The organism is Agromyces sp. GL_144 (assembly GCF_057834305.1).
In genome coordinates this window covers 3,135,350-4,040,129 of sequence record NZ_CM174399.1, presented here as the reverse complement: position 1 = coordinate 4,040,129, position 904,780 = coordinate 3,135,350, and the positions used below count along the sequence as shown (strand labels likewise).

Annotated in this window: 838 protein-coding genes, 6 tRNA genes, 3 rRNA genes, 9 pseudogenes and 3 riboswitches (1 of these 859 only partly in view); of the genes and pseudogenes, 479 read left to right on the top strand and 377 right to left on the bottom strand. The window is 70.6% G+C overall.

What is annotated here, in order from left to right:
* Positions 1-47 precede the first annotated feature (47 nt).
* Entirely contained in the window at positions 48-884 is an 837-nt protein-coding gene (locus AC3IPY_RS18580; protein ID WP_489185760.1) for an SDR family oxidoreductase, read from the top strand.
* Positions 885-916: 32 nt separating this feature from the next.
* Here the strand turns inward: AC3IPY_RS18580 and AC3IPY_RS18575 are convergent, their stop codons facing one another.
* The 3 genes from AC3IPY_RS18575 to AC3IPY_RS18565 all read right to left on the bottom strand — a co-directional run bounded on the left by AC3IPY_RS18575 (position 917) and on the right by AC3IPY_RS18565 (position 4,054).
* Positions 917-2,566, bottom strand: a complete 1,650-nt coding sequence (locus tag AC3IPY_RS18575) for a hypothetical protein (RefSeq protein ID WP_489185759.1) — start codon at positions 2,564-2,566, stop codon at positions 917-919.
* A gap of 9 nt (positions 2,567-2,575) precedes the next feature.
* Complete coding sequence (locus AC3IPY_RS18570) at positions 2,576-3,412, bottom strand: exodeoxyribonuclease III (protein ID WP_489185758.1); 837 nt, start codon at positions 3,410-3,412, stop codon at positions 2,576-2,578.
* A gap of 135 nt (positions 3,413-3,547) precedes the next feature.
* Positions 3,548-4,054 (bottom strand): DUF6328 family protein, encoded by a 507-nt coding sequence (locus AC3IPY_RS18565; RefSeq protein ID WP_489185757.1) that lies wholly within the window; start codon positions 4,052-4,054, stop codon positions 3,548-3,550.
* 129 nt (positions 4,055-4,183) lie between these two features.
* Here AC3IPY_RS18565 and cofE point away from each other — a divergent pair, with 129 nt between their 5' ends.
* The 6 genes from cofE (at position 4,184) to fgd (ending at position 9,088) form a co-directional block, all read left to right on the top strand.
* Positions 4,184-4,963, top strand: a complete 780-nt coding sequence (cofE, locus tag AC3IPY_RS18560) for a coenzyme F420-0:L-glutamate ligase (protein ID WP_489185756.1) — start codon at positions 4,184-4,186, stop codon at positions 4,961-4,963.
* Between the two features lie 96 nt (positions 4,964-5,059).
* Complete coding sequence (locus AC3IPY_RS18555; RefSeq protein WP_489185755.1) at positions 5,060-5,818, top strand: GntR family transcriptional regulator; 759 nt, start codon at positions 5,060-5,062, stop codon at positions 5,816-5,818.
* Between the two features lie 225 nt (positions 5,819-6,043).
* Positions 6,044-7,072 carry a TIGR03557 family F420-dependent LLM class oxidoreductase gene (locus tag AC3IPY_RS18550; protein ID WP_489185754.1) on the top strand — a complete coding sequence of 343 codons (1,029 nt, stop codon included), beginning with the start codon at positions 6,044-6,046 and terminating at the stop codon, positions 7,070-7,072.
* Positions 7,069-7,197: a hypothetical protein gene (locus AC3IPY_RS18545; RefSeq protein WP_489185753.1), complete on the top strand. Its 129-nt coding sequence runs from the start codon at positions 7,069-7,071 to the stop codon at positions 7,195-7,197. The genes AC3IPY_RS18550 and AC3IPY_RS18545 overlap by 4 nt, the downstream gene beginning before the upstream one ends.
* Positions 7,191-8,057, top strand: a complete 867-nt coding sequence (locus AC3IPY_RS18540) for a CofC family guanylyltransferase (RefSeq protein WP_489185752.1) — start codon at positions 7,191-7,193, stop codon at positions 8,055-8,057. The genes AC3IPY_RS18545 and AC3IPY_RS18540 overlap by 7 nt, the downstream gene beginning before the upstream one ends.
* Positions 8,054-9,088 carry a glucose-6-phosphate dehydrogenase (coenzyme-F420) gene (gene fgd, locus AC3IPY_RS18535; RefSeq protein ID WP_489185751.1) on the top strand — a complete coding sequence of 345 codons (1,035 nt, stop codon included), beginning with the start codon at positions 8,054-8,056 and terminating at the stop codon, positions 9,086-9,088. The genes AC3IPY_RS18540 and fgd overlap by 4 nt, the downstream gene beginning before the upstream one ends.
* Positions 9,089-9,234: 146 nt before the next feature.
* Here fgd and AC3IPY_RS18530 read toward each other — a convergent pair whose 3' ends face one another.
* Complete coding sequence (locus AC3IPY_RS18530; protein ID WP_489185750.1) at positions 9,235-10,011, bottom strand: hypothetical protein; 777 nt, start codon at positions 10,009-10,011, stop codon at positions 9,235-9,237.
* Here AC3IPY_RS18530 and AC3IPY_RS18525 point away from each other — a divergent pair.
* A pseudogene (locus AC3IPY_RS18525) lies at positions 9,954-10,361 on the top strand (NAD(P)-binding domain-containing protein); the annotation flags it as partial. The gene AC3IPY_RS18530 and the pseudogene AC3IPY_RS18525 sit on opposite strands and share 58 nt — an antisense overlap.
* Positions 10,362-10,459: 98 nt before the next feature.
* Here the strand turns inward: AC3IPY_RS18525 and AC3IPY_RS18520 are convergent.
* The 4 genes from AC3IPY_RS18520 to AC3IPY_RS18505 form a co-directional block, all read right to left on the bottom strand.
* Positions 10,460-11,419: a putative F420-0 ABC transporter ATP-binding protein gene (locus AC3IPY_RS18520; RefSeq protein ID WP_489185749.1), complete on the bottom strand. Its 960-nt coding sequence runs from the start codon at positions 11,417-11,419 to the stop codon at positions 10,460-10,462.
* Positions 11,416-12,396 carry a putative F420-0 ABC transporter permease subunit gene (locus AC3IPY_RS18515; protein ID WP_489185748.1) on the bottom strand — a complete coding sequence of 327 codons (981 nt, stop codon included), beginning with the start codon at positions 12,394-12,396 and terminating at the stop codon, positions 11,416-11,418. The genes AC3IPY_RS18520 and AC3IPY_RS18515 overlap by 4 nt, the downstream gene beginning before the upstream one ends.
* Before the next feature lie 248 nt (positions 12,397-12,644).
* Positions 12,645-13,730 (bottom strand): putative F420-0 ABC transporter substrate-binding protein, encoded by a 1,086-nt coding sequence (locus AC3IPY_RS18510; protein ID WP_489185747.1) that lies wholly within the window; start codon positions 13,728-13,730, stop codon positions 12,645-12,647.
* A gap of 130 nt (positions 13,731-13,860) precedes the next feature.
* Positions 13,861-14,487, bottom strand: coding sequence for an amino acid deaminase (locus AC3IPY_RS18505; RefSeq protein ID WP_489185746.1), 627 nt, complete (start codon positions 14,485-14,487; stop codon positions 13,861-13,863).
* Between the two features lie 144 nt (positions 14,488-14,631).
* On the opposite strand from AC3IPY_RS18505, the gene AC3IPY_RS18500 reads away from it, so the two are divergent.
* The 7 genes from AC3IPY_RS18500 to AC3IPY_RS18470 all read left to right on the top strand — a co-directional run bounded on the left by AC3IPY_RS18500 (position 14,632) and on the right by AC3IPY_RS18470 (position 19,960).
* Positions 14,632-15,363 carry an HAD family hydrolase gene (locus AC3IPY_RS18500; protein ID WP_489185745.1) on the top strand — a complete coding sequence of 244 codons (732 nt, stop codon included), beginning with the start codon at positions 14,632-14,634 and terminating at the stop codon, positions 15,361-15,363.
* 2 nt (positions 15,364-15,365) lie between these two features.
* Positions 15,366-16,376 carry a phosphate/phosphite/phosphonate ABC transporter substrate-binding protein gene (phnD, locus tag AC3IPY_RS18495; RefSeq protein ID WP_489185744.1) on the top strand — a complete coding sequence of 337 codons (1,011 nt, stop codon included), beginning with the start codon at positions 15,366-15,368 and terminating at the stop codon, positions 16,374-16,376.
* A gap of 26 nt (positions 16,377-16,402) precedes the next feature.
* Positions 16,403-17,227 carry a phosphonate ABC transporter ATP-binding protein gene (gene phnC / locus AC3IPY_RS18490; protein WP_489185743.1) on the top strand — a complete coding sequence of 275 codons (825 nt, stop codon included), beginning with the start codon at positions 16,403-16,405 and terminating at the stop codon, positions 17,225-17,227.
* A gap of 2 nt (positions 17,228-17,229) precedes the next feature.
* Entirely contained in the window at positions 17,230-18,033 is an 804-nt protein-coding gene (gene phnE, locus AC3IPY_RS18485) for a phosphonate ABC transporter, permease protein PhnE (RefSeq protein WP_489185742.1), read from the top strand.
* Positions 18,030-18,878, top strand: coding sequence for a phosphonate ABC transporter, permease protein PhnE (gene phnE, locus AC3IPY_RS18480; protein ID WP_489185741.1), 849 nt, complete (start codon positions 18,030-18,032; stop codon positions 18,876-18,878). The genes phnE (AC3IPY_RS18485) and phnE (AC3IPY_RS18480) overlap by 4 nt, the downstream gene beginning before the upstream one ends.
* A 25-nt stretch (positions 18,879-18,903) precedes the next feature.
* On the top strand, positions 18,904-19,719 hold the full coding sequence (locus AC3IPY_RS18475) for a MurR/RpiR family transcriptional regulator (RefSeq protein WP_489185740.1): 816 nt from the start codon (positions 18,904-18,906) through the stop codon (positions 19,717-19,719).
* Positions 19,720-19,816: 97 nt separating this feature from the next.
* The gene (locus tag AC3IPY_RS18470) at positions 19,817-19,960 is read left to right on the top strand and encodes a hypothetical protein (RefSeq protein ID WP_489185739.1); all 144 of its coding nucleotides are present in this window, start codon (positions 19,817-19,819) and stop codon (positions 19,958-19,960) included.
* Positions 19,961-20,110: 150 nt separating this feature from the next.
* Here AC3IPY_RS18470 and AC3IPY_RS18465 read toward each other — a convergent pair whose 3' ends face one another.
* Together AC3IPY_RS18465 and cofD are read right to left on the bottom strand one after the other, a co-directional pair.
* Positions 20,111-20,578, bottom strand: a complete 468-nt coding sequence (locus AC3IPY_RS18465; RefSeq protein ID WP_489185738.1) for a nucleoside/nucleotide kinase family protein — start codon at positions 20,576-20,578, stop codon at positions 20,111-20,113.
* A gap of 10 nt (positions 20,579-20,588) precedes the next feature.
* Positions 20,589-21,608, bottom strand: a complete 1,020-nt coding sequence (gene cofD, locus AC3IPY_RS18460) for a 2-phospho-L-lactate transferase (protein ID WP_489185737.1) — start codon at positions 21,606-21,608, stop codon at positions 20,589-20,591.
* A 196-nt stretch (positions 21,609-21,804) separates the two neighbouring features.
* Here cofD and AC3IPY_RS18455 point away from each other — a divergent pair, with 196 nt between their 5' ends.
* A complete protein-coding gene (locus AC3IPY_RS18455; protein ID WP_489185736.1) occupies positions 21,805-26,388 on the top strand; it encodes an Ig-like domain-containing protein in 4,584 nt (1,527 codons plus the stop codon).
* A gap of 283 nt (positions 26,389-26,671) precedes the next feature.
* On the opposite strand, the gene AC3IPY_RS18450 is transcribed toward AC3IPY_RS18455, so the two are convergent.
* On the bottom strand, positions 26,672-28,081 hold the full coding sequence (locus AC3IPY_RS18450; RefSeq protein WP_489185735.1) for an aminotransferase-like domain-containing protein: 1,410 nt from the start codon (positions 28,079-28,081) through the stop codon (positions 26,672-26,674).
* A gap of 270 nt (positions 28,082-28,351) precedes the next feature.
* Between AC3IPY_RS18450 and AC3IPY_RS18445 the strand changes: the two genes are divergently transcribed.
* The 9 genes from AC3IPY_RS18445 (at position 28,352) to AC3IPY_RS18405 (ending at position 38,883) form a co-directional block, all read left to right on the top strand.
* Positions 28,352-29,200 (top strand): nitrilase-related carbon-nitrogen hydrolase, encoded by an 849-nt coding sequence (locus tag AC3IPY_RS18445; RefSeq protein ID WP_489185734.1) that lies wholly within the window; start codon positions 28,352-28,354, stop codon positions 29,198-29,200.
* Positions 29,201-29,214: 14 nt separating this feature from the next.
* A complete protein-coding gene (gene hydA, locus AC3IPY_RS18440) occupies positions 29,215-30,657 on the top strand; it encodes a dihydropyrimidinase (protein ID WP_489185733.1) in 1,443 nt (480 codons plus the stop codon).
* 38 nt (positions 30,658-30,695) lie between these two features.
* Entirely contained in the window at positions 30,696-31,712 is a 1,017-nt protein-coding gene (locus AC3IPY_RS18435) for a TIGR03842 family LLM class F420-dependent oxidoreductase (protein WP_489185732.1), read from the top strand.
* A complete protein-coding gene (locus AC3IPY_RS18430) occupies positions 31,709-32,713 on the top strand; it encodes an ABC transporter permease (protein ID WP_489185731.1) in 1,005 nt (334 codons plus the stop codon). Before AC3IPY_RS18435 ends, AC3IPY_RS18430 begins: the two co-directional genes overlap by 4 nt.
* Positions 32,710-33,681 carry an ABC transporter ATP-binding protein gene (locus AC3IPY_RS18425; protein WP_489185730.1) on the top strand — a complete coding sequence of 324 codons (972 nt, stop codon included), beginning with the start codon at positions 32,710-32,712 and terminating at the stop codon, positions 33,679-33,681. The genes AC3IPY_RS18430 and AC3IPY_RS18425 overlap by 4 nt, the downstream gene beginning before the upstream one ends.
* 115 nt (positions 33,682-33,796) lie before the next feature.
* Positions 33,797-34,645, top strand: a complete 849-nt coding sequence (locus AC3IPY_RS18420; RefSeq protein ID WP_489185729.1) for an ABC transporter permease — start codon at positions 33,797-33,799, stop codon at positions 34,643-34,645.
* Positions 34,646-34,772: 127 nt separating this feature from the next.
* Positions 34,773-35,924, top strand: a complete 1,152-nt coding sequence (locus tag AC3IPY_RS18415; protein WP_489185728.1) for an ABC transporter substrate-binding protein — start codon at positions 34,773-34,775, stop codon at positions 35,922-35,924.
* 97 nt (positions 35,925-36,021) lie between these two features.
* Positions 36,022-37,344 (top strand): aspartate aminotransferase family protein, encoded by a 1,323-nt coding sequence (locus tag AC3IPY_RS18410; protein ID WP_489185727.1) that lies wholly within the window; start codon positions 36,022-36,024, stop codon positions 37,342-37,344.
* A 39-nt stretch (positions 37,345-37,383) separates the two neighbouring features.
* On the top strand, positions 37,384-38,883 hold the full coding sequence (locus AC3IPY_RS18405; protein ID WP_489185726.1) for a CoA-acylating methylmalonate-semialdehyde dehydrogenase: 1,500 nt from the start codon (positions 37,384-37,386) through the stop codon (positions 38,881-38,883).
* Positions 38,884-39,028: 145 nt separating this feature from the next.
* Here AC3IPY_RS18405 and AC3IPY_RS18400 read toward each other — a convergent pair whose 3' ends face one another.
* From AC3IPY_RS18400 to AC3IPY_RS18390, 3 genes are read right to left on the bottom strand one after another with little or no spacing between them, the layout of a single operon-like run.
* Positions 39,029-39,802, bottom strand: a complete 774-nt coding sequence (locus AC3IPY_RS18400; protein ID WP_489185725.1) for an enoyl-CoA hydratase/isomerase family protein — start codon at positions 39,800-39,802, stop codon at positions 39,029-39,031.
* Between the two features lie 28 nt (positions 39,803-39,830).
* The gene (locus AC3IPY_RS18395) at positions 39,831-40,580 is read right to left on the bottom strand and encodes a hypothetical protein (RefSeq protein WP_489185724.1); all 750 of its coding nucleotides are present in this window, start codon (positions 40,578-40,580) and stop codon (positions 39,831-39,833) included.
* Positions 40,581-40,620: 40 nt separating this feature from the next.
* A complete protein-coding gene (locus AC3IPY_RS18390) occupies positions 40,621-41,565 on the bottom strand; it encodes a LysR family transcriptional regulator (protein ID WP_489185723.1) in 945 nt (314 codons plus the stop codon).
* Between the two features lie 394 nt (positions 41,566-41,959).
* Here AC3IPY_RS18390 and AC3IPY_RS18385 point away from each other — a divergent pair, with 394 nt between their 5' ends.
* The 7 genes from AC3IPY_RS18385 (at position 41,960) to AC3IPY_RS18355 (ending at position 49,831) form a co-directional block, all read left to right on the top strand.
* Entirely contained in the window at positions 41,960-43,357 is a 1,398-nt protein-coding gene (locus AC3IPY_RS18385; protein WP_489185722.1) for a threonine/serine exporter family protein, read from the top strand.
* A 46-nt stretch (positions 43,358-43,403) separates the two neighbouring features.
* Positions 43,404-43,973 carry an orotate phosphoribosyltransferase gene (gene pyrE / locus AC3IPY_RS18380; protein WP_489185721.1) on the top strand — a complete coding sequence of 190 codons (570 nt, stop codon included), beginning with the start codon at positions 43,404-43,406 and terminating at the stop codon, positions 43,971-43,973.
* Entirely contained in the window at positions 43,973-47,170 is a 3,198-nt protein-coding gene (locus tag AC3IPY_RS18375) for a hypothetical protein (protein ID WP_489185720.1), read from the top strand. The genes pyrE and AC3IPY_RS18375 overlap by 1 nt, the downstream gene beginning before the upstream one ends.
* Before the next feature lie 94 nt (positions 47,171-47,264).
* Entirely contained in the window at positions 47,265-48,197 is a 933-nt protein-coding gene (locus AC3IPY_RS18370) for a nucleoside hydrolase (protein WP_489185719.1), read from the top strand.
* A 36-nt stretch (positions 48,198-48,233) separates the two neighbouring features.
* Positions 48,234-48,896, top strand: coding sequence for an SRPBCC family protein (locus AC3IPY_RS18365; RefSeq protein ID WP_489185718.1), 663 nt, complete (start codon positions 48,234-48,236; stop codon positions 48,894-48,896).
* Positions 48,893-49,561: a DUF4166 domain-containing protein gene (locus tag AC3IPY_RS18360; RefSeq protein ID WP_489185717.1), complete on the top strand. Its 669-nt coding sequence runs from the start codon at positions 48,893-48,895 to the stop codon at positions 49,559-49,561. Before AC3IPY_RS18365 ends, AC3IPY_RS18360 begins: the two co-directional genes overlap by 4 nt.
* Positions 49,562-49,651: 90 nt before the next feature.
* The gene (locus AC3IPY_RS18355; RefSeq protein WP_489185716.1) at positions 49,652-49,831 is read left to right on the top strand and encodes a hypothetical protein; all 180 of its coding nucleotides are present in this window, start codon (positions 49,652-49,654) and stop codon (positions 49,829-49,831) included.
* Positions 49,832-49,955: 124 nt separating this feature from the next.
* On the opposite strand, the gene pdxR (AC3IPY_RS18350) is transcribed toward AC3IPY_RS18355, so the two are convergent.
* Positions 49,956-51,419, bottom strand: a complete 1,464-nt coding sequence (gene pdxR, locus AC3IPY_RS18350; RefSeq protein WP_489185715.1) for a MocR-like pyridoxine biosynthesis transcription factor PdxR — start codon at positions 51,417-51,419, stop codon at positions 49,956-49,958.
* Between the two features lie 131 nt (positions 51,420-51,550).
* Here pdxR (AC3IPY_RS18350) and AC3IPY_RS18345 point away from each other — a divergent pair, with 131 nt between their 5' ends.
* Positions 51,551-52,561, top strand: coding sequence for an aldo/keto reductase (locus AC3IPY_RS18345; RefSeq protein WP_489185714.1), 1,011 nt, complete (start codon positions 51,551-51,553; stop codon positions 52,559-52,561).
* Between the two features lie 4 nt (positions 52,562-52,565).
* Here AC3IPY_RS18345 and AC3IPY_RS18340 read toward each other — a convergent pair whose 3' ends face one another.
* From AC3IPY_RS18340 to AC3IPY_RS18315, 6 genes are all read right to left on the bottom strand, one after another.
* Positions 52,566-53,363: an HAD-IIA family hydrolase gene (locus AC3IPY_RS18340; protein WP_489185713.1), complete on the bottom strand. Its 798-nt coding sequence runs from the start codon at positions 53,361-53,363 to the stop codon at positions 52,566-52,568.
* 129 nt (positions 53,364-53,492) lie between these two features.
* Positions 53,493-53,825: a UBP-type zinc finger domain-containing protein gene (locus AC3IPY_RS18335; RefSeq protein ID WP_489185712.1), complete on the bottom strand. Its 333-nt coding sequence runs from the start codon at positions 53,823-53,825 to the stop codon at positions 53,493-53,495.
* On the bottom strand, positions 53,822-55,444 hold the full coding sequence (locus AC3IPY_RS18330) for an FAD-dependent oxidoreductase (protein WP_489185711.1): 1,623 nt from the start codon (positions 55,442-55,444) through the stop codon (positions 53,822-53,824). Before AC3IPY_RS18330 ends, AC3IPY_RS18335 begins: the two co-directional genes overlap by 4 nt.
* 73 nt (positions 55,445-55,517) lie before the next feature.
* Positions 55,518-56,219: a metal-dependent transcriptional regulator gene (locus AC3IPY_RS18325; RefSeq protein ID WP_489185710.1), complete on the bottom strand. Its 702-nt coding sequence runs from the start codon at positions 56,217-56,219 to the stop codon at positions 55,518-55,520.
* A 47-nt stretch (positions 56,220-56,266) separates the two neighbouring features.
* A complete protein-coding gene (locus AC3IPY_RS18320) occupies positions 56,267-57,166 on the bottom strand; it encodes an alpha/beta hydrolase fold domain-containing protein (protein ID WP_489185709.1) in 900 nt (299 codons plus the stop codon).
* Between the two features lie 55 nt (positions 57,167-57,221).
* Entirely contained in the window at positions 57,222-58,562 is a 1,341-nt protein-coding gene (locus tag AC3IPY_RS18315) for an Nramp family divalent metal transporter (RefSeq protein ID WP_489185708.1), read from the bottom strand.
* A gap of 80 nt (positions 58,563-58,642) precedes the next feature.
* On the opposite strand from AC3IPY_RS18315, the gene AC3IPY_RS18310 reads away from it, so the two are divergent.
* Together AC3IPY_RS18310 and AC3IPY_RS18305 are read left to right on the top strand one after the other, a co-directional pair.
* Positions 58,643-59,281 (top strand): TrmH family RNA methyltransferase, encoded by a 639-nt coding sequence (locus tag AC3IPY_RS18310; RefSeq protein ID WP_489185707.1) that lies wholly within the window; start codon positions 58,643-58,645, stop codon positions 59,279-59,281.
* 67 nt (positions 59,282-59,348) lie between these two features.
* A complete protein-coding gene (locus AC3IPY_RS18305; protein ID WP_489185706.1) occupies positions 59,349-60,365 on the top strand; it encodes a magnesium and cobalt transport protein CorA in 1,017 nt (338 codons plus the stop codon).
* Between the two features lie 19 nt (positions 60,366-60,384).
* Here AC3IPY_RS18305 and AC3IPY_RS18300 read toward each other — a convergent pair whose 3' ends face one another.
* Positions 60,385-61,077: a TetR/AcrR family transcriptional regulator gene (locus AC3IPY_RS18300; protein WP_489185705.1), complete on the bottom strand. Its 693-nt coding sequence runs from the start codon at positions 61,075-61,077 to the stop codon at positions 60,385-60,387.
* A gap of 133 nt (positions 61,078-61,210) precedes the next feature.
* On the opposite strand from AC3IPY_RS18300, the gene AC3IPY_RS18295 reads away from it, so the two are divergent.
* Complete coding sequence (locus AC3IPY_RS18295) at positions 61,211-62,749, top strand: MFS transporter (protein WP_489185704.1); 1,539 nt, start codon at positions 61,211-61,213, stop codon at positions 62,747-62,749.
* Between the two features lie 106 nt (positions 62,750-62,855).
* Positions 62,856-63,224 carry a nuclear transport factor 2 family protein gene (locus AC3IPY_RS18290; RefSeq protein ID WP_489185703.1) on the top strand — a complete coding sequence of 123 codons (369 nt, stop codon included), beginning with the start codon at positions 62,856-62,858 and terminating at the stop codon, positions 63,222-63,224.
* An 85-nt stretch (positions 63,225-63,309) separates the two neighbouring features.
* On the opposite strand, the gene AC3IPY_RS18285 is transcribed toward AC3IPY_RS18290, so the two are convergent.
* Complete coding sequence (locus AC3IPY_RS18285) at positions 63,310-63,945, bottom strand: TetR/AcrR family transcriptional regulator (RefSeq protein ID WP_489185702.1); 636 nt, start codon at positions 63,943-63,945, stop codon at positions 63,310-63,312.
* 78 nt (positions 63,946-64,023) lie between these two features.
* Here AC3IPY_RS18285 and AC3IPY_RS18280 point away from each other — a divergent pair, with 78 nt between their 5' ends.
* A complete protein-coding gene (locus AC3IPY_RS18280; protein ID WP_489185701.1) occupies positions 64,024-64,263 on the top strand; it encodes a hypothetical protein in 240 nt (79 codons plus the stop codon).
* A gap of 5 nt (positions 64,264-64,268) precedes the next feature.
* Positions 64,269-64,961: a DUF4386 domain-containing protein gene (locus AC3IPY_RS18275; RefSeq protein WP_489185700.1), complete on the top strand. Its 693-nt coding sequence runs from the start codon at positions 64,269-64,271 to the stop codon at positions 64,959-64,961.
* A 110-nt stretch (positions 64,962-65,071) separates the two neighbouring features.
* Here the strand turns inward: AC3IPY_RS18275 and AC3IPY_RS18270 are convergent, their stop codons facing one another.
* The 5 genes from AC3IPY_RS18270 to argG form a co-directional block, all read right to left on the bottom strand.
* Positions 65,072-67,015 carry a YhgE/Pip family protein gene (locus AC3IPY_RS18270; RefSeq protein ID WP_489185699.1) on the bottom strand — a complete coding sequence of 648 codons (1,944 nt, stop codon included), beginning with the start codon at positions 67,013-67,015 and terminating at the stop codon, positions 65,072-65,074.
* Positions 67,012-67,680 (bottom strand): hypothetical protein, encoded by a 669-nt coding sequence (locus AC3IPY_RS18265; RefSeq protein ID WP_489185698.1) that lies wholly within the window; start codon positions 67,678-67,680, stop codon positions 67,012-67,014. Before AC3IPY_RS18265 ends, AC3IPY_RS18270 begins: the two co-directional genes overlap by 4 nt.
* Positions 67,677-68,399 carry a TetR family transcriptional regulator gene (locus AC3IPY_RS18260; protein ID WP_489185697.1) on the bottom strand — a complete coding sequence of 241 codons (723 nt, stop codon included), beginning with the start codon at positions 68,397-68,399 and terminating at the stop codon, positions 67,677-67,679. Before AC3IPY_RS18260 ends, AC3IPY_RS18265 begins: the two co-directional genes overlap by 4 nt.
* Positions 68,400-68,585: 186 nt before the next feature.
* On the bottom strand, positions 68,586-70,142 hold the full coding sequence (locus tag AC3IPY_RS18255) for a phospholipase D-like domain-containing protein (protein WP_489185696.1): 1,557 nt from the start codon (positions 70,140-70,142) through the stop codon (positions 68,586-68,588).
* A 172-nt stretch (positions 70,143-70,314) separates the two neighbouring features.
* Entirely contained in the window at positions 70,315-71,742 is a 1,428-nt protein-coding gene (gene argG, locus AC3IPY_RS18250) for an argininosuccinate synthase (protein WP_489185695.1), read from the bottom strand.
* Positions 71,743-71,836: 94 nt separating this feature from the next.
* Here argG and AC3IPY_RS18245 point away from each other — a divergent pair, with 94 nt between their 5' ends.
* The 3 genes from AC3IPY_RS18245 to AC3IPY_RS18235 all read left to right on the top strand — a co-directional run bounded on the left by AC3IPY_RS18245 (position 71,837) and on the right by AC3IPY_RS18235 (position 84,945).
* Positions 71,837-72,382: a DUF3151 family protein gene (locus AC3IPY_RS18245; RefSeq protein WP_489185694.1), complete on the top strand. Its 546-nt coding sequence runs from the start codon at positions 71,837-71,839 to the stop codon at positions 72,380-72,382.
* A gap of 1 nt (position 72,383) precedes the next feature.
* Positions 72,384-73,670, top strand: coding sequence for an adenylosuccinate synthase (locus AC3IPY_RS18240; protein ID WP_489185693.1), 1,287 nt, complete (start codon positions 72,384-72,386; stop codon positions 73,668-73,670).
* A gap of 187 nt (positions 73,671-73,857) precedes the next feature.
* Complete coding sequence (locus tag AC3IPY_RS18235; RefSeq protein ID WP_489185692.1) at positions 73,858-84,945, top strand: DUF5979 domain-containing protein; 11,088 nt, start codon at positions 73,858-73,860, stop codon at positions 84,943-84,945.
* Between the two features lie 86 nt (positions 84,946-85,031).
* On the opposite strand, the gene AC3IPY_RS18230 is transcribed toward AC3IPY_RS18235, so the two are convergent.
* Positions 85,032-85,250, bottom strand: a complete 219-nt coding sequence (locus AC3IPY_RS18230) for a hypothetical protein (protein ID WP_489185691.1) — start codon at positions 85,248-85,250, stop codon at positions 85,032-85,034.
* 193 nt (positions 85,251-85,443) lie between these two features.
* On the opposite strand from AC3IPY_RS18230, the gene AC3IPY_RS18225 reads away from it, so the two are divergent.
* A complete protein-coding gene (locus AC3IPY_RS18225; protein ID WP_489185690.1) occupies positions 85,444-86,082 on the top strand; it encodes a GNAT family N-acetyltransferase in 639 nt (212 codons plus the stop codon).
* Positions 86,079-87,272 (top strand): MFS transporter, encoded by a 1,194-nt coding sequence (locus tag AC3IPY_RS18220; RefSeq protein WP_489185689.1) that lies wholly within the window; start codon positions 86,079-86,081, stop codon positions 87,270-87,272. Before AC3IPY_RS18225 ends, AC3IPY_RS18220 begins: the two co-directional genes overlap by 4 nt.
* On the opposite strand, the gene AC3IPY_RS18215 is transcribed toward AC3IPY_RS18220, so the two are convergent.
* The 6 genes from AC3IPY_RS18215 to AC3IPY_RS18190 form a co-directional block, all read right to left on the bottom strand.
* A complete protein-coding gene (locus AC3IPY_RS18215; protein WP_489185688.1) occupies positions 87,269-88,009 on the bottom strand; it encodes a sulfite exporter TauE/SafE family protein in 741 nt (246 codons plus the stop codon). The genes AC3IPY_RS18220 and AC3IPY_RS18215 overlap by 4 nt on opposite strands.
* Before the next feature lie 274 nt (positions 88,010-88,283).
* Positions 88,284-89,768 carry an HNH endonuclease signature motif containing protein gene (locus AC3IPY_RS18210; RefSeq protein WP_489185687.1) on the bottom strand — a complete coding sequence of 495 codons (1,485 nt, stop codon included), beginning with the start codon at positions 89,766-89,768 and terminating at the stop codon, positions 88,284-88,286.
* A gap of 244 nt (positions 89,769-90,012) precedes the next feature.
* Positions 90,013-91,494: a sodium/solute symporter gene (locus AC3IPY_RS18205; protein WP_489185686.1), complete on the bottom strand. Its 1,482-nt coding sequence runs from the start codon at positions 91,492-91,494 to the stop codon at positions 90,013-90,015.
* Complete coding sequence (locus AC3IPY_RS18200) at positions 91,491-91,841, bottom strand: DUF485 domain-containing protein (protein WP_489185685.1); 351 nt, start codon at positions 91,839-91,841, stop codon at positions 91,491-91,493. Before AC3IPY_RS18200 ends, AC3IPY_RS18205 begins: the two co-directional genes overlap by 4 nt.
* 197 nt (positions 91,842-92,038) lie before the next feature.
* Complete coding sequence (locus AC3IPY_RS18195) at positions 92,039-92,785, bottom strand: LytR/AlgR family response regulator transcription factor (protein ID WP_489185684.1); 747 nt, start codon at positions 92,783-92,785, stop codon at positions 92,039-92,041.
* Positions 92,782-94,083: a histidine kinase gene (locus AC3IPY_RS18190; RefSeq protein ID WP_489185683.1), complete on the bottom strand. Its 1,302-nt coding sequence runs from the start codon at positions 94,081-94,083 to the stop codon at positions 92,782-92,784. The genes AC3IPY_RS18195 and AC3IPY_RS18190 overlap by 4 nt, the downstream gene beginning before the upstream one ends.
* Before the next feature lie 202 nt (positions 94,084-94,285).
* On the opposite strand from AC3IPY_RS18190, the gene AC3IPY_RS18185 reads away from it, so the two are divergent.
* Positions 94,286-94,651 carry a DUF485 domain-containing protein gene (locus AC3IPY_RS18185; RefSeq protein ID WP_489185682.1) on the top strand — a complete coding sequence of 122 codons (366 nt, stop codon included), beginning with the start codon at positions 94,286-94,288 and terminating at the stop codon, positions 94,649-94,651.
* Complete coding sequence (locus tag AC3IPY_RS18180; protein WP_489185681.1) at positions 94,648-96,297, top strand: solute symporter family protein; 1,650 nt, start codon at positions 94,648-94,650, stop codon at positions 96,295-96,297. Before AC3IPY_RS18185 ends, AC3IPY_RS18180 begins: the two co-directional genes overlap by 4 nt.
* Before the next feature lie 324 nt (positions 96,298-96,621).
* Here AC3IPY_RS18180 and AC3IPY_RS18175 read toward each other — a convergent pair whose 3' ends face one another.
* The 8 genes and pseudogenes from AC3IPY_RS18175 to AC3IPY_RS18140 all read right to left on the bottom strand — a co-directional run bounded on the left by AC3IPY_RS18175 (position 96,622) and on the right by AC3IPY_RS18140 (position 102,038).
* Entirely contained in the window at positions 96,622-96,819 is a 198-nt protein-coding gene (locus AC3IPY_RS18175; protein WP_489185680.1) for a hypothetical protein, read from the bottom strand.
* A 29-nt stretch (positions 96,820-96,848) separates the two neighbouring features.
* Positions 96,849-98,250: pseudogene (gene lpdA, locus AC3IPY_RS18170) on the bottom strand (dihydrolipoyl dehydrogenase).
* 40 nt (positions 98,251-98,290) lie between these two features.
* Positions 98,291-98,575 carry a hypothetical protein gene (locus AC3IPY_RS18165; protein ID WP_489185679.1) on the bottom strand — a complete coding sequence of 95 codons (285 nt, stop codon included), beginning with the start codon at positions 98,573-98,575 and terminating at the stop codon, positions 98,291-98,293.
* 64 nt (positions 98,576-98,639) lie between these two features.
* The gene (locus tag AC3IPY_RS18160; protein ID WP_489185678.1) at positions 98,640-99,599 is read right to left on the bottom strand and encodes a hypothetical protein; all 960 of its coding nucleotides are present in this window, start codon (positions 99,597-99,599) and stop codon (positions 98,640-98,642) included.
* A complete protein-coding gene (locus tag AC3IPY_RS18155) occupies positions 99,596-100,180 on the bottom strand; it encodes an RNA polymerase sigma factor (RefSeq protein ID WP_489185677.1) in 585 nt (194 codons plus the stop codon). Before AC3IPY_RS18155 ends, AC3IPY_RS18160 begins: the two co-directional genes overlap by 4 nt.
* Before the next feature lie 38 nt (positions 100,181-100,218).
* Positions 100,219-100,773, bottom strand: a complete 555-nt coding sequence (locus tag AC3IPY_RS18150; protein ID WP_489185676.1) for an RNA polymerase sigma factor — start codon at positions 100,771-100,773, stop codon at positions 100,219-100,221.
* The gene (locus tag AC3IPY_RS18145; RefSeq protein ID WP_489185675.1) at positions 100,770-101,318 is read right to left on the bottom strand and encodes a hypothetical protein; all 549 of its coding nucleotides are present in this window, start codon (positions 101,316-101,318) and stop codon (positions 100,770-100,772) included. The genes AC3IPY_RS18150 and AC3IPY_RS18145 overlap by 4 nt, the downstream gene beginning before the upstream one ends.
* Positions 101,319-101,480: 162 nt before the next feature.
* Positions 101,481-102,038, bottom strand: a complete 558-nt coding sequence (locus tag AC3IPY_RS18140) for a hypothetical protein (protein WP_489185674.1) — start codon at positions 102,036-102,038, stop codon at positions 101,481-101,483.
* Positions 102,039-102,056: 18 nt separating this feature from the next.
* Between AC3IPY_RS18140 and AC3IPY_RS18135 the strand changes: the two genes are divergently transcribed.
* On the top strand, positions 102,057-102,641 hold the full coding sequence (locus AC3IPY_RS18135) for a hypothetical protein (protein WP_489185673.1): 585 nt from the start codon (positions 102,057-102,059) through the stop codon (positions 102,639-102,641).
* 25 nt (positions 102,642-102,666) lie between these two features.
* Here AC3IPY_RS18135 and AC3IPY_RS18130 read toward each other — a convergent pair whose 3' ends face one another.
* The 4 genes from AC3IPY_RS18130 to AC3IPY_RS18115 all read right to left on the bottom strand — a co-directional run bounded on the left by AC3IPY_RS18130 (position 102,667) and on the right by AC3IPY_RS18115 (position 106,254).
* Positions 102,667-104,079, bottom strand: a complete 1,413-nt coding sequence (locus AC3IPY_RS18130) for an MFS transporter (protein WP_489185672.1) — start codon at positions 104,077-104,079, stop codon at positions 102,667-102,669.
* Positions 104,076-104,810, bottom strand: coding sequence for an isochorismatase family protein (locus tag AC3IPY_RS18125; RefSeq protein WP_489185671.1), 735 nt, complete (start codon positions 104,808-104,810; stop codon positions 104,076-104,078). Before AC3IPY_RS18125 ends, AC3IPY_RS18130 begins: the two co-directional genes overlap by 4 nt.
* Before the next feature lie 70 nt (positions 104,811-104,880).
* Positions 104,881-105,324, bottom strand: coding sequence for a MarR family winged helix-turn-helix transcriptional regulator (locus tag AC3IPY_RS18120; RefSeq protein ID WP_489185670.1), 444 nt, complete (start codon positions 105,322-105,324; stop codon positions 104,881-104,883).
* A gap of 63 nt (positions 105,325-105,387) precedes the next feature.
* Complete coding sequence (locus AC3IPY_RS18115) at positions 105,388-106,254, bottom strand: carbohydrate kinase family protein (RefSeq protein WP_489185669.1); 867 nt, start codon at positions 106,252-106,254, stop codon at positions 105,388-105,390.
* Between the two features lie 260 nt (positions 106,255-106,514).
* On the opposite strand from AC3IPY_RS18115, the gene AC3IPY_RS18110 reads away from it, so the two are divergent.
* From AC3IPY_RS18110 to AC3IPY_RS18100, 3 genes are all read left to right on the top strand, one after another.
* Positions 106,515-107,414, top strand: coding sequence for a DMT family transporter (locus AC3IPY_RS18110; RefSeq protein WP_489188368.1), 900 nt, complete (start codon positions 106,515-106,517; stop codon positions 107,412-107,414).
* 13 nt (positions 107,415-107,427) lie between these two features.
* Positions 107,428-107,598 carry a type II toxin-antitoxin system RelE family toxin gene (locus AC3IPY_RS18105; protein WP_489185668.1) on the top strand — a complete coding sequence of 57 codons (171 nt, stop codon included), beginning with the start codon at positions 107,428-107,430 and terminating at the stop codon, positions 107,596-107,598.
* 131 nt (positions 107,599-107,729) lie between these two features.
* Positions 107,730-108,221, top strand: coding sequence for a hypothetical protein (locus tag AC3IPY_RS18100; protein WP_489185667.1), 492 nt, complete (start codon positions 107,730-107,732; stop codon positions 108,219-108,221).
* A 91-nt stretch (positions 108,222-108,312) separates the two neighbouring features.
* On the opposite strand, the gene AC3IPY_RS18095 is transcribed toward AC3IPY_RS18100, so the two are convergent.
* Positions 108,313-108,756, bottom strand: a complete 444-nt coding sequence (locus AC3IPY_RS18095) for a GNAT family N-acetyltransferase (protein ID WP_489185666.1) — start codon at positions 108,754-108,756, stop codon at positions 108,313-108,315.
* 67 nt (positions 108,757-108,823) lie between these two features.
* Here AC3IPY_RS18095 and AC3IPY_RS18090 point away from each other — a divergent pair, with 67 nt between their 5' ends.
* Together AC3IPY_RS18090 and AC3IPY_RS18085 are read left to right on the top strand one after the other, a co-directional pair.
* Positions 108,824-109,867, top strand: a complete 1,044-nt coding sequence (locus AC3IPY_RS18090) for a hypothetical protein (RefSeq protein ID WP_489185665.1) — start codon at positions 108,824-108,826, stop codon at positions 109,865-109,867.
* Between the two features lie 32 nt (positions 109,868-109,899).
* Positions 109,900-110,520 (top strand): DJ-1/PfpI family protein, encoded by a 621-nt coding sequence (locus AC3IPY_RS18085; RefSeq protein ID WP_489185664.1) that lies wholly within the window; start codon positions 109,900-109,902, stop codon positions 110,518-110,520.
* 36 nt (positions 110,521-110,556) lie between these two features.
* Here AC3IPY_RS18085 and AC3IPY_RS18080 read toward each other — a convergent pair whose 3' ends face one another.
* Positions 110,557-110,853, bottom strand: a complete 297-nt coding sequence (locus AC3IPY_RS18080) for a Dabb family protein (RefSeq protein ID WP_489185663.1) — start codon at positions 110,851-110,853, stop codon at positions 110,557-110,559.
* 181 nt (positions 110,854-111,034) lie between these two features.
* On the opposite strand from AC3IPY_RS18080, the gene AC3IPY_RS18075 reads away from it, so the two are divergent.
* Genes AC3IPY_RS18075 through AC3IPY_RS18065 form a run of 3 tightly spaced genes read left to right on the top strand, consistent with a single transcriptional unit; the run spans position 111,035 to position 113,060 of the window.
* Positions 111,035-111,394, top strand: a complete 360-nt coding sequence (locus tag AC3IPY_RS18075) for a GntR family transcriptional regulator (protein WP_489185662.1) — start codon at positions 111,035-111,037, stop codon at positions 111,392-111,394.
* The gene (locus AC3IPY_RS18070; protein WP_489185661.1) at positions 111,391-112,296 is read left to right on the top strand and encodes an ABC transporter ATP-binding protein; all 906 of its coding nucleotides are present in this window, start codon (positions 111,391-111,393) and stop codon (positions 112,294-112,296) included. Before AC3IPY_RS18075 ends, AC3IPY_RS18070 begins: the two co-directional genes overlap by 4 nt.
* The gene (locus tag AC3IPY_RS18065; RefSeq protein WP_489185660.1) at positions 112,293-113,060 is read left to right on the top strand and encodes a hypothetical protein; all 768 of its coding nucleotides are present in this window, start codon (positions 112,293-112,295) and stop codon (positions 113,058-113,060) included. The genes AC3IPY_RS18070 and AC3IPY_RS18065 overlap by 4 nt, the downstream gene beginning before the upstream one ends.
* A gap of 100 nt (positions 113,061-113,160) precedes the next feature.
* Here AC3IPY_RS18065 and AC3IPY_RS18060 read toward each other — a convergent pair whose 3' ends face one another.
* Complete coding sequence (locus tag AC3IPY_RS18060; RefSeq protein WP_489185659.1) at positions 113,161-114,099, bottom strand: oxidoreductase; 939 nt, start codon at positions 114,097-114,099, stop codon at positions 113,161-113,163.
* A 101-nt stretch (positions 114,100-114,200) separates the two neighbouring features.
* On the opposite strand from AC3IPY_RS18060, the gene AC3IPY_RS18055 reads away from it, so the two are divergent.
* From AC3IPY_RS18055 to AC3IPY_RS18020, 8 genes are all read left to right on the top strand, one after another.
* The gene (locus AC3IPY_RS18055) at positions 114,201-115,115 is read left to right on the top strand and encodes a helix-turn-helix transcriptional regulator (protein ID WP_489185658.1); all 915 of its coding nucleotides are present in this window, start codon (positions 114,201-114,203) and stop codon (positions 115,113-115,115) included.
* Between the two features lie 172 nt (positions 115,116-115,287).
* The gene (locus tag AC3IPY_RS18050) at positions 115,288-116,664 is read left to right on the top strand and encodes a lytic polysaccharide monooxygenase (RefSeq protein WP_489185657.1); all 1,377 of its coding nucleotides are present in this window, start codon (positions 115,288-115,290) and stop codon (positions 116,662-116,664) included.
* Positions 116,665-117,048: 384 nt separating this feature from the next.
* The gene (locus AC3IPY_RS18045; protein ID WP_489185656.1) at positions 117,049-118,116 is read left to right on the top strand and encodes an IS110 family RNA-guided transposase; all 1,068 of its coding nucleotides are present in this window, start codon (positions 117,049-117,051) and stop codon (positions 118,114-118,116) included.
* A 122-nt stretch (positions 118,117-118,238) separates the two neighbouring features.
* Positions 118,239-119,030 carry an ABC transporter ATP-binding protein gene (locus AC3IPY_RS18040; protein WP_489185655.1) on the top strand — a complete coding sequence of 264 codons (792 nt, stop codon included), beginning with the start codon at positions 118,239-118,241 and terminating at the stop codon, positions 119,028-119,030.
* Complete coding sequence (locus AC3IPY_RS18035; protein WP_489185654.1) at positions 119,027-120,352, top strand: FtsX-like permease family protein; 1,326 nt, start codon at positions 119,027-119,029, stop codon at positions 120,350-120,352. Before AC3IPY_RS18040 ends, AC3IPY_RS18035 begins: the two co-directional genes overlap by 4 nt.
* Positions 120,353-120,475: 123 nt before the next feature.
* Positions 120,476-120,853 (top strand): chorismate mutase, encoded by a 378-nt coding sequence (locus AC3IPY_RS18030; protein ID WP_489185653.1) that lies wholly within the window; start codon positions 120,476-120,478, stop codon positions 120,851-120,853.
* Positions 120,850-121,773, top strand: coding sequence for an SDR family NAD(P)-dependent oxidoreductase (locus AC3IPY_RS18025; protein ID WP_489185652.1), 924 nt, complete (start codon positions 120,850-120,852; stop codon positions 121,771-121,773). The genes AC3IPY_RS18030 and AC3IPY_RS18025 overlap by 4 nt, the downstream gene beginning before the upstream one ends.
* Positions 121,770-122,027, top strand: coding sequence for a hypothetical protein (locus tag AC3IPY_RS18020; RefSeq protein WP_489185651.1), 258 nt, complete (start codon positions 121,770-121,772; stop codon positions 122,025-122,027). Before AC3IPY_RS18025 ends, AC3IPY_RS18020 begins: the two co-directional genes overlap by 4 nt.
* Here AC3IPY_RS18020 and AC3IPY_RS18015 read toward each other — a convergent pair.
* Positions 122,017-123,318: an alpha-D-ribose 1-methylphosphonate 5-triphosphate diphosphatase gene (locus tag AC3IPY_RS18015; RefSeq protein WP_489185650.1), complete on the bottom strand. Its 1,302-nt coding sequence runs from the start codon at positions 123,316-123,318 to the stop codon at positions 122,017-122,019. The genes AC3IPY_RS18020 and AC3IPY_RS18015 overlap by 11 nt on opposite strands.
* The gene (locus tag AC3IPY_RS18010; RefSeq protein ID WP_489185649.1) at positions 123,315-124,046 is read right to left on the bottom strand and encodes a GntR family transcriptional regulator; all 732 of its coding nucleotides are present in this window, start codon (positions 124,044-124,046) and stop codon (positions 123,315-123,317) included. The genes AC3IPY_RS18015 and AC3IPY_RS18010 overlap by 4 nt, the downstream gene beginning before the upstream one ends.
* 246 nt (positions 124,047-124,292) lie before the next feature.
* Between AC3IPY_RS18010 and AC3IPY_RS18005 the strand changes: the two genes are divergently transcribed.
* From AC3IPY_RS18005 to AC3IPY_RS17970, 8 genes are all read left to right on the top strand, one after another.
* Entirely contained in the window at positions 124,293-125,219 is a 927-nt protein-coding gene (locus tag AC3IPY_RS18005) for a phosphate/phosphite/phosphonate ABC transporter substrate-binding protein (protein WP_489185648.1), read from the top strand.
* 69 nt (positions 125,220-125,288) lie between these two features.
* Positions 125,289-126,125 (top strand): phosphonate ABC transporter ATP-binding protein, encoded by an 837-nt coding sequence (gene phnC / locus AC3IPY_RS18000; protein ID WP_489185647.1) that lies wholly within the window; start codon positions 125,289-125,291, stop codon positions 126,123-126,125.
* Positions 126,125-127,924, top strand: coding sequence for a phosphonate ABC transporter, permease protein PhnE (gene phnE / locus AC3IPY_RS17995; protein WP_489185646.1), 1,800 nt, complete (start codon positions 126,125-126,127; stop codon positions 127,922-127,924). The genes phnC (AC3IPY_RS18000) and phnE (AC3IPY_RS17995) overlap by 1 nt, the downstream gene beginning before the upstream one ends.
* Positions 127,921-129,102, top strand: a complete 1,182-nt coding sequence (locus AC3IPY_RS17990) for a TIGR03364 family FAD-dependent oxidoreductase (protein ID WP_489185645.1) — start codon at positions 127,921-127,923, stop codon at positions 129,100-129,102. The genes phnE (AC3IPY_RS17995) and AC3IPY_RS17990 overlap by 4 nt, the downstream gene beginning before the upstream one ends.
* Positions 129,099-130,004, top strand: a complete 906-nt coding sequence (locus AC3IPY_RS17985) for an HAD family hydrolase (protein ID WP_489185644.1) — start codon at positions 129,099-129,101, stop codon at positions 130,002-130,004. The genes AC3IPY_RS17990 and AC3IPY_RS17985 overlap by 4 nt, the downstream gene beginning before the upstream one ends.
* A gap of 2 nt (positions 130,005-130,006) precedes the next feature.
* A complete protein-coding gene (locus AC3IPY_RS17980; protein WP_489188367.1) occupies positions 130,007-131,188 on the top strand; it encodes an alcohol dehydrogenase catalytic domain-containing protein in 1,182 nt (393 codons plus the stop codon).
* Positions 131,189-131,228: 40 nt separating this feature from the next.
* Positions 131,229-131,918: a hypothetical protein gene (locus AC3IPY_RS17975; protein ID WP_489185643.1), complete on the top strand. Its 690-nt coding sequence runs from the start codon at positions 131,229-131,231 to the stop codon at positions 131,916-131,918.
* A gap of 55 nt (positions 131,919-131,973) precedes the next feature.
* Positions 131,974-132,393 (top strand): pilus assembly protein CpaE, encoded by a 420-nt coding sequence (locus AC3IPY_RS17970; protein ID WP_489185642.1) that lies wholly within the window; start codon positions 131,974-131,976, stop codon positions 132,391-132,393.
* 42 nt (positions 132,394-132,435) lie between these two features.
* Here the strand turns inward: AC3IPY_RS17970 and AC3IPY_RS17965 are convergent, their stop codons facing one another.
* The 4 genes from AC3IPY_RS17965 to purL form a co-directional block, all read right to left on the bottom strand.
* On the bottom strand, positions 132,436-132,981 hold the full coding sequence (locus AC3IPY_RS17965; RefSeq protein WP_489185641.1) for an OsmC family protein: 546 nt from the start codon (positions 132,979-132,981) through the stop codon (positions 132,436-132,438).
* Positions 132,982-133,077: 96 nt separating this feature from the next.
* A complete protein-coding gene (locus AC3IPY_RS17960; RefSeq protein ID WP_489185640.1) occupies positions 133,078-133,332 on the bottom strand; it encodes a hypothetical protein in 255 nt (84 codons plus the stop codon).
* The gene (locus AC3IPY_RS17955) at positions 133,332-133,850 is read right to left on the bottom strand and encodes an NUDIX hydrolase (protein ID WP_489185639.1); all 519 of its coding nucleotides are present in this window, start codon (positions 133,848-133,850) and stop codon (positions 133,332-133,334) included. Before AC3IPY_RS17955 ends, AC3IPY_RS17960 begins: the two co-directional genes overlap by 1 nt.
* 111 nt (positions 133,851-133,961) lie before the next feature.
* The gene (gene purL, locus AC3IPY_RS17950; RefSeq protein ID WP_489185638.1) at positions 133,962-136,295 is read right to left on the bottom strand and encodes a phosphoribosylformylglycinamidine synthase subunit PurL; all 2,334 of its coding nucleotides are present in this window, start codon (positions 136,293-136,295) and stop codon (positions 133,962-133,964) included.
* Between the two features lie 311 nt (positions 136,296-136,606).
* On the opposite strand from purL, the gene AC3IPY_RS17945 reads away from it, so the two are divergent.
* The 5 genes from AC3IPY_RS17945 (at position 136,607) to AC3IPY_RS17925 (ending at position 141,879) form a co-directional block, all read left to right on the top strand.
* Positions 136,607-137,332: a DUF5058 family protein gene (locus tag AC3IPY_RS17945; RefSeq protein ID WP_489185637.1), complete on the top strand. Its 726-nt coding sequence runs from the start codon at positions 136,607-136,609 to the stop codon at positions 137,330-137,332.
* Between the two features lie 33 nt (positions 137,333-137,365).
* Entirely contained in the window at positions 137,366-137,983 is a 618-nt protein-coding gene (locus AC3IPY_RS17940; protein WP_489185636.1) for a hypothetical protein, read from the top strand.
* Between the two features lie 247 nt (positions 137,984-138,230).
* Positions 138,231-139,502 carry an amidohydrolase gene (locus tag AC3IPY_RS17935; RefSeq protein ID WP_489185635.1) on the top strand — a complete coding sequence of 424 codons (1,272 nt, stop codon included), beginning with the start codon at positions 138,231-138,233 and terminating at the stop codon, positions 139,500-139,502.
* Positions 139,503-139,538: 36 nt separating this feature from the next.
* Positions 139,539-140,552, top strand: coding sequence for an Lrp/AsnC family transcriptional regulator (locus tag AC3IPY_RS17930; protein WP_489185634.1), 1,014 nt, complete (start codon positions 139,539-139,541; stop codon positions 140,550-140,552).
* A gap of 127 nt (positions 140,553-140,679) precedes the next feature.
* A complete protein-coding gene (locus tag AC3IPY_RS17925; RefSeq protein WP_489185633.1) occupies positions 140,680-141,879 on the top strand; it encodes an MFS transporter in 1,200 nt (399 codons plus the stop codon).
* Positions 141,880-141,888: 9 nt separating this feature from the next.
* Here the strand turns inward: AC3IPY_RS17925 and AC3IPY_RS17920 are convergent, their stop codons facing one another.
* Positions 141,889-142,356 (bottom strand): DUF3817 domain-containing protein, encoded by a 468-nt coding sequence (locus AC3IPY_RS17920; RefSeq protein WP_489185632.1) that lies wholly within the window; start codon positions 142,354-142,356, stop codon positions 141,889-141,891.
* Positions 142,357-142,455: 99 nt separating this feature from the next.
* Here AC3IPY_RS17920 and AC3IPY_RS17915 point away from each other — a divergent pair, with 99 nt between their 5' ends.
* The 3 genes from AC3IPY_RS17915 (at position 142,456) to AC3IPY_RS17905 (ending at position 145,118) form a co-directional block, all read left to right on the top strand.
* Complete coding sequence (locus AC3IPY_RS17915; protein WP_489185631.1) at positions 142,456-142,989, top strand: adenine phosphoribosyltransferase; 534 nt, start codon at positions 142,456-142,458, stop codon at positions 142,987-142,989.
* A 97-nt stretch (positions 142,990-143,086) separates the two neighbouring features.
* Complete coding sequence (locus AC3IPY_RS17910) at positions 143,087-143,527, top strand: Fur family transcriptional regulator (RefSeq protein ID WP_489185630.1); 441 nt, start codon at positions 143,087-143,089, stop codon at positions 143,525-143,527.
* Positions 143,528-143,657: 130 nt separating this feature from the next.
* Positions 143,658-145,118, top strand: coding sequence for a catalase (locus AC3IPY_RS17905; protein ID WP_489185629.1), 1,461 nt, complete (start codon positions 143,658-143,660; stop codon positions 145,116-145,118).
* Between the two features lie 168 nt (positions 145,119-145,286).
* On the opposite strand, the gene AC3IPY_RS17900 is transcribed toward AC3IPY_RS17905, so the two are convergent.
* The gene (locus tag AC3IPY_RS17900) at positions 145,287-146,315 is read right to left on the bottom strand and encodes a DUF389 domain-containing protein (protein ID WP_489185628.1); all 1,029 of its coding nucleotides are present in this window, start codon (positions 146,313-146,315) and stop codon (positions 145,287-145,289) included.
* Positions 146,316-146,487: 172 nt separating this feature from the next.
* Positions 146,488-148,095, bottom strand: coding sequence for an AMP-binding protein (locus AC3IPY_RS17895; protein WP_489185627.1), 1,608 nt, complete (start codon positions 148,093-148,095; stop codon positions 146,488-146,490).
* Positions 148,096-148,254: 159 nt separating this feature from the next.
* Between AC3IPY_RS17895 and AC3IPY_RS17890 the strand changes: the two genes are divergently transcribed.
* A complete protein-coding gene (locus AC3IPY_RS17890) occupies positions 148,255-148,956 on the top strand; it encodes a 4a-hydroxytetrahydrobiopterin dehydratase (RefSeq protein WP_489185626.1) in 702 nt (233 codons plus the stop codon).
* Between the two features lie 49 nt (positions 148,957-149,005).
* Here the strand turns inward: AC3IPY_RS17890 and AC3IPY_RS17885 are convergent, their stop codons facing one another.
* The 5 genes from AC3IPY_RS17885 to AC3IPY_RS17865 form a co-directional block, all read right to left on the bottom strand.
* The gene (locus tag AC3IPY_RS17885; RefSeq protein ID WP_489185625.1) at positions 149,006-149,275 is read right to left on the bottom strand and encodes a hypothetical protein; all 270 of its coding nucleotides are present in this window, start codon (positions 149,273-149,275) and stop codon (positions 149,006-149,008) included.
* 6 nt (positions 149,276-149,281) lie between these two features.
* Complete coding sequence (locus AC3IPY_RS17880) at positions 149,282-149,524, bottom strand: hypothetical protein (protein ID WP_489185624.1); 243 nt, start codon at positions 149,522-149,524, stop codon at positions 149,282-149,284.
* The gene (locus AC3IPY_RS17875) at positions 149,515-149,892 is read right to left on the bottom strand and encodes a class I SAM-dependent methyltransferase (protein ID WP_489185623.1); all 378 of its coding nucleotides are present in this window, start codon (positions 149,890-149,892) and stop codon (positions 149,515-149,517) included. Before AC3IPY_RS17875 ends, AC3IPY_RS17880 begins: the two co-directional genes overlap by 10 nt.
* Before the next feature lie 16 nt (positions 149,893-149,908).
* Positions 149,909-150,136, bottom strand: a complete 228-nt coding sequence (locus AC3IPY_RS17870) for an RNA-binding S4 domain-containing protein (protein ID WP_489185622.1) — start codon at positions 150,134-150,136, stop codon at positions 149,909-149,911.
* 69 nt (positions 150,137-150,205) lie between these two features.
* Entirely contained in the window at positions 150,206-151,444 is a 1,239-nt protein-coding gene (locus AC3IPY_RS17865) for an acyl-CoA thioesterase/BAAT N-terminal domain-containing protein (RefSeq protein ID WP_489185621.1), read from the bottom strand.
* A 233-nt stretch (positions 151,445-151,677) separates the two neighbouring features.
* On the opposite strand from AC3IPY_RS17865, the gene AC3IPY_RS17860 reads away from it, so the two are divergent.
* The 5 genes from AC3IPY_RS17860 to AC3IPY_RS17840 all read left to right on the top strand — a co-directional run bounded on the left by AC3IPY_RS17860 (position 151,678) and on the right by AC3IPY_RS17840 (position 154,758).
* Positions 151,678-152,289, top strand: coding sequence for a dihydrofolate reductase family protein (locus tag AC3IPY_RS17860; protein WP_489185620.1), 612 nt, complete (start codon positions 151,678-151,680; stop codon positions 152,287-152,289).
* A 52-nt stretch (positions 152,290-152,341) separates the two neighbouring features.
* The gene (locus AC3IPY_RS17855; RefSeq protein WP_489185619.1) at positions 152,342-152,704 is read left to right on the top strand and encodes a nuclear transport factor 2 family protein; all 363 of its coding nucleotides are present in this window, start codon (positions 152,342-152,344) and stop codon (positions 152,702-152,704) included.
* Between the two features lie 89 nt (positions 152,705-152,793).
* Positions 152,794-153,153 (top strand): MmcQ/YjbR family DNA-binding protein, encoded by a 360-nt coding sequence (locus tag AC3IPY_RS17850; protein WP_489185618.1) that lies wholly within the window; start codon positions 152,794-152,796, stop codon positions 153,151-153,153.
* Positions 153,154-153,202: 49 nt separating this feature from the next.
* A complete protein-coding gene (locus AC3IPY_RS17845) occupies positions 153,203-153,526 on the top strand; it encodes a YciI family protein (protein ID WP_489185617.1) in 324 nt (107 codons plus the stop codon).
* Entirely contained in the window at positions 153,523-154,758 is a 1,236-nt protein-coding gene (locus AC3IPY_RS17840; RefSeq protein WP_489185616.1) for an RNA polymerase sigma factor, read from the top strand. Before AC3IPY_RS17845 ends, AC3IPY_RS17840 begins: the two co-directional genes overlap by 4 nt.
* A gap of 76 nt (positions 154,759-154,834) precedes the next feature.
* Here AC3IPY_RS17840 and AC3IPY_RS17835 read toward each other — a convergent pair whose 3' ends face one another.
* From AC3IPY_RS17835 to purS, 7 genes are all read right to left on the bottom strand, one after another.
* Positions 154,835-155,317 carry an anthrone oxygenase family protein gene (locus AC3IPY_RS17835; RefSeq protein ID WP_489185615.1) on the bottom strand — a complete coding sequence of 161 codons (483 nt, stop codon included), beginning with the start codon at positions 155,315-155,317 and terminating at the stop codon, positions 154,835-154,837.
* A 151-nt stretch (positions 155,318-155,468) separates the two neighbouring features.
* Positions 155,469-155,651: a hypothetical protein gene (locus AC3IPY_RS17830; RefSeq protein ID WP_489185614.1), complete on the bottom strand. Its 183-nt coding sequence runs from the start codon at positions 155,649-155,651 to the stop codon at positions 155,469-155,471.
* A 156-nt stretch (positions 155,652-155,807) separates the two neighbouring features.
* Positions 155,808-156,188 (bottom strand): nuclear transport factor 2 family protein, encoded by a 381-nt coding sequence (locus tag AC3IPY_RS17825; RefSeq protein ID WP_489185613.1) that lies wholly within the window; start codon positions 156,186-156,188, stop codon positions 155,808-155,810.
* A 118-nt stretch (positions 156,189-156,306) separates the two neighbouring features.
* Entirely contained in the window at positions 156,307-157,254 is a 948-nt protein-coding gene (locus tag AC3IPY_RS17820) for a hypothetical protein (RefSeq protein ID WP_489185612.1), read from the bottom strand.
* On the bottom strand, positions 157,251-157,583 hold the full coding sequence (locus AC3IPY_RS17815; protein WP_489185611.1) for a PadR family transcriptional regulator: 333 nt from the start codon (positions 157,581-157,583) through the stop codon (positions 157,251-157,253). The genes AC3IPY_RS17820 and AC3IPY_RS17815 overlap by 4 nt, the downstream gene beginning before the upstream one ends.
* Positions 157,584-157,984: 401 nt before the next feature.
* On the bottom strand, positions 157,985-158,683 hold the full coding sequence (gene purQ / locus AC3IPY_RS17810; protein WP_489185610.1) for a phosphoribosylformylglycinamidine synthase subunit PurQ: 699 nt from the start codon (positions 158,681-158,683) through the stop codon (positions 157,985-157,987).
* A gap of 4 nt (positions 158,684-158,687) precedes the next feature.
* A complete protein-coding gene (gene purS, locus AC3IPY_RS17805) occupies positions 158,688-158,969 on the bottom strand; it encodes a phosphoribosylformylglycinamidine synthase subunit PurS (protein WP_489185609.1) in 282 nt (93 codons plus the stop codon).
* 222 nt (positions 158,970-159,191) lie between these two features.
* On the opposite strand from purS, the gene AC3IPY_RS17800 reads away from it, so the two are divergent.
* On the top strand, positions 159,192-159,779 hold the full coding sequence (locus tag AC3IPY_RS17800; protein ID WP_489185608.1) for a PadR family transcriptional regulator: 588 nt from the start codon (positions 159,192-159,194) through the stop codon (positions 159,777-159,779).
* 136 nt (positions 159,780-159,915) lie between these two features.
* Positions 159,916-161,475, top strand: a complete 1,560-nt coding sequence (locus AC3IPY_RS17795) for a DHA2 family efflux MFS transporter permease subunit (RefSeq protein ID WP_489185607.1) — start codon at positions 159,916-159,918, stop codon at positions 161,473-161,475.
* A gap of 141 nt (positions 161,476-161,616) precedes the next feature.
* Here the strand turns inward: AC3IPY_RS17795 and AC3IPY_RS17790 are convergent, their stop codons facing one another.
* The 5 genes from AC3IPY_RS17790 to AC3IPY_RS17770 all read right to left on the bottom strand — a co-directional run bounded on the left by AC3IPY_RS17790 (position 161,617) and on the right by AC3IPY_RS17770 (position 166,287).
* On the bottom strand, positions 161,617-162,087 hold the full coding sequence (locus tag AC3IPY_RS17790; RefSeq protein ID WP_489185606.1) for a hypothetical protein: 471 nt from the start codon (positions 162,085-162,087) through the stop codon (positions 161,617-161,619).
* Positions 162,088-162,237: 150 nt separating this feature from the next.
* Positions 162,238-163,461, bottom strand: a complete 1,224-nt coding sequence (locus AC3IPY_RS17785; protein WP_489188365.1) for a kynureninase — start codon at positions 163,459-163,461, stop codon at positions 162,238-162,240.
* A gap of 32 nt (positions 163,462-163,493) precedes the next feature.
* Positions 163,494-164,501 (bottom strand): amidohydrolase family protein, encoded by a 1,008-nt coding sequence (locus AC3IPY_RS17780; protein WP_489185605.1) that lies wholly within the window; start codon positions 164,499-164,501, stop codon positions 163,494-163,496.
* Between the two features lie 3 nt (positions 164,502-164,504).
* Positions 164,505-165,296 (bottom strand): tryptophan 2,3-dioxygenase, encoded by a 792-nt coding sequence (gene kynA, locus AC3IPY_RS17775; protein ID WP_489188363.1) that lies wholly within the window; start codon positions 165,294-165,296, stop codon positions 164,505-164,507.
* A 148-nt stretch (positions 165,297-165,444) separates the two neighbouring features.
* Positions 165,445-166,287, bottom strand: coding sequence for a VOC family protein (locus AC3IPY_RS17770; RefSeq protein ID WP_489188361.1), 843 nt, complete (start codon positions 166,285-166,287; stop codon positions 165,445-165,447).
* Positions 166,288-166,467: 180 nt separating this feature from the next.
* On the opposite strand from AC3IPY_RS17770, the gene AC3IPY_RS17765 reads away from it, so the two are divergent.
* Positions 166,468-167,784, top strand: coding sequence for a Fic family protein (locus tag AC3IPY_RS17765; protein WP_489185604.1), 1,317 nt, complete (start codon positions 166,468-166,470; stop codon positions 167,782-167,784).
* 111 nt (positions 167,785-167,895) lie between these two features.
* Positions 167,896-168,423 carry a DUF1269 domain-containing protein gene (locus AC3IPY_RS17760; protein WP_489185603.1) on the top strand — a complete coding sequence of 176 codons (528 nt, stop codon included), beginning with the start codon at positions 167,896-167,898 and terminating at the stop codon, positions 168,421-168,423.
* Positions 168,424-168,492: 69 nt separating this feature from the next.
* Here the strand turns inward: AC3IPY_RS17760 and AC3IPY_RS17755 are convergent, their stop codons facing one another.
* Together AC3IPY_RS17755 and purD are read right to left on the bottom strand one after the other, a co-directional pair.
* The gene (locus tag AC3IPY_RS17755) at positions 168,493-169,434 is read right to left on the bottom strand and encodes a phosphoribosylaminoimidazolesuccinocarboxamide synthase (RefSeq protein ID WP_489185601.1); all 942 of its coding nucleotides are present in this window, start codon (positions 169,432-169,434) and stop codon (positions 168,493-168,495) included.
* A 34-nt stretch (positions 169,435-169,468) separates the two neighbouring features.
* Positions 169,469-170,776 carry a phosphoribosylamine--glycine ligase gene (purD, locus tag AC3IPY_RS17750; RefSeq protein WP_489185599.1) on the bottom strand — a complete coding sequence of 436 codons (1,308 nt, stop codon included), beginning with the start codon at positions 170,774-170,776 and terminating at the stop codon, positions 169,469-169,471.
* Positions 170,777-170,871: 95 nt separating this feature from the next.
* On the opposite strand from purD, the gene lspA reads away from it, so the two are divergent.
* The 3 genes from lspA (at position 170,872) to AC3IPY_RS17735 (ending at position 172,548) form a co-directional block, all read left to right on the top strand.
* Positions 170,872-171,474, top strand: a complete 603-nt coding sequence (gene lspA, locus AC3IPY_RS17745; RefSeq protein WP_489185597.1) for a signal peptidase II — start codon at positions 170,872-170,874, stop codon at positions 171,472-171,474.
* Positions 171,475-171,535: 61 nt separating this feature from the next.
* Positions 171,536-171,940, top strand: coding sequence for a sterol carrier family protein (locus AC3IPY_RS17740; protein ID WP_489185596.1), 405 nt, complete (start codon positions 171,536-171,538; stop codon positions 171,938-171,940).
* Between the two features lie 47 nt (positions 171,941-171,987).
* The gene (locus AC3IPY_RS17735) at positions 171,988-172,548 is read left to right on the top strand and encodes a putative immunity protein (RefSeq protein WP_489185594.1); all 561 of its coding nucleotides are present in this window, start codon (positions 171,988-171,990) and stop codon (positions 172,546-172,548) included.
* Between the two features lie 40 nt (positions 172,549-172,588).
* Here AC3IPY_RS17735 and AC3IPY_RS17730 read toward each other — a convergent pair whose 3' ends face one another.
* From AC3IPY_RS17730 to AC3IPY_RS17720, 3 genes are read right to left on the bottom strand one after another with little or no spacing between them, the layout of a single operon-like run.
* On the bottom strand, positions 172,589-173,353 hold the full coding sequence (locus AC3IPY_RS17730; RefSeq protein WP_489185593.1) for a heme ABC transporter ATP-binding protein: 765 nt from the start codon (positions 173,351-173,353) through the stop codon (positions 172,589-172,591).
* Positions 173,350-174,450 (bottom strand): FecCD family ABC transporter permease, encoded by a 1,101-nt coding sequence (locus AC3IPY_RS17725; RefSeq protein ID WP_489185592.1) that lies wholly within the window; start codon positions 174,448-174,450, stop codon positions 173,350-173,352. The genes AC3IPY_RS17730 and AC3IPY_RS17725 overlap by 4 nt, the downstream gene beginning before the upstream one ends.
* Positions 174,447-175,613: a heme/hemin ABC transporter substrate-binding protein gene (locus AC3IPY_RS17720; RefSeq protein WP_489185591.1), complete on the bottom strand. Its 1,167-nt coding sequence runs from the start codon at positions 175,611-175,613 to the stop codon at positions 174,447-174,449. Before AC3IPY_RS17720 ends, AC3IPY_RS17725 begins: the two co-directional genes overlap by 4 nt.
* A gap of 154 nt (positions 175,614-175,767) precedes the next feature.
* Here AC3IPY_RS17720 and AC3IPY_RS17715 point away from each other — a divergent pair, with 154 nt between their 5' ends.
* A complete protein-coding gene (locus AC3IPY_RS17715) occupies positions 175,768-180,204 on the top strand; it encodes an HtaA domain-containing protein (protein ID WP_489185590.1) in 4,437 nt (1,478 codons plus the stop codon).
* A 112-nt stretch (positions 180,205-180,316) separates the two neighbouring features.
* Positions 180,317-180,775: a hypothetical protein gene (locus AC3IPY_RS17710; RefSeq protein ID WP_489185588.1), complete on the top strand. Its 459-nt coding sequence runs from the start codon at positions 180,317-180,319 to the stop codon at positions 180,773-180,775.
* 94 nt (positions 180,776-180,869) lie between these two features.
* Here the strand turns inward: AC3IPY_RS17710 and purF are convergent, their stop codons facing one another.
* Entirely contained in the window at positions 180,870-182,327 is a 1,458-nt protein-coding gene (purF, locus tag AC3IPY_RS17705; protein ID WP_489185587.1) for an amidophosphoribosyltransferase, read from the bottom strand.
* Positions 182,328-182,445: 118 nt separating this feature from the next.
* A complete protein-coding gene (locus AC3IPY_RS17700; RefSeq protein ID WP_489185586.1) occupies positions 182,446-182,931 on the bottom strand; it encodes a carboxymuconolactone decarboxylase family protein in 486 nt (161 codons plus the stop codon).
* 46 nt (positions 182,932-182,977) lie between these two features.
* Here AC3IPY_RS17700 and pdxR (AC3IPY_RS17695) point away from each other — a divergent pair, with 46 nt between their 5' ends.
* Positions 182,978-184,375 carry a MocR-like pyridoxine biosynthesis transcription factor PdxR gene (gene pdxR, locus AC3IPY_RS17695; RefSeq protein WP_489185584.1) on the top strand — a complete coding sequence of 466 codons (1,398 nt, stop codon included), beginning with the start codon at positions 182,978-182,980 and terminating at the stop codon, positions 184,373-184,375.
* Positions 184,376-184,429: 54 nt separating this feature from the next.
* Here the strand turns inward: pdxR (AC3IPY_RS17695) and AC3IPY_RS17690 are convergent, their stop codons facing one another.
* Both AC3IPY_RS17690 and AC3IPY_RS17685 read right to left on the bottom strand, forming a co-directional pair.
* The gene (locus AC3IPY_RS17690) at positions 184,430-184,864 is read right to left on the bottom strand and encodes a PaaI family thioesterase (protein ID WP_489185582.1); all 435 of its coding nucleotides are present in this window, start codon (positions 184,862-184,864) and stop codon (positions 184,430-184,432) included.
* A gap of 145 nt (positions 184,865-185,009) precedes the next feature.
* Positions 185,010-185,621 carry a zinc-binding alcohol dehydrogenase gene (locus tag AC3IPY_RS17685; RefSeq protein ID WP_489185581.1) on the bottom strand — a complete coding sequence of 204 codons (612 nt, stop codon included), beginning with the start codon at positions 185,619-185,621 and terminating at the stop codon, positions 185,010-185,012.
* Between the two features lie 117 nt (positions 185,622-185,738).
* On the opposite strand from AC3IPY_RS17685, the gene purM reads away from it, so the two are divergent.
* Together purM and AC3IPY_RS17675 are read left to right on the top strand one after the other, a co-directional pair.
* Positions 185,739-186,845: a phosphoribosylformylglycinamidine cyclo-ligase gene (gene purM, locus AC3IPY_RS17680; RefSeq protein WP_489185580.1), complete on the top strand. Its 1,107-nt coding sequence runs from the start codon at positions 185,739-185,741 to the stop codon at positions 186,843-186,845.
* Between the two features lie 4 nt (positions 186,846-186,849).
* A complete protein-coding gene (locus AC3IPY_RS17675; RefSeq protein WP_489185579.1) occupies positions 186,850-187,674 on the top strand; it encodes an LLM class flavin-dependent oxidoreductase in 825 nt (274 codons plus the stop codon).
* 67 nt (positions 187,675-187,741) lie between these two features.
* On the opposite strand, the gene AC3IPY_RS17670 is transcribed toward AC3IPY_RS17675, so the two are convergent.
* Positions 187,742-188,086, bottom strand: coding sequence for a DUF3073 domain-containing protein (locus AC3IPY_RS17670; RefSeq protein WP_489185578.1), 345 nt, complete (start codon positions 188,084-188,086; stop codon positions 187,742-187,744).
* A 63-nt stretch (positions 188,087-188,149) separates the two neighbouring features.
* On the opposite strand from AC3IPY_RS17670, the gene AC3IPY_RS17665 reads away from it, so the two are divergent.
* A complete protein-coding gene (locus AC3IPY_RS17665) occupies positions 188,150-189,328 on the top strand; it encodes an NAD(P)-binding domain-containing protein (protein ID WP_489185577.1) in 1,179 nt (392 codons plus the stop codon).
* Between the two features lie 60 nt (positions 189,329-189,388).
* Here the strand turns inward: AC3IPY_RS17665 and AC3IPY_RS17660 are convergent, their stop codons facing one another.
* The 6 genes from AC3IPY_RS17660 to AC3IPY_RS17635 all read right to left on the bottom strand — a co-directional run bounded on the left by AC3IPY_RS17660 (position 189,389) and on the right by AC3IPY_RS17635 (position 194,575).
* Positions 189,389-191,518: an APC family permease gene (locus AC3IPY_RS17660; protein ID WP_489185576.1), complete on the bottom strand. Its 2,130-nt coding sequence runs from the start codon at positions 191,516-191,518 to the stop codon at positions 189,389-189,391.
* A 53-nt stretch (positions 191,519-191,571) separates the two neighbouring features.
* Positions 191,572-191,952 carry a fluoride efflux transporter CrcB gene (gene crcB / locus AC3IPY_RS17655; RefSeq protein ID WP_489185575.1) on the bottom strand — a complete coding sequence of 127 codons (381 nt, stop codon included), beginning with the start codon at positions 191,950-191,952 and terminating at the stop codon, positions 191,572-191,574.
* Entirely contained in the window at positions 191,949-192,368 is a 420-nt protein-coding gene (locus tag AC3IPY_RS17650; RefSeq protein WP_489185574.1) for a fluoride efflux transporter FluC, read from the bottom strand. Before AC3IPY_RS17650 ends, crcB begins: the two co-directional genes overlap by 4 nt.
* Positions 192,369-192,377: 9 nt before the next feature.
* Positions 192,378-192,917, bottom strand: a complete 540-nt coding sequence (locus AC3IPY_RS17645; RefSeq protein ID WP_489185572.1) for a GNAT family N-acetyltransferase — start codon at positions 192,915-192,917, stop codon at positions 192,378-192,380.
* 141 nt (positions 192,918-193,058) lie between these two features.
* Positions 193,059-193,706 (bottom strand): PadR family transcriptional regulator, encoded by a 648-nt coding sequence (locus tag AC3IPY_RS17640; protein ID WP_489185571.1) that lies wholly within the window; start codon positions 193,704-193,706, stop codon positions 193,059-193,061.
* On the bottom strand, positions 193,703-194,575 hold the full coding sequence (locus AC3IPY_RS17635) for a DUF4097 family beta strand repeat-containing protein (RefSeq protein ID WP_489185570.1): 873 nt from the start codon (positions 194,573-194,575) through the stop codon (positions 193,703-193,705). The genes AC3IPY_RS17640 and AC3IPY_RS17635 overlap by 4 nt, the downstream gene beginning before the upstream one ends.
* 222 nt (positions 194,576-194,797) lie before the next feature.
* Here AC3IPY_RS17635 and AC3IPY_RS17630 point away from each other — a divergent pair, with 222 nt between their 5' ends.
* Entirely contained in the window at positions 194,798-195,556 is a 759-nt protein-coding gene (locus AC3IPY_RS17630) for a MerR family transcriptional regulator (protein ID WP_489185569.1), read from the top strand.
* 94 nt (positions 195,557-195,650) lie between these two features.
* Here the strand turns inward: AC3IPY_RS17630 and yczE are convergent, their stop codons facing one another.
* Positions 195,651-196,328, bottom strand: coding sequence for a membrane protein YczE (gene yczE / locus AC3IPY_RS17625; protein WP_489185568.1), 678 nt, complete (start codon positions 196,326-196,328; stop codon positions 195,651-195,653).
* A 61-nt stretch (positions 196,329-196,389) separates the two neighbouring features.
* On the opposite strand from yczE, the gene yczR reads away from it, so the two are divergent.
* Together yczR and AC3IPY_RS17615 are read left to right on the top strand one after the other, a co-directional pair.
* On the top strand, positions 196,390-197,841 hold the full coding sequence (gene yczR, locus AC3IPY_RS17620) for a MocR-like transcription factor YczR (RefSeq protein WP_489185567.1): 1,452 nt from the start codon (positions 196,390-196,392) through the stop codon (positions 197,839-197,841).
* A gap of 77 nt (positions 197,842-197,918) precedes the next feature.
* Positions 197,919-201,260, top strand: a complete 3,342-nt coding sequence (locus AC3IPY_RS17615) for an efflux RND transporter permease subunit (protein ID WP_489185566.1) — start codon at positions 197,919-197,921, stop codon at positions 201,258-201,260.
* Between the two features lie 82 nt (positions 201,261-201,342).
* On the opposite strand, the gene AC3IPY_RS17610 is transcribed toward AC3IPY_RS17615, so the two are convergent.
* Genes AC3IPY_RS17610 through AC3IPY_RS17600 form a run of 3 tightly spaced genes read right to left on the bottom strand, consistent with a single transcriptional unit; the run spans position 201,343 to position 205,804 of the window.
* Positions 201,343-203,415 carry an ABC transporter ATP-binding protein gene (locus AC3IPY_RS17610; protein ID WP_489185565.1) on the bottom strand — a complete coding sequence of 691 codons (2,073 nt, stop codon included), beginning with the start codon at positions 203,413-203,415 and terminating at the stop codon, positions 201,343-201,345.
* The gene (locus tag AC3IPY_RS17605) at positions 203,412-205,148 is read right to left on the bottom strand and encodes an ABC transporter ATP-binding protein (RefSeq protein WP_489185564.1); all 1,737 of its coding nucleotides are present in this window, start codon (positions 205,146-205,148) and stop codon (positions 203,412-203,414) included. The genes AC3IPY_RS17610 and AC3IPY_RS17605 overlap by 4 nt, the downstream gene beginning before the upstream one ends.
* Positions 205,149-205,162: 14 nt before the next feature.
* Positions 205,163-205,804, bottom strand: a complete 642-nt coding sequence (locus AC3IPY_RS17600; RefSeq protein WP_489185563.1) for a TetR/AcrR family transcriptional regulator — start codon at positions 205,802-205,804, stop codon at positions 205,163-205,165.
* 712 nt (positions 205,805-206,516) lie between these two features.
* Here AC3IPY_RS17600 and AC3IPY_RS17595 point away from each other — a divergent pair.
* The 3 genes from AC3IPY_RS17595 to rrf all read left to right on the top strand — a co-directional run bounded on the left by AC3IPY_RS17595 (position 206,517) and on the right by rrf (position 211,972).
* Positions 206,517-208,043: ribosomal RNA gene (locus AC3IPY_RS17595) — 16S ribosomal RNA — on the top strand.
* A gap of 476 nt (positions 208,044-208,519) precedes the next feature.
* Positions 208,520-211,624 (top strand): 23S ribosomal RNA (locus AC3IPY_RS17590).
* A 231-nt stretch (positions 211,625-211,855) separates the two neighbouring features.
* Positions 211,856-211,972, top strand: a 5S ribosomal RNA gene (rrf, locus tag AC3IPY_RS17585).
* Together the 16S, 23S and 5S rRNA genes form the textbook arrangement of a ribosomal RNA operon.
* Positions 211,973-212,104: 132 nt before the next feature.
* Here the strand turns inward: rrf and AC3IPY_RS17580 are convergent.
* Together AC3IPY_RS17580 and fdhD are read right to left on the bottom strand one after the other, a co-directional pair.
* Complete coding sequence (locus AC3IPY_RS17580; RefSeq protein WP_489185562.1) at positions 212,105-214,411, bottom strand: FdhF/YdeP family oxidoreductase; 2,307 nt, start codon at positions 214,409-214,411, stop codon at positions 212,105-212,107.
* On the bottom strand, positions 214,408-215,250 hold the full coding sequence (gene fdhD / locus AC3IPY_RS17575) for a formate dehydrogenase accessory sulfurtransferase FdhD (protein WP_489185561.1): 843 nt from the start codon (positions 215,248-215,250) through the stop codon (positions 214,408-214,410). Before fdhD ends, AC3IPY_RS17580 begins: the two co-directional genes overlap by 4 nt.
* Positions 215,251-215,393: 143 nt before the next feature.
* Between fdhD and AC3IPY_RS17570 the strand changes: the two genes are divergently transcribed.
* The 3 genes from AC3IPY_RS17570 to AC3IPY_RS17560 all read left to right on the top strand — a co-directional run bounded on the left by AC3IPY_RS17570 (position 215,394) and on the right by AC3IPY_RS17560 (position 217,952).
* Entirely contained in the window at positions 215,394-216,389 is a 996-nt protein-coding gene (locus AC3IPY_RS17570) for an NAD-dependent epimerase/dehydratase family protein (protein ID WP_489185559.1), read from the top strand.
* Positions 216,390-216,483: 94 nt separating this feature from the next.
* On the top strand, positions 216,484-217,473 hold the full coding sequence (locus tag AC3IPY_RS17565) for an arginase family protein (protein ID WP_489185558.1): 990 nt from the start codon (positions 216,484-216,486) through the stop codon (positions 217,471-217,473).
* Positions 217,470-217,952, top strand: coding sequence for a SixA phosphatase family protein (locus tag AC3IPY_RS17560; protein WP_489185557.1), 483 nt, complete (start codon positions 217,470-217,472; stop codon positions 217,950-217,952). Before AC3IPY_RS17565 ends, AC3IPY_RS17560 begins: the two co-directional genes overlap by 4 nt.
* A 39-nt stretch (positions 217,953-217,991) precedes the next feature.
* Here the strand turns inward: AC3IPY_RS17560 and AC3IPY_RS17555 are convergent, their stop codons facing one another.
* Genes AC3IPY_RS17555 through AC3IPY_RS17540 form a run of 4 tightly spaced genes read right to left on the bottom strand, consistent with a single transcriptional unit; the run spans position 217,992 to position 220,799 of the window.
* Positions 217,992-218,738 (bottom strand): ABC transporter ATP-binding protein, encoded by a 747-nt coding sequence (locus tag AC3IPY_RS17555; protein ID WP_489185556.1) that lies wholly within the window; start codon positions 218,736-218,738, stop codon positions 217,992-217,994.
* Positions 218,735-219,559, bottom strand: a complete 825-nt coding sequence (modB, locus tag AC3IPY_RS17550) for a molybdate ABC transporter permease subunit (protein WP_489185555.1) — start codon at positions 219,557-219,559, stop codon at positions 218,735-218,737. Before modB ends, AC3IPY_RS17555 begins: the two co-directional genes overlap by 4 nt.
* Positions 219,559-220,386 (bottom strand): molybdate ABC transporter substrate-binding protein, encoded by an 828-nt coding sequence (gene modA / locus AC3IPY_RS17545; protein ID WP_489185553.1) that lies wholly within the window; start codon positions 220,384-220,386, stop codon positions 219,559-219,561. The genes modB and modA overlap by 1 nt, the downstream gene beginning before the upstream one ends.
* On the bottom strand, positions 220,383-220,799 hold the full coding sequence (locus AC3IPY_RS17540; protein ID WP_489185552.1) for a TOBE domain-containing protein: 417 nt from the start codon (positions 220,797-220,799) through the stop codon (positions 220,383-220,385). Before AC3IPY_RS17540 ends, modA begins: the two co-directional genes overlap by 4 nt.
* A 202-nt stretch (positions 220,800-221,001) precedes the next feature.
* Here AC3IPY_RS17540 and AC3IPY_RS17535 point away from each other — a divergent pair, with 202 nt between their 5' ends.
* Complete coding sequence (locus AC3IPY_RS17535; RefSeq protein WP_489185551.1) at positions 221,002-222,210, top strand: molybdopterin molybdotransferase MoeA; 1,209 nt, start codon at positions 221,002-221,004, stop codon at positions 222,208-222,210.
* 112 nt (positions 222,211-222,322) lie between these two features.
* Here the strand turns inward: AC3IPY_RS17535 and AC3IPY_RS17530 are convergent, their stop codons facing one another.
* Positions 222,323-222,985 (bottom strand): TetR/AcrR family transcriptional regulator, encoded by a 663-nt coding sequence (locus AC3IPY_RS17530; protein WP_489185549.1) that lies wholly within the window; start codon positions 222,983-222,985, stop codon positions 222,323-222,325.
* 125 nt (positions 222,986-223,110) lie between these two features.
* Between AC3IPY_RS17530 and AC3IPY_RS17525 the strand changes: the two genes are divergently transcribed.
* The 4 genes from AC3IPY_RS17525 (at position 223,111) to AC3IPY_RS17510 (ending at position 229,587) form a co-directional block, all read left to right on the top strand.
* Complete coding sequence (locus AC3IPY_RS17525; RefSeq protein WP_489185548.1) at positions 223,111-225,975, top strand: MMPL family transporter; 2,865 nt, start codon at positions 223,111-223,113, stop codon at positions 225,973-225,975.
* On the top strand, positions 225,972-227,966 hold the full coding sequence (locus AC3IPY_RS17520) for a YhgE/Pip domain-containing protein (protein ID WP_489185546.1): 1,995 nt from the start codon (positions 225,972-225,974) through the stop codon (positions 227,964-227,966). The genes AC3IPY_RS17525 and AC3IPY_RS17520 overlap by 4 nt, the downstream gene beginning before the upstream one ends.
* Before the next feature lie 138 nt (positions 227,967-228,104).
* Entirely contained in the window at positions 228,105-229,163 is a 1,059-nt protein-coding gene (gene moaCB, locus AC3IPY_RS17515) for a bifunctional molybdenum cofactor biosynthesis protein MoaC/MoaB (RefSeq protein ID WP_489185545.1), read from the top strand.
* On the top strand, positions 229,156-229,587 hold the full coding sequence (locus tag AC3IPY_RS17510; protein ID WP_489185544.1) for a molybdenum cofactor biosynthesis protein MoaE: 432 nt from the start codon (positions 229,156-229,158) through the stop codon (positions 229,585-229,587). Before moaCB ends, AC3IPY_RS17510 begins: the two co-directional genes overlap by 8 nt.
* A gap of 127 nt (positions 229,588-229,714) precedes the next feature.
* Here AC3IPY_RS17510 and AC3IPY_RS17505 read toward each other — a convergent pair whose 3' ends face one another.
* Genes AC3IPY_RS17505 through AC3IPY_RS17495 form a run of 3 tightly spaced genes read right to left on the bottom strand, consistent with a single transcriptional unit; the run spans position 229,715 to position 232,067 of the window.
* Positions 229,715-229,975, bottom strand: coding sequence for a DUF6457 domain-containing protein (locus AC3IPY_RS17505; protein ID WP_489185543.1), 261 nt, complete (start codon positions 229,973-229,975; stop codon positions 229,715-229,717).
* Entirely contained in the window at positions 229,972-230,775 is an 804-nt protein-coding gene (gene mobA, locus AC3IPY_RS17500; protein WP_489185542.1) for a molybdenum cofactor guanylyltransferase, read from the bottom strand. The genes AC3IPY_RS17505 and mobA overlap by 4 nt, the downstream gene beginning before the upstream one ends.
* Complete coding sequence (locus AC3IPY_RS17495) at positions 230,772-232,067, bottom strand: molybdopterin molybdotransferase MoeA (protein WP_489185541.1); 1,296 nt, start codon at positions 232,065-232,067, stop codon at positions 230,772-230,774. The genes mobA and AC3IPY_RS17495 overlap by 4 nt, the downstream gene beginning before the upstream one ends.
* Positions 232,068-232,155: 88 nt before the next feature.
* On the opposite strand from AC3IPY_RS17495, the gene AC3IPY_RS17490 reads away from it, so the two are divergent.
* Genes AC3IPY_RS17490 through AC3IPY_RS17480 form a run of 3 tightly spaced genes read left to right on the top strand, consistent with a single transcriptional unit; the run spans position 232,156 to position 233,782 of the window.
* Positions 232,156-232,746, top strand: a complete 591-nt coding sequence (locus AC3IPY_RS17490; protein WP_489185540.1) for a molybdopterin-dependent oxidoreductase — start codon at positions 232,156-232,158, stop codon at positions 232,744-232,746.
* Positions 232,743-233,525, top strand: coding sequence for a ferredoxin reductase (locus AC3IPY_RS17485; protein ID WP_489185539.1), 783 nt, complete (start codon positions 232,743-232,745; stop codon positions 233,523-233,525). Before AC3IPY_RS17490 ends, AC3IPY_RS17485 begins: the two co-directional genes overlap by 4 nt.
* Positions 233,525-233,782 (top strand): DUF6510 family protein, encoded by a 258-nt coding sequence (locus tag AC3IPY_RS17480; protein WP_489185538.1) that lies wholly within the window; start codon positions 233,525-233,527, stop codon positions 233,780-233,782. The genes AC3IPY_RS17485 and AC3IPY_RS17480 overlap by 1 nt, the downstream gene beginning before the upstream one ends.
* Before the next feature lie 731 nt (positions 233,783-234,513).
* Here AC3IPY_RS17480 and AC3IPY_RS17475 read toward each other — a convergent pair.
* From AC3IPY_RS17475 to hutH, 4 genes are all read right to left on the bottom strand, one after another.
* On the bottom strand, positions 234,514-235,842 hold the full coding sequence (locus tag AC3IPY_RS17475) for an amidohydrolase family protein (RefSeq protein WP_489185537.1): 1,329 nt from the start codon (positions 235,840-235,842) through the stop codon (positions 234,514-234,516).
* A gap of 4 nt (positions 235,843-235,846) precedes the next feature.
* Positions 235,847-237,529, bottom strand: a complete 1,683-nt coding sequence (hutU, locus tag AC3IPY_RS17470; RefSeq protein WP_489185536.1) for a urocanate hydratase — start codon at positions 237,527-237,529, stop codon at positions 235,847-235,849.
* A gap of 159 nt (positions 237,530-237,688) precedes the next feature.
* A complete protein-coding gene (locus tag AC3IPY_RS17465; RefSeq protein ID WP_489185535.1) occupies positions 237,689-239,077 on the bottom strand; it encodes a M23 family metallopeptidase in 1,389 nt (462 codons plus the stop codon).
* 242 nt (positions 239,078-239,319) lie between these two features.
* Entirely contained in the window at positions 239,320-241,011 is a 1,692-nt protein-coding gene (gene hutH / locus AC3IPY_RS17460; protein WP_489185533.1) for a histidine ammonia-lyase, read from the bottom strand.
* 94 nt (positions 241,012-241,105) lie between these two features.
* On the opposite strand from hutH, the gene AC3IPY_RS17455 reads away from it, so the two are divergent.
* Entirely contained in the window at positions 241,106-241,888 is a 783-nt protein-coding gene (locus AC3IPY_RS17455; RefSeq protein WP_489185532.1) for an IclR family transcriptional regulator, read from the top strand.
* Positions 241,889-241,916: 28 nt separating this feature from the next.
* On the opposite strand, the gene AC3IPY_RS17450 is transcribed toward AC3IPY_RS17455, so the two are convergent.
* The 3 genes from AC3IPY_RS17450 to AC3IPY_RS17440 all read right to left on the bottom strand — a co-directional run bounded on the left by AC3IPY_RS17450 (position 241,917) and on the right by AC3IPY_RS17440 (position 244,028).
* Complete coding sequence (locus AC3IPY_RS17450; RefSeq protein WP_489185531.1) at positions 241,917-242,354, bottom strand: hypothetical protein; 438 nt, start codon at positions 242,352-242,354, stop codon at positions 241,917-241,919.
* Between the two features lie 65 nt (positions 242,355-242,419).
* Entirely contained in the window at positions 242,420-243,025 is a 606-nt protein-coding gene (locus AC3IPY_RS17445; protein WP_489185530.1) for a GNAT family N-acetyltransferase, read from the bottom strand.
* A 58-nt stretch (positions 243,026-243,083) separates the two neighbouring features.
* On the bottom strand, positions 243,084-244,028 hold the full coding sequence (locus AC3IPY_RS17440) for a ketopantoate reductase family protein (RefSeq protein ID WP_489185529.1): 945 nt from the start codon (positions 244,026-244,028) through the stop codon (positions 243,084-243,086).
* Between the two features lie 47 nt (positions 244,029-244,075).
* Here AC3IPY_RS17440 and AC3IPY_RS17435 point away from each other — a divergent pair, with 47 nt between their 5' ends.
* On the top strand, positions 244,076-244,657 hold the full coding sequence (locus AC3IPY_RS17435; RefSeq protein WP_489185528.1) for a TetR/AcrR family transcriptional regulator: 582 nt from the start codon (positions 244,076-244,078) through the stop codon (positions 244,655-244,657).
* A gap of 40 nt (positions 244,658-244,697) precedes the next feature.
* Here the strand turns inward: AC3IPY_RS17435 and arfB are convergent, their stop codons facing one another.
* Positions 244,698-245,135: an alternative ribosome rescue aminoacyl-tRNA hydrolase ArfB gene (arfB, locus tag AC3IPY_RS17430; RefSeq protein ID WP_489185527.1), complete on the bottom strand. Its 438-nt coding sequence runs from the start codon at positions 245,133-245,135 to the stop codon at positions 244,698-244,700.
* 39 nt (positions 245,136-245,174) lie between these two features.
* Positions 245,175-245,543 carry a VOC family protein gene (locus tag AC3IPY_RS17425; protein ID WP_489185526.1) on the bottom strand — a complete coding sequence of 123 codons (369 nt, stop codon included), beginning with the start codon at positions 245,541-245,543 and terminating at the stop codon, positions 245,175-245,177.
* 63 nt (positions 245,544-245,606) lie between these two features.
* Here AC3IPY_RS17425 and AC3IPY_RS17420 point away from each other — a divergent pair, with 63 nt between their 5' ends.
* The 3 genes from AC3IPY_RS17420 (at position 245,607) to AC3IPY_RS17410 (ending at position 248,304) form a co-directional block, all read left to right on the top strand.
* Positions 245,607-246,095 carry a MarR family winged helix-turn-helix transcriptional regulator gene (locus tag AC3IPY_RS17420; RefSeq protein ID WP_489185525.1) on the top strand — a complete coding sequence of 163 codons (489 nt, stop codon included), beginning with the start codon at positions 245,607-245,609 and terminating at the stop codon, positions 246,093-246,095.
* A 92-nt stretch (positions 246,096-246,187) separates the two neighbouring features.
* Positions 246,188-246,904, top strand: a complete 717-nt coding sequence (locus AC3IPY_RS17415) for a DedA family protein (RefSeq protein WP_489185524.1) — start codon at positions 246,188-246,190, stop codon at positions 246,902-246,904.
* 125 nt (positions 246,905-247,029) lie between these two features.
* Complete coding sequence (locus tag AC3IPY_RS17410) at positions 247,030-248,304, top strand: hypothetical protein (RefSeq protein ID WP_489185523.1); 1,275 nt, start codon at positions 247,030-247,032, stop codon at positions 248,302-248,304.
* Positions 248,305-248,373: 69 nt separating this feature from the next.
* On the opposite strand, the gene AC3IPY_RS17405 is transcribed toward AC3IPY_RS17410, so the two are convergent.
* On the bottom strand, positions 248,374-248,973 hold the full coding sequence (locus AC3IPY_RS17405; protein WP_489185522.1) for an antibiotic biosynthesis monooxygenase: 600 nt from the start codon (positions 248,971-248,973) through the stop codon (positions 248,374-248,376).
* 167 nt (positions 248,974-249,140) lie between these two features.
* Between AC3IPY_RS17405 and AC3IPY_RS17400 the strand changes: the two genes are divergently transcribed.
* A complete protein-coding gene (locus tag AC3IPY_RS17400) occupies positions 249,141-249,293 on the top strand; it encodes a hypothetical protein (protein WP_489185521.1) in 153 nt (50 codons plus the stop codon).
* Positions 249,294-249,304: 11 nt separating this feature from the next.
* Here AC3IPY_RS17400 and AC3IPY_RS17395 read toward each other — a convergent pair whose 3' ends face one another.
* The 3 genes from AC3IPY_RS17395 to sigK all read right to left on the bottom strand — a co-directional run bounded on the left by AC3IPY_RS17395 (position 249,305) and on the right by sigK (position 252,548).
* Positions 249,305-250,933, bottom strand: a complete 1,629-nt coding sequence (locus AC3IPY_RS17395; RefSeq protein WP_489185520.1) for an MFS transporter — start codon at positions 250,931-250,933, stop codon at positions 249,305-249,307.
* A 185-nt stretch (positions 250,934-251,118) separates the two neighbouring features.
* Positions 251,119-251,961 (bottom strand): anti-sigma factor, encoded by an 843-nt coding sequence (locus AC3IPY_RS17390; protein WP_489185519.1) that lies wholly within the window; start codon positions 251,959-251,961, stop codon positions 251,119-251,121.
* Positions 251,958-252,548 (bottom strand): ECF RNA polymerase sigma factor SigK, encoded by a 591-nt coding sequence (gene sigK, locus AC3IPY_RS17385; RefSeq protein WP_489185517.1) that lies wholly within the window; start codon positions 252,546-252,548, stop codon positions 251,958-251,960. Before sigK ends, AC3IPY_RS17390 begins: the two co-directional genes overlap by 4 nt.
* Before the next feature lie 400 nt (positions 252,549-252,948).
* Here sigK and AC3IPY_RS17380 point away from each other — a divergent pair, with 400 nt between their 5' ends.
* The 3 genes from AC3IPY_RS17380 (at position 252,949) to AC3IPY_RS17370 (ending at position 254,860) form a co-directional block, all read left to right on the top strand.
* Positions 252,949-253,614, top strand: coding sequence for a fasciclin domain-containing protein (locus tag AC3IPY_RS17380; protein WP_489185516.1), 666 nt, complete (start codon positions 252,949-252,951; stop codon positions 253,612-253,614).
* Positions 253,615-253,721: 107 nt separating this feature from the next.
* Entirely contained in the window at positions 253,722-254,138 is a 417-nt protein-coding gene (locus AC3IPY_RS17375) for a DUF4383 domain-containing protein (protein WP_489185515.1), read from the top strand.
* 11 nt (positions 254,139-254,149) lie between these two features.
* Complete coding sequence (locus tag AC3IPY_RS17370; protein WP_489185514.1) at positions 254,150-254,860, top strand: TrbL/VirB6 family protein; 711 nt, start codon at positions 254,150-254,152, stop codon at positions 254,858-254,860.
* Between the two features lie 262 nt (positions 254,861-255,122).
* Here the strand turns inward: AC3IPY_RS17370 and AC3IPY_RS17365 are convergent, their stop codons facing one another.
* Together AC3IPY_RS17365 and AC3IPY_RS17360 are read right to left on the bottom strand one after the other, a co-directional pair.
* On the bottom strand, positions 255,123-255,494 hold the full coding sequence (locus AC3IPY_RS17365; protein ID WP_489185513.1) for a DoxX family protein: 372 nt from the start codon (positions 255,492-255,494) through the stop codon (positions 255,123-255,125).
* A 26-nt stretch (positions 255,495-255,520) separates the two neighbouring features.
* Complete coding sequence (locus AC3IPY_RS17360) at positions 255,521-256,126, bottom strand: LUD domain-containing protein (protein ID WP_489185512.1); 606 nt, start codon at positions 256,124-256,126, stop codon at positions 255,521-255,523.
* A gap of 123 nt (positions 256,127-256,249) precedes the next feature.
* Between AC3IPY_RS17360 and AC3IPY_RS17355 the strand changes: the two genes are divergently transcribed.
* Positions 256,250-256,834 (top strand): TetR/AcrR family transcriptional regulator, encoded by a 585-nt coding sequence (locus tag AC3IPY_RS17355; RefSeq protein WP_489185511.1) that lies wholly within the window; start codon positions 256,250-256,252, stop codon positions 256,832-256,834.
* Between the two features lie 46 nt (positions 256,835-256,880).
* Here AC3IPY_RS17355 and AC3IPY_RS17350 read toward each other — a convergent pair.
* Positions 256,881-257,285: pseudogene (locus AC3IPY_RS17350) on the bottom strand (transposase); the annotation flags it as partial.
* A 70-nt stretch (positions 257,286-257,355) separates the two neighbouring features.
* Between AC3IPY_RS17350 and AC3IPY_RS17345 the strand changes: the two are divergent.
* Both AC3IPY_RS17345 and AC3IPY_RS17340 read left to right on the top strand, forming a co-directional pair.
* Positions 257,356-258,606 carry an RHS repeat-associated core domain-containing protein gene (locus tag AC3IPY_RS17345; protein ID WP_489185510.1) on the top strand — a complete coding sequence of 417 codons (1,251 nt, stop codon included), beginning with the start codon at positions 257,356-257,358 and terminating at the stop codon, positions 258,604-258,606.
* Between the two features lie 22 nt (positions 258,607-258,628).
* Positions 258,629-258,934 carry a hypothetical protein gene (locus AC3IPY_RS17340; RefSeq protein WP_489185509.1) on the top strand — a complete coding sequence of 102 codons (306 nt, stop codon included), beginning with the start codon at positions 258,629-258,631 and terminating at the stop codon, positions 258,932-258,934.
* 93 nt (positions 258,935-259,027) lie between these two features.
* Here the strand turns inward: AC3IPY_RS17340 and AC3IPY_RS17335 are convergent, their stop codons facing one another.
* Together AC3IPY_RS17335 and AC3IPY_RS17330 are read right to left on the bottom strand one after the other, a co-directional pair.
* Positions 259,028-260,035: a YihY/virulence factor BrkB family protein gene (locus AC3IPY_RS17335; RefSeq protein ID WP_489185508.1), complete on the bottom strand. Its 1,008-nt coding sequence runs from the start codon at positions 260,033-260,035 to the stop codon at positions 259,028-259,030.
* 164 nt (positions 260,036-260,199) lie between these two features.
* A complete protein-coding gene (locus tag AC3IPY_RS17330; protein ID WP_489185507.1) occupies positions 260,200-261,201 on the bottom strand; it encodes an alpha/beta hydrolase fold domain-containing protein in 1,002 nt (333 codons plus the stop codon).
* Between the two features lie 384 nt (positions 261,202-261,585).
* On the opposite strand from AC3IPY_RS17330, the gene AC3IPY_RS17325 reads away from it, so the two are divergent.
* The 8 genes from AC3IPY_RS17325 (at position 261,586) to paaZ (ending at position 272,582) form a co-directional block, all read left to right on the top strand.
* A complete protein-coding gene (locus AC3IPY_RS17325; protein ID WP_489185506.1) occupies positions 261,586-264,177 on the top strand; it encodes a DEAD/DEAH box helicase in 2,592 nt (863 codons plus the stop codon).
* A gap of 167 nt (positions 264,178-264,344) precedes the next feature.
* Positions 264,345-265,157, top strand: coding sequence for a collagen-like triple helix repeat-containing protein (locus AC3IPY_RS17320; RefSeq protein WP_489185505.1), 813 nt, complete (start codon positions 264,345-264,347; stop codon positions 265,155-265,157).
* 255 nt (positions 265,158-265,412) lie between these two features.
* A complete protein-coding gene (locus AC3IPY_RS17315) occupies positions 265,413-266,732 on the top strand; it encodes an MFS transporter (RefSeq protein WP_489185504.1) in 1,320 nt (439 codons plus the stop codon).
* Positions 266,733-266,913: 181 nt separating this feature from the next.
* Complete coding sequence (locus tag AC3IPY_RS17310) at positions 266,914-267,336, top strand: DUF5684 domain-containing protein (RefSeq protein ID WP_489185503.1); 423 nt, start codon at positions 266,914-266,916, stop codon at positions 267,334-267,336.
* 201 nt (positions 267,337-267,537) lie between these two features.
* On the top strand, positions 267,538-268,740 hold the full coding sequence (locus AC3IPY_RS17305; RefSeq protein ID WP_489185502.1) for a thiolase family protein: 1,203 nt from the start codon (positions 267,538-267,540) through the stop codon (positions 268,738-268,740).
* On the top strand, positions 268,740-269,519 hold the full coding sequence (locus AC3IPY_RS17300) for an enoyl-CoA hydratase/isomerase family protein (protein WP_489185501.1): 780 nt from the start codon (positions 268,740-268,742) through the stop codon (positions 269,517-269,519). The genes AC3IPY_RS17305 and AC3IPY_RS17300 overlap by 1 nt, the downstream gene beginning before the upstream one ends.
* Before the next feature lie 53 nt (positions 269,520-269,572).
* Entirely contained in the window at positions 269,573-270,385 is an 813-nt protein-coding gene (locus tag AC3IPY_RS17295) for a 3-hydroxyacyl-CoA dehydrogenase family protein (protein ID WP_489188360.1), read from the top strand.
* A gap of 85 nt (positions 270,386-270,470) precedes the next feature.
* The gene (gene paaZ, locus AC3IPY_RS17290; RefSeq protein WP_489188358.1) at positions 270,471-272,582 is read left to right on the top strand and encodes a phenylacetic acid degradation bifunctional protein PaaZ; all 2,112 of its coding nucleotides are present in this window, start codon (positions 270,471-270,473) and stop codon (positions 272,580-272,582) included.
* Positions 272,583-272,634: 52 nt separating this feature from the next.
* On the opposite strand, the gene AC3IPY_RS17285 is transcribed toward paaZ, so the two are convergent.
* Complete coding sequence (locus tag AC3IPY_RS17285; protein ID WP_489185500.1) at positions 272,635-273,453, bottom strand: SGNH/GDSL hydrolase family protein; 819 nt, start codon at positions 273,451-273,453, stop codon at positions 272,635-272,637.
* Positions 273,454-273,564: 111 nt separating this feature from the next.
* On the opposite strand from AC3IPY_RS17285, the gene AC3IPY_RS17280 reads away from it, so the two are divergent.
* A complete protein-coding gene (locus AC3IPY_RS17280; protein WP_489185499.1) occupies positions 273,565-274,677 on the top strand; it encodes an acyltransferase family protein in 1,113 nt (370 codons plus the stop codon).
* A 14-nt stretch (positions 274,678-274,691) separates the two neighbouring features.
* Here AC3IPY_RS17280 and AC3IPY_RS17275 read toward each other — a convergent pair whose 3' ends face one another.
* Entirely contained in the window at positions 274,692-276,848 is a 2,157-nt protein-coding gene (locus tag AC3IPY_RS17275) for a RecQ family ATP-dependent DNA helicase (RefSeq protein WP_489185498.1), read from the bottom strand.
* A gap of 230 nt (positions 276,849-277,078) precedes the next feature.
* Between AC3IPY_RS17275 and AC3IPY_RS17270 the strand changes: the two genes are divergently transcribed.
* The 3 genes from AC3IPY_RS17270 to AC3IPY_RS17260 are packed head-to-tail and all read left to right on the top strand — an operon-like array spanning position 277,079 to position 278,297.
* Positions 277,079-277,231 (top strand): hypothetical protein, encoded by a 153-nt coding sequence (locus tag AC3IPY_RS17270; RefSeq protein WP_489185497.1) that lies wholly within the window; start codon positions 277,079-277,081, stop codon positions 277,229-277,231.
* Between the two features lie 40 nt (positions 277,232-277,271).
* On the top strand, positions 277,272-277,658 hold the full coding sequence (locus tag AC3IPY_RS17265; protein WP_489185496.1) for a hypothetical protein: 387 nt from the start codon (positions 277,272-277,274) through the stop codon (positions 277,656-277,658).
* A 6-nt stretch (positions 277,659-277,664) separates the two neighbouring features.
* Positions 277,665-278,297: a hypothetical protein gene (locus tag AC3IPY_RS17260; RefSeq protein ID WP_489185495.1), complete on the top strand. Its 633-nt coding sequence runs from the start codon at positions 277,665-277,667 to the stop codon at positions 278,295-278,297.
* A 72-nt stretch (positions 278,298-278,369) separates the two neighbouring features.
* Here AC3IPY_RS17260 and AC3IPY_RS17255 read toward each other — a convergent pair whose 3' ends face one another.
* Positions 278,370-279,011, bottom strand: a complete 642-nt coding sequence (locus AC3IPY_RS17255) for a TetR/AcrR family transcriptional regulator (protein ID WP_489185494.1) — start codon at positions 279,009-279,011, stop codon at positions 278,370-278,372.
* A gap of 396 nt (positions 279,012-279,407) precedes the next feature.
* Here AC3IPY_RS17255 and AC3IPY_RS17250 point away from each other — a divergent pair, with 396 nt between their 5' ends.
* A complete protein-coding gene (locus AC3IPY_RS17250; protein WP_489185493.1) occupies positions 279,408-280,073 on the top strand; it encodes a YdeI/OmpD-associated family protein in 666 nt (221 codons plus the stop codon).
* A gap of 96 nt (positions 280,074-280,169) precedes the next feature.
* Here AC3IPY_RS17250 and paaK read toward each other — a convergent pair whose 3' ends face one another.
* A complete protein-coding gene (paaK, locus tag AC3IPY_RS17245; protein ID WP_489188357.1) occupies positions 280,170-281,423 on the bottom strand; it encodes a phenylacetate--CoA ligase PaaK in 1,254 nt (417 codons plus the stop codon).
* Between the two features lie 233 nt (positions 281,424-281,656).
* Entirely contained in the window at positions 281,657-282,166 is a 510-nt protein-coding gene (paaI, locus tag AC3IPY_RS17240) for a hydroxyphenylacetyl-CoA thioesterase PaaI (RefSeq protein ID WP_489185492.1), read from the bottom strand.
* 175 nt (positions 282,167-282,341) lie between these two features.
* Between paaI and paaA the strand changes: the two genes are divergently transcribed.
* The 6 genes from paaA (at position 282,342) to AC3IPY_RS17210 (ending at position 287,341) form a co-directional block, all read left to right on the top strand.
* Positions 282,342-283,331, top strand: a complete 990-nt coding sequence (paaA, locus tag AC3IPY_RS17235) for a 1,2-phenylacetyl-CoA epoxidase subunit PaaA (RefSeq protein WP_489185491.1) — start codon at positions 282,342-282,344, stop codon at positions 283,329-283,331.
* On the top strand, positions 283,331-283,636 hold the full coding sequence (gene paaB / locus AC3IPY_RS17230) for a 1,2-phenylacetyl-CoA epoxidase subunit PaaB (RefSeq protein WP_116084535.1): 306 nt from the start codon (positions 283,331-283,333) through the stop codon (positions 283,634-283,636). The genes paaA and paaB overlap by 1 nt, the downstream gene beginning before the upstream one ends.
* Entirely contained in the window at positions 283,633-284,553 is a 921-nt protein-coding gene (gene paaC / locus AC3IPY_RS17225; RefSeq protein ID WP_489185490.1) for a 1,2-phenylacetyl-CoA epoxidase subunit PaaC, read from the top strand. The genes paaB and paaC overlap by 4 nt, the downstream gene beginning before the upstream one ends.
* Before the next feature lie 116 nt (positions 284,554-284,669).
* Positions 284,670-285,149 (top strand): 1,2-phenylacetyl-CoA epoxidase subunit PaaD, encoded by a 480-nt coding sequence (paaD, locus tag AC3IPY_RS17220; RefSeq protein WP_489188356.1) that lies wholly within the window; start codon positions 284,670-284,672, stop codon positions 285,147-285,149.
* A gap of 80 nt (positions 285,150-285,229) precedes the next feature.
* Entirely contained in the window at positions 285,230-286,411 is a 1,182-nt protein-coding gene (paaE, locus tag AC3IPY_RS17215; RefSeq protein WP_489188355.1) for a 1,2-phenylacetyl-CoA epoxidase subunit PaaE, read from the top strand.
* Between the two features lie 129 nt (positions 286,412-286,540).
* Positions 286,541-287,341, top strand: coding sequence for an enoyl-CoA hydratase/isomerase family protein (locus tag AC3IPY_RS17210; protein WP_489185489.1), 801 nt, complete (start codon positions 286,541-286,543; stop codon positions 287,339-287,341).
* Between the two features lie 26 nt (positions 287,342-287,367).
* On the opposite strand, the gene mnhG is transcribed toward AC3IPY_RS17210, so the two are convergent.
* The 6 genes from mnhG to AC3IPY_RS17180 are packed head-to-tail and all read right to left on the bottom strand — an operon-like array spanning position 287,368 to position 293,971.
* Positions 287,368-287,748, bottom strand: coding sequence for a monovalent cation/H(+) antiporter subunit G (mnhG, locus tag AC3IPY_RS17205; protein ID WP_489185487.1), 381 nt, complete (start codon positions 287,746-287,748; stop codon positions 287,368-287,370).
* Positions 287,745-288,017: an MrpF/PhaF family protein gene (locus tag AC3IPY_RS17200; RefSeq protein ID WP_489185486.1), complete on the bottom strand. Its 273-nt coding sequence runs from the start codon at positions 288,015-288,017 to the stop codon at positions 287,745-287,747. The genes mnhG and AC3IPY_RS17200 overlap by 4 nt, the downstream gene beginning before the upstream one ends.
* On the bottom strand, positions 288,014-288,763 hold the full coding sequence (locus AC3IPY_RS17195; protein ID WP_489185485.1) for a Na+/H+ antiporter subunit E: 750 nt from the start codon (positions 288,761-288,763) through the stop codon (positions 288,014-288,016). Before AC3IPY_RS17195 ends, AC3IPY_RS17200 begins: the two co-directional genes overlap by 4 nt.
* Positions 288,760-290,340, bottom strand: coding sequence for a Na+/H+ antiporter subunit D (locus tag AC3IPY_RS17190; protein ID WP_489185484.1), 1,581 nt, complete (start codon positions 290,338-290,340; stop codon positions 288,760-288,762). The genes AC3IPY_RS17195 and AC3IPY_RS17190 overlap by 4 nt, the downstream gene beginning before the upstream one ends.
* Positions 290,337-290,954, bottom strand: a complete 618-nt coding sequence (locus AC3IPY_RS17185; RefSeq protein WP_489185483.1) for a sodium:proton antiporter — start codon at positions 290,952-290,954, stop codon at positions 290,337-290,339. The genes AC3IPY_RS17190 and AC3IPY_RS17185 overlap by 4 nt, the downstream gene beginning before the upstream one ends.
* Positions 290,951-293,971, bottom strand: coding sequence for a Na+/H+ antiporter subunit A (locus AC3IPY_RS17180; protein ID WP_489185482.1), 3,021 nt, complete (start codon positions 293,969-293,971; stop codon positions 290,951-290,953). The genes AC3IPY_RS17185 and AC3IPY_RS17180 overlap by 4 nt, the downstream gene beginning before the upstream one ends.
* A gap of 148 nt (positions 293,972-294,119) precedes the next feature.
* Here AC3IPY_RS17180 and AC3IPY_RS17175 point away from each other — a divergent pair, with 148 nt between their 5' ends.
* On the top strand, positions 294,120-294,959 hold the full coding sequence (locus tag AC3IPY_RS17175) for a sulfurtransferase (RefSeq protein WP_489185481.1): 840 nt from the start codon (positions 294,120-294,122) through the stop codon (positions 294,957-294,959).
* A 43-nt stretch (positions 294,960-295,002) separates the two neighbouring features.
* On the opposite strand, the gene AC3IPY_RS17170 is transcribed toward AC3IPY_RS17175, so the two are convergent.
* Positions 295,003-295,842, bottom strand: coding sequence for a class I SAM-dependent methyltransferase (locus tag AC3IPY_RS17170; RefSeq protein WP_489185480.1), 840 nt, complete (start codon positions 295,840-295,842; stop codon positions 295,003-295,005).
* A 111-nt stretch (positions 295,843-295,953) separates the two neighbouring features.
* Here AC3IPY_RS17170 and AC3IPY_RS17165 point away from each other — a divergent pair, with 111 nt between their 5' ends.
* The gene (locus tag AC3IPY_RS17165) at positions 295,954-296,904 is read left to right on the top strand and encodes an FKBP-type peptidyl-prolyl cis-trans isomerase (RefSeq protein ID WP_489185479.1); all 951 of its coding nucleotides are present in this window, start codon (positions 295,954-295,956) and stop codon (positions 296,902-296,904) included.
* 281 nt (positions 296,905-297,185) lie between these two features.
* On the opposite strand, the gene AC3IPY_RS17160 is transcribed toward AC3IPY_RS17165, so the two are convergent.
* From AC3IPY_RS17160 to AC3IPY_RS17145, 4 genes are all read right to left on the bottom strand, one after another.
* Positions 297,186-297,806: an ECF transporter S component gene (locus AC3IPY_RS17160; RefSeq protein ID WP_489185478.1), complete on the bottom strand. Its 621-nt coding sequence runs from the start codon at positions 297,804-297,806 to the stop codon at positions 297,186-297,188.
* Between the two features lie 2 nt (positions 297,807-297,808).
* On the bottom strand, positions 297,809-298,678 hold the full coding sequence (locus AC3IPY_RS17155; protein ID WP_489185477.1) for a siderophore-interacting protein: 870 nt from the start codon (positions 298,676-298,678) through the stop codon (positions 297,809-297,811).
* Between the two features lie 99 nt (positions 298,679-298,777).
* Positions 298,778-299,767, bottom strand: coding sequence for an energy-coupling factor transporter transmembrane component T family protein (locus AC3IPY_RS17150; RefSeq protein ID WP_489185476.1), 990 nt, complete (start codon positions 299,765-299,767; stop codon positions 298,778-298,780).
* Positions 299,764-301,503 carry an ABC transporter ATP-binding protein gene (locus AC3IPY_RS17145; protein ID WP_489185475.1) on the bottom strand — a complete coding sequence of 580 codons (1,740 nt, stop codon included), beginning with the start codon at positions 301,501-301,503 and terminating at the stop codon, positions 299,764-299,766. The genes AC3IPY_RS17150 and AC3IPY_RS17145 overlap by 4 nt, the downstream gene beginning before the upstream one ends.
* Before the next feature lie 189 nt (positions 301,504-301,692).
* Between AC3IPY_RS17145 and AC3IPY_RS17140 the strand changes: the two genes are divergently transcribed.
* Both AC3IPY_RS17140 and AC3IPY_RS17135 read left to right on the top strand, forming a co-directional pair.
* Entirely contained in the window at positions 301,693-302,109 is a 417-nt protein-coding gene (locus AC3IPY_RS17140; protein ID WP_489185474.1) for a transferase, read from the top strand.
* Between the two features lie 337 nt (positions 302,110-302,446).
* A complete protein-coding gene (locus AC3IPY_RS17135; RefSeq protein ID WP_489185473.1) occupies positions 302,447-303,013 on the top strand; it encodes an alpha/beta fold hydrolase in 567 nt (188 codons plus the stop codon).
* Positions 303,014-303,258: 245 nt separating this feature from the next.
* Here the strand turns inward: AC3IPY_RS17135 and AC3IPY_RS17130 are convergent, their stop codons facing one another.
* Complete coding sequence (locus AC3IPY_RS17130) at positions 303,259-304,341, bottom strand: LLM class flavin-dependent oxidoreductase (RefSeq protein ID WP_489185472.1); 1,083 nt, start codon at positions 304,339-304,341, stop codon at positions 303,259-303,261.
* Between the two features lie 260 nt (positions 304,342-304,601).
* On the opposite strand from AC3IPY_RS17130, the gene AC3IPY_RS17125 reads away from it, so the two are divergent.
* The 3 genes from AC3IPY_RS17125 (at position 304,602) to AC3IPY_RS17115 (ending at position 308,980) form a co-directional block, all read left to right on the top strand.
* Complete coding sequence (locus AC3IPY_RS17125) at positions 304,602-306,131, top strand: FAD-binding oxidoreductase (RefSeq protein ID WP_489185471.1); 1,530 nt, start codon at positions 304,602-304,604, stop codon at positions 306,129-306,131.
* Positions 306,132-306,322: 191 nt separating this feature from the next.
* A complete protein-coding gene (locus AC3IPY_RS17120) occupies positions 306,323-307,672 on the top strand; it encodes a DUF4407 domain-containing protein (protein ID WP_489185470.1) in 1,350 nt (449 codons plus the stop codon).
* A 126-nt stretch (positions 307,673-307,798) separates the two neighbouring features.
* A complete protein-coding gene (locus tag AC3IPY_RS17115; RefSeq protein ID WP_489185469.1) occupies positions 307,799-308,980 on the top strand; it encodes a baeRF3 domain-containing protein in 1,182 nt (393 codons plus the stop codon).
* 8 nt (positions 308,981-308,988) lie between these two features.
* Here the strand turns inward: AC3IPY_RS17115 and AC3IPY_RS17110 are convergent, their stop codons facing one another.
* Complete coding sequence (locus tag AC3IPY_RS17110; protein ID WP_489185468.1) at positions 308,989-309,378, bottom strand: hypothetical protein; 390 nt, start codon at positions 309,376-309,378, stop codon at positions 308,989-308,991.
* Between the two features lie 135 nt (positions 309,379-309,513).
* Here AC3IPY_RS17110 and AC3IPY_RS17105 point away from each other — a divergent pair, with 135 nt between their 5' ends.
* Together AC3IPY_RS17105 and AC3IPY_RS17100 are read left to right on the top strand one after the other, a co-directional pair.
* Complete coding sequence (locus tag AC3IPY_RS17105) at positions 309,514-310,515, top strand: LLM class F420-dependent oxidoreductase (RefSeq protein ID WP_489185467.1); 1,002 nt, start codon at positions 309,514-309,516, stop codon at positions 310,513-310,515.
* 26 nt (positions 310,516-310,541) lie between these two features.
* The gene (locus tag AC3IPY_RS17100) at positions 310,542-311,453 is read left to right on the top strand and encodes a hypothetical protein (RefSeq protein WP_489185466.1); all 912 of its coding nucleotides are present in this window, start codon (positions 310,542-310,544) and stop codon (positions 311,451-311,453) included.
* A 17-nt stretch (positions 311,454-311,470) separates the two neighbouring features.
* Here the strand turns inward: AC3IPY_RS17100 and AC3IPY_RS17095 are convergent, their stop codons facing one another.
* Complete coding sequence (locus AC3IPY_RS17095) at positions 311,471-311,746, bottom strand: glutaredoxin family protein (RefSeq protein WP_489185465.1); 276 nt, start codon at positions 311,744-311,746, stop codon at positions 311,471-311,473.
* Positions 311,747-311,827: 81 nt separating this feature from the next.
* Here AC3IPY_RS17095 and AC3IPY_RS17090 point away from each other — a divergent pair, with 81 nt between their 5' ends.
* Positions 311,828-312,256 carry a YdeI/OmpD-associated family protein gene (locus AC3IPY_RS17090; protein WP_489185464.1) on the top strand — a complete coding sequence of 143 codons (429 nt, stop codon included), beginning with the start codon at positions 311,828-311,830 and terminating at the stop codon, positions 312,254-312,256.
* A gap of 774 nt (positions 312,257-313,030) precedes the next feature.
* Here AC3IPY_RS17090 and AC3IPY_RS17085 read toward each other — a convergent pair.
* Together AC3IPY_RS17085 and AC3IPY_RS17080 are read right to left on the bottom strand one after the other, a co-directional pair.
* Entirely contained in the window at positions 313,031-316,840 is a 3,810-nt protein-coding gene (locus AC3IPY_RS17085; RefSeq protein ID WP_489185463.1) for a TM0106 family RecB-like putative nuclease, read from the bottom strand.
* Positions 316,841-316,990: 150 nt separating this feature from the next.
* Complete coding sequence (locus AC3IPY_RS17080; RefSeq protein ID WP_489185462.1) at positions 316,991-317,614, bottom strand: TetR/AcrR family transcriptional regulator; 624 nt, start codon at positions 317,612-317,614, stop codon at positions 316,991-316,993.
* 139 nt (positions 317,615-317,753) lie between these two features.
* On the opposite strand from AC3IPY_RS17080, the gene AC3IPY_RS17075 reads away from it, so the two are divergent.
* Genes AC3IPY_RS17075 through AC3IPY_RS17065 form a run of 3 tightly spaced genes read left to right on the top strand, consistent with a single transcriptional unit; the run spans position 317,754 to position 322,242 of the window.
* A complete protein-coding gene (locus tag AC3IPY_RS17075; protein ID WP_489185461.1) occupies positions 317,754-319,385 on the top strand; it encodes a purine-cytosine permease family protein in 1,632 nt (543 codons plus the stop codon).
* Complete coding sequence (locus AC3IPY_RS17070) at positions 319,382-320,428, top strand: agmatine deiminase family protein (protein ID WP_489185460.1); 1,047 nt, start codon at positions 319,382-319,384, stop codon at positions 320,426-320,428. The genes AC3IPY_RS17075 and AC3IPY_RS17070 overlap by 4 nt, the downstream gene beginning before the upstream one ends.
* Positions 320,425-322,242 (top strand): amidase, encoded by a 1,818-nt coding sequence (locus AC3IPY_RS17065; protein ID WP_489185459.1) that lies wholly within the window; start codon positions 320,425-320,427, stop codon positions 322,240-322,242. The genes AC3IPY_RS17070 and AC3IPY_RS17065 overlap by 4 nt, the downstream gene beginning before the upstream one ends.
* Before the next feature lie 337 nt (positions 322,243-322,579).
* Here AC3IPY_RS17065 and AC3IPY_RS17060 read toward each other — a convergent pair whose 3' ends face one another.
* The gene (locus AC3IPY_RS17060; protein WP_489185458.1) at positions 322,580-324,250 is read right to left on the bottom strand and encodes a molybdopterin-dependent oxidoreductase; all 1,671 of its coding nucleotides are present in this window, start codon (positions 324,248-324,250) and stop codon (positions 322,580-322,582) included.
* A gap of 88 nt (positions 324,251-324,338) precedes the next feature.
* Here AC3IPY_RS17060 and AC3IPY_RS17055 point away from each other — a divergent pair, with 88 nt between their 5' ends.
* A complete protein-coding gene (locus AC3IPY_RS17055) occupies positions 324,339-326,690 on the top strand; it encodes an ATP-binding cassette domain-containing protein (RefSeq protein ID WP_489185457.1) in 2,352 nt (783 codons plus the stop codon).
* 54 nt (positions 326,691-326,744) lie between these two features.
* On the opposite strand, the gene AC3IPY_RS17050 is transcribed toward AC3IPY_RS17055, so the two are convergent.
* The 9 genes from AC3IPY_RS17050 to AC3IPY_RS17010 form a co-directional block, all read right to left on the bottom strand.
* A complete protein-coding gene (locus AC3IPY_RS17050) occupies positions 326,745-327,437 on the bottom strand; it encodes a hypothetical protein (RefSeq protein ID WP_489185456.1) in 693 nt (230 codons plus the stop codon).
* A 450-nt stretch (positions 327,438-327,887) separates the two neighbouring features.
* Complete coding sequence (locus AC3IPY_RS17045; protein ID WP_489185455.1) at positions 327,888-328,364, bottom strand: GNAT family N-acetyltransferase; 477 nt, start codon at positions 328,362-328,364, stop codon at positions 327,888-327,890.
* Between the two features lie 71 nt (positions 328,365-328,435).
* Complete coding sequence (locus tag AC3IPY_RS17040) at positions 328,436-329,191, bottom strand: alpha/beta hydrolase family protein (RefSeq protein WP_489185454.1); 756 nt, start codon at positions 329,189-329,191, stop codon at positions 328,436-328,438.
* 50 nt (positions 329,192-329,241) lie between these two features.
* Positions 329,242-330,381 (bottom strand): DUF2207 family protein, encoded by a 1,140-nt coding sequence (locus AC3IPY_RS17035; RefSeq protein ID WP_489185453.1) that lies wholly within the window; start codon positions 330,379-330,381, stop codon positions 329,242-329,244.
* Positions 330,382-330,385: 4 nt separating this feature from the next.
* Positions 330,386-331,969, bottom strand: a complete 1,584-nt coding sequence (locus tag AC3IPY_RS17030; protein WP_489185452.1) for an alpha/beta hydrolase — start codon at positions 331,967-331,969, stop codon at positions 330,386-330,388.
* Positions 331,970-331,978: 9 nt separating this feature from the next.
* Positions 331,979-332,833 carry a tryptophan-rich sensory protein gene (locus tag AC3IPY_RS17025; RefSeq protein WP_489185451.1) on the bottom strand — a complete coding sequence of 285 codons (855 nt, stop codon included), beginning with the start codon at positions 332,831-332,833 and terminating at the stop codon, positions 331,979-331,981.
* Positions 332,834-333,090: 257 nt separating this feature from the next.
* Positions 333,091-336,255, bottom strand: a complete 3,165-nt coding sequence (locus AC3IPY_RS17020) for an aminotransferase (protein ID WP_489185450.1) — start codon at positions 336,253-336,255, stop codon at positions 333,091-333,093.
* Complete coding sequence (locus AC3IPY_RS17015) at positions 336,255-337,286, bottom strand: FUSC family protein (RefSeq protein WP_489185449.1); 1,032 nt, start codon at positions 337,284-337,286, stop codon at positions 336,255-336,257. The genes AC3IPY_RS17020 and AC3IPY_RS17015 overlap by 1 nt, the downstream gene beginning before the upstream one ends.
* Positions 337,287-337,290: 4 nt before the next feature.
* Positions 337,291-337,989, bottom strand: a complete 699-nt coding sequence (locus AC3IPY_RS17010) for an NAD(P)H-binding protein (protein ID WP_489185448.1) — start codon at positions 337,987-337,989, stop codon at positions 337,291-337,293.
* A 195-nt stretch (positions 337,990-338,184) separates the two neighbouring features.
* Between AC3IPY_RS17010 and AC3IPY_RS17005 the strand changes: the two genes are divergently transcribed.
* A complete protein-coding gene (locus AC3IPY_RS17005) occupies positions 338,185-339,855 on the top strand; it encodes a DUF885 family protein (RefSeq protein ID WP_489185447.1) in 1,671 nt (556 codons plus the stop codon).
* A gap of 209 nt (positions 339,856-340,064) precedes the next feature.
* A complete protein-coding gene (locus AC3IPY_RS17000) occupies positions 340,065-340,853 on the top strand; it encodes a transglutaminase-like domain-containing protein (RefSeq protein ID WP_489185446.1) in 789 nt (262 codons plus the stop codon).
* 37 nt (positions 340,854-340,890) lie between these two features.
* On the opposite strand, the gene AC3IPY_RS16995 is transcribed toward AC3IPY_RS17000, so the two are convergent.
* The 3 genes from AC3IPY_RS16995 to AC3IPY_RS16985 all read right to left on the bottom strand — a co-directional run bounded on the left by AC3IPY_RS16995 (position 340,891) and on the right by AC3IPY_RS16985 (position 343,283).
* Positions 340,891-341,688: a CPBP family intramembrane glutamic endopeptidase gene (locus AC3IPY_RS16995; protein ID WP_489185445.1), complete on the bottom strand. Its 798-nt coding sequence runs from the start codon at positions 341,686-341,688 to the stop codon at positions 340,891-340,893.
* Positions 341,689-341,709: 21 nt separating this feature from the next.
* Positions 341,710-342,216, bottom strand: a complete 507-nt coding sequence (locus AC3IPY_RS16990; RefSeq protein ID WP_489185444.1) for a DUF6326 family protein — start codon at positions 342,214-342,216, stop codon at positions 341,710-341,712.
* 98 nt (positions 342,217-342,314) lie between these two features.
* A complete protein-coding gene (locus tag AC3IPY_RS16985) occupies positions 342,315-343,283 on the bottom strand; it encodes an NAD(P)-dependent alcohol dehydrogenase (protein WP_489185443.1) in 969 nt (322 codons plus the stop codon).
* 212 nt (positions 343,284-343,495) lie between these two features.
* Here AC3IPY_RS16985 and AC3IPY_RS16980 point away from each other — a divergent pair, with 212 nt between their 5' ends.
* Complete coding sequence (locus AC3IPY_RS16980; protein ID WP_489185442.1) at positions 343,496-344,173, top strand: TetR/AcrR family transcriptional regulator; 678 nt, start codon at positions 343,496-343,498, stop codon at positions 344,171-344,173.
* A 36-nt stretch (positions 344,174-344,209) separates the two neighbouring features.
* Here AC3IPY_RS16980 and thiD read toward each other — a convergent pair whose 3' ends face one another.
* The 4 genes from thiD to AC3IPY_RS16960 form a co-directional block, all read right to left on the bottom strand.
* Positions 344,210-345,790, bottom strand: coding sequence for a bifunctional hydroxymethylpyrimidine kinase/phosphomethylpyrimidine kinase (thiD, locus tag AC3IPY_RS16975; protein ID WP_489185441.1), 1,581 nt, complete (start codon positions 345,788-345,790; stop codon positions 344,210-344,212).
* Positions 345,787-346,446 (bottom strand): thiamine phosphate synthase, encoded by a 660-nt coding sequence (gene thiE, locus AC3IPY_RS16970; protein WP_489185440.1) that lies wholly within the window; start codon positions 346,444-346,446, stop codon positions 345,787-345,789. The genes thiD and thiE overlap by 4 nt, the downstream gene beginning before the upstream one ends.
* Positions 346,443-347,321, bottom strand: a complete 879-nt coding sequence (gene thiM, locus AC3IPY_RS16965; RefSeq protein WP_489188354.1) for a hydroxyethylthiazole kinase — start codon at positions 347,319-347,321, stop codon at positions 346,443-346,445. The genes thiE and thiM overlap by 4 nt, the downstream gene beginning before the upstream one ends.
* Before the next feature lie 121 nt (positions 347,322-347,442).
* A riboswitch (TPP riboswitch) is annotated at positions 347,443-347,554 on the bottom strand.
* A gap of 433 nt (positions 347,555-347,987) precedes the next feature.
* Positions 347,988-349,019 (bottom strand): LacI family DNA-binding transcriptional regulator, encoded by a 1,032-nt coding sequence (locus tag AC3IPY_RS16960; protein ID WP_489185439.1) that lies wholly within the window; start codon positions 349,017-349,019, stop codon positions 347,988-347,990.
* 117 nt (positions 349,020-349,136) lie between these two features.
* On the opposite strand from AC3IPY_RS16960, the gene AC3IPY_RS16955 reads away from it, so the two are divergent.
* From AC3IPY_RS16955 to AC3IPY_RS16940, 4 genes are all read left to right on the top strand, one after another.
* Positions 349,137-351,098, top strand: coding sequence for a glycoside hydrolase family 30 beta sandwich domain-containing protein (locus AC3IPY_RS16955; RefSeq protein WP_489185438.1), 1,962 nt, complete (start codon positions 349,137-349,139; stop codon positions 351,096-351,098).
* Positions 351,099-351,260: 162 nt separating this feature from the next.
* The gene (locus AC3IPY_RS16950; RefSeq protein ID WP_489185437.1) at positions 351,261-352,226 is read left to right on the top strand and encodes a GlxA family transcriptional regulator; all 966 of its coding nucleotides are present in this window, start codon (positions 351,261-351,263) and stop codon (positions 352,224-352,226) included.
* Positions 352,227-352,439: 213 nt separating this feature from the next.
* The gene (locus AC3IPY_RS16945) at positions 352,440-353,447 is read left to right on the top strand and encodes a GNAT family N-acetyltransferase (RefSeq protein WP_489185435.1); all 1,008 of its coding nucleotides are present in this window, start codon (positions 352,440-352,442) and stop codon (positions 353,445-353,447) included.
* Between the two features lie 20 nt (positions 353,448-353,467).
* Entirely contained in the window at positions 353,468-354,460 is a 993-nt protein-coding gene (locus AC3IPY_RS16940) for a phosphotransferase family protein (protein ID WP_489185434.1), read from the top strand.
* A gap of 580 nt (positions 354,461-355,040) precedes the next feature.
* Here AC3IPY_RS16940 and AC3IPY_RS16935 read toward each other — a convergent pair.
* Positions 355,041-356,546, bottom strand: a complete 1,506-nt coding sequence (locus tag AC3IPY_RS16935; RefSeq protein ID WP_489185433.1) for a hypothetical protein — start codon at positions 356,544-356,546, stop codon at positions 355,041-355,043.
* A gap of 335 nt (positions 356,547-356,881) precedes the next feature.
* Between AC3IPY_RS16935 and gap the strand changes: the two genes are divergently transcribed.
* The gene (gene gap / locus AC3IPY_RS16930) at positions 356,882-357,880 is read left to right on the top strand and encodes a type I glyceraldehyde-3-phosphate dehydrogenase (RefSeq protein ID WP_489185432.1); all 999 of its coding nucleotides are present in this window, start codon (positions 356,882-356,884) and stop codon (positions 357,878-357,880) included.
* 72 nt (positions 357,881-357,952) lie between these two features.
* On the opposite strand, the gene AC3IPY_RS16925 is transcribed toward gap, so the two are convergent.
* Positions 357,953-359,293, bottom strand: coding sequence for an MFS transporter (locus AC3IPY_RS16925; RefSeq protein ID WP_489185431.1), 1,341 nt, complete (start codon positions 359,291-359,293; stop codon positions 357,953-357,955).
* A riboswitch (TPP riboswitch) is annotated at positions 359,284-359,380 on the bottom strand. It overlaps the preceding gene by 10 nt.
* A gap of 88 nt (positions 359,381-359,468) precedes the next feature.
* On the opposite strand from AC3IPY_RS16925, the gene AC3IPY_RS16920 reads away from it, so the two are divergent.
* Positions 359,469-359,969 (top strand): helix-turn-helix domain-containing protein, encoded by a 501-nt coding sequence (locus tag AC3IPY_RS16920; RefSeq protein WP_489185430.1) that lies wholly within the window; start codon positions 359,469-359,471, stop codon positions 359,967-359,969.
* A 97-nt stretch (positions 359,970-360,066) separates the two neighbouring features.
* On the opposite strand, the gene AC3IPY_RS16915 is transcribed toward AC3IPY_RS16920, so the two are convergent.
* Positions 360,067-360,678: a ClpP family protease gene (locus AC3IPY_RS16915; protein ID WP_489185429.1), complete on the bottom strand. Its 612-nt coding sequence runs from the start codon at positions 360,676-360,678 to the stop codon at positions 360,067-360,069.
* A complete protein-coding gene (locus AC3IPY_RS16910) occupies positions 360,675-361,358 on the bottom strand; it encodes a ClpP family protease (RefSeq protein ID WP_489185428.1) in 684 nt (227 codons plus the stop codon). The genes AC3IPY_RS16915 and AC3IPY_RS16910 overlap by 4 nt, the downstream gene beginning before the upstream one ends.
* A gap of 230 nt (positions 361,359-361,588) precedes the next feature.
* Between AC3IPY_RS16910 and AC3IPY_RS16905 the strand changes: the two genes are divergently transcribed.
* Positions 361,589-362,998: a hypothetical protein gene (locus tag AC3IPY_RS16905; protein WP_489185427.1), complete on the top strand. Its 1,410-nt coding sequence runs from the start codon at positions 361,589-361,591 to the stop codon at positions 362,996-362,998.
* A 219-nt stretch (positions 362,999-363,217) separates the two neighbouring features.
* Entirely contained in the window at positions 363,218-363,364 is a 147-nt protein-coding gene (locus AC3IPY_RS16900; RefSeq protein ID WP_489185426.1) for a hypothetical protein, read from the top strand.
* 22 nt (positions 363,365-363,386) lie between these two features.
* Here the strand turns inward: AC3IPY_RS16900 and AC3IPY_RS16895 are convergent, their stop codons facing one another.
* Both AC3IPY_RS16895 and AC3IPY_RS16890 read right to left on the bottom strand, forming a co-directional pair.
* Complete coding sequence (locus tag AC3IPY_RS16895) at positions 363,387-364,184, bottom strand: MOSC domain-containing protein (protein ID WP_489185425.1); 798 nt, start codon at positions 364,182-364,184, stop codon at positions 363,387-363,389.
* 229 nt (positions 364,185-364,413) lie between these two features.
* Positions 364,414-365,268: an SDR family oxidoreductase gene (locus AC3IPY_RS16890; protein WP_489185424.1), complete on the bottom strand. Its 855-nt coding sequence runs from the start codon at positions 365,266-365,268 to the stop codon at positions 364,414-364,416.
* Positions 365,269-365,385: 117 nt separating this feature from the next.
* Between AC3IPY_RS16890 and AC3IPY_RS16885 the strand changes: the two genes are divergently transcribed.
* Positions 365,386-365,760 (top strand): winged helix-turn-helix transcriptional regulator, encoded by a 375-nt coding sequence (locus tag AC3IPY_RS16885; RefSeq protein ID WP_489185422.1) that lies wholly within the window; start codon positions 365,386-365,388, stop codon positions 365,758-365,760.
* Positions 365,761-365,782: 22 nt separating this feature from the next.
* On the opposite strand, the gene AC3IPY_RS16880 is transcribed toward AC3IPY_RS16885, so the two are convergent.
* The 3 genes from AC3IPY_RS16880 to AC3IPY_RS16870 all read right to left on the bottom strand — a co-directional run bounded on the left by AC3IPY_RS16880 (position 365,783) and on the right by AC3IPY_RS16870 (position 368,466).
* Positions 365,783-365,854, bottom strand: a tRNA-Gly gene (locus AC3IPY_RS16880).
* A gap of 85 nt (positions 365,855-365,939) precedes the next feature.
* Complete coding sequence (gene ppk2 / locus AC3IPY_RS16875) at positions 365,940-366,755, bottom strand: polyphosphate kinase 2 (protein WP_489185421.1); 816 nt, start codon at positions 366,753-366,755, stop codon at positions 365,940-365,942.
* A gap of 124 nt (positions 366,756-366,879) precedes the next feature.
* A complete protein-coding gene (locus tag AC3IPY_RS16870) occupies positions 366,880-368,466 on the bottom strand; it encodes a glycosyltransferase family 39 protein (protein WP_489185420.1) in 1,587 nt (528 codons plus the stop codon).
* 130 nt (positions 368,467-368,596) lie between these two features.
* Here AC3IPY_RS16870 and AC3IPY_RS16865 point away from each other — a divergent pair, with 130 nt between their 5' ends.
* A complete protein-coding gene (locus tag AC3IPY_RS16865; RefSeq protein WP_489185419.1) occupies positions 368,597-369,061 on the top strand; it encodes a pyridoxamine 5'-phosphate oxidase family protein in 465 nt (154 codons plus the stop codon).
* A gap of 17 nt (positions 369,062-369,078) precedes the next feature.
* On the opposite strand, the gene AC3IPY_RS16860 is transcribed toward AC3IPY_RS16865, so the two are convergent.
* From AC3IPY_RS16860 to AC3IPY_RS16850, 3 genes are read right to left on the bottom strand one after another with little or no spacing between them, the layout of a single operon-like run.
* Positions 369,079-370,191: a GDSL-type esterase/lipase family protein gene (locus AC3IPY_RS16860; RefSeq protein WP_489185418.1), complete on the bottom strand. Its 1,113-nt coding sequence runs from the start codon at positions 370,189-370,191 to the stop codon at positions 369,079-369,081.
* 8 nt (positions 370,192-370,199) lie between these two features.
* Positions 370,200-372,410 (bottom strand): glycoside hydrolase family 3 C-terminal domain-containing protein, encoded by a 2,211-nt coding sequence (locus tag AC3IPY_RS16855; RefSeq protein WP_489185417.1) that lies wholly within the window; start codon positions 372,408-372,410, stop codon positions 370,200-370,202.
* A gap of 16 nt (positions 372,411-372,426) precedes the next feature.
* Positions 372,427-373,041 (bottom strand): TetR/AcrR family transcriptional regulator, encoded by a 615-nt coding sequence (locus AC3IPY_RS16850; RefSeq protein ID WP_489185416.1) that lies wholly within the window; start codon positions 373,039-373,041, stop codon positions 372,427-372,429.
* 117 nt (positions 373,042-373,158) lie between these two features.
* On the opposite strand from AC3IPY_RS16850, the gene AC3IPY_RS16845 reads away from it, so the two are divergent.
* From AC3IPY_RS16845 to AC3IPY_RS16810, 8 genes are all read left to right on the top strand, one after another.
* A complete protein-coding gene (locus tag AC3IPY_RS16845; protein WP_489185415.1) occupies positions 373,159-374,682 on the top strand; it encodes an ABC transporter substrate-binding protein in 1,524 nt (507 codons plus the stop codon).
* 56 nt (positions 374,683-374,738) lie between these two features.
* The gene (locus AC3IPY_RS16840) at positions 374,739-375,680 is read left to right on the top strand and encodes an ABC transporter permease (RefSeq protein WP_489185414.1); all 942 of its coding nucleotides are present in this window, start codon (positions 374,739-374,741) and stop codon (positions 375,678-375,680) included.
* Positions 375,677-377,473, top strand: a complete 1,797-nt coding sequence (locus tag AC3IPY_RS16835; RefSeq protein ID WP_489185413.1) for a dipeptide/oligopeptide/nickel ABC transporter permease/ATP-binding protein — start codon at positions 375,677-375,679, stop codon at positions 377,471-377,473. Before AC3IPY_RS16840 ends, AC3IPY_RS16835 begins: the two co-directional genes overlap by 4 nt.
* A complete protein-coding gene (locus AC3IPY_RS16830; RefSeq protein ID WP_489185412.1) occupies positions 377,470-378,309 on the top strand; it encodes an ATP-binding cassette domain-containing protein in 840 nt (279 codons plus the stop codon). Before AC3IPY_RS16835 ends, AC3IPY_RS16830 begins: the two co-directional genes overlap by 4 nt.
* Positions 378,306-379,838: a family 20 glycosylhydrolase gene (locus AC3IPY_RS16825; RefSeq protein ID WP_489185411.1), complete on the top strand. Its 1,533-nt coding sequence runs from the start codon at positions 378,306-378,308 to the stop codon at positions 379,836-379,838. Before AC3IPY_RS16830 ends, AC3IPY_RS16825 begins: the two co-directional genes overlap by 4 nt.
* Entirely contained in the window at positions 379,835-381,022 is a 1,188-nt protein-coding gene (locus AC3IPY_RS16820; protein WP_489185410.1) for a glycoside hydrolase family 1 protein, read from the top strand. The genes AC3IPY_RS16825 and AC3IPY_RS16820 overlap by 4 nt, the downstream gene beginning before the upstream one ends.
* A gap of 150 nt (positions 381,023-381,172) precedes the next feature.
* Complete coding sequence (gene pnuC, locus AC3IPY_RS16815) at positions 381,173-381,925, top strand: nicotinamide riboside transporter PnuC (protein WP_489185409.1); 753 nt, start codon at positions 381,173-381,175, stop codon at positions 381,923-381,925.
* On the top strand, positions 381,922-383,049 hold the full coding sequence (locus tag AC3IPY_RS16810) for an AAA family ATPase (protein WP_489185408.1): 1,128 nt from the start codon (positions 381,922-381,924) through the stop codon (positions 383,047-383,049). The genes pnuC and AC3IPY_RS16810 overlap by 4 nt, the downstream gene beginning before the upstream one ends.
* A gap of 22 nt (positions 383,050-383,071) precedes the next feature.
* Here AC3IPY_RS16810 and AC3IPY_RS16805 read toward each other — a convergent pair whose 3' ends face one another.
* Entirely contained in the window at positions 383,072-383,911 is an 840-nt protein-coding gene (locus AC3IPY_RS16805; protein ID WP_489185407.1) for an NAD-dependent epimerase/dehydratase family protein, read from the bottom strand.
* A gap of 207 nt (positions 383,912-384,118) precedes the next feature.
* Between AC3IPY_RS16805 and AC3IPY_RS16800 the strand changes: the two genes are divergently transcribed.
* The 26 genes from AC3IPY_RS16800 (at position 384,119) to AC3IPY_RS16675 (ending at position 410,097) form a co-directional block, all read left to right on the top strand.
* Positions 384,119-385,585, top strand: coding sequence for a xylulokinase (locus AC3IPY_RS16800; RefSeq protein ID WP_489185406.1), 1,467 nt, complete (start codon positions 384,119-384,121; stop codon positions 385,583-385,585).
* An 85-nt stretch (positions 385,586-385,670) separates the two neighbouring features.
* Positions 385,671-386,381 carry a GntR family transcriptional regulator gene (locus AC3IPY_RS16795; RefSeq protein ID WP_489185405.1) on the top strand — a complete coding sequence of 237 codons (711 nt, stop codon included), beginning with the start codon at positions 385,671-385,673 and terminating at the stop codon, positions 386,379-386,381.
* 44 nt (positions 386,382-386,425) lie between these two features.
* Positions 386,426-388,132: a thiamine pyrophosphate-binding protein gene (locus AC3IPY_RS16790; RefSeq protein ID WP_489185404.1), complete on the top strand. Its 1,707-nt coding sequence runs from the start codon at positions 386,426-386,428 to the stop codon at positions 388,130-388,132.
* 207 nt (positions 388,133-388,339) lie between these two features.
* Positions 388,340-389,659, top strand: coding sequence for an ABC transporter substrate-binding protein (locus AC3IPY_RS16785; RefSeq protein WP_489185403.1), 1,320 nt, complete (start codon positions 388,340-388,342; stop codon positions 389,657-389,659).
* A gap of 90 nt (positions 389,660-389,749) precedes the next feature.
* A complete protein-coding gene (locus tag AC3IPY_RS16780) occupies positions 389,750-390,727 on the top strand; it encodes a carbohydrate ABC transporter permease (protein ID WP_489185402.1) in 978 nt (325 codons plus the stop codon).
* Positions 390,727-391,557, top strand: coding sequence for a carbohydrate ABC transporter permease (locus AC3IPY_RS16775; RefSeq protein ID WP_489185401.1), 831 nt, complete (start codon positions 390,727-390,729; stop codon positions 391,555-391,557). Before AC3IPY_RS16780 ends, AC3IPY_RS16775 begins: the two co-directional genes overlap by 1 nt.
* Positions 391,557-392,006, top strand: coding sequence for a VOC family protein (locus tag AC3IPY_RS16770; protein WP_489185400.1), 450 nt, complete (start codon positions 391,557-391,559; stop codon positions 392,004-392,006). The genes AC3IPY_RS16775 and AC3IPY_RS16770 overlap by 1 nt, the downstream gene beginning before the upstream one ends.
* On the top strand, positions 392,003-393,031 hold the full coding sequence (locus tag AC3IPY_RS16765; RefSeq protein ID WP_489185399.1) for a Gfo/Idh/MocA family protein: 1,029 nt from the start codon (positions 392,003-392,005) through the stop codon (positions 393,029-393,031). Before AC3IPY_RS16770 ends, AC3IPY_RS16765 begins: the two co-directional genes overlap by 4 nt.
* Positions 393,032-393,077: 46 nt before the next feature.
* Positions 393,078-393,848, top strand: coding sequence for an SDR family NAD(P)-dependent oxidoreductase (locus AC3IPY_RS16760; RefSeq protein WP_489185398.1), 771 nt, complete (start codon positions 393,078-393,080; stop codon positions 393,846-393,848).
* The gene (locus AC3IPY_RS16755) at positions 393,845-394,801 is read left to right on the top strand and encodes a CoA transferase subunit A (protein WP_489185397.1); all 957 of its coding nucleotides are present in this window, start codon (positions 393,845-393,847) and stop codon (positions 394,799-394,801) included. The genes AC3IPY_RS16760 and AC3IPY_RS16755 overlap by 4 nt, the downstream gene beginning before the upstream one ends.
* On the top strand, positions 394,798-395,613 hold the full coding sequence (locus AC3IPY_RS16750; protein ID WP_489185396.1) for a CoA-transferase subunit beta: 816 nt from the start codon (positions 394,798-394,800) through the stop codon (positions 395,611-395,613). Before AC3IPY_RS16755 ends, AC3IPY_RS16750 begins: the two co-directional genes overlap by 4 nt.
* Positions 395,614-395,618: 5 nt before the next feature.
* Complete coding sequence (locus AC3IPY_RS16745) at positions 395,619-396,533, top strand: CoA transferase subunit A (protein ID WP_489185395.1); 915 nt, start codon at positions 395,619-395,621, stop codon at positions 396,531-396,533.
* Between the two features lie 6 nt (positions 396,534-396,539).
* Positions 396,540-397,340 (top strand): CoA-transferase subunit beta, encoded by an 801-nt coding sequence (locus tag AC3IPY_RS16740; protein ID WP_489185394.1) that lies wholly within the window; start codon positions 396,540-396,542, stop codon positions 397,338-397,340.
* A gap of 1 nt (position 397,341) precedes the next feature.
* On the top strand, positions 397,342-398,124 hold the full coding sequence (locus AC3IPY_RS16735) for an SDR family NAD(P)-dependent oxidoreductase (protein WP_489185393.1): 783 nt from the start codon (positions 397,342-397,344) through the stop codon (positions 398,122-398,124).
* Entirely contained in the window at positions 398,121-398,579 is a 459-nt protein-coding gene (locus tag AC3IPY_RS16730; protein WP_489185392.1) for a MaoC family dehydratase, read from the top strand. The genes AC3IPY_RS16735 and AC3IPY_RS16730 overlap by 4 nt, the downstream gene beginning before the upstream one ends.
* Positions 398,576-400,108: a class I adenylate-forming enzyme family protein gene (locus AC3IPY_RS16725; RefSeq protein ID WP_489185391.1), complete on the top strand. Its 1,533-nt coding sequence runs from the start codon at positions 398,576-398,578 to the stop codon at positions 400,106-400,108. Before AC3IPY_RS16730 ends, AC3IPY_RS16725 begins: the two co-directional genes overlap by 4 nt.
* Positions 400,098-400,838: an SDR family NAD(P)-dependent oxidoreductase gene (locus AC3IPY_RS16720; protein WP_489185390.1), complete on the top strand. Its 741-nt coding sequence runs from the start codon at positions 400,098-400,100 to the stop codon at positions 400,836-400,838. The genes AC3IPY_RS16725 and AC3IPY_RS16720 overlap by 11 nt, the downstream gene beginning before the upstream one ends.
* A 68-nt stretch (positions 400,839-400,906) precedes the next feature.
* On the top strand, positions 400,907-401,917 hold the full coding sequence (locus tag AC3IPY_RS16715) for a Gfo/Idh/MocA family protein (RefSeq protein ID WP_489185389.1): 1,011 nt from the start codon (positions 400,907-400,909) through the stop codon (positions 401,915-401,917).
* Positions 401,910-402,386, top strand: a complete 477-nt coding sequence (locus AC3IPY_RS16710) for a heme-binding protein (protein WP_489185388.1) — start codon at positions 401,910-401,912, stop codon at positions 402,384-402,386. Before AC3IPY_RS16715 ends, AC3IPY_RS16710 begins: the two co-directional genes overlap by 8 nt.
* Positions 402,376-403,320, top strand: coding sequence for a DMT family transporter (locus AC3IPY_RS16705; RefSeq protein WP_489185387.1), 945 nt, complete (start codon positions 402,376-402,378; stop codon positions 403,318-403,320). Before AC3IPY_RS16710 ends, AC3IPY_RS16705 begins: the two co-directional genes overlap by 11 nt.
* Positions 403,317-404,564: an MFS transporter gene (locus AC3IPY_RS16700; protein WP_489185386.1), complete on the top strand. Its 1,248-nt coding sequence runs from the start codon at positions 403,317-403,319 to the stop codon at positions 404,562-404,564. Before AC3IPY_RS16705 ends, AC3IPY_RS16700 begins: the two co-directional genes overlap by 4 nt.
* A gap of 297 nt (positions 404,565-404,861) precedes the next feature.
* Positions 404,862-405,950 carry an ADP-ribosylglycohydrolase family protein gene (locus AC3IPY_RS16695; RefSeq protein ID WP_489185385.1) on the top strand — a complete coding sequence of 363 codons (1,089 nt, stop codon included), beginning with the start codon at positions 404,862-404,864 and terminating at the stop codon, positions 405,948-405,950.
* A gap of 301 nt (positions 405,951-406,251) precedes the next feature.
* Positions 406,252-406,635 (top strand): YciI family protein, encoded by a 384-nt coding sequence (locus AC3IPY_RS16690; protein WP_489185384.1) that lies wholly within the window; start codon positions 406,252-406,254, stop codon positions 406,633-406,635.
* On the top strand, positions 406,617-408,032 hold the full coding sequence (locus AC3IPY_RS16685; RefSeq protein ID WP_489185383.1) for an RNA polymerase sigma factor: 1,416 nt from the start codon (positions 406,617-406,619) through the stop codon (positions 408,030-408,032). The genes AC3IPY_RS16690 and AC3IPY_RS16685 overlap by 19 nt, the downstream gene beginning before the upstream one ends.
* 67 nt (positions 408,033-408,099) lie before the next feature.
* Positions 408,100-409,455 carry a hypothetical protein gene (locus AC3IPY_RS16680; RefSeq protein ID WP_489185382.1) on the top strand — a complete coding sequence of 452 codons (1,356 nt, stop codon included), beginning with the start codon at positions 408,100-408,102 and terminating at the stop codon, positions 409,453-409,455.
* A gap of 273 nt (positions 409,456-409,728) precedes the next feature.
* Complete coding sequence (locus AC3IPY_RS16675) at positions 409,729-410,097, top strand: hypothetical protein (RefSeq protein ID WP_489185381.1); 369 nt, start codon at positions 409,729-409,731, stop codon at positions 410,095-410,097.
* A 35-nt stretch (positions 410,098-410,132) separates the two neighbouring features.
* Here the strand turns inward: AC3IPY_RS16675 and AC3IPY_RS16670 are convergent, their stop codons facing one another.
* Complete coding sequence (locus AC3IPY_RS16670) at positions 410,133-410,504, bottom strand: PH domain-containing protein (RefSeq protein ID WP_489185380.1); 372 nt, start codon at positions 410,502-410,504, stop codon at positions 410,133-410,135.
* A gap of 211 nt (positions 410,505-410,715) precedes the next feature.
* Positions 410,716-411,669 carry a G5 domain-containing protein gene (locus tag AC3IPY_RS16665; protein WP_489185379.1) on the bottom strand — a complete coding sequence of 318 codons (954 nt, stop codon included), beginning with the start codon at positions 411,667-411,669 and terminating at the stop codon, positions 410,716-410,718.
* Between the two features lie 111 nt (positions 411,670-411,780).
* Positions 411,781-411,896: riboswitch (SAM riboswitch) on the top strand.
* Between the two features lie 31 nt (positions 411,897-411,927).
* On the opposite strand from AC3IPY_RS16665, the gene AC3IPY_RS16660 reads away from it, so the two are divergent.
* The 8 genes from AC3IPY_RS16660 (at position 411,928) to AC3IPY_RS16625 (ending at position 419,270) form a co-directional block, all read left to right on the top strand.
* Positions 411,928-412,296 (top strand): hypothetical protein, encoded by a 369-nt coding sequence (locus AC3IPY_RS16660; RefSeq protein WP_489185378.1) that lies wholly within the window; start codon positions 411,928-411,930, stop codon positions 412,294-412,296.
* A gap of 158 nt (positions 412,297-412,454) precedes the next feature.
* Entirely contained in the window at positions 412,455-412,655 is a 201-nt protein-coding gene (locus tag AC3IPY_RS16655; protein WP_489185377.1) for a helix-turn-helix domain-containing protein, read from the top strand.
* Entirely contained in the window at positions 412,652-413,755 is a 1,104-nt protein-coding gene (locus tag AC3IPY_RS16650) for a DNA cytosine methyltransferase (protein ID WP_489185376.1), read from the top strand. Before AC3IPY_RS16655 ends, AC3IPY_RS16650 begins: the two co-directional genes overlap by 4 nt.
* On the top strand, positions 413,748-414,269 hold the full coding sequence (locus tag AC3IPY_RS16645; protein ID WP_489185375.1) for an ATP-binding protein: 522 nt from the start codon (positions 413,748-413,750) through the stop codon (positions 414,267-414,269). The genes AC3IPY_RS16650 and AC3IPY_RS16645 overlap by 8 nt, the downstream gene beginning before the upstream one ends.
* Before the next feature lie 83 nt (positions 414,270-414,352).
* On the top strand, positions 414,353-416,686 hold the full coding sequence (locus tag AC3IPY_RS16640; RefSeq protein WP_489185374.1) for an ATP-binding protein: 2,334 nt from the start codon (positions 414,353-414,355) through the stop codon (positions 416,684-416,686).
* A gap of 64 nt (positions 416,687-416,750) precedes the next feature.
* Complete coding sequence (locus AC3IPY_RS16635; protein ID WP_489185373.1) at positions 416,751-418,322, top strand: response regulator receiver domain; 1,572 nt, start codon at positions 416,751-416,753, stop codon at positions 418,320-418,322.
* 187 nt (positions 418,323-418,509) lie between these two features.
* Entirely contained in the window at positions 418,510-418,800 is a 291-nt protein-coding gene (locus AC3IPY_RS16630; RefSeq protein WP_489185372.1) for a transposase, read from the top strand.
* On the top strand, positions 418,797-419,270 hold the full coding sequence (locus AC3IPY_RS16625; RefSeq protein ID WP_489185371.1) for an IS3 family transposase: 474 nt from the start codon (positions 418,797-418,799) through the stop codon (positions 419,268-419,270). Before AC3IPY_RS16630 ends, AC3IPY_RS16625 begins: the two co-directional genes overlap by 4 nt.
* A 113-nt stretch (positions 419,271-419,383) precedes the next feature.
* Here the strand turns inward: AC3IPY_RS16625 and AC3IPY_RS16620 are convergent, their stop codons facing one another.
* From AC3IPY_RS16620 to AC3IPY_RS16610, 3 genes are read right to left on the bottom strand one after another with little or no spacing between them, the layout of a single operon-like run.
* A complete protein-coding gene (locus AC3IPY_RS16620) occupies positions 419,384-422,485 on the bottom strand; it encodes a type I restriction endonuclease subunit R (protein WP_489185370.1) in 3,102 nt (1,033 codons plus the stop codon).
* Positions 422,482-423,690 carry a restriction endonuclease subunit S gene (locus AC3IPY_RS16615; RefSeq protein WP_489185369.1) on the bottom strand — a complete coding sequence of 403 codons (1,209 nt, stop codon included), beginning with the start codon at positions 423,688-423,690 and terminating at the stop codon, positions 422,482-422,484. The genes AC3IPY_RS16620 and AC3IPY_RS16615 overlap by 4 nt, the downstream gene beginning before the upstream one ends.
* The gene (locus AC3IPY_RS16610; RefSeq protein WP_489185368.1) at positions 423,687-425,252 is read right to left on the bottom strand and encodes a type I restriction-modification system subunit M; all 1,566 of its coding nucleotides are present in this window, start codon (positions 425,250-425,252) and stop codon (positions 423,687-423,689) included. The genes AC3IPY_RS16615 and AC3IPY_RS16610 overlap by 4 nt, the downstream gene beginning before the upstream one ends.
* A 394-nt stretch (positions 425,253-425,646) precedes the next feature.
* Here AC3IPY_RS16610 and AC3IPY_RS16605 point away from each other — a divergent pair, with 394 nt between their 5' ends.
* The gene (locus tag AC3IPY_RS16605) at positions 425,647-427,092 is read left to right on the top strand and encodes a DUF2868 domain-containing protein (RefSeq protein ID WP_489185367.1); all 1,446 of its coding nucleotides are present in this window, start codon (positions 425,647-425,649) and stop codon (positions 427,090-427,092) included.
* Positions 427,089-428,573 carry a DUF3482 domain-containing protein gene (locus AC3IPY_RS16600; RefSeq protein WP_489185366.1) on the top strand — a complete coding sequence of 495 codons (1,485 nt, stop codon included), beginning with the start codon at positions 427,089-427,091 and terminating at the stop codon, positions 428,571-428,573. Before AC3IPY_RS16605 ends, AC3IPY_RS16600 begins: the two co-directional genes overlap by 4 nt.
* Here AC3IPY_RS16600 and AC3IPY_RS16595 read toward each other — a convergent pair.
* Positions 428,540-428,992, bottom strand: a complete 453-nt coding sequence (locus AC3IPY_RS16595; protein ID WP_489185365.1) for a HepT-like ribonuclease domain-containing protein — start codon at positions 428,990-428,992, stop codon at positions 428,540-428,542. The two genes, AC3IPY_RS16600 and AC3IPY_RS16595, sit on opposite strands and share 34 nt — an antisense overlap.
* Positions 428,989-429,456, bottom strand: a complete 468-nt coding sequence (locus AC3IPY_RS16590; RefSeq protein ID WP_489185364.1) for a nucleotidyltransferase domain-containing protein — start codon at positions 429,454-429,456, stop codon at positions 428,989-428,991. The genes AC3IPY_RS16595 and AC3IPY_RS16590 overlap by 4 nt, the downstream gene beginning before the upstream one ends.
* Positions 429,457-429,683: 227 nt before the next feature.
* On the opposite strand from AC3IPY_RS16590, the gene AC3IPY_RS16585 reads away from it, so the two are divergent.
* Positions 429,684-433,646 (top strand): rhamnogalacturonan lyase family protein, encoded by a 3,963-nt coding sequence (locus tag AC3IPY_RS16585; protein WP_489185363.1) that lies wholly within the window; start codon positions 429,684-429,686, stop codon positions 433,644-433,646.
* Positions 433,647-433,724: 78 nt separating this feature from the next.
* Here AC3IPY_RS16585 and AC3IPY_RS16580 read toward each other — a convergent pair whose 3' ends face one another.
* Positions 433,725-433,883 (bottom strand): hypothetical protein, encoded by a 159-nt coding sequence (locus AC3IPY_RS16580; RefSeq protein ID WP_489185362.1) that lies wholly within the window; start codon positions 433,881-433,883, stop codon positions 433,725-433,727.
* Between the two features lie 191 nt (positions 433,884-434,074).
* Here AC3IPY_RS16580 and AC3IPY_RS16575 point away from each other — a divergent pair, with 191 nt between their 5' ends.
* Complete coding sequence (locus AC3IPY_RS16575; protein WP_489185361.1) at positions 434,075-434,293, top strand: hypothetical protein; 219 nt, start codon at positions 434,075-434,077, stop codon at positions 434,291-434,293.
* A gap of 57 nt (positions 434,294-434,350) precedes the next feature.
* Here AC3IPY_RS16575 and AC3IPY_RS16570 read toward each other — a convergent pair whose 3' ends face one another.
* Entirely contained in the window at positions 434,351-434,728 is a 378-nt protein-coding gene (locus AC3IPY_RS16570; protein ID WP_489185360.1) for a YciI family protein, read from the bottom strand.
* A gap of 201 nt (positions 434,729-434,929) precedes the next feature.
* On the opposite strand from AC3IPY_RS16570, the gene AC3IPY_RS16565 reads away from it, so the two are divergent.
* Entirely contained in the window at positions 434,930-435,136 is a 207-nt protein-coding gene (locus AC3IPY_RS16565; protein WP_055861989.1) for a ribbon-helix-helix protein, CopG family, read from the top strand.
* Complete coding sequence (locus tag AC3IPY_RS16560; protein ID WP_489185358.1) at positions 435,133-435,522, top strand: type II toxin-antitoxin system death-on-curing family toxin; 390 nt, start codon at positions 435,133-435,135, stop codon at positions 435,520-435,522. The genes AC3IPY_RS16565 and AC3IPY_RS16560 overlap by 4 nt, the downstream gene beginning before the upstream one ends.
* Positions 435,523-435,663: 141 nt before the next feature.
* Here AC3IPY_RS16560 and AC3IPY_RS16555 read toward each other — a convergent pair whose 3' ends face one another.
* The 4 genes from AC3IPY_RS16555 to AC3IPY_RS16540 all read right to left on the bottom strand — a co-directional run bounded on the left by AC3IPY_RS16555 (position 435,664) and on the right by AC3IPY_RS16540 (position 439,947).
* Positions 435,664-438,186: a cellulase family glycosylhydrolase gene (locus AC3IPY_RS16555; protein WP_489185357.1), complete on the bottom strand. Its 2,523-nt coding sequence runs from the start codon at positions 438,184-438,186 to the stop codon at positions 435,664-435,666.
* 27 nt (positions 438,187-438,213) lie between these two features.
* On the bottom strand, positions 438,214-438,690 hold the full coding sequence (locus AC3IPY_RS16550) for a HepT-like ribonuclease domain-containing protein (RefSeq protein ID WP_489185356.1): 477 nt from the start codon (positions 438,688-438,690) through the stop codon (positions 438,214-438,216).
* On the bottom strand, positions 438,687-439,052 hold the full coding sequence (locus tag AC3IPY_RS16545) for a nucleotidyltransferase family protein (RefSeq protein WP_489185355.1): 366 nt from the start codon (positions 439,050-439,052) through the stop codon (positions 438,687-438,689). Before AC3IPY_RS16545 ends, AC3IPY_RS16550 begins: the two co-directional genes overlap by 4 nt.
* A gap of 316 nt (positions 439,053-439,368) precedes the next feature.
* On the bottom strand, positions 439,369-439,947 hold the full coding sequence (locus tag AC3IPY_RS16540; RefSeq protein ID WP_489185354.1) for a hypothetical protein: 579 nt from the start codon (positions 439,945-439,947) through the stop codon (positions 439,369-439,371).
* 169 nt (positions 439,948-440,116) lie between these two features.
* On the opposite strand from AC3IPY_RS16540, the gene AC3IPY_RS16535 reads away from it, so the two are divergent.
* From AC3IPY_RS16535 to AC3IPY_RS16505, 7 genes are all read left to right on the top strand, one after another.
* The gene (locus tag AC3IPY_RS16535) at positions 440,117-441,424 is read left to right on the top strand and encodes a sensor histidine kinase (RefSeq protein WP_489185352.1); all 1,308 of its coding nucleotides are present in this window, start codon (positions 440,117-440,119) and stop codon (positions 441,422-441,424) included.
* A 68-nt stretch (positions 441,425-441,492) separates the two neighbouring features.
* Positions 441,493-442,092, top strand: coding sequence for a response regulator transcription factor (locus AC3IPY_RS16530; RefSeq protein WP_489188353.1), 600 nt, complete (start codon positions 441,493-441,495; stop codon positions 442,090-442,092).
* Positions 442,093-442,290: 198 nt separating this feature from the next.
* On the top strand, positions 442,291-443,004 hold the full coding sequence (locus AC3IPY_RS16525; protein WP_489185351.1) for a GntR family transcriptional regulator: 714 nt from the start codon (positions 442,291-442,293) through the stop codon (positions 443,002-443,004).
* Between the two features lie 154 nt (positions 443,005-443,158).
* Positions 443,159-444,892 carry an MFS transporter gene (locus AC3IPY_RS16520; protein ID WP_489185350.1) on the top strand — a complete coding sequence of 578 codons (1,734 nt, stop codon included), beginning with the start codon at positions 443,159-443,161 and terminating at the stop codon, positions 444,890-444,892.
* A gap of 2 nt (positions 444,893-444,894) precedes the next feature.
* Entirely contained in the window at positions 444,895-446,343 is a 1,449-nt protein-coding gene (locus AC3IPY_RS16515; protein ID WP_489185348.1) for an acyclic terpene utilization AtuA family protein, read from the top strand.
* Positions 446,340-446,729: a DUF4387 domain-containing protein gene (locus AC3IPY_RS16510; protein ID WP_489185347.1), complete on the top strand. Its 390-nt coding sequence runs from the start codon at positions 446,340-446,342 to the stop codon at positions 446,727-446,729. The genes AC3IPY_RS16515 and AC3IPY_RS16510 overlap by 4 nt, the downstream gene beginning before the upstream one ends.
* On the top strand, positions 446,726-447,559 hold the full coding sequence (locus AC3IPY_RS16505) for an alpha/beta hydrolase family protein (protein WP_489185346.1): 834 nt from the start codon (positions 446,726-446,728) through the stop codon (positions 447,557-447,559). Before AC3IPY_RS16510 ends, AC3IPY_RS16505 begins: the two co-directional genes overlap by 4 nt.
* Positions 447,560-447,590: 31 nt before the next feature.
* Here the strand turns inward: AC3IPY_RS16505 and AC3IPY_RS16500 are convergent, their stop codons facing one another.
* Positions 447,591-448,535 (bottom strand): SDR family oxidoreductase, encoded by a 945-nt coding sequence (locus AC3IPY_RS16500; RefSeq protein ID WP_489185345.1) that lies wholly within the window; start codon positions 448,533-448,535, stop codon positions 447,591-447,593.
* 236 nt (positions 448,536-448,771) lie between these two features.
* Here AC3IPY_RS16500 and AC3IPY_RS16495 point away from each other — a divergent pair, with 236 nt between their 5' ends.
* Positions 448,772-449,614: a helix-turn-helix transcriptional regulator gene (locus tag AC3IPY_RS16495; protein ID WP_489185344.1), complete on the top strand. Its 843-nt coding sequence runs from the start codon at positions 448,772-448,774 to the stop codon at positions 449,612-449,614.
* A gap of 84 nt (positions 449,615-449,698) precedes the next feature.
* Here AC3IPY_RS16495 and AC3IPY_RS16490 read toward each other — a convergent pair whose 3' ends face one another.
* Together AC3IPY_RS16490 and AC3IPY_RS16485 are read right to left on the bottom strand one after the other, a co-directional pair.
* Entirely contained in the window at positions 449,699-450,280 is a 582-nt protein-coding gene (locus tag AC3IPY_RS16490) for a PKD domain-containing protein (protein WP_489185343.1), read from the bottom strand.
* A 254-nt stretch (positions 450,281-450,534) separates the two neighbouring features.
* Positions 450,535-451,086 (bottom strand): hypothetical protein, encoded by a 552-nt coding sequence (locus AC3IPY_RS16485; RefSeq protein WP_489185342.1) that lies wholly within the window; start codon positions 451,084-451,086, stop codon positions 450,535-450,537.
* A 160-nt stretch (positions 451,087-451,246) separates the two neighbouring features.
* Here AC3IPY_RS16485 and AC3IPY_RS16480 point away from each other — a divergent pair, with 160 nt between their 5' ends.
* The 3 genes from AC3IPY_RS16480 (at position 451,247) to AC3IPY_RS16470 (ending at position 453,038) form a co-directional block, all read left to right on the top strand.
* A complete protein-coding gene (locus tag AC3IPY_RS16480; protein WP_489185341.1) occupies positions 451,247-451,867 on the top strand; it encodes a hypothetical protein in 621 nt (206 codons plus the stop codon).
* Between the two features lie 125 nt (positions 451,868-451,992).
* Positions 451,993-452,565 carry a methylated-DNA--[protein]-cysteine S-methyltransferase gene (locus AC3IPY_RS16475; protein ID WP_489185340.1) on the top strand — a complete coding sequence of 191 codons (573 nt, stop codon included), beginning with the start codon at positions 451,993-451,995 and terminating at the stop codon, positions 452,563-452,565.
* A gap of 209 nt (positions 452,566-452,774) precedes the next feature.
* A complete protein-coding gene (locus AC3IPY_RS16470) occupies positions 452,775-453,038 on the top strand; it encodes a hypothetical protein (RefSeq protein ID WP_489185339.1) in 264 nt (87 codons plus the stop codon).
* 111 nt (positions 453,039-453,149) lie between these two features.
* Here AC3IPY_RS16470 and AC3IPY_RS16465 read toward each other — a convergent pair whose 3' ends face one another.
* Entirely contained in the window at positions 453,150-453,416 is a 267-nt protein-coding gene (locus tag AC3IPY_RS16465; protein WP_489185338.1) for a hypothetical protein, read from the bottom strand.
* Entirely contained in the window at positions 453,416-453,676 is a 261-nt protein-coding gene (locus AC3IPY_RS16460; RefSeq protein ID WP_489185337.1) for a hypothetical protein, read from the bottom strand. The genes AC3IPY_RS16465 and AC3IPY_RS16460 overlap by 1 nt, the downstream gene beginning before the upstream one ends.
* Before the next feature lie 88 nt (positions 453,677-453,764).
* Between AC3IPY_RS16460 and AC3IPY_RS16455 the strand changes: the two genes are divergently transcribed.
* Complete coding sequence (locus AC3IPY_RS16455) at positions 453,765-454,412, top strand: NADPH-dependent F420 reductase (protein WP_489185336.1); 648 nt, start codon at positions 453,765-453,767, stop codon at positions 454,410-454,412.
* A gap of 66 nt (positions 454,413-454,478) precedes the next feature.
* Here the strand turns inward: AC3IPY_RS16455 and AC3IPY_RS16450 are convergent, their stop codons facing one another.
* Positions 454,479-455,654 (bottom strand): epoxide hydrolase family protein, encoded by a 1,176-nt coding sequence (locus tag AC3IPY_RS16450; protein WP_489185335.1) that lies wholly within the window; start codon positions 455,652-455,654, stop codon positions 454,479-454,481.
* 362 nt (positions 455,655-456,016) lie between these two features.
* Here AC3IPY_RS16450 and AC3IPY_RS16445 point away from each other — a divergent pair, with 362 nt between their 5' ends.
* Complete coding sequence (locus AC3IPY_RS16445) at positions 456,017-457,483, top strand: hypothetical protein (RefSeq protein WP_489185334.1); 1,467 nt, start codon at positions 456,017-456,019, stop codon at positions 457,481-457,483.
* A 62-nt stretch (positions 457,484-457,545) separates the two neighbouring features.
* On the opposite strand, the gene AC3IPY_RS16440 is transcribed toward AC3IPY_RS16445, so the two are convergent.
* The gene (locus tag AC3IPY_RS16440) at positions 457,546-458,004 is read right to left on the bottom strand and encodes a pyridoxamine 5'-phosphate oxidase family protein (protein WP_489185333.1); all 459 of its coding nucleotides are present in this window, start codon (positions 458,002-458,004) and stop codon (positions 457,546-457,548) included.
* Positions 458,005-458,517: 513 nt separating this feature from the next.
* Here AC3IPY_RS16440 and AC3IPY_RS16435 point away from each other — a divergent pair.
* Positions 458,518-460,575 (top strand): COG1470 family protein, encoded by a 2,058-nt coding sequence (locus tag AC3IPY_RS16435; protein WP_489185331.1) that lies wholly within the window; start codon positions 458,518-458,520, stop codon positions 460,573-460,575.
* A 4-nt stretch (positions 460,576-460,579) separates the two neighbouring features.
* Here the strand turns inward: AC3IPY_RS16435 and AC3IPY_RS16430 are convergent, their stop codons facing one another.
* Positions 460,580-461,023 carry a DoxX family protein gene (locus AC3IPY_RS16430; protein WP_489185330.1) on the bottom strand — a complete coding sequence of 148 codons (444 nt, stop codon included), beginning with the start codon at positions 461,021-461,023 and terminating at the stop codon, positions 460,580-460,582.
* Between the two features lie 343 nt (positions 461,024-461,366).
* Between AC3IPY_RS16430 and AC3IPY_RS16425 the strand changes: the two genes are divergently transcribed.
* Complete coding sequence (locus tag AC3IPY_RS16425) at positions 461,367-461,702, top strand: hypothetical protein (protein ID WP_489185329.1); 336 nt, start codon at positions 461,367-461,369, stop codon at positions 461,700-461,702.
* 187 nt (positions 461,703-461,889) lie between these two features.
* Positions 461,890-465,060, top strand: coding sequence for a DEAD/DEAH box helicase (locus AC3IPY_RS16420; RefSeq protein WP_489185328.1), 3,171 nt, complete (start codon positions 461,890-461,892; stop codon positions 465,058-465,060).
* Between the two features lie 125 nt (positions 465,061-465,185).
* Here the strand turns inward: AC3IPY_RS16420 and AC3IPY_RS16415 are convergent, their stop codons facing one another.
* Complete coding sequence (locus tag AC3IPY_RS16415; RefSeq protein ID WP_489185327.1) at positions 465,186-467,891, bottom strand: cation-translocating P-type ATPase; 2,706 nt, start codon at positions 467,889-467,891, stop codon at positions 465,186-465,188.
* 286 nt (positions 467,892-468,177) lie between these two features.
* On the bottom strand, positions 468,178-469,656 hold the full coding sequence (locus tag AC3IPY_RS16410) for a choice-of-anchor A family protein (RefSeq protein ID WP_489185326.1): 1,479 nt from the start codon (positions 469,654-469,656) through the stop codon (positions 468,178-468,180).
* Positions 469,657-469,864: 208 nt separating this feature from the next.
* Between AC3IPY_RS16410 and AC3IPY_RS16405 the strand changes: the two genes are divergently transcribed.
* From AC3IPY_RS16405 to AC3IPY_RS16395, 3 genes are all read left to right on the top strand, one after another.
* Complete coding sequence (locus AC3IPY_RS16405; protein ID WP_489185325.1) at positions 469,865-470,563, top strand: MarR family winged helix-turn-helix transcriptional regulator; 699 nt, start codon at positions 469,865-469,867, stop codon at positions 470,561-470,563.
* Entirely contained in the window at positions 470,560-471,420 is an 861-nt protein-coding gene (locus tag AC3IPY_RS16400) for a 3-hydroxyacyl-CoA dehydrogenase (RefSeq protein ID WP_489185324.1), read from the top strand. Before AC3IPY_RS16405 ends, AC3IPY_RS16400 begins: the two co-directional genes overlap by 4 nt.
* Before the next feature lie 389 nt (positions 471,421-471,809).
* A complete protein-coding gene (locus tag AC3IPY_RS16395) occupies positions 471,810-472,211 on the top strand; it encodes a hypothetical protein (protein WP_489185323.1) in 402 nt (133 codons plus the stop codon).
* A gap of 70 nt (positions 472,212-472,281) precedes the next feature.
* Here the strand turns inward: AC3IPY_RS16395 and AC3IPY_RS16390 are convergent, their stop codons facing one another.
* Positions 472,282-473,688 (bottom strand): MFS transporter, encoded by a 1,407-nt coding sequence (locus AC3IPY_RS16390; protein WP_489185322.1) that lies wholly within the window; start codon positions 473,686-473,688, stop codon positions 472,282-472,284.
* Between the two features lie 185 nt (positions 473,689-473,873).
* Between AC3IPY_RS16390 and AC3IPY_RS16385 the strand changes: the two genes are divergently transcribed.
* A complete protein-coding gene (locus tag AC3IPY_RS16385; protein WP_489185321.1) occupies positions 473,874-474,443 on the top strand; it encodes a dihydrofolate reductase family protein in 570 nt (189 codons plus the stop codon).
* A gap of 31 nt (positions 474,444-474,474) precedes the next feature.
* On the opposite strand, the gene AC3IPY_RS16380 is transcribed toward AC3IPY_RS16385, so the two are convergent.
* The 4 genes from AC3IPY_RS16380 to AC3IPY_RS16365 all read right to left on the bottom strand — a co-directional run bounded on the left by AC3IPY_RS16380 (position 474,475) and on the right by AC3IPY_RS16365 (position 479,587).
* The gene (locus tag AC3IPY_RS16380) at positions 474,475-474,786 is read right to left on the bottom strand and encodes a DUF1330 domain-containing protein (protein WP_489185320.1); all 312 of its coding nucleotides are present in this window, start codon (positions 474,784-474,786) and stop codon (positions 474,475-474,477) included.
* A gap of 137 nt (positions 474,787-474,923) precedes the next feature.
* A complete protein-coding gene (locus AC3IPY_RS16375) occupies positions 474,924-477,050 on the bottom strand; it encodes an ABC transporter ATP-binding protein (protein WP_489185319.1) in 2,127 nt (708 codons plus the stop codon).
* On the bottom strand, positions 477,047-478,780 hold the full coding sequence (locus tag AC3IPY_RS16370) for an ABC transporter ATP-binding protein (protein ID WP_489185318.1): 1,734 nt from the start codon (positions 478,778-478,780) through the stop codon (positions 477,047-477,049). Before AC3IPY_RS16370 ends, AC3IPY_RS16375 begins: the two co-directional genes overlap by 4 nt.
* Positions 478,781-479,113: 333 nt before the next feature.
* Positions 479,114-479,587 carry an NUDIX hydrolase gene (locus AC3IPY_RS16365; RefSeq protein WP_489185317.1) on the bottom strand — a complete coding sequence of 158 codons (474 nt, stop codon included), beginning with the start codon at positions 479,585-479,587 and terminating at the stop codon, positions 479,114-479,116.
* A gap of 75 nt (positions 479,588-479,662) precedes the next feature.
* On the opposite strand from AC3IPY_RS16365, the gene AC3IPY_RS16360 reads away from it, so the two are divergent.
* Positions 479,663-481,384 carry an acyl-CoA dehydrogenase family protein gene (locus AC3IPY_RS16360; protein ID WP_489185316.1) on the top strand — a complete coding sequence of 574 codons (1,722 nt, stop codon included), beginning with the start codon at positions 479,663-479,665 and terminating at the stop codon, positions 481,382-481,384.
* A gap of 49 nt (positions 481,385-481,433) precedes the next feature.
* On the opposite strand, the gene AC3IPY_RS16355 is transcribed toward AC3IPY_RS16360, so the two are convergent.
* The gene (locus AC3IPY_RS16355; RefSeq protein WP_489185315.1) at positions 481,434-482,471 is read right to left on the bottom strand and encodes a BadF/BadG/BcrA/BcrD ATPase family protein; all 1,038 of its coding nucleotides are present in this window, start codon (positions 482,469-482,471) and stop codon (positions 481,434-481,436) included.
* Positions 482,472-482,656: 185 nt separating this feature from the next.
* Between AC3IPY_RS16355 and AC3IPY_RS16350 the strand changes: the two genes are divergently transcribed.
* From AC3IPY_RS16350 to AC3IPY_RS16315, 8 genes are all read left to right on the top strand, one after another.
* Positions 482,657-483,943 (top strand): sugar ABC transporter substrate-binding protein, encoded by a 1,287-nt coding sequence (locus AC3IPY_RS16350; protein ID WP_489185314.1) that lies wholly within the window; start codon positions 482,657-482,659, stop codon positions 483,941-483,943.
* Between the two features lie 73 nt (positions 483,944-484,016).
* Entirely contained in the window at positions 484,017-484,919 is a 903-nt protein-coding gene (locus tag AC3IPY_RS16345; protein WP_489188352.1) for a carbohydrate ABC transporter permease, read from the top strand.
* Positions 484,920-485,056: 137 nt separating this feature from the next.
* On the top strand, positions 485,057-485,848 hold the full coding sequence (locus AC3IPY_RS16340; RefSeq protein ID WP_489188350.1) for a carbohydrate ABC transporter permease: 792 nt from the start codon (positions 485,057-485,059) through the stop codon (positions 485,846-485,848).
* 5 nt (positions 485,849-485,853) lie between these two features.
* The gene (locus AC3IPY_RS16335; protein WP_489185313.1) at positions 485,854-487,389 is read left to right on the top strand and encodes a glycoside hydrolase family 3 N-terminal domain-containing protein; all 1,536 of its coding nucleotides are present in this window, start codon (positions 485,854-485,856) and stop codon (positions 487,387-487,389) included.
* Complete coding sequence (locus AC3IPY_RS16330) at positions 487,386-488,609, top strand: anhydro-N-acetylmuramic acid kinase (protein WP_489185312.1); 1,224 nt, start codon at positions 487,386-487,388, stop codon at positions 488,607-488,609. Before AC3IPY_RS16335 ends, AC3IPY_RS16330 begins: the two co-directional genes overlap by 4 nt.
* On the top strand, positions 488,606-489,673 hold the full coding sequence (murQ, locus tag AC3IPY_RS16325; protein ID WP_489185311.1) for an N-acetylmuramic acid 6-phosphate etherase: 1,068 nt from the start codon (positions 488,606-488,608) through the stop codon (positions 489,671-489,673). The genes AC3IPY_RS16330 and murQ overlap by 4 nt, the downstream gene beginning before the upstream one ends.
* Positions 489,674-489,689: 16 nt before the next feature.
* Entirely contained in the window at positions 489,690-490,574 is an 885-nt protein-coding gene (locus AC3IPY_RS16320) for a MurR/RpiR family transcriptional regulator (RefSeq protein ID WP_489185310.1), read from the top strand.
* Positions 490,575-490,651: 77 nt separating this feature from the next.
* On the top strand, positions 490,652-490,831 hold the full coding sequence (locus tag AC3IPY_RS16315; RefSeq protein ID WP_489185309.1) for a hypothetical protein: 180 nt from the start codon (positions 490,652-490,654) through the stop codon (positions 490,829-490,831).
* Positions 490,832-490,876: 45 nt separating this feature from the next.
* On the opposite strand, the gene AC3IPY_RS16310 is transcribed toward AC3IPY_RS16315, so the two are convergent.
* The 4 genes from AC3IPY_RS16310 to AC3IPY_RS16295 all read right to left on the bottom strand — a co-directional run bounded on the left by AC3IPY_RS16310 (position 490,877) and on the right by AC3IPY_RS16295 (position 493,541).
* Positions 490,877-491,170 carry a DUF1905 domain-containing protein gene (locus AC3IPY_RS16310; protein ID WP_489185308.1) on the bottom strand — a complete coding sequence of 98 codons (294 nt, stop codon included), beginning with the start codon at positions 491,168-491,170 and terminating at the stop codon, positions 490,877-490,879.
* A gap of 9 nt (positions 491,171-491,179) precedes the next feature.
* Positions 491,180-491,995 carry an NINE protein gene (locus AC3IPY_RS16305; RefSeq protein WP_489185307.1) on the bottom strand — a complete coding sequence of 272 codons (816 nt, stop codon included), beginning with the start codon at positions 491,993-491,995 and terminating at the stop codon, positions 491,180-491,182.
* Positions 491,992-492,855, bottom strand: coding sequence for a sulfite exporter TauE/SafE family protein (locus AC3IPY_RS16300; protein WP_489185306.1), 864 nt, complete (start codon positions 492,853-492,855; stop codon positions 491,992-491,994). The genes AC3IPY_RS16305 and AC3IPY_RS16300 overlap by 4 nt, the downstream gene beginning before the upstream one ends.
* Positions 492,856-492,992: 137 nt before the next feature.
* Positions 492,993-493,541 carry a VanZ family protein gene (locus tag AC3IPY_RS16295; RefSeq protein WP_489185305.1) on the bottom strand — a complete coding sequence of 183 codons (549 nt, stop codon included), beginning with the start codon at positions 493,539-493,541 and terminating at the stop codon, positions 492,993-492,995.
* A 347-nt stretch (positions 493,542-493,888) separates the two neighbouring features.
* Between AC3IPY_RS16295 and AC3IPY_RS16290 the strand changes: the two genes are divergently transcribed.
* Positions 493,889-494,092, top strand: coding sequence for a cold-shock protein (locus AC3IPY_RS16290; protein ID WP_129520071.1), 204 nt, complete (start codon positions 493,889-493,891; stop codon positions 494,090-494,092).
* 163 nt (positions 494,093-494,255) lie between these two features.
* Here the strand turns inward: AC3IPY_RS16290 and AC3IPY_RS16285 are convergent, their stop codons facing one another.
* Positions 494,256-495,104 (bottom strand): NAD-dependent epimerase/dehydratase family protein, encoded by an 849-nt coding sequence (locus AC3IPY_RS16285; RefSeq protein WP_489185304.1) that lies wholly within the window; start codon positions 495,102-495,104, stop codon positions 494,256-494,258.
* Positions 495,105-495,353: 249 nt separating this feature from the next.
* Between AC3IPY_RS16285 and AC3IPY_RS16280 the strand changes: the two genes are divergently transcribed.
* The 3 genes from AC3IPY_RS16280 to AC3IPY_RS16270 all read left to right on the top strand — a co-directional run bounded on the left by AC3IPY_RS16280 (position 495,354) and on the right by AC3IPY_RS16270 (position 497,464).
* A complete protein-coding gene (locus tag AC3IPY_RS16280) occupies positions 495,354-496,454 on the top strand; it encodes a fatty acid desaturase family protein (protein ID WP_489188349.1) in 1,101 nt (366 codons plus the stop codon).
* 130 nt (positions 496,455-496,584) lie between these two features.
* On the top strand, positions 496,585-496,791 hold the full coding sequence (locus AC3IPY_RS16275; protein WP_489185303.1) for a cold-shock protein: 207 nt from the start codon (positions 496,585-496,587) through the stop codon (positions 496,789-496,791).
* Positions 496,792-497,101: 310 nt separating this feature from the next.
* Positions 497,102-497,464 carry a TFIIB-type zinc ribbon-containing protein gene (locus tag AC3IPY_RS16270; RefSeq protein ID WP_489185302.1) on the top strand — a complete coding sequence of 121 codons (363 nt, stop codon included), beginning with the start codon at positions 497,102-497,104 and terminating at the stop codon, positions 497,462-497,464.
* Between the two features lie 21 nt (positions 497,465-497,485).
* Here the strand turns inward: AC3IPY_RS16270 and AC3IPY_RS16265 are convergent, their stop codons facing one another.
* Genes AC3IPY_RS16265 through AC3IPY_RS16255 form a run of 3 tightly spaced genes read right to left on the bottom strand, consistent with a single transcriptional unit; the run spans position 497,486 to position 500,423 of the window.
* Positions 497,486-498,193 (bottom strand): type 1 glutamine amidotransferase domain-containing protein, encoded by a 708-nt coding sequence (locus tag AC3IPY_RS16265; RefSeq protein WP_489185301.1) that lies wholly within the window; start codon positions 498,191-498,193, stop codon positions 497,486-497,488.
* Positions 498,194-498,234: 41 nt separating this feature from the next.
* Positions 498,235-499,065 (bottom strand): aldo/keto reductase, encoded by an 831-nt coding sequence (locus tag AC3IPY_RS16260; RefSeq protein ID WP_489185300.1) that lies wholly within the window; start codon positions 499,063-499,065, stop codon positions 498,235-498,237.
* Between the two features lie 41 nt (positions 499,066-499,106).
* The gene (locus AC3IPY_RS16255; RefSeq protein WP_489185299.1) at positions 499,107-500,423 is read right to left on the bottom strand and encodes an MFS transporter; all 1,317 of its coding nucleotides are present in this window, start codon (positions 500,421-500,423) and stop codon (positions 499,107-499,109) included.
* 139 nt (positions 500,424-500,562) lie between these two features.
* On the opposite strand from AC3IPY_RS16255, the gene AC3IPY_RS16250 reads away from it, so the two are divergent.
* Positions 500,563-501,018, top strand: coding sequence for a MarR family winged helix-turn-helix transcriptional regulator (locus AC3IPY_RS16250; RefSeq protein ID WP_489185298.1), 456 nt, complete (start codon positions 500,563-500,565; stop codon positions 501,016-501,018).
* A 134-nt stretch (positions 501,019-501,152) separates the two neighbouring features.
* On the opposite strand, the gene AC3IPY_RS16245 is transcribed toward AC3IPY_RS16250, so the two are convergent.
* Complete coding sequence (locus AC3IPY_RS16245) at positions 501,153-501,569, bottom strand: VOC family protein (protein ID WP_489185297.1); 417 nt, start codon at positions 501,567-501,569, stop codon at positions 501,153-501,155.
* A gap of 183 nt (positions 501,570-501,752) precedes the next feature.
* Between AC3IPY_RS16245 and AC3IPY_RS16240 the strand changes: the two genes are divergently transcribed.
* From AC3IPY_RS16240 to AC3IPY_RS16225, 4 genes are all read left to right on the top strand, one after another.
* Entirely contained in the window at positions 501,753-502,154 is a 402-nt protein-coding gene (locus tag AC3IPY_RS16240; RefSeq protein WP_489185296.1) for an ArsR/SmtB family transcription factor, read from the top strand.
* Complete coding sequence (locus AC3IPY_RS16235; RefSeq protein ID WP_489185295.1) at positions 502,151-502,633, top strand: SRPBCC family protein; 483 nt, start codon at positions 502,151-502,153, stop codon at positions 502,631-502,633. Before AC3IPY_RS16240 ends, AC3IPY_RS16235 begins: the two co-directional genes overlap by 4 nt.
* Positions 502,634-502,705: 72 nt before the next feature.
* Positions 502,706-503,146, top strand: coding sequence for a VOC family protein (locus AC3IPY_RS16230; protein WP_489185294.1), 441 nt, complete (start codon positions 502,706-502,708; stop codon positions 503,144-503,146).
* A gap of 135 nt (positions 503,147-503,281) precedes the next feature.
* Positions 503,282-504,118, top strand: coding sequence for a PhzF family phenazine biosynthesis protein (locus AC3IPY_RS16225; RefSeq protein ID WP_489185293.1), 837 nt, complete (start codon positions 503,282-503,284; stop codon positions 504,116-504,118).
* Positions 504,119-504,163: 45 nt separating this feature from the next.
* On the opposite strand, the gene AC3IPY_RS16220 is transcribed toward AC3IPY_RS16225, so the two are convergent.
* Positions 504,164-506,002, bottom strand: coding sequence for a BCCT family transporter (locus AC3IPY_RS16220; RefSeq protein WP_489185292.1), 1,839 nt, complete (start codon positions 506,000-506,002; stop codon positions 504,164-504,166).
* Positions 506,003-506,217: 215 nt separating this feature from the next.
* Here AC3IPY_RS16220 and AC3IPY_RS16215 point away from each other — a divergent pair, with 215 nt between their 5' ends.
* Positions 506,218-506,820 carry a hypothetical protein gene (locus AC3IPY_RS16215; protein WP_489185291.1) on the top strand — a complete coding sequence of 201 codons (603 nt, stop codon included), beginning with the start codon at positions 506,218-506,220 and terminating at the stop codon, positions 506,818-506,820.
* A 167-nt stretch (positions 506,821-506,987) separates the two neighbouring features.
* Entirely contained in the window at positions 506,988-507,977 is a 990-nt protein-coding gene (locus tag AC3IPY_RS16210; protein WP_489185290.1) for an aldo/keto reductase, read from the top strand.
* A 143-nt stretch (positions 507,978-508,120) separates the two neighbouring features.
* Here AC3IPY_RS16210 and AC3IPY_RS16205 read toward each other — a convergent pair.
* Positions 508,121-510,576 (bottom strand): annotated as a pseudogene (locus tag AC3IPY_RS16205) (phosphoketolase family protein).
* A 216-nt stretch (positions 510,577-510,792) separates the two neighbouring features.
* Between AC3IPY_RS16205 and AC3IPY_RS16200 the strand changes: the two are divergent.
* Together AC3IPY_RS16200 and AC3IPY_RS16195 are read left to right on the top strand one after the other, a co-directional pair.
* Positions 510,793-511,713: an AEC family transporter gene (locus tag AC3IPY_RS16200; RefSeq protein ID WP_489185289.1), complete on the top strand. Its 921-nt coding sequence runs from the start codon at positions 510,793-510,795 to the stop codon at positions 511,711-511,713.
* A gap of 167 nt (positions 511,714-511,880) precedes the next feature.
* Complete coding sequence (locus AC3IPY_RS16195) at positions 511,881-512,663, top strand: DUF1353 domain-containing protein (RefSeq protein ID WP_489185288.1); 783 nt, start codon at positions 511,881-511,883, stop codon at positions 512,661-512,663.
* 80 nt (positions 512,664-512,743) lie between these two features.
* On the opposite strand, the gene AC3IPY_RS16190 is transcribed toward AC3IPY_RS16195, so the two are convergent.
* From AC3IPY_RS16190 to AC3IPY_RS16180, 3 genes are all read right to left on the bottom strand, one after another.
* A complete protein-coding gene (locus tag AC3IPY_RS16190; protein WP_489185287.1) occupies positions 512,744-513,970 on the bottom strand; it encodes an MFS transporter in 1,227 nt (408 codons plus the stop codon).
* A gap of 62 nt (positions 513,971-514,032) precedes the next feature.
* Positions 514,033-516,132, bottom strand: a complete 2,100-nt coding sequence (locus tag AC3IPY_RS16185) for a hypothetical protein (protein ID WP_489185286.1) — start codon at positions 516,130-516,132, stop codon at positions 514,033-514,035.
* 251 nt (positions 516,133-516,383) lie between these two features.
* Positions 516,384-516,755, bottom strand: a complete 372-nt coding sequence (locus tag AC3IPY_RS16180) for a hypothetical protein (RefSeq protein WP_489185285.1) — start codon at positions 516,753-516,755, stop codon at positions 516,384-516,386.
* Positions 516,756-516,860: 105 nt separating this feature from the next.
* On the opposite strand from AC3IPY_RS16180, the gene AC3IPY_RS16175 reads away from it, so the two are divergent.
* Complete coding sequence (locus AC3IPY_RS16175; RefSeq protein WP_489185284.1) at positions 516,861-517,520, top strand: TetR/AcrR family transcriptional regulator; 660 nt, start codon at positions 516,861-516,863, stop codon at positions 517,518-517,520.
* Between the two features lie 251 nt (positions 517,521-517,771).
* Positions 517,772-520,312 (top strand): DEAD/DEAH box helicase, encoded by a 2,541-nt coding sequence (locus AC3IPY_RS16170; RefSeq protein WP_489185283.1) that lies wholly within the window; start codon positions 517,772-517,774, stop codon positions 520,310-520,312.
* Positions 520,313-520,679: 367 nt separating this feature from the next.
* Here AC3IPY_RS16170 and AC3IPY_RS16165 read toward each other — a convergent pair whose 3' ends face one another.
* Positions 520,680-521,627, bottom strand: coding sequence for an EamA family transporter (locus tag AC3IPY_RS16165; protein WP_489185282.1), 948 nt, complete (start codon positions 521,625-521,627; stop codon positions 520,680-520,682).
* Positions 521,628-522,010: 383 nt separating this feature from the next.
* On the opposite strand from AC3IPY_RS16165, the gene AC3IPY_RS16160 reads away from it, so the two are divergent.
* From AC3IPY_RS16160 to AC3IPY_RS16120, 9 genes are all read left to right on the top strand, one after another.
* Positions 522,011-526,546, top strand: coding sequence for an ExeM/NucH family extracellular endonuclease (locus tag AC3IPY_RS16160; RefSeq protein WP_489185281.1), 4,536 nt, complete (start codon positions 522,011-522,013; stop codon positions 526,544-526,546).
* A gap of 116 nt (positions 526,547-526,662) precedes the next feature.
* Positions 526,663-527,304, top strand: a complete 642-nt coding sequence (locus AC3IPY_RS16155) for a hypothetical protein (RefSeq protein WP_489185280.1) — start codon at positions 526,663-526,665, stop codon at positions 527,302-527,304.
* 202 nt (positions 527,305-527,506) lie between these two features.
* Positions 527,507-528,199 (top strand): YcnI family copper-binding membrane protein, encoded by a 693-nt coding sequence (locus AC3IPY_RS16150; RefSeq protein ID WP_489185279.1) that lies wholly within the window; start codon positions 527,507-527,509, stop codon positions 528,197-528,199.
* On the top strand, positions 528,199-528,873 hold the full coding sequence (locus AC3IPY_RS16145) for a copper resistance CopC family protein (protein ID WP_489185278.1): 675 nt from the start codon (positions 528,199-528,201) through the stop codon (positions 528,871-528,873). The genes AC3IPY_RS16150 and AC3IPY_RS16145 overlap by 1 nt, the downstream gene beginning before the upstream one ends.
* Before the next feature lie 67 nt (positions 528,874-528,940).
* The gene (gene recQ / locus AC3IPY_RS16140; protein ID WP_489185277.1) at positions 528,941-531,016 is read left to right on the top strand and encodes a DNA helicase RecQ; all 2,076 of its coding nucleotides are present in this window, start codon (positions 528,941-528,943) and stop codon (positions 531,014-531,016) included.
* A 585-nt stretch (positions 531,017-531,601) separates the two neighbouring features.
* The gene (locus tag AC3IPY_RS16135) at positions 531,602-532,675 is read left to right on the top strand and encodes an ATP-binding cassette domain-containing protein (protein ID WP_489185276.1); all 1,074 of its coding nucleotides are present in this window, start codon (positions 531,602-531,604) and stop codon (positions 532,673-532,675) included.
* Positions 532,672-533,505, top strand: coding sequence for an ABC transporter permease (locus AC3IPY_RS16130; protein WP_489185275.1), 834 nt, complete (start codon positions 532,672-532,674; stop codon positions 533,503-533,505). Before AC3IPY_RS16135 ends, AC3IPY_RS16130 begins: the two co-directional genes overlap by 4 nt.
* A 174-nt stretch (positions 533,506-533,679) precedes the next feature.
* Positions 533,680-534,081, top strand: a complete 402-nt coding sequence (locus tag AC3IPY_RS16125; protein ID WP_489185274.1) for a DUF7144 family membrane protein — start codon at positions 533,680-533,682, stop codon at positions 534,079-534,081.
* Positions 534,082-534,310: 229 nt separating this feature from the next.
* Entirely contained in the window at positions 534,311-536,443 is a 2,133-nt protein-coding gene (locus AC3IPY_RS16120) for an acyl-CoA dehydrogenase family protein (protein ID WP_489185273.1), read from the top strand.
* A gap of 68 nt (positions 536,444-536,511) precedes the next feature.
* On the opposite strand, the gene AC3IPY_RS16115 is transcribed toward AC3IPY_RS16120, so the two are convergent.
* A complete protein-coding gene (locus AC3IPY_RS16115; RefSeq protein ID WP_489185272.1) occupies positions 536,512-536,682 on the bottom strand; it encodes an HPP family protein in 171 nt (56 codons plus the stop codon).
* Positions 536,683-536,730: 48 nt separating this feature from the next.
* Positions 536,731-537,741 (bottom strand): malate dehydrogenase, encoded by a 1,011-nt coding sequence (locus AC3IPY_RS16110; protein WP_489185271.1) that lies wholly within the window; start codon positions 537,739-537,741, stop codon positions 536,731-536,733.
* A 107-nt stretch (positions 537,742-537,848) separates the two neighbouring features.
* Here AC3IPY_RS16110 and pip point away from each other — a divergent pair.
* Positions 537,849-538,805: pseudogene (gene pip / locus AC3IPY_RS16105) on the top strand (prolyl aminopeptidase); the annotation flags it as partial.
* Between the two features lie 625 nt (positions 538,806-539,430).
* Here pip and AC3IPY_RS16100 read toward each other — a convergent pair.
* Together AC3IPY_RS16100 and AC3IPY_RS16095 are read right to left on the bottom strand one after the other, a co-directional pair.
* The gene (locus AC3IPY_RS16100; protein ID WP_489185270.1) at positions 539,431-540,126 is read right to left on the bottom strand and encodes an alpha/beta fold hydrolase; all 696 of its coding nucleotides are present in this window, start codon (positions 540,124-540,126) and stop codon (positions 539,431-539,433) included.
* Positions 540,027-541,094 carry an EamA family transporter gene (locus AC3IPY_RS16095; protein ID WP_489185269.1) on the bottom strand — a complete coding sequence of 356 codons (1,068 nt, stop codon included), beginning with the start codon at positions 541,092-541,094 and terminating at the stop codon, positions 540,027-540,029. Before AC3IPY_RS16095 ends, AC3IPY_RS16100 begins: the two co-directional genes overlap by 100 nt.
* A 180-nt stretch (positions 541,095-541,274) precedes the next feature.
* On the opposite strand from AC3IPY_RS16095, the gene AC3IPY_RS16090 reads away from it, so the two are divergent.
* Positions 541,275-542,318: a zinc-dependent alcohol dehydrogenase family protein gene (locus AC3IPY_RS16090; RefSeq protein ID WP_489185268.1), complete on the top strand. Its 1,044-nt coding sequence runs from the start codon at positions 541,275-541,277 to the stop codon at positions 542,316-542,318.
* 68 nt (positions 542,319-542,386) lie between these two features.
* Here the strand turns inward: AC3IPY_RS16090 and ypfJ are convergent, their stop codons facing one another.
* A complete protein-coding gene (ypfJ, locus tag AC3IPY_RS16085) occupies positions 542,387-543,265 on the bottom strand; it encodes a KPN_02809 family neutral zinc metallopeptidase (RefSeq protein ID WP_489185267.1) in 879 nt (292 codons plus the stop codon).
* Between the two features lie 86 nt (positions 543,266-543,351).
* On the opposite strand from ypfJ, the gene AC3IPY_RS16080 reads away from it, so the two are divergent.
* Positions 543,352-544,365 (top strand): PHP domain-containing protein, encoded by a 1,014-nt coding sequence (locus AC3IPY_RS16080; protein ID WP_489185266.1) that lies wholly within the window; start codon positions 543,352-543,354, stop codon positions 544,363-544,365.
* Between the two features lie 36 nt (positions 544,366-544,401).
* Here AC3IPY_RS16080 and AC3IPY_RS16075 read toward each other — a convergent pair whose 3' ends face one another.
* Positions 544,402-544,656: a hypothetical protein gene (locus tag AC3IPY_RS16075; RefSeq protein WP_489185265.1), complete on the bottom strand. Its 255-nt coding sequence runs from the start codon at positions 544,654-544,656 to the stop codon at positions 544,402-544,404.
* Between the two features lie 183 nt (positions 544,657-544,839).
* A complete protein-coding gene (locus AC3IPY_RS16070; protein ID WP_489185264.1) occupies positions 544,840-545,670 on the bottom strand; it encodes an alpha/beta fold hydrolase in 831 nt (276 codons plus the stop codon).
* A gap of 226 nt (positions 545,671-545,896) precedes the next feature.
* Between AC3IPY_RS16070 and AC3IPY_RS16065 the strand changes: the two genes are divergently transcribed.
* The gene (locus AC3IPY_RS16065; protein WP_489185263.1) at positions 545,897-547,099 is read left to right on the top strand and encodes an LLM class flavin-dependent oxidoreductase; all 1,203 of its coding nucleotides are present in this window, start codon (positions 545,897-545,899) and stop codon (positions 547,097-547,099) included.
* 128 nt (positions 547,100-547,227) lie between these two features.
* Here the strand turns inward: AC3IPY_RS16065 and AC3IPY_RS16060 are convergent, their stop codons facing one another.
* Complete coding sequence (locus AC3IPY_RS16060) at positions 547,228-547,560, bottom strand: DUF3467 domain-containing protein (RefSeq protein WP_489185262.1); 333 nt, start codon at positions 547,558-547,560, stop codon at positions 547,228-547,230.
* 142 nt (positions 547,561-547,702) lie between these two features.
* Between AC3IPY_RS16060 and AC3IPY_RS16055 the strand changes: the two genes are divergently transcribed.
* Positions 547,703-548,563, top strand: a complete 861-nt coding sequence (locus AC3IPY_RS16055) for a CPBP family intramembrane glutamic endopeptidase (protein ID WP_489185261.1) — start codon at positions 547,703-547,705, stop codon at positions 548,561-548,563.
* Between the two features lie 74 nt (positions 548,564-548,637).
* Here the strand turns inward: AC3IPY_RS16055 and AC3IPY_RS16050 are convergent, their stop codons facing one another.
* The 10 genes from AC3IPY_RS16050 to AC3IPY_RS16005 form a co-directional block, all read right to left on the bottom strand.
* Positions 548,638-549,342 carry a hypothetical protein gene (locus AC3IPY_RS16050; protein WP_489185260.1) on the bottom strand — a complete coding sequence of 235 codons (705 nt, stop codon included), beginning with the start codon at positions 549,340-549,342 and terminating at the stop codon, positions 548,638-548,640.
* The gene (locus tag AC3IPY_RS16045) at positions 549,335-550,072 is read right to left on the bottom strand and encodes a hypothetical protein (RefSeq protein WP_489185259.1); all 738 of its coding nucleotides are present in this window, start codon (positions 550,070-550,072) and stop codon (positions 549,335-549,337) included. The genes AC3IPY_RS16050 and AC3IPY_RS16045 overlap by 8 nt, the downstream gene beginning before the upstream one ends.
* The gene (locus AC3IPY_RS16040) at positions 550,069-550,422 is read right to left on the bottom strand and encodes a PadR family transcriptional regulator (protein WP_489185258.1); all 354 of its coding nucleotides are present in this window, start codon (positions 550,420-550,422) and stop codon (positions 550,069-550,071) included. The genes AC3IPY_RS16045 and AC3IPY_RS16040 overlap by 4 nt, the downstream gene beginning before the upstream one ends.
* A 130-nt stretch (positions 550,423-550,552) precedes the next feature.
* The gene (nhaA, locus tag AC3IPY_RS16035) at positions 550,553-552,433 is read right to left on the bottom strand and encodes a Na+/H+ antiporter NhaA (RefSeq protein ID WP_489185257.1); all 1,881 of its coding nucleotides are present in this window, start codon (positions 552,431-552,433) and stop codon (positions 550,553-550,555) included.
* Between the two features lie 156 nt (positions 552,434-552,589).
* Positions 552,590-552,844, bottom strand: a complete 255-nt coding sequence (locus AC3IPY_RS16030) for a hypothetical protein (protein ID WP_489185256.1) — start codon at positions 552,842-552,844, stop codon at positions 552,590-552,592.
* Between the two features lie 89 nt (positions 552,845-552,933).
* A complete protein-coding gene (locus AC3IPY_RS16025) occupies positions 552,934-553,752 on the bottom strand; it encodes a mechanosensitive ion channel family protein (RefSeq protein ID WP_489185255.1) in 819 nt (272 codons plus the stop codon).
* Between the two features lie 113 nt (positions 553,753-553,865).
* Positions 553,866-554,123, bottom strand: a complete 258-nt coding sequence (locus tag AC3IPY_RS16020) for an SHOCT domain-containing protein (RefSeq protein ID WP_489185254.1) — start codon at positions 554,121-554,123, stop codon at positions 553,866-553,868.
* A gap of 146 nt (positions 554,124-554,269) precedes the next feature.
* Positions 554,270-554,644: a DUF4279 domain-containing protein gene (locus tag AC3IPY_RS16015; RefSeq protein ID WP_489185253.1), complete on the bottom strand. Its 375-nt coding sequence runs from the start codon at positions 554,642-554,644 to the stop codon at positions 554,270-554,272.
* 111 nt (positions 554,645-554,755) lie between these two features.
* Complete coding sequence (locus AC3IPY_RS16010) at positions 554,756-555,661, bottom strand: nucleotidyl transferase AbiEii/AbiGii toxin family protein (protein ID WP_489185252.1); 906 nt, start codon at positions 555,659-555,661, stop codon at positions 554,756-554,758.
* Complete coding sequence (locus tag AC3IPY_RS16005; RefSeq protein WP_489185251.1) at positions 555,658-556,317, bottom strand: type IV toxin-antitoxin system AbiEi family antitoxin domain-containing protein; 660 nt, start codon at positions 556,315-556,317, stop codon at positions 555,658-555,660. The genes AC3IPY_RS16010 and AC3IPY_RS16005 overlap by 4 nt, the downstream gene beginning before the upstream one ends.
* A 148-nt stretch (positions 556,318-556,465) precedes the next feature.
* Between AC3IPY_RS16005 and AC3IPY_RS16000 the strand changes: the two genes are divergently transcribed.
* A complete protein-coding gene (locus AC3IPY_RS16000) occupies positions 556,466-556,846 on the top strand; it encodes a hypothetical protein (RefSeq protein ID WP_489185250.1) in 381 nt (126 codons plus the stop codon).
* An 83-nt stretch (positions 556,847-556,929) separates the two neighbouring features.
* On the opposite strand, the gene AC3IPY_RS15995 is transcribed toward AC3IPY_RS16000, so the two are convergent.
* Positions 556,930-557,067, bottom strand: coding sequence for a hypothetical protein (locus AC3IPY_RS15995; protein ID WP_231046236.1), 138 nt, complete (start codon positions 557,065-557,067; stop codon positions 556,930-556,932).
* A gap of 1,124 nt (positions 557,068-558,191) precedes the next feature.
* Here AC3IPY_RS15995 and AC3IPY_RS15990 point away from each other — a divergent pair.
* A complete protein-coding gene (locus AC3IPY_RS15990) occupies positions 558,192-563,303 on the top strand; it encodes an ATP-binding protein (protein WP_489185249.1) in 5,112 nt (1,703 codons plus the stop codon).
* A 1,292-nt stretch (positions 563,304-564,595) separates the two neighbouring features.
* On the opposite strand, the gene mobF is transcribed toward AC3IPY_RS15990, so the two are convergent.
* Positions 564,596-567,298: a MobF family relaxase gene (mobF, locus tag AC3IPY_RS15985; RefSeq protein WP_489185248.1), complete on the bottom strand. Its 2,703-nt coding sequence runs from the start codon at positions 567,296-567,298 to the stop codon at positions 564,596-564,598.
* A 227-nt stretch (positions 567,299-567,525) separates the two neighbouring features.
* Between mobF and AC3IPY_RS15980 the strand changes: the two genes are divergently transcribed.
* From AC3IPY_RS15980 to AC3IPY_RS15970, 3 genes are all read left to right on the top strand, one after another.
* Complete coding sequence (locus AC3IPY_RS15980) at positions 567,526-568,185, top strand: hypothetical protein (protein ID WP_489185247.1); 660 nt, start codon at positions 567,526-567,528, stop codon at positions 568,183-568,185.
* Positions 568,186-569,583: 1,398 nt separating this feature from the next.
* Positions 569,584-570,738, top strand: coding sequence for a DUF262 domain-containing protein (locus AC3IPY_RS15975; protein ID WP_489185246.1), 1,155 nt, complete (start codon positions 569,584-569,586; stop codon positions 570,736-570,738).
* 143 nt (positions 570,739-570,881) lie between these two features.
* Positions 570,882-572,201: a hypothetical protein gene (locus AC3IPY_RS15970; protein ID WP_489185245.1), complete on the top strand. Its 1,320-nt coding sequence runs from the start codon at positions 570,882-570,884 to the stop codon at positions 572,199-572,201.
* A 183-nt stretch (positions 572,202-572,384) separates the two neighbouring features.
* On the opposite strand, the gene AC3IPY_RS15965 is transcribed toward AC3IPY_RS15970, so the two are convergent.
* Positions 572,385-573,074, bottom strand: a complete 690-nt coding sequence (locus AC3IPY_RS15965) for a hypothetical protein (RefSeq protein WP_489185244.1) — start codon at positions 573,072-573,074, stop codon at positions 572,385-572,387.
* Positions 573,075-573,213: 139 nt separating this feature from the next.
* On the opposite strand from AC3IPY_RS15965, the gene AC3IPY_RS15960 reads away from it, so the two are divergent.
* Together AC3IPY_RS15960 and AC3IPY_RS15955 are read left to right on the top strand one after the other, a co-directional pair.
* Positions 573,214-573,411, top strand: coding sequence for a hypothetical protein (locus AC3IPY_RS15960; protein WP_489185243.1), 198 nt, complete (start codon positions 573,214-573,216; stop codon positions 573,409-573,411).
* A complete protein-coding gene (locus tag AC3IPY_RS15955) occupies positions 573,411-574,640 on the top strand; it encodes a tyrosine-type recombinase/integrase (RefSeq protein ID WP_489185242.1) in 1,230 nt (409 codons plus the stop codon). Before AC3IPY_RS15960 ends, AC3IPY_RS15955 begins: the two co-directional genes overlap by 1 nt.
* Positions 574,641-574,674: 34 nt before the next feature.
* Here AC3IPY_RS15955 and AC3IPY_RS15950 read toward each other — a convergent pair.
* The 3 genes from AC3IPY_RS15950 to AC3IPY_RS15940 form a co-directional block, all read right to left on the bottom strand.
* A tRNA-Phe gene (locus tag AC3IPY_RS15950) sits at positions 574,675-574,750 on the bottom strand.
* Positions 574,751-574,838: 88 nt separating this feature from the next.
* A tRNA-Asp gene (locus AC3IPY_RS15945) sits at positions 574,839-574,912 on the bottom strand.
* A 64-nt stretch (positions 574,913-574,976) separates the two neighbouring features.
* Positions 574,977-575,049 (bottom strand) — tRNA-Glu (locus AC3IPY_RS15940).
* Between the two features lie 296 nt (positions 575,050-575,345).
* On the opposite strand from AC3IPY_RS15940, the gene AC3IPY_RS15935 reads away from it, so the two are divergent.
* Both AC3IPY_RS15935 and AC3IPY_RS15930 read left to right on the top strand, forming a co-directional pair.
* A complete protein-coding gene (locus tag AC3IPY_RS15935) occupies positions 575,346-576,638 on the top strand; it encodes a peptidoglycan DD-metalloendopeptidase family protein (protein ID WP_489185241.1) in 1,293 nt (430 codons plus the stop codon).
* Complete coding sequence (locus tag AC3IPY_RS15930) at positions 576,631-577,971, top strand: C40 family peptidase (RefSeq protein WP_489185240.1); 1,341 nt, start codon at positions 576,631-576,633, stop codon at positions 577,969-577,971. The genes AC3IPY_RS15935 and AC3IPY_RS15930 overlap by 8 nt, the downstream gene beginning before the upstream one ends.
* Before the next feature lie 170 nt (positions 577,972-578,141).
* Here the strand turns inward: AC3IPY_RS15930 and ppa are convergent, their stop codons facing one another.
* Entirely contained in the window at positions 578,142-578,627 is a 486-nt protein-coding gene (gene ppa / locus AC3IPY_RS15925) for an inorganic diphosphatase (RefSeq protein WP_067879181.1), read from the bottom strand.
* A 90-nt stretch (positions 578,628-578,717) separates the two neighbouring features.
* Here ppa and tilS point away from each other — a divergent pair, with 90 nt between their 5' ends.
* The 17 genes from tilS (at position 578,718) to AC3IPY_RS15840 (ending at position 597,026) form a co-directional block, all read left to right on the top strand.
* Positions 578,718-579,818 carry a tRNA lysidine(34) synthetase TilS gene (gene tilS / locus AC3IPY_RS15920; protein WP_489185239.1) on the top strand — a complete coding sequence of 367 codons (1,101 nt, stop codon included), beginning with the start codon at positions 578,718-578,720 and terminating at the stop codon, positions 579,816-579,818.
* A 131-nt stretch (positions 579,819-579,949) separates the two neighbouring features.
* On the top strand, positions 579,950-580,501 hold the full coding sequence (gene hpt / locus AC3IPY_RS15915; RefSeq protein WP_489185238.1) for a hypoxanthine phosphoribosyltransferase: 552 nt from the start codon (positions 579,950-579,952) through the stop codon (positions 580,499-580,501).
* 105 nt (positions 580,502-580,606) lie between these two features.
* On the top strand, positions 580,607-582,625 hold the full coding sequence (gene ftsH / locus AC3IPY_RS15910; protein WP_489185237.1) for an ATP-dependent zinc metalloprotease FtsH: 2,019 nt from the start codon (positions 580,607-580,609) through the stop codon (positions 582,623-582,625).
* A gap of 41 nt (positions 582,626-582,666) precedes the next feature.
* On the top strand, positions 582,667-583,347 hold the full coding sequence (gene folE, locus AC3IPY_RS15905) for a GTP cyclohydrolase I (protein WP_489185236.1): 681 nt from the start codon (positions 582,667-582,669) through the stop codon (positions 583,345-583,347).
* Positions 583,344-584,162: a dihydropteroate synthase gene (folP, locus tag AC3IPY_RS15900; RefSeq protein ID WP_489185235.1), complete on the top strand. Its 819-nt coding sequence runs from the start codon at positions 583,344-583,346 to the stop codon at positions 584,160-584,162. The genes folE and folP overlap by 4 nt, the downstream gene beginning before the upstream one ends.
* Positions 584,155-584,538, top strand: a complete 384-nt coding sequence (gene folB, locus AC3IPY_RS15895) for a dihydroneopterin aldolase (RefSeq protein ID WP_489185234.1) — start codon at positions 584,155-584,157, stop codon at positions 584,536-584,538. Before folP ends, folB begins: the two co-directional genes overlap by 8 nt.
* The gene (gene folK, locus AC3IPY_RS15890; RefSeq protein WP_489185233.1) at positions 584,535-585,023 is read left to right on the top strand and encodes a 2-amino-4-hydroxy-6-hydroxymethyldihydropteridine diphosphokinase; all 489 of its coding nucleotides are present in this window, start codon (positions 584,535-584,537) and stop codon (positions 585,021-585,023) included. Before folB ends, folK begins: the two co-directional genes overlap by 4 nt.
* Positions 585,020-585,493 carry a DUF3180 domain-containing protein gene (locus tag AC3IPY_RS15885; protein WP_489185232.1) on the top strand — a complete coding sequence of 158 codons (474 nt, stop codon included), beginning with the start codon at positions 585,020-585,022 and terminating at the stop codon, positions 585,491-585,493. Before folK ends, AC3IPY_RS15885 begins: the two co-directional genes overlap by 4 nt.
* Positions 585,486-586,037, top strand: coding sequence for a PH domain-containing protein (locus AC3IPY_RS15880; RefSeq protein ID WP_489185231.1), 552 nt, complete (start codon positions 585,486-585,488; stop codon positions 586,035-586,037). Before AC3IPY_RS15885 ends, AC3IPY_RS15880 begins: the two co-directional genes overlap by 8 nt.
* Positions 586,034-587,881, top strand: a complete 1,848-nt coding sequence (locus AC3IPY_RS15875) for a PH domain-containing protein (protein WP_489185230.1) — start codon at positions 586,034-586,036, stop codon at positions 587,879-587,881. The genes AC3IPY_RS15880 and AC3IPY_RS15875 overlap by 4 nt, the downstream gene beginning before the upstream one ends.
* On the top strand, positions 587,874-588,629 hold the full coding sequence (locus AC3IPY_RS15870; RefSeq protein WP_489185229.1) for a Rossmann-like and DUF2520 domain-containing protein: 756 nt from the start codon (positions 587,874-587,876) through the stop codon (positions 588,627-588,629). The genes AC3IPY_RS15875 and AC3IPY_RS15870 overlap by 8 nt, the downstream gene beginning before the upstream one ends.
* The gene (panC, locus tag AC3IPY_RS15865) at positions 588,626-589,510 is read left to right on the top strand and encodes a pantoate--beta-alanine ligase (protein WP_489185228.1); all 885 of its coding nucleotides are present in this window, start codon (positions 588,626-588,628) and stop codon (positions 589,508-589,510) included. Before AC3IPY_RS15870 ends, panC begins: the two co-directional genes overlap by 4 nt.
* A gap of 470 nt (positions 589,511-589,980) precedes the next feature.
* Positions 589,981-591,522, top strand: a complete 1,542-nt coding sequence (gene lysS, locus AC3IPY_RS15860; protein ID WP_489185227.1) for a lysine--tRNA ligase — start codon at positions 589,981-589,983, stop codon at positions 591,520-591,522.
* Positions 591,523-591,583: 61 nt separating this feature from the next.
* Entirely contained in the window at positions 591,584-591,727 is a 144-nt protein-coding gene (locus AC3IPY_RS15855) for a hypothetical protein (RefSeq protein ID WP_489185226.1), read from the top strand.
* A 134-nt stretch (positions 591,728-591,861) separates the two neighbouring features.
* Positions 591,862-592,062, top strand: coding sequence for a hypothetical protein (locus tag AC3IPY_RS15850; RefSeq protein ID WP_489185225.1), 201 nt, complete (start codon positions 591,862-591,864; stop codon positions 592,060-592,062).
* 4 nt (positions 592,063-592,066) lie between these two features.
* A complete protein-coding gene (gene cls, locus AC3IPY_RS15845; RefSeq protein WP_489185224.1) occupies positions 592,067-593,542 on the top strand; it encodes a cardiolipin synthase in 1,476 nt (491 codons plus the stop codon).
* 355 nt (positions 593,543-593,897) lie between these two features.
* Positions 593,898-597,026, top strand: coding sequence for a M14 family zinc carboxypeptidase (locus AC3IPY_RS15840; protein ID WP_489185223.1), 3,129 nt, complete (start codon positions 593,898-593,900; stop codon positions 597,024-597,026).
* A 130-nt stretch (positions 597,027-597,156) separates the two neighbouring features.
* Here AC3IPY_RS15840 and AC3IPY_RS15835 read toward each other — a convergent pair whose 3' ends face one another.
* The gene (locus tag AC3IPY_RS15835; RefSeq protein WP_489185221.1) at positions 597,157-598,212 is read right to left on the bottom strand and encodes a pirin family protein; all 1,056 of its coding nucleotides are present in this window, start codon (positions 598,210-598,212) and stop codon (positions 597,157-597,159) included.
* Between the two features lie 56 nt (positions 598,213-598,268).
* Between AC3IPY_RS15835 and AC3IPY_RS15830 the strand changes: the two genes are divergently transcribed.
* Positions 598,269-598,724, top strand: a complete 456-nt coding sequence (locus AC3IPY_RS15830; RefSeq protein ID WP_489185220.1) for a hypothetical protein — start codon at positions 598,269-598,271, stop codon at positions 598,722-598,724.
* Here the strand turns inward: AC3IPY_RS15830 and AC3IPY_RS15825 are convergent.
* Together AC3IPY_RS15825 and AC3IPY_RS15820 are read right to left on the bottom strand one after the other, a co-directional pair.
* Entirely contained in the window at positions 598,717-598,959 is a 243-nt protein-coding gene (locus AC3IPY_RS15825; protein WP_489185219.1) for a helix-turn-helix domain-containing protein, read from the bottom strand. The two genes, AC3IPY_RS15830 and AC3IPY_RS15825, sit on opposite strands and share 8 nt — an antisense overlap.
* On the bottom strand, positions 598,959-599,582 hold the full coding sequence (locus AC3IPY_RS15820; RefSeq protein WP_489185218.1) for a hypothetical protein: 624 nt from the start codon (positions 599,580-599,582) through the stop codon (positions 598,959-598,961). Before AC3IPY_RS15820 ends, AC3IPY_RS15825 begins: the two co-directional genes overlap by 1 nt.
* Positions 599,583-599,760: 178 nt before the next feature.
* Between AC3IPY_RS15820 and AC3IPY_RS15815 the strand changes: the two genes are divergently transcribed.
* The 4 genes from AC3IPY_RS15815 (at position 599,761) to AC3IPY_RS15800 (ending at position 604,338) form a co-directional block, all read left to right on the top strand.
* Entirely contained in the window at positions 599,761-602,286 is a 2,526-nt protein-coding gene (locus AC3IPY_RS15815) for an ATP-dependent Clp protease ATP-binding subunit (RefSeq protein WP_489185217.1), read from the top strand.
* A 236-nt stretch (positions 602,287-602,522) separates the two neighbouring features.
* Positions 602,523-603,029, top strand: coding sequence for an amino-acid N-acetyltransferase (locus AC3IPY_RS15810; RefSeq protein WP_489185216.1), 507 nt, complete (start codon positions 602,523-602,525; stop codon positions 603,027-603,029).
* An 86-nt stretch (positions 603,030-603,115) separates the two neighbouring features.
* Positions 603,116-603,751, top strand: coding sequence for a hypothetical protein (locus tag AC3IPY_RS15805; RefSeq protein WP_489185215.1), 636 nt, complete (start codon positions 603,116-603,118; stop codon positions 603,749-603,751).
* A gap of 167 nt (positions 603,752-603,918) precedes the next feature.
* Entirely contained in the window at positions 603,919-604,338 is a 420-nt protein-coding gene (locus AC3IPY_RS15800; RefSeq protein WP_489185214.1) for an SseB family protein, read from the top strand.
* A 124-nt stretch (positions 604,339-604,462) separates the two neighbouring features.
* Here AC3IPY_RS15800 and radA read toward each other — a convergent pair whose 3' ends face one another.
* A complete protein-coding gene (radA, locus tag AC3IPY_RS15795) occupies positions 604,463-605,824 on the bottom strand; it encodes a DNA repair protein RadA (protein WP_489185213.1) in 1,362 nt (453 codons plus the stop codon).
* 199 nt (positions 605,825-606,023) lie between these two features.
* On the opposite strand from radA, the gene AC3IPY_RS15790 reads away from it, so the two are divergent.
* The 4 genes from AC3IPY_RS15790 (at position 606,024) to AC3IPY_RS15775 (ending at position 608,215) form a co-directional block, all read left to right on the top strand.
* Positions 606,024-607,316, top strand: coding sequence for a peptidoglycan-binding domain-containing protein (locus tag AC3IPY_RS15790; RefSeq protein WP_489185212.1), 1,293 nt, complete (start codon positions 606,024-606,026; stop codon positions 607,314-607,316).
* On the top strand, positions 607,313-607,606 hold the full coding sequence (locus AC3IPY_RS15785) for a hypothetical protein (RefSeq protein ID WP_489185211.1): 294 nt from the start codon (positions 607,313-607,315) through the stop codon (positions 607,604-607,606). Before AC3IPY_RS15790 ends, AC3IPY_RS15785 begins: the two co-directional genes overlap by 4 nt.
* A 78-nt stretch (positions 607,607-607,684) precedes the next feature.
* Positions 607,685-607,774 (top strand) — tRNA-Ser (locus AC3IPY_RS15780).
* 255 nt (positions 607,775-608,029) lie between these two features.
* The gene (locus tag AC3IPY_RS15775) at positions 608,030-608,215 is read left to right on the top strand and encodes a hypothetical protein (RefSeq protein ID WP_489185210.1); all 186 of its coding nucleotides are present in this window, start codon (positions 608,030-608,032) and stop codon (positions 608,213-608,215) included.
* A gap of 35 nt (positions 608,216-608,250) precedes the next feature.
* Here the strand turns inward: AC3IPY_RS15775 and AC3IPY_RS15770 are convergent, their stop codons facing one another.
* Positions 608,251-608,931 (bottom strand): DUF6766 family protein, encoded by a 681-nt coding sequence (locus AC3IPY_RS15770; RefSeq protein ID WP_489185209.1) that lies wholly within the window; start codon positions 608,929-608,931, stop codon positions 608,251-608,253.
* Between the two features lie 168 nt (positions 608,932-609,099).
* On the bottom strand, positions 609,100-610,626 hold the full coding sequence (locus tag AC3IPY_RS15765) for an MFS transporter (RefSeq protein ID WP_489188348.1): 1,527 nt from the start codon (positions 610,624-610,626) through the stop codon (positions 609,100-609,102).
* A 234-nt stretch (positions 610,627-610,860) separates the two neighbouring features.
* Between AC3IPY_RS15765 and AC3IPY_RS15760 the strand changes: the two genes are divergently transcribed.
* Together AC3IPY_RS15760 and AC3IPY_RS15755 are read left to right on the top strand one after the other, a co-directional pair.
* Positions 610,861-612,051 carry a hypothetical protein gene (locus AC3IPY_RS15760; RefSeq protein WP_489185208.1) on the top strand — a complete coding sequence of 397 codons (1,191 nt, stop codon included), beginning with the start codon at positions 610,861-610,863 and terminating at the stop codon, positions 612,049-612,051.
* On the top strand, positions 612,048-613,487 hold the full coding sequence (locus tag AC3IPY_RS15755; RefSeq protein ID WP_489185207.1) for a DUF2252 domain-containing protein: 1,440 nt from the start codon (positions 612,048-612,050) through the stop codon (positions 613,485-613,487). The genes AC3IPY_RS15760 and AC3IPY_RS15755 overlap by 4 nt, the downstream gene beginning before the upstream one ends.
* A 67-nt stretch (positions 613,488-613,554) precedes the next feature.
* Here AC3IPY_RS15755 and AC3IPY_RS15750 read toward each other — a convergent pair whose 3' ends face one another.
* Complete coding sequence (locus AC3IPY_RS15750; RefSeq protein ID WP_489185206.1) at positions 613,555-614,460, bottom strand: EamA family transporter; 906 nt, start codon at positions 614,458-614,460, stop codon at positions 613,555-613,557.
* A gap of 371 nt (positions 614,461-614,831) precedes the next feature.
* On the opposite strand from AC3IPY_RS15750, the gene AC3IPY_RS15745 reads away from it, so the two are divergent.
* Positions 614,832-615,818: an aldo/keto reductase gene (locus AC3IPY_RS15745; RefSeq protein ID WP_489185205.1), complete on the top strand. Its 987-nt coding sequence runs from the start codon at positions 614,832-614,834 to the stop codon at positions 615,816-615,818.
* 102 nt (positions 615,819-615,920) lie between these two features.
* On the opposite strand, the gene AC3IPY_RS15740 is transcribed toward AC3IPY_RS15745, so the two are convergent.
* Positions 615,921-616,829, bottom strand: coding sequence for a helix-turn-helix transcriptional regulator (locus AC3IPY_RS15740; RefSeq protein WP_489185204.1), 909 nt, complete (start codon positions 616,827-616,829; stop codon positions 615,921-615,923).
* A gap of 175 nt (positions 616,830-617,004) precedes the next feature.
* Between AC3IPY_RS15740 and AC3IPY_RS15735 the strand changes: the two genes are divergently transcribed.
* From AC3IPY_RS15735 to AC3IPY_RS15725, 3 genes are all read left to right on the top strand, one after another.
* Positions 617,005-617,544, top strand: a complete 540-nt coding sequence (locus tag AC3IPY_RS15735) for a GNAT family N-acetyltransferase (RefSeq protein ID WP_489185203.1) — start codon at positions 617,005-617,007, stop codon at positions 617,542-617,544.
* Between the two features lie 76 nt (positions 617,545-617,620).
* Positions 617,621-619,102, top strand: coding sequence for an aminopeptidase P family protein (locus AC3IPY_RS15730; protein WP_489185202.1), 1,482 nt, complete (start codon positions 617,621-617,623; stop codon positions 619,100-619,102).
* A gap of 40 nt (positions 619,103-619,142) precedes the next feature.
* Positions 619,143-619,814 (top strand): GntR family transcriptional regulator, encoded by a 672-nt coding sequence (locus AC3IPY_RS15725; protein ID WP_489185201.1) that lies wholly within the window; start codon positions 619,143-619,145, stop codon positions 619,812-619,814.
* A gap of 33 nt (positions 619,815-619,847) precedes the next feature.
* On the opposite strand, the gene glsA is transcribed toward AC3IPY_RS15725, so the two are convergent.
* Positions 619,848-621,119, bottom strand: coding sequence for a glutaminase A (gene glsA / locus AC3IPY_RS15720; RefSeq protein WP_489185200.1), 1,272 nt, complete (start codon positions 621,117-621,119; stop codon positions 619,848-619,850).
* 295 nt (positions 621,120-621,414) lie between these two features.
* Here glsA and AC3IPY_RS15715 point away from each other — a divergent pair, with 295 nt between their 5' ends.
* From AC3IPY_RS15715 to AC3IPY_RS15675, 9 genes are all read left to right on the top strand, one after another.
* Positions 621,415-622,611, top strand: coding sequence for an NAD(P)/FAD-dependent oxidoreductase (locus tag AC3IPY_RS15715; protein ID WP_489185199.1), 1,197 nt, complete (start codon positions 621,415-621,417; stop codon positions 622,609-622,611).
* Positions 622,611-622,934, top strand: a complete 324-nt coding sequence (locus AC3IPY_RS15710; RefSeq protein WP_489185198.1) for a (2Fe-2S)-binding protein — start codon at positions 622,611-622,613, stop codon at positions 622,932-622,934. Before AC3IPY_RS15715 ends, AC3IPY_RS15710 begins: the two co-directional genes overlap by 1 nt.
* Complete coding sequence (locus tag AC3IPY_RS15705) at positions 622,931-624,532, top strand: FAD-dependent oxidoreductase (RefSeq protein WP_489185197.1); 1,602 nt, start codon at positions 622,931-622,933, stop codon at positions 624,530-624,532. Before AC3IPY_RS15710 ends, AC3IPY_RS15705 begins: the two co-directional genes overlap by 4 nt.
* Positions 624,529-625,446 (top strand): dihydrodipicolinate synthase family protein, encoded by a 918-nt coding sequence (locus AC3IPY_RS15700; RefSeq protein WP_489185196.1) that lies wholly within the window; start codon positions 624,529-624,531, stop codon positions 625,444-625,446. The genes AC3IPY_RS15705 and AC3IPY_RS15700 overlap by 4 nt, the downstream gene beginning before the upstream one ends.
* Before the next feature lie 57 nt (positions 625,447-625,503).
* Complete coding sequence (locus AC3IPY_RS15695; protein ID WP_489185195.1) at positions 625,504-626,505, top strand: proline racemase family protein; 1,002 nt, start codon at positions 625,504-625,506, stop codon at positions 626,503-626,505.
* Between the two features lie 103 nt (positions 626,506-626,608).
* A complete protein-coding gene (locus AC3IPY_RS15690) occupies positions 626,609-628,093 on the top strand; it encodes an aldehyde dehydrogenase (NADP(+)) (protein WP_489185194.1) in 1,485 nt (494 codons plus the stop codon).
* Between the two features lie 71 nt (positions 628,094-628,164).
* Positions 628,165-628,431, top strand: coding sequence for a GlsB/YeaQ/YmgE family stress response membrane protein (locus AC3IPY_RS15685; protein WP_489185193.1), 267 nt, complete (start codon positions 628,165-628,167; stop codon positions 628,429-628,431).
* Positions 628,432-628,597: 166 nt separating this feature from the next.
* Positions 628,598-628,888: a DUF6412 domain-containing protein gene (locus tag AC3IPY_RS15680; RefSeq protein WP_489185192.1), complete on the top strand. Its 291-nt coding sequence runs from the start codon at positions 628,598-628,600 to the stop codon at positions 628,886-628,888.
* A 93-nt stretch (positions 628,889-628,981) separates the two neighbouring features.
* Positions 628,982-629,809: a YidC/Oxa1 family membrane protein insertase gene (locus AC3IPY_RS15675; protein ID WP_489185191.1), complete on the top strand. Its 828-nt coding sequence runs from the start codon at positions 628,982-628,984 to the stop codon at positions 629,807-629,809.
* Between the two features lie 103 nt (positions 629,810-629,912).
* On the opposite strand, the gene AC3IPY_RS15670 is transcribed toward AC3IPY_RS15675, so the two are convergent.
* Both AC3IPY_RS15670 and AC3IPY_RS15665 read right to left on the bottom strand, forming a co-directional pair.
* Positions 629,913-630,659 (bottom strand): glutamine amidotransferase, encoded by a 747-nt coding sequence (locus AC3IPY_RS15670; protein ID WP_489185190.1) that lies wholly within the window; start codon positions 630,657-630,659, stop codon positions 629,913-629,915.
* Positions 630,656-631,384, bottom strand: coding sequence for a LysR family substrate-binding domain-containing protein (locus AC3IPY_RS15665; RefSeq protein ID WP_489185189.1), 729 nt, complete (start codon positions 631,382-631,384; stop codon positions 630,656-630,658). Before AC3IPY_RS15665 ends, AC3IPY_RS15670 begins: the two co-directional genes overlap by 4 nt.
* Positions 631,385-631,571: 187 nt before the next feature.
* On the opposite strand from AC3IPY_RS15665, the gene AC3IPY_RS15660 reads away from it, so the two are divergent.
* Positions 631,572-631,976, top strand: a complete 405-nt coding sequence (locus AC3IPY_RS15660) for a DUF5997 family protein (protein ID WP_489188347.1) — start codon at positions 631,572-631,574, stop codon at positions 631,974-631,976.
* A gap of 4 nt (positions 631,977-631,980) precedes the next feature.
* Here the strand turns inward: AC3IPY_RS15660 and AC3IPY_RS15655 are convergent, their stop codons facing one another.
* Positions 631,981-632,619, bottom strand: a complete 639-nt coding sequence (locus tag AC3IPY_RS15655) for an alpha/beta hydrolase (protein WP_489185188.1) — start codon at positions 632,617-632,619, stop codon at positions 631,981-631,983.
* A 41-nt stretch (positions 632,620-632,660) separates the two neighbouring features.
* Between AC3IPY_RS15655 and AC3IPY_RS15650 the strand changes: the two genes are divergently transcribed.
* Entirely contained in the window at positions 632,661-633,245 is a 585-nt protein-coding gene (locus tag AC3IPY_RS15650) for an NUDIX hydrolase family protein (protein WP_489185187.1), read from the top strand.
* Here the strand turns inward: AC3IPY_RS15650 and AC3IPY_RS15645 are convergent.
* Both AC3IPY_RS15645 and AC3IPY_RS15640 read right to left on the bottom strand, forming a co-directional pair.
* Entirely contained in the window at positions 633,212-633,754 is a 543-nt protein-coding gene (locus tag AC3IPY_RS15645) for a nitroreductase/quinone reductase family protein (protein WP_489185186.1), read from the bottom strand. The two genes, AC3IPY_RS15650 and AC3IPY_RS15645, sit on opposite strands and share 34 nt — an antisense overlap.
* 255 nt (positions 633,755-634,009) lie before the next feature.
* Entirely contained in the window at positions 634,010-635,053 is a 1,044-nt protein-coding gene (locus AC3IPY_RS15640) for a LacI family DNA-binding transcriptional regulator (protein ID WP_489185185.1), read from the bottom strand.
* 445 nt (positions 635,054-635,498) lie between these two features.
* Between AC3IPY_RS15640 and AC3IPY_RS15635 the strand changes: the two genes are divergently transcribed.
* From AC3IPY_RS15635 to AC3IPY_RS15620, 4 genes and pseudogenes are all read left to right on the top strand, one after another.
* Positions 635,499-637,793, top strand: a complete 2,295-nt coding sequence (locus AC3IPY_RS15635) for a discoidin domain-containing protein (protein ID WP_489185184.1) — start codon at positions 635,499-635,501, stop codon at positions 637,791-637,793.
* 215 nt (positions 637,794-638,008) lie between these two features.
* Positions 638,009-639,439, top strand: a complete 1,431-nt coding sequence (locus AC3IPY_RS15630) for a DUF1996 domain-containing protein (RefSeq protein ID WP_489185183.1) — start codon at positions 638,009-638,011, stop codon at positions 639,437-639,439.
* Positions 639,440-639,703: 264 nt separating this feature from the next.
* Positions 639,704-639,892: pseudogene (locus AC3IPY_RS15625) on the top strand (discoidin domain-containing protein); the annotation flags it as partial.
* Between the two features lie 474 nt (positions 639,893-640,366).
* Positions 640,367-641,653 carry a hypothetical protein gene (locus AC3IPY_RS15620; RefSeq protein ID WP_489188346.1) on the top strand — a complete coding sequence of 429 codons (1,287 nt, stop codon included), beginning with the start codon at positions 640,367-640,369 and terminating at the stop codon, positions 641,651-641,653.
* A gap of 160 nt (positions 641,654-641,813) precedes the next feature.
* Here the strand turns inward: AC3IPY_RS15620 and AC3IPY_RS15615 are convergent, their stop codons facing one another.
* From AC3IPY_RS15615 to AC3IPY_RS15595, 5 genes are all read right to left on the bottom strand, one after another.
* Entirely contained in the window at positions 641,814-642,770 is a 957-nt protein-coding gene (locus AC3IPY_RS15615; protein WP_489185181.1) for a nucleoside hydrolase, read from the bottom strand.
* 72 nt (positions 642,771-642,842) lie between these two features.
* A complete protein-coding gene (locus AC3IPY_RS15610) occupies positions 642,843-643,349 on the bottom strand; it encodes a GNAT family N-acetyltransferase (protein WP_489185180.1) in 507 nt (168 codons plus the stop codon).
* Positions 643,350-643,548: 199 nt separating this feature from the next.
* On the bottom strand, positions 643,549-645,111 hold the full coding sequence (locus AC3IPY_RS15605) for a DEAD/DEAH box helicase (protein WP_489185179.1): 1,563 nt from the start codon (positions 645,109-645,111) through the stop codon (positions 643,549-643,551).
* Between the two features lie 255 nt (positions 645,112-645,366).
* Positions 645,367-645,996, bottom strand: a complete 630-nt coding sequence (locus AC3IPY_RS15600) for a DUF1684 domain-containing protein (RefSeq protein WP_489185178.1) — start codon at positions 645,994-645,996, stop codon at positions 645,367-645,369.
* Positions 645,993-646,526 carry a hypothetical protein gene (locus tag AC3IPY_RS15595; RefSeq protein WP_489185177.1) on the bottom strand — a complete coding sequence of 178 codons (534 nt, stop codon included), beginning with the start codon at positions 646,524-646,526 and terminating at the stop codon, positions 645,993-645,995. The genes AC3IPY_RS15600 and AC3IPY_RS15595 overlap by 4 nt, the downstream gene beginning before the upstream one ends.
* A 195-nt stretch (positions 646,527-646,721) precedes the next feature.
* Here AC3IPY_RS15595 and AC3IPY_RS15590 point away from each other — a divergent pair, with 195 nt between their 5' ends.
* Both AC3IPY_RS15590 and AC3IPY_RS15585 read left to right on the top strand, forming a co-directional pair.
* Positions 646,722-648,131, top strand: a complete 1,410-nt coding sequence (locus AC3IPY_RS15590) for a coiled-coil domain-containing protein (protein WP_489185176.1) — start codon at positions 646,722-646,724, stop codon at positions 648,129-648,131.
* 47 nt (positions 648,132-648,178) lie between these two features.
* Positions 648,179-649,078, top strand: a complete 900-nt coding sequence (locus AC3IPY_RS15585; RefSeq protein ID WP_489185175.1) for a 2-phosphosulfolactate phosphatase — start codon at positions 648,179-648,181, stop codon at positions 649,076-649,078.
* A 271-nt stretch (positions 649,079-649,349) separates the two neighbouring features.
* Here AC3IPY_RS15585 and AC3IPY_RS15580 read toward each other — a convergent pair whose 3' ends face one another.
* Genes AC3IPY_RS15580 through AC3IPY_RS15570 form a run of 3 tightly spaced genes read right to left on the bottom strand, consistent with a single transcriptional unit; the run spans position 649,350 to position 651,922 of the window.
* Entirely contained in the window at positions 649,350-650,072 is a 723-nt protein-coding gene (locus tag AC3IPY_RS15580; RefSeq protein ID WP_489185174.1) for a CGNR zinc finger domain-containing protein, read from the bottom strand.
* Between the two features lie 43 nt (positions 650,073-650,115).
* Positions 650,116-650,613: a SprT-like domain-containing protein gene (locus tag AC3IPY_RS15575; RefSeq protein ID WP_489185173.1), complete on the bottom strand. Its 498-nt coding sequence runs from the start codon at positions 650,611-650,613 to the stop codon at positions 650,116-650,118.
* A 40-nt stretch (positions 650,614-650,653) separates the two neighbouring features.
* Positions 650,654-651,922 carry a PQQ-dependent sugar dehydrogenase gene (locus AC3IPY_RS15570; protein WP_489185172.1) on the bottom strand — a complete coding sequence of 423 codons (1,269 nt, stop codon included), beginning with the start codon at positions 651,920-651,922 and terminating at the stop codon, positions 650,654-650,656.
* Positions 651,923-651,960: 38 nt separating this feature from the next.
* Here AC3IPY_RS15570 and AC3IPY_RS15565 point away from each other — a divergent pair, with 38 nt between their 5' ends.
* Genes AC3IPY_RS15565 through AC3IPY_RS15555 form a run of 3 tightly spaced genes read left to right on the top strand, consistent with a single transcriptional unit; the run spans position 651,961 to position 654,253 of the window.
* Positions 651,961-652,722, top strand: a complete 762-nt coding sequence (locus AC3IPY_RS15565) for a LamB/YcsF family protein (RefSeq protein WP_489185171.1) — start codon at positions 651,961-651,963, stop codon at positions 652,720-652,722.
* Positions 652,719-653,342 (top strand): 5-oxoprolinase subunit B family protein, encoded by a 624-nt coding sequence (locus AC3IPY_RS15560; protein ID WP_489185170.1) that lies wholly within the window; start codon positions 652,719-652,721, stop codon positions 653,340-653,342. The genes AC3IPY_RS15565 and AC3IPY_RS15560 overlap by 4 nt, the downstream gene beginning before the upstream one ends.
* Entirely contained in the window at positions 653,342-654,253 is a 912-nt protein-coding gene (locus tag AC3IPY_RS15555) for a 5-oxoprolinase subunit C family protein (protein WP_489185169.1), read from the top strand. The genes AC3IPY_RS15560 and AC3IPY_RS15555 overlap by 1 nt, the downstream gene beginning before the upstream one ends.
* 185 nt (positions 654,254-654,438) lie before the next feature.
* On the opposite strand, the gene AC3IPY_RS15550 is transcribed toward AC3IPY_RS15555, so the two are convergent.
* From AC3IPY_RS15550 to AC3IPY_RS15540, 3 genes are all read right to left on the bottom strand, one after another.
* Entirely contained in the window at positions 654,439-655,317 is an 879-nt protein-coding gene (locus AC3IPY_RS15550) for a spermidine synthase (protein WP_489185168.1), read from the bottom strand.
* Between the two features lie 486 nt (positions 655,318-655,803).
* A complete protein-coding gene (locus tag AC3IPY_RS15545; RefSeq protein ID WP_489185167.1) occupies positions 655,804-656,655 on the bottom strand; it encodes a spermidine synthase in 852 nt (283 codons plus the stop codon).
* A gap of 5 nt (positions 656,656-656,660) precedes the next feature.
* The gene (locus tag AC3IPY_RS15540) at positions 656,661-657,593 is read right to left on the bottom strand and encodes a hypothetical protein (RefSeq protein ID WP_489185166.1); all 933 of its coding nucleotides are present in this window, start codon (positions 657,591-657,593) and stop codon (positions 656,661-656,663) included.
* Positions 657,594-657,861: 268 nt separating this feature from the next.
* Between AC3IPY_RS15540 and rpoB the strand changes: the two genes are divergently transcribed.
* The 14 genes from rpoB to AC3IPY_RS15470 all read left to right on the top strand — a co-directional run bounded on the left by rpoB (position 657,862) and on the right by AC3IPY_RS15470 (position 679,800).
* Positions 657,862-661,350, top strand: coding sequence for a DNA-directed RNA polymerase subunit beta (rpoB, locus tag AC3IPY_RS15535; RefSeq protein WP_489185165.1), 3,489 nt, complete (start codon positions 657,862-657,864; stop codon positions 661,348-661,350).
* Positions 661,351-661,393: 43 nt separating this feature from the next.
* Positions 661,394-665,290, top strand: coding sequence for a DNA-directed RNA polymerase subunit beta' (gene rpoC / locus AC3IPY_RS15530; RefSeq protein WP_489185164.1), 3,897 nt, complete (start codon positions 661,394-661,396; stop codon positions 665,288-665,290).
* 341 nt (positions 665,291-665,631) lie between these two features.
* Entirely contained in the window at positions 665,632-667,302 is a 1,671-nt protein-coding gene (locus tag AC3IPY_RS15525; protein WP_489185163.1) for a GspE/PulE family protein, read from the top strand.
* 32 nt (positions 667,303-667,334) lie between these two features.
* Positions 667,335-668,795: a type IV pilus twitching motility protein PilT gene (locus tag AC3IPY_RS15520; RefSeq protein ID WP_489185162.1), complete on the top strand. Its 1,461-nt coding sequence runs from the start codon at positions 667,335-667,337 to the stop codon at positions 668,793-668,795.
* The gene (locus AC3IPY_RS15515; RefSeq protein ID WP_489185161.1) at positions 668,795-670,027 is read left to right on the top strand and encodes a type II secretion system F family protein; all 1,233 of its coding nucleotides are present in this window, start codon (positions 668,795-668,797) and stop codon (positions 670,025-670,027) included. Before AC3IPY_RS15520 ends, AC3IPY_RS15515 begins: the two co-directional genes overlap by 1 nt.
* A 214-nt stretch (positions 670,028-670,241) precedes the next feature.
* Positions 670,242-670,691 carry a prepilin-type N-terminal cleavage/methylation domain-containing protein gene (locus AC3IPY_RS15510; protein ID WP_489185160.1) on the top strand — a complete coding sequence of 150 codons (450 nt, stop codon included), beginning with the start codon at positions 670,242-670,244 and terminating at the stop codon, positions 670,689-670,691.
* A 170-nt stretch (positions 670,692-670,861) separates the two neighbouring features.
* Positions 670,862-672,235, top strand: coding sequence for a type IV pilus modification PilV family protein (locus AC3IPY_RS15505; RefSeq protein ID WP_489185159.1), 1,374 nt, complete (start codon positions 670,862-670,864; stop codon positions 672,233-672,235).
* On the top strand, positions 672,232-672,945 hold the full coding sequence (locus AC3IPY_RS15500; RefSeq protein WP_489185158.1) for a type IV pilus modification PilV family protein: 714 nt from the start codon (positions 672,232-672,234) through the stop codon (positions 672,943-672,945). Before AC3IPY_RS15505 ends, AC3IPY_RS15500 begins: the two co-directional genes overlap by 4 nt.
* On the top strand, positions 672,942-674,855 hold the full coding sequence (locus AC3IPY_RS15495; RefSeq protein WP_489185157.1) for a hypothetical protein: 1,914 nt from the start codon (positions 672,942-672,944) through the stop codon (positions 674,853-674,855). Before AC3IPY_RS15500 ends, AC3IPY_RS15495 begins: the two co-directional genes overlap by 4 nt.
* Positions 674,855-675,733, top strand: coding sequence for a prepilin peptidase (locus tag AC3IPY_RS15490; RefSeq protein ID WP_489185156.1), 879 nt, complete (start codon positions 674,855-674,857; stop codon positions 675,731-675,733). Before AC3IPY_RS15495 ends, AC3IPY_RS15490 begins: the two co-directional genes overlap by 1 nt.
* A 126-nt stretch (positions 675,734-675,859) precedes the next feature.
* Complete coding sequence (gene pilM, locus AC3IPY_RS15485) at positions 675,860-676,915, top strand: type IV pilus assembly protein PilM (protein WP_489185155.1); 1,056 nt, start codon at positions 675,860-675,862, stop codon at positions 676,913-676,915.
* Entirely contained in the window at positions 676,912-677,658 is a 747-nt protein-coding gene (locus tag AC3IPY_RS15480) for a hypothetical protein (RefSeq protein ID WP_489185154.1), read from the top strand. Before pilM ends, AC3IPY_RS15480 begins: the two co-directional genes overlap by 4 nt.
* Before the next feature lies 1 nt (position 677,659).
* On the top strand, positions 677,660-678,472 hold the full coding sequence (locus AC3IPY_RS15475) for a hypothetical protein (protein WP_489185153.1): 813 nt from the start codon (positions 677,660-677,662) through the stop codon (positions 678,470-678,472).
* Between the two features lie 134 nt (positions 678,473-678,606).
* On the top strand, positions 678,607-679,800 hold the full coding sequence (locus tag AC3IPY_RS15470) for a hypothetical protein (protein ID WP_489185152.1): 1,194 nt from the start codon (positions 678,607-678,609) through the stop codon (positions 679,798-679,800).
* A gap of 268 nt (positions 679,801-680,068) precedes the next feature.
* On the opposite strand, the gene AC3IPY_RS15465 is transcribed toward AC3IPY_RS15470, so the two are convergent.
* Both AC3IPY_RS15465 and AC3IPY_RS15460 read right to left on the bottom strand, forming a co-directional pair.
* Positions 680,069-680,854 carry a hypothetical protein gene (locus AC3IPY_RS15465; protein WP_489185151.1) on the bottom strand — a complete coding sequence of 262 codons (786 nt, stop codon included), beginning with the start codon at positions 680,852-680,854 and terminating at the stop codon, positions 680,069-680,071.
* Complete coding sequence (locus AC3IPY_RS15460) at positions 680,854-681,402, bottom strand: hypothetical protein (protein ID WP_489185150.1); 549 nt, start codon at positions 681,400-681,402, stop codon at positions 680,854-680,856. The genes AC3IPY_RS15465 and AC3IPY_RS15460 overlap by 1 nt, the downstream gene beginning before the upstream one ends.
* A 112-nt stretch (positions 681,403-681,514) precedes the next feature.
* On the opposite strand from AC3IPY_RS15460, the gene AC3IPY_RS15455 reads away from it, so the two are divergent.
* From AC3IPY_RS15455 to AC3IPY_RS15445, 3 genes are all read left to right on the top strand, one after another.
* Positions 681,515-682,603 (top strand): hypothetical protein, encoded by a 1,089-nt coding sequence (locus AC3IPY_RS15455; RefSeq protein ID WP_489185149.1) that lies wholly within the window; start codon positions 681,515-681,517, stop codon positions 682,601-682,603.
* A 61-nt stretch (positions 682,604-682,664) separates the two neighbouring features.
* Positions 682,665-686,996, top strand: coding sequence for a type VII secretion EssC family protein (locus AC3IPY_RS15450; protein WP_489185148.1), 4,332 nt, complete (start codon positions 682,665-682,667; stop codon positions 686,994-686,996).
* Between the two features lie 63 nt (positions 686,997-687,059).
* Positions 687,060-687,680 carry an FHA domain-containing protein gene (locus AC3IPY_RS15445; RefSeq protein ID WP_489185147.1) on the top strand — a complete coding sequence of 207 codons (621 nt, stop codon included), beginning with the start codon at positions 687,060-687,062 and terminating at the stop codon, positions 687,678-687,680.
* Between the two features lie 72 nt (positions 687,681-687,752).
* Here AC3IPY_RS15445 and AC3IPY_RS15440 read toward each other — a convergent pair whose 3' ends face one another.
* Together AC3IPY_RS15440 and AC3IPY_RS15435 are read right to left on the bottom strand one after the other, a co-directional pair.
* Positions 687,753-688,499, bottom strand: coding sequence for a hypothetical protein (locus AC3IPY_RS15440; protein ID WP_489185146.1), 747 nt, complete (start codon positions 688,497-688,499; stop codon positions 687,753-687,755).
* Positions 688,499-689,119 carry a hypothetical protein gene (locus AC3IPY_RS15435; protein WP_489185145.1) on the bottom strand — a complete coding sequence of 207 codons (621 nt, stop codon included), beginning with the start codon at positions 689,117-689,119 and terminating at the stop codon, positions 688,499-688,501. Before AC3IPY_RS15435 ends, AC3IPY_RS15440 begins: the two co-directional genes overlap by 1 nt.
* Positions 689,120-689,291: 172 nt before the next feature.
* On the opposite strand from AC3IPY_RS15435, the gene AC3IPY_RS15430 reads away from it, so the two are divergent.
* The 9 genes from AC3IPY_RS15430 (at position 689,292) to AC3IPY_RS15390 (ending at position 698,789) form a co-directional block, all read left to right on the top strand.
* Positions 689,292-689,585 carry a WXG100 family type VII secretion target gene (locus tag AC3IPY_RS15430; protein WP_056010942.1) on the top strand — a complete coding sequence of 98 codons (294 nt, stop codon included), beginning with the start codon at positions 689,292-689,294 and terminating at the stop codon, positions 689,583-689,585.
* A 64-nt stretch (positions 689,586-689,649) separates the two neighbouring features.
* A complete protein-coding gene (locus tag AC3IPY_RS15425) occupies positions 689,650-690,297 on the top strand; it encodes a WXG100 family type VII secretion target (protein ID WP_489185144.1) in 648 nt (215 codons plus the stop codon).
* Positions 690,290-690,601, top strand: coding sequence for a WXG100 family type VII secretion target (locus tag AC3IPY_RS15420; protein ID WP_489185143.1), 312 nt, complete (start codon positions 690,290-690,292; stop codon positions 690,599-690,601). The genes AC3IPY_RS15425 and AC3IPY_RS15420 overlap by 8 nt, the downstream gene beginning before the upstream one ends.
* Positions 690,602-690,647: 46 nt before the next feature.
* Positions 690,648-696,188: a polymorphic toxin type 15 domain-containing protein gene (locus tag AC3IPY_RS15415; protein ID WP_489185142.1), complete on the top strand. Its 5,541-nt coding sequence runs from the start codon at positions 690,648-690,650 to the stop codon at positions 696,186-696,188.
* 10 nt (positions 696,189-696,198) lie between these two features.
* A complete protein-coding gene (locus AC3IPY_RS15410) occupies positions 696,199-696,486 on the top strand; it encodes a hypothetical protein (protein ID WP_489185141.1) in 288 nt (95 codons plus the stop codon).
* Between the two features lie 48 nt (positions 696,487-696,534).
* Entirely contained in the window at positions 696,535-696,903 is a 369-nt protein-coding gene (locus AC3IPY_RS15405) for a hypothetical protein (RefSeq protein WP_489185140.1), read from the top strand.
* A 139-nt stretch (positions 696,904-697,042) separates the two neighbouring features.
* Positions 697,043-697,912 carry a T6SS immunity protein Tdi1 domain-containing protein gene (locus AC3IPY_RS15400; RefSeq protein ID WP_489185139.1) on the top strand — a complete coding sequence of 290 codons (870 nt, stop codon included), beginning with the start codon at positions 697,043-697,045 and terminating at the stop codon, positions 697,910-697,912.
* A complete protein-coding gene (locus AC3IPY_RS15395) occupies positions 697,912-698,253 on the top strand; it encodes a hypothetical protein (RefSeq protein ID WP_489185138.1) in 342 nt (113 codons plus the stop codon). The genes AC3IPY_RS15400 and AC3IPY_RS15395 overlap by 1 nt, the downstream gene beginning before the upstream one ends.
* Positions 698,254-698,312: 59 nt before the next feature.
* Complete coding sequence (locus AC3IPY_RS15390; RefSeq protein WP_489185137.1) at positions 698,313-698,789, top strand: DUF6121 family protein; 477 nt, start codon at positions 698,313-698,315, stop codon at positions 698,787-698,789.
* A gap of 11 nt (positions 698,790-698,800) precedes the next feature.
* On the opposite strand, the gene AC3IPY_RS15385 is transcribed toward AC3IPY_RS15390, so the two are convergent.
* Positions 698,801-699,442: a YigZ family protein gene (locus tag AC3IPY_RS15385; protein WP_489185136.1), complete on the bottom strand. Its 642-nt coding sequence runs from the start codon at positions 699,440-699,442 to the stop codon at positions 698,801-698,803.
* A gap of 81 nt (positions 699,443-699,523) precedes the next feature.
* Here AC3IPY_RS15385 and AC3IPY_RS15380 point away from each other — a divergent pair, with 81 nt between their 5' ends.
* From AC3IPY_RS15380 to AC3IPY_RS15355, 6 genes are all read left to right on the top strand, one after another.
* Positions 699,524-700,171, top strand: coding sequence for a spermidine/putrescine ABC transporter substrate-binding protein (locus tag AC3IPY_RS15380; RefSeq protein ID WP_489185135.1), 648 nt, complete (start codon positions 699,524-699,526; stop codon positions 700,169-700,171).
* A gap of 372 nt (positions 700,172-700,543) precedes the next feature.
* The gene (gene rpsL, locus AC3IPY_RS15375; RefSeq protein WP_022889720.1) at positions 700,544-700,918 is read left to right on the top strand and encodes a 30S ribosomal protein S12; all 375 of its coding nucleotides are present in this window, start codon (positions 700,544-700,546) and stop codon (positions 700,916-700,918) included.
* Positions 700,918-701,388, top strand: a complete 471-nt coding sequence (gene rpsG, locus AC3IPY_RS15370; protein WP_055860217.1) for a 30S ribosomal protein S7 — start codon at positions 700,918-700,920, stop codon at positions 701,386-701,388. Before rpsL ends, rpsG begins: the two co-directional genes overlap by 1 nt.
* Positions 701,389-701,471: 83 nt before the next feature.
* A complete protein-coding gene (fusA, locus tag AC3IPY_RS15365) occupies positions 701,472-703,586 on the top strand; it encodes an elongation factor G (protein WP_489185134.1) in 2,115 nt (704 codons plus the stop codon).
* 111 nt (positions 703,587-703,697) lie between these two features.
* The gene (gene tuf / locus AC3IPY_RS15360) at positions 703,698-704,891 is read left to right on the top strand and encodes an elongation factor Tu (protein WP_489185133.1); all 1,194 of its coding nucleotides are present in this window, start codon (positions 703,698-703,700) and stop codon (positions 704,889-704,891) included.
* A gap of 125 nt (positions 704,892-705,016) precedes the next feature.
* Positions 705,017-706,342 (top strand): acyltransferase family protein, encoded by a 1,326-nt coding sequence (locus tag AC3IPY_RS15355; RefSeq protein WP_489185132.1) that lies wholly within the window; start codon positions 705,017-705,019, stop codon positions 706,340-706,342.
* Positions 706,343-706,425: 83 nt separating this feature from the next.
* Here AC3IPY_RS15355 and AC3IPY_RS15350 read toward each other — a convergent pair whose 3' ends face one another.
* Positions 706,426-706,893, bottom strand: a complete 468-nt coding sequence (locus tag AC3IPY_RS15350; protein WP_489185131.1) for an OsmC family protein — start codon at positions 706,891-706,893, stop codon at positions 706,426-706,428.
* A gap of 570 nt (positions 706,894-707,463) precedes the next feature.
* Between AC3IPY_RS15350 and rpsJ the strand changes: the two genes are divergently transcribed.
* The 23 genes and pseudogenes from rpsJ (at position 707,464) to map (ending at position 719,969) form a co-directional block, all read left to right on the top strand.
* The gene (gene rpsJ, locus AC3IPY_RS15345) at positions 707,464-707,772 is read left to right on the top strand and encodes a 30S ribosomal protein S10 (RefSeq protein ID WP_017201594.1); all 309 of its coding nucleotides are present in this window, start codon (positions 707,464-707,466) and stop codon (positions 707,770-707,772) included.
* An 8-nt stretch (positions 707,773-707,780) separates the two neighbouring features.
* Complete coding sequence (gene rplC / locus AC3IPY_RS15340; protein ID WP_156999946.1) at positions 707,781-708,437, top strand: 50S ribosomal protein L3; 657 nt, start codon at positions 707,781-707,783, stop codon at positions 708,435-708,437.
* A gap of 3 nt (positions 708,438-708,440) precedes the next feature.
* The gene (rplD, locus tag AC3IPY_RS15335) at positions 708,441-709,106 is read left to right on the top strand and encodes a 50S ribosomal protein L4 (RefSeq protein ID WP_489185130.1); all 666 of its coding nucleotides are present in this window, start codon (positions 708,441-708,443) and stop codon (positions 709,104-709,106) included.
* Positions 709,103-709,405: a 50S ribosomal protein L23 gene (gene rplW / locus AC3IPY_RS15330; RefSeq protein WP_156999948.1), complete on the top strand. Its 303-nt coding sequence runs from the start codon at positions 709,103-709,105 to the stop codon at positions 709,403-709,405. The genes rplD and rplW overlap by 4 nt, the downstream gene beginning before the upstream one ends.
* A gap of 16 nt (positions 709,406-709,421) precedes the next feature.
* Complete coding sequence (rplB, locus tag AC3IPY_RS15325; protein WP_489185129.1) at positions 709,422-710,261, top strand: 50S ribosomal protein L2; 840 nt, start codon at positions 709,422-709,424, stop codon at positions 710,259-710,261.
* 12 nt (positions 710,262-710,273) lie between these two features.
* Positions 710,274-710,555 (top strand): 30S ribosomal protein S19, encoded by a 282-nt coding sequence (rpsS, locus tag AC3IPY_RS15320; RefSeq protein WP_022893878.1) that lies wholly within the window; start codon positions 710,274-710,276, stop codon positions 710,553-710,555.
* 25 nt (positions 710,556-710,580) lie between these two features.
* Entirely contained in the window at positions 710,581-710,946 is a 366-nt protein-coding gene (gene rplV / locus AC3IPY_RS15315) for a 50S ribosomal protein L22 (protein WP_055860181.1), read from the top strand.
* Positions 710,946-711,698: a 30S ribosomal protein S3 gene (gene rpsC / locus AC3IPY_RS15310; RefSeq protein ID WP_156999950.1), complete on the top strand. Its 753-nt coding sequence runs from the start codon at positions 710,946-710,948 to the stop codon at positions 711,696-711,698. Before rplV ends, rpsC begins: the two co-directional genes overlap by 1 nt.
* A gap of 2 nt (positions 711,699-711,700) precedes the next feature.
* Positions 711,701-712,120 (top strand): 50S ribosomal protein L16, encoded by a 420-nt coding sequence (gene rplP, locus AC3IPY_RS15305; protein WP_344295774.1) that lies wholly within the window; start codon positions 711,701-711,703, stop codon positions 712,118-712,120.
* Positions 712,120-712,443 carry a 50S ribosomal protein L29 gene (rpmC, locus tag AC3IPY_RS15300; protein ID WP_489185128.1) on the top strand — a complete coding sequence of 108 codons (324 nt, stop codon included), beginning with the start codon at positions 712,120-712,122 and terminating at the stop codon, positions 712,441-712,443. The genes rplP and rpmC overlap by 1 nt, the downstream gene beginning before the upstream one ends.
* A 2-nt stretch (positions 712,444-712,445) precedes the next feature.
* Positions 712,446-712,751, top strand: a complete 306-nt coding sequence (gene rpsQ / locus AC3IPY_RS15295; protein ID WP_489185127.1) for a 30S ribosomal protein S17 — start codon at positions 712,446-712,448, stop codon at positions 712,749-712,751.
* Between the two features lie 32 nt (positions 712,752-712,783).
* The gene (rplN, locus tag AC3IPY_RS15290; protein WP_489185126.1) at positions 712,784-713,152 is read left to right on the top strand and encodes a 50S ribosomal protein L14; all 369 of its coding nucleotides are present in this window, start codon (positions 712,784-712,786) and stop codon (positions 713,150-713,152) included.
* Between the two features lie 2 nt (positions 713,153-713,154).
* Entirely contained in the window at positions 713,155-713,514 is a 360-nt protein-coding gene (gene rplX, locus AC3IPY_RS15285) for a 50S ribosomal protein L24 (protein ID WP_489185125.1), read from the top strand.
* Positions 713,514-714,101: a 50S ribosomal protein L5 gene (rplE, locus tag AC3IPY_RS15280; protein ID WP_489185124.1), complete on the top strand. Its 588-nt coding sequence runs from the start codon at positions 713,514-713,516 to the stop codon at positions 714,099-714,101. The genes rplX and rplE overlap by 1 nt, the downstream gene beginning before the upstream one ends.
* Before the next feature lie 129 nt (positions 714,102-714,230).
* On the top strand, positions 714,231-714,629 hold the full coding sequence (gene rpsH, locus AC3IPY_RS15275) for a 30S ribosomal protein S8 (protein WP_489185123.1): 399 nt from the start codon (positions 714,231-714,233) through the stop codon (positions 714,627-714,629).
* Between the two features lie 4 nt (positions 714,630-714,633).
* Entirely contained in the window at positions 714,634-715,170 is a 537-nt protein-coding gene (gene rplF / locus AC3IPY_RS15270; RefSeq protein WP_489185122.1) for a 50S ribosomal protein L6, read from the top strand.
* Between the two features lie 2 nt (positions 715,171-715,172).
* Complete coding sequence (gene rplR, locus AC3IPY_RS15265) at positions 715,173-715,532, top strand: 50S ribosomal protein L18 (RefSeq protein WP_489185121.1); 360 nt, start codon at positions 715,173-715,175, stop codon at positions 715,530-715,532.
* Between the two features lie 26 nt (positions 715,533-715,558).
* Positions 715,559-716,230, top strand: coding sequence for a 30S ribosomal protein S5 (gene rpsE, locus AC3IPY_RS15260; protein ID WP_372493386.1), 672 nt, complete (start codon positions 715,559-715,561; stop codon positions 716,228-716,230).
* Positions 716,230-716,415, top strand: a complete 186-nt coding sequence (gene rpmD, locus AC3IPY_RS15255) for a 50S ribosomal protein L30 (RefSeq protein ID WP_055860148.1) — start codon at positions 716,230-716,232, stop codon at positions 716,413-716,415. The genes rpsE and rpmD overlap by 1 nt, the downstream gene beginning before the upstream one ends.
* A complete protein-coding gene (gene rplO / locus AC3IPY_RS15250) occupies positions 716,415-717,086 on the top strand; it encodes a 50S ribosomal protein L15 (protein ID WP_489185120.1) in 672 nt (223 codons plus the stop codon). The genes rpmD and rplO overlap by 1 nt, the downstream gene beginning before the upstream one ends.
* A gap of 115 nt (positions 717,087-717,201) precedes the next feature.
* The gene (gene secY / locus AC3IPY_RS15245) at positions 717,202-718,521 is read left to right on the top strand and encodes a preprotein translocase subunit SecY (RefSeq protein ID WP_489185119.1); all 1,320 of its coding nucleotides are present in this window, start codon (positions 717,202-717,204) and stop codon (positions 718,519-718,521) included.
* A pseudogene (locus AC3IPY_RS15240) lies at positions 718,518-719,136 on the top strand (adenylate kinase). The gene secY and the pseudogene AC3IPY_RS15240 overlap by 4 nt, the downstream one beginning before the upstream one ends.
* A 50-nt stretch (positions 719,137-719,186) precedes the next feature.
* Entirely contained in the window at positions 719,187-719,969 is a 783-nt protein-coding gene (map, locus tag AC3IPY_RS15235) for a type I methionyl aminopeptidase (RefSeq protein WP_489188344.1), read from the top strand.
* A gap of 77 nt (positions 719,970-720,046) precedes the next feature.
* Here map and AC3IPY_RS15230 read toward each other — a convergent pair whose 3' ends face one another.
* Positions 720,047-721,951: a BglG family transcription antiterminator gene (locus AC3IPY_RS15230; RefSeq protein ID WP_489185118.1), complete on the bottom strand. Its 1,905-nt coding sequence runs from the start codon at positions 721,949-721,951 to the stop codon at positions 720,047-720,049.
* Positions 721,952-722,174: 223 nt separating this feature from the next.
* Between AC3IPY_RS15230 and AC3IPY_RS15225 the strand changes: the two genes are divergently transcribed.
* The 17 genes from AC3IPY_RS15225 to glmM all read left to right on the top strand — a co-directional run bounded on the left by AC3IPY_RS15225 (position 722,175) and on the right by glmM (position 737,054).
* Entirely contained in the window at positions 722,175-722,582 is a 408-nt protein-coding gene (locus AC3IPY_RS15225) for a PTS sugar transporter subunit IIB (protein WP_489185117.1), read from the top strand.
* Entirely contained in the window at positions 722,575-722,841 is a 267-nt protein-coding gene (locus AC3IPY_RS15220) for an HPr family phosphocarrier protein (RefSeq protein WP_489185116.1), read from the top strand. The genes AC3IPY_RS15225 and AC3IPY_RS15220 overlap by 8 nt, the downstream gene beginning before the upstream one ends.
* A 40-nt stretch (positions 722,842-722,881) precedes the next feature.
* Positions 722,882-724,561, top strand: a complete 1,680-nt coding sequence (gene ptsP, locus AC3IPY_RS15215) for a phosphoenolpyruvate--protein phosphotransferase (RefSeq protein ID WP_489185115.1) — start codon at positions 722,882-722,884, stop codon at positions 724,559-724,561.
* A 91-nt stretch (positions 724,562-724,652) separates the two neighbouring features.
* On the top strand, positions 724,653-726,140 hold the full coding sequence (locus AC3IPY_RS15210) for a PTS mannitol transporter subunit IIBC (protein ID WP_489185114.1): 1,488 nt from the start codon (positions 724,653-724,655) through the stop codon (positions 726,138-726,140).
* 124 nt (positions 726,141-726,264) lie between these two features.
* Positions 726,265-726,705 carry a PTS mannitol transporter subunit IIA gene (locus AC3IPY_RS15205; RefSeq protein ID WP_489185113.1) on the top strand — a complete coding sequence of 147 codons (441 nt, stop codon included), beginning with the start codon at positions 726,265-726,267 and terminating at the stop codon, positions 726,703-726,705.
* A complete protein-coding gene (locus AC3IPY_RS15200) occupies positions 726,702-727,874 on the top strand; it encodes a mannitol-1-phosphate 5-dehydrogenase (RefSeq protein ID WP_489185112.1) in 1,173 nt (390 codons plus the stop codon). Before AC3IPY_RS15205 ends, AC3IPY_RS15200 begins: the two co-directional genes overlap by 4 nt.
* Positions 727,875-727,932: 58 nt before the next feature.
* Entirely contained in the window at positions 727,933-729,981 is a 2,049-nt protein-coding gene (locus AC3IPY_RS15195) for a choice-of-anchor A family protein (protein ID WP_489185111.1), read from the top strand.
* 153 nt (positions 729,982-730,134) lie between these two features.
* A complete protein-coding gene (gene infA, locus AC3IPY_RS15190) occupies positions 730,135-730,356 on the top strand; it encodes a translation initiation factor IF-1 (protein ID WP_021759551.1) in 222 nt (73 codons plus the stop codon).
* A 68-nt stretch (positions 730,357-730,424) separates the two neighbouring features.
* A complete protein-coding gene (rpmJ, locus tag AC3IPY_RS15185) occupies positions 730,425-730,538 on the top strand; it encodes a 50S ribosomal protein L36 (protein WP_047561540.1) in 114 nt (37 codons plus the stop codon).
* A 171-nt stretch (positions 730,539-730,709) separates the two neighbouring features.
* Complete coding sequence (gene rpsM / locus AC3IPY_RS15180) at positions 730,710-731,090, top strand: 30S ribosomal protein S13 (RefSeq protein ID WP_156999964.1); 381 nt, start codon at positions 730,710-730,712, stop codon at positions 731,088-731,090.
* A gap of 32 nt (positions 731,091-731,122) precedes the next feature.
* Positions 731,123-731,521: a 30S ribosomal protein S11 gene (rpsK, locus tag AC3IPY_RS15175; protein ID WP_156999966.1), complete on the top strand. Its 399-nt coding sequence runs from the start codon at positions 731,123-731,125 to the stop codon at positions 731,519-731,521.
* A gap of 175 nt (positions 731,522-731,696) precedes the next feature.
* Entirely contained in the window at positions 731,697-732,683 is a 987-nt protein-coding gene (locus AC3IPY_RS15170) for a DNA-directed RNA polymerase subunit alpha (protein ID WP_055860115.1), read from the top strand.
* Positions 732,684-732,731: 48 nt separating this feature from the next.
* Entirely contained in the window at positions 732,732-733,268 is a 537-nt protein-coding gene (gene rplQ / locus AC3IPY_RS15165; RefSeq protein WP_489185110.1) for a 50S ribosomal protein L17, read from the top strand.
* A 210-nt stretch (positions 733,269-733,478) separates the two neighbouring features.
* Positions 733,479-734,555, top strand: a complete 1,077-nt coding sequence (locus AC3IPY_RS15160; protein WP_489185109.1) for a tRNA pseudouridine synthase A — start codon at positions 733,479-733,481, stop codon at positions 734,553-734,555.
* Positions 734,556-734,691: 136 nt separating this feature from the next.
* Positions 734,692-735,138 carry a 50S ribosomal protein L13 gene (rplM, locus tag AC3IPY_RS15155; protein ID WP_156999971.1) on the top strand — a complete coding sequence of 149 codons (447 nt, stop codon included), beginning with the start codon at positions 734,692-734,694 and terminating at the stop codon, positions 735,136-735,138.
* Between the two features lie 41 nt (positions 735,139-735,179).
* Positions 735,180-735,665, top strand: coding sequence for a 30S ribosomal protein S9 (rpsI, locus tag AC3IPY_RS15150; protein WP_489185108.1), 486 nt, complete (start codon positions 735,180-735,182; stop codon positions 735,663-735,665).
* A gap of 21 nt (positions 735,666-735,686) precedes the next feature.
* The gene (glmM, locus tag AC3IPY_RS15145) at positions 735,687-737,054 is read left to right on the top strand and encodes a phosphoglucosamine mutase (protein ID WP_489185107.1); all 1,368 of its coding nucleotides are present in this window, start codon (positions 735,687-735,689) and stop codon (positions 737,052-737,054) included.
* 105 nt (positions 737,055-737,159) lie between these two features.
* On the opposite strand, the gene coaA is transcribed toward glmM, so the two are convergent.
* Positions 737,160-738,116 (bottom strand): type I pantothenate kinase, encoded by a 957-nt coding sequence (coaA, locus tag AC3IPY_RS15140; protein WP_489185106.1) that lies wholly within the window; start codon positions 738,114-738,116, stop codon positions 737,160-737,162.
* Between the two features lie 106 nt (positions 738,117-738,222).
* On the opposite strand from coaA, the gene glmS reads away from it, so the two are divergent.
* The 10 genes from glmS (at position 738,223) to AC3IPY_RS15090 (ending at position 746,316) form a co-directional block, all read left to right on the top strand.
* Complete coding sequence (gene glmS / locus AC3IPY_RS15135) at positions 738,223-740,073, top strand: glutamine--fructose-6-phosphate transaminase (isomerizing) (RefSeq protein WP_489185105.1); 1,851 nt, start codon at positions 738,223-738,225, stop codon at positions 740,071-740,073.
* A 19-nt stretch (positions 740,074-740,092) separates the two neighbouring features.
* A complete protein-coding gene (locus tag AC3IPY_RS15130) occupies positions 740,093-740,500 on the top strand; it encodes a holo-ACP synthase (protein ID WP_489185104.1) in 408 nt (135 codons plus the stop codon).
* Complete coding sequence (alr, locus tag AC3IPY_RS15125) at positions 740,497-741,663, top strand: alanine racemase (protein ID WP_489185103.1); 1,167 nt, start codon at positions 740,497-740,499, stop codon at positions 741,661-741,663. The genes AC3IPY_RS15130 and alr overlap by 4 nt, the downstream gene beginning before the upstream one ends.
* Complete coding sequence (gene tsaE / locus AC3IPY_RS15120) at positions 741,660-742,235, top strand: tRNA (adenosine(37)-N6)-threonylcarbamoyltransferase complex ATPase subunit type 1 TsaE (RefSeq protein ID WP_489185102.1); 576 nt, start codon at positions 741,660-741,662, stop codon at positions 742,233-742,235. Before alr ends, tsaE begins: the two co-directional genes overlap by 4 nt.
* Positions 742,236-742,244: 9 nt before the next feature.
* Positions 742,245-742,865: a tRNA (adenosine(37)-N6)-threonylcarbamoyltransferase complex dimerization subunit type 1 TsaB gene (gene tsaB / locus AC3IPY_RS15115; RefSeq protein WP_489185101.1), complete on the top strand. Its 621-nt coding sequence runs from the start codon at positions 742,245-742,247 to the stop codon at positions 742,863-742,865.
* Positions 742,862-743,446, top strand: a complete 585-nt coding sequence (gene rimI / locus AC3IPY_RS15110; protein ID WP_489185100.1) for a ribosomal protein S18-alanine N-acetyltransferase — start codon at positions 742,862-742,864, stop codon at positions 743,444-743,446. Before tsaB ends, rimI begins: the two co-directional genes overlap by 4 nt.
* Positions 743,443-744,498: a tRNA (adenosine(37)-N6)-threonylcarbamoyltransferase complex transferase subunit TsaD gene (tsaD, locus tag AC3IPY_RS15105; protein ID WP_489185099.1), complete on the top strand. Its 1,056-nt coding sequence runs from the start codon at positions 743,443-743,445 to the stop codon at positions 744,496-744,498. Before rimI ends, tsaD begins: the two co-directional genes overlap by 4 nt.
* 129 nt (positions 744,499-744,627) lie before the next feature.
* Positions 744,628-745,113, top strand: a complete 486-nt coding sequence (locus AC3IPY_RS15100; protein ID WP_489185098.1) for a DUF4190 domain-containing protein — start codon at positions 744,628-744,630, stop codon at positions 745,111-745,113.
* Between the two features lie 25 nt (positions 745,114-745,138).
* Positions 745,139-745,741 carry a DUF4190 domain-containing protein gene (locus AC3IPY_RS15095; RefSeq protein WP_489185097.1) on the top strand — a complete coding sequence of 201 codons (603 nt, stop codon included), beginning with the start codon at positions 745,139-745,141 and terminating at the stop codon, positions 745,739-745,741.
* 5 nt (positions 745,742-745,746) lie between these two features.
* On the top strand, positions 745,747-746,316 hold the full coding sequence (locus AC3IPY_RS15090; RefSeq protein WP_489185096.1) for a hypothetical protein: 570 nt from the start codon (positions 745,747-745,749) through the stop codon (positions 746,314-746,316).
* Here the strand turns inward: AC3IPY_RS15090 and AC3IPY_RS15085 are convergent.
* A complete protein-coding gene (locus AC3IPY_RS15085; RefSeq protein ID WP_489185095.1) occupies positions 746,295-747,521 on the bottom strand; it encodes a class I SAM-dependent methyltransferase in 1,227 nt (408 codons plus the stop codon). The genes AC3IPY_RS15090 and AC3IPY_RS15085 overlap by 22 nt on opposite strands.
* Positions 747,522-747,668: 147 nt before the next feature.
* On the opposite strand from AC3IPY_RS15085, the gene groES reads away from it, so the two are divergent.
* From groES to AC3IPY_RS15070, 3 genes are all read left to right on the top strand, one after another.
* Positions 747,669-747,965, top strand: coding sequence for a co-chaperone GroES (gene groES / locus AC3IPY_RS15080; protein WP_056010764.1), 297 nt, complete (start codon positions 747,669-747,671; stop codon positions 747,963-747,965).
* Between the two features lie 251 nt (positions 747,966-748,216).
* On the top strand, positions 748,217-749,170 hold the full coding sequence (gene rarD / locus AC3IPY_RS15075) for an EamA family transporter RarD (protein WP_489185094.1): 954 nt from the start codon (positions 748,217-748,219) through the stop codon (positions 749,168-749,170).
* 276 nt (positions 749,171-749,446) lie between these two features.
* Positions 749,447-750,733 carry an ABC transporter substrate-binding protein gene (locus tag AC3IPY_RS15070; protein ID WP_489185093.1) on the top strand — a complete coding sequence of 429 codons (1,287 nt, stop codon included), beginning with the start codon at positions 749,447-749,449 and terminating at the stop codon, positions 750,731-750,733.
* Positions 750,734-751,423: 690 nt separating this feature from the next.
* Here the strand turns inward: AC3IPY_RS15070 and AC3IPY_RS15065 are convergent.
* From AC3IPY_RS15065 to AC3IPY_RS15050, 4 genes are all read right to left on the bottom strand, one after another.
* Complete coding sequence (locus tag AC3IPY_RS15065) at positions 751,424-752,164, bottom strand: ABC transporter ATP-binding protein (protein ID WP_489185092.1); 741 nt, start codon at positions 752,162-752,164, stop codon at positions 751,424-751,426.
* A complete protein-coding gene (locus AC3IPY_RS15060; RefSeq protein ID WP_489188343.1) occupies positions 752,161-753,159 on the bottom strand; it encodes an ABC transporter ATP-binding protein in 999 nt (332 codons plus the stop codon). The genes AC3IPY_RS15065 and AC3IPY_RS15060 overlap by 4 nt, the downstream gene beginning before the upstream one ends.
* 61 nt (positions 753,160-753,220) lie before the next feature.
* Positions 753,221-754,201, bottom strand: coding sequence for a branched-chain amino acid ABC transporter permease (locus AC3IPY_RS15055; protein WP_489185091.1), 981 nt, complete (start codon positions 754,199-754,201; stop codon positions 753,221-753,223).
* Positions 754,202-754,210: 9 nt separating this feature from the next.
* A complete protein-coding gene (locus AC3IPY_RS15050) occupies positions 754,211-755,494 on the bottom strand; it encodes a branched-chain amino acid ABC transporter permease (protein ID WP_489185090.1) in 1,284 nt (427 codons plus the stop codon).
* A 330-nt stretch (positions 755,495-755,824) separates the two neighbouring features.
* Between AC3IPY_RS15050 and guaB the strand changes: the two genes are divergently transcribed.
* The gene (gene guaB / locus AC3IPY_RS15045) at positions 755,825-757,327 is read left to right on the top strand and encodes an IMP dehydrogenase (protein ID WP_489185088.1); all 1,503 of its coding nucleotides are present in this window, start codon (positions 755,825-755,827) and stop codon (positions 757,325-757,327) included.
* Here the strand turns inward: guaB and AC3IPY_RS15040 are convergent.
* Entirely contained in the window at positions 757,315-758,478 is a 1,164-nt protein-coding gene (locus AC3IPY_RS15040; RefSeq protein ID WP_489185087.1) for a MalY/PatB family protein, read from the bottom strand. The two genes, guaB and AC3IPY_RS15040, sit on opposite strands and share 13 nt — an antisense overlap.
* Before the next feature lie 172 nt (positions 758,479-758,650).
* Between AC3IPY_RS15040 and AC3IPY_RS15035 the strand changes: the two genes are divergently transcribed.
* The gene (locus tag AC3IPY_RS15035) at positions 758,651-760,363 is read left to right on the top strand and encodes an ABC-F family ATP-binding cassette domain-containing protein (RefSeq protein WP_489185086.1); all 1,713 of its coding nucleotides are present in this window, start codon (positions 758,651-758,653) and stop codon (positions 760,361-760,363) included.
* Between the two features lie 39 nt (positions 760,364-760,402).
* Here the strand turns inward: AC3IPY_RS15035 and AC3IPY_RS15030 are convergent, their stop codons facing one another.
* Entirely contained in the window at positions 760,403-760,966 is a 564-nt protein-coding gene (locus AC3IPY_RS15030) for a DoxX family protein (RefSeq protein WP_489185085.1), read from the bottom strand.
* Positions 760,967-761,055: 89 nt separating this feature from the next.
* Between AC3IPY_RS15030 and AC3IPY_RS15025 the strand changes: the two genes are divergently transcribed.
* From AC3IPY_RS15025 to AC3IPY_RS14995, 7 genes are all read left to right on the top strand, one after another.
* A complete protein-coding gene (locus tag AC3IPY_RS15025; RefSeq protein ID WP_489185084.1) occupies positions 761,056-761,610 on the top strand; it encodes a TetR/AcrR family transcriptional regulator in 555 nt (184 codons plus the stop codon).
* Positions 761,611-761,695: 85 nt separating this feature from the next.
* A complete protein-coding gene (locus AC3IPY_RS15020; protein ID WP_489185083.1) occupies positions 761,696-762,823 on the top strand; it encodes a GuaB3 family IMP dehydrogenase-related protein in 1,128 nt (375 codons plus the stop codon).
* Positions 762,824-763,001: 178 nt separating this feature from the next.
* Positions 763,002-764,870, top strand: a complete 1,869-nt coding sequence (locus tag AC3IPY_RS15015; RefSeq protein ID WP_489185082.1) for a glycerol-3-phosphate dehydrogenase/oxidase — start codon at positions 763,002-763,004, stop codon at positions 764,868-764,870.
* A 135-nt stretch (positions 764,871-765,005) separates the two neighbouring features.
* The gene (locus tag AC3IPY_RS15010) at positions 765,006-765,809 is read left to right on the top strand and encodes an SURF1 family cytochrome oxidase biogenesis protein (protein ID WP_489185081.1); all 804 of its coding nucleotides are present in this window, start codon (positions 765,006-765,008) and stop codon (positions 765,807-765,809) included.
* Positions 765,810-765,852: 43 nt separating this feature from the next.
* On the top strand, positions 765,853-766,350 hold the full coding sequence (locus tag AC3IPY_RS15005; RefSeq protein WP_489185080.1) for a DUF3817 domain-containing protein: 498 nt from the start codon (positions 765,853-765,855) through the stop codon (positions 766,348-766,350).
* Positions 766,347-767,930 (top strand): glutamine-hydrolyzing GMP synthase, encoded by a 1,584-nt coding sequence (guaA, locus tag AC3IPY_RS15000; protein ID WP_489185079.1) that lies wholly within the window; start codon positions 766,347-766,349, stop codon positions 767,928-767,930. The genes AC3IPY_RS15005 and guaA overlap by 4 nt, the downstream gene beginning before the upstream one ends.
* A gap of 111 nt (positions 767,931-768,041) precedes the next feature.
* Positions 768,042-768,986 (top strand): L-lactate dehydrogenase, encoded by a 945-nt coding sequence (locus AC3IPY_RS14995; protein ID WP_489185078.1) that lies wholly within the window; start codon positions 768,042-768,044, stop codon positions 768,984-768,986.
* Between the two features lie 140 nt (positions 768,987-769,126).
* Here the strand turns inward: AC3IPY_RS14995 and AC3IPY_RS14990 are convergent, their stop codons facing one another.
* Entirely contained in the window at positions 769,127-769,930 is an 804-nt protein-coding gene (locus AC3IPY_RS14990) for a Bax inhibitor-1/YccA family protein (protein WP_489185077.1), read from the bottom strand.
* A 157-nt stretch (positions 769,931-770,087) separates the two neighbouring features.
* Between AC3IPY_RS14990 and AC3IPY_RS14985 the strand changes: the two genes are divergently transcribed.
* A complete protein-coding gene (locus AC3IPY_RS14985) occupies positions 770,088-771,128 on the top strand; it encodes a glycerophosphodiester phosphodiesterase family protein (protein ID WP_489185076.1) in 1,041 nt (346 codons plus the stop codon).
* Between the two features lie 228 nt (positions 771,129-771,356).
* Here the strand turns inward: AC3IPY_RS14985 and acs are convergent, their stop codons facing one another.
* The 6 genes from acs to AC3IPY_RS14955 all read right to left on the bottom strand — a co-directional run bounded on the left by acs (position 771,357) and on the right by AC3IPY_RS14955 (position 780,787).
* Positions 771,357-773,309 carry an acetate--CoA ligase gene (acs, locus tag AC3IPY_RS14980; RefSeq protein WP_489185075.1) on the bottom strand — a complete coding sequence of 651 codons (1,953 nt, stop codon included), beginning with the start codon at positions 773,307-773,309 and terminating at the stop codon, positions 771,357-771,359.
* A 608-nt stretch (positions 773,310-773,917) separates the two neighbouring features.
* On the bottom strand, positions 773,918-776,587 hold the full coding sequence (locus AC3IPY_RS14975) for a glycoside hydrolase family 2 protein (protein ID WP_489185074.1): 2,670 nt from the start codon (positions 776,585-776,587) through the stop codon (positions 773,918-773,920).
* An 11-nt stretch (positions 776,588-776,598) separates the two neighbouring features.
* Positions 776,599-777,486 (bottom strand): carbohydrate ABC transporter permease, encoded by an 888-nt coding sequence (locus AC3IPY_RS14970; protein ID WP_489185073.1) that lies wholly within the window; start codon positions 777,484-777,486, stop codon positions 776,599-776,601.
* An 11-nt stretch (positions 777,487-777,497) separates the two neighbouring features.
* Positions 777,498-778,448, bottom strand: a complete 951-nt coding sequence (locus tag AC3IPY_RS14965; protein WP_489185072.1) for a carbohydrate ABC transporter permease — start codon at positions 778,446-778,448, stop codon at positions 777,498-777,500.
* A gap of 67 nt (positions 778,449-778,515) precedes the next feature.
* Positions 778,516-779,808: an ABC transporter substrate-binding protein gene (locus tag AC3IPY_RS14960; RefSeq protein WP_489185071.1), complete on the bottom strand. Its 1,293-nt coding sequence runs from the start codon at positions 779,806-779,808 to the stop codon at positions 778,516-778,518.
* Positions 779,809-779,893: 85 nt separating this feature from the next.
* On the bottom strand, positions 779,894-780,787 hold the full coding sequence (locus AC3IPY_RS14955; RefSeq protein ID WP_489185070.1) for a LacI family DNA-binding transcriptional regulator: 894 nt from the start codon (positions 780,785-780,787) through the stop codon (positions 779,894-779,896).
* 68 nt (positions 780,788-780,855) lie between these two features.
* Between AC3IPY_RS14955 and AC3IPY_RS14950 the strand changes: the two genes are divergently transcribed.
* From AC3IPY_RS14950 to AC3IPY_RS14930, 5 genes are all read left to right on the top strand, one after another.
* Positions 780,856-782,064, top strand: a complete 1,209-nt coding sequence (locus AC3IPY_RS14950) for an ROK family transcriptional regulator (protein WP_489185069.1) — start codon at positions 780,856-780,858, stop codon at positions 782,062-782,064.
* Positions 782,065-782,289: 225 nt separating this feature from the next.
* The gene (locus tag AC3IPY_RS14945) at positions 782,290-789,708 is read left to right on the top strand and encodes a discoidin domain-containing protein (protein WP_489185068.1); all 7,419 of its coding nucleotides are present in this window, start codon (positions 782,290-782,292) and stop codon (positions 789,706-789,708) included.
* Between the two features lie 198 nt (positions 789,709-789,906).
* Positions 789,907-791,076: a TadA family conjugal transfer-associated ATPase gene (locus AC3IPY_RS14940; RefSeq protein WP_489185067.1), complete on the top strand. Its 1,170-nt coding sequence runs from the start codon at positions 789,907-789,909 to the stop codon at positions 791,074-791,076.
* Between the two features lie 101 nt (positions 791,077-791,177).
* Positions 791,178-792,227 carry a type II secretion system F family protein gene (locus AC3IPY_RS14935; RefSeq protein WP_489185066.1) on the top strand — a complete coding sequence of 350 codons (1,050 nt, stop codon included), beginning with the start codon at positions 791,178-791,180 and terminating at the stop codon, positions 792,225-792,227.
* Between the two features lie 61 nt (positions 792,228-792,288).
* Positions 792,289-792,483 carry a DUF4244 domain-containing protein gene (locus AC3IPY_RS14930; protein ID WP_489185065.1) on the top strand — a complete coding sequence of 65 codons (195 nt, stop codon included), beginning with the start codon at positions 792,289-792,291 and terminating at the stop codon, positions 792,481-792,483.
* A 16-nt stretch (positions 792,484-792,499) separates the two neighbouring features.
* On the opposite strand, the gene AC3IPY_RS14925 is transcribed toward AC3IPY_RS14930, so the two are convergent.
* Positions 792,500-792,754: a helix-turn-helix domain-containing protein gene (locus AC3IPY_RS14925; RefSeq protein ID WP_489185064.1), complete on the bottom strand. Its 255-nt coding sequence runs from the start codon at positions 792,752-792,754 to the stop codon at positions 792,500-792,502.
* A 382-nt stretch (positions 792,755-793,136) separates the two neighbouring features.
* Between AC3IPY_RS14925 and AC3IPY_RS14920 the strand changes: the two genes are divergently transcribed.
* Positions 793,137-793,526, top strand: a complete 390-nt coding sequence (locus AC3IPY_RS14920) for a hypothetical protein (RefSeq protein ID WP_489185063.1) — start codon at positions 793,137-793,139, stop codon at positions 793,524-793,526.
* 141 nt (positions 793,527-793,667) lie between these two features.
* Here AC3IPY_RS14920 and AC3IPY_RS14915 read toward each other — a convergent pair whose 3' ends face one another.
* Entirely contained in the window at positions 793,668-794,054 is a 387-nt protein-coding gene (locus tag AC3IPY_RS14915; protein ID WP_489185062.1) for a type II toxin-antitoxin system death-on-curing family toxin, read from the bottom strand.
* Positions 794,051-794,596 carry a Panacea domain-containing protein gene (locus tag AC3IPY_RS14910; RefSeq protein WP_489185061.1) on the bottom strand — a complete coding sequence of 182 codons (546 nt, stop codon included), beginning with the start codon at positions 794,594-794,596 and terminating at the stop codon, positions 794,051-794,053. The genes AC3IPY_RS14915 and AC3IPY_RS14910 overlap by 4 nt, the downstream gene beginning before the upstream one ends.
* A 182-nt stretch (positions 794,597-794,778) precedes the next feature.
* Here AC3IPY_RS14910 and AC3IPY_RS14905 point away from each other — a divergent pair, with 182 nt between their 5' ends.
* Positions 794,779-795,075 (top strand): hypothetical protein, encoded by a 297-nt coding sequence (locus AC3IPY_RS14905; RefSeq protein ID WP_489185060.1) that lies wholly within the window; start codon positions 794,779-794,781, stop codon positions 795,073-795,075.
* Between the two features lie 25 nt (positions 795,076-795,100).
* On the opposite strand, the gene AC3IPY_RS14900 is transcribed toward AC3IPY_RS14905, so the two are convergent.
* The 6 genes from AC3IPY_RS14900 to AC3IPY_RS14875 are packed head-to-tail and all read right to left on the bottom strand — an operon-like array spanning position 795,101 to position 798,998.
* Positions 795,101-795,364, bottom strand: coding sequence for a hypothetical protein (locus tag AC3IPY_RS14900; protein WP_489185059.1), 264 nt, complete (start codon positions 795,362-795,364; stop codon positions 795,101-795,103).
* Between the two features lie 3 nt (positions 795,365-795,367).
* Complete coding sequence (locus tag AC3IPY_RS14895) at positions 795,368-795,781, bottom strand: hypothetical protein (protein ID WP_489185058.1); 414 nt, start codon at positions 795,779-795,781, stop codon at positions 795,368-795,370.
* Positions 795,782-795,811: 30 nt separating this feature from the next.
* Entirely contained in the window at positions 795,812-796,576 is a 765-nt protein-coding gene (locus tag AC3IPY_RS14890; RefSeq protein WP_489185057.1) for a M23 family metallopeptidase, read from the bottom strand.
* The gene (locus AC3IPY_RS14885; protein WP_489185056.1) at positions 796,573-796,740 is read right to left on the bottom strand and encodes a hypothetical protein; all 168 of its coding nucleotides are present in this window, start codon (positions 796,738-796,740) and stop codon (positions 796,573-796,575) included. The genes AC3IPY_RS14890 and AC3IPY_RS14885 overlap by 4 nt, the downstream gene beginning before the upstream one ends.
* Positions 796,741-796,742: 2 nt before the next feature.
* The gene (locus AC3IPY_RS14880) at positions 796,743-798,533 is read right to left on the bottom strand and encodes a glycosyl hydrolase family 28-related protein (protein WP_489185055.1); all 1,791 of its coding nucleotides are present in this window, start codon (positions 798,531-798,533) and stop codon (positions 796,743-796,745) included.
* Between the two features lie 3 nt (positions 798,534-798,536).
* Entirely contained in the window at positions 798,537-798,998 is a 462-nt protein-coding gene (locus AC3IPY_RS14875; RefSeq protein WP_489185054.1) for a hypothetical protein, read from the bottom strand.
* Between the two features lie 60 nt (positions 798,999-799,058).
* Between AC3IPY_RS14875 and AC3IPY_RS14870 the strand changes: the two genes are divergently transcribed.
* Both AC3IPY_RS14870 and AC3IPY_RS14865 read left to right on the top strand, forming a co-directional pair.
* The gene (locus tag AC3IPY_RS14870; protein ID WP_489185053.1) at positions 799,059-799,250 is read left to right on the top strand and encodes a hypothetical protein; all 192 of its coding nucleotides are present in this window, start codon (positions 799,059-799,061) and stop codon (positions 799,248-799,250) included.
* Positions 799,247-799,756 carry a DUF732 domain-containing protein gene (locus tag AC3IPY_RS14865; protein ID WP_489185052.1) on the top strand — a complete coding sequence of 170 codons (510 nt, stop codon included), beginning with the start codon at positions 799,247-799,249 and terminating at the stop codon, positions 799,754-799,756. The genes AC3IPY_RS14870 and AC3IPY_RS14865 overlap by 4 nt, the downstream gene beginning before the upstream one ends.
* On the opposite strand, the gene AC3IPY_RS14860 is transcribed toward AC3IPY_RS14865, so the two are convergent.
* From AC3IPY_RS14860 to AC3IPY_RS14765, 20 genes and pseudogenes are all read right to left on the bottom strand, one after another.
* The gene (locus tag AC3IPY_RS14860) at positions 799,739-800,383 is read right to left on the bottom strand and encodes a hypothetical protein (RefSeq protein ID WP_489185051.1); all 645 of its coding nucleotides are present in this window, start codon (positions 800,381-800,383) and stop codon (positions 799,739-799,741) included. The two genes, AC3IPY_RS14865 and AC3IPY_RS14860, sit on opposite strands and share 18 nt — an antisense overlap.
* 56 nt (positions 800,384-800,439) lie before the next feature.
* Entirely contained in the window at positions 800,440-801,501 is a 1,062-nt protein-coding gene (locus AC3IPY_RS14855) for a hypothetical protein (RefSeq protein ID WP_489185050.1), read from the bottom strand.
* Between the two features lie 13 nt (positions 801,502-801,514).
* Positions 801,515-802,270, bottom strand: coding sequence for a phage tail family protein (locus AC3IPY_RS14850; protein WP_489185049.1), 756 nt, complete (start codon positions 802,268-802,270; stop codon positions 801,515-801,517).
* Positions 802,267-805,227: a phage tail tape measure protein gene (locus AC3IPY_RS14845; protein WP_489185048.1), complete on the bottom strand. Its 2,961-nt coding sequence runs from the start codon at positions 805,225-805,227 to the stop codon at positions 802,267-802,269. The genes AC3IPY_RS14850 and AC3IPY_RS14845 overlap by 4 nt, the downstream gene beginning before the upstream one ends.
* Positions 805,228-805,410: 183 nt before the next feature.
* Complete coding sequence (locus AC3IPY_RS14840; RefSeq protein ID WP_489185047.1) at positions 805,411-805,983, bottom strand: hypothetical protein; 573 nt, start codon at positions 805,981-805,983, stop codon at positions 805,411-805,413.
* A 22-nt stretch (positions 805,984-806,005) separates the two neighbouring features.
* Entirely contained in the window at positions 806,006-806,755 is a 750-nt protein-coding gene (locus AC3IPY_RS14835; RefSeq protein WP_489185046.1) for an IPT/TIG domain-containing protein, read from the bottom strand.
* A gap of 56 nt (positions 806,756-806,811) precedes the next feature.
* Positions 806,812-807,234: a hypothetical protein gene (locus tag AC3IPY_RS14830; protein WP_489185045.1), complete on the bottom strand. Its 423-nt coding sequence runs from the start codon at positions 807,232-807,234 to the stop codon at positions 806,812-806,814.
* The gene (locus tag AC3IPY_RS14825) at positions 807,227-807,598 is read right to left on the bottom strand and encodes a hypothetical protein (protein WP_489185044.1); all 372 of its coding nucleotides are present in this window, start codon (positions 807,596-807,598) and stop codon (positions 807,227-807,229) included. Before AC3IPY_RS14825 ends, AC3IPY_RS14830 begins: the two co-directional genes overlap by 8 nt.
* 9 nt (positions 807,599-807,607) lie before the next feature.
* Positions 807,608-807,952 carry a hypothetical protein gene (locus tag AC3IPY_RS14820; protein WP_489185043.1) on the bottom strand — a complete coding sequence of 115 codons (345 nt, stop codon included), beginning with the start codon at positions 807,950-807,952 and terminating at the stop codon, positions 807,608-807,610.
* 9 nt (positions 807,953-807,961) lie between these two features.
* Positions 807,962-808,381 carry a hypothetical protein gene (locus tag AC3IPY_RS14815; RefSeq protein ID WP_489185042.1) on the bottom strand — a complete coding sequence of 140 codons (420 nt, stop codon included), beginning with the start codon at positions 808,379-808,381 and terminating at the stop codon, positions 807,962-807,964.
* A gap of 2 nt (positions 808,382-808,383) precedes the next feature.
* Entirely contained in the window at positions 808,384-808,767 is a 384-nt protein-coding gene (locus AC3IPY_RS14810) for a hypothetical protein (RefSeq protein ID WP_489185041.1), read from the bottom strand.
* Between the two features lie 89 nt (positions 808,768-808,856).
* Positions 808,857-809,186: a hypothetical protein gene (locus tag AC3IPY_RS14805; RefSeq protein WP_489185040.1), complete on the bottom strand. Its 330-nt coding sequence runs from the start codon at positions 809,184-809,186 to the stop codon at positions 808,857-808,859.
* Positions 809,187-809,188: 2 nt separating this feature from the next.
* On the bottom strand, positions 809,189-810,199 hold the full coding sequence (locus AC3IPY_RS14800) for a major capsid protein (RefSeq protein ID WP_489185039.1): 1,011 nt from the start codon (positions 810,197-810,199) through the stop codon (positions 809,189-809,191).
* Between the two features lie 13 nt (positions 810,200-810,212).
* Positions 810,213-810,884 (bottom strand): hypothetical protein, encoded by a 672-nt coding sequence (locus AC3IPY_RS14795; protein WP_489185038.1) that lies wholly within the window; start codon positions 810,882-810,884, stop codon positions 810,213-810,215.
* Between the two features lie 347 nt (positions 810,885-811,231).
* Positions 811,232-812,467, bottom strand: coding sequence for a phage minor capsid protein (locus AC3IPY_RS14790; protein ID WP_489185037.1), 1,236 nt, complete (start codon positions 812,465-812,467; stop codon positions 811,232-811,234).
* A 1-nt stretch (position 812,468) separates the two neighbouring features.
* Positions 812,469-812,648: a hypothetical protein gene (locus AC3IPY_RS14785; protein WP_489185036.1), complete on the bottom strand. Its 180-nt coding sequence runs from the start codon at positions 812,646-812,648 to the stop codon at positions 812,469-812,471.
* Positions 812,645-814,207: a hypothetical protein gene (locus AC3IPY_RS14780; protein WP_489185035.1), complete on the bottom strand. Its 1,563-nt coding sequence runs from the start codon at positions 814,205-814,207 to the stop codon at positions 812,645-812,647. Before AC3IPY_RS14780 ends, AC3IPY_RS14785 begins: the two co-directional genes overlap by 4 nt.
* Positions 814,208-814,218: 11 nt before the next feature.
* Positions 814,219-815,514, bottom strand: a complete 1,296-nt coding sequence (locus AC3IPY_RS14775) for a PBSX family phage terminase large subunit (RefSeq protein ID WP_489185034.1) — start codon at positions 815,512-815,514, stop codon at positions 814,219-814,221.
* A complete protein-coding gene (locus AC3IPY_RS14770; RefSeq protein WP_489188439.1) occupies positions 815,501-815,914 on the bottom strand; it encodes a hypothetical protein in 414 nt (137 codons plus the stop codon). Before AC3IPY_RS14770 ends, AC3IPY_RS14775 begins: the two co-directional genes overlap by 14 nt.
* Positions 815,915-815,947: 33 nt before the next feature.
* Positions 815,948-816,025 (bottom strand): annotated as a pseudogene (locus AC3IPY_RS14765) (hypothetical protein); the annotation flags it as partial.
* A gap of 101 nt (positions 816,026-816,126) precedes the next feature.
* On the opposite strand from AC3IPY_RS14765, the gene AC3IPY_RS14760 reads away from it, so the two are divergent.
* The gene (locus tag AC3IPY_RS14760) at positions 816,127-816,402 is read left to right on the top strand and encodes a hypothetical protein (protein WP_489185033.1); all 276 of its coding nucleotides are present in this window, start codon (positions 816,127-816,129) and stop codon (positions 816,400-816,402) included.
* A 194-nt stretch (positions 816,403-816,596) separates the two neighbouring features.
* The gene (locus tag AC3IPY_RS14755; RefSeq protein WP_489185032.1) at positions 816,597-816,779 is read left to right on the top strand and encodes a hypothetical protein; all 183 of its coding nucleotides are present in this window, start codon (positions 816,597-816,599) and stop codon (positions 816,777-816,779) included.
* 120 nt (positions 816,780-816,899) lie between these two features.
* Here the strand turns inward: AC3IPY_RS14755 and AC3IPY_RS14750 are convergent, their stop codons facing one another.
* The 14 genes from AC3IPY_RS14750 to AC3IPY_RS14685 form a co-directional block, all read right to left on the bottom strand.
* A complete protein-coding gene (locus AC3IPY_RS14750) occupies positions 816,900-817,115 on the bottom strand; it encodes a helix-turn-helix domain-containing protein (RefSeq protein WP_489185031.1) in 216 nt (71 codons plus the stop codon).
* The gene (locus tag AC3IPY_RS14745; protein ID WP_489185030.1) at positions 817,112-817,942 is read right to left on the bottom strand and encodes a hypothetical protein; all 831 of its coding nucleotides are present in this window, start codon (positions 817,940-817,942) and stop codon (positions 817,112-817,114) included. Before AC3IPY_RS14745 ends, AC3IPY_RS14750 begins: the two co-directional genes overlap by 4 nt.
* A 142-nt stretch (positions 817,943-818,084) precedes the next feature.
* Positions 818,085-818,546: a DUF4326 domain-containing protein gene (locus AC3IPY_RS14740; protein ID WP_489185029.1), complete on the bottom strand. Its 462-nt coding sequence runs from the start codon at positions 818,544-818,546 to the stop codon at positions 818,085-818,087.
* On the bottom strand, positions 818,543-818,854 hold the full coding sequence (locus AC3IPY_RS14735) for a hypothetical protein (protein ID WP_489185028.1): 312 nt from the start codon (positions 818,852-818,854) through the stop codon (positions 818,543-818,545). Before AC3IPY_RS14735 ends, AC3IPY_RS14740 begins: the two co-directional genes overlap by 4 nt.
* Positions 818,851-819,132, bottom strand: a complete 282-nt coding sequence (locus AC3IPY_RS14730; RefSeq protein ID WP_489185027.1) for a hypothetical protein — start codon at positions 819,130-819,132, stop codon at positions 818,851-818,853. The genes AC3IPY_RS14735 and AC3IPY_RS14730 overlap by 4 nt, the downstream gene beginning before the upstream one ends.
* On the bottom strand, positions 819,125-819,451 hold the full coding sequence (locus AC3IPY_RS14725; protein ID WP_489185026.1) for a hypothetical protein: 327 nt from the start codon (positions 819,449-819,451) through the stop codon (positions 819,125-819,127). Before AC3IPY_RS14725 ends, AC3IPY_RS14730 begins: the two co-directional genes overlap by 8 nt.
* Complete coding sequence (locus tag AC3IPY_RS14720) at positions 819,448-819,864, bottom strand: hypothetical protein (RefSeq protein ID WP_489185025.1); 417 nt, start codon at positions 819,862-819,864, stop codon at positions 819,448-819,450. Before AC3IPY_RS14720 ends, AC3IPY_RS14725 begins: the two co-directional genes overlap by 4 nt.
* Positions 819,842-820,330, bottom strand: coding sequence for a single-stranded DNA-binding protein (locus tag AC3IPY_RS14715; RefSeq protein WP_489185024.1), 489 nt, complete (start codon positions 820,328-820,330; stop codon positions 819,842-819,844). Before AC3IPY_RS14715 ends, AC3IPY_RS14720 begins: the two co-directional genes overlap by 23 nt.
* Positions 820,330-820,869, bottom strand: coding sequence for a hypothetical protein (locus AC3IPY_RS14710; RefSeq protein WP_489185023.1), 540 nt, complete (start codon positions 820,867-820,869; stop codon positions 820,330-820,332). The genes AC3IPY_RS14715 and AC3IPY_RS14710 overlap by 1 nt, the downstream gene beginning before the upstream one ends.
* Complete coding sequence (locus AC3IPY_RS14705) at positions 820,866-821,198, bottom strand: hypothetical protein (RefSeq protein WP_489185022.1); 333 nt, start codon at positions 821,196-821,198, stop codon at positions 820,866-820,868. The genes AC3IPY_RS14710 and AC3IPY_RS14705 overlap by 4 nt, the downstream gene beginning before the upstream one ends.
* A complete protein-coding gene (locus AC3IPY_RS14700) occupies positions 821,195-821,386 on the bottom strand; it encodes a hypothetical protein (RefSeq protein ID WP_489185021.1) in 192 nt (63 codons plus the stop codon). Before AC3IPY_RS14700 ends, AC3IPY_RS14705 begins: the two co-directional genes overlap by 4 nt.
* Positions 821,387-821,534: 148 nt before the next feature.
* Positions 821,535-821,906 (bottom strand): hypothetical protein, encoded by a 372-nt coding sequence (locus tag AC3IPY_RS14695; protein ID WP_489185020.1) that lies wholly within the window; start codon positions 821,904-821,906, stop codon positions 821,535-821,537.
* Complete coding sequence (locus AC3IPY_RS14690) at positions 821,906-822,325, bottom strand: GIY-YIG nuclease family protein (RefSeq protein ID WP_489185019.1); 420 nt, start codon at positions 822,323-822,325, stop codon at positions 821,906-821,908. The genes AC3IPY_RS14695 and AC3IPY_RS14690 overlap by 1 nt, the downstream gene beginning before the upstream one ends.
* On the bottom strand, positions 822,325-822,723 hold the full coding sequence (locus AC3IPY_RS14685) for an HNH endonuclease (protein WP_489185018.1): 399 nt from the start codon (positions 822,721-822,723) through the stop codon (positions 822,325-822,327). Before AC3IPY_RS14685 ends, AC3IPY_RS14690 begins: the two co-directional genes overlap by 1 nt.
* A gap of 168 nt (positions 822,724-822,891) precedes the next feature.
* Between AC3IPY_RS14685 and AC3IPY_RS14680 the strand changes: the two genes are divergently transcribed.
* Positions 822,892-823,089 carry a hypothetical protein gene (locus AC3IPY_RS14680; RefSeq protein WP_489185017.1) on the top strand — a complete coding sequence of 66 codons (198 nt, stop codon included), beginning with the start codon at positions 822,892-822,894 and terminating at the stop codon, positions 823,087-823,089.
* Between the two features lie 5 nt (positions 823,090-823,094).
* Here AC3IPY_RS14680 and AC3IPY_RS14675 read toward each other — a convergent pair whose 3' ends face one another.
* The 15 genes from AC3IPY_RS14675 to AC3IPY_RS14605 all read right to left on the bottom strand — a co-directional run bounded on the left by AC3IPY_RS14675 (position 823,095) and on the right by AC3IPY_RS14605 (position 832,789).
* Positions 823,095-824,864: a DNA cytosine methyltransferase gene (locus AC3IPY_RS14675; protein WP_489185016.1), complete on the bottom strand. Its 1,770-nt coding sequence runs from the start codon at positions 824,862-824,864 to the stop codon at positions 823,095-823,097.
* A complete protein-coding gene (locus tag AC3IPY_RS14670; protein WP_489185015.1) occupies positions 824,861-825,028 on the bottom strand; it encodes a hypothetical protein in 168 nt (55 codons plus the stop codon). Before AC3IPY_RS14670 ends, AC3IPY_RS14675 begins: the two co-directional genes overlap by 4 nt.
* Positions 825,025-825,582 (bottom strand): hypothetical protein, encoded by a 558-nt coding sequence (locus AC3IPY_RS14665; protein WP_489185014.1) that lies wholly within the window; start codon positions 825,580-825,582, stop codon positions 825,025-825,027. The genes AC3IPY_RS14670 and AC3IPY_RS14665 overlap by 4 nt, the downstream gene beginning before the upstream one ends.
* A complete protein-coding gene (locus AC3IPY_RS14660) occupies positions 825,579-826,178 on the bottom strand; it encodes a hypothetical protein (protein WP_489185013.1) in 600 nt (199 codons plus the stop codon). The genes AC3IPY_RS14665 and AC3IPY_RS14660 overlap by 4 nt, the downstream gene beginning before the upstream one ends.
* Positions 826,179-826,253: 75 nt before the next feature.
* A complete protein-coding gene (locus AC3IPY_RS14655; RefSeq protein ID WP_489185012.1) occupies positions 826,254-827,150 on the bottom strand; it encodes a DUF2303 family protein in 897 nt (298 codons plus the stop codon).
* Positions 827,147-827,524 carry a hypothetical protein gene (locus AC3IPY_RS14650; protein WP_489185011.1) on the bottom strand — a complete coding sequence of 126 codons (378 nt, stop codon included), beginning with the start codon at positions 827,522-827,524 and terminating at the stop codon, positions 827,147-827,149. The genes AC3IPY_RS14655 and AC3IPY_RS14650 overlap by 4 nt, the downstream gene beginning before the upstream one ends.
* Before the next feature lie 23 nt (positions 827,525-827,547).
* Positions 827,548-827,991, bottom strand: a complete 444-nt coding sequence (locus tag AC3IPY_RS14645; protein ID WP_489185010.1) for a hypothetical protein — start codon at positions 827,989-827,991, stop codon at positions 827,548-827,550.
* The gene (locus AC3IPY_RS14640; RefSeq protein ID WP_489185009.1) at positions 827,988-828,869 is read right to left on the bottom strand and encodes a hypothetical protein; all 882 of its coding nucleotides are present in this window, start codon (positions 828,867-828,869) and stop codon (positions 827,988-827,990) included. The genes AC3IPY_RS14645 and AC3IPY_RS14640 overlap by 4 nt, the downstream gene beginning before the upstream one ends.
* Entirely contained in the window at positions 828,869-829,483 is a 615-nt protein-coding gene (locus AC3IPY_RS14635; protein WP_489185008.1) for a hypothetical protein, read from the bottom strand. Before AC3IPY_RS14635 ends, AC3IPY_RS14640 begins: the two co-directional genes overlap by 1 nt.
* Positions 829,480-830,730 (bottom strand): ATP-binding protein, encoded by a 1,251-nt coding sequence (locus AC3IPY_RS14630; RefSeq protein ID WP_489185007.1) that lies wholly within the window; start codon positions 830,728-830,730, stop codon positions 829,480-829,482. Before AC3IPY_RS14630 ends, AC3IPY_RS14635 begins: the two co-directional genes overlap by 4 nt.
* 91 nt (positions 830,731-830,821) lie before the next feature.
* On the bottom strand, positions 830,822-831,280 hold the full coding sequence (locus AC3IPY_RS14625) for a hypothetical protein (RefSeq protein WP_489185006.1): 459 nt from the start codon (positions 831,278-831,280) through the stop codon (positions 830,822-830,824).
* Positions 831,277-831,645: a hypothetical protein gene (locus tag AC3IPY_RS14620; protein ID WP_489185005.1), complete on the bottom strand. Its 369-nt coding sequence runs from the start codon at positions 831,643-831,645 to the stop codon at positions 831,277-831,279. Before AC3IPY_RS14620 ends, AC3IPY_RS14625 begins: the two co-directional genes overlap by 4 nt.
* Complete coding sequence (locus AC3IPY_RS14615; RefSeq protein WP_489185004.1) at positions 831,642-831,923, bottom strand: hypothetical protein; 282 nt, start codon at positions 831,921-831,923, stop codon at positions 831,642-831,644. Before AC3IPY_RS14615 ends, AC3IPY_RS14620 begins: the two co-directional genes overlap by 4 nt.
* Positions 831,920-832,258 carry a hypothetical protein gene (locus AC3IPY_RS14610; protein WP_489185003.1) on the bottom strand — a complete coding sequence of 113 codons (339 nt, stop codon included), beginning with the start codon at positions 832,256-832,258 and terminating at the stop codon, positions 831,920-831,922. Before AC3IPY_RS14610 ends, AC3IPY_RS14615 begins: the two co-directional genes overlap by 4 nt.
* Positions 832,259-832,549: 291 nt before the next feature.
* Positions 832,550-832,789 carry a helix-turn-helix domain-containing protein gene (locus AC3IPY_RS14605; RefSeq protein ID WP_489185002.1) on the bottom strand — a complete coding sequence of 80 codons (240 nt, stop codon included), beginning with the start codon at positions 832,787-832,789 and terminating at the stop codon, positions 832,550-832,552.
* 164 nt (positions 832,790-832,953) lie between these two features.
* Here AC3IPY_RS14605 and AC3IPY_RS14600 point away from each other — a divergent pair, with 164 nt between their 5' ends.
* From AC3IPY_RS14600 to AC3IPY_RS14580, 5 genes are all read left to right on the top strand, one after another.
* On the top strand, positions 832,954-833,433 hold the full coding sequence (locus AC3IPY_RS14600; protein WP_489185001.1) for a hypothetical protein: 480 nt from the start codon (positions 832,954-832,956) through the stop codon (positions 833,431-833,433).
* Positions 833,369-833,794, top strand: a complete 426-nt coding sequence (locus AC3IPY_RS14595) for an ImmA/IrrE family metallo-endopeptidase (RefSeq protein ID WP_489185000.1) — start codon at positions 833,369-833,371, stop codon at positions 833,792-833,794. Before AC3IPY_RS14600 ends, AC3IPY_RS14595 begins: the two co-directional genes overlap by 65 nt.
* Positions 833,791-835,224: a recombinase family protein gene (locus AC3IPY_RS14590; RefSeq protein WP_489184999.1), complete on the top strand. Its 1,434-nt coding sequence runs from the start codon at positions 833,791-833,793 to the stop codon at positions 835,222-835,224. The genes AC3IPY_RS14595 and AC3IPY_RS14590 overlap by 4 nt, the downstream gene beginning before the upstream one ends.
* Positions 835,225-835,314: 90 nt before the next feature.
* The gene (locus AC3IPY_RS14585) at positions 835,315-835,623 is read left to right on the top strand and encodes a TadE family type IV pilus minor pilin (protein WP_489184998.1); all 309 of its coding nucleotides are present in this window, start codon (positions 835,315-835,317) and stop codon (positions 835,621-835,623) included.
* A 47-nt stretch (positions 835,624-835,670) separates the two neighbouring features.
* Positions 835,671-836,042: an Rv3654c family TadE-like protein gene (locus AC3IPY_RS14580; RefSeq protein ID WP_489184997.1), complete on the top strand. Its 372-nt coding sequence runs from the start codon at positions 835,671-835,673 to the stop codon at positions 836,040-836,042.
* A 33-nt stretch (positions 836,043-836,075) separates the two neighbouring features.
* Here AC3IPY_RS14580 and AC3IPY_RS14575 read toward each other — a convergent pair whose 3' ends face one another.
* The gene (locus tag AC3IPY_RS14575) at positions 836,076-836,312 is read right to left on the bottom strand and encodes a hypothetical protein (RefSeq protein ID WP_489184996.1); all 237 of its coding nucleotides are present in this window, start codon (positions 836,310-836,312) and stop codon (positions 836,076-836,078) included.
* A gap of 213 nt (positions 836,313-836,525) precedes the next feature.
* On the opposite strand from AC3IPY_RS14575, the gene topA reads away from it, so the two are divergent.
* The 5 genes from topA to AC3IPY_RS14550 all read left to right on the top strand — a co-directional run bounded on the left by topA (position 836,526) and on the right by AC3IPY_RS14550 (position 843,075).
* Complete coding sequence (gene topA, locus AC3IPY_RS14570; protein ID WP_489184995.1) at positions 836,526-839,420, top strand: type I DNA topoisomerase; 2,895 nt, start codon at positions 836,526-836,528, stop codon at positions 839,418-839,420.
* A complete protein-coding gene (gene tmk, locus AC3IPY_RS14565) occupies positions 839,417-840,037 on the top strand; it encodes a dTMP kinase (RefSeq protein WP_489184994.1) in 621 nt (206 codons plus the stop codon). Before topA ends, tmk begins: the two co-directional genes overlap by 4 nt.
* Positions 840,038-840,110: 73 nt before the next feature.
* Positions 840,111-841,307 (top strand): DNA polymerase III subunit delta', encoded by a 1,197-nt coding sequence (locus AC3IPY_RS14560; RefSeq protein WP_489184993.1) that lies wholly within the window; start codon positions 840,111-840,113, stop codon positions 841,305-841,307.
* Positions 841,304-842,896 carry an alpha/beta hydrolase gene (locus tag AC3IPY_RS14555; protein WP_489184992.1) on the top strand — a complete coding sequence of 531 codons (1,593 nt, stop codon included), beginning with the start codon at positions 841,304-841,306 and terminating at the stop codon, positions 842,894-842,896. Before AC3IPY_RS14560 ends, AC3IPY_RS14555 begins: the two co-directional genes overlap by 4 nt.
* A gap of 103 nt (positions 842,897-842,999) precedes the next feature.
* Positions 843,000-843,075: transfer RNA gene (locus AC3IPY_RS14550), tRNA-Thr, on the top strand.
* Positions 843,076-843,511: 436 nt separating this feature from the next.
* Here the strand turns inward: AC3IPY_RS14550 and AC3IPY_RS14545 are convergent.
* Positions 843,512-844,090, bottom strand: a complete 579-nt coding sequence (locus tag AC3IPY_RS14545) for a TetR/AcrR family transcriptional regulator (RefSeq protein WP_489184991.1) — start codon at positions 844,088-844,090, stop codon at positions 843,512-843,514.
* A 153-nt stretch (positions 844,091-844,243) separates the two neighbouring features.
* Here AC3IPY_RS14545 and AC3IPY_RS14540 point away from each other — a divergent pair, with 153 nt between their 5' ends.
* The 5 genes from AC3IPY_RS14540 to AC3IPY_RS14520 all read left to right on the top strand — a co-directional run bounded on the left by AC3IPY_RS14540 (position 844,244) and on the right by AC3IPY_RS14520 (position 849,709).
* Complete coding sequence (locus AC3IPY_RS14540) at positions 844,244-844,792, top strand: hypothetical protein (RefSeq protein ID WP_489184990.1); 549 nt, start codon at positions 844,244-844,246, stop codon at positions 844,790-844,792.
* Positions 844,793-844,966: 174 nt separating this feature from the next.
* Positions 844,967-845,941: a hypothetical protein gene (locus tag AC3IPY_RS14535; protein ID WP_489184989.1), complete on the top strand. Its 975-nt coding sequence runs from the start codon at positions 844,967-844,969 to the stop codon at positions 845,939-845,941.
* A gap of 17 nt (positions 845,942-845,958) precedes the next feature.
* Entirely contained in the window at positions 845,959-847,620 is a 1,662-nt protein-coding gene (locus tag AC3IPY_RS14530; RefSeq protein ID WP_489184988.1) for a permuted SH3 domain-containing protein, read from the top strand.
* Positions 847,617-848,294 carry an ABC transporter ATP-binding protein gene (locus AC3IPY_RS14525; protein ID WP_489184987.1) on the top strand — a complete coding sequence of 226 codons (678 nt, stop codon included), beginning with the start codon at positions 847,617-847,619 and terminating at the stop codon, positions 848,292-848,294. Before AC3IPY_RS14530 ends, AC3IPY_RS14525 begins: the two co-directional genes overlap by 4 nt.
* Complete coding sequence (locus AC3IPY_RS14520) at positions 848,291-849,709, top strand: ABC transporter permease (protein ID WP_489184986.1); 1,419 nt, start codon at positions 848,291-848,293, stop codon at positions 849,707-849,709. Before AC3IPY_RS14525 ends, AC3IPY_RS14520 begins: the two co-directional genes overlap by 4 nt.
* Positions 849,710-849,794: 85 nt before the next feature.
* On the opposite strand, the gene AC3IPY_RS14515 is transcribed toward AC3IPY_RS14520, so the two are convergent.
* Positions 849,795-850,832 (bottom strand): LacI family DNA-binding transcriptional regulator, encoded by a 1,038-nt coding sequence (locus AC3IPY_RS14515; RefSeq protein ID WP_489184985.1) that lies wholly within the window; start codon positions 850,830-850,832, stop codon positions 849,795-849,797.
* A gap of 229 nt (positions 850,833-851,061) precedes the next feature.
* Here AC3IPY_RS14515 and AC3IPY_RS14510 point away from each other — a divergent pair, with 229 nt between their 5' ends.
* The 8 genes from AC3IPY_RS14510 to AC3IPY_RS14475 all read left to right on the top strand — a co-directional run bounded on the left by AC3IPY_RS14510 (position 851,062) and on the right by AC3IPY_RS14475 (position 865,187).
* Positions 851,062-856,974: a GH92 family glycosyl hydrolase gene (locus AC3IPY_RS14510; protein WP_489184984.1), complete on the top strand. Its 5,913-nt coding sequence runs from the start codon at positions 851,062-851,064 to the stop codon at positions 856,972-856,974.
* A gap of 252 nt (positions 856,975-857,226) precedes the next feature.
* Positions 857,227-858,189 (top strand): N-acetylglucosamine kinase, encoded by a 963-nt coding sequence (locus tag AC3IPY_RS14505; RefSeq protein ID WP_489184983.1) that lies wholly within the window; start codon positions 857,227-857,229, stop codon positions 858,187-858,189.
* Positions 858,190-858,330: 141 nt separating this feature from the next.
* Positions 858,331-859,314: a Gfo/Idh/MocA family protein gene (locus AC3IPY_RS14500; RefSeq protein WP_489184982.1), complete on the top strand. Its 984-nt coding sequence runs from the start codon at positions 858,331-858,333 to the stop codon at positions 859,312-859,314.
* Between the two features lie 147 nt (positions 859,315-859,461).
* The gene (locus tag AC3IPY_RS14495; protein ID WP_489184981.1) at positions 859,462-861,189 is read left to right on the top strand and encodes a D-alanyl-D-alanine carboxypeptidase/D-alanyl-D-alanine-endopeptidase; all 1,728 of its coding nucleotides are present in this window, start codon (positions 859,462-859,464) and stop codon (positions 861,187-861,189) included.
* A gap of 132 nt (positions 861,190-861,321) precedes the next feature.
* Positions 861,322-861,984: an isochorismatase family protein gene (locus tag AC3IPY_RS14490; protein ID WP_489184980.1), complete on the top strand. Its 663-nt coding sequence runs from the start codon at positions 861,322-861,324 to the stop codon at positions 861,982-861,984.
* Entirely contained in the window at positions 861,981-862,799 is an 819-nt protein-coding gene (locus AC3IPY_RS14485) for an alpha/beta fold hydrolase (RefSeq protein ID WP_489184979.1), read from the top strand. Before AC3IPY_RS14490 ends, AC3IPY_RS14485 begins: the two co-directional genes overlap by 4 nt.
* A 221-nt stretch (positions 862,800-863,020) precedes the next feature.
* Positions 863,021-863,710 (top strand): hypothetical protein, encoded by a 690-nt coding sequence (locus AC3IPY_RS14480; RefSeq protein ID WP_489184978.1) that lies wholly within the window; start codon positions 863,021-863,023, stop codon positions 863,708-863,710.
* Positions 863,711-864,014: 304 nt separating this feature from the next.
* Positions 864,015-865,187 (top strand): DUF559 domain-containing protein, encoded by a 1,173-nt coding sequence (locus AC3IPY_RS14475; RefSeq protein ID WP_489184977.1) that lies wholly within the window; start codon positions 864,015-864,017, stop codon positions 865,185-865,187.
* Positions 865,188-865,381: 194 nt separating this feature from the next.
* Here the strand turns inward: AC3IPY_RS14475 and hpaD are convergent, their stop codons facing one another.
* The 7 genes and pseudogenes from hpaD to AC3IPY_RS14440 form a co-directional block, all read right to left on the bottom strand.
* Entirely contained in the window at positions 865,382-866,542 is a 1,161-nt protein-coding gene (gene hpaD, locus AC3IPY_RS14470; RefSeq protein ID WP_489184976.1) for a 3,4-dihydroxyphenylacetate 2,3-dioxygenase, read from the bottom strand.
* 52 nt (positions 866,543-866,594) lie between these two features.
* A complete protein-coding gene (hpaE, locus tag AC3IPY_RS14465; protein ID WP_489184975.1) occupies positions 866,595-868,088 on the bottom strand; it encodes a 5-carboxymethyl-2-hydroxymuconate semialdehyde dehydrogenase in 1,494 nt (497 codons plus the stop codon).
* Between the two features lie 134 nt (positions 868,089-868,222).
* Positions 868,223-868,867: pseudogene (locus AC3IPY_RS14460) on the bottom strand (GntR family transcriptional regulator); the annotation flags it as partial.
* Complete coding sequence (locus AC3IPY_RS14455) at positions 868,864-870,468, bottom strand: fumarylacetoacetate hydrolase family protein (RefSeq protein WP_489184974.1); 1,605 nt, start codon at positions 870,466-870,468, stop codon at positions 868,864-868,866. The pseudogene AC3IPY_RS14460 and the gene AC3IPY_RS14455, both read right to left, overlap by 4 nt.
* Positions 870,469-870,641: 173 nt before the next feature.
* On the bottom strand, positions 870,642-871,586 hold the full coding sequence (locus AC3IPY_RS14450; protein WP_489184973.1) for an HpcH/HpaI aldolase family protein: 945 nt from the start codon (positions 871,584-871,586) through the stop codon (positions 870,642-870,644).
* Positions 871,571-872,356, bottom strand: a complete 786-nt coding sequence (gene hpaH, locus AC3IPY_RS14445; RefSeq protein ID WP_489184972.1) for a 2-oxo-hept-4-ene-1,7-dioate hydratase — start codon at positions 872,354-872,356, stop codon at positions 871,571-871,573. The genes AC3IPY_RS14450 and hpaH overlap by 16 nt, the downstream gene beginning before the upstream one ends.
* A 271-nt stretch (positions 872,357-872,627) precedes the next feature.
* Entirely contained in the window at positions 872,628-874,304 is a 1,677-nt protein-coding gene (locus tag AC3IPY_RS14440; protein WP_489184971.1) for a thiamine pyrophosphate-binding protein, read from the bottom strand.
* Between the two features lie 190 nt (positions 874,305-874,494).
* Between AC3IPY_RS14440 and AC3IPY_RS14435 the strand changes: the two genes are divergently transcribed.
* The 3 genes from AC3IPY_RS14435 (at position 874,495) to AC3IPY_RS14425 (ending at position 877,168) form a co-directional block, all read left to right on the top strand.
* Complete coding sequence (locus tag AC3IPY_RS14435) at positions 874,495-875,073, top strand: hypothetical protein (protein WP_489184970.1); 579 nt, start codon at positions 874,495-874,497, stop codon at positions 875,071-875,073.
* A gap of 76 nt (positions 875,074-875,149) precedes the next feature.
* Positions 875,150-875,455 (top strand): hypothetical protein, encoded by a 306-nt coding sequence (locus AC3IPY_RS14430; protein WP_489184969.1) that lies wholly within the window; start codon positions 875,150-875,152, stop codon positions 875,453-875,455.
* A gap of 291 nt (positions 875,456-875,746) precedes the next feature.
* Positions 875,747-877,168, top strand: coding sequence for a glyceraldehyde-3-phosphate dehydrogenase (locus tag AC3IPY_RS14425; protein ID WP_489188342.1), 1,422 nt, complete (start codon positions 875,747-875,749; stop codon positions 877,166-877,168).
* An 88-nt stretch (positions 877,169-877,256) separates the two neighbouring features.
* Here the strand turns inward: AC3IPY_RS14425 and AC3IPY_RS14420 are convergent, their stop codons facing one another.
* From AC3IPY_RS14420 to AC3IPY_RS14405, 4 genes are all read right to left on the bottom strand, one after another.
* Complete coding sequence (locus tag AC3IPY_RS14420) at positions 877,257-879,281, bottom strand: primary-amine oxidase (RefSeq protein ID WP_489184968.1); 2,025 nt, start codon at positions 879,279-879,281, stop codon at positions 877,257-877,259.
* A gap of 42 nt (positions 879,282-879,323) precedes the next feature.
* A complete protein-coding gene (locus AC3IPY_RS14415) occupies positions 879,324-880,733 on the bottom strand; it encodes an aldehyde dehydrogenase family protein (RefSeq protein ID WP_489184967.1) in 1,410 nt (469 codons plus the stop codon).
* Positions 880,734-880,939: 206 nt separating this feature from the next.
* A complete protein-coding gene (locus tag AC3IPY_RS14410) occupies positions 880,940-881,899 on the bottom strand; it encodes an AraC-like ligand-binding domain-containing protein (protein ID WP_489184966.1) in 960 nt (319 codons plus the stop codon).
* Positions 881,900-881,989: 90 nt separating this feature from the next.
* Entirely contained in the window at positions 881,990-882,616 is a 627-nt protein-coding gene (locus AC3IPY_RS14405) for a TetR/AcrR family transcriptional regulator (protein WP_489184965.1), read from the bottom strand.
* Between the two features lie 130 nt (positions 882,617-882,746).
* Between AC3IPY_RS14405 and AC3IPY_RS14400 the strand changes: the two genes are divergently transcribed.
* Together AC3IPY_RS14400 and AC3IPY_RS14395 are read left to right on the top strand one after the other, a co-directional pair.
* Complete coding sequence (locus tag AC3IPY_RS14400; protein WP_489184964.1) at positions 882,747-884,249, top strand: APC family permease; 1,503 nt, start codon at positions 882,747-882,749, stop codon at positions 884,247-884,249.
* A 20-nt stretch (positions 884,250-884,269) separates the two neighbouring features.
* Positions 884,270-884,893: a hypothetical protein gene (locus AC3IPY_RS14395; protein ID WP_489184963.1), complete on the top strand. Its 624-nt coding sequence runs from the start codon at positions 884,270-884,272 to the stop codon at positions 884,891-884,893.
* Positions 884,894-884,951: 58 nt separating this feature from the next.
* Here AC3IPY_RS14395 and AC3IPY_RS14390 read toward each other — a convergent pair whose 3' ends face one another.
* Positions 884,952-886,952, bottom strand: a complete 2,001-nt coding sequence (locus AC3IPY_RS14390; RefSeq protein ID WP_489184962.1) for a hypothetical protein — start codon at positions 886,950-886,952, stop codon at positions 884,952-884,954.
* 115 nt (positions 886,953-887,067) lie between these two features.
* On the opposite strand from AC3IPY_RS14390, the gene AC3IPY_RS14385 reads away from it, so the two are divergent.
* Together AC3IPY_RS14385 and AC3IPY_RS14380 are read left to right on the top strand one after the other, a co-directional pair.
* On the top strand, positions 887,068-888,243 hold the full coding sequence (locus AC3IPY_RS14385) for a thiolase family protein (protein WP_489184961.1): 1,176 nt from the start codon (positions 887,068-887,070) through the stop codon (positions 888,241-888,243).
* A gap of 23 nt (positions 888,244-888,266) precedes the next feature.
* Positions 888,267-889,076, top strand: a complete 810-nt coding sequence (locus tag AC3IPY_RS14380; protein WP_489184960.1) for an SDR family NAD(P)-dependent oxidoreductase — start codon at positions 888,267-888,269, stop codon at positions 889,074-889,076.
* A 108-nt stretch (positions 889,077-889,184) separates the two neighbouring features.
* Here the strand turns inward: AC3IPY_RS14380 and AC3IPY_RS14375 are convergent, their stop codons facing one another.
* The 4 genes from AC3IPY_RS14375 to AC3IPY_RS14360 all read right to left on the bottom strand — a co-directional run bounded on the left by AC3IPY_RS14375 (position 889,185) and on the right by AC3IPY_RS14360 (position 893,367).
* Positions 889,185-890,222, bottom strand: a complete 1,038-nt coding sequence (locus AC3IPY_RS14375; protein ID WP_489184959.1) for a hypothetical protein — start codon at positions 890,220-890,222, stop codon at positions 889,185-889,187.
* Positions 890,219-891,220: a permease prefix domain 1-containing protein gene (locus AC3IPY_RS14370; RefSeq protein ID WP_489184958.1), complete on the bottom strand. Its 1,002-nt coding sequence runs from the start codon at positions 891,218-891,220 to the stop codon at positions 890,219-890,221. Before AC3IPY_RS14370 ends, AC3IPY_RS14375 begins: the two co-directional genes overlap by 4 nt.
* The gene (locus AC3IPY_RS14365; RefSeq protein ID WP_489184957.1) at positions 891,217-891,558 is read right to left on the bottom strand and encodes a PadR family transcriptional regulator; all 342 of its coding nucleotides are present in this window, start codon (positions 891,556-891,558) and stop codon (positions 891,217-891,219) included. The genes AC3IPY_RS14370 and AC3IPY_RS14365 overlap by 4 nt, the downstream gene beginning before the upstream one ends.
* Before the next feature lie 366 nt (positions 891,559-891,924).
* Positions 891,925-893,367, bottom strand: a complete 1,443-nt coding sequence (locus tag AC3IPY_RS14360; RefSeq protein ID WP_489184956.1) for a helix-turn-helix domain-containing protein — start codon at positions 893,365-893,367, stop codon at positions 891,925-891,927.
* Positions 893,368-893,506: 139 nt separating this feature from the next.
* Between AC3IPY_RS14360 and AC3IPY_RS14355 the strand changes: the two genes are divergently transcribed.
* Positions 893,507-895,399, top strand: a complete 1,893-nt coding sequence (locus AC3IPY_RS14355; protein ID WP_489184955.1) for a phosphoenolpyruvate carboxykinase (GTP) — start codon at positions 893,507-893,509, stop codon at positions 895,397-895,399.
* Between the two features lie 125 nt (positions 895,400-895,524).
* Here AC3IPY_RS14355 and AC3IPY_RS14350 read toward each other — a convergent pair whose 3' ends face one another.
* The 8 genes from AC3IPY_RS14350 to AC3IPY_RS14315 form a co-directional block, all read right to left on the bottom strand.
* Entirely contained in the window at positions 895,525-896,382 is an 858-nt protein-coding gene (locus AC3IPY_RS14350) for an ABC transporter ATP-binding protein (protein ID WP_489184954.1), read from the bottom strand.
* A complete protein-coding gene (locus AC3IPY_RS14345; protein ID WP_489184953.1) occupies positions 896,379-897,428 on the bottom strand; it encodes a FecCD family ABC transporter permease in 1,050 nt (349 codons plus the stop codon). The genes AC3IPY_RS14350 and AC3IPY_RS14345 overlap by 4 nt, the downstream gene beginning before the upstream one ends.
* 32 nt (positions 897,429-897,460) lie before the next feature.
* Positions 897,461-898,504 carry a FecCD family ABC transporter permease gene (locus tag AC3IPY_RS14340; protein WP_489184952.1) on the bottom strand — a complete coding sequence of 348 codons (1,044 nt, stop codon included), beginning with the start codon at positions 898,502-898,504 and terminating at the stop codon, positions 897,461-897,463.
* Positions 898,501-899,505, bottom strand: coding sequence for an ABC transporter substrate-binding protein (locus AC3IPY_RS14335; protein ID WP_489184951.1), 1,005 nt, complete (start codon positions 899,503-899,505; stop codon positions 898,501-898,503). Before AC3IPY_RS14335 ends, AC3IPY_RS14340 begins: the two co-directional genes overlap by 4 nt.
* A gap of 161 nt (positions 899,506-899,666) precedes the next feature.
* On the bottom strand, positions 899,667-901,574 hold the full coding sequence (locus tag AC3IPY_RS14330; protein ID WP_489184950.1) for an ABC transporter ATP-binding protein: 1,908 nt from the start codon (positions 901,572-901,574) through the stop codon (positions 899,667-899,669).
* Positions 901,575-901,647: 73 nt separating this feature from the next.
* The gene (locus tag AC3IPY_RS14325; protein ID WP_489184949.1) at positions 901,648-901,875 is read right to left on the bottom strand and encodes a hypothetical protein; all 228 of its coding nucleotides are present in this window, start codon (positions 901,873-901,875) and stop codon (positions 901,648-901,650) included.
* A 150-nt stretch (positions 901,876-902,025) separates the two neighbouring features.
* Positions 902,026-902,910 carry a carbohydrate kinase family protein gene (locus AC3IPY_RS14320; RefSeq protein ID WP_489184948.1) on the bottom strand — a complete coding sequence of 295 codons (885 nt, stop codon included), beginning with the start codon at positions 902,908-902,910 and terminating at the stop codon, positions 902,026-902,028.
* Positions 902,911-902,986: 76 nt separating this feature from the next.
* Positions 902,987-903,913: a pseudouridine-5'-phosphate glycosidase gene (locus tag AC3IPY_RS14315; RefSeq protein WP_489184947.1), complete on the bottom strand. Its 927-nt coding sequence runs from the start codon at positions 903,911-903,913 to the stop codon at positions 902,987-902,989.
* A 186-nt stretch (positions 903,914-904,099) separates the two neighbouring features.
* Between AC3IPY_RS14315 and AC3IPY_RS14310 the strand changes: the two genes are divergently transcribed.
* The gene (locus AC3IPY_RS14310; RefSeq protein ID WP_489184946.1) at positions 904,100-904,441 is read left to right on the top strand and encodes a hypothetical protein; all 342 of its coding nucleotides are present in this window, start codon (positions 904,100-904,102) and stop codon (positions 904,439-904,441) included.
* A 63-nt stretch (positions 904,442-904,504) separates the two neighbouring features.
* Here the strand turns inward: AC3IPY_RS14310 and AC3IPY_RS14305 are convergent, their stop codons facing one another.
* Positions 904,505-904,780 carry the 3' portion of a four-helix bundle copper-binding protein gene (locus tag AC3IPY_RS14305; RefSeq protein ID WP_489184945.1) on the bottom strand. The gene runs 96 nt beyond the window's last position, so only the last 276 of its 372 coding nucleotides appear in the window; its start codon lies beyond the right edge, outside the window; its stop codon occupies positions 904,505-904,507.

The window sequence follows — 904,780 nt, the reverse complement described above, 5'->3', positions numbered from 1 at the left end:
TATCCGCGTGGGCCGGGCAGATGGGCGCCGTGCGGGAGAATGGACGGATGACGAGAACGGTGCGCGGCGCGAACCTGCTGATCACGGGTGCCGCGGGCGGCATGGGCCGCATGTACGCGCAACGCGCGGTGGCCGAGCACGCGGCATCCGTCACCCTGTGGGACCGCGAAGCGACCGCCCTCGCGCGCACCGCCGACGAGCTCGGCGCTGTCGCGAAGGGGCGCACGCGCATCCACTCCTACGTCGTCGACCTCGCCGACCTGGGCTCGATCGCCAAGCACGCGCAGAAGGTGCGCCGCGAGGTCGGCAACCCCGACGTGCTGATCAACAACGCCGGCATCGTGCGCGGCAACCGCTACTTCTGGCAGACCGACAACGGCGAAGACACCCGCCCGACGATGCAGGTCAACGCGCTCGCGCCCATGTACGTGGCGCGCGAGTTCCTGCCGGGCATGATCTCGAACGCCTACCGGCCGGCGCGCATCGTGAACATCGCCTCGGCGGCGGGCACGCTCGCGAACCCGCGCATGGCGACGTACGCGGCGTCGAAGGCGGCGCTCATCGGCTGGAGCGACTCGCTGCGCCTCGAGCTCGGGCAGGCCGACCACGGCAACGTGAAGGTCACGACCGTCACGCCGAGCTACATCTCGACGGGCATGTTCGCCGGGGCGCGCGGGCCGCTGCTCGCACCGATCCTCGAGCCCGAGTTCGTCGTCGACCGGGTCTGGCGCGCCATGCTGGCCGGAAAGCCGCTGCTCGAGCTGCCGTGGAGCGTCGGGCTCTCGCGGGCGCTTCGCGGCATCCTGCCGACGCGCGTGTTCGACCGCCTCATCGGCGACGGCTTCGGCGTCTACCGGTCGATGGAGCGGTTCACCGGGCGCTGATCGTCACCGGCACCGCGTCGCGCCCACCGGCATCACTGGTACGACACGAGGTCGGGCACGGGGTCGATCTCGGTCATGGTCTGCTTGGGCGTGAGCATCGGAGCGTCTTCGTCGATGAAGTTCTTCCAGCCCCAGGCGGCGTCGAGCGTCGGATCGTAGAGGGCGCGCCAGGTCGCCTGCTTCGCCGGCTGCGTGCCGTTGCCGTCGATGTGGAAGAGCACCGAGACCTCTGGCCGGTCGAGTCGGATGCGGTCGCGGTGCAGGATCATGTCGCCGCGGAACTGGTGCAGCACGAGCAGCTTGGGCGGCAGGTCGTGTTCGTCGCAGATCGCGGCGAGCTCGTCGATGACCTCGTCGACCTCGCTCGCGTCGACCTGTCCGATGTCGACGAGGTGGTGCTGGTTCGCATCGAGCCGCCATTCGGGGTCGAGTGCGAGTCCGACCCACGGGTACGCGAGCAGCGAGCGGTACTCGTCGAGCTGCGCCGCGAAGGTGTCGCGCCCGGGCTGCAGGTCGAGCACGACGTACTGCCCGGCCTCGCCCGCGGCCTCGATCCAGGGCAGCAGGTCGGCGGCGTCGGGCTCGCTCGAGTAGTCGCCGTCGGGCGTGGGCGTGCCGGAGGCGAGCGTCGTGATGATCTCGAGCGTGGGCATGACCGTGCGGTCGGTGAGGTCGTCGTACGTGGCCGCGAGCTTCGCCGCGCGGTCGATGCTCTTCGCCATCGGCTGTTCGCCCAGGATGCCGAGCGACGGCGAATCGGGCTTGCCGTACTCGGCCACGAGCAGGTGCTCGGGAAAGAGCACCTGGCCGCCGCCGGGCAGCTGCACACCGGTGCGGGCCGTGCGCACCTGCCAGTCGAGGGCCGCGGATGCCGCGAGCCCGGCGCCGATCGCGATCGCCGGCGCTCCGTCGGCCGCATGGAGCGCCTCGACCGCCTCGGCGGAGCGCTGCGGGTTCGGATCGGCCGCGGGCAGCAGCTGGATCGTCGCGCCCGACGCCCTGGCGGTCGCCGTCGGTGCGGCATCGAGGTCGCCGGCGTCGTCGGTGACGAGCACGATGGCCGGCGACGGGTCGTGCGCGAGGTCGAGGTCGGCTTCCTCGAGCGCGGTCGCGGCGTCGGATGCCGCGTCGGGGCCCTCGACCCGGACGACCTCGCGGTCGCCGAACTCCACCTCTTCGTCGCCGTCGACCTCGATCCAGACGACATGCGTGACGCCCAGCCGGTCGAGTTCGGCGCCGAACGGGTCGGATGCCGCGGCGCTCGCGCTCGCGCCCGCAGCTGCGGTCACGGTTGCGGTCGTTGACGACGAAGCCGAAGCCGAAGCCGAAGCCGTCGCCGACCCGCTCGCCTCCGGCGCGGTCTGGTCGGCATCGCCGCTCGGCGCGACCAGTTGCGGCACGCCGAGCTCGACCGCGATCTCCGAACCCTCGGTGATGAGATCGACGATGGCGGGACTGATGACGACGACGGGCGACGAGGCGAAGAGCGCCGAGCTCGCGGCGATGGACGCGGCCGAGGGATCCGCCTCGTCGATGACGGTGAGCGGTGCCTCGGGCGCGCGCACCTCGACCCGGACCGTTGCCGGGGGCTCTGGGGCGGGCTCGGGCACGCACGCCGTGAGCGCGAGCGCGGCGGCGACGGCGATCGCCGCCGTGGTGGTGCCGGCTCTGCGGCGGTTCATGGCGACCCGCTAGAAGATCATGGGGCGATCGTCGTCGTCGCCCCCGAGATCGAGGTCGACGAGCACGGGCACGTGGTCGCTCGGGGCCGTGCCCTTGCGCTCGTTGCGGTGGATCGAGGCACCGGTCACGGCGTCGGCGAAGGCCGCCGACCCGAGGATGAAGTCGATGCGCAGGCCCTCGTTGCGCGGGAAGCGCAGCTGCTTGTAGTCCCAGTAGGTGAAGCCCTCTGGCACGAGCGGGCGCACGACGTCGGTGACGCCGGCGGCCTCGAAGCCGAAGAACGCCTCGCGCTCGGCGGGCGAGACATGCGTGGTGACGCCCTCGATGACCGTTGGGTCGTTGTTGTCGTGGTCGAACGGCACGATGTTGAAGTCGCCCATGAGCGCGAACGGCCGGCCGGGGTGGGCCGAGGTCTCGGCGCGCGTGTACTCGGTGAGCGCGGCGAGCCAGTCGAGCTTGTAGACGTAGTGCGGGTCGTCGAGCGAGCGGCCGTTGGGCACGTAGAGGCTCCAGAGCCGCACGCCGTCGACGGTGGCCCCGAGCGCCCGCGCCTCTTTCGGCAGGTCTGGGCCCTCGTGGCCCTTGAGGAACCCGGGCATGCCGGGGAACTCGATCGAGACGTCTTCGATGGGCGAGCGGCTCGCGATGGCCACGCCGTTCCACTGGTTGAGGCCGTGGATCGCGACCTCGTAGCCCGCGGCCTCGAACGCCTCGAGCGGGAACTGCTCGGGCTTGCACTTGATCTCCTGCATGGCCAGCACGTCGACGTCTTCGCGCACCATCCAGTCGACCGTGCGGTCGACGCGGGTGCGGATCGAGTTGACGTTCCAGGTGGCGATGCGCATGGGTTCAAGCCTACGGTCGGCGACCGACACCGATGAACGACGACGGATGCCGCGAGCACGCGCACGAGGCATCCGCTCGGGGGTGCTCGACGGAACGCCCGGAACGCCCGGAACGCCCGCGACTCCCGACCGGGCTCAGGAGGCGGCCCCCTCGTCGCGGTCGGCGGAGGCGCGCAGCCGGGGCAGCACGATCCAGGCGACGAGGACCACGACGGCCCCGACGCCGAGCGCCCACCACCCGGCCTGACGCGAGACGGCCACGTCGAACACGAGCGAGGTCACGCCGACGAGCAGCAGGCCGACCACGGTGAGGTGGGCCACGAGCAGCCGGTTGCCGGTCGTCACGAGCCGCTCCTTGACCTGCCGGCGGAACAGCGCCCGGTGCAGGGTCACGGGCGCGAGACCGATGACGGTCGCCAGCCCGGCGAGCGCGACGAGCACCAGGTAGAGCGTCAGCTGGTAGTCGTCGAGGTGGTCGAACCGCGGCTGGAACGCCACCGCGATGAGGAAGCCGCCGATGAGCTGGGTTCCGGTCAGCGCGACGCGCAACTCCTGCAGGATCTCGTTCCAGTTGCGATCGCTGCGCTGGTTGGCGGTCTCGTTGCGGCCGTCGTCGGGTGCGACGTCGAGGTGGGCGTCCATGCTCGATGGTAGGGCGAGCGGATGCCGCGGGGGCAACCCCTTGCGACGGTCGCCGCCGAGCGGTACCCGCGCCGACTGGCCCCGGCCCCCGTGGAACTGCGAAGATCGTCGGAGGAGATCGGGGGAGCCGTGGCATACAGCGTCGAAGGCATCGAGGGACTGCCGGAGGTCGGCACGGGCGACGACCTCGCGGGCATCATCGTGGGGGCGACCGAGCTGCAGGACGGCGACATCCTCGTGGTGACGTCGAAGATCGTGTCCAAGGCCGAGGGGCGCGTGGTCGCCGCGGCCGATCGCGAGCAGGCGATCGCCGACGAGACCGTGCGCGTCGTCGCGACCCGCGAGTACGAGGGCGGGGTCACGCGCATCGTCGAGAACCGCCAGGGCATCATCGGCGCCGCGGCCGGCGTCGACGCGTCGAACGCGCCCGACGGCACCGTGCTGCTGCTGCCGGTCGACCCCGACGCGTCCGCGCGGGCGCTGGCCACCGGCATCCGCTCCCTCACCGGTCGCAGCATCGGGGTGATCCTCTCCGACACGCTCGGCCGCCCGTGGCGCGAGGGCCAGACCGACATCGCCATCGGCGCGGCCGGCGTGCACGTCTTCGACGACCTCAGGGGCGGGGCGGATGCCTCGGGCAAGCCGCTCGTGGTCACGATGCCGTGCGTGGCCGACGAGATCGCCGCAGCCGCCGAGCTCGTCAAGGGCAAGTCCGCCGGGGTGCCGGTCGCCGTCGTGCGCGGCCTCGGCCGGTACGTGGGCGCCCTCGACCTGCCGGGCGCGCGCAGCATCCAGCGGGCGCCCGACCTCGACCTCTTCCGGGTCGGCGCCGACGAGGCGTACGACAACGGGTACCGCGACGGATTCGACGAGTCGCAGAGCGAGGGCTCGCTGCGGCGCGACTCGTAGGGCGGGCGACCGCGCGAGTCGCCCGGCGACCCCAGTTCGTGAATTCTGGATCCAGAACCGGGTGCCGAGGCGCGTTTTCCGCTACGTTCGGGAGCCATGAGCGCGCAGAACGCAGCCCCCGCCGTCGGTGACGGCGGCGCCGCAGCCCTCCGGCAACTCGCCGGCCGCCACGCGACGGGGTACCGCTCGGTGGGCGTGATGGTCTACGACATCCTCAAGGACGCGATCCTCAGCGGCGCCCTGCTGCCCGGGCAGAAGCTGCGTCAGGAGACGCTCGCCGAACTCATCGGCGTCTCGCGGCTCCCGGTGCGCTCGGCGCTCATCCAGCTCGAGGCCGACGGGCTCGTGGAGTTCCACGATCGGCGCGGCGCGGTCGTCAAGTCCCTCTCCCCCGCGCAGGCGAAGGAGGTCTACGACATCCGCGTGCTGCTCGAGGTCGAGGCGCTCCGGCTCACGATGGCGGGGCTCGACGACGCGCGGGTCGCACGCCTGCGCGACCTCGGCAAGGCCGCCGACCGGCAGCAGGAGGGCGCCGACTTCGTCGACGCGCGCACCGAGTTCTACTTCGAGCTCTACGACGCGGCGAACCGGCCCGTGCTGTGGGAGATGATCGAGCAGCTGCGCCTCAAGGTCGGCCGGCACGTGCTCGGCTGGCGGCTCGTCGGCGACGCCGAGCACAGCCACACGCACGAGCAGCTCATCGAGGCCGTCGCCTCGCGCGACGTCGAACGCGCGGTCGGCGTGCTGCGCGACCACCTCGTCGGCGTGCGCGACGCGGTGCTCGAGCTGCTCGAGGCCGAGTCTGCGGCGGCGGATGCCGCGGGGCCGGCGCCGCGCGTGCGCGCACCGCGCTGACCGGGTCGGTCGGGTAGCCGAGCGTATCGAGGCCTGTGCGGGGCGCTGGTCTGCGTACGGCGCCGGCGCGACACTCGATCAGCGAGCGGACGGCGCCGGCGCGCTCACCCGACGGGCGGACGCCGGCACGAGGCATCCCTTCGACTCTCTTGCATTTTGGATCCAGAATCCGGAATGATGGGCACGGGTCGCCGTGACCGGGCGACCTTCGCGAATTCGGACCCGATGCCCGCGCGGGAGCGGGAGGATGGAGGGGTGTCAGTGCACATCGGATACGCCGCCATGCTCGAGCAGTTCCCGCCCGCCGAGGCGGTGGCGCTCGCCGCGCTCGCCGAGCGGCACGGGTTCACGGGGGTCATGGCGTCCGACCACTTCCAGCCGTGGCTGCCGCAGCAGGGCGAGTCCTCGTTCGTCTGGAGCGTGCTCGCGGCCCTCGGCGAGCGCACGACCGGCGACCTCGGGCCGGGCGTCACGACGCCGACGTTCCGCTGGCACCCGGCCATGGTCGCCCAGGCCAGCGCGACCCTCGCCTCGATGTACCCCGGCCGGCACTGGCTCGGCATCGGCTCGGGCGAGGCGCTCAACGAGCACGTCGTCGGCACCTACTGGCCCGAGGCGCACGAGCGCATCAACCGCATGTTCGAGGCTGTCGACGTGATCAAGAAGCTCTTCACCGCCTCCATCGCAGGGCGCGAGGTGCGCCACGCCGGACCGCACTTCAGGCTCGAGACCACCCGGCTCTGGACCATGCCGCCCGTCGCCCCCGAGATCTACGTCGCCACGCAGGGTCCGGTCACTGCCAAGCGCGCCGGCCGCCAGGTCGACGGCATCATCACGACCGGCGCCGACGACGAGCGCCTGCGGGTGCTGCTCGCGAAGTTCGACGAGGGCGCCCGCGAGGGCGGACGCGACCGGTCCAGGCTGACGCGCGTGCTGCAGCTGCACCTCTCGTGGGCGCCGAGCGACGAAGAGGCGATGGCGAACGCCCTGACCGAGTGGCCCATCGCGGGCATGCGCTTCGCTCGCGGCGACATCCGCTCGCCCTTCGAGTTCGAGCAGCTCGCGCGCTCGGTGCGGCCTGAAGACTTCACGGGCCGGCTCACGGTCTCGAGCGACCCCGACGTGCACCGCGCGCACATCCAGCGCTGCATCGACCTCGGGTTCGATCGCATCTACCTGCACAACGTCGGACGCAACCAGCGCGAGTGGCTCGAGGTCTTCGGGCGCGAGGTGCTGCCGAGGCTCGTGCGATGAGTCGGGTCTTCACCGCATCGGGCGTCGGCGTTGCGCGCCTCGCTGCCCCCGAGCGAGCGGATGCCTCGACCGTCGCCGTGCGGGCCCTGCCCGGCATCGGTCGTTCCGAGGCGGCGAGATGCTGACCTACGACGTCGTGATCCCCGTGAAGCCGCTCGTCGAGGCGAAGTCCAGGCTCGCGCCGTCGGTCGACGAGGCGACCCGGTCCGCACTCGCGAGGGCCTTCGCCCTCGACACGATCGCCGCGGCGCTCGCAGCCGAGCGGGTCGCGCGCGTGATCGTGGTCGGCGACCTCAGCGGCCACGTCGACGAGGTGCCCGACGGCGTCGCCGTCGTCGCGGAGCCCGAGCCCCGTTCGCTCGCCGCCGCCATCCGGCACGGCATCGCCGAGGCGCGCCGCACGTCCGGCGCCGCGTCGGGTGCCCCAGGAGCAGGGCGCGGCGAGGCCGTCGCGGCCCCCGGCGCGCCCGCGGCGCACGGTTCGGATCCGGCGGCCGGGCGCAGCCATCGCGGCATCGCCGTGCTGCTCGGCGACCTGCCCTCGCTCAGCCCCGAATCGCTCGACGCGACGCTCGGCGCCGCGTCGCGGCATCCGCTCGCCTTCATGCCCGACGCCGAGGCGACCGGCACCACGCTCGCGGCGGCCTCGGCGCACACGCGGTTCGAGCCGGCGTTCGGCGCCGACTCGGCGTCGCTGCACCGCACCCTCGGATTCCACGACCTCGCGCACGACGTGCCGCCCGCGCTCGCCGCACCCGTGCGCCGCGACGTCGACACCATCGACGCCCTCGACGCCGCCCTGCAGCTCGGCATCGGTCCGCACACGGCCGAGGCGGTCGCCGCGCTCGCCGAGGGCGCGCTCGACCGTGGCGCATTCGACCGTGGCGGCACCACCCTCAGCACGGGCGGCCGCGCCGAAGACCGCGCCGAACCCGACCACCGGCCTCACCGCCCAGACGACTCCACCAGAAAGGGAGCAGCATGACCCTCACCCTCGGATACAAGGCCAGCGCCGAGCAGTTCGACCCGCGCGAGCTCGTCGAGATCGCCGTCGCCGCCGAATCGCACGGCATGGAGTCGGTCTTCACGAGCGACCACTTCCAGCCGTGGCGTCACACGGGCGGGCACGCGCCGTTCTCGCTCGCCTGGATGGCGGCGGTCGGCGAGCGCACCTCGAGCATCAAGATCGGCACGAGCGTCATGACGCCGACCTTCCGCTACAACCCGGCCGTGCTCGCGCAGGCGTTCGCGTCGCTCGGCGTGCTGTACCCCGGACGTGTCATCGCCGGCTTCGGCTCGGGCGAGGCGCTCAACGAGATCGCCACGGGCTTCCAGGGTGCGGGCGAGCAGAACTGGCCCGAGTTCCGCGAGCGCTACGCGCGCCTGCGCGAGTCGGTGCGGCTCATGCGAGCGCTGTGGAGCGATGAAGACCAGGTCAGCTTCGAGGGCGAGTACTACTCGACCCACGACGCGTCGATCTACGACCGGCCAGAGGGCGGCGTGCCGATCTACATCGCGGCGGGCGGCCCCCAGGTCGCCAAGTACGCCGGGCGCGCGGGCGACGGTTTCATCTGCACCTCTGGCAAGGGCGCCGAGCTCTACGCCGACCAGCTCATGCCGGCGGTCCGCGAGGGCCTCGCGGCCCGCACCGACGGCCGCACCTTCGACGAGTACGACCGCATGATCGAGATCAAGCTCTCGTATGAGGAGACCGAGGAGGCCGCGCTCGACAACACGCGCTTCTGGTCGCCGCTCTCGCTCTCGAAGGAGCAGAAGCACGACATCACCGACCCCGTCGAGATGGAGCGGGCCGCCGACGCGCTGCCCATCGAGACGATCGCCAAGCGCTGGATCGTCGGAACCGACCCCGATACGGTCGTCGAGCAGATCGGCCAGTACATGGACTGGGGCTTCAACCACCTCGTGTTCCACGCGCCCGGGCACGACCAGCGGCGCTTCCTGCAGCTGTTCGAGCGGGACCTCGCGCCGCGGCTGCGCGCCCGCGCGGCGGGCTGAGGGCCGGCGGCGTGTCGGCGCCGATCGCCAGCGGCTCGTGAATCGTGACTCGGCCGGCACCGACGGGGTTCGGCGGCCCGGCACCTGAAGCCGTCCACCGACTCGGGACGCTCCGGTTCGACGACCGGGGCGCCCTGTCGGATGCGTCAGCGGATCTCGGGATGCGCCTGCAGGTACGTGTCGGGGTCGGGGCACGCCGTGCGGATCGCGGTCTCGAGCTCGAACGTCATGTCGAAGAACCGCGGGTCGTCGAAGTACGACGGGAACCAGACGTACCCGGGCCATGTCTCGACCCACACGTCGCGACCGGGCGGCGGGGGCACGTCGACGCCGTTCGCCTCGAGGCAGGGACCGTAGAACGCGACCATGTAGTCGTAGATCCAGCCGAGCTCCGCGTCACTCGGCTGGGAATGCGTGATCTTCACGGGGTGGGCGGCATCGCAGGCGTACGCGGCGACGGCCTCCGCCTCGGTGCTGGTCGACCACCCGATCGACGGCGGGTCGTCGGGGTTCAGGGAGTGTCCTTCGTCGATCGCGACCCCGGCCGCCTCGAGGCATTCGCGCAACGGCGCCTTGCGCTCCTCGTCGGAGAGGTAGCCCGCGAACGGGTCGGCCGGCCGCACCGCATCGGGGTAGGTCGCGAGCACGCCCTGCCACATCTGGTCGGCGGTCTCGACCCGCTTCGCCTCCGCCTCCGCGTCGCTGAGCGGAGGATCCTGCTCGGGGTACGGCGCGAGCTCGGGCATGTCGATCGTGACGATCGAGGCGGCCAGCTCGGCCGGTGTCGTGGGCGTCGGCGGCGGGGTCGAGGCCGCAGGTTCGCCGGCCGTCGAAGGCGCCGCGCATGAGGTCAGGAGGCTGAGGGATGCCGCGGCGAGGGCGAGGCATCCGGCGACGCCGAGGCGTCGATCGGATCGGGTCACCCGTCCGATGGTGGCAGAGGCGCCGGGCCGGGACAAGGGTTCGGGGCCTCTCGCGTGCGCGGCGTAGCGTGGAGTCTGCGAGGCAGCGCGACGACGACGTCGGAGGAGGAGCCATGGCCGCCATCGGATGGATCGGACTCGGGCACATGGGCGGGGCCATGTCGGCCCACCTGGTCGCGGCAGGGCACGAGGTGCGCGGATTCGACCTCGACGGAACGGCTCGCCTGCTCGCGGCCGAGCGGGGCGTGCGCGTGTGCGTGTGCCTCGCCGAGGCCGTCGCGGGCGTCGACGCCGTCTTCACCTCGCTGCCGCGCAACGAGCACGTGCGCGAGGTCTGCGCGGCGGCCGGGGGCGTCTGGGCCACGGCCCCGGCGGGCGCGCTGCTGCTCGACACCGCGACGGTCCGTGCTCGTGGCCGAGATGTCGGAGGATTCGTGCGGCAGCTCGTCTACGGCCTGGGAGCGCTCGGATCCTCCGACATTCCGTCGGCCCACCCCTCCGACGATCCGTCGGTCAGCGAGGTGAACGCGATCACGGCGCGGCCGGTGACGGGATGCTCGAGCACCTCGGCCTCCACGCCCCAGACCGCGGCGATGCGCTCGGGCGTGAGCACCGAGAGCGGGCTTCCGGATGCCGCGACCCGCCCTTCGGCGAGCACCACCACGTGGTCGGCGAACGCCGCCGCGAGGTTGAGGTCGTGCAGTGCCGCGAGCACGGTGAGGCCGCGATCCGCACCCGCCGCCGCGAGCCGCCGGAGCAGCGCGAGCGTGCCGAGCTGTGCTCGCACGTCGAGGTGGTTGGTCGGTTCGTCGAGCAGGAGCAGTTCCGGCTGCTGGGCGAGCGAACGGGCGAGGTTCACGCGCTGGCGCTCGCCGCCCGAGAGCGTCGCGTAGCCGCGGTCCGCGAACGCCGCGAGCTCGGTGTCGGCGAGGCAGCGGTCGACGATCGCACGGTCGTCGTCGCTCTGGGCGCCCCAGAAGCCGAGGTGCGGCGTGCGTCCGAGCTCCACGACCTCGCGCACGGTGAGGTTGGGGGCATCGCGCACCTCCTGTTCGGCGATGGCGATGCGGCGGGCGCGGTCGCGACGGCTGCCCGAGCCCAGGTCGCGACCGCCGAGCGCGACCCCGCCGGCATCCGCTCGCTCGAGGCCGGCGATGAGGTGCAGCAGCGTCGACTTGCCTGCGCCGTTCGGGCCGAGCAGCGCGCTCACCGACCCCGCGGGCGCCGTGATGTCGACGCCGTCGACGACGAGGCGGCCGGCGCGCGTGAAGCCCAGGCGCGAGGTCTCGAGGCCGGCGTCCCGGCCGGGACGGGCAGCGGATGCCGCGTGCCCGGCGCCCGACCTCGGGTCGGCCACGACCGGCTCGGCGTCGATCCGGGTGCCGTCCACGCCGGCCCCGCGGATCATGAGATGCTCCGCGACCGCATGAGCAGCACGGCGAAGACCGGTCCGCCGATGAGGGCGGTGAGGATGCCGACGGGCAGTTCGCGCGGATCGAACAGGGTGCGCGCCCCGGTGTCAGCCCAGACGAGGAAGAGCGCTCCGGCGAGGGCCGAGAGCGGCAGCAGTGCTCGATGCCGCGCGCCGACGAGCAGGCGCACGGCGTGCGGCAGGATCAGGCCGACGAAGCCGATCGACCCGCTGACCGCGACGAGCGCGCCGGTGAGCAGGGCGGTGCCGGTGAGCAGCAGTGCGCGGCTGCGGCCGACGTCGATGCCGAGAGCGGCGGCCGCGGTGTCGCCGAACGCGAACGCGTCGAGCGTGCGGGCGCTCGCGAGCAGCGGGATGCCGACGACGAGCAGGGCCCCGCCGGCGAGCAGGAACGAGTTCCAGTCGGTGCCGGCGAGCGAGCCGAGCAGCCAGTTCAGGATCTCGCGGTAGCTGTCGCCCGTGGCGCTCCAGAAGATGACGAGGCTCGTGACCGCGCCGAAGACGCTCGACACCGCGAGGCCGGCGAGCACCGTGCGCGTCGGCGTCAGCGCACCGGCGGCCCTCGCGAGGCCGAGCGTCGCGGCGAGGGCGGCGAGGGCGCCGGCGAACGCGGCGAGCGGCAGCACGAGCGCCGCCCCGAGCACGATCACGATGACCGCGCCGACCGAGGCACCCGCCGAGAGGCCGAGCAGGTAGGGGTCGGCGAGCGGGTTGCGGGTCAGCGCCTGCATGACCGCGCCGCAGAGGGCGAGCCCGGCGCCGACGGCCGCGGCGGTCAGCACGCGCGGCATGCGCAGCTCCCAGACGATGCCGTCGCGGATGGTCGAGAGCGTCGGCTCGCCGAACCCGAGATGCGCGCCGATGCTCGCGAACACGTCGGAGGGGGCCAGTGATGCCGGGCCGATCGTCACGGCGAGGATGACGGAGCCCACGAGCGCCACGGCGAGCAGCACGCCCCAGGCCGCGGTGCCGAGGGCCTTCGCGCCCGAACGCCGACCCGGCGGTCGAGCAGGCGCGCCGTCCGCCGGTCGAGCAGGCGCTCCGGCGCCGTCCGCCGGTCGAGCAGGCGCGTCGGCACCGTATCGAGACCCCGCATCCGAGGAGGCGTCTGGTCTCGCTGCGCTCGCTACTCGACCGGCGGCACTCGCGCTCGCCACTCGGCCGGCGCCATCCGCGCTCACTGCCCGACCGGCGGTCTTCATCAGAGTCCGAGCGCCGTGAGCTGCTCGACCGTCGAGGCGACCGCGCCGACGTTGCGCACGCCGGCCTCGGTCGACGGGAAGTCGAGCACGACGTAGCGCTGCTCCTGCACGGCGGGCAGGGCGGCGGTCGCCGGGTTCGCCTCGAGCTGGGCGATCTTCTGGTCGGCCGTGTTCCAGGCGGCGTCGACGAGCACGATCACGTCGGGGTTCGCGTCGACGATGGCCTCCCAGCTCATCGACGTCCAGGTGTCGTGCACGTCGGCGGCGATGTTGTCGAGCCCCGCGGCGGCCATGATCATCTGCGGCGCGCCGATGCCGGCTCCGACGTAGGGCGTCTCGTCGCCCGAGCTGTACCAGAGCGCCGTGAGGCCCTCGTCGTTCGGTTCGATCGCGTCGAGATCCGCCTGCTGCTGCGCCACGAGGTCGGCCGCGGCATCCGGGGCCCCGAAGACGTCGCCCGCCTCGGTGAACTCGCGGAAGACCTCGTCGAAGGTGAGCGGATCGGGCATGTACCCGGCGCCCTTGCACGCGGCGGGGGCGACGTAGCTGGCGACGCCGAGCTTCGCGAGGGCGTCGCGCTCGCCCGCGCCCTCGGCCGAGAGGTTGGACTCCCAGCCGGCGAAGACGAGGTCGGGCTCGAGGGCGAGTGTCGCCTCCTGAGAGGGCACCTTGTCGGAGACGACGTCGATTCCGGATGCCGCGTCGGCGAGGTCGTCGGGCAGGGGGCCGTCGCTGAACGCCGAGCCGATCACGCGGTCGGCGAGGCCGAGCGCGAGCATGAGCTCGAGCGTCGAGGACTTGATGGTGAGCACGCGCTCGGGCGCGGACTCGAGGGTGACCTCGGTGCCGCAGTTGTCGATCGTGATCGGGTAGCCGGATGCCGCGGTGCCGGCCTCGGCCGCGGCGTCGGCGTCGTCGGCGCCGGCCGGGGTCGCGCAGCCTGCCAGCAGCACGGCGCCTGCGAGCAGTGCGAGGCCGGCGGCCGAGGAGCGCAGCGTATCGAGACCCCGTCCGGCGGGTCGCGATGCGGCGTCGGCGCGCCTGCTCGACCGACGGGAGAGGGGGTGACGGCGGGAAATGGGCATGGATCCTCCGGGACGGTTCGGTGCGGACTTCGACAGGTGTCGAGGACTCACGGCCCAATCCCGGGCCATCACAACCGATCAGAGCGGATCGGCGGTCGGGTTCATCCTACGACCGATGTGCCGCGACCCGTCACGCCACCGCGTTCCAGCGAAGTCGGGCGGGTGCGGCATCCCATTCCGCGAGCACGGCTTCTGCGGACGTGACCGGGAACGTCGTCACGAGTCGGCCGTGCACCGAGTAGGCGAGGGCCCACGGGCCCTCGCCTCGTTCGCGGGCGAGCGCCATGGTCGATTCCAGCCCGCGGATGTCGCAGCTCCGCGTCGCATGGTCGGCGAGCAGTCTGCTCGCGGCCGTCGTCACCCGGTCGAGCAGCGTGCGCGACTGCGCCCACGGCACGAACGCATCGGCGGGGAGCCCGTATGCTCGCGCGAGCGCGCCGTCCATCCACCGCTCGCGCTTGAGGCCGTACGGCGTCGGGGTCGTCGACAGCAGGTACCCGTAGACGTGCAGCAGGCCGGCGTTGCCGATCGGCCATCGGGCGTCGATTCCCGCGCGCGCGTGCAGCGCGGCGAAGAGCGCCGGCGGCACGACGGCCGTTCCGGCGTGCTCGTCCATGACCGTCGAGCCGGCCCAGGCGCCGAAGCGATCGGCAGCCGCATCCGCGTCGATCGCGGTGCCCAGCCATGGATGCGCGTCGAGGACGGATCCGGGATCGTCCCGTGCCCGGAGTGCCGCCGCGTCCAGCCTCTCGATCATCGGGACCCAGCGTAGAGGGCGCGCGGAGGGCCGGAGTTCACAAGGTGTTTACGTGCGGTGGTCATTACGTCCATACTTATCGGCGAGTATGGACGCAACGTCCGACCGGATCCCGCAGGGTCGCTGCGGGCACGAAGGAGCGCAGTGAACCCCACCATCATCTTCGACTTCGACGGCACGATCGCCCTCGGCGACGGGCCGATCACGGCCTTCGCCCGGGCCATCGCCGATCGCATGGGAGACGATGGATTCGTCGGCCGGGCCGGGGCCGCGCTGTCGGCGTACGAATCCGGTGATGCCGACCACCGCGACGGGTACGGCGCCGTCACCGGCGTCGCCGTCGCCGCGGGAGTCTCGGGCGAGGTGCTCGGCGACGCCTACCTGGCCTCGCGCGCACAGCTCGGAACCGAAAACGCTCCGGTCTCCCCGCCCGAGGAGCTCGCCCCGTTCCTCGAGCGGGTCGGGGCGCATGCCCGCCTGGTGCTCGCGACGAATGCTCCCGGCGACGGCGTCATGGCCCTGCTCGAGTCGTGGGGCATCGCCGGGGCATTCGCCGCCACGCATTTCTCGGTCGGCAAGCCCGACGGTCTCGTGCCCGTGATCCGCGATGCGCTGACCGGTGGCCCGGTGCTCTCCGTCGGCGACATCTTCGAGTTCGACCTCGCACCCGCCGCCGCCCTCGGTGCCGACACCGCGTTGGTCGGCCCGACCTCGTCGCGATCCACCGAGTCGCCCACGATGCGCGGGCGCACCCTCGCCGACCTCTACGGCCGGATCGAGCGCTGGGCCGAAGGCGCGGCATCCGCATCGACCACCACCAGCTCCACCCCCACCACCACCACCGAGAGTCCCGTTCCCACCGAAAGGCACAACTGATCATGCGCAAGAAACTGCTCATCACGGGTATCGCGGCCGTCGCCGCCCTCGCCCTCGCCGGCTGCAGCGGCGGTTCGGAATCCTCCGGCGCCGGCGAAGAGGGCGACTGGCCCGAATCGATCACGCTCTCGCTCGTGCCCTCGGTCGAGGGCGAAGACCTCGCCGAGGCGCTCGACCCGCTGACCGCGTACCTCTCCGAAGGGCTCGGCATCGAGGTCAACGGCGTGGTCGCCACCGATTACTCCGCCACGGTCGAGGCGCTCGGCAGCGATCAGGCGCAGGTCATCATCACCGACGCGGGGTCGCTCTACAACGCCATCGAGCGCTACGACGCGCAGCTCGTGCTCCGCGACGTCCGGTTCGGTGCGACCTCGTACGCATCGGTCGCCTACACGAACAACCCCGACAAGTACTGCGACGACGAGCCCGTCCTGTCGACGTACGCGGCGAGCGACCTCCAGCTCTCGTACTGCAACGGCATCGAGGCGGCCGGTGAGGACGCGACGGGCCAGGGCCCGGCAGGCCTCGACGCGCTGGCGAAGATCGGCGACGGCGCGAAGGTCGCCCTCCAGGCCGCGACCTCCCCGGCCGGGTACCAGTACCCCGTGGTCGCCATGCGCGAAGCGGGCATCGACACCGATGCCGACATCACGCAGATCCCGGTCGAGGGCAACAACAACGCGGTCCTGGCCGTCTACAACGGCGACGCCGAGGTCGGCTTCGCCTACTGGGATGCACGCACCACGGTGGCCGAGGAAGCTCCGGACATCGCCGAGAAGGTCGTCGGATTCGCCTACACCGACATGATCCCGAACGGCGGCGTCGCCGTCTCGAAGTCGCTTCCGGCCGACCTCGTGAGCCAGCTCACGAAGCTCATGGACGACTACGCGGACTCGTCCGAGGCCGCCGCGAGCGTGATGTTCGACCTCGTGGGACTGTCGGACTGGACGAGCGAGACCGCGCCCGAGGAGATCACGCGATACGGCGAGATCCTCTCCGAGTTCGCGAACTGATCGCACGTCGCTGAGAGAGTCTGCGTATGCACACTGATCCGCAGCGCGCGGAGGCCGGGGTTCGTCCCTCGGCCTCCGCGTCGTGGTCCATCCGTCTCGACGACGTGTCCGTGACGTACCCGAACGGCACCCGCGCACTGCAGGGCGTCTCGCTCGACATCGCCGCCGGCGAGATGGTGTCGATCGTCGGGCTCTCGGGTTCGGGCAAGTCGACCCTGATCAGAACCATCAACGGGCTCGTGCCGGTCACCGGCGGCACCGTCACCGTCGGACCGCACACCGTCACCGGGCTCCGCGGGCGCCGGTTGCGTCGCCTGCGCGGTCATGTCGGCATGATCTTCCAGGGCTTCAACCTGGCCGATCGGGCGAACGTCTACCGGAACGTGCTCGTCGGGAGGTTCGCCGACACCCCCACCTATCGCACGCTGCTCGGCATCACCACCGCGCGCGACCGGGAGTTGGCGCTGCGGTCGCTGGACTCGGTCGGCATGCTCGAGAAGGTGTGGGTGCGCGCGGGTCAGCTCTCGGGCGGCCAGAAGCAGCGCGTCGCGATCGCGCGGGCGCTCACGCAAGAACCGAGCCTCATGCTCGCCGACGAACCGGTCGCCAGCCTCGACCCGCCCACGGCGCACGCCGTCATGAACGACCTCCGGCGCGTGAACGCCGAGCAGGGCCTCACCGTGCTCGTCAACATCCACCTCATGGATCTCGCCCGCGCGTACACGACCCGCATGATCGGGCTCCGCGACGGCAGGCTCGTGTACGACGGCTCCGCCGCCGACGCGACCGAGGCCGACTTCGAGCAGATCTACGGTCGGCCCATCCAGCCGAACGACCGGCTGGGGGACTGAGCGTGAGCACGACGAAACTCGAGCTGCCCCCCAAGCCGGCCACTCGGGTGCGCGCGACGCTCATCATCCTCGGGTTCGCCGCGTTCACGGTCGCGACGTGCATCCCGGCGATCGGCGGCATCGAACTCGACTTCGGGGCGCTCGTGCGGAACTGGAGCAACGGCTCCGGGCTCCTCGCCGAGCTCTTCCACCCCGACTTCTCGTTCCTGCCCCGCACCATCCAGCCGATGATCGAGACGCTGCAGATGGCCCTGGTGGGTGCGGTCGCGGCGGCCGCCGTGTCGGTGCCCCTCACGCTCTGGGCCGCATCGACGACGAACCCGAACAGCATCACGCGGGGCCTCGTGCGCACCGTCGTCAACATCGTGCGCTCGGTGCCCGACCTCGTGTACGCGACGATCCTGGTCGCGATGGTCGGCGTGGGTGCGCTGCCCGGCCTGCTGACGTTGTTCCTGTTCGACATCGGCATCATCGTCAAGCTCGTGTCCGAGGCGATCGACTCCTCCGACCACCAGTACATGGAGGCGGGCCGCACGGCGGGCGGCACGCAGACGCAGATCAACCGCCTCACGGCCCTGCCGCAGTCCTGGCCGCTCTTCGCCAACCAGTGGCTCTACACGCTCGAGCTCAACGTGCGCATCTCGGCCGTGCTCGGCATCGTCGGCGCCGGCGGCATCGGCCGCCTACTCGACGAGCGACGCGCGTTCTACGCGTACGACGACGTCTCGGTCATCATCCTCGAGATCCTGGTCGTGGTGCTCCTGATCGAGCTCGTCTCGAACGTGCTCCGACGGAGGCTCGTATGAGCGCCGTGACGCCGACGTTCGCGGTACCGCCTCGCCCCTCCCGCCTGGTGCCCACGCTGGCCGCGTTCGTCGTCGGCGTCATCGTCATCTCGGCGACCGTCGGCCTGCCGATCGACTGGAGCGACCTCAGCGCCGTTCCGGCTCAGATCCTGCACTACGGCAAGCTCATGTTCGAGCAGCCGAACTGGGAGAAGCTGCCGCGGGCACTGTTCGAGATGTGGCGCTCGATCTCCATGGCCTGGATCGGGGCGATCCTCTGCGTCGTGGTGTCGATCCCGCTCGGCATGCTGGCCGCCAGCACCGTCGGGCCGGTGTGGCTGCGCCTGCCGCTGCGCGCGATCTTCGCCGTCATCCGGGCCGTGCCCGAGGTGATCATCGCGCTCATCCTGCTGACCATCACCGGGCTCACCCCGTTCACCGGTGCGCTCGCGCTGGGCATCGCGGGCATCGGCACGCAGGGCAAGTGGGTCTACGAGACGATCGAGTCCGTGCAGGAGGGCGCCTCCGAGGCGGTCCGCGCCGCCGGCGGCGGCACCCCTGAGGTGGCCCGATGGGCGCTCTGGCCGGCCGCCGCCCCCGCGCTCATGTCGTTCGCCCTCTACCGGTTCGAGATCAACATCCGCACCTCCGCCGTGCTGGGGCTGGTCGGCGCGGGCGGCGTCGGCAGTATGCTCGCGAACTACACCAACTTCCGTGAGTGGGACACGGTCGGAATGCTGCTGATCGTCGTCGTCGTCGCGACCATGATCGTGGATGCCGTCTCGGGTGCGATCCGGCGTCGGATCACCCAGGGGGCGCAGACCTCGAAACGAGTGAGGAGCCAGGATGTGGACCGGCTCAGCTGAGGCGCCGCCGACAGCTCGGATCGCGATGCTCGCACCGTCGCTCCAGCCGAGCGAGCGCCGCGTCGCCGAGGCGATCGTCGCGGACGTCGAGTCCGCCATCGATCGCACGGCCCAGGAGGTCGCGGACATCGTCGGCGTGGGGCGCGCGAGCGTCATCCGCACGGCCCAGTCGCTCGGCTACGACGGATACCCGCAGTTGCGGGTCGCGCTGGCGCGAGAGGTCGCACTGGCGGCGCCGGTCTCCGACGACACGGCCGACGGAACGATGCTCGGCGCCGTGCGCGGCGCGGTCGAACGCTTCGCGGGGCTGCTGCCGCGCACGGTCTCCGCGCTCACCGAGGAGACGCTCGAGCAGTTCGTCCGCGTGGTCGACGAGTCGCAGCGACTGCTCGTCGCCGCCAACGGCCTGTCGACACCGCTCGGCCTCGACCTCGTGATGCGCCTCATCTCGGCCGGGCGCCCGACGGAGTACCTGCCCGACACGCTCGGCCAGCAGATCGCGGCCCGGCAGTTGGGGCCGGGCTCGGCGTGCGTCGTCATCTCGGGTTCGGGGGCCAACCGGGCGTCGATCGAGGTGATGACCGCGGCGCGCGAGAGCGGCGCGACGGTGCTCGCGATCACCTCGTTCCCGCGGTCGGCGGCGGCACAGCTCGCCGATCACGCGTTGGTCGTGGCGCCGGTCGACGACTCGTTCCGCGAGGAACTGGTGCACACGTCGAGGGCCGCGATCATGCTCGTGACCGAATCCGTCGTGAGCCTGGTCGCGGCGCGACGAGGCGAGACGGCGAGGGCCGCGCAGTCCGCCACGCTCGCCGTGCTCAGTCGGTCGTTGTCGGAGTAGCGGGACCGATCTCCTCGTCGCCCGTGAGGGCGCACGGCACGACCGCGTAGGGTTGCGCGCACGGGGCCATTCGAGCTCCCGATCAAAGGTCGTCATCATGTCCGACAAGTCCCCCAAGAAATCCTCATCGAAGACCGCAGCCACCCGCACGCTCAAGGAGAAGCGGGCCGACAAGAAGTCGAAGGTCGCCGGTCGCTCATCCGGCAGCGACATCACCGAGGCGACGAGCCGCAAGAAGTAGCTCCGAGACGTACGAAGAGCCCCTGCCGACATCCGCTCGGCGGGGGCTCTCGGGGTCCGAGACGCTCGACGGCGGCACGCGACGGCAGCGCTCGACGACGGCAGCGCTCGACGACGTCGCTCGGCGCCCGCGTGCGCGGCCGTCCGTCCGTCAGCGCAGTTCGCCGACGCTCGGCGGCAGGGCGCAGTAGTCGTAGAAGAAGCGCTTGGGCGCCGATTCGAGCGTCGCGTCGACGATGACGTTGACGCCCGCGTGCGGCAGCTCCTCGCCCGCGAGCACCCACACGGTGAAGTGCCAGATGCCGCGCACCTTCTCGTTGAGCAGACGCCGACCGTCGACGACGAGCACGGTGTCGGGGTCTGCGGCAGCCTCGAGCGCTCCGTCGCGGAACGGTTGCACGGTCTCGGCCCGCAGCGTCGCCTCGTCGACATCGCCGACCGAACGGCGGGCGACGGTCTGCCCCTGCGCCTCGAGTTCGCGTGCGAGGTCGTCGGCGAATCGTTCGACGACGTCGGGCCGGGTGCCCTCGATCGCGAGCAGGCGGCGACCGCGCGGGGTCAGGTGCAGGAACTCCCGGGCGATCGACTCGAGCAGTTCGTGACGGGCGGAATCGGGCATGGAGCCAACGCTACGCTCCGGTGCCGCCGGCCGCACCGGCCAGTCCGAGGTCGATCGCGGCCCCGGCGAGGGCGGCCGAGGTGTCGAGGTCGTGCATCCAGAGCGGGGCGGATGCCGCGTGCAGGCCGATGCCCTCGAGCGCGGCCACGGCCGAGGCATCCGTCTCGTCGACGAGCCACGCGTCGAGCAGCCCCCGCTGCGTGCGCGACCCGTAGTGCCGGCCGACGCCCTCGGCGCTGGTCTCGACGCCGATCGCGGGAAGGCAGGCGTCGGCCATGCCGCGCACGACCTTGCCGCCGATGATCGGGGAGACGCCGACGACGGGAGCCGCCGTGGCGGCGATGGCCTCGCGGATGCCGGGCACTGCGACGATCGTGCCGATCGACACGACCGGGTTCGACGGCGCGACGAGCACGAGGTCGGCGTCGGCGATGGCCTCGGCGACGCCGGGCGCGGGTCGCGCGTCGGCGATGTCCTGCTGGCGGAACGCGAGCGCGGGCAGGCTCGCCCGATGCCGGGTCCACCACTCCTGGAAGTGCATCTCGCGCTCGCCCGTGCCGTCGGGGTCGGCCACGCGCACGTGCGTGTCGACCTCGGTGTCGGTCGCCGGGATGAGCCGCACGCCGAGCGGCCATCGCCGCTGCAGCCGCTCGCCGACCTGCGAGGGCGTGAGCCCGTCGCGCAGCCAGGCGGTGCGCGCGAGATGCGTGCCGAGATCGAGGTCGCCGAGCGTGAACCACGGCCAGCCGACGCCCCATTCGCGCAGCTCGGCCGAGACGCGCTCGGTCTCGCCGGCGCGGCCCCAGCCGCGCTCGGTGTCGTTGACGCCCGCGAGCGAGTAGAGCAGGGAGTCGAAGTCGGGCATGAGCCGCACACCCGAGAGCCAGATGTCGTCGCCCGTGTTGACGATCACGGTGACGGATGCCGCGGAGCCGCCGCTGCCGTCGGGCCAGCGCCTCGCGCATTCCTCTCGCACGCCGCGCACGAAGCGCGACCCTCCGACGCCGCCCGCGAGCACTGTGATCCGCACCCTCGCAACGCTACCGTCCGCTTGGGGCGGTGCTCGCGCCGCGAACACCCGACGCTGCGCCCGCCGAGGCCCGAGTGGCCCCCGAACTGGGGGCGCGGCCGTTCGGGCAGAACGTGAGCATTCCTCTTGACGCTCGCGCATCGTGCTGCTTGTCTCTGGGGTGGGTTCCCTCGCTCAGCCAGGCCGGGAGGTCCGGATGCTCGTACGACGCACAGCGCAGGTCGACGTCGACAGGTCGCGCGGGAGTTCTGCGCGCGGTGCGCCGGGTCGTGGCATCCGCTCGCTCCTGCGCGGCGCAGCTGCTCTGGTCGCGACATCCGCGCTCGTGCTGTTCTCGTTCGTGGCACCGGCGTACGCCGAGGCGCCGTCGTTCGTCGAGCCGCCCACGCGTCTCTACATGGCGCCGGCAGGCTCGCTGCCGGTGAGCATTCCCGACGGCTTCCCGACGATCATCCCCGAGGGGGAGCTCGTCTTCGACGGTCTCGAAGACCTCATCTCGCACCAGGACCGAAAGCTCGAGATCGAGTCCGAAGAGGACGGATGCGCGATGGCCGCGCCCGACTGGAACCAGGGCGGGTGCACCGCGGTGCAGCTCTCGGTCTCGCACGGCGACCTGACGTTCGACCCGCTGCCGACCCAGGAGGACGACGGCGACAGCCCGTTCGACGTGCTGAAGTTCACCGACGGCGCGCTCGAGCGCGACAAGGACGAACTGACCGACCTCCCCGCCCCGTCCGTCGCGCTGATCGGCACCACCGAGCAGGTCAACGCCGCGCTGGCCACGCTGGTGTACGTGCCCTCGACCGACCAGGACGATGACACCACGACGGACGACCCCTATTACTACAACGGGTCCAACGGCGAGACGCTGGAGGTGCTGCTCGGGCCCGGCAAGTCGAGCCTCGAGAACGTCGACATCGACATCGAGATCCGCGTGCAGAAGATCAACGGGTTCCCCGAGGTCACGGTTCCCGGAGGCGTCATCGAGATCGACCCGGCGGCATCCGACCCGCAGTTCCTCAGCGCCACGGCGCCGGCGGGCGACGACTGGCTCGTCAAGGACGAGGACAACGACGAGAACGACGGCAACGACACCCTCGACGGCCCCGGCGACGAGTGGCTGCTCGTGGCGTGGGCCGACTGCGGTCAGTTCTCCATGCGCGCCTCGCCGTTCACGATCTCCGACGACCTCGAGCAGCTCATCACGGACTCGATCGACATGGGCCTCGAGCCCAGCCCGCCCGACGACAGCAACCCCGAGTACGTCGAGTACGAGGCGAACCGCCAGCTCGTGGTCGACGGCATCATGGAGGCGATCCCCGACGAGGTCGAGAACCTCCCGTTCGCGACGGGCAATCCGATGGACCCGACGAGCGCCTTCGCGGGCGTCGTGAGCGGGCTGAATGCACTCGAATCGTTGAACTACGCACTCGACGAGATCGAGTTCCACGCGGGGGCGTTGACGGATGCCACGTGCACCGTGCGGTTCCTCGTCAGCGACCTCGGCAACAACGGCCTCCCGCTGCAGTACTTCGGCGCTCCGCCGTACGGCATCCAGCTGCCGTTCCTCGGGTTCGACCTCGACACGAACGACTTCCCGACCGTCGAGAAGGTGGTCGTGAAGATCGGCGACGGCAGCACGATCGAGCTCACGATGCCGACGGATGTCTCGATCCCCGAGGGCGGCGCCGATGTCGTGCCGATCGTGGTCACGCCGGCGGAGCATCCGGCCTTCGACGTCATCGTCTCGACGACCGCGGTGCCCCCGACGAGCGCGGCCGACTTCACGCCGATCCCGGCGGTGACGTTCACCGTGCCCGAGAACGCGGCGTCGATCGACATTCCCGTCGACGCGTTGGACGATGATGAGGTCGATCCGGGCGAGACCTACACCGTCGCGATCGACGGCGTGCCGGCCGATCCGCCGTTCCCGCCCGGATACGGCCTGGCCATTCCGGACGGCACCGCGACCGTCACGATCATCGACACCGACGTGCCGGTCGACACCGAGGCCCCGACGGTGACGATCAACCAGGCCGCAGGGCAGACCGATCCGACGGATGCCTCGCCGATCCAGTTCTCGGTCGTGTTCAGCGAGCCCGTGACGGGCTTCGACAATGCCGACGTGGTGTTGTCCGGGTCGGCGAACCCGACGACCGCGGTCGTGTCGGGTGCGGGAGCGGCGTACACGGTCGAGGTCTCGGGCATGAGTGCCGACGGGATGGTGGTCGCGGAGGTCGCGGTGGGCGCTGCGGAGGATGCTGCGGGCAACCTTTCGGAGGCGTCGACCTCGACCGACAACGAGGTGACGTACGAGTTCATGGAGCCCGACACCGAGGCTCCCACGGTCACGATCGACCAGGGGGCGACCCAGGTCGACCCGACGAGCGTGTCGCCGATCGTGTTCGACGTGGTCTTCAGCGAGCCGGTGACCGGGTTCGGGCCGAGCGATGTGGTCTTGTCAGGGCCGGCGAATCCGACGACGGCGGTGGTATCGGGCACCGGCGCCTCGTACACGGTGCAGGTGTCGGGCATGAGTGCCGACGGGATGGTGGTCGCGGAGGTCGCGGTGGGCGCGGCGGAGGATGCCGCGGGCAACGTGTCGGAGGCGTCGACCTCGATCGACAACACGGTGACATTCGAGTACGACGAGGGTGACATCACCGCGCCGACGGTGACGATCGACCAGGGGGCGACCCAGGTCGACCCGACGAGCGTGTCGCCGATCGTGTTCGACGTCGTGTTCTCGGAGGATGTGACCGGGTTCGACAACAGCGACGTCGTGCTGGACGGCACGGCGTTGCCGACGACGGCGACGGTGGTGCCGGTGACGGCAGCCGCGTACACGGTCCAGGTGTCGGGCATGTCGCAGGATGGCGACGTGATCGCGACGGTTGCCGCGGGCGCCGCTGAGGATGCCGCGGGCAACCTGTCTGAGGCGTCGACGTCGATCGACAACACGGTGGAGTTCGAGACGGACATCACGTCGCCGACGGTGACGATCGACCAGGGGGCGACCCAGGTCGACCCGACGAGCGTGTCGCCGATCGTGTTCGACGTCGTGTTCTCGGAGGATGTGACCGGGTTCGACAACAGCGACGTCGTGCTGGACGGCACGGCGTTGCCGACGACGGCGACGGTGGTGCCGGTGACGGCAGCCGCGTACACGGTCCAGGTGTCGGGCATGTCGCAGGATGGCGACGTGATCGCGACGATTGCCGCGGGCGCCGCTGAGGATGCCGCGGGCAACCTGTCTGAGGCGTCGACGTCGATCGACAACACGGTGGAGTTCGAGACGGACATCACGTCGCCGACGGTGACGATCAACCAGGGCGCGACCCAGGTGGACCCGACGAGCGCGTCGCCGATCGTGTTCGACGTCGTGTTCTCGGAGGACGTGACGGGCTTCGACAACAGCGACGTCGTGCTGGACGGCACGGCGTTGCCGACGACGGCCACGGTGGTGCCGGTGACGGCGTCGTCGTACACGGTCCAGGTGTCGGGCATGTCGCAGGGCGGCGACGTGATCGCGACGATCGCGGCGGGTGCGGCGGAGGACGCTGCGGGGAACCTGTCTGAGGCGTCGACCTCGATCGACAACACGGTGGAGTTCGAGTACGACGAGGGTGACATCACCGCTCCGACGGTGACGATCAACCAGGGTGCGACCCAGGTGGACCCGACGAGTGCGTCGCCGATCGTGTTCGATGTCGTGTTCTCGGAGGACGTGACCGGGTTCGACAACAGCGATGTCGTGCTCGATGGAACGGCGTTGCCGACGACGGCGACGGTGGTGCCGGTTTCGGCAGCCGCGTACACGGTCGAGGTGTCGGGCATGTCGCAGGATGGCGACGTGGTCGCGACGGTTGCCGCGGGCGCTGCTGAGGATGCGGCGGGCAACCTGTCTGAGGCGTCGACGTCGATCGACAACACGGTGGAGTTCGAGACGGACATCACGGCGCCGACGGTGACCATCAACCAGGGCGCGAGCCAGGTCGACCCGACGAATGTGCTGCCCATCGTCTTCGACGTCGACTTCAGTGAGGACGTGACCGGGTTCGACGCGGCCGATGTGAACCTGATCGGCTCGAGTGCACCGGGCCCGCTCGTGGCATCCGTCACTGGATCGGGCGCCATGTACACCGTGGAGGTGACGGGCGCGAGCGGCCCCGGCGACATCGTCGCCGTCGTGCCGGCCGGCGCGGCGATCGGCGCCGCCTCGAACGCGAGTGAGGCCTCGACGTCGATCGACAACACGGTCGCCTACGTGCCGCTCATCGAACCGGGCCCGCTGACGATCACCGTGCCTGACGACATCGTCGTCGACGTGCCGTTCGGCGAGACCGGAGCGAGCGTCGACTATCCGGCCGTGACGACCTCGGGCGGTGTGGAGCCGATCACGATCGACTGCGACCACGCGTCGGGAGATTTCTACCCGCTCGGCGTGACCACGGTCACGTGCACCGCGACCGACTCGGCGCCCGCTGAGGAGATCGTGCTGTTCGCGGTGACCTCCGCCTCGTTCACGATCACCGTGAACGAGGGCGAGGAGCCGCCCCCGACGACGCCCCCGATGCCCCCGACGACGCCCCCGACGACCCCGCCGACCTCGGGTCCGACCGATCCCGGCGGCGGTTCGAGCGGCGGAACGGCGGGCAGCGGAACGGGCAGCGGCATGGCGGCGACCGGCGTCGACCCGTCGGGCTGGCTCGCGATCGCCCTGCTGATGCTGCTCGCGGGCGCCCTCGCGGCACGCAGCGCCCGTCGTCGCCGGGCGTAGCACCTCCGTGGTCGAGCCGGCACGTGGTCGGAGCCGTGAGCGGTTCGGGCGCTACTTCGTCTGAGGGTGGCGAGTTCACCCTTGAGTTGGTGGCATTTCTGGTCGGAGCGGTGAGGCTCCTTGGTGAGGCGATCCCAAGCGTCGGCGACCGCGTTGCGCTGAGTGGCGAGAACGTCGATCCAACCCTTCTGGGCGTCGCGGGTCGCGAACTCGATCACGTACTCGGTCGACGGCGGAACTGGTCATATCGGCCTGAATTCAAGCAGTCGGGTGTGTCAGTACGTCAGTACCCGCCCGCCACCAGGTGCGATGCCGCCGAGGCGAGGTCGTCCGCCACGCTCTCGACCCCGTCGCGCACGGCACCGACGGTCACGCGCACGTAGTCGCCGCCGGTGCGCTGGCGCATGCCGTTCGCGGCATCCGTCGCATCGGAGGCCGCGAGGAACGGCGTGCCCGCGGCGACGCGGATGCCCGCCGCGGCCAACTGCACGAGCGTGGATCGCTCCCCGAGCACCGGCATCCACAGGTTGATGCCGTCGGCCGGAGCAGCGGCGACCCCGCGGGCACGGAGTGCGTCGCCGAGCGTGCGCTGCCGCGTGTAGTACTGCCGCCGCGCCTCGGTGACGGCGTCGATCGAAGCGCCGTCGGTGAGCAGGTCGAGCAGGATCGTCTGCAGCATGCGGGAGGTCCATCCCGGGCCGAGCATACGTCGCCCGGCGATGTGCTCGATGAGCTCGCGGGGCCCGCCGAGCGCGGCGATGCGCAGGTCGGGCCCGTGGGACTTCGAGAAGCTGCGCACATGCACGACGCGGTCGGGCAGCCAGGTGCCGAGCGTCACGTCGCCCTCGATCGAGATGAGGCCCGAATGGTCGTCCTCGATCACGATGAGCCCGTCGACGCGCTCGGCCGCCTCGATCACGGCGGCCAGCGCCGCAGCGCGGGCGGGTGTCATCGATGCCCCGGTGGGATTCTGCGCGCGAGGCTGCAGCAGCACGGCGGCGGGGCGCCGGCGCAGGGCGGCGGCGAGGGCGTCGGGCCGCATGCCCTCGCCGTCGAGCCGCACCGGCACGGCCACGGCTCCGAGCACCTCGAGCAGGTCGAGGAAGGGCGGGAACCCCGGGCTCTCGACGACGACCCGATCGCCGAAGCGCACGACCTGCTCGAGCGTGCGCGAGATCGCATCGAGCGCGCCGTCCACGACCATGATCTGCTCGGCGTCGCTCGGCCACGAGTCGCGCAGCACCCGGGCGAGCGCCGGGATCACGGGCTGGGCCTGGTAGCTGCCGGTCTCGGCGCGCGCAGAGACGCGCGAGAGCGCGGGGCCGAGCGCGGGCAGCAGCAGCGGGTCGGGCGTGCCGCGCGAGAGGTCGAGTCGCACGGGGTCGTCGGGTGCGGCCATGCCGCGCATGCGCGGCGCGAGCCGAGCGGATGCCTCGCCGCGGACGAAACTCCCGGCTCGGCCGCGCGACTCGATGAGCCCGGCGCGTGCGAGCGCCTTCCAGGCCTGGCTCACGGTCGCGGGGCTCACGCCGAGCGCGGCGGCGAGATCGCGGACGGTCGGCAGACGCTGTCCGGCGCCGATCTCGCCGGCGTTGACGAGTCTGGCGACCTCGCCGGCGATGGTGCGGGGCGAGGCGTCGACGAATTCGGCGAGGGCGATCAGCTGTGCGGCATCCACACGTTCACCTGACACCACCATTGCCTCCACGTGGAGTAGGGGACAAGATAAGTAACCACAACGTCACAGGGTGAAACACAAGAGAAATGTTCACGCCGAACAATAACAGAACGGGCGAATTGCCCGGCAGTTCGGGAGTTCGACAGTTCCAACCACAGTTCCAACGGCAGTTCCATCGGTACACCTCGGCGTCGCAGCGGCACCCGGTGAACACCTGACACGAGCAACACGCCAGGCGGTCCTCGGGTGAACGGCAACGGTGCCGACCGACTCAGGAGAGCATTCATGACGATCGTCCGAGCGGCCATCACGCAGACGACCTGGACCGGCGACAAGGACTCGATGCTCGACAGGCACGAGCAGTTCGCACGAGACGCCGCGGCGCAGGGCTCCCAGGTGGTGTGCTTCCAAGAGCTGTTCTACGGCCCGTACTTCGGCATCACGCAGGACCAGAAGTACTACCGCTTCGCCGAGTCGGCCGAGGGGCCGATCGTGCAGCGCTTCGCCGACCTCGCGAAGCAGCTCGGCACGGTCATGGTGCTGCCGATCTACGAGGAGGCGCAGACCGGGGTGTACTACAACACCTCGGTGCTCGTCGACGCCGACGGCACGATCCTCGGCAAGTACCGCAAGCACCACCTGCCGCACCTCGACCGGTTCTGGGAGAAGTTCTACTTCCGGCCGGGCAACCTCGGCTACCCCGTCTTCGACACGGCCGTCGGCCGGGTCGGCATGTACATCTGCTACGACCGGCACTTCCCCGAGGGCTGGCGCGAGCTCGGCCTGAACGACGCGCACATGGTATTCAACCCGAACGCCACGAAGCCGGGGCTCTCGAACCGCCTGTGGGAGGTCGAGGGGCCCTGCGCCGCGGTCGCGAACGGGTACTTCGTGCTGCAGCCGAACCGCGTGGGCCGCGAAGACAACGAGTACGGCGACCTCGCGGTCGACTTCTACGGCACGAGCCAGGTGATCGACCCGCGCGGCAACTTCGTCGGTGAGCGCGGGTCGAGCGAGCACGAGGAGATCCTCGTGCGCGACCTCGACCTCGACCTCGTGCAGCAGATGCGCGACGACTGGCAGTTCTACCGCGACCGCCGCCCCGACTCGTACACGCAGATCGCGAAGCCGTAGAAGGGACCACCGCCATGACCACCACCCTCATCACCGGCGGCACCGTCGTCTCGGCCACGGGCCGGGCGGCGGCCGACGTGCTCATCGACGGCGAGACGATCCGCGCCGTGCTCGAACCGGGCAGCACCCTGCTGGGCACGGATGTCGCGGCCTCCGTCGACCGTGTCGTCGACGCCACCGGAAAATACGTGATCCCGGGCGGCATCGACGCGCACACGCATATGGAACTGCCGTTCGGCGGCACCGAGGCATCCGACACCTTCGAGACCGGAACGCGTGCTGCCGCCCACGGCGGCACCACGAGCATCATCGACTTCGCCGTGCAGACCTACGGCAAGCGCATCGAGGACGGGCTCGCCACCTGGCATGCGAAGGCCGCGGGCAACTGCGCGATCGACTACGGGTTCCACCAGATCGTCGGCGACGTGAACGCCGACTCTCTGGCCGCGATGAAGCGGCTGCCAGACGAGGGCATCACGAGCTTCAAGCTCTTCATGGCCTACCCCGGCGTCTTCTACTCCGACGACGCGCAGATCCTGCGGGCCATGCAGGTCTCCCGCGACACCGGCATGCTCACGATGATGCACGCCGAGAACGGCCCTGCGATCGACGTGCTCGCCCAGCAGCTCGTCGACGCCGGCAACACCGACCCGTACTACCACGGCATCGCCCGCGCCTGGGAGATGGAGGAGGAGGCCACGCACCGCGCGATCATGATCGCGAAGCTCACCGGCGCTCCCCTCTACGTCGTGCACGTCTCGGCCAAGCAGGCGGTCGAGCAGCTCGCCTGGGCGCGCGACAAGGGCCAGAACGTGTTCGGCGAGACCTGCCCGCAGTACCTCTACCTCTCGCTCGAAGACCAGCTCGGGGCATCCGGACCCGAATGGGGTTCGTTCGAGGGTGCGAAGTGGGTGTGCTCGACGCCGCTGCGCTCCCGCGAGGAGGGGCACCAGCACTCGATGTGGCAGGCGCTGCGCACGAACGACCTGCAGATGGTCTCGACCGACCACTGCCCGTTCTGCATGAAGGACCAGAAGGAGCTCGGCCTCGGCGACTTCCGCAAGATCCCGAACGGCATCGGCTCGATCGAGCACCGCATGGACCTCATGTACCAGGGCGTCGTGACCGGCGAGATCACGCTCGAGCGCTGGGTCGAGCTCACCTCCACGACCCCGGCGCGCATGTTCGGCCTCTACGGCAGGAAGGGCGTGATCCAGCCGGGGGCGGATGCCGACATCGTGATCTACGACCCGAACGGGCACACCTCGATCGGCTACGGCGAGGGCAAGACGCACCACATGAACATGGACCACTCCGCGTGGGAGGGCTTCGAGATCGACGGTCACGTCGACACGGTGCTCTCGCGGGGCAAGGTCGTCGTCGACGGCAACGAGTACCTCGGGGCCAAGGGCGACGGCCGCTTCCTCAAGCGGGGCCTCAGCCAGTACCTGATCTGACCGGCCCCCGCCTCTCCCACCCTCGAACGGAGCCCCTCATGGATTTCGGCGTCGTCCTGCAGACCAACCCGCCGGCCTCGCGCACGGTGCACCTCGCCAAGCTCGCCGAGCAGTACGGCTTCAGCACCGCGTGGACGTTCGACTCGCACCTGCTCTGGCAGGAGCCGTACGTCATCTACAGCAAGATCCTCAGCGAGACGCACCGCATCAAGGTGGGGCCGTTCGTGACCAACCCGGCCACGCGCGACTGGACCGTGACCGCGTCGATCTTCGCGACGCTCAACGAGATGTACGGCAACCGCACGATCTGCGGCATCGGGCGCGGCGACTCGGCCGTGCGCGTGACGAACGGCAAGCCGGTCACCATGTCCGAGCTGCGCGAGTCGATCCACGTGATCCGCGAGCTCGCGAACTCGCGGTCGGTCGAGTACAAGGGGTCGCAGCTGCAGTTCCCCTGGAGCCAGGGCTCCGAGCTCGAGGTCTGGGTCGCGGCCTACGGCCCGATGGCGCTGAAGCTCACGGGCGAGGTCGGCGACGGGTTCATCCTGCAGCTGGCGGATGTCGACATCGCGAAGTGGATGATCAAGACCGTGCGCGACGCCGCCGAGGCCGCCGGGCGCGACCCGATGTCCGTCACGTTCTGCGTCGCCGCGCCCATGTACATCGGCGACGACCTCGAGCACATGCGCGACCAGTGCCGCTGGTTCGGCGGCATGGTCGGCAACCACGTCGCCGACATCGTCGCGAAGTACGGCATGCACGGCGACGTGCCCGAAGCGCTGACCGACTACATCAAGGGCCGCGAGGGCTACGACTACAACGAGCACGGCCGCGCGGGCAACACCCACACCTCGTTCGTGCCCGACGAGATCGTCGACCGGTTCTGCGTCCTCGGCACGGCCGAACAGCACATCGCCAAGCTCGAGCAGCTGCGCGAGCTCGGCGTCGACCAGTTCGCCGGCTACCTCCAGCACGACAACAAGGAGGAGACGCTGCGGGTCTACGGCGAGACCGTGATCCCCGCGCTCTCCGAGCACATCACGGCCAAGGCATGACCGACGTCGACGTGCGCGACCCGAACCCGGCGACGGATGCCGCGGGCACGGCGCCCGTGCGAGGCATCCGCTCGTCCGGCTCGTCGCCGTCGCCCCGCGGTGCACGGCGCAACGATGCGGGCGCACGCCGGAGCCGTCGACTCGCCGCCGTCGGCTGGGGCGTGTTCGGCGTGCTCGTGCTCGTCGTGCTGTGGGAGGGCTACAAGCTGCTCGCCCCGACCGACGGCGTGCTCATCGGCGAGACCCGCGTGCTGCCGCGCACGACCGACCTCGCCATGCCGCACGTATGGGACATGATCGGGCGCCTCGGCGAACCCGTGACGCGCTCGCCGACGGCGCAGGCGCTCTGGCTCGTCATCGCGCTCGCCGCGCTCACGACGCTCGGCATCGCGGCGGCCGGATGGCTCGTGGGCGTCGTCGTCGGCGTCGGACTCGCGCTCGTGATGCAGCGCTGGCGCCTCGCCGAGTGGGGCCTGTTGCCGTGGATCGTGCTCAGCCAGACCGTGCCGCTCATCGCGTTCGCGCCCATCGTGAAGAGTTGGGGCTCGCGCGTGGAGATCGGCGCGTTCGAGTGGCAGGACTGGATGTCGGTCGCGCTCATCGCGAGCTACCTGGCCTTCTTCCCGATCGCGATCGGGGCGCTCAAGGGCCTGCAGTCGCCCGACCGCATCCACGAAGAACTGATGCAGACCTACGCGGCCGGCTACTGGGCCACGCTCGCGAAGCTGCGCTTCCCGGCCGCCGTTCCCTATCTGCTGCCGGCGCTGCGTCTCGGTGCCGCGAACGCCGTCGTCGGCGCGGTCGTCGCCGAGGTCTCGACCGGCTTGCAGGGCGGCATCGGGCGACTGCTCATCCAGTTCGCCGGGCAGGCCTCGGGTGACCCGGCCAAGGCGTGGGGTCCGATCTTCGGCGCCGTCGTGCTCGGCCTCGTGGCCGCCGGCTCGGTCGCGCTGCTCGGCGTGATCCTCAAGAACTACCGACGAACGGAGGAAGCCGCATGAGTGCTCCCGAGACCCCCGCCGGCCCCGGCACCCCGGCGGGCGCCGGCACGGCAGCCGCGAGCACGGCCGGCCCCGCGGCATCCGCCCCTCCTGCGGCATCCGCCGTCGAGGTGCACGCCGTCGACAAGGTCTTCGAGACCCGCGGCGGCCTGGTGCACGCGCTCGAGGGCATCGACCTCACCGTGGCCGCGGGCGAGTTCGTCTCGCTCATCGGCCCGAGCGGATGCGGCAAGTCGACGCTCATGCGCCTCATCGCCGACCTCGACGAGCCGTCGGCGGGCGCGATCACGGTGTTCGGCAAGACGCCGACGCAGGCGAGGCTCGACCAGGAGTACGGCATCGCGTTCCAGCAGGCCGGCCTGCTGCCGTGGCGCACGGTCGCCGCGAACGTCGCGCTTCCGCTCGAACTGCACGGCGTGGCATCGGCCGCTCGCCGGTCGAAGGTCGAGCAGCTGCTCGACATGGTGGGCCTCGCGGACTTCGCCGACCGCTACCCCGACCAGCTCTCGGGCGGCATGCAGCAGCGCGTCGCGATCGCCCGCTCGCTCGCCGAGCAGCCGCGCCTGCTGCTCATGGACGAGCCGTTCGGAGCCCTCGACGAGATGACGCGCGAGAAGATGCAGTCCGACCTCGTGCGCATCTCGGCCGAGACGGGCGCGGCCGTCGTGTTCGTCACGCACTCCATTCCCGAGGCGGTGTTCCTCAGCGACCGGGTGGTCGTGATGTCGCCGCGGCCGGGGCGCATCCGCGAGATCGTGCCGATGCGGCTCGGCGCCGGCGCGGGTGCGGCCGGCGGAGCGGGTGGCGCTGCCGCCGACGGCACGGGGCGAGCGGATGCCGCGACCCGCGCCGAACGCACCGACGACCTGCGCGAGGACCGCTCCTTCTTCGAGATGGTCACCGCCGTGCGCGAGGCGCTGCACGGGGCGCCCGTCGCGAGCGGTGCCCGCGGCGTGGAGACGCGCTGATGACCGCCCGCCCCGCAGCCGTGCCCGTCGCCGCAGGTTTCCCTTTGCGCCCGTTGTCGACGTTCGCGCGGAGACACTGCGCGCGAACGGAAACACCGAACGCCGAGGGGGCACGATGACCGCGACCGTGCCGACCAGCGCCGTGAGGACCGGCCGCCCCGGAGGCGCCCGTCGCCCGCCGCGCATGGGCCCGCGCACCGAGGCGACGCTGCGCATCGTCGCCCCGATCTCCGTGGGCGTCATCGTGCTCGGTGCCTGGCAGTTCCTCGTCAGCGTCGTCGGCGTCTCCGACTACCTGCTGCCGAGCCCCGCCTCGATCGCCGAGGAGTTCGTCGCCTCGTGGAACTCGATCGTGTCGGCGACGCTCATCACCGGCACGAACGCGCTCATCGGCCTGATCGCCGGCTCGCTGCTCGGCATCGCGCTCGCCGCGCTCGCCGCGAGGTGGAAGCCCGTCGACCGCATGAGCGCCCCGGTCGTCGCGTCGCTCGCGGTCGTGCCGATCGTCGCCCTCGCGCCCGTGCTGAACTCGATGTTCGGCGCCGACAGCCAGTTCGGACGCCAGGCGATCGCGGCCCTCGCCTCGTTCGTGCCGGTCTTCGTGAACACGCTGCGGGGGTTCCGGCAGACCACGCCCGTGCACCGCGAGCTCATGCGGGCGTACGCGGCGACGCCCGCACAGGTGCTGCGCACGCTCACGCTGCCGACGGCTCGCCCGTTCATCCTCACGGGCATCCGCATCGCCTCCTCGCTCGCGGTCATCTCCGCCCTCGTCGCCGAGTACTTCGGCGGTCCGCGCGGCGGCCTCGGCGGGCTCATCTCGACGTCGGCCGCGTCGAGCGCCTACGCGCGCGCATGGGCCTACGTCGTGGCATCCATCGCCCTCGGCCTGCTCTTCTACCTCGTGACGCTCGGCCTCGAACGGCTCGTGCTCCGTCGCGCCAACCCCGGGGGGTCGCGATGATGCGCCCGGCCCGAACGCACGTCCCACCCGAATGGGCGATCCCTCACCGCACCACCAGCACCGCATCGAAGCACCACCAGCACCAGCACCCTGAACCAGCACCGCACCAGCACACGAAGGGACTGACATGAAGCACAGCACACGCCGCGGAATCGCGGCCGGAGCGTTCGCCGTCACGGCCGCGCTCCTCCTCGCCGCCTGCTCGTCCGGAGACGCGGACGGAGGCGGAGGCGACGGCGACGACGGCGCCCTCACCCCGGTGAAGCTCCAGCTCCAGTGGCTCCCGCAGGGCCAGTTCGCGGGGTACTTCGCCGCCGCCGACCAGGGCTTCTTCGAGGACGAGGGCCTCGACGTCGAGATCATCCCGTCTGGCGGCGACATCGTTCCCCAAGACGCGCTCGCCAACGGCGACGTCGACTACGCGATCGCGTGGGTGCCCAAGGTGCTCGGCTCGATCGAGCAGGGCGCCAACCTCACCGACATCGCGCAGATCTTCCAGCGCTCGGGCACCCTGCAGGTGTCGTGGGCCGATTCGGGCATCGACTCGGTCTCCGACTTCGAGGGCAAGAAGATCGGTTCGTGGGGCTTCGGCAACGAGTGGGAGATCTTCGCGGCCATGGCCGCCGAGGGCCTCGACGCGTCGACCGTGCAGATCATCACGCAGGACTTCAACATGAACGCGTTCCTGCAGGGCGACATCGACGCGGCGCAGGCGATGACCTACAACGAGTACGCGCAGCTGCTCGAGACGGTGAACCCCGACACGGGCGAGCAGTACACGGAGGACGACTTCAACGTCATCAGCTACGAGGACACCGAGGGCGCCATGCTCCAGGACGCCATCTGGGCCGACACCGAGCGCCTCGACAGCGACACCGAGTACCAGGAGACGACGGTCAAGTTCCTCAAGGCCGTCATCAGGGGCTGGGTGTTCGCCGCCCAGAACCCGCAGGACGCGGCCGACATCACGATCGCGGCCGGCTCCGGCTGGGGCCCGAGCCACGAGCTCTGGATGGTCAACGAGACGAACAAGCTCATCTGGCCGTCCGGTGAGGGCATCGGCATCATCGACGAGGCCGCGTGGGACAAGACGGTCGCCGGGGCGCTCGCCGCGGTGAACGAGACCGGCGCGCACCTCATCACCGAGGAGCCGCCGGCCACCGCCTGGTCGAACGAGTACATCCAGAAGGCGCTCGACGAGCTCGACGGTGAGGACCTCGACCTCACCGGGGCGAACTGGTCGCCCATCGACGTCACCCTCGAAGAGGGCGGCAACTAGCAGAGCGGATGCCGCGCCGCCGGCCGAGCACGTCGGCGACGCGGCATCCGACCCACGGGGTCGCCTCGACCCACGCACATCGAAAGGCAGCGAAGCCATGAACGACTCCCTCGCCGGAGACCTCGACCGCATCGCGCGCGACCTCGACCGCGAGCACGTGTTCCACTCCTGGTCGGCGCAGGCGCAGTCTCCCCAGCTCGTCATCGCGAGCGGTCGCGGATGCCGCGTCTGGGACCACTCCGGGCGCGAGTACCTCGACTTCTCGAGTCAGCTCGTGAACGTCAACATCGGGCACCAGCATCCGGTCGTCGTCGAGGCGATCCGCGAGCAGGCCGAGCTGCTCACCACCATCGCGCCGTCGACGGTGAACTTCGCGCGCGGCCAGGCGGCCAAGCGCGTCGTCGATCGTGCGCCCGACGGGTTCCGCAAGGTGTTCTTCACGAACGGCGGCGCCGACGCGAACGAGAACGCGATCCGCATGGCGCGCCTGCACACGGGCCGCGACAAGATCCTCTCGACGTACCGGTCGTACCACGGCAACACGGGTGCCGCGATCGTCTCGACGGGCGACTGGCGCCGCATACCGAACGAGTTCGCACGCGGGCACGTGCACTTCTTCGGGCCCTACCTCTACCGCTCCGAGTTCTGGGCGACGACGCCCGAGCAGGAGTCCGAGCGCGCCCTGCACCACCTGCGGCGCGTCATCGAGGCCGAGGGCCCCGCATCGATCGCGGCCGTGCTGCTCGAGTCGATCCCGGGCACGGCCGGCATCATGCTCCCGCCGCCCGGATACCTCGCCGGCGTGCGCGAGCTCTGCGACCGGCACGGCGTCCTGCTCATCCTCGACGAGGTGATGTGCGGGTTCGGGCGCAGCGGCCGCTGGTTCGCGTTCGACGGCTACGACGTGCGGCCCGACCTCATCACCTTCGCCAAGGGCGTGAACTCCGGGTACGTGCCGGCGGGCGGCGTCATCATCTCGGACGAGATCGCGGCGACGTTCGACGAACGGGTCTTCCCGGGCGGACTGACCTATTCGGGGCATCCGCTCGCGATGGCCTCGATCGTGGCGACCCTCGACACGATGGCGTCCGAGGGCATCGTCGACAACGCCAGGGCCATCGGCGAGACCGAGATCGGGCCCGCGCTCGCCGAACTGGCCGAGAAGCACGCGGTCATCGGCGAGGTGCGCGGCGAGGGCGTGTTCTGGGCCATGGAGCTCGTCGCCGACCGCGAGACGCGCGAGCCGTTGCCCGCGGCCGAGATGGGCCGCCTGAAGGGCGCCATGGTCGAGCGCGGGCTGCTGCCGTTCGTGCAGGACAACCGCATCCACGTGGTGCCGCCGTGCGTGGTCACCGCCGAGGAGGTCGCCGAGGCGGTCGCGATCTACGACGACGTCCTCTCGACGGCGCCGGTCGAGTAGCGAAGCGCATCGAGACCCAGAGGAACAGGAGCAACGAAGATGACCACCACCACCACGATCGAGCACTGGATCGACGGGGCATCCGCCTCTGGCGCATCGGAGCGCACCGGGCCGGTCTACAACCCCGCACTCGGCGTCGAGCAGAAGCGCGTGCGGCTCGCGTCGACCGATGACGTGGATGTCGCGGTGCAGGCCGCCGCGCGGGCGTTCCCCGGCTGGCGCGACACGTCGATCGCGAAGCGCCAGCAGGTCATGTTCTCGTTCCGCGAGCTGCTCAACGCGCGCTCGGGCGACCTCGCGGCGATCCTCACGAGCGAGCACGGCAAGGTCACCTCAGATGCCGCGGGCGAGATCGCGCGCGGGCTCGAGGTCGTCGAGCTCGCCTGCGCGATGCCCGGCTACACGAAGGGTGAGTACTCCGAGAACGTCTCGACGGGCGTCGACGTGTACTCGCTGAAGCAGCCCGTCGGCGTCGTGGGCATCATCAGCCCGTTCAACTTCCCGGCGATGGTGCCCCTGTGGTTCTTCCCGCTCGCGATCGCGGCGGGCAACACGGTCGTGCTGAAGCCCTCCGAGAAGGATCCGTCCGCCGCCGTGTGGATGGCCGAGCTCATGAAGGAGGCCGGCCTGCCCGACGGCGTGCTGAACGTGGTGCACGGCGACAAGGAGGCGGTCGACGCCCTGCTGCAGCATCCGGTCGTGCGCTCGATCTCGTTCGTGGGGTCCACCCCGATCGCGAAGGTCATCTACGAGACGGCCTCGGCGAACGGCAAGCGCGTGCAGGCGCTCGGGGGCGCGAAGAACCACATGCTCGTGCTGCCGGACGCCGATCTCGACCTCGCGGCCGACGCCGCCGTCAACGCGGGCTTCGGCTCGGCGGGCGAGCGCTGCATGGCCGTCTCGGTCGTGCTGGCCGTCGATGCGGTCGCCGACGAGCTGGTCGCCAAGGTGAGCGAGCGGATGTCGCGGCTCACCACCGGCGACGGCACACGCGGATGCGACATGGGACCGCTCATCACGCGCGAGCACCGCGACAAGGTCGCCGGATACCTCGATGTCGCGGTCGACGACGGGGCGACGCTCGTCGTCGACGGCCGTGACCCCGAGGTCGACGGCGCCGCCGACGGCTTCTGGCTCGGTCCGACCCTCATCGACCGCGTGCCGACCTCGTCGGTCGTCTACCGCGACGAGATCTTCGGCCCGGTGCTCTCGATCGTGCGCGTCGAGGGGTACGAGCAGGGCCTCGAGATCATCAACGGATCGCCCTACGGCAACGGCACCGCGATCTTCACGAACGACGGCGGGGCCGCGCGGCGGTTCCAGCGCGAGGTGACGGTCGGCATGATCGGCATCAACGTGCCCATTCCGGTGCCGGTCGCCTACCACTCGTTCGGCGGATGGAAGGACTCGCTCTTCGGCGACGCCAAGGCCTACGGCCCGAAGGGGTTCGACTTCTTCCTGCAGGAGAAGGCGGTCACCTCGCGCTGGCTCGACCCGAGCCACGGCGGCTTGAACCTCGGGTTCCCGCAGCACGAGTAGCCGATTCGGCATGACGAAGCGACTCAGCGCGACGGGACGACTCGGCGCGGGGGACGATTCGTGCTGCAGGAGAAGAACCCCCTCCCCGCAGTGGTGAGGGATGGCGCCGGCGCTCCTGTACGCGGCGAGCCGACCTGGGTGATGCTCAGCGGCGGGCGAACGCGGCGACGCGCGCGGATGCCTCCGGGGTGTCGAACGCGGCGCCGATCGTGCGCGCCTCGTCGTCGAGCGCGGCCTGGAAGTCGCGAGTGAGCCCCGAGCGCACGAGGCGCTTGGCCTGCCCATAGGCGGCGGATGCCCCGGACAGCCAGGTCTCGGCGATCGCGCGGGCGCGCGCCGCGACCTCGTCGGCGGGCACGACCTCGGTCACGAGGCCCCATTCGAGGGCCTCGGCAGCCGTCAGCGTGCGGGAGGTGAGCGTGAGCTCGAGGGCTCGCCGCGTGCCGACGGCCTCGGGCAGGAGCGTGCTGACGCCGCAGTCGGGCGTGAGCCCGATATCGGCGTAGCGGCTGGCGAACGTCGCCCGGTCGGAGGCCACGATGAGGTCGGCCACGAGCATGAAGCCGAGGCCTCCGCCGGCGACCGGGCCGCGCACGGCCGCGACGATCGGCTTGGCGCTCTCGCGCAGGATGCGGTGCCCCTCGTGGATCGTGTCGGCGAGTTCGGTGACGACCTGACCCGCGGAGGTGCCGTCGCCGCCGAGCTCGGACATGGCGCGCACGTCGCCGCCGGCGCAGAACGCCCGGCCGTTCGCGTCGAAGAGCACGGCGCGCACGTCGTCGCGCTCGGCGATCTCCGCGGCGTGGCGGCGCCAGAGCGCGATCGCGTCGGGGCCGACGGCGTTGAGTCGCTCGGGGCGGTTCAGGGTGAGGCGCGCGAGTCCGTCGTGCACGCTGAGGAGGATGGCGTCGTCGCTCATGGTTGGCGAGTCTAGTCCGGGCTCGCGATCACCCGCCGAGGTTCGCCGTGGGTGCCGTGAACTCCATGACGGCGCCGTCCCGACTGACGAGCTGGACGCCCAGCGTGATGGGTTGTCCGTCTTCAATGGTCGCCGGCTTCACATCGACGCGGGTGACGGTGATGACCGCGTCGTCGTCGATGCCGGTGGCCTCGATGACCGGTTCGTCGCCGAGGTCCAGTTCGTCGATCGGATCGCCGACGGCGACACCCGACGCGGTCTCCACGCGGATGGGCCCCACGTTCGCGCCGGCCGCCGTCACGATGAAGTCGGCGGTGGCGGTCGCCTCGTCTCCGGGACCGGCATAGTCGACGAGTCGGATCGCGGACCATGCGTAGGTGGTCGGCGCGTCCGTGCCGTCTCCCTGAGGGGCGTCGATCATGGGCTCGCCGAGACGCTCGCTCAGTGCGGCCACCACGTCGCTGCTCGGCCCGTAATAGTCGAAGCGCTCGACGTCGCGCCCGGACCCGCCGATGATCGAGATGGCGTCGGAGGCGATCACGATCCGCGCCTCGGAACCGGCTGCCGCCGACTCGGCCTCGGGGCTCGGGCGGCCCGATGCAGCGCTCGAGTCCGGTCCGACCGTGCAACCGCTGAGTGCGAGCGCGAGGGTTGTGACGACGGCAGCACGAATGACGTGCGAGATGGCGGGCATGCCGACGACGCTATCGATTCGGGGCCGACGGCGATTCAGGGCTCCTGCGTACGCAGGGCTACGGATCGAGCGGTTCGCAGGCACGGTTCGTCGGGCCGGCGACTCCGACGCGACGCGCGGCAGGCTACCGGTCGTCGGCGCCCACGCCGCGCGACGGGTGCCCGTGCGCCTGCTCGAGACGCGACGCCCTCGCGACCAGGACGTCGAGCACGGTGCGCACGGCCAGGCGTTCGGCGACGTCGGGCCGCACGAGGGCGACGATCTGGCGTGCGGCGGTCACGCCGCGGATGGGCTTCAGGACGACGTCGGCCGGGACCGTGCCCGAGGTGTACCGCGGCACGAACGCGACGCCCTGGCCCGCGGCGATGAAGGCCTCGATGATGCGCATGTCGCTGAATCGCTGGGTGACGTTCACGCGCTTGCCGCCCTGCTGCTCGATCACGTGCAGGATGCGCTCGAACGGGAAGCCCGGCGGGACGCCGAGCCAGGTCTCGTCGACGAGGTCGGTGCTCGTCACGCTCGACCGCCCGGCGAGCCGGTGGCCGACCGGCACGCCAACGTCGAGCGGCTCGGTGAGCAGCGGGACCACGGAGAGGCCGCGCCCGCCCCAGGGCAGTACGCCGGGCATGGTGTGCGCGAGCACGATGTCGTACTCGGAGGTGAGGTCGGCGAATCCGGCGAGCTCGGGGTCGAGGTCGGTGCACTGCACGACGAGCCCGGCGACCTGCGAGAGGTCGGCGAGCACGCCGGGCAGCAGCGTCGCGCCGACGGTCGGGAAGGTGACGAGGCTGACCTCGCCGCTCGGATGGTTGCGGAACTCGTCCCACAGGGCGTTCGCGCGCTCGAGGGCGATCGCGACCTCGGTCGCGCTGCGGGCGAGGGCGTGCCCGGCGCTGGTGAGCACGAGCCCGCGACCGCTGCGTTCGGTCAGCGGCATGCCGGCCTCGCGCTCGAGCACCTTCAGCTGCTGCGAGACGGCCGACGGCGTGCGCCCGGTCGCCTCGGCGACGGCGGTGACGCTGCCGCGTTCGGAGAGCTCCCTGAGCAGATCGAGACGGTTCACATCCATGAAGCCAGACTACATATTCGATGTAGTTCTGTGAGCTTGTGCTGAATTGTTTCGAGGAGGATCATTGGGGTATCGAAGGCATGCAATGGCGCATCATCCGATCGGTCCACGCCACATCTTTCGTAAGGAGCCACCATGGCCACGCTCATCTTCGTCGCTGCAGCATCCGTCGCCGGCATCGTCGGCACCATCGTCCTCGCGTCCCGCGACGGCTACCGCCGCCAGCCGCAGCAGAGCTTCGCGCGCACCTTCTAGTCGCGCGAATCGTCCGGCGACGCCGGGCCTCAGGGCCGCCCGTGGAGAGGGACACTCCGTCGGGCGGCCCTTCATCGTTCCCGGCTCCCGTTACTGTTGGCTCGATGCCGAGCCGCACGGGGGAACGGATGGTGCTCTGATGGCGACCAGCACGAGCACCGCCGCCGATCGCGACGTCCTGCGCCGCTTCCTCCTCGGCCTCGCCGAGGGCATGAACGCCGCCGCCGAGTCGGTCGACCGCATCGGCGACACGATGCACACCGTCTCCAGGGCGTACGGCCGCGAGGACACCGACATCGTCGTGCTGCCGACCGTCATCCTGATCGAGACGGGCGATGCCGAGCAGGGCCGCGTGGCCATCCGCTCCGCCGTCAACACGTCGTTCCGCTTCGACCAGATCGCCGCCCTCTACCGGCTCATCGAGGAGGCGAAGCGCGGAAGCATCGACCCGCTCGACGGCATCGCACGGCTCAACGAGATCGGCGCGATGCAGCAGCGGTACTCGTGGGTGGTACGGGTGTTCGGGCATGCGGTGCTCACGACCGGCCTCGCGCTGCTCCTCGCCCCGACCTGGCAGGGCGCGCTGGTCGCGTTCGGGCTCGGCGCGCTCATCGGCCTGCTGAAGCTCGTGCGCTCGCCGACGCTGCAACTCGTCTTCCCGGTCTTCGCCGCCTTCGTGTGCGCCTGCGCGGTCTTCCTGCTCGCGCCGCACATCGAGATCGGCGACCCGATCCGCCTGCTCATCGCACCGCTGGCGACCTTCCTGCCAGGTGGCGCGCTGACCACCGCGACGGTCGAGCTCGCGGCCGGCCAGATGGTCTCGGGCGCCTCGCGTCTCGTCTTCGGCCTCGTGCAGCTCGCCCTCCTCTCGTTCGGCATCCTGGCGGCCGGCACGGTCGTCGGCGTCGACGATTCGAGCTACGTGCCGCTCGAGGCATCCGCACCCATGCCGTGGTGGGTGTCCCTCCTCGGCGTCCTGCTCTTCGCGGTCGGCAACTACCTGCACTTCTCGGCGCCGCCGTCGACCTTCGGGTGGGTGCTGCTCGCACTGCTGGTCGCATACACGGGGCAGACGGTCGGCGCGGTGCTGCTCAGCCAGACGGTGAGCGGATTCGTCGGCGCCCTCGCGATGACCCCGGTCGTGCTGTGGATCGCCACACTGCGCAGTGGAGCGCCCTCGCAGCTCACGTTCCTCCCGGCCTTCTGGCTGCTCGTGCCCGGTGCCGCGGGGCTCGTCGGGCTCACCGAGGCGGTCGGAACGAGTGCCGGCATCGAGAACTTCGCGTCGGCACTCACCTCCGTCATGTCGATCGCCCTCGGCGTGCTCATCGGCACCGCGCTCTACCGTGTCGTGCACCACGGCGCCGAGGAGATCGCGCAGTTCCACATCGACGTGCCCGCCGCACTCGCCGAGGAGGAACGGCCGCCGTTCTGGGCGCGGATCCTGCCCGGAACGCCCCGATCGTTCTGGGGCGGACGAAAGGCCGAGAAGCGAGCGGATGCCGCGGCGAGCACCTCCTCGAAGGGCGTCGTCTGAGAATCCGCACCTTCCTCCCAGCCGTGCTCGTCGTAGAGTGTTCGCTGTGACGCTCCCAGACCCCCACAGCGCAGACGTCCGTCAGCAGCTCATCGACTTCATCTCGGCCGATGCGGTGTTCCACGGCGACTTCACGCTCACCAGCGGCAAGAAGGCCACCTACTACGTCGACCTCCGCAAGGTGAGCCTCGACCACCGAGTCGCGCCGCTCATCGGCCAGGTCATGCTCGACCTCATCGCCGGCGTGCCCGACATCTCCGCCGTCGGCGGAATGACGATGGGCGCCGACCCCATCGCCTCGGCGATCCTGCACCAGGGCGTCGCGCGCGGTCTCGCCTACGACGCGTTCGTCGTGCGCAAGGAGCCGAAGGACCACGGCCGAGGCAAGCAGGTCGAGGGCCCCGACCTCGCCGGCAAGCGCGTCATCGTGCTCGAGGACACCTCGACCACCGGCGGCTCGCCGCTGAAGGCGATCGAGGCGCTCCGCAAGGTCGGCGCAGAGGTCGTCGCCGTCGCCGTCGTCGTCGACCGCGCGACGGGTGCCCGAGAGGTCATCGAGGCCGCAGGTGTCGACTACCTCGCGGCGATCGACCTGGACGACCTGGGTCTGGCCTGATGACGGCGGATCGACTGGGCGGCAACGACGCCGATTGGCTGCTGGCGCAGCTCGCCGCTGGGGGTTCCCCCGCGCCGACGCCGCCCCTGCAGCAGACCCAGCCGACTCCGCCCGCCCAGCCCTCGTACGCGAATCCTCCGGCCGCTCCGTCCGCCGCGGCCGCGCCGCCGCCGGCTCAGGGTCGCCGTGCCGCCCGCAGCGAGGAATCGCTCGACTGGTTCTCGCTCGCCGAGACGCCCGCGCGAGAAGACACCGCGACTCGCGCCCTTCCCGTCGTCGACGCGGCGCCGCCCCAGCCCACTGCCCCGGTTGCTCCCGCTGCGGCGCAGGCAGCGCCGCCCGCCCAGTCCCCGATGTCCGCACCGGGCTCGCCCTCGCCCTGGGGCCCGCCGCAGACCCACGTCATGCCGGTCGCGCCGCCGGCGCAGGCCCTTCCCGTGACGCCGGCCGCTCCTGCCGCCCCGCCCGCGCCCGCGCCCCCGCAGCCGTGGGCGTCGGCGCAGACGCAGGCCATCCCGGTCGTGCCCCCCGCGGCGCCGTACTCGGCGCCCGCCTCGTCGCACTCCCCGCTGACGGTCGAACCGCCCGTGGGCCGGCCGGCGGGCGGCCACGTCCCGGCCGGTCAGTTCCCGACCGCAGGCGCCGGTGCCGCACAGCCGCTGGCCGGTCAGGCTGCTCCCACGATTCCCGGCCCGGCGACGCCGACCGGTCCGTTCGCCCTGACGTGGGGTGAGACCCCGTCGGCTGCAGCGGCGCCGAGTTCCGAAGACGCGCTCCGCGAGGCGTTCCGTCGGTTGTCCCAGCCCGATGTCGCGCCCGTGCACCCGCCGCAGGCCGCGCCGGCTCCACAGGCGCAGGCCGCGCCGCTGCCGCAGGTGCAGCCTGCGCCGATCCCGCCCGCCGTCGACGACGTGGACCCGTTCGGCGGCTTCGTGGCGCCGCCCGTCGCCCGGAGTTCCTTCACCCCGGTGGCACCGAACCTCGCGACTCAGGCCCCGACCAGCGACTTCGGCGCCGACCTCTGGTCGGCGCTCCAGGAGCCCGACCCCGTGCCGGCGCCCGAGCTCACACGTCGGGAGCGCAAGGCGCTCGAACAGCAGGCCGCGCTCGCCGACGTCGACCCGGCGCCCGCCGCAGCGCCCGCGCCGTCGACGCACTCCGCGCCGCCGTTGCCGGCGCCGTGGCCGTCGGTGCCCGGCGCCGACGCCGCACCCGCGGTTCCCGAAGCCGTATCCGCGCCGACCTGGGCACCGGCGGCGCCCGCCGCGACGGCCGCGCCCGCCGCCGTCGACGCCGCACCGGCCGCGCCCGCCCCTCGCAGCACGTTCCCGGCGTTCGCCGCGGCGCCCGCACCGCAGGCACCCGTCGACCAGCGGGTCGAGCCGGTCGACGACCTGCTCGCGGCGCTCGGCGGCAGTCGCGCGCCCGAGGCCCCGGTCCAGGCTCCGCACCCGCGCGCAGAGGCGCAGCCGGAATCCAGCCCGTTCGGGCGTCCGTACGACGAGCCGGCTCCCCAGACGAGTCGTTTCGCCTCCTTCGCCGCCGGTACGGTCGGCGGGCAGGCGATCGCTCCGGCGGCGTCCGCATCGGCAGCGAGTGCGCCGGCACAGGGCTTCGTGCCGACTCCCGCAGTCGCCCCGTCGCCCGCGCCCGCACCGTCGTTCACTCCGGCGCCGTCGCGCGACGACGTCGACGGCCTCGCCGACCTCGGCCTCTCGTTCGACGACCCCGACGCAGACACCGAGACCGAGGTCGTGCCGCAGTACGTGCAGGCCGCTCGTGCCTGGTCGGCCGTTCCCGTCGACCCGTCAGAGACGAGCGTCGTCGCTGAAGAGGGCGAGGAGCCCGTCTTCGACTGGGGCATCACGCCCGACCCCTTGGCCGAAGATCCTCGCGCCGATGCGCCGGCGGGTTCGGTGCTCAGCATGCTCGCCGCCTCGGCGGCTGCCGGCACCGCCGCAGCAGGCACGGCGGCGAGCCCGTTCGCGTCCACCGGCGCGGCCGCTCCCGCAGGCGTCGCCCCGATCGACGAGCTCGACCCGTTCGCCGCGTTCGAGGGCGAAGAGCCCTCCACGCAGACCCAGCTCCTGCACACCGCGCCGCTCCCGATCGGTGCCGACGACGACGATCCGTTCGCCCGCGACTCGTTCGACGCCGATCCGTTCGAGGCCGAGTCGTTCCACGAGGAGCCGGCGCCCACGCGTCAGTTCGCCCAGCCCGCCACCGAGCGCATTCCGTATGCCGCCGACGCGTGGGCCGCGGCCGGCTCGGCGAACGGGCCCGAGCACGATGATCCGTTCGCCTCGCTCTTCGAGCCGACCGGGCCGGTGGCCGTCGCCCCCGTGGGCGGGGTCGCCGCGTTCGCCATGGCCGGTTCCACCGCCGGTGCGGCCGGGGCGGCCGGTGCCGGATACGCGTCGTCCGGGCCGTTCGCCGCGGCCGGCGGCTACGGCAGCGGCACGGCGTTCAGTGCGGCATCCGGAACCTCGACGCCCTCCGCAGGCGGCGGACGACCGGCGGGTGCCGGCCGTTCGGGCGGCTCGGGCGGCTACGGAGGCGGTGGCAACGGAGGTGGCAACGGCGGCGGCTCGGGCGGCTCGGGCAAGGGCGGTTCCGGCCCCGAACGCCGTACCGTGAAGACGCTCGTCTGGGTGGCCGGCGGCCTCGTCGCCGTGCTCGTCCTCGTCGGCCTGTTCTTCTTCGGCTCCAAGCTCGCGGGCGGCGGCTCGGCCGACGCCGGGGCGAGCCAGTCGTCGAGCGCGAGCGCCTCCGACGAGTCGACGCCCGCGGTCGAGCCGACGGCACCGCAACCCATGGGCGTGCACGCGTGGAACACGCTCTACGGCGGCGAGTGCCTCGACCCCTTCGCCTCGGCGTGGGAAGAGGAGTACACCGTCGTCGACTGCGGCGTCGCGCACGCGGCGCAGCTCGTCTACCGCGGCGAGCTCCCCGGCGACGAGGCGGCGCCGTTCCCCGGCGAAGCCGAGCTCGGCGCGCAGATGAACGGCCTGTGCACGGCCGCGGGCATCGTCGACGTCGCGGCGGCGGCCGGCATCCCCGACCTGCAGGTGCAGGGCAGCTACCCCGTCACCGAAGACCAGTGGGCCGAGGGCGAGCGCACGTACTACTGCTTCGTCAACCGGTCGGGCGGCGAAGCGCTGACCGGTTCGCTCGCGGGCCCCGGGCCCGCGGCGTGAGTCGTCTCGCACGAGGCATCCGCTCGTCTGCAAGGGCTGCGGATGCCACGTGCGCGACCGAGCCCGCCGTGGTCGACCTCGAGGCGGCGCCGGCGTGAGCACCCCGGTCATCGTCGACTGCGATCCGGGGCACGACGACGCGCTGGCCCTGTGGCTCGCAGCGGGGCATCCGTCGCTCGACCTGCTGGCCGTGACCACCGTCGGCGGCAACGTGCCGCTCGAGCACACGAGCCGCAACGCGCGCGTCGTGCTCACGGTCGCCGGCATCGACGACGTGCCGGTCGCGGCGGGCGCCGCCGGACCGCTCGCGCGCGAGCTCGTCACGGCGGAGTGGATCCACGGCGAGAACGGCCTCGGCGGCCCCGCCCTGCCCGAGCCGACGGTGCCGCTCGACCCGCGCTCCGCGAGCGAGCTCATGGCCGACACGCTCGAGGCCGCGGCCGAGCCGGTCGCGATCATCGCCACCGGTCCGATCACGAACGTCGCCGTGCTGCTGCGCGACCGCCCCGACCTCGCGCCGCGCATCCGCGAGATCGTGTGGATGGGCGGCTCCACCGAGCGCGGCAACGCGACGCCCTACGCCGAGTTCAACGCCCTCGTCGACCCCGAGGCGCTCGCGCTCGTGCTCGGCAGCGGCATCCGGTTCACCATGGTCGGCCTGAACGTGACGCATCGTGCGCTCGTCACGCCGTCGGTGCGCGCGGTCCTCGTCGCCGCCGGAACCCGCACGGCCGCGTTCGGCGACGAGCTGCTCGAGTTCTTCTGCCGCACGAACGACGAGGTCTTCGGCATGCCCGACGGCCCGTTGCACGACCCGGTCGCCGTGGCCGTGCTCGCCGACCCCGGCTGCGTGGAGCTGCGACACACGCGCCTCGATATCGAGCTCACGGGCACCGAGACGCTCGGTGCCACGAGCGTGGACTTCGACGGCATGCTCGGCCGCGAGCCCAACGCCTGGGTGGCCGTCGACCTCGACGTCGAGCGGTTCTGGGCCGGCGTCGTCGACGCGATCGCGCGCCTGGCCTGATCGGGGCGCCTGGACCGGCCCGCTAGCCTCGAACGCGTGGCACGTTCGGGCATCTACGTCGAGACGGCGGTCGCCGCCGACCTCGAACGCGTCTGGGAGCTGAGTCAAGACCCCGCGCAGCACGTCAGGTGGGACATCCGCTTCTCCCGCATCACGCCCGAACCGGCTGCGGATGCCGCGCCGCAACGGTTCACGTACACGCGCCGGGTGCCGTTCCACACGGTGCACGGCGTCGGCGTCAGTCTCGGCGAGACCGCGCGCCTCGACGGGTCGCGCACGTCGGCGCTGCGGTTCTCGACCGAAGACCGGGTCTCGCCGATCCGGGCCGGGCGCGGCTACTGGCGATACACCGCCTCTGCTGCCGGCACGCGCTTCATCACGGGCTACGACTACGACCCGGGCTGGGGCCTGCTCGACGTGCTCGTGCGGCCGATGCTCGGATGGGCGACGGCATGGAGCTTCGATCGCCTGCGCATCTGGATCGAGCGAGGCGAGGAGCCCGAGCGCTGGCCGCTGCACAGCGTGCTCTGGTTCTGGCGCGCCGAACGCCCGAGAGCTGCGCGTTGCCGTCGCGCACCCGAGGGCGGCAGGCGCCGGGCCGACCACCTCGCCGGGGCACCGGCCACGCTCGCGACGCTGCCCGAGCCGGCCGGCACGACCGAATCCGTCGATGCCGCGACATCCGGAGCCGCCGGATGACCTCGATCTTCGCCCGGGCGCTCGGCGACGACTTCTCGCGACTGCACCCGATGATGCAGCGCCGATTCGGCGTCGGCCTCGATTCCGGTGAGGCGTGCATCGGCCGGGGCGTCATGACCGAGGTGCGGCGCGGGCCGTGGTGGACCGTGCCGTTCCTGCAGGTCGGGCGCCTGCGCAACATCCTCGTGCCCGACGTCGGCACCCAGGTGCCGTTCCGCATCGAGAACCATCCGTACCTCGACCCGTTCGGTCGTGAGACGGTCACGTTCGTGCGCGAGTACGACATCAGGGGTCGTCGGCGGCGCTTCGACGCGACGATGATCCTCGCCGGCGACCGCATCGTCGACTACCTCGGCACGCACCAGCACCTGGCCGTCGATCTCGACCTCGCCGTCGACGATGCTGGCGGGCTCGTGCTGCGCTCCGAGGCGCAACGGTTCTACGAGGGGCCGATCGCCTTCCGCTTCCCGATGCTGTTCAGCGGCCGCGCGCGGCTGCACGAGCGTTTCGACGAGCGACTCGGCGCATTCCGCGTGGAACTCGAGGTGCACAACGACCGGTTCGGGTTCCTGTTCGGCTACCGGGGCACGTTCGAGTGCGAATGGAAGCCGGCGGCCGGCGCGCCTGCGAGGGTGAAGCCCGTGCGGCACGAGGCGCGCACCTGAGGGGTCGCCGGGAGTCGCCGCTGCAGGTGCCGGGTCGAGTCGCGGCATCCGAAACGGGCGGCTAGCGTGGAGGGAACGGAGGTGGCGGACATGGACTGGACGTTCTGGGTGGGCGGCGCGGTCATCCTCGCGCTCTGGGTCGGCACGCAGTGGGCGTTCTCCCCGCGGCGGCACTCCGAGAAGACACGGCTCCGTGACGCCGATCGGGCCGACGCGATGATCGACGTCGACCGCGGCACGGCGCAGGCCGACGTCTGGCGCAAGCACTAGCGCTTCTGCCCCGGCCGCGTGGATTCTTCACTTTTCAGGAAGGGTGTGGGCAGCGCGGCCGAAGAGACGCAGTCCTGCGTGCGGATGCCCCGCCGTGGCCGCACCCCTTCCTGAAAGGCGATCGTCAACGAGCGACGCGGCTCGCGCCCCGGGTCGCCGCCGCGAGGCGGGCCACGGCCTCGTCGACGAGCGTGTCGTCGAGATTGCCGTACCCGACGACGAGCGCCTCGGGGGCGCCCGGCGCAGCGGTCGCCCGGTAGCGGTTCAGGTCCGAGACGGCCACTTCGAGGGCGGATGCCGCGTCGCGGACCTCGCGGGCCGTGACACCGGTCGGCAGCTCGAGCATCGCGTGCATGCCCGCGGCGATGCCCGTCACCGCGAGGTCGGGCAGCTCGCGGGCGAACGCGTCGAGCAAGGTCGCTCGGCGTCGCCGGAAGCGCCCGCGCGCCGCCCGCAGATGGCGCTCGAGGTCGCCCGAGGCGATGAACTGCGCGAGGGCGACCTGCTCGAGCGTCGACGGCCGTGGCCGGTCGTGGGCGAGTCGGATGCGCCGGCGCAGCTCGGCCGGGATCACCGCCCAGCCGAGGCCGAACGCCTGCGCCATCGACTTCGAGAGCGATCCGACGAGCACCACGTGCTCGGGCGCGAGGCCCTGCAGTGCGGCGATCGGGCGACGATCGTAGCGGAACTCGGCGTCGTAATCGTCCTCGATGAGCACCCCGTCGACCTCGCGCGCCCAGCGCACGATCGCCTCACGGCGACCGGCCGAGAGCGCCGCCCCGAGCGGGAACTGGTGGGCGGGGGTGATGAGCGCGGCCCGTGCGCCCGTGCGCCCGGCGGCCTCCAGCAACCGATCGACGTCGATGCCCGAGGCATCCACGGGAACGGGCACCGGCGTCAGACCGGCGGATGCCGCGACCTCGCGCAGGCGGCCCCAGCTCGGGTCCTCGACGATGATGCTGCGATGCCCGGCCGCGCGGAGCCCGGCGACGACCCCCGCCATGCCGTCGGTCGCGCCGTGCGTGATCACGACGTCGTCGGGGGCGACGACGGCCCGGCGCGAGCGGGCGAGGTACTCGGCGACGGCGATGCGGGCGCGGGGATGGCCCAGGGGATCGACGACCATGAGCTCCCCGCCCGGCAGCGTGTCGAGCGCACGCCGCACCGCCGCGGCCCAGCGGGCGCGCGGCACGTGCCGCAGGTCGGGGATTCCGGGTCCGAGGTCGAATCTCGGGCGTCGGTACTCGCCGCGGGGCTCGGGCGCCGGCGGGCGCGTCGTCGCCGCGGCATCCGACGCTCGTGCCGTGGGCAGCGGCACCCGGGTGCCCGACCCGACGACGGCCTCGAGGAAGCCCTCGGCGACGAGCTGCCCGTACGTCTCGGTCACGACCCAGCGCGAGACGCCGAGCGTCTCGGCGAGCAGGCGGCTCGGCGGCAGCGCGGACCCCGGCGGCACCAGGCCGGCGTGCACGGCGTCGCGGATGCTGCGCTCGAGGCGATCCCGCAGCGGGGCCGGTCCGTCGCCGAGCGGCAGCAGCGTCTCCCACGCGAGCGCGGGCGCGGTTCGGGGTGCGTCGTTCCGAGGCATCCGCTCGCCTTCGCTCGATTCGTGGAATTGGTCTGGCGGAATGGCCGCTGATTGGAGTGTATGCCCGAACCGATCTGCTCGTACCGTCGGAGATGTCACCACGGACACCAGATCTCCACGGAGGAACCACCATGCGATACCGCACCGTCGGCAACGGCCGCACCAGCTTCGACGTCTCCACGATCTGCCTCGGCACGATGCAGATGGGCACGAAGATCGACGAGGCGACCTCGTTCGCGATCCTCGACCGCTTCGTCGAGGCGGGCGGCACGTTCATCGACACCGCCAACAACTACAGCTTCTGGGACAACGGGTACGGTCGCGACAGCGAGGACGTCATCGGCCGCTGGCTGAAGAGCCGCGGGCGCCCCCAAGGGCTTCGCATCGCGACGAAGGTCGGCGCCGCCAAGGCCGACCCCGCGCTGCCGCTGTCGAACACGCCGCCCACGAACTTCCAGGGCCTCGGCGCTGCGATCGTCGACCGGGAGGTGCGCGAGAGCGCCCGCCACCTCGGCGTCGAGCAGATCGACGTCGTCTACGGCCATGTCGACGACCTCGAGACGCCGCTCGCCGAGACCGTCGGGGTCTTCGGCGCGCTGCAGGACGAGGGCAGCATCGGCGTCAGCGGCATCTCGAACGTCGCGCTCTGGCGCATCGTCGAAGCCCGTGAAGAGGCACTGCGGCAGGGCGTCGCGCCCTACGGGTTCGTGCAGCAGCAGTACAGCTACATCTATCCTGCGCCGAAGCTCGGCCGGCAGAACTTCGTCACGCCCGAGCTGCTCTCGTACGCGGCGTCCACCGGGGTCGACGGGCGGCCGCCGCTCGCCGTGACCGCGTACTCGCCCCTGCACCAGGGGGCACTCACCCGCTCCGACAAGACGCTCTGGGGCGGCGCCGACCACCCCACGTCGCATGCGCGGGTGCGGCTGCTGCGCGAGGTGGCCCGCGAGGCCGGCGCGACGCCGAACCAGGTCGCCCTCGCGTGGATGCTCGGGCGAGAGGTTCCGGCGATCCCCGTGACTGGGCCGTCGAGCGTCGCGCAGCTCGAGGAGGTGCTCGGCGCGGCCGACCTCGACCTCGATCCCGAGCTGCGCGAGCGGCTCGACGCCGAGCCCGAGGAGCCCGTGGCCGCCGCGGCCTGAGCGCCTACAGCTCGGTCTCGACGGGGTCCTTGCGCAGCAGTTCGTGCACGCCGTCGAGGATCTCGTCGGGCCGGAACGGGTACTTCTGGATCTCGGCCTGGTCGCTGATGCCCGTGAGCACGAGGATCGTGTGCAGGCCGGCCTCGATGCCCGCGACGATGTCGGTGTCCATGCGGTCGCCGATCATCGCCGTGTTCTCGGAGTGCGCGCCGATCTTGTTCAGCGCCGAGCGGAACATCATCGGGTTCGGCTTGCCCACGACGTAGGGCTCCATGCCGGTGGCCTTCGTGATGAGGGCGGCGATCGCCCCGGTCGCCGGCATGGGTCCGTCGGCCGACGGCCCCGTGGCATCCGGATTGGTCACGATGAACCTGGCGCCGTTGCCGATGAGGCGGATCGCCTTCGTGATCGCGTCGAACGAGTAGTTGCGGGTCTCGCCGACGACGACGTAGTCGGGGTTCGTCTCGGTCATGATGAACCCGGCCTCGTGCAGGGCGGTCGTGATGCCGGCCTCGCCGATGACGAAGGCGGTGCCGCCGGGCAGCTGCGACTTCAGGAAGTCGGCCGTCGCGAGCGCCGACGTCCAGATGCGCTCCTCAGGCACGTTGAGACCGCTCGAGCGGAGCCTCGCCGACAGGTCGCGCGCGGTGAAGATCGAGTTGTTCGTGAGCACGAGGTAGGGCGTGCCCGAGTCCTCCCACTGCTGCAGCAGGTCGGCGGCACCCGGTAGCGCATGGTTCTCGTGCACGAGCACGCCGTCCATGTCGGTCAGCCAGCACTCGACCTCTTCACGTCGTCCCATGTGCTCCACACTATGCGGCGCAGGTCACGGACTGGTGACGTTCACGAGGCCGGCGGATGCCGCGGGCCGGCGTTCTCAGGTCGGGCGGGCGGATGCCGCGGGGCGGCGTTGCCCGTCGCGCGAGCGGGTTCAGTGCAGGAGCGCACGCCAGTCGGCGGGCACCCGGCCTTCGGGGCCGGGCGCCGGCTGGTCGTCGGGGCGGGCGAAGGGCGGGCTGAGGGGAGTCTTCTCGGCGGGGGCCTCGGTCGCGTAGTCCCAGAACCAGTGCTCGCCGGGCTCGAACGAGGTCGCGATGCGGTGCCCGGACTGCTCGGCATGACGGCGGGCGTGCTGGGCGGGCGACGAGTCGCAGCATCCGATGTGGCCGCAGTCGACGCAGCGGCGCAGGTGGAACCACCAGCCGCCGCCCGCGTCGCAGTCGCCGCAACCGGTGCCGGTGGGCGGAGGTGCGAGCTCGCTCATGCGAACACCTCCGCCGCCGCGAGCGCCCGGTGCACCGAGGCGACCGCGCTCGATCCCTCGCCGACCGCGGCGGCGACGCGCTTCATCGAGCCGCGTCGCACGTCGCCCGCGGCGAACACCCGCGGCACCGACGTCTCGAACGGCAGCGGCATGCGGGCGAGGTCGCGCCAGGCGTCGCCGAGGCCGACGACGTCGGCGCCGGTGTGCAGGTAGCCGTCTTCGTCGCGCTCGAAGGCGCCGAGCCAGTCGGTGGCGGGCTCCGCTCCGATGAAGCAGAACAGGCCGCGGCACTCGACCGTCTGCTCGACGCCGCCGGCGAGCGTGACCCGCTCGAGGGCGTCGCCGCCGTCGAGGCCGGCCACGCGCGTGCCCGTGTGCACGTCGATGCGCACGTCGTCGGTGATGCGGTCGACGAGGTAGCTCGACATCTGGCGGCCGAGGTCGTCGGCCCGCACGACGAGTCGCACGCGGCATCCGCTCGCTGCGAGGGCGAGCGCGGCCTGACCCGCGGAGTTCGCCCCGCCGACCACCACGACCTCGCCCCCCGCGACCTGGCGCAGCTCGAGCGTGGAGGCCGCGTAGTGGATGCCGGCACCCTCGAACTCCTTCCATCGGTCGAGGTCGAGCGAGCGGTAGGCGACGCCCGTCGTGACGACGACGGCACGGGCACGCACGACCGCGCCGTCACCCAGCGTGAGCGCGAGCGCGTCGGGGTCGGCCTCGAGCCGCACCGCCTCGCAGGGCGCGATGACGTGCACGCCGAACTTGATCGCCTGCAGCGAGGCCTGGGCGGTGAGGTCGTCGCCGCTCACGCCGAACGGGAAGCCCAGGTAGTTCTCGATGCGGGAGGTCGCCGACGACTGCCCGCCCGGGGCGACGGCGTCGAGCAGCACGGTCTGCAGTCCCTCGGAGGCGCCGTAGATCGCGGCGGCGAGCCCGGCCGGGCCTGCGCCGACCACCGCGAGGTCGACGGTCGCGTCGTCTTCGGCCGCATAGGCCAGGCCGAGCAGCTCGGCGAGCTGCCCCGGGGTCGCGTTCGGCACGTTCTCGCCCTGCACGACCGCGACGGGCAGGTCGTCGGTCGAGAACCCGTGGTGCCTGAAGGCCGCCACCGTCTCGGGGTCGTCGATGTCGGCCCAGGTGTGCACGAGGTCGAGCCGCTCGGCGTACCGCCGCAGCGCCACGGCCTCTCGCGAGCGTCCGGAGCCGATGATCTTGAGCGTCCACGCCGCAGGGCCGCGGCGAAGCTCTTCGCGCCGGGCCCAGAGCGTGCGCAGCATGAGGTCGCAGAGCTCGTCGTCTTCGGCCATGAGGCGCTGCAGCGACTCGTGGTCGATGCGGTGCACGCGCCCGGGCTCGGCGACGCGGGCCGTGAGGAACGCGCGCTGCCCGTTGAGCAGCCCGAGCTCGCCCGCGAACGAGCGCGGGCCGAGCGTGGCGATGCGCGTCTCCTCGATCCACTTGAGCGGCTCGCGCACGATGTCGACGGTGCCCGACTCGACGAGCACCAGGTCGTACCAGCGGTCGCCCGCGGCGAAGAGCACGTCGCCGGCGCGCGTCTGCGTCGGTATGCCGTAGCGCAGCATCCGCTGCCATTGCGCGTCGGTCGGTTCGGGCACGGTTCGGGTTCCTGAGGCTCCCATTCCTCAATGGTGCACGACGAACGCGATTCCCGGGAGGGCGGGTTTCAGGTCAGGCGCTGATCCAGATCGCCTGGGCGACCTCGGCGGGGAGGTCGGCCTCGGTCTCGGCGCCCGCGTCGGTCGCGCTGCCCGGGTCGGCGTCGGCCGCGACGAGCACGTGCAGACGCACCCGGTCGGCCGAGACATCCGCGACCCTGATCCCGACACCGGGGCGGATGCCTCGGCGCTCGAGTTCGCGCAGCACCTCGGGGTCGCGGTCGCTGATGCGGATGACCCGCCCGGCGTGACCGGCCGTCGCCTCGGAGAGCTGCACGAACGGCTCGCTCGCGACCTCTCCGGATGCCGAGGGGATCGCGTCGCCGTGCGGGTCGCGCGCCGGCCGCTCGAGCCGTTCGTCGATGGCCTCGAGCAGCCGGTCGCTGAGGGCGTGCTCGAGGATCTCGGCCTCGTCGTGCACCTCGTCCCAGCCGTAGCCCATCTCGCGCACGAGCCAGGTCTCGATGAGCCGGTGGCGTCGCACGACCGCGAGCGCGCGTTCGCGCCCGGCCTCCGTGAGCCTCAGCGGCCCGTAGGGCACATGCGAGATGAGGCCCTGCGCGGCCATCTTCTTGACCATCTCGGTGACCGACGACGGCGCGATGCCGAGCTTGTCGGCGAGGGCCTTGGGCGTGATCGGGTCGGGCTGCCACTCGGTGTGGGCGTACACCGTCTTGAGGTAGTCCTCGATGGCTGGGCTGCTGGTGGCTGGCATCGGCCTCAGGATACCGGGCGGCTCGAGGCCCGGCGGCGAGCGCCGGCTCAGGCGTCGTCGTGCGGCGGCCCGGCGGCGAGGCGCTCGGCGAAGTACGCGGCGGTCGCGGCGACGACCGGTGCCGGATCTGCGCCGACGAAGACATGACCGGCGCCGGACACGGTCGAGACGGATGCTTCCGCTCCGGCCGCGACGAGCGCCTCGGCGAGGTCCTGAGACTGCACGCCGGGCACTTCGCTGTCGGCATCGCCGTGGAAGAAGCGCATCGGCGCGGCATCCGCGGTGACATGCGCGAACGGCGACGCCCACGAGGCGACGGCCGGGTCGGGGTGCTCCTCGAGCAGCGAGCCGGTGTACGAGTACCAGCCCACGACGGCGTCGACACGGGGTTCGACGCCCACGACGCCGACCCGGCCGACGAGACCGGGGTCGCGCAGGCGCATGCCCGCGAACACGGCGAGGCTGCCGCCGGCCGACTCGCCCATGACGCCGATGCGGTCGGGGTCGAGACCGAGCTCGGGCCCGACGACCCCGAGCCATCGGAGTGCCGCGTGCACGTCGTGCAGGGCGGCGGGGAACGGCGCCTCGCCGCTGAGCCGGTACTGCGCGGTCGCCGTGGCGATGCCGGCCTCGGCGAGGGCCTCGGCGATGCCGAACAGCGGATCGTGGTGGCTGCCCCAGAGGAATGCGCCGCCGTGCAGGTACAGCACGACCGGCACCGGCCCGTCGGCGGGAGGCACGCGCAGGTCGAGCACGAGCGGGCGGAATCCGCCGAGCCTGGCGTACGCGACGTCGGTGAAGAGGCGGTCGCCGCGCTCGTCGACGACCGGCTTCAGGCCGGATGCCGCGTCGGGCTCCTGCTGGGTGGCGAGTTCGCGCGGCAGGTCGTCGCCGGTCGCGAGCCTGCCGATGAGGTCGGCGGCGGTCAGCGGGGTCGCATCGGTCACCCGATCACCGTAGCGCCGGGCACCGACAGCGCGGCCCGCCCGCCAGGCGGCCCGCTCACGCCCCCGTGAACACGAGCCACAGCAGCACGCCGTTCAGCGTGATGAGGAACACGGATGCCGCGACCCCGGCCGCCGTCGTCACCCAGCGGTTGGCGAACGGGCCGAGCACCTCGCGCTTCGCGGTGACGGCGATGAGCGGGACGAGCGCGAACGGGATGCCGAACGAGAGCACGACCTGGCTGAGCACGAGCGAGAGCGTCGGATCGAAGCCGAGCGCGAGGATCACGAGTGCCGGCAGCAGCGTCACGAGCCGGCGCAGCAGCAGCGGCACGCGCACGTGCAGCAGCCCGTGCATGATCTCGGCGCCGGCGTAGGCGCCGACCGAGGTCGAGGCGAGGCCCGAGGCCAGCAGTCCGACGGCGAACAGCGTCGCGATGACCGGCCCGAGCGAGACCTGCAGTGCCGCGTAGGCGCCCTCGAGGCTGTCGGTGCCCTCCACCCCGGCCAGGTTCGCGGCCGCGAGCAGCAGGATGCAGAGGTTCACGGTTCCGGCGATCGCCATGGCGATCGTGACGTCCCACCGGGTCGCCGTGAGCAGGCGGGCCGTCGGGATGCTCCGTGCCTCGGATGCGTGCCGTGGTGCGAACCGGTCGCGCGCGAGCGCCGAATGCGCGTAGATCGCGTGCGGCATGATCGTCGCGCCCAGGATGGAGGCCGCGAGCAGCACCGAGTTGGCGTCCTCGAAGCGCGGCACGAGTCCGCCGAGCACGCCGGCCGGGTCGGGGGGCGCCACGAGCACGCCGACGCTGAAGCCGACGGCGATGATCACGAGCAGCCCGATGATGACGAACTCGAACGGGCGCGCACCGCGCCGCGACTGGATCACGAGCAGCACGAGCGAGACGACGCCCGTGATGAGTCCGCCCCACACGAGCGGCACGCCGAAGAGCAGGTTGAGCGCCACCGCGCCGCCGATGACCTCGGCGATGTCGGTCGCCATCGCCACGGCCTCGGCCTGCAGCCAGTAGGCGCGCCGACCCCAGCGGTTGCCGATGCGCTCGCCGAGCACCTCGGGCAGGCTCTTGCCGGTGACCACGCCGAGCTTGGCCGACAGGTACTGGATGAGCCACGCCATGACGTTGCCGATCACGACGACCCACACCAGCAGGTAGCCGTACTGCGCACCCGCGGTCATGTTGCTCGCGACGTTGCCCGGGTCGAGGTAGGCGACGCCCGCCACGAGGGCCGGGCCGATCAGCCAGACGAGCCGAGGTGCGGATGCCGCGGGCCGGCGCCGCGCTCGCCCGCGAGGCCTCGTCGTGGCATCCGCTGCATTCGTGGCACCGTCGGTCTGCTCGGCGCCGTCGGCGACCTCGTCGTCGAGAAGTTTAGGCATGCCGAAACCCTAGCAATATTTAGGCACACCGAAAAGCCCCCGCCGGTCGAGGAGCCGCGACCGCCGGGTAGCGTTGGCCTGTGACCGAGCCCGAGCACCCAGAGCCGACCCTGCCGCACGGCGTGCCGCCGTGGCCGGGCGGCCAGGCGGAGTGGCCGGCCGAGCCGCACTACGACCCCGAGCTGCTCGCGAACGGCGACACCCGCAACGTCGTCGACCGCTACCGGTACTGGCGAATGGACGCGATCGTGGCCGACCTCGACCTGCACCGGCATCCGTTCCACGTGGCCATCGAGAACTGGCAGCACGACCTGAACATCGGCTCGATCGTGCGCAGCGCCAACGCGTTCGCCGCCGAGACCGTGCACATCATCGGCCGACGCCGGTGGAACAAGCGCGGCGCCATGGTCACCGACCGCTACCAGCATGTGCTGCACCATCCGGATGTCGCCGACTTCGTCGAATGGGCCCGCGCCCATGGGTTGCCGATCATCGCGGTCGACAACGTCGAGGGATCCGAGCCGGTCGACGCGGCGCCGCTCCCCGAGCGCTGCGTGCTGCTCTTCGGCCAGGAGGGCCCGGGGCTCAGCGACGAGGCGCTCGAGGCATCCGACCGCGTGGTGGAGATCACGCAGTACGGCTCGACCCGATCGATCAACGCGAGCGCCGCGGCGGCGATCGTCATGCACGAGTGGGTGCGCGTGCACGCACGGCGCTGACGGCGCGCCCCGCGACGAGCCGTGCGCGTCGTCGTCGGCGCACAGGTGCCGGTGGCAGACTGACGCGGTGCCCGTCGTCGACAACGCGATCTACCAGGGCGGCCTGCGGGTCGCCGTTCCGGCCTCGCTCGAGGAGACCTTCGAGACCCGCGAGCAGCACGGCGGCTTCGCGTGGATCGGCCTCTACCGGCCGACCGGCGCCGAGCTCGACGCGCTCGCCGCGGAGTTCGACCTGCACCCGCTCGCCGTCGAGGACACGCGCAAGGGCCACCAGCGCGCCAAGCTCGAGCGCTACGGCGACACGCTCTTCGTGGTGCTGCGCCCCGCCCGCTACCTCGATGACGTCGAGCAGGTGGAGTTCGGCGAGCTGCACGTGTTCATCGGTCCCGACTTCGCGATCACGATCCGGCATGCGGAGTCGCCCGACCTCGCCAAGGTGCGGCGCCGGCTCGAGGCTGCGCCCGAGCTGCTGGCGCGGGGGCCCGAGGCGGTGCTCTACGCCGTGCTCGACGAGGTCGTCGACGAGTACGCGCCCGTCGACGGCGGCCTCGAGAACGACATCGACGAGATCGAGGAGCAGCTCTTCTCGGGCGACCCCGAGGTCACGAGGCGCATCTACGACCTCGCGAGCGAGGTCATGGAGTTCCAGCGCGCGACGCGCCCGCTCGTCGGCATGTTCGACGCGCTCGAGCGCGGCTTCGAGAAGTACGCGGTCGACCTCGAGCTCAGGCGGTACCTGCGCGACGTGAAGGACCACGTCATCCGCATCGTCGAGCGCGGCGACACCTTCCGGCAGCTGTTGCAGAACGCGCTGCAGGTGCACTCGACGCTCGTCGCGCAGCGCCAGAACGAGGAGACGAAGGTGCTCTCCGAGGCGGCCGTCGCGCAGAGCGAGCAGGCCAAGAAGGTCTCGAGCTGGGCGGCGATCATCTTCGCGCCGACGCTCATCGCCGGCATCTACGGCATGAACTTCATCCACATGCCCGAGCTCGACGAGGTCTGGGGGTACCCGTTCGCGCTCGCCCTCATGCTCGGCTTCGCGGGTGCGCTGTACGCCGTCTTCAAGCGCAAGGGCTGGCTGTAGCGGATGCCGCGGCCGGGCGTCAGCCCTTCCGTCGCCCGCCGGCCGTCTCGCCCTCGCCGGCCGTCTCGCCGTCGCCGGTCGGCAGGCCGAGCGCAGGCAGGATGACGCCGTCGATGATCGAGATCAGGAACTCGCGGTCGACCGGCTGTCGGAGCAGCATCAGGCGGTAGGAGGCCATCGCCGAGCTGACCACGGCGAGGGTCTCGAGGTCGTGGTCGCCGGTGATCTCGCCGCGATCGACGGCGCGCTGGAAGAGCGTGCGGTTGATGTCGGCGCGCGGCTCGACGAGGGTGGCGTAGGCGGTGTCGGCGAGCTCGGGCGAGCGCGAGAGCATCGACGCGAGCCCGGCCATGATCTGCAGCTTCTTCTCGGCCTCGGCGATCGATCGGGGCTTGATGAGCGCCACGAGGTCGCCGCGCAGCGTTCCGGTGTCTGGCAGGGGCGCCTCGACGTCGCCGCGCTTCATGCAGGCGACGGCGTCGAGCACGAGTTCGGCCTTCGAGGGCCAGCGCCGGTACAGCGTGGCCTTGCCGGCCTTCGCCCTGGCGGCGACCATCTCGACGGTCATGCCCTCGTACCCGGTCTCGGCGAGCACCTCGATGGCGGCGTCGAGGATCTCGGGGTCGCGTGAGTGGTCGCGCTTGCGCCCCAGGCGGGGTGCGGCGGTGGTCTCTGCGGCTCCCGTGTCGGCGGGGAGGTCGAGCTGCGTCATTGCGGCTATCCCATCTCGAGCTTCGTGTGCGTGCGGCGTCGATGCGCCGTATGGGAACAGCATAGTTCAGGAACTCTCAATTTCCGAAACGTCAGGGTTCCGAAACTATTGGGTTCCGTATATAGTCTCCGTCATGACCAATACCTCCTCGGCACCGTCGCACGCGACCGCGCCGGTCCCGGCGCCCTCGTCCCGTCGCTGGTGGACCCTCTCCGTCGTCGGACTGGCCCAACTGATGGTCGTCCTCGACTCCACCGTCGTGAACATCGCGCTGCCCGCGGCGCAGGCCGACCTCGGCTTCACCGACGGCCAGCGCCAGTGGATCATCACCGCGTACTCGCTCGCCTTCGGCAGCCTGCTGCTGCTCGGCGGTCGACTCTCCGACCTAATCGGTCGCAAGCGCACCTTCATCATCGGACTCGTCGGCTTCGCCGTGGCATCCGCCCTGGGTGGCGCCGCAGGCTCGTTCGAGCTGCTGGTCGGCGCCCGCGCCCTGCAGGGAGCATTCGGCGCGTTGCTCGCCCCGACCGCGCTCGCCGTGCTGACCACGACGTTCGTGATCCCCAAGGAGCGCGCCCGCGCGTTCGGCGTGTTCGGCGCGATCGCCGGTGCGGGCGGTGCCGTCGGCCTCCTGCTCGGCGGCGTGCTGACCGAGCAGTTCGACTGGCGCTGGAACCTCTACATCAACGTCGTCATCGCCGCCGTCGCGCTCGTCGGCGCTCTCGTGTTCGTGACGAACGCGAAGCGCACCGGGCCGCGACCCAAGCTCGACATCCCGGGCACGGTGCTCGTCTCCGGCGCGCTCTTCTCGCTGGTCTACGGCTTCTCGAACGCCGAGTCCGAGGGCTGGGACTCGCCGCTCACCTGGGGGTTCCTCGTGGCATCCGCCGTGCTCCTGATCATGTTCGTGCTGTGGCAGCGTCGCGCGAGCCACCCGCTGCTGCCCCTGTCGATCGTGCTCGATCGCAACCGCGGCGCCGCGTACGCGTCGGTGCTCATCGCCGGAGCCGGCATGTTCGGCATCTTCCTGTTCGTGACGTACTACCTGCAGGCCTCGCTCGGCTACTCGCCGATCCAGACGGGCCTGTCGTTCCTGCCGATGATCGGCATGCTCGTGCTCGCCGCCCAGCTGTCGACGAACATCTTCGTGCCGCGATTCGGACCCAAGATCATGGTGCCGTTCGGCATGGTGCTCGGCGCCCTCGGCATGGTGGCGCTCACCCGCCTCGGCCTCGACAGCACCTACGCCGCCGACGTGCTGCCGCCGCTGCTGGTCCTCGGCTTCGCGATGGGCTCGATCATGCCGGCGTCGATGCAGACGGCGACCCTCGGCGTCGACCGGCAGTTCGCGGGCGTGGCCTCCGCCATGGTCAACACGAGCCAGCAGGTCGGCGGGTCGATCGGCACGGCGCTGCTCAACACCCTGGCCGCGACCGCTGCGACCGACTACCTCGCCGCGCACCTGCCGGCGACGCCCGAGATCGCGGCCGAGGCCGCAGTGCACAGCTACGCGGTGGCGTACTGGTGGGGCGCGGCCTTCTTCGCCTTCGGCGCGGTGCTCGCGGCCCTGCTGTTCCGCCGTCGTGGGCACGGCCTGTCGCTCACGCACACGGCTGCGGCGACGGATGCCGCGGACACGGCGGAATCCTCCGAACCGGTGGTCGTGCGCTAGCCGCGCACCACGCGGTCGTGATGCCGCGGCCGGGGCGTCGGATGTTCGAACGCGACATCCGTCATTCGCCCTAGCCGCGGCATCCGTTCGCGGTTACGGTTGGGCCATGACCGAGATCACCGACGATCTGCCCGCCCGTCTGTTGCACGAAGAGCACGCCGGATGGAAGGCGATCCTCGCCGGTCGCGGCGGTGAGCACTACCAGCGCGCGATGACGCGCGACGCGCTCATGGTCGTCGAGGGGGCGGTGCTCGGCCGCGACGAGATCCTCGCGAGCTTCCGCGACGTGCCGCCGTGGGAGTCGTACGAACTGCACGAGCCGGCCGTGATCCGTCTCGGCGATCGCGCGGGCATGGTCGTCTACCGGGCGGTCGCCCGGCGCGGCGACGACACCGCGAACCTGCGCATGTCGACGACGTACATCTACGACGACGGTGCCTGGCACGTGGCCGCGCACCAGCAGACGCCGGCCTAGCCGCCGGCGCCACACGAGCGAACGAGGGGCGGATGCCGCGGCATCCGCTCCTCGTGCTGTGCGGACGCCCTCGCGCCTCGGCGACTCAGCAGACCGTGTTGAGGAGGCGGGCGATCACCAGGTCGTAGTGGTCGTCGCTGCCGTAGCGCTGCATCTCGGCGGCGACCGCGGCGGTGCGGGGCAGCCCGGGCGCCGTGGCTGCGAAGAGCCGCGCCATGCTCGAGGCGGCATCGGGCGCGCTGCGCGAGATCGCGAACGACGCCCACCCGTAGTTGAGCGCGAGGATGCCGCTGAACAGGGCGACCGCGTCGTCACCCGTCAGGCCGGCGCGCTCGAGGATCACGAGCGCGCGCTCTCCGACGGGGAAGGCGTTGGGGCCGGGCAGGGGGTGCGCGACGAGTGGCGCGACCGCCCACGGGTGGGCGAGCAGCAGGGCGAGATGGCGATGCGCGAAGTCGTCGAGATCGGCGCGTGGATCGCCGGACTCGTCGGCGAACTCGATGCGGCCGAGCACGCGGTCGAGCAGGGCGTCGACGAGTTCGTCCTTCGTCGCGAAATAGCGGTAGAGCGCCATGGGCGACGCCCCGAGCGTGTCGGCCACCGCGCGCATGGTCAGCGCGGCGAACCCGTCGGCGGCGACGATCTCGGCGGCGTCGAGGATCTCGTGCTCGGTGAGGGAGTTGCGTCGTCGGCGCGTGCGCGGCGAGGTGGTGTCGGTCATCCGTGCTCCTCGATCTCTTGCGTACATCGTACATTATGAGATAACGTACGACGTACGCAACCGTGATCGGAGCACCTCATGTCCCTCCTCCGCTGGACCCCCACCTTTCTCGCCTTCCCGCTCGGAGGCCTGCTCGCGATGGTCGCCGTCGGGTCGGTCACCGACCTGTTCACGGCGCTCGCGGCCGGCGTGATCGCCGGCGCGGTCATCGCGACGATCGTCACCGGCCTCGTGCTGCGCCGGATCCTCGGTGCGCGCAACGCATCGCGATCGGTGCGGCCGTCGACGTCGGCCGACGTCGCCGCGACGGAGGCCTGATCGCCATGCGCCTCGCCACCGGCCTCCTCCTGATCGTGCTCCCGATCGCCTTCAACATCGCCTTCGCGGCGCTCGCGGCGCGGTTCTCGTATCCCGACATCCTGCGCAGGCCCACTGCCGAGATCCTCGAGCGCTTCCGCGCGGGCGGGTCGTCGCTCGTGCTGCTGTGGTGGGGCTTCTCGATGACGGCCGTGCTCCTCGCCCCGGCGGCGGTGCTCGTCGCCGGGGCGATGGCCGACGCCGATGCGACGCTCGTCGCGACCGGCCTCGTGGTCGGGGTGCTCGCTGCGGCCGTGCAGTTCCTGGGCCTCGTGCGCTGGCCGTTCCTCGTGCCGTTCCTCGCCAGGGAGAGCGCCGATGCCGAGGCGTCGCCCGCGCGCCGCGAGGCGATCGACCTCGTGTTCCAGTCGTTCAACCGCTACCTCGGCGTCGCGGTCGGCGAGCACCTCGGCTATCTCTTCAGCGGGGCGTGGACGATCCTCGTCGGGGTCGCGATCATGCAGTCCAGCCCGGTGCCGTGGTGGATCGGCCTCATCGGGATCCTCGTCGGAGCGGTGCTGGCCCTGTGCTCGTTCGAGTTCGTGGGCGGGTTCGAGGAGCGCGGCTGGCGGCCGGCCGGCGCCCTCACGCCGTTCGCCTACATCGCCTGGTCGGTGTGGCTCGTGGGCACGGGCGTCGCGTTCCTGTTCCCGATCTGAGGTCGGGCCGCCGCCGTGTCGGTGGCACGGGAGAGGGGCGGATGCCGCGGCATCCGCCCCTCATCTCGTGCGCGGTGGCGTGGCCGGTGTGACGGCCCGCCCGCCCACGCTCAGCCGATGAGGCTCGGCTGCAGGTCGCGCAGCGTGCGGAAATGCGTCATGCGGGTCACGCCGATGGCGGCGAGCACGAGGGCGCCGGCCATCCAGATCAGCAGCACGATCGCGTCCGAGCCCGCCCGGCCGAGGTCGCCGCCGTACATGACCTGCCGCATCATGTCGACCACGTACCCCATGGGCAGCACGTGGTGCAGGGCCGCGAGCGGCGCGGGCAGCGTCTGCCACGGGAACGTTCCGCCGGCCGTGACGAGCTGCAGCACCATGAGCACGAGCCCGAGGAACTGCCCGACCGACCCGAGCCAGACATTCAGCGCCAGGATGATGGCCGCGTACGTCGCCGACGCGAGCACCATCACCCCCAACGTGCCGATCGGATGCGTCATCGGGAACCCGAGGGTCACGGCGAGCACCGTGAACAGGCCGACCATCTGCACGGCGCCGAGGATGCCGGGCGTGAGCCAGCCCGCGAGCGTCACGCGGATGGGCGAGTGCAGGGCCGTCACCGCGCGCCGCGAGATGGGCTTGACGATGAGGAAGAGCGCGTAGATCCCGATCCATCCGGCCAGTGCGGCGAAGAAGGGGGCGAGCCCGGCGCCGTAGTTGCCGGCCTCGGTGAGGGCGTCGGTCTCGAGCGAGACGGGGTCGGCGATGGTCTTCGCCTGGGCGTCGCGCGTGGCCTGGTCGGAGTCCGGAATGGCCGAGGCCCCGTCGGAGAGCCCCGACTGCAGCGTCTGCGCGCCCGTCTCGAGCTCGCCGAGGCCGTCGCCGAGCGTGCCGATGCCGTCGCGCAGGGTCGAGGCGCCGGATGCCGCGGCGGAAGCGCCGTCGGCCGCGGTGGCCGCGCCCGCGGCGAGGTCGGTCGATCCGCTCGCGACCTGGGCGCTGCCCGCGGCGAGGTCGGCGGAGCCGCTCGCGACCTGGGCGCTGCCGGCGGCGAGCTGGTCGATCTGCCCGACGACCTCCTGCACCCGTGCGTTGCCCGCGGCGATGTCCTCGCCGATCGGGTCGAGGCGCGCGAGCACGTCGTCGATGGTCGCCTGGTCGACGCCGGCGGCCGCGAGGCGCGCGGCGATGTCGGCGCGGGCCTGTGGCACGGAGGACGCGGCCTCGCCGACGGCCGAGCCGACCCGGTCGGCGGAAGCCGCGAGCCGGGCGTTGCCGTCGGCGACCTGCTGCGCGCCGTCGGCCAACGTCGCGCTGCCGTCGGCGACCTGCTGCGCGCCCGAGGCGAGGGTCGCGCTGCCGTCGGCGAGCTGCCGGTTGCCGGAGGCGAGCGCGGCCGTGCCGTCGGCGAGCTGCGACGCCCCGTCGCCCAACTGCGAAGCCCCGTCGATCGCGGAGGCCGTGCCGTCGGCGAGCTGCTGCGCGCCGTCGGCGGCCTCGACGATCTTGCCGCGGATCGTCGAGATCGAGTCGAGCAGCAGCGACGCGGCCTCCTGGCCGACCTGTTGGGCGACAGTCGTGCGGATCGTCTTCACGGCCTGTTCGCCGATGGTGCCCGCCAGGTAGCTGTTGGCGTCGCTGGTCTCGAGGATGATCTCGGCCTGGCGCGGGGCATCCGTCTGGATGGAGGCGAGCGCATCGCTGAAGTCGGCCGGAAGCGTGATGACGAAGTCGTACGACGAGTCGGCAAGGCCGTCGGCGGCCTCCTCGGCCGAGACGCGGTGCCAGTCGAAGGCGTTGCCCTCGATGAGCTCGTCGGCCACCTCGTCGCCGACGTTGCGCGCGGGCGAATCGGCCGTCGCGGTCGTGCCCTCGTCGTCGACGACGAGCGCGACCGGCACCTCGGGCAGCTTGGCGTACGGGTCTTGATTGGCCCAGAGGTAGAGCCCGCCGTAGAGCACGGGCACGGCCACGAGCGCGATGAGGGCGATGACCGACATGCGGGTCGAGAACAGCCGCCGGAACTCGGCGGCGATCATCTGCGGAACCTTCACGCGAGGCCTCCTTCGGCGATGACCTCGTGTTCGACGGTCTCGTCGGGTTCGTCGCCCTGCATGCGGGCGAGCATCGTGGTCGCGGCGATGGCCGCTGCCGACGCGTCGCCGGCGATGACGAGCACGGCGAACCCGCGGTCGGCGAGCCCCCTCGCGAGCTGCCACCATTCGTCGGGGTCGCCGCCGTGGCGGTCGGGGGAGACGAGCACGAGCCCCTCGACGCCGTCGCGCAGGATCGCGAGTTCGGTGAGCAGGCGCAGCCGGTCGCGGGGAGCGACGTTCGCGATCGGGACCCGGGCGGAGGTCGCGAGCCCCAGGTCGTTCAGCCAGTTCGACACCGACACGGGGTTCGAGGGGATGCCGGCGAACATGAGCTCCTCGGCGGTGACGCCCGCGACCGTGACGTCGGGCGCCGGGTCGCTGACGCCGGGCGCGTCGACGAGGGCGACGCGACGGCGGATGGTCGAGGCATCCGCTCGCCCGTCGATCGTGACGGTGCCCGTGTCGGGGCGCATGCGACCGGCCGCCATGAGGCCGAGCACGGTCGGGCGCTGCTCGGTCTCGGCGCGGGTCAGGGTTGCCCGGCCGGACTCGAAGCCGATCGTCGTGGTGGGCAGCGACTGGCCGCGGCGGCCCTTCGAGACGTTGTGCAGGTCGATCCTCATGCGCGCGCCTCCTCGGTGCCGGACGTCTCGGTGCCGGATGTCCCGCGGTCGCGGTCGGGGTCGCGATCGGCGTCGGATGCCTCGGGGTCGAGCGCGAGCTCGGGCGCCTCCGCGATCAGCTCGCCGGCCTCGTGCCAGCCGAGTCCGGCGGTCGAGAGCACCGAGAGCATGACGAGCCGGTGGCCCTCTGCGTCGGTCAGCCCGGCGACGGATGCCTCGAGCAGCACCGCGATCGCCGAGCGCTCGATGAGGCGGGCGAGCGTCTCGGCCCGCATGTCGGCGCGCAGGGTGCCGTCGTCGATGCCGCGCGCGACGAGGGAGCCGAGGCGTTCGCGCACGGGGGCGAGGGCGGATGCCGCCAGCTCGACGTGCGGCTCGCGCACGGCCATGGCGGCCATCAGGCGCACCTGCTCGACCGCGTGCCAGAGACGTGCGCCGAGCAGGGCGATCGCGGTGGGGGTGTGCGGATGGTCGACGGTCGCGGCGATGTCGTTGAGCCGGCTCGTGCCGGAGTCGATGAGCGCGGCGACGAGCTCGTCACGCCCGGCGAAGTGGCCGTAGACGGCGCGGCGCGAGAGGCCTGCGGCCGCGGCGATGGCCTCGAGTCCCGCATCGGGATGCTCGTTCAGGGTCGCCGATGCTGCGGCGAGCAGGGCTTCGCGGTTCGCGGCGGCATCCCGGCGAGGGGCGCGGCGAACCTCCTCGGTGATGGTCGGCATGCTTCCATCGTACGAACTTGCACACCGATGTGCAACTTATCTCGGCAGACGCACAGCGTCGCGCCATGCGCGCGGTCCCTGTTCGGCCGAGGTTTCCGTTTGCGCCCGATGTCGCCTGTCGGGCGGCAACGCCCGGTGCGTACGGAAACATGTGGCGTCGGCCTCGCGCCGGACCGCGCGATCCCCCTACTGCAGCGCCGACGTGAGCCGCGCGACCCCGTCGAGGAACGTCGCCGACAGCGGCTCCTTGCTCCACTCCTCGAGCGTGAGCTCGCGGCCGATGCGCCGGTACTCGGCCTCGACTGCGCGCATGTCGGCGACGAAGGACTCGCCGCGCACGAGCAACGAGATCTCGAAGTTGAGGTTGAACGAGCGGATGTCCATGTTGCTCGAGCCGATGACCGCGACGTCGTCGTCGATCGAGAGGTGCTTCGCGTGCAGGATGTACGGCGCCGGGTACAGCCAGATGCGCACGCCGGCGCGCAGCAGCGTGCCGTAGTACGAGCGCTGCGCGTGCCACACCGATCCCTGGTCGCCGAGCTCCGAGACGAAGAGCTGCACGTCGAGGCCGCGCAGCTTCGCTGAGGTGATCGCGTAGATCATCGCCTCGTCGGGCACGAAGTACGGACTCGTGATGATCACTCGCTCCTGCGCCGACGCCACGAGCGAGAGGAACAGCCGCAGGTTGTTCTCGGTCTCGTACGACGGCCCGCTCGGCACGACCTGGCAGACGAGCCCCGCGGATGCCTCGACCTGGGCGCCCTCGACGACGGAGGTCTCGGCGCGGCCGGTCTCGACGCCCGCCGCGACGACCGTCGACTCGGCGGCCGCACCCGCGGCCGCCGCCGGTTCGACGGCCGCGATCTTCGCGTCGTCGACGAGCTCGTCGGTCTCGGCGTACCAGTCGGACCGGAACACGGCGTCGATCGAGCGCACGACGGGCCCGGTGGTGCGCACCACGAGCTCTTGCCACTTGAGCCCGCGCTTGATGTTCTTCGGCGAGTCATAGGTGCGGTCGATGAGGTTCTGCGACCCGGTGTACGCGACGCGCCCGTCGACGACGACGAGCTTGCGGTGGTTGCGCAGGTCGGGGCGTTCGTAGCGACCCTTGCCCGGCTTCAGCGGCAGCAGGAAGTGCCACTGCACGCCGATGCGGTCGAGCTCGGCGAACGTGGCCTCGTGCACGCTCACGCGCTTGGACGCCACGTGGTCGAGCAGCAGTCGCACGGTAACGCCGCGCTGGACCGCGCGCTCCATGGCGGCGAAGAAGCCCTTGGTGGTGTCGTCGAACGCGGCGATGTAGAACTCGACGTGCACGTACCGCTCGGCGGTGTCGAGGTCGGCCGCCATCGCCTCGATGCCGCCCTCGTAGTCGCCGAACAGCTGCGCCGAGTCGGCGTGCACGGCGGGCAGTGCGCCGAGACGGCGGTTCTGCTCGACGACGGTCTGGAACCAGGTCGGCCAGGTCGAGGAATCGGTCGCGGGCTCGAGCTCGTCGACCCGCTGCTCGAGGATGCGGTCGATCTCGAGCTGGCGCTCGCGTCGCCGCTTCGACAGCTTCACGTTGCCGATGAGCAGGAACAGGATGATGCCCACGAACGGGATCAGGAAGATCGCCAGCAGCCACGCCATGGCCGCCGTCGGCTTGCGGTCGCGCGGCACGATGATGAGCGCCGTGATGCGGATGGCCAGGTCGATCAGGACCGCGATGATGCCGATGAGTCCGGCGAGCTCGGCGCTCATCGGCCGGATCTCACGGCGGTCGGCGTTGCGTGGCTCATCGGCTCTCCTCGGGATCGGAGCCGGGCGGCCGGCTGCAGGCGATGCCTGAGTATCCCATCGACGTGCGCCGGACGCGCGGAAGGGCGGATGCCGCGGCATCCGCCCTTCTCATGCGCTCGCGGTGTCGCCCCGCTCAGTCGGTGCCGAGGTCGAAGGCCGAGGCCTCGTTCGCGGCATCCGTCGCGGCCTCGAGGTCGGACTCGGCCGGCCCGGCGAGGATCGCCGCCGCATCGCCGACCGAGAGGTCGCCGACGAGCGCCGCGGTCGCGCCGCCCACGAGGTTCAGGTGGGCGTACTGCTCGAGGCGGGCGCGCGAGTCGGCGATGTCGAGGTTGCGCATGGTCAGCTGGCCGATGCGGTCTTCCGGGCCGAAGGCCTGGTCGCCGACGCGCTCCATCGAGAGCTTCTCGGGCTGGTAGCTGAGCGACGGGCCCGTCGTGTTCATGATCGTGTAGTCGTCGCCGCGGCGCAGGCGCAGCGTGACCTCGCCCGTGACGGCCGAGGCGACCCAGCGCACGATCGACTCGCGCAGCATGAGCGACTGCGGGTCGAGCCAGCGGCCCTCGTACATGAGCCGGCCGAGGCGACGGCCCTCGTTGTGGTAGTTCGCGATGGTGTCTTCGTTGTGGATCGCGTTGACCAGGCGCTCGTAGGCGATGTGCAGCAGCGCCATGCCCGGCGCCTCGTAGATGCCGCGCGACTTCGCCTCGATGATGCGGTTCTCGATCTGATCGCTCATGCCGAGTCCGTGGCGGCCGCCGATGGCGTTCGCCTCGAGCACGAGGGCGACCGCGTCGTCGAACTCCACGCCGTTGAGCGCGACCGGGCGGCCCTGCTCGAAGCGCACGGTGATGTCTTCGGTCGGGATCTCGACGCTCTCATCCCAGAACTTGACGCCCATGATCGGTTCGACCGTGGTGATGCCGGCGTCGAGTTCTTCGAGCACCTTCGCCTCGTGCGTGGCGCCCCAGATGTTCGCGTCGGTCGAGTACGCCTTCTCGGCGGAGGCGCGGTAGGGCAGGTCGCGCTGCTGCAGCCACTCGCTCATCTCGGCGCGGCCGCCGAGCTCGGTGACGAAGTCCGCGTCGAGCCAGGGCTTGTAGATGCGCAGGCGCGGGTTGGCCATGAGGCCGTAGCGGTAGAACCGCTCGATGTCGTTGCCCTTGTAGGTCGAGCCGTCGCCCCAGATGTCGACGCCGTCTTCGAGCATCGCGCGCACGAGCAGCGTGCCCGTGACCGCGCGGCCGAGGGGGGTCGTGTTGAAGTAGGCCTTGCCGCCGGAGCGGATGTGGAACGCGCCGCACTGCAGCGCGACGAGCCCCTCTTCGACGAGTGCGGCGCGGCAGTCGACGAGGCGCGAGATCTCGGCGCCGTACTCGATGGCGCGATCGGGCACGGCCTCGACGTCGGGCTCGTCGGGCTGGCCGAGGTCGGCTGTGTACGTGCAGGGGATCGCGCCCTTCTCACGCATCCACGCGACCGCGACCGAGGTGTCGAGGCCGCCGGAGAAGGCGATGCCGACGCGTTCGCCGACGGGCAGGCTGGAGAGGACTTTCGACATGCCCACCAGCCTACTTGGGGCGGATGCCGCGTGACGGCGTCACCCCGCGTCGTGACCGCCCGGGCGCCGAACCGGCGCCGCGATAAGGTTGAGTGTGACTGCAGACGAATCAGCATCTGAGCGCGAGGCCGGTCTCATCGACGAACCCGAGGTTCGCGAGGCGCTCGCCGCAGCCGATCGAGGGGGCGTCGCATCGGTCGTCTCCGAGCATCCGTCGTCGCCGCTGGCGTGGGCCGAGCTCGCCGATCACGCCGACTCCGAGGGCAACGCCATCGAGGCCTACGCCTATGCGAGCGTCGCCGTCGATCTCGCACAGGAGCAGCTCGCGGCATCCGGATGGCAGGCGGGCGAAGCCGTGCCCTGGTCCGACGAGCCGAACCGCGCCTACCTGCGCGCCCTCGACGCCAAGCGTCGCGCGGCGACCCAGCTCGGGCTCGACGCCCAGGTCGCGCGGCTCGCCGACGAGCTCTCGAGTGCCGACGCCGAGGCACCGGCGCGCATCGCGTCCGAGTACACGCCCACCCAGGTCATCACCATCGTGACGGCCGATCAGCTCCTCGAGCCGGTCGCCGCCACGGCAACAACCACCGGCGACCCCGTCGCCGAACCCGTCGCGCTCGACGCGGCAGGAGAGGACTGACATGCCCGCAGCCGTCCTGATCGGTGCACAGTGGGGCGACGAGGGAAAGGGCAAGGCGACCGACCTGCTCGGTCCGCGCCTCGACTACGTCGTCAAGTTCAACGGGGGCAACAACGCCGGGCACACGGTCGTCGTCGGCAGCGAGAAGTACGCGCTGCACCTGCTGCCCTCCGGCATCTTGACCCCCGGGGTCACGCCGGTCATCGGCAACGGCGTGGTCGTCGACGTCGAGGTGCTCTTCGAGGAGCTCGAGGCGCTCTCCAGCCGCGGGGTGGATGTCTCGCGCCTGCGCATCTCCGCCAACGCGCACCTCATCACGCAGTACCACCGCACGCTCGACAAGGTCACCGAGCGGTTCCTCGGCAAGCGCCAGATCGGCACCACCGGCCGTGGCATCGGCCCGGCCTACGCCGACAAGATCAACCGCGTGGGCCTGCGCATGCAAGACCTGTTCGACGAGAACATCCTGCGCCAGAAGGTCGAGGGCGCCCTCGACCAGAAGAACCACCTGCTCGTGAAGGTCTACAACCGTCGCGCCATCGGCGTCGACGAGGTCGTCGACGAGATGCTCGGCTACGTCGACCGGCTGCGCCCCATGGTCACCGACACGGCGCTGCTGCTGCACCAGGCGCTCGACCGCGACGAGACGGTGCTCTTCGAGGGCGGCCAGGCGACCATGCTCGACGTCGACCACGGCACGTACCCGTTCGTGACGTCGTCGAACGCCACGAGCGGCGGCGCCGTCACCGGTTCGGGCATCGCGCCCAACCGCATCGACCGCGTCATCGCCGTCATCAAGGCCTACACGACGCGCGTCGGCGCGGGCCCGTTCCCGACCGAGCTCTTCGACGAGTGGGGCGAATTCCTCAGCGACAAGGGGCACGAGTACGGCACCACGACGGGCCGTCGCCGCCGCACCGGCTGGTACGACGCCCCGATCGCCCGGTACTCCTCGCGCATCAACGGCGTCACCGACTTCGTGCTCACCAAGCTCGACGTGCTCACCGGCCTCGAGCGCATTCCCGTGGCCGTGGCCTACGACGTCGACGGGCAGCGCTTCGACGAGGTGCCCGTCTCGCAGTCCGACTTCCACCACGCGACGCCCATCTACGAGGAGTTCCCGGGCTGGAGCGAAGACATCACCGGCGCGCGCGAGTTCGGCGATCTGCCCGCGAACGCGCAGGCCTACGTGCGCGAGCTCGAGGCCATGAGCGGCTCGCGCATCTCGGCGATCGGCGTCGGCCCCGGCCGCGACGAGATCGTGCAGCTGCACGACCTGCTCGGCTGACGGGCGGCCCCTCGAACCACCCGATGTGCTCCGTCCGCACGGGTTCAGGGCCGATCGTTGCGCGGACGACGGCTGGGAACGCCCCTTCCGTCGCGCCGACCATCCCCGATAGTGTCGGGAACACGGGTGCTTCACCTACCGTGCGCCCGTGGCAGTCATTCGGCTGCGGGGGCTGGGGGAGCAGTAGATGTCGGTCGTTCGTCGGGTACTGGCTGGAATCGGCGCGGTCATTCTGACCGTGGGTCTTGCGACACCGGCGGCGCTGCCGGCGGCCGCCGCTCCGGATGACGCTGAGTTCACGACGTTCTCGAAGGTGGTCACTCCGCCCGACACGTCGCCGTATGCGCCGGGCGAGCAGTTCAGCTACACGATCAACCTCACCTGCAACAGCCAGATCGTGCAGGTCTGTCTCGGCGCGCAGGTGAACGACTCCTTGCCCGCCCCCCTGATCTTCGATCCATCGGTGCCGGAGCCGGTCGTCGTCTCGACCCCCGGGAGCACGGTCACGACCGATGGAAGCGACTTCACCGTGGGTTTCAACGAGAACGGCACGGAGGGCACCGGACTCATCACCGGCCAACAGGTGAGCATCACGGTGTATGTGCAGGTGCCACTGGACGCGAGCGCCGACTACAACGGTGCGATCACGAACACGGCGACCGCTTCGGCAGAGAACGCCCTGCCGAAGGATGCCGCGGCGACGGTCGACCTCGACATCCCCATCAACCTCGACTCGACCGTCGTGAAGACCGTCGACGATCACGTCGCCGACGGTCAGAGCGTCCCCTCGTTGCCCGATCAGCCCGTCGACTACACGATCGGCGGCGGCAACGCCTCCAACCAGTCGGTCGACGCGATCGTCGTGCAGGATCCGGCCGACGGCGTCGCAAGCCCATTCGACTCGTACCTCGACTTCACGGGCATCACCTCGATCACGCCGCCGCCGGGCGCCGACCAGGTGCAGATCGAGTACCTCGACGCCGACGGCAACTGGGTCGTCGCGTACCCGACCGGCCCGATCCCGACCGACTTCACGGACATTCCCGACGTCGATCCGCTGTCCGACGTCAAGGGCCTGAGGTTCACGTTCACGTCCTCCACCGGACGCATCCCGCCGACGCCGCCGGGTGAGGAGGGCACGATCGATATCTCGTCGCAGACGAACGACAGCGTGCTCGACATCCCGCTCGGGCAGTCCGTGAACGTGCCGAACACCGCGTCGTCCAACGTCGTGGTCGATGACGTGCCGACCGATGCGAACACCGCCGACGGCGATGTCGTGATCAGCAACACGGGCCCGACGGTCGATGTCGAGAAGAGCTTCGCCGACCCGACGCTGCTCGCGGGCGAATCGACGACCGCCACGATCAACTCCACGAACGGTCCGAGGCCGGTGACCTCGATGACGATCGACGAGCCGACGCCCGGGTCGCCGACCCTCGCCGATCAGGGCCTGACCTTCGACGGCTTCGGTGACATCGCATGGCCGCAGAACGCCACCGGCGCATCCGTGACCTACACGTACGCCGACGGCACCAGCGAGACCCTCGACACCACGACGCCCGACACGCTCCCCGATCCGACGGGCGATGTCGTGGGCTTTTCGGTGACCTTCACGGGCCCGATCCTGCCGAACTCGACGGCGGAGCTGCCATTCGACGTGACCGCGCAGGCGGTCGACGGGCAGTTCGACGTCGTCAGCCCCAACGACACGACCTCGACCGTCACGGATTCGACCGGGCAGACCGGTTTCGACGACGACTCCGCCGACCTGACCCGGCAGCCGGTGCGCGTCTCGACGGTGATCGACAAGAACATCGTGCGCAGCGACGTCTGGGACATTCCCGGAAGCTCCACCAACGTCACGTTCCTGGCGTCCGTCAACGACGAGGGCGAGAACGCCTCGACCGTCGGCGCCGACACCTTCGTGATCAGCGACCCCGCCGACCCGCAGCCCGGCGACCCGCCGTCGCTGTTCTGGAACACCTTCAACCTCTCGCAGGTCACCGTGGGCGTGCCCGCGAACGCCGATCTCACGATCGAGTACTGGGACGGCGAGCAGTGGCAGACGCTCGAGGGCCCGATCGAGGGGGCGTCGCCGAACACGACGTACCCGATCGACCCCGCCCTCGCCGACGACATCGAGGGCATCCGCTTCGTCTACACGCCGAAGGAGGGCGAGACCCTCCCGCCGGGCTTCCAGGTCGCCCCGACGATCTCGGTCGTCACCCGCGACCAGTTCCGCGACGGCTCGGGCAGCGTGCAGGAGGCCGCCGAGGCACAGGACCCGCTCGTCGTGAACAACACGGCGTCGTCGACCGTCACCAATCCCGACGACACCTCCCCTGAAGACAACACGGCGACCGATGGCGACACGATCAACGTCAACCCCATCGACGACGGCGAGGGCGTGGACCTCGTCGAGAAGGCGTGGCTCGACGACACCGTCAACGCCTTCAGCGACGACCAGCGCACGGCCCGCATCTCGTGGGCGACCCAGGGGGTGCCGTTCGACACGGTCGCCATCACCGACGACCCGACGTCCGGAGACGACTTCTCGAACATCGGCGCCTCGGTCTTCGATGCATGGAACCTCGCGGCGATCGATGAGATCAATGCCGACCTCGATCCGCAGATGCAGTACGACCGCATCTCGGCCGTCGAGCTCTACGACGACACGGTCGACGCCTGGGTCGACATCACCGCCGTGGTCTGCGGCGCGGCCGACACCACCGGAACCGCGTGCGACGGCGGGTTCCCGCGGTACGAGCTGAACGAGGACCAGCAGGCGTCGACGCGCGCCGTGCGCCTCACCTACGCCGAGGGCTCCCACCGCGGTGCGGGTTCGGGCCCGGCGGTCGGCAGCGGGGTCGCGGCATCCGACGACTTCGACCGCAACGTCGACCTGACCTTCCAGCTCCGGCAGACCAAGCGCAGCGACGGCGGGCCGGTGGTCGGGAGCCTGCACGAAGAGCCCTACAACTCGGGCATGAACGGCGTGGTCACGAACACGGTCGAGGTCGCCGGCGACGGCCCGGTGCCGATCACCAGCGAGGATTCGGACGACATCACGATCCTCGACACCGTGATCAACACGTCGGTGACCAAGGCATTCGATCAGGACAGCCTGCCGATTCCGCCCGAGAGCGCCGATCAGGTGGACTATCCGCTCGTCTCGGCCACCATGACGGCCGTCAACCAGACCGAGGCGAACGTCGAAGTGCTCCGCCTCGACGACCCGGCCGCGACGCCGACCCCGCCGACTCCGCCGCCGGCCGAGACGACGACGTACACCTACCTCAACCTGTACAGCATCGACGTGATCAGCGTGCCGGCCGCGGCGACGGTGTCGACCGTCACGCTCACCCGTGACGGCGGTGGCACCGACGAGTACACCATCGCCGAGGCGCTCGCGCTGACCTCCGACGAGCTGGAGGACGTCATCGGGTTCAGCGTCGTGCACACCGATCCCGACGGCGTCTCGATCGAGAGCGAGGAGACGACCTCCGTCAAGCTCACGTACCAGCTGCGCGAGTTCCTGCGCGATCAGCCCGGAGTGCGGCCGACGATCGACGACACGGTGAACAACGTCGCGTCCGCGGGTGCGTCGCGACCCGGCGGCGATCCCGAGCTCGACGAGGCGTATGCGACCGCCGACGACGGGTTGACGTTTGCCGACGCGACGTACGACGTGCTCGCGGGCAAGAGCATCGACCCGGCCTCGCGGTATGAAGACGAATCGCCCGACGGCTACACGATCACCCTCGGCGGCCAGCCCACGGGCAATGTTCGCACGACCCAGTTGACCCTCACCGACGACGCCACGACCTTCTGGAACGCGTTCGAGTTCGCCTCCTTCCCGGCGACGACGCTGCCGTCGGGCATCGGCCAGCTCCGCGTCTCCGCGCTCGTCGGCGTCGAGTACGCGTACGACGCGGGCACGAACACGCTCAGCCAGACCTGCGACGGCGACACCGACCTCACCGAGTGCTGGGTCGTCGGCGACTGGCAGGATGCCGCGTCCAACGTGGTGACGCCGGTGCTGCCGTCCGGGGTCGGCGACCCGGGTGACGTGCGCGGTCTTCGGTTCGACGTCCGCCGCGACGCCGCGGGGTCGAACTGGGAGTCGCCGCGCAATCCGATCGTCTCGGTGAAGTTCGTGGCCGACCGGCTGGAGAACCTGCACCTCGGCCCGAACGGCGAGGTCGACAGCTCCCCCGTACCGTCCACGCTCCCGGGGCTCGAGACGGCTCCAGGAGAGACCGTGCAGGGCACTACGAGCGACACCGTCGACGTGCACGGCATCGGTTCGTGGGAGAACCCCGACGGCGCGACGTGGGAGGCCGACGCGAGTGCCGGCGACGACACGCAGTTGCTGCACCGGGTGAACGCGATCAAGGTCGAGAAGTCGCCGGGCAACGGCTCGGGCGGGGGCGCTTCGCAGCAGTTCCCGCCGGCCGCCGCGATCCCGTACGCGATGCGCGTCACGAACACGGGCCAGTGGGCGATGACCGGGCTCGAGCTGACCGACCAGGTCGCCACGGATGCCTCAGGCTCGTTGCTCGTCGCGGCTCCCGAGGCCGACCCCGTGTTCGAGTTCGCCCTGACGGATTCGGCCGGCAACGCACTGCCGGTCGACGGCTTCACCGGCGAACTCGACGAGACCACGGGCGTCGTGACCATCACGGTTCCCGACGGCTTCGTGTTCAACCCCGGCGACGTGCTCGTGATCCAGGCGCACCTCATCTTCCGTCCGGGCCTGCCGCCCGGAACGCCGGTCGGCAACACGATCGGCGCGACGAGCGACCGTGACTTCGAGACCTGCGAGTACACCTCGAACAACGTCGCGGCGCCGAACACCGAGAACGTCTCGGACTGCGCGGCGGATACCACGGTCACTCCGGCCGCTGCAGCTCCGATCGGCATCACGAAGTCGGTCAAGGGCATGGGCGCGGGCGTGCCGGGGGTCGACCCCACCGATCCCAACTTCGACGATCTCGGCGTGCTGAACACCGCGGCGAACCCGTCGGCGGCGAACTGCGCGACGCCGAACGCCGGCGGCGGCTACTACGTCAACCAGTGCGTGCCGATCACCCGCCCCGGCGGCATCGAGCAGTGGCGGCTGACCTTCACCAACCGCGGCAACATTCCGGCCGACGCGATCGGCGGCATCGACGTGCTGCCGGCCGTCGGCGACACGGGTGTCGTCGTCGGCTCGCCGCGCGGGTCGCAGTGGGCTCCGGTCTTCATCGGCAACCTCGGGGTGCGCGACAGCATCGAGTTCGCGGTGCCGTACTACATGACGACGGTGCCCAACCAGGCCTGCAATGCAGCCGACATCCAGTACAGCACGCTCGGCACCCCCATTCCCGAGAGCGATCCCTGCTTCGCGGATGTCTCGACCCGAGCGTGGATCCCATTCGGTCCGGCCACCCCGAAGGACCAGCTGGCGCAGGCCCGCGCGCTGAAGATGGTCGTGACCTACTCGCCGGGCGACGGCTTGGCGCCTGGCGCGAGCGGTGAGGTCACCTTCCAGACCCAGACGCCCGGCTACGTTCCCGACGCCTTCGACGGCGGCCTGCCCATCGCGTGGAACTCGGTCGCCGCAGGATCGCGCTCCACGTTCGAGGGCGTCCAGACGTATCAGGGTCCGGTCGAGCCGGTCCGTGCCGGCGTCGCGTACCCCACGGGCGTGGTGCAGCTGCAGAAGTCGCAGGTGGCGCCCGACAGCTGGCCGTTCCCGCTGCCCGACTCGTACGAGTTCGACGTGCAGTGCGAGTCGGTCGGTGAAGACGTCGACCTCGTCGACACCGCCGGTGACCCAGTGTCGCCCGCGACCGTGCCGGCCGACGGCTCGCTTGTGCAGATCGGCCCCGAGACCAACCTGCCGCTGTTCGGCAGTTGCACGGTCTCCGAGCTCTTCGCGCAGGGTTCGACGGTCACGTACGACCCCGAGGGAACCGGCGATCGGTCGGGCGAGGTCATCGCGACCCGTGATCTCACCGGTCGCACGGACATCCACCACCCGTTCCCGCCCGATCCGGTCGACGAGGTGACGCTGCAGGTCACGAACACCTACCAGATCGGCGGGTTCTCGATCACGAAGGAGGTCGAGCGCAGCACCCCGGTCGATCAGGACGGAAACGCGATCGAGTTCGACCCAACGTTCGAGTTCACCGCCCAGTGCCTGTGGCTCGGTGAAGACGTCGTGCCCGAGGCCGACCGCACCTTCACGCTCACCGAGGGCGAGACGAAGGACTTCGCTCCGCTGCCGGTCGGCGCGGACTGCACCGTGACCGAGACGGATGCCGCGGGTGCGACGACGAGCACGATCGTGGTCACCGAAGACGGCGTGGCGGGCGACCCCGTCGAGGACTCCGTCGACTTCACGATCCTGCCCGACGAGGAGGACGGCACCCACCTGACTGCCCTCGCCGTCACCAACACCTACACGGTCGGCGCCATCGCCATCACGAAGGACGTCACCGGCGCGGGCGCAGACGCCTGGGCGCCCGAGTCGTTCACCGTGCAGGTCGTCTGCGAGTGGGATCAGGCCACGACCAATCCGGTCTACGACGACACCTTCGAGATCGTCGACGGCCAGACCGTGACGATCCCGAACCTGCCCACCGGGGCATCCTGCGAGGTCACCGAGACCGATGACGGCGGTGCGACCCAGACGATCGTCACGCCCGACCCGATCGTCGTGAACGACACCGACACCGAGGTCGAACCGCCGACCGTCGCCGTGCCGGTCTCGCTCGTGAACGACTTCCGCGTGGGCGGGTTCCAGGTCGAGAAGACGATCGCCGGCCCCGGAGTCGGGTTCAGCGAGGACGTGCTCTTCGTCTTCGCCTACACCTGCACGAACGAGGACATCGACCTCGGCGACGCGGGCTCGGGCGAGCTGTCGATCACCGGCGACGGCACCGCCGGTCCGCTCGTGTCGGATCCGGTGACGGGCCTGCCGGTCGGCACCGAGTGCGTCATCACCGAGACGAACGACGGTGGCGCCGACATCACGCCGCCGCCGGTGACCGTGACGATCCCCGACGAGGCCGACGGCGTCGCCCAGGTCGGCACGGCCGCGCTCGAGAACCGCTACAGCGCGGGCACGATCGCCGTGACGAAGGTCGTCGACGGCGAGGCATCCGAGATTCCCGAGATCGCGGGCGCGACCTACACCGTGCACGTGACCTGCGCGCTCACCGAAGACGGCGACCCGCTGTTCGACGGCGACGTCGAGGTGATCGGCGGTGAGACGACGACCGTGCTCGACCCCGAGACGGGCGAGCCGCTGCTGCTGCCGGGCGACACGCATTGCTGGGGTGAGGAGACGGATGCCGCGGGCGCGACCGATTCGTCGGTCGACTTCGACTCGTTCGACAACGCGGCGATCGTCATCCCGACCGAGACGGACGACACGCAGGCGCTCGAGATCACCGCGACGAACACGTTCGACTACGGCGAGCTCGTGGTCGAGAAGGCGCTCGACGGCAACCCCGACCACGCGGCGGGCGTGACGTTCACGATCCTCGTGACGTGCACGTTCGACCGCGGCGACGGCAACGACCCGGTCGTGATCTACGACCAGGAGCCCGTCACGATCGAGGGCGGCCAGTCGGCGACGCTCGATGACATCCCGGTCGGCTCCGACTGCTACGCCGAGGAGCCCGACGGGCAGGGCGCGTACGACATCACGATCAGCGCGACGGCCGACAACCCGATCGAGGTCACCGGCCTCGACGAGGACCCGGTCACGATCACGGTGACGAACGACTTCCCCGACGCCGGCTTCGTCGTGACGAAGGACGTCGAGACGGATGCCGTCGACCAGGACGACCAGCCCATCCAGTACGAGACCGAGTTCTCGTTCACCGCGACCTGCGAGTTCCAGGGCGATACCGTGCTCGACGAGTCGTTCGTGTTGACCGACGAGGGCGAGCAGGCCTTCGACGGACTTCCGGCCGGCAGCGAGTGCACCGTCACCGAGGAGCCGTCCGATGGGGCCACGGCCTCGATCGTGCTCACGCAGGGCGACGTCGAGACCGATCTCGGCGAGGCATCCGATGCGACCTTCACACTCCTGCCGAACTCCGAGGGCGCGACCGTGACGACGGTTGCGGTGACGAACGCGTTCACGGTCGGCGGGCTCGCGATCACGAAGTCCGTGACCGGCGCCGGCGCCGAGGACTGGGCGCCCGAGGACTTCGAGCTGCGGCTGGTCTGCACGCTCGACGCGGCCGACCCCGACACGATCTACGACGACACGTTTACGATCTCCGACGGCGAGGTCTGGAACGTCGGCAACCTGCCGACCGGCGCCGACTGCACGGTCTCCGAGACGGACGACGGCGGGGCCACGCAGGTCTCGTTCGACCCGAGCGCTGAAACCGTGATCGGCGACACCAGCAATGGTGACGAGCCCATCGCGATCACGGTCGTCAACGACTTCCGGGTCGGCGGCTTCCAGATCCAGAAGAACATCACCGGCCCCGGCACCGAGTTCACCGACGGCGTCGACTTCGTCTTCGACTACACCTGCACCTACCAGGACGAGATCGTCGGCGAGGGCACGCTCACCATCACGGGTGACGGCACGGCCGGCCCGCTCGTCTCCGAGGCGGTCACGGGCCTGCCGGTCGGCAGCTCCTGCGAGGTCGTCGAGGAGAACGACGGCGGGGCGGATGCCACGCCCGATCCGGTCACGGTGGAGATCCTCGACGTGGACGACCAGGGCGCGCCCCAGGTCATCGACGTGGACTTCGTGAACCCGTTCAGCGCGGGCACGATCTCGGTGACGAAGGATCTCGACGGCACGGGGGCGGAGATCCCCGAGGTCATCGACGCGACGTACACCGTGCACGTGACCTGTGCGCTCACCGCCGACGGCGAACCGCTGTTTGACGGCGACGTCGAGGTGACCGGTGGCGAGACCGTCACGGTGCTCGATCCCGACACCGGCGAGCCGCTGCTGCTGCCGCTGGGCACGCACTGCTGGGGCGAGGAGACGGACGACGCCGGGGCGACCGCGTCGTCGGTGGACTTCGACTCGTTCGAGAACTCGGTGATCGTCGTGGCATCCGACAGCGACGACCCGCAGGCGCTCGAGATCACGGCGACGAACACGTTCGACCTGAGCAATGTCTCGATCGAGAAGGAGCTCGACGGCAACCCCGACCACGCCGAGGGCGTGACCTTCGAGATCCTCGTGACGTGCACGCTCGACCGCGGAGCGGGCAACCCGCCGATCGTGATCTACGACCAGGAGCCGGTCGAGTTGCAGGGCGGCGAGGTCATCACGCTCTACTCGGTTCCCGTCGGCACCGAATGCTGGGCCGAGGAGCCCGACGGTCAGGGTGCCTACGACATCGTGATCAGCGCCACGGAGGACGACCCGATCGTGGTCGGCCCCGAAGGCGGGACTCCGGCCACGATCACCGTGACGAACGTGTTCCCCGACGCCGGGTTCACCGTGACGAAGGACGTCGACAACGGCGGAGCCGAGAACGCGGGCGGCGACCCGATCGAGTACGACACGGTGTTCTCGTTCACGGCGACCTGCGAGTTCCAGGGCGAGACCGTGCTCGACGAGTCGTTCGAGCTCAGCGACGGCGACGAGCAGACCTATGACACGTTGCCCGCGGGCAGCGAGTGCACCGTCACCGAGACCGACCAGGGCGGGGCGTCGACGTCGATCGTGCTCACGCAGGACGGCGAGGAGACCGACCTCGGCGAGGCATCCGAGGCCACCTTCACGCTGCTCCCCGACGCGGAGGGCGCCGTCGTGACCACCGTCGCGGTGACCAACGCGTTCACCGTCGGATCGGTCGCCATCACGAAGGACGTGACCGGCACCGGGGCGGATGCGTGGGGCGGCACGTTCGGCGACTTCGAGGTGCGGCTCCTCTGCACGCTCCCCGCAGCCGACCCCAACGTCGTCTACGTCGACACGCACGTGCTCACGAAGGATGCACCGGGCGACGTGTGGGTCGTCGAGAACCTCCCGACCGGGGCATCCTGCACCGTGACCGAGATCGACGACGGCGAGGCGACCGAGTCGACCGTGACGCCGGACACCGATCCGACGTTCGTCGTCGGCGACGACGAGGCCGACGAGCCGGCACAGGTGACCGTGACCAACGACTTCCGCACTGGGGCGCTGAACGTGCTGAAGGCGGTCGCCGGGCCGGGCGTGCCGGTGTTCTCGAACGGGCCGTTCGTCTTCGGCGTGGTCTGCACCTACGCCGACCAGACGGTCGTCGACCAGGAACTCGTCGTGACCGGTGACGGCACCGACGGGCCGTTCCTGAGCGAGACGATCACCGGCATCCCGGTCGGCGCCGTCTGCGTCGTCACCGAGACCGATGACGCCAACGCCGATCGCACACCGCCGCCGGTCACGGTGACGATCACCGACCAGGAGGAGGACGGCGTCGAGACGGTCGTCACGGCGGGCTTCCTCAACGTCTTCTCGCTCGGCACGATCGAGATCACGAAGGACGTCGACGGGTCGGCGGCCGACGAGGCGTACGTGCTCGACGCGGTCTTCACGGTTCAGGTCACCTGCCAGCTCGACGTCGCCGGCACGCTCGTGACCGTCTTCGACGGCCCGGTGCAGGTCACGGCCGGTGAGACGGTCACGGTCCTGCAGGACGACGGAGACCCGGTGAAGCTCCCGTACCGCACGCACTGCTTCGGTGCGGAGACGGATGTCGCGGGCGCGACCGCCAGCACGATCGACTTCGACTCGTACGACAACGCCGCGATCATCGACATCGAGGACGAGCCGCAGACGCTGAACATCACCGCGACGAACACCTTCGAGGAGGGCTCGGTCGCCCTCGAGAAGACGGTGAGCGGCGCGACCGATCAGGCGAACGGCAAGACGTTCGTGATCGCCGTGACCTGCACGCTCGACCGTGGCGAGGGCAACGACCCGTACGTCGCGTTCGATGCCGAGCCGGTGCAGATCACGGCGGGCGAGACGGTGACGCTCACCGACCTGCCGATCGGCACCGAGTGCTGGGCGGTCGAGACCGACGCCGGCGGTGCGGTCGCGGTCACCGTGAGTGCGACCGAGGACACCCCGGTCGTGGTCGGCGCCGACGAGACGGTGAAGATCACGGTCGACAACGAGTTCGCGCCGGCACCGCCGGCGACCGGCGTCGACGGCGCGCTGGTGCTCGCCTGGATCGCGGCCGCCGGCGTGCTCGTCGCGATCGGGGCCGGGTTCCTGCTCGTCGCCTGGCGCCGCCGTCGCCGCGAGGTGTAGCGACCGCCACGGCGCGGATCGCGTGAACGAGACGACGCCCCGTCCGGATCATCCGGGCGGGGCGTCGTTCGTCGATCGGCCGGCCGCTATTGGTTGCCGACGGCCTTGTCGATGTTGGCCTTCACGTCGTCGACCGTGCCGTGGTGCTCCTTCGGAGCGACCTTCTTCACGGCTTCGCCGACGCCGTCGAGCAGCTTGTCGCTGATGTCCTCGGCCTGCTCGCTCTTGAGCACCTCCTGGATCTTGTCCTTGTTCTGCTCGATGAAATCGCCCGCCTGCTTCGCGAGGTCGTCGAATCCGGCCATGTCGTTCCCCCTGTTCCGGCGTCATCGCCGTCTGTTCCGGCGTGATCGCCGTCGCGACCAGCCTACGCATCCGCCTCGGGGGAGGGTAGGGTGCGTGGCCGGGCCGGGCCGGGCCGGGCTGGGCCGGGCCGTTGCTCGGGGTCCGCGCCGACGTGTGCACGAGGCATCCGATCGCCCGTGCCAGACTCGACGGGTGACCGCCCGTCTCCCGCCCGCCGAGCCGCTCATCGGCCGCTTCATCCGCCTCACGCCGTTCCAGTCCGCGGATGTCTCGGACCTCGCCGTCGCCCTGCGTCGGCCCGAGGTGTTCGCCGGAGGGTACGGCGGCGGTCCGGCGGGCCTGCCCGGCGACGACGCCGAGTTCGAGCGATTCGCCCTGCGGTACTACTCGGGCGCAGCCGACGCCCTGCCGTGGACGGTTCGCCTGCACGGGGGAGCGCATGACGGCCGCGTCGTGGGTGCCACGAAGCTCGGCGACCTCGATCTGCCGAACGAGTCGGGGCATATCGGCTGGACCGGGTACGACCCGCGCGTGTGGGGCGCGGGCGTGAACGTCGAGGCGAAGCTGCTGCTGCTCGGGCTCGCCTTCGACCACGGGTTCGGCCGGGTCAAGCTGCAGGCCGACAACCTCAACGAACGCTCCCGCGCGGCGATCCTGCGGCTCGGGGCGCAGTTCGAGGGCATCGCGCGCCGCGACAAGCGCCGTGCCGACGGCAGCTGGCGCGACAGCGCGATCTACTCGATCGTCATCGACGAGTGGCCCACGGTGCGCGCCGGTCTCGAGGCGCGCCTCGCCGCCCGGCGGGACGCGCCGATCGAATTCGCCCCGTGACCGCGGTCTCCCAACCGACGCTCACGCGCGTTCGCTGGGGCGTCGGAATCCTGTTCTTCATCAACGCGGTGGCGTTCGCCTCGGTCGTGCCCCGGTACGTGAACTTCCGCGAGGCGTTCTCGATCGACAACGCCGTGCTCGGGCTTGTCATCGCCGCGGGCCCGGTCGGGGCATTGGCGGCGGGCCTCATCGCGGGGCGGCTCGTGCGCGGCATCGGCTCGGCTCCTGCAGCCGTCGCGTCCTCCGCGCTGCTCGGCGTCAACCTCGTCGTGATGTCGTTCGCGTCCGATGCCTGGTCGCTCGCGATCCTGCTGTTCACCGCAGGGGTGCTCGACTCCACCGGCGACATCGCGAACAACGCGCACGGCCTGGGGGTGCAACGCGCGATGGGGCGCTCGGTGATCAGCGGGCTGCACGGCATCTGGAGCATCGGCGCGATCGCGGGGGGCGTGGCGGCGACGATCGCCGCGGCGAGCGGCGTCGCCGTGAGCCTGCAGTTCCAGGTCACGGGCGTCGTCATCGCTCTCGCCTCGGTCGCGATCGCCCCTCTGCTCCGGATGCCGCGTGCCGATGCATCCTCGGAGGCCGAGTCGTCTCGTGGGGCGTCGGTGCGATTCGCGTTGCGACCCTTCCTCGTCATCCTGTGGATCGGCATCGCCGGGGCGATGCTCGAGGACACCGTGTCGACGTGGGGCGGCATCTACCTCGTCGACATCGTCGGCGTCGCCGAGGCCAATTCCGGCATCTCCTTCATCGTCTTCATGGTCGCGCTGACCACGGGGCGGCTGCTCGGCGATGGCGCGGTCGACCGGTTCGGCGCCAGGCGGGTCCTCGCGGCGGGAGCGGTGTCCGCGGCCGCGGGAATGCTCCTTGCGATCGCCGTCGCGACGCTCTGGGCCTCCCTGATCGGGTTCAGCCTGGTCGGGCTCGGCATCGCCACCATGATCCCCCTGGCGATGCACGCCGCCGACGAGGCCCCCGGCCTTCGTGCCGGCGCGGGACTCACGATCGCCTCGGTCGTGACGCGTGTCGGACTCATGGCGCCGCCGGTCATCGGTGCCCTCGCGGACGCCACCTCGTTGCGCGTCGCATTGCTCATCGCCCCGGTCGTGGCGCTGTCCGTGGCGCTGTTCGCCGTGCGCATGAAGGACGCCTCGAACGACCGCGACGCGGCCTCCGTGCGTGACTAACCCCAGACCTCGAGGGCGCCGTCGATGAGCGCAGCCGCCCCGCCGAGGTAGGCGATGGCGATCACGGCCATGCGCGCCATGTGGTGCGGAATGCGCCGGTGCAGCACTTCGCCGATGACGAGTCCGCCGAGGAGGGCGCCGACGACGATCGGCCAGGCTCCGGGTTGCAGTTCGGGGATCACCCACCCGGTCTGCGCGAGCTTGAGCACGAGCGATGCCGTGCCGATCGCGACGAAGTACGGTTGCGCGGTCGCGGCGAAGCCGGCCTGCGACCACCTCGTGGCGACCGCGTAGACGCTGAGCGCTGGGCCGCCGACCCCGGCGGCCGCGTTCATGACGCCCGAGGCTCCGCCGGCGACGACCGCCGGCGGCCATCCGTGGGCCGTGTGCTCGGCGCCGGTCACGACCAGCGTGACCGTGAGCGCCGCGATGACGAGGGCGCCGATCACGACCTGCAGCGGAGCACCGGGCACGTGGGCGGCGATGTACGCCCCGACGGCGGTGCCCACGAGCGCGGGCGCGACGAGCAGCAGGAATCGGCGCCATTCGATGAACCGCCACACCCTGGGCAGGATGATGAGCGAGGAGACGACCGCGCAGAGGTTCACGACGATGACGCCGTCGAACGGGCCGAGCAAGATGACGAGCGCCGGCGACGCGACGAGCGCGAATCCCATGCCGGTGACCCGCTGTGCGAAGGCGCCCACGAGCACGGAGAGGGCGACGGCGACAAGCACCGGGGAAGTCTAGTCGCGCGCTTCTCAGCGCCGAACTCGGTCGCTGCACCGCATACCCGCGCTCACCCAGGGGTATCCGCCGTCCGGCCTGGCCTCAGAGCCGCTCGCGGCTGCCTCAGCGCTCGCTGGTTCAGCAATCGAGGCGGCACCTGCGATCGAGCCAGCCTCGGATCGTCGCGCATTCGGGCGGCGCGAGCACATGTGCTGGGTGTCGGTGCATTCGGCCGAGTCCGCAGTCGAGCCGTCTTCCGCACGCCAGCCGTCTCGCTTGCGGTCAGGCTGACGCGCGTTCGGGTGGCTCGTAGCGTTCGTCGGGGCGGTTGCGGAGGTCGTTGCGGCGGTCGTTGAATCGGTCGTTGCGGCGGTCGTCGAGTCGGTCGTCGAGGAGGTTGGCGAGTCGGGTGGGTGAGGTCGTCGCGGTGCGCCAGGTGGCGTCGGGGTCGAGCCATGCGGGTGGGCGGATCTCGGGGACGCCGTGACGCATGCGGATCTTCCAGCCTGAGGTGTCGATGCTGCGGTGGTGGAACCAGCAGAGCATGACGCCGTTGTCGGTGTGGGTGGGGCCGCCGTCGGTGTCGGGGATGACGTGGTGGATCTCGCACCACGCTGCGGGGACGGTGCAGCCGGGGATGAGGCATCCGCCGTCGCGGAGGGTGATCGCGCGGCGTTGGTGCGGGGTGAAGCAGCGTTCGGGTGAGCCGAGGGCGAGGATGCGGCCGGCCTCGTCGAGTGTGACGGTCTGGATGCCGCCGGTGCAGATCATGTGTCGTGCGGCGCGGAGCGAGATGGGCAGCGGGATGCCGTCGGCGTGCGCTGCGCCGTGGGAGGTTTCGAGGTCGGAGGCGCGGACGCTGACGAGCACGGTCGGGGGTGCGCCGCCGATGGTGGGGTGTTCGCCGGAGCGGGCGGCGGTGTCGATGATCGCCGCGAGTACGTCGTGGCGTTGCTGCTCGGGGGTGCGGGTCTCGGCCTGGACGGCGAGTTGGGCGCGCTCGGTGTCGGTGAGGAACCCGCCGCCGCTGCGGGGGGAGAGGTGCGCGTCGAGGAGGCGGGTCAGTTTCGCGGCGACTTCGGGGAGCAGGTCGCCGGTCACGGTGACCAGGCCGTCGCGGGCCCGCCCGAGACGGAACCCGCGCCGGCGCATCGCGCGTTCGTCGTCGGGTTCTGGGCCGTCTTGGTCGAGGAAGGCCGCCCACGCCCGCGCCTGCACCGCCACCTCGTCGGCCGTGCACCGCACCGGCGCGCCATCACCGGCACCGAGTGCTTGCGCGACGAGTTCTCGTTCGGCGACCTCGAGCCGTGCCGGGTCGGCGACCGTGCGGGTGCGGCCGAGCTCGCGGATGATCGTGACCGCGGCATCGACACCGATCTCACCCGCGGTGAGGGCGGCCGCGACCTGCGGGTGCGGGGCCGGTGTGGGCTGCCCGGTCAGGCCGGTGCCCGCCCGGGTCGCCGACCCGACCGTGATGCGTCGCCGTGCTTCGGCGCCGGCGACCTGGGTGACGCGTTCGAGCAGTTCTGCCGCGGAGCGGCACCCCCGGCGGGCGGAGAGTCGTTGCCCGCCGAGCTCAGTGCGGGAGCGTTCGGCGACCTCACCGGCGAAGACCGCACGATGCGCGTCGAGCAGACGCCCGACCCGTTCGAGCGCACCCGTCGCGAGGAGGAGCTCGTCATCGCCCAGGCCGCGCGCTGCCGAGGGTTCGAGCGCGGCGGCGAGGGCCGAGCGAACCTGCTCGAGCGCGTCTTGGATGCCTGCCATACCATCAACCCTGCCATCACCCACCGACATTCAACATGACACGAAACCCTCCTTCAACAGGGCTTTTCACCCCGACTCGTCCTCCACAGGCGGGCCGAGCAGGAAGTTCTCCACATGCCCGCCCGAACGCGAGCGAATGCGACGAGCGAGCGCACCGGGGTAGCGCGCACTCGTCGCATTCGCTCGCGTTCACCGAACCTGCAACGCCGGCCACGAGGCATCCGCCCCTCGAAGCCGTGACCGCTCAGGCGGGCGGCACCACCCGACCGACCGGCTCGGGCGCGTGCAGTCGCGTGAAGAACGCATCGACGCCGCGCGGCCGCCGGCGCCGATCGGCCCGCGAGGTGAGCACGGTGACGAGCAGTGCCAGCGGCACGGTCCACGCGGCCGGCTGTTCGAGGAACGGGCGGATGCCGGGCGCCGACGCCGAGATGACGCCGCCGCCGAGGATCGCGACGCCCGACAGCACGGCCCCCGTGAGCATGCCGGCGATCGCGCCGCGTGCGGTGAGGCCGCGCCACCAGATGCCGAGGAGCAGCATCGGGCAGAGCGTCGATGCCGTGAACGCGAACACCAGCCCGACGCTTCCGGCGAGCCCGGTCGAGTCGGTCGCGAGGGCGACGATCAGCGGCACGAACGAGGAGGCGATCGCGGCGATGCGGAATCCGCGCACGCTTCCGCCCAGCAGGTCTTGGCTGATGACGCCCGCGAGGGAGACGACGAGCCCCGACGAGGTCGACAGGAACGCCGCGAACGCGCCGGCGATGACGAGGGCGGTGAGCAGGTCGCCCATCCAGCCCGGCACGAGCCGGTCGGGCAGCACGAGCACGAGCGCGTCGGCGTCGCCGGTGCCCACGAGGTCCGGTGCGAACGCACGGCCGAGGAAGCCCAGGATCGTCGGGAACAGGTAGAACACCGAGAGCAGCATGAGCACGAGCACGGTCGTGCGCCGGGCGGCGGCGCCGTCGGGGTTCGTGTAGAACCGCACGAGCACATGCGGCAGCCCGAGCGTGCCGAAGAGCAGCGCCACCATGAGCGAGACGGTGCGGAAGACGTCCTGATCGCCCGGCCCGGCCGAGGCCGGGAACGCCTGCACCGGCGGCAGTGCCGGCTCCACGCCGCCCACGAAGATGAGCAGCACCACGGCCGGCACGGCGACGGCCGTGAGTTTCAGCCAGAACTGGAACGCCTGCACGAACGTGATCGAGCGCATGCCGCCGGCGGCCACGACGACCGAGACGATGACGGCGACCGCGAGGGAACCCGCCCACGACGGAAGGCCCGTCGTGATGCGCACCGCGAGGGCCGCGCCCTGCAGCTGCGGCACGATGTAGAACCACCCGATGACGATCACGAGCGTGCTGGTCACGAGCCGGGCCGCCCGCGACTCGAGGCGCGCCTCGGTGAAGTCGGGGATCGTGTACGCGCCCGAGCGCCGCAGCGGCGCCGCCACGAAGAGCAGCAGCATGAGGTATCCGGCGGTGTACCCGATCGGGAACCACAGCCCCGAGGAGCCGTTCGTGAGGATGAGCCCCGCGATGCCGAGGAAGCTCGCCGCCGAGAGGTACTCGCCGCCGATCGCCGACGCGTTCCACCAGGGCCGCACGGTGCGCGAGGCCACGTAGAAGTCGCTCGTGGTGCGCGAGACGCGCAGCCCGTAGAACCCGATCAACGCGGAGGCGAGTGCGACCGCGGCGATCGCGGCGTAGCTGATCGCGGCGTTCACGGCGCCTCCGTGAGCGCCCGGTACCTGGCCTCGTTGCGCGCGGCGGCGCGCGCGTAGAGCACGCCGACCGTGATCGCGAGCGGGTACACGCCCACCGCGAGCAGCAGCCACGAGAGCGGCACGCCCCACACGAACGTCTCCTCGAGCACCGGCGTCAGCGCGATCGCGAGCACGAACACGGCCGTCGCACCCACGAATCCGAGCGCGTACGTCACGCCGAGCCGCAGTTGCGAACGGATGAGCGACCGCACGTACACGCTCGCCGGCTCGCTCGACGCGCCCTCGCGGGCGGGCAGTGACCGAGCGGATGCCGCGACTCCGCCGGTCCTCGGAGCGGTGACGCGCACCCGCGCCCGCGGGGCTTCGGTCGGTCGCGTAGGGCGCGCAGCGCCCGTATCGAGGCCTTCACCCGCCTCCGGGGTCTCGATACGGTCCTTCGGGCCCGCGCGACCGCCGGCATCCGTCGACCGTGGCCCGTCAGGCCGTGTCGTGGCATCCGTCGACGGTGGTTCCTCCGGTCGGCCCGAGGCATCCGCTCGATCGCTCATGGGCGGGGTCGCAGGGTCGCCGATTCGAGGCGTTCGCGCAGGGCGGGCAGCAGGCGGCGGCTGACCGGGAGCTCGGCGCCCGCGACCGTGACGCTCGGTCGGTCGGCGCCCAGACGGATGCGCGAGAGGTGCGCGAGCGAGACGAGGTAGGAGCGGTGCACGCGCACGAAGCCGGCGTCGGCCCACTGGCGCTCGAGGTCGGCCATGGGCACGCGCACGAGATAGCTCGCCTCTTCGGTGTGCAGCCTCGCGTAGTCGCCCTGCGCCTGCACGTAGCGCACCTCGTCGCGTCGGATCATGCGCGTCGTGGAGCCGAGCGTGACGGCGATCATCTCGGGCGCGGTCACCGTGGGCACCGGGCCGGTGCGCGCCGACGGCGTCTTCATCGCCTCGACGATGCGACCCACCGAGCGCTGCAGCCGCTCGGTGCGCACGGGCTTCAGGAGGTAGTCGACGGCAGCGAGGTCGAAGGCCTCGAGCGCGCCCTCTTCATCGGCGGTCACGAAGACGAGGGCCGGGCGGTGCTCGAACCTCTGCAGCGCGCGTGCGAGGTCGAAGCCGTTCAGGCCCGGCATGTGGATGTCGAGGAAGGCCGCGTCGACCGGTTCGCGGGTCAGCAGGCGGATGGCCTCGGAACCCGACGAGGCCTGGTGCACCGTGCCGATGCGCGGATCCTGCGAGAGCAGGAACGCGAGCTCGTCGATCGCGGGCTGTTCGTCGTCGGCGATGAGCACGGAGATCATCGGCTCGGGCTCCCGTCTCTGGTGATGGCCGGTCCCGAGGTCGGGCCGGCGTTCGGGTTGGGTCCGGGGTGCGCCTTCGGCACCCGCATGCGCACGAGCGTGCCCGCGCCGAGGTTCGTCTCGACCACGAGGCCGTGCTCGTCGCCGTAGACCTGCCGCAGTCTGGCGTCGACGTTACGGAGCCCCACGTGCTCGCCCGTCGCGGCGCCGGCGAGCACCTCCTCGAGCACCACGGGGTCGATGCCCACGCCGTCGTCCTCGACCGTGATCTCGGCGAAGGCCCCGGAGTCGGCCGCGGTGATCGTGATGCGCCCACCGCCCTCCTTCGACTCGAGGCCGTGGCGCACGGCGTTCTCGACGAGCGGCTGGATGGAGAGGAACGGCACGACCGTCGACAGCACCTCGGGCGCGACCTGCAGCGTGACCGTCAGCCGGGCGCCGAATCGGGCGCGCTCGAGCTCGAGGTAGCTGTCGATCGAGCGCAGCTCTTCGGCCACCGTGGTGAAGTCGCCGTGCCGGCGGAACGAGTAGCGGGTGAAGTCGGCGAACTCGAGCACGAGATCGCGGGCCTTCGCCGGGTCGGTGTTGATGAACGACGCGATCGCGTTGAGCGCGTTGTAGATAAAATGCGGGCTGATCTGCGCGCGCAGGGCGCGCACCTCGGCCTCGGCGAGCGCCGCACGCGAGGCGTCGAGTTCGCCGAGCTCGACCTGCGACGCGACCCACGAGGCGACCTCGCCCGTGGCGCGGATGAGGCCTGCCCGCACGGGTGCCGAGAATGCGACGATCGCTCCGACCGGGCGCCCGTCGGCGAGGATCGGCGCGGCGACGGCGTCGGTCTCGTGCGTCTCGTGCGATCCCCGCGCACCGCGCGACCCGTGCGCCCCGTGCGCCCCGCGCGACCCGTGCGCGCCGTGCGCCCCGATCGCGAGCCGGCGCTGCACCTGCGGCTTTCCCGTGGAGCAGGCCGTCTCGGCGAGTTCGGCCGCGATGCGGCGCACGGCCTCGTCGCCCTCGACCGTGACGTGGCCCGCGAGGTCGACGATCGCCAGGCTCTCGCAGCCGAGCAGCGCCCGCAGAGAGCGGCCGGCGCGGGCGGCATCGACCCCGTCGAGCCCGCCGCGAACATGCTTCGCGGCGCGGCTGGCGAGGTGCAGCGTCTGGTACGTCGCCTGCTCGGCGTCGGTGCCGAGTTCGCGCTGCGAGAGCACGAGCCGGCGCAGCAGAAGAACGACCCCGAGCGCGAGCGCGCCCGCGACGACGCCTGCGGCGGCGGCGAGCAGCATCGACTCGGGCATGCTCGAAAGCGTAGCCGTCGTCCGTCGACGCCTTCCAACCGTTCGTCGCAGGATGCACGCCGTTCAGCGACGACGAACGGCGAACCCCGCACGCCCCGCCTGTCGCGCGGCAGCATGGGCGCACTGTCCGTGTGCGAGCGAAGCATCCGGACAGCGGGCGCGGACCATCCCCCGTGCCGGACCCCCTCGAAGGAGAGACGCCATGGGCAACGACGCCCTGAGCGCGGAGACGACGCAACCCGACGTCGATTTCACCGCGGTGCAAGCATCACCCCGATTCCAAGAGCTGCGCGGCCGCCACCGCAGGTTCGTGTTCCCCGTGCTCGCCGCGTGCCTGCTCTGGTACCTCGCGTACGTGCTGCTGGCCATCTACGCGCACGACTTCATGTCGACGCGTGTCTGGGGCAGCGTGAACCTCGCGATGGTGCTCGGCCTGCTGCAGGTCGTCACGACCTTCGCCGTGACCATGTGGTACGTCAGCTACGCCAACCGCCGCCTCGACCCGATCGCGGCCGAGATCCGCGACGAGATCGAGTCCGGCGTCGACACCGAGGCGGTGGCCCGATGAGCGCCGTGCAGACCGTGCACGCCGTGCACACCGCCGTCGTCGCCGAGGCGGCATCGTCCTCGCCGGGTGAGCCCTGGCTCAACATCGCGATCTTCGGCGCGTTCGTCGCGATCACGATGGTCATCGTGTTCCGCGCGAGCCGCAACAACAAGACGGCGGCCGACTACTACGCGGCCGGACGCTCGTTCACCGGCGGCCAGAACGGATCGGCCATCGCGGGCGACTACCTGTCGGCGGCATCCTTCCTCGGCATCGTCGGCGCGATCGCGATCACGGGCTACGACGGGTTCCTCTACTCGATCGGCTTCCTCGTCGCCTGGCTCGTGGCGCTGCTGCTCGTGGCCGAGCTGCTGCGCAACACCGGCCGCTACACGATGGCCGACGTGCTCTCGTTCCGCCTGAAGCAGCGCCCCGTGCGCATCGCCGCGGCGATCACGACGCTCGTGGTCTGCTTCTTCTACCTGCTCGCGCAGATGGCGGGCGCCGGCGGACTCGTGTCGCTGCTGCTCGGCATCGGCGACACGCTCGGACAGTCGCTCGTCATCACCGTGGTCGGCGCGCTCATGATCCTGTACGTGCTCATCGGCGGCATGAAGGGCACCACCTGGGTGCAGATCATCAAGGCGATCCTGCTCATCGCGGGCGCGGGCGTCATGACGGTCTGGGTCCTCGCGATGTACGGCTTCAACTTCAGCAGCCTGCTCGACAGCGCGGTCGAGGTGGCGGGCAACCCCGCGATCCTCGACCCGGGCCTGAAGTACGGCGTCTCGGATGTCTCGAAGATCGACTTCGTCTCACTGGGCCTCGCCCTCGTGCTCGGCACCGCGGCCCTGCCGCATGTGCTCATGCGCTTCTACACGGTGCCCACCGCGAAGGAGGCCCGCAAGTCGGTCGTCTGGGCGATCTGGCTCATCGGCATCTTCTACGTGTTCACCCTCGTGCTCGGCTACGGCGCTGCGGCGCTCGTCGGCCCGTCGGTCATCGCCGAAGCGCCCGGCGGCGCGAACTCGGCGGCCCCGCTGCTCGCCTTCGCGCTCGGCGGACCGTTCCTGCTCGGCCTCATCTCGGCGATCGCCTTCGCGACGATCCTCGCGGTCGTGGCCGGCCTCACGATCACCGCTGCCGCCTCGTTCGCGCACGACATCTACGCGAGCGTCATCAAGAAGGGCAAGGCCGCCCCCGGCGCCGAGGTGAAGGTCGCCCGTCGCACGGTGGTCGTCATCGGCATCGTCGCGATCCTCGGCGGCATCGGGGCGAACGGCCAGAATGTGGCGTTCCTCGTGGCGCTGGCCTTCGCGGTCGCGGCGTCGGCGAACCTGCCGACGATCATCTACTCGCTCTTCTGGAAGCGCTTCACGACGAAGGGCGCCCTCTGGAGCATGTACGGCGGCCTCATCTCGGCGATCGTGCTCATCATCTTCTCGCCGGTGGTCTCGGGTTCCGAGGCGTCGATGCTGAAGACGGCGGACATCAACTTCGCGTTCTTCCCGCTCTCGAACCCGGGCATCATCTCGATCCCGCTCGCGTTCCTGCTCGGCTGGATCGTGACGTTGCTCGACAAGACGGTCGAGAGCCCCGAGAAGCAGTCCGAGATGGAGGTGCGTTCGCTGACCGGCGTGGGGGCCGAGAAGGCGACCCAGCACTAGAGACCCGGCCGGCGGTCGGGGGACCGCCGGCCGACCAGGGTTCCGGTGACGAGGCGGGGGGACGCCCCGTCACCGGGGCGAAGCTTCGACGCGGCGGGAATGCCTGCCCATGCCGCGTCGAACGAACAGGCGGGGCGGATGTCGCGACCGATCGGTCGCGGCATCCGCCCCGTTTCTCGTGCTCGGCGGTCGGCTGGCCGGGCCGAGATTCGCCGGTCGCCGACGCGCGATGCAGGAAGAATCCGAACTACGGCGGCGTGTCGTGCCGTTCGCCCACGGCGTGTCGCCCGGAATTCCTGCATCCGGGAGACGCGCGTCGCGTTGCTACGGTCGCGCGCGGCGCCGGCGGGCGATGCCCCAGCCGAGCAGGGCCACGCCGAAGACCGCGACGATCGGGCCGACGATCGCCCAGAGCGTCACCCCACTCATCGCCGATCCGGGCAGGATGCCGACGCCCTGCAGTGTCCAGACCGCGCCGGCCAGTGTCAGCAGACCGCCGACGACGATGAGCGCCCAGTTCATGGATCCGCCTTTCTGCGAGGCATCCGCCTCTACATGTTGATCATGTGCCCGGTGAGCCCGTGGAAGGCCTCCTGCAGCGCCTCCGAGAGCGTCGGGTGCGTGTGCACGTTGCGGGCGAGCTCGTGCGCGCCGAGGTCCCACTTCTGGGCGAGCGTGAGCTCGGGCAGCAGTTCGGAGACGTCGGGGCCGACCATGTGCCCGCCGAGCAGCTCGAGGTACTTCGCGTCGGCGACGAGCTTGACGAAGCCGACGGGCTCGCCGAGGCCGTTCGCCTTGCCGTTCGCGCTGAACGGGAACTTCGAGACGACCACGTCGTAGCCCTCGTCGCGCGCCTGCTGCTCGGTCAGGCCGAACGAGGCGACCTGCGGCGAGCAGAACGTGGCGCGCGGCATCATGCGGTAGTCGCCGAGTTCCATGGTCTCGGCGTCGCCGATCGTCTCGGCTGCCACGACGCCCTGCGCCTCGGCCACATGCGCGAGCATGAGCTTCGCGGTGACGTCGCCGATGGCGTAGATGTGCGGCACGTTGGTGCGCATGCGCTCGTCGATCGCGATGGCGCCGCGCTCGGTGAGCGCCACCCCGGTGTTCTCGAGCCCGAAGTTCTCGACGTTCGGCGCGAAGCCGACCGAGATGAGCGCGCGGTCGACCTCGAGCGAGCCGGGCTGCCCGTCGGCCGCGGTGTACGAGACGGTGACGGATGCTCCGTTGTCGACGACGCTCTCGACCTTCGTCGAGGTGAGGATCGGCACGCCGAGGTTGCGGTACTGGCGCGTGATCTCTTTCGAGACCTCGACGTCTTCATTGGGCAGCGCCCGGTCGAGGAACTCGATGACCGTGACCTCGACGCCGTAGTTGCGCAGCACGTAGGCGAACTCCATGCCGATGGCGCCCGCACCCACGATGGCGATCGAGCGCGGCAGGTCGCGCGTGAGGATCTGCGTCTCGTAGGTGACGACGTTCTGCGAGAGCTGCACACCGGGCAGCAGGCGCACGCGCGAGCCGGTCGCGATGATCGCGTTCGCGAACGTCAGCGTCTCTGCCGTGCCGTCGGCCTTGGCGACCTCGAGCGTGTTCGCGTCGCGGAACGTGCCGCGCCCGTCGAACTCGACGATGCCGTTCTTCTTCATGAGGAAGTGCACGCCCTTGACGTGCTTGTCGGAGACCTGGCGGCTGCGGTCGAACGCGGCGCCGAAGTCGAAGTGCGCGTCGCCCGAGATGCCGAACGTCTTCGCCTGGTCGTGGAAGATGTGCGCGAAGCTCGGCGTTGCGCAGCAGGGCCTTGGAGGGGATGCAGCCGACATTGAGGCAGACACCGCCCCAGTACTTCTCCTCGACCACGGCGACCTTGAGGCCGAGTTGTGCGGCGCGGATGGCGGCGACGTAGCCGCCGGGGCCGGCGCCGAGAACGATGACATCGAAATGCGTGCTCATGCGTCCAGCCTAGGCACTTCGGCGGCTCAGGGGACGGGGGTCAGGGGACGGGGTGCCGACTCGGTCGGGCCTTCGCGGCGGGCACCACCGGCGCGCGTGGCGCGCGGGCATCCGCCACCGCCACCATCGCGAGCACGGATGCCGCGGCGATGACCACGCAGGTGCACACGACGGTGAACGTGAGAATGCCCGGATCGGCGCCCGCGCCCGCCTCGGGCGTGAGGGCCGACGAGAACGCGAGCATCGCGGCACCGGCGGCCACCCCGGCGATGCTCGCCGCCAGGGTCGCGGCCGCGGTCACGACGATCACAGCACGGATGCGCATGATGGACACCTCCTCTGCAGGGGATGTTTCCGCTGGAGCGGGGTGCGTTACACGGCGAGGCAGGTCATTCCCAGGCGAAGTAGCACCAGACCGAGGGGGCCTGGACGCCTTCCATGCTGTGCCCGATGTACACGGTCTCGGAGGAGATGACGCCGAGGCCCTGGTCGGAGACGATGATGCGATCGACGAATTCGCCCGGATTCCGGCTGTCGGTCGAGAACGAGATGCCGGAGCGGCCGAGCCGGTCGACGACCTCGCCCTCCACCTCGAGATCGGGCAGGCCGGCGAGGAACTCGAGCAGCGCCTTGGATTGGGGAGTCGTGAGCCGGTGCTCGATGAGCACGGAGTTCACGTCGTTGAGGTACTCGCCGGTCGTGTAGGTCTCGGCGCCGGAGGGTTCGCGGATGAACGCCCCGAACTCCGCGGCGGACTCGGGCGGCTCGCCGAACATGGACTCGTACTCGCCCGGCCCGAAGTCCATCTCCCACGACAACTCGCCGACCCGGTAGCCGTCGACGTGGATCGGTCGCCCGTCGGAGTCGTACGGCTCGCCGCGCCTGACCTCGATGCGCGCCCCGTCGGGGCCGTGCTCGAAGGTGCGCACCTCGGGTTCGATGGTGACCTTCTCGATCGTGCCGTCTTCGCCGACGGTCATCGAGCGCGCCCACGACTGCATCTCGACGGTCGTCGTCTGCTTTGCGGGCTTCAGGTGTCTGCTCAGGTCCAGCAGGAGATCTTCGGACGTGCCCTCGACCGATGTCGGCCGCAGCATCGGAGGCGTCACGTCGGCGTAGACCGGCGCGGGCCGCGCGATGAAGAGCACGCCGATCGCCACCGCCAAGAGCACGACGACGGATGCCGCGACCGACAGGTAGATCGGAGCCCGTCGGCGCCTCGGCGCCGATCGTTCGTCGGCCCTCACCCGCTGCAGGGTCGACTCCGCGGCCGGCGACAGCGGGTCGCCGCGTCGGGGGAGGTCGGGTCGGGCGCTCTCGAGGCGTCGCTGCAGTTCGAAGTCGTTCATGTCGCATCCACCTTCAGCGTCACGACGGGGGCCGCGGTCGGGGCGGTCGCGCCTGCCGCGCTCGCCGGCCTCGGCGGGGAAGCGGAGAGCGCCGCCTCCAACCGGGCCTTGGCCCGGTGCAGTCGAACCCGGAGCGTCGCGACCGAGCAGCCGAGGATCTCGGCCATCTCGTCGCGGGTCAGGTCCTCCCAGTAGGCCATCCAGATCAGTTCGCGATCGGGCGCGTTCAGGCGGTTCACGGCCGCACGGACATCGAGCGCGTCGTCCGCGGCATCCGCATCGGGGTCTTGCAGGTTCGCCTCGGCCTGCTCGACACGGCGCAGGTGGCGCGTTCGCCCGCGGTACTGGTTGCCGACCACGTTGCGCAGCGTCGTGTACAGCCAGGCGATCGTGAACACGCGGGGCGCCTCGCCGCGGCGACGCCACGCCTGCGCGAAGACCTCGGCCGCGGCATCCTCTGCGTCGCCGACGTCGCTCAGCCGGTTGTAGGCGGCCGCCACGAGCACCGGATGGTAGGTGCGGAACAGCTCGTCGAACTCGCGCTCACCCATCGGGCGCACGGAGAGCGGGGCTGGAGACACCATCACATTCTCGAGTGTTTCCACCGGAAGGCAATTCGTTACCGATTCGTGGTCGGTGCTGCCCGTGCCTCGACGTGCAGTTCGCCGAGTTCGGCGCGCAGCAGCTCACGAGCACGGGCATAGCGGGAGCGGGCGGTCGAGGCGGATGTCCCGGTCACGACGGCTGCGTCGGCGAGGCTGAACCCGTCCCAGTGGATCAGCCGCACGAGCTCCTGGAGCTTCTGCGGCAGTCTCGCGATCGCGGCGCGCACGAGTTCGGATTCCTCGAGCGACTCCACCTCGCTCGGGGTGACGAGGGCCGCGCGGGCGAGCTCGTCGCGGAGCCGCTCGGCGGCCTCGTGGCGACGCCGACTCGTTCGGTACGAGGTGAGCAGCACCCGCGAGGCGATGCCGAACAACCATCGGCGCGCTTCGATCTCATCGTCGGGGAGGCGTTCGACCCGCTTCCACGCGACGATCATGGTCTCGCTGAGCAGGTCGGCGGCGTCGGCCCGGGGCGCGACGCGCCGCTCGAAGTACGCGAGCAGGTCGGACGAGTTCGCACGGAGGACGCCCGTCAGGTGAGACCCGCCTGGCGTCGTCGTGCGCCTCATCGCTCACCGCCATCGCACATGCCGCCCGACTCGAGCGAGATGTCCGCGGTCGGAAGCCCGAGCCCCGCGACATACGCGATCGTCAGGTCGTAGACGACCGAGCTGCGCGCTGACGATTCCGGGTTCCTCGGCTCGTTGCCGTTTCGCTCGAACTCGGCGAGCTTCGCCGTGATATCGACGGTGTCGATGTCCAGTGCCGCGAGGTACTCCCGCGCGGCGAGCAGTGACGGGGAGGCGGCATCCGACTCCTCAGAGGCCGGCATGACCCTGAACCCTTCGTGACACACCTCGTCGCCGCGCGAGTAGGAGGTCGTGTTGTCGGTCCAGCCGAACCAGTCGAGCACCCCGGGCGTGGCCGCGGCGATCGAGGCGCCGCCGGCGAGCGCGAACAGGAGGAAGCCGCCCGTCACGGCCGGCAGCCATCGGCGCCTGGTGGCCGGTGGCGCAGCGCCCACCAACTCGTCGAGTGCGGAGGTCAGCCCCGGACTGCGCTCGGCCAGGTCGGGCTTCGACCGGAGCAGCATCCCGTCGAGGTCGTCGTTCATCGCGTGCTCCATCCGTCTGGTGCGTCTACACCTCTATGGCCGCGAAATCGCGAAACGTCCACGCAGCTCGAAGATCGTACAGAGAGGGTTGAGGCGCTTGGTCGTGTCCCGGGCAGCGGCGGTGGATGCGGTCCACCCGGTCCCTCCGGTACCCGGGCGCGCTCAACCGTCGAACACCTCGCCGCTCGCGAAGGCCGCGTCGCTCGCGAGCAGGCCGACGAGCGGCTCCGGGCACTCGCGGAAGATCGTCTTTCTCACGGGTGGTGCCGGTGAGAGAACGGATGGTGCCTCGGAGAAGTCGGCCTCGATGCGGTAGCACGTGTAGACCTCGCTCGGGCCGCTGTATCGCCGGCCGTCGTCGGTCGGAACATCGGGCCGGGGTCCGGAGGCGATGAACACCGAGAACGTCGCCGCCGAATCGGTCGCGGACACGTCGTAGAGGACGCCGCCGCCGCGCCCGAGATCCAGGTCGGCGGCGGACGTGACCGCCCCGTTCCATCGTGTGCCCTCGATTGAGGAGAGAGAGTCGGCCGGGTCATCCGTCGACGGTTGGGAGGCGTCACGAGAGAGCGGATCTTCGAACGACGCGATCTGCCGCCACAGCACGCCATCGATATCGCTGTCGTGCCCGTGGTACTCGGTGCGGCAGCCGGTCATCGAGATCGCCAGCGTCGCGAGGATCACGGGCGCCGCCCACGCGCGGCACGCCAGGGTCGTCATGCCGTCAGCCTCTCATCGGTGCGCGGTGCCGTGACTTCGGCGCACCCGCTCGGCCTCGACTGGTGCGGGATCGACGGCGCCCCCAGCCCGCTCGAGAGCGATCGGTACGGTTGTGTGCATGACGCGAACCAGCACACGATGCGGATCCCGCTCGGCGGCCGGCACCGCGGGGCCGTCCAGATGATCGCTCCGAAGCGGGCAGCGTCGCTGGTCGTCGCCGGCGCGTTCGTCGCGGCCCTCTCGGGATGCGTCGCGCTCGATCTCGTGATCTGGGGTCCGGGCGGAGCCCGAGTGATCGCCACGACCGAGGAGGTCATCGACGCGGCATCCGATGGCGACTTCGATGCCTTCGCCTGCGTCGATTCGGTGGCCGACTTCGGTGAACCTGATGACTGGGAAGGGCTGTCTGCGGGCGAGCCGGAGCGTTTCGTTCCCGACTACCACGACGCCCAGATCGCGCTGGATCCGGCATGGAGCATCAACCTCGAACTCGGGCCCGCGGCGCCGGCATCGGGGCGGCGGTTCCCCGGCGACGTGTTCTACCGCGAGACGGATGACGGTCTCTGCGTCATCGACATCGGGTGGGCGACGGTCGTGGGCTGAGCGCCTCCGGGGCAGTCGGGCCCGCTCAGAGCACGCGTGCCGGGATGCGCCGGTCGCCGAGCACGAGGGCGAGCAGTACGACCCCGAGGCCGGCGATGACGACGGCGATGGACTGCAGGCCGGCATCCGTCGCCTCGGTCGGGAAGACGACGCCGAGCACCGCGGCCGAGCCGATCGCGCCGAGGTTGGTGGAGGTGCGCAGCAGGCCGGCGGCGACGCCGATGCGCTCGGCGTCGGTCTGCGCGTAGAGCGCCGACTGGTTCGCGACCCCGGTGAGGCCGGTCACGGCGCCGAAGAGCAGGCTCAGGGCGATGAGCAGCGGCACCGGCGTGCTGGAGTTGACGGCGAGCAGCGCGAGGCCGCCGAGGGTCACGACCGACGCGCTGCCGATGAGCGGCCCGCGCACGAGCGCGCGGCGCGAGATGAGCGCCGAGCCGATCGCGCCGACGGCCGTCATGGGCAGCATGACGAGCCCCGACACGCTCGCCGCGAGGCCGCGGCCCTGCTCGAGCCACTGCACGTACCCGTAGAGCACGAGGTACATCGCGGTCTGCGTGAGGAACTGGCGCAGGTAGGTGCGCATGAGCGGGCCGTTGGCGGCGAGCATGCGCACGTCGATGAACGGATGCCTCGCCCGGCGCTCCCACCACACGAGTGCGCCTGCGGAGGCGATCGCGATCGCGAGCAGCCACCAGACCGGTGCGCGAACGCCCTGCAGGAACACGATGAGCGAGACGATCGCACCCGCGAAGAGGAACATGCCGAGCGGATCGAGCGCGCTCGCGAGCGGGCGGATGCGTCGCGATGACGCGGCGACGGGCTCGTCGCGCGGCACCCACAGCAGGGCCATGACGATGCCGATGAGTCCGAGGGGGATGTTCACCGCGAACACGGCGGGCCAGTCCCAGACACCCACGAGCACGCCGCCGAGCGGCAGGCCGAGGGCGGCGGTCACCTGCGCGGCGATCGACATGAGGCCGAGCACGGGGCCAGGGATGCCGGTGCCGAGCCGGTCGGCGCGACGTCGGATGAGCATCATCGCCGTGGGATTGCCCGCCGCGGTGCCGAGGCCGATGAGCGCCCGCGAGACGATGAGCCAGGCGAACGACGGCGCGAACGTGCCGATGACGCCGGCGATCGTGACGATCACGAGCCCCGAGACGAACACCCGGCGGGGCCCGAAGACGACGGCGAGCTTGCCCATCGCGGGCTGGGCGACGGCGCTCGTCACGTAGACGGCGGCCACGAGGGTCGCGGTCTGACCCGGGGTGACGCCGAACGCCGACGCGATCGCGACGAGCGAGGTCGCGATGATCGACGAGTTGATCGGGTTGAGCGCCGAGCCCCAGACGAGCGGCGTGACGAACCGCGCCGGGAACGGCTTGCCCTCGCCGGGCGACGGCGTCGCGCCGGTGCCGGGCTCGGTCGTGCGGGTCACGCGTCGGCGGCGGCCCGGGCTCCGGTCGTCGGGAGGTCGTCGTTCGCGGTCGCAGCGGTCGTCTGCTCGGTCGTCGGCCCGGCCGCGCTCGTCGTCCCCGCCGCCGCGGGCAGCAGCGCGATGACCTCGGCGGTCGTGCCGCGCTCGCCGAGGTCGGGGAAGACCACGTCGATGCTGTGCCGGTGCGCGGCGGGGTTGGCGTCGGTCATCGCGTCGGTCGCGAAGGTCACGTGGTAGCCGTGCTCGTGCGCTGCGCGCGCAGTCGACTCGACGCCCTTCGACGTGGCGATGCCCGCGAGCACGATCTGGGTCACCCCCGCCCGCTGCAGCTGCTCGTGCAGGTCGGTCTCGTGGAACGCACCCCAGGTGCGCTTCGCGATGCGGATGCCGCTGCCCTCGAGCTCCGGCACGATGGCCATCGCCTCTGCCGGCAGCGATGCCAGAGCGGATGCCGCACCTGAGCCATTGCCACCGGTGTGCGCGTCGCCCGAGGCGGCCGCCGCGGCGGCGAGCCGGGCGGCGTTGGCCGCGCCGTTCTCGGTGCGGCCGGGCGCCCCGCCGATCGCCTGCACGAGCACGACGGGCAGGCCGCGCTCGCGGAAGGCCGCGGCCAGGTCGGCGCTGCGCGCGACGACCTCGGCGGAGCCCTGCCCGGCACTGCGGCCGACGATGAAGTGCTGCAGGTCGATGACGACGAGCGCGACGGTGGGATCGATGGTGCTGAGGGGCATGGGGTTCCTTCGCTGAGGGGCGTGCGGGTCGGCGGGGAGCCGACCGGGTCGGGCCGAGGACTCGGCGGGTTCAGGGGGCGAGCAGTCGGTCGAGCAGGTCGACGGCCTCGGCGACGGTGCGCTGCTCGGCGGGCGTGAGCCGCTCGCGCATGGTGTTCACGAGCCAACCGGTCTTGTTGGCACGGGCTCGCAGGATCGCGTCGTGGGCCGCGTCGGTGAAGAAGACGAGCTGGGCGCGGCCGTCGGTGGGGTCGGGCCGTCGGTCGACGATGCCCGCCTCGCGGAGTTCGGCGACCGTCGCGCTCATCGACTGCGGGCGCACGCCCTCGAGTCGCGCGAGCTCGGCGATCGAGAAGCCGGCCCCGTCTCCGTCGGCCAGGCGTCGGAGCACCGCGCTCTGGCTGGGCGTGAACTCCTGCAGCCCGCCCTCGGTGCGCAGCTTGCGCACGAGTCGCGCGCTCGTCACGCGTAGCGCGGCTGCGGCGGATTCGAGGTCGAGGTCGTCGGCGGGCATGCCCTCACGCTACCACTTAGACAGGCAAACTGCACAGTTTGGCTGTCTATTCACCCCGAGTCTTCAGGCGGAGGCGAACAGCGCGTCGAGTGACGGATGCAGATGCATCGTCGTGAGCACCGTCGCAGCGTGTGCGGCCCCGGCCGCGAGCGCGGCGTCGAGGTCGCGCCCGGCCAGGTGCGCGTCGAGCACGCCCGACATGAAGGCGTCGCCCGCTCCGTTCGTGTCGATGACCTCCACCGGAACGGCGGCGACCTCGTGGCGGCGCAGGTCGGTGTCCACGGCGATCGCGCCCTGCGCGCCGAGCGTGCAGACGACGACGGATGCCCCGTCGCGCACGCACTCCTCCATGAACGGGATCGGGTCCGCGCCGATGCGGTCCGCGTTCATGAAGATCCAGTCGGCCGCCTCGACGAACGGGCGGTGGAACTCGGCGGTGCCGTCGTAGTCGTGGATGTCGGTCCAGATCGGCCGCCCGGCCTCGCGCGCCGTCGGGATCAGGGCGCGCGAGCGCTCCGAGAGGTCGAGCACCAGCACCGGGGCATCCGCCATCGCCTGCACCAGTTCGGGCGACGCCGGCGAGCCCGGGTCCGCGGGCGTCGAGAGGTACAGCGACACGCGCTCGCCGGCCGCGGTCATGAGGTTGAGGTGCCGTTCGGTGGCGTCGGCGGGCAGGGCGTCGACCTCGATTCCGGATGCCTCGAGCAGGCGTTGCACGCGCTCGCCGTCGCCGTCCGACCCGATGAGGGTGTGCAGGCGCACGGCGTGACCGAGTCCGACGAGCCCGAGCGCCTTGCCCGCCGAGGTGCCGCCGATCGTCTCGTGCTCGGCGAGCGCGAACTGCATATGCGGCACGGGCTCGGGCAGGCGGTCGAGCAGCACGATGCGGTTCCAGGAGGCGGCGCCGGAGATCACGATGGGGGCGGTCATGTGGGCCAGCCTATGGGCCGCGACGCCGGAATCTGCAAGCGTTTGCAGGCGGGCCGGCCAACGCAGGGCTGCCGACCATCGGCGGATTCCGGACAACGTCTTCCCCCGCGGTCGGCGCCGGGCCTGCCCGGGCGTACGCTCGGCAGGTGAACTCGAGCACCACCCCCGCAACCACCTCGGCCTCCGCCACTTCCGGCGCCGCCGCGGCATCCGCCCCTCGCCCTTCGAGCAAGCTGTCGACGCTGCTGCAGTTCATCGCGATGGGGCTCGTGTGGGGGTCGAGCTTCCTCTTCATGAAGGTCGCGCTCGAGGGCGTGTCGTTCGGGCAGGTCGCGTGGTCGCGCACGGTGCTCGGCGCCCTGGCGCTCGGCGTGATCGTGCTGATCATGCGCCCCCGCGTCGCGCGACCCGACGGAACGCCCGGCCCGGTGCTGCCGCGCGAGGGCATCGTGTGGGTGCACTTCCTGGTGGTCTCGCTCACGACCTGCGTCATTCCGTACCTGTGCTTCGCGTGGGCCGAGCAGTACGTGTCGTCGAGCCTCGCGTCGATCTACAACGCGACCACGCCGATCATGACGGCCCTCATGGCGACCCTCGTGTTCCGCGTCGAGAGGCTCGGCCTCAGCCGGTGGGCGGGCGTCGGCGTCGGCATCCTCGGCGTCATCGTGGTCATCGGCCCGTGGCAGTACTCGGCCCTCACCGGATCGCTCGCGGGCCAGCTCGCCTGCCTCGTCGCGACCCTCTGCTACGGGTTCACGTTCGGGTACCAGCGGCGCTTCCTCAGCCAGCGACCGATTGCGCCCGCGACGTTCGCATTCCTCTCGATCGGCGTCTCGGCGGTCGTCATGCTCGCCCTCACGCCGTGGCTCGCCCTCGAACCGGTCGACCTCGACTGGACGATCGTCGGCTCGCTGCTCGCGCTCGGCATCCTCGGCACTGGCCTCGCCTACATCTGGAACATCAACGTGCTGCGCGCCTGGGGCCCCACCGCCACCTCGACCGTGACCTACGTGACGCCCATCGTCGGCGTCGCGCTCGGCGTGCTGCTGCTCTCGGAGCGGTTCTCCTGGCACGAGCCGCTGGGTGCGCTGCTCGTGCTGCTCGGCATCCTGCTCGCGCAGGGCAGGCTCCGGATGCCGCGGCGTCGCGTTCGCGAGTAGGCACTTCGCCGCCTTGACCGAGCTGGAACGCGATCCACGCCCGTCAGGGGTGAGGGAGCTCGTCGGCACCGAGAATGCGTGGCGCATCCGCCTCGGTGACCACCGAGTGCTCTCCGAGATCGACGATGACGTCGTGCTCGTCACGGTCTTCCGGGTCGGCAATCGACGCGCCGTCTCCGTGTAGTCGGCAGGGGCGCGACGTGACGACGCTCGGCGCGTTCGCGCGTGATGTGACGGAAGTCGTATCGCCTCGGGCGGCCTCGATCCCATACGATCTCTTGCACCCTACGCCGACAGAGCATTGAGAGACGCCCGATGAATCTTGCCGCCATCCGTCGGAGAACGTCTTCGGCCTCCCTCGTGATCACGTTTGCCGCGCTCGCGTTCGGCCTGACCGCGTGTACCCCGGGTCAGGTCGAGGGCATGCCTGCGAGCGCGCCTGCGTCCGAGACCAGCCCTGCCGATGACGCCTCACCGATGGGCGATGCCGACGCCCGTCATGTGTGCGGTCAGGCGAGCGCGCTGGCGGGCATCATGTTCCGCTCCGAATGGGAGCACGATCAGGGGCTGATCGACGACGCCGCGTACGCATCCCGTGTCGCGGCCGTCGAGGACGGCTGGACGTACATGGTCGTCGGCGACACCGAGGTGTCGCCCGCCATCGCGTATGCGAAGCGGGCACAGGCCGACGGCGGTGTCGGTCGCGACAACGCGGAGTTCCAGCAGGCGATGGAGAAGGTCGGTCAAGCGTGCCTCGACGCCGGTTCGAGCCTCTCGATCGGTGCGTTGCCCGGGCAGGGCGGCTGAGGCTCGCTGAGGCTCAGCCCGCGCAGTCTCCGGTCATCATCCCCTTGGTGTCGAATGAGTAGCCGTTCTGCTACGGAATCGACGTCGAAGGTCAGGCGGTCGCCGGAGTGAAGCGCAGCACGTTCGTGTCCCGACGCACGAACCCGACGGAGGTGTAGAGGCGCAGCGCCGACTCCCGCTCGGGGCGGGACGTGAGGTCGAGCGATCGCATCCCGCGTTCGGAGGCGAGCGCCGTCATGCGCTCGAGTAGCAGCCGCGCGGCGCCCCGGCCGCGCACGGCTCCGTCGACCACGACGTCTTCCACGTGACCGCGCAGCCCCGATGGCAGCGGAACGGTCACGAGCGTGGCCATGCCGACGATGCGGCCTTCGATCCGGGCGACGAACAGCTCCGTCGCGTCGTGCTCGAGCATCGCCTCGACGCGAGACCGGTCGAACGTCGCGGTCGAGAGCTGGCCGAGCAGCCCGGCGAGCGCCTCGGCGTCCGCGTCCGTCACGGTCGTCAACGTCTCGATCTGCACGCTCGCCTCGGTCATGCCCGAAGGCTACCGGCCGGACGGTTCGGACTGTCGATCGGCGATCATCGTGTGGCAGCCTCGTCTCATGGATGCATCCGCCGACCGCCCGCAGATCGGACCGCTGGAGGTCGAACCCGAGGCGCTCGACGGACCCGGCGCCCACTTCGAGGTGCTGGTCACTCAGCTCGGGCTCGATGCGGATGAAGTTCCGGCCGGGACGCCGATGCGCGGGTGGCGAGTGCTTCATGATCACCCTGAGCGCGGCGTGGTGCTCGGCGCTCCGGCCGATGGACATGGCGAGACCTGGCGGCTCGCCCAGGGCCGCCCTGGCACGGGAGCCGGCGCGCGACGGGTGACGTTGCACCCGGACACCTTCCCGCTCAGGCCGAGCCGTGCGCAGCGGCGCCGTGGCCTCGTGCTGCGATGGCCCGAGGTCGTGCGTTCTGAGCCCGATCTCGATCTGCTCGCCATCGATGTTCTCAATGCCGGCGATGACCGCTGGCGGCCTGCCGGCGACTCGTTCCATGTCGTCGGCATCATCCGCGAGCCGGGCGCTGCGCTCGGCGGCTACGGATATGCGTTCGTCGGGGGTAGGGCTCCTGCGCTCCCGCTCGACGCCGGCGAGTATGCGCGGGTGCGGGTGGTGATCGACGCGGGCCAGTGGCAGGACCTGACGCCGGGCCGCTATCACCTGCATGCGGCGCTGGCCGAACTCGGCGTCCGCGCCGAGACGCCGCTGGAACTGGAGCTGACCGAGGAGTTGATCGAGCGTCACCGGCCCAGAACGAATCCGCGGCCGGCACCGCCCGATCGCGCCGCGGCGATGACCGATCGCCTCGAGATCATCCGGGCACTCCTCGCGGCACGGGAACAGCTTCCCGCCGTCCTCGAAGCAATCACGGCTGCGACGTCCGACGACGACGCCCGTCGCAGCATCCAGGACCTGCTCGACTGTTCGCCGGCGGCCGCCGAGCAGGTCTCCTCGACCTCGCTCAGACGCTTCCGGCCCGGGCGCCCCGATCCTCTGCGCACCGAGGCCGAGGAGCTTGAACGCGCGATCCCCGAGGCCGCATCGGGGGACTCTGCGCCGCGCGGCGACCAGCGGCGGGGTCCTCAACGCACGGACTGACGGATGTCGGTGGCATGCAGAAGGCTGACGGCATGCCGACCACCGAAGCTCCAGACGCGCGCCTCGTCGTGCTCTACGCGACCGACACCATGGCCGACTGGGAGTACGGGCATCTGGTCGCCGGCCTCGGCATGACGCAGGGGGCGCACGAGCTCGTCGTCGCCGGCGAGACGGCTGACACCGTGCGCACGGCGGGCGGCATCACGGTGCAACCCGACCTGGCCCTCGCAGACCTCGAGCTCGATCGCGTCGCGATGCTCGTGCTGCCCGGGGCGTCGACCTGGGCGAGCGGGCACGACCAGGTGCTCGATGTCGCGAGGCGGCTCGAGGCCGACGAGGTCCCGGTCGCGGCGATCTGCGGCGGCACGCTCGGGCTCGCCCGCATCGGCATGCTCGACGACCGGCGTCACACGAGCAATGCTCCCGAATACCCCGCCTTCGCGGCCGAGTACCGCGGCGCGAGCCGCTACGAGCATGCCCCGGCCGTGGTCGACCGCCGTGTGATCACCGCGTCGGCCACGGCTCCGCTCGAGTTCGCGAGGGCCGTGTTCGGGGTGCTCGGCTCGGTTCGCGAGCCGGTCCTCGAGGCCTGGTACGGGCTCTATTCCACCGGGGACCCGAAGTACTTCTACGAACTCGTCGAGCTCGGCTGAGGCGTCGAGCGTCGAGCGTCGGGCGGATGCCGCGGCTCAGCCCTCGAACGGCACCGCGTCGATCTCGAGGAAGTCGGCGACCTCCGGCACCCAGCGGTCCCGCACGAACGCGACGTGCTCGGGGTGCGTGTTGTATGCGTCGTAGGCGGCCTGGTCGGCGAACTCCATCGAGACGCCGAACGTGAAGTCGTTCTTCGGGCTCACCTGCCGCAGCAGCTCGAACCGCTCCACGCCCGGGATGTCGCCGAGCGCGGCGTTCGCGGCGAGGAAGTCGCGCTCCTCGGCCGAACCGGCGGGGTGCTGCAGGCGGAACGCAACGGTGTGTCGGATCATCGCCCCAGACTACGGGCGGCGCCCGGCCCGCGGCATCCGCTCTGCTCGTTGCATCCGCTCCGCCGGAGAAATCTCGAGATCATGCAGTGCCGGATGACTCGCAAGGGTTGACAGATCCTCGTGAGCATGGTTGGTTAGTTAGTGAAGTAACTAACCAACACACCAGGCAAGGCGAGGCGGCATGGACGAATCGCGACCGATCTTCATCCAGATCACGGAGCAGATCGAGAACGACATCATCGACGGCACGCTCGCCGAGGGGGCGCAGATCCCGTCGATCAACGAGTTCGCGACCTTCCACCGCATCAACCCGGCCACCGCCCTGCGGGGCGTGAACCGACTCGTCGACGACGCGATCGTCGAGAAGCGAAGGGGCATCGGCATGTTCGTCACCGCAGGCGCGCGAGACCGGCTCGTCGAACGGCGACGAGCCGAGTTCGCCGAAACCTACATCAGACCGCTCATCGTCGAAGCCGAGAAGCTCGGCCTCGACATCGACCAGCTCGCGGCACTCATCCGCTCGGAAAGGATCGAATCATGACCGCCACCGTCGCGCGTGCGCAGGGGCTCACCAAGCGCTACGGCTCGTTCACCGCCGTCGACGCCGTCGACTTCACGCTCGAGGAGAACCGCATCTACGGGCTCCTCGGCCGCAACGGCGCCGGCAAGACGACCATCATGCAGCTGCTCACCGGCCAGCTCTTCCCCGATGGCGGCACGCTCGACGTCTTCGGACGCGAGCCGGCCGAACACGCCGACGTGCTGCGCCGCATGTGCTTCATCGCCGAGTCGCAGCGCTACCCCGACAGCTTCAAGGCCTCGCATGTCTTCAAGGCCGCGCCGTGGTTCTTCGAGAACTGGGACGCGGAGTTCGCCGAGCAGCTCATCGCCGACTTCCGACTGCCGCTGAACCGCTACATCAAGAAGCTCTCGCGCGGCCAGCTCAGCGCGGTCGGCGTCATCGTCGGCCTCGCGAGCCGTGCGCCGCTGACCTTCTTCGACGAGCCGTACCTCGGCCTCGACGCGGTCGCGCGGCACATCTTCTATGACCGGCTCCTCGAGGACTACGCCGAGCACCCCCGCACGATCGTGCTCTCGACCCACCTGATCGACGAGGTCGCGAACCTCCTCGAGCACGTGATCCTCATCGATCAGGGCCGCCTGCTGTTCGACCGCGACGCCGACGAGCTGCGGGGGTCGGCGACGACCATCGCCGGAGCGCGCACCGCGGTCGAGTCCTTCGTGGCCGATCGGCCCGTCATCGGCCGCGAGAACCTCGGCGGACTGGCTTCGGTCACCGTCGACGGCCGACTCGACCAGGCCGACCGCGTCAAGGCCGCCGAGCTCGGGCTCGAACTCGCGCCGGTCTCACTCCAGCAGCTCATCATCCACCTGACCGGCACCGACCTGGGTGCCGATTCGACCGAGGAGGTCGCAGCATGAGCGCCGTCATCGATCAGTCGATCGTGCGCACCGAGGCCCGCTCGCGGGCCCACGAGATCTGGCGCGTCGTGCGCCTGCACGGCGTCAATCCGTCGGTGTTCTTCGGCGTCCCGTGGATCATCCTCGGCTCCGCCTGGGCCATCATGATGATCATCGGGCTCATCATCACCGGCGCCGGCGGCCCGGCAGAAGACATGGCCCAGGGCATGCGCTACAGCTGGGCCGTGCTCTCGCCGCAGTGGTACCTCGCCGTCGTGGGCGTGCAGGCCATCGGCCTGACCTTCTCGTTCGCGCTCGGCTTCGGCGCCACGAGGCGCGACTTCTGGGTCGGCACGGGCGTCATGTTCGGCATCGTCTCGTTCCTGAATGCCGTGGCCATCGCCACGCTCGTGCAGATCGAGAAGGCGACCCACGGCTGGGGCATCGGCATCGCCATGTTCGACTCGCTCTGGTACGGGCAGCAGGGCTGGTTCGTCGACTTCTACACGACGTTGGCGATGCAGCTGCTGGTGTTGTTCCTCGGAGCGAGCGTGACGACCGTGTATATGCGGTGGCGCATGCGGGGCATGCTGGTCGTGGCACTCGGCGCGGTCGCGCTGCTCCTGGGCTTCATCGCGATCATGACGTTCAGCAACAGCTGGTTGTCCCTGTTCGCCTGGTTCGCCGGCGTCGGCGTCGTCGGCGGGTTCACGATCGTGCTCGCGCTCGCCCTGGTCTGCGCCGTCGGCGGGTACCTGGTCATCCGGCGTGCGACGCCCCGCTGATCCGTGCCCCGACCGCGGGGCGAGCACAGGCCGCGGCGCGGCATCCGGTGGGGGTCGGATGCCGCGCCGCATCCGTGTGCGTGCGCTCGGCGAATCGCCGTCAGCTCGTGGCCGTCGAGAGATAGGAGACGCCGGTCAGCGCCTCGGAGACGCTCCAGAGCCTTCGGCCGTTGGCGGGATCCATCGCCTCCGCCGATGCCGGGACCTCGGTCACGTCGCCACGCTGCTCGTTCCGCCCCGCGGGTCCGAAGAACTGGCCGCCGCGAACCCCTGGCGCGGTCGACGCCATGAGCTGCGGGAGGGCGCCCTGCGACGTCGGCTGGGTCATCAGGCGCAGGTAGAGCGACGCGATGACCCTGCCGATCGGTCCGCGATCGGACCAGGCTCGCGGCGTCAGGTTCGACCGGGAGACGCCGGGGTGGGCGAGCACGCTGATGACCGGTGAGCCCGCGGCGCGGAGCCGGCGGTCCAGCTCGATGCCGAACATCGTGTCGGCGAGCTTCGAGGCGCCATAGGCGGTGGACGCGTCCCAGTCGCGTTCGAACATGAGGTCGTCGAAGTCGAGCCGGGCGGGCTTGTGCGAGAGCGAGCTGAGCGAGACGACCCGTGCGTCCTGCCCGCGCTCGAGCAGCGGCAGCAGCAGTCCGGTCAGCGCGAAATGCCCGAGGTGGTTGGTGCCCAGGTGCAGTTCGAATCCGTCGGAGGTCGTCTGGCGGGGGCCGAGGATCACCAGGCCGGCGTTGTTCACCAGTAGGTCGATGCGCTCCAGGTCGTCGGCGATGCCCTCCGCGAAGCCGCGAACGGAGTCGAGCGAGGCGAGGTCGAGGGAGCGCACGGTGACGTCCGAACCGGGGGCCACCGAGCGGATCTCCGAGGCGGCCTCCTCGCCCGCCGTCGTGTTGCGCACGGCGAGCACGACCTTCGCGCCGTGCCGTGCGAGTTCGGTCGCGGTGACCAGTCCGAGCCCGGAGTTGGCGCCGGTCACGATCGCGGTGCGCCCGGTCTGGTCGGGGATGTCGGAAGCAGTCCATGCAGTCATGGCGCCAACGTTAGGCATCTCCGGCCGGAGGTCCCGCGTTCTCGTGATCCTGGGTCTGGCGGAACCACCGTCGGCTGACGGAGAGGGGCAGACTTGAGGCCATGGACCCCGGCTCGACTCCCGCGCGCGAACTCGGTCGGTTCCTGCGCTCGCGCCGGGAACGCACCCGACCCGAGGACCTCGGGCTCGAGCCCGGGGCGCGGCGCAAGGTCGAGGGTCTGCGCCGAGAAGAGGTGGCGGTGCTCACGGGGCTCAGCACCGACTACTACCAGCGCCTGGAGCAGGGCCGAAACATCCGGCCGTCAGATGCGGTGATCGACTCGATCGCCGACGCGCTCGGCCTCGACGACGTCGAGCACCGTCACCTCCTGACCCTCGCCCGCACCGCGCGTCAGCCTGCGCCGCCCGTCGCCCGACATCCCGATCGGGTGCCGGTCAACACCAGGGTCATGCTGTCGTCGATGGCCCTGCCCGCATTCGTGGTGAGTCGCCATCTCGACGTCCTCGCCTGGAACGACCTCGCCGTCGACCTTCTCGGTGATCCGCGCGAACAGCCCGCCTCCCGACGCAACGTGCTGTTCACGCTCTTCGCCGAGGAGGATTCGCGTCTGCGATGCCGTGGTTGGGAGACCATGGCGCTGGATTACATCGGCATGTTCCGCAACTCGATCGCCCACGACCCCGATGATCCTCGCGCCGTCGCGATCGTCGGCGAGCTCAGCATCCGGAGCGAGGACTTCCGTCGCCTGTGGGCGACGCATGACGTGCGCGACAACGTCCACGGCGTGAAGACGATCCGTCATCCGCGCATCGGGGACATCGACGTGGAGTGGGATGCCTACCCGCTGCACGGCGCGCCCGGCCCGGCCATGATCGTGTTCGTCCCGCAGCCCGGACATGAGGATCGCATGGGCCTGTTGGGCGCCGACGCCGGCACGGCCCCCGCCGACGCGGCCGACGCCGTCGCCGCCGACTCGGAGGGCGTCGGCGAGCGTACGGGCGCGGTCGACGAGTGAGCTGGACCGCCGTCCCAGCTCGACGGCGTCGTCTTCCGTTCGCCGCACCTCGTGCGTAGGTGGAACTGCGGATGCCGCGGCTGCCGTCGATGCGTAGCGTCCGGGTGTCGGGCAGGGCGAGCTCGCCCATGCCGCACAGGAGCGGCGCCGCGCGTCGCGGAGAGGATGAGACATGAGGACCACTTCTCGACGACGGAGGCCGACCGCGCTCGTCGTGCTCGCCGGCGCCACCGCGCTCGCGATGCTCGGCGTCGCCGCGCCGGCGTTCGCACACGGATGGATCGGAGGCTCGGGTTCCGAGCTCATCGCCAGGCAGGCGATGCCGGGCAACGGCGACATCGGCCTGGTGCAGTACGAGCCGCAGAGCCTCGAGGGGCCGGGAGGCTTCCCGGCGACCGGCCCGGCAGACGGGCATATCGCCTCGGCAGGCCTGGACCGGTTCGGCGAACTCGACGTGCAGACCTCGACGCGGTGGGCGAAGAACGAGATCACGCCCGGCCCGCACCGGTTCGGGTGGACCTACACCGCGCCGCATCCGACCGACGAGTGGCGCTATTACATCACGAAGAACGGCTGGAACCCGAACGAGCCGCTGAAGCGCTCCTCGTTCGAGCTGCTGCAGGTCGTGTCGCACGACCACACGGCCGCGAACACGAACCCCGTGCACACCGTCACGATCCCGAGCGACCACTCGGGGTACCACGTGATCCTCGCCGTCTGGGAGGTCTGGGACACGCCGAACGCGTTCTACAACGTCGTCGACGTGAACATCTCGGGTTCGACCGGCCCCGCCGACACGCAGGCGCCGACGGTGCCGGCCTCGGTGCACAGCACGTCGACCTCGTCGTCGAGCGTCGGCCTCGCGTGGACGGCCTCCACCGATGATCGCGGCGTCACCGGGTACCGTGTGGAGCGGGCGACGGCGACGGGTGCGTTCTCGCAGGTCGCGCAGGTGACCACCGGCACGAGCCACCTCGACACGGGCCTCGCCGCCTCGACCGCCTACCGCTACCGGGTGGCCGCCGTGGATGCGGCCGGCAATATCTCGGCGTGGAGCTCGGTGCTCTCGGTCAGCACGGGCAGCGCGTCGGAACCCGACACGCAGGCCCCCACCGCGCCGACGGGCGTGCACAGCATGGCGACCACCTCGTCGAGCGTCGACCTCATGTGGTCGCCCTCAGTCGATGACCGCGGTGTCACCGCCTACCGCGTGGAGCGGGCGACGGCGACGGGTGCCTTCGCACAGGTCGCGCAGGTGACCGGCACGAGCCGCCTCGACAGCGGTCTCGCCGAGTCGACGACCTACCGCTACCGGGTGGTGGCCGTCGACGCCGCCGGCAACGTGTCGGCCTTCAGCACCGTGTTCTCGGTGACCACGGCAGCCGGCACCGGCACGGGCACGGCGCCCGCCTGGAACCCCAGCGGCGCGTACACCAAGGGCGACCGGGTGAGCTACGGCGGCACGGTCTACGAGGCCGTGCAGACGCACCAGGGCTCGGGTGACCCGGGCTGGATCACCGCACTGTCGATCTGGAAGCCCGTGGGCTGACGCACGATTCCGCCGGCTCGGCGAGCAGGGCCGCGGCGCGGCATCCGATGGTGGTCGGATGTCGCGCCGCATCCGGCGGTCGAGTAGCGGAGCGTATCGAGACCTCAACGGGTGGCGGCTTCGATACGCTCCTTCGTCGCTACTCGACATTGAAGAATGGTCGTGGTGGTTCTGGGTGGGTCTGACCTGCTACTCGACGGACTCGTTCGCTGATGTCATGCGCTGGATTTGTCGGCCCGTCCGGGATCACCGTTCACGCGGTTCGGAAGGCCGGACCGGGCGTGGGGATGTGACCTAATAGGACCCTGTCCACCGACTCTTCAATGTCTTGTCCGCCCGGCCCGGTGAGGTCATCCAATCGATCACTCGAAAGGAGACACCATCATGGTAGCCACACAGGCTGCGCCCCCACAGGCTCGGATCATCGTCGCCGGCGTCGATACGCACACGCACACTCATCACGTCGCGGTACTCGAGCTGACCGGTGCGCTGCTCGGCGATGCCGAGTTCCCGGCCGACACGGGCGGGTACCAAGCACTCCTGGACTGGGTCAGCGGGTTCGGCGTCATCGACCGGATCGGGATCGAGCTGACCAGCTCCTACGGGGCGGGCCTGTCCCGGCACCTGAGCGCCGCCGGGATCGAGGTCGCCGAGGTCGACACGACGGACAAGGCCACCCGCGCCCGACAGGGCAAGGACGACCGGATCGACGCGATCGCCGCCGCACGGAAAGTCCTCGCGGGGATGGCGGGCACGACACCGAAGGACACCACCGGTGTGGTCGAGTCCATCCGGATGCTGACCCTGGTCCGCGACTCCGCCGTTCGGGCGCGCACGCAAGCGTTGAATCAGCTCAAGGACCTCCGGGTCACCGCGCCCGCACGGCTACGCGAACGCCTCGATGGGATGACCTTGCCAGCCCTGGCACGTGAAGCCGTGAAGTTCCGCCCCGACCCGGCCCGGCTGGCCGAGCCTGAGCAGGCAACCAAACTCGCCATGAAACGCCTCGGCATGCGCATCGATGATCTCCTGACCGAGATCACCGCCGCCGACCGGGACCTGACCGCCCTGGTCGCCGCGACCGCCCCGACCCTGTACGCCAGACCCGGGATCGGGGTGCATACCGCAGCCCGGTTCCTCATCACCGCTGCCGCGAACATCGACCGCATCCCCAGCGATGCCGCGTTCGCGAGACTCTGCGGTGCGGCCCCGGTCCCCGTGTCCTCAGGCCGGACCCACCGCATGCGACTGCACCGCGGCGGGGACCGACAAGCGAACCGGGCACTGCACATGGTCATCATCGGCCGCATGAAACACGACCCAGAAACACGCGCCTACATCCAACGCCGACTCACCGAAGGACTCTCAAAACGCGACACCATACGAGCCCTCAAACGCTACGTCGCCCGCCAAGTCTTCAACGACCTCAAAACCGACCTCACCCCGACTTGACATCCATAGGACCATCCGGCGGGACGCCGCTTCCTCGCGTACATCTGAGGGCGGATGCCGCGGGGTGAGGGATCATCCGCAAGCCCGACGCGCCCGGCGGCCCCGTCGAGCAGGCTTGGAGCATGAGTTCGTACGTGATCGAGGCATCCGGCCTCAGCAAGTCCTTCGGATCGACCATCGCGCTCGCGGGGGTCGACCTCTCGGTGCGCACCGGCGAGTCGCTCGCCATCATGGGGGCGTCCGGGTCCGGCAAGACGACGCTGCTGCACTGCCTCGCCGGCATCACCGCCCCCGACACCGGAACGGTCGGCTTCCGTTCCGGCGCCGGGGCCGTGATGGTCACCGGGCTCGGCGAGCGCGAGCGTTCGCGGCTGCGGCGGGAGGCGTTCGGGTTCGTCTTCCAGCAGGGGCTCCTCATTCCGGAGCTCACGGCGGTCGAGAACGTCGCGCTCGCCCTCATGCTGAACGGGATGCCGAGGGCCGCCGCCGAGGGGCATGCGCGGGGCTGGCTCGCCGCCCTCGGCCTCGCCGGCATGGAGGATCGCCGCATCGGCCAGCTCTCGGGTGGGCAGGCGCAGCGCGTCGCCATCGCCCGCGCGCAGGTCACCGGCGCGCTCGTGGTCTTCGCCGACGAGCCGACCGGCGCGCTCGACTCGCACACCTCCGCCGAGGTCATGACGGCGCTGCTCGACTCCACCACCGGACAGGGGCGCACGCTCGTGGTCGTCACGCACGACGCGGATGTCGCGGCCCGATGCTCTCGCGTCGTCGACATGCGCGACGGACGCATCGTGGGCGAGCGGCAGACCTCGTCGCCCTCGGTGGCCGGGTCGGCCGGGTCCGCCGATGTGGCCGCGTCCGCCGCGGCCGCCGGGGCGCCCGAGGCGGCAGGCTCGCCCGAGGTCGTCGCGTGATCGCCCGCGTCGCCTGGATGCTCGCGCGGCCCGGAACCGGCGGGGTCGCGGCATCCGTGCTGCCCGTGGTCGCGTTCGGCATCGTGACCGCGCTGCTCGCGCTCGTCGCGGGTGGCGCCCAGACCTTCTTCACGTGGAACGACGACACGGCGATGCTCTACCAGGTGCTCGCGGTCATCGCCCTCGTGCTGCTCGTCGTTCCGCTCGTGTCGCTCGGCGGGGCGGCCGCACGACTGTCGGCCCGTCGCCGCGACGACCGGCTCGCGACCCTGCGCCTGCTCGGCGCGACCCCGTCGACCGTGCGCACGCTGGCCGTGCTCGAGGCATCCGTGCTGGCCTTCGTGGGCGCCGTCGCCGGGGTGCTCGTCGCGCTGCTGGTCGCTCCGGCGATCGGGCTCATCCACTTCCGCGGCGAGGCGCTCGGCACCGCGGCCGTCGTGCTGCCGTGGTTCGTGCTCGTCGCGGCGCCGTTCGCCATCGCCGCGCTCGCCGCGGTCAGCGCCGTGCTCGGCCTGCGGCAGGTCGTCATCTCGCCGCTCGGCGTGCGCACGCGTCAGGACGCGCCGCGCCTGCACTGGGTGCGCGTCGTCATCGGCGTCGGCGTGGTCGCGATCGCCTACGGCATCACGAGCGCGATCGGCGTCGCCCAGGTCGCGCTCGTGCTCATCACGATGCTCGCGGTCGCCTTCGGCGGCACGCTCGCCGTGCTGAACCTCGTCGGGCCGTGGGTGCTGCGCCTCGTCGCGACCGGCCAGGCGCGACGCGCGAAGACCCCGGCGCGCCTGCTCGCCGCCCGCTCGGTGCTCGAATCGCCGAAGGTCGCGTGGCGACAGGTCGGCGGCGTGGCCATGACGAGCTTCATGGCCGTGTTCGCGGGCGTCGGTGTCGGGCTGCTCGATGCGGCGGTCACCGGCGGGGACGCGTCATCGCAACTGCTGCTCGAGGACATCCGCACCGGCATCCTGATCACCGTGGTCGGCTCGTTCCTCATGGTCGCCTGCTCGGTCGGCGTGAACCAGGCCGCCGCGACCCTCGATCGCGCCGACCTGTACCGCAGCCTCGACATGCTCGGCATGCCCGTCACCACGATGGATGCCGCGCGCCGCCGCTCGGTCATGTCGCCGCTGCTCATCACGACGATCGGGTCGGCCGTCATCGCCGCGGTCGTGCTGCTGCCGCTCACCGGCATCTCGCTCATCATCGCGCCGCTCTCACTCGTGACGGTCGCCGCGGTGCTCGCCGCCGGCGTCGGCATCGTCTGGGTCGGGATCGCCGCGACGCGACCCGTGCTCGAGCGGGCGGCGCAGCCCGTCGCCGGGTAGCGCTCCCGTCGGTCGAGTAGCGAAGCGTATCGAGACCCGTGCCCGTGCTGGTCTCGATACTGCGGTGGCGCGCCTCCTCGACCGGCGGGTGTTCGACCGGCGAAGCGCCGGTAGGGTCGAAGCATGACTGGTGGGCCCATCGACGAACGTGATGCCGCGATGACCGAGCTGCTCGGCATCCGATCGAGCATCGACAACATCGACGCGGCCCTCATCCACCTGCTCGCCGAACGCTTCAAGTTCACGCAGAAGGTCGGCCGGCTGAAGGCGGAGCACGGGCTGCCGCCCACCGACCCCGACCGCGAGAAGCGCCAGATCGCGCGCCTGCGCGACCTGGCGATCGACGCGCACCTCGATCCGGCGTTCGCCGAGAAGTGGTTCAACTTCGTCGTCGCCGAAGTGATCCAGCACCATGAGGAGATCGCGGGCGCCGCCCCGGCGCGAACCGCCGCGCCGACGGCCGAGTCGGCCGCGTCGGCCGAGGGCCCCGCGGGCGCATGACCTGGTACCCGCTCGCGCTGCCGCCGCAGGCGGGTCACCGATTCCTCGTCACGGGCGCCAACGCGGGCCTGGGGTTCTTCACCGCCGCGAGGCTCGCGGCCGCCGGCGCGCAGGTCGTGCTCGTCGGGCGCAGCGCCGAGCGTCTGGATGCCGCGACCTCGGCGATCCGCAGCGTTCGGCCCGCGGCATCCGTCGAATCGCTCGTGATCGACCTCTCCTCGCAGCGCTCGGTGCTGGCCGGCACCGACCGGCTGCTCGACCAGGCGCCGCTGAACGGCGTCGTCGCCAATGCCGGCATCGTGCACACGCCGAAGACCCGCGAGGTCTCGATCGACGGTGACGAGCTCGTGCTCGCCACGAACGTGCTCGGGCACTTCACCCTGCTCGGCCGGCTGCTGCCGCACCTCGCGCTCGGCGCGCGCATCGTCTCGCTCGGGTCGCTGTCGACGCTGCTCTCGACGTTCCGCATCGACGACCTGCAACTCGAGCGCGGGTACGACTCGTGGCGTGCCTACGCGCAGTCGAAGATCGCGCTGCAGTCCTTCGCGTTCGAGCTCGACCGGCGCCTGCGCGCCGCGGGCGTCGCCGTCTCGAGCGTCGTGGCCCAACCCGGCTACTCGATCAGCGGCTGCACCCCCACCGTGCCCGGCGTCAACGAGCCGAGCCGCGGCGACCGCTTCGTCGATGCCCTGCAGGGTGCGGCCTGGGCGCAGGGCAAGCACCGCGGCGCCGAGGTCGGCCTGCATGCCCTCACCGGGGCGGATGTCACGGGCGGGCAGTTCTGGGGGCCGCGATTCCTGACCCGTGGCGAGCCGGCGCTGCAGACGCCGGCTCGCGTGACCACGAAGCCCGCGATCGGAGAGAAGGTCTGGGCCTTCGCCGAGGAGGCGACGGGGCGGGCGTTCCCCGTCGGCGCATGAGTTCGCGCGAACTCCCGGGTGGGTCCGGCCACGACCCGGTGGGCCGAGACGGCCGCGAGCCGACGCGCGATTCCGGCCGCGTGCCGATCTTCGCGCGGCCGCGCGTGCGACGCGTCCTCTCGCGCATCGTCGTGATCGTGGGCGCGGTGTTCGCCGTGGCCGGGGTGCTCACCGGGCGTTACGGCTACCTCGTCGTCGGCATCGTCGTGATCGGCCTCGGCGCAGCGCTCGGGCCGGGCCGCATCAGGCGCTGAGCGGCTCGGTCGCGGCATCCGCGTCGGCACCGCGCACCGGCTCGCGGTCGCGTTTCGGAGCAGGCTCGGGCTGCCGCAGCGTCGCGAGCACGCGCGGCCAGTCCGCCTGGGCGTCGACGAGCACGAGGTCGGCGCGCAGCCCCGGCCAGAGCGACCCGCGGTCGTCGAGCCCGACCGCACGCGCCGGGCCGTCGGTGACGAGCCGCACCGCGCGGGGGAGCGAGCAGCGCCCCTCGCGCGCGAGCCGGAACGCCGCCGCGAGCTGGGCCGACGGCAGGTAGTCCGATGCCAGCGCATCGACCAGGCCCGCATCGACGAGCTCGCCGGCCGAGACGTTGCCGGCGTGCGACCCGCCGCGCAGCACGTTCGGGGCGCCCGCCACGACGAGCAGCCCGAGCTCGCGTGCGCGCGCCGCGGCCGCGAGCGTCGTCGGGAACTCCGCGACCGCTCCCCCTCGTGCCGCGAGGGCGTCGACATCATCAGGCGTCTCGGGGTCGTGGCCGAACAGCCGGATCCGCCCCGCAAGGGCGAGGTCGCCGAGTCGGGCCAGGGTGCGGTCGCGCAGCTCGAGCCGCTCGTCGCGGGTGGCGCGCCACCACTCGACGTGCTCGGCGGCCCGCGACTCGTCGAGTCGTTCGCCCTCGACGAGCCAGCGCCGCATCGTCGCCGGATCGGCGTATTGCCCCTGCCCCGGCGTGTGGTCCTCGTGCGAGACGACGAGCACGTCGTCCGGGCGGCCCGCGAGCCTCGCCTCGAACGCCGCGACGCCCGCGGGGCAGCGCACGTCGAGCCGGTGCAGGAGGCGCGTGTCGGGGCTCTGCGACTCGAGGTCCGCGACGAGGTCCTCGGCGCTCGGCGACCCGATCGGCAGGCCGACCGCGCTGCGCTCCTGGTAGGCGACGCCGTGGAACGCGGTCGTGATGCCGGCGGCGGCCAGCCGCCCCTCGAGCGAGGCGAGCGCGAAGCCGACGGGAACGGATGCCCCGGGCCGGGGCCGAAGCTCGCGCATGAGCGCATCGCCGTGCACGTCGACGAGCCCCGGCAGGCAGAACGCGCCGCGGCCGTCGACGTCGGCACGGAACCCGGGCGGATGCGGCGACACGTCCTCGATGCGTCCGCCGCGCACCACGACGCGGGCGTCCTCGAGCACGGTGCCGGGCAGCACGGCCGTGACATGGCCCAGCGTGTACTCGGCCGGAGCCTCGCCGAGCGGCCACGCCGCGGCATCCGCCGTCATGCTCGCGGCGAGGCTCGCGCTCGCGGGCACGGCGGTGGGCAGGGCCGCCGTCATCGCCGCGCCTCGCGGGCGGGCGCGATGAGCTCGAAGACGACGCGGATCGCATCGGCCCGGATCCAGCGTTGGGTGAAGCACAGCAGGCGCCCCGACCGCGCATCGCGATTGACGCTCTCGACGAGCCAGACCGGATCGCCCGGCGTGCACTCGAGCTCGTCGGCGACCTCGTCGCCCGCCACCTCGATGCTCGCCCTGGACGAGGCGCGTTCCGGCTCGGCGCCCGCCATCTGGCGGAGGATCTCGTGCAGCGACGGCTCGTGCCGGATCGCCGTCGCCAGTTGCGGCAGCACGTCGACCGGGACCCACTCGTCGCCCCAGGACGCGGGCAGCTCATCGGTGAACGACCGGCGCCGAAGGCGGAAGCACGCGTCGCCGGGGGATCGCTCCAGCCGTTCGGCGACCGTGCGCGGCATGTCGACGACCTCGCATGAGCGCACCAGGCTCCGCGGCACCGCGCCGGCCTCCCGCACGGAGCGGCTCCACGACGGCGCGCGGCCCGACGAGATGACGTAGTCGATGCGCCGCGCCGTATAGGTGCCGCCGCCCTTGACCCGGCGCACGAGCATGCGCCGCTGCAACTCCTGGAGCGCGGCGCGCGCGGCGGCCCGGCCCACGCCGAACCGCTCGGCGATCTCGTGCTCCCCGGCGACCTTCGCGCCGGGCGGCAGCGCGACGAACTCGACCGCCAGCGCATCGGCGATGTCGCGGAACTTCGTCTCCGGCACCCGCGCAGTCTCGTGCACGCGGGTGAACCGCAGGTGAAGTCCGCGGCAGCCCGGCGCAGCGACGCCGACGACCGGCGCGCACCGCCCGCGCCCACGACCTGATCGAACAGCCGCGCCGCCTCGCCGTTCGCGGTTCACTCACCCGTAACCATGTGGTCGGGCGGCGTTGGCGGCCGCTGCCTACCGTGAACCACCGGAACGCACACAGCATGCGCCGCACCGGGCGCACACCACGAAAGGTTTCCGATGAGATTCACCCCCAAGGCCGTCGTCGCACTCGGCGCCGCCGCACTGCTCACCGTGGGCCTCGCGGCCTGTTCGTCGGCCAGCGCCGACACGTCCGACGAGGCCTCGGCCGCTGCGGGCACCTTCGCCGTCGACGAGAACACGCTCGTGTTCGGCGTCGTCCCCGACTCGGTCGACACCGAGACCAACTACCAGCCGCTCATGGACTACATCGCCCAGGAGACCGGCAAGACCGTCGAGTACCACGAGTCGACCGACTACGCGGCGCTCATCGAGGCCGCCGTCGCCGGCAAGATCGACGTCGCGTCGTTCTCGGGCTTCACGTACGTCACGGCCAAGAACAACGGCGCCGCCATCACGCCCGTCTCCTCGATCGTCACCGACGAGGGACAGGAGCCCGGCTACTACTCGCAGGCGATCGTGCCCGTGGGCAGCGACATCACCGACCTCGCGGGCTTCAAGGGCAAGAAGGTCTGCTTCGTCGACCCGTCGTCGACCTCGGGCTACCTGTTCCCGTCGTACAACCTGCTCGAAGAGGGCATCGACCCCGAGACCGACGTCACGCCGGTCTTCGCGGGCAAGCACGACGTCTCGGTGGCCAAGGTCGGCGAGGGTGTGGAGTGCGAGGCCGGCTTCGCCGAGGACAGCGAGGTCGAGAAGAGCGACAAGGTGAAGGTCATCGCCGAGACCATGGTCCCCGGCGCCCCGATCGTCGTCTCCGACACGCTCCCCGCCGAGCTCAAGGCGCAGCTGACCGACATCCTCAGCGAGGTCACGATCGACGACATCATCGCCTCGGGCGTCGAATCGGCCGACTCCGACGGATTCCGCAGCGTGTTCTACGCGACCTCGCCCGTCGACGATGCGTACTACGACACCATCCGCGACATCTGCAAGGTCACCAACGCGACGCAGTGCCAGGGCTGATGCCCTGACCGACCGGCCCGGCGGAGCCCCCGCCGGGCCGGTCCGACACATGGAACACGGGAGAAGGACATGAGCGAGACATCCGTCATCGAGGTCGAGGGCCTCACGAAGCGGTTCGGCGACACGGTGGCGTTGGGGGACGCCGCCCTGAAGGTCGACCGCGGCGAGATCGTCGTGCTGCTCGGTCGCTCGGGCTCGGGCAAGTCGACGCTGCTGCGGCACCTCGACGGCCTCGAGACGCCCACCTCGGGCTCCGTGCGCGTGCTCGGCCAGGAGGTGCCGTCCCTCACCGGGCGGCGCCTCCGGGCCCTGCGCGGCCGCGTCGGGTTCGTGTTCCAGCAGTTCGAGCTCGTGCCGTCGCTGACCGTGCTCGAGAACGTGCTCACGGGTTCGCTCGCCGAGCTCCGCGGGCCGCGCCTCGGGCTCTGGTCCTACCCGAAGAAGCTCAAGCTGGCCGCCCTCGGGCACCTCGACCGGGTCGGCCTGCTCGACCGTGCGTACCAGCGCGCCGACACGCTCTCGGGAGGGCAGCAGCAGCGCGTGGCCATCGCCCGCGCCCTCATGCAGGAGCCCGAGATCCTGCTCGCCGACGAGCCCGTCGCCTCGCTCGACCCCGAGTCGAGCGCACAGGTCATGGCACTCATCCGCGAGATCGCGCTCGACGCGGGCCTCACCGTCGTCTGCAGCCTGCACCAGGTCGACCTCGCGCTCTCGTGGGGCGACCGCATCGTCGGCCTCCGCCACGGCGAGGTCGTGCTCGACACCCCGGCCTCCGGCCTGTCCAAGGCCGAGGTCATGGAGATCTACGGCAAGGTCGTCACCTCCACCAGCGAGCTCTCCGCCATCGAGACCGAGCTCACCGCCGAGGTGCCGGATGCCGCGCCCGTGACGGAGCCGGTGCGCTGATGCCTCCCGTGCTCGCCGAACCGCGGCCCGGAGGGGATGCGCCGCCGCGCCCGTCCGCCGCGCCCGACACCGTGCTGGACCGTGCGCCGAAGCGCGTCGTCTCGCCGGAGCGCATCGCCGCCTCGCTCACCCTGCTCGCCATCGTCGGTATCGCGATCTACGCGATCGCCGAGTCGGGAATCTCGATCCCCTCGCTCTTCGAGAGCTGGGGCAACGCCGAGCGGTTCTTCGCGCGCGTCGGCGGCATCGAGTTCCCGCCCGCGGCGGAGCTCGCGCAGCTCACCGCCCTCACGCTCGGACTCGTCATCTGCGGCACGCTCTTCGCGGCCGTCATCTCGGTGCCCGTCGCCTACCTCGCGGCGTCGAACACGACGCCCGGCCGGGGCTGGCAGGCATTCGGCCGGTTCATCACGGTGCTCACCCGCGCCATCCCCGACGTCGTGCTCGCGATGGTCTTCGTGCTCATGTTCACGATCGGCACGCTGCCGGGCATCCTCGCCATCGGCATCCACTCGATCGGCATGATCTCCAAGCTCTTCGCCGACGCCATCGAGCAGATCGACGAGGGTCCGCGCCTCGCGATCCGTGCCGCCGGCGGCTCGAAGCTGCAGGAGTTCACCAGCGGCATCCTGCCCCAGGTGCTCCCGTCGTGGGTGGCCACGGTGCTGCACCGCAACGACATCAACCTTCGCGGCTCGGTCGTGCTCGGCTACGTCGGCATCGTGGGACTCGGCATGGAGATGTCGTTCGCGTTCAAGTCGCTGAACTACTCCGAGGGCCTCGGCATCGCGATCGTCATGTTCCTGCTCTGCGTGGCCATGGAGATCGTCTCGAGCGTCATCCGCACCGCGATGCTCGGCGTGGCGCCGACCCGACGCGGCATCGGCGACCGGGTCGTGCGCGGCGTCGCGAACGCGCGTGCCCGCCGCACTTCCGCCACGACATCGAGACGAGCGGATGCCGCGACCGGCAGCTCACCGCAGTTCGAGGCGTCCGTGGCATCCGACCTCGAGGCGGCGCTCCGCCGTCCGTGGACGGCGACCCGCATCCGCAACACCGCGTGGGGCTGGATCACGCTCGCCGTCATCGTCGCGAGCGTGCTCGTGTGCAACATCCAGTGGGGCGACCTCATCACCTTCTGGGCCAAGGTGCCCGCGGTCGCGGCGAAGTTCTGGCCGCCGAACTTCGGCAACTACGACGCCTCGACCATGTTCACCGCGATGGGCCAGACGATCATGATCGCGCTCGCGGCGACCCTGATGGCCGTGGTCGTGTCGATCGTCGTCGGCTCGCTCGCCGCCCGCAACGTGGCGCCGAACGGCACCGTGCGCGGCACGTTCCGGCTGCTGCTGCTCGTGATCCGCGGCATCCCCGAGCTCATCCTCGCGATCGTGCTCATCGTCATCACCGGCCTCGGGCCGCAGGCGGGCACGCTCGCCCTCGCGTTCGGCGGCATCGGGCTGCTCGGCAAGCTCATCGCCGACTCCTTCGAGGAGGTCTCCGCCGGGCCCGAGCGCGCGGTGCGGGCGACCGGGGCGAGCCGCACGCAGGTCTATGCCTCCGCCACGGTGCCGCAGGGCACTCGGGCACTCATCGGCCACAGCTTCTACCTGCTCGACACGAACATCCGCGCGGCCACGATCCTCGGCATCGTGGGCGGCGGCGGCATCGGCTACTACCTGCTGAACGCCGGGCAGGGGTCGAACTACCAGGTCGTCACGTCGATCGTGTTCATGATCCTCGTGACGGTGCTCATCGTCGAGGGCATCGCGGTGTGGATGCGGCGGGTGTTCCGATGAGCGGCGCGGGAATCGGCTCGCGGTTCGACCTCGCCGTCGTCGGCGGCGGCATCGTCGGGCTGGGCACGGCGCTCGCCGCCCGTCGTCGCGGAATGAGCGTCGTCGTGATCGAACGCGGCAGCGAGGCCTCCGGCGCCTCGATCCGCAACTTCGGCCACCTCTGCATCACGCCCCAGGCGGGCCTCGCGCGCGAGTTCGCCCTCGTGGCCCGGCAGCGCTGGGTCGAGCTCGCCCGCGACGCCGGCGTGTGGCTGCGCGAATCGGGCACGCTCGTCGCGGCACGCCACGACGACGAGCTCGCGCTGCTCGAGGAGTTCGCCGCAACGCGCGGCGACGAGGTCGAGCTGCTCGACGCCCACGAGGCCGAGGAGCGGATGCCGCTGGCCGGCGGTACCTCGGTCGGCGGAGCGTTCCTGCCGCAGGACCTGCAGGCCGATCCGCGTCAGGCCGTCGCCGCGCTCACCGCGCACCTCGCACGACTCGGTGTGGAGTTCCGCATGCGCACGACCGTGACGGGCGTGCGACCCGGCCGCGTCGAGACGAGCCGTGGCCCGATCGACGCCGGGGCCGTCGTCGTCGCGGCGAACCATGACCTCGACCTGCTGTATCCCGAGGTCGCGGAGCAGCGCGGCATCGTGCGCTGCGGCCTCGACATGATGCGGGTCGTCATCCCCGACCTGCGGATGCCGCTGGCGGCGCCGCTGCTCACCGGCTGGTCGCTCGTGCGCTACAGCGGGTTCGCGGCGACGGTCGCGGCATCCGCCCTCCGCGATCGCCTCCATGCCGAGCATCCCGCACTGGCCGCGCTCGACCTCAACCAGATGTACACGCAGCTGCCCGACGGGTCGGTGATCGTCGGCGACACGCACTACCGCGGCGCGACCGTCGCCCCCTTCCAGCCCGAGATCGCGTTCGAGGCGCTGCTCGAGGTCACGCGCGAGCTCTTCGGCGTCGAGCCGCCGCGCGTCATCGAGCGCTGGCAGGGCGTCTACGCGAGCGGACCCGACGACTTCCTCATCGAGGAGGTCGAGCCCGGCGTGCACCTCGCCGCCGCGACCACCGGCATCGGCATGACGACCGGGCTCGGACTCGCCGAGCGCGTCGTCTCCACCATCGCCGACGGCGCCACCGCAACCCCTACGACCACCAGCCACACCACGCAGAGAGGCGCATCATGAGCACCCGAGACCCGAAGACCGCATCCGACCTGCTCGAGGGGGCCGACACGCTCGACGCGCTGGACGGGACCGAGCTCGACGACGCCCGCCCCGAGCCGTCCGAGCGCGAGGGCTGGGATCTCGACGACGAGGGCCAGGGCGAGGACTTCGCGTTGCTCGACGACGACGAGGACGACGAAGAGGACGGCGAGATCCTCATCGAGCTGATCGTGCTCGACATGGCCGGCACGACCGTCTCCGACGACGGGCTCGTCGAGCGCGCGTTCGCGCTCGCCGCCGAGCGCAGCGGCATCGCCGTCGGCGACGACTTCGACGGGGCCCTGCAGTACGTGCGCGACACCATGGGCCAGTCCAAGATCGAGGTCTTCACCGCCCTCGCCGACGGCGACCTCGCCGCGGCCGAGCGCGCGAACGCCGAGTTCGAGGGCGCCTACGCCGAACTCGTGGGCCAGGTCGGCGTCTCGGAGATCCCCGGGGCGCGCGCCGTCATCGAGCAGCTGCACGCGGCCGGGGCATCCGTCGCCCTCACCACCGGCTTCGCCCCCGTCACGCGCGACGCGATCATCGACGCGCTCGGCTGGCACGGCCTGGCCGACCTCGTGCTGTCGCCCGCCGACGCCGGCCGTGGCCGCCCGGCACCCGACATGGCGCTCACCGCACTCATGCGCACCCGCACCGACTCGGTCGAGGCGATGGTCGTGGTCGGCGACACCGTGAGCGACATCGAGTCGGGCGTGAACGCCGGTGCCGGCCTCGTGGTCGGCGTGCTCACCGGTTCCCACGACCGCGAGGCGCTCGAGGCCGCCGGCGCCGACGAGGTCATCGAGCACATCGGCGAGCTGGCGTTGCTCCTCGGCATCTCGGGCGACGCCGCGCGCGGCGACGGGCAGGGTGCCGCGTGACCATGCACACCGTCGCCAGACTCACCGAAGCCGATGTCCTCGTGAAGCCATCGCCCGTCGCGATGGTCTGGAACGAGCCCGGTCGACCGCTCGAGGCCCTCGCCGTCCCCGGCGTGCACCTCTCCGCCGGAGAGGCGCTCGTCGAGATCGAGCTCGCCACGATCTGCGGTTCCGACGTGCACACGGTGCTCGGCCACCGCCCCGCGCCGACGCCCCTCGTGCTCGGCCACGAGCAGGTCGGTCGCGTCGTCGCCCTCGGGCCCGACGCCGTGCGCTCCGACGGCAGCCCGCTCGAGCTCGGCGACCGCGTCGTCTGGTCGGTCACCGTGAGCTGCGGCGCCTGCGATCGCTGCGCGCGCGGGATCCCGCAGAAGTGCCGCAACCTCGCGAAGTACGGCCATGAGCGCGTGCACCGCGGCTGGGAGCTGTCGGGCGGTTTCGCGACCCACGTGCAGCTCCGCGCCGGCACGGCGATCGTCCGCATCGACGAGGACGTCCCCGCCACGGTCGCGGCGCCGGCCTCGTGCTCGACCGCGACCGTCGTCGCCGCCCTCGACGCGGCATCCGCTCGCATCGACCTCGACGACGCGATCGTGCTCATCACGGGCGGCGGCATGATCGGCCTGTCCGCGGCGGCCGTCGCCGTGGACGCCGGTGCGACCGTGATCGTCTCCGAGCCGGATGCCGCGCGCCGGGCGTTCGCCCGCCGGCTCGGCGCCCACACGGTCGACCCGCGTGCGAGGGCCGGCGCACCCGACCGACTCGACGCGGTGCTCGCCGGGCTGGCGGGCGACGGCGCCGGCGCGTCCGGCGGCGCCCCCCGTGAGGTGCTCGTCGCGATCGAGGCCTCGGGTTCGGCCGCGGGGGTGCGCACGGCCGTCGCGTCGGTGGGCACCGGCGGGGTCGTCGTGCTCGTCGGCAGCGTCTCGGGCGGAACCGAGCTGTGCGTGGACCCCGAGTCGATCGTGCGGCGCCTGCTCACGATCACCGGCGTGCACAACTACACGGCCCGACACCTCGAGCAGGCGGTCGCGTTCCTCGAGCGTTCCTGGCGGATCCTGCCGTTGGACGAGATGGTCGGCCCCACCCACGCGCTCGCGATGCTCGACCTCGCGCTCGAGGAGGCCGCGAGCGGCGGTCACATCCGCGTGGGCGTCGCGCCCGGGCGGCGGGCCGCCGGCTGAGCCGCTTCCGCCGGGGCCGGCTTCGGGGGAACATTGGGGGATGACCCCGAACCCCGGCCCCGACGGAGGCATCGACCGCGCGGGTGTCGACCGCGCGAGTGTCGACCGCGCGAGTATCGGCGGCGCCGGTTCCGGCGGCGCGAGCGGCAGTCCGAGCCGAGCGGATGCTGCGGGGCCGGCGTCCGACGTTCCGCAGGACGGACCCGACCGGCCGTACGAGCGCGCCGCAGCGCTCGTACGCCATCTCGCGGCGGCGGCCGCCACGGAACTCGCCGCGGCGGATGCGCGCCGGGAGGGGCTCGCCGACTACGTGCCCGAGCGGCGCGTGCTCGGCCTTCCGCGCGCCGCGCGCATGATGCCGACCGCGCGCGTCTGGCGCCTCGGGGTGCTGCTCGTCGCCGAGGACGGCGCGCTGCACGGCACCGGGCGCGTCGTGCGGGCCGAGCGCGCCGCGCGCCGCAGCGTCACGGCCGAGTCCGTCGCCGAGCAGCGGGCGCTGCGAGCCGCGGCCGTGAAGGGCGGAATCCCCGAGGGCGACACGGTCAACTTCGACACGCGACAGGTCGACCTCGACGATCTCGCCCGCACCGCGGCATCCGGCCCGCTCGTGGTGCGCGACGGCGAGGTGCTCGTGCGCTGGAGCCCGACCCAACCCGACGCCCTGGCCCAGTTCGAGCGGTACCTCGCCGAGCGCGTCGAACTGCTGGCACATCCGCCCGAGCGAGCGTGAAGGCGCGCCCGATTCGGGGCGTGACGCGGCGTCGGGTTCAGGGCAGCATGGGGAGATGATCAGCCGAGAGCTCGCGCTCGCCCTCCGAGACGCCGGACTCGTGTGGCATCCCGCCTCCGGTGATCGCTTCCAGCTCGACCTTCCCTCCCATGTCGAGGCCGAAGCGGAGGCTGACGTCTTCACCGTGAGCGAGATGACGATCGAGGCGCGTCGGCAGCCGACCGGCACGATCCTCGCCTTCAACGGCACGACCGAATGGGCGCTCGACTCGGTCGAACTCGCCGACGCGGTGTGGTTGCCGCGGGAGGATCAGCTGCGCGAGCTGCTGCGGGCGACGTTCCGGTCGCTCAGACGACTCGACGACGCCTTCGAGGTCGAGATCGAACTCGAAGGCGAACGGATGCGGTTCGAGCACCCTGACGTCGCCGAGGCCTACGGCTCGGCGCTGCTCGACCTGGTGAGCAGGTCGCGGTGACGGATCGCCCGGCGGCGGATGCGGTCAAACCTTCCGGCCGGGTCAGCCGAGCGAGACCGTCGTGGGAACCGGATTCGCGAAGAGGTCGAGCACGGGGCAGTGCGCGTCGACGACGCGCCGCAGTTCGTCGTAGCGTTCGGCGCTCTCGGGCCCGGTGAGCTTCACGGTGAGGCGCACCGCGTTGAAGCCCGCCCGCACGGACTCGTCGATGCCGAAGAGCTTGCGGGCATCGAGGTCGCCCTCGGCGTCGATCGCGACCTCGTCGACCACGATGCCGAGCGCGTTCGCGTAGAGCCGGTAGACCACGATCTGGCAGGAGATGAGCGCGCCGAGCGCGTACTCGACGGGGCTGGCGGCGAGGTCGTCGCCCGCGAGGGCGGCCGGCTCGTCGACGAGGAAGCGGTGCTTGCCCGCGGTGATCTCGCTCGCGACGGCACCGGTACCGCTGCCGGAGACCCGGTAGGTGAGGTGCGCGTTCGAGGTGTCTGCGGCGATGCGTTCCTGCCATGCGGCGCCGGCGGTGGCGAGTCGTTCGGCACGTTCGGCGGCGGAGGTCTCGGGCACGGTGACGGAGTCGATGAGTGTCATGCGCGCACGTTACCGATGCGCGCGGCACGGGTCATCCGTCGGCGTCACGGGGCGACCAGATCGTCACACGGGGTCATGCGGGCCGGGCCGCTCGGGTCAGTGCTCGGGGTCGCGGTCGGTACGCGACGGATGCGTCGACTGCTCCTGGATCGTCTCGATGACGTTCTGCTGCAGGCCCTTCTGCCCGGTGTGCAGTTCCTGATGCACCTCGAGCGAGCTCATGAGCGGGCTGAACGCCGTCCGCAGACGCTGACCGGGCTCGGCCCGCACCGCGCGCACGGTCATGCCGATGATGAGCGCCAGTACGAGGATGCCGGCGCCGATGCCGGTGGCCGTCGAGAGAAGCTGCATCACGCGGACCCTTCGCCTTCGGGCCCGAACCCGAACGTCGAGACGGTCGACAGCGTGCCGTCGCGCCAGTGCTCGAGCACGAACCGCTCGTGGTGCACGACCTGCTCGGGCAGGTCGGCAAGGTCGAACCAGGCGAGGTCGCTCGCCTTGTCCTCCTGCAGTGCGGGCTCGCCGGTCCAGTGGTGGCAGGCGAAGAACACGTCGAGGCGCTGGTCGACCGGCAGCCCGGTCGGAGCCGTGCGGTGCATGGCCGTCAGCGGCTCGAGGTCGACGGGGTCGACGACCACCCCGAGCTCTTCGAGCGCCTCACGAGCGGATGCCTCGTGCACGGACTCGCCCGCCTCGACATGTCCGGCCGCGCCGGCCGCCCACCAGCCGTCGTAGTAGTCGGTGTTCGCCCGTCGCTGCAGCAGCACCCGGCCCTCGCCGTCGACGAGGAACACGTACGCGGCGGGCACGAGGCTGAACCCGCCGTGCGCCACGGCATACGCCTCGGGGTAGGGCTGCGGGCCGGTCACCCGGTCAGTCTTGCACGCGGGAATTCCAGACGCGCCGCATGTTTCCGTTCGCGCCTGAGGTTTCCGAGCGAACGGAGACATCCGGCGAGAACGGAAACCTCGGGCGAGCGCTCAGTACCCGACGACGGGCCCGAACGCGTCGGCGAGCGGGGCGCGGTTGACACCGCGCAGCTCGTCGATCGAGACGGTGAACGCGCCCTGCACCTCGAGCGAGCCGGACGAGGCATCCGTCACGCCGATGCGACGCACGGGGTAGCCGCGGCCCTCGCAGAGTCCGCGGAACTTCACATCGTCTTCGCGGGGAACCGTGACGATGACGCGACCGGCCGACTCGGAGAAGAGCGCCGTCGCGACGTCGATGCCGGCGTCGCCCGTGACCTCGCCGAGGAACACGCGGGCGCCGACGCCGAAGCGCGACACGGCCTCGGCGAGTGCGATCGCGAGGCCGCCGTCGCTGAGGTCGTGCGCGGAGTCGATGAGCCCCTCGAGCGCCGCCGCGGCGAGCAGCTCGGCGAGCGTCTTCTCGCCCTCGAGCGACACGGCGGGCGGGCGACCGCCGAGGTGGCTGTGCACGGTGCCGGCCCACGCGGAGCCGTCGAGCTCGAGCGCGGTGTCGCCGAGCAGGTAGATGTTGTGGCCGTCGTCCTGCCATCCGCTCGGGATGCGGCGGGCGACGTCGTCGATCACGCCGAGCACGGCGATGACCGGCGTCGGGTGGATCGGCACGTCACCGGTCTGGTTGTAGAAGCTGACGTTGCCGCCCGTGACGGGGATGCCGAGCTCGAGGCATCCGTCGCTCAGGCCCTCGACGGTCTCGGAGAACTGCCACATGACCTCGGGGTTCTCGGGGGAGCCGAAGTTCAGGCAGTCGCTGACGCCCATGGGCTTGGCGCCCGTGACGGCGACGTTGCGGAACGCCTCGGCGAGCGCGAGCTTCGCGCCCTGGCGCGGGTCGAGGTAGGAGTAGCGGCCGTTGGCGTCGGTCGCGACCGAGACGCCCAGCCCCGACTGCTCGTCGACGCGGATCATGCCCGCGTCGTCGGGCGCGCCGAGCGCGGTGTTGCCGAGCACGTACGAGTCGTACTGGTTCGTGACCCACGCGGCATCGGCCTGGTTCGCCGAGCCGACGAGCTCGAGGAACTGCTCGCGGATCTCGTCGGGGGTGGCCGGTCGCTCGAGCTTCGCGGCGGTGTCGGCCTGCAGCGCGTCGATCCAGGTGGGGTAGGCGACCGGGCGCTCGTAGACCGGGCCGTCGACGGCGACGGTGCGCGGGTCGACGTTCACGATCTCTTGACCGTGCCACATGATGCTGAGGCGGCCGGTGTCGGTGACCTCGCCGAGCACGCTCGTCTCGACGTCCCACTTCTCGACGACCTTCAGGAAGCCCTCGAGTTTCTCGGGGCGCACGACCGCCATCATGCGCTCCTGGCTCTCGCTCATCAGGATCTCTTCGGGCGTGAGCGTGGGGTCGCGCAGCAGCACGTCGTCGAGCACGATGGCCATGCCGCCGTCGCCGTTGGAGGCGAGCTCGGAGGTCGCGCAGGAGATGCCGGCGGCGCCGAGGTCTTGGATGCCCTCGACGAGGTCTTGCTGGAAGAGCTCGAGGCAGCACTCGATGAGCACCTTCTCGGCGAACGGGTCGCCGACCTGCACCGCGGGGCGCTTGGTCGGGCCGCCCTCGGCGAACGTGTCGGACGCGAGGATCGAGGCGCCGCCGATGCCGTCGCCGCCGGTGCGGGCGCCGAACAGCACGACCTTGTTGCCGGCGCCCTTGGCGTTGGCCAGGTGCAGGTCTTCGTGGCGCAGCACGCCCACGGCGAGCGCGTTCACGAGCGGGTTGGCCTGGTAGACCGAGTCGAACCAGGTCTCGCCGCCGATGTTCGGCAGGCCCAGGCAGTTGCCGTAGAAGCTGATGCCGCTCACCACGCCGTGCACGACGCGGGCGGTGTCGGGGTGGCTGATGTCGCCGAACCGCAGGGCGTCCATGACGGCCACGGGGCGGGCGCCCATCGAGATGATGTCGCGCACGATGCCGCCGACGCCGGTCGCGGCGCCCTGGAAGGGCTCGATGTAGCTCGGGTGGTTGTGCGACTCGATCTTGAACGTGACGGCCCAGCCCTCGCCGATGTCGAGCACGCCGGCGTTCTCGCCCATGCCAACCATGAGGTGCTGCTTCATCTCGGGCGTGACCTTCTTGCCGAACTGGCGCAGGTAGACCTTCGAGGACTTGTAGGAGCAGTGCTCGCTCCACATGACCGAGTACATCGCGAGCTCGGCGCTCGTGGGGCGGCGGCCGAGGATGTTGCGGATGCGCTCGTACTCGTCGGGCTTCAGGCCCAGCGCGGCGTACGGCTGCTCCTTCTCGGGAGTGGCGGCGGCGACCTCGACGGTGTCGAGCACCTGCGTCGTCGGAACAGCGGTGTTGGCGGGGGCTTCAGTGGTCACGAGTGGCGAGCTCCAGAGAACGGCGGCGAGCGGATGCCGCGGGGCGAATGCCTGACCCGACCAGTCTACGTGCCCTCGGGGCGGGCGCCGTCGGCCGTGCCGACTGCCGCTTCGCCGGTCGTGGAGGCGCGCCGGCGCCGTATCGAGACTCGCCATTCGCCGGAATCGTCACATGCAATTCACATTCGAAGTCGCCGCCCGAAACACGCAAAGTGTGGACTAATGGCCATTCATCTCTTGTGAAGTGAACTTATCGGCCGTATCGTCACGTTTCATCCGAAACAACGGCCACTCAATGAAGCGGAGGCCTCATGGCTCTGAGAGCAGTGTCAACCGGCGACTTCACGGCGATCGCCTTCCATCCGGTCCTCTGGGCGTTGGCGGTCGCGGTGTTCGCCGTCATCGTGCTCCAGTCGGTGATCTACCTGCGCGCGATCCGTCGCTCGGCCACGGCGGCCGAACTCAGCCAGGCCGAGGTGACGCAGGCGGTGCGCACCGGCGCCGTCGCCGCGATCGGGCCGTCGCTCGCCGTCGCGCTCGTCGCGCTCTCGTTGCTGCCGTTGTTCGGCACCCCCGCCGTGCTCACGCGCATCGGCCTCGTCGGCTCCGCGCCCTACGACGTCGCCGCAGCCGGAATCGGCGCCTCGACCGTGGGGGCCTCCCTCGGCGGCGACGGCTACACCGCGAAGGTGTTCGCCATCTCGTTCGCCGCGATGTGCGTGCTCGGCGTGCTGTGGATGGTGTCCGCGCTCATCATCACGCCGCTGTTCAACCAGACGGGCAAGGCCCTGCGCAAGGTCAACCCGAAGGTCATGGCGATCGCACCGCTCGTCGTGCTCCCGCTCGCCTTCGCCTTCCTCATCATCAGCGAGATCGGCAAGTCCCCCACCAACGGCATCGTGCTCGTGGCGAGCGCCGTCATCGGCGGCGCCTGCCTGCTCATCGCGATGAAGTGGCGCGTGCACTGGCTGCGCGAGTGGGGCCTCGGCATCGCCATCTTCGGCTCCCTCCTCGTCGGCGCCGTCGTCGCCGCCTGACCGCATCGAACTCGACTCACGGAAGGCATCCCCATGGCACTCGGCACCTCGGCATCTCCCCGTTCCGGAAGCATCGCGGACTTCGACCGCACCACCTCGATCTGGGGGCCCATCACCCTCGGGCTCGGGCTCCTCATCACCCTGACGGCCGCGGTGTACGTCGCGTTCGGCACCGGTCTCGGCATCACCGCCGGCGAGTTCTGGACGGCGGCCGGGGCGGTCACGCTGCTGCTCGGCGTCGGAGCGATCATCGAGCCGATCATGTACTACCCGATCCTCGGCAAGTCGGCCATGTACCAGGCGTTCATGATCGGCAACATCGGCAACAAGCTGCTCCCCGCGAGCATCGTCGCCCAGAACAAGCTCGGAGCCGAGGCCGGCACGAAGCGCGCCGAGTTCGTCTCGGGCGCCGCCATCATCGGCGCCGTGATCGTGCACCTGATCACGCTCATCGTGATCGTCGGCCTGCTCGGCACCTGGCTGCTGAGCCTCATCCCGGCCGAGTTCATCGAGACCGTGCAGGCCTTCATCCTTCCGGCCGTGTTCGGCGCGATGATCCCCCAGCTCCTCGCGTTCCTGATCAAGCCCAAGTCGAAGGCCCCGGCCGACGAGGAGGCCGAGGCGTACGCCGAAGCCGGCATCAGCGATTGAGCGCCCACCGGCGAATGGGGGCCGCCCCGCGGCATCCGCTCGCCCCGCGGCATCCGCTCGCTCCGCGGCATCCGCTCGCTCCGCGGCATCCGCTCGCTCCGCGGCATCCGCTCGCTCCGCGGCATCCGCTCGCTCCGCGGCATCCGCTCGCTCCGCGGCATCCGCCCTGGAACCCGGCGCAGCCGCGCCCGTCAGTTCGACAGCACCACGCACCGAAGCACCACCGGCACCGACAGGAAGATGGAACATGACCGACACGATCGCCGGAGCCCTCGCCGGGCTCGCCAGCGCCGCGGATGCCTCGCGGCCGACCGAGCTCTCCGAGGAGTTCATCGCATCGCATATCGCGATCTACCGGCACCTGCACGCGCACCCCGAGCTCTCCTCGTGCGAGACCGAGACGGCCGCGTTCATCCAGGAGCGGCTGGCCGAACTCGGCGTCGCGTCGTTCATCTCGGGCGGCACGGGCGTCGTCGCCGTGCTCGAGAACGGCGAGGGTCCGGTGATCGCGTTCCGCGCCGACACCGACGGGCTGCCGATCCTCGAGCAGACGGGCCTCGACTACGCGAGCACGGCGACGGGCACGCTGCCGAACGGCGACACCGCCCCCGTCATGCACGGCTGCGGGCACGACACCCACATCACGGCCGCGCTGGGTGCGGTGCAGCTGCTGCTCGAGCGCCGCGAAACCTGGGCCGGCACGGTCGTGTTCGTGTTCCAGCCCGCCGAGGAGACGGCCGCGGGCGCGAAGGCCATGATCGACGACGGGCTCTGGCAGAAGGCGCCGAAGCCGAGCGTCGTGCTCGCCCAGCACGTGGGGCCGCTGCCCGAGAACGTCGTCTTCATCTCCGAGGGCTCGATGGCGATGCTGGCCGACTCGTGGCGCATCACGGTGCACGGCAAGCAGGCGCACGGCTCCTCGCCCGAGCAGTCGATCGACCCGATCGTGCAGGCCGCCTCGACGGTGCTGCGCCTGCAGACGATCGTGTCGCGCGAGCTCGCGCCGCGCACGCCCGCGGTCGTCACGGTCGGCACGTTCCACGCCGGCCTGAAGGAGAACATCATCCCCGAATCGGCCGAGTTCACGGTCAACGTGCGCACGCCCGACGAGACCACCCGCGACCAGGTGCTCTCCGCGATCCGCCGCATCGTCTCCGCGGAGGCGGCGGCATCCGGCGCGCCCGAGCCCACGATCGAGCCGCTCAACAACTTCCCGCGCCTCTACAACGACCCCGAGCACACGCTGGCCGTGACGGCCGCGCTCGAGGCCGAGTTCGGCGAGGGGCGCATCCTGAACGAGAAGATGGGCATGGGCTCGGAGGACGCCGGCTGGCTCGGCGACGCGATCGGCGTGCCCGTGGTCTTCTGGGGCTTCGGATGCCTCCCCCTAGCCGATCTCGCGAGCGGCGAGATGCCCGCCGCGAACCACTCGCCGTTCTTCAAGCCGAACGCGCGCAGCGCGGTGGTCACCGGCGCGCGGGCGGCCATGGCCGGGATCCTGCACTACGTGGGTCGCTGACTCGCACCGCACGCGGTCTCGGGGGAGGATCGGTGCATGAGCATCCCACTCGATGACGTGGACCGCCGGGTGGCCGCGGCGCTCGTCCAGGACGGACGGGCGCCGTGGCGCCGCATCGCCGCCGCGATCGGCGAGCCCGAGCGCAGCGTCGCCCGGCGCGGACGGCGCCTGCTCGACGAGGGCGTGGTGCGCGTGCTGGCCCTGCCCAATCCGTCGGGCCTCGGGCTCGCCCCGTATTCGCTGCGGGTCGCGGCGACGCCGGCGTCGATGCGCGAGGTCGCGACGACCCTGGCCGAGCGAGCGGATGTCCCGATGCTCTCGATGCTCGCCTCGTCGAACACCTGCGTGGGCGAGGCCTACCTCCGGGTGGGCGATGCACGTGCGTTCCTCGACGTGCTCGGCGCGATCCCGGGCGTGACGGCCTACGAGCTCGATCCGATCACGAGGTACCACCGCACGAGCTCGGGCTGGCGCCCCGACGTGCTGACCGCCGAGCAGCAGGCGCAGCTCGGCCAGGCCGACGAGATGGCGAGCCTCTTCGCCTCGCCGGCGGAGTTCGATCCCACGTCCGAAGCGCTCTTCGAGGCGATGGCCCTCGACGGCCGGGCCACGGCCGAGTCGCTCGCCGAGCGGTTGAACGTCTCCAAGGCGACGGTCGGCAACCGGCTCGAACGCGCGCGATCGACCGGGCAGGTCTTCATCCGCGGAGTCGTGAGCCCCGCCTCGTTGGGCTACGCGACCGAGGCCCATCTGCGCCTCGCGCCGCGGCTCGCCGAACTCGATGCGGTGGCGCGGCGCCTGTCAGCCCTGCCGATGACCCGCGTGTGCGCCGTCGCCGGAACCACCGTGGTGGCGAGCCTCGCCACCACGGGGCCCCTTCCGATCGAGGAGGCGCTGCGCGACCTCGCCGCCGAGTTCCCGTCGGTCGAGCCCGTGCAGGTCGATGCCGTCGCCGAGGGGTTGAAGCGCTCGGCGATCCGGTTCGTCGACGACCTGCCGGTCTCCGGCCTCGACGGGCCGGCAGGCGTGCTCGCAGCATCCGCTCGGTAGACTGGTCGCGGTCGTCGGATCCCGTCGGCCCTGGGCGCGCACAACGGCGCGCAGTCCCCGTGGCATGGTGCGCATTCGCGGAGCCCCGCCCGCGCCCCCACGGTCGACGCTCGTTCGGGCACATCACATGACCTCTTCGATTCCCACGGTGCATCCTGCGCCGCCGTTCCCCTGGCTCGGGCTCACCGTGCTCGCCGCCGCCGTCTTCCTCTCGGTCACGATCGAGATGATCCCCACGGGCCTCCTGCCCGACATGAGTCGCGAGCTCGGCGTCGCCGAACCGCTCGTGGGCCTGCTCGTCACGGTGTTCGCCGGAACGGTCGTCGTGCTGACGGTGCCGCTCTCGGCGCTCACGAAGCGCCTGCCGCGGCGCCGCCTCATCGTCATCACGCTCGCCGTGCTGGCACTCAGCTGCGTGCTCACGGCGATCGCGCCGAACTATCCGACGGTGCTCGCGACGCGCGTGCTCGGCGGCGCGGCGCACGGCCTGTTCTGGTCGGTCGTCGGCGCCTACGCCGGGCACCTCGTGCCCAAGGAGCAGCTCGCCCGCGCGGTCTCCATCAGCGTCGCCGGCGGCTCGGCCGCCTTCGTGCTCGGCGTGCCGCTCTCGACGGCGCTCGGCCAGGCGCTGGGCTGGCGCTTCGCGTTCGCGGCCATGGGCGGCCTCACCCTGCTCGGCGCGCTGCTCGTGTGGCGTTTCCTGCCGCCGGTGCGCCACCACGCCGGTGAAGCGGATGCCGCGCCACTGCGCCTGCGCAGCGACCGCACGTTCGTGCCGGTGCTGGTCGTGTGCCTCATCACGGCGGTGACCATGATCGGCATGTACACCTTCTACACGTACATCGCGCCGTACATCACCGACGTCATGGGCCTGCCGTCGAGCGCGATCAGCCCGATGCTGCTCGCCTACGGCATCGCCGGCGCCGTCGGACTCGTGCTGGCGGGCGCGGTGCTCGGGCGCCGCCCGACCGTCGGACTCGTCGTCGCGCTCGTCGCCACGGGCGCCGGTGTCGCGGGCCTCGCGGCGTTCCCGACCGTGCCCGTGGTCGGCATCGCGAGCTTCCTGCTCTTCGGCACGGCCTTCGGCGCCCTGCCGACCATGCTCAACACGCGCCTGCTGCACACGGCCTCGGCGCGCATCCGCGACGCGGCGGCCTCGTTCTACACGACCGCGTTCAACACGGGCATCGGCGGCGGCGCGCTGCTGGGCGCGGTGCTCTACGGTGTGCTCGGGCTCTCGGCGCTGCCGTGGGTGTTCGTCGCATTGCTCGTCTGCTCGACGACCGGCCTCGTCTGGACGGCGCTCGTCAACCGCGTGGGGCGGTAGCAGCCGACCTCAGCCGACTGCGGGCGGCGGCACGGGCGGTCCGATGACGAGCAGCACCGTGAACGCGGCGGCGACGGCGACCACGCCGACGGCGATCGAGACGACCGGGCGGGCGAGCACGAGGCGCAGCACGCGATTGGGGAACGAGCCGTCGGCCGGGTGCTCGCCGGCCTCGCGGCGCCATCCGCCCTCGAGGTGACCGCGGCGCACGAGCCAGAGCTCGAACGGGATCGTCGCGTACGGCACGATCGCCGTGAGCAACGCGAAGGCGATGCGCCCGACGTTCCAGCGCTGGTTCACGCCGACGACGACGGCGATGACCGCGTAGGCGAGGAAGACGAATCCGTGGATGCCGCCGCCGATCGTGACCGCGATGTCGATGCCGAATCCGTACTTCAGCACCATGCCTGCGATGAGCAGGGTCCAGGTGATCGCCTCGGCGACGGCGAAGGTGCGGTACAGGCGTTTCGGTGACACGAGGGCTCCAGAGATCGGGGTGCCTCCATGGTCGCAAACCGGTCTGGGCGGATGCCTCCACCGAACGATTGAACTCCGCCGGCCGAGTAGCCTTGACCGGTGACCGAGCAGGATGTGCGCAACCTCGTCGAATCGAACCTCGCGACGATTCCCGACTTCCCCGAACCCGGAATCCTCTTCCGCGACCTGACGCCGGTCTTCGCCGATGGGCCCGCGTTCCATGCGCTGTCCGAGGCGCTCATCGCGCCCTTCGCCGGGCGGTTCGACGTGCTCGCCGGCGTCGAGGCCCGGGGGTTCCTGCTCGCGGGCGCCGCGTCGGCGCTCTGCGGGGCCGGCCTGCTGCCGATCCGCAAGGAGGGCAAGCTCCCGCGCAAGGTGCTCCGCGAGGAGTACGCCCTCGAGTACGGCACGGCCGCGCTCGAGGTGCACGAGGGCGAGCTGCCGCAGGGCACCCGCGTGCTCATCGTCGACGACGTGCTCGCCACGGGCGGCACGGTCGGTGCCGCGGCCCGGCTCGTCGAGCGGGCCGGATGGCTGGTCGCCGGCATCTCGGTCGCGATCGAGCTCGTCGACCTGGGCGGGCGAGCGGCGCTCGGCGACCGGTACGAGACGTACTCGCTGCTGCAGTACTGAGTGGCGGGCGCGACGGCGGGCGCGAGAGCCGAGGGGCCCAGCCGTGACATCCGCTCAGTTGTTTTGAATGACTCAAAAGAAGCGTTAGGCTGGTGACATGACCACCGACGAGATCCGCGACGCGGCCGTCGAGCACCTCCGCTCGGCCGGGCTCCGCGTGACGGAGCCGCGCCTCGCGGTCCTCGAGGCGGTCACCGGCAACGGGCATCTCGACGCCGACGCGGTCCACACGCGTGTGGCTGCCCGGCATCCGGGCATCTCGCTGCAGACCGTGTACAACGTGCTCGGCGACCTGAACGCGGCGCAACTCCTCCGGCGCATCGAGCCGGCGGGGTCGGCGGCGCTCTACGAGAGCCGCATCGGCGACAACCACCACCACATCGTGTGCACGCGATGCCGTGCCGTGGCCGATGTCGAATGCGTCGTGGGGCAGGCGCCCTGCCTCGCCCCGTCCGACACGAGCGGGTTCGTCGTGCACACCGCCGAGGTCACCTTCTGGGGCCTCTGCGCGAACTGCCGGCAGGAGGTCGCGGCCTAACCGGGCCGCACCGCCGCCTCCACCCCGGCACGCCCGTGCCACCGCCGTGCTCGGCGCCGTTCGTCGTACCCGTTCACGGGTGCGTTCGTCGCGCCGTCGCGGCATCCGTCACCCTACTGAGAAGGAATCGATGTCAGAGAACACGACCACCCAGACCGGAACGCCCGTCGCGAGCGATGCGCACTCCCTCACCGTCGGAGCCGACGGGGCCACGGTGCTGCACGACCGCTACCTCGTCGAGAAGCTCGCGCAGTTCAACCGCGAGCGCATCCCCGAGCGCATCGTGCACGCGAAGGGCGGCGGCGCGTTCGGCCGCTTCGAGGTCACGGCGGATGTCTCGGCCTACACGCGCGCCGCGGTCTTCCAGCCGGGCGCCGAGTCCGAGACGCTCATGCGGTTCTCGTCGGTCGCCGGTGAGCAGGGTTCGCCCGACACCTGGCGCGACGTGCGCGGATTCTCGGTGAAGTTCTACACGACCGAGGGCAACTACGACATCGTCGGCAACAACACCCCGGTGTTCTTCATCCGCGACGCGATCAAGTTCCCCGACTTCATCCACTCGCAGAAGCGCCTGCCGGGCTCGGGCCTGCGCGACGCCGACATGCAGTGGGACTTCTGGACCCTCTCGCCCGAGTCGGCGCACCAGGTGACCTACCTCATGGGCGACCGCGGCCTGCCCAAGTCGTGGCGCGAGATGCACGGCTTCGGCTCGCACACGTACCAGTGGATCAACGCCGAGGGCGAGCAGTTCTGGGTGAAGTACCACTTCCGCTCGCAGCAGGGCGACCTGCACCTCGACGCCGAGACGGCCGAGGCGATCGCCGGCGCCGACGCCGACTTCTACCGCCGTGACCTGCACGACGCGATCGAGGCCGGCAACCACCCGAAGTGGGACCTGCACGTGCAGGTCATGCCCTACGAGGACGCGAAGACGTACCGCTTCAACCCGTTCGACCTCACGAAGGTGTGGCCGCACGCCGACTACCCGCTGATCCCGGTCGGCACGCTCACGCTCGACCGCAACCCGCAGAACTTCTTCGCCGAGATCGAGCAGGCCGCGTTCTCGCCCGCGAACACCGTTCCGGGCATCGGCATCAGCCCCGACAAGATGCTCATGGCCCGCGTGTTCAGCTACCCCGACGCGCAGCGCTACCGCGTGGGCACGAACTACAACCAGATCCCGGTGAACGCGCCGCACGCGGCATCCGTCGCCAACTACTCTCAGGACGGCGCACAGCGGCACGGATTCAACGCCCCGTCGACCCCGGTCTACGCGCCGAACTCGTTCGGCGGCCCCGTCGCCGATGCGGATGCCGCGGGTGAGGGCTCGTGGGAGAGCGACGGCGAGCTCGTGCGCGCCGCCTACACGCTGCGCAGCGACGACGACGACTTCGGCCAGCCGGGCACGCTCTACCGCGACGTGTACTCGGCCGAGGCGAAGCAGCGCCTGCTCGCGACGCTGACCGGGCAGGGCGAGGCGATCACGGTCGACGCGATCCGCGAGCGGTTCTTCCAGTACTGGACGAATGTCGACGCCGAGCTCGGCGCCGCCCTGCGCGCCGCCGTCGGCTCGGAGGACGCCGCCGCGTAGTCGCGCACGTCACGGCACGGCGAGGGTCGGGGGGCGAGCGGATGCCGCGCCCCGACCCTTCGGCGTTCGCGACTGGTCCGTGTTCCCGCGACCTTTCGCCGCTCCTGCGACCGTTGTGAACGGTCGCGGGAGGCGCGAAACGTCGCGGGAGGCCATGCGCGCGTGCGGCTACCCGTTGCCCGGCTGCGCGGCCGGGCCGAGCTTGACCGTGTAGGTCGGCACGAGCTCGACCTGCACCTGCGCGGGGTCGATGCCCGCGTCGCGCAGCGCGCTCTCGAGCGTGGCGACGTCGGGTTGCCCGGTGTCGGCGGTGCCCTCGAACTTCGCGATCACGACGCCGTTCGCGGTGCTCACGCCCGTGAGCACCCAGCCGACGTCGTCGCCCCAGGTGCCGGCCACGCCGTGCACGGTCGCCTCGCGGGTGACGTTCTCGGCCGTCTGCACGCTCGAGATCGTGAGCGGCACCAGCACGACGATGCCCATGATCGTCAGGGCGATGCCCGTGTTCAGGCGCTTGCGTGCCACCAGGCGGGCGTCGGCCGGCGGGGCGGCCAGACGCCCCGCGCCGTACACGGCCATGACGACGACGCCCGTGCCGATGATCGCCGCGACGTTGGTGAGGAAGAGCAGCAGGGCCCCCATCGACTCGTCGGGCGCCCCGGACTCGAGGGTCAGGCCGACGACCGAGAGCGGCGGCACGAGCGAGATCGCGATCGCGACGCCGGGCAGAGTGTCGGCGATGTCGCGCCGCACGAGCGCGATCGAGCCGACGACGCCCGTCGCGAGCGCGGCGAGCAGGTCGATGAGTCCCGGCGAGACCCGTCCGTCGACCTGCGAGTTCGTGGCGGCGACCACGTCGTTCACGACCATGAGGCCGACGACGAAGCCGATGCCGATCGCGGTCGCCGCGCCGCCCACGAGCAGGAGCAGCGAGCGGATGAGCGCGTCTCGGTCGCCGAGCACGGTCGCGAGCATCGTGCCCTGGATCGGCAGCATGAGCGGCGCCACGATCATCGCGCCGATGACCGTCGCCGTCGAGTCGGCGACCACGCCGGCCGCGGCGATGATCGACGAGAGGATCAGCAGCATCCAGAAGCGGCTCAGCTTGTGAGGCGACTCGGGCCCGTCGAACAGCACGGCGTCGCGCATGTAGGCGAGGTCGTTCAACTGCGGTTTCGTGCGCGCGGTCTCGCTCATGTCGGCCCCCTCCGTACTGCCGTCGGCAGCTGTGCGCGCCGATCCTATCGGCGCCGCGCACGCGCCGATCGGCACGGGTGATGGGACACGCCGGATGCCTCGGCGAGGGCTCCGATCATGCCCTCGCCGTGGCGTCCGACTCATGCCCTCGCCGCGGCATCCGACCGAAGCGTCAGGCGCCTGCGCCGCTGCCCGTGCTCGCGGCCTGCCGTGCCCGCAGGTCCTTGCGCAGGATCTTGCCCGCGCTCGACTTCGGCACGACGTCGATGAACTCGACCCGGCGCACCTTCTCGTGCGGCGCGACATGTTCGGCGACGTAGGCCATGACCTCGTCGGTGCCGAGTTCGGCCTCGGCCTGCACGACCACGAATGCCTTGGGGATCTCTTGACCGTCTTCATCGAGCACGCCGATCACCGCGGCATCCGCGATCCTCGGGTGCCCGAGCAGCACGGCCTCGAGCACGGCGGGGGCGACCTGGTAGCCCTTGTACTTGATGAGCTCCTTGAGCCGGTCGACGATGCGGTAGGTGCCGTCGGCCGTGACGGTCGCGATGTCGCCCGTGTGCAGCCAGCCGTCCCCGTCGAGCATCGCGGCCGTCGCCTCGGCGTTGCCGAGGTAGCCCTTCATGACCTGCGGCCCGCGGATCCAGATCTCGCCGGGCTCGCTCGCGCCGTCGCCCGGCACGGTGACGTCGTCTCCCGTCTCGACGTCGACGATGCGCGCCTCGGTGTTCGGCAGCAGGTTGCCGATCGTGGAGCGGTCGAGGTCGGGTCGGTCGACCGCGATGACATGCGTGACCGGGCTCGTCTCGGTCATGCCGTAGCCCTGGCACACGACGCAGTCCAGCCGCTCGGCGACGGCCTCGGCGAGGGCGCCGTCGAGCGGTGCCGCCCCCGAGAACACGACCTTCACGCTCGAGGTGTCGGCCTGGGCGACGAGCGGATGCTTCGCGAGGGCGACCGCGATCGGCGGCGCGATGAAGAGCCAGGTCGCCCGGTACTCGCCGATGACCCTGAGGAACTCGACGAGGTCGAACCTCGGCATGGTCACGAGGCTCGCGCGGCACTTGAGCGCGTAGTTCAGCAGCACGGTCAGGCCGTAGATGTGGAAGAAGGGCAGCACCGCGAGCACCCGGTCCTCGCGCTCGAGGCCGATCGTGGCCTTGCTCTGGGCGACGTTCGCGACGAGGTTGCGGTGCGTCAGCATCACGCCCTTCGGCCGGCCGGTCGTGCCCGACGAGTAGGGCAGCACGGCGAGGTGCTCGGCCGGATCGAACGAGACATCCGGAGCCTGGTGCCCCTCGGTCAGCAGGTCGCGCAGTGACGGATGCCCCTCCGCGCCGTCGAGCACGATGAGGTGGTCGTCGGCGATGCCCACCCGCTCGGCCGCGGCCTTCGCGCCCGGCAGCAGCGGCGACACGGTGAAGAACCAGGTCGCGCGCGAGTCGGTCAGCTGGTTGGCGATCTCGTCGGGCGTGTAGAGCGAGTTCACGGTCGTCGCCGTGGCGCCCGAGCGCAGGATGCCGTGGAACACGGTCGCGAACGCGGGCACGTTCGGGCAGAGCAGCGCGACCACGTCGCCGACCCCGACACCGCGGGCCGCGAGCGCGCCGGCGAGCAGCGAGATCTGGCCGACGAGCTGGCGGTAGGTCGTCTCGGCGCCGCTCGGGCCGTCGACGATGGCGACGGCATCGAGATCGCCCTCGCCCAGGTCGCCGAACAGGTAGTCGAACACGGACAGGTCGGGCACGGACACGTCGGGGCGCGGGCTGCGGGCCATCGGATCTCCTTCGATCAACGGTTGCTGCCCATCATGCGTCATCGGCTGCGCCGGCGGAAGAGCGGATGCCGCGACGCGGCGCAGCATCCGTCGTCAACGTCTGGGCGGCGCGAAGGATACCGGTGCCGCAGCACCGGACCCGAGTTACACTCACCTTTCATGGACATGCTGAGAGGCGACCAGATCGCCGCGGCCGAGCTGGCCGACTGGCGCAAGCTGGCCCAGGGGCTGCACGCCCGGTACCTGGTCGGCGACTTCGGTGCCGCAGCGCGGTTCATCGTCGCGGTCGGTGAGGCCGGCGACGAGCTCGGCCACCACCCGCACGTGTCGATCGGCACGGGGCACGTCGACCTCGAGCTCGTCAGCGACGATGCGATCTACCGCGACGACGAGGGTGCCGAACACGTCGTCGAATGGGTGACCCGGCTCGACGTCGACCTCGCGCGACGCATCACCGAGGTCGCGGCCGGCCTCGGGCTCGTCGCCGACCCGGCCTCGGTCAGCGAGATCGAGCTCGGCCTCGACACGGCGAACTCGGCGACCATCGCCCCGGTGTGGGCCGCGTTGCTGACGGGGAGCGCCGAGTCCCAGGGGCGCGGGTCGCCCAGCGACGAGGTGCGGGATGCGACGGGGCGGGTGCCGAACCTGTGGTTCGGCGATGCCGACGAGGGCTCCCCGCAGCGGTTCCACCTCGAGGTCTACGTGGCGCCCGAGGTGGCCGAGCAGCGGATCGCCGCCGCGCTCGCCGCGGGCGGCACCATCGTCGACGACGGCGACGCGCCTTCGCTCACGGTCATCGCCGACCAGGACGGCAACCGGGGCGCCGTCTGCGTCGCCGCGCCCGCGGCGAAGCAGGACTGAGCCCCGGCTCCGACGAACCTGCTCCTTCGACTGAGCGGCCGAGGTCGAACTACCAGATCGTGCCGCCCCCGATGGAGATGCCGCCCCAGGTGAGCGCGATGAAGATCGCCGCGAACACGACCGGTGCGATGCCCGTGCCGCTGCGTGCGAGCCCCTTGAGGAGGGCGATCACGGCGAGGATCGCGGCGACGATCGAAAGGGCGCCGCCCAGGATCAGCCCGATGAACAGCGGGATGGGCATGAGCACGAGGCCGGCCAGCGCGAGCCAGAACGCGGCCCAGGCAGTCGGATTGGAACGGCGTTCGACGGAGGAGGACATGCTTCATTATCGGGTGTCGGCCCGGCGGGCGATGATCGCGGCCTGAGGCCGCTCGTCGACGGTCTTCCTGACGTGCGACTCGAGGACGTCGAAGCCGACGGCATGAAGTTCCGTGCTGAGCGCCTCGACCGACCAGCGGTGGGCCGGCGTGACCGCGTGATCGAATCGCTCGACGACCGGGCCCTCGAAGAATCCAGTGAGCAGTGTGCCTCCAGGCCGGAGTGCACGACGGAACTCGGTCAGCGGCACGCGTATCGTGTCGGGCTCGTGATGGATGAGCGAGTACCACGACAGGATTCCGCCGAGGGCTCCGTTCCGCAGTCGAGCCTCTCGAGGCTGCCGATCTCGAATGGCACGCCGGGGTACTCGGCTCGGGCGCGTTCGATGAACTCGGGCACCTGATCCACACCGCGGGCCTCGAGTCCGAATCCGGCGAGGAAGTCCGTCCACTGGCCGGGACCGCAGCCGGCGTCGACCACGCGACCTTCGAGCCCGCTCGCCCAGGTCGCGACGAGTTGTCGATCCGAGGGGTGCACGGCGCTCATCGTTCCGAAGAGGTCGGTGTACTCCGCCGCCCTCCGGGAGTACGCCGCCCCGACCTCGCCGATCACACCCACGAGCCCGGACGCACCCTCACGGGCGCACGCGGACCTTGCGTCCATCGAAGCCGACGATGTCGCCGAACTGCAGCTGCCGTCCGCGTCGGCGGTCGACCTCGCCGTTCACGGTCACCTCGCCGTCGATGATGGCCGCCTTCACGTCTCCACCGGAGTCGAGGAGTCCGGCGAACTTCAGGAACTGCCCGAGACGGATGCCCTCACCGCCGATCGAGACGTCGTCTATCGGAGCCGGGTTCGTCATCCCAGAATGCTAGCTGACGGGCACTTTCTCGATGCCGGTCGGAACGGCTCGGAGTCCGCTCGGCGTTCCTCAGTCGGCGAGCAGGGCGAGGACGTCGCCCCAGAACTCCTTCTGCACCGCTCGGGTCGCAGCGATCTGCTCCGGCTCGGCTTCGTCGCCGAACCGCAGCGGGAGGTAGGGCGCCCAGGCGACGGCGTGCAGGGCAGTGACGCCGCGAGTCGCGAGGGTGTCGAGCCCGGCACCGTCGCGGCGTTCGACGATGTCGTCGAGTGCCGCGCAGGAGTCCCAGAGCTCGTCATCGGTGCCACAGGCGAGGACGACGGGACCATCGATCGCCGCCACGTCGATCTGCGTCGTCGGCGACCCGACCACGGACATCGCGCAGTCCGTCGACAGGGCGGCGCCGCCACGCGTCCACGCGACGCCCTGCGGGTAGCCGCAGACGATCGTGCCGGCGCCGACCGGGGCGATGGCGCCGGCGAGGAGATCAGGATGCTCAGCGGCGAGCCAGAGCGCCATCTCACCTCCCCGCGAGACGCCGAAGGAGGTCACGTTCTCGACGTCGACCTCCGGTTGTTCGCGCAACCACGCCAAGGCGGCCTCGAACGTCTCGACCGGAACGTTCTCGAGCTCGGCGGGCTGCCCCTCGCCGCCGAAGTAGGAGATCGCGAGTGCCGGGTAGCCGAGCCCCGCGAGCCAACGGGCAGTCAACGCGGCGTACTCGAGGCCGCCATCCGACCCGCTGAAGACCAGGACCGCGGGCTTCGGCGATCCGGGACCGGAATCGGCGGACATGTCCGCCGGGATCGCGTAGACGCCCTCGATCGAGGGCTCGTCGATCGCGCGGGCCTCGATGCCGGCCGCCATACCAGGCCGCGTGACCGTGGTCTGCGCGAGCTCATCGCCTTGATCATCGACCACGGCCAGTTCGACCTCGAACGGCTCGTCCCACGCCTGCCAGCGCGTAGAGCCCGGCCCGATCATCGACCAGAACGGCGCCATCGCATCAGCGCCGACCCAGTCACCGGACTCCGGGGCATCCGCGGCGAGGTCGATGGCCCCGTTGTCTCCGACTCGGAAGGATGCCTCCGAGGAGTACCGCGCCGCACCGAGCACCACATCCGCTGTGAAGGTGACGGTCTTCCCTGCCGGCAATCCGGTGACCTCGATGCCGAGCGGCGTGAACGGGCCGTCGAGCTCGATGACTTCGATTTCGGCCGGAGCGGCCTGCGTGGAAACGCACGCGGAGAGACCGATGCCCGATGCGAGTGCGAGGAGAACGGTGGCGGTCGCGGGTGATTGGCGCAATCGGGCTCCCTTGCGTCATCGATCAACGTTCTCGCAGCGTATCAATGCGCTTCGAGGCTCTTGACGCCCGAGCCGCTCGGTGGCCGGACCGCAGCGGGTCGCGACTCGGGATCACGCACCATGAGCTTCGTGTCGGGGGAATCTCGTCGGGGTGTCGGATCCGGGCGGTGTCGTTCGTTGAGTGAGTGAGAGGTGCCCGATGTGCGGGTGCCGATGGCATGGAGGACAACGCGATGAAACTGACGACGATCACGCAGCTCACTCTGGATGGAGTGACCCAGGGCAATGGCGGCCCGACTCCCGAGGACCGCGAGGGCGGGTTCGAACGCGGTGGGTGGGCGAGGGGAGCGGGTGACGACTCGACCCGTGATCACATCGCAGCGACCTTCCAGCGTGCCGACGCGTTCCTCTTCGGCCGCCGAACGTACGACATCCTCCACGAATTCTGGGGCACCATCGAGGACATGAAACGCCACCCGATCGGGGTGGCCTTGAATTCGAATCCGAAGTACGTGGCATCCAGAACACTGACGGAACCGGAATGGGCGAACACGGTCGTCCTCGGAGAGGACCTGTTCGCCGCCGTCACGGAACTGAAAGCGAGCGGCGACGGCGAACTCCAGGTACACGGAAGCAGTCGTCTCATCCAGTGGCTCCTCGAAAACGACCTCGTCGATGAAATGGAACTCATCATCGTCCCCGTGGTCCTGGGCCAGGGTGCCCGCCTCTTCGCAGGCTCAGGTCGGGATGTCGCCATGAACCTGGTCGACTCGCGTTCCGATTCGAAGGGCGTGATGATCCAGACGTATCGGCCCGCGGGCCGTCCGACGTACGCAACGTTCTGATCGATTCTGCGTTTGCCGCCGATCGGTTCCCATACGCACGAGAGGTGCCGCAATGACCGAAACAGTCCGCACCATCCATGAGGTCATGGATCGCTACAACCAAGCATTCCATCTGCATGATCCAGCACTCCTCGTGGGTCTGATCTCCGACGATTGCGTCATCGAGGACACGAACCCGGCTCCGGCCGGGGCGCGTCACGAGGGCGGTCGAGCGTGTCTTGCACGCTGGTCCGCGCTCGCGGGCGACGCGGACCTGAACTTCTCGCCCGAGCCGGCGGAGATCCTCGGGGATCTCGCCGTGGCACCGTGGATTTTGCGCTGGGGAGCGGGCGAGAACGATTGGGTCCGGGGCGTGAACCTGATCCGCGTCCGCGACGGCAGGATCGTCGAGGCGCGCGGTTACATGAAGGCCTGAGGAAGCCGGCCGTGAAGCCTGACCGCACTCTGCCCCACCCGTACATCCGGGGATCGCTCCATGTCGGATACGCCTGAGAGGCTGTAGGCATGGCGGTCATCGATGACGTTCGTGCGCTGGGTGCAGAGTTGGAGCGCTCCTACCATGCCTATGTGCGCGGGCGATTGAAATTCCGCGTCGGTCAGGTGGTCTACGTCGCGTTCTCCCTCGACGAGCGCGTGATGGGGTTCGCCTTCCCGAAGGAGGAGCGTGCAGCGCTCGTCGCTGGGAACCCGCGCAAGTTCCAGATGCCCTCGGACTCAGACCTGCGCTTCAACTGGGTCCACGCGGATCTCGCGGTGCTGGAGCCGGCCGAGGCCCGTGAGCTCGTCGTCGATGCCTGGCGCATGGTCGTCCCTGCGAAGGTGTCCCGCGCCTACGACCTCGAGCATCCCGCAGGCCCGCAATGATATGGACGAGCGTTCAACGCCGACCTGAATCGAAGGAGAGGATCTTCACGTGCAGTACCTCGTTTCCGTGATCGACGACATGAGCAATCCGGGCAAGACGGACCGACGGCCCGCGATCAGCGAGTTCAACGAGCGTCTCATCGCCGACGGCTACTGGGTGTTCGCGGGGGGCCTCGCGAACCCTGATGCGGCCACGGTCATCGACAACCGGGGCGAGCAGTCGGTGTTCAGCGACGGACCATTCCTGGAGTCGAAGGAGTACCTCGGCGGGGTCTGGGTTTGGGAGGCGCCTGATCTGGACGTCGCGCTCGCCCTCGCCGCCGAGGCGTCGAAGATCTGCGATCGGAAGATCGAGGTGCGACCGTTCGCGTGAACGACGTCGAGGACGCGATCACCCGGGCATACCATGACGAGTGGGCCCGGGTGGTCGCCGGCTTGACCCGACGGTTCGGCAACCTCGACCTCGCAGAGGACGCTGCGGCCGAGGCGTTCGCGACCGCTGTCGCCCGGTGGCCGGCCGACGGTGTGCCACCCAATCCAGGCGCCTGGCTCGCCACCACTGCGAACCGCAAGGGCATCGATCGACTGCGGCGCGAGAACCAACGCGACCGCAAGCACAAGGAAGCTCAGCTGGTATTCGATCACACACCGCCCGAGCCGATCGGTGCCATCGATGACGACCGGCTCCGGTTGATCTTCACCTGCTGCCATCCGGCGTTGGCGATGGAGAGTCGGGTGGCGCTGACACTGCGCATGGTCGGCGGCCTGACCGTGGCCGAGATCGCCCGCGCGTTCCTGGTCCCCGAGAGCACGATGGGGCAGCGGATAACCCGTGCGAAAGCCAAGATCAAGGCGGCTCGCATCCCGTACCGGATGCCGTCTGCGGCGGACCTCCCCGGCCGAGTCTCCGGAGTGCTCGCGGTGCTGTTCCTGGTCTTCAACGAGGGCTACTTGGCGACCGGCCCAGGCGCAGACCCCGTACGTGCCGATCTGACGGCGGAGGCGATCCGGCTCACCCGCCTGGTCCGGGCCCTCTTGCCGGAGGATGGCGAAGTCGCCGGGTTGCTGGCGTTGATGCTCCTCACCGAGGCCCGCCGCACGGCCCGGATCTCGATGGACGGCGAACTGATCCGGCTCGATGAGCAGGACCGGGGGGCATGGGACCCGGCGCTCATCGCCGAGGGCCATCGGCTGGTGCGCGAGCGCCTGGCCGCGGCCGCGGCGGGTGAGGTTCCCGGGCGCTACCAGATCCTGGCAGCGATCGGCGCAGTGCACACCTCCGCCCGCGACATCCGTGACACCGACTGGTCGCAGGTCCTCGCACTCTACGATCAGCTCGTCAACGTCGACCCGTCACCGATCATCGCCCTCAACAGGGCCATCGCGATCGCCGAGCTCGACGGTCCGGACGTGGCACTCGCGATCGTCGATGGGCTCGAAGCCGAATTGAACGGCTATCACGCCTTCCACGCCACCCGCGCCGACCTGCTGCGCAGGCTGGGCCGCAGCCAAGACGCCCGCCACGCGTATGACGAAGCCATCGATCTGGCGGGCAACACCGCCGAGACAGCGAACCTGACACGCCGTCGCGATCAACTGAAGTGACGCAGACGGCTCCGGATGGCACCCGTCGAGTTGTCGTCGGGTCGGGATCGCTCCACGGGCCGTCGGCGCATGAGCCCTACGGGATGAGGGCGAGCACGAACGCGAGGCACGCTGCCGCAGAGGTGAGCGTGCGCACGTGGTTCCAGGCGGTCCATCCTGGACGGAACGACTGCCACGCGGCCGCGAGTGACGGGCCGTCCTCGTCGGAAACCGCGGCCAGCCGGTCGTTGCGGGGCACGTTGGCACCGGCCGTGACACCGACGACCCCGACGAGGTACAGCGCCGCCCCGGCGATCGTCCACCACGGCGTGTCCACGAGCCCGCCGACGAAGGTCAGCACAGCGAGCACCGTCACGAGAAGTGCGGTGCCGAAGATCGCGAGCATCAGCGGCGCGCGCACGGCAGTGACGTTGATCGCTCGCATGGTGCGGGCCGCTTCGGCAGCGGGCAGCCGGCCGATGCCCTGCATCACGAAGCCGGAGAATGCGAAGAAGACGCCGGCCACAAGGCCCGTACCGAGGATCGTGATGACGTGCAGGATCGTGACGAGCGTGTTCATCCGCCCAGTCTGTTGTATGAGGCAACCGCTGCACCAGTCATCACGCGGCCGGAGCTATTCGGCCAGGCGCGGTCGGGCGTGGGTCGCTGTTCGCTCAGCCGCGCTGGCTCGACCACCTCGGTTCGAACGCTGATCGCCGCTGACTGATCCGTCATCGCGTCTGGAGGCGAAGACTGCCGACAGGTCGGTAGTCCGAATCCATGAGCGTGTGCTCCGCCGCCTGGTCCAACTCCAGCTGGGACAACGCGCCGGCCCAATATCGGAGGATTCGCCCGGCCTCCTTGGCTTGATCGTTCGGCAGCTTGTCCAGGTCGATGTCGATGACGAGTCGCATGACAGCATTGTTCTCGACCTGACACCGGGCGCCAACCCCTCGTGTGATCGCCGACGACCTATCGGGCAGCCCACTCGTTCCCGTGATCTCTGACGCAAGCACGCGGAGCGGTGGTCGTTGCCGCACAAGGATTCAGATGCAGGCCTCGACGAGTGCTCAACCCAGGACGGTTACTGAGCCGCCCGCGACCTGCCAGCGCCCGTCGATGATGCGCCAGTCGCGGATCCATCGCAGGCTGACGTCAGTCCATTGTCCGTCGTTCCACACCGTTGCCACGGCAGTCGTCTCAGTCGCCCCGGCCCCAGCGATCTCTGTGGTGCGACGGTGCGTCTCCTGGATGTGCGCGAAGCGCGTTGCGCCGGTGCGGTGCGCCTCCAGGTCGGCCGCTTTGCCGATCAGCTTCCCGTCTGGGCCAGCGAAGACGAGGTCGTCGGCGATGAGCAGGTTCAACTTGGCGATGTCGCTCGCCCGCATGGCCGCCTGGATCGCATCTTCGGCCTGATCGATGGTGTGTCCGGACTCGTCCCGTGTTGACATAGCCCCACGCTACGGCGTCCACCGGCTCACGCCCGCTGCCCGATCGGCTCGCGGGCCGAGCTCTGTGTGAGAGTCCCGCAACGATCGTTCGGCTCAAAAGCAATCACGGTACGGGAAGTTAGATCGCCGGCTCGGGGATGCCCTGGCGCAAGTGGCGGGCGGTGAACACGAGATCGAGGACGCAGATCGCGGCGACGAGGAGGAGGCATCCCTTGGTCACGGAGTCGGCGTAGGGCTGTACGAAGATCGGACCGGCCACGACCCACCAGACGAGCAGGACGACCCAGAGCGCATTCCCCACGATGGCGAGCAGTCTGGTCGTGCGGGTCCAGCGCCCCGCGACGAGGACGGCGATCATGGTCGCCAAGCTCGCCGCCCAGAGCACGAGTGCCCAAGGAGCCCGCGTGGCCAGGAAATCCTCGTCGATCACGAACGCGTCGAGCAGCGGTTGCGGTAGCCCGGGCCACCACGTGGCGAGGTTGATCGCGGCCACCAGAGCGGCGATGCCCACGAGGGCGCCCGCGATCGCGAGCACGTAGAGCGGGCGATGGATGCGGTCGCGGTCGAGCATCGCCGCCGCTCGGGGCGTCCACTCCGGAGCATCACCGCCCCGCCGAGCCGCGATCGCTGCCGCGACGATGCTCAACGAGACGAGCAGGCCGGGCCACCAGAACGCACCGAGCCCCGCGGACAGCCACCATGTGCCGAGCCGACTGAGCCAGTCGTCGCCGGCGCCGGTCGCGGGGGCGGTGTAGGTCGCGATGAGCGTGATCACCCATTGGACGGCCACGCCGACGAGCGAGATCCAGGCGAAGCGGGGCGCGTCCGCGGGGCGGATGATCGTGAATCCGGCCGGCCGATAGCGGTCGGCCACCTCCGCGGGCTTGCCGAAGGTCGCGAGCAGTTCGAGCGTCGCCTCTGCGTCGGGCTCGCTGTCGCCGGCGCGCCCGCGCAGTTCCTCGGTGAGCAGCGAGCGCAGTTCGAACCCGACGTCGTTGCGCTGCCTCCTCGGCAGGTGGCGCACGACTTCGGCGACGTAGGACTCGATGAGGGCATCCGGCTTCATGGCTTCTCCCCGTCCAGGAGCTGGGACATCACGGTTGCGAGAGAGGCCCACGATGCGGACAGCTCTCGGTAGAGCTCGGCGCCGCCGGCGCTCAGCGAGTAGTAGCGACGCGGTGGGCCGTTCTCCGCCCGCCACTGCGAGGCGAGGAGGCCTTGCGCCTCGAGCCGTCGCAGCAGGGGGTAGAGCGTGCCCTCTTCGATGGGCATCCCGCGCTCGACGAGCGCCTGTCGCAGCGAGTAGCCGTACTGCTCCTCGCGCAACTGGGACAGGACGGCGAGCACGAGGACGCCCTTGCGGAGGTCCTGCTCGTGCTTCGCGAGGTCTACCATGCGGGACACATTACATAGCGCCGCACAGTACCGCAAGCTTGCGTCGGCCGGTGCTCATTCACTCGCCACGGGGTCGAGCATCCAGGTTCGGGTGCTGATCGAGCCTCCTGGGTCGTTCCAGTCGGTTCCACCGACGACGAGGAGTCGATCGTCGGCCCAGACCGCGACGCCGGCCTCTTGAGGTGCATCGTTCGGTCGGTCGATCGGAGTCCAAGTCGACCGTTGATCGTCGTAGATGTAGCCGCCGCTGAGAGAGAATCGTCCTCCCGGCGTATCAGGGAGCCGCAGAGCAGCACTTGCATACCTGAACGTGTCTCACCACGCCGTTTTCTTTTGCGCGCCCAAGGAGTCCTCCGAGGCATCCGTCACCGGATCGCGACGAGTGGCGACCGGCTGAAGCGCTACGCCTCGACGAGGGTCTTGCGGATGACGCTCGTGAAGAAGCCGAGGCCGTCGACGCCCGAGCGCATGGCGGCGGCGGTGTCGGGGCCGAAGCCGGGCTCGACCGCGTGCTCGGGGTGGGGCATGAGGCCGACCACATTGCCGCGTTCGTTCGTGATGCCCGCGATGTCGCGCATCGAGCCGTTGGGGTTCACGTCGACATAGCGGAAGACCACGCGACCCTCGCCCTCGAGGCGGTCGAGCGTCTCGGCATCGGCGATGAACCCGCCCTCGCCGTTCTTCAGTGGGATCGTGATCTGCTGGCCGGCGTCGAAGCCGCTCGTCCAGTCGGTCGACGCGTTCTCGACCGTGAGTACCTGGTCGCGGCAGATGAACGAGCCGTGGTCGTTGCGGATCAGGCCGCCCTCGAGCAGGTGCGCCTCGGTGAGCATCTGGAAGCCGTTGCAGATGCCGAGCACCGGCAGGCCGGCGTTCGCCGCGTCGACGACCTCGGTCATGATCGGGCTGAGCGAGGCGATGGCGCCGCAGCGCAGGTAGTCGCCGTAGCTGAAGCCGCCGGGCAGGATCAGCGCGTCGACGCCCTCGAGGTCGTGCGAGCCGTGCCAGAGCGCGACGGGCTCGCCGCCGGCGAGGCGCACGGCGCGCTGGGCGTCGCGGTCGTCGAGCGAGCCGGGGAAGGTGATGACGCCGATGCGCATGACCTCAGCCCTCCGTGGGCGCAGTGGCCTCGGCGCTCTCGTCGCCGAAGTCGATGTTCACGACGTCTTCGATGACCGAGTTCGAGAGGATCTCTTCGGCGATCTGCTGCACGCTCGCGCGCAGCTCGTCGTCGACGGGCCCGTCGACGGTGAGTTCGAAGCGCTTGCCGATGCGCACGGAGCTGAAGCCCCCGCGTCCGGTGCGCGAGAGGGCGCCGGCGACGGCCTTCCCCTGGGGGTCGAGCAGTTCGGCCTTGGGCATCACGTCGACGACGATGGTGGGCACCGCGGTTCTCCGTCCGGTGTCGAGGGTGTGGATGCCTCGATTCTACCGGGGCGGGCGCGGGCGTGCGGCCACGGTCTCGCGCCTGCCGGACTGGCCGACCCGGATCGGGTCGAGCCGGCGCCGCGATCGCGATCGGAGGTCGCGTTGCAGCATCCGGATTCCAGGTGTACTATTCCGGATGGAATAACCGCATCGGAACACCCGGCAGGAGAGGAGCATCGGATGTCGCAGCTGAACCCGCTCGCATTCTCGGCGCTCGCCATCCTGATCGATCAGCCGATGCATCCGTACGAGATGTACCAGCTCATGCTGGCCCGCAAGGAGGATCGCGTCGTCAAGGTGAGCGCCGGGTCGCTCTACCGTGCCGTCGAACGGCTCGCCGCCGACGGGCTGATCGTCGAGACCTCGACCGAGCGCATGGGCAACCGGCCCGAGCGCACGGTCTACACCGTGACCGACGCCGGGCGCACCGCGTTCGACGAGAGCCTCCAAGAGATGCTCAGCCGGCACGTCAACGAGTACCCGGAGTTCCCGCGCGCGGTCGGCGAGGCGCACAACCTGCCGGTCGAGCGCGTCATCGAGTTGCTCGGCACGCGCCTCGACGCCATCCGCGACGGCATCGCCTGGTACGACGCCGCCATCGTCCGCATCGCCGACAAGGGCAAGCCCAAGAGCGTCGTGCTCAACGTCCACTACACGCGTGCGATGCTGGCCGCCGAGGCCGACTGGCTCGCGCAGACCATCGACGAGCTGCGCTCGGGCGAACTCGCGTGGTCGCCGGGCGACACATGCGCCGGCGCATCGACCTGACCTGATCGGCCGCTCCGCGACATCCGGCGCCTCGCGGCCCCCGCCCCGACCGCACCGCGGTCCCACCGATCCGCCGCGCATGCGGCCCCACCGACTCGACCGCGACGCGGTCCCCGTTCTGGAGGAACACCGAGACATGTCATCTGAAAACCCGCAGGCCGAACACCTGCAGACCGAACGAAAGCCTTGGCCGGCGCTCTGGGCGCTCGTCATCGGATTCTTCATGATCCTGGTCGACTCGACGATCGTCTCGATCGCGAACCCCGCGATCATGCGCGACCTCGGCACCGACCTCACCTCGGTGCTGTGGGTGACGAGCGCCTACCTGCTCGCCTACGCCGTGCCGCTGCTCATCACCGGGCGCCTCGGCGACCGCTTCGGCCCGAAGAACGTCTACCTCGTGGGTCTCGTCGTCTTCACGCTCTCCTCGCTCTGGTGCGGACTCTCCGACGACATCACGATGCTCATCGTCGCCCGCGTGGCACAGGGCCTCGGCGCCGCGCTGATGACCCCGCAGACGATGGCCGTCATCACGCGCATCTTCCCGCCCACCCAGCGCGGCGCGGCCATGGGCCTCTGGGGCGCCGTCGCCGGCGTCGCCACCCTCGTCGGACCGATCCTCGGCGGCGTGCTCGTCGACTCGCTCGGGTGGGAGTGGATCTTCATCGTCAACGTGCCCGTCGGCGTCGTCGCGTTCATCCTCGCCGTGCGGCTCGTGCCGAAGCTCGAGACGCACCAGCACTCCTTCGACTGGCTCGGCGTCGTGCTGAGCGCGGTCGGCATGTTCCTCGTGATCTTCGGCATTCAAGAGGGCGAGACCTACGACTGGGGCACCATCACCGGGCCGATCACCGTGTGGGGCCTCATCATCACGGGCCTCGTCGTGCTCGTCGCCTTCGTCGTCTGGCAGCGCTTCAACCGCAAGGAGCCGCTGCTGCCCCTCGACCTCTTCAAGGACCGCAACTTCGCCCTGTCGAACGCCGCGATCACGGTCGTCGGCCTCGCGATCGTCGCCATGCCGCTGCCGCTCGCGTTCTACTACCAGGTCGCCCGCGGCCTCGAGCCCACGCAGGCCGCCCTCATGCTCGTGCCGATGGCCGTCGTCTCGGGCGTCATGGCGCCGTTCATCGGCCGCCTGACCGACCGCGTCGACCCCAAGTGGATCGCGTTCGCCGGGTTCGCCATCACCGCGGGCTCGCTCGCGGCGATGTCGCTGCTCATCACGCCCGACGTCGAGCTCTGGGTGCTGCTGATCCCGGCCGCGGGCCTCGGTCTCGGCCTGTCGGGCATCTGGGCGCCGCTCGCGTCGACCGCGACCCGCAACCTGCCCCCGCACCAGGCGGGCGCCGGGTCGGGCGTCTACAACATGACCCGCCAGTTCGGCTCGGTCTTCGGCGCCGCGGCCATCACCGCGCTCATGAATGCCCGGCTCGAGACGAACCTGCCCGGGTTCGCCGAGGCCGGCGGCGAGCAGTCGTCGACCGCTGGCCAGGCCCTGCCGCCGCAGATCGCCGCTGGGTTCACCGACGCCATGTCGCAGTCGCTCTGGCTGCCCGTCATCTCGTTCGCGGTCGGCGCCGTGCTGGTGCTCTTCTTCGCCCGGCCCAAGGTGACGGTCGACTGGGAGCACAAGGGCGCCGCCGCGTGGACGGATGCCCCGGGGCCGACGACCGGCTCGCTCACCGCGGTCGACTGAGCCGAGAGGCCGACGGCTCGACGGTCGACCGACCGAGAGGCCGCAGGCCGAGAAACGACGAAGGAGCGTGTCGGGACCCCAGGTCTCGACACGCTCCTTCGTCGTTTCGGCGTGTTCCCCTTCGCCTGTCCTCCGGTGGCGTCAGCGCCGACCGATGCCTCGGATGATGAAGACGAGGGCGAGTGCGGCGGCCGCGCCGACCGCGATCACGAGCCCCGGGTTCTCGCGGTACTTCGCCTTCACGTAGCCGGTTCCGTCGCCGACGAGGCCCCGTCCGGTCTCGTACGCCTGCTGCGCTTGGGCCTGTGCGGCATCGAGCGCCTCGGAACCGGCATCCTTGGCCTGCGATGCGGCCGACTTCACGCCGTCGACGAGGCCGTCGACGGAGTCCTTGGTGGCGTCGAGCGCCTCGGATGCCGCCCCCTTCGCCGCGCCGACGGCCGCGTCCGCGGCGCCGCGCGCCTGCTTCGCGGCATCCGACACGTTCGATGCCGCCGCCGAGGCGGCATCCTTCACCTCGTCCGTGGCGTGGGTCGCGGCATCCGTCGCCTTCTCGGCGGCATCGCGTGCCGCCCTGGTCGCATCCGAGGCTGCGCGATTCGCGTCCGACATGCTGTGCCCTCCAGTCCTTCGGGGACGGGGTGCGCTCATGACCACCCACCCGTCCGTGAGTTCCGCCATGCTACGTCGGCGCGCGTGGGATCACCCGATCGTGCGCATGGGGTTGTCAGCGGCATCCCCGGGTGGTAATCGGGCCGGTCGTCAGGCGAGTCCGGCGCGCTCGAGCAGCACCTGCTTGAGCACGTCACGCGTGGCGGCCATGCCGCGGTGCACCTCTTCGAAGCTCGTCGACAGCGGCGAGAGCCCGATGCGGATGCCGCCGGGATCGCGGTAGTCGGGAATGACGTCCTGCTGCCAGAGCCGGGCGACGACCTCGCGCATCTCGGGGTGGAAGAACGTGACGTGCCCGCCGCGCTCCTCGGCCCGGTCGGGCGAGGCGAGCGTCACGCCGAGCGGCGCGAGCCACTCGGCCGCGAGCGAGATCGCGAACTCGGTGAGCGCGACCGACTTCGCACGGAGCGCGGGCATGCCCGCCTCCTCGATCATCGCGAGCGTCTCCTGCATCGCGAGCATGCCGACGACGGGCGCCGTTCCGCTGATGAAGCGCTGCATGCCGGGCGCCGGCCGGTACTCGGGCCCCATGAGGAACATGTCGGTCGTGCCCCACCAGCCCTGGATCGGCTGCTCGAGCAGGCCCTGCAGGTCTTCGCGCACGTAGGCGAACGCGGGGGAGCCGGGGCCGCCGTTGAGGTACTTGTACGTGCAGCCGACCGCGAGGTCGAAGCCCCACTCGTCGGCCTTCACGGGCACCGAGCCGGCCGAGTGGCAGAGATCCCAGAGGATGAGGGCGCCCGCGTCGTGCGCGATGCGCGTCAGCTGCGGCGCATCGGCGAGGTACGCCGAGCGGTACGCCACATGCGAGATCACGACGAGCGCCGTCTGCGGCCCGACGACCGCGGCGAGCTGCTCGGGCGTGACCCCCGACGACGTGTCGACGTCGATCCAGCGCAGCTTCAGGCCGCGCTCCTTCGCGATGCCGTCGAGCACGTAGCGGTCGGTCGGGAAGTTGTCGGTGTCGAGCACGATCTCGGTGCGCTTCGGATCGCGGGCGACCTGCGCGTCGACGGCCGCGCGTGCGAGCTTGTAGAGCAGCACGGTCGTCGAGTCGCCGATGATCGTCTGCCCGGCCTTCGCATCGATCACGGCACGGCCGATGCGGTCGCCGATCTCGTTCGGCAGGCGCAGCCAGGACTCGTCCCACCCGCGGATGAGCCGGCCGCCCCAGCTCTCGCGCAGGAACTCCTCGACCCGGGTGATCGCCGACCTCGGCGGGCGGCCGAGCGAGTTGCCGTCGAAATAGACGAGATCGGTGTCGGCCCCCTCGAACTTCGCGCGGTGGTGCGCGAGCCCGTCGGAGCGGTCCATGCGCCGTGCGAACGCGAGCTGCGGGTCGAGGGTCACAGGATCTCCAGGTCTTCGGCGGGCACGACGACGGCCGTCGCGAGCCAGGCCGGCAGGTCGTCGAGGTCGGCCGGCGGCGGGCCGGGCACGAAGGTCGCGATGCCCTCGGCACGGGCGGCGCGCGGCCACGGGTCGGTGATCGCGTCGATGAGGGCGGATGCCTCGAGCCCGGCCTCTGCCAGCAGTGCGAGCTCGTGCGGGTTCACCCCGAGCGGCTGCTCGCCGTTGCCGAGATCCGTGCCGTAGAGCACGTGCCCGCCCGCGGCCTGAAAGCGCCGGAGGTTGTCGAGCGCCCGCTCGGTGTCGGGCGTGCGCTCGCCGTATCCGGAGACGAAGAGCGTGCTGATCCAGCGCTGGCCGAGCGCGACCGCGCGGGCGATGAGCTCGTCGTCGACCCGTTCGGTGAATGGCGTGTGCGCCAGGGCGTCGACGCCCGCCTCGACGGCGAGTCGCGTCATCCGCTCGCCCTCGACATGGGCGACCACGGGCAGGCCGCGCTCGTGGGCGGCGCGCACGATCGCGTCGAGCGTCGCCGCATCGAACACCGGGCCGGCCGCCGCGTTGAGCGCGACCTTGACGACGGATGCCCCGAACGCGTGCTGCTCGGCCACCGCCGCCTCGGCGGGGCCTGGCAACGAGCCGCGCCCGTCGCCGGTCGCGGCAGGCACCTCGCGCACGCAGCCGTCGACCGCCCACGGCCGATCGAGCGGGTACCCGCCGGGGGCGGTGAGGAAGGCGCCGGCGAAGTCGACGCGTGGGAACTCCTCGCGCGACGGCAGCGCGGCGACGAGGTCGAGCGGCGCGCCGAGGTCGACGAGGCCCGCGAGCGACGAGTCGGCCAGCGCGTCGATTCCGACGAGCATGAGATGCACGTGATGGTCGACGAGCGGCGGCAGGCTCGTGCCGACCGCGCCCGGGTGGTCGCCGTTCAGCGAGCGGCGAGCGGCCTGCGCGCTCGCGCCGAGCTCGATGCCGGCTGCACGGGGTTCATCGGGGTGAGACATGCGTCAGCCCGGGATCTCGGTTCGCACCGCGTAGAGCTCGGGGAAGAACGTGAGCTCGAGCGCCCGCTGCAGGAACGAGGCGCCGCTCGAACCGCCGGTGCCGCGCTTGTTGCCGATGATGCGCTCGACGGTCTTCAGGTGGCGGAACCGCCAGAGCTGGAAGTTGTCCTCGAGGTCGACGAGCTCTTCACAGGTCTCGTACGCCGCCCAGTGCTCGTCGGTGTGCGCGTAGATCTGCGCGAACACGGGCACGAGCTCGGGCGTGAACGTCCACGCCTGCGTGACGTCGCGCTCGAGCACCGATGCTGGGATCGGGTACCCGGCGCGGGCGAGCAGGCGGAGGAACTCGTCGTAGAGGCTCGGCGTCTCGAGTGCGGCCGTGAGCACCGCGGTGGCCTCGGGGTCGGACTCGAAGACCTGCAGCATGCGCGCGTTCTTGTTGCCCAGCACGAACTCGACCGCCCGGTACTGGAACGACTGGAACCCGCTCGCATTGCCGAGCACCCCGCGGAACTGCGCGTACTCGGCGGGCGTGAGCGTCGCGAGCACCGACCACTGCTCGGTGAGCGTCTTCTGGATGTGCTTGACCCGGGCGACGCATTTCAGCGCCCTCGCGAGCTCGTCGGCGCGCATCAGGTCGCGCGCCGTCTCGAGCTCGTGCAGCACGAGCTTGAGCCAGAGCTCGGTGGTCTGGTGCTGGATGATGAACAGCAGCTCGTCGTGGTGCTCCGGCCGCGAGATCGGCCGCTGCGCGCTGAGCAGGGTGGGCAGGTCGAGGTAGCCGCCGTAGCTCATGCGATCGCTGAAATCCGTGACGACGGATGCCTCGATGCGACGGGTGTTCGCCTCGACGGGCTGCTCGGAATCCTCGGTTTCGGCCACGGGCTCAGCCTACCCGCGTGCCCGATTCGCCGGTCGAGGAGCCGCGACGCCGAGCCGCGGCTCAGGCGCTGGCGCGCACCTCGACGAGGTTCGCCCACGGGTCGTCGAACGCGAGGCTGCGGCCGTCGTCGCGCGTCGGCACCTGGAAATGCGCCATGCGCTCGCCGAGCTCGCCGAGGTCGTCGGCGGTCGGCACCACGATCTCGACCTTGCCGAGGCCGAGCGCCAGTGCGCGCCTGCCGGCACCTCGGCTGCCCCACGTGTTCATGGCCATGTGGTGGTGGTAGCCGCCGGCCGACACGAAGAGGGCCTGGTCTCCCATGGCGGCCGTGGTCTCGAATCCGAGCCGGTCGACGTAGAACTCTCGCGCGCTCGCGACGTCGCCCACCGACAGGTGGACGTGTCCGACGACGGCATCGCCGAGCCCGGTGCCGGCGGCCGCGGCATCCGCCCCGCTCTGCCCGAGGTGCTCGCGCAGGTACGCATTCGGGTCGAGGTACATGGTCGCCATCTCGATGCTGCCGTGCACCCAACTCCACTGCGAGCGGTCGCGGTCGAAGTAGAGCTCGACGCCGTTGCCCTCGGGGTCGGTGAAGTAGAAGGCCTCGCTCACGAGGTGGTCTGCGCTGCCGGTGAAGCTGCCCGGGTGACGCGAGGCGACCGAGTAGATCGCGGTCGCGAGCGCCTCACGCGAGTCGAACAGGATGGCCGTGTGGTACAGCCCGGCATCGCTCGGCGAGGCGTGCTTCAGCTCGGGGGAGTGCTGCAGGATCACGACGGGCGTGCTGCCGCGACCGAGCACGGCGACCGGGCCGTCGTGGCTCAGCAGCTCGAGCGTCACCGCATCGCGGTAGTAGCGGATCATGCCGTCGAGGTCGCCGACGCGCAGCGTCACCGCGCCCATGCCGGTGTCGGCTGCGAGGAGTCCTGCGCCCTGCGGCGCGCCATTGGTTGTAAGCACAACTAATGGTAACGCGCGTCGGCGTGCGGTATTCCGCAATGAACCCGGAACAAGTGGAGTGTTATTCCGAGTTATCCAGATAAACCGTAATTTGCGCTACTCTATTCCGGGATGGGAGATGGCATGGCATTCAATCCAGCGCAGCATCCCGGCGGAAGAAACCGACAGCACGTCGGTCAGTTCTCCGCACGGGCGCAGAGCGACCCGGAGATCATGCTGCCAGCACTGCAGGAATGGCCCGCGCACACGAGCGAGACCCGCCAGTGGCAGTCGCGCACCCGCCAGGGCCGCCGCGAAGACCGCATGCTGCGGGAGATCGACGTCTCCCTGCCACCATGGATCGAAGGACTCGAGTACCAGCCACCGAAGGATGTGGCCGGGCTCCTCGACCTCGCTTCGCGAGAGGTTTTCGCCGTCGACGCCGACCCTCGAGGCCACATCCAAGCTCTCGGCGGGTTGCTCCTTCGCACGGAATCGGTCGCCTCCTCGAAGATCGAGTACGTCGACGCGTCCATGGACGACTACGCGCGCGCGGTCGCCGGCATCCGCTCGAACCCGTCAGCGACGTCGATGGTTGCCGCCACGAACGCGCTTGCGCGCATGATCGACAGCGCAGGCGCGCATCGTGAAATCCGTGTCGAGGACCTCCGCGAAGCGCACGACACACTCATGGCCGACGACCCGTACGACCGACCCCATGCCGGACGATTTCGCAAGGTGCAGAACTGGATCGGTGGCTCCGACTACTCGCCCCTCGGGGCCATCCATATTCCACCACCACCGGACCTCGTCGACGACTACATGGGCGACGTCATCGCGTTCGCGAATCGCGACGATATCCACCCCATTGCGCAAGCGGCGCTCGCCCATGCCCAGTTCGAGTCCATCCACCCGTTCACCGACGGCAATGGTCGCATCGGTCGAGCGCTCATCAATGCCATCCTTCGCAGGCGCGGGGTGACCACCGACACCGTCGTGCCCGTTGCATCCGCCATGCTCGCAGAGCGTGACACGTACTTCGAGTTGGTGAATGGATACCGTGATGGCCACGCGACCGCGTTCGTACGCAACCTTGCGAACGGAGCGATCATCGCAAGCCGCGCCGCTCGCGTCGCCGCGAACAAGCTCGACGAACTGCCCGGCGACTGGCAACAACTCAGTCGACCGAGGAAGGGAAGCGCCGCAGCCAAGATCCTCGCGCAGCTCACTGAACACCCGATCCTCACCGCCGAAGAAGCTGAACGATTGACCGGGGCCTCGACGTCAAGCGTCTACAGCGCGATGGAACGACTCGAGAACGACGGCATCATCCACCAGGTCACCGACCGACAGCGTGACCGGGTTTGGGGTGCGACTGCTGTCCTCGGCGAACTCGACGCGCTCAACCGTCGCATCGCCGAGGAGGTTCGACGGTTCAACCGCGTGCCGGGGGAGGCGTAGAACCGCTCGGCCTCGGCAACGAATCCTTGTCGCGGGGGCGCTCCGCTCCCTATCGTTGAGTCATCACGGCTCCCGGGGCATCGCCGGGAGCCCATGTCGAGGGGGACACTCATGGGTATGGACAATCTGGCGCTCTACGTCGCGACGTACGACACCGACACCGCTGCGACCGACGACTACCGGCTGCTGAAGGCCGCCGAGAAGTCGTCCGACGTCGAGGTGGTCTCCTCGGTCGTGCTGCGTCGCGACGACGACGGCAGGGTGACCGTCGACGAGCACGGCTCGGGCCAGGTCGCCGCCGGCACCTGGATCGGCGGCGCAGCCGGCCTCGTCGTCGGGCTCTTCGCTCCCCCGCTGCTCGCCGCGACGGCCATCGGTGCGGGCGTCGGCGCGATCTCGGGCGCGATCGCGAAGAAGCGCGACGAGAAGAAGGTCGGGCTCGACCTCGAGGAGGTCCTGCCCAAGGGCTCGTCGGCCATCGTGGCCGTCATCGACGACAAGTACCTCGACCGCATCGACGCGGTGCTCACCAAGTACGCCAAGAAGGTCGACAAGGCGATCGATCGCGACGACTACGACGCGCTCGAGAAGGCCATCAGCGAGGGTGGCGACAAGATCGCGAAGGCCATCGCCTCGTAGCCTCTGGCTTTCAGCCGAAGCGGATGCCGCGGCGCGGACGGTGCTCGAAGCGCCGGGCGCGCTCGCGCGTCACGCGCCGGCCGTCAGCCGATCGAGCAGCTCGCGGTACTTCGCTGCGGTCTGCGCGACGATCTCGTGCGGCAGCGTCGGCGGCGTCTCCGAGACGGACTGGTCCCAGTTCGCCGCGAGCCAGTCGCGCACGATCTGCTTGTCGAAGCTCGCCATGCGCAGCTCGGGCGTGGCCGCACTCGCGTAGGTCGCGGCATCCCAGTACCGGCTCGAATCGCTCGTGAGCACCTCGTCGGCCAGCGTCACGATGCCCGTGGCCCGATCGGCGCCGAACTCGAACTTCGTGTCGGCGAGCACGAGGCCGTGGGCCTCGGCGAGCAGCGAGGCACGCGTGAAGATCTCGAGCGAGAGCTCGCGCAGCTGCGCCGCGACGACCTCGCCGACGATCTCGACCGTGCGCTCGTACGAGATGTTCTCGTCGTGCTCGCCCAGCGGGGCCTTCCACGCGGGCGTGAAGATGGGCTCGGGCAGGCGGTCGCCGTTCGAGAGGCCCTCAGGCAGCGGGATGCCGCCGATGGCGCCCGTCGCCTGGTACTCCTTGAAGCCGCCGCCCGTGAGGAAGCCGCGCACGACGCATTCGATGGGGAACATGTCGAGGGTGCGGCACAACGTCGCACGCTCGGCGAGCTCGGCCGGCACCTCGGGCAGGTTCAGCGCCTCGAGCCGGTCGTCTTCGGCGTAGGCCAGGTGGTTCGGCACCTCGGGCAGCTGGTCGAACCACCAGCGGGTGAGGTCGGTGAGCATCGCGCCCTTGCCCGGGATCGCGGGCTCGAGCACCTGGTCGAACGCGCTCACCCGGTCGCTCGCGACCACGAGCACGACCGGCGACAGGCTGAGCGGATCGCCCGTCCAGGTGTCGTCGTCATCGAGCACCGAGGTCGGCACGTACAGGTCGCGCACCTTGCCGGAGTAGACGTGGGTCCAGCCGGGATACTCGCTCATCGTCTGCTCGCTCACTCGTCGGTCGGGCGGTCGTTCACTCCGCGACGCGCGCGGCGATGTCGGTGCGGTACTGCGCGCCCTCGAGACGCAGGTGGCCGAGCGCCTCGTAGGCACGGCGGCGGGCGTCGCCGAAGTCGTCGCCGACGGCCACGACGTTGAGCACGCGTCCGCCGGTCGCCACGAGTGGGGAGGCCCCGTCGACTGCGGCGCCGACGGCGGTCGCCGCATGCGCGATGTGCACGCCGGGCACGGATGCCGCGGCGTCGAGCCCCTCGATGACCCGGCCGGTCTCGGGCGCCTCGGGATACCCCTCGCTCGCGAGCACGACCGTGACCGCGGCATCCGCTCGGAACACCGGTCGCGGCAGCTCGCCGAGACCGCCGCTCGCCGCCGCGAGGAGCAGGCCCGAGAGCGGCGTCTCGAGGCGGGGCAGCACGACCTGGGTCTCGGGGTCGCCGAAGCGCGCGTTGAACTCGATCACGCGGATGCCGCGCGTCGTGAGGATGAGGCCCGCGTAGAGCAGGCCGATGAACGGCGTCTGCTCGTCGGCGAGCTGCTTGATGGTCGGCAACGCGATCGTGCGGATGACCTCGTCGACGAAGGCCTGCTCGCTGCCGAACTCGCCGTCGAGCCACGGCAGCGGCGAGTACGCGCCCATGCCGCCCGTGTTCGGGCCCTGGTCGCCGTCGCGCAGGCGCTTGTAGTCCTGGGCGGGCGAGAGCGGCAGCACGTTCGTGCCGTCGGCGAGCAGGAACAGCGACACCTCTTGACCGTCGAGGAACTCCTCGACGAGCACCGGGCCCTGCTGCAGGTAGTGCGTGGCGTGCGCGAGCGCGGCGTCGCGGTCTTCGGTGACGAGCACGCCCTTGCCCGCGGCGAGGCCGTCGGCCTTCACGACATAGGGGGCGCCGTACTCGTCGAGCGTGGCCTCGACGTCGGCGAGCGTCTCGGCGAGGCGGGCACGCCCGGTCGGCACGCCCGCGGCCTCCATGATGCGCTTGGCGAAGGTCTTCGAGCCCTCGAGCGCGGCGGCCGCCTTGCCCGGGCCGAAGACCGGCACCCCGCGGCGACGCAGCGCATCGGCCACGCCCGCGACGAGCGGGGCCTCTGGGCCCACGACGACGAGGTCGATGTCGTTGTCGAGCGCGTACGAGGTGACGATGGAGGGGTCGGTCGGGTCGAGCGCGATGGTCGTGACGCTGCCGCGGCCCGATGAGGTGGCGGATGCCGCGATGCCGGCGTTTCCGGGTGCGGCGACGATCTCGTGGCCGGCCTCCTCGTCGAGGAGCGCGAGGATGATGGCGTGCTCGCGCGCGCCCGAGCCGAGGATGAGGATTCGCACCGGTTCAGGCTACCTCGTCGGGCGGGCGGGATCATGCCTCGCCTGTCTGCCGCGCTCGCGACGGACATGCCCGCCGGGCTGCGAGAATGGCCTGCGTGAGTCCAGCGAACAGCGGCGCCGACGACGCGCGTGGTCCGGTGCCGGTCGAACCCGTGAGCACCGACCCCGAGGCCGGAGTGGCCGCCCCCGACGCACCGGCCGCGGAGCGCAGACCCCGCCTCTTCGTCTGGGTGCTCGTGATCGCCGCCGTCATCGTGCTGCTCGATCAAGGCAGCAAGTGGTGGGCTGAGACGGCGATCTCCGACGGGCGCGTCGTTCCCGTGATCGGCGACCTCATTCGCTTCGAGCTCGTCTACAACCCCGGTGCGGCCTTCTCGATCGGCACCGAGTTCACCTGGGTGTTCGCCATCCTCGCCGCCGCCGGCGTGATCGTGGTCGCGTGGTTCGCGTGGCGGGTGCGCTCGGTCGCCTGGACCATCGCGCTGGGGCTCCTGTTGGGCGGGGCGATCACCCACCTGGGCGATCGCCTGTTCCGTGAGCCGGGATTCGCCCGCGGTCACGTCGTGGACTTCATCGGCTACGGCAACTGGTTCGTGGGCAATGTCGCCGACATCGCGATCTTCTTCGGCGCGGTGATGATCCTGGTCCTGTCATTCGTCGGCGTCTCGGCGAGCGGCGTGCGCTCGTCCGCTTCCTGAGCGCATCGATCCGACCGACCGACCGCGCCGCCCCGTTCCCGCCGATGGAAGAATGGACGGCATGGCACGGGTGAGGATCGACGACGACGAGGGCCGGGCCGCCGTGGCGGCCTGGCGGGCGGGCTCCGACGAGGCGTCCGCGCGCGGCGACTCCGAGGCATCCGCCCCGCCCGTGGTCGACCGCACCACGTTGGCGCTCGCCGTGCGCTACTCGCTGCAGCTGCTCGCCGAACGCGCGCCCGGCGGCACCGTCGAGGTGCGCGTGCCGCCCTTCGCCGCGGTGCAGTGCGTCGAGGGGCCCAAGCACACGCGCGGCACCCCGCCCAACGTCATCGAGACGGATGCCGCGACCTGGCTCGCCCTCGCGACCGGTGGCCTGAGCTGGGCCGACGCCCGCTCGGCCGGGCGCGTGCACGCCTCGGGGCAGCGGGCCGATCTCGGGGGGCTGCTGCCGGTGCTGAGCTGAGTGCGCCGACGGGTTCGCGGCGTCGCGTGGTGTGGCAGGCTGCAGGCATGCTTTCCCCGCAGACGCTGAGCGAACCCGATCGTCGGCTGGCCGCATCGTGGGCCGCGGACTGCGCCGAGCGGGTCCTGGCCGTGTTCGAGGCCGAGGCGCCCGACGACGCCCGCCCCCGCGACGGCATCGCCCGAGCCCGTGCCTATGCACGCGGAGAGCTCGACGCCGCAGACCAGATCCGAACGCGGTTCGTGGCCGGCCGGGCGGCACAGGCGGTGAGCTCGCCCGCGGCCGTCGCCGCAGCACGAGCGGCAGCGCAGGCCGCCGGCGTCGCGCACATGGGCGCGCACGCGCTCGGCGCGGCCGCCTACGCGGCGAAGGCGGCAGGGCTGGCGGCTCCGCATCGGCCCGACGCCATCCATGATGAGATCGCCTGGCAACTCGGGAACCTGGACGATGAGACGAGGTCGGCGCTTCGCCGGCTGCCGCTCCTCGGAACGGATTCCGCCGGCCCGCTGGGCTCCGGGCTGCTCGCCTCGGGCGTCCTCGGGTCGACGATCCGCGAGATCCAGGCCGCGATCGGCGATGCGCCATCGTGGAGACCCGGCGTGCGGTAGCTGCAGTTCGGCGGAGGCGACAGGGGACGCGGCGGCCCGGTCAGCGCACCGGCAGCACGAGCGGCACGCCCGAACGCGGGTGCTCGACGACCTCGACGGCCTGGCCGTAGACCGCCTCGATGCGCTTGGCCGTCAGCACCTCGGCGGGCGTGCCGTACGCGGCGACGCGGCCGCGCTGCAGCAGCGTGATCTCGTCGCTGTACGCGGCCGCGAGGTTGAGGTCGTGCAGCACGACCACGACGGCGTCGCCCGCCGCGGCCTGGGTGCGGGCGAGTCGCAGCACGTCCTCCTGGTGCCGCAGGTCGAGGGCCGCGGTCGGCTCGTCGAGCAGCAGCACGGGCGCGCGCTGGGCGAGCACGCGGGCGAGCGCGACGCGGGCCTTCTCGCCCCCCGAGAGGTGCGCGACCGGGCGGTCGGCGAGGTGCGAGACATCCGTCACCGCCATGGCGCGGTCGATCTCGCGGTCGTCATCGTCTTCCGCCGGGGTGCGCGCCCACGGGTGGCGGCCCATCTCGACGATCTCGCGCGACCGGAACGAGAAGGTCACGCTGTGGTCCTGCGTGAGCACGGCGCGCACGCGCGCGAGTTCGCGCAGCGGCCAGTCGTCGAGCGGCCGGTCGCGCAGCACGACGCGTCCGGCATCGGGCCTGCGGTCGCCCGCGAGCACGCCGAGCAGGGTCGACTTGCCGGCGCCGTTCGGGCCGATGAGGGAGTGCACGCGTCCGGGCGAGGCCGTGAACGAGACATCCGTCAGCAGATGCGCCCCGTCGATCGAGACCGAGACCTGCTCGGCGACGAGGCTCATCGCCAGCCTCCGGCGCTCTTGCGCTGACGCCGAAGCAGCCAGAAGAAGAACGGACCGCCGACGAGCGAGGTCAGCATGCCGATCGGCAGGTCGGCCATCGGCACGGCCGTGCGGGCGACGAGGTCGGCGACGAGCAGCAGCAGCGCGCCGCCGAGCGCACTCGCCGCGATGAGGCCGCGGTGCGAGGGGCCGATGACCATGCGCATGAGGTGCGGCACGATGAGGCCGACGAAGCTGATGATGCCCGCGAACGCGACGGCGGCGCAGGTCAGCACGGCGACCACCACGATCGAGACGATGCGCACGCGCTCGACATTGACGCCGAGGTGGCGTGCCCCGCGCTCGCCGAGCGAGAAGAGGTCGAGCCGGCGGGCCAGCGCGAACGCGAACACGAGCGAGACGATCACGAGCGGAGCGATCACGCCGATCTCCTGCCAGCGCGAGCCGTTGAGCGAACCGAGCTGCCAGAAGATGATCTCTTCCCTGCTGGCGGTGTCGCCGAGGAAGGTGAGCAGCGCGAGGCCGCCCGCGGCGAAGGCGTTGACCGCGATGCCCGTGAGCACGAGCGTCACGACCTCGGTGCGCCCGCCCGAGCGGCTCGAGAGGTAGACGACCATCGTCGTCGCGAGTCCCGCGAGGAACGAGGCCCCCGCGGTGACCCAGTCGCTCGTCGCGGTGAGGCCGAACACGATCGTCACGGCGGCGCCGAGGGCGGCACCCGATGAGACGCCGACCACGCCCGGCTCCGCGAGCGGGTTGGCGAACACGGCCTGCATCATGGTGCCCGCGACCGCGAGGGCGGCCCCGATGAGGATCGCGGCGACGATGCGCGGGAAGCGGATGGTCCAGAGCGCGGAGTCGACATGCGGCGCGGCCGCCGGCGCATCGCTCAGGCCGAGGCCGCGCAGCAGGCTGTTCCACACCTCGCCCGGCGCGATCTGCAGCTGCCCCATGCCCGCGGAGACGAGCGCGAACCCGACGAGCGCGACCGAGAGCGCGGTGAACAGGATGACGCGACGACGCGTCGAACGCGTCGCCTCGACGGGTGGGGCGGATGCCTCGGGGCCGGCGTCGACCGCAGGGTCGAGTCGCGTCATCCGTCGGTCCCGTCGCTCGTGCCGCCTTCGCTCGACGTGAGCGAGGCCGGCGCGTACACGGCGCGGGCGAGTGCGTCGACGACGACGGGCGTGCGCGGGCCGAAGCCGAGGATCTCGGTGTCGGCCATGTCGACGATGCGGCGGTGCTCGCCCGCCGGGGTCGCCGCCAGCGCGGGCAGCCGCTCGAGCAGTCCGTCGACGCCGCCCGCGGAGGCCAGCCCATCGGTCATGACGAGCACGACGTCGGGTGCGGCCTCGACGAGGGCCTCGGCGGTCACCGGGCGCATGCCCTCCCAGCCGATCTCGCCGGCGACGTCGTAGCCGCCGACCGCCTCGATGAGCGAATCCGCGCCGGACTCCTCGCCGAACAGGTAGTAGACGTTCGCGCTGCCGCGCACGTACAGGAAGATCATGCGGGGCCGGTCTGCGGGCTCGGCGGGGATCGAGGCCTCGATCGCCGTCGTGACGCGGTCGAGGTCGGTGCCGATGGCGTCCTTCAGCAGCTCGGCGCGCTCGGTCACGCCGAGGGCCGAGGCGATCTGGTCGACGAGTTCGCCGATGTTCTCGACGCTGCGCTCCTTCGTCACGATGACCACCGGGATGCCGGCGTCGCGCAGCTGCGCGAGCGCATCACGGGGTCCGAGTGTCGTGTCGGTGATGACGACCGTCGGGTCGAGAGCGAGCACCGCCTCGGCCGAGAGGGTGTGCCCCTCCTGCGTGACCTCGGGCAGGTCGGCCGCCTCGGCGAACCCCGTGGACGAGTCGCGCCCGACGACCTGGTCTCCCAGCCCGAGGCTGAACACGGTCGCGGCGATCGTGCCGGTGATGTCCAGCGGGAGGATGCGCTCCGTCGACTCGACGGTGACCTCGATGCCGTCGACACCCGTCACGGTGAGCGGAGCGGCGGATGCCTCGTCGGAATCGACGATCGGAAGGCTCGTGTCCGCCAGGCATGCGGTCGACGGTCCTTCGATCATGCGCACGTCGGCCGCGAGCTCGAGCTGGTCGAACGGGGTCTCCGCACCGGGGCACTGGGCCTCTGCGCCGTTGGAGATGTCTGCTGCGCTCGAGGTTGCGCAACCGGCGAGGGTCAGCGCCAGCAGGCCCGCGAGCGCAGCCGTCGCGGCGCGCGTCGAGGCGCCCACGATTGGATGTTTCGTCATGTGGAGGTTAGCCTTACCTCACCTTGCGCGGTGAGTGTTCGTCCGCTTATGTTAGATGAGCCTAACCTAACTCCAGGCATCCCCCTCACCCGCTGCCGTGCGACGAACCTCCCGATTCGTCGCGCTCGCGCGCCGACCCGGAGGTCCGCGTCCTATGTCCTCACTGCCCACAGCCCAGCCCCCCGAGACTTCGACCGGCGGGCGATCGAGCCGGCGGCGCTGGCTCGCGGCGATCCTCGCCTCGGCGCTCGCCCTCGGCGGTTCGATCACCGCGACGGCCCCGGCCTTCGCCGATGGTGCGCCGACGATCACCGTGACCGAGGCTCCCCGTGAGGGCGGCACCGTGACCGTCACCGGGTCGGGCTTCTCGCCCGCCGAGCCCGGCGTGTACCTCGGCATCGCGCCGTCGAGCGCGACCGGCGGTTTCTACCAGAGCGCGGGAGTCCTGCTCGGTTCGGAGACCGTGTGGGTCGGACCGGGCAACGAAGACGGCGTGAGCGATGCGGGACGCACCGCGAAGCTGCAGGCCGACGGGTCCTTCAGCGTCGACGTGACCATTCCGGCATTCAGCGACGACGTGCCGGGGTACGTCGTCCTCACCTCGAAGGCGCACGGGCAGGGATTCTCCGACCCGAGCCAGGACGTTCGGTCCGAGATCGTCTACGTCGCCGCCGAGGAGCCGGGTACCGAGGAGCCGGGCACTGAGGAGCCGGGCACTGACGAGCCGGGTACCGAGGAGCCGGGCACGGAGGAGCCGGGCACGGAGGAGCCGGGTACCGGGGAGCCGGGCACGGAGGAGCCGGGCACGGAGGAGCCGGGCACCGAGGAGCCGGGCACCGAGGAGCCGGGCACCGAGGAGCCGGGTACCGAGGAGCCGGGCGCGCAAGCCCCCACCGTCGTCGTCTCGAAGACCACTGGTCTCGACCCGCACGGCGAGACCGTCACGATCACCGGTTCGGGCTTCGTGCCGAACGGCGCGGCCACGACCGGAACCCGTCCGCCGCTCGCCGGCAAGTTCACGGGTGCCTACATCGCGTTCGGCGCGTTCGCCGATGACTGGGCTCCGAGCACCGGCGCGGCGGGCTCCACCCGCCCGACGGCAGACGTGAAGTGGGGCGTGCACGAGGCCGATCTCGCAACCATCGGCGGCGCTGCCAAGGGCGGCATCGTCATCGCCGAGGACGGCACCTTCGAAAGCACCCTGACCGTCTCCTACGACTACGCGGGCGCGCTCGCCGACGGCAACTACGGCATCTACACCTACCCGGGCGGCGGCGCGAAGAACGCCGAGTTCGAGAGCTTCACGCCGATCAGTTTCAAGCCCGGCGTCTTCGTCTCGAAGACCCAGGGGCTCGACCCGTTCGGCGACACCGTCACGGTCAAGGGCGTCGGCTTCACGCAGAGTGCCGAGACGACCGCCGCCCGTCCGCCGCTCGCCGGCCGGTTCGGCGGCGCCTACGTCGCGTTCGGCGCGTTCGCCGAGGGCTGGGCTCCGAGCACCGGCGCCGCAGCAGCGACGCGCCCGACGGGCGACGTGAAGTGGGGCGTGCACGAGGCCGATCTCGGCACGATCGGCGGGGCGGCCGGCGGCGGAATCGTCATCGCCGAAGACGGCACCTTCGAGACCGAGCTCAACGTGAGCGCGGATTACGAGAAGCTCGCCGTCGACGGCAACTACGGCATCTACACCTACCCCGGCGGCGGCGCGAGGTCCGCGTCCTTCGAGACCGCGACCGCGATCTCCTTCGCCCCGAAGGTCACCGTCTCCAAGACGAGTGAGCTCGACCCCGCCGGTGAGACCGTGACCGTCCGCGGCGCGGGCTTCCTCCCGGCCGGTGAGGCCACGATCGGAACGCGTCCGCCGCTCGCGGGCAAGTTCACCGGTGCCTACGTCGTGTTCGGCTCGTTCGCCGATGGATGGCAGCCGAGCACGGGCGGCGCCGCAGCGCTCCGCAAGGTCGACGCCCAGAAGTGGGCGGTGCAGCAGGGCGATCTGGCGACGATCGGCGGCGCGAACGCCGGCGGCATCGTGATCGGCAAGGGCGGTTCCTTCGAGGCCACCCTGACCGTGCGCGAGTTCGAGGGCGCGCTCGAGAACGGCCGCTACGGCGTCTACACCTACCCGGGCGGCGGCGCGAAGTATGCGCCCTTCGAGACCGCGACGCTCGTCGACTTCGCCGCACCTGCGCCCGTGGTCGAGCCGAAGCTCACGGTGACGCCGTCGACGAACGTCGACTCGACCGTGGCGAACACGTTCACGGTCGCGGGCACCGGCTTCGTCGGTGACGGCGCGAAGAACGGGGCGTACGTGCTCCTGGGCGCCGACGACATCTGGACCGGCGACGGCCCGCTCGTCGCCGACGGATGGCTCGCCCAGGCGTGGATCACGCCCGCGCAGATCAAGGACGGTGCGTTCACGACGACGCTGACGGTTCCGGCCGGACAGTTCGATGCGGCCAAGGGGTATGTCGTGGCATCCTCCGCTGCGCATGGTCTGTCGGTCACCGATCGCAGTCTCGACGCGTTCGCGCCGATCACCGTCGCCACGGGCACCGTCGATCCCGGTGAACCGGGCGAGCCAGGCGCTCCCGTCGACCCGTCGAAGCCGAAGCTCACCGTTTCGCCGTCGAAGGACCTCGACGGCGCGAAGTCCAACGTGCTCACGGTGAAGGGCACCGGGTACACGGGCAAGTCCGCCGCGCAGGGCGTCTACCTCGTCTTCGGCGAGAAGTCGGTTTGGGCCGGTGAAGGACCGCTTCCGGCCGACGGGTGGATCGCGCTGGAGTGGGTGAGCCCCGACAAGATCTCCAAGGGCGCCTTCACCGCGAAGATCACGGTGCCCGCCGGCAAGCTCGACGCGAAGCGTTCGTACGTCGTCGCGAGCTCTGCCGCCCACGGCCTCTCGCAGACCGATCGCACCCTCGACACCTTCACCTCGGTGACGGTCAAGGCGGGCACGAAGCCCGAGCCCCCGAAGCCGCCGACCCCGCCGGTGGTCGGCCCCGGCCCCGTCACGAAGCCCGCCACGGTCGTCGCCGGTGGCTCGCTGAGCTGGGGCGTCGACGATGACTTCGTCCGGTACATCGGCGGAACCATCGCGAAGGGCAGCATCAGCGTGAGCGGTGCGACCCGCTCCGGCGGCGTGTTCCAGTTCGGTCAGTCGGGCGGCAGCTACGACGTCGGCGCCGGGCGCGGCAGTGCCGAGTACTCGGGCTCCGTGAACTTCACGGGGCACGGCGGTGTGCTCGACCTGACCTTCGCCGACCCCGTGCTGCGCGTCACATCGCCGCAGTCGGGCGTGCTGAGCGTTGTCGTCAACGGGTCGCGCGTCGACCTCGCGAGCGTCGACCTCGGCGCCGCGTCGAAGAGCACGACGAACGGCGCGACGCGTTTCGCGGACGCTCCGGTGACCCTGCTGGCGACGGGAGTTCCCGCGTTCAACGGCTTCTACGGCGCCGGCCGGGCGCTCGCCCCGCTGACGGCCGTGATCGGCTCGCCCGCGGCGGCGCCGGCCGGCGACAGCGGCACGGTGGTCACCGCCGCCGCGACGCGCAGCACCGCGCGCGACATCCCCGACACACCGCCGGCCACCACGGGGATCATGCTCGACACGGCGACCCTCGAGGCGCTCGGCGCCGGCGAGGTCGTGACCGTGACCGCGGGCGGATTCGAGCCGAGTGAAGAGGACGTGGCCGCGGTCGTGTACTCCACCCCGATCGTGCTCGCCGACGACCTCTCGGCGGATGCCGCGGGCAACGTCACCTGGACGGGAAGCATCCCCGCATCGCTCGAGCCCGGTGTGCACACGCTCACCTTCCAGGGATCGACGAACGTGGGCGTGCAGTTCACGGTTCCGGCCGAGAAGGCCGGCGTCTGCAAGGTGAGCGCCGGCGACCTCGACTGGGGCTTCAAGGAGTCGTTCCGCAGCTACCTCACGAGCGGCATCGCCAACGGCGACTGGACGCTCGCGGGGGTCACCGAGGACGGCGGCGTGTTCGCGTTCACCGGTGCCACCGGATCGCTCGACGAGTCGGGCCGCGGTGTCGTGGCCTACCCCGGAACCATCGAGTTCACCGGCCACGACGGGGCGCTCGACACCACGATCGCCAACCCGAAGATCGAATTCGACGGCAAGGGCGGCGCGATCCTGCTGCTGGATGTCGCGGGCACGACGCAGGACGGCGAGCCGATCGACCTGAAGTCGGTGCGTTTCGCCGAGCTCGGGCTCGCCGCCGGCGTCACGCTGAACGGCGGCGTGCTCGCCGGCGAGGCGACCGCCGTGCTCACCGAAGACGGCGCTGCCGCGTTCGGCACCTACCCGGCCGGTGAGGCGCTCGACCCGGTCTCGTTCACCGCGACGGCCGCAGGCGACTGCGCCGTGACCGCACCCGCGGTCGCGGAGTCGAGCGACTCCGACGGGGCCGAGGCCGAGGCGACGACCGGTGGCGATTCGGCGGCGGCCGCGACCGACGCGAGCCAGACCGGCCCTGCCTGGTGGATCTGGGCGCTCATCGCGGCGCTGCTCGTGATCCTGCTCGCCGTCATCGCGGTGATCGTGATCCGCACCCGCCGCTCGGCCGAACAGGGCTGACGCGGCGCAGGCGCCGCACGCACGCGGGGCCGTCGATCCTTCACCGGATCGGCGGCCCCGCTGCCGTCCGATCGGTGATCGCGCGCTCAGGCAGGTGCGCGACAATGGAGGGGTGAGCAACGCCACCCCAACCGATCCGAACGAGCCGGCCCGCCGGAACGAGCCGGCCGAACCGACCTCCGCCACGGTCGTGCCCGCACCGACCGAAGAGGTCGCGCCCGCGGCATCCGACCCGCTCGTCGAGTCCGTCATCGAGACCGAGGTCACGAGCGACACCGTGACCGTGCGACGGGCGCCGAAGTACGGCCGGTTCATGATCATCGGCGCCGCGCTCGGCGCGATCGTCGCCCTCGTGCTCACCCTCAGCTTCACGCCCGACCCGGCGATGCTCGAGCAGCAGCTCGGCTTCGACGGCGGTCAGGTGTTCGGCTTCACGCTGCTCATCTTCGGCGCGATCGGCGTCGGCATCGGTGCCCTCGTCGCGCTCGCGTTCGACCGGTCACTGGCCAAGCGCACCGCATCCGTCGCCGTCGAGCACGAGGTCGCGCACCGCGTCGACGAGACGCCGTAGCGCCACCCCGCACACGACGAAGGCCGCCCCCGAGAAGAGGGCGGCCTTCGTGCTCGGCCGGCACGAGGCATCCGGATGCCGCGTGCCGGGCGGATCAGCTGAGCTGCGTCTGCTCCACCCACGACAGGTACTCGTCGGTGACGGTGCCCGTGACGTAGTCGCCCGTGAAGCAGGAGAGGTCGAGCGCGTCGATCGAGGTGCCATCGGTGATGGCGGCCTGCAGGTCGGCGACCTCCTGGTAGATCATGTGGTCGGCGCCGAGCTCGGCGGCGATCTCGGGGATCTTGCGGCCGTGCGCGATGAGCTCCTGACGCGAGGGCATGTTGATGCCGTACACGTGCGGGTAGCGCACCGGGGGAGCCGCCGAGCTGAAGGTCACCTTGTTGGCACCGGCCGCGCGGGCCATCTCGACGATCTGCTGCGAGGTCGTGCCGCGCACGATCGAGTCGTCGACGATGAGGATGTTCTTGCCCTTGAACTCGGTGCCCATGGCGTTCAGCTTCTGGCGCACCGACCGCTTGCGCTCCGACTGGCCGGGCATGATGAAGGTGCGGCCCACGTAGCGGTTCTTGTAGAAGCCCTCGCGGTACTCGATGCCGAGCTTCTGGGCGACCTGCATGGCCGAGGGGCGCGACGAGTCGGGGATGGGCATGACCACGTCGATGTCGCCGAGCGGCATGTGCTGGGCCACGGTGTCGGCGAGCCGGTCGCCCATGCGCAGGCGGGCCTCGTAGACCGAGATGCCGTTCATGACCGAGTCGGGGCGGGCGAGGTAGACGTACTCGAACGAGCACGGCACGAGGCGCGGGTTGCGCGCGCACTGCTTGGAGATCATCTCGCCGTCGAGCGTGATGAAGATCGCCTCGCCGGGGGCGACGTCGCGCACGATCTCGTAGTCGCCGTTCTCGAGCACGAGCGATTCGGATGCCACGATCCACTCGTCTCTGCCGGCGGCACTGGTGCGGCGGCCGAGGATGAGCGGGCGGATGCCGAACGGGTCGCGGAACGCGAGCAGGCCGTGCCCGGCGATGAGCGCGATGACCGCGTAGGAGCCCTCGACGCGCTCGTGCACCTGCTCGACCGCGGTGAAGATCTGGTCGGGGTCGAGGTCGAGGCCCGTGATCTGGCCCTGCAGTTCGGTGGCGAGCACGTTCAGCAGCATCTCGGTGTCGCTGGTGGAGTTCACGTGGCGACGGTCGATGCGGAAGAGGTCTTCGCTGAGCTCGCGCGTGTTCGTGAGGTTGCCGTTGTGCACGAGGATGATGCCGTAGGGCGCGTTCACGTAGAACGGCTGGGCCTCCTCTTCGCGCTCGGCGGCGCCCTTCGTGGTGTAGCGCACGTGGCCGAGCCCGATGTTGCCCATGAGCGAGCGCATGTCGCGCGTGCGGAACGCCTCGCGCACCTGGCCGCGCGCCTTGGCCATGTGGAACACGGGGCCGTCGGCCGTGGCGATGCCGGTGGAGTCCTGCCCGCGATGCTGCAGGAGGAGCAGGCTGTCGTAGACCTGCTGGTTGACGGGTTCGGTCGAGACGATTCCGACAATGCCGCACATGCGAGCGATGGCTCCTCGAAGGTGGGGGGATGCGTCCGAGCGGACTGGTCAATCCTCCCACATGCGCGCGTGTGAGCCGGCTGGACGTGGGCTGCTGCTCAGCTGAGCATCGGGTGCGTCAACCGCGCAGCTTCGCCCGCCATCCGCGCGTCGCGACCGAGATCTCGTTCCACGCGTTGATCGAGACGAGCAGGGCGATCAGGGCCGCGATCTCGTCGTCGCTGAAATGAGCGGATGCCTCGTTCCAGACGGCGTCGGGCACGTGGGTCTCCGACAGCCGGGTGACGGAGTCGGTGAGCGCGAGGGCGGCCCGTTCGCGCGCCGTGAAGAAGTTCGCCTCTGGCCAGACGGCGACGGCGAAGATGCGCTGGTCGGACTCGCCGGCCTCCCGTGCATCGTGGGAGTGCAGGTCGACGCAGTACGCGCAGCCGTTGAGCTGGGAGGCGCGCAGCTTCAGCAGGTCGCGGAGGCCGGGCTCGATGCCGGCCCGGTCGGCCTCGGCGGTCGCCGCGTCGTCGAGGGCGCTGACGGCGCGGGTGAAGGCCGGCGCGACGCCGTCGAAGTCGAGACGCCGGGCGGGAGTGATGTTCGTGGTGGTGGTCATGTCCCCACGGTACGGAGCGAGGTCGTGGCTGGTAACGTCCATTCCCATGGCGCTGGATTGGGCCAATTCCGGATTGGACCTGCACCTCGAGCTCGACCCGAGGCGCAAGGTGTCCTCCCTCGAGCGCGCGCTCCGCGCCGCGATCGACGACGGGTCGCTCGGGGGCGGCACCCGGCTGCCGGCGACGCGCGCCCTCGCCGCAGACCTCGGCATCGCGCGCAACAGCGTCGTCGAGGTCTACGAACGACTGCTCGGCGAGGGGCGTCTCGAGGCCCGCGTCGGTTCGGGAACCTGGGTGCGCGAGCGCATCGTCGTACCGTCGTCGTCGATCACCCGGTCGACGCGGTTCGAGCTCGACCTCCGCGGTGGCATTCCCGATGCCTCCGCCTTCCCGCGCTCGGCCTGGCTCGCCGCCATGCGCCAGGCGCTCGCCGAGGCGCCCGGCGCCTCGCTCGGCTACGGCCCGCCCGAGGGCGTCGCCTCGCTCAGGATCGCGCTCGCCGAGTACCTCGCCCGGGCGCGAGGCGTGCGCGTGCACGCCGACGACGTGGTCGTCACGCACGGGTTCGGCGAACTGCTCGGCCTCGTCGCGCGCGCCATCGCGGCGCGCGGGGGCCGCCGCATCGCGGTCGAGGGCTACGGGCACGCCTCGCACCGGGGGGTGCTCGAGGCGGCCGGCCTCGAACCCGTGCCGCTTCCGGTCGACGCGGATGGCGCCGACGTCGGGCGCCTGCGCGCCCGCGATGCCGACGCCGTGCTGCTGACGCCGGCCCACCAGTTCCCGACGGGCGTCCCGCTCTCCTCGCGGCGGCGGGCCGTGCTGGCCGAGTGGGCCGCTGAGACCGGCGGCATCGTCATCGAGGACGACTACGACGGCGAGTTCCGGTTCGACGGTCGGTCGATCGGGGCGTTCCAGTCGCTCGCGCCGGGCTCCACGGTCTACGGCGGCACCGCCAGCAAGGCGCTCTCCCCTGCGATGGGCGTCGGGTGGGGCGTCCTCCCCTCCGGGCTCCGCGACGACGTGCTGGGGCAGCGGCGTCGCAGCGGCGCGGCCACCGACGCGATCACGCAATCGGCCCTGGCCGTGCTCATCGCCTCGGGCGGGTACGACCGGAGCGTGCGGACCCTGCGCACCCGATACCGTGCTCGCAGGGAGCGCCTCGAGGCGATGCTCGCCGAGGGTGCACCCGATGCCCGGGTGCTCGGGCTCGCCGCCGGCCTGCACTGCCTCCTCGAGCTGCCGGAGGGCGTGCAGGAGGACGACGTCGTCGAGGCGGCGGCCGCGCACGGCCTGCGGTTCGAGGGACTCGCAGCCTACGCGGCGGATGCCGCGACCGCGTCGAGCCGACCGCCGACGATGGTCGTCGGGTTCGGGGCGCCGCCCGACCTGCGGTTCGAGCAGGCCGTGGCCGCGGTCATCGCCGCCGTCGATGCGGCGCGCTGACCGTCCGTTGCGGCGGTGGGCCGGGCACCCGACCCGGCGCTCGCCGCAGCGCGCTCAGTACTCCGAGGGCTTCGCCAGCACGGCCATGGTGCAGCGCGAGACGCAGACGAGCTTTCCCGCGTCATCGGTGATGCGGATGTCCCAGACCTGCGTCGTGCGACCGCGGCTGATCGGGCGCGCCTCGCCGTGCACGAACCCGTCGGCGACCGGGCGTACGTGGTTCGCGTTGATCTCCATGCCGACGCAGTAGAACTGCTCGGGGTCGACCGTGAAGCTCGCGCCCCAGCTCGCGAGCGTCTCCGCCAGGAGCACGGATGCCCCGCCGTGGAGCACCCCGCCGGGCTGACGGGTGCGGCCGTCGACGGGCATGCGTCCCTTCAGCGAGTCCTCGGTGACCTCGGTCATCTCGATGTCGAGGGAGCGGATCGCGGTGCCCTCGCAGCGTGCGTTCGCCCACTCGATGGAGGGCTCGCCGAACCAGATGCTCATGCGTTCGATCCTCGCACGCGCAGCGAGTCCGCCGGTCGAGGAGGTGCTCCGGCGCCGTACGCCGGTCGAAGGTGCTCCGGCGTCGTATCGAGACCAGAGGAAGATCTCGAAACGCTCCTTCGTCGCTGCTCGGTCGGCGCGAGCCCTACGCGAGTTCGGCGATGATCGGGTGGATCGCGTCGTCGAAGGCGGCGGCATCCGATCGCAGCGAATCGGTGACCGCGACGGTCATGGCACCGATCCACCACACGCCCGTCTCGGCGAGCGGAAGCACCTCGACGTTGAGCTCGAAGGAGTGCGCCCTGCGGCCGACCTCGCGCTCATGCTCGGCGATCGTGCCCGCGTAGGCGCGGTACGAGTCGCCGCGCCTGGCCTTGGAAGCCGTGCGGTACGACGTCTGCGACCACTCGGCCCAGCCCCTCGCGGCCTCGGCGTGCGGCACGATCGCGGCGGCGAGCACCTCGGCCCCCGAGACCGGGAGCGCGACCTCGGTCTCGTATGCGTCGACGAGCTCGAGCGGCACGGGCGACGGATGCGCCTCGGGCTCGACGGTCATCGCCCACCAGGCTCGCCACTGGCGCTCGAGCAGGTCCTGCTGGTCGATCGCGAGACCGGAGCCGATCTGCCCGACGTCGCGGATGCGGGGCAGTTCGACCGGTGACGCGATGCCGAGCACGGCGCGCAGGTACAACGCGAGCAGCACCGGCCGACTCGCGTTCTCTCGGATCACCCACGACGGTGTGCCTCCCGGCTGCATGGTGCGAATTCTACGCGCGTACCCCGTGTGCGGCCCGGTTGGACGCGCGATCCCGGCGATCCGTCGCGGCGATCCGTGCGGACGGTGCGGATGCGCCGGGGCGGGTACCCTTGACGGGTGAGCGCGAACTCGTCCTACGCCGCTGCCGGAGTCGACACCGCAGCAGGCGACCTCGCCGTCGAACTCATGAAGGCCTCCGTGGCCGCGACGCACGGTCCGAACGTGCTCGGCGGCGTCGGCGGTTTCGCGGGCCTCTTCGACCTCTCCTTCGCGAAGGAGTACGACCGGCCGCTGCTCGCGACCTCGACCGACGGCGTCGGCACCAAGATCGCGATCGCGCAGGCGCTCGACAAGCACGACACCATCGGCCAAGACCTGGTCGGCATGGTCGTCGACGACATCGTTGTGGTGGGCGCCAGGCCGCTCTTCATGACCGACTACATCGCGTGCGGAAAGGTCGTGCCCGACCGCATCGCCGCCATCGTCACCGGCATCGCCCGGGCCTGCGCCGAGACGGGCACGGCGCTCGTCGGCGGCGAGACCGCCGAGCACCCGGGGCTCATGGGCGTCGACGACTACGACGTCGCGGGTGCGGCCGTCGGCGTGGTCGAGGCCGATCGCCTCCTCGGCGCCGATCGCGTGCAGCACGGCGACGTGGTGCTCGCCATCGCCTCGAGCGGCCTGCATTCCAACGGCTTCTCGCTCGTGCGCCACATCCTCGCGAACGCGGGCCTGTCGTACACCGATGTCGCCGCCGACCTCGGCACGACGTGGGGCGAGGCGCTGCTCGAGCCGACGCGCCTGTACTCCGGCCCGCTCGTGAACCTGCTCGCCGACGAGCGCCTCGGCGCGGCCGTGCACTCGCTCTCGCATGTCACGGGCGGCGGCATCGCCGCGAACCTCGCCCGCGTCCTCCCGCTCGGCTCGTGGGTCGAGGTCGATCGCTCGACCTGGTCGCCCGACCCGGTGTTCCGCTCGCTGAGCGCGCTCGCCGGCTCGACGCTCGAGAGCTCGGAGGGCACCTGGAACCTGGGCATCGGCTTCTTCGCGGTCGTGGCTGCGGATGCCGCGACCGACGTCGTGTCCGCGTTGGCCGCGCTCGGGCTGCCGTCCTGGCAGGTCGGCGAGGTCGCCATCGGCACACGCGACCTCACCGGGTTCGAGCAGGGCGCCAAGGGCGTCGACGGCGGCGCCGTCCGGCTCGTCGGCTCGTACGCGGGCTGAACGCATGGCGCCCGTGACGCCGGCGGTCTCCATCGGGCTGATGGGCACCACGTCGGCCGAGACCCTGCGGGCGCTCGCGCCGCGCATCGAGCGCCTCGGGTTCGCCGCGCTGTGGCTGAACGACGTGCCGGGCGGCGACTCGCTTGCGGGGCTGCGGGCGGCCGCCGAGGTCACGACCACGTTGCGCCTCGCGACGGGCGTCATCCCGGTCGATCGCCGTCCGGCCGCATCCCTCGACCTCGGCGGCCTTCCGCCCGAGCGCACGATCCTCGGCATCGGGTCCGGCGGTGCGGCCAAGCCGCTCGGGCTCGTGCGCGATGCGGTGCACTCCCTGCGCGAGCGCACGTCGGCCGAGCTCGTGGTCGGGGCGCTCGGCCCGCGCATGCGGCGCATGGCGGCCGAGGAGTCCGACGGCGTGCTGCTCAACTGGCTCACGCCCGATGCCGCGGCCGCGGCGATGCGCGACCTCGACGCCGATGCCGACGCGGCCGGGCGCCGGGCGGTACTCGGCGTGCTCTACGTGCGCACCATCGTCGACGAGGCAGCCCGCCCGAACCTCGTGGCCGAGGCCTCGAAGTACGGGTCGTTCCCGTCGTACGCGGCGAACTTCGCGCGCCTCGGTTTCGACGCGATCGAGGCCACGATCGACGACGCATCGGGCCTCGCCGCGTATGCGCGCGAGCCCGTGCCTCTCGACGGGCGATCAGAGGGGGTTCGCGTGCCCGACGAGATCGTGCTTCGTGCCATCACGCCGAGTGCCCCGAACGCGACGCTGCACGACCTCGAGTCGTTCATCGAGCGCGCCGCGGCATGGAGCAGCGCCGAGTGACCCGGGCGTTCACGCCGCGTGCAAGCCGCAGCCGCGGCATCCGCTGCACGCTCGCGGTCGGCGTCGGTCAGGCCCGCTGTTCGTGCTGTTCGTGCGGTTCTTCGTCGGAGACGAAGCTGTCGTCTTCGTCGTCGGCATACTCTGCCCACTTCGAAGCCTCTTCGGAGTAATCGTGGTCATTCGAACTCGTGAGTTCGCGCTCAAGCGCCGTGTAGTCGGTATTCGGGCTGAAGTACTTCAGCTCCCGAGCGACCTTGGTGTGCTTGGCTTTCTGACGGCCGCGCCCCATGCGTGACCCCCTTACGACGTCTGGCCGGATGGAATGATCTTCACCCGGCGCTCTTGGATACTTGAGAATTTCGTCCGGCCGCCAGTTTAGCACCGCGTGCAGGGTCCCGATGCTGCCCTGCACAGGTGTCGGAACCCTCGCAGAATTGGGCATGCGCACAGCCGGACGTGGTTCGATGGACGGGTGATGTCGAGCCCTGAACGCGTGAAGATCGTGGTGATCGGCGCAGGTCAGGCAGGACTCTCCGTCGCGTACTACCTGCGCCGGTTCGAACTCGTCGCCGGTGAGGATTTCGTCATGCTCGACCGGGCGCCCGGGCCGGGCGGCGCCTGGCAGCACCGGTGGTCGTCGCTCCGTCTCGGGTCGGCCCACCGCGTCAACGACCTGCCGGGCATGTCCGAACTCGGGCTGAGCTTCGACACCGCCGACCGAACGCTGCCGGCGCGCGAGGTCGTCGCCGACTACTACGGGCGGTTCGAGCAGCACTTCCAGCTCGAGGTGCGCCGGCCCATGGATGTGCGCTCGGTCACGAACGAGGGCCCCGACCTGCTCGTGCGCTATGACGACCTCAGCCCGCAGCCGCTCGAGGAACTGCAGGCCAGGGGGTTCTTCGGCCGGCGGCGCAAGTCGTTCCAGGAGCCCGAGCCCGTGGCGCCGAGGCACGAGCTCGCGGCCCAGTTCCTCGTGAACGCGACCGGCACGTGGGGCTCCCCGTTCGTTCCCTATTACCCGGGCATGGCCGACTTCGCCGGACGGCACGTGCACACGTCCGACTTCGCCGACGCCGAGGACTTCCGCGGCAAGAACGTCGTCGTCGTCGGCGGCGGCACGTCGGCCATCGGATTCATGCTCGAACTCGAAGACGTCGCGGCCGGGCTCACCTGGGTCTCGCGTCGTCCGATCGACTGGCTCGACCGGCAGGAACTCGACCTCGAGGGCGCGTCGGCCGCGGTCGCCGTGCAAGACGAGGCGGCCCGGTCGGGCCGTGCGCTGCCATCGATCGTGAGCGGCACGGGCGTGCCCAAGAGCCGTCGCATCGCCGCGGGCATCGAACGCGGGCTGCTCGTCGCGCGTCCCATGTTCGACCGCATCGCGGCCGATCGCGTCATCTGGGACGGCGACGGCGATGCTCCCGCCGCCGAGGTGCCCGCCGACGCGATCATCTGGGCCACGGGGTTCCGCCCGGAGCTGCGCCACCTGTCGCCCCTGCGCCTCCGCGAGAAGGCGGGCGGCATCACGGTCGGTCAGGGTGCGTCGTGGAACGACCCCCGCATCTTCCTCGCGGGCTACGGCCCCCAGGCGTCGACGATCGGCGCCAGCCGGGCGGGCCGCATGATCGCCCGCCAGATCATGGCGATGCTCTGACCCGTTCGCAGGCGGCATCCGCCCGCACGTGGCATCCGACCCGTGCGGATGCCTCTGCGCCTACGGGTTGCGCTGCTTTCTCGCGGAGCCGCCCGAGCCCGAGCCCGCCGTGCCGCTCGTGGCCGGGCGTCGGGGCAGCGGACGAACGGGTTCGCCGCGGCGGTCCTGTCCGGGCAGCGGCCGAGAGCGGCGTCCGTAGATCATGTCCGACGAGTCGAGCAGCCAGGGCACGAGCGCGACGGTCACGCCGTGCACGAGCATGAGCTTCTGGCGGATGCGGCGGGCCTTGTGGTTGTGCAGGATGCCCTCCCACCAGTGGCCGACGATGAACTGCGGCATGTAGACGGTCACGACCTCGGAGCCGTGCTCCTCGCGCCGCGACTTGATGTGCTGGATGAGGGGGTGGCTGAGGTCGCGGTACGGCGAGGACAGGATGCGCAGCTTCACGTGGATGTTCTGCTTGACCCAGTCCTTCTTCAGCTGCTTCGTCGCGTCGTCGTCGAGGGAGACGTGCACGGCCTCGAGCGAGTCGTGGCGCGCGGCGATCGCGTAGTCGAGCGCCTTGAGCACTGGCTTCTGCATGCGACCCACGAGCACGATCGCGTGGTCGCCGGCTGAGCCGAAGGTCGTGGTGGGGTCGACCTCGATCTCCTTCTCGACGTCGCGGTAGTACCGGTTCACGCCCACCATGAGCAGGAACAGGATCGGCATCATCACGAAGACGATCCAGGCGCCGTGGGTGAACTTCGTGACCGTGACCACGATGAGCACGACCGCGGTCATGCCGGCGCCGATCGCGTTGATGACGAGCGCTCGCATCATCGCCGGCCGGGAGATCGCCCGGTCGTCCTGAGGCGTGCGCCGTGCGGCCTGCGACCTCGACACCGGGTGCCGGCTCTTGGACAGCTCGCGCAGCCAGTGGCGCACCATGCCCGTCTGGCCGAGCGTGAACGACACGAAGACGCCGATGATGTAGAGCTGGATCAGCAGGGTGAGGTTCGCCTGGAACACGACGAGGATCACGGATGCCGCGAGCGCGAGGATCAGCACGCCGTTAGAGTAGATGAGGCGGTCGCCGCGCGTGGACAGCGACTTCGGCGCGTACCCGTCGCGGGCGAGCACCGAACCGAGCAGGGGGAAGCCGTTGAACGCGGTGTTCGCCGCGAGCAGCAGCACGAGCGCCGTCGTCGCCTGGATCAGGTAGAAGAAGATGCTCGAATCGCCGAACGTCGCGCCGGCGACCTGCGCCATGAGGCTGAGCTGCGGTTCGGTGGCGCATTCCGCCCAGCCGATGAGGTGGCAGGGATCCTCGGCGTAGTGCACCTGCGAGATGAGCGCGAGCGCCGTGAGGCCCGCGAAGAGCACGATCGCGATGGCGCCCATGATCACGAGCGTGCGCTGCGCGTTGCGCACCTTGGGCCGCCGGAAGGCGGGCACGCCGTTGGCGATCGCCTCCACGCCCGTCAGGGCGGAGCATCCGCTCGCGAAGGAGCGCAGCAGCAGGAGGATCACGCCCGCCTGCGTCAACGACTCGGCGTCGACCTGGAACTGCGCCGACGAGGCGACGGGCGGGTTGCCGAGCACGGTGCGCGTGAGCCCGACGACGATCATCACGAAGACGCTGCCGATGAACAGGTAGGTCGGCACCGCGAACGCCTTGGACGACTCGCTCACGCCGCGGAGGTTGACCGCCGCGAGGATGATGACGAACACCACCGCGAGCTCGACTCGGAACGGATCGAGCTCGGGGATCGCCGAGATGATGTTGTCGACGCCCGACGCGACCGAGACGACGACGGTCATGACGTAGTCCACGAGCAGGGCGGATGCGACGACGAGGCCGGCCTTCTCGCCGAGGTTGCGATGTGCGACCTCGTAGTCGCCGCCGCCCGACGGGTACGCGCGGATCAGTTGGCGGTAGGACACGACCACCGTCACGAGCAGCACGACGACGGCCACGGCGACCCACGGCGCGAAGCTCAGGAACGCGAGTCCGCCCACCGTGAGGATCATGAGCAGCTCCTGCGGCGCGTACGCCACGGAGGAGAGCGGGTCGCTCGCGAAGATCGGGAGCGCGAGGTGCTTCGGAAGCAGCTGCCCCTCGAGCTTCTCGGTGGGGAGCGGGTCGCCGATGATCCAGTGCTTCGGCGATTTCAGTTCTGGTGGCGGTGAATCCGCCTCATTTGTCACGGCGGACGACACTACTCCGGCGCCGACGCATGTCAAGTCGGCGTTTCGGAGGGTCAGCGCGTGAGCAGGTACATCGCCGCTGCGGCGGCGATGCCGAGCACGAGCGTGACGAGCACGTTGAGGATCGCCGCGCGCCACCGCCCGCCGTCGAGCAGCTCGATGGTCTCGACGCTCCAGGTGCTGAAGGTCGTGAGCCCGCCGCAGAAGCCCGTGACGAGGATCAGCTTCAGGTCGCCGTCGATGGCCGCGCGCTCGGCGAGCCCGATGATCGCTCCGGCGATGCCGGACCCGACGACGTTGACGATGAGGATGCCGCCCGGCAGGTGCCCTGGCCGCACGGGCAGCGCCCGCGAGAGGGCGAAGCGGATGACCGCGCCGAGGGCGCCGCAGACGAGCAGCACGATCACGACCCCGGGTGCCACTTGCGCGGTCACAGCGTCTGCCCCGCATCGGTGACGGTGTCGGGCATCGGTCGGTGCGCGATGAGCGACCCGAGCCGCAGGCCGGCCGCGGCGAGGCCGAGCCCGCCCACCACCGAGACGATCAGGTACACCGCGGCGAGCCACGTCTCGCCCGCGCTCGTCAGCAGCGTGAGCGAGGCCATCACGGCCGACATCGTCGTGAACGAGCCGAGCAGGCCCGAGCCGACCCCCGCCCGGACCCAGGTGGGCACGGCGGGCCTGGTCCAGAGCCCGCCGACGAGCCAGCCGAGCACGAGCGCGCCGACGAGGTTCACGATGAGGGTGCTGAACGGGAACTCGTCGTCGGCGTGCGGCAGGGTGAGGTCCCATGCGAGGCGCAGCCCGGTGCCGACGAGGCCTCCGAGGGCGACGGCGAGATAGGTGCGCACGGCTCGAGACTACGCCGAGGGCGCGGATGCCTCGGCCGGCTCGGTGGGCTCTGACAGGTCGTGCACCCAATCGTTCGTGTGCAGCACCAGGCCGGGCCTGATCTCGAACTCCTCTGGGCCGACCAGCGTGAACCCGGCCTTGCGGCAGACCGCGTTCGAGGCCGGATTGTCGATGCGGGGGTAGGCGTGCACCGGACGGAGGTCGCCCCTCGCGCGGGCCGCGGCGAACATGGCTCTCACCGCTGCCGGCGCGACGCCCTGCCCGCGGTACTCGGCCTCGACCGACCAGCCGGCCTCGAATGCCCGCTCGTCGCCGTGCGCGAGATTCCAGTAGCCGACGACGCCGACGCCCTCTGGGTGCCCCGGGATGACGATGCGGAACTGGAAGCCGGCGCCCTCGCGCCACAGGCGCTGGTATCGCTCGTGGCGGGCGATGACCTGCTCGTCGTTCTCTGGCCCGCCGAGCTGGTCCATGAGCTCATGGGTGTTCGCCCGGCGCAGCAGGTCGAGGTCGTCGGCCGACCAGGGCACGAGGGTGACATCCGCCATGCCGTCATCCAAGCATCGACCGCCGACATCCGGATCGGCGTGCATGGCCGCCGGGCGCGGTCGTGTCCGGCGCCCGCCGCGGTCGCGTCCGCCGCGGACCGGTCGCAACCTCGGGGAGCGGCCTCAGCGGCCTCAGCGGCCTCAGCGGTCGGCGAGCGTCGCGAGCACGTCGTCGCGCACCTGGGCGAGCCGAGCCTTCAGCAGCGTGACCGATGCGGGCCGCACGCGGTCGCGGTGCGTTCGCAGGTCGGTGCGCAGCTGCTGGCGGAACGCGGCGATCGCGAGGTCGGCGTCCTGCAGCGCGCGTTCGGCGTCGATGCGGTCGCGGTCGGTCGAACCGCCGCCGCCGGTGGTGCCCGTGGTCGAGGCCGAACCCGCCGTGGCATCCGTCGCCGCGCGCTTGGCCTCGCGGGCCGCGCTCGCGAGCTCGGCCCGCAGCGACCGCATCGCCTCGTTCACCTCGGCGCGCACGCCGTCGGCGAGGCGCCGCACCGAATCGGTCACCTCGTTCTCGATGCCGTCGAGCTCGGGGCGGCGCGCCTCGAGCTCTGCACGACCGGCGTCGGTGATCTCGTAGACGGTCTTGCGGCCGTCGGTCGACTTGGTGACGAGGCCCTCCTCTTCGAGCTTGGCCAGCCTCGGGTAGATCGTGCCCGCACTCGGGGTGTACGTGCCGCCGAACCGCTCGCTGAGCGCCTGGATGAGTTCGTACCCGTGCCGCGACTGCTCCTCGAGCAGGGCGAGCAGGTACAGGCGCAGGCTGCCGTGGGCGAAGACCGGGGGCGTCATGCTGCGCTCGTGTCGCTCGAGCCGGAGGCCTCGCCGGCCGTGCCGGAGGCATCCGTCGCACCGGTGCGGACCCGCGTCATGACCGAGATCGAGCCCGAGACGCTGTTCGCCCCGAGGTCGAGCCACTCGCCGGCCAGCTCGCCGGTGACGCGTTCGAAGCCCTTGCCGAGCACGCCCTTGATGCGCGTGTCGTCGAGCAGCACGGTGCCGCCGACCGTGTTGATGCGGAAGCGTGCGCCCGACCCGGCGTCGTAGCGCACGGTCAGGGAGCCCGAGACGGTGTTGGTGTCGATCGAGCCGGGCGTGCCCTGCGCGTCGATGATCAGGTCGCCCGCGACGGTGTCGGCGCGGAACCGGCGGATCTCACCCGTGGCGATGACGTCGCCCGAGACCGAGTGCGCGTCGATGGCGCCGACGTGGTTGCCGACCGACATCTCGCCCGAGACGCTCGAGATCTCGACGTCGCCCTCGTGGTTGTCGATCACGAGGCTGCCCGAGACGGTGCTGAGCTTGGCGTCGGTCGTGAAGCCCGAGACGAGCGCGTCGCCGGAGACCATGCCGAGCTTCATCGCCACGTGCCGGGGCGCGAGGATCGAGACGTCGGCCTTGGCCGAGCCCGCCCAGCCCTTGAAGACGTCGATGAAGTTGTCCCACCCGAGTTGCGGGTGGTCGATCTCGAGCACGTCGCCGTCGATCGTGACCTTCAGGTCCTTTCCGGTGACGCCGGTGATCTCGACGCGGGCGCCCGGCTCGTCGTGCGCGATGATGTCGACCTTGCCGCCGATCAGGCCGACCTTGATGCGGCGGACGAGTTCGAGGTCGATGACGCGGGACTCTCCGGGGTTGATGACCCACTTCTCGATGCTCACGGGGTGCTCCTTCTTCTGTGCGGGAATGCAGTGCTGGTGGGATGCCGGGCATCCGAAGCTCGTTATCGCGATATATCGCGTCTGTCGGTATTCACGATATATCGCGTTTGCCCGAACTGCAACCCCGAGCGGATGCCGCGGGCTTGACCTTGACGTAGCGTCAAGTTCTACCGTGGCATCCGTGGGGTTGAACGCCCCGGCCATGACCGAAGGGAGGCCGCCGTGGACTGGTCCATCCAGGAGATCGCGAAGCTCGCCGGAACCACCAGCCGTACGCTGCGTCACTATGACGACATCGGGCTGCTGGAGCCGGCGCGCATCGCCTCGAACGGCTACCGCCACTACGACGCCGAGTCGCTCGTGCGGCTGCAGCGCATCCTGCTGCTGCGCGAGCTCGGCCTCGGCCTCCCGGCGATCGCCGAGGTCCTCGACCGCGAGGACCGGGCTCCCCACGCCCTGCGCGGCCACCTCGAGTGGTTGCGCCGGGAGCAGCAGCGGCTGACGCGGCAGATCGCGTCGGTCGAGCACACCATCGATGCACTGGAAGGAGGTGAACGACTCATGGCAGAGCAGATGTTCGACGGATTCGACCACACCGCCTACAAGGAGGAGGTCGAGCAGCGCTGGGGCACCGACGCGTATGCGAGGTCCGACGCGTGGTGGCGTTCGATGAGCGCCGACGAGAAGCGGGCCTGGCAGGGGCGGATGTCGCAGCTGAGCGCCGACTGGATCGCCGCGTCCGAACGCGGTGTCGATCCGGCCGGCGACGAGGCGCAGGCGCTCGCGCAACGCCACTTCGAGTGGCTGCGCGGCATTCCCGGAACCCCGGGCGGCGGTGCCGAGGGCCCGAGCAGGGAGTACTTCCTCGGCCTGGCCGAGATGTACGTCGCGGACGACCGCTTCGGCGCGAACTACGGCGGCGGCGACGGCGCCCGGTTCGTGCGCGACGCGATGACCGTCTACGCCGAGCGCAACCTGTAGCGCCCAGACGGCACGAGGCCCCGATCGCAACCGCGGTCGGGGCCTCGCCGGTGCGGCGGGTCGACGGGTGTCCCGACGCGTCGACCCGCCGGGTTCAGGGGTTCGTGGCGACGGGGGCGCGGTCGCCGGAGGCGGAGGCATCCGTCGGGGCGGGTGCCCGCCGGATCGCGAACATCGGGATCGTGTAGCCGCAGAGCGGGCCGATGAGCACCGCGAACGCGACGGTGCCGATGCCCACGTTGCCGCCGAGCAGCCAGCCGGCCGCGAGCACGACGAGCTCGATGCTCGTGCGCACGATCCAGATGCGCCACCCGGTGCGCGCGTGGATGCCGGTCATGAGCCCGTCGCGCGGGCCGGGCCCGAAATGCGCGCCGATGTAGAGGCCGGTCGCAACGGCCAGCACGAGGATGCCGGCGGGCAGCAGGATGATGCGCACCCAGAGGTCGAGCCCCGCGGGGATCAGCCAGAGGCCGAGGTCGGCCGCCGGCCCCACGAGGAGCACGTTCATGATCGTGCCGAAGCCCGGCCTCTGGCGGATCGGGATCCAGAGCAGCAGCACGAAGACGCTCGTGATGACGGTGACGAGGCCGAAGTTCAGTCCGGTCTGCTTCGCGATGCCCTGCGTCAGCACGTCCCACGGGGCGACGCCGAGCTCGCCGCGCACGATGAGCGCGATGCCGATGCCGTAGAGGAGCAGGCCGACGTAGAGCTGCACGAGCCGGCGCGTCAGGATCGGCGCCGGATCGCGGAACGAGGAGAGACGGGGAAGCATGGCTCAATCCAATTCCACGATTGGCCTTCCCGTATACATCCAATTCTCCTAAAGTGGCCTGATGGTCGACCGTTCGCTCAGTGCTCGCTCGCTCGAACTCCTCCTCGGCGATTGGCGAGGCTCCGGCAGTGCGTACGAGGCGCTCGCCGATCGTGTTCGGCTGCTCATCGTCGACGGGCGCATCCCCGTCGAGACGCGGCTCCCGGCCGAGCGCGACCTCGCCGACCGGCTCGGACTGAGCCGCACGACCGTCGCGGCCGCGTATCGGCGGCTGCGCGAGCTCGACCACCTGCACAGCGTTCGCGGTTCCGGCAGCGTGGCCAGGCTGCCCGGGGCCCCCGCGATGCTGCCGGCACCGCTCGAGTCCGAGTACCTCGACTTCTCCAAGGCGGCGCCCGCGGCGCTGCCGTGGCTCCCCGATCTCGCCAGGCAGGCCGCCGAGGACCTTCCCGCGCACCTCGGCGACGCCGGCTACGACGCGATCGGCATCCCGGCGCTGCGCGAGGCCATCGCCGACCGGTACGCCGCACGCGGCCTGCCGACCTCGCCCGACCAGGTCATGGTGACCATCGGCGCCCAGCACGCCATCGCGCTCGTCTCGCGGGCGCTCATCGCGCGGGGCGACCGTGCCGTCATCGAGGCCCCGACCTACCCCCACGCGTACGAGGCGCTGCGGGGCGCCGGCGCCCGACTCGTGGGAACGCCGGTCGTGCCGCACGCGACCGGCGAGGCCGGGGTCGTCGCCGACCGCGAGGAGGCGGATGGGCTCGTGCAGGCGATCCGCCACGCCAACCCGGTCATCGCCTACCTCATGCCCGACTTCCAGAACCCGACCGGGCGCACCATGAGCCGCGAGTCGAGGGCGAGGGTGCTCGACGCCGCAGCGAGGCAGGGCACGGTCGTCGTCGCCGACGAGACCATCGCCGACCTCGCCATCGACCGCCCGGGCGAGTTCCCGCCGATGGCCGCCGATGGCCCGGCCGTGCTCATCGGCAGCGTCGGCAAGACGGTGTGGGGCGGCCTGCGGGTCGGCTGGATCCGGGCCGATCGACCGCTCATCCGGCGCCTGCTCGCCGTGCGCTCACCGGGCGACCTCGGCACGCCGATCCTCGAGCAGTTGCTCGTGGCCAGGGCGCTCGAGCGCTTCGACGACGTGCTCGCGCTGCGCCGAGGGCAGCTCCGCGCCGGTCGAGACCTGCTCGAGCGACGCGTCGCCGAGCTGCTGCCCGAATGGCAGGTGCCGCATGTCGACGGCGGCATCGTGACCTGGGTCGGGCTCGGCGCCCCGGTCAGCTCGCAGCTCGCCCTCGCCGCGCGCCGCGAGGGGCTCATCATCACGGCCGGCCCGCGCTTCGGCATCGATGGCGCCTTCGAGCGCTTCCTGCGGTTGCCGATCTGCCAGACGCCCGAGGCGACGGATGCCGCGGTGCGGGCACTCGCGCGGGCCTGGCGTTCGCTCGCCGGGGCGCCGCTCGGCGAGCCCGAGCCCGAACTGCTCGCATCGGTCGTCTGAGGGCGCGCGGCTCGGGATGCCGGGTTCACAGGCTTCCGTAACCGAAACGCACCGTCTCGCCTGCGAGGATTGACCGCATGTCACTGCTCGCTGCACTCAGCATGAAGAACCGTGCGCTGATCGCGCTCGTCACCGTCGTCGTGGCGATCTTCGGCGGAATCGCGCTGACCTCGCTCAAGCAGGAACTCGCGCCCTCGATCTCGTTCCCGCAGCTCATGATCGTCACCTCGTACCCCGGCGCATCGCCCGACGTCGTGAACACCGACGTGTCGACGCCCATCGAGACCGCGATCCAGGGCATCACCGGGCTCGAGGACACGTCGACCACGAGCTCGACGGGCGTCTCGCGCGTGACGGCGAGCTTCACCTACGGCACCGACCTCGCCTACGCCGAGCAGAAGCTGCTCTCGTCGGTCAACCGCATCTCGAGCCAGCTGCCCGACGACGTCGACCCGCAGGTCTTCGCGCTCAGCCTCGATGACTTCCCGGTGCTGCAGATCGCCGTGACCGGGGCCGACGACCCCGCCACCCTCTCCGATGAGATCACGCGCACGACGCTCGGCGAGATCAAGGACGTCGACGGGGTGCGCGACGCGACCCTCGTCGGCGACACCGGCCAGCGCGTGACCATCACGCCAGACGCCGAGAAGCTCGCAGGCTACGGCCTCACCTCGCAGGCCATCGGCGATTCGCTCGCGCAGAACGGGGTGCTCATCCCCGCCGGTTCCATCACCGAAGACGACAAGACCTACGCCGTGCAGACGGGCACGCGCATCGAGAGCGTCGACGAGCTCGCCGCGCTTCCGGTGCTCGGGGCGACCGAGCAGCAGGCTGCCCCGGATGCCTCGACCGACGGCCTCCCCGACGGCGTCACGGTCCCCGGGGCGGCGCCGACCACGGTCGGCGTGCCCGTCGCGATCACGGTCGGCGACGTGGCATCCGTCGAGGTCACCGAGAACCCCGTCACGAGCATCTCCCGCGTGAACGGCGAGCCCGCGCTCACGATCCAGGTCACGAAGCTCCCGGCGGCCAACACGGTCGAGGTCTCCAACGCCGTCACCGCGCTGCTGCCCGACCTGCAGGCCTCGCTCGACTCCACGAACCCGGGCGCCGAGTTCACCGTCGTCTTCGACCAGGCCCCCTACATCCAGCAGTCGATCGAGTCGCTCGCGACCGAGGGCCTGCTCGGCCTCGCGTTCGCGGTCATCGTGATCCTGCTGTTCCTGATGTCGGTGCGGGCGACCCTCGTCACGGCGATCTCGATCCCGACCTCGGTGCTCATCACCTTCATCGGCCTGCAGGCCACTGGGTACACCCTCAACATCCTGACGCTCGGCGCGCTCACGATCGCCATCGGGCGCGTGGTCGACGACTCCATCGTCGTCATCGAGAACATCAAGCGGCACCTCGTCGAGGGTGTCGACAAGGCCTCGACGATCGTGCGCGCGGTGCGCGAGGTCGCCGGCGCGATCACCGCGTCGACCATCACCACCGTCGCGGTGTTCCTGCCGATCGCGCTCGTCGAGGGCGTCACGGGCGAGCTCTTCCGGCCCTTCTCGCTGACGGTCACGATCGCGCTGCTCGCATCGCTGCTCGTGTCACTGACGATCGTGCCGGTGCTGGCGTACTGGTTCCTGAAGCCCGCCAAGGTGCATGCGCACTCCGGCGCCGCAGAGCCCGGGTCGGATGCCGCGGCCGCCGCGTTCGTCGACGAGGCCGGCGCCGGCGCTCCCGACGAGCTCGAGCACCCGTCTCGCCTGCAGCGCGGCTACCTGCCGATCATCGCGTGGACCCTCAAGCACAGCGTCGTGACGATCATCGTCGCCCTGCTCGTGCTCGGTGGCACCGTGGCGATGACCCCGCTCATGAAGACGAACTTCCTCGGATCCTCCGGGCAGAACACGTTCCAGGTCACGCAGGAGCTGCCAGTCGGCTCGAGCCTCGACGCCATGGACGAGGCATCCGTGCCCGTCGAAGACGCGATCCGCGGAACCGAAGGCGTCGAGACCGTGCAGACCTCGATCGGCTCGGGCGGCGGCAGCCTCGCATCGCTCTTCGGCACCGGCGGCGCCACCGTCACGTACTCGATCACGACCGACGAAGACGCCGACCAAGAGGCCCTGCAGGCCGAGGTCCGTGAAGAGCTCGACGGACTGACCGACGTCGGCGAGGTCACGCTCACCGCGTCGAGCGGGTTCGGCGCCTCGAGCGACATCGCGGTGAACATCACCGCGTCCAACGCCGACGACCTGCAGAAGGCGACCGATGCCGTCATCGACGAGTTCGAGGGCTTCGACTCGCTCACCCAGGTGAGCTCGAACCTGGCCGAGTCGCGCGAGTACATCGCGGTCGAGGTCGATCGCGACGCCGCCGCCGAGGCCGGGTACTCCGAGGTCGCGCTCGGCGGCTTCGTGTCGGGCAAGATGTCGCCGCAGACCAAGGGCTCCATCGTCATCGACGAGCAGACGCTCACGATCTACATCGCCGACGAGAACCCGCCGACGACCATCGAGGAGCTGCAGGCGCTCGAAGTGCCGACCGCGGCCGGCCTCGTGCGCCTCGACACGCTGGCGACCGTCGAGACCGTCGACGGACCCACCTCGATCACGACGGTGCAGGGCCTCCGCAGCGCGACCGTGACCGCGACGCCCGCGAGCGACGACCTCACGGCCGCCAACGCCGACGTGTCGATCGCGCTCGCCGAGGTCGACCTGCCGGCCGGCACCTCGGCCGAGATCGGCGGCGTCTCGGCCGACCAGGCCGAGTCGTTCTCGCAGCTCGGCCTCGCGCTGCTGGCCGCGATCCTCATCGTCTACATCGTCATGGTGGCGACGTTCCGCTCGCTCCTGCAGCCGCTCCTGCTGCTCGTCTCGGTGCCGTTCGCGGCCACCGGCGCGATCGCGCTGCAGGTGATCACCGGCGTCCCGCTCGGCGTGCCGTCGCTCATCGGCGTGCTCATGCTCGTCGGCATCGTGGTCACGAACGCGATCGTGCTCGTCGACCTCGTGAACCAGTACCGGGATCGCGGCATGAACGTGCGCGACGCCCTCGTGCACGGCGCCTCGAGGCGTCTGCGCCCGATCCTCATGACCGCGCTCGCGACGATCTTCGCGCTCGTGCCCATGGCGCTCGGCATCACCGGTCACGGCGGCTTCATCTCGCAGCCGCTCGCGATCGTCGTGATCGGCGGCCTGCTCTCCTCGACGGTGCTCACCCTCGTGGTGCTGCCCGTGCTCTACAACCTCGTCGAGGGGGCGCGCGAGCGTCGGGCGGCCAAGCGGGCGGACCGGGCGAACGGCGGTTCGGCGGCCGATGCCGACGTGGCCGAGGCATCCGCCCCCGTGACCGAGCCGATCGGCGCGAGCGAGGGCGAGCCCGACACCGACCCCGACGCCGGCGGCTCGCCGGCGAAGGCCTGACCCCGCGGCATCCGACACGAAGCAGGGGCTGTGCGCGATCGCTCGCGCACAGCCCCTCGTCGTCTGCTCCGGGAGAGCCGGGTCAGACCTGCTCGTCGACCGGCGCCTCGAACTGCGCGTTGTACAGGCGGTAGTACGCGCCCTTGGCCTGGAGCAGCTCGGTGTGCGAACCCTGCTCGACGATCGAGCCGTTCTCCATGACCAGGATCACGTCGGCGTCGCGGATCGTCGAGAGCCGGTGCGCGATGACGAAGCTCGTGCGGTCGGCGCGCAGGGCGGCCATCGCCTTCTGCACGAGCACCTCGGTGCGGGTGTCGACCGAGCTCGTCGCCTCGTCGAGGATCAGCACGCTCGGCCGCGCGAGGAACGCCCGCGCGATCGTGATGAGCTGCTTCTCGCCGGCCGAGAGGTTGCCGGCCTCGTCGTCGAGCACGGTGTCGTACCCGTCGGGCAGCGCGTGCACGAAGCGGTCGACGTAGGCGGCGACCGCCGCGGCGAGGATCTCCTCCTCCGTGGCATCCGGTCGGCCGTAGGCGATGTTCTCGCGGATCGTGCCGCCGAACAGCCAGGTGTCCTGCAGCACCATGCCCGTACGTGAGCGCAGGTCGTCGCGGGTCATGTCGTTGATGTCGACCCCGTTGAACGTGATGCGCCCCGAGTCGACGTCGTAGAAGCGCATGACGAGGTTCACGAGGGTCGTCTTGCCCGCGCCGGTCGGGCCGACGATCGCGACCGTCGAACCCGGCTCGGCCACGAGGTCCATGTGCTCGATGAGCGGCTTGTCGGGCGAGTAGCTGAACGAGACGTCCTCGAACGCGAGTCGTGCTCCGGCCTCGCCGCCCTCGACGACGGATGCCGGTGAGGCGGGCGTCTCGGGGTCGGCGTCCTGCTCGTCGGCGTCGAGCAGCTCGAAGATGCGCTCGGCGCTCGCGACGCCGGACTGCAGCAGGTTCGCCATCGAGCCGAGCTGGCTGAGCGGCTGCGTGAACTGGCGCGAGTACTGGATGAACGCCTGCACGTCGCCGAGCCGCATCGTGCCGCCGGCCACCATGAGGCCGCCGACGACGGCGATCGCCACGTAGACGAGGTTCCCGACGAACATCATGGCGGGCATGATGATGCCCGACACGAACTGGGCGCCGAAGCTCGCGGTGTAGAGCTCGTCGTTCTTCGCGTCGAACGCCTCGTCGACCTCCTTCTGCCGGCCGAAGACCTTGACGAGCGCGTGGCCGGTGAAGGTCTCCTCGATGCGGGCGTTGAGCGCGCCGGTGTGCTTCCACTGGGCGGCGAACATCTTCTGGGAGCGCTTGGCGATCACGACCGTGATGATCGCCGAGAGCGGGATCGTCACGAGCGCGACGAGCGCCAGCAGGGGAGAGATGGTGAACATCATCACGAGCACGCCGATGACCGTGAGCAGCGAGGTGAGCATCTGGCTCATCGTCTGCTGCAGGCTCTGCGAGACGTTGTCCATGTCGTTGGTGACCCGCGAGAGCACCTCGCCGCGCTGCATGCCGTCGAAGTACTTGAGGGGCAGGCGGTTGACCTTCTCCTCGACGTCCTCGCGCAGGCGGTAGACGGTGCGCTGGATCGCCCCGTTCAGCACCCAGCCCTGCAGCCACATGAACAGCGAGGCGAGCAGGTAGAGGGCGAGCACGCCGATCAGCACCATGCCGAGCGCCTGGAAGTCGATGCCGGAGCCGACGCTGAAGTCGTTCATCGCCGAGACCATGTTGGCGATGTCGTCCTGCCCGGCGGCGCGGAGCATCTCGACGGCCTCGGCCTGGGTCGTGCCCTCGGGCAGCTGCTGGCCGAGCGCCGACGAGACCACGCCCTCGAAGATGATGTTCGTGCCCTCGCCGAGCAGCTTCGGGCCGAGCACGCTGAACACCACGCCGATGATCGCGAGCACGGTCACCGTGATGACGGGCCAGGCCTCGGGCTTGAGGCGGCCGATGAGGCGCTTGGCCGAAGGCCAGAAGTTCATCGCCTTCTGCACGGGCGCCTGGGCGCCGCCGCCGAACGGGCCGCCGCCGCGGCGCGGCTGCACGGCCGGGGTCGGCGCCGTCTCGGCCTCCGAGGCGATCTCGGTCTGGGTGGCCGCGCTGATCGAGCCCGTGTCGGGCTGGGCGTCGTTGCGCTCTTCGGTGGTCATGCTGCGGCCTCCTCGGCGCTGAGCTGGCTGGAGACGATCTCCTCGTAGGTGGGCGAACTCACGAGGAGCTCCTCGTGGGTTCCGCGGGCGATGATCTCGCCGTGCTCGAGCACGAGGATCTGGTCGGCGTCGACGATGCTCGACACGCGCTGCGCGACGACGAACATCGACGCGTCGCCGATGTCGGCGCGGAGCGCGCGGCGCAGGCGGCCGTCGGTCGCGACGTCGAGTGCCGAGAACGAGTCGTCGAACACGTAGATCTCCGGTCGCTTCACGAGCGCCCTCGCGATCGCGAGTCGCTGTCGTTGACCGCCCGAGACGTTCGTGCCGCCCTGGGCGATCGAGGCCTCGAGTCCGCCCGGCATCGCGGCGACGAACGCCCGTGCCTGGGCGACCTCGAGCGCATGCCAGAGTTCGTCGTCGGTGGCGTCGGGCTTGCCGTAGCGCAGGTTCGAGGCGACCGTGCCCGAGAACAGGTAGGGCTTCTGCGGCACGAGGCCGATGCGCTCCCAGAGGGCATCGGGCTCGAGGTCGCGCACGTCGATGCCGTCGATGCGCACGCTCCCGTCGGTGGCGTCGAACAGGCGCGGCAGCAGGTTCACGAGCGTGGTCTTGCCGGCGCCCGTGCTGCCGATGACCGCGGTCGTCGTTCCGGGCTCGGTGAGGAACGTGAGGTTGCGCAGCACGGGCGACTCGGCGCCGGGGTACGCGAAGCTCACGTCGTCGAACTCGATCGCGCCGTGCAGCGGCACCTCGGAGACCGGCTGGAGCGGCGGGACGACGCTCGATTCCGTCTCGAGCACCTCGCCGATGCGGTCGGCGCTCACCGAGGCACGCGGGATCATGACGGCCATGAAGGTCGCCATCATGACCGCCATGAGGATCTGCATCAGGTACTGCAGGAACGCCATGAGCGTGCCGACCTGCATGCTGCCGTCCTCGATGCGGAACGCCCCGAACCACAGCACCGCGACGCTCGAGACGTTGAGCACGGCCATGACGACCGGGAACATGAGCGCCATGAGCCGGCCCGCCCGCGTCGCGACATCCGTGATCTCGGCGTTGGCGACCGCGAACCGCTCTCGCTCGACCGGCTCGCGCACGAACGCGCGGATGACGCGGATGCCGGTGAGCTGCTCGCGCAGCACGAGGTTCACGCGATCGATCTTCTTCTGCATCACGCGGAACAGCGGCACCATGCGGGTCACGATCAGGCCGACCGCGATGAGCAGCACGGGCACGCTGATCGCGATGAGCCAGGAGAGCTCGATGTCCTGCCGCATCGCCATGATGACGCCGCCGATCGCGAGGATCGGCGCCGAGACGAGCATCGTCGAGGTCATCAGCACGAGCATCTGCACCTGCTGCACGTCGTTCGTCGTGCGGGTGATGAGCGACGGGGCGCCGAACTTGGACACCTCGCGCTCCGAGAACGCGCCGACCTTGCGGAACACGCCGCGGCGCAGGTCGCGGCCGACGGCCATCGCGACCCTGGCCCCGAAGTAGACCGCGGTGATCGAACACGCGACCTGGGCGAGCGTGATGAGCAGCATCCACCCGCCGGTCTCGAGGATGTAGGCGGTGTCGCCGGTGGCGACGCCGTTGTCGATGATGTCGGCGTTCAGCGTCGGCAGGTAGAGCGATGCCATCGACTGCGCCAGCTGGAAGACGATCACGCCCGTGATCAGCCACCAGTACGGCTTCACGTAGCGCTTCAACAGGGACAGGAGCATGTGAATGCGGCTTTCTACGAGAGGGCGGATGTCGGTACTGCGGGTGCGGGGAACGGGGACGCCGGCTCGGCGGGCGCGTCGGCGGCGAAGCCGTGGAGCAGGAGCGCGCTGATCTCCTCGGCCGGCACGATGTCGCCGCCGGTGATGAGCGGATGCGTCATCGAGAACGTCGCGTAGCGGATGAACTGCGCGGCGCGGCGCGGCGTCACGGTGAGCTGCTCGCGATGGGGCAGCAGCACGTCGGTGATGGCCTGGATGACCGGCTCGTTGTCGGGCGGTCGGCGTTTGGCGTTCTCTGGTGCGCGGTCGTGGAATCCGAGGATCGCCACGAGGGCGAAGATCTGCTCGGTGCGATGCCGCGTGAGTTCCACGATCTCGCGGATCACCTCCTCGAGCGGCGCCCGATCGGAGATCGCCCTGACGGCGTCGACCATCGAGGTCGACTCGACGTGGCGATGGATCGCGGCGTGGATGATCTCGTCCTTGTCGTCGAACACGGAGTAGAGCGTGCCCTCGGCGACGCCGGCGGCCTTCGCGAGCTGCTTGCTCGTCACATCCCGCCCGTACTGCACGAGCAGCGGGATGGCGGCGTCCATGATCGTGGCCCTGCGCTCCTCGCGGCTCAGGGCCTTGGCCCGGCGTGGTTTCTCGGTCATGCGAGGAAGTGTAACTGAATGAGCGCTCACTCAGAAGCTGACGGCGTCGATTGTCGTTCGCCCTGGGCGGACCGCGCCGCGGGCCTTCGAGCTCGTCAGGCGGATGTCTCGTGCGGGTCGCTGTGCGTGTGCATGTCCGTTGGCATGGAAATTGCGGGTGGTCTGGGTTTTGTGGTGGTGGGGTTGGTGCGACACGCCCGGGATGTGGGTTGGATTTGTGTGGGTGGGGTGGGGGCTTGTAGATTCATACATGTCGCCGCGGCGGTCAGGGAGAAGCGGAAAGCTTCGGTCTGGTTGCTGGGTGAAGATTCTAGCCAAATAACCTCGTAGGCGCGTTTGCGACTCGGTGATTTCAAGTCTAGGATTGAACTTCTCACCTTCCTTGTTTGTCTGGCCTTTTGGGTTGGGTTTTCGGGGTGCTGTTCTTGCAGGGCCGGTTGGTTTTGTTTGGGTGGTTGTGGTGGTATGGTTGACAGGTTGCCCTGAAGGTCGGGCCCGCGGTTGGCGGGTTGTCTGTGTCGGGTGCGTCCGTTTCTTGAGAACTCAACAGCGTGCACTATGTTCAATGCCAATTTATTGAACCCCAGCCTGTCCCTTTTTTGGGGTGGGTATGGATTCCTTTGATTGATGGATAATTTGATTTTTAGAAGTCAGTTGTTTCTCTGTCAGTGAACAAACTCCTCGATGCCCTTTGGGGTGTTGGGAACCATTTTTTTTGGAGAGTTTGATCCTGGCTCAGGACGAACGCTGGCGGCGTGCTTAACACATGCAAGTCGAACGATGAACTTGGAGCTTGCTCTGGGGGATTAGTGGCGAACGGGTGAGTAACACGTGAGTAACCTGCCCTGGACTCTGGGATAAGCGTTGGAAACGACGTCTAATACCGGATAGGACCTCGAACCGCATGGTTTGGGGTGGAAAGTTTTTCGGTCTGGGATGGACTCGCGGCCTATCAGCTTGTTGGTGAGGTAATGGCTCACCAAGGCGTCGACGGGTAGCCGGCCTGAGAGGGTGACCGGCCACACTGGGACTGAGACACGGCCCAGACTCCTACGGGAGGCAGCAGTGGGGAATATTGCACAATGGGCGCAAGCCTGATGCAGCAACGCCGCGTGCGGGATGACGGCCTTCGGGTTGTAAACCGCTTTTAGTAGGGAAGAAGGGCTTCGGCTTGACGGTACCTGCAGAAAAAGGACCGGCTAACTACGTGCCAGCAGCCGCGGTAATACGTAGGGTCCGAGCGTTGTCCGGAATTATTGGGCGTAAAGAGCTCGTAGGCGGTTTGTCGCGTCTGCTGTGAAATCTGGAGGCTCAACCTCCAGCCTGCAGTGGGTACGGGCAGACTAGAGTGCGGTAGGGGAGAATGGAATTCCTGGTGTAGCGGTGGAATGCGCAGATATCAGGAGGAACACCGATGGCGAAGGCAGTTCTCTGGGCCGTAACTGACGCTGAGGAGCGAAAGCGTGGGGAGCGAACAGGATTAGATACCCTGGTAGTCCACGCCGTAAACGTTGGGCGCTAGATGTGGGGACCTTTCCACGGTTTCCGTGTCGTAGCTAACGCATTAAGCGCCCCGCCTGGGGAGTACGGCCGCAAGGCTAAAACTCAAAGGAATTGACGGGGGCCCGCACAAGCGGCGGAGCATGCGGATTAATTCGATGCAACGCGAAGAACCTTACCAAGGCTTGACATGACCGAGAACGCCGCAGAAATGTGGAACTCTTTGGACACTCGGTTACAGGTGGTGCATGGTTGTCGTCAGCTCGTGTCGTGAGATGTTGGGTTAAGTCCCGCAACGAGCGCAACCCTCGTCGCATGTTGCCAGCACGTAATGGTGGGAACTCATGTGAGACTGCCGGGGTCAACTCGGAGGAAGGTGGGGATGACGTCAAATCATCATGCCCCTTATGTCTTGGGCTTCACGCATGCTACAATGGCCGGTACAAAGGGCTGCGATGTCGTAAGGCGGAGCGAATCCCAAAAAGCCGGTCTCAGTTCGGATTGAGGTCTGCAACTCGACCTCATGAAGTCGGAGTCGCTAGTAATCGCAGATCAGCAACGCTGCGGTGAATACGTTCCCGGGCCTTGTACACACCGCCCGTCAAGTCATGAAAGTCGGTAACACCCGAAGCCGGTGGCCTAACCCTTGTGGAGGGAGCCGTCGAAGGTGGGATCGGTGATTAGGACTAAGTCGTAACAAGGTAGCCGTACCGGAAGGTGCGGCTGGATCACCTCCTTTCTAAGGAGCAACTCAGAGGCTTTCGGGTTTCTGCAGTGCAGACCAGATCAGGTCCTTTGTGGCTTGCTGGTTGCTCATGGGTGGAACATTGACATAGGTGCTCGTTTGAATGGTTTCGGATCTAGTACGCCTCGCTTTTGTGGGGTTGGAATGGTTTGGTGCCGGCCGGGCGGGTGCATGCACGCTGTTGGGTCCTGAGGGACCGGACGAATCCTGGTGCTTCTTCGGAAGTGTTGGGGGTGATGGTTTCTTCAGACCTTCGCCGAGATCAGCTGTGTGCTGGTGGGTGTGGGGGTTCTGGCCGTCTGTTGAGAACTACATAGTGGACGCGAGCATCTTAGAAGCAGGACTTCGGTTCTGTTTCACAAAAGGTGAAGCGTTGGAGAGCATGCCTTCGGGTGTGTTGTTCGGCGTATTCACTGGTCAATTTCTCCGGCACTTCGGTGTCGGATACGAATTCGATCGAACTCATGTGATTTCAAGTTTCTAAGAGCAAACGGTGGATGCCTTGGCATCTGGAGCCGAAGAAGGACGTCGTAATCTGCGATAAGCCTCGGGGAGCTGATAAACGAGCTGTGATCCGAGGATTTCCGAATGGGGAAACCCCGCCAGGCCCTTTGGGTGACCTGGTGACTCCCGCCTGAATATATAGGGCGGGTAGAGGGAACGTGGGGAAGTGAAACATCTCAGTACCCACAGGAAGAGAAAACAACCGTGATTCCGTAAGTAGTGGCGAGCGAACGCGGAAGAGGCTAAACCGGTCATGTGTGATACCCGGCAGGGGTTGCATGGTCGGGGTTGTGGGACCTTTCGGGCTGATCTGCCGATCAGTCACGGTGACGCGTCAGGTATAGACGAACCGCATTGAAAGGCGGACCGGAGTGGGTGTGAGTCCCGTAGTCGAAATGCCTGGCCGGCCGGAGAGGTATCCCAAGTAGCGCGGGGCCCGAGAAATCCCGCGTGAATCTGTCAGGACCACCTGATAAGCCTAAATACTCCCAGATGACCGATAGCGGACAAGTACCGTGAGGGAAAGGTGAAAAGTACCCCGGGAGGGGAGTGAAATAGTACCTGAAACCGTTTGCTTACAAACCGTTGGAGCACCCTTGTTGGTGTGACAGCGTGCCTTTTGAAGAATGAGCCTGCGAGTTAGTGATATGTGGCGAGGTTAACCCGTGTGGGGCAGCCGTAGCGAAAGCGAGTCTGAATAGGGCGATTCAGTCGCATGTCCTAGACCCGAAGCGAAGTGATCTATCCATGGCCAGGTTGAAGCGACGGTAAGACGTCGTGGAGGACCGAACCCACTTCAGTTGAAAATGGAGGGGATGAGCTGTGGATAGGGGTGAAAGGCCAATCAAACTTCGTGATAGCTGGTTCTCTCCGAAATGCATTTAGGTGCAGCGTTGCGTGTTTCTTGCCGGAGGTAGAGCTACTGGATGGCCGATGGGCCTCAACAGGTTACTGACGTCAGCCAAACTCCGAATGCCGGTAAGTGAGAGCGCAGCAGTGAGACGGTGGGGGATAAGCTTCATCGTCGAGAGGGAAACAACCCAGACCACCAACTAAGGTCCCTAAGCGCGTGCTAAGTGGGAAAGGATGTGGAGTTGCACAGACAACCAGGAGGTTGGCTTAGAAGCAGCCACCCTTGAAAGAGTGCGTAATAGCTCACTGGTCAAGTGATTCCGCGCCGACAATGTAACGGGGCTCAAGCACGCCACCGAAGTTGTGGCATTGACATTGATGGTAGGCCTTCGTGGTCCAGCCGTGTTGATGGGTAGGAGAGCGTCGTGTGGGCAGTGAAGCGGCGGTGTAAACCAGCCGTGGAGGCCACACGAGTGAGAATGCAGGCATGAGTAGCGAAAGACGGGTGAGAAACCCGTCCTCCGGAAGACCAAGGGTTCCAGGGTCAAGCTAATCTGCCCTGGGTAAGTCGGGACCTAAGGCGAGGCCGACAGGCGTAGTCGATGGACAACGGGTTGATATTCCCGTACCGGCGAAGAACCGCCCACATGAAATCAGGAGTGCTAAGCATCCCAAGACGCGTGGATCCCTTCGGGGACGATCGTGAGGCGGCATGCGACCCCATCTGGTGGAGTGAGCGTATTAACAGGTGTGACGCAGGAAGGTAGCCCAACCCGGGCGATGGTTGACCCGGGGCAAGTGCGTAGGCCGAGCGATAGGCAAATCCGTCGCTCATGATGGCTGAGACACGATGCGGATAAAAAGTGGGTGATCCTATGCTGCCGAGAAAAGCATCGACGCGAGGTTCTAGCCGCCCGTACCCCAAACCGACTCAGGTGGTCAGGTAGAGAATACTCAGGAGATCGAGAGAATCGTGGTTAAGGAACTCGGCAAAATGCCCCCGTAACTTCGGGAGAAGGGGGGCCTAAGGCGTGAACCAACTTGCTTGGGGAAGCGCTGCAGGGCCGCAGAGACCAGTGGGAAGCGACTGTTTACTAAAAACACAGGTCCGTGCTAAGTCGCAAGACGATGTATACGGACTGACGCCTGCCCGGTGCTGGAAGGTTAAGAGGACCGGTTAGCCGCAAGGCGAAGCTGAGAATTTAAGCCCCAGTAAACGGCGGTGGTAACTATAACCATCCTAAGGTAGCGAAATTCCTTGTCGGGTAAGTTCCGACCTGCACGAATGGCGTAACGACTTCCCAGCTGTCTCAACCGCGAACTCGGCGAAATTGCAGTACGAGTAAAGATGCTCGTTACGCGCAGAAGGACGGAAAGACCCCGTGACCTTTACTACAGCTTGGTATTGGTGTTCGGTGTGGCTTGTGTAGGATAGGTGGGAGACTGTGAAGCTGGCACGCTAGTGTCGGTGGAGTCATTGTTGAAATACCACTCTGGTCACTCTGGATATCTAACTTCGAACCGTGATCCGGTTCAGGGACAGTGCCTGGTGGGTAGTTTAACTGGGGCGGTTGCCTCCCAAAAAGTAACGGAGGCGCCCAAAGGTTCCCTCAACCTGGTTGGCAATCAGGTGGCGAGTGTAAGTGCACAAGGGAGCTTGACTGTGAGACTGACAGGTCGAGCAGGGACGAAAGTCGGGACTAGTGATCCGGCAGTGGCTTGTGGAAGCGCTGTCGCTCAACGGATAAAAGGTACCTCGGGGATAACAGGCTGATCTTGCCCAAGAGTCCATATCGACGGCATGGTTTGGCACCTCGATGTCGGCTCGTCGCATCCTGGGGCTGGAGTAGGTCCCAAGGGTTGGGCTGTTCGCCCATTAAAGCGGTACGCGAGCTGGGTTTAGAACGTCGTGAGACAGTTCGGTCCCTATCCTCTGCGCGCGCAGGAAATTTGAGAGGATCTGACCCTAGTACGAGAGGACCGGGTTGGACGAACCTCTGGTGTGCCAGTTGTTCCGCCAGGAGCACCGCTGGTTAGCTACGTTCGGGATGGATAACCGCTGAAAGCATCTAAGCGGGAAGCCGGCCTCGAGATGAGATTTCCATCCCCATTGGGGGAGAGGCTCCCAGCCAGACGACTGGGTTGATAGGCCGGATGTGGAAGACAGGACTAACGACTGTCGGAGCTGACCGGTACTAATAAGCCGATAACTTGAAAACTCACTACACACACACGAAAGTGCATTCACGTAAAAGGCGTGTGTGTGGCCTGATGACTCGCGTCCACTCTGTGGTTCCCAACAGACGGAAACACATGTTCTAAATTCAATACAGAACAACACCCGAACACACGCCGGCACCGATACAGGTCACCCGGCAGGTGCGCGGGGGTTCACGAAACTACACACCCACCACCCCACAACACGGGTTGGTGCAGGATGTGGCAAGAGTTTCGGCGGCCATAGCGTCAGGGAAACGCCCGGACACATTCCGAACCCGGAAGCTAAGACTGACAGCGCCGATGGTACTGCAGGGGGGACCCTGTGGGAGAGTAGGACACCGCCGGACAACCATTACCAGGAAGGCCACCCCAACGGGGTGGCCTTCCTGCATTTAACGCGTCAGGCGACCGCGCGCTGCGTCGCGCAGATGACCCGTGGAAGGCCGCCCTCGGGCGGCCTTTCGGCGTTCGGCGTCATCTCAGGCGCGAGGCACCAGGCGGACGATCACGGCCTTCGAGACCGGGGTGTTCGACTCCTCGGCCGCGCTCTCCAGCGGCACGAGCACGTTGGCCTCGGGGTAGTAGGCGGCCGCGCAGCCACGAGCCGTCGGATAGGCGACGATGCGCTGATTCGGCAGCACGCGCTCCACTCGACCGGGCCACTCGCTGACGACGTCGACGCGATCGCCGTCGCCGAGGCCGAGCTCGGTGAGGTCGTCGGGGTGCACGAACACGACATCGCGACCCTTCTTGATGCCGCGGTACCGGTCGTCGAGGCTGTAGATCGTCGTGTTGAACTGATCGTGCGAGCGCAGCGTCTGCAGGATGAGCCGCCCGGCTGGGCGGTCGAGGTGCTCGAGCGCGTTCACGGTGAGCTCCGCCCTTCCGCTCTCCGTGTCGAAGCGTCGCTCGTCGCGCGGTCCGTTCGGCAGGATGAATCCGCCCTTGCGGCGCACGTCGGTGTTGAAGGACTCGAACCCGGGCACGACGTGCGAGATGCGATCGCGGATGAGGTCGTAGTCGCCCTCGAACGCCCGCCACGGGACATCCGCTCGGGTGCCGACCGTCGCAGCGGCGAGTCGGCAGACGATCGCGACCTCGGAGAGCAGGCCGGCCGCGACGGGCGGGATCGCGCCATGGCTCGCATGCACCGCGCACACGCTGTCTTCGACCGAGACGAACTGCGGGACGCCGCCCTGGAGGTCGATCTCGGTGCGGCCGAGGGTCGGGAGGATGATCGCCTCCTCGCCCGTGACCACATGCGAGCGGTTGAGCTTGGTCGACACCTGTACGGTCAGCTTCGCGCCGCGCATCGCGGCCTCGGCGACGGCCGTGTCGGAGATCGCGCCGACGAAGTTGCCGCCGAGGGCGACGAAGACGTCGATCTCGCCGTCGCGGAGGCCGTGCACCGTCTGGACCGCGTCGGCGCCGTGCTTGCGCGGCACCGGGAACGCGAACTCGCGTTCCAGTGCGGCCAGGAACCGCTCGGGCATGCGTTCCCAGATGCCCATGGTGCGGTCGCCCTGCACGTTCGAGTGCCCGCGGATGGGGGAGGCGCCGGCGCCGGGCTTGCCGATGTTTCCGCGGAGCAGCAGCAGGTTGACGATCTCCTTGATCGTCGAGACGGCCTTCTTCTGCTGGGTGAGGCCCATGGCCCACGTGATGATGACCCGATCGGCCGAGAGGTACTCGTCGGCGAGGGCGTCGATCTCGTCGACGGCGAGGCCCGTCGCCGCGAGCACTGCAGCCTCGTCGAGCCGGGTCAGGTGCGCGCGGAGATCGTCGAGCCCGTTCGTGTGCGCCTCGAGGAAGGCGTGGTCGAGCACGGTGCCGGGTGCGGCGGCCTCGGCGTCGAGTACCCGCTTGGAGACGGCCTGCAGCAGTGCCATGTCGCCGCCCGAGCGGATCTGCAGGAAGCGGTCGGCGATGAGGGTGCCCTTGCCGATGATGCCGCGCACGCGCTGCGGGTTCTTGTAGCGCACGAGCCCGGCCTCGGGGAGCACGTTGACCGAGACCACGCGGCCGCCGCTGCGCTTGGTCTCCTCGAGTGCGGAGAGCATGCGCGGATGATTCGTGCCGGGGTTCTGGCCCATGACGATGACCAGGTCCGCCTTGCCGAAGTCGTCGTAGGCGATCGTCGACTTGCCGATGCCGATCGTCGCGGTGAGCGCCGTGCCGGTCGATTCGTGGCACATGTTCGAGCAGTCGGGGAGGTTGTTGGTGCCGAAGGCGCGCACGAAGAGCTGGTAGAGGAACGCCGCCTCGTTGGACGCGCGCCCGCTCGTGTAGAACGCAGCCCGATCGGGCGAGTCGAGGGCGTTGAGCCGCTTCGCGATGAGCTCGAACGCGGCATCCCACGTGATCGGCTCGTAGTGGTCGGAACCCGCCGGCTTGTGGACCGGTTCGGTCAGGCGGCCCTGTTGCCCGAGCCAGTACTCGCTGCGGTCGAGCAGTGACGTGAGCGGGTTCTCGGCCCAGAACGAGCGGGGAACGGTGATCGGCGTCGCCTCCCATGTGGTCGCCTTCATGCCGTTCTCGCAGAACTCGAGCACGTTGCGGTGACCGGGGTCGGGCCACGCGCAGCTCATGCAGTCGAAGCCGTCGCGCTGGTTGATGGCCAGGGCCAGCCGAGTGGTGCGCGAGACGCCCATCTTCGCGAGGGCCGGTTCCATCGAGTGCAGGATGCCGGGCACGCCGACGGCCCATTCCTTCGGCCGGCCGACCTCGAGGTCGGGGTACGGCTCGGCGGATGGCGTCTCGGAACCCGTGCCGTCGCCGGGCGTCATGACCGGCCCGCCGTCGCCGGCTCGCCGATGCGTTCGGCGCCCGAGTAGACGACCATCGACGGGCCACGGAGGAAGCCGACCAAGGTGATGCCGGCGTCGCGCGCGTGATCGACGGCGAGGGACGACGGCGCGGAGACCGCCGCGAGCACGGGGATGCCGGCCATCGACGCCTTCTGCGTGAGCTCGAAGCTCACCCGGCCCGAGACCTGCAGGACCAGGCCGCGAAGCGGGAGCATGCCCTCGCGCGCGGCCCAGCCGATGACCTTGTCGACCGCATTGTGCCGGCCGACGTCTTCACGCAGCACGAGCATCTCGCCGCTGCGGCCGTCGAAGAGTGCGGCGGCGTGCAGGCCGCCGGTCTTCTCGAAGATCTCCTGGCCGGCGCGGAGGCGGTCGGGGAAGGCGACCAGGCGCTCCGCGTCGACGACGAGGTCGTCGTCGATCGGGTAGGCGGTGCGCGTGTGCACGGCTTCGATGCTCGACTTGCCGCAGACACCGCACGAGCTGGTCACGGTGAGCTCGCGCCGTTGCGAGGCATCCGGTGCGGAAACCCCCTGAGCAAGTGTCAGGTCGAGCACGTTGTAGGTGTTCTCGCCGTCGGGGCCGGCGCAGTGCATGGCCGAGGCGACCTGGTCTCCGCGCACGATGAGGCCCTCGGAGAGCAGGAAGCCGACCACGAGGTCCACGTCGTGCCCGGGCGTGCGCATCGTGACGGCGAACGGGGCGCGCCCGACGCGGATCTCGAGCGGCTCCTCGACCGCCAGGACGTCTTCGCGGCGGGCCGTGCCGCCGCCGACCGTGATTCGTGTGACCCGCGTCCGCGCGGTGAGCCTGCCCATACGTCCTGCCTATCACGCCGGGCATCGCCTGCGGGGTGAACGCAGACGAAGTGATCGGATCGGCGCGATCGCTTCGCCCGCGACGGGTTCGCGCTGCGTGAACACGCTGGGGCGCGGCATCCGCTCTGTGGTGGGATGGCGGGATGGAACTGCTCGTACTCGGCGGCACGCAATGGCTCGGACGCACGCTCGCGGCGGAGGGGGCGGCCCGTGGGCATCGGGTGACCTGTCTCGCGCGCGGCGAGGCGGGTGACGTCGCGGCCGGAGTCGAGTTCGTGCGCGCCGATCGTTCGAAGCCCGGCGCCTTCGACGGCGTCTCAGGGCGTGAGTGGGATGCCGTGATCGATGTCACCCGCCAACCGGGTTACGCCCGCGCGGCGGCCGCCGAGGTCGGTGGACGGGCCCGGCACTGGACGTTCATCTCGTCGGGCAACGTGTACGCGAGGCATGACGAGCCCGGCGCTGACGAGACGGCCGAGCTGCTCCCGCCGCTCGAGGCCGACGAGTCGACCCCCGAGACCTACGGCGAGGCGAAGTCGGCGATCGAGCAGACGTACCGCGAGGCGTTCTGCGAGAGGTTCCTCGCGATCAGGCCCGGGCTGATCGCGGGGCCGGGCGACGCGTCCGGACGCAGCGGTTACTGGGTCGCGCGCCTGGCGCGGGCGGCACGCGACGGCGGTCCGGTGCTCGTGCCCGACATCCTCGACGCGCCCGCGCAGGCGATCCACGTCGAGGACCTCGTGCGATTCACGCTCGACTCGGCCGAGCGCGGACTCGCCGGCGCCGTGAACGCGGTCGGCGACCGGTCGACGTTCGGGGAGTGGCTCGACGCCTCGAAGGCGGCCGCGGGGTACGACGGCGAGCTCGTGGCCGTCGACACGGCCTGGCTCGGCGAGCAGGGGGTGGCCGAGTGGTCGGGACCCGACTCGCTTCCGCTCTGGATCGCCGACCCCGAGTGGAACGCGTTCCTCGACCGATCGAACGCGGCCGCGAAGCGCGAGGGGCTGCGTCTGCGGCCGCTCGGGCCGCTGCTGGCCGAGACCCTCGCCTGGGAGCGTGGGCAGGGGCTCGACCGCGAACGCGGCGCAGGGCTCTCGGCGGATCGAGAGCGGGAGCTGCTGGCGCTGCTGCGCGACTGAGGGTCTGCACGATCCGCGCGAAGGTCTGGGATCGCAGACGACGAGCGCGACGGATGCCTCGTCCGCAGTCGGGTGCGATCGGTAGCGTTCAGGCATGCCGACCCTCTCGCACGACCCCGAATGGCCCCGAGCCGGAGCCTGGCCCGCGCTCGAGGAGGTGCCGGCCGAGGCATCCGTGGATCTCGCACTGCTCGGCGTGCCCGCCTGGCGCACCTCGCTCTCGTCGACGAACGCGCACGCGACGCCCGCCGCCGTGCGCGAAGCGCTTCGCCGGTACAGTCCGGCGCTCATGCCCGACCGATCTGGCGGCTCGGGCGGCTCGGGCGGCGGATCGGGAGTCGGCCGCGGCATCCGGGATCTCGCCGATCTCGTCATCGCGGACGCCGGCGACATCCAGGAGCCCGACGGGCCGGAGGGCGAGGCGCGGACGCGGGCCGCGGTGACGGGCGCGCTCAGCCGATCGCGCACGCTCATGGCGCTCGGCGGCGACAACTCGGTGACCGTCGCGACCGCGCTCGCCGCGTGGGGCGAGGACCTCGGCCGCGCGGGCCTCGTCACGATCGACGCGCACCACGACCTGCGCGACGGGGTCTCGAACGGCTCGCCCGTGCGCCGGCTCGTCGAGGCGGGCCTCGATCCCGCGCGCATCGTGCAGATCGGCATCGCCGACTTCGCCAACTCGGCCGCGTACGCCCGGCGGGCGGCGGACCTCGGCATCACCGTCGTCCACCGCGACGAGCTGCACCGTCACCGGCCCGACGAGGTGATGGCCGAGGCGCTCGCCATCGCGGGCGTCGCCGGGGGCCCGGTGCACCTGGACATCGACGTCGACGTCTGCGACCGTGCGGTCGCCCCGGCCTGCCCGGCCTCGGTGCCCGGCGGACTCGCCGCGTGGGAGCTGCGCGCGCTCGTTCGAGCGGCGGCATCCGACGCCCGGGTGCGCAGTGCCGACCTCGTCGAGATCGACGCGACGACGGATGCCGCGGACCAGCGCACGGTGCGCCTCGCGGCGCTCTGCGTGCTCGAGTTCGCCGCGGGCGTCGCCACCCGGGCGAGGCCCGAGGGTGGCAGACTCGGCGCATGAAGACGCTCACGCTCGTGCGGCACGCGAAGTCCGACTGGGGCGAGCCCGGACTCGCCGACCACGACCGACCGCTCAACGACCGCGGCCTCCGCGATGCGCCCGAGATGGGTCGCCGCATGCGCGAGCGCGGCGCGACGCCCGACCTGATCGTCTCGAGCACGGCGCTGCGGGCGCGCACCACGGCCGGCCTCATCGCCGAGGCACTCGGCCTCGACGCGGCATCCGTGACGCTGGACGACCGACTCTACGGGTCGTCTCCCGCGACGATCCTGCGGGTCATCGGCGAGCTCGACGGCGAGCTCGGGCGGGTCGTGGTCGTGGCGCACAACCCCGGCATCTCCGAGTTCGCGAGCGAGCTCAGCGGAACGCCGCGCGAGATGCCGACCTGCGCCGTGGTCGAGATGGACTTCGAGATCGACGAGTGGGTCGAGATCGAGTTCGAGGCGCCGGTGGACTCGCGGTTCGACACCCCGCGGTAGCCACCGCGATGGGGCGCGGTCGGGTGCGGTGCCGGTGCGTCAGGCCTCGGATGCCGCGAGCATGCGCCGCACGTACGGCGTCGCCGGTGCCGCCCTGAGCTCGTCGAGCGTGCCGCGCTGCGTGACGGCGCCGCGCTCGAGCACGAGCACCGTGTCGGCCAGCTTCGCCGCGTCTGCGGGCGAATGGGTGACGAGCACCGTGGCGCCGCCGAAGTCGCGCACATGGGTCGCGAGCTCGGCGCGCATGTCGCCCCGGATCTCGACGTCGAGCGCCGACATGGGCTCGTCGAGCAGCAGCACGTCGGGCTCGGCGGCGAGCGCCCTCGCGAGCGCGGCACGCTGGCGTTGCCCGCCGGACAGCTCCGACGGCAGCCGGTCGGCCAGCCCGACGAGGTCGTAGCGCTCGAGCCACGGCTCGGCCGCGGCCCGAGCGGCTGCGCGCGAACCGCGCATGCGCGCCGCGAAGGCGACGTTGTCGCGCACGTTCAGGTGCGGGAAGAGCACGTAGTCCTGGAACACGACCCCGACCCGCCGCCGCTCGGGCGGCAGGGCGTCGACGCGCCGGGACCCGATCGAGACGGTGCCGGCGTCGAGCGGCACGAGGCCGGCGACGGCGGCGATGAGGCTCGACTTTCCGGCGCCGTTCGGGCCGATGATCGCGAGCGGATGCCCCGGCCGCACGTCGAACGCGGCGGCGATGCGCGTCGGGCCGTAGCTGAGCGACACGTCGACGCTGAGCCCGGGGCGCCGGGTCGCGGCATCCGTCGTCTGATCGTGGACGCTCATGCGGTGGCTCCGGGCAGCCAGCGGTCGCGCAGGGTGAGCAGCACCACGATCGAGACGGCGAGCAGGAGCAGGGCGAGCGCGACGGCTTCGTCGGGGTCGGTCTGCATCGCGAGGTAGCTCGCGATCGGCAGGGTGCGCGTGGTGCCGGGCAGGGAGCCCGCGAACGTGATGGTCGCGCCGAACTCGCCGAGCGCGCGGGTGAAGCAGAGCACGCCGCCGGCGGCGACGCCGGGGGCGACGATCGGCAGGGTCACGTGGCGGAACACCTGCCAGCGGGACGCGCCGAGGGTGGCGGCGGCGAGCTCGGTGCGGCGATCGGAGGAGCGAAGCGCACCCTCGACGGCGAACACGAGGAACGGCAGCGCGACGAACACCTGGGCGATGACGACGGCGCCGGTGGTGAACGGGATGGTCACGCCGAACACGCGATCGAGCCATTCGCCGATGAGGCCGCGTCGGCCGAGGAGCATGAGCAGCGCGATGCCCCCGACGACGGGCGGCAGCACGAGCGGCACGGTGACCGCGGCTCGGAGCAGCCGTCGCGGCAGCGTGGGCCACGACTCGGCATGCGCGATGAGCGCTGCGAGCGGGATGCCGAGCACCAGGCAGATGGCCGTCGCGAGGAGAGCCGTGCCGAACGAGAGCACGAGCGCCTCGAGCACCGAACTGCTGACGAGCAGCTCGGGAAGGTCGGCCCACGGCGCCCGCACGACGAGCGCGACGAGCGGCAGCACGAGCACCGCGAGCGCCAGGACGGCGATCGCGGCGATCGGCCAGGCGAGGCGCCCGGTGATGCGTGCTGCCGCTCGTGCTCGGGCCACTACGGGGTGCCGAAGCCGTACGAGTCGAGCGTCGTGCGGCCCGCGTCTCCGGTCACGAACGCGACGAACGCGGCGGCGGCCTCGGGGGACGCCGATTCGGAGAGCGCGGCGATGGGGTAGCGGTTCACGACCTTCGCCGCGGCGGCGATCTCGATGCCCTCGACGTCGTCGCCGCCCGCCTTCACGTCGGTGCGGTACACGAGTGCGGCGTCGACCTCGCCGAGCGAGACCTTGGTGAGCACGGCCTTCACGTCGGACTCGAGCGTGTCGGGCGCTGCGGTGACGCCCTCGTTCTCGAGGAGCTTCACGGATGCCGCGCCGCAGGGCACCGACTTGTCGCAGAGCGCGATGCGCAGGTCGGCGTTCGCGAGGTCCTCGAGGCCGGTGACGCCGGCGGGGTTGCCGGCGGGCACGACGAGTTCGAGCGTGTTCGTGGCGAACACCTCGGGACTGTCGGCCAGGCCGGCGTCGACCACCTGCTGCATGGGCGGCTCGGCGGCCGAGGCGAAGACGTCGGCCGGAGCGCCCTCGATGATCTGCGTCGCGAGCGCGCCGGAGCCGCCGTAGCTCACCGTGACGGTGACGTTCGGGTTGGCGGCCTCGAACTGCCCGGCGAGGTCGTCGAACGCCTCGGTGAGCGATGCGGCGGCGAGCACGGTGATCTCGGCCGCCTCGAGTTCGGGTGCGGCCGCGTCGGACGTGGCGGGGGCGTTCGTGCCGGCGTCGCCGGTCGAGCCGCTCGACGCGCACCCCGCGAGGGTGAAGGCGAGCAGCGCCGCGGCCGCGAGGGCGGTGGTCGCGCGTGTGGTGCGGATGCTTCGGGTCATTCGTGTGCTCCTTGCGGTCGTTCGATGGTGACGACGGTGGCCTTCGCGCTCGCGGCTGCGAGCACGCCCGGTTCGAGGCCGAGTTCGTCGGCGGCCTCGCGGCTCATGAGGGAGACGACGCGGAACGGGCCGGCCTGCAACTCGACCTGCGCCATCACCCCGTCTCGGTGGACCGCGGTGACCAGTCCGATGAAGCGATTGCGGGCCGAGGTGCGGTCGAGCGGGAACGCCTCGGCGAGGGCATTGCGGCCCGCGTGCTCGGTCATGAGCCCGACGAGGTCGGCGCCCTCGACGACCTGCATGCCGTTCTCACCGCGTGCGGTCGGGATGCGCCCCTGGTCGGCCCAGCGTCGCACGGTGTCGTCACTGACGCCGAGCAATGCAGCCGCTTCGCTGATGCGGAACTGTGTCATGATCTCTCCCGTATTCGCGGATTCTTCACGTTACTCTATTCGCCCTTTGGAAATTCAATTCCGCATTGTGACATAAATGTGACCGGTTGCCGTTGTCCGGCCGCGTGCCGGCATGGCCCGAGCCGGGTGCGGCCTGCGAGAATCGGGGCATGACCCGCCCGCCTTCCGCACCGACCGCAGATCGTTCCATGGAGTCGCGCCGATGAGCGCCCGCGTGAGCGTCGACGAGCACGCCGCGTTCGTGCGCTCCCTGCTCTCGGGGCTCGGGGCGAGGCCCACCGAGCGGGTCGCGCTCACCGACGCGCTCGGCCGCATCACGGCATCGCCGGTCGAATCCCCGATCGCGCTGCCGCCGTTCCGCAACTCGCAGATGGACGGCTTCGCCGTGCGGGCGGCGGATGTCGCGGAAGCACCCGTCTCGTTGCCCATCACGGGCGAGGTGGCCGCCGCACCCGGAGAGCCGGCACCGCTCGAGCCCGGAACGGCGGTGCGCATCATGACCGGTGCGCAGGTGCCCGCCGGCGCTGACGCGGTCGTGCCGGTCGAGGACACCGAGACCGAAGACGCGGGTGATGGCACGGCAACCGTCCGTATCCTCCGCGGCCGGTCGGCCGGCTGGTTCGTGCGCGAGGCCGGCTCCGACCTCGCGGCCGGCGACGACGTGCTGCCGCCCGGGCTCGTGCTCGGCTCGCGGCATCTCGCGGCCGCCGCGGCCTCCGGTCTCACCGGGCTGCTCGTGCGGGAGCGGGTGCGCGTGGCGGTCATCAGCACGGGCAGCGAACTCGTCGCTCCCGGAGAGCCGCTCGGGCCAGGCGAGATCCCCGACGCGAACGGCATCGCGCTCGCCGCGGCGGTGCGTGCGGCCGGCGCGCGTGTCGTGCACGAGGCGCGCGTGCGCGACGACGTCGACCGTCTCCGCGCCGAGTTCGACGCGGCGCGCGAGGCCGGAGCCGAGCTCGTCATCACGAGCGGCGGCATCTCCCAGGGCGCGTACGAGGTCGTGCGCGAGCTCCTCGAGCCGCTCGGTGCCTGGGTCGGCAGCGTCGCCATGCAGCCGGGCGGTCCGCAGGCCGCGGCCGCCTACCGCGGCATGCCCGTGATCGGGTTCCCCGGAAATCCCGTGAGCGCCCAGCTCTCGTTCGAGCTCTTCGTCGCTCCCACCCTGCGGGCGATCTCGCGCCGGCCCGCGGCATCCGTCGAACGGCTGGAGCTCGCCGAAGGGCTCACCTCGATCCCCGGGCGGCGGCAGTACCTGCGCGGACGACGCACCGACGACGGGCGCGCCGTCGTCGTGGGCGGACCCGGGTCGCACCTCGTCGCGGCGCTCGCGGCATCCGACCTGCTCATCCTGGTGCCCGAGGAGGTCACCGAGCTCGCGGCAGGCGAGACGGTGGAGACGATCGCGCTCTGACCCCGCATCGGTCGAGCAGGCCGCCCGCGCCGCATCGAGACCGTCGGGATCAAGGTCTCGATACGCTGCGCTCCCCGACCGGCGAGGGCGGGTCGGGTCTCGATACGCTTCGCTACTCGACCGGCGAGACCGGCGAAGGCGGCTCGGCGATGATGAGCTGGGCGACGAGGGCGAGCTCGGTGCTCGTGCGGCGGCGCAGCTCTTCGGCGTCGACACCGGCCATCGCGGCGCGCACCGCCGCGCCCTCCCAGACGAGCAGCATGATGCGTGCGGCCTCGTCGGCCGACACCCGGAACTCGATACCCCTGGCGCGCCCGATGTCGTTGACGATCTGGGCCACCCCGCGCTGCATCTCGACCTCCAGTTGCACGTAGGCGGAGGCGAGGGTGGGATTGCGCAGCGCGTGGATGCGGATCTCGCTCATGAGCAGCACGCTCAGACGGTCATCGGCCGAGACGTCGAGCACCTGCTCGATGATCGCGAAGGCGTCGGTCGGCTCGGGGCCGAACCTGCCCTGCCCCTCGAGCTCGCCGATGCGGGAGCTGACCGCCTGGACGCGTTCGCCGGCCACGATGCCCACGAGCTCGACGAAGAGCTCGTCCTTCGTCTCGAAGTTGGAGTAGAAGGCCCCGCGGGTGAATCCGGCCCGGTCGCAGATGGCCTCGACGGACGCCGCGTCGAGCCCGACCTCGGCGAAGACCTGTGCGGCGGCGTCGAGCAGCTTGCGCCTGGTGCGCTCGCGGCTGCGCGTCGTGGTCGTTCCGGTATCGGTCATGGTTCCCATTCAACCCCCGCTTTCACATGAAGGCCACAGGTTCGCGGACCCCACTCCAATTACGATACAACTATGTATCGGATACAGCGCTGTATCGAAAAGTCCTGACATCGCACGGAGGCGCTGTGTCCACTCTGCTCTACTCGCTCGGCCGCTGGTCGTTCCGCCACCCCTGGCGCGTGCTCGTCTCGTGGCTGCTGCTGCTCGTCATCGCGGGCGGTGCGTTCGCGATGTTCGGCAAGGGCACGAGCAACTCCTTCTCCATCCCGGGCACCGAGTCCCAGGCCGGGCTCGAGCAGCTGAACCGCTCGTTCCCCTCGGCCAGCGGCACGAGCGCCCAGTTCATCGTGGTCGCACCCGAGGGCGACAGCATCGAGGATGCGCCGTTCACGACCGAGATCGAAGCGGCGATCACCGACATCGAGGGGCTCGACGGCGTGCTCGCCGTGACCGACCCCTATGACGAGATGGTCTCCGGCCTCATCGCCGACGACGAGAGCGCGGCGCTCGTGCGCCTGCAGTTCGACGGCCAGGCCACCGACGTGCCCGAGGCGACGAAGACAGATCTCGGCGAGATCACCGAGCAGCTCGAGGCCGCGCTCCCCGCCGGGTCCGAGGTCTCGCTCGGCGGCGACCTGTTCGCGGTCTCCGTGCCCGGCGTCACGCTCACCGAGGCGGTGGGCCTGCTCATCGCGCTGTTCGTGCTCATCGTCACGTTCCGCTCGATCGCCGTCGCCTTCCTGCCGCTCGCCTCCGCCGTGATCGGCGTCGGCCTCGCGCTCTCGCTCATCATGCTCTCGACCGCGTTCGCGGAGATCTCCTCGACCACGCCGCTGCTCGCGCTCATGCTCGGACTCGCGGTCGGCATCGACTACGCGCTGTTCATCATGGCCCGACATCAGGATCAGGTGAGGGCCGGCGAGGATCCGGAGGAGTCCGCGGCCAGGGCGACCGGCACGGCCGGCTCCGCGGTCGTCTTCGCGGGCATCACCGTGCTCATCGCCCTCATCGGCCTCGGCTTCGCGAACATCCCCTTCCTCACGGTCATGGGCATCGCGGCCGCCGTCGCCGTCGCGATCGCCGTGCTCGTCGCCATCACGCTCACGCCCGCCCTCCTCGGATTCGCGAAGGGCCGCGTCGTCGGGTGGAAGCGTCGCGAGCCGCGCCGCCGGCGTCGCCGGGCCACGAGCACTGCGGATGCCGCGACCGGCCGTGCTGCGGCATCCGTCGGCGCCGAGGCATCCGACGCCCCTGCCGTCGCGCCCTCGCGTCGCGGCTTCGCGGCCCGCTGGGTCGGCCTCGTCACCAAGCACCCCGTCGTGACGACGGTCGCGGTCGTGCTCACCCTCGGCATCATGGCCGTGCCCGCAGCGAGCCTCGCGCTCGCGCTGCCGAATGCCGGCATGCTGCCGAAGGACACCGAGGCGCGTCAGTCGTACGACCTCGTGGCCAAGCACTTCGGGCCCGGCTTCAACGGCCCGCTCATCATGACCGGCACGATCGTCACCTCGACCGACCCGCTCGGCCTCATGGAGGAGCTCGGCGACGAGATCGCCACCCTGCCCGGCGTCGAGACCGTCGCGCTCGCGGTGCCGAACGAGACCGCCGACACCGGCATCGTGCAGATCATCCCGACGACGGCGCCCGACGACCCGGCCACGGCCGACCTCGTGCGCGAGCTGCGCGGCCTGCACGACCACTTCCTCGACGAGTACGGCGTCGACCTCAAGGTCACGGGCTTCACGGCCGTCGCGATCGACATCTCCGACCGGCTCGGCGCAGCCCTGCTGCCGTTCGGCATCTTCGTCGTCGGCCTCTCGCTCATCCTGCTCGCGATCGTGTTCCGATCGATCTGGGTGCCGATCACGGCCGCCGTCGGCTACCTGCTCTCGGTGCTCGCCGCGTTCGGCGTCGTCGCCGCCGTCTTCGAGTGGGGCTGGTTCGCCGACGTGCTGCACGTCACCAAGGTCGGCCCGATCATCAGCTTCATGCCGATCGTGGCGATGGGCGTGCTCTTCGGGCTCGCGATGGACTACCAGGTGTTCCTCGTCAGCCGCATGCGCGAAGACTTCGTGCACGCCCGCAAGGCGCTCGACGGGCACGCCAGCCGCACGCCGCGCGAGATCGCCGTCGGCGCCGTGCGGTCGGGCTTCACGGCCTCGGCCCGCGTCGTCACCGCGGCCGCCGTCATCATGTTCGCGGTCTTCGCCGCCTTCGTGCCCGAGGGCGACTCCTCGCTCAAGCCCATCGCGCTCGGCCTCGCCGCCGGCATCGCGATCGACGCGTTCATCGTGCGCATGACGCTCGTGCCCGCCGTCATGGCGCTGCTCGGCGACAAGGCCTGGTGGCTGCCGAAGTGGCTCGAGCGCGTGCTGCCCCACTTCGACATCGAGGGCGAGGCCGTCGAGCGCGAGCTCGCGCTCGCCGACTGGCCCGAACCCGACACCACGGCCGCGGTCGTCGGTGCCGGCGTCTCGCTCGTCGAACGCGACGTGACCGTGTTCGAGGGCGTGAGCCTGCGCGTCGAACCGGGGCGGTCGCTCATCGTGACCGGCGACGACCAGATCGCGACGCGCGCCCTGCTGCTCGCGATCGCCGGTCGCATCGACCCGACCGGCGGCCGCCTGCGCGTCGGCGGGCACCTGCTGCCGGGGCGATCGGCCTGGGTGCGCTCCCGCGTCGGCGTGGCCCTGCTCGGCGACTCCGCGAACCCCGTCGCCGATGTGCGCCGCGCCGCGCGCGGACGAGCAGGCATCGTCGTGATCGACGGTGTCGACCAGCTCGTCGACACGGCGACCCGCGACCAGGTCGCCGCCGCACTCTGGGACGCCTCGATCGAGGCATCCGTCACCGTCGTCATCTCGGCCGCCGACGCCGAGACCGCACGTGCGCTGCTCGCCTCGGCCGGCCGCACCGACGTTCCCGTGCTCGAACTCACCCCGCCCGCCGAACCCGCGCAGGCGCTCTCCACCACCGAGGTGAACGCATGACCCTCCCCATCGAACGCGCGCGCTCGAAGCGCCCCGTCACCTGGCTCACGATCGTCGGCGTGCTGATGCTGCCCGTCGTCATCGGCGGCATCCTCGTCGCGGCCCTCTACAACCCGACCGACCGTCTCGACTCGCTGAACGCCGCGATCGTGAACGAAGACGAGCCGGTCAAGATCGACGACCAGCTCGTGCCGCTCGGGCGGCAGCTGACCGCCGGCCTCGTCGAGGGCGCAGGCGACGACACGTCGAACCTCACCTGGACGATCTCGAACGCCGACGACGCGGCCTCCGGACTCGCCGACGGCACCTACGCCGCGGTCATCACGATCCCCGAGAACTTCTCGGCCGCCGCGACCTCGACCGCCCCCGGCGGCACGCCCGAGCGCGCGACGATCGAGGTGACCACGCCGCCCGACAGCCTCGTCGTCGACGACGCCATCACCGCGCAGGTCACGCAGACCGCGACGAGCGTGCTCGGCGAGCAGCTCTCGTCGACCTACCTCGAGAACGTCTTCCTCGGGTTCACCGACCTCGGCACGCAACTCGGCACCGCCGCTGACGGAGCCGCCGACCTGGCCGACGGCGCGCAGCAGGCCGCCGACGGTGCGGCCGCACTGCCCGACGGCGCGACGCAGCTCGGGTCGGGCGCCGCCGAGCTCTCGACCGGCGCCGGGTCGCTCGCGACCGGTCTCGACACCATCGCCCACGGCACGAGCGGGGCCGCGTCCGGCGCGGGCGCGCTGGCCTCCGGGCTGCGCGACGCCGCAGCCGGCGTGAACAACCAGGAGCTCGTCGGGGCGGCGCAGGCCTCTGCATCGAACGCCTCCGACGCCGCTTCGGAGTCCGCCGCACTGGCGGCATCCGTCGGCGGGCTGGCCCAGACGCTCGGCGGACTCGCCGCCCAGTGCACCGACGCCGGCGGATCGGCGGAGTTCTGCGCGAGCCTCGGCGGCGCGGCCGGTGCCGCGGGCACGGCCGCGGGCGACGCCGTCACCGTCGCCACGAGCGCGGGCACGGCCAGCGGCTACGCCACGCCCACCGCCGACGGCATCGCCCAGCTCACCACGCAGTCGAGCGCCGGCCTCACCGAGGCCGCGGCGAAGACCGACGAACTGGCCTCGGGGCTCACGCAGCTCGCCACCGGAACCACGCAGTCCGCCGACGGCGCACGTTCGCTCGCCGACGGCGCCTCGCAACTGAGCTCGGGCGCCGACGCGCTCGCCACCGGCGCGGGCACGCTCGCCACGGGCGTGCAGTCGCTCGCCGACGGCACCGACGAGCTCGCGACCGGGCTCCGCACCGCATCGCAGTCGGTGCCCACGTACACCGACGCCGAGGCGCAGAGCCTGGCCTCGGTCGTCGCCGACCCGGTCTCGGCCGAGGGCGCGGGCGACTCGCTGTTCGGGGCATCCGCCGTTCCGCTGCTCGCGACGCTCGCGCTCTGGTTCGGCGGACTCGCGACCTTCGTCGCCCTGCAGGCCGTGTCGCGGCGGGCGCTCACCTCGCGGGCGCCGTCGGCGCTGCTCGCCCTGCGCGGGTTCGCGCCGGCCGCCGCGCTCGGCGCGCTGCAGGGCGTGCTCGTCGCGGTGGTCGTGCAGCTGGCCGCCTCGTACGACGTCGGGCAGTGGTTCACGTTCGCGGCGCTCTGCGTCGCCGCCGGCGTCGCGTTCGCCGCCGTGAACCAGGGCCTCGTGGCCGTGCTCGGCGGCTTCGGCCGGTGGGTCTCGGCGCTGATCGGGGTGCTCGCGGTCGCGACGGGCGTGGTCTCGACCGTGCCCGGCGTGCTCAGCGAGGTCGCGGCGCTCATGCCCACCTCGCCCGCGTACAACGGCATGGTCGCGGCGCTCACCACGGCCGACGGCGTCGGGGCTGCGGTCGTCGGCCTCGTGATCTGGGCGGTGCTCGCGTTCGTCGCGACGACGCTCGCGGTCGCTCGTCGCCGCACGACGTCGGTGCGGGCCCTGCTGCAGACGGCGCCCGCCGGCGCCTGAGGGGCCTCCCCGTCGGTTGCTCCACGCAGGAACACGGTTGAGCGACCGGAACACGCCCGGCGGGGTGCTGCGGTCGCCCGACCGTGTTCCGGCACGGGCGTGGTGCCGGGTCGCGGCGATCGCGGCTACCGTGAGGGTATGAACCAGCTCACGCATCTCGACGACGACGGTCGCGCGCGCATGGTCGACGTCGGGGGCAAGCCCGTCACGCGCCGAATCGCGATCGCCGAGGGGCGGCTCGACACCACGGCCGAGGTCATCGAGCTCGTTCGCAGCGACGGATTGAAGAAGGCCGACGTGCTGCCGACCGCGCGCATCGCCGGCATCCAGGCGGCCAAGCGCACGAGCGACCTCATCCCCCTCGCGCACATCGTGCCGCTCGACGCCGTGTCGATCGACTTCGGGTTCGAGCTGCGGGCGATCACGATCCGCGCCACCGTGTCGACGACGGCCCGCACGGGCATCGAGATGGAGGCGCTCACCGCCGTCGCCGTCGCCGCGCTCACCCTGCACGACATGGTCAAGGCCGTCGATCCCGCGGCGCAGACCGGAGGCATCCGACTCGTCGAGAAGCGCGGCGGCAAGCGCGGCGTCTGGCGAGCGGATGCCGCGGCGTCGGCGCCCCCGGCCGAGGCCGGCGCGGGGGCGACTTCGGTTGCGGCCGGGCCGTCGGTGGCACCGGATGCCGCGGGCGCACGTCAGGCGATCGTGCTCGTCTCCTCGACTCGCGCCGCGTCCGGCGAGGCGGTCGACACCACCGGCCCCGTGATCGCCGACTGGCTGCGCTCGCGCGGCTTCGACACCTCGGCTCCGATCGTCGTCGCCGACGCCGACATCGCCGATGCCGTGCGCGGTGCGGTCGCCGGATCGCCGGCGGTGCTCATCACCACCGGAGGCACGGGGGTGAACCCGGGCGACCGCACACCCGAGGCGACGCTGGCCGTGCTCGACCAGGAGCTGCCCGGCGTCGTCGAGGCGATCCGCGCAGCGGGGCTCGCGGCCACGCCGACCGCAGCGCTCAGCCGAGCCCGCGCCGGCATCGCCGGACGCACGGTCGTCGTGAACCTCCCCGGGTCGCGTGGCGGCGTCGCCGACGGCCTCGCCGTGCTCGACGGATTGCTGCCGCATCTCGTCGACCAGGTCGCGGGCGGCGACCACCCGGCATCCGCTCGATCCGAAGGAGACACCGATGTCTGAGAACCCCTCCGAGCCCGAGGTCTACGCGCGCGTCACGACCGAGGTGCTCGACCGCGCCGCGATCGAGGCGTTCGTGCGTTCGCCTGAGAACGGGGCGCTCGTGACCTTCGAGGGCGTGATCCGCGATCACGATCACGGAGACTCCGTCACCGCCCTCGACTACGAGGCGCACCCCGAGGCGGAGCAGTTCCTGCGCGAGACGCTCGCCCAGGTCGCCCGCGAGACGGGCCTGCGCATCGCCGCCGCGCACCGCATCGGTTCGCTCGGCGTCGGCGACGTCGCGCTCGTCGCCTCGGTCGCCGCACCGCACCGCGCGCAGGCGTTCTCGGTCTGCGGGTTCCTCGTCGATCGCATCAAGGAGCACACGCCGATCTGGAAGCGGCAGCACCTCGACGGCGGCACGACCGAATGGGTGAACCTCTGAGCTGAGGTGGGCTGACTGCGCTGAGCTGGCTGGCTGGCTGCGCTGCGCTGCGGCCGGTCGTGCTCGGTGGGGGCTGCGCTCTGGAATGCGGTGCCGAAGTGCCGCTCGTTCGGGCAGCGTGCGGGGCTCAGCGCTCGGCGAGCGCGCCGAGGCGGGCTGCGACCTGGGTCGTGGTGCCGGCCGTTGTGCCGCGGCCGACGGCGAGGCCGATCATGAACGCCGTGACCGGCCCCGCTGGGCGGGCGACGCCGTGCGCGACCCGGCGGGTGAGGTCGAGGATGTCGCCGACGGGAACGTCGGTCGGTTCGAGACCGAGCTCGGCGGCGATCTCGGCGACCCAGGCATCGAGGTCGGCGGGCGCGGGCTGGTTCGGGTGCTCGGTGTTCATGGTGTGCTCCTCGAGTGGTCGGTGCGGGCTGGGGTGCCACCTGGTTCGGGCTCGATCGGCGACGTGAGCAGGGTGGTGGGATCGAGGTCGTGCGCGGCACCGGCGGCGGCGCGGGCGCGCTCGAGGTCGGGCCAGGTGTCGACATCGGCCGCGGTGCCGTCGTCGGCGACCTCGACGAGGTCGAGGTGAGCGACGAGGTGCCGCATGGCGGCTCCGTCGACCGGGCGGTCGAGCTCGGCGAACGCGCGGTCGAGGGCCGTTCGGGTGTAGACGGCGGTGAGCCACTGCGTGCGCCCGTCGGCGTCGACGAGGCAGGCGCCGTCGCCGCGCCCGCCGCGGGCTGCGAGCAGTCGCGCAACCGCGGCCGTCGCGTTCGGCAGGTCGCAGGCGAGCACGAGCACGGATGCCTCGTGGCCGCGTCGCTGGTCGATGAGGCGCCCCGGCGCCGTATGGAGACCATCGGGATCAGGGTCTCGAGACGCTTGCCTGCTCGACCGGCGGAGTGCTTCGCCGGGCCCGCTCGGCAGGTCGTCGAGGGCGGCCAGCCCGGCGGCGATCGCGGCGACCGGGCCGCCGAACGGAGGATGCTCGCGAACCACGAGGCATCCGGGAGCCTGAAGGGACGGCGGTCCGACGACGACGATGCGGTCGGCGGCCGCCGCGCGCGCGGCCGCCACGGCATGCTGCAGCAGCGTGCGCCCGCCGACCTCGAGCTCGGGCTTGCTCGCCCCGTCGAGGCGACTCGCGCGACCGCCCGCGAGCAGCACGGCGTCGAGACGTCGGGTCGCGGCATCCGTCATGGCAGGACCAGCACGTCGACGGCGTCGCCCGGGTCGATTCGTTCGACGTGCTCGGGTACGAGGGCGAAGCCATCGGCCGCGGCGAGCCCTCCGGAGAGATGCGACCCCGTGCCGCCACGCGTCGCCGGGCGCACTCGGGCGAGGTTCTCGTCGTCGAAGCGCACCGGCATGAGCTGCAGCCGTCCGGCCGGGGAGGGCCATCCGTCGGCCACGGTCGCCCGCACACGTCGGCGTTGCAGCTCGAGGCGCCCCTGCAGCGCCAACAGGGCCGGGCGCACGAACATCTCGAACGAGACGGCGACCGCGACCGGATTGCCGGGCAGCCCGAACACGGGCGTGCCGTCGGCGAGTCGCCCGAACGCCTGCGGCGTCCCCGGCTGCATCGCGACGCGCACGAACTCGACCGTGCCGAGTTCGCCGAGCACGCGTCGCACGACGTCGTAGGCGCCGATGCTCACTCCGCCCGAGAACACGACGGCGTCGGCCGGCGCGCGGTCGGCGAGCCACGCGCGCAGCGTGTCGGCATCGTCGGGCATGCGCACGACCTCGGCGACCTCGCAGCCGGCCTCGCGCACGAGGCCCGCGAGCAGCAGCGAGTTCGAGTCGGGGATGCAGCCCGGCGGGAGCGATTCGCCCGGTTCGGCGAGCTCGCTGCCCGTCGCGATGACGCTGACCCGCGGCCTGCGCACGACCGGCAGGGAGGCGTGGCCGGCCGTCGCCGCGGCCGCCGCATGCCTCGACCCGAGCAGCGTGCCCGCCTCGAGCAGACGATCGCCGACCCGCAGGTCTTCGCCGGTTCGTCGGATGTGGCGACCGAGGTCGGGCGCGCTGAACACGCGGATGCGGTGCAGGTCGCCCGCGATCCCCTCGCCGCCGTCGGTGCGCTCGACGGGCACGACCGTGTCGGCTCCGGCCGGGATCGGTGCGCCCGTCATGATGCGCGCGGCCTCACCGGCGCCGAGCGGAGCGGCGGCGGCCGCCGACGGTGAACCCGCCGCGTGGTCGGCCACGACGGTCAGCGTCGCCGGTTGTTCGGCGGTCGCGCCCGAGACATCCGCCCACCGCACGGCGAAGCCGTCCATGGCCGAGTTGTCGAAGGGCGGCGAGGCGAGCAGGGCGTCGACGGATGTCGCGAGCGTGCGCCCTGCGGCATCGGCGAGTCGCACGTGTTCGACGCCGTCGCGCGACCGCTCGCCTGCGATGGCGCGCATCGCCGAGAGCACGGTCTCGACGTGCCGCGCCACCGGGATGAGGGCGGCCGTCTCGTGGAACGCGGCACGGGTGCTCGGCATGGCTCCACGGTAGCCCGAAGTCGCCTCACACCCGACCCGTGACAGTGTGAGCCGCCGCGGGTATCGTCGGGCGTGGAGAGGGGTGCGCATGTCATTCGTCACGCGGGGGTTCGGCGGCAGATCACGCGATCGCGACGACCGGCTCCCGCCCGGCCAGACGCTCGTGCACGACTTCCCGGTGCTCTCGGCCGGCCCGACGCCCGAGGTCGACACGGCCGAGTGGACGTTCACGATCGTGACCGAGGCGGGCACGCACCGCTGGACGTGGGACGAGTTCAACGCCCTGCCGGCTGAAGACATCGCGACCGACATCCACTGCGTCACGCACTGGTCGAAGCTCGGCACGAGTTGGCGCGGCGTCTCGCTCGACACGCTCTTCGAGAACGTGGAGTCGCAGTTCGACTTCGTCATGGCGCACAGCTTCGGCGGGTACACCACGAACGTGCCGCTCGACGAGTTGCTCGACGGGCAGGCCTGGGTCGCGACGGAGTTCGACGGCGAGCCCCTCGATCCCGAGCACGGCGGCCCCGCCCGGCTGCTCGTGCCGCACCTCTACTTCTGGAAGAGCGCGAAGTGGGTGCGGTCGCTCGTGATGATGCCGCGCGACGACCCCGGCTTCTGGGAGCAGAACGGGTACCACATCCATGGCGACCCGTGGCAGGAGGAGCGGTACTGGTGATCGGCCGCCCCTCGGTTCCGCGATCGGGCTGGCACGCGGCGACGGTGGTCGCGAACACGCCCGAGACGCGCACCGCCGCCAGGCTCGAGCTCGAAGTCGAGGGCTGGCCGGGCAACGCGGCGGGGCAGCATCTCGACGTGCGACTCACCGCGCCCGACGGATACACCGCGACCCGGTCGTACTCGATCGCGTCGTCGGGCCCCGCGACCGGCGACGTGACGCGCGTCGTGCTCGCGGTCGATCGGGTGCCCGACGGCGAGGTGTCGCCGTACCTCGTCGACGTGGCGCGCGCCGGCGACCGCCTCGAGGTGCATGGGCCGCTCGGCGCGTTCTTCGTCTGGCAGCCGGGGGCGGATGCCGCGGGGCCGGTGCAATCCGCGCGACCGGTGCAGCTCATCGCCGGTGGATCCGGGGTGGTGCCGCTCGTGGCCATGGCGCAGGCGCACGGTGATGCCGGGGATCCGGCGCCGTTCCGCATGCTCTATTCCGTTCGCACCCCCGACGACGTCTTCTTCGCCGCCGAGCTCGAGCGGCTGGTCGCGGCATCCGCCCCGTTCCGGCTCGACCTCGTGTACACCCGGGCCGTGCCCGACGGCTGGCCGGTCGCACCCGGCCGCATCATGCGCGACGCGCTCGCTGCGGCCGTGATCCCGGCCGTCGAGACTCCGCGCGTCTACGTCTGCGGGTCGACCGGGTTCGTCGAGCGCGTCGCCTCGTGGCTCATCGAACTCGGGCATGATCCCCGCGACATCCGCACCGAACGATTCGGAGGCACCTGATGGACCACCTCGACGGCAACGCGCTCGCCGGCCCCCTCGCCGACTACTTCTCGTTCGACGTGACGGCTGCTCGGGCGAGGTGCAACGGTTGCGGCGAGGTCGCCGAGTTCGCCCGCGCGCTCGTGTTCACGAGCCCCGCGGGCACCGTCGTGCGCTGCAGTTCATGCGAGCACGTGCTCGCGACGCTCGTCGAAGCGGGCGAGCGGGCGTGGCTCGGATTCAGCGGCGTGAGCGCTCTCGAGGTGCGGCGGGCCTGAGGCGCGGCGGGGCGCGCCGCGGGCACTGCGGCGCCGCGGGCACTGCGGGCACTGCGGGCACTGCGGGCACTGCGGGCACTGCGGCGCTGCAGCGCCCGGGACGCTGCGAGGCTGCGTGCGGTCGCGGGTGCGGTGGCTGCTGTGGGTACCGCGGCGGTTGCGGCGGCTGCGGTGCCTGCGTTGCCTCCGGTGGCTGCGACTGGGCCACGCCACCATCGAGCTGGGCGGATCCATCGGCCGGAGGAAGCGCTTCCGTCTGGGGCCCGGTGGTGAGGTGGTGTGGTGGTGTGGTGCCGATTCAGGGTTGGACGCCGCCGTCCTCCCGCCCGCCGGGTGGTCCTCGACCGGGGAGGTTCCACCATGAAATCGTGTAGCCGTGTAGCCGTGTAGCCGTGTAGCCGTGTAGCCGTGTAGCCGTGTAGCCGTGTAGCCGTGTATTCCTGAGCGACCCCGCCGGAGGGTGAAACCCCGCCCGATGGTGAGACCCCGCCCGATGGTGAGACCCCGTGGGAGGTGAGACCTCGCCCGAGCGTGAGACCCAGCCCGAGCGTGAGACCACCCCGGAGGCGTGAGACCACGCCGGAGTGGCGAGGCGTCGTCGAAGGAAGGGCGGGTCGGTCGACGAAAGGCGGTTCAGAGTGGGGGGCGAGCGGGCGATGAAGCTCAGTGGGCGACGAAGTTCCGTTGGCGATGAAGCTCAGTGGGCGACGAAGCTCCGTTGGCGATGAAGCTCAGCCGGCGACGAGTGTGCCGGCGGCCCAGACGCGGCGCACCAGGGGCACACCCGGACGGTAGGCGAGGTGCACGTGGCTCGGCGCGTCGAGTTCGACGAGGTCGGCGCGGGCGCCGGGGCGAAGGGCTCCGACATCCGTTCGGCGGAGTGCGGCCGCACCGCCCGCGGTCGACGCCCAGAGTGCCTCGGCCGGCGTCATGCCCATGTCGCGCACGGCGACGGCGATGCAGAACGGCATCGAACTCGTGAAGCTCGAACCCGGATTGCAGTCGCTCGCGAGCGCCACCGTGACCCCGGCATCGATGAGCCGGCGCGCGTCGGGGTAGGGCTGGCGCGTCGAGAACTCGACACCCGGCAGGAGTGTGGCGACCGTGCCCTCCCCCGCCGTGCCCGCCGCCGCCGTGCCCGCCCCCGACGTGTCCGGGGAGACCGCGGATGCCGCAAGGGCCGCGACATCCGCGTCGTCGAGGTAGGTGCAGTGGTCCACGGAAGCCGCGCCGAGCTCGACCGCGAGTCCCACCCCGTCGCCGTGGCGGAGTTGGTTGGCGTGCAGGCGGATGCCGAGGCCCGCGGCAGCGCCCGCCTCGAGCACGCGACGGGACTGCTCGGGGGTGAACGCGCCGTGCTCGCAGAAGGCGTCGATCCAGCGGGCGTGCGGCGCGCAGGCGGCGAGCATGTCGCCGACGACGAGGTCGACGTAGGCGTCGGCGGCGCGGGCCGATGCCTCGGCGCTGCCGGGTTCGCCGAACGCCGGGTCATCGCGGAACTCGAACGGCACCACATGGGCGCCGAGGAACGTGACCTCGTCGGTGACCTCGCGTGCAAGGCGCACGAGGCGCTCTTCATCGGCGACGCTCAGGCCGTAGCCCGACTTGATCTCGAACGTCGTCGTGCCCTGCGCGTGCAGTTCGGCGACGAAGCCGGCCAGGCGTTCGCGGAGCTCCTCGTCCGTTGCCGCCCGCGTCGCCGCGACCGTCGAGCGGATGCCACCCGCCTCGTATGCCCGTCCGGCCATACGCGCTGCGAACTCGTCGGCCCGGTCGCCGCCGAACACGAGATGCGTGTGGCTGTCGACGAAGCCCGGGATGAGGGCACGGCCGCCCGCGTCGACGATCTCGGGGGCGAGATGCGTCGTGCCCGAGGCATCCGCTCGCTCGGCGTGCGCGGGGGCGTCGGCCGCGCGCCCGACCCAGGCGATGCGGTCGCCGTCGATCAGCACGGCTGCATCGCGGAGGATGCCGAGCGGCCCGCCCTCACGCCCGGGCCCGGGCCCGGGCTCGTTCGTGACGAGTTCGCCGATGTTCGTGACGAGGGTGGGCCGCGACATCCGCTCAGCCCTCCTGCATCGGCACGCGCAGGCCCCGCTCGGCCGCGACCTCGCGCGCCCGCTCGTAGCCGGCGTCGACGTGCCGCATGACGCCCGTGCCCGGATCGTTCACGAGCACCCGCGCGATCTTCTCGGCGGCGAGGTCGGTGCCGTCGGCGACGATGACCTGGCCGGCGTGGATGGAGCGGCCGATGCCGACGCCGCCGCCGTGGTGCAGCGAGACCCAGGTCGCACCCGACGCGGTGTTGAGCATTGCGTTCAGCAACGGCCAGTCGGCGATCGCGTCGGAGCCGTCGGCCATGGCCTCGGTCTCGCGATAGGGGGAGGCGACCGAACCCGAGTCGAGGTGGTCGCGCCCGATCACGACGGGGGCCGAGAGCTCGCCCGAGGCGACCATCTCGTTGAACCTGAGCCCGGCGAGGTGGCGCTCCTGGTAGCCGAGCCAGCAGATGCGCGCGGGCAGGCCCTCGAAGTGCACCTTCTCGCCCGCCTGGGTGATCCACCGGCGCAGGTGCTCGTCGTCGGGGAAGAGCTCGAGGATCGCCCGGTCGGTCGCGGCGATGTCGGCCGGGTCGCCCGAGAGCGCCGCCCAGCGGAACGGCCCCTTGCCCTCGGCGAAGAGCGGGCGGATGTACGCGGGCACGAATCCCGGGAACGCGAACGCGCGATCGTGCGCGAGCCCGCCGAGCTCGGCCTCGCGGCGGATCGAGTTGCCGTAGTCGAACACTTCGGCCCCGGCATCCTGGAAGCCGGCCATCGCCTCGACCTGCTCGGCCATGCTCGCACGGGCCCGGTCGGTGAAGCCCTCGGGGTCGGATGCCGCGAGCGCATGCCACTCGTCGACGCCCACGCCCTCTGGCAGATAGCTCAGCGGATCGTGCGCGCTCGTCTGGTCGGTGACGATGTCGATCGCGACGCCGCGGGCGAGCAGTTCGGGGAACACGGATGCCGCGTTGCCGACGAGCCCGACCGACAACGGCGTGCGCGAGGCCTTCGCCGCGAGCACGCGGGCGACCGCGTCGTCGAGGTCGGAGGTCATCTCGTCGAGGTAACCGTGGTCGACGCGACGCTGCAGGCGCGTGGCGTCGACGTCGACGATGAGCACGACGCCCTCGTTCATGGTGACCGCGAGGGGCTGGGCTCCGCCCATGCCGCCGCATCCGCCGGTCAGGGTGAGGGTTCCGGCGAGCGACCCGTCGAACCTCGCGCGGGCGATCGCGCCGAACGTCTCGTACGTGCCCTGCAGGATGCCCTGCGTGCCGATGTAGATCCACGAGCCGGCCGTCATCTGGCCGTACATCGTGAGGCCCTGCTGCTCGAGCCTGCGGAACTCCGGCCACGTCGCCCAGTCGCCGACGAGGTTCGAGTTCGCGAGGAGCACGCGGGGCGCCCACTCGTGCGTGCGGAACACGCCGACCGGCTTACCGGACTGCACGAGCAGCGTCTCGTCGGCCTCGAGGCCCTCGAGCGTGCGCACGATGGCATCGAACGACTCCCAGTTGCGGGCCGCCTTGCCCGTGCCGCCGTAGACGATGAGGTCCTCGGGGCGCTCGGCGACCTCGGGGTCGAGGTTGTTCATGAGCATGCGCAACGGCGCCTCGGTCTGCCAGCTCTTCGCCGTCAGCTGCGATCCGCGGGCGGCACGCACGGTGCGCGGGGCGTGCTCGGTGGTCGGTGCGTCGGTCATGATCCGATCCCACACCACGGGTGCGGCCTCGACAACGGATGCCGCGGGCAGGGCGTCCGGGATTCCAGACGTCCGGCGGTCGTGTAGCGACGAAGGAGCGTATCGAGACCCTGAGTGCCGGGGGTCTCGATACGGCGCTGACGCGCCTACTCGACCGGCTCAGCCGATGGCGATGCCGCGCGCGGCCATGAACGGGCGCGCGTCGACCGCGACGCCGTCGAGACGCACCTCGAAGTGCAGGTGGCATCCGGTCGAGGCGCCCGTGCTGCCGACCATGCCGATGAGCTGGCCGGCCGTGACCGAATCACCCGGGCTCACGAGGATGCCGTCGTCGATGAGGTGCGCGTACCCGGTCGAGACGCCGGATCCGTGGTCGATGAGGATCCAGTTGCCGTAGCTGCCGTTGGTGCGGGCCTCGACCACGACGCCGCCGGTCGCCGCGAAGATCGGCGACTTGCAGGCCGCTGCGACGTCGGTGCCGCGGTGGAACTCGTTGACCCCGGCGATCGGCTTGTCGGGGCGCGGGCCGAAGCCGTCGGTCAGGTGGCCGGCCACGGGTTGCGACCAGCCCTGATCGCTCAGCTGACCCGAGTCGGCGGGCAGCGTGTCGATGACGGCGATGCTGCTCGCCGCGGCCTTCGCCTGGAGGCTCTTCATGCTGGTGCGTGCGGCGGTGAGCGCGCGCTCCGCATCGCTCAGGTCGTCTTCGCGGGCCTCGACCGGCACGTCGTCGGCGGCCGCCCAGGCTGCTTCGGCGGCGGCTTCGGCGGCGTCGGCCTCGTCGTCGCGTGCCGCGGCGATCTTCTCGAGCTCGGCGGTGTCGCCCGCGATCTGGGCGACGCGGGCCATGCCGGTGAGGCCGGCCAGCAGGTCCTTGCCCGCGCCGTAGACGGCATCCATGGAGGTGGAGGTATCGCTGCTGCCGTTCGCGGCGGCGAAGTACGTGCGCGCCGCGGCATCCGCTTCGGCTCGTGCGCCCTCGGCGACGGCATCGGCCTCGCGGGCGAGGGAGCGGGCGACCTCGCGGGTCGACTTCGCGTCGGCGACCGCGGTCTCGGCCGTGCGGACGTCGCCGGTGGCGCGATCGATGGCGGTGCGGGCTCCGAGCAGCGAGGTGATGTCGCGGTTGACGCCGGACACGATGCGGACGAACGGGCCGTCGCCCTGGAAGACGACCGGTGCCTGCGGCGCGGCTTCGGGTGACGGGGCGGCCGTCGGCGAGGGCTTCGGCGTCGCGGTGGGCTTGGGCGTCGCGGTGGGCTTGGGCGTCGCGGTCGGCGTCGGCTTGGTGGTCGGTGTCGGCGTGGGTGTCGCCGGCGGTGTGGTGACCGGCGGAGGCGTCGTCGCGGGAGGCGTGGTGGGCGTCGGCGTGGTGGTCGGCGGGGGCGTGGTCGCGGGCGGCGGCGTGCTCGGCGCGGGCGTCTCGGTCTCGGGCGGCGCGGGCGGCGCAGTGGTCGGCTCGGGTGCCTCGCTGGTGGGCGGCGGGGTCTCGGGCGTCTCTTCGGCGTATGACGGACTCGCGCCCACGAGCCCGACGAGCAGCACCATCGCGACGCCGGATGCCGCGAGGCTGGCTCGGCGACCCCTGCGCGCACCGTGTGCGCGAGGTGAAGTGGAGCGAGAAACTGGCGTCGTCATCTGTTCCGTTCGTGCTGCCGGAGTGGCACCGACCGGTCTCAGTCTGGCACCGGGCCCGGGGCCGCACAACCACCCATTCGGGCTGTTGTGACCTGTTCTGGGGGCAGGTCGAGGACCTCTGCGCGAACGGGCACGCGACGGTGTGCGGCCGGTCAGCCGATCGTCGCTCCGAGGGCATCGGCGGCCCGATCGCGCACGTCGCCGCCCGCGACGAGGGTGGTGATCGCCTCGATCTCGGGCGAGAGGAAGCGGTCGGGGCCGGGCACCGCGCCGACGTCGGCCACGAGCGAGACGACCGCTCCGGTCGCCGCCCCGGGCTCCAGCGGCGCCCGCAGGGCGAGCCCGCGCGCGGCCGTCATGACCTCGATCGCGAGCACCCGGGAGAGGCCGTCGATCGAGCGTCGCAGCTTGCGCGCAGCGGCCCAGCCCATCGAAACGTGGTCCTCCTGCATGGCCGACGACGGGATCGAGTCGACGGATGCGGGCACTGCGAGCCGCTTCAGCTCCGACACGATTCCGGCGGCGGTGTACTGCGCGATCATGAGGCCCGAGTCAACGCCGACCTCGTGCGCGAGGAACGGCGGCAGGCCCTGGTTGCGGGCCCGGTCGAGGAACCGGTCGGTGCGCCGCTCGGACATGCTCGCGACATCCGCCGCCGCGATCGCGAGGAAGTCGAGCACGTAGGCGACCGGGGCGCCGTGGAAGTTGCCGTTGGACTCGACGCGTCCGTCGGGCGTGAGCACCGGGTTGTCGATCGCGCTGGCGAGCTCGGCCTCGGCGACGGATGCCGCATGCTCGACCGTGTCGCGGGCGGCGCCGTGCACCTGCGGGGCGCAGCGCAGCGAGTACGCGTCCTGCACGCGCGTGCACTCCGGCCCCTTGTGGCTCGCGACGATCGGCGAGTCCGCGAGCAGGTGCCGCAGGTTGGCCGCAGAGACGGCCTGTCCGCGCTGCGGGCGGAGGCGGTGCAGGTCCTCGGCGAACACGGCGTCGGTGCCCATGAGGCCCTCGACGCTCATCGCCGCGGCGACGTCGGCGGTCGCGAGCAGCATGCGCAGGTCGTCGATCGCGAGGGCGAGCATGCCGAGCATGCCGTCGGTGCCGTTGATGAGGGCGAGGCCCTCCTTCTCGCCGAGCCGCAGCGGCGTGATGCCGGCGGCGGCGAGGGCTTCGCTCGCCGGCATGAGGGTGGTCGCGGGCGGGGCTTGCGTTTCGAGGTCTTCCGCGGCACGCGGCTCGGCGCTGCGCGCCTCACGCGCTACGGCTGCCGCCTTTCGAGGGCGAGGCCCGCTGACGCGTGCCTCGCCCTCGCCCATGGCGACCAGCGCGCAATGCGAGAGCGGTGCGAGGTCGCCGGAGCAGCCGAGCGAGCCGTACTCGCGCACGACCGGCGTGATGCCGGCGTTGAGGATCGCCGCGTACGTCTCCGCGGTCACGCGGCGCACGCCCGTGCGGCCGGTCATGAGCGTCGACAGGCGCAGCAGCATGAGCGCGCGCACGACCTCGGTCTCGACCTCGGCGCCCGATCCGGCGGCGTGCGAGCGCACGAGGCTCGCCTGGAGCTGGGCCCGCCGGTCCTCGGCGATGAACGTCGTCGCGAGCGCGCCGAAGCCCGTCGAGATGCCGTAGTGCGGCTCGGGGTCGGCCGCGAGGGCCTCGATGATCGCGCGGCTGCGCTCCACCTCGTCGAGCGCGGCGGCGTCGAGCACGACGGATGCCCCGTGACGGGCCACCGCGACGACCTCGTCGATGCTCAGCGGTCCGATGCCGACGGTGACGGCGTCGTGCTGAGACGGTCGAGCGGATGCCGCGGGCGTGACGTTCGAGGGCGTGGAGGTGCTCATGCCTTCCATTCCAGCCTCTGCGCGCGCGTGCGCGAACGGCCGGGAGTACGCTGGCGTCCGGGATTCCAGACGACGGGCCCGGGCGGGAGAGCGCATGGAGACGCCGTCGAAGGTGCCCGCCGCCGACCAGACGCTCGCGATCCTGAGTCACCTCGCGGCCCAGCGCGGGCCCGTGCCGGCGGCGACCATCGCCCAGGCCCTCGGCATTCCACGCTCGACGGTGTACCACCTGCTCGCCGTCATGGCCGAGCGCGGCTTCGTCGTGCACCTGCCCGAGGAGCGCCGCTACGGCCTGGGCGTCGCCGCGTTCGAGCTCTCGAGCGGGTTCAGCCGCCAGCAGCCGCTCGCGCGGCTCGGGCGCCCGCTCGTGGCATCCGTCGTCGACCGGCTCGGAGAGAGCGGCCACCTCGCGGTGCTGCACGGACGCGACGTGCTCTACCTCGTCGAGGAGCGCGCGCCGCGGCGTCCGTCGCTCGTGACTGACGTGGGCGTGCGCCTGCCCGCGCACCTCACCGCGACCGGGCGGGCGATGCTCGCCGAGCTGCCGCCGGCCCAGCTGCGGGCGCTGTATCCCGATCGGGCGGCGTTCGCATCGAGGCATCCGTCAGCTGAAGCGGATGCCGCGGAGTGGACCTACGGGCGCCTGAAGCGCGTGCTCGCAGAGGTGCGCGCGCAGGGCTGGGCCGCCGAGGACGGCGAGGTGACGCCCGGGCTGGCATCGGCCGGGGCGCCCGTGGTGGATCACCTCGGATGGCCGGCCGCCGCGATCGCCGTCACGTTCCCCGACGACGCCGGCGCAGAGCTGCGCGACCGCGTCGTGGCCGAGGTGCTCGACGCCGCCACGACGCTCGCGCGGCGCATCGGCGGCGGGCGCTGACCGACGGGCGCTGACCGGCGAGCGGTCGTCACACGAGTCCATCGAGGGTGGTAGCCACGATCGTCGTGGCCAGCGCGCGCGTGTCGGTGCGAGGTGCGTCGGAGTAGGCGGCCTGGAGCGTTTCGAACAGCGCGGCGCCGGCGAGAACGCGAGCGGCGACCGCCGGATCCGCGTTCGTATTGACACCGCCAGCCGCGACCTCGGCTTCGATGTACCGCTGCACGAGCAATGCCGGCACCTGCGGGCCGCCGCCCAGCCGGCCGGCACTGGCCCGGTGGGCGGCACGCAGCGATGCGCTGCCGAGCATCGATGCGGCGATCGGGAAGCTCTCTCGATAGAACGCGATGAGCTCGGCGACGAGCGACGTGGGGTCGTCGGCGAACGTCCCGTGCCCGAGGAGGGCCTCGGGTGCACTCAATCGCGGCATGCGCTCCTTCAGCACGGCGGTGAAGATGTGCTGTTTCACTCACCCCATGGAGGTCCATCGATGTCGTTCCTTGAAGTGCTTCGCTCCGCCCTGCGAACCCGGCGTCAGTCGTCGGCCGGAGGAACCGTCTTGCGCATCACGGTCTTGCTCTTGCCGATGTGACGCTCGAACGTGAATCCGGCCTTCTCGAACATGGCCCGCGTGCCGTTGTGGAGGAAGGAGGACGAGGTCTTCTTGCCGGGGACGAGTTCGTTGGGGAACGAGACCACCTCGCCTCCACCGGCCTGGGCGATCAACTCGAGCGCGCCGTCCAGCGCTTCACGTGCCACTCCCGACCGTCGGTGGTCGCGGTCGACGAAGAAGCAGGTGATGCGCCACGGTGCCGGATCGGACTCGCCCGCGTCGTACTGCTTGCGGTGGTAGATGTTCGGAAGTTCGGCCGGGCTGCCGTACTCGCACCACGCGATCGCGTCGTCGCCGTCGAAGACGAGCGCGGCGTGCGCGACGCCCTCCGCCACGAGCCGCTGCTTGAACGTCGGCCGGTCGACCTCCTCCTTGGAGGTGTGCTCGGTGTCGTCGTGGAAGTACGAGCAGTAGCAGCCGCCCCAGACTCCGTTGTGCTTCTGCGCGAGCGCCAGCCAAGCCGGGAACGTCTCGGGAGTGAGCGGCCTGATCTCGTGCGACGTGGTCATCGCCGCTTCATCGTTCATCGTGGCATCCTATGCCGCTGAATCGCGCGCCGACCAGGGTGTCGGCGCGGAGATCGGCTCACGGGCGGTGAGCCGCGACCGACTGTTCGAGGCGGGGCACCGCGATGCCGAACCGGCGGGCTTCGCGCAGTGCGTCCTCGAGGACGGCGCGCGGCTCGGCGGCGTGCGGGTCGGTGTGCGCGGCAAGGCTGGCCTGGGCGATCGGGAGCAGTGCGGTCGCTCCGGCCGAGACCGTGCCGAACAGACGAGGCAGGCGGTAGGGCAGCAGGGCGGTGCCGTGCTGCCGGAGATCGACGCCTCGAGCCTCCAAGAGCGGGAGCAGTTCGCGAGCCGTCAAGAACGCGTCTCGGAACGCCCGGCGGTCTCCGATCATGTTCGCCAGGCCCCCGACCCGAAGGCCCTCGGCGAACATGCCGGCGTCGGCGGCGAAGTGCAGCCACAACCACCCTCGCATGTCCCGCTCTTCTCGAACGCTGAGACCGGCCTGACGGAAGGCCGACTGCACCTCCGACTCCCGCCGACTCGGCGATGGGCCGGCCGTGCCGATGATGACGGATCGCGTCAGCGCGCCATGCAGCACTCCGTGCTCGTCGAAGCCACCGCCCGCCTGCGGGAAGCCGAACACGACGCGATCGGCAGGAAGCGGCGCGACGGCGTCGAGCGGCTCATCCCAGACATTGCCGAACACCAGCACCGTGGCATCGCCGATTCGGGGCGCCAGGAACGCGGCCGCCTCGGCGAGGCGATGATGCGCGACGCTGAGCACGACCAGATCAAACCCGTCTTCCGGGGCGACGGATTCCCGCAATGAGGTGCGGAACGACTCGTGGACTCGCGTGCCGAGCGGCCGGCGGCGTGCATCGATCACCTCGACCTGCACGTCATCGCCGTACTCGGCGGTGCGACCCGGGCGGACGTAGAACTCCACCTCGTTCCCGGCCGCTTGGAGCACCTGCCCGTAGATCGTCGCGATCACGCCGCGGCCGAACATCAGAATACGCATGCCGAGTCCCCTCGAATAAGATGGAGGTTGTCTCCGCTTATCAAGATATGGAGACGATCTCCGATTGTCAAACGGGAGGGCTCATGGCCGAATCGAGAGCGTTGCGGGCCGATGCCCGCCGCAACCGGGACGCGATCGTGGCGGCCGCGCGGTCGGCATTCGATCAGGGCGAGCAGTTGCGCTTCGATGACTTCGCGGCGCGAGCCGGCGTGGGCGTGGGAACCCTGTACCGGCATTTCCCCACGCGCGAGGCGTTGGCTGCCGCGGTCTACGAGGGGGAGGTGGCCGCGCTCTGCGAGCAGGCGCGCGACTCGACGCGGTCGGCGAGCGAGAACCTCGACGCGTTCCTGCGCGGCTTCGTCGACTACGTGCTCGAGCATGCGGGGCTCGCGTTGACACTCGCCGCCGTCGTCGACCCCGCAGTGCAATCCGTCGGCGGGAGCGAACTCGAACGCACGGTCGCCGACCTGATGGCCCGTGCGTCCGCAGACGGCACCATCCGCGACGTGGATCCGGGGGCGGTGATGATCGTGCTCCACGGCATCGGCTCCGCATCCGACCGCCCCATGTGGGCATCGGAGTCGCGGGCGGCCGTGGAGCTCCTGATCGCCGGACTCCAGCAGCGTTGACTCGTCAGGTCGACCGTCGCTGAGGGGAGCCGGTCGGCGGTCAGTCCTGGGGTGGGCGACGCAGTTGCTTGACGTCGGTGCGCCGCTTCTTGGCGTCGAGGCGTCGTTCCTTGGCGCCTCGAGTCGGCTTGGTCGGCCGCCGCGAGGGTGACGGCGGCCGCAGCGCATCGGCCACGACGGCGGCGAGACGAGCGCGCGCGGCCTCCCGGTTGCGCAGTTGCGCGCGGTGCTCGGATGCCGCGATCGTGAGGACCCCGTCGGCGATGCGATTGCCCAGCCGCTCGAGGATCCGCTCACGCTGGAGCGGGGAGAGCACGGGCGACCCCGCGGCATCCCACACGAGCTCGACGCGCGAGTCGGCGGTGTTCACGCCCTGCCCGCCGGGGCCGGATGACCGCGAGAAGCGCCACGACAGCTCGGACTCGGGGATCGTGAGCCCGGCATCGACCCGAAGGCCGGGACGGTGGGCGGCGGGCATGGAACCATCATGCTCCACCGCTCGAGACGCGGCCGCTCGTCAGGCCCGGTCGTGGAGGGTGATCTGGTAGCCGTCGGGGTCGGCGAAGGTGAAGGTGCGACCGAACGGGCCGTCGATGGGTGCCGCGACGATCGTGTGGCCGTCGGTGACGAGCGCGTCGTGGATGGCCTGGACGTCGGTGGCGTGGAGCCAGATCGCGGCCCCGATGCCCGGCTGGGGTGCGGCCGCGAGATCGGTGCCGGGAACGAGGTCTCGAAGCGCGAACGCGATCGGGGACGTCTCGAAGACGACGGCGTGAGGCGGACCGGCCTGCGAGCGGACCAGGCCGAGGTACTGCTCGTAGAACGCCTGCGATGCGGCGAGGTCGCGAGCCTGGAGGGAGATGAAGTCGGGGCCGGTGACGGGCATGGGATGCTTCCTTCGGTACGTGTCAGGTATCTGACATGAACCACCATATGTCAGAATACTGACATGAGTCAAGACGGCATCGACCTCGAGACGTCCCTGGGCTACGTGCTGAAGGAGGCGTCGAGCGCCCTCCGTGCCGCCATGGAGGCGGTGCTGCGCCCGCTGGGCATGACCGTGACGCACTACTCCTGCCTCGAATTGCTCGCGCAGCGACCCGGCCTGTCGAACTCCGAGCTCGCGCGCGGGACCTTCGTGACGCGGCAGTCGATGAACGTGCTGCTTCAGGCCCTCGAACGGGACGGCTCCGTGACCAGGCCGGTGGAGGCGCGCGTCGGAAAGATCCTTCCCGCCCAGCTCACGCCACGCGGTCGGCGGGCTCTCGAGGAGGCGACCGTCGCGGTGCGGTCCGTCGAGGTCCGGATGCTGCGGGGCATGACGAAGGAGGAGCGGGCCGATGCCCTCAGGATGCTGCGGAGCATGGCCCGTTCCCTGAGCGAGGACGACGGCGAGGACACGAACCGCCGAGAGACGCCCGAGGCATCCGCTCGCTGATCGCGGTGAAGACCCAGCATCCGTTCACCATCTGTCGATAACGTGGGCCGCCCGACGGGCATCCTCCACCGACCGCCGACTATCGGAGCCGCATGACTCCCCTGACGACCTTCGCGACCACCGCCCTCGCGACCACGACCCTCGAGACCGCCGACCACGGCTTCACGGGCCTCACCGGCTTCGCCGCCGACATCCTGAACGCCATGGGCGATGTCGGCGTGGGCGTGCTGGTGTTCCTCGAGGTGCTCATCCCGCCGATTCCGAGCGAGGTGATCCTGCCGTTCGCGGGCTACCTCAGCCAATCGGGCGACCTGCACCTCGGATGGCTCATCCTCTGGTCGACGCTCGCATCCGTGCTCGGCGCGCTGCTGCTCTACGTGCTCGGCGCGGCCATCGGCATTCGCCGCGCCATCGACTGGATCGCGTGGACCCGCCTCGTCAGCCGCACCGACCTCGAGCGCGGGGCCGAATGGTTCCACCGCCACGGTCGTTGGTCGGTGCTGTTCGGCCGCATGATCCCGGGCGTGCGCAGCCTGATCTCGCTCCCGGCAGGGGCCGATCGGATGCCGCTGCTCACGTTCGTGCTCTTCACGGCGCTCGGCTCGGCGGCCTGGAACTCCCTGCTCATCGGTGTCGGTGCCGCGCTCGGAACCCAGCACGAACTGCTCGACCACTGGCTGCAATACCTCGACTACCTCGTCTACGGGGCGATCGGCGTCGGGCTCGTCGTGCTGGTCGTGCGGCGCATTCGCGAGCATCGAGGTGCGGTCGCGGCATCCGCTCGCGATGCTGCCGGCGACGGGGTCTGACGGCGGGCGACGGCATGCCCGACGGCCTCGTTACGCAAGCGTGACGACGCCGCGTGGCGCCGGGGCCGTCGGCGCGGGTACAGTCATGCAGCCGTGCTGTGCGGCCCCGAACGAAGGCTGACCGCATGACCGACGACGCGACCGCGCCAGGCGCCACCGAGACCGCGCCAGGCACCACCGAGACCGCGGCCGATGCCGTGCCCGCCGCGCCCGCCGCCGCGCTTGCCGCGCCCGCCGCGCCCGCCGAGCACGACCCGGCCGAGCCCCGGCGCCGCCGCACCTGGTGGATCCCGGTGCTCGCGGTCGGTGTTGTGCTGCTCGGTGCGACCGGCACGTACCTGGCATCCGGATGGTTCGCGCACACGGTGCGCAACGAGCACATCGTGAAGGTGGCCGAGATCGAGCAGCGCACCGAGGATGCGCTCGGCGACCTGAAGGCCGCGATCACCCGCGCATCCGACGCGGGCGACCGAGCGGCGCGCGTCGCGGCGGTGGCCGTGGACGGCCTCGGATCCGACGAGCTCGCCGACGAGCTGGACGCCGCGGCGACGACGGCGACCGAGGGCGCCGGCACCAGGATCTCGCCGCTGCCCGACCCGATCGCATACGACGAGAGCGACGTGCGCCCGGCCTGGATCAGCATCGTCGAGCTGCTCGAGACGCGCGACCGCGGCAACGCGCTGCTCGCCGAGCTCGAGACGTTCTCCGAGGACGCGACGTCGATCGACACCGCCGCGGCGCTCGCCGAGGACGCGCGCGTCGCGTTCTACGCGTCGGCCGCCGAGAGCGCCGCAGACGCGCTCGAGGCGAACGCGGTCGCCACCTACGAGTCGCGCATCGCCGTGCAGCACGGCATCGACCAGGCGGGCGACGGCTGGGCGGAGGAGCCCGACAGTGTGGGCGCCTACGCGCAGCTCTCGAAGGCCGTCGACGCACTGCGCGTCTCCGGCGAGGCCGAATCCGCGCGCCGAGCCGAGCCCGAGTACGCCGAGCGCGGGCCCGTCGAGGAGTTCGCGCGCTCGATCGCGCACGGCGTGAACCTCGACTTCACCTGGGCGTACACGGTCAACGACCACCCGAGCGACGGGTGGTACGCGGGCAACGCCAGCTACCGCTACACCGACGGCGGCTGGGCCGCGATCCAGTTCAGCCACAGCATCGGCTGGGACTGGACCGACGACGTCAACGTGAAGGCCGTCATCGTGCACGAGGTCGGGCACGCCCAGGTCGTGCGCGACGAGTGCGATCCGCTCTTCACCGGCCCGGTGTTCGCCGGCGACGACGAGATGTGGGCCACCGCGTGGGCGATCGCGTCGGGGTACGACGTCGAAGGGTCCGGCATCCAGGCCTACGGCCGGCCGTCGGACGCGCAGATCGCCGAAGCCGCGAAGTGCATCTGACGGGCGCGCGCCCCGGTTCGGCGCGCGCGCCCTTCGGCGACTGACGGGCACCCGGCCCGAGGCATCCGCTCAGGTGGTGCGCGGCGCGAGCCAGCCGCGCAACGAGCGCGTGACGAACGGCAGCACCCAGTACGTCATGATCGGCGTGAGCACGAGGGTGGTCGCGAGCACGCGGAGCCAGATCGGCAGTTCGCCCCAGCCCGGCACCGGGGTGACCAGGTAGGTGAAGACGAGGTTGACCGGGAAGAAGCCGAGCCAGATGGTGACGGCCTGCTTCCACCGCGGGGGCGCGGGCGGCAGGTCTTCGGCGTCGGATGCCGCGGCGGGATCGATCGCCGGAACGGAACCGGTCGGCGGCTCGTCGAACCAGCCCTCGATGCCGGTGCGACGACGCGAGCGTTCGGAGCGCACGAGGCCCTCGCCGGTGGCGAGCCACGCCCTGCGTTCGTCGGAGTGCTCCCAGGCGTCGAGCGTCTGCTCGCTCGAGAAGCGGTAGAGCACGTGCCAGACATCGGAGTCCTCTGCGGCGCGCACCCAGCCCGAGCCGAGGAACCCGGGGAAGCGGTTCGCCCGGTTGATGCCCGCCTGCACCCAGGCGGTCACCTCGGGGATGCGATCGGGGTCGACCTCGCGCCGGATCGACACGGTGACGGGTTGGTTCGTGGTCATCTGTGGTGGCCTCTCGTGGCCCGCAGGGGTGGCGCGGGGATCGGAGCGAATGCAGCGGGGTCCCTCGGTGTTCCGTGGGCCCCCGCGGCGTCCTCAAGTGTAGGCAGACCGGGTTACGCGTTCGTTTCGCGTCGATAGGCTGCGCTGGTGAGTGGGCCGGATCCGTCGTGCGCGTGGGCCAGGGCGTCTGGCGCACATGGCGTTGCTCGCCCGACAGCGACGGCGAGCTGCGCTGGCTGTGCATCCGGGCCGGTGGCACCGAGCTGCCCGAGTTCCCCGACGACTCCGAGCGCGGCCCCCATCGTCCGATGCCCTGGTAGCAGGGAGGTCGTCACTCGGCCGACGGGTCAGGGATCTCCTCCGGTCGGTACTTCGGCAGCCTCGACGCGGGGATCGCCGCGACCGCGCTCAGCCCGGCCAGGATCAGGAATCCGAGCCGCAGCGTGTGCAGGCGCTCCTCCTCGTTGAGGGCGACGGCCGCGTCGACCTGCGCCGGCGTCGCCGTGGTCTCGCTCAGCACGGCCTTCAGGTCGTCGTTGCTGACGAAGTTCACCTCGTCGAGGTCGACCTGCGCGATCAGGTCGCCCGGCAGGTCGGGGTGCTCGGTGGCGGCGTTCGTGATGTTCAGCGTCAGCATCGTGACGAGCAGGGCGCCCATGACGGCGGTGCCGACCGCCGAGGCGAGGTTCTGCGTCGTGCCGCGGATCGAACCGACGTCGCCGGCGAGCTCCTTCGGCGCGGCGGTGACGAGCACGTTGAAGACGAGCGTGACGAGCGCACCCTGGCCGATGCCGAAGACGATGAGGCCGAGGATCGTCGGCACCGTCTCCCAGTTGTTCGTCACCACGAACGAGAGCCAGACGAGGGCGACCGTCGTGAGGCCGAACGAGAAGAGCGCGATGCTGCGCGGGCTGAAGCGGCCGTAGAAGCGCACGATGAGGGTCGCCGTGACGAACACGGTGAGGTTGAACGGCATCATCGCGAGCGAGGTGTCGAAGGGCGTGCGGCCCTGCACGACCTGGATGTAGGTCGGCACCGTGAAGTTCACGGCCGCCTCCATCGACACGATGATGAACATCGCGTACACCGCCGCGCGCTCGCGCTTGTGCCCGAGCACGCTGAGGTCGACGAGCGGCACCAGCCCGCGACGCATCCGTCGCCTCGTCCAGAGGAAGAACGACTGGCCGAGCACGAGCCCGACGACGACGAAGACGGGTGCGGGCGAGAGCCCGATGACGTCGAACGGCGCCCCGGGCTCGGCGAGCAGGATGCCCCAGGAGTTGAGGTTGTTGAACCCGAGCGTGAGCAGCACGATCGCCGCGCCGATGAGCAGCGACGCGACGAGGTCGATGCGCACGGACTTGTCGCCGCGATCCGAGCGCAGGCCGAAGCTCAGCGCGAACACCGCCACGGCCAGTGCGAGCGTGATGAAGAAGATCGGCCGCCATCCGACGAACGTGCCGAGCGTGCCGCCGATGAGGAAGGCGCTGATGCCCGAGAACGCCCTCGCCGAACCGAGCGAGCCGACCGCGGTCGCCTGCTGGGTGCCGCGGTAGTTCTCGGCGATCAGCGCGACGAGCGCGGGAACGATGATGGCCGCCGCGGCGCCCGCGAGCACCTGCCCCGTGATGGCCCACCCGATCGTCGGGGAGACGATCATGATCAGCGAGGATGCCGCGAACACGACGAGCACGCAGCGGAAGATGAGCACCCAGCCGACGCGCTGCCCGAGCTTCGCTCCCGTCATGACGAGGGCCGCGACCGCGAGGCCGTAGACCACGATCGTCGTGCTCGCGACCGTCGGCGGCACCCCGAAGTCCTCGACCATGCCGCCGAGCGAGATCGGCAGGGCGGCCACGTTGAACGACATGAGCACCTGGGCGAGGAAGAGCCCGACCATGGGCGCCCACGATCGCCGCTCCTGCGTCGGCGCCTGCTCGGATGTCACGGAATCGGTCATCGGTTGCCCCCTCGGCTTCGAACTCGCATGCCCCTCGAGTCGGGCGCGAACGCCCGGACGTCCCTCAGTCTGGCGCAGGAGGGCACGTCGGCGCGACGGCTCGGATGGAGATTTCTCGACCGAATTGTCGAAAGTTTCGCGGGCTGCGTCGTGCGGTGCGTCTGCGACGCGTGTTCGCCGGGCGCTCAGGTCTGGATGACGGCGACCGGGTCGGTGGTGGGCTGCTCGGAGCCGCCGGCCGGCTCGACCGTGATGCCCACGGCTGTGCCCGGGGCGAACTGGCCCTCGAGGATGCGCCAGGTCTCACCGTCGCCCGCGACGTCGAACGTGCCCGCCGAGACCGCACCGGCCTCGTCGATGTACCAGAGCTCGTAGGTGTGCTCGTCGCCGAGCGCGCTCAGACCGTCGGCGATGATGGCGCTCCGGCCCTGTTCGGCCGACGTCACGAGGGTGACCTCGCCGCCGCCGGTGACGGGTGCCGTGAGCTGCTGGGCATCGGATGCCTCGGCCAGGGCCGTCATCTCGCGCTGCGCACCCCAACCGTTCGGGCCGAACCAGTTCACGCCCACGACGGCGACCGCGATGAGCACGACGACCGCTGCGGCCGAGGAGAGCACGACCGCGAGGCGCCGCCGGCTGCGGCGCTCGCCGAGGTCGGCGACGGGTGCCGGCTCGGCGTCGGAGTCGGCGGCGGGGTCGGCCACGATGGGGCCGGGGTCGGCGGGCGATGCCGGCTCCGCGGCATCCGCTCGCCCTGCCTCGGCGGCTCGCTCCTGCGGTGCCGAGTCGAGGCGATCGAACAGGCCCGCCTTCAGTGACGGCGGGGGAGCGATGGGTTCGGCGGCCTCGCCCAGGCCCGATGCGATCGCACGGAACGAGTCGACCTCGGCCTGCAGCTCGGGCGAACCGGCGAGGGCGCGTTCGAACCGCGCGCGCTCGAACCCGTCGAGCGCGTCGAGGGCGTACGCCGGGGCGAGGTCGAGGAGCTCGCGCAACTCGTCGCCCGTCGGGCCTTCGGCTCGGCTCATGTCGTCACCCCCAGTACGTCTCGCAATCGGATCATGCCATCTCGAAGCCGGGTCTTCACCGTGCCGAGCGGCACCTCGAGTCTCGTCGCGATCTCGGACTGCGTGCAGCCCCCGTAGTAGGCGAGCGCGATGCACTCCCGCTGGGCGGGGCTGAGCGAGGTGAGCGCCTCGGCGACGCGCTCGTGCTCGATCGCGATCTCGGCGGCCTCGGCCACGTCGTCGACCGGCACGTCGAGGTCGCGGATACCGGCCTTGAGGTCGCGATCGCGCGAGGCCTGCGACGCCCGCACGCGGTCGACCGCCCGCCGGTGCGCGAGCGTCAGCAGCCACGGGATCGCCGCGCCGCGCTCGGGATCGAACCTGGCGGCCGTCTGCCATGCCTCGAGGAACACGTCCTGCGTCACCTCCTCGGCCTGGGCCGCGTCGACGAGCAGGCGGCGCACGAGTCCGAAGACCCTGGCGGCCGTCGCGTCGTAGAGGGCGCTGAAGGCGTCGCGATCGCCGGCCGCCGTGGCGACGAGCAGGTCCTCGAGCGCGCGGGGGTGCCCCCCGGGTTGCTCAGCGACGTCGACCACGGTTCCCAGCATGTCAGAGCGCGGCCCGGTCGACCGCCCCTTGCGGGGCGGGGCGGGTCGCGATAGGAGCGCATGGGTCATCCGAACGTGGGAGGGGCGGGGGCGGGGTCGGCGCCGGGCGGCGCGGCGACGGGGAAGGCGGTCACGGGGACACCTCGTCTCGGGAGTCGACGGGTATTCGGAGCCGACGGCGGATCCGATTGGATCGGGGCGGATGCGGCGGATATCGCGGATGTCGCGGATGTCGCCGGCGCAGCCGAATCGGTGCCGGAGTGCGGAATCGGTCGCGCCGATCCCGCACTCGGGCACCGAAACACGGTCGAGAGGCAATTCCGTCCAATCCGATCTGCGAGCCCCTCCGAATCCCCCGTGTCGACCCGCTCCGGGCCGGCCACTACGAAGGGGAGATCCGATGCGATCCATCCGCAGCACCCGTACCGCGCTCGCCGTGTTCTCGATCGCGGCCGTCGCCATGCTCGGCCTGGCAGGCTGCAGCTCAGGCGGTAGCACGTCGACCGAGTCCGAAGAACCCACGATGTCCGAGGAGGCCGCCCCCAGCGAGGAGGCCACCGAGATGGACCCCGCCGCCGACCTCGTCGGCCCCGGCTGCGCCGCCTACGCCGAAGAGGTGCCCGACGGCGCCGGATCGGTCGCCGGCATGGCCGAGGACCCGGTCGCCGTCGCGGCGTCGAACAACCCGATCCTGACCACGCTCACCGCGGCGGTCTCGGGTCAGCTGAACCCCGACGTGAACCTGGTCGACACGCTGAACGGCGACGAGTTCACCGTCTTCGCGCCCGTCGACGACGCGTTCGCGAAGATCGACCCCGCCACGATCGAGGCGCTGAAGACCGACGCCGACACCCTCACGTCGATCCTGACCTACCACGTCGTGCCCGGCCAGCTCTCGCCCGATGAGGTCGTCGGCACGCAGACGACCGTGCAGGGCGGCACCGTCGAGGTCACCGGCTCTGGCGACGACCTGATGGTCAACGACGCCAAGGTCATCTGCGGCGGCGTGCACACGGCCAACGCGACCGTCTACCTCATCGACACGGTGCTGATGCCGTCGATGTAGTCGGCTCACGCGGGGTGCTCCGCCGCGCGGTGAAGCACCCCGCACCCCGCACCGATCGAACGAACGTCATGTCGCGGCATCCGCCCGCGAACCTGAGGAGGAACATCATGGGAAGCTCTGTCAATCGCATCGTCGGCGCCGTGTTCGGCGCGGTCTACCTCGTCGTCGGACTGCTCGGCTTCGCCGTCACCGGCGGCGTCGGCTTCATCGCCACCGAGGGCGGGCTGCTGCTCGGCGTCTTCGCGGTGAACCCGCTGCACAACATCGCCCACCTGCTCATCGGTGCGGCGCTGCTCGTGGCCGCCATCGTGAGCGCGCGTGCGGCCAAGACGACGAACACCGTCGTCGGCGCCGCGTACCTGCTGCTCGGCATCGTCGGGTTCTTCCTGGCGGGCACGGCGGCGAACATCCTCGCGCTGAACACCGCCGACCACTTCCTGCACCTCGCGAGCGCGCTCGTGCTGCTCGGAGTCGGCGTCGGTGCCGAACGCTCCGTCTCGTCGACTCGCACGGCGACGGCCTAGGGAGCCCGGCCGTGTCGGCACTGAGCGACCTCACGCGATGCTGGCCCATGTTCGCCGCACTCGGCGCCGGGCTCGTGCTCACCGCGGTGGGCGCCGGTGCCCTGGGTGCCTCGGTCTGGGGGACTGCGGCGGCCGTCGCGCTGGTCGGGAGCGGCGTCGCCGCCCTCGGCTGGGGCGTGGCGGCGCTGCGGGCCGGCCGGGCACCCACTCCCGGAGGCACGCTCGCCGTGTCGCTGGGGCTGATCGCGGCGTCCGGGGTTGCGTTCGTCGCCCCGGGCGTCGCCTCGGCGGCGGGCATCGCGGTGCTGCCGCTGCTCGCCGCCGACGTGTTCATCGTCGTCGTGGCCCTCGGGGCGGCTGCGGCGCTGCGGTCGCGACGCGACGGCCCGGTACGCGATGGCTCGGCACACGATGGCTCGGCACGCGACGCCTCGCGGAATGACGGGCAAGCGGATGCCGCGGGGCGGCGCGACTCGGACGCCGCGACCGACGGGCGAGCGGATGCCGCGGCCGGGCGCCGCACGGACGCCTCGACCCCGCTGCGCTCGGGCGCCCGCGCCTCGGCGATCGGCATGGCGGCCGGGGCGGTGCTCGTCGCCGCGCTCGCCACGCCCGCGCTCGCCGCGACGGAGGCCGGTCAGGACGCCGTTCCGCACGGCGAACTGCACGGCGACGTTCCGGGCGGCGACGCCCCTGGTGGCGATATCGGCCACCACCACTGACCCCGCCTCCATCGCGTGCCGGCGACGCGCGCGGCGGAGGCGGCCCAGAGACGGCCCCGGGCTCCCCGATCCCGGGGCCGTCGTCATGCCCGCGTGCCGTGCCGAGCGCGTGGCCGGAATCGCGTGGCCCGAGCCGCGTGGCCGGAATCCCGTGGCCGGTACCGTGAACGCGAGCGAACGCGACGAGTGCGCACAGGCCGCGGCCGCGCACTCGTCGCATCCACTCGCGCTCGCCCAGGTTCGGGCGAGCGCGGCCCGCGGGTCAGAGGGCGACCGTGCGCGCGATGGCGACGAACAACGACCCGGCGATGAGCAGCAGCCCGAACGGGAGCCCGGCGAACTCGCGACGGCGGAGGTGCACGCTCACCGCGCCGATCATGAGCGCCGCGAGCGCGTAGCCGGCGATCGGCGTCAGCACGGGCAGGATGCCGAGTGCCCACGGCAGGATGAGTCCGATCGCGCCGAGCACCTCGGCGAGGCCGATGAGCTTGATGGCCCGCGGGCTGAAGTCGCCCGCCCACCCCATGTTGGGATTCTCGAGGATCTTCTCCTTCGACTGGATGAGCTTGCTCGCCCCGGCGCCGCCGAGGATGAGGGCCACGAGGCCCGAGACGATCCACACTGCGATGTCCACTGTCGGTTCCTTCGTCGTCTACCGGCTCAGAAGCCGACGGCGCGGTTCACGAGCACGAGGTGGATGCGGCCGGGCATCTCGGCGTGGATCTCGAGCACCTTGTTCAGTCGGCTGTCCTGCCCGTAGGCCTCGCGGGCGCGCGCGCTCTCGAGCGGCAGGCTGTGCTCGCGCACCCGGCGGCGGGCGGCGTCGAGGTCGGGGACGACCTTCTGGAGGCCCACGACCAGGATCACGTTCTGCGCGCCCCAGGCCAGGGTCGCGAACTGGCTTCCGGAGGCCGAGCCGATGAGCAGTTCGCCCTCCTGCGTGATCGCGTGAACGCTGCCCAGCGCGTAGTCGGGAGCGCCGGCGATCTCCTTCATCCGGCGGCTGGCGAAGTTCTCCGCCGTCATCGCGAGGCGGACGGACTCGTAACGGCCTTCGGGGTCGTCGACCTCGGCGGTGAGGCCGGACTCGTCCAGCGTGATGGACGTGTTGCGCCACACCCTGGCGCCGTTCGGGATGCGGGCGAGCACGGCATCGCGTGCGGCCGGCAGGTCGGGCACGACCTCGGCGGTGAACCCCCGCGCCTCCAGCGCGGCGACGGTTGCGGCGACGACTTGCTCATCGGGGACGACATCGAACTGCGACATATGGCTCTTGACTCTCTTTCGAAATAAACGGACTATCCCCCGTTTCTTAAATGGAACGCTACCCCGTTTATGCTGGAGTGTAAAGTCGACCGAACTTCACTCGACGAGAGAGGGTGCGTGCACGTGAGCACCGAGCGAGCCGATGCCGTCCGCAACCGGGCGCTGCTCATCGCGACCGCGCGCGCCATGCTGGCCGACGAGGGCATCGAGAAGATCACCATGGACGCGCTCGCCGAGCGCTCCGGTCTGGGCAAGGGCACGGTATTCCGTCGGTTCGGCACCCGTTCGGGCATCTTCATGGCCCTGCTCGACGACGGTGAGCGGGGCTTCCAGGCGCGCGTGCTCTCGGGCCCGCCGCCCCTCGGCCCCGGGGCCGGACCCCGCGAACGGCTGATCGCGTTCGGAACCGCCCGCCTGCACTTCCTGCACCAGAACCGCGCGATCGCCCGTGCCGCGCTCGACGGCCGCACCCCCGTGCCCGCCGGCCCGCCCGCCCGCATGACCCAGCTGCACCTCCGGATGCTGCTCCGGCAGGTGCCTATCGCCGACGCCGATCTGGATATCCTCGCGATGCAGCTCACGGCCGCGCTGGACGTGCCGCTCCTGCTCTACGCCGCCCCGCAGGAGGACGAGCGTGCCGAGCAGGCCTTCCTCGAGCGGCTGGCGAGCGGCTGGGAAGACCTCGTCCGCCGGCTGACGCCGGCGTGAGGCGACGATCCGCCGGACGCCACTAGATGAGTGAGTCCGTTTGGTCTCAGTGGTCGTAGGCGATGAGGGATCGTTTGGCGGGGGCGTCGGTGAGCCAGTTGTGCCAGATGCCGGCGGCGAGGGCGAGGAGTCTGGCGGCGACGCGGGAGTAGACCCCGGCAGGAGTGCGTCCGCCGTGATCTTCGAGGGTGAGCTGGCCTTTCAATGTGTCGAACACGGACTCGACCCATTGCCGGATGCCGCCGAGCTTCCCGAACCGCGGGGTCTCGTCCTTGCGGTCGGGTCGGATCAAGTGCGCCCGCAGGTCGTGGGTGACGAAGCTCTCGAATTCGCGGCCAGCGAAGCCCTTGTCGCCGATGATGACCTGCCCGGGTCGGATCAGGTGCCGGTCGTGTTCCAGCATCGCCTGGGCTGCTTCGCGTTCCCCGATCTTCGGGTTCGCGACAGACCCCACGGGCACGGCGACCGGGTACGAGTGGGACGTCGAGGGCGAGCTGACCGCGACCGGTGACGCCTCGTTCGTGTACGACGCGGGCGGGGACCGGTTGGTGCGTGCGGATGCGTCGGGGACGACGGTGTATCTGGGCGGTCAGGAGATCCGCATCAGCGGCAGTGACGTCCAAGTCACCCGCTACTACCAGTTCGCGGGGCAGACGGTTGCGGTGCGCACCGGGCGCGGTCTCGGGTCTGCGGTCACGTCGTTGGTCAGCGATGCGCATGGGACGCCGGTTGCGGCGGTGTCCAATGGTGGGCATCCGGCGGTGACGCCGGTGAAGCGGTTGTATACGGATCCGTTCGGTGGCAGGCGGGGGGCTTCGGCTGCGGGCACGGTTCCTGGTGATGGTCAGTTCTTGGGCAAGACGAGGGATGAGTCGACGGGGCTGACGTTGTTGGGGGCGAGGTATTACGACGAGGTCGTGGGTGGGTTCCTCAGCCCGGATCCGATCATCGATCTTGCTGACCCGCAGCAGTGGAACGCGTATGCGTATGCGGGGAGCAATCCGGTGAGCCGGTCGGATCCGTCGGGGCTGCTCGCGCTCGGGGCCAGAGATGACCAGGGGTACAACGCGCGTACGGGCAAGACCAGCACTATGGGACATACCGCCTCCTCGGATCAGGTATGGGATTCCGTGGCAACGCAGCTCAAGGAAGTCATTGACTCGTTCGACGGGAGCTGTTCGCAGTTGACGGCGTCGACGACGCTTATCGGTTGCGGCAGCCAGAGAGACTTCACGGCCGAGCGAGACGACGTTGTTGAACTCCTACGCGTCAACGCATCTTCCGCATTGGAGATGATCGGTACTCACTGCATGGCAACCAACTGTTATGGCCTTGGGCTGGTGTTCGGCGGGGCAATTGCCGCGCGGAGCGGTACCACGGGCGCAAAAGTCGTAAGCTCGAACGCAGACGACGTCGCTAGAAGTGCAGACCGCTTACTCGGTGAGCTAGCTGCTTCCGGGGTAAAGCACACGCCAGGGAGTGTCGTTGGTGCGGCGAGGGACGCAACGGGCCGCATCGATTTCCTTGAGACTGGCAATTCGAAAGCAGGCCTTACCCATATCCTGGAACGCCACGCAAGCGACTTCGGCCGCGCAGGGGTGCCTGAGAGTGAGATCGCGGACCTGGTCGTCTCTGCGGCCTCCCGTGGGATCGTAGTAGGCATGCAGCGCAGTCGACCCATCTACGAGGTGGTGTTCCGTGGCGAGATAACCCGAGTTGCGGTGACAGTCGGTGACAACGGATTCATCGTGGGGGCTAACCCTGTTGGCTGATGCGCATCTGAAAATTCGAGTCATGGCCGAATACGAGTCGTATCCGTTGTGGGTTGAGGATCCTTTAGGAGTGACGAACGTTTCGCCGGACGCGATTGGACTTCCGGCAGAGATTGTGACCGACCTGGAGAATTGGTCGGCGGAGTATGACGTCACTTTCAACTCAGTGAATCCCTTGCTCTCGGGGTTCGCTGGTATCGACGATGAGCGTGCGTTCTACGCGAGAGGTCTTGCAATCGCACATTCGGTTGCTGCGGCGCTTGGCCCGGATGTCGAAGTGTTCTACTTCGATGCGATCGAGTCGGTAGCGAAGCGTGTGGTCGGTTGAGTGCTACGGAAGGTGAAGCGCCCCTGGATTCCTGGAGGGCCGGATTCCCCGAGGGGATGATCGTGGAGGAGACCCTTCTAGGAGGAGACACTTCTACACGAACGACTCCGTGTCGACCGGCGGGCGCAGCTCGGCGGCGGCGCGCATGTCGGCCTCGCGCTGCTTGCGGTTCTTGCGGATCATGCGGTCGTCGCGCAGTGGCAGGTGCAGGTGCTCCTCGGCCGGGATGCCCGAGCGCAGCTGGCGCACCCGTTCGACCTCGGTGTCGAGCACGGCGCCGAACAGGATCGCGAGGTTCGAGAGCCAGAACCAGAGCATGAATGCGACGGCGACGCCGAGCACGCCGTAGTTGCGCTCGTAGGTGCCGAAGCTCAGCGCGTACCAGCCGAAGAGCACGGTCGCGATGGCCCAGATCAGCATCGCGCCGACCGCCCCGACGCTGAACCACCGGAAGTTGCGGCGCCGCACGTTCGGCGTCGCCCAGTAGAGCAGCGCGATCGTGAGCGCCATCAGGGCGAGCGCGAGCGGGATCTTCGCGAGGTCCCACCAGAACACCACGCCCTCATCCATGCCGAGGGTCTTCGCCGCGGCATCCGCAATCGGACCGCTGAGCAGCAGGATCAGGGCGAGCGCTCCGCCGAGCACGAGCGCGGCCGCGGCGACGAGCAGCATGAGCGGCCGCGACGTCCAGAACGGACGGCCCTCGCCGACGTGCAGGATGCGGTTCATGCCGCGCCCGAACACGCCGAGGTAGCCCGAGGTCGACCAGAGCGCGCCCGCGAGTCCGACGAAGATCGCGAACCACTGGTGCGACTTGTCGAGCAACTGCTCGACCGGCCCGGTGAGGGCGCCCGCGACCGAGTCGCCGCCGAGGTCGGAGATGACGGCGAGCACGTCGCGGGTCACGTCCTGCGCCGTGCCGAACGCGCCGAGGATCGCGAGGCCCGCGAGCGTCGCCGGGAACACCGTCAGCACCGCGTAGTACGTGAGCGCCGACGCGATGTCGTACGACTGGTTGATGCGGAACTCGTGCCAGGTGCGAACGGCGATCAGGCGCCATTCGTGCCTCGAGACCCGGATGGGGGAATCCTCGTGCGTCATCTTCGCCTTCCTCGGGTGAACGGCTCCCGCCGATGATCGCATCTGCGCTCCGTCAGGTCGAGTGGTTGCGATCGGCGTGCGGATGCCGCGGGGCGGGCGGATGCCGCGGGGCGGGCGGATGCCGCGGGGCGGGCGGATGCCGCGGGCCGTCGTCGCGGCGATGCTCAGCCGAGGTGCGCGTGCAGGAACGCCGCGACCCGGGCGCGCATCGCCTCGTCGAGGATGCCGATCGAGTGCTCCGAGCCCGGCACCACCGTGAGCTCGACGTCGACGCCCGCGGCCTCGAGATCGGCGGCGAGGTGCTGCGACTGGCCGAGCGGCACGATCTCTCGCTCGGCGTGCCCGATGAGGAAGGGCGGGTCGCTCGCGTCGATGAACGTCGCCGGCGAGGCATCCGCCGCCTGAACGCATGCGTCGTCGGCCGCATCGACCTCGCAGCCGAGGTAGTCGGCGACGATGCCGCGGAGCCACGTCGAGGCTCCGTCGGCGCCGAGTTCTTCGGTGGTGAGCCCGACCGGCCCCGAGAACTCGGCGACGGCCGCGACCCGCGAACCCTCGTCGAGCGGGCCGTCGCCGGTCGTGCCGAGCAAGGCGGCGAGGTTGCCGCCCGCGGAACCGCCGAAGGCGCCGATGCGGGCGGGATCGAGGCCGAAGCGACCGGCCTGCTCGGGGGCGCGCAGCCACTCGACGGCGAGGGCGACGTCGTCGATGGCCGCGGGGAAGCGCACCTGGGGCACGAGCCGGTAGTTGACGGATGCCGCGACGAAGCCCTCGCTCGCGAGCCAGACGCAGACGTTGCGCCAGTCGGCGTTCGCCTTGTCGCCGCGCGCCCAGCTGCCGCCGTGGATCGACACGACCGCCGGGAGCGCCGTGACGTCGTCGGTGGTCAGCGCCGCCGCGGCGGCGGGCGCGGCCTCGGCGGGCATCGCCGCCGGGCGGCAGACGTCGAGCGTCAGCAGCGTGCCGTCGTCGCGCACGCCGTACTCCACGTCTTCGTCGACGGTGATGCCCTCTGGTGCCGTGAACGTGCGGATGCCGACCATGGCGGGCGTCGTGAGCTCGCTCGCGGAATCGGCCCCGTTCGGGTCGATCTCGCGGAACTGCTGGTGGAAGCCCGAGAGTGCGGACACGCCGACGATCGCCACGAGTGCGGCAGCGGCGGTCACCAGGACTCGCCGGGAGCGAATGCCGGAGCCGCCTGCGTTTCGGGTCGAGGTCACCAGGGCTCCGGGTTCAGGGGTGCAGTGATGCTACTCCGCGCAGCACGCGCGACCAACTCGGCGAGGAAGCCCCGAAGCCGCCGCGCCGCGACGGGCGTTCGCGCCGGTGCACGGCGGTTTCTCAGCGGCATCCGCTATTCTTGAGAGGTCGGTTCTGGACACCGCACATGTCGTGCGGATGGGTTTGTGAGTCCAGGGGCCGGTTTCGGGGCAGTCGCCCTCGAATAGTCACCGTATGTGAACGGCCCCGGTCGACGATGTTCCGGGTTCTCAGCGCGCCGCCCCGCGGCAGTACTGCCATGTACTTGAAGTAACCCAGAAAGCATCGCCATGCCCAAGAACAAGAAGCCCGCCGGCGGCCGACCCGCCAAGAACTTCGACCCGTCGTACGCGAAGGGCGGCAAGTCCGCCGGAGCGCGGCACGGGTCGTCCAAGCCCGGCTCGCGCAGCGCCGGCCACCGCGGCTACCGGCCCGAGGAGGCCGAAGCGCCCCGCGCCAAGGACCGCTGGTCGCGCGACGAGCGCGTCTCCGCCGGCCGCTCGCCGCACCGCGCCGACCGCGACGGCCGTGACGACCGCGCACCCCGTTCGTTCGATCGCAACGATCGCAACGACCGTCCGGCGCGCTCGAACGACCGTGACGACCGTGCTCCCCGCTCGTACGATCGCGGTGATCGCAACGACCGTCCGGCTCGCTCGTTCGACCGTGACGACCGTGCGCCCCGTTCGTACGACCGCAATGACCGTCCTGCCCGTTCGAACGACCGCGATGACCGCGCCCCTCGTTCGTTCGACCGCAACGACCGCGCCCCGCGTTCATTCGACCGGAACGACCGCAGCGACCGCGCGCCCCGTTCCTTCGATCGTGATGACCGTGGGCCCCGCCGTGAGGGCGACCGCGCTCCGCGTTCGTTCGATCGCAACGACCGCAACGACCGTCCGGCCCGTTCCTTCGACCGCAACGACCGGCCCGCCCGTTCGTTCGATCGTGATGACCGTGCGCCCCGCCGTGAGGGCGACCGCGCTCCGCGCTCCTTCGACCGCAACGACCGCAACGACCGTCCGGCCCGTTCCTTCGACCGCAACGACCGGCCCGCCCGTTCGTTCGACCGTGACGACCGTGCTCCGCGTCGCGAGCAGGGCGACCGCGCTCCGCGCTCCTTCGACCGCAACGATCGCAACGACCGTCCGGCCCGTTCCTTCGACCGCAACGACCGGCCCGCCCGTTCGTTCGACCGTGACGACCGCGCCCCGCGCCGCGACTTCGACCGCACCGAGCGCCCCGCGCGCAACGACCGCCCCGAGCGCCCCGCGCGCCGCGATTTCGATCGCCCGGGCTTCCAGGACTCCGAGCGCCGCCCGTCGAGCTTCTACCCGGCGAAGGACGCCGGCACGCACTTCACCCCGAACGACGACGTCGTGCTCGAGCGCCTCGAGGCCGAGGCCATCCAGGCCGGCGACGTCGACGGCGTGAGCTTCGGCGACCTCGGCCTCGGCCAGAACGTCGTGCGCGTGCTCGCCGAGCTCGGCGCCGCCGCGCCGTTCCCGATCCAGGCCGCGACCATTCCGGTCGTGCTCGAGGGTCGCGACGTGCTCGGCCGCGGCAAGACCGGCTCCGGCAAGACCATCGCCTTCGGCGCCCCGACCGTCGAGCGCCTCATGACGCTCTGGGCACAGTCGGGCAAGGCCGGCGGCAAGCGCCAGATGGGCCGCAAGCCCCGCGCGCTCATCCTCGCGCCGACCCGCGAGCTCGCGCTGCAGATCGACCGCACCGTGCAGCCCATCGCGCAGAGCGTCGGCCTCTTCACCACGCAGATCTACGGCGGCGTGCCCCAGGGCCGCCAGGTCGGCGCGCTGCAGCGCGGCGTCGACATCGTGATCGGCACCCCCGGCCGCATCGAGGACCTCATCGAACAGGGCCGCCTCGACCTCAGCGAGATCGCCATCACGGTGCTCGACGAGGCAGACCACATGTGCGACCTCGGGTTCCTCGAGCCCGTGCAGCGCATCCTGCGTCGCACTGCGAAGGGCAGCCAGAAGCTCCTCTTCTCGGCCACGCTCGACCAGGGCGTCGCGACGCTCGTCGACGAGTTCCTCGTCGACCCGGCCGTGCACGAGGTCGCCGGCGAAGACCAGGCCTCGTCGACGATCGAGCACCGCGTGTTCGTCATCGAGAACCGCGAGAAGCGCGACATCGTCGCCCAGCTCGCGAACCGCAAGGGCAAGACCCTCGTCTTCAGCCGCACCCGCGCCTTCGCCGAGGACCTCACCGACCACCTCGAGGACTACGGCATCCGCGCCGTCGCCCTGCACGGCGACCTGAACCAGGGGCGCCGCACGCGCAACCTGCAGCAGCTCACCTCGGGTCGGGTCGACGTGCTCGTCGCCACGGATGTCGCGGCCCGCGGCATCCACGTCGACGACATCGACCTCGTGATCCAGGCCGACGCGCCCGACGAGTACAAGACCTACCTGCACCGCGCCGGCCGCACCGGCCGCGCAGGCAAGGAGGGTCGCGTCGTCACGCTCATCCCGCGCAACCGCCAGCGTCGCATGACCGACCTGCTCGACCGCGCCGAGATCGACGCGCCGTTCGAGTTCCTCGCGTTCGGCGAGGAGGCGTTCCCCGAGGACGCGCCCGGCTACCAGGCTCCCGTCGCCGAGACCGTCGAGGTCGAGGAGGAGACGATCGAGGTCGTCGAGATCGACGTCGAGGTTCCGGATGCCACGGCTGACGCCCAGGTCGATTCCGTGGAGCTCGAGACGACCGAGGTCGCATCCGACGTCTCCGGTCAGGAGCAGCCCGACACCGCCGACACCCCCGACGTGCTCGAGGAGGCCGACGAGACGATCGGCTCCGACGACGAGCAGGCCGCCGACGAGGCATCCGTCGCCGACGACGCCGAGAAGCCGGCCGTCTGAGGCATCCGCTCGCCCTGAATCGCAGAACAGGCCCTCGTCCAGTCGGACGGGGGCCTGTTCCCGTCGCGGTGCACGGCGAAATCGGGTGCGCGCCAATAGCATGAGCCGAAGCGCTCTCCTCCGGACACCGCGGGTGAGGGCGACCGAGCGACGTGGAGGGGCACGACATGACCGACGACGGCAACCCGCAGAGCACGCCGCCCGCCTCGCCGGATCCGACGGATCCGACCGCGGGCGCGACCGCGCCGACGAGCGCCACGCCCACGAGCACCTCGACGACGGATGCCTCGCCCGAGCCGGGCACCGAGAAGAAGCCGGCGGGCGTCAGCGCGGCGATGCTCGTCTGGGTGGGCGTCGGCGTCGTGCTCCTGTCGTTCGTGGCGGCGTTCCTGGGGTCGTGGCTCGCGCAGTCGGCCGATTCGACCGAGGCCGCGGCGACACCCGCGCCGACGCCGACCTACGCCTACGACGAGGCCGCGTACGAGGATGCCCTCGAGGAGATCCTCCCGGCAGGTTCCGCGGTTCGCGCCGGCACCGGCGTGCCGGAGGAGGGCAAGGGCTACGAGGGCGACGTGTTCATCGACATCTCGAGTTCCGACGTGTACCTCTTCCAGGACGGCGAGTGGACGCTCGTCGGCAACATCCGCGAGTCGGCGGCCGAGAACCTGACCGGAGCGCCCGGTGAGCAGGGTGCGACCGGCGAGACGGGCGCACAGGGCGAGACCGGTGCGACCGGCGAGACCGGTGCGCAGGGCGAGGCCGGCGCGCCGGGCGCACCGGGCACCCAGGTGCTGCTCGGCGTGGGGGAGCCCGACCCGAAGACGTGCACCGCCGACGGTGACATCTTCATCGACACCGCGACCGTGTCGTTCTACGAGTGCTCGGCCGGCAGCTGGACGCTCTTCGGTCCGCCGTCGGATCCGGCGCCGCCGACGGAGGCCGCGCCGGCGCCCGAGCCCACCGACGAGCCGGTCGAGTAGGCGCGCCGGCGGCGTACCGAGACCAGCGCTCGGGGTCTCGATACGCTTCGCTGCTCGACGGGCGAGGCCTGATCGGTGAAGGCCCGCATCCCATCGGATGCGGGTCTTCGCCATGCGTGACACCCGTTCGGGTTGCGCGCGGCATCCGTCATTGCGTACTCTCCTTTCCTAACCGAACAATCGGTCAGGAAGTCGGGCGACGCAGACGACTCCGACCGCCATCCCCTTCCCCAACGCCAGAACAACGGAGTTCGCATGTCCACCGACGTCAGTGAGAGCACGAGAACCGGGCGCATGCCCGCCGAGGAACGGAGGGTGCTCGCGGGCACCCTCGTCGGCACCTCGATCGAGTGGTACGACTTCTTCATCTACGCCCAGGCGGCAGGCCTCGTGCTCGCGCCGCTCTTCCTCGCCCCCGTCGCCGAGTCGAACCCCGGGCTCGCCCAGGTGCTCGCGTTCGCGACGATCGGCATCTCGTTCCTCTTCCGCCCGCTCGGCGCGGTGGTCGCCGGCTACCTCGGCGACAAGCTCGGCCGCAAGCGGATGCTCGTCTTCACGCTCATCATGATGGGCCTGTCGACCTCGCTCATCGGCTTCCTGCCGACCTACGCGGCGATCGGCATCGCGGCGCCGATCCTGCTCATCCTGCTGCGCATCCTGCAGGGCTTCTCGGCCGGCGGCGAGTGGGGCGGCGCGGCGCTCATGGCCGTCGAGCACGCCCCGAACGGCAAGCGCGGCTTCTTCGGCGCCTTCCCGCAGATCGGCGTGCCCGTCGGCATGATCCTCGCGACCTTCACGCTCTGGGCGCTCACGAGCTCGATGTCGCCCGAGGCGTTCATGGAATGGGGCTGGCGCATCCCGTTCCTGCTCTCGATCGTGCTCATCGCCGTCGGCTACGTCATCCGTCGCGCCGTCGAGGAGAGCCCGGTCTTCGAGGAGCTGCTGCGCCGTCGCAAGGAGTCCTCGACGCCGCTCCGCGAGCTGTTCCGCAACAACACCAAGCAGGTCGTGCTCACCGCGGTCATCTTCATCGCCAACAACGCGGCGGGGTACCTGCTCATCGCCTACTTCGCCACGTACGCCGTCGTCGGCCTCGGCATGGACCGGCCCAGCGTGCTGCTCGCGACGGCCCTCGCCTCGTTCGGCTGGCTCATCTTCACGCTCTGGGGCGGACGCGTGTCCGATCGGATCGGCCGGGTGCGCACCTTCCAGATCGGCTACGTGTTCCTCGCGCTCTGGGCGGTGCCGATGTGGTTCCTCATCGACACCGGCGAGATCCTCTGGTACTTCGTGGCGCTCTTCGTCATGACGTTCGGCCTCGGCCTCTCGTACGGCCCGCAGGCCGCGCTCTACGCCGAGATGTTCCCGGCCAGGGTGCGCTACTCGGGTGTCTCGATCGGGTACGCGCTCGGCGCGATCCTCGGCGGTGCGTTCGCGCCCATGATCGCCGAGTCGCTCATGAACGCGACCGGAAAGTCGTGGACGATCGGCCTGTACATCGCGATCGCGAGCGTCATCTCGCTCATCGGGGTCTCGCTCGTCAAGGAGACGAAGGGCCGCGACCTGCTCGAATGAGGGGCGGATGCCTCGACCTGAGGCATTGAAGAGGCGCGTCCGCTCGGCGGGCGCGCCTCTTCCGCCTCACCCCGCGCCCTCGTTAGGCTCGGCGGCGAGCGGGCCGTTCGGGCTTCGCCGCCGCCTTCTCGGCCCGGTTTCGCCGCCGGGAGGGCGCCGACCTGCAGAACTGGAGTGAACCATGGACGCCTTCTCCGTCTTGGCCGAGGCCAACGATCTCATCGCGACGCAGGACCCGGGGGTGAACGGCGGCTACATCGTCGGATCGCTCGTCGGCTACGTCATCTGGGCCATCGCCCTGTGGCTCGTCTTCGCGAAGACCGATTACCCCGGTTGGGCCGCCATCGTGCCGATCTACAACATCTACGTGCTCGTGAAGATCGCCGGGTTCCACGGCGCCACCGTGCTGCTGTACTTCATCCCGCTCGTGAACATCGTGTTCTCGGTGTTCGTCGCCTTCGGCGTGGGCCGGGCGTTCGGCAAGGGCGGCGCGTTCAGCTTCTTCCTGATCTGGCTGTTCTCGCTCATCGGCTACCTCATCATCGGCCTCGGCTCGGCGAAGTACGTCGGGCCCGGCGGGAGGGCGAGCAGCCTGCCGGCCTGAGCCCGCTTCGCCGCGTCTCCCGCGCCCCGGTCTGCCGTCGCAGGCCGGGGCGCGTCGCGTTTCAGCGAGCGGATGCCGCGGGGCGACGAATGTTCGGCGTCGGCCAGGTGGCCGGGTGGCGTGCCGACGGGAGAGCGTGCCATAATTACTTCCTGAACGGTCGGTCACTAATTCGACCGGACAACGACGTCAGGAGATCAGATGGCCGAGGCCTACCTCGTCGGAGGCGTGCGCACGCCCGTGGGTCGATACGGCGGCGCGCTCGCGACCGTGCGGCCCGACGACCTCGCCGCACTCGTCGTGGCCGAGGCCGTGCGCCGAGCCGGACTCGACCCGGCGGCCGTGGGCGAGGGCGTGATCGACGAGGTCATCCTCGGGGCCGCCAACCAGGCCGGTGAGGACAACCGCAACGTCGGGCGCATGTCCGTGCTGCTCGCCGGACTGCCCGACTCGGTGCCGGGCATCACCGTGAACCGGCTCTGCGCCTCGGGCATGTCGGCCATCACGATGGCCGCGCAGGCGATCCGCGCGGGCGACGCCGACCTCATCGTGGCCGGCGGCGTCGAGTCGATGACCCGGGCGCCGTGGGTGCAGGCCAAGCCCGAGAAGGCATGGGCCAAGCCCGGCGCCGCCTACGACACCTCGATCGGCTGGCGCTTCGCCAACCCGCGACTGCTCGCCCGCGACAAGGCCACCTTCTCGATGCCCGAGACCGCTGAAGAGGTCGCCAGGGTCGACGGCATCACGCGCGCCGAGGCCGACGAGTTCGCCCTGCGCTCGCAGCAGCGGGCGGCCGCGGCGATCGACGCCGGCCGCTTCGTCGACGAGATCGTCGGCGTGCCGCTGACCCGCGGCGGCGAGGTGCTCGTCGACGAGGGGCCGCGTCGCGACACGACGCTCGAGGCGCTCGCCGGGCTGCGGCCGGTCGTCGCCGGCGGATCCGTGGTCACCGCGGGCAACGCGAGCTCGCTCAACGACGGCGCGTCCGCGATCGTCGTGGCGAGTGCGGCCGCCGTCGAGCGCTACGGCCTCACGCCTCGCGCACGCGTCGTCGTCGGGGCATCCGCCGGTCTCGCGCCCGAGATCATGGGGCTCGGCCCCGTGCCGGCGACCGAGAAGGCGCTCGCCCGCTCGGGTCTCAGCGTCGGCGACATCGGCTCCATCGAGCTGAACGAGGCCTTCGCCACGCAGTCCATCGCCTCGATGCGACGCCTCGACCTCGACCCCGAGCGCGTCAACGCCGACGGCGGGGCGATCGCCCTGGGGCATCCGCTCGGCTCGTCGGGTTCGCGGCTCGTCGTGACGCTGCTCGGCCGCATGGAGCGCGAGGGCTCGCGTCACGGTCTCGCGACCATGTGCGTCGGCGTCGGCCAGGGCTCGGCCCTCATCGTGGAGCGTGCGTGATGGGCGAGGATCTCGAGACGTCGCTTCGCTCCTCCTCGACCGACGGTGGGCCGCTGCGCATCGAGCGGTTCCCCGACCGGGTCGTCGCCACGCTCGACCGGCCCGAGGTGCGCAACGCGATCAACCAGCGCACGATCGACGCGCTGCACCTGCTCTGTGCAGAGCTCGAGGCGATCCCGCGCATCCTGATCCTGACCGGCGCGGGCGGGGTGTTCGCCTCGGGCGCCGACATCGCCCAGCTGCGTGAGCGCCGCGCCGCCGATGCGCACCGGGGCATCAACGCGAATGCGTTCCTCCGCATCGCCGAGCTGCCGATGCCGGTCATCGCCGCGCTCGACGGGTACGCGCTGGGCGGCGGAGCCGAGCTCGCCTACGCGGCCGACATCCGCATCGCGACGCCGTCGCTGAAGATCGGCAACCCCGAGACCGGGCTCGGCATCCTCGCCGCGGCCGGGGCGAGCTGGCGGCTGAAGGAGATCGTCGGCGACGCCCGCGCGGCCGAGCTGCTGCTCACGGGCCGCACGGTCGAGGCCGAGGAGGCGCTCGCGATCGGGCTCGTGAGCGCGCTGCATCCGGCCGACTCGCTCGTCGCCGCGGCGCACGCGATCGCCGATCGCATCGCGCGCAACGACCGGGACGCGACGATCGCGACCAAGCGGGTCTTCCGCGCCCCGCGGGCCGCGCATCCCGGCGTCGACAACGAGGCGCAGGCGGTGCTCTTCGAGAGCCCCGAGAAGTTCCGACGCATGACCGAGTTCCTCGAGAGGAAGCAGAAGTGAACGAGACCTCGACCGGCGCGCCCTCCGACGTCGGCGTGCTCGGCGGCGGGCGCATGGGCGCGGGCATCGCGCACGCGTTCCTGCTCGCCGGCTCGCGCGTCACCGTCGTCGAACGGGACGCGGATGCCGCGGCCGCCGCCTCGGCGCGCGTGCTCGCCTCCGTCGCGGCATCCGTCGACCGCGGCACCGCCGACGAGGGCGCCGAGGTGATCGGCGCCCGATTCGGCACGAGCACCGACGTCGCCGCGTTCGCCGCATGCGGGCTCGTCGTCGAGGCCGTGCCCGAGCAGCTCGAACTGAAGATCGACGCCCTCACCCGCGTCGAGGCCGTACTCGGCGAGGGCGCGGCGCTCGCGTCGAACACCTCGTCGATCTCGATCGACGAGCTCGCGGCGCTGCTCGACCGGCCGTCGCGGTTCCTCGGCATGCACTTCTTCAACCCGGTGCCGGCGTCGACGCTCGTCGAGCTCGTCCGCGGTGCGGCCACCGAGGCGTCGTTGGCCGACGCGTCGCGCGACTGGGTGCGGGCGATCGGCAAGACGCCCATCGTCGTCGCGGATGCCCCGGGCTTCGCGTCCTCGCGCCTCGGGGTCGCCCTCGGGCTCGAGGCGATCCGCATGCTCGAGGAGGGCGTCGCCTCGGCGGAGGACATCGACCGGGCCATGACGCTCGGCTACAAGCATCCGGTCGGCCCGCTGCGCCTGACCGACCTCGTCGGACTCGACGTGCGCCTCGGCATCGCCGAGTACCTCGCCGCGAACCTCGGCGAACGCTTCGAGCCGCCGACCCTGCTGCGCCGTATGGTCGCCGAGGGCCGACTCGGCCGCAAGGCCGGCGAGGGCTTCTACACCTGGGACGCGTCGTGAGCAGATCTCGATACGCGCTCCGCGCTACTCGATCGCCGCGGGGCCTCGATACGCTCCGCTGCTCGACCCCCGAGAGGACCACATGATGACCGGAATCCTGCCCAGCTACGTCAACGGCGACTGGTGGACGCCGGATGCCTCGACCGCCGCGTCCGCCGCGACCTCAGCGACCTCAGCGACCTCGGTGACCGAGGTGCGCGACGCCTCCACCGGCGAGGTCGTCGCCCGCGTCTCGACCGAGGGGCTCGACCTCGCGTCGGCGCTCGAGTACGCGCGCACCGTGGGCCAGCGCTCGCTCGGCGAGCTGACCTTCCACCAGCGCGCCGTGCTGTTGAAGCGGATGGCCCTCGCCCTCACCGAGCGCAAGGAGGAACTGTACGAGCTGTCGAGCCGCACCGGCGCGACGAAGCAGGACTCGTGGGTCGACATCGACGGCGGCATCGGCGTGCTCTTCACCTACTCGTCGAAGGGGCGGCGCGAGCTGCCGAATTCGCAGGTCTACGTCGACGGCGGCGTCGAGCAGCTCTCGAAGGACGGTTCATTCCTCGGGCGGCATATCTTCACCCGTCTGCCGGGCGTGGCCGTGCAGATCAACGCGTTCAACTTCCCGGTGTGGGGCTCGCTCGAGAAGTTCGCACCCGCCTTCCTCGCCGGCGTGCCGAGTCTCGTGAAGCCCGCGACGCCGACCGGATACCTCGCCGAGGCGTTCGTGCGCATCCTCGTCGAATCGGGACTCCTGCCCGCCGGCTCGCTGCAGCTCGTCTCGGGCAGCGTGCCCGATCTCTTCGAGCACCTGCGCCTCGGCGACCTCGTCGCGTTCACCGGATCGGCGTCGACCGCCGAGCGCCTCCGCGCGAACGACTCCGTGCAGACCGGCGGCGTGCGCTTCACGAGCGAGACGGACTCGATCAACGCCTCCGTGCTCGGGCCCGACGCCGTCGAGGGCACGCCGGAGTTCGACGCGTACGTCAAGCAGCTCGTGACCGAGATGACCACGAAGGCCGGGCAGAAGTGCACGGCCATCCGCCGGGCGGTCGTGCCCGAGGCATCCGTCGACGCCGTGATCGAGGCCGCGCGGGCGCGCATCGCCTCGCGCGTGGTGCTCGGTGATCCGCGCGTCGAAGGCGTCACGATGGGGCCGCTCGCCTCGACCGGGCAGCGCGACGAGGTGCTCCGCCAGGTGCGACGACTCGCGGGCGACGGCGGCGAGATCGTCATCGGTTCGACGGACGCGCCGTCGGTCCTGCTCACGGACGGCTCGACCGGCGAGGCCGCCGACGGCGCCTTCGTCGAACCCGTCATGCTGCGATTCGCGGATGCCTCGAGCCCGGCACTGCACGAGGTCGAGGCGTTCGGGCCGGTGACCTCGATCGTCGGCTATTCCACGGTCGACGAGGCCGTTCGGCTCGTGGCCCGCGGCGGAGGATCGCTCGTCACGAGCGTCGCGACCCACGACCCCGCCGTCGCCGTGGCGCTCGCCTCGGGCATCGCGGCGTACAACGGCCGACTGCTGCTGCTCGACCGCGACGACGCCCGCACCTCGACCGGTCACGGATCGCCACTGCCGAACCTCGTGCACGGCGGACCGGGTCGCGCCGGCGGCGGCGAGGAGCTCGGCGGCATCCGCGCGGTGCTGCACCACATGCAGCGCACGGCCGTGCAGGGCTCGCCCGAGATGCTGACCGCGCTGACCGGCGTGTGGCATGCGGGCGCCGCCTCGACGCCGTACGCCGCGGCGGGCGAACCGCATCCGTTCCGCAAGTCGCTCGCCGAGCTGCGCATCGGCGACCAGGTCGTCTCGGGCTCGCGCACGGTGACCCTCCAGGACATCGAGACGTTCGCGCGCTTCACCGGGGACACGTTCTACGCGCACATGGACGAGACCGCCGCGGCGGCGAACCCGTTCTTCCCGGGCAGAGTCGCGCACGGCTACCTGCTCGTGTCGTGGGCGGCCGGGCTCTTCGTCGATGCGGCGCCCGGCCCCGTGCTCGCGAACTCGGGCCTTGAGAACCTGCGGTTCGTCACGCCGGTCTCGCCCGGCGACGCGATCCGTGTGGAACTCACGGCCAAGCAGATCACGCCGCGCGAGACCGACGACTACGGCGAGGTGCGCTGGGACGCGGTGCTGCGCAACCAGGACGACGAGCTCGTCGCCTCGTACGACGTGCTCACCCTCGTGGCGAAGGAACTCGCCTGATCGACATCGCTCCCGCCGTCGGCGTGGCCGTCGGCATCGCCGCCGTGCGGCGTCAGCGGAGCTGCTCGATCGCCGCGACGAAGCGTGCCGCGAGGTACGCGTAGCCGGCGTCGTTCAGGTGCAGGCCGTCACCGAGGTCGAAGGCGGCGGTGTTGCGCGCGTTGATCCAGGGCGAGGGCGACTCGGGGTCGACGTAGATCGCCCCCGCCTCGAGGGCCGCCTCGCGGATCGGATCGAGGTAGTCGCGGTACGTCGTCGAGGCGAGCGGGGCGGTCGGACCGAACACCACGATCACGGCGCTCGGCCAGGTGGCCCTCGCCGAGGCCACCGTGCGGCTGACGTTCGTCGCCTCGGTCGCGGTGGGGGCGATGACGTCGTTCAATCCGCCCTGGAGGACGACGACGTCGTAGTCGGTGCTGTCGGCCCCCATCGCCTCGATGCGACTGAGGAAGTCGACGCCGTCGCGGCCGTCGGTGGCCGACGCCTTCGTGAACCCCGTGCCGCCGACCCCGTCGATCGTCGCGTCCCAGTCGAGACTCGCGGCGGCGAGGTGCGCCCACGAGTGCTCCGGGTCGGACGCACCGTAGCCCTCGGTGAACGAGTCGCCGATGATCAGCGCGACGGAGCCGGCACGCAGCGCCCGCGGCGCCGAGGCCGGCGCCGTGGGTGCGGGCGTCGCAGTGGGCGTGGGCACCGGCGTCGGTCGGGCCGCCGTCTCGGCGGTGGCCGATGGCGATGCGGCGACCGGGAGCGGAAGCACGGCCTCCAGCCTGCTGCATCCGCTGGAGCCGACGATGATCGCGAGAGCAGCGGCTGCGAAGAGCGCGGCGCGGAGCGTGGGGGGCTGGAACAGCGTGGGCCGCGGAGTCATCGGTCCGATCGTAGCGAGCGGCACCTCGAATCGTCCTCTCAGGGAGAGGTTTGATATCGTCCCTCGACCGGTATCCCGACCGGGCCCGAACCCGAACCCGAACTCCACTCCATGCCCTCACCCCGCCTGAAAGCGCTCGACGGCCTGCGCGGCGCCGCAGCCGTCATCGTGCTGATCCACCACTCGCTGCTCGTGGTGCCTGCGCTCGCCGCGCCGTACTTCGGGTTGCCCGTGCAGCCGGGCGCCGTGTCGTGGCTCGTCTACTCGCCGCTGCACCTCGCGTGGGCGGGCACCGAGGCGGTCTACCTGTTCTTCGTGCTCTCGGGACTGGTCCTGGGATTCGCAGCGCGCTCGCGTCGCTTCTCGTGGTCGGCGTACTTCCCGTCGAGGATCGCGCGCCTGTACATCCCCGTCATCGGGGCGGTCGTGCTCGGGGCGATCGTCATCGCCTTCACGCCGAACGCGGATGCGGGAGACAGCCTGTGGGTGCGCGCGCGGCCGGTCGACTACGACCTCGGAGACATGCTGCAGGACGCGACGCTCGTGGGCGGCACCTCGACCGGCATCACGCCCCTCTGGTCCCTGCAGTGGGAGGTGCTGTTCTCGCTGCTGCTCCCCCTGTACATGTACGTCGCCCGGCGGGTGCACGTCGGAGTGCAGCTCCCGGTGATGTTCGCGCTCTCGACGCTCGGCTCGTTCACCGGGGTCGCCGTGCTCACCTACCTGCCGATGTTCGGCATCGGCATCGCGATGGCGCGCAGTTGGGAGGCCCTCTCGGCGAGGATCGCGGCGATTCCGAGGCGCGTTGCCGTCGTCGCCTGGCCGATCGCGATCACGGTGGCGCTGCTGCTCATCAGTTCGGACTGGTCGGCTCGCCTGGTCATGCCCGGGGAACTCGCCCACCCGATCACGCTGCCCCTCGTGCTGCTGGGAGTGACCGTGATCGTGGTCGCGGCACCGCACGCTCCCGGACTCAGCGCCCTGCTGTCGAGTCGCCCCCTGCACCTGCTCGGACTCGTGTCGTTCAGCCTGTACCTCGTGCACGAGCCCATCGTCGTCGCCATCGCCCAGTGGACCGATCACCCCCTCATGACGCCGTTCCTCGCGTTGCCGATCTGCCTGCTCGTCGCGGCCGGCTTCTGGCTGCTCGTGGAACGGCCGGCGCATCGGTTCTCGCGCCGCATCCGGCGCGGTGCCGAGGCGGAACTGCAGCTCGCCGCCTGAGACCCGGTGCGGCGTCAGCCGCGGAGCGCGAGCACGAACGGCAGCACCTCGGCGGCTCCCGCCAGCCGGAGCTCGCGCGCCGCGACGGTGAGCGACCAGCGGCTGTCGGCGAGGTCGTCGACGAGCAGCACGCCGCCGGCCGGGATCTCGAGCCCGTCGGCGCTGAATCGCTGCCAGACCCCGGCGAGGCGGAAGGCGCTGTTGCCGCCCGGTTGCCCGCTCGGGCCGCCGTTCTCGGGCTCGAGCTCGCCGAGGTACGGCAGTCGCCCGATGCCGGAGATGCCCTCGGCGAGCGAGCGCACGAGCTGCGGATGCGATCGTGACGGCATCGAGACCACGGCGACCGGGCGCTCGGCCCAGCCCCAGTCGGCGAGCACGCGCACGCAGGCGTCGAGCATCTGCGGGGTCACGGGTGCGTCTGGTGCACCCGCGGCGAACACCCCGCGCAGCGTGTTGCCCCAGCCGAGGTCGGTGAGGCGGGCGAGCGCGCGCCCCTCGCCGGCCTGCTCGGCGGGCGCGATGCGGCCCTTGACCGGAACGCCGAGGCGCTCGGCGCCGGTCGGCCAGGCCTTGCGCGGCTCGACCGGCACGCCCACCCGGTCGAGGGCTCCGGATGCCGCGGCGGCGGCGCCCTCGTCGAGATCGCCCGGGTACCAGACGCCCGCGCAGTTGTCGCAGCGCCCGCACGGCGCCGCCGTGTCGTCGTCGAGGGAGCGCTGCAGGAACTCCATGCGGCAGCCGTCGGTCTGTTCGTAGTCGATCATGTGCTGCTGCTCGGCCTCGCGCTCGGCCGCGATGCGCGCGTACCGCTCGGCGTCGTAGGCCCACGGCCGGCCCGTGGCGACCCAGCCGCCCTGCACGCGGCGCACGGCGCCGTCGACGTCGAGCACCTTGAGCAGCAGCTCGAGCGGCGTGCGCCGGATGTCGACGCGCGCCTCGAGCGCCGGCGTCGACAGCGGCACGTCGGAGAGCTCGTCGATGACGCGGCGAGCCCGCTCCTCGTCGGGCATCGACGCCGTGGCGAAGTAGTGCCAGATCGCCCGGTCTTCCGGGCCGGGCAGCAGCAGCACGTCGGCGCTCTCGCTCGCACGCCCCGCACGACCGACCTGCTGGTAGTAGGCCACGGGGGAGGACGGCGCACCGAGGTGGAGCACGAATCCGAGGTCGGGCTTGTCGAAGCCCATGCCGAGTGCGCTCGTGGCCACGAGCGCCTTGACCTCGTTGCGCTTCAGCAGGCCCTCGGATTCCTCGCGCTCGTCTGGGTCGGTCTGGCCCGTGTAGGCGCGCACGTCGTGCCCGCGCTCGCGCAGCACGCGCGCGATGTCGGTCGCCGCCGACACGGTGAGCGTGTAGATGATGCCGGACCCCGGGAGCTCGTCGAGGTGGCTCAGCAGCCAGGCGAGCCGGCTCTCGGAGTCGGGCAGGCGAAGCACCCCGAGCCGCAGCGACGTGCGCGCGAGCGGCCCGCGGATCGTGAGCACGCCTTCGCCCGCGTCGCCGCCGTCGGCGGTCGAGCCCAGTTGCTCCGCGACATCCGCCACGACCCGGCTGTTGGCCGTCGCGGTCGTCGCGAGCACGGGCACCGAGGCGGGCATCTGCGCGATGAGGTCGCGCAGACGCCGGTAGTCGGGGCGGAAGTCGTGGCCCCAGTCGCTGATGCAGTGCGCCTCGTCGACGACGAGCATGCCCATGCGGCGCACGAGCGCGGGCAGCTGCTGCTCGCGGAACGACGGGTTGTTCAGCCGCTCGGGCGAGACGAGGAGCACGTCGACCTCGTCGGCGTCGAGACGCTGCAGCACGTCTTGCCACTCGTGCGCATTCGTGGAGTTGATGGCGACCGCGCGCACACCGGCGCGTTCGGCGGCGGCGATCTGGTCGCGCATGAGCGCGAGCAGCGGCGAGACGAGCACCGTCGGACCCGCGCCCTGACGCCGGAGCAGCAGGGTGGCGACGAAGTACACCGCCGACTTGCCCCAGCCGGTGCGCTGCACGACGAGCGCGCGCCGCCGACCCTCGACGAGCGCCTGGATCGCCTCGAACTGCCCGTCGTGGAAGACCGCGTCGTCGCGGCCAACGAGTTCGCGCAGCGCCTCGAGCGCCGCCTCGCGCAGGTCGGTGCCGCCGCCGTCGGAGGGCGCAGCTTCGGGCGGTGGCGGCGTGGCTGCGGTCATGGACCCACTCTGTCGGATGCGGCTGACATCCGCCTGCGACGCCGGCTCGAGGCATCCGCTCGCTCGAAGCCCGGCGAGCAGGCCGGCGGGCTGAGGCGCCGCACCGGAGGAACTGAGGCAGCCGCGCCGGAGAACTGAGGCGCGCGCGCCGGAGGAATAGGGCGGATGCCCGATACGCCCCCGGCACCTCAGCGACGAACGTCGACTCCAGACAGAAACAAGGAGTCGACATGATGCTCTCGGAACTCAGCTACCTCCACCTGCAGCAGTCCGAGGAGGCCCGCTTCGCGCAGGAACTCGAGTGGCGCCGCGAGCACCTCGAGCGCGAGGAGCAGACGGATGCCTCGGGGCCGGCCGCCGCCATCACGGGGCCGCGCCGCTGACAGCCTTGACCCGGTGGCGCGGGTCGTCCACGCTGGGCACATGAGTGCATCGACGAGCGCGTCCGTCCGCGGAGCTGCCTTCTGGATCTGCTACGCGGTCACCGTGATCAGCGCGGTCGTCAGCATCACGTTCGCGATCATCGCCGTGACCGACGGCGGCGTCGGCGGCGACAACGCGAACGCGCTGTACGCGGCATCGCGCAGCACCGCCCTGGTCGTGCTCGTGCTGGTCGCACCGCTGTTCCGATCGGATGCCGCGTTGCTGGCGCTCGCCGTCGCGATGACGATCGTGCAGGGCATCGACGCGTTCATCGGCGCGGTGCAGGGTGATGTCGCGAAGACCATCGGGCCCGCCGTGCTCTGCATCGTCACGATCGTCGCCGCGACCTTCCTCGCCCGCAGCGATCGCATCCGATCGGCGGACTGACCGCGCATGCCCCACGAGCACCCGCTCCACGTCGACGTCGAGGCGCGGTGCCTCTGCTGCGGCAGCCTGCAGCGCTTCCGGTTCGCCTCGCCCTCCGACCAGGTCGTCTGCGAGCACTGCCGCACCCACGGCGGCGACGAGAAGGCGGTGCGACGCGACCGCGAGCACATCGCGCTCTGGCGCGGCATCCTCGAGCGCTTCGAAGCGGATGCCTCGGCCGCGGCGGAGGCCGCGACGCGCACGGCCTCCGAGGGCTCGGCCGCTCTTGCGCAGGTCGTCGCCGAGCGCGACCAACTGCGCGCCGGCGTGCTCGCCGCCGATACGGCCGCCGGCGCCGGACTGCGGGACTCGCTGCAGGGCGACCTCGTGCGCCGAGCCGAGCGTGCGACCGCGCTGACCGCGCGCCGCGTCGACAAGGCCATGGTCGCGCTGTGGCGGCTGCAGGCGTTCCACCACCCCGACGCGCGCAAGCCCGGCACCTGCTCGTGCGGGCGCTCGCTCGCGGCCTGCGGTGAGAGCCGGGTGCTCGAGGGGCAGCGGCAGGACATGCTCGACTGGGAGCGTCGGCAGCTCGTGCTGCTCAGGGCGGGCGAGCGGCACGGGCTGCCGCCCGAGCATCCGGAGGTCGCCGGGGGTTGACGGTCGCAGGCCAGTCGGCGGCCCGGTGCCCGGCGGTCGAGTAGGCGCGTCAGCGCCGTATCGAGACCCTCACTAGCCCAGCAGGTCTTCGACGCGGTTCGACGTCGGCATGCGCAGTCCGTCGAGCGCGACCGCGACGACGTCGTCGGCGAGCCGGTCGGCGTCTTCGGACCCGCCGGGGCGGTACCACTCGACGATCGAGTTGATCATGCCGAACGTGAGGCGCGAGACGACGCTCGCGTCGAGGTCGCTGCGCAGCGACCCCTCGGCCTGCGCCTCGGACACGAGCGCGGTCACCCGTCGGTCGAACGCGCGCCGGCGCTCGAGCGCCCGGCGCTCGACCTCGGTGTTGCCGCGCACGCGCAGGAGCAGCGTCACCGAGGGCAGCCGCTCGACGAGCACGTGCACGGCGCCGCGCAGCACGAGGTCGAGGCGATCGGCGGCACGCCCGGTCGCGGCATCCGCCTGCTCCAGAACGCCCTCGAGGGCCGACAATGCCGAATCGAGCGCCCGGTCGAGGATCTCGTCCTTCGACGTGAAGTGGTGGTAGATCGCCGACTTCGAGAGCCCGAGCCGGTCGGCGAGCACGCCCATCGACGTGGCGTCGTAGCCGAACTCGTTGAAGGCGGCGACGGCGACGTCGAGGATGCCCTGCTGGTCGTAGCCGGGCCGCCCGCGTCGAAGCGAGGTGTGCTCTGGGGTGTGCGCTGACATCGCGTCAAGTCTCCCATCCGAACGGTCGGTTGGGCGGCAACCCGGGCGCGCGGATGCCGCGCTGCGGAGATGCCCGGCGGGCGGAGATGCCCGGGTGTGGCGCCGGCGGGCGGAGATGCCCGGGTGTGTCACCCGATTCGGAGTTTCGGTCGCCACGCCGTCCGTCGGTCTCGATAGGCATGACCGTGCCGTCGACAACTCAGGACGCACGTGCGACACGCCGCCCCTGCCGGGCCGACACGCCGAGGGGGCCGACGCGGTCCTGAATTCGTGACGCGAACGGGCGCGCGGATGTCGCGTGGCGGGCGGATGCCGCGTGGCCGGCGGATGCGGGGCGGGCGGATGCCGCGTGGCGGGCCGGGTGCGGATGTCGGTGGGCGCTGGGAGACTGCCGGGGTGACCCCGAGCATCGGAACCCCCGGCGGCACGCCCGAGCGCCCGGCGGTGTTCTTCGCCGACGCGGCGGAGTTCCGCGCGTGGCTCGAGGCGAACCACGAGACCGCGCCCGAGCTGTGGATGGGCCTCTTCAAGAAGCACGTCGAGAACCCCGGGCTGACCTGGGCCGAGGCCGTGCCCGTGGCGCTCTGCTTCGGCTGGATCGACTCGGTCTCGCAGCGCATCGACGACGACGCGCGCCGCCAGCGCTGGAGTCCGCGCAAGCCGGCCAGCATCTGGTCTGCCGTGAACATCGCGCATGTCGAGCGGCTCATCGGCGAGGGCCTCATGCATCCGGCGGGGCTCGCTGCGTATGAGCGCCGACGGGCCGATCGCACGGGTGTCTACTCGCACGAGAACGGCGAGCAGGTGTTGCCGCCAGACGCTGCCGCACGGCTCGAGGCCGACGCCGCGGCATCCGCCTTCTGGCTCGCGGCGACGCCGACCTACCGGCGCACCGTCACGCACTGGGTGCTCTCGGCGAAGCAGGAGGCCACGCGCGAACGTCGGCTCGTGCAACTCATCGACGACAGCGCGGCGGGTCGGATGGTGTCGTTCCAGCGGTTCGGCGAGACGCCGAAGTGGGTCGAACGCGCGGCGCAGGCGGCCCGCGACGCCGGCGGCTGAGGGTTCTGCAGGAAGTTCGCGGGCCTGAGCGGCGTGCCGGCCGTCGACACGCCGGTGGGCCGGGAGAAGTTCCTGCAGTTCGGGGCCGGCCGGTCGTCAGCGCAGGTCGTAGACGCGCTTGTACTTGCCCTCGCTGCGGGGCAGCGTGCCGGGCTCCTCGAGCCGCACCTCGACGGTGGAGCCGATGAGCACCTTGATCTTCTTCGCGAGCACGACCGATGCCGCCTCGCAGACCTCGCGCGAGAGGTCGGGGTGCCGTTCGATGCGCACGGCCATGGCGTCCATGCGTCCGTTGCGCGTGAGCTCGAGGATGAAATGCGGGGTGAGCTGCTCGATGCCGAGCACGATCTCCTCGATCTGCGTCGGGAACAGGTTCACGCCGCGCAGGATGATCATGTCGTCGTTGCGGCCGGTGATCTTCTCGATGCGGCGCATCGCGGGGCGCGCGGTGCCGGGCAGCAGGCGCGTGAGGTCGCGCGTGCGGTACCGGATGACCGGGAACGCCTCCTTCGTGAGCGACGTGAAGACGAGCTCGCCCATCGACCCGTCGGCGAGCACTTCGCCGCTGTCGCCGTCGATGATCTCGGGCAGGAAGTGGTCCTCCCAGATGTGCGGGCCGTCCTTCGTCTCGAGGCATTCGTTGCCGACGCCGGGGCCCATGACCTCGCTCAGGCCGTAGATGTCGAGCGCGTCGATGCCGAGGCGCTCCTCGAGTTCGTGTCGCATCTCGTTGGTCCACGGCTCGGCGCCGAGCACGGCGACCTTGAGCGAGGTCGAGCGCGGGTCGATGCCGGCCTCGACCATGGCGTCGGCGATGGTCAGCAGGTAGCTCGGCGTGCAGAGGATCGCGTCGGGCTCGAAGTCCATGATGAGCTGCACCTGGCGTGCGGTCTGTCCGCCCGACATCGGGATCACGGTCGCGCCGAGCGCCTCGATGCCCGCGTGCGCCCCGAGCCCGCCCGTGAACAGCCCGTAGCCGTAGGCGTTGTGCACCTTCATGCCGGGGCGGATGCCGCTCGCGCGGAGCGACCTCGCGATGAGCGCTGCCCAGCGCTCGAGGTCGCCCTTCGTGTAGCCGACGACGGTGGGCCGCCCGGTCGTACCGCTCGACGCGTGGATGCGGGCGACCTGCTCCATGGGCACGGCGAACATGCCGAACGGGTAGGTCTCGCGCAGGTCGGCCTTGGTCGTGAACGGCAGCTTCGAGACATCCGCCAGCGCCTTGATGTCGTCGGGGTGCACGCCCGCCTCGTCGAACTTGCGGGTGTACAGCGGCACGTTCTCGTAGGCGTGGCGCACGGTCTGCTGCAGTCGCTCGAGCTGCAGTGCCTCGAGCTCGGCCCGCGTCATGCGCTCCTCGGCATCGAGGGCTGCGGATGCCGCGGGCACGAGGCCCGACACGCTCTGCCGCGTGATGTCGGGGCCGGCGGCGCTGCCGCTCACGGCGGGGTCCGTGCTGTTCGAGTTCGTGCTGGGGGAGAGGGTCGGCGTCGACACGTGATGCTCCTGGGGTTCGGTTGGTCGGTCGAGTGGCGCGAAGCGCGTATCGAGACCTGGCGCGTGGGTGGTCTCGATACGCTGCGCTACTCGACCGCCGGACGATTGGTCGAGATGGAACGGCCGCGGAACTCCGCGACCGGGTCGCCGTGCTCGTCGACGACCGAGACGTCGTAGAGGCCGGTGCGACCGCTGCGGGTGCGCCGCACCGCGGTGGCGGTGAGCGTCTGGCCGGCGACGGTCGACTTGAGGAAGGTGATGTCGGCGCCCGCGGCGACCGTGACGAGGTCGTCTTCATTGCAGGCGATCGCGAAGGCCGTGTCGGCCAGGGTGAAGACGAGTCCGCCGTGGGTGATGGCGAAGCCGTTCGTCATGTCGTCACGCACGCGCATCGAGACGACCGCGTGGCCCGGGTCGTCGCGTTCGACGTGCATGCCGAGCGCCGCCGAGGCGAGATCGCGCTGCATCATGGCGCGGGCCGGGGTCGACGTGTGCGGGCGCGGCCCGGTCGCGGCATCCGTCTGGACCGGCGTCTGCGCGTCCGTCGCGGCATGCGTCATGGCGTCCGGCTGTGCCTGCGTCGCGGCATCCGTCATGTGAAGCTCCTCGTCGAGTTCCGGGCGCCATTGCTGCGGCGCACCTCCGACTATATACTAACTGAACGATCGGTTAGTATTATGTTTCGAGAGCACGGTTCTTCCAGGGAACACGGTTCTTCGGGAACGAACGGATGCCGCCGGCACCGCAACCGCGAACACACAGGAGTCGACGATGACCTCACCCGCTGACCTCAGCGTGGTCGAACGCGAGCGCACCCCCGAGGAGGCGCAGTTCGACGACCTCATCGCCGCGGACTCGCGCATCGAGCCCCGCGACTGGATGCCCGAGGCGTATCGCAAGACGCTCATCCGCCAGATCAGCCAGCACGCGCACTCCGAGATCATCGGCATGCAGCCCGAGTCCAACTGGATCACGCGCGCACCGAGCCTCAAGCGCAAGGCGATCCTCATGGCCAAGGTGCAGGACGAAGCGGGTCATGGGCTCTACCTCTACTCGGCCGCGCAGACGCTCGGCATCACGCGAGACGAGATGATGAACCAACTCATCGAGGGCCGCGCCCGCTACTCCTCGATCTTCAACTACCCCACCCCGACCTGGGCCGACATGGGCGCGATCGGATGGCTCGTCGACGGCGCCGCGATCTGCAACCAGGTGCCGCTCTGCCGCGCCTCGTACGGACCGTACGGCCGGGCGATGGTGCGCATCTGCAAGGAGGAGTCCTTCCACCAGCGGCAGGGCTTCGAGATCCTGCTCGAGCTCATGCAGGGCACCGACGCCCAGAAGCAGATGGCGCAGGACGCCGTGAACCGCTGGTACTGGCCCGCGCTGCAGATGTTCGGTCCACCCGACGACCAGTCGCCGAACTCGGCCCAGTCGATGGCGTGGAACATCAAGCGCTTCTCGAACGACGAGCTGCGCCAGCGCTTCGTCGGCATGCTCGTGCCGCAGGCCGAGGTCATGGGCGTCACGCTGCCCGACCCCGCGTTGCGGTACAACGACGAGACCGGGCAGTACGACATGAGCGAGATCGACTGGACCGAGTTCGAGGAGGTGCTCGCGGGCCGCGGGCCGGCGAACGCCGAGCGCATCCGCCGACGCCGCGAGGCCCACGACGAGGGCGCCTGGGTGCGCGAGGCCGCGGCCGAGTACGCCCGCAAGCAGTCGGAGCGTCAGCTCGCGGCATCCGGGGCGGTGGCCTGATGAGCACCCCCGGCGAGATGGGAACCGAGCCCTGGCCCCTCTGGGAGGTCTTCGTGCGCGCCAACCGGGGCCTCAGCCACGTGCACGTCGGCTCGCTGCACGCGCCCGACCCCGACATGGCCGTGCGCAATGCGCGCGACCTCTACACGCGCCGCAACGAGGGCGTGTCGATCTGGGTCGTGCCCGCCGACGCGATCACCACGAGCGATCCCGACGCCAAGGGCGCCTTCTTCGAGAGCCCGGCCGGCAAGAACTACCGCCACGCCGTGTACTACACGAAGAGCGAAGGGGTGAAGCACCTGTGAGCAGGGAGACCCCGCATCAGGATCTCGAGACGCCTCCTTCGTCGGCTACTCGATCGGCAGACGTCGCGCACGGCTCCGACGCGCACGGCTCGGTCACGGTCGACCAGGTCGCGCTCGCCGAAGAGCTCGCGGGCGCCGGCATCACGGGCGCGGGTCGCATCGCGTCGACGGATGCCGCGGAGTACGCCCTTCGGCTCGGCGACGACGCCCTCGTGCTCGCGCAACAGCTCGGCATGTGGATCACGCGAGCCCCCGAGCTGGAGGAGGACGTCGCCCTCGGCAACATCGGCCTCGACCTCATCGGGCACGCCCGCTCGCTGCTGCACTACGCGGGCACGGCGACCGGTCGCAGCGAAGACGACCTCGCCTACTGGCGGGGCGAGCCCGAGTTCCGCAACGCGTGGCTCTTCGAGCAGCCGAACGGCGACTTCGCGCACACCATCGCGCGTCAGCTCGTCGCCTCGCTCTACCTGTACGAGCTCTACGGCGCGCTCGAGGGATCGACCGACGAGACGATCGCGGCGATCGCGGCCAAGTCGGTGAAGGAGGTCGACTACCACCGCGACCACGCCGTGCAGTGGGTGCTGCGCCTCGCGGGCGGCACCGACGAGTCGCGCCGCCGCATGATCGTGGCCGTGACCGACACCTGGCCGTACGTCGACGAGCTCTTCGACGACGACGCCCTCGTCGAGCGGCTCGCGTCCGACGGCGTCGCCGTGCTGCCGTCGACGCTGCGGCCCGCGTTCGAGTCGGCCGTCGACGCCGTGTTCGCCGAGGCCGATCTGGAGCGGCCCACGGGGCGCACTGCGTTCACTGCCTCCGGCGGCGGACGTTTCGGGCGGCACACCGAGCACCTCGGGCCGCTCCTCGCCGAGATGCAGGTGCTCGCCCGTCAGCACCCGGGGGCGTCGTGGTGAGCGCGGTGGCCAGCGACGTTCGGCCCGCGGCAACCGCGGGGCCCGAGGCATCCGCTCGCTCCGAGGCATCCGCTGGTCTCGACACGGGCGCTGAGCGCCCTACTCGACCGGCGGATCTGCGCGCGTGGGAGGTCGCGGCGACCGTGACCGACCCCGAGATCCCGGTGCTCACGATCGAGGACCTGGGCGTGCTGCGCTCGGCGTCCGTCGATGACGCGGGCGTCGTGCACGTGCAGCTGACCCCCACGTACAGCGGATGTCCCGCCCTCGACGCCATGCGCGACGACGTTCTGCTCGCCCTGACGCACGCCGGGTACGACGAGGTCGAGGTCGACCTCGTGCTCGCCCCCGCCTGGACCACCGACTGGATGAGCGAGGCGGGCAAGGCGAAGCTGCGCCGCTACGGCATCCAGGCGCCGACCGGGCGGGCCGCCGCGCGCGACGCCGGCCCCGTGCGCCTGCAGCTCGCGGTCAAGTGCCCGCGCTGCGACTCGCTCAACACCCGTGAACTCGCCCGCTTCGGCTCGACCTCGTGCAAGGCGCTCTACGAGTGCCGCGACTGCCTCGAGCCCTTCGACTACTTCAAGGTGCTCTGATGGCCGCGCGAAACCTCGGGTCGACGACGACTCGGCCGCTTCCGGCGACGGATGCCTCGACTCGACCGGGTGCGACGGCGATGACGACGGATGCCGCGGCCGAGGCCTTCCTCGCCGCCACCGTCGGCGGCGGGGCGGCCACCACCGCCGAGGGCTCCAAGCGTCGCCGGGCGAGGTTCCACCGCCTCGAGGTCGCCGAGGTGCGCCCGCTCACGGCCGACGCCGTCGAGGTCACCTTCGCGGTGCCCGCCGACCTCGCCGACGAGTACGCCTACCAGCCGGGGCAGTACGTGGCGCTCCGGGCCGAGCTCGAGGGCCACGAACGTCGTCGCAGCTACTCGATCTGCCGCCCGCCGCAGCGCGCGTCCGACGGCACGGGCACGATCTCGGTCGGCATCAAGCGCGACCTCGGCGGCGTGTTCTCGTCGTGGGCGAATTCCGAGTTGAAGGCCGGCGACACGCTCGACGTGATGAGCCCGCAGGGCACGTTCACCTCGACGCTCGCCGAGCTCGACGGCAAGCACATCGTCGCCATCGCGGCGGGTTCGGGCATCACCCCGCTCATGGCCCTCGCGCAGACGGTGCTGGCCCGCTCCGCGACATCCGAATTCGAGCTCGTGTACACGAACCGGTCGACGCTCGACGTGATGTTCCTCGAGGAGCTCGCCGAGCTCAAGGACCGGTACCCGTCGCGCCTCGCGCTGCACCACGTGCTCTCGCGGGAGCAGCGCACCGCACCACTGCTGTCGGGGCGCATCGACGCGTCGAAGCTCGACACGATGCTCGACGTGCTCATCCGCCCCGAGACGGTCGACGAGTGGTTCCTCTGCGGGCCGTTCGAGCTCGTGCAGCTCGCGCGCGACACCCTCGCCGCTCGGGGCGTGCCCGCCGAGCATGTGCGGTACGAGCTGTTCACGACCGACGCCGACCGCGTCGAGCCTCGCCAAGGCCGACCCGTCGAGGTGCGCCAGGGCGAACGCACCTTCGCGATCGAGTTCACGCTCGACGGGCAATCGTCGACGGTCGAGAGCCCGGTGTCGGCGAACGAGTCGATCCTGAACGCGGCGCTGCGCGTGCGGCCCGACGTGCCGTTCGCCTGCGCCGGCGGCGTGTGCGGCACGTGCCGGGCGCGGGTCGTCGACGGCGACGTGACGATGACCGAGAACTACGCCCTCGAACCCGACGAGCTCGAGCGCGGATACGTGCTCACCTGCCAGTCGCACCCGACCTCCGACCGCGTGAGCGTCGACTATGACGTGTAGTGCACGTCGGATGCCTCCGTTCGTGTCAGGGTCTCGTCGGGCGTCTCCGTTCGTGCCCGATGTCGCTGTTCCTGCGGACACATCGGGCGCGAACGGAAACACCGGGCACGCCAATCGATTGGACCGAAGATGATCGAGATCACCGTGGACGGCGGCGTCGCCGAGATCGTGCTGAACGCCCCCGAGAAGCTGAACGCGCTCGACGAGCGGGCGCTCGACGAGCTCTCCGACGCCTACGCCGAAGCCGAGCGGATGTCGCAGGCCGGCGAGGTACGTGCCCTCGTGCTCCGCGGCGAGGGGCGTGCCTTCTGCGCCGGGCGCGACATCTCGGGCGTCGACCCGCGCGACGACGACGTGCTCGGCTACCTCGGCGGGCGCGTGCAGCCGCTGCTGGAGCGCATGGCGGCGTTCCCGGCGCCCACGTTCGCGGTCGCGCACGGCGCCTGCCTCGGCGTCGGCCTCGGGCTGCTCGTCGCGAGCGACATCGTCTACGTCGCCGACACGGCGAAGATCGGCTCGCCGTTCGCGAACCTCGGCGCGACGCTCGACTCGGGCGGGCACGCCCTCTTCGTCGAGCGGCTCGGCGCGCACCGCACCATGGACCTCATCGTCACCGGCCGGCTCATGTCCGGCGCCGAGGCCGTCGCCGCGGGGCTGTTCTCGCGGGCCTTCCCCGCCGATGAGGTGACGGATGCCACCCGCTCCGCGGCCGATGCCGCGGCCCGCGGGGCCACGCAGGCGTTCATCGCCTCGAAGGCGCTCGTCGCGTCGCTGCGCGACGACCGGCTCGGGCTCTGGGCCTCGATGGCCGACGAGAACCGCGCCCAGGCCGCGCTCTGCGACACCGACGACTACCGCGAGGGGTTCGCGGCGTTCCAGGCGAAGCGCAAGCCGGTGTTCACCGGTCGCGCGTCGTCGCCCACCGGCTGAGGCCGCCCCCGCGGCATCCGCTCGGGTCAGCGCACGTCGTCGGCGCGAGGCATCCGGGCGGCGTCCTGATCGTGGTCGTCGAGGTCGCGGCCCAGTTCGTCTTCGATGAGCAGGTCGCGGCGCACGTGGTCGCTGCGATAGGCCGACCGCCCGAGCATGTGGGCCGTCATCGGCTGCGTGAGCAGCTGGAACGTCATCACGAGCACCACGGTGGTGAGCACGCCCCACGTCGGCACCTGCACGACGATCGCCACGAGCACGGCGGCCAGGCCCGCCACCTGCGGCTTGGTCGCCGCGTGCAGGCGGGTGAGCACGTCGGGGAACCGCACGATGCCGATGCCCGCGGCCATCGAGAGGAACGCGCTCATCAGGATGAGCAGGCCGACGGCGATCTCGGCGGCGCTCATGAGGCGTCCTGCTTTCCCATGAACCGGGCGATCGAGATCGAGCCGACGACGGCGAACATCGCGAGCACGAGCAGCACGACGAGCGTGTCGGTGTGCTTGTTGATGGCCATCTCGGCGCCGAGCGCGCAGATCGCGATCGCGAGGAGCACGTCGGTGGCGAGGGCGCGATCGAGGATCGACGGGCCCTTGATGATGCGGATCACGGCGGCGATGGCGCCGATGCCGAACATGATGCCGGCGACGATGCTGACGAGGGTCAGGAAGGTCATGCGCTGCCTCCATTCGGGTCGCGGTCTGCGGGTGCTCCACCGTTCGCCGCACCTGGGGCGCCCGAGCTGCCCGGATGCCGCGAACTGTCGTTGCGGCGCAGTCGGCGCTCGGCGCGCACGGACTCGGCCTGCTCGTGCGTGCCGATGGCGAGCACGATGCGCTCCTCGGTGCCGAGCACGGATCGGTGCGTGCGGTCGATGTCGGCGTGCGTGCGGGTTCCGAGCGCGTGCAGGTAGAGCAGCCCGCGCTCGCGGTCGATGTCGACGACGACGGTGCCGGGCACGACCGAGATCGCCTCGGCCGTCAGCGTGGTCACGAGGTCGGAACGGGTGAGCAGCTGCACGGCGATGATCGAGTTCATCGGCTTCCACCACGGGTTGATCGAGAACCAGGCGACCTGGAGCGACGCGACGATGACGTCGAACATCATGCGGAGGCCGAGCAGCAGTCCGCGCCACGGGTTGAACCGCCCGCTCAGCAGCACGGGCGGCAGGTAGAGCGCGCGGGTCACGAGCACCGCGAGGACGATGCCCGACACGATCGTGAGGGCATCGATGTGGTCCCAGAGGAAGCACCAGAGCGCGACGAGCGCGATGAGCAGCGGCAGCTGGCGCCAGACGCTCCACCAGCGCGACATCTCGGGAACGGAGTCGGTCGCGGGGCCCGAGGCGGCAACGCCGGGCACGGCGCCGGAGGCGTCGGGCGTGGACGCCGAACCGGTCGGACGATCGGGATAGGGACTCACGGCGCACCTCCCGGGAACACGAGCGAGATGTAGACGGACGGATCGATGAGGCCGGCGGCCGCGCGGTCGGCGAGCCCGAAGATGGGGCCGGCGAACACCGTGAGCAGCACGGTCACGATGACGAGCACGGTCGTGGCGGCGACCATGAGCCGCGGCGTGGTCTTCGTCGCCGTGACGGTCGCGCCCTCCGGCGCCTCGAGCACCGAGCCGAGGAGCACCGACTCGTAGCCCTCGAGCTCTTCGCGGCGGCGCCAGAACGCCATGTTCCAGAACCGCGTGAGCGCGTAGAGCGTGATGAGCGAGGTGATGGCGCCGGCCGCGATGGTGACCCACACGAGCCACGCGGTCGCGGGGTCGGCCGCGGCCTGCTCGCCGCCGGCGAGGAACAGTCCGGTCTTGCCGAGGAAGCCCGAGAACGGCGGGATTCCGCCGAGGTTCAGCGCCGGGATGAAGAACAGGATCGCGAGGAACGGCGACGCCTTCAGCAGCCCGGCGAGCCGGTTGATGGAGGTCGCCCCGCCGAAGCGCTCGATGAGCCCGGTCGTGAGGAACAGGGTCGTCTGCACGGTGATGTGGTGCACGACGTAGTAGATCGTCGAGGCCATGCCGAGCTGGGTGCCGAGCGCGATGCCGAAGATCATGTAGCCGATGTGGCTCACGAGCGTGAACGAGAGCAGTCGCTTGATGTCGGCCTGCGTGAGCGCGCCGAGGATGCCGATGACCATCGTGAGTGCGCCGACGACCATGAGCAGCACGGTGAGGTCGTTGTCGGCGAAGATCACCGTCTCGGTGCGGATGATCGCGTAGACGCCGACCTTCGTGAGCAGGCCCGCGAACACGGCCGTGACCGGTGCGGGCGCGGTCGGGTACGAATCGGGCAGCCAGAACGAGAGCGGGAACACCGCCGCCTTGATGCCGAACGCGATGAGCAGCAGCAGGTGCAGCATGAGCTGCACCTGGTCGGGCAGCTCGGCGATGCGCACCGACAGCTGGGCGATGTTCGCGGTGCCGGTGGCGCCGTAGATGAGGGCGATCGCGCTGAGGAAGAAGAGCGACGAGACGAGGCTCACGATGATGTACGTGACGCCCGCGCGGATGCGCTCGCCCGTGCCGCCGAGCGTGAGCAGCACGTAACTGGCCGACAGCAGGATCTCGAATCCGACGTACAGGTTGAACAGGTCGCCCGCGATGAACGCGTTGAACACGCCCGCAGACAGGATCAGGTAGCTCGGGTGGAAGATCGAGACCGGGGTCTCACGATGCCGGTCGGCGACGCCCTGGCCGACGGCGTAGACGAGCACGACGAGCAGCACGACCGCCGAGACGAGCAGCATGATCGCCGAGAGCCGGTCGACCACGAGCACGATGCCGTACGGCGCGGGCCACGCGCCGATGGTGACGGCGATGGGGTCGCCCGAGTCGACCACGGCCAGCAGCACGGCCGCGATGACCGCGACGGCCGAGAGCACGGCGACGCTCACGACGACCTGCGCGCGCCGGTGGCGCCCGAGGATGAGGGCGGATGCCGCGCCGAGCAGCGGCAGCAGCACGACGAGGGGCACGAGGGCGGCGGTCATCGGTCGTCCTCCGGGTCGTCGTCCGTCGGTCGAGTCGGCGCGCCGGCGCCGTATCGAGACCCGGACGAGCTCGAGCCCGAGGCATCCGTCGTCGCATACGCGGAGGAACCGGCCTCGAGATCATCGCGAGCGGATGCCTCGAGCTCGAGTTCATCGTCGAGCGCGACGTCGTACTCCTCGTCGCTGGCGTCGATGAGCTCTTGGATGGCGGCGTCGTCGGCCGCGGAGCTGCGGATGAGGTCGGCGGCCTCTTCTGCGTCGTGCAGATCTTCTTCGGTGTCGTCGATGAGGTCGCCCTTGGCGCCGAGCTGGGCGAGCCACCAGGAGCGGTAGATGAGGGCGAGCATGAACGCCGTGATGCCGAGGTTGATGACGATCGCGGTGAGCACGAACGCCTGCGGCAGCGGGTCGGAGATCTCGTCGGGGTCGACGCCGTCGCTGAGGATCGGGGCGAGGCCGGGGGCGCCGCTCATGAGGTAGATGAGCACGTTCGCGGCGTTGCCGACGAGCAGGAACCCGATGAGCACGCGCGTGAGGCTGCGCTCGAGCATGATCATGACGCCGGCGCCGAACATGACGGCCATGAGCACGACGAGGGTGAGCGAGGCGGTCATGCGCGGGCCTCCTCGGCGGGGAACTCCTGCTGGGGCGGGTCGAACGCCGCGGCGTCGGACGCGTCGGCGTCGGCGGCCTCTGCCGCGTCTGCGGCATCGGATGCCTCGGCGCCCGCCTCCTCCTGCTGGCGGTCGACCTCGCCGCCGAGCGAGCGCAGGATGTCGAGCACGAGCCCGATGACGACGAGGTACACGCCGATGTCGAAGAGCGTCGACGTGCCGATCGAGATCGTGCCGAGCAGCGGCACCTCCGCCTCGAACCAGGCCGACTCGAGGGCCGCCCCGCCGAAGAACAGCGACACGGTCGCGGTGCCGGCGGCGAGCAGCAGGCCGGAGCCGAGCAGGCGCCCGGCGTCGACCGGGGCCGCCTCGCCGAGCTCGTACCGGCCGCCCGCGAGGTAGCGCGCCACGAGGGCGAGGCCGGCCAGCAGGCCGCCCGCGAATCCGCCGCCGGGCGCGTTGTGCCCGACGAAGAGCAGGAACACCGAGACGACGATGGCGGGGTGGAAGAGCAGTCGCACGAGCACCTCGATGAGGATCGAGCGGTTGCGCGGCGAGATCGTGCGGCCCGCGATGAGCCACGTCTGCCTGGTCGATGCCGCTTCGGCAGCGGCATCCGTCTCGCCATCGGTGTTCGCGAGGCTCGTGCGCGGCGCACGGATGCTGGAGGCGGGTTCGGGCAGCGGACGCATGCGGTTGCGGCGGTCGAGTCCGAGGTCGCCGTCGTCGAGCCGGGGCGCACTGCCCGTGCGACCCGAGACGAAGATGAGGCTCGCGACGCCGGTCGCGACCGCGACGAGCACCGATATCTCGCCGAGCGTGTCCCAGGCGCGGATGTCGACGAGCATGACGTTGACGATGTTCTTGCCGTGCGCCTCGAGGGCGAGGGCGGGCAGCCCCTCGGCGATGGTGGGCTCGATGCGGGCGCCGAGCGCGACGAGGCCGATGACGCCCATGACGAGCCCGGCCAGCCCGCCGATGATGCCGCGGGCGAGCTTGTGCACCGGTGGGTTGCGCTGCGCGATCTGCTTCGGCAGCCGGCGCAGCACGAGCACGAAGACGACGATGACGATGGTCTCGACCAGCGCCTGGGTGAGCGCGAGATCGGGTGCGCCCGACATGCCGAAGAGGAGCACGAGGCCGTAGCCGGTGACGCTCACCAGCAGCACGGCGGTCATGCGCTGGCGCACGATTGCGGCCGCCATGGCTGCGATGCACATGACGAGCGCGATGAACGGTTGGGCCGGGTAGTCCCAGAGCCGGACGTCGTCGGGCCAGTCGGTGTTGAAGACGGCGGCCGCGCCGAGGCCGCCGATGAACACCGCGATGATGATCGTGAGGTAGCCGGGCAGGCCGCGGGACTGGATCGTGGTCGTGACGAACGCCGCGAGTCGATCGACGACCGAGACGATGCCGAGGTACCCGCGACTCGAGTCGACCATGGGCACGAGGGCCGCCTGCAGGCGTGCGACCCGCCTGCGCTCCCAGGCGATCAGACCGCCGACGACGAACACGCCGAGCGAGAGGAACAGGGCGGGCTCGAAGCCGTGCCAGAGCGCGAGGTGGGCCTCGTGGCCGCCGGGCAGTTCGTCGGCGTAGGCGGCCAGCAACGGCTCGATGTACGGGATCGCGAACGCCGCGACGAGGCTCGCCAGGGCGAGGGTCGCGGGCGCGATCGTGATCGCGGGGCCGGGCGAGTGCAGCGTCGTGGGGGCGACGTCGGGTTTGGTCGAGAATGCGCCCCAGAGGAAACGCACGGTGTAGGCGACCGTGAGCACCGAGCCGAGCAGGGCGCCGACGAGGGCGAACCACGCCCAGCCGGTGCCGGACTCGAGCAGGGCCGTGAAGACGCCCTCCTTCGCGACGAAGCCGAGCATCGGGGGCAGGCCGGCCATGGATGCGCCGGCGAGCACCGCGATCGTCGCGAGCACGGGCATGCGTCGCCCGAGCCCCGAGAGCTTGCGCCAGTCGCGCGTGCCCGCGGCATGGTCGACGATGCCCACGGTGAGGAACAGCGCGGCCTTGAACATGGCGTGCGCGAGCAGCAGCGCCACGCCCGCGAGTGCGGCGTCGCGCGTGCCGAAGCCCGTGACGAGCACGAGGAACCCGAGCTGGCTCACGGTGCCGTAGGCGAGCAGCAGCTTGAGGTCGTACTGACGCAGGGCGCGCCATCCGCCGACGAGCATGGTGAAGACGCCGAGCCCGATGACGATCGGATGCCACACCTCGAGGTCTGCATAGCCGGGGGCCAGGCGCGCCACGAGGTAGACGCCCGCCTTGACCATGGCCGCGGCGTGCAGGTAGGCCGACACCGGCGTGGGCGCCGCCATCGCGGCCGGAAGCCAGAAGTGGAACGGCACGAGGGCGCTCTTCGAGATCGCGCCGAGGAGCACGAGCGCGATGCCCCACTCGCCGGCCGCTCCCATGACGGGGTTCTCGACGAGCTCGGCGAGCGAGGTCGTGCCGCCCGCGACGGCGAGGATCACGAGCCCGACGAGCATCGCGAGACCGCCGAACGTCGTCACGGTGAGCGCCTGCAGCGCGGCACCGCGGCTCTCTTTGCGGCCCGTGTAGTGGCCGATGAGGAGGTACGAGAGCACGCTCGTCGCCTCCCAGAACACGAAGAGCACGAACACGTCGTCGGCGGTGACGAGGCCGAGCATGACGCCCGCGAAGGCGAGCAGCAGCGCCGCGAACCGGCCGAGCGCGGGCTCGTCGTCGGCGAAGTACCACGTGCAGTAGAGCAGCACGAGGGCGCCGATGCCCGTGACCACGAGCGAGAGGATGAGCGCGAGCGCATCGAGGCGGAAGCTCAGGGCGATGTCGAGCTCGGGGATCCACTGGATCGTCTCGACGACGGGGGTTCCGGCGAGGACACCCGGCGTCCAGGTGAGCAGCAGGATGAATGCCGCTGCGGGCACCAATGCGATGACGGCGAACACCCGGCGACCGAGCAGCCTCGTGAGCCACGGTGTCACGAGCGAGACCGCACCGAAGATCGCGAGAGCGAGGATCATCCGTTCTCCTCACGCGTTTGGGCTGCCGTCCGTGCGGCCAGTTTACCGGGCGTACGGGCTCCGGCGAGCCGGTCGCGTCGCATTCGGCGCTCGATGAGGCCACCACGAGCGGATGCCGCGGGCAGGCGCCGTGGCGCATGATGGACGGATGTCGATCCTCATCTCCGTCCGCGAACTCGCCGCGCGCATCGAGTCGGGCATGCGCACCGTCGTCCTGGATGCGCGCTGGACGCTCGCCGAGCCGCACGGGCCCGATGCATACCGCGCCGGGCATATCCCGACCGCGGTCTCGGTCGACCTCGACGACGAACTCTCCGACCACGCGTCATCCGGGCTCGGACGTCATCCGCTCCCGTCCGAGGCGGCGTTCACCGCGGCGATGCGCCGCTGGGGCATCCGCACCGGCGACCTCGTCGTCGTGACCGACACGACCTCGAACCAGGCGGCGGCGCGCGCGTGGTGGCTGCTGCGCCATGCCGGTCACGACGACGTGCTCCTGCTCGACGGCGGCATCGACGCGTGGGTCGCCGACGGGTACCCGCTCGAGACCGGTGAGAACGTGCCGGAGCCCGGCGATGCGACGGCGCATTTCGGTGCGATGCCGGTCATCGACATCGACGAGGCGGCGGCGTTCCCCGACCACGGCGTGCTGCTGGATGCTCGTGCCGCCGAGCGCTACCGCGGCGAGGTCGAGCCCATCGACCCGAAGGCCGGCCACATCCCCGGCGCGGTGTCCGCCCCGGGTGTCGAGGCGCTCGATGCCGAAGGGCGGTTCCTCCCCGGCGAGGCGCTCGCCGAACGGTTCGCGGCGCTCGGCGTCGCGCCGGGGGTGCCGGTGGCCGCGTCCTGCGGGTCCGGTGTCGCCGCGAGCCACCTCGTCGCCGCGCTCGCGATCGCCGGCATCGACGCGGCGCTCTTCCCGGGCTCGTGGAGCCAGTGGTCGAACGACGACTCGCGCGAGGTGGCCACGGGGTCCGAGCCGCGCTGAACGTCGGCGGCCGTCGGGCGTGACGCCCAGGCGGGGCATCCGCTCAGCTCGGAACGTGCCCGACGCCGATCAGGGTCGAGAGATCGACACGGGTGATGCCGCGTTCGGCGAGGAGCGCATGGAACGCGGATGCCACGCGCTCGCGCGCCTCGTCGTCGAGGTCGGCCACGAGTCGGCGCCGCGACATCCCGAGCACCATGCGCCAGGCCAGCTCGCCGTCGAGGTCCAGTTGCCGGGGCACGAGTTCGCCCCGCGTGCGCTCCAGCCCGAACGAGCCGAGCCACTGCGCGAGGGCGCCGGGCGACGTGGGGAGAATGTCGGGCATCCACCCGGCCCGATACGTGGCGACGGCCGCTGCGCCGTCGTCGCCGCCCTCGGCCTCGACCGCGTCGCAGAGCGCATCCGTGAAGTCCTTCACCGCGCCGGGCGCCCAGATCGTCACCACGAAGCGCCCGCCGGGCTTCAGCCGTCCGACGAGATGCGCGACGCCGCCCTCGAGGTCGGGGAAGAAGAACACGCCGAGCACGCACTGCACGAGGTCGTAGCCGATGGGCTCCCACCCCGTGACATCCGCCGCATGCAACCTGAGCTGCGGCAGCGGGGCCGACTCGCGCTCGGCGCGCTCACGCGCCAGCTCGATCATCGTCTCCGACAGGTCGACCGCGTCGACGACGCCGTTCGGACCCACGAGCTCGGCCGTGGGCACGGCCGAGGCGCCGTCGCCGCAGCACGCATCGAACACGAGTTCGCCGAACTGCGGCGATGACCGCAGCACCGTCGCCATCGAGATCGGATTCCACACCGCGGCATCCAGCTCGGCGAAAGCCGAGGCATGCTCAGCGAAATGCCGGACGGTAGCACTGACGTCAGACTGTTCCCCCATGGGCCCATTCTGGCGTTGATCGGGTCGGATGCGAGGGATTCAGGCAATGGAAAGCCGAAGCGTGCAGACTGGAGGCATCCTGCTTTCCGATCGAATCGAGAAGACTCCCTCATGAATCGTGCCCTGCGTCGCGCTGCGCCCGTCGCGCTCGCCACCGCCGCAGCCGCCCTGCTCCTGGCCGGTTGCGCCGGAGCCGGCGACCCCGAAGCCACCCCCACGCCCACGGCGGCCGCCTGCATGGACGTCCCGTCGGGCGACCTCAGCGACGCGGTCACGGTCGAGGGCGACTTCGGCGGCGTGCCGACCGCGACCTTCGACACGCCCCTCGAGGCCGACGAGCTGCAGCGCACCGTCGTCACCGAGGGCGACGGCGAGACCACGACCGCCGGCGACAGCGTGAACGCGGTCGTCACCGTGTTCGCCGGATCGACCGGCGATCAGCTGTTCTCGCAGCCCGCCACCATCACCGCGGGTGACGCGAGCGTGTTCGAGGCGTTCCTCTCGGGTGTCGACTGCGTGCCCACCGGTACCCGCAGCGTCACCGTCGCCCCCGCCGCCACGCTCTACGACGGCGCCGGCAACGAGAACATCGGCCTCGCCGCCGACGAGGACGTCGTGATCGTGGTCGACGTCAAGGAGCCGCTGACGGCCTCCGAGTGGACCGAGAACGTGCCCGAGGTGAAGTTCGGCGCCGAGGGCGAGGCCCCCACGGTCACGCTGCCCGACACCGCGCCGCCCGCCGACTTCCAGCTCAAGGTGCTCGAAGAGGGCGACGGCGACGTCGTGCAGGCCGGCGACACCGTCACGCTCGACTACCAGGGCACCAGCTGGGACACCGGCGAGGTCTTCGACCAGAGCTACGGCGGCGACCCCGCCCAGTTCTCGACCGACCAGGTCATCCAGGGCTTCGGCGCAGCGCTGATCGGCCAGAAGGTCGGCACCAAGCTGATCGTCACGATCCCGCCCGAGTACGCCTACGGCACCGACAAGGATGCCGCCGAGCTCGGCGGACAGACGCTCGTCTTCCTCGTCGAGATCCACGACACCGCGCCCGCGGCGTAACACCGGGGAGCCGTCGGCGAGCGCGCCGGCGAACGCGAACGCGAACGCGAACGGGCCGCGGCGATCACTCGCTGCGGCCCGTTCTGCATCTCTGCTGCACGAGTTGCTGCACGAGTTGTCGCACGAGTTGCTGCATGAGTTGCAGGAAGATTCAGGCGGTTGCCGGCGCGTCCGGATGCCGCGGCACGGCGTTTCGGGTTTTCTTCCTGCAGTTCCCGGTTCCCGATTCCCGGTTCCCGATTCCCGAGTTCCGAGTCGCGGCGAGGGCAGTGGCGGATGCCTCAGGCCTGCGTTGCGGTCTCGGTCGACACCGCGGCATCCGTTCGGCTCGCGGCATCCGCAGCCTTCACCCGTCGTACCGGACGCTGCAGGCCGCGCGCGACGCCCGTGCGCTCGAGTCGGCCCGCGACGAGCAGGCCGAGCCAGACGCCCGCGAGGTTCGACAGCACCGAGAGCGCGGGGTACGCGATCTGCGCCCAGAGCGGGAACCGGTCGACGCCGAGGAACGGCATCGAGTAGAGCGCATAGGGCAGCGCGAAGGCGGCCGCGCCGACGTAGAAGATCCACGGGCGGAACGAGCGGTACAGCCCGATCGCGATCGGGATCTCGACCATCGCGCCGATCATGAGGCAGGTGAGGATGGCCGACGGACCCTGCGGGGTCAGCACCGCGTTGATGAGGCCCGCGATGAGCGAGGTCAGCAGGGCGACGCCCGGCTGCCGGATCAGGGCCAGCGCCACCACGAACGGCACACTCCAGATGCCCGCGAACGCGGCGTAGAGCAGCGGGATCGCGGGCGCGACCGTGGTCGAGAGCACGAAGGCGGGCACGAGCAGCAGACCGGCGGCGGCACCGATCGCGGCGCAGGTGAGCAGCAGGCGGGTGGGCACGTTCAGGCGCATGGTCAGGCTCCGATCAGCTGGGCGGTCTCGATGGCGGGTGCGCCCTTCGGCAGGCGCCAGTACCCGCAGAAGCTCACGTCGCTCTTCGCCCACGCGCGTTCGTTCACGAGCAGGCGACGGATGCCGGTGGCCAGCCCCGACTCGCCGACGGCGTAGGCGTGGGCGACGACGTCGCCGGGGATCTCGAGGGCGGATGCCGCGGTGTAGGCGGCCGCGCCTGGGCGGTCGTGGTGCTCGCGCACGATCCAGTGCACGACGATGCCGGCGGGCTTCGGGAACTCCTGCGCGTCATCGGCGTGGGGGACCTCGACGATCGCGGCACCGCGCGCATCGGTCGGGAGGGAGGCGCAGATGCCCGCGACGGCGGGCAGGCCGGTCTCGTCGGCGACGAGGAGGAACCACGCCGCCTCGTCGGGCGCGTCGAAGCCGTAGCCCTCGTCGAGGAGGCCGATGCGGTCGCCCGCGCGGCATCCGGCCGCCCAGGACGCCGCGACGCCCTCGAGCCGGCCCGTCTCGGGGCTCTCGTGCAGCACGAAGTCGATGTCGAGCTCGGCGCCGCGATCGGCCGTGGCCGCCCGGTGCTCGCGCACCGTGTAGTTGCGCATCGTCGGCCGCACGGCCTTGGGGGTGCGCAGGAGCTGCGCGTAGCCGAGGTAGCCGTCGCGGTCGGGCAGGCGCACCTCGTCGGCGCCCTCTGGCGGGAGGAACAGGCGGAACCACTGGTCGTATCCGCGCGGCGTGAACCGGTCGATCTCGCCGGCGCCGACCGTGACGCGCACGAATGACGGGCTCACGCGGGCGGTGGCGAGCACCTCGAGCTCGATGGGCGTCGTGCGCTCGGTCTTGACCTGACGGCTATGCGTCTTGGACATCGGGGGTCCTTCCGGTGGCGGGGTTCGGGAGGGGGTCGGATGCGGCGGAGCCGGAGGCATCCGCTCGGGTCGTGGACGTCGTCGCGAGGGCGCCGCCGCTCACAGCCCGACCTCCGTGCGGTCGGGCGTGACGCCGCCGAGGCCCGCCTGCAGCGCCCACCAGTAGATGGCGACCGAGACGATCCAGAAGAGCAGGACGAAGACCGTGTCGCGCACGCGCCAGCGGCTGATGGTGCGCTCGGTGCGCGTCGGGTGGGCGCCGAACGCGCGCGCGTCCATGGCGAGGGCGACGCGCTCGGCGTGCCGGATGGCGCTCGCGAGCAGGGGGATCGCCGTGCCGATCGTGCGTCGCACCGCCGCGATCGGACCGCGTCCGGCGTCGGTGCCGCGAACGCGGTGCGCGGCCCGGATGACCTCGAGCTCGTGGCCGAAGCGCGGCACGAACCGCAGTGCGGCCAGGGCGGTGTAGCCGATGCGGTAGGGCACGCGCAGGTTCTGCACGAGCGCGCGCACGAGCTCGGGGCCGCTCGTCGTGAGCCCCGCGAGGAGCGAGAGCATGAGCAGGGCCGCGATGCGCAGCGCCGTCGCGAGGCCCACGAGGTAGGCCGCGAGCGTGAAGCGCCAGTCGCCGATCTCGAGCAGGACCACGGATGCCGCGGCGCTGCCGCCCTCGATGCGGTCGGGGTCGACCCAGATGCCGAAGCTCAGCCCGAGCACGAGGATCGCGACGGGAACGCCGATGAGCAGTGCGGCCAGCGCGCGGCCCGAGAGCTTCGCGCCGATGACGAGCAGGCCGAGGGCGAGCACGATGAACGCCAGCGGGATCGCGATGCCCCGCGTGAAGATGAGGGCGAGCATCACCGGCAGGGGTGCGGCGAACTTCGCGAGCGGGTTGAGGTGGTGCAGGAAGCGGATGCCGCTCGTCGGCGCCTGCTCGGCATAGGGGTCGCGCACGGGGGCGCCGGCCGGCGCGGCGCCGACCGGGGCGCTCTCGGGTCGAGTCGGGAGCGAGGCGACCGCGTCGAGACCCTCGTCGCCGGCCCCGATGCGCGAGACGGTCGACCCCGAGGCGGGCGTCGTGGCGCTCATGCGGCGGCCCGATCGCCGACGGGAAGCTGCGACATCCGCGTGACCGCGTGCCATTCGGGGTGCCGCTCGAGCCCGCGGGTGGCGCGCGCGAGGGGCGGATGCCGCAGCCCGGCCTGCTCGATGAGCGGCCCGGCGAGCACCTCGGCGGTCGGGCCGGTGCCGAGCAGGCGTCCGTCGCGCATGACGGCGATGTGTGTGGCGTGGTCGGCGACGAGCTGCAGGTCGTGCGTCACGACGAGCACGGTCGTGCCGTCGGCGTTGAGACCGGCCAGGATGTCGAGCAGCTCGGAGGCGCGGGCGCGGTCCTGCCCGAACGTCGGCTCGTCGAGCGCGAGCACGGGCGCGCCGGCGACGAGCGCGGTGCCGACGGAGAGGCGGCGCTTCTGCCCGCCCGAGAGCAGGAACGGGTGCCGGTCGCGGTGCTCGGTCAGGTCGAAGCGCGCGAGCATGCGCTCGACCTCGGCGTGCCGGGTCGCCTCGTCGACGCCCTGCAGGCGCAGGCCGAGCTCGAGCTCCTCGGCGACGGTGTGCGCGACGAACTGGTGCTCGGGGTTCTGGAACACGAACCCGATCTGGCGTGCGCGGGCCCTGGCGTCGGCGCGCGAGGGATCCATGCCGAGCACGTCGACGCTGCCGCGCGGCGCCGGGATCACGCCCGCGATCGCCTGCAGCAGTGTGGTCTTGCCCGCGCCGTTGGTGCCGACGATGGCGAGGAAGTCGCCGGATGCCACGTCGAGATCGACGCCATCGACCACGATCGGTCCGCGCTTGCCGCCGCGGCGCACCGAGCAGTCGCGCACGCGGATGGCGGGCGCTGCCGAACGCCCGGCGGGCCCGACCGATGCGGGGGCGGATGCCTCGGCGCGGGGCTCGGGCAGCACGTCGACGCCGTCGAGGGCGGCGCCGAGCTCCGACGGGCTGAGCGGCAGCGGGTCGAGCACGACGCCCGCGTCGCGGAGCCGCATCGCGGCGAGCGTGGAGACGGGCAGCCAGACGCCGAGCGCGAGCAGTTCTCCGGCGCGCTCCTGCAGCACCTCGCGGGCGGGACCGTCGATCACGAGGCATCCGGATGCATCGAGCACGACGACCCGGTCGACGATGTCGACGGCCGCATCGAGGTTGTGCTCGACGAGCACGATGGCGTGGTCGCGTTCGCTCGCGAGCTCGCGGAGCACGGCGTAGACCTCGTCGATGCCGGCCGGGTCGAGGTTCGCGGTCGGTTCGTCGAGCACGAGCACGGGCGCCGCGAGCGCGAGCGCGCAGGCGACGGCGAGGCGCTGGCGACCGCCGCCCGAGAGCACGTCGGGGTTGTCGGCGCGGCGCTCCCACAGGCCGACGAGCTTGAGCGCGCGCTCGGCGCGTTCGAGCACCTCGGCGGCGGGCACGAGCTGGTTCTCGGGGCCGAAGCAGACCTCGTCGAGCAGCGTGCCGGTGACCACCTGCGCGTCGGGATCCTGGAAGACCATGGCCACATGCTCGCTGAGCTCGGCGACGGGGTGCTCCGCGGTGTCGAGTCCGGCGACGCGCACGGTGCCCTCGAGGGTCGCGGGCACGGCGTGCGGGATGAGTCCGTCGAGCGCGAGCGCGAGCGTCGACTTGCCGCATCCGGAGGGCCCGAGCAGCAGCACGACCTCGCCGGGGCGCACCTCGAACGAGACGTCGGACGGGGTTGCGCGGGTCGCCTCGTCGTGGCGGATGCTCACGCCGTCGAGGGTGATCAGGGGGTGTGCGTTCACGTGGTCTCGCCAGATCGGCCGGCCGGGCACCGGAGGGGGCTGCCGACCCGTCGTCGGCTTAGGACAGCCTAACCTTCGGCGCCGGATGCCGCGACCACGCCTTCGCCCGGGAAGCCGGGAATGCACGGGCCCCACCGTGTGTTGTACCAATGTCCGGGTGCGGAGGATCCGCGCCGGAAGGAGGAGAACGTGGGCATCAGTTACGTCGAGTTCGAAGACGAAGCCGGAGTCCTGCGTCGCTACCGCAAGCACGTCAACGGCCGTGGTCTCGTCTCGACGACCGCGAAGGTCGATGCGACCGCCTTCGTCGATCCGACGGCGTACGTCGACCCCGGGGCCGAGGTGCAGCGAGGCGCGCAGATCGAGCACGGCGCGTGGGTCGAGGCCGGGGCGATCGTCGCCGAGCGTGCGACCGTGGGCGTGAACGCCCGGGTCGGACAGCGTGCCGTCGTCGGCCGCAACGCCGTCGTCGGCCCGTTCGCCGTCGTCGGCTCCGAGGCGCGCGTGCAGAACGGCGCCAGGGTCCCCCGCGAGTTCGTCGTGGAGTCGGCCGCCGAATACGAGGCGTCGGGCGACGACCTGCGCCGGCTCGGCCTCGCGGCCTGAGCCGGTCGGCGGTCGAGTAGGCCGCTCGCGGCCTGAGCCGGTCGAGTAGGCCGCTCGCGGCCGTGGCCGAGACACGTCAGCACGGACTCGCCGGTCGAGTAGGCCGCTCGCGGCCGTGGCCGAGACACGTTCTCGACGAGCAGTCTCGGCCGTCCCGATTGGTCCAGGCGACCCGGTCTCTGAAAATGCGGCTGCACGGCTGCATGGCTGCATGGCTGCATGGCTGCACGGCTGCACGGCTGCACGGTTTGCCGAGCGACCGTTCCACCCGCCCGTCTATCGGGGTCCGCCGGGGCGGCGTGAATGTGTGGTCGGGCGTGACGCTACGGTGATCAGCATGATCGAGGTTCACGATCTCAATCCGTCGAGCACGTCAGCGCCGGTTGCATTGCTTCTTCCAGGGATGGGGTACTCAGCGCAAGCTCCGTTGCTCTACTGGTCGGCCGATGCGCTGATCGAAGCAGGCTGGCATGTGTACGCCGTCGCGTGGAAACCGCCGGCCGACGTGCTCGAGCATGCCCGGATCTTCGTTGAGCATGCTCTCGCGCTCGCCTATGCCTCGATCGGTGAACCACCTCGACTCGTGATCGGGAAGTCGCTCGGCGCGTTCGCCTTGCCCTCCTGCGTCGGTGCCGGCATCCCGGGTGTCTGGCTCACGCCCGTCCTCGCCGACCCCGACATCGTCGGAGCGCTCCGGGAGGCATCGGAGCAGCATCTGGCGGTCGGTGGTGATGCTGACGCCGCCTGGCAACCCGAGGCGGTCGGCGAGACCAAGGCGGCCCTGGTCACGCTCGCCGGGATGAACCACAGTCTCGAACTCGTACCGGGTGACTGGCGCGCTTCGATCGCTGCGCAAGCGGAAGTCGTCGAACGCATTGCGGCCCACGCAGCCGCAATCCGATAGATTCAGCCGAGGCCGGGCGCGGTCTCCGACGAAACTCGCGCCACTTCGCCACTTCGCCACTTCGCCACTTCGCCACTTCGCCACAGGGTTTCCCGAAGGGACGTCCCGGCGGGAGCCCGGATTCGGCGCCGACTCGCCGACTCGACCGCCGGCCCTGTGCTTGCGGGGACCCGCCGGTCGAGCAGGCCGTCCCGCGGCCATGTCGAGACCCAGCGCGAGCCATGGCCTCGGTACGGCGCCGGCGCCTACTCGGCCGGCTGCGTCAGTTCGCGCGCCAGCAGTTCGAGGGTCTGCTCGCGACCGGGCGCGGCATCCGCCGGCTCCGCGCTGAAGGCACCGGCGATCGGCGAGATCATGACCTCGTCGATGCCGTGCCGGGTCGCGAGCGTGCGCAGCTCGGATGCCGCGGCCGACGGGTCGCCGATGATCCAGCGCCGTTCCATGCCGGTGATGACCTCGTCGACCATGCTGTCGGCGGGTGCGGCCTGCGCCTCCTCGACGGTCTCGAGTTCGCGCATCGGACGGTTCGCGCGCAGGCGCGCCATCGCGCGCAGCTGGGGGAGGGCGCGCGCCCGTGCCTCCTCGAGCGTCGGGGCGACCGAGACGTTCGCCGTGAGGAAGGTCTCGGGAGCCGGGTGCGCCTCGCTCGGCTGGTACTCGGTGCGGTAGAGCTCGAGCGCGCGCTCGAGGCCCTCTCCGGAGAAGTGGTTCGCGAAGACGTACGGCAGGCCGAGTTCGGCGGCGAGCTTGGCCGAGTAGTCGCTCGAGCCGAGCAGCCAGACCCGAGGGGTGCCGGTCGCCGCGGGCGTCGCCGTGATGCCGTATTCGCGTCCGCTCGTCAGGCGCAGCGTCGCGCCGTCGGGGGAGACGAGGCTCAGGATGTCGGTGATGTGGTCGGGGAACCGGTCGACGTCGGCGGTCGGCCCCGAGATGCGCAGCAGCTGCGTGATGACGGGGTCGCTGCCCGGTGCCCGGCCGAGCCCGAGGTCGATGCGGCCCGGTGCGATCGCCTCGAGCGCGGCGAACTGCTCGGCCACCACGAACGGCGCGTGGTTCGGCAGCATGACGCCGCCCGATCCGACGCGGATGCGCTCGGTCTGCGCGACCGTCGCCGCGATGAGCACCGGCGGCGTGGTCGACGCGACCGACCGCATGTTGTGGTGCTCGGCGAACCAGTACCGGGTGAACCCCAGCCGGTCGGCGAGCTTCGCGAGACCGACGGATGCCGCGACGGCCTCCGCACTGCTCTGGCCGCTCCGCACGGGAACGAGGTCGAGGACGGACAGGCGCAGGGACGGCAGGGCTTCTGACGGCAGTGTTTCGGACATCCCTTGCCACAACCTCTGGGCTTCGCGGGGTATTCCGAGCCCCAGGCATCCGCTCGCTCGACCGCGCTCGCCGTGGCCGCGGCATCCGCTCGCGTCGAGGGATAACCCTGAGCCAGGAGCAGGGTCGCCACTGGCGCGGGCCGCATGCGGCGGTCGTTGTATGGGGTTCGCGTTCGTGCGTGCCGACGGGATCCCCCGCGGCCGTCCGCCTCCGGAGCGAGGCCAGGGCCCGCGGCGCGACCCATCGAAAGGAACCACCAGTGAACACCCCTGTGTCCGGTGCCGCCTCGGGCGCCGCCGAACCCCTGTCCGCCACGTTCGGCCCGGCCTCCGGTGCCCGGCCGACCGCACCCGTCGCCGACCTCGCGTCGGCGCGCGCCCGGCACGACGCCGACCGCGACGCGGGTCTCGCCGCACTCGCCGACCGCCTCGGCGGACGGCTCAGCCTGCCGGGCGACGCCACGTGGGACGTCGACCGCCTCGCCTGGAACCTCGCCGTCGACCAGCGGCCCGCGGCGGTCGTGGTCGCGGCCGCCGTCGGCGACGCGCTCGAGACCGTGCGCACCGCCGCGAGCCTCGGGCTCGGCGTCGCCGCGCAGGCGACCGGCCACAACGCCGGCCCGCTCGCCGCGCAGCCGGGCTTCGACGAGGTCGTGCTGCTGAAGCTCTCCGACCTGCGCGGCGTCGCGATCGACGCGGAGGCCCGAGTCGCCCGCATCGAGCCCGGCGCCCAGTGGGGCGACGTCGTCGCGGCCGCCGCGCCGCACGGCCTCGCCGCGCTCGCCGGATCGTCGCACGACGTCGGCGTGATGGGCTACACGCTCGGCGGCGGCGTCAGCTGGCTCGCCCGGTCGCACGGACTCGCCGCGAACCAGGTGCTCGCGGCCGAGATCGTGACCGCCGACGGCCGCCTGCGCCGCATCGACGCCGAGCACGACGCCGACCTGTTCTGGGCGATCCGCGGCGGCGGCGGCGACTTCGGCGTGGTCACCGCGCTCGAGTTCCGCCTCTTCCCGATCGCCGAGGTCGTCGCGGGCATGCTGCTCTGGCCCCTGGACGCCGCGGAGCAGGTGCTGCCCGCCTGGGCGGCCTGGACCGCCGAGCTGCCCGACAGCGTCACCTCGACCGCTCGCGTCCTGCGCCTGCCGGCGCTGCCCGAGCTGCCGCCGTTCCTCTCCGGGCGAGAACTGCTGGTCGTCGAGGCCGTCTGCCAGGAGAGCCCGGAGCGCGCCGCCGAACTGCTCGCGCCGCTCCGCGCGTTCGAGCCCGAGATCGACACGGTGCACCCGCAGCCGGTGGCCGAGCTGCTGCAGCTGCACATGGACCCGCCCCAGCCGACGCCCGGCGTCGGCGACGGCATGATGCTCACCGACCTCGCACCGGAGGCCGTGCGCGCGTTCCTCGCCGCCGTCGGGCCCGGCACGGACAGCGCGCTGGTCTACGCCGAGCTCCGCCACCTCGGCGGAGCCGTCGATCCGGATGCCGCACTCGCCCTCGCCGCCGACCACGAGGTGCCGGCGCCCGGCGTCGTCGCGGGCTTCGAGGCCCGGTACCTGGTGTTCGCCGGCGGCATCCCGATGCCCGGGCTCGGCGACGCGCTCATCGCCTCGCTCGGCCGCCTGTTCTCGCGGATCGAACCGTGGCGTGCGCCCGTGGAGTACCTGAACTTCAGCGAGACCCGGCGTCCGGCCGAGCGCCTCTTCGGCGAACGCGTGCACCGCCTGCGGGCGATCAAGCGCACGGTCGATCCGCGCGGGCTGATCCGGTCGAACCACCCCGTGCTCGGCTGAACGCCGTGCCGAGGCATCCGCTCGAGGCATCCGCTCGGCAGGTCGTGATCGCACGCCGTCGGGCGGATGCCGCGGGCCGGATGTCTCAGGGTCGACTCGGGGGATTCCCCCAGTGACGTCGACTCCTGTGCGGAGTAACGTGACGAGTCTGACTCGGCCGGGTGGACCGGCCGGAACGGATCGGGGGGCCGATGAGCCGGATCGGTGACACGCTCGCGACGCTCGGCGGTGCGCGGGCCGACGTGCTCGAACGGGCGTCGGGCCAGCGCCAGCGGTACGTCGCCATGGGGCTCGTGCTCATCGCCACCGCGGTCGTCTCGGCTGCCGCGGCCTCGTTCGCGCTCGCGATGGCGCTCGCCGCATCGGTCTGGGTCGCGATCGGCGTCGGCATCTGCTGGGGCCTCGTGATCCTCGCGATCGACCGCATGCTCATCGTGGGCATGCCGAGGCAGCCGAAGAAGTCGGCGAACATCTGGCTCGCGCTTCCGCGCGTCGCCCTCGCCCTCGTGATCGGCGTCGTCGTCGCGACCCCGATCACGCTGCAGGTCTTCGAGCGCGAGATCACGGCCGAGACCGAGGTCATGGTGCTCGAGGCCAAGCAGGCGTTCGAGGAGGAGCTCGCGTCCGATCCGCGGTACGCCGAGCTCGACGCGCTCACCGAGAGCGTCGCCGCGCAGCGGGCGCTCATCGCCGACGGCGGGCGGGCGGCGCTCGCCGCCGACCCCGACTACGTCGCCGCACAGGCCGCGACCGCCGCCGCGCAGGCCGCCTACGACGAGGCGAACCGGGTCTGGCTCGCCGAGCTCGACGGCACAGAGGGCACCGGCATCATCGGCGACGGGCCCATCACGCAGTCGAAGAAGCTCGACCGCGACGGCAAGCTCGCCGCCCTCGACGCCGCGAAGGCCGCCGAGGCCGAGGCGAAGGCGCAGGCCGAGGCGCGCATCGAGGAGGGCTCGGTCGAAGCCGTCGCCCAAGCCGAGCAGACCCTCGCCGCCGACAGCGCGAAGCTCGACCGGCTGACCGCGGCGCGCGACCTCGAGGCCGCGCGCTACGACGCGGCCGCCGACCAGAGCACGGGCATGCTCGCCCGCCTCGACGCGCTCTGGCGCATCGGCGAGCGCAACGGCATGCTCGCGTTCGCACACCTCATGATCGCGCTGCTCTTCGTGTGCATCGAGCTCATGCCCGTGCTCACGAAGACGCTGCAGAACCTCATGGTGCCGACCGCGTACGACGAGGTTGCCCAGCTCACCGACGACACGATCGTCGCGTCCGAACGCGAACGCGCGGCCGAGCAGCTGCGCGCCGCGCACGACGAGTCCGCCCCGAGGCTCGACGTCGCCGAGTACCGCGCCGGGCTCCGCCGCGAATCGGGGCGTCGTGTCGCCGATGCCTTCGTCGCGAAGCAGGAGGAGGCCGAGCTCGCCGCCGTCGACGAGTGGGCCGAGCAGCGGGCGCCGTTCATCGCGGCCCGTGCCGTGCGCGAGTGGGAGCAGGACTCCGACGGCGCGCCGGTCGTCACGGCGCCGCGCGGGTGAGCGCGTCGGGCGCGGCGTCATGCACCGCGGCGTCACGTGGCGCTCTGGGGGTGTCGCTCGAGGCCTCGCCTTCATAGGCTGGGGTGCAGCGACATCGCCGTCGCACGATCCACGGGGGAGGAACGAATGACGCTCCATCACGAGCTGCCGACCAGCGCCGATTTCGCAACACTGGCGGGTGAACACCGACCGGCCATCACCGTCTACGCCTCGACGTCGCCCGTGGTCAACGAGCGCGAACGGGCCGAGGTCTCGGTCAAGAGCGCGTTCGACCACGCGATCGACCAGATCAAGCTCGGCGGGGCTCCGGCCTCCGAACTCGACGCCCTGCGCCGCGAACGCGACGGCGTGCTCGGCGATCTCACCCTGTGGGGCGCGCTGTCCCGCTCGCTCGCGATCTTCGTCGCCCCGGGCTTCAGCGAGGTGTTCGTGCTGCCGAACCGGCTCGACGACGCCTGGCACGTCGGCTCGCATTTCACGCTCGGACAGCTGCTCCGCGCGCCCAGCCAAGATCAAGAGGCGTTCGCCCTCACCCTGTCGGCGCACGAGTGGAAGCTCTGGCACGCCACGCCCACCCACCGGGCCGAGCCGCTCGAGACCGACCCGTCGCATCCGGCCGACCTCGATGCCGCGACCAACCGCGAGCCAGGCGAGAACAGCCCGCGCGGCGGCCAGCACGGCGACCGCGGCGAGGTCGGCGACGAGCGCGGCAAGAAGCTGCTCGACATCTACGCCAAGCGCATCGCCGATGCGACCAAGCACGAGCTCGCCGCCATCGACCCCGACGGCCGGGTGCCGCTCTTCGTCTTCGCGGCCGAACCGCTGCTCAGCGCCTTCGTCGACCGCTCGCGCAACGGCCGACGCGTCGTCGGCGTGGGCGGATCGCCCGACCGGCTCGGCGCCTCCGAGATCGACTCGGCCCTGCGCGAGCAGCTCTCGCGCCTGAACATCGCCGAGGCGGATGCCGCGCTCCGAGGTCTCGCCGAGGCCAACGCCGGCCGGGTCGAACGCGACCTGGCGGCCATCGCGAGGCTCGCCGCCGACGGCGCCGTCGAGACCATCTGGTTCGACTTCACGACCTCGGTCAACGGCACGCTCGACCGCGAGAGCGGCGCCATCGAGTTCGCGACCGGCAACGGCACCGGCGACGCCCTCGACGACGGCACGCCGGCGGGCGACCTGCTGCCCCAGCTCGCCCTGCTCGTGGCCGCCAAGGGCGGCAAGGTCGTCACCGTGCGCGGCGACGACCTCGACGGCGGTTCGTGGCACGGACCGGCCGTGGCCGAGCTGCGCTTCGCGCTCGCCTGACGCCGGGTTCAGGAGACGACGACGGATGCCGCAGCACGACGGCTCGCGGCATCCGCTCGCCCTTCGCTCGCGACCTGCTCGATCACGGGGATGCTGAACGGCTCGCGCCAGCCGAAGCGGATCACGATCTCGGTCGCCCGCGAATCGTCGATGATCGCCTCGACCGACGTGTCCACCAGCACGCGCGGGCGACCGGTGCGCGGTGCGCGCTCGCGGAGCTCGAGCCAGAGGCTGTCGGGGTGCGGAACGACGCCCGGGTTCGCGGCCGCGAGCGAGAGCTCCCAGCCGCTCGTCGGGCAGAGGCCGAAGCCGGTGACGTGCACGATGCGGCCGGTCGACGAGGTGACCGCCGTGGCGGTGAAGTCCTGAGCGGAGAATTCGCAGTGAGTCGTGTTCATTCCGAGCACCATACGGATGCCGCGACCGGGCGTCCTCAGGGACAGCGCTGAGATCGCGGCATCCGCTCGTGCTGTTCTCCGTGTTCGTTCTCCGGTCCCGCCCTCCGCGCTCGCGCTCGTCCTAGGCTGAACGACATGCGTTTCGGAATGTTCATCCCCCAGGGCTGGCGCCACGACCTCGTCGACATCGACCCGGCCGCGCACTGGCGGACCATGCACGACCTCGCCGCGCACGCCGATGCGCCCGACTCCGGCTGGGAGTCGATCTGGGTCTACGACCACTTCCACACCGTGCCGGTGCCGAGCGAGACCGAGGCCACCCACGAGGCGTGGACGCTCATGGCCGCGTTCGCCGCGTCGACCTCGCGTGTGCGCCTCGGCCAGATGTGCACCTGCGTCGCGTACCGCAACCCCGCCTACCTCGCGAAGGTCGCCGCGACCGTCGACGTCATCTCGGGCGGTCGCACCGAGATGGGCATCGGCGCCGGATGGTACGAGCACGAGTGGCTCGCCTACGGCTACGGCTTCCCCGACGCGCCCACCCGGCTGCGCGCGCTGCGCGAGGGCGTCGAGGTCATGCACCAGGCCTGGACGACCGGCCGCGCGAGCCTCGACGGCGAGTTCTGGCAGATCACGGACGCCGTCGTGCAGCCTCGCCCGCTGCAGCCGGGCGGCATCCCGATCTGGGTCGCCGGCGGCGGCGAGAAGGTCACGCTGAAGATCGCCGCGAAGTACGCGAGCTACACGAACTTCAACGGCGGCGCCGAGATGTTCAGCCACAAGAGCGAGGTTCTGCGCGGCCACGCCGAGGCGATCGGCCGCGACTTCGACGCCATCGTGCGCAGCGCGAACTTCAACACGGTGGTCGGCACGGATGCCGCGGACGTCGAGCGCCGGCTCGCGCAGATCGAGGCGCGCGTGGCCCCCCACCTCGGACCGGCCGGCACCGAGCGCTACCTTGCGGGATTCCACTCGGACGACGCGGCCGTCGGAACGGTGAGCCAGGTCGTCGCGAAGCTCGAGGAACTCCGCGACCGCGGCCTCGGCTACGCGATCCACTACTTCCCGGGCATCGCCTACGACCGCAGCGGGCTCGAGCTGTTCGAGGCCGAGGTCATCCCGGCGCTCGGCGAGTAGCGGGCAGGGCACCTGAGGAGCGGCGCATGCGGTGGCAGCCCGAGGTCGCGCGCGGCGCATGGATCGCCGGGCGCATCGACTGGTCGGCGGCACCCACCGCGTCGATGCACTCGGTCGTGCCGCGCGGGTTCCCCGCGTATGCGCGCGTCTTCCACCCTCTGGAAGGACTGCGGCCGGTCGGGGCCACGTGGCAGGATCTGCGCGCCTCCGACCGGGCGGAGCCGACGGGGTGGGAGTCGCGTTCGGTGACCTGGCGGTCGGTCGCGGGCGAGCTCGGCGTGACGTGGCATCCGCTCGTGCAATGGGAGTCGATCGCCCGTGCGAGCGGCGATGACGGCAGGTGGAACGGTGTTCCCGGACCCGACGGCTGGCGCTGCGGCCCGCCGATGACCGGGTCTCCCGGAACCCACGCGTTCGCCACGATCGCGGGCGTGCTCGCACGGTACACGGCGACGCCCGATGCAGGGCAGGCCGCCGTCTGGGAGGGCCACGGCGGACTCTTCTCGAACGACGGCGTATCGGTGCTCAGGCTGTTCGCCGATGACGAGCTGGCGTCGACGGCTGAATCCGATCCCGGTCATGACAGGAGGCCACCGCTCGCCCCGGAGGTCGACGCCGGCCCGCGCCTGGAGCTTCCGGCACGCTCGCATGTGCTGTTCGATGCCGGCATCGATGAACTGATCGGCGATTCCTGGCCCGAGCGTGCACCGTGGGTCGACGACCCCGGGCCATGGTCGGTGACACCGAGCCTCGTCTGGCCGGAGGATCGCGCCTGGGTGCTCGTGAGCGAGGTCGACTTCGACTCGACCGTCGTGGCCGGCGGCGCGGAACTCATCGCCGAGCTCCGCGCGACGCCGGGCCTCGAGGTCGAGGAGATCCCCGAGGGCGCCGACCTCAGCTCGCTCGGCGACCGCGTGAACGGCTCATCGCCGGAGTAGCCGCGTCGCGGGGTCGGCTACGCGGCGACGGCCTCGTCGAGCTTGGCGCCGAGCTCGGCGTCGGTGGGCTCGGTGAAGTGCGTGCCGTCGGGGAAGACGACCACGGGGATCTGCGTGCGGCCCGAGATCGCCTTGGCGCGGTCGGCGCCGTCGAGCTCGACCTCGAGGTCGACGTAGTCGTAGTCGACGCCACGGGCGTCGAGCAGCGCCTTCGAGCGGCGGCAGTCGATGCACCACTCGGCGCCGTACATCGTGATGCGGGCGGGGTTCAGGTCAGACGAGGGGGAGGTCATGCTCATAATCTACGTTCCGACGCTGAACGGTATTCCCAGCCAGGGCTGCGGCGACTTCGGGAGCGGTGGCAGACTCGCGGCATGCGATTCGAGTCGACGATGCTCCAGACCGGCAACAACACGGGCATCGAGGTGCCCTACGAGGTGATCGAGGCACTCGGCGCCGGCCGCAAGCCGCCCGTGCTCGTCACGGTCAACGGCTTCGAGTACCGCAGCACGGTCGCCGTGATGGGCGGCAGACACCTGATCCCGTTCAGCGCGGAACGGCGCGCGGCGTCGGGCATCGGCGGTGGCGACGCGATCGTGGTCGACCTGGAGGTCGACACCGCACCGCGCACGGTCGAGGTGCCCGGGGACCTCGCCGCGGCGCTCGACGCGGCAGGCGCACGCGCCGCCTTCGATGCGCTGTCGCCGAGCGCCCGCAAGGCGCATGTGACGAATGTTGAGTCGGCGAAGGCGCCAGAGACCCGCCGTCGCAGGATCGAGTCGATCGCCGCCAAGCTCTCCTGACGGGCGGATGCCTCGCCTCGGCGCTGCGCTTCCCCCGGCCGAGTCGATCTCTCGGTGGTTCAGACGGGTGACCGTGAAGAACGATGTGGTGATGTGGTGTGCGCCACTTGGCCACTTGGCTACTTGGCCACGGCCTTCGCGGGGGCGGACACCCACGACGGGGAGCGGGTTGGTTCTCCTGGCTGACGGGCTTGAGAGACGGGAACTGCTCAGGAAACGCTGGCTACACGGCTACACGGCTACACGGCTACACGGCTACACGGCTACACGGCTACACGGCTGCACGGCTGCACGGCTGCACGGCTGCACGGCTGCACGGCTGCACGGCTGCACGGCTGCACGGCTGCACGGCTGCACGGCTGCACGGCTGCACGGCTGCACGGCTGCACGGCTGCACGGTTTGAAGCGCAGTTCGAGAAGGCCACCTCCCGCCGGCGACGTTCCGCCCGGGTTCAGTCGAGGTGGGGCGTCGGGGAGGAAACGAATGCCGAAGTGTCGAAGTGCCGAAGTGCCGAAGTGCCGAAGTGCCGAAGTGCCGTCGGGTCGAAACCAAAGGGGCCGACGTGCCGCAGCATGGCCTCGCCCAGGGCGCGGGTCGACCGTGACGCCGCGCAGAATGCACCGAAGCACCGCCCGCTTCATCAGTGACACCGCCTTCCGGGCGACGAGCAGGATGCACGATGCGGGGCAGCATTCCCAAGCTTGAGGCGCGATGTCGAGGTGGCGAGGTGGCGAGGTGGCGAGGTGGCGACGTGCCGCGCAAGCGCCCTGGCCTCAGCTCGGGCTGAGCAGCAGTTCGGGTTCGGTGGTGCGGGCACGGTCGGCGCCGACGAGACGCACGAAGGCGCTGAGCTGGGCGACGCCGGTCGGGGTGTAGGGCAGGGCATCGAGCAGGCCCGGGGAGTAGAGCAGGTAGGCCGCCCACTTCGCCCGGGAGATGGCGACGTTGAGCCGGTTCTTCAGCAGCAGGAACTCCACGCCCCGTGGCGCTGAGGCAGCGCTCGACGCGGCGAGCGAGACGATCGCGACCGCGGCCTCCTGGCCCTGGAACTTGTCGACGGTGCCGACCGGCACGTCGTGGAAGCCGGCGTCGTCGAGCGCCCGACGCACGCAGGTGAGCTGGGCGTTGTAGGGCGTGACCACGATGAGGTCGCGCTGCTCGAGGGGGCGCCCGGCCGCGGCATCCGCTCGCTCTGGATCGATGCCGCCGCTCGAGATGCCGCCCGTCGAGATGCCGGCGGTCGAGATGCCGGCGGTCGAGATGCCGCCGGGGCTGCCGACGCCGGTCGGCGTCTCGGTCGGGTCGATCCAGGTGCGGCCGAGCAGCGCGGCGACGCAGTCGACGACGACCGCGGCCTCTTCGACCGAGGCGACGGTGTTGCCCTCGTGGGCGACCGGCAGCGGTACGAGCCCGGGGTGCACGCCGTCGAGGGATCGGGTCGAGGCGACCTCGTGCGAGTGCAGCTCGCCCTCGTAGGAGAGACGGGAGACCGGGGCGGCGACGGCCGGGTGCATGCGGCGACTCTCGGCGAGGAAGATGCCGAACTCGGGGGGAAGCACGTCGTGGCCGTCGGCGATCCAGCCGAGCGCCGAGGTGTCGACGGGCTCGAGGTGGATGCCCTGGCTCACCTGCGGCAACTGCTGAGGGTCGCCGAGCAGCAGCAGGTTTCGGGCGGCGACCGAGGTGGCGATGGTCGAGGCGAGCGAGAACTGCCCGGCCTCGTCGATGACGAGCAGGTCGAGTGACCCGCGCGGCACGCGGTCGGCGTTGGCGAAGTCCCACGCGGTGCCGCCGACGACGAACCCGGTCGTGGCGTGCGCCTCGGCGAACTGCGCGAGTCCGTTGCGACGCTTGTCGAGGCGCGTGTACTCGTGGGCGAACGGCTCGGCGTCGTCTTTGGGCGCCTTGCCGACGAGGTCGGGCGTGAGTCCGGCGCGGATGGTGGCGTCGAGCACGTTCTCGACGACGGCATGCGACTGCGCGACGACGCCGATCTTCCAGCCGTGCTGGGACACGAGGCGGGTGATCACGTGCGAGGCGACGTAGGTCTTGCCCGTGCCGGGAGGGCCCTGCACCGCGAGGTAGGAGTCATCGAGCTGCTGCACGCCCGCGATGACGGCGCCGACGTAGTCGTGCTGCGCGACGAGCGACGCGACCGTGCCGAGCGAACCGGCCGCGCCGGCTGCGCTCGCCACGCCGGCTGCGCCGATGATGTCGGTCGCGCCGACCTTGCCGGTGGCGCCGACCCCGATCCCGAGCCCGTCACGGGTGCGCGGCGCCGACCGGCGCAGGATGTCGACGGCGGGGTTCGTGGGCCAACGGGGCCAAGCCCTGGCGACCTGCTCGCCCCACGCGGCGATCGCGTCCTTCTGGCGACCGGCGGCCGGCGGGGACCCGGGCACGACCGCCATGGGCAGCGCCGACCAGGTCTCGCCCTCGACCGCGAGCTCTTCGACGACCACGCCGTCGTCGAGCACCTCGACGATCTGCACGCCTCGCGGGGTGCGCGAACCCGGCCGCGACACCATGCGGCCTGCGAAGGGTGCGGGCGAGTCGTAGAGCACGAAGACGCTGCCGCCGACCGAGAACCTCGAGCCGGGGGCGATGCGCCCGCGGAGTCGCACGTGACGGCGCTCGGCCTGCTTGCCCTCCGGCACGAACCACGGCTCGACGACGGCGGATGCCTCGGGGTCGACGACGATGACGTCGCGCTGCTCCTCCCAGCCCTCGAGCGGCTGCTCGAGGCGGAAGTAGTGCGCCCACCAGAAGCTCTTCGCCTCGCGGTCGTGGTAGTCGATGGCCGCCGCCGCGAGCGCGAGCGCGGTGTGGTCGGCGTCACGGTCGGGGTCGTCGCGCGGGCCGGCGAGCTGCTGCAGGTGCAGGGCGATCGGCGACGGCTCGTGCACCCGGCCCTCGGCCTTGGCGACCTCGACGAGCTGCGACTCGGGCACCGACGGGACCCCGGCACCTCGGGCGAGGGCGAGCAGCCAGTCGCGCAGGCGCAGGGTCGACACGCAGTCGTAGCGGTTGTAGTCGGCGAGGTCGTCGAGCACATGCTGCGCTGCGGCCTCACCCGAGAGCCCGGTGGCGGGATCGGTGGCGCCCGAGGCGGCGAGATCGCGGGCGCGCACGTACTCGAGGATCGAGTCGCCGCCCGACTTGACCTCGGCCTCGCGCAGCTCGGTGCCCATGTAGAGCGGCTCGAGCTTCTTGATGGAGTACGAGCGGCTGCCGACGCGAACGGCACGCTTGACGACGGGGTAGAGGTCGACGAACACGCCGTCGGAGAGCAGTCGGTCGACCTCGGCCTCGCGCACGCCGTGCCGGGCGGCGATCGAGAGCAGGTGCGCGCGCTCGTAGTTGGCGTAGTGGTAGATGTGCATGTTCGGGTGCGCGGCGCGACGCAGCGCCACGAGGTCGAGGAACCGCTCGAGCGCGACCTTCTCTTCGGCGAAGCTGTGCGCCCAGAGCGGCGTGAACGCCTCGTCGACGTCGACCATGCCGAACAGGTAGTCGATGCCCCAGTCTTTGGCGGGCCCCTCGGTGTAGAGCGGGTCGCCCTCGAAGTCGAAGAAGAGGTCGCCCGCGTCGGGCTCGGGGATCGCGGAGAGCGACGCCGGGTCGCGCAGCGCGATGGGCGGTGCGAGCGGCGGGTCGTCGGGGGAGCGCGTGCCCGAGCCCGCTTGAATGAGCGCCGTCGCCGTGAGTTGGGCGGCCTCGGCCTGCAACTGCAGGCGGGCCTGGAGGCGCAGGTTGGCGAGCGTCGCGTCGAGCACGCCGGGCACGGGCGCGTCGGATGCCACGAGCCCGTCGATCGTCGTGATGCCGGCCTCGGCGAGGGCGACGCGTTGCGTGACGCGGAGCCCGGCGACGAGCAGCACGTCGCGATGCGCCTGCACCTCGAGGTCGCAGGTGGGGCAGCGCCCGTCGAGCCCGTAGCGGGGATCGCCCCAGGCGACGGCCTCGCTGTCGGCGAGTCGTTCGGCGATGATGCGCTCGAGCCGCTCGCGTCGCAGCCGGTAGACGGGCGCGATGTCGTCGAGGCGGTGCGTGCTCGTGGTGCCGTCGCCGAGCAGGAGCTCGACGGTGTCGGCGCGCGGCACCCCGATGCGGTCGAGCTGCTCGGCGTAGGCCGCCAGTTGCAGCAGCGCGGTGACCTTGGCGCGGCGGGCGAGCTTGCTGTCTTGCACGAGGTAGCGGCCGTCGGGCTGACGCACGATGAAGTCGGCGAACCCGATGAAGCCGTCGTCGGCGAAGGTCGCCTGGAACACGACCGGCGCGCCGGCGGCGAAGGCGGCGTTGGTCGCCTCGACGGCGGCGGCCACGGCCTCGGCGTCGCGCACCGACGGGCGCTCGATCTCGACCACGCCTGGGCCGAACTGCTCGCGGTAGCGCTCGAGCACGCGCAGCTCGTGGGCGTCGCCCATGCGCCCCGAGCGCTCGAGCATCGCGTCTTCGGGGTCGGGCACGGCCTCGATGCGGCCGAGCTTGGCGTCGAGCGCACGCAGGAACGCGAACTCGCATTCGGACGCCTTCTTCAGGTCGCTCGCGCTCGTGACCACCGTGCCGTCGACCAGATACATCGGGTTCCCTTCGCCGTGCCTGCCACGCTAGTCGCGGCATCCGACATCGCATCGCGTTGCGCCCGCCCCCGCGGCATCCGCTCGTCTGCCGAATCTCCGAATCGGGCAGACTTCGCGTCGAGGCATCCGCCCGGGCCGAGGGTGCCGCCTTCAACCCGCCAGCGCGCCCCGGTGCAGACCGAGCATGCCCTCGACGGCGTGGCCGATGCGGGAGCCGCGGTCGCCGGAGTGCTCCCAGCGCACGAGCGCGTGGGCGTTCAGGCCGTCGATCATGCCGAGCACCTGCCAGGCGACGGATGCCGCGTCGTCGGTCTCGAACTCGCCCGCGGCGACGCCCGCCTCGATGATGCCCTGCAGAAAGGTGCGCCAGTCGTCCATCTCGTCGCGCACGCGCTGGGCGAGCGCCTCGTTGCGCCGGCCGAGCGCCCACGCCTCGACCCAGATGACGGTGACGTCGTCGCGCGTGCCGTCGAGGAGGGTCTCGAGCAGCAGCGAGAGCCGAGCTCGTGGGCTCTCACGCGAAGCGACGAGCTCGCCGACCTCGGCCAGCTCGGTCGCGACGATGGTGCCGAACGTGTTCGCGACGAGGGAGTCCATGTTCGGTTCGTAGTGGGCGACGAGGGCCGGGGCCACGTCGATCTGCGCGGCGATGCTGCGCAGCGTCACGGCGTAGAGGCCGTGCTCGAGGGCGACCGTGCACGCGGCATCCGCGATCTCGGCGGCGCGCTCGGCGGGGGTCTTGCGGGCGGCCTTCTTGCGGACCGGTCTTGACATGTCGACCTCGGATGGGTAGCGTCGCTGCAACTTATTGATCGTGTGATCAATAGTAGGTCGAGTCCCCGATCCTGTCGAGCGCGCGCGAGAGATCGCGACGAATCGGCACCCTGATCGGGCGAGCAGAGAGTCCTCAACGATGAGCAACATCACCACCGCGACCCCGGATGCCGCAACGACGCCGCAGCCGTACGCGAGCGCGCCCTCGGGGCCGAACGCCGCGAACCAGGGCACCGCCGAACCCGCCGACCGCGCCGGCCACGTCGAGGCGCACGGCGCCGACTTCATCCCCGAGCACGAGCGCCACGGCAAGCCGCGCGAACTGTTCTGGGTGTGGATGTCGGCCAACGTCATCTACCTCTACTTCGTCGTCGGCGGCGTGCTCATGCTGCTCGGCCTGCCGGTCTGGGAGGCGCTGCTCATCACGGTGCTCGGCAACCTGTGGTGGGCGGCCGTCGGCCTCCTCGCGATCAGCGGCCCGGCGTCGGGCACCCCGAGCGTCGCGATCATGCGTGCGATGTTCGGCATCCGCGGCAGCCGGGTGTTCGGCGCGGGGCTCGGCGTGGCCATCGGCATCTTCTACGAGATCATCAACATCGCCTTCGCGACGCTGGCCGCCCTCGCACTCGTCGCGCAGCTCGGCATCGTGCTGCCCGCCGGCGCCGAGTGGGGCGTGCTCATCGTGGTCGCGGCGCTCAGCTTCGTCATCGGCATCTACGGGCACGCGACGATCCTGAAGCTCGCCCCGTACTTCTCGGCCGCGCTCGCCGTGGTCTTCATCGTGCTCGCCGTGTTCGTCTTCGGCGCGGCCGACTTCTCGTACTCCCCCGCGCCGCTCGACCCGGGCGAGCACTGGGCGATGCTGCTGCTCGGCTTCGCGATCGTCGCCTCGAGCCCGCTGTCGTGGGGCACCGGCGCCGACTACGCCCGTTACCTGCCGACGGATGTCTCCAAGCGCAAGGTCGCCACGTGGACGGCGCTCGGCGGCTTCATCCCGGCCATCTTCATCGGCACGCTCGGCGTCGTCGCCGGCACCGCGATCGACATGACCGACCCGCAGCTGACGATCGCCGAGATCGTGCCCGCCTGGTTCACGCCCGTGTTCCTGGCGATGATCGTGCTCTCGAGCATCACGAACAACGTGCTCGTCGCGTATTCCACGGGCCTCTACGCCCAGGGGCTCGGGTTCCGGATGCCTCGTGCGCTCACGGTCGTCGTGACCGGCGCCGCGGCGACGGCGGCGGCGGCCTGGCTGTTGTTCGTCGCTCCGAGCTTTCTCGACGCGCTGAACTCGTCGCTCGAGCTCGCCGTCACGGTGCTCGGCCCGCTCGTCGCGGTCTACGCGGTGGACATCCTGCTGCGCCGCAACCGCTACGACGGCCGTGCCCTCACCGACGAGCGCCCCGGAAGCCCGTTCTGGTACCGCGGCGGCGTGTTCTGGCCCGGCGTCATCGCGATGGCCGGCGCGACCACGGTCGCCGTGCTCATGGCGAACACGACGCTCTACGTCGGCCCGATCTCGAACGCGCTCGGCGGCGCCGACCTCTCGGCGATCGTCGGACCGCTGCTCGCCGGCGGCCTGTACGCCGTGCTCTGGCTGGGCACGAAGCCGTACCGCGACCCGGCCGCGCGGCCCGCGGCATCCGCTCGCGTCGATCTCGACGCCGCCGACCCTGCGACATCCGCTCGCGTCGATCCCGACCCCGCGACATCCGCTCGCACGACCGAAGAACGCGCAACAGCCGACGACAACCAGGAGGTGCCCGCATGACCTGGCGCATGCCCGCAGAGACCGCACGCCACGACCGCACGTGGATGGCCTTCCCGCGCGAGGGCCTGACCCTCGGCGAGACCGACGCCGAGCGCGAGGCCGGCTACGCAGCCTGGGCCGCGGTGGCCAACGCGATCGTGCCGTTCGAGCCGCTCACGATGGTCGTCGACCCGACCGAGACCGCCCGCGCCCGCCGCATGCTCGACGGCGCGATCGAGCTCGTCGAGGCACCGCTCGACGAGTTCTGGATGCGCGACTTCGGCCCCACCTTCGTCGTCGACGACGAGCGCCCCGGCGTGCTCGGCGCCGTCGACTGGATCTTCAACGGCTGGGGCGCGCCGGAGTGGGCCGAGTGGACGAAGTCCGCCGAGATCGCCCGCTTCGTCGCCGACCGCGTCGGGGCCGAGCTCGTGAGCTCCGTGCTCGTGAACGAGGGCGGCGGCATCCACGTCGACGGCGAGGGCACCGTGCTCGTGACCGAGACCGTGCAGCTCGACCCGCGGCGCAACCCGTACGCCGACAAGGCCCGCGTCGAGGCCGAGCTCGCGCGCACGATCGGTGCGACGAAGGCGATCTGGCTGCCCCGCGGCCTCGAGCGCGACTACGACGACTTCGGCACGAACGGGCACGTCGACATCGTCGCGACGATCCCCTCGCCCGGGAGCCTGCTGCTCCATCAGCAGCGCAACCCCGAGCACCCCGACTTCGAGGTCACGCGGGCCTTGCGCGCCCAGCTCGAGACCGAGACGGATGCCGCGGGCCGCCCCTTCGACATCGTCGACCTCCCGGCGCCCGAGACGCTGCGCGATCACGAGGGCTTCGTCGACTGGAGCTACGTCAACCACCTCGTGGTCAACGACGGCGTCATCGCCTGCGGTTTCGGTGAAGAGCGAGCGGATGCCGCGGCGAGAGAGATCCTCGAAGCCGCGTACCCCGGGCGCCGGGCCGTGACCGTCGACTCCCGCGAGATCTTCGCCCGCGGCGGCGGCATCCACTGCATCACGCAGCAGCAGCCCTCGCTCGAGGTGGGGGCGGCCCGATGACGCAGGCCGGCGGGGAGTTCGACGTCGTCGAGGCCTCGATCGCCGAGCTGCGCGCCGCGCTCGAGTCCGGACGCGTGACCGCGGTCGGGCTGCTCGACGCGTACCTCGCTCGCATCGCCGCCTACGACGGGCCCGGGACGTCGACCGCGCTCAACGCGCTCGTCGTGATGAACCCCGAGGCGCGCGCCGACGCGGAGGCATCCGACGCCCGTCGCGCCGCCGGGCGCGTGCTCGGCCCGCTCGACGGCATCCCGTACACCGCGAAGGACAGCTATCTCGCCCGCGGCCTGACCGCCGCCGCGGGGTCGCCGGCGTTCGAGCACCTCGTCGCACAGCGCGACGCCTTCACGATCGAGCGCCTGCGCGGCGCCGGAGCCGTGCTCATCGGCCTTACGAACATGCCGCCCATGGCGAACGGCGGCATGCAGCGCGGCGTCTACGGCCGCGCCGAGAGCCCGTACAACGCGGCCTTCCTCACGGCCGCCTTCGGCTCGGGCTCCTCCAACGGATCCGGCACCGCGACCGCGGCCTCCTTCGCGGCCTTCGGCCTCGGCGAGGAGACCTGGTCGTCGGGCCGCGCGCCCGCCTCGAACAACGCGCTCTGCGCCTACACGCCGTCGCGTGGCGTGATCTCGGTGCGCGGCAACTGGCCCCTCGTGCCCACGATGGACGTCGTGGTGCCGCACACCCGCACCATGGCCGACCTGCTCGAGGTGCTCGACGTGATCGTCGCCGACGACGCCGAGACGCGCGGCGACTTCTGGCGCGTGCAGACGTGGGTGGCCATCCCGCGTTCGTCCGAGGTGCGGCCCGACTCGTACATCGCGCTCGCGACGGATGCCTCGGGCACGACGGATGCCTCTGGCACGGCGGATGCCTGTGGCACGGCGGATGCCTCTGGCACGGCGGATGCCGCCGCAGCGCGCCTCGCGCTCGCGGGCCGGCGCCTCGGCATCCCGCGCATGTACGTCAACGCCGACCTCGACGCCGGCACGGCCGAGCCCGGACGCACGCCCGGCATCGGCGGAGCGACCGGGGAGCGCATCGAGACCCGGCCCTCCGTCATCGACCTGTGGGAGGCCGCCCGCCGCGACCTCGAGGCCGCCGGTGCCGAGGTCGTGCCCGTCGACTTCCCGGTCGTGTCGAACTACGAGGGCGACCGCGTCGGAGCCCCGACGATCGCGACCCGCGGACTCGTGACGCCCGAGTACCTGCGCCGCGAGATCGTCGACCTGTCGGCGTGGGCGTGGAACGACTTCCTCGACGCCAACGGCGACCCCGCACTGCGCGCGCTCGCCGACGTCGACGGATCCCGCATCTTCCCGCAACCCGAGGGCGCCCTGCCCGACCGCTACACGGGCTTCGACGACGACATCGCCGAGTACCCCGAGTGGGCGCGCTCGCACCCCGGCGCGACCCTCGCCGACATGCCCGAGCTCGAGGTCGGCCTGCGCGGACTCGAGGAGACCCGCCGCGTCGACCTCGAGACGTGGATGGACGGGCTCGGCCTCGATGCCGTCGTGTTCCCCGCGGTCGCCGACGTCGGCCCCGCCGACATGGACGTGCACGAGGCATCCGCAGATCTCGGGTGGCGCAACGGCGTCTGGGTCGCGAACGGCAACCTCGTGCCGCGGCACCTCGGCATCCCGACGGTGACGGTGCCCATGGGCACCATGGCCGACATCGGCATGCCGGTCGGGCTCACCTTCGCCGGACGCGCCTACGACGACACCGCGCTGCTGCGCCTCGCCGCCGCCTTCGAGGCCACGGGCGCCCGTCGCACGTCGCCGCCGCGCACCCCCCGCCTCACCTGATTTCGCGCACGCCTCACCCGACCTGGGTCGCGCACGCCTCACCCGACCTGGGTCGCGCACGCCCCGAGTCGGATGAGGTCCCGCACCTGAGCCTCGTCTGGAGTGGCGCATTCCGCGTCTCGTGCGACGACGCACACGTCGCGACTCGCGTGAGCAGGCGATCGGTCGAGCCGTGGGGGCAGACCCCGGGGTGGTGTGTTCCAGGAACCGTGTAGCCGTGCAGCCGTGCAGCCGTGTAGCCGTGTAGCCGTGCAGCCGGAGTTTCCAGACCAAGTACCGCCGGACCCGAAGGCGCGAAGGCGCGAAGGCGCGAAGGCGCGAAGGCGACCGCGCCGCGCTACGAGACGGTGACGGTGCGCTCGTGCAGGCCGGTCGCGCCGTCGGGCACGACGCCCTGCTCGCGCGAGACCTGCACCTCGCCGTCGGCCCCGGTCGCGCGCACGCGCAGCGAGTGCGATCCCGCCGCGGCATCCCATTCGAACCGCCACTGGACCCAGGTGTCGTCCGAGATCGCGGTCGCGAGCGTCGCGGGTTGCCATGCGCCGCCGTCGACCTGCACGTCGACGGCCGCGACCCCGACGTGCTGGTGCCAGGCGACGCCCGCGACGACCACCGTGCCGGCCTGCACCTGCTGGCCCGAGCGGGGCACGTCGATGCGCGACGACAGCTTGATCGGTCCGCGTTCGCTCCAGCCGCGGTCGGTCCAGTAGGCGGATGCCGCGTCGAAGCGCGTGACCTCGAGCTCGGTCACCCACTTGGTCGCCGATACGTAGCCGTACAGCCCCGGCACGACCATGCGCACCGGGAACCCGTGCTCGGCGGGCAGCGGCTCGCCGTTCATGCCGACCGCGAGGATCGCGTTGCGGTCGTCCTGCAGCACCTCGAGCGGTGACGAGGCCGTGAACCCGTCGACGCTGCGCGAGAGCACCATGTCGGCGTTCGCGCCCGGCACCGCGCGGGCCAGCAGCTCGCGGATCGGGTACCCCAGCCACACGGCGTTGCCGATGAGCCCGCCGCCGACCTCGTTCGACACGCAGGCGAGCGTCGTCACGGACTCCTCGAGGGGCAGGGCGAGCAGCTCGTCCCAGGTGAGCACGACCTCGTGCTCGACGTCGCCGTGGATGCGCAGGCTCCAGTCGTCGGGCGTCACGGCCGGCACCGCGAGGGCGGTGTCGATGCGGTAGAACTCCACGTTCGGGGTGATCACCGGCGAGAGGCCGTCGATGCCGAGCTCCGCCCCCTGGGGCACGGATGCCGCGACCGCGGCCCGTGGCAACGTGATCGCCTTGCGCACGGCCGTGACCGCGCGCGATCCCGCCTGCATCGCGTAGCCGCCGATCGCGGCGAGGGCGCCGATCGCGGCGGCGCCGCCCGCCCAGGCGAGGAAGCGGCGCCGATCGAACGCCGTCGCGGCCGGGGTCGTCGTGCCGGCGGACGTCGGGGGCGTCGCGGGGGTGGTCGTGCCCGCCGGGGCGGGTGCGCGATCGGGAGGCGTCGTGCCCGCGGCATCCGCTCGGCTCGTGCTCTGCGGTGTCGGCGCTGTGCCCGGCGCCGTGGACGCGGCGGGCAGGCGCCTTGCGAGCAGCCGCAGCGCGATCACGCCCGCGATCGCGGCGAGGGCCGGCGGTGCGAAGGCGAGCATCGACGCGTTCGCCCTCGTCACCGCGGCCAGCACGCCGACCGCGCCGATCACCCAGATCACGACCTGGCCCCACGGCGGGCGACGCGCCTCGAGCACGCCGGCCGCGCCCGCGACCACGAGCAGCACGAGTGCGATGCCCACGAGCAGTGCGGCCTTGTCGGCGGTGCCGAAGAGACCGATCGCGGCGTCCTTGGCCCACGGCGGTGCGAGGTCGATCATCATCGAGCCGACCACGGCGAACGGGCTCGAGGCCGACGCGAGCACGGCCGCGGCGAGTTCGCCGACCCCGGCGGCCACGATGACGGATGCCACGCCCGCGATCGCGGGCAGCACCCATCTCGTCACGCGACCCGACTTCTGCGGCATGGGCACAGGGTACGCGCGAGAGCTGTGCGGATGTCGGCGGCGACTGCCAGAATCGTGAACCGCGGGCACGCCGCAGGAGAGGGGCACCATGAGCGCGACCGACCAGACGGCGACCGAGCAGGCCACGGGCGAGCAGGCCGCGGGGCACGCCGCGCGCGAGGCGGGCGAGCGGCACATCGCCGACGCGCACGACGTCATCGAGGTGCGCGGGGCCCACGAGAACAACCTCAAGGGCGTCTCGCTCGACATCCCGAAGCGGCGGCTCAGCGTGTTCACGGGCGTCTCGGGCTCGGGCAAGTCGAGCCTCGTGTTCGGCACCATCGCGGCCGAGTCGCAGCGCCTCATCAACGAGACGTACTCGACCTTCATCCAGTCGTTCATGACGACCCAGCCCCGGCCAGAGGTCGACAGCCTGCGCAACGTGTCCGCGGCGATCATCGTCGATCAGGAGCGCATGGGCGCCAATTCGCGGTCGACGGTCGGCACCGCGACCGACGTGTACGCGCTGCTGCGCATCCTCTTCTCCCGTATCGGGCAGCCGTACGTCGGTCCGAGCTTCCACTTCAGTTTCAACGTGCCGGCGGGCATGTGCCCGCGCTGCGAGGGCACCGGGCAGGTCAACGACATCGACCTCGACGAGCTCTTCGACCGCGACAAGTCGCTCGCCGAGGGCGCCATCACGATTCCGGGCTACACGGCCGACGGGTGGATGGTGCGCATCTTCACCGAGTCGGGCTTCGTCGATCCCGAGAAGAAGATCCGCGACTACACCGAGACCGAACGGCACGACTTCCTGTACAAGGAGTCCACCAAGGTCAAGGTGCAGGGCATCAACATGACCTACGAGGGCCTCGTTCCCAAGCTGCAGAAGAGCCTGCTCTCCAAAGACCGCGACGCCATGCAGCCGCACATCCGCACGTTCGTCGACCGGGCCGTGACCTTCACCGCCTGCCCCGAATGCGGCGGCGCGCGCCTGAACCGCGACGCGCTGTCGTCGAAGATCAAGGGCATCAACATCGCGGATGCCGCGTCGATGCAGATCTCCGACCTCGCCGAGTGGGTCTCCGACATCGACGACCCGGGCGTCGCGCCGCTCATCGCGAACCTGCGGCAGAACGTCGACTCCTTCGTCGAGATCGGCCTCGGCTACCTCAGCCTCGACCGGCCCGCCGGCACGCTCTCGGGCGGTGAGGCGCAGCGCGTCAAGATGATCCGGCACATCGGCTCCTCGCTCACCGATGTCACCTACGTCTTCGACGAGCCCACCGTCGGGCTGCACCCGCACGACATCCAGCGCATGAACCGGCTCCTGCTGCAGTTGCGCGACAAGGGCAACACCGTGCTCGTCGTCGAGCACAAGCCCGAGGTCATCGAGATCGGCGACCACATCGTCGACCTCGGCCCTGGCGCAGGCACGCACGGCGGCGAGATCTGCTTCGAGGGCGACGTCGCGGGGCTGCGGGCCTCCGGCACGCTCACGGGTCGTCACCTCGACCACCGTGCGACGTTGCGCGACTCCGTGCGTTCCGCCAAGGGCGTGCTCGAGATCCGCGGGGCGACGCAGCACAACCTCACCGGGGTCGACGTCGACATCCCGCTCGGGGTGCTCACCGTCGTCACGGGCGTCGCGGGGTCGGGCAAGTCGTCGCTCATCCACGGCAACGTGCCCAAGCACGACCAGGTCGTCGTGGTCGACCAGTCGCCGATCCGCGGATCGATCCGCTCGAACCCGGCCACCTACACGGGCCTGCTCGACACCATTCGCAAGGCGTTCGCGAAGGAGAACGGCGTGAAGCCCGCGCTGTTCAGCGCGAACTCCGCCGGCGCCTGCCCGAACTGCAAGGGCATCGGGCTCGTCTTCGTCGAGCTCGGCCCCATGTCGACGGTCTCGAGCGTGTGCGAAGAATGCGGTGGCAAGCGGTTCACCGCCGAGGTGCTCGAATACCGCCTCAACGGGCTCAACATCGCCGAGGTGCTCGCGCTCTCGGTCGACGCCGCGCTCGAGTACCTCACCGAGAAGACGGCACGGGTCATCCTGCAGCGGCTCTCCGACGTCGGCCTCGGCTACCTCGGCCTCGGGCAGGCGCTCAACACGCTCTCGGGCGGTGAGCGCCAGCGCCTGAAGCTCGCGATCAGCATGGCCAAGACGGGCACGGTCTACGTGCTCGACGAGCCGACCACCGGCCTGCACCTGGCCGACGTCGACCGGCTGCTGGCGCTGCTCGACCGCCTCGTCGACGACGGCAACTCGGTCATCGTCATCGAGCACCACCAGGCGGTCATGGCGCACGCCGACTGGATCATCGACCTCGGCCCCGGCGCCGGCCGCGACGGCGGACGCATCGTGTTCGAGGGCACTCCCGCGTCGCTCGTCGGGTCCGCCTCGACCGACGACGCCACCCTCACCGCCACGCACCTCGCGGCCTACGTCGGCGCCTGAGCGCTGGCGCGCCGCACGCCGCATCGGGCGCGACCACGACGCATGCGGGTTCACTCAGAGCGGCGTGGACTCCGCGACGAGGCGCTCGAGTCGTTCGGGATTGAAGAGTGCGAGCTTCGTCATGGAGATCACTTCCACGCTGAAGCCGAGCAGTTGGCGTGCGAGATCCTCCATCGTCGATTCCGCCGCGCTGCCGAAGATGATGTCGGTTTCGGCGAGCAGCGTGATCGTCTCGCGGTGCCAGCCGAAGGCGTTGTTGCCGACGGCGGGGTCACCGAAGGCGTCACCGGTGTCGGTGTCGGTGCCAGTGTCGCTACCGCTACCGCTACCGCTACCGCTACCGCTACCGCTACCGCTACCGCTACCGCTACCGCTACTCGTGCCGCTGCCGCTGCCGCTGCCGCTGCCGGTTTCGGTGCCGGTGCTACTGCCGATGTCGCTCGCGTCCTCGTCGGTGGGGGCGAGGTTCCGCGGGCGTGCCGGCATCTGTGGATCGAGCACGCGTACGTTCGTCGTGCCCTGCTCTTCGAACGCCCGAAGGAGTTCGTCGCGTCGCAGCCTCAATCGCTCCACTGGTGGGAGCTCACCGTACCTGAGCCGTCCGTTCGCGAGCGTCGGGAGCCGCGCGTGCGCGTAGCCCGCAATGGCGTCGGCCATGACCGACTTCTTCGTTCGCTCCATGAGGTGGGCGAGCTCGGCGACGAGCCGCGCCGTCTCGGAATCGATCCTGATGGTGGTGCCGGTCATGCCGCCCTCCGGGGTGCTGTGTTCGCAATCGTGTAGCCGTGTGGCCGTGTGGCCGTGTGGCCGTGTGGCCGTGTGGCCGTGTGGCCGTGTGGCCGTGTGGCCGTGTGGCCGTGTAGCCGTGTAGCCGTGTAGCCGTGTGGCCGTGTGGCCGTGTGGCCGTGTGGCCGAGGTTTTCACAGAGAGACTCCCGCGGGGAGCGCTGATGCGAGGTCGCGCTGACGCGGGGACCCGGGCGATGCAGGTATCAGACGCATGTGGAGGACGAGTCGCGACCTGCCCATCCGTGCCATCCCGATCGGTGGGCAGGCGCGTGACTCCGGGATGCGCATCACGCCTCAGGCACCGGACGTCAGGCGGCTCACGGGTGGCGGGGTCGTGCGAGTGTTGCGCTCACGCGAGCCGTGCGTTCAGCCGAGCGGCGACACCCAGTTCCGATGTTCGTGCTGGAGGCTACAGCGGCTTCGCGTACCAGCGGTCGGAGTAGAGGCCGTCGGTGAAGGGGGCGACCTGCGCGAAGCCGAGGCGCTCGTAGAGCGCGCAGGCCTCGACGAGGTCCGAGCGCGTGTCCAGCCGGATCGTGGCGAGCCCGCGGTCCCGCGCGAGTCCCTCGAGCCGGCCGATCAGGCGGGTTCCGAGGCCGGTTCCGCGGTGTGCGGGAAGGGTGAAGACCTTCGTCAGTTCGGCGGCATCGGCGTGGTCGATGAACCGGGCTCCGGCGCAGGCCACCGCGCGGCCCGACTCCATGGCCACCAGGAACACGCCCGTCGAGCCGGTCAGGTCGTCGTAGGGCGCCTCGCGGATCGCCCGGTCGAGCTCCTCCACCGATGCGGGACGCCCGTAGTAGCTCGAGGCGACGTCGAACAGGTACGCGCGCACGATCCCGTCGGCAGCAGGCGTTCCGGGGACGGCGATCTCGATGGTGGGCACGGACGACGAGTCTAGGGCTCAGCAGCGGAGAGGCCGGAGCCGTGCCCGTCACGCGCCACGCGCGGCCGGGTTCAGGATGCCTGCGGGTGCGCGCCCATGAACGCGACGACCGATGCCGCGTGCGAGGCGCCGATCTCAGCTGCGGGGCGCTTGCGCCCCTTGACCTCGAAGGAGTGGTTCGCGGCGTCGATCCACTCGAGGGTCGCGTTCGGACCGATGCGTCGCACGACGTCGTCGAGCTGCTCGTTGGGGATCGCGAACGGGTCGTTGCGTCCCTGCAGGAACAGGATCGGCACTTCGAGCGCGGGCAGGTGCTCGTCGCGCGGCTTCTCGGGCCTGCCCGGCGCGTGCAGCGGGTAGCCGAGCATCGCGAGCCCGGACACCGGCATGCCCTCGGCGGCGGCCATCGACGCCATGCGACCGCCGAATGACCTGCCCGACGCCCAGATCGGCTCGAGTGCACCATCGGCGGCACCATCGGCGGCACCGGCGGTGGCGGTGGCGGTAGGGGTGGCGGCGCGGGCGGCTGCGGCATCCGTCACGGCCCGCCAGGTCGCGATGGCGACCGGCGGACGATCGGGGAACCGGCGCCCGGCCTCGCGATACGGGAAGTCGAAACGCAGCGTCGCGACGCCCAGCGCCTGCACGGCCTGTGCGAATCCCTCGAGGAACGGGTGCTCCTTGCCCGTGCCCGCACCGTGCGCGACGACGAGGGTGGCCCACGCGTCGGCGGGCCGGCCGTACAGCGCACCGACGGAGTCGACGCCGCCGACGGGCTCACCCGACTCGCCGGCCAGCGGGATGCGGATCGCCTCGTCGGTGCTCATGCGAAGGTCCGGCTCATGCGAAGGTCCGGCTCATGCGAAACCCCTCGCGCTCATTCGAAGATCCCGAGCACGCCGCCGACGCCGTCGGCGAGATCCACGAGGCCGCCGGATGCGTCGACGAGGTCGCCGACCGAGGCGGTGAGGTCGTGCACGTGGTCGACGAGCACGACGAGCTCGCCGAGGTGCGAGACCAGCGCGGCGATGTCGCCCGCGGTGGCCGTGAGGTCGGCCAGGTCGCCGAGCGTGTCGGCGTTCGTGCGCTCGAGCGTCTGCACGTCGAGCTTCAGCACGTCGATCCATCCGCGCTCGACGCCGAAGAGCACCGCGTACGGCAGCAGCTTCTCGTGCAGGTGGAACCGGGCGAGGCCGTCGGGCGCCGACCTGGCGGCACCTGCCGGGGTCGTGGCATCCGCTCGACTCGTGGCATCCGTCGCGCTGGAGACGGGGATGAGCTCCGCGCCGCTCGGCGACTGGAGTGCGCGCATGCGGTTGCGCTCGGCGAGGAAGAGGTACCGGCGCAACCCGTCGAGGTGCTCGCGGCGCTCGCGCGCGGGCGGGAGGAAGCGGCGCCACGAGGCCGGCGTCACGATGATCGTCGCGATCGTGACCGCGAGGGCGGCGACGGTCGTGACGAGTGCCGGCCAGTCGGCCGCGACGAGCGTGATGACGATGAACAGGCCCTCGACGAGCATGCCGAGGTAGGCGAGCACCGTGAGGGTCGTTCCGGGCCAGGCGACGCGCTGCTTCGCGATGAAGCCCTCGCGGGCGAGCGCGTACGAGACGTCGCGCACGACGGCCTTGAGCCGCGCGGAGAGCGCACGGCGATCGGACGTGAACCGGTGCACCCGCCCGCTCGTGTGCTCGGGGCCGAAGAGCGCCTCGAGCACGGCGAACTCCTCGGCCGTGAACGTGGCGCCCGGCTGCACCTGCACGCCGATCGGGTCGCGTCGGTTCTCGCCGGCGAGGATGCGGATCCTGCGCGTCACCGCGAGGTCGATGAGCACCGCGGTCACCGCTCGGCGGTCGGCGTCGATCAGGAGCGCATCGCGCAGCACGGAGGAGCCGCGCCCCGGCGTGTACTGCACGACGGGCGAGATCGCCGGCTGCCGGGAGGCGATGCGCGCCGTCACGCCGAGCGCGAAGATGACGATCGCGGGCATGGCGGCGAGCAGGATGACGGCGGGGAGCACGCGCTCAGTCTAGGGAAGCGATCGTCGCGACCCCGTCGATCGCCGCGCGATGGGCGGCCGGCGAGGCGGTGAGCCGGAAGTGGCCGGCCGCCGGGACGATCACGTTCGTCGCTCCGGGCAGCGCGCTGCCCTCGGGCACATGCGCGTCGAGCGTGCCGAAGATCGAGACGATGCGGGCGTTCACGCTCGCGGAGCGCTGCAGTTCGACGATCGCGGCATCCGTGGGCAGGAAGGCGCGCATGCTGGGGTCGAGGAACCACCTGGCCCGCGCGGATCCGGCGTACGGGGTCGCGAGCGTCACCGCGCCGCGGATGCCGAGCCGCGCCCGCCCGCCCGGACCGAGCGGCCCGGTTCCGCGCTCGAGATCGGTCAGCAGGTGCTTGGCGATGAGCCCGCCCTTGCTGTGCCCGACGATGACGCGTCCGGCCGGCGGCGGCGCGACCCGGGAGAGGGCGACCTGCAGACGTCGGGATGTCTCGGGCACGGGCCGGCGGTTCATGCCGATGCCCTCGACGATCACGATGCGGTGGCCCGCCCGGTTCAGCGCGTCGGCGAGCGAGGCGAGGAAGCTCCAGTGCTCGTGCAGGCCCGTCGCGAGCACGACGTCGGGCCGCGTCGGGATGCCGCGCCGCCACCGCGCGGGCGGGCGCCGCACGACGAACTGGTCGAGGCGCCGCCGGATGCCGTACGCGTAGTCGCGCAGGATCCACCCGACGCGTGCCCCCGTTCCCCCGCCGAGCGAGCGCGACAGCGCCGCCCGCCGCTCGTGCACCGCGAGCACGCGACCGACGGGCCGACCCTGCGCGTGGCCGGCGATGAGCTCGTGCAGCGGGCCGTCGTGGCGCGAGGTCGTCTCGTGGCCGCGGTGCGCGATCTCGGCGTAGCGGGCGTGCGGCACGAGGGTCGCGACGGCGTGCGCCCACGACTGCGGCACGACGTGGTCCTGCTCGCCGCGCACCACGAGCGTGTCGGCGCGCACCCGCGGCAGCACGAGCTCCATGCGGTGCTCGAGCATCGGCCGCAGGTTCGCGATCGTCCAGCCGAGCCCGCTCTCGAGGTAGGCGCTCGCGCCCGTCTCGAGCGCGGTCGGGTCGATCACGGCGACGTCCTGCATGAAGCGTGCGGCCTGCTGCACCACGGTGCGCTCGCGCGGATTCACCGAGGGTGCGATGAGCACGATGCGGTCCACGAGCTCCGGATGCCGCGCCGCGGCCTCCGCCACGACCTGGGCGCCGCTCGAGTGACCGACGAGCACGGGCCGGTCGAGGCCCTCCGCACGCAGCAGGCCCACGAGGAGTTCGGCGGACCCGGCGATGGTCGGCACCGTGCGCGGCTTCGGGGCGTCGCCGAATCCGGGCAGGTCGAGCGCGAGCACGCGTCCGGTCTCGGCGAGCCGGTCGACGAGGTCGCCCCAGTACGCGTGGCCCATGCCGAGGCCGTGCACGAGCACGTACACGCGCTCGGCGGCATCCGCCGGCCTCGCGGAAGGCGCCGAGCCCGTGGCATCCGCCCCGCTCGTGCCGTTGCGCGCAGTCTCGTGGACGACGATGACGCGGTCACCGCGGCGGAACGTGCGAGCGGCGGCCATTCCCGCAGCCTAGCCCCGGCCCCCACGAACGTGTCGCACGGCGACGATGCGCAGGGTGGCGGTCACGAGCACCACGGCGACCACCGCGATGATCGCGGTCACGCCGGTGACGGTCGACGACGGCTCGTCGGTGAGGCGGGCGACCGCGATCCACGAGAGACCCCAGCCGAGCGAGAGCGTCGGGGCGATGCGGCCGTGATCCCACACGGCGAGGGCGATGCCGAGCAGGCCGGCGACGGCGACCAGGCCGACCGCCCAGGTCTCGGCGGGCAGGCCCCAGCCGTCGAAGCCCGCGGCGACGAGCGCGGCCGCGATGTTCGCGATCGTCGCGACGCACACCCAGCCGAGGTAGAGCCCGATCGTGCCGTCGGTGATCACGGCGTCGACGGCGTTGCGCGGCGGGAGCAGCAGGCTGCGCCGGAACGCCACGACGAGCACCACGAGGAGCACCGCGATCACGGGCACGCTCAGCCAGAGCAGGTCGGCCTGCACGCTGAGGATCCACGCCGCGTTCAGCAGCATCGATGCGGCGACCCACCAGCCGAGCCGGCGGTGCCGCTCCGCACCGCGCTGCGCCGGAAGGAACTGCCACACCGCGTAGACGATCAGGCCGAGGTAGATGAGCGACCAGATGCTGAAGGCGCCGCCGCCCGGTGCCACGAGCGTCGCGTCGGCTGCGAGCGCTCCGCCCGCGGCATCCTGCACCCGCTGGCCGCCCGCCGCACCCGAGCCGAAGAAGGCGCCGAGCACGGCGAGCACCGCGCTCACGGCGACGGCGATCTGCCTGATCAGGTCGTAGCCGGATGCCGCGGTCGTGCCGCCGGTCGTGGCGCCGGTCTCGTTCATGCGCTCGACGTTCGTCATGGTCGCTCCTCCTGTCGTCATCCGGATGCCGGCCGGATCACGATCGAGTGGGCGGACTCTGCGACGAGTCGCGCAGAAGTTCGCGGACTCCGCCCACTCGATCCGTCTCTCGTCAGCCTAGGCACGCCCGGCGCCGCGCACGCCGAACGCACGGCCGACACGGCGGGGGTTGACACGGCGGGGGTTGACACGGCGGGGGTTGACACGGCGTCGAGCCGTGCCCGTGCAGATCGCCACCCTCACCACGATCGCCACCCTCACCAGCCCTCGGCGAGCACCCGCCCGAGCATCGCGACGAAGAAGTCGGCCGAGTCGTCGTCGAGGCAGAGCGGCGGCTTCACCTTCAGCACGTTGCGATGGTCGCCCGTGGGCTGCATGATGACGCCGAGCTCGAGCAGGCGGTCGCAGATCGCGGCGGTCTCGGTCGTCGCGGGCTCGAGCGTCTCGCGGTCGCGCACGAACTCGACGCCGAGGTAGAGGCCGAGGCCGTGCACGGCTCCGATGAGCGGATGCCGCGTGGCGAGCGCCTCGAGGCGGCCCTTCAGCCGGGCACCGACCTCGAGGGCGTTGTGCTGCAGCTGCTCGTCGCGGAAGGCGTCGAGCACCGCGAGTCCGGCCGCGCTCGAGGCGGGGCTGCCCCCGGTGGAGGAGAAGAAGGCGCCCTGGCTCCGGAACGCGTCGGCGATCGCGCGCGTCGTGATGACGGCGCCGAGCGGGTAGCCGTTGCCCGCCGCCTTCGCGACGGCGATGACGTCGGGCACGACGCGCTGCTGCTCGAAGCCCCAGAACCATTCGCCGAGGCGGCCGAACCCGGCCTGCACCTCGTCGGCGATCGCGAGTCCGCCGGCGGCCCGCACGGCCGTGTAGACCCCGGCGAGGTAGCCGTCGGGCAGCGGGATGCCGCCGGCGTTGCCGAAGAACGTCTCGGCGATGAACGCGGCGGGCGGGCGCCCCTCGGCGGCGAGCCGGGCGATCACGGCCGCGGCCTCCGGCGCGTAGCGCGCGGCATCCGCCCCTCGATGGGTGCCGCGGAACGGGTTCGGCGCATCGACCGCGTGCACCCAGTCGGGGCGCGTCGAGAGCGCATCGGGGTTGTCGGCGATCGAGGTGCTCACGGCGTCGGAGGCGTAGGTCCAGCCGTGGTACGACTCGAGGATCGCGACGACCTCGCGGTGCCCGGTCGCCGCGAGCGCGATGCGGATCGCGAGGTCGGTCGCCTCGGATCCGGAGTTCACGAGGAGCACCGTGTCGAGTCCGTCGGGCGCGAGGGCGGCGAGCCGTTCGGCGAACTCGACGACCGCGCCGTAGTGGAAGCGCGAGTTCGTGTTCAGCCGCCGCAACTGGGCGCCGACGGCGTCGGCGACCCCGACATGGCCGTGCCCGAGCGGCGTGACGTTGTTGACCATGTCGAGGTACACGCGCCCGTCGACGCCGATCAGGTGCTCGCGCCACCCGCGCTCGATGCGCGGCGGGGCGGCGTAGTAGTGCTCCTGCACCTCGGCGAGGCTCGCCTCGCGGCGGGCGAGCAGGGTCGCCGCGTCGAGGGTCGGGGTTCGGGCTGCTTCAGGGGCTTCAGGGGCTTCAGGGGCGGATGCCGCGAGCCCGAGCAGTGGCGCAGGGTCGGCCGTGAGGGCGAGCCAACCGGCGGCCGGCTCGGGGCGGACGGTGTGCGGCACGGGCGGGGCGTCCGCGCGCTGGAGCCGGATGCGGATGCGGGCGCCGGCGGCGGCGGTGCCGAGTGGGGAGCCGGTCGCGAGCTTCGTGCCGGACGCCGGTGCGTTCGTGATCGCCCGATGCGGCTCGGCGGCGAGCGCCCCGTCGAGGTCGAGCCGCAGCCCGCCGTCGAGCTCGATCGCGACGAGGCCCGTGCCCGAGGTCGTGACTACGCCGGGACCGGGGCTCGTGAGGGCGGTCGCCGAGCCGAACCAGACGTCGAGGCCGGTCGGCACGGTCGCGGCGGAGACCTCGGCGCGTACACGGCTCAGCGTGAGGCGCGGGATGCCGCGGGGGAGCACCGCCGCGTCGGCGCCGGCGTCGAGTGCGGCGCGGGCGAGCCGGTGCTCGAGCCCGCCGCCGTCGAGCCAGGCGCCCCCGTCGACGGCGGGCGAGGTGATCGAGACGTCGAGCGCCGTCACCCGCGCGGAGTCGAGGCCGAGCACGAGCCGGTCGAGGGCGCTCGCGTCGAGTCGGGTCGCTGCGCGACCGGCCGGCCCACCAGGCAGCGTGGTCGGATCCAGGCCGAGCTCGGCGGCGATCACGCCCGTCATGACCTCTGCGGGCACCGAGGTGGCCTGCTCGAAGACGCGCCACTCGCGCTCGAGGCCCTCGGCGGCGTAGGCGTTCTCGCCCGCGTCGAGCTGCACCTGGTGCTCGCCGCTGACCACGAGCACCGCACCGCGCACGACGACGAGCGGCCAGATCGCGGCGACCTCCGAGGGCGAGAGCGGGCGCAGCGCGTGGAACGCGCGGATCGCCGGCAGCACCGAGACGGGCTCGGCCCCCGTGTGGTGCAGCACCGACGAGATCGTGATCGCGAGCTCGGCGACGGCCCACGTGCGGGTCACGTCGCCGAAGTCGATGAGCCCGTCGGGCAGGTCGGTCGCGTCGTCGGTCGAGTGGCGGAGCGTATCGAGACCCTCGTCGTCGGGCCTCGATACGGCCGCGGGCGGCCTACTCGACCGGCCGATCGCACGCACGACGTTGTCGTCGGTGAGATCCAGGTGCACCGCCTGCGTCGGCAGGTCGTCCGCCAGCGAGGACAGCGTCGCCCAGGCGGCGGCTGCGGCATCCGTCACCTGGGTGCGCCGCCCCGGGTCGGGGTGATGCGGTGCGAGCAGCTCGACGACGCGGTCGGCGAAGCGCGGATCCCACTGCAGCACGCGATCGAGGCCGTCGTGCTCGAAGTCCGCGAGCGCGAGGCTCGTGAGCGCCGCGAGCTCGCCCAGGCGCGCGACGATGCGCGGGGCGAGGTACCCGCTGCCCGTGAGCGTTCCGCCGTCGAGGAAGGAGATGACGCGGATGCTGCGCAACCCGTCGCTCGTGTCGGCGATGACCGAGCGCGGCCGGCCCGAGGCATCCGTCGTCGTGGTCGCGACCCGCAGCGACGGCGCGTGCCGGGCGATGCGCAGGGCGGCGGCGTCCTGCGCGGCGAGCTCGGTCGCGGTGAAGGCCGGGTTCGTGATCTTCACGACGCCGACGGATGCACCGCCGCCGGAGCCGCCGTCGCCGGCACCGCCGGGCGCGACCGCGAGGAAGTTCTGGTCCTGCTGGCTGCCGAGCGGGCGCAGCTCGACGTCGAGCCCCCACTCGTCGAGCAGGATCGCGGCGACCTCGGCGGCCGACAGGTTCGGCGCGGGCAGCTCGCCCGCGGTGAAGAAGTCGAATCCGGCCGGTCCGGCCGCGGGCTCGCTCGCGTCGGTCATCAGGACTCCGCTCCCAGTTCTTCACGGATGCGCCGCAGGTCCTCCATCAGTGAACCGATGAGGATCCAGTGCGACGAGGTCGGCGGCCGAACGACGAGCGCGGAGGTGAGCGCGGGCACCATCGAGGTCATCGGCTCGGGCTCGGGTTCGGCCACGCGCGCCGCGAGCCGGATGTCGTGGGCGACGCGGTGCAGCTGCTCGCCGATCGCGCGCACGGTCGGCTCGTCGTGCAGCGACTCGTCGTAGTGGTCGGCGAACGCACGGGTCATGCCGATGAGCTGGGTCACAATGGGGCCGAGCTGCTCGAGCAGGTCGCGCAGCTGGCCCAGCTCCTCACGGTGGGCCGACCGGCGCGGGTTCAGCGTGAGCGACTCGGTTCCGGCGGCGATCGCGGCGTCGGCGGCGTCGCGCATCGGGCGCAGCAGCCGGGCCTCGATCATGAGGGCCTCGATGTCGGCGCGCGTCTGCGTCGTCTCGAGGGCGGCCGCGAGCCGGTCGGCGGATGCCGCGAGCTCGGCGCCGAGCGCACCGACCTCGCGCCTCGCCGGGGCGATGGCCACGGGCGGCACGATCGCCGCGTTGACGATGATGCCGATCGCGGCGCCGATGAGCGTCTCGAGCACGCGGTCGAGCGCGTAGTTCGGCGTCGCGGCGCCGAGTGCGAGCGTGAGCATCGCCGAGATCGCGACCTGGTTGCCCGTCGCGGGCGTCATCTTCAGCGCCCAGGCGATGATCATCGCGACGAGCACGGCGATGAGCACGATCCACGTGTTGGTGCCGAAGATGAGCGAGAGCGCCGACGCGACGATGACGCCGAGCATGACGCCGATCGAGCGCTCGATGCCCTTGCCGAGCGACTGGTTCACGCTCGGCTGCACGACGAGCAGGGCCGCGATCGCGGCGAACACGGGCAGTTGAGCCGGGATCAGCGCGCCCGCGATGAGCCACGCGGCGATCGTGGCGACCGACGTCTTCGCGACCTGCAGCACGGGCAGGCGCCTCGAGGCCCGCAGCGTGTCGAGGACGGCCATCGGCTCAGCCGGACGTCGTGAGCGTTGCGAGAGCGGATGCCACGGGCGTCTCGCCCGAGGTCAGGTCGAACTGCGTGCGCGATGCGGCGCCCGAGCCGTCGCCCGTGCCGCCCGCGGTCAGCACCGCGTCGATCGTCGCCGCGACATCCGCTCGGCTGACCGATCCGCGCGGCAGGCCGGATCCGGGCTCGAGGCTCGGGGCGACCGCGACGAGGCCGGTCGGCGGGTCGTCGGTCAGGCCGCCGGGGCGCACGATGCTCCAGTCGAGCGGGGAGCGCCGCACCGCGGCATCCGCCTCGCTCTTGGCGCGCAGGTAGATCTGGAACACGTCGTCGGAGGCGGGGTCGAAGTCGTCGGCGCGCATGGCCGAGACCACGACGAGGCGCGGCACGCCCGCTCGCACGGCGGCATCGGCGAGCAGGATCGCGCCGTCGCGGTCGACCGTGAGCTTGCGCTCGGCGGTGCTGCCGGGCCCGGCTCCGGCGGCGAAGACCGCGGCGTCGGCGCCCTCGAGCACGGCCGCGACCTCGTCGACGGATGCCGCCTCGAGATCGAGCACGACGGGCACCGCCCCGGCGGCCGCGACGCCCGGCGCATGGTCGGGATTGCGGAGGAGGGCGACGGGGTCGTGCCCGCCATCGGCCAGGAGCCGCTCGAGGATGAGGGCGATCTTGCCGTGACCTCCGGCGATGACGACGCGCATGGCCCAAGTCAACGCCGCCGCCCCGTCCGGCGCAACCGGCCACGCGGCGGAGGGCACGGTTCCCGCCCGAGTGCGGAATCGGCGGGCACGTGCGCGTTCGGGGCCGCGGATCCGGCACTCGGGCGCCGAATCGGCACTCGTGCGGCGCGGCTCATCGCGGACCGGGTGTCGGGGGCCGGGTCTAGCGTGGGGCGTATGTCGCTCGCAACCGACCTCGAACGTCTCGGCACGGAGTTCTGGCAATGGCGCGATGCCACCTCGTTCCGCACGTCAGACGACATCCCGCGCGTCGAGCGGCCGGCCGGGTGGCTGCCGCGGTTCGATCGGGCCGCCGTCGACGAGTTCGGGCTCGTGCTCGCCGGGTTCGCCGAGCGCTGGGCGGCGATCGGGGCCGAGGGCCTCGGCGCGCTGCCCGTCGCGACGCAGGTCGACCACCGACTGCTCGGCGCCGCGATGGCCCGCGTGCACTGGGAACTCGAGGTGCTGCGCAACTGGGAGCGCGACGCCGTGTTCCTCACCTCGCAGGTGCTCGGCCCGTGGTTCGACCTGCTCCTGCCGCCGCCGCCCTTCGGCGCGCATCGGCAGTCCGAGCTCGTGCGCGTGCTCGAGGCCGTGCCCGCCGCCGTCGACTGGGCCATCGCGAACCTCGAGCGGTCGGGCGTCGCGACCCTCGCCCGCGTCGCCGCCGCCGAACTGCACGACATCGGCGCCCGGCTCGAGCGCTCGGTGTCCGAGGTCCTGCCGTTCATGCATGCCGTCACCGGCGCCTCGCTCCGTGACGCGCAGCCCGAGGCGAGTGCCGCCCTCGAGCGGTACCGCGCCTGGTTGGCAGCCTCGGCCGACGCGCTCGGGCCCGACGTGATCGTCGGCCGCGAGGCCTTCACCTGGTACCTGCGGCACGTCGCGCTCGTGACCCTCGAGCCCGACGAGCTCGTGCGCGCCGCCATGCACGATTACCGGCGAAGCGTCGTCGCCGAGGCGACCACGCGGGCGCGGTACCGCGACGTGCCAGAGGCGCCGCTCGCGGCGTCCGCCGAGGCCGAGTCCGCCGACCAGGCGGCGGCCGAGGCGTCCGTGCGCGCCTTCTCCGAGGCGTCCGCGCTGCTCTCGCAGCCCGACTCGCTGCGCCGGTACCTTTTCGCGCCCACGCCGGCCTATCTCGAGCCGCTTGCGTTCCTCGGGGTGAACGACGACCTCACGAGCATGCGTCGCGTCGACGAGCAGGCGACCTCGTACGTGCCCGAGCCCTCGCCCGACCTGCCGTACTTCGACGCGGCGAACGCCCGCGACCCGCGGCTCGGCATCATCCACGAGGGCGCGCACAGCCAGCAGCTCGCCCTGTCGTGGGCGCAGCCGAACCCGCTGCGCCGGCACTTCGTCGACTCCGTCGCCAACGAGGGCATCGCGCACTACAACGAAGAGCTCATGCTCACCGCCGGGCTGTTCGCCGACGCCCCGCACTCGCAGACGATCGTGCACAACTTCATGCGGCTGCGCGCGCTGCGGGTCGTGGTCGACGTGAACCTCGCGACCGGGCGGTTCAGTCTGCCCGAGGCCGTCGACTTCTTCGTGCGCATGGTGCCCATGGACGTCGAGACGGCCACCGAAGAGACCGCCTACTACGTCGCGACGCCCGGCCTCGCCATGGCCTACCTCGTCGGCAAGCACGAGGTCATGCGGCTCGTGGCCGACGCCGCGGTGGCGGCCTCACTCGCCGGCACCGAGTTCTCTTTGCGCGACGTGCACGACTTCATCTGGCGCAACGGCAACGTGCCGATGTCGCTGCTGCGCTGGCAACTGCTCGGCGACCGCGGCGACGTCGACCTGCTCGACGCCGCCGGGCCATGGTGGCCGATTTCCGCCTGAGTGGCGGTTCCCGCCTGAGTGCCTGAGTGCCGAATCGGCGGGGGAGGGCGCTTCAGGTGCCGCCGATTCCGCACTCGTGCGCCGATTCGGCCTCAGGCGGCCGGCGGCGCTGCGCCCTTCCGGTCGCGCGTCGCGGCGGGCAGAATGGGCGGGTGCCGCTCGGCACGTCTTCAGCGATTCAGCGACGACGATGAACGAGGGGCACCACCATGCAGCGAACCGTCTCGGCCGACATCCGCCTGACCGTCGAGGCGCCCGCGCGGCTCGTGTTCATGGTCGCCGTCGCCGGCGCGCCCGCCGAGGAGCGTCTCGAGGTCGCGTCGAACGACGAGCCGCGGCATCCGCTCGAGCTGACGGATGCCGCGGGCAGCCGCCTGCACGTCGTCGATGCCGGCGTCGGCCCGCTGTCGTTCTCGTACGCGGCCACGGTCGAGGGCGTGCTCGCCGTGGCATCCGTTCGCGAGATCGACCTCGTCGAATACCTGCGACCGAGCCGGTACTGCGAGTCGGACTCGCTGGGGCCGACGGCGCAGGCCGAGTTCGGCGGCCTCGAGGGGCGGCCGCTGCTCGACGCCGTCTCGTCGTGGGTCGGCACCCGGCTGTCGTACGTGCCCGGATCGAGCGGGCCGACGGATGGCGCGGTGCAGACGCTGCTCGCCAGGCAGGGCGTGTGCCGCGACTACGCCCATCTCGTGATCGCGCTGCTGCGCGCCCTCGACGTGCCCGCGCGCCTCGCCGCCGTGTACGCGCCCGGGCTCGACCCGATGGACTTCCACGCCGTGGCCGAGGCGCATGTCGACGGCGCCTGGCACGTCGTCGACGCGACGGCGCTCGCACCGCGTTCGACGCTGCTGCGCATCTCGACCGGACGCGATGCCGCCGACACGGCCTTCCTCAGCTCGTACGGCGGTGCCGTGAGCCTCGACGCCATCACCGTCAGCGCGACCGCCGACCGCCTGCCCGACGACGACCTGCGTGCGCTCGTGCAGTTGCGCTGACGGGGTGCGGGCGCACCGCAGAGGTGCCGCCGAGGTGTCAGACGACGCCGAGGGCGGAGAAGGTCAGCGCGGTCATGGTGAGGTTGTAGGCGCTGTGGCTCAGGATCGCGCCGAGCAGTGATCCGGACGCTCGCCGGGAGGCGGCGAAGACGAGCGCGGTGAGGAACATCGCGCCGAACCAGAGCGCGGCCGGCACCGGGAGGAACCGCCAGTCGCCGGCGATGAAGATGATGCCGAAGTGCGCGAGATGCACGAGGGCGAAGACTCCAGCCTCGATTGCCGCGGTCGCGCGCTCGTCGAGACGGGTGCGGAGCATCTCGGTGGCCATGCCGCGGTAGAGGATCTCTTCGCCCAGCGGGCTGAAGGTCGCGTTGACGACGGCGAAGACGAGGAAGAAGATCATCCGATCCGCATCCGTGAGGGGCTGCGGGATCGCGGCGTACGACGTGGCGATGTAGACGAACGGGTTGGCGATCGAATGCCCGAACAGGGCGGTCATGAGCGCGAAGGTCGACACGCACATGGCGCCGCCCATGCCGATCGCGAGCATGACCGCTCTCCGGCTCTTCGGCCTGACGAGCCCGATTCGCCTTCGACCGGGCCCGGTGAGCACGACCCAGGGCAATGCGATGAGTGCGACGAAGTACGCGCTGACCAGTTGGTAGCTCCCGGTGGCGTTCGCCCCCAGCACGATCAGGATGCGCAGGATCGCGGTCGTGGTGAGCAGGATGACACCGGTGCGCAGGTCGAAGCGGAGGAATCGACGGAACGGAGCACGGACACCGGACCGACCGTCGGTCGCGGTGGGCCCGGAGTCCGCGGCGGTGGGGTTCACGCCGAGTGTCTTGCCGCGGGCTTACCGTCGAGTGCCCTGTCGAAGGTCGGTCGTTGCGGTCGCTGCGGGAGTCGCGGGCGCGGCGGGAGCTGCGGAGGCGCGAGGCCAGGTCCAGGCGGAGCGCAGGATGAAGGCCAGGATCAGCACCTGGACTCCGATGGTGAGGGCGTAGTAGAAGGCGTAGTCCGGGGGCGCCCCCAGGAAGTTCATCCCCACGGCGGGCACGTACAGCGATGCGACGACGAGGTTCGTGACGCGGTTCACCCGAGCGGGCAGGGTCAGGGAGAGCAGCACCATCAGGGCCGGGATCGCGATGATCGCGAAGAAGACGCACATCAATGTCGCGCTGATGTCGAACTCGAAGATGACGCCGCCCCGGATCCCGTCGATCTCGCCGGGCTGGTAGAGGTGGAAGTAGTCGATGTAGATGACGAGGAACATGAGGCTGGTCCAGGCTGCGGCGAGCTTGGCCTGCACGGGGATCGGCGGGTGGTCGAGCAGGTTCGCGGGTGTCGTTCGGATGGTCATCGATTCGTCTTTCGTTCGAGCGGAGCGGTCTCCGCCGGAGTGGCGGCAGGCCTGGGCGTGCGGGCGCACGGGCCGGGTGGATCTCGGTGTTCCGGTCGTCAGATGGCGATCACGACCTTGCCTCGGGTGTGGCCCGCCGCGACGTGGCGGAGGGCGTCGGCTGCGTCGGCGAGCGGGTAGGTGCGGTCGATGACGGGCGTGACCTGCCCGGTCGCGAGCAGGTCGGCCAGGGCGAGCAGGTCCTGGCGCTGCTCGATCGACGTGAAGGGCCTCAGGTGCTGACGGGTGAACCCCGACAGCATCCGTGCCTTGATGACGCGACCGATGGGGCCGATCCAGCGGCCGCCGCGTCCGCTGTTGGGGATCAGGGTGCCGGTGGGTGTCAGCGCTCGGCGGACCGCCGCCAGCGGCTGGGCTTCCACGTTGTCGAGGATGACGTCGTAGCGCACCTCGGCGCGGGTGAAGTCGGTGCTCGTGTAGTCGACGACGTGGTCGGCACCGAGTGAGCGGACCAGGTCGACGTTGCGAGTGCTGCACACGCCCGTCACCTCGGCGCCGAACGCCTTGGCGATCTGCACGGCGAAGGAGCCGACGCCGCCCGACGCGCCCGTGACCAGCACCGTCTGGCCCGGTTGCACGTTCGCGATCTTGCGCAGCGCCTGAAAGGCCGTCAGGGCCGACGTGGGCACGGATGCCGCGTGCACGACCGACACGCCGGCGGGAACGGGCACGAGGTGGTCCGCCGGGACGCAGGCGTACTCCGCGAGCGTTCCCTCGGTGCTCCACCCGAACACCTCGTCGCCGGGGCGGAGCGCGGTGACCTCCGTGCCGACCGCTGCCACGACGCCGGCGAGATCCCTGCCGGGGATGCCGTGGCGCGGCCGGCGGAGCCCGAACACCAGGCGCACCACGTACGGCTCCCCGGTCATGACGAAGACGTCGCCGGGATGCACCGCGGCCGCGCCCACCCGGACGAGCACCTCGCCTCGACCGGGCGAGGGGATCGCGACCTCCGACGACTCGAGCAGCGAGGGCGGGCCGTAGCGGTGCTGGACGGCGGCGCGCATCGTGGTCGCCCCGGCCGGACTCGCGCCCGGCGCCGACGCCCGGCGGGTTCCCGCATTCGACCGCTGTTCGATTTCCACAGAAGACTCCTCACCTCCGAGCGGCGACCCGATTGGGTCGTACACCGTACTCGTACGCTGTACGACGAGTAGTACACCGTACTATGGCCGTACACTGTACGATTGTCAAGCCGTTCGAGCGAGCGAGGGGTCACGTGTCTGCGAAGGAACAACGCCAGGTCGCGTCGGACGCGGGGTTGAGCAAGCAGCGGGTGGTGATCGAGGCCGTGCGGCTCGCCGACCGCGAGGGGGTCGACGGGCTGAGCATGCGCCGACTCGCCGGTGCGCTCGGCGCGGGCGCGATGTCGCTCTACCACTACGTGGCGAACAAGGACGAGCTGCTGGACGCCATGATCGACATCGTGTTCGAGGAGATCGAACTCCCATCCGAAGAGGCCGACTGGCAGACGGCCATGCGACGGCGGTCGTCATCCGCCCGGCAGGTGCTCGCACGCCACCCGTGGGCGATCGGTCTGATGGAGTCGCGCACGTCGCCGGGGCCGGCGAACCTCCGCCACCGCGAAGCGGTCACCGCCTGCCTGCGGAGGGCCGGCTTCTCGGTGCTGATGGCGACGCACGCCAACTGGTTGCTCGACAGCTACGTCTACGGTCATGCCCTGCAGGAGGCCAGCCTGCCGTTCGACACCGCCGAAGAGCTCGCGGTCATGACCGAGGGCGTCTACCTGCCCCAGCTTCCGGCCGACGAGTTCCCCTACCTCAACGAGTCCGCCGCGGGGCTCGTCGCCGCGGGCTACGACCCGGGCGAGGAGTTCGCCTTCGGCCTCGACCTCGTGCTCGCGGCCCTCGAGCCCCTCAGAGCCTCCGCAGAGTGACTCCCGCTCCGCGCCTGGGCGGCCGGTGCAGCGCGATCAGTGCAGCGTGAGCGGGGCGGCGAAGAAGGCGAGCTCGTGCTCGGACGAGACACGGAACGCACGGTGCATCGCCGCCCGGCGCTCGGGCGTCGCGTCGGCCGCGAGCCGGGTGACGAGCTCGATCGCCTCGCGCGTGGCCACGGCGAACGCCGGATCCGAGTACGTCGCGAGCCAGGAGGCGAACGGATGCCCCGGATCCAGCGCCTGCGCACCGAACTCGCCGGCCGCGAGGCGCTCGCCGAGGTCGACGTAGATCCAGAAGCAGGGCAGCACGGCGGCCGCGAGCACGGCGTAGTCGCCGCGCGCGCCCGTGGCGAGCAGGTGGTCGAGGTACGCGGTCGTCGCGGCGTCGGGCTCGGCGGCGAAGGTCGCAGCGCTGTGCAGCGGGTCGATCGCGCCGTCGGCGCCCCGCCCGTCGCCGCCCGTGCCGGTGCCCGCGCCAGCATCGTGTGCGGCGCCCAGCCAGTCCGCGTGCAGTTCGAGCTCGCCGACGAGGGCGCCGTGCGCCGAGTTCGCCCAGAACGCCTGCCCCGCGGCATCCGGTGCCAGGCGCGACGCCTCGGCGAGCACGCGGGCGTAGTCGCGCAGGTAGAGCGCGTCCTGCGCGAGGTAGCCGAGGAACGGCCCGGGCGCGAGCGTGCCGTCGGCGAGGCCGCGGATGAACGGCAGGTCGTCGATGGCCGCACGCACGTCGGCGACGCCCGCCCACCACTCGCGCTCGATCTCGTCGGGCGTCGGCGCCGTGCGCACGCCGCCGCGGGACCAGAGTCCGGCGAAGTGGCTCACGGGCCCGTGGCCGCCGCCGACCTCGAGCGACTCGCCGTGGCGCAGCGACTCGCGCAGCCAGCGCCTGGCCTCGCCGACGGCGGCCTCCCAGTCGCCGAGCTCGGCCTGGAGGGTCGCGATCGCCGACGAGAGCGAGCAGCCGGTGCCGTGCGTCGCCGTGGTCGCGATGCGTGCGCCGCCGAACGAGACGACGGTGCCGGATGCCGCGTGCACGAGTGCGTCGGGGGCGTCGGCGCCCTCGAGGTGTCCGCCCTTCGCGAGCACGCGGGCGCCCGTGGCGGCGGAGACCGCCTCGGCCTGCGTGATCGCGTCGGCCCAGGTCGCGGCGGGCTCGGTGCCCGCCAGCACGCCGAGCTCGAGCAGGTTCGGGGTGATGAGGTCGGCGAGGGGGAGCAGGTCGCGCAGGGCCGCCTCGGCGTCGGCGTCGAGCAGCCGGTCGCCGCTCGTGGCCACCATGACGGGGTCGAGCACGATGACCGGCACCTCGGTGCGCCGCAGCCACTCGGCGACGACCCCGATCACCTCGGCGTTCGCGAGCATGCCGATCTTGACCGCGTCGACCGTGATGTCGTCGGCGATGGCGTCGAGCTGCTCGGCGAGGAACGCCGACGGCGGCACGTGCACGCCGCGAACGCCGCGCGTGTTCTGCGCGGTCAGGGCCGTGATCGCCGACATGCCGTAGCCGCCGACGGCGGCGATCGACTTGAGGTCGGCCTGGATGCCGGCGCCCCCCGACGGGTCGCTGCCCGCGATGCTGAGCACGCGCGGCACGCGGCGCGCGACCGCGCTCATCGGGCGCTCCATGCCGCGACGAACGCCTCGGCGGCGTCGCGCGGGGAGTCCGCGGCGCAGATCGCCGACACGACGGCCACCCCGGCCGCGCCCGAGTGACGGAGGGCCGCGACATCCGCCAGCGTGATGCCGCCGATGGCGACGCAGGGCAGTTCCGCCTCGGCGGCGAACCGCGCGAACCCGTCGATGCCGAGCGCCGGCGGATGGTCGGGCTTGGTCGTGGTCGGCCGGATGACGCCGACGCCGAGGTAGTCGACGTCGCGCCGGGGCATGCGCCGCAGGGTCGCGAGGTGCTCGGCGGTGTTCGCGGTGAGTCCGATGATCGCCGAGTCGCCGAGCCGCTCGCGAGCGACGGATGCCGCGGTGTCGCCCTGCCCGAGGTGCACGCCGTGCACGGGCAGTCCGCGCTTGCGCGCCGCGACGGCGACGTCGACGCGGTCGTTCACGAGCAGCGCCGCGCGGCCGTCGATCACGGCGGCGAGCTCCTCGAGCTGACGCAGCACGTCGTCGTCGCTCGCGGTCTTGTCGCGCAGCTGCACGACGCGCACGCCGCCGTCGACGGCGGCGGCCACGACGGAGACGACGCCGCGCGGCCCGCAGAGCGCGGCATCCGTGACGAGGGTGATCGAGAGGTCGAGCCTCGCGCGCGTGTTCATTCGGGTGCTCCGACGTTCGCGGGGGCAGCGTCTGCGATCGCGGCCGGCGGCCGTGTCGCGGCATCCGTCACCGTGATGTTCGCGCGTGCGGCGACCGTCTCGGGCGTGACGAGGGCGAGCGCGTCGAGGAACGCGGGCCCGAACGTGCCGGGGCCGGCCGAGGCGGCGGCGGCGATCTCGGCGGCGACCGTGTAGACGACCGTCGCGGCGACGGTCGCCGCGAACACGTCGTGCGTGTCGCCCGTGCCGCGGCTCGCGCCGAGGAAGGCCGCCGTCACGGCGCCGAGCGCGCAGCCGCCGCCGGTGATGCGCGTGAGCACGGCGTCGCCGTTCGCGATACGGGCGGTGCGACGCCCGTCGGTGATGAGGTCGACGGGGCCCGAGACGGCGACCACCGATGCGTGCGTCAGGGCGAGATGGGTGGCCGCCACGGCGGCGGCGTCCGTGCTGTCGGCGGCATCGACGCCGCGACCGCCGGCGCCGGCGCCCGCGAGCGCGATGATCTCGCTCGCGTTGCCGCGGATCGCGGTCGGCCGCTGTGCGACGAGCTCATGCGCGAGCGCGGTGCGCACCGGCAGCGCGCCGATGGCGACGGGGTCGAGCACCCATGGCGTGCCGGCAGCGGATGCCGCGGCCACGGCCTCGCGGGCGGCGTCGCGCTGCTCCTCGTGCGGGGTGCCGAGGTTCACGAGCAGCCCCGAGGCGATGCCGGCGAACAGGCCCGCCTCGACGCGGATGTCGACCATCGCCGGTGCCGCACCGACCGCGAGCAGCGCGTTCGCCGTGAAGTTGGTGACCACGCTGTTCGTGATGCAGTGCACGAGCGGCGCGGACTCCCGCAGGCTCGCGAGCAGCCGCGCGCTCGCCGCCGCCAGGTCGGCGGCGTCGGCGGGCTGCGCCGGTGCGGCCTGCGCCGGTGCGGCCTGCGCCGGTGCGGCCTGCGCCGGTGCGGCGCCGCGGGCGCGCTCGGCGTCGTGGACAGGGTCGGTGGACAGGCGATCGCTCACGCGACATCCCTTCGCTAGTTCGAACTAGATCAGGTTCGACGGGTGTGTTCTCAGCCGCGCTTGCCTGATCGGGCGGGCGCGCGGCACCCCGTGTCACTGCCGGCCAGCTTACCGGCGTGACGGATGCCGCGGCGCGGGGTTGACGCGGCGCCGTCATCCGGTCTCGGCCGAGCCGGAGGTCTCGCGGCACGGGATCGTCTCCGCTGGTTCGGTACCGAAGTACCGAAGTACCGAAGTACCGGACGTCTGCGGTGCGACACCCCCGGGACTCGCAGCAGTCGGCGAGATGGCGGCGCGCCCCGCGCCCCGCGCCCAGCGCCCAGCGCTCCGCGCTCCGCGCGTCTGCTCCGCCCATCGCCGGGCGCTGCGCTCGGCCCCCCAGTTCGAGGGCGAACGCACCGCGAGCTGTGGTGGTCGGCGGAAGCGCCGACTACGGTTCTCGCAACGCCCCGCCGGGTCGGCGATCGTCCGTCGGACGATCTCCACTCGGTCGATCGCCCCCGTGGCCGTTCCTCCGCGGGCCCGGCGGGGTTGTCACACCCCGCGCGCCGGCCCGCTCGACGCGCGCACGACGAGGCTCGTGCCGAGTTCGACGTGCAGGGCGTCGATGGGCTGCCGGTCGACGAGTCGCAGCAGGCGCGCGACGGCGACGCGCCCCATCTCGGCGAGCGGCTGGCGCACGGTCGTGAGCTCCGGCGTCGTCGCGCGAGCGAGGTCGCTGTCGTCGAAGCCGACGATCGAGACATCCGCCGGCACCTGCAACCCCGCCTGCTGGGCCGCGTGCATCGCCCCGACGGCGACCTTGTCGTTGAAGCAGACCAGCGCGGTCGGCGGGTTCTCGCGGGCGAGCAGGCGTCGAGCGGCGTCATGGCCCTCGTCGATGGTCGGCTCGACGGACGCGACGAGTGACGGGTCCTGCAGCACGCCCACGTCGGCGAGCGCCGCGGTGTGCCCCGTCAGGCGCTCGCGGCTCACGAGCCACTCGGTCGGGCCGGCGAGCACGCCGATGCGCCGGTGACCGAGCCCGACGAGGTGCGTCGTGAGCGCCCGCGCGCCCTGGTGGTGCGCCGCCGAGATGACGACCGATCCGTCGGGCGCGCTCGTGCGGGGGTCGACGATGACGAAGGGGAAGCCGTGCCGGCTCAGCCGTGCGAGTTCGGCGGTCTCCTCGGGGGGCAGCACGAGGATCGCGCCCGCGGCCTCGGCGCGCATCGACAACTGGCCGAGCGGATGCCTCGACTGCGACGATTCTCCGGCGTCGAGCAGCATCGGCCGGCCGAGCGAGGCGAGCTCGTCGGCGATCGCCGAGACGATGAGCCCGAAGTAGTCGGACAGTTCGTAGGGGCAGCGCACGAAGACCGGGCCGCCCGAGGCACGATCGTTGCCACGGGCGATCGGAGCGGCGGCCCCCAGCCCGTCGAGCGCGTCGAGCACGAGTGCGCGCGTCGTCTCGGCGACGCGTCGGTCGCCGTTCATGACGCGGGAGATCGTCGCGATCGAGAGTCCGGTCTGCGCGGCGACATCGCGCACCGACGCGCGGGCACGAGGCGGCAGGGCGGTGGCCATTCGGATCAGCCTCTCTTGACGGGTGGCGCGCGGGCGAGCATGATGACTGCGCTTCGTTACAACGACGTTTCAAACGTTACATCCCGCACCGTCATGAACTCAACGTGGAGGCCACTCATGAGAACCAGATCCCGCTCGCTCACCGCGGCGAGCATCGTCGCCGTCGCGGCACTGGCGGTGAGCGGCGCGTTCGCCGTCGCCCCGGCGGTCGCCGCAGAGGCGCCGCCCGAGGCGCGCGTCTGGCTGACGACCGTCGACCGCTCGCAACTGCTCGCCGAGCAGGCGCCCATCCCGTTCGGCGACGCGGCGGCCGGCACGGCCGGCGGCTCGACGGCGCCGACCATCGTCGTCGACCCCGAGACGACCTTCCAGGAGATGGACGGCTTCGGGGCATCCCTCACCGACTCCTCGGCCGCCGTGCTGTCCGCGCTCGGCAAGCAGGAGCGGGACGCGACCATGCGCAAGCTCTTCGACTCCGTCGAGGGCATCGGCGTGAGCGTGCTGCGACAGCCCATCGGATCGAGCGATTTCACCGCGGCATCCGCTCACTACACCTATGACGACGTGGCGCCGGGCAAGAACGACCTGCTGCAGCGCAAGTTCGGCATCGCGCACGACCAGGCGCAGATCCTGCCGCTGCTGCGCCAGGCGAAGCAGCTCAATCCGAAGCTGAAGATCATCGGCACGCCGTGGAGCCCGCCCGCGTGGATGAAGACGAACGACTCGCTCGTCGGCGGCAAGCTCGAGCCGGGCGTGCTGAACGCCACGGCGTACGCGGCCTACCTCGTGCGCTACGTGCTCGAGTACAAGAGGGCGGGCGTGCCGATCGACTACCTCACGATCCAGAACGAGCCGCAGAACCGCACGCCCGACGGGTATCCGGGCATGGACATGCCGGTCGCCGACCAGGCGCGCGTCATCTCGATCCTCGGCCCGCTGCTGAAGGTCGCGAGCCCGAAGACGAAGATCCTCGGCTACGACCACAACTGGGCGACGCACCCGAACGACCTCGCGAACACCCCGCCGGGGCAGGACCCCGAGCCCGACTACGCCGCGAAGCTCCTGCAGACGAAGGCCGCCAAGTGGATCGCGGGCACCGCCTTCCACTGCTACTACGGCGATCCGAGCGCGCAGACCGCGCTGCACGAGCAGTTCCCCGACAAGGGCATCTGGTTCACCGAGTGCTCGGGCTCGCACGGAGCGGATGACCCGCCCGCGAAGTTCTTCAGCGACACGCTCAAGTGGCACGCGCGCACCATCTCGATCGGGGTGCCCCGCAACTGGGCCAAGACGACCGTCAACTGGAACCTCGCCCTCGACGAGGCGAACGGCCCCTACCTCGGCGGCTGCACGACCTGCACGGGGCTCGTGACGACGCACCCCGACGGCACGGTCACGACGAACGCCGAGTACTACACGATCGGCCACCTGTCGAAGTTCGTGAAGCCGGGCGCCGTGCGCATCGCGTCGACCTCGTTCGGCACCACGGGGTGGAACGGGCAGGTCATGGACGTCGCGTTCCGCAACCCCGACGGATCGACCGCCCTCGTCGTGCACAACGAGAACGACGACCCGCGCACGTTCGCCGTCTCGGTCGGGTCGAAGTCGTTCGAGACGACGCTGCCCGGCGGTGCGCTCGCGACGTACACCTGGCCGGCGTCGGCCGCGCTCGACGACGACCTCGCGCCGGTCGCGATCACGAGCGCGACGGCGACCGCGACGAGCGAGGCCGGGGCGGATGCGGTGGCGGGCTTCGCCGTCGACGCGGATGCCTCGACCCGGTGGTCGAGCGGCCAGGCGCAGTCCGCCGGGCAGAACCTGACGATCGACCTCGGCGCGGCGAAGAGCTTCCGCCGCGTCGCGATCGACTCGGGCGGCAACCTCGGCGACTACGCGCGCAACTGGCAGCTCGAGGCATCCGTCGACGGCTCCTCGTGGTCGGTGATCGGTGCAGGTGCGGGCGTCGGCCAGCTCACGAACGTCGACGTCGCGTCGACGAGCGCGCGGTACCTGCGCATCTCGTCGACCGGCAGCGCCGGCAACTGGTGGAGCCTCGCCGACGTACGGCTCTACGGCTGACGCCGGCTCGCCGGTCGAGTGGCGCAGCGCATCGAGACCCGCGTCGGCAAGGGTCTCGATACGGCGCCGACTCGGCCGGCGGGGTGGCGGTCCCGCCGGCCGGTGCACGGATGTCGCGTGCCCGACGGGCGGGATCCTTGCGTGCCGTGGCAATCTGGCCGTATGGCAATCGCAGCTCGCCGCACGACCCCGGCGCACCGCGTCGCCGTGCTCGTGCTCGAGGGCGCGAAGCCGCTCGACGTCGGCATCCCGGCGCAGATCTTCACGACCAGGCAGTCGATGCCGTACGAGGTGCGCGTCTGCGGCGCGGCGCCCGGCCCCGTCACCGGCGGCGACGGGCTCTCGTACCATGTGGCCGACGGCCTCGAGGCGTTCGAGTGGGCCGAGACGATCTTCATCCCCGGCTATCGGAATCCCGATGCCGAAGCGCCGCCCGTCGTCGTCGTCGACGCGCTGCTCGCGGCGCACGAGCGCGGCGCGCGGATCGCGGCGATCTCCACGGGCGCGTTCGCGCTCGCCGCGACCGGGCTGCTCGACGGGCGCCGGGCCACGACGCACTGGCACTACACGCGGGCGCTCGCGGCGCGGCATCCGCTCGTGCAGGTCGATGAGAACGTGCTGTTCGTCGACGAGGGCCGCGTGCTCACATCGGCCGGCGCGGCGTCGGGCATCGACCTGTGCCTGCACCTCGTGCGTCGCGACCACGGCGTCGCGCTGTCGAACCACGTCGCCCGTCGCCTCGTGGCCGCGCCGTACCGCAGCGGCGGGCAGGCGCAGTACGTGCCGCGCGCGCTGCCCGACGACCTCGGCGAACTCTTCGCGGCCACCCGCCACTGGGCGATCGAGCACCTCGACGAGCCGCTGACGCTCGACGACCTCGCCCGCAACGCGAACGTGTCGACCCGCACGTTCTCGCGGCGCTTCGTCGAGGACACCGGCTACACGCCGATGCAGTGGATCCTGCGGGCGCGCATCGACCTCGCGCGCGAACTGCTCGAGCGCAGCGACCTCGGCGTCGAGCAGGTCGCGGCGCGCGTCGGGCTCGGCACGGGTGCGAACCTGCGGCTGCACTTCCACCGCGTGCTCGGCACCTCGCCGACGGAGTACCGGCACACGTTCCGCGAGTAGGCCCGCCGCCCGCCGGCCGCCGCCCGCCGGAGTGCAGGAAGAAATCCGCCGACACGCCCTGCCAGACGGCATCGTCGACGGCGCGCCGCGAATTCTTCCTGCAACCCGCGTGATGCACGGAGTGAACCGCGCCGCGAGCCCCTTCCGCTCGGCGTCCACAACTTACTAACATGTCAGTAAGTTCACGACGACGAGAGCCGGAGGGCGCCCCGCATGCCAGCGATGCACATCGAGGAGTTCGCCGACGCGCATGCCCCCGGCCTCGCCGAGCTGCTCACCGAGTCGTTCGGCACGCCCGTCGACACCGCGGGCCTCCTCGCCGCGCTCGGGCAACTGCCGGGCGGAGACGGCATGACGACGGATGCCGCGGGCCTCGCGATCGGCGACGGCAGTCGTCATCTCATCGCCCGCGACGAACAGGGGGTGGCGGCCCGCGCCCTCGTCTGGCGCACGGGACTCGCGCGGCCGGGCGACGTGTTCAGCGACATCCGCCCGGTCGACGGCGAACGCGGGCGGGAGGCGCTCGTGCGCGTCCTCGCCGATCAGGTCTCCTGGCTCGCGCACGCGGGCGGCATGCGGCTGCGCACGACGGTCGACGACCAGGAGCCGGATCGCTACGAGCTGCTCGTCGGGGCCGGTTTCCGCGAGGAGGCGCATGTCGTCACGGGCGAGCGCCCGCTCGCACGCAGGTCGGCCACGGGAGTGCCGGTGCCGGCGGCCCCGACGGTGCCTCCGCCGCACGGCATCGAGCTCGACACGTACGACCGGCTCGAGCGCGACGGCGATCCGCAGCGCATCCAGTACCTCGAGCGCGCCCTCTACGCGCTCGTCGTCTCGACGCTGCTCGACAACCCCGGTCACGTCGAGGCCGCCCCCGAGTTCGAGGAGTGGCGTCGTGAGCTGTTCGATGCCGACGGGTTCCGGGCGGAGTGGCTCGTGCTCGCATTCGAGGGCAGCCGTCTCGTCGGACTCAGCCACGCCGTGGCCGACGGCGACCCCGAACGCGCCTACCTCGAGTACACGGGCGTCGCCCGCGACATCCGGGGCCGTGGAGTGGCGGCGGCGATGAAGTCGCGCCTCGACCACGAGCTCGTCGCCGACGGCGTGCTCACCATCACGACCGAGTGGGCCGAGGCCAACGCGCCGATCGCGCACCTCAACCTCGGCGCGGGGTACGAGATCGTGGGCGGACACCGCCGGCTCGTGCTCGCCGTCGGCTGAGCGGCACCCGAAGGAGACCGATGGAGAGCATCACCAAGAACCGCCAGTCCGCGGCCACGCTGCGCGCGATGATCGCGCGCGCCTACGGCGAGGCGCAGGTGCCCGACGACGACGGGTTCTCCACCGAGCTCGGGTACGGCTGGTTCAACGTCGCGTACCGGGTGCGCCTGCGCGACGGCAGCGAGGCCGTGCTCAAGATCGCGCCGCCGGCCGACGTGCAGGTCATGACCTATGAGCGCGGCATGATGCGCAACGAGCTCACCGCCCTCGACCTCGTGAGCAGGGCCACCACGGTGCCGGTGCCGCCGGTCGACCACGCGGACCTCAGCCGCGAACTCTGCGACGCGGACTGGTTCGCGATGCCCTTCATCGAGGGCGACACGTTCGCGATCGTCGAGGAGCGGATGCCGCAGGGCGAACGCGTCGCGTATCAGGAGGCGGTCGGCGCGATCACGCGCGAGCTCAACGAGGTCGTCGGTCCGCATTTCGGGCCGCTCGCCGGGCCCGGCGAACCGACCTGGCGGGCCGCCTTCACGCGGATGATGACCGAGGTGCTCGACGACGGCGAACGCCGCGGCGTCGAGCTCGGCTGGGCGTACGACGAGCTTCGCGTGCTGGCCGCCGCGCACGCGGACGTGCTCGACGAGGTGACCGAGCCGCGCTTCGTCGAATGGGACCTGTGGCCGGGCAACGTCATGATCCGCGACGGCCGCATCGTCGCGGTCATCGACCACGAGCGCGCGTTCTACGGCGACCCGCTCGTCGAGGCGGGCTTCACCGCCGCCGTGCTGCCGGGCTTCGGCGATGCGTCGGCGTTCCTGCGCGGATACGGACGCGGGCCGCTCACCGGTTCGGAGTTGACCAGGCGGCGCCTCTACAGCCTGCACCTGCTGCTCGTGATGGTCATCGAGACCGAGTACCGCGGGCACCGGGATCAGGGCCAATACGACTGGGCCCGCGGGCAGCTCGACGAGCTCATGGCGCAGTTCGGATTGTGGCGCGCAGCAGGCTGAGGTGGCCCGGTAGCGCCGTCCTCGGACTGGGAGCCCGTTGGGCTGCGAGCGCGTCGGGCAGCGGCCTCCTCCTCGATCTCGGTGCCGGAGTGCCGGAGTGCCGGAGTGCCGGAGTGCCGGCCACGGTCGGAGTGCCATCGGGGTGTCGCAGGCGTGCGGGGTCGAACTGGGTCTGAGCAGGCGGGGGAGCCCGTTCTGAGATGCTGTAGCCGTGTAGCCGTGTAGCCGTGTAGCCGTGTAGCCGTGTAGCCGTGTAGCCGTGTAGCCGTGTAGCCGTGTAGCCGTGTAGCCGTGTCGCCGTGCAGCCGTGCAGCCGTGCAGCCGAAGGTCCGAGAGCCATGCCGTCGTTCCCTCAGCGCCTTGCTCGGGGTTCGCTGCCCGTCCCGCGACCTCTTGCCGGCTCACGTCGGTTTCGCGAGTCTCACGAGAGCGCGTCCAGCCGCAAGAGGTCGTGGGATGACTGGATCGTGCGTCGGGCGGGGGGAACCCGCGCGGCGACGACGTGGAAGGCGACTGCGTGGAAACGGAACGGGCGCCCGGTGGAATCCACCGGGCGCCCGTTCGTGCGTGATGCGGGCGATCAGCCCTTGACGCGGATCACGCGGCGGGTGCCGAACGCGACGCCCGCGAGCGCGAGCAGGGCCGCGGCGATCGCCGCGAGCGGCAGCGCGTCGAAGCCGGTGTCGGCGAGGCCGGCCGAGGTGCCGGTGGCCGCAGCGGTGCCGGTGCCGGCGGGGGTGCTGGTGCCAGTGCCAGTGCCAGTGCCAGTGCCAGTGCCGGTGCCCGAGCCGCCGTCGGTGCCGGTTCCGCCGTCGGTGCCCGGAACGGTGCCCGGGTCGGTGCCCTCGTCATCGCCGTCGTCGGTCGGCACTGCGGTGATCGTGACGGGGACGGAGGCGACCTCGTCGCCCGCCTCGTCGAGCACGACGACCGTGTGCTCGCCGGCCGGAGTGTCGGAGTCGATCGTGCCCTCGGCCGAGAACGCGCCGTCGGCGTCGGACGTGACCGACGCGATCGACTGCGGGATCGAGTGCAGCTCGACGTCGTAGCTCGTCTCGGCGTCGAAGTCCGCGCCGGTGACGGTGATCGCCCCGCCCGGGATCAGCGAACCGGTGACGGTGATCGACGGGTCGACGGCCGGGTCGACGGGCTCTTCCTCGCCCACGGCGCAGTCGGAGTCGACGGTGGCGGTCGCGAGCAGCACGTCGCCGTGCGCCGGGCCGGTGCGCACCTCGACGACGTGGTCGCCGGAGTCCTCGGCGAAGGCGTACGTCTTCGACTCGGGCTTGTTCTCGAAGACCACGAGGATGTCGCGCAGCGCGCCGTCGACCGAGATGAGCGCCGAGTAGGTGCCGTTGACCTTCGACGCCTCGAGCTCGGCGTTGGTGAGCGAGACGACGGCCGTGCCGCAGGTGGTGTCGGTGTCGATCGTCGAGGCCGCGGCGAACTCGCCGGTGGCGCAGGAGGTCGTGCCGTCGGCGACGACGCTCGTCGTGGCCGCGGCGCCGTAGCCCTGGTACGCGGTCACGCTGACCGAGTAGCTGTGCTGGCCGTACGTGTCGCTGCCCGGCGTGCCCTTGGCGAGCGCGAACCCGTCGGTGTAGTCGGCGCCGAAGGCCTCGGCGTCGACCACGGTCGCACCGTCGATCGTGACGGTCACGGTGTTCGGCGTGGCATCCGCCGGGATCGCAGGCGTGACCTCGCGCTCCTCGGTCACGGCGTCCCGGCCGGGCACCTCGACGTGCTTGCGGGTCTCTCCCGAGAAGTAGTAGAGGGTCCAGTCGTAGATGACGACCTTGCCCTCGTTCTTGTGCGCGACGTGCTCCATGCTGCCGATCAGCGGCTTGTACACGTAGTCGGTGTGGCTGACCTCGGCGACGGCCGGGGTGATCTCGACGGTCTCGGTCACGGCATCGGCGCCGGCCTCGACGGCGTAGCCGCCGAGGTCGACCGTCAGGGCTTCGCAGCTGCCGACGATGTCGTTCGTCACGGGCTCGGTCACGGCGGATGCCGGGGCCGCGGTTCCGGCGAGGGCGAGGCCGGCGGCGAGCGCGGCGACGACCAGCGCGGGGAAGGTGCGCTTCATCGGGTTCCTTAATTCGTAGGGGTCGAAAGCAACGAGACGTGTCGCCTCGGCAAGGGGTCTTCAGGGAGCCTACGGAGGGGTGACGGCTCGGAGGGAGGGAAACCCGGCCATCACCCCCGGATTGGGGGCATCGCAGTCGCTCGAGACCGCTGGTGAGGCGTCGAGGCGCTCCCGGCCTTCGGCGCGGCGGTGGTCGCGGCATCCGTCGCCAGGTTGATGATCGTGGCGAGAAGCTTGCGCAAGCTGTCGTCCACGCCACTCGCGCCGAACGGCCGCCCAGCGCATCGTTGAGGGCGTACCACCGGTACGACCCATGACGAAAGGAACCACCTCCCATGACCCGCATCGCCGTCAACGGCTTCGGACGCATCGGACGCAACACCCTGCGCGCCCTCCTCGAGCGCGACTCCGACCTCGAGGTCGTGGCCGTCAACGACCTCACCGACCCGAAGGCGCTCGCGCAGCTGCTGCGCTTCGACAGCACGGCGGGCCGCCTCGGCCGCCCCGTCGAGGTCGACGGCGACGTGCTGGTCGTCGACGGCCGCCGCATCAAGGTCCTCGCCGAGCGCGACCCCGCCAACCTGCCCTGGGCCGAGCTCGGCGTCGAGATCGTGCTCGAGTCGACCGGCCGCTTCACCTCCAAGGAGGCCGCGTCGGCCCACCTCGCCGCGGGCGCGAAGAAGGTGCTCGTGAGCGCCCCCGCCGACGGCGCCGACGTCACGCTCGTCTGCGGCGTGAACACCGACGCGTACGAGGCATCCGCCCACACGATCGTCTCGAACGCGTCGTGCACGACGAACGCGCTCGCCCCGCTCGCGAAGGTGCTCGACGACCTCGCCGGCATCGAGCACGGCTTCATGACCACCGTGCACGCGTACACGCAGGAGCAGAACCTGCAGGACGGCCCGCACCGCGACCCGCGTCGCGCCCGCGCCGCCGGCGTCAACATCGTGCCGACCACGACCGGTGCCGCGAAGGCCATCGGCCTCGTGCTGCCGAACCTCGACGGCAAGCTGTCGGGCGACTCGATCCGCGTGCCCGTGCCCGTCGGCTCGATCGTCGAGCTGAACACGACGGTCGCCCGTGACGTGACGCGCGACGAGGTGCTCGCCGCCTACCGTGCCGCGGCCGCCGACGGCCCGCTCGTCGGCGTGCTCGAGTACTCCGACGACCCGCTCGTCTCGAGCGACATCACGGGCAACCCGCACTCGTCGATCTTCGACGCCGCCCTCACCCGCGTCGACGGCAAGCACGTCAAGGTCGTCGCCTGGTACGACAACGAGTGGGGCTTCTCGAACCGCGTCATCGACACGCTCGAACTGCTCGCGCGCTGAGCTCGGGCAGATCCCTCGAGCGGATGCCGCGACCGACGCCGAACGGCGGGTCGCGGCATCCGCTCTGCGCGCTCAGGCCTTGCGCGCCAGCAGCGCCCCGACGACTCCGAGCGCCGCGGCGACGATCATGAGCACCGCGACCGGCCACCAGTGCCCCGTCGTCGCGACGAGCCACGCGGCGAGCAGCGGTGAGAGCCCGCCGCCCACGATCGCGCCCGCCTCGCGCCCGATCGTGATGCCCGAGTAGCGCACCCGCGCGTCGAAGAGCGACGCGAACCACATCGGCTGCACGCCGTCGGCGGCCGCGTTCACGACGCCGATCGCCAGCGCGACGACGCCGATGACGAGCGCCGCCGACCCCGTGTCGAGCGCGAGGAACAGCGGCACGGCGATCACCGCGAGCCCGCCGAGCGCGGCGACCGTGAGCCGGGCGGATCCGACGCGTTCGCCGACCCGCCCCCAGATCGGGCAGGCGACGACCGCGATGCCCGCGCCGACGAGCAGCGCCGTGAGCGTCACCCACCGCTCGAGGCCGAGGCTCGCGGCGTAGCTCAGGCAGAACACCGACACGAGGTAGAACGTCGTGTTCTGCCCCGCGCGCACGAGGAACACCGCGAGCACGTTGCGCGGCCGCCGCAGCACCTCGGCGAGCGGATGCCTCGACGTGCGACGCTGCTCGAGCAGCGCCGTGTACTCGGGCGACTCGTCGACCCGGCGGCGCAGGTACACGCCGACGCCGACGAGCACGAGGCTGGCGAGGAACGGGATGCGCCACCCCCAGGCGAGCAGCTGCTCCTCGTCGAGCGCCGCCAGGAGCAGCACGAACGCGAGGTTGCCGAGGATCAGGCCGACGTAGAGCGCGCTCTGGATGAGTCCGCCGCGTGCGCCGCGCCGTTCGGGCGAGCTCTCGAGGGCGAGCAGCACGGCCCCGCCCCATTCGCCGCCGGTCGCGGCGCCCTGCGCGAGGCGCAGCAGCACGAGCAGGGCCGGTGCGAGCGCGCCGATCTGGGCATAGGTCGGCAGCAGGCCGATGAGCGCCGTGGCGATGCCCATGACGAGCAGCGTGCCGAGCAGGGTCGCGCGGCGGCCGAAGCGGTCGCCGAGGTAGCCGGCGGCGAGCCCGCCGAGCGGACGCGCGAGGAACCCGGTCGCGTAGACCGCGAACGAGAGCAGCACGCCGGTCAACGGATCCTCGCCGGGGAAGAACAGGGCCGGGAACACGAGCGCCGCCGCCGTGCCGTAGAGGAAGAAGTCGTACCACTCCAGCGCCGTGCCGATCGAGGCCGCGGCGACGGCGCGGCGGGCGCGGCCGGGCGGATCGTCGCGGCTGGGCTCCTTCGCTGCGGGCCCCCTCGCATCGGTGCCGAGCATGGCCGGCGGGTGGGCAGGGTCGACGTACGCGCGATCGCTCATCGCGACATCCCTTCGCTAGTCCGAACTAGATCAGGTTCGACGGGTGTGATCTCAGCCGCGCGGATCGCGGCACCCCGTGTCACTGCCCGCGAGCCTAGCGGTTCTCGACCGGCGGGCGATTCTGCTCTGAGCGGATGCGCGAGACATCCGCCCGCCGGCTGGGTAGCCTCGCGGCATGGACGCGATCGGCCCGCACCTCACCGAACTGCACCCCACGGGGCTGCGAGTCCCCGAGCGGATGCCCCGAAGCGAGCGGATGCCGCAGCGCGAGCCCGTTCGTGAGCGCACGCCGCTCTGGCGCGAGGCGCTCGGTGCGTTCCTGCGGCGCGAGCGGCTCGCGCAGGAGCGCATCCTCGCCGACGTCGCGAGCGAGGCCGACGTGTCGACCCAGTACCTCTCCGAGATCGAGCGCGGACGCAAGGAGCCCTCGAGCGAGATCCTCGCCGCCGTGGCGGAGGCGCTCGGCCTCACGCTCGTCGACGTGGCGGCCGGCGTCGCAGCCGAGCTCACGGGCGACGCGGCACGCGCCGCGCGGGGCGCCGACCGGCGCATCGCCCCGCGCCCGCTCGTCGTGCTCGACCTGACCGCGCGCGGCGCCGCGCTGCCGGGATCCGCGCCGCACGAGACATCCGCCCCCGTCGCCGGCGCAGTGCGGGGCATCGCCCTCGCCGCGTAGCGGGAGTGTCCTCGAAACCGGCGGTACTTCGGCACCGCGTTTCGACACGGACCCTCCTGTCTCCAGGGCCACCGCCGGTCGAGTGGGCCCATAAGGGCTATCCGAGCGCCGGCGCAGCCGTGCGCTGCAGCGCCACCACGCGGTCGACGAGTCCGTACTCGACCGCCCCCGCCGCATCGAGGATGAGCTCGCGATCGGTGTCCTGCCGCACCTGCTCTCGCGAACGCCCGGTGTCGTGCGCGAGCACCGCCTCGAGTTCGCCGCGCACGCGCAGCACCTCGTCGGCGTGGATGATCAGGTCGGGGATCGAGCCCCGACCCTGCGTGGACGGCTGGTGCAGCACCGCGCGTCCGTGCCGGAGGATGCCGCGCATGCCCGGCGCCCCGCCCGCGAGCAGCACGGCCGCGGGGCCGCCGGCCTGGCCGACGCAGGTCGTCGCGACCGGCGGCCGGATGTGCTGCATCGTGTCGTACACCGCGAGTGCCGCATGCGGGGATCCGCCGGGCGAGTTGAGGTAGAGGTGCACGGGCGCCTCCTGGCTGTCGGCCTCGAGGTGCAGCAGCTGCGCGATGAGCACGTTCGCGACGCCGTCGTCGATCTCGGTGCCGAGCGTGATGATGCGCTCGCCGAGCAGGCGGCTGTACACGTCGAGGGTGCGTTCCACGTTGCCGTGCCGCTCCACCACGTACGGGATCGGATAGCTGCTCATGCGAGCACCCCCTGTCGAGCCGCGGCGGCGGCGTCCGCGAGCGGGTGGCCTGCGGCATCCGACCGGAACCCCGGCCCGAGCATGCGCCCGCGGGCGCCGGGGTAGATGTCGATCGCGTCGTGCACGATCCGGTCGATGAAGCCGTAGGCGACGGCCTCCTCGGCACTCACCCAGCGGTCGCGCAGCGAGTCCTCGGTGATGCGCTCGAGCGGCTGCCCGGTGTGCTCGGCGAGCAGGCGCAGCATCGTGTCGCGCGTCTCGCGCAGGTCGTCGGCCTGCAGCTCGACGTCGACCGCGGTGCCGCCGATGCCCGCCGAACCCTGGTGCATGAGGATGCGCGCATGCGGCAGCGCGACCCGCTTGCCCGGCGTGCCGGCCGAGAGCAGGAACTGGCCCGCGCTGGCCGCCATGCCGATCGCGACGGTGGCGACGTCGTTCGGGATCGCCTTCATGACGTCCATGATCGCGAGCATCGCGGTCACGGATCCGCCGGGGGAGTTGATCCAGAACGCGATGTCGCGCTCCGGGTCCTCGGCCGAGAGCAGCAGCAGCTGGCTCGTCAGGCGGTTGCCGAGGTTCTGGTCGAGTTCGGTGCCGAGCACCACGACGCGCTGCCGGAACAGCAGGGTCGAGAGGTCGGCATCGATCGGATGCAGCGGGGCCGGGGATTCTTCGCTCATGACCCCAGCGTGCGGCCGAGCGGATGCCGCGGGCCAGCGTTTCCGCCCACGGCAGTGCTGCCCGGGGCTGATCTGCTCTGGGCTGATCGCTTCGGCGTGGAAACCGCCTGTGCAGGTTCGTCGTTCGTGTCGGAATCCGCGGGGGATCCCCCGCACGCGGCGGTGCTCTCGTAGGATCGGGACAGCGCTTCGGCGCCGCCCCAACCGATCCCCCACGGCCAGGAGCCCGAGTGAGCACATCCGTTGACGACCCGACCCCCGGTCGTCGCGCAGCCGCGCGCGCCTCGTCGGCGACGCATCGGCGTGCGGTCGAGGGCGGTCCGTTCCGATACCACGTGTGCTCGCTGGAGCCGGGCGGCGAATACGAGGAGACCATCGTCGAGGTCCTCGGCGATGACGGTTCGCGCTACTTCTCGACCGATGACGGCGCGCGCATGACCGAGGTCTCCGAGCGCTACGTCTCCGTGCGGCGCATGAGCGAGATCAGGTCGATGCACGAACTCGACCTCGACGAGATGCTCGAGCTCGAGGACGAGCTCGGGTTCGCCAGGCCGGTCGCCGGACTCGATCCGCTCGACGACCCGGCGTGGACCGAATTGCTCGATCCGATGCGGCCGGCCCGGGCGACCGGTCCCGTCGAGCCGCTGCCGACGACGGCCGCAACGGCCACTGGTCGGGTCGAGCAGGTCGAGCAGGCCGAGCGGGTCGAGGCGAGTCCGCCGAGCGCGCCGGTCCAGGCGCATGCGGCCGATGCCGCCGACGCCGAAGCCGCCGACACCGGTGCCGCCGCCGAATCCGACGAGACTGACGAAGCCCCTGAGCCGGCCGATGCCGGTCAACCGACGCACATCGGGGAGGATGTGAAGATGACGATGGAATCCGACGCCGACTGGACCTTCGAGCAGTTCGAGGCGGTGGTGGCCGGGTCCGCGCCCGCCCCGACGCCCGCCCGCGCCGTTCCGGCGAACTCGACCGGGCCCGTCACGCCGCTCGTGGCGGCGCCTCCCGCGCCTCCCGCCTCGCCCGCCTCCGCCGCTGCACCTGCGCCCGTCTCGCCGGCGCCCGCCGTGCAGCCGGTCGCTCCGGCCGCGGCCCCGGTCGCCCGCCCGGTCGCGCCCGCGGCATCCGCGCCCGCATCGATGCCGGTCGCGCCGTCTCCGACGCCCGCTGCGGCGGTCGCCGGCGCGCCCGCCGCGCCCGCCGGCACCCTGCAGATCGGGCTTGCGCAGGGCATCGCCTTCGTCGCCCACCGCGACCAGACCGACAAGCTCGGCGCTCCGTACATCGATCACCCGGGCCGCGTCGCCGAGGCGTTCGAGCCCGCCTCGCAGCCGATCGAGGTCGCCGTGGCCTGGTTGCACGACGTGCTGGAAGACACCGCGCTCACCGCCGAGACGCTCCGCGAGGCCGGCGTCGCCCCCGAGGTCATCGAGGCCGTGCTCGTGCTCACGCGCACGCCGGGGGTCTCCGATGCCGAGTACTACGCGCGCATCCGGTCGCACGCCGTCGCGCGCAGCGTGAAGCTCGCCGACATCGCCGACAACACCGCGCCGTGGCGCATGCGCAAGCTCGACCACGAGACGCAGGCCCGCCTCGCCGAGAAGTACGCGGCGGCGCGCGCCGCACTCGGCGCCGCCTGACGGTCGTACTCGCGCCTCGTGCGACCGACGCACGACGGTGCGACCTCGGCGGCGAGGGCCTGCCGCGGAGCCGCGGGAGGACATGGGCCGCGAGGCCCGGTACTTCGGTACTTCGACACCGCTTCACGGACCGGCATCCCGGCCGCGGCCGTCCCCTTGTCGCGCAATGCGCGCCGGGGGTACCCTCCGATCGCCCGCACAACGTCGATCGGAGTCGCCATGGCCGCCGCATCACTTCCGCCGACCGGTGACGCGGGCGACGAGTGGATGCGCGAGCACCTCCCGGTACCCGTGCGCGTGATCTGGCGCGTGTTCGGCGAGCCGGTCTACGCGAAGAACCACGCGCAGTTGCTCGGCACCCGCTGAGGCGCGAGCGGCACCACGATCCTCAGCCGACCACGACCTCGTCGCCGACGGCGATCTCGCCCTCGCCCTGCGGCACGAGCAGCACGCCGAACCAGGTCTTGCCGTCGCGGCGGCGGTGCTTCGAGAGCGTGCGGATCGGCTCGAGGCCGCGCTGCAGCGTGAACGGGTCGATGCCGGTCATCATGCAGCGGTCGCAGCCGCCGGCCACGCGGAAGCGCACGCCGCCGAGCGTCACGAATCCCCACTCGTCTTCGGCGAACGGCTCGTCGCCGTCGACCACGAGGTTCGGCCGGAACCGCAGCATGTCCAGCACGGGTGCGCCCTCGTCGGTCCAGGCGTTCAGGGCCGCGAGCGAGGCCTCGGTCGTGAGCAGCAGCGGGCCGGCGTCGGCGAGCGACATGCGGTCGCCGTCGAGTCCGCCGTGCTCGTCGCTGACTGGGCGCACGGTCGGGTCGGGCTGCCACACGAGCCGAACGGGCTGCCCGATGCGTGCGCTCAGCCAGTCGTCGGCCTCGCCGCCGGCCGGCAGAGCCGTGCCCTGGCGCGAGACGCCGACCGCGACGGGTGCGGCCTCCGTCGGCACGTCCACTCGAAGCGGGTCGGATGCCTCGCTGCCGAGCAGCACCCCGCCGTCGGCGAGCGGCTCGGCCCGCAGGCCGAGCATCAGGTTGCGCTCGCGCGCGGTGACCGTGCGGCCGTTCTCGTCGACGACGGCCCAGCGGCGGTCGGCGGCGAGGCCCCACGGCTCGACGCGCGCCGAGCGCACGTCGAGGCCGCCGAGCGACTTCACGGGATAGACGCGGACGCGGGTGAGGAGCATGCGAACACGCTACCCGCGTTCGGCCCGTCACCCATCCGCGCGTCGTTCCCGACGCGTTCGTGACTCGTGCCCGATGTGTCCGTTCTGCAGGAGAATACGGTCTCATCCCCGGCTGACAGGGGAGATGAGGCCAATTCTCCTGCAGAACGCACCGGCAGAGGCCCGCGCGTCGAGCTCGAGCGCGCAGAGGTCGAGCATGCAGAGTCCCAGCGCGACGGGGGCCGCGCGATCAGCGCGCCGCGCGCAGTCCGTCGACGAGCGAGGTCGTCGGCCGGCCGGTGAGGCGCGAGATGCCGCCGGACGGCACCTCGAGCACGCCCGCGGCGATGCTGGCGTCGAGCGCGGTGACGAATCCGACGGTGCCGGCATCGAGCCCGGCGGCCTCCAGCGCGGCGGCCCGCTGCTCGGCGGTCAGCGGCGTGTAGGCGACCTCGCGTCCGAGCACCTCGGATGCCGCGGCGGCGATGTCGGCGTACGTGAACGCCTCGTCGCCCGAGAGTTCGTACACCTCGCCGAGATGTCCGTCCTCGAGCAGCACGACGGCCGCGGCATCCGCGAGGTCGGCGCGCGTGGCACCGAAGATGCGGCCCGCTCCGGTCGAGGAGGCGATGACGCCGGTCTCGGCAGCGCGCGCGACATCCGCCGCGTAGTTCTCGATGTACCAGTTGTTGCGCAGGATCACCGCGGGAACGCCGGTCTCGGCGATGACCGCCTCGGTCGCCGCGTGCTCGGGGGCGAGCGGGTAGTCGGCGGTCGTGGCGTTCGGGGCGCTCGTGTAGACGAGCTTCGCGACGCCGGCGGCCTTGGCGGCCTCGATGACGTTGCGGTGCTGCGGCACGCGCTGTCCGACCTCGGATCCCGAGATGAGCAGCACGGTGTCGACGCCCTCGAGCGCGGCCGCGATGGTGTCGGGCTTCGCGTAGTCGAGCTCGACGGTGCGGATGCCTCGTGCTGCGGCATCCACGAGCCTGGCGGTGTCGCGGGCTCCGGCGACGATGCTCGACGGCTCGGCGCCGCGCTCGAGGAGGGCGTCGATGACGAGACGGCCGAGGTGGCCGGAGGCGGCCGTGACGAGGATGGTCATGAGTGGTGGATCCTTCCGATCGTCCGCGCGGCGGATGCGCGGTACGCCATGGTCAACGGAGCGCAGCATGCCGCGCATTCCCGCGGGAGGGTACCCACTTTCAGGTAAGCTACCCGCATGGTGGTAAGTCTTGCGCAGATCCGGGCGACTTCGGGCGAGGTCTTCACCGAGGGGTGTCCAACAAGAGTGGTGCTCGATCACATCATGAGCAAGTGGGGCGTGCTCGTGCTGCTCGCGCTCACCGACGGCACGCGCCGCTGGGGCGAGCTTCGACGCGAGGTGCAGGGCATCAGCGAGAAGATGCTCGCCTCGACGCTGCGCACGCTCGAGGCCGACGGCCTGGTCGTGCGCACGTCGTACCCCGAGGTGCCGCCGCGCGTCGAGTACGCCCTCACCGACCTCGGCCGCGAACTCATGGAGCGCATGCTGCCGCTCGTCGAGTGGGTGGCCGTGCACGCCGACGAGATCGTGCCTGCGCCGGCCGTGAGCTGAACGGCGTCATGAACTGAAAGAGAGCGGATGACGAGATTCGAACTCGCGACCCTCACCTTGGCAAGGTGATGCGCTACCACTGCGCCACATCCGCATCGCGCGCGTTTCCGCGTGCTCGAACGACACTACCTCAGTCGAGCGGCCATCGTTGACACGTGGGCCCGTTCGGCGTGGCCGGCTCAGCCCTCCACGTCGGCCTTCGCGATGACCTCGCCCGCGTGGTCGGGCACGAGGTTCGCCCACTCGCGGGGCGGCCGCTCGTAGCCGCCGGTGTCGGGGCGCGGCGGGATCTCTATGGGCTCGCGCTCGACCTTCGTGTACGGGATCTTCGAGAGCAGGTGGGCGATCATGTTGATGCGCGAGCGCCGCTTGTCGTCGCTCTCGATCTCATACCAGGGCGCCTCGGAGATGTCGGTGTTCGCGAACATCGCGTCTTTCGCGCGCGAGTAGTCCTCCCACTTCGTGATCGAGAGCACGTCGTTGGGGCTGAGCTTCCAGCGCCGCATCGGGTCCTCGAGGCGGGAGCGGAACCGCTCCTCCTGCACGACGTCGGACACGCTGAACCAGTACTTCAGCAGGATGATGCCGTCTTCGACGAGCATCCGCTCGAAGATCGGCGCCTGGTGCAGGAACCGGTGGTACTCCTCGTTCGTGCAGTAGCCCATGACGCGCTCGACGCCGGCCCGGTTGTACCAGGAGCGGTCCATGAGCACGATCTCGCCGGCCGCGGGCAGGTGCGGCACGTAGCGCTGGAAGTACCAGCGCGTCTTGTCGCGCACGCTCGGCATCGGCAGCGCGACGATGCGCGTGACGCGCGGGTTGAGGTACTCCGAGACGCGCTTGATCGTGGAGCCCTTGCCCGCCGCATCGCGCCCCTCGAAGATCACGACGAGGCGGGCGCCCGACTCCTGCACCCAGGCCTGCATGTCCACGAGTTCGGCCTGCAGCCGGCGCAGTTCCCGCTCGTACAGCTTCTTCGGCATCCGCTTGGTCATCGCGCACCTCCTGCGCTGCAGCCTAGGGGCGAAGCCCCGAGCGGATGCCACGACGCGGCGTCGCCCGTGACGTTCGCGTCGACCCGCCTCGGCGCCCGCCCGCGCGAGCCGGGGTCCTGGCGCCTCAGCTCAGGTGCGCCAGGCGCGGCCAGAGCTCGTCCCAACCGAGGGATCGGCCGCGGCACAGCGTGATGGGCAGGCCCTGCTCCTCGTTGTCGACGTCGACGCCGTTGTCGAGGCGGCCCTCGATCGTGCACGAGTCGAACACGGCGGTGAGACGAGGCGACATGCCGCCGACGAAGACGACGTCGGTCGCGGCATCCGGTGGCCTCGCCTGGAACCAGAGCCCGTTGTGTCCGCTGTAGACGGCGTCGGGGTCGAGTCCGAACTCGTCGCCGTAGCGGGCGATCGCGCCGGCCTCGCCGTAGTTCGAGGTGACGACGACCGGGTCGGCTGCGGCATCCGCCCCGTGCACGACCTCGGCGACCTGCTCGACGTACGCGGGCCAGCCGATCGAGTCGCCGACGGTCTGGTTCATCGCGGCGAACGGGCTCGCTCCGACGAGGCCGAGCGGCAGCAGCGGCAGCGCGATGAGCGCCGAGACCACGGCGTTGACGGCGATGCCCGTCCAGACGAGGGCGCGGCGGCCCGGGGTGCGCATCCACTCGGCGACCGGCACGGCGCCGAGCGCGAGCAGCACCTCGACGATGCCGACCGGGTAGTAGGGCTGCGCGCCGCCCGCGATCGTCGCGAGCACCACCACGGCGAAGGCCACCGCGAACAGGCGGATCGTCCGCCACGCCGTGCGGCGGAGGAGCGCGACGAGCCCGGCGATCCAGATCGGCACGAGCGGCGGACCGGCCAGCAGGAAGAGGAACGGCAGCGTCAACAGGCGCGCCTCGCCGTCGGAGTCCTCGGCCAGGGCCGCGCCCATCCGCAGTTGCGGGAGGTCGTTCGCGACCTGGTACGCGAGGTTCGGCAGCGCGACGACGACCGCGACACCGACCCCGGCCCAGAGCCATGGCGATCGCAGCGCCCGCCACGGTCCGAGCACGAGCAGCCCGACGCCGATGCCGGCGACGAGCAGCACGACGAGCAGCTTGTTGTACGTCGCGAGCCCGGTGACGAGGCCCACGGCGAGCCACCACCGGCCGCCGCCGCGCAGCAGCGCGCGCATCGTGAACAGCGCGACGAGCGGCCACACCACGAGATCGATCGAGGCCGTCAGCAGCACATGTCCGAACACCATCGGGAACGAGGCGGATGCCGCGGCCCACGCCGCGACCGCCTGCGCGCGCCGACCGCCGCCGGCCTCGCGCGTGATGAGCGCGAGCACGAGGACCGTCGCGACCGCGGCCAGGATCGCGGGGATGCGAAGCGCCCACGGCTCGTCGACGACGCTCGTGATCGCCCGGGCGATCAGGGGCGTGAGGGGTGGCTGGTCGACATAGCCCCACGCCGGATCGAGCATGCGGAAGTACAGCTCGTCGCGGTGGAACCCGTACCAGTTGCCCGTCGCCGCGAGCAGCACCGCGAGCGCCGCCATCGCGCCGAACACGGGCCCGCGCGCGAACGGAGCGAGCGGTTCGAGCGGTGCGCGCGCATCCCCGTGCGCAGCTTCACGGGCGCCGGGGCCCGGGCCGCCGGGCCTCGTCGTGCCCGGCGGATCAGCGGTGGAGGAGCGGGGTCCGGCCGACGCGGCGTCCGACATGCGGCTCACCCTAGCGCCGGGCGACGGCTTCCGGAATGGCGCGCCGACCCGCGAGCGGGCCGGTCGACGGGCTCGCGCGCCACGCGAGTCGGCACCTCACCGCGCGCGACGGGGTCTGATAGCCATGAGTATGGTCACCGAAGCATCCTCGTCGCCCGTCGCGGCATCCGCCGGCCGGATCCTCGACGCGAACGCCTACCTGACCCTCGCCACCGCCGACCGCGACGGGCGGCCATGGGCGACGCCCGTCTGGTTCGCGGTGCGCGACCTGCGCGAGTTCGTCTGGGTGTCGCGGCTCGCGCGCCGGCACTCGCAGAACATCGCCGAACGCGCCGAGATCGCGCTCACCGTGTTCGACTCCACGACTCCCGTCGGCGAGGCGACCGCCGTGTACGCCGAGGCGCTCGCCGAGCAGGTCCCGGTCGACGGGGTCGAAGACGGCCTCGCCGTGTTCAACGCCCGGTGCGAGGCATCCGGCCTGCGACCCTGGGCCGAGGGGAGCGTGACCGGGGCCGCGCCGCACCGGCTGTTCCGCGCGGTCGCGTCGCACCTGTGGGTGCTCGACGAGCGCGAGGACCGCGTCGCCGTCTACTGAGGCGAGGCGACCGCCGATCAGCTCGGAACGAGCGTGGGAACCGACGTTTCGACGTACTCGACGAAGCGCCGTGCGATCAGGTCGAGACCACGCTGCTCGGGGTGGAGCCCGTCGTACAGCAGATGCGTGTCCGCCGTTCCGAACAGGTCGCGTCCGTCGAGGAGCACGAGATGCTCGTCGGCTCGCACCTGCACGACCTCGGCCATGATGTCGCGTGTTCTCGACAGGGTCAGGGCGCCCCGGTCGTCTTCCACCGAGCGGGCTGCGACGCGCGCGAGGCCGTCGTCGCCGGTGACGACCGGGCCCGGGGCGGACTCGTGAATCGGGCAGGACACCGCTGAGATGAGCACGATCGGCGTCTCGGGCCGGCCCTCCCTGATGGTGTCGAGGAAGGCGTGCAGTGCCGGGCGGTACGCGCGCTCGCGCATGCTGTCGGCGTTGACGAGGTTGATTCCCACCTTGAGCGTGATGAGGTCGGCCGGCGTATCGCGGATGACCCGCGCAACGAAGCCGTCGAGCTGCGCATTGCCCGCGAACGAGAGGTTGCGCAACTGCCAGCCGAGGCGACCGGCCGCGGCGACGGGCCACGTTCGCGTCGTCGACACCGCGTCCATGCCCTGGCTGATGGAACTGCCGTAGTGGGTCCAGCGTGTGCCGGTGGGCGGGCTCGCCACGAGGCGACCCTGACTCGCCAGGGAGACGAGCTCGATGCGGGCGTTGTGCGGCAGGAAGACCTCCACCGGAGACCCCTCGTGGGTCGGCAGCAGGACGGTCTCGGGCCCGCTGCGCCTGACCTCGACGATCTCGTTGTCCGGCCCGAGGAAGGCGACCGTCGGACTCGTGATCGGCACGGACCGCTCCCGGCCGGCCTGACGGACGATGAGCGTGATCGCCGCCGGGTCAACTCCACGGGCGGCGACGGTGCTCGCGGCGAGCGTCAACGCCGCATGCGGCGCGGAGTTCTCGAATCGCAGCGACACGCCGCCCGGACACGCTTCGGCGTAGCTGAAGAGCGGATCCTCGACCTGCGCGCGCGCCCAGGCGGGAAGACGATGCACGACGCGTCCGACCGAGCCGTCCTCGCACGCGGCGGCGCCGATCACGAATTCGTCCAGGTCGTGCCCGGTCACCGGCATGCTCACGAGCTCTCGGCGCCGAGCGTCGCGTTCGCCTGCGCGATCACGCCGTGCACGATCTCCTCGGTGAGGCCCAGCTTCCAGGTCGTGAGCTTCATGACCGGGGTGGCCCGGACCATGGCGACGAGCTCTGGCGCCTTCTCGGCGAGTCCGGCCGGAAGGCCGGCCTTCATCGCCTCCAGAGCTTGGGCGCTGACCGGGTTGAGCGCCCATTCGGCGAGCGTGGAGTCCTCACGGAGCGGGTCGACGATCCCATCGCCCTCGCTCGTGATCGTCGCGCGCAGTCGGATGTCTCGGGATGATGCGCCGATCTCGATCCGATGCTCGCCCTGTTCGACCTGCCAGCGACCGGCCCGCGCATTCCAGAAGGAGAGGTCTCGGGGGCCGATCTCGAGTCGGACCGTCTGCCGCTCGCCGGGGGCGAGATGCACCTTGGCGAAGCCGCGCAGCTCGTGCGCGGGTCGACGGACCTCGCCGAAACCGGAGGCGATGTACAACTGCACGACCTCGGCGCCGGCACGCGCACCGACGTTGCGGACCGCGACCTCCACGCTCCACCGGTTGCCGCCGTGATGCGTGACGGAGAGTTCCTCGTAGGCGAACTCCGTGTAGGACCGGCCGTGGCCGAACGGGTAGGCGACCGGCGTTCCCAGGGTGTCGTAGGAACGGTATCCGACATGGATGTCGTCGCCGTAGACGACCTGGGAGTCCTGGCCGGGGAAGGTGAGATGGCTGGGGTTGTCCTCGACGCGCAACGGAATGCTCTCGGCGAGACGTCCGCTCGGGTTCACCCGCCCGAGGAGCACGTCGGCGATGGCGCCGCCACCCTCCTGGCCGAGCAGCCAGCCCTCGATGATCGCGGCGACGCCGTCGCGCCACCCGGCGATGTCGACGACGGAGCCGTTCGAGAGGACCACCACGGTCGGCTTCCCGAGTTCCTTGAGTTGCTCCAGCAGGGCGAGCTGGTCGCTCGGAAGCAGGATGTCGGTGCGATCGAAGCCCTCGGACTCGGCGTGGTCGGGGAGCCCGAGGAAGGCGATGACGACATCCGCGTCGGCGGCGGCATCGACCGCCGCATCGGCGAGGGCAGGGTCTTCCCCGGCGCCGAGCGTGAACCCGGCGGCGAACCGCACGTCTGCCCCGGAACCCTCGCGGAGCGCATCGAGCGCGGCGAGGACCCGCGTCGGTCGCACCCGAGACGATCCGCCGCCCTGGAACCGCGGGCTGCGGGCGAACTCGCCGACGACGAGCAGGCGCGTCGTCGGGCCGACGGAGAGGGGGAGGATCCCGTCGTTCTCCAGCAGGGTGATCGCCTCCCTCGCCGCTTCGGCCGCCACGGCCTCGGCGGCCGGGATGTCTCCGGCGCCCGACCGGACCGCGGTCCGCGAGGCGAGCGCCTCCAGCCGTTCGATCGCCCGGTCGAGGTGCGCCTCGTCGAGAAGGCCGGTCGTGACCGCGTCGACGATGAGCCGGTGCCGGCCGCTCGGCGGCATCTCGAGGTCGAGGCCGGCCGCCACGGCCGCCACCGGATCGTCCACGGCGCCCCAGTCGGACATGACCAGTCCGTCGAAGCCCCATTCACCGCGCAGGACGTCTTCGAGGAGCCATCGGCTCTCGCTCGCGAACGTCCCGTTGATCCGGTTGTACGCGGACATCATGGCCCAGGGGCGGGCCTCTCGGACGACCTGCTCGAACCCGGCGAGGTAGATCTCCCGGAGCGCGCGTTCGCCGACGATCGCGTCGACCCGCATGCGGTCGGTCTCCTGGTTGTTCACCGCGAAGTGCTTGGGTGTCGCGGCGACGCCGCGCGACTGGATGCCGCGCACGAGGGCCGAGGCCAGTGCCCCGGTGAGCCGTGGATCCTCCGAGAGGTACTCGAAGTTCCGGCCGCCCAGCGGCGAACGCTTGATGTTCATGCCGGGCCCCAGCAGCACGTTGACCTCGAGGCGCTGCGCCTCATCGCCGAGGGCCTGCCCGACACGCTCGACGAGCTCCACGTTCCAGGTGGAACCGAGTGCGACGGCGGGCGGGAAGCACACCGCGGGCACGCTGTCGCCGATGCCGAGGGCGTCGCCGCTCGCGCCCTGGCTGCGAAGGCCGTGGGGGCCGTCGGCGAGGAGGAGCGGCGGCAGTCCTGGGCCGCCGTCGACCGTCTTCCAGGTCGATGCGCCGGCGACGAGTCGCGCCTTGTCGTCGAGCTTGAGTTCGTTCACGGGAGATCGCCTTCGTTCAGGGGGTGTTCGGGACGTTGATGCCGAGGGAGTCGAGATGGGTGCGCACCAACGCGGGCATGTCGACGGTGCCGGGGAGCAGGAGCCACTGGAGCTGCAGCCCGTCCATGAGTGCGACGATGCTGACCGCCGCCTCTCGGGCGGTGAGCTCGTAGCGCGGCGGCGAGACCGCGAAGTGCTCGGCGAAGGCGCCGTCGAGCGCGGCGATGATGCGGGTGTAGCGGCGGGTGAAGTACGCGCGTGCCGGATGCGCCGGGTCGGTGGCCTCGGCCGAGAGGCGAACGTAGAGGGTCACCCGGTCGGGGCGCGACACGTTCACCTCGACGACGTCGACGATCCACGCGAAGAGCCGATCGATCCCGTATTCGGAGAAGCGACGGGCGTTCATCTCGTCCTGCTGCTCGCTGTACTCGAGGATCTGGACGAGCAGTCCTTCCTTGCTGGGGAAGTGATGCAGCAGCCCCGCGTGGGTCATCCCGGCCTTGGCGGCGATGTCGCGGACGGACGTCGCCGTGAATCCCTGTTCGCTGAACAGTTCGAGTGCGGCCTGGAGGATGCGCTCACGCGTTCGCTCCCCCTTCGTGCCGCGTCGGACCGTCGTCGTCTCGCTCATTTGCGCCCTTCCTCGGTGCTGAATCAGAAACCTACCACGTGGTAGAAAATGTGTAATACTGTCCCCGCGCTCCACGTCCGGAACGTTCGCAATCACAGCACACAACGGAGTCTGTACATGAAGAAGAGAACTCTCGGCGGCATCGGCGCTGCATTGGCGTCGTTGCTCGTCCTGTCCGGCTGCGCCGGCACCGCACAGCCCACCGCCCACGACGACACCCTTCGTCTCGGAACGATGACCGTTCCGACGAGCCTCGATCCGATCGACGCGATCGGCAGCGGGCTGCCGTTCTTCCAGGCGGTGTACGACACCCTGATCCACCGGGCTCCCGATGGCGCCTACGAGCCGATGCTCGCCAGCGAGTGGTCCTACGACGACGCGCAGACGGTGCTCAGCCTCACGCTGCGCGACGACGTGACCTTCGACGACGGCACGGTCTTCGATGCCGCGGCGGCGAAGGCGAACCTCGATCGTTTCCGCGACGGCGGCGGGCCGAACGCGGCCTACCTCGCCGGCGTCGAGGTCGCGGTCGTCGACGACCACCACGTCACCCTGACCCTGCCTCAGCCCGATCCCGGCCTGATCTTCGCGCTCTCCGACTCGGCCGGGCTCATGGCGAATCCGTCGAAGTTCGACGTCGACGACGCGCTCGTCACGACCCCCGACGGCACGGGGCCGTATGTGCTGAACGGCGACGAGACGGCCATCGGCACCACGTGGTCGTACGACCGCAGGGAGGACTACTGGGGCGAGGAGCCGGACTTCTCGACCCTCACGCTCTCGGTGTTCGACAACGAGAACGCCATGGTGAACGGGCTGAAGACCGGCCAGCTCGACTCCGCGCTGCTCCAGGTCGCGGACCAGCAGCTGGCGGCCGAGCAGGACGCCAACCTCGCACTGCAGGACTTGCTGTTCGACTTCCAGGGCGTGCTCCTCTTCGACCGCGACGGCGTGGTGACGCCGGCCCTCGCGGAACCGAAGGTGAGGCAGGCGCTCAACTACGCGCTCGATCGCGACACGCTGCTGCAGGTGGTCCGCGACGGCCGTGGCGAGATCACGAGTCAGGTCTGGGGCGTCGACACGCAGGGGTACGACGAGGCGTTGGACGACTACTACGACTACGACCCGAAGAAGGCGGAGGAGATGCTCGCCGAGGCGGGCTACGCCGACGGCTTCGAGCTCGTGCTTCCTCGCGTCACCACGATCGTCACCGACAACATCGCGACGGCACTGCAGACCGATCTCGCGGCCGTCGGCGTCACGCTCACCTGGGCCGACGTCGACACCGCGACCGCGCTGCAGCAGATCTTCGTCGACCGGGAGTTCTCCGCCATGGTCATGAACATGGGGCAGTCCTCCGACGACTGGATCGTGTACTCGAGCCTGATCGCTCCGGGCACGTTCAACTTCTTCGGCACCACCGATGACACGGTGCAGTCGCTCGCCGACGAGGCTCGCACCCTGCCCGCCGCGGAGTCGGCGGACCTGTACGCGCAGATGAACCGGCACATCGTCGAAGACGCGTGGTTCCTCCCCTTCTACCGGATGACCTACAAGCTCGTCACCGTCCCGGGGATCGAGGCGCTGCCGCAGTCCGGCATGGCCGTCCCGTCGATCTACAACTACTCGCTCACCGATTAGCCCTTGATGCGGGGCCGGCCGTCGTCGGCCCCGCATCCCATCCCCGGAGAACCTCCATGGTCGGATTCATCGCCCGAAGACTGGGCGCCAGCGTCGTGCTCCTCTTCGTGACCGCGCTGCTCACGTTCATCCTCCTGTCGATACCGAATCAGGACATCGGCCGCCAATTGCTCGGCCTCAACGCCTCGCAGGCCGCGATCGACGCCAAGAACGCCGAACTCGGCGCGGACCGCCCGATCCTGGTGCAGTTCTTCGACTGGCTCTCGCACGCCGTCCAGGGCGATCTCGGTCGATCCTGGTTCTCCAGCGAACAGGTCACCGTGGCCATCGGCAATCGACTGCCGGTGACGCTCAGCCTCGTCATCGGGGTCACGCTCGTCACGGCGGTCATCGGATACGTGCTGGGCGTCTGGGCGGGCGTCCGCCGAGGACGCGTCGATCGGTTCGTCCAGATCTTCAGCGTCGCCGGATACGCGTTGCCCGGGTTCCTCGTGACGATCGTCATCGTCATCGTCTTCGCCGTGCAGCTGCGATGGTTCCCGGCGATCGGGTACATCCCGATCACCCAGTCCCTGCCCGGCTGGCTCTCCACCATCACCCTCCCCGTGATCGCCCTGTCGATCTCGGCGATCGCGGGCATCGCCCAGCAGGTGCGGTCATCGGTGATCGAGGAGATCCGATCCGACTACGTGCGAACGCTCCAGACGCGCGGGCTTCCGGCCCGGCGCATCCTCTTCCGCCATGTCCTGCGCAACGCATCGGCGCCCGCGCTGACCGTGCTCGGCATGCAGTTCGTCGGCCTCCTGGGCGGCGCCGTCATCGTGGAGCAGATCTTCGGCCTGCCGGGGATCGGAAGCATGGCCATCCAGTACACGACCCGCGGGGACATCCCGATCATCATGGGTCTGGTGATGTTCTCCGCCATCGGAGTCGTCATCGTCAACCTGCTCGTCGATCTCGGCATCGGCTGGCTGCGTCCGAAGGCGAGGGTCTCGTGACCACCGATGCGATCTCGACGACCACGGACACCACCGCACTGCGCGAGATCCGCCCCCAGGGGGTCTGGCGCGCGCTGCGCTCCCGCCCGCTCGCGGTCGCCGCGGCCGTGGTGCTCCTCCTCATCGTCCTCGCCGCGATCTTCGCCCCGATCCTCGCGCCGTACGATGCGAACTTCGCCGTCCCGAAGAGCGCCTACGGTGGACCGGAGGCCGGACACCTCCTCGGGTTCGACTCGGCGGGCCGCGACGTGCTCTCCCGCCTGTTGTACGGGGCACAGAACACGATGGGCGGCGCGGTCATCGCGCTCGTCGTCGCCCTGCTCGTCGGGCTTCCCGCCGGCCTGCTGGCCGGGTACTACGGCGGCTGGTTCGATTCCGCGTCGAACTGGGTGACCAACCTCGTCATGTCGCTGCCGGCCATGATCATCCTCCTCGCCTCTCGCGCCGTCCTCGGCCCGACGGTCTGGGTGCTGATGATCGTCCTCGGCTTCCTGGTCGCGCCGTCGTTCTTCCGTCTCGTGCGCGGCGCGGTCGCGGCCGTGCGCAACGAGCTCTACGTCGACGCCGCGCGGGTGTCCGGGCTCTCGGACGCCCGGATCGTCGGCCGACACGTCCTCACCGTCGTGCGCGCGCCGGTCATCATCCAGGTCGCCCTCGTCGCCGGCATCGCCATCGGCCTGCAGGCCGGCCTCGAGTTCATCGGCATCGGCAGCGGCAACGTGCCCACCTGGGGCGCGATGCTGAACGAGGCGTTCACCAACTTCAACCGCGCGCCGCTGCTGCTCCTGTGGCCCGCCCTCGCCCTCGGCCTCACCAGCGCCGCCCTCGTCCTCCTCGCCTCCGGAGTGCGCGACGCCCTCGACGATCGCGGCGGGGAGCCGAGATCCGTCTCCCGCGGCACCCGCGAGGCCGCCGTGGAGGAACGCGGGCGCAGTCGCGCGCTGGTCTCAGCGGACGGACGTGGCGACCTGCTCTCCATCCGTGGACTGCGCGTCGCCTATCGCCAGGCGGACGGCGACGACCTCGAAGTCGTCCACGGCGTCGATCTCGATGTCGCGCGCGGCCAGATCGTCGGCCTCGTGGGCGAGTCGGGTTCGGGCAAGAGCCAGACGGCGTTCTCGGCGCTCGGCATCATCCCCGCGGGCGGATACATCAGCGCGGGAAGCATCCTCATCGACGGTGCGGAGGCCGTCGATGCGCCGGCCTCCGCCGCCCGGAGCGCGCGTCGCGCCCTCGGCTACGTCCCCCAGGAACCCATGAGCAACCTGGATCCCTCCTTCACGATCGGATCCCAACTCACGGAACCGCTCCGGGTCGTCAGGCGACTCGGCAAGGCCGAGGCCAGGTCGCGGGTGCTCGAACTGCTGGCCGCGGTCGAGATCGCGGATCCGGTACGCGTCTTCAACTCCTACCCGCACGAGATATCCGGCGGCATGGCCCAGCGCGTGCTGATCGCCGGCGCGCTCTCGACGGACCCCGACCTTCTCATCGCGGACGAGCCGACGACGGCCCTCGACGTCACCGTCCAGGCCGAGGTCCTCGGCATCCTGCGCCGGCTCCGCGACGACCGCGGGGTCGGAGTGCTCATCGTCACGCACAACCTGGGCGTCGTCGCCGATCTGTGCGACCGCGTCGCGGTGATGAACGGCGGCCGGATCGTGGAGGAGGGCGAGGTCTCGGACGTGCTGACCTCGCCTCAGGACCCGTACACGCGGCAGCTCATCGCCGCGGTCCCGGACGAGGACGTCATTCGCCCGGCCTGGCAGGCGACGATCAAGGAGGGCGCACGATGACCACACAGCTGCTGTCGATCGACGACCTGCGAGTGTCCTTTCCCGGCAAGGGCCTGCGGGCTCCGCGCAACGAGGTCCTCAAGGGGGTCTCCCTCGACATCCGACCTGGCGAGACGCTCGGTCTGGTCGGCGAGTCGGGCTCGGGCAAGACGACGATCGGTCGCGCCGTGCTCGGGCTGGTGCCCGTCGACGCGGGGACGATCACCTTCGACGGGACCCGGATCGAGTCCGCTCCCAAGCGCCGGCGTCGGGCGCTCGCCCGCGACATCCAGGTGGTCTTCCAGGATCCGTACACCTCGCTCAACCCTGCGCTCACGATCGGCGACACGCTCGCCGAACCGCTGATCGCCCAGGGGATCTCGGGTGCAGCCGCTCGCGCCCGCATCGTCGAGCTCCTCGATCGCGTGAAGCTGCCCGCCTCGGCGACGGCGCGGCTGCCCAGGGAGTTCTCCGGCGGCCAACGCCAGCGCATCGCGATCGCCCGCGCCCTCGCGCTCTCCCCGAAGCTCATCGTCTGCGACGAGCCGGTGTCGGCGCTCGACCTCACCACCCAGTCACGCGTGCTCGACCTCCTCCAGGAGATCCAGGACGCGACCGGGGTCTCCTATCTCTTCATCTCGCACGACCTCACCGTGGTCCGGCACATGAGCCATCGCGTCGCCGTGATCTACCGGGGCGAGATCGTGGAGCACGGCGAGACCGCCGAGGTGACGGAGAGCCCTCGGAACGACTACACCCGCAAGCTGCTGCTCGCGGCTCCCGTCGTCGACCCTGTCCGGCAGCGAGCGCGCCGTGAAGCGTTCGATCTCACATTCCGCACGGAGGCAACGGCATGACCACCATCGACATCATCCCCATCCCGCGTCGGATCGAGGCGGGAGGACCGCTCCGCGAACTGCGCGCAGGCGTGCTGCGTGTGCGCGCAGCCGGATCGCCGGCGATCGATGCGGTGTCCGAGGTCGGTGAGTCGGCCTTCGGCGTCGGGATCGCGCTCGTGGACGAGGATGCGGATGTCACCCTCCTCTTCGAGGACCTCGACGTTCCGCGTCCTGTCGGCGCAGATCCGCGCCCCGCGGAGCGGCAGGGGGCGTCGGAGGCGTACCGCATCCGCACGGAGAATGGCGCCCTCGTGCTCAGGGCGGGCAGCGAGGAGGCGGCCTTCCGCGGCCTGCTGACCATCGCGGGTGCGGCCTCGGACGGCACGGTTCCGAGCATGGACCTCGACGACCACCCGACCTACGGCTGGCGCGGACTCTCGCTCGACGTCGTGCGTCGCTGGTTCCCCGTCGAAGAGGTGACCCGCATCATCGACCTCCTCGCGCTGCACAAGATGAACGTGCTGCACCTGCATCTCACCGACTCGCAGGCCTGGAGGTTCGAGGTTCCCGGATACCCGGGGGTCGCGGCCGAGGGAGCGTCGTACTCGCTCGACGACCTGAGCGCGCTCGAGGACTACGCGCGGGCCAGATACGTGACGATCGTGCCCGAGCTCGACGTGCCCGGTCACGTCGCGGCATCCCTCGCAGAGTCAGGGGGAATCGAGGTCGTGGAGGGGGATCACCCCTTCATGCGACACCTGGCGTGGGACGGCGCCGGAGTCGCCGACTTCGTGCGTGCCGGCTTCGCGGTGCTCGCGGAGCGGTTCGCCGGCCCGCATCTGCACCTCGGCGGCGACGAGGCGTTCGGGGCGCCTCACGAGGTCTACGCGCGGTTCGTCCGTGAGAGCGCTGACGCCATCCGGTCGCTCGGTCGCTCGCCGGTCGGGTGGCAGGAGGCCGTGCGGTCCGACGGCCTGGGGCCCGATGACCTCGTGCAGCTCTGGATCGCCGAGCGCGACCGGTTCGCCCTCGACAAGGCGAAGGAGACGGTGCCCGAGGAGTACCACCCCCTGCTCGAGAAGGCCGCCGAACTGTTCGCGCTCTCCGTCGACGACCCCGCCCGCATCGGGGCGGCGGGCATCCCGGCGATCGTCTCGTCGAGCGACCCGCTCTACCTGGACCGTCGCACGACCGATGGGAGCCGGGATCCGGAGCAGTTCGACGTCTGGGCGCGGCTGGGCAACGCCGGCTACGACCCGACACCGACCACCTCGGTCCTGCACTGGGACCCGACGTCGCAGGCCGACATCGTCGCCTCGGATGTGCGGGTCGCGGGCATCGAGGCCGCGCTGTGGTGCGAGACCGTCCGCGACTTCGACGACGCCGCCACCCTCCTGTTGCCGCGCCTCGCGCTGATCGCCCAGAAGGCCTGGCACGGCGACGCCGACCCGGGAGCGGTCATCGCCGCCGCCGCAACGCAGGGCCCGGTCTGGAATCGACTGGGATTCTCCTCCTACTATCGTTCCGTTGAGGTGTTCGACGCATGACCGGATCTCGAGGACTTCCCGACGGGTTCGTCGTCGGGGCGTCGACTGCGGCCCATCAGATCGAAGGCGACAACACCACGAGCGACTGGTGGTCGTTCGAGCAGTCCCGTCCGGATCGCCTGCAACCGAGCGGACGAGCCTGCGACAGCTTCCACCGCTGGCCGGAGGACATGGACCTGCTCGCCTCGGCCGGCCTGCAGGCGTACCGCTTCAGCATCGAGTGGGCCCGCATCGAGCCCGCCGACGGCGAGTTCTCCGCGGACGCGATCGCGCACTACCGGCAGATGGTCGCCGGTGCCCGGGATCGCGGCATCGAGCCGATCGTCACCCTGCATCACTTCACGAATCCGGCGTGGTTCACGCAGGGCGGCGGATGGCTCCGGGCGGACGCCCGCCAGAGGTACCTCGCCTACCTCGAGCAGGTCTCCCCGATCCTCGGCGAGGGCGTCGATCGGGTCATCACGATCAACGAGCCCAACATGGTGGCGATCATGCACCGGGTGCTCTCCGGCGATGCGCAACTGGACAACGGCCTGGGCGGCGGGTTGCCGCTTCCGCATGAGGGCGTGCGCGACGCGCTCATCGACGCCCACCATGCGGCACGCGATCACCTCCGCGCACAGCATCCCGGACTGCGAGTCGGATGGTCGGTCGCCAACCAGGCCGTGCAGTCCGTCGAGGGTGGTGAACGCCGAGCGGCGGACTACCGGGAGGCGATCGAGGACGTCTGGCTGCGCGCGGCATCCGCCGACGATCACATCGGGGTGCAGGCCTACACGCGCACCGTGTTCGGACCCGCCGGAAAGGTCGAGCCCGACGCCGACGTGGCGCGCACGACGACCGGCTGGGAGTACTACCCCGAGGCGCTGGAGGACGCCATCCGCCATACCGCCGAGGTCCTTCCCGGCGTACCCGTGCTGGTGACGGAGAACGGCATCTCCACCCGAGACGACGACCAGCGGATCGCCTACACCCGGGGTGCGCTGCAGGGACTCGCCCGCTGCCTCGAAGACGGCGTGGAGGTGCACGGCTACCTGCACTGGAGCCTGCTGGACAACTTCGAGTGGGGCAACTGGGATCCGACCTTCGGGCTCGTCGCGGTCGACCGCGAGGCCTTCGTCCGCACGCCGAAGCCCTCGCTCGCCTGGCTCGGCGACGTGGCGAGGTCCCGGCGGTTGCCCTGACCGTCGCTCCCCGGGCGAGGTCGTGCTCGGGACGCTCGACGACCTCTCGGCCTGACGGGGTTCCGTTCCACGGCGGAGTGGAGTGCACCGCGCAACACGAACTAGCGTGAACCTGCGCATGCGCGCCCTGCGACCACGCCCGATCGGAGCATGATGGACCTCACCGACCTGCTGCAGTCGCAGCTCTTCGCGATCGCCGGCCAGCCGGTGTCGGTCGTCGAGGCGATCGGCTTCCTCACGGGCGCGCTCTGCGTGTGGGCGGTTGCTCGCGGCAGCATCCTGAACTGGCCGCTCGGACTCGTGAACAACCTCGCGTTCCTGCTGCTCTTCGCGGGCGTCGGGCTCTACGCCGACGCCGCCCTGCAGATCGCGTTCGGCGTGCTCGGCGTCTACGGCTGGGTGCAGTGGTCGCGGCGCCGACCCCGCGGTGCGGGCGGACCGGGCGGTGCGGGCGGACTCGACGATGCGGTCGGGCGCGCCGGCGAGGCATCCGCCCTGCCGATTCGACGGGCGACCCGCCGCGAGCTGCTCATCGGCGGCGCGATCGCCCTCGTCGCGACCGTGGCCGTCGGCTACCTGCTCGCCGCCGAGACGAACTCGCAGGTGCCGTGGCCCGACGCGTTCATCCTCGCGTTCTCGCTCTTCGCGACGTGGGGGCAGGCGAAGAAGCTGCTCGAGCAGTGGTGGATCTGGATCGCGGTCGACCTCGTCTCGATCCCCCTCTACCTGGTCAAGGGGCTCTGGCTCACCGCGCTGCTGTACACGGGGTTCCTCGCGCTCTGCGTCTACGGCCTCACCCGGTGGACGCGCCAGTACCGCGCCGGCCGCGGCGCCGGCATCGGGCAGCGAGCGGATGCCTCGGTCGAAGCGGATGCCGCGACCTCGACCGAGGCGCGCGCATGACCGGCACGGCGCACGGCCTCGTGCTCGGCAAGTTCTACCCGCTGCACGAGGGGCATCTCGCGTTGCTGCGGATCGCCGCGGCGGAGTCGCAGCTCGTCACGGTCGTCATCATGGGGACCGTGTTCGAGTCGATCCCGCTCGAGCGGCGCGCCGCGTGGCTGCGTGCCGAGATCGCCGCCGACCCGGGAGGGCTCGGCAACGTGGCCGTCGTCGCGATCCCGTGCGACGCCCCGGTCGAGTACGGCTCCGAGATCGCGTGGCGGGCGAACGTCGTGCCCATCGAGGCGGCGCTCGCCGCGGCCGGCCGGCCGGCACCCACGACGGTCTTCTCGTCCGAGCACTACGGTGTCGAGCTCGCGACCCGCCTCGGCGCCGGGCATCGCGCGTTCGACGAGGGCCGCACGCGGCATCCGATCAGCGGCACCGCGGCGCGCGACGATCTCGTGGGCCGATGGGATGAGCTCGCGGCATCCGCTCGGCTCGACCTGGCGACGCGCGTGATCGTGGTGGGCGCCGAGTCGACGGGCACCACCACGCTCACCTCGGCGCTCGTCGAGCACTATCGCGCGAACGGCTTCGCCCGCATGCCGTTCGTGCCCGAGTACGGGCGCGAGTTCACGTACGAGCTGCACGCCGAGACCGAGGCGGCGGCGGGGCATGCGGTGCCGGTCGACGACCTCGTGTGGCTGCCCGAGCATTTCGCGCTGATCGCCGAGCGGCAGAACGCGCTCGAGGACGCGGCGGCGCTCGCGTGCCCGCTCGTGATCGCCGACACCGATGCGTTCGCGACCGAGCTGTGGGAGCGCCGCTACCTCGGCGCGACGTCGGATGCGACGCGGCAGTTCGGCACCGCCGGGTTGCCCCGCCGTGACGTGTACCTCGTGACCGATCACGAGGGCGTCGCGTTCGAGCAGGACGGCTGGCGCGACGGCGAGCACATCCGCGCCGAGATGAACGGATGGTTCGTCGACGAGCTCACCCGCCGCGGGCGCTCGTGGGTGCTCATGAGCGGCTCGCCCGAGGAGCGCCTGCGCTACGCGGTGCGCCTCATCGACGCGCTCTGGGCGCGCAACTCGACGTTCGCCTCGCCCGAGTGGGCGGATCGCACCGTCGTGACGGCCTGAGTCGCTGACCGCCGCCCCGCGGTCACCAGGCGACGCCGATCGGATGCTCCTCGTCGGTGAACGCTCCGCCGACCGGCCCGCCGGCCCCGGGCGGTTCGGTCGCGATGCCGAGCGCGCGGACGATCGCGAACGCGTCGTCCTGCGGCTCGAACCCGATCTCGCGCCCGGCGGAGAGATTGCAGACGCCCGGCGTGTTCGCCGAGACGCCCCAGACGATGTGGTGGCGCCCGTCGTCGAGCGCGAGCGCGGCCTCGGCGAGCCGGGCGGCGTCGCCCGGCGAGAGCCAGTGGGCGAGTCCATGCTCGGGTGCGGGTTCGGGTGCGAACGCGCAGATGCGCGCCGACACGATCCTGAGTCCGAAGCGGTCGGCGTAGACGCTGCCGAGCGCCTCGACGGCGGCCTTGCTCACGCCGTAGAACGTGTCGGGGCGGGGAACGAGCACGGGCGTGGCCGCGACATCCGCGACATCCGCGAACCCGACCGCGTGCACGCTGCTCGCGAGCATCACGCGCGTGGCGCCACCGAGTCGCGCCGCCTCGAGCACCCGCTGCGTGCCGTCGATGTTCACGCGCAGGATGTCGGCCCACGGCCGCTCCGACGCGAGCGCGGCGAGGTGCACCACGGCGTCGACGCCGTCGAGGGCCGAGCGGATGGCGCGCTCGTCCTTGATCGACGCGCGATGCAGCTCGACGCGATCGGGATCGACGGCGCCCCACGGGCCTTGCTCGACCCGGGCGGGGAGGTCGGTGTCGATCAACCGCAGCGTGCGCCCGGAGCGGTCGAGCAGGGGGACGAGGTGCCGGCCGATGCGACCGGACGCGCCGGTGATCGCCACGACCTCGTGCGAGGCATCCGTTGTCATGACTGGGAGCGTAGTGGTCGTGAGGGTCGGGTCACACGGCGCGGTGCGGTGTGATCGTCGACTCCATGGCCGCACCGGGCTCGGTGACGCAGCGGCTGCGGCCGCAGGACGGCGTGAACCCGCCCGCGCCACGGAATGCACGTGCGCGGGTTCCGCTGAGAGATCTAGTTATCTAGAGTGAATCTAATCTAGCGAACGGAGTCATCGTTGACCGCCGGCATTCTCGTCATTGACATCGGCACCTCCTCGATCCGCGCGAACGTCGTCTCGCTCGACGGCTCGATCCTCGGAGGCCGCACGGCCCCGACCGGCACGGTCCGTACGGCCGAAGGAGGCGCTCGCCTCGACGCCGAGCAGTGCTGGCGAGCCACGGTCGACGTGGCCGCCGCCGCCGCGCACGGCCACGAGATCGTCGCGATCGGTGTGAGTGCGCAGCTCGGTGCAGTCGCGATCGGCCGGTCGATGCGCGCATTGAGCCCGATCTTCCTCTGGTCGGATCGCACCGCCGAGCCGCAGCTCGAGCGGGTGCGGCGGGCGAGGTCCGATCCGTCGCTTCCTGCCGCGGGCCGGCGCATCACGAGCGAACTGGTCGCCCCTCGGATCCTTCAGCTCTCCGATGAGGACCCGGGTGTGCTCGAGGAGGCTGCCGCAGTCGTGAGCCTCAAGGACTTCCTCGTCGGCAAGCTGACGGGGTGCATCGCGACCGATCCGACGCACGCGAGCTACACGCTCCTCTTCGACATCGCGAATGGGCGGTGGTCGACCGAGGCGTGCACGGCGCTCGGCATCGACCCCGAGCTCCTGCCGCCGGTCCGCACCGCCTCCGATGAGGTTGGCGCGCTCGCGACTGGACCATCGCGCGACCTCGGGCTGCGTCCCGGCATTCCGGTCGCGTCGGGCGGGCCGGACGGAACCGTGGGCTCGCTCGGCGCCGGCGCGTTCGATGCGGGTGCCGCCGTCGACATCGCGGGCAGCACCGACGTGCTCGTCCGGCTCATCGACGCCCCGGTGTTCGACGCCGCGGAGATCGTCACGACGAACGCCCACCTGCTGGCCGACCGGTGGACGATCGGGGGAGCCACCGGACTCACCGGGGGCGGTGTCGACTGGCTCGCCCAGGTCGTCGGCGAAGCCGATGCCGCGGCAGCGTATGCGCGATGGGGCGATGAGATCGACGCGGTCTCGCCTGGAGCCGGAGGCGCACGCGGTTACACGACGTTGACCGGCCAGCGCTACCCGTATTGGGAGCTCGCCGATCTCGGCGGACTTCGAGGACTCACGCCGCTGCACCGTCCACCAGAACTCGTCGCGGCGTTCCAGGAGGGCGCGGCGTTCCTCGTGCGGGCCGGCCTCCGAGAGACGCTCCGGTTCGCCCCGGCGCCGGAGCTCGTGCGAATCGTCGGCGGCATCGCTCGACGGCCTTCGACGCTCCAGCTGCGCGCGGATGTGCTGGGCGTGCCGGTCGAGGGGATCGCCGACGGCATGGCGACCTCGCGCGGCGCTGCAGTGCTCGCAGGCCTGGCAGCGGGACTCTTCGGGTCGGTCGGTGAGGCGGTCGGCGCGATCTGCGCGCCGGGAGTCGTGTTCGACCCCGAGCCGGCCCGCCAGCGGCGATACGACGACATCTTCGACTCGTGGGAGTCCGGTCGGGGAAATTCGCCGACGGGGTCTTGACAACTCGGTCCGCGAGGTCCTTAATTGCTCTAGATAACTAGACCACCTTGAATCCAGGTCTGGTCGAGCTCAATGAGGAGGCAACGTGCCGGACATTGCGATACCGGAGTACCGGCGGATTCGCGACGCTCTTCGCGTTCAACTCGAGGCCGGTGACCTCAAGCCCGGTGACCGGATCCCGGCCGAACGAGAGCTCTCGACTCGCTACGGCGTCGCGCACATGACGGTGCGTCATGCCGTCGACGGACTCGTCCGCGAAGGGCTCCTCGTTCGTCGCCGCGGCTCGGGCACCTATGTCGTCCACAACCGCGCCGTGTCGCGCTCGATCAACCGGCTGCAGAGCTTCACCGACGATGTCGGGTCGTCCTCGTCAGGTGCGAAGGTCCTCCTCCAGGTCGAGGTCGAGGCGCCCGACGGGGTCGCGGAGCTGCTCGAGGTGCCCGAACGCAGCCTTGTCGTCGAACTGACTCGTCTCCGCACGGTCGACGGATTGCCCGCGGCGATCAACCAGGTGTGGGTGCCGCTTCGCGTCGCGCCGAACCTGCCGCACGAGGAGATGAACGACCGTTCGCTCTACGCCTACCTCGCCGACATCGGCGCCGCGCCGGAGCGCGCGGAGCAGCGGATCTTCGCCGTCGCGGCCGACGCCGACCGCGCTCGCCTTCTCGGAGTGAGGGCCGGCACGCCGCTCCTCGCGAGCGAGCGCGTCTCGCGCGACGCGCAGAACTCACCGGTCGAGGTGGCGCACACCTGGTCGAGACCCGATCTCGCGGTCTGGGTGGAGATGCGGCGATGACGATCCACGACCTGAGCACACGGACCCAACACGGAGAGGAAGCCATGGCAGTGAACACGATCACCGACCGGAAGACGTGGACGGGAGGGCAGCTCGTCGTCGACACGCTCCGGCGCCTCGGTATCCATCGGGTGTACGGGGTTCCCGGCGGCCAGACGCTCGCCATCACGGACGCGATGCTCGACGACCCCGACATGACGTTCGTCACCACGCGCCACGAGGGTGCCGCGGCCGTCATGGCCGATGCCGCAGGCCGCGTCTCCGGCATTCCGGGCGCCTGTCTCGCGACCACCGGGCCGGGTGCCACGAATCTGCTCACCGGCATCGGCGGCGCCCTTCGCGACTCGAGCCCCGTGCTCGTGCTCACCTGCAACAACCGCGGGCCCGACGTCGATCGCGACGACGCGCAGAACGCCGACCACGTCGCCATCTTCCGGCCGCTCACGAAGTGGGCGACGCTCGTGACCGACACCGCCTCCATCCCGCGTGTGCTCAACGAGGCGGCGTTGCGAGCCACCACGGGCAATCCCGGACCGATCCTGATCGACTTCACCCGCAACGCGCTCGAGGACTCGATCGAGCTCGACGGGCTCGAGCCGATCCGGGCCGCCCGAGTCGCGGCCCAACGACCGGTCGGCGACCCTCGCCTCGTGCACGAAGCCGCCGCACTCATCGCTGGGGCATCCGCACCGGTGCTGTGGGTCGGCAACGGCGTGCAGATCTCCGACGCCGGCGACGCGGTGCTCGCGCTCGCCGAGGAGGCCGGTATCCCCGTACTCACGACGTTCAACTCGATCGGGGCGGTCCCGACCGAGCACCCGAACGTGTTCGGAGCCGTGACGCGCATGGGCACCTCGCTCAGTCACCTCGTGCTTCGCGAGTCCGACCTCGTGATCGCGGTCGGCAACAGCCTGAACGCGGTCTCCACTGCGCGGTGGTCGATCGGGCTCCCAGACACGATCGTTCAGATCGATGCATCCGCCGAGAGCCTCGGCCGCAACTATCCCGGGCGCACCGTCGGCATCCTCGGTGACGCGCGTGCGACGACCGAGCTGCTCCACGAGGAGCTCCGCGCCCTGGGCGCGCTCGGTTCCGAAGCCGCGACCGCGCGCCTCGCACGATTGCGCGAGGCGAAGGCCGAATGGTGGCGGCAGGCCGTAGACGTCGACATGACGGCATCGCCGATGTCGCCCGCGGCGGTCATCAGCGCGGTGCGCGATGCGTCGCCCGACGAGACGATGCTCGTCGTCGATGCCGGCAACCCCGGCGTCTGGTCGTACCTCTGGCCGATCCGCTCACCGCGCAGCTACATCAAGCCCGTCGGCTTCGGCAACATGGGCTTCGGACTGCCCGCCGCCATCGCAGCGAAGCTCATCGACGCGGACCGTCCGCTGGTCGCTCTGATCGGCGATGGATCCCTCGGGATGAGCCTCGGCGAACTCGAGACCGTGGTGCGCGAGGAGACCGCTGTCTGCCTCGTCATCATGAACGACAACGCATACGGCAACATCCGCCAGGAGCAGGACCACCACTTCGGTACCGGCCGCAACATCGGGGTCGACTTCACCGACACCGACTACGCGAAGGTCGCCAACGGCTTCGGGTTGGCCGGATATCGAGCCGATACGGGCGACGAGCTCCGCGAGGCCGTCGCCGCCGTACTGGCGAGCGGACGGCCGGGCCTCATTGACGCCCGTATCGACCCCGACATCAGTGCGTGGACCTTCCCCCTCTTCGACATCAAGCCGTAACCCGAATCGAACAGAAAGGAGGTTCCCGAAAACGCCTCGTGCTCGCCCCAGCTGCGAAACCCGGTCGAGCCCGAGACACCATTCCGTCACCCCGACGCCGTGGAAGACACAGTACTTCAGACCTTCAGGCAACGGCGCCATTAGAAAGGCACAAGAATGAGAAGGCAATCCATTCGACGCAGCGCCATGGCGGCGGTCGCGTCGGCAATGGCCCTCGGTCTCCTGGCGTGCACGCAATCCGCACCTGACACCGGAGACGAGGACCTCGAGGGTCAGACGATCAAGGTACTGGTCAGCTCAGGCCACCAGCAGTTCAACCCGGTATGGGACCGACTCGACGAATTCACCGCGGAGACGGGCATCAACGTCGAACTCGACCCGGTCGCGACCGTCGACATCGAGGGCACGTTCCTGCGGGATGTCTCGGTCGGGGCGTGCACGTACGACAATGTGTCCATCCTCGACGGCGCGATGCCAGGGGCCGCCCAGTACATGGAGGACCTCGGCCCGTATCTCGAGAAGGACGGCTCGAGCACCGATGAGCTCCTCGACCGTCAGGTCGGCTGGGTCAGCGGCGCCATGGTCTACGAGGACCAGCTGAAGTACTACCCCTACTACTCGGGCAGCAAGGCGATCGCCTACCGGCAGGACCTGTTCAACGACCCGACCAATCAGGCCGACTTCGAGGCGCAGTACGGGTACGCGCTGCCGGTTCCGCCGACGAAGCCCGACGAGGTCGTCGACCTCGCCGAGTTCTTCACGGGACGTGGGACGCAGTACGGGATCGTGTTCTCGGGCCAGGGCGACTCGGCCGAGACCACGGTTGCCGACGTCATCTTCCGGCACGGCGTGAACGGCTACCAGGACGACGATTTCAACGCGCTCTGGGGGCCTGAGAACACCGACAACCAGCCGGCGGTCGCTGACGCCGCGGCCTGGCTCACGGACTTCGTCGCCAACGGATCGGCACCCACCGAGGTCACGTCGATGGCGACCGCCGAGGCGACGGCGTTCTACACCGCGGGCGATGCGGCCATGATCTACGATCACATCTACCTTCCGTGGGCGCAGTTCAACGCCGACAACGTGACGAGCGTGATCGGCGAGTCGGGGTCGTTCGAGCCGCCGAACTTCGTCGACGACGCCGGGGGCATCACCTTCTTCTGGGGGCGGGCCATCCCGAACTGCAGCCAGCACAAGGCCGCGTCGTGGGAGTTCATGAAGTGGGTCATGTCGGAGGAGAACCTCAAGCTCGCGTTGAGCGAGGGCGAGGGTGTCTTCGTGCCCACCGATCTCGAACTGCTCGACTGGGCCACCGCGGAGAACCTCATCCCCGAGGGCGTCGCGGCGACGGTGCAGAACGCCAAGCCGTACGTCATCACGACTGCGACCGGCCGCATTCGCCAGGGCACCAACCTGCCCCTCGTCGAACGTCTCTTCCAGGGTGACCTCACCCCCGACGAGTACGCCGTCGAGAGCGGTGATGCGATCCAAGACGAGGTCGACGAGTCGGGACTCGCCGACTGATCCGACCGTGCCCGGCCGGCGGGGCGAACCCCGCCGGCCCAGGCCAATCAGACCATCTCGATACGACAGAGAGGAACAGGGTGGTTCCCGATGACCGATCGAACCTCCACGATCCCATTCGGCCGCCGAACCGACACGATCGCGATCGTGACCCAGGGCAAGTTCCCGCGTCGCTCGCTGTTCCGATCGCGTAACGGCACCGGAAAGTACTGGTTCTTCCTGATACCTGCCGCGGTGGTCGTGCTGCTGCTGATCGTCGCGCCGCTCGGCTACACCGCGTACCTCAGCCTCCGGCACTACGACCTGACCCGAGGCATCAACGAGTACATCGGCTTCGACAACTTCGCCGAGATCCTCAGCGGAGGCGACCCCGAGTTCGTCGCGTCGCTCGTGCGCACCTTCGTCTACGTGATCGTCGTGATCGCGTTCGACTTCCTCATCGGGATGACGCAGGCGCTGCTCCTCTTCTCGATGCGACCCACGGTGTCGAAGATCTTCCGCATCGTCTTCATGCTGCCGATCCTGATCATCCCGACCGCGAGCGCGGTCTTCTGGCGCACGATCATGTGGTCGCCGCCGAACGAGCAGTTCCTGCGCACACTCGGCCTCGAGGACCTGATCAGCCCCCCGCTCGGCAACCCCCAGCTCGCCCTCTGGGCCATCATCATCACCGTGATCTGGGCATGGTCGCCCTGGGTGTTCCTCCTGCTGTCCGGCGGGCTCGATGCGCTCGATCGCACCCTCATCGAGGCATCCACCGTCGACGGTGCGAACTATCTCCAGCGGCTGCGGCTGATCATCCTGCCGCTCATGAAGCCGGTGATCTTCGTGACTCTGAGCTTCAAGGCCGTCGACTCGTTCCTCTCGTTCCCGTTCGTATGGGTGATGACCCAGGGCGGGCCGGGAGGGTCCACGCACCTCATGAGCACCTATATCTACGAACAGGCGTTCAAGTTCCTGAACTACGGCTACGGGTCGGCGCTCGCGATCGTCATGCTCGTGATCTCCGCCGCTCTGTCGATCGGAGCCGTCCTGTACTGGAACCGCACGCAGGGCAAGGAGCTCTGATGGCCGTCAGCACGCGCTCGACGATCCGGAGCATCCCGAAGTACCTTCTGCTCGCGATCATCCTGCTCTGGGTGTTCATTCCGCTGTACTTCCTGTTCGCGGTCTCGATCACGCCGGACGGGACGACGCTCGATGGACTCGAGCTGCCCCCTGCGGTGACGGGTGAGAACTACGAGTTCATCCTCACCGGCCAGTACGTGATCTGGCCTGCGCTCATCAACAGCATCATCGTCACCGTGGGCGCGACCGTGCTCGCGATGGTCATCGCGGTGCCGGCGGCGTACGCGCTGTCTCACCTGCGTCACCAGCGCAGCGGACGAGGCACGTATCTCGGGTTCTTCGTGCTTCGGAGCGTGCCCCCGGTCGCGCTCGTGCTTCCGCTCTACATCATCTTCTCGGGGATCGGACTCCTGAATACGCTGCACGGGCTCGTGTTCGCACTCATCCCGTTGGCCCTGCCGTACTCGATCTGGACGCTCCGCGTCTTCTTCGATGCGATCCCGCGGGAGGTCGAGGAGGCGGCGAGCGTCGACGGCGCCGGCACCTTCCGCTCGTTCTTCTCGGTCGTCCTGCCGATCGCGACGCCCGGCGTCGCGGCCACTTCGGCACTGGCAGCCCTCCAGGTATACGTCGACTACATCGTCGTCGCGACGCTGGCAGGCCCGGCCACGCTGACGTATCCGGTGTACGTCACCGGGTTCCAGCAGGACTACCTCGCGCTTGTGGGCCCGCTCGCTGCGGCATCCTTGATCGGCGCGCTGCCGATGATCGCGATCTTCTCCTTCTCCCAGCGCTACATGCGCCGGCTGGCCACGGCGGGGATCCACTGATGCCGTCGTACGACGAGACCCTCGCGCCGCTCGAACGGTCGGCCGACGCCGTCACCGCGGTCGACCACATCGGGCTCGTGGTGCGCGACCTCGACGTCGCGGCCGGGTTCTACGAGTCTGCCCTCGGCATGGAACGCGAGGGCGGACCCGTCGAACTCGAGGGCAGGGCCACGAGCGTGCAGTTCCTCCGAGGCGGCAGTGCGCGCGTCGAACTGCTCATGCCCACCGGTGAAGGCCCGCTCGAGCGCTTCCTCGCGTCGCGCGGCGAGGGACTCCACCACGTCTGCTACGCGATCGGCGACATCCATCACGCCGTCGGACGGCTCGTGGCCGGCGAGGTCCGCATGATCGACGCCGAGCCGTGGCGCAGCCCGCACGGCTGGGTCGCCTACATCCACCCGGCTGCCGCGCACGGATGCGCGATCGAACTGAGGGAGCACTACCGATGAACCAGGTCCGATGGGGCGTACTCGGCACGGCGAAGATCACGACGGCCGAGGTCGGTCCAGCGTTGCTCGCCGCGCCACGCAGTCGAGTGCAGGCCGTCGGCAGCCGCCGGCTCCAGGCCGCGCGCGCCCTCGCCGACGAACTCGGCGCCCCCGACGCGTACGGCTCCTATGACGAGCTGCTCGCCGCGCCCGATGTCGATGCCGTGTACATCCCGCTGCCGAACACGATGCACCGCGAGTGGACGCTCGCGGCCCTCCGTGCCGGAAAGCACGTGCTCTGCGAGAAGCCCATGGGCATGGACGCGGTCGAAGCCCAGGAGATGGCGTCTGCCGCACGCGACGCGGGCCGCGTGCTCGTCGAGGGCTTCATGTGGCGGTTCCACCCGAAGGTGCGTCATGTGCTCGACCTGATCGAGCACGGCGCGATCGGCGAGGTGCGCCTCGTCAGGGCGACGTACACGTTCGACCTCTCGGCAGCTGCCGACGTGCGCGCAGGCACCGTCGACGACGACATCCGCCTCGACCCGGCTCGGGGCGGCGGCGCGCTCACCGACCTCGGATCGTACTGCGTCAACGGACTGCGCACCTACGCGCGATCTGTTCCCGTCGAGGTCCGCTCCGAGGCGCGCAGCTCCGGCGGCCGCTCCGTCGAGACCCAGATCTCGGGTGAGATCCGTTTCGAGAACGGCGTCGTGGGCCAGTTCTTCGCCGCGCTCGACGTGCCGGGCGGCGGCCACGTGGAGATCCTCGGCACCGGCGGCCGCATCCGGCTGCCGAACGCGTTCCGAACGCGCAGCGTACAGGGCCCGGTCGTCATCGAGCGCCAGCACACCGATGGCACCTGGACGAGCGAGGAGCTCCCTTTCGCCGACCAGTACGAGCTCGAACTGGAGCAGTTCGCCGAGGTCGTGCTCGACGGCGCGGAGCCGGTCGTGACGCTCGAGGACTCGATCGAGAACGCACGGACCCTGGAAGCCATCCGCCGGTCCTGGCGTGAGGGCACCGTGACCGTGGACCGCGCGTGAGCGCGGCCGCGGCCTGACCGAACGAACACGAAGGAGAGACGCAGCGATGGGAACACTCGACGGCAAGGTCGTCATCGTCGCCGGCGGTGCCGGCGCACAGGGGAGGGTCGGTGCGACGCTGTTCGCCCGCGAAGGCGCGAAGGTGGTCGTCGCGGATGCGTCGGGCCCCGGCGCATCCGAGGTCGAGGTCGCCATTCGCGCGGCGGGCGGCACGGCGATCGCGCGCCCCGCAGACATCGCCGACGCGCAGGCATGGGCCGACCTGGTCGACGCGGCCGAGACGGAGTTCGGCCGCGTCGACGGACTGGTCGACTATGCGGCAGTGCTGAGCCGCCCGGGCGTGGAGGAGACCGAACTCGATGCCTGGGAGCGGACATTGCGGGTGAACCTCACGGGCGCCTGGCTCGGGATGCGGGCCGCGATCCCGGCGATGCGGCGCGCGGGCGGCGGATCGATCGTGCTCATCGGCTCGGTCGACGGGCTCGTCGGCCGGGGCGGCGGTGCCGCCTACCAGGCCTCGAAGGGTGGTGCGCGGCTGCTCGCGAAGTCGGCAGCGACGCAGTACGCCGCCGAGGGCATACGGGTGAACAGTGTGCACCCTGGCCCGATGCAGTCGCGCATGGTCGAGGTCGTCGGTCCGAAGGCGGACGCCGCGGGCACCGCCGCCCTCGAAGCGCGGCTCGTGGCCCAGGTCCCGATCGGCCGTCTCGGCCGCCCGGAAGACATCGCCTACGCGGTGCGCTACCTGCTCGCCGACGAGTCGTCGTTCGTGACCGGCGTCGACCTGCCCGTCGACGGAGGGTTGACGGCGCAATGAGCGACGAGACCCGGACGCCCCGCATCGCGGAGCAGAGCAAGCTCACCTCGCTCGTCGACGCGGTCGCGAGCGTGCCCGCCGGAGCGTCGTTGAGCTTCAGTGGCTTCGGGCACGGCGGGCATCCCATGGCGTTCGTCCGCGAGCTCATCCGTCAGGGACGAGGCGGCTTCACCCTCGACGCGATCGCCGAGTGCTGGCCGGCGGAATTCCTCACCGCGGCCGGTCGTGTCGACGCGATCAACCTGTCGAACCTGATGTTCGAGGGCCTCGGGCGATGCCGGGCGATCAGCCGCGGCATCGAGGACGGCGAGGTCCGCGTCGACGACCACAGCCACCTCGCGCTCAGCCTGCGTCTCATGGCCGCGGGCTGGGGCATGCCGTTCCTGCCGATCCGGTCGCTCGCCGGCACCGACATCGAGGCGATCTCCACCGCCCCCGAACCGAAATACGCGCGCACGGTCTCACCGTTCGACGGCGAGGAGGTCGGTGTCGTGTCGCCACTGCAGCCCGACGTCGCGGTCATCCACGTCAACCGGGCCGACGCACGTGGCAACGGGGTGATCGACGGCGCGATCTCGGTCGTCGACGCCCAGGTGCGCGCCGCACGGCGCGTCATCGTGACGGCCGAGCGCATCGTGAGCGCCGACGAGATCGTCGACCGGAACCAACTCGTCTCGGTGCCCGGCGTGCTCGTCGACCAGGTCGTGCACGCACCGTACGGCTCGCACCCGGCGGCGATGTACGGCGAGTACGACGAGGATCTCGGGCACATGGACGAGTACTACACCGCGTCGCGTTCGCGCGAGGCGGTGGCCGGATACCTCGACGAATGGGTGCTCGGAACGACGGACCACGATGACTATCTCGCACGGGTGGGTGCGAAGCGCCTCTTCGGACTGCGGGTCGATCCCACGCTGAAGGTCGCGACGAGGCCTGAGGAGGAGCGAGCATGAGCGACGACGCGACCGAGTACTCGGGCGGGTACTCGATGGACGAGGTCATGACGATCGCCACGAGCCGGTACATCCGAGACGGCGACACCGTGTTCATCGGCACCGGACTGCCGATGGTGGCCGCCTACCTCGCGAAGGCGACGCATGCGCCGAACGCGGCACTGCAGTTCGAGTCGGGCGTGCTCGACCCGCAGCCGAGGTCGATCGCGAAGGCCGTCGGCGACCCGCGCCTGGTGTCCACCGCGCGTCGCGTCAGCGGAATGCTCGACAGCCTCCTGCTGCTGCACGGAGGGAGGGTCGCCCTCGGGGTACTCGGGTGCGCGCAGATCGACCGGTACGGCAACATCAACACGACCGTGATCGGCGGGTACGAGCACCCCTCGACCCGACTGCCGGGCTCCGGCGGAGCGAACGACATCGCGAGCCTCGCGCAGCACCACGTCATCGTGACGCGTCACAACGCGCGCACGTTCGTCGATCGGCTCGACTACCTCACGACGCCCGGGTACCTCACCGGACCGGGTGCCCGCGAGCGCGCCGGCCTGCCGGGCGGCGGCCCGATCGGCGTGATCACCGACAAATGCGTGTTCGGATTCGATCCCGAGACCAAGGTCATGGTGCTCGAATCGATCCACCCGGGGGTCGACCTCGACGAGCTCATCTCCACGACGGGCTTCGAGTTCGGCATTCCCGATCCCCTGCCCATCACCCCTGAACCCACCGCCGAGCAGCTGCGCATCCTCAGTGAACGCATCGATCCCGACGGGGTCTACCTCACGCGGCTCGGCCGCCCGTCCTCGAAGGAGCAGTGACCCACGTGTCAGAATCCCGCATCCCCACACGCCTCGCCGAATTGGAGGAGGCCATCGCCGTCATCCCCGACGGCGCCACCGTCGCGATCGGCGGCCACACCCTGCGCCGCCATCCGATGGCCTTGGTCCGCGAACTCATCCGGCAGGGAAAGAAGGATCTGCACCTGCTCGGCTGGAACAACGGCATGGACATGGACATCCTCGTCGGCGCGGGCGTCGCACGAGTCGTCGAGACGTCGTACGTCGGCATGGGGCCGCTCGGTCTGGCCCGCAACATGCGCCGCGAGGTCGAGTCCGGCCGCGTGCGCACCGTCGACCATTCCGAGACGACCGCGATCGACATCTTCCGCGCGACCGCGCTCGGCGTGGACTTCCTGCCCAACGGCACGCCGCTCGGCACCGACCTCATGACGTACAACGACGGACTGGTCGAGATCACCTCGCCGTTCACCGGCCGCACGTACGCGGCGGTGCGCGGCGTCGAGCCCGACTTCGCACTCATCCACGCCCATGCTGCGGACCCGCACGGCAACGCGCAGCTCGACGACGAGAACTGGATGGACAATACGGTCGACACCTACATCGCACGCTCGGCCAAGCACGTCATCGTCTCGGTCGAAGAGGTCGTGAGCGCCGAGCACGTGCGGCGTCACCCGCTGCGCACCTTCCTGCCGCGCGAATACGTGAGCGCAGTGGTGCACGCCCCGTTCGGAGCCCACCCGTGCTGCTGCGACTCCCGCTACGGCTACGACCAGGACGAGCTTCGCCGCTACTACGAGGCGACGGGCTCGGCGGAGACGCTCGACGCGTACCTCGACGATCGGGTCCGCGGCGTCGCCGATCACTGGGAGTACCTGGACCGGGTCGGCGTCGCCGCCCTCCTCACCAACGCCACCCGCAACGACGCCCAGGAAGGCTGACCGCTCATGAGCGACTACACGATCGAACAGCTCCTCGCGACCGCCGTGTCGCGCGAACTCCGCGACGGCGAGCTCGGCTTCATCGGGCTGGGAACGGGCGGCCGGGCGTTCGCCTTCGCGGTCGGCGTGCCGACGCTCGCGATCGCGCTCGCGCACCGGCGCGGCGTCGACTTCATCGCCCAGTACGGCGTCGCGCTCGAGCCCGACATCGAGCATGCCCCGCGCTGCTTCGAGGACCGCAACCTGCTGCGCTGGTCGGCTTCGGCGCAGATCCCGGTCGAGACCGCGCTCGACGGGTTCAAGCGCGGCAAGATGAGCATCGGCTTCATCTCGGGCGCCCAGGTCGACCCCTACGGCAACCTCAACAGCGTCGCGATCGGCGACTACGCGAAGCCGAAGGTGCGGCTGGTCGGCGCGATCGCGCAGCCCGACCATGCGGCGAACGCCCAGCGCACGCTGATCATCATCCCCCACGTGCGGCGCACGTTCGTCGAGAAGGTCGACTATCGGTCGGCGATGGGCTTCGGCGACGGCCCCGGCCACCGCGAGCGCCTCGGCCTCATCGGCGGCGGGCCGTCGAAGGTGTTCACCGATCTCGCGGTGCTCGACTTCGAACCCGAGTCCCGCCGTATGCGGGTCGTCTCGCTCCACCCCGGCGTGACGCGCGCTCGCGTCGAGGAGGAGACCGGCTTCGAACTGCTCTGGCCCGACGAGATCGCCGAGACCCCTGCGCCCACCGATGAGGAGCTCGCGATCCTCCGAGAGATCGACCACGACGACGCATTCCTGCAGGGAAGGATCTTCTGAGATGTCACGGACTGCGGACGATCTGACCGGACGGGTCGTCGTCGTCACCGGAGGTGCGCGCGGTATCGGCGCCGCCATCTCACGTGGCGTCGCCGAGGCGGGTGCCCGGCTCGTCATCCTGGGCCGCGATCGCGAGCGGCTGGAGTCCTTCGCCGCGGGGGTGCGCACCGATACCGATGCCGAGGTGCTCGCCTTCGCGGTCGACGTGACCGACGAGGCATCCGTCGACGGGGCGTTCGCCGACGTCGTCGACGCCTGGGGTGCGATCGACGGGCTCGTGAACAATGCGGGCATCACGAAGGTGGCGCCTTCGCTCGAGTTCGACCTCGACGACTGGCGGCGGATCCTCGAGACCAACGTCACGGGCGTCTTCGTCTGCGCACGCGCCGCCGCCCGGTACATGGTGGCGGCCGAGAGCGGATCGATCGTCAACATCGCCTCGCTGTCGTCGTTCGTCGGCCAGCCAGAGCGTGCCGCATACGTCTCCTCGAAGGCCGCGGTGCTGGGCATGACGAAGTCACTCGCGGTCGAGTGGGGTCCGTTGGGGGTCCGCGTGAATGCGATCGCGCCCGGCTACATCGCAACCGACCTCGTCGCCGACCTCCTCGAGCGCGGCGTGCTCAGCCGCGAACTGGTCGAAGGACGGACGCCGTTGCGGCGGTTCGGAACGCCGGAGGACCTCGTCGGAGCGGCGCTCTTCCTGCTGGGCGACCGCTCGGCCTTCGCGACCGGTCAGGCGCTGAGCGTCGACGGCGGATGGCTCGCGAACGGATACCTGAGATGACACGAGTGCGTCTGGGCGAGCTGCCCGGCCTCGTCGGGCGCCGGCTGGGGCCTTCTGCTCCCGTGCTCGTCGATCAGGCCAGGATCGACGCGTTCGCGGACTGCACGCTCGACCCGCAGTGGATCCATGTCGACCCCGACCGGGCCGCATCGGGCCCGTACGGGGCGACCATCGCCCACGGCTTCCTCACGCTGAGCCTGCTCTCGCATGTGTTCGACGAACTGCTCGACGTCGAGGACGCGGCGATGGGCATCAACTACGGGCTCGACCGGGTCAGGTTCCCGGCACCGCTGCCGGTCGGCTCGCACGTCTCGGCGGTGCTCGAACCGCTCATGGTCGCGCCCGACGCCGAGCACGTGCGCATGATCGCGCGAGTGACGTTCACGGCCGACGGAGCCGAGCGGCCGTGCTGCGTCGCCGAGTCCGTGACGAGGTTCGTGCGGGCGGCCGCATGATCACCGTTCCGAGCATCTTCTCGGCGCTCGCGGCATCGGCGGCCACGGCGGGTCGGCCCGCGCTCGTGGGCCGCGACGCGAGAGAGACGGTGACGTTCGCCGAGCTCTACGCCCGCGGGGAGCGGCGCGCCGTCGACCTGCGTGCCCGTGGCGTGGGGGGCGGGTCGATCGTCGCGATCGTCGCCTACAACGAGGCATCCGTCTTCGAGTACTTCATCGCGACCGGCCTGCTCGGCGCTGCATTGATGCCGTTGAGTCCGGCCCTCAGTGATCGCGAGCTGGTCGCACTGGTCGAGAAGGCGGATGCCGCGGTGAGCCTCGTGACGCGCGCGGCGGCGTTCCGGCGCGCCGGACTCGGGGGGTCGGCGCGCGACGTCGCAGTCGTCGACGGTCTCGACGGGCATCGAGGAGGGGGCGGGGCGACCGGGGACGGAGCGGCCCTCGACGGGACGAACGCCGGCGCGGACTTCGAGTTCCCGTCGGCGGATTCGGCGGCCTGGATCTCGACGACGGGCGGCAGCACGGGAACACCGCGGCTGTTCGCGATGTCGCACGAGAGGCTCCTGACCAACGTGATGCTGAACGCCCTCGAGTGGCGGTGGCGCGACCACGGCGTGCAGATCGCCGCGGCGCCGCTCGCGCATGGCATCGGGTTCAGCCAGGCCGTCGGGCAACTCGCCGGCGGCGGAACGGTCGCGCTCGTCGAACGCTATGACCCCGCAGCCGTAGTCGCCATGGCCCGGCGGCACGACGCGACCTGGACCGCGGTGGTCCCGACGATGCTGCGCGACATCCTCGATGCGGCTGACGGCCCCCTGCCCGAGCTCGGCCTCGCAGTCGTGGCAGGAGCACCCATGCCTCTCGCCCTGCGTCGGCGAGCACTCGCCGACCGCCGCCTCATCGAGTACTACGGTTCGACCGAGCTCGGCTGGGTCAGCTGGGTCGAGCATTCCGCGGGCGACGACCGCGCCGGCCTGGTCGGCCGGCCGACGCTCGGCACGACGGTGCGCGTCGTCGGGGGCGACGGCACTCCCGTGCCCGACGGCGTGATCGGCCGCATCGAGAAGCGGGGCCGGCCGTATGCGGTCCCGGCGGCGGGGGGCGCATCGGCGTACCACGCGAATGCGTCCGCGTGGGAGAGTTCGGGCGACGTCGGATCGATCGACGTCGACGGGGCGTTGGTGCTGGCCGGCCGCGAGGACGACATGATCGTCGTGGGCGGCCAGAACGTCTATCCAGTCGAGGTCGAGTCGGTGCTGCGCGACCACGCCGGCGTCGGCGAGGTGCTCGTGCGGGAGCGGCCCGACGACCGGCTGGGTTCGACTCTCGTCGCCTACGTCGAGCCGGTGGTCGGCGTCGCGCTCGACGCCCTCGAGCTCGAGCAGTACGCGGTCGAACGCCTTGCGAAATTCAAGCGTCCGAGCATCGTGTTCGTGGCCGCACTGCCGCGGAACGCGAGCGGCAAGCTCGCCCGATCGATCGATCCCGGCGCATCCATCCCGACGAACGGAGACCCCGATGACGATTGACCTCGAAGGACGCGTCGCGCTCGTGACGGGTTCCACGACCGGCATCGGGCGTGGCATCGCGGAGCGGCTCTCCGCGGCCGGCGCGCGCGTGGTCATCAACTCGCGTACCGCGCCGGACACCCCGATCACCCTCGCCGGCACCACGACGCCGTCGCTCCATGTTGCCGGGGACGTCTCCGACGAATCCGACGTGCACGGGATGATCGCTGCGATCCGCGAACGCTACGGCGTGCTCGACGTGCTCGTGAACAACGCCGGCACGACGAAGGTCGTGGCGCACCGCGACCTCGACGGCATCGACCGTGCCGACTGGGATCGCATCCTCGGCGTGAACGTGATCGGCGCGTGGAACACGGTGAAGGCCGCCCTCCCGCTGCTGCGGGCTTCCGAGCTGGGCTGTGTCGTCAACGTCTCGTCGATGGCGGGCATCCGGGTCACCGGCAGTTCGCTGCCGTACTCGGTGTCGAAGGCCGCGCTCAACCAACTCACCCGCGCGCTCGCGAAGGCGCTCGGCCCTGAGGTGCGCGTGAACGCCGTCGCACCGGGCTTCATCGAGACCGCGTGGACGAGCGATTGGGGCGAGCGGCGCCAGGAGGTCATCGACCTGACCTCGCTCGGCCGCGTCGGCACCCCCGAAGATGTCGCCGACGCAGTCGAGTCGCTGATCCGTGCCACGTACGTGACCGGTGTCATCCTCACCGTCGACGGCGGGCTCTCGCTCAACAACTGAACCCGGGCCGACGCTCGGCCGACCCGTACCCGAGTCCGCGTCGCACGCGGAGGAAGCAGAGGATGCCCATGACGATCGAGGACCCCTTCTCCGCACCACCGCTGCGGTGGGGCATCATCGGTGCGGGGTTCATCGCGGGCAAGTTCACGAACGCGGTGACCAAGCACACGCGCTCGGAGGTGATCGCGGTCGGCTCGCGCGACGTCACGAAGGCCCGCGCGTTCGCCGACGAGCACGGCATCCCCGTCGCGCACGGTGGCTACGAGGCGCTCGTCGGCGACGAGCGCGTCGACGCCGTCTACGTCGCGACGCCGCACAGCCGCCATCTCGAGCACGCGCTCCTCGCGATCACGGCGGGCAAGCCCGTGCTGATCGAGAAGCCGATCGCGCGCACGGCGGCGGAGGCGTCCGTGATCGCGGATGCGGCTGCCGCGGCCGGCGTCTTCGCGATGGAGGCGATGTGGACCCGCTTCCTGCCGCACATGGTTCGCCTGCGCGAGATCGTCGCCAGCGGCGAGCTCGGGGACATCGTGCACATGCATGCCGACCACGCGCAGCGATTCGCGTTCGATCCGGCGCACCGCATCTACGACCCGGCACTTGCAGGTGGAGCCCTGCTCGACCTCGGCGTCTATCCGATGTCGTTCGTCCACGACGTGCTGGGGGAGCCGCGGTCCGTGCACGCTGACGGGGTGCTCGCCGAGACCGGTGTCGACGCGAACGTCGCGATCGCCCTCGGGTTCGATGGGCGGGCACGGGCGACGGTCGGCACGACGCTGTGGGCGCTCGGTGGCATCGATGCGACGATCACCGGCACCGACGCACGGGTCTTCTTCGACGGGCCGTTCCTGCGCCCGACCGTCATGCACGTCGTACCGCACGGCGGTGACGGGTGGGTGTTCGACGGCAGCGCGCGGAACGGGTTCCAGTACGAAGTGGCGGAGGTCGCCCGCAACATCGCCGAGGGTCGACGTGAGAGCGCGATCCTGCCGTTGTCGGCATCGATCGCGGTGCTCGGAACCCTCGATGAGGCGCGGCGGCAGGTCGGCGTGCGATACCCGGGAGAGCGTGATGAGTGAGGTCTCCGACCGCTATCGGCGACTCGTCGACGACGACGCGCGGTACGAGTTCGATCGCTTCGGGCCCGACGACGCGTGGGAGCTCGGTTCGACGCTCGTCGAGTTCGGCCGTGCGAGATCGCTGCCGATCGCGATCTGCGTCATGATCGGGTCCCAACGCGCCTTTCATGCCGCTCTGAGCGGCGCGAGCCGGAACAACGACCTTTGGGTCGAGCGCAAGCTCGCGACGGCCCTCGTCTTCGCGCAGTCATCTGCCGCCGTCGGTGAGTTCTACCGCATGCGCGGCAAGGACTTCTCGGTGCACTCCTCGCTGGACCCTCAGCGGCACAGCGGGTACGGCGGCGCCGTGCCGATCGGTGTGGGGGGAGTCCGGTTCGCCGCGGCCGCGGTCAGTGGACTCGCCGAGGACGACGACGACGCGCTCGTGCGCGAGGCGCTCGCGCACCTGCTCGAGCGCCGTGCACGCTGACCTCCGGGAATCGACGCGTCGATCGGTCGTCGCCGCCGCATCGGTGCTCTCGGGTGCGACGAGCGCCCTGCAGGCAGCGGTCAACGGTGCGCTCGCCGTGGCGCTCGCCTCGGCGCCGCTCGCGGCGCTCGTGTCGTTCGGCACCGGCTCGGCGATCCTCGTCACCGTCACGGTCGCGACGCCGGGCATCAGGGCGCGGGTCGCGCCGCTCATGCGCGCCCTTCGCCTCGGCGAGCTCGGCTGGTGGATGCTGCTGGGCGGGGTCGCGGGCGCGTTCCTCGTGTTCGCCCAGGCGACGACCGTCGGCGTCGCCGGGGTCGCCGCGTTCACCGTCGCCCTCGTGGCGGGACAGATGGTCTCGGGCGTCGTCGTCGACATGGTGGGTCTGCATGGGGTCGTGCGGCGTGCCCCATCGGCCCGCCGTGTCATCGGTGCGCTGCTCGGGATCGCGGCGCTCGGGCTCGCCGGCGCGGCCACGCCGGGCGGCGCGGCCGCAGCATCGCTGCTGCTCGCACTGCCGTTCGTCGCGGGCCTGTTGCGCGGGTGGCAGCAGTCGGCCAACGCCCGGGTCCGTGCCGTCGCCGGCAGCGCGGTCATCGCGGCCACGGTCAATTTCCTCGTCGGCACGGTCGTGCTCGGGGCGGTGACCATGCTGGGCGGCTGGCGTCCCACGGGCGCCGGCCTGCCGGTCGAGTGGTGGATGCTCGTCGGCGGTGCGCTCGGCATCGTCCTCGTGACGGTCTCGACCATCGCCGTTCCACGGATCGGGGTGCTGCTGTTCGGACTGCTCACGGTGGTCGGCCAGCTCTGGTGCGCGTTGTCACTCGCCGTCGCGGCCGACGGGCGGGCGCCGTCCTGGCAACTCGTGCTCGCGGTGCTGCTGGGCACGGTTGCGGTGGTCGTCGCGACCGATCGTTCGAGCCGACGCCGATGACGCCCGCGGCCGCACGGCGCGCGGCAGGCTCGGGCGGCTGGGTCCTGCTCGCGACCTTCCTCATGGCCGCATTCAACACGCGCACGATCATCGCGGCGGTCTCGCCGATGGCCGCTCCCATCGACGCCGAGCTCGGGCTCGGAACCCTCGGGTTCAGCGTGCTCGGGGCCCTGCCGCCGATCGGGCTCGCCGTGTTCGGCATCGCGACTCCGATGCTCGTGCGTCGCATGAGCCTCGAGGCTGCGATGGGCCTCGCGCTCGCCGTGACGACCCTCGGCCAGGCGGTACGAGCCTTCGCCGGTTCGGGCGAGATGTTCCTGGCGGGCACCGTGCTCGCGCTCGCCGGGATCGGCATCGGCAACGTGCTGCTGCCGCCGCTCGTGCGACGACACTTCAGCACGCGCATCGCGGTGGTCACCGGGCTCTACGTCGTCGCGCAGTCGCTCGGCACGGCGCTCCCCGCCTCGACGGCGGTGCCGGTCGAGGCGGCGGCCGGATGGCGGATCGCCCTGGCGATCTGGGCGGCGACGAGCTTCATCGGTCTCGTGCTCTGGTTCGTCGTGATGCGCCGCCATCCCCCCGTGATCGATCCAGTCGAGGTCGTCCCCGAGACAGGCGATCCGCGACAGCGTTCGGTACCCGTCTGGCGTTCGGGGGTGACCTGGGCGATCGCGGGGCTCTTCGCCATCGCGGCCTCGCACGCCTACTCGGCGATGGCGTGGCTGCCCGCGGTGCTCATCGACACGGGTGGCATCGCTCCGGCGGCGGCCGGAGGGCTGCTCGCCCTCTACGGCATCATGGGGTCGCTCCCGGCCTTGCTCGTGCCCGTCATCGGGGCGACGGCGCGGCGCAGCGCGGTGTCGGTGTTCGTCGGCGCGGGGCTGCTGCTCGTCGGCTACGGCGGGCTGCTGTGGCAGCCGTCGGGATGGACGGGCGTGTGGGTGGTCGCCGCCGGACTCGGCGTCGCGTACTTTCCACTGTGTCTCTATCTGCTGAACCGACGCAGCCGTACGCAGGCCGTCACGGTCGCGTCGAGCGCCTTCGTCCAGTCATTCGGCTACGGCATCGGCGCGCTCGGGCCCATCGCGTTCGGCGCGTTGCATTCGGCGACGGGCGGGTGGGACGCGTCGATCGTGATGCTGACCGCGAGCACGGTCGTGGTCGTCGTCGCGGGCTTCACGCTGCGCCTGCCCCGCATGATCGATGATGAGCTCGATCGCCGCTCACCCGGGCCCGCCGCGTGACGTACGCGCCATGCTCATCGGTGGGCCGTGCAGCTCGAGGCCGCGGTCGGGGCGGCGCACTGCGCGCGACGTCGCACGGGCGCGACGTTGCACGGGCGCGATTCACGACCCTTGAGCCATGGCCGGCTGTGCGGCGCCGCCCTCCTCGCGCGAGCGGATGCCTCGGCCGGGGGGGGATCCGTTCCGGGGGTCGTCTTGCGCCAGGATCGTGGTCGGATCGCCGTCGCGGTGTCGTGAAATGACCCCCGGAGGGCCTGGGATGGGACGATGGGCGCAGCGCCCACCGATTGGAGACCCGTGACCGACCCTCGAGACGCGCCCCTCGAAGACGAGGCTGCGAACGCTGCCGGCGCGAACGCTGCCGCCGACCCGTTGCTCGACCGCGCGACCGGCGCCGTGCTCGGCTCGGCCGCGGGTGACGCGCTCGGCGCGCCCTACGAGTTCAAGCCGTCGCTGCCCGACGACGTTCCCGTCGTCCTCAAAGCCGGCGGCCCGTGGGAGCTCGGCGAGTGGACCGACGACACCTCGATGTCGGTGCCGGTCCTCGAGGCGCTCGCGCGCGGCGAGTCGCTGACGAATGCCTCGGTGCTCGCCCGCATCGCGGGCGCGTGGAAGCACTGGGCGATCGACGCCAAGGACGTCGGCATCCAGACCCGGCAGGTGCTCGGGGCGACGGCGTTCGCGTCGCGGCATCCCGACACCGTCACCGAAGAGGACGTGCGCTCGGCTGCGAAGCGGGTGCACGACGCGAGCGGCCGTTCGGCCGGCAACGGCTCGCTCATGCGCACGGGCCCGGTGGCGCTCGGCTTCCTCGGCGACGGCGACGGCCACGGCGACGCCGCCGACGATGCTGAAGCCGACGCGGCCGCGGAGCAGGCGCTCGCCACCGCGGCCCGCCGAGTGAGCGAGCTCACCCACTACGAGACGGATGCCGCTGACGCCTGCGTCATCTGGTCGCTGGCCATTCGGCGCGCCATCCGCACGGGAGCGTACGACGTGCGTACGCCGATCGACGCCTTGCCCGCGGAGCGCCGCGGGCGGTGGCATGGGTTCATCGACGTCGCCGAGCAGGCGCAGCCCCGCGACATCCCCGGGTCGAACGGATGGGTCGTGGCGGCGCTGCAGGCCGCGTGGTCGGCGATCCACCATGCGGGGCAGGCCGGCGAGGGCCTGCAGCAGACGCTCGAGCGCGCGGTGCGCTGCGGCAACGACACGGACACCGTCGCGGCGATCGCCGGATCGCTCGCCGGTGCGAAGTGGGGCGCCTCGGCGGTGCCCGCGCGCTGGCGTGCCGAGCTGCACGGCTGGCCGGGACTGCGCGCCGACGACCTCGCGCAGCTCGTCGAGCTCGCGGTGCGACGGGGCAGACACGAAGCCGAGGCGTGAGGCGCCGGCACAGCGCGGTGGCGACCCGGGCGTCCGCTCTGAGATGGTGTAGCCGTGTAGCCGTGTAGCCGTGTAGCCGTGTAGCCGTGTAGCCGTGTAGCCGTGTAGCCGTGTAGCCGTGTAGCCGTGTAGCCGTGTAGCCGTGTAGCCGCAGTTTGTCGATCGACCCTCCCCTCGGTCGTCATCCCTGTAGAGGCCGAAACTCGGCCGGACTCCCGAAGGGGAGTCGTGACGAGACGACCCGGGCGGCAACGAGGGTGCGCGAGTACCCTGTGGCTGGATCGGGCCGAAGGAGGAACGGATGCGTTACACACTGCTGCTGCACTACCCCGAGATGACGGCCGACGAGCTCGGCCCCGAGGCGCTCGAGCAGGGTCAGCAGGCCTTCGCGGCCTACGCGGCGACGCTGCACTCGGCGGGCGTGCTGCTCGGCGCCGAGGTGCTGCGCCCGTCGTCGAGCACGACGACCCTGCGTGCCGACGGCGGCACCGTGCGGGTGCAGGACGGCCCGTTCGCCGATACGAAGGACCAGCTCGGCGGCACCTTCGTGATCGACGTGCCCGACCTCGACGCCGCGATCGAGTGGGCGAAGCAGGCTCCGTCGATCGACTACGGCGCGGGTGCGGTCGAGGTGCGGCCCGGCGCCGTGTACACGGTCGACGGCGTGTGGACCGCCAACGAGTGAACGCCGACGCCGACGACGCACGGGCGGGCGTGGCATCCGTCTCGAACGCGGCTGCCGCATCCGTCGAACGGACAGCTCGTGCGTCGTACGGCCGGCTCATCGCGCTGCTCGCGGCGTCGACCGGTGACCTCGCGCTCGCCGAGGACGCCCTGGCCGGCGCGTTCGAGCAGGCGCTCACGACCTGGCCGGATGCCGGTGTGCCGGCCAATCCCGAAGGGTGGCTGCTGACCGTGGCCCGCAATCGCCAACGGGACGCGTGGAAGTCGGCCGAGCGCCGCCTCACCTCTCCGCTCGACGACGGCGCCGGCGGCCCGCCGGGCTCGAACGCCGAGCCCAGTGGGTCGAACCCCGTGCCGAGAGCGCGGCCGAATGCCGTCGAGACGCCGGTCGCGGCATCCGTCGATCCGCTGGCCGAGCTCGACCCGTTCGCGATCGGCGACAAGCGGCTCGAGCTGCTGTTCGTGTGCGCGCACCCGGCGATCGATGCCGCCGTGCGCACCCCGCTCATGCTGCAGGTCGTGCTCGGATTCGAGGCCGCCCAGATCGCGACCGCGTTCGCAGTGCCGCCCGCGGCGATGGCGCAGCGGCTCGTGCGGGCGAAGCGCCGCATCCGCGACGCGCGCATCCCGTTCGCGGTGCCCGACCGCCGTGCGATGCCCGAGCGGCTGCGCGCCGTGCTCGAGGCGGTCTACGGATGCCACGCCATCACGTGGCGCGCATCCGCGGACGCGCCCGACTCGATGGCGGGCGAGGCGCGGTACCTCGCGGTCACGCTCGCCGCCCTGCTCGAGCATGAGACCGAGGCGTGGGGGCTCGCATCGCTCGTGACCCTGTCGCTCGCCCGGCGCGCGACGGGCCGGCGCGCGACCGGGCGGCGCGGCGGCGCCGGCGCCGGCGCCGGGGCCGAGGCGCTCCCGTTCGTCCCGCTCGACGAGCAGGATCCGACCCACTGGGATGCCGGCCTCATCGCCGAGGGCGAGGTGTACCTCCGCCGCGCCTCCGCGCCGGCGCGGCCGCCTGGCCGCTTCCAACTCGAGGCCGCGATCGAGGCCGTGCACTGCGCCCGCCGGCGCACGGGCACGACCGACTGGGCAGCCCTGCGCACCCTGTACCTCGCCCTGAACGGCGTCGCCCCGAGCCTCGGCGCGAAGGTCGCGCTCGCCGCCGTGATCGGCCGCGTCGATGGCCCCGACGCGGGTCTCGCGGCGCTCCCGCTCGAGGTCGACGCGTCGACGTTCCAACCCTGGTGGGCGGCGCGCGCAGACCTCCTCGCTCGCGCAGGCCGCGCACCCGAGGCATCCGACGCCTTCGCCCGTGCTGCGGAGCTCACCGAAGACGAAGCCGTGCGCCGCCACCTGCTCGCCCGGCGCGCCGCCGTCGTGACGTCGGCCGAGTGACGGGCGCCTCGTCGAGGCATCCGTCGCCCTTCAGCTCTCTTTCAAGACCGCCCTTAGGATCGAACCCATGGCCGGATTCTGGGGTAGACGCAAGCAAGAGACCCTCGAGCTCGAGGCCCACGACGCCACGCTCGCGCAGCGGGCGAAGACCGCCCTCGTCGCCGCCGACGAGCGCGTGCGCGTCACCGCCGACGAGCTGGCCTTCGCCGAGGCCGAGCTCGGCCGCGAGGCGACCGCCGACCTCGGCACGGCGCTCGCCGCGGTGAAGCAGCACCTGGGCGAGGCGTTCCGGCTGAACCAGCTGAACCACGACGAGATCCCCGACACCGCCGACGAGCTGCGCACGCGCAACGCCCGCATCGTGCAGCTCTGCGACTGGGCCGAAGACCTGCTCGACGAACGCCTGTCAGCCCTCGCCGACACGATCGAGCGCGCACGTCGCGCCCCCGAGATCATCGCCTCGGTGCGAGCGGATGCCGCGAGCCTGCGCCTGCGCGTCCCGCATGCGCGCGACACCGTCGACCGGCTGGCCGCCCGGTATGCGCGTGAGGCGCTCGCCCGCGTCGAGTCCAATCCGGCCGAGGCCGACCAGCTGCTCGGATTCGCCGAGCACAGCGCCGGCGTCGCCGAGCGTCGCCGCGAGGCCGGGCAACGCGAGCCGGCCAACCTCGCACTCGAGGCCGCGACCGAATCGGTGCGCCGTGCGGCCACGCTGCTCGACGCGGTCGAGACGTTCGAGGTCGAGGCGCTGCGGGCCGAGGCCACGCTCGCGGCGATCGTCGAGGACTCCCGCGGCGATCTCGTCGCCGCCCTGCAGGAGCCGCGCTCGGCGGGCGTCGTCACCGCGGTCGCCGACCTGCAGGCCGCGCTCGCCGCGCTTCCGCCGGCCGGGGTCAACACCGACCCGTTCACCCAGCTGAGCCGCCTGCGCGACGCGAACGCGGCCCTCGACATGGCGATCGCCGCCGCCCGTGAGCGGGCGGCCCGCCCGATTCCACCGTTCGAGCACGTGCGCCACGCCATCGACGATGCCGACCGCCAGCTCGCCGTGGCCCGCGACGTCATCGCCGGCCACCGCGGCTGGATCGGCGCCGACGCCCGCACTCGCCTGGCGGAGTCCGAGCGCCTGCGCCTCGACCTCGACCGCTACCTCGGCATGCCGGCCGCGACCGTGCCGGCCATCGGCGAAGACCACCGCGAGCAGGTCATGGACATGGCGCGCCGCGTCGCCTACCTCGCCGGCGAGGCGCTGCAGCTCGCGCAGCGCGACATCAACGCCTCGCGCCCGCAGCAGGGCCCCGACTCGTGGGGCGGGGGCCAGGGCTGGGGCGGCGGCCGCCGAGGCGGCGGGTCGGGCGACGTCATGGGCGGCATCCTCGGCGGCCTCGTGATCGGCAGCATCCTCGGCGACATGTTCGACTGACGCTGCGTTGTCGCCGACCTGCGGCCGCCTGGCATCGACGAGCGAGCTGACGCACGCCCCGCGGCATCCGCTCGCTCCCGAGGTCGTATTGCGACAGCATCACCGTCGAAACCCCGTGATGGTGTCGCGAAACGACCCCCGGAACGCCTGAAGCGAGCGGATGCCTCGGCGCCGGGGGCTCCGTGGAGAAATGCTGCAGCCGTGCAGCCGTGCAGCCGTGCAGCCGTGCAGCCGTGTAGCCGTGCAGCCGTGCAGCCTCGCTAGTCTCGCCTCATGCTCTTGATCGCCGGTGTGCTCATGGTCCTGCTCGGAATCGGTCATTCGATCCTCGGCGAACGCTTCGTCGTGGGGTGGCTGCTCGAGCGCGACGAGCTGCCGCCCATGAGCGGCGGCCGTGCGGTCGCCGCGGGAACGATCCGCTTCGCATGGCACGTCACCTCGCTGCTGGCGATCGCGATCGGCGTCGCCCTCGCACTCTTCGGCCTCGCGGCCTCGCCTGAGGCGATCGTGGGTTCCATCGGCGGCATGCTCCTGCTCTGCGCCGTGCTGCCGATCGTCTACACGCGCTGGCGGCATCCGTCGTGGGCGATCTTCGTGGTCGCGGGCGGGCTCTGCCTGACCTGGTCGTTCGTCGGCCTGTAGTCGGGCCGCGAACTCGGCGGCCGAGGCGGGCGGCCTCAGTGCTGCAGCACCGCCCAGGCGAGCAGGCTGTCGATGCGCCGGATGTCGGCGCCCTTCTTGAGCTTGACCTTGATGTGCCCGGCCTTGGTCCAGAGCTCGATCTCGGCGTCGCGGTCGAGCACGCCGCCCGCGTTCTCACTCGACCACATGTGGATCGAGCTGTACGGCAGCGAGGTGATCTCGACCTTCTTGCCGCTGATGCCCTGCGCATCGCGCACGATGAGGCGCTTCGTCGTGAACGTCGCCGAGTCGCGGAACGTCTTGAACGAGGCGACGGCCTGCTCGCCCTCGACGAGCAGGCCCTGCACGTCGGCGGGCACGGGGATCTCGCTCTGCAGGGTCCAGGCGAGGATGGGTGCGGTTTCCATGTGTCTACCCTGCCGGATCAGAGAGCGATGTAGTTGCCGTTGTCGTGCAGCATGAACCGCTGATCGCCCTCGAACGGGTTGAGAGCCTGAGTCGAGACCGGCGCCGGGAGCGTCCCAATGTATGACTTCTCAGCGCCTCAAATGACTACGCTCTGCATCACTTTCGTGATCGTGTGCCCCTCCGCCGTGAGGTTGACCGCGTCGCGCTCAATCACCTGTCGCAGGCGATGCCGTCGCCGTCGCGGTCGAGGTCGTAGATGTCGGAGCCGACGATCCAGACCGGACCGTCGACGTAGGCCGGGCCGTTGCCGCTTCCACCTGCGCAGTCGACATCCGAGGCGATCGGCACGCACGCGCCTTCATAGTTCGGATCGCAGCCGTTGTCGACGGGCGCGGGTGGGGGAGGCGGAGGCTGTCGTGACCCCGTAGCGATGACTTCGTTCACCGGCTGCACGGTGACGACTTCTTCGATGGCTTCCCGCGAGACCTCGACACCGTCCACGGAGACCACGCGGATGCGGGTGACCTTCTGGCCGTCGACACCAGCTGTTGCGACGGCTGTGAGCCCGGCATCCAGATTCGGGTCGTCGACGCTCGACGTCGTGAAGGCGATCGGAGCTGATTCCTCGATGATCGCTTCCGTCCGTACGGGAGTCGGAGTTGGTGTCGGCGTTGGAGATGGCGGAGCCGACGTCGGGGCCACCGAACGCTTCGAGGCCGAACCTGCGGCAACGAATGCAGCCACGTCCGACGAGGGCGGCTGACTCGCGGCGAGAGCGGCACCACCAATGCTGGACACGAACACACCCGCCACGAGAACCGCTACAGCGACTGGTCGGGAGCGAATGCGGAACGGGCCGAACGAGCCCTTCAGGACGGCGTACAGACCCACGGCTCCAGCAGCGAGTCCACTGGCCAGCAAGAGCCCGCCGAAGCCCCAGATCACGACGATCACCACGATGATCACGGCGAGGCCGATGACCTTGAACTTCCACCCGCCTCTTGCTTTCGGCGCGCTGGGACGTGCCGGTTCGCTTGAGGCGGATTCGCGGTCAACTACTGCGCCGGCGGTCGCATCGAAGAAGTAGTTCGTCCACTGGTCTCCATCCCACCATCGCTGCTGGCCAGAGCCATCGTTGAACCAGCCTGGGGCAGATTTCTGCATTGTAGGGGTGCTCCTTCGGGTGGGTCTCCCCGAACGTAACCGCCCCGGCGAATCCCCGCTCGTCCCAGTTGAGGGGGTCTGACTTCAACTGAGCATCTGCGGCGTCGGCAGGTTCACGAGCGGCAGCTTCCGGTACCTGGCCGGCTGCCCGGCAACCCCCTTCCGTCGAGCGGGGTGCCCCAGGGGAAGAACCGGCCCGAGGCATCCGCGTCGGGCAAGTCGACGGGGGCCGCGCGCCTCCGAACGTGAGGAGCGATCATGCCTGCCGATGAGCATGTCGAGTTCGTGCACGGCGATGGTGGAGCGGGCGATGCCCTCGAACGATGGGGGCGGATGCCTCGTGCCCGGCGTGCCGAGTGGAGCAGTGCGCTGCTCGACTTTCCGCCGCGGTTTCCGGGGCCGACGATGATGGTGTTCATCGCGCGGGAGATCCGCATGGGCGGTTCGGCCCCGCTGCGGGCGTGGCGCGAGCACGCCGTCGCGTTCGACGAGCTCGGCTTCTCGCCGAGCGAGTTCTACGCCCTGCGGCTCGCTCTGGTCCTTGATCAGTCCGCCGCATGTGGTCGCCTCATACATAACGCATCCGTTCGAGCCCCAGTGGAGTGGCTCGGTCCTCGTCACGGATGACGGCGTGCACCAGCCGTCTCGATCGTTAGACCGGTACTGATCCAGCCCTCGGCGGGCCGAGAAGCTGAGACTCACAGCTGCCAACGGAGTGTGAGCATGCCATCGCCGCCCTGGACGCTAGATTGAACTTGCGGGTGTCAGTGGGAGATTGCAGGAAGATGACGGAACACGAGGTCATTACAACGGCCGAAGCGGCAGCACTTCTTCGTGTAAGTACTAAGACCGTCCTGTCTCTCGCCAACTCGGGCGCACTGCCTGGAGAGAAGGTCGGACGAGCGTGGCGCTTCCTTAGGAGCGACGTTTTTTCGTTCGTGCGTGGGACCGATAATCAACGCGGACAGAAGGGAGGAGATGGGTGAGCGCAAGATCGACGGAGGACATGGCTTCGACAAATGTTGAGCGTCGGGTGCCTAAGCCGATTGTCATCGACTTCTTCTCCGGTTGCGGAGGAACCAGTGCTGGCCTTCGCGACGCGGGTATGCAAATCGCCGCCGCAGTCGATTTTGATTCTGCGGCGTCGGCTACCTACCGGGCCAACTTCCCCGAAGCAGAGTTTCACGAAGCTGACATTCGTAAGCTTGCTCATGACGTCTTTGACCACCTGATCCACAACGACGCACCGTTAGTTTTCTCCGCCTGTGCTCCATGTCAGCCCTACAGTTCAATGCGCCCGACCGCTTCGCGAACCCGTCCCCGAGAGCGATCGTTGCTGCTCACGCTCATTCCGTTCATGGATCGACTCAAGCCGGACGTACTCATTGTTGAGAATGTCCCTGGGTTGCAGAAGATTCCTGGTGGTTCGACCTGGAACCGATTCCTTCGCTACCTTGCTCGTGCCGGCTACTCAACTCGGTGGGAGGTCGTCGATTGCCGAGATTACGGGGTGCCGCAGCGGCGCAAGCGTCTAGTCCTGCTTGCCTCCCTGCACGGATCTATCGAGCTGCCTGTCCCAACCCATGGCGCTGAGCGACAGCCTTATTCAACGGTACGGGATTGGATCGGCTCCCTACCCGCTATTCAAGCTGGCGAGGCGCACGCAGACGACCCGCTTCATCGTTCCGGGGCACTTGGAGACCTGAACATGCGTAGAATCATGGCGCTCTCGGAAGGTGGAAGCAGGTCGGAATGGCCCGACGACTTGTGGCTTGAGTGCCATCGCAATAACAAGGGGCATCAGGATGCCTATGGCCGGATGAAGTATGACGACACGGCTCCCGTCCTTACGACAAAGTGCACGGACATTACCAACGGTCGATACGGGCATCCGACGCAGCATCGCGCTATCAGCGCGCGTGAGGCTGCCTTGTTGCAGACCTTCCCGCTGGAGTACAAGTTTCTCGGTAGCTTGAAGTCGGTAACAAAGCAGATTGGAAACGCAGTACCGGTGCTTGTCGCGAATGCGATGGGAAAGCACATCCTCGAGCATCTGCGTATTGCCAGAATTGCCAATGATGGCTGAGTTCAAGACGAGCGCTCGGGCCGTCGACATGTTGGGTCGACAGCAGATTGCTGGGATTCCAAGCGCAATCAGTGAACTGTTCAAGAATGCGCATGACGCCTATGCCACGAGAGCTGAAGCGGACTTCATAAGGTTCAAAGATGCCTTTGTCATCAGGGATGACGGGGACGGCATGTCGCGTGCGGACTTCGAGGGCAGATGGCTCACGCTCGGAACCTCGTCCAAGTCCGCACAGAGTTCGACTACCCGAAGTCGCACCGGCCCTCAAAGGGCGATCTTGGGTGAGAAGGGGATCGGTCGACTTGCAATCGCAGCAATCGGACCGCAGACGCTGGTCGTTACAAAGGCTCAGGGGCACCCTCGCGTGGCATCTCTGATCCATTGGGGCGTCTTCGAGCTTGCCCACGCCGATCTAGCGCAGTTGGTGGTGCCCGTTGAGGAACTATCTGCGGGTGAAGCCCCCGACGTGAAGAGGATGGGGGAGAGATACTTTCAAACCTTCGCGAGCTTGTAACTGACGATGATAATGGTCTTTACGAACGGATCGAGCGAGACATCGCTCGTTGGGGTGACACTGACCTGACCCAGCTTGCTCACGTGGCTGGCGTCGACCTAACGGCGTTCGGCTCTGGGACCGCATTCATGATTCTGCCGACGTCACCGGACCTAGAGGCAGACCTCGATCCGCCGACGCCCAAGGAGGCGGCTCCGCTCCTCCGAACCCTGATCGGGTTCGCAAACACAATGACTCCGGGGCACAGCACTCCTGAGTTGCGCACGGCATTTCGGGATCATCGTGCGCCTGACAACGTTAGCGATTTGATCGAGGAACAGGAGTTCTTCACGGTAGAAGAATTTCTCAATGCTGACCATCACTTTCAAGGCCAGTTTGACGAGTATGGGCAGTTCACAGGAACGGTGTCGATCTTCGGCGGCGAGCCGATACCGTTTCCGCTTGCCTGGCCTGCTGCCCGAGGCGTCAAGACCCAATGCGGACCATTCAAGTTGAATCTTGCATACATTCAAGGCAGGTCCAAGCAGTCTCGACTCGCACCTAACGAATACTTCCTAATCACGGAAAAGCTGGACCGCTACGGCGGTCTCTATATATATCGAGACGGAATCAGGGTCTTGCCGTACGGCGACAGCAGGTTCGACTGGCTCGACGTGGAGTTGCGTCGAACCAAGTCGGCCTCTGACCACTTCTTCTCCTATCGTCGAATGTTTGGGGCCGTGGAGATATCACGCGCCAATAACAGTCGCCTACGAGAGAAGGCGGGGCGTGAGGGATTCGCCACGAATGAGGCGTATCGTCAGTTTCGCGCGGTTCTCCAAAACTTCCTCCTCCAGGTCGCATCGGAGTTCTTCCGCGAAGGCGGTGCTCAAGCCGAGATGTACGAAGAAGGACGTCTCGCGAACGAACGAATGGAGAAGGCGCGCCGCGCGCGAAGTAAGCAGGTACGTGTCCGCCGCTCCGAGTACAGTGCCTCGCTCGACCGATTCTTTGATGCCGTCGATGCGCGGATCCCCGAAGAACGAGTCGCGGAGATTCGGGCGGACATCCTCTCGGCGATTGAGACGGCGCAGCGAGAAGATGATCCTTCGGCGGGAGCCGACCGGCTGGTTCGCGCTGAGTTGGCCGCCCGTACCAAGCTCCGGGAGCTGGCCTCAGACCTGCAGGTAAAGCGGCCCCGTGGCGTCGCGCTAAGTGCCGACCTCAGCCGTCGCTCAACAGCCTACGAAGCGGCTCGCTCCGAGGTACTGTCCTCGGTCGTTGAGCCAGCTGAACGCGAGATCGAATCGACATTGGGCGAGGCAGGCCTCTCTCTTGACGCTGCCTTGCACAGAAGGCTTCGTTTCGACCATGCAGTCAGCCAGGCAGTTTTCGAGGCTCGGACTCTTGCGAGTGAGGCCAGGCAGGAGCTGAGCAGACGCGCGAACGAAATCGGCGATCGTGCCAAAGAATCCGTCAGGAGTGCTCACCGGATCCTTGAGGATGCGGCCGTCGGTGTCCTCCAGGAAGCAGGCGGAACTGATGTCTCCGGTATGACTGACGAGACCTTTACTATGCTCCGCAACTCACTTGAGGAGCGTGTGCGGAGGGTGGCAACAGTTCAAGCGGACGAGCTCAGCGCGATTTCGGAGCAACTACGTGCTGTTGCATGGTCGTCGCAGGACGAGATGATCGACGAAGTGTCGCTGGTTGACCAAGTCGAGCAATTAGAGGCACGCGTTGAAGCTCTCACTGATCGTGCAGCGCAGGACTTCGAGCTCGTGCAGATCGGCATGGCTGTCAACATTGTGACTCATGAATTTGAGAACAGTATCAAGTCCGTTCGCGACAATCTCCGAAGACTTCGGTCATGGGCACAACAGAATGCTGGATTGCGGCCCCTGTATACGGACTTGAGGGTATCTTTCGACCACCTAGACGGGTATTTGAAGCTCTTCACACCGCTCCATCGCCGGCTCTATCGTGAGCCAGTTGAGATTCGAGGCATGGACGTCCAGCGCTACCTTCATGATGTTTTCGAGAAGCGTCTAGCCGATCAGGAGATCGCGCTCAATGTTTCTGAGTCGTTTGAACAGATGCGTATTCGTATGTACCCATCGACCTTGTATCCGGTGATTGTGAATCTGATCGACAATGCCATTTACTGGCTGGGTCGTTACGCGGGCGAGCGGGTGATCCACCTCGACAAGTCACCTGGGCTGATTACCGTGACAGATTCAGGGCCTGGGATCAGCGTGGGTGACGAAGAAGCCGTCTTTGAGCAGGGCTTTTCAAGGAAGCCCGCGGGATCGGGGTACGGGCTCTTTGTTGCGCGAGAAGTTCTTCGGCGGGACGGAGCAAACATCACCCTCGCTGCTCCAGTCGCGGACCGAGGAGCCAGGTTCGAGATCATTCTCCCTGATGAGAGCGAGGACTGAGTTGGCCACGAGATTTGAGCTTCATGTGCGCCGCCAGGTAACGGAGTTTCTGCAAACGATTCTGATGATCGATGACGAGGCCTTTCGTAGAGAGCCGAAACCTACGTTGGCTTCCGATGAAGCCTGGGATGAAGACGAAGGTTCATCGGTAGGTACGCCACTTAGGTTGATCGCACCGAACGCTTCTACTGAAGGCGATGAGCTTGATGTCCAAGCAGTGTCGCGCAGTTTTGCGGACGCGGCCCTCTCGTGCGCAATCTTGTCCCCGCAATCGGCAGAAGAGAACGAAGATTTCAGACCAGCTTTTGTTCGTACAGCCAAGCGGGCCGACGCACTTATTCTCGATTGGAACCTCAACGGCGACAACGGTGCAACAGCAGAGAAGCTAATTCGAGCAGTTCTGCGCGACGACACCAATTCCCCTCGTCAGCGCCTCCGGTTGGTCACCGTCTACACCGGTGAACCTGACCTAAGGCAGATCACTGAACGTATTGCTAAGGCTACGGAGGAGAGCCTCTCCCAGGTCGAGTTGAAGTGGGACGACAATCGCCACGTCGCGTTCAGCCGCGGCCCAGTTCGAGTTGCTGTCTTCGCGAAAGAGCACATACAGAGCATTTCGCCTGATCTCGCTGATCGTCGGCGAGCGATTTCTGCTCTACCGACGGTCGTCGTCGAGGAGTTTGGCCGCCACAGCTTGGGTCTAGTGACGACTGCCTCGCTTGCTGCGCTCGCTGGCATCCGAAACGATGCCCACCGGCTGCTTGCGGCGCTGGGGCCGGAGATCGACGGTGCCGTTCTTGGCCAACGCGTCTCCTTGCCCTATCCAGAGGACGTTGAACGGCAGGTCGAAGGTTTGATTTCGTCGGAGCTCTCGGCGATTGTGCAGGACCACGAAGTTGGTTCTCATGTGGGTATGCCGCGGGTTCGCGAGTGGCTGAAACACAACAGCAGGATTGGTGAACGCGGCGTATCTAGCATCGAGTCGATGAGCGCCGAGCTTCGTCTGCAACTTCTTACGAATGGTTTCAGCCAGGAGATGACTCAGAAGCTTGGGGGCGTAGGTATCACAAAGAAGAAGCTTGCAGCGGAAGCAACTCATCTGTTTGTAGAGACTCTCGAGGAGAAACAGCTCTCTGACCAGATCTTCTCCATGCGAATGTCACTTCGCAGCAGGTACGCCAAGCCTTCGCCTGTATTGCAGCTTGGAACGATCGTTGAGCAAGAGGGTGTGTACGCAGTGTGTGTTCAGCCGCTTTGCGACAGCGTCCGGATTGACGGCTCCCGAATGTTTCCGCTGTTGCCTCTTGAGATCGTTCGCGAAGGCGACCGAGCTCCAAGTCACTTGACCGTCCGCGACGCCCAGGCTTCGGGAGGCTATGTGCGGTTGCGAGTGCTGCCGAAGCCATCGCAAATTCTGATGCGTGACTTCGAAAGTTGTCCTTCGGGAACTGTGCAAGTTCGTTGGTACCGGAAGATCGGGCGCTTTCCTGAAGTCAGAGTGAAAGGCCGGGGCAAATCTTGGCGTTGGGTTGGCGACTTGAAAGCTGATCACGCGCAGCGCGTGGTCGAGCGTCTATCCTCCGAGTTCTCGCGGGTCGGACTTGAGGAAGCAGAGACGCTAAGGCAAGGCTGGTAGTTGTCCAGCTGATATGTGAGTGATTCCTGTCAAGTGGCAGGGGAGCGCCCGGAGTGATTAAGCTCCGGGCGCTCGTTCGTTTGGTCAACGACGGTTGTGCCGGTGGTGACGAGCGTGAATCGGCCTGGGTTTTGTTCCGTTCTTGAAGTAAGGATGGAACACGATGAACAAGAAGTACTCTCCCTAGATGCGTGAGCGGGCGTTGCGGATGCTCGCGGAGGCTCGGCCGGATCACCCGAATCTGATGGCTGCCGTGCGGCATGTCGCTGGGCTGCTGGGCATGAGCCCGGAAACGCTGCGGGTCTGGCAGCGCCGTGCCGAGGTCGACGCTGGCGAACGGCCTGGTGTCCGCACCGATGTCGAGGAAGAGAACACGCGGTTGCGGCGCGAGAACGCTGAGCTCAAGCGTGCGAATGAGATCCTGAAGTCCGCCAGCGTGTTCTTCGCGAAGGAACTCGACCGTCCCACGACGAGATGATCCGCTATATCGACGAGCACAAGGATCGCTTCGGGGTCGAGGCCATCTGTCGGGCGTTGCGCCCGGCAGTTCGTGGGTTCATCACCTCCCGCGGGTATCGTGCGGCGAAAGCACGTATCCCGTCGGCCAGGCAGCTGCGCGAGGAACTGCTGGTTCCCGAGATCGCCCGCCTGCATGCCGAGAACTACAGCGTGTACGGGCGGCGGAAGATGCCTGCCCTGATGCGCCGGCAGGGCTGGGATATCGGCCGCGACCAGACCGAACGGCTCATGCATCTGGCAGGCGTGCGCGGGGTGAAACGCTCGAAGAAGGTCTTCACCACGAAATCCGACCCCTCGGCTGAGAAGCCGAAGGACCTCGTCCAGCGCCGCTTCACCGCGACCGCGCCGCGCCGGTTGTGGGTTGCTGACATCACGTACGTGGCGATCTGGTCCGGGTTCGCGTACGTCGCGTTCGTCAAGACAGGATAGGCCAGCCCCCGAAAAGGACTGGTAACCCACGCTTGCGCGAATCGAGGCCCCAGCCTCAAGAAGAAGGCCGCAGGCTCATATCGTCTAGCGCTTCGCTCTGCCCGCACACATTCCTACGAGTCGATACCGGACCCCAGTCCGAAGAAGCGCTCGAAGAACTCGTTGAGCTTCTGGATGACTCGCTGCTTCCGCTCGCCGTGACCACCGTCGGGTGCGAAACGGGACGCCGGCGGGAGGGTCTTCGCAATCGCGGTTCCGGTCGTCTGAAGGATGCCCTCACGAAACGCGGTCTCGATGTACGCGCGGGTCTCGTCGGCCTTCAGTTGCTCGTCCGCGATGATCGCTGCCAGCCCGGCCTCGCGCTTGGCGGCGATGAACTCCTCCCACTCCTCATCGATAGAACCATCAACGGAAAGCGACTCGACGAAGTCCTCGATGAGGTCCTTCTTGTTGCGAAGCGTCGGGCTCGCGTCGATGGCACGTGAGATCTCGGCGCGGATTTCCTTGTCCTGGCCGTCGCCGTACTGCTCGCGGTACTGCGCGACGAGCATGAGAATGTAGTCGACGTTGATCTCGACCTGCTTGATCAGCTCGATCTCGAAGACCACATCGTCGTTGATGATCTCCTTGTCAGCGCCCTTTTCCTTCCGGAACTCTGCGTAGAGATCGAGGTAGACGCTGCGGTAGTCCTGACCCTGCCGTTCGGTGAGCAACTGCGACCCGGCGAAGTCGTCGAACGAGGTGAGGATGTTCTCCAGCCGCAGGATCTGTCCGAAGAGCTGGATGAACTCCTTCTGGGCGCTCTCTCCGACGATCTGTTGGCTCAGAGGGAACAGGCTGAGCAGTTCGCCGACCTTGTCTGCGTATTCGCCGTAGTACTCGGCGTACGGCTTGAGCAGCACGACGCCTCGGGCGTCCTTATTGCCGAACAGCTCGAGCGCAGCGTTCGTCTCGTCTTCCAGATTGCGGAAGGCGACGATGTTGCCGTACGTCTTCACCGAGTTCAGGATGCGGTTGGTGCGCGAGTACGCCTGGATAAGTCCGTGGGCGCGCAAGTTCTTGTCGACGAACAGGGTGTTCAACGTGGTCGCGTCGAAGCCGGTGAGGAACATGTTGACCACGATGACGAGGTCGAGTTCACGGTTCTTCAACCGCTGCGAGAGGTCCTTGTAGTAGTTCTGGAACTTGTCGGCACTGGTGTCGTAGCTCGTGCCGAAGAGGCCGTTGTAGTCCTGGATCGCATCCTCGAGGAAACTACGATCATCCATCGAGAGAGCATCGGCATCGAAGGCCTCGTCGTCGAGGAGGCCATCATCGCTGGCGTCATTCGCGCCATACGAGAAGATGACGCCGATCTTCAACCGGCGATCGGAGGCGATTACTTCCTGTTGGACCTGGAAGTGGTTGTAGTAGCGCCGAGCGGCGTCGATTGACGCGGTGGCGAAGATCGCGTTGAACCCGCGCACCCGCTTGCGTTCCCGCACAGCTTCGGCCTGGCGGCGGGCCCGCGACGACTCGGCCACGTTGACGACCACGGAGTGCTCGTAGCTGGATGATCGCTTCGTCTTCTGGTCGAAGTGCTCCAGCGTGTACTTCACGATCTCGCGAATGCGCTCGGGCGCGAGCAGCGCTTTCTCGGTATCAATCGCGGTAACTTGCTTGTCGACCACAGTCCCGACCTTGACGGTGTTGACGTAGTCGATGCGGAACGGCAGCACGTTCTTGTCGGTGATCGCATCCACGATCGTGTAGGTGTGCAGCTTCTCACCAAACGCCTGCTCGGTGGTCTTCAGTTGCGGGTTGCCGCCGGTGCCGGCGTTGGCCGCGAAGATGGGGGTGCCGGTGAACCCGAAGAGGTTGTAGCGCTTGAATGCCTTTGTAATGTCGGTGTGCATGTCGCCGAACTGGGACCGGTGGCACTCGTCGAAGATGATCACCACATGCCCGTCGTAGACGGCGTGAACCTTGTTCGCCTTAATGAACGTTGAAAGCTTCTGGATCGTCGTGATGATGATCCGTGCGCCCGGATCTTCGAGTTGCTTCTTCAACACCGCCGTTGACGTGTTGGAGTTCGCGGCGCCTTTCTGGAACCGGTCATACTCCCGCATCGTCTGGTAGTCGAGGTCCTTCCGGTCCACCACGAACACCACCTTGTCGACGCTCGGCATCTTCGACGCCAGCTGCGCTGTCTTGAAGGAGGTGAGGGTCTTGCCCGACCCAGTGGTGTGCCACACGTATCCGCCCGCAGCAAGGGTGCCATGTTGCTTGTAGTTCGTGGAGATCTCGATGCGCTGCAGGATGCGCTCGGTCGCGACGATCTGGTACGGCCTCATGACGAGCAGCATCCGGTCGGCGGTCAGCACGCAGTACCGGGTGAGGATGTTCAGGAGTGTGTGCTTGGCAAAGAACGTCTTCGCGAACGACGGCAGGTCCTGGATCGGCTTGTTCTGGGCATCCGCCCACCATGAGGTGAACTCGAACGAGTTCGATGTCTTGCGGCCCTTGCCTGGTTTCTGCCCCTCATTGAGGTGCTGGCGGCGGGTCGTGTTGGAGTAGTACTTCGTGAGCGTGCCGTTACTGATGACAAACAGCTGCACGTACTCGAACAAGCCAGACCCGGCCCAAAAGCTATCGCGCTGGTACCGGTCGATCTGATTGAAGGCCTCGCGGATTTCGACACCACGACGCTTGAGCTCGACATGCACCATGGGCAGGCCGTTGACGAGGATCGTTACGTCGTAGCGGTTCGCGTAGTTTCCGCCGCCTTCGCCGCCGGCGATCTCGTACTGGTTGACGACCTGCAGCCGATTGTTGTGGATGTTCTGCTTGTCGAGCAGCGTGATGTTCTTCGTCGATCCGTCATCGCGTTTCAAGAGCTGGACGTAATCTTCCTGGATGCGGATCGTCTTCTCGACGATCCCGTCGTTCTTGCCCGCAATCTTGTTCCCGAAGAAGTCCTTCCACTCGCTATCGCTGAACTCGATCTGGTTCAGCGCCGCGAGCTGGGTGCGGAGGTTCGCGACCAACTGAGACTCGGATGCCACGGGCAGGAACTCGTACGCCTGTGACTGAAGGAGACCGATCAGCTGCTGTTCGAGCGCGGCCTCCGACTGATACGCCGTCTCAGACTTCGGATCGGGGATGTATTCCGCGACGACGGTGCTCTCCGCCGAGATAGCGATCGGATCGTAGATGCGCGCGGATGCCTCGCTCACGCGGTCGCCTCCTGGAACGTCAGCAGCTTGTCGCGGTAGTACTCGTACTGCTTTCGACGCGCGGCCAGCTCTGCCGGTAGCCCAATCGAATTGTCGTTGAGGAGCGCATCAAACCAGTCGAGGTGCGCAACCACGCGCTCCTGCACGTCCCGCGGCGGCAACGGGATCTCAACCGAACGCACGATCTCGGCATTAAGATTCTGCACCGTACCTGAGCCCGCGCGCCGTTTGAACTCCTCCTGGACCGGGGCAGATCGAAGTAGGTAGTACAGGTAGTCGGCGACGTACGAGTCCTCGAAATTGCTGATTGCTAACCAACCGTCGTGGATGTAGCCCTCGATCCTTGAGATGTACGGACGGCCGAAGCTCATCGAATTTGAGAGTACGAAATCTCCGGGCAGGACGCGCCGCGACTTGGCCGCGCCTTCGGTTGTTACACGCTGAGCCGTACCAGTGATGTACTTTCCGTTCGGCGGGACGTCGCCGATCTTGATCCACGGCACACCATCGGACGCTGATGTGAAGAATCGCTGAATCGGTCGCGGTGAGGCACCCCGCACGATGGTCGCGATGGTACCGAACTTAACGCGCGGAACATCACCACTAACAGTCAGCAACTCACCGGCGTAGTACTCATACTGGCGACGCCGAGCTTCCAGCTCCGCCTTCAGCTCCGCTTCCAACTGACCGAACTGGTCTAGAATTCGAACAATTTCCCGCTGTACCGATAGGGGCGGCACCGGGATCTCCAAACGCAAATAGTCCTCTCTCTGTAGTCGCTTGTGACTGTTCGTGCTGCCCGTGACAGTTCCAGCGAGCCACGTCATCTTGCTCAGGATGAAGTAGTAGAGGAAGCCAATCTCGAGAGAGGTTGTGTCGGGCGCTAGTGGATAGAACTCAGGTGAGCAGTACGCCCGATTCGGGATGGACTCCAACCTCCAGACTCGAGGAATGTGCGGGTTGAGCTTCGCAACGAGCACGACTGGGCCCGTGAGCCTCGTCTTTGCCGACCCCACTTCTGTACCGGAAACGACCTCCGGACCTGTGTTGCTATCGAAAGACGGCAAGCTGAACACGGCGACAGGCGCGTCGCCCATCGCCGAGGGCTGAACATTCCGACCGGAAATCTGCGCTACATCGCCAAGGCGTCGGTTGGCCACGCCGCGGGGAGCCAGCTCGGCGATCAGCGCGTCGAGACGGCTCACCGCGAGCCCTCAAGGTCGGCGACGATTGCATCGACCGAGGCGCGCAACTCAGCCTGCCGGGCGACGATTTGTGCGATCTCGGCGTTGAGGTCGGCGATGTCGATACCCTCGCTGGAGTCCTTCTGGTCGACGTAAGAGGTCACGGCGAGGTTGTAGCCGTTCGCGGCAAGCTCCTCGTTCGGCACTAGCCTGGCGACGTGGTCGACGTCCGTGCGGGCGGTGAAGGTATCGAGGATGTGTTGCTGGTGCTCCGGCAACAGCAGGTTCTTGTTGCCAATGCGCTTGAACTCGGCGGACGCGTTCACAAAAAGCACGAGATTGTCGGCTTTGGACTTCTTGAGCACGATAATGCATGTAGCGATCGAGGTGCCGAAGAAGAGGTCAGGCGGCAGCTGGATGACGGCGTCGACGTAGTTGTTGTCGATGAGGTACTTGCGGATCTTCTGCTCCGCCCCACCGCGATAAAGCACGCCGGGGAACTCAACGATCGAAGCCGTGCCGTTCACGGCCAACCAGCTCAGCATGTGCATTGTGAAGGCGAGGTCGGCCTTTGACTTCGGCGCGAGCACTCCTGCGGGTGCGAAGCGCTCGTCGTTGATGAGCAGCGGGTTGGCGTCGCCCTCCCACTTGATCGAGTACGGAGGGTTGGAGACGATCGCCTCGAACGGCCCGTCATCCCAGTGCTGCGGGTCGGTGAGGGTGTCGCCGTGGGCGAGGCTGAAGTTCTCATAGTTGACCTCGTGCAGGAACATGTTGATCCTGGCGAGGTTGTATGTGGTGAGGTTGATCTCCTGACCGTAGAACCCGCCGACGTTGTCCTTGCCGAGCACCTTCGCGAACTTCAGCAGCAGCGAGCCCGAACCGACAGCCGGGTCGTAAACCTTGTTGACACGCGTCTTTCCGACCACGGTGATCTTCGCGAGTACCTCGGACACTTCCTGCGGTGTGTAGTACTCACCACCCGATTTGCCGGCCTGCGAGGCGTACATCTGCATGAGGTACTCGTATGCGTCGCCAAACAGGTCGATCGAGTTTTCTACGAAGTTGCCGAGCGGTAGGTCTCCGATGGCATCCAGCAGCTTCACGAGCTTCTCGTTGCGTTTGGCGACGGTGTTGCCAAGCTTGGAGCTGTTGACTTCGAGGTCGTCGAACAGGCCCTTCAGGTCGTCCTCGCTGTCAGCGCCGAGAGCGGAGCCCTCGATGTCCTTGAAAACCCGTTCGAGTGTCTCGTTGAGGTTCGAGTCGGTCGGCGCGCTGAGCCGGACGTTCTGGAACAGGTCGGATGGGAGGATGTAAAAGCCCTTCTCCGCCACGGTCTCGGTGCGTCCGAACTCGGCTTGCTCGTCGGGCAGGCGTGCGTAGTCGAAGTCGACTTCGCCTGCCGCGTGCTCGCCTTTGTTGATGTACGCGGTGAGGTTCTCGGAGATGAAACGGTAGAACAGCATGCCGAGCACGTAGCTCTTGAAGTCCCAGCCGTCGACGCTCCCGCGCAGGTCGTTGGCGATGCGCCAGATCGTCTTGTGGAGCTCCGCGCGCTGGGCTTCTTTGGTCGTCGGTGTCATCGCTCGTCTCTTCCGCGCCGCAACGGCGCGATCGTCATCATGATCGTGTCTCACGGTAGCGGTGCGGTGCGACAAGTGTTGCAGTTGAGTTTTTTGGGGCCTGGACCCAAAGGTCGCACTGGTGCTGATGCCGGCGCAGTAGTTCGCTGATGATCAGACGTCTTCTCGCTGCAGTTGCGTGAGGGAATCCGGCGATGTGCCCCGTTATGGGGGTCGGAGTCGGTACGGTGCGGGCCCGGACGCTACCCAGCCGTGCCTTACCCGCCCTTTGCGGCGCGTGCCCGTGACCTACAGCAGGACGAAGCCCTCCCCAATCTGACCGCCCTCGCGTTCACGGATCTTCGGGCACGCAATAACGCAGATAGTGCCCGACCCCCGGCATAGACTCCGCAGCATGGACGAGTCGGCCGCCCTCGAGACGACCGCGGCGCGCGCCGTCGAGACGGCCGATCGCGATCGGGTGCTGTGGTCCGATGCCGACCGCGAGTGGGCGAGCCGCGCGGCGGCCGCGATCGTGGGGGAGCGGGCGAGCGCCGAGGAATTTCTCGGACGGCGCGCGCAGCTCGTGCTCGAACGGGTCGGCACGCGTCAGCCCGCCGTGACGCGCACGGTGCGGGGCATCCGGTGGCGTCCGTGGGTGGGCGTCGTGACGGTGATCGCCGCGTTCGTGCTGGGCGTGCTCATCGACCGCATCGGCGGCGGATCGAGCATCAACCTGCTTGCCCCGCCCGTGTTCGCGCTCGTCGCGTGGAACCTCGTCGTGTACGTCTGGCTGCTCGTGCGGCCGCTGGTGCTCCGGCGCGGTGCGGCCGGGCCGGTGCGGTCCGTGTTGATTCGGGTGGCGTCGGTGCGGGCATCCGGCGACAACACCCGAGCGGATGCCGCGACCGCCGCCAGGCGCACCGTGCTCGCTGCCCTGCCCCGCGACTGGGCGCGCGTCGCCGCACCGCTCTACGGAGCGCGCGCCGCGCGTGTGCTTCACCTCGCGGCGGCGGCCACCGCGCTCGGCCTGATCGCCGGCCTCTACCTGCGCGGGCTCGCGTTCGAGTACCGCGCGTCGTGGGAGAGCACGTTCCTTGGCGCCGATCAGGTGCACGCGCTGCTCGCCGTGACGCTCGCGCCGGGATCGTGGCTCACCGGCATCCCGGTGCCCGACGTGGCGGCGATCGAGGCGATCCGGGCGCCCGCGAGCGAGAACGCCGCGATCTGGATGCACCTCATGGCCGGCACGGTCGCGGTCGTCGTCATCATTCCGCGGCTCATGCTGGCCGTCGTCGCGGGGCTGGTCGAGCGGCGCCGCGCCAAGAACGTCGCGCTGCCGCTCGACGAGCCGTACTACCGCCGCCTTATCGCCGGGTGGGTGGGCGAGCCGGCGCGCGTGCGCGTCATCCCGTACAGTTACACCCTCGCGCCCGAGGCGCGCGCCGGGCTCGAGGCGATCGTCGCGCGGGCGTACGGCAACGCCGCCGCGACCATCGACGAGCCCGTCGCCTGGGGCGACGACGCCTGGTCGAGTCCGGATGCCGCGGGTACGACGCAGACCCTGCTGCCGCTGTTCAGCCTCACGGCGACGCCGGAAGACGATGCGCACGGCGCTTTCCTCGCGGCATCCGCCCCCTCGGTGGTGCTCGTCGACGAGTCGCCGTTCCTCGCGCGCTGGGGCGACGACGCGCAGCGCCGCGAGGAGCGCCGCACGGCGTGGAGCGAGCTGCTCGAGGCGCACGGAAGCGTTCCGGTGTTCGTCGACCTGGCCGACCCCGACCTGGCGGCGGCCGAGGCGCAGCTCAGCGCCGCGGCATCCGCTCGTGAAAACCAAGAGCCCGACGGGAGTCGACGATGAGCGACCGACCGGCGGAGGTGCCGGGGCTCGACGCCGGCGCCGTTTCGCTCTCGCTCATCTCGCACACCAACGCGGGCAAGACGACGCTCGCGCGCACGCTGCTCGGGCGCGACGTCGGCGAGGTGCGCGACGCCCCGCACGTCACCGCCGAGGCGACGCCGTTCCCGCTCGTGCAGACCTCCGACGGCGACCTGCTGACGCTGTGGGACACCCCGGGCTTCGGTGACAGCGTGCGCCTCGCGCGCCGGTTGCGGCAGGACCGCAACCCCATCGGCTGGTTCCTGACGCAGGTGTGGGACCGCTACCAGGACCGCGCGCTGTGGCTCAGCCAGCTCGCCGTGCGCAATGTCGCCGAGCAGGCCGACGTCGTGCTCTACCTCGTGAATGCCGCCGAGGCGCCCGCCGACGCCGGTTACCTCGCCCCCGAGCTCGAGGTGCTCGAGTGGATCGGCAAGCCCGTGCTCGTGCTGCTCAACCAGACCGGTACGCCGCGCGAGCGGGCCGTCGAAGAAGCGGATGCCGCGCGCTGGCGTGCCGCGCTCGGCCCCACCACGAACGTGCGCGACGTGCTCGCCTTCGATGCGTTCGCGCGTTGCTGGGTGCAGGAGTTCACGTTGTTCCGGGCGATCGAACCGCTGGTTCCGGATGCCTCGGGGCCGGCCTTCGCACGGCTGTCGGCCGCGTGGCGTGAGCTGCGCATGGGCGAGTTCTCCGCGGCGATTTCGGCGCTGGCCGGGCCGATCGCGCGGGCCGCCGCCGACCGGGTCGTGCTGCCGGCCGAACCGCTCACGAACCGGGTCACCGGCTCGTTCGGCCTGCCGAACGCGGCGCGCACCAAGGCGCGATCGGATACCACCGACGAGATGGCCGCCCGGCTGCAGGCCGATCTGCGGCGGGGCATGGAGCAGCTCATCGCGATCCACCGGCTCGAGGGGCGGGCCGCCGACGAGGTGCTCGAACGTGTGGCCGACGGCGTGCACCTCGACGCGCCGCTCGACGGCACCCGCACCGCGGCGCTTGGCGGCGTCGTCTCGGGGGCGCTCACGGGGCTCGGCGCCGACCTTCTGGCCGGCGGGCTCACGTTCGGCGCGGGCATGGTCGCCGGCGCGATCATCGGGGCGCTCGGCGGCGCGGGCGTCGCGCAGGGCGTCAACGTCGTGCGCGGCCGCACCGAGTCGAGCCTGCGCTGGGAGGAGGCGTTCCTCGACGGGCTCGTGACCTCGGCGCTGCTGCGCTACCTCGCGGTCGCGCACTACGGCCGCGGGCGCGGCGCTTGGCGCGAGGGCGAGTATCCGGAACACTGGCGGCCGATGGTGGTCGACGCGGTCGTGGCGGAGCAGGATCGGCTCGCGGTGATCTGGGCGCGGCGTGGCGACGACGAGGAGCGCGTGGAGCGCGAGCTCGAGGAATTGCTGCGCGAGCTGGCGCTCGGGCTGCTCGACGAGCTCTATCCGGGGGCGCTCGACGTCGGCCGTGCCTGAAGCGCGGCATCGATCGCGTCGAGCAGCGCGGGCGCGTGGGTCGAGACGGTCTCCCAGAGACGCGTGTTGTCGAGTCCGGCGTAATTGTGGGCGGCGATGTTGCGGGTCGCACGGAGCCCATCGCGCGCGAGTCGAGGCAGGGTGTCCGCGATCTCGTCGGGGAGCTGGCGGTTCACGAGATCGGCGAGGTGGATGACGGCGAGCATGCCGATGTCGTAGGCGTCGGAGTCGGCATTCGCGAAGGCCTCGCGCCCCTCGCGGGTTGCGCGCTCGAAGCGCGAGCGAAGTCGGGCGACCTCGTCGGACAGGCGCTCGCGCGAGCGACCCGAGAGGTCCGAGCGCTCTGAGCGCTCTGAGCGCTCGGGTTCGATCCGTTGGCGTGCGGTGAAACGGCCGCGCTTCGGGGCGCCGTCGGTCACAGCGGCACCGCCTCGCGTCGGAGTGCACGCACGACCGGATCCGCGTCGTCGTCGACAACGGCATCGACCGGGAACCCGATCAGGTCCGCCACCTCCTGGCGGAACGCCGCGAGGGTGAGGAAGTCGACGTCGGGCCCTGCCTCGACGAGCAGATCGACGTCGCTGTCGGCGGTATCGGTTCCGCGAGCGGCCGAACCGAAGACGCGGATGTCGCTGACGCCGTATTTCGGCGCGAGCTCGAGGATGCGCTCGGCGAAGAGCTCGAGTGGGATCGAGGGGCGCATGCGCGCGGCCCGGAGGATGCGCTCGCGGAGCTCGTCGCTCGGTACTCGGGCGCCGGACTCGATCATCGCGAGGTTCGGCTGCTTGATGCCGGCCAGGGTCGCGAGCGCCCGTTGCGAGAGCCGGGCGTCTTCGCGCGCGCGGCGCACGAGCGTTGCGGCATCCGGCTCGTGGGTGGTCATGGGGTCGAGTATATCGCGGTGATATCACCGGATGCGAGGGGCGGCTGCCGAGCGCCTGGCGCCTTCTTCGCGTCGCCTCTTGACTCGCCGAACGCCGCAGGCGAGGATTGACACGATTCATGGGAAATCGCTTTCCCGAACGGAGAACGCGACGAACCACGCGCGGCGCGCACGCCCGCCGCGAGCAACGCAATGCCAGGCACCAGTACTCGATCGAAGGAGATCCTGTGGGTCCGAACGTACGCCGCGGCCGATCGCGGCCGCTCATCGCACTGCTGACCGGAACGGCGCTCGCCGCCGGAGCAGCCCTCGCCGCCGTGGCGCCGGCATCCGCCGCCGAAGCACCAGACGCGCCAGCACCACAAGCGCCAGACGCAGCACACGCCCCAGACGCATCACAAGCACCAGACGCGCCACAAGCCCCAGACGCAGCCGCAGCCGACGAAGCCAACATCGACCTCGCCTTCGACTTCGGCGGCCCATCCACCCCGGTCGCCGCCGGCTGGCTCGGCGTCAGCCCCGGCACCGCCTACAACGCCACGCGCGGCTACGGCTTCACGACAGCACCCGCCACCGACGGCTTCCGCGACCGCGGCGGCGACGACCTCATGGCGCGCGACTTCACCATCGCGGGCAACCAGGCGTTCGCGGTCGACGTGCCGAACGGCGCCTACGAGGTCACGACCTACGCGGGCGACCTCATCGCCAGCAACGGCACGAACTTCGACATCGAGGGCACCGCCTACGCGGGGCCGCGCACGACGACGGGCAACGTGCACGAGGCGTACTTCCCGGCGGTCGAGGTCGCCGACGGGCAGCTGAACATCCGCGTCACGGGCGGCGACGGCCGCATCAACGGCATCAGGGTGCAGACCCCGCTCGCGTCGCCCACGGGCCTCGCGGTCACGGGTGTCGCCGCCGACGGCGACCTCTCGGTCACGCTCGGCTGGCAGCCGGTGGCGGATGCCACGGGGTACACGATCTTCCGCTCGGCACCCGGCGGCACGCTCGTCGAGATCGGTCAGGTGACGGATGCCTCGACCACGACCTTCGATGACACCGACGTGCAGCTCGGCGAGAGCTACGACTACGCCATCGCCACGGTGAAGGGCGACCGTGTCTCGCGGCAGAGCGATCGGCTCGCGGCATCCGTCGTCGACCCCGAGACCGCCGCCCCGGCGACGCCGGCCGGGCTCGCGACATCCGCCATCGAACGCAACAGCGTGACGATCGCGTGGGATGACGCCGACGACGTGATCCAGTGGAAGGTGTTCCGCTCCACCCGCGCCGACATCGACTTCGAGCAGGTGGCCACGGTCACGTCGCCCTCGTACGAGGACACCGACGTGCTCACCACGCGCCCCTACCTCTATCGCGTCGTCGCGCAGAACGCGGGCGGGGCGTCCGAGGCATCCGAGACCCTGGCGACGGATGTCGCGACCACCCTCGTGCGGCAGGCCGAGTTCCTCGACCGGGCGCCCGTCGCCGTGGCTCGCACCGAGGCGGACGGCGGCGGCGTGTACGTCGGCTGGCGCCTGCTCGGGCTCGACGCGCGCGACCTCGGGTTCAACGTGTACCGCGACGGCGCGCTCGTGAACGACGAGCCGATCACGGGCGCGACGAACCTCGTCGACCCCGACGGCACGACCGAGTCGACGTACCTCGTGACGGCACTGGTATCGGGCGGCGAGGGCAGCGAGGGCGAGGGCGCCGAGGGCGAGACCCGCGAGGTCACCGTCGCCGACGACTTCGGCGTGTGGGATGACCAGTACCTCGACATCCCGCTGAACAAGCCGGCCGACGACGTGCTGCCCGACGGCCAGATCGTCACGTACACGCCGGGCGACGGCACCGTCGGCGATGTCGACGGCGACGGGGAGTACGAGCTCGTGTTCCTCTGGAACCCGTCGATCTCGAAGGACAACTCGCAGTCGGGCTACACCGGCAAGGTCTACGCCGAGGCCGTGAAGTTCGACGGCACGAGCCTGTGGCGCATCGACCTGGGCATCAACATCCGAGCCGGCGCGCACTACACGCAGCTCGAGGTCTTCGACTTCGACGGCGACGGGCGCTCGGAGGTCGCGTTCAAGACGGCGGACGGCACGGTCGACGGTGCGGGCACGGTCATCGGCGACGCATCCGCCGACTACCGCAACTCGAGCGGCTACATCCTGAGCGGCCCCGAGTACCTGACCGTCTTCGACGGCACGACGGGCGCGGCCATCGACACGGTCGACTACAACCCGGGCCGCGGCAACGTCGGCTCGTGGGGCGACACCTACGGAAACCGGGTCGACCGGTTCCTCGCGGGCGTGGCCTACCTCGACGGCGAGCACCCCTCGCTCATCACGAGCCGCGGCTACTACACGCGCACCGTGATCGTCGCGTGGGACCTCGTCGACGGGCGACTGCAGCAGCGCTGGATCTTCGATTCGGATGTCGCGGGGTCGGCCTATACCGGCCAGGGAAACCACCAGTTCGTGCCCGCCGACGTCGACCGCGACGGACTCGACGAGATCGTGTTCGGCTCGATGACCATCGACGACGACGGCACGCCGCTCTACAACACGCGCCTCTTCCACGGTGATGCGCTGCACGTGGGCGACTTCGTCACCGACCGCGACGGCCTCGAGGTCTACGCGGTGCACGAGGACGTCTCGGGCAACGGCGGCATCGGTGCGAGCATGCGCGACGCCGAGACCGGCGAGGTGCTCTGGTCGACGGCGGCCTCCCGCGACACGGGTCGTGGCGTCGCCGCCGACATCGACCCGAGCCACCCGGGAGCCGAAGCCTGGAACATCGGCGGGGATGCCGCGTGGAACTCGCCCGTCGGCACGCTGAAGACCGCCGACGGCGAGGTGCTGTCGACCGATATCCCGGCGGCGAACTTCGTCACCTGGTGGGACGGCGACCTCACGCGCGAGATCACCGACCACGTCTACTCCGAGGCCACGGCCACGGGCGTGCCGACGATCTCGAAGTGGGACCCCGCGACCTCATCGTCGGTGCTGCTGAAGCGCCTCGACGGCACGCTCACGAACAACACGACCAAGGGCAACCCGGTGGTGCAGGCCGACCTGTTCGGCGACTGGCGTGAGGAGCTCGCGGTTCGCCTCGACGACGGCAGCGGCATCCGCATCTACACGACGACGGATGTCACGGATGCGCGCATCCCGACCCTCATGCACGACTCGCAGTACCGGGTCGGCGTCGCCGGGCAGAACTCGGCGTACAACCAGCCGCCGAACCCGTCGTACTTCATCGGGGCCGAGATGGCGGAACCGCCGGTCGCGTCGATCGCCTACGTCGGAGCTCCCACTGCGGATGCCTCGGCGCCGGTCATCACCGGACTGCCGACCGGAACCGTGGCCGACGACGAGACCTTGCAGCTCGCCATCACGGCCGACGACCCCGAGAGCGGGGTGCGTTCGCTGGTCGTGACGGTCGGTGGCGTCGATGTGGAAGCGGATGCCGCGGTGGATCTGGCCGCCCTCGGGCTGTCGGGCGAGGTGTCGGTCGTCGTGACGGCGACGAACCACGCCGGGCTCGTGGCATCCGCGTCATCGACCGTGCTGGTCGTGCCGACTTCGGGCGCGTCGTCAGCGCCGGGCGCCGGAACGCTCTCGAACACGAGCGGCTGGGAGACCGGTCTGCACAACGGCGACTACGACGTGGTCATGAACCTGTGGTGGGGCACGCCGGGCAGCATCTTCCGGCTGTACGAGAACGGCGAGTTGGTCGCGACGAAGGTGCTCGGCGACACCGCCGGCATGTCGCAGACGACCGGCGTCACGTTCGAGGGCAAGCCCAACGGCACCTACGTGTACACGGGTGAGCTCATCAACTCGGTCGGCACGACGGCGACCTCGTCGACGACGGTCAAGGTGACGCAGGCCGCGCCCGCCGTGCCGGTCGTCTCGCACGACAACTGGGACCAGGACGGATCGTTCACCGCCACCGCCAACCTCTGGTGGGGCACGAACGCCACGTCGTACCGGTTCGAGCTCGACGGCGAGCCGGTCGCGGCGTCGGCCGGCGGGTCGGGTTCGCTCGTCGCGGCGACGCCGGCCGCCCAGGTCGCCACGGTGAAGCTGACGGATGTCGCGGCGGGCACGCACTCGCTCGTCGTCGTCTTCGTCAACGCCAACGGCGAGACCGCCTCGAAGCCGGTGCCGGTGGTCGTGAAGTAGCGCGACTCGCACGAGGGCAGCGGATGCCGCGGCATCCGCTGCCCTGGTCAAGGCGGCAGGCGGCCGAACGACAGGCCCTCACCCGCTCTCGGTATCGCGGACGATGGTCTCGTCGTCGCGGAGCTCGTCGTTCGGGAGCCCCTCGTCGACGGACTGCACGCCGGCCGGCACCTCGGTGCGGTCGTCGTCGCGCTTGCGGTCGTCGTCGCTGCGGCGGTCGTCGGGTGGATCCGTCATCATCGCTCCCTCGTGGGTTCCGCGCGGATGTGCGCTTGGAGTCCAAGCGTCACCCGCGGCGGCTCCTGCGCGGAAGGGCTTGACACCGGTTCGCGACATCCGCCGGTCGGCCTCGTTCCGACCTCGTTCCGCAACCCCTTGCACTCACGCGACCCAGCGAAGGAGCATGAACGCATGACCGAGGAGACGACATGAGCGACACCACCGGACGCGACGACCAGGACCTGCCCGACGACCGCGACTTCGCCGACGATCCCGACGAGCAGCAGCGCCTGCGTGCCGAGCACGACCGTGAGCTCGGCGTGGATCCGTTCTTCGAGGGGGCGAACATCACCGAGAGCGACGGCCCCGACCTCGAGGGCGGCGACGATCTCGACACCGGCGGCGGGCACCGTACCCCGCGCGAATGAACCGCGGAGCCCTGGCGCGGCCGTGCACGGATCGCGAGCCGACGTCATCACCGCATGTCAGGCGGCCGGCTCCTCCTGGAAGGCCCGGACCTCGATGCGGCCCTGCAGCGCCACGGCTGCCCTGGTCGCCCATTCGACGGCCGCGGCCTCGTCTGCGGCCTCGATGATCCAGAAGCCGCCGACGTACTGCGATGCTTCGACGAATGGCTCGTCGAGCACCCGGGGCTCGCCCGACGAGGGGTCGATGGTCTTCGCGGACGACGGCGGGTAGAGCCCGCCCGCGAACACGAACGCGCCCGAGTCCTTGAGCGCGGTGTTGAACTCGTCGACCGCTGCCAGCACGGCGGCCAGGTCGGCGGGGTCGAGCTCCTGCATCGAGGCCATGGTCGGCTCTTCGGCGGAGTCGTGGGGAACGGTGAGGAAGTACTGCGTCATGATCGAACCTTTCGTCGTCGGGCTCCGTTCGGAGCCCCTCCTACTCATGCGTCGAACAGAACAGGGCCGGATCGACACGATCCCGTGATTCGTGATTCGTGATTCGTGATTCGTGATTCGTGATTCGTGATTCGTGATTCGTGATGCCATGGCCGCGCGACGCTTCGGTATCATGGCGATACCACATTGGAAGGGTTCGCTATGGCACTCACGCTGCGCCTCACTGAGGAGCAAGACCGCCTTCTGACTGAACTCGCTGCCGCCGAGCGCCGCTCCAAGAACGAGATCGTCATCATGGCGATCGAGGAGAAGGCTGCACGCGACGACAAGTCCGCTCGGGTGCGCGCCGCGTTCGACTACGTGATCGAGCGCGACGCCGGCATCCTCGCCAAGCTCGCTGACGCATGACCCTGTACGAGAAGCCGGTCGTCTACATCACCCCTGACGAGGTCGACCCGCTCGTGGTCGACCGGCTGGGGTTCCACTACCGCGATCGTGGGCTGATGCTCTCGGCCCTCGCCGCACCGATGCCCGTGTTCGGTGTGGATGTCCACTCCGGTATCTGGGCGAAGGCAGCGGCGCTGCTGACCGCGCTCGCGCGCAACCGCCCCCTGATGGATGGGAACAAGCGCACGGCGTGGGTCATCACGATCGCGTTCCTCCGACTGAACGGGTGGGACGTCGTGATGGACGAGGGCGATGCGGTCGCGTTCGTGGTGCGGGTGGCCTCAGACGGAGCGATGGAACCGTACGAGATCGCCGACGCCTTGCAGGCGGCCTGCCCGGAATGGTGAGCTGAGGATTCCGTCTGAGAGCCAGTGTCTGGGGTTGTCATGTAGCCATGTAGCCATGTAGCGCCAGTTTCCGAAGGGAGGGCCGGGAGCGGAACTCCCGGCCGTTCGCCCTGCGAGACGATGCGATTGACGAATCCGCGTTCACCCGTCCGTCGCGAGCGCGTACTCCCCGTCGGCACAGGCCGTGACGAGCCATCCGCCGGGCTGCTGCTCGAGCTCGACCCGGGTAAGCCCACTCGACGCGGAGATCGACGGCTCCGCCGCACCGGGAACCCACACCACGAGACCACACGTCGGCTCGTCGACGACGCCGGTCAGCGACATCCGCTCGCCGTCATCGCCCGCGACGCCGGAAGAGAGGCTCGTGAGCGTGCCCGGTGCCGCCTGCGGGTAGGCGCGGCTCAGGACGGCGAGCAGCTGCTCGGGGCGAGGGGCGTCCTCGCCGGTGGCGCAGTCCTCGGGCACGAGCGCGTCGCCGAGCTCGCCGATGCCGTTCTGGGGGTCGCCGCAGGACTGCTTCCACACCCAGTAGGCGCTGCCCTGCATCCGGCGGTCCTCCTCGGCGGCGTAGCGCTCGAGGCGCTCCAGCCGGGAATCCATGTCGCCCCAGTAGCCGTACTCGCCCGACCACATCGGCATGCCGTGCTCATCGGCCACGCGCTGCGCGAGCTCGAATTGGCGTTCGATGCTCACGATCGTCGGGATGCCGAGCGAACGATCCATCGTGATCGACTCGGCGTAGAGGTGTGGCGAGAAGACCACGTTCGGGTCGTCGGTGAAGCCGAGCGAGGGCCCGCTGTCGATGCCGAGACCCGACCACAGGATGCTCGGCTCGACGAACACGATCTGCGGCGCACCCGCCTCGCGGATCGCGTCGATCGCCGCCGCCGAGAACTCGCCGAGCTTGAGCGAGGTCGTCACGGGCGCGGTCTCGCCGAAGCCCGGCTCGTTGAGCAGGTCGAACCCGGCGACCGCCGGCTCGTCGCGGAACTCGCCCGCGAGCTCGCCCCACGTGCGCACCAGCGCCTGCTGCACGCCGTCGGTGTCGAACCAGAAATGCTCGAACGCGCGGTCGCCGGCGGGCGAGATGTCGCGCCCGGTGAACGAGCAGCGCGCCGCGCCGTCGAAGTGCGTCGCCCACTCGGGCGCGCCGTCGTAGCCCCACATCGGGTCGGTGCCCGGGCGGCACTCGGTGCCCTCGGGGGTCGCCGCGTTCGACCATCCGTCTTGATGCAGGTCGAGCACCGTGCGGATGCCGTGCGCCTTCGCCCAGCCGACCGCCTCCTTGATCGTTGCGAGATAGCCCGCGTCGAGCTCGCCCTGCACGGGCTCGAGCGCCGACCACGACAGGTTCAGGCGCACGACGTCGAACCCGTACGTCGCCATGTCGGCGAAGTCCGCCTCGGTCAGCGGGCGCGTCGCCGGCACCTCGGCGCGCGGCTGGTAGAAGTCGACGAGCTGGTTCACGTTCACGCCGCGCAGCAGCACCTGCCGACCCTCGCCGTCGGCGATGTGCCCGTTCTGCACGCGCAGGAATTCACCCGGGGCGGATGCCTCGGAGCGGGCGGTTTCGTCGGCGTCGGCGCTGGCGCCGGCGCTCGCGGCGGCTGGGGCGAGCAGCGAGGCCGTGAGGGTGGATGCCGCGATCACGGCAACGGCGATGCCGACGGATGTCGCGAGCTTCACGGGTGCCGCGGCCTTCGCGGATGCCGTGGCCGACGGCACGGGTGCGGCCGCGGGCTCGGCCGCCGTGGGCTCGGCCGGCTCCGCCGTCGCGGACTCCGTCGTTGCGGGCGTGCCCGCCGAGGCATCCGCTGCGCTGTTGCGCCTGGCCAGCACGCGGTCGGCGACGAGCGCGACGACGGCGACGATCCAGCCGGTGCAGGCGCCGAACGCGAGGCCGTCGGCCACGTGGATGTACGTCGCGAGCAGCGGCCACAGGTCGCCCCGGAATCCGTCGTCGACGACGAGTCCGGCGAGACCCTGCACGAGCCCGAAGAGCCCGCCCGCGACCAGGGCGCCGAGCCAGACGCCGAGCAAGCCGGGCACGCGACGGCGCATCCACGCGAGGGCGAGCCAGGCCGAGCCGATGAGCAGCGCGACGCCGATGAGCATGAGCACCGGGCCGTCGTCGGGCCGCGGCGAGGGGGTGAGCGGGGCGTAGGCGGCGCCCGTCCACCAGTTGCCGGCAAGCAGCGGCGCGATGGCACCGAGCGCGACCGCGCCGGGCCACACCGAACCGCGCGCGTTCGCGGTGAGCAGGCGGATGTCGCGCGGCCCGCCGGCGAACCGCACGACCGCGGCCACGATGAGCGCCGACGGCACCGCCTTCGCCGTGATGAACCCGCCGGCCCAGGCCGCGAGCGCGAGGTCGCCCGTCATCGCGAAGCAGGCCGCCGCCTGCGCGAGCAGGGCCGCGAGCACGGTGCCGGCGGTCATCGTCCAGAAGCGGTCGCCGGCACGCACGGCCGCCCACCACACGACGGCCAGCATGACCGGCACGAACACGAGATAGCGCGCGACCGGCCATCCGAGCTCGAGCTGCGGAGCGCCGCCCGGCCAGCCGACGAGCGCGAGCAGCCCCGTCGGGTCGAGCACGGCCTGCAGCAGCAGGAGGGCGGATGTCGCGGCGACGGCGACGATCGGACGGCGGGCTCGACGCATGACACTCCATCGTGACGGGGGTTCGGGTCAGATCAGCATCCGCAGTGCGCCCCTCTCGGTCAAGAGCAAACTGGGACAAGTGACCCAGTTGTGACCTTGGGCCCGGTGGGAACGGTCCATCGTGATCGACCCGGCGTAGAGGTGCGGCGAGAGACGGAGCGATCGGTCATTCGTCGACGAGACGTTCACGACCCGGCGGAGTTCCTGGAAACTCCGCGACACCGTGACCCAGAGCGCGTGCGTGTCGAGACGGTCGTGGTGGTGAACGACGAAGTCGCGGTTGCGGGCGGCCTGTGACCAGAGCGGGTCGTCGAAACGTGCGGGCTCGGTTGAGGCCAGCCGCTTCGCGAGGTCTCCGACGCGGTTGGAGAGCGTTTCGAAGGCGAAGGGCAGCGCCGGGTCCGCGTCGAACTCGTCTCGTCCGCGTGTGACCAAGTCGGCTGCGGCATCGAGGGTTGCACGCAGGTCGGTGAGCCAGCGGTCGACCCGGTCGCCTGTGTTCACAGATCGATGGCTTCGTCGAGGATCGCCCGGTCACGCTCGGCGTCGAGTGATCGGCGTGAGACCACATCGACCGGTCGTTCGAACAGGGACTCCATGTCGAGTTCGAACTGTGCGAGGTCGAACAGCGATGCGTCGTCTTCTGGCACGACCAGGAGGTCGACGTCGCTCGACGTCGTCTCGTCGCCGCGTGCGACTGAGCCGAAGACCTTGACGGACGCGATGCGGTTGGCGCGCGCGAGGCGTTCGACGAGTGCTCGGCGGCGACGCAGATCGTCGAGGAGGTGACCTGGCGCTCGCTCGGTCGCTGCCGACGGTGCAGGTTCGCTGGTGCGAGTGTTCGCGACGAACCGCTCGTAGGACACGAGCACCGCTTCGGGTCGGCGATGCGACCCGAGGATCACCGGTGCTGCGATCGAAGCACCTCAGCACGGTGTCGCGCTGAGGTTGTCGGAACGACCGCGCTCGGAGTAGTCCGAACAGGTGCGTGGCCTCGGTGGTCATGCTCGACCCGGCCAGTGGGGAGCGTACGTCCGAGAACGATGTGGCCGTGCAGCCGTGCAGCCGTGTAGCCGTGTAGCCGTGTAGCCGTGTAGCGCCGGTTTTCGATGAGAGGACCGGGAGCGCATGCTCCCGGCCCTCGCCGGCTCGGCGCCGACCCCCGTCTGGCGCCGGACCCGATCAGCGCGCCAGCGACACCCCCAGCGTCGCCAGCACGCCGAACACCACGCCCCACAGCACGATCGAGATGACCTGCCAGAAGATCACGAGGTTGCGGTTCGCCCCGAACGAGACCATCGCAGCCGAGGTGAACTGGCTGGGCAGGATGACCGGGCCGATGAGGCTGACCCCGGCGACGCCGTAGCGGTCGAACGCCCGGCGCAGCTTCTCGCGTCGGGGCGACTCCTCAGGCGCGGCGACCCTGTCGGGGCCCGAGCCGTCGAGACCGGCAGCACCGGATGCCGCAGCCCCGGGTGCCCCGGCGCCGGAGACTCCGGCCCCGACGAGCGCATCCTTGCGTCGCCGATTCGCGATCGCCTTCGTGCGGGCGCCGTGGGCGGTGAACACGAAGACGAGCATCGAGATGACGTTGCCGATCACGGCGGCGCCGATCGCGAGCGCCGGCGGCAGGCCGATGAGCACGCCGATGACGGAGCCGAAGTACGAATCGATGAAGGGCACCGCCGCGACGATCATGACGCCGAGCCACTGCAGGAAGTCGGGGAAGGAGGACGCGAAGTCCTGGAGGGCGTCGATCATGACGGGTCCTTTCGTCGGAAGCGGATGGGGCCGCTCCGGGTTGGAGCGGCCGGTGATGCTTCAAGCCTCCGCGAGCCCGGCGATCCGCGGCAGTGCCGCGATGTCAGGCGTTCGCGTGGGATTCCGCACGCCCCGACGTGACAAATGTCACTGGCCTAGGCTCGGACGCATGCCAGCCGAACCAGCCGGGGCCGAACCGGCCCGGGCCGACCCAGCCCGGGCCGAACACGCCAGGAGCGCGCCCGCGCGCAGCGTGCACACCACGTGGCTGTACACGCTGGGATCGATCGTGTTCTTCATCGGGGTGCTCGACGTCTTCGTCACGCTCACGATGCTCGGCACCTACCTGCAGACTGACGACGCCCTGACCGCCGTGCTCGTCGTGCTCGTGATCATCGCCTCGGCGACGCAACTGCGGTACTGCTGGTTCCTGAGCGTGGGGCGCGGCGGCGGACTGCCGCACGCAGGCTGGACGGCCGCACTCGTCGTGCCCGCGGCATCCGTCTGGGTGCTCGGCCTGTTCAGCCCGGTCAACGAGCTCGCGGCCGCCGTGCCGCTCTGGGCCGCGGCCTGCATCATCGCCTGCCTGCTGCCGAAACAGCCGGGGCGGCTCGTGCTGCTCGTCGGCATCGTCACGTTCGTCGCGCACCCCATGCTCGCGGCGACGATCACGGGCGAGGCGCTCGCCGCATCCGGCACGTCGAATCCATGGATGATCGGCCTCTTCTCGGCGATGCTGCCGCTCATGCTGCTCTCGAGCCTGTGGTGGTGGGAGGTCGTCGTGCGCCTCGACCGCAACCGCCGCACCGCCGCCGAGCTCGCCGTGACGCAGGAGCGGCTGCGGTTCGCCTCCGACCTGCACGACATCCAGGGCCACCACCTGCAGGTCATCTCGCTGAAGGCCGAGCTCGCCGAGCGCCTGCTCGAGGTCGACCCGGCGGCCGCGCGCGAGCACATCCACGAGACCCGCCTCATCGCGAAGCAGGCCCTCGAAGAGACGCGCTCGCTCGTCGCCGGGTACCGGCATGTCGCGTTCGACGACGAGCTCGAGAACGCCCGCGAGGTGCTCACCGCGTCGGGCGCCACCTGCGACCTGCGGCTCGGAACCCTGCCGGCGGATGTCGCCGCGCAGAGCGCGCTCGCCTCGGTCGTGCGTGAGGCCACGACGAACATCCTGCGGCACAGCGAGGCGACGACCGTGACCATCTCGCTCGCGACGGCCGGCGGGGTCGCCTCGCTCAGCGTCGTGAACGACGGGGTGACGGATGCCGCGAGCTCGACCGCGGCTCGCGAGGTCGGCGCTTCGGCGGCGCGGGGTTCGGGGCTTGCCGGCTCCGGACTGCCCGGCTCCGGGCTCACCGGGCTGCGCGAGCGGCTCGCGGCGGTCGGCGGCGAGCTCGAGACGGTGACGGATGCCGCGGCCGGGCGCTTCGAGCTGCGGGCATCCGTGCCCGTGGGCGAGCGGGTGGACGCGTGAGCGCGGCCGGCGCGGCCGGCGCGGCAGGGGCGGCCGGCGTCGCCGGCGAGCAGGGCGCGCCCCGCGGCATCCGCCTGCTGATCGCCGATGACGAGCACCTCATTCGCGGTGCCCTCGTCGCGCTGCTGAACCTCGAGCCCGACATCGAGGTCGTGGCGAGCGCCGACAACGGGGTGGCCGCGGTGGAGCAGGCGATCGCGACGCGACCCGACGTGTGCCTGCTCGACCTCGAGATGCCCGAGGCCGACGGCATCGAGGCGGCAGGGCGCATCCTCGCCCAGGTGCCGACGCGCGTCGTGATCGTGACCCGGCATGCACGCCCCGGCGTGCTGCGGCGCGCGCTCGCGTCGAAGGTGTCGGGGTTCGTGCCGAAGTCGACGCCGGCCGAGGAGCTGGCGCATGTGATCCGCGACGTCGCCGCGGGCCGTCGCTACATCGACCCCGAGATCGCCGCGACCGCGCTGACCGCCGAGCGCTGCCCGCTCACCGACCGCGAGCTCGACGCGCTGCGCTTCAGTCGCTCGACGATGAGCGTGCAGCAGATCGCCGACCGCCTGCACCTCGCGCAGGGCACCGTGCGCAACTACCTCTCGTCGGCCATGACGAAGCTCGACGCGACCTCGCGGCACGAGGCCGCGGAGCGCGCGTGGGAGCAGGGCTGGATCTGAGCCGGGCCGTCGGGCCTCGACGGGTCGGGGTGGTCGTCGAGGTCGGTCGTCGGGGTGGCATCCGTTCGGAACTTCGGTACCGAAGTGCCGAAGTGCCGGACCTTCGGGGCGAACACCCCGAGTGCCGACGGTGCCGGAGTGCCCGTCGCGGTGCCGCGACCCGACGTGTCACCCGGGGTCCCGCCTAGACTCGCCTTCATGGCGCGGCCGGCACTCTCCAACCTCTCCTCGACGACGCTGAGCGATCAGGCGTACGCGTCGATCCAGGCCGCCATCACCAGCGGAGAGCTCGCCCGTGGGGCCAAGGTCACCGAGCGGGGGCTGGCCGAGATGCTCGGCGTGAGTCCGACCCCGGTGCGCGAGGCGCTCGCCCGGCTCGTGCAGGATCGCCAGATCGAACGCGTCGGACCGCGCAGCCTGCGGGTCGCCGAGTTCACCGACGATTCGATGGAGGAGATCGACGAGATCGAGGTGACGCTCCAGGTGCTCGCCGCCCGGTACGCCGCGCGCAAGGCGACGCCGGCCGACGTCGAGCGGCTGACCGCTCTGCTCGACGACGCGGATGCCGCGAGCGAACCGTTGCGCGCGCAGCTCGACGCCCACGCCGAACTCGACGAGCGGCTGATGCGGCGGGCGTTCGGCAGCATCCGGCGCTTCCACGAGGAGGTCGAGGTGATCGCCGCCAACGCGGTGCTCGCGCGGGTGCTCGAGCAGTCGCGGGCGTTCAGCGTGAGCGAGCGCGCCCAGGCGACGCAGGCCCTCACGCGCGAGTCCGCGATCGGCATCCAGGAACGCTACGGCGACCACCGCGAACTGCTCGACGCCATCGCGCGCGGCGATGAGGACGCCGCCGCCGAGGTCAGTCGTCGTCACGCCGAACGTGCACACCGAGACATCCGTCGCGTCATCTGAGCGGTCGAGGGGCGTGGCCCGCAGTCGGCACTCGGGGCCGGCCGACAGCTCGCTCGCTGTTGCGGCCCGGCGCATTCGGCGCCCGGCACTTGACGAACGCCGCGAACGACGTATGCTGCTTGCTATAGCAAATAGCAACAGACAAGGGAGTCTGATGAGCAGGACCACCATGAGCTCGGCCGAAGCCGGCTCCGACAGTGCCGACCGGGGCAGCGGAACCGGCGCGACCCGGGCGACCCGCGCACCCCGCCCCGGCCGCCCCGCACCGCGCCCCGCACGCGGCCCCGCACCGCGCACCGCCGCCGTCCGGTCGCGCGGAAGCCTCAACCTTCGGGCCGCCATGCTCGTCTCGCTCGCCGTGTTCGCGCAGGAGTCCGTCTGGAACTTCTACGACGCGCAGGTGCCCGCGAGCATCGCGCAGTACACGACGAGCGCGGCCCTCATCGGCCTGCTGATGGGACTCGACAACGTCTTCGGCATCGTGCTGCAGCCGCTGATCGGCTACCTCTCCGACCGCACGCGCAGCCGCTGGGGCCGCCGCGTGCCGTACTTCGCGATCGGTGCGCCGGTCTCCGCGATCTTCTTCGTGCTCATCCCGTTCACGAACTCGTTCGGCGCGCTGATCGTGTGCATCTTCCTGTTCAGCATCACCGCGAACGGGTTCAAGTCGGCCATCGACGCACTGACGCCCGACTTCCAGCCCGCCGGCAAGCGCAGCACCGCGAACGCGATCACCAAGGTCGCCACGAGCCTGACGATCATCGTCTCCTCGCTCATCAGCCTGCTCGTCGTCGACCGCAGCATCGAGCTCGCCTTCGCCATTCCGGCGGTGCTCATGGTCTCGGCGGCGATCATCGTCGCGCTCACGATCCGCGAGACCCGCTCGCCGGGCTACCAGCGCGCGCTCGCCGAATCGCGGGCAGCGGCGGTTCCGGATGCCGCGACCTCGACCGATGCCCCGAGGCCGAAGGGAGTCGCGGCATCCGGCGCCGCGACGACGGATGCCGCGACGACGGATGCCGCGACGCCGGCTGCCGCGACGCCGGCGACCACGACGACGCCGGTCTCGGCAACGTCGACGCCCGAGGCATCCGCACCGCTGAGCGCCCCGCAGACCCGCTGGACCTTCCGCGCCGTCATCGCCGACCTCGTGCGCGACCGCAGCCGCGTGATGATGCTGCTCACGATCTTCGCCACGGCGGGAACGTGGGCGGCCATGCGTTCCCAGCTCACTCCGTACGCCATGAACGTGCTCGACCTCACGCGCGGCCAGGCGGGCTCGCTCACCCTGCCGGCGGGCCTCGCGTTCATCGTGGTCGCGCTGCCCATCGCGCTCTGGAGCGACCGCATCGGGCGCCGCAAGGTCACCGGCATCGGCCTCGTGGTCTTCGCGATCGGATGCCTCGTCGCGTTCGCCGTGCCCACGGTGCCCGTGACCATCACCGGCGTGGTCATCGCGTCGATCGGCTACGCCGCGTTCTCGATCAACGGCGTCGTCATCATGTGGAACCTCGCCCCGAGCGCCTCGGTCGTCGGCACGTACACCGGCCTCTACGCCGTGGCCGGCGCGCTCGGCGCCTCGCTCGGGCCGGCCGTCATCGGCCTGCTCGTCGACGCGACCGACTGGCGTTATCTGTTCCTGCACGCCACGGTGCTCGTCGCGATCGCCTTCCTGCTGCTGCTCGGCGTGAAGCGCGAGATCAACCCGCGGCAGTTCGACGACCTCGACCGCGAGGATGCCGCAGCCGACGCAGCCGACGCAGCCGACGCAGCCGACGCGGCGGAAGCTGCAGGGCGAGCGGATGCCGCAGCGCGAGCGGATGCCGCAACCTCGGCCCCGACGAACGACGAAACCCACGGCGCGCACGGCGCCCGAAAGGAGGACTGAGCGTGGAGATCCGGATTCTCGCTCCGACCGGAGTGCTCGGCGGCGGCTTCACCGTCGAGTCGCTCGAGGCGGGCCTCGCCCGCGAGCCGCACGTCATCGCCTGCGACGCGGGGTCGACCGACAGCGGGCCGGCGGCCCTCGGCTCGGGCGTTCCGAAACTGTCGGATGCCGCGGTGCGACGCGACCTGCGCCTGTTGCTGCTCGCCCGTGCACGCCTCGACGTGCCGCTCGTCATCGGTTCCTGCGGCACGAGCGGACGCGACGTCGGCGTCGACCGCGTCGCCGCCCTCGCGCGCGAGATCGCCGAGGAGGAGGGGCTCTCGTTCGACCTGGCCCGGATCTACTCCGACCAGCCGACGCGCAGACTCGAGCTCGCGGCATCCGCCGGTCGTGTTCGCGACCTCGAGCCCGTCGTGCCCATCGGGCCGACGACCTTCGCCGACAGCCACGTCGTCGCGATGATGGGCACCGAGCCGATCGAGGCGGCGCTGCGCGGGGGAGCCGACGTCGTGCTCGCGGGGCGCGCGAGCGACACCGCGCTGTTCGCCGCGCTGCCGCACCTGCAGGGCGCCGACCCCGGACTCACCTGGCACGCCGCGAAGACGGTCGAGTGCGGGGCGGCCTGCGCCGTGCCGCCCTCGGCCGACGGCCTGCTCGTCACGCTGCGCGACGACCACTTCGACGTCGAGACGCTGCAGCCCGGATCGCGCCTGACGGCGCAGTCGGTCGCGGCGCACACGCTGTACGAGAACGCCGACCCGTTCCTCGTCGTCGAGCCGGCCGGCACGCTCGACACCACGGACGCCTCGTACGAGCAGGTCTCCGCCACGGTCGTGCGCGTGCGCGGCTCGCGGTTCGTGCCCGCCGAGGCGTACACGAACAAGCTCGAGGGCGCGCGGCTGCGCGGGTACCAGACCATCGCGGTGGGCGGGGTGCGCGACCGCATCGTGATCTCGCGGCTGCGGCAGCTGCTGCCGATGGCGCAGCAGTACTTCGACCGACGCATCGGCGACCTCTTCGGCGGCGCCGTCGACCCGGCCGACGTCGACATCCGCTTCACGCTCTACGGCGACGACGGCGTGCTCGGCGAGGCAGAGCCGTTGCGCGGGCAGCCCGTGCGCGAGCTCGGCGTGCTGCTCACCGTCACCGCCGCGACGCAGGAGATCGCGCACGCCGTGGGCGCGACCGCCGCGCATGTGCTCTCGCACCTGCCGATCCCCGAGTACGACGGGCTCGTCTCGACCGTGGCGTATCCGTTCTCGCCGCCCGAGATGGACCGCGGCGCCGTCTACGAGTTCATGCTGAACAGCGTGGTCGTGGTCGACGACCCGCTCGAACTGTTCCGCACGGAGACCGAGGTGGTCGCGGCATCCGCCCTGCCTGTCTTGCCCGCGCTCACCGGCGTCGCCGCGACCTCGGGCTCGCCCGCCCTGGAAGGAGCCGGCGCATGACCGCCCTCGTCGACCTGTGCTCGCTGATCCGCTCGAAGAACGCCGGACCGTTCACGCTGACCTTCGACATCATGCTGGCGGATGCCGCGACCTACCACCGCGTCGTCGACAGCGCCGTGCTCACGCCGACCCTGTTCTCGCGCCTCTACGGGGCGGATGCCGCGACCGTGCGCGTCTTCGCCCACCCGGCCGCGCTCGCCGTCAAGGTGTCGATGCCGCGTCCGGCCATCCAGGGCTCGGCCGCCGACGTGGACTGCTACGGCGGCCAGCAGCATGCGCTGCTGCTCGACATCGACGTCCCGGACGCCGGTGCGGACGCTGATGCCGATGCGGATGCCGATGCCGATGCCGATGCCGATGCCGATGCGGAGGTGGAGGCCGCATGAGCCGCCGCATCTCGGCCGATGCAGTGCCAGACGGGCACCCCGCCCTGCAGTTCCTGCTCGGCGCGACGCCGTTCTTCGCCCTCGGCTCGGACCCGCGGTTCTCGTACTCGCTGTACGTACCGACGAGGTACCGCGAGCTGCCGCATCCGCTGCCCCTGCTCGTCGCCGTCCACGGCACGGGTCGCTCGGTGGAGCGCACGCGCGACACGTTCCGCGAGCTCGCCGAAGGCACCGGCATGGCCGTGTTGGCGCCGCTGTTCCCTGGCGGCATCGCCGACTCGAACGACCTCGATGCGTACAAGGCGATCTCATCCGGCGGCATCCGCTACGACCGGGTGCTGCTCGACATGGTCGACGAGGCCGCCGAGCGCTGGAGCCTCGACACGTCGCGCGTGCTGCTCGCCGGGTTCTCGGGCGGCGGACAGTTCTCGCTGCGGTTCACGCTGCTGCACCCCGACCGCGTGCGGGCCGTGTCGATCGGCGCGCCCGGCCGCGTGACGCTCGTCGACGACGAGCCCTGGCCGCACGGCATCGGCGACGTCGCCGACGTGTTCGACGCTCCCGTCGACCGCGAGGCGCTGCGTCGGGTCGTCGCACAGGTCGTCGTCGGCGCCGACGACGATGCCCGCGAACTGCTGGCCGCCGTGGCCGCCGACCCGCTCGAGGCGCGGGCCGGCGCCGGACGCGTCGACCGCGCTCGCTCGCTCGCGGCCTCGCTCTCCGAGGCTGTCGAGCAGGTGCGGCTCGACGTGGTGCCCGGCGTCGCGCACGATTCGGCGGGCGTGGCGTCGACGGTGATCGCGTTCCTGCGCGAGGAGCTCGCGGGCTGACGTCGACCGCTGCGGCGTCGTCGGGCTCGGCTCAGGCAGCCGGGATCGGGGTGCGGGTCAGCTGTTCCGAGAGCTCCCAGATGCGCCGGGCGTCGTCAGGGCTGCGCAGACGGGAGTACAGCTTCTGCTCGGCGGGCGCGCCGCCGAGGTGGCCGAGCCCGCGCGGCCCGTAGAGCGCGCCCGACCTCGCGGCGGGGTCGGTCGCGGCCATGAGGGCGGGCAGGCCGGCGGACTCGACGGTGCCGAGCAGGATGCCGCGGGCCGAGAGCGCGCTGATGACCTTGCGGGCCGACGTCTCCTCGCCGCGGCCGACCTCGGGGCGGGCGGCCAGCAGGTTCGTCGGGGCGACGCCCGGGTGCGAGAGGTTGCTCGTGATGCCCCATCCGTTCGCTCGGCTGCGCCGGTCGAGCTCGAGGCCGAACAGGCCGAACGCGATCTTCGATTGGCTGTAGGCCTTCATGCCGTCGTACGAGCGTTCCCAGTTCAGGTCGTCCCAGTTGATGGCGCCCTGGTTCGCGGCGATGCTGATCTGCGAGGTGACGCGGGCCCGCCCCGCCTTGAGCAGCGGCAGCAGGTGGCCGACGAGGGCGAAGTGGCCGAGGTGGTTCGAGCCGAACTGCAGCTCGAAGCCGTCGGCGGTCGTCTGGCGCTCGGGCGGGGTCATCACGCCGGCGTTGTTGATCAGGAGGTGGATCGGTCGGTCCTCGGCCAGGAGGGTTTCACCGAGGGCCGCCACGGACGCGAGCGATGAGAGATCGAGGTCGCGAAGCGAGACATCCGCTCGCTCGGTCGTCTGCTTGATCGTGGCGATCGCGCGCTCGCCCTTGGCGCGGTTGCGCACGGGCATGATGACCTCGGCGCCGGCCGCGGCCAGACGTGCGGCGATGCCGAGGCCCATGCCGTCGCTCGCCCCCGTGACGACGGCGCGGCTGCCCGAGAGGTCGGGCACGGTGATGTCGATGTTCCTGCGTGGCATGGTCGGCTCCTGTGGTCTGGTCGTGTCGTGCCTCAAGCGTCGCGGATCGTCTCCGAGGTATTCAGGGCCCGTCGATCCCCTGATACGCGAGCCGAGGCTGGGGGCCGGATGCCGCGGGGCCGATGATGCGGCCCGACGGCGTTGCCCGGAGCCGCGACCCGATCGTGGGATCGGCGGGCCGTGGCTGCGCGGGCGGGCAGGCGATAGAAAGGGGAGTGCAGCCACGAGGGGGACGCATGGAGATCGATCGGGCCGGACTCGCGGAGTTCCTGCGCCATCGCCGCGAGTCGCTGCAGCCCGAAGACGTGGGCCTGCCGCGCGGGCAGCGGCGTCGCACGAGCGGGCTCCGGCGCGAAGAGGTCGCCGCGCTCAGCCACATGTCGACCGACTACTACTCGCGCCTCGAACGCGAGCGCGGCCCGCAGCCGTCGGAGCAGATGATCGCGTCGATCGCGCAGGGCCTGCACCTCTCGCTCGACGAGCGCGACCACCTCTTCCGGCTCGCCGGTCACACGCCACCCGCCCGCGGATCGGCGGGCGAGCACATCAACCCCGGTCTGCTGCGCATCTTCGACCGACTGCAGGACACGCCCGCCGAGATCGTCACCGAGCTCGGAGAGAGCCTGCGGCAGACGCCGCTCGGCGTCGCGCTCACGGGCGACCTCACCTCGTACCGAGGGCCCGCCCGCAGCATCGGCTACCGCTGGTTCACCGACCCCGCCTCGCGCGAACTCTATGCGCCCGAGGACCGCCCGTTCCTCACCCGACTATGGGTGTCGGGTCTGCGCGAGGTGGCGACGCTGCGCGGGCCGGGTTCGCGGGCAGGGACGCTCGTCGACCTGCTGCTCTCGCAGAGCGAGGAGTTCCGTTCCGTCTGGAGTCTGCACGAGGTCGGCCTGCGACCCCGTGAGGTCAAACATTTCGTGCACCCCGAGCTCGGCGTGCTCGAGCTCACCTGCCAGACGCTGCTCGACCCTTCGCAGTCGCATTCGCTGCTCGTCTATACGGCCGTGCCCGGCAGCGAGAGCGCCGAGAAGCTGCAGCTGCTGTCGGTGATCGGGGCGCAGGCGCTGCGGTGAGGCGTGGCGTCGGTCGCGTCGGCGCTCAGGAGATCTCGACGTCGCAGTTCCGCCTCAGCGTGAAGCGGAACTGCCATGTCGTCGTCAGCAGCCGGGGTCGTTCGGTGCGGTGTTGCAGTCGCCGCGGGTGAGGACGGTGTCCATCTGGCCGACGCGGATGTTTCGCGGCTCGCCGGTGAGGGTGAGGGTGCCGTCGATGTCCTGCCAGGCGGATCCGGCGAAGCGGTACTCGGCGGCCAGAGCGATCTCGAGGGTCACCGAGTAGTCGCCGGGTCGGGCGTAGACGTGGCTCGTGTCGGTCGGCGTGAACTCCTTCTGCCCGAGCGCGGCCCAGGTCGCGCCGGGGGTGCGCGTCTCGACGGTGCTGCCGTCGGAGTGCTGCCACCGGTAGGCGACGGGTGTGAAGCGGACGTCAGCGGGTTGTCCGAGCAGGGTTCCGGTCACGACTTGAGCGGATGCCTCGGCCACGAAGTTCGCCGGAAGCCCGGTGATCGCCCATCCGCCGGGTTGCATGCCGTTGCCGGGTGCGGCGGGGGTGAAGGAGGCGACGTCGCGCAGCGTGACGACGACCGGTGCCTCACCCGGCGCGGGCGTCTCGGGCGGCGCCGTCGGGGCGGGGATGTCGACGCACTCGATGTGCCCGTCTTGGCAGATCTCGTTCCACACGATCGGGTCGGGCGCCGGCGCTTCATCGTCCGAGTGATCGCTGGTCGACGAAGAATCACCGCTCTCCGAGGCGATCGGGTTCGAACCGGGAGTCGCTTGCTCTTCGGTTGCCCATATGTCAACACCGGACTCATGGATCGCGCCGCCAGAGTTCGATTCACAACCGCCAGCGATGATCTCAGAAATGGTGCATGCGTTCGCTTGGGTTGGGATAGCAACCAGCATCGTCGCCAGCACAGCAACGATGCCAGCCGCTAGCAGAAGTCGTCGCCTGGCCATACGTCGCTACTAGCGAGTAAGAGGTGGTCACTACTCCATCGGAAGGTGAGTTCGAGAGGAACCGTTGGACTCCGGTCTGCCGGCGTTACGTCGGTTCCGTGGCTGTCGACAACGCGACTAGTGCCGACACCGACGCATCCGTAGATATGAACCGCGGTGTTGGTCCACTCAACGAGCGATGGTGCGTCGAGGCTTCCGCGCCCGACGATACGATACTCGTGCTCAGCGAGACTCTCGTAGTTCGGGATCTCCCGTTCGGCATACTCTTCGGTAACGGCCGTGCGGATCCGCTCTGGCTCGGCACCGCCGTCCTCCCCGATTTGCTGCGCAACATCGAGGTACGCCTCATACGCCGCAACAGCGGCAGCCAGCGCCTCCTCGTCGGAGGCGAAGATCGGTGCGGCCTGGCCCGAGGACGGGCTGGGCGACGGGGAGGGTTTCGCGTCAGCGCTGCATCCGCTCAGGGCGATCGCGAGCGCCGCGACGGCAGCAGCGAGCACGAGCGATCGCGAGCGGGGTCTGGGCATGCCCACCACCATAAGCTGGCCCGCCCCAGCCTGGTGCCGGCTATCCACAAGCGCGGAACGCGGGCGTCACTCGTCCTCCACAGGGGCGTTCCGCGACGGAGTCACTCGCCCCGGAGCCGCCCCAGCGAAACGGCGAGCTCGGCATGCGTACCTTCGCGACATGCCTTCCGTATTCCCGCCCAACGGCCGGCGCCTGCGTGCAAGCGCGGCGGCCCTACTTATCGCCTTCCTCTTCACCGGGTGCTTCCCGACCCCCGCGCCCTCGCCGGCCGTGTCGCCGAGCGATGCCGTCGACGACGACGATCCGAACCACGGGCTGACCATCACGCAGGGTGGCGCGTCCCCGTACATCGAGCTCACCGACGGCATCTTCGCCGACGACGAGGATGCGCTCGCGGCCTCGCTCGCGACGTACGAGGCCTTCATCGATCAGGGTCATGCGATCGCGGTCAGCCGAGATCCGACCAGCGGGGACCTGAGCGGCGTGCTGACACCCGCGATGGAAGACAGTGTCCGCGCGACGCTCACACTGGCACTTGCCGCGGTGGGCCAGATCGACGACCCGGCGAAGGTGACCGAGGCATTCATCGTCCGGCGGCTGGAGAACGCCGATGGCGCGCGCGTTTTCGTCGCCGTCTGTCAAGTGCTGACGTCGGAACAGGGCGGCGTGAAGTGGGCCGGCGAGCAGGAGTGGGCGCTGTCATTGGTCTCCACCGGCGAGGATCCGCGGCACCTGCGGATCGAGAATATGCTCGAATGGTCGGGCGAACCGATCTGCTGACGCGGTGCGAAAGTGCCGAAGTACCGGGCGTTTCGAACGGACACCCCGGGGCGCCGTCGCCTCTACGTCCGATTTCCGCCACCAGATCGAGCCGGCAGGGACCCGCCAGCGCGCATCATGGAAGCATGACCCGCCGCCATGCGACCCTGCCGACCGACCTCGGCGACCTGCTCGTCGTCGTCGAGAGCGACGCGCAGGGCAGCGACGCGCAGGGCAGCGGCGCGCAGGGCAGTGGCGAGCGCGGCGGTGACGCGCTCGCGGGCATCACGTTCCCGGGGCATTGGCATCCGTTGGCGGCCGACGCGATCGGCGTCGAGGTCGAGGCGGCGTCGGACCCGCTCGTCACGCGGTTCGGCACCGAACTCGCCGAGTACCTCGCCGGCGCGCGCACCGAGTTCGACCTGCCGCTCGCGCCCAGCGGTGACGAGTTCCAGCACGCGGTCTGGACGATGCTCCGCGGCATCCGCTTCGGCACCACCGTCACGTACGGTGAGCTCGCCGAACGGCTCGGCGACCGCAACCTCGCCCGCCGGGTCGGCAACGCGGTCGGGCGCAATCCGCTGAGCATCCTCGTGCCGTGCCACCGCGTCGTCGGCGCCGACGGATCCCTCACGGGCTACGCCGGCGGCCTCGAGCGCAAGCGGTTCCTGCTCGAACTCGAGGGCGCCCCGATCGTCGCGCAGACCCGCCTCTTCTGAGCAGCGGATGCTGCGGCAGCGCCGCAACGTCGCGCCCCGGCAGCGCTGCATCTGAGGTACCCCGCCGGCGTCTGAGGTAGGCCGGTCGCGGCATCCGCCCGGAATGCTCGGAAGATAGGGCACCTGCCCGATCTCGCCCGGGTACCTCAGCGAGGAATCTGTTCTCAGGCGGCCGGACCGGCCCCTGAAAGCATCGAAGGAACGAGATCATGAGCCTCGCATACGGATACCTCGCGCAGAGCATGCAGAGCCACGACGAACTGCAGGCCGCCCGCGTCAACGAGCACCGCCTGGCCGCGGCCGACCGACTCGCGTTCGAGGCCGAGAGCGCGGAGGACGCCGAGCTCGCCGACGGGCGCGAACGCAGCGGGGTCGTCGCGAGCGGCGGGTTGCACCGCTTCGCCGAGCGGATGCATCTCGTCGGCGCCCGTCGCGCGCAGCATCGTCATCACGGCGCCCGCGCGGCGCACTGACGGGCGCGTCGCGCCGCCAGGCAGTCCGACGGTGAGGGGCGAAGCGGAAACGAGGGCGGATGCCACGCGGCATCCGCCCTCGTGCTGTTCATCGCAGCAGACGGGAGCGCGTCACTCGTCGTCGGCGGCGCCCGACCCGCCGCTGAAATCGGTCTCGGTGTACTCGCCCTCGAGGTCGGTGCCGAGGCCGGTGTCCGCTCCGGGTCGGGCCGCCCTGCCGGCGAGGTCGGCATCGGTGTACTCGCCGTCGTCCGTGCCGGGGGTGAGATCGGCGTCGCCGCCGAGGTCGCCGTCGGCGCCGAAGTCGGTGTCGGTGTACTCGCCCTCGAGATCCGTGGCATCGGGGTCGGGGGTGAATGGGTTCAGTGGATCCGTCATCATCGCTCCGTTCGTCGCTGCGCCGTGCGCGCATGTCCACTGTCGTCGTCGATGCCGCACGAGGGCAGGGGCTTGACAGCGGGCGCAGAACGGAAGCGGGTGAGCAGGCGCACCCGGTCGCGCGAGCGCTGCGGATGCCACCTGCCGAGACGCTCGAGGTCGGCGCGCATCGTGCGTTCCTTCAGGCCGACGACGTAGTCGGCGTCGTCGGGGCGACACGGGCGGAGAACGATCGAGGGGCGGTGCGGGTCGTGCGTCACCGCGCCACCCTACGCGACATCCGACTGATGTTGTACATTGCAACGCGAATCGGGAATGTCGGGGGCGCGGCATCCGTTGAACCTGAGCATGACAACGATCGGAATCATCGGAGCAGGACACATCGGCAGCCAGGTCGCGCGCGCGGCCGTCGCGAACGGGTACGAGGTGGTCATCGCCAACTCGCGCGGCCCCGAGACCCTTGCAGAGATCGTCGACGAGCTCGGGCCCAACGCGACCGCCGCGACGGCGGAGGATGCGGCGAAGGCGGCGGATGTCGCGGTCGTGACCGTGCCGTTCAAGGCCTTCGGCGCCGTGCCCGTCGAGCCGCTCGCCGGCAAGATCGTGATCGACACGAACAACTACTACTGGGAGCGCGACGGCCACGTGCCCGCGCTCGACGAGGGCCGCGACACCGTCAGCGGCATGCTGCAGCAGCACCTGCCGACGAGCCGCGTGGCCAAGGGCTTCAACCACATCACCGCCGCGGACATCACCACCAAGGGCACGCCCGCCGGCACTCCCGGCCGCCGTGCGCTCGCGACCTCGAGCGACCACGAGGATGCCGCCCGCTTCGTCGCCGAACTCTACGACGCGTTCGGCTTCGACACCGTGAACATCGGCCCGCTCGCCGAGAGCTGGCGCGTCGAGCGCGACCAGCCGGCCTACGTCGTGCCGCAGACCCGCGACGAGCTCGTCGCCAACCTCGCGAAGGCCGTGCGCGCGACCGCAGCCTGACGCTCCCCGCCGTGAGGCGCGTCAGCCTGACGCGCGTCACCGCAGAGCGCGCACCATCCGAGCCGGTTACCGCCCTGAGGCGGTAACCGGCTCGTCGCGTTCGGCCGGTGCCGCATCGGTCTCGGCCAGCAGCCCGAGCGACCTCGCGAACGCCCGCATGCGCTCGGCGAGGACGTCGGGCACCTCGGCGGCCGCGAAATGCCCGCCCTCGTCGAGCCGGCCGAACTCGCGTAGGTCGAGGTAGTGCCGGCGCGCGAGCGACTCGGGGTACGTGGCCTCATGCCGCTGGATGTACACGACCGCGGGCACCGATGTCGGCGGGATCGGGTCGGGCTGGTCGGCGCCCTCGTGATATGGCCGGAACGACGTGCCGATCGACCGGGTGACCCAGTAGATCATCGCCTCGGTGAGGATGCGTTCGCGGGAGATGCGTCGTTCGACGGCCTGCGGATGCCCCGGCGGGGTGTCGCTCCACTCGACGAGTTTCTCGGCGAGCCAGGCGAGCAACCCGGCGGGGGAGTCGTTGAGCGCGATCGCGAGCGTGTCGGGCCGGGTGCCCTGCACGTGGCCGTAGGCGCCGTTCTGCCCGTGGAAGGCCTCGATGCCGGCGAAGAACTCCAGCTCGTCGGGATCGGTGAGCGCCGCCCGTTCGGCGCCGTTCGGGAAGTGCGCGTGCGTCGCCATGATGCCGGCGACGTGCTCGGGATGGGTCGCCGCGATGAGGTCGCTGACGTTGGCCGTGACGTCTTCGCCGTAGGTGAGGTAGCGGTCGTAGCCGAGCACGTCGGTCATGAGCGCGTGCATCGTCGCGACGATGCGGGCCTCGCTCATGGGGCCGTCGGCGTAGGGCGACGAGAACGCGAACCCCGGAAGGCTCGCCACGACGACGTGGAAGTCGGGCAGCCGATCGGCGAAGTCGAGCTGCAGCGCGAAGGTGTGCGGCCAGCCGTGCATGACGAGCAGCGCCGGAGCATCGGCCCGCTGCGAGCGCAGGTGCGCGAAATGCACGTCGGCGTCGCCGACCTGGGCGATGAACTGCGGATGTGCGTCGAGCCAGGCCTCGCGGGCCCGCCAGTCCCAGTCGATCCAGGAGTCGACGAGCTCGCGCAGGTAGGCGGCGTCCATGCCGGACGGCGGCTTGCGGGGCGAGTCGTCGAGCAGACGCGTGCGCGAGAGACGGTCGCGAAGCTCGGCGAGCTCGTCGTCGGTGACGTGCAGGTGGAAGGGTCGCGGCTCGGTCATGCCGCGAATCTAGCCCCGGCCACCGACAGCGGAGGCAACGGAAACCGTCACGGGCGGTGCGGGTGCGCCGGTCGGTGACCGGCCCTGCGCGTCACGACCTCGACCGGTGCGGCTTCGGGCGGAATCCACCCGTACTGGGGGCATGGAACCGTGTTCCCGAGGCCGGCCGAGCCTATAGCTTCGAATACATACCGGCACTCGCGTTCGGCACTGTCGTCGCACGCGAGACCCGATGCCGGTGCTGCACCCGGGATGCCCCCGAGCCGCGATCCGTCGTGCCCGCTCGTCCGCCTCGACGGTGCTCGCCATGCCGCCACGGCACAGCCCTGCCCCGTTCGCCGGGGCGAACGAAGGAGTCCAGCTTGAAGAAGCTCATCGCGAGCGTCGCCGCCACGGCGATGCTGGCCGGAGGTCTCGCGGTGCTCGCCGCCGCGGCGCCCGCCTCCGCCGACCCGGCCGCGCCCGCGGCATCCGCCACCTGTCAGGTGCTGAACGTCGACCTCACCGGGTACGAGACCAAGCCCGCCGTCGGCGAGCCGCAGCTCGAGGTCGCGAACCCGGCGTACGTGCCGGCGGTCGCAGCCGTCGTCGAGGTCAGCCACACCGACTACGAGTACAAGACCCTCGCCGGCCTGTTCCCGACGAAGTGGACGTACCGCACCGCCCACAAGAACAGCGGCGCGACGGTGCTCTACGACTGGAAGATCTGGACCGCGACGGGCAAGACGTCCAAGCATGTCGAGGTCGCCGGCATCGCGGCGAAGCCCGCCGTCGGCACGCCGACCGTGCTGGTCGCGAACCCCGAGTACGTCGCCGCCGAGGAGGCCCCGAACTCCGTGACGGTCACGGTGAACGGCGCCGTCGTGGCGGCCGAGGGCTTCGGCGCGTCCTTCGCCGACACGTTCGCCTTCGCCGACAAGGCCGTGCGCAACACCTGGTCGGTCGTCGCGACCGCCTGGAACGGCGCGACCGAGACGCTCGAGGGCGTCAGCACCGCGTGCATCACCCCCGCCGCTCCCACCTGGGTCGACGAGTGCGGCCCCGCGAACAACGGACACTGGGTGCTGCCCGCGGTCGTCGGCGCCACCTACAAGGTGACCGACCACTCCACGCTCAACGGCAAGGTCGGCGTCGTCGCGACGGCCACCGAGGGCTACGTCTTCAACGACGGCGCGCGCAAGCAGTGGACCGCAGCGCAGAACGACGACCGCTGCGACCGGGCGGTCCCGACCGTCGTCTTCGCGAACCAGGTCTGCACCGCCCCGGCCGGATACGGCCTCGGCACCATCACCCCCGCGAGCCTCGGCATCACCAACCCCGACGGCGTCAAGGTGCTCGTCAAGCGCAAGTCCGATGGCGCGGCCATCACCGACCTGTCGAACCTCGCGCCGGGTCACTACGACGTCATCGCGACCGTGAAGAACGAGGGCGCCGACGCGTTCACGACCGTTCCCGCGGGCTGGACCGTATTCGCTGAGGACGGCTTCACGTTCAAGGTCTCGAAGGGCTTCGACGTGACGGCCGCGGCGCCGTGCGACAAGCCGGTTCCGGTCGCGACGATCGCGGCCCCGACCGCCGTCGACCAGTGCGGTGCCGAGAACGACGGCGTGATCTACGGCGCCTCGACCGGCGGCACCTGGAAGGTCGCCAGCCGCGTCGCGAACGCACCCGGACACGAGGGCACGACCCGTCACCGCGTGGTCTTCACCCCCACCGGTGACCACGTGCTGCCGGCCGTGCTGCCGGGCGACGGCTTCGTCGTCGACGGCAAGGCCGTGTGGCTCGTCTACACCGGCAACGCGGACTGCGCAGCAGGTCTCGCGGCATAGAGCCTGACGACCCGAATCAGGCAGGCGGCGGCTCCCGGATCACCGGGGGTCGCCGTCTTGCGTCACCAGGCGATGAGCTTGACCGGCGTCACGCGGACGATCGTGCTGTACTTCGCCGCCATCGACTCGAGCGTGAGCTTCAGCGGCGGCAGGTCGTGCTCGTACTTGGCGAGGTAGGCCCCACCGATCTCGGGCAGCAACGAGGTCGCCGCGTCGCCCAGCACCTCGGCCGTGCCCTGCAGCACCGTGAGCTGCTCTTCGTCGCGCCCGGACTCGAGGTGCACGAGCACTCGCGCGTCGCGCCTGGCATTGCCCACCTTGACCGCTCCCGGCTCGCTCAGGATCACGACGGCGCCCTCGTGCCACAGGAACCACACCGGCACCGCATGCGGGTATCCGCTGCGACTCGTGGTGCCGAGCCAGGCGATGCGTTCGCTCGCGAGGCGGTCGAGCGCACGGGCGTGCACCTCGTTGCCCGGGTCGAATGCGAACGGCTCGGCGGATGCTGCGGGGTCGGTCATGGTCGTCCTTCCGTCGTCTGCCCGAGCTTACGGCGACCCGGCGACACGGGGTTCGCCGGCGGTCGAGTGATGGAGCGTATCCGGTGGGGGCTGGTCTCGATGCGGGCGCGGGTGCGTGCCTCCTCGACCGGCAGGAGGGTGTGGTCCTGAATCGCCGGTACTTCTCTACTTCGGTACCTCGGTACTTCGATACCGCTTCCGAGGCGGAACTCCCCTTCGGAGCCGGGCATCGAGACGGCGCCGATGCGCCTCCCCGAGGGGTGGGGGACGGGCGGATCAGCTCACACGGCTGCTCCCGCCAGAGTGGCCGTGCAGCCGTGCAGCCGTGCAGCCACCGATCTCGTGGGCGACACCTCCGCCGGGAGGCGGCGTGGGGGCGGTCGACGTGCGTCCCCGGCCGCTGCGGGGCACGCCCGCGTACCCGTTCGGGCAGTTCGCTGGCCGCTCGGCCATCGCCGCGCTACGGTCGCCCTGAGGGTGAGGAACGTCCGGTGCGAGCGCGGGAGGGCGTCGATGGCGGAACGCGTCTGCGAGGTCTGCGGAGCCGTCAACGAGGCCTCCGCGCGGTTCTGCCACGCCTGCGACGCGTACCTGGGCTGGGACTCCGGCGCCGCAACGCTCGACGGCGAACCGCTCACGGGGCACGTTCCGACGATCGTCGACCCGGCCTCGGCACCGGCCACGCCCTCCGACCCTGTCGGCCCCGAGGCATCCGGAGTCCCGACCGAATCCGTTGCCCCCGAGGCATCCGGAGTCCCGACCGAATCCACCGCCCCCGCGGCATCCGCCCCCACATCGACGACGTCCACGCGCCCCGCGGCCGCCGCACGCCTCGAGGCGCCGGAGGCCGTGCTCGACGTGACCGAGGCGACGGTCGGCCCCGGCATGCCCGTGACGGTGGGGCTGCGGCTCACGAATCCGTCGTCGATCGTCGACGGCTACCGCATCGAGCCGGTGTCGCCGCCCCCATGGCTCGCGTTCTCGCACGGCGATGCCCACCTCATGCCGGGGCAGGAGCTCGCGGTGCCGCTCGAGTTCGGCATGCGCGACGAGACGCTCGTGCCCGCGCAGCGGGTCGCGCTCACGATCCGCGTGTCCTCGCTCGCCGAGCCCGACCGCGCCACCGACGTGTCGATGCAGCTGACCGTGCCGCCCCTCGGGCCGAGCGCGACGCTCGAGGTGCGGCCGAGCCTCATCCGCCTCGAGGACCACGCGGCGGGCGAGTTCACCGTGCGCCTCGACAACCGGGCGGCGAATTTCGCGCAGACCGTGCGCCTCACGGCCGCCGACGCCGAGGGCGTCGTGCGATTCGCATTCGCGCCCGACGTCGTGACCGTTCCAGCAGGTCAGGTCGTCGAGCTCGCCGTCGACTTCAGCGCGCCGGAACCCGAGGCCGGGCGCGAGCTCAACCGTCAGATCACCGTCGAGGCCGGCAACGACGCGGGCCGGGCCGCGGTGCCGCTGACGCTCGTGCAACGCACCTCGGCCGTTCCGGTCGACCCGCCGGTGCGGGTGCGCATCGAGCCGAGCTCGTTGCGGGTCGAGCACGGCAACACGGCCGACTTCGACGTGCTCATCGACCACCGCGGCGGCCACCGCGAGGTCACCGTCTCGCTCGCGGCACGGGACCCGGGTCAGGCGATCGGCTTCGCGTTCAGTTCCGAGCAGGTCGTGATCGAGCCCGGAGGGGTCGTGCGGGTGCGCGGGCGCCTCGCCGCACCGGCACCGCAGCGCGGCGAGACGGCGCAGCACGCGTTCTCGGTCATCGTCTCCGACGGCGTGCAGGACGTCGAGGCCATGGGCTCCGTCGAGCTGTCGTCGCCGCCCGAACCCATCCTCACGGCGGCGCTGCGCATCGATCCGCCGTCGCAGCTGATCGTGAACGAGGGGCGGGCCGCGTTCGACGTCTCGGTCGACAACCGCCGCGGCACGGAGCCGCTCGGCGTGAGCCTCGAGGGGGCGTCCGAGGACGGCACGGCCCGGCTCGCGTTCACGCCGGCGCAGCTCATCGTGCCGCCCGGCGAGGTCTCGGTCGCGCGGCTCCTCGTCGATGCACCACGGCCGGCGCCGAACGAGTCGGCGACCAGGCGCATGCGCGTCATCGCCACCGACGGCGTGCGCTCGATCGAGGCGCAGACCGCGCTCACGCAGGCCACGGCCGACCGCCGCCCCGTGACGGGTCGCGTGCTCGTCATCGTCGGGGGGCTGCTCGTGCTCGTCGGCGCGTTCGCCAAGTGGTTCGCGGGATTCCAGCCGTTCCTGCCCTCGATCGAGCTGCTCGGAGCGCTCACGCGCGGGGAGCTCTTCCTCGGCGACGTCACACTGACCGAACCGGCGGTGCGGCTGCTCGTCTTCGTGTTCGCGGCGCTCATGCTGCTCGGCATGATCGGCAGCTCGGGGCGCCTCACCCGGGTGAGCGCGGTGCTCCTCGTACTGATCACCGTCGGATGGCTGATCTTCCTCGCCGTCGTCGCCGCGGTGCCCGGCCTCGGACTCGGCCTGCCGCTCGTCTGGATCGGCGCCGTGCTCGGATTCGCCGGCGGGGTCCTGGCGCGACCGCGCAAGGTGTGAGGGCTCAGTGCCGGCGCGGTGCGTCGGGCGCCGTGCTCCAGAGTGCCCACGCCACGAGCACGGGCTGCAGGAACAGGCGGATGAACCGTGCCCGGTCGGTGCGCATGAGCGGCGCCGGGCGCCCGGTGCGCCACTGGTGCACGTTGCCCGGGAACACGGCGACGAAGAACGCCGCGATGACGGCGCCCACGCGACGGCGCTCACGGGGCAGTCCGACCACGGCGGCGCCGAGCAGCACCTCGACCGCGCCCGAGGCGACGACCACGGCGTCCTTGTCGAGCGGCGTGACCTCTTCGACCCAGTCGGGCACGACGATGCGGTAGCCCTTGCGCGCCCAGAACAGGTGCGAGAGTCCGGCGAAGACGAGCAGGCCGGCGAGCAGCCAGCGGGTGAGCGAGCGGATGCCTCGGAGCGGGCTCTGCGGTCGGTCGATCGGGCGTCGGCGCATCGCCCAAGTCTCGCACCGCGGCATCCGCGGCTCGCAAGCTTTTGCGGATTCCTCTGAGGAGGCCGCCGACGGGCGATTCTCGGAGAACCGGTGCCGGGGTGCCGAAGTGCCGAAGTGCCGAAGTGCCGCGCGCTCGCGGGCGACGCCTCCCGGCGGCGCGATGTCGGAGGGTGCATCTAGCGTGATGATCTTCGGCCAGCGCCGGAGTCCCCCGCAGGAGACGACCATGGGGTTCGACTCGATCCGTTCCATCCCGGCGGCCGGCGCACCGTCGGGCGCGACAGCGCTCCCGGGCGCCGCTTCACGCCCTGGCGCCGCTTCACGCCCGCGCGCAACCTCCGGCATGCCGAGCAGCATGCAGCAGGGCGTCGACCGCGCCCGGTTCGCCGACGACGTCAACCAGCTCGAGCTGCGCCTGGCGATCATCGACGACCGGTTCGAGCGGCTGGCCTCCAGGCCCGACGACGCGTACCGCGCATTCCGCCGTGACACGCTCGCTCGCGTCCGCGAGATCGCAGTGCGTGCGCACGCCCTCGAGACGTCGCGGCAGATCGGCGCGAACGAGCGGCGTCGCGTCGCCGCCCTGCTCGTGACGATCCGCGCTCGGGTCGTGGCGCTCGACGCGCGGCACGAGGTGCATGGCGACCGGCGCCGCCTCCACGGAGGCGGTGCGGGCTGAGCGCCACGCGACCCGAAATGGGGGCGTCGCGCGTGGCCGAACCGGCGTCGTGCGGGCATACGCTCGGTGCTGCGAGAACGGCCGCGGGTGCAGGTCACTGGGGGGATGCACCCGCGGTCGGGCTTCGGTCAGGTTCGTGGCTCGCCGTTCGCACCGCGGCGTCCGAGGTCCGTGCGAGCATGAGGGCATGACCGCCGAGCAGCCGCCCGCCCCCCGAGCGGATGCCTCTCGAGCGAACACCTCCCGAGGGCAGCAGGCCGACTGGCGATCGGCGCTCGCCCCGCTCGCGGCGCGGCCGACTCGGCCCGGCACGGGCGGTGCCGACGGCTCCTCGCGCGGTTCGCCCGCGGCATCCGCCGGTCGCGCGCCCGCGTCCAAGCGCCTCGGGCTGCAGTTCGAGCTGCGCCGCAAGGTCACCAGGCGCAGCGGTCAGTGGCAGGGGCCGCGAGACGAGCCGGCCTCGCGCGCGGCATCCGTCGACCGACTGGCCGTGCGGCCGGTCACGCAGGGTGCCCGCGGCGCCTGGATCAAGGCGCATCTCACCTGGCAGAACATCGCCTATCAGGGCGAGGCTGGCGGGTTCGACCCCGCGCAGGCGCGGTGGTTCGCGCAGTTCGCGCTGCTGAAGGGCAGCTCGCCGAGCGTGTACACGACCTACGGATCCGAGTGGGTCACCCTCGACGAGTTCGAGAGTCCGCTGCTCTGGGCGTTGTTCGCCGAGGCCGGGCGGCTGGGCGTGGCTCTCGTCGGGTCCGATGTCACGCCCGACGTCGTCGTGCACGGCGCGGCGACGATCGCGCTCGACGCGAGTGAAGGGGCCGCCGGCGCCGACGGCGCGCTGACGCTCATGCCCGAGCTCGCGTTCGACCATGCGCCGGGCCCGCTCGCGAACGCCCGGCCGGTCGGCACGCACGGCGTCTACCGGTTCGACTTCGAGAGCGGATGCCTCGACCTGGCCCCGTTCGCCGAGCCCCTCACCGACGCGACGCGGGCCCTGCTCGAGGCCGCCGGCCCCGACCCGGCCGCCCCGATCACGGTGCCGTCACCCGAGAAGGCCGAGTTCCTCCGCGCGTATCCGGCGCTCGCCCGATCGCTGCCGGTCACGAGCCGCGACGGCTCCTTCACGCCGCCGCCGCCCGCGCCCGCCGAGCTCGTGCTCGCACTGCGCTTCGAGCCGCACGACGTGCTGCGTCTGGCCTGGCACTGGCAGCGCGCCGACGGGCGCACGACGCCGGTCGAGGCATCCGCCGGTCTCGACAGCAGTGCGGCCCTGGGCGCATCGATCGCCGAGGCGGCCGCCGATCCCGACCTCGACGACGACCTGCTCGCGCGCGTGGCCGACGTGCTCGCATGGGTGCCGCTCGACACCGTGCTGCTGCGCGGCGTCGACGCCGCCGAGTTCTGCGCCGAGCGCCTGCCGAGGCTCGAGGCGCTCGCAACGGGGCATCCGCTGCGCATCGAGGTCGAAGGCGAACGCCCCGACTACCGGCTGCTCACCGAGCCGGCCAAGGTGCGCGTCACCACGGTCGAGTCGCGCAAGACCGACTGGTTCGACCTCGGCGTGATCATCACGATCGACGGCAAGACGGTGCCGTTCATGCCGTTGTTCCGCGCGCTCGCGAAGGGCAAGCGACGCATGATGCTCGTCGACAAGACCTACCTCATGCTGAACCAGCCGGTCTTCGAGCCCCTGCGCGACCTCATCGAAGAGGCTGGCACGCTCGCCGAATGGCAGACCGGCCTGCGCATCCACGCGAGCCGCACGAGCCTGTGGTCCGACTTCGAAGACCTGGCGGATGTCTCGGAGCCCGCGGTCTCGTGGCGCCGCACGGTCGAGGCGCTCGAGCATGAACGGGTCGAACCGCTGCCGCAGCCCGAGGGGGTCGTGCTGCCGCTGCGGCCGTACCAGCTCGCCGGATTCCGCTGGCTCGCCTACCTCTGGCGGGCGCGGCTCGGCGGCATCCTCGCCGACGACATGGGCCTCGGCAAGACCGCGCAGGCGCTCGCGCTCGTCGAGCATGCGCGTGCGGTGGGCAGTGGCGCCCCGTTCCTCGTCGTCGCCCCCACGTCGGTCGCCTCCAACTGGGTGCGCGAGGCGGCCAGGTTCACGCCGGGCCTGCGCGTCGCCTCGGTCACGTCGACGGAGGCCAAGCGCAAGGGCTCCATCGCCGAGGCCGCGGCCGGCGCCGACCTCGTCGTCACGACGTACGCGGTGCTGCGCCTCGAGGCCGACGCGTTCGGCGCCCTCGAATGGGGCGGACTCGTGCTCGACGAGGCCCAGTTCGTGAAGAACGCGGCCACCAAGGTGCATGCGGCGGCCCGCGGCATCCGTGCGCCGTTCCGCCTCGCGGTCACCGGCACGCCGATCGAGAACGACCTCGGCGAGCTCTGGGCGATCCTGCAGCTCGTGGCGCCGGGCCTCTTCCCGTCGCGGCGGGCCTTCGACGAGCAGTACCGCCGCCCCATCGAGCAGGACCGCAACCTCGATCGGCGCGAGCGCCTGCGCCGACGCATCCGACCACTGCTGCTGCGACGCACGAAAGAGGTGGTGGCCCCCGAGCTGCCGCCCAAGCAGGAACAGGTGCTCGAGGTCACCCTCGCGCCCGCCCACCGGCGCCTCTACGACACCATGCTGCAGCGCGAACGCCGAAAGCTCCTCGGCCTGATCGACGACCTCGACCGCAACCGGTTCATCGTCTACCGCTCGCTCACGCTGCTGCGCATGCTCGCCCTCGACGCGACCCTCATCGACGACGATCGCTACGCGGGCATGCCCTCCGCGAAGCTCGACGCGCTCTTCGAGCAGCTCGAAGACGTGCTCGCCGAGGGGCACAAGACCCTCGTGTTCAGCCAGTTCACCTCGTTCCTCGGGCGGGCCAGGTCGCGCCTCGAGGCGGCGGGCGTGCCCTACGCCTACCTCGACGGGTCGACCCCGGTGCGCCGCCGAGACGCAGAGATCGCGAGGTTCCGCGACGGCGAGGCATCCGTGTTCCTCATCAGCCTCAAGGCCGGCGGATTCGGGCTCAACCTCACCGAGGCCGACTACGTCTTTCTGCTCGACCCCTGGTGGAACCCCGCGAGCGAAGCGCAGGCGGTCGACCGCACGCACCGCATCGGCCAGACGAAGCAGGTCATGGTCTACCGGCTCGTCGCCTCCGACACGATCGAGCAGAAGGTCATGGCGCTGAAGGCGCGCAAGGGCGAGCTCGTCGCGTCGATCCTCGATGCGGGGCTCGACGGCGATGCGGGGCTCGGCGCCGGTTCAGGGGCGGATGCCGCGACCGGGCCCGATCCCGCGGGCACGCGTGCGGCGGAGTCGCTCACGGCCGACGACCTGCGGGGGCTGCTCGGGGCGTGAGGCCCGCGCCGGCTGCGGCGCGTCAGGCGTCGCCCCGGGCACCGACGACGGATGCCTCGAGTCGACGCCGGGTACCGACGACGGATGCCTCGAGTCGACGCCGAGGCATCCGTCGGCCTGCTCGTTCAGGCGTCGCGCCGGCGGCGCCGCAACCACTTGTCGCCCTCGACGACCACGGCGAGGATCAGCGTCAGTCCGATGCATCCGAGCCACTGCCAGCCCGTGAGCGAGACGGTGCCGAGCATGCGCTGGAACACGCCGATCTCGGTCGACGCGACGATGAGCAGCACCGGCCAGACGAGGATCTTCGCGACGGCCGCGATCGGCGCCAGCAGCCCCGACTCGGGCGTGCGGCGCATGAGCAGGGCGCTCAGCACGGTCGCGAACCCGAGCACGACGTAGGCCATCGTCATCGACGCGGTCGGCTCGGTCGGGCTCGGTGCGTCGGGGCCCCAGAGCAGCGGCACGAGCGCGATGAGGAAGATGACCGCGCCGTAGACGAGCCACTCGACGAGCGAGACCGGGTTGACCACGCCGACCTTCGGGTCGCGCGGCGGGTGGTTCATGATGCCGGGCGGGTTCGCGTCGGCGGCGATCGCGAACACCGCGAACAGGGCCACGAAGAAGTTGATGAACAGCACCTGCGCCGGGAACAGCGCGACGCCCTCGGCGATCGAGAACGCGCTGGCCGCCAGGAACAGCATGATCAGGCTGAGCAGCTGCGTCATCTGGAACCGCAGGTACGCCGTGATCTTCGAGTAGACGATGCGGCCGATCTCGACCGCGTGCACGAGGGTCGCGAAGTTGTCGTCGGTGAGCACGAGCTTCGCGGCCTGCTTCGTCACCTCGGATCCGGAGCCCATCGCGACGCCGATGTTCGCCTGCTTGATCGCCGCCGCATCGTTCACGGCGTCGCCCGTCATCGCGACGATGGCGCCCTCGGACTGCAGCAGCCGTACGAGACGCAGCTTGTCGTCGGGGGTGACCCGGCCGAACACGTGCAGGTCGGGCAGGCGGCCGAGGAGCTCCTCGTCGCTCATCGCCTTGAGGTCGGCCCCGCTCACAGCGCCGGTGCCGAGTCCGAGCTCGGCGCCGATCGCCCCGGCCGTCACGGCGTGGTCGCCGGTGATCATGCGCACGTCGATGCCGGCGTTGTGCGCGATGGCGACGGCGTCCTTCGCCTCGGTGCGCAGCGGGTCGACGATGCCGACGATGCCGACGAGCACGAGTTCTTCGACCGACGCCATGGGGTCGGCCGCGATGCGCCCCTCGTCGGCATCGTCGAGGAACCGGGCGGCGATCGCGAGTGTGCGCAGGCCGGTCGCCGACATGCGCTCGAGTTCGGTGGTCGCCGCCTCGGATGCCACGGGCACGATCTCGCGCGTGTCGTCGAGCATCGTCGTGCAGCGTCCGAGCACGACGTCTGGCGCGCCCTTGACGATGAGCACGAGTCGCTGCTCGCCCCGGAACGGGATGCGCTGCAGGGTCGCCATGAACTTGTAGTCGGAGTCGAACGGCACCTCGGCGAGCCGCGGGTAGTCCTTGCGGGCCTGGTCGGCGTCGATGCCGAGCCGCGCGGCCAGCACCACGAGCGCGGCTTCGGTCGGGTCGCCCACGATGTCGCCGTCGGCCGACACGGTCGCGTCGTTCGGCAGTCCGATGGCGAGTCCGAGCGTCGGCGCGTCGAGCGGCTCGTCGGAGGTGCCGAGCACGTGGCCGTCGAACGAGTACCCCTCACCCGTGACGCGGTAGGTGTTTCCGCCGAACCAGGCCGTGCGCACGGTCATCATGTTGAGCGTCAGCGTGCCGGTCTTGTCGGAGCAGATCGCGCTCGTCGCGCCGAGGGTCTCGACGTCGTTCAGCGAGGTGACGATCGCCCGCTCCTTCGCGAGCTTCGACGCGCCCCAGGCGAGCAGGCTCTGCACGAAGACCGGCAGGCCGGTCGGGATCGCCGAGATCGCGACGGCCGTCGCGAGGAAGAGCAGTTCGTCGAGGCTCTGCCCGCGCACGAAGCCGATGATCACGATGACGAGCACGGCGCTCCATGCGATGATGCCGAGCACCTTCGTGAGGCCGTCGAGCTCGAGCTGCAGCGGCGACTTCTTGTCGCCGACCTGCGTGAGCATCGACGCGATCTGCCCCATCTGGGTGCGCATGCCCGTCTCGACGACGACGATGCGCGCCGTGCCGCGGGTGACCGAGGTGTTCTGGAACACCATCGAGGTGCGGTCGGCGAGCGCGGTGCCTGCGGGGTTCTCGGCCGGGCCCTTCGGGATCGGTAGCGACTCGCCCGTGAGCGAGGACTCCTGCGTCTCGAGGTTCGCCGAGCGCAGGATGCGGCCGTCGGCCGGCACGAGGTCGCCCGACTCGAGGTCGACGATGTCGCCGGGCACGAGTCCGGTCGCGTCGATCTGCAGGAGCACGCCGTCGCGGATGACGCGCGCCTTCGGCGTCTGCAGCTTCGCGAGCGCGTCGACGCTGCGCCGGGCCTTGACCTCCTGCTGGGTGCCCGTGATGACGTTGAAGAGCACGAGCACCGCCACGATGATCGCCGTCGTGACCTGCCCGATGAGCAGCGACACGATCGTCACCGCGATGAGCATGAGCGTCATGAGCTCGAGCACCTGGCTGAGCGCGATGCGCCACACGTTCGGCGGCGGGGCGCTGTGCAGGGCGTTGGGTCCGGACTCGGCGAGACGTCGCTCGACCTCGGCCGCCGTGAGCCCGTGCGCGCTCTCGGACTTCGCCTGTGCGACGACGTCGTCGGGGGCGAGCGCCCACCACTCGACCCCGTGCTCCTCTGACGTGCTCTGCCCTGCTTCGATGGTCACGGATACCCCCCGGAGGTCGTGCCGACACTGCACACCATAGCGCGGGGGTCGGCGCCAGCGGGAGAGGCGGTTCACGCCGCTTCGGAGGCGGGTCGCGGCATCCGCTCGCGTGTCGGTCGCGTCTGGAACGACGGATGCCCCGAGCCGAAGCTCGGGGCATCCGTCGGGGTCTCGCCTGCTCAGCCCGGCAGGCGGTCAGCCGACCCGGTGGTCAGGCATCCGGTGAGCACGCATCCGCGGGGTCGGGCGCGCCCGGCGTCAGGCATGTCTGGTGCCTGACTCGTCGTCAGGCACGTCGACGACGGCGTGCGATCGCGAGCAGTGCGACCGCGCCGGCGAGCAGCGCTGCGGCGAGGGCCGCGATGCCCGCGGCCTCGAAGCCCGTCGAGGCGAGACCGGAGCCGGACTCCTGCGCCGTCGTGTTCACCGGTGCGGTCTCGCCGGTCGCGGCAGTGCCCGACTCGACGGACGGCGCAACGCCGTCGTCGCCGCGGTCGTCGCTCGGCGGCTCGACCCGCTCGGGGCTCTCGGGCGTCTCGGGGCCGACCGGGGTCTCGGGGTTCACCGGCGTCTCGGGCTCGACCGGAAGCTCCGGCTGGGTCGGCGTCTCGGGGTCGACCGGGGGAGCGACCTCTTCGGGCGTCTTCGTCTCGGGCTCGGGCGAGCACTCGAGGCCCGCCCCGCCGATCCACGGGTAGTTGTGGTGCTCGATGCCGCCGCCGTTCACGGTGAGGTCGCCGCCGATGAGCAGGCGTCCGTTCGTCGAGGTCGTGACCAGGGCGTCGGCGTCGGGCGCGAGCACCGAGCCGATGAGCTGGCCATGCGTGCCGAGCTTCACCGAGGTCGCGTCGTCGAGGTTCCAGAGGATGCGCGAGGACCAGATGCCGAGCAGGGCGCCGCTCGGGTCGTCGACGCGGGCGGTGCCGACGGTGCCCGGGCCTGCGGCGAAGTAGTTCGGCGCCCAGTCGAGGCTCGAGCCGGTGACGTTGACGAGCACGGGCGCATCCGACGGCAGGTCGAAGACGACCTCGGAGGTCGACCCGAGGTCGGCCGCGGGGATGCTGAAGACGTAGAGGTCGCGGTTCACGGTGCTCGTGAAGCGCACCCGGTTGCCGCTCGTCGTCACGGCATCGGTGGCGGGGGTGGCGGCGAGCTCGTCAGCGGCCGAGTCGATGAGGGTGCGGAAGTCGGTGTTCGGGCTGGTCGCGGCATCCGCGCCGAGGCTCCAGGTCACCTCGCCGCCGAACACGTCGATCGAGGCGCCGGTGTCGGCACCGCCCACGTCGACCCGGCCGCCGCCGGCGAGGTTGGCACCGACGTGCACCTGCGTGCCGTTCACGGTCGTCAGGTCGCCGCCGACGGCGAGCATCTGCGTGCCGCCTGCGGGGACGATGCCGGAACCGTACCCCGCCGTTCCGACGTTGAAGACGCCGCCGCTCGTCTTGGCGAAGGTCGCGTCGCCCGCGACGAGCAGGAGGCCCTCGGACTCGGCCGATCCGCCCTGAGCGCGGTAGTCGCCGCCCGCGAACACGGCGACACCCGTGTCGGTGAACACGGGGAGGTGGCCGAGCGGCGGCGCCTGGCCGTCGGCGGGGCAGGTCGCGGCCGGTGGGGTCGGGGCTGCCGGCAGGGCAGCCGGTGCGGCGGTGGCGGATGCAGCGCCGAACACGGCGATCGCGGTGACGCCGGTCGCGGCGAGGCCGGTGGCGGTGAACAGGCTCAGCGTCGAGCGCAGGCGGCTGCGTCGGGGCGCGGGGGATGACACGGTGGTGCTCCGTTCGGGTCGGGTCGGGTCGGTGGTGCGTCGGGGGTGCGGGCTCTGGGCAGAACACGGCCCTCCGAGAAGAGAGACTGACGCACCCGCGAATCATGACGCCGATAAGTCAGGGTTCTTTACTATCAGGTTCGGCGGTGTCAGCACCAGCCCGTCGACGGCTTCGATGCGAAGTCGCGATCTCGGCGACTGTTGCGGAATGCAACGCACGAGCGTAGCGTTGCAGATGACAACAGGAGGTCGAATCATGGATGCCGATGCCGATGCCGACGTCGATCGGAACGACGGCGACGCCGCGAGCAAACGCGACGCCGCGACATCCGCGATCCTCCGCGACCTCATCGTCATCAGTCGTCGCGGGGTTGCCGATGCCCGTGTCGCCGACCTGAGCCTGAGCATGACCGACCAGTCGATCCTCGGATTCATCGTCGACAACCCCGGTTGCCGTTCGGTCGACATCGCGCAGGCGTACCGCCTCAACCGGTCCACGGTCTCGCGCCAGCTCGCGGGGCTCACCGCACTCGGGGTGGTTCGCGAGGTTCCGGATGCCGCGGGCCGAGGTCGCCCGCTCGAGCTCACCGAGGCGGGGTGGGCCGCGTACCGCGAGGCGATCGACATCCTGCACGGCGTCGTGAGCCGGCAACTCGACGACTGGACCGACGCGCAGATCACCCGATTCGCGCGCGACCTGCAGCGGTTCAACGCCGTGCGGCCGGATTCCGCCGTGCGGCCGGACGATGCCGTGCGCCCGGACGACGCCGCGCGCCCAGACCCCGATGCCGCGGACGAGACCCGTCCGCGGCATCCGATCGAGACCCCAGACGGGTCTCACGGCCGCATCGCACCCGATGCAGCGAACGCCCCACGAGGCGCAGAAGGAAAGAAGGAACAGCCATGACCATCGCGAACGTCACCGTGCTCGGCACGGGAGTGCTCGGCTCGCAGATCGCCTACCAGACCGCGTTCAGCGGCTTCGACGTCGTCGCCTACGACATCAGCGACGACGCGCTCGAGGCGGCGAGGCGGCGTTTCGCCGGACTCGCCGACACGTACGTGAAGGAGGGCGTCGCGGGCGCCGCCGACGGCGGGGCGCAGGCCGCGCTCGGTCGCGTCACGTTCTCCGCCGACCTCGCGCAGGCCGTCGCGAACGCCGACCTCGTGATCGAGGCGATCCCCGAGCAGCTCGCGCTGAAGCAGTCGACCTACGAGAAGCTCGCCGCCCTCGCGCCCGAGCGCACGATCTTCGCCACGAACTCGTCGACCCTGCTGCCGAGCGACCTCGCGCCGTTCACCGGGCGCGCCGACCGGTTCCTCGCACTGCACTTCGCCAACCGCGTGTGGGCGCACAACACGGCGGAGGTCATGGGCACCGAGGCCACGAACCCCGAGGTGTACGCGACCGTGGTCGACTTCGCGAGCGCGATCGGCATGGTTCCGATCGAGATCAAGAAGGAGAAGGCCGGCTACCTGCTGAACTCGCTGCTCGTGCCGTTCCTGTCGGCCGCGGGCGAGCTGCTCGTCGACGGCATCGCCGAGCCCGACGCGATCGACAAGACCTGGCGCATCGGCACCGGGGCGCCCATGGGCCCGTTCCAGATCTACGACATCGTCGGCCTCACGACCGCGTACAACATCTCCAAGGCCGGCGGCCCGAAGCAGCAGGCGTTCGCCGACCTCATCAAGGAGCGCTACATCGACCAGGGCAAGCTCGGCGTCGCCACGGGCGAGGGCTTCTACACGTACCCCGAGGCCTGAGGACGCGACATCCTCGTCGGGTGTTCCCGTTCGTGCCGAGCGTTTCCGTCTGAGCGGAGACGGCGGGCGCGAATGGAAACACTCGGCGGTGGGTGAACGCGAGTGAATGCGACGAGTGCGTGTCGGCCGAATGCGCTCGCTCGTCGCATCACTCGCGTTCACGCTGCAGGCCGCATGCTGGGGCCCCGCTGCAAGGCTCACGCCGAGTGTGCGGGTCTCCGTTCACCCGCTCCGCGCCGCCCGAACGCGCGACAGCGTGATGCCGGCGCGGTGGCTGATCCCGGTGCGGTCGCTGCTGAGCGGAGGGCGCGGCGGCGAGGACATGTCGCATGACCGACGTTCGGCCGGTGCCATGGACGAGTCCCGTCCGCTGTCGATAGTCTCGCGGCGTGACGCAACCGAGCACGAGCACGACCACGCGGCCGGCCCGTGCCGCACGCATCGGTTTCTGGATCATCGCCGCGTTCGGGCCGGTTGCGGCCGTGCTCGCGTGGAGTTGGTACGGACTCGCTCAGTACGAGGCGCAGAGCGAACAGGGCAAGGCGGTCGCCGCCGGAACGACGATGGCGGGCTTCGCGGAAGTGATGGGTGGCATACCGTTGATGCTCGCGCACCTCGTCGGACTGGCCGCGCTCCTGCCGCTCGGATGGAAGGGCTACCGAGAGCGAGGCATCGTGTTCGCGATCGCCTCCTTCCTCGTTGCTTCCGCGATCGGCCTCGTCGTGGCGCAATTCCTGTGGTCGGGCGACCTGTTCCAGCTCGGCATCGACAACGACACCTACGTGCCCTGACGGTCGACATCGACCGAGCGCGACGCAACCCGATTCCCCGGCGTGCCGCCGGAGCCGAACTGGCCGAGCTTCAGTCCAACGGCAGTTCGTCGCCGGGCGAGTCGCCGACCGCGGCGATCCCGCGACGCCTCGCGCGCCCGCGCCCTCGAGCACGCGGCTCGTCGAGCCCGATGTGCACGCGCGTGCGCCGGCGTTCGATGACGATGAACGTCGCCCCGAGCAGCCAGAGCGGCACCTGCGTGAGGAACGCGATGCGGAACGCGTCGAGCGTGTAGGTGTCGGGCGTGCCGGCACCCTGCGCATCCATCGCGAGGCCGATGAAGAGGATCGCGAGCAGCGCTGCGAGGAATCCGCCGACGTTCACGATGCCGGTCGCCGTGCTGAGCCGATGCGCGGGGTTGAACGTGCGGGCATGGTCGAAGCCGATCATCGAGGCCGGGCCGCCGGTGCTCATCGCGAATGCGAGCAGGAACAGCAGCCAGAGCGGCGCCGGGCCCGGCCACCCGATGACGACGAGCCAGGCGACCGCCTGCAGCGCGATGATCGGCAGCACGAGCATGCGCGATCGACGTTGGGGGTGCCGGCTCGAGAGCATGCCGATCACGGGCCCCGACACGATGCCGCACACGATGTAGACGCTGAACACGAGCGAGGCCACCGCGGGCGCGAGCCCCTCGCCGACCGTGAGGAACGGGAAGCCCCAGAGCAGCATGAACGCGGTGCCCGCGAACGGGGTCGTGAAATGCGACCAGAACGCCAGCCGGGTGGCCGGATGCCCCCACGACTGGCGGAACCCCTCGCGGAAGTCCACCGACGAGCGCACCACCTGGATCGCGCCCGTCTCCGTGTCGACCGAGACGTCTTCGGCGCGGTCGGGCGGACGGTTGCGGATGACCGCGAACGTCAGGATCGTGAACAGCACCCCGAGCCCGGCGAGGCTGCCGAAGGCGATCGTCCACGTCGTGGCGTGCAGCAGCGCGGCGAGCGGGAAGATCGCGGCGAGCTGCCCGAACTGCCCGAGGATTCCGGTCATCTGCACGAGGAACGGCGCCTGCCTGGCCGGGAACCACACCGCGACCACGCGCAGCACGCTCGGGAACACCGCCGCATCGCCCGCACCGAGCAGCATGCGGGCGACGATCGCCCAGCCGACGTCGGGCGCGAAGGCGAGCACCGCCTGTCCGATCGCCATGAGCGCCATGCCCGCCGTGATCACCGGCCGCGCACCGAACCGGTCGAGCAGCACGCCGACCGGGATCTGCATGCCGCCGTACACGGCGAGCTGGATCACGGCGAACATCGACAGGGTCGAGGCATCCGCATCGAATCGCACGGCCGCATCGACGCCGACGGCCGAGAGCGAGGTGCGGTTCGTGATCGAGAGCACGTACGCCGCCACGCCGACGCCCCAGATGAGCCAGAGCCGCCACGACGGAACCGAGGGGTTCGCGGATGCCGCGGGCGTGGGAATGCTCACCACTCCATCTTCTCCTCTCCCGACGATCCGCGTGACCCGATCAGGTCGGAGGCCCTGCCGGCGAGACCCTGCCGGCGAGCGACGAGGGCGACTATCCTCGGCCCAGGAACGAGTCGAGCGAACACCTGCTCCGACGACGGCCGGTCCGGTGAGCGCACGCTCTGCGCGCGTCAGGGGGAGACACGATGAGACCGCTTCGATACTCGATCAACGTGACGCTCGACGGCTGCTGCCATCACGAGGCGGGACTCGCCCCCGACGAGGAGTCGATGCGCTACTGGACCGCGCAGATGGAGCGAGCCGATGCCCTGCTGTTCGGCCGGGTGGCCTACGGAATGATGGAGTCCGCATGGCGGAAACCGGCCACGGGCACCTGGCCCGACTGGGTGACCGAATGGCAGATGCCGTTCGCCGAGGCGATCGACGGGGCGAAGAAGTACGTCGTGTCGGCCACGCTGGGCGAGGTCGACTGGAATGCCGAGTTGCTGGGCGGTGATCTGGCGCAAGCGGTTCAGCGGCTCAAGCAGGAGCCCGGCGAGGGCCTCTGGGTCGGTGGGGTGACGCTTCCGCTGGCGCTGGCGGATCTGGGACTCATCGACGAGTACGAGTTCCTGGTGCAGCCGGTCCTCGCCGGATACGGGCCGACGTTGCTCGCCGGCCTGCGTCAGCGCATCGAGCTCGAGCTCGTTGATCGGCACGAGCTCCGGTCGGGGGCGGTCGCCATGCGCTACCTGCCGCGGCGAGCAACGTCGTGAACCGCCCCTGCGGGTCGGAACGGGCGACAGGTCAGGCTGAGGGCGAGAGCCGTTCGACCGGGAACAACTCCGTGCGTGCGACGACCCGGTCGCGTTCGTCGGCCAGCGCGAGCCGTTCGGGGTCGTTCAGGTAGGCGTCGAGTGACGCCTGGTTCGGGAACCGGTAGGACTGCACCTCGTGCGGATGACCCGCCTCACCGTCGCCTCGCAGACGCTCGAGCACCTCGCCTCCGTGGGGCGCGAGGCGCGCGAGCACCCGGTCTTCGTAGGCCGACATGGCGTCCTCGTGGCCGGGCTTCGCCCAGAGCAGGCAGCAGAGGAGCAGGGGTTCATCCACGGGCATGTGCGGCAGCCTACTGCGCACGGCTCCTCGACGACCGCGGGTCTGAGAACCACGAGAGCCCGGGTGCGGCATCCGAAGATGCGGCACCCGGGCTCGTGTCGTGCGGCCGGTGGACGGCGGCTACCGGCGAGCGGCGACTACACGTCGGTCGCCGGGCTCTCGCCCTCGCCCCCATCGATCGCCTCGACCGAGCCGGTCGCGACGCCGACGAGCGCCGGGTCCTGCCCGGCGTCGAGCGCCGCCTCGGCGTCGAGGTCGGCTGCGGCCTGCTCGAACTGCGAGTTGTACAGGCGCCAGTAGGCGCCCTCGCGGGCGATGAGCTCGTCGTGGCTGCCCTGCTCGACGATGTCGCCGTGCTCCATCACGAGGATGAGGTCGGCATCGCGGATCGTCGACAGGCGGTGCGCGATCACGAACGACGTGCGCCCCTCGCGGAGAGCGGCCATCGCGTGCTGCAGCAGCAGCTCGGTGCGGGTGTCGACCGAGGAGGTCGCCTCGTCGAGGATCAGCACCGACGGCTGCGCCACGAACGCGCGGGCGATCGTGATGAGCTGCTTCTCTCCCGCCGAGACGTTGGACGCCTCTTCGTCGAGCACGGTGTCGTACCCGTCGGGCAGCGAGTGCACGAACCGGTCGACGTACGTCGCACGTGCGGCGTCGAGAATCTCGTCATCGGTCGCCGATTCGCGCCCGTAGCGGATGTTCTCGCGGATCGACCCGCCGAACAGCCACGGGTCCTGCAGCACCATGCCGGTCTTGGCCCGCATGTCGCGACGCGTGAGCTCGGCGATGTCTTGACCGTTGAGCAGGATGCGGCCGCCGTCGAGCTCGTAGAACCGCATGATGAGGTTCACGAGCGTCGTCTTGCCCGCACCGGTCGGACCGACGATCGCGACCGTCTGCCCCGGCTCGACCCGGAACGACAGGTCGCGGATCAGCGGGTGCTCGGGCGCGTACGAGAACGACACGTGCTCGAACTCGATGGTGCCGTCGCCGTCGACCGGCTTCGGGGCATCGGCCGCGTCGGGCTCCTGCTCGTCGGCGTCGAGCAGCTCGAACACGCGCTCGGCCGAGGCGGTGCCCGACTGCACGACCGCCGCCATGCCGCCGAGCTCGGAGAGCGGCTGCGTGAACTGCTGCGAGTACTGGATGAACGCCTGCACGTCGCCGAGTCGCAGCTGGCCGCTCGCGACCATGAGGCCGCCGAGCACCGCGATGCCGACGTAGGTGAGGTTTCCGATGAACATCATGCCCGGCATGATGATGCCCGAGAGGAACTGCGCCTTGAAGGAGGCCTGGTAGAGCTCTTCGTTCTCGGCCTTGAACTTCGCGTGCGCGTCTTGCTCGCGACCGAAGACCTTGACGAGCGCGTGGCCCGAGAAGGACTCCTCGACGCGGGCGTTCAGACGGCCGACCTTGCGCCACTGGATGCCGAAGGCCTTCTGCGACTTGGGTCCGATGACGCCGAAGATCACGCCCATGAGCGGCAGGGAGATGAGCGCGACGATCGCGAGCTGCCACGAGATCGTGAACATCATGATGAGCACGCCGACGACCGTGAGCACGGCCGTGATCGCCCCCGACAGCGACTGCTGCATCGTCTGCGTGATGTTGTCGATGTCGTTGGTGACGCGGGAGATGAGCTCGCCGCGCTGCACCTTGTCGAAGTGGCTGAGCGGCAGGCGGTTGAGCTTGGCCTCGACGTCTTCGCGCAGGCGCCACATGGTGCGCACCATGATGACGTTGACGACGTAGCCCTGCACCCAGGTGAGGATCGCCGAGATCACGTAGAGCAGCAGCACGACGATGAGGATCTGGCTGAGCTTGACGAAGTCGACGCCCTCGCCGGGCACGACGCCCGCGGTCTGCACGATGTTCGCCAGATCGGTCTGTCCGGCGGCGCGCAGCTGCTCGACGGCCTGGTCGGCGGTGATGCCGGAGGGCAGCTGCGAGCCGATGACGCCGGCGAACAGCACGTTCGTGGCCTCGCCGAGCACCTTCGGCGCGATGACGGCGAGCACGACGCCCGCGGCGCCGAGGATCGACACGAAGGTGAAGGCGAGCGCGTGCGGCTTCAACAGGCCGATGAGCCGCTTGAAGCTCTTGCCGAAGTTGGCGGCCTTGCCGGGCGCGACGCTGTCCCAGTCGCCCGAGTTCAGGCGCGCCTGTTCGGCGAGTTCGAGTTCGTACTTCTCGTCTTCGGTGAGCGTGGTGGTGGGTTCCTTCTCGTCTTCGGTGAGCGTGGTGGTGGGTTCGGTGCTCATCGGGCTGCCTCCGCTCCGAGCTGGGATTCGACGATCTCTCGATAGGTGTCGGATGTCTCGAGCAACTGCTCGTGCGTTCCGACGCCGACCATCACGCCGTCGTCGAGCACCACGATGCGGTCGGCATCGGTGATGGTCGAGATGCGCTGGGCGACCACGACCTTCGTGACATCGGGCAGTTCGCGCCAGAGCGCGTGCCTGAGGTTCGCGTCGGTCGTGAGGTCGAGCGCCGAGAACGAGTCGTCGAACACGAGGATGTCGGGTCGGTGCACGATCGCGCGGGCGATCGCGAGCCGCTGGCGCTGGCCGCCCGACACGTTGGTGCCGCCCTGCGAGATGCGGGCGTCGAGCCCGCCCTCCATCTCGGCGACGAAGTCGCGGCCCTGCGCGATCTCGAGGGCGTGCCAGAGCTCGTCGTCGGTGGCCTCCTCGCGCCCGAACCGCAGGTTCGAGGCGATGGTGCCGGTGAAGAGGAACGGTCGCTGCGGCACGAGGCCGATGGAGTTCCAGAGCACGTCGAGGTCGGCCTGGCGCACGTCGACCCCGCCGACGGCGACGGAGCCGCCGGTCGCGTCGAAGAGACGCGGGATCAGCGAGATGAGCGTGGTCTTGCCCGCGCCCGTCGACCCGACGACCGCGACGGTCTCGCCGCGCGCGACCTTGAAGCTGATGCCGTCGAGCACGGGGTGCTCGGCGCCGGGGTACGTGAACGAGACGTCCTTCAGCTCGATCGCGCCGGGCTCCGGCAGTTCGCGCACGGGGTTCGCGGGGCGTTCCAGCGTCGACTCGCTGGCGAGCACCTCGGCGATGCGATCGGCCGAGACCGCTGCGCGCGGGATCATGATCGTCATGAAGCTCGCCATGAGCACGCCGGTGAGGATCAGCATGACGTACTGCATGAAGGCGAAGAGCGTGCCGATCTCGACGTCGCCGGCGTCGACGGCGAAGGCGCCGAACCACACCACGCCCACGATCGTGACGTTCAGCACGAGCATGAAGAGCGGGAAGAGCAGCACGAACAGCGAGCCGACGCGACGGCCGACGACCATGATGTCGGTGTTCGCGGTGCGGAAGCGCTCCTCCTCGATGGGCTCGCGCACGAACGCCCGCACGACGCGCACGCCCGTGAGCTGCTCGCGCATGATGCGGTTCACGTTGTCGAGCTTGTGCTGGAAGCTGCGGAACAGCGGCACCATGCGGCTGATGATGAGGATCGCGATGACGAGCAGCACCGGGACGGCGACGGCGATGATCCAGCCGAGCCCCACGTCTTGCTGCAGTGCGAAGAAGATGCCGCCGATCGCGAGGATCGGGGCGGTCACGAGCATGGTCGCGCCCATCATCGCGAGCATCTGCACCTGCTGCACGTCGTTCGTGTTGCGGGTGATGAGCGAGCCGGGGCCGAACTTCGAGACCTCGCGCTCGGAGAACCCGCTCACCTTCTCGAACACGTCGTTGCGGATGTCGCGGCCGGCTCGCATCGCGGCCTTCGCGGCGAAGTAGGTGGCGATGATCGATGCGGCGATCTGCCCGAGGGAGATCAGCAGCATGACCGCGCCCGTCGACCAGATGTAGGCGGTGTCGCCCTTCGCGACGCCGTTGTTGATGATGTCGGCGTTCAGGTCGGGCAGGTTGAACGTGGCGATCGCCGAGAGGATCTGGAAGACCAGGACTCCGGCGAGCAACCACGAATAGGGCTTGAGATATCGGACGAGGAGTTTTCCGAGCATGTGATCTCCGGTGATGCGGCGGTGAGGGCGGATGGGTCGACGGATGCCGCGTCACGAACGTGATCGATGCGCAGCGGTTGTTCGGTGGTCGGCGGCGCGAAGCCCACCCCCGGGCGCTCGCACAGCGTTCCAGCCTCGCACGGAGGTGTCGGTGAGACAACCCGAGCGGATGCTTCGAGCCCGCATTTCTCGGAGGGCGAACGGAGCGGACGGAATCCGGCCCGAATCATCCTCCGATCAGGGGCGTGAGCAGCCTCTCGCATGCCACCGACATTCGTGCGCACGGCCGGCTCGGCGCCCGGGCGCGCGGCGACCGATCAGCGGATCGAGACCTCAGCCGAGTATCGCGAGCAGCGCGTCGAGCGCCGGCCGCTGGCCCTTCACGAGCCGCATGCGGGCGTCGGCGATCGGCACCCATGCCGCGGAGTCGAGTTCGGGGAACGACTGGCGCCGTCCGGATCTCGGCGGCCATTCGATCTCGAACAGGTTGCTCTCGATCGCCGTCGCGTCGAAGTCCGCCTCGCCCGCGAAGACCGCCACGGTCTTGCCCGACGTGTACCTGAAGACCCCGAGCTCGATGTACGGCACGTCGGGGGCCGGGCTGCCGAGCTCCTCGGCGAACTCGCGCCTGGCCGCGTCGAGCGGCGTCTCGTCGGTGAACGTGCCCTTCGGCAGCGACCACGCGGCCTCGTCGCGCCCCTTCCAGAACGGTCCGCCCATGTGCCCGAGCAGCACCTCGACGTCACGCGGGTCCGATGCCGCGGCTCGGCGTCGGTGCAGCAGGATCCCCGCGCTCGTCTCGGCCATGCCGATCAGGCTAGCGGCTGCCGCTGACGCCGACGCCGACGTCGACGGCGAGGAGAATGGGCGCGGAGGTCGAAGATGATCAGCACCCACGAGGTCGCCAACCAGGTTCCGCCGCGCACCGACGTCGACGAGTTCGCCGAGAACGCCCCGCTCGTCGAGGCGGTCGCCCGATGGGGCCGCGGCGGCAGCGCGCTCTCCGCGGGTCCCGCCCTGGCCGACGCCGACGTCGATGCGCACGCCGGCCGCGAGGCGTCCGCGGCCCTGCACGCGATCGGTCGTGCCGTCGGTTCAGCCGCGTTCCAGTGCAATGCCGAGCGCGCGAACACGCATGAACCCGTGCTGCGAACGCACGACCGGTGGGGCCGGCGCATCGACGAGGTCGAGTACGACGACGTCTACCACCGCATCATCGCGCAGGCGGTGGCGGCGGGCGCGCACACCTCGGCCGCCGCGGATCCGGGCCCGGGCGCGAACGTCGATCGCGCCGCGGCGTTCCTGCTCTTCGCCCAGGTCGAGCCCGGCCACGCCTGCCCCGTGTCGATGACGCATGCCGCGGTGCCGGTGCTCGAGCACGCGGCATCCGGCCTTCGAGACGAATGGATGCCTCGGCTGCTGAGCCGCGCGTACGAGCCGGCGCTCGTGCCGGGCAAGGCGAGCGCCCTCATGGGCATGGCGATGACCGAGAAGCAGGGCGGATCCGACGTGCGCGCGAACACCACGCGGGCCGAGCGGCGCGGCGCGGCCGACGGAGCGTGGGGTGCCGAGTACGGCCTCACGGGCCACAAATGGTTCTGCAGCGCGCCGATGAGCGACGCGTTCCTCGTGCTCGCCCAGGCGCAGCAGGGCCTCAGCTGCTTCTTCGTGCCGCGCATGCTGCCGGGCGCGGGCGGCGGCGGCGAGCGCAACGTGTTCCGCATCCAGCGGCTGAAGGACAAGCTCGGCAACCGCTCGAACGCGTCGAGCGAGATCGAGCTCGACGGCACGAGCGGGTGGCTCGTCGGCGAGGAGGGCCGCGGCGTCGCGACGATCGTGCAGATGGTCACGCAGACCAGGCTCGACTGCGTCATCGGCACCGCGGCGGGCATGCGGCAGTCGGTCGCCGAGGCGGCCTGGCATGTGCGGCACCGCAGCGCGTTCGGGGCGCTGCTCGTCGACCAGCCCGCGATGTCGGCCGTCGTCGCCGACCTCGCGCTCGAATCCGAGGCCGCGACCCTCACGGCGATGCGGCTGGCACGGGCGTACGACCCCGACGCAGACGCCTCGGAGCAGGCGTTCCGCCGCCTGGCGACCGCGGTGGCGAAGTACCAGGTCTGCAAGCGCGGCGCCGGGCACGCGGCCGAGGCGCTCGAATGCCTCGGCGGCAACGGGTACACCGAGGCGTTCCCGCTCGCGCGCCGCTATCGCGAGCAGCCGCTGCTCGCGATCTGGGAGGGCTCCGGCAACGTCATCGCGCTCGACGTGCTGCGCGTGCTCGCCCGCGAGCCCGCGGCGTTCGAGGCGTTCTTCGTCGAGGTCGGGGCGGCATCGGGCGCGAGCCGGGTGTTCGACGAGGCGCTCGCCGAGGTGGTCGCGCTCGTGCGCGAGGTGTCGACGATGAGCGCGGACTCCGCGGCATCCGTCGCCCGGGAGCTCACCGAGCGGCTGGCGCTCGTGCTGCAGGGGTCGCTCCTGCTGCGATACGCGCCCGCGTCGGTCGCCGAGGCGTTCGTGCGCTCGCGCCTCGGCCGCGAGGGCGGTGCGCAGTTCGGGGCGCTGCCGCGCGGCGTCGACGTGGGGGCGCTGCTCGCGCGGGCGTGACGGGCGGGGCGGATGCCCCGTGGCGGGAGCCGGCGCTCGGAGCTGACGCTCAGCGCCAGACGAACGGCGGATGCCCCGCCGGCACCCCGCCCGCGGCGATGAGCCGCGCGAGCCGCACCGCCCCGTCGAGCGGCGAGCCGAGGGGTGCCTGCAGCGTCGCGTCGGGCGCGAGGCGCGCGAACTCGGCCTCGAACGCCTCCCGGTAGGCGCCCTCCGCGCCGAACACGCCGCCCGTGTACGACGCGAGGCGCGGCAGGTCGGGGTCGAGTGCGGCGACGAGCGTGGCCGCGACCTCGGTGCCCGCGGTGCGCATGATGGCGGATGCCGCGGCGTCGCCGTCTGCGGCCAGTGCGGCGACCTCGGGCGCGAAGCCCGCGATCACGCCCGCGCGGTCGGCGCGGGTCAGCAGGTGCCCGGGCCAGGAGGGGGCGGAGCCGAACCTGGACTCGGCGGCGGCGAGCAGCGCCGAGGCATCGGCCGAGGTGCTCGTGGTCACGCCGTCGTGGGTGCGGATCGCGGCCTTGAGCGCCTCGATGCCGATCCAGACGCCCGATCCGCGGTCGTCCCAGAGGTGACCCCAACCGCCGACGCGGCGCCAGACGGAGTCGAGGTCGGTACCGAGGGCGATGGCCCCCGTGCCGACGGCGACAACCGCGCCGGCCCGCCCGCCGAGTGCGCCGAGGTGCGCCGTGACGGCGTCGACCGCGACCGCGAGCGCGACGGGCACGGGCGCAGCGTCGACCGACGCCGGCAGTTGCGAGAGGCGCCCGGTCGCGGCATCCGGAGCCGACACCAGCGAGGCGAGCCCCGTCGCGCCGACGCCCACGGACGAGATCGCGGCATCCGGCCACTCGCACGTCGCGGCCTCGATGAGCGCCGCGGCCACGTCGAGCGCGTTCGAACCGGCGGATGCCACGGCGACCCGCCCGCCCTCGAGCATGCGTCGGTCGGTGCCGAACGGCGCGTCGAGCGGTTCGAGTGCCGCGCGCGATCCGGTTCCGCCGACGTCGATGCCGAGCGCCCAACCGCCACGCGCAGACGGGGCCGCGCCGGTGCTCGTGCGGTCGTCACCCGAGGCGTTGCTCACGAGCCGAGCCTACGTCCGAGGCATCCGTGACGTGCAGGTTTCGAACCGGTCACGGCTGTGGAAAAAACTTGCAAAGAATGCGTAGCTCACGAATACTACTTCCAGAGTCACGTTCCGGGGCCGCCACGGCGCCCGCACGAGGTCCGCCAGAGGTCCACGACAGATCCATCAATGAGGAGGCATCCATGAAGAAGCGACTGCTGCCCGTCGCCGTGCTCGCCACGGCCGTGTTCGGGCTCACCGCCTGCGCAGGCGGGTCGAACGACGGAGACGGTTCGAACGCCGACGGCCAGACGCTCGACGTCTGGATCATGGAGGGCACGAACCCCGACTCCGAGGCGTTCTTCGACGAGGTCGGCGACGCCTTCACCGAGGAGACCGGTGCCGAGCTCAACGTCGAGTTCGTGCAGTGGGCCGACGCGCACGACCGCTTCGTCACCTCGATCGCCGGTGGCACGACCCCCGACGTCGCCGAGACCGGCACCACCTGGACGGCCGAGTTCGCCGACGCCGGCGCACTCGAGCCGATCGGCGACTTCGTCGCCGACGACGGGCTGGGCGACGACCTCGTCGAAGGCCTCGTCGAGTCCGGCACCTACGACGGCGAGCTCTACGGCATGCCCTGGTACGCCGGCGTTCGCTCGCTCGTCTACCGCTCCGACCTCTTCGAGGAGCTCGGCCTCGAGGCGCCGACCAGCTGGGACGACATCGTCGCCGCGGGCGACGCGATCAAGGCCGCGCACCCCGAGATGCTCGCCTTCGCGGTTCCGGGCGACGCCGAATTCGGCGTGTACCCGTGGGTCTGGGGCGCTGGCGGCGAGGTCTCCGTCAAGAACGGCGACACCTGGGAGTCGGGTCTCGCGAGCCCCGAGTCGCAGGACGGCATCGGCTTCTACACCGGCCTCGCGACCGAGCACGGCTTCTCGTCGGCCGGCGCCACCACGTGGAAGGAGACCGACGTGCTCGACAACTTCGCCCAGGGCAACGTCGCCATGGCCCTCATGGGCTCGTGGACCCCCGCCGCGATCATCGAGAAGAACGCCGACCTCGACGGCAAGTTCGCCGCCACGCCCATCCCGGGCAAGGACGGCGGCATCTCCCCGTCGGTGCTCGGCGGGTCGCACCTGTCGATGTTCAGCACGGCCGAGAACACCGACCTCGCCTGGTCGTTCATCAAGCTCATGACCACGGGCGAGTTCGCCGAGAAGTGGGGCCAGCAGACCGGTTACTTCCCGGGCCAGCAGTCGCTGCTGACCGAGACGATGGGCTCCGACGACCCGCTCGTCGCTCCCTTCGCCACGCAGCTCGTCGACGGCGGCGCCTCGGTGCCCGTGACGCCGAGCTTCGGCGCCGTGCAGGCGAAGAAGACGACGAACACCGCCATCCAGGCGATCCTCTCCGGGCAGAAGACGGTCGAACAGGCCACGTCGGATGCCGCGAAGGAGATGGACGAGATCATGAACGGCAACTGACCAGGTGTCGACCACGATCCAGGCTCCGACGCCCGCGCCGGGGGGAACCACCCCCCGGCCGGGCGCCGGCCCCGTGCACCGCAACCGGCTGATCGCCTCGTCGCGCCCGTGGCTGCTGCTCGCGCCCGCGCTCGCCGTGCTGGCCGTGCTGCTGCTCTGGCCGCTCATCCGGGTGTTCCTCTTCTCGCTGCAGGACTACGGCCTGCGCGAGATCGTCTCGGGTGATCCGAACTGGATCGGCCTCGCCAACTACGGCGAGATCCTCACCGACCCCACGCTCTGGGGCGTCGTGCTCCCGAACACCGTGGGGTTCGCGGTGCTCGCCGTCGCCGGCACCGTCGCGCTCGGCACGGGCGTCGCCGTGCTCATGGCCTCGCTCGGCGGCTTCTGGCGCACCATCGTCGGCAGCGCGATCATGATCGCGTGGGCCATGCCCGCGGTCACCGGCACCTACGTCTGGGTGTGGATCTTCGACGCCGACCGCGGCATCTTCAACCAGGCGCTGCAGGCCGTGGGCCTGCAGGACGAGCCGGTCAACTGGTTCACGAACCGGTTCAGCTTCTATGCGATCGTGCTGCTGAACGTGATCCACCACGGGTTCCCGTTCGTCGCGATCACCGTGCTCGCGGGCCTGCTCGGCGTGCCGAAGGAGATGCTCGAGGCCGCCGAGATGGACGGCGCGGGCCCCTGGCGCCGCTTCTTCCAGGTGATCGTGCCGAACCTGCGGCAGGTCTTCAGCGTCGTCATCATCCTGTCGACCATCTGGGACTTCAAGGTGTTCGCGCAGGTCTACCTGATGCCGGGAGGCGCGGGCACGAACCGCGAGGCGTTGAACCTCGGCGTCTGGTCGTACGTCGAGTCGTTCGGGCAGAACCGCTACGGATTCGGCTCGGCCATCGCCGTGCTCCTGACCCTGCTGCTGCTCGTCATCACCGTCGTCTACGTGCGCACCCTGTTGAAGGAGGACGAGCTGTGAGCACCTTCACGCCCGCCCCGGCCACCACGCCCGAGGCATCCGGTGCCCTGCCTCCCGAGACGCCGAACGGACCCCGGCGCGCGATCCCGGCGTCGCGTCGCTCGGCGCGCAAGACCCGCTCGGCGGCGGGCAAGGCCGTGCTCGTCGTGCTGCTGCTCGCGTTCACGCTCTTCCCCGCCTTCTGGATGCTCTCGAGCGCGTTCGACGCGAAGGCCGGCGCCGGCGGGCAGACCCTGCTGCCGCGCGAGTGGTCGCTCGCGAACTTCGAGTACGTGCTCACCGACGGCGGCTTCGACGTGTACCTGCGCAACTCGGCCATCGTCGCCGTGGTCACGGTGCTCGCGAGCGCCGTGCTGGCGCTGCTCGCCTCGGTCGCGGTGGCGCGGTTCCGGTTCCGGTTCCGCACGTCGATGCTGCTCATGATCCTCATCGTGCAGATGGTGCCGCTCGAGGCCCTCGTCATCCCGCTGTTCGTGCAGGTGCGCGACCTGCAGCTGCTGAACACGCTGCTCGGCCTCATGGTCGTCTACGTCGCCCTGTCGCTGCCGTTCGGCATCTGGATGCTGCGCGGATTCGTCGCCGCGGTGCCGGTCGAGCTCGAGGAGGCCGCCTACCTCGACGGCGCGAGCTGGGGCCGCATGTTCCGGTCGGTGCTGCTGCCGCTCGTCATGCCGGGCCTCGTCGCGACCTCCGTCTTCTCGTTCATCACCGCGTGGAACGAGTTCATCTTCGCCATGACCCTGCTCGGCGGCGCGTCCGAGAACTACACGGTGGCCATCGGCCTCAAGCAGTTCTTCGGCGAGCACACCAACGAGTGGGGCTACATCATGGCCGCGTCCACGATCATCACCGTGCCGGTCATGATCTTCTTCGTCATCGTCCAACGTCGCCTGTCGAGCGGCCTCGTGGCCGGCGCGGTCAAGGGGTGACCGCCGTGGACGATCCCACCATCAGGGGACTGGTGGGCGGGGTGCTCTGGCCGGGATTCCTCGGCCGGGGCATCCCGGATCTCTTCCGCCGCGAACTCGACGACGGCGGCCTCGCGGGCCTCGTGCTCTTCGCGCACAACCTGGGCGATGAGGGCGAGCGGATGTCGCTGGCCGGCGAACTGCACGATCGCGATCGCCCGCTCGTGGTGGGCATCGACGAGGAGGGCGGCAACGTCACCCGCATCGAGTCCGCCATCGGATCCACGCTGCCCGGCGCGGCCCAGCTCGGTTTCGTCGACGACCTCGCGATCACCGAGGCCGTCGGCGCGGAGCTCGCCCGCCGCTCGCTCGCCGTCGGGGCGAACGTCGTGCTCGCGCCCGTGGCCGACGTGAACACCGACCCGCGCAATCCGGTGATCGGGGTGCGCTCGTTCGGCGATCGCCCCGAGCTCGTCGCCCGGCACGCGATCGCGCAGGCTCGCGGCATCCGCCTGGCCGGGGCGGCCGCGGCCGCCAAGCACTTCCCGGGCCACGGTGACACCCACCTCGACTCGCATCACGCGATGCCGACCCTCGAGATCGGCCTCGACGAGCTCGAGCGCACGCATCTGCCGCCGTTCCAGGAGCTCATCGACGCGGGCGTTCCCGCGATCATGACCGCGCATGTCGTCGTGCCGGCGTGGGGCGCGCGGCCGTCGACGCTGAACCCGATCGCGCTCGGGCGCCTGCGCGCCATGGGCTTCGAGGGCGTCATCGTCACCGATGCGCTCGACATGGCCGCCGTGCGCGAGTCGGTCGGCGCCGGGCCGGGCGCCGTGCAGGCGCTGCTCGCGGGCGCCGACCTGCTCTGCATCAGCAACCCGGCGAACCTCGGCGCCGACGCCGCGCCCGATCAGGATGCCCGCGATTTCGTCGAGGTGCAGCGTGCGCTGCTCGCCGCCGTCGACGACGGCACGCTGCCGGTCGCCGTGCTCGAGCGCGCCGGTGCACGGGTGCGGGCGCTCGCGGCGTCGCCGGCGGCGGCGCGCACGGCCCCTGCCGGCGGGGCCGGGCGAGCCGGCGGGGCCGGGCCGGCCGACGCTTTCGACCCGGTCGATGCCGCCGCCGTCGCCCGCGCGGCGATCTCGGTCGCCGGGCGCGTGCCGGCCCTGCCCGCACCCCGCACGGTGCTCGACATCCGCGGGCGATCGACGCTCGCCGTCGCGAGCGACCAGGACTTCTTCGAGACCGCGCTCGCCGACGGCGGTCGAGTGCTGCGCGGCGACGCCGCCGTGCCCGGATCCGGCCCGCTCGTGGTGCTCGCCGACCGCGTCGGCAGCGACGGGCCGCAGCGCGACCGCATCGCGAACGTCGCGCGGCTCCGTCCGGACGCCGTGGTCGTCGACGCCGGCGTTCCGGGTGCGCCGCTTCCGCTGCCCACCGTGCACACGCGGGCGGCGAGCCGGCTCGCGGCGGAAGCGGCGGCCACCGTGCTCGCCGAGGGCGCCGTGCTCGCCGAGGGCGCCGCGGGCGCCGAGGGCGCACCGGGGGTCTCGCCGTGATCGTGCTCTCGCTGCAGTCCGGGACCTCGGTCGACGGCATCGACGTCGCCCTGGTCGAGATCGTCGTCGCACCGGAGTCCGGTGCCGACCCCGTCGACCTCGTGCTCGAGCCGCTGCACACCGCGACGGCCGACTTCGACCCCGAGCTTCGCACGCGCGTGCTCGCCGCGTCCGCCGGCGAGTCGACGACGGTCGGGGAGCTGACCCGGCTCACCACGCAGCTCGGCCAGGCCTTCGCCGAGGCGGCGGCTCGCGGCATCCGCGATTCGGGGGCGGAGCCCGACCTCATCGTGTCGCACGGGCAGACCGTCTTCCACTGGGCCGAGCACGGCCACGCGCTCGGCACGCTGCAGCTCGGCGAACCCGCCTGGATCGCCGAGCTCACGGGCGTGCCCGTGCTCTCGGACCTGCGTGCGGCCGACATCGCGGCCGGCGGCGAGGGCGCCCCGCTCATGGCGTTCTTCGACCGGGCCTGGCTCGGCCACGAGGCCACGAGCTCCGGGCGCGTGATCGCGACCGTCAACCTCGGCGGCATCGCGAACGTGCAGCTCGTGCATCCCGGCGGCGACGTGGTCGCCTTCGACAGCGGTCCGGGCAACGGGCTCATCGACGCGGTCGTCGCCCGGCACTCCGGGGGCGCCAGGGCGTTCGACCGCGACGGGGCCCTCGCGGCGGCCGGGCGGGTGCGCGGGCCGTTGCTCGACGCCCTGCTGCGGCATCCGTACCTCGCGGCGGTGCCGCCGAAGTCGACCGGGCGCGAGACGTTCGACCTCGGGGTCGTCGACGACGCCGTCATCGCGTCGGGGCTCGGCGAAATGCCGGTCGAGGACCTCGTCGCGACGCTGACCGAGTTCACCGCGCGCACCGTCGTCGATGCGATCCCGGATGCCGCGACCGACGTCATCTGCTCGGGCGGCGGTGCCCGCAACCTGATGCTGCTCGAGCGCCTGCGCTCGCTCGCGGCCGAGCGCGGCATCCGCGTGGGCTCGAGCGCGGAGCGCGGCGTCGACCCCGAATACAAGGAATCGCTGATGTTCGCGCTCCTCGGCTTCTTCAGCCGGCACGCCGTGCCCGTCGCCCTGTCGACGGTCGCCGCGCGCATCGCCGGGCGCCTGACGCCGGGCCGCGAGCCGCTCGATCCTCCCGCGCCGCTCGCCGGCGTGGCATCCGTCACCATCGCTTCGCCTGAAGCACGCACCGAAACCGGGGGAGCACCATGACCTGGTCCGCACCGAAGCCCACGCCCGAGCCCACCGAGCATGCCGGGCACGCCTCGCACGCCTCGCACGCCGAGCATGCCGAGCCCGCCGAGCCGGCCGAGCACGCCGAGCATGCCGAGCACGCCCGCCTGCGCGACCTGCTCGCCGACCTCTCGACCGAGGGCGTCAACGCCGCGCACGCGGAGTTCGACCTCATGCCGACCGAGGCGCAGGTCGGCGCGATGCTCGACGAGAGCACGGCGGCCGTCGCAGCCGTCGCCGAGGTGATGCCGCAGATCGCCGTGGCGGTCGACGCGATCGTCGCCCGGCTCCGCGCGGGGGGCCGGCTCGTCTACCTCGGTGCGGGCACGGCCGGACGCATGGGCGTGCTCGACGCGAGCGAGATCCCGCCGACGTTCGGCACCGACCCGGCGCTCGTCGTCGGCGTCATCGCGGGCGGCGACACCGCCCTGCGGTCGGCGGTCGAGAACGCCGAGGACGATGCCGCGCGCGGTGCCGCCGACCTCGCCGCGATCGGGCTCACCGACGCCGACGCGCTCGTGGGCATCTCGGCGTCGGGCCGCACGCCCTACGTCGTCGGCGCGATCGAGTACGCCCGCGGCCTCGGGGCGTTCACGGTCGGACTCGCCTGCAATCGCGACTCGGCGATCGGCCGCGCAGCCGACCTCGCGATCGAGACGGTCGTCGGCCCCGAGATCGTCGCCGGGTCCACCAGGCTCAAGGGCGGCACCGCGCAGAAGCTCGTGCTCAACGCGATCTCGACCATCGCGATGGTGCGCCTCGGCAAGGTGCACGGCAACCTCATGGTCGACGTGCAGGCGACCAACGCCAAGCTGCGCGCGCGGGCCGAACGCATCGTCATGCAGGCGACCGGGGCGGATGCCGCCGCGGCATCCGCAGCCCTCGAATCGGTCGGCGGCAGCGTCAAGGCCGCGATCCTCGTCACCCTGACTGGGGTCGCGCCCGAGTTCGCGCTCGCGCGCCTGGCCGCGGAGGATGGAGTACTGCGGGATGCTCTCTCCAGTGTGAACGGCGGCGCGCACGCGGCATCCGCCCCGGAATGAGAAGGGTCCCCACCTGATGTCGGCCAACGTGCTCTCGGAGATTCGACAGTCCCTGCCGAACCTCAGCTCGGCCGAGGCGCGCGTCGCCGAGGCGATCATCGCCGACCCCGGGCTCGTCGTCGACCTGACCATCACCGAGCTCGCGAACGTCTGCAGCACCTCGCTCTCGACGGTCGCCCGCTTCTGCCAGACCCTCGGGTACACGGGATACCGCGAGTTCCGCATGGCCGTCGCGGGGGCGCTCAGCCGTGAGGCCGCCGAACGCGATCGGTTCGGGCTCGCCGACTCCGACATCGGCGCCGACGACTCGGCCGACGACGTCGTGGCCAAGATCGCGTTCCACGAGGTGCTCGCGATCGAGCAGACGGTGAAGGGGCTCGACACCGTCGTGCTCGACCGGGTGGTCGACGCCATCGTCGGCGCCGGGCACGTCGACCTCTACGGCTTCGGCGCGAGCGGCCTCACCGCCCAGGACCTGCAGCAGAAGCTCGGCCGCATCGGCATCTCGGCGGCCTGCTCGGTCGACGTTCACCTCGCGCTCGTGAGCGCTGCGCTGCGCAAGCCGACGGATGTCGCGATCGGCATCTCGCACTCCGGCCTCACGGCCGAGACGCACCACACCCTCGAGGTCGCCCGCGACGCCGGCGCGACGACCGTGGCGATCACGAACTCGCCCGACTCGCCGCTCGCCGAGCTCGCCGACTTCGTGCTCACGACGCGCGCCCGAGAATCGACCTACCGCATGGGCGCGATGTCGAGCCGCATCGCGCAGCTCGCGCTCGTCGACTTCCTCTTCGTGCGCGTCGCACAGCGCCGCGACGACGTCGCCGTTCCCCTGCGCCGCACGCGCGAGGTCACGGCCAGCCATCGCATCGCCGCGCGGCGCCGCAGCGTGGGCTGAGCGCGCTCCTCGCTCGCGAACCGGCGCGATGGCGTGTTCGCCGAACGATGTCGGATGCCGCGCGTACCGTGTGCAGCATGACGAAGCAGATGCAGCAGACCCTGGTGCCCGAGATGGCCGAAGAGCTGTGCCCGCGCTGCGGCTCGGAGGCCGTGCGCGTGGCCGACACCGTCACCCTGAGCGGCGGCGACGCCCTCTTCGACTGCCGCGAGTGCGGCTTCGAGTGGGGCGAGCTGCTGCGCGACCTCATGGCCTGAGCACGAGCCGCTTGCCCGCGCATGGCGGGTGCTGCTGGTCTCGTCTCAGAGATCGAGCACCGTCAGCGACACCCGCACGTCGCCGCCCTCGACCAGGCTCTCGGCGACGCGCACCGCCTTCTTCACGGGCAGCACGTAGCAGCCGACGCTCGAGTCGGGAAAGACCGAGGTCGACCACGTCGAATCGCCGACGGTCACGCGAACGCGCACCGAGCCGAACCCGCGCGGCGGCAGCGGGATCTCGCGAATGTCTTCCGAGGCCTCTTCTGGAACGGTCACGAAGAACCAGTCGGCCCGCGCCGACCATTCCCAGAGTGGGGTCGTGAACTCGAAGCGCATGCCCGAAGGCTAGCCGAGGCCGCCGACGGCGCCGAGGTTCGCCGTCAGGCTCGCAATGACCACGCTCGTGCCGATCGCGGCGAGCACGCCGAATGCGACGAGCGCGCCCGAGACGATCCACGCGAGCCGGCGGTGCTCGTCGTACCCGCTGAGCGCATGGCCGTCGCGGTCGCGCTGAGCACCGGTGAGCACGAGCACGAGGTCGATCAGGGTCCAGACGCCGAATCCGCCCAGCGTGACGAGCTTCGCCACGGCGGTTCCGATGCGGCCCAGGTAGAACCGGTCGACGCCGAGCGAACCGAGCATCAGCGCGAACAGCCAGGTCAGCAGGAACGAGCGGTCGCCAGGCGTCGCCGCATCCGATGCCCGAGCCGAGGTCGCCTGGGCGGATGCCGCCGCACGGCCCTCGGGCAGTGGCACCGTCGTGTGCTCGTTCGGAGCGTGCAGCACCGGCGGTGCCGAGAACGACGGGGCACGCAGCGTGTCGGAGACGAACTCCGGCGAGGACGACGTCATCGTCGGCGGGCCGGGCAGCGTGGTCATGGTGACCGGCAACGGCAACGGCAACGGCAACGGCGACGGCAGCGGGATCGACATCTGCGCCGGCAACGGCGACGGCGTCGGCACCGGCATCGGGGTCTGCGCCGTGGGCGGCGCCGCCGCGACCGCTGCCGCCACCGCGACCGGGGCCGCCGGCTCGGCAGGCTCGTCGTCGGGCCGGGGCGTGGTGTGCGGGGTCCACTTGGCGCCGTCCCAGTAGCGCAGCACCGCGGCATCCGCCTCGTCGTCGTACCAGCCGGCTGCGCGTCGTCGCACGTCGGTCATCGATCACCTTCCGGGGACTCCGGGGCTTCCGGGGCTTCGGGTGCTGCCTCGCGCGGGCGCCGCTGGGCTCGGATCGCGCGCACGGCCAACTGCACGGCCGCGATGACGATGAACGCCGCGAACAGGCGCGCAGACCATTCGGGGGAGAGGAGGAAGGCGATGCCGACGCCCGCGAACGAGGCGACCGTCGCCGCGGCGCCGATGACGAGCGCCTCGCGCAGGTCGACGAGCCTCGCGCGCGTATTGGCGACGGTGCCGCTGATCGCGGTCGGGATCATCACGGCGAGCGAGGTGCCCTTGGCCATGAGGTCGCCCATGCCGAAGAACGCGATGAACGCCGGCACCATGATCACGCCGCCGCCGATGCCGAACAGGCCCGAGGCGATGCCGACCGCGATGCCGAGCGCGAAGAGCGCGAGGTCGGGCAGCAGTTCGAAGCCGACGTGCCCGCCGCCGCGTTCGGGCACCACGAGCAGCATGCGCACGGCGGTGGCCACGAGCAGGGCGATGAACAGCCAGCGCAGCCACACGATCGGCAGTCGGCGCAGCAGCCACGTGCCGATCCACGAGCCGAGCACGCCGCCGATCGCGACGAAGAGCGCCGCGACGAGGTCGACCTCGCCGTTCACGAGGTAGGTGATCGACCCCGCGATCGAGGCGGGCACGATCGCGGCGAGCGAGGTCGCCGTCGCACGTCGCTGGTCCATGCTGGCGAACACGATGAGCAGGGGCACCATGAGGATGCCGCCGCCCACGCCGAACGCCCCTGAGAGCAATCCGCCCGCCGCGCCGACGAGCGCGAGCCGCACCCACGGCCCGCGGGCGCGCGTCTGCGCGTCGGGCGGGGTCGGGGAGGGCACCAACCCACTGTAGTCGGGGCTCGAGCGGGCCGATTCTCGTCGATCTCGCGCTCGAGCCGGCGGGCGAGCGGATGCCTCGTGCCGAGCCGTCGCTGGGCGAGCGGATGCCTCGTGCCGAGCCGTCGCCGCGGCGGGGCTCAGGCGGCGCGATCGCCCGTCGCGACGAGCTCGTCGGAGGGCGCGCGCACCGCGGCCGCTTCGGCGGGCGACGGCGCGGTCCCGTCGGCCGGGCTCGGCGTGCCCGACGAGCCGAGCGCCGTCGCCGGCGACATGATCGCGGTCGAGCGGCGCACGCCCCGCGCCGCGACGACGAGGCCGACGCCGACGGTCGCCCCCAAGGTGTTGAGCACGAGGTCGCGCGGATCCGAGACGCGATCCGGCAGCAGGATCTGCACGAGCTCGATGCAGGCGGTGAAGCCGAAGCCGGCCAGCAGGGCGAGCGGCCACCGACGGCGGTGGATGAGCAGGGCGGCCAGCACGCCGACCGGCAGGAACAGCATCACGTTGAACGCGATCTCGCTGAAGTACCCGGTCGTCCAGGTCACCGGAGCCGTCCAGGCCGCGAGGTTCAGGATGCCGCCGTCGACCTCGTGGCCGTCGGTGCTCCAGGGTGCGGGGCCGATGGTCAGCCACAGCACGCCGGCAGCATAGAGTGCGGCGGCGAATCGCAGGGGGCGGCGGTTCATCCGTCGATTCTCCACCGAAACCCGGTGATCCGTCTGCGATCCTGAGCATGTTCCCAGAACGGGAGCAGCGTTTCGCTTATCACGAACTCATCACGTAGTCTGTACAGCCGCGAGGAAACCGATAGGCTAGCCGGACGATTCCTCCATCAAGCGGGCACTCGCCCGTAGCTTAAATCTGATTGCCCGGAGGCGGTTCTTCCGCGTGGCATGACCCGATACGAGAAGGCCGATGCCGATGTGCACCCGGTCCCTCGCCCCGCTCTGACGGCACCGTGTCGTCGGGGTCGTGATCGGCAACGATCGCATCGGGTCCGCAAGTGCGGCCCGCAAGACAGAAGGACAGCAGTATGGCAACCGGAACCGTCAAGTGGTTCAACGCCGAAAAGGGCTTCGGCTTCATCGCTCCCGACGACGGCTCGGCCGACGTCTTCGCGCACTTCAGCGCCATCACGGGCAACGGCTACCGTTCGCTCGAAGAAGGCCAGAAGGTCGAGTTCGAGGTCGCTCAGGGCCCCAAGGGTCTGCAGGCGGAGAACATCCGCGGTCTCTGATCCGCGACGTTCGCTCAACGAACGCCGTCGTCCCACTCCGGTGGGGCGGCGGCGTTCGTCATTTCCCGGTGAGTTCCCGGCGCAACAGCGAGCGGATGCCGCGGCCGGGCGTCCGCGTGCCGGATGACCCGTGGCATCCGCCCCTCGCTCGGGCCGATGAACCTCAGGCCGTGACGTGATCGCGCCACGAGTGCGCGGGCTCGTACCCGAGCAGCCGTCGCGCCTTCTCGATCGAGAGCAGCGTCTCGTTGACGCCGAGGTCGCCGCGCGTCTCGACGCCGGGGAACACCTCGGCCACGAGCTCGGCGTTCGGCCGCGACATGACGGTGTCGGCCGCGGCGATGATGAAGCGGTCGAAGCCCGGCTTCGCGGTCGCGAGGGCACGGCTCACCGCCTGGGCTCCGTCACGTGCGTCGATGTAGCCCCAGAGGTTCCACTTGCGCAGGGTCGCGTCGGCGTCGAACGAGGGGAACGCCGCGTAGTCGTCGGGGTCCATGACGTTCGAGAACCGCAGCGCGGTGATCGAGAGCTCGGGGTTCCAGCGCACGAGCTCGATCGCCATCGTCTCTTCGAGGTGCTTCACGAGCGAGTACGTGCTCTCGGGGCGGGCCGGATACTCCTCGTCGACCGGGATGTACGGCGGCGGCACGTCGAACGGCAGCCCGAGCACCGTCTCGCTCGACGCCGTCACGATGCGCGTGACGCCGAGCCGCTTCGCGGCCTGCAGCACGTGGTAGGTCGCGAGCATGTTGTTGCGGAACGTCGCGGCGTCGCTCGCGAGCCCCGGTGCCGGGATCGCGGCGAGGTGCACGATCGCGTCGGCGCCGTCGTGCCGGTCGTCGACGCCGGCGATGGCGTCGATCACCTGGCCGTAGTCGGCGAGGTCGACGCGCACGACGCTGCCGCGCTCGCCGTGCTGGTCGAGGTTCACGACGTCGTGCCCCTCGTCGAGGAGGGTCGAGACGACGGTGCGGCCGAGCTTGCCGGATCCCCCGGTGACGATGATGCGCATCGCCCCAGTCTCGCAGGAGCGGAGCTGCGCCGCACCGCGGCGCGGAGGCCGGCTCGCGACATCCGGCCGCGCTCTCGCGACATCCGGCCGGCGCCACCCGGAAAAGCAGATGAAGGATGCCGAATGCGGCATATATTCGGCCGTTTTTCCCAGCCCGTTCCCATGCTGAGGCAATAGCGTTCGACGCATCTTCAGTGGGTGTTCGCCCGCGACCCACGGCTGGGAAGTCGATGACCAGCTGGGACCCCCATCATCTCTCACACCGAAACTCTCGGTGCGATTCGGGCCACCAAGCCCCGCACCGGCGCCGCGGCCGATGTCACGCGCAGCTTCACCGCCCTTTCCCGAGTCGTCCGCGAGTCCGGCCTGCTCGGCCGAACCCGCTGGTTCTACGCCGCGCTGGTGACGACGCTGTCGCTCGCGCTCGGCGGGGTCATCACCGGCTTCATCCTGCTCGGCGACTCCTGGTTCCAGCTGCTCATGGCCGGCGCGCTCGGCCTGATCCTCACGCAGTTCGCGTTCCTCGCCCACGAGGCCTCGCACCGCCAGGTGCTCGAATCGGGACCGGCGAACGACCGTGTCGGCCGAATCCTCGCCGCCGGCGTCGTCGGCATCAGCTACTCGTGGTGGATGACGAAGCACACGCGTCACCACGCGAACCCGAACAAGATCGGCAAGGACCCCGACATCGAGTGGGACACGATCTCGTTCACCGAGACCGATGCCGCGAAGCAGAAGGGCCTGCTCGCCGCGATCACGCGCAAGCAGGGGTACCTCTTCTTCCCGCTGCTGACCCTCGAGGGCCTGAACCTCCACCTGCGCTCGATCATGACGCTCACCGAGCGCCGCCCCGTCAAGGGCCGGTGGATCGAGCTCAGCCTCATCGCCGTCCACTTCGCCGTCTACCTCGGCGCGCTCTTCTGGGTGCTGCCGCTCGGCATGGCCTTCGCCTTCATCGGCGTGCAGATGGCCGTGTTCGGCGTGTACATGGGTGCCTCGTTCGCACCGAACCACAAGGGCATGGCGCTCATCCCGGCCGACTCGAAGCTCGACTTCTTCTCGAAGCAGGTGCTCACCTCGCGCAACATCTCGGGCGGCATCTGGGCGAGCACGCTCCTCGGCGGACTCAACTACCAGGTCGAGCACCACCTGTTCCCGAACATGCCGCGCCCGCACCTCGCGAAGGCGCGCGAGATCGTGCGCGAACACTGTGCCACGGTCGGCGTGCCCTACACCGAGACCACGCTGGCGCAGTCGTACGGCATCGTCATCCGCTACCTCAACCAGGTCGGGCTCTCGGCCCGCGACCCGTTCGACTGCCCCATGGTCAACCAGTTCCGACGGGTCTGACCTCGCGAATCGACCCGGTCGATTCACCCAAGACTTCCGGTGGTGGATTTCGCCATCGGAAACCCGCACGGCCCCGGCCGTGCATACCCGCACTCACCTCGGTGGGGCGGAACGAATGAAGGAATACAACATGGCTACCGGAACCGTCAAGTGGTTCAACGCCGACAAGGGCTTCGGCTTCATCGCTCCCGACGACGGCTCGGCTGACGTCTTCGCGCACTTCAGCGCGATCGCATCAGACGGCTACCGTTCGCTCGACGAGAACCAGAAGGTCGAGTTCGAGACCGCCCAGGGACCCAAGGGCCCCCAGGCCGAGAACATCCGCGTCATCGCGTAGTTCTCGCACGCACTGATCGGCGCCTCGCGCCGGCAGACGAGCGGATGCCACGGCCGCCCGCCTCTTCGGAGGTGTGCGCCGAGGCATCCGCTCGTCGTGCTTTCACCACGCCTCTCGCGCTTCTCAGGAGGCGGGCCCGAAAACAGGCCGCTTCTCGGCAGAACGTGGCCGGAATCCGCGACCGGCGGCCGAAATCTCCTGAGAAGGGCGGATGGCGCCCGGCGTCGGGGTGCGGTCTGGGCGTCCTCGAAGCTTCGCTCCGTAGGCTCGCCCCGAGACCCCTTGCACACCCCGACCGAGGAGCCCCCGAATGCAGTGCCCCAATGACGGAGCCGTGCTCGTGATGAGCGAGCGCAGCGGTATCGAGATCGACTACTGCCCCACCTGCCGCGGCGTGTGGCTCGACCGCGGGGAGCTCGACAAGATCATCGAGCGCGCCGCGGGCGACTTCGGCCCGGCCCAGGCGGCGCCGGCCGCACCCGCGGCCCCGGCGCAGCCCGCCTACCAGCCGGCCCAGCCCGCCTACCAGCCGGCCCAGCCCGCCCACCAGCCGGCGCAGCCCGCCTACCAGCCGCCGGCCTATGGCCAGCAGTCCTACGACAACCGCGGCTATGGCGACCAGGGCCACCGCAAGAAGAAGAAGGACCACTGGCTGTCGGAGCTCTTCGACTGAGCTGCGATCGGCGGCCGGGGGTCAGCCCCGCGCGGCGAGCTCCTCGACGACCCGGCGGGCGACCGAGGCGCTCGACTGAGGGTTCTGGCCCGTGACGAGGTTTCCGTCGACGACGACGTGGTCGCTCCACGGCGCGGCCGACTCGACGACGGCGCCGTGCTCGCGGAGCCGCGACTCGACGAACCAGGGCGTGTTCTCCCCGGTGCCGCCCGTGCGCTCCTCCTCGTCGGTGAAGACGGTGAGGCGGCGACCGGCGAACGCGAACGAGCCGTCGGGGCGAACCGCCGAGAGGAGGGCGGCCGGGCCGTGGCAGAACGGGGCGATGACGGCGCCGGCGTCGTCTGCGGCGATCAGGACGCGGCCGACCTCGGGGTCGGACGCGAGGTCGCTCATCGGTCCATGGCCGCCGGGCAGCACGACCGCGGCGTAGTCCGCCGCATCGACGTCGGCGATCGCGACGGGCGCCGCCAACGCGTCGGCGATGGCATCGAGGTGGTCGGCGAAGTCCCGTGCTCGCGCTTCGCCGCCGGTCTGCGACGGGTCGAGGCTGCCGGCGTCGACGGTGGGGGCGACGCCGCCCGGGGTCGCGAACGTGACGGTGTGGCCCGCGGCGAGGAGGTCGCGGTGCGCGGTGACGAGCTCCTCGGCCCAGAAGCCGGTGGGGTGCTCGGTGCCGTCCGCCATGGTGAGGCTCGTGGCGGCGGTGACGATCATCAGGATGTCGCTCATGGGTGTTCCGATCTGCTGAGAGTGGTTTCGTGGAGGGGAGTTCAGGCCGCGTGGAACTCGGCCGGGTGCGGGCCGGTGCGCCCGTCGCGGTCGAGGGCGTCGATCGCGGCGAGCTCGTCGGCACCGAGTTCGAAGCCGAACACGTCGAAGTTCTCGGCGATGCGGTGCGGCGTGACCGACTTCGGGATCACGATGCGTCCCTGCTGCAGGTGCCAGCGCAGCACGACCTGGGCCGGGGTGCGGCCGTGGCGCTCGGCGATCGCGGTGACGGATGCCTCGCCGAGCACGGCGCCCTGCGCGAGCGGGCTCCACGCCTCGGTCACGATGCCGTGGCGGTCATCGGCCGCGACGACCGCGCGGTTCGTCATGGCCGGGTGCAGCTCGACCTGGTTGACGGCGGGCACGACGTCGCTCGCGGCGATGAGCCGCTCGAGGTGCTCCGGCTCGAAGTTCGAGACGCCGATCGCGCGCGTGCGCCCGTCGGCGAGCAGGCGTTCGAGCGCGCGCCAGGTGTCGAGGTACCGGCCGCGGTCGGGCGTCGGCCAGTGGATCAGGTAGAGGTCGAGCTGCTCGAGCCCGAGCTTGGCGGCGCTCGCGTCGAAGGCGCGAAGCGTCTCGTCGTAGCCGTGGTCGGAGTTCCAGACCTTCGTCGTGATGAACAGCTCGTCGCGCGCGATGCCCGACTCCGCGAGGGCGCGGCCGACGCCCGCCTCGTTGCCGTAGACGGCAGCCGTGTCGATGCTGCGGTAGCCGACCTCGAGCGCGGTGGCCACGGCCGTTGCGGTCTCGTCGTCGGGCACCTGGAAGACGCCGAAGCCGAGCTGCGGCATCCGGACGCCGTTGTTCAGGGTGAGGGTGGGAACGGTGGTCATGCTGGTCCTTCCGGGACGGGTTGCGTGGTTCGAGGGGCGGTTCAGCGGGCGGATGCCGCGACCGAGCCGGTCGCGGTCGGCACCGCGGCGGGTGTGGGCGAGGTCGTCGTCGAGGTCGGTGCCGCGGCGGTCGTCGGCCGGGTCGCGGCATCCGCTCGCTCGAGCGTCGCCGCCCCGGCGCGGGCCGTGGCCCAGGCGACGACCATGACGAGCAGTGCCGCGGCGGTGATGAGCGCGCCGACCCAGATCGGCGAGGTGTAGCCGAGGCCGGCCGAGATCGCGATGCCGCCGGCGAAGGCGCCGAGCGCGTTGCCGAGGTTGAAGGCCGCGATGTTCGCGCCCGAGGCGAGCGTCGGCGCCTGGTCGGCGTAGCGCATGACGCGGCTCTGCAGGGCCGGCACGGTGCCGAAGCCGAAGCCGCCCATGAGCACGAGCAGCACGATCACGGCGACGGCGGATGCCGCGAGCCAGGCGAAGAGCGCGAGCACGACGACGAGCGCGGCGATGAAGCCGAGCAGCGTGCCGTCGATCGAGCGATCAGCGAGTCTGCCGCCGATCCAGTTGCCGACGACGAGGCCCGCGCCGAAGAGCACGAGCAGCCACGGCACGTCGGTCGCGGCGAATCCGCTGACCTCGGTGAGCGTGTACGCGATGTAGGTGAAGGCGCCGAACATGCCGCCGAAGCCGAGCACGGTGACCGTGAGCGAGAGCCAGACCTGGCCGGAGCGGAACGCGCCGAGCTCACGGCGCAGGCTCGGGGCGGTGCCGGCGGTGCCCGCGGCACCGGTGACGCCGGCGGGCTGGGAGGCGGCGCGCATGCTCGGCACGAGCACGGCGATGCCGATGAGCGCGATCACGCCGATCGCCGAGATGGCCCAGAACGTCGAGCGCCAGCCGAACTGCTGCCCGAGGAAGGTTCCGAACGGCACGCCGAGCACGTTGGCCGCCGTGAGCCCAGTGAACATGATCGCGATCGCGCCTGCGCGCTTCTCGGGGGCGACGAGGTCGGCGGCGACGACCGCGCCGATGCCGAAGAACGCGCCGTGGCAGAGAGCGGCGACGATGCGCCCGGCCATCATCGCCTCGTACGTGGGGGCGAGCGCCGAGATGGCGTTGCCGGCGATGAAGAGGCCGAGCAGGCCCATGAGCACGGGCTTGCGGGGGAGTCGGGTGGCGGCGGCGGTGAGCACGAGTGCGCCGACGACGACGGCCAGGGCGTAGCCCGAGATGAACCAGCCGGCGGCGGCCTCCGAGACGCCGAAGTCGGCCGCGAGGTCGGGCAGCAGGCCCATGATGACGAACTCGGTCAAGCCGATGCCGAAGGCTCCGATCGCGAGGGCGAGCAGTCCGAGTGGCATGCGAGGTTCTCCTGTACACTGAGGGAAGTAGTTGCAAGCGCTGACTATTGCGAGCGCAGGCTTAATAGTTGCACACGCAATTACTTAGCGCAAGCAACTACTTTCGCATCGACACGCAGACCGACCTCCGGGAGACGACATGGGCATCGCCGACGACGCCGTCGAGGTGCGCGCGCACGGTTGGCGCACGCTCGCCGCACTGCACGCACTCATCGAGAACGAACTGGAGCGCTCGCTCGCGGCATCCGCCGATCTCTCGGTCGTCGAGTACACCGTGCTCGACGCCCTGAACCGCCAAGACGGCTGGCACATGCGCATGCAGCAGCTCGCGCGCGCCACGGCGCTCAGCCCGAGCGCGACGACCCGCCTCGTGAACCGCCTCGAAGACCGCTCGCTGCTCACGCGCGTGCTCTGCGCCGACGACCGCCGCGGCATCTACACCGAGCTCACGCCCGCGGGCCGGGCGCTCTACGAGCGGGCGAGGCCCATCCACGACGAGACGCTCGAGCGCGTGCTCGCCGAGGCGCAGGAGCAGCCCGAGCTCGCACCCGTCGTCGAGGCGCTGCACGGCGCCGGGCTGCCCGCCGCCGTCTGAGCTCGCCTGCTCGTCTTGGCCGCGGGCGTTTCTCAGGAAGCCTGCCCCGAATCATGCCCTTTCTCAGGAGGAATTCGCGCGATTCCGCGTTTCGCGGCCGGAATCTCCTGAGAAGAGCGATCTGACCCGAGTCCTCAGGCGGCCGCGCCCGAGATGTTGACGAGCCAGCTCACGCCGTAGCGGTCGACGAGCATGCCGAACGCGGCGCCCCACGGCGCGATCGCGAGCGGCTCCTGAATGGTCGCGCCCTCGGAGAGCCGCTCCCAGTACCCGCGGATGGTCGCCTCCTCGTCGCCCGAGATCGACACCGAGACGCCCGAGATGCCGCGGTACTCCATGCGCTGCGGCACGTCGGCGGCCATGAGGGTGATGCCGTTCTCGCCGTCGACCTGGCCGTGCATCACGAGGTCGGCCTCCGACGGCTCCTCCGACGCCTGGAAGTCCGCGAAGGTGCTCACGCTCAGCGTGCCGCCGAAGATCGAGTGGTAGAACTCGAGCGCCTCGCGGGCGGTGCCGCGGAAGTTGAGGTAGGGGTTCAGGGTCACGGGCATGGCGTCCTCCGGATCGATGTCGGAACCGGTTGCCTGGGTGCCGCGCGTCGGCGCCGACCCGTCGATTCTGCTCCGGATGCCGCGAAGAAGCGAGGGGTTCTCGAAACAGGGTTGACGTCTCGCAGACACCGTCGTACTCTTAATCAACCAAGCAGTTGATCAATGAAAGGGTTGGCTAAGCGGATGATCCTCGACCCGAGTGCCGACGACCGGCTCGACCGGGCCTTCATGGCCCTGGCCGACCCGGTGCGACGCGGCATCATCGCGAGGCTCAGCCGCGGCCCGGCGACCGTCAACGAACTCGCCGAGCCCTTCGAGATCACCAAGCAGGCCGTGTCCAAGCACATCCAGGTGCTCGAGCATGCGGGGCTCGTCACGCGAACGCGCGACGCGCAACGCCGCCCCGTGCACCTGGCTCCGGCACAGCTCGAGGCCCTCACCGCGTGGATCGATCGATTCCGGCTGATCCACGAGCAGCAGTTCCGTTCACTCGATGCGCTGCTCGCCACCGACCGCGGCACGAACGCCGCACCGACCGAGGCCGGCCCGACTGCCGACCCCGAACGCAAGGCAGAGAGATCATGACCACCACCACCAACCCCGTCACCATCACCGCCCCCGAGGGGCTGCCGTTCATCGAGATCGAGCGCGAGTTCGACGCTCCCGTCGCCGCGGTGTTCAATGCGCACCGCGATCCCGAGCTCGTCAAGCGGTGGCTCGGCCCGAACGGCTACGACATGCAGATCGAGCGCTGGGACTTCGTGCCCCAGGGCGGCTACCGCTACGTGCACGTCGATCCGTCGGGCGAGTCGTTCGGGTTCAACGGCACGTTCCACTCGGTGCGCGAGAACGAGTTCGCCATCCAGACGTTCGAGTTCGAGGGGTACCCCGACGTCGTCGCGATCGAGTCGATCGCCTTCGAAGACCTCGGGGGCGGGCGCACGCGCCTGCGCATCCACTCCACCTACCCGAGCGTCGAGGCCCGCGACGGCATGGTCGCCTCGAACATGGAGCTCGGCCTCCGCGAGGGCTACGCGCGCCTCGACGAGCTCGTCGCAGCCTGAGCAGCGACCGGCAGATACCTCCCCAGGCACCCGGCAGACACCCGGCAGACACCCCAAGAACAGGAGCACCTCATGGACTGGACCCTCGAAGTCGTCATCGTGCCGGTCAGCGACCTCGACCGCTCGATCGCCTTCTATCGCGACCAGGTCGGCTTCGACCTCGACCACGACACCCGCACCGAGCAGATGCACATCGCGCAACTCACCCCGCGAGGCTCGGGCTGCTCGATCGTCATCGGCAGCCTGCCCTCGCAGAACGAGATGGCGCCGGGCTCGCTGCGCGGGCTGCAGCTCGTCGTCGCCGATGCCGAGGTCGCGCGCGCCGAGCTCATCGAGCGGGGCGTCGATGCGAGCCCCATCACGGTCTTCGACGAGCGCGACGGCGGCACGTTCTTCGGCTTCGCCGACCCCGACGGCAACACCTGGGCCGTGCAGCAGCTCAAGGTGCGCGGCGAGCACCCGCTCATCCCGGTCGAGGCGCGATCGCGCTTCGGCGCCGAGCAGGAGGCCTGACCGAAGCCGGCGCAGCCGAACGCGAGGAACCGGGCGAGCGGATGCCGCGACGCTGACATGCGGGTCATGTCGACGCCGCGGCATCCGCTCGTGTGCCCGTGCTCGTGCTCGTGCTCGACGTGCGAGCATCGAAGGATGACCGAGATCCTCCGCTACGCCGCCTTCACCGACCGGCCCGACGGCGGCAACCCCGCCGGCGTCGTGCTCGACGCGAGCGGGCTCGACGACGAGCGCATGCAGCGCATCGCGGCCGAGGTGGACTTCGCCGAGACCGCGTTCGTCACCGGGCGCGAGGGCGAGGCCTACCGCGTGCGCTACTTCTCGCCGATCGCCGAGGTGCCGTTCTGCGGGCATGCGACGGTGGCGACCGCGGTGGCGCTCGCCGAGCGCGGCGAAGCCGGCCGCATCCGCTTCCTGACGCCCGTCGGCGAGATCGACATCGAGACGACGAACGATTCCGCGGGCCCGCGAGCGGCCTTCACGAGCGTCGACACCGAGGTGATCGAGCTGCCCGCGGCCACGCTCGCGCGGCTGCTCGACCTGCTCGGCCTCGACGCCGCGGTGCTCTCGTCGGCGCTGCCGCCGCGGCTCGCCTTCGCCGGAAACCCGCATCCCGTGCTCGTCGTCGACGACGCGGCGGCGTTCGACGGGTTCACGTTCGATCCGGCCGCCGTGCGCGCCTTCATGGACGAGCAGGGCTGGCCCGCCACGATCACCGTCCTGCACCCGCTGTCGGCCGGGCGGTACGAGGCGCGCAACCTGTTCCCCGTCGGACGCATCACCGAGGACCCCGCGACGGGCTCGGCCGCGGCATCCGTCGGCGGCTACCTGCGCGCGCTCCGGGCGGTCGACGCGCCCGCCCGCGTGGTCATCGAGCAGGGTCGGCACGTGGGCCGGCCGGGCGAGTTGACCGTCGACATCCCCGTGGCGGGCGGCATCACGGTGAGCGGCGGCGCCGTCGCGATGGACTGAGCGCCGGGTCGGATGCCGCGACCTGGCGACTCCGGCCGGGCGAGGTCAGGCAGGTGGTCGTGGCCCGGATCCGTTCGCCGGCTTCGCCGGTGCCGTCGGCCGAACCGTCGGCGGCGCCGGCGCAACCGGCGCAGCAGCCCCGGACTCGGGTGGAGCAGCATGGCGGCCGTGCTCGGCCGTGGCATCCGCCGCTCCCGTACCGGGCGCGACCTCGTCGGGCGGCGGCGAGGAGACGAAGCCCATCGACCAGCCGAAGCGGCGCAGCCAGTGCGGGCCGCGGGTGATGGCGCCCTCCTCGAGCGGCTGCTCGACCTCGAGCCCGTAGTACTCGCCGATCTGGTCGCGGAACTGCGCGCGACGCGCGTGCTCGTAGGCCTTGCGCTCGCGACTGAAGGCGATGATCGTCGACCAGCACATGAGCAGCATGACGACGCTGAAGGGCAGGGCGATGATGATCGCCGCCGTCTGCATGGCCTGGAGGCCGCCCGACAGGAGCAGCGAGATCGCGAGCACGGCCGTGATGAGCGTGAAGAAGGTGCGGATCCAGCGCTTCGGCTCGAGCACGCCGCCGGTCGCGATCATGCCCATGACGAGCGCGCCGGAATCGCTCGACGTGATGAAGAAGACGGCGATGAGGATGATCGCGCCCACGGTCGTCACGGAGCTCCCGGGAATCTGCTCGAGCATCTCGAACAGCGCGCCCTCGAGGTTCACCGTGCCGTCCGGTCCGGTGAGCGTGCCGGGCGCGTGCAGCTCGATGTAGAGCGCCGAGCCGCCGAGCACGGCGAACCACAGGATGCCGATGAGCGTGGGCACGAGGATGACGCCGATCACGAACTGGCGCACGGTGCGCCCCCGCGAGACCCGGGCGATGAAGATGCCGACGAACGGCGCCCACGAGATCCACCAGCCCCAGTAGAACGAGGTCCACGACGCCTGCCAGGCCTCGCCGGCCTCGCCCTGGAAGGCGCTGACGTTGAACGAGAGGCCGACGTACTGCTGGATGTAGTTGCCCGTGGACTGCACGAACTCGCGCAGGAGGAACTCGGTCTGCCCGAACGAGAGCACGAACAGGAGCAGCGCCCCGGCGAGGATCAGGTTCGCCGAGGAGAGCCACTTCATGCCCTTGGCCACGCCCGAGAGCACCGACGCGAGCACGAACACCGTGATGACGAGGATGATGACGATCTCGCTCCAGACCGACGGCTCGATGAACCCCGCCGATTCGAGGCCGGCGCTGATCTGCAGCACGCCGAGTCCGAGCGAGGTCGCGACGCCGAACACGGTGCCGACGAGCGCCACGACATCGATCGCATTGCCCCACCCGCCGCGCACGCGCTTGCCGAGGAGCGGCTCGAGCGTCCACCGGATCGAGAGCGGCCGCTTGCGCCGGTGGATCGCGTACGCGAGCGCGAGCCCGACGACGACGTAGATCGACCAGGCCTGCACGCCCCAGTGCAGGTAGGTCTGGCTGAGCGCCTGCTGCGCGAGGAACTCGGGGCTGCCGGTCACGCCGGGCCGAGGGTCGACGAAATGGCTGAGCGGTTCGCTGACGCCGTAGAAGACGAGGCCGATGCCCATGCCCGCGGCGAAGAGCAGCGAGAACCACGCGCCGATCGAGAACTCGGGCTTGTCGTCGTCGGCGCCCAGGTGGATGTCACCGAAACGGCTGAACCCGACGAACAGGCAGAACGCCACGAAGAACGCCGCGATGAGCACGTAGTACCAGTTGAACGCGTTGACGATGGTCGACTGGATCGTGCCGAACAGCACCTCGGCGAGGTCGGGAGCGATCAGCGCGAACGCCGAGAAGCTGCCGATCACGATCGCGGCGGGCCAGAACACCCACCGCTCGAAGCTGGACTTGCCGGATCCCCCATCCATGTCGGCAACACTACTCACCGGCGTCGGCGCAGCGTCGTCCGCCCGTTTCGGAGATTCGGCGACCCGCCGCACGGCGCCTCGTCGACTCACGGCGTGTCGCCAGAACTCCGAATCCGGCAGAAACGCCGATCGGTGAGGGTCTGCGACGTGACATCCCTTCGGGGCATTGCATCGCGTGGCTCCGGAGACGATCATGAACCGGGGGGATTTTCTGCATGGGACGACAAGCCAAGGCGACCTGGATCAGCGATGACGGGTTGGCCGCCGTGACGCTCCACCTCGAATCGGGTGGACTGCAGGTCTCGGGCGAGCGCCACGCACGCCTGCCGAGGGCCGCGTTGTCGCAGGTGCGCGCCTCCGACGGCGTCGTCTCGTTCATCGCCGAGGGCGACACCTACCGGTTCCGGCTGGGCGCTGCGGCGTCGGCGTGGGTCGACGCGCTCACCACGCCGCCGCCGACGCTCGCCGAGAAGCTCGGGGTCGCAGCCGGCCGCACGGTCGCGGTGCGCGGCGACCTGCCCGTCGCCGAGCTCGAGGCCGCCCTGTCCGACGCCACGCGCGTGCCGCCGTTCGAGGCCGAGCTGGTCGTGGTCGTCGTGCGCGACAGCGAGGAGCTGGCGTCGCTGCCCGTCTGGTTCCGCGAGTGCGGGGTCGCCTCGCCCGTGTGGGTCGTGCACGGCAAGGGCCGGCAGACCGCGGCGCCCGGCGACACGGCCGTGCGCAGCGCCCTCCGCGAGAGCGGCTGGCGCGACACCAAGGTCAGTGCGATCGCCGACAGCTGGTCGGCCACGCGATTCCATCCGGCCAAGGCCGTCTGAGGTTTCCCGGTTCGCTTCGGCGGCTCCGGTGGGGGCGAGCGGATGTCTCGACGAGCGGCTTCGCATCCCGAGCGGATGTCGCGGGGCGGCGTTAGGCTCGACGAGCGGTCGCGGCGCTCGAGGAGCGCGCGGTCGCGGCATCCGTCATCGCGCATCAGGAGGACTTCATGCAGCGTCGCACCCTCGGCCGCACCGGCCGTTCGGTCTCGGCCATCGGACTCGGCACCTGGCAGCTCGGCGCCGACTGGGGCGAGGTCGACGAGGCCGACGCGCTCGCCGTGCTCGACGCCGCGCACGAGGCGGGCGTCACGTTCTTCGACACCGCCGACGTCTACGGCGACGGCCGCAGCGAGTCGCTCATCGGCGCGTGGCTGCGGGCGAACCCCGACGCGGGCGTGACGGTGGCCACAAAGATGGGGCGGCGCCTGCCGCAGGAACCCGAGAACTACTCGGCCGAGCACTTCCGCGCCTGGATCGACCGTTCGCGCGCGAACCTCGGCGTCGATACCGTCGATCTCGTGCAGCTGCACTGCCCGCCCACCTCGGTCTACGGCGACGACCGCGTGTTCGATGACCTCGACGCGCTCGTCGACGACGGCTCGATCGCGGCCTACGGCGTGAGCGTCGAGACGGTCGACGAGGCGCTCACCGCGATCGCGCGCCCGAACGTGGCGAGCGTGCAGATCATCCTCAACGCGTTCCGGCTGAAGCCGGTCGACGAGGTGCTGCCCGCCGCGCGCGAGGCCGGCGTCGGCATCATCGCCCGCGTGCCGCTCGCGAGCGGGCTGCTCACCGGGCGGTACACCGAAGACACCGTGTTCGCGGCGAACGACCACCGCAACTACAACCGGCACGGCGAGGCGTTCGACGTGGGCGAGACCTTCTCGGGCGTCGACTACGAGACGGGCGTGGCCGCGGCGCGCGAGTTCACCTCGCTCGCCCGCGAGGCGGCCCCCGAGGCCACGGCCGCGCAGGTCGCGCTCGCCTGGGTCGCGGCGCAAGACGGCGTGAGCTCGGTCATCCCGGGCGCGCGAAATCCCGACCAGGCGCGGGCCAATGCGGCGGCGGGGTCGCTCGAACTGCCGGCCGGCTTCGACGCGTCGGTGCGCGACCTCTACGACCGCGACATCCGGGCGCAGGTGCACGCGCGCTGGTAGCGGTGCGCCGAACGCCGCCGCCCGTGGCCCGCTTGCGTGAACCTTCTTCAGGAAGGGGTATGCGATCGGCGGCCCCTCGGGGCCTCGACGGCGGCGACACGCCGCGTCGATCGCACACCCCTTCCTGAAAAGTGAAATGGGCGTCAGGAGGCGCGGAACGCCCACCCGGTGATCCACTCGGGGTCCTCGCCGTGCTCGTACGCGAACTCCCGGGCCGCGGTGCGCGCCGCCCGCCACTCGTCGGCGAGCTCGGCGATGCCTGGCGTTCCGGCGAGCCCCGGTACGCGCTCGAGCACGTCGAGCGCGAGCCGGTACCGGTCGAGGTCGTTCAGGTGCAGCATGTCGAACGGCGTCGTGGTCGTGCCCCGCTCGATGAAGCCGCGCACGTGCAGGTCGGCATGGTTGGTGCGCCGGTAGGCGAGTTGGTGCACGAGCGACGGGTAGCCGTGGAACGCGAAGATCACGGGAGCGTCGCGCGTGAAGATCGCGTCGAACGCCTCGCCGTCGAGCCCGTGCGGGTGATGCGACGGATCCTGCAGCCGCATGAGGTCGACCACGTTGACGACGCGCACGGCGACGTCGGGCAGCCGCTCGCGCAGCAGTTGCGCGGCGGCGATCGTCTCGATGGTCGGCACGTCGCCGGCGCAGGCGAGCACCACGTCGGGCGCGGATGCCGCGGGGTCGTCGGCGTCGAAGCCGGGTTCGTTGCCCGCCCACGGCCAGACGCCGAGTCCGGCCGCGACATGCGCGTCGGCCTCGGCGGCGCCGAGCCACTGCGGCTGGGGCTGCTTGCCCGCGACGACGACGTTGATCCTGTTCGTCGTGTCGAACACGTGCCGCATGACGGCGAGCAGCGTGTTCGCGTCGGGCGGCAGGTACACCCGCACGATCTCGGCCTGCTTGTTGACGACGACGTTGAGGAATCCGGGGTCCTGGTGCGAGAAGCCGTTGTGGTCCTGCCGCCAGACATGCGACGAGAGCAGGTAGTTCAACGACGCGAGGTCGCCGCGCCACGGCACCTCGCGAGCCGATTCCAGCCATTTCGCATGCTGGTTGAACATCGAGTCGACGATGTGGATGAACGCCTCGTAGCTCGTGATGAGGCCGTGCCGGCCCGTGAGCAGGTAGCCCTCGAGCATGCCCTGCATGAGGTGCTCGCTGAGCGCCTCGATGACCTGCCCCGAGCGGGCGAGGTGCTCGTCGAGCGGATGCAGCGACTCGGCCCACGCCCGCGAGGTGACCTCGAACACCGCGCCGAGACGGTTGGAGAGCACCTCGTCGGGACCGAAGAGGCGCGACCGGTCGGGGTTGGCGCGCAGCAGCTCGGCGAACCAGCGACCGAAGACGGTGGTCGCGGCATCCGTCGCCCCGCGGGCCTGCGGCGACACCTCGACCGAGAACGGGGCCGTCTCGGGCAGGTCGAGCGGATGCCGCATGCCGGCGTTCGCGAGCGGGGTGGCGCTCATGCGCAGCTCGCCGCGCGGCCGCAGCGCGTCGAGGCTCGGCGATCGGGCGCCCGTCGGCGTCGAACAGCTCCTCGGGCCGGTACGACCGCAGCCACGCCTCGAGCATCGCGAGATGCTCGGGGTTCTCGCGCACGTTCGCGAGCGGAACCTGGTGCGCGTGGAACGTGCCCTCGACCTGCACCCCGTCGACGACGCCCGGGCCGGTCCAGCCCTTGGGCGTGCGCAGCACGATCGCCGGCCAGTGCGGGGCGTTGCGATCGAAGGCGCCGGTCGCGACATCCGCCCGGATCGCCTCGATGCGCTCGAGCGCGACGTCGACCGCATCGGCCAGGCGCGCGTGCACGAGGGCCGGGTCCTCACCGTCGAAGCCGCCGGTGACGAGCAGCGGTTCATGGCCGTTGCCGCGGAAGAAGTCGACGAAGCTCGGACTCGGGGATGCGGGCGAGCAGCGTCGGGTTCGCGATCTTGTAGCCGTTCAGGTGCAGGATCGGCAGCACCGCGCCGTCGGTCACCGGGTTCAGGAACGCGTGGCCGCGCCAGCTCGTGGCCAGCGGTCCGGTCTCGGCCTCGCCGTCGCCCACGACGCAGGCGACCACGAGGCCGGGGTTGTCGAGCGCCGCGCCGTACGCGTGCATGAGCGAGTAGCCGAGCTCGCCGCCCTCGTTGATGGAGCCCGGCGTCTCTGGCGCGGCGTGCGACGGGATGCCGCCCGGGAAGGAGAACTGGCGGAACAGGCGCTCCATGCCGGTGCGGTCGCCCGTGATCGCGGGGAACAGCTCGGAGTACGTGCCGTCGAGCCACGTGTTCGCGACCATCGCGGGCCCGCCGTGACCCGGCCCGCAGACGTAGAGCATCGGCGTGCCGCGCTCGACGATCGCGCGGTTGAGGTGGGCGTAGACGAGGTTCAGGCCGGGCGAGGTGCCCCAGTGACCGAGCAGGCGCGGCTTGATGTCGTCGGCCTCGAGCGGGCGGTCGAGCAGCGGATTGGCCTTGAGGTAGATCTGCCCGACGCTCAGGTAGTTCGCAGCACGCCACCACGTGTCGACGAGCTCCAGGGGCACGGATGCCGCGTGGCCGCGTTGCTCGCCGCCCTGCCCGTGCTCGTCTCGTTCGTGCTGGTCTCGGCCGTGCATCTGCTCGCCTGCTTGCGACATCGTCTCCCCGCCCCGTTCGACTCCGCGTGCGGTTCGAGCCTAGGTGCGGCACTCGGCGGCGGCCAGCCCCTTGCGGGCAGGGCGGCGAGGACGGGATGGGCGAGTCCCGCGGCATCCGCTCGCTCGCCGCATCCGCCCGGGTAGGGTCGAGGGGATGATCGCCGCGCGCAAGACCCCGACCGCGGGCGGGCGCGCGTGATCGAGATCTTCACGGGGTTCGCGGTCATCGCGCTCGCCGTGTTCGTCGGCTGGCTCGCCGGACGCCTCGGGGTGCTCGGGCCGGGCGCGCGCCCCGTGCTGGCGCAGCTGAACTTCAACGTGCTCGCGCCGTTCCTGCTGTTCTCGGTGCTCGCCACGAGCGACGTCGGGGCGCTCTTCTCGGTGCTGCTGCCCGTCTCGGCGATCGCGGCGATCACGATGATGCTCGTCTTCGCCGTCGTGTCGCTCGCGATCTGGCGCCGGGGCGTCGCACGCACCGTGATCGGATCGCTCGCCTCGGGGTATGTGAACGGCAACAACTTCGGCATCCCGATCGCGTTCTACATGCTGGGCAATGCCGCGTACTCGGCGCCCGTCGTGCTGCTGCAGCTGCTCCTCTTCGTCCCCGTCGCGCTCGCCGTGCTCGGGGCGAAGGTCGAGGGCCGCACCTCGGCCTGGGTCATCGTGCGGTCGACGTTGACGAACCCGATCATCGTCGGATCGCTGCTCGGGGTGCTCGTCGCGGTCACGGGCCTCGAGCTGCCGCCGATCGTGCTCGAGCCGATCGACCTCATCGGGCACGCGGCCGTGCCGCTCATGCTCATCGCGTACGGGCTCTCGCTGCACGGGCAGCGGCTGCTCGAGCCCGGCACCGGGCGACGCGACGTGCTGCTCGCGTCCGTGCTGAAGCTCGTGGCCATGCCGGTCGCGGCCTGGGCGGTCGGCCGCTTCTGGTTCGGCCTCGACGGCCTCGACCTCTACGCGGTCACCGTGCTCGCCGCGCTGCCCACGGCGCAGAACGTCTTCGTCTTCGCACAGCGCTACGAGACGGCCGAGATCGTGGCGCGCGACACCGTGTTCATCACCACGATCGCCTCGGTTCCCGTGCTGCTGGCGGTGGCGGTGCTGCTCGGCTGACGCGTGAACGTTTTTCAGGAAGGGGCGTGCGATCGGCGCGGCGTGTCGCGCCGAGTCGGGCCCCGAAGGGGCTCCGATCGCATACCCGTTCCTGAAAAGTGAACATTCCGGCGAGGTGAGCACGGCGGCCGATGCGGGCAGGATGGCAGACGAACGAAGGAGTCCGCATGCCGTTCCTCACCGAAGACGGGCGCGAGCTCGACGAGCTCCTGCTCGCGCAGCGCCCGGCCGACGGCTACCGCTTCCACGTGCGCGCGCCGTTCGAGTACGTCGATCCCGCCACCGGCCGCCGGTACCGGGTCACCGCGCGCCCGACCGGCTCGCCCGACCCCGCACCCGAGGAGCGCGAACCCCACGTGCCCGGCATCACCGACCTCGCCTCGGTGCCGATGTCGCTGTGGAGTTTCATCGCGAGCTACGGCCGTCAGTCGGCCCCGGCGATCCTGCACGACGAGCGCTCGGTGCAGGCCGCGCTGCTGGGCGATCGCCGGGCAGCGCTCGCGCAACGGCGCGAGGACGATCGCGTGTTCCGCACGGCCCTGCGCGAGCAGCGCGTGCCGCTGCTGCGGTCCTGGCTCATGTGGGCGTGGGTCTCCGCCGACCGCGAGCGGGAGTTCGGCGGCGCAGCCGGAGCACTCCTCGTCGTGCAGGCGGTCGCCGGAGCGATCGCCGCACTCGTGGCATCCGTCGCCGCCTTCTGGCAGCCGTGGTGGCTCGTCGTGCTGCCCCTGGTCGTGCTCGGCGGTCTCGCGTGGCGCTCGCTCGCGCCGCTCGTGCTCATGCTCACCGGATCGCTCGCGGTGCTCGGCCCCCTGCTGCTCGTGCACCTCGCCGCGCTCGTGCCGTTGCGGCTCATCGAGGCGATCGTCGAGCTGCTCGCCGGCGGCGACGCCCGCGACGTGCTGCGGCCGACGGTCGCGCCGGCGGGTGAACCGGGGGATCCCGCCTGAGCCCAGGGGGATCCCGCCTGAGCGGTGGGGCGGTGGGGCGGTGGGGCAGTGGGCGGTGAGCGCTGGAGCGGTGCCGCCGTTCAGCCCGCGACGGGTGCGGGTACCTGGCGCTTGCGCGCCTGCGCGGCGACCGAGAAGCTCACGACGGCCACCGCCGCGACGACGAGCATCGCATCGCGAGCACCGACCTGCGACGCGAGCAGGCCGAGCAGCGGCGGAGCCGCGAGCGACGAGACGGTCGAGAACGAGGTCACCACGGCGACGCGCGGTCCGGCATGGTCGGGATCGTCGGATGCCGCGGAGATCGCGATCGGGTTGCCGAGCGCCGCGCCGCATCCCCAGAGGAGCACGCCGATCCACGCGGTCGCGAGGCTCGGCGAGAACACGAACACGAGCACCCCCGTGAACGTCGCGAGGCCCGACACGCGCAGCACGGCGACCCGGCCGAACCGGTCGATGAGCGGCGTGCCGAGGAAGCGGAACACCGTCATCGCGCCGACGAACGTGCCGTAGGCGAGGGCGCCGGCGGCCTCGACCGTGGCGAAGCCGTCGACCACGGCGAGGGCGAGCCAGGTGGTCGCCGTGCCCTCGGCGAGCGAGGCGGCGAGCAGCACGACGCCGAGCAGAAGCGTGCGCGGCTCGAGCCAGGCGCCGAGCGCCTGCTTCATGGCGCCGCGGTTGCGGGTCTGGGTCGCGGCCTGCTCGATCGACCCGGTCTCGGTCGTGATCGGCACGTGCAGCGTCAGCGCCGTCGCGGGGCGCAAAAGCACGAGCCGCGTGAGCGTGACCACGGCGAGCACGATGACGATCTGCACGCCGATGCTCACCTGCGCGGCGGCGAAGGCCGCACCCACGAGGGCGCCGAGGGCGGCGCCGATCGAGAAGCAGGCGTGGAAATGCGGCAGGATCGCCTTGCCGACCCGGCGTTCGACCTCGGCGGCGTTGGTGTTGATGGGCACGTTCACGAGCGCGCCGCAGAAGCCGTTCACGAAGGCGCCGGCGATGAAGAACCGCACGTCGCCGGTGGCCGTCGCGAAGGCGATCGAGCTGAACCCGATGACGTTGCCGATCGTGCCGGCGAGCAGCGCGCGCCGGCTGCCGAAGCGGGCGACCACGACGCCGATCGTCAGCGCACCCGTCAGCGAGCCGGCGCCGCCGACGATCATGAGCGCGCCGAGCTGGGCGGCGTTCACGTCGAGCGCCTCGCGGATCGAGGGCATGCGGCTGAGCCATGACGACATGATGAGGCCGAACAACGCGAACTGCACCAGCAGGGCCCAACGCGCGGCGCGCACCTCGTTCGTCATGGTTAGGGATCCTGCCATAGATCGCGCTCGGCGTGTCGAGCGCGCCCCTTCCCGACCGTGCGTCAGGCCTGCTTGGGCGCCGTGCCCTTCGGCGTGGCCGGCACCGGGGCAACGGGCGATCGCCGCCACCCGTGGAACAGGTACGCCCACGACACGGCCCACGCGCCCTTGGGGTCGAGGGTCTTGCGCCGGGCCGCGAGGTGCTGCAGGTACGCGTCGCTGCCGCGCGCGGCATGCAGCGTGACGAGTGCGGCGTCGACCTCGGGCGCGAGCACCGACGTCGCGGCCTGCGCATCGGTGCGCGCCGGGACGACCGCCGGAACCGGCGCGAACCGCGGCTCGAGGAACAGGAACGCGCCGGCGGCGAGCACGAGCACGCCCGCCCAGACGAGCCCCGCCGTGTCGAGTGCGAGCCACTGCGCGAGCGAGAACCACACGACGACCGCGGCGCCGCCGACGTAGAGCAGGCGCGGCAGGCTCGTGACGGCGAGCCAGGCGCCGACGGGCAGCGGGCAGCGATCCCAGATCAGGGTGCGCTCGGTGTAGCCGGCGAGCGTCTGGTTCAGCCAGATGAGCAGGGCCGCGACCAGGGCCGAGGCGATCACCCACCCCCAGCCGGTCAGCGACGCCTGCCCCGTGGCATCCGCCGTGTGCAGGAAGCCGACCGAGGCGGCGACGTCGGGCGCGGCATCCGCACCGTTGAAGAGGTCGCCGACCCACGCGAACCAGCCGGCCACGGTCGTGACGACGGCGGCGAAGAAGGCGGATGCCGCGACGAGGCCGGGCAGCAGCACCGCGATGATCACCGCGGCGACCATGTTCACCCCGAGCGACTTCTTGTTGATCACGTTGAGGCGGTTCTCGATGTACGCGACCTCGGCCGACGGGCCCGGCAGGTCTGGGCCGAGCAGGTTGCGGATCGTCGGCTCGACGACCTGCAGGGTGTTCTGGAAGTAGACCGAGTGGTCGAGGAACGGTGCACTCGTGTTGTGCACGGCGTGCTCCTCGGGCCCGAGGGCGGCGGTTGCGAGGCGCGGGAAGTACGAGGCCCGCCAGCGCTCGCGGGCGCTGCGCGTGTCGTCGGCGATGGGCCCGGCAGAGAACGGATCCCAGATCGCCCAGTGGTTGGCCCACGCGACGGGGTGCTCGGGGTCGGTCATGCGCCGGCCGATCCAGTTCTGCACGGGCGCGTACACGTCGCTGCGGCCGCGCCACTGGTCGCGGCCCAGCAGGGTGACGGCGGCGCCGACGGTCGTGAGCTGGCGCACGTGGTACTCGGAGGGTTCCATCTCCTCGAAGAGCGTGAACGTCGAGACCGCGGCGCCCTGCGAGTGCGCGAACACGTGCACGTCGCCCTCGCCCACGAGGTTCTTGGCCCGCGTGACCGCGTCGCGCACGACGAGGCGCATGGCGCTCGCACGCACGGGCGTCTCCTTCCAGGCCGTGACGTCGCCGATCGACTCGGCGAGCCCGTCGATGGCCTTCGCCGCGACCTCCTTGAACCAGGGGATGAGCAGCAGCGGGCTGATCAGCGGCAGGATCGGCGTCAGCACCACGGCGAGCAGGGTCACGAACACGGCGACGGGCACGAACACGACGAAGCCGATCACGAGGCGCACGAGGTCGAGCACGAACGTCACCGCATGCGGGAAGACGAGGTACTCGCGCTTCGTGCGCGGGTGCTCGGTGAGCGTGAACCACGGCACGAGCACCATGGTCGCCCAGAACAGCCGCAGCATGCGGATGATGGCCCGCCAGAGGAACGGTGCCGCCCACCGGAAGATCTGGCCCCGGCTGAGCGGCACGAACGCCTCCGACCAGCGCGCCTCGACGATCGCGACCTTGCGCTCGATCGTCTCGACGGGCGCATCGGGTGCGGCCTTCGGATCGCGTCGCTTCGGGAAGCGCACCGTCGCGGTGATCACAGGCTCGTCGCCGGCCAGGTTCGACTCCGACAGGCTCACGCCGTGCGAGTCGTCGGCGCCGTAGATGCGGTCGCGGGTCATCCAGTCCATGCGCGCGAGGATGGGCTCGGCCCACTCGAGCAGGATCTGGCTGCGGTAGGCGGCGCCCATGCCGTGCACGAGCACGAGGGCGACGTCGTACGATCCGTCGGCGTGCCGCTCGGCGGTGCCGACCTCGGGCTGCGGGGTGAGACGCATGGCGGACTCCTGGGTTCGCGGGGACGAGCGGTGCGGGATGCTCCGAACGCTAGCGCTGCGGCATCCGCTCCGACAAGGGAGATCCGCGGATTTCCGGGCCTGCACTGAGCTCCGGTCGGTCAGGACTCAGGAGCCGAGCGGATGCCGCGACCGGGCCGGCGCTCGCACGGGGCATCCGCCCAGCCGCCCAGCCGTCGAACGCGAGCACATGCGACGAGCGCGTGCCCGCGGCATCCGCTCGCTCGTCGTGACTACTCGCGCTCGCGGGCCGCGCGCCGCCGCTGGATGCGGCCGTACAGCTTCAGCAGCTGCGGAACGATGACGTAGACGGCGGCGGGCACGATGACGATCGTGAGCGCGAACGCCCGCAGCACGGGCGGCCAGGCGCCGGCGATCGGCGCGAGCACCGTCAGCCCGATGGCGACGAGCGGGAAGATCGCGATCCAGGTGAGCAGGGCGCGCACGTGCACCGAGGGCGGTGCGGGGGCGGCGGGCACGTTCGCCGAGGTCGGAGCGCCGAGCGCGAGTGCATGCGACGAGCGCGTGCCCGCGGCATCCGCTCGCTCGTCGTGACTACTCGCGTTCGCGGGGAGGACAGGGTCGAGGTTCTGGGTGGTGGTCATGCGAGACATCTCCAACTGAGTGGTTGTTTCCAACTGAACGGTTGCTATTGAAGCACGGCGCGGGCGAATTCACAACTATCCGGTTGGAATTGCTACACTCGGCCCATGGCCTGGGACACCGAACGCACGAAGCGGCTGCTGCTCGACGCGGCGACCGTGGAGTTCAGCGAGCACGGCCTCGCCGGCGGGCGCATCGACCGCATCGCGAGCGCCGCCGGCGTCAACAAGGAGCGCATCTACCAGTACTTCGGCAAGAAGGACGACCTGTTCGCCGCGGTGCTCGCCGCCCGCCTGCGCGACTCGATGGACGCGGTCGCCATGGAGGGCGAGGGGCCCGAGGCCGTCGGCGCCTACGCCGGGCGCCTCTTCGACCACCACCTCGTCGACGGCGTCATTCCGCGCCTCGTGTTCTGGGAGGGGCTCGAGCGCGCCGAGCTCGCAGCCGCCGACGAGGCCCGGGCCGAGTACCACCGCATGAAGGTCGACCGGTTCCAGGACATGCTGCCCGGCATCGGGCACGAGGCCGCCGCCGAGCTGCTGCTCACGCTCGTGTCCCTCGTCAACGCCTGGCCGGTGCTCTCCCATCTCGATCGGCTCATCGTCGGCGGCCCTGACGAGGGGCCGGCCGGTGGCGCCGCACGCACCGCAGCCGCAGGCGCCGCAGCCGCACGTGCCGCTCGCGTCGCCGCACGCCGCGCGGTGCTCGTGCGCACGATCGAGGCGCTCGCCCGCGACGCGCAGCAGGCCGCGGCATCCGTCGAGTGAACGCAACCTCAGTGCTGGCACTGAGGCGCGGCAGCCGGATGCCTCGTACCGTTGACCTCGATCGCACGACGCGGACCGCAGGGGGGAACTGTCACCGCGACGCACGATCTGAGAGCCGGCCGGCGTCGCGACCCGAAACTCGCGTCGCAGGCCGGCTCCCCCTCTGCTCGGGGCGCCGTCGCTCGCCCGTCGCTCGCGCCTTGCTCGCGCCCGCACCGGCGCCGACAGCCGCGTAGGGCAGACTCGTACGGGTGACCCAGCCCCTGCTCGACCGCGTTCCGCGCCCGTACGATGCCGATGCCATGTACGACGCGTTCGTCGACTGGGCCGAAGACCGCGGGCTCTCCCTCTATCCCGCGCAAGACGAGGCGATCATCGAGATCGTCTCGGGCGCGAACGTGATCCTCTCGACCCCCACGGGCACCGGCAAGTCCCTCGTCGCGGTGGCCGCCCACGCGGCATCCGTCGCCGCCGGAGGCCGCACCTACTACACGGCGCCCATCAAGGCGCTCGTGAGCGAGAAGTTCTTCCAGCTCGCCGACATCTTCGGGGCCGCGAACGTGGGCATGGTCACGGGCGACAGCTCGGTGAACCCCGACGCGCCCATCATCTGCTGCACGGCCGAGATCCTTGCGAACCTGGCGCTGCGTCACGGTTCCGACTCCGAGGTGGATCAGGTCGTCATGGATGAGTTCCACTACTACGGCGACCCCGACCGCGGGTGGGCGTGGCAGGTGCCGCTGCTGCTGTTGCCGCGCGCGCAGTTCGTGCTCATGTCGGCCACGCTCGGCGACGTCACCGCGATCGCCGAAGACCTCGAGCGCCGCACGGGCCGCCCGACGGCGCGGGTCACCGGCGTCGACCGCCCGGTGCCGCTGCACTACTCGTACGCGAAGACGCCCGTGCAGGAGACCGTCGAGGAGCTGCTCGACACCCGGCAGGCGCCCGTCTACATCGTGCACTTCTCGCAGGCCGCGGCCATGGAGCGGGCGCAGGCGCTCTCCTCGATCCGGGTCGTCACGCGCGAGCAGCGCGACGAGATCGCCGAGGCCATCGGCGGGTTCCGGTTCACGACGGCGTTCGGCAAGACCCTCTCGCGCCTCGTGCGCGCGGGCATCGGCGTGCACCACGCGGGCATGCTGCCGCGCTACCGGCGCCTCGTCGAGACGCTCGCGCAGCGCGGCCTGCTGCGCGTCATCTGCGGCACCGACACGCTCGGGGTCGGCATCAACGTGCCGATCCGCTCGGTGCTCATCACCGCGCTCACGAAGTTCGACGGGCAGAAGATGCGGCAGCTGAGCGCCCGCGAGTTCCACCAGATCGCCGGTCGCGCCGGTCGTGCCGGGTACGACACCGCGGGAACGGTCGTCGTGCTCGCGCCCGAGCACGAGATCGAGAACGCGGCGGCCGTGCGCAAGGCGGGCGACGACGCGAAGAAGCTCAAGCGCATCGTGCGCAAGAAGGCGCCGGCCGGGCAGATCACCTGGGGCGAGGCCTCCTACGACCGGCTCGTCGTCGCCGAGCCCGAGCCGCTCGTCCCGCAGCTGAAGCTCACGGCGGCCATGCTCATCAACGTCATCGGTCGAGGGGGCGATGTCGTCGGAGACATCCGCGCGCTCGTCTTCGACAACCACGAGCCGCGCAAGCGCCGCTTCGAGCTCGCCCGGCGCGCGCTCGAGATCCTGCGCACGCTCGCCGACGCGGGCGTGGTCGAGCTCACCCCCGACCCGCGCAGCGGCGGGCTCGGCGTGCGCATCGCGCTCACCGTCGACCTGCAGCCGAACTTCGCCCTGAACCAACCGCTCTCGCCGTTCGCGCTCGCCGCGATCGACCTGCTCGATCCGGATGCCGCGCCCGGCACCGGCATCGGCACGGGCCACTACGCCCTCGACGTCGTGAGCATCATCGAGTCGACCCTCGACGACCCGCGCCCGATCCTCTCGCAGCAGCAGTACAAGGCCCGCGGCGAGGCCGTCGGCGCGATGAAGCAGGAGGGCATCGAGTACGACCAGCGCATGGAGCTGCTCGAGGAGGTCACCTGGCCCAAGCCCCTCGACGAGCTGCTCGCGCAGGCGTTCGAGACCTTCGCGTCGAGCCAGCCGTGGGTGCGCGACTTCGAGCTCTCGCCCAAGTCGGTCGTGCGCGACATGTTCGAGCGCAGCATGTCGTTCGGCGAGTTCGTCTCGTTCTACCAGCTCGCCCGCAGCGAGGGCCTCGTGCTGCGCTACCTCTCCGACGCGTTCCGCGCGGTGCGTCAGACCGTGCCGAACGACGCGAAGACCGAGGACCTGCTCGACCTCATCGAATGGCTCGGGGAGCTCGTGCGCCAGGTCGACTCGAGCCTCGTCGACGAGTGGAACGAGCTCGTCGACCCGAGCGCGCACCTGCCGGAGGACGAGGCGGCGGTCGTGCCGCCCGCGCCGCCGTCGGTCGTGACGAACCGTCGCGCCTTCACGGTGCTCGTGCGCAACGAGCTGTTCCGCCGGGTGCAGCTGGCCGCGCTCGAGCGCGACGACCAGCTCGCCGAGCTCGACCCCGACGCCGGCTGGCCCGACGCGCTCGACCGTTACTACGCCGAGCACGACGACCTCGGCACGGGTGCGGCGGCGCGCTCGCCGCAGCTCGTCGTCATCGATGAGACGGATGCCTCGTCGGGAACCTGGCGCGTCGAGCAGATCCTCGACGACCCGGCCGGCGACCACGACTGGCGCATCCGCGCCGAGGTCGACCTCGAGGCCTCCGCCGAGGAGGGCACGGCGGTCGTGCACGTGACCGGGGTCGTGCGGCTGTAGGGTTCCCGGCTCGACCCGGCGCGGTTCGCGACCCGGCGCGGTTCCCGGCGCGGTTCCCGGCCCGGTTCGCGACCCGGCGCGGTCCGCGACCCGGCGCGGTCGCGCGGTGATCAATTCAGGATGCCGCGGCGACACGCCGGCGACCGGGGTGGAAACCCGCGGCGTGTCGCCCGAATCTCCTGACTACATCCCGTGCCCGCCGTGCCGGCCGTGCCGGCACCGGGGTATCCGGTGTCATCAATTCAGGATGCGCGAGCGACACGCCGACGGTTCGCGCGGTACGCCGCGGCGCGTCGCCCGAATCTCCTGAACACGCCCCGCCCGCCACGCCCCGCCCGCAGCGCTGCGCCTGCCGTGTCGACCGCGTTCAGGCGACCGCGAGCATCGCCGCCGCGGCGAGGGCGAGCACCAGCCCGGCCCACTGCACCGGCGCGATGCGCTCGCGCAGCACCAGCGCGGCGAGCAGGATCGTGCCGGCCGGGTACATGGCGCCGAGCACGGAGGCGATCGAGAGGTCTCCGGCGCGGATGCCGAACAGCAGCAGCGCGTTCGCGACCGCGTCGACCACGCCGCAGGCGACGGCGAGTCGGATTCCGGTGGCGAGGGCCGAGCGGCCGGCTCGAGGCATCCGCTCGGGATCGCGATCGACGGGAGCGGGAACGACGACGGGCGCGGGAACGGTGACGACCGCGCGCGTGCGCCCCCGCGCCCGCACCGCGACCACGGCCGCCACGACGCCGACCGCCGCGAACATGATGACCGCGTTGACGCCGCGGTTCAGGATGAGCGGCACGATGCCGCTCTCGTCGGAGGTCTGGTCGATCGCGATGTAGAACCCGCCGATCGCGGCGCCCGACCCGACGGCCATCAGGATGCCGCGGAGCGACGGCCGCACGGCCCCGCGCTCGGGCACGAAGCCGACGAGCAGCACCGCGACGAGCGCCAGGCCGAGCCCCCAGTAGCCGATGGGGTCGAAGCGCTCGCCGCCGACGACGAGCCCCCAGGCCACGGGCACGATCGCCGAGACCACGGCGGTCGTCGGCGAGAGGATGCTCATCGGCCCGATCGCGAGGCAGGCGTAGAGCAGCCCGATGCCGATGCATCCGATCGCTCCCGAGATCGCGCCCCAGAGCACGTCGTGGGCGTTCCACTCGCCGCCGAACACCGGCAGGAACGCGACGAGCAGCACGAACCCCGACAGGGCGGCGACGGCGGTCGCGAGCAGGGCGCTCACGCGCTTGGCCGCGAGCCCGCCGAGGAAGTCGGCGGCTCCGAAGACGAGGGCGCCCGTGAGCGAGAAGACGGCGGTCAGCACGAGGCCTCATGCTAGCGAGCGGATGTCGCGGCTGCGCGCCCGGGTCGATGTCACGATCCGGCGAGGAGCGCCAGCCCTCTCGCCGATTCTGCTCATCTGAGCACCCTCGAACGGGGTACCTGCTCGCCTGCGCGGATTCTGATGAACACGTTGTGAAATCAGCGGGATCATCGGCCGGAACCCCTTGGCAGAAGCCCAGCGAAATCATAGGCTGACGCGCAATGCGGCCCCCGAGCGGGGGCGTTCGTGTCGCGGATCGCGATCGAACGGCAGCGCGCGACACCGCGCGCGAGTTGACATAGGGGAGCGTCATGCAGGGTGGTCGAACCGTCCAACGCCTTTCCGCCATAGCGGCCACGGCCGCCGGGGCCCTGATCGTCGGAATGCTGGGGGCGCCACCCGCGCTCGCCGCGACCGACGGCTCGGGAGTGGTGATCAACGAGGTGTACGCGCGCGGCGGCAGTGCCAACCAGCCGCTCAAGAACAAGTTCGTCGAGCTCTACAACCCGACCGACGAGGCCGTGTCGCTCGACGGCTGGTCGTTGCAGTACCGGGCCGCCACCAACGCGGGCGCGCCGTCGACCGCAGGGGTGGCCGCGTTGAGCGGCACGATCGCCGCCGGCGGTCACTACCTCATCGGATTGGCGAGCAACGGTTCCGTCGGTTCGGACCTGCCGGCGACCGACGCGACCTCCTCGATCTCGTTGCAGGGCCAGAACGGATCGGTCTACCTCGCGAACGTCGCGACTCCCATCGACCCGGGCTCGGGCTCGGTCAGCGGCAACCCGAACATCGTCGACTTCGTCGGCTACGGCAGCTCGAACGCCTTCGAGACCACGGCCGTCCTGTACGGCGACGGAGTGACGACCCCGGCCAACAACGTCGCCGGCAGCATCTCCCGCACCGACGGCGTCGACACCGACGTCAACGCCGCGGACTTCACCTTCAGCGCGAATCCGACCCCGCAGAACTCGGGTGACGACGGAACCGACCCCGAGCCCGAGCCCGACCCCGAGACGGCGACCATCGCCGAGGTGCAGGGCGAGGGCGACGTCAGCCCGCTCGTCGGCACGAAGGTCACGGTCGAGGGCGTCATCACGGCCGACTACCGCACGGGCGGCTACAACGGCGTGACCATCCAGACCCCCGGCCCCGACACGACGCCGGGCGTCTCCGACGGCGTCTTCGTCTTCGGCATGCCGGCCGTCGGCGCGGTCGGCGACCTGGTGCGCGTGACCGGCTCGGTGAGCGAGTACTTCGGCCTCACCGAGATCACGACGGATGCCGCGGGCGTCGAGCTCGTGACATCCGGTGCGGGCCTGCCCGACGCGCAGCCGCTGCCCGACACCCTCGTCGGCGGCGCTCGCGAGGCACTCGAGAGCATGCTCGTCGCGCCCGAGGGCTCGTACCTGCTCTCGAGCACGCACGAGGTCTGGAACTACGGCTCGCTCTGGATGGCCGCGGGCGACACGCTCCCGGTCAAGAGCACCGAGAAGCTCGACGCCGGCGACGAGGCGAACGCCGTGGCGGTCGCCAACCGCGGTCGTCTCCTGATCCTCGACGACGGCTGGAACAGCGCGATCACCTCCGGCGCCCACCCGGCCGACCAGCCGTACCTCACGAAGGACCAGGTCGTCCGCAACGGCGACCGCGTGATCCTGCCTTCGACGCCCTACGTGCTGAGCTACGGCTTCGACGCCTGGCGCCTGCAGCCCACCGCGCCGATCGACAGCGAGAGCCCGGCCGAGGTCAAGCCCACCTTCGAGACGCTGAACCCGCGCCCCGAGACGGCTCCCGCCGTCGGCGGCGACATCCAGGTCGGCGTGTTCAACGTGCTGAACTACTTCACGACCCTGTCGAGCGAGAACTCCAACGCACGTGGCGCGGCCACGGCCGAGCAGTTCGCCCTGCAGGAGAAGAAGATCGTCGCCGCGATCACCTCACTCGACGCCGAGGTCGTCGCGCTGCAGGAGATCGAGAACTCGTTCAAGCTCGGCGAGGCGCGCGACGAGGCGACCGCGACGCTGGTCGCCGCCCTGAACGAGGCCGAGGGGGCGGATGTCTGGGACTACGTCCCCACGCCGTCCGTGCTCACGGCCGCGACGACCGACTTCATCCAGAGCGCGATCATCTACCGCACCGACGCCGTCACCCCGAAGGGCGACGCGCAGACCGTGGTCGACGAGAGCGTGTGGGGCAACGCCCGCGAGCCGATCGGCCAGGCCTTCGAGCTGCCGAACGGCAACGACTTCTCGGTCATCGCGAACCACTTCAAGTCGAAGAGCGGATCCGGCACCCAGCCGGCCGACGGCCAGGGGTTCTTCAACGCCGACCGGGTCGCGCAGGCGACCTCGCTGCTGACGCTGGCCGACACGCTGGCCGACGAGGCCGGTGAGGTGCTGCTGCTCGGCGACTTCAACTCGTACGCGCAAGAGGACCCGATCCAGGTGCTCACGGGCGCCGGGTACACCGACCTGCTGCCGACCCTCGCCGAGGGCGAGTACACGTACACGTTCGACGGCGAGCTCGGCTCGCTCGACCACGCGCTCGGCAACGCCGCGGCCGTGCAGAGCGTCACCGGCATCGGCCGGTGGTCGATCAACTCGCCCGAGTGGAGCGACCGCGAGTACGGCAACGGTTCGCCCGACGACGGTTCGGTCTTCCGTTCGAGCGACCACGACCCCCAGGTCATCGGCCTCGACACCTCGAAGCTCACCGACGTCGTCGACATCAGCGTGATGACGATCAACGACTTCCACGGTCGCATCGAGCAGGCGGCCCCGTCGGCCGGCGCAGCGGTGCTCGCCGGTGCCGCGGCCGCGGTTCGCGCCGAGAACCCGAACACGGTCTTCGCCGCGGCGGGCGACCTCATCGGCGCCTCGACGTTCACGTCGTTCATCCAGCAGGACTCGCCGACCATCGAGGCGCTGAACCTCGCCGGTCTCGACGTGAGCGCCGCGGGCAACCACGAGTTCGACCAGGGCTGGGAGGACCTGCGCGATCGCGTGCAGGACGAAGCGGACTTCGAGTACATCAGCTCGAACGTCTTCCTGAAGGACACGGATGAGACGGCGCTCGCGCCCTATTACACGCAGACCTTCGAGGGCGTCACGGTCGGCTTCATCGGCGCCGTCACCGAGGAACTGCCCTCGCTGGTCAGCCCGGCGGGCATCGCCGAGCTCGACGTTCGACCGATCGTCGAGTCGGTGAACGCCCAGGCCGAGAACCTCACCGACGGCGACCCCGACAACGGCGAGGCCGACGTGCTCATCCTGCTCGTGCACGAGGGTGCGACGACGACCGACATCTCGGCCGTCACCGACGGCTCGACGTTCGGCAAGATCGTCGCGGGCGTCGACCCCGAGGTCGACGCGATCGTCTCGGCGCACACGCACCTCCCGTACAACCACGTCGTCGACGGCCGCCCGGTCGTCTCGGCCGGCCAGTACGGCGAGCAGTTCGGACTCATGAAGCTCGAGGTCGACGGCAAGACGAAGCAGCTGGTCTCGATCACGAACGAGCTGAAGCCGCTCATGTCGCCGGCGACCACGAACCCGCCGGTGCCCGCCAAGCCGCTCTACCCGGCCGACCCCGCCGTCGCGAAGCTCGTGGCCGATGCCACGGCCGAGGCCAACGTGCTCGGTGCGGTGAAGGTCGGCGACATCACCGGCGACTTCAACCGCGGCCAGATGCCGGGCACCGATGCGCAGGGCAACCCGGCGGTCGTCGAGGCGCGTGGCGCCGAGTCGACCATCGGCAACTTCGTCGCCGACGTGCAGCTCTGGGCCGCCCAGCAGGACGGCACGGCCGACATCGCGTTCATGAACCCCGGCGGCATGCGCACCGACCTGAAGTTCGCGAGCAGCGGTGCAGGCGACCCCGACGGCAACCTCACCTACCGTGAGGCGGCCAACGTGCAGCCGTTCGCGAACACGCTGTTCACCCAGACGCTCACCGGCGCCCAGGTGAAGCAGGTGCTCGAGGAGCAGTGGCAGCCCGCCGGCTCGTCTCGTCCGTTCCTCAAGCTCGGAACGAACGAGGCCCTGAAGGTCGTCTACGACCCGACGGCTCCGGCCGGCTCGCATGTGACGCATGTCTTCCTCGACGGGGTCGAGCTCGACCCCGCGACGAACTACCGCGTCGTGGCGAACTCGTTCCTCGCGGCGGGTGGAGACAACTTCTTCACCCTCGGCAAGGGCACCGAGCGGGCCGACACCGGCAAGGTCGACCTGCAGGCGATGGTCGACTGGTTCAAGGCCAACGGCGTCGCGAGCCCCGACACCGCGCAGCGCTCGGTCGGCCTCGTGCTGCCGGCGCCCGCCGACGGCGAGGCGTACCAGCCGGGCGAGACGCTCGACCTCGCACTCAGCTCGCTCGACTTCAGCACCAACGAGGTCGCCGCGGGCGAGGTCACGGTCTCGATCGGCGACACGGTGCTCGGCAGCGCGCCCGTCGACCGCACGCCCGTCGCCGCCACCGATGAGGGAGGCCGTGCCTCGCTCTCCATGACGATCCCCGACGGGATCGCGGGCGACACCGCGCTGACCGTCTCGGTCGCCTCGACCGGCACGAGCGTGCAGGTGCCGATCACGATCGCCGAGACCACCGAGCCGCCGGCTCCGGTCGCGACGATCACGATCGGTGCGCCGAGCTCCCTGCTCGTGCGCTCGGGCAGCTCCGTGACCTACACCGCGCAGGTGTTCGCGCTCGACGGGTCGAAGCCGATCGGCACGGTCTCCGTGTACGACGGGTCGAAGCTCGTCGCGACGGTCGACGTGACCGCCGACACGAAGAACGGTCGCGTCAGCGTCACCGTGCCGAAGCTGTCGCGCGGCGTGCACCTGCTGCGCGCCGAGTTCGACGGTGCCGAGCCCTACAAGGACTCGCGCATGTTCCAGCTTCCGGTGCTGGCCTGGTGAGCGCGCGGGCCTGAACAGGTCGACGGAGGGCGGCGGACCGACGGTCCGCCGCCCTCCGGCGTGAGCGGCGCGCCCCGCCGTGTGCGGCGCGCGCGAAAACATCTAGGCTGGTGCGCATGACCTCGAGGTGGGCCCGCGTCGCGCGCGGCGGTGCGATCGCCGCCTTCGCGACGTTCGTCGCCGCCCTCTCGCACACGCTCGGCGGCGGCAGCGCTCCGGGGGCGCTCGCGATCGCGCTGTCGTTCGCCTTCTCGGTGCTGCTCTGCATCGCCGTCGTCGGGGCGCGACTGTCGGCCGTGCGCACCGTGATCGCGGTGTCGGTCGCGCAGTTCGCACTCCATGCGCTGTACTCGGTGCAGGGCGGCTCGGCGGGCACGGGCCTCGTGGCCGCCTCCGGCACGGCCGCGACGACGCACGCCCACCACCACATGACCCTCGAGCTCCCGAGCGGCGCGGCATCCGCTTCGTCCGTGGCCGCGCCGTTCGCGTACGACGCCTCGATGCTCGCGACCCACCTCGCTGCCGTCGTCGTCACCGTGCTCGCCATCCGCCACGGCGACGCCGCGTTGCGGGCTGCGCTCGGGGCGGCACGGCTCGCCGTGGCCGTGGTCGTCCGCGCGGCTCCCGTGCTCGAGATCGAGTCGCGCCGGCCGATTCCCGCGGCGTCGAGGTTCGCCGTGCCACGGCCGCTCGCGAGCCTGCTCCTCCTCTCCGCGATGCGGCACCGTGGGCCGCCGCAGGGGTTCGCCGTCGTCTGACGTCCTTCGCGACGTCCTGCACTGCCGCGTGTGCGATCGATCCGCTCGTTCGCGATCCGCGATCCGCGATCCGCGATCCGCGATCCGCGATCCGCGTGATCGCGCCCGCGAATGCGCGCAACCGGCAGGCCCGACGGCTCCGAACCACCTGTATCGCGCACGACGCCTTCGCTCGTCGGCGCACCCCACGAAGAGGAATCCCATGACATCCCGTACCGTCCGCACCGCCGCCATCGCCACGTCCGCCCTGTTCGGCGGCGCCCTGCTCGCCCTCGCCGCGCCGTTGGCCGCGAGCGCTCACATCGGCGTCACGCCGAGCGACACCGCCGCCGGCAGCTCCAGCGTGCTGACCTTCGCGTTCAGCCATGGCTGCGACGGGTCGCCGACCACGCAGCTCACGTTCGACGTCCCCGACGAGATCGCCTCGGTCAAGCCCACGCTCAACGCGAACTGGACCATCGAGAAGGTCGCCGACGGCGACCGCACGAGCCAGGTCGTCTATACGGCCGTCACGCCCGTCGAAGACGGCTACCGCGACACGATCGAACTGCAGGTCGCCCTGCCCGAGGATGCCGCGGGCCAGACCCTCGGGTTCCCGGTGCTGCAGACCTGCGAGACCGGCGAGACCGACTGGAGCGAAGAGATCGTCGAGGGCGAGGCCGAGCCCGAGCACCCCGCGCCGTCGATCGTCGTGACCGAGGCCGTCGAGGGCGGCGGCCACGGCCACGGCTCGACCGAAGAGGGCGAAGCGGCCGAGGGCGACGAGCATGAAGCGGATGCCGCGGCAGACTCGAGCGACACCGTCGCACGCGTGCTCGGCATCGGCGGCCTCGCGGTCGGCGTCGTGGGCATCGTGCTCGCGATCACCGCGCGTCGCCCCCGCAAGGACGCGTGATGCGCGCCGGGCATGACGCCCGCGCCGGACGCCGCGTGCCGGTTCCAGCCGGAGCACCGAGGCGTCCTGGCGTCGGGCGTCGCGTCCGCGGCGTCTTCGGCGCCGCGGCACTGGTCGCGGCATCCGCCCTGTTCGCGACGGTGCCCGCGATGTCGGCGTCGGCGCACAACTCCGTCGTCTCGACGACGCCCGCCGCGGGCGAGGTCGTGACCGAGCAGCCGGGTCGGGTCTCGCTCGAGACGAACGACGCGCTGCTCGACCTCGGCACGGGCGCCGCCATGCTCGTGCAGGGACCCGACGGCCTCTACTACGGCGACGGATGCGCCGTGGTCGACGGACCGGGGGCGTCAGCCGCCGTCGAGCTCGGCGAGGCCGGCACCTACACCGTCATCTGGCAGGTCGTCTCGACCGACGGCCACCCGATCTCGGGGGAGTGGACGTTCGAGTGGCAGCCGGCCGACGGCGTCGAACTCGGCACCGGCACGGATGCGCCCGCCTGCGGCGGCGACGTCAGCGGGGCGCCGGTGCCGACCACCGGCGACGACGATGCGGGCGACTCCGGGGCCGATGCCGAGGCATCCGTTCCCGGTGACCTGCTCTGGCTCGGCGGCGGCGTGCTCGTGGCCGTCATCGCCGGCATCGTGACCTGGCTCGTGGTGCGTCGCCGACCCTGAGTCCGGCCCGAGGTCGGCCTGGGGAGACTCCGGCTCGCCTGTCGGGTGTGCTCGTTACACTCGACGGGTGAGCCGGAATCCCGAACCCTTCGACGCGTACGACGACGACGTCCCCTGGGATCCCGACGAGTTCGCTCCGCCGCCCGACGAGGGCTGGGCGCCGCCGCTCGACGAGGGCTGGGCGCCGCCGCTCGACGAGGGCTGGGCGCCGCCGACCTCATCGTCGGCGTCCGCGTCCGCGGTGTCGACCTCCGCGCCGACCGGGCGAGGTGCGACCGGGTTCACCGGCCCGGTCTCGGCGGCTCCCGCCCGGTTCGCCTCGGCCGCCGAGGCGCTGCACACGGTCTTCGGGTACGACAGCTTCCGCGGCGAGCAGGCCGAGATCATCGCGCAGGTCGCGGGCGGCGGCGACGCGGTCGTGCTCATGCCCACCGGCGGCGGCAAGAGCCTCTGCTACCAGATCCCCTCGCTGCTCCGCGAGGGCACGGGGGTCGTGGTCTCCCCGCTCATCGCGCTCATGCACGACCAGGTCGACGCGCTCGTGCGCAACGGCGTTCGTGCGGCCTACCTGAACTCGAGCCAGCAGTCGTTCGAGCGCGCCGAGGTCGAACGCGCCTACCTCGCCGGCGAGCTCGACCTGCTCTACATCGCGCCAGAGCGGCTGAACTCCGAGGCGTCCAAGCGGTTCCTCGCCAAGGGGCGAATCGCGCTCTTCGCCATCGACGAGGCGCACTGCGTGGCCCAGTGGGGGCACGACTTCCGGCCCGACTATCTCGCGCTCTCCGAGCTCGCCGAGCTCTGGCCCGACGTGCCGCGCATCGCGCTCACGGCCACCGCGACCGAGGCCACGCACCGCGAGATCACGACCCGGCTCTCGCTCGAGGGGGCCGAGCACTTCGTCTCGAGCTTCGACCGGCCGAACATCCAGTACCGCATCGCGCCCAAGGTCGAGGTGCGCAAGCAGCTCCTCGACTTCGTGCGAACCGAGGGCGTCGACGCCGAGGGCACGCCCGTCGCGGGCATCGTCTACGCCTTCTCGCGGGCGAGCACCGAGAAGCTCGCGGCCTTCCTCGCCCAGAACGGCGTGAACGCGCTGCCCTACCACGCGGGTCTCGACGCCGCGGTGCGCCGCCGCACGCAAGAACGGTTCCTCCGCGAAGACGGCGTCGTCGTGGTCGCGACCATCGCGTTCGGCATGGGCATCGACAAGCCCGACGTGCGCTTCGTCGCGCATGTCGACCTGCCGAAGTCCGTCGAGGGCTACTACCAGGAGACGGGGCGTGCCGGCCGAGACGGCCTCCCGGCCACGGCCTGGCTCGCCTACGGCCTCCAAGACGTCGTGCAGCAGCGGCGCATGATCGACGAGAGCCCGGGCGACCTGGCGCACCGTCGCCGCCTCGCCTCCCACCTCGATGCGATGCTCGCGCTCTGCGAGACGGTCGAATGCCGCCGCCAGAACCTGCTCGGCTACTTCGGCCAGCCGAGCGAGCCGTGCGGCAACTGCGACACCTGCCTCGAGCCGCCAACGGCCATCGACGGCACGGTGCCCGCGCAGAAGCTCATGTCGACCATCGTGCGGCTCGAACGCGAGCGGCGGCAGCGGTTCGGCGCAGGCCACCTCATCGACATCCTGCGCGGCAAGCAGACGCCGCGGGTCACCCAGTACGGCCACGACACGCTCTCGACGTGGGGCATCGGCGCCGACCTGTCCGAGCAGCAGTGGCGCGGAGTCGCCAGGCAGCTGCTCGCGCAGGGCCTGCTCGCCACGCATGGCGAGTACGGCACGATCTCGGTGACCGATGCCGCGGCCGACGTGCTCGCCGGTCGGCGCAAGGTGATGCTCCGGGCCGAGCCCGAGCGGCCCGTCACGCGGCGCACGGCCAAGGCCGCCGCCGCGACCGCCGACCTCAGCCCCGCCGACGTCGAGCTCTTCGAGGCGCTGCGCGCGTGGCGCGGCGCAGAGGCCCGCGAGCAGGGCGTTCCCGCGTACATCGTCTTCGGCGACGCGACCCTGCGCGCGGTCGCCACCGAGCGCCCGACCTCGGTCGCCTCCCTCGACGGCATCTCGGGCATCGGCGTCAAGAAGCGCGAGGCCTACGGCGAGGCGCTCGTCGCCGTCGTCGACGCCCACCTGTCGCGCTAGGGGCGCGGCGCCCGGCGGCCCCGCGCCCGGGCGCCTGTGTGCCCCGGCGGCCGCGCGTCTCGCCCCCGTACCTCGCACCCCGTCACGTTGCGGCATCCGCTCGCAACAACGTGGACTCGAACGCGAGTACATGCGACGAGTGCGCGCCGTTCGCACCCGCGCGCTCGTCGCATTCGCTCGCGTTCGGCGGATGTCTCACCACCGGCGCTCCACGCCGGCGAACGCGTGACACCACTGGCACCCGGCACCCGGCACCCGGCACCCGGCACCCGGCACCGGCGCCCGCGCACCTGGCACGTCACCGGCGCCCCGAGTACAGCCGCGGCATCCGCAGTTCTTCACGTCTGGTATTTGATCTGATACAGTACCTATCGAGATGAACAACACGGGCGCGGCAACGCGCGGCCGTGACCAAACGAAGACGGCGGCCCGAGTGCTGCAACACCCGAGCCGCCCACGCAATCGAGTCGTTCAGCATGAAGCCGAACCGTGAGACCGACGCGCGCCGCCAGACTACCGGCGGCACCGGGCAGAGGGCTGAACCGACTCCGACCACCGACATCCGTTCGAGATCGGAGCATCACCATGCCCACCGCGACACCATCCACCAAGGCGCCCGCCAAGGCACCCACCGAGGCGCCGACTGCGACACCGGGGCTGGCCATCGAGGCCAGGTCCCTCGTCAAGTCCTATCCGCAGGGCCGTCGCAAGCCGCCGCTCGTCGCCCTCGACGGCCTGGGGTTCCAGGTCGAGGAGGGCACCGTGTTCGGCCTGCTCGGGCCGAACGGCGCCGGCAAGTCCACGACCGTCAAGATCCTCGCGACGCTCAGCGCCGCCGATTCGGGCGACGCCTTCGTCGCCGGCTTCGACGTGCGTGGCGACGCCGCCGAGGTGCGCCGATCCATCGGGTTCGTGGCGCAGAAGCAGGTGTCCGACCCCATGGACACGGGCGTCGAGAACCTCGTGCTCGCCGGGCAACTGCACGGCATGTCCACGCGCGACGCGCGCTCGAGGGCCGGCGAACTGCTCGAGCGGTTCGACCTGACGGCGGCGGCGACCCGCCAGGTCAAGACGTACTCGGGCGGCATGGCCCGCAAGCTCGACGTGGCCATCGGGCTCATGCGCCGCCCGCGCGTGCTCTTCCTCGACGAGCCGACGACCGGTCTCGACCCCGAGGCGCGCGCCGAGATGTGGGCGGAGATCGAGCGCATGGCCTCGGCCGAGCGCACGACCGTGCTGCTCACCACGCATTACCTCGAGGAGGCCGACCGGCTGGCGAACCGCCTCGCGATCGTGGCGAACGGCCGCATCGTCACCGAGGGCACGCCCGATGCGCTGAAGGCCGACCTCCGCGGTGACGCCGTCGTGATCGAGCTGCACGACGGCGCCGATCTCGACCTCGCCCTCGCCACGATCGCGAGCGCCGACACGTTCCGCGAGGTCGTGCTCGAGGGCCGCACGGTGCGTGCCAGAACGGATGCCGGTGCGCAGGCGCTGCCCGTCGCGCTCGCGCTCCTCGATGCCGAGCGGCTCCGCGTCGTCTCGGCCACCGTCGCGCGGCCGAGCCTCGACGACGTCTACCTCGCCCGAACCGGGCACTCGTTCGCCTCGGCGCACCACGCGAGCGCCGACGCCGCATCCGAGGAGCGTGCCGCATGAGCACCATCACCGCACCGCAGCCGACATCCGCCCGCCGGGCGGCGGCAGGTCCCACCTTCCTCCGCCACACGATGGTGCTGACGCTCCGGCAGCTCCGAGCAGCCGTTCGCGTTCCGGCGTTCGTCGTCATGAACCTCGTGCAGCCGCTCATCTGGCTGCTGCTGTTCGGGCAGTTGTTCAAGTCCGTCGTCGAGATCCCGGGCTTCTCGGGCGGTGCCGACTACCTCGAGTTCCTCACGCCCGGCATCGTCGTGATGATGGCGCTGTTCGGCAGCGCCTGGGCGGGCACCTCGTTCATCGAGGACATGAACCGCGGCGTCATGGACCGCCTGCTCACGTCGCCGACGAACCGCGGCGCGCTCATGGTCTCGTCCCTCGTCTACCAGTCGGTGCTCACGTTCGTGCAGACGCTCATCGTGCTGGGCGTCGCCTGGCTGCTCGGCGCCCGCTTCGACGGCGGCCTCGTCGGCGTGCTCGTGCTGCTCGTCGCCGCGATGCTGCTCACCGCGTCGTTCTCGGCGCTCTCGAACGCCGCGGCGCTGCTCGCCCGCGACCAGAACATCCTCATCGGGCTCTCGCAGCTCATCACCATCCCGTTGATGTTCCTGAGCTCGGCGCTCATGGACACGTCGCTGTCCGCCGATTGGGTGGCGGATGTCGCGCGCTTCAACCCGTTCGAATGGGCGGTCGTCGCCGGCCGCGAGGCGCTGCTGTCCGCGAGCCCGGACTGGGCCGACGTCTGGTCCCACCTGGGCTACCTCGCGGTGTTCGCGCTCGTGCTCGGCTGGCTCGCGACCCGGGCGTTCCGCGTGTACCAGCGCAGCGCGTAGCGGCACGGGCCGGGCGAAGGCGCGCGCCGGTACGCGCGGCGCGCCGCGTCGCAGGAAGACGAGCGGATGTCGCGGACGAAAACGTCCGCGGCATCCGTCGTTCGGTGCCCGCCGCTCGCTACGATCGACCTGCGGGGGTCATTCGTCGCTCCCGGCTGAGGCTCGGAGGTCGTCATGGCACAACACACCGCTCGTCCGGTCGGCGTCACGGTCGTCGCCGTCATCGCGTGGCTCTCGGGCGCGGTCGACATCGTCGTCGGCACCATCCTGTTCCTCCAGGCGAGCGCCATCGCCGTCGCCCCCGAGTGGGGCGGTGCCGGGGCGGTCTACACCTCGGCGATCGTCTCGATCATCCTCGGCATCATCACGGTGGTCGTCGCCGCGGGCCTGCTTTCGGGCAACGCGGCCGCGCGACTGATCGTCACCGTCGTCGAGGTGCTCTCGATCATCTCCTCGTTGTTCGTCGCCGTGGCCAACATGGGCAACCCGGTCGGCGAGTGGTTCAGCATCCTGATCTCGCTCATCGTCGTGCTGCTGCTGTGGACCAAGAGCGCGAGCCAGTTCTTCCGGGCCTGAGCTGCGAGTGCCGCAACGGCTGGCAGGCTGCGACCGCCGAGGTCGTGCCGAGCCGGCGGCGTCGTGTGAAGATCACAACTCCGCGGCATCCGTTTTGTAGCTTCATCACAGTGTGATCGGAGCCGTTGCGGTGCGCGTTTGTAGGCGCCGGATGCAGCACTTCCCGCGTTCGAGGGGTCGACGTACGTTGGAATGAGCTGACCGCTCCACACGAAGGACGAGACCGACGATGGTTGACACGGCATCCCGCACCACGAAGACCGAAGGCGCGACGACCCCCGCGACGGTTCCTGCACGGCCCGCACGCGAGGCCGCTGCGTCGCCGATCCCCGCACCGCCCGCGAGTCCGCGGCCCGAGTCGCCGCGCATCGACGTCGAGGCGCTCGGCCGCCAGCTGCTCGGCACCTGGGCCGACATCCGCCTCGAGGCGCGCAAGCGAGCGGCCGACCCGGCGCTGCAGCGCATCGAGGGCCAGTCGAAGGAGGAGCACCGCGAGCGCGTGCTCGGCCAGCTGAAGATCCTCGTCGACCAGGGCGCGGTGCACCGCGCGTTCCCGAAGGCGCTCGGTGGGCACGACGACCACGGCGGCAACATCGCCGCGTTCGAGGAGCTCGTGATCGCCGACCCGAGCCTGCAGATCAAGTCGGGCGTGCAGTGGGGCCTCTTCGGTGCCGCCGTGCTGCACCTCGGCACCGAGTACCACCACGAGACGTTCCTGCCCGACATCATGTCGCTCAAGGTTCCCGGCGCGTTCGCGATGACCGAGACCGGCCACGGGTCGGATGTCGCGGCCATCGGCACGACCGCGACCTACGACGAGAAGAAGCAGCAGTTCGTCATCGACACCCCGTTCCGCGGCGCGTGGAAGGACTACCTCGGCAACGCGGCCGTGCACGGCACGGCGGCGGTCGTCTTCGCGCAGCTCATCACGAAGGGCGTGAACCACGGCGTGCACGCGTTCTACGTGCCGCTGCGCAACGCCAAGGGCGGGTTCCTGAAGGGCATCGGCGGCGAGGACGACGGCCTCAAGGGCGGCCTGAACGGCATCGACAACGGCCGCCTGCACTTCACGAACGTGCGCGTACCGCGCGAGAACCTGCTGAACCGCTACGGCTCGGTGGCCGAGGACGGCACCTACTCGAGCCCCATCCAGAGCCCAGGGCGCCGCTTCTTCACCATGCTCGGCACCCTCGTGCAGGGCCGCGTCTCGCTCGACGGCGCTGCCACGACCGCTGCTGCCATGGCGCTCACGATAGCGATCACGTACGGCAACCAGCGTCGTCAGTTCAACGCGGCGAGCGAGACCGACGAAGAGGTGCTGCTCGACTACCAGCGCCACCAGCGACGTCTGCTGCCCAGGCTCGCGACGACGTACGCGCAGATCTTCGCGCACGACGAGTTCCTCGTGAAGTTCGACGCGGTCTTCTCCGGCGCGGCCGACACCGATGACGACCGACAGGACCTCGAGACGATCGCCGCCTCGCTGAAGCCGCTCTCGACCTGGCATGCGCTCGACACGCTGCAGGAGGCGCGCGAGGCCTCAGGCGGCGCGGGTTTCCTCGCCGAGAACCGGCTCGTGGGCCTGCGTCAAGATCTCGACGTGTACGTCACGTTCGAGGGCGACAACAACGTGCTGCTGCAGCTCGTCGCCAAGCGCCTGCTCACCGACTTCTCGAAGCAGTTCGCGAAGGCCGATGTGGGGGCCATGGCCCGCTACGTCGTCTCGCAGACCGCGGAGCGCGCCTACCACGGCACGGGCCTGCGCCGCCTCGGCCAGAACATCGCCGACCTCGGGTCGACGGCACGCTCGGTCGCCGAGCTCCGCGACACCGACACGCAGCGCTCGATGCTCACCGACCGCGTCGAGACGATGGTCGCCGAGATCGCCGGCCGCCTCCGCGAGGCGCGCAAGCTCTCGAAGGCCGAGGGTGCCGCGCTCTTCAACCGCAACCAGAACGAGCTCATCGAAGCCGCCCGCGCTCACGCCGAGCTGCTGCAGTGGGAGGCGTTCACGCGTGGGCTCGAGCGGGTCGCCGATCCCGACACGAAGCAGGTGCTCACCTGGGTGCGCGACCTCTTCGGCCTCGGCCTGGTCGAGAAGCACGCCGCCTGGTACCTCATGAACGGCCGTCTCTCGCCGAAGCGCGCGCAGTCGGTGACCGCGTACATCGACCGCCTCATCGAGCGTCTGCGCCCGCACGCGCAGGACCTCGTCGACGCGTTCGGCTACGGCCCCGAGCACCTGCGCGCGAAGATCGCGTCGGGCGCCGAGCAGGAGCGCCAAGACGAGGCGCGCGCGTACTACGCGGCCAAGCGCGCCGACGGCACGCTGCCGGTGGCCGAGAAGAGCAAGAAGAAGTAGCGCCGCCCCGCGGTGCTCGCGGCCGGGGTCCTGCGGGGCTCCGGCCGTTTCGCGCCCGGCGGGTCCTGTTACTCTGCCGGCGGCTTCATGATGGCGCCGGTGGCGAGGCCCATGACCACGCCCGCGGCGAGCCACAGCCAGAAGCCGGTGAACAGGCTGATGACCACGCCGACGATGACGCCCATGACGAGACCGACGATGAGCTGCTTGCGGCGCGCGGGCGACAGGGACTTGGCCATGCCGCAAGCCTACGTCGGGCGCCGCGTGCCCCCGAATCGGCTGCCGCGTCAGATGAGCCCCAGCGCCCGCACGGCCTCGCGCTCGTCGGCGAGCTCGGCGACGGATGCCGCGATGCGATGCTCTGCGAACGCGTCGACCTCGAGGCCCTGCACGATGCGCCATTCGCCGTCGACCGACTCCACCGGGAACGAGGACACGAGCCCCTCGGGTACGCCGTAGGACCCGTCGGAGACGACGGCCGCGCTCGTCCAACCGTGCTGGGTGCCCTGCACCCAGTCGCGCATGTGGTCGATCGCCGCGCTCGCCGCCGAGGCGACCGATGACGAGCCGCGCACCTCGATGATCTCGGCACCGCGCTTGGCGACCCTCGGGATGAACGTGTCGACGAGCCATTCCCGCGCCGTGTCCGCGCCGCCGAGGCGGGCGGCGAGCAGTGCGGGCACCGGCTCGCCGTCGATCGTCGCATGAGAGACATCGGGGAACTGCGTCGCGGAGTGGTTGCCCCAGATCGTGACGTCGCGGAGCGAGCCCGCCGTCGTGCCGAGGGTCGCGGCGAGCTGGCCCACCGCCCGGTTGTGGTCGAGGCGCGTGAGCGCGGTGAACCGGCTGACCGGCACGTCGGGAGCGTGGGACGCGGCGATGAGCGCGTTCGTGTTGGCCGGGTTGCCGACCACGACGACGCGGATGTCGTCGGCCGCGCCCGCGTTGATCGCCGCGCCCTGCGGGCCGAAGATGCCGCCGTTGGCCGCGAGCAGGTCGCCGCGCTCCATGCCCGCCGTGCGCGGGCGCGCGCCGACGAGCAGCGCGAGGTTCGCCCCGGCGAACGCCGGCGTCGCGTCGTCGTAGACGTCGACCTGGTGCAGCAGCGGGAACGCGGCATCCTCCAGCTCGAGGGCCGCGCCCTCGGCGGCACGCACGCCCTGCGGGATCTCGAGGAGGTTCAGCCGCACCGGCACGTCGGGACCGAGGATCGCGCCCGAGGCGATGCGGAAGAGCAGGGCGTACCCGATCTGTCCGCCCGCGCCGGTGATGGTGATGGTGACCGGTTTCGCACTCATGAGGCGAGCCTACGCCGCGGAACCGACCGTCGAGCAGGCGGGACCGTCGGGAAGGGCCGGCGGCGCGGCATCCGCTCGGCTCGGGTCGCCGTCGTTACCGTTGGGCCATGAGAGACCTGTATCCGGAGATCGAGCCGCTCGAGACGGGCATGCTCGATGTGGGGGACGGACAGCACATCTACTGGGAGATCTCGGGCAATCGGGAGGGAAAGCCCGTGGTGTTCCTGCACGGTGGGCCCGGGGGAGGCACGAGCCCGGCGCACCGGCGACTGTTCGACCCGGAGCGCTACCGCATCGTGCTCTTCGACCAGCGCGGCTGCGGCCTGTCGATCCCGCACGCGAGCGAGCCCGCCGCCGACCTGTCGTCGAACACGACCTGGCACCTCGTGGCCGACATCGAGCGGCTGCGCGAGCACCTCGGCGTCGACCGCTGGCAGGTCTTCGGCGGATCGTGGGGGAGCGCGCTCGCGCTCGCGTACGCCGAGACCCACCCCGAGCGGGTCACCGAACTCGTGCTGCGCGGCGTCTTCACGTTGCGCCGGCAGGAGCTCGACTGGTTCTACGAGGGCGGCGCGTCGGCGATCTTCCCGGACCTCTGGGAGGACTTCCTCGCGCCGGTGCCGATGCTCGAGCGCACGCACCTCATCGAGGCCTACGGTCGCCTGCTCACCGACCCGAACCCCGAGGTGCACCAGTCGGCGGCGATCGCGTGGTCGCGGTGGGAGGCGACGACCATCACGCTGCTGCCGCAGATCGAGACGATCGCGAAGTTCGTCTCGCCCGAGTATGCGACGGCGTTCGCGCGCATCGAGAACCACTACTTCCGCCACGGCGGCTGGTGGGAGGACGGGCAGCTCATCCGCGACGCGCATCGCCTCGCCGAGATTCCGACGATCATCGTGCAGGGCCGCTACGACATGTGCACACCCGTGATGACGGCGTGGGAGCTGCACCGGGCGCTGCCCGAGGCCGAGCTCCGGATCATCGGCGATGCCGGCCACGCCTTCGACGAGCCGGGGATCCTCGATGCGCTCGTCGAGGCGACCGACCGGTTCGCCGGCGCCAGGTACTCGATCGACGACGTGCGCGATGACGACGACGACGGCGACGTTGGCGACGTCGGTGATGACCTCGCCGACGACGAAGTCGACGACGGCGCGGCCGGTGCCGCCGGTGCCGCCGGTGCGGCGGATGCCGCTGGTGCCGCTGGTGATGCAGTCGACGCCGGCGGGGACGCCGACGACGCCGCTGAGGCCGGCGACGCCGCTGACGCCGACACCGGCCCCGCCGATGACGGCGACGACAACGGCGACGAAGCAACCGCCGGCGACGGAGCGGACGACACGAAGGGCGAAGAACCCGCGTCATGATCGGAGGGGTCGCGCGTCTCTTCGAGTGAGGGCACGCGGTGGGCGTGCCGTGACCGACTGGAGTCGCAGATGCCTCGCTCGAGCACCCCTACTGCCCAGCACCGCGAGTTCTTCCAGGCCGTGGGCCTGCAGGAGAAGGTCGAACTGGCCTGCACGTGCAGCCGCGGCGTCGACCACTGGTACTCGCGCCCGGGCGGCCCGATCGCACCGATCGCGCCGCCCGCCGATCGCGCCGCCCCCACCGACCGCACCGGCCGCGACGATCGCGACGATCGCGACGATCGCGCCGACCGCACCGACCGCTCGGCGTCGGGTGAGGTCAGCCCACGGCTGCGACGATCGCCTGCCCCAGCTGCACGGGCTTCGTGAACTGCGGCCAGTGCCCCGTGGGCAGGTCGATGTAGCACACGTCGCGCACCCTCGCGAGCTCTCGGGTGAACGGCGCATCGGAGGCGATGAACTCGACGAGCATCGCGCTCGGGAACTCGCAGGCGATGACCGTGACCGGCACGTCGTAGCGTCGCTCGTCGCGCAGCACCAACGGGTCGGTCGCGACGCGCGCCGGCTCGGGCACGGACCGGGCGCGGAACACGGCCCGCAGCTCGTCGTCGAGGTCGACGAGATCGGCGTCGTCGAAGACCTCCCAGTCGGGCAGGGGGATCTCACCGTCGACGACGGGCAGCTCGTCGTTGATCGCCTGGCCGTCGGCGAGGGGCCCGGCGTCGACGTAGACGACCCTGGCGATGCGATCGGGCCGGGCATCGGCGACGCCGTGCGCGACCGCCCCGCCGCCCGAGTGGCCGACGAGCACGACCGGCTCGGCGAACGTGTCGACGAGCCCGACGACGGCGTCGATCTGCTCGCGCAGGCCGATCTCGGTGCGATCGGCGTCGATCGAGTCGAGCCCGGGAAGGGTCACCGGATGCGTGCGGTGCCCGGCTTCTTCGAGGAGTGGGATGACGTCGCTCCAGGAAGACGCGTTGAGCCAGAACCCGGGGATGAGGATGATGTCCATGTCATCGAAGATAGGTTCGACCTCCGACATCCGCCCGTGGCGAGCACGAGGATGCCGACCGCGAGGATCCCGAGCCCGAGCACCGATGCGGGTGCGAGCGTCTCGCCGAGCACGATGACCCCGAGCAGCCCGGCGGTGAGCGGCTCGGCGAGCGTGAGCGTCGCCACCACGGCGGGCGCGAGCCCCGAGAGCCCGACGCCGAAGAGCACGTACGCGAGCGTCGTGGCGACGAGTCCGAGCCAGAGCGCCATGGCAATGCCGGGGCCGGTCGCGAGCCACGCGGCATCCGTCATCAGCAGGATCGGCAGGCTCGCGACCGCGGCCGTGCCGAAGAGGGCGCCCATGCTGCCGGTGGGCGTGAAGCCGCGGTCGAGCAACTGCTTCGCGGCGAGCGTGTAGACCGCGTACGAGGCGCCCGCGCCGAGCGAGGCGAGCAGGCCGAGCGGGCTCGCGGCGGCCTGCGTCGGGTCGGACGCGAGCGCGAGCACGGCGACGCCCACGGTGGCGATCACGGTCGCGACGAGCCAGCGCGTGCCGGGGTAGCGGCGCCGCAGCGCCCAGTCGAGGGCGCCCGTGATGACGGGCGCCGAGCCGAGGGCGACGACCGTGCCGACGGCCACGCCGTTCGCGGCGGTGCCGGCGAAGAACGCCGGCTGGTAGGCGAGCACGCCGAGCGCGCCCACGAGCACGACGAGCAGGAGGGCGAGCGGATGCCGCGGGGCCGACGCTGCGGACGACGTCGTTGTCGCGGGCAGCGGCCGGGTCGCGGCATCCGCTCGCTCACGTCGGCGTTCACGTCGCCGACGCAGGAGCAGGCTCGCCCCGGCCACGAGCGCGAGGGCCCCGCCGCCGATGAGGATGCGCGCGGCGCCGACCGAGAGCGGGTCGGCGTCGGGCCCGAGCGCCTGGGCGGTGCCCGTCGTGCCGAAGCACACGGAAGCCAGCAGCACGGCCACGACGAAACGCATGCGCACGATTGTTCCACAATCGGGTCGGATCCGCCCGGCCGTGCGCGGCCGAGCACCGCAGGCCCGGTAGGCTCGCATGCGTCGCCCGCGAAGCCGCGTGGCGGGGCCGCCGCCCAGTCGCCCCGCCGGCCCGACGCGCCGCCATCCGCTGCGACATCCGTCGACCCAACGGAGGAACCCGTGCGTGCCGTGCTCTTCACCGCCTTCGGCGAGCGACCCGAACTCGCCGACGTGCCCGAACCCGAGTGCCCGCCGCGCGGCGCCGTGATCCGGGTGCGCGCGACCGGCGTGTGTCGCAGCGACTGGCACGGCTGGATGGGCCACGACGAGGTCATCGCCCTGCCGCATGTGCCAGGGCACGAGTTCGCCGGCGAGATCGTCGAGCTCGGCTCCGAGGTCGACCCCGACTCGGGCTGGGCCGTGGGCGACCGCGTCACCGCGCCCTTCATCTGCGCCTGCGGCCGCTGCCCCGAGTGCCTCGCCGGCAACGAGCAGGTGTGCGACGCGCAGTCGCAGCCGGGGTTCACCCGGTGGGGTTCGTTCGCCGAGCTCGTCGCGATCGACGAGGCCGAGCTGAACCTGATCCGCCTGCCCGACGCGCTCGGCTTCGTCGAGGCGGCCTCGCTCGGCTGCCGCTTCGCCACCGCCTACCGCGCCATCGTCTCGCGCAGCCGGCTCGCACCCGGCGAGCAGATCGCGGTGCACGGATGCGGCGGGGTCGGCCTCTCAGCGATCATGATCTCGGTCGCGGCCGGCGTCACCGTCTACGGCGTCGACGTGTCGGATGCCGCGCTCGAGGCCGCCGAGAAGCTCGGCGCCATTCCGGTGCGCGGCGGCGAGGGGGCCGCCGAGCGGATCCTCGAGGCATCCGGCGGGGGAGTGGATGTCTCGGTCGACGCCTACGGCAGCAGCGAGACCTCGTTCGCCTCGGTGCGCAGCCTGAAGAAGCGCGGACGCCACGTGCAGATCGGCCTCATGGTCGGCACGTCGGCGCTCGCCGCGATGCCCATGGACGCCGTCATCGCCGGCGAGCTCGAGATCCTCGGCAGCCACGGCATGGCCGCCCACGAGTACCCGTCGATGCTCGACGCGGTGGCGTCGGAGTTCTTCCGCCCGATCGAGCTCGTCGGCCGGCGCATCGGCCTCGACGAGGTGCCCGACGCGCTCGCCTCGATGGGCACGGCCGGCGCGGCCGGGTCGGGCATGACGGTCGTCGAGCTGTAGCGCTGCGGCTCGGGCTCAGCTCGTGGCATCCGCTCGGAAGCTCCTGCCGGCCGCCGCGGTGCGTCAGTTCAGAGCCGCGAGCCCTCGATGCCGAACGTGTCGCAGGCCGCCGGGCCCTGCTCGTAGCCGGTCGTGAACCACCGCTGACGCTGCTCGCTGGTTCCGTGACTGAACGTGTGCGGGGTGACCTGCCCCTGCGAGGCCTGCTGGATGCGGTCGTCGCCGACCGCGGCGGCCGCGCTCAGCGCATCGGCCACGTCTTGGGTCGTCGGCTGCTGCAGGAAGGCGACGCCCTGGTCGTCGAGGGTCTCGGTGGCCGCGCCGACCCAGGCGCCCGCGAAGCAATCGGCCTGCAGCTCGGTGCGCACGCTGTTCGAGGTCGGGCCGGTCTGCCCGTCTTGGGCGGCCTGCAGCGTGCCCGCGAGGTTCTGCACGTGATGGCCCCACTCGTGCGCGACGACGTACATCTGGGCGAGCGGGCCGCCGCTCGCGCCGAAGCGGCCCTCGAGTTCGTCGTAGAACGAGAGGTCGAGGTAGATCGTCTGGTCGGGCGGGCAGTAGAAGGGGCCGGTCGCGCTCGTCGCCGAGCCGCAGCCGGTGCCCACCGACTGGGTGAACATCACGAAGTCCTGCGGTGCGTTGTATGCGACGCCGAGCTCCTGCGGCGCGGACTGCGCCCAGTACTCCTCGAGCGACGCCGATGCGCCCTTCATGCGGCAGTCGATGCGCTCGTTCGCGTCTTGACCCGTGAGGCATTGCTCGATGCTCGTGTCGGGCGCCGCCTGCTCGCCCCCGCCGCCGAGCAGGCCCGTGAGGTCGACGCCCAGCAACTGCGCGACGATGACGAGGGCGACCACGCCGAGTCCGCCGCCGACGGCGATGCCCGTGTTGCGGCCCCGCTTCGAGGCCTTGCCGCCGCTGATGTCGGCGTTCGGGTTGAACGTCATGATCCGAAGCTACTCCACCGGCCCCGCGGCATCCGCGAACCGCATCGGGGGGTGCCAAGGCCGGCCGCGCGCGCCAGAATGGGCGGATGGACCCGATCGCAGCGCTCGAGGAGATCGCCTTCCTGCTCGAGCGCGACCGGGCGTCGGCGTTCAAGTCGAAGGCGTTCCGCAAGGCGGCCGGCATCATCGGCGACATCCCGTCGGCCGAGCTCGCCGAGCGCGTGCGCGACGGACGGTTGAAGCGCACCGCCGGCATCGGCGACACGACCTTCGCCGTCATCGCCGATGCGGTCGAGGGCCGGGTTCCCGCGTACCTCGTCGCGCTCCGAGAGCAGAGCGGACCGGCCGCCGGCGCGACGCCCACGGGCCTGCGGGCGAAGCTCAAGGGCGACCTGCACAGCCACACCGACTGGTCCGACGGCACCACGCCCATCTCGACGATGGCGCGCGCGGCCGAGCTCGTCGGCCTCGAGTACCTCGTCGTCAGCGACCACTCGCCCAACCTCACCATCGCGAACGGCCTGAGCGTCGAGCGCCTGCTCGACCAGCTCGACGTGCTCAACCGGCTGAACGCCGACGGAGGAATCCGACTGCTCTCGGGCATCGAGGTCGACATCCTGCTCGACGGGTCGCTCGACCAGACGCCCGAGATGCTCGAGCGCCTCGACGTGGTCGTCGCGAGCATCCACTCCAAGCTCCGCACCGAGTCGAAAGAACTCACCGAGCGGATGCTTCGTGCCGTGCGCAACCCGCGCACCAACGTGCTCGGGCACTGCACGGGTCGCCTCGTCGAGGGCTCGCGCGGCACGCGCCCGCAGTCGACCTTCGACGCCGAGGCCGTGTTCGCGGCCTGCGCCGAGCATGACGTCGCCGTCGAGATCAACTCGCGCCCCGAGCGTCAGGACCCGCCCGACGATCTCATCCAGCTCGCGCTCGAGGCCGGATGCCGCTTCTCGATCGACAGCGACGCGCACGCGCCGGGGCACTTCGCGTTCCTCGAGCTCGGGGCTGCCCGCGCCGAGGCCAACGGCGTGCCGGCCGAGCGCATCGTGAACACCTGGCCGGCCGCGCAGTTGCTCGAGTGGGCCGCGCGGCGCTGACCGCTGCCCCGAACGGCAGGCTCTCGGTTCGTGTGGCTACGGCGTGGACTGCACCGCCGAGATGACCGCGTCGACGTCGTTCTGCGTGGCGCCCAGCCCGGCCTGCTCGAGGCGCTCGCGCACCATGCGCTGCAGGTCGTCGACGTGCCCCGTGAGCATGTCGCCGCGCACCTGCTCGACCACGCCCTCGAGGCGCTCGCCCTCGTCGGCGTCGGTGAGGCTGCCCTCCTCGATCGGGACGTCCTGGGTGTCGGCGGTCGGTTCGGGCACGGAGTCGTGGTTCTCGCTCATGCTCCGATGCTCGCAAGCGCGCGCACGACGGCCAACCCCTTGACGAAGCGGATGGCGTCGCCTATCGCCGCGGGCCCGCTGATCACCCCGCACACCGAATCGGTGCCCGAGTGCCGAATCGGCGGCACCGGATGTGCCCTCGCACGCCGATTCGGCACTCGGGCGGGCTCAGCCCGCGAGTACTCAGCTCCCCAGGAACTCCAGCAGCGCGGCGTTGACCTCGTCGGCGTGCGTCCAGAGCAGGCCGTGCGGAGCGCCCTCGATCTCGACGACGGTCGCGCTCGGCAGCCGCTTGGCGAACTCGCGCGCGGTCGCGTCGATCGGCAGGATGCGGTCGGCCGTGCCGTGCAGGATGAGCGCCGGCACGTCGATGCGCTCGACGTCGCCCCTGAAGTCGGTCAGCCAGGTGTCGACGCAGGCGGATGCCGCGTACCAGGACGCCCCCGCGGCGACCTGCCAACTGCCCCGCACGGCGTCTTCGGAGATGCGCGAGCCGAGGTTCTCGTCGAGGTTGTAGAAGTTCTCGAAGAAGCCCGTGAACCAGGCGAACCGATCGCCGGTCGCGGCGGCCTTGAGGTCGTCGAAGTCGGGCGCGGCACCCGTCGGGTTGTCGTCGGTCTTTCGCAGGTACGGCTCGAGGCTGCCGAGGAACGCCGCCTTCGACACCCGCTCGCTGCCGAACGCGCCGAGGTAGCGGCCCACCTCGCCCGTGCCCATCGAGAAGCCGACGAGGGCGACCTCGCGCAGGTCGAGCGTGTCGAGCAGCGTCTTCAGGTCGTTCGCGAACGTGTCGTAGTCGTACCCGGTGGTCGGTTTGCTCGATGCGCCGAATCCGCGACGGTCGTACGTGATGACGCGGTGGCCGGCCTCGAGCAGGGCCCGCGCCTGCTTCTCCCATGACGCCCCGCTCAGCGGATACCCGTGGATCAGCACGACGGGCGAGCCCTCGCCGTGGTCCTCGTAGTACAGCTCGATCGGTGCGGAGTTCTCGGTTCCGACGGTGACGAACGGCATGATGCTCCTGCTCTCGTGACGGATGCCTCGTAGTGGATGCTGTGTCGCCAGTCCACCAGCCTCGTGGTCACCGCACAAGGGGGTTGCCGGCCGCCGGGCGCATCGGCCTCCGACGAACGAGGACGCGTCACGTCACGGGGTGCAACATCACCGGCCCGGGCGACACCGCTTGAGTAGGCTCCCCACGTCCCGAGTCGTGCCGGCCTCCATGCCGAACACTGCGCCGATGAACGAGACGCGCGTCGACGCGCGGCACGGCCGGGCGAGTGAAGGAGTCGCCGTGACCGAGACCGCAGCTGCCGACGCGACGGGCACCGTGCCCGAGGGCGGCATCATCCTCGACTGGTTCATCCCGCTCACGGGCGACTCGCGCACCGACCTCAGCCAGGGCTCGGCGATGACCTACGCGGGGCAGTCGACCGCGCCGGCGCGCCGCGAGCCCGACATCGGCTATCTGTCCCAGATCGCCCGGGCCGTCGAGCACCTGGGCTACCATGCCGTGCTGATCCCGACGGGCGGGCGCAGCGAAGAGAGCTGGGTCGCCGCGACCGCGCTCAGCCAGGCCACCCGCGAGCTCGACTACCTCGTCGCGTTCCGCCCGGGCCTCGTCTCGCCGACGCTGCAGGCCGAGGCGGCCGCGACCTTCCAGCGGTACAGCGGCGGGCGCCTGCGCGTCAACGTCGTCGTCGGGGGCGACGACGCCGAGCAGCGCAAGTACGGCGACCGCATCGGCAAGGGCGACCGCTACCGGCGCGCGGCCGAGTACCTCGGCATCATCCGCCGTCTGTGGCGCGGTGAGCAGGTCGACCACGACGGCGAGTTCTTCTCGATCGAAGGCGCCCGGCTGCCGGCGCTGGGCCTCGAGCCCGAGATCTACCTCGGCGGCTCCTCCGAGGGCGCGATCGAGGTTGCGGCCGAGCATGCCGACGTCTACCTGACCTGGGGCGAGCCGCCCGCGCAGGCCGGCGAGAAGATCGCCCGCGTGCGCGACCGGGCGGCAGAGCTCGGCCGAACGCTGCGCTACGGCGTGCGACTGCACGTCATCGCCCGACCGACGAGCGAGGAGGCGTGGCGCGTGGCCGACGAGCTCGTCGCCGGGCTCGACCCCGAGGTCGTCGAGCGCACCCGCGAGTCGTTCCTCGCCTCGGGATCGGTCGGCCAGCGCCGCCAGGCCGAGCTCGTGTCGGGCGGCCTTCGGCGCGAGGACCTCGAGATCGTTCCTGGGCTCTGGGCGGGCATCGGGCTCGTGCGGGGCGGCGCGGGCACCGCGCTCGTGGGCAGCTTCGAGGAGGTCGCCGCGCTCATCAGGGAGTACCGGGCGAACGGCTTCACCGAGTTCGTGCTCTCGGGGTATCCGCACCTCGAGGAGGCGTACTGGTTCGCCGAGGGCGTGGCGCCGCTGCTCGACCTGGCTCCGCGACGGGCCTGACGCGCGACGGGCCTGACGCGCTGCGGGCCTGACGCGCTGCGGGCCAGACGGCGTGCGCGTCGAGTCCGGCGCGAGCGCACGGACCGCGAGCCCCGACCGCGAGCACGGACCGCTCCCGACGCGACCGGCTACGACGGGGAGTGACCGCCGAAGAGCGGCTTCTCGGGCGGCTTGCGCCCCGTCTCCTGCTCCCACGCCTCGAGCTGCTGCGTGAGCGCCTTGGCGAGCTCGAACACCTGCTCGGGTGGGATGCGGATGCGACTCACGATCTGGCCCGGAACCGCCACGGCGCGCGTGCCGTCGGCGTCTTCGACCTGCGACGGCGGCTGGGTGAGCGCGACGTAGTCCATCACGAAGACGTTCGGCGTGTGCCAGACCCGCGCGAAGTCGGCGAACACGCCCTGCGCACGGTCTGCGGGCAGGTCGATCTGGAAGCGCCGCGGAAGGTGGTCGTCGGTCATGGTGCCCCTTCGATTGCCGGATGCCGGTGCCACGAACCTACACGTCACGTGCGACAACTTCCGTGCGAGACATCCGACCGCCTACTGTCGGAGATGACGCGCAGGTGCGCGAACGGGTGGACGAGGTCAGGGGCGGGGAAACATGGTCGAGCACGCGAAGCGGTCCGGTTGGAAGCAGTTCTGGGATCGCGGCGGCTGGTGGAAGGCGCTGCTCTTCGTCGCGGTCTACTACGTGGTCTACCTCGCGCTCGGCAACTTCGTCGTGGCGCCCCTGTTCAGCGGAGTCTGGGGTGAGGAGGGAACGCCCTCGTACGTGTTCTTCACGACCGCGCTGCCGATCATCCTCGCGAGCATCGTGCTCGTGGTCTTCGCCCTCTCGATCGGGTGGCTGAAGGAGCTCTTCGGCCGGCAGCCGATCCGCGGCAGCTGGTGGATGTGGATCGCCGTGGTCGTGGTGCTCGGGTTCAACCTCCTGCGACTGCTGACCCTCGACTACGAGAAGGCCGGGCTCGACCTGGTCTTCACCTGGTTGTTCACGGGGCTCTTCATCGGCTTCGCCGAGGAGGTCGTGACACGCGGGTACGTGGTGAACCTCATGCGCCGCGCCGGGCACAAGGAGATCCTCGTCGCGCTGGCGTCGGCCGGGCTCTTCGCGGCCATGCACCTCGGCAATGTCTTCACGACGACGCAGGGGCTGCCCACCACGCTCGTGCAGGTCGGCTACACGTTCTTCTTCGGCATCCTGATGTACCTCGCACTGCGGGTCACGGGCAACCTCATCTGGCCGATCCTGCTGCACGCGACGACGGACCCCACGATCTTCCTGTCGACGGAGTACCCGGGCGGCGGGCTCGCGGCCTTCGCGGGGTTCGGCAACGTCGTCGTCATCATCACCGGTCTCGTGCTCGTCTTCTTCATCCGCGGCCATGTGACGAAGGAGGCCTACGGCGTGCCGGCCGGCGCGTTCGGCGTCGGCGAGGTGCCGGCGACCGGCGAGAAGTAGCGTCCGCTGCACTGCGGATGCCGCGACCGAACTCGAATCGGTCGCGGCATCCGTCTGCCGCCGTGGGCGAACCGCTAGTGCGCGTCGTCCATGCCGGTCACGTGCACGGCGTAGCCGACGCAGCCGGCCTGCTGCCAGTCGTAGTCCTCGCCGAGGGGCTGGTCGTCGGCACCCCACAGGGCGACCCATTGTGCTGAGCCGGGGGCGCCGTTGTTCAGGATCACGCTCGGGGTGCCGTCGTTCAGGGTCACGCCCGTGTTCTCCCAGAACGGGATGAACTCGTAGTCGAATCCCTGCTCGAGCATGCAGTCGCCGATGATCTCCTGCTGCGCCAGCCAGATCTTCGCGTTCTCGAGTTCGCTCTCGGGCCAGTCGGCGGGCGGCGCCGGAATGGTCGAGAAGTCGGTGTTCGCGTCGTAGACCGGCGGGCCGTCGGATGCCGCGTCGGTCGCAGCATCCGTCGCGGCGTCCGTCGCGGATTCCGCCGCGGCATCCGTCGTCGACGTCCCGGCCGGGACGGCCTCGATGTCGCCCGAGGCGTCGAGCCCTCCGGCGATCGTCGAGTCGCGCGGTTCGGTCGGCGGTTCGGATGCCGCGGCCGAGTTCTGCGCGTCGAACGAGACGATGCTCGCCGAGGCCGACACGGCGAGCACCGCGGCCCCCGACAGTGCAGCGACGGTCGCGAGCCCCGCGATGGCCAGGAGCGCGGTTCGACCTCGCGGCCTGCGCGAGGACTCCTCGTTGCGCACCTGCTCGAGCAGGTCGTCGACCTCAGACATGTGCCATCTCCTTCTCTGCCCTCGAGGGGCGATTCACTGCCGGCGAGCGGCGATCGAGGTCCCACCAGTACGCGGCGCCGGCCAGGCAGAGCACGCTCAGGCCGGCTCCGAGGAGCCACGCCGGCACGCCCCACCACGGCACCGACTGGAACACGAGGTTCGTGCTCGCGCTGACGTACCAGAGCACGTTGCCGGCGAGCGGGAACACGGCCACCGCCGGAACGGCCAGCAGCAGGGCGCCGGCGACCCGCGTGCGCCGGCCCAGCAGCAGCACCGCGGCCACGAGGCCCGCGACGCAGATCGCCCCGAGCCAGTACGTGCGACTCGGCACGTAGCCGATGTCGTCGATCAGGAGCGCGCGGATGACGCGGGCGACCACGAACCCGCTCGCGCCGCTGACGACGATCGCGGTGACGAGGAGCGTGCTCAGCAGTGCGGCATTCGAGCGGAGGTCGAATCGGAGTCGGCGATCCGAGACGCGTGCCTGCTCGGTGCGCCAGGCGAGATCGGCGGCGGCACCGCGCACGGCCCGCTGCCGCACCGAGCGGGCGAGCTGGGCCGCCGACATGCCGGCGGCGCCGGCCCACGCCGCATGCTCGTGCAGGTCGGACGCGATCTCGTCCTGCCGGCCGGCGGCGATCGCGGGCTCGAGACCTCGCGTGTACAGCGCGCACCAGCGAAGCACCGATCGCGCCGCCCGGCGGAACTCGTCGCTTCGTTCGGGGCTCATGCCAGACCCATCCTTCTCGCCGCGACCGTGTCGCCGGCTGTCGTGCGCTGGGCGGCCTGATGCGTCGAGAGGGCACGGGCCCCCTCGGCCGTGAGCCGGTACAGCCGGCGACGGGGCCGCCCCTCGGACTCGCTGATCGTGGGATCCTCCCACTGGGCCTCGAGCAGCCCGGCGCTCGTCATGCGGCCGAGCGCCTTGTAGAGCGTGCCGTGGGCGATCAGTGCCTCGCCATCCTCTTCGGCGAGCTCATGCGCGATGCCGAAGCCGTAGAACGGCCCCTCCATCGCCGCCCCGGTCTGGAGTATGCGTACCTCGAGCGGGAACAGCGTCCCTGGTCGTCTGCGTGCCATGGGCAATTATAGGAACATAGGTGCCCGTGAGCACAAGGGGCGATTCGGCAGAGCCTGAGATGGGCGGATGCCTCCGGCGCGGCCGGCCACGGCCACGGCCACGGCCGGGCGCGCCGGGCGACGCCGCGACCTACACGACCGTCGGCTCGGCCTGATCGGTCGCCGCCAGCGCGCGGATGAGCGATTGCGCGTCGTAGGGTCCGGTGTGCCGGCGCCCGTTGATGAACAGCGTCGGCACCGAGGTGATGCCCATCGCCTCGGCGTCGAGCATGTCGTCGCGCACGCGGCCGGTGACCCTCGCCGAGGTCAGGTCGCGTTCGAACTTCTCGACGTCGAGGTCGAGGTCGCCCGCGAGGCGCACGATGTCGCTCGGCCGCTGGTTCTCCTGGTCGGCGAAGAGGCCGCGCTCGAACTCCCAGAACTTGCCCTGCAGCGACGCCGCCTCGGATGCCTCGGCCCCGGCGAGGGCGTTCGGGTGGTACTGCGTGAGCGGTGCATGGCGCCAGACGTACCGCAGGCGGTCGCCGAGCTCCTCCTTCACCTCGGCGATCGATCCGGAGGCCTTGAGGCAGAAGCCGCACTGGAAGTCGCCGTACTCCACGATCGTGTACGGCGCTTCGGCCGACCCGAAGACGTGATCGCGATCCGGATCGATCGGTCGGGCGAGCGTCTGACCCGGGTCGAGGTCGGGCCGCGCGGCATCCGAGATCCTGAAGATGACGGTGGCGAGGATGAAGGCGATGACGGATGCCGCGAGCACGCCCACTCTCGCCTCGTTCTGTGCGTCGGAGTCGTCGATCGCGAGATCGACGATGAAGAGGGAGATGGTGAAGCCGATGCCGCACAGGGCCGCGCCGCCCGCGATGCGGTCGAGCGTGAGGCCCGGGCCGAACTCGCCGACGTGGAACAGGCGCATCGCCGCCGTCGATCCGAGCACGCCGATGAGCTTGCCGGCGACGAGGCCCACCACGATGCCCCACGTCAGCGACGAGCCGAGGGCGCCCGCGAGGATGTCGGGGCTGAGGTTGACGCCCGCGTTCGCCAGCGCGAAGAGCGGGAGGATCACGTAGGCGACGTAGGGCGCGTACGCCGATTGCAGGCGCTCGTTGATCGAGATCGACTCGCGCAGGCTGTTGGCGGCGGCCCTCGCGTACTCGGTGTTCGGCGACTGCCGGAACGTGCGCGCGAGGTCGAGCGCGTGTTCGACGTCGCGACGGTTCGGGCGGTACACCGGCACGAGCAGGGCGATCGCGACGCCCGCGAGCGTGGGGTGCACGCCCGACGCGAGGAAGGCGAGCCACACGATGATCGCGAGCGTGGCGTACACCGGGCCGCGCCCGTTCTTCAGGTATCGGGTGAAGTACACGCCGACGAGGCCGACGGCCGCGATGGCGAGGGGGAGCGGCGTGAAGTCCTCGGTGTACACGAGCGCGATGATGCTCAGCGCGCCGATGTCGTCGACCACGGCCAGGGCGAGCAGGAACACCCGCAGCCGACCTGGCACGCGCGGACCGATGAGCGCGAGCGCGCCGACGAGGAAGGCGGTGTCGGTCGAGATCACGATGCCCCAGGCGTGCATCTCGCCCGATCCCGAGGCGATGAGCATGAACAGCACCGCCGGGACGATGAGCCCCGCGACGGCCGCGACCACCGGCACGATGGCCCGCGACCAGCTCGTGAGCTCGCCGATCGCGAACTCCCGCCGCACCTCGAGCCCGACCGTGAAGAAGAAGATCGCCATCAGCGCGTCGTTGACCAGGGCGTGCAGGGTGAAGTCCAGGTTCAGGTCGCCGATGCCGACCGAGAGGTGGGTCTCCCAGAAGCCCTGGTACGAACCCGTCGACACGTTGGCCCAGATGATCGCCGCGAGCGTCGCCAGCAGGAGCAGCAGGGCGCCGACGCGGTTCTGGCCCAGCGCGCGGATGTGGTCGGCGATCGAACGGCGCGTGCGAGAGCGTTCCTCGACCTGCTCGGGGTCGGGGGACCGCTCGATGATGGTGAGGTTCGTCATGCGCGATATTCTCGCGGACTGCCGCGGGGGCGACAAGCGATGCCGGTGCGGTTGGGCGGTGCAGTGCGGATCCGCCCGGGGTGGGCCCGGGTGGCTCGGAGTGGGCCCGGGGTGGCCCGGGGTCGGCTCCGGGGTCGGCCCAGGGCGGCTCGGAGGCTACGAACGCAGCAGCTGCGGAATCAGGATGACGGCGACGACCACCACCGGAACTGACGCGAGGATCACGAGCGCCCTCGTGATGCGTCGGCGACTCACCGTGCCCTTCTCGAACGACGAGCGCGACATGTGGTCGAGATCGGGGAACAGCGCCTGGTACGGCGGCGCCTTCACCGGGCCGGGCGCAGCGGCGTCGAGAGCGACGGCGTCGTCATCGTCGGTGCTCGGAAGGCGGACCCCATCGACGTTCCCCATGCGTCAAGGGTACTCGCCCGCCCGCGGCGCGGCGCGGGCCTGTCCGCCGACCGGTGGCGCGAGCAGTGGCGTGACCGGTGGCGCGACCCTCAGACCCCGGTCGGCCCGGCGAGTGCCGGCGGCGGCGGGTCGCTGGTCACGACACCGACGAGCTCTCGCGTCGCGAGCGTGTCGGCGAGGGCGTCCACGACCGCGGCGGTGACGGTCGCGCCGCGGGTGGGATGGTGCCAGAACTGCACGCGGTAGACGCAGCGATCGCTCCCGATCGTGATCGGCAGCACGGTGACCGGCTCGCGATGATGCACCCCTTCGGCCCGGGTGGCGGCCTCCACGAGCGCGGCCCGCACCTCGGATCGACGCGCCGCCGAGACATCCGTGATGCGCACTTCGACCTCGCCGCGTCGCGCCCCGTGAACGGAGTTGTTGAAGAACGGTTCGCGCAGCACGGTCGAGTTCGGCACGTGCACGAGGCGTCCGTCGACCGTGCGCACCACCACGGCGCGCGCGTTCGACTCGACCACGGTGCCGACGACGTCGCTGCTCTCGATCTCATCGCCGAGGGCGAACGGATGCCGCGTCTGGATCACGACGCCCGAGGCGAAGTTGTCGGCGACACCGCGGAGCACGAGCACCAGCACGACGCCGACGACCACCGCGATCGCGAGCAGCGGCTGGATCGAGGCGCCGAGGAAGGTCAGGGCGACGCCGATGCCCAGCAGCCAGATCGCGTACCCAGTGACGCGAACGGCGAGGATCTTCACGCCGTCGGTGAGGGCGGGCACCCGTTCGACGAGTCGGCGAACACCCTTGCGGGCGAGCCACGCGAGCACCCAGGTGATCAGCACCGTCACGACGATGCCCGCGATGCTCCACGCGTCGAGGTTCAGGGACGTCCACCAGTCCGCCATGCGTCCTCCTCCACGCGCGTCGCGCCGTCGTGTTCGTCGTGTTTCGAGCTCACCCTAACCGGGGCGGCATCCGCTCGGCGTGAGCCGCGCGAGAGCGCCGCGAGCCCGCGACCTCAGAGCTCGCGGAGGATCTGCGCGCGCTTCTCGGCGTACTCGGCGTCGGTGATCTGTGCGGCGGCGTGCAGCCGGTCGAGCTCGGCGAGCCGCTCGCTCGCCGAACCGCGGGGTACCGCGGGCTGGGAAGCGGGGGATGCAGCTGCCTGCGGCGAGGCGCGACGTGCGAGCAGGATCACCAAGAGCACGATGCCCACCGGAATCGCGAGCACGACGAGGATGATCAGCAGGTGCCAACCCGTGAGGTTTGCGAACATGCCGGAAGCCTACTGGCGAGCCGGCGTCGGCGTGATTCCTGCAGGAGATCGGGCCCCATCTCTCCTGTCGGCGGGGATGGTCTGCAGCGCACTTCCCCCCGGCTCAACCATGTTGCGAGCTTAGGCGTCGACCCGCGCAGACCGGATCACCGGACTGGTGTCTTCGGTTCAGCATCATCAGGATCATCGAAGTACACCGTGCCGTACACATCGACGCCGAACTCTCCGATCGATGCCGCGAGATCGGCGGGCAGCACGAATCCGCCCTGAACTGAATCCGAGTACGCCGACCACCAGATTCGAGGTTCGCAGTCGGGCGGAAGATTCGGCAGCTGCCCGAGCGCGGGCTGGATCAGTGCAACGAGCGTTCGAAGGGCATGAGTGCCCGTTTCGTCGTCGATCGTGTTGCTGACCTCGCTGGTGTCCACGCTCCACGTGTGGTGCTCAGCGACGCGCCCGGACTCTCGGCGTGTGCCCGTTTTGGTGATGTGGGTGGGGTCAAGCCCGAGCAGATCCGTCACGACGCTTGGATCAGTCTCCGACGACGAGACGGTGAGCGTCGCCGCCCGAACTGAATCATGAGCCGAGTGTAGAACGCTCGTCGCCCACAGCTGATCGCGCTCGCTGTGACGTCAAGTCCACGTGCGGGATACCGGCGACCACGTGAGACCGGATGTTTCGCCGCGTAGCACAGGGTCGATGAACGCATGCATGAGATCACGCGCGAGATCCACAGTGCGAAATTCGGTACAGTAGGGGACGTCTTTCGCGTCCCTCGAGTAGGCACGTCCCCAGCCCGAGGGGATCGCGAGTTCGGTGAACGGCGGCAGCGACCGAACGTGAGCCTCCGAGCGGATGGCACGTCGCAGCGCGTCGGCGTCCACGGTCTGCGTCGTTGCGAGGACGACGAGATCGACCAGATCTTTCTCACGGCTCGAGGGCCGACCGTTGTAATCGGCCATCGTCGCGCAGACCTTGTCGGCAATCTGGTCGACGACTGGGTAGAGGCGGTATGCGTTGCTCGGAAGTCGCGGCAGGTCGAGACGATTCGCCGGCTCGATGACCGTGACCTCGTCGGTGACGAGAACGCCGACGACAAGGTCGACGTGCAGCGGTTCCTTGCGGTCAGCGCCGATATAGACATCGAAGTCAACGCAGTAGCCCTCGGTGTAGGTCTGCTGGTCGCCGCCGACGACCGAGCGGTGCCTTGTGTAAACGAAGCGGAAGTAGTCGCCAAGGTCGATGCCGGCGAGACGGATGAGGTCGGCGAGGGCGCCGTCGAGCGTGTCGTTCGCACGGAAGAGGTCGACATCGGTGGTGCGTCGGCCGGATGCCACTCTGGCGAGTACTCCGGTGCCGCCCTTGAGGAGCCATTCGGAATCCTCGTTCCCGGAGAAGACTCTGCTGAGGAACCGCCGAAAGTACTCCTGGCGGATCCGATCCTGCGTGGACATCGACTTGTCGGCGGCGAACACTCGGCGCGCCGTGTCGCGGATTGCGGCCTCGACGCCGGCCGCACTCTTGTACGGCTCGGTCATACTTCGCGCTCCATTCCGGCGATCTCGAGCAGTTGATCGAGCATTGCCGCGCCATCGCCCTTGCGGTGGCCATTGCGTGCAGCCAGTGGCGCGAGGTGCTCTTCGAGCCGCCCGAGGTCGAGTTCGTACTTCCGGACCGCGTCACGCAGCGCATTCGCGACGACGGATAGGTCCGTTCGGTCTTCGACCAGATCGGCGATCGTGCGCTCGGGAGTCGTCACGGGCAGCCCCTCACGGATCGTGACATCCTCCGCGGCAAGGTCGCGCTGACGGTAATGAACATCGCGTCGTTGCGTCTGCCGGCGGGTCGGCGCGGTCAGCTCGGTACGGTTCGACCGGAGATCGCCGATGTCGTGCAGCCACGCGGCGGTCTGACCAGAGACCACGACGCCGCGATGGCCGTCGTTGAGCCGTTCGCCTGCCAGACGTGCAGGGTCACTGTTGAGCCATGCCGCCCGAACGTCGAGGTAACTGCCGGATGGCGCGCCGGCGTTCTTGTATACACCTTTGGAGATCCGCACCAGATCGCCGGCACTCGCGAGCCGCGAAAGGTCGAGCCTCGTCACCCCGCGCGCGCCCGCTTGGGTTGAGGTGAGCAGGCCCCACTGCGACGCCGATATCTCGGCCAGCTCGCGGAGCGCTAGTCTCGCATCCATACTTGAATTGTATCCAATAGCGCGATACAAACCAAGGGCAGATCAATAGATTCGGCATGGAGGCGCCGCGAATTTAGGTCCTTTAGAGAGCGATCAGGGCGGCAACCGGGCAGGAGCCTCGTCCCGCAAGTCCGAAGCGGATGCCAACATGGAAGATGTGACCAATCCAGGCGTTCCATCGAGGCCGCTTACTGAGCGCGAACGCTCGGTACTGGACGCCCTGGTCGGTATCGATCTCCGGGGAGCCGACGCTCTACGCGAGCAGGCGCAGGCGGCAACAGTCGTTGGGACGTGTGGGTGCGGATGCCCGTCCATCGACTTCGTCAAAGGATGTGGCCTCGGTATGAACATTCGCGTCAACGCGTCGATCCAGAACTCAGACGACGGACTCTTCCTGTACACGATCACCGATGCGGATCGCGGCGAACTACTTGGTGGAATCGAGTACGTGGGGGTCGGCGACAAGGCTCCGTCCGACTTCCCGCCACCCGACTTACTCACCGTCGAGCTGGAACGCCGGCGTGTCTGATTCCGCCCGGTGAGCGGTCCCTCAGACGTACGGCAGGCAGAAGAGCTCTCAGCCGCAGTTGGGGTGAGAGCCCTTCTGCAGAACTACTTCTTGCCCTTGCCCTTCTGGGAGAGGGCGCTGGCGGCTGCGGTCTTCGAAGCGGCCGATGTGCGGCCGTCACGCAGCACCTTGCTCGCGGCGGTCGCGGCCTTGCTGGAGGTCTGCTTGCTGTTCTTCGCCATTGCTATTCCTCACTGGGTGGTGACGTCGGCTCGCGTCGTCCGACATGCGGAGGCTATCTGGCGCCACTGACATCGCGCCGGCCCGGTAGAGGTCAGTCATCGGAGGCCTCCGGGGATCCGCCAGGTCGCTCGACAGCCACGCAGTTTTCCGGGCACCCTCTGCCTCGCGCGGCTCGTGGAGCTTCCACGCTGGCATCCAGCCGAGATAGTCCCCGTTCAGCGAAACGAACAAAGGTACCTAGCCTCCCCGTTCTTGTTCTGTTCGACCTCCTGAATCTCCAGGAGGAGCGGATACTTACTCCCCACCTCTACGGTCGTGCCGACGAAGCTGAGTTGGCCTATTTCTTCGAAAGGAAGCCCATCGCACGGGGTCTCGTCGTACCCGAAGAACTTCATACCGACGTATACAAGACCCCCCGTTACCCGGGGGTCTTGATGGTGGCTCCGACCGGCATCGATCCGGTGACCTTTCGATTTTCAGTGAGCCTGGGCGGTTTTCGCTCAATTCTTAAGGACATGATATCGCGCTGATCAGGGATTCTTCGAAACGGTCACAGTTGGTTTCAGTTACTTTTCGCGCATTTAATGGCACATTAATGGCACAGATTTGGCACATGACACGGCCTGTCGACCTCCTGTTGGGCGACGTCAGGCAGACCGACGCTACCTCGTATTGACGTCGAAGAACTTCTGAGAAGTCCCGACTACAACGGTCGACGTGGCGGTACCGCGGCCGTAGCCGCGTCCGCGCACCACGGGCTCCTGTGATTTCCAACACACAGTGGCCCAGATCGCCCCGGCTAGTGCTTCGCTTGCAGGCCCGGGTTTCAGCCACCGTAGATGAAGAGCGTTTTCCGGACGTTGCATTGGGTACGCTCTCCGCACGGCCCGGAACAAGGGGGACGCGCCGAGAACGGATTCGGGCTGGTGACTCGGCGCAAGACCCGGTCATTTACGGCGAGTATGAGCAGCGCTGCGGCGTTTGCTGTATTTCTGGAGATCGTGGCGATTAGGTCAAGTTAGGAAGTGTTGTGAACCTGCGAGCGACCCATCACGGGTACACCTACCAAGATCTCCTCACAGGTGTCGCCCTCGTTGACCTTGTATTGGGGGTCGCATCGGGCGTGACTGTCGACGAGAAGGGATTCGAGGGCGACCGATTCGACGACATCACCATCGGCTATCGCTCTGGTCGCCGAATCAGGCTGCAAATCAAGCACACCCGACTCGACCGGGAGTTATCGAAAGCGACCTTCTCCGCCGATGGTCGAAGTCTCAAACTCAACCTTCTCTTCGACTCGCTGCTGATTGACCTCGCCTCACACCCAACTACGACTTACCGGGTCGTGGTGCGAGATGGTGTCCCAGACGCGGATCTGGCAACGATCCTTAAGGCTGTCGACGCGCTCCAGGACCCCGGGCCCCCGCTGCCCGGCCTCGTCACCCGCAGGTACAAGTTTGATCCCACAGCTTTGCGGGCAAATGATCCATGGAAGGGTCTCGTACACCACCTTGCCGACCAAGAACTTGAAACCGTCTGCAGGGCTCTCGTTGTCGATGTAGATGCGCCTGCCAGCACGGTCAGCATGACCGCGCCCGGAGAGGCGGAACTCGTGCTCTTGCGACGCGTTATCGAAGAGCTTGGTGCCGGCCGCCCCCCGAACACACATCGGGCGCCTGAAGATGTCGCGTTGGCTCTTGTTTACGCGGCCACGGCGGCACGTGTACTCGATGGATCTGTTCGGAGGGAGGATATCTCGCCCCGAATCGGCCTTGTCATCGATTTCGGTGCGGTAGCCGAAGGTCACCCGATCGAACCATCCGTCGCTGTTTCGCGGACAGACGCGGCCGCAGTGGTGCAGGCACACGTTCAGACCGTCGCTCCTGAAGGAGGGCGGCTCATTCTTACGGGCGAGCCCGGGTCGGGGAAGTCCTGGCTCTGTGAAGAGGTCACCATCGCGTATCGCGACGCCGGTTGGATTGTTGCAAGGCATCACTGCTGGCTCGGCGCCGCCGATATGGACAGCGCGGAGCGTGTGCGAACCGACGTGGTGATTGGAAGTCTCCTCGCGCAACTCGAGCGATTGGTGCCTGAAGCGTTCAACGAGCTCCGCCCCAGGTTTGCAACTACCGGCGAGACGCTCGCGGCAGCCCTACGGGGTTGCCAAGAGGTGAATCCAAACGAGAACATTCTTCTCGTAGTCGATGGCCTCGATCATGTCGACCGGGTGCTCGGACGCAACGCGGGTAGGGTCTTGGACCCGTCACGGCTCCTGGTCGACGAGCTTGCAGCAGTCGTGCTGCCGCCAGGAGTTGCAATGCTCCTTGCTAGTCAGCCTGGCGCGCACCTCGAGAACGCGAACCCGTCCAGCGGAGATTACATCCGCATGCCCCGTATGTCGTGGGAAGAGGTCGCCACCCTTGCGCGGCGGCATCGCCTTATCGGCGACCGAGCCACAGTTGAAGACGACGCCGCGACGGATCAAAGAGATCGCGCCATCGTTGACGTTCTTTACCAGCGATCCGGTGGAAATGCGCTATACGGCACCTACCTGTGCCGACACGCTGCTCGAGTATCGCCACTCGAGCAACATGACGGCACGTCGTCAACGTTGCCAGAGCAAGTGCTTTTGCGTCTCCAACAAGTGCCGATGACGGCGACCGACCTTGACGCGTACTATGACCATCTTCTCGATGGTCTTGCCGGGGATCAGGTGACCGCAATTGGTGCACTCGCGTTGTGTGATTTTGCGCTGACTGCGTCCGAACTCGGCGAGATGGTGCCAGAGGTTCTCTTCCTTGACACAGCCCTTGCAGCGCTCGCGCCGGTACTGAACTCGCAGCCAGGACTTGGCGGCCTGAAGGTTCATCATGAGAGTTTCAGCCGGCATATCCTGAAGGACAAGCCGGAGGTATGGCTATCGACCATTCGTCAGAAAGCGGCAGCGTGGCTCGTCGCGCGAGGCTTCTTCTCAGACGCTCGCGCATTCCGGCACCTGCCAGATCTCCTCGCGCATTTGGACAGGTTTGACGAGCTGAAGGCCCTTCTGGAGCCTTCCTTCGCCGGTGATGCAATTCGGGCACTCCAACCACCCGAGGCACTGAAGCGCGTCGTGTCCGCGGTGGCGAGGCAGAGCGAATTGCGCCTCGATTGGCCGACTTTGGCGGTGTGCATCGAAGTGCGCAAAGCGATCTCCGTCTATGAAGAGGAGTCTTTGCCCGACACCCTCGTCCGCTACGGCGAGGTCGTCGTCTCCCTCATCGGTGTTGAAACGGTTGCCGAACGATTGTTGTATGAAGGGCGAGCCACCTTCCCGGCAAGATGGGGGCTTCAGTTGTGCTGGTTCATTGACCGTGCGGGTGGGTCTGCTCCTTGGGATGCGTACCTGCGTGCAATAGAACACGAGGAGGAACGCAGTACTACTAGCTTTTCGGACGACGACGGCGCCATCCAGCTGGCCAGACAACTGGGCGCCCTCCGTGTGATGGCGAACAGGAACCACCTCGACGACGAATTCGAAGACCGCGTAGCCGCGCATCTCGACGACCACGGAGGTCCGAACTTCGAAGGTCTAATTGAAGTATTCAATGCTGGCCTTCCGTCCGGCGCAATGCCGACAATCGTTGGCAGGATGAGTAATCCCTCGAAGGCCGCCCGCGCCTACTTCACGCTCGCGGGCCTGTCTGCCGCTGGTGTCCGAGGTCTACCCTCGCCGCTTGATCTCGCGCGCGAGGCTCACCGCCTCGATCCAAGCGGCGACATTGTCGGCTATCTCCGATATGGCATCACATCCGAGGATGTGCTCGTAGGAATCGAGACAGATGACCTCGTATCGGACCTAAGGGCCGCGACGACCGCGATCACGGGAACCAACCATCCGGATTTCAATCTCGTGAACCACTGGCTACAGCTTCTCACTCTCGGTCATGCGATCGATGGAACCATCCCCTTGACCCTGATGGGACAAGTCTCGGGCGTTGGGTTCTACCGCGAATGGCTCCAGTTCGCGATCACAACTGTCGGTATCGCAGACGACGTCGCAAGGGCGGCCGTTACTCCCGAGGACGCGTCAACCACTGTCCGCCTCGCGCTCGAACGCCTCGCGGGCCATGCCACACCATTCGCTGGTTCTCCCCGGGCCTGCGATCTTCACTCCATCCATCCGCTCGTTCATCGCGTCATTGAGAACGCGCTCGTCGTCGTCCAGCAAGGCGATCTGGGACGGGTAGTTGACTACCTGATCGCTATTGGAGACGGGACGACAACGTCGCTGATGGGCATGGCCGGTAGCGGACCACTGACCACAAATGATCTTCTGGAGGTTCTCTCTCGCGCCTCCAAGCATCTCGGGTCCGAGCCCACGTACGCGCTTCTCGAAGTTATTCGCGAGCGCCGCGAGCACGCGCACGACATGTACGCGGTCGAAGCGGACTTCGAACTTGCCTCGGCTCGTATATGCGCCGCAGCAGGAGCCACCGCAAGGGCACAGGAATGCTGGGATCGGGCGGGCACATTACTTGCAGCCTACGGGGGGCATAAAGACCCGACGATCGCTGAGTTCATTGACACGACCACCGACCTCGCTAGCGTCGATACTCAGATTGCCCGCGAAGCGCTGGCAAAGCTCCTCGACCTCGCATACTTGGTGAAACAGCACACTGACGGCCGTGGTACGAATCACGTGCCGTTGGACTGGTGGGAAGCGTTTGCCCGCATCGACCCGATCGCTGCAGCGCTCGATGGCGCGTCGCTCTGGATCGCGGAGCTCGGATTCGAAGACTCCCGTGTGCAATCCGCGCTCGAGGAGTTGCTCAGAACGCAACATACCGCGGCCGATTCCGTCGTGATCGCTGCGCTGCGAATGGCGGCCGGGTCCGATTGGCGCCTTCCCGACGTCGACCTCGAGTTACTCACGCGTCTGGTACCCGAGGTTGGTCAAACCGTGCAGGCAGATGCAATCCTTGCTGCGGTCGCCAACAACATCGCATCTTCGTATGACGACCAACCGCTGATGTACTCAGGAAGGACCACCGACTCCGTCGCCCCCGCGCAACTTATCGATACGGTAGTGGCACTTGGCGGAGCGGCCTTCACGGTGCGCGAAGCGCACACCGACAAGCAGAGCAAGTCCGTTTTCAAACATGAGGCCGAGCGATCTGGCCTGCTGAATGCCCTCACCAGTCGACAACGACCTACGTTGCCCGCCGGGCCCGAGGGCGCCGTCGTCGCCGCCAGGGACTACGGCAGAAAGATGCACAACGACGATGAAGGCGAGGCGAGATGGAGATTCGATGCGTTCGTTAGTGCCGTCGGCTGGCGCATCCTCGAAGCAATTCAGAACGGTGGGGCAGCTGCGGGCATCGAACTGATCGATGATGTTGCCAACGAAGTGTCGAACTATGCAGAGAATTCAGTCTTCGCCGTCCTTGGTGAAGGACTTGCTCTACGCTGCACTCCTGCCGATACCGAACTGAAGATCGTGGCTTCGTATTGCCTCACGCTCGCCTACACACGCATCCGCGGCGGTGGCGGCTGGCGCACGTTCGCAGGGCGTGAGCGAGCTGACCTATGGGTTCACGCATACGCGCTCGATCCGGGGACCGCCGAACGCACCCTCGCGTCGGCTGTCAGCCGCATCGCGCAGGGCGAGACCCAATCGCTGTTCGGTGTGAATCAAGCCATAATCGCCGCTTTCGCGGCGCAACCTACCTCTGGCCCGGGCGGAGCTGCGCCTGACTACTGGAATGCCGCTTATGGCGTCCTTCAACAACGCCTTCCTGGAATCGCGTCTCGTGATCACCCTGTCTATCACCCCACTACGAACTCCAGTCACGCGAGCGAACTCGATGACGCGCTCGCTACTCTCGCCGTCGCATCGATCTCTCAAGCAATGCGTGCAGACCTACGTCGTGCGCTCCTCGCAGTCACCTTGCTGCTCACATGCCGCCCAGTAATCGGCCAGTCCGCGCTCGCGCGTGTTCTCGGACAGCCACTCGACGCCGCACGGATCACTTGGCTCCTTGAAGTTGTCAGGGACTGTCTGCCGCGTGGGCATCTAACCGATCAGCTGTGCGCCGTCCTCACGACGCTCGCCCGAGCAGACCTACTATCCGTACGAGTTCTGGCCGCCAGAATCCTCGCGGACCAAGACAAACCTGTACCAGCGCCGCCCGTAACTGAACCGGCCGAGAAGCTGCGGCTTGCCTACAGTCCATTTGTTCAGGAGTTTGAGTGACGAATCACACGGGCGGTCCGAGTGCAGAGGCATTGGTTGCAATGGCTATTGGGGGCAGATTGCAGCAAATCGATGAGCCACGAGGATTCCGCGCCTCGATAGCCGACGGGGTGCATTCCCGCCTCGACGCAATCGTGGCGCGAATGCGCGCGCAGTTCGATCACCTCCGTACCCCAAGCAGCAGACGAATTCCCGACGCGTATTACACAGACGAGATGGAGGTCGAGAACGAGCTGCAAAAGGTCAGCGCCGGTCTCCGCGCCGCGATGGCGCTCTCGGGCATCCTCGTCGATCCATTGGAACTTGAGGCGAGTCTCGCAATGAGTCTTACACCCTCAGGTGCGTGGGCGCGCCGCAGCGAAGCGTCGCGAGTCCCACGACCCCCGACGAGGCCTTCACTCTTCGAATGGTCTCTGATACCAATCCCATGGGCAGAGGACCCAAATCTTGAGTGGCCCCCGGCAGAGGCACAAACGCTTTCTCCGGGCTATCAACTTGCGGGCGAACACGCGGAGCGAGTGCGGGTACGTGAGGCCCCGTACGCTGAGTGGGTCCAGCTTGGTTTCATCGAACGGCAACGAACCTTTGCAACAAGGCACCCTTCAACACCTAGCCGGCAGCTCACGCTCTCGTCGAAACTATGGGCATGTGACGGGCCGCTCCCGGCGAGCGCAACGTCGTTAGTGCTCCCGCCCGACTTATGGGCGAGCCCATACACCGAATTGATACCGGCGTTCGATCAGGAGCGCGCGCGTGCCGTTGTCTCCGCAATGCGAAAGCCCTTGTCCGCGATGGTCGACTTCGAGCGTACTGATGGGGCACCGTCCACAGAAACAGGGTTGGGTATTCACCCGTTCTGTCTCACCCCGCCGCCTGAGATCGTCGCCCTTCTTGACCTTCGGCCCGAAAATCCGCCCATCCGGCACGTTCTCATCGACGATCGAGGTCCCGCAATAGTGAGCCGACAATGGCGAAGTTTTCTGATCCACGATGGAAACTATGGGCCCCTCGAGCCAGCCGTTCACGGCGCAGACCTCATTGTCCGCCCTGACCTATTCGACACTCTGGAATCGGCAATTCGTGCGGAACGCATCAAACTCGACCTCTCCGTCCGATTCCACGAGACTGTCGAGCACGAGGAGGGCCGAGACGAAGATTGATTCCGGGCTGACAGGTGCGGATTCTCGCGGATTTCGGTCCTGGGCGTAAGGCCCATGGCACCGTCCAACCTCGCCCTTGACCTCAAAGCCCGTCCGAGAGCGCGCGAGTAGCGATGGCTACTTCTGGGGAACTCATCGCTGCAGGCCGCCGGCTTCAGGTGCGCCCCGTGGCGCCGTGTGTCGGCTGAGACAGGCACGCTCCGGCAGCGGCGCTCCACGATGCGGCGCGTGAGTTGTCGCGAGGCCGCGCACGGCTTCTCGCGCAGCAGCCGTCGCGCTGGCGAGCCCGCGGTCGGCACGGTCGCGTTCCGTCGCCACGACGAACTGCGCCCGTGCAACATCCAAGTCAGCCGCGACGAAATGTAGGCGGTTCGACTGACGCCCGCGTGTCATACCCACATAGACGCCCGCCGCATCCATGGCGTCGCTGATTACAGTGTGCGACTCGGGCGCGGTCGCGCCCTGCATCCCGTAGGCCGTCGACGCGTATGCCAGTTGCGTGTGCTCAGCGACGTACGCCGCCGGCAATCGCACGATGCGATGTCCGGGTCCCGAAGAATATTCCTTCGCCCACACCGCGCCATCGTCGCTTACGTTCTGCACGATCCACGTCTGCCGGTTCGCCACGCGCAGTGCCGAGTCGTTCTTTCGTGTCTGGATCACGTCGCCGCATCCGATGCTCTCTCCGTCGGCACCGATCGCGACCTCAAGGTCGTTCACGAGTCCGACGCGCACGCGTGCATCTCGAACCCGCGTATTCAGCTCGCGCGCTTCGTCGTTTGTCGCAACAGTGACCGCGTGGCCATCGCGCCACTCACGCGCGAGGGACTCCTGCAGCGCATCCGGGCTTTCATGCAACACGACGAGCCCGAGCGCCTGCAGCCGATCGAACACCGCTTCGGCATGCTCGCCGCGCCGCATCTGCACGGTGAGCGCGGCGTACGCGTGGTCGGTGAAGCGATGCACGGTCGTCATGCTGTGCACGCGGGGGAGGAGTTGCGCGGCCATATCAAGCACTCCACCGCGGCCGACTGCAGCGAGTTGTGCGCGGTCGCCAACGAGGGCGACGGTTGCGCCGTGTTCGTCGGCGACGGTGAGCAGCGCGAGCGCCGTGTCCTGGTCGAGCATGCCCGCTTCGTCGACGATGATCCGCTCACCGCGGGCAAGACGAGCGGATGCCACGGGGCCGGTGTACGAGGCATCCGTTTCGGGGTCGCTGTCGCCGACGGCGAGCCGAGTCCAGACGCCGTCGTGATTCCAGCGCCAGCCGTGCTCGTGCACGAACTTCGCGACGCTGTCGGTTGCGACGCCGAGTTCCTGGTGCGCAACGTCGGCGGCCTTCTTCGTCGGCGTGACCACCCGGGTCGCGCGGGCGTGCGCGGCGGCGGCCTCGATCGCGGCGGCGAGCATCGTCGTCTTGCCAGCGCCGGCCGCGCCCTCCACCACGACGAGCAGGTCGGTGGATGCCACGGCCGAGGCCGCTCGCATCTGCGCGGCGTCGAGCCGGTGCCGGCGCCCGATGTGCGTCAGGTTCGGCGCGCGACGACGGCCGGCGTGTGCGGCCCGTGCGGTGAGCAGGTCGCGCAGCCTGGTCTCGGCGGCGATGACGTGCATGCTCGTGAGGTGTGCAACGTGCTCGGGATGGGGGCTGTTGGGTGGCAGGACGGACAGGCAATCATCCGCGCCCAACCGTGTCGTGATCATGACGAGCTCGCGCAGCGGCCCGGGGTCGGCGCGCACACCGGCCTCCGTGATGATGCGCGTGACCTGCTCCTGGATGTCGTGCACCGTCCACGTCGACGCTGCAGCCGCGCAACGGTCGAGCGCGCGCGATGCGACATCCCGAACACTCACGTCATCCAGCGATGCCGACGGGTGCGTAGGAGCGTGCTCGAGGTCGGGGTGATAGCCCGCGTCCTCGAGCTCCGCACGCCATGCGGCCTCGCTACCGAGAGAGGTTGGCCGCTTGTGTGGCCGATCGTGATCCCACGCCATCGCGATCAGCCGGGACATCGCAGCCGGGCCAGGCTCCTCGTCGGAATGCGCCGAGCGCCAGTCCTTCTCGAAGCGCGCCAGGTTGCGCGCGACCTGCTCGGCCCGCTTGCTCATCACGGCGTTGAAGGGCTGAAGCTCCGTGACCTCCCCGGTCACGGGGTCGAGGGTCAGGCCGTGGGCATCGAGAACGGCCGCGAGCTGGGGATGCGCGGCGATGACGGCCGCGCCCAGCGAACGGATCGCACCCTGCTGTCGGAACAGCGCCGCGGTATCGAGGCACCGCCATGCGTCGGCAGCCCACACGCGCGCTCCGATCTGGAAATGAATGTGCCGGTGCGGATCGCCGGCGCGCGAGGTCTTGTGTGAGACGGCGACCGTCTCCAACTGCTCGACGGGTACGACCCGCTGCCGCCCGCGCGGGCCGACCCTCGTGACCGAGTGCTCGCCGAGCCAAGCGCGAACCGCGGCGACCGCGTCGCGCTGCGCAGCATCGAGAGCAGCGGATACCTCGGGGTGCAACGCTGCGGCAATCGACAGGGACTTCGGCGCATTCACGACCATCTCCGCGAATCGCGGCGATCCTTGCCGGCCGTCGCCCGGCAGTCGGGGCTTGCCCATCGACTCGCTGGTGAGTGGGTTGATCCAGTTCACCCAGTTCGCGTATTGGTCTGGAGTGAGCGCGCCTTCGCCGATCACCTCGCCCTCGCTGCCGACAACCGAGAACTCGGCGAGGGATGTCCCGCCCTCAAGGTAGTACTCGTCAGCGCGCGACCGATCTGACTCGAGGTATCGGCGCGCGTCTGCCCCGGTACCCCGGAACAGGATCACGCCACCCTTCATTGCCTTCCTCCGAGCTAGCTCAGGTTCTTGCAACTACCTACGGTAGCATACGTCCATTCAGATTCTGGTGTGGGAAAGGTGACTACTGCGTATCCACCTGCGAACCACGGAGGGGTGAACCGGTTCTCCGCTCAGCCTTATCGTCATCGTTGTCCTCGGATCGGCCCTTCTTTACGGCTCGCTATGGTGATCACATGCCACTGCCGCGACGAAATGAGGAATCCGGGATGACGTTCATTCAGCAATTCGGTCGCACTTTCGGAACTAAGCAGGTCACAGTGACGCCCGGGCCCGAGAAGCCGGAACGGGAGATTCAGGTTTTCGAGGGGCTCGTGCAAGGCAAGACGGCCGACTTCAACATCGACACGCCCATCTATGAGGGCGATGAGCTCGAATGGGATGACCCACGCGGAGGCCGGCGACGTGTGCACGCGGTCAGAGTAGACGCGATTGAGGCAGGTGGCCAGATGTCGTCATTCATGGGACATCTGAAGGTGCAGTATGAGGACTCGCGGCCCATGCGTGCGGCGTCCAGTCGCGGCACTGGCAACGGACACGTCATCGTCATCAACGGCAGTAACGTCAATGTCGCACTTGAAGGCAGCAGCATCACTCAGCAGGTTCCTGTGAGCGCGGGCTACGAGTCGCTGGCCGACGCCGTCGGTCGTGCTCTGGCTCTCATCGAGCAAACAGAGGGCGTCGATTCGGACGAGGTGGAGGCTGCGCGCGAGGCAGCCACTCTCGTGGTTGAAGAAAGCGCAAAGTCCGATCCGAACCCGAGCGTCATCAAGAAACTTCTACCCACTATCCGGGGGGTATTGACGTCCGCCGCGGCGTCAGGTGCCGGCGCGGCCGCGAGCGGACTCGTCGCCCAGCTGTTCGTCTGACACGCGTGCCGTTGCCGTAAACCTCGCACACTCACCCCCGGGTGCCGCACGTTTGTGGATAGCCCGCGCAACCCTGGCAGAACGTGTGGCCGCACGAATGACGCGACATCGCGGCGGAGCGCGCCCTCGTCAAATTGAACCCCGAAGCTGACCGCTCCTCCTACGCCGCTGTCAGATAGATCGATCCCTCGAGCGTTACTTCGTTCGGCTAGTCACGATCTGGTCCGCGCTCTCACTGAGGCAGTAGCAGCACGATACATTTGCGGGCGCCCGCCACCGTTCGCACATCCGGCGCGATGGATTCGAAGGTGCGGCCTGATAGACACGACGCATGTCGGAAGCAATAGTGAACGCGGACCTCGAACGTTTTGGTCGCGAACAGTACGAGCGACTTCGACCTCGCATTCGCGCCATGAAGAGGGAAGCGCTTGGCGTTCCCCTCAGGCCAGGCGGGCTCCTCGAACGGGAAGACGCGCGTACCGAATACAGTCCATTATCGCGCCAAGTCGGGTGGCAGCTCCAGCTAGCAGCCGAGCACCTCCGGGCCCTCGACCAGCTGGTCGAGAACTACGGTCTACCCGACTATGCCGGCTATGTCCTCATTCGGGCCGGCATCGAGACGTCCGCAACGGCTTGCTGGTTGCTGCAGCCGGAAGTAAGCGATCGGCGAGTCCTTCGCGCCTTGCGCCTGGCGTGGTGGAACCAACGTGACGCCGCAGAGTTTGCGACTCTCACTGGTTTCGCTGACTCGAGTTGGGACCACGAGCGTCGCGAGTACCTTGACAACCTCCGCCGGGAGGTAAAAAGCTTGCGGCAGTCTTCGCTGAACACGCGCCGGCTCTCCCACACAGACATGCTCACAGAGGTCGGTCGTCGCCTCGCGTCGATGTCTCCGACCCCCCTGCTCGCGTGGCGGCTCTGCAGCGGCCTTGCACACGGCAACTCCGAGATAGCACAAATGAGCCTCCAACACCGAGTGATCCGCGTCGAGGACCCGCGGGTCCATAGCTCAACGTCGAGCTGGGCCATGGTGAGCGCTCTGACCCGCACAGCACTCGATACCTTCGCGGCGGCCATCGAACTATTCGAAGAGCGGTCGAGTCACTCGTAACCCAGTTCTCAGGGCCGTCGCCACATCGGGGGCGTCGTCATCCAGTAGTTCTGTGCACGCCGTTCCAGCGACGACCGTGTCGTCGCGTCGCTCTTGCGGACTTTCGGACGGTCCGCCATTCCTCGCGATTTCAGTGGGGTGGTCTGGCTGGCAGCCTCAAGTCGTCAACAGCCAGCCGCCGACCGCGCAGTCTCGAGTTCTCGAAGCTTCCGATTGGTAGAGACCCGTCACCGATATGCTCGCGGCAACGTCCCCTTCGCAGTCACATAGGAGCAGGTTTGCGATTCTTGTCCCAGGACCCGGATATCGAGACGATAGTTCGCCGAATTGAAGATGGTGACTACGACCTGCAACCTGACTTCCAACGCGGAGAAGTCTGGACCCTTCAGAAAAAGCGGCGGCTGGTGGACTCCATCCTCCGGGGATGGCACGTTCCTCCCGTTCATCTTGTTGTCGGCGAGGACGGTAGGAGTGATGTGCTCGACGGCCAACAGCGCTTGACTGCCATTCGCGATTTCGTTCGTGGGCACTTCGCAGTGGACGGTAAGTTCGAACCACTGGATCCACGGATCCAGGAGTTGAATGGCCTTCGCTACGCTCAACTGCCGGAAGGCGTAGCCCGACAGTTCCGCAAGTTTACGATCCGCGTCTTCGAACTGGTCGACTATGCGCCAGACGAACCACACGAACTCTTCTTCCGACTGAACCAACCGACTAGCCTGACCGAAGCCGAGAAGCGAAACGCGTTTGTCGGGGATGCGCGCAATCAGGTTCGCGAACTAGCAGATTGGGCGACTCGCGCAGGCCTCCTGACTGATCGTGTTGGCTTCTCTAACGCCCGCATGGCGTATGACGACATGCTCGCGCGTGTCCTGGTAACGATCGAGGCGAGAAGCCTGGAAGCGAAAGTTACTGCGTCGCTCGTCACCGCCCGGTATCGCGTCGGCAATCCCTTCGCGGATGAAGACGTCGATGTCCTTCGCGAATCCCTTAGCGTAGTCCTCTCCACGCTCAGTCCTGATGTATTTCCCGATAGTTCCCTTCGTCCGAACAAGGCAACCCTCCACACGTGGCTTTGTTTCGGGGCACAGTTGGCGCTCGCAGGCGGGACAGATAAGTACGCGCCAAGACTCGCCGAAACTATTCGCCACTTGGAGTCGGCGCGCTGGCAGCGATCGTCGGGAGAACGGACGCCCGACCAGCGAGCCATCGCACTTTTTCAGGACCGGAGCACCGCACGCGTGGCTGATGTGTCGTCCGTCGTACTTCGTGACCTGATCGCATGGATGTTTTTCACTCGGAACGGCACCGAAAGCGGGGCTGATCCTAAATTCCGATTTGCACAGCAGGCCTGGGAGTTGGTTGCCGATGAGGGCAATACCGAAGACACCTTGCTCGCTTTCGCTAGCGAATCGAACTGGGGTGATCTCGGATGGGTTTGAGGCACGCTCAACTCGCCGCGGCTGTGGAGCGGGTTGGTGCGCGTTCTTATTCGACCTTCCTCGGTAGCGTCAGTCTGCGCCTAGCGCTCCCAGGAGCCCGAGTAGCTCAACTCGACGTTGCTGTGGCGCCGGGCGTTGGGGTCGTGACTGGCGGCAATGGCGCGGGGAAGACCACATTGCTCCGGGGGCTACAGACACTTGAAGACGTTCAGAAAGCCGTATGGCCGGAACGGCTTCTGCACGTCGAGGCGAAGGGCTTCACGTTGGGCGTGGCGTGGACCGTCGCTCTCGAGCGGAGAGCTGGTGAAGAACCGATAGCGGTCTCCGTCAGCGAAGGCGAAGCGCCGCGCCTCGTATTCATCGACCCGGCGGAGGAGTCGCAACGCATTCGCAATCACTTCGAGGACGATGCCAACGCTCGTGATCTTCTTGAAGGAACCGACCCCGCACCATTCGATGAAGTCTGGCTCGACCACGCATCGAGGATCCTGCGCCGCGACTATGACCGCATCGATGTGTACGAAGTCGAGGGACCAGACGAAGATAGCGTTGTCCCTTGGTTTCAGATCAGCGCGATGGGTGCCGCCTACGACATTCTGAGTGCTGGGCGGGGTGAGCTTTCGGCGATGTACTTGCTCTGGAGGCTGGCGCGAGTCGAGAACGACACCATAGTCATTATTGATGAGCCGGAAGCGTGGCTTGCGTCGTTCTCCCAAGCTCGGCTGAAGGAGACCCTCGCGTTTCTCAGCTCGGAGCAAGGACTTCACTTCGTCCTAACCACACACTCCCCGGATATGTATCTGGGGCTGCCCGCGTCGCGGGTGACGGTGCTCGAGTCGCTCCCGAATCCTGTCGCCTATGGGCCGATGGGGTCGCTCAAAGCAGCCCACTCGCTTGGCGCGCCAATGCGACCCACACTCGCACTTCTAACCGAGGACGCGGTCGCGGCAGCGCTCACAGAGTCGATCATTCGGCATAGCGATCCGGTTTTGCTCGAAGGAGTTGAGATCTTCCATGCTCAGAACGGCGAATCTGCCCTCGCCCAAGTACAGCGCGAGTTCATTGACGGGCATACGCGCCGACGTCGGCTTAACATGCAGGTCGTCCTTGACGGGGATCAGCGCCAGCTGAATCGCGGCAAGCGCGCAAAGTCTGACACGCGAACCTACTTGCCGGGTGATGTCGCGCCTGACGCGATCCTGAAGAGCGTCGCAACCGCCGCAATCTCCGGGTTGAGCGATGATCAACTTACCCCCCTCGGCGTTGCGGACCCCGTTCACTTCCGACTGGCGATCAGCGCCGCAGCTGGTTCCGAACACCACGATTGGTTCGTCGAAGTCGCGAAAGGATTCTCGAGCTATTCGGCGACGTGTGATGTGCTCGTCCGACTTTGCATGGCCGACTCCTCATTCGCGGCCGACGCAGACGCGCTCGTAAAGTCGATCCTCAAAGGGATGTCTTGACCTCGAACACCCGCCCTGGCCGCCCGCCGTCTGCAGCCCGGCCGCTAACGGCGCATGCCCGTCCGATCACTTTCGAAGGCATGGCCTAATTCGAGGAACGCGCTCGAGGGCAGCACTCGCAATGCGGACCACCCCTTCCGCGTCACTGTCCAAATTGCCACCTCACACCCAGTTCGCCGGATGTCATCCCGCGCGGCCCCGCCTGCCGGGCGGCAGAAGCCCGCGGTCGCGGGCCTTCGTGATCCAACCCTGAGCGGTGGAGAGGGCCACCCCGTTGACCTGCGCCATCGTCGAGCTCGGGTTCGCGTCGCCCTGCTGCGTAAGCCGGCCGTGTTGCAAGGCGACCATCTCGTAGAAGTCCGAGTTCTTCTTCGGGTCGCCGAGAGGCTTGAGCAGATCCCGTTCGCTGACCTTCCGGCCTGACGGCAGCACGATCTTGCCGCCCGTGATCGTCTCGGTGCGCTTCATCGCGAAGAGGCGCTTGTTGATCGCGGCCTCGATGCGAGCCGTCGGCAGCTCGCGCAGGAGCTGGCTCGTGATCGGGTCGCCCGGGCGCCAGGGGAGGTAGATCACGCCGGTGATGCGGATCTCCTCGGGCACGGCGAAGAGCTGGCGCTGCAGCCGGATCATCACGCGGGTGTGCGTGGCCTCATGCTCGAGGTACCGCCAGCGACCGCCGGTGGTCTCGTTCTGGTCGGAGTCCGCCGGCGCGCCGTAGTCGTCGTAGCCGAGAACGGCATCGATCTGCTCGCTCGCGTCGTCGTCGCGCTCGCCGGGGAACCGGCTGGGCAGGTACCAGCCTTCGGGCAAGTCGTCGGCGACAAGCGGGCCGTCGTAGGACTGGTCACCAGGGCGGGGTGTCGAGGCGGGCATGGGTCGAGTCTAACCACTCAACTCAGGTACTTGCCGAAACACGCGTAGCAGTGTTATTCTCAGATACTTGCAAATAGCCGCGCTTACGCTGGCATGCACGAGATGCCAACACTGCGCTGATCAGCCGAAGGGGTGCATCATGGTCGACGTCGCGCTGAGGGCCGAATATCTGAGCCGAGTCGAAGCGGCGGAGCGATGCCGTATCCCGGTCTCGAGCTTCGACAAGCTGCGCCACGACGGACTCATCCCCGAGCCCGACGCCCGTATGGGCAAGCACCTGCTCTGGAGCGCCGACACGATCGACGACCTGCTCGCCCGGGGCGGCACGGAGCACTGATGGCCGGTCGGCCCAACCGCGATACCCCGAGCCGCGTTGATCCGCGCACGGGTCGGCCGCTTCCCGAGGGCATCCGCTGGCGCGCCGACCGGCAGCGGTACCAGATCCGCGTCGTCGGCCCGAGCGTCGACGGGGGAGCGGCCGAACGGTCGCGCACGTTCCTCACCCTCGCCGAGGCCAAGCGCGAGCTCGCAAAGGCCGTCGCCGGCCGCAACCCGAACGGGTCGATGACCCTCGAGCAATGGCACGAGAAGTACTGGCCGGCGATCGCGTCGTCCATCCGCCCGGCGACCGGGCGCAGCTACGGCGTCGCCTGGCGGCTCCGGGTGAAGCCGAGCCTCGGCCGGCACCGGCTTGAAGACATCACCTCGCCGATGATCGAGTCGGCGATGGTGGGGTGGTCGGGCGGCGCATCCGCGAAGAACGACGCGCTCGCGGTGCTCTCGCGCTTGCTCGACGGTGCCCGTCGCTCGCGTTTCATCGACTACAATCCGGCCCGCGAGGTCAAGCGACCGAGCATGCGCGACTCGATCTCGCCGGTCTCGCGGGCGCTCACGCTCGACCAGATTCAGACGCTGCTCGATCTCGTTCCTGAAGGCGCCTACCGCGGCTACCTCGCGGCGCTCGTCTACACGGGCATGCGGGCGGGGGAGGCGACGGCGCTGCGCGTCGGCGACGTCGACTTCAAGCGTGGCATCATCCGCGTCAGTCGATCGCTGAGCCCTGGCCAGCGCGGCGAGCTGATCGAGCAGTCGCCGAAGAGCCACAAGTCCCGCGACGTCCCGCTGATCGACGCGCTCCGTCCGTACGCCGAAGCTGCCGCCCGTGGCAAGCAATCAAGCGACCTTCTGTTCGCCGGACCCGACGGCGGACGGCTCACGAATCACAACGCGCGCCGCGGGGCCGACTGGGAAACGCTGCGCGAGGCGATCGGCCGACCCGACCTGCGCATCCACGACCTTCGGCACACGTTCGCGACCATTCTGTTCGATGCCGGCGCCAGCGCCCCCGACGTGCAGGCGACGCTCGGGCACTCGAGTCTGCAGGTGACCGAGCGCTACTCGCGTGCCCGAGAGGGTGTCGCCCTTCGCGCCGGCGCGGCCCTGAACGACGCGCTCAAGAGCGCGGCCGCCGAACCACCGAAACGAACCAGACGGCAGGCCCCTGCCGACCTTAATGGCACATTAATGGCACAGCCTCGCGAGCGCCCCGGCGGAATCGCCCGCTGAAACAAGAAAACCCCCGGTTACCCGGGGGTTTTGATGGTGGCTCCGACCGGCATCGATCCGGTGACCTTTCGATTTTCAGTCGAACGCTCTACCAACTGAGCTACAGAGCCTCGAGGCATCCGCTCGATTCGCATCGAACTCGGCCTCGAATAAGGAGAAAGCCCCTTCTCTCGTAAGGGAAAGGGCTTGTCGCCTGAGCGACCCTGACGGGACTTGAACCCGCGACCTCCGCCGTGACAGGGCGGCACGCTAACCAACTGCGCTACAGGGCCTCGATTGGGAGCTTGCGCACCCGAGGTGTTCTTCAGTTATGAATTGTACTTGACCTTCGTGGAGTGACCCCAACGGGATTCGAACCCGTGCTGCCGCCGTGAAAGGGCGGTGTCCTAGGCCACTAAACGATGGGGCCGGAGGTCTTGCCTGGGGCATGACCGCCGAGAAGCAAGCATACGTGCCAATCGGCGCATTGGCAAAACGAGCGCGGAACGAGCCCCGAACACGCCCCGAACACGCACCGAATGACCCCGCAGCACGCACGCCGCGCGCCACGAACAACCCGGCCGCGCGCCACGAACGCCCGGTCGCGGCATCCGCCACACGCCCCGGAATTGCCGGAATGGCGCCCGAACCCGCGCCTAGGGTGAGCCTGCCACCCTGCATGGAAGATCGAGGAGCACCGGGCCGAGCACGCCTGCACGAGGACTCATGACACGCACCACCACGCGCACATCGCCCGCCAGGACCCGACGCGTCATCGCGTCGCTGGCGGTGGTCGCCGTCGCGCTGTTCGGGGTCGTGCAGACCGGCAGTGCGCCGCAGGCGGCCTGGGCGGCCGACTATCCGACGTGGGACGAGCTGCAGGCGGCCAAGGCCAACACCGAGGCCGGCGCGGCGGCCGTGAAAGAGATCACGGGGCTCATCGCGCAGCTCGAGGACAACGTGGCCGCGACGCGCGCCGAGGCCGAGCGGCGCACCGACGAGCTCATGGTCGCGCAGCAGGAGTACGACGACGCCGTGCTGCGTGCGGACCAGATCCAGGCGCAGGCCGATGCCGCCGCCGCCGAGGCCACGGCCGCCGAAGAGAACGCCGGGCAGGTTGCCGCGCAGCTCTACCGCTCTGGCACGGCCGACGTCGGCGTCAACCTGTTCCTCGACGCGGGCGATACGGCGTCGACCGAGGCGCTGCTCGGCAAGCTCGGCAACATGGAGAAGATGGTCGAGCGCACCTCGGCCATCTACGACGAGGCCAGCCAGAAGGCCAATGCGGCGACCGCGCTCGCGGGCCAGGCCGAGGTCGCCAGGGGCGAACGCGAACGGCTCCGCATCGCGGCCGAGGAGGCGCTCGTCGCGGCGCAGGAGGCGCAAGCGGCCGCGGAGGCGGCGCTCGCCGAGTCGCAGGCGAAGAAGATCGAGCTCGACCAGCAGCTGAAGTTCCTCAAGGACACCGAGGCCAAGACGACCGCGGCCTACGAGGAGGGCGAGCGCAAGCGCAAGGAAGAGGAGGAGCGCCGCCGCAAGGAGGAGGAGCGCCGCCGTCAAGAGGCGCTGAGCCAGGGCTCTCCCGGAACGATCGCGAGCTCGGGCTGGGCGCTGCCCGCCTGGGGCTACATCACGGGTGATTTCGGCCCGCGCGCGTCGATCTGCACCTCGGGCGGCTGCTCGAACAGCTTCCACTACGCGGTCGACCTCGGCACCGGTTGCGACGCCCCGATCTTCGCGGCGAACAGCGGCGTCGTGCGCTACGCCGGCTGGTCGGGCACCTACGGCAACTACGTGCAGATCGACCACGGCGGCGGTGTCTGGACGGGCTACGCGCACATCCGCGACGGCGGCACGTTCGTCGGCACCGGCCAGTGGGTCGAGGCGGGCCAGAACATCGCCGCGAGCGGCACGACCGGCGCCTCCACGGGCTGCCACCTGCATTTCGAGGTCTTCATCGGGGGTGGACGCATCGATCCGATCCCCTTCATGGCGGAACGGGGAGTGAACCTTGGTTGACAATCGCACCAGGCCGCTGTCGCGCGTGAAGCCCGCGACCGTGTTCTCCACGGTCGCGATCGGCGCGGTCACGGCATCCGTCGTCGCGGCGGGCGGGCCGGCCATGGCCGATCCCGACTACCCGTCGTGGAGCGACATCGAACAGGCCAAGCAGAACGAGCAGACCAAGCAGGCCGAGATCGATCGGGTCGGCCAACTGCTCGCGGGGCTCCAGACGGCAGCGGATGCCGCGGCCGAGGCCTCCATGCGCGCCGATGAGGCCTGGCGGGTCGCCGTCGACGAACGCGACAAGGCCGCCGAGCGCGAGCAGCGCCTCGGCAAGCAGGCCGACGAAGCGGATGCGGTCGCCGAGATCTCGAAGATGCGCGCGGGACTGCTCGCCGCGCACCTCGCGAAGACGGCGGGCAACGACCTCTCGGCCGAGCTCGTCTTCTCGGGCGAGAAGGCGACCGGGCTGCTGCAGCAGCTCGGCATGGCCGACCGCCTCGGCGCGCAGGCGAACGAGGTCTACGAGCAGGCGACGGCCGACCGCAACACGGCCGAGTCGCTGCGCGAGCAGGCGGCGGATGCCGCAGCCGAACGTGATCGTCTCGCGGCGCTCGCCCAGACCCGTGCCGACGAGGCCGCCACGGCCGCCGCCGCCGCGAACGCGGCTGTGGCGACCCAGCAGCAGCGGTCGGAGGAGCTCTACGCGCAGCTCGCGAGCCTGCAGGGCACGACGGCGAAGCTCGAGCGCGAACGTGCAGAGGGGCAGGCCCGCGAGGCCGCCGAGGCGGCGGCCGCGGCGCGTGCGGCAGCCGAGGCGGCAGCGGCTGCCGCGGCAGCGGAGGCCGCGGCGGCCGCCGAGAACGAGAGCAATGGCGGCGGCGGGTCTGACTCCGGCGGCTCGGGCGGAGGCGACGGCGGTGGCGGCGGAGGCGGCGGCACGCCCGCGCCCCCGCCCGCCCCCGCACCGCCGAACGCGGGCGCCGTGGAGGCCGCGATCTGGTTCGCGAGCCAGCAGCTCGGCGAGCCCTACGTGCTCGGCGGCGCCGGCCCCGACGTCTGGGACTGCTCGGGCCTGACGCAGGCGGCCTACGGCTACGCGGGCATCGGCATCGGCACCCATTCGGCGACGAACCAGTACTACACGCTCGCCGCGCGCGGCAAGGCGGTGCCGCTCTCGCAGATCCAGCGCGGCGACCTGCTCTTCTGGGGCGGTGGCGGCGACTACTACCACGTGGCCCTCTACCTCGGCGGCGGGCGCATCCTCGAGGCGCCGCGCGAGGGCGTGCCCGTGCGCGACTACTTCATCTGGGGTTCGCCCGCGGCGGCCGCCCGGCCCGCCGGCTGAGCCGTCGGTCGAGTGGCGACGCGTATCGAGACCCCGCGCTGACGTTCGCGGGTGTCGATACGGCGCTGGCGCGCCTGCTCGACCGGCGGGCACGCGAAAGGGGCGAGCCGCACGGCCCGCCCCTTCGGCAGAAGCGGATGCCCGCGGCATCCGCTCGGTTCATGCCCCGATCAGTGACCCGGGAACGCCTCGATGCCGGCCTGGATGATCGCCTCGGCCTCTGCGGCGTCGCCCCAGCCCTCGGTCTTGACCCACTTGCCGGGCTCGAGGTCCTTGTAGTGCTCGAAGAAGTGCTCGATCTCCTTGCGCGTGAACTCGGGGATCGAGTCGACGTCTTGGATGTGGTTCCAGCGGGGGTCGCCCGCGGGCACCGCGATGACCTTGGCATCGCTGCCGCCGTCGTCGGTCATGTTGAAGACGCCGACCGGGCGCACCTTGACGCCCACGCCCGGGTAGAGCGGGTAGTCGAGCAGCACGAGCACGTCGACGGGGTCGCCGTCGAGGCCGAGGGTGTTCTCGAAGTAGCCGTAGTCGGTCGGGTACACGAAGGTCGTGTAGAGCACGCGGTCGAGGAACACCCGGCCCGTCTCGTGGTCGACCTCGAACTTGTTGCGGCTCCCCTTGGGGATCTCGATGACGGCGGCGTACTCGCCCATGTGGGTTCTCCTTGGTTGTGGAAGCACGGTCTGAAGCGTGCGCCGGCACGGGCCTCTGCCCTGTCGCGATCGGCGGAATAAGGTTACTTGATGCCCTCTGCAACCGAACCCGACGAGTCGACGGATGCCGCGACCGAGCCTTCGGGCGCCGTCGGCGCCGAGGCATCCGGAGCCCGTCGCCCGCGGTTGACCCCGGCGATCGCCGACGTGCGCCGAGCCGTGCGGGCGGTGCTGCCCGCCCCATCCGGCGACGTCGCGCCGCTCGTGCTCGTGGCGCTGTCGGGCGGAGGGGATTCGCTCGCGCTCGCCGCGGCCACGGCGTTCGAGGCGCCGAGGGCGGGGCTGCGCGCCGGCGCCGTGATCGTCGACCACGGCCTGCAGGCCGGCTCGGCCGAGGTCGCCGAGCGCGCGGCCGCCCAGGCGCGCGGGCTCGGGCTCGACCCCGTGCTGGTGCGCCGCGTCGAGGTCGCGGGCGAGGGCGGCCCCGAGGCATCCGCTCGGCAGGCCAGGTACGCCGCGCTCGACGAGGCTGCGCGGGCGACGGATGCCTCGTGCGTGCTGCTCGGGCACACGCTCGACGATCAGGCCGAGACGGTGCTGCTCGGGCTCGCCCGCGGCTCGGGGGCGGCGAGCCTCTCGGGCATGCCGGCGCGCTCGGGGCGCTACGCGCGGCCGCTGCTCGGCATCCGTCGCGCCACGACCAGGCAGGCCTGCCTCGATGCCGGACTGGAGCCGTGGGACGACCCGCACAACGCCGACCCCTCCTATGCGCGCGTGCGCGTGCGCGAGCGGGTGCTCCCGGTGCTCGAGGCCGAGCTCGGTCCGGGCATCGCCGAGGCGCTCGTGCGCACGGCCGAGCAGCTGCGCGAAGACGACGACGCGTTCGAGGCGCAGATCGAGGAGTTCATCGAGGAGATCTGCGAGCCGGCCGAGGCGGGCATCGCGATCTCGGTCGGCGCGCTCGCGGCGAACCCGGCGGCGCTGCGGCAACGCATCATCCGGCATGTCGTGGGCAGCGAGTTCGGCGTCTCGCTGTCGCGCGTGCAGACGCTCGAGGTCGCGCGCCTCGTGACCGACTGGCACGGCCAGGGCCCGCTCGAGCTGCCCGACGGGGTGCGGGTCACGCGGTCCGGGCGGCACGTCGTGTTCTCCACGACGGGATCGACCGAGGTGCTGCCGCACGACCACTGACGGGCAGCTGCGGGTCTCGATGCGCTCGCTTCGCTCGCGGCTCGACCGGCGGAGGCGATTAGGCTCGTGGCATCCGTTCGCCGCGCACCCACGGCCGACGTGCCCCGATCGCACCCACAGGAGGAGCAGCCATGTACGCGAACGAGATCGAAGCCGACCTCACCGAAGTGCTCGTCACCGAGGCCGAGATCCACGCGAAGCTCGCCGAACTCGCGCGTCGCATCGAGGCCGACTACGACGGGAAGGACCTGCTGCTCGTCGGCGTGCTGAAGGGCGCCGTCATGGTCATGGCCGACCTCGCACGCGAACTCCGCTCGCACATCAGCATGGACTGGATGGCCGTCTCGAGCTACGGCGCCGGCACGAAGTCCTCTGGCGTCGTGAAGATCCTGAAGGACCTCGACACCGACCTCACCGGTCGGCACGTGCTCATCGCCGAAGACATCATCGACTCCGGCCTCACCCTGTCGTGGCTGCTCGAGAACCTCGAGTCCCGCGGCGCGGCATCCGTCGAGATCTGCGCGCTGCTGCGCAAGCCCGACGCCGCGAAGGTCGACGTCGAGGTCAAGTACCTCGGGTTCGACATCCCGAACCAGTTCGTCGTCGGCTACGGCCTCGACTTCGCCGAGCGCTACCGCAACCTCCGCGACGTCGCGATCCTCGCACCGCACGTCTACTCCTGAGCCCGGGCGTCCGACCTGGGCGCCTGGCCTCCGGCGGGCGCGGTCGTCGGCCCACAGCGAACATTCGGCTGACGGTCGGCGGGCGCGGGGTAGCCTGTCAACACCATGAACATGAAGAAGATCCTGCGCGGGCCGATCATCTACATCCTGCTGGCGATCGTCGCCGTCTGGATCGGATCGAGCCTGATCACCGCCTCCGGTTTCAAGGAGGTGTCGACGCAGCAGGGTCTCGAGTTCCTGCAGGACGGCAAGGTGTCCGAGGCGAAGATCGTCGACGGCGAGAACCGCGTCGACCTCACCCTCACCAAGGCCGACGAGGAGTTCGGCGAGCAGGTGCAGTTCTACTACGTGACGCCCCGCGGCGCCGACGTGGTCGCCGCGGTCGACGAGGCGAACCCGAAGAACGGCTACAACGACGAGGTGCCCCAGCCCAACTGGTTCCTCTCGATGCTCGGCATCCTCCTGCCGCTCGTGCTCATCGGCCTCTTCTTCTGGATCATGCTCTCTGGCATGCAGGGCGGCGGCAACAAGGTCATGCAGTTCGGCAAGTCCAAGGCGAAGCTCGTCACGAAGGAGAGCCCCAAGGTCACCTTCGACGACGTCGCCGGATCCAACGAGGCGATCGAAGAGCTCGAAGAGATCAAGGACTTCCTCAAGGAGCCCGCGAAGTTCCAGGCGGTCGGCGCGCGCATCCCCAAGGGCGTGCTGCTCTACGGCCCTCCCGGCACCGGCAAGACCCTGCTCGCCCGCGCCGTCGCGGGTGAGGCCGGCGTGCCGTTCTACTCGATCTCGGGTTCCGACTTCGTCGAGATGTTCGTCGGCGTCGGCGCATCCCGCGTGCGCGACCTGTTCGACCAGGCCAAGCAGAACGCGCCCGCCATCATCTTCATCGACGAGATCGACGCCGTCGGCCGCCACCGCGGTGCCGGCATGGGCGGCGGCCACGACGAGCGCGAGCAGACGCTGAACCAGCTCCTCGTCGAGATGGACGGCTTCGACCCCAAGACGAACGTCATCCTCATCGCGGCGACCAACCGCCCCGACATCCTCGACCCCGCACTGCTGCGACCCGGTCGCTTCGACCGCCAGATCGGCGTCGACGCGCCCGACCTCAAGGGCCGCCAGCGCATCCTCGAGGTGCACGCCAAGGGCAAGCCGCTCGCCAACGGCGTCGACCTCGAGGTGCTCGCCCGCAAGACGCCCGGCTTCACCGGCGCCGACCTGGCGAACGTGCTCAACGAGGCCGCGCTGCTGACCGCGCGCAGCAATGCCCAGCTCATCGACAACCGCGCCCTCGACGAGGCGGTCGACCGCGTCATCGCCGGTCCGCAGCGTCGCAGCCGCGTCATGAAAGACAAGGAGAAGCTCATCACGGCCTACCACGAGGGCGGACACGCACTCGCGGCGGCGGCGATGAACTACACCGACCCCGTCACGAAGATCACGATCCTCCCGCGCGGCCGGGCACTCGGCTACACGATGGTCATGCCGCTCGAAGACAAGTACTCGATCAGCCGCAACGAGCTGCTCGACCAGCTCACCTACGCCATGGGCGGCCGCGTGGCCGAAGAGATCGTGTTCCACGACCCCTCGACCGGCGCCTCGAACGACATCGAGAAGGCCACGTCGACGGCGCGAAAGATGGTCACCGAATACGGCATGAGCGCCACGGTCGGCGCGGTCAAGCTCGGCCAGGCGCAGGGCGAGGTCTTCCTCGGTCGTGACATGGGCCACCAGCGCGACTACTCCGAAGAGATCGCGATGCGCGTCGACGGCGAGGTGCGCACGCTCATCGAGCAGGCGCACGACGAGGCCTGGCAGGTGCTCAACGACAACCGCGACATCCTCGACCGCCTCGCGGCCGAGCTCCTCGAGCACGAGACGCTGGACCACCACCAGATCGCCGAGATCTTCACCGACGTGAAGAAGCTGCCCGAGCGCCCGCTGTGGCTCTCGAGCGACAAGCGGCCCGTCTCCGACATCCCGCCGATCTCGTTCCCCGCCGACAAGATGCCGATCGATCCCGGAGCGGTCGACGGCGGCATCGACTCGAGCGACGAGCCGGTCGAGGAGCCCGCGGCGAAGCGAGCACCCCGACAGAACCCGCGCCCGGCGACGGCGTAACCCGCCGCCGGCGCCCCACCGCCGACCTGAGAGGGCCCGCCATGGCCGGTGTCGACACCGAACGCATCGAACGCGCCGTGCACGAGATCCTCCTCGCGATCGGTGAGGATCCCGAGCGCGCGGGGCTGCGGCGCACCCCGCAGCGCGTGGCCGAGGCCTACGCCGACTTCTTCGGGGGCCTCGCCGTCGACCCGCTGAGCCACCTGGCCGACGCGGTGCCGATCGGGGCGTCCGAGGCCGGCGTGCCCGCGACATCCGACGCCGTGGTGCTGCGCGACCTCGCGTTCCGTTCGGTGTGCGAGCATCACCTGCTGCCGTTCGTCGGCACCGCCCACGTCGCCTACCTCCCCGGCGACCGGGTCGTGGGGCTCGGGCGCATCCCGGCCGTGGTCGACACGCTCGCCGCCCGTCCGCAGCTGCAGGAGCGCCTAGCCGAAGAGATCGCCGACGCGCTCGAGGCGGGGCTCGACCCCAAGGGCGTGCTCGTCGTGCTCGACGCGCAGCACCGCTGCGTGACCACGCGCGGCTCGAGGCAGGAGCGCAGCTCGACCATCACGATCGTGGGCCGCGGCGCCCTGTCCGAGCCCGCGGCGCGGGCGGAGATCATCGCGCTCATCGGCGGCCGTGCGGCGACCGCCCCCGCCGCGGGGGCCACCGGCGCCGGGGCATCCGACCCCGGGGCAGGCGCCCCCGCAACCTCCGACACGAACGGCCCGGCATGAGTGTCGCCCGGTCGACGCTCGTCATGGGCGTCATCAACGTGACGCCCGACTCGTTCAGCGACGGCGGCGAGTGGTTCGACGCCGAGAGCGCCATCGCGCACGGACTCGACCTGGTCGCGGCGGGCGCCGACATCCTCGACGTCGGCGGCGAGTCCACGCGCCCGGGCGCCGCACGCGTGGAATCGGCCGAAGAGCTGCGACGCGTCGTGCCCGTGGTGCGCGAGCTCGCGGCGCGCGGCATCCGGGTGAGCGTCGACACCATGCGTGCCGCGACGGCCCGCGCCGCCGTCGAGGCCGGCGCCGAGATCGTCAACGACGTCTCGGCCGGGCTCGCCGATGCGGCGATGGTGCCGACGGTCGCCGAGACGGGCGCGAGGTACGTCGCGATGCACTGGCGCGGGCATTCCGACCGCATGGACTCGCTGACCGAGTACGCCGACGTCGCGGCCGACGTGCGCGATGAGCTCGCCGCGCGCGTCGACGTGCTCACCGCGGCCGGTGTGGAGCCCGAGCGCATCATCCTCGACCCGGGCCTCGGCTTCTCCAAGACCGGCGAGCAGAACTGGCAGGTGCTGGGTCGGCTCGACGTGCTCGGCGAGCTCGGGCTCCCCATCCTCATCGGCGCCTCGCGCAAGCGGTTCATCGGGTCGCTGCTGCCCGAGGGCGCGGCCATGGCCGAGCGCGACCTGCCCACGGCGGTCGTCAGCGCGCTCTCGGCGCAGGCCGGCGCCTGGGGCGTCCGGGTGCACGACGTGCAGGCCACGCGCCGCGCGCTCGACGTCGTCGGAGCGTGGCAGAGTGGAAGTCGTGGCTGAACAGCGCAATCTCCCGGGTGATCGCATCACCCTGACCGGGCTCAGGGTCCAGGCCAATCACGGCGTCTTCGACTTCGAGCGCGAGCAGGGTCAAGAGTTCGTGATCGACGTCTCGGTCGTCGTCGACCTCCGCGCCGCGGCATCCGCCGACGATCTCGCGCAGACCGTGCACTACGGCGAGCTCGCCGAGGCCGTGGTCGCGGCCGTCGAGCGCGACCCCGTCGACCTCATCGAGACCGTCGCCGAGCGGGTCGCCGAGGTCGCCCTCGCGTTCCCGGCGGCCATCGAGGTCGCCGTCACGGTGCACAAGCCGCAGGCGCCCATCACGGTGCCCTTCGCGGATGTCACGGTGTCGATCGTGCGGGGGCGCGCATGAGTCGCGCCGTCATCGCGTTCGGAGCGAACCTCGGCGATCGCGAGGCGAACATCGCCGGCGCCCTGCGCGAGCTCGCCGAGCTCGAGGGCGTCGAGCTGGTCGCGATCTCGCCGATCTACGAGACGCCCGCGCTCACCGACGGGGGCATCGACCACGACGCGCCGGGCTACCTCAACGGCGTCGTCGTGCTCGAGACCACCATGCACACGCCGCACGAGCTGCTCGCCGAACTGCACGACATCGAGGCGGTGCACGGCCGGCAGCGGCTCGCGCACTGGGGCGATCGCACGCTCGACCTCGACCTCATCGACGTCGACGGGCTCGTCATCGACGACACCGGCCTGCAGCTGCCGCACCCGCGCGCCTGGCAGCGCGCCTTCGTGCTGCAGCCCTGGCTCGACATCGACCCCGAGGCCGTGATCCCCGGCCGCGGCCGCGTCGCCGACCTCCGCGCCCAGGTGCACGACGAGGTGACCCGCCGATGAGGCGCACCCATCCGAGCGCCGTGGTGTTCGCCGTCATCGCGGGCGCCGCCGCCGGCTACCTCATCGACCTCGCCATCGTGTCGTCGGGCGGCAAGGCCATCGTGCCGCCCATCTCCCTTTCGATCACCCTCGTCGGCGTCGCGGCCATCATCGTGGCGCTCGCCTGGCCCATCCGCCGCGCGGTCAAGCAGCACGCGACCAAGCACCTCGATCCGTTCCGAGCCATGCGCATCGCCGTGCTCGCCAAGGCCAGCAGCCTGAGCGGGGCCGTGGTGCTCGGCTTCGGGCTCGGCATCACGGCCTTCCTGCTCACGCGCACGGTGCTGCCGCCCGCCTCGACCGTGTGGCTCGCCGTGGCGACCGCCATCGGCGCGGCACTGCTGCTCGTCGGCGGCCTGCTCGCCGAGCACTTCTGCACGCTCCCGCCCGACGACCCCGATGCCGAGAAGGAAGAGCACGCGCATGCCTGAGCCCGAGGCGCCGACGCCCGACTCCCACACGCCCGTCTCCACGACGCCGACCGAGCCCGAGGCGCCGGTCGAGGCATCCGTCGACGAAGCATGGCGGCGGGTCTCGCCGAAGTACGTCATCGTCGAGGTGGTGGGCTCGCTCGTCGGCACGGTGATCTTCGTCGGGGCGCTGCTGGCGGCCCACTTCCTGCTCGACTGGTGGTGGGCGCTGTGGGCCGCGATCGCGATCGGCGTCATCTCGCTCGTCACGATCGCGTTCGAGCCGCGCCGGGTGCGTTCGATCGCCTACCGCCTGCGCGACGACGACCTGCTGTTCCGTCGCGGCATCATGTTCCAGCGACAGGTCGCGGTGCCCTACGGGCGCATGCAGCTCGTCGACATCACGCGCGGGCCGGTCGCCAGGGCGCTCGGGCTCGCCGACCTGAAGTTCGTCACGGCTGCGGCCGCGACGGCGGTCTCGGTGCCCGGCCTCCCCATCGACGACGCCGAGCGCCTGCGCGACGAACTCGTGGCCCTGGCCGAGTCCCGACGGGCGGGCCTGTGACCGCTCCGGTCGCCCCGAAGCCGGTCACCGCGCTCGCCGACGGCGAGTGGCACCGGCTCCATCCCGCGAGCCCGCTCCTGCGCGGCGGCCTCGTGTTCCTCGCCGTGCTCGGATTCATCATCGCGAACCTGCGCGAGCGCATCGTCGACATGTTCGTCGTCGTCTTCGTGCCCGACATGGGCGACGAGCTCGGCAGCGGGTACGGCGATTGGCAGAATGACTGGGCCAACGACCCGGTCGGCGCGATCGTCGTCAACGGGCAGGTCGGCTGGGCGCTGCTCGCGGTCGCGGCCGTCGTCATCGCCGTGATCGTCGCGTTCTGGCTCTCGTGGCGCATGCACACGTTCCGCATCACGAACGAGGCCGTCGAGGTGCGCAGCGGCATCCTCTTCCGTTCGCATCGCTCGGCACGGCTCGACCGCGTGCAGGGCGTCAACCTCGCCCGGCCCCTGTTCGCGCGTCTGTTCGGCACCGCGAAGCTCGACGTGTCGGTCGCGGGCCAGTCGGGCAACGTGCAGCTCTCCTACCTCGGCTCGGCGCTCGCCGACGGCCTGCGCGCCGACATCCTGCGGTTGGCCTCCGGCGCGCGCGCCGAGCGATCGAAGACGGCCACGCAGGGCGGGCCGGGCGCCTCGGCAACGGATGCGTCGACGGATGCCCCGATCGCGACGGATGCCACGACGACGACCGATGCCGCGGGCACGACGTCGGCCGCGGCATCCGCCCATGGTCCGGTGTCGGCGGTCATCGGCCGCAGGGTCGACGAGTTCCTCGCACCCGAGCTGGATCCCTCGCTCGCGCCGCCCGAATCGGTCGTGCACCTCTCGGTGGGGCGGGTGATCGCCTCGACGCTGCTCGGCGGAACGACCATCGCGATCCTCGTCTTCGTCGCCGTCATCGTGGTCGGCATCGCGAACGGGCAGACCTGGGTGATCTTCTCGTTCATCCCGGCCGTCATCGGTCTCGTCGGCTACCTGTGGTCGCGCATCACGAAGTCACTGCGGTACTCGATCGCGGGCACGCCCGACGGCGTGCGCATCGGCTACGGGCTGCTGTCGACGGCGAACCAGACGATCCCGCCGGGGCGTGTGCACGCGGTCTCGGTGACCCAGTGGATCCTCTGGCGCCCGTTCGGCTGGTGGAGCATCAAGGTCAACCTCGCGGGCCAGTCGGTCAGCGCGTCGAGCGAGCAGAACCAGCGCACGATCGTGCTCCCCGTTGGATCCGCCGCCGACGTCGGGCGCGTGCTCGCCCTGCTGCTGCCCGAGGCCGCCGTCGCGGTCGAGCCGCTGGTCGCCGCAGGCCTCACCGGTCGCGGGGCCGGCGCCGGATTCACGGGCACGCCTCGCCGGGCCGCCTGGCTGCGGCCGTTCTCGTGGCGGCGCATCGGGTGGGCGGCCGACGCCGGCGTCGCGCTGTTCCGCACGGGTGCGCTCACGCGCTCGCTCGTGCTCATGCCGCTCGCGCGCATGCAGTCGGTCGCACTGTCACGCGGCCCGGTCGGGCGCCTGCTCGACCTGTCGTCCGTGCGCGTGCACACCGTCGCCGGGCCCGTGCAGGTCGCGATCCCCGTCGCCCCGAGCGCCGAGGCGCGCGAGCTGTTCGAGCGGCTCGCCGTCGACGCCGTGACCTGGGCGGCCTCCGACGAGAGCCATCACTGGGGCGCGGTGCCGTCGCGGGACGCCGGGGCGCCGGCTGCGGCGCCGCTCGCGCAGGCGTCGGCGTTGGACGCGCCAGCATTGAACGCACCGGCGTCCGACGGGGTGGCCGGCCCCGAGGCATCCGGGCCCGGCCCGGCCGGCCCCGAGGCATCCGTTCGACCGACGGAGGCCCCGCATGACTGAGCGGCCCGGGCGTCTCGGCGTCGGCACGATCGGCGCAGGTCGGGTCGGGGCCGTGCTCGCCTCGGCGCTCGCCGGAGCCGGGCACGGGCTCACGGGCATCGCCGCGGTCTCAGAGGCGAGCCGCGAGCGCGCGGCGGCCATGCTGCCGTCGGTGCCGGTGCTGACCGTTCCGCAGATCGTCGAGCGCAGCGAACTCGTGCTGCTCGCCGTGCCCGAGCACGAACTTGCGGCCCTCGTCGCCGGCCTCGCCGAGGCGGGCGTCTGGCAGCCGGGCCAGCTCGTGCTGCACACGAACGCCCGGCACGGCACGTCCGTGCTCGACCCCGCCCGCCGTGCGGGCGCCATCCCGCTCGCGGTGCACCCCGCCATGACGTTCACGGGCACGAGCATCGACCTCGCCCGGCTGCCAGGAACCTGGTTCGCGGTCACCGCGCCGGGGCCGGTGCTGCCCATCGGGCAGGCGCTCGTCGTCGAGATGGGCGGCGAGCCGTTCGTCGTCGCCGAGGCCGACCGTGCCGCCTACGGCGAGGCGATCGACACGGCCGTCTCGTTCTCGAGCGCGATCGTCGATCAGGCGAGCGGACTCCTCGACGGCATCGGGGTGACGCGCCCGGGCGCGGTGCTCGCGCCGCTCGTGCGCAGCGCCGTCGAGAACTCGCTCGCCCGCCACGACCCGGGGCCGCGCCTCGACGGGGCGAGTACGATCGACGAGGCCGACGACGATCGGCCGCTGGGAGGTGCCACGTGACCGAGGTGGCGACGAGCGACGTGGCGACGAGCGTGCGCACGGTGAACACCATCGCCGACCTGCGCAGCGCGCTCGACGAGCGACGCCGGGCGGGGGCATCCGTCGCCCTCGTGCCGACCATGGGCGCACTGCACGAGGGCCATCTCGCGCTCGTGCGGCGGGCGCGCGAACTGGCCGACGTGGTCGTCGTGTCGATCTTCGTGAACCCCCTGCAATTCGGTCCGAGTGAAGACCTCGACCGCTACCCCCGAACCCTCGAGGCGGATGTCGCGGCGCTCGCCGGACTCGGCGTCGAGTTCGTGTTCGCCCCGACCGTCGCCGAGATGTATCCGGGTGGGCCGAGCTCCACGCGGGTCTCCGCCGGATCCGTCGGAGCGCTCTACGAGGGCGCCTCGCGGCCGGGGCATTTCGACGGCATGCTCACGGTCGTCGCGAAGCTCTTCTCGATCGCGCAGCCCGATGTCGTGGTGTTCGGGCAGAAGGACGCCCAGCAGGTGTTCCTCGTGCGCCGCATGGTGCGCGACCTCGACCTTCGCCTCGAGGTCGAGGTGGTGCCGACCGTGCGCGAAGACGACGGGCTCGCGCTCTCGAGCCGCAACCGGTTCCTCGACGAGGGAGACCGCACGGCGGCGCTCGTGCTCTCCGAGGCGCTCGCCGCGGCCGCCGATTCCGCCGACGAGGGCGTCGACGAGGCGCTCGCCGAGGCCGTCGCCGCGTTCGGCGACCACGACGGCGTCGAGCTCGACTACTTCGTCATCGTCGACCCCGACACGTTCCTCCCCGTCGCCGCCGACGCGACCGGACCCGCGCTCGCCCTCGTCGCCGCGAAGGTCGGCGCGACGCGCCTCATCGACAACCGCGCCGTCACGCTCGCGCCGTAGCGCCGGCCTCGGGCCGGTCTCGGGTGTGGCGTCTTCTCGCCTGCCTTCGCAGGCCTGGCCGCGGCGGGATGAGAGACTCCCCGACGAATCCGCTAGCGGGGTGCCGGAGTACCGAATGCATTCGGAGACGGACACCCTCGGCGTGGCCTGCTTGCCGCGTGCCACCCCGGGGGAGGACGTCCGCGATGCGGTGCCAAAGTGCCAAAGTGTCGGGTTCGTTTGGGGGTGCTGGCCGGCCAAGCGGTGCCAGAGTGCCGAGGTGCCGGAGTGTCGGGTTCGTTTGGGGGTGCTGGCCGGCCAAGCGGTGCCTGAGTGCCGAGGTGCCGGAGTGTCGGGTTTGTTTGGGGGTGCTGGCCGGCCAAGCGGTGCCAAAGTGCCAGAGTGTCGGCTGGTCGGAGTACGCGCGGAGCATCCGCCCAGCCCCGCCTGAGTAGGCTGGTCGGGCACGTGCCCCGCGACGAGAGAGAACGATGGCCGAGACCCAGACGGATGCCGCCCCCACGGGCGGCGCCCAGCCCGCAGACGAGCCCACCGCGGCCGAGATCTCCGAGCAGAAGGCCGTGCGCCTCGCCAAGCGCGAGCGCCTGATCGCGGCATCCGACGACCTCGGCGGCGGCGCCTACCCGGTGCGCCTGCCGATCACCACGACCATTCCGCAGGTGCGCGACCGGTTCGTCGGCCTCGGCGTCGACGAGGCGAGCGGCGAGCAGGTCGGCCTCGCCGGCCGCGTCGTGTTCTCGCGCAACACCGGCAAGCTCTGCTTCGCGACCCTGCAGTCGGGCGACGGCAGCCGCATTCAGGCGATGGTCTCCCTCGCCGAGGTGGGCGAGGCGTCCCTCGCCGACTGGAAGGAGCTCGTCGACCTCGGCGACCACGTCTTCGTCGCCGGCGAGGTCATCACGAGCCGCCGCGGCGAGCTCTCGATCATGGTGCACGAGTGGCAGATCGCGTCCAAGGCGATCCTCCCGCTGCCGAACCTGCACAACGACCTCAACGAAGAGACCCGGGTGCGCAGCCGCTACCTCGACCTCATCGCCCGCGAGCAGGCGCGCAAGAACGTGCTCGACCGCGCCAAGGCGAACGCGAGCCTGCGCCGCACCTTCGCGGGGCTCGGCTTCGTCGAGGTCGAGACGCCCATGCTGCAGGTCATGCACGGCGGGGCATCCGCTCGCCCGTTCGTGACCCACTCGAACGCCTTCGACACCGAGCTCTACCTGCGCATCGCGCCCGAGCTGTACCTCAAGCGCGCCGTCGTCGGCGGCATCGAGCGTGTGTTCGAGATCAACCGCAACTTCCGCAACGAGGGCGCCGACTCCACGCACAGCCCCGAGTTCGCGATGCTCGAGGCCTACGAGGCCTACGGCGACTACACCACGATGGCCGACCTCACGCAGCGCCTCATCCAAGACGCCGCGCTCGAGACGAGCGGCTCGCACGTGGTCACCTGGGCCGACGGCACCGAGTTCGACCTCGGCGGCGAGTGGGACCGCATCTCGATGTACGGCACCCTCTCCGAGGCGGTCGGCGAGCAGATCACCGCCGAGACCCCGATCGAGCGCCTGAAGCAGCTCGCCGACGAGGTCGGCGTCGAGGTCGAGCACCCGCTGCCCGGCAAGTACGTCGAAGAGCTCTGGGAGCACCACATCAAGTCCGGCCTCGTGCGCCCGACGTTCGTCATGGACTTCCCGCTCGACACCTCGCCGCTCGTGCGCGCGCACCGCAGCATCCCGGGCGTCGTCGAGAAGTGGGACCTCTACATCCGCGGCTTCGAGCTGGCCACCGGCTATTCCGAGCTCGTCGACCCGGTCGTGCAGCGCGAGCGCTTCGTCGAGCAGGCCAAGCTCGCCGCGGGCGGCGACCCCGAGGCCATGCGTCTCGACGAGGAGTTCCTGCGCGCCCTCGAGTTCGGCATGCCGCCGTCGGGCGGCATGGGCATGGGCATCGATCGACTCCTCATGGCGCTCACGGGTCTCGGCATCCGCGAGACGATCCTCTTCCCGCTGGTCAAGTGAGCGTCGGTCGGGTGGCCGCCGGTCGAGTGGCGAAGCGTATCGAGACCAATCAGGAGCAGCGATGAACGACTACCTCCCCAAGAGCGAACTCGAGCCCGAGCAAGATCCCAAGCGTCCGTCGAACACGCGCCTCGGCATCTGGATCGTCGTCGGCGCCATCGGCCTCTACCTGGTCGGGTCGGGCATTTGGGGCCTGCTCACCTGAGCCGCGGCTGAGCCGCGCTAGCGCGTGTCGATCAGCCCAGCAGGCGGGCGCCGGCGACGTCGAGCGGATGCCTCGGGGCAGTCGCCCGGTCGCGGCATCCGGATTCCCAGCAGAACCACGTATTCTGGTGGCCTATGAATGATTTCTGGGCGAATGCGATCTGGTCGCTCGCGCCGACCGTGCTCATCGGACTCATCTTCTGGTTCGTGATGCGCTCGATCCTGCGCGCCGACCGCACCGAGCGTGCCGCGTACGCCCAGATCGAGGCCGAAGAGCGCGCGAAGCTGGGGCTCGAGCGCCGCCCCGAGCGCGGCGCCGACCGCACCGCCGACTGACCCGATGACGTCGGAGCAGACCGCGACGGTCACGGCGATCGTGACGTTCGCGCTGCTCGCGATCGACCTCGTGATCCGCGTCATCGCGATCATCGTCGTGCCGCGCAACCGCCGCCCGACGGCGGGCATGGCGTGGCTGCTCGCGATCTTCTTCATCCCGTACATCGGCGTGCTCTTCTTCCTGCTCATCGGAAACCCGAAGCTGCCGAAGAGCCGGCGCGACAAGCAGGCGCAGGTCGACGAGGTCATCCGCGAGTCGACGCACGGATTCGAGCGGGTCAGCGATTCGCGCATGTGGCCGTCGTGGTTCGAGGGCGTCGTGCAGCTGAACCGCAACCTCGGCTCGATGCCGCTCATCGGCTCGAACAGCGCGAGCCTCATCGGCGGCTACCAGGACTCGCTCGACCAGATGACCGCGGCGGTCGCGGGCGCCGAACGCTACGTGCACGTCGAGTTCTACATCCTCGCGCTCGACAGGACGACCGAGCCGTTCTTCGCGGCGCTCGGCGACGCCGTCGAACGCGGCGTGAAGGTCCGGGTCCTGCTCGACCACGTGGCATCCCTGCGCTCGAAGGGGTACCGGCGCACGCTTCGCAGGCTCACGGCCCTCGGCGCCGACTGGCGGCTCATGCTGCCCGTGCAGCCGTTCAAGGGCCGCTACCAGCGTCCCGACCTGCGCAACCACCGCAAGATCCTCGTGGTCGACGGCGACGTCGCGTTCATGGGCTCGCAGAACATGATCGACCGCAGCTACAACAAGCGAAGCAACATCCGTCGCGGGCTGAAGTGGAAGGAGCTCGTCACGCGGGTCGAGGGGCCGATCGTGTCGGGGCTCGACGCGATCTTCCGCACCGACTGGTTCCTCGAGTCGGGCGAAGAGCTCACGCGCGACATCGAGGACTCGTTCGACCAGCCGAGCGAGGCCCAGAACCTCGACTGCCAGGTCGTGCCGAGCGGGCCGGGGTTCCCGAACCAGAACAACCTCAAGCTCTTCCTCGCACTGCTCTACGCGGCCCGCGAGAAGCTCATCATCACGAGCCCGTACTTCGTGCCAGACGAGGCGATGCTCATCGCGATCAGCGGGGCGACGCAGCGCGGCGTGCACGTCGAACTCTTCGTCTCCGAGATCGGCGACCAGGCACTCGTGTACCACGCGCAGCGGTCGTACTACGAGGCGCTGCTGCGCACGGGCGTGAAGATCTACATGTACAAGGCGCCGTACATCCTGCACGCCAAGCACTTCACGATCGACGACGACGTCGCCGTCATCGGCTCGAGCAACATGGACATCCGCTCGTTCGAGCTCAACATGGAGGTCTCGCTGCTGGTGCGCGGGCGTTCGTTCGTTCAAGAGATGCGCGCCGTCGAAGACGAGTACCGCGCCGACAGCCGCGAGCTCACCCTCGACGAGTGGATGCGGCAGCCGATCCGCTCGACCGTGCTCGACAACCTCGCGCGGCTCACCTCGGCGCTGCAGTAGGGCGGTCAGCACAGGCGAGCGGATGCCGCGGCGCGGCGTACCGACGCCAGTAAACGTATTCCGTGCGTCACAGCCCTGAAACACAGGCTCCGTAGCGTGCTGAGCACGGTCGTCGAATGCACCAGCTGTCGGCGATCCCGTTGTGGTGCCCCCTTGATACAATGAGTGCAACAATACGCACATCGGCGGCGCATAATCGCAGCATCCATGCGCAATTCGAAAGATATAGCTCCATTTGTGCGTGCAAGACTCGTTCTCACGCACGATCGTTGCCACCCCGATGATGTGCGGGTTCCACGATGCGCCTGCGATCCAGCGCCGATCTCTCTCGACCTCGCACTCGAACTGGAGCACCATGACGTTCAGACACGTCCTCTCCGGTGTCGGGGTGGCCGCCGTTGTCGGCGCACTCCTCGTCACCGCAACAACACCGGCCGTCGCCGCGCCGCCGTCACCGGATGCACTTCCGATCACCTTCCCGATCTCGTCGCTCGTCGCGGCGCCGTCGTCATATCCGAGCCAGCCCACCCTGCCGGTTCCCGCCGACAATCCCGACGACGCCTCCATCGCCAGAGGCGCCGTGCCCTACGACGAGATCGCACCGCGACTGAACGCCCTCATGGCACAGAGCGACCGCATCTCCGCACAGGTCGTCGGGCAGTCGGTGCTCGGGCGAGACATCCACCTGGTCACGATCACGGCACCTGAGACGCCCGAGCAGACCGCGCAGCAGGCCGCATGGCGCGACGAGATCAAGCACGACGCGGCGGCGGCCGCGGCCGACGCCGAACTCATGGCGGGCTACAAGGTGCCCGTCTGGTTCAACGCGAACATCCACGGCAACGAGTGGGAGGGCACCGACGGTGTTCTGCCCTACATCGAGCACCTCGCCACGGCTCCGGCTGAAGAGGTCGCCGAGGTCCTCGACGGTTACCGCCTCTACTTCACGGTCACCAACAATCCCGACGGCCGCGCGCTCGGCCAGCGCGCGAACGGCGACGGCTTCGACGCCAACCGCGACATGATCACGGGCGTGACCCCCGAGGCGCGCATCATCCGCGACCTCGCCGGCATCATCCAGCCCACGTTCTACGTCGACCTGCACGGATACACGAACGTCCTCCAGATCGAACCGTGCGGACCGCCTCACGGCGAGAACTACGAGTACGACCTGTTCCTCCCGCATGCCTACGAGGCGGCGCTCGCGATCGAGGATGCCGTCGTCGAGGCGAACATCCCCGGCAACACCTACCTGGCCGCCAACGGCGGGGCGACGACCACGAACACCGGCAAGATCAAGATCCCCTACCGCGACATCCGCTCCGGCTGGGACGACTGGCCCCCGATCTTCACGCCGCAGTTCATCGCCTACCAGGGCGCGATCACGAACACCGTCGAGCTCCCCCTCGGCCGCACGAACAACGACGCCCAGAACCAGGCCAACACCCTGGTCAACGTCGAGGTCGCCGAGCTCGTCATCGAGACCGCGGTCGGGTACGTCGCCGACAACGCCGACGCACTGCTCGAGAACCAGATCGAGATCTTCCGCCGCGGCGACGCGGGTGAAGAACTGCGCACGATCGCGGCGGACGCCGACCCCGCAACGGTGCCCGGCCCCGACCAGTGGGCCGAGATCTGGGACGAGACCGACGTGTACCGTGCCGAGTTCCCCCGCGCGTACGTGATCCCGATGGGCGACGTCCAGCGCTCGACGACGGACGCCGCACGACTCGTCGACCAGCTCATCGCGAACGGCGTCGAGGTGTCACGCGCGACGGCCGCCTTCACGGTCGACGGCGTCGAGTACCCGGCGGGCAGCTACGTCGTCGACATGCACCAGCCGCTCCGCGGCATGGCGAACGTGCTGCTCGACGAAGGATCCGACATCTCCGAGCGCGTGCCCGACATGTACGACATCTCCGCATGGAGCCTCGCACTGCTCTGGGGAGCCGATGTCATCGACGTCGGATCCACGACGGATCCTGACCTGCCGATGCCGGTCGAGGCCGTCGACGCGTCGGCGCCGACCGGTGTCGTTCCCGCCGAGGGTGCCTACCTCGAACTCGCAACGCCCGGCGCGGCCGAGTACCAGGCGATCAACGCGCTGCTCGACGCCGACGTGCCGGTCTCGCAGTTCGAGGACGGCAGCGTCATCATCGCCGGCTCGTCGCGGGATGCCGCCCAGGTCGTCGCCGACGCTTACGGCGTGGCATTCACTCCGTCGGACGGTCTCCGACTGCGCCAGGAGCCGAGCGTGGGCCTCGACGACCTGACGGTCGCCTACTCGGGCACGCAGGACGACCGCGTCACGCTGCAGCGACTGGGGTTCACCGACATCGTGCCGGTGACGGCGGCGGCAATCGCCTCCGGCACCGTCGACCTGTCCACGACCGACGTGCTCTGGGTCGGTGGCAACCTCGCATTCACCGGTGCGAACGCCGCGGGCACCGCGAAGGTCGAGGAGTTCGTCGCCGCGGGCAAGGGCGTCGCGGGCAAGGGCACCGCGATCGCGGCGTTCGCGAACACGTTCGGGCTCACGAGCGTCACCGCGACGAGCGGGACGAGCGGATCGAACGGCATCGTGCACGTGACCGACACCGAGTCGGGGCTGCTCTCGACGTATGCGCAGGACACGGCGTTCGTCTATCCGGCCGTATGGTACAGCGGGCTCGGCGAGAATGCCGAGGTCGAGCAGACCTACGCCGCCGCCGACACGTTCGTCTCCGGCCACTGGGCCGCCGGCGACGGCCGTTCGACGACGGACGCCGCAGGCCAGGCCTCGATCGTGACCGCGACGGCCGAGAGCGGCTCGCGTCTGGCCATGCTCGGTACCTCGGTCAACTTCCGCACCCACCCGGTCGGGTCCTACCCGGCCATCGCCCGCAGCCTGTACTGGGTCGCCGGCGAGGGAGCTGCGGTCGTCGGGCCGATCATCGAGGAGGACCTCACCGACGAGACGCGCGGTGGCGTGACGCTGCCCGATTCCGTCGAGGCCGGCCAGACCGCGCGCGTCACGCTCGAGGGCGATCACGAGGGGACGGCCTTCCAGACCGTGCTGTTCTCGACCCCCGTGCCGCTGGGGGCGAAGACCGTCGACGGCGGAGGGTTCGAGGTGACCATTCCGGTGGAGACCGAGCCGGGCACGCACCGCCTGGCCCTCGTCACCGAGTCGGGTGCGCTCTTCGGCTGGGACGACTTCACGGTCACGGCGGTCGTCGACCCCGAGGTTCCGGGTGAGACCGAGGTGCCGAGTGAGCCCGAGGTGCCGGGCGGCACCGAGACGCCGGTGGATCCAGGTACGGGCGGATCGGGCGACGGCTCGGGCAGCGGCTCCGGGACGGCGGGCTCCGGCTCCGCCGGCGACCTCGCCCACACCGGCGTCTCGATCGCCCTGCCGATCGGCATCGGCGTAGGCGTGCTCCTGCTCGGCGCAGCTGCTCTGCTCATCGCACGCCGTCGTCGGGGTGAGGCCCTGAGCGAGTAACCGGGTCGGATCGAGGGGCGCCGCGGGCGCGATGCGCGAGCATCGTCGGCCGCGGCGTTCCGCGTCCGGTGCCGTCAGATGATCGCACGCCGTCGCCGCTCGAGGAGGCGCCCCGGCGCCGCACCGAGACCTACGCGCGCGGCTTCAGCCGCACGGTCGGCAGTTCGGGTGCCGGCAGCGGCGCACCGTCGAAGCCCTCGACGGTGCCGAAGCGCCCGTCGGCGTCGCCCCTGGCGATGACGTCGGCCTGCCACTGCCGCCGGAACTCGGCGATCTCGTCGTGGTTCCGGCCGATGAAGTTCCACCACATCACGAGCTCCTCGCCGAACGGCACGCCGCCGATGAGCACCACGCGGGCGGGCGAGTGCGGTTCCGCCCGCAGGCGGACGCCCTCGTGGCCGACCGCGACGTAGCCGAGCTCGGCGCGCTCGAGGCGGGTCGTGTGCCCGGCCACGGCGACCGGGTCGGCGCCGTCGTCGGCGTCGTCGGCCTCGCCCTCGAGCGCCGGAACGGTCGCCGTCACGGGGCCGAGGTCGACGAGCAGGCCGTGCTCGAACGCGGGGTCGAGCTCGATCCACGCCTCGCCGCCCGGCGGAAGCTCGATCTGCGCGCCCACGAGGGGAGAGAAGACGGTGACGGATGCCTCGGCGTCGATGCCCGGCAGCGCGCCGGCGAACACGCGCACGACCGCCTCGTCGACCTGCACGGACTCGATCTCGGCGTGCTCGAAGAACGGAGCGACGCCTCGCGACGCATCGGGCAGGGCGACCCAGAGCTGCACGCCGTGCAGCGTCGTCGTCGCGACGGTCGAGACCTCGGAGTGGGCGATGCCGCGACCCGCGGTCATCAGGTTGACCGCGCCGGGGCGCACGAACTCGGTGCTGCCGGTGCTGTCGTGATGCTCGATCTCGCCCTCGAAGAGCCAGCTCACGGTCTGCAGTCCGGTGTGCGGATGCGGCGGAACGACCATGCCGCCGGATGCCGCGACCAGGTCGGGCCCGTAGTGGTCGGCGAAGCACCACGCGCCGATCGTCGTGCGGCCGCGCTGGGGGAGCGTACGCCGCACGTCCATGGCCCGCGGTCCGCCCAGCGGAACGTCTCGCGGGGCGAGCACCTGGATCGCGGCGGCATGCGTATGCTCGGGCGGGCACACCAGCTCGACGGGGTCGCGTTCGAGATTGCTCATGCCCGCATGCTAGCCCCGGCGCGCGCCGAACACGGTCGAACCGATACCATTACGGCATGCAGTCCTCCCTCATCCTTCGTCGTGCAGGCGTCGTGGCCGTGGCCGTGGCATCCGTCTTCCTGCTCTCCGCGTGCAACCCCAGCCCCCGACCCGTCGAGGACTTCAGCGGCCTGCCCGTGAGCGACCACGAGGGCGATGCCGAGGGCAACACCGAGAGCCCGGTCGGCGACGAGGGCCTCTCGGCCCAGTGGGTCGGCCAGGGCGGCCAGATCGCCATCACGGTCTCGGGCAGCTCGACGTGCCCGCCCGTCGGCACGCGCATCAACGTCGTTGACGCCGCCGACGAGGGCAACCGCGTGTCGGTCGACCTCGCCGAGCTGCCGGCCGACCAGCCGTGCACCATGGACTTCGTGCCGCACACCACCGTCTTCTGGACGCCGGTGTTCGTGACCCCGACCCAGCCGCTCGTGGTCGAGGTGGGCGAGCAGTCGTTCACCCTGCCGATCAAGTAGTCGGTCGGCGGCGACGAACGAGCAGGTCGCCGATCTCGCAGTCGAGGGCCTCGCAGATCGCTTGAAGTGTCGAGAAGCGGATGGCTCGTGCCCGGTCGTTCTTCAGCACGCTGAGGTTCACCACGGTGACGCCGACGAGTTCGCTCAGGCGGGCGAGCGTCATGCCGCGGGCCTCGAGCAGTTCGTCGAGCCGGCAGTGCACGTCGGATGCCTCGTCGGGTTCGGCCGGCGCCATCAGACGAGCCCCTCGGTGTCGCGCTGCAGGCGCTGCCCGATCTCGAACGCGCCGGCGACGATCGCAAGCGCGATCGACCAGCCGATCGGGGCGGGGTCGATCACGACCAGAAACGGGACGAGTTCGTCGATGCCGAAGTGCGCGGCCGTCTCGGCATGCGCGATTCCGGTGAGCAGGGGCGCGGCGAGCCCGGCGATGAGCACGAGAATCGCGACGACCCCGATGCCCAGTGTTGCCGAACGAACGAACGGCTTGCCGACGAAGACTCGGAGGCACAGCCACGCGAGCATGGCGCACACGCCGATCGGGGCGAGGGAGCCGGTGAGGTCGGCACCGATGAGTGCCGCGCGCGCGGCATCGGGAAGCGCGCGCACCGTGACATCCGGAGCGGCGCTCGTCACCGACACGACAGCGGGGGACGCGAACGTGGTCGTGAGGGGTTCGGCGACCATTGCACCGAACAGCGTCGTTTCGGCGGCGGTCGCGACGTCGACGATGCGGAGCACGAGGAAGACGAGGCTCAGGACGCCGATGGATACGGCGGCGCCTGCGACGAAGCCGAGCACGATCTTCTCTGCGAGCCCCGTGACGCGGCGGGCGGTCGACGTCGTGTTGCGAGACATCCGATGCTCCTCTCCATATCGAAAAACGATGGTATCGATGATCGATATGGTACGAAACCCCGCGGTCCGGTGTCAAGCGCCGGTGCGCCCACGGCGAACACCGGCCCACGCGGCATCCGTGCTGGTTACGCTCGATGTATCGGCGCCCCCTGCCCTGAGGGGTCGAGAGGAGTAGAGCATGTTCGAGAGATTCACCGACCGAGCCCGTCGTGTCGTCGTCCTGGCCCAAGAAGAGGCCAAGATGCTCAACCACAACTACATCGGCACCGAGCACATCCTGCTCGGGCTCATCCACGAGGGTGAAGGCGTCGCTGCCAAGGCGCTCGAGTCGCTCGGCATCTCGCTCGACGCCGTGCGCGAGCAGGTCCAGGACATCATCGGCCAGGGCCAGCAGCAGCCGACGGGGCACATCCCGTTCACGCCGCGCGCCAAGAAGGTGCTCGAGCTCTCGCTCCGCGAGGCGCTGCAGCTCGGCCACAACTACATCGGCACCGAGCACATCCTGCTCGGGCTCATCCGCGAGGGCGAGGGCGTCGCCGCCCAGGTGCTCGTGAAGCTGGGCGCCGACCTCAACCGCGTGCGCCAGCAGGTCATCCAGCTGCTCTCCGGCTACCAGGGCAAGGAGCAGGTGCAGGTCGGCGCGAACGACCAGCAGCAGCCCCAGGGCGGCTCGCAGATCCTCGACCAGTTCGGCCGCAACCTCACGCAGGCCGCGCGCGAGTCCAAGCTCGACCCCGTGATCGGGCGCGAGAAGGAGATCGAGCGGGTCATGCAGATCCTCTCGCGTCGCTCCAAGAACAACCCGGTGCTCATCGGCGAGCCCGGCGTCGGCAAGACCGCCGTCGTCGAGGGCCTCGCGCAGGCCATCGTGAAGAACGAGGTCCCCGAGACCCTGAAAGACAAGCAGCTCTACTCGCTCGACCTCGGCTCGCTCATCGCCGGTTCGCGGTACCGCGGCGACTTCGAGGAGCGCCTGAAGAAGGTCACCAAAGAGATCCGCACGCGCGGTGACATCATCGTCTTCATCGACGAGATCCACACCCTCGTGGGTGCCGGTGCCGCCGAGGGCGCCATCGACGCGGCCTCGATCCTGAAGCCGCTGCTCGCCCGCGGTGAGCTGCAGACCATCGGCGCCACCACGCTCGACGAGTACCGCAAGCACTTCGAGAAGGATGCCGCGCTCGAGCGCCGCTTCCAGCCCATCCAGGTGCAGGAGCCGTCGCTGCCCCACGCGATCAACATCCTCAAGGGGCTGCGCGACCGCTACGAGGCGCACCACAAGGTGTCCATCACCGATGGCGCCATCGTGGCCGCGGCGAACCTCGCCGACCGCTACATCAGCGACCGCTTCCTGCCCGACAAGGCGATCGACCTGATCGACGAGGCCGGCGCCCGCCTGCGCCTCTCGATCCTCTCGAGCCCGCCCGAGCTGCGCGAGTTCGACGAGAAGATCGCCGTCGTGCGTGCCGCGAAGGAGACCGCGATCGAGGAGCAGGACTTCGAGAAGGCCGCATCCCTCCGCGACGAGGAGAAGAACCTCCTCGGCGAGCGTCTGCGCCTCGAGAAGCAGTGGAAGGCCGGCGACGTCAAGACCACCGCGGTCGTCGACGAGGGCCTGATCGCCGAGGTGCTCGCACAGGCCACCGGCATCCCCGTCTTCAAGCTCACCGAAGAGGAGAGCTCGCGTCTCGTCTTCATGGAGAAGGCCCTGCACGAGCGCGTCATCGGTCAGGAGGAGGCCATCTCGGCGCTCTCCAAGACGATCCGCCGCACGCGCGCCGGCCTGAAGGACCCGCACCGCCCGTCGGGCTCGTTCATCTTCGCCGGCCCCACCGGAGTCGGCAAGACCGAGCTCGCGAAGGCGCTCGCCGAGTTCCTCTTCGACGACGAGGCCGCCATGATCTCGCTCGACATGAGCGAGTACGGCGAGAAGCACACCGTCTCGCGTCTGTTCGGCGCCCCTCCCGGATTCGTCGGGTTCGAAGAGGGCGGCCAGCTCACCGAGAAGGTGCGCCGCAAGCCGTTCTCGGTCGTGCTCTTCGACGAGATCGAGAAGGCGCACCCCGACATCTTCAACTCGCTCCTGCAGATCCTCGAAGAGGGTCGCCTGACCGACGGTCAGGGCCGCGTGGTCGACTTCAAGAACACCGTCATCATCATGACGACCAACCTCGGCACGAAGGACATCTCGAGCGGGCCTGTCGGCTTCGCCCTCGAGGGCGACTCGCGCACCGGGTACGATCTCATGCGCGGCAAGGTGAAGGAGGAGCTGAAGAAGCACTTCAAGCCCGAGTTCCTGAACCGCGTCGACGAGATCATCGTGTTCCCGCAGCTCTCCAAGCCCGAACTGCTGCAGATCGTCGACCTGTTCCTGAAGCGCCTCGGCGACCGCATGCTCGACCGCGACATGACGGTCGACCTCACGGTTCCCGCCAAGGAGCGCCTCATCGAGCTCGGCTACGACCCGGCCCTCGGTGCTCGACCGCTGCGCCGCGCCGTGCAGCGCGAGGTCGAAGACGCGCTGTCCGAGCGCATCCTGCACGGCGAACTCAACGCTGGCGACCACGTGCACGTGGACTTCCAGAACGGCGAGTTCGTCTTCACGACCACGCAGCGTGCGCTGCCCGTGGGCGTCGGCGTCAACACGGGAGCGGCCATCGGCACCGGCCCGGCCACGCCCGACCTCGCCGCGACGGCCGACTGACCGAGCCGGCCGGCAAAGACGAGGCATCCGCTTCACCGACAGGGGTCGGACCTTCGGGTCCGGCCCCTTCGTCGGGCGTCGGGCGTCGTGCGTCGTGCGTACGGCGTCGTGCGTACCCGGTCGCGTCTGCCCGATTCGGAGTTTTGGCGACACGCCGTGTCATCGCCGCTGCAGCCCCGGCGTGTCGCAGATTCTCCGAATCCGGCAGACTCGCGCGGGCGGAATACGATGAACGGATGACCCAGTTCAGGGTGCGCGCGGCGCGCACGAGTGACGTAGCCCAGATCATCTCCCTGGTCGAACCGCTCGTCTCCCGACGCATCCTGCTCGGCAAGGAGCGGGTCGACCTCTACGGGGCGATCCAGGAGTTCCGGGTCGCCGAGGTGGTCGACGACGGGCGCATCATCGGTGCCGGCGCGCTGCACGCCATGTGGGAGGACCTCGGCGAGGTGCGCACCCTCGTCGTCGCCGACGAATGGCTCGGCCACGGCGTCGGCCACGCGATCGTCGAACGGCTCGAGGCCGACGCCCGCGAGCTCGGGCTCAGCCGGCTCTTCTGCCTCACGTTCGAGGTCGACTTCTTCTCGCGCCACGGCTTCGAGGACATGGGCGAGGAGACCGTCGCGCCCGAGGTGTACGCCGAACTCGTGCGCTCGCACGACGACGGCGTCGCCGAGTTCCTCGACCTCGCGCGCGTGAAGCAGAACACGCTCGGCAACACGCGCATGCTCAAGCGGTTCTGACCTGGCGTGAACATCGGCTTCACCGGGCATTTCGGCACGCCGGGCGCGCGCCCGCGGCATCCGCTCGCCGGTCGTACCCTGTGAGCATGTCGACGAATCAGACTTCGGCTCGACGGCACTCGCCGCAGGTGTACCGTCGGCGACGGCTGGTCGTGCTGCTCGGCCTCGTCGCCGTGATCGTCGCCGTGGTGCTCATCATCGTGCGGCCGGGCGGTGCTCAGGGCGAGCCCGACAAGGGCGGAACGCCGGCCTCGACACCGGCGACGGATGTCGCGACGACGACGATCCCGACCGAGGCGACCGCCGCCGACGGCGACCCGTGCTCGCCCGAGCAGGTCACGGTGGAACCCGTCACCGACAAGACGGTCTACGAGGCGGGCGAGCAGCCGCAGCTGTCGGTGACCATCACGAACACCGGCAAGAACGTGTGCGTGCTGAACGCCGGAACCTCGGCCCAGGTCTTCACGATCGTGAGCGGTGAGGAGCAGTACTGGATCTCCACCGACTGCCAGGTCGACCCGATCGATGCCGAGGTGTCGCTGCAGCCCGGAACGCCCGTGAGCTCGGCCGCACCGATCGTGTGGGACCGCACGCGCTCGACACCCGACACCTGCGAGGGCGCTCGCGAGGCGGTTCCCGCCGACGGAGCCTCGTACCACCTGCGGGTCTCGGTCGACGGCTACGAGTCGAAGGACCTGACGAAGCAGTTCCAGCTGTACTGAGGCGTCGCGCTCACCTCTGATTTTCACTTTTCAGGAAGGGGTGTGGGCACGCGCCGCGGATTCGGCCGAATCAGAGCCGAAACGGCCCGTGCGCCCACACCCCCTTCCTGAAAAGCGCCAGAGCGAGAACGCCGTTCGGCGTGGTAGCCGCTCGGTACGCTTGGGGGATGGCGCAGCGCAAGAAGTCGGGCAGGCCGGGCAAGGCCGCCGAGCCCGTGGAGTTTCGGTCCGAGGCGCTCGCCGCCGCGCTCGAGAAGCAGGACATCGCGGCGGTCGCGCTCGCCCTGCGGCACGGCAACACCGTGGTGCCGCTCGTGAAGCCCGGGCCGCGCGACAAGCCGCTCGACGGCGGCGAGGTGTGGACCTACCGCGACCCGAACACGGGCGACGTGGCGCTGCTGCTGTTCAGCGACGCCGCGAACAAGCCCGACAACCTGCCGCCCGCGGTCGGACTGCAGAGCCCGGCGTGGCTGCGCACCTTTCTGAAGCGCTACGAGTCGACGATCACGACCGTCTTCCTCGACATCGCCGGGCCGCACCCGATGCAGGCGCCCCCGGCCGAGCTGTTGCGGGCGCTCGAGGCCTGATGCCGCGAGCGCGGGTCCGCCGCGCAGCAGGCCGCGATGGTGCGATCCGCCGTGCACGGTCGGTCGGCCGGAACGGACGATCGGCGCGTGCGGACGGACCTGGACGACTCGTCGCGGCGGCAGGTCAGAACGCGGCGTCGAGCTCGAGCTCTCGGGCCGAGGTGCCCGCGGCGAGGGCGCGGCCCACGGCGGCCTGCACGCTGCCGACCTCGACGTCGAGGATCGTGGAGTAGCCGAGGCGACGGGCCTCGCTGCCGCGCTGCCTGGCCGAGTTCACCGGGCGCACCTCGCCGGCGAGGCTGATCTCGCCGAACGCGGCGAGATCGTGCGGCACGGCGCGGTCGCGCATGGCGGAGGCGATGGCGATGGCGATGGCGAGGTCGGCGCCCGGCTCGACGAGTCGCACCCCGCCGACCGTGGAGACGTAGACGTCGTGTTCGCCGATCTGGCGCAGGCCGGCTCGGCGTTCGAGCACCGCGAGGATCATGGCGACGCGTGACGGGTCGACGCCGTTGACCACGCGGCGCGGTTGCGGCGCCTTGGTGGCGACGACGAGCGCCTGGACCTCGACGGGGAGCGCGCGCCGGCCCTCGAGTGCGACGGTGACGCAGGTGCCGCTGACCCCCGCGCCGCGGCTGAGGAAGAGCCCGCTCGGATCGGGAACCTCGCTGATGCCTTCGCCGGTCATCTCGAAGCAGCCGACCTCGTCGGTGGGGCCGAACCGGTTCTTGAGGGCCCGCACGAACCGCAGCGAGGTCTGCCGGTCGCCCTCGAACTGGCACACGACGTCGACGAGGTGCTCGAGCAGGCGCGGGCCCGCGATGGTGCCGTCTTTGGTGACGTGGCCGACGAGGAGCACGGGCAGCTCGCGCTCTTTCGCGAGGCGGATGAGCGTGGAGGCGACCTCGCGCACCTGACCGGGCTGGCCCGCGATGCCCTCGTTCTGCGCGCTCGAGACGGTCTGCACGGAGTCGACGATGAGCAGCTCGGGCTGCACCGCGTCGACCTGGCCGATGACGGTCGCGAGATCGGTCTCGGCCGCGAGGAACAGCTCGGGCTGCAGGGCGCCGGTGCGGCCGGCGCGCAGGCGCACCTGCGCCACCGACTCCTCGGCGCTGACGTAGAGCACACGACGACCGGATGCCGCGACCCGGGCTGCGACGTCGAGGAGGAGCGTCGACTTGCCGACGCCGGGCTCGCCGCTGAGGAGGATGGCCGCGCCGGGCACGATGCCGCCGCCGAGCACGCGGTCGAACTCGCCGACCCCGCTCGGCCAGTGGCCGCGCTCTTCGGTGGTGACCTCGGTGATCGACCGGGCGACCTGCGAGGCGCCGATCGCGACGGGTTTCAGCGTGCGGGCGATGCCGGTCTGCCCGGTGGCCTCGGCCACGGTGCCCCACTGCTGGCACTCGCCGCAGCGGCCGACCCACTTGACGGTGCTCCAGCCGCACTCGGTGCAACGGAATGCGGAGACGGGTTTGGCCATGGGGAGAGCGTACGACCCGCCGCCGACATCGGCGTTGCGGCGGACGCCGCGCCGCGGCATCCGCTCGCCTTCGGATGTTCGGGTCGCGCAGTGCGCGCCGCGCGGGTCGGGCCGGACTGCCCGATCGGGCAGCCGCACGTGCCCCGAGGACTGACTCCGGCCCGCTGCGGTCGAGCACCGGGCGGGACATCCTGAGCCCATGAACCGGTCGCTCGTCGAGGGCAGCCGCGACGACGATGTCGAGCATTCGGCGCGCGCGGCGGAACACGACGGGACGACGGCGAAGTCCGCGTTCGCCGCCGCAGTCCCGTCGCCCCGCCCCGGCATCGTCGCCGTCTCGGCGATCGCGGCGCGGCCGATGCTGCACCGGCTGCAACGCTCTGCCGGAAACCGTGCGGCCAGCACGATCGTCGTCGCCCGGCAGTCGGTGGAGGAGGAGCCCGCCGGCCCGGGATCGCTCGGCCAGGCCCCGGTCGACGAGGGGCCGACCCAGCTGCCGCAGATGGGGCCGACGGCCGACACGGCGGGCGGCGCAGGCGGACAGGGGGCCGCAGCCCGGCCGATGCTCCGGCGCGGATCCGTCGGCCCGAACGTGGGCGAACTGCAGACCAAGCTCAACGAGCGCGGAGCCGAGCCGCCGCTCGCGGTCGACGGCATCTTCGGCCCGCTCACTGACGGGGCGGTCCGGGCGTTCCAGACCCGGCAGGGACTCGCGGCCGACGGCATCGTCGGCCCGCTCACGTGGGGCGCGCTGGACGCCGGGCCGGGGCCGGAGCCCGAACCTGAGCCGGAGCCCGAACCCGAGGCTGATCCGCTCGAGGGCATCTGCACGATCGAGGGGCACGGCTCATCACCGGGGGCGGTCGCGCAGGCGCGAACGCAGGCGATCGAGCTCTACGGCGGCATCGCCGCGGAGAACCGCACGCGCATGGAGGCCGATCCGATCACGATCGACGTGATCCCGCACGACAAGAAGCTCACCGAGCTGGACCCGTATGCCCACCTCGCGGGAACGCAGACCTTCGACGGCCGCGTCTGGGACGACGTGCGGGGGATCCACACCGAGGTGAACGGCGTGCGCCGGGTCGCCGTCGCCGAGGAGGACCTCGTGTCGGTCGAGGGCAAGGCCGCCAGTTACGGCCCCGGGTTCCTCGAAGCCCACGAGGGCGGGCACGGGCTGCAGTTCGCGGCGCTCACGCCCGCGCAGGTCACCCAGCTCACCGCCCTGCACACCGCCCGACTCGGGGCCAGCGGGGCCATCACGCAGACCACGCCGGCGGGCGCCGCGACCGACATGTGGCTCGATCCTGCGTGGTACTCTGCCGCGAACAAGGAGGAGTACTTCGCGAACTCGGTCGCGGCGTACCTCGGTCACCCGTACAACACCGATGAGGCGACCATCGCGAAGTACACGCGGGCCTGGCTCGAGGCGAACGACCCCGGCATGTTCACGCTCCTCGAGCAGGTCTACCAGTCCGGAGGCGCACCTTGAGCGAGACATCCGACGCTCCCGACGCACCCGCTGCCGTGCGGGAGTACCGGCTCTTCCGCGATGACCGCCTCGTGCTCGAGATCCGCGGCGAGCCCGGCATCCTCGTGAGCACCTCGGCGCCGCCGCCACTGCCGGGCACCGGGCCGGTCACCCACCCGTTCGCGACGGCGACGTTCCGCACCGCCGAGACCGAGGGCGAGCTCGGCGCGATGCTGCGCGGGGCGAGCGGCCTCGACGGATTCCTCGCCGCGGCCGCGGCGGCCGGCTACCGCGTCGAATCGATCGGCTGAGCACGCGCGTCGCCGGCCGCGGCCGTTCCCCGACGGCTCGTTTTGGACGATTGCGCGGTGTCGTCTAACATTGACCCCGGTACCGTGTCCGAGCGGCCGAAGGTGCAACTCTCGAAAAGTTGTGTGCGTGAAAGCGCACCGTGGGTTCAAATCCCACCGGTACCGCCACAGAACCCCCGATCTCCTCGCGAGATCGGGGGTTCTCTCGTTCGCGGCGTGAGGTCGGTTCGGCCGTGCAGGAGATGAGGCTCGATCCCCGTCCAGCCGGGATGAGGCCCGATCTTCTGCCGCAGCTTCCCGCACGCTGCGCGCAGGTCCAGGGGTCCGCGAGCCGTGCCATAGTGCAGGCACGCGCGGCGGGCAAGGCCCTCGACGATCGTCGGCCGCGGGGTTACGTTCGGAGCCCGAGCGAGAGGAACGACCATGTCGGATCCGGAGATCACGCCTTCAGAGCCCGCCGACGAGGATCGCGGCCGAGAGCACCACGATCGGCGGCCGTCGGGCGACGACATTCCGCTGCCGGAGGAGCAACCGGCCGGCGACGAGACCGTCGAGGCCGATACCGCATCGGGGGGCGCGCCCGCGCCGGCGGGCGACGACGACGAGTGAGCGTCGACGACGACGAGTGAACCTCGCCCGCCGCGTCACTCCGACTCGACGCTGGTGATGTCGTGCGGCGCGCCGACCGGCTTGGACTCGGAGGATCCGCGCTGCCGCAGGTAGATCGAGAGGGCGATCATGCTGCCGACCGCGAGGAACTCGGACTGCCAGTTCTGCAGGGTGCGGTTCCAGAAGTCGGCGCCGATGAGGTACTCGGCCCAGCCGATGGCCGCCGCGCCGTGCTCGGCCTGCTCGGCGTTGTACACGACCACCCCCGCAAGCGACTGGATGAGCCACGACAGCACGAAGATCGTGCCCATCACGATCAGCAGCGAGTTCGAGTAGAGCGCGTGCCGCCACCCGCGGAGCTTCGCCCACTTCGGCGAGTCGGGTCGAGCGTGGCCGTGCACGAGTTGGTCGGCGTCGCTGCCGAGCCCCTCGTCGCCGGGCTTCTTCGACTCGGGCGACCCCTTCTGCACGAGCCAGATGGTCGCGAAGATGAAGAGGAAGAACTGCAGGTACTCGGACTGCCAGTTCTCGGCGACGTCGACGACGAACTCCGACGAGCTGATGAAGTGCAGGTAGCCGACCGGATCGAGGCCGTGCGCGACCTGCTCCTCGTTGAAGGCGAAGAGGCCGGCGATCGACTGGCCGGCGAGCGCCAGCAGGAACAGCGCGCCGAACGCGATGCTCAGGCCGTGCTGCCGGGCGCCGCCGCGGGTCATCGGCCGACCGCCACGATGACGAACATGTATGCCAGGCCCGCGCCGATGACGACGAGCCACGTCGTGAACACTGCCCTCATGCTGCCGAAGCTAGACCCGGACGGCAGCGCGTGGCGCCGCGGAACACGGCGAGGCGGGACATCCGCTCGCCCATGCCCGCAGAGGCGCTCAGCCGAGGAGCATGCCCTCGGCCGCGTCGTTCGGCTTCGGATCGGGCTGGCGCCGCATGCGGAAGCCGTTGACGAGGCCGAGGATCGCTGCGACGAGCGGGATGAGCAGGGCGATCTGCAGCGCGATCGGTCGGGCGTCGGTGTTGATGCGGATGACCTCGTCGGCGATCTCGTCGGGCTGCGCGACGAGCAGTTCGTCGAGGGCGTCGTTCGTCATGATCTGGGCGTCCTCCTCGAGGACCTGGGCGACCTGCGCCTTCTCGTCGGACGGGAGCACCGTGCTCGCGTTCGCCATGCTCGTGAACGTGAACGAGAGCACCGCGAGCAGGATCGCGCCCGCGAAGGCGAGCCCGAACGAGAGGCCGAAGGACCCGGCGGCGGAGTTCACGCCCGCCGCCTCGCTCACCCGCTCGTTCGAGATCGGCGAGAGCGTGTAGTTGTTCAGCTGGGAGACCAGCAGGCCGAGGCCCGTGCCCGCGACGATGAGCGGTCCGAGCAGCCACCACCCGGAGTCCGCGCGCGGCACGAGGGGGATCAGGATCACGAGGCCGAGCGTGAGGAACACGAAGCCCCAGAGGATGAGGTTCGCCGGCCGACGCGAGCCGGCCCGGCGGCCGACGAGCATCGCCACGGCGAACATGCTGAGCGAGAGCGGCGCGATCGAGAGGCCCGCCAGCAGGGCGTTGTACCCGAGCACCATCTGCAGGTAGATCGGGAGCACGATCATGGTGCCGCCGAGCGCGATCTGCTGCAGCAGCTGCCCGGTGATGCCGAGCTTGAACAGCTTCGAGGCGAAGAGCCCGGGGTCGATGAGCGTGGGCTTTCCGAGCCGCTTGCGCCGAACGAGCCAGTACGCCAGGCTGCCGAGCCCGATGAGCCCCACGGCGATGAGCACGCCGACGGCCTCGCCGCCCTCCTGCCAGACGAGGATGCCGATCACGACGCCGCCCATGCCGACGACCGAGAGCAGCGCGCCGACGACGTCGATGCGGCGCGGGCCCGTGTAGGGCACGTCCTTCACGAGCCGGATGCCGCTCAGGACGACCACGATGATGAGCGCCTCGAGCAGGAACGAGACGCGCCAGGAGAGGAAGGTGGTGATCACGCCGCCGATGAGCGGACCCACCGCGGCCGCGATCGCGGCCGAGGCGCCGACCATCGCGTACACCCGCGTCTGCGCCGCGCCCTCGAAGTTGCCGTGGATGAGCGACTGCATCGAGGGCAGCAGCAGTGAGGCGCCGAGCCCGCCGATGACGGCCCAGAACACGATGATCGGCACGAGGCTCTGCGCGAGCGTCATGGCCACCGCGCCCGTGGCGTAGCAGAGCAGCCCGATCACGTAGGCGCGCTTGCGGCCGATGAGGTCGCCGACCTTGCCGCCGATCAGGATGAACGCCGCGGAGACGAGCGCCTCGAGGGCGATCGCGCTCTGGACGCCGCTGACGGTGGTGCCGATGTCTTCCACGACCGCGGAGATCGACACGTTCATGATCGACGTGTCGACGACGAGCACGAACATCGCCATCGCCAGCAGGAGGGCGAGCCTCCCGTTGAACGTCGCACCGGTCGTGTTCTCGGATGCGCTCACGGGCCCCTCCTCCGTGCCGGGACGTCGCAATCCACGATCGGTGACGTCGTCACCGCCAAACTAGTCCTGAAGTCGAGTGAAAGTCATGCTTCTCCCGCATGTCCGCTGGCGGTACGCTCCGAATCAGGGCGCGATCGTCGCCGACTGCGCCGAGACCGTCAGGAGGTCCCTGTGCGTCAGCCGACATCCCTCGTCCGCATCCTTCGCCACCCGGTGGCCGACGCCGAGTCGCGCGAGTCCTCGGCCCTGCTCATCGGCACGGTCGCCTTCGTGCTCGGAGTGGTTCCGGCGCTCATCGTCTTCTGGGGCGCCGACCTGCCGATCTCGGGCCGCGGGTCCGTCGGCGACTTCGCCGCCATCGGCTCCGCGCTCGCGGCGCTGTTCGCGTTCGTGTACGGATGTCTCCTGCGCCGCGCGCAGCAACGCCGCGCGCGGGAGCGCGGCGCCGACGATGGGCGCGCCGCCGCCCTGGCTTGGCGACCGCTGCGCTGGTACGACATCGCCGCGCTCTGCCTGGCGCACGCGGTCATCGCCCTGCTCGGATGGATCGGGCTCGCCTCGATCTTCAGCTCGGGCTTCGAGGGCGCGCGCATCTACGCGGTCGCGGGCGCGACCCTCGCCGGAGCGGTCATGGCCATCACGGCCTACGCGGCGTTCCTCTCCGCGGTGAACCTCACGCCGATGCTGCTCTCGATCGTGCTCGCACTCTTCCTCGCGGTCGGCACGCTCGCGAGCACGCTCAGCGCGACGGATCCGCTGTGGTGGCAGAAGAACCTCAGCACCCTCGGCATCAGCGACGACATCTCGGCGCTCGCGTTCAACCTCTCGCTGATCATCGCCGGTGTCATGGTCACGACGATCTCGCATTACGCCACGGCCTGGCTGCCCTCCGGGACGCCGCGCGAGGCACGGGGACGCAACCTCGTGCGCATCGGCCTCATCGTCATCGGCATCCTGCTCGCCTGCGTCGGCCTCTTCCCGGTCGACGAGTTCTTCGAGATCCACAACGTGTCGGCGTCGGGCATGGCGGTCGTCTACGTGACGATGGTGATCGCGCTGCCGAGCCTCGTGCCGTCGATGCCGCGCGTGTTCATCATGCTGGGCTACGTGTTCGTCGGGGTGATCGCGGTGCTCGCGGTCTTCTTCATCACCGGGTACTACAACCTCACCGCGGTCGAGCTCGTCGCGTTCGTGCTCATCTTCTCGTGGCTCATCGTCTTCCTCCGCACTGCGGGTTCTGTGGCGCCGGATGCCTCGACCGACCTGGAGGCCGCAGATCGGGCCGCCGCGCCGGTCGGCGCCGAGGGGCGGGCGGGTGCCGCCGAGCCGCCCCGGCCCACGCAGACCGGGCCCGGCGCATGAACGCCGGGCACGAGGCATCCGCGGCCCGCCTGACCCCGTTGTCGCCCGACTTCGACGCCCGCCGCGAGGCCGGCCGTGCGGTGCGCGCACGCCTGCGCCGCGCCGATCACGCGCAGTGGGCGCCCTCGCCGACCAGGGCGGATCCGGTCTCGCTGCTCGAGGAGCAGGCCGAGCTGCGCGACCCCGAACTCGTGCCCGTTCGCCACGGACGCATGCGGACCTCGCCGTTCGCGTTCTTCCGGGGTGCGGCGCTGATCATGGCCGCCGACCTCGCGACGGGCCCCGACAGCGGGCTCGTCGCGCAGCTCTGCGGCGACGCGCACCTGTCGAACTTCGGGCTCTTCGGCTCGGCCGAGCGGCGGCTCGTGTTCGACATCAACGACTTCGACGAGACGCTGCCGGGTCCCTTCGAATGGGACGTCAAGCGGCTCGTCGCGAGCGTCGAGGTCGCCGGTCGGCACCGCGGCTTCAGCGACGGCGAGCGACGCGACCTGCGGCTCGCCGCCGTGCGCGGGTACCGGGAGCAGATGCGGGCCTCGGCCGAGGCATCCGTGCTCGACGCCTGGTACGACACGTTCGCGGCCGAGCGCATGCAGGAGTGGGTGCGCCGCGAGCGCGACGCCGAGCGCATCAGGAAGCGGCAGGTGAACCTGCTCGACCAGGTCGTCGCGAAGGCCCGCACGAAGGACCGCATGAAGGCCTTCTCGAAGCTCGTGGCGACCGAGGGCGGTCGCATGCGGATCGTCGCCGACCCGCCGATCATCGTGCCCGTCGAGGATTTCGTCGACGGCGGGGAAGCCGAGACCGCCGAGCTCATGGGCACGGTGCTCGACTCGTATCGCTCGACGCTGCTGGCCGAGCGCCACCCGCTCGCGGAGTACACCTACGTGCACATGGCGCGGCGCGTCTCGGGGGTCGGCAGCGTGGGCACCCGCGCCTGGATCATGCTGCTGCGCGGGCGGGACGACGGCGATCCGCTGCTGCTGCAGGCCAAGGAGGCGCAGGCCTCGGTGCTCGAGCGCTTCCTCGGGCCGAGCGAGTACGCGAGCCATGGCGAGCGCGTCGTGCGCGGCCAGCGACTCATGCAGGCGTCGGGCGACATCTTCCTCGGGTGGCAGCGCGGCATCGCAGATCCGACCGGAGGGCGACGCGACTTCTACGTGCGCCAGCTGCACGACTGGAAGGGGACGTTCGATCCCGAGCGCATGGAGCCGAGCGGCGCCGTGCTCTATGCGCAGCTCTGCGGCGAGACGCTCGCGCGGGCGCACGGTCGCACCGGCGATCGGGTGCGGATCGCCGCGTACCTCGGCGCCTCCCGCGTGTTCGACGAGGCGCTCTCGGAGTTCGCCGAGCGCTACGCCGACCAGAACGACGCGGACTACGGCGCGTTCACGCGGGCGATCGACGAGGGGCGGCTCGAGGCGGTCGACGCCTGAGCCCGGCGGCCGTGGCATCGCAGCTCATCTCGCCGGCACAACAGGACATGGTGCCGGCACGGCGAGGTCACGTCGCCATGAGGGCGACCCCGGCCACCACCATGACGGATGCCGCGACCCGCCACCCGGCGCGCCCCTCTCGGAGCGCGAGCGCGCCGAACAGGCTGACGAGCACGACGCTGACCTCGCGCATGGGCGCGACGAGCGCGACCGGGGCCATCGTCACCGCGACCAGCACGAGGATGTACGACAGCGGCGACAGCAGGCCGAAGAGCAGCACCCGCGGCCAGTGCGCACGGGCGACCGCCGCGACCGTGCGCCAACGGTCCCCGAGCCCGGCGCCGAAGAGCACCATCTCGCCGAGCGTGCAGCCGACCATGAAGGCCACCGGGGTCACCGACCACTCGCGCACGGCCTGCGCGTCCCAGATCGTGTAGGCGGCGATCGCGACGCCGGTGACGAGGCCCCACGCGATGCCCGCGTCGAGGCGGAGGCGCCGACCCGAGGGACCGCGTCGGCCCGAGGCATCCGTCGTCGGCGGCACCCGGCGGCCGCGGTCGATCAGGCCGATCGCGACCACCGCCGCGATGATGACGCCGACCCCGGCGAGCGCCCAGCCCGAGGGTCGCTCACCGAGCACGAGCACCGCGACGATCACGCTGATCGTCGGCCCGGTGCCGCGCGCGGTTGCGTAGACGGTCGAGAGACGTCCCGTCGCGTAGCCGCGCTGCAGCACGAGCATGTAGGCGCAGTGCAGCACCGCCGAGACCGCCACGGCCAGGAGGAAGTGACCGGCGGATGCCCCGCCGAGACCGCCCGTCATCGGCACGACCGGGAGCCAGATGAGCGTCGAGGCGAGCGCGCCCAGCCAGAGGAACGGGAGGCCGATGCGGCTGACGCCGTGGGCGAGGATGTTCCACGCGGCGTGGCAGACGGCGGCGGCGAGCACGAGCGCGAGAGCGATGGGGGACAAGGCGGACCCTTCAGGTCGCCGCGGGCGCGACGAACCGGGTCCTCCGGGCTTTTGTCCTGTCAGATGACGCCCGCCGTCGGACGGCCGGCGTGGCGCCGCTCGGACCAGGCGGATCTCGCGATCCCGGAACCCTAGGCGCTATCGCGGGTGACGATAGCACAGCCGCGTGAACGGGGGTTCACCCGGGTCGATGCGACGAGGGGCGGCATCCGCCCGGTCGTGGCATCCGCCGTCCATGATCCTCCTGGCCGGGCGCGGGTGACAGGGTCTGGCGGTACCTGTTCCGTCAGGGGCTCCCGCGCGCCGCCGCGCGAGCGTGGAATGGAAGACGCCGACAGGACATGATCGAACACGGAGCGAAGGAGCGGCGGATGCACACGCGAACACTCGGCCAGGGCCTGGAGGTCTCGGCCATCGGGCTCGGCGCCATGGGCATGTCCCAGAGCTACGGGCCGAACCCCGGCGACCGCGACGACATGATCGGCGTGCTGCGGTACGCCGTCGAGCACGGGGTGACCTTCATCGACACCGCGGAGGTCTACGGCCCGTGGGTCAACGAGGAACTCGTCGGCGAGGCGATCGCCCCGATCCGCGACCAGGTCGTGGTCGCGACGAAGTTCGGCTTCAACCTGGTCGACGGCCGGATGAGCGGGGTCGACTCGCGCCCCGAGCACATCAGGGCGGTGGCGGATGCCTCGCTGCAACGTCTCGGCATCGACGTGATCGATCTCCTCTACCAGCACCGCGTCGACCCGAACGTGCCGATCGAGGACGTCGCCGGCACCGTCGGAGAGCTCGTCGCCGAGGGAAAGGTGCGCCACTTCGGGCTCTCGGAGGCTGCCGCGGCGACGATCCGGCGCGCGCACGCCGTGCACCCCGTGACCGCCGTGCAGAGCGAGTACTCGCTCTGGACCCGCGACCCCGAAGCCGAGGTGCTGCCGGCGGTCGCCGAGCTCGGCATCGGGTTCGTGCCGTTCAGTCCGCTCGGCAAGGGGTTCCTGACCGGCACGGTCTCGGCCGAGGCGAGCTTCGCCGAAGGGGAGATCCGCGCCAGGGTGCCCCGGTTCGAGCGTGAGAACCTGCTGGCGAACCAGGCCCTCGTCGATCACGTGCGCGCGCTCGCCGACGGGCGGGGCGCGACGCCCGGACAGGTCGCGCTCGCCTGGCTGCTGGCGCAGCATCCGTTCATCGTGCCGATCCCCGGCACGCGTCGTCGCGAGCGCATCGACGAGAACGCGGGTGCGACCGGCGTCGCCCTCTCGGCCGACGACATCGCCGACCTCGACGCGCTCGTCGACCGCATCGGCGTGGCCGGCAACCGCTACGACGAGGCCGGCATGGCGGCGGTCGGCCTCTGACCCTCACCGAGGGCGAGTACCCCGCGGTCGAGTGGGCGCGTCAGCGCGTATCGAGACCCGTGATCACGTCGGGAACACCGGTCTCGATACGCTCCCTCGTCGCTACTCGACCGACGATGCCGGTGCGGCCTGCCTGCTCGACACGTCTGCCGTGAGCTCGGCGGCGTTCGTCGCCGCCCATGAGGCGAGCAGCTTCAGGGCGTCGGCCGACGCCGAATCAGCGGGTGCGGTGTAGACGTTCAGCACGAGGCCGGGCTCGCTCGGCAGCTCCATGGACTCGTAGTTCAGATCGAGGTCGCCGACGACGGGGTGGTGCAGTCGCTTCAGCCCGCTGCGGTGGAACTTCACGTCGCGCGAGGCCCATCGCTCGCGGAACAGCTCGCTCTGCGTCGAGAGCTCCCCGACGAGGCGGATCAGGTCGGGATCGTGCGGATTGCGCCCCGCCTCGAGTCGCAGCATCGCGGCCGAGTCGTGGGTGATCTGGTCGTAGTCGCGCCAGAACTCGCGCGCGGCGGGGTTCAGGTAGGCGAACCGCGTCGTGTTGACCGGGCGGCGCGGGTCATCGAAGACGGGGGAGTAGAGGGCGCGCGCGAGCAGGTTCGCCGCGAGGATGTCGTGCCGCCCGTTGCGCACCCACGCCGGGGCGTCGGCGATGGCGTCGAGCACCTGCTGCACGGCCGGGCGCACGGTGGCCTTGGCCTTCGCGGGGCGCCTGCGCGGCGCCGGACCCGCGGCCCGCGCGAGGTCGAAGAGGTACTCGCGCTCGGCGTCGTCGAGTTGCAGCGTGCGCGCGAGCGCGTCGAGCACGCCCTCGGAGGCCCCGGCCAGGTCGCCGCGCTCGAGGCGCACGTAGTAGTCGACCGAGACGCCCGCGAGCATCGCGACCTCTTCGCGACGGAGGCCCGGCACACGACGGTTGCCGCCGTAGGCCGGGAGCCCGGCCTGCTCGGGTGTGATGCGGGCTCGTCGGGAACTCAGGAACTCGCGGATGTCGGCGCGCACGTCTTCCATGCCTCAACGCTACGTCCGAGGGCGCCCCGGAAGGGAGGCCCTGCGGGGGCCACGTTCGGCCGCCTGGGCGATCGTGCGGGCGGCGGTCGCGCGCGCGGCCGTGCGCGCAGAGGCGGCTGCTAGCGTGGTTCGCTGCCCCGCGGCATCCGCGGTGCCCACCGCAGGGGAGGAATGCATGCGCAACCCGGTCGAACTCGACGGCGGCATCGTGGTGCGCCTGCTGGCCGACGGCGACGGGTCCGCGCTCGCCGAGGCCTACCGGCGCAATCGCGAGCATCTCGCGCCGTGGGAGCCCGAGCGCTCAGAGGGGTTCTTCTCCGACGCCGTGCACGTGCGCGACGTGAAGGCGCAGCGCGACCGGTACGAGGCCGGCACGGCGATCCCGCTGGTGCTCGCCGACGGCGACGAGATCGTCGGACGGGTCAACCTCACCGACGTCGTGCGCGGGGCGTTCCAGAACGCCCACCTCGGCTACTGGGTCGACCGACGCCTCACCGGCAGGGGGCTCGCCACCATGGCCGTCGGCGTCGCGCTGCACGCCGCACGCGAGGCGGGCCTGCATCGCGTGCAGGCCGGCACGCTCGTGCACAACGCGGCGTCGCAGGCCGTGCTCGCGCGCAACGGGTTCGAGCGGTTCGGCCTCGCGCACCGGTACCTGCGCATCGCCGGCGAATGGCAGGACCACGTGCTGTTCGAGCGGCTGCTCGAGGACTGAGCCGTCGGCGTCCGCGCGGTTCGCGGCGACTCTCTGTAATATGTCACCTATTACATCGATGGAGGCGGCGCCGAGCATGAACGAATCACGTACGACCACGCATGCGGGCCACGATCACGGGGCAGCGCCCGCGCCTGCCGCGTCCATGCCGGCCGCCGACACGCGCGATCCGAGGCTGCCGCGGCTGCGCGAGGTGCCCGCCTTCCTGGAGTACATGGCCGCCGGGTGGGATGCCCCAGATCGCACGCCGCCGGTCGAACCCGGCGTGGCCGAGGCATCCGCCGCCCATCGTGCGCGTCTGAGCGCCGCGCTGCCCGGCCGCACGATCGTGGTCGCGGCCGGCCGGGCCCCCGTGCGTGCGAACGACACGAACTACGACTTCCGCCCCGACAGCGACTTCTTCTGGTTGAGCGGATGCTCCGCCGAGGACGCCGTCGTCGTCTTGACGCCCGCCGGAACCGGCCACGACGCGACCCTGTTCGTGCCGGCGCCCGCGTACCCCGGCAACCCCGGCTTCTTCGCCGACGCGGCGCACGGCGAACTCTGGGTCGGGTCTGCGCCGGACACGGGCGACTGGGCCGCCGCGCTCGAGATCGAGGTGCGCACGCTCGACCGGCTCGCGGAGCTCGTCGACCGGCCGGGTGACGTGCTGCTGACCGGCACCCTGAACTCCGGGCACGCCGCGCTCGCAGGCCTGCCGCGCTCGCCGGAGCTCGGCCGGGTGCTCGCCGAGCTCCGCATGGTCAAGGACGACTGGGAGGTCGCAGAGCTGCGCCGCGCGGTCGACACGACCGTCGAGGGGTTCCGCAGCGTCATCCGCGAGGTGCCGAACGCGATCGGGTTCGGCGGCGAGCGCTGGCTGCAGGGCACCTTCGACCGCCACGCGCGCACGTTCGGCAACGGACCCGGCTACTCGACGATCGTGGGTTCCGCCGAGCATGCGCCGACCCTGCACTGGGTGCGCTGCGACGGCCCCGTGAAGCCCGACGAGCTGCTGCTGCTCGACATGGGCGTCGAGAATCGCACGTACTACACGGCGGACGTCACGCGCACGTTCCCCGCATCCGGCACCTTCAGCGCCGCGCAGCGCGAGGTGCACGACCTCGTGGAGCGCTCGCACCGGGCCGGGCTCGCGGCCGTGGCGCCCGGGCGGCCCTTCTCCGACTTCCACACCGCGGCGATGGAGGTCATCGCGAACGGGCTGTCGGACTGGGGGCTGCTGCCCGTCTCGGTCGACGAGGCGCTCTCGCCGCAGGGCCAGCATCACCGTCGCTACCTCGTCTGCGGCGTCGGACATCACCTCGGACTCGACGTGCACGACTGCGCGCAGTCGAGCTACGAGGCCTACCAGGGCGCCGCGATGACCCCCGGCATGGTGCTCACGGTCGAGCCCGGGCTCTACTTCCACGCGTTCGACACGACCGTGCCGCCGGAGCTGCGTGGCATCGGCGTGCGCCTCGAGGACGATATTTTGGTCACGACCGGTGGTTCCGAGGTACTGTCGGCTGCGCTGCCGATCGACGCGACCGGCATCGAGCAGTGGATGCGCGCGCAGTGACCTGCCCCGCATCGCCACCTCCGACAGAGAGGACAGCGAGATGGCCGTCACGGCGATCGGACCGGTCGAAGCGCAGCCGAGCCTCCGCGCACGCGTGGAGCACGCGCTGTCGGCGGCGATCATCTCGGGGGAGCTCGCGCCCGGAGAACTGCTGACGGTGCCCACCCTCGCGACCCGGTTCGACGTCTCGGCGACGCCGGTGCGCGAGGCGATGCTCGACCTCGAGGGTCGGGGGTTCGTCGAGCCCGTGCGCAACAAGGGCTTCCGCGTCACCACCGTCAGCCCAGAGGCGCTGCGCGAGATCGTCGAGGTGCGTCAGCTCCTCGAGCCGCCCGCGATGGAGGAACTCGCGCGGCGGTTCCCGGCCGACAAGCTGCCCGAGCTGCGGGTGCTCGCCGAGCAGATCGTGCTCGGCGCGCGCTCGGGCGACCTTCGCAGCTACCTCGAGGCCGACCTCGAGTTCCATCTCGCCCTCACGCGTCTGCTCGGCAACCGCCTGCTCGTGGACACCGTCGCCGACCTGCGTTCACGCACGCGCCTCGTCGGCCTGTCGGACATGCTGCAGACCAAGCGCCTCGACGAATCGGCCGAGGAGCACCTCGTGCTGCTGCAGCACCTCGCCGACGGCGACGCGCAGGCGGCGCGAGCGCTCATGCACCGCCACATCCACCACACGCTCGGCTGGTGGGCGGGCAACCCCGAGGGGGAGTAGGGCACGATCACGGATGCCGCGGCCGGCCCGCCCTCAGTCGCCGAGCACGCCGTCGGGGTCGCGCAGCTCCACGCGCGGCCGGCCCTCGGGCGTCTCGCCCAGGGACTCCGCGGCCCAACGGAAGATGCGGGCGGCGGGCTCGCCGACCCTGGTCACCGAACCGAAGTCGAGCGTGACGCTGCGCTCGGACTCGAGCAGGGGCAGCAGGCGCGTGAGCACCTCCTCGGCGTTGCCGAACGTCAGGTCGCCGCGCAGCATCGCGACGACGTCGTCGCCGGCGATGTCGGGATCCGCCCCGGCGCCGCCGACCGAGATCTCGCCGATCGGCGAGAGCGGCGCGTCGCGGTGCTCGAGCATGTGCAGGCCGTGCCGTTCGCTGAGCTCCTCGAGCATGGCGACGCCGCGCACGCTGTTGCCGCGCGGGTCGAGCCTCGGGCTGAACGTTCCGATGCCGAACTGCTCGGGCTGCAGCGCGGCGATGCCGCCGCCGACGCCGCTCTTGGCGGGCAGCCCGACCCGCACGAGCCACTCGCCGGAGGCGTCGTACATGCCGCAGCTGGTCATGACCGCCATCGTCCAGCGGGCGACGTCTTCGCTCACGACGCGCTCGCGCGTCACGGGGTTCACGCCGCCGCCCGCGAGCGTGGCCGCCATGATGGCCAGGTCGCGTGCGGTCACGTCGACGGAGCACTGCCTGAAGTACGCGGTCGTCGCCACCTCGGCGCTCGAGGCGAGCGTGCCCGCCGAACGTGCGAGATAGGCGAGTGCGCGATTGCGGTCGCCGGTGGTCGCCTCGGACTCGAACACCGACTCGTCGACGTCGAGCGTGCGACCGGCGAACGCCGAGAGGCCGGCGTCGATCACGGCGAACTTCTCGTCGGCGTCGTCGCCGCGAATGAGCGAGCTCGTCACGATCGCGCCCGCGTTGATCATCGGGTTCAGGGGGCGACCGGTCGACTCCTCGAGGCTGATCGCGTTGAACGGCTCGCCGCTCGGCTCGAGGCCGACATGCCGGATGACCTCGGCGAGCCCCGACTGCTCGAGCGCGAGGGCGAACACGAACGGCTTGGAGACCGACTGGATGGTGAACTCCGCGTCGCTGTCGCCGGCCGCGTGCACCGTGCCGCGCACGCTCGCGAGGGCGATGCCGAGCTGCTCGGGATCTTCGCGGGCGAGCTCGGGGATGTACGAGGCGAGTTCGCCGGAGGTCAGCGGACGGGCCTTCTCGACGACGGAGACGAGCACGGCGGCGAGCGCCGAACTCAGCGGGGACGGCATGCTCGCGGTGGACTCGTCGGCGGCCATGCGCTCAGCCTAGTGAGGCGTCCGCCGGAGCCGCCGCCGAAGCATCCGCGTCGTCTGCCTCGGTTGCCGGATTCGGAGTTTCGGCGACACGCCGTGCGGGTCGGGGCGGGCTCGCGGCGTGTCGCTGAAACTCCGAATCGGGTGACAGATGCCGACGGGTGACAGCCGACAGGAGGGGCGCTGGGGCGCGTACGAGGTCGTCGCGATTCGCATTGTGCCATCTGCAAATATGTGACATATTACTGAGAACGAGGATGAGAACCGCACACCATCCGGCACGCAGAGAGGAGCGCCCATGATCAGCGACGTCGTCATCGTGGGCGCGGGCATCGTCGGCGCCGCCTGCGCGAGGGCGCTCGCCGTCGCCGGGGTGCGCGTCACCGTGCTCGAACGCGGGGCCGCGGCATCCGGAACCAGTGCGAAGGGCGAGGGCAACCTCCTCGTCTCCGACAAGGGGCCGGGCGCCGAGCTCGACCTCGCCGTCTACGCCGCGTCGCTCTGGCCGCGACTCGTCGCCGAACTGGCCGATGAACTCGGGCCGGCGTTCCCGTCGCTCGAGTACGAGCGAAAGGGCGGGCTCGTCGTCGCGACGACGGATGCCGGCGCCGAGCCGCTCCTCGCGTTCGCCGCGAGCCAGCGAGCTGCGGGCGTCGATGCGCGCGCCGTCACGATCGGCGCGGCGCTCGAGCTCGAGCCCTGGCTGAATCCGGCGATCACCACCGCCGTGCACTACCCCGACGACGCGCAGGTGCAGCCCGTTATCGCGACCGAGGCGCTGCTCGCCTCCGCGCGCAACCACGGCGCGAGCGTGCGCACCGGCGTCGAGGCCACGGGCGCGAAGCGCGATGCATCCGGTCGCGTCGTCGGCGTCGTCACGACCGAGGGCGAGCTCGCGGCCGGCGCGGTGCTCATCGCGGCAGGGCCGTGGTCGGGCGAGGTCGCGCGCGACTTCGGCCTGAGTCTGCCCGTGCGCCCGCGCCGAGGCATGGTGCTCGTCACCACGCGCATGCCGCACCGCGTCTTCCACAAGGTCTACGACGGCGACTACTTCGGCGCCACCCAGTCATCGGATGCCTCGCTGCAGACCTCGAGCGTCGTCGAGTCGACCGCCGCCGGAACCGTGCTGCTCGGCTCCAGCCGCGAACAGGTCGGCTTCGACGAGCGACTGCGGGTCGACGTCATCCGCGAGGTCGCGACGAAGGCGCTGCGCCTGTTCCCGTTCCTCGCGAACGCCTCGATCATGCGCACCTACGGTGGATTCCGGCCGTTCATGCCCGACCACCTGCCCGTCATCGGCGAGGATCACCGCGCGCCGGGGCTCTGGCACGCGAGCGGGCACGAGGGCGCCGGCATCGGGCTCTCGCTCGCGACCGCCGAGATGATCGTCGCCGGCATGCTCGGCGCCGGGGGGATCGACGCGGCGCCCATCGACGCGGCCCCGTTCGGGCTCGACCGGGCGAGCCTCGCCCCGCACCTGGAGGAGGTCGCCTGATGGCCGCACGCCTGGTGCCCGCGAACCGCGATCCGATCCGCCCCGCCGCCGCGACCTCCATCGTCATCTCGATCGACGGCGACCCCGTGCCCGGCGTCGAGGGCCAGACCATCGCGGGCGTCGTGCTCGCGACCGGCCGGCTCGCCTGGCGCAGGACCTCGGTCGATGGTCGCCCGCGCGGGCTCTTCTGCGGCATCGGCGTCTGCTTCGACTGCATCGTGACCGTGAACGGCGAACGCGACGTGCGCGCCTGCCAGCGCCGCGCGGGCGACGGCGACGTGGTCGAGACCCAGCACGACGAGCTTCCGGAGGCTGCGCGATGAGCGCCGCCACTCTCGCATCTGGCGCACGCAGCGTGCTCGTCGTCGGCGCCGGCCCCGCCGGGCTCGCCGCCGCGCGGGCCGCACGTGAACGCGGGGCATCCGTCGTGCTGCTCGATGCGTCCGACGCCACCGGCGGCCAGTACTGGCGCCACTTGCCCGCCGCCCGGCCGTCGGCGAACGAGCGCGTGCTGCACCACGGCTGGGCGACGTACCGCTCGCTGCACGACGGGCTCGAGCGCGATCCCGGCTGCGAGATCGTGCTCGGCGCGCAGGTCTGGGCCATCGAGCAGGCCGATGCCTCGAGCCCGGCGGATCCGTCGGGCGACCATCGGTCGAGTGGGCCGTCCACGGCCGTATCGAGACCAGCGGATGCCGCGAGCCCGCCCGCCCCCGTCGCCGTGCACGTGCTCGTCGGCGCGCCAGACGGCTCGCGTCGGGTCGGCCGAACGTTCCGGCCCGACGCGCTCGTGCTCGCGACGGGCGCGCACGACCGCACGCTGCCGTTCCCGGGCTGGGACCTGCCCGGCGTGTTCACCGCCGGCGCGGCCCAGGCCTTCGCGAAAGGGGAACGGGTCGCCCTCGGCGAACGCGTCGTCGTTGCGGGCGCCGGCCCATTCCTGCTGCCGGTCGCCGCGTCGGTCGCGGCCACGGGGGCGAAGGTGCTCGGCGTCTACGAGGCGAGTCGCGTGCGCGGGCTCGTGAAGGGCTGGCTGCCGAAGCCGTGGCAGCTCGTGGGCGCGGCGAAGAAGGGCGGCGAGCTCGCGGGCTACGTCGGCACGCACCTGCGCCACCGCATCCCCTACGTCACCGGGCGGGCCGTCGTCGCCGCGCACGGCACCGACCGCGTCGAGGCCGTGACCATCGCCGACGTCGATGCGAACTGGACTCCGATCCCCGGCACCGAGCGCCGCGTCGAGACCGACGCCGTGTGCGTGAGCCACGGGTTCACGCCACGCCTCGAGCTGCCGATCGCCGCCGGCTGCGAGCTCACCGCCGAGCGGTTCGTGCGCATCGACGAGAGCCAGCAGACGAGCGTCGTCGGCGTCTACGCCGCGGGCGAGATCACCGGCATCGGCGGCGTCGACGCGGCCCTCGCCGAGGGTGAGATCGCCGGGCACGTCGCCGCCGGCGGCAGCGCCCGCGACACCGACCTCGCCGCGGCCGCGGGCGCGCGCCGCACGTTCACCGGCTTCGCCGCCCGCATCGAGGCGGCGCACGGCATCCGCCCGGGCTGGACCTCATGGCTCGCCGACGACACCCTCGTCTGCCGCTGCGAGGAGGTGCCGTACGGACGCCTCCGCGAGACGCGCGAGGCGACGTGCGGCAGCGGCCTGCGCTCGATGAAGCTGACGACGCGCGCCGGGCTCGGCATCTGCCAGGGCCGCATCTGCGGGCGCACGGTCGAGGAGCTCATCGGCAGGGCCGCCGAGGGCGCCGAGCCCGAGGCATCCGCCGGCCTCCTCGACCGGCGCAGCACCACCGACCAGCGCCCCACGACCGACCGCAGGCCTATCGCCTCGCCGATCCGCATCGGCGAGCTCGCCGCCACAGACCTCACCACCTCCACCACCCAGAACGTCCGAAAGGCACACCCATGACCACGCAGAAGTTCGACCTCGGTGGCGTCGTCGTCGCGACCACCCTCGCCTTCAAGGAGGACCCCTCGGCGCCCGCCGGTCTCGCCGTCGACTTCGACAGGTTCGCCGCGCACTGCGACTTCCTGATCGAGAACGGATGCCGCGGGGTCGGCCCGAACGGCTCGCTCGGCGAGTACTCGAGCCTGACCGACGCGGAGCGCCGCAAGGTGATCCAGGTCGCGGTGGAGACCGTCGCGGGTCGCGGCCTCGTCGTCGCGGGCGTGCACGGCGTGGGCTGGCACCAGGCCGTGCAGTGGGCAGAGTACGCCAAGGAGGACGGCGCCGACGGCGTGCTCGCCCTGCCGCCGACGATCTACCGCGCGAACCGCAGCGAGGTCGTCGAGCACTACACGCGCCTGAACGAGGTCGGCCTGCCGATCATGCTCTACAACAACCCCTTCGACACGAAGGTCGACCTCACGCCCGACCTCGTCGCCGAGCTGGCGCAGCTCGAGAACGTCGTCGCGATCAAGGAGTTCACGGCCGACATCCGCCGCGTGCTCGAGATCAAGGAACTCTGCGACATCGACGTCATCGCCGGCGCCGACGACCTGCTCTTCGAGTCGCTCGTCGTGGGCGCGACCGGCTGGTTCGCGGGCTACCCGAACGCGTTCCCGAAGGAGGCCGTCGAGATCTACGACCTCGTGAAGGCCGGGCGCATCGACGAGGCGCGCACGCTCTACACGCAGCTCGTCGCCGTGTTCCGCTGGGACTCGAAGACCGAGTTCGTGCAGGCCATCAAGCTGTCGATCGACATCGCCGGGCAGAGTTACGGTGGACCCACGCGTCCTCCGCGCGGTCCGCTGTCGGCCGAGCACGAGGCGCAGGTGCGTCGTGACACGCAGAAGGCGCTCGACCACATCGCGAGCCGTTGAGCTCGCGCCGCTGAGTTCGCGTCGATCGACGGAAACGACTGAAGGGCTGGAGGACGAATGCGCTCGAACCGGGTCATCTCGGCCGTCGACTCGCATACCGAGGGCATGCCGACGCGCGTCGTGACCGGTGGCGTCGGGGTGATCCCCGGCGCGACGATGAACGAGAAGCGGCTCCACTTCATGGAGCACCTCGACGACCTGCGGCTGTTCCTCATGAACGAGCCGCGCGGGCACGCCGCCATGAGCGGGGCGATCCTCCAGCCGTCGACCCGGCCCGACTGCGACTGGGGCGTCGTCTACATCGAGGTGAGCGGATGCCTCCCCATGTGCGGGCACGGAACCATCGGCGTCGCGACCGTGCTGGTCGAGACGGGCATGGTCGAGGTCGTCGAGCCGGTGACCGAGATCCGCCTCGACACCCCGGCCGGGCTCGTCATCGCGCGCGTCGCGGTGAGCGACGGGCACGCCGACTCGGTCACGATCGAGAACGTGCCGAGCTACGTCGACGTGCTCGACACTGCCGTCGAGGTGCCGGGCTACGGAACGATCCCGTACTCCATGGCCTTCGGCGGCAACTTCTACGCCATGGTCGACCTCGACGCCGTCGGGCTGCCCTACGAGCGCTCGCGCCAGCAGGAGATCATCGCGGCCGGCCTCGCGATCATGGAGGCGATCAACGAGACCGCTCCGCCGCGGCATCCGTCGATCGAGGGGGTCGACCACTGCCACCACGTCGAGTTCATCGCGCCGGGGTCGGATGCCTCGCTGTCGCGCCACGCCATGGCCATCCACCCGGGCTGGTTCGACCGGTCGCCGTGCGGCACGGGCACGTCGGCGCGCATGGCCGAGCTCTGGGCGCGCGGCGAACTGGCCCTCGACGCCGACTTCGTGAACGAGTCGTTCATCGGCAGCCGGTTCGTCGGGCGCCTCATCGCCGAGACCGAGGTCGACGGTCGGCCCGCCGTCATCCCGACCATCACGGGCCGCGCGTGGGTCACGGGCACCGCGCAGTACCTGCTCGATCCGAGCGACCCGTTCCCGACCGGCTTCCAGTTCTAGACTGCCGCACGACGCCGCCGTACGAACATTGCCGCATGATGCGGCCGACGACCCCGCCGCACGACCGCCCCACGATTCGCCGCACGATCCCGCAGGAGAGACCATGACCCCCGAGCTCGAGTCCATCGCCGCGAACGCCGCTGCGGCCGCGCAGCCCTTCGCCGACACGAACCCGCGCGACCGGGCGAGGGCGCTCGTCGCCGTCGCCGACGCGCTCGAGGCGAACGCCGACGCGCTCGTGCCGATCGGCATGGCCGAGACCGGACTCGCCGAGGCGCGTCTGCGCGGGGAGCTCAAGCGCACGGCCGTGCAGCTGCGCCTCTTCGCCGAGACCGTCGCCGACGGCGCCTACCTCGACGTGCGCATCGACGCGGCCGACCCCGGGTTCGCGCTCGGCCCGCGCGCCGACGTGCGCCGCTACCTCGTGCCGCTCGGGCCGGTCGTGAACTTCGCCGCCTCGAACTTCCCGTTCGCGTTCTCGGTCGCGGGCGGCGACACCGCGTCGGCGCTCGCCGCCGGCTGCCCCGTGATCCTCAAGGGCCACCCCGGGCACCCGGAACTCACGGGGCGCACGGCGGCCATCGTCGCCGAGGCGCTCGCCGCCGCAGGCATGCCCGACGGCGTCTTCCAGGTCGTCATGGGCCAGGAGGAGGGCGTCTCGATCCTGAAGGACCCGCGCGTGAAGGCCGGATCCTTCACGGGCTCGATCCCGGCGGGGCAGTTCCTCGCGAGCATCGCGGCCTCGCGCGACGTGCCCATCCCGTTCTTCGGCGAGCTCGGCAGCCTCAACCCGGTGTTCGTGACCGAGGGCGCGCTCGCCGAGCGCCCGGGCGAGATCGTCTCCGGCTTCGTCACCAGCGTGGGCGGGTCGGCGGGCCAGCTCTGCACGAAGCCCGGCTTCGTGTTCCTGCCGACCGGGCACGGGCTCGATCAGGGCATCGCGGATGCCGCGGCATCCGTCGCCCCGCATCGCCTGTTGAACCCGCGCATCGCCGAGGGCTACGTCGCCCGGCGCGAGGCGATCCTCGCGACCTCGGGCGTGCGGGTCGTCGCCGAAGGCCGGGTCGAGATCGACGACGACGGCCAGGGCTGGGTCACGCCGACCATCGTCGCGGTCTCGCTCGACGACCTCGTCGCCTCGCGCGAGACGCTCCTCGAGGAGTCGTTCGGCCCACTCGCGGTGCTCGTCGAGACCTCGCCCGACACCGACCTCGCCGCCCTCGTGCCCGTGCTGCTCGAGGGCAACCTCACGGCCACCGTGCACGCGGCCGCCGGCGAGGCGACGCCCGAACTGCGGTCGCTCGTGCGCGTGCTGACCGAGCACGCGGGTCGGGTGCTCTTCGGCGGTTGGCCGACCGGGGTCGCCGTCACCCCGGCGATGCAGCACGGCGGGCCGTGGCCCGCGACGACCAACGACTCCTCGACCTCGGTCGGCACGGCGGCGATCACCCGGTTCCTGCGGCCCGTCGCCTACCAGGGCGCGCCAGAGGAGCTGCTGCCCGCCCCGCTGCAGACGGCGAATCCGTGGGGCGTGCCGCAGGCGATCTCGCCCGCCGGAGAGTCGACCGCCTGGGGCGCCAACCTCTGACGCGCCGCGCGGGCGCTTGCGCGCGCACCCGGCGAGTGGTTTGTTGAGGAACAACGGCAAAGGAGCACATCATGAGTTTTCTCGGGTTCCTCATCCTCGGCCTCATCGCGGGGGCGATCGCCAAGCTGATCCTGCCGGGCAAGCAGGGCGGTGGCTGGTTCATCACGCTGCTGCTCGGCGTCGTCGGGGCACTGCTCGGCGGCTGGCTCGGCAGCCTCATCCTCAACCGGCCCCTGACCGAGTTCTGGGATCTCGGCACCTGGCTGCTGGCCATCGCCGGCTCGATCATCGTGCTGCTGATCTACGGGTTCGCGACGCGGGGCAGCCGCAAGGCCTGATCTCGGCGGCCGAGTGGCGACGAAGGAGCGTATCGAGACCTGAGGGCGCGTCGGGTCTCGATACGGCGCGGGGCGCCTGCTCGACCGGCCCACGGGCGTGCGGTGTTACCGTGGAACGCGATCGCACCGCGCGAGACCGCACGAGACCGCATGAGGGGAGGCCGACATGTTCGACGTCGTCGCCCTCCTGCGCCTGATCCAGGGCGTGCTCGAACCGCAGCTCGCGGGCGACGCGCACCTCTCGATGATCGTCATCGGCGCGCTCGGCATCGCGGCCGTCGCCATCGTCGTCACCGCGCATCGCGCGGTGCCGGCCCTCGTCGGCGCCGACCCGACCGGTGCATCCCTGCGCCTGCGGCAGACGGTCGACCCAGGTCGGCTCATCGCGCAGAGCGACCCCGACGCGGCGGGGCGCCCGCGCCCCAGGGCGCCGGGACGCGGCATCCAGGCCGCGTAGCGACATCCGCCCCTCGTCCCGCGCTCGCGGGAGCATCGGCGACCCCTCGCGGCCAGACGGATCCCCTTCCGCTCCGACCGCTAGGACCCATCAGTGAACCTCTACGCCTTTCCGCCCATCGCCGCCGTGCTCGACGTCGCCTACGGCTTGCTCATGTCGCTGTCGAACCTGCTCGAACCCCTCGCCGGCGCCTCGAGCGCCGCACTCGCCATCGTGCTCGTGACCCTGCTCGTGCGCGCCGCGCTCATTCCGGTCGGCATCTCGCAGGCCAAGGCCGAACGCACGCGCGCACGGCTCGCGCCGAAGATCGCCGAGCTGCAGCGCAAGCACAAGAAGAACCCCGAACGCCTGCAGCGCGAGATGATGGCGCTCTACGCCGACGAGGGCACGTCGCCCATGGCCGGCTGCCTGCCGATGCTCGTGCAGATCCCGGTCGTCGGGGTCATCTACGCGCTCTTCATCCTGCCGGTCATCGCCGGGCATCCGAACGAACTGCTGACGCACACCCTCTTCGGCGTGCCGCTCGGCTCGAGCCTCGCCGGGTCGATCGCCGCCGGAACCGTCACGCCCACCGTCGTGGCCGTGTTCGGCGCGATCGTGCTGCTCATCGCACTCGTGGGCGAGGTCACGCGGCGGGCGTTCCGGCCCGTCGCCGGAGCGGCATCGCCGGCTGCACCCACCGCCCCGAGCGGCGCGGCGTCGGGCGCCGGTGCGCTGTCTCCCGAGGGCCTCGCCCGCATGCAGGGCGCGCTCGGACTGCTGCAGTTCATCACCGCGGTCGTGGCGATGTTCGTGCCGCTCGCCGCGGGGATCTACCTGCTCGTGACGGTGACGTGGACGCTCGGGCAGCGCCTCGTGCTGCGGCGGATGTATCCGGCGGTGCCGCCGCAGAGGCCCGAAGCGCCCGCGCTGCCCGCGTGAGCATTGCACGTCCTTTTTCAGGAAGGGGTGTGGGATCCACGGCCCATTCGGGTGCTGCGAAGCCGCTGCCCGCGGATCCCATACGCCTTCCTGAAACGTGATCTCAGAAGGCGTCGGCGAGTTCGGCGAAGCGCCGCAGCAGCAGTTGCGGTGCGGTGACGGATGCCGCGGCGAGCCGCTCGCTCACCGCGCGGAGCTCCGCCGCCGGGAAGTAGCCGTGGTGGCGGTAGACGTTGGCGCGGGCGACGAAGTCGGTCGCGGTGACCTCGGGGTGGAACTGCGTCGCGTAGACGCCCGTCGCGGCGACCCGGTAGACCTGCACGGGGCATGCGGCCGACGAGGCGAGCAGCACGGCGTCGGCGGGCAGCAGCTCGGTCGCCTCTTTGTGCCCGACGAGGGCGTCGAAGCGGCGGGGGAGCACGCCGGTGAGCGCGTCGTCGACGCCGGCATCGGTGAGGGTGATCTCGACGGCGGCGGCCTCCTCGCCGTGCTGGGTGCCGACCACGCCGCCGAGCAGTCGCGTGAGCACGCCGATGCCGTAGCAGGTGAAGACCAGCGGGTGGCCGCCGTCGAGGGCGGACTGCGCGACGCGGGCCAGGTCGTCTTCGACCCGCCGCTGCACCGGATGCTTGTGCTCGTCGGGGGTCGTCACGTTGTACGGGCTGCCGCCCACGACGATGCCCGCGTACGCCGACAGGTCGGTCGTGGGCAGGGTCTCGACGTCGAGGCGCACATGCTCGAGGCGGTCGGCGTCCACGCCCATGGCGCGGCGCACCGACTCGTACTCGGGTCCGACGGCCTCGACCTCGGGCCGCGCCGAGAGGAACAGGAACGGGCGTGGGTCGCTCATCGGCCCCTCCGCTGGTTTCGCTGCTTGCCGCCGGTGCGCGGTGCGGGGCGCGACGTCTTGCCGCCCTTGCCCGTCTTCGCTCCGCCCTTGCCGCCCTTGCCCTTGCCGGCCTTCGCCGCCTCGGCCGCGCGTCGCTCGGCCGCCGCCTTCTTCGCCGCCTTCGCGGGGGAGAGTGCGGGCTCGTCGTCGTCGCGACCTCGTGAGCTCTTCGCGCCGCGGCCGCGCACGACCCCGACGAACTCCTGGATGTCGGCGTCGTCGCGTTCGAGGGTCCAGACCAACGCGATGCGCGTGGTCGAGGCATCCGTCACCGGGATCGCGACCACGTCTCTTCGCGCGTGCAGGCGGGCGACGCCGTGCGGCACGAGCGCCAGGCCGGTGCCGGCCGCGACGAGTTCGACCGTCATCGCCGCGTCGTCCTGCACGGGGGCGACCGGCTCGTCGGCCAGGTCGGCGAGTGTCAGCGACGCCTCGTCGGCGAACGGGTGCTCCTTCGCGAGCACGACGACCGGCTGCTCCTCCCACAGCGGGATGACGTGCAGGCCCTCGTCGTCGACCGGCAGGCGCACGAACGCGATGTCGACCTCGCCCTCGCGCAGGCCGGCGATCTGCGCGCCCTCGTCGACGCGCTGCGCCTCGAGGGGCAGGTCGGGTCGTCGCTCGTTCCAGGCGCGCAGCCATCGTGCGGGGCTGACCCCGGCGACATAGCGCAGTTGCAGGGTCATCTCGCCCCCTCCTGTGCCGCGGAAACGCCCACCACAGGCTATCGCGCCGCACCGGGGGTCGCTGGGCGCGGGCGGCGCGGTGGTCGGCAGATGACGGTTGCCTCGAGCCCGGCGGCGACGGATGCCTCGAGCGGATGCCGCGCACAGGTGAACCGGCTAACGTGTGAGGGTGAACGCCTCCCAGTCGATGAAACCCGAGACCGCCGCCAAGAAGCTCGGGATCCTCCTCGACGCGACCCCCGAAGACTTCCGCGAGGGCGTCGTGACCCGCGACGAGCTCACGAAGCTGCAGGCCGACCCGCCCGAGTGGCTCGAGAAGCTGCGCCGCGAGGGCCCGCACCCGCGCACGGTCGTGGCCGCCAAGCTCGGCATCTCGAATTCCGGCCTCACGCGCGGCGGCGTGACCGAGCCGCTCACGAGCGCCGAGATCAAGTCGCTGCTCGAGGCCCCGCCGCAGTGGCTCGTGCAGGAGCGCGCGACGCAGGCCGCGGTGCGCCAGGAGAAGATCCGCGTCGCCGATCGCGACAAGGAGCGCGCCGCCCGCTGGGCCGCCGAGGGTCGCACCCCCGGCAAGGGCGGCTCGGGCGTCTGACGCGTCAGGCCGCGTACTGCGCGCGCACGAACGCCGCGACATCCGCGAGTTCGAGCTCCGACACCGAGTGCGCGAGCCCCTCGTAGATGCGCTCGTCGAGCGAGGAGTGCGAGGGCAACCAGTCGAGGGTGCGCTGCACCGAGGCATCCGGAATCACGGTGTCGACCGTGCCACGGCCCCAGAACACCGGCGGCGCGAGCTCGGCGAGACGTTCGTCGCCGTCGCCGGGCCGCTCGCCCGGCAGCACGAAGCCGGCCAGGCTCACCGCGAACGAGAACCGCTCGGGCGCACGGCGCAGCAGCTCGATCGCCATCGCACCGCCCTGCGAGAAGCCGAGCAGGCCCACGGATGCCACGTCGGGCGCGACCCGGTCGAGCCACGCGAGGATCGCGTCGGTCGCGGCATCCGCCCCCTGCACCGACGGTTCGGCGCCCTCGGCGAGCAGCGGGAACCAGGCGTAGCCGTAGCCCGTGAACTCCGGGGCGCGCAATGAGGCGAGCGTCGGCTCGAGCGGGAGGTACGGGCCGAGGCCGAACAGGTCGCCCTCGTTCGAGTTGAAGCCGTGCAGGAGCACCAGCAGCGGCCGGCCCGCGCGGTCGGCTTCGGAGGCCGACCAGAGCACCGCCTCGTCGTCGATTCGCATCCACGCATCGTATCCCGGCCATGCTGGGGCAGAATCGAGGCATGAGCGTGCGCACCCCCGACCCCGACTGGAACGGCGACGAGCCCGTCAACCAGCCGGCGTCGAACCCGACTCCGGGATGGCTGACCGACATCGAGCTCGCCGAGATCCGCGGCCGGCTGCCGCTGCTCTACGTCGAGGCGGTGCCCGTGCGGGTCGACGGGCTCGGGCAGGTCACCGAGGTCGGCGTGCTGCTGCGCGCGAACTCGGTCGGCGAGATCACCCGCACGCTCGTGTCGGGGCGTGTGATGTACGGCGAGACCGTGCGCGACGCGCTGTTCCGCCATCTCGAGAAGGACCTCGGGCCGATGGCGTTCCCGCTGCTGCCCGCGAGCCCTGTGCCGTTCACGGTCGCCGAGTACTTTCCGATGCCCGGCGTCTCGCCGTTCCACGACGACCGCCAGCATGCGGTGTCGCTCGTCTTCGTCGTGCCCGTCACGGGCACCTGCGAGCCGCGTCAGGATGCGCTCGAGGTCACCTGGATGACGCCCGTCGACGCCGGGTCCGACTCGGTGGGCGACGAATTCGAGGGCGGGCGCGGGCTGCTCGTGCGTCAGGCGCTCGCGTCGGTCGGCGCGCTGCGCTGACCCTCGGCTCGGGGCTCGAGCACGACGACCGCGGTCTCGCGACTGCGGCGCGCCGACAGCGCATCGACGTCGTCGCCGTAGGTCTGCCAGGCCGCCCAGAGCCGGGTTCGCTCCGCGCCGCGCGCCGCACGGGCACGCACCTCGCGGCCGCCCTCGGGCAGCACGACCGTCGCGTCGGGGTTCGCGAGCAGATTGAGCCACCACGCCGGCTCGGGCTCGGCCCAGCCGTTCATGGCGAGCGTGACGAGGTTCGGGCCGTCTTCGAAGTACGCGACGATGACGGCGCGCTCGCGCCCCGTGCGCCGGCCCGTGGTCGTCAGGCGCATGGTGCCCCAGCGCTCGGGCTTCGGCGGCCAGAGGCCCTTTCGCCCGCCCGTGACCCGGTAGATGCCGCGATGCACGACCCACGCGGTGCGCACGAACCAGCGCGGAGGGAGGCGCGGCGGCTTCGTCGCGTTCGTCGCGTTCGTCGCACCTGTTGCGCGCGTCGCCTTCGCCGGATCGCTCACGGGGCCGCCCTCCTCCGCCCGGGATCTGCGGGCGGTTCCCACATTCGCCGACGTGCGCGGAGGAGTCAATCGGCCGATCGGCCGAGTACGGCGCCGGATGCCTCGACCGATCGGTCGGGTGTTCTGTTCGTGCGGCGGCGCCCGGCGGTCGAGCGGACGTCGCGACATCCGCTCGACCGATGAAGTCCTCAGTCCTCAGTCCTCAGCCGTCTTCGGAGATCGGCGGGGCATCCGCTCCTTCGCGGAGGCACGGGCTCAGGCGCTGCCGCGCACCACGAGCACGGGGTCGAAGATGACCGATGAGGGGCGGGTGCCGGGCTCGCGGATCTGGGTGACGAGGGTGCGGGCCATCTGCGCCGCCATCTCCTCGATGGGCTGGCGCACGCTCGTGAGCGTCGGGCGGGCGATCGTGGCGATGCCGGAGTCGTCGAACCCGACGACCGCGACGTCGCCGGGCACCCGGCGGTCCCTCGCCTGGAGCTCGTGCATGGCGCCGAGCGCCATCAGGTCGTTCGCCGCGAAGACGGCGTCGATGTCGGAGGCGGACTCGAGGATCTCGGCCATTGCTCGCTCGCCGCTCTCGACCGTGAAGTCGCCGTGCGCGGTCGGCGGGAACGCCTGCCCGTGACGGGCCATCGCGTCGCGGAAGCCGCGGGCGCGGTCCTCTGCGCTCGGCACGTCTTCGGGGCCGGCGATGAGCGCGACCCGCTGGGCGCCACGGCCGATGAGGTGCTCGGCGGCGAGGCGGCCCCCGTCGTGATTCGCGATGTCGACGAAGCTGACGGCGGCGCCGCCGGCGGGCCGGGCGAACGTGACGGCCGGCAGGCCGGCAGCGGCGAACGCGGCGGGCAACGGGTCGTCGGAGTGCGTGGAGACGAGCAGCGCGCCGTCGGCGGCACCCTGCCGCACGGTCGCGAGCACGTCGGCGCGATCGGCGTCGGTCTCGACGAGGAGCAGCACCGGCTGCGTGTCGAGGGTGCGAAGCGTGCGCACGACGCCGCTGATGACGCGGCTGAAGAACGGGTCCGCGAAGACGTCGGGCTCGGCGACCCCGCCCTGCTCGGCGTCGGTGCCCGCGACGGCGACGAGCACGGTGCCGGTGCGCCCGCTCGCGAGCGACCTGGCGGCGCGATTGGGCACGTAGCCGGTCTCGGCGATGGCCCGACCGACGATCTCCTTCAGCTCGGGCGCGACGCCCCTGGTGTCGCGGATGGCGCGGGAGACGGTCGCTCGTGAGACGCCGGCGACCCTCGCGACATCGTCGAGGGTCGGGGTGCGCAGGTCGGCGGGCTTCTCCACGCGATGACCCTAGCACCCATGGGATCGCGCTATCCAAGGATCGCCGCTCATGAGCGGCAAATCGGGAACGGTTCCCCGAATTCGGCGGGCAAGACGAGCGGTGAAGCGTGCATCCTTGAACTTTCGGGCGCGGGTTCGAGTCGGATGAGAGCGCTATCCCGAAGAAGTTCAGGCGGAGTTGCGTGCGATGGTGAGGCGCTGGACGCGCGGGAATTCCGCCTGAATCCGCGGAAGTACGCGGATCGCGGGGCGCCGTCCCGTGATCGGAGCACGGACTTCGGCGTGAAATGTCCCCTTGACAGGGGGCAAATCACCGGACGATACTCGGTCGCGCTGGTGTAAGAGCGCTATCCGAGATCCACGAACGTCTCGGGCGTGCGGCTCAATGACGAGACGACCAGCCGAACCGCCCCGCGGATCGGCGCAAGCAGAGGAGACCCCGACCGTGACTTCCCATCCGCCGATCCAGATGAGACGGGGCACGCCCATGCGCGTGCTCGCGCTCGGCGCCGTGCTCGCCGCGACCCTCGTCGCGACCGTGCTCGCCGCCCCCGGGCAGGCCGCAGTCGCCGCCCCGGTGAATCTCTCGCAGGGCAAGACCGCCACGGCGTCCTCGGTCGAGAGCCCCGACTACACCCCCGCCTCCGCCGCGTTCGACGGCGACCCCGGAACCCGGTGGTCCAGCGTCTGGAGCGATCCCCAGTGGATCCAGATCGACCTCGGCCAGACGTCGAGCATCGACCGCATCGACCTGAGCTGGGAGGGCGCGTACGCGAAGGCGTACGAGATCCAGGTCTCCGACACCGGCGCGGGCGGGTGGACGACGATCCACTCCACCGCGAACGGCCAGGGCGGCACCGAGTCCCTCGACGTCGACGGCGAGGGGCGCTACGTGCGCCTGTACGGCACCGAGCGGGCCAACGGCTACGGCTACTCGCTCTGGGAGTTCCAGGTGTTCGGCACGGCCGGCGGCACCGACCCGACGGACCCGACCGACCCGACCGATCCCACCGACCCGACCGATCCCACCGACCCGACCGATCCCACCGACCCCGGTGAGATCGACCCCGGCTACCCGAACGAGCCCGGCCCCTTCACGACGCCGAGCGTGGTGAAGGTCGAGGGCGGCAACGGCAACTGGTCGCTGCAGGTGAACGGCAAGCCGTACACCGTGAAGGGCTTCACCTGGGGCCCCTCGTACGCCGAGGCCGACACCTACATGCCCGGCCTCACCGCGATGGGCGCGAACACGACGCGCACCTGGGGCACCGGCGCCGACACGAAGGCGCTCCTCGACTCCGCGGCCGAGCACGGCGTGCGCGTGATCAACGGCTTCTGGCTGCTGCCCGGCGGCGGCCCCGGTTCGGGCGGATGCATCAACTACACGACCGACGCCGACTACAAGTCGACGACCAAGGCCGACATCCTGAACCAGGTCGAGGTCTACAAGTCCCACCCGGCGACGCTCATGTGGAGCGTCGGCAACGAGTCCCTGCTCGGCCTGCAGAACTGCTACTCGGGCGACGAGCTCGAGGCCGAGCGCAACGCGTACGCCGCGTACGTGAACGAGGTCGCCGTGGCGATCAAGGCGATCGACCCGAACCACCCGGTCACCTCGACCGACGCGTGGACCGGCTCGTGGCCGTACTACAAGGCGAACACCCCGGCGCTCGACCTGCTCGCAGTGAACTCCTACGGCGACGTCTGCAACATCCGCCAGACCTGGGAGGACGGCGACTACGACTGGCCCTACATCGTCACCGAGGGTGGCGCGGCCGGCGAGTGGGAGGTCCCCGACGACGCGAACGGCGTTCCCGACGAGCCGACCGACATCGAGAAGGGCGAGGCGCTCCGCGACTCCTGGCGCTGCATCGTCGGTCACCAGGGCGTCGGCCTCGGCGCGACGTTCTTCCACTACGGGCTCGAGGGTGACTTCGGCGGCGTGTGGTTCAACGTGAACCCCGGCGGCAACAAGCGCCTCGGCTACTACATCGTCGCCGAGATGTGGAACGGCTCGGCCGCCGGCGGCAACACCCCGCCGCGCATCAGCTCGATGTCGATCCCCGGTTCCGGTTCGATCGTCGCCGGCCAGCCGTTCACGTTCAACCTCTCGGTGAGCGACCCCGACGGCGACCCGCTGAACTACGTCACGTTCTTCAACTCGAAGTACATCGACAACGCGGGCGGCGTGGAGTACGTCGAGCATCAGCGCAGCGGTGACCAGATCACCGTGGTCGCGCCGCAGAAGCTCGGCGTCTGGAAGGCGTACGTCTTCGTCGAGGACGGCAAGGGCAACGTCGGCGTCGAGACCCGGTCGTTCCGGGTCGTGCCGCCCGCCGTGCCCGGCACGAACGTCGCGCTCGGCAAGGAGGCGACGGCGTCCAGCTTCCAGACCTGGGGCGACAACTACTCGCCCGGCCGGGCGTTCGACGGCGACACCACGACGCGGTGGTCGGCCGAGTGGGCTCCGACCGGCTGGATCCAGGTCGACCTCGGCCAGCCGACGGCGTTCGACCGGTTCCAGCTCGTCTGGGAGGCCGCCTACGCGAAGTCCTACGAGGTGCAGACCTCGAACGACGGGTCGAACTGGTCGACCATCAAGACCGTGACCGGCGGCGACGGCGGCATCGACACGTTCGATGCGCCGGGCACCGCCCGCTACATCAAGTTCAACCTCACCGAGCGCGGCACCGAATGGGGGTACTCGCTCTTCGAGGTGGGCGTCTACGACCTGCCCTGACCCCGACCACCCGGGCCGGCGCCCCCACTCTCCGCCGGCCCGGGTTGCCACACACGCACCATGTGCCCGCGCGTCGGGCGGCCACGACGGCCGCCCGACCCGTCACAGGCGCGCCCGCGCGCCAACCCGAGCCAGGTCCGACCAGGGCCGAAACGCATCCGATCCGGCTCCGCGCCGGATCACCGCTCATCACGAAGCACGAAGGACGTACACCCATGTTCCCCCTTCCCACCAACCGGCCCGCGCCGGACACCGTCGACGGGCAGTCGTCGGCACGCGGCATCCGCAGGCCCGTCCCGTTCACGGTCGCCGTGACCGGGCTCGCCGCCATCGGCCTCGTCGCCGGTTCCCTCGTCGCCGCGAACGCCGCGGCGGCGGCATCCGACACCCTCCTCTCGAAGGGCGCGCTGACGAGCGCCTCGAGCTCCGAGTCCGGCGGGCTCGGCCCGCGCTTCGCGGTCGACGGGGATCGCTCGACCCGCTGGGCGAGCGCCCCGTCCGACGACGAATGGCTCCGCGTCGACCTCGGTGCGAGTCATCCGCTCGAGCGCGTGGTGCTCGACTGGGAGGCCGCCTACGCCGAGGCCTTCACGATCCAGGTGTCCGAGGACGCGCAGTCCTGGGACACGGTCGCGGCCGTCACCGACGGCGGCGGCGGCGTGCAGACCCTCGAGTTCACGGGCGCCGGCCGCTACGTGCAGTTCGTGGGCAGTGAGCGCGCCACCGGCTACGGCTACTCGCTCCACGAGTTCGAGGTGTACGGCGACGGCGAGGTCGTCGACCCCGAGGATCCGCCGGTCTTCAACGACGAGGTGACGCACCACGAGTTCCAGGCGAACTGCACGTTCTCGCACAACCGGCCCGACGACCCCGTCGTCTTCCCCGGCCAGCCGGGAGCGTCCCACCTGCACACCTTCGTCGGCAACCGATCGACCGACGCGTTCACGACGACCGACTCGCTGCTGGCGAGCACCGACTCGACGTGCACGGTGCCCCAGGACCACTCGTCGTACTGGTTCCCGTCGCTGTACAAGGGCACCGAGGTGGTCGAACCCGACATCCCCATGACGATCTACTACAAGTCGGGCATCGACGACTACAAGAAGGTGCAGCCCTTCCCGCAGGGCCTGCGGTTCGTCGCGGGCGACATGAAGGCCACGCCCGAGTCCTTCCGCACCGCGCCCGGCGCGGTCGAGGGCTGGGAATGCGGCGACATCTCCAAGAGCTGGGACATCCCCGACTACTGCGACCCCGGCACCGAACTGAACATCCGCTACCAGGCGCCCTCCTGCTGGGACGGCATGCACCTCACGCCGCAGGCCGCCGCGGAGATGGGCCACGGCCCGCACATGGCGTACCCGGTCAACGGGCAGTGCCCGATGACGCATCCGATCGCGGTGCCGATGATCGAGTTCAAGATCGCCTGGCCGGTGAGCGGCGACATGTCCGACGTGCGGCTTTCGAGCGGCTCCGACCAGTCGTGGCACTACGACTTCTTCAACGCCTGGGAGCCCGAGGTGCTCGACCGCCTCGTCGAGCAGTGCATCAACGGCGGGCTGCAGTGCAACCCGCGCGGGTACGACCTCTACAAGCCGCACCGCGGCACCGTGCTCGACGAGAACTACAACCTGGTCCCGAAGGCGTGATCCGAATGAGGGACGACATGAGAGACGACATGAGGGACGACATGACGAAACAACGAACCGCGCGCTCGAGAACCCTCGCCGCGCTCACGACGGCCGGCCTCGTCGGCAGCGGCCTGGTGTTCGCCGCCGCGGCACCGGCGAACGCCGCGGACTGCGAGGCGCTGCCCACCGGATCGGTCACCGCGACCGCCTCGAGCTTCCGAGGGACCGTTCACCGCGAACCTCGCGGTCGACGGCGACGCGCAGACCCGTTGGGGCTCCTCGTTCGCCGATGGCGAGTGGCTCGCCCTCGACCTCGGACAGCAGCGGGACATCTGCTCGATCGCGATCGACTGGGAGGCCGCCTACGGCCGCGGATACCGCGTGCAGGTCTCCGACGACGGGTCGAACTGGACCACCGCGGCCACCGTGACCGACGGTGACGGCGGCAGCGATACGGTGGACGTCGATGCCGGCGGCCGCTGGCTGCGGCTCGAGGGCACGCAGCGCGGCACCGGCTACGGATACTCGATCTTCGAGCTGCAGGTGCTCGTCGGCGAAGGAGGAGAACCGCCGGTGGGCGTGATTCCAGGTGGGGGCGACCTCGGTCCCAACGTGCACGTGTACGACGACCAGACGCCCGACTCCACCATCCAGGCCGAGCTCGACGCCGCGTTCACCGCGCAGGAGACCGACCAGTTCGGGCCGGCGCGCTCGCAGTTCCTGTTCAAGCCGGGCAGCTACGACGTGCACGCGCATGTCGGGTTCAACACCTCGATCAGCGGCGCCGGGCAGAACCCCGACGACGTGACGATCAATGGCGGCGTCTGGGCCGACGCGCAGTGGTTCGACGGCAACGCGACGCAGAACTTCTGGCGCTCGGTCGAGAACCTCTCGATCGTGCCGCACACCGGCGAGGCGCGCTGGGCGGTCTCGCAGGCGGCACCCATGCGTCGCGTGCACGTGAAGGGCGACCTGAACCTCGCCCCCTCGAGCTACGGCTGGGCGAGCGGCGGCTTCATCGCCGACTCGAAGATCGACGGCGCGGTGCGCTCGTACTCGCAGCAGCAGTGGCTGAGCCGCGACTCGAGCTTCGGGTCGTGGGAGGGCTCGGTGTGGAACATGGTGTTCTCGGGCGTCGAGGGCTCACCCGCCCCGCACTTCCCGAACCCGTCGCACACCGTGCTCGACGAGAGCCCGATCGTGCGCGAGAAGCCGTACCTGTACTGGGCCGGCGACGACTGGGCGGTCTTCGTGCCGAGCACGGCGACCAACACCCGCGGCACCACCTGGGAGGGCGGCCAGACGCCGGGCGAGTCGATCCCGCTCGACGAGTTCTACGTGGCCCAGCCCGGTGACTCGGCCGAGCGCATCAACCAGGCGCTCGCGCAGGGACTCAACCTGTTGCTGACCCCCGGCATCTACCACGTCGACGAGACGATCCAGGTCGACCGTGCCGACACGGTGGTGCTCGGCCTCGGCTACGCGACGATCGTGAACGACGGCGGGGTCGCCGCCATGCGCGTCGCCGACGTCGACGGCGTCAAGCTCGCCGGCGTGCTCTTCGACGCCGGCACCGAGCATGCGCCGGTCCTCCTCGAGGTCGGCGAGCCCGGGGCATCCGCCGATCACGCCGATGACCCGATCTCGCTGCACGACGTGTTCCTCCGCGTCGGCGGCGCGGTGGCCGGCAAGGTCGACGATGCGCTCGTCGTGCACGCCGACGACACCCTCGTCGACCACATCTGGTCGTGGCGCGGCGATCACGGCGAGGGCATCGGCTGGGACCTCAACACGGCCGACCGCGGCGTCGTGGTCACCGGTGACGACGTGACGGCCTACGGCCTGTTCGTCGAGCACTTCCAGCAGTACAACACGGTCTGGAGCGGTGAGCGCGGTCGCACCGTGTTCTACCAGTCGGAGCTGGCGTACGACCCGCCGAACCAGGCCGCGTGGATGAACGGCGCCACGCAGGGCTGGGCCGGCTACAAGGTCACCGACGACGTCGACGAGCACCAGGCGTGGGGCGTCGGGGTCTACTCCTACAACAACGTCGACCCGAGCATCGTCACGCACAGCGCGATCGAGGCTCCGGCGAAGCCGGGGATCAAGCTCCGCAACCTGCTCGCGGTGTCACTGGGCGGCAACGGCATCATCAGCCACGTCGTCAACGACATCGGCGATGAGGCCAGCGGCACCGACACGATCCCGAGTTACCTGGCCGCGTTCAACTGACCAGGACCAGCAGGACGGGCGGCGCGGTGATCCCGCGTCGCCCGTTCCCTCTGTGCAGGGCGGATGCCGCGACATCCGCTCGACCCTGAGCTGAGCGGATGCCGCGACACGGCCGTTCGACGCGAGCAGGGCGGATGCCGCGGCATCCGCAGCCCGGCGTCTACGCCGTCGGCAGCCCGAGCGTCTCGAGGAACACGCGGGCGAGGCGCGGCGCATCGACCGTGAGCGCGACCTCGACCTGCTCCCACTCGATGCCGTCGCCGTGCACGAGGTCTTCGCCCGGGCGGGTGCGCAGGTCGACGAGGGTCTGGCCCCTCGCGTATCCCGACAGCTCGACCCGCACGGGCAGCCGACGGGTGCCGAGGGCGTCGGGGTCGACGAGCGAGCACACCGCACCCGCGTCGCCGATGAGGCCGCTGTACTCGAACGATCCGTCGGCCGAGCCCACGACGCGATGGCCGAGCAGGGCGCCGACGACGCGGCCGAGCGGGGCCTCGCCCGCCTCGAGCCGCGCGGCGAGCTCCTGAGGCACCGCGACCTCGTTGAAGACGTCGAGCCCGTACATGTACGTCGGAACGCCAGAGTCGAGCACGATCGCGGCCGCCTCGGGGTCGTGCCAGACGTTGAACTCCGCGACCGCGGTCGCGTTGCCGACCGACGCCGAACCGCCCATGAACACGATGCGCTCCAGGTGCTGCGCCACCTCGGGGTGCGTTCGCAGCAGCAGGGCGACGTTGGTCTGCGGCGCGAGCGCGACGAGCGTCACGGGTCGCGGCGCGGCGAGGATTGTGCGGCGCAGGAACTCGACGGCGTGCTCGGGCTCGACCCGGCGCGGCGACGGCGCGAGCTCGACCCCGCCGAGCCCGTCGGCTCCGTGCACCGTCGCGGCGCGCGCGGCCTCGATGAGCGGGCGACGTGCGCCCGCGGCGACCGGCACGTCGTCGCGACCCGCGGCGGCGAGCACCCGGAGCGTGTTCTCGACGACCTGGTCGAGGGCCACGTTGCCGGCGACGCAGCTCACGCCGAGCAGCTCGAGCCCGGGGTGGCGCGCGGCGAAGACGAGGGCGAGCGCGTCGTCGACACCCGTGTCGACGTCGAGGATGACAGGAATGGGCATCGAGTCAGACTAACGCGACCCGAACGCCGCACCGAGGCATCCGCCCGTCTCGTTCGAAGCGAGATGCGCCGCTCAGCGCACCATGCGGATCTCGTGGATGGTCTCGCCGAGGAACGGCTCGTCGTGGGAGGCGCCGTCGGCCGCGAAGCCGTTGCGCTCGTAGAAGCCGATCGCGTGCGCGTTGGCCGAGGGCACCCAGAGGCTGACGGACTCGTCGCCGACGGTGGCGTCGAACAGCTTCTGCCCGATGCCGTGGCCGTGGTGCGAGTCGAGCAGGTGGATGAAGAACAGCTCGCGCTCGCGCGGCGCGTCGTCGTCGCGGGCCGGGCCGGCACCCGCGAAGCCGACGATCTCGCCGTCGACGAGTGCGGCGTTGTAGGTGTGCGCATCGCCCTGCCCGAGCCGGTGGGCCCAGAGCTCGGCCATGCGGCGGGGGGAGAGGTTCGCGAGAGTGGCCTGGTCGACCAGCTGGTCGTAGTCTTCGTGCCAGCACTGGGCGTGGACACGCCCCAGCGCTTCGGCGTCGGAATCGCGGACCGGACGGATCACAAGGGCTTCGGCAACGACTTCGGTGCTCATACCCAGAGGCTAAGCCAGGGTGCGGCGCGCGACAAATCGAGGCGGCCCGCACCGCCGATCGTTGTCCATCGGTGACAATGCGGGCGTCGAGCGGATGCCTCGTGCCGGGCGCCTGCGGTTCGGCACGGTGCCCGCACATGCCGACGGCCCCGACGAGCTGATGCTCATCGGGGCCGTCGAGGCGCTGCGAGGGCGGGCGTCAGCCCTGCGCGCGGCGGTTCGTGCGTGCGGGCTGGCCCACGAGGCTGCCGACGCGGAGCGGCTGCTTCGCGGGGCGGCCGGATGCTCCGCGCTGCGCGCCGGAGGTCTGGGCGCCGCGGCTGTGGCCCGAGCCCTGCTTGGGCGCGTTGGCCTTCGCCTCGGCGGGGCGGCCGGAGCGGTCGCGACGGGGAGCGCCGGGCGCGACATCCGCAGAGCCGCCGCCGTTGCCACGACCCCGACGACGGCGTCCGCCGCCCTCGGTGCGGGCCTCGGCCGAGGCGGGAGCGCCGTCGCGGGCCGCGCGCTTGCGCTGCGCGTTGGCGCCCTGCGAGCGGCCGCCTCCGCCGCCCTGCTGCACGGCGGCGCGGGGAGCGGGCTTGACGTACGGGGCGACCTCGCCGACGAGCTTGACGACCGACGGGGACTTCGCGGTCACGCGCTCGGGCGTGACCTGGATCGCCGCCTTGCGGAGCAGCGTCTTGAGGTCCTGCTTCTGCGAGGGGAGGCAGATGGTGACGACGTCGCCCTCGCTGCCGGCGCGGGCCGTGCGGCCCGAACGGTGCAGGTACGCCTTGTGCTCCATGGGCGGGTCGACGTGGATCACGAGTTCGACGTTGTCGACGTGCACACCGCGGGCCGCGACATCCGTCGCCACCAGGACCTTGGCCGAACCGTCGCTGAACGCGGCGAGGTTGCGGTCGCGCTGCGGCTGCGACAGGTTGCCGTGCAGGTCGACGGCGGGGATGCCCTGCTCGGTCAGCTTCTTCGCGAGCTTCTTGGCGTGGTGCTTCGTGCGCATGAAGAGGATGCGGCGGCCGGTGCCCGAGGCGAGGGCCGTGATGAGGTCGTTCTTCGCGTCGACGTCCTCGACCTCGAACACGTGGTGGGTCATCGCGGCGACGTGCGAGGTGGCCTCGTCGACCGAGTGCAGCACCTCGTTGTGGAGGAAGCGCTTGACGAGCTTGTCCACGCCGTTGTCGAGCGTCGCCGAGAACAGGAGGCGCTGGCCCGACTGCGGGGTCTTGTCCATGATGCGCGTGACGACGGGGAGGAACCCGAGGTCGGCCATGTGGTCGGCCTCGTCGAGCACGGTGATCTCGACGGCGTCGAGCGTGACGTGACCCTGCTGCATGAGGTCTTCGAGACGACCGGGGCAGGCGACGACGATGTCGACGCCGGCGCGCAGGGCGTCGACCTGGCGCTTCTGGCTGATGCCGCCGAAGATCGTGGTCGTGGTCATGCCGTAGGCCTTGGCGAGCGGGGCGAGCACGGCGTCGATCTGCGTCGCGAGCTCGCGCGTGGGGGCGAGCACGAGGCCGAGGGGGCGGCCGGGGCGGCGCTTGCCGCCGGCGAGCTCGCCGCCGAGGCGCGCGGCCATCGGGATGGAGAACGCGAGGGTCTTGCCCGAGCCGGTCTTGCCGCGGCCGAGCACGTCGCGTCCGGCGAGCGTGTCGGGCAGGGTGTCGACCTGGATCGGGAAGGGGCTGGTCTTGCCGTCGGCGGCGAGGGCCGCGACGAGGGCGGCCGGCACGCCGAGCGTGCTGAAGGTGGTGTCGGTCATGGGTGCCTTTCGGGGCGCACCGCACGGTGATGGCGTCGCACGCGCGGTCGCATGGAGCGGCAGCGTGGTGCGGCGGATCGGCCCGGCGATGGGATGTGGCGAAGGCGCCGGTCGGCGCATCCGTTCGCCGTATGAGAGTCAACGGGCGCCCTCTGATGAGGCCCTGCCCGGAAGCGTTTCTACGACGCAGGCGGCGCGTTCATCGCGCACACCGTCCACCAGCATAGCGGATGCCTCGTGCCCGATGCTGTGAGGTCAGCGGGGGAGCCGTTCGCCCACGGGGATCTCCTCGTGCACGGTGTTGCCCGGCTGCGCGAGCGGGCACGACCACGATGGGTCGTACGCGCACGACGGGTTGTAGGCGAAGTTGAAGTCGATGACGAGCGAGTCGACCCCGCCGCCGGGCCCGAGGTCGGCCCCCTTGGCGGTGTCGAGCAGGTAGCGTCCGCCGCCGTAGGTGCCGCCGGGTGCGCCGGCCAGCTTGTCCTTCACGGGAACGAACAGGCCGCCCGCGTACTGGCTCAGCCGCCACACGTCGAGCGTGCCGAGGTACGGGATGCGCACCGTGCCGAGCAGCGAGAACCGGATCTTGCCGTCGGTCGAGCTGTCGACCGTGAGCTTCTGCGGCTCGTCGGCGGGCCGCACCTCGAGCTCGAAGCGCCAGTCGGGATCGTACGGCGCGATGGTCAAGCCGGTGAAGGCGGCCCGGTCGTCGGGCAGCAGCGGCGACTGCGGATGCCCCGCGAAGAGCTCGTCCCGCGCGGATCTCCACAGCTCGTGGCCGGCCACCGGGTCGTGCGCGCTCAGCTGCCGCACGCCCGAGTACAGGCCGAAGACGCGCCGCCGCCAGTCGGCGAGCTGCAGGGTGGGGAGCTGGTCGGTCATGCGGGGAGGCCCTTCGAGGTCGTTTCGGTTGCGGAGGCATCCGCGGTGCCCGGCGGGTCGAACGCCCAGGTGGGCGCGAGTCGGCGCAGTTGCCGCCCGCGCCACTGCCAGAACGCCCACGTCGGGTACCAGGCCACGACGTCGAGCGCGCCGGCGTGCGCGATGAGGCGGTCGCGGTAGAGGGTGCGGCCGCCGGGCAGCGCCGAGACGGCCATGCGGTGATCCCACCGGTCGAACAGGGCGAACGGGCCGCTGATCGCGCCGCCCGAGTCGCGCAGCATGCGCACGCCGTCTGGCAGGCCGCCGGGATACCCGAGGTCGATGACCTCCTCGCCGACCGAGAAGCGGCCGAACGCGCGCGGCTGCAACCGGTGCCGCCCCGCGGGCCAGGCGGTCGGCAGGCCGCCGTCTTCGAGGGAGCCGAAGTCGAGCCAGGGCGCGACGACCTCGCGCAGCACCGCCGGGCTGTGCAGCGCCCGCCAGGCGGCATCCGGAGTGCATTCGAGCTCGAGCTTCAGCAGGACCCGCATGAGCCGACCCTACGACCGGCGGATGCCTCGACCAAGCAGGTGCAGCGGATTCTCGGGTGCGTGGCGGGCGGGCGGGTCTGCCGGGCGGGTCTGCCGGGCGGGTCCGCCGGGCGGCGCGGATGTCTCGGGCTTGCGGTGCTCGTGCGGTCCGATGCCTCCGGGCGCCCGCTCACCGGGCGCCCGTAGAATCCCGGCATGCCCGACGGACTCTGGTGGTTGCCCTCGCTCGTGGTGCTGGGCGTGGCCGCGGTGGCGTTCGTCGGCGGCGTCGTGGGGTTCCGCCGGCTCGGCGCACGTCGCGAGCATGCCGCCCTCGAGGCGGGCCGCGACGCCGAGGTGCGGGCGAAGTCGCTCATCGTGCAGGCCGATTCGGCGGTGCGCGAGGCGCTCGCCGAGGCGCTGTTCGTCGAGGCGCAGTTCGACGCCGCGACGGCGTCCGCCATGCGCGAGTCGATCGACGCGGCGCAGCGCCGACTGCGCGAGGCGTTCCTGCTGCAGCAGCGCCTCGACGACGCCGAGCCCGACACCGCGGCCGAACGCCGAACGTGGACGGCGCGCATCATCGAACTCTGCGACTCCGCGCTCGGCACCCTCGCGAAGGCCGATGCCGCGCTCGACGCGCGGCGGCTCGCCGAGCGCGGGGCGACGTCCGATGCGCCGGTGCTCGAGGGGCGGCTCCGCGCGCTGTCGGTGCGGCGCGACGAGGCGGCGGCGATGCTCGAGCGCCTCGACGGACGATTCGCGCCGTCGGCGCTCGGCGGTGCGCGGGCGTCGCTCGGGCGGGCGGATGCCGCGCTCGCGGCAGCCTCCGATCGGCTCGCCGCCGCACGTGAGCGCCTCGAGCGCACGCAGGGCGCGGCCGATCAGACCTCCGCCGCGTCCGGGCAGCTCGAGCGTGCGGCGCGCGCGCTCGACGAGGCCGAGCGCATCGAATCGGAGCTGGAGGAGGCCGGAGCCGACGCCCTCGCGCAGGCTGCGGCCCTCGAGTCGGACCTCGAGGCCGCCCGCACCGAGCGCGACGCGACCGACGACCCCGACGCGCGCGCTGCGCTCGCGCGGGCCGTGGAGGACGCGGTCGGGATGCGTGGTGCTGGTGCCCGCGGCGGCGGCGGTCGCGGCGGCGCTGCCGGCGCGGCTGGTGCTCCTGCCGGCGCAGGTGCGGCCGACGCGACCGCGGCCGGCGGCACGCGTGCCCGCTCCGACGCCGCCGCGGGTGCCGACGGGCTCGCCGACGCCGACCCTCCTGCGCCCCGGCCCGACCCGTTCGCGGTCCGCGACCGTCTGCGCGTGGCGCGCGACCGGCTCGAGGTCGCTCGTGCGGCGGCGCGGGCCTCGCAGTCGCGGCTCGACGGCGCGCGCGGCGCCCTCGGCGGCGCCATCGCGATCGCCGAGAGTCAGCTGCGCGTCGCCGAGGACGCCATCCGCCGTGGCGGGGCGCGCGTCGGCGTCGACGCGCGCACGCGCCTCGCGGAGGCCGAGCGCCAGCTCGTGATCGCACGTCAGGAGCCCGATCCGGTGGCCGCGCTCGACGCCGCCCGTCGCGCGACCTCGCGCGCGAGCGACGCCGAGGCGCTGGCCGCGTACGACCTCATGACCGGTCGCTGAACGTCACGCGCCGCGGCGCGGGTCGCCGACGGCGGTAGCCTGTCGCGGTGAGCGATGCGACGAACGCGCCCGGGCGGAACGCCCGTCAGAACGAGCAGTACGCCCTCGGGCAGGCGAAGTACCAGGTCAGATTCGACTGGGGCGTCGACGGTGCGCAGCGCATCCTGCCCGGCGCGCAGATCGTCGTGCTCGTCGATGCGCTGCTGGCCACGACGCAGGCCGTGCTCGCCGCCGAGCGCGGCGAGACCTACGCGCTGCCGACGTCGCGCTCGGGTGTTGCGACACCGGATGCCGCGCCGACTGCGATTCCGGATGCCGCGCCGCAGGCGGCGCCGACTGTTCTCTCGGATGCCGCGCAGGACCCGGTATCGGCCCTGGCCGCGGACGCCGTGGCCGCACTCGCCACGCACATCGCGACGGATCCCTCGCCCGCCATCGCACCGGACCTGGCAGGCACGGTCGCCGCCGACATCGCCCCGTCGCTCGCGGCGGTCGACGTGATCGTGCTGGCGGCCTCGCTCCGCAACCGCGAGGCGGTCGCCCGACGCGTCCTCGCGCTGCAGGAGGCGCGCGGCGAGCGCCTGCCGGTCTCCGTCGTCGCGGCGGGCGAGTACGCCGAGCCGGCCGGCGCCACGGCCCCGGCCGACTCGACTCCCGGGGCGGGCGGCCGGGCACGCGGCATCCGCTTCGCCATCGAGGACCAGCTCACGGCCGGCGCCGTCATCGACTCGCTCGTGCGCCTCGGCATCGATCACACGTCGCCAGAGGCCGCCGTGGCCTGCGCGGCGTTCGAGGGCCTGCAGCACGCCGCGGTGCACCTGATCGGCGCCTCCGCGACCGGGGTCGAGCTCGCGGAGGCCGGCCGCAAGGCGGACGCCCGCCTCGCGACGCAGCGCGACGTGACCGACCTCGTGCCGGTGCTGCGCGACGGCGTCTTCGGCGCGTAGTCCGCGCTGACCTGCGGGGACGGCGTGCGCCGCCTCGACGGGTCCGCCTCGGCGGGTCCTCTTCAGGAATGCTGTAGCCGTGTAGCCGTGTAGCCGTGTAGCCGTGTAGCCGTGTAGCCGTGTAGCCGTGCAGCCGACGTTTCGAGAGCCGACGCCCCGACCGTCAGGTTGCTGCGCTGCGACCCGTCTCCCGACGGGTGTTCCCTCCGCGAAAGCGGTGGTGAAGTGGCGAAGTGGAGAAGGCCGAGGACGCGACGGACGACGCAGCGCGTCAGGCGGCGGTCTGCTCCACGAGCTGGTCTGCCGGCCCCGAGACAGCTGTCGCGGCCAGGGACTCCGCAGACGCGGACGCCGAAGCCGGTTCCTCGGGCGACGTGGCCTTGCCGGCCTTGCGGGCGCGATGCGCACGCACCTTCGCGCGGTTGCCGCAGCGCTGCATCGAGCACCAGCGGCGGGTGGCCGCGCGCGAGGTGTCGAGGTAGACCATGGTGCAGTCGCTTCCGTCGCACTCGCGCAGGCGTCCGGCGTTGTCGGGCGAGAACACGTCGACCGCGTCGCGCGCGACCGTGGCGAGCGCCTGCGAGACGGTGTGCACTGAACGGCCCGCCTGGCGGGTGCCGCCCGCGAGCGTCGGGGGGATGTCGGGGGTCGCCGCGTAGAGGTTCACGACGTCGACGTCGGCTCCGCGAAGCTCTTCGCCGTGTGCCGCGGCCCGGGCCATGCGGGCGACCGCGTCGCGGAGGGCGACCGCGTCGAAGAGGTCGCGCGACCTGGCCGCGCCCACCTGCACCGGGAACCGCTCGCGAAGCCACTCGGTCAGGTCGTCGGGGGCGTGCAGCTGCTCATGCGGCGCGGCGGCGTCGGGACTCTGCTGCCCGAGTGCACCCGTGGTCGCGAAGTCGAGTGCGAACGAACCCGAGTCGAACCACCACCGGACGCCCTCGGGGGAAACGAGCCATTGTCCGACGGGGATCGCAACGGTTGAGACGGGCACCCGGCAATGCTAGCGGTCGGCGGCAGGGCTGCGGCGCCCCGATTCAGCCCGCGCTGGCGCTCGCGGCCCTGCGGCGAACGGCGGTCGTGATCTCGCGGCGCCGCCAGACGATGAGGTGCGCACGGTCGAACCCGCGGTGGCAGACCCCGCAGCTGAGCGGACGCGTGGGCTCGCGGTAGCGGAAGTGCTCGTGCCCGGCCGGGCAGCGCCCGACCCACGGGGCGAGCTCGTGGGCGACCTCGCCGTCGTGCGTGCGGCGGCCGACGTAGCCGAGCTCGGCGGCGATGCGCCGCCATTTCGGGCCGTGGCCCGCCCGCGGCCCGGCCATCGCGTGGGCGACCTCGTGCAGCAGGATCTGATGGATCTCGTCGTCGTCGTAGCGGGCGGCGAGGTAGCGCGAGACCGAGATGCGCTTCGACGTGTAGTTGCAGAGCCCGGCGCGCTTCTTGGCGTGGTCGAAGGCGAAGCTCCACACGGCGGGGTCCAGGTGCAGCGCGATGAGCGCATCGGCCCACCGTCGCACCCGTTCGAGATCCGCCATGTGATGAGAATAGCCCCGGTGAGGTCCCGATCGGCAGGTCTCAGCCCTCGGCCAGTCGCACCCGGAGCAGGCGGTCGTCGCCCTCGATCGGGCTGCCGCGGCCGTCGGTGTTGTTCGTGATGACCCAGAGCTCGCCGTCGGGTCCGGGCACGGCGTCGCGCAGTCGCCCGAACTCGCCGACGAACACGGGTTCGGCCGACGGCGCCCCCGTGCTCGCGGGCTGCATGACCCAGAGGCGCTCGCCGCGCAGCGCCGCGAGGAAGAGCGTGTCGCCGACGATCGCGAGCCCGCTCGGGCTCGCGTCGGCGGTCGACCACTGCAGCACGGGGTCAACGAAGCCGTCGGCGCCGGCCTGCCCCTCGATGACCGGCCAGCCGTAGTTCGCGCCGGGCACGATGAGGTTCAGCTCGTCCCACGTGTTCTGCCCGAACTCGGCGGCCCAGAGCCGGTCGGATGCATCCCACGCCAGGCCCTGCGGGTTGCGATGCCCGAGCGAGTACACGAGCGTGCCGAACGGGTTGCCCGGTGCGGGCGCGCCCTCGGGCGTCATCCGCAGGATCTTGCCCGCGAGCGAGTCCGGGTTCTGCGCGGCGTCCCCGTCGCCGCCGTCGCCGACCGTGGCGTAGAGGAATCCGTCGGGGCCGAAGGCGATGCGTCCGCCCTGGTGGTTCGCCGCTCCGCGGGGGAGGCCGGCGAGCACCGTCTCGGGAGCCCCGAGTGAGAGCGACCCGGCAGCGCCGGCCAGCGGCATCCGCACGATGCGATTCTCGGATGCCGCGGTGAGATAGGCGTACACGTGGCCGGAGGCCCCGCCGGCTCCGGCGAGCTGGGCGAGCCCGAGCAGGCCGCCCTCGCCGCCCGACACGACGTCGGGCAGCGTCGTCACGGTGCGCAGGGACCCGTCGGCGAGCACCTCGACGATGTCGCCGGTGTCGCGCTCGCTGACGAGCACGCCGCCGTCAGGCAGGCGCAGGATCGACCACGGCGCCTGCAGTCCCTCGGCGACGGTCTCGACGACGCCCGTCGGGAGCATGACGACGGGCGGGGCCGGCTCCGACGGTGAGGGCGAGGGTGAGGGCGAGGGCGAGGGGGTCGCGATCGAGGCGCTCGGCGATCCGGGCGGCGTCGACGGCGGCACGGTGCGATCCGACGGCGCCGAGCACGCGACGAGCCCCGCGACGAGGCCAGCGGCGACCACCGCGGCAGCAGCGCCGGAGGCAGCGCCGCGGACCGCGCCGCCGACCGCGCCGCGGATCGCCCCCGCGACCGTTCGGGTCGGGGTCGCGCGAGGAGCCGCGGCGATGCGCACCTCCCCAGTCTGCTCGCCGCTTCGGCAGAATGGAACGCATGCAGCCGACGATCGATCTGAACAGCGACCTCGGCGAGGGCTTCGGGGCATGGCGCGTCGGCGACGACGACGCCATGTTCCGCGTGGTCACGAGCGCGAACGTGGCGTGCGGGTTCCACGCGGGCGACGCCCTGACGATGTCCCGCAGCGCGGCGTCGGCGGCGCGTGAGGGCGTGGTGCTCGGCGCGCATCCGGGCTATCGCGACCTGGTCGGCTTCGGCAGGCGCGCGCTCGACACGAGCCCGGCCGAGATCGCCGCCGAGCTCCTCGTGCAGCTCGGCGGGCTCGACGGCGTCGCCCGCGCGGCGGGCATCCGGGTGCACTACGTCAAGGCGCACGGCGCGCTCTACCACCGGCTCGCGATCGATGCTGCGGCGGCCCACGCGTTCGCCGAGGCCGTCGCCGCGTACGATCCGGCGCTGACGGTGCTCGGTCCGCCGGCGAGCGAGCTCGAACGGGCGGCGGATGCCACGGGGCTGCGCTTCGCCCGCGAGGCGTTCGCCGATCGGGGGTACCTGGCCGACGGGTCGCTCGTGCCGCGCGGTCAGCCGGGCGCGGTCGTCGACGACCCGGCCGCGGCCGCCGACCGGGCGATCGAGCTCGCGGAGACGGGCGGCATCACCGCCGACGACGGCAGCCGCGTCGAGCTGCGACCCGATTCCCTCTGCCTGCACGGGGACACCCCCGGCGCCGCGGCCATGGCCCGTGCGGTGCGCGACGCGCTCGAGCGCGCCGGTGTCGAGATCCGGGCGTTCGCATGAGCCGCCGCCTGCTGCCGAGCGGCGAGGCCGCCCTGCTCGTCGAATGCGACTCGCTCGACGAGGTGCTCGCGCTGCACGACGCGCTCGACGAGGCGCGGCCAGACGGCGTGGTCGAACTCGTGCCCGCGGCGCGCACCCTGCTCGTCTCGGTCGACCCCGAGCGGATGCCGCTGGAATCGGCCGCGACGTGGATCCGGCGCATCCCCGCCGAGGCGGGTTCCCGCGTGGCGGGCGCCCACGCCGACGCGGTGACGATCCCCGTGGTCTACGACGGAGCCGACCTCGCGGCCACGGCATCGCTCCTGCACGTGTCGGTCGAGGCGCTCGTCGCCCGGCACGCGGGCATCGAGTGGCGGGTCGCGTTCATCGGCTTCGCGCCGGGGTTCGGCTACCTCGTGAGCGATGACTGGCCGTTCGAGGTGCCCCGCCTCGAGGCTCCGCGCCCGCGCGTGCCCGGCGGTTCGGTCGCGCTCGCCGGGGCGTTCGGCGGCGTGTACCCGCGGCAGAGCCCGGGCGGGTGGCGCCTGCTCGGGCGCACCGATGCGCCGCTCTGGCAACCGGCCGCGACCGAGCCCGCACTGCTGGCGCCCGGCCGCCGCGTGCGTTTCGAGCAGGCCTGATGCCCGCCGGCGGCCTCACCGGCTCCAGCCTCACCGGCTCCGGCCTCACCGCTCGTGGCCTCAGCGTCGAGGCATCCGGCGCGTCGACGCTCGTGCAGGATCTGGGCCGCCCGGGTCTCGCGCACCTCGGCGTGCCGGCGTCGGGAGCGCTCGACCGCGGCGCGCTCGCCCTCGCGAACCGGCTCGTCGGCAACCCCGACGGCGCCGCCGCGCTCGAGATCGTGATGGGCGGGTTCCGCGCCCGCTTCGCCGCCGAGACGTGGTTCGCCGTGACGGGCGCGTGGGGCGACGTGCGCCTCGACGGTCGGCGCATCGCCCCGTACACGGCCGCGCGGGCGACCCCTGGAGCGGTGCTCGAGCTCGCGGCGCCCGAGCGCGGCATCCGGTACCTGCTGGGGGTGCGCGGCGGCATCGACGTCGCCTCGGTGCTGGGCTCGCGCTCGCGGGACACGCTCTCGAGTCTCGGGCCGGAGCCCGTGCGCGCCGGCGACGTGCTGCCGATCGGCGCCGCGCCCGAGGCATCCGTGCCCCTGCTCGATCACGAGGCCGCGTTCCCTCCGCCCGCGGGTGCCGTGACGCTCGCGCTGCTGCCCGGCCCCAGGGCCGAGTGGTTCACGGATGCCGCGCGCCGGGCGCTCTTCGACGGCGCGTGGCGCATGTCCGAGCAGGCCGACCGCATCGGCGCGAGGCTCCTCGGCGACGCGCTCGAGCGCCGGGTCGCAGGGGAGCTCGCGAGCGAGGCGACCGTGCCCGGATCGATGCAGGTCGCGGGCGACGGGCGTCCCACGATTCTGCTCGCCGACCGGCCGGTCACGGGCGGGTATCCGGTGATCGCGGTCGTCGCCGCGGCCTCGCTCGACGCCGTCGCGCAGATGCGGCCGGGGCAAGAGGTGCGGTTCCGGCACGCGTGAGCGTCGCCGGTGCGGGCGCGGTGCGGGCGCGGTGCGGGCGCGGTGCGGGCGCGGTGCGGGCGCGGTGCGAGCGCGGTGCGGGCGCGGTGCGAGCGCGGTGCGAGCGCGGTGCGAGCAAAGCGCGGTGCGTGTGCGGCGCGGTGCGGCGGGCGGCGGTCGGAGCTCGTCCAGTACGCGTGCGGTGCTCAGCGCTTGAGGAAGATGGAGCGTGCCGGAGGCGGCGACGGCACGGCTGTGGCGTCCGTGACGACGGGGGCGCCGGCGATGAAGTTGCGGAGCTCGGCGCCGTCGACCATGCGCGCCGGGGCCGGATCGCTCGCGAGGCGTCGCGGCAGGCCTGCGAACGGCAGTTCGGCGTTCGAGGCGTACATGACGACGTTGCCGAACCGGCGTCCCTTGAGCATGGACGCGTCGGCCGCGAGGGCGACATGCTCGAAGACGTGCGCAAGCGTGGCGGCCTGCGACCTGGCGAAGGCGAGGCCGGCGCCGTCGGCGACGTTCGCGACGGCGATGCCCTGCGGCGCCAGGCGCTTCGCGAGCAGCTCGTAGAACTCGGTGCTTGTGACATGCGCCGGCGTGCGCGCCCCCGAGAAGATGTCGACGATCGCGATGTCGACGGCGCCATCGAGGCCCGCCGGAAGCTTCGCGAGCACCTCGCGGGCGTCGCCGTGGCGCACGCGCACCTGTGCGCCGCGCGGCAGCGGAAGGTGCTCGCGCACGAGGTCGACGAGTTCGGACTCGAGCTCGATCACCTGCTGCCGCGAGCCCGGCCTCGTCGTCGCGACGTACCGGGGGAGCGTGAGCGCCCCGCCTCCGAGGTGCAGCGCCGTGATCGCCTCGCCATCGGGCGCGACGAGGTCGACGGCGTGCCCGATGCGGCGCACGTACTCGAACCCGAGCCAGTCGGGTCGGTCGAGCTCGACATGCGACTGCGGCGTGCCGTCGACGTAGAGGGTCCACGATCCGGGCACCTGCCGCGACTCCTCGAGATGCGCGAGGTGCCCGCTCACCGAGAGCCGGCGTTCGAGGCTGGCGTCGGGGTCGGATCCGGAGGCTGGGGGCACGGATGCCACGCTACCGCGCCACGCCTCCCGCCCCGCGGTCGGTCGCGTAGTCGCGCCCGCGTCGGGCCGGTCGAGTAGTCGCGCCGGGGCCGGGCCGGTCGAGTAGGTCGGCCGGTCGAGTAGGTCGGTCGGCCGAGTATGCGTGCCCGCGCCGGGCGGGTCGAGTAGGCGCGCCGGCGCCGTATCGAGACCCGTGGGACGGGGTCTCGATGTGCTGCGCCATTCGACCGGCGGGTCTCGTTGCGCTGCGCCATTCGACCGGTGGGCGGGGGAGTCGCTGCTGAAACGCTGGCTACATGGCTGCATGGCTGCATGGCTGCATGGCTGCATGGCTGCATGGCTACAGGTTCGCGGGAGGGCGCGCCGGACAGCGGGGGTCATTCTGGAGACGGCCACCACTCCACCACTTCATCACCGTGTTCTCCGGAGAGAGCCCGCTCCGGAGAGACCCGCTCCGGAGAGACTCCATCCGGGCCCGCCCGCAGCTCAGCAGGCGCCCCACAGCACGAAGTCGAGCCGCGCACCCTCGAGCACGGTCGCCGGGAACGGCCCTCCCGCGGCGAGCCGTTCACCGAGTCCCGCCCGCAACGCGCCCGAACTCGAACTCGCGCCCGAGCTGGCGGCCGCGCTCTCACCCGTGCCGACGCTCTCACCCGTGCCGACGCCCCCGCCCGCGCCCGCCGGCGCGGCGACGAGGATCGTGTTGCCCTCCTCGGATCCGTCGAGCACGGCCGCATCGCCCGCCGCGAGCAGCGCTCCGCCGGGTGCGGCGCGGGCGAAGGCGCGGGCCGCGGTGCGAAGACGCGCGAGCCCCGCGGCATCCGCGATGTTGACGACGACGAGTCCGCCGGATCGAAGCAGGCCGAGGCAGGCGCCGAGGAATTCCGGATCATCGACGAAGCCCGGCGCATCGAGCTGCGTGTAGAGGTCGATGATCACGAGGTCGAACCGCTCGCTGCGCGCCGCAGCATCGGCCACCGCGTCGACCGCGTCGGCGATGCGCACCTCGATGCCCGACGAGGCGGGCCACGGCGCTCTCGCCCGCACCACGTCGACGAGCTCGCCGTCGAAGTCCACGACGACCTGTCGCGAGCCCGGCCGGGTGGCCGCGACGTAGCGGGGGAGCGTCAGCGCGCCGCCGCCCAGGTGCAGCACCTCGATCGGATGCCCCGCAGCGGCGTGGTGGTCGATCACATGCCCGATTCGGCGCACGTACTCGAAGAACAGGCGCGTGGGCTCGGCGAGGTCGACGTGCGACTGGGCCGATCCGTCGACGAGCAGCGTCAGCCCGCTCGCGCTGAAGACGTCGGTCTCGAACTCGATGCGCGGGTGCTCCACGGGGCTCAGCTCGGGTCGGCCGGCGCAGCCGCGGCGGCCGGCCGCCGGGCCTCGAAGTCGTCGAGCGCCGCGTGCAGCAGCGCCTCCCGGTCGAGTCCGGTCGTCGCGGTGAGGGCTTCGATCCGCTCGTCCAGCGCAGAGCGAGCGGATGCCCGGGCCGCCGGCCCCGAGGCATCCGTCGCCCCGACCGAACCCGCCGGCCCCGAGGCATCCGTCGCCCCGGCGCCGTCGGCAGGGTCGCGCACGAGCAGCCCGAGCACGGGGAGCGCGATCGTGCCGAGCGCGTCGACGATGGCGGCCACGCCCATCCAGCGCCAGTAGGTCTCCCAGTGCTCGCCGGGCACGCCGTCGAACACGAGCGGCAGGCAGGACATGATCGCGACGACCGCGATCGCGGCCAGCGTGATCGCGAGCCCCACCCGGATCACCGTGCGGCGACGCGAGGCCAGCAGCAGGAGCAGGTTCGCCTGGGCGAGGCTCGCCGCGACGATGGCGCTCACGCCGAGCACCCGCCAGAGATCGGAGACGACGGGGTTCTCCCACGGAAGCCAGACGACGAGGATGCCGGTGACCAGTGCCACCGCGCTCACGGCCAGCCCGACGAAGCCGACGACGCGCACCGGGCGCCCGACGACCGCGAGGTGGCAGAGGGCCAGCACGCTGAACAGGGCGACGAAGAGGGTCGTGCTCAGGATGCGGCCCTGCACGTCGCCGAACTCCCCGTTCAGCAGGGTGAAGATGCCGATCGCCGCGGTGATCGTGACCGACACGACGAGCACGACGATCGCGGTTCGGCGCAGCCCCTGCAGGGGAGGGCGACGAGCGGCGGATGTCGTGACCGGCGCCCCGGCGGGTGCGTCGGCCGGCGCTTCGACCGGCGCGTGGACGGATGCCGCGTGGGCGGCGGAATCGGCGGAACCGCCGGCGTTCTCGGTCATGTCGAGCCCCTCTGATCGAGGCTCAGGATAGTGCGCGGCATCCGAAATCTGGGTTATACCTGAGACCGTCGCACAAATCAAGAATCGACTGGACATGGCGAGTCGCAAAGTATATGGTTAACCTTTGCGCTCCCAGACCCACTATGCCTTCATATTGCGGTCGGCTTCGTATGCCGGGTTCATCCCCCGGCATCGGCACGCGTCTCGGGGCAATTTTCTCCGCTACCGACAGTGAACCGGCCCGACGGGGCCGATGGAGGTTATTCACTTGGCTGCTGCGCGCAACGCGACCACGCCCACTCCCAAGAACGGACGCGGTGCAAGCCGTCTCTCGTTCGCCAAGGTCACCGACACCCTCACCGTACCCGACCTGCTCGCCCTGCAGACCGAGAGCTTCGACTGGCTCGTCGGCAACGACGCGTGGAAGGCTCGCGTCGAGGAGGCCGTCGAGGCCGGCCGCAAGGACCTGCCAGAGGCCACTGGTCTGGAGGAGATCTTCGAGGAGATCTCCCCGATCGAGGACCTCGGCGAGACCATGCAGCTCTCGTTCACGAACCCCGAGCTCGAGCCGCCGAAGTACACGATCGACGAGTGCAAGGAGAAGGGCAAGACCTACTCCGCCCCGCTCTACGTGAACGCCGAGTTCATGAACCACCTCACGGGTGAGATCAAGACGCAGACGGTCTTCATGGGCGACTTCCCGCTCATGACCGCGCGCGGCACCTTCGTGATCAACGGCACCGAGCGCGTCGTCGTCTCGCAGCTCGTGCGTTCGCCCGGTGTGTACTTCGAGCGCACCCCCGAGAAGACGTCCGACAAGGACATCTACTCCGCTCGCGTCATCCCCAGCCGCGGTGCCTGGCTCGAGTTCGAGATCGACAAGCGCGACCAGGTCGGCGTGCGCATCGACCGCAAGCGCAAGCAGTCCGTCACGGTCTTCCTCAAGGCCCTCGGCCTCACGAGCGAAGAGATCCTCGAGCAGTTCGCCGGCTACGAGTCGATCGCCCTCACCCTCGAGAAGGACAACATCCTCACGAAGGAAGAGGCGCTCAAGGACATCTACCGCAAGCTGCGTCCGGGCGAGCAGGTCGCTGCCGAGGCCGCGCGTGCGCTCCTCGACAACTTCTACTTCAACCCGAAGCGCTACGACCTCGCCAAGGTGGGTCGCTACAAGATCAACAACAAGCTCGGTCTCGAGGCGCCCCTCACCGACTCGGTGCTGACCGTCGAAGACATCGTCGCGACCATCAAGTACCTCGTCGCCCTGCACGACGAGCGCACCACGCTGCCCGGCCGTCGCAACGGCAAGGCCATCGAGCTGCGCCTCGACGTCGACGACATCGACAACTTCGGCAACCGTCGCATCCGTGCGGTGGGCGAGCTGATCCAGAACCAGGTCCGCACCGGCCTGTCCCGCATGGAGCGCGTCGTCCGCGAGCGCATGACCACGCAGGACATCGAGGCGATCACCCCGCAGACCCTGATCAACGTGCGACCCGTCGTCGCCGCGATCAAGGAGTTCTTCGGCACGTCGCAGCTCTCGCAGTTCATGGACCAGAACAACCCGCTCGCGGGCCTGACCCACAAGCGTCGCCTCTCGGCGCTCGGCCCCGGCGGTCTCTCGCGAGACCGCGCCGGCGTCGAGGTCCGTGACGTCCACCCGTCGCACTACGGCCGCATGTGCCCGATCGAGACCCCTGAAGGCCCGAACATCGGCCTCATCGGCTCGCTCGCGTCGTTCGCGCGCATCAACTCGTTCGGCTTCATCGAGACGCCGTACCGCAAGGTCGTCGCGGGCAAGGTCACCGACGAGATCGAGTACCTCACCGCGATGGAAGAGGCCGGCGAGGTCATCGCCCAGGCCAACGCGCCGCTCAAGTCCGACGGGCACTTCCAGGAAGACCGCGTCCTCGCCCGTAAGACCGGCGGCGAGGTCGACCTCATCCCCGCCGACGAGATCGGCTACATGGACGTCTCGCCGCGCCAGATGGTGTCGGTCGGTACCTCCCTCATCCCGTTCCTCGAGCACGACGACGCGAACCGCGCCCTCATGGGTGCGAACATGCAGCGTCAGGCCGTGCCGCTGCTCCGCAGCGACTCGCCGTTCGTCGGCACCGGCATGGAGGGCTACGCGGCCATCGACGCCGGCGACGTGGTCACCGCCGACAAGGCCGGTGTCGTCACCGAGGTTTCGGCCGACGCCGTCACCGTGCAGCTCGACCAGGGCGGAACGCAGACCTACTACCTGCGCAAGTTCGACCGCTCGAACCAGGGCACCTCGTACAACAACCGCGTCGTCGTCACGGCCGGCGAGCGCATCGAGGTCGGCGAGGTCATCGCCGACGGTCCTGCGACCGACAACGGCGAGCTCGCGCTCGGCAAGAACCTCCTCGTGGCGTTCATGCCGTGGGAGGGTCACAACTTCGAGGACGCGATCATCCTCAGCCAGAACCTCGTGAAGGACGACGTGCTCTCGTCGATCCACATCGAGGAGTACGAGGTCGACGCCCGCGACACGAAGCTCGGCAAGGAGGAGATCACCCGTGACCTCCCCAACGTCAGCCCCGACCTGCTGGCCGACCTCGACGAGCGCGGCATCATCCGCATCGGCGCCGAGGTGCGCCCAGGCGACATCCTCGTCGGCAAGGTCACGCCGAAGGGCGAGACCGAGCTCTCGGCCGAGGAGCGCCTGCTCCGCGCGATCTTCAACGAGAAGAGCCGCGAGGTTCGCGACACGTCGCTGAAGGTGCCCCACGGTGAGCAGGGAACCATCATCGCCGTCAAGGAGTTCTCCTCCGAGAACGACGACGAGCTCGGCTCGGGCGTCAACCAGCGCGTGGTCGTCTACATCGCCCAGAAGCGCAAGATCACCGAGGGCGACAAGCTCGCCGGACGCCACGGCAACAAGGGCGTCATCTCGAAGATCCTCCCGGTCGAGGACATGCCGTTCCTCGCAGACGGCACCCCCGTCGACGTCATCCTGAACCCGCTCGGCATCCCCGGTCGAATGAACTTCGGCCAGGTGCTCGAGACCCACCTCGGGTGGGTCGCCAAGCAGGGCTGGAAGGTCGAGGGCAACCCGTCGTGGGCCAAGAAGCTGCCGAAGGCGGCGCACGAGGCCGCCCCGGGCACCAAGGTCGCGACCCCGGTGTTCGACGGTGCGTTCGAGGAGGAGATCGCCGGTCTGCTCGACTCGACGCTCCCCAACCGCGACGGTGAGCGCCTCATCGACTCGACCGGCAAGACGCAGCTCTTCGACGGCCGTTCGGGCGAGCCCTTCCCGTACCCGGTCTCGGTCGGCTACATGTACATCCTGAAGCTGCACCACCTCGTCGACGACAAGATCCACGCGCGCTCGACGGGCCCGTACTCGATGATCACCCAGCAGCCGCTCGGTGGTAAGGCGCAGTTCGGTGGTCAGCGATTCGGTGAGATGGAGGTGTGGGCCCTCGAGGCCTACGGCGCCGCATACGCGCTCCAGGAGCTCCTCACGATCAAGTCCGACGACATCCTCGGCCGCGTCAAGGTGTACGAGGCCATCGTCAAGGGCGAGAACATCCAGGAGCCCGGCATCCCCGAGTCCTTCAAGGTGCTCATGAAGGAGATGCAGTCGCTCTGCCTGAACGTCGAGGTGCTCTCGGCCGACGGCACCGCGGTCTCCCTCCGCGACACCGATGACGAGGCATTCCGCGCTGCGGAAGAGCTCGGCATCAACATCTCCGCGCGCTTCGAGTCGTCGAACATCGACGAGATCTAAGCCTGGCCAGTAGACGACTACAGAGACTTTCCAAGGAGAGAAATTGCTCGACGCAACCACATTTGACGAGCTTCGCATCGGTCTGGCCACGGCAGAGGACATCCGCAAGTGGTCCTACGGTGAGGTCAAGAAGCCCGAGACGATCAACTACCGCACCCTGAAGCCCGAGAAGGACGGTCTGTTCGGTGAGCAGATCTTCGGCCCGAGCCGTGACTGGGAGTGCGCGTGCGGCAAGTACAAGCGCGTTCGCTTCAAGGGCATCGTGTGCGAGCGCTGCGGCGTGGAGGTCACCAAGTCCTCCGTGCGCCGTGAGCGCATGGGCCACATCGAGCTCGCCGCTCCCGTGACCCACATCTGGTACTTCAAGGGTGTTCCCTCGCGCCTCGGCTACCTGCTCGACATGGCGCCGAAGGACCTCGAGAAGGTCATCTACTTCGCGGCCTACATGGTCATCGACGTCGACGACGAAGGTCGTCACGCCGACATGCCCGGCCTCGAGAACGAGATCCGACTCGAGATCAAGACGATCGGCGACCAGCGCGACGCGCGCATCGCCGAGCTCATGAAGCGCAAGGAGGACGACCTCGCGGCCCTCGAGGCCGAGGGCGCCAAGTCCGACGTGCGCAAGCGCGCCGAGGCCGCCGCCGACAAGGAGATGACCGGCGTCCGCAAGTCGGGCGACGAGCAGATCGCGCACCTCGAGCGCGTGTGGGAGGACTTCCGCACCCTCAAGGTCGGCGACCTCAAGCCCGAAGACTCCGTCTTCCACGAGCTGCAGGACCGCTTCGGCATGTACTTCGACGCCTACATGGGCGCCGAGGCCATCAAGAAGCGCCTCCTCGCGTTCGACCTCGCGGCCGAGGCCGACGACCTGCGCCTGCAGATCGCCGAGGGCAAGGGCCAGAAGAAGATCCGCGCCATCAAGCGCCTGCGCGTCGTGAGCTCCTTCCTGCAGACGGGCAACTCGCCTGCAGCCATGGTGCTCGACGTCGTTCCGGTGATCCCGCCCGAGCTGCGCCCGATGGTGCAGCTCGACGGTGGCCGCTTCGCGACCTCCGACCTCAACGACCTCTACCGTCGTGTGATCAACCGCAACAACCGCCTGCGTCGCCTGCTCGACCTCGGTGCTCCCGAGATCATCGTGAACAACGAGAAGCGCATGCTCCAAGAGGCCGTCGACGCACTGTTCGACAACGGTCGTCGTGGTCGCCCCGTCACCGGTACCGGCAACCGCGCCCTCAAGTCCCTGAGCGACATGCTCAAGGGCAAGCAGGGTCGCTTCCGCCAGAACCTGCTCGGCAAGCGCGTCGACTACTCGGGTCGTTCGGTCATCGTCGTCGGCCCGCAGCTGAAGCTGCACCAGTGCGGTCTGCCCAAGCAGATGGCGCTGGAGCTCTTCAAGCCGTTCGTCATCAAGCGCCTGATCGACCTGAGCCACGCTCAGAACATCAAGGCCGCCAAGCGCATGGTGGAGCGTTCGAACCCGCACGTGTGGGACGTCCTCGAGGAGATCATCCGCGAGCGCCCCGTGCTGCTGAACCGCGCACCCACCCTGCACCGTCTCGGCATCCAGGCGTTCGAGCCGCAGCTCGTCGAGGGCAAGGCCATCCAGCTCCACCCGCTCGTCTGCGCCGCGTTCAACGCGGACTTCGACGGCGACCAGATGGCCGTGCACCTTCCGCTGTCGGTCGAGGCCCAGGCCGAGGCGCGCATCCTGATGCTCGCGTCGAACAACATCCTGAAGCCGTCCGACGGTCGTCCGGTGACCCTGCCCTCGCAGGACATGATCATCGGTCTGCACCACCTGACGACCCACAAGCCCGGCGCAGCCGGCGAGGGCCGTGCGTTCTCGTCGATCGCCGAGGCGATCCTCGCGTTCGACCAGAACCGTCCGGGTCAGATCGAGCTCGACCTCAACGCGACCGTGCGCATCCGTCTCGACGGCGTGCACTTCGCCGAGGGCGAGGCCCCCGAGAAGTTCGTCGAGGGCAAGCCGTACCTCATGGAGACCACGCTCGGCCGTGCGCTCTTCAACGAGGCGCTCCCGGTCGACTACCCGTTCTTCAACGAGCAGGCCGGCAAGGGCCAGATCTCGGCGATCGTCAACGACCTCGCCGAGCGCTACCCGAAGACCGAGGTCGCCGCGACCCTCGACCGCATCAAGGACGCCGGCTTCCGCTGGGCGACCCGCTCGGGCGTCACCGTGGCGCTGTCCGACATCATCACGCCCCCCACCAAGGGCGAGATCGTCGGCCGCTACGAGAAGCTCGCCGCGAAGGTGCAGTCGCAGTTCGAGAAGGGCCTCACGACCGACGCCGAGCGTCGTCAAGAGCTCATCCAGATCTGGACGAAGGCCACCGACGAGGTCGCCAAGGCCATGCAGGAGAACTTCCCGACCGACAACACCATCAACCGCATGGTCACGTCGGGTGCTCGTGGTAACTGGCTCCAGGTTCGCAACATCGCCGGTATGCGCGGTCTCGTGAACAACCCGAAGGGTGAGATCATCCCCCGCCCGATCATCTCCTCGTACCGCGAGGGTCTGTCGGTGGCGGAGTACTTCATCGCGACGCACGGTGCCCGCAAGGGTCTGGCCGACACGGCTCTCCGTACCGCCGACTCGGGTTACCTCACGCGTCGACTCGTCGACGTCTCACAGGATGTCATCATCCGTGAAGAGGACTGCGGCACCGGCAAGGGCCTCAACCTGCCGATCGGTGCGGTCGACTCCGAGGGCGTGCTCGTGCGCGACCCGAACGTCGAGAACTCCGTGTTCGCCCGTTCGCTCGCGGCAGACGCCGTGAACGCCAAGGGCGAGGTCGTCGCCGAGGCCGGTGAAGACGTCGGTGACGTGCTCATCGACAAGCTCATCGCGGCCGGCGTCGAGTCGATCAAGGTGCGCTCGGTGCTGACCTGCGAGTCCGCCGTCGGCGTGTGCGCGAAGTGCTACGGCCGTTCGCTCGCGACCGGCAAGCTCGTCGACATCGGCGAGGCGGTCGGCATCATCGCGGCCCAGTCGATCGGTGAGCCCGGCACGCAGCTCACGATGCGTACCTTCCACACCGGTGGTTCGGCTTCGGCCGATGACATCACGCAGGGTCTTCCCCGCGTGCAGGAGCTCTTCGAGGCGCGTACCCCCAAGGGTGCGTCGCCCATCGTCGAGGCCGCCGGTCGCATCACCATCGACGAGTCCGACCGTCAGCGCAAGGTCATCCTCACGCCCGACAACGGCGACGAGCCGATCGCGTACAACGTGCTCAAGCGTTCGACCCTCCTGGTCGAAGACGGACAGCACGTCGAGCTCGGTCAGCAGATCATCGTCGGCACGGTGGACCCCAAGGAGGTCCTCCGCGTCAAGGGCGTGCGCGAGGTGCAGAAGCACCTCGTCGACGGTGTGCAGGGCGTCTACCGCTCGCAGGGTGTGCCGATCCACGACAAGCACATCGAGGTCATCGTCCGTCAGATGCTCCGCAAGGTCACCGTCGTCGACCACGGCGACACCGACCTGCTCCCCGGCGAGCTGGTCGACCGGTCGAAGTACAACGAGATCAACCGCGCCACGCTCACCGAGGGCAAGAAGACGGCGTCGGCCCGCCAAGAGGTCATGGGCATCACCAAGGCTTCGCTGGCGACCGAGTCGTGGCTCTCGGCCGCGTCCTTCCAGGAGACGACCCGCGTGCTCACGCAGGCCGCCATGGAGGGCAAGTCCGACCCGCTGGTCGGCCTCAAGGAGAACGTGATCATCGGAAAGCTGATCCCCGCGGGCACCGGTCTGAACCGGTACCGGAACGTGGCGGTCGAGGCGACCGAAGAGGCGAAGGCGGAGCGGTACCCCAACCGCATCTTCACCGACGACGCCTCGTTCACCGAGGGCGACCTGAGCTTCGTCGACTTCGACGCATTCTCGAACGACGACTTCACGCCCGGCAACTACAGCTAGGCGCGAATCGCTCCACGAACGGCCCCCGATCCATTGCGGATCGGGGGCCGTTCGGCGTTCCAGCGGCGTTCTACCGGGGCGGATGCCGCGACCCGGCGTGACTGCGCCTCCCGCAACCTCTTGCGGGGTGGAGGGCGCCTGCCGACCTGCCTCCAGGCCGGAAGACGTCGCACGAGGCGAGACCCCGGCGCGACCCGTTCGGGAGGCCCCCGCTCTGGGGACTGACGGCCGGAGAGGGCCGAACCTATGGTTGCCGCACATGCGGAACCCGATCCGCGTGCTTCACACTTCGGTGCGGTGGTCGACCCGACGGCCGCTCCGACCGATCGTGCGGAGCGACAATGGCTGTCCTCGGAGAGATCCTGATCCTGCAGGGCGACGTGCCCTACGAGCACCTGCACGAGATCACCTCGGTCGACGATTCCGACGAGCGCGCGGTGCGTTCCCTCGTGACGCGCGGTCTCATCACCGAGAACCAGTTGCAGCGGGCGCGGGCCGCGCAGGCGGGCGTGCCGTTCATCGATGACCTGCTCGAGTACCCCGTCGAGCAGGAGGCGGTCGACCTCGTCGGCCCCACGACGTGCCGGCGGCATTCGGTGCTGCCGATCGCGGTGACGAGCGACACGATCATCCTGGCGATGGCCACGCCGGGCGACGTGTTCGCGCTCGACGACGTACGCGTCGAATCCGGCCTCCAGGTGAGCCCGGTCGTCGCCGATCGGGCCGAACTGCTCAGCATGATCGACCGGTACCACCGTGCGGATGAGGAGCTCCTCGACCTCGCCACCACCCTCGAGGGCGAGGCCGAGGCTTCCCTCACCGACGCGTTCCAGGTCGCCGACGCCGATGACGACGCGCCGATCGTCAGGCTGGTCAACGTGCTCGTGTCGCAGGCGATCGCCGACGCGGCATCCGACATCCACATCGAACCGCAGGAGCATTCGCTGCGGGTGCGGTACCGCATCGACGGCGTGCTGCACGAGATGCAGAGCACGCCGAAGAGCATTCAGAGCGGCGTGATCTCGCGCCTGAAGATCATGGCCGACATCGACATCGCTGAGCGTCGCAAGCCGCAGGACGGGCGGATGTCGGCGGTCGTCGGCGGCCGCAAGGTCGACGTGCGCGTGGCGACGCTGCCCACGGTGTGGGGCGAGAAGGTCGTCATGCGTATTCTCGACAACTCGCATGCGAGCCTCGACCTGCAGGACCTCGGCCTGAGCGATGAGAACCAGGCGGTGTACGAGCGCTCGTACCGCAAGCCGCACGGCATGATCCTCGTGACGGGGCCGACCGGCTCGGGCAAGTCGACGACGCTGTACGCGACGCTGAACGCCGTGGCGCGCACCGAGGTCAACGTCATCACGGTCGAGGATCCGGTCGAGTACCGCATGAACGGCATCAACCAGGTGCAGGTGAACCAGAAGGCGGGCCTGACGTTCGCGAGCGCGCTGCGCAGCATCCTGCGGTCCGATCCCGACATCGTGCTCGTCGGCGAGATCCGCGACCGCGAGACGGCGCAGATCGCCATCGAGGCATCCCTCACGGGTCACCTGGTGCTCTCGACGCTGCACACGAACGATGCCGCGAGCGCGGTGGTGCGCCTGACCGAGATGGGTGTCGAGCCGTTCCTCGTGGGCTCGGCGGTCGACTGCGTGGTCGCCCAGCGTCTCGCGCGTCGCCTGTGCGACCGGTGCAAGGCGCCCGTCGAGGTCACGCGCGATGAGCTCAGGGCGATGCGCTTCGCCCTCGACGCCGATGCCGAGGTGCCCGAGGTCTTCGGCGCGGTCGGCTGCCAGGCCTGCGCGAAGACGGGGTACAAGGGCCGCATCGCGTTGCACGAGGTCATGGAGGTCGACGAGGAGCTCGAGCGACTGGCCGTGGCTCGGGCGGCGGCGAGCGAGATCGGTGCGACGGCGAGGCGCAACGGCATGAGCTCGCTGCGCGACGACGGCTGGGCCAAGGTGCGCGCCGGCGTCACCTCGATCGAAGAGGTCCTGCGCGTCGCAATCTAGCGACGGCAGGCAGGCGGCAGAGAGGCACGCGAATGAATGCACCGGAGCAGCGTTGGGCCGATGAACCGCTCGATGCGGGGGGCGACCCCTGGGCGACGGATGCCGCGAGCAGCGGCTTCGGCGTCGCGTCATCGCTGCTCGGCGCGGGCGTGCAGAACCCCGGCGTTCAGAACCCCGCCACCCAGGACACCGAGCCCAGGCACGTCTGGCCCGAGGGCCAGACGCCCGACGCCGACCCGGGCCTGCTGCCGATCATCCCGGAGGGCCGCCGCGCGGTGCCGACGTGGGATGCCACGGGCCGCACGGCCTCGGTCGTGCCGCTGACCCCGGCTGAGGAGGCGGCGCTCGCGGGCGCCGACGAGGCGATCGTGAACGCGTTGCGCCAGGTGCAGCTGCCGGCGGTCTCCGACCTGCACATCGCGGTGGGCGCGGCGCCGACGTTCCGCGTCGACGGCGGGCTGCGGCAGGCGACCGGCCCGGCGTGGGACGCCGAGCGCGTGCGCGAAGCGCTGAGGAGCCTGCTCACGCCCGAGCAGGCCGCGGCCTTCGAGCGCGACCTCGAGCTCGACTTCTCGTTCGCGGTGTCGCCCGAGCAGCGCTTCCGCGTGAACTACTCGATGCACCGCGGGTCGATGGGGGCGGCGTTCCGCCTCATCCCGGCCGACATCAAGGACCTCGCGGCGCTCGGCGTGCCGAAGACGGTCGAGCAGTTCGCGACGCTGCCGCGCGGGCTCGTGCTCGTGACGGGCCCCACGGGTTCGGGCAAGTCGACGACGCTCGCGGCGCTCATCGACCTCATCAACCGCACGCGCGCCGACCACATCATCACCGTTGAGGACCCGATCGAGTTCCTGCACGAGCACAAGCGCTCGATCGTGCACCAGCGCGAGGTGGGCCCCGACACGCACAGCTTCGCGTCGGCGCTGAAGTTCGCCCTGCGGCAGGACCCCGACGTCATCCTCATCGGCGAGCTGCGCGACCTCGAGACCATCTCGGCGGCCCTCACCGCGGCCGAGACCGGTCACCTCGTGTTCGCGACGCTGCACACGCAGGACGCCCCGCAGACCATCGACCGCATCATCGACGTCTTCCCGCCGCATCAGCAGGGGCAGGTGCGCCAGCAGCTCGCCGCGACGCTCCAGGGCATCGTCTGCCAGACCCTCGTGCGTCGCGCCACGGGCGAGGGCCGCACGATCGCCACCGAGGTGCTCGTCATGACGCCGGCCATCGCGAACCTCATCCGCGAGGGCAAGACCTTCCAGGTGGCATCCTCGATGCTCAGCGGCCGCGATCTCGGCATGCAGACCATGGACCAGTCGCTCGCCGCCCTCGTCGACGCTGCGGTGATCACGCGCCGCGTCGCCCTCGAGAAGGCGCACGACCCCGATGCGTTCGAGCAGCTCGTGCGCCGCAGCGGCGACGTCACGCGCACGAACGCGCAGGCGCTCGGCGAGGTCGACTTCGGCGACGAGTACACGAAGGGGGTTCGCTGATGGCCACCGCCCAGTACACCTACGTCGGCCGCGACCCGGGCGGCAAGCTCGTCAAGGGCCGAATGGATGCCGCGAGCGAGTCGTCGGTGGCGGGTCGCCTGGCGGTCATGGGGTTGGCGCCCGTCTCGATCGAGGAGGCGCCGCCCGGAACCGGGCTGCAGCGCGAGATCTCGTTCGGCGGGGGATCCGACCAGGTCGCCCTGAAGGACCTCGCGGTCATGGCGCGGCAGATGGCGACCATGATCGGGGCGGGCCTGTCGATTCTGCGCACCCTGTCGGTGCTCGAGACGCAGACCTCCTCGAAGAACCTGCAGCGCATCCTCACGAAGGTGCGCGACGAGGTCGAGCGCGGCTCGTCGGTGTCGGAGTCGTTCGCGGCGTTCGACCACACGTTCCCGCCGATCATGATCAGCATGATGCGCGCCGGCGAGACCGGCGGATTCCTCGACCGTGCGCTCGCCTCGGTCGCCGAGACCTTCGAGAAGGAGGTCAAGCTGCGCGCCGCCATCCGCTCGGCGCTGACCTACCCGGTGATCGTGCTCATCATGGCGGTGCTCGCGGTCATCGGCATGCTCGTATTCATCGTGCCGATCTTCAAGGACATGTTCGACGGCCTGGGCAGCGAGCTGCCGTGGCCCACTCAGGTGCTCGTCACGATCTCGGAGCAGATGGTGTGGATCCTGCCCGTGCTGCTCGTCATCACCCTCGTGACGTGGATCTGGTGGTCGCAGAACCGCCATACCGCGCGCGTGCGCCGCGCCGTCGACCCGTGGAAGCTGCGCGCGCCCGTGTTCGGGTCGCTCGCCCGCAAGGTCGCGATCGCGCGCTTCGCCCGCAACCTCTCGAACATGACCGGCGCCGGAGTGCCCATTCTGCAGTCCCTCAAGATCGTCGGCGAGACATCCGGCAACTGGGTCATCGAACAGGCCCTCGACCGCGTCGGCGAGCAGGTGCGCAAGGGCACGTCGCTCGCGGCGCCCCTCGCGGCGGAGCAGGTCTTTCCGCCCATGGTCACGCAGATGGTGTCGGTGGGCGAGGACTCGGGCGCGCTCGAGCCCATGCTCGACAAGGTCGCCGAGTTCTACGAGCAGGAGGTCGAGACGGCCTCCGAGCAGCTCACGGCCACCATCGAGCCGCTCATGATCGCCCTGCTCGGCGTCGTCATCGGCGGCATGGTCATCGCGCTCTACCTGCCCATCTTCTCGATCGCCACGGCGGTGCAGGGCGGCTGACGCGCAGCCCTGAATGCGGGGCGGATGCCTCGACAGCCCGATCTCGATCGGGCCTTCCGTCGTGGCATCCATGCGTTTGCATTGACCCTCGAAAAGGGGTGCTGATCAGGGAAAAATGACACCCATCGGGGGACTTATGGCCGTGAGAGCGCGTTCTTAGACTCACCTCACAGCCGGCCTCCCACCGGGTGAAACCCGACAGAATGGAACCACCGTGATCAAGCGGATTCTGGAGTCGCTCGCGGAGCGACGTACCCAACTCAAGGACGAGGACAAGGGCTTCACGCTCATCGAGCTCCTGGTCGTCGTCATCATCATCGGCGTGCTGGTCGCCATCGCCATTCCCGTGTACATCGGGCTGCAGGATGGCGCGAAGGACTCGGCGGCCAAATCCGACCTTACGAATGCGAAGATCGCCACCGTCGCCTTCTACGCCGAGAACCCCTCGGGAACTCCCGTCCTCCCGACGCCCACCGCGCTCAACTCCAACTTGGCTCCATATGGAGCTGTGCTCAGCTCTGGTGTAACTGGTCTTGCCTACGGCGCGGTCACAGGCACGCAGAGTGCGACGAACTTCTGCATCTCAGCCGTAAGCGCTGTCGGCGGTCCGGACCACACCTTCCATATCACTCAGTCGTCGGCGGTCCTTGACGGGGGCTGCTAGTCGGCACACGCCTCACCTGCGGGGCGCCTTGCATCGGCGCCCCGCTACGCTCCGCTCCCTGAACTGACGGCATACCCGAAGCCCGAAGGAAACCAGTGCTCTCACGCACCCACCCTGCAGACGAGGTCGAGACCGGCAGCGACGCCGGCCTCGGCCTCGTCGAGGTGCTCGTGGCGATGCTCGTCTTCGCGATCGTCGCGGTGAGCGTCGCCTACTCGGTCACGTTCACGCTCAGCACGACGAAGGACTCGAAGGCGCGTCAGGTCGCGCTCAACCTCGCCGCATCCGAGATCGACGCGGTGCGCGCCGTCGGCGACCCGTTCGACGTCTACAGCGCCACCCGCACAGAGACCCGCGGCGAGACCTACACGATCGAACGACTTGCCTCCTGGGTGAACGAGTCGGGCTCCGACGCCCTGTGCTCCGCCTCGGGCGGAACCCTTCGCTACAAGCGCGTGAACGTCACCGTCACGTGGAACGGCATGGGCCGCACGGCCGCCGCCGCCCGCGCCGACACCCTGCTCGCCCCGGCTACCCGCATCAACGACCCGGCGAAGGGCACGATCTTCGTCTCGGTCCTCGGCGCCGACGGTCGCGGCCTGCCCGGCATCACGCCGACGATCTCAGGCACGGGCTCGCCGGTCGCCCCGCCGACCGATGCCGACGGCTGCAGCTACGTCCTCGGAGTCACGCCTGGAAACTACGCCGTCTCGCTCAGCAAGACCGACTATCTCGACACGACACAGACGAGCCCCTCTCGAGTGCCGGTCGGTACAGGGAACATCGCCGTTCTCGCGGGCCAATCGACCGCGTACCAGTTCCAGTACGACAACGCAGGCACGTTCCGCACGCAGTACGCGACGAACCGTGCGGCGCTGACGCTCCCGAACACGACGATCAGGTTTCCAACGTCGCTCCAGACGAATTTCGTGAGCACGCTCGGCACTTACACACCTTCCCCAGCTGCGATCACCGACTCGTCGGGCACGGCAACTCTGTCGACAAAACTCTTTCCGTTCCCCGGTGGATACCAGGCGTTCGCCGGGAACTACACAGCAGCGACTCCCGGCAATACCGGATGCCAGGTGGCTGATCCCGCGGCCTGGGGTGCGGACCCGACGACAGGTGCGAGCGGGCAGCGGGGGCCGGGCCAAGCCGTGTCCCCGGGAGGAACGGCCGCCGCGATCAAGATCCCGATGGGCATCGTGCAGGTGACTCGCCCGGCGGCCGACCGTACGTTCGTTCTGGCCGTTCGCCAGCCCGGTCCTGCCGTCGATGGGCAGCCCGCATGCCCGAGTTCCCCGCAGTCCCTCACGTTCGGGACGGCCGTCTTCAACACGACGACGATCACGTCAGCGAGAATCGCACTCCCCTTCGGGAGCTGGAAGATCTACGCAACGCAGACCAACAGCACCAGTACTACCTCGAACGCCACCCAACTCACTGCTATCACGAATATGGTGCTCAGCAACGTCATCCCGGGCCGCGCAAACGCCGATGCGAACGGTATCTTCACCGTCGACCCGCGGGGGATCACCCCATGACCGCCCGCGACATCCGCTCGATCCAGCGAAGCAGCGACGACGAGGGCTTCAGCCTCGTCGAACTGCTCGTGGCGATCATGCTCATGGGCATCGTGCTCACGGTCGTGGCCAACCTCTTCATCTCGACGACGAAGGCGACCGAGCAGAGCGGCGAGGTGCACGAATCGACCGGCAACGCCTCGAACATCGCGAATGCCGTCGGGTCGGTCGCGCGGTTCGCCATGAACAACCCGAAGTCGGGGGCGACCGAGCCGGACCCGGCGATCGTCGTGGCGGGGGCCAACCGGCTCGTGCTCATGGCCGCGATCGGCGTACCGACGACGGTCGAGGCATCCAACCGCCCGACGAAACCGACCCTCGTGGAGTACGCGATCTCGACCGATCGGCAGCTCGTCGAACGGCGCTGGATGCCGACCGCGTCGGGGTCGACGTGGGTCTTCGCCGGCAGCGACCCGACCGTGCCGACACCTGCCTCGACCCGGCGCCTGGGCGGCAACCTCACCACCGGCGGTGCGGTGTTCACCTACTTCGACGTCAACGGCGGCCCCCTCAATCCCGGAACCGGAGCGCTGACGCTCGCGCAGCGCAAGCTCGTCGCCACGATCGAGGTGCGCGTCAGCGTCGTTCCGCCCGGCGACCCGAGCTCGACCCCGGTCGTCATCACCACGAGGTATCCGCTCGTGAACCTCGGCCTGAGGGAGGGCTCATGACCAGGCGCATGCTCCGCGACACGGGCAATGCCAGCGGGGCCCGGGGCATCCGCAGTGTTCGCGATGACGACCGTGGCGCCGCCCTGCTCACGGTGATCGGCATCGCGCTCGTGCTGCTGATCCTCATCGCCATCGGCGCGAGCTTCTCGCTCTCGGGAATCCGCAAGGCGGCCACGGATGCCGACTCGAGCGGTGCGCTCGCCGCGGCCTACGCCGGGGCCGAAGAGTTCACGAGCCGGCTCTCGAATGACGGCCAGTACGCCAGGTACGGCAATCCGGCGTCGCCCTTCACGATCGCGAACGCGAGCACCACGACCGTCACGCTGCCGACGGGTCCGAAAGACAATCCGGCATTCAACATCGGGGCCGGCGCGGCGTGGGCGAGCGTGCCCGGGTCCGGCGGCCGGGCGAGCTTCCGCTACGAGGTCGACAACTCGCAGTTCGACCGCACGGGCGTCATCCGTGTGCGCTCCACCGGCAAGGTCGGCACTTCGACCCGCAGCGTCATCGTGAGCATCAAGCAGAAGGGCTTCATCGACTACCTCTACTTCACGGATCTCGAGTCGATCGACCCGCTCATCAGGCCGGCCTGCACCACGGCCTACGACTACGTGACCAACCACGCCACGGCCTGCCACAGCCAGTTCGGAAGCTCCGACTGGCTGCACGGGCCGATTCACTCCAACGACACCTTCAAGATCTGCGCGGCGAAGTTCGACGGCTCGATCACCACCGGTGACCAGCGCAGTCCGAACTGGGAGAACGGAGGCTGCGCCGCGCCCACCTTCGGAGGCGGCGCGCCGGTGTCGGTCGCGCCGATGCCGATGCCGCCCACGAACAGCGCGCTCGCCAACGAGGCACGCGCCGACCTGCCCGATACAGTGCCGCGACCGGGATGCATGTACACGGGACCCACCCGGATCGTCTTCAACTCGACCGGCACCGTGCGCATCGTCTCGCCGCTCACGAAGTACACGCAGCCGGCGGCCGGGGTCGCGGGCAGCCTGAACCCTGCCGGATGCGGCACGCCGGGTACGGCGACGGGGCAGCTCGGGGCGCCAGGCGGCGCGACCGTCTCGACGACGGGGTCGCCGCTCGACCACAACCTCATCTGGGTCCAGGCCGTGCCAACGACCGCGACCGATCCGAACTATCGCGTGACGCCCACGCCGACGACCTCTGCCGCCAGCCTTCCGGCGACCTTCGCCTGCCTCGCCGCGACCTCGGCGCAGTCCGCGAACGGCAGCAGCCGGCCCGCGACGACGGCGCAACCGCCGGGATGGACGTTCGGGTCGGGCTCCACCCTCATCCGATACCCGCTGCCGCTCGAGATCACCCCCACCACCGAGAGTTCGGTCGCCCCGTCGTATGGCTGCGCGAACGGCGACGTCTACGTGGAGGGCACCATGACGGGCGCGATCACCGTGGCCGCACAGAACTTCGTGTACGTGACCGGCGCCCTGACCTACAACAACTCCGACGACGACATGCTCGGCCTCATCGGCCAGAACGCCGTCTGGGTCTGGGACCCGCTGACCTGCACGGCGGTGACTCGCACCGCGACTCCCGGCATCGGCACTTTTCCAGGAACCTCGGGCTGCAGCAAGTCGACGACGACGACCAACCGGCGCATCGACGCTGCAATTCTCTCGGTCGCGCACACGTTCATGGTGCAGAGCTACGACACCGGAAATCGCGGCACGCTGACGGTGAACGGCACCATCGCACAGAAGTTCCGCGGATCGGTCGGCCTCACCGGCGGCGTCGGCTACGACAAGGACTACTGGTACGACGAACGCTTCCGCCAGATCGCCCCGCCCAAGTTCCTCACGCCGACCTCGACCACCTACGGCGTCACGCAGTACGCGTCCACCGCACCCGCGTTCACGTCGACCGGAGCGCCGAACTGATGCCCGCCGCGCTCGCCGCCCTGCCCGCGATGCTCGTCGCGGCCGTCGGGGTGCTCGGACTCGCGATCGGGTCGTTCCTCAACGTCGTCGTCTACCGGGTGCCGGCCGGCCGGTCGATCGTGGCGCCGCCGAGCGCGTGCCCCGAGTGCCACTCCGAGATCCGCCCGCACGACAACGTTCCGGTGCTCTCCTGGCTCCTGCTGCGCGGGCGCTGCCGCGACTGCGGGGCGTCGATCTCGGCGAGGTATCCGCTCGTCGAGCTCTTCACGGGCGTCGCGTTCGCCGCCATCGCAGCGTGGGTCGCGTTCGGCGCCGCGCAACCGGGCGGGCAGGTCGGCGACCCCGCCGCAGCCGGCACGACGGCGGGTCTCGCCCACCAGTTGCTCGACCTCGCGATCATGCTCGTGCTCGCGGGCGTCAGCATCGCGCTCGCGCTCATCGACCTCGACACCAAGCGCCTGCCGAACGTCATCGTGGCGTGGGCGGCCGTGCTGCTCGGCGCGCTCGTGGTCGCGGCATCCCTCGTCGCGGGCGACCCGGCCGCGATCGGCCGCGCCCTGCTCGGCGGCGTCGGCCTCTTCGCCGTCTACCTCGCGCTGGCGATCGTCTCGCGCGGCGGCCTCGGCATGGGCGACGTCAAGCTCGCCGGCGTGCTCGGCCTCGTGCTCGCGTACTTCGGCTGGGCCGAGCTCGCGGTCGGCGCGTTCGCCGCGTTCCTGCTCGGCGGCCTCGCCGGACTCGTGCTGCTGCTCACCCGCCGCGCGGGCCGCCGCACCGCGATTCCGTTCGGCCCGTGGATGCTCCTGGGCGCCTGGGTCGGCATCGTCGCCGGCGAATCCATCGCGACCTGGTACCTCGGCCTCGCGGGATTCGGCTGAGCGACCACCGCAGCGGATGCCGCCCGCTCCGCGGCATCCGCCCCCCCGAACCGCAGGACCCGAGAACCGCCACCGCAGCACCGCACCACCCGAACACCCTGCACGACCCGAACGAAGGAACCCGAGATGGCCCGAACACTCGCCGGCATCGACATCGGCAACGGCTCGATCCGTGCGGCGGAGATCGCCGACGCGGGCGGGCGCAAGACCCCCGTGCTCACCCACTACGCCGAGATCACCGTGCCCGAGGGCGCGGTCGTCGGCGGCGAGGTGCGCGAACCCAACACCGTCGCCGCGGCCGTGCGCACGCTCTGGTCGCTCGGCGGATTCACCACGAAGGACGTCGTGCTCGGCATCGGCGGCGAACGCGTGCTCGCCCGCGACTTCACCGTGCGGCGGGCGCCGCTCGCGCAGATCCGCAACTCGCTGCAGTTCGAGGCGCGCGACGTGCTGCCCATGGCGCTCGCCGACGCCGTGCTCGACTTCTACCCGAAGTCCGAGGGCACGAGCGAGCAGGGCCCGGTGGTCAGCGGCCTGCTCATCGCCGCCCCGAAGGACGTCGTGCTCGGCAACGTGCGCGCCGTGCAGGGCGCGGGCCTGAAGGCCACCGACGTCGACCTCATCCCGTTCGCGCTCACGCGGTCGCTCGTCACGAGGGCGGGCATCACGAGCACGGTCGCGGTCGTCGACATCGGCGCCGAGACGACGACCACCCTCGTCGTGAGCGACGGCGTCGTGCAGTTCGTGCGCATCGTGCACACGGGCGGCAACACCGTGACCTCCGAGGTGCTGAAGGAGCTCGACTCCGACCCCGCGACCGCCGAGTCCATCAAGCGCGAACTCGGCCTGCGCGTCACCGACGCCGAGACCCCCGACGGCAAGCACGCGGTCGAGGTCATCGCCGGCGTCGTGCGCGGCCAACTCGCGGCCATCCGCAACACGATCGCGTACTACCAGAACTCGCACCCCGACGACCCGGTGACGCGAGTGCTGCTCACCGGCGGCGGCGCGCATCTCAAGGGGCTCGCCACCGCGCTCGGCGAACTGACCCGACTGCCTGTCGAACATGTGGACGTGCTCGCCGCGGTCAAGCTCGGGCACCGCATCGAGAAGGCCGGCCTCGCCGGCGACCCGCGACATATGGCCGTCGCCGTCGGCCTCGCGCTCGGGAGCGCGGCATGAGCGGGCAGGGCGGGCGCGGCGCCGGGCGCGGTGGCGGGCGCGGCCGCGGTGCCGCCGACGCCATCGTCGCCGCCGAGCCCCGAGCGAGCCTGCTGCCGGCCGAGATCCGCACCGAGCGCGCAGACAAGCGGATGCGTCGGGGCCTCGTGCTCGGCATCGTGGGCACCGCGGTGGTCGCCGCCCTCGCCATCGCCGGCGTCTTCGCCCTGCAGCTGCAGGCGGCCGTGCAGCTCGCGCTCTCGCAGCAGACCACGACCGACCTGCTCGTGCAGCAGACCGAGTTCGGCGAGATCCGCGAGCTCCGCAGCAACGTGGCGATCGTCGCCGCGGCGCAGGAGATCGGCGCCTCGACCGAGATCGACTGGCGCGACTACCTGCAGCAGGTGCAGGCCACGCTGCCCGAGGGTGTCGTCGTCACGCAGGCCGACATCGACTCGGCCACGCCGATGGCCGCCTACGCGCAGGCCACCGCGCCGCTGCAGGGCGCCCGTGTCGCGACGATCGCGTTCACCGCGACGAGCCCGACGCTGCCCGACGTGCCGCGCTGGCTCGAGGGCCTCGCCGGCCTGCCGGGGTACGCCGACGCGCTGCCAGGTGAGACGAGCGCCAACGAGGACGGCACCTACACCGTGAACATCACGATGCACATCGACGACGAGGTCTTCACGAACCGCTTCGCGGAGACGCCCGAGGCGGCGTCCGAACCGGCGGGCGAGACCGACGCCCCGAAGGACGGTGAGTGACATGACCGCACGCAACCGCATGTGGGTGATCGGCTCGGTCGCGGCGATGGTCGCGATCCTGCTGCTCGCCTGGTTCGTCGGCATCGCGCCGCAGCTCGGCTCGCTCGCGGCGATCCAGGCGCAGCAGGTCGGCATCGACGCCCAGAACGCGCGCGAGCAGGCCGTGCTCGACCAGCTCGAGGCCGACGCCGACAACGAGACCGAACTCCAGGCCGAGTGGAAGGTCGCCGCGGCATCCGTGCCCTCCGGAACCGGCGTGCCCGAGTTCATCGACCAGCTCAACGCCCTCGCGACCTCGACGGGCGTCGCGATCGAGCGCATCACCGTGAGCGACCCGGCCGCCTACGTGGTCGCACCGCCCGCCGAGGGCACGACCGATGCGGCGACGGATGCCTCGGGCGAGACCCCGGGCGAGGCGTCGACGGATGCCACGGGCGAGCCTGCGACGGCCGCCCCGGCCGCGCCCGCGACATCCGCCCTGCTCACCCCCGCGAACTTCGCGACCATGCAGATCGGCCTCGAGGTGTCGGGGGCGTACCCGAACATCCTCGAGTTCGTGCACGGGCTGCAGACCGGGCAGCGCCTCATGCTCGTCAACGAGTTCGAGGTGAGCGCCGAGGCCGCCGACCCCGATGTGACCCAGCCCGAGCCGATCGACAACGGCGACGGCACCTTCTCGGAGCCGCCGCCGGTCGAGCCCGAGATCCCCGGCTACCAGGCGCGCATCGGCGGCTACATCTTCTCGCTCGTGAACGCCGACCAGGCCGCCTCCACGCAGAGCGACCTCGGCGCGCAGCAGGCCGCGGGGGAGTAGGGCTCGCCTCCGGCGGCACCGTTCGCCGCACATGTCTCGCAGAAGCACCGCGCGCGCTCCCCGGCGCGCGCGGTCGCCGTTGCTAGCATGGGCCGACCGACCGCGGGTGCGTGGCGCCCGGAAGGAGCGCGATGATGAGCGACACGACGAGGGACCCCGACGACACCGGCGCGTTCCCGGCCGACGAGGCCGACGCGACCGAGGCGTCGAGCACCGCGGATGCCGCGACCGACGTCGCCGCCGCAGAGGCGGCGCCCGAGGAGTCGACGCCCGACGAGGTCGACCTCGCGGATGCCCCGGCCGAGGCGGAGCCCGCAGCCGAGCCGGTGGCGGATGCCGCGCCCGAGCCCGTCTTCCAGGCCGCGCCGGAGCCCGAGCCCGTCGACGAGGTGTCCGATCCCGAGCCCGCTCCCGCGACGATCTTCGATCCTCCGGAGCCCGTCGCCGCGGAGCCCGATGCGGCCGCCGCCGCAGCCGAGGCCGAGCTGGCCCGCACCGCCCGACTCGACGAGGCCGTGCAGCGCGCGAACGCCGGGGCGGTGGCATCCGAGGAACCGCTCGTGACCCCGTCGGAGCCGACCGTGCCGGTCGAGCCCGTCTCCCTCGACCACGACGACTTCGACGCCGCGGGCGACACCCCCGAGGCGCTGCCGGAGCCCATCGCGGCCGAGACCATCCGCCGCGAGACGTACGTGCCGCCGGCACCCGAGGCCGCCGCCGCCGCGGTCGGCGCGGCCACGCTCGCCACGCCGCCGGTCGTCTCGCAGCCGCAGACCATCTACGTGCAGGCGCCCGTGCCGCCCAAGACGAAGGGCAACCGGGCGTTCGGCCTGCTCGTCGCCGCGATCGGCGCGGTCGCGTTCGCGCTCGTCTACGCGGCGGTCTCGTACCTGCTGCTGCTCGGCCGCGGCGATCCGGCCAAGGCGGGCGACGTGTTCGTGTCCTTCCTCGGCAGCGCGGTGTTCTGGATCCCCGTCGTCGCGGTGCTCCTCGGCTTCGCCCTGCTCGCCGCGATCGTGAACCGCGGCCCGTGGTGGGTCTACGCCGTCTTCGGGCTGCTCGTGGGCGTGCTCGTCTACTTCTCGTACATCGGCGCATCGCTGCTCACGGTGCAGGCCTGGACGCTCACCTTCGACGAGGCATCCACGTTCATCTCGCAGCGCTGGCTCGATCCCTTCGCCATCGCGGCGGCCGTCATCGCCCGCGAGATCCCGATCTGGTTCGGCGGTTGGATCGCCGCGCGCGGTCGCACCGTCACCGAGCGCAACCGCCTCGCCCTCGAGGCGTACGACCGGGAGCTCGCCGCGGGGCCGAAGCCCATCGTTTGATCCGGCCGGGCTCGGCCGCGACCCGTCCGGCCCCGCCCGGTCGGACAGCCCCGCCCGGGCGGCTGGCTCGGCCCGCCCGGCCGGGCGACGTGTTGCTTCCCGACGCGCGGCACTTCGGCACTTCGGCACCGGGTTCCAGAGCAGGACGCGCCGGCGGGCCGGAGGCGTGTCGCCTCAGGGCGCCCGGTACTCCGGTACCGCGGTTCCGAGCTCGTCGCGCGCGACGGTGCCCGGCCCGGGGCCCGGCCCGGCGCGGCAGCCCGTCGCGTCAGCCCTCGGGGCAGGCGAGCTCGGCGGCCGCCGAGGCGGGGTCGGCGTCGGCCCCCCAGTCGGCGAAGGTGAACGTCGCGTCGCCGGTCTCGTCGGCGGCGGTGAACTCGCGGGGCAGCGGCGGTCCGTAGCGCTCGACCGTGAGCACGCCGACGGCGGCGCCCTCGCCGATCACGATGTCGAGCACCTCCTCGTCGCCGACCGGATCGCTCACCGCGAGCGGGCCGCTGCCGAGCAGCGTCGAGACGAGGTCGACCGGGTCGAGCATCGGCGCCCATCGCTCGACGACGGGCTCGGCGCCGACCGTGCAGACCACGTCGCCGGCCGTCTCGGGCGCGCCGATGGACTCCGCGTACGCTGCGTTGCCGAGCACATGCGCTGTGCCCTCATGGACGACGATGCGAGCCGAGGTGCCGCCAGAGCCGACGCGGGCGTCGAACGAGCCGCCGCGGCCGCGGAAGTCGAGGGTGAGCTCGCGCCCGCGCACGAGGTCGGACTCGGGGTCGGGGCGAGTGGTCTCGGTGAACGTGCCGGTCGCATGCACCGGACCCGCCGAGCGGACGGCCGCGAGCACCTCGGCGGCGATGTCGTCGCCCGCGACGAGCCAGAGGCCGTTGCCGTCGGCCTGGTCGAACGAGCCGAGGTCGACGCCGGCGGGCGGCGAGGGAGGGGGCGGCGCCTTGCTGCATCCGGCGAGCAGCGACACGGCGAGCCCCGCGGCGAGCAGGCCGCCGAGCACGGTGGCGGCGCGGCGAGCGGCGGGCCGCAGTGGAGCCCGTCGCATCAGGCGCCCGCGTCGGCCGCGCAGACCCCGGCCCCGCGCTGGCCGTCGAGCGTGTCCGCGTCGAGGCTCACCTCGGCGGTGACGGTGGCGGGCCGCACGACGAAGCAGGTGGAGTCGTCGGCGACGCCGGCCGCGGCCGGGATCCACGCCTCGGTGCCGCGCACGAGTTGCGTGAGGTCGGTGACCGCGCCGTCGGCGTCGACGGCGTAGAGCGCGTAGGCGGCGTCGGGACCGCCCCAGTCGAGGTGCAGGTTTCCGCCTTCGACGGATGCCGCGAGCCCGTCGACGCGCACCGAGTCGTCGGTCACGATCGAGATGATGAACCACGCCGCGGCGGCACCGAGGGCGAGCACCGTCAGGATCATCGAGACGAGGAACGCCGGATGCCGCCACCAGCTGCGTTCGCGCGCGGGCGTCTCGGCGAGTTCGGGGAGCACGGTCGAGCCGGCCCCGAGCGCACGGCCGCCGGCCTGTTCGCCGAGCGCCGGCTGGCCGGGAGCGTGCCCCAGCACGGCACGGCCAGAGGGTGGCATGAGCCGATCGGTCATCGCCGTTCCTCCTGGTCGCCGCGGCCGGCGGCGCCGACCGCGTACCATGCTATATCGGCCCCCGAACGCGGGCGGGCCCACGGGGAGGAGCACGGTGAGTCGCGTCGCACGCATGAGGTCGCTCCTCATGGTCGTGCCGCTCGTCGCTCTGCTCCTCGCCCTCGGCGGCCGGCCGGTGGCCGGGGCCGCCGCCGAAGCCGGCGACGAGGCCGCGCCCGAGTCGTCGAACGCCGGCGAGATCGAGATCCCGTACCGCGAGACCGCCGAGATCCAGCCGTCGCCGCCGTGGCGCATCGCCGACTGCGCCGGTCCGTCGGCGGCGAGCCCGCTCGTCGTCGAATGCGATGCCGAGCACATCCAGCTGTCGGCGCCCGACTACGACCCCGAGGCGGGCACGACCGTGCTGCCGGTCGCGCTGACCGACGGCTCGGTGTCCATGACCGTCGCCTACCGCGTGACCCTCGCGGCCCCGCCCGCGCCCGAGGCCTCGCCGTCCGCGAGTGTGCGGCCCGTGGCATCCGGCAGCCTGCTGCTCGTGCCGTTCTCCGACCTCGGGGCGACCTGCACGCGCTGCGGCGACGGCGCAGGCCTGGTGGCCGTCGGGGTCGAACCGGCCGCGGCCGGCAGCGCGTGGGCCACGCCGACGCATCTCGTGTTCCGCGCGTCCGCGACGTTCACCGGGCCCGCCGAGATCGGCTTCGGCGTCGTCGACGAGTTCGGCACGACGGGCCGGGGCACGATCGCCGTGGGCGTCTACCGGGCGGATGTCCCGCTCATCGCGCTCGACGTCGCCGTGCCGCTCGACGACTCGGGCGATGCCGAGATCGACCTCGCCTCGCTCGTGACCTCGATCGCCGGCGACGACGTCGTGTTCGTCTCGTGCGGAGCCGCGATCCACGGCGCGGCCGCCTGCGACGCCGACGGCACCGCGCGGTACGCGGGATCGGGCGAGGTCGACCAGTTCGGATTCCAGGTCGCCGCCGGTGGCGAGCAGGCCTCCGGATCCGTCACGCTCGTTCCGGCGGGCGCCGACCCCGACGCAGGCCTCCCCGAGGCGGGACCGGTGCCGTCGGCGCCGACCGGCGCCGATGACGGCGAGCCCGTCACGACCCTCTTCATCCCGCCCGCACCAGCCGAGCAGCCCGCGACCGGCGGACCGTTCGACGCGTTCATCGCCGTGCTCGATCGCACCGCCCGATGACCGCCGGCCAGGTCGCCACGACCACCTCCACCACCTCGACCTCCTCCGAAAGGCAGCACCCATGAGCCTCCGACTCACGCTCGACCAGCGCGCCGGCGACGCCGCCGGCTCGTGGATGCTCGACGTCGACGAGGGCACGACCGTCGGCGAGGTCGCCGAGGCGCTCGGCGTGCCCGAGGCGATGCTCGACGGCGAGCCGACCCCGGCGACGCCACTCGCCGACAGCGCCGTGCTCTCGGGCGGCCGGGTGCCGCAGACGGCGCACACCGACACGCCGGCCGGCGGGCTCCGGCTCGAGCTCGTCGGCGGCCCGTTCTCGGGCGACTCGCTGCCGATCGTCCGCGGCGCCGCGGTCACGATCGGCCACGGGGCATCCGTCTCGCTCTCGATCGCCGACCCCGCCCTGCTCGCCCACCACGTGACGATCACGGTGTCGCCGGGCGGCGCGGGCAGCGACGGGCGCCCGATGCCGGTCACGGCCTCGGTCGCCCCCGAGCGCGGAGCCCAGGTGTGGGTCAACGGCGTCGTGATCACCGAGCCGACCGACGTCGTGCCGGCCGACCTCGTGCAGGCGGGCTCCAACGTGCTGCGCCTCGGCATCGCACCCGTCGGCGACGCCGACCTCACCCGCGACGCGCTCGGGGCCAGGGGGTTCAACCGCCCGAGCCGCATCCGGCCCGCCGCCGAGCAGCCCGTGGTCGCGCTGCCGGGCGACAAGCCCGAAGACCCCGACCAGTCGCCGATGCCGTGGCTCTCGGCGATCATCCCGGTCGTGCTCGGCGTGACCATGGCCGTCGTGTTCGGCCGCCCCATCATGCTGCTCATGGCCGCCGCCAGCCCCATCATGGTCATCGGCTCGTTCCTGACCAACCGCAAGCTGGCCAAGAACAAGGGCGTGAAGACCGAGCAGCAGTGGATCGACGACGTGCGCGCCACCGAGGCGCGCATCGGCGAACTGGCCAAGCGCCAGCGCATCGAGTCGTGGTACCGCCTGCCCGACCCCGTCGTGCTCTTCGACATCGCGACCCGCCCGCTCTCCCGGCTCTGGGAGCGCCGGCGCACCGACGCCGACTCGCTCGCACTGCGGCTCGGCGTCACCGAGGTCGGGCTCGACGTGCGCTTCGAGGGCGGCGGCAAAGATCGCACGACCGAGCGCCGCGTCGGCGTCGCGCCCGTGCCGGTCGCGGCCGACCTGCGGTCGGGCCCGCTCGGCATCGCCGGCCCGGTCGACGCCGCCCGCAGCCTCGCCCGCGTCATCGTCGCGGGCTGGGCGACGCTGCGCTCGCCGCGCGACGCCGAGCTCGTCGTGCTCTGCCCCGACGACGCCGAAGACGCGTGGGGCTGGGTGCAGTGGCTGCCGCACGCGCAGCCCGCCGGCGCGGCCGCCTCGGTCGGCAACTCCGACGACTCGCGGCGCGAGCGGCTGCGCGAGCTCTCCGAACTGCTCGACCTCCGCATGCGCACCGCCGGCCAGCGCGGCGCGGAGCCGCCGAGCAGCGTGCTCGTCATCGTCGACGGCGCCCGTCGCCTGCGCATGCTGCCCGGCATGGTGCAGCTGCTCGAGCACGGCGCCGCGCACGGCATCCACCTCGTCGCGCTCGACACCGAGCGCGAGCGACTGCCCGAAGAGGCGAAGAGCGTCGTCGCGATCGACCCCTCCGACCCCGCGGTCGCGCGCGTCGAGACCGGCACCGACTACCACCCCGTCGTGCTGCTCGACGGCCTCTCGGTGCCGCGCGCCGAGCTGATGGCCCGCAGCCTCTGCTCGCTGCGGCACGTCAGCGGCGTCGGCGACGACGCCATGCTCCCGTCGGCCGTGCGCTTCGCCGACCTGCTCGCGATCGACCTCGACGACCCCGAGCCGCTCGTGCGCCGGTGGCAGACGCAGCCGCGCAACACGTTCGTCGTCGTCGGCGCGACCGGCGAGGGCGAGTTCGCCGTCGACATCTCGCGCGACGGCCCGCACGCGCTCGTGGCCGGCACCACGGGTTCGGGCAAGTCCGAGTTCCTGCAGGCCCTCGTGGTCAGCCTCGCGCTCGCGAACCGCCCCGACGCGCTGAACTTCGTGCTCGTCGACTACAAGGGCGGCTCGGCGTTCGCCGACTGCGAGCGGCTGCCGCACACGGTCGGCATGGTGACCAACCTCGACGCGCGCGAGACCGAGCGAGCGCTCGCGTCGCTCGACGCCGAGCTCAAGCGCCGCGAGAAGGTGCTGCGCGACATGGGCGCGAAAGACGTCGACTCGGCTTGGGCGAGGGACGCCGACACGGCCGCCCGCCGCGGGCTCGCCCGCCTCATGATCGTCATCGACGAGTTCGCCGAGCTCCGCACCGAACTGCCCGAGTTCATCGACGGGCTCGTGCGCATCGCCCGCGTCGGCCGCTCGCTCGGCGTCAACCTCGTGCTCGCCACGCAGCGCCCCGCGGGCGTCGTCACGCCCGAGATGCAGTCGAACATCAACCTGCGCGTCGCGCTCCGCGTGACCGACCGCACCGACTCCTCCGACATCCTCGGCTCCGGCGAGGCCGCGCTCATCAGCCCCACGACGCCCGGTCGCGGATTCGTGCGCACCGGCCCCTCATCGGCCCCCGTCGCCTTCCAGACGGCGCGCGTCGCCGGCATCCGCCCGGGGGTGCAGCGCAGCGTCAAGGTGCTGCCGCGCAAGGCGCCGCTGCAGTGGGACCTGCTCGGGTTCCCGGCGAAGTACCCCAAGGCGGCGTCCTCGCAGTCGCAGGTCACCGACCACGACGACACCGACCTGCGCGCCCTCGTGAACCTCATCACGGCGGCCACGCAGCAGCTCGGCATCCCGAAGAACCCGTCGCCGTGGCTCGTGCCGCTGCCGGCCGTGCTGCCGCTCGAGAAGTTCCAGGACCAGCCGGTGCCCGAGGGCTCGATCGTGCTCGGCCTCGAGGACGTGCCGGGCGAGCAGTCCCAGCGCAGCCTCACCTGGAACATCGAGACCGACTCGCACGTGCTCTTCATCGGCGGCTCGCTCTCGGGGCGCACGACGGCGCTGCGCACCATGCTCGCCCAACTCGTGCAGGAGCACACGCCCGCCGACCTGCACCTCTACGTCATCGACTTCGGCAACGGCGCGCTGCTGCCCCTCGTCGACGCCCCGCACACCGGTGCGGTCGTCACCCAGCTCGACTCCGACCGCCTGCCGCGGCTCGTGCAGCGACTGCTCGAGGAGCTCGGACGCCGCCAGGCCGTGCTGTCGGCCGCCGGCGTCGGCCACATCTCCGAGCAGCGCGCGCAGTCCGACGCGGCGACGCGGCTGCCGTACGCGATCGTCGTCGTCGACGGCTGGGAGCGCATGCTCTCGACCATGAACGCCGACCAGCTCGTCACGTTCCGCGACCAGTTCATGCGCGTGCTGCGCGAGGGCCCCGCGGTCGGCGTGCGCGTGCTCATCACGGGCGACCGCGGCATCTCGGGCGACAAGATCTCCTCGTTCATCGACGAGCAGTACGTGCTGCCGCTGCGCGACCTCTCCGACTACCGCACGGCCGGCATCCTCGCGAAGGACGTGCCGATGGACCTCCCGCCCGGGCGCGTGCTCTTCGGCGCCGTCGGCGCGGAGGCGCAGCTCGCGGTGCTCGTGCGCGACACGAGCGGCGAGGCGCAGACGACGGCGCTGCGCCGCATCGTCGAGCAGGTGCACGACCACTTCGACCAGTACCCGCAGCTCGCCGGCCTGCCGCAGCCCGTGCGGGTCGACCCGCTGCCCGGCCACTTCGCCCTCACCGCCGCGTACGACCTGCCGCTCGGCGACTCGGGCCCGGCCGACGGACCGGTCGTGGCCGTCGGCGGCGACGTGCTCTCGCGGTTCACGATCGACTGGCCCGCCGAGGGCGGCCTGCTCGTGGCCGGGCCGCGCAAGTCCGGCCGCTCGTCGGCGCTCGCCGCGATCGTGCACCAGCTCGCCTGGCGCAAGACGCCGCTCCTGGTGGTGTCGCCGCGCGAGTCGGTGCTCACCGAGGTCGCGACGGGGCACGGCATCCCGGTCGTCGCAGCGGGCGACACCGACCCCGGCACGATCCAGCAACTGCTCGACGCGGCCGGCGAGTTCGTCACCGTCGTCGTCGACGACGCCGAGCAGTACAAGAACGCGCCGATCGAGCATGCGCTCACGGGCGCCAAGCACCGGGCGGCGTTCATCGTCTCCGCCGACTCCGAGTCGCTGTCGACGCTGTTCGGCGGCCCGGTCGTCGAGGCCAAGCGCGCCCGGCGCGCGCTCGTGCTGCGCCCCGAGTCCGCCGTCATGGGCACGCAGACGATCGGATCCCCGATCCCCAAGTTCATGCTCGGGCGGGGCACGCCCGGATCCGCGGTGTTCACGACGCCGGCCGGCTGGCTCCCCGTGCGGGTGCCCGACATCCGACAGTGACCCGCCGGCGACGCACGTAGACTGACCCGGGCGAAACGCCCGACCGAGGAAGGGACCGACTCCGTGGCTTCTGCCCGCTGCGTCTACTGCGACGCGACGCTGCAGCCGAACAGCATGTACTGCGTCGAGTGCGGCCAGCTCATCCCGCAGCAGGCCGCCCGGCCGCCCGTGCCCACGCAGTTCGCTGCGCCGCAGCGTGCGACCCCGACGGCCGCGCCCGCGCCCGTTCCCGGGGCATCCGCCGGTGCGGTCGCGCCCGTGCCGCTGCCGCGTTCGCTGCCCTGGCAGCAGCCGGGTTCCCGGTCCGATGCCGCGGCGCAGGCGACGCCCGCTCCCGCAGCGCCCGCGGCGATCGAGCGCATCGAGCTCGCGTTCTCCACCGGCCAGCGCGTCGTCGTCTCGGGCAGCGCCGTCATCGGGCGCAAGCCCGCCGACACGGCGCTCGCCATGGGCGTGCGCGCCGTCGAGGTGCAAGACGACACCCGGTCGGTGTCGCGCGTGCACCTCTTCCTCGACCTGGCCGACGGGCGCATCCACGTCGGCGACGCCGGTTCGGCGAACGGGGCGCGCCTCGAGCGCGGCGGCCGCATGCAGCAGCTCGAGTCCGCCGGAACGCGGGTCGAGGCATCCGTCGGCGACACGGTCTGGCTCGGCGACCTCTCGTTCGAGATCCGCCCGGCCTGATCAGCCGGTTCGTTCGGCTCGGTCGGCTCGGCCGGGCAGGGTCAGTCGGCTCAGCCGGTTCGTGCCGACCGCTCAGCTCAGCTCGGTCGGCCAGTCGGGCTCCAGCTGCGGGCCCTTCCACTTCATGAAGCCGAACGTCGATTCGTGCATCGAGAACGGGATGCCGCGGGCCTGCGCCTCGGTGAAGAGCGCCCGCACGACGGCCTGGCTCGTCGCTTCGGACAGCACGGAGTCGAGCAGCAACGGCAGCAGGCCGCGGCGGTGACCGTCGGCCCAGCGCGCGTAGAGGCTGACGCGCTTGGCGGCGCCCCGGTCGGCGATGCCGGCCCGCAGGGCCTCGCCGTCGCGCACGGCGATCTCGCACAGGATCGTGCCGTTGCCCGCCTTCAGGGCGAGCGACCCGAACCAGCCGAACACCGGCACCGCCCGGAGCCGCGCCGTGCGCGCGCGGTCGTTGAGCACGCCGACGAAGACGACGTCGGACCACGGGATGAACGGCGAGTTCGCGAGCACCACGCCGTGCTCGTCGATCGAGCAGGCCACGGCGCCCGAGCCCGCGAGCAGGCGCAGGATGCGCCCGCGCAGCACGCTCGTGACGATGAGCGAGATGCTCAGCACGCCGAGCACGGCGACGAGGGTGATCGTGAACCACGAGCCGAACCCGGTGGCGAGCATGACGGCGATGCCGGCGATCGCGGCGGCGAGCAGGATCACGCCCGTCACGATGAACCCGGTGTTCCATCGCCGGGCCGTGTCGGCCTTCACCGGGTCGACGAGCGCCTGGAAGCGCGCCGGGGCGGGGGACTGGTCGAACGACATCAGCCGAGCAGGTTCGGATCGATCGAGCCTGCACCGCTCGGGCGTCGCGAGAAGTCGTCGGGAGCGAGGCGCTTGAGGTCGACGAACGCGCGATCGCGCATCGTGATGAGGGGCCAGGCCGTGGCATCCGCCCCCTTGCCCATCTGGATGGTCACGTAGGCGAGCCGATCGGCGTCGGCCCGGTAGACCGCCACGCGGATGCCGCCCTTCTTGTGGTTCGGCACCGGGAGGTACTGCGCGGGGTCGCCCGTCGCGAACTTCGCGTGCATGGCGTCGGCGACGTCGGACCCGCCCGAGACCAGGAAATGCCTGGCCTTCAGGCCCGTGCCCGTCTCGACGCGCTGCCACCGGTGCGAGCCGGCGATCGCGACCCACGCGAACGCGACCGCGAAGAAGGCCGCGAGCACCACGAGCCCCGGAGCGACGATGCCGCGCAGGCCGGAGCGTCGACCGGTCATGTCGCTCGCGTCGTCGCGGATCGCCTCGAAGTTCGCGAGCACGAGCACGAGGCCCACGACGGCGAGCAGCGACAGGATCGCGAAGACCACGGTCGGCGCGACGGCGCGCGCGTACCGGAACAGTTGCGGGCGGGCGGCGAGGGTGGCGTCGTCAGGGCGCACGGACGGCCTTTCGGTCGGAGAGCGGATGCCTCGACTGTACCTACTCCGTGCACGGGGAGTCCTCCCCATCGGATTCTCGCGGCTCAGCGGGTAACGTGATCGTCGCACGGGAATCGGAGTCGAGGCTCCGCACACGTGCTCACACGAGGCATCCACTCAACGGAGGAACATCATGGCGGAGATCCGCGTCACGTCCGACTCGCTCGCCGGCGTCGCCGGGCAGCTCTCGAGCGGTTCGCAGTCCATCGAATCGCAGCTGTCGAACCTGAAGTCGCTCGTCGAGGGGCTCATCTCCGGCGACTGGTCCGGCACGGCGTCGCAGAGCTTCAACGAGCTCTACTCGCAGTGGGACCAGGCCGGCCTGCAGCTCAAGGAGTCGCTCCAGGGCATCAGCGACCTGCTCAACCAGGCTGCGCTGTCGTACGAAGACAGCGAGAACGCCATCGCCGGTACGTTCAACGGCTGACAATCGCTGACGGGGGCGCCGGGGTCCAACGCCCCCGGCGCCCATCCGCTCGAAAGGGGTTCCGGTGGTCTCATTCAGAGTCCGCGCGACAGCGCTCAGCGAGGTGGCTGCGCTGCTCGGCACCGTGCTGGCGACGTTCGACACCAACCTGTCGACCGTCGACGCGCAGGTCAAGCGCACGGTCGACGTCACCTGGAAGGGCGACGACGCCGACAGCTTCGCCGAGGGCTGGGCGACGTTCATGACCACCGCGGGGTTCGTGCGCCAGTCGCTCGCCGCGCTGCAGACGGGGCTCATCACCGCTGACGGCTCGTACACGCAGAACGAATCCGGCGTGCAGCGCTCGTTCAACGGCCGCGCGCCCTCGGTCGCCGCGATGCGGTCGAACTCGGGCAAGCTCGGCGCCGTGGTCGATCGGGGCGAGGAGCGCGCCGAGGACATGGCGGAGTTCTTCGGCCGCGACTACGCCGGCGACGGCGAGAACGAGCTCTACGGCGGCGGCATGCTCGGCGCCCGCAAGAGCACCGGGCAGGCGACCGGCGGCGGCTCGGGCGACAGCGACCATGACGGCGACGACGACTCGATCGGCGAGGGCGTGTTCCGCCTCGGCGAAGACGGCGAGCCGGCCGTCGTCGAGGGCGTGGCGCCGGTGCACATCGCCGAGGTGCCCGACATCGACGCATCATCCGGCACTGGGGGAAAGAATGTCTGAGCAGCAGGCCGACACGGCCGACCTCAAGGCGCTCGCCGACATGCTCGGCGAGCTCGTCACGTACTGCACGGCGCTCAAGCAGGGCGCGAGCGGGTTCGCCTACATGCTGCCCGCCGAGTGGCAGGGGCCCGCGATGAGCAACTTCCTCAGCATGTTCGAGAAGTGGCAGCTCGGCGCCGAGGCCATGGCCCAGGCGGCCGAGGGCCTGCAGGATCAGGTCGACGGCGCCCACAAGGCCTACACCGAGACGATCGAGTCGCTCGACGAGTCCTGGACCAAGCTCGCGTCCGGCCTCAGCGGCTGACCCTCTTTTTTCTCAACCCTTCATCACTCAGGAGCTCGGGAGACTCATGTCGCACGTTCAGTTGGATGCTGCACGGCTCGCCGCCGACGGCACTGCGTTGTTCTCGATCGCGCAGTCCGTGTCGCAGGCGGTTCGGGCATGCGAGTCCGCCTTGGGCGGCACGGGCGGCATGGCCGGCGACGACGAGTCGGCCGAGGTCTTCGCGCACGGCCAAGACGGCGAGCCCGGCTACGACCAGTACTCCGTCGACGTGATGAAGTCGGCGCTCGGCCTGGCGAACGCGCTTCGCATCGTGGATGCCGCGTTGGGCAACACCGGCCGTGCGTACGACGGTGCCCAGCTGGTGGGGGCGTTCAAGCCCGCCTCGTCGTCGCGCATCCCCGAAGAGAACCCGACGGTGATCCCGCCCACGGCGTCGGTGCCGACGTCGCTGGGCAAGGGGCCGGAGGGGCCGCTCGGCGAGTTCGGCCACTTCCTGAAAGACGCGTTGGCGACGCTCGGCGTCGTGCTGCCGTCGGCCGACCGGGGCAAGCTCTCGAACGCCGAATCGGCGTGGAGCGAGCTGTCGGGCGCGATGACGCGTGCGCAGTCGCGCGTCGACAGCGCGTTCACGAACGCCTCGTCCATGACCTTCCCGCAGAAGTACAGCATGCTCTCGTGCCAGCGCTCGCTCGGTTCGTCGTTCGGCAAGGTGGCCGAGTCGGCGACGTCGATGTCGGGCTTCGCGCGGGGCATGATCGACGCGATCGACCAGGCGTGGGAGGAGATCGGCTGGTTCATCGCCCAGATGGCGATCGAGATCGGCATCGAGATCGGCATCGGCGCGCTGCTCGGCATGGTCACCTTCGGCGCCGGTGCCGCGGCCATGGCGGCGAAGATCATGACCACGGTCGTGCGCTGGGCGATCAAGATCTCGCTGCTGTGCAAGAAGCTGCGCACGATCATCATGATGGCGCTGCGCGCCGCGCGCATGGCGATCCGCGGCGGCATCCGGGTGGCGAAGGAGTCGATCTCGGCGGGCCTCGCGAGCGGCATCACGACGGTGTCGTTCAACACCGTGCGCGGAGCGCTCGACCCGAACTACCAGCCGCAGAACGTGCTGACCGCGGCGCTGTCGGCGGCGGTCGGCGGTGCCGCAGGCGCCGGCGTCTCCGGTGCCGGTGCGCGGTTGACGGGCGGCGTGGCCTCCAACGGCTTGCGGCGGGTCACGCACATCGCCGTCGAGACCGGCGGCGGTGCGGTCGACGGACTCGCCTCGGGCCTGGCGGAGTCCGGCCTGTCCGGTCAGCCGTTCCAGCCGCTGTCGGCCATGGCGGCGGGCGCACTGCTCGGCGGCGCGCTCGCGGGCCGGCCCGGCGGCGGGCACGGGCACAGCCCCTCGTCGCCGTCGACGCCCGGTGGCTCGGGCGCGCCGGGGTCGGTGCACGACATCGACACCAGCGGCATCCCGTCGGGCACGGGCACCAACGCGACCGCGGGCACCCCCGGTGGTGGCGCATCGGTCGACGTGCCGTCGGATGCCCCGACCCCGGGTTCGGGCGGCGGCGGTTCGAGCACGTCCGGTGGCGGCGGTGCCGTCGAGGTGTCGAACGACGCCCCGACGCCCGGTTCGGGCGGTGCCGACGGCGCCGGCGCGAGCGGCGACGGCGGCGGCTCGGTCGACCTGCCGGGTGCGGTCGATGCCGGCGGCGTCGACCTGAGCAACGGCGGTTCGACGGCGGATGCCCCGAGCGTCGACGCTCCGGCGCATGCCGACGCGCCGGTTGCGGATGCTCCTGCTCACGCGGATGCTCCTGCTCACGCTGATGCTCCTGCTCACGCTGATGCGCCGACGCACGCTGATGCTCCTGCTCACGCTGATGCGCCGACGCACGCTGATGCTCCTGCTCACGCTGATGCGCCGACGCACGCGGACGCTCCTGCTCACGCGGATGCTCCCGCGCACGCTGATGCGCCCTCGCATGCCGACGGCCCTGCTCACGCGGATGCTCCCGCACACGCTGATGCGCCCTCGCACGCCGACGCACCTGCTCACGCCGACGGCCCTGCTGCAGATGCTCCGGCGCACGCCGATGCTCCGGCGCACGCCGACGCGCCCGTTCACGCGGATGCCCCGATCGCCGACGCGCCTGCCGCCGATGCACCCGCGCACGCCGACGCCCCGGCCGGCGACGCGCCGGCGCACGCCGACGCACCCGCGGCCGATGCGGCCGCGCAGGTCGACGCCCTGGCCGACATCGACGCACCGACCGCATCGGACATCGCGGCATCCGCCGATGCCGTGGCATCCGACGTCGGCACGGACTCCGGGACCGCCGACGCGTCCGACCAGCCGGTCGGCGCGGCCGTGGCGGCGCCCTCCGCCGCCGACATCGCGGCATCCGCCGACGCGGTGACGGGCGCCGACGGTGTCGATCCCGCCCATGCCGCCGACGCATCGACCGCAGACGAGCACGGTTCCGGCGAGGCATCCGATGCCGAAGCGGCCGACGGCGAGGCATCCGACGCCCTCGATGCAGACGCCATCGCACCTGAAGACGCCGCCGCCGCGGGTGGCGCGGCCGCAGCGGGTGCCGCGGCCCTCGCGTTCAAGCCCTCGCTGCTCTCGACCGGCACGGCGGGCGGTCCGAACGGCGCCGCGGCAGGCAACCCGCCCGCCCAGCCGAAGCCGCACGCCTCGAGCGAGCGCAGCCTCGCCGACGTCGACCAGGCCCGCGGCGAGATCAACCCGAACTACGACCCGTCCGACCCCGAGAACGGGTACGCGACGAACTGCGGCAACACCAGCGCCAACTACTTCGACTACCTCAACGGCAACCCGGTCTCCGAGGCCGGCACCGGAACGCTCGGCATCGCCGAGATGGAGGCGCGCACGGGCTTCCCGCAGACGACCGCGACGCCCGCCCAGATCGACGCGACCCTGCGCGCGCTCGGCCCCGGCTCGCATTGCGTGGTCGGCATCGACCGCACGGCGATGATCGACGGCCAGCCGACGCCCGTCGCCGGTCACTGGATGACCGCCTACTTCGACGGCGAGACCGTGTGGGCGATCGATTCGCAGACCGACACGCGCTCGCCGTGGCCGCCGCACGAGCCGCTCGCGACCAACTGGGACGCGTCGATCCACCCCGAGCACGTCGTCAACCCCGACGGAACCAACGTCTACGACGTCGACGCGACCTCGACGACGGATGCCTCCGGCACGACGGATGCCTCCGGCACGACGGATGCCTCCGGCACGACGGATGCCTCGGATGCGTCGGGCACGACGGATGCCTCTGGCGCGACGGATGCGTCGGGCACGACGGATGCCTCTGGCGCGACGGATGCGTCGGGCACGACGGATGCCTCTGGCGCGACCGTTGCCTCGGGCACGACCTCGCCGGCCTCGGCGGTCGACCCGTCGACGCACGGCGCGCCCGACGCCCCGACAACGCCCGCCGGCACGGATGCCGCGGTCGACGGCGGCGCCGCCGATGCCGCCTCGACGTCCACCGACGCCGAGGGCGGCGAGGACCGGAGCGGTCGCCGCTGGCCGTCCTGGAAGAGCCACGCGACGGTCGCGCCGACGCATCCGTCAGACGGCTCCGCCGGACCCGGCACCACGTTCAACGGCTACGACATCCCCGAGCTCACGCCCGAGATCCGGGCGGAGCTCGACGCGCTGGCGGGCAAGCAGGACTCGCCGATCGTGAAGAACGAAGACGGCTCCTACTCGCTCAAGGACCCGATCGACGTCGACGACTTCACCCGCTCGAACCCCGACCACGACTGGAACGAGTTCCAGCGGCAGGTGGGCATGCAGCAGCAGGGGCTCAACAACCTCACGGTCTCGGAATGGCGTCACAACGTCGACTTCTACAACCGCTACAACCGGGTGGCGAAGGGACTGCAGCAGGCGGCCATCACGCGATTGAAGGCGCTGGGCGTTCCGTTCACCAACCCGGCGGTGCTGCACGGGCCCGACCAGGTCGCCGGCGGTCGCGCCGATCGCTTCGACGGTGCAGGAGACCTCGAGGTCAACAGCTCGCTCGGCAGCCAGTGGCGCACCCGCGTCGCCGACCTGGGCCTCATGGTCGACGCGGCCGTCGACGGCATCGATCCGAAGCTGCGGGCGCACATCAGGCTCAATGTCGAGCTCGGCGCGCACAACGTCGCGACCGGGGCGACCGCGTCCCAGTCGACGCTGACCTCCGCCCGACCCGTGACCGCGCCGCCGGCCCCGGCGCCGCGGATCGGCGCCTCGCCGACGGCATCGTCCACGACCTCGCCGACGGCATCGTCCACGACCTCGCCGACGGCATGGTCCACGACTTCGCCGACGGCATCGTCCACGACTTCGCCGACCTCATCGAGCGCCGAGATCGGCCACGCCGGTGGTGAAACAGCGAGCGCGGATGTCCGCGACGTCACCCGTGACGGCTCGTCCGGCGATCGGGTCGACGCAGACGCAGGCGCCCACGCGGATCTCGCCGGAGACGCCCACGCGGATCCCGCCGCAGACGCCGCCGATGAGCTCTCCGCGACCCCCGACGAGAGCTCCGAGGGCTCCGAGCCCGTGTTCGGGACCGAAGGCACGGTCGAACCGACACACGGCGACGGCGGGCCGGATGCCGCAGCAACTGCCCAGCCCACGGTGCCGTCGACCATGTTCCACCCCGGTCTCGATGCGAACTTCGATCGCCTCGCGGCGCCCGAGTCCAGGGCCGACGCGGTCCGATGGGTCAACCAGGCGGGTCTCTGGTCGGATCGAGGGCGGTTCGGCAACAATTGCCACTACGTCGTGAACGCGCTGGAGCTTCGCCTCCGCGGGTACGACGTGGTCGCCAGTCCGACCGTGCAGAGCGTCGCCAGCAACCCGAAGACGGGGGCCTGGGACGACGCGTTCGAAGGACGGATGCCGTCGCAGATCGCGGCCGATTGGGTTCAGAAGGACGGGACTCGGCGCGAGTTCACGCCGCTGAGCCAGTTCGGCACCGGCTCGGCGGCCGATGCGCTCGATGCCCTCACCGCAACATGGGACATCGGCGGTCGTGGGTTCATCGGAGGCATGTGGAAGACCGGTGGCGGTCACGTCTTCACGATCGTCAAGGAGGCCGACGGCGTACGGCTGGTCGACGCCCAGGTCGACAAGCCGGATGCGCGCGAGTATCTCGACGAACTGCAGTTCGACCCCGCCTCCGCGGCGTGGAAGGACATCTCGGTGCTGCGGGTCGACGACCTGGTGCCCACAGCCGAGGTCGTCAAGACCTCGAAGCGCTGGAACACGGCCGAGTACCAGCTGATGGTCGATTGGCGTACGGACTCCGCAACACCGCCACACGAGATGGTCCAGCGCGAGATCGCGGCGAATGAACGTTGGCAGGCCCGCAACGCCGAGCTGATCGCCGAACGCGAGCAGATCATCGCCGACCCGAACGCCGGCGAGGCGGATCGACGCCGTGCCGCTGGGGAGAAGAAGGCGTTGCTGGCACAGAACGACCGTCTGGCGATGGGGCTCGATCGGTTCAAGGCCACGTACGAGCCGCCGTCGCCCAGCGCCGGAGCAAGCGGCTCCGGGATTGGTCACGAGGGCACGAGTGCGTGAGACTGGAGACATGGTGAGTCCATCCGAAGCCAGGAAGCTGTTGGTCGAATACTTCGACGAGCATCCGCCGGCGATCGCCGGCGAGCTCTTCATCGCGACCGACTGGCATGAGGACGCCGACGATTACCTTCCGATGTGGGGTTCGCGTGAGTTCTTCGTCGACGGCGACCAGGCGTTCGGCCGATGGGACAACTCCGCGATCTTCATCGACAAGCGCTCCGGCGAGGTGCGGGTCGACCTGCACACCACCAACTTCGACAAGATCAAGGCCATGACGCCCGTCGTCGTTCCGGAGTGAGTGAGCACGATGCACGAGGCGCGCCGAGGGCGTGGGTAGGCTTCAGGGGTGACGACCGACTCCTCCATCACGGCATTCCTCGCCACGGTTTCGCATCTCTCGCCTGAGCAGTTCGATGCCGTTCGCGTCATCGGGCGGCGCATCGGCCCCGCGCCCCGCATCGCGGCGAGGAAGGCCGCGAAGCTGTCCGCCTCCGAGTTCAGTTCGCTCGACAAGCGCGTGCGCGACACCATCCGCCTCCACGAAGCGGCACTGGGTCCGATCGGCGACGGAGCCCTGACGGCGGCGATCAACGACACCTTGTTCGCCGCGCACGGGGTCGGCTATCGCGACCGGCTCACCGAGGCGGACTACTCGGTGCTCGTCGCGCCGTTCGTCGAAGCCGGGGTGCAGGTGCCCCCGGTCGACGAGGCCTGAACCGGCCGGGTGCGCATGGGCACACCTCCCCATTGGCCGGTGCCAAGGCATGGGTAGACTCGCCGAGGTGGCTCCGCCACCGTCCGTTCGGGTTCGGCGCGAGGCATCCGCCGGCCCGTGATCATGCAGGAAGGCCCCGATGACGACGTTCCGCAGCTTCGATCCCGTCGCGCCGATCAGCGATGAGACCATCGCCCGATTCGCCGGCCAGGTTCCCGACGGCGTCGTCGACCTGTGGCGCTCGCAGGGCGCGGGCATCGTGGGCGCCGACGGCTTCTTCCGCGTCGTCGACCCCGCACGCGCGGCCGAGATGCTGGCCGGCGTGCTCGAGTTGCCAGAGGGCTCCACGGCGTTGTTCACGACCGCGCTCGGCGACGTCATCGCGCATGTGAACGGGGTCTACCTCGTGGTGAAGGCCCGCTGGGGTGCGATCGACGTCGTGCAGGACACGACCTTCGACGAACTCGTCGCGCGCATCGAAGACCCGGCGCAGCGGCAGCAGGCCTGGGAGTGGGAGCCGTATCCCGCCGCCCGCGACCGCGATGGCGTGCCCGGTTTCGAGGAGTGCTTCGGCTACGTGCCGCTGCTCGCGCTCGGCGGTTCGCCCGACGCCGGGCACCTGCAGATGGCGGGCCTCTACGAGCACCTCGCGGTGATCGCCCAGCTCGCCGGCGCCCCTCAGGTGCGCCGGATCCTCGAGTTCGCGCCCGAGGCGCCGGCGGACTCCGCGGATTCGGCACCCGAAGACGACCGCCTCGTCGCGTTCGGGCGCGCCCTGTTCGCCAAGCTGACCGACGATGCGACCCTCAACGTGATCCGGCTGCCAGACGGGCTCGGCGTGTGCCTCGTGCATGTCGCTCGCGGTGGCGGCACGATCTTCGTCGCCCCCGACGAGTCCGTGCTCTTCATCGGGTCCGCGGTCGGCTTCGATTCGGGGCTGGGCGCGTTCCGCGACGGCGTCCGCACCCCGCTCGAGAAGTTCGACATCGACCGCGGCGGCAGGGCCTGATGGCCGACACCATCGAGGAACGCTGCGAACGGCTGCGCCGGCCCGTCACCGAACTCGTCGCGATGAGCATGGCCGCCGTCTACCGGTCTCAAGACGTGCCCGAGCTCGTGCGCGTGATCGGCGTCGTGCGGGCGATCCTCGCCGAAGACGCGTCCGGCCTGCCGTCGGGGGCGCTCCGTGACTGGCTCCCGACCGGGCTGCGCGTGCTCGACCGCATGTCCGAGGCCGTCGAGGGCGGCGACGCGGCCAAGTCCTACGCGATCCTCACCGACCAACAGGACGGCTTCATCCGCCTCACCGACGGCTGCGCCGGGTTCCCCGGCTGGTCGGTCACCGGCTGACCGAGGCGGCGCACCACCCCACCGGCCCGGCGCACCCGAACCGCGCGTACGCTCGAAGCATGGATCCGCGCCGCAACGCCTGGGTCGTCGCGGGGTTCGCGGCGGCGCTCGACCTGGCGCTCGTCGTGTGCGGCTACGGCTTCGTGAGCCTGCTCGCCGACGTCGAGGTCGTGGCCGACCCCGAGGTCGGCGTGCTCGTGGCACCCGTCGCGGTCGGGGCATCCGTGCTCGCCGTGCTGCTCACGCTCGGCCTGCGCCTCGTTCGGCCCGACCGCATGGCGGCGACCGTCGTCATCACGGCGTTCGGCAGTTGGCTCGCCCTCGTCGTCGTCGCGATCGTCGGGCACCTGCTCTCGTCGACCGGATCGGTCATGCAGTCGGTCGCGTTCGGCACGTTGTTCGGACTCGGGTGGTTCGGCCTGCTCGTGCCGGTGGCCGCCGCGATCGTCGCGGTGTTCGCGGTGCTCGTCGCCCGCGGACGGCAGCACGGCATGGCCCGGCCCCGTTGGCCGTGGGAGCACGACGACGCCGATTGACGGATGCCTCGTCAGGCCGGTTCGTCGACGTAGACCGTCGCCCGCGGCATGACGTGCGCCGCGCCCGCCGTGAGCTCGGCGACGCGGGCGGTGAACGCGGCGACCTGCGCGGGCGCCACCGGCACCTCGATGCGCATCTCGGGGCCGTAGTCGACCTGCGACGGCACGTGCCCGAGCCGGCGCAGCTCGGCCTCGAGCGCCGGGCCCCGCTCGTAGTCGGCGCGCACCTCGACGTTCGTGCGCAGGCTCCGCACGACCCGCGTGGCCGCCCGCGCCGACTCCTGCACCGAAGCCGTGTACGCGCGCACGAGCCCGCCGGTGCCGAGCAGCACGCCGCCGAAGTACCGCGTCACCACGGCGACGACGTCGGAGAGCCCCTCGCCGCGGAGCGCCTCGAGCATGGGCTGCCCCGCCGTGCCGGAGGGCTCGCCGTCGTCGCTCGACCTCGCGAGCCCGCCCTCCGGTCCGATGAGGAACGCCGTGCAGTGGTGGCGGGCCCTCGGCGCGGCGGCGCGCACGGCTGCGATCACCTCGCGCGCGGCATCCTCGCTCCCGACACGCGCCAGCGTGCAGATGAAGCGCGACCGCTCGAACCCGACCTCGGTCTGGACGCGTGCGGCGATCGTCTCGTAGCTTCCGGATGCCGCGGCCATGCCGCCATTCTCCCCGAGGCGCCGCGCCAGTCGACCGCCGCGTCGCGACCTCGCCGCGCCCGCGGCGCTATCGTGAACTCCGTGGAGGGTTCGATCGAGGCGCGCGTGAGCCACGAGGTCGATCGCTGGCTGCAGTGGCTGCCGCGATGGCGACCGGGCACGCACCGGGCACGGGTGCGTCTCTGCCAGCGCTGCTTCGGCTCGCCGATCCTCGCGGCCGCCGGACTCGACGTCGACGTGCCGCACCCCGTGCAGCACGCCTTCTCGATGCGCATGAAGGGGGTCATCGACCTCGCGGTCGACGACTACACGGCCCGCAACCTGCCGATGCTGCACCGCGAGATCCGCCTCGCGGAGGAGCGCAAGGCCCGGCGCCCGTACCGCGCGGGCGAGGGGCTCGACCCCGAGTACGCCGGGCTCGACGTCGACCCCGAGCCCATCGCCGACCAGCCGTTCCTCTTCACCCTCGGCGGGCTCGAGGAGCAGGCCGCGGCCGAGGCGGCGGAGCCGGCGCCCCGACCGTTCACGCCCCAGGAGAAGGAGGCGCTCCGCGAGGAGGTGCGCCTCGCCGACGACTTCGCCAAGCAACTCGGCCGGCGCATCTGCGTCGAGCTCGCGCAGCACCGCTACCGCATCGGCAACGCCGTCGAGCGGCTCATCGAGCCGCAGGTCGCCGACATGCTCGCCGACCTCGACCGCGAGCTCGACTCGCCGGGCTGGCCGAGCTGACGCAGGCGCTGCGCGTGCAGGATCGACGCGTCCGAGTGCCGATTCGGCGCCGGAGTGCGCTGTCCGGCACGCCGATTCGGCACTCGGGCGCCGATTCGCGGCAGGAGGGGGAGCAGGGGAGCTGAGCGGCACCTGCGAGACGGCTGGGCAGGGGCCCGCGGCATCCGCTCTCATTTGACCGGAACGTTACGCGGCATTACCATAGATCGGGTGTGCGCGCTTCGGCGTGCTCATTCAGGGCTGCCGCGCATCTTGCGGTCCGCCCCCACGGCATACCCACCACTGACATGATCACGCAGATCTGCGTGGTCGGTGGGTCGTGATGTGAATCCATCAACCGCTGTCACCGTGCAGCACCAACAAGGAGAAGCAGTGCCAACCATTCAGCAGTTGGTCCGCAAGGGTCGCTCGCCGAAGGTCACCAAGACCAAGGCTCCCGCCCTGAAGGCCAACCCCCAGCAGCGCGGCGTGTGCACGCGTGTGTACACCACCACCCCGAAGAAGCCGAACTCCGCGCTCCGCAAGGTCGCACGTGTGAAGCTCTCCAACGGCACCGAGGTCACCGCCTACATCCCCGGTGAGGGCCACAACCTGCAGGAGCACTCGATGGTGCTCGTGCGCGGCGGTCGTGTGAAGGACCTCCCGGGTGTCCGTTACAAGATCATCCGCGGCGCACTCGACACGCAGGCCGTGAAGAACCGCAAGCAGGCTCGCAGCCGCTACGGCGCGAAGATGGAGAAGAAGTAATGCCTCGCAAGGGACCCGCTCCGAAGCGCCCCGTCGTCGCAGACCCCGTCTACGGCTCGCCGGTCGTCAGCCAGCTCGTCAACAAGATCCTCGTCGACGGCAAGAAGGACCTCGCCCAGCGCATCGTCTACGAAGCGCTCGAGAACGTCGCGACGAAGTCCGGCCAGGACGCCGTCACCGTGCTGAAGAAGGCACTCGACAACGTCCGCCCCACCCTCGAGGTGCGTTCGCGCCGCGTCGGCGGTTCGACCTACCAGGTCCCCGTCGAGGTCAAGCCGCACCGCGCCAACACCCTCGCCCTCCGCTGGCTCACGAGCTACGCGAAGGCCCGTCGCGAGAAGACGATGACCGAGCGTCTCACCAACGAGATCCTCGACGCGTCCAACAGCCTCGGTGCAGCCGTCAAGCGTCGTGAAGACACGCACAAGATGGCCGAGTCGAACCGCGCATTCGCCCACTACCGCTGGTAGCAGGCCGAGCGGATGCCGCGGCCGCGCGTTGCGGCATCCGCTCTCCCTTCCCCTTCCCTTCCTGACTCTCCGGAGGAACCCCCGTGGCACAAGACGTGCTCACCGACCTGAACAAGGTCCGCAACATCGGCATCATGGCGCACATCGATGCCGGAAAGACCACCACGACCGAGCGCATCCTGTTCTACACGGGCGTCAACCACAAGATCGGTGAGACGCACGACGGTGCCTCGACCACCGACTGGATGGAGCAGGAGAAGGAGCGCGGCATCACGATCACGTCCGCCGCCGTGACCTGCTACTGGAACAAGAACCAGATCAACATCATCGACACCCCCGGCCACGTGGACTTCACGGTCGAGGTCGAGCGCTCGCTCCGCGTGCTCGACGGTGCCGTCGCCGTCTTCGACGGCAAGGAGGGCGTCGAGCCCCAGTCCGAGACCGTCTGGCGTCAGGCCGACAAGTACGAAGTGCCCCGCATCTGCTTCGTCAACAAGATGGACAAGCTGGGCGCCGACTTCTACTACACCGTCGACACCATCGTCAGCCGCCTGGGCGCCAAGCCGCTCGTGCTGCAGCTGCCGATCGGCGCCGAGTCGAGCTTCGAGGGTGTCGTCGACCTGGTCGAGATGCGCGCGCTCACGTGGCGCGGCGACGCCAAGGGTGACGTCGAGATGGGCGCCAAGTACGCCATCGAAGAGATCCCCGCCGACCTCGTCGAGAAGGCCGCCGAGTACCGCACCGCGCTGCTCGAGGCCGTCGCCGAGACGAGCGACGACCTCATGGAGAAGTACTTCGGCGGCGAAGAGCTGACCGTGGCCGAGATCAAGGCCGCGATCCGCAAGCTCACCGTCAACGGCGAGATCTACCCCGTGCTCTGCGGTTCGGCGTTCAAGAACCGCGGCGTGCAGCCGATGCTCGACGCCGTCATCGACTACCTCCCGTCGCCGCTCGACGTGCCCGCCATCGAGGCGCACGACGCTCGCGACGAGGAGAAGGTCGTCATGCGTCACGCCGACGCGACCGAGCCCTTCACCGCGCTCGCCTTCAAGGTCGCGGTGCACCCGTTCTTCGGTCGCCTCACCTACGTGCGCGTCTACTCCGGTCGCCTCGACAGCGGCGCCCAGATCATCAACTCGACCAAGGGCAAGAAGGAGCGCATCGGAAAGATCTTCCAGATGCACGCCAACAAGGAGATCCCGGTCGACTCGGTGACCGCCGGCAACATCTACGCCGTCATCGGTCTGAAGGACACGACGACCGGTGACACGCTGTGCGACCCGAACAACCAGGTCGTGCTCGAGTCGATGACCTTCCCCGAGCCCGTCATCGAGGTCGCCATCGAGCCGAAGACCAAGGCCGACCAGGAGAAGCTGGGCACCGCGATCCAGAAGCTCGCCGAAGAGGACCCGACGTTCCGCACCGAGCAGAACCAGGAGACCGGTCAGACGGTCATCAAGGGCATGGGCGAGCTGCACCTCGACATCCTCGTCGACCGCATGAAGCGCGAGTTCAACGTCGAGGCCAACGTCGGCAAGCCCCAGGTCGCGTACCGCGAGACCATCAAGCGCGCCGTCGAGAAGCACGACTACACGCACAAGAAGCAGACCGGTGGCTCGGGCCAGTTCGCGAAGATCCAGTTCGCGCTGGAGCCCATGGAGATCGAGGGCGACAAGACCTACGAGTTCGTGAACAAGGTCTCCGGTGGTCGCATTCCTCGCGAGTACATCCCCTCGATCGACGCCGGCTTCCAGGACGCCATGCAGTACGGCATCCTCGCCGGCTACCCGATGGTCGGCGTCAAGGCGTCGATCCTCGACGGTGCCGCGCACGACGTTGACTCTTCCGAGATGGCGTTCAAGATCGCCGGCTCCATGGGCTTCAAGGAAGCCGCTCGCAAGGCGAACCCCGTCCTGCTCGAACCGCTGATGAGCGTCGAAGTCCGTACTCCCGAGGAGTACATGGGCGATGTCATCGGCGACCTGAACTCGCGTCGCGGCCAGATCCAGTCCATGGAGGATGCCGCAGGCGTGAAGGTCGTGCGTGCGCACGTCCCGCTCTCGGAGATGTTCGGCTACATCGGTGACCTGCGGTCCAAGACCTCGGGCCGTGCGGTGTACTCGATGGAGTTCGAGAGCTACGCGGAGGTCCCGAAGGTCGTCGCCGACGAGATCGTCCAGAAGAACAAGGGCGAGTAGCCCTCCGACGCACGAGCCACCCGGTTCGCGTAACATATCTACAAACCCCGTAGACTGCCGGTCGCAATCCAGCGCCCGGAGGTTCTACACGAGTCCTGAGGAGGACCCACAGTGGCTAAGGCCAAGTTCGAGCGGACCAAGCCGCACGTCAACATCGGAACGATCGGTCACGTCGACCACGGCAAGACCACGCTCACCGCGGCGATCTCGAAGGTGCTTGCTGACAAGTACCCCTCGGCGACCAACGTTCAGCGCGACTTCGCGTCGATCGACTCGGCTCCCGAAGAGCGCCAGCGCGGCATCACGATCAACATCTCGCACGTCGAGTACGAGACGCCGAAGCGCCACTACGCGCACGTCGACGCCCCTGGTCACGCCGACTACATCAAGAACATGATCACCGGTGCGGCTCAGATGGACGGCGCGATCCTCGTGGTCGCCGCCACCGACGGCCCGATGGCTCAGACGCGTGAGCACGTGCTGCTCGCCAAGCAGGTCGGCGTGCCCTACCTGCTCGTCGCGCTGAACAAGTCCGACATGGTCGACGACGAGGAGATCCTCGAGCTCGTCGAGCTCGAGGTTCGCGAGCTGCTCTCGAGCCAGGGCTTCGACGGCGACAACGCTCCCGTCGTGCGCGTCTCGGGCCTCAAGGCTCTCGAGGGCGACGAGAAGTGGGCCGACTCGGTCCTCGAGCTCATGGCCGCCGTCGACGAGTCCGTGCCCGACCCGGTGCGCGACCGCGACAAGCCCTTCCTCATGCCGGTCGAAGACGTCTTCACGATCACCGGTCGTGGCACCGTCGTCACGGGCCGCGCCGAGCGTGGCACGCTGAAGATCAACTCCGAGGTCGAGATCGTCGGCATCCGCCCGACGCAGAAGACCACGGTCACGGGCATCGAGATGTTCCACAAGCAGCTCGACGAGGCCTGGGCCGGCGAGAACTGCGGTCTTCTCCTCCGTGGCACCAAGCGTGAAGACGTCGAGCGCGGCCAGGTCGTCGTCGCTCCCGGCTCGGTCACGCCGCACACGAACTTCGAGGGCACCGCGTACATCCTGTCCAAGGATGAGGGTGGGCGTCACAACCCGTTCTACGCGAACTACCGTCCGCAGTTCTACTTCCGCACCACCGACGTCACCGGCGTCATCACGCTGCCCGAGGGCACCGAGATGGTCATGCCCGGCGACACCACCGACATGACGGTCGAGCTCATCCAGCCGATCGCCATGGAGGAGGGCCTCGGCTTCGCCATCCGCGAGGGTGGCCGCACGGTCGGCGCCGGTACGGTCACGAAGGTCCTCAAGTAAGTCCTTCGCGATTGCGACCTTGAACGGGGTCGGGCCTTCGGGCCCGGCCCCGTTCTGTCGTTCCCGGCGCAGATCGGCTCCGCCGCCCATGGCGGCCACCCCCAGTGAGGGTTACGCTGCAGATGATGGCTAGCGACACGCTTGATCGCAGACCGACGACGATCCGGCCCGAGGTCCAAGCGCTCCGGGCCGTCGCCGTCGCGGCCGTCGTGCTCCATCACGGCTGGCCCGCCGTCGCACCGGCCGGCTACATGGGCGTCGACGTGTTCTTCGTGGTGTCGGGCTACCTCATCACGGCCCTCCTGCTCCGCGAGGTCGAGCGCACCGGACGCATCTCGCTCTCGGCGTTCTACGTGCGGAGGGCCAGGCGCATCCTGCCGGCGGCCATGGTCGTGCTCATGACGGTGTCGGTGCTCACCGTGTGGCTGGCGCCCTACCGCGACTGGAGCGCGTACTTCCGCGAGATCGTGGCGAGCGCCTTCTACGTCGAGAACTGGCGGCTCGCGATCGACTCCCAGACGCCCGCGTTCGCGGACCTCGAATCCACGCCCGTGCAGCACTTCTGGTCGCTCTCGGTCGAGGAGCAGTTCTACCTGGTCTGGCCCCTGCTCCTGCTGGCGGCGCTGCTGCTCGTGCGGCGGTCGGCACGCCGGGCGCAGGCGCAGTCGCAGGCACAGGCACAGGCGCAGCCGGTGGGGCGGTCGCAGTCGACAGGAGCCTCGGCACCGGCCGGCCCCGGTCGCCGGCCGTGGCGCATCCGCCCGGTGCTCGCCGTCGTGCTCGGCGCGACGACCGCGGCATCGTTCGCAGGGTCGCTGGCGCTCACGGCGCAGGACCACAACCTGGCGTACTTCTCGACGCTCACGCGCGGCTGGGAGTTCGGGGTCGGCGGCCTGCTGGCGCTCGTGGCGGGTTCGGCGAGGTTCGGCTCGATCGCCTCGGCCCCGAACCTCCGCGCGGCGGCGTCATGGGCGGGCCTCGCCCTGATCGTCGTGCCGGTCGTGACCTTCCATGACGTGGAGGCCTTCCCGGGCCTCTGGGTGCTCCTGCCCGTGGCGGGCACGCTCGCGATCATCTGGGCGGGCATGCCCGAACCGCGCTGGTCGCCGGCGGCGCTCGCGGGCCTGCGCCCGGTGCAGTGGCTCGGAGACGTCTCGTACTCGCTCTACCTCTGGCACTGGCCGATCTTCATGTTCACGCCGATGCTCCTCGGCATGCCGAGCCCGCCGTGGCTCATGGTGCTGCTCGTCGGCCTCTCGCTCGTCGTGTCGTGGGCGTCGAAGCGGTGGATCGAGGATCCGTTCCGTCGGCGCAGCGGCCCGGTGGGGTCGCACCCGCGCGTGATCGTGGCGGCGCTGGCGGCGGCGCTGGTCGGCGTGCTCGCGATCGGGTCGGTGGCGCCACAGGTGGCCGCCGAGCAGGTCTGCCAGTCGCGACGCGACGGCGAGTGAGCGAGCGGATGCCGCGGGGCGGGCATTCGCAGACCGTACACGGTCGCGGGGGACCCGGGGCGAGCGGATGCCGCGGGCAGGTCTCAGCCGTCGAGGTCGACGATCTCGCGCACGAGCTCGATGTCGTCCTCGACGCTGCGGGCCACCGTGCAGCTGCGCTCGATGGCGGCGTCGATGAGGCGCTCGAGCTTCGCGCGCGCCTCCTCGTCGAGGTCGCCGAGGGGGAGCAGCAGCTCCTCGACGATGCGGTCGTAGCGGTTGTCGGGCTCCGACGTGCCGTGCGCCCACACCGTGTACGAGACATCCGCCCCCAGGCGACGGGCGATGACCCGGTCGGCGCTCATGCCGGCGCATGCGGCGAGGGCGAGCTTCAGCAGCTCGCCTGGCGTGAAATGCCCTTCGGCCTCGGCATGGCCGATGCGGATCGTCGCGCCGCGCTCGTTGAGCCCCTCGAAGGTGCGATCCCCGGTGCGGGCGACCGAGACGCTGCCCGGCCCGATCCGGTCGCTGACGGCATGTGCGGGGGCGAGGTCTTCTCCGTCGGTGCTCATGCTCCGATTCCACCATGTCGCCCGTGTCCGCGCCGCTGCCGGTCGCGCGCGCCCGGAGGATTCTCAGGCCTGCATGGGAGGATCGGGGTACCGATCAGTCAGGAATCGGCACGCTGCGGCGGCCGGGAACGTGCGCGACACGCCCGGGTTGCAGCAATGTGCCGGATATGGCAAACTTGGTGAGTTCAACATTTCGAGCGCGCGCCACGGCATGCGCTCGAATCACTGCCAGGCAGTGCATAACCACCCGCGCACGGGCGAGATCGAAAGACACTCGTCATGGTGCGCCTGGGGTCAGGTTAGGCCGCGGGCAGCAGAACACGACTGAACCGAATCCCACATACACGCGCCTTGGGTACTCCATGTCTTCCGCCAGGACGACACGCCCGAGCGCGGGGGTCGGGGATCGGCTTGCGGGTCGGGCGTGCCGAGGTCACCGAGCAACGGTGGTTTCGACAGGCTCGATCACGGCCTTTGACAGAAGAACAGTGGTTGCTTCACCTGAAGTCGCTACGCGGCGTCCAATGCCCTCGGAAGGGGTACGACGCCTTGACAGAGAGAGAGTCCGAGATGGCGGGACAGAAGATCCGCATTCGACTGAAGTCGTATGACCACGAGGTCATCGACACCTCGGCGCGCAAGATCGTCGACACGGTGACCCGCGCGGGCGCCACGGTCGTCGGCCCCGTGCCGCTTCCGACCGAGAAGAACGTGGTGTGCGTCATCCGTTCGCCCCACAAGTACAAGGACAGCCGCGAGCACTTCGAGATGCGCACCCACAAGCGCCTCATCGACATCGTGGACCCGACGCCGAAGGCCGTCGACTCGCTCATGCGTCTCGACCTGCCTGCCGACGTCAACATCGAGATCAAGCTCTGAGGTAACAGATGTCTTCCGCTACCAAGAACGTGAAGGGTCTGCTCGGCACCAAGCTCGGCATGACCCAGGTGTGGGACGAGAACAACAAGCTCGTGCCCGTGACCGTCATCGAGATCGCCCCCAACGTGGTCACCCAGCTCCGCACCGTCGAGCGTGACGGCTACGAAGCGGTGCAGATCGCCGCAGGCGCCATCGACCCGCGCAAGGTCAACCAGCCCGCGACCGGCCACTTCGCCGCCGCAGGCGTGACCCCCCGCCGCCACCTGACCGAGGTCCGCACCGCGGACGCCGCGTCGTACTCCCTCGGCCAGGAGCTCCCCGTCGAGGGTGCCTTCGAGGCCGGCCAGCTCGTCGACGTCGTCGGCACGAGCAAGGGCAAGGGCTTCGCCGGTGTCATGAAGCGCCACAACTTCAAGGGCGTCTCCGCCTCGCACGGTTCGCACCGCAACCACCGCAAGCCCGGTTCCATCGGTGCCTCGTCGACGCCCAGCCGCGTCTTCAAGGGCATGCGCATGGCCGGCCGCATGGGTGGCGAGCGCGTGACCGTGCTCAACCTCCGCGTGCACGCCGTCGACGCCGAGAAGGGCCTGCTGCTCGTCAAGGGCGCCGTTCCCGGTGCGCGTGGCCGTCTCGTTTTCGTCCGCAACGCAGTGAAGGGGGCGTAGTCCATGGCTACCGCGACCAACACCATCGACACCCTCGACGTCACCGGCAAGAAGTCCGGCACCGTTGAGCTCCCCGCCGAGCTCTTCGACGTGCAGACCAACGTGCCGCTGATCCACCAGGTCGTCGTCGCCCAGCTCGCCGCCGCGCGTCAGGGCACCCACAAGACCAAGACCCGTGGTGAGGTCTCCGGCGCCGGCCGCAAGCCGTTCAAGCAGAAGGGCACCGGCCGCGCTCGTCAGGGCTCGATCCGCGCTCCTCAGATGACCGGTGGTGGCATCGTCCACGGCCCGCAGCCGCGTGACTACGCGCAGCGCACCCCCAAGAAGATGATCGCCGCTGCTCTGCTCGGCGCCCTCTCCGACCGCGCACGCGGCGGCCGCATCCACGCGGTCGACGGTTTCGTGGCCGGCGACGTCGCCAAGACGAAGGAAGCGCTCGCGCTCCTCACGTCGATCGCCCCGGCCAAGCGCCACCTCGTGGTGCTCGAGCGCGGCGATGAGCTCTCCGAGCGCGCCGTCCGCAACATCCCGACCGTGCACGTGCTGCCGGTCGACCAGCTGAACGCCTACGACGTGCTCGTCTCCGACGACATCGTCTTCAGCACCGCTGCGCTCGAGGCGTTCATCGCGTCGAAGACGGCGAAGAAGGAAGAAGAGGTCTCGGCATGAGCGCCGCACACAACAAGGACCCGCGCGACATCATCCTCGCGCCGGTCGTCTCGGAGAAGAGCTACGGCCTGATCGACGAGGGCAAGTACACGTTCACCGTGGACCCCCGCTCGAACAAGACCGAGATCAAGCTCGCCATCGAGAAGATCTTCAACGTCCAGGTGGCGTCGATCAACACCCTGAACCGTCAGGGCAAGACCCGTCGTACGCGTTTCGGCATGGGCAAGCGCAAGGACACCAAGCGCGCGATCGTCACCCTCAAGTCCGGCTCGATCGACATCTTCACGGCTGTCGGCTAAGGAGCAGAGGAAGAACATGGCTATTCGTAAGTACAAGCCCACGACCCCCGGTCGTCGCGGTTCGTCGGTCGCCGACTTCGCGGAGATCACGCGCTCGACGCCCGAGAAGTCGCTGCTCAAGCCGCTCTCCAAGACCGGTGGCCGCAACAACCAGGGTCGCATCACGACCCGTCACATCGGTGGTGGCCACAAGCGCCAGTACCGCGTGATCGACTTCCGTCGCAACGACAAGGACGGCGTGCCGGCCAAGGTCGCTCACATCGAGTACGACCCCAACCGCACCGCACGCATCGCGCTGCTGCACTTCGCAGACGGCACGAAGCGCTACATCCTCGCGCCGGCGAAGCTGTCGCAGGGCGACCCGATCGAGTCGGGCCCCAACGCCGACATCAAGCCGGGCAACAACCTGCCGCTGAAGAACATCCCCACCGGTACCGTGGTGCACGCCATCGAGCTGCGCCCCGGCGGCGGTGCCAAGATGGCACGCTCGGCCGGTGCATCCGTTCGCCTCGTGGCGAAGGACGGCCCGTACGCCCAGCTGCGTCTGCCCTCGGGCGAGATCCGCAACGTCGACGCGCGCTGCCGCGCGACGATCGGCGAGGTCGGCAACGCCGAGCAGTCGAACATCAACTGGGGCAAGGCCGGCCGCATGCGCTGGAAGGGCGTCCGCCCGACCGTGCGTGGCGTCGCCATGAACCCGGTCGACCACCCGCACGGTGGTGGCGAGGGCAAGACGTCCGGTGGACGTCACCCCGTCAGCCCCTGGGGCCAGAAGGAAGGCCGCACGCGCAAGCGCGACCTCCCCAGCGACAAGCTCATCGTTCGCCGCCGCAACGTCGGCAAGAAGCGCAAGTAGGAGTTGTAGAAGATGCCACGCAGTCTGAAGAAGGGCCCCTTCGTCGATGACCACCTGCTTCGCAAGGTGATCACGGCCAACGAGGCCAACAGCAAGAACGTCATCAAGACCTGGTCGCGCCGCTCGATGATCATCCCGGCAATGCTCGGGCACACGATCGCCGTGCACGACGGCCGCAAGCACATCCCGGTGTTCGTCACCGAGACCATGGTGGGTCACAAGCTCGGCGAGTTCGCCCCCACCCGCACCTTCCGTGGACACGTGAAGGACGACAAGAAGGGTCGCCGCCGCTGACGCGGGGGCGAAAAGGAGGAGAGAAATGGTGGAGTCGATCGCACGCGTGCGTCACATCCGCGTGACCCCCATGAAGGCCCGTCGCGTCGTCAACCTGATCCGCGGCAAGCAGGCACAGGAGGCACTCGCCATCCTGAAGTTCGCACCCCAGAGTGCGAGCGAGCCGGTGTACAAGCTCGTCGCCTCGGCCATCGCGAACGCTCGCGTCAAGGCCGATGCAACGAACACCTATCTGGACGAGCAGGACCTCTACATCAGCCGCGCATTCGTCGATGAGGGCACCACCCTCAAGCGATTCCAGCCGCGCGCGCAGGGTCGTGCCTTCCGCATCAACAAGCGAACGAGCCACATCACCGTCGTGCTCGCCACGCCCGAGGAGGGTACGAAGTAATGGGTCAGAAGGTAAACCCGTACGGCTTCCGTCTCGGCATCACCACCGACCATGTGTCGCGGTGGTTCTCCGACTCGACCAAGCCCGGACAGCGCTACGCCGACTACCTCGCCGAGGATGTCAAGATCCGTCGCCTGCTCCAGACGTCGCTCGACCGCGCGGGAGTCTCGCGCATCGAGATCGAGCGCACCCGTGACCGTGTGCGTGTGGACATCCACACCGCGCGTCCCGGCATCGTCATCGGCCGCCGCGGAGCCGAGGCCGAGCGCATCCGCGCCGACCTCGAGAAGCTCTCCGGCAAGCAGATCCAGCTCAACATCCTCGAGGTCAAGAACCCCGAGGCCGACGCCCAGCTCGTCGCCCAGGGCATCGCCGAGCAGCTCTCCGCACGTGTGGCCTTCCGCCGCGCGATGCGCAAGGGCCTGCAGGGCGCGCAGCGCGCCGGCGCCAAGGGCATCCGCATCCAGGTGTCGGGCCGCCTCGGCGGCGCCGAGATGAGCCGGTCGGAGTTCTACCGCGAAGGCCGTGTGCCCCTGCACACGCTCCGCGCGAACATCGACTACGGCTTCTACGAGGCCAAGACCACCTTCGGCCGCATCGGCGTGAAGGTCTGGATCTACAAGGGCGACATCACCAACAAGGAGCTCGCCCGTGAGCAGGCTTCGCAGAAGCCGTCGCGTGGCGACCGCAATGACCGTCCCCGCCGTGCGCCCAAGGCGCAGGAGCCGGTGGCAGCAGGAGTTGAGGCATAACCATGTTGATTCCCCGTCGAGTCAAGTACCGCAAGCAGCACCACCCCGGCCGTTCGGGCCAGGCCACCGGTGGCACCAAGGTGTCGTTCGGTGAGTACGGCATCCAGGCGCTGACGCCCGCTTACGTGACCAACCGTCAGATCGAGTCCGCTCGTATCGCCATGACGCGTCACATCAAGCGCGGCGGCAAGGTGTGGATCAACATCTACCCCGACCGTCCGCTCACGAAGAAGCCGGCCGAGACCCGCATGGGTTCCGGTAAGGGTTCGCCCGAGTGGTGGGTCGCCAACGTCAAGCCGGGTCGCGTCCTCTTCGAGGTCTCGGGTGTCGACGAGCAGCTCGCTCGCGAGGCCATGACCCGTGCCATCCACAAGCTGCCCCTCAAGGCACGCATCATCAAGCGCGAGGAGGGCGACGCATAATGTCCGTCGGAACGAAGGAGCTCGCCAGCACCGAGCTCGACACCTTTGAAGACGAGCGACTCGTCGAAGAGCTGAAGAAGGCCAAGGAAGAGCTGTTCAACCTGCGCTTCCAGTCGGCCACCGGCCAGCTCGAGAGCCACGGCCGCCTGCGCGCCGTCAAGCGCGACATCGCCCGCATCTACACGGTCATCCGTGAGCGCGAGCTCGGCATCCGTGCCACTCCCGCACCGGTCGAGGCTCCGGCCAAGGCTGAGAAGAAGACGAAGAAGGCCAAGGCCGAGGCAGCTGCCCCGGCCGAGGCCGAAGAGACGAAGGAGGCCTGATCATGGCTGAGACCAAGAAGGCTGCTGCAGCCGAGGTCGCCGAGTCGGCCGAACTCGTTCGCGGGTACCGCAAGGTTCGTCGTGGCTACGTCGTCAGCGACAAGATGGAGAAGACCATCGTCGTCGAGGTCGAAGACCGCGTGAAGCACCCGCTCTACGGCAAGGTCATTCGCCGCACCTCGAAGATCAAGGCCCACGACGAGGCGAACACCGCCGGCATCGGCGACCTCGTCGTGATCACCGAGACCCGTCCGCTCTCCGCCACGAAGCGCTGGCGCCTCGTCGAAATCGTCGAGAAGGCCAAGTAAGCCCTGGGCTTACTTGTTAGAAGGAGACAACAGTGCTTCAGCAGGAATCACGAGTCAAGGTCGCCGACAACACCGGCGCCAAGGAGCTGCTCACCATTCGTGTGCTCGGCGGGTCGAAGCGTCGCTACGCCGGCATCGGCGACACCATCGTCGCGACCGTCAAGGACGCGATCCCCGGCGGCAACGTCAAGAAGGGCGATGTGGTCAAGGCCGTCATCGTCCGCACCGTCAAGGAGACCCGTCGTCCCGACGGTTCGTACATCAAGTTCGATGAGAACGCCGCGGTGATCCTGAAGAACGACGGTGACCCTCGCGGCACCCGTATCTTCGGACCGGTCGGTCGCGAGCTTCGCGACAAGAAGTTCATGAAGATCATCTCGCTGGCACCGGAGGTTATCTAGTCATGGCCAACATCAAGAAGGGTGACCTCGTTCAGGTCATCTCGGGCCGCAGCCAGGCCCGCGGCGGAGACCGCGGCAAGCAGGGCAAGGTCATCGAGGTGCTCGTCGCCGAGAACCGCGTCGTCGTGCAGGGCGTGAACTTCGTCACCAAGCACGTGCGCGTCGGCCAGACGCAGCGCGGTTCGAAGACCGGCGGCATCGAGACCCACGAGGCGCCGATCCACGTGTCGAACGTGGCGCTCGTCGACCCCGACACGAAGAAGCCGACCCGCGTCGGCTTCCGCGAAGAGCAGATCACGAAGGACGGCGTCACCAAGACGGTCCGCGTTCGTTACGCAAAGAAGTCAGGCAAGGACATCTGATGACCGACACGGCTACGCAGGCTGGCAAAATCCAGCCGCGACTGAAGACCAAGTACCGGGACGAGATCTCGAAGACCCTCACCGAGGCGCACGGCTACACCAACGTGCACCAGGTGCCGGGTCTCGTGAAGATCGTCGTGAACATGGGTGTCGGCGAGGCCGCCCGCGATGGCAAGGTCATCGACGGCGCGATCGCCGATCTCACCAAGATCACCGGTCAGAAGCCGCAGGTCACCAAGGCACGCAAGTCCATCGCGCAGTTCAAGCTGCGCGAGGGCCAGCCCATCGGCGCGCACGTCACCCTCCGTGGCGACCGCATGTGGGAGTTCCTCGACCGCCTGCTCTCGCTCGCACTGCCCCGCATCCGCGACTTCCGCGGTCTGTCCGACGCGCAGTTCGACGGCACCGGCAACTACACCTTCGGTCTCACGGAGCAGTCCGTGTTCCACGAGATCGACCAGGACAAGATCGACCGCGTTCGCGGCATGGACATCACCGTGGTGACGACTGCCAAGAACGACGACGAGGGTCGCGCGCTGCTCAAGGCGCTCGGCTTCCCGTTCAAGGCCGCTGTCGAGTCCAAGTGAACCTCGGATGCCGCGGGGCCAGCCCCGCGGCATCCGACCCCGGTCCCGACATCCGTCTGGACCAACCACCACAGGTCACCACTCGTGTAACGGGTGTTGAAACCTGGTGAACGTTAGGAAACATCTGTCATGACGATGACCGACCCGGTCGCAGACATGCTGACCCGCCTTCGCAACGCGAACTCGGCGCACCACGATTCCGTGAAGATGCCGAACTCGAAGCTGAAGTCGCACATCGCCGAGATCCTCACCAAAGAGGGCTACATCGCCGGCTTCGAGGTGACCGACGCCCGCGTCGGCAAGGACCTCACGCTGACCCTCAAGTTCGGCCCGAACCGCGAGCGTTCGATCGCGGGCATCAAGCGCGTCTCGAAGCCCGGCCTCCGCGTCTACGCGAAGTCGACCGAGATCCCCAAGGTGCTCGGCGGCCTCGGCGTCGCGATCCTGTCCACCTCCAGCGGTCTTCTGACCGACCGCCAGGCCGAGAAGAAGGGCGTGGGTGGGGAAGTCCTCGCCTACGTGTGGTAGTTCCATGTCACGAATCGGACGACTCCCCATCGACATCCCCGCGGGTGTCGAGGTCAAGATCGACGGCTCGGCCGTCTCCGTCAAGGGCCCCAAGGGCGAGCTCGCGCTCGTCATCGCATCGCCCATCGAGGCCAAGGTCGAGGAGAACCAGGTTCTCGTCACCCGCCCCGACGACGAGCGCGCCTCGCGTTCGCTGCACGGCCTCACCCGCACGCTGATCGCGAACCAGATCATCGGCGTCACCGAGGGCTACACCAAGGGCCTCGAGATCGTCGGCACGGGTTACCGCGTCGCGCAGAAGGGCTCGTCGCTCGAGCTCGCACTCGGCTTCTCGCACCCCGTCGTCGTCGACGCCCCGACCGGCATCACGCTGACCGTCGAGGGCAACAACAAGATCACGGTCGCCGGCATCGACAAGCAGGCCGTCGGCGAGACCGCTGCGAACATCCGCAAGATCAAGAAGCCCGAGCCCTACAAGGGCAAGGGCATCCGCTACGCCGGCGAGGTCGTGCGTCGCAAGGCCGGAAAGTCAGGTAAGTAATCATGGCTGTGAAGACCAAGACGGCTGCGCGTTCGCGCCGCCACACCCGCCTTCGCAAGAAGGTCGTCGGCACCGAGCTGCGCCCGCGCCTCGTCGTCACCCGTTCGGCCCGGCACGTGTTCGTGCAGGTCGTCGACGACAGCAAGGGCCTGACCGTCGCCAGCGCCTCGACCATGGAGGCAGACCTCCGTGCGTTCGACGGTGACAAGACCGCCAAGGCCAAGAAGGTCGGCGAGCTCGTCGCAGAGCGCGCGAAGGAGGCCGGCATCGAGTCGGTCGTCTTCGACCGCGGCGGCAACAAGTACGCCGGTCGTGTCGCAGCGATCGCCGATGGAGCGCGAGAGGCAGGGCTCAACCTGTGAGTGAGAACACTGTTAAGGAGACCGAGGTGACTGCAGAGGCACCCGTCGAGACGGCCGCAGCCTCTGAGCCGGCTCGCAACGAGCGCGACAACCGCCGTGGCGGCGGTCGCGACCGCAACCAGGGTGGCCGCGACCGCGGTGGCCGCGACGCCGAGAAGAGCCAGTTCCTCGAGCGTGTCGTGACCATCAACCGCGTGTCGAAGGTCGTCAAGGGCGGCCGTCGCTTCAGCTTCACGGCGCTCGTCGTCGTGGGTGACGGCAACGGACTCGTCGGCGTCGGCTACGGCAAGGCCCGCGAGGTCCCGACCGCGATCTCGAAGGGCGTCGAGGAGGCGAAGAAGAACTTCTTCCGCGTGCCTCGCGTCGGCTCGACCATCCCGCACCCCGTGCAGGGTGAGGCGGCCGCCGGTGTCGTCCTCCTGCGTCCGGCCTCGCCCGGTACCGGTGTCATCGCCGGTGGTCCGGTGCGCGCCGTCCTCGAGTGCGCGGGCATCCACGACGTGCTGTCGAAGTCGCTCGGCTCGTCGAACACGATCAACATCGTGCACGCAACCGTCGAGTCGCTGAAGCAGCTCGAAGAGCCGCGCGCCGTCGCCGCCCGTCGTGGTCTCGACTACGACCAGGTCGCACCGGCCCGTCTGCTGCGTGCCGAGGCCCAGGCGGCCGAGGCCGCCGCAGCAGCGAAGGCAGGTGCCTGATGGCCAAGCAGCTCAAGGTGACCCAGATCAAGTCCAAGGTGAGCGAGAAGCAGTACCAGCGTGACACGCTGCGCAGCCTCGGGCTCAAGCGAATCGGCCAGTCGGTCGTGCGTGAGGACAACCCGCAGAACCGCGGGTACGTCAACACCGTCGCTCACCTCGTGAAGGTTGAGGAGATTGACTAATGGCTGACGAGAAGATCGACGCCACCGCAGAAGCCCCCAAGAAGGCTCCCGCGAAGAAGGCCGCCGACAAGCCGGCCGCCGAGAAGAAGGCCGCCCCCAAGGCGACCGCAGCCAAGAAGGCGCCGGCCAAGGCCGCCGCTGCGAAGGCCGACGACGCAGCTGCCGAGAAGGCTCCTGCCAAGAAGGCCCCCGCGAAGAAGGCGGCCCCGAAGGCCGATGTCGCCGAGAAGCGCGAGCCCGTGCTCAAGGTGCACCACCTTCGTCCGGCCCCCGGTGCCAAGAAGGACAAGACCCGCGTCGGACGCGGTGAGGGTTCCAAGGGCAAGACCGCCGGTCGCGGCACCAAGGGTTCGAAGGCCCGCAACAACATCCGCCCCGGTTTCGAGGGTGGCCAGCTTCCGTACCACATGCGTGCACCGAAGCTGCGCGGCTTCAAGAACCCGTTCCGCGTGGAGTACCAGGTCGTGAACCTGGACAAGCTCGCCGAGCTCTACCCGAAGGGCGGCGACGTCACCATCGCCGACCTCGTCGAGAAGGGTGCCGTTCGCAAGAACGAGCGCGTCAAGGTTCTCGGCAACGGCGACCTCCAGGTCAAGCTCAATGTCGCGGTCGACAAGGTCTCCGGCTCCGCAGAGCAGAAGATCGTCGCCGCCGGCGGTTCGGTCAAGTAGACCAAAGCACGACAATCGGTTCGAGCCTGTCGGGACCTCGCGTATGATTCACGGGGGTCTCGACAGGCTCGAGCCATATTTGGACTGACTCCACGACGGAGCAACAGGAGGACGAGTGTTCAACGCCATCGGGCGGATCTTCCGCACGCCGGATCTACGCCGCAAGCTCGGGTTCACGCTGGGCATCGTGGCCCTGTTCCGGCTCGGATCGTTCATTCCCGCCCCGTTCGTGGACTTCGGCAACGTGCAGGCGTGTCTCGCCGCCAGCCAGACCACGACGGGCCTCTACGAGCTCGTCAACCTCTTCTCCGGCGGAGCCCTGCTCCAGCTGTCGATCTTCGCGCTGGGCATCATGCCGTACATCACGGCGTCGATCATCGTGCAGCTGCTGCGCGTGGTGATCCCCCACTTCGAGACCCTCTACAAGGAGGGCCAGGCCGGCCAGGGCCGCCTGACGCAGTACACCCGGTACCTCACCATCGCCCTCGGCGTGCTGCAGTCCACCACGCTCATCACGGTCGCCCGCTCCGGCGCGCTGTTCCCCTCGAGCGACCCGTCGTGCTCGCAGCTGATCACGAACGACGCCTGGTACGCGATCCTGCTCATGGTCATCACCATGACCGCCGGCACCGGCCTCATCATGTGGATGGGCGAGCTCATCACCGAGCGCGGCATCGGCAACGGCATGTCGCTGCTGATCTTCACCTCGATCGCCTCGAGCTTCCCCGGCTCGCTCTGGTCGATCGCCCAGGCCCGCGGCCTCGACACGTTCTTCGTGGTGCTCGCCGTCGGATTGCTGGTGGTCGTCGCGGTCGTGTTCGTCGAGCAGTCGCAGCGACGTGTGCCCGTGCAGTACGCCAAGCGCATGGTCGGGCGACGCACGTACGGCGGCAACAACACGTACATCCCGATCAAGGTCAACATGGCCGGCGTGGTGCCCGTCATCTTCGCCTCGTCGCTGCTGTACCTGCCGGCGCTCATCGCGCAGTTCAACCAGCCGGCCGCCGGCGAGGAGCCGCAGGCGTGGGTCGTGTGGATCACGAACTACCTGACCAAGGGCGACCACCCGCTCTACATGCTCCTGTACTTCCTGCTCATCGTCGGGTTCACGTACTTCTACGTCGCGATCACGTTCAACCCCGACGAGGTCGCCGAGAACATGAAGAAGTACGGCGGCTTCATCCCCGGCATCCGCGCCGGTCGCCCCACGGCCGAGTACCTCGACTACGTGCTCACGCGCATCACGCTGCCGGGTTCGCTCTACCTCGGCCTGATCGCCCTGCTGCCGCTCATCGCGCTGTCGGCGTTCGGCGCCAACCAGAACTTCCCGTTCGGCGGCGCCTCGATCCTGATCATCGTGGGCGTCGGCCTCGAGACGGTGAAGCAGATCGACGCGCAGTTGCAGCAGCGTCACTACGAGGGGCTCCTGCGATGACGGCGGCGCCCGCCACCGGTTCGGCGCGGTTCCTCATCGTCGGCCCGCAGGGCTCCGGCAAGGGCACGCAGGGCGTGCTCGTCGCAGAGGCCTTCGGCGTGCCCCAGGTCGCCACCGGCGACATCTTCCGCGCGAACGTCGCGGGCGGCACCGAGCTCGGCAAGCGCGTGCAAGCGATCATCGAGGCGGGCGACCTCGTGCCCGACGAGCTGCACGAGCGAGCTCGTGCGCGATCGCCTCGAGCAGGCCGATGCCGCGCACGGGTTCCTCCTCGACGGATACCCCCGCAACCGCGGCCAGGTCGACGACCTCGGCGCGTTCCTCGCGGGTCGCGGCGAGGCGCTCGACGCCGTCATCGAGCTCGAGGTGCCTCGGCAGGAGAGCATCGCGCGCCTGCGCGATCGCGCCGTGCAGCAGGGACGCACCGACGACACCGAAGAGGTCATCGCCAATCGCCTCGCGATCTACGAGCGCGAGACGGCCCCGATCCTCGAGGTGTACCGCGAGCAGGGCCTCGTCGTGAAGATCGACGGCGTCGGCACGCTCGACGAGGTCACGCAGCGCATCTTCGATGCGCTCGCGAGCCGCGGCCTGGTCGCCGGCGCCGCAGCCTGACCCGCGTGTTCCGCCGGTCGATCTACAAGTCGCCCGCCGAGTTGCGCGCCATGCGCGCGGCCGGCGAGGCGACGGCCGCGGCGCTCGCGGCGGCGCGACAGCTCATCGTGCCGGGTTCGACCGGACTCGAGCTCGACGCGGCGGCCGAGCGGGCGATCATCGACCGGGGCGGGCGATCGAACTTCAAGCTCGAACCCGGCTACCGGCACACGCTCTGCGTCTCGGTCGACGACGACGTGGTGCACGGCATCCCCGGAGACCGGCCGTTCCGGCCGGGTGACATCGTCTCGGTCGACGGCGGCGCCGAGGTCGACGGCTGGAACGGCGACGCCGCGTTCACGACCGTGATCCCAGACCCCGAGCGACCAGACGTGGTCGCCGCGCGCACGAGGCTCAGCCAGGTCACCGAGGGTGCGCTGTGGCACGGCATCGCGGCCCTCGCGAGCGTGCGGCGACTCAACGAGGTCGGGTTCGCGATCGAGGAGTTCGTCGAGGGCGAGGGCGAGTACGGCATCCTCACCGACTACGTGGGCCACGGCATCGGCCGATCGATGCACGAGGAGCCCCCGGTGTTCAACTACCGCGTCGACCGTCGCGGGCCCGTCGTGCGGCCCGGACTCGTAGTCGCGATCGAGCCGATGATCGTCGCGGGGTCCATCGAGACCTTCATCCGCGACGACGGCTGGACGGTGACCACCTCCGACGGCGCCGATGCCGCGCACTGGGAGCACTCGATCGCCGTGCACGCCGACGGCATCTGGGTGCTCACCGCCGAGGACGGCGGGGCGGCGGGGCTCGCCCCGTTCGGCGTCGTGCCCGTGCCGATCGCCTGAGCCGACCAGAGGCAGCCCCGGGGCATCCGCGCGGCCCCACCAGACGTCCGCGGGTCTGCGGCAACCGATCGCAGGCGTCAGCCGTCGGGCTCCATGAGCCGGGACAGCTCGGCGAGCAGCCCCTGGTAGTCCGTCGCGCCGCGCACGAGCCGCTGCACGTTCTCGCGCTCCGAGAACGTCTCGACGAACTGGTCGAAGACGTCCTGGAACTCGGCGCGCCCGGCCTCGGAGAAGGCGATGAGCGCCACGACGTCCACGCGCGCGCCGTCCCACTCGATCGGCACGTCGTCGATGGCGATCGCGATGGCCGTGTGCTTGGCCGTCATGGTCATCGCGTGCGGCACGGCGAGGTGCTCGGTGAAGGCGGTCGAGGACATGCGCTCGCGTTCGAGGGCGCTGTCGAGGTAGGCGTGATCGATGACGCCCGCCGCCATCATCCGCTCGCCGAGCATGGTGATCAGGCCCTCGCGGTCGTATCCGCGCATGCCGCGGACGAAGAGGTCGGGCGAGATGTAGCGCGAGAGGGCCGCCGCGAGCCTGGCATGGCGGCGGGCACGGCGGATGCGCGAGACCTCGGTCCGCACGCGGGCGAGGTCGGCATCCGTCGGGAACGGCGAGATGCGCACGAGATGCTCGACGGGCGTGGAGGGCTCGATCACCGAGACGATGAGTTCCGCGCGGATCGAGGCCCAGTCCACGTCGGCGCGGTCGATGAGCTCCACGAGTTCGATGTCGGACCCGAACTCGCCGCGGATCCGCTCCGCGAGCGCCGTGTGCACGTCGTGATAGGCGGGCGCGACGACCGTCACGCGCACGCGCTCGAGCGCCGCACGACGCTGTTCGAGGTAGGCGCCGACGTGCATCGCGATGTAGGCGATCTCGTCCTCGTCGACCACGATGCCCTCACTGCGCGCGAGCTCGCTCGCGATGTAGACCGCGAGGTCGTACGTGAGCGGATACGCCGACTTGATCGTCGCCGCGAGCGGGTTGCGCGATCGGCGCTGCTCGCTCGCACGCACGACGAGATTGTCGACGTGCAGCGCCAGCCGCTCGATGAAGTCGTCGTCGTCGAGCTCGATGAGGTACTCGTCGGCCGCATGCGAAACGATCGCCTGCACGAGTCCGGCGCGGCTCGACGCCGGCGTGGCGCGGCCCGGCGCGGCGACGCGGGTGGCGGCGCGGGTGCCGAGCAGGCGTGCGAGGTGGGCGAGCTCGGCGTCGCCGATGGCGCGCCCGAAATGCGCCCGGATGAGGGTGTCGAGCAGGTCCTCGAGACGCGGCGAGTCGTGACCTGACGCGTCGGATGTCGCAGCGGGCACGCCCGCGTCGTCGATGGGGTGATCGTGCTCGGCGCGGTCGATCGCGATCGCGATGTGCAGCAGCACGTCGGCGAGGCCGTACTCGTTGGGGGCGTAGCCGGCCTCGGCGAGGCGTTCGACGAGCTCCTCGCGGAACTGCGGCAGCTGCGGGACCTCCGCGCGAAGACGGTCGAACGCGTCGCGCCCGCGCGCGGACTCCTCGCGGAAGAGCGTTCCGAGCAGCCGTCGACGTGCCGACTCGGGTCCCGTCATGGTGACGACCGGCCCCCGGCGGGCGAGACCGAGGCCCGTGCCCTCGAGGCGTGAGCGGATGCGGCGCAGGTCGGCCTCGACGGTCGCCTCGCTCACGTGCAGGCGCTCGGCCGTCTCGTAGACGTCGAGTCCATGATCGGCATCGATGAGCGAGCGGATGAGTCCGGTCGCGCGCGCGACCGGCGAGGTCTCCGGCGGCCGTGGCGTGCCGCGGGCGGCCCAGGCCGCGCGGTCCAGCCGGTACCCATGCGGGCCCGAGACGACGATCGCGGCACCGCCGGCGTTCGCACGCGCGACGTAGCTGCGGACGGAGCGGGGCGTGACCTCGAGCCGGGCGGCGAGGTCGGCGGCCGTCCTCCAGCCGCCGTCGTCGGCGAGGATCTCGACGAGGCGCTCCTGCTTGTCGGCCACCACTGCTCCCGGATCGCTGCCCGGGCCACGCGACGCCGGGCGGTGCAGCCAGTCAACCACTCGTCGTCGCCCGGTGCGGCCGATCGCACCGGATCTTCCTGGAGGGCGGAAGCCGATCTACTGGAGCCGCACGAGGCAGGGGGAGCAGAATCGAGGCAATCGGTCGAGACCTCGACCGACACGATCGAAGACGACCGGACCGCCGGCGGCGAGGAGGCAGCTGATGCGCATCATCGTCGTGTGCGGTGCCGGTGCCTCGAGCACGTTCGTCGCCCAGCGCATCCGTCGGGCGGCGGCATCCAGGGGGCTCGACGTGCAGGCGGCGGCGTCGAGCGCATCGGGTCTGCCCGATGCGCTTCCGGGCGCGGACGTGCTGCTCGTCGGCGAGCACCTCGCCGGGCAGCTGACCGTCCTGCGGGAGCGTGCGATCGCGGCATCCGTGCCGATCGCCGTGCTGCCCGCCGGCGCCTCGAGCGCCGCCGACGGCGAGGCGGCACTCGACCTGGCCCTCGCGACCGCGGGGACGCACAACGACCACCACGCGCCGCAGGGCGGCTCCCGGGCGCGTGACCGGGGGGATACGGTGAACACGGGAGCCGACATCGGCGATGGGGGCACGGAACATGGTTGAACGCACGGTACGCATCGGATCGACGCACGGGCTGCACGCCCGCCCGGCCAAGCTCTTCACGCAGGCCGCGGCCGCGTCGGGGGCCGCCGTCACGCTCAGCAAGTCGGGCGGCAAGGCGGTCAACGCGGCGAGCATCCTCGCGGTCATCTCGCAGGGCATCGACCACGGCGACGAGGTGACGCTGAGCGTCGAGGGCGGCGACGAGCAGGCCGTGCTCGACGAGCTCGTCGAACTGCTCCTGACCGATCACGACGAGTAGCACCCGGGTGCGCCCGGGCAACCACGAGAAGGGGCGTGTGATGCAGATCACGGGAACGGGCATCGGCCAGGGGGTCGCTGTGGGGCCGGTCGCGCGCATGGCCGAGCGGCTTCCGGAGCCCGTCGACCGTCCGAGCCACCTCGACGCGAAGCTCGAGGGGGAGCGGGCGAAGGCGTCGATGTCGGTCGTCGCGGCCGAGCTCAACAGCCGCGGCGCGAAGGCGGGCGGAGCCGCCCAGGACGTGCTCGAGGCCCAGGCGATGATCGCCGAGGACCCGAGCCTCGTCGACGAGGTGACGACCCTGCTGGAGCAGGGCAAGACCGCCGAGCGTGCGGTGTTCGAGGCGTTCGCGGCGTACCGCGACCTGCTCGCCGGCATGGGCGGGTACATGGGGGAGCGCGCCGCCGACCTCGACGACATCTCGCAGCGCGTCATCGCCCACCTGCTGAAGCTCCCCGCGCCGGGGGTGCCCGATCCGGGGCATCCGTTCGTGCTCGTCGCCCGTGATCTCGCGCCGGCCGACACGGCCACGCTCGACCTCGACAAGGTGCTCGGCCTCGTGACCGTCGACGGGGGGCCGACCTCGCACACCGCGATCCTCGCCCGGGAGAAGTCGATCGTCGCGATCGTGGGGGCAGCGGATGCCGCGGGGCTGGCCGACGGCGACACGGTGATCGTCGACGCGGCCGACGGACTCGTCGTCTCCGACCCGTCCTCCGACGAGGTCGCCGCGGCGAACGCCCGCATCGCCGAGCGCGCCGCGCTCGAGGCCGCGCCGGTCACCCCCGGCGCCCTCGCCGACGGCACGCCGGTGCCGCTGCTCGCGAACCTCGGGTCGGCCGAGGGGGCCGCCGAGGCGCTGCGCCTCGGCGCCGAGGGCGTCGGGCTGTTCCGCACCGAGTTCCTGTTCCTCGACGCCGACACGGCGCCGAGCATCGCCGACCAGCGCGCGCAGTACACGAAGCTGCTGACCGCCTTCGCGGGCCGCAAGGTCGTCGTGCGCGTGCTCGATGCCGGAGCCGACAAGCCGCTCTCGTTCCTGAACGACGCGCCGGAGGAGAACCCGGCGCTCGGGCTCAGGGGCATCCGCGCGCTGCGGCACTCCGAGGCGATCCTGCGCGAGCAGTTGACGGCGCTCGCCGCCGCGGATGCCGCGACCGAGGCCGAGCTCTGGGTCATGGCGCCCATGGTCGCGACCGTCGAGGAGACGCGCTACTTCACCGCGCTCGCGAAGGAGCTCGGCATCAGGGTCGCCGGCGTCATGGTCGAGACCCCGTCGGCGGCGCTCATCGCCGACCGCGTGCTCGCCGCCTGCGACTTCGCGTCGATCGGCACGAACGACCTCACGCAGTACACGATGGCCGCCGACCGGTTGCTCGGCACCGTCGCGACCCTGCAGAACCCCTGGCACCCGGCCGTCCTGCGACTCATCGCGGACGTGGGCCGCGCCGGGGCCGAATCCGGCAAGCCGGTCGGCATCTGCGGCGAGGCCGCCGCCGATCCGCTGCTCGCCGTCGTGCTCGTGGGCCTCGGCGCCACGAGCCTGTCGATGTCGCCATCGGCACTCGCAGATGTCCGCGCCTCCCTCGCGCGGTACAGCCCCGACGACGCGAAGGCGCTCGCCGAGGCAGCCCTGGCCGCTGAGGGAGCGGCCGAAGCCCGAGCGGCGGCGCAGTCCGTCGCATCCGAGATCACCACGGCGCGCGAAGCCGCGTCGTGAACAGCAGAGAGGCACCACAATGACAACGACGTCTGCCGGCGCGAAGCGGCCAGGGGGAGCCCGTGTCGCCGTCCAGCGAGTCGGCACATTCATGAGCGGGATGATCATGCCGAACATCCCGGCGCTCATCGCCTGGGGCATCTTCACCGCGTTCTTCATCGAGGTGGGTTGGACGCCGAATGCGGCGCTGGCGACGATCGTCGGACCGTTCATCCACTACCTGCTCCCGCTGATCATCGCCTACACCGGCGGCAGCCTCGTCTACAACGTCCGCGGCGGCGTCGTCGGCGCGATCGCGACGATGGGCGCGATCGCCGGGTCGGACTACCTCGTCGCGCAGTTCAACGCGGGACTCGAGGAGGGCGCGGCGCCCCTCGGCCAGGTCCACATGTTCATCGGCGCGATGATCCTCGGACCGCTCGCCGCCTGGACGATGAAGTGGCTCGACTCGCTGTGGGAGGGCAAGGTCAAGGCGGGCTTCGAGATGCTCGTCAACATGTTCTCGGCCGGCATCTGGGGCTTCGTGATGGCGATCGTGGGCTTCTACCCGATCGCCATGCTCGTGAACTGGCTGATGGCGGTGCTCGGATTCGGCGTCGAATGGCTCGTCGACCAGAACCTCCTGCCGCTCACGAGCATCCTGATCGAGCCGGCGAAGGTGTTCTTCCTCAACAACGCGATCAACCATGGCGTCCTCACGCCGTTGGGGCTCTCGGAGGCGTCCGAGAGCGGCTCGTCGATCCTGTTCCTGCTCGAGGCGAACCCCGGCCCGGGCGTCGGACTCCTGCTGGCGTTCACCTTCTTCGGGATCGGCGCGGCTCGCGCGTCCGCGCCGGGCGCGGCCGTCATCCAGTTCTTCGGCGGCATCCACGAGGTGTACTTCCCGTACGCCCTCATGAAGCCGATCCTGATCCTCGCGCTCATCGCGGGCGGTGCGACGGGTGTCACGACCAACATGCTCCTCGGCGGCGCGTTGCGAGCGCCGGCGGCGCCGGGAAGCATCTTCGCGGTCCTGTTGCAGACAGCCCCGGGTTCGTACTTCGCGGTGATCCTGTCGGTGATCCTGTCGGCGGCGGTGACGTTCTTCATCGCGGGCGTCATCCTCCGGGCCTCGCGCAAGCGCGACCTCGAGGCGATGGCGGTCAGCGACGACGCGTTCGGCGCCGCCATCACGCAGACCGAGGCGGCGAAGGGCAAGAGCTCCGACGCCCTCTCGAACCTGCGTGGCGGAGCGGCGACCGAGGCCGACGGCCGCGGCGGCCCTGCGACGGGAACCGTGCCCGTGATCCAGAACGTCGTGTTCGCCTGCGACGCGGGCATGGGCTCGTCGGCGATGGGCGCCAGCGTCCTGCGCAACAAGTTCAAGAAGGCGGGGATCGAGGACGTCACGGTGGTCAACAAGGCGATCGCCAATCTCGATTCCTCGGCCGACCTGGTCATCACGCAGAACCAGCTGACCGATCGCGCGCGGCGGCAGACGCCGGACGCCGTGCACATCTCGGTCGACAACTTCATGAACTCGCCGAGGTACGACGAAGTCGTGGATCTGGTCAAGGGCCAGCAGGAATCGCAGTCCTGACGGGGCGGCTCCGGGGCCGGTGCGGGAGAGCACCCGGCCCCGGAGCCGCAGCAGGTCGAACCGCGACGCACCGAACGGGCGGCCCACGACGGGCACCGCCGAGCACCGAGAGAAGGAGCAAGCCATGACCGAAGCGATCCTCCCCGCCGCGCACGTGCGGCTCGCCGCACGCGCGGCCGACCGAGACGACGCGATCCGCGCGGCGGGGGCGATCCTCGTCGAGGCGGGCGCGGTCGACCCCGCGTACGTCGACTCGATGCTCGAGCGCGAGCGCTCGGTCTCGACGTACATGGGCAACCTGCTCGCGATCCCGCACGGCACCAACGAGGCGAAGGACGCGATCCGCCGCTCGGCGCTCTCCGTCATCCGGTACGACGAGCCGGTCGACTGGGGCGGCGAGCAGGCCCGGTTCGTCGTCGGCATCGCCGGCATCGAGAACGAGCACCTCGAGATCCTCTCGAAGATCGCGATCATCTTCTCGGACGACGACGAGGTGCAGCGGCTCGTCGACGCGACGACCGCGGCCGAGCTGCACGCACTGCTCTCCGAGGTGAACGAGCCGTGAAGGCCGTCCACTTCGGCGCGGGCAACATCGGACGCGGCTTCGTCGGCCTCCTGCTGCACGACGCGGGGTACGAGGTCGTCTTCGCCGACGTGAACGGCGCGCTCATCGACGAGCTCGCGGCATCCGACCGCTACACGGTGCACGAGGTGGGCGTCGGTGCGCGAGATCGCGTCGTCGACGGCTACCGTGCCGTGAACAGCGCGACGGATGCCGCGGGGCTGGCCGCAGAGCTCGCGTCGGCCGACGTCGTCACGACGGCCGTCGGCCCGAGCATCCTGAAGTTCATCGCCCCGCATGTGCTCGCGGCGCTGCGCGCCCGTGCCGCGGACGCCGCGCCGCTCGCGGTCATGGCCTGCGAGAACGCGATCAACGCGACCGACCTGCTGCGCGACGAGACGGCCGCGCTCGCGGGCGACGAATGGCCGGCGCTCGCGGCCCGTGCGGTGTTCGCCAACACCGCCGTCGACCGCATCGTGCCCGCCCAGGCAGCGGAAGCCGGGCTCGACGTCACCGTGGAGACGTTCTTCGAGTGGGCGATCGAGCGACCGCCGTTCGGCGACGCGCCGCCGGTCATCCCCGACGCGCACTTCGTCGACGACCTCGCGCCCTACATCGAGCGCAAGCTCTTCACCGTGAACACGGGCCACGCCTCGACCGCGTACTTCGGCTTCCTCGCCGGGCACGAGCGCATCAGCGACGCGCTCGCCGACGCCGAGGTCGCCGCGGCGGTCGAGCGCGTGCTCGGCGAGACCTCGGCGCTCATCGTCGCCAAGCACGGGTTCGCCGAGGCCGAGCAGTCGGCGTACCGGGCGAAGATCCTCGAACGGTTCCGCAACCCCGACCTGCCGGACACCGTCGCGAGGGTCGGGCGGCAGCCGATGCGCAAGCTGAGCCGGCACGAGCGGTTCATCGGCCCGGCGGCCGAGCTCGCCGAGCGCGGCCATGCCGTCGACGGCCTGCTCGCGGCCGTCGGCGCCGCGCTCCGGTTCGACGTGCCGGGCGACGCCGAGAGCGTCGAGCTGGGCAAGGTGCTGCGCACCAGGCCGGCCGCGCAGGTCGTGCACGAGGTCATGGGCGTCGAGCCGGGGCATCCGCTCGAACCCGCGCTCGTCGCCGTCGTCGGCGAGTCCCGCGGAATCGACCCCGTGGCAGCGGGTGCATCGGAGTAGAATCGGCGGACTTCACGCCGTCAAGACGGTGGACCAGGTCGAGGGCAAGGGGCGGGGCATGTCATCTCACCGCAAGCCGGGGCGCGTCCTCGCGTTCGCCGCCGTGCCCGCCCTGCTCGCGGTGGCCTTCGTCGGAGTCGCCGCGGTCGGCGGCTCCGTCCCGAGCGCGCGCGCAGCGATCGGCGAGTGTCCGCCCGACGGCGAGTTCCCGGGCATCTCCGGTCTGCCGCCCGGCTTCACCGACAACAACGTCGCGGTCTTCGTCGGCGGTGACTTCTCCGCCCTCGGTTCGGCGGCGGAGTCCGAAGGGCTCCTCGTCGCACTGGGCAGCGCGACGTTCGACAAGACCCCCGGCGGGGTGTTCAACGTCGGTGCGGTCGGGGTCGGCTCCGGCATCGTGCCGACTCCTGGCTCGGTCATGCTCATGGTGGGCGACACGCTCGCGGTCGGGTCGAGCACGGTGCTCGACGTCGGCGCGCGGGTCGACGGTGGCGGCTCGGTCGACGTCGGCGGTGCTGCCGAGGTCGACGACCCGCTCGCGCAGATCGCGCTCAACGGAGGGGAGCTCAGCACCGGACTCGGACCCGCCGCCGTCGCGCCGTTCACCGGGTTCGGCACCGTGCTCGCAGATTCATCCGACGCCTTCTCGGCTGCTCCCGTGAACGGGGCGACGAGCGTCGCCCCCACCGAGGTCACGTTCACGGGTGACGGGACGACCGACGTCCAGGTCTTCGAGGTGGCCGCGAGCGTCCTCGCGGCCAGCCCGACCGTGCACTTCGTGAACATCGGCATCACGACGCCCGTCGTGATCAACGTCACGGGATCGCCGGCGGTCTTCTCGCCGAACTTCTTCTCGAACGACGGCGTGCGGGTCGACGACTTCGCGAACCCCGACTTCGGCAACGTCGCCGCGCGCACCCTCTGGAACTTCCAGGATGCGACGACCCTGACCGTCGGGGGGTCGAGCCAGGTGCTCGGCAGCATCCTCGTGCCCGACCCCGCGGCGATCGTCACGGTCACGGCGAGCACGAACGGCCGGGTGTACTCGGGTGGCGACCTCACCACGAACGGCGTGGGCAACGAACTGCACAACTACCCGTGGATCGGGCCGGGCGAGTTCGACTGCGAGCCCGAACCGGTGCCCGAACCCGAGACGGGCTCGATCACGATCCAGAAGATCCTCGACGACGCAGGCCCGATTCCCGAGCCCGAGCGGTTCTTCGGCGGCACGATCGAATGCGAGACCCTCGAGGGCGCGAGCTTCCTGCGGCCGTGGTCGGTCGAGGCGGGAGCGCCGCCCGTCACGATCACCGGGCTCCCGATCGGCGCCGACTGCATGATCTCCGAAGACCTGCGTTTCACGGCGCCCCCGGCCCCGAGGACTCTGCTCGCCACCGGCTTCTCGTTCGCCGAGCCGGTCTGGACGGTCAACGGAGAACCGGCCGACCCGCCCGAGTTCGTCGTGCCCGATCCAGCCGACGAGGTGCAGCTCGCATTCACGGTCGAGAACACCGTGCTCGGATTCTTCGCGGTCCAGAAGGTCGTCACCGGGCCGGACGGCGGGTACGTGGGCGACCGCGAATTCACCGTCGACTACGCGTGCACGCTCGATGAAGCGCCGGTGCAGGCGTACGACGCCGAGGGCGCGCCGCTCGGCGACGGCTCCGGCGAGGGTTCGTTGGCGGTCGTCGCGGGCGGCGCCGCGGTCGCCTCGCCGTTCTTCCCGGTCGGCAGCACATGCCTCCTCAGCGAAGAGCTCGTCGAGGTCGAGGGCGACTTCTCGGGCGACGGCTTCGCATGGGCTGGTGCCGAGGTCTCGCCGGCCGAGATCACCGTGGGCTCCGGGGGCGCCTCGCCGACCATCGCGACCGTGACGAACCGGTTCACCGGTCCGACGCCGACGCCCACGCCGACGCCCACGCCCACGCCGACCGATGGTCCGACGCCGGGCCCGACCCCGGCACCCGGTCCCGGAACCACCGGCGGCGGCGCGCTTCCCGCGACCGGAGCCGACCCGCTCGCGGCGTTCGGCTCTGGGCTCGCACTGATGCTGCTCGGCACCGCCGCCCTCGTCGGTCTGCGCCGCGCCCGGCTCATGCGCCGTTGATTGGCGAAACGGCGGCGGATCGCCTATAGTTGACCCTTGGTGCTCTGCACGTGCGCCTTGGCATGCCCGACGAACCGTCGGCGCGTCCCCGGGGCCGCTGCGTACAGCATCATCGCACGACCAGCATCCCAAACTCCAAGCGATAGTGAGGCTATGGCCAAGAAAGACGGCGTCATCGAGATCGAAGGCTCGGTCGTCGAGGCTCTCCCGAACGCAATGTTCCGGGTCGAGCTCACGAACGGACACAAGGTTCTCGCACACATCTCAGGCAAGATGCGTCAGCACTACATCCGAATCCTCCCCGAGGACCGCGTGATCGTGGAGCTGAGCCCCTACGACCTGACGCGCGGACGCATCGTCTACCGCTACAAGTAAGCGCTGCTGGAAAGTAACGGCCCGAGGCACCCCGCGGGCACGAAGACAGCGAAATCAAGGAAACACTCATGAAGGTCAACCCCTCCGTCAAGCCCATCTGCGACAAGTGCAAGGTCATCCGCCGCCACGGCAACGTCATGGTGATCTGCGAGAACCCGCGCCACAAGCAGCGCCAGGGCTAGTCAGAAGACTTCAGGGCCGCCCCTCGGGCGCGGCCCGCTCCCCATAACTGAACATCGCATATCGGCAACACCAGAACCACGGCATCTCCGGATGCCGCGGGGACACCTCGGGGCGGAGGCCCGGGCACCGGTGTTGCTCCACACCTCCACTCACAACAGGAGAAGCCACCCATGGCACGTCTTGCAGGAGTCGACATCCCGCGCGAAAAGCGCGTGGAGATCGCACTTACCTACATCTACGGCGTCGGCCGCACTCGCGCGCTGAAGACGCTCGCGGACACCGGCATCGACGGAAACATCCGCGTCAAGGACCTCAGCGACGACCAGCTCGTCGCGCTGCGCGACTACATCGAGGGCAACTACAAGGTCGAGGGCGATCTTCGCCGCGAGGTTGCCGCCGACATCCGCCGCAAGGTCGAGATCGGTTCGTACGAGGGCATCCGCCACCGTCGCGGCCTCCCGGTCCGCGGTCAGCGCACCAAGACCAACGCTCGTACCCGCAAGGGCCCGAAGCGCACCGTCGCCGGCAAGAAGAAGCCCGGCCGCAAGTAACCGCTCGTCGCCAGATCTAGGAGATTTCACACATGGCAGCATCCAAGGCGGCTACTCGCAAGCCGCGCAAGAAGGAAAAGAAGAACATCGCCGTGGGCCAGGCCCACATCAAGTCGACGTTCAACAACACGATCGTCTCGATCACCGACACCACCGGTGCCGTGATCAGCTGGGCCTCCTCCGGTGGCGTCGGCTTCAAGGGTTCGCGCAAGTCGACCCCGTTCGCCGCACAGCTCGCCGCCGAGTCGGCCGCGCGCCAGGCGCAGGAGCACGGCATGAAGAAGGTCGACGTCTTCGTCAAGGGCCCCGGCTCGGGCCGTGAGACCGCGATCCGCTCGCTCCAGGCCGCAGGCCTCGAGGTCGGCAGCATCAACGACGTGACGCCCCAGGCGCACAACGGCTGCCGTCCGCCCAAGCGCCGCCGCGTCTGAGCACTCTCCGCCGGTCGAGCAGGGCGCCTTCGCCCGCCTCGAGCCCTCGCGACATCCGCAGGTCTCGATACGGACCCGAGGGGCCCGCTCGACCGGCGACACGCACTCTCTACAACTCAAGATCCTCGAACTCGCAGGTGTCATATAGCGGACACCCTGCCGAAAGGAATCAACAGTGCTGATCGCACAGCGCCCGACGCTCACCGAAGAGAACATCTCGGAGTTCCGTTCGCGTTTCGTGATCGAGCCCCTCGAGCCGGGCTTCGGTTACACCCTGGGCAACTCGCTTCGGCGTACGCTCCTCTCGTCCATCCCGGGCGCGGCCGTCACGAGCATCCGCATCGACGGCGTGCTCCACGAGTTCTCGACCGTTCCCGGCGTGCGTGAAGACGTCACCGAGATCATCCTGAACATCAAGAACCTGGTCGTCTCGAGCGAGCACGACGAGCCCATCACGGCCTACCTGCGCAAGCAGGGCGCCGGCGAGGTCACCGCAGCCGACATCTCGGCTCCGGCCGGCGTCGAGGTGCACAACCCCGAGCTCGTCATCGCCACGCTCAACGAGTCGGCGAAGTTCGAGCTCGAGCTCACCATCGAGCGCGGCCGCGGCTACGTCTCGGCGAGCCAGAACCGCAACGAGTACTCCGAGGCCGGCCAGATCCCGGTCGACTCGATCTACTCGCCGGTCCTGAAGGTCACCTACCGCGTCGAGGCCACCCGTGCCGGCGAGCGCACCGACTTCGACCGCCTCGTGGTCGACGTCGAGTCCAAGCCGGCCATCAGCCCGCGCGACGCCATCGCCTCGGCCGGCCGTACGCTCACCGAGCTGTTCGGCCTCGCCCGCGAGCTCAACGTCGCCGCTGAAGGCATCGAGATCGGCCCCGCGCCGGTCGACGCCGTGCTCTCGAGCGAGCTCTCGATCCCGATCGAAGACCTCGACCTCTCGGTGCGCAGCTACAACTGCCTCAAGCGCGAGGGCATCAACACCGTGTCCGAGCTCGTTGCGCTCTCCGAGTCGCAGCTCATGAACATCCGCAACTTCGGTCAGAAGTCGGTGGATGAGGTCAAGGACAAGCTCACCGAGATGGGTCTTTCGCTGAAGGACTCGGTTCCCGGTTTCGACGGCGCCCACTTCTACACGGGCTTCGAAGAAGAGAACTAGTCGACCGCGCCCGTCGCACTCACCCCCGAATACTGGAGATAACGAACCATGCCGAAGCCCACCAAGGGCCCCCGCCTCGGCGGCGGACCTTCGCACGAGCGGCTCATGCTCGCGAACCTCGCGGCTGCGCTGTACACGCACAAGTCGATCACCACGACCGAGACCAAGGCGAAGCGCCTTCGTCCGCTCGCCGAGCGTCTCATCACGTTCGCGAAGCGCGGCGACCTGCACGCCCGCCGTCGCGTGCTCGCCGTGATCGGCGACAAGACCGTCGTGCACGAGCTCTTCACCGTGATCGCTCCCCAGGTCGCCGACCGTGAGGGCGGCTACACCCGCATCACGAAGATCGGCAACCGCAAGGGCGACAACGCACCCATGGCCGTCATCGAGCTCGTCCTCGAGCCCGTGACGCCCAAGGTGCGCGCCGCCAAGCCGGCTGCCGCCCCCGTCGCCGACGAGGCTCCCGCCGAGGAGCCCGTGGTCGAGGCCGACGAGACCCCCGAGGTCGCCGAGGCGACCGACGAGGCCGTCGAGACCGAGGCCGCCGACGAGGCTCCCGCCGAGGAGTCGGCCGACGCCAAGTAGTCGACGCCGCTGTTGAACGGGCCCCGGTGCACTGCACCGGGGCCCGTTCGCGTCCCCGGCGCGGCAGCCGGAATCGTCGTGCAGGAGATCAGGCCACATCCCGCCCACAGCAGGGATGGGGCCCGATCTCCTGCTGCATGTCGGCTCTGCTCCGACGGCGCCGTTCCGGCCGGCCGGATGCGACGACCGCGGCGTTCTAGGCTTGGACGCATGAGTGCGATCGACGAGTCCGCGGTGCCGACGGCAGACGCCGGCGCCGAGGCATCCGCCGGTTCCGAGGACGAGGCCGGCCCCGGCGCGTACGACGGGCCCGAGGCATCCGCCGGGCCCGAGGCATCCGTCGGCGTCGGCGCTGAGCCCGAGGTCGGTCACAGGGCCGAGGCATCCGTCGGGCCCGAGGCATCCGTCGTGCGCATCAGGCTCGACATCGCCTACGACGGCACCGACTTCTCGGGCTGGAGCCGCCAGCCTCGCCTGCGCACCGTGCAGGGCGTCCTCGAAGAGGCCCTGGCGACGTTGTTCCGGCGGGCGGGCGAGCGGCCGCGGCTCACGGTCGCGGGGCGCACCGACGCCGGCGTGCACGCGCGCGGCCAGGTCGCGCATCTCGACGTACCGGCCGCAGCGCTGGCCGCCGTCACCTCGCGCCGGCGCGGCCACGCCCATGAGGGCCACGACCAGGCCGCGGTGCTCGTGCGGCGCCTGACCGGCATCATCGGCGCCGACTCCGACGTGGTGATCACACGCGCCTCCGTCGCGCCGACCGGGTTCGACGCGCGCTTCTCGGCGGTCTGGCGCCGGTACGAGTACCGAGTGGCCGACGCGACGGCCGCGCACGACCCGATCATGCGGCGCACCACGGTGTCGTACCCGCGGCGCCTCGACGTCGACGCCATGGACGCCGCCGCAGACAGCCTGCTCGGGCTGCACGACTTCGCCTCGTACTGCAAGCCGCGCGAGGGCGCCACGACCATCCGCACGCTGCAGGAGTACCGGTGGCGTCGTGCCGACGACGGCGTGCTCGTCGCGTCCCTGCAGGCCGACGCCTTCTGCCACTCGATGGTGCGCGCCCTCATCGGGGCCTGCGTCGCCGTCGGCGAGGGCCGGCTCGCGACATCCGACCCGTTCGCGCTGATGCTCGCGGCCGAACGCACGAGCGCGTTCAAGGTGATGCCGGCCAAGGGCCTGGTGCTGAGCGAGGTCGGGTATCCCGATGCCGACGAGCTCGAGGCGCGCGCGAAACTCACGAGGGCACGACGCGAATTGCGTGTTGACGGGGTCGTCGGCTAAGCTGTCTCTTTGGTATCGCCATCTGCGCCGACACCCGAAGTTGAGCCCTCCACCGGGTCGCTCGACCGCATCGCGGGAGAACGCCCATCGGAGTGGGATTCACGAACCCCTCACTCGATCAGAAAGCAGCACTACTGTGACGCGCACGTACACCCCCAAGGCGAATGAGATCCAGCACGACTGGGTCGTCATCGACGCCACCGACATCGTTCTCGGTCGCCTCGCGAGCCACACCGCAGCCCTGCTGCGCGGCAAGCACAAGCCGACCTTCGCGAACCACATGGACACCGGTGACTTCGTCATCATCGTCAACGCCGAGAAGGTGGCCCTCACCGGCCAGAAGCTCGAGCAGAAGAAGGCCTACCGCCACTCGGGCTACCCGGGCGGCCTCAAGGCCGTCGGCTACGCCGAGCTCCTCGAGAAGAACCCCGTCCGCGCCGTCGAGAAGGCGATCCGCGGCATGCTCCCGAAGAACTCCCTCGGGCGCGCCCAGATCAAGAAGCTGAAGGTCTACGCGGGCGCGGAGCACCCTCACGCCGCTCAGCAGCCCAAGCCGTACACCCTCACCCAGGTCGCGCAGTAGTTCCGGCGCCCTCGACGTTCTCGAAAAGGATTCACACCACCATGGCGAAGATCGCAGACCAGCTCGACGCGGCTCCTGAGAGCTACACGACCGAGAGCACCCCCGCGGCTGCTCCCGCAACCCCCCGCCCCGTGCTCAACGTGTCCGGCGCAGCCGTCGGCCGCCGCAAGCAGGCCATCGCGCGCGTGCGCGTCGTCCCGGGCGCAGGCAACATCACGGTCAACGGCCGTGAGTTCGCCGCCTACTTCCCGAACAAGCTGCACCAGCAGCTCATCACCGACCCGTTCACGGTCCTCGAGCTCACCGGCTCGTACGACGTGATCGGCAAGATCACCGGCGGCGGCCCCTCGGGCCAGGCCGGCGCGCTCCGTCTCGCGATCGCCCGTGCGCTCAACGAGATCGACCGCGAGAACAACCGCGCCGCACTCAAGAAGGCCGGCTTCCTCACGCGCGACGCCCGCGTCATCGAGCGCAAGAAGGCCGGTCTCAAGAAGGCCCGCAAGGCACCTCAGTTCTCGAAGCGCTGATCCAGGCCTTCGGTCCTCCGAATGCCTCGGCTCTTCGGCACTGACGGGGTCCGGGGCCTGGCCAACCGTGAACTCACGGCTGACCTGGCCCTGGGCCTCGCCCAGGCGGCTGCCGCCGTCCTCACGCAGGGGCGGCACGCCGACGAACTCCGCGCCGCCGGGCGTCGCCCCGTCGCGGTGGTCGCGCGCGACCCGCGCGTCTCCGGTGAGTTCCTCACCGCCGCCGTCTCGGCCGGCCTCGCGAGCTCCGGCGTCGACGTCCTCGACGCCGGCGTCATCCCGACCCCGGCCACGGCGTTCCTGATCGACTCGATCGGCGCCGACTTCGGCGTCATGATCTCGGCGTCGCACAATCCGGCGCCCGACAACGGCATCAAGTTCTTCTCCTTCGGCGGCACGAAGCTGCCCGACGAGGTCGAGGACCGCATCGAGTCCTACCTCGGCAAGCAGAAGCTCGCGCCCATCGGCGGCGGCGTCGGCCGCATCCGTCGGTTCGCCGACGCTGAAGACCGCTACGTGGTGCACCTGCTCGGCACGCTGCCGAACCGCCTCGACGGCATCCACGTCGTGCTCGACTGCGCTCACGGCGCCGCGGCCGGCGTCTCGCCCGAGACGTTCCGCGACGCGGGCGCGAAGGTCACGGTGATCGGCGCCGATCCCGATGGCATGAACATCAACGACGGGGTGGGCTCGACCCACCTCGACCAGCTCTCCAGGGCCGTGCTCGAGCACGGCGCCGACGTCGGCATCGCGCACGACGGCGACGCCGACCGCTGCCTCGCGGTCGACGCCGACGGCAACATCGTCGACGGCGACATGATCATGGCGATCCTCGCCGTGGCCATGCACGAGCGCGGTGCGCTCACCGACGACACCCTCGTGGTGACCGTCATGTCGAACCTCGGCCTCCGCCGTGCGATGGCCGATCGCGGCATCCGCGTCGTCGAGACGAAGGTCGGCGACCGCTACGTGCTCGAGGCCCTCGCGGCCGAGAAGCTCGCCCTCGGCGGCGAGCAGTCCGGCCACGTCATCATGAGCGAGCACGCGACCACCGGCGACGGCGTGCTCACCGGCCTGCACCTCGTCGCCGAGATGGCCCGCACCGGCAAGTCCCTCGCCGAGCTCGCGAAGGTCATGACCGTCTACCCGCAGGTGCTCGTCAACGTGCGCGGCGTCGACCACCACGCCATGGCCGGCGACGAGGCGATCGCCGCCGCCGTGGCCGCGGTCGAGGCCGAGCTCGGCGACGGCGGCCGCGTGCTGCTCCGCCCCTCGGGCACCGAGCCGATGGTGCGCGTCATGGTCGAGGCGCTCAGCCAAGACGAGGCCGAACGCCACGCGGCATCCCTCGCCGAGGTCGTCAAGGCCCGGCTGACCCTGCCGGTCTGATCCACCGCTGCGACGTCGGCGCCTCCGCCGGCACGTCGGGTGCGGCGGTCGCCGGCGGCGAGCGGGCAGTCCTGCGGATGCCGCGGGCGGGCGTTCGCGGCTGCGTCAGAGCTTGCGCAGCAGCACGGTCGACACCGAGTGGTCGGCGCTCTTGCGCAGCACGAGCGAGGCCCGCGACCTGGTCGGCCGGATGTTCTGCAGCAGGTTCGGCTCGTTGATCGAACGCCAGATCTCGCTCGCGCGGGAGCGAGCCTCGTCTTCGGTCAGGCTCGCGTACCGGTGGAAGTACGAGCGCGGGTTCGCGAACGCGCCCCGCTGCAGCTTCAGGAACCGCTCCTCGTACCAGCGGGCGATGTCGCTCGTGCGCGCGTCGACGTAGATCGAGAAGTCGAACAGGTCACTGACGGCGAGGCGGTGGCCGGGCCCGGGGGGCTGCAGCACGTTGAGCCCCTCGACGATGAGCACGTCGGGGCGGCGCACGGTGACCGCGGCGTCGGGCACGATGTCGTACGCGAGGTGCGAGTAGAACGGGGCGCGCACCTCTGGCGCCCCAGCCTTGACGTCGCTCACGAAGCGCAGCAGCGCACGACGGTTGTAGGACTCGGGGAAACCCTTGCGCGTCATGAGGCCGCGACGCTCGAGCTCGGCGTTCGGGAAGAGGAACCCGTCGGTGGTGATGAGCTCGACCCGGGGCGTGTGCTCCCAGCGGGCCAGCAGTTCGCGCAGCACGCGGGCGATGGTCGACTTGCCGACGGCGACCGAGCCGGCGACGCCGATGACGAACGGCGTGGACTCCACGCGTTCCCGCAGGAACTCGCCCGTGGCGTTGCGCAGCGCCTTGGTGCCGCCGACATAGAGGTTCAGCAGGCGGCTGAGCGGCAGGTACACCTCGGCGAGCTCGCGCATGTCGAGCGGTTCGCCCAGCCCGCGCAGCTGCACGATCTCGGTCTCGCTGAGCGGTGAGGGCACCGACGGTGCGAGCTCGGACCAGTCTGCGCGAGGCAGCTCGATGAACGGCGAGAACTGCGCGACGGGGTTCGACGAGGTCTGCGGATCCGGCACCTCGACAGTCTAGTGTCGACGTTCGCCGACGCCGATGGCCGGATCCCGGCGCCGGAGGGGCGGACCGCGGACGGGTCCTCAGGGCGGGCCACGTAGAATCGAGCCCATGTGTGGAATTGTCGGATACGTCGGTGCTCGCAGCAGCATCGACGTGCTCATGGGAGGCCTGAAGCGCCTCGAATATCGCGGTTACGACTCGGCGGGAGTGGCCATCGTCGACGACGACGGCGTCATCGAGACCGCCAAGCGGGCGGGCAAGCTCAAGGTGCTCGCCGACGAGCTCGAGGCGCACCCGCTGCACGTGGGCCGCACGGGCATCGGGCACACGCGGTGGGCGACCCACGGCGGACCGACCGACCGCAATGCGCACCCGCACCTCGGCGACGAGGGTCGCCTCGCGCTGATCCACAACGGCATCATCGAGAACTTCTCCGAGCTCAAGCACGAGCTCGAGGCCGACGGCTTCACGTTCGAGTCCGAGACCGACACCGAGGTCGCGGCCGTGCTGCTCGGCCGCGAGGTGCGTCGCACGGGCGACCTCCGCGAGGCGTTCCGGCAGACGGTCACGCGCCTCGAGGGCGCCTTCACCCTGCTCGCCGTGCATCGCGACGAGCCCGGCCTCGTCGTCGGCGCCCGACGCAACTCGCCGCTGGTCATCGGCCTCGGCGAGGGCGAGAACTTCTTCGGGTCGGATGTCGCGGCCTTCGTCGAATACACGAAGCGCGCCGTGGCGATCGGTCAAGACCAGATCGTGGCGATCACGGCCGACGAGGTCGTCGTCACCGACTTCGACGGCGCGCCCGTGCAGGTCGAGCCGTTCGAGGTCGCCTGGGACGCCTCGGCCGCCGAGAAGGGCGGGTGGAGCTCCTTCATGCGCAAGGAGGTCTCCGAGCAGCCCGACGCGGTCGCGAACACGATCCGCGGTCGCATCGTCGACGGCGAGGTGCACATCCCCGAGCTCGAGTCGTTCGGCGACGAGGAGCTCCGCGGCATCGGCCGCATCACGATCGTGGCCTGCGGCACGGCGGCCTACGCCGGGCAGGTCGCGAAGTACGCGATCGAGCAGTGGGCGCGCGTGCCGGTCGAGATCGAGCTCAGCCACGAGTTCCGCTACCGCGAGCCGGTCATCGACGACCGCACGCTCGTGATCTCCATCAGCCAGTCGGGCGAGACCATGGACACGCTCATGGCCGTGAAGTACGCGAGCGAGCAGGGCGCCCGCACGATCTCGATCTGCAACACCCAGGGCGCGACGATCCCACGCGAATCCGATGCGGTCGTCTACACCCACGCCGGCCCCGAGGTCGCGGTGGCCTCGACGAAGGCGTTCGTCGCCCAGATCACGGCGCTCTACCTGTTCGGGCTGCACCTCGCACGCGTGCGGGGCACGCTGTCGCGGGAGGCGCTGGCCGAGCCGCTCGCCGAGCTGCAGGCGATCCCCGAGAAGCTCGAGGCCGTGCTCGGCGAGTCCGAGCGCATCGCCCAGCTCGCGCACTGGATGGCCGACACCCGCTCGGTGCTCTTCCTCGGCCGTCACGTCGGCTTCCCCATCGCGCTCGAGGGCGCGCTGAAGCTCAAGGAACTGGCGTACATCCACGCCGAGGGCTTCGCCGCAGGCGAGCTGAAGCACGGTCCGATCGCGCTCATCGAGCCCGGCCAGCCGGTGTTCGTGGTCGTTCCGAGTCCGCGCGGCTCGGCCAACCTGCACCCCAAGGTCGTCTCGAACATCCAGGAGATCCGGGCCCGCGGTGCGCGCGTCATCGCGATCGCCGAGGCCGGCGACGCCGCGGTGCTGCCGTTCGCCGACGAGGTGATCCGCATCCCGCTCGCCGCCCCGCTCTTCGAGCCGCTCCTCGCGGTCGTGCCGCTGCAGATCTTCGCCATGGAGCTCTCGCAGGCCAAGGGGCTCGACGTCGACCAGCCGCGCAACCTCGCGAAGTCGGTGACGGTGGAGTGAATCCGTCTGGGGCGCCCGCGTGATCGTCGGCATCGGCATCGACGTGGTCGACATCGCTCGGTTCGAGCGGTCGATCGCGCGGACGCCGGCGCTCGTCGAACGCCTGTTCGCTGAGAGCGAACGCGGGCGCCCCGCCCGGTCACTCGCCGCCAGATTCGCGGCCAAGGAGTCGCTCATCAAGGCGCTCGGCGGCCATGCCGTGGTGCGCTGGCACGAGATGCGCATCGTCCAAGACGCCGAGGGCAACCCCGACTTCGAGCTCTCCGGCGGCCTGGCCGCGCATGTACGGGCGCTCGGCGTCGATCGCGTGCACCTGTCGATGAGCCATGACGCGGGCATCGCGAGCGCCTTCGTGGTGCTCGAGGCGGCCACGGGGGAAGGCCCAGGCACCGATCCCGGCACCGCCGACGCCGGAGGAGCCGCATGAGCCCGGCCTCCGAGGCACCGGCGCGCGAGGCGTTCATCGACCTCGACGCGGTGCGACGCAACATCGCGACGATCGCCGAACGCGTGCGGCCGGCCGGCGTCATGGCCGTCGTGAAGGCCGACGCCTACGGGCACGGCGCCGCCGAGGTCGCCGAGGCGGCGGTCGAGGCCGGTGCAGCGTGGCTCGGCGTGGCCGACCTCGCCGAGGCCCTCGCGCTCCGCGACGCGGGCGCCACCGCGCCCGTGCTCGCCTGGCTGCACGCCCCCGACGCGCCGTTCGCCGCCGCCGTCGCGCGCGACATCGACCTCGGCATCTCCTCGGCCGCGCAGCTCGAGCTCGCCGCCGAAGCCGGGCGCGAAGCCTCGACCACCGCGAACGTGCACCTGAAGATCGACACCGGCCTCAGCCGCAACGGGGTCGCGCCCGAGCACTGGGCGCATGTCGCCGCGGCGGCCGCGGCGCACGAGCGGGCCGGGCGCATCCGCGTGCGGGGCGTCTTCAGCCACCTCGCGAACACCGACGCCGAGTCCGACGCCGCGCAGGTCGCGGCCTTCGAGCGGGCGCTCGCCGAGGCATCCGCCGCCGGGCTCGCGCCCGACGTGCGTCACCTCGCGTCGACCGCCGCGGCACTGGCCTCGCCCGAGACCCGCTTCGACCTCGTGCGCATCGGCATCGGCACCTACGGCGTCTCGCCCTACGGAGACGACCGAACCGCCGCCGACCTCGGCCTGGCGCCGGTCATGACGTTGCGCGCGCGGGTCATCGCGGTGCGCCGCGTCGAGGCCGGCACGGGCGTCTCCTACGACCACACCTGGCGCACCGCACGAGCGACCACGCTCGCACTCGTGCCGCTCGGCTACGGCGACGGGGTGCCGAGGCAGGCCTCCGGGCGGGGCGAGGTGCTGCTCGCTGGCCGCCGCCGCCCCGTGGTCGGACGCATCGCGATGGACCAGTTCGTCGTCGACGTCGGCGACGACGAGGTCTCGGTCGGCGATCCGGTCGTGCTGTTCGGCGACCCCGCGACCGGCGCCCCCTCGGCCGACGACTGGGCGGCCGCCGCCGACACGATCGGCTACGAGATCGTCACGCGCATCGGGCCGAGGGTGCCGCGCACGTACGGCCGACGCACCGATGCCCGACGCACCGACGGCCGGCACGCATGACCCGCCTCGACATCGCCGACGCCGCGCAGATGGAGGCGTTCGGGCGAGCGCTCGGCGCCGAGCTGCGCGCCGGCGACCTGCTGATCCTGTCCGGCCCGCTCGGCGCGGGCAAGACCACGCTCACGCGGGGCATCGGCGCGGGCCTCGGCGTCCGGGGTCCCGTGCAGTCGCCGACGTTCGTGCTCGCGCGCACGCATCCGAGCCTCGTCGGCGGCGCCCCGCTCGTGCACGTCGACGCCTATCGACTCGGCAGCGCCGAACTCGTCGAAGACCTCGACCTCGACTTCGCCCGGTCGGTCGTCGTCGTCGAATGGGGCGAGGGGCTGCTCGACGGGGTGAGCGACTCCTGGCTCGAGGTCGGCATCGAACGACCCCAGGGGCGAGCGGATGCCGCGAGCCCGGCCACCGGGCCCGGTGAGGCCGCGGCCGTGGTCGATGCCGAAGGCACCGGCATCGTCGGCGCCGACGATCCCGCCGACGCCGAGTTCCTCGGTGCCGACGAGCCCCGCATCGTCACGGTGCGCGGCTTCGGCCCGCGCTGGGCGGGCACCGCGTACGCCGACCCTCGGTAGGCTTGACCCATGCTGCTCGCGATCGACACCTCGACGGGCACGAGCGTCGCCGTGGTCGACCACGATGCCGGCGTCATCGCCGAGGTCGGCACGGCCGACACCATGCGGCACGCCGAGGTCGTCGGCGACCTGATCCGCGAGGCGCTCGCCGCCGCGGGGGTCGGCCCGGCCCGACTGTCGGGCGTCGCCGGGGGCATGGGGCCCGGGCCGTTCACCGGGCTCAGGGTCGGCATCGCGGCCGGGCACGCGTTCGCGCTCGGCATCCGCCGCCCGTTCGTGCCGGTCGTGAGCCACGACGCGGTCGCCTACGCCTGGTACCGCGACGGCGGCGAGGGCCCGATGCAGGTCGTGACCGATGCGCGGCGTCGCGAGTTCGCGGTGTCCTCCTACGACGGGCTCGACGCCGCGGGGCTGCCCGTGCGCGCCATCGGCCCGGTGCTCGTGCCGCGCGACGAGGTGCCGGAGCGCGTCGGCACCCGCGTCGACGCGACGACCGTGCCCGCGGGCGGCATCGGCATGGTCGCCGAGCTCGCGTTCGCCGCCGGCCGGCTGCCGCTCACCGGTGACGCTCCGCTCTACCTGCGCGCGCCCGACGTCACGCCCTCGGCCGGCAAGCGGGTGCTGCGATGAGCGTGCTCATGCGACGTGCCCGCGTCGGCGACCTCGACGCGATCATGGCGCTCGAGCGCGACACCTTCGCCAACGACGCCTGGTCCGAGCAGATGATGCGCGCCGAGATCCAGGGCGAGCACGGGTACTACCTCGTGGCGGTCGACGACGAGGCCGAGAGCCCCGACGAGCGGCTCATGGGCTACGCCGGCCTCTACGCGCCCGTCGGCACGGGCGACGCCGACGTGCAGACCATCGCGGTCGCGCCCTTCACGCGCGGCATCGGGCTCGGTCGCGGCCTCATGCACGCGCTCATCACGCATGCCAGGCGCATCCACGTGGCGCGCGTGTTCCTCGAGGTGCGCGCCGACAATCCCATCGCCAAGACGCTCTACGACTCGCTCGGGTTCGTCGAGATCGGCGTGCGCCGCGGCTACTACCAGCCCGACGGCGTCGACGCGATCGCGATGCGGCTCGACGTGCCCGAGGCCGTGACCCGGCCCGCGGCGACCGCGGCCCCGCCGGCCCGCAAGCCCGCTCCGGGCACGGCGACCACGCCGGCCCGCGGCATCCGCTCGGCGAACCCCGGAGCAACCGCATGAACCGCGACGAACCCCTCGTGCTCGGCATCGAGACCTCCTGCGACGAGACCGGCATCGGCATCGTGCGCGGCACGACCCTGCTGGCCAACGTCATCGCCTCTTCCATGGAGGAGCACGCCCGCTACGGCGGCGTCGTGCCCGAGGTCGCCGCGCGAGCGCACCTCGAGGCGCTCGGCCCCGCCATCGACGCCGCGCTCGAGACATCCGGCGTGGCACTCGAAGACCTCGACGCGGTCGCCGTGACGAGCGGCCCCGGCCTGGCCGGCGCGCTCATGGTCGGCGTCGGCGCGGCGAAGGCGCTCTCGCTCGCGATCGAGAGGCCCGTCTACGCCGTCAACCACCTCGTCGGCCACGTCGGCGCCGACCTGCTCGACGCCGAGGCGCCGCTCGAGACGCCCACCGTCGCGTTGCTCGTCTCTGGCGGGCACACGTCGTTGCTCGTCGTGCGCGACCTCGTCTCCGACGTCGAACTGCTCGGCGAGACGGTCGACGATGCGGCGGGCGAGGCGTTCGACAAGGTCGCGCGCGTGCTCGGCCTGCCCTACCCCGGCGGGCCCGAGATCGACCGGGCGGCCGTCGGCGGCGACCCGAAGGCGATCCGCTTCCCGCGCGGGCTCACCCAGGCGAAAGACCAGGCGGCGCACCGCTACGACTTCAGCTTCTCGGGCCTGAAGACCGCGGTCGCCCGCTGGGTCGAACAGCGCGAGGCGGCCGGCGAGCCGGTGCCGGTGGCCGATGTCGCGGCGAGCTTCCGCGAGGCGGTCGCCGACGTGCTCGTGACCAAGGCGATCGCGGCGTGCACCGACCTCGGCATCCCGAGGCTGCTGCTCGGCGGCGGCGTCATCGCCAACGCACGTCTGCGCGAGGTCGCGCAGGAGCGTGCCGACGCCGCGGGCGTGGCGCTGCGCATCCCGTCGCTCTCGCTCTGCACCGACAACGGCGCGATGATCGCCGCGCTCGGCGCGCAGCTCATCATGGCCGGGCACGAACCGTCGGGCCTCGGGTTCGGCGCCGATTCGACGCTGCCGGCCACCGAGGTGCAGGTCGCCTGACGGCGGCCGCACAGGTGTGCGAGGCGGGCCTCCCGCGCTAAAGTGGCGAACGGGGGCGGATGTCGCTTCCGCACGCATCGATCCGAAGCGGGCCGCGACCGGCTTCGGCACAGCATCGAGGAGATCATCGTGACCGATCCGAACGTTCCGAGCAACCCCGAGGGCACGCCCGATGTGCCGTCCGTGCCGGATCTTCCCGAGGCTCCCGCCGCGGCTCCGGCTCCGTCCGCACCTCCGGCCGCGCCCGCCGTCGACTTCGGCGCCGCGTCGGCATCGGTGCCCCCGGCTCCGCCGGCCCCCGCGTACGGCGCCCCCGCAGAGACCGGCGTGCCCGCGTACGGGGCGCCCGAGCCCGCCAAGACGAACGTGCTCGCGATCGTGTCGCTCGTGGCATCCCTCGTCGGCTTCTTCACCGGCATCGGGTTCCTCGTCGGCATCGTCTGCGGCCACATCTCGCTCAGCCAGATCAAGAAGACGGCCGAGCAGGGTCGCGGCATGGCGATCGCCGGTCTCGTGATCGGCTACATCGGCATCGTGATCTCCATCATCCTCACGATCGTGTTCATCGCGATCTTCGCGTCGCTGGCCGCGGTCAGCACGACGTACCAGTACTGATCCGAACGGAACGGAAGGCGAGCACATGAGCGACCCGAACACCCCAGCAGAAGGTTCCGAGCCGCAGGTTCCCGGCGTGCCCGACGCGCCCGGTGCTCCCGAGGTGCCGAGCGTGCCCGAGGTGCCGAGCGCCCCGAACCCGCCGGCCGCGCCCGAGCCCCCGGCACCGCCGGTTCCGCCGTCGTACGGCGCTCCGACCCCGCCGGCGCCCCCGGCACCGCCCGCGTACGGCGCGTCGACGCCGCCCGCGCCGCCGACCCCGCCCGCGTACGGTGCTCCGCAGGGCACCGCACCCGCGTACGGCGCCCCGGCCGCGAACCCGTACGGCGCGCCGGCCGCGTCGAAGCCGACCCCCGTGTACAGCCTCATCTCGCTCATCGCGGGCATCGTCGGACTCGTCGGGTTCTTCGTCGTGTTCATCCCGTTCGTCGGCGGCATCATGCAGCTGTTCATCCCGGCCGCCGCGGTCGTGCTCGGCTTCATCGGCCGCAAGCGGGAGCCCGCGGCCAAGGGCATGTGGCTGACCGGCATCATCCTCGGGTTCGTGGGCATCGCGATCGCCCTGATCTCGATCGTGTTCTGGCTCGTGCTGTTCGCGTCGTTCCCGAGCTCGTACACGTACTACTGAGCCCAGTGACCGACCCTTCGGCCGAGCCGGCGCGAACGCCACCGGCGCCGGATGCCTCCACCGAGGCATCCGGCGCCGCGGTGCGCCCGGCCGAGGCATCCGGCGCCGCGGCGCGCCCCACCATGGCCACCGGCCCCCTGCCGACGGTGCCGCCGCTGCCCACGGTCGACCCGACGACGGGCGCCCCCATGCCGCTCGCGGTCGCCCCGCGGAAGTGGGACATGCCGCTCGACACCGGCGAGCTGCGCACGGTGCCCACCGGTCAGCTGCTCATCGTGCACCGCCCCGAGACCTATGACGAGCCGACCGACCTCGTCGAGGAGGAGACCCAGCGCCGCGTCTACAGCTGGGTCGGCGCCGTCCTCGGCATCATCGGCGCGGCGGCCTCGCTCTTCGTGGGCTGGATGCTGCCCCTGTCGGTCGCGGCCATCATCTTCGGCGTGCTCGGCCTGCGCCGAGAGGAGCACGGCCGCACCCTCGCGTTCATCGCCATCGGCACCGGGGTCGGCGGCCTCGTGTTCTCCGCCGTCTGGATCGGCTACTACGCCATCGTCTACGGCGCGCTCGAGACCTGAGCGCTGCGCGGCGATCGCGGCAGTCGCTCCACGAGCAGGGCGACGTGGCGTCCCTCTTCGCGCGTCATCACGAGGGTCGCGGATGCCTCGCCCTGCAGCTTGAGCCTCGTGCGGAGCGCCGCGGGGTCGACGTCGCTGCCGCGCTTCTTGATCTCGAGCGTGCCGATGCCGCGGGCGCGAAGGGCCTGGCGGAGCTGGCGTTCGTCGACCGGGAGCCGCTCGAGCACGCGGAAGCCCTGCGCGAACGGCGACTCGAAGGCCGTGTCGGCCGTGAGGTACGCGATGCCGTTCGAGAGCATCCACGCGCCGTGCGTGCGGGCGAGGTCGCCGATGAGGCGAGCGCGGATGACCGCACCGTCGGGTTCGTAGAGGTAGTCGCCCAGCGGGCCGACGGGGGCATCTTCGCTGTCGGCCGCCGCCGTGAGCTCATCGGCGCCCTGGTCGCCGACCACGAGTGCGGCACGGCCGATGCCGGGGCGGGCGACCGCGCCGAACCACACGCCGAGCTCGACGACGTCGCCGCCGACCGAGACCCACTGCGCCTCGACGCCGGGCGGGATCACGTCGCGGTCGGTGCCGGGGCCGAGCTTCACGCCGACGGCCATGCGGTCGGCCAGCCCGAAGGCGAAGTCGAGGCTCGGCGTGTAGTCCGAGGCATCCGTGAGCCTGCGCGTGCGTCCGCCGCTCGTGACCCGGCGGGCGGGGTCGAGCCAGGCGCCGCCGATGCCGCCGAGGTGCACGTCTTCGGCGCGCTCGTGCACGACGCGGGCCTTCTCGAACGGCGTGAGGTTGTAGGCGGCGATGGCCGCCGTGACCTCGTCGGCCTCGGCGGCGGTGACCTCGAGTTCGACGGCCGCCAGCGCGAGCGAGTCGCCGCCGATGCCGCAGCCGAGGTCGGCGACGTGGCCGATGCCCGCCCTGGCGAACCGCCCGGCGTGCAGCGCGGCGACCCGGAGGCGCGTGGCCTGCTCGAGGCCGGCCTCGGTGAAGAGCATGCGCGCGGCGAAGTCGCCGAACTTGGCGCGGGCCTTCGCGCGCAGCTTGGACTGCGTGAGCACGGCCGCCACGAGCGAGGGGGAGTGGCCCCGGCGCCGAAGATCCGAGACGGCGCCGACGATGTCGGTCTTCGAGTGCCACTCGGGCAGCGAGTCGAGGAGCCGGAGGCCCTCGGGTGAGAGCAGTTCGACGAGCTCGGCGCGGTCCACCCGGCCACGCTAGCACTCCGTTTCAGAGTGTTGGCACTCACGTTGCACGAGTGCCAAAACGCGCCTAGACTCGATTTAGCACTCTCGCTCCGAGGGTGCTAACCAGTCTTCATCAAGACAGTTCTTCATCTACAGAAGGGGTCAACCGTGTCGGTTTCCATCAAGCCGCTCGAGGATCGCATCGTCATCAAGCAGGTCGAGGCAGAGCAGACCACCGCATCGGGTCTGGTCATCCCCGACACGGCCAAGGAGAAGCCCCAGGAGGGCGAGGTCGTCGCCGTGGGCCCCGGTCGCATCGACGACAACGGCAACCGTGTTCCGCTCGACGTCGCCGTCGGCGACAAGGTGATCTACTCCAAGTACGGCGGCACCGAGGTCAAGTTCGGCGGCGAGGACCTCCTCGTGCTCTCGGCCCGCGACGTGCTCGCGGTCGTCGTCCGCTAGTCGACACGCACCTTCCGAGGCCCGGATGCCCCAGCGGCATCCGGGCCTCGTCGTGTCTGCGGGCCTCGTCGTGTCTGCGGGGGCCGGGCGCCGATCGTGCCGGGGCGTCGGCCGCGCTGGGGCGTCGGCTGCGCCCGGGGGAGCGCGCGTGCGGGGGCGGGCCGCGCGGGCCGGCCACGGTGTCCGGATCTCGACGGTGAACGGCTGGCCCCGAGGCATCCGTCGTCCGAGGGCGGGCGTACTGTTGGCTGGTGACAACCGGCCCCGACACCACGCTCCCCGCCGCGGCTCCCCGTGAGGTGCTCAGTCGATCGGGCCTCGCCTTCGCGATCGGCTCGTACCTGCTGTGGGGGTTCCTCCCGCTCTACTTCCTGGCGCTCGCGCCCTCGGGTCCGTTCGAGATCGTCGGCTGGCGGGTCACGCTCTCCCTGGTCTTCTGCGTGCTCCTCATCACGGTGACGCGCGCGTGGCGTCCGTTCGTCGTGCTGGTGCGCGACCGACGCGTGCTGTTCACCATGGGGCTCGCGGGCGTGCTCATCTACGTGAACTGGCAGACCTACGTCTACGCGGCGGTCTCCGGGCAGGTCGTCGAGGCGGCCCTCGGCTACTTCATCAACCCGATCGTCACGGTCTTCCTCGGCGTGCTCGTGATGCGCGAGCGGCTGAACCCCACGCAGTGGGTCGCGGTCGGCATCTCGATCGTCGCGGTGGTCGTGCTCGCCGTCGGCTACGGGCAGTTGCCGTGGATCGCGCTCGTGCTCGCGTTCTCGTTCGGCTTCTACGGACTCATCAAGAAGCGCGTCGGATCGAAGGTCGACGCCGTGTCCGGCCTCACGCTCGAGACGGCCTGGCTGACGCCGCTCGCGATCGTGCAGCTCGTGTTCGTCGGCACGACCGCCGGGCTCACCCTCGGCACGGTGAGCGCGTGGCACACGGTGCTGCTCCTGCTCGCCGGGGCCGTCACGGCGGTGCCGCTGCTGCTGTTCGCGGCGGCGTCGCGGCGGCTCCCGCTCATCTACATGGGCTTCATCCAGTACTTCGCCCCGTTCATCCAGTTCCTGGTCGGCGTCGTCGTGCTGCAGGAACCGATGCCCCTCGAGCGCTGGATCGGGTTCGGGCTCGTCTGGCTCGCACTGCTCGTGCTCACGATCGATCTCGTGCGGGGTGCGCGGTCGGCGCGTCGGCAGGTCGTCGAACTCGCCTGAGCGGGGTCGCAGACCCGCGGATGCCTCGGCGAGCGGTCTGCGCGCGGCGGCGCGTCCGACCCCCGAAACGGGGTGGACCGGGGCGCCTCAGGTGGTGGAATCGTGCGTCGAAGGGGCCTTCGGCGGTCGGAATGTGACGGGAAGGTAACACTTCGGACAGTGTTATCGGGTTGTGACCGGGATTCCTTTGCGATGTGGCACTCGCCGAATACTGTGACAGAACGGCGTGCCTCAGCCCGCCGATTTGGATCATTTCCTTCAGTCCCAAGGAGCAACATGAGCGTATTCGGCAAGTCCCGACCGGCTCGTTCGCGCGGCAAGGTCTGGACGGGCGTCGCCATCACGGCGGCGAGCGCCCTTCTCCTCTCCGCCTGCGCGAGCGGAGATGCCGATTCCGGTTCCGGTGAGAGCGCGGGCCCCCGCGACGAGCTGGCCCTGACCATCGGCACGGCCCTCCCGCAGACCGGCAACCTCGCCTTCCTCGGCCCGCCCGAAGAGGCCGGCGTCGCGTACGCCACGTCGCAGATCAACGAGGTCACCGACACGACGGGCCTCGCGCTCAACGTCGTCTACGGCGACTCCGGTGACACCGACAACAAGGCATACGAGACCGAGATCCCGCGTCTGCTCGGTGAAGACGTCTCCGCCATCATCGGCGCCGCGTCCTCCGGCACGTCGCTGCAGTTCATCGACCAGGTCGTCGGTGCGGGCGTCATCCAGTTCTCGCCGGCCAACACCTCCGACGCGTTCACCACGTACGACGACAACGGGCTCTACTTCCGTACCGCCCCGTCCGACGTGCTGCAGGGCGAGGTCCTCGGCAACCTGATCGCCGAAGACGGCAACCAGACGCTCGGCCTCCTCGTGCTGAACGACTCGTACGGCACCGGCCTGGCGAAGTACGTCACCGAGGCCTTCGAGGCCGCCGGCGGCGAGGTCGTCGCGGCGCCCACCTACAACACGGGTGACACGACGTTCGACGCACAGCTCAGCGAGGTGCTCGCCGCCGACCCCGACGCGATCGCCCTGATCACGTTCGACGAGGTGTCGACCATCCTCCCGAGCCTCTTCGGTCAGTTCCCGTCCGACAAGCTGTACTTCGTCGACGGCAACCTGAAGAACTTCGCCGACGCGTTCCCCGAGGGCTCGCTCACGGGCGCCAAGGGCACGCTGCCCGGTCTGACGATCGACTCGATCTCGGACTTCACCGGCGAGCTCGACGCGTTCCTCGAGTCCGAGGGCACCAAGGCCCTCGAGGACTACAGCTACGCGGCCGAGTCGTACGACGCGACCATCCTGCTGGCCCTCGCCTCGCTCGCGGCGAACTCGACCGACTCGGCGGCCATCGCCGAGAAGCTGATCGAGGTCTCCGGAGGCTCCGGCGACGGTGAGAAGTGCTCGTCGTTCGCGGAGTGCGCCGACATCATCGTCGGTGGCGGCACGGCCGACTACGACGGCATCTCGGGTCCGATCACGTTCGACGAGGTCGGCGACCCGACCGAGGCGTCGATCGGCATCTACCAGTACGGCGACGACAACAACTACGCCGCATACGAGGGCTGATTCCAGCCTGACCCGAACCGTCAGGGCCCCGGTCTTCGGACCGGGGCCCTTTCGTGCGCCCAGGCGATGTGCCAGACCCGACCGAGGCATCCCTCGTGCTTCAGAATTCAGGAACATCCCGTGGTTATGCGCGCGACGCCCGCGGTGAATCGGCGTGACTCCGCGGTACCCGCAGGGCTCTCTCCTGAATTCTGGAGCTTGTCGTGATCGGTTCGGTGGGCGGTCAGGCGCCGTCGGCAACTCAGGACGAGCGTGCGACTCGCCGACGCCCGCGCACGTTGTCACGGCGTGTCGCGGCGGCATCCTGAATGGTCGACTCCGGTCGGGGAACTGGCATCCGACCGGTTGCCGAGCGCGTGCCGCAAACAGTGCCGCGGCGCAGCAGCGCCGTGCTGCAGAACTGTGTGCTGCAGCATGCCCGGACGTCGGCGGGCTGAGATCGAAGGCGCCAGAGCAGGCCGAAGGTGCGAGATCAGGCCGATTTCACGGATTCCTGCCTGAACTCGCGCCTTCGGCCTGATTCGGAGAACGACGATGGTGCGGCACTCGGGCGCGGAGCTGAAGGCGTCGCGGGCGCGCGGGCGCAGGGTCGCGGGGAGCAGCCTCGAGCGCCGTGCGGGTGAGCCAGCCGACGACGAACGGGCGGGCCCCCGCTTGCGCGAGGACCCGCCCGTTCGTGTTCGACGCGGCTCAGGTGCCGAGCGTACCGAGGTAGAGCTCGGTGACCTTCGGGTCGTTGAGCAGTTCGCGGCCGGTGCCCGTGTAGGCGTCGCGGCCCTGGTCGAGCACGTAGCCGCGGTCGCAGATCTGCAGGCAGCGCCTGGCGTTCTGCTCGACCATGATGCACGTGACGCCGGCCTTGTTGATCTCGGAGACTCGGATGAACGCCTCGTCCTGGCGCACGGGTGACAGGCCGGCGGAGGGCTCGTCGAGGAGCAGCACCTTCGGGTCCATCATGAGTGCGCGGCTCATCGCGACCATCTGGCGCTCACCGCCGGAGAGTGAGCCCGCGCGCTGCTTCAGGCGCTTGCCCAGTTCGGCGAAGATGCCCGTGACGAACTCGAGGCGCTCCTTGTAGGCACCGGGGTTCTGGTAGAGCCCCATCTGCAGGTTCTCCTCGATGGTGAGGCTCGGGAACACGTTGTTCGTCTGCGGGATGAAGCCGACGCCGCGCGAGACGAGCTTGTTCGCCTTGAGCCCGGTGATGTCGTCGCCCTCGAGGGTGATCGAGCCCTCGCGCACGTTCACCTGCCCGAAGATCGCCTTCAGCAGCGTCGACTTGCCGGCGCCGTTCGGGCCGATGATGCCGATGAGCTCGCCCTGCTCGGCGACGAGGGAGCAGCCGTTCAGGATGTTGACCCCGGGGAGGTAGCCGGCGTGCACCTCGTCGACGACGACGACGGGGGTGCCGGTCGCGGTGGCGTTCGTCACTTCTTCTTCTCCTCGTTGTCGGAACCGAACTCGGCTTCGGCCTCGGCGGTGCCCGCGCTCGCGAGTTCCTCTGCCTCGACCGCGACCGACGCCTCGGCATCGGTCGTCGGGTCGGCCTCCTCGGCCGTGACCCTGCCGGTGACGACGCCGAGGTCGAGCTCCTGGTGCGCACCGAGGTAGGCGTCGATCACCGCGGGGTCCTGCATGACCGAGTACGGATCGCCTTCGGCGACGACCTTGCCCTCGGCCATGACGACGACCCAGTCGGCGATGTGGCGCACCATGTGCATGTCGTGCTCGACGAAGAGCACGGTCATGCCCTCGTCCTTCAGGTCGAGGATGTGGTCGAGCAGCGACTGCGTGAGCGCCGGGTTCACCCCGGCCATCGGCTCGTCGAGCATCACGAGCTTCGGCTCGCTCATGAGCGCACGCGCCATCTCGAGGAGCTTGCGCTGACCGCCCGACAGGCTGGCCGCGAAGTCCGACGCCTTCGCGTCGAGCTTGAACTTGGCGAGCAGGCCCATCGCGCGGGTCTCGATCTTGGCATCCTGCCCGCGCCACAGGGCGGGGATGAGGCTCGACCAGAACCGTTCGCCGCGCTGCCCGGTCGCGCCGAGCTTCATGTTGTCGAGCACGGTGAGCAGTCCGAGCGCCTTCGTGAGCTGGAACGTGCGCACCTGGCCGAGACGTGCGACCTTGAAGGCCGGCACGCCCGAGAGGGACTTGCCGTCGAAGGTCCAGGTGCCCTCATTCGGCTTGTCGAAGCCCGTGAGCAGGTTGAAGAGGGTCGTCTTGCCTGCACCGTTCGGTCCGATGAGTGCCGTGATCGCTCCGCGCGGGATCTCGAGGTGCTCGACGTCGACGGCCGTCAGACCGCCGAACGTGCGTCGTACCCCGTCGGCCACGATGATCGGGTCGACCTTGGCGACGCCGGGCTTGGCCTCGCCGACGTGCAGGCCGGTGGTCTTCACGCGTTCGACCGGGGCGTGCGGCATTGCGCCGGTGACGACTGCGGCGTCAGCCGCGTCTTGCGTGGGCTCGGTGGGAGCCGGGATCTCACTTGACAAAGGTCAGCTCCTTCCTGTTGCCGAGGATTCCCTGCGGCATGAAGATCACGAGCAGCATGAGCGCGACACCGACGAGGATGAAGCGCAGGGTGCCCGCCTGGATCTGCGTCATGAACGGCAGGACGCCGGCCTGCACGAGCGCAGGCAGGAAGTTGCTGAGGAAGGTCTGCAGCACCCAGAAGATGAGCGAACCGAGCAACGGACCGAAGACGGTCGCGGCACCGCCGAGGAGGAGGGCCGTCCAGACGAAGAACGTGAGCGAGGTCACGTAGACGCCCGGGCTGACCGCCGACGGCAGTGCGTAGACGATGCCGCCGGCCGCGGCGAGGACGCCGCCGAGCACGAGGGCCTGCAGCTTGTACGCGAACGCGTTCTTGCCGAGCGCGCGCACGGCGTCTTCATCTTCGCGGATGCCCTTGAGCACGCGGCCCCACGGGCTGCGCATGAGCATCCAGACGACGAGCACGGCGACGGCGATCGTCGTGAGGCCGAGGATGCGCACCCACCAGTCGTTGGCGTTGTACGTCCACGGTCCGAAGCCGTACGTGCCCTCGGGTATGGGGTTCGCCGCCCGGAAGCTCGCGTGGTAGCCGCTGAGGCCGTCGGCCGAGCCGGTGACCTCGTCGAACGCCGTCGTCAGGAACAGGAGCCGCACGACCTCGGCTGCCGCGATCGTCACGATGGCGAGGTAGTCGCCTCGCAATCGCAGCGTCGGCACGCCGAGGATGAGGGCGAAGACCGCGGATGCCGCGAGCCCGATGATCGCCGCCAGCCACCAGGGGAGGTCGAACGAGAGGATCGAGATGGCGTATCCGTAGGCGCCGATGGCCATGAAGCCGGCGATGCCCATGTTGAGGAGGCCGGCGTAGCCGAAGTGCACGGCGAGGCCGAGCGCGGCGAGGGCGTATCCCATGGTCGCCGGGCTGAGGATCGACGACGCGGTGTTGGAGAGTATCTGAAGCCAGTCCATGATGCGTGCCTAACCGATTCTCTCTCGTCGGCCCAGGATGCCCTGTGGCCGGAACAGCAGGATGACGATGAGGATGACGAGCGCACCCGCGTACTTGAGGTCGCTGGGGATCCAGAGACCCGACACCTCGACCAGCACGCCGACGATGAGCGCACCGATGAGCGCGCCGAACGCCGTGCCGAGTCCGCCGAGCGTGACGGCCGCGAACATGAGCAGCAGCATCTGCGCGCCCATGTCCCATTTGATGCCCGGTCGGTAGTACGCGTAGAGCACGCCGGCGAGACCGGCGAGGCCGCCCGCGATGATCCAGACGACGCGGACCACGTAGTCGACGTCGATGCCGGATGCCGCCGCGAGCGAGGAGTTGTCGCTGATGGCGCGGGTCGCCTTTCCGAGGCGGGAGCGGGTCAGCCACAGCGCGAACGCGATGATCATGACGATCGAGATGATGATCGACGCGATGTCGATCCAGCTCAGCTGCACCGGGCCGAACGACATCTTCGGGGCCGAGGCGTACGGCAGCTGGGTCGTGCCGCCGCCGATGAAGAACTGGTACGTGTAGCGCAGCGCGAGCGAGAGGCCGATGCTCACGATCATGAGCTGCACGGTGCCGACGCGCTTGCGGCGCAGCGGGCGCCACAGGCCCATGTCCATGACGAGCCCGAGCCCGGCGCTGAGCACCACCGCCAACGGCAGCCCGATCCAGAGCGGCAGCGCGAGTGATCCGGCGCTGACGAGGAACGAGGCGGCGACGGCACCGAAGGTGACCATCTCGCCGTGCGCGAAGTTCGAGATGCCCGTCGTGCCGAACACGAGCGAGAGGCCGATCGCCGCGAGCCCGAGCATGAGGCCGAAGTTCAGGCCCTGCACGCCGCGCTGGACGAACTGGTCCCAGAAGCTGGTGACGTTGCGCTCCCCTTCGCCGATGAAGAAGTTCACGGTCACCCGCCCGCCGGCGCCGACGGTGACGTCCTTCTCGTTGGGACTGTCGTCTTCGGGGTCGACGACCGCGATGCCCTCTGGCAGGGTCTCCTCGTCGAGGGTGACGGTGTAGTCGTCCTTCTCGGGGACGCTGACCCGCCACTGCCCGTTCTCGTCGGTCTCGACCTCTTGCGCACCTCCTGGGCCGTCGACGACCAGGACGACGCCTTCGAGGGGTTCACCGTCGAGTTGGACGTTGCCGCTGATGCGGTACGGATCGCCTTCGGCGGCCATGGCCGGTGAGGCTGAGAGTGCGAAGACGCCGAGCATGGCGGCGGTCACGGCGAGGATGACGCCGAGAAGCCGGATCATGCGACCGGGTGGGTGCGCGACGGCAGGGAATGGGGATCTCACGAAACCTCCAGGTTGGGACACCACGGCGATAGGAGTCCCATCGGCCGTGAAGGAGACGTTATGAGCGTAGTGTGTCGTCCGTGTTTCGCATCCCCCGCGTTCGGGAACCGCAGCCGAATCGTGAGAAACGCGTGATATCCGCTGTCGCGGAGGGCCCGCGCGCAAGGGATGCGCGCGGGGAATACTCCCGGCCCTCGCTCGCTTAGAATCGGTAGACACCGTGCAAGGCCCTTCGCGCCGGCGGCGGTGCACTTCGATGCCGACCATGCGATAAAAGGGGCGCCCCAAATGGACCAGCACGACCCGTTCGGATTCATCGGACTCACGTACGACGACGTGCTGCTGCTCCCCGGGCCCACCGACGTCATCCCGAGCGAGGCCGACACGAGTTCCCGTCTGACCCGTCGCATCACGGTCGCGACCCCGCTGCTCTCCGCGGCGATGGACACCGTGACCGAGGCGCGCATGGCCATCGCCATGGCCCGCCAGGGCGGCATCGGCATCCTGCACCGCAACCTCTCGATCGCCGACCAGGCCGAGATGGTCGACCGCGTCAAGCGCAGCGAGTCGGGCATGGTCTCCAACCCGGTGACCACGACGCCGGATGCCTCGGTGGCCGAGGTCGACGAACTGTGCGCCACCTACCGGGTCAGCGGACTGCCGGTGGTCGACGCCGACGGCATCCTCGTCGGCATCATCTCGAACCGCGACATGCGGTTCGTCTCCGAGTTCGAGAAGTCGAGCACCAAGGTCGCCGACGTCATGACGAAGGCGCCGCTCATCACGGGCCGGGTCGGCATGAACCCCGACGAGGCGCTGGCGATCTTCGCGAAGCACAAGGTCGAGAAGCTGCCCCTCGTCGACGACGCCGGCCGGCTCACCGGTCTCATCACGGTGAAGGACTTCGACAAGTCCGAGCAGTACCCGAACGCCACCAAAGACGCCGAGGGTCGCCTGCGCGTCGGCGCGGCGATCGGCTTCTTCGGCGACGCCTGGGAGCGCGCGGAGGCGCTGCGCGATGCGGGAGTCGACGTCATCGTCGTCGACACCGCCAACGGGCACTCGGCCGGCGTCATCGAGATGGTGCGCCGCATCAAGTCCGACGCGACGTTCGCGCACATCGACGTGATCGGCGGCCAGGCGGCCACCCGCGAGGGCGCGCAGGCGCTCATCGACGCGGGCGTCGACGCGGTCAAGGTCGGCGTCGGCCCCGGTTCGATCTGCACCACCCGCATCGTCGCCGGTGTCGGCGTGCCGCAGATCACCGCGATCTACGAGTCGTATCTCGCCGCGCGCGAGGCGGGCGTGCCGATCATCGCCGATGGCGGCCTGCAGTACTCGGGCGACATCGCGAAGGCGCTCGTCGCCGGCGCCGACACCGTCATGATCGGTTCGCTGCTGGCGGGCACCGACGAGTCGCCCGGCGACGTCGTGTTCCAGGGCGGCAAGCAGTTCAAGCTGTACCGGGGCATGGGCTCGCTCGGCGCCATGCAGACCCGGGGCAAGAACACGTCGTACTCCAAGGACCGATACTTCCAGGCGGATGTGCCGAGCGACGACAAGCTGATCCCCGAGGGCATCGAGGGGCAGGTCGCCTACCGCGGTTCGGTCGCGGCCGTGACGCACCAGCTCATCGGCGGCCTGCGCCAGTCGATGTTCTACGTCGGCGGCCGCACCATCGCCGAGCTCAAGGCCAAGGGCAAGTTCGTGCGCATCACGGCGGCCGGGCTCAAGGAGTCGCACCCTCACGACGTGCAGATCGTCGTCGAGGCGCCGAACTACAAGCGCTGAGCCCGCGCGTCCGCCAGCCGCGTGACCGCCTCGCCGAGCATCTCGGGCGAGCAGGCGAAGTTGAGCCTGGCGTGTCCGCGGCCGACCTGCGCGCCGAACGTGGGTCCGCTCACGAGCGCGACCCTGGCGCGTTCGAGGGCGGTCTCGGCCGGGTCGTCGCCCCAGCCGAGCGCGCTCAGGTCGAGCCAGGCCAGGTACGTGGCATCCGGCACCCGGTAGCCGACGTCGGGAAGTTCCTCCTCGAGCAGGTCGGCGAGCAGGCGACGGTTGTCGTCGAGGCTGCCGAGCACGCCGTCGAGCCAGTGCCCGCCCTCGGTGAAGGCCGCGATCGTCGCGATGGCGCCGAAGTGGCTCATGCGCCATGACACCTCGTAGGGCATCGACTCGCGCAGGCGGTCGCCGCGCTCGCTCGCGGTGAGGATGAGCGCGGTCTTCAGGCCCGCGATGTTGAAGGCCTTGGTCGCGGCGGTGACGGCGACGCCGTGCTCGCGCGAGGCGTCCGAGACCGTGAGGAACGGCGTGTAGGGCGTCGCGGGCTGCGAGAGCGGGCCATGCACCTCGTCGCTGACGATCGTGGCGCCGAAGGCGGCCGCGAGGTCGGCGAGCGGTTCGAGCTGCTCGCGCGAGGGCACCCATCCGGTCGGGTTGTGCGGGTTGCAGAGCAGCATCGCGCGGGCGCCGGAGGCGAACGCGGCCTCGATGCCCGCCAGGTCGAACGACCAGCCGTCGCGGATGCCGCCGAGCAGCGGGATCTCGTCGACGACGCCGCCGGCCTCGGTGACGAGGTCGAAGAACGGCGGGTAGATGGGCGAGGTCAGGACCACGCGGTCGCCGGGCGCGATGGCCCGACGCAGCACCTCGACGAGGCCCATCGACACGTCGGCGGTGCACGTCACTCGCGACGGATCGGGCTCCCAGCCGAACCGCGTCGCGGCGAACCCGCTGAACGCCTCGGCCACCGCCGGTGCGAGCGAGGAGTAGCCCGTGTCGGAGCGGTCGACGGCCCGATGCAGGGCGCGCGCGATCGGCTCGGCGAGCGGGTAGTCCATCTCGGCGACGGGCAGCGGCAGCACGTCGGCGTCGTAGGCGCGCCACTTCACGCTCGTGCGGGCGCGCAGCAGGTCGATGGAGTCGGCTTCGGTGCGGTGCATGCCTCCAGCATGGCATCGGGTCGGGCGGATGTCCCGGAGCCGGATGCCACGACCGGATGCCACGACCGGGCGTGAGAGCGGGCGCCGGTTCGCGGCATCCGCTCGATGCGGATAGGCTGATCGGCTGCCTTGTGCGCCGCGACGATGTCGCGAATCGAAACGGATGTCTCGCATGGGGTTCATCGACGTCAACGGCGTCTCCTTCTCGCTGCCCGACGGCCGGCCGCTGCTGGCCGACCTCGCCTTCCGCGTCGTCGACGGGCGCACGACCGCGCTCATCGGCGCGAACGGCGCGGGCAAGTCCACGTTGCTGCGCATCATCCGCGGCGACCTGCGCCCCGACGAGGGCAGCGTGCAGGTCGACGGCGGCCTCGGCGTGATGGACCAGTTCATCGGCCACGGGCAGGCGTACGCGGATGCCCCGGCGGGCACGGATGCCACGGTGGCGGGCCTGCTCGTCTCGGTGGCGCCGCAGCGCATCCGGGCGGCGGCGGTCGAGCTCGAGGCATCCGAGCAGGCGCTCATCGAGGCGGATGACACGACCAACCAGATGCGGTACGCGACGGCGCTCGCCGAGTACGCCGAGGCCGGCGGCTACGAGCAGGAGGTCGTGTGGGACCACTGCACCTCGGCGGCGCTCGGCATCCCGTTCGAGCGGGCGAGGTGGCGCGAGCTCTCGACGCTCTCGGGCGGCGAGCAGAAGCGGCTGGCGCTCGAGGCGCTGCTGCGCGGGCCCGAGCAGGTGCTGCTGCTCGACGAGCCGGACAACTCGCTCGACGTGCCGGGCAAGCGCTGGCTCGAGGGCGCGCTGCGGGCCACGCCGAAGACGGTGCTGCTCGTCTCGCACGACCGTGAACTGCTCGCGCGGGCGGCCGATCGCATCGTGACGCTCGAGGCGAGCCCGGCCGGCAGCAGCGCCTGGGTGCACGGCGGCGGGTTCGAGGGCTATCACGCCGCTCGCGAGGAGCGCTTCGAGCGGCTCGACGAGCTGCGCCGCCGGTGGGACGAGCAGCACGTGGCGCTGAAGACGCTCGTGAGCACGCTCAAGGTCAAGGCGACCTACAACGACGGCATGGCCTCGCGTTACCAGGCCGCGATCACGCGACTGAAGCGCTTCGAGGACGCCGGTCCGCCCGAGGAGCGGCCGCCGGCGCAGGCCGTGTCGATGCGCCTGCGCGGGTCGCGCACGGGCAAGCGCTCGGTCGTCTGCGAGCAGCTCGAGCTCACGGGGCTCATGCAGCCGTTCGGCCTCGAGGTCTGGTACGGCGACCGGGTCGCGGTGCTCGGATCGAACGGGTCGGGCAAGTCCCACTTCCTGCGGCTGCTCGCGGGCGGCGGCACCGAGCCCGATCGCACGCTCGGGCACGTCACGACCGTGGGGGAGGCGCTCGCCCGCGTGCCGCACGAGGGCCGCGCCGTGCTCGGCGCCCGCGTCGTGCCCGGCTGGTTCGCGCAGAATCACGAGCACGCCGAGTACCGGGGGCGCACGCTGCTCGACATCCTGCACCGCGGCGACGCCAACCGCGACGGCATCGCCCGTGAGGCGGCGAGCTCCGCGCTCGATCGCTACGGGCTGGCGGGGGCGGCGCTGCAGCGGTTCGACGAGCTCTCGGGCGGGCAGCAGGCGCGTCTGCAGATCCTGCTGCTCGAGCTCAGCGGGGCGACGCTGCTGCTGCTCGACGAGCCCACCGACAACCTCGACCTGGTCTCGGCCGAGGCGCTCGAAGACGCGCTCTCGCGATTCGACGGCACCGTGCTCGCGGTCACCCACGACCGCTGGTTCACGCGGAGCTTCGACCGGTTCGTGGTCTTCCGCTCCGACGGACGGGTCGTCGAGTCCGACGCGCCCGTGTGGGACGAGGCCAGGGTCGAGCGCGTGCGCTGAGGCGCTCGACATGAGGCGAGCGGATGCCGCGACCCGGCGTCAGGCGAACGCGACGGCGAGGCACGCCGACACGTACAGCACCTGCTCGACGGTGCGCGGCAGCAGGGGCGAGGCGAGGCTGCCGAGGCGATCGCCGAGGCGGGAGGCGCGCACGTTCGCCGGGAAGACGGCGACGAGCAGCAGGGCGAGGCACAGCGCGGCCGCCGTGTGCGTCGCCGTCACGAGCAGGCCGATCGCGCCGGCGAGCTCGAGCACGCCGGTCGCCGCGACGATGAGCTCGGGGCGGGGGAGCGCGGGCGGCACCATGTGGGCCAGCCCCGCCCGCACGCGCGGGTGGAGCCGGCCCGACGCGGCGACGGCGAACATGAGCGCGAGGCCGCCCGTGAGCCACGAGGGCCAGGTGTCCAGCCCCGGCACGCCGAACGCGCCGAGCGCCGCGACGACCGCGGCGCCGATGACGAAGGCGATCGGCACCGGGCCGATGAAGGTCTGCGCCCACGGGTTGCGTCGGCTCGGCGCGGGCGCGGGCGCGGGCGCGGGCGTCGGCGTCGCCGGGGTCGGCGTCGTCGCGGCGGAATGGTCGGTGCTGGGCGTGCGGGTCATCTCGGCTCCTGTCGTGAACTAGGCAGTGACAAGTTTGCGCGCCGAACGAGAACTTGTCAATGCCTAGATCGAGGTCGTACGCTCGAGCCATGGCATATCACCACGGCCGACTGCGCGAGGCCCTCGTCGACGCCGCGGTCGAGGCGATCGACGAGCACGGGGTCGACGCCCTGAGCCTGCGCGACCTCGCCAGGCGGGCGGGCGTCTCGCACGCCGCGCCCGCGCATCACTTCGGCGACCGGGCCGGACTCCTGACCGCCATCGCCGCCGACGGATTCGATCGCCTCGGCGACGCGCTCGAGGCATCCGCCGGCGACTTCGTGGAGGCCGGCGTCGCCTACGTGCGGTTCGCGACCGACGAGCCTGGCCGGTTCGCCGTCATGTTCCGCACCGAGCTGCTGCACGACGAGGACCCCGCGCTCGTCGCGGCCAGGGACCGCGCCGGCGACATCCTCCGCGCGGGCGCCGACGCCGAACCCGGCGACGCGCGCGCCAACCGGCTCGCCGCCTGGTCGCTCGTGCACGGCTTCGCCACGCTGTGGAACGCCGGGGCGATCGAGGCGCCCGACGGGGCGCGCGCCGAGGACCTCGCGCGCGGGGTCGCCGGACGACTGTTCGGCGGCGGCGGCGGTTCGGCCCGGTGAGGGCCCGACGCGAGCCGGGAACGCCGGGTCGCGGCATCCGCTCGCCCGGTCGGTGAACCCCGGCGACGCCGTTCGGTAGGCTGTCATGGTGACCCAGGAGATCGAGATCGGCCGTTCCAAGCGGGGCCGTCGCGTCTACGCGTTCGACGACATCGCCATCGTGCCCAGCAGGCGCACCCGCGACCCCGAAGACGTCTCGGTGGGGTGGTCGATCGACGCGTACCAGTTCGACATCCCGTTCCTGGCCGCGCCCATGGACTCGGTCGTCTCGCCGAAGACGGCGATCATGATGGGCCAGCTCGGCGGCCTCGGCGTGCTCGACCTCGAGGGCCTCTGGACCCGCTACGAAGACCCCGAGCCAGTGCTCGCCGAGATCCGCAACCTCGCGCCCGAGCAGGCGACGGCTCGCATGCAGCAGCTCTACGCCGAGCCGATCAAGCCCGAGCTCGTCACCGAGCGCCTCGCCGAGATCCGCGCCGCGGGCGTCACCGTGGCCGGCGCACTGTCGCCGCAGCGCACCCAAGAGCTGTACGGCACCGTCGTCGCGGCGGGCGTCGACCTCTTCGTCATCCGCGGCACCACGGTGTCGGCCGAGCACGTCTCGAAGAACCAGGAGCCGCTGAACCTCAAGCGCTTCATCTACGAGCTCGACGTTCCCGTCATCGTCGGCGGTGCGTCCACGTACACGGCGGCCCTGCACCTCATGCGCACCGGTGCCGCCGGCGTGCTGGTCGGCTTCGGCGGCGGCGCCGCGTCCACGACGCGCGCGACGCTCGGCATCCACGCGCCCATGGCCACCGCCGTGGCCGATGTGGCCGGCGCACGTCGCGACTACCTCGACGAGTCCGGCGGGCGGTACGTGCACGTCATCGCCGACGGCGGACTCGGCACCTCGGGCGACATCGTCAAGGCCATCGCCTGCGGAGCCGACGCCGTCATGCTCGGCGCCGCGCTCGCCCGCGCGACCGACGCACCCGGCGGGGGCTACCACTGGGGCGCCGAGGCGCACCACTCCAAGCTGCCCCGCGGCCGTCGCGTGCAGGTCGGCCAGGTCGCCGCGCTCGAAGAGGTGCTCTACGGGCCGGCTCCCGCCGCCGACGGCAGCGCGAACCTCGTGGGCGCCCTGCGCCGGTCGATGGCCACCACCGGCTACTCCGACCTCAAGGAGTTCCAGCGCGTCGAGGTCGTCGTCGCGCCGTACCAGTCCTTCTGAGCCTCCCGCCGGTCCCGCGTGACCGGCTCCGCTCGTCGCCGTCTCGCGCGCCCGCCGACGTTCGCCGCGGCCGGGCTCGATCGGGTTCGCCCCGATCCGCCTGAACGGGCGCCCGCTCGGGTAGCGTTGAAGTCGGATCACGCGCTCGCCGTCTGCGATCGCGGGGATGGGGACGACGATGGCGACACAGAGGTCGGAAGCGGCGGGCACCGGGCGTTCGGCGGCGAAGGCCGCACCGAGGGCGGCATCCGCGGCTGAGACGAAGGCGGCGCCGAAGGCGGGCGCGTCGAGGGGCACGACGAGAACGGGCGCGAAGGCGCAGGTCGCGGCATCCGTGGCCAGATCGACGAAGCTCGGCCCAGATGAACGGGCCGCCGCGATCGCGCGCCTGAAAGAGAAGGAGCTCGACATCCTCGTCGTCGGCGGCGGCATCGTCGGCACGGGTGCGGCGCTCGACGCCGTGACGCGCGGGCTGTCGACCGGCCTCCTCGAGGCGCGCGACTGGGCGTCGGGCACGTCGAGCCGTTCGTCCAAGCTCGTGCACGGCGGCATCCGCTACCTCGAGCAGCTCGACTTCCGGCTCGTGCGCGAGGCGCTCATCGAGCGCGGCCTGCTGCTGCAGCGCATCGCGCCGCATCTCGTGAAGCCCGTGCGCTTCCTCTACCCGCTGAAGAAGCGCGTGTTCGAGCGCGTCTACATCGGCGCGGGCATGATGCTCTACGACATCTTCAGCTACACGGGCGGGCGCCCGCCGGGGGTTCCGCACCACCGACACCTCTCCAAGCGCCAGGTCATGCGGGCCATCCCGTCGCTCTCGAACGACGCGCTCGTCGGCGGGCTGACGTACTACGACGCCCAGGTCGACGACGCCCGCTACGTGGCATCCCTCGCCCGCACCGCCTCGTCGTACGGCGCGCACGTCGCCTCGCGCGTCAAGGTCGAGGGCTTCGTCAAGGTCGGCGAACGCGTCGTGGGCGTGAAGGCGCACGACCTGCAGACCGACGAGCACTTCGAGATCCGGGCCAAGCAGGTCGTGAACGCGACGGGCGTCTGGACCGACGACACGCAGCGCATGGTCGGCGAGCGGGGCACGTTCAAGGTGAGGGCGTCCAAGGGCGTCCACCTCGTGGTGCCGCGCGACCGCATCCAGTCGGCCATGGGCATGATCTTCCGCACCGAGAAGAGCGTGCTCTTCGTGATCCCGTGGGGCCGGCACTGGCTCATCGGCACGACCGACACCGACTGGAACCTCGACAAGGCGCACCCCGCGGCCACGGCGGCCGACATCGACTACCTGCTCGAGCACGTGAACTCCGTCATGGCGATCCCGCTCACGCGCGAAGACGTCGAGGGCGTGTACGCGGGCCTTCGTCCGCTGCTCGCGGGCGAGAGCGACCAGACCTCGAAGCTCTCGCGCGAGCACATCGTCGCGCACACCGTGCCCGGGCTCGTCGTCGTCGCCGGCGGCAAGTGGACGACGTACCGCATCATGGCGAAGGACGCGATCGACGCGGCGGCCGACGCGCTCGACGGGCGGGTGCCGCCCTCGACGACGCAGGACATCGCCCTGCTCGGCGCCGAGGGGTACCAGGCCGCGTGGAACAAGCGCAGCAAGATCGCCCGCGCGTTCGACGTGCACAAGGTGCGCATCGAGCACCTGCTCAACCGCTACGGCACGCTCACCGACGAACTGCTCGACCTCATCAAGGCGGATGCCTCGTTGGGCGAACCGCTGCCCGGAGCCGACGACTACCTCGCGGCCGAGGTCGTGTACGCGGCATCCCACGAGGGCGCACTGCACCTCGACGACGTGCTCGCCAGGCGCACCCGCATCTCGATCGAGGCGTGGGATCGCGGCGTCTCGGCGGCGCCCGTCGCGGCGAAGCTCATGGCGGGCGTGCTCGGCTGGGACGCCGCCCGCGAACGGCTCGAGGTCGAGCGCTACCTCGAGCGCGTCGCCGCCGAACGCGAGTCGCAGCTGCAGCCCGACGACGAGTCGGCCGACCGCGTGCGGCTGGAGGCGCCCGACATCGTCAAGGTGGACTGACTCCGGTCGCGTCGCGTCCCGTTCGCCCGCTCGGCGCCGTGAATCGGCGTCGACCGGGCGACGTAGACTTGACGGCATGCCCGACGCCTTCCCCTTCGCCCGCGCGCGAGGCATCGGGGCCTGATGCTGCAGATGATGCTGCGCCCGCGATGGGTGCTCGCGCTCCTCCTCGCCCTCGCCGTCGCCGCCGGGTTCGCGCTGCTGGGGCAGTGGCAGATCGAGCGTGCCGTCGAGCAGTCGACGACCGTCGAGCGACCGACCGAAGAGGTGCTGCCGTTCGGCGACCTCGTGCAGCCCGATGCGCCGACCGAGCAGCTCGCGACCGCCCAGCGCGTCGAGGTGCACGGCACCTTCGTTCCGGGCGACACCGTGCTCGTCGAGGGCCGCCTCAACGACGGCGTCGCGGGGTTCTGGGTCGTCGCACACCTCGAGGTGACGGATGCCTCGCCAGGGGGCCTGCCCGTCGCGCTGGGCTGGGCCGCCGACCGCGACACCGCGCAGGCGGCCGCCGATGCCGTCGACGCAGCGGCCGACGGCACGGAGATCGCGGTCGTCGGGCGATTCCTGCCGAGCGAGGCGCCCGTCGCGCCCGACGAAGACGGCGACCCGTTCGCGATGACGACGGTGGCCGTCGCGCAACTCATCAACGTCTGGGCCGACTACGACGACCGGCCCGTCTACTTCGGCTACATCACCACGACCGATGCCGCGCCCGGACTCGAGGCGATCGCCTCGCCCGCGCCCGAGAACGAGGTCGAGCTCAACTGGCTCAACGTCTTCTACGCCGTCGAGTGGGTCGTCTTCGCGGGCTTCGCGGTCTACCTCTGGTACCGCCTCGTGCGCGACGCCGTCGAGCGCGAGCAGCAGGAGGCCGAGGAGGCCGCGGCCGCCGTCTCTGCCGGGGCATCGCCCCCGCCCGGCGGGCCGGCGAAGGGCTGATCTCCCGGCATCCACTCGGATTCGGGCCACGTAGACTGGGCGCATGCCCCTCGAGCCCAAACTCGCCGATCTGCCGCGCATTCGCGGGGCGCTGAAGCTCTACGCCGTCACGTCGGTCATCACCGGCGTCATGCTGCTCCTGCTCTGCGCCGAGATGATCCTGAAGTACGTCTTCCACTACGAGCTGTTCGGGTTCGGCCCGGCCGGGTTCCTGACGTTCGCTCCCGTGGTCGAGACCCCCGCAGGACTCGTCTCCACGGGCGAGGGCGTGAACCTCTCGACCGGCATCCTCATCGCGCACGGCTGGTTCTACGTGCTCTACCTCTTCAGCGACTTCCGCCTCTGGAGCCTCATGCGCTGGCCGTTCTCGCGGTTCCTGCTCATCGCACTCGGCGGCGTCATCCCGTTCCTCTCCTTCTTCCTCGAGGGCCGCATCGCGCGCCAGGTGAACACCTACCTCGCCGAGCGCGAGGCGCGCGACGCCGCGTCGCCGGCCCCTGACACCACATCCGACGTCGACCCCGTGGAGGCCCAGCCGTGACCGATCAGCCCACCGAGCAGCGCCCGGTGCTCGTCGTCGACTTCGGCGCGCAGTACGCGCAGCTGATCGCACGACGCGTGCGCGAGGCATCCGTCTACTCAGAGATCGTGCCGCACACGATCACGGCCGAAGAGGTGCGCGCCAAGAACCCCATCGGCATCGTGCTCTCGGGCGGGCCGTCCTCGGTCTACGAGCCGGGCGCGCCCTCCCTCGACGAGGGCATCCTGCAGCTCGGCGTGCCCACGCTCGGCATCTGCTACGGGTTCCAGGTCATGGCGCAGCAGCTCGGCGGCGAGGTCGCGCACACGGGGCACCGCGAGTACGGCGCCACCGAGACGACGGTGCGCACCGACGACGACAACGCGCTGCTCGGCGGCCAGCCCGACCACCAGGTCACGTGGATGAGCCACGGCGACTCGGTCGCGATCGCGCCAGAGGGCTTCGAGGTGCTCGCCTCGACGGCCACCACGCCCGTCGCCGCGTTCGCGAACGACGAGCAGGGCTTCTACGGCGTGCAGTGGCACCCCGAGGTCAAGCACTCGGAGTTCGGCCAGAACGTCATCGAGAACTTCCTGCACCGCGCCGCGGGCATCCCCGCCGACTGGAACTCGGGCAATGTCATCGCCGAGCAGGTCGCGCGCATCCGCGAGCAGGTCGGCACCGGCCGTGTCATCGCCGGCCTCTCGGGCGGCGTCGACTCCGCCGTCGCGGCAGCGATCGTGCACGAGGCCGTCGGCGACCAGCTCGTCTGCGTGTTCGTCGACCACGGACTGCTCCGCAAGGACGAGCGCCGCCAGGTCGAGGTCGACTACGTCGCCGCGACCGGCATCCGCCTCGTCACGGTCGACGCGGCCGACACCTTCCTCGACGCGCTCGCCGGCGTCAGCGACCCCGAGACCAAGCGCAAGATCATCGGGCGCGAGTTCATCCGCGCGTTCGAGGCCGCCGAGCGCGACCTCGTCGCCGAGGCCGAGTCCGACGGCGAGCCGATCAAATTCCTCGTGCAGGGCACGCTCTACCCCGACGTCGTCGAGTCGGGCGGCGGCACCGGCACGGCCAACATCAAGAGCCACCACAACGTGGGCGGCCTTCCCGAAGACCTGCAGTTCGAGCTCGTGGAGCCGCTGCGCACCCTCTTCAAGGACGAGGTGCGCGCCATCGGCCGCGAACTCGGCCTGCCCGAAGAGATCGTGGGCCGGCAGCCGTTTCCGGGGCCGGGCCTTGGAATCCGCATCGTGGGCGAGGTCACCCGTGATCGTCTCGCTCTGCTCCGCGAGGCCGACGCCATCGCGCGCGAAGAGCTGAGCGCCGCCGGCCTCGACCAGCAGATCTGGCAGTGCCCGGTCGTGCTCCTCGCCGACGTGCGCTCGGTGGGCGTGCAGGGCGACGGTCGCACCTACGGCCACCCCATCGTGCTGCGACCGGTGAGCTCCGAAGACGCGATGACCGCCGACTGGACCCGCCTGCCCTACGACGTGCTCGCCAAGATCTCGAACCGCATCACCAACGAGGTGGCCGAGGTCAACCGCGTCGTGCTCGACGTCACGTCGAAGCCGCCGGGAACCATCGAGTGGGAGTGATCGCGCGCTGACGCGACTCGAACGGCCGCCTTCGGGTGGCCGTTCGTCGTTCATCCGGCATTCCGACGCGGGCTCCTGACAACTGCCCCGGTCCACGGCAGGATGGGCAGGGTGAATGTCGTCGAGAATGCCAAGGTCACCGTCGTCGGAGCCGGGAGCGTGGGCACGAGCCTCGCCTACGCCACGCTCATCAGGGGAGCCGCGAGCGAGGTCGCGCTCTACGACATCGCCCGTGAGAAGGTCGAGGCCGAGGTGCTCGACCTCGCGCACGGCACCCAGTTCACGGGCGCGAGCGTGAGCGGCGGCGCCGACCTGGCCGTCGTCGAGGGCTCGCATGTCGTGGTCATCACGGCCGGTGCGAAGCAGCAACCCGGCCAGACGCGGCTCGACCTCGCGGGCACGAACGTGCGCATCCTCGAGAGCCTGCTGCCGACCCTGCTCGAGCGCGCGCCCGACGCGATCTACGTGCTCGTCACGAACCCGGTCGACGTCATGACGGTCGCGGCGCAGCGCATCTCCGGCCTGCCGGCCAACCGCATCTTCGGCTCGGGCACCGTGCTCGACACCTCGCGCCTACGATGGCTGCTCGCCGAGCGCGCGGGCGTCTCGACGTCGAGCGTGCACGCGGCCATCGTCGGAGAGCACGGCGACACCGAGTTCCCGCTCTGGTCGCAGGCGGGCATCGGCCCCGTGCCGATCCTCGACTGGCGCGGCGGTGAGCCGTTCACCCTGCCCGAGCTCGACGAGATCGCCGACGAGGTGCGCAACGCGGCCTACAAGGTCATCAAGGGCAAGGGGGCGACGAACTACGCGATCGGGCTCGCCGGAGCCCGCATCGTCGAGGCGGTCGTGCACGACGAGCGCGCCGTGCTGCCCGTCAGCACCGTGCTCAGCGGCATCCGCGGGCTCGACGGCATCGCCCTCTCGCTGCCGAGCATCGTCGGCGGCGAGGGCGCGTTCCCGATCGCCGAGGCTCCGATGTCCGACGACGAGGCGAAGCTGCTCGCGACCTCGGCCGAGGCGATCCGCGGCTCGCTCGCCTCGCTCGGGTTCTGACGGCGGCCGCTCACCAACGACTGAGGGCGGATGTCGCGTGGCCGCGGCATCCGCCCCTCTGGTGTTCATCGTCACCGACGCGACGAACGGGGCCGCCCGAAGGCGACCCCGTTCGTTCGAGAACGTGCTGAGCGTCAGCGCTAGTCGCGCGCGATCGCGATGAAGCGGAGGATCTCGAGGTAGAGCCAGATGACGGTGACCATGATGCCGAAGGCTCCGGTCCAGCCGTACTTCTTGGGGGCGCGGTTGCGCACCCCCTGCTGGATGAGGTCGAAGTCGAGCACGAGCGAGTAGGCAGCCATGATGATGACGAGCACGCCGATGACGAGGCCGAGCGGGATGCCGAAGATGTCTGTGCCGCGCAGGCCCCACGGGTCGTTGTTGACGCCGGTCCACATGAGGATCATGTTGATGACCGAGAAGACGAGGTATCCGACCATCGCGATGAGGAAGACCTTGGTCGCCTTCTTCGAGGCGCGGATCTTGCCGCTCGCGAAGAGCGCGAGCGTCACGCCGAACACGACGAGGGTGCCGATGACGGCTTGGGCCACGATGCCCGAGTACATGCCCTCGTAGATCTGCGAGATGCCGCCGATGAAGATGCCCTGCGCGCCCGCGTACGCGAGGATGAGGGCCGGCGACGGCTCCTTCTTGAAGATGTTCACCAGCGCGAGCACGAAGCCGACGATCGAGGCGATCCAGAACAGCGCGGGCATGGCCGGGGTGAGGACCCAGCCGATGGCGGCACCGACGAGCAGCACGGCGAAGGCGCCGACCGTCTTGGAGATGGTGTTCTCGACCGTCATGACCTCGCGGTCGGGCAGCGTCGCGGGCTGGTTGTACATCTCCTGCAGCTCTTGCGCGGAGACGTTCTGCGCAACGGCCTGGGCTCCCTGCGAAGAGAATGCGGAGTTCCGCGAGAAGGCGGGATTGTCGAGAGCCATGATGTTCCTCTGCTTTCGGCTGTCGTCGGTGCGGGGGAAGGGGACGGATGCGATATCCGGTGCAACATCCAATCTATCCGGTGAATTCCGTGACGATGCCGTGAGTTCACGCGGATTTCCACGGTCGATGCCGGTCGCGGCGGTTACGCTGAGGCGCATGACGGACGAATCCCTGCCGAATCCGCTCGTCATCGGACACCGAGGCGCCTCCGGCTACCGCCCCGAGCACACCAGGTCGGCGTATGAACTGGCCTTCGCGCTCGGTGCCGATGCGGTCGAGCCCGACCTCGTCGCCACGCGCGACGGCGTGCTCGTGCTGCGTCACGAGAACGAGATCTCCGGCACGACGGATGTCTCGTCCCGACCGGAGTTCGCCGGGCGTCGCACCACGCGCGAGATCGACGGCACCTCCCTTACCGGCTGGTTCACCGAGGACTTCACCTGGGCCGAGCTCTCGACGCTGCGCGCGAGAGAGCGACTCGGGGCCCTGCGGCACGCGAGCGCGAGCTTCGACGGCCGCTACCCGGTGATCCGGTTACGGGACCTCTTCGAGATCATCGACCGGGCCGCCGACGACGGCGGGCGGATGCTTCGCATGGTCGCCGAGTTCAAGCACGCGTCGTACTTCGCCGGCATCGGGCTGCCGCTCGACGAGTTGTTCGCGGCCGAGCTCGACGCCGCAGGCTGGGGCGACGGCGGCGACCGGCTCATCATGGAGGCGTTCGAACCCACGGTGCTCGACGAACTCGCGGCCAGAGGCATCCGCGGCTCTCGAGTGCTGCTCGTCGAGGGTGCGGGTGCGCCCGCCGACCTCGTGCGTGCTGCCGGCTCGGCGGCGCCGTCGTACGACTCGTTCGTGACCGAAGCCGGGCTGCGGTCGCTCATCGGGCGGTTCGACGGCGTGAGCGTCGGCGTGGGACGCCTGCTCGACGCGGCTGCCGTGCCGGGCGCGCCGCTCGCGGGGGCCACGCTGGTCGCGGCCGCCCACGACGCCGGTCTCCGGGTCTTCACGTGGACGCTCCGGCCCGAGAACCGCTTCCTCCCCGCGTCGTACCGGCGTGGCAAGGGCAAGGCGGCCTGGGGCGACTGGATCGGCGCATTCGGCGCCGTGCTCGCGACCGGCGTCGACGGGATTTTCGTCGACCACCCCGACCTCGGGGTCGAGGCTCGGGCGCTCCTCGGGGGCGCACCCGGCTGAGGCGCCGGCAGCGCACGGTCTCGCCTGAGGTGGGTTCCGTCCTGGATTCCGGTACCGGAGTACCGGAGTAGCGAAGTACCGCGAGTTCCGAGGCGAGGCCCCCGCGCTCGTGGCGAAAGGCTCGCCGCGGACACCAGTTCGGAGCGGGCCGTCGGACCCCGGCTGAACGACGGATGCCGCGACGGGAAGGCTCCCGGCCGCGGCATCCGACGTTCGTGGTGTGCGCTGCTACTTCACCTGCGCGCTGATCGTCTGCATGATCGACGTGTCGGCGAGCGTGGTGGTGTCGCCGATGTCGCGGCCCTCGGCGAGGTCGCGCAGCAGTCGCCGCATGATCTTGCCCGAGCGCGTCTTCGGCAGCTCGTTCACGATGAACACCTGGCGGGGGCGCGCGATGGCGCCGATCTGGGTCGCGACGTGCTTGCGCAGTTCGTCGCTCGCGGCCGCGAGATCGGTGACCCGCTCGGCCTGGCTGGCCTTGAGGATCACGAACGCGACGACCGCCTGGCCCGTGGTCTCGTCGGCGGCGCCGACGACGGCGGCCTCGGCGGTCCAGGGGTGGGCGACGAGCGAAGACTCGATCTCGGCGGTCGAGAGGCGGTGACCCGAGACGTTCATGACGTCGTCGACCCGGCCGAGCAGCCAGATGTCGCCGTCTTCATCACGACGGGCGCCGTCGCCGGCGAAGTACTTGTCGCCGAACTTCTCCCAGTAGGTCTCCTTGAAGCGCTCGGGGTCGCCCCAGATGCCGCGCAGCATCGACGGCCACGGCTCGGTGACGACGAGCAGGCCGCCGCCCTCGCCCTCGACGGGCGTGCCGTCGTCGCTCAGGATGTCGATCGAGATGCCCGGGATCGCGACCTGCGCGCTGCCCGGCTTGAGGTCGGTGATGCCCGGCAGCGCCGAGATCATGATCGCGCCGGTCTCGGTCTGCCACCAGGTGTCGACCACGGGGATCGAGCCGCCGCCGATGACGTGGCGGTACCAGATCCAGGCCTCGGGGTTGATCGGTTCGCCGACCGAGCCCAGCAGGCGCAGCGAGCGCAGGTTGAACGCCTGCGGGATGTGGCGACCGGCCTTCATGAACGAGCGGATGGCCGTGGGCGCCGTGTAGAAGATCGAGACCTTGTACTTCTCGATGATCTCCCACCAGCGACCGGGGTGCGGCGTGTCGGGCGTGCCCTCGTAGAGCACCTGCGTGGCGCCGTTCGCGAGCGGGCCGTAGACGACGTAGGAATGCCCCGTGATCCAGCCGATGTCGGCCGTGCACCAGTAGACGTCGGTCTCGGGGTGCAGGTCGAACACGTTCCTGTGCGTGAAGGCGGCCTGGGTGAGGTATCCGCCGCTCGTGTGCAGGATGCCCTTGGGCTTGCCGGTGGTGCCGGAGGTGTAGAGGATGAACAGCGGGTGCTCGGCCTCGAAGCTCGCGGCCTCGTGTTCGTTCGACGCGGTGCCGACGGTGTCGTGCCACCAGAGGTCGCGGTCGTTCCAGGCGACCTCGTTCTCGCCGCGGCGCACGACCAGCACGTTCTTGACGGAGCCGGACACCGACTTCGAGATCGCCTCGTCGACGACGGGCTTCAGCGGGAAGACCTTGCCCTTGCGGTACCCGCCGTCGGCCGTGATGACGAGGGATGCCTCGGCGTCGTCGATGCGCGACGCGAGGCTGTCGGCGCTGAACCCGCCGAAGACGACCGAGTGGATCGCGCCGATGCGGGCGACGGCCAGCATCGAGACGACGGCCTCGGGGATCATCGGCAGGTAGATGGCGACGCGATCGCCCGAGCCGACCCCGAGGTCGGTCAGCACGTTCGCGGCCCGCTTGACCTCGTCGGTCAGCTCGGCGTAGGTGATGTCGCGGGAGTCGCCGGGCTCGCCGACCCAGTGCAGGGCGACGCGGTCGCCGTTGCCGGCTTCGACGTGCCGGTCGAGGCAGTTGACGGCGACGTTGAGCTCGCCGTCGTCGAACCACTTCGCGAAGGGAGGGTTCGACCAGTCGAGGGTCTTGGTGAACGGCTTCTCCCATTGGAGGAGCTCTCGGGACTGGTCGGCCCAGAAGCCGAGCCGGTCGGCCTGTGCGGCCTCGGCGAGGCCGGCGTCGGCGACGGCGTTGGCGGCGAACTCGGGGCTCGGGCGGAATCGCCTGATCTCCTCGAGCGCGTGATCGATCTGAACGGTCATGGTTCTTCAGTCGCTCCTTCGCGATATGGATCATCGGTGGGTCGCCTGCCCCAAGAAGCACCCTACCTCGCGCTCGAGAGGGGTTTCGCCCGGTGTCGTGGACACGGTGCGCGAAACCCTTCCATTGCGGATAATCGACCGTTACTGTGCCTTTGCGCAGAGAAATCTGTGTGTCCGCACAAATGAGGACAAAAAGTACTTGCGTAGACATCGTTAGGCCGTATGCTGAGTACCGCCCGAACATCGTTTCGTGGCCTGCAGCACTCGCGATTCCCCCCAATCCTTGTGCTGCCGAGGCGGCACCTGTTCCCCCCAATGGGTGCCGCCCCCTTTCGTTAAGGGGTGCCGTTCGCGAACGGCGCTGAAAGAAACGAGTCCTCCTCCACAACGACGTGGGGGAGGCTCTTTCCATTTCTGCGGGTGAGCGGATGCCTCGTGCCGAGCGCATCCGGCCCCAGCGCAGGCCCGCAGGGCGGCCCGGCCCCAGCGCAGGCCCGCACGGCGGCCCGGCGTGTCGTGCGCCCGGCTCGTTCAGCTGCGGCGTTTCCGCGCGCACGACGACGGGCGGGTCGGCGCTCGCCGCCGTCCCGCCCGTCGTCGTCCGCGTCTCAGTGCACCAGGCCGTTGGCGGTGCGGAACGCCGCGCGCACCGCGCCGGTCGACGGTGCGGTCTCGATCGGGAGCCCGTCGCGCCGGCTGACGCGGAAGGTGCACCGTTCGCCGGGCAGCAGGGTCTCGAGCATGCGGTCGACGCCCAGCTGCGCCGGCGCGACGCCGACGTGCTCGCCCAACAGGTCGGCCAGCAGTGCGATGTCGCGCAGCAGCGTGACGGCGGTCACGTCGACGACCACGTCGCCGGCGTCGAGCCGCACCCCGAGTTCGTAGACCGCCTCCGGCAGGTCCAGCCGGCGATCGGGTCGGTGCGTCCACACGGCGCGGCCGGACGGCGCATCCACGATCACCAGCTCGTCGGTCGGATCCACCGGCATGCCGAGCGACGGGTCGAGGCGGACCCTGGTCATGGAATCGGCCGCGACGCGGACGTCGAACCCGGCTTCGGCCCTCGTCGAGCCGTCGAGGCCCACGCGGCGCACCCGTACGGGCACGACCGTGTCGTCGGGTCCGTCGTCGACCACGACGAGCTCGAGGCCGAGCGGGCCGGTCGGATCCAGCGTGCCGCCGGGGTCGACGGGCTGCACGGTGACGAGCACGTCGGCGAAGGAACGGCGCAGCGCGTACCAGAGCGGCTTCTCGACCCCGTCGCCGTCGACCGCAGACCAGCTGAGCACCGGCCAGCAGTCGTTCAGCTGCCACACCACGACGCCCGAACAGCGTTCGCGGGTGCGCAGCCATTCGACGCCCGCCGAGACGGCGCGCGCCTGCAGCAGCTGCGTCGCGAAATGCCAGGCCTCGGGCGTCGTGGGTGTCGGCAGGTGCGGCTGCAGTCCTCGTGCGAGCTTGTGCATGCCGCCGATCGCGCGCATGTGGTGGGCCACCTGCGGATTCTCGGGCATGAGCTCGCCGTCGGGTACCGCGCGGCGGAGCGTCGTCCAGGCGGGCGCACCGCACCAGCCCATCTCCGAGACGAAGACCGGATCGTGCCTGCGGTATCCGGCGTAGTCGATGTCGTTCCACTCGTCCCAGAGGTGCGACGGCCCGCGATCGGGGTCGTTCGGTTCCGCGTCGAGCGATCCGCCCCACGGGCTGTTCGGCACATACGGGCGGGTGGGGTCGAGGGCGGCGACGATCTCGGGCAGCAGTCGGGTGTAGTACCCGGCGCCCCAGGCATCGTCGCCGATGATGCCGGTCCAGCCCCAGCCGTGCCAGCCCATGACCGATTCGTTGCCGCCGCACCAGATTGCGACGCTCGGATGACTCGACAGCCGTTCGACCGCCTGCTCGGCCTCGCGGCGCACGAGCGCGGCGATGTCCGCGTCCTCGCGGTACACGGCGCAGGCGAAGAGGAAGTCCTGCCAGACGAGCAGGCCGCGCTCGTCGCATCCGTCGAGGAACGCCTCGCTCGCGAAGACGCCGCCGCCCCAGACCCGAAGCAGGTTGGCGTTGCCCGCCACCGCTTGGTCGAGCCGTGCGTCGAGCCGTGCGTCGGTGACGTCGGCGTCGAACGGGTCGTCGGGGATCCAGTTGTACCCGCGGATGCGCACACGCCTGCCGTTCACGACCAGTGCCCACCGCCCGGGACGGTCGTCGACGGACACCGAGCGGATTCCGATGCGCCGCTCCCAACGGTCGAGCGGCTCGGCACCCGGATCGCCGTCGGCGTCGCGCAGCAGCCGCACCTCCAGCGCATAGCGCGCCTGCGAGCCCAGACCGACGGGCCACCACAGCTCGGGATCGGCGACCTCGAGCTCCAGGGACTGCTCCATGGCGCTCGGATCGACCGCTCCGGCCGGATCGCCGGCGAGGCCGATCGTCGTCGGCACGCGCGCGGACGCGACCTCGCGACCGGCGTCGTCGCGGAGCACCGCCTCGATCGCGTCGGCGGATCCGCGGGCGTCGAGCTCGGTGCGCACGACGACCCGCACCGTGGCCGAGCCCAGGTCGTCGGCGACCTGCACGAGGGGGCGCACGCCGGCGATCCGCGCGCGGAAGCGCTCCAGCCTGATCGGCTGCCAGATGCCCGCCGTCACGTGGTGGGGACCCCAGTCCCAGCCGAAGTTGCACGCCGACTTGCGCACGTGGGGGTAGGGCTCGTCGTACGGGCTCGGAAGCGGGCCGCGTGCGTGTTCGTCGGCGACGGCGTGCGCCCAGGCCGAGTCGAAGCGGACCGAGATCGTGTTCGTGCCGGGGCGAAGCACCTCGTCGACGCGGAACCGATGCGAGAGATGCTGATCGGCGGTGCGACCCACGAGCTCGCCGTTCACGCGCACCTCCGCGAAGGTGTCGAGCCCGTCGGCGACGAGCTCGGTGCGATCGCCGGCCACAGGCGCCCAGTCGACCTCGCGGCGGTACTCCCACGTCGCGTGGCCGACCCAGGTCTGGGCGAGTTCGCCGTACCCGACGTCGGGATCCTCGAGGAGCCCGGCACGCAGCAGGTCGAGGTGCACCTGCCCCGGCACGACGGCCGGAATCGCGTCGGGCAGTGCGGGCGGCACGGGGGCGGACGACACGGACGGGCCGTCGACGCGGCGCAGCATCCATTCTCCTGCGAGGTCGACGCGTTCGACGCTCGGCGATCGCAACGGCGAGGCCCCGACACCCGATGCCTCGGTGACGGACGGGCCGGAGACGGATGCCTCGGAGACGAGTGGTTCGGTCATGCTGGTGCGGGTCATCCCTTCAGAGCTCCTGCGGTGAGTGCCTCCTGCATGCGCTTCTGCAGCACGGCGTACGCGAGGTACACCGGCAGCAGCGTGATCACCGTTCCGGCGGCGAGCACGCCGAAGCGCGTGGAGTCGGACACGAGCGTCGGCAGGGCGACCTGCACGGTCCGGATGTCGGGGGCGGTGCCCGTGATGGTGAGCGAGAAGAGGTACTCGTTCCAGAAGGTCAGCACCTGCAGGATCGTGACGCTGACGATGCCCGGCATGCTCAGCGGGATGAAGATGCGGCGCAGGATGGACCACTGGCCTGCGCCGTCGATCGCGGCGGCCTCGACGAGTTCGTGCGGCACGGTCTTCATGAACTGCGTGAGCAGCAGTACCGACAACGGCAGCGCGCTCGCCGGCAGGAACAGCATCTGGAACTCGCGCGTGTAGAACAGGCCCATCTGGATGGCGAGGATGACGGTCGGGATGAGCGCCGCGAACGGCGGGATCAGGAACCCGGCCGAGAACGTGCCGGTGACGAGGCGGGCGATACGGCCGTCGCTGCGGGCCAGCGCGTAGGCCGCGGGAACGGCGAGCGCGAGGGTCAGGATGACGGCCACGCCCGAGACCATGACGGAGTTCCAGAGCGCGGTGCCCAGGGCGGCGCGCTCCCAGGCCTGCGAGAAGTTCTCCCAGAACAGGGTCGTGGGCAGTCCGAACGGATCGGTGAAGATCGCCACGTTGTTCTTCAGCGAGCTCACCACGAGGTAGTAGAGGGGAATCGCGAGGATCAGGGCGTAGAGCCACGCGAGCACGGTGGCGAACGGGCCCATGCTCGTGGGCGCCGGCAGCCGGCGTCGGCGCCGCGGGGCCGACGTAGCCCGGGCCGGGGAGAGGGAAGAAGCGGTCATGACCGGTCCGTTCAGATCTTGGTGCGCAGCACGCGGCGGATGAGCAGCATGCCGAGGATGCCGAGGACGAGGAGGATGATGCCGACCGCCTGGCTGTAGCCGAGGTCGCGCTGCGAGAACGCCTTCGCGTAGACGAGGTACGAGAGGGTCGTGCTCGACGTGCCCGGACCGCCCTTGGTCAGCAGCAGGATCAGCGCCGCCGAGGTGAACAGCGTCCAGAGGAACTGCAGCATCGTGAGGGTGGCGAAGTAGTCCTTGACCATGGGGAACGCGATCTGCCAGATCTTGCGGGTGCGACCCGCGCCGTCGAGGTCGGCGGCCTCGAGGACCTCGGTGGGCAGACTCGCGAGCCGCGCCGCGAAGAGCACGGCCGTCCACCCCACGCCCGACCACAGGTCGATGAAGATGATGGATGCGAGCGCCGTGCCGGGGTTCGCGAGCCACGCGGTCGTCAGCGCGTCGAGGCCGATGGCGTCGAGCAGTCCGTTGAGGCCGCCCGTGGGGGACAGCACGCCGTAGAACATCATCGCCTTGATCGAGATCGAGATGAGACCAGGCGTGAAGAACAGCACGCTGAGCAGGCGATGGCCGCGCGGCTTCGAGTTCAGGAAGTAGCCGAGCAGGAACGCCAACGGCATCATCAGGGGGATCGCCACGGCGACCTGCACGGCGCTGTTGCGGAGCGCCTCGAAGAAGGTCGGGTCGGTGAAGACGCGCTCGAAGTTGCCGAGTCCGGTGAACGACGCCTCGTAGAGCAGGCCGCGCCAGTCGAGGAACGCGATGACGAACATGCCGGCGAGCGGGCCGACGGTGAAGAAGAGGAACCACGCCATGGACGGCGCGGTGAGCCAGAGCAGTCGTCGCTCACGGCGGAGGCCTCCGCCGCGGCGTCGCGGCGGAGGGGTGGGGCTGGGGGCGGCTGCACCGGCAGGGGGTCCGGTGCGCACGGGTGTCTCGATCACGGAAGTCCTTTCACGGCGGGCGGGGTCGGACGGCACCGACCCCGCACGCCGCGGTCACTGATTGGTGCTAGAGGGTCGCCTGGTCGAGGCCGGCGCAGATCTCCTGCGCGTCGCCGCCGCCGAACGCCTTCGTGATGACCTGGATGAGCGGGTCGGAGGAGGCGCCGATCCAGACGTCGGGGAGCACGGCGTAGTCGACCGAGTCGCCGAGGGCGAGCGCCTGCTTCAGCAGCGGGTTCTGGGCCTGGCCGGCGAAGTCGCCGATCACGGGGGTGACGTTGTTGCCGTTCTCGACGAAGTCGGCGACCGCGTCATCGGTGTAGAACGCCTCGATCAGCTGGCGCACGAGGTCGGCGCGCTCGTCGGATGCGCCCTGCTTCGTGACCATGAACCCGACGCCCGTGAAGCCCTGGAAGGCGGTCGGAGCGCCGAACGTGCCGTCGGACGGAACCGCGAGGCCGCCGACCGTCGTCGACCCCTCGATGCCGGTGCCGGACTCGAGCGCCGGCGCGAACGCCCACGAACCGGCGGGCATTGCGGCGGCCTCGCCGGCGAAGTACGTGGCGTACATGTCGTCGGCGGTGTAGCCCGCGACGTCGTCGACGAAGACGCCGGCGTCGCGAAGCTCGGTGAACAGCTCGATGCCCTTCACGATGTCGCCGGCATCGCAGTAGCCGCCCTCGCTCATGACCTGCTTGGTGGTGTCGGCATCGGCGTAGGACTGGATGATCTGGTAGAAGAGCTTCTGGCCCGACCAGTCGTTGCCGCCCACGATGAGCGGCGGCACGTCGGCCGCACGGAGGGCTGCCGCCGCGGCGATGAGATCGTCGGTCGTCGCGGGGATCTCATCGATGCCGGCCTTCTCGAGCAGGTCGGTGTTGTACCAGAGCGGCCAGCTGAAGCCGCTGTACGGCAGGCCCTGCAGCTCGCCGGCGGGGTCGCTGCCGACCCGCCACTCGGTCAGCGCGCTCTCCTGGAGGCGGTCGGCCAGGCCCCACTCCTCGAGCTGGTCGTCGAGCGGCACGGTGACGCCCGCGTCGAGCCAGCCGAGGGTCTTGTCGTAGAGGTTGACGATGACGAGGTCGGGCGACTTGCCCGCCGCGACGGCCGTCTCGACCTGGTCGTCGATCTCCTCGAGGCCGTCGGTGAACTCGACCTCGATGCCGGTGTCCTCGGTGAACGCGTCGAAGACGCGCTGCTGGATCTCGGCCTCTGCGCTGCCGGCCGCCCAGCGGGTGACGACCGAGATCGAGTCGGCGGACGGCTCTGCGCTCTGGCCGGCGCAGCCGGTGAGCATGAGGCTCGGGATGACCGCCGCCGCCGCGATGAGCGCGGCGGTTCTGGTCTTGCTGTGATTCATGGGGGCTCCTTTGCTCGAAAGCGAATCCCCAACAGGATGTCCGACCAGACGTCGGATGTCAACGACTTAGATAAATAATTTATCTTTAAGCGACTCCGGCGCTCGGCGGTGTTTCGGCGGGAGATTCTCCGCCGCGCTCCGGCGCTTCGGGCGGGACATCCGTCGACCCCCTGGCGACGAACTCCGCCGCCGGCGCGCGCACGGTTCGCGCCGCACGACCCTCGATCGCCTCGAGCGCGAGCGAGCCGATCAGCTCGCCGATCGTCTGCACGTCGTGGCTCATCGCCGACAGCGGCGGTGAGGAGAGCTGGCACAGCGCCGAATCGTCCCACGCGACGATCGAGACCTGCGTCGGCACGTCCAGGTCGAGCTCGCGGGCCGCCGCCAGTGCGCCGATGGCCATCAGGTCGTTGTCGGCGACGATCGCGGTCGGCGGGTGCCCGTCGCCGAGCAGGGTGCGCGCGAGATCGCGCCCGCTCCGCTCGGTGTAGTCGCCCTCGAGGACGACGGTCGTGGCCTCTGACCCGGCGGCGACCCGTTGGAAGGCCGCGACCCGGAGGCGGGTGTGCGCCATGCGTGCGGGCCCGGTGAGGTGTGCGATGCGCGTGTGGCCGAGCCGGAGCATCGCCTCGACCGCGGCCTCCATGACCACGTCGTCTTGGGACCACACGGTCGCGAGGCCGCCGGCCGTGTCGGGGTCGCCGCTGACCACCGCCGGGATGCCGAGCTCGGCGACCAGGTCGACCGCCGCGTCGCCGGGCTCCAGGTCCATGAGGATGACGGCGTCGACGAGGCCGCCGGCATGCCAGTGGCGGATCGTCTCGGCCACGCCCGACGGGCTCGGCACGATGCGCAGGAGCAGGGACGCGTCTCGGGGGAGGAGCACCCGCTCGATGCCGGCGATGAGCTCGTGCATGTACGGCTCGGCGCCGAGCACCTCGGCGGGCTTGGCCAGCGCGAATCCGATCGTGTGTCGCATCGGCACCTCCACCTCGTCGTCGCCCGGTTCTGGTGAACTAACCTACTGGGACGACGGAGGGAGACGGCATGGCGCGTCGCGAACAGGCGGCCGGTCCGGGCAGCCGGGCACTCATCGTCGACCTCATCCGCTCGGCCGGGCGCATCAGCAGGGTCGAGCTGACCGAGCTCACCGGTCTCACCCAGCCCGCCGTGTCGGGCATCGTGCGCAAGCTCATCGCCGACGGCGTCATCCGCGAGGCGGGCACGGCGGTGTCGACGCGGGGCAAGCCGCGATCCATGCTCGAGCTGGACTCGCATGCCGCATACGGCATCGGCATGCACGTCAGCCCCGCGGCGATCACGTGCGTGGCGACCGACACGCTCGGCGGGGTCATCGCCCGCCAGGCGGTCGCCACCGACGGACCGCCCACCGAGCCGATCGCCGACCGCATCGCCGCGCTCTACCGACGCTTCGTCGAGGCGGTCGGGCTCGAACCCGGCGAGGTCGTCGGCCTCGCCGTCGCCGTTCCCGGTCCGCTCGACATCACGACCGGGCGCGTCTACCTGCCGCCGCGCATCGCCGGCCTCGAGGGCGTGGCCCTGCGCGATGAGCTCGCGGGTCGACTCGACACCCGCGTGTTCGTCGACAACGACGCCTCGTTGGCCGCCGTCGGCGAGTTCTGGAGTCGCAACGTCTCCCGCTCCGATGCGTTCGCCACGATCTACATGGACGGCGGCATCGGCGCCGGCGTCGTGCTCGGCGGTTCGCTCGTGCGCGGTGCGAGCTCGAACACGGCCGAACTCGGCCATGTCACGGTCGAGCCCGGCGGCGTCGACTGCTTCTGCGGCAACGTCGGATGCCTCGAGCGATACGCCTCCCCGGCCGCCGTCGCCGAGCAGGTGAGGGCGAGCCCCCGCGCGCTGTCCGCGGAGATCGAGGCGCTCGGCGACGCGGCCCTCTTCGACCACATCGCGCGCGCCGCCGTCACGGGCGACGACGACGCGGCGCAGGTGGTCCAGCGCGCGGCCGACCGGCTGGCCCTCGCCGCCGTCACGCTCGCGAACCTGTTCGACGTCGACCGCATCGTGCTCGCGGGGGCGGGCTTCGCGGTGGCCGGCTCGATCTTCGTCCGCGCCGTGCAGGCGCGACTCGACGAGCGCGCGTTCGCGCGGGCCATCCACGCGACCACGGTCGAGCTCGCCATCGACCCGCGCGATTCGGCGGCGATCGGAGCGGCGACACTCGTGCTGCAGAGCTCGGTGGCGCCGGGGCACGGTCCGGCCCCGCGCGGCTGAGGGACCTCGCCCGAGAGCTCCCCTCGAGGCATCCGGTCGAGCGCTCATGCTGCAGGGTCGCCGCCTCTGCCGATCGACCCGCGACATCCGCCGCGGCATCCGCTCCCGATCGCGTCATGCCGCTCTCGCAAAGCTTTAATCATAAATTAGTTATCTTTAACGTTGACATCCGATGTCTGCACGCGAGAAGCTGATGGGCGATTCACGTTCGAGCAAGGGAGCCCCATGAATCGCAGCAGGACGCGCCCGATCGCGCACGCGCCCGCCGAGCGGCCGAACCAGATGGTCGAGCGCCGCACCCCATCCCGCACATCCCGTCGCATCGGCGGCGTCCTCGCGAGCACGGTGGCACTCGCCTCGCTCGTGCTCGCCCTCGTGACGCCGCCGGCGTTCGCCGCGGAGCCCACGGGCCGCGACCTGCATGTCGCCACCAGCGGCGACGACGTGAACCCCGGCAGCGAGTCCGAACCGTTCCGCACGATCGACCACGCAGCGCAGGAGGCGCAGCCCGGCGACACCGTCGTGGTGCACGCCGGCCTCTACCGCGAATGGGTGAAGCCCGCGCGTGGCGGCACCGACGAGGACCATCGCATCACGTACACGAACGCCGGCGACGGCGAGGTCGTGATCAAGGGCTCCGAGGAGATCGACACCTGGGAGCCGCAGTCGGGCGACGTGTGGAAGGTCACACTCCCCGACACGTACTTCGGCGACTGGAATCCCTATGCGCAGGGCCAGCCGCAGGGCGGCGGCGGCGGCACCTTCCCCGGCTACTCCGCGGGCGACGTCTACCTCGACGAGCAGGCCTACTACCAGAAGCCGTCGCTCGCCGCCGTGACGAGCGCGGCGAACACCTGGTATGCCGAGGTCGCCGGCGGCAGCACGACGATCTACGCGAACTTCGACGGGGCGGACCCCAATGCGAAGCTCGCCGAGATCAATGTGCGCCGCCAGATCATCGCGCCCGACGCCTGGGGCCTCGGGTACATCACGATCGACGGCCTCACGGTCAAGCATGCGGCGAACACCTATTCGGACTTCCCCTCGAGCCCCTCCCGGCGTCAGGCGGGCGCGATCGGCGTCAACGGCGGCCTCAAGTGGATCATCCAGAACAACACCGTGCTGAACGCCCGCACGATCGGCATCGACATCGGGCTCGGCAACGACGAATGGGCCGGCAACCGCCCCGGCGAGACGCGCACCGACTTCCGCGACACCGACGCCTACGGCTCGCACATCGTGCGCAACAACTACATCGGCAAGTCCGGCCAGTCAGGCATCGCCGGAGTGTTCTCCTGGAACTCGGAGATCCTCTACAACCGGATCGAGGACACCAACTACCGCGGTGAGTTCAGCGGTGCCGAGACGGCCCCGATCAAGGTCCACTACATGAACGAGGGCCTGATCAAGGGCAACTACATCAAGAACTCGAAGGGCGGCAACTCGGCCGGCATCTGGACCGACTGGGGCAACCAGAACGTGCGCGTCACGGGCAACATCGTCATGAACGCGCCATGGGGCTACTACGCCGAGGCCGTGCACGGTCCGATCCTCGTCGACAACAACGTCTTCATCGGCAACAGCGACATCCGCATGCTCGACGCCACCGGGGTCGTCTTCGCGAACAACCTCTTCATCGACAACGGCAACATCAACGTCGACGGCGGCGGGCGCGAGAACTACTACTTCGAGCCGGGCACCATGAACGAGACGAACGCGAACAACGCGGTGCAGAAGTTCTTCTGGTTCAACAACCTCGTGCAGGGCTCGAACCTGCCGAACGACGCGACGAACAAGACCCACGTCAAGGAGGGCAACGCGACCGGCGTCGTCTCGAACGTCGAGGTCGGCTCGACCGGCGACGAGATGACGCTCGACTTCGACCTCGACGCGTCGGCCATCGGCGGCAACACGCCGGTGACCCAGGCGCGCGTCGGCACGATCCCGCTCGCGAACGAGTCGATCGCAGCCGACGTCACCACCGACTTCTTCGGCGAGGCCTTCGACGGCGACAGCCTCATCGCGGGCCCCTTCGCCGACGCTGCGGCCGGTGCGAACTCGTACACCCTGTGGCCGCCGGCCGGCCAGACCGTGCCCGCGCCGCCGGCCCCGCCGACGGACGTGCCCGTCAACCTCGCGCTGAACCCCGATGCGGTCGCCACCGCGTCCTATGAGGACGGCAGCTACGTCGCCGCCGACGCGATCGACGGCAACGGCTCGTCGCGGTGGTCGAGCGACCACAGCAACGACCAGAACGCGTGGATCCAGGTCGACCTCGGCGACCGGTACGACGTCTCCCGCGCCGTCTTCTCGTGGGAGGCCGCGTACGCCAAGGCGTACAAGGTGCAGATCTCCGACGACGGCGAGGAGTGGACCGACGTGCACTCGACGACGACCGGCGCCGGCGGCGTGGAGTCCGTCCAGATCCGTCAGCAGACGCGGTTCATCCGCATGCAGGGGGTGCAGCAGCAGACCGCGTACGGTTACTCGCTCTACGAGTTCGAGGTCTACGGCGCGCCGATCCAGCCCGAGGTGCCGGTCAACGTCGCGTTGAACCGGCCGCCGTCGGCGTACACCGCGTCGTCGCAGTCGAACGACGGCAGCGGCGAGGCGAACAGCCAGCCGCAGAACGACCGATCCGCGTTCCGCGCGTTCGACGGCAACGCCGCGACGCGCTGGGGCTCCGACGGAGGTGACGCGCAATGGCTCCAGGTCGACCTCGGCCAGGCGCACCTCCTCGATCGTGTCGTGCTGAACTGGGAGGGCGCCTACGCGTCCAGGTACGCGGTCCAGGTCTCGCAGAACGGCACCGAGTGGACCGACGTGCACGCCCACGACGACGCGGAGCCGACGGGCGACCACATCGACGAGATCGCATTCGAGGAGCCCGTGGAGGCGCGCTTCGTGCGCGTGCAGGGCGTCGAGGCCAAGACGCAGTGGGGCCTGTCGCTGTGGGAGTTCGAGGTGTACGGCAAGGTCGCGCCCGCCGAGGCGGCGCCCGCGTGGCCCGTGGGAGCGGAGCTCACGATCGGCGACGTGACCGACGCCTCGGCGACGATCGCCTGGCCCGCCGCGACCGACGCGGGCGGCGTGCAGGGCTACAAGGTCCTGCTCGGCACGACGCTCGTCGAGACGCTCGGCGCCGATGCGCGCTCGATCGTGCTCGACGGACTCGAGCCGGGCGCGACCTACACGGCACGCGTCATCCCGTTCGACGCGACCGGTGACGGCACGGCGCTCGCGAAGAGCTTCACGACGTCGGGCAACCCCGCGACCCGCGCGATCTCGACGACGTATCCGAAGACCTACGACGACTGGGAGAACGGCCTGCTCGCCGGCAACGGCGACGACGGCATCATCGTCTTCGGCGACCCGCGCGACGAGACGGTGGTCTTCAACGACCGCGACTTCTTCCTCGCCCGCAGCGAGTCGCAGCCGCACCGCACCTTCAACACGGTTCCCCAGGAGGACATCGACGAGATCCGGCAGTTGCTGATCGACGGCGAGTACCAGGAGGCGAACCAGCTCGCGGCCGACGTGCAGGGCTACCGCGGAGGCGGCGAGGGGAGCAAGCACCCCGGCTACAAGATGACGATCGAGCTGCCCGACACGGGCGAGGTCTCGAACTACGTGCGATCGACGGACTACTCGGCGGGCGTCGTCGCGGTCGACTGGAGCGACGACCTCGGCGACTGGCAACGGGAGTCGTTCGTGTCGCAGACCGACGACGCCACGGTGCAGTACCTGCCCGCGCCCGACGGTCAGACCCTCGACGTCACGCTCGGCCTCGAGATCGACCCGGGCATGAACCTCCTCAACAAGGGGCTCACCGCGACCGACAACTCGAACACCGACTTCCTGGACATCCGCGTGAAGTACCCGAACGGGCGCTATGACGCGGGCTACGAGGGCGTCACGCGCATCGTCACCGACGGCACGAAGTCGATGGACGGCGACAAGGTGTCGGTGACGGATGCCTCGTACGTGCTGCTGCTCTCGAAGACGCAGCGGTACGACGGCACCTACGAGGGCGGCGTCCCCGCCGAGCAGGAATGGGACCGCGAGGAACTGCAGGACGAGCTCGCCGCGATCGACGACGACTACGCCGCGCTGCGCGCGCGTCACGTCGCGAAGCACAGCGAGATGTTCGACCGCGTCTCGATCGACTTCGGCGCCTCGGACGCCGACCGCTCGAAGTCGAACGAGCAGCTCCTCGCCGAGCAGAAGACCTCGGCCACGCCGAACCCTGCCCTGTACGAGCGGCTCTACTACTCGGGCCGGTACCACCTCATCGGGTCGAGCAGCGCGACCGCGCCACCCGACCTGCTCGGCAACTGGACCGGTGACAGCAACGTGGGCTGGGACGGTTACTACCACCTCGACGCCAACCTGAACCTGCAGATCTCGGGCGGCAACATCGGCAACCTGCCCGAGGTGATGGAGGGCTATTACCACATCAACCACGAATGGCAGGAGGACTTCCGCACCAACGCGCAGAAGCTCCTCGGCACGCGCGGCATGCTCACGGGCGGCAACACGCCGAACGGCGAGGGCCTCATCTCGAACATCAACTTCGACTACCCGTACCAGTACGTCACGGGCGGTGAGTCGTGGCTGCTCTACCCGTTCTGGGAGCACTACCAGATGAGCGGTGACGAGCAGTTCCTCGAGGACGAGTACTACCCGCTGATCCGCGACATGGGCGACTTCTACGAGGACTTCCTGCAGGAGAAGGACGAGAACGGCGATTACATCTTCGCCGGGTCGATCTCGCCGGAGAACCGTCCGGCGGGCGGCGTGCCGCTCTCGGTCAATTCGGTCTACGACATCGCGGGCGCCAGGTTCGCGCTCGAGACGCTGATCGAGACGAGCACGCTGCTCGGCCGCGACGCCGACCGGGTGCCGGTCTGGCAGGAGTTGCTCGACAACCTGCCGCCCTACCTGGTGAACGACGACGGTGCGCTCGCCGAGTGGGCCTGGCCCGACCTCGCGAACAAGAACAGCTACCAGCACCGGCACTCGAGCGCGCAGATGCCGGTCTGGCCCTACCGCGAGGTGACGGCCGAGAAGGACCGCGAGCTCTACGACGCCGCACGGGTGGCGCTGCAGAAGAAGGACGGAGGCAATTACGAGAACGCCGGCCACGGTCTGCTGCACAGCGCGCTCGTCGCGGCGAACCTCAACAACGCGGACTCGGTGAACGCGAAGCTGCTCAGGTTCGCCAAGGACGACTACTACTACTCGAGCCTCTCGACCTCGCATTACAACAATCACGGGGTGTTCGCGACCGACGTCGTGAACTCGGTGCCGACGATCATGATGGAGATGCTCGCGACCACCGACGAGGGCACCCTCGAGTTGCTCCCGGCACTGCCGAAGTCGCTCGCGAAGGGTTCGGTCTCGGGCATGCTGGGGCGCGGACAGCTCACGATCGACCACCTCGCGTGGGACACCGACGCCCGCACGGCGACCGTCACGGTCACCTCCGGCATCGACCAGGACCTCACGCTGATCCAGCGGGCGGGCATCGAGTCGATCACGAGTGACGACGTCGAGGTGCGGCCGTCGCCGCTCGGCGGGATCGCCCGCGTGCTCCAGCTCGAGCAGGGGGTGCCCGCGACCGTCGAGCTGACGTTCGAGGATGCCTCGCGCATCAATCTGGCCCTCGGCAAGACGGCGTCCGCGTCATCGGAGTCGAACGCGGACCAGGCCGCGGCCAAGGCGTTCGACGGCGACCCGTCGACGCGCTGGGCGGCGAACCAGGGGGCCGACGAGTGGCTCCAGGTCGACCTGGGCGATGTCTACGCGCTCACCGAGGTGGACCTCGCCTGGGAGGCCTCGTACGCGAAGGGCTACCGTCTGCAGGTGTCGACCGATGGCGAGCACTGGACCGACGCGGTGACCCGCACCGATGCGAAGGGCGGCACCGAGGTGCTGCCGCTCGGCGCCATGGGCCGCTACGTGCGGATGCAGGGCACCGAGATGAGCGGCGAGTGGGGCTACTCGCTCTACGAGTTCGAGGTCTACGGCCAGTCTCCGCCGAACCTCGCGCTCGGCAAGCCGGCAGAGGCCTCATCGCAGTCCAGCCCGCAGCAGGGCGCCGCGGCCGCGGTCGACGGTGATGCCTCGACCCGCTGGAGCGCGAGCCAGTCCGCCGACAACTGGATCCAGGTCGACCTCCAGGCCGAGTACGACGTGTACCGCGTCGCCATCGACTGGGAGGACTCGTTCGCGCGCGGCTACCGTGTGCAGACCTCGCCGGACGGGCAGGCCTGGACCGACGTGTTCACCGAGACGGCCGGCGACGGCGGCACCGACCTGATCGACCTCGCCGTGCCCGCCCGGTTCATCCGGGTCCAGGGCACGGAGCTGAGCGGCCAGTGGGGCTACTCGATCTACGAACTGCGCGTCTACGGCACGGTGCCGGGCGGCGACGGCGACGAGACCGTGCAGCTCGTCACGGCGCAGCTCGACGCGCTGCCGGATGCCTCGGCGATCACGCTCGGCGACCGGGTCGTCGTGCAGGCGGCACGGGCGGCCTTCGACGGGCTGAGCGAGGCCCAGCGGCAGGAGGTTCCGGCTGCGAGCGTCGAGCGGCTGCTCGCCGCGGAGCAGCGGTTGGCGCAACTCGAGGAGACGGGCCCGACGGCTGCCGAGGTGGCGGCGACGATCACGTCGTTGACGTCGCCGTTGCCGGATGCCACGTCGCTGGCGTTGCCCGTCGTGCCCGAGGGCTTCTCGGTGGCGATCTCGTCGAGTGATGCGCCTGAGGTGGTGGGCACGGATGGCACGGTGGCGCCGCCGTCGGAGGCGACGGAGGTGGTGCTGGTGCTCACGGTGACCAGGCTCTCCGACGGCAGCACGGCCGAGACCGACGGCCTCGCCGTGACGGTGCCGGCCCGTACGTCGACCGACCCGACCGACCCGACGGACCCGACCGACCCGGTGGATCCGGTCGAGCGGACGGCTGCCGAGGTGGCGGCGACGATCACGTCGTTGACGTCGCCGTTGCCGGATGCCACGTCGCTGGCGTTGCCCGTCGTGCCCGAGGGCTTCTCGGTGGCGATCTCGTCGAGTGATGCGCCTGAGGTGGTGGGCACGGATGGCACGGTGGTGCCGCCGTCGGAGGCGACCGAGGTGGTGCTGGTGCTCAGGGTGACCAGGCTCTCCGACGGCAGCACGGCGGAGACCGAGGCTCTTCCGGTGACGGTGCCGGCCGGCACCTCGACGGCCCCCGTCGATCCGGGAGCCGATTGGGTGAAGATCGACATCGGAACGGGTGTGGTCGAGCAGGGCGGAACGCTCGCGGTCGCGTTGTCGGGCCTGAGGCCTGCGCAGCAGGTCCGTGCGACCCTGCACAGCGACCCGATCACGGTCGGCGGCATCCCGCCGGCCGACGCCGACGGGCGAGTCCGGTTCGAGGTGCGCATCCCCGCGGATCTCACGGCGGGCACGCACACCCTCGTGATCGAGTCCGACGGGTTCGAGCCGGTGTCGGTCACCGTGCACGTCTATCCGGCGGGGTCCCTCGCGTCGACCGGGTATGCGGCGCCGATCGCCGCAGTGACCGGTGCGGTCGTGCTGCTCCTCCTCGGCGGAGTGCTGGTGCTGCGTCGACGGCGCGTGCGCGGGTCGATCGCCTGAGCGGGGCGGAGCGGAGGGCCGACGTGGTCGGCGCTCCGCTCCGCTGCGACGAGTTCTCGCGCGGCGTTGCGCATGGGGCGCATGCGCCGGAGCCGGTCTCGTGACGAGTCGTCCTCCACAGCCGTGCGATCGGGGCTCCTTCGCTCGCATTCCCGGTGCGGATGCCGCGGGCAGTGCGCCGTCCGTAGCGTCGTCGTCATGTCCGTACCGTTCGTCGCCTCGCCCTCGTGGCTGGCCCTCCGGCATGAGCCGCAGCGGCCGGTTGCGCCGTCGGCGTTCGCGCCGCCCGACCCCCGGCCCCAGGTCGCGTCGCCGCCCGTGGCGCCGGTGCCCGCCGCGCGCTCGCATGCCGCACCGTTGCTCGTGGAGCCGCCGAAGAGCGGCGCAGTCGTCGACGAACCGGGCCTCGAGGCGCATGGCTTCGAGGCGCACGACTTCGAGGCGCTCGGCCCGCTGGCGCCGTACGCGTCATCGGGGCCGGTCACCGACCTCTTCGTCAACGGGGCGACCGGGCTCTGGGTCGATCGCGGGCACGGCGCCGAGCGGCAGCCCGACTGGGTCGCCGATGAGGCGGCCGTCCGCGCGCTCGCGGTGCGACTGATCGCCAGGGGAGGGCGGCACATCGACGAGGCGACGCCCGCGGTCGACGTGCGGCTCGGCCGAGGCATCCGCATTCACGCGGTGCTTCCGCCGCTCGCGGCCGAGGGAACCCTGCTGTCGATCCGCATCCCGCGGCCCGGCGGGTTCACGCTCGAGTCGCTCGCCCGCGCCGGTGCGATGAGCGAGGGCGAACTGCACGTGCTTCGCGAGGCGGTCACGTCACGCAAGAACCTGCTCGTCACGGGCGCAGGCGGCACCGGCAAGACGACGCTGCTCGCCGCCCTGCTCGCCGAGGCGCCGGCCCACGAGCGCATCGTCGTCATCGAAGACGTCGCCGAACTGCAGATCGCGCATCCGCACGTGGCGAGCCTCGAGGCGAGGCAGGCGAACATCGAGGGCACGGGTCGCATCGGGCTCGACGCTCTGCTGCGCGAGGCGTTGCGCATGCGGCCCGATCGCCTCGTCGTCGGCGAATGCCGCGGCTCCGAGCTGCGCGAGCTCCTCTCGGCGCTGAACACCGGTCACGACGGCGGCGCCGGCACCCTGCACGCGAACTCCCTGGCCGACGTCGCGGCCCGGCTCGAGGCACTCGGTTCCGTCGCCGGCATGTCGCCCGCCGCCGTCGCCAGGCAGGCCGCGAGCGCCTTCGACCTCGTCGTGCACCTCGAGCGCGTCGACGGGCGTCGTCGACTCGCGGGCATCGGCCTGCTCCGGCTCGACGGCGATGCGCTCGGCGTCGAGGCGCTGAAGCCGGGGGAGGCGCTGTGAGCGGGGGAGCCATGGCGGGCGAACGCGACGGTGCCATCGGCAGACGCGACGGCGACGCTGGAGGTCCCGCTGACGGCGGTCTCCCGGTGCGACGCAGGGCGGTGAACACATTGCCGCCCGACTCGGCGCCCCGCCTCGTCGAACGCGTGCGCGAGCGTGTGCCGTTCCTCCGTCGGAGGGCGGATGACGCGGCCGAGGTCGACGAGGTCGCGGCGGTCGTCGAGCGCCTGGCCGTGCTGCTCTCGGCGGGCGTTCCCTCGGCGGCGGCGTGGCGGTACCTGTCGGAGGCAGGCGGATCGCCGGTGCTCTCGGCCGCGGCATCCGCTGCCGAACGCGGGGAGTCGGTCGCGTCGGCCGTCGATGAGGCGACGCGTCCGGTGCCGAAGGATGGCAGCCGCACGGGCGCTGCGTCCGGCGTACGCAGCGCCGCAACGGCCCGAGAGCGAGCCGGAGGATGGGCGGTGCTCGCCGCGGCCTGGGCGGTCGCCAGCGAATCGGGTGCGCCGCTGACGACGAGCCTCCGCGAGCTCGGCTCCGCGCTGCGCGACGAGGCGCAGCTGCGTCGTGAGATCCGAACCTCGCTCGCCGGCCCCACCGCGAGTGCGCGCATGGTGCTGGCGCTGCCCCTCGTGGCGCTCGTGTTCGGTTCGGTACTCGGATTCGACACCGCGACCGTGCTGCTCGGCAACCCGATCGGGCTGATCTGCCTCGTGCTCGGCATCGCCTTCCTCCTCGTGGCGCAGCGATGGAGCCGGTCGCTCGCCGCCCGTGCCGCGGCCTTCGACGACGGCGCCGGTCTCGAGCTCGAGCTCCTCGCGATCGCCATGGCCGGCGGGGCATCCGTCGACCGGGCGCGCGCCTGCGTCGCCGCGGCGCTCTCGGCGCATGGCGTCAGGGCGGCGAGCGGAGGCACCGTCCTCGAGACGGTCGCGCTGGCCGAACGCGCAGGGGCGCCGCTCGTCGACCTGCTCCGCGCCGAGGCCCGCCGCCTGCGGCGCATCGCACGTACCGAGGCGGCGACGCGGGGTGCTGCGCTCGGCGTGCGACTCATGCTGCCGCTCGGCGCCTGCGTGCTCCCCGCCTTCGTGCTGCTCGGCGTCGCCCCGCTCCTCATCTCCGTCGTCACGGGCACCATCGGCGGTGCCGCATGAACGACGTCACGACGTGCCACCCACCCGCCGGCGAGCCGGCCGCATCGGAAGGAACCGCTCCATGTCCACCACCCCCCATCGCGCCCCCGAGGGCGCATCCGACGACCGGGTCGCGCCCCCCGCGAGCCGGCGGCGCCCGCGACTGCTGCGACGCGTGCGAACGCTGCTCGCCGTCGAGCGCGGCGCGGCCACGGCCGAGTACGCGGTCGCCACGATGGCCGCGGTCGGCTTCGCCGGCCTCCTGGTCGTCATCTAGCGAGCAATACCGACGACTACTGCCGAGCCCGCCGTTCGTCGGCCTCACGCACCACGGCAGAGACATCGAGGCCAAGGGCAACGCAGATCGCATCAAGCACGTCGAGCGTCGGCGCCCGCGTCCCGCGCAGGTACTTCGAGAGCTGGGACTGCGACACGCCTGCGGCTGCACCGACGTCCGCCTGAGTGCGCCCGGACTGGGAGAACGCGCGGTCGAGAATGACCGCCGTGGCCGCCGACAGCGGCCGCGGTTCGCTCCTCCTCGCTGGCACGTCGCCGAAGCTACCTCGGGCGGCAGCGCGGGCACCCGTGGCGCTCGGTGTAGTTCATATGAACTACGCTGCTCCGAGACGCAGCACGTCACGCCCCGCACTGGGGCAACCCCGAGGCGATGCTGCCTACCCGAGGAACTGAACCTGTTGAGCACCATCCTCCTCAACCTTGTCGGCATAGATCGCGCAGCTCGCGCACTGGGCATCCCACATCGAAGGGCATTGTTCGACGTGCTCGGCGTGACGGCGCTCGAGCCGGTCACACCGGAGCTTCTGGCTCGGCTTTGCCTTGCTCTCGATGTCGGACTTGCATCTGTGTGTGTGCTGGTGCGTCCAGAACGGGGGACAGATGCCGGCCGAGGCCATCGATAGGCTCGCGAGCATGAAGAGGCTGCTTCCGATCGTTGTTCTCGTGCTCGCCCTCGCCGGATGCGCGGCCGGTGCGCCGCCGGAAGCCGAGCCGACCGAGCATGTCGCGGTGGTCGAGATCTCCGCAGCGGACATCACCGACATCGACTCGGGCATCGAGTGGGCGCGCGGCTTGGACGACACGGTCGACGCCGACGAGCTCTCGCAGGGCATCACGGCCATCGGGGACCTCGTGCCCGAACTCGACATCTGGTTCGCGACGAACAACGAGATCGGCCAGGCGCTCATCAGCCTCAACAGCGACGTGCTGGACGCGCCGGCGGACGCCGGCACGAAGGTCGACGACCTCAACGCCATCGTCGACGACATCGAAGCCGCGATCGAGCACGGGCCAAACCCGTAGACTCCCGGCCATGGATGACGCCCTCTTCGCGACGGAGCCGGATTGCCCGAGCTGCGGCACGAGGTGCGTGCCCGGGCTCGCAGGCATCCCGTACTGCAGGACGTGCAAGATCGCGGTGATCCAACACCTCGCGGGTGGCCGCTAGATCTCTCGCGTGTTGGCGGGGTCGAGCGCAGCGAGCCAGAAGGCAGTGCTCTGCTCGTCATGGACACCCTCCGCGACTTCCTTCACGTAGTCAGACATGGTCACTGGGTCCACATCGACGATCTCCACGCCGTTGATCGACAGGAAGGTCAATGTCGAAATCCAGGCCGTTCGCTTGTTCCCATCGAGGAAGGCGTGCGCATCACAGATCGCATGCATGAGCACACTGGCCTGCGAGTAGATCGACTGGTGGAGGAAAACACCGTCGTAGGAAGCTTGAGGGCGCCCGACAGCACCCTCAAGCTTCCCTCGATCGATTAGTGGCTCTACGCAGACAACGTCGTGAAGCTCGATTACTTCCTCGACTGAGAGGAAAAAGGTCACTTCAGCGCAAGAAGCTCAAGACCGTCGCGCCAGCGATCGACCACTCGCGCACCAGTCTGTGCAACCATCCGGCGGTCAGCTACCTTCGCGCACACGCGTCGCTTTGGCGCATCCTCGTCGGCGAGTGCCTTCGCGGTGTAGAAGTCCAGCATCGTTTTGGTGCTGAGCGTGTTCTGCGAGCGCTCGGTGGGAGCGAGGCCTTTGCGAGCCTCAATCCACGGCGCGTCGGCGTGAGAAAGCGCAATCAGCGTATTCAGCGGCTTCGACGCGTAGTGATCGAGAACCGCATCTACGATGACCTTCGTTTCCTCATCGAGCTCGACCTCGGCGGGTAGCTGTGCGTACCGGTTGTCGCGGAATACACTGCGAACAACCGGGCCATTCGGCCACGCCTCGAAGGGCTCCGGGAAGATCTCGCGGCCTGTCCACGCGAGATGCCACGCCTGAACGAAGTAGATCAACTTCTGCAAGCGCATGGAGTCATAGGTTGGCACGTTCTGACTCGACTTGATGTATCCCGCCAGGTCGATCGCGGTCGTCATGATGCTGCCCCCTCCACAGTTCGCTAACAAGTTATCCACAGGCTTATGCACAACTGTTTCTTCAGTGTAGCCCCACGCGCTGTCTCGACGCTGTACGCGTGGCCACGGCGATTCCGCCAACGTATTGTTGCATTGGCACATTCGCGCGGGCCGGCGCGCTCCCATCTCGAGAGGAGCAGCCTGTGGCCCGTGACGAACCGCGCTGGCATCCGTTCTTCGCGACCGTCGAGGGTCCGGTCGGGACGTGGCGGATGTTCGACTCAGAGGACCGCGAGTATGGGCTGATCCGCCTCGTGCGCCTCGACGGCGAGCCCAGGTACCGGGCCGAGCTGCGCGGCGAGCTCATCGGGTACGGGTCGACGCTGCGCGGCACGTGCGAGCGTGTGCATCACGCGTTCGTCGTTTCGCACGGGCCGCGCCCGTTCCAGGGGTACCCGGTGCACGACAAAACGCCCCCGCCCACCCCTCGGAAGGGATGAGCGGGGGCGCGCGTCGTGCAGGATGTCAGGGCGTCGTGCTCGAGGGCTGGTAGTCCTCGGGGATGCCCTTCGACAGGATCGAGAGTGCAGACGCACCGCCAGCGAGGGCGGCGGTCACGATCGCGCCACCGACGCCGAGAGCGACACCGGTCCAGAACTCACCGGTCAGGCTGATCGCGATCGCCGACGTCGGGATCGCGGCGGCGAGCGACTGGGATGCGGTGCGGATGAAGCCTCGCGCGGCGGCGCGCTTCGTGTCCGCGGGGACGAGATACTCGTGCTTGCCCATGGGCTACTCCTTCGGTCGTTTCGGCTGCGTGTCCTCGAGCTGCTTCACGCGGGACACGATCTCGGTCGACATCTCCTCGTGCCCGTCGCGCCACACGATCTGCTCGTCGCGCCAGGCGATGAGCTGGTCGACGAGGGTGACGAGGTGGTCGACCTTCTGCTCGGTGCGGACGGTTGAGTCCTTGATCGAGCCGCCGTTGTTGTGGTGCGTCTCGTGGTGGATCTGCTCGATCTGTTCCGGCAGGCGGAGCACGGTGTCGATGACGCGGTCGAGGCGGACGATCCCTCGCGCGAATGCGATGAGGCCGCGCCACGCCTTCTTCCTGATGAACTGGACGAGCGCGGCCACGCCTGCGACGGCGAGCACCGCATCCCAGACGTTGACGGATTGCAGCCAGCTTGTGAGCCATTCCGGCATCCGTTCCCCCTCCCAGGGCGAGAGGGGCGGTCAGTACTCGATGCGCGTGTAGTCCGACTTGCCGGTGCCGTCGAAGGGGCGGCGTCCGCGGATCTTCATGACGGCGCGAAGGTCGTCGCCGGTCCACTCGCCGACCGGGCGGCCGAAGAACTTGTGCGCCTCGAGTTCCGCATTCGAGAGCAGCACGATCGGCCCGGTGAGGGGGTTCGCGTACGTCTGCCCCTTCTTGATCTTGCTGTCCTTGCTGTCCTTCGTGGCAGTGATGAGCTGGGTCATGTCGTCCTCCTCGGACTTGTTGGTGTCGTTCTGGATCGGTCGGCCGGCGCCGCCCGCGGGGACGGAGCCGAAGGTGAGGAACTGGATCGGGTCGACCACCTGGACGGTGCCGGGGTTGCCGGTCTGCCACGAGGCGGTCATGTGCAAGTGCTTGCCGGTCGACGCGCTGCCCGAGTTGCCGAGCAGACCGACGATTTCGCCGAGCTCGACGTCGGCGCCCACGGCGAGCGTCGGGTTGCGGAGAAGGTGGTTGTAGCCGATGCGGATCTCGCCGCCGTCGACGGGGTACGCGATGACGATGCGGTGGCCGAGGTCGGTGTTCTCGGCCTGCGCGTCGGTCATGTTCGTGCGCCACACGACGCGCCCGGGCCCGGACGCCGGGATCGGCGTGCCGAGGTCGAGACCGTTCCAGTCGGCGCCGCGGTGCGGGCCCAGGCCCATGTCCTTCCGCCACTGCGGCCAGTCGCCGAACGGGTCCGCGAGGTGGTCCTTGGAGAAGGGTGCGATCAACGCGCTCATGATGCCTCCGTCGGTTCGGTCGGGTCATCGATCAGGGCGCCACACGCACCGCAGAACGTCGGGAACCCGTTGTCGGGGACCTCGATGTCGACGGCCTGGTAGTAGCAGTTCGGGTTCGGGCACGCGACCGTCTTGTTCGCGGCGGGCTCGACTGTGGGCTCCATGGTCAGCCTCTTTCCGCGGCGATCCAGAGGACGCCGCTCAGGTTGGTGTTCGTGCGGGTGAGCCAGAGCGTGAACGATGTCGTGGAGTTCACGACGACGCCGACGCCGGTGATCTGCGTGCCCGGCACCGAGCTCTCCGCCGTGACCGTCACCGACGGGGCCGTCTGGAACATGCCCGGCGGGAGTGTGACATTCACCGACGTCGGCGTGTTCGGCGCCGACGGGGTGATCGACGAGACGCCGGCGTACACCTCGGGGCTTCGGCGGACCGGCCCGCCGTACGGAGCAGACAGCGCGGTGAAGTCGTTGCCGGAGAGCCACGTCCCGGGCGTGCCAGCCGCGACCGAGACGCCGTAGGTCGCCTCGATGCCGGCGCCGTGCGCGACGGCCTTGCACCCGATGATCGAGGTGAGGTCGGTCGGGCCACCGGCCTGCGAGACACGGATCGCACCGAACGCGCCGGCCTGGTAGCCGGCGCCGATGATCACGCACCCGGTGATGAGGGTCGACTTCGCACCGTTCACGCTGATGCCGTACGAGATGGTGTTCCGGCTGGTGCTGGACTCGACGACGCACCCGTCCGAGCCGACACCGATGTAGAAGCCCTCGTTGACGCCCTCGACGGTGCAGCCGATCGTGCGCCCGCGGACGCTGCTCGCCGTGTGCGAGATGCCCTGCGTCGCGCCGGTGCCGCGCACGGTGACGGCGTTGACGGTGACACCGACACCCTGGATGGAGCGGACCCCGATCGCGCCGGCCCCGATGCGGATCGAGCACGACTCGATGACCGAGTCGCGCCAGTAGAACGCGGCCACGCCGAGCGCCGTCGCGTCGATCGTGCAGCCGCGCACACGGATGTTGTCGTAGAAGCCGGCGCCGATCTGCGAGTGCGAGCCGACCGCGACCTGGTGCGCGGGCAGCAGCTCCCATCCGGTGAAGGTGCAGTCCCGCACCGTGATGTTGCGCGCCATCGTGCCGTCGGTCAGGCCGGAGTCGACCGCGCCGGTCATGGCGCAATCGATCTGAATCGCTTCCTTCTCGGTGAGCCCCGCGACGGCGACGAAGCCCTCGAACCGGCAGCTGTCCACGAGCGCCCCGTCGACGGAGTTCAACTCGAGCGCGTGGTACCCGCGGGACCGGAGGAAGCGAACGTCACGGACGGTGATGTTGCGGCAGTGATCGAACGTCACCGTGTTCAGGGTCGCGGTGACGGTGTCGCCGTGGCCGTCCCACGTCATGCCCGCCAGCTCGATGTCGCTGCGGCCGTCGTAGGCGCCCGTGGTCGTGTCGCCGGCGGCCCAGTTCACGGCCATCATGCCGAGGCCCGCGAGACGGTGGAGGGTTGCCCCGTAGCCGTGGAACGCGACGCCCTCGCGGAGACGGATCGTGGTGCCGAGACCGTAGTCGCCCGGGGGCAGCACGACGCGGCCGCCGCCGAGGGTGGCTGCGGCGTCGAGCGCGGCTTGGATCGCGGGCCCGTTGTCGGTCGCCGGGTTGCCGACGGCACCGTAGTCGGTCGCGAGGATCATGACCGGCGCCATCGCGTCCTGGATCACGCCCTTGACCGCGGTCTTCGACTGCGAGGTGCCCGCGGTGCCGATGTAGCCCGCGACGCCCGCGTCGGTGGGTACCGCGTTCATCCCCGGGAGGCCCTGCGCACCGCGGACCTCGCCGGCGTCCAGCGCGGGCGCGTCGGTGCGCTGGATGATGAGGTGCCCGGTGTCGTCGATGCGGGCGTCCTTCACGCCGTGGCCGCGGGGTCCGCGCAGGTTCGCCCTCTTCGTCCAACCCATGGGTCAGCTCCATTCCATGTAGTCGCCGATGTCGGCGGAGTAGTCGTCGGTGTGGAGCGGGTCCATCCGGAGCCACGACGTGAACGGCCCGCCGACCGGGGGCGGGGTGAGCGCGATCCACGTCATCCCGGGCGCACCGGCTTCGGTGACGAACAGGTCGCTGATCGTGCCGCCCTCGACGGGCACGAACAGGCGGCCGGGGATCTCGTTCATGCCGATGAACTGCCCGGCCGAGTCGAGCCACTGCACGGTGATCACGTAGTACGCGGCGGGGCGCGCAGTCTCGAGCGGCGAGAGCTGCACGGTGAACGCGCCGGTTGCGTCCGGGATGACCTCGATCGGTGCAGTGACGAGGATGCGGCCTGCATCGACGACCGCGCTCGACGCGGTGAATCGGATTCTCGGCACGAGGTCGGGCATCGGCATCAACTGGAAGTCGTTCAGCCTCCCGGTCACGACGGCCATGGGCGCTCCTATCAGGGTCGGGTATTGAACTCAGTTATGTAAGTGAGTTACAGTCATGGGGTGAGTACAGATGCGGTGCGGGCCAAGCTCGAAGAGATCTCGCGCCTGCAGAAGGAACTCCCGAACCTGCGGGGTCAGGCGGTAGCCGCGGCCCGTGCTGAGAAGATGACCTGGCGGGAGATCGCGGCGATCCTCGACATGACCGAGCACGGCGTGATCCGTGCACAGCAGAAGTGGACGGAAGCGAAATGATGCAGAAGAAGACGACCGGGATCGTGGCCGTCGTGCTCGCCGGGCTTCTGGCCGTGGGTGGCGGCGGCGCCGTGCTCGCGACGACCCTCGGCGGCGAGGACGCACCCGCCGAGGGCATCGCGGCGACCGAGCCGGCATCCGTCGAAGAGACGTCCGAGCCGCTCGTCGCGGAGACCCCCGCCGAGCGCGAGCCGAGCGCCGCTGATGCAGCCTTCCTCACCTACGTGCACGACGAGCTCCTGCCCGACACGGGCATCGCGGACGCATCCGATGAGCAGCTCATCGCCGCTGGTCACGAGGCCTGCGAGATCCTGACGGCGGGCGAGGTTCCGCTGGAGGACATCCGTCTCGTTGAGGGCGAGCAGCCTGCGCTTTCGGGCTACTACATGGACACGTCGGCGATCCTCAGTGGCGCCCAGTACTCCTACTGCCCCGAGACGATCGAGACTCCCGAGGAGTCTGCAGCGCGTGCGGCGAAGAGCGCGGAGTCAGACAACGCGGAATAGCTGCCCAGTGGTGGGGTTCGCCCACACCGTCCCGACAACCGCGTTGTTCGCCGATGCCCGAGTGATGGTCGGGAGGGTCGCAGCGACCACCGGGCCCACGAGGTTGACCGCGGACGCGGTCACCTGGACGGCGAGCGTCGGGCTGTACTGGATGCCCGCCGACGTGGGGAACGCGTAGACGCGCGGGCCGGTGCCCGAGATCAGGCGTGCGCCGCCACTGTCCGCCTGGAGCTTCGCTCCGCTGCTGAACACCAGCGCGCCGGCGGCGTCGGACGGGTCGAGGGTCATCGCGGTGCCGACCTTGATCCGGCCCGCGCCCGAGACGACCAGATCGTTCAGGAGCGTTACGAGGCCCTGCAGGGTGGTCGCGCCGGTGACCTTGAGGGTGCCACCGATCTCGGAGTCTCCCGAGAACTTCGCCGGACCTGTCCAGATGATCTCGCCGGTGCCGGTGAGGATGCCGAGGACCTCGAGCGTGCCGGTCACACGCTCCGTGCCGGTGACGATCAGCCACCCCTCGACCTTCTCAGAGCCCTGCACCAGCAGCCCCTCGTTCGACGCGACGCGGAGGGAGCCGCGGGTGATCGACGTGAAGCCTGCGAACGCGCCTGCCTCGAGGTGCTTCACACGGCGCACGACATCCTTCAGGAGCGCGATGACGCCGAACGGGTCGCGTGCTGGCATTACTCGACCTCCAAGGTCAGGGTGATCGTGTCCGTCAGGTCACCGTCGAAGCCGATGACGCGATGTGTGGTCGGCCCGTCGGCGATCCACGGATCGCCTGAGGAGTGCGCGATGATCTTCGACCCGATACGGAGCGTCGTCAGGGTGACCTGGGAGTTGCGCACCCGCATCGTCCATTGCACGGACGGTTGCCGCACCGCGGCGAGCTCGCCCCCCGCGAGCGACGTCAGCCGGGCGACATCGTCGATGTCCTTGTGCGCGATCACGACGTCTTTCGAGAGGCCCACGGACTCTGGCACCGCGGCCCAGCCGATGCGCATGTCCTGCTCGGTGCCGCGGCCGAGGACGAACACGCCCGTCGACTGCCGTTGGCCGCTGTCCCGCACGCTCACTCCGGTTGCGGGCAGATCGCCGTCGAGGCGGACCTCGAACGTCGGACCCGACAGGTATGGGCCGCCGATGCGGGCATCCCACTCGAGCCGGCCGCCGTCGTAGATCGGCTGCAGGTCGACATCGGGGCCGTTGGTTTCGGACTGCAGGTCGGAGAGGAGCTCCTCGATGGTCTGCGCGTCGTAGTGGTAGAACGTGCGCGTGATCGCCCCGGTCTCCTCGGCGGGGAGGTTCACGGGCAACGGCCAGGCGGACGAGAACGGGTAGACGAACCCGAGGTAGAGGAACCGGCGGGCGATGCCTCGGAGGGAGAGGTTGGTGCACACGACCTCGCCGGCCGGGCTGTACCAGCCGGCGCCGAACAGGTGCCGGAGCGAGGCGATCCTGCGGAGGTCGACGTGCGAAACCGTGAGGAGCCCGGAGTCGCGGTCGTAGTCGAGATCGGTCAGCACGCCCGCGTAGACCGGGACACCGTCTTCCCGCTGAACGAAGGTGCGCTGCCACGGCCGGAACAGGTCCCGGCGCTGCGTCCGGCTGAAGCCGTCGCCGCGCAGCGGGAACACGTGCCGGCGCTCCTGCACCGACCCGCGCCCCCACGCGCCAGCCGACGGTTGCACGAGCGACAGAAAGTCGCCCGACTGTGTGTCGTGGATCGCGTACGACCAGACCATCTGGTGGCCCTCCTCATTTGAACGTGTCGTTGACGCGGACGGTGAGCGAACCCGAACCCGCCGCGGGAGTGAAGACCGTCGGGACGGCCCGCCCGGGCGGGATCGTCCAGAGGTCCGCGTAATCGGCTGCGCCGATCTGGAGCACGTTGTTGCGGTAGAGGCGTCCGGTGCGCATGTCGATGCGGTGCGTCTGCCCCGGGGTGAGCGCCTGCGAGACGAGGTACTGCCGTCCCTGTGACGCGAGGGCGTATCCGGATGGCAGCGTGCCGGTCACGATCAGCTCAGGCGGTGCCTGAGTGTTCCCGTAGTGCCATGCGGAGACAGTCTCGCCCGGGCCGAAATCGCGACGGTCGCCGTACTTCCGCGGGTTCGGGCACACCCAGTCGATGCTGAACTCCGCCTCGGGCCGGAACCCGGACGCGTTGAACTCCGGGTCCTGCTCGACCTTCGCGTCCGCCCAGAGGGTCTTCGGTCCACGCACGACCGTGAACCGGTCGGAACGGCCGACGAGGCCGAGTAGGCGGCCCTGCATGAGGTCGAGCTCTGCGAACGAGGTCGCGACCACGAATCCCTCGATGCGCGGTCGTCGCGCGCCGAGGAACACCTCGGTGTCGAACTCGCCGTGTCCGTTCGGGATCTCGATGCGCTCGCGCCGCATGGCCGCGCCGTCATCCCAACCGGAGAAGCCGTCCGGGCCGATATGGAACCCGTGGCCGTGGAAGTAGTCGCCGAAGAACTCGATGCCGCCGTAGCGGACGATCGCGCTCATCCTGCGCTCCGCAGGGCCGACTCCATGGCGGCCATGGGTGCTTCGACCTTCACGTCGATGTAGTCGAGCAAGTCGATGCCTCCTCTCGTGCCGATCACGACCTTCGTCGCGCCCTGCTGGCTTGGTGCCGCCGGGACCCCGCCGCTGGCGTAGCCGCGCGCGGCCGCGGGCACGAGGGCGTAGCCGAACCGGCCGGCGACATCCTGCAGGATCTCCTCGGACCGGGCGCGCTTCGACTGCGCGAGCGGGATGTACGCCTCGCCCTCGGTCTCTGGCTCCGCCCACACCCGGAAGTCGCCCGCGCGCGCGATCTGCGCGACGTGGTTCTCGCGTACCCCGCCGCCGGCGAAGAACTCGACGATGCCGCCGTCAGCCTTCTTCGTGAACACGTCGTCGAAGGTGACGTCGTTGCCGTTGGTGGCGACGAACATCGAGATCGTGCGGCCCTGGTTGCGGCCGACGAACGTGTCGAGCGCTTCCTGCGCGGCAGCCGTATCCGCGATGACTTCCCACTCGGTGTCCGAGGGAATGCGGTAGATCTGGTCGGCCAGCAGCCCCGCCGCATCCGCGTCGAGGCCGAGGGCGGTCGCCCGGTCCACGAGTGCCTGATGGCCATCCTCGAGCGTCTTCCGATACGCCGCGGTGTCGCTGTCGAGATCGAACTGCGCTTTCGCGGCCTTCTGCGAGTCCTCCGCGAGGCCGACGAGCATGGCCTTGTTGTCGCGGCCCGCCTGCGTCACCTCGTCGAGGGTCAGGATGTAGTCGGCGATGCCGTCTTCGTTCTCGTCGAGCCCCTCGGTCGCCTTGCGGACGACCTCGTCGACGTCGGCGAGCGTGTTCTTGTAGTTGAGGTTCGCGGTCACGGCATCCTGGCCGATGCCGTTCGCCTCCATGATCTTGTCGATGAGCTCGTCGAGCTGCGTATTCAGCTCCGCGACTCCGTCCGCCGCGCCGAGGTAGGCCTCGGCCGCGGTCTCCGTGATCGGCACGCCCTCCTCGGTGACCTCGTTCTTCTGCTTTGCGAGGCGGATCGCTTCGTCCAGGGACGCGTTCTCGCCGTCGACACCGTTGATGACGGAGTCGATGGCGTCGGCGAACTCGCCCTCTTTGAGGCCGAGGCGCTCGCGCACGGCGATCGCTTCCTCGTCGGTGCGGTTGCGGAGCTTCGTGACCTCCGCGACACGCTCGAGCGCGTCGACGTTGCCCATCGCGGCATCCGTGAGGTCGCCCATGTCGATGCCGAGCTTCTCGGCGGCGTCGGCCGCGGAATCGAACGTGATCGCGTCGACCTCGAGACCGAGGAGGTTCAGCGACTGCTTCGCCTGCAGGTTCTCGACGACCATGTCGCGGGTCGCCTTCGTTACCTTCGCGGCGCCCTCCTCGAGGGTGTCCGAGTACGACTTCGCCTTCTGCTCGGCGGCGGCCTGCTGCGAGGCGAGCATTCCCACGACGGTGAGGACGCCCGCGAGGGCGATGCCGACGCCGCCCGCGATGAGCGCCGTCTTCCCCATGGTCATGTTCGTGCCCTCGAGGACCTTCTTCAGCTCCGCGAATCGGCCGATCATCGACAGCGCGACGCCGGCGAATATGACGCCCGCGGCGGACATGCCGCCGATGCTGAGTGCGCCCTGTTGCACCGTCGGGTCGAGTTCGCCGAACCCGTCGACGAGGAACGTGACCGTCTGCACCATGTCGCGCAGCACGTCGTTCGCACCAGACCCGGTCTTGATCAGGGCGGTGTCGAACGCGCCGCCGAGTTTCTCGACGTCGCCCGCGAGGTTGTCCTGTCGGCGTGCCGCCTGGTCGGCTGCGAAGCCGGAGTCGTCGACGGCGTCCGTCCACTCGTTCACGGCCTTCGCGCCGCCCTCGTAGAGGATGCGGGCAACGGTCATGGACTCGTTGCCGAAGATCCGCCCGAGCGCCGCATCACGTTCCGCGTCGGAGAGCCCCGACAGCGCCTTGCGCATCCGCTCCATGATCACGGGCGCGGCGACCGTCTGCTCGTTCGCGTCGTAGATCGAGATCCCGTACTTCTCCATCTCCTTCGCCGCCAACGCGGACGGAGCGGAGAGGGACATGAGCACGCCGCGCAGGCCGGTGCCCGCGCGTTCGCCGAGCTGCCCCTGCTCTGCGAGCTCGGCGAGGATGCCGACGGTGTTCTCGAGCGAGAACCCCATTCCTGCAGCGATTGGGCCGACGTACTGGAGCCCGAGCGCGAGGTCGTCGACGGAGCCCTGCGCCTTGCCAGCACCCGCGGCGAGAAGGTCAGCGACGTGCGCGGCATCCTCGGCGGGCAGCTTGAACTGCTTCAGGGTGGTCGCCATGATCGTCGCCGAGCGGGCGACCTCGAGCTCGCCGGCCGCCGCGAGCGCGAGGGACGCGTTCAGGCTGCCGCCGACGATGTTCGAGACGGAGAGGCCCGCCTTCGCGAGCTCCTCCTGCGCGGCCGCGGCCTCGTTCGCCGAGTACGCCGTGTCGGCGCCGGCTTCGAGTGCGGCGTCGCCGAGCACCTTCTGCTCGGCGGCGGTCGCCATGGTCGCGGCGGCCGTGTTCGACATCGCCTGATCGAATGACGCGAACTTCGCCACGGAGAGGCCGACGAGCGCCGTGACGGCGACGCCCGCGGCGAGCAGCGCGACCGACAGCGTCCTCGCGGACTGCGCCTGCCGCTCGGTGGCCTTGGCCTGCTCGTCCTGCTTCGGCTTCGCCGTGCGGGACTCGTCGCCGACCTTCCGCGTCGAGTTCGCCTGCTCGTCGAGCGGCTGCTTCGCCGAGCGCGCCTTCTTGCCCGTCGCGTTGCTCGACTCGCCGAGCTTGTCGACCTGCTTCGACGTGGCATCCGCGGACTTCCCCGCGCCCGCCATGGCCTGGTCAGCCTGGCGGAGCTCCTGCTGGAAGACCTGCGCCCCCGCGGCCTTGATCGTGAAGACCAGCGACCCGACGTCGAATGCGCTCATGAACGGCCCCCTTCACCCAGGTGTGGTCGATGTTCGGGAGCCGTTCGACGGCCGCCCGGGTGAAGTGCCACGGGCGGCCGTCGAGTGCCCTGTCGAGGTCGGGGATGAGGCCGGTCTGTGCGAGGTCGAGCTCGACCTGCCCGAACAGCTGCGGGAAGACGAGCCGCCACAACTCGAGCGAGGTCAGCCCTTCCGACGCTTTCCGCTCTTGGGTTGCCTGTCGTGCGGCTTCTTCCCGGGCTTCGCGCCACCCGGGCGGGTAGACGTACTCGGGGTAGATGCCGCGCTCGTCGGGGCGGCCGAGGCCGAACTGGGCGATGTCTGCGGGCTCAAGCGACCCAAACGCGCCGCCAGAGCCCCCGTCGCTTTTACCGTGCCGGCGAGGCCTCCACCTGCCTCGATGTAGGCGCGTACGCCGTCGATGCCGAGCGTGGTCTGCCAGAAGAACGCCGGCATGAGCACGGAGTCGGCTTCGGCCTGCGAGAGCTCGAGGCCGATGCGGTTGTAGTTCGTCTGCTCTGCATCGGGGAGCGGCACCCACCGGAACGTGTCGTCGTCGAAGGTTGCGCCGTCGACGCACATCATGATGACGGCGGACATCTCTTCGGCTCGCGCGACGCCCGTGGCGCCGGCGAGGAACGTCTCGGTCGCCTGCAGCCCTGCACGGCCGGGCAGAGGGCGCACGACGAACGGTGCGTCGATGCCCTCCACCCGGATGTGCAGGTCGCGGCCGACGAGGTCAGCGGTGATCGTCATTGGAGTCCCTGCCCTCCTTCGACTACGCCGCGGTGTACGGCAGAGCCGCGGACGCGCCGACGTCGTTCGTGATCACGATCGGCGCCGAGCCGGACACCGTCGCGGGGATGAGGAGCACGACCGCGTTGCCGTCGACGGGGCGGATCTCGGTGACCGCTGCGCCGTCGATCGTGGCGGACACGGTCGTGTCGAGGTTGTAGCCGCGGACCACGATCAGGTCGCCCACGGTGAGGCCCGCCGGGCTGGCCGACTCGAGGATCGGGGCACCGTTCCCCGCGATCGGGGACGCGATGCGCTCGACGACGCCGTCGTTGGTGAGGGTGAACGTCCACCCGCCCTTGTCGGCGTACCCGGTGTTGAGGTCGGACACGGCGACGGAGAACTTGCCCTGGAACGCGGGCAGGCGGTCGTCGAGCGCGTCGAACCACTGGAACTCGCGCTTGTTGTCCTCGCCCTCGGAGTAGGCGGCGTTGAGGAGGTCGACGAGCCACGCCTGCGACGCGACGAGCTGCTTCGTGACCGGGTCGCGGACGCCCTCGACATCGAACGAAGGGGCGAAGTTGTAGCCGATGATGTCCTGCGACTGGCGGCCCTTCGTGCCGTACACCTCGCGCTGCACGACGATCGGGGTCGGGTTGCCGGCGAGGTTGTTGATGTCGCCGGTGACGTTGACGAACACGCCCGCCTGCTTGAGGCGGAGGATCTTCTGGTGCGCGAGCGCGACGGACCCAGCGGAGGGCGCCGTCGTGTCGTAGAGAGTGTGATCGGCCATGGCCGTCTCCTTCGGTTGGTGGTTGGTGCCGGCGCTTCCGGCGGGGCCCTGACGGTTCAGGGGGTCTGTGGTCGGCGGCCGCGGAACGCGTACGTTGCGGCGACCGCGACGCGGCCGGACGAGTCGGCGTCGAAGTACAGCCGCGACGCCTCGGTCGTCCATGAGATGCCGAGCACGTTCGGCGTGTACTCGGTGTGATTGAGGAGGGTTGCGAGGTCGTTCGCCCACGACTCGGCGAGCAGCGGGGAGCCCTTGCGGCGCGTGTAGAACTGCACCCGGTAGAGGGCGTCGGCGGGGCCATCCCACACGGTCGGCGGGGACGAGAGGAGCGTGAAGTCGTCCTGCGTGGTCGGCATGACGCCGTCGAGGCGGATGCCGCGCGCCGGCAGTGTGCCGGTCGGCGCGTACACGGCGAGCCCGGCCGTGTGGAGGAGGGTCGCGAGGGTCCGGCGGAGCACGAGCTCGGGGGCGTCAGCCATCGGCGCGCACCTCCTTGCGGATGATCGCGCCGAGCTCGGCGCGGTTCTCCAGGGCGGCGTTCTCGAGGTACTTGCCCTGTGCGTTCGGGTTCGAGTCGGTCGAGAAGTTGTACTCGGGGTGCTCGTGCAGGCGTGCCGCGTACGGGGTGTCGAACGTGACCGCGGCGCCCGTCTTCGGGTCGGTCGCGGGCTGCACCGCCGCGGTTCCGGCGAGCGTGCCCTGATCCCATGGCGCGCGGTCGACGGCGAGCGTCTGCAGCCGCTCGGCCGCCAGGGTCTCGCCGCGGGCGATGCGCGCGAGCATCTCGTCGCCGGCGTCCGCGAAGCCGCGGCCCGACATCGTCACGGTGGCTCGAACGCCCATGGCAGCCTCCTATTCGAGGTAGAGCTCGACGTGCGACGGGGTGCCGCGGTACTCGAAGTAGGCGCTGTCGATGACCTCGGATGTGCGCTCGCGCGGGCTGCCCTTCCACACCGTCACGAGGTAGCGGGGCAACGTGTCGTCGGTGAGGAGGAGCACGACGAACGTGGTCGACGTGACCTCTTGGCCGGCTGTCGGGGAGTTCGTGCGGCGGTCGACGACGAGGCGGGACTTCTGCTCGACGTACGCGGGCCGGTCAGGCACGGGGGCGGCCCAGATGTCGCCCTCTGCGCCTTCCCCGGCGAGGCGGGTGATGTCTACCCGGTGGGGCAGGTGCTTCTCGCGGAGACGGGCCACGGCAGCCTCCTACGTGTGCGCGACGGCCGACGGGATCAGGCCCGCGGTCGTGAGGATGTCGTACCCGCGAGTGCCGATGCGGTTCAGCAGCTTCTCCAGCGGGGACTCGGTCGAGGATGCGCTCGAGGTGGTGCCGAGCGACACGGACCCGATCTTCACCGCGCCGGCGAGGGCGTCGGCGCCGGACGGGTCGTCGGTGTCTTCCCAGTACTCGACGATCGCGCACGTCGCATCCGACATCGCGTCGGCGACGTCCGGGTCGGTTGGGTATCCGTCCTCGTCGGTGGCGTACACGGCGCGGCGGGTGAGCTTCTCGACCTCGATGGATGCGGAGCGGAGCCGCTTCCCGAGCTTCACGTCGTCGCCGTCGAACGGTTCTTCGGCGAACGAGTCGTACTCGGCGGTGGTCGCGTAGACGAGCTGCGCCATCGTCAGTCCGCCTTCGGCCCGTGGAGCGGGATGTACGCCTCCATGCCGCTCTCAGCCTCGGCCCACGGGATGCCGACCGAGACGACGCCGCCCTCGGCGAGCACGGGGACGCCGGGCGCGGCCTCGAGGGCGGCGATGATCTCGGCCTTCTTCGCCTTCGCCGGCAGGTCGATGCCCTCGACCTCGGCGACCTCGCGCAGCTCGCGCACGCTGAGGTCCTCGAGGCGGACGCCGACGAGGTGGATCTCGATCGTCGCGCCGTGCTGCAGGAGCGCCTGCTCGCGCTCCGGGTGCAGCTCGGCGACCTCCGCCCAGCCGTCGACGAACTCGACGCCGAGGAAGACCTGCCGGCCGAGCTGCGGGCGCGGATGCTTGATGCGGATCACGGGATGCCTCCGAAGGTGTACGAGATCGGGATGAGTTCGGGGGTGGCCCCGGAACGCCCCCCATTTGGACGCTCCGGAGCCACGGCGGGCTACTCCGGCGAGGAGCCCGGGTCGGCGGCCTTGGCCGCCTTCGCCGCGACGAGAGCCGCGACGATCTCCGGCTTCGTCTTGGCGCCTCCGAAGTCGAGCCCCTCGCGCTCGGCGTACGCCTTGAGTTGCTTGCCCGTCCACGACTCGAGGGGGTCGCCGTCGGGGATCGTGACGACCTCTTCGGGCGCGTAGATCACCTCGTAGCCCTGTCTCTCGAAGTAGGCCAGTGCGACCTCTCCGTCGACATCGGCGGTCCCGTCGACGAACGCGATGCCGACGACGGTCCCGGTGAAGCCCTTCACGGGCGTGTTCACGACTGCTCGTGCCATGGTCAGACCCCCTGCACTCGGATGTTGCGGAACACGGCGGCGGCCTTGGTCGCCTTGAGGGCGACGCCGATGGGGCCGAGCTCGACCTCACCGCGCTTGACCGCGCCGGCGTGGGCGAAGTCGGGCAGCCATGCGGAGGCGATCGAGCCGCCGATGGTGGAGATGCCGTGGAAGCCGTCGAGGCCGACGCGGTACGCGTACAGGTCGGTCAGGCCGGTCGTGGAGACGGTCGCGACGGTGCGCGTGGCGATCGGGATGATCGGGTTCGTCGAGCCCGCCTTGTCGCCGGCGTCGCCGAACACGATGTTGCCGTACTGCTCGCGCTCGATGGGGCGGCCGAACTGGTCGAGGAGCCCGTCGATGGGGTTCTTCGTGTACATCCCGGCGCGGCGGGCGGCGGCGCGCACGCGTGCGAGCGCCTTCGCGTTGCCGAGGATGACCGAGGGGGCGCCGTCGAGCAGCGAGAGGAACTCGTCGATGTCGTCGAGCGCCTTGTGCTCGGCGCGGGTGCCCGAGTCGAAGTCGCGCCAGTCGGTGACCACGGTCGAGCGGAACTCGGTCGAGGAGCCCGTGAGGGCCTTGTCGAGGCCGTCGAAGCCGTTCGCGTCGGTCGCGGTGTCGCCGTTGACGACCAGGTCGGCGAACTTCGCGTTCGTCGACTTGATCTTCTGGCCCATGTTGAGCGCGACGGATGCCGATGCGGCGGGACCGATCTTCGCGACGACGCGGTCGACGCCGAACGAGCCACCGAGCACGGCCAGGTTCGTGACGACCGGGGTGGTCGTCACGTTCTGGTCGGTGTACTCGCTGTTGATCGCGCGGGTGTCGGCGGTCGCCTGCGTGGTGAGACGCCGGTAGCCGTAGGCGAGGGTGTCGCCGCCGCCCGCCGGGTTCACGACGTCGTCGAAGATCAGCGAGTCCGGGATGACGCCGGTCTTGCGGAACTCGTCGATGACGGCCACGTCCATGTCGGTCGTGGCGTTGTTCTTGCCTTCTGCCAGTGAAATGGCCATGGTTGCTCCTTGGTCAGCCCCCGAGCGCCTTCTTGATGGCGCCGTCGAGGGTGGTGGGTGCTGCGGGGGGTGTTCCGCCCTGGTGTCCGCCGCCGCTCGTCGGGGGCAGGCCGGGGCCGGTCTTGAAAGCCGGGTTGGCGGTCATCGCTTCGGTGATGAACGTCTTCACGGCTTCCGGATCGCTGGGATCGACCGCAGCGAGCTTGGTGTCGAGCGACTTCGCGTCGAGGATGGCGGACGCGTTCGCTCCGAGGGTGCTGGCGGCGAGGATGACCGCGTTCGCTCGTGCGAGCTGCGCGTTCTGGGTCGCCAACGTCTCGTTGGTCTGGGTGAGCTCGCCGACCTGGGTCGTGAGCGTCTGGTTGGCTTCGCGGCGGGTCTTGTTCTCGTCGCGGAGGTCTCGGATGTACTCCGAGGGGTCGCCCTGGAACTGCACGGGCGGCGCCGGGGGCGCGGTCGGTGCGGCCGGGGGAGCCGGAGCGGGCGGCGCGGCGGCCGGCGGTGCGGCGGGCGCCGCGGGCGGCGCTGCGGGTGCGGCAGGCGGCGCCGGGGGCGCGGGAGCGGGCGGCGTGCTGCCGCCCTCGCCTTCGCTGAAGCGGATGCCTCGGAGATCGTGGAGCGTGCGGCCGATGACGGCCATGCCGTCGCGGTCGCGGATGACGGGGAATGCGGTGTGCTCGTGCACGGTGAGCCTCCAGCTCGTTCGTTCCGGCCTCTGCCGGCGTCCTCAGCCCTGCGCTGAGGTCGTGTGGTCCCGCGCCGCCACCGGATGCAGGGGCAGTGACGACGCAGGAGACTGTGGGGACCCGTTCCATGGAGGGTCAGACCGCCAGGCGTCCGGCCTGGTGCAGGGCTCGGGTCGGTCGGGAGTTCCACCCGTCCCGTTACGGCGCCATCCCCGTGGCGCACACCCGAGCCCTGGTCGTGTTCCCGGCGGCGGCAGGTCTACCTAGCGCCGAAAGGTGGAGCGCGTCCTGAGCAGCCTTCGGAGAGATGTCCGAAGCTCCGTGAACCGCCGCCGGGAAGTGTGAGTCAGCGACGCCCGTCGCTGAAGTGCAGCTGCTCGCGGTACGAGCGCCGCTGGCGGCCCGTCTCGCGGATGAACGACCGCATGTCGGCCTGCGCCTCGCGAACGTCACGGCGTGCACGGGCGGCTGACATCTGGTCAGGCGCGACGGCCTCGGCGCGCTTCGCCTTCCGGATGTCGCGTTCGATCGCGCGCTGCTGCGCCCGCTCCTTCTCCGCGTCCGGGTCGTACGTCGTGTCCGCCTGGGGGATCGTGAGGCCGGGCAGGTACGGCACGAGACGGCAGCGGCAGTTCGGGTGGTTCCAGCCGGCGTTCCGCGCCTGATCGACGGTGCCGTCGACCATCACGGTCACCGTGGCATCGGCCGTCGCGTGCGGGAGCTGCACGGGCCCGGCTGGGGTGCCGTCGGTCGAGAGGATCTTGCCCGCCCACGCCGCGCACTTCTCGCACGAGTCGAGACCACGCACGACGGTGACGAGGTTGATGCCCGACTGCTGCATCCGCCACACGCCCGCGTCGTTGAACGCCCGGTTCACGGTCGTTCGCCCGGCCATCTCCGCGTACGCGCCGATCGTCCACCTCCGGTTCGCCCGGTCGGTGAAGTCGCGGATGCCTTCGGAGAGGAAGCGTTGCACGGCCTGCGCCTGCTGCACACGCGACGTCGTCACCCCGAGGAGGGTGTTCGGCGAGTAGAGGGCGACGATGCGTTGGTATGCGTCCTGCGGGTACCGGGTCAGGCGCTGGTTCAGCGCCTCGAGGCGGGACTCGAGCGAGAACGCGACGGCTGCGACCGCCTGCGTCGACGTCGACCCTGCCGCCGCGGTGAACTGTGCGCCCGGGAACGCCGGCGGGGTGATGCCCGCGAGCCCGAGACGAGCGGCCGCGGCAGCCTCACCCTCACGGGCGGCCATGCCGACGACCTGCTGTGCGAGGTCGCCCTGGCGAAGCTTCTCCACGATGGCCGCGGCCCGGTACTGCAGGTCGCGCAGCGCCCGTGCCCGCTCCGCGGACAGCTCTGCGAGGAGCCGATTCTGGCGGATGCGCTCCGCGACCGTGAGGCCGGCGCCCGCGGGCGCCGTCGGCAACCGGTTCACGAGGGCCATGTGGCGGCGGGCGCGCACGGCGAGTTCGCGGATCAGCTCGTCCTCGGCGGCCGCGTAGCGCGCGGCGATCTCGAGGGCGAGCTGCTCGATCAGCTCCTCGACTGCAGCACCTTCAGGGTTCGGGACGAAGAGGGCCACGTCAGTACCTCCGTGTGCCGTGCCTCCGGGTCTGCTGCAGCCGCGTCTTCTGCTTCTGCGACTGCGTCAGGTGCGGGACGATGTCGAACCATGACGGGCCCGGCGCCGGCCGAGACTTCGACGGGGCGCCCGCGAAGGTCAGCACGATCGCGAGGATGAGGATCAGCTCGAGCATGGTCACCCTTCCGGCTCCTCGTCCTCGTTGGGGTCGAAGTCGTCGTCTCCGGTGAACGTGGCCGGGTCGGGTGCCATCGCACGGTCGGCGCGGATCTTTGCGACCTCCTCGGTGATCTGGTCGTCGTCCCAGTCGGGGTTCGCGCGGCGCACCTTCTGCTCGGTCGAGACGGCGCCGGCCGCGTCGAGGAGTTGCAGGGTGCGGGCCAGCTTCTCCGGGTCCTCCTGCGACACGTCGGGGAACGTGACCACGGGAAGTTCGAACCGTCCGCCGCCCTTCCCGGGGAAGAGGATGCCGTCGAGCTCGAGCGCGACCGACGACTGCTCGCCGATGGCGCGCTTGTCGTACAGGATCTTCTTGTCCCGGGTGCGCTCGGACGCCTTGTCGCGGTCCTCGATCTCGGTCGCGGTCGCCTGCGCGCCATCACCGTAGTCACCCCATGCGGACTGCGAGTACCCCGCCGCACGAAGGATCTCGCGGTAGAGGGCGTGAGCGGTGGCCTCGTGCTCCTCGACACGGATGTCGAACTGCACCTGGTCGAGGGCCATCTTGTCGGGGTCGCCGGGCGTGTTCAGGCCGACGAACACCTCGCGGCCGAGGTCGAGCCTGCCGCCCTGGCCGCGGCCGCCGAAGTCGAGTGCGGCCTCGGGGGCGAGGATCTTGCCGGCGCCCTGCTTGAGGTCACGCATCCACGACGACCACGTCTCGTCGAGCGCGTCGAAGAGGGGGTGCAGGCCGGCGTAGTCGGAACGGCCTGTGTTCGCGAGTTCGCCCTTCTTCCGCCATGCCCGGGTCGGCATGTTCGGGTTGTACGACACGGTGAGTCGGTCGATGCCGGTCAGGATGCGCGAGTCCGCGTCGACGATGAGGTGAGCCGTCTCCGGCCGGTCCGCGAGCGGCACTCGGCGGCCGATGTTCGTCTCGGTGCCCTGGTACAGGGCGTGCTCGATCGCGCCCGGCTCGTGGCGCTCAAGGTGCCGCCAGAACACTGCCTTGTCGCGGTACTCGGTCCACATGGTGCAAGCGAGCAGCTTGCCCTTGCGGAACTCGGGGATGATGACGTCCGCGGCGGACGGTTCGAGCCACACGTGGTCGGCGACCTCGACGTCCCACGTGGAGACGAGCGCGACCGCGCCGAGCGCGGCCTTCAGCTCGCCCATGGTGTTGAACATGGCGTGCGCATCGTCGGAGTTCGCGATGAGGTCGAGACGCTCCTGCGCCTTGCCCGCGCCTTCACCGGTGAGGGTGGCCTCGGGCGGCTCGGCGAAGATCAGGTCAGACGACAGCGTCGCGAGGTCCGCAGGCGCCGGAATGTGCAGGCGGGTGCGGTTCTCGTCAGCCGGGACCGGGCGACCCCAGAACATGCGCGACGCCGCACCGACGAGCCCGCCACGCATGCTCTGCCCGCGGCGCACGTAGTCGGCGCGGGACTGCTCGTCGCGCCGGTAGATGCGCTCGAGCTCGTCCGTGTCGCCGAGATACCAGGCCTCGTTCTCGCGGTACACGCGGTAGGCGTAGTCCCACGGGGCGGGCGGCCAAGCCGAGTTGGGTGCGGGGAGCGGCACGGTAGCTCCTCTCACGCGGCCTGTAGTTCGGCCTGCCAGTAGGTCTTCGTCGAATGGGTGATGTAGCGGCCGCCGTCGAGCCAGTGGTCGTTCTCTTTCACGACCTCGTCGTGGCCCTGCTCGGTCGCCTTGTCCGACCACTGGTACTCGGACACTTCGCCTTGGAAGCGCGGGCACCGGTCGGTGACGAGCAGCTGGTCGTTGCCGAGCAGGTTCGACATGGTCGCGATGCCCTTGAGCACGTTGTTGTCGGCCGCCCACGGGGAGAGGCCGGTGCCGCGGAGATCCTGACGCAGTTGGGTGCGGAACGATGCGGCGGCCGGGTCGAGCATGATGAACCGCGGCTGCAGCCCGTTCGGCTGAGGAGTGTGCGGTGTCGGCAGCCAGGCGCGGAACCGCTTCGACAGCTCGGCGTCGGTGAGGCGTAGGCCGTGGTTCGCGTCGTCTCCGGGGTCGTAGCCCCACTCGTCCATGAGCACGAGGCGGGGCTTCTGCTCGTCCGTGAGGCCGAGCATCATCGCCGTGGTCGGGTTCGTGGTGCCGTAGTCCATGCCGATGCCGAGGATGTCCTGCAGCGGCGGCATCGTCTCGAACGGGATGACGTGCCGGTCCGGGTTCCACATGGGGTAGACGGCGCCGGCGGCGTTCGTCCACTCGCCCTTGATCATGCGGTCGTAGAACACGCCCGAGAACGACGCTTCCATGTCGGCGATGTAGTCGGCGTCGAGGTTGGGGTTGTCGGCCATCGTGAAGTGGAACGAGATGAGGTTCTTCTCCCCGGCGGGGAGAATCCACTTCTTGCGAATCCAGTGGTTCCGGGATGCCGGGTTCATCGTCGCGAGCAGGCGGGCGCCGGCGACACGGAGACGGGACACGAGCATGTTCCAGAACTCCTCGGGGAGGAGTGCAGCCTCGTCGACATACGCGAGCGCCACCGTCGCGCCCTGGATGCGACCGACGGCCTTCGCATCGTTCGCGCCGACGATCATGACCTCGCGGCCGAAGATCGTGGCCGACGTGGCTCCGGGCGTGTAGTGGATCTGCGACGAGATGATCGAGCCGAAGATGCTGGTGTTCTGGAACAGCACGAACACGTTCTGGTAGACGGTCTGCAGCGACTTGCCGACGATGATGATCAGGCCCGTCTTCGGGGCCACGATCACGGCGAGGAGGAACGCGAACAGCGACGCGACCGTCTTGCCCGCCGAGACCGACCCGTACCAGAGGGCCAGCTTCCGATCCATCGCATCGACGATCGAGAGGATCTGCGCCTTCGACACAAGCCGCTCGATGTCAGCCAGGTTCATCGGTGCCCTCGGCCGGCTCGGCACGGTACTTCGCGGCGGCCGCCTTGAAACCCTCCGCGATCTGGTCGAGCACGCCGACCGCCTGGTCGAGGCCGCCGTTGTCCTTCTCCACGATGCGGGTCGCCTTGTCGAACGCGATGCCCGCAGCGGTCAGCGCTTCACGACGCATCGACATCGGCGCCCGGTCGAGCTTCGTCTCGGCGAAGGTGTTGTCCTTGCCGCCGAAGTTGAACACCGTGACAGGGCCGCGGATCTCGCGCAGAGCCTCACGGCCGGCCGCCATCATCTCCTCGGCGAGCAGGAGGCGCTCGGCGGCGAGGTCGACCTTGTGCGCCTCGACCGCGGCAGCCGTCTGCGACCGGTCGAACGACAGACCCTCGGACTCGGCCCATCGCGACACCGTCGACGGCGAGCACCTGAGCTGCTTCGCGATCGCACGACACGACAGACCCTGATCGAAGAGTCGCCGCGCCTCTGCGCGTTTGCTGTCGAACGTCCCGCGTCGCGCCATGGTGATTCACCTCGTTCGGGCCTCTTGCCCTTGCGGTGTGCGTCGTCGTGGACGCGTTCGGGGGTCTAGCCGTGTTCGGCTCAGAGTGGGAGCGTGTGGGGATGAGCGATGCAATAGACGACGGGCTGGTCTACGTCCTGCACTACGGCGGGGATCGGCATGTGCTGCCCGAGGCCGAGGGGGTGGACTTCCTCGCACGCGTGCAGACGGCTAGGTCTTCCTACGGATACGTGACGGTCCAGCTCGATGAGGACGCGACCCGCACGTTCAACATCACGGGTGTGCCGTGGTCACTCGAGGTACGGCCCCCGCGGGAAGCTGTGACCCCGGCTGGCCCGATCAGCATCCCGTCGACAGACCCGTCGCTGAGGTTCTAGTCCTGACCGCGGTCGAACATGGGGTCGTGGCAGTCCGCCGCACCGAGCAGTGAGGGCCACTCGGCACCGCACGTCGGGCAGGGATGCATCGGGGCCTCCCCAGTTCGGGGGTGTCTTCTAGACGCTGGTCTGTCGGCGGCCGATGCGAAGCTGGAGGGCTCGGTGCAAGGTGCGGCGAGAGGGAAGGTAGAGCGATGGCGAGAGACAGCCAACTGAGCGCGCGTGACGCGATCTTCGATGCGATCAAGGAGACGGTCGAGGAATCGAAGGACTATGCGCCGGGCCCGCGGGCGGAGGTGCTTCGCGACCTCGGTTTCGCCTTCCGTCTGGCCGCGGGCGGCCCGCAGCCTGGCAGCGTCGACGTTCAGTCGAAGTAGCCCCGGGATGACGAAACCCCCGCGCCTTCCGGGCCGGGGGTTTCGTCTGGGCGGAGTGATCCACCATCTACGTTCCATCGTGCATCAATTGCGGCTTTTGCGTATTTTCTTCGGGGTGGTTCAGGCTCGGCGTGTCGGCTTTCCCCTCGGTCGGCCGCGGCGGATCGTCGGCTCGACACGGACCACGGCCTTCGCGAGCACGACCATGCGGTTCTGGTCGTCGCGGCGGACGGCGAGGCGGTCATCCTCGATCCACTCGTAGATCGTGCGGGGCTTCTTCCCGGCGAGCACGGCAGCTTCCTGCACTGTGACCCACTCCTTCGGTGTGCCGGTCATGCTGCAGCCTCCTCGGGTGCGGGCTCGATGGTGAGCGGGTCGGTGATGATCCAGCCGGCGCGGTAGCCGGGGTTCGTGGTGTGCTGGTCGGCGTCCCAGAGTGCTTGCACGCCGCCGGGGCGGGACATGGCGCCGAGGTGGTGGCAGTCGCACGGGCAGGCGAGGCTGCCGCAGTCTGCGTGCAGCTGGTGCTCGCACGTCGCGGACCCGAACCAGCGCGGAGGGGCCATGCGGAACTCGTCGATCACGTACCCGCACCACTGGCACTCGACGATCGTCAGCCCGCGGACCTCGCGCGAGGGGTTGCCGGTGAGGGTGAGCATGTCGCAGCCGGGGCATCGCTGGCGGGTGACGGGGCGTTCGAGGGCGACGGTCTCGAGGTCGCGGTAGGCGCGCTCGGCGGCGGCCGCGAACTGGATCGCGTCGCGCGCGCCGACCTCGTCCTGCACCCAGAGGTCGACGGTGCGGTGCGCACGGGATGCCAGGAAGCCCTCGCACTCGTTCACGGTGAGGAACACGAGGCTGAGGTTCGAGTAGCCGCCCGGGGTGGCGGACTTGACGCCGCCGGCGTCCGGGGACACGAGGCGGCCCTCGGCCTCGTCGATCGCGAGGCGGAAGTGGTGCCAGGCGGCGACCGCGTTCACGGTGCGGTCGTAGCAGTGGTTGCAGAGGTGGCCGCGGTCGGCTGCCCGGGGGAGGCATCCCCAGCAGGTGCCGGGGTTCTCGGCCCAGCCCGGGTGGTCGGGGCACGTCACGCGGTGGGTGCCCGTCTCGGCGCAGGGTCGGATGCCGGGCAGGCCGAGGGTCGTGATGCAGAGAGCGTTCATCGGCTGGCTCGCTTTCGGTGGCAGTGGCATTTCGGGGCGGCGCATGGGCCGGACAGGCCGGGCATGCCGCGCCGGCACGCGGCGCAGCAGCGCGGCGTCTGCCCGCGGTCACGGGTTGGTGGTGGGACGTACGAGGGGCGCGTCATGCGGTGGCCTCAGCGTTCGCGATCTCGAGCAGCACGTCCGCGTGGCACGGCTGATCGAGCGGGCACCAGCATGCGAGGTTCTTCCCCGCGAGCTCGGCGCGGATCTGGTCAATGTCGGGGTGGTCGCCCGATCCGAGTTCCACGCCACGACGGAACCGCTCGACAGCGATCCGTCGGGCTACCTCAATGCCAGTCGCTTGTCCGATGAACCCCTCGCCGTGCATCACATCGAACGGGCCCGATCGGTGCACCGCAACCACCCGGAACGGGTTGCCCCACTTCGACGGGCGCGCGACGACGACCGTGTTGGCCGGCTTCCGCCACCCCTTCCGGCGCGAGAGCTGCACCCGGTGCGGCTCATCCACGGCATCCCACCCGGACGCCTCGGCGCAGGTGCCCTTGTGGCCCGACTCGGCGGCACAGACTCCACGCCCGCATGCGTCGTACTTGGCGGTCATCGGTCGCCCTCCTCGGGGGTTGTGGCCTCTGAAACGTCGGGTTTTGGGGCGAAGTCCCACGAGAACTCGGTCTCATCGAGCCCGTGGATGACGATGGGCGCGCGCTTCAGTTCCAGCGGTTCGCCGAGGTAGTCCTCCATGGCGGCGGCGGAATCCCAGTAGAACGCCTGCACGACGTTGCACGTTGCCGGATCATCGGCGACCTCCCGGCAGCCCGAGAGTTCGCCTTCCGCCTCGGTGCAGACGAGTCTCGCCGTCAGCCCGTCGCTTCGGGGCTGGCCCAGTTCGATCACCATCTCGTGCGTCATCGTTCGTCCTCTCGTGCGTCGTGCGATCCGCGCCATGAAGGCCACAACCCCCACCGAACCGCACGACGCACAGCGGCGGCAGTGAATGCGCCGATACGTTCTTCCGGCATTCCATAGGACACTGCGCCCTGTGCGGCCTGCGCGGCCTCTTCGAGGGCTTCGTTGCGGAGCTTGCGGTCGTGGTCAGCGAGCCAGCGATCGAAGCCAGCGGGGCGTCGCGTGCCGAACGCGAATACCGCCCGCACCTGCTCCGTCGTGGGCGTGAAGTCGTCAGTCATCGGTCTTCGGCTCCTCGCGTAGGAACGCGATCAGGTCACGCTCTGCGATCAGGGAGTCCATCGCCGCAGCGATGAGTGCGCCCGCCTTCGTGAGGTCGCGCACCGGGTCGCCGGTCGGCTTCCAGTAACGCTCGGCCCACGGCCAGATGAGCCAGTCCGCGCCGGGGCCATGGCCGAGTTGGTGGCGCGCTTCTGCGGTGTAGCACTCCGCAGCTCCTGCCAGTTGGCGCGCGTGCCCGCTGTCGTGCTCGGCGTCGTAGCCCTCTTCGGTCACCTGTCGCTCGCGCTCGGCGGCGATCAGATCAGTTGCTTTCGTCATTTCTTCGGCTCCTCTCGGCGGTACGGATTCGTGATCGTCTCGCCGTCTTCCCAGAGGCCTCGACTGATGTTCTCCAAGGCCGCGCGGTGGCCCTCGTCCCATTTCTCGGCGTCCCGGTCTGCGAGCACGGACATGTCAGCGGAAGCGAGGATGTTGCGAGCGTGTTGTGCGCGTCCCATGTCGTCGTTCGCCCATTCATCCAGAGCTTCCTCGGCCTGCTCGATGGTGGCGGCGAGCTGCACCGTGCGATCCGTGGCGGCCTCGTGCAGGCGGCGCAGTTGCGCGAGCTCGCGCTCGGCGTCCTCGAGGTCATCCCGAAGCGACTGCACGCCGCGGACGCTCATCGGCACGAGGCTGTCGCCCGGCGACAGGCGGCGGGTCAGATCGGACTCAGAACGGTTGCTCGTCGCCATAGCCCTCACCGCCGTTCGAGGGTGCCCACGTGTCGGCGGCGGGCGCTGAGGGCGCCCACGTGTCGCTCGTGCCCTGCTGGGCGGGTGCTGCGTTGCGGTTCGACTGCGCCCGCGTCACCGACGCTGTCGCGTACCGGAGGCTGGGGCCGATCTCGTCGATCTCCAGCTCCATGGTGGTGCGCTTATCGCCATCCTTCGTCTCGTACGAGCGCTGCTTCAGCCGGCCCGTCGCGATGACCCGCGAGCCCTTCGTCAGCGACCCGGCGACGTGCTCCGCGAACTCGCGCCAGCACGACGCCCGCAGGAACAGGGCGTCGCCGTCCTTCCACTCGTTCGACTGCCGGTCGAAGCTGCGCGGCGTCGACGCGATCGTGAAGTTCGCGACCGCGAGGCCGCCCTGCGTGAACCGCAGCTCAGGGTCAGCCACGAGGTTGCCGACGACGGTGATGATGGTCTCGCCGGCCATCAGAACGCCTCCACCAGGGCGACGTGCTCGAACGGCGCGACGCGCTGTAGGGCAACGAACGAGTCGAAGTCCGTCGGCCTCCACGGCGTGCCGTCGGGGATGGCGGTGCGGAGGAACTCGCTGATCGTGATGCCGGCGGGGACCTCGAGCGCGCGGCGCACCGTCTCGGCGTGATCGCCCATGTTGACGCCGACGCTCACGAGCGTCGCCGCAATGGCGATCGGCTCGGTGCTGACCTCGTACGTCTCGGCGAAGATGTCCGGCTTGCACGGGTAGAACTCGCCCTGCACCCCCCGGATGATCCAGTCGCCGGCGTTCGCTCGCATGGTGCCCTCGAGCGTGTCGATCGCGAGGTGCGCCGGGCTGCTGTCGCTGGCGAACTCCTCGAACGTGTGCGCCGGTCCGGCTTCGTCCTCGCCGATGTAGCGGGCGCTCCGCTCGCCCTCGCTGAGCACCCAGTCGATGATCGGCGTCGCGCCCTCGGCGGTGCCGTCCCACTGGCGGGCTTCGATCTCGATGGGCTTCTTCGTGAACTTCATGATGCTTGCTCCTTCGTGGTGGTGTTGCGGGGTCGTCCCCGCTTGACTTCGAATCCGAGGTCGCGCACGGTCGCGGCGACCCGGTGTGCGTCGAGCCGCAGCTCGCGCGAGATCTGATCGACCGACCGGTGCAGCAGGCGCAGGTCGCTGATCATCGACCGCAGCTTCGGGTCCGGGATCGGGCTGACGAACCGTCTCGGCGTCTTCGGCGGCTGCACGATGTCGTGCACGGCGTCGGCGATCAGGTCGGCGACCTTCACGCCCTTCCGCTCGGCGGTGGTCGCGAGCTCCGCCCAGACCTTGTCGGGCATCGTCACGTTGACGTTCATGCTGCGAGTCCTCTCTCGTCGATGTGCTGCTGCACTCTGGCGTTGGCGTACGCGACCGCGTCTTCGAAGACGTCGAAATGCACGGAGCCGTACAGCGGGCGACCCTGCGGAATCGACACGTGCGACACCCGCCATGCGAGTTGGCCCGTCCACGGGAACGTCTTTCGTCGAATCACGGCACGCTGCATCGGGTTATCCACAGGGGTGCGGCGATCAGGAACGAGAGATGATTCGCTCGGGTCTTGGTGTCGTACGTTGCGTTCGTCTGTTGCGTTGCGTTGCGTGGATTGCTCCGAGCATCCGCTGAGCATTGCTCCGGGCATTGCTTCGGGCATGTCAGCTCACCGCCTTTCGTGTGTCGCGCTTCTTCGCCCATCGGGCCTCGGCGGCCTTCCTGGCCTTGTCCGTCCGACGGCGCGAATCCTCGCCAGATGGCTGATATTCCGCCCAATCAGGCACCTCGAACCCGCCCGGCGCGACGTGCCACATGCCGACGCTGACGAGCAGATCCGAATCGCGCTTGCGGCCGTGGATGAGCCCCAGAGCGATCTCCGGAACGAAGCCGTCCAGACCCTGCCTCGCGGAGTGCCCGAGCGCGAAGATGTACACGCAAAGCGCGTGATCCCCACCACGTTCGGACAGCAGCGCGAGCACCTTGTGGTTCGAGGCGAGCGCCGAGTCGACGCGCACCCATGAGAGCTCGGCCATCAGCGACCGCCCCATCGCGTGGGGACCAGCTCGGCGCTGAGCGCGTCGTCGGCCAGCCCCGTCGCTCGAGCGAGGCGGAGGTACTTGGACTCCGGCTTCGTGTTGTAGATCGGCCGGTGCTCGGCGATCAGGGACGCCTCGACCTTGCGCGCCGCGGTGCGGGACTCGTAGCCGGTGAGGAGGATGTGGTCGACGACGACCTCGCGCGTCCACCACGACTTGCTCAGGTGCGCCGACCATCGGCCGGCGAATCCGTTCGTGATGCCCACGTAGAGCATGCGCCGGTCGGCGTCGTATACCTCGTAGACGTAGCAGCGGATCGTCGCGGCATCCGTGATGAATGCCCAGTTGACCCGGAAGTGTCGGCCCACGTGCACGCGGCTCGGGTCAGCCTCGCCGTTCGGCCTCTCGATGTCCATCAGGCTCCTTCCATCAGTTCGTGTGCGCGCTGCTCCGAGATCTCGGTGAAGCGGCCCGTGTTGTCGTAGAGCACCCAGGCGGCGCGGAGCCCGTAGGCCGTGCGCAGCCAGCGGCGGGCTGGCCACTCGGCCGGGTTCGCCCAGCCGGGCACCGCCCAGCCCTCGGCGACCGCCTCGCGGGGATGCTCTGTCGCCCACACGTGGCAGCGGAGGCCGAGCACGTGGAGGTTCGAGACGACCGTGAGGCCGCCCTGCGAGCGGTTCCGGCGGTGGTCGCGCGCGGTCGGCCCACAGTCGCGCAGGCACCGCTGGCACGTGTCCTTGTCGCGGAGCGTCGCGAGCTCGTAGGCGTCCTTCTCCGCTGCCGGCGTCGGCTTCGGCGCCTTCGGGCCGATCATGCGAGCCACCGTGGCGGTTCGAGCCTGACGCCGGGTCGCCCTATCCTTACGACCCAACCCACTGAGCAAAGGACGCCACGATGGCTACAGCCCTCAACCAGCACTTCATCAACTCCACCCGCGCCGAGGATCTCGAAGTCGCCCGCAACGGCCGGACGCTGACGCTGCGTGCATCGCACCAGCGATGCGCCCGGCGCGTTCGGGTACGTCGCGGAGTTGGAAGTGCTCGACGGAACCGAGATCCTCGGGTACATCACGCCCTACGACGACGACGAGCACGGCGCCGTTCGCACGAGCGAGTTCGGACGTATCGCGCCGGCCGTCTTCCGAACGGTCGAGGACGCTCTCGACGAGATCCTTCGGTAGGTGCATCATGCTGCGGCCTCCGTGCCGTTGAGGAACTCGGCGACAGCGAGGCCGAGGTCACGAGCGGCCGGGGGCGTCACAGCGTTCCCGGCCTGCTTGACCTGCTCGCGCTTCGTGCCGAGGAGCACGTAGTCGGATGCGAACGCCATGCCGCGCTTGATCTCGTCGGGGGTGAGCATGCGGAAGAGCACGTCGTCGACGTCGAGGGAGATCTCCGACTCGACGAGCCCGTACCGGTCGGTCGTGGTGAGCGTGCCGTGCGGGTCGGACGTGGGCTTCGCGGTCTCGCTGGCGCCGTAGTAGGGCACGAGCAGGGACTGGTGGCCGCCGGTCGTCAGCGTGCGCAGCGGCTCGCGGACAGGCGTCGACATCTCGGCGCCGCCCTCGTTGTTCCGCATGACGAGCGCGTGATGATTCCCGTTCGCGCTCACGGTGTCGATCGGGTGCGTTGCGGGCTTCGTCACACCGTGGTTGCGGAGCGGGACGACGAGGCTGTCGACTAGGCGCGACGTCTGCGTGCGCATCGGCCCATCGGCCGGCCGCGCGTTTACGCCCTCGCGACCCTCGACCGGCACGAGCATGCCGGGGAAGGCGAGACCATCCGACTCGACCGTCGTGCGCGCGGGCATCGTGTCATCGGTCGATGTCGCGGCCTCGCGCCACGTGCCACCCGACGGGACCATGAGCGGCGGCACGGCGAGGCCTTCGGACGCGGTCGTGTGCTGCGTCGGCATGACGTCGTCGACCGGACGCGCGCGGAGGTAGCTCGAGCCCGTCGTGATGCCGTCGTACGTGTTCCCCGCCGCCGTGACGAGCAGCGGGCGCCAGTAGCGCTCGATGCCCTTCTCGATGCGGGCACGCGTCTTCTCCGCGAGCGGCTTCTTCTTGTCGCCGATGCGCTCGCCCGGGATGGACCAGTCGATCGCCGACGATGCAGGCAGCCAGGCAGGCTCGATGACGGCTGCGCAGTCGGGGCACCGGTAGAGGTATTGCGCCCGGTACCGGCCCCACCGCTCGGCCTTCTTGAACGCCTGCACCGCGCGCACCTCGCCGTGTTGGGCGCACACGGCGAGCGGGCGCGTCCAGCGTTCGACGTTCGGCCGCGGGCGCTTCGCCGAGGCGAGGTCCTTCCGCCAGAAGACGATGTACATGCGGTCGCGCGACTGCGGCGCCGGGAGGCCGCCGCCCTGCGCGTGCATGCTGTTCAGCCACACGAGCTCGTGCTCGTAGCCGAGGAGCTCCATCGCCTGCAGCCACGCGGGGAACATGATCCACCGGTACGCGTCGACGACGTTCTCGATGACGATCGCCCGGTACCCGTGGTGCTCGGCGAACCGGGGCACATCCCACATGGTCGCCCTCGAGCGGTTCGCGGCCTCGTCGGCGAGCGGGCGGGTGCCGTCGAGGTCGAACAGCATCGCGTCATTCGCGCGCTGCCGCTTCACGCCCTTCGCGACAGAGTGGTTCGTGCACTCCGGCGACGCCCACAGGATGTCCGTGCGGGGGAAGAATCCCGGGTTGACCTGTGAGATGTCCGCGTTCGAGTGGTCCGTCTCGGGGTGGTTGAGCTGGTGCGATTCGATCGCGCGCGCCCAGTGGTTCGCCGCGATGATCACCTGGTATCCGGCAGCGACGAGGCCCGATGACGAACCGCCGGCGCCGCAGAAGAGATCGGTGACCGTGAGGCCGTTGGACGGGATGATCCACTGCTCCGGTTCGCCCCTGTCGTCCCACGCTGTGGTGAGGTCCCACGCTGCGATTGTCGACGGCGTCATGCGGTCACCGTCCCGATGCCGTGGGCGAGGAGGATCGCGCCGATCAGGAGCGCGTACGCGCCCGGTACGGCGTAGTTGCCGTCCACGGTGGCGAACGCGGTGATGATCAGCGCGGCGCCGGTGAGGACGCCGAGCGCGCCGAGGATGATCTCGAAGACGGTCACGAGGTCGCCTCGCTTCCGAGCGACAGCATCCCGTCGGCCGCGGCGGACACCGCGCCCGAGCCCTCGAAGATGTCGACGAGTTCGTCGACGGCAGCGTCGTAGCCGAGCACGTCGAGCACCCAGCGCGTCCACAGCGGCGGCTTCGCCCCGACGAATCCCTGTCGCACGTTGATGCCAGCGACGAGCATGTCGCTCGTCGCCAGCGCGGTGCCGTGCGCGGAGCGACCTGCAGGGATGCGCACCACCACGGGCTCCCATTGCGACGCGACGCGGCTGCCGGACGGAACGGCGTTGCCGCGACCCCAGGCGAGCACGCGCGCGCCCGGCGCTGCCGAGAGATAGATCGGCAGGCTCTCGAGGTTTCCCGCGATCGCCCAGCCGTCGAACGTTGCATCGAGGTCGACGGCGAGCAGCCGGTGTGCGTCGGGCTGATCCCAATCGCGCGCCCGAGGATGGAAGTCTGGTCGCCCGCGTCCAGACGCGTGGCCGCGCCCTTCGCCATACCAGCGGTTCGCCCGCCCGAGGTAGGGCGGATCTGCGATAGCGAGTTTCATGCGTCCCACCGGACCTTTTCGAGCGCGCGGAGGTGGGTCTGCGGCAGCGACTCCTCGATCGGGTACCCCGCGAGGCGTGCACCGATCGCGGCGAGCACGAGCGCGTCGGCCTCGTTGTTGTTCGCGACGTCGACGTCGGGGTACCGGCGCACGACTGCGGCGAGCACCTCATCCTTCGACGCGTTGCCCTTGCCGGTCGCGTACGTCTTCACGCCCTGCGGGGTGACCTCGACGACGCGCATCTCCTCACCGGTGAGCGGGTCGACGACGAGCCACCAGAGGCCGGAACGGTCGTGGTGCGACCCGCCGGTCTGGTTGTAGGCCGGCTGCTCGACGACCACGACGTCGGCGGTGAGAGCGGCGAGCAGGATGTCGCGGGCGAGGTTGTGGAGCCGCAGCGAACGCTCGGCGAGGGACGCATCCTTCGCGCCCTTCGACTTGATCGTCTGGACGCCGGCGGGCGCGCCGAGGCGGATGGTCGCGAGCCCCGTTGCGGTGAGGGAGAGATCGAGGCCGATGATGCGCGGCGTGGTGGGTGCGGGCGCCTGGACGATCGCGGTGGTCGCGCCGTCGGGTGCACCAAGATGGGTGTGCATGCTGTTCCTTCGCAAGGGGATCGGGGTGTGAAGGGGGCTCAGCGGGCCGGAATCCTGCTGAGCCCCCGCTTGGTTCTACGGGCGGCCGTAGAAGATGGGCACGTCGCCGATGCCGTCGTGCACGCGCGTCTCCGCGCCGCCGTCGGCCTTCGTCGTCTTGCCGTCGCGGATCTCGGTCACGATGTCCGAGAACGCGGCCTCGAGGATGTTCTCGGGGCGTTCGAGCGCGTACCCGAGTAGGAGCCCGTTCCCGCTGATGCGGTACCGGAACTGCGCCGTGAGGTAGTAGATCGGCCCGCCGATGTACGGCCTGAGCGCGAGGCGGAACACCTTCGGGATCTCGAGGGTGCCCTTCTGCCCGGCCTTGGCCGCGACGGTCTCCGTGTAGGCGAACTGCACGGCGCCCGAGTCGGTGCGGACGGCCGACGCGAAGTCGGCCTTCTGCTTCGCCTCGAACGTGGTCGCGATGTCGATCAGCGCGCCGTGGTCCGGCTCGACGACGTCGAGCGCGCGATCCTCGATGAACTCGGCGAACTCCTGCTGGCCGAACCAGCCGCGCGGGTTCTGGCCGAGGTCGCGGCCGACCCACGCGAGCCACGCCTTGGTGTGCTCGAGCGAGAGGTCGAGCTTGTGGCCCTGCCATCCCGGGTCGCGCTCGGTGCCCTCGTGCGAGTCGATCACAGCGCGCACGGCCGAGGCCGGCGTGTCCGCGTAGACCTCAGTCCCCGCGACCTTGTGCCGGTTCACGTAGGCGACGAACGACGCGGCGTCGAGCACCGTGCGCTTGCCAGTCGCGCGCCGCGGGGTCGCGGCGTACTGGTCGGTGTCCGCGATGCGGACGCGGCCGGGCCCGTCAGCGAGGGCGACGACGTCGCCCGCGGGCAGGTGCTCGGCGGCGGTCGCCTGCTGAGCGAGGTCTGCGACCACGCCCGCCTCGGTGCCGCCTGCGATTGCTTCGAGTTCGTGGGTCATGCGTTCGGTGCCTCCTTGATCTCGCCGGTGCCGAGGTCGACGCTGGCTTCACGGATGTCGTCGTCGAACAGCGGCATCGCCGACGGGTCGGTGCGCTGCAGCCGGTTCCCCTCGCCGATGTACGCCATCGACCCTTCGCGGTTCTTCTCGGGCGCGCGGACGCTGATCGCGTCGTTCACGATCACAGCCGAGCCGCCGCCGTCGACCGGCTTCACCTCGAAGCGGACGGTGAGCGTGCCCTTCTTGCCGGTGACCTTGACGTCCTCGATGAGATGCGACAGCTTCTCCGCGAGTTCGACATCGGTCTTCGGCCTGATCGTCGCGAGCACGGCGGCAAAGCTGCCGGGCGCTCCCTCGGTCTTCTTCTCTCCCATGGGTTTCCCTTCTCTTCTGGTGGTCATCGGGGGCCGAAGCCCATCGACGCGGTGAACCGCTTGCCGATGTTCATCAGCCCGAAGCTCCGGTTCTGCAGCGACTTCTGCATCTCCTCGGCGTAGCGGAGCTTCTCCTTCGCGAGGTTGACCTCGTGCAGCTCCGTCTTGGTCTTCGCGTGGGCGTACTGGCGGGCCATCTGCGAGCCCGACTTCTCGTGCATCGTCATGAAGTCCGCGAACCGGCCCTGGTAGGTCTCCTCCGCGCGGTGCACGTCCTCGTAGAGGAGGACGACGACCTTCGCGACGTGCTCGATGACGTCGGCGAGCTCGGTGATCATCTGGTCGATCTCGTTCGCGCCGAGCGGCGGCCCGTACACGCCGGACGGGATGGAGAGCATCGCGGACACGGCCTCTTCGGCGGGGGAGAGGCGCAGCTCGCCGGTGCGGCCGTCGACGAGGTCGGTCACGGCTCCTGCACCGCCTCAGCCTCGAACGCCGCGGCGGCCTCGGCAGCGATCGCGGCCTCGTCGCGCTCGGCGAGATCGTCGTCGTCCACGACCTCGGCGTCGACGATGTCCGCCTCGCGGGAGAGGACGCCTGCACGAGCAAGGAACGCGGCACGGAGCTTGTCAGTGCCCTCGCCCTTCTCAGCCAGTCGCGTGCCGACCGCGTCGAGATCCTCGCGGGTGGTCGCGGCAGCGAACGCCGCGACCCAGTCCTCCGACGGCTCCGGGTCGGGCTCCGCGACCGGGATGCCGACCGCTTCGCCACCCTCAGTGACGTCGGCGGACAGCTCCTCGGGCGTGTAGTGCACGCCCATGAGCGCATCCTCGGCGCCCTCGCGGCACACCTCGGAGATCGCGCGGGCCTTGCACATCGCCTCGGGGTACTTCTTCCACACGTCCTTGCTGGCCAGGCCGGCGCGGGTCGCGCGGTCGACGGACCACGTCGCCCGGTAGGTGAAGTCCGGGTCATCGGAGCGGGTGAGCTCGGCGGTCGCGGTGAACGTCCCCGCCTTCACGTCGCCGTCGGTGGACACGCGGAGCCGGTGGCCCGCCTTCCGCACGACGGCCGACATCAGCGCGGGCGACAGCGTCGCCTTGCCCTCGATGATGTGCACACCCTGCAGCGCGGCGATCGGGTGAAGGCCGAGCATCGCGCCCGTCTCCATGACGAGCAGCACCTTCCCGGGCGACGGTGCAGGCGGCCCCGCGCTGCCGTCCTCGCGGCGGGTCAGCGAGTGCAGGCCCTTCGGGATCAGGTCGCCGCCAGCGGCGAGGGTCTGCGCGTAGGACTGGCGCTCGGTGAGGGTCGCGGCTTCGTAGGCGACTACTGCGGTGGACATCAGAACGGAACCTCCTGCTTGCTCGCGGCACGGACGCCGGCGAGCACCTTGAATGCGATGGGGACGATCAGCGCCGTCGCGGCGATGATCGCGGGGTGGTCGCGGTGGTAGACGAGGGTCTGCGGGTCTCGGCGGAGCACCCACTCGCCGTCGTCGTTGCGCACGAGCTCGCCCCAGGTGAAGTCGACGGACTCCGCTTCGGGGATGGTGTGGAGCTGCCATGCCATCTGGCGGATCTCCATGGGCACGGGGCCCGCGACGACCTTGAGGTGCTTGGCCTTGATCTCGGCGAGCCGCAACCGGCCGCCGACCTCGCGCACGCCGTCGGGCGTCGACGCGAAGCCGCGCTCGTCCGGGTGGTGGATGTAGAGCGAGTTCGCTTCGAACCCGGTCCACGCGAGCAGCATCGGCTCCCACCGGTTGCCCGACTCGGTCGCCGTACTGCCGTTGAACGTGCGCGGGGTGAGGATCTGCCGGATGTAGGTCTCGACGGATGCCGGCTCGGCGAACTTCGCGGCCGTGCTCGCGCCGATGGTCGTGTCGTGCAGCGCGAGCCATGACTCCCGGTCGGCCGAGTCCGCGAGGGTACGCCCGAGGGCGGCGAGGGCGCTCACGAGTGCACCTTGCCGTTCTCGATCGTGAAGCCGATCTCGCGGGACTCGTCCCGGTCGCGCTCGACGAGCACGGTGTACCCGCGCTCCTCGGCGACCTCACGGATACCGGAGAGGGAGTCGGCGTCGAGGAGGTCGCCGTCCTTAACGATCACGAGGCGCAGCTTCGGGTCACCCGCAGTCGCGATCGCGAACGCGACACGGCGGCGCATGGCCGAGTTGACCTGCCCGAACGGGATGCCGTCGAACGTGACGCCGACCTCGTCGACCGAGAGTCCGTCGACCGGGAACGTCGCACCTGCGAGCGCTGCCCGCTTCTCCGACTCGATCCGGTCGACATCGGCCTGCGCCGCGGCGTGCGCCTCAGCGGCAGCCGACAGGGCGGCCTCGGTGGAGGCGTACTCCTTCGCCGCGCGCACGGCCGCGTTCGTCTCGTCGACGGCCGCGAGACGAGCATGGATGGGCTCGACGTCGATGCGCGGCTCAGCGGCGGAGTGCACAGCGGCCTCGACGCGGCGGTCGATTTGCAGTGCACGCTCCACGAGCTCGTTCATCTCGTCGCGGATCTGCTGCTGGCGTCGCGCGATGCTCTCCAGCTCCTTCTTGAGCTCGGTAGCGAGATCCTCGGCACGGTCGATCCGCGCGTTGTGCTCCTGCGCCTCCGCGAGGTCGGTGAGCACCTCCTGCGCGGATACCTCCGTGGGCGGCGTCTCCGGGCCCGGCGCGGTGAGCGTCGAGAGCGCGCCCTGCAGCCGCTTCACCTCTCGTCCGGCGTCCAGGCGTCGCGTCTCCGCGCCGGCCTTCTCACGGGCGACCGCTTCGAGGTCGATGGACAGGTCGACCTTCGCGAGGAGCGCGTCGCGCTGGCGCTTCTCGTCGAGGTTCAGGAACGCGACGGGGTCGAAGATCAGGCCGCCCGTGAGTGACGCGACGACCTCGGTCGGCTTGGAGTACTTCGCGCCGTCGAGCGCGAAGACCTCGAGCTTCCCGGCGTCGTCCTTCTTCCACGTGCGCACGATGCGCACGCCGAGGTCGGTGTCGGTGAACTCGGCCCGAGCCTCCGTCTCGCCGTGGCGGATCGGCTTCGGCGTCAGGCGGGTGCCCTTCGGGTCGAACAGCTCGACGAACGCGTCGATGAAGCTGGACTTCCCGGCGCCGTTGCCGCCGGCGATGATGACGAGCGAGCCGGTGGGCGAGAGGGTGATCTCGCGGATGCCCTTGTAGTTCTCCACGGCGAATGTCTGGCTCATTCGGGGTGCCTTTCGTTGTCGGTGATGCGGTCGATGAAGTCGGGGTGCTTGGGGTCGTCGCGCTCGTACGCGCCCGGATCGAACTCGGCCATCACAGGCCCAGCCCGTCGCGGATCATCTGGAACCAGTCGTCGACCTTCGCCCGCTCGGTGTCGTAGTCGGCGTCTTCGGTGACACCCCTCCATGCGTTCCGGCTCAGCGCGTCGTCGTTCCGTGTCGCGACGGCGATGAGGTTCGCGAGGCGCTGCTGCTCGACGAGCGCGAGCGTGGCCTCAGCGACGGCCAGCGTCGCGTTGTGCTGCACGGTCTCGTCGAACCGGCCTTCCTCGCCCTGCTGCTCGTGCGCCCAGTCGATGTGCTTGCGCGCCTCGGCCGCGTGGTCGACGCGTTCCGGCGCCGGCCGCTCGCGCACCGGCTCGGGTGCGGGGAGTCCGACGATCGCGGAGACGGCCTCCATCGTCGGGTTCGTGACATCGAACGCCGCCTTCATCGCGGGGAACTGGAACGGGTGATGCGAGGCGAGGCCCGCTTGCGAGCTGTGGTCGGTCATCGGTCATGCCTTTCGGACATCACGGACGCGAGGCGAACCGTGAAGAGGAGGAAGAGGAGTGCGGCGCCGATCGCCGCGAGGTGGAGGCTGCCGCCCAAGAGGCCGATCAGGATGAACGCGAGCGCGAGCATCCGGAGGATGAGCAGGATCGTCGTGGACCCGACCTCGGCGGCGAGCTCGGCGCGCTCCGCGGTGGTGCGGATGTCGTGCTCGATCTCCTTTCCGCAGTGGCACGTGTACCCCCACACGCCCGCCTCGGTGTCCTCCCACGTCTCGACGACGCCCTCGAGGGCTTCGCCGTCGTGCAGGCAGAGGATGTCCATCGGCTCGCCGTCACGGACGAAGACGCCCGACGAGCGGCTCACAACACGCCGCCTGCGCGGAGCGCCATGAAAACGGCGGCAAGGACGGTGAGGATGCCGGCCTCGACAACGATCACGACGAACGCCGCCGAGATCGCGTTCGTGCCGCGACGGTCGGCCGCACGGTGACGGACGGGCAGCACGGACGGGATGGAGCCGGTGACCGTGGCCGCAGCGACCGGTGTCGAGGGCAGGATGTGCACGTCGTCGACGACGCCAGCGGACTCCGCGCGCTCGATGAACGGCGACGGCGTGCGCGACTCGTGGTCCTGCGGGTTCATGCTGCGACCGCCTCGGTGAGGCGCATCACGCGCTGGCCGTCACGGGCCATGAACTGCGGCTTGCCGCTGCGGAACGAGCCCACACGGATCGGCTCGATGCGGCCGTCCTGCTGCAGCTCCGTCATGCGCCGGCGGATGTCGTACACGTCGACGGCGGGCAGCCAGGCGATGCCCTCGCGCGGGTGGTCGAGGTAGCGCTCGAGCACCTCCGACGGGGTGCCGGGGCCGTCGGCGAGCACGGCGAGGATCGCGCCGTAGAGGAGTTCGCGCTTCGCGCCGGACGCTGCCTTCTCCGCGGCCTCGTGCGACGTGTGCGGGTCGTCGCGGTGCGACATCCGCTGGAGGTCCAGCGGTGTTGGTGTAGCGTGTGTCGTGTTCAAGGGACTTCGTTCCTTTCTCTGATTCGCCCCGGTTGCCCCCGGGGCGTTTCTCATTTGCCTGTCATGCCGCCACACGGATGCGTGTGCGGCGCTTCTCCGCGATGCGGTCGCGGACTTCTTCGAATGACGGGCCGCCTGGACGCATCGCGCGCCGTGCGGCCTCGTCGAGCGGGAACGTGAACAGCACCCGGTAGCCCTCCGACGCGACAACCGCGGCGGCCCGAATGCACTCATCGCGAGTCGGCATCAGGCAGCCCGTCTCACGGCTTGCGCATCGGGGACGACCTCGAAGGCCTCACCGAGGCCGAGGCCGAAGGCTTCGCAGACGCCGGCCATGAATGAGCCGGACGGCTGTGCGCCCTTGTCGATACGGCGAAGAGTCGCGCGGTCCACGCCGATGAGGCGCGCCTGGTGCTCTTCCGAGGGGATGTTCCGCAGTTCCCGCAGTCGAAGGAGCAAGCCGGGCTTGATCTGGAGAGTAGCCAACTCCGCCTCCTTTGGTGTCGATCTGCAACGTGTTGGTGCAAAGTTACACCATCAGGGCTAGCACTGGTGCGGAATTGATCCACTTGTGGCATTGATGCACTTCGGGGCCTGTGAGTTGGTGCGAATTCAAGACACGCGTGTTGCAAAACTGCTACATTCGCGGCATGACGAAAGAGCTGGAGACGTACGTCCTGAACGCCACACAGCAGCGGAGCATCCGCGCAATAGCGGCTGCGATCGGTATGACGCACACCACGGTCGCGACGCATCTCCGCGCCGACGTGCCAGACATCGGAACTGTGCTCAAGGTGGCTCGCCACTTCCACCTCGACCTGTTGCCGCTCTTCCTCCAAGCTGGCTACATCACGGAGGCCGAAGCCACGCAGTTCAGGGGTGACTTCGACCTCAGCAGCGTGAGCGACCTCGAACTCTCGAAGGAAATGCTCCGCCGCGTCGCGGCCGGCAGCGCGAGTTCGGAGATCACCCAATCGCCGACAGACGAGCTCATCGACGATGTCCTACGTGAAGTGGAGAATGCTCGCGAGCGGGGCCAGCACACAGGCTGGGACCTCGCGGCTGATGAACGACCAGATCGAACCCCGAAGGAATTTGACGACGATGCCGATGACCAGGACCGGGCGTGACTATGACCCACACGAACACGCAGCGGCCCTCGGACTGAACGTGGTCTACAAGCGCCTCCGCACAGGCAACGGGCTCTGGATTCCGGACGTGCGCACGATCTTCCTCCAGCGGCGAATGCGCACATTGCATGAGCGGTCGGTGCTCGCGCACGAACTCGGCCACGCGATCCTCGGGCACCGCGAAACGACGCCGAAGAACGAGCTCATGGCCGACCGGTGGGCGGCCGGCCGCCTCATCGAACCGCGTGAGCTCCGCGCGGCCGCATCCGTGACCGCCGATATCGGTCAGTGGTGCCACGAGCTCAACGTCTCGGCCGACATACTCGAGCGCTACCTACGAGATCACCGGAGGTTGGCATGAATCGACTCCGCCCCGTACCGGAGACGCCGCCACGCGCGGTGCTCTATCTTCGGCAATCGACGCATCGCGACGACTCGATCAGCATCGAGCTGCAAGAAACCGCTGGGCGCGAGTACTGCGCACGCATGGGCTACGTCGTCACCGACGTGAAATCCGACCCTGGGCTCTCCGGCCGAAAGTGGGACAACCGGCCTGCCGTCCAGGAGGTCATGTCCATGGTGGACTCCGGCGACGCCGACGTCATCGTGCTCTGGAAGTGGTCCAGGCTCTCCCGCTCGCGCCTCCACTGGGCGCTCGCCTCCGACCGGGTCGCGGCAGCCGGCGGACGCATCGAGTCCGCAACCGAGCCGATCGACACGAGCACCGCAAGCGGCCGCTTCGCGCGCGGCGTCATGACCGAGTACGCCGCCTTCCAGTCCGAGCAGATCGGGGAGACATGGGAAGAGGTACGCCAGCGACGCCTACGGCTCGGCCTCCCCGCCTCCGGTCGTCTTCCATGGGGCTGGGAATGGGTCGGCGATGGCACGATTCGCGCGACCGAGGAACACATCGAGACGATCCGTGAGATGTACCGCCGGTACCTCGCCGGCCAAGGGTCCTCGAGCATCAGCCGCTGGCTGAACGCCAACCAGATCGCGGCGCCCAACGGCGGGATCTGGAATCGAGCTCGCCCGTTCACCGTCATGGATTCACCGATCCACGCGGGCCTCGTGCCCTACCGCGGCGAGGAGTACCCAGGCGCGCACAACGCGATCATCGATGCCGACACGTGGGCGGAGTACAAAGCCACCCGCACACGCCGACGAGTGGGGCACGACAAACCGCGGCCGTCGAAGTACCTGCTCTCGGGCCTCGTGAGATGCGGATGCGGATTGAAGATGAACGGCAAAGGCGCCGTCACTGGAGGCATCTGGTACTCCGGGTACCTGTGCGTCTCGATGGACCCCGAGCACGGGGCGTCGTACATCAGCTCGAAGAAGCTCGATCCGGTTGTCGACGCGTGGATTGCGTCGCTGGCGACCGACATCGACATCGAGGTCGACATGACACCGCGCATCGAGGACGAGGGCCGTGTCGAGCGACTGCGGGCAGAATGGAACGCCTACCAGGCGCGCCTCGACAAGCTCACTCGCCTCTTGGTCGACGAGGTCGTGTCCGAGGCGTCCTACCGTGCGACACGGACGGAGATCGAAGCACAGCAATCCGCCATCGCCGCCGAACTGGACGCCGCGGAAGGGCGGCTCGCCGCGGCCTCTGGGCCATCCGTGGAGTGGCTCCGCGATCTCGCCGAAGACTGGGCGGACATGCCGGACGACACGCGTCACAGCCTGATTCGCACCGTCCTCGCCGAGGTGACCATCCGGCCGACTGAGTCAGCTATATTCGTGCCGAAATGGGGCGAGCGGTACTCGTCTGTGATGCCTCTGTAATGGTCATCCTTCGAGGAGAGGAGGTGCGCGGCATCCTCACCGACCTCGTGCGCAACGCGCTCACGGTCGGCTGAGCGTGAACGCGGCAGCGTGACGGCCGAGTTCGCCGTCGCGCTGCCCGCGATCATGCTCGTGCTCGCGATCTGCCTCGCGGCCGTGCACCTCGTCACCCTCGAGGTGCGCTTGACGGATGCCGCCGCGGCCTCCGCACGTGCGCTCGGTCGCGGCGAGTCGGTCGACGAGGCCGCCCGCATCGCGCAGCGCATCGCGGGGCCCGCCTCGTTCGAGAGCACCGACGACGGCACGTTCGTCTGCGTCGCGCTCGGCGCATCGGGCGGCGGGCTGCTCGCCCCGGTGCGGCTGAGCGGTCAGTCGTGTGCCATGTCGGGTGGGCGTTGATGGCGTGCGAGGCTCAGGCTCGCCTGCGGGCGCGCTCACACGTTCCCATGGTCGGGCGGGGCGGTCGGGCGCTCGCGACAGATCGCGGTGCGGCGAGCGTCGTCGCGATCGGTCTGCTGTCGGCGGTCGTGCTGCTCACGACCCTCACGCTCGGCGTCGCGTCGTCGTACGTCGATGCCCGCCGTGCCGCCGCGTCCGCGGATGCCGCCGCGCTCGCCGCGGCCGACGCCGTATCGGGTGCGATCACGGGAGTCGCGTGCGAGGTCGCCGAGCGCGTCGCCGCCCGAAACGGCGCCCGACTGGTCTCATGCTCGATCGACGGCGCCGTCAGCGAGGTCACGGTCGTCGTGCCCGGCCCGTTGCCGGGCCTCGAGCCCGTGGCATCCGCTCGCGCCGGGCCGCCGGGCACCGAGGAATGATCGAGGCGACGCGTCAGCCGCGCCGCCCGCGGATCACTCGAAGACGGTCTCGATGAAGCGGTACTCGACCGCCGTGGGGCGATCGTCGTCGTCGGCGCTGAACTCGAGTCCGGCGCCCCGACTGTAGACGTAGTGCTTGCCCTGCTCGACGTTGAGCTCGAGTCTCGGCCGGGGGTCGCCCGAATCGAGGAAGGCGGTCGCGACCGTCTTGCCCTCGAGCGGACCGTCGATCAGCTTGGCGGTGTAGGTGCTCGTGGAAGAGGTGTCCATGGTGTCGATTCTCCTCCGCTCCGAGCGGAAAGCAAGGGCTTGCGATGCGTGCTTCCGCGTGTCGCCGCGCATCGCTCGGCGGCCGGGGAATGGGTGGGCTCACGGTCAATATGTGTATGGTGTGGCTTGTCGGGCGCATTCGGTCTCCCGGCGGCACACCGCTCGGGGGCGCGGTCCGCGTGCGATCTCCATTACGGAATACAGAGGAGTCTGGTGTCAGGCGCGAAGAAACTGGTCATCGTCGAGTCGCCGACCAAGATGAAGTCGATCGCCCAATATCTGGGCGACGGCTACGAGGTGCTCTCGTCGGTCGGTCACATCCGCGACCTCATCGAGCCCAAGAACCTGCCGCCCGAGCTGAAGAAGGGCGGACTCGGCAAGTTCTCCGTCGACGTCGACAACGGCTTCGAGCCGTACTACGTGGTCTCGGACTCGAAGAAGAAGACCGTCGCCGAACTCAAGCGCGCGCTGAAGAACGCCGACGAACTCCTGCTCGCAACCGATGAGGACCGCGAGGGCGAGGCCATCGCGTGGCACCTCCTGCAGGAGCTGAAGCCCAAGGTGCCCGTGCGCCGAATGGTCTTCCACGAGATCACGAAGGACGCGATCCAGCGCGCGAAGGACAACACCCGCGAACTCGACACCGCGCTCGTCGACGCACAGGAGACCCGCCGCATCCTCGACCGCCTCTACGGCTACGAGGTCTCGCCGGTGCTCTGGCGCAAGGTCGGCCCCGGCCTCTCCGCCGGTCGCGTGCAGTCCGCCGCCACGCGGCTCGTCGTCGACCGCGAGCGCGAACGACTCGCGTTCGTGTCGGCCGAGTACTGGGACCTCATCGGCCGGTTCGCGCCCGACACCGCCGCGGCATCCGCCTTCGACGCGAAGCTCGTGCGCCTCGCGGGCCAGCGCATCGCCGCAGGCCGCGACTTCGACGACCTCGGCCGGCTCAAGGGCAGCGCGGCCGTGCTCGACGAGGCGACCGCGCAGGCGCTCGCCGAGGCCCTCCGCGCTCCCGGCGTGCGGCGCAAGGTCTCGAAGATCGAGCAGAAGCCGTGGACCCGCCGCCCCGCCGCGCCGTTCACCACCTCGACGCTGCAGCAGGAGGCCGGCCGCAAGCTGCGCCTCTCGGCGCGCGACACCATGCGCGTCGCGCAGTCGCTCTACGAGAACGGCTACATCACCTATATGCGAACCGACTCGGTCTCGCTCTCGAAGCAGGCGATCGACGCCGCACGCGCCCAGGCGACCGCGCTCTACGGGGCGGGTTCGATCCCGGCGGCGCCCCGCGTCTACACGGGCAAGTCGAAGAACGCGCAGGAGGCGCACGAGGCCATCCGTCCGTCGGGCGAGGTCTTCCGCACGCCGTCCGAGCTCGCGAGCGTGCTGCGCGGCAGCGAGTTCAAGCTCTACGACCTCATCTGGAAGCGCACGGTCGCCTCGCAGATGGCCGACGCCAAGGGGCAGACGGCGACCGTGACCATCGAGGTCGGGCCGACCGCGACCGACGCCGCGTCACCCGAGGCCGCGACCGCCGTCATCGGCGGCACGATCGCCGAGTTCACCGCGAGCGGCACCGTCATCACGTTCCCCGGCTTCCGTTCCGCCTATGAAGAGGGGCGCGACGAGGAGCGCAACGCCGAAGACGCCTCGGGCGAGGCCAAGCTGCCGCCGTTGAAAGAGGGCCAGGAGATCGCCCTCGAGCACGTCGAGGCCAAGGGGCACGAGACCAGCCCGCTGCCGCGCTACACCGAGGCGAGCCTCGTCAAGCGGCTCGAGGAGCTCGGCATCGGACGCCCGTCGACCTTCGCGTCGATCATCTCGACCATCATCGACCGCGGCTACGTCACGCAGCGCGGTCAGGCCCTCGTGCCCAGCTGGATCGCGTTCTCGGTCGTGCGCCTGCTCGAGGAGCACTTCGCCGACCTCGTCGAGTACGACTTCACCGCAGAGATGGAGGACGACCTCGACCGCATCGCCTCGGGCGAGGCTGACCGTGTCGACTGGCTGAACGGGTTCTACTTCGGCAGCGACACGCACCGGGGCCTGCGTCAGGTCGTCGACAACCTCGGCGACATCGACGCGCGCGAGATCAATTCCATCAAGATCTCCGACGGCATCACGCTGCGCATCGGCAAGTACGGGCCGTACCTCGAGACCATCGACCCCGATGCCGCAGCCGACGCCACCCCGCGCCGCGTCAACCTGCCGCTCGACCTCGCGCCCGACGAGCTCACCGCCGCCAAGGCGCAGGAGCTCATCGACGCCCCCGTGCAGACCGACCGCGTGCTCGGCGCCAACCCCGAGAACGGCAAGCAGGTCGTCGTGAAGGACGGCCGGTTCGGCCCGTACGTCACCGAACTCGAGCCCGAGGCGGATGCCGCGACCGTCGACCCGGCGACCGGCGAGGTCGTCGAGGCGGTGAAGCCGAAGCGCGGCGCCAAGAAGCCCGTCGCGGTGAAGCCCCGCACGGCGTCGCTGTTCAAGAGCATGCAGATTGAAGAGGTCGACCTCGACACCGCGCTGAAGCTGCTCGACCTGCCGCGCGTCGTCGGCCTCGACCCCGAGTCGGGTGAAGAGATCACCGCGCAGAACGGCCGCTACGGTCCGTACCTGAAGAAGGCGGTCGAGACGCGCACCCTCCCGAGCGAAGACGCGATCTTCGACATCGACCTCGCCGGAGCCCTCGAACTGCTCGCGCAGCCGAAGTACGGTGCACGCCGGGCGTCGAGCGCGCTGAAGGAGTTCGCCGAAGACCCGGTGAGCGGCAAGCCGATCAAGGTCAAGGACGGCCGGTTCGGCCCGTACGTCACCGACGGCACGACGAACGCGACCATTCCGCGCTCGGAGTCGGTTGAAGAGATCACCTTCGAGCGCGCGGTCGAACTGCTGCAGATCAAGCGCGACAAGGGCCCCGCCGCTCCTCGCGCCAAGAAGGCGCCCGCGGCGAAGAAGCCGGCCGCGAAGAAGCCCGCGGCCAAGAAGGCAGCCCCGAAGACCACTGCCGCGGCGGCCAAGAGCACCACGGCCGCCGCCAAGCCGGCCGCCGCGAAGCCCGCTGCGAAGAAGCCCGCCGCCAGGAAGGCGCCGACGAAGCCGAGCGACGCGTGAGCCGTGGCGTCTTCATCACCCTCGAGGGCGGTGACGGCACCGGCAAGACCACGCAGGCCGAGCTGCTCGAGTCCTGGCTGACCGGCCGGGGCCGGGCGGTCGTGCGCACGCGCGAGCCCGGCGGCACCGAGGTCGGCGTCGAGGTGCGCGAGATCGTGCTGCATCATCGCGGCGACATCGCGCCGCGCGCCGAGGCGCTGCTCTACGCCGCCGATCGCGCGCACCACGTCGCGACGCTCGTGCGTCCGGCGCTCGAACGCGGCGAGGTGGTCATTCAAGACCGCTACATCGATTCGTCGGTCGCCTACCAGGGCGCGGGCCGCGTGCTCGACCCCGAGGCGGTGCGCGGCCTGTCCGAGTGGGCGACCGAGGGGCTGCGTCCCGACCTGACCGTGCTGCTCGACCTCGATGCGGCTTCGGCGCGCGCGAGGCTCGACGGTGCCCGCACCCGCTACGACCGGCTCGAAGCCGAGGCATCCGAATTCCACGACCGCGTGCGTTCGGCCTTCCTCGCGCTGGCCGCGGCCGAACCCGAGCGGTTCCTCGTCATCGACGCGGCCCTGCCGGTCGAGGACATCGCCGAGGCGATCCGCGCCCGAGTCGCCGCACTGCTCTGACCGTGCACGAACGGGTGAGCACCGGGGGAGCGCAGCCGCCCGCGGTGTCGGCGCCGGAAGGTAGCGTTGGACCGTGAGCGTGTGGAACGAGTTGACCGGGCAGGAAGCCGCGATCGCGGTGTTCCGTGCGGCGGCCGAGGCGGCGGGCAGGCCAAGCGGCGAGGCATCCGCCGGCCAGAGCGCGTCGCAGCAGATGACGCATTCCTGGCTCATCACGGGGCCGCCCGGTTCCGGCCGGTCGAACCTCGCCTACGCCTTCGCGGTCGCGCTCATCTCGGGCCGCCCCGACGGCGATGAGACGACGCGCATCCAGGTCGAGGCGCGCAGCCACCCCGACCTGCACGTGCTCGCCACCGAGGGCGTCATCATCAAGCGCGACGACGTTCGCGAGATCGTCAAGCGGTCGCATTACGCGCCCTCGATCGGCCGGCACCGCGTGATCATCGTCGAAGACGCCGACCGCATGACCGAGCAGACGTCGAACTTCCTGCTGAAAGAGCTCGAGGAGCCGCCCGAGCGCACCGTGTGGATCCTGTGCGCCCCGAGCGAGGCCGACCTCATCCCGACCATCCGCTCCCGGGTGCGCTCGGTGCGACTGCTCATGCCGAGCGTCGCCGACGTGGCTGCGCTGCTCGTGCGGCGCGACGGCATCGAGCCCGAGCTGGCCGAGCGGTGCGCGCGCGAGGCGCAGAGCCACATCGGCATGGCGCACCGGCTCGCCACGAGCGACGAGGCCCGCCAGCGTCGCGCAGAGACGCTGCGGCTCGCGCTCGAGGTGCGCTCCGCCGCCACGGCCGTGTCGACGGCCGCGCGATTCCTCGAGATCGCCGGCGACGACGCCAAGGCGATCACCGCCCTGCGTGACGCCGAAGAGCGCGAGCACACCCTGCACTCGCTCGGCGTCGCGCCCGGGCAGGCCGTGCCCTCCGCCCTGCGCCCGCAGATCAAGGCGCTCGAAGACGACCAGAAACGCCGCGCCACGCGCAGCCTGCGCGACGGCATCGACCGCATCCTCGTCGACCTCGCGACGCTCTACCGCGACGTGCTGCTCCTGCAGCTCGACGCCGAGGTCGACCTCGTCAACAGAGAGATGCTCGACGCACTGCGGCGGGCCGCGGCATCCGCAGCACCGGCGAAGACCCTCGCGACGCTCGACGCGATCCAAGAGGCGCGCGAGCGCATCGAGGGCAACGTCGCACCCGCGCTCGCGCTCGAGGCCATGCTGGTCTCCGCCATCCGACGACCCGACACCGAACGAGGGGCCGCATGACCGAGACATCCCACCGCAGGTCGCGTGTTGCGGCACACCCCGAGCGGATGTCGCGGGGCGGCCGGTCGCGCAGGGTGCGCGCTGCCGCGCTCGCCGCCTCGCTGTCGGTGCTGCTCGTGCTCACCGCCTGCGTGCCGTCGTTCCTGCAGCCCGAGAAGTCGGAGTCGACCCCCACGGGCGAGCAGGTCGACGCGGAGCTCGAGCCGTTCTACGGCCAGGTCCTCACCTGGCAGGGCTGCGGCGACGAGCTCGACTGCGCCACGGCGACCGCGCCGCTCGACTGGAGCGACCCGGCGGCGGGCTCGATCGATCTCGCGCTCGTGCGGCACCGTGCCACCGGCGATCGGCTCGGGTCGCTGCTCGTGAACCCCGGCGGCCCCGGCGGCTCCGGCTACGACTTCATCGCCGACTCGCTCGACTACGCCGTCGGCCAGCCGCTGCAGGAGCACTACGACGTCATCGGGTTCGACCCGCGCGGAGTCGGCAGGTCGTCGGCCGTCGCCTGCTACGACGCCGCCGGCATGGACTCGTACCTCTTCGACATCGTGCCCGGCGAGCGGGGCAGCGACGAGTGGATCCAGAACACGTTGAACGTCAAGACCGACTTCGGCGCCGTCTGCGGCGACAACACCGGCGACCTGCTCGGCGAGATCGACACGCAGAGCGCGGCGCGCGATCTCGACATGCTGCGCGCAGCGCTCGGCGACGAGGCACTCAACCTCCTCGGCTACTCCTACGGCACGTTCCTCGGGGCCACGTACGCGGGCCTGTTCCCCGACCGGGTCGGGCGGCTCGTGCTCGACGGCGCGATCGACCCGCAGGCGAGCGAAGAAGACGTCTCACGCGAACAGGCCAAGGGGTTCGAGTCCGCGCTCCGCGCCTACCTCGCCGACTGCCTCGCCGGAACCGATTGCCTGTTCAGCGGCACCGTCGACGATTCGATGAGCGAGATCAGCCGGCTCCTGGCCTCGGTCGACGCGAGCCCCATGCGCGGCAGCGACGGCCGCGAGGTCGGCGCCGACACGCTCGTGACGGCCATCGTCTACCCGCTCTACAGCGCGCAGTCGTGGCCGTACCTCAGTCAGATGTTCGAGGCAGTCATGCTCGGCGACGCCGATGCGGCGCTGTCGTTCGCCGACGGCTACTACGGCCGCAACGCCGACGGCACGTACAACGACAACTCGACCGAGGCGTTCCTCGCCATCAACTGCCTCGACTACACCTACCAGTCCGACGTTGCGGTCATGCGCGAGAAGGCGGCGAACATCACGGCCGCAGCGCCCGTGATCGGCCCGTACTTCTCGTTCGGCGACCTCATGTGCATCCAGTGGCCGGTCGCGTCGACGGCCGAGCGCACGGCGATCCACGCCGAGGGGGCCGCGCCCATCGTCGTGATCGGCACGACCAACGACCCCGCGACGCCCTACACCTGGGCGGTCGCGCTCGCCGACCAACTCGACAGCGGCGTGCTCGTCACGTACGAGGGCGAGGGTCACACCGCCTACAACAAGTCGAACGACTGCGTCGACGACGCCGTCGAGGCGTACTTCGTCGACGGCACCGTGCCGGCCGACGGCCTCACCTGCTGAGGACGGTCGACCCCGGTTCGCTAGAAGGTGGTCAACGCAGCCTTCGGGATCCGGTAACATGGTCTCTCGTGCCGATCGGTGCTTCCGAGCATCGAGCTTGCACGCCGCCTTAGCTCAGTCGGCAGAGCGTCTCACTCGTAATGAGAAGGTCGTGGGTTCGATTCCCACAGGCGGCTCCACATTCATGAGGGCCTCGGAGATCCGAGGCCCTCGATGCTTTTCGCCGCACCTCGTGGTGCGCCCTCTGGTTCGTTTCCTGATCGATTTCGGTTGTCGGTCGGACTTGCCGTGCAGATGGGATCACCGTCAATGCGGACGCGAATGCCTGGCCATTCGGCGGCGGCCGGCTTGACACCGACCATCGGCGCGCTCGTCCTCGTCGCGCCCGGCTTCTTCGCCGAGTCCAGTCGAGCCGACGAGCCGAGGCCCGCGGTTCCTGTGGACACCATGAACACCGTCGACCTGTCGGCCGTCCCGTGCACAAACGGACTCGCCGCAGAGCAGGAGGCCGAAGCCGCCGCTCCGGAACCGGCTCACAGGGACGCCGAGGTCGCCGCGGAGGCGGTGCGAGTGGCCGCTGAAGGTCGCGCGGTCGTGCGGCCGCCGGTCGCGCGGTCACGCCGCCATGGCCGCGAACACGGTCGCCGTGATCGTGGCCGGGGCATCCCGTACGTCGAGTCGGCCGGCCGATACTTCGACGGATGCGCCGTGCATGACCATGTGCACGACGCCGACCAGCCACGACTCGGGCAGGTCGGTGCGGAAGACGCCCTCGCGCCGCCCGCGCTGGATGAGCGACTGGACGCGAGCCGCCGGGGCGTCGTGCAGCTCGCGGAATTCGCCCGGGTCGAGCACTTGGGTCGCTGCGGTCGCCAGCGCGCCGGTGCGCACGATCTGCTGCCAGCTCGATTCGATGAGCCTGCCGAGCGCGTCGCGCACGTCGCCGCTCAGGTCGACGGTCGCGTGCGTCAGCTCGCCCTCGGCGATCACCTCTCGAACCGCCTGGCGGATCAGGTCCTCGCGAGAAGCGAAGTGCGCATAGACCGTGACCCGGCCGACGCCGGCTGCCGCGGCGATCTGCGCCATGCTCGCGTCGGGCGCCGTCGCAAGCATGCGGATGGCGGCCGCGAGGATCGCATCGACGTTGCGCTGCGCGTCGGCCCGCTTCGGCCGCGTCACGGATTCCGACGTCACCCGAACTCCCTCTTGTCGTACATCAGTGTACGAGTTATTATCGGCAATAACTCGAACACTCGTGTACATGTTAGGAGCGACATCGATGCCCGGGAGTCCGCTCGCCGCTGACCTTCTCCAGCAGGACGTGCCCCACTCTCGAGATCCCGTCGGATGACCCGAACTGAACCGACGACCGGATGGTGGCCGATCGCGCTCGGTGTGGGCTCGGCCGCGGGAGTCGCCTTCATCGGCGACGCGCCGGCCGTCATCCTCGTCTGCGCCGCGATCTACCTGCTCGCGGCGGTGACCGGACGCGCCGGGTCGGCCTGGCTCGGATTCGCGGCGTCGATTCCCATGATCGGCGCCGGATACCTGCTGGATTCGCCGTGGGTGGCGCTCGCCCTCGTCGGCCTCGCGTGCGCGGTGCTCATCGTGCTCGGCACGATCCGGGGAACATGGCATGCGCCGCATGCCCCTCGCCAACTCATCGCGGTGTTCGTGTTCGCGGCGGTCGCGGTCGCCGCCGCGGTCGTGCATCAGCCCGTGCTCGCCACGCTGGTCGCTGCGGGGGGACTCGTGGCGCACGGGGCCTGGGATGTCCGGCACCACCGTCGCGACATCGTCGTCTCCCGGCAGTACTCGGCGTTCTGCGCCGTCCTCGATTTCGTGCTCGCCGGAGTGCTCCTGGTGAGCCTTGTCGTCAACCATTCGGCACGGTGAACAGCGAAGGCGGCGGTGCGTATCAGGGATGCCCCTGATCCGACCCCGAATCATCCTCACGACGGATGGCCACGAGTGTCGCCGCGCCGATATGCTCGCTCGAAGTGCCGTCCCTAGCGGCGCGTTCGTCTGCGCCGGCGCGCGTCCCTGCGCCCGAATCGAAGGAGTTCCTCCGTGCCCACTCGTCGATCCCTCTCAGGCCTCGTCGGCGCAGCCGCGGTGGCCGCCCTCGTGCTCACGGGCTGCGCCGGCGGCCCCACCGGCGACGCAGGCAAGCTCGAGTACAAGGACAGCCCGCTCTCGAAGTACCTCGATGCCGTGTACGGCTCGTGGGACGAGGAGAAGATGGCCGCCGACTCGAAGAAGGCCGAGGAGTTCAAGGCCGAGTGCATGGCCGAGGAGGGCTTCGACTACACCCCGGTCGACCAGTCGCAGGGCATGGTCTTCACCGAAGAGGACATGGCCGAGCGCGAGACCGAGGAGTGGGTCGCCTCCAACGGCTGGGGCTTCGTGCAGACGCAGGAGGAGATCGAGGAGCAGCAGAAGGAGTACGAGGAGTTCGTCGACCCGAACCAGCCGTACGTCGAGTCGCTCTCGCCGAGCGAGCAGGAGGCGTACTCCGCCACGCTCTACGGCGTGCCGCCCGCTGAAGAGGAGCTCGCCGAAGACGGCTCCTACGAGTGGAACTGGGAGACCGCCGGTTGCGAGGGCGCCGCGCAGCACGAGGTGCAGGGCGAGAACTACTGGGAGGACGAGAAGTTCAGCGACCTCAACGAGTCGATGAGCACGATGTGGGAGACCCTCGCGAAGCAGCCCGAGATGGTCGCGCTCGACGAGAAGTGGTCGGCCTGCATGGCCGACGCCCAGTTCCCCGACCTCAAGACCCGCGGCGACGCGCAGAACACGATCATGGAGGCGCAGAACGCGTTCTGGGAGGGCGACAACCCCGAGGGCCCCAGCGAGGAGCAGGTGAAGGAGCTCAAGCAGCAGGAGATCGACATCGCGCTCGCCGACTTCCGTTGCGGCGAGAAGCTCGATTACCAGAATGAGCAGCTGAAGGCGCAGTTCGCGCTCGAGGAGCAGTTCATCGAAGACCACAAGGCCGAGCTCGACGAACTCGTCGCCGCATACGGCAAGGGCGAGGAGTGATCCGCAGGCGCCGCGGGGTGTCGCAGGACGGCGCGGCTGAGGGCGCTGCCGAGAACGCTCACGCAGGCGATGGCTCTGTCGACGACACGACGGCTGAACCGACGGATGCCTCGGGCGTCGGCTTCGACGAACTCGTCGGCGCCGAGGCATCCGCACCGGCAGCGGGCGCGGGTGCGTCTGCCGCGACGCCGGTCGATCCCGCGGTGCAGGGCTGGCGCCGCGTGCTGCGCGGCAATCGCGTCATCTGGGTGCTCGCGGGCGTCGCCGTGGTCTCGCTCGTCGCCGGCGTCGGTCTGAGCTTCGTGATCGTGAGCCCCGGACAGGCGGCCGCCGATGCGGCGGCGCCCGACGCAGGACCGATCACCGTGCCGGTCGAGTCGCGCGCGCTGTCGAACGACGTCACGATCCGCGGCGACGCCGCGTACGCCGACTCGGTGGAGGTCAAGCTCGAGACCGGCGACCTGGGCGGCCCCGCCGTCGTCACGGGGCGTGTGCCCGAGGTCGGCACGACGCTCGACCCGGCCTCGATCGCGCTCGAGGTGACCGGTCGGCCCGTGATCGTGCTGCCGGGCGAGCTTCCGGCGTACCGCACCCTGCGAGCGGGCCTGTCGGGCCCCGACGTCACCCAGCTGAAGCAGGCGTTGCAGGCCATCGGCATCGATCCGGGCGACGCCGGCTCCGACGTCTACGACGCGGCGACCGCCGCCGCGGTCGCCGCGCTCTACGACCGGGTGGGCTACCCGCTCCCCGAGTCGCCAGAGGGCACCGCCGACGCCGTGCGCTCGGCGCGCGAGGGCGTCACGGCCGCCGAAGAGGCCGTCGGTGCCGCCGAGCGTGCGGTCGCCGCGGCCGGTTCGGGACCGAGCGCGGTCGAACGCGTGCAGCTCGACAACGCGGTCCGCGCGGCCGAGCGGGAGTTCGCCGCAGCGAAGGCCAAAGGAGACGATGGGGCGGTCGCCGCGGCCGAAGACGCGCTGAACCTCGCGCGCGTCGAACGCGACGCCGCACTCGCGCCGAGCGACACGAGCAGCGAACAGTCCTCGCTCGACGCCGCCAGGTCGCAGCGCGACGCCGCGTACGAACTGCTGGCCGAGGCCGAGACCGGCACGCTCGCCTTCCTGCCCGTGAGCGAGGTGCTCTACCTCCAGGACCTGCCCCGACGGGTCGACGAGGTCATGGTCGAGCGCGGCAGCATCGTCGAGTCCGCGGCGATGCTCGTCTCGGGCGCCACCCTCGCGATCAACGCCTCCGCGGCCGAGAGCGACGCGAAACTGCTGACGGTCGGCGACCTCGCCGACCTCGCGATGCCCGACGGGTCCTCGTTGCAGGCCACGATCACCTCGGTCGAGCCTCGCAAGGCCGCCGGCGGCGAATCGGCCGAGGCCGGTCCGCGCTACGACGTCGTGCTCGCGCCGGTGAAGCCGACCGACGCGCAGGTCGAGGCGCTCCGCGGGCAGAACGTGCGCGTGCAGATCGCGATCGGCGCGACCGACGGCGAGGTGCTCGCGGTGCCGCTCGCCGCCCTGACCGCCGGCCCAGGCGGGGAGTCGCGGGTCGAGGTCGTCGGCGACGACGACGAGACCCGGCTCGTCGAGGTCGAGACCGGCCTCGCGGCCGAGGGCTTCGTCGAGATCACCGGCGACGTCGCCGAGGGGGACCTGGTCGTGGTGGGCGAATGAGCGAGGCCCCCGTGGTCGAGCTCATCGACGTGACCCGGTCCTTTCCCGGGCCTCCCGAGGTGCAGGCGCTCAAGGGCGTCAACCTCACGATCGAGCGCGGCGACTACCTCTCCATCGTCGGGCCGAGCGGCTCGGGCAAGTCGACGCTGCTCAACGTGCTGGGCCTGCTCGACCGACCCACGGTCGGCGAGTACCGGCTCGGCGGCGTGCTGACCGGCGCCCTCGACGAGGAGGAGCGCGCGAACCTCAGGGCTCGCACGATCGGCTTCGTGTTCCAGGCGTTCCACCTGCTGCCGCGTCGCACGGTGCTCGACAACGTGCTGCTCGCGACCCTCTACAGCGGGGTTCCCCGAAGCGAGCGGATGCCTCGTGCCCGGGCCGCCCTCGAACGCGTCGGCCTCGCGCACCGCATGGACTTCCTGCCGACGACCCTCTCGGGCGGCGAACGCCAACGCGTCGCCGTCGCCAGGGCGGTGATGGCCTCGCCCGAGCTGATCCTCGCCGACGAGCCCACCGGAAACCTCGACCAGAAGACCTCCGGCGAGGTCATGGACCTCTTCGAGGAGCTCAACGCCGAGGGCCTCAGCCTCGTCGTCATCACGCATGACCAGCATGTCGCCGACCGCGCGGCACGAAGCATCCACATCGGCGACGGACGGGTGAGCGAACGATGAGCATCGCACTGCCGAGATGGCTGCGGCCCGGTCGTGAGCGCATCTCCGACGAGCCGGCGGGCGAGACCGTGGGCGACGTTCGGCCGGGCGGCCCCGGCGAGCCGGCAGGCGACGGGCGGCAGGGCGAGCCCGGCGAACCGGGCGCGACCGGCGGAGCCGCGGCATCCGCTCGCTCGGCGAGCCTTCCGGCGACCGCGCGTGCCGACCGGTTCACGACGCAAGACCTTCTCGTCGAGGTGAGCCACGGCATCGGCGGCCACACCGGGCGTCTCGTCATGACGACGCTCGGCACCGTGCTCGGCATCGCGTCGCTCGTGGTCACCATCGGCTTCGCGCAGACGGCGGCCGGGCAGATCAGCCGGCAGTTCGACGCGGTGGCGGCGACCCAGGCGATCATCACGCCCGGCTCGACCTCGAGCAATGGCACCGAGATCGCGACGACGACCCTGCCGTGGGACGCGCCCGAACGGGTCGAGCGGCTGAACGGGGTCGAACGCGCCGGACTCGTGGGCGACGTGCCGATCGGCGACCTGCAGATCACGGCGGTGCCGATCAACGACCCGTCGGCACCCGAGGTGCTGAGCCCCGCACTGCTCGCGGGGTCGGCGGGGCTGCTCGAGGCCGTGCGCGGGAAGGTGAGCGCCGGTCGCTTCTTCGATGCCGGGCACGATGCGCGGGCCGACCGGGTCGCCGTCCTCGGCGCGCGCGCCGCCGAGAAGCTCGGCATCAACCGCGTCGACAGCCAGCCGTCGATCTTCATCGGCGAACGCCCGTACACGGTCATCGGCATCATCGACGGCATGGAACGCCGGCCCGACCTGCTCGACTCGGTCGTGCTGCCGCTCGGCACCGCACGGGCCGACTTCGGCATGCGGAGCGCGACGGAACTGCAGTTGCGCATCGCGCCGGGCGCCGGCCAGCTCGTCGCGAAGCAGGCGCCCATCGCCCTCGACCCCAACGCGCCCGAGAACTTCGACGTGCAGGCGCCCCGCAGCGGTTCGCAGCTGCAGGAGCAGGTGCAGGCCGACATCAACGTGGTCTTCCTGATCCTCGGCGTGATCGCCCTGCTGGCCGGCGGGCTCGGCATCGCGAACGTCACCCTGCTGTCGGTCTCCGAACGCACCGGCGAGATCGGCCTGCGTCGCGCCCTCGGGGCGACCCGTCGCCAGATCGCCCGCCAGTTCATGGTCGAATCCGTCGTCATCGGCCTGCTCGGCGGGCTCATCGGCGCGGCCGTCGGCGTCTTCGCCGTGGTCGCCGTCGCGCTCGTGCAGCAGTGGACGCCGATCATCGACCTGCCGATGGTGTTCGGGGCCGCGGTGCTCGGTGCTCTCGTCGGGCTCGCCGCAGGCGCATACCCCGCACGCAAGGCCGCGCGCATCGAGCCGATCGCCGCGCTGCGCGCCGGACTCTGAGGGCGGCGGGCGGCGCGCGCCAGAGGTCGGCGCCCGCCAGAGGTCAGTGCCCGCCGCACGCCCGAGAGGTCGGCGCGCGCCGCGCCTAGGCCGAAGCCGACGGCGCGGGGATCTCCCCGGACCCGCGGAGGATCAGCCGGGTCTCGAGCTGGACGTGCTGGGTCGGGCGGTCGTCACCGGAGACCCGGCGCAGCAGGAGCTCGGCGGCGAGCTGGCCCATCGCGGCCGGATCCTGCGCGATCACGGTGATGCCGGGATCGAGCACGTCGCTCAGCTCGAAGTCGTCGAAGCCGATGAAGGCCGGAAGCGGGCGCGTGCCGCGCTCCTTGAGGTATCGCAGCAGGACGACGCTCCAGCGGTTGTTGCCGGCGAGGATCGCGGTGGGCGGTTCATCGAGGCCGAGCACGGCATCGATCCGTGCCGCGGCCGCGTCGGCGTGCGGGGGCGCCATCACGACCAGCTCGTCGTCCTGATCGAGGCCCGCGGCGGTCAGGGCGTCGCGATACCCCGCGACCCGCTCGCTCGCCGTGTAGACGGAGGCCGAATCGCCGAAGAACGCGATGCGGCGGTGACCGTGCGCGATGAGGTGCTCGGTGCCGACCGCGGTTCCCCCGCGATTGTCGGCGAGCACGGTGTCGGCGCGGATGCCGGGCACCGGCCGGTCGACGAAGACCATCGAGCAGCCGGCGTCGAGTTCGGCGCGGAGGAACGCCGGGTCGGTGCCCTGGGCGGGGGCGATGATGAGGCCGGCGGCGCCTCTCGACGAGAACGACTCGATGATGCGTCGCGAGCGTGCCGGATCTTCGGCGGAGGAGGCGGAGAGCAGGAGGTGATCCTGCGCGAGCGCGACGTCTTCGACGGCGCGGGTGAGCACGGAGTAGAACGGATCGGCGACGTCTTCGAGGACGAGCCCGATCGTGGCGGTGGTGCCCTGCCGGAGTTGGCGCGCGAACTCGTTGCGCCGAAACCCGAGCTGGTCGATCGCGGCGCGCACAGCCTCCAATGTTTCGGCACTGACGTATCCGACGCCGTTCACGACCCGCGACACGGTCTTCGGGCTCACGCCCGATGCCGCGGCGACGTCGCTCATGGTCGCTCGGGCGCGAGGAGGCGTGGACGTCATGTCGACAGGATAGCGGGCGATGCGTTCGATAGGTCATCGATGACATGCGCCGGCCCGATATCTCGGCAGGGTTCGAGGCCCTCGCTGCGCGGTCGCCGGAAGGAACGGCCTGACTTTCGGGATGCCCGATAGGTCAACGTTGACATATCGAACGCTTTCTCGCTAGGTTTACGCGGGGATGCCTCCAGCGCATCCGATTTCCCAGCCGTTCAGTGTCGAGAGGCCCCGCATGCCGGAGCGCACCACCCGCAGCATCACCGCTGCGATCAGCACCACTGCCACCACCCGTCGCCCGATTCCGGCCTTCCTCCGCCGAATCACCGCGCCGCTGCTCGCCGGGGCGCTCGTCGCCGCGGCCATCCCGTTGTCCGTCGGGTCGCCCGCGTTCGCGGCGACCGGTACAGCGGTGCCCGGCGAGCACGACTGGTCGACCTCCTTCGAGTCCGACGAGGCGATCGCGCCGTTCGCGAACCGCGTCGAGCTCGACGTCGCCGACGGCGGTGGCGAGGGCGCCCCCTTGCAGCAGAACGTGCACGGCACCAGCGGCGGCAGCCTGCTGGCGAGCGTGACGGCGGTCACGGCCAGCGGTGAGAACGCGCCCGGCGAAGCCGCCGTGTGGGCCGCCGACGGCGATGCCAACACGAAGTGGCTCGTGTTCTCGACCACCGGGTGGCTGCAGTACCGGCTGGCCGCGGCGTCGACCGCGGTCACCTACACGCTCACCTCCGGTGGTGACGCTCCCGCCCGCGACCCGAAGAACTGGGTGCTCAAGGGCTCGAACGACGGAACGACCTGGACCAGCCTCGACACCCAGACGAACCAGACCTGGTCGGATGCCGATCGCAAGGTGAAGAAGACGTACACCGTCGCGACGCCGGGTGCGTACAGCCACTACCGCCTCGACGGCATCGTGAACCAGTCGGGCGACATCATCCAGCTCGCCGACTGGGATCTCATCGCCGCCGTCGATCCCGATGCCCCTGCGGCGCCCATCACCACGACGATCGGCACCGGTCCGACCTCGGGCTACAACATGAAGGCACGGGTGGGCTGGACCGGCACGCACTCGCTGCGCTTCGGCGGCGAGCACAGCGGCGACGGAGCGGCATCCGTCACCAATCGGCTGTTCGACGTCGAGATCCCGGTGGGGCAGCGCACCCGCCTGTCGTACATGATCTTCCCCGACCTCACGGCCAACGACCTGCAGTACCCCTCGACGTATTCGGCCGTGAACCTGCGCTTCAGCGACGGCACCGAGTTGAGCGAGCTCGCCCCGACCGACGTCTACGGCATCGATGCGACCGCGCACGGCCAGGGCGCGGGCAAGGTGCTCTACCCCAACCAGTGGAACCAGGTCGAGATCGACCTCGGCCCGGTCGCCGCGGGCAAGACGATCACCGCCGTGCAGTTCTCCTACGACAACCCGGGTGGAGCGGATGCCACCGCCTTCGGCGGCTACGTCGATGACATCGCGATCGAGGCGGAGCCCGCCACGATCGACGACTCGAGCCTGACGCACTTCGTCGACACGCGACGCGGCACCAACTCCTCGAGTGCCTTCTCGCGCGGCTCGAACGAGGCGATCACCGCGATTCCGAACGGCTTCAACTTCCTCGTGCCCGTCACGAACGCCAGCGCCACCTCACGCGAGTACTCGTGGCAGCAGGACAACACCGACGCGAACCGCACGCGCTTCGAGGGCCTCGGCATCTCGCACGAGCCGAGCCCGTGGATGGGCGACCGCAACCTGTTCTCGGTCATGCCCGTCGCGGGCGGCTCGGCGCCGAGCGGCAACTGGCACACGCGAGCGGCGACGTTCGGACACGACAACGAGACCGCGCAGCCCGACTACTACGGCGTCGAGCTCGACAACGGCGTCACGGCCGAGATGACCCCGACCGATCACGCGGCCCTCATGCGCTTCACGTTCACGGGATCCGCCAACAGCGTGGTGATCGACGGACCGAACAACGACGGCGACTTCTCCATCGCCGCCGACGGCACCGTCACGGGCTGGGTCGAGAATGGCGCCGCGGGCGGCACCGGACGCACCCGCATGTTCGTCTCGGGTAGCTTCGATGCGACGCCCACCGCCACCGGAACCGCATCCGGCGGCCGTGCGCTCACGAAGTACGCGAGCTTCGACACCTCGGGCGACAAGACCGTCGAGCTGCGATTCGCGACCTCGCTGATCAGCCTCGAGCAGGCCGCGAAGAACCTCGCCCTGGAGGTCGGCGGCGACGGCTTCGACGAGATCCGCGAGACCGCGCGCACCGCGTGGAACGACCGCCTCGGCGTCATCGAGGTCGAGGGCGCCTCCGAGACCGAGCTGCGCACGCTCTACAGCAACCTCTACCGCCTGAACGTCTACCCGAACTCGCAGTTCGAGAACACCGGCACGGTCGACGAGCCCGTGTACCGGTACGCCAGCCCCGTGTCGGCGCAGGTCGGCACGAGCACGGCGACCACGACCGGCGCGAAGATCGTCGACGGCAAGATGTACGTCAACAACGGCTTCTGGGACACGTACCGCACGACCTGGCCGGCCTATTCGATGCTCTACCCCGAGCTCGCCGGCGAACTGGTCGACGGCTTCACGCAGCAGTACCGTGACGGCGGATGGATCGCCCGCTGGTCCTCGCCCGGCTACGCGAACATCATGACGGGCACCAGCTCGGATGTCGCCTTCGCCGACGCGTACCTGCGCGACGTCGCGCTGCCCGACGCCCTCGCCACCTACGACGCCGCGGTCAAGAACGCGAACACGCCGTCGAGCAACGACAGCGTCGGCCGCAAGAGCCTCGCCACGTCGACGTTCCTCGGCTACACGCCCGCCTCGCAGGGCGAGAGCGTCTCGTGGGGCACCGAGGGGTACATCAACGACTTCGGCATCGGCAACATGGCCGCGGCCCTGGCCGAGGACCCGAACACGCCCGCCGATCGCGTCGCCCAGCTGCGTGAAGAGAGCGAGTACTACCTCGACCGGGCGACGGCCTACGTGCACCTGTTCGATCCGGAGATCGGCTTCTTCCAGGCACGCAACGCCGACGGCGGCTTCGCCACCGCGGCGGCGCAGTACAACCCGAAGGCGTGGTGGGGTCCGTACACCGAGACGAACGGTTGGAACTTCGCGTTCCACGCCCCGCAGGATCCCCAGGGTCTCGCCAACCTCTACGGCGGCGACCAGGGCCTGGAGGACAAGCTCGACGAGTTCTTCGCGACCCCCGAGACCTCCCTCGGCACGATCCACGAGGAGGCCGAGGCCCGCGACGGTCGCTACGGCCAGTGGGGCGTGAGCAACCAGGTCAGCCACCACATCCCCTTCATGTACAACGAGGCGGGCGCGCCCGCCAAGGCGCAGGCGATCGTGCGCGAGGCCCTGCAGCGGTCCTACGCGGGCGGCGCCATCGGCCAGGGATATGCCGGCGACGAGGACAACGGCGAGATGAGCGCGTGGTACCTCTTCAACGCGCTCGGCTTCTACCCGATGCAGGTGGGCTCCACGCAGCTCGTGCTCGGCTCGCCGCTGTTCACGAAGGCGACGGTGAAGCTCGCCGACGGCAAGTCGCTCGTCATCAACGCCCCCGAGAACAGCACCGAGAACATCTACGTGCAGTCGTTGCGCGTCAACGGCGAGGAGCACACGTCCACGTCGATCGACTCGCGGATCCTCAGCGCCGGCGCGACCCTGGACTTCACGATGGGCTCCGAGCCGAGCGACTGGGGCACCGGTGAGGACGACGGCCTGCCGTCGCTCACCGCGGGCACCGAGGTCGCGAACCCGCTCGTCGACGCGACCGCGCCGTCGCTCGCGGCGGTCTCGAGTGCGGGCGGCGAGAACGTCTCGGCGCTCGTCGACGACACGTCGCGCACGCAGGTGACGTTCGCGGGCGCCACGCCCGCGGTCACCGTCGCCTACAAGGGCGCCAAGCAGAAGCCCACCTTCTACACGATCACGTCGGGCTCGACTCCAGGCGCCGACCCGTCGGCCTGGACGCTCGAGGGCAGCAACGACGGAACGACGTGGACCGAGGTCGACTCCCGAGCGGACCGCGAGTTCTCGAACCGGTCCGAGACCGTGCCGTTCAAGATCGCGAACCCCGCCGCCTTCCAGCAGTTCCGGTTGTCGGTGACCGCCGGCGGCGCCGCGATCTCGCTCGCCGAGTTCGAACTGCTGACCGACGGCAGCGATGCCGAGGCGAACACCCTCACCTTCAGCCCCAGCGACGGCCTCACCGCCACCTCGGGCGTGGCGGGCGCCTTCGATCTCGGCATCCTGTCGGGCGGCATCGCCGAGGGCTACGCCGCCACGGTCGACTGGGGCGACGGCACCGTCGCGGATGCGGCGACCATCGGGGCCGCGGCACTGGGCAACCACCCCGTCTCCGCCGGTCACGCCTATGCAGAGCCCGGGGTCTACCAGGCCACGATCACGGCGACCGACGGCGTCTCCACCTTCGCCGGGATCGTTCCGATCACGGTCGACTACGTCGAACCGGGCGGACTGCGCGCGGCGTTCGACAGCGTGTGCATCGCCGATGACGGCGTGGGCGGCAACTGCGACGCGAAGGGCATCTCATTCCCCCGCAAGGGCCTGGCCGATGGCGGTCTGACCGCCGGGGTCGAGCACGACGTGCCGGGAACCGATCTGACCTTCACGATGCCGGTCGTCCCCGTCGGCGCTCCCGACAACGCGACGGGTGCGGGCCAGACCATCGCGATCGACCTCGGCGACGACGCGACGAAGCTCTCCTTCATCGGAGCGGCGACCGAGCGCAACCAGGACACGACGGCGACGGTGAACTTCACCGATGGCACCTCGGCGACCATCCCGCTGCAGCTGTCCGACTGGACGAAGGGCGGCAACGCGAGCGCGACGCCGCTCTACGGCAACCTCGAGGTCGTGAAGTCGGCATACCGTCTCGTCGGCGCGACGCCGTCGAACACCGCGTCGTTCTTCTTCTCCACGGTTCCCTACGAGATCCCCGAGGGGCTCACGGTCGAGAGCATCACGATGCCGACGCAGCCGGGCGAGCCCGGGGTGACCGGTCGCGTGCACGTCTTCGCGATCGCGTCGAACGGGACCTCGCCCGACCTCGACTTCGAGGCGACGGCCGGCGAGGACCTCACCGGAACGGCGGGGGAGCCCCTCGAGGCCACGCTCGCGAGCGTCACGCAGGCGGATGCCTCCGCTGACGCGCCGGTCGTGCGCGTGCAGTGGGGCGACGGCACCGTGACCGAGAACGCCGAGGTCGAGGCATCCGACGACGGACTGACCGTCACCGGCGGCCACACCTATGCGGCAGCGGGCACGTACACGGTCTCGGTGACCGTCGCGACGAGTGCACGCACGACGCATCTCGCGCTCAGCGCCGAGATCGCGGCGGCGCCGGTCTACGAGACCACGCTGACGGTCGACCCGGCCGACGAGGTGCTCGCGGGCACCGAGCTGGCCGTGGCCGGTGACGGGTTCAAGGCCGGCGAGTCCGTCGAGGTCGTGCTGCAGACGCCGACCCCGGTGAGCACGACCGTCGACGCCGATGCCGAGGGTCACGTCGCCACGACGGTGACGGTGCCGACGGATGCCGCTCCCGGCGTCTACGCGATCGTCGCCACCGGCGCCGAGTCGGCGATGCCCGCGACGGCGACGGTGAACGTCGTGCCCGAGCAGGTCGAGCCGGTCTACACGCCGCAGGTGCACTCCGACGCGACCTCCGGCCGCCCGGGCGACCTGGTGACGGTCTTCGGCGAGGGCTTCGCCCCCGGCGAGGAGATCACCGTCGAGCTGCACTCCGACCCGGTCACGGTCGGTACCGCGACGGCCACGGACGACGGGGCCTTCAGCCTCACGTTCACCCTGCCCGAGGTTCCCGTCGGCGAGCACACCGTGGTCGTGACCGGGGAGGTCTCGGCGGTTCCCGTGTCGTTCGACTTCACGGTGCTGGCACCCCAGGTGCCCGGCGACGGAAGCACCGGCACGGCGGGTCCGACCGAGCCCTCGGTCGCAGCCCTGAGCAGCACCGGCGTCGACGGGGTGCTCATGGCGACGCTGGGCGGATTCGCGGTGCTCCTCGTGCTCGCGGGCGGGGTGCTGATGCTCCTGCGCCGTCGCGCGGCGAGGCGCATCGAGAGCGGGGCGTAGTCCGACGGCGCCGCCCATCGCGCGCAGCCGGCGTCGACCCTCGAAGGGTCGGCGCCGGTTCGCCGGTGGTCGCGGCGCCGGCATCCGCTCCTGATCGTGAGGAGCGGATGCCGCGGCCGGAGCCCGTGGCGTGTGCACTCACGCCACGGGTTCCGTCTGCGGCATCCGCGGGTCCGGAGGTGCCCGCCGTGTTCCACGGAACGCCCCGCGGCGGGTAGCATTCCACGGCAGCCCAAGACAGGAACGACGAGCATGATGGGAGTCGAAGCGATGGCATCCGACGAGGGTGACCGCAGCGGGCGACGCCTGCTGGCGGTCGACGCCGGCCAGTCCGGCATCAAGGTCCGGTACCACGGGGTCGACACGCGCGAGGAGTGGTCGGGTCCAGGCATCCGCACCCACCTGCCGCTGCAGCCGCAGCTCGCCGACGTGATCCGCGATGCGATCCAGCGCGGATGCCGCCCGACGAGCGTCGGCTTCGGCGTCTCGGGTCTCACCCGCCGCGAGGCCGACGCCGGAGCCCTGTTCGAGTCCGGTGTCCGTGAGCTCGGCGTCGAGTCGGTCACGCTCGCGCACGACTCCGTCACCGCCTACCTCGGCGCGCTCGGCGAGCAGCGCGGCGTGGTCGTCGCCGCGGGCACCGGCACCGTCGCCTTCGCGGTCGGCGCCGCCGACGTCGCCCGCATCGACGGCTGGGGCAACATCATGGGCGACGCCGGCAGCGGATACTGGCTTGGCCGCGAGGCGCTCGACGCCGCGATGCGCGCCCACGACGGACGCGGCCCGCAGACCCTCCTGCTCGACCTCGTCAGCGGCGACTTCCCCGACGTGGAGGCCGCGTACATCGAGCTGCAGGCCGACCCGAACCGCGTGGAGCGCATCGGACGGTACGCCCGGCACGTCGCCGCATTGGCCGACGAGGACGCGGTGGCCCGCAACATCCTCGCCGACGGCGCACGCGAGCTCGCGCTCACCGCGTTCACCGGGCTCCGCCGCGTCGGCGAGCATCGCTCGGCCGAGCCCACGGTGCGGGCGGTGGGCGGCATCTTCCGGAGCGAGCACGTGGTGGCCGACTTCGTGGCAGGGATCCACTCCCAGCTCTCCGGCGCGGATGTCCGCGTCGCCGACACCGACCCGCTCGACGGCGCAGAGCGCCTCGCCCAGGTCTCGGACACGAGCGTGCTCGCCCCGCTCCTCTCCCGCGCGCACGCCTGATCGCCCTCAGCCCGCCCGACCGCTCTTCTCAGAAGTTTTTCGGCGCTCGGCATTCGGCCCCGGTTTCTCCTGAGAAGGGCCGCATTTCGGGCGGGTGCTCCTGGGAAAAGCGAAGGGGTACGGGGTCGATAGGCTGAGCGCATGACCGAACGACTGCGCTGGGGCATCCTCGCCACCGGCTGGATCTCCCACCTGTTCACGAGCGATCTCAAGGCGAACGGCTTCGACGTGCGCGCGGTCGGCTCCAGGTCGCAGGCCGGCGCCGACGCGTTCGCGGCGGAGTTCGGCATCCCGAACGCGCATGCGAGCTACGAGGCCCTCGTCGCCGACCCCGAGGTCGACGTCATCTACATCGGCACGCCGCATCCGATGCACGCCGCCAACGCCAGGCTCGCGCTCGAGGCCGGCAAGCACGTGCTCGTCGAGAAGTCGTTCACCGTCAACGCGCGCGAAGCGCGGGAGATCGCCGAGCTCGCGGCATCCGAGGGCCTGCTCGTGCTCGAGGCCATGTGGACCAGGTACCTGCCGCACATGGCGCGCATCCGCGAGATCATCGAGGCCGGCACGCTCGGCGACGTGCGCTCGCTCATCGCCGACCACACGCAGAAGCTCTCCGAAGACCCCGCGCACCGCATCAACGCGCTCGAGCTCGGCGGCGGCGCGCTGCTCGACCTCGGCATCTACCCGATCTCGTTCGCGTGGGACCTGTTCGGTGAGCCCGCGACCATCCAGAGCACGGCCACCTACAAGACCACCGGCGCCGACGCGCAGATCGTCGTCGTGCTCGGCTACGACGGCGGGCGCATCGCCACCACCGTCTCGGCGAGCGACCTCAAGGGGCCGAACGTCGCGACCGTGCTCGGCACCGAGGCGCGCATCGAGATCGACGGCGTCTGGTACACGCCGACGTCGTTCCGCGTGATCGACCACGAGGGCACCGTGCTCGAGACCTACGAGTCCGAGGTCGTCGGGCGCGGCATGCACTTCCAGGCCGAGGCGGTCGAGCGGCTCGTCGCGGCCGGCACGCTCACGGGCGACCTGCTCACGATCGACGAGACGGTCGCGATCATGGGCACGCTCGACACCGTTCGCGAGCAGATCGGGCTGCGCTACCCGGGCGAGTGACGCGGGCGGATGCCGCGGGCCTGCGGATGCCGCGAGCTCGGCGGATGCCTCCGATTCGGCGTGCCCGTGGTCGTCGGGCACCTCGCGTGCAGGGGTTTTTCGGCCTGTGATCAGGCTTCGCTCTGGTGCGGACCGTAGAATCCCCGGATGACCGACGAGACGGATGCCACGGGCGAGCCCGATTCCACGCGTCATCCGGTCGACCCCGAGGGTGCCGCCGAGGCCGTCGCGGGGGAGCCGGTCGAGGGCCTCGATGCCGCGCCCGAGAGGCCCGAGCCCGCATCGGCCGACGCCACCGAGGTGCTCGATGAGGCCGGCCCCGAGGCGGCCGTCGGCCCCCCGGCATCCGCTCGCCCCGATGACGCGACCGAGTTGATCGCCGTGGCCGACGCCGACGATGCCGCCGACGATGCCGCATCCGCTCTTCCCGCGGCATCCGTCGGCCCCGCGGCATCCGCACCCTCGTTCCTCCGTCGCCACCGCCGTGCCCTCGCCGTGACGGCGGGTGTGGTCGCCTTCGCGTTGCTCGGCGTCGGCGCCGTGTTCGCCGGCACGGCCGCGAGCACGCGCGAGGCCGCCCCCGTCGCGATGGTCACCGAGACGTCGACCCCCACGCCGACCGTCGACGCCGGGCGGCCCTCGCCCGAGGCGGTCGCGGCGCCGAGCGCGATCGACACGAGGATCCGCACCTGCTCGGTGGCCGACCGCGCGGCCGACCCTCGCCTCGCGAACCTGCAGGCGCAGGTCGTGAACGCCGCGACCGGCGAGGTGCTCTACGACCGCGGCGGCGACACCCCGTCGCGCACCGCGAGCGTCATGAAGGTGCTCACGACGGCGGCCGCCCTGAACGTGCTCGGGCCCGAGTACCGGGCCACGACCACGGTCGTGAAGGGTTCCGAGCCCGGTTCGGCGGTGCTCGTCGGCGGCGGCGACGTGACCCTGTCGCGCACGCCGAGCGGCACCGAGACGGTGTATCCGGGCGCCGCGCACCTCGACGACCTCGCCGCGCAGGTGCAGACGGCGTGGGCGGCCGACCCGTCGAACCCGCCGCTGACCAAGCTCATCCTCGACGCGAGCTACTTCGGCGGCGACGAGTACCAGGCGAGCTGGGACACCGTCGAGCGCGACGACGGCTACATGTCGAACATCACGGCCCTGCAGGTCGACGGCGACCGCGACGATCCGTCTGCGAACACCTCGTGGCGCAGCACCGACCCGATCGGCCGGGCGGGGCAGGCCTTCGCCGATCAGCTCGGCGGCATCGTCGCGATCGACCGCGGCACCGCACCGGCCGACGCCCAGCAGCTCGGCGCCGTGAGCTCGCCGACCGTCGCGCAGCTCGTCGACAAGGCCCTCGTCGTGTCCGACAACACGGTGGCCGAGATGCTCGCGCGGCTCGTCGCGATCCAGACCGGGTCGGGCAACACCTTCGACGCGATCAACGCGGGCGTGCTGCAGGGCCTCGCCGACTACGGCGTCGACACGACGGGCATCTCGATCGTCGACGGATCGGGCCTCAGCGACGACAACGCCGTGCCGCCGTCGTACCTGACGCAGCTCTTCATCAAGATCAACGCCCGCGAGGGAAACCTCGGCGTGCTCATGGACGGGCTGCCGGTCTCGAACCAGCGCGGGTCGCTCTCGTACAGCGACCGGTTCGCGGGCGACAACTCGGTCGCGGCCGGCGCCGTCTCGGCGAAGACCGGCTGGATCAACTCGGGCTACACGCTCGCCGGCGTCGTGCTCGCCCAAGACGGCTCGACGCTCACGTTCGCAATCTACGCGCTCGGCGACGTGACCGACGAGGCGAAGCAGGCGATCGACACGCTCACGACGGGCTTCTACCTCTGCGGCGACGAGCTGTCGAACGAGTAGTGCGTGCGCGGTTTCGCGAGCAGCGGATGCCGCGACCGGGCGTCACTGGGAGAATGGATGCATCTGCGGCATCCGGTGGCTGCGGCATCCGCTCGTGCCCTGGCCCGGAGCCCCGACCAGCGGGAGGACGCCATGACCCGGGCCCTGTTCATCATCGACGTGCAGAACGACTTCACCGAGGGCGGCGCGCTCGGCGTCGACGGCGGGGCGGCGGTGGCCGCGGGCATCACCCGCCACCTCGGGGCGCATCGGGGCGACTACGCCCTCGTCGTGGCATCCCGCGACTGGCACTCGGGCGAGAACGACAACGGCGGGCATTTCGCGGTCGACGCGGCGCCCGATTTCGTCGACACCTGGCCGGCGCATTGCGTCGCCGGCACGCCCGGCGCCGAGTACCACCCCGCGCTCGCGACCGACGGCATCGACGTGCACATCCGCAAGGGGCAGGGCGTGCCCGCCTACTCGATCTTCGAGGGAACGGATGACTCGGGCGCGTCCATCGGCGAGGTGCTGACCGCGCACGGCATCACCGAGGTCGACGTGGTCGGCATCGCGACCGACTACTGCGTGCGCGCGAGCGCCCTCGACGCGCTCGAGCACGGCCAGCACGTGCGCGTGCTCACCGCGCTGGTCGCCGGGGTCGCGGCGGCGTCGTCGTCGGCCGCGCTCGCGGAGCTCGGGCACGCGGGCGCCGAGATCGTCGGGGCGGATGCCGCGGTTGCCGCGGGGTCGGCGGATGCCGCGGATGCGGCGGGGTCGGCGGATGCCGCGGATGCGGCGGGGGAGTCCGCGTGATCCCGCCCTCGTCGCGGGACGCGTTGCTCTACGCCGAGGCCGAAGACGGCGAGCTCATCGGCTATCGCGTCGCCGGCGTCGAGTCGTCCGCGCCGAGCGGATCCGAACCGGCCGGCGGTGCCGGCGAGGCATCCGCCCTGCCGCCCGTGCTGCTCGTGCACGGGTTCGCCTCCGACGCCGAGGTCACGTGGGTGCGCACGGGCTGGGTGCGCGCCCTGACCGATGCCGGCCGCAGCGTCATCACGCTCGATCTGCGTGGCCACGGCGCGAGCGACAAGCCCGTCGAAGCGGCGGCGTACGCGCCCGAGATGTTCGGAGCCGACCTCGTCGCCGTGCTCGAGACGGCCGGCGTCGATCTGGTCGACGCCGTCGGGTACTCGATGGGCAACCGCGTGATCTCGGCGTTCGCCGGACTCGCGCCCGACCGACTCCGGCGCGTGGTCATCGGCGGCGCCGGACCGAACGAGCTCTTCGCGTCATGGAGTCTCGGCGAGGTGCGCGCGCTGCTCCTCCGCGACGAGCCGACGGGGCATCCGCTCATCGAGCAAGTGCTGCGGCCCGCGATCGCCGCCGGCGCCGACCGCGAGGCGCTGCTCGGCGTCGTCGAGGGGTTCGCCGGTGCGAAGCTCGACCTGCCACGCGGCATCCGCTCGCTCTTCGTCGTCGGCGAAGACGACCCGGTGCCCGTCGGTGCGCGCGAACTGGCGGCCGAATGGGGCAGCGACGTGGTGACGATCCCGGGGCGCGACCACGTGTCGACGCTCACCGCGCGCGCGTTCAAGGACGCCGCGGTCGCGTTCCTCGCCGCCCCCTGACCTGCCGCGTTCTGCCGGATTCGAGTAGACGCGCGCGCGTGGTGCGTGCGCGTGGTGCGTGCGCGTGGTGCGTGCGCGTGGGTACCGCTCCCCATGGCGTGGGGTCGGGGCGAGAACCTAGCGTGGTGCGCAATCCACCTCGCGAACGTGCCGATCTCTCGTGCCCGGCGAGCGTGGGATATCGCGGCCGTGAGGGGCTCGGCCGCTCGATGAGGAGAAGCATGCTGAAGAAATCCATCGCGTTCGCCGCGCTCGCCGCAGTGTCGCTCGCGCTGACCGCCTGCACCACGGCACCCGACACGTCGAACGAGAAGGCGGCCGACACGGCGGTCGAGGAGTCCGCAGGCGCCGAACCGGTCGAGCAGGCCGAGGGGTCCGAGGGGTCCGACGCGGGCTCCGCCGGCGACGCCGTCGAGGGCGAACTCCTGCAGCCGGGGCAGACCGTCGCGCTGGGCGACTGGGGCACCTACGAGTTCGTCAACTACGACGACAAGAAGGCCGTGCTGAACACGAAGCTCGTGAGCATCGAGCCGGCGACCGAGGCGCAGACGGCCACCCTGGTCGCCGAGATCCCCGAGCTCAAGGGCTGGAAGATCTCGCTCATCCGCTACCAGCAGCAGAAGGTCTCGGGCGACGAGATCGCCTACAGCGCGAACTACACCGACTTCCGCCCCGCCGATGCGACCGGTGCGAAAGCGCAGGAGGTCAGCGTCATCGGCTGGGACGAGTGCGAGAGCGAATCGTTCACCAAGGAGTTCGACGCCGGAACGGCCGTGCTCGACCAGTGCATGGTCGGGGCTTCGGTCGAGGGCGGCGAGCCGATCGCCGGCATGATCTGGACGGGCAACAGCTCGGCCGACGAGAACCCGTTCAGCAACTACGAGGGCGAGCCGGTCTTCTTCAAGAACTGAGTCGCTTCGCGTGCTGACGACGCCGTCCGGCGGGTCCCGAGGTTCGGGCCGCCGGGCGGCGTTCGTCGTCGCGGTGTCTGCCGGATTCGGAGCCGGTGGTGCCTGCCGGATCGTCGTCTCGATGCACTGCCCCGGATCGAGTGCTGGCAACTCAGGACATCGGGGCGGTTGCGGGCGTGTCGCCCGTTAGATCACGGCGTGTCGTTCGAGCGTCCTGAGTTGTCGACATGCGCCCGCTGAGGCCGGGTGCAGCTAACTCAGGACATCGGGGCGGTCGCCGGCGTGTCGCCCGCTTGATCACGGCGTGTCGGGCGAGCGTCCTGAGTTGTCGACGTGTGCCCGCCGGGGCCCGACGGGCCACCTGTCCTCGACAGGGCGCACGGCGTCGTCATCGTCCACACACCACGGAAACCGCGGGCACACGTGCGGTTTCCGCGGCCAGGATGTCGCGATGGGTAAGTTCCGCGATCTGATCGGCCAAACCGGTGGCGTCGGTACGACGGCTGAATTCCGAGCGGCCGGCTACTCCGATCGGCAGATCGCCCGCGCCGTCGCGCGCCGTGAGATCGAACGACTGCGGCGCGGTGTCTTCGGCGACCCGGGCATGGCGGATGACCTCAAGCGTGCCGTGCGTGTCGGCGGCAGGGCGACGTGCGTTTCGGCGGCTCGCCTGCACGGTCTCAGGGTGCTGAACGATCCATCGGAGCTGCACGTCGAGGTCGCCTCCAACGCCGCCCGCCTGCGACATCCGGATTCCGGAGCGCGGATCGTCCTCGCCGTCGGCGCGGATGCCGCGGACACTGCGGATGCCGCCGGCCCTGCGCGCGCCGTCGGCCACGCGGATGCCGCCGGCCCGAGGCATCCGGAATCCGCATCGCCGACCAGCGACGAATCCGCGCCGGTGCGCGTGCACTGGGGCGTCGATGAAGAAGATCGCGCGGGCGCGATCGTTCCGCTTGCACGGTGTCTCGAGCACGTGCTCTCGTGCCTGCCCGTCGAGGACGCGCTCTGCATCCTCGACTCCGCGCGAGAAGTCGTCGGCTGGCGCCCGGAGCAGCCCCCGTTGCTCGATGGCGACGCGTTCCAGTCGCTCCTCGGGTCGTTGAGCGGCCCGGCGCGCGCCATCGCGGCTCGGTCGAGCACCGGCAGCCAAGCCGTGGGCGAGACGATCGCGCGCGAGCGGTTCACCAAAGCCGGCATTCCGGTCAGGGCACAGGTGCGCCTTCGCGGCGGGTACTGGGCCGACCTGCTCATCGGCGAGCGGCTCGTCTTCGAAGTCGACGGCGAGGGCCCGCACATGCTGCCGGGCCAGTTCGATCGAGACCGCGAACGGTGGGCGTGGCTGAAGGCGATCGGATACGGGCACCTGTCGTTCAGTCACAGCCAGGTGCTCGACGATTGGGAGGGCATCCTCGACGTCGTGCGGATGCATCTTCGGCGCGGCGACCACCTCTGGACTGCTCAGAACCGGCCTTGACGGTGGCGAGTTCAGGATGCTGCGGCGACACGCCGAGAAGCCGTCCACGAGCGTCGGCGAGTCGCCGAGGCCTCCTGAATTGGGCACACGACGCCGCGCGCACGCGATGCGCTTGGCCTGGACGCGACGCGCTGCGGGGGACGCGACGCCCGACCGCGCGCAAGCGCCGCGACGCGCCGCGCCGCGCGCCGGCGCTACAGCGTGTTGCCGAGCTTGAAACCCTGCTCGACGTCGCCCGCGCGGGTGTACGAGAAGCCGTCGGCGCCGATGGTGACCTCCATCTCGGAGTCGTCGGTGCGGGCCGCCACGGGCTTCGGCTCACCGTCGAGGTCGAGCACGAGCGAGGCCTCCGTGTACCAGGAGGGCACGACGGGGTTGCCCCACCAGTCGCGGCGCTGGTTGTCGTGCACGTCCCACGTGACGACGGGGTTGTCGGGGTCGCCGGTGTAGTAGTCCTGCGTGTAGATCTCGACGCGGTGGCCGTCGGGGTCGCGCAGGTAGAGGTAGAACGCGTTCGAGACGCCGTGGCGTCCGGGGCCGCGCTCGATCGCGTCGGAGCGGCGCAGGGCGCCGAGCTTGTCGCAGATCGCGAGGATGTTGTGCTTCTCGTGCGTGGCGAACGCGACGTGGTGCATGCGGGGTCCGTCGCCGCCGGTCATCGCGGTGTCGTGCACGGTGGGCTTGCGGCGCATCCATGCCGCGTAGACCGTGCCCTCCTCGTCTTGGATGTCCTCCGTCACGCGGAACCCGAGCGACTGCATGAAGTTCACGGCGCGGGGCACGTCGGGGGTGACCTGGTTGAAGTGGTCGAGGCGCACGAGCTCGCCGGGCGTGTGCAGGTCGTACCGCCACGACAGCCGCTCGACGTGCTCGGTCTGGTGGAAGAACTCGTACGGGAATCCGAGCGGGTCCTCGACGCGCACCGAGTCGCCGATGCCCTTGGTGAAGCCATCGGGGCGGCGCTCCACGCGGCATCCGAGTTCCGTGTAGAAGGCGACCGCCCGGTCGAGGTCCTCGGGGGTGCGCACGCGGTACGAGAACGCGGCGACGGCCGCGACCGGGCCCTGGCGCAGCACGAGGTTGTGGTGGATGAACTCCTCGGTCGAGCGCAGGTAGATCGCCTCGTCGTCCTCCTCGGTGACGTAGAGCCCGAGCACGTCGACGTAGAACACGCGCGAGGCGGCGAGGTCGGTGACGACGAGCTCCATGTACGCGCAGCGCAGGATGTCGGGCGCGGGCGCCGTCGGCGTCGGCACCGGGTTGTCGGAGTGGATCGGGGCTTCCTGCGACACGTAGAAGCCGGACGAGGTGAGGGTCATGTTGTCGCGGTGCGATGGTTCAGTGCGGTGGGTCATGTCAGCGTCCTTGCTGTGTGCGGGCGGCGGTCGAGCGAGCGGATGCCGCGGCTCACGCCTTGCCGAAGGTCGGGTTGTGGGGTGCGCCGAGCGTGATGTGCACGGCCTGCTGGTCGGTGTAGAAGTCGATCGAGCGGTATCCGCCCTCGTGCCCGAGGCCCGAGGCCTTGACGCCGCCGAACGGAGTGCGGAGGTCGCGCACGTTGTTCGAGTTCAGCCACACCATGCCGGCCTCGACCGACTGGGCGAAGTTGTGGGCGCGCCTGAGGTCGTTCGTCCAGATGTACGCCGCCAACCCGTACTTCGTGTCGTTCGCGAGGGCGAGCGCCTCCGCCTCGGTGTCGAACGGGGTGATCGCGACGACGGGTCCGAAGATCTCCTCCTGGAAGATGCGGGCGTCGGGGGCGACATCCGCGAATACGGTGGGGGCGACGTAGTTGCCGGTCGGAAAGCCCTCCGGCCGTCCGCCGCCGGCGACCAGGCGCCCCTCGGTCTTGCCGAGTTCGACGTAGCCCATGACCTTCTCGTAGTGCTCGGGGTGCACGAGCGCGCCGACCTCGGTGTCGGGGTCGTGCGGCAGGCCGACCTTGACGCGCGAGGCCTGGGCGGCGTACCGCTCGACGAACTCGTCGTAGATCGGCCGTTCGACGAGGATGCGCGAGCCCGCGGTGCAGCGTTCGCCGTTGAGCGAGAACACGCCGAAGATGGTCGCGTCGATCGCGGTGTCGAGGTCGGCGTCGGCGAAGACGACGGCGGGGGACTTGCCGCCGAGCTCCATCGAGAGGCCCTTGAGGAACGGCGCGGCGTTGCCGAAGATCAGTTGCCCGGTCGAGCTCTCGCCCGTGAACGAGATGAGCGGCACGTCGGGGTGCTTCACGAGTGCGTCGCCGGCATCCTCGCCGAGGCCGTTGACGAGGTTGAACACGCCCTTGGGCAGGCCCGCCTCCTCGAAGATGCCGGCCCAGAGCGACGCCGACAGCGGCGTGAACTCGGCGGGCTTCAGCACGACCGTGTTGCCGGTGGCGAGCGCGGGCGCGAGCTTCCACGACTCGAGCATGAATGGCGTGTTCCACGGCGTGATGAGGCCGGCGACGCCGATCGGCTTGCGGTTGACGTAGTTGATCTGGCGGCCGGGGACCTTGTAGGTGTCGTCGGCCTGGGCGACGATCAGGTCGGCGAAGAAGCGGAAGTTCTCGGCGGCGCGGCGGGCCTGGCCGAGCGCCTGCGTGATCGGCAGCCCCGAGTCGAAGCTCTCGAGCTCGGCGAGCCGGGCGTCGCGCGACTCGACGAGGTCGGCGATGCGGTGCAGCACGCGCGAGCGCTCGCGGGGGACCATGCGCGGCCACGGGCCCTCGGTGAACGCCCGGCGCGCGGCGGCCACGGCACGGTCGACGTCGGCCTTCTTGCCCGCGGCGGTGTGCACGTAGGTCTCGTTCGTGACGGGGTTCAGCACCTCGAAGGTGTCGCCGTCGAGCGAGTCGACGGCCTCGCCGTCGATGTAGTGGCGGATGCGATCGGGCAGCCCCTCGGGGGTGTACTCGGTCATGCGATCTCCTCCTGCTGGTCGGTGGGCGTGGGCGCGGACGCGGGCGCTGCGGGCGCTGCGGGCGCTGCGGGCGCTGCGGGCGCTGCGGGCTTGGCGGGCGCTGCGTCGGCCGGCGACGCGGCGTGCGGTCGGTGCTCGGACTGGTACGCGATGACGGCGTCGAGCGTCGCAGTGCGGTGGCCGCGGGCGGCGAGCTCGATCTCGAGCGCGTCGGCGCCCTCCGCGATGAGATCGAGGATGCGCGAGTGCTCCTCGACCGAGGCGTGGGCGCGGCCGGGCACGAAGCTGAACGACGAGTCGCGCAGCATCTTCATGCGGTTCCAGCCCCGGTGCACGAGATCGAGGACGTGCGGATTCGGACATTCCTCGAACAGCACCGCGTGGAACTCGAGGTTCAGCGCCGTGAAGCGGAGCGGGTCGAAGTCCTCGAGGCTGCGCCGCATGCGGTCGTTGATCGCACGCGCCCTGGCGAGGTGGTCGGGGGTGAGCGTCGGCGCCGACAGGGCGGTCGCGTACCCCTCGACGAGCGCGAGCGTCTGCATGGTGTGCAGGTACTCGGCCTCCTTGATGAGCGCGACCTGGGCGCCGACGTTGCGTTCGAAGGTGACGAGCCCCTCGGCCTCGAGTCGGCGGATCGCCTCGCGGACGGGCACGACGCTGATGTCGAGCTCGCCGGCGATCTGCGCGAGCACGAGCCGGTAGCCGGGAACGTAGCGTCCGTCCTCGATGCGCTCGCGGATGAACGCGTACGCGAGTTGCGACTTCGATTCGGCGCTCATCGGCCGCTCGGATCCTGCGTCGGCTGCGGCTGCGGCGTCTGCTGGTGCTTCGCCGGTCGAGCAGCGGATGCCTCGACCCGCGCCCGCTCGTAGCGGGCACGCCATTCGGCGTTCATGGGGAACAACCCGTCGACGGGTTCGCCCTCGGCGACCCGCTCGGCGACCCAGGCGTCGGCCTCGTCCTGTGCGGCGGCCTCGGCGGCGACCTCGGCGACGAGGTGCGGCGGGATGACGATGACGCCGTCGCCGTCGCCCACGATGACGTCGCCCGGCTGCACGGCCGCGCCGCCGCAGGCGATGGTCGTGTCGACCTCCCACGGCACGTGACGGCGGCCGAGCACGCTCGGGTGCGGGCCCTGAGAGAAGACGGGGATGCCGATCTCGGCGACGGCGTCGAAGTCGCGCACGCCGCCGTCGGTCACGATTCCGGCGGCGCCGCGCACCTTCGCGCGCAGTGCGAGCACGTCGCCGACGGTGCCGGTTCCGCGCTCGCCGCGGGCGTCGACCACGAGCACCTCGCCCGGGCCGACCGTGTCGAAGGCGCGCTTCTGCGCGTTGTAGCCGCCGCCGTGCTGCTCGAAGAGGTCGGGGCGCGCCGGGATGAATCGGAGCGTGCGCGCCCGCCCGACGATGCGGTCGCCGGCGTGGTTCGCGAAGACGCCCTCGATGAAGGTGTCGTGGTAGCCCCGCTTGCGGAGCGCGACCGAGAGGGTCGCGACGGCGACGCTCGAGAGTTGCGCGCGCAGCTCCTCGGTGAGCTCGAAGGCGGGAGCGGCCGAATCGGCGGCATTCGCCGGGCCCGCGGCATCCTGCGTCTGCGTCTGCGCCGAGTCGAGCGCTGACGCGCGCCCGGCGGCGACCGCGGCGGCGTGTGCGGCCTCGGAGCCCCAGGCCTCGATGCGCTGCAGGTCGTCGGCGGCCGGCTTCGTGCCGAAGTCGCCGAACGCGACGTCGCCCTGGACGACGGTCGTCACGAGGTGTCCGGTCGCGGGTGCGCCGGGTGCGCCGGGCGCGTCGACCTCGACCTCGACGACATCACCGGGCAGGACGACCGACGAGCCCGCGGGGGTGCCGGTGAGGATGACGTCGCCCGTCTCGAGCGTGAAGTGCTGGGAGAGGTCGGCGACGAGGCGTCCGAACGGGAAGAGCAGGGTGTCGCTCGTGTCCTCCTGCGCGAGCTGCCCGTTGACCCACGTGCGCACGCGCCAGTCGCCCTCGCCGATGCCGGCGGTGGGGATCGCGACGGGCCCGAGCGGGGTGAAGCCGTCGCCGCCCTTCGAGCGGACGTTCGACCCCTTGTCGGCGGCACGCAGGTCGTAGAGTCCGAAGTCGTTCGCGGCGGTGACGGATGCCACGTGCGTCCAGCCGTCGGCCGGGGAGACGCGTCGGGCGGGCGCGCCGATGACGAGCGCGATCTCGCCCTCGAAGGCGAGCAGTTCGGTGCCGGCCGGGCGTTCGATGACGCCGCCGGTGCCGGCGACCGAGCTCTGCGGCTTGAGGAAGTAGCTCGGCTGGGCCGGCGTGCGTCCCCGCTGGGCGGCCCGCGACGGGTAGCTGAGATGCACGGCGATGATCTTGCCGGGGGTTTCGATGCTGGTCATGGACGTCCTCGTCTGCTGATATTTGAAATGATATACGATCTGTCGGCCAGTGTCGACGGTGTCGGCTCAGGTCGAGGCTGCGAGATCAGTCGGATGGCTCGGATTCAGGACGATTCGGGCGGAAACGTCCTGAATCCGGGCCTTCGTCCTGAATCGCATGGGCCGTCGGCGTTCTAGTAGCTCGGGCGCTCGCCCGCGGTCGGCGGCTCGGGCGCCGCATCGGGTTCCGGCGAGGCATCCGTCGCGCCCGCGGCATTCGCTCGGCTCGCGGCATCGGCCCGCCCCGCAGCATCCGCTCGCCCCGCGGCATCGGCCGGCCCCGCGGCATCCGCCCCGGCCCTCGGGATGAACCGGTCGGCGAGAGCCTCGGTCGCGCGGGCGAGGAGGGCGACATCGGCCCCGACGGCGACGAAGGCCGCCCCGGCGGCGAGGTAGCGGTCGGCGTCGGCGGGCACGAACGCGTTGACGCCCGCGGGCTTGCCGGCCGCGACGGCCGCCGCGATCGAGCGTTCGACGGCGGCCGCGACCTGCGCGTGGCTCTGCTGCCCGAGCAGTCCCATCGAGGCGGCGAGGTCGGACGGCCCGATGAAGACGCCGTCGACGCCGTCGACCGCGAGGATCTCGTCGACCGCTGCGACGGCGGCCGCCGACTCGATCTGCACGAAGAGGCTGATCGTCGACGAGGCATCCGCGAGGTAGTGCTCGACGCGGTTCCAGCGGGACGCGCGCGCAAGCGCCGAGCCGACGCCGCGCACACCGCCGCTCGGGTATCGCACCGCGCGCACCATGGCCTCGGCCTGTTCGGCGGAGTCGACCATCGGCACGAGCAGGTTCGCCGCGCCGAGGTCGAGAACCTGCTTGATCAGCACGGTGTCGCCGACCGGCACGCGCACGACGGGCGCGACCGGGTACGCGGCCACGGCCTGGAGCTGCGCGAGGATCGACTCGAGCCCGATGGGCGAGTGCTCGCCGTCGATGAGCACCCAGTCGACGCCGGATCCGGCGACGATCTCGGCCACGAGCGGGCTGCCGGAGCAGACCCACGCGCCGACCTGCGGGCGGTCGGATGCCGCGATGCGGGCCGCGAACGTCGGGGGCAGGGTCAGATGAATCGGCACGAGATGCTCCCGAGGTCGTGGTAGTCGGCGTGCACGGTGTCGCCGCGCTCGACCCACATGGGGCGCGTGAACGAACCGGCGAGCACGATCTCGCCCGCGCCCAGCGACTGCCCGTGCTGCGCGAGCTTGTTCGCGAGCCAGGCGACGCCCATGGCGGGGTGCCCGAGCACGGCGCCGGCGACGCCGGACTCCTCGATCGTCTCGTTGCGCGAGAGCAGCGCGCCGACCCAGCGCAGGTCGACCGCGTCGACCTTCACGGGGCGGCCGCCGATGACCATGGCCCCCATCGCGGCGTTGTCGCTGATCGTGTCGACGATCGTGCGGCCCTCGAGCTCGATGTGCGAGTTCAGGATCTCGAGCGCGGGCACGACGTAGTCGGTCGCGCGCAGCACGTCGAAGATCGTCGTGCCCGGCCCCTCGAGCGGGCTGCCGAGCACGAACGCGAGCTCGACCTCGATGCGCACGTTCGAGAAGCGGTCGAACTCGACCGTCGACCCCGACTCGATGACCATGTCGTCGAAGATGACGCCGTAGTCGGGCTCGGTGATGCCCGTCGCGACCTGCATCACCTTCGAGGTGAGGCCGATCTTGTGGCCGACGACCCGGTGGCCGGCGGCCGCGCGGCGCTCGGCCCAGAGCCTCTGCACCGCATACGAGTCCTCGACGGTCATGTCGGGGTGGCGGGCGGTGAGTCGCGGCACGATCGCGCGGTCGCGATCGGCGACGAGGAGTTCGTCGGCGATCGCCTCGATGGTGGGCTGGTCCAGCACGCGGGCTCCACTTCGTCGGGGTTCTGCTGTGATCGTATACGATCGGGCGCGCGGGCGCACCGTCTCGTCGTCGCAGATTCAGGAGGGTTCGCCGACTCGCCGCGCGAGCAGGGGGCCGACGCGGCGCGTCGCTCGGCCGTCCTGAGTCGGCGACGGCCCGCGCGTCGGTGACGGCTTTGAGTCGGCGACGGCAGGCGCGTCGGTGACAGCGTGCGGGCGCGCGGTCGGATGAACGCGAGCGGATGCCGCGGGGCCGGCCCCGCGGCATCCGTCAGCGGTTCACGCGGATGATCTCCTCCTGGTACGGCGCGACGACCGTGCCCGAGATGCGGCAGTCGAGCAGCAGGAACGGGCGCTCGGCGGCGGGGCGCTCGGCCCAGCGGGCCAGCACGTCGAGGTCGGCGAGCGAGCGCACGACCACGCCCTCGGCGCCGACGGCCGCGGCCAGCCCGGCGAACGAGGCCTCGGGAATGAGCATCGGCGCGGGCGCGAGGCCCTTGAGCCCGTAGAGGTTGACCTCGGCGCCGTAGGCGGCGTCGTTCCAGACGACGGCGATGCCGCGCCCGCCGGCCGAGCGCACGGCCGATTCGAGGTCGGCGAGCGCCATGAGCCCGCCGCCGTCGCCCGTCGTGAGCACGATCGTCGACTCGGGCTTCGCGGCGGCGGCGCCCGGCACGCTCGGGAATCCGAGGCCGATCGACTGGAACGCCGTGCCGACCATGATCATGCGGTCGGGCGAGGCGACGGGCCAGTACATGTTCGCCCAGCCGATGAAGTGGCCGCCGTCGGAGACGACGACGCGGTCCTCGGGCAGCAGCTCGGCGATGCGGTGCGCGACCGCACGCGGGTCGAGGCGGCCGTCGTCGGCGAGGCCGTCGGCGCGCGGGGCCGCGGGCTGCGCGCGCAGGGCCTCGAGATCGAGCGATTCGCGCCATGCGGATGTCTCGGCGTCGAGCTCCTCGAGCGCCGCCGTGATCGCCCGCGCCACGACCGCGGCGTCGCCGCGGACGTACCCGCCGACGTTCGGATGCGTCGCGGCCGGCGCGACGTCGACCTGGAACACCCGGGTGCCGGGGGCGAACAGCTCGCCGAAGCGCATCGTGAACTGGTTGAGCGAGGCGCCGAAGACGACGGCCACGTCGGCCTCGCGCACGAGCCGCATCGCGCCCTCGGCGCCGAACCCGCCGGTGACGCCGAGGTCGAACCGGCCGTCGGGGAAGACGCCGCGCCCGAGCGCGGTCGAGGCCGTGACGGCGCCCGTCGCGTCGGCGAGCTCGCCGAGCGCCTCGCCCGCGCCGGCGAGCCAGGCCCCGCGTCCCGCGAGCAGGAAGGGCCGGCTCGCGTCCGCGAGGGCGTCCGCGATCTCGGCGACGACGGCGGCGCCGAACGGGCCTGCCGGCTGCAGCGGCGACGGCAGGTGCAGGGTGGGGGCGACCGGGATCTCGCCCGCCTCGCGGGCGGCGACGTCGTACGGGATCGCGAGCACGACGGGCACGCGGTAGGCGAGCGCGTGCTCGATCGCGAGCACGGTCGTGGCCGCGGCATCCGTTCGCCCGACCGTGTAGGTGCGGGCGCCGACAGCGGAGGCGAGCGCGATCTGGTCGACGTCCCACGGGCGGCGGCCCGAGGTGGGCTCGTCGCCGACCACGAGCACGAGCGGCACGCGCGCCTGCGCGGCCTCGGCGAGGGCGGTGAGCGTGTTCGTGAATCCGGCGCCGTAGGTCGCAGTCGCCGCCGCGATGCGCCCCGAGGCGCGGAAGTGCGCGTCGGCCGCGACGACGCCGCCGGCCTCGTGCCGCACCGCGGTGAAGGTCACCGACGTCTCGCGCTCGAGCGCGTCGAGGAAGTACGCGTTGCCGTTGCCCATGAGCCCGAACACGTGGTCGAGATGGGCGGCGAGGGTGTGCGCGACGTGCGCGGAGACGGTGGTGGTCGGGTGCGTGGGCATGGCGAAGCCTTTCGAGACGATGACGGAGATGGCAGTTCCGTATGTGTCTCGCGCGACCCGCAGGCCCGCTTCGTGCCCTTTTTTCGAGCACCGGCACCGGCCGGATCGACCGAGGCGCCTGGACGGGTCGAGTATACGTCCCGCGGCCCCGGTCTGGTCGGCCGGGCGCCCGGCGGCCTAGTCTGGCGACATGCTCTCGTCCCCGCACGAGTGGTTCGCTGCCGTGTGCGCAGCCGCGGCCCTGGCGTCGAGTGCGGCCGCCGTGGTCTGCGTGGTCGCCGGGCTGCGTCGTCGAGGTCGGTCCTGGTCGGGGCTCGTCGCCGCCCCGGTCATGATGGTCGGCACCGTGGCGATGGTCGTCACGGGCGCCAGGATGCTGCATCCGCTCGCCTGGGCCGCACTGACGCTGCTCGGGGCGTTCGCCCTCCTCGCCATGCCCGGCCCGCGCGGCGAACGCGGCCGCCACGCCATCGGCCTGGTCGTGATGGCCGTGATGTGGTGCGCGATGGCCGGGACTCCGGATGCCGCGGGCACGGGCCTCGACGAGGCATCGGCCGTGCTCGGCCACGCCGCTCCTGCCGCGCATTCCGCCCTGCCGCTCGCCTGGGCGGCGCTCGGTGCGGCGGTCCTGCTGACGGCGCTGGCCGCCCGTCGCGCGCTGCGGTCCGTCGAGGCGGGCGAGCACCGAGGCCCGGCCTGGGCCAGGTGGGGGCATCCGCTCATGGCCGTCGGCATGGTCTGCATGGCGCTCGCCATGCCGCTCGGCTGAGGACGCGGGCGACCGGTTCGGCGTCGCGCGCGGCCGGCCGACGACAGGGGCGGCCGGTCTACGGCAGGATGGACGGGTGAAGACCATCCAGCTGCGCCGGTACACGCTCGTCGACGGGGAATACGACGCCTTCCTCGAATGGTGGAAGGTCGCGATGCCCGTCGTCCGCCCGGCGGCCGGGTTCGCGATCGAGTACGCCTACGGCATCCGCGAGTCCAACGAGTTCGTCTGGGCCGTGAGCGCCGAGGGCGACCGCGAGGCGTTCCTCGCCCTCGAGCAGACGTACATGGCGTCCGACGCGCGCGCCGCCGTGTTCGAGGGCGTGCCGCAGCGCGTGGCCGTGCACGACATCCGCTTCGTCGACGACGCGCCGGCCGGCTGAGGCATCCGCCGAGGTCGCACCGAGGCATCCGCTCGCCTCGCGCTGTACGGCATGTCGGCGCGCCCAGGCGCGGGTTGACGACGTGTACAGCCCGTGTTCGGTGAGAAGACCGTACGATCGAGGCATCCCCTTGAAGTGAACGTGGCCGATGCCGCCCACCCGCTCGCGCGGCCGCGCCTGACCCTGGTCGATGACGCCTGCCCGCGCTCACGGCCGAGAAGGAAGATCGTGAGTCTCGAGTTCGACGCAAGCCGTGCCCAGTGGATCGCCCGAGAAGAGCTCGCCGAGCGGATGATCCCGCTCATCGGCGGCCTCTATCGCGACTTCGGGGTGGTGACCTCCATCCACGGCCGTCGTCTCATCAACCGGTCGCCGATCGAACTGCTGAAGGCCCACCGCTTCGCCCGCCAGGCCGGCGACGTCGAGCTCGACCCCGCCGACACCATGCGCGTGCTCGAGGCGCTGCGCGAGATCGCTCCCGGCCCCGCGTCGGTCGACATCGCTCGGCTCGTGGCCCGCCACGCGGCATCCGCCCCTGAAGGCGAGCGGATGCCGCTGCCCGACTTCCTGCGTCTCGAGCTCGCTCCCGTGGTCGCCGCCGACGGCGACGAACGGACGACGCGCGAGGGCACCGACGTCGTGCTCTACGGATTCGGCCGCATCGGACGCCTGCTCGCCCGCATCCTCATCGCCCACGCCGGCGACGCGACGGGCCTGCGCCTGCGGGCGATCGTCGTGCGCAAGGGGTCGGCGAACGACCTCGTCAAGCGCGCGAGCCTGCTGCGCCGCGACTCGGTGCACGGCTCGTTCGCCGGCACGATCGAGGTCGATGAGGAGGCGAACACGATCCTCGCGAACGGCACGCTGATCCAGGTGATCCACGCGAACGACCCGGCCGCGATCGACTACACCGCCTACGGCATCCACGACGCGATCGTCGTCGACAACACCGGCCGTTGGCGCGATGAAGAGGGGCTCTCGCAGCACCTGCGCTCGACCGGCGTCGCCCGCGTGCTGCTCACGGCGCCCGGCAAGGGCGCGATCAAGAACATCGTGCACGGCATCAACCACGACTCGATCGACGCCTCCGACCGCATCCTCTCGGCGGCCTCGTGCACGACGAACGCGATCACGCCGGTACTCAAGGCCGTCGAAGACGCCTACGGCGTGGAGCGCGGCCACGTCGAGACCGTGCACTCGTTCACGAACGACCAGAACCTCATCGACAACTTCCACGCGGGCGACCGGCGAGGCCGCTCGGCGGCGCTCAACATGGTCATCACCGAGACCGGTGCCGCCAAGGCCGTCGCGAAGGCGCTGCCCTCGTTCGCCGGCAAGCTCACCGGCAGCGCGATCCGCGTGCCCACGCCCGACGTGTCGCTCGCGATCCTGAACCTGCGGCTCGAGCAACCCGCCGCCAAGGCCTCGCTCAACGCGTACCTTCGCCAGGTCTCGCTCACCTCGCCGCTGCGCCAGCAGGTCGACTACATCGAGTCGCCAGAGGTCGTCTCGACGGACTTCGTCGGCTCGAGCCGCGCCGGCATCGTCGACGGGCTCGCCACGATCGCCGACGGCACCGACGTCGTGCTCTACGTCTGGTACGACAACGAGTACGGCTACTCCTGCCAGGTGGTGCGCGTCATCGAGGCCATGGCCGGCACGCACCCCGTGGTCTTCCCGGCGCGCGAGCCGGTGGTGCTCGCCGCCGTCTGAACTCCGAGCGCGAGCGGATGCCGCGTGCCGATGTCCTGATCCGTGGTGGTGCGACGGCCCCGCGCGATGGGCGGGGCCGCCGCCCGGCTCAGTGGCCGCAGGCGCAGGCGTCGCCCCCGCCGCATCCGCCGCTCGAGCCGCCGGAGAGCAGGTCGCCGGCCGCCTCAGGAGCGTGTGCTCCCGCGCGACTCGCGTCGGGCAGGTCGAGCGCGGGGTTGCGGTCGAGGAAGCCGTACGGCTTCATCCAGAAGCCCGAGTAGTCGACGGGCATGATGGGCCAGTCCTCGGTGCGCGGGACGTGCGTCGGCCCGAACACGTGCCACAGCACGAGATCGGTGCCGTCGAGATCGCGGTCGGCCCGCTGCCAGGTCGGGAGGCCCGCCCAGCCCTCGTGGGCGTTGGGATAGGGGCCCGCCGGGTAGAGCTCGTCGGGGGCGTACGCGGTCGCCCACAGGTGCTTCGTCGCGAAGTTCGCGCGCGCCCACACCGTCGAGTCGGGCTGCGCCAGGAGCGTCGACTTGCCCTCCGGCATGAGGTGGAACGCCGTGGGCCGGCCGACCGCGTTGCGGCGGCTCGCGCTCGCGACCTCCCACACGCGGTTCGCGGGCCCGTTCGCCATGCGACCGGCCTCCGACTCGCGCGTGATGGGCGTCACCTGCCACGTGAACGCGTTGCCGTGCGGATTCGACGGCCCCGTCGGCACGCCGACGACGTCGACCTCGGCGAGCGTGTTGTCCTCGCCGTCGACCGCCATGTCGAGCCGCGCGCAGAAGAGGTGCTGGTGCACCGGTGCGTAGAGGCCCGGTGCGATCTCGTTCGCGTGCGGGTCGTCCTCGCCGGGCAGGCCCGCACCCGCGAACACGATGCCCGTGGCCTTGGCCTCCATCTGGATCGACCCGTCGAGGTAGAGGTACCAGAAGAACCCGTAGTCGTAGTTGCCGACCGTCGCGAAGTAGCTGATCACGAGCCGGCGGCTTCGGCGGACCTCGGGCCGCTCGCCGAACTCGGAGTGCTTCCAGAGGATGCCGTAGTCCTCCTCGTGCATGCACACGACGTTCGGCATGTGCACCGCGTGGCCGTCGTCGCCCGCGACATGCGCGTCGAAGTAGCGGATGACGCCGAGGCAGTCGCAGCCGAGCTGCAGGGCGTTCGCGTTCTTGCCGAGCAGGTACTCGCCCGCGTCGAAGTAGCTGATCCAGAACCGGGTCGGGGTCGTGTCGCCGTAGGGCACGACCATCTCGGGCACGCTCGCGCGATGGATGACCGAGCGGTGCTCGTCGCCATCGCGGAACGAGAGTTGGTTCAGCACGAGGCCCTCGCGCGCGTTGAACCCGATGCGGAAGCGCCAGTTCTCCCACTCGACGAGGTTGCCGTCGACCGCGAAGCTCGGGCCCTCGGGCTGGGTGATCTCGATGGGCTTGAGGCTCGTACGTGCGGGGCCGACCGACTCGGCGTCGTAGCGGCCGTCGAGGTCGGGCAGCGGCGCGTCGCCGACGTCCTCGACGCGGATGACGCGGCGCTCGGTGAGGTCGATGTGCACGATGAGGCCCTCGACGGGATGCGACCAGTGGTTGTCGTCCGGCGCGTTCTTCACGAACGTGAGCGAGCGGATGACCCGCCGGCCGACCTCGTCGGCCCGGTTGAAGAACCCGGGGGCGAGGGGGCCGCAGAACGCGAGGTCGATCCGATCGCCGAGCCCGCGGCGCTCCATCGCCGCGCGCCACTCGGGCGATGCCTTGACGATGGCCTCGGCGGCCTCGTACTCCTCGTAGAGGTACGACGGCTGCCCGTAGGGCGCGTTCCGCGAGTCGAGCACGGTGCGCACCTCGACCTCGCCCGCCGTGAGGTTCACGACGACTTCGGATGCCGCGCCCGAGTCGATCTCGAGCAGCGTGTAGCGCAGGCGGCGCACGACGGGGTCGCCGTCGGCGAAGGCCGCGAGCACGGCCTTCGCCGGCTCGACCGGCATGGCGTTCGGGAAGCGCGTGTGCTCGCCGACGAGGCCCGCCTCGACGAGGATCTCGCGGCCGCGTTCGAGTTCCTCGGCGGTGGTGAGGTCGAGGGGGTGGCGCACCTCGGCGGGGGCGACGGTGAGCAGTTCGTGGTGGTGCATGGGAGTCCTTCTCGGTGGTTCTCGTGGGGGCTCGGCGGTCGGTCAGCCGTTGATGACCTGGGGCACGGCGACCGACTTCAGGCCCTCGACGCCGAACTCGAGGCCGAAGCCCGACTGCTTGACGCCGCCGAACGGGATGGCGGGGTGCACGACGCCGTGCGCGTTGATCCACACGGTGCCGGCTTCGAGGCGGGCCGCGATCTCGCGGGCCTTCGCGCGGTCGCTCGACCACACCGAGGCGCCGAGGCCGACCTCGACGGCGTTGGCCATGCGGATCGCGTCCTCGACGTCGGAGTAGCGGATGATCGGCAGCGCGGGCCCGAACTGCTCCTCCTGCACGAGGGGGTTCTCGTTCTCGATGTCGGCGACGAGGGTCGTCGGGTAGAAGTGGCCGGATCTCTCTGGATCGGGCGTTCCGCCGAGGAGCACACGAGCGCCCGACGCCTTCGCGGCGTCGACGAGGCGGTTCACGACCTCCCACTGCATGCGGTTCTGGAGCGGGCCGAGCACGTTCTGCTCGTCGAGGCCCCGGCCCATCGGCATCTGGGATGCGACGGCGGTGAGCGCCTCGCAGACGGCGTCGTAGACGTCGTCGTGCACGTAGAGGCGCTTCATGGCGGCACAGGTCTGGCCCGTGTTGATGAAGGCGCCCCAGAAGAGGCCCTCGGCGATGGCCTGGGGGTCGGCGTCGGGCAGCACGATGCCGGCGTCGTTGCCGCCGAGCTCGAGCGTGAGGCGGGCGAGGTTCTCGGCCGAGGACGCCATGATCCTCTTGCCCGTCGCGGTCGATCCCGTGAACATGATCTTGCCGAAGTCGGGGCGCTTCACGAGCTCGGCGCCGATCGAACCGTCGCCCGTGACGATCTCGAGCAGGCCCTCGGGCAGCACCTGGTTGATGACCGCGGCGAGGGCGAGGCCCGAGAGCGTGGTGTACTCCGAGGGCTTGGCCACGACCGCGTTGCCCATGCGCAGGGCGGGCGCGATCTGCCAGATCGCGATCATCATGGGCCAGTTCCACGGGGTGATGACGCCGACGAGGCCGACGGGGCGATAGTGGAGCTCGGCGTAGGTCTCGCCGTCGTCGACGACGGTCTCGACGGGCAGCGGCGTCGCCGCGGTGGCGCGGAGCCAGGCGACGCAGGCCCCGACCTCGAAGCGAGCGTTGGGGCCGTTCAGGGGCTTGCCCTGCTCGCGCGAGAGCAGCTCCGCGAGGGCCTCGCTCGAGCGTTCGATCGCGTCGGCCACCCGGTTCAGCACGGCGACGCGATCCTCATCGGCCGTCGCGGCCCATGCGGGCTGGGCGGCGCGGGCGCGCTCGATGGCACGATCGAGTTCGGCGACGCCGTCGACGCGGACGACGCCGATCTGCTCGCCCGTCGCGGGGTCGAAGACGTCGCGCGTGGCACCCGTGTCGGCGGTGATCGCGGCGTGCAGGCTCTCGTAGGTTTCCATGGGTCCTCCAGGGTCGATGGTCCAGTGTGCGCGGCGAAGGGCGGGGCGGTCTTGTCTCCAAGCGACGGGGACTTGACCGCGAGCGAACGCCCGCGGCGAGGCATCCGCGCATGACGGGGCGGCGCGAGGACGGGCCGGCCGGGCATCCGATCCGATGTGGCGCAGACCCGCTCGGCGCTCCCCGCTCGGAGCTCGGCGCTCGGCACTCAGCGTTCGGCGCGCACCTCGCGCGCCGAACGGCCGAACTCGCCACGGAAGACGCGGCTGAAGTGCGCGGCGTCGGCGAAGCCCCACTCGGCGGCGATCGACGAGATCGAGCGCTCGGCGAAGACGGGGTCGGTGAGGCGCAGGCGGCACTCCTCGAGGCGGCGGCGCCTGATCCACGTCGAGACGGTCGTGCCGTGCTCGTGGAAGAGCGCGTGCAGGTGCCGCGGCGAGATGAAGTGCGCGGCCGCGATCGTGGCGGGGTCGAGGTCGGTCGTGCGAAGCTGCTCGTCGATGAAGCGCGTGAGGTCGGCGAAGAGCCGCTCGCGCGGGTCGACCTCGATGGCGCCACTCGCGAGCTCGTTCGAGAGCATCGTGACGACGAGTTCGACCGCATTGCGTGCGAGGCGCTCGCCGGCCGGACCCGCGACGAGCTCGAGCCGGTCGGCGATGCCGGCGAGGTGCGCGCCGACGAGTTCGCCGAGGCCGCCCGCGGTGCCGAGCGGGGTCGCCGTGAGCTCGGACATGGCACGTGGCGGCAGGTCGGCGAGTCGGCTCGGGAACATCATGACGAACGTGCGGAAGTCGTCGTCGAAGGCGAGCGTGTACGGGCGGTCGGTCGAGTAGATCGCGATCGCGCCCGGTTCGAGCAGGGTCTCGCGGCCGTCCTGCACGAGGAAGCCCGTGCCGGAGAGCTGCAGTCCGAGCTTGAAGTAGGGGCGATCGGCGCCTGCGGCGATGAGCGCCGGGGTGCGTTCGACGACCTGTTCGGAGGCCGTGACGATCGAGAAGTGCGCGGCGTCGGTCTCGACGTGGCGGATGGAGCCCGCGAACGGGTCGGGGCGGTCGGTCGTGACCCTGAGCGGCACGAACGACTCGCTCACGGCTGTGCGGAACGCCGGGAAGTCGAGTGCGGGCGCGCCCGGTGCGGGCGCGGTCTCGAGCGTCGTCGAACGGGTCACGTGATCCTCCTTGCGTCGGTGCAAGCTTCGGACCACCGTACGACTATCCAGATGGATAGTCAATACCGAACGATCGGTCGGTCATGGTGCTCAGCCGGCGGCTCGGCGCGCGGCGGCGACGGATGCCTCGGCCGCGACGAGCTCGCGGATGCGCGCGATCACGCGCGTGCTCTCGCCGGTCGAGCCCAACACGAGATGCTTGAAGACGAGCCCGTCGAGCGCGAACCACACGGCCTCGATGAAGTCCTCGTCGTCGATGCCGAGCGCCCGCAACTGCGCCGCGGTCGCGTGTTCGTACGTCGCGTAGTACCGCTCGACGTGCTCGCGCAGCTCGGGCCGGCGCCTCGACTCGAGCAGCAGCTCGTACTGGAACGCCTGCATGTCGGTGCTGCGATCCACGAGCGACTCGATGCCCGCCGCGAAGCTCGCCGCATCCGCAGACGGCGGCCCCGGGGCATCCGCCATGCTCGTCTCCCGCAGGCTCTCGGCGACGGCGTACTCGAGCGCTTCGGCGATGAGCCGGTCGCGCGAACCGAAGTGATGGCGCACGAGCCCGTGCGAGACGCCCGCCTCGGCCGCGACCGCGCGATAGGTGAGCGCGCGCAGCCCCGACGTCGCGACCACGTGGATCGTCGCCTGCAGGAGCGCGGTGCGCCCCGAGGCATCCTTCGCCCCGGATGTCCCGGTGTCGGCCGGTGCCGCCTCGTCGATGCTCACCCTCCGACCCTACGAGCCACGCACCCGCCGTGCTCGCAGCGACAAGGTCCGTGCCCGAACCGACAAGACCGCGAGGCATCCGCCCGGGCACGATTCGAGACACCCCCGACCACCGAACGCAGGAGTTCGCATGAGCGTCACGACCGTTCCAGAGACCGCCCGACCCGAGACCCGGCAGCATCGCCGCCTCGGCGTGCCGGCGATCACCGTCCTCATCATCGCCGCCTCGGCGCCGCTCACCGTCATCGCGGGCGGCGCGACGACGGCCTACTCGGTCACGGGCTCGATCGCCGTGCCGATCGGCTACATCGTGCTCGCGATCATGCTCGCGCTCTTCTCGGTCGGCTACGCCGCGATGAGTCGCTTCATCACGAACGCGGGCGCGTTCGCGGCCTACGCCGCCCAGGGCCTCGGCCGGCCCGTCGGCCTCGGCGTCTCCCTCATCGCGCTCGTCGCGTACAACGCCATGCAGGTGGGCATCTGGGGGATGTTCGGCTTCCAGGTGTCGATGCTCATCTCCGAGAAGTTCGGCATCGACCTGCCCTGGTGGGTCGGCGTCGTCGTCTTCATCGTCATCGTCGGTGCGCTCGGCGTGAACCGCGTCGACCTCTCGGCCAAGGTGCTCGGCGCGATCGTCGTGCTCGAGTTCGTCGTCGTCGCGGTCTTCGACGTCATCGCGTTCGCGAACCCCGCCGAGGGCTTCACGGCCGCGCCGATGTCGCCCGCCGCGCTGCTCCTGCCCGGCATCGGCGCCGTGCTCGTCTTCGGCATCGCCGCGTTCATGGGCTTCGAATCCGCCGCGATCTACAGCGAGGAGGCGAAGGACCCCAAGCGCACGGTCGCGCGTGCGACCTTCACCGCGGTGATCATCATCGGGCTGTTCTACGCCGTCTCATCGTGGGCGCTCGCCCTCGCGGTCGGCCCCGAGAAGATCTCCTCGGGCGGCATCACGCCCGAGGAGGCCGGCCCGCCGCTCTTCTTCGGCTTCGTCGCGCAGTACTTCGGCACGATCTGGGTGGACTTCATGTCGATCCTGTTCATCACGAGCCTCTTCGCCGCGCTCGTGAGCTTCCACAACGCGGTCGCCCGCTACCTGTTCTCGCTCGGCCGCGACGGCGTGCTGCCCTCGGGCCTCGCGAGCGTGCGCGAGCGCACGGGTGCGCCGTGGGCCGGCTCGATCACGCAGAGCGTCATCGCCCTCGTCGTCGTCGCCGTGTTCGCGATCGCGGGCACCGGGTCCGAGCTCGGCCCACTGTTCCCCGTCGTCACGCTCTTCACGTGGCTGACGACGACCGGCGCGCTGGGGCTCGTGCTGCTCATGGCGATCGTGTCGCTCTCGGTCATCGGCTACTTCCGCCGCGACCGCCGCGATGTCGGACTCTGGTCGCGGGTCATCGCGCCCCTCGTGTCGTTCGCGGCGCTCGCGTTCACGCTCGTGCTCATCGTCGAGAACTTCAACGTGCTCCTCGGGCAGACCGAGACGACCGCGACGACCTTCGTGCTGCCCGGCCTCATCGTCATCGCGGGCGTCGTCGGAATCGTGTGGGCCCGGCTGCTGCGCACGCGCAGGCCCGAGGTCTACGCGCGCATCGGCCACGGAGCCGAGTCGGCGGCCGCCGAGCATCTCGGCTGACTGCGAAGCGAGACGCACGGATGCCTCCCGCTGTCGCCTGGGCCGCGTTCGCGCTGACGCTCGCCTCGCTCGCCTGCACCGTCGTGCCCCACCGGCACGGCGGTGCGGCCGGGCTGCGGGAGCGAGCGGGTGCGGCGCTCATGGCGGTCTCGGCGGCCGACATGCTCGTGCCGGGCGTCGACCTGCTCGGGCCGGATGAGGCGGGGTCCGTCGCGTGGGGAGCGCTCCTGCTCGTCGCGGGGCTCGCGGCCCTCGCTCCGTGGCCCTGGCTCGCGGTCGGGTGCGCCCGTGCGGCGGGGTCCGCCGCACGGCCGACACGCCGCGAACGCGCCCGGCATGCGGGATCGCTCGTCGCGATGGCGGGCATGTGGTTCGCGATGGCCGGGCCGGATGCCTCGCCCTCGATCGCCGGCGGCGCTCACACGTCGCACGACGGGTTGCCGCTCGACTGGGCGGTCGTCGCCGCGATCGCGGCGCTCGCGACCGCGGCATCGCTCGCGTTCGCCCGCGCGGTGCGGGGGAGTGCCGCGCGGCCGACGAGCGTCGCGACGGGCAGCGCGGTCGTCGCGGACATGGCCGCGGCGAGGCATCCGCTCATGGCCGCGGGCATGCTGCTCATGGCCCTCGCGATGCTGCTCGGCTGACGGCATCCGCTGACGGCTGTCGGCATCCGCTGCTCGGGGCCGGCCTGCGAGCTCGGGGTCAGCGGTCGAACTTCGGCACGTCGAACCTGAGGTCCTTGACCTTGTCGAACGTCGTCGCCTTCTTGAGCGTCTCGGCCGCCTTGAGCGACTCGGCGAGCTTGAGCGTCTCGGCCTGCTTGAGCGATTCCGCGACCTTGAGCGTCTCGGCCGCCTTGAGCGACTCGGCGACCTTGAGCGTCTCGGCCTGCTGCAGCAGCTCGGTCTGCCGCAACGCCTCGGCCGCCTGCGCGCGCTCGAGCACCACGCTCTGCGTGAACTCGATCTGCAGGCGCGCGATCTCCCGCGGATCGAACGTCGGATCCGGCGTCGGCTTCACGAACTCGCCGGGCTTCACCCGGATGTCGAGGTCCTTGATGCGACGGGTCCAGCAGGCGATCACCGTCGGCAGGTCCTCGGGGTTGAACCCCTCGAACCATCCCTCGGCCTCGAAGCGCACTCCGGCCGAGCCCGAGCCGGTCTGGTCGCTCACGGTGCAGACGAGGTCGGCACCGAGCCGGATGCCGCCGGGCGAGGTCAGCCCGAGCTCGAAGGTGACCGGGTCGATCGTGTAGTCGACGCCGAACGTGGATCCGTCGAACGGCACCTGCACGGTGCCGCTCGCGCCGGCGATGGGCACGCCTCCGACCGTCCAGCGCGCGGTGGGCGCCGTCGCGGTCGGGGCGCCGACGCCGCCGAAGCCGGTCGTGCTGATCGTGAAGATCTCCAGCGTCGACGTCGCGTACGTGCCGCGCCGCACGGTGTCGCCGCACGGCGTCTGCTCGGTGGTCTCCGCGCCCACGAGCCCGAGCACGTCCTCGCTGCGGAGCCGTGAGGCGAGCTTCACCGATCGCGCGGCCGCGCCGGCCGTCACGCGCAGGTCCACCCACTCGTGCTTCGGGTCGACGCCGGCGATCGAGACGGTCAGCGGAATCCCGTCGAGCGCGACGTCGGTGTCGATCGAGTTCAGCGGCACCATGCCGCGGTACCAGACCCGAACCCCGTCGCCAGGGACATCCGTCAGCGAATGCACGACGAGGCCCTCGCGGGAGAGGTCGGGGCCGACCGGGTCGAGGCCGGCGTCCCACCCGGTCGCGGTGCGGAACTCGACGTACACGCGTCCGACGCCCGTGCCGGGCTCGCCGGCCGGGTGCAGGATGAGCAGCGTCGGCTGACGGCCGGAGCCCGTGCCCGCGACATCCGCCGATGCGCTGCGAAGTCGCAGCGAGACCGGTCCGCCCGTCGGGAAGGGCCGCTCGACGATGGAGCCCGTCATGGCGTCCGGCCACTGCTGGTGCAGATGCGCTCGGGAGACGTTCGGACCGGCCGAGCCGAAGGCGCCGGCATTGGGCCAGCCCGCGACGGCCGTGATGCTGCGCGTCGGCGACGAGTTCCACATGGGGCCGCTGCCCAGCCAACGCGAGCCGAACGACCCCGACGACATGATGTCGAACGGCGAGCCGTAGACCGCCTCGGCGATGACGGTCGCATCGTTCGGATCCCAGTCGGCGCCGTTGTTCAGCAGGCCGTAGCTGTGCTTGAAGCCGAGCACGTGCCCGACCTCGTGCGTCATGAAGGTGTGGTCGCCCGTCGCGACGGCGATCACGGCCGTGCTGAAGCCGCGTGCGGTCGTCGTTCCGGCGTCGAAGTCCTGGGTGATCGTGGCCGGCTCGCCGGCCTGCCCGGCCTTCGGGTTCGGGATCTGGCGTCGTCCGGGGTACATGACGACCACGACGCCGTCGAAGCCGGCCAGCGGGTCCCGGCCGGGGAACTTCGCGCGCAGGGCGTCGATCGCGAGTTCCGCCTGGGTGCGGCGGGAGACGTCGTCGCCGAGGCTCACGAGCACCCACGGCATGAGCGAGGAGTCGAGGAAGTCGAGGTGGCCGCGGGTGGTCTCCTCCCAGTACCGCAGCACCGAGGAGGGGCCGACCATGAAGAGGTCGAGGAAGGGGCGGTCCGCCACCGGGGGCGCGGCACTCTCGTGTCTGGCGCGGATGACGGCGAGTTTCGTGGGCTTGGTCATGCGTCGATCATTCGCCCGGCCGCATGCGGCGGAATCAGGACCAGCACTGACCGCCCGCTCGGTGGCCGTCCCGAGGCGGCGGCCCGCGACATCCGCCGGTCGTAGGCTTGAGCGCATGAGCACTGAAGCCGTCATCGTCGACGTCATCCGCACCCCGGTCGGCCGGGGCAAGCCCGGTGGCATGCTCTCGGGCGTGCACCCGGTCGACCTGCTCGCGGGCGTGCTCGACACGCTCGTGAACCGCAACGACCTCGACCCGGGGCTGGTCGACGACGTGATCGGCGGATGCGTCAGCCAGGTCGCCGAGCAGAGCTACAACGTCACCCGCAACGCGGTGCTGGCCGCGGGGTTCCCCGAGCACGTGCCAGGCACGACGATCGACCGCCAGTGCGGATCGAGCCAGCAGGCGGCGACCTTCGCGGCGCAGGCCGTGCTGGCCGGCCAGGCCGACATCGTCATCGCCTGCGGCGTCGAGTCGATGAGCCGCGTGCCGCTCGGCTCCTCGGCGCAGGGCGCCGACCCCTACGGCTCGCGCATCGCCGCGCGCTACCCCGACGGGCTCGTGAACCAGGGCGTCTCGGCCGAGCTCATCGCCGCCAAGTGGAGTCTCACCCGCGATGACCTCGACGCGTACGCCGCCCGCTCGCACGAACTCGCCGCCGCGGCCGGGCAGTCGGGCGCCTTCGCGACCGAGGTCGTGCCCGTTCCCGGCGTCGAGGGCCTCGCCGACGAGACCGTGCGGCCCGCGACATCCGCCGCCTCGCTCGCGGGGCTCAACCCGGCGTTCCGCACCGACGTGCTCGCCGAGCGGTTCCCCGAGCTCGACTGGCGCATCACGCCGGGCAACTCGTCGCCGCTGACCGACGGGGCCTCGGCCGCGCTCATCATGAGCGCCGATGCCGCGTCGAAGCTGGGGCTGACGCCGCGCGCGAGGTTCCGGTCGTTCGCCGTCGTGGGCAGCGACCCGTTGTACATGCTGACCGGCGTGATCCCGGCCACCGAGCGCGTGCTGGCACGCGCCGGTCTCGGCCACGACGACATCGACGCCTACGAGGTCAACGAGGCGTTCGCGTCCGTGCCGCTCGCCTGGCTCGCCGAGACCGGGGCCGATGCCGCGAAGCTGAACCCGCGCGGCGGCGCGATCGCCCTCGGCCACGCGCTCGGCTCGAGCGGCACGCGCCTGCTCACGACGCTCGTCAACCAGCTCGAGGCGACCGGCGGCCGCTACGGGCTGCAGACCATGTGCGAGGGCGGCGGCATGGCCAACGCCACGATCATCGAACGACTCTGACCCACCACGAGAGGACCGAATCCATGCAGCTGAACGGAACAGGCGCGATCGTCACGGGCGGCGCCTCGGGGCTCGGGCGCGGCACGGCCGCCGTGCTCGCCGCCGCCGGGGCGGAGGTCGTCATCCTCGACCTCCCAGGCTCACCCGGCGAGCAGACCGCGGCCGAGCTGTCGGCCGCATCGGTCGGCGCGGGCAGCGTGCGCTTCGCACCGGCGGATGTCACGGACGAAGCCTCGGTGCAGGCCGCGATCGACCTCGTGCAGGAGCGCGCCCCGCTCCGCGTCGCGGTGAGTTGCGCGGGCATCGCGACCGCCGGGCGCACGGTCGGCCGCGAGGGGCCGCTCGCGCTCGACGCGTTCGAGCGCACGATCCGCATCAATCTCATCGGCACGTTCAACGTCGCCAGGCTCGCGGCCGCGGCGATGGCGGCGAACGAGCCCGTCACGGCGCAGTCGCTGCCGGGCGTGCCCGAGACCGCCGAGCGCGGCGTCATCGTGAACACCGCCTCGGTCGCCGCGTTCGACGGCCAGATCGGGCAGGCCGCCTACTCTGCCTCGAAGGGCGGCGTCGCCGCGATGACCCTGCCGCTCGCCCGCGACCTCTCGAAGCTGCTCGTGCGGGTCGTCACGATCGCACCCGGCATCATGCAGACGCCCATGATGGCGGGCATGCCGGCCGAGGTGCAGGCCTCGCTCGAAGAGCAGATCCCGCACCCATCGCGCATGGGCACGCCCGCCGAGTACGCCGCCCTCGTGCGGCACATCGTCGAGAACCCGCTGCTGAACGGCGAGACGATCCGACTCGACGGCGCGATCCGCATGCAGCCGAAGTAGCGGCATCCGCTGCGTCTGCAGGTCGGCTCGAGGGGTGGATGCCGCGACGCCGGCATGACGCGTCGAGCGAGCGGATGCCGCGACATCCGCTCGCTCGAGCCGTGCCGTTCAGTCCTGCGCGGGCGCCCCCGTGCGAGCGAGGCCGAGTTCCCGCCGTCGACCGGCGCGACCCGCGTGCACCACGCCGAGGATCGCGTCGGTGAGCGCCCCGGCGACGATGCCCGCGACGAGCAGGATCGGCAGCACCTGTTGCGCGTCGGCGTCGAGGTTCGCCTCGAACAGCTCGACGAATCCGGGCGCGAATAGCTGCCCCGTGACGATCAGCCAGATCGACGGAACCGCCCAGGCGAGGTCGAGCACGACATTCGCGGCCGCGGCGGGCCAGGTCCAGTCCGCACGGAAGATCCATACGGCCATGCCCGCCTCGAGCGCGACGAGCACGAGGAAGTACGGCAGCCAGAACGACCACAGCGACGGATCGAGCACCGGCAGGATGCCGTCGGTGTCACCCCAGCGGCTCGGACCGAACTGCTGCCAGAGCAGGAGCACGACGATGACAGCGAGCCACGCGAGCGCGGAGATCAGGCCGATGCGCCGCTCGTAACGAGTGGGCTCCGAGACCGCCGGCAGGCTCGCCGGCGACCACTCGGCCTCCTCGACCTGCTCGGCGGGGGCGCGATCGATCGCGGCGAAGACCACGGTCGTGAAGAAGGCGATGTAGATGCCGGTGGTGAGCAGCACGAACCACGTGCGGCCGATGAGGCCGGGGTCGGTCTCGCCCTCGATGAACTGGGCGAGCAGGAATGCGCCGGTGACCGCGGGCACGACGCTCCACTCGACGATGGTGAGCACGCGCTTCCACGCGGCGTACCAGCGCGGGCCGATGAGCATCGGCGGGCGGTCCGCGTAGCGGGCCGCGAGCCTGGCCGGGTCGCCGAGTGCGGCCAGCGCGTCGAACTCGGCCGCCTGCGGGGTCGAGGCGCCCGAGGCGACGCGAGCCCCGATGTCGTCGCGGATGCGCTCCTCGAGTTCGCGGGCGAACTCGCGTCCGTGCCGTCGGGGCAGGCTGCGCGACGCCGCGATGACGTAGCGGTCGGTGAGCTCGGTCATGGGGGCCATCTCGTGCACCTTCCTGCCGTCGTTCATGCCGTCGCACCCGAGGTCGTCGTGGCCGTGGCCGCGGGGGCCGTGCGCCCTGCCCGATACGCCTTGACGCCGCCGTCGATGACGTCCCACGCGGATGCCGCGACCACGACGGTCACGATGATGGCGACGATGATCGGGCCGGCGTCGCCCCACGGCCACTGCATCGCCTCGAGCGCAGCCGGGTTGATGAGCTGCCCGGTGAGGAACAGCCAGAGCGCCGGCACCGTGAACGCGATGTTCAGCGCGAGGTTGGCGGCGGCGAGCCACCAGTTCCACCCCCGGGCGTAGAGCAGGATCGCGAAGAGGATCTCGGCGACGATGAGCACGAGGAAGTACGGCAGCCAGAAGCTCCAGAGCGCGGGGTCCAGGATCGGGATCGAGACGAGCGGGTCGACCCACGGGATGCCGAACTGCTGCGCCACGAGCACGACGGCGAAGAGCACGAGGAACACGAGCGACGCGATGAGCTCGCCTCGCCGCGACGACTTCGCCGGCTCCGGGAGAGCCGGGAGCATGTCGAGGGTCCAGGCCGCGTCGATGCCCCGTTGCCCCGCGGCGACGGGGTTGCGCTCGAGGATCGCGAAGACGAGCGTCGTCCAGAAGACGAGGTGCACGCCGACCGAGATGACGATGCCGATCGAGGCGCCGATGATGCCGCCGATGTTCGCCCCGTCGATGACCTGGGCGATCGTGACGCCGAGCACGGCGCACGGCAGCACGATGGCGAGCAGCAGTTTCAGCAGGCGCAGCCAGGTCAGGTAGTACTTCGGCCCGATCAGCTGCAGCGGGCGATCGACGTACTGCGCGGCGAGCACCGCCGGGTCGCCCAGCTCGGTGAGCGCCGCGCGCTCGGCATCGGCGGGCGCGACGCCCGTCTCGATCATCGCGTCGGTCGCGTCGCCGATGCGCTCGCGCAGTTCGCGGTCGAGGTCGTCGCGCTGGCTCACGGGCACGGTGCGGGCGGCGGCCCACACGTACCGGTCGGTCAGGGTGGTCATGATTCGTCTCCAGAGGTGATCGCGCCGAGGGCGTCGTCGATGCGTCGCCAGTCGGCCATGAGGGCGATCGCGAGGGCGTCGCCGGTGGGGCTCGTGCGGTAGAACTTGCGGGGGCGGGCCTCGTCGGTGTTCCACTCGCTCGTGAGCAGCCCCTGCTTCTCGAGTCGTCGAAGCAGGGGGTAGAGCGTGTTCGCGTCGACCAGGATGCCGAGGCCGTTCAGCGACTCGAGCAGGGCGTAGCCGTAGTCGGGCGTGCGCAGGCGCACCAGGCACGCGAGCACGACGGTGCCGCGGCGCAGCTCCTGCAGGTGCGCGACGGTCGTCTCGTCGGGGTTCATGCGTCACACGATACTGTGTGACTCACACTATTGCAACAGAGACTTCATGGTGCGACGGATATCACCGTGTGAGCAGGGTTCGTAATTCAGGAACGGATGCCGCGGAAATACGGTCCGACCATGTTTCCGCCGCCACGCACGCCCGCATAATCCGCTATGTTCCTGAATTCTGAAGAATGGGGCTACTGGACGGCGTGCGCTCGGGCTCGGGCTCGTGCGTCGATCACAATTCAGGACCGGATGCCGCAGGGCGGACGTGCGTTGACCATGATTCAGGACCGGATGCCGCGGAAATACGGTCCGACCATGTTTCCGGCCCGACATGCACCCGCATAATGCGGGATGTTCCTGAATTGTGAAATGGCGCTACTGGTCGGCGTGCGCCTCGAGGAACTCGTACACCTCGGCGTCGTCGACACCCGGGAACGTGCCCGACGGCAGCGGCGAGAGCACATGCGCGTGCAGGCGCGCGCTCGGCCAGGCGCGTCCGGCCCAGCGCTCGGCGAGCCCGCCCGGCGCCCGACGGCAGCAGGCCTCGTCGGGGCAGGTCGACACGGCCCGCAGCGTCGTCTCGCGCCCGCGGAACCACTTCGCCTGGGCGAACGGCACGCCGACCGAGATCGAGAACTCCGCGGCATCCGTTCGCCCGGTCTGGGTCGCGCACCAGAAGGTGCCGGCCGGGGTGTCGGTGTACTGGTAGTTCTCGGTCGTGCGGTTCGTGTGCTCGAACGCGGTGCGGGCGCTCCACTTCTTGCACACCCACTGGCCCTCGATCGAGCCGGTGACGTCGGTCGGCAGCGGCAGCCCGTCGTTCTCGTAGCCCTTGAGCAGCGCGCCGTCGCCGGCGACCCGCAGGAAGTGCACGGTCATGTCGAGATGCGAGGTGCCGAGGTTCGTGAAGCGCAGCGCCGCGGCCTCATGCGTGACGCCGAACGCGTCGCGGAAGTCCTCGATGGCGAGCCGCTTCTCTTTCTTGGCCTGCTGCAGGAAGGCGACGGATGCCTCGCGCGGCATCAGGCACGCGGCGGCGAAGTAGTTGATCTCGAGGCGCTGCCAGAGGAACTCGTCGTAGCTGGCGGGCGGCTGGTGCCCGAGCAGCCGGTGCGCCATGGCCTGCAGTGCCATCGAGCGCAGGCCGTGGCCGCCGGGGATCGACGCCGGCGGCAGGTAGATGCGCCCGTTCTCGAGGTCGGTGATCGAGCGGGTGGAATCTGGCAGGTCGTTGACGTAGATGAGCTGGAAGCCGAGCCGCTCGGCCATGACGCTCACCTCGCGGTGGGTCACGGCGCCCGTGCGGTGGCCCGCGGCGCGCACCTGGTCTTCGGCGAGCTGCTCGATGTCGGGCAGGTAATTGGCCTGGGCGCGCATGCGCTCGCGCAGGTCGGTGTTGGCGCGCCGCGCCTCCTCTGGCGTGGCGATCGCCTCGCTCGCGCGCCGCTGCAGCTCGCGATGCAGGCCGACGATGGCCTCGAGCGCCTCGTCGGAGATGCCGCGGCCCGGCCGGATCGGCGGCAGCCCGAGGCTCGCGTACAACGGACTCGTCTGCGCGCGGCCCAACTCGAGCTCGAGTGCGGCTCGGGCGCTCGGCGCCTCGGGGGAGAGCAGGTCGCCGAGCCCGATGCCGAACGCGGTCGCGAGCGCGTCGAGCGTGGAGAGCTTGGGCTCGCGCTTGCCGTTCTCGATGAGCGAGAGCTGCGAGCCGGCGAGGCCGACCGCCTCTCCGGTCTGGTCGAGCGTCATGCCGCGCTCGCCGCGGAAATGGCGGATGCGCTGACCGAGGGTCGCGAGATCGGGGGTGCCGGCCTTCATGCCTTAAGCCTATCGAAAGAAGAGCGATTCTTAACGCTCGATTTGGTCATCCAGATGTCGTGTTTCGACGCATTCTGGAAACACGAACCCATTCCGGGGCTCGCACATCGCGAGAGCCGGACCCACAGAAGGGACGACGATGACCATCTCCGAGTTCGCCGGCACCGAGGCATCCGTCGCGGCATCCGTCACCGGCACTGACGCCCGCGCCACCGATGTCGTCCCCGCGCACGGCACGACCGACCCCGACCTGCGCGCCTGGGTCGCCGAGATCGCCGCGCTCACCAAGCCCGATGCGATCGTCTGGTGCGACGGCTCGAAGCACGAGGCCGACGTGCTCACCAAGCAGATGGTCGCCGACGGCAGCCTCATCAAGCTGAACCCCGAGTGGCGTCCGAACAGCTACCTCGCGCGCACCGACCCGCGCGACGTGGCCCGGGTCGAGGACCGCACGTTCATCTGCTCCACGTACGAGGAGGACGCCGGCCCCACGAACAACTGGCGCGACCCGAAGGCCATGCGCGGCGAGCTCGACGACGTGTTCGACGGCTCGATGAAGGGGCGCACGATGTACGTCGTGCCGTTCTCGATGGGTCCGCTCGGCGGGCCGATCAGCCAGCTCGGCGTCGAGATCACCGACTCGCCCTACGTCGTGCTCTCGATGGGCATCATGACGCGCATGGGCGAGCAGGTCTACCGGCTCATCGAGGCCGGCGACCCGTGGGTGCGCACCGTGCACTCGGTCGGCCACCCGCTCGTCGACGGCGTCGGCCACCGCGTCGCCGAGGTCGACTGGCCCTGCAACGAGACGAAGTACATCGTGCAGTTCCCCGACTCGCGCGAGATCTGGTCGTACGGCTCGGGCTACGGCGGCAACGCCCTGCTCGCCAAGAAGTGCTTCGCGCTGCGCATCGCCAGCGTCATGGCGCGCGACGAGGGCTGGCTCGCCGAGCACATGCTGCTCATCAAGATCACCTCGCCCGAGGGGCGCGCCTACCACGTGGCCGCGGCGTTCCCGTCGGCGTGCGGCAAGACGAACCTCGCGATGCTGCAGCCGACGATCCCCGGATGGCGCGTCGAGACCATCGGCGACGACATCGCCTGGATGCGCCCCGGCGCCGACGGCCGCCTCTATGCGATCAACCCCGAGGCCGGCTTCTTCGGCGTCGCCCCCGGAACCGGTGCGTCGACCAACCCGACCGCGGTCGCGACGCTCTGGGGCAACACGATCTTCACGAACGTGGCCCTGCGCCCCGACGGCGACGTCTGGTGGGAGGGGCTCACCGACGATGCGCCCGCCGAGCTGACCGACTGGGAGGGCAACCCCTGGACGCCGGCATCGGGCCGCCCCGCGGCGCACCCGAACTCGCGCTTCACGGTCGCCGCCGACCAGTGCCCGCAGATCTCCGACGACTGGGACGCCCACGACGGCGTGCCCATCGACGCGATCCTCTTCGGCGGTCGTCGCGCGACGAACGTGCCGCTCGTGGCCGAGGCCCGCAGTTGGAAGCACGGCGTGTTCATGGGCGCGACCATCTCGTCCGAGAAGACGGCCGCGGCCGAGGGCACCGTCGGCGAGCTCCGCCGCGACCCGTTCGCCATGCTCCCGTTCTGCGGGTACAACATGGCCGACTACTGGAGCCACTGGGTCAAGATGGGCCGCCTGCTCGGCACGAACGCCCCGAAGATCTTCCAGGTGAACTGGTTCCGCAAGGGCGACGACGGCTCGTTCCTGTGGCCCGGGTTCGGCGAGAACTCGCGCGTGCTCGAGTGGATCGTCGGTCGCGTCGAAGGCACCGCGGAGGTCTCCGAGACGCCGATCGGCCTGCTCCCGGCATCCGGTTCACTCGATCTCGACGGGCTCGAGATCACGGATGCCGCGCTCGAGCAGCTCTTCGACGTCGACCGCGCCTCGTGGCTGGCCGAGTGCGACCTCACCGACGAGTACTTCGCGCAGTTCGGCGACCGGGTGCCGGCCGCCCTGCGCGCGGAGCTCGCAAGCCTGCGCTACCACCTGGAACACCAGGAGTAGCGCACGGGGGTCGGGCGACGCTCCAAGCCGCTCGATCCCTCGTTGGGATGCCCCGGAGGGCGCGTACGGGAATGCGCGCTCGTCCGGGGCATCCGTCTGCCTGCCGGCGCCCGCTCCGGCGCCCGTCAGCCCGCGAGCCGGTGCCGACCGAGCGGCACGACCATCGGCGTGCCGCTGCGGGGATCTGGGACGACCTCGCAGGAGAGGTCGAACACGTCCTCGATGACGGCCTGGTCGATGACGTCGCAGGGGCGCCCTTCGACCGCGATGCGCCCGTGCTTCATCGCGATGACATGGTCGGCGTACCGGCAGGCCAGGTTCAGTTCGTGCAGCACCATCACGATCGTCGTGCCGCGTTCGCGGTTCAGGTCGACGAGCAGGTCGAGCACCTCGATCTGGTGGTTGAGGTCGAGGAAGGTCGTCGGCTCGTCGAGCAGGAGCACGTCGGTCTCCTGCGCGAGGGCCATCGCGATCCAGACGCGCTGGCGCTGGCCGCCCGACAGCTCGGAGAGACGACGGCCGACGAGCTCGGTCGTACCCGTGGCCGCGAGCGCCGAGTCGACCGCGCGCTCGTCGGCGTCGTTCCAACGGCGGAACCACCCCTGGTGCGGATAGCGGCCGCGGCCGACGAGGTCGCCGACCGTGATGCCGTCGGGCGCGGCGGGCGACTGCGGCAGCAGGCCGATGAGGCGTGCCGCCGTCGAGGGCGCGAGCCGCTCGACCGGCTGCCCGTCGAGCAGCACGGCGCCCGACCTCGGGCGCAGCAGGCGCGCGACCCCGCGGAGCAGCGTCGACTTGCCCGAGGCGTTCGCGCCGATCACGGCCGTGATGCGCCCGGCCGGGATCGACGTGGTGACGCGCTCGACGACGAGGCGCTCGCCGTAGCCCAGCGAGAGATCGTCGATCTCGAGTGCGTGGTGCGGCTCGGGTCGCCTCTGCGGCTCGGGTCGTTCGTCGTGCGGCGCGGGTGGTGGGGAGGTCATCCTGCGCTCTCCTTCCGATTGCCGCTCACGATGAGCCAGACGATGTACGGTGCGCCGATGAACCCGGTCACGACGCCGGTCGAGATCGGCACGGGCATGAGGTGCTGAGCGGCGAGGTCGGAGACCTGCACGACCAGCGCGCCGACGAGGCCCGCCGCGATCAGGCTCTGCCCGCCGCGTCCGAGCACCGCGGCGGCGATGGGGCCGGCCATGAGCGCGACGAACGCGATGGGGCCCGCCGCGGCGGTCGCGAGCGCGACGAGCACGGTGCCGACCGCCATGACGACGAACCGGTCGGGTCCGAGCCGGGATCCGAGCGATCTCGCGGTGTCGCCGCCGAGCTCGAGCGCGTGCAGAAGACGCGCGACGAGGGGAGCCGCGGGCACGAAGAGCGCGATCGCGATGGCGAGGGCGGCGAGGTCGGAGCCGTCGGCCATGCCGACCGATCCGATGAGCCAGGTGGTCGCCTCGCGGGCGTCGGTCACCTCGGCGCGGGAGAGGAGCCAGGTCGTCACCGAGGTCATCATCGCGGCGATGCCGATGCCCACGAGGATGAACCGGTAGCCGCTGAGCCCGCCCTTGGCGGCCAGCAGCATCATCGCGGCGGCCGTGACGAGCGCGCCGACGACCGACAGGATCGACAGCGTCGGCCCGGACACGCCCCACAGCACGATGCCGGCGACGGCCGCACCACTCGCGCCAGACGAGACGCCGAGGAAGTCGGGCGAGGCGAGCGGGTTTCCGAGCACGCGCTGGAACATCGTTCCGGAGAGCCCGAGCGCGATGCCCACGAGCACCGCGGCGGTCGCGCGCGGGAGGCGGAGCTCCTGCACGATGAACGTCGCCGATCCGTCTTCGCCGATGCCGAGTGCTCCCGAGACCACCTGCCATGGGCTGAGCACGAAGCTGCCGAGCATCATCGACACGACGAACAGCAGGGCGACGAGCACGCCGAGCAGGGTGCACGTCCACACCACCCGGCGGCGGCGCGAGCGCCGATCGCGGCCCCATGCGCCGCCACCGGCGTCGGTGCCTGGCGTCGGCATGGGGGCGGCCTCCTCGAGGTGCGTCGTCGAGGTCACAGTTCCACCACCCGGCGCAGGCGCACGAGCGCGACGAAGACCGGTGCGCCGACGACACCGAGCACGACGCCCACGGCGACCTCGCCGGGGCCGGCGACGAGACGACCGAGGAGGTCGCAGGCGAGCAGCACGATCGGGCCGAGGACGAGCGAGTAGACGAGGATCCAGCGATAGTCGGGCCCGCAGATGAGACGCGCGAGGTGGGGGACCATGAGGCCGAGGAACACGATCGGCCCGCAGGCCGCCGTCGCGACGCCGCAGAGCACGGTCACGACGACGAAGACGAGGGCCCGCGTGCGTCCGACGCGCATGCCGAGCGCGTGGGCGAGATCGTCGCCCATCGCGAGCGTGTTGAGGGCCCGACCGAGTGCGAGGGCCGCGAGGATGCCGACGGCGAAGAACGGCGCGAGCTGCAGGAGCACCGGCCAGTACCGACCGGCGAGCGCGCCGACCTGCCAGACGCGCAGCTCATTCAGCGCGTCGATGTTCGAGAGCACGAGGGCGGAGGTCACCGACGTGAAGCAGGCGGTCACCGCGGCGCCCGCGAGTGCGAGCTTGACCGGGGTCGCCCCGTCGCGCCCGACGGCGGCGATCGCGTAGACGAGCACGGTCGCGACGCCCGCGCCGAGGAACGCGAACCAGACGTACGACGACGCCGCGGCCTGCGTGCCGGACAGGACGACCGCGACGACGATCGCCGCGGCGGCCCCCGCGTTGATGCCCATGACGCCGGGATCCGCGAGGGGATTGCGGGCGACGCCCTGCAGGAGCACGCCGCCCAGTGCGAGCGCGGCTCCGGCCGCGATGCCGAGCAGCGTGCGCGGCACGCGCATCTCGCGGATCACCGTGAGGTCGGTCGACCCTGGGCCGTCGCCGAAGAGCTGGGAGAACACGTCGAGGCCGATCGACCGGGAGCCGAGCACGACGCTCGCCGCGCTCAGCACGGCGAGCCCGAGCAGCGCCGCGACGAGGCCGCCGACCAGGCCCGCTCGCCGGACGCCCGTCGCGCGCGCCCGGCCGGCGTCGAGCGTCGTCGTCACTCGGAGCCGACGTTCTCGTCTGCCCCCTCGATCACGTCGGCGAGGCGGTCGAGCTCTGCGGCGTAGTCCGAGTAGGTGTGCAGCCAGTAGGCCGGCCAGGTCGTCGTCGCGCCGGCCGCGAAGGCGGCGATGTCCTTCGCGATCGGCTGCGCCGCGAGGGTCTCGAGGCCACCCGGGTGGTTGCGGTCGTCGAAGAGCAGGAGGTCGGGCTGGTAGGTGTCGGCGTTCTCGAAGCTCAGCGACTGCCAGTACGGGAAGTCGGGGTCGGGGGTCTCGGGCACGATCACGTCGAGGCCCCATCGCTGGAAGTCGAGCAGCTCGGGAGCGTACTCGGGCACGGCGACCGCGTAGGTCGTGTCGTAGGGGCTGATCGCGAGTGCGGTGAGCCCCGGCTTGGCTGCGGTCGCCGCTTCGAAGCGGTCGACGGATGCCTCGAACTCGGCCTGCGCCTCGTCGATGACCTCGGGGTCGGCACCGAGCGATTCGGCGAGATCGGCGTACCCCTCGATGAGGCCGACGATGGAGTCGCCCTGCGAGGAGCCGACGACGGGCGCGAGATCGCCGAGCTTCTTGCTCGCCTCCTCGACCCCGCCCTCGAGGCCGCTGTAGGCCTCTTCGGCGGGCCACCAGTCGCCGACGATCAGGTCGGGTGCGAGCGACGCGGCCTGCTCGACGTCGATCTTGCCCCACTCCTCGCCGAGGATCTCGATGCCGTCGAAGTCGGCGCCCTGGAGCCCGACGTCTGCGCTGATCGGACCGTCGGCGTAGATGCCGACGGGGGTGATGCCGAATTCCATCAGCGCCTTGGCGGCGTACGCGTGCGCGATGATGCGGGTGGGAACGGCATCGGCCGTGTACGTCTCGCCGTCACCGGACACGTACGACCAGGCTTCGTCGCCGCCGCTTCCGCCGCCTTCGGCGGTCGCGCCGGCGGCGCAGCCGGTGAGGAGGATCGTGCCTGCTGCGATGGCGGCGAGGGAGGGAAGACGGCGTCGGCGCATGGGGGAACCCTTCGGAATTCGGTGAGGTTAGCCTTAGCTTACTCATGCCGATGCTCCGTGTGACGTTCGCATGCGGGTCGACGGGCGCGCCCGCGGGCGCGCGGCCGAGGGCAGGGCCGGCCCGCGGCATCCGCTCGCTCAGACGGGTGCGACGGGCGCGCTCAGACGAGCAGCTGGTGCTCGGCGAGCTCCCGGTACAGCGGCACGGATGCCACGAGCTCGGCGTGCGTGCCCTCGCCGATGACGCGCCCGTCGTCGAGCACGACGATGCGGTCGGAGTCGATGACGGTCGAGAGGCGGTGCGCGATGACGATGAGCGTGCGCCCGGCGGAGACCTGGTCGATCGCCTCGCGCATCATGCGCTCGTTGACGCCGTCGAGCGAGGAGGTCGACTCGTCGAGCAGCAGGATCGGCGGTGCCGCGAGCAGCGCCCGAGCGATGGCGAGGCGCTGGCGCTCGCCGCCCGAGAGCATGATGCCGTCGTCGCCGACGGCTGCCGAGAGCCCGGCGGGGTCGCGATCGAGCACCGCGCCGAGGTTCACGGCGCGCAGCACGTGCTCGCACTCCTCGTCGGTGGCGTCGGGGCTGCCGAGCAGGAGGTTCTCGCGCAGGGTTCCGGCGAGCACGGGGGCGTCCTGCTCGACGTAGCCGATCTGCGCGCGCAGCTCGGTGCGGTCGAGCGAGCGCAGGTCGAGGCCGCCCATGCGCACCGCGCCGACCGAGGGGTCGTAGAAGCGCTCGATGAGGGCGAGGATCGTCGACTTGCCCGCGCCCGAGGGGCCGACGAGGGCGACGCGCTGCCCGCGCGGCACCTCGAACGAGACCCCGCGCAGCACCGGCTGCCGATCGGTGACCGAGGGCTCGGGCAGGTGCTCGTCGGCCGAGTCGTTGTCGGGGTCGGCGGGGTCGCTGCGCGTGGCCGCGTACGCGAAGTGCACGTCGTCGAGCGAGATCGCCGCGGCCTCGGGCATGACGCCCGCGTTCGCGTCGCCGACCATGAGCGCGAGCGGCGCGAGGTCGCGGTCGTGCTCGTCTTCATCGGGCAGGTCGAGGATCTCCTGGATGCGGCCGAGGGCGCCGAGCGCCTGGTTGACCGAGGTGATCGCGCCGAAGAACAGGCCGAGCGGCATGATCATCATGAACAGGAAGAGGATGAACGCCACGAGGTTCGCGACCGTGATGGCGCCGGATGCCACGCGGAAACCGCCCACGCCGAGCACGACGAGGAACGAGACCTGCATGGCGATGCCCGCGACCGGCACGATGAGCGCCGAGATCTTCGCGACGTTGACGCCCATCTGCCAGGCGCCCTCGGCCTCGCCGTCGATGGTGCGCGTCTCGCGCTCGGTCGCCCCGGCGGCGCGGATCGTGCGCACGGCGCCGATGGCGCGCTCGACGGAGGCCGCGACGTCGCCGACCTTCTCCTGCGCGGCCTGCGAGGCGCTGCGCACGCGCTGCGAGAGCAGCACGACGGTGACGACGGCCACGGCGATCACGAGCACGGTGAGCCCGAGCAGCACGGGGTCGATGACGAGCATGGCGATGAGCGCGCCGATGAACGTGACCGTGCCGCCGATGGCCTCGACGAGGCCCTGCGTGAGCACGGCGCGGAGCATCGTGGTGTCGCTGCCGACCCGCGACACGAGGTCGCCGGTGCGGCGCGTGTCGAACTCGGAGATGGGCAGGTGCAGGAGCTTGGCGACGAGGCGCTTGCGGCTGGAGAGCACGATGCCCTCGCCGGTGCGCTGCAGCAGGTAGTGCTGGTACCCCGAGATCACGCCGCTCACGATGACGAGCACGATGAGCGCCCAGACGATCCAGCCGAGCGGCTCGGCGGCCTCGACCGTCGTGATGACCTGGCTGACGAGCAGCGGTTGGGCGAGGCTCGTGAGCGCGCCGACGATCGACAGCGCGGCCACCCAGATCAGCACCGGGCGGTGCTCGAAGATGAACGGCAGCAGCTGCGAGAACGACGCACGGGGTCCGTCGGTCTTCACGGGGCGTGAGAAGGGGCTGCGTCGAGGAGTGGCGCCGGCGGTGCCGGCGGTGCGGTTCTGCGTCTGGCTCATCGTCTCTTCCTGGGCGGTGCGGCGGCCGTCGTTCCGACCGGGTCCCGCGTGCGCCCCGAACAGCCTACGTCGCTCAGCTGCGACCGTACTTCTTGTGCACCGCCTGCTTGGAGACCTCGAGCGCGAGGGCGATGAGCTGCCAGCTCGAGCCCGCGGCGCGCGCCCGCCGCACGGCGATGGCCTCGGCGCGGTCGAGCTCGCGGTTCACCTCGAGGCGCGCATGGTGCAGGTCGCGGAGCGCCCGATACGGGTCGTCGCCGTCGGCCGCGGCGATCGCGGTGCGGAGGGTCGTGTCGTCCATGTCGTCAACCGTAATTGACGCGCGCCGCGACGTCAACTCAGATTGACGAAGCGGGCGCGCACACGCGGCACCCACGTCGCGTGACGACCTTTCGTCGCGTGATGACGTTTGGCGCGGCCCGTCGAAGCGCCGTCGGCCGGGAAAAGGTCGTCACGAGTCGCCCGGGCCGGCCGTGGCGGCCGCGTGCGCCCCCGGATTCCTCAGCACGGATGCCGCGGAGCGATGCCCGGCGAGGCACGCCGCCTCCGCGTCCCCACCGCGCAGGCTCGCCGCGAGGTACCCGGCCGCGAACGCGTCGCCCGCGCCGGTGAGATCGCGGATGCCCGTGACGGGCGCCACGTCGACGCGCGCCGCGAGCGCGCCGTCGACGATGACATCGGTGGGCAGTGCGCCGTGCTTGATCACGACGGTCGGGGCGACGGATGCCGCGACCCGGCCGCCGCCCGTCAGCCCGAGCAGCGCCGCCTCGTCTTCGTTGGCGAAGAGCACGTCGGGCCGGATGCCGCGCATGAGGTCGAGGGCGAACCCGACGCCGAGCCCCTCGAGGAGCCCGGTCGACGAGGCGTCGATCGAGACGCGGGCGCCGTTCGCGCGGCCGAGCGCCGCGAGTCGGGCGAGTTCGCCGCGCATGGGCTCGCGCTCGAACCCGTAGGCGGGCAGGTGCAGCAGGCCGACGCCGTCGAGCCACGCGGCATCCGTCGCCTCGAGTTCGGCGGAGGCGCCGCGGTCGGGATACATCGTGCGTTCGCCGTCGACGTCGACGAGCAGCACGACCGTGCCCGTGCGCCCGGAGTGCTGGGTGCGCACGTCGACCCCGGCGGAGGCGAGCGCGTCGACGAGCGCATCGCCCGCGGCATCCGCTCCGACCCGGCCGATGAAGCGCGTGGGAACCAGCCCGGCCGCGAGCGCCGCGACGTTCGCCGCGCTGCCGCCCCTGGCGCGGAACACCCGCGCGGCCGTGTCGGTGGCCCGGTGCACGGGCTCGCTCGCCCAGACCACGACGTCTTCGACGAGGTCGCCGGCCACGGCGAGCACGCCGGCGCCCGTCGTCCCGGCAGGGCCCGCCGCAACAGGGCCCGCCGCAACCGGGCCGGCCACAGCCCCGTCCGCCTCAGCCGGCGAGGGCACGCGCGATCTCCGCCCCGAGCGCGACGTTGCCGCGGTACACCTCGAGGTTGACCTCGAGGCTCGCGCCGCCGGTCGCGCGCTGCACGTACTCGAGCAGGAAGGGTGTCGTGTCGTGCCCGACGATGCCCCGAGCGGATGCCGCGGCCAACGCCTCACCGAGCACGCGATCGTGGAACACGGGGTCGAGCTGCTTCGCCCGATCGACCGGATTCGCCACGAGCACGGCCTGCGGCAGTCCGAGCCCGTCGCGCGCGAGCGCCAGCGCCGCGACCTCGGCCGGGGACTCGACGCGGTAGTCGAGTGCGAACCCCGAATCGGTCACGTAGAACGCCGGGTACCGGTCGGTACGGTAGCCGACGACCGGGACGTTCAGCGTCTCGAGGCGCTCGAGCGTCGCGCCGATGTCGAGGATCGACTTCACGCCGGCGCTCACGAGCGTGATGGGCGTCGTGGCGAGCGTGCCGAGGTCGGCGGACTCGTCGAACGTCTCGCTCGCGCCGCGGTGCACGCCGCCGAGGCCCCCGGTCGACATCACGCGGATGCCGGCGCGATGCGCGAGCCACGCCGTCGCCGCGACCGTGGTGCCGGCGTGAAGCCCCTTCGCTCGGGCGATCGGCAGGTCGCGCACGCTCGCCTTCACGACGCCCTCGGCCGTGCAGAGCCGCTCGATCTCGTCGGGGGACAGGCCGACGACCGGAACTCCGTCGACCACGCCGATCGTGGCGGGCATCACGCCGAGGTCGCGCACCTGCTGCTCGGAGGCGATGCCGACCTCGAGGTTGCGCGGCGCCGGGAGCCCGTGCGTGAGGATGGTCGACTCGAGGGCGAGCACCGCCTCGCCGTCTTCGAGCGCGTCGCGCACCTCGTCGGACACTCGGATGGCGGATGCGTCACCTGGCTGCGTCTGCATGCCCGTCATCGTAGGAGCCGCGTCCGACGCGCGGGCGTCGGACGCGCGGCCCGTCCGTTCGCGGCCACGCGGCGCGGCGCGGCGACCCGGCGCCCGGCGTCTGTTTCCGCGTGTGACGTCGGCCCGCGACATCCGCGGATCGCGAGCGTATCGTCGCCTGCACCGCATCAACCCCGAGGAGCCCTCATGTCGCACCGCGAGCCGCACGCCGCCACCACGCCCGTCACGGGCATGCGCGGCTGCGAGTACGCGGCCGAGTGCACGAGCGAGCGTGCGGGCCACGGCCTGAACGCCGTGCAGGAGCGCCTCGCCGCGGTCACCGCGAGCAAGTGGATCGATGCGATCGTCACCTCCGTCGACCAGACGACCGGGTTCGCCTGGCTCGCGACGCTCGACGGCGGCATCCGGCGCGTGTGGCAGCACGACGCGTTCGAGGGCGCGCTCGCGGTCGGCGACCCGATCGCGCTGCACGGCGTCTACGGCGTGCTCGTCGCCGGCGCGCAGCGCTTCAGCGTCGCCGACGCCTGAGACCGAAGCCCCGTCGCGAACGCCTGACGCGCTCGCGCCGACGGCTCGACGGCCTGACGGGCCTCACGCCATCGGCATGGCCTCGCTCATCATGCCCATCATCTTCTCCATGGCCATGACGAGCTGATCGCAGGCCATCGCGCACATGCGGCAGTGCTCGCTCATCTCGGCGTGCATCATGCACTCGGCCGAGCAGGCGCGAGCCATCATCGTGGTCGACTGCATCATCGACATCATCACGGCCATGTCCCAGCCGTGCATGCGCAGCATCATCCGCATCATCGTGTCGCACATGTCGGCGCAGTTCGAGCACATCGAGGCGCAGCGGCCCATGCCCTC

Bases quoted from the DNA above. Each gene is read 5' to 3' on its own strand.
- AC3IPY_RS15715 (WP_489185199.1), top strand. From the start codon at position 621,415: ATGATCAGCGACGTCGTCATCGTGGGCGCGGGCATCGTCGGCGCCGCC.
- ppa (WP_067879181.1), bottom strand. From the start codon at position 578,627: ATGGGCGAGTACGCCGCCGTCATCGAGATCCCCAAGGGGAGCCGCAAC.
- AC3IPY_RS18115 (WP_489185669.1), bottom strand. From the start codon at position 106,254: ATGACCGCCCCCATCGTGATCTCCGGCGCCGCCTCCTGGAACCGCATC.
- AC3IPY_RS16225 (WP_489185293.1), top strand. From the start codon at position 503,282: ATGACCGAGATCCTCCGCTACGCCGCCTTCACCGACCGGCCCGACGGC.
- glsA (WP_489185200.1), bottom strand. From the start codon at position 621,119: ATGGCCGCCGACGAGTCCACCGCGAGCATGCCGTCCCCGCTGAGTTCG.
- AC3IPY_RS16765 (WP_489185399.1), top strand. From the start codon at position 392,003: ATGAACCAGGTCCGATGGGGCGTACTCGGCACGGCGAAGATCACGACG.
- AC3IPY_RS18065 (WP_489185660.1), top strand. From the start codon at position 112,293: ATGAGCGCCGTCATCGATCAGTCGATCGTGCGCACCGAGGCCCGCTCG.
- AC3IPY_RS17665 (WP_489185577.1), top strand. From the start codon at position 188,150: ATGTCGAGCCCTGAACGCGTGAAGATCGTGGTGATCGGCGCAGGTCAG.
- AC3IPY_RS17505 (WP_489185543.1), bottom strand. From the start codon at position 229,975: ATGAACACCGAGCACCCGAACCAGCCCGCGCCCGCCGACCTCGATGCC.
- AC3IPY_RS15025 (WP_489185084.1), top strand. From the start codon at position 761,056: ATGGCATATCACCACGGCCGACTGCGCGAGGCCCTCGTCGACGCCGCG.
- AC3IPY_RS16380 (WP_489185320.1), bottom strand. From the start codon at position 474,786: ATGCCCGTGGATGAACCCCTGCTCCTCTGCTGCCTGCTCTGGGCGAAG.
- AC3IPY_RS17615 (WP_489185566.1), top strand. From the start codon at position 197,919: ATGTCACTGCTCGCTGCACTCAGCATGAAGAACCGTGCGCTGATCGCG.
- AC3IPY_RS18160 (WP_489185678.1), bottom strand. From the start codon at position 99,599: ATGAACGACTTCGAACTGCAGCGACGCCTCGAGAGCGCCCGACCCGAC.
- glmM (WP_489185107.1), top strand. From the start codon at position 735,687: ATGCCTCGGCTCTTCGGCACTGACGGGGTCCGGGGCCTGGCCAACCGT.
- AC3IPY_RS16230 (WP_489185294.1), top strand. From the start codon at position 502,706: ATGGACTGGACCCTCGAAGTCGTCATCGTGCCGGTCAGCGACCTCGAC.
- AC3IPY_RS15725 (WP_489185201.1), top strand. From the start codon at position 619,143: ATGGCCGTCACGGCGATCGGACCGGTCGAAGCGCAGCCGAGCCTCCGC.
- AC3IPY_RS15650 (WP_489185187.1), top strand. From the start codon at position 632,661: ATGAGCGTGCGCACCCCCGACCCCGACTGGAACGGCGACGAGCCCGTC.
- AC3IPY_RS16865 (WP_489185419.1), top strand. From the start codon at position 368,597: ATGGTCACCGAAGCATCCTCGTCGCCCGTCGCGGCATCCGCCGGCCGG.
- paaE (WP_489188355.1), top strand. From the start codon at position 285,230: ATGACGACGGATGCCGCGGCCGAGGCCTTCCTCGCCGCCACCGTCGGC.
- AC3IPY_RS17270 (WP_489185497.1), top strand. From the start codon at position 277,079: ATGATGCTCTCGGAACTCAGCTACCTCCACCTGCAGCAGTCCGAGGAG.
- pdxR (WP_489185715.1), bottom strand. From the start codon at position 51,419: ATGCCTCGGAACGACGCACCCCGAACCGCGCCCGCGCTCGCGTGGGAG.
- radA (WP_489185213.1), bottom strand. From the start codon at position 605,824: ATGGCCAAACCCGTCTCCGCATTCCGTTGCACCGAGTGCGGCTGGAGC.
- murQ (WP_489185311.1), top strand. From the start codon at position 488,606: ATGACCTGGTCCGCACCGAAGCCCACGCCCGAGCCCACCGAGCATGCC.
- sigK (WP_489185517.1), bottom strand. From the start codon at position 252,548: ATGCTGGGAACCGTGGTCGACGTCGCTGAGCAACCCGGGGGGCACCCC.
- AC3IPY_RS14360 (WP_489184956.1), bottom strand. From the start codon at position 893,367: ATGAAGGCCGGCACCCCCGATCTCGCGACCCTCGGTCAGCGCATCCGC.
- mobA (WP_489185542.1), bottom strand. From the start codon at position 230,775: ATGACGGATGCCGCGACCCGACGTCTCGACGCCGTGCTGCTCGCGGGC.
- AC3IPY_RS16310 (WP_489185308.1), bottom strand. From the start codon at position 491,170: ATGCGCTTCGAGTTCACGACCCCACTCTGGGAATGGTCGGCGCGGGCC.
- AC3IPY_RS15820 (WP_489185218.1), bottom strand. From the start codon at position 599,582: ATGTCTCGCAACACGACGTCGACCGCCCGCCGCGTCACGGGGCTCGCA.
- AC3IPY_RS18180 (WP_489185681.1), top strand. From the start codon at position 94,648: ATGAGCGCCGTGCAGACCGTGCACGCCGTGCACACCGCCGTCGTCGCC.
- AC3IPY_RS17925 (WP_489185633.1), top strand. From the start codon at position 140,680: ATGACCTCTTCGATTCCCACGGTGCATCCTGCGCCGCCGTTCCCCTGG.
- AC3IPY_RS16755 (WP_489185397.1), top strand. From the start codon at position 393,845: ATGAGCGACGAGACCCGGACGCCCCGCATCGCGGAGCAGAGCAAGCTC.
- rpsI (WP_489185108.1), top strand. From the start codon at position 735,180: ATGGCGAAGATCGCAGACCAGCTCGACGCGGCTCCTGAGAGCTACACG.
- tsaD (WP_489185099.1), top strand. From the start codon at position 743,443: ATGAACCGCGACGAACCCCTCGTGCTCGGCATCGAGACCTCCTGCGAC.
- AC3IPY_RS15440 (WP_489185146.1), bottom strand. From the start codon at position 688,499: ATGTCGTTCGACCAGTCCCCCGCCCCGGCGCGCTTCCAGGCGCTCGTC.
- AC3IPY_RS17405 (WP_489185522.1), bottom strand. From the start codon at position 248,973: ATGACCACGAACCAACCCGTCACCGTGTCGATCCGGCGCGAGGTCGAC.
- AC3IPY_RS14700 (WP_489185021.1), bottom strand. From the start codon at position 821,386: ATGCAGCGTGCCGTGATTCGACGAAAGACGTTCCCGTGGACGGGCCAA.
- AC3IPY_RS15705 (WP_489185197.1), top strand. From the start codon at position 622,931: ATGAGCGCCGCCACTCTCGCATCTGGCGCACGCAGCGTGCTCGTCGTC.
- AC3IPY_RS16565 (WP_055861989.1), top strand. From the start codon at position 434,930: ATGGCACTCACGCTGCGCCTCACTGAGGAGCAAGACCGCCTTCTGACT.
- AC3IPY_RS18085 (WP_489185664.1), top strand. From the start codon at position 109,900: ATGCCGACCACCGAAGCTCCAGACGCGCGCCTCGTCGTGCTCTACGCG.
- AC3IPY_RS17690 (WP_489185582.1), bottom strand. From the start codon at position 184,864: ATGAGCATCTGGTTCGGCGAGCCCTCCATCGAGTGGGCGAACGCACGC.
- AC3IPY_RS15495 (WP_489185157.1), top strand. From the start codon at position 672,942: ATGACCAGGCGCATGCTCCGCGACACGGGCAATGCCAGCGGGGCCCGG.
- AC3IPY_RS15660 (WP_489188347.1), top strand. From the start codon at position 631,572: ATGAAACCCGAGACCGCCGCCAAGAAGCTCGGGATCCTCCTCGACGCG.
- AC3IPY_RS15390 (WP_489185137.1), top strand. From the start codon at position 698,313: ATGGATCCGCGCCGCAACGCCTGGGTCGTCGCGGGGTTCGCGGCGGCG.
- AC3IPY_RS14690 (WP_489185019.1), bottom strand. From the start codon at position 822,325: ATGGACATCGAGAGGCCGAACGGCGAGGCTGACCCGAGCCGCGTGCAC.
- AC3IPY_RS14345 (WP_489184953.1), bottom strand. From the start codon at position 897,428: ATGCCGACGCCAGGCACCGACGCCGGTGGCGGCGCATGGGGCCGCGAT.
- AC3IPY_RS14415 (WP_489184967.1), bottom strand. From the start codon at position 880,733: ATGGAAACCTACGAGAGCCTGCACGCCGCGATCACCGCCGACACGGGT.
- AC3IPY_RS17760 (WP_489185603.1), top strand. From the start codon at position 167,896: ATGGGTATGGACAATCTGGCGCTCTACGTCGCGACGTACGACACCGAC.
- AC3IPY_RS16785 (WP_489185403.1), top strand. From the start codon at position 388,340: ATGGCCCTCGGTCTCCTGGCGTGCACGCAATCCGCACCTGACACCGGA.
- AC3IPY_RS15960 (WP_489185243.1), top strand. From the start codon at position 573,214: ATGGTCGACGTCGCGCTGAGGGCCGAATATCTGAGCCGAGTCGAAGCG.
- AC3IPY_RS18580 (WP_489185760.1), top strand. From the start codon at position 48: ATGACGAGAACGGTGCGCGGCGCGAACCTGCTGATCACGGGTGCCGCG.
- AC3IPY_RS14735 (WP_489185028.1), bottom strand. From the start codon at position 818,854: ATGACGCACGAGATGGTGATCGAACTGGGCCAGCCCCGAAGCGACGGG.
- AC3IPY_RS16900 (WP_489185426.1), top strand. From the start codon at position 363,218: ATGGCCGCCGCATCACTTCCGCCGACCGGTGACGCGGGCGACGAGTGG.
- AC3IPY_RS18355 (WP_489185716.1), top strand. From the start codon at position 49,652: ATGGACTGGACGTTCTGGGTGGGCGGCGCGGTCATCCTCGCGCTCTGG.
- AC3IPY_RS17265 (WP_489185496.1), top strand. From the start codon at position 277,272: ATGAGTGCATCGACGAGCGCGTCCGTCCGCGGAGCTGCCTTCTGGATC.
- AC3IPY_RS17410 (WP_489185523.1), top strand. From the start codon at position 247,030: ATGACCGACGACGCGACCGCGCCAGGCGCCACCGAGACCGCGCCAGGC.
- pilM (WP_489185155.1), top strand. From the start codon at position 675,860: ATGGCCCGAACACTCGCCGGCATCGACATCGGCAACGGCTCGATCCGT.
- AC3IPY_RS18570 (WP_489185758.1), bottom strand. From the start codon at position 3,412: ATGCGCATCGCCACCTGGAACGTCAACTCGATCCGCACCCGCGTCGAC.
- AC3IPY_RS16480 (WP_489185341.1), top strand. From the start codon at position 451,247: ATGCCTTCCGTATTCCCGCCCAACGGCCGGCGCCTGCGTGCAAGCGCG.
- AC3IPY_RS17730 (WP_489185593.1), bottom strand. From the start codon at position 173,353: ATGAGCCTCGTCGCCGAGCAGGTCTCGGTCTCGATCGACGGGGCGCAT.
- AC3IPY_RS16505 (WP_489185346.1), top strand. From the start codon at position 446,726: ATGAGCCGCCGCATCTCGGCCGATGCAGTGCCAGACGGGCACCCCGCC.
- AC3IPY_RS17190 (WP_489185484.1), bottom strand. From the start codon at position 290,340: ATGACCGCCGCCCTCGTGCCCCTCGTCGTGCTGCTGCCGCTGCTCGGC.
- AC3IPY_RS14715 (WP_489185024.1), bottom strand. From the start codon at position 820,330: ATGGCCGGCGAGACCATCATCACCGTCGTCGGCAACCTCGTGGCTGAC.
- AC3IPY_RS17985 (WP_489185644.1), top strand. From the start codon at position 129,099: ATGAGCACCCGAGACCCGAAGACCGCATCCGACCTGCTCGAGGGGGCC.
- AC3IPY_RS16725 (WP_489185391.1), top strand. From the start codon at position 398,576: ATGATCACCGTTCCGAGCATCTTCTCGGCGCTCGCGGCATCGGCGGCC.
- AC3IPY_RS14495 (WP_489184981.1), top strand. From the start codon at position 859,462: ATGACCGACGAGACGGATGCCACGGGCGAGCCCGATTCCACGCGTCAT.
- AC3IPY_RS16210 (WP_489185290.1), top strand. From the start codon at position 506,988: ATGCAGCGTCGCACCCTCGGCCGCACCGGCCGTTCGGTCTCGGCCATC.
- AC3IPY_RS14855 (WP_489185050.1), bottom strand. From the start codon at position 801,501: ATGGTCTGGTCGTACGCGATCCACGACACACAGTCGGGCGACTTTCTG.
- AC3IPY_RS17425 (WP_489185526.1), bottom strand. From the start codon at position 245,543: ATGCCCGTCACCGGCCCCGACTTCATCTCCCTCCAGGCTCGCGACCTC.
- AC3IPY_RS14595 (WP_489185000.1), top strand. From the start codon at position 833,369: ATGAACGACCAGATCGAACCCCGAAGGAATTTGACGACGATGCCGATG.
- AC3IPY_RS18345 (WP_489185714.1), top strand. From the start codon at position 51,551: ATGCGATACCGCACCGTCGGCAACGGCCGCACCAGCTTCGACGTCTCC.
- AC3IPY_RS16985 (WP_489185443.1), bottom strand. From the start codon at position 343,283: ATGCGCGCCGCCGTCCAGCACCGCTACGGCCCGCCCTCGCTGCTCGAG.
- kynA (WP_489188363.1), bottom strand. From the start codon at position 165,296: ATGAGCTACGGCGGCTACCTCGACCTGCCCACCCTGCTCAGCGCGCAG.
- AC3IPY_RS17980 (WP_489188367.1), top strand. From the start codon at position 130,007: ATGCACACCGTCGCCAGACTCACCGAAGCCGATGTCCTCGTGAAGCCA.
- AC3IPY_RS17480 (WP_489185538.1), top strand. From the start codon at position 233,525: ATGGACCACCTCGACGGCAACGCGCTCGCCGGCCCCCTCGCCGACTAC.
- AC3IPY_RS14335 (WP_489184951.1), bottom strand. From the start codon at position 899,505: ATGCGCCGACGCCGTCTTCCCTCCCTCGCCGCCATCGCAGCAGGCACG.
- AC3IPY_RS16255 (WP_489185299.1), bottom strand. From the start codon at position 500,423: ATGCCACTCGGACTGCTCGCCCTCGCGATCGGAGCCTTCGGCATCGGC.
- AC3IPY_RS15385 (WP_489185136.1), bottom strand. From the start codon at position 699,442: ATGGCCGCGGCATCCGGAAGCTACGAGACGATCGCCGCACGCGTCCAG.
- AC3IPY_RS17725 (WP_489185592.1), bottom strand. From the start codon at position 174,450: ATGACGCGACTCGACCCTGCGGTCGACGCCGGCCCCGAGGCATCCGCC.
- AC3IPY_RS15475 (WP_489185153.1), top strand. From the start codon at position 677,660: ATGACCGCACGCAACCGCATGTGGGTGATCGGCTCGGTCGCGGCGATG.
- AC3IPY_RS18060 (WP_489185659.1), bottom strand. From the start codon at position 114,099: ATGACTGCATGGACTGCTTCCGACATCCCCGACCAGACCGGGCGCACC.
- AC3IPY_RS16360 (WP_489185316.1), top strand. From the start codon at position 479,663: ATGATCAGCACCCACGAGGTCGCCAACCAGGTTCCGCCGCGCACCGAC.
- AC3IPY_RS17565 (WP_489185558.1), top strand. From the start codon at position 216,484: ATGCCGACCCTCTCGCACGACCCCGAATGGCCCCGAGCCGGAGCCTGG.
- AC3IPY_RS14730 (WP_489185027.1), bottom strand. From the start codon at position 819,132: ATGACTGACGACTTCACGCCCACGACGGAGCAGGTGCGGGCGGTATTC.
- AC3IPY_RS15465 (WP_489185151.1), bottom strand. From the start codon at position 680,854: ATGCGACGGGCTCCACTGCGGCCCGCCGCTCGCCGCGCCGCCACCGTG.
- AC3IPY_RS16430 (WP_489185330.1), bottom strand. From the start codon at position 461,023: ATGCGCCGACGCCCGATCGACCGACCGCAGAGCCCGCTCCGAGGCATC.
- AC3IPY_RS14850 (WP_489185049.1), bottom strand. From the start codon at position 802,270: ATGAGCGCGATCGTCCGCTACGGCGGCATCGAGTTCTTCGGCGACTAC.
- AC3IPY_RS18020 (WP_489185651.1), top strand. From the start codon at position 121,770: ATGAGTTCGCGCGAACTCCCGGGTGGGTCCGGCCACGACCCGGTGGGC.
- AC3IPY_RS16370 (WP_489185318.1), bottom strand. From the start codon at position 478,780: ATGCTCGGAAAACTCCTCGTCCGATATCTCAAGCCCTATTCGTGGTTG.
- AC3IPY_RS16175 (WP_489185284.1), top strand. From the start codon at position 516,861: ATGGCCTGGGACACCGAACGCACGAAGCGGCTGCTGCTCGACGCGGCG.
- AC3IPY_RS15740 (WP_489185204.1), bottom strand. From the start codon at position 616,829: ATGGAAGACGTGCGCGCCGACATCCGCGAGTTCCTGAGTTCCCGACGA.
- AC3IPY_RS16220 (WP_489185292.1), bottom strand. From the start codon at position 506,002: ATGGATGGGGGATCCGGCAAGTCCAGCTTCGAGCGGTGGGTGTTCTGG.
- AC3IPY_RS16025 (WP_489185255.1), bottom strand. From the start codon at position 553,752: ATGGCGGACTGGTGGACGTCCCTGAACCTCGACGCGTGGAGCATCGCG.
- AC3IPY_RS16805 (WP_489185407.1), bottom strand. From the start codon at position 383,911: ATGACAACGGATGCCTCGCACGAGGTCGTGGCGATCACCGGCGCGTCC.
- AC3IPY_RS15615 (WP_489185181.1), bottom strand. From the start codon at position 642,770: ATGCCCATTCCTGTCATCCTCGACGTCGACACGGGTGTCGACGACGCG.
- AC3IPY_RS14625 (WP_489185006.1), bottom strand. From the start codon at position 831,280: ATGACCGACCACAGCTCGCAAGCGGGCCTCGCCTCGCATCACCCGTTC.
- AC3IPY_RS14920 (WP_489185063.1), top strand. From the start codon at position 793,137: ATGAAGAGGCTGCTTCCGATCGTTGTTCTCGTGCTCGCCCTCGCCGGA.
- AC3IPY_RS15575 (WP_489185173.1), bottom strand. From the start codon at position 650,613: ATGGCGGATCTCGAACGGGTGCGACGGTGGGCCGATGCGCTCATCGCG.
- AC3IPY_RS18415 (WP_489185728.1), top strand. From the start codon at position 34,773: ATGAAGCACAGCACACGCCGCGGAATCGCGGCCGGAGCGTTCGCCGTC.
- AC3IPY_RS17455 (WP_489185532.1), top strand. From the start codon at position 241,106: ATGGAGACGCCGTCGAAGGTGCCCGCCGCCGACCAGACGCTCGCGATC.
- AC3IPY_RS15935 (WP_489185241.1), top strand. From the start codon at position 575,346: ATGACACGCACCACCACGCGCACATCGCCCGCCAGGACCCGACGCGTC.
- arfB (WP_489185527.1), bottom strand. From the start codon at position 245,135: ATGCCCGCCGCCCACCGTCCCGGCCTTCGGGTCGATGCCGGGCTCACG.
- AC3IPY_RS15210 (WP_489185114.1), top strand. From the start codon at position 724,653: ATGAGCGGGATGATCATGCCGAACATCCCGGCGCTCATCGCCTGGGGC.
- AC3IPY_RS16375 (WP_489185319.1), bottom strand. From the start codon at position 477,050: ATGAGCACCGAACCCACCACCACGCTCACCGAAGACGAGAAGGAACCC.
- AC3IPY_RS14455 (WP_489184974.1), bottom strand. From the start codon at position 870,468: ATGACCAGCATCGAAACCCCCGGCAAGATCATCGCCGTGCATCTCAGC.
- ptsP (WP_489185115.1), top strand. From the start codon at position 722,882: ATGCAGATCACGGGAACGGGCATCGGCCAGGGGGTCGCTGTGGGGCCG.
- AC3IPY_RS16740 (WP_489185394.1), top strand. From the start codon at position 396,540: ATGAGCGACTACACGATCGAACAGCTCCTCGCGACCGCCGTGTCGCGC.
- AC3IPY_RS17360 (WP_489185512.1), bottom strand. From the start codon at position 256,126: ATGTCGCAGTTCGATGTCGTCCCCGATGAGCAAGTCGTCGCCGCAACC.
- AC3IPY_RS17825 (WP_489185613.1), bottom strand. From the start codon at position 156,188: ATGTCAACACGGGACGAGTCCGGACACACCATCGATCAGGCCGAAGAT.
- AC3IPY_RS16265 (WP_489185301.1), bottom strand. From the start codon at position 498,193: ATGAGCGACATCCTGATGATCGTCACCGCCGCCACGAGCCTCACCATG.
- AC3IPY_RS17800 (WP_489185608.1), top strand. From the start codon at position 159,192: ATGTCGCAGCTGAACCCGCTCGCATTCTCGGCGCTCGCCATCCTGATC.
- AC3IPY_RS14660 (WP_489185013.1), bottom strand. From the start codon at position 826,178: ATGCACACCCATCTTGGTGCACCCGACGGCGCGACCACCGCGATCGTC.
- AC3IPY_RS16500 (WP_489185345.1), bottom strand. From the start codon at position 448,535: ATGCCACGCAGGAACATCGACATCACCGTGCCCGACCTCTCGGGCAGC.
- AC3IPY_RS17990 (WP_489185645.1), top strand. From the start codon at position 127,921: ATGAGCGGCGCGGGAATCGGCTCGCGGTTCGACCTCGCCGTCGTCGGC.
- AC3IPY_RS16780 (WP_489185402.1), top strand. From the start codon at position 389,750: ATGACCGATCGAACCTCCACGATCCCATTCGGCCGCCGAACCGACACG.
- AC3IPY_RS16610 (WP_489185368.1), bottom strand. From the start codon at position 425,252: ATGACACCGACGACCAAAGAAGCCCAGCGCGCGGAGCTCCACAAGACG.
- AC3IPY_RS17150 (WP_489185476.1), bottom strand. From the start codon at position 299,767: ATGAGCGCCACGACGCCCGCCTCGGGGTCGACCGTCTCGCGCATCGGG.
- AC3IPY_RS14970 (WP_489185073.1), bottom strand. From the start codon at position 777,486: ATGACCGCTTCTTCCCTCTCCCCGGCCCGGGCTACGTCGGCCCCGCGG.
- AC3IPY_RS18565 (WP_489185757.1), bottom strand. From the start codon at position 4,054: ATGGACGCCCACCTCGACGTCGCACCCGACGACGGCCGCAACGAGACC.
- AC3IPY_RS15015 (WP_489185082.1), top strand. From the start codon at position 763,002: ATGGCGACACAGAGGTCGGAAGCGGCGGGCACCGGGCGTTCGGCGGCG.
- thiD (WP_489185441.1), bottom strand. From the start codon at position 345,790: ATGAGCGCGGTCGCGCGCCGCGTGCCGCGCGTGCTCAGCATCGCGGGC.
- AC3IPY_RS15655 (WP_489185188.1), bottom strand. From the start codon at position 632,619: ATGCGAATCGACGACGAGGCGGTGCTCTGGTCGGCCTCCGAAGCCGAC.
- AC3IPY_RS17870 (WP_489185622.1), bottom strand. From the start codon at position 150,136: ATGACGAACCCGGCTCCGATAGACGACGTCTCGATCGGCGGTGAGGGC.
- AC3IPY_RS17975 (WP_489185643.1), top strand. From the start codon at position 131,229: ATGACCCCGAACCCCGGCCCCGACGGAGGCATCGACCGCGCGGGTGTC.
- AC3IPY_RS16435 (WP_489185331.1), top strand. From the start codon at position 458,518: ATGGCGGAACGCGTCTGCGAGGTCTGCGGAGCCGTCAACGAGGCCTCC.
- AC3IPY_RS15555 (WP_489185169.1), top strand. From the start codon at position 653,342: ATGCCCGCCGGCGGCCTCACCGGCTCCAGCCTCACCGGCTCCGGCCTC.
- AC3IPY_RS14325 (WP_489184949.1), bottom strand. From the start codon at position 901,875: ATGGACGACACGACCCTCCGCACCGCGATCGCCGCGGCCGACGGCGAC.
- AC3IPY_RS14370 (WP_489184958.1), bottom strand. From the start codon at position 891,220: ATGACCACCCTGACCGACCGGTACGTGTGGGCCGCCGCCCGCACCGTG.
- AC3IPY_RS18015 (WP_489185650.1), bottom strand. From the start codon at position 123,318: ATGACGGCGGCCCTGCCCACCGCCGTGCCCGCGAGCGCGAGCCTCGCC.
- AC3IPY_RS16320 (WP_489185310.1), top strand. From the start codon at position 489,690: ATGTCGGCCAACGTGCTCTCGGAGATTCGACAGTCCCTGCCGAACCTC.
- AC3IPY_RS16455 (WP_489185336.1), top strand. From the start codon at position 453,765: ATGACAACGATCGGAATCATCGGAGCAGGACACATCGGCAGCCAGGTC.
- AC3IPY_RS14540 (WP_489184990.1), top strand. From the start codon at position 844,244: ATGACCCGAACTGAACCGACGACCGGATGGTGGCCGATCGCGCTCGGT.
- AC3IPY_RS15350 (WP_489185131.1), bottom strand. From the start codon at position 706,893: ATGAGCACCGACGGAGAAGACCTCGCCCCCGCACATGCCGTCAGCGAC.
- lysS (WP_489185227.1), top strand. From the start codon at position 589,981: ATGGCCGAGACCCAGACGGATGCCGCCCCCACGGGCGGCGCCCAGCCC.
- AC3IPY_RS16760 (WP_489185398.1), top strand. From the start codon at position 393,078: ATGGGAACACTCGACGGCAAGGTCGTCATCGTCGCCGGCGGTGCCGGC.
- AC3IPY_RS16690 (WP_489185384.1), top strand. From the start codon at position 406,252: ATGCGTTACACACTGCTGCTGCACTACCCCGAGATGACGGCCGACGAG.
- AC3IPY_RS14615 (WP_489185004.1), bottom strand. From the start codon at position 831,923: ATGAACCCGCAGGACCACGAGTCGCGCACGCCGTCGCCGTTCATCGAG.
- AC3IPY_RS15520 (WP_489185162.1), top strand. From the start codon at position 667,335: ATGAATGCACCGGAGCAGCGTTGGGCCGATGAACCGCTCGATGCGGGG.
- AC3IPY_RS15205 (WP_489185113.1), top strand. From the start codon at position 726,265: ATGACCGAAGCGATCCTCCCCGCCGCGCACGTGCGGCTCGCCGCACGC.
- AC3IPY_RS17320 (WP_489185505.1), top strand. From the start codon at position 264,345: ATGACCGACGACGGCAACCCGCAGAGCACGCCGCCCGCCTCGCCGGAT.
- AC3IPY_RS17390 (WP_489185519.1), bottom strand. From the start codon at position 251,961: ATGAGCCGAGCCGAAGGCCCGACGGGCGACGAGTTGCGCGAGCTCCTC.
- AC3IPY_RS17055 (WP_489185457.1), top strand. From the start codon at position 324,339: ATGAGCGCGACCGACCAGACGGCGACCGAGCAGGCCACGGGCGAGCAG.
- AC3IPY_RS17755 (WP_489185601.1), bottom strand. From the start codon at position 169,434: ATGAGCGAGTATCCCGGCTGGACCCACGTCTACTCCGGCAAGGTGCGC.
- AC3IPY_RS15220 (WP_489185116.1), top strand. From the start codon at position 722,575: ATGGTTGAACGCACGGTACGCATCGGATCGACGCACGGGCTGCACGCC.
- infA (WP_021759551.1), top strand. From the start codon at position 730,135: ATGGCCAAGAAAGACGGCGTCATCGAGATCGAAGGCTCGGTCGTCGAG.
- AC3IPY_RS17890 (WP_489185626.1), top strand. From the start codon at position 148,255: ATGGACATGCTGAGAGGCGACCAGATCGCCGCGGCCGAGCTGGCCGAC.
- AC3IPY_RS18095 (WP_489185666.1), bottom strand. From the start codon at position 108,756: ATGACCGAGGCGAGCGTGCAGATCGAGACGTTGACGACCGTGACGGAC.
- tilS (WP_489185239.1), top strand. From the start codon at position 578,718: ATGCCCTCTGCAACCGAACCCGACGAGTCGACGGATGCCGCGACCGAG.
- AC3IPY_RS18295 (WP_489185704.1), top strand. From the start codon at position 61,211: ATGACCAATACCTCCTCGGCACCGTCGCACGCGACCGCGCCGGTCCCG.
- AC3IPY_RS14930 (WP_489185065.1), top strand. From the start codon at position 792,289: ATGTCCACCACCCCCCATCGCGCCCCCGAGGGCGCATCCGACGACCGG.
- AC3IPY_RS18230 (WP_489185691.1), bottom strand. From the start codon at position 85,250: ATGGCCGGATTCGACGACCTCGCGAAGCAGGCGGGCGATTTCATCGAG.
- AC3IPY_RS16580 (WP_489185362.1), bottom strand. From the start codon at position 433,883: ATGACGGATCCACCCGACGACCGCCGCAGCGACGACGACCGCAAGCGC.
- AC3IPY_RS16915 (WP_489185429.1), bottom strand. From the start codon at position 360,678: ATGAGCAGCTATCCGATCCCGTACGTGGTGGAGCGGCACGGCAACGTG.
- AC3IPY_RS16115 (WP_489185272.1), bottom strand. From the start codon at position 536,682: ATGGCCAAGTCCCTGTCGCCCGCGCGCCGCAAGCAGCTCATCGTCGGT.
- AC3IPY_RS18390 (WP_489185723.1), bottom strand. From the start codon at position 41,565: ATGGATGTGAACCGTCTCGATCTGCTCAGGGAGCTCTCCGAACGCGGC.
- hutU (WP_489185536.1), bottom strand. From the start codon at position 237,529: ATGACCGACGCACCGACCACCGAGCACGCCCCGCGCACCGTGCGTGCC.
- AC3IPY_RS17830 (WP_489185614.1), bottom strand. From the start codon at position 155,651: ATGCGACTCGTCATCGACATCGACCTGGACAAGCTGCCGAACGATCAA.
- AC3IPY_RS16060 (WP_489185262.1), bottom strand. From the start codon at position 547,560: ATGACCGACGACCACCTTCCGCGGCGCTTCCAGATCGACCTGCCCGCA.
- AC3IPY_RS16700 (WP_489185386.1), top strand. From the start codon at position 403,317: ATGACGCCCGCGGCCGCACGGCGCGCGGCAGGCTCGGGCGGCTGGGTC.
- nhaA (WP_489185257.1), bottom strand. From the start codon at position 552,433: ATGACGAACCTCACCATCATCGAGCGGTCCCCCGACCCCGAGCAGGTC.
- AC3IPY_RS14740 (WP_489185029.1), bottom strand. From the start codon at position 818,546: ATGACCGCCAAGTACGACGCATGCGGGCGTGGAGTCTGTGCCGCCGAG.
- AC3IPY_RS14900 (WP_489185059.1), bottom strand. From the start codon at position 795,364: ATGGGCAAGCACGAGTATCTCGTCCCCGCGGACACGAAGCGCGCCGCC.
- AC3IPY_RS17445 (WP_489185530.1), bottom strand. From the start codon at position 243,025: ATGAACGATGAAGCGGCGATGACCACGTCGCACGAGATCAGGCCGCTC.
- AC3IPY_RS17555 (WP_489185556.1), bottom strand. From the start codon at position 218,738: ATGAGCGTCCACGATCAGACGACGGATGCCGCGACCCGGCGCCCCGGG.
- AC3IPY_RS16555 (WP_489185357.1), bottom strand. From the start codon at position 438,186: ATGCGTCGAGCCCGCCGTCCGATCGTCGCCGTCGCCGCGACATCCGCC.
- AC3IPY_RS15830 (WP_489185220.1), top strand. From the start codon at position 598,269: ATGCAGTCCTCCCTCATCCTTCGTCGTGCAGGCGTCGTGGCCGTGGCC.
- AC3IPY_RS15770 (WP_489185209.1), bottom strand. From the start codon at position 608,931: ATGACCCGCGGCGGCGCCCGGCAGCACGGCCTGAGCATCGCGTTCGGC.
- AC3IPY_RS14350 (WP_489184954.1), bottom strand. From the start codon at position 896,382: ATGACCTCCCCACCACCCGCGCCGCACGACGAACGACCCGAGCCGCAG.
- AC3IPY_RS15420 (WP_489185143.1), top strand. From the start codon at position 690,290: ATGTCTGAGCAGCAGGCCGACACGGCCGACCTCAAGGCGCTCGCCGAC.
- AC3IPY_RS18575 (WP_489185759.1), bottom strand. From the start codon at position 2,566: ATGAACCGCCGCAGAGCCGGCACCACCACGGCGGCGATCGCCGTCGCC.
- AC3IPY_RS15695 (WP_489185195.1), top strand. From the start codon at position 625,504: ATGCGCTCGAACCGGGTCATCTCGGCCGTCGACTCGCATACCGAGGGC.
- AC3IPY_RS17605 (WP_489185564.1), bottom strand. From the start codon at position 205,148: ATGCTCCTGTCCCTGTTGAAGCGCTACGTGAAGCCGTACTGGTGGCTG.
- AC3IPY_RS15850 (WP_489185225.1), top strand. From the start codon at position 591,862: ATGAATGATTTCTGGGCGAATGCGATCTGGTCGCTCGCGCCGACCGTG.
- AC3IPY_RS17260 (WP_489185495.1), top strand. From the start codon at position 277,665: ATGCCCCACGAGCACCCGCTCCACGTCGACGTCGAGGCGCGGTGCCTC.
- AC3IPY_RS16820 (WP_489185410.1), top strand. From the start codon at position 379,835: ATGACCGGATCTCGAGGACTTCCCGACGGGTTCGTCGTCGGGGCGTCG.
- AC3IPY_RS14480 (WP_489184978.1), top strand. From the start codon at position 863,021: ATGCTGAAGAAATCCATCGCGTTCGCCGCGCTCGCCGCAGTGTCGCTC.
- AC3IPY_RS17960 (WP_489185640.1), bottom strand. From the start codon at position 133,332: ATGCAGCTTCTCTCGACGGCCACCGGCATCGGCGCCGGCATCCTCGTA.
- AC3IPY_RS16850 (WP_489185416.1), bottom strand. From the start codon at position 373,041: ATGAGCGAGACGACGACGGTCCGACGCGGCACGAAGGGGGAGCGAACG.
- AC3IPY_RS17895 (WP_489185627.1), bottom strand. From the start codon at position 148,095: ATGGCCCGCAGCCCGCGCCCCGACGTGTCCGTGCCCGACCTGTCCGTG.
- AC3IPY_RS16790 (WP_489185404.1), top strand. From the start codon at position 386,426: ATGGCAGTGAACACGATCACCGACCGGAAGACGTGGACGGGAGGGCAG.
- AC3IPY_RS16990 (WP_489185444.1), bottom strand. From the start codon at position 342,216: ATGACCATCCGAACGACACCCGCGAACCTGCTCGACCACCCGCCGATC.
- AC3IPY_RS14830 (WP_489185045.1), bottom strand. From the start codon at position 807,234: ATGGCTGACGCCCCCGAGCTCGTGCTCCGCCGGACCCTCGCGACCCTC.
- AC3IPY_RS14710 (WP_489185023.1), bottom strand. From the start codon at position 820,869: ATGAAGTTCACGAAGAAGCCCATCGAGATCGAAGCCCGCCAGTGGGAC.
- AC3IPY_RS15775 (WP_489185210.1), top strand. From the start codon at position 608,030: ATGTCGGATCCGGAGATCACGCCTTCAGAGCCCGCCGACGAGGATCGC.
- AC3IPY_RS14385 (WP_489184961.1), top strand. From the start codon at position 887,068: ATGAGCACTGAAGCCGTCATCGTCGACGTCATCCGCACCCCGGTCGGC.
- AC3IPY_RS14525 (WP_489184987.1), top strand. From the start codon at position 847,617: ATGAGCGAGGCCCCCGTGGTCGAGCTCATCGACGTGACCCGGTCCTTT.
- AC3IPY_RS17165 (WP_489185479.1), top strand. From the start codon at position 295,954: ATGAATCGTGCCCTGCGTCGCGCTGCGCCCGTCGCGCTCGCCACCGCC.
- AC3IPY_RS15400 (WP_489185139.1), top strand. From the start codon at position 697,043: ATGACGACGTTCCGCAGCTTCGATCCCGTCGCGCCGATCAGCGATGAG.
- phnD (WP_489185744.1), top strand. From the start codon at position 15,366: ATGCGCAAGAAACTGCTCATCACGGGTATCGCGGCCGTCGCCGCCCTC.
- AC3IPY_RS14515 (WP_489184985.1), bottom strand. From the start codon at position 850,832: ATGACGTCCACGCCTCCTCGCGCCCGAGCGACCATGAGCGACGTCGCC.
- AC3IPY_RS14815 (WP_489185042.1), bottom strand. From the start codon at position 808,381: ATGGCGCAGCTCGTCTACGCGACCACCGCCGAGTACGACTCGTTCGCC.
- AC3IPY_RS18080 (WP_489185663.1), bottom strand. From the start codon at position 110,853: ATGATCCGACACACCGTTGCGTTCCGCCTGCAGCACCCCGCCGGTTCG.
- phnE (WP_489185741.1), top strand. From the start codon at position 18,030: ATGAGCGCCGTGACGCCGACGTTCGCGGTACCGCCTCGCCCCTCCCGC.
- AC3IPY_RS16715 (WP_489185389.1), top strand. From the start codon at position 400,907: ATGACGATCGAGGACCCCTTCTCCGCACCACCGCTGCGGTGGGGCATC.
- AC3IPY_RS17200 (WP_489185486.1), bottom strand. From the start codon at position 288,017: ATGACCTTCCTGACCCTCGTCAGCATCGTCGCCGGCATCATGTTCGGC.
- AC3IPY_RS15470 (WP_489185152.1), top strand. From the start codon at position 678,607: ATGAGCGACACGACGAGGGACCCCGACGACACCGGCGCGTTCCCGGCC.
- hydA (WP_489185733.1), top strand. From the start codon at position 29,215: ATGACCACCACCCTCATCACCGGCGGCACCGTCGTCTCGGCCACGGGC.
- AC3IPY_RS18555 (WP_489185755.1), top strand. From the start codon at position 5,060: ATGAGCGCGCAGAACGCAGCCCCCGCCGTCGGTGACGGCGGCGCCGCA.
- paaA (WP_489185491.1), top strand. From the start codon at position 282,342: ATGACCTCACCCGCTGACCTCAGCGTGGTCGAACGCGAGCGCACCCCC.
- AC3IPY_RS16535 (WP_489185352.1), top strand. From the start codon at position 440,117: ATGCCAGCCGAACCAGCCGGGGCCGAACCGGCCCGGGCCGACCCAGCC.
- AC3IPY_RS16950 (WP_489185437.1), top strand. From the start codon at position 351,261: ATGGCAATCGCAGCTCGCCGCACGACCCCGGCGCACCGCGTCGCCGTG.
- AC3IPY_RS16775 (WP_489185401.1), top strand. From the start codon at position 390,727: ATGGCCGTCAGCACGCGCTCGACGATCCGGAGCATCCCGAAGTACCTT.
- AC3IPY_RS14500 (WP_489184982.1), top strand. From the start codon at position 858,331: ATGACCGAACGACTGCGCTGGGGCATCCTCGCCACCGGCTGGATCTCC.
- AC3IPY_RS17275 (WP_489185498.1), bottom strand. From the start codon at position 276,848: ATGACCGCAGCCACGCCGCCACCGCCCGAAGCTGCGCCCTCCGACGGC.
- AC3IPY_RS17285 (WP_489185500.1), bottom strand. From the start codon at position 273,453: ATGACTCCGCGGCCCACGCTGTTCCAGCCCCCCACGCTCCGCGCCGCG.
- AC3IPY_RS15840 (WP_489185223.1), top strand. From the start codon at position 593,898: ATGACGTTCAGACACGTCCTCTCCGGTGTCGGGGTGGCCGCCGTTGTC.
- AC3IPY_RS17835 (WP_489185615.1), bottom strand. From the start codon at position 155,317: ATGAACACGCTCGTCACGATCCTGCACGTCATCACGATCCTCGGTACG.
- AC3IPY_RS16250 (WP_489185298.1), top strand. From the start codon at position 500,563: ATGGGCATCGCCGACGACGCCGTCGAGGTGCGCGCGCACGGTTGGCGC.
- mobF (WP_489185248.1), bottom strand. From the start codon at position 567,298: ATGAAGGGTGGCGTGATCCTGTTCCGGGGTACCGGGGCAGACGCGCGC.
- AC3IPY_RS16925 (WP_489185431.1), bottom strand. From the start codon at position 359,293: ATGAGCGATCGCGCGTACGTCGACCCTGCCCACCCGCCGGCCATGCTC.
- rpsQ (WP_489185127.1), top strand. From the start codon at position 712,446: ATGGCTGAGACCAAGAAGGCTGCTGCAGCCGAGGTCGCCGAGTCGGCC.
- AC3IPY_RS18315 (WP_489185708.1), bottom strand. From the start codon at position 58,562: ATGCCTAAACTTCTCGACGACGAGGTCGCCGACGGCGCCGAGCAGACC.
- AC3IPY_RS14745 (WP_489185030.1), bottom strand. From the start codon at position 817,942: ATGAACGCTCTCTGCATCACGACCCTCGGCCTGCCCGGCATCCGACCC.
- AC3IPY_RS15965 (WP_489185244.1), bottom strand. From the start codon at position 573,074: ATGCCCGCCTCGACACCCCGCCCTGGTGACCAGTCCTACGACGGCCCG.
- AC3IPY_RS17335 (WP_489185508.1), bottom strand. From the start codon at position 260,035: ATGACGCACGAGGATTCCCCCATCCGGGTCTCGAGGCACGAATGGCGC.
- AC3IPY_RS18385 (WP_489185722.1), top strand. From the start codon at position 41,960: ATGGCGACCAGCACGAGCACCGCCGCCGATCGCGACGTCCTGCGCCGC.
- rpmC (WP_489185128.1), top strand. From the start codon at position 712,120: ATGTCCGTCGGAACGAAGGAGCTCGCCAGCACCGAGCTCGACACCTTT.
- AC3IPY_RS14755 (WP_489185032.1), top strand. From the start codon at position 816,597: ATGGCGAGAGACAGCCAACTGAGCGCGCGTGACGCGATCTTCGATGCG.
- AC3IPY_RS15630 (WP_489185183.1), top strand. From the start codon at position 638,009: ATGTTCCCCCTTCCCACCAACCGGCCCGCGCCGGACACCGTCGACGGG.
- AC3IPY_RS14640 (WP_489185009.1), bottom strand. From the start codon at position 828,869: ATGTCCACCGCAGTAGTCGCCTACGAAGCCGCGACCCTCACCGAGCGC.
- AC3IPY_RS14655 (WP_489185012.1), bottom strand. From the start codon at position 827,150: ATGACCCACGAACTCGAAGCAATCGCAGGCGGCACCGAGGCGGGCGTG.
- AC3IPY_RS18465 (WP_489185738.1), bottom strand. From the start codon at position 20,578: ATGCCCGATTCCGCCCGTCACGAACTGCTCGAGTCGATCGCCCGGGAG.
- AC3IPY_RS18140 (WP_489185674.1), bottom strand. From the start codon at position 102,038: ATGACGACCCTGGCGTGCCGCGCGTGGGCGGCGCCCGTGATCCTCGCG.
- AC3IPY_RS15620 (WP_489188346.1), top strand. From the start codon at position 640,367: ATGCGTCGCGTGCACGTGAAGGGCGACCTGAACCTCGCCCCCTCGAGC.
- AC3IPY_RS17315 (WP_489185504.1), top strand. From the start codon at position 265,413: ATGTCCACCGACGTCAGTGAGAGCACGAGAACCGGGCGCATGCCCGCC.
- AC3IPY_RS18470 (WP_489185739.1), top strand. From the start codon at position 19,817: ATGTCCGACAAGTCCCCCAAGAAATCCTCATCGAAGACCGCAGCCACC.
- AC3IPY_RS17860 (WP_489185620.1), top strand. From the start codon at position 151,678: ATGAAACTGACGACGATCACGCAGCTCACTCTGGATGGAGTGACCCAG.
- AC3IPY_RS18190 (WP_489185683.1), bottom strand. From the start codon at position 94,083: ATGCCCGAGTCGATGCTGCTCGCCGCCGCCGCAGGCGTCGTCGCGGGC.
- AC3IPY_RS15755 (WP_489185207.1), top strand. From the start codon at position 612,048: ATGAACGCCGGGCACGAGGCATCCGCGGCCCGCCTGACCCCGTTGTCG.
- AC3IPY_RS16680 (WP_489185382.1), top strand. From the start codon at position 408,100: ATGGCCGGATTCTGGGGTAGACGCAAGCAAGAGACCCTCGAGCTCGAG.
- AC3IPY_RS16055 (WP_489185261.1), top strand. From the start codon at position 547,703: ATGGTCGAGCACGCGAAGCGGTCCGGTTGGAAGCAGTTCTGGGATCGC.
- AC3IPY_RS17015 (WP_489185449.1), bottom strand. From the start codon at position 337,286: ATGGCCGTCCTCGACACGCTGCGGGCCTCGAGGCGCCTGCCCGTGCTG.
- AC3IPY_RS14865 (WP_489185052.1), top strand. From the start codon at position 799,247: ATGATGCAGAAGAAGACGACCGGGATCGTGGCCGTCGTGCTCGCCGGG.
- phnC (WP_489185743.1), top strand. From the start codon at position 16,403: ATGCACACTGATCCGCAGCGCGCGGAGGCCGGGGTTCGTCCCTCGGCC.
- AC3IPY_RS14355 (WP_489184955.1), top strand. From the start codon at position 893,507: ATGACCATCTCCGAGTTCGCCGGCACCGAGGCATCCGTCGCGGCATCC.
- AC3IPY_RS14955 (WP_489185070.1), bottom strand. From the start codon at position 780,787: ATGCGACACACGATCGGATTCGCGCTGGCCAAGCCCGCCGAGGTGCTC.
- rpsG (WP_055860217.1), top strand. From the start codon at position 700,918: ATGCCTCGCAAGGGACCCGCTCCGAAGCGCCCCGTCGTCGCAGACCCC.
- AC3IPY_RS18175 (WP_489185680.1), bottom strand. From the start codon at position 96,819: ATGAACTGGGCGCTCATCGTCGTCGGCGGTCTGCTGACACTGGCCGGC.
- AC3IPY_RS16955 (WP_489185438.1), top strand. From the start codon at position 349,137: ATGAGAACCAGATCCCGCTCGCTCACCGCGGCGAGCATCGTCGCCGTC.
- AC3IPY_RS17560 (WP_489185557.1), top strand. From the start codon at position 217,470: ATGAAGACGCTCACGCTCGTGCGGCACGCGAAGTCCGACTGGGGCGAG.
- AC3IPY_RS17885 (WP_489185625.1), bottom strand. From the start codon at position 149,275: ATGTCCTCCTCCGTCGAACGCCGTTCCAATCCGACTGCCTGGGCCGCG.
- AC3IPY_RS17060 (WP_489185458.1), bottom strand. From the start codon at position 324,250: ATGCCGCAGAAGTCGGGTCGCGTGACGAGATGGGTGCTGCCCGCGATC.
- AC3IPY_RS14885 (WP_489185056.1), bottom strand. From the start codon at position 796,740: ATGGAGCCCACAGTCGAGCCCGCCGCGAACAAGACGGTCGCGTGCCCG.
- AC3IPY_RS14760 (WP_489185033.1), top strand. From the start codon at position 816,127: ATGAGCGATGCAATAGACGACGGGCTGGTCTACGTCCTGCACTACGGC.
- AC3IPY_RS17940 (WP_489185636.1), top strand. From the start codon at position 137,366: ATGGCACTCGGCACCTCGGCATCTCCCCGTTCCGGAAGCATCGCGGAC.
- AC3IPY_RS18430 (WP_489185731.1), top strand. From the start codon at position 31,709: ATGACCGACGTCGACGTGCGCGACCCGAACCCGGCGACGGATGCCGCG.
- AC3IPY_RS18255 (WP_489185696.1), bottom strand. From the start codon at position 70,142: ATGAGCGCCGAGCTCGCCGGACTCATCGGCATCATCGCGGTCCTGATC.
- AC3IPY_RS15095 (WP_489185097.1), top strand. From the start codon at position 745,139: ATGAGCGACCCGAACACCCCAGCAGAAGGTTCCGAGCCGCAGGTTCCC.
- AC3IPY_RS15765 (WP_489188348.1), bottom strand. From the start codon at position 610,626: ATGGCGATGTTCGTGCTCGTCGTCGACACGTCGATCATGAACGTGTCG.
- AC3IPY_RS17780 (WP_489185605.1), bottom strand. From the start codon at position 164,501: ATGTCTCACCCCGATGAACCCCGTGCAGCCGGCATCGAGCTCGGCGCG.
- AC3IPY_RS18040 (WP_489185655.1), top strand. From the start codon at position 118,239: ATGAGTTCGTACGTGATCGAGGCATCCGGCCTCAGCAAGTCCTTCGGA.
- AC3IPY_RS17735 (WP_489185594.1), top strand. From the start codon at position 171,988: ATGCTTTCCCCGCAGACGCTGAGCGAACCCGATCGTCGGCTGGCCGCA.
- modA (WP_489185553.1), bottom strand. From the start codon at position 220,386: ATGACCCGAAGCATCCGCACCACACGCGCGACCACCGCCCTCGCGGCC.
- AC3IPY_RS14490 (WP_489184980.1), top strand. From the start codon at position 861,322: ATGACCCGGGCCCTGTTCATCATCGACGTGCAGAACGACTTCACCGAG.
- AC3IPY_RS16590 (WP_489185364.1), bottom strand. From the start codon at position 429,456: ATGACCACCCACGAGCCGGATGCCGCAACGCTCGTGCGCCGCGCGCGC.
- AC3IPY_RS14590 (WP_489184999.1), top strand. From the start codon at position 833,791: ATGAATCGACTCCGCCCCGTACCGGAGACGCCGCCACGCGCGGTGCTC.
- AC3IPY_RS18110 (WP_489188368.1), top strand. From the start codon at position 106,515: ATGGGGCTCGTGTGGGGGTCGAGCTTCCTCTTCATGAAGGTCGCGCTC.
- AC3IPY_RS14705 (WP_489185022.1), bottom strand. From the start codon at position 821,198: ATGAACGTCAACGTGACGATGCCCGACAAGGTCTGGGCGGAGCTCGCG.
- folK (WP_489185233.1), top strand. From the start codon at position 584,535: ATGAGTCGCGCCGTCATCGCGTTCGGAGCGAACCTCGGCGATCGCGAG.
- AC3IPY_RS14775 (WP_489185034.1), bottom strand. From the start codon at position 815,514: ATGAACCTGGCTGACATCGAGCGGCTTGTGTCGAAGGCGCAGATCCTC.
- AC3IPY_RS17785 (WP_489188365.1), bottom strand. From the start codon at position 163,461: ATGGACCGCTCCGACGGGCTCGCGCACCACCGCGCGAAGTTCGAGGGG.
- AC3IPY_RS16655 (WP_489185377.1), top strand. From the start codon at position 412,455: ATGACGGAACACGAGGTCATTACAACGGCCGAAGCGGCAGCACTTCTT.
- AC3IPY_RS18070 (WP_489185661.1), top strand. From the start codon at position 111,391: ATGACCGCCACCGTCGCGCGTGCGCAGGGGCTCACCAAGCGCTACGGC.
- rimI (WP_489185100.1), top strand. From the start codon at position 742,862: ATGAGCGTGCTCATGCGACGTGCCCGCGTCGGCGACCTCGACGCGATC.
- rpsK (WP_156999966.1), top strand. From the start codon at position 731,123: ATGGCAGCATCCAAGGCGGCTACTCGCAAGCCGCGCAAGAAGGAAAAG.
- AC3IPY_RS15735 (WP_489185203.1), top strand. From the start codon at position 617,005: ATGCGCAACCCGGTCGAACTCGACGGCGGCATCGTGGTGCGCCTGCTG.
- AC3IPY_RS17070 (WP_489185460.1), top strand. From the start codon at position 319,382: ATGACCTGGCGCATGCCCGCAGAGACCGCACGCCACGACCGCACGTGG.
- AC3IPY_RS15805 (WP_489185215.1), top strand. From the start codon at position 603,116: ATGTCGACGAATCAGACTTCGGCTCGACGGCACTCGCCGCAGGTGTAC.
- AC3IPY_RS15480 (WP_489185154.1), top strand. From the start codon at position 676,912: ATGAGCGGGCAGGGCGGGCGCGGCGCCGGGCGCGGTGGCGGGCGCGGC.
- AC3IPY_RS15685 (WP_489185193.1), top strand. From the start codon at position 628,165: ATGAGTTTTCTCGGGTTCCTCATCCTCGGCCTCATCGCGGGGGCGATC.
- AC3IPY_RS16045 (WP_489185259.1), bottom strand. From the start codon at position 550,072: ATGAGCCCCGAACGAAGCGACGAGTTCCGCCGGGCGGCGCGATCGGTG.
- fdhD (WP_489185561.1), bottom strand. From the start codon at position 215,250: ATGGGCAGGCTCACCGCGCGGACGCGGGTCACACGAATCACGGTCGGC.
- AC3IPY_RS15020 (WP_489185083.1), top strand. From the start codon at position 761,696: ATGGTGACCCAGGAGATCGAGATCGGCCGTTCCAAGCGGGGCCGTCGC.
- rplX (WP_489185125.1), top strand. From the start codon at position 713,155: ATGGCCAACATCAAGAAGGGTGACCTCGTTCAGGTCATCTCGGGCCGC.
- AC3IPY_RS18285 (WP_489185702.1), bottom strand. From the start codon at position 63,945: ATGACCGACACCACCTCGCCGCGCACGCGCCGACGACGCAACTCCCTC.
- AC3IPY_RS14975 (WP_489185074.1), bottom strand. From the start codon at position 776,587: ATGACCGAACCACTCGTCTCCGAGGCATCCGTCTCCGGCCCGTCCGTC.
- AC3IPY_RS18280 (WP_489185701.1), top strand. From the start codon at position 64,024: ATGTCCCTCCTCCGCTGGACCCCCACCTTTCTCGCCTTCCCGCTCGGA.
- AC3IPY_RS16935 (WP_489185433.1), bottom strand. From the start codon at position 356,546: ATGAAGCGCACCTTCCCCGCGCTGGTCGTCGCCGCGCTCGCCGCCGGC.
- AC3IPY_RS16470 (WP_489185339.1), top strand. From the start codon at position 452,775: ATGAGCCTCGCATACGGATACCTCGCGCAGAGCATGCAGAGCCACGAC.
- AC3IPY_RS17380 (WP_489185516.1), top strand. From the start codon at position 252,949: ATGCGATCCATCCGCAGCACCCGTACCGCGCTCGCCGTGTTCTCGATC.
- AC3IPY_RS17640 (WP_489185571.1), bottom strand. From the start codon at position 193,706: ATGACGCCCCCGGTCTTCGCCCACGGCAGCCTGCGCCTGTACCTGCTC.
- AC3IPY_RS16420 (WP_489185328.1), top strand. From the start codon at position 461,890: ATGACCGCCGAGCAGCCGCCCGCCCCCCGAGCGGATGCCTCTCGAGCG.
- rplR (WP_489185121.1), top strand. From the start codon at position 715,173: ATGGCTGTGAAGACCAAGACGGCTGCGCGTTCGCGCCGCCACACCCGC.
- AC3IPY_RS15355 (WP_489185132.1), top strand. From the start codon at position 705,017: ATGGCTAGCGACACGCTTGATCGCAGACCGACGACGATCCGGCCCGAG.
- AC3IPY_RS18265 (WP_489185698.1), bottom strand. From the start codon at position 67,680: ATGAGGATCGACCTGCACAACGTCTCGAAGGGCCGCCGCGGCCAGTCG.
- AC3IPY_RS17280 (WP_489185499.1), top strand. From the start codon at position 273,565: ATGCCCTCACCCCGCCTGAAAGCGCTCGACGGCCTGCGCGGCGCCGCA.
- AC3IPY_RS14945 (WP_489185068.1), top strand. From the start codon at position 782,290: ATGAATCGCAGCAGGACGCGCCCGATCGCGCACGCGCCCGCCGAGCGG.
- phnC (WP_489185647.1), top strand. From the start codon at position 125,289: ATGAGCGAGACATCCGTCATCGAGGTCGAGGGCCTCACGAAGCGGTTC.
- AC3IPY_RS17795 (WP_489185607.1), top strand. From the start codon at position 159,916: ATGTCATCTGAAAACCCGCAGGCCGAACACCTGCAGACCGAACGAAAG.
- AC3IPY_RS18405 (WP_489185726.1), top strand. From the start codon at position 37,384: ATGACCACCACCACCACGATCGAGCACTGGATCGACGGGGCATCCGCC.
- AC3IPY_RS17040 (WP_489185454.1), bottom strand. From the start codon at position 329,191: ATGAGCACCGACGAGGCGATCCGCATCCCGCTGGCCGGCGAGTCGGGT.
- AC3IPY_RS18090 (WP_489185665.1), top strand. From the start codon at position 108,824: ATGGATGCATCCGCCGACCGCCCGCAGATCGGACCGCTGGAGGTCGAA.
- AC3IPY_RS14825 (WP_489185044.1), bottom strand. From the start codon at position 807,598: ATGGGCGTTCGAGCCACCGTGACGATGTCGGGCCGCGGCTTCGCGGAC.
- AC3IPY_RS18025 (WP_489185652.1), top strand. From the start codon at position 120,850: ATGACCTGGTACCCGCTCGCGCTGCCGCCGCAGGCGGGTCACCGATTC.
- acs (WP_489185075.1), bottom strand. From the start codon at position 773,309: ATGACCGTTCAGATCGATCACGCGCTCGAGGAGATCAGGCGATTCCGC.
- AC3IPY_RS17120 (WP_489185470.1), top strand. From the start codon at position 306,323: ATGAGCCGGATCGGTGACACGCTCGCGACGCTCGGCGGTGCGCGGGCC.
- AC3IPY_RS17160 (WP_489185478.1), bottom strand. From the start codon at position 297,806: ATGCGCCTGAACGTGCCCACCCGCCTGCTGCTCACCTGCGCCGCGATC.
- AC3IPY_RS17490 (WP_489185540.1), top strand. From the start codon at position 232,156: ATGTCATTCGTCACGCGGGGGTTCGGCGGCAGATCACGCGATCGCGAC.
- AC3IPY_RS16425 (WP_489185329.1), top strand. From the start codon at position 461,367: ATGCCGAGCAGCATGCAGCAGGGCGTCGACCGCGCCCGGTTCGCCGAC.
- AC3IPY_RS16750 (WP_489185396.1), top strand. From the start codon at position 394,798: ATGAGCGACGACGCGACCGAGTACTCGGGCGGGTACTCGATGGACGAG.
- AC3IPY_RS17300 (WP_489185501.1), top strand. From the start codon at position 268,740: ATGGGCGAGGATCTCGAGACGTCGCTTCGCTCCTCCTCGACCGACGGT.
- AC3IPY_RS14845 (WP_489185048.1), bottom strand. From the start codon at position 805,227: ATGAGCGCATTCGACGTCGGGTCGCTGGTCTTCACGATCAAGGCCGCG.
- AC3IPY_RS17790 (WP_489185606.1), bottom strand. From the start codon at position 162,087: ATGTCGGACGCGAATCGCGCAGCCTCGGATGCGACCAGGGCGGCACGC.
- rpmJ (WP_047561540.1), top strand. From the start codon at position 730,425: ATGAAGGTCAACCCCTCCGTCAAGCCCATCTGCGACAAGTGCAAGGTC.
- AC3IPY_RS18375 (WP_489185720.1), top strand. From the start codon at position 43,973: ATGACGGCGGATCGACTGGGCGGCAACGACGCCGATTGGCTGCTGGCG.
- AC3IPY_RS17310 (WP_489185503.1), top strand. From the start codon at position 266,914: ATGGACGCCTTCTCCGTCTTGGCCGAGGCCAACGATCTCATCGCGACG.
- AC3IPY_RS16315 (WP_489185309.1), top strand. From the start codon at position 490,652: ATGACGAAGCAGATGCAGCAGACCCTGGTGCCCGAGATGGCCGAAGAG.
- AC3IPY_RS17080 (WP_489185462.1), bottom strand. From the start codon at position 317,614: ATGTCAAGACCGGTCCGCAAGAAGGCCGCCCGCAAGACCCCCGCCGAG.
- AC3IPY_RS17340 (WP_489185509.1), top strand. From the start codon at position 258,629: ATGGCCGAATACGAGTCGTATCCGTTGTGGGTTGAGGATCCTTTAGGA.
- AC3IPY_RS17435 (WP_489185528.1), top strand. From the start codon at position 244,076: ATGGAGACGATCTCCGATTGTCAAACGGGAGGGCTCATGGCCGAATCG.
- rplB (WP_489185129.1), top strand. From the start codon at position 709,422: ATGGCTATTCGTAAGTACAAGCCCACGACCCCCGGTCGTCGCGGTTCG.
- AC3IPY_RS18100 (WP_489185667.1), top strand. From the start codon at position 107,730: ATGAATCTTGCCGCCATCCGTCGGAGAACGTCTTCGGCCTCCCTCGTG.
- AC3IPY_RS14880 (WP_489185055.1), bottom strand. From the start codon at position 798,533: ATGGGTTGGACGAAGAGGGCGAACCTGCGCGGACCCCGCGGCCACGGC.
- AC3IPY_RS17025 (WP_489185451.1), bottom strand. From the start codon at position 332,833: ATGACGAACGTCGAGCGCATGAACGAGACCGGCGCCACGACCGGCGGC.
- AC3IPY_RS17085 (WP_489185463.1), bottom strand. From the start codon at position 316,840: ATGTATCTGGTCGACGGCACGGTGGTCACGAGCGCGAGCGACCTGAAG.
- AC3IPY_RS18540 (WP_489185752.1), top strand. From the start codon at position 7,191: ATGCTGACCTACGACGTCGTGATCCCCGTGAAGCCGCTCGTCGAGGCG.
- map (WP_489188344.1), top strand. From the start codon at position 719,187: ATGCGCGCGGCCGGCGAGGCGACGGCCGCGGCGCTCGCGGCGGCGCGA.
- AC3IPY_RS17210 (WP_489185489.1), top strand. From the start codon at position 286,541: ATGATCGAGATCACCGTGGACGGCGGCGTCGCCGAGATCGTGCTGAAC.
- AC3IPY_RS15540 (WP_489185166.1), bottom strand. From the start codon at position 657,593: ATGACCGAGAACGCCGGCGGTTCCGCCGATTCCGCCGCCCACGCGGCA.
- AC3IPY_RS17105 (WP_489185467.1), top strand. From the start codon at position 309,514: ATGCGTTTCGGAATGTTCATCCCCCAGGGCTGGCGCCACGACCTCGTC.
- AC3IPY_RS17325 (WP_489185506.1), top strand. From the start codon at position 261,586: ATGCCCAAGAACAAGAAGCCCGCCGGCGGCCGACCCGCCAAGAACTTC.
- AC3IPY_RS18005 (WP_489185648.1), top strand. From the start codon at position 124,293: ATGAGATTCACCCCCAAGGCCGTCGTCGCACTCGGCGCCGCCGCACTG.
- AC3IPY_RS15050 (WP_489185090.1), bottom strand. From the start codon at position 755,494: ATGATCCGGCTTCTCGGCGTCATCCTCGCCGTGACCGCCGCCATGCTC.
- AC3IPY_RS16185 (WP_489185286.1), bottom strand. From the start codon at position 516,132: ATGCGTCTCACCCCGCAGCCCGAGGTCGGCACCGCCGAGCGGCACGCC.
- AC3IPY_RS14985 (WP_489185076.1), top strand. From the start codon at position 770,088: ATGACGGACGAATCCCTGCCGAATCCGCTCGTCATCGGACACCGAGGC.
- AC3IPY_RS15825 (WP_489185219.1), bottom strand. From the start codon at position 598,959: ATGGCGCCGGCCGAACCCGACGAGGCATCCGACGTGCACTGCCGGCTC.
- AC3IPY_RS14395 (WP_489184963.1), top strand. From the start codon at position 884,270: ATGCCTCCCGCTGTCGCCTGGGCCGCGTTCGCGCTGACGCTCGCCTCG.
- AC3IPY_RS18150 (WP_489185676.1), bottom strand. From the start codon at position 100,773: ATGAGGCGCACGACGACGCCAGGCGGGTCTCACCTGACGGGCGTCCTC.
- AC3IPY_RS18410 (WP_489185727.1), top strand. From the start codon at position 36,022: ATGAACGACTCCCTCGCCGGAGACCTCGACCGCATCGCGCGCGACCTC.
- AC3IPY_RS17155 (WP_489185477.1), bottom strand. From the start codon at position 298,678: ATGTCCAAGACGCATAGCCGTCAGGTCAAGACCGAGCGCACGACGCCC.
- AC3IPY_RS16645 (WP_489185375.1), top strand. From the start codon at position 413,748: ATGGCTGAGTTCAAGACGAGCGCTCGGGCCGTCGACATGTTGGGTCGA.
- AC3IPY_RS14750 (WP_489185031.1), bottom strand. From the start codon at position 817,115: ATGACCGGCACACCGAAGGAGTGGGTCACAGTGCAGGAAGCTGCCGTG.
- AC3IPY_RS16605 (WP_489185367.1), top strand. From the start codon at position 425,647: ATGGACGAGTCGGCCGCCCTCGAGACGACCGCGGCGCGCGCCGTCGAG.
- AC3IPY_RS16575 (WP_489185361.1), top strand. From the start codon at position 434,075: ATGAGCGACACCACCGGACGCGACGACCAGGACCTGCCCGACGACCGC.
- AC3IPY_RS15010 (WP_489185081.1), top strand. From the start codon at position 765,006: ATGCTGCGCCCGCGATGGGTGCTCGCGCTCCTCCTCGCCCTCGCCGTC.
- AC3IPY_RS15595 (WP_489185177.1), bottom strand. From the start codon at position 646,526: ATGCGGGTCCTGCTGAAGCTCGAGCTCGAATGCACTCCGGATGCCGCC.
- AC3IPY_RS18055 (WP_489185658.1), top strand. From the start codon at position 114,201: ATGGACCCCGGCTCGACTCCCGCGCGCGAACTCGGTCGGTTCCTGCGC.
- AC3IPY_RS15395 (WP_489185138.1), top strand. From the start codon at position 697,912: ATGGCCGACACCATCGAGGAACGCTGCGAACGGCTGCGCCGGCCCGTC.
- AC3IPY_RS14990 (WP_489185077.1), bottom strand. From the start codon at position 769,930: ATGGCTCTCGACAATCCCGCCTTCTCGCGGAACTCCGCATTCTCTTCG.
- AC3IPY_RS16495 (WP_489185344.1), top strand. From the start codon at position 448,772: ATGGAGATCGATCGGGCCGGACTCGCGGAGTTCCTGCGCCATCGCCGC.
- AC3IPY_RS18125 (WP_489185671.1), bottom strand. From the start codon at position 104,810: ATGCCCCTCAGCACCATCGATCCCACCGTCGCGCTCGTCGTCATCGAC.
- AC3IPY_RS14665 (WP_489185014.1), bottom strand. From the start codon at position 825,582: ATGAAACTCGCTATCGCAGATCCGCCCTACCTCGGGCGGGCGAACCGC.
- hutH (WP_489185533.1), bottom strand. From the start codon at position 241,011: ATGAGCACCTCCACGCCCTCGAACGTCACGCCCGCGGCATCCGCTCGA.
- AC3IPY_RS17135 (WP_489185473.1), top strand. From the start codon at position 302,447: ATGATCGAGGTTCACGATCTCAATCCGTCGAGCACGTCAGCGCCGGTT.
- AC3IPY_RS17850 (WP_489185618.1), top strand. From the start codon at position 152,794: ATGGCGGTCATCGATGACGTTCGTGCGCTGGGTGCAGAGTTGGAGCGC.
- moaCB (WP_489185545.1), top strand. From the start codon at position 228,105: ATGAACCAGCTCACGCATCTCGACGACGACGGTCGCGCGCGCATGGTC.
- AC3IPY_RS18425 (WP_489185730.1), top strand. From the start codon at position 32,710: ATGAGTGCTCCCGAGACCCCCGCCGGCCCCGGCACCCCGGCGGGCGCC.
- pdxR (WP_489185584.1), top strand. From the start codon at position 182,978: ATGGCGCTGGATTGGGCCAATTCCGGATTGGACCTGCACCTCGAGCTC.
- AC3IPY_RS17905 (WP_489185629.1), top strand. From the start codon at position 143,658: ATGTCAGAGAACACGACCACCCAGACCGGAACGCCCGTCGCGAGCGAT.
- AC3IPY_RS15730 (WP_489185202.1), top strand. From the start codon at position 617,621: ATGAACGAATCACGTACGACCACGCATGCGGGCCACGATCACGGGGCA.
- rpmD (WP_055860148.1), top strand. From the start codon at position 716,230: ATGGCCAAGCAGCTCAAGGTGACCCAGATCAAGTCCAAGGTGAGCGAG.
- folE (WP_489185236.1), top strand. From the start codon at position 582,667: ATGGCCGGTGTCGACACCGAACGCATCGAACGCGCCGTGCACGAGATC.
- AC3IPY_RS17970 (WP_489185642.1), top strand. From the start codon at position 131,974: ATGATCAGCCGAGAGCTCGCGCTCGCCCTCCGAGACGCCGGACTCGTG.
- AC3IPY_RS14330 (WP_489184950.1), bottom strand. From the start codon at position 901,574: ATGAGCCAGACGCAGAACCGCACCGCCGGCACCGCCGGCGCCACTCCT.
- AC3IPY_RS16810 (WP_489185408.1), top strand. From the start codon at position 381,922: ATGACCGGCACGGCGCACGGCCTCGTGCTCGGCAAGTTCTACCCGCTG.
- AC3IPY_RS16385 (WP_489185321.1), top strand. From the start codon at position 473,874: ATGAGACCGCTTCGATACTCGATCAACGTGACGCTCGACGGCTGCTGC.
- AC3IPY_RS17415 (WP_489185524.1), top strand. From the start codon at position 246,188: ATGACTCCCCTGACGACCTTCGCGACCACCGCCCTCGCGACCACGACC.
- AC3IPY_RS17720 (WP_489185591.1), bottom strand. From the start codon at position 175,613: ATGACGAAACATCCAATCGTGGGCGCCTCGACGCGCGCCGCGACGGCT.
- AC3IPY_RS17570 (WP_489185559.1), top strand. From the start codon at position 215,394: ATGGAACTGCTCGTACTCGGCGGCACGCAATGGCTCGGACGCACGCTC.
- AC3IPY_RS17305 (WP_489185502.1), top strand. From the start codon at position 267,538: ATGGCCGAGGCCTACCTCGTCGGAGGCGTGCGCACGCCCGTGGGTCGA.
- AC3IPY_RS15450 (WP_489185148.1), top strand. From the start codon at position 682,665: ATGAGCCTCCGACTCACGCTCGACCAGCGCGCCGGCGACGCCGCCGGC.
- AC3IPY_RS15515 (WP_489185161.1), top strand. From the start codon at position 668,795: ATGGCCACCGCCCAGTACACCTACGTCGGCCGCGACCCGGGCGGCAAG.
- AC3IPY_RS17440 (WP_489185529.1), bottom strand. From the start codon at position 244,028: ATGCGTATTCTGATGTTCGGCCGCGGCGTGATCGCGACGATCTACGGG.
- AC3IPY_RS15160 (WP_489185109.1), top strand. From the start codon at position 733,479: ATGAGTGCGATCGACGAGTCCGCGGTGCCGACGGCAGACGCCGGCGCC.
- AC3IPY_RS16450 (WP_489185335.1), bottom strand. From the start codon at position 455,654: ATGACCGAGCCGCGACCCTTCCACCTGCACGTCACCGACGACGAGCTC.
- AC3IPY_RS15590 (WP_489185176.1), top strand. From the start codon at position 646,722: ATGCCCGACGGACTCTGGTGGTTGCCCTCGCTCGTGGTGCTGGGCGTG.
- AC3IPY_RS16050 (WP_489185260.1), bottom strand. From the start codon at position 549,342: ATGTCTGAGGTCGACGACCTGCTCGAGCAGGTGCGCAACGAGGAGTCC.
- AC3IPY_RS16885 (WP_489185422.1), top strand. From the start codon at position 365,386: ATGGTGGTAAGTCTTGCGCAGATCCGGGCGACTTCGGGCGAGGTCTTC.
- AC3IPY_RS16235 (WP_489185295.1), top strand. From the start codon at position 502,151: ATGACCACCACCACCAACCCCGTCACCATCACCGCCCCCGAGGGGCTG.
- AC3IPY_RS18235 (WP_489185692.1), top strand. From the start codon at position 73,858: ATGTCGGTCGTTCGTCGGGTACTGGCTGGAATCGGCGCGGTCATTCTG.
- AC3IPY_RS16945 (WP_489185435.1), top strand. From the start codon at position 352,440: ATGCCAGCGATGCACATCGAGGAGTTCGCCGACGCGCATGCCCCCGGC.
- AC3IPY_RS14580 (WP_489184997.1), top strand. From the start codon at position 835,671: ATGGTCGGGCGGGGCGGTCGGGCGCTCGCGACAGATCGCGGTGCGGCG.
- AC3IPY_RS16070 (WP_489185264.1), bottom strand. From the start codon at position 545,670: ATGCCGTTCGTCACCGTCGGAACCGAGAACTCCGCACCGATCGAGCTG.
- AC3IPY_RS14555 (WP_489184992.1), top strand. From the start codon at position 841,304: ATGACCGAGACATCCCACCGCAGGTCGCGTGTTGCGGCACACCCCGAG.
- rplD (WP_489185130.1), top strand. From the start codon at position 708,441: ATGGCTACCGCGACCAACACCATCGACACCCTCGACGTCACCGGCAAG.
- AC3IPY_RS18455 (WP_489185736.1), top strand. From the start codon at position 21,805: ATGCTCGTACGACGCACAGCGCAGGTCGACGTCGACAGGTCGCGCGGG.
- AC3IPY_RS16120 (WP_489185273.1), top strand. From the start codon at position 534,311: ATGGTTGACACGGCATCCCGCACCACGAAGACCGAAGGCGCGACGACC.
- AC3IPY_RS14910 (WP_489185061.1), bottom strand. From the start codon at position 794,596: ATGACGACCGCGATCGACCTGGCGGGATACATCAAGTCGAGTCAGAAC.
- AC3IPY_RS17185 (WP_489185483.1), bottom strand. From the start codon at position 290,954: ATGACCGCCTCGCTCACCCTCGTCGTGCTCATGGCCGTCATGTTCGGC.
- AC3IPY_RS17945 (WP_489185637.1), top strand. From the start codon at position 136,607: ATGGCTCTGAGAGCAGTGTCAACCGGCGACTTCACGGCGATCGCCTTC.
- AC3IPY_RS15490 (WP_489185156.1), top strand. From the start codon at position 674,855: ATGCCCGCCGCGCTCGCCGCCCTGCCCGCGATGCTCGTCGCGGCCGTC.
- AC3IPY_RS16890 (WP_489185424.1), bottom strand. From the start codon at position 365,268: ATGACCATCCTCGTCACGGCCGCCTCCGGCCACCTCGGCCGTCTCGTC.
- rplP (WP_344295774.1), top strand. From the start codon at position 711,701: ATGTTGATTCCCCGTCGAGTCAAGTACCGCAAGCAGCACCACCCCGGC.
- AC3IPY_RS18505 (WP_489185746.1), bottom strand. From the start codon at position 14,487: ATGATCGAGAGGCTGGACGCGGCGGCACTCCGGGCACGGGACGATCCC.
- AC3IPY_RS18030 (WP_489185653.1), top strand. From the start codon at position 120,476: ATGACTGGTGGGCCCATCGACGAACGTGATGCCGCGATGACCGAGCTG.
- AC3IPY_RS18075 (WP_489185662.1), top strand. From the start codon at position 111,035: ATGGACGAATCGCGACCGATCTTCATCCAGATCACGGAGCAGATCGAG.
- AC3IPY_RS17935 (WP_489185635.1), top strand. From the start codon at position 138,231: ATGACCGACACGATCGCCGGAGCCCTCGCCGGGCTCGCCAGCGCCGCG.
- AC3IPY_RS17740 (WP_489185596.1), top strand. From the start codon at position 171,536: ATGGCACGGGTGAGGATCGACGACGACGAGGGCCGGGCCGCCGTGGCG.
- AC3IPY_RS14800 (WP_489185039.1), bottom strand. From the start codon at position 810,199: ATGGCCATTTCACTGGCAGAAGGCAAGAACAACGCCACGACCGACATG.
- AC3IPY_RS16100 (WP_489185270.1), bottom strand. From the start codon at position 540,126: ATGGACATCATCCTCATCCCCGGGTTCTGGCTCAACGCGTCTTCCTGG.
- AC3IPY_RS16830 (WP_489185412.1), top strand. From the start codon at position 377,470: ATGACCACACAGCTGCTGTCGATCGACGACCTGCGAGTGTCCTTTCCC.
- AC3IPY_RS18520 (WP_489185749.1), bottom strand. From the start codon at position 11,419: ATGATCCGCGGGGCCGGCGTGGACGGCACCCGGATCGACGCCGAGCCG.
- AC3IPY_RS14950 (WP_489185069.1), top strand. From the start codon at position 780,856: ATGGCGCGTCGCGAACAGGCGGCCGGTCCGGGCAGCCGGGCACTCATC.
- AC3IPY_RS18510 (WP_489185747.1), bottom strand. From the start codon at position 13,730: ATGCCCATTTCCCGCCGTCACCCCCTCTCCCGTCGGTCGAGCAGGCGC.
- AC3IPY_RS14835 (WP_489185046.1), bottom strand. From the start codon at position 806,755: ATGGCCGATCACACTCTCTACGACACGACGGCGCCCTCCGCTGGGTCC.
- AC3IPY_RS17020 (WP_489185450.1), bottom strand. From the start codon at position 336,255: ATGACCGACGCGAGCGAGCCCGCGGCCGGACCGGCCGGATTCGACTTC.
- AC3IPY_RS15610 (WP_489185180.1), bottom strand. From the start codon at position 643,349: ATGAGCACCGAAGTCGTTGCCGAAGCCCTTGTGATCCGTCCGGTCCGC.
- AC3IPY_RS15055 (WP_489185091.1), bottom strand. From the start codon at position 754,201: ATGGACTGGCTTCAGATACTCTCCAACACCGCGTCGTCGATCCTCAGC.
- rplO (WP_489185120.1), top strand. From the start codon at position 716,415: ATGGCTGACGAGAAGATCGACGCCACCGCAGAAGCCCCCAAGAAGGCT.
- AC3IPY_RS16710 (WP_489185388.1), top strand. From the start codon at position 401,910: ATGAGTGAGGTCTCCGACCGCTATCGGCGACTCGTCGACGACGACGCG.
- AC3IPY_RS18260 (WP_489185697.1), bottom strand. From the start codon at position 68,399: ATGCCGACCATCACCGAGGAGGTTCGCCGCGCCCCTCGCCGGGATGCC.
- AC3IPY_RS17510 (WP_489185544.1), top strand. From the start codon at position 229,156: ATGTCTGAGAACCCCTCCGAGCCCGAGGTCTACGCGCGCGTCACGACC.
- AC3IPY_RS17475 (WP_489185537.1), bottom strand. From the start codon at position 235,842: ATGTCGCGGCCCACCCTCGTCACGAACATCGGCGAACTCGTCACGAAC.
- AC3IPY_RS14675 (WP_489185016.1), bottom strand. From the start codon at position 824,864: ATGACGCCGTCGACAATCGCAGCGTGGGACCTCACCACAGCGTGGGAC.
- argG (WP_489185695.1), bottom strand. From the start codon at position 71,742: ATGTCGAAAGTCCTCTCCAGCCTGCCCGTCGGCGAACGCGTCGGCATC.
- AC3IPY_RS16465 (WP_489185338.1), bottom strand. From the start codon at position 453,416: ATGACGGATCCACTGAACCCATTCACCCCCGACCCCGATGCCACGGAT.
- AC3IPY_RS17465 (WP_489185535.1), bottom strand. From the start codon at position 239,077: ATGGTGCTGCTCGTCGGGCTCGTGGGCGCGAGTCCGTCATACGCCGAA.
- AC3IPY_RS16150 (WP_489185279.1), top strand. From the start codon at position 527,507: ATGACATCCCGTACCGTCCGCACCGCCGCCATCGCCACGTCCGCCCTG.
- AC3IPY_RS16405 (WP_489185325.1), top strand. From the start codon at position 469,865: ATGCAACGCACGAGCGTAGCGTTGCAGATGACAACAGGAGGTCGAATC.
- AC3IPY_RS16895 (WP_489185425.1), bottom strand. From the start codon at position 364,184: ATGCTCCTCACCCGCGTCCGCGTCTATCCCGTGAAGTCGCTCGGCGGC.
- AC3IPY_RS16510 (WP_489185347.1), top strand. From the start codon at position 446,340: ATGACCGCCCTCGTCGACCTGTGCTCGCTGATCCGCTCGAAGAACGCC.
- AC3IPY_RS16155 (WP_489185280.1), top strand. From the start codon at position 526,663: ATGACCTCGAGGTGGGCCCGCGTCGCGCGCGGCGGTGCGATCGCCGCC.
- rplV (WP_055860181.1), top strand. From the start codon at position 710,581: ATGGTGGAGTCGATCGCACGCGTGCGTCACATCCGCGTGACCCCCATG.
- guaB (WP_489185088.1), top strand. From the start codon at position 755,825: ATGGACCAGCACGACCCGTTCGGATTCATCGGACTCACGTACGACGAC.
- AC3IPY_RS16675 (WP_489185381.1), top strand. From the start codon at position 409,729: ATGCTCTTGATCGCCGGTGTGCTCATGGTCCTGCTCGGAATCGGTCAT.
- AC3IPY_RS16525 (WP_489185351.1), top strand. From the start codon at position 442,291: ATGGCGCGGCCGGCACTCTCCAACCTCTCCTCGACGACGCTGAGCGAT.
- AC3IPY_RS17530 (WP_489185549.1), bottom strand. From the start codon at position 222,985: ATGACCGATACCGGAACGACCACGACGCGCAGCCGCGAGCGCACCAGG.
- AC3IPY_RS18475 (WP_489185740.1), top strand. From the start codon at position 18,904: ATGCTCGCACCGTCGCTCCAGCCGAGCGAGCGCCGCGTCGCCGAGGCG.
- AC3IPY_RS14420 (WP_489184968.1), bottom strand. From the start codon at position 879,281: ATGCACCACCACGAACTGCTCACCGTCGCCCCCGCCGAGGTGCGCCAC.
- AC3IPY_RS16110 (WP_489185271.1), bottom strand. From the start codon at position 537,741: ATGAGTGCGAAACCGGTCACCATCACCATCACCGGCGCGGGCGGACAG.
- AC3IPY_RS17675 (WP_489185579.1), top strand. From the start codon at position 186,850: ATGGCGCCCGTGACGCCGGCGGTCTCCATCGGGCTGATGGGCACCACG.
- AC3IPY_RS14400 (WP_489184964.1), top strand. From the start codon at position 882,747: ATGAGCGTCACGACCGTTCCAGAGACCGCCCGACCCGAGACCCGGCAG.
- AC3IPY_RS16180 (WP_489185285.1), bottom strand. From the start codon at position 516,755: ATGACCACCACCCAGAACCTCGACCCTGTCCTCCCCGCGAACGCGAGT.
- AC3IPY_RS15700 (WP_489185196.1), top strand. From the start codon at position 624,529: ATGACCACGCAGAAGTTCGACCTCGGTGGCGTCGTCGTCGCGACCACC.
- AC3IPY_RS15195 (WP_489185111.1), top strand. From the start codon at position 727,933: ATGTCATCTCACCGCAAGCCGGGGCGCGTCCTCGCGTTCGCCGCCGTG.
- AC3IPY_RS16665 (WP_489185379.1), bottom strand. From the start codon at position 411,669: ATGCAGAAATCTGCCCCAGGCTGGTTCAACGATGGCTCTGGCCAGCAG.
- rpsM (WP_156999964.1), top strand. From the start codon at position 730,710: ATGGCACGTCTTGCAGGAGTCGACATCCCGCGCGAAAAGCGCGTGGAG.
- AC3IPY_RS16825 (WP_489185411.1), top strand. From the start codon at position 378,306: ATGACCACCATCGACATCATCCCCATCCCGCGTCGGATCGAGGCGGGA.
- AC3IPY_RS17170 (WP_489185480.1), bottom strand. From the start codon at position 295,842: ATGGGGGAACAGTCTGACGTCAGTGCTACCGTCCGGCATTTCGCTGAG.
- rplE (WP_489185124.1), top strand. From the start codon at position 713,514: ATGACCGACACGGCTACGCAGGCTGGCAAAATCCAGCCGCGACTGAAG.
- AC3IPY_RS17000 (WP_489185446.1), top strand. From the start codon at position 340,065: ATGCAGCGAACCGTCTCGGCCGACATCCGCCTGACCGTCGAGGCGCCC.
- AC3IPY_RS14310 (WP_489184946.1), top strand. From the start codon at position 904,100: ATGTCGCACCGCGAGCCGCACGCCGCCACCACGCCCGTCACGGGCATG.
- AC3IPY_RS15880 (WP_489185231.1), top strand. From the start codon at position 585,486: ATGCCTGAGCCCGAGGCGCCGACGCCCGACTCCCACACGCCCGTCTCC.
- AC3IPY_RS17110 (WP_489185468.1), bottom strand. From the start codon at position 309,378: ATGAACACGACTCACTGCGAATTCTCCGCTCAGGACTTCACCGCCACG.
- AC3IPY_RS16080 (WP_489185266.1), top strand. From the start codon at position 543,352: ATGGACCCGATCGCAGCGCTCGAGGAGATCGCCTTCCTGCTCGAGCGC.
- AC3IPY_RS14875 (WP_489185054.1), bottom strand. From the start codon at position 798,998: ATGGCCGTCGTGACCGGGAGGCTGAACGACTTCCAGTTGATGCCGATG.
- AC3IPY_RS15430 (WP_056010942.1), top strand. From the start codon at position 689,292: ATGGCGGAGATCCGCGTCACGTCCGACTCGCTCGCCGGCGTCGCCGGG.
- rpsC (WP_156999950.1), top strand. From the start codon at position 710,946: ATGGGTCAGAAGGTAAACCCGTACGGCTTCCGTCTCGGCATCACCACC.
- AC3IPY_RS15600 (WP_489185178.1), bottom strand. From the start codon at position 645,996: ATGACCGACCAGCTCCCCACCCTGCAGCTCGCCGACTGGCGGCGGCGC.
- AC3IPY_RS16000 (WP_489185250.1), top strand. From the start codon at position 556,466: ATGGAAGATGTGACCAATCCAGGCGTTCCATCGAGGCCGCTTACTGAG.
- AC3IPY_RS17065 (WP_489185459.1), top strand. From the start codon at position 320,425: ATGACGCAGGCCGGCGGGGAGTTCGACGTCGTCGAGGCCTCGATCGCC.
- AC3IPY_RS17075 (WP_489185461.1), top strand. From the start codon at position 317,754: ATGAGCAACATCACCACCGCGACCCCGGATGCCGCAACGACGCCGCAG.
- AC3IPY_RS16030 (WP_489185256.1), bottom strand. From the start codon at position 552,844: ATGGGGAACGTCGATGGGGTCCGCCTTCCGAGCACCGACGATGACGAC.
- AC3IPY_RS16350 (WP_489185314.1), top strand. From the start codon at position 482,657: ATGAAGAAGCGACTGCTGCCCGTCGCCGTGCTCGCCACGGCCGTGTTC.
- rplC (WP_156999946.1), top strand. From the start codon at position 707,781: ATGTCTTCCGCTACCAAGAACGTGAAGGGTCTGCTCGGCACCAAGCTC.
- folP (WP_489185235.1), top strand. From the start codon at position 583,344: ATGAGTGTCGCCCGGTCGACGCTCGTCATGGGCGTCATCAACGTGACG.
- AC3IPY_RS17535 (WP_489185551.1), top strand. From the start codon at position 221,002: ATGAGCGCCCGCGTGAGCGTCGACGAGCACGCCGCGTTCGTGCGCTCC.
- AC3IPY_RS17770 (WP_489188361.1), bottom strand. From the start codon at position 166,287: ATGGGCGCGGTGACGCTGCGCGTCGGCGACCTCGACGGCATGATCCGC.
- AC3IPY_RS16260 (WP_489185300.1), bottom strand. From the start codon at position 499,065: ATGACCACCGTTCCCACCCTCACCCTGAACAACGGCGTCCGGATGCCG.
- AC3IPY_RS14895 (WP_489185058.1), bottom strand. From the start codon at position 795,781: ATGCCGGAATGGCTCACAAGCTGGCTGCAATCCGTCAACGTCTGGGAT.
- AC3IPY_RS15005 (WP_489185080.1), top strand. From the start codon at position 765,853: ATGCCCCTCGAGCCCAAACTCGCCGATCTGCCGCGCATTCGCGGGGCG.
- AC3IPY_RS17115 (WP_489185469.1), top strand. From the start codon at position 307,799: ATGACGCTCCATCACGAGCTGCCGACCAGCGCCGATTTCGCAACACTG.
- AC3IPY_RS17600 (WP_489185563.1), bottom strand. From the start codon at position 205,804: ATGACCGAGAAACCACGCCGGGCCAAGGCCCTGAGCCGCGAGGAGCGC.
- hpaD (WP_489184976.1), bottom strand. From the start codon at position 866,542: ATGACCCACCGCACTGAACCATCGCACCGCGACAACATGACCCTCACC.
- AC3IPY_RS18435 (WP_489185732.1), top strand. From the start codon at position 30,696: ATGGATTTCGGCGTCGTCCTGCAGACCAACCCGCCGGCCTCGCGCACG.
- AC3IPY_RS18050 (WP_489185657.1), top strand. From the start codon at position 115,288: ATGAGGACCACTTCTCGACGACGGAGGCCGACCGCGCTCGTCGTGCTC.
- AC3IPY_RS15980 (WP_489185247.1), top strand. From the start codon at position 567,526: ATGACGTTCATTCAGCAATTCGGTCGCACTTTCGGAACTAAGCAGGTC.
- AC3IPY_RS15870 (WP_489185229.1), top strand. From the start codon at position 587,874: ATGACTGAGCGGCCCGGGCGTCTCGGCGTCGGCACGATCGGCGCAGGT.
- AC3IPY_RS17130 (WP_489185472.1), bottom strand. From the start codon at position 304,341: ATGTCCGAAACACTGCCGTCAGAAGCCCTGCCGTCCCTGCGCCTGTCC.
- AC3IPY_RS16005 (WP_489185251.1), bottom strand. From the start codon at position 556,317: ATGGATGCGAGACTAGCGCTCCGCGAGCTGGCCGAGATATCGGCGTCG.
- AC3IPY_RS17930 (WP_489185634.1), top strand. From the start codon at position 139,539: ATGAGCATCCCACTCGATGACGTGGACCGCCGGGTGGCCGCGGCGCTC.
- purQ (WP_489185610.1), bottom strand. From the start codon at position 158,683: ATGCGCATCGGCGTCATCACCTTCCCCGGCTCGCTCGACGACCGCGAC.
- AC3IPY_RS16075 (WP_489185265.1), bottom strand. From the start codon at position 544,656: ATGAGCGAGAACCACGACTCCGTGCCCGAACCGACCGCCGACACCCAG.
- AC3IPY_RS15605 (WP_489185179.1), bottom strand. From the start codon at position 645,111: ATGACCGACACCACCTTCAGCACGCTCGGCGTGCCGGCCGCCCTCGTC.
- AC3IPY_RS16020 (WP_489185254.1), bottom strand. From the start codon at position 554,123: ATGTTCGCAAACCTCACGGGTTGGCACCTGCTGATCATCCTCGTCGTG.
- AC3IPY_RS16540 (WP_489185354.1), bottom strand. From the start codon at position 439,947: ATGATCGACGCCCTCCAGGACTTCGCGTCCTCCTTCCCCGACTTCCTG.
- purF (WP_489185587.1), bottom strand. From the start codon at position 182,327: ATGTGCGGCATTGTCGGAATCGTCTCGACCGAACCCGTCAACCAGCAG.
- AC3IPY_RS17100 (WP_489185466.1), top strand. From the start codon at position 310,542: ATGCGGTGGCAGCCCGAGGTCGCGCGCGGCGCATGGATCGCCGGGCGC.
- AC3IPY_RS14805 (WP_489185040.1), bottom strand. From the start codon at position 809,186: ATGGCACGAGCAGTCGTGAACACGCCCGTGAAGGGCTTCACCGGGACC.
- AC3IPY_RS14840 (WP_489185047.1), bottom strand. From the start codon at position 805,983: ATGACGATCACCGCTGACCTCGTCGGCCGCGACCTGCACATCCGGGTG.
- AC3IPY_RS15665 (WP_489185189.1), bottom strand. From the start codon at position 631,384: ATGACCCTGCAACTGCGCTATGTCGCCGGGGTCAGCCCCGCACGATGG.
- thiE (WP_489185440.1), bottom strand. From the start codon at position 346,446: ATGAACACGCGCGCGAGGCTCGACCTCTCGATCACCCTCGTCACGGAT.
- tsaE (WP_489185102.1), top strand. From the start codon at position 741,660: ATGACCCGCCTCGACATCGCCGACGCCGCGCAGATGGAGGCGTTCGGG.
- AC3IPY_RS14960 (WP_489185071.1), bottom strand. From the start codon at position 779,808: ATGAATCACAGCAAGACCAGAACCGCCGCGCTCATCGCGGCGGCGGCG.
- AC3IPY_RS15995 (WP_231046236.1), bottom strand. From the start codon at position 557,067: ATGGCGAAGAACAGCAAGCAGACCTCCAGCAAGGCCGCGACCGCCGCG.
- AC3IPY_RS15800 (WP_489185214.1), top strand. From the start codon at position 603,919: ATGGCGCAGCGCAAGAAGTCGGGCAGGCCGGGCAAGGCCGCCGAGCCC.
- AC3IPY_RS17050 (WP_489185456.1), bottom strand. From the start codon at position 327,437: ATGACCGGCACCACCATCAGGATCGATTCCGAGACGGCGCGGCTCGTC.
- AC3IPY_RS18360 (WP_489185717.1), top strand. From the start codon at position 48,893: ATGACCTCGATCTTCGCCCGGGCGCTCGGCGACGACTTCTCGCGACTG.
- AC3IPY_RS16660 (WP_489185378.1), top strand. From the start codon at position 411,928: ATGCCTGCCGATGAGCATGTCGAGTTCGTGCACGGCGATGGTGGAGCG.
- yczR (WP_489185567.1), top strand. From the start codon at position 196,390: ATGGTCGACCGTTCGCTCAGTGCTCGCTCGCTCGAACTCCTCCTCGGC.
- AC3IPY_RS17820 (WP_489185612.1), bottom strand. From the start codon at position 157,254: ATGAAGCCGGATGCCCTCATCGAGTCCTACGTCGCCGAAGTCGTGCGC.
- AC3IPY_RS16940 (WP_489185434.1), top strand. From the start codon at position 353,468: ATGGAGAGCATCACCAAGAACCGCCAGTCCGCGGCCACGCTGCGCGCG.
- AC3IPY_RS17520 (WP_489185546.1), top strand. From the start codon at position 225,972: ATGACCCTCCCCATCGAACGCGCGCGCTCGAAGCGCCCCGTCACCTGG.
- AC3IPY_RS16920 (WP_489185430.1), top strand. From the start codon at position 359,469: ATGGACGCGATCGGCCCGCACCTCACCGAACTGCACCCCACGGGGCTG.
- AC3IPY_RS16520 (WP_489185350.1), top strand. From the start codon at position 443,159: ATGAGCAGGACCACCATGAGCTCGGCCGAAGCCGGCTCCGACAGTGCC.
- AC3IPY_RS15225 (WP_489185117.1), top strand. From the start codon at position 722,175: ATGCGCATCATCGTCGTGTGCGGTGCCGGTGCCTCGAGCACGTTCGTC.
- AC3IPY_RS15680 (WP_489185192.1), top strand. From the start codon at position 628,598: ATGTTCGACGTCGTCGCCCTCCTGCGCCTGATCCAGGGCGTGCTCGAA.
- AC3IPY_RS16670 (WP_489185380.1), bottom strand. From the start codon at position 410,504: ATGGAAACCGCACCCATCCTCGCCTGGACCCTGCAGAGCGAGATCCCC.
- AC3IPY_RS15885 (WP_489185232.1), top strand. From the start codon at position 585,020: ATGAGGCGCACCCATCCGAGCGCCGTGGTGTTCGCCGTCATCGCGGGC.
- ftsH (WP_489185237.1), top strand. From the start codon at position 580,607: ATGAACATGAAGAAGATCCTGCGCGGGCCGATCATCTACATCCTGCTG.
- AC3IPY_RS16845 (WP_489185415.1), top strand. From the start codon at position 373,159: ATGAAGAAGAGAACTCTCGGCGGCATCGGCGCTGCATTGGCGTCGTTG.
- AC3IPY_RS14890 (WP_489185057.1), bottom strand. From the start codon at position 796,576: ATGAGCGCGTTGATCGCACCCTTCTCCAAGGACCACCTCGCGGACCCG.
- AC3IPY_RS18400 (WP_489185725.1), bottom strand. From the start codon at position 39,802: ATGAGCGACGACGCCATCCTCCTCAGCGTGCACGACGGACTCGCGCGC.
- paaK (WP_489188357.1), bottom strand. From the start codon at position 281,423: ATGACGCGGGCCGAGCTCGAGGCACTGCAGCTCGAGCGACTGCAGCAG.
- hpt (WP_489185238.1), top strand. From the start codon at position 579,950: ATGTACGCGAACGAGATCGAAGCCGACCTCACCGAAGTGCTCGTCACC.
- glmS (WP_489185105.1), top strand. From the start codon at position 738,223: ATGTGTGGAATTGTCGGATACGTCGGTGCTCGCAGCAGCATCGACGTG.
- mnhG (WP_489185487.1), bottom strand. From the start codon at position 287,748: ATGAGCGCCGCCGAGATCGCCGTCGGCCTGCTCATCCTGATGAGCGCG.
- AC3IPY_RS15060 (WP_489188343.1), bottom strand. From the start codon at position 753,159: ATGCCGCACGCCCCGGTCGAACGCGTGAAGACCACCGGCCTGCACGTC.
- AC3IPY_RS17540 (WP_489185552.1), bottom strand. From the start codon at position 220,799: ATGACACAGTTCCGCATCAGCGAAGCGGCTGCATTGCTCGGCGTCAGT.
- AC3IPY_RS18545 (WP_489185753.1), top strand. From the start codon at position 7,069: ATGAGTCGGGTCTTCACCGCATCGGGCGTCGGCGTTGCGCGCCTCGCT.
- yczE (WP_489185568.1), bottom strand. From the start codon at position 196,328: ATGCTTCCCCGTCTCTCCTCGTTCCGCGATCCGGCGCCGATCCTGACG.
- AC3IPY_RS14440 (WP_489184971.1), bottom strand. From the start codon at position 874,304: ATGCCCACGCACCCGACCACCACCGTCTCCGCGCACGTCGCGCACACC.
- AC3IPY_RS15835 (WP_489185221.1), bottom strand. From the start codon at position 598,212: ATGAGCAATCTCGAACGCGACCCCGTCGAGCTGGTGTGCCCGCCCGAG.
- AC3IPY_RS17175 (WP_489185481.1), top strand. From the start codon at position 294,120: ATGTCGATCCTCATCTCCGTCCGCGAACTCGCCGCGCGCATCGAGTCG.
- AC3IPY_RS15035 (WP_489185086.1), top strand. From the start codon at position 758,651: ATGGGGTTCATCGACGTCAACGGCGTCTCCTTCTCGCTGCCCGACGGC.
- rpsS (WP_022893878.1), top strand. From the start codon at position 710,274: ATGCCACGCAGTCTGAAGAAGGGCCCCTTCGTCGATGACCACCTGCTT.
- AC3IPY_RS15040 (WP_489185087.1), bottom strand. From the start codon at position 758,478: ATGCACCGCACCGAAGCCGACTCCATCGACCTGCTGCGCGCCCGCACG.
- AC3IPY_RS18195 (WP_489185684.1), bottom strand. From the start codon at position 92,785: ATGATCTCCGTGCTCATCGCCGACGACGAACAGCCCGCGATCGACGAG.
- AC3IPY_RS17495 (WP_489185541.1), bottom strand. From the start codon at position 232,067: ATGCCGAGCACCCGTGCCGCGTTCCACGAGACGGCCGCCCTCATCCCG.
- AC3IPY_RS15410 (WP_489185141.1), top strand. From the start codon at position 696,199: ATGGTGAGTCCATCCGAAGCCAGGAAGCTGTTGGTCGAATACTTCGAC.
- AC3IPY_RS18275 (WP_489185700.1), top strand. From the start codon at position 64,269: ATGCGCCTCGCCACCGGCCTCCTCCTGATCGTGCTCCCGATCGCCTTC.
- AC3IPY_RS15525 (WP_489185163.1), top strand. From the start codon at position 665,632: ATGGCTGTCCTCGGAGAGATCCTGATCCTGCAGGGCGACGTGCCCTAC.
- AC3IPY_RS17580 (WP_489185562.1), bottom strand. From the start codon at position 214,411: ATGACGCCCGGCGACGGCACGGGTTCCGAGACGCCATCCGCCGAGCCG.
- AC3IPY_RS16475 (WP_489185340.1), top strand. From the start codon at position 451,993: ATGACCCGCCGCCATGCGACCCTGCCGACCGACCTCGGCGACCTGCTC.
- AC3IPY_RS14940 (WP_489185067.1), top strand. From the start codon at position 789,907: ATGTCCGTACCGTTCGTCGCCTCGCCCTCGTGGCTGGCCCTCCGGCAT.
- AC3IPY_RS16720 (WP_489185390.1), top strand. From the start codon at position 400,098: ATGACGATTGACCTCGAAGGACGCGTCGCGCTCGTGACGGGTTCCACG.
- AC3IPY_RS17765 (WP_489185604.1), top strand. From the start codon at position 166,468: ATGGCATTCAATCCAGCGCAGCATCCCGGCGGAAGAAACCGACAGCAC.
- AC3IPY_RS18325 (WP_489185710.1), bottom strand. From the start codon at position 56,219: ATGCCAGCCACCAGCAGCCCAGCCATCGAGGACTACCTCAAGACGGTG.
- AC3IPY_RS16305 (WP_489185307.1), bottom strand. From the start codon at position 491,995: ATGACCGACGTGCGACGACGCGCAGCCGGCTGGTACGACGACGAGGCG.
- AC3IPY_RS16010 (WP_489185252.1), bottom strand. From the start codon at position 555,661: ATGACCGAGCCGTACAAGAGTGCGGCCGGCGTCGAGGCCGCAATCCGC.
- AC3IPY_RS16285 (WP_489185304.1), bottom strand. From the start codon at position 495,104: ATGCGCATCATCGTCACCGGGGGATCCGGCAAGCTCGGCCGCACCGTC.
- AC3IPY_RS14650 (WP_489185011.1), bottom strand. From the start codon at position 827,524: ATGGGAGAGAAGAAGACCGAGGGAGCGCCCGGCAGCTTTGCCGCCGTG.
- AC3IPY_RS15500 (WP_489185158.1), top strand. From the start codon at position 672,232: ATGACCGCCCGCGACATCCGCTCGATCCAGCGAAGCAGCGACGACGAG.
- AC3IPY_RS15455 (WP_489185149.1), top strand. From the start codon at position 681,515: ATGAGGTCGCTCCTCATGGTCGTGCCGCTCGTCGCTCTGCTCCTCGCC.
- AC3IPY_RS16195 (WP_489185288.1), top strand. From the start codon at position 511,881: ATGCCGTTCCTCACCGAAGACGGGCGCGAGCTCGACGAGCTCCTGCTC.
- AC3IPY_RS16560 (WP_489185358.1), top strand. From the start codon at position 435,133: ATGACCCTGTACGAGAAGCCGGTCGTCTACATCACCCCTGACGAGGTC.
- AC3IPY_RS17095 (WP_489185465.1), bottom strand. From the start codon at position 311,746: ATGACCTCCCCCTCGTCTGACCTGAACCCCGCCCGCATCACGATGTAC.
- gap (WP_489185432.1), top strand. From the start codon at position 356,882: ATGACCCGCATCGCCGTCAACGGCTTCGGACGCATCGGACGCAACACC.
- paaI (WP_489185492.1), bottom strand. From the start codon at position 282,166: ATGACGGATGCCGCGACGCAGGCACAGCCGGACGCCATGACGCATGCC.
- paaZ (WP_489188358.1), top strand. From the start codon at position 270,471: ATGACCGGAATCCTGCCCAGCTACGTCAACGGCGACTGGTGGACGCCG.
- AC3IPY_RS15560 (WP_489185170.1), top strand. From the start codon at position 652,719: ATGAGCCGCCGCCTGCTGCCGAGCGGCGAGGCCGCCCTGCTCGTCGAA.
- AC3IPY_RS17685 (WP_489185581.1), bottom strand. From the start codon at position 185,621: ATGCAGCCGGGAGGCACACCGTCGTGGGTGATCCGAGAGAACGCGAGT.
- AC3IPY_RS16160 (WP_489185281.1), top strand. From the start codon at position 522,011: ATGCTGGGGGCGCCACCCGCGCTCGCCGCGACCGACGGCTCGGGAGTG.
- AC3IPY_RS18550 (WP_489185754.1), top strand. From the start codon at position 6,044: ATGCCCGCGCGGGAGCGGGAGGATGGAGGGGTGTCAGTGCACATCGGA.
- ypfJ (WP_489185267.1), bottom strand. From the start codon at position 543,265: ATGACGTTCAACCCGAACGCCGACATCAGCGGCGGCAAGGCCTCGAAG.
- AC3IPY_RS17090 (WP_489185464.1), top strand. From the start codon at position 311,828: ATGCGATTCGAGTCGACGATGCTCCAGACCGGCAACAACACGGGCATC.
- AC3IPY_RS14380 (WP_489184960.1), top strand. From the start codon at position 888,267: ATGCAGCTGAACGGAACAGGCGCGATCGTCACGGGCGGCGCCTCGGGG.
- AC3IPY_RS15690 (WP_489185194.1), top strand. From the start codon at position 626,609: ATGACCCCCGAGCTCGAGTCCATCGCCGCGAACGCCGCTGCGGCCGCG.
- AC3IPY_RS15790 (WP_489185212.1), top strand. From the start codon at position 606,024: ATGAACCGGTCGCTCGTCGAGGGCAGCCGCGACGACGATGTCGAGCAT.
- AC3IPY_RS16960 (WP_489185439.1), bottom strand. From the start codon at position 349,019: ATGGCCACCGCCCTGCCGCCTCGTGCCCGCGCGTCGGTGCGCGATGTC.
- AC3IPY_RS16365 (WP_489185317.1), bottom strand. From the start codon at position 479,587: ATGGCCGAGACGAGCGCGGGGATCCTGCTGCACCGACGCCGAGCCGCG.
- AC3IPY_RS18340 (WP_489185713.1), bottom strand. From the start codon at position 53,363: ATGGGACGACGTGAAGAGGTCGAGTGCTGGCTGACCGACATGGACGGC.
- AC3IPY_RS15855 (WP_489185226.1), top strand. From the start codon at position 591,584: ATGAACGACTACCTCCCCAAGAGCGAACTCGAGCCCGAGCAAGATCCC.
- AC3IPY_RS16600 (WP_489185366.1), top strand. From the start codon at position 427,089: ATGAGCGACCGACCGGCGGAGGTGCCGGGGCTCGACGCCGGCGCCGTT.
- AC3IPY_RS14685 (WP_489185018.1), bottom strand. From the start codon at position 822,723: ATGATCGGCCCGAAGGCGCCGAAGCCGACGCCGGCAGCGGAGAAGGAC.
- AC3IPY_RS17900 (WP_489185628.1), bottom strand. From the start codon at position 146,315: ATGAGCGAGACCGCGCGCACGAAACCGCAGTTGAACGACCTCGCCTAC.
- paaB (WP_116084535.1), top strand. From the start codon at position 283,331: ATGAGCACCCCCGGCGAGATGGGAACCGAGCCCTGGCCCCTCTGGGAG.
- AC3IPY_RS14630 (WP_489185007.1), bottom strand. From the start codon at position 830,730: ATGAGCCAGACATTCGCCGTGGAGAACTACAAGGGCATCCGCGAGATC.
- AC3IPY_RS16145 (WP_489185278.1), top strand. From the start codon at position 528,199: ATGCGCGCCGGGCATGACGCCCGCGCCGGACGCCGCGTGCCGGTTCCA.
- AC3IPY_RS16040 (WP_489185258.1), bottom strand. From the start codon at position 550,422: ATGGCACGCAGACGACCAGGGACGCTGTTCCCGCTCGAGGTACGCATA.
- pnuC (WP_489185409.1), top strand. From the start codon at position 381,173: ATGATGGACCTCACCGACCTGCTGCAGTCGCAGCTCTTCGCGATCGCC.
- AC3IPY_RS14315 (WP_489184947.1), bottom strand. From the start codon at position 903,913: ATGCAGACGCAGCCAGGTGACGCATCCGCCATCCGAGTGTCCGACGAG.
- AC3IPY_RS17645 (WP_489185572.1), bottom strand. From the start codon at position 192,917: ATGGCGGATGTCACCCTCGTGCCCTGGTCGGCCGACGACCTCGACCTG.
- AC3IPY_RS16735 (WP_489185393.1), top strand. From the start codon at position 397,342: ATGTCACGGACTGCGGACGATCTGACCGGACGGGTCGTCGTCGTCACC.
- AC3IPY_RS14520 (WP_489184986.1), top strand. From the start codon at position 848,291: ATGAGCATCGCACTGCCGAGATGGCTGCGGCCCGGTCGTGAGCGCATC.
- AC3IPY_RS16215 (WP_489185291.1), top strand. From the start codon at position 506,218: ATGGGACGACAAGCCAAGGCGACCTGGATCAGCGATGACGGGTTGGCC.
- AC3IPY_RS17295 (WP_489188360.1), top strand. From the start codon at position 269,573: ATGGGCGCGGGCATCGCGCACGCGTTCCTGCTCGCCGGCTCGCGCGTC.
- AC3IPY_RS14435 (WP_489184970.1), top strand. From the start codon at position 874,495: ATGCTCTCGTCCCCGCACGAGTGGTTCGCTGCCGTGTGCGCAGCCGCG.
- AC3IPY_RS15810 (WP_489185216.1), top strand. From the start codon at position 602,523: ATGACCCAGTTCAGGGTGCGCGCGGCGCGCACGAGTGACGTAGCCCAG.
- AC3IPY_RS15670 (WP_489185190.1), bottom strand. From the start codon at position 630,659: ATGAGCGACCCACGCCCGTTCCTGTTCCTCTCGGCGCGGCCCGAGGTC.
- phnE (WP_489185646.1), top strand. From the start codon at position 126,125: ATGCCTCCCGTGCTCGCCGAACCGCGGCCCGGAGGGGATGCGCCGCCG.
- cls (WP_489185224.1), top strand. From the start codon at position 592,067: ATGACGTCGGAGCAGACCGCGACGGTCACGGCGATCGTGACGTTCGCG.
- fgd (WP_489185751.1), top strand. From the start codon at position 8,054: ATGACCCTCACCCTCGGATACAAGGCCAGCGCCGAGCAGTTCGACCCG.
- rplQ (WP_489185110.1), top strand. From the start codon at position 732,732: ATGCCGAAGCCCACCAAGGGCCCCCGCCTCGGCGGCGGACCTTCGCAC.
- AC3IPY_RS17010 (WP_489185448.1), bottom strand. From the start codon at position 337,989: ATGCGCGTCGTCATCGCCGGAGGTCACGGCAAGATCGCCCTCATCCTC.
- AC3IPY_RS14575 (WP_489184996.1), bottom strand. From the start codon at position 836,312: ATGGACACCTCTTCCACGAGCACCTACACCGCCAAGCTGATCGACGGT.
- AC3IPY_RS17005 (WP_489185447.1), top strand. From the start codon at position 338,185: ATGTCGCTCGCAACCGACCTCGAACGTCTCGGCACGGAGTTCTGGCAA.
- AC3IPY_RS17180 (WP_489185482.1), bottom strand. From the start codon at position 293,971: ATGATCCTCGCTCTCGCGATCTTCGGTGCGGTCTCGCTCGTGACACCG.
- AC3IPY_RS16135 (WP_489185276.1), top strand. From the start codon at position 531,602: ATGCCCACCGCGACACCATCCACCAAGGCGCCCGCCAAGGCACCCACC.
- AC3IPY_RS18290 (WP_489185703.1), top strand. From the start codon at position 62,856: ATGACCGAGATCACCGACGATCTGCCCGCCCGTCTGTTGCACGAAGAG.
- AC3IPY_RS18185 (WP_489185682.1), top strand. From the start codon at position 94,286: ATGGGCAACGACGCCCTGAGCGCGGAGACGACGCAACCCGACGTCGAT.
- AC3IPY_RS17855 (WP_489185619.1), top strand. From the start codon at position 152,342: ATGACCGAAACAGTCCGCACCATCCATGAGGTCATGGATCGCTACAAC.
- AC3IPY_RS16485 (WP_489185342.1), bottom strand. From the start codon at position 451,086: ATGCCCAGACCCCGCTCGCGATCGCTCGTGCTCGCTGCTGCCGTCGCG.
- AC3IPY_RS17815 (WP_489185611.1), bottom strand. From the start codon at position 157,583: ATGGTAGACCTCGCGAAGCACGAGCAGGACCTCCGCAAGGGCGTCCTC.
- AC3IPY_RS17395 (WP_489185520.1), bottom strand. From the start codon at position 250,933: ATGACCGATTCCGTGACATCCGAGCAGGCGCCGACGCAGGAGCGGCGA.
- ppk2 (WP_489185421.1), bottom strand. From the start codon at position 366,755: ATGACCAAGCGGATGCCGAAGAAGCTGTACGAGCGGGAACTGCGCCGG.
- AC3IPY_RS16635 (WP_489185373.1), top strand. From the start codon at position 416,751: ATGATCGATGACGAGGCCTTTCGTAGAGAGCCGAAACCTACGTTGGCT.
- AC3IPY_RS14610 (WP_489185003.1), bottom strand. From the start codon at position 832,258: ATGTCGCACCGCGACGACCCGCACACGTCGCACGAGGCCGCGGAGAAG.
- AC3IPY_RS16245 (WP_489185297.1), bottom strand. From the start codon at position 501,569: ATGCCCGTGACCCTGAACCCCTACCTCAACTTCCGCGGCACCGCCCGC.
- AC3IPY_RS14720 (WP_489185025.1), bottom strand. From the start codon at position 819,864: ATGGCGACGAGCAACCGTTCTGAGTCCGATCTGACCCGCCGCCTGTCG.
- AC3IPY_RS18210 (WP_489185687.1), bottom strand. From the start codon at position 89,768: ATGGCAGGCATCCAAGACGCGCTCGAGCAGGTTCGCTCGGCCCTCGCC.
- AC3IPY_RS18120 (WP_489185670.1), bottom strand. From the start codon at position 105,324: ATGCCCGCCGACGACCTCGACCTCGAATCCGCCGCAGCCGCGCTACGC.
- AC3IPY_RS16840 (WP_489185414.1), top strand. From the start codon at position 374,739: ATGGTCGGATTCATCGCCCGAAGACTGGGCGCCAGCGTCGTGCTCCTC.
- rpsJ (WP_017201594.1), top strand. From the start codon at position 707,464: ATGGCGGGACAGAAGATCCGCATTCGACTGAAGTCGTATGACCACGAG.
- AC3IPY_RS16770 (WP_489185400.1), top strand. From the start codon at position 391,557: ATGCCGTCGTACGACGAGACCCTCGCGCCGCTCGAACGGTCGGCCGAC.
- AC3IPY_RS15745 (WP_489185205.1), top strand. From the start codon at position 614,832: ATGCACACGCGAACACTCGGCCAGGGCCTGGAGGTCTCGGCCATCGGG.
- AC3IPY_RS16625 (WP_489185371.1), top strand. From the start codon at position 418,797: ATGATCCGCTATATCGACGAGCACAAGGATCGCTTCGGGGTCGAGGCC.
- AC3IPY_RS16730 (WP_489185392.1), top strand. From the start codon at position 398,121: ATGACACGAGTGCGTCTGGGCGAGCTGCCCGGCCTCGTCGGGCGCCGG.
- alr (WP_489185103.1), top strand. From the start codon at position 740,497: ATGAGCCCGGCCTCCGAGGCACCGGCGCGCGAGGCGTTCATCGACCTC.
- AC3IPY_RS17420 (WP_489185525.1), top strand. From the start codon at position 245,607: ATGAGTCAAGACGGCATCGACCTCGAGACGTCCCTGGGCTACGTGCTG.
- AC3IPY_RS15565 (WP_489185171.1), top strand. From the start codon at position 651,961: ATGCAGCCGACGATCGATCTGAACAGCGACCTCGGCGAGGGCTTCGGG.
- AC3IPY_RS15955 (WP_489185242.1), top strand. From the start codon at position 573,411: ATGGCCGGTCGGCCCAACCGCGATACCCCGAGCCGCGTTGATCCGCGC.
- AC3IPY_RS14725 (WP_489185026.1), bottom strand. From the start codon at position 819,451: ATGACGAAAGCAACTGATCTGATCGCCGCCGAGCGCGAGCGACAGGTG.
- AC3IPY_RS14390 (WP_489184962.1), bottom strand. From the start codon at position 886,952: ATGACCAAGCCCACGAAACTCGCCGTCATCCGCGCCAGACACGAGAGT.
- AC3IPY_RS15710 (WP_489185198.1), top strand. From the start codon at position 622,611: ATGGCCGCACGCCTGGTGCCCGCGAACCGCGATCCGATCCGCCCCGCC.
- AC3IPY_RS18240 (WP_489185693.1), top strand. From the start codon at position 72,384: ATGCCCGCAGCCGTCCTGATCGGTGCACAGTGGGGCGACGAGGGAAAG.
- AC3IPY_RS14600 (WP_489185001.1), top strand. From the start codon at position 832,954: ATGACGAAAGAGCTGGAGACGTACGTCCTGAACGCCACACAGCAGCGG.
- AC3IPY_RS18300 (WP_489185705.1), bottom strand. From the start codon at position 61,077: ATGACGCAGCTCGACCTCCCCGCCGACACGGGAGCCGCAGAGACCACC.
- AC3IPY_RS16095 (WP_489185269.1), bottom strand. From the start codon at position 541,094: ATGCGTTTCGTCGTGGCCGTGCTGCTGGCTTCCGTGTGCTTCGGCACG.
- AC3IPY_RS16125 (WP_489185274.1), top strand. From the start codon at position 533,680: ATGGCACAACACACCGCTCGTCCGGTCGGCGTCACGGTCGTCGCCGTC.
- tsaB (WP_489185101.1), top strand. From the start codon at position 742,245: ATGCTGCTCGCGATCGACACCTCGACGGGCACGAGCGTCGCCGTGGTC.
- rplW (WP_156999948.1), top strand. From the start codon at position 709,103: ATGAGCGCCGCACACAACAAGGACCCGCGCGACATCATCCTCGCGCCG.
- AC3IPY_RS15030 (WP_489185085.1), bottom strand. From the start codon at position 760,966: ATGACCCGCACGCCCAGCACCGACCATTCCGCCGCGACGACGCCGACC.
- AC3IPY_RS16270 (WP_489185302.1), top strand. From the start codon at position 497,102: ATGCAGTGCCCCAATGACGGAGCCGTGCTCGTGATGAGCGAGCGCAGC.
- AC3IPY_RS18045 (WP_489185656.1), top strand. From the start codon at position 117,049: ATGGTAGCCACACAGGCTGCGCCCCCACAGGCTCGGATCATCGTCGCC.
- rplF (WP_489185122.1), top strand. From the start codon at position 714,634: ATGTCACGAATCGGACGACTCCCCATCGACATCCCCGCGGGTGTCGAG.
- AC3IPY_RS16570 (WP_489185360.1), bottom strand. From the start codon at position 434,728: ATGACGCAGTACTTCCTCACCGTTCCCCACGACTCCGCCGAAGAGCCG.
- AC3IPY_RS17375 (WP_489185515.1), top strand. From the start codon at position 253,722: ATGGGAAGCTCTGTCAATCGCATCGTCGGCGCCGTGTTCGGCGCGGTC.
- AC3IPY_RS16870 (WP_489185420.1), bottom strand. From the start codon at position 368,466: ATGTCGGACGCCGCGTCGGCCGGACCCCGCTCCTCCACCGCTGATCCG.
- AC3IPY_RS16240 (WP_489185296.1), top strand. From the start codon at position 501,753: ATGATCCTCGACCCGAGTGCCGACGACCGGCTCGACCGGGCCTTCATG.
- AC3IPY_RS14425 (WP_489188342.1), top strand. From the start codon at position 875,747: ATGATCCCGCTCATCGGCGGCCTCTATCGCGACTTCGGGGTGGTGACC.
- AC3IPY_RS16130 (WP_489185275.1), top strand. From the start codon at position 532,672: ATGAGCACCATCACCGCACCGCAGCCGACATCCGCCCGCCGGGCGGCG.
- AC3IPY_RS18420 (WP_489185729.1), top strand. From the start codon at position 33,797: ATGACCGCGACCGTGCCGACCAGCGCCGTGAGGACCGGCCGCCCCGGA.
- rpsH (WP_489185123.1), top strand. From the start codon at position 714,231: ATGACGATGACCGACCCGGTCGCAGACATGCTGACCCGCCTTCGCAAC.
- AC3IPY_RS16190 (WP_489185287.1), bottom strand. From the start codon at position 513,970: ATGACGAACGAGGTGCGCGCCGCGCGTTGGGCCCTGCTGGTGCAGTTC.
- AC3IPY_RS17610 (WP_489185565.1), bottom strand. From the start codon at position 203,415: ATGACCACCGAAGAGCGCAACGACGCCCAGCCCGACACGGGCTCGATC.
- hpaE (WP_489184975.1), bottom strand. From the start codon at position 868,088: ATGACCGAGTACACCCCCGAGGGGCTGCCCGATCGCATCCGCCACTAC.
- AC3IPY_RS17700 (WP_489185586.1), bottom strand. From the start codon at position 182,931: ATGACCACCACCACGAACATCACTCCCGCCCGGCGTCTCGACTTCGAC.
- AC3IPY_RS16400 (WP_489185324.1), top strand. From the start codon at position 470,560: ATGACCATCGCGAACGTCACCGTGCTCGGCACGGGAGTGCTCGGCTCG.
- AC3IPY_RS16440 (WP_489185333.1), bottom strand. From the start codon at position 458,004: ATGACCGACCCCGCAGCATCCGCCGAGCCGTTCGCATTCGACCCGGGC.
- AC3IPY_RS14375 (WP_489184959.1), bottom strand. From the start codon at position 890,222: ATGAACGACGGCAGGAAGGTGCACGAGATGGCCCCCATGACCGAGCTC.
- AC3IPY_RS16065 (WP_489185263.1), top strand. From the start codon at position 545,897: ATGAACGAGACGCGCGTCGACGCGCGGCACGGCCGGGCGAGTGAAGGA.
- AC3IPY_RS18165 (WP_489185679.1), bottom strand. From the start codon at position 98,575: ATGCGCATCCGTGCTGTGATCGTCGTGACCGCGGCCGCGACCCTGGCG.
- AC3IPY_RS17910 (WP_489185630.1), top strand. From the start codon at position 143,087: ATGACCACCGACGAGATCCGCGACGCGGCCGTCGAGCACCTCCGCTCG.
- AC3IPY_RS16290 (WP_129520071.1), top strand. From the start codon at position 493,889: ATGGCAACCGGAACCGTCAAGTGGTTCAACGCCGAAAAGGGCTTCGGC.
- AC3IPY_RS16630 (WP_489185372.1), top strand. From the start codon at position 418,510: ATGCGTGAGCGGGCGTTGCGGATGCTCGCGGAGGCTCGGCCGGATCAC.
- AC3IPY_RS14505 (WP_489184983.1), top strand. From the start codon at position 857,227: ATGATGGGAGTCGAAGCGATGGCATCCGACGAGGGTGACCGCAGCGGG.
- AC3IPY_RS16275 (WP_489185303.1), top strand. From the start codon at position 496,585: ATGGCTACCGGAACCGTCAAGTGGTTCAACGCCGACAAGGGCTTCGGC.
- AC3IPY_RS14365 (WP_489184957.1), bottom strand. From the start codon at position 891,558: ATGAACCCCGACGAGACGACCGTCGCGCACCTGCAGGAGCTGCGCCGC.
- AC3IPY_RS17965 (WP_489185641.1), bottom strand. From the start codon at position 132,981: ATGACACTCATCGACTCCGTCACCGTGCCCGAGACCTCCGCCGCCGAA.
- AC3IPY_RS16295 (WP_489185305.1), bottom strand. From the start codon at position 493,541: ATGAACCGCCGCCCCCTGCGATTCGCCGCCGCACTCTATGCTGCCGGC.
- AC3IPY_RS15460 (WP_489185150.1), bottom strand. From the start codon at position 681,402: ATGACCGATCGGCTCATGCCACCCTCTGGCCGTGCCGTGCTGGGGCAC.
- AC3IPY_RS18145 (WP_489185675.1), bottom strand. From the start codon at position 101,318: ATGAACGACGACCTCGACGGGATGCTGCTCCGGTCGAAGCCCGACCTG.
- AC3IPY_RS17715 (WP_489185590.1), top strand. From the start codon at position 175,768: ATGTCCTCACTGCCCACAGCCCAGCCCCCCGAGACTTCGACCGGCGGG.
- AC3IPY_RS15070 (WP_489185093.1), top strand. From the start codon at position 749,447: ATGAGCGTATTCGGCAAGTCCCGACCGGCTCGTTCGCGCGGCAAGGTC.
- AC3IPY_RS18445 (WP_489185734.1), top strand. From the start codon at position 28,352: ATGACGATCGTCCGAGCGGCCATCACGCAGACGACCTGGACCGGCGAC.
- AC3IPY_RS17255 (WP_489185494.1), bottom strand. From the start codon at position 279,011: ATGTCAGCGCACACCCCAGAGCACACCTCGCTTCGACGCGGGCGGCCC.
- AC3IPY_RS14695 (WP_489185020.1), bottom strand. From the start codon at position 821,906: ATGGCCGAGCTCTCATGGGTGCGCGTCGACTCGGCGCTCGCCTCGAAC.
- AC3IPY_RS17030 (WP_489185452.1), bottom strand. From the start codon at position 331,969: ATGGCCGCCGCTCGCACGTTCCGCCGCGGTGACCGCGTCATCGTCGTC.
- AC3IPY_RS16910 (WP_489185428.1), bottom strand. From the start codon at position 361,358: ATGAGCGAAGAATCCCCGGCCCCGCTGCATCCGATCGATGCCGACCTC.
- AC3IPY_RS14510 (WP_489184984.1), top strand. From the start codon at position 851,062: ATGCCGGAGCGCACCACCCGCAGCATCACCGCTGCGATCAGCACCACT.
- AC3IPY_RS18335 (WP_489185712.1), bottom strand. From the start codon at position 53,825: ATGAGCGAGCTCGCACCTCCGCCCACCGGCACCGGTTGCGGCGACTGC.
- AC3IPY_RS15815 (WP_489185217.1), top strand. From the start codon at position 599,761: ATGTTCGAGAGATTCACCGACCGAGCCCGTCGTGTCGTCGTCCTGGCC.
- AC3IPY_RS15415 (WP_489185142.1), top strand. From the start codon at position 690,648: ATGTCGCACGTTCAGTTGGATGCTGCACGGCTCGCCGCCGACGGCACT.